The 785,466-nt window shown below is 52.9% G+C and carries 692 protein-coding genes, 20 tRNA genes, 2 rRNA genes, 1 other RNA gene and 4 pseudogenes (1 of these 719 running past the window's edge); 445 read left to right on the top strand and 274 right to left on the bottom strand.

Annotation, left to right across the window (positions count from 1 at the left end; translation table 11 throughout):
- From F3J40_RS05675 to F3J40_RS05665, 3 genes are all read left to right on the top strand, one after another.
- Positions 1 to 105: ribosomal RNA gene (locus tag F3J40_RS05675) — 23S ribosomal RNA — on the top strand; the annotation flags it as partial.
- Between the two features lie 109 nt (positions 106 to 214).
- Positions 215 to 330, top strand: a 5S ribosomal RNA gene (gene rrf, locus F3J40_RS05670).
- Positions 331 to 740: 410 nt separating this feature from the next.
- The gene (locus F3J40_RS05665) at positions 741 to 2,042 is read left to right on the top strand and encodes an MFS family transporter (protein ID WP_167012897.1); all 1,302 of its coding nucleotides are present in this window, start codon (positions 741 to 743) and stop codon (positions 2,040 to 2,042) included.
- Here F3J40_RS05665 and F3J40_RS05660 read toward each other — a convergent pair.
- The 5 genes from F3J40_RS05660 to trxC form a co-directional block, all read right to left on the bottom strand.
- Positions 2,039 to 2,362, bottom strand: a complete 324-nt coding sequence (locus F3J40_RS05660) for a YfiM family lipoprotein (RefSeq protein WP_167012896.1) — start codon at positions 2,360 to 2,362, stop codon at positions 2,039 to 2,041. The two genes, F3J40_RS05665 and F3J40_RS05660, sit on opposite strands and share 4 nt — an antisense overlap.
- Positions 2,363 to 2,378: 16 nt before the next feature.
- Complete coding sequence (gene pssA / locus F3J40_RS05655) at positions 2,379 to 3,734, bottom strand: CDP-diacylglycerol--serine O-phosphatidyltransferase (RefSeq protein ID WP_167012895.1); 1,356 nt, start codon at positions 3,732 to 3,734, stop codon at positions 2,379 to 2,381.
- A gap of 100 nt (positions 3,735 to 3,834) precedes the next feature.
- Entirely contained in the window at positions 3,835 to 6,510 is a 2,676-nt protein-coding gene (locus F3J40_RS05650) for a bifunctional acetate--CoA ligase family protein/GNAT family N-acetyltransferase (protein ID WP_017349965.1), read from the bottom strand.
- A 33-nt stretch (positions 6,511 to 6,543) separates the two neighbouring features.
- A complete protein-coding gene (locus F3J40_RS05645; protein ID WP_167012894.1) occupies positions 6,544 to 7,245 on the bottom strand; it encodes a tRNA-uridine aminocarboxypropyltransferase in 702 nt (233 codons plus the stop codon).
- A gap of 88 nt (positions 7,246 to 7,333) precedes the next feature.
- Positions 7,334 to 7,753 (bottom strand): thioredoxin TrxC, encoded by a 420-nt coding sequence (gene trxC, locus F3J40_RS05640; protein ID WP_017349963.1) that lies wholly within the window; start codon positions 7,751 to 7,753, stop codon positions 7,334 to 7,336.
- 156 nt (positions 7,754 to 7,909) lie between these two features.
- Here trxC and F3J40_RS05635 point away from each other — a divergent pair, with 156 nt between their 5' ends.
- The gene (locus F3J40_RS05635; RefSeq protein ID WP_017349962.1) at positions 7,910 to 8,995 is read left to right on the top strand and encodes a tRNA/rRNA methyltransferase; all 1,086 of its coding nucleotides are present in this window, start codon (positions 7,910 to 7,912) and stop codon (positions 8,993 to 8,995) included.
- Between the two features lie 61 nt (positions 8,996 to 9,056).
- On the opposite strand, the gene emrB is transcribed toward F3J40_RS05635, so the two are convergent.
- From emrB to F3J40_RS05575, 12 genes are all read right to left on the bottom strand, one after another.
- The gene (gene emrB, locus F3J40_RS05630; protein WP_272947545.1) at positions 9,057 to 10,628 is read right to left on the bottom strand and encodes a multidrug efflux MFS transporter permease subunit EmrB; all 1,572 of its coding nucleotides are present in this window, start codon (positions 10,626 to 10,628) and stop codon (positions 9,057 to 9,059) included.
- The gene (gene emrA, locus F3J40_RS05625) at positions 10,618 to 11,790 is read right to left on the bottom strand and encodes a multidrug efflux MFS transporter periplasmic adaptor subunit EmrA (protein ID WP_167012893.1); all 1,173 of its coding nucleotides are present in this window, start codon (positions 11,788 to 11,790) and stop codon (positions 10,618 to 10,620) included. Before emrA ends, emrB begins: the two co-directional genes overlap by 11 nt.
- A gap of 147 nt (positions 11,791 to 11,937) precedes the next feature.
- Positions 11,938 to 12,468, bottom strand: a complete 531-nt coding sequence (mprA, locus tag F3J40_RS05620) for a transcriptional repressor MprA (protein WP_017349959.1) — start codon at positions 12,466 to 12,468, stop codon at positions 11,938 to 11,940.
- Positions 12,469 to 12,787: 319 nt separating this feature from the next.
- Positions 12,788 to 13,978: an MFS transporter gene (locus F3J40_RS05615; RefSeq protein WP_167012892.1), complete on the bottom strand. Its 1,191-nt coding sequence runs from the start codon at positions 13,976 to 13,978 to the stop codon at positions 12,788 to 12,790.
- Positions 13,979 to 14,136: 158 nt separating this feature from the next.
- A complete protein-coding gene (gene proX, locus F3J40_RS05610; RefSeq protein ID WP_167012891.1) occupies positions 14,137 to 15,135 on the bottom strand; it encodes a glycine betaine/L-proline ABC transporter substrate-binding protein ProX in 999 nt (332 codons plus the stop codon).
- A gap of 57 nt (positions 15,136 to 15,192) precedes the next feature.
- Positions 15,193 to 16,350, bottom strand: coding sequence for a glycine betaine/L-proline ABC transporter permease ProW (proW, locus tag F3J40_RS05605; RefSeq protein ID WP_167012890.1), 1,158 nt, complete (start codon positions 16,348 to 16,350; stop codon positions 15,193 to 15,195).
- Positions 16,347 to 17,543 (bottom strand): glycine betaine/L-proline ABC transporter ATP-binding protein ProV, encoded by a 1,197-nt coding sequence (gene proV / locus F3J40_RS05600; RefSeq protein ID WP_167012889.1) that lies wholly within the window; start codon positions 17,541 to 17,543, stop codon positions 16,347 to 16,349. Before proV ends, proW begins: the two co-directional genes overlap by 4 nt.
- A gap of 302 nt (positions 17,544 to 17,845) precedes the next feature.
- The gene (nrdF, locus tag F3J40_RS05595; RefSeq protein WP_167012888.1) at positions 17,846 to 18,808 is read right to left on the bottom strand and encodes a class 1b ribonucleoside-diphosphate reductase subunit beta; all 963 of its coding nucleotides are present in this window, start codon (positions 18,806 to 18,808) and stop codon (positions 17,846 to 17,848) included.
- A 24-nt stretch (positions 18,809 to 18,832) separates the two neighbouring features.
- On the bottom strand, positions 18,833 to 20,971 hold the full coding sequence (nrdE, locus tag F3J40_RS05590) for a class 1b ribonucleoside-diphosphate reductase subunit alpha (RefSeq protein WP_167012887.1): 2,139 nt from the start codon (positions 20,969 to 20,971) through the stop codon (positions 18,833 to 18,835).
- Positions 20,941 to 21,354, bottom strand: coding sequence for a class Ib ribonucleoside-diphosphate reductase assembly flavoprotein NrdI (gene nrdI, locus F3J40_RS05585; RefSeq protein WP_167012886.1), 414 nt, complete (start codon positions 21,352 to 21,354; stop codon positions 20,941 to 20,943). The genes nrdE and nrdI overlap by 31 nt, the downstream gene beginning before the upstream one ends.
- A gap of 4 nt (positions 21,355 to 21,358) precedes the next feature.
- Positions 21,359 to 21,601, bottom strand: coding sequence for a glutaredoxin-like protein NrdH (gene nrdH / locus F3J40_RS05580; RefSeq protein ID WP_017349950.1), 243 nt, complete (start codon positions 21,599 to 21,601; stop codon positions 21,359 to 21,361).
- A gap of 331 nt (positions 21,602 to 21,932) precedes the next feature.
- Positions 21,933 to 22,247 carry a DUF883 family protein gene (locus tag F3J40_RS05575; protein WP_017349948.1) on the bottom strand — a complete coding sequence of 105 codons (315 nt, stop codon included), beginning with the start codon at positions 22,245 to 22,247 and terminating at the stop codon, positions 21,933 to 21,935.
- A 150-nt stretch (positions 22,248 to 22,397) separates the two neighbouring features.
- On the opposite strand from F3J40_RS05575, the gene F3J40_RS05570 reads away from it, so the two are divergent.
- On the top strand, positions 22,398 to 22,736 hold the full coding sequence (locus F3J40_RS05570) for a DUF2002 family protein (RefSeq protein WP_017349947.1): 339 nt from the start codon (positions 22,398 to 22,400) through the stop codon (positions 22,734 to 22,736).
- Between the two features lie 115 nt (positions 22,737 to 22,851).
- On the top strand, positions 22,852 to 24,252 hold the full coding sequence (gene mmuP, locus F3J40_RS05565) for an S-methylmethionine permease (RefSeq protein WP_167012885.1): 1,401 nt from the start codon (positions 22,852 to 22,854) through the stop codon (positions 24,250 to 24,252).
- A 49-nt stretch (positions 24,253 to 24,301) separates the two neighbouring features.
- Here mmuP and F3J40_RS05560 read toward each other — a convergent pair whose 3' ends face one another.
- The 6 genes from F3J40_RS05560 to F3J40_RS05535 form a co-directional block, all read right to left on the bottom strand.
- Positions 24,302 to 26,767, bottom strand: coding sequence for a membrane-bound PQQ-dependent dehydrogenase, glucose/quinate/shikimate family (locus tag F3J40_RS05560; protein WP_167012884.1), 2,466 nt, complete (start codon positions 26,765 to 26,767; stop codon positions 24,302 to 24,304).
- Between the two features lie 541 nt (positions 26,768 to 27,308).
- On the bottom strand, positions 27,309 to 27,986 hold the full coding sequence (locus tag F3J40_RS05555; protein WP_167012883.1) for an ABC transporter ATP-binding protein: 678 nt from the start codon (positions 27,984 to 27,986) through the stop codon (positions 27,309 to 27,311).
- Positions 27,979 to 28,809, bottom strand: coding sequence for an ABC transporter ATP-binding protein (locus F3J40_RS05550; RefSeq protein WP_167012882.1), 831 nt, complete (start codon positions 28,807 to 28,809; stop codon positions 27,979 to 27,981). The genes F3J40_RS05555 and F3J40_RS05550 overlap by 8 nt, the downstream gene beginning before the upstream one ends.
- Positions 28,799 to 29,656 carry an ABC transporter permease gene (locus F3J40_RS05545; RefSeq protein WP_167012881.1) on the bottom strand — a complete coding sequence of 286 codons (858 nt, stop codon included), beginning with the start codon at positions 29,654 to 29,656 and terminating at the stop codon, positions 28,799 to 28,801. Before F3J40_RS05545 ends, F3J40_RS05550 begins: the two co-directional genes overlap by 11 nt.
- The gene (locus tag F3J40_RS05540) at positions 29,653 to 30,699 is read right to left on the bottom strand and encodes an ABC transporter permease (RefSeq protein ID WP_167012880.1); all 1,047 of its coding nucleotides are present in this window, start codon (positions 30,697 to 30,699) and stop codon (positions 29,653 to 29,655) included. The genes F3J40_RS05545 and F3J40_RS05540 overlap by 4 nt, the downstream gene beginning before the upstream one ends.
- Entirely contained in the window at positions 30,699 to 32,267 is a 1,569-nt protein-coding gene (locus tag F3J40_RS05535; protein ID WP_167012879.1) for an ABC transporter substrate-binding protein, read from the bottom strand. Before F3J40_RS05535 ends, F3J40_RS05540 begins: the two co-directional genes overlap by 1 nt.
- A gap of 686 nt (positions 32,268 to 32,953) precedes the next feature.
- Here F3J40_RS05535 and mgtA point away from each other — a divergent pair.
- Positions 32,954 to 35,674 carry a magnesium-translocating P-type ATPase gene (gene mgtA / locus F3J40_RS05530; protein WP_167012878.1) on the top strand — a complete coding sequence of 907 codons (2,721 nt, stop codon included), beginning with the start codon at positions 32,954 to 32,956 and terminating at the stop codon, positions 35,672 to 35,674.
- Between the two features lie 112 nt (positions 35,675 to 35,786).
- Positions 35,787 to 35,873 carry a magnesium transporter protection protein MgtU gene (gene mgtU / locus F3J40_RS25165; protein ID WP_369410919.1) on the top strand — a complete coding sequence of 29 codons (87 nt, stop codon included), beginning with the start codon at positions 35,787 to 35,789 and terminating at the stop codon, positions 35,871 to 35,873.
- A 41-nt stretch (positions 35,874 to 35,914) separates the two neighbouring features.
- On the opposite strand, the gene F3J40_RS05525 is transcribed toward mgtU, so the two are convergent.
- Positions 35,915 to 36,436 (bottom strand): rhodanese family protein, encoded by a 522-nt coding sequence (locus F3J40_RS05525; RefSeq protein ID WP_167012877.1) that lies wholly within the window; start codon positions 36,434 to 36,436, stop codon positions 35,915 to 35,917.
- A 210-nt stretch (positions 36,437 to 36,646) separates the two neighbouring features.
- Here F3J40_RS05525 and F3J40_RS05520 point away from each other — a divergent pair, with 210 nt between their 5' ends.
- A complete protein-coding gene (locus F3J40_RS05520) occupies positions 36,647 to 38,005 on the top strand; it encodes an MATE family efflux transporter (protein WP_167012876.1) in 1,359 nt (452 codons plus the stop codon).
- 159 nt (positions 38,006 to 38,164) lie between these two features.
- On the opposite strand, the gene F3J40_RS05515 is transcribed toward F3J40_RS05520, so the two are convergent.
- Both F3J40_RS05515 and F3J40_RS05510 read right to left on the bottom strand, forming a co-directional pair.
- Positions 38,165 to 39,019 carry a PA4780 family RIO1-like protein kinase gene (locus F3J40_RS05515; RefSeq protein WP_167012875.1) on the bottom strand — a complete coding sequence of 285 codons (855 nt, stop codon included), beginning with the start codon at positions 39,017 to 39,019 and terminating at the stop codon, positions 38,165 to 38,167.
- A gap of 249 nt (positions 39,020 to 39,268) precedes the next feature.
- A complete protein-coding gene (locus F3J40_RS05510) occupies positions 39,269 to 39,508 on the bottom strand; it encodes a GNAT family N-acetyltransferase (protein WP_167012874.1) in 240 nt (79 codons plus the stop codon).
- A 207-nt stretch (positions 39,509 to 39,715) separates the two neighbouring features.
- On the opposite strand from F3J40_RS05510, the gene F3J40_RS05505 reads away from it, so the two are divergent.
- Entirely contained in the window at positions 39,716 to 40,369 is a 654-nt protein-coding gene (locus F3J40_RS05505; protein WP_167012873.1) for a hypothetical protein, read from the top strand.
- Positions 40,370 to 40,480: 111 nt separating this feature from the next.
- Here F3J40_RS05505 and F3J40_RS05500 read toward each other — a convergent pair whose 3' ends face one another.
- Positions 40,481 to 40,636 (bottom strand): hypothetical protein, encoded by a 156-nt coding sequence (locus F3J40_RS05500; RefSeq protein WP_167011775.1) that lies wholly within the window; start codon positions 40,634 to 40,636, stop codon positions 40,481 to 40,483.
- A gap of 94 nt (positions 40,637 to 40,730) precedes the next feature.
- Here F3J40_RS05500 and F3J40_RS05495 point away from each other — a divergent pair, with 94 nt between their 5' ends.
- Positions 40,731 to 40,952 (top strand): hypothetical protein, encoded by a 222-nt coding sequence (locus F3J40_RS05495; protein ID WP_167012872.1) that lies wholly within the window; start codon positions 40,731 to 40,733, stop codon positions 40,950 to 40,952.
- Positions 40,953 to 41,037: 85 nt separating this feature from the next.
- Positions 41,038 to 41,229 carry an ogr/Delta-like zinc finger family protein gene (locus F3J40_RS05490; protein WP_167012871.1) on the top strand — a complete coding sequence of 64 codons (192 nt, stop codon included), beginning with the start codon at positions 41,038 to 41,040 and terminating at the stop codon, positions 41,227 to 41,229.
- A 260-nt stretch (positions 41,230 to 41,489) separates the two neighbouring features.
- Here the strand turns inward: F3J40_RS05490 and F3J40_RS05485 are convergent, their stop codons facing one another.
- The 5 genes from F3J40_RS05485 to smpB form a co-directional block, all read right to left on the bottom strand.
- Positions 41,490 to 43,262 carry an ATP-binding protein gene (locus tag F3J40_RS05485; protein ID WP_167012870.1) on the bottom strand — a complete coding sequence of 591 codons (1,773 nt, stop codon included), beginning with the start codon at positions 43,260 to 43,262 and terminating at the stop codon, positions 41,490 to 41,492.
- Positions 43,250 to 44,371, bottom strand: coding sequence for an SIR2 family protein (locus F3J40_RS05480; protein WP_167012869.1), 1,122 nt, complete (start codon positions 44,369 to 44,371; stop codon positions 43,250 to 43,252). The genes F3J40_RS05485 and F3J40_RS05480 overlap by 13 nt, the downstream gene beginning before the upstream one ends.
- A gap of 45 nt (positions 44,372 to 44,416) precedes the next feature.
- The gene (locus tag F3J40_RS05475) at positions 44,417 to 45,568 is read right to left on the bottom strand and encodes an integrase domain-containing protein (protein ID WP_167012868.1); all 1,152 of its coding nucleotides are present in this window, start codon (positions 45,566 to 45,568) and stop codon (positions 44,417 to 44,419) included.
- 192 nt (positions 45,569 to 45,760) lie between these two features.
- Positions 45,761 to 46,144: a transfer-messenger RNA gene (gene ssrA, locus F3J40_RS05470) on the bottom strand.
- 45 nt (positions 46,145 to 46,189) lie between these two features.
- Complete coding sequence (gene smpB, locus F3J40_RS05465) at positions 46,190 to 46,672, bottom strand: SsrA-binding protein SmpB (protein WP_017347825.1); 483 nt, start codon at positions 46,670 to 46,672, stop codon at positions 46,190 to 46,192.
- A gap of 159 nt (positions 46,673 to 46,831) precedes the next feature.
- Here smpB and F3J40_RS05460 point away from each other — a divergent pair, with 159 nt between their 5' ends.
- Both F3J40_RS05460 and F3J40_RS05455 read left to right on the top strand, forming a co-directional pair.
- The gene (locus F3J40_RS05460) at positions 46,832 to 47,266 is read left to right on the top strand and encodes a type II toxin-antitoxin system RatA family toxin (RefSeq protein ID WP_017347824.1); all 435 of its coding nucleotides are present in this window, start codon (positions 46,832 to 46,834) and stop codon (positions 47,264 to 47,266) included.
- Complete coding sequence (locus F3J40_RS05455) at positions 47,259 to 47,552, top strand: RnfH family protein (protein WP_017347823.1); 294 nt, start codon at positions 47,259 to 47,261, stop codon at positions 47,550 to 47,552. The genes F3J40_RS05460 and F3J40_RS05455 overlap by 8 nt, the downstream gene beginning before the upstream one ends.
- Positions 47,553 to 47,632: 80 nt before the next feature.
- Here F3J40_RS05455 and bamE read toward each other — a convergent pair whose 3' ends face one another.
- The 3 genes from bamE to nadK form a co-directional block, all read right to left on the bottom strand.
- Positions 47,633 to 47,980 carry an outer membrane protein assembly factor BamE gene (gene bamE, locus F3J40_RS05450; protein WP_167012867.1) on the bottom strand — a complete coding sequence of 116 codons (348 nt, stop codon included), beginning with the start codon at positions 47,978 to 47,980 and terminating at the stop codon, positions 47,633 to 47,635.
- Between the two features lie 188 nt (positions 47,981 to 48,168).
- Positions 48,169 to 49,830: a DNA repair protein RecN gene (gene recN, locus F3J40_RS05445; protein WP_167012866.1), complete on the bottom strand. Its 1,662-nt coding sequence runs from the start codon at positions 49,828 to 49,830 to the stop codon at positions 48,169 to 48,171.
- 83 nt (positions 49,831 to 49,913) lie between these two features.
- Entirely contained in the window at positions 49,914 to 50,792 is an 879-nt protein-coding gene (gene nadK / locus F3J40_RS05440; protein WP_017347820.1) for an NAD(+) kinase, read from the bottom strand.
- A gap of 122 nt (positions 50,793 to 50,914) precedes the next feature.
- Between nadK and grpE the strand changes: the two genes are divergently transcribed.
- Entirely contained in the window at positions 50,915 to 51,496 is a 582-nt protein-coding gene (grpE, locus tag F3J40_RS05435) for a nucleotide exchange factor GrpE (protein WP_167012865.1), read from the top strand.
- A gap of 51 nt (positions 51,497 to 51,547) precedes the next feature.
- Here the strand turns inward: grpE and ung are convergent, their stop codons facing one another.
- Positions 51,548 to 52,231: a uracil-DNA glycosylase gene (gene ung / locus F3J40_RS05430; protein ID WP_167012864.1), complete on the bottom strand. Its 684-nt coding sequence runs from the start codon at positions 52,229 to 52,231 to the stop codon at positions 51,548 to 51,550.
- Positions 52,232 to 52,396: 165 nt separating this feature from the next.
- The gene (gene srmB, locus F3J40_RS05425; protein ID WP_167012863.1) at positions 52,397 to 53,725 is read right to left on the bottom strand and encodes an ATP-dependent RNA helicase SrmB; all 1,329 of its coding nucleotides are present in this window, start codon (positions 53,723 to 53,725) and stop codon (positions 52,397 to 52,399) included.
- A 136-nt stretch (positions 53,726 to 53,861) separates the two neighbouring features.
- Here srmB and trmN point away from each other — a divergent pair, with 136 nt between their 5' ends.
- Entirely contained in the window at positions 53,862 to 54,611 is a 750-nt protein-coding gene (gene trmN, locus F3J40_RS05420; protein ID WP_167012862.1) for a tRNA(1)(Val) (adenine(37)-N(6))-methyltransferase TrmN, read from the top strand.
- Here trmN and nadB read toward each other — a convergent pair.
- Entirely contained in the window at positions 54,608 to 56,254 is a 1,647-nt protein-coding gene (nadB, locus tag F3J40_RS05415; protein ID WP_167012861.1) for an L-aspartate oxidase, read from the bottom strand. The genes trmN and nadB overlap by 4 nt on opposite strands.
- 408 nt (positions 56,255 to 56,662) lie before the next feature.
- On the opposite strand from nadB, the gene rpoE reads away from it, so the two are divergent.
- The 11 genes from rpoE to acpS all read left to right on the top strand — a co-directional run bounded on the left by rpoE (position 56,663) and on the right by acpS (position 66,046).
- Positions 56,663 to 57,241, top strand: a complete 579-nt coding sequence (rpoE, locus tag F3J40_RS05410; protein ID WP_010257669.1) for an RNA polymerase sigma factor RpoE — start codon at positions 56,663 to 56,665, stop codon at positions 57,239 to 57,241.
- A 26-nt stretch (positions 57,242 to 57,267) separates the two neighbouring features.
- Positions 57,268 to 57,930: an anti-sigma-E factor RseA gene (gene rseA, locus F3J40_RS05405; protein WP_167012860.1), complete on the top strand. Its 663-nt coding sequence runs from the start codon at positions 57,268 to 57,270 to the stop codon at positions 57,928 to 57,930.
- Positions 57,931 to 57,935: 5 nt separating this feature from the next.
- On the top strand, positions 57,936 to 58,913 hold the full coding sequence (gene rseB, locus F3J40_RS05400) for a sigma-E factor regulatory protein RseB (protein WP_167012859.1): 978 nt from the start codon (positions 57,936 to 57,938) through the stop codon (positions 58,911 to 58,913).
- Complete coding sequence (rseC, locus tag F3J40_RS05395) at positions 58,910 to 59,374, top strand: SoxR-reducing system protein RseC (protein ID WP_167012858.1); 465 nt, start codon at positions 58,910 to 58,912, stop codon at positions 59,372 to 59,374. The genes rseB and rseC overlap by 4 nt, the downstream gene beginning before the upstream one ends.
- A 206-nt stretch (positions 59,375 to 59,580) precedes the next feature.
- Positions 59,581 to 61,380 carry a translation elongation factor 4 gene (gene lepA / locus F3J40_RS05390; protein WP_017347811.1) on the top strand — a complete coding sequence of 600 codons (1,800 nt, stop codon included), beginning with the start codon at positions 59,581 to 59,583 and terminating at the stop codon, positions 61,378 to 61,380.
- A gap of 9 nt (positions 61,381 to 61,389) precedes the next feature.
- Entirely contained in the window at positions 61,390 to 62,364 is a 975-nt protein-coding gene (lepB, locus tag F3J40_RS05385; RefSeq protein ID WP_167012857.1) for a signal peptidase I, read from the top strand.
- 133 nt (positions 62,365 to 62,497) lie between these two features.
- Positions 62,498 to 63,178 (top strand): ribonuclease III, encoded by a 681-nt coding sequence (gene rnc / locus F3J40_RS05380; RefSeq protein ID WP_017347809.1) that lies wholly within the window; start codon positions 62,498 to 62,500, stop codon positions 63,176 to 63,178.
- Between the two features lie 45 nt (positions 63,179 to 63,223).
- Positions 63,224 to 64,132, top strand: coding sequence for a GTPase Era (gene era / locus F3J40_RS05375; RefSeq protein WP_017347808.1), 909 nt, complete (start codon positions 63,224 to 63,226; stop codon positions 64,130 to 64,132).
- A gap of 3 nt (positions 64,133 to 64,135) precedes the next feature.
- Complete coding sequence (recO, locus tag F3J40_RS05370; RefSeq protein ID WP_017347807.1) at positions 64,136 to 64,867, top strand: DNA repair protein RecO; 732 nt, start codon at positions 64,136 to 64,138, stop codon at positions 64,865 to 64,867.
- A 67-nt stretch (positions 64,868 to 64,934) separates the two neighbouring features.
- Positions 64,935 to 65,666 carry a pyridoxine 5'-phosphate synthase gene (gene pdxJ / locus F3J40_RS05365; RefSeq protein WP_167012856.1) on the top strand — a complete coding sequence of 244 codons (732 nt, stop codon included), beginning with the start codon at positions 64,935 to 64,937 and terminating at the stop codon, positions 65,664 to 65,666.
- A complete protein-coding gene (gene acpS, locus F3J40_RS05360) occupies positions 65,666 to 66,046 on the top strand; it encodes a holo-ACP synthase (protein WP_167012855.1) in 381 nt (126 codons plus the stop codon). The genes pdxJ and acpS overlap by 1 nt, the downstream gene beginning before the upstream one ends.
- Positions 66,047 to 66,123: 77 nt before the next feature.
- Here acpS and F3J40_RS05355 read toward each other — a convergent pair whose 3' ends face one another.
- Entirely contained in the window at positions 66,124 to 66,960 is an 837-nt protein-coding gene (locus F3J40_RS05355; protein WP_167012854.1) for a MurR/RpiR family transcriptional regulator, read from the bottom strand.
- A 207-nt stretch (positions 66,961 to 67,167) separates the two neighbouring features.
- On the opposite strand from F3J40_RS05355, the gene yfhb reads away from it, so the two are divergent.
- Both yfhb and tadA read left to right on the top strand, forming a co-directional pair.
- Positions 67,168 to 67,806: a phosphatidylglycerophosphatase C gene (yfhb, locus tag F3J40_RS05350; RefSeq protein ID WP_167012853.1), complete on the top strand. Its 639-nt coding sequence runs from the start codon at positions 67,168 to 67,170 to the stop codon at positions 67,804 to 67,806.
- 73 nt (positions 67,807 to 67,879) lie between these two features.
- On the top strand, positions 67,880 to 68,380 hold the full coding sequence (gene tadA / locus F3J40_RS05345) for a tRNA adenosine(34) deaminase TadA (protein ID WP_167012852.1): 501 nt from the start codon (positions 67,880 to 67,882) through the stop codon (positions 68,378 to 68,380).
- Positions 68,381 to 68,429: 49 nt separating this feature from the next.
- On the opposite strand, the gene mltF is transcribed toward tadA, so the two are convergent.
- Positions 68,430 to 69,887 (bottom strand): membrane-bound lytic murein transglycosylase MltF, encoded by a 1,458-nt coding sequence (gene mltF / locus F3J40_RS05340; protein ID WP_167012851.1) that lies wholly within the window; start codon positions 69,885 to 69,887, stop codon positions 68,430 to 68,432.
- 268 nt (positions 69,888 to 70,155) lie between these two features.
- Here mltF and purL point away from each other — a divergent pair, with 268 nt between their 5' ends.
- The 5 genes from purL (at position 70,156) to glnB (ending at position 78,463) form a co-directional block, all read left to right on the top strand.
- A complete protein-coding gene (gene purL, locus F3J40_RS05335) occupies positions 70,156 to 74,046 on the top strand; it encodes a phosphoribosylformylglycinamidine synthase (protein WP_167012850.1) in 3,891 nt (1,296 codons plus the stop codon).
- Between the two features lie 589 nt (positions 74,047 to 74,635).
- Positions 74,636 to 76,063, top strand: coding sequence for a sensor histidine kinase (locus tag F3J40_RS05330; protein ID WP_167012849.1), 1,428 nt, complete (start codon positions 74,636 to 74,638; stop codon positions 76,061 to 76,063).
- 3 nt (positions 76,064 to 76,066) lie between these two features.
- On the top strand, positions 76,067 to 76,714 hold the full coding sequence (qseG, locus tag F3J40_RS05325; protein WP_026042622.1) for a two-component system QseEF-associated lipoprotein QseG: 648 nt from the start codon (positions 76,067 to 76,069) through the stop codon (positions 76,712 to 76,714).
- Positions 76,701 to 78,047 carry a two-component system response regulator GlrR gene (glrR, locus tag F3J40_RS05320; RefSeq protein ID WP_167012941.1) on the top strand — a complete coding sequence of 449 codons (1,347 nt, stop codon included), beginning with the start codon at positions 76,701 to 76,703 and terminating at the stop codon, positions 78,045 to 78,047. The genes qseG and glrR overlap by 14 nt, the downstream gene beginning before the upstream one ends.
- 77 nt (positions 78,048 to 78,124) lie before the next feature.
- Positions 78,125 to 78,463, top strand: coding sequence for a nitrogen regulatory protein P-II (glnB, locus tag F3J40_RS05315; protein ID WP_017347796.1), 339 nt, complete (start codon positions 78,125 to 78,127; stop codon positions 78,461 to 78,463).
- A gap of 38 nt (positions 78,464 to 78,501) precedes the next feature.
- On the opposite strand, the gene hmpA is transcribed toward glnB, so the two are convergent.
- Positions 78,502 to 79,686, bottom strand: coding sequence for an NO-inducible flavohemoprotein (hmpA, locus tag F3J40_RS05310; protein WP_167012848.1), 1,185 nt, complete (start codon positions 79,684 to 79,686; stop codon positions 78,502 to 78,504).
- 331 nt (positions 79,687 to 80,017) lie between these two features.
- On the opposite strand from hmpA, the gene glyA reads away from it, so the two are divergent.
- The gene (glyA, locus tag F3J40_RS05305) at positions 80,018 to 81,271 is read left to right on the top strand and encodes a serine hydroxymethyltransferase (RefSeq protein ID WP_167012847.1); all 1,254 of its coding nucleotides are present in this window, start codon (positions 80,018 to 80,020) and stop codon (positions 81,269 to 81,271) included.
- 34 nt (positions 81,272 to 81,305) lie between these two features.
- Here the strand turns inward: glyA and F3J40_RS05300 are convergent, their stop codons facing one another.
- Positions 81,306 to 82,370: a glycosyltransferase gene (locus tag F3J40_RS05300; protein ID WP_167012846.1), complete on the bottom strand. Its 1,065-nt coding sequence runs from the start codon at positions 82,368 to 82,370 to the stop codon at positions 81,306 to 81,308.
- A 175-nt stretch (positions 82,371 to 82,545) separates the two neighbouring features.
- Here F3J40_RS05300 and F3J40_RS05295 point away from each other — a divergent pair, with 175 nt between their 5' ends.
- On the top strand, positions 82,546 to 83,682 hold the full coding sequence (locus F3J40_RS05295) for a 3-phenylpropionate MFS transporter (RefSeq protein WP_167012845.1): 1,137 nt from the start codon (positions 82,546 to 82,548) through the stop codon (positions 83,680 to 83,682).
- Here the strand turns inward: F3J40_RS05295 and csiE are convergent.
- Entirely contained in the window at positions 83,662 to 84,933 is a 1,272-nt protein-coding gene (gene csiE / locus F3J40_RS05290; protein ID WP_167012844.1) for a stationary phase inducible protein CsiE, read from the bottom strand. The genes F3J40_RS05295 and csiE overlap by 21 nt on opposite strands.
- 156 nt (positions 84,934 to 85,089) lie before the next feature.
- Between csiE and F3J40_RS05285 the strand changes: the two genes are divergently transcribed.
- A complete protein-coding gene (locus F3J40_RS05285; RefSeq protein ID WP_026042619.1) occupies positions 85,090 to 85,716 on the top strand; it encodes a DUF1007 family protein in 627 nt (208 codons plus the stop codon).
- Complete coding sequence (locus tag F3J40_RS05280; protein WP_167012843.1) at positions 85,707 to 86,690, top strand: nickel/cobalt transporter; 984 nt, start codon at positions 85,707 to 85,709, stop codon at positions 86,688 to 86,690. Before F3J40_RS05285 ends, F3J40_RS05280 begins: the two co-directional genes overlap by 10 nt.
- Positions 86,691 to 86,760: 70 nt before the next feature.
- Here F3J40_RS05280 and suhB read toward each other — a convergent pair whose 3' ends face one another.
- The gene (suhB, locus tag F3J40_RS05275; protein ID WP_167012842.1) at positions 86,761 to 87,564 is read right to left on the bottom strand and encodes an inositol-1-monophosphatase; all 804 of its coding nucleotides are present in this window, start codon (positions 87,562 to 87,564) and stop codon (positions 86,761 to 86,763) included.
- A 126-nt stretch (positions 87,565 to 87,690) separates the two neighbouring features.
- Here suhB and trmJ point away from each other — a divergent pair, with 126 nt between their 5' ends.
- From trmJ to sseB, 5 genes are all read left to right on the top strand, one after another.
- On the top strand, positions 87,691 to 88,431 hold the full coding sequence (gene trmJ, locus F3J40_RS05270) for a tRNA (cytosine(32)/uridine(32)-2'-O)-methyltransferase TrmJ (protein WP_167012841.1): 741 nt from the start codon (positions 87,691 to 87,693) through the stop codon (positions 88,429 to 88,431).
- Between the two features lie 159 nt (positions 88,432 to 88,590).
- On the top strand, positions 88,591 to 89,088 hold the full coding sequence (iscR, locus tag F3J40_RS05265; protein WP_026042618.1) for a Fe-S cluster assembly transcriptional regulator IscR: 498 nt from the start codon (positions 88,591 to 88,593) through the stop codon (positions 89,086 to 89,088).
- Between the two features lie 93 nt (positions 89,089 to 89,181).
- Complete coding sequence (locus F3J40_RS05260) at positions 89,182 to 90,345, top strand: IscS subfamily cysteine desulfurase (RefSeq protein WP_167012840.1); 1,164 nt, start codon at positions 89,182 to 89,184, stop codon at positions 90,343 to 90,345.
- Positions 90,346 to 90,389: 44 nt separating this feature from the next.
- Positions 90,390 to 91,676, top strand: a complete 1,287-nt coding sequence (pepB, locus tag F3J40_RS05255) for an aminopeptidase PepB (RefSeq protein ID WP_167012839.1) — start codon at positions 90,390 to 90,392, stop codon at positions 91,674 to 91,676.
- Positions 91,677 to 91,694: 18 nt separating this feature from the next.
- On the top strand, positions 91,695 to 92,462 hold the full coding sequence (gene sseB, locus F3J40_RS05250) for an enhanced serine sensitivity protein SseB (RefSeq protein WP_017347783.1): 768 nt from the start codon (positions 91,695 to 91,697) through the stop codon (positions 92,460 to 92,462).
- 32 nt (positions 92,463 to 92,494) lie between these two features.
- On the opposite strand, the gene sseA is transcribed toward sseB, so the two are convergent.
- Positions 92,495 to 93,340 (bottom strand): 3-mercaptopyruvate sulfurtransferase, encoded by an 846-nt coding sequence (gene sseA / locus F3J40_RS05245; protein WP_017347782.1) that lies wholly within the window; start codon positions 93,338 to 93,340, stop codon positions 92,495 to 92,497.
- A 161-nt stretch (positions 93,341 to 93,501) separates the two neighbouring features.
- Here sseA and F3J40_RS05240 point away from each other — a divergent pair, with 161 nt between their 5' ends.
- From F3J40_RS05240 to F3J40_RS05185, 12 genes are all read left to right on the top strand, one after another.
- The gene (locus F3J40_RS05240; RefSeq protein WP_370659854.1) at positions 93,502 to 98,388 is read left to right on the top strand and encodes an alpha-2-macroglobulin family protein; all 4,887 of its coding nucleotides are present in this window, start codon (positions 93,502 to 93,504) and stop codon (positions 98,386 to 98,388) included.
- Between the two features lie 15 nt (positions 98,389 to 98,403).
- Complete coding sequence (gene pbpC / locus F3J40_RS05235) at positions 98,404 to 100,728, top strand: peptidoglycan glycosyltransferase PbpC (protein ID WP_167012837.1); 2,325 nt, start codon at positions 98,404 to 98,406, stop codon at positions 100,726 to 100,728.
- Between the two features lie 169 nt (positions 100,729 to 100,897).
- A complete protein-coding gene (gene ndk, locus F3J40_RS05230; RefSeq protein WP_017347779.1) occupies positions 100,898 to 101,329 on the top strand; it encodes a nucleoside-diphosphate kinase in 432 nt (143 codons plus the stop codon).
- 168 nt (positions 101,330 to 101,497) lie between these two features.
- Positions 101,498 to 102,667 carry a dual-specificity RNA methyltransferase RlmN gene (gene rlmN, locus F3J40_RS05225; protein WP_017347778.1) on the top strand — a complete coding sequence of 390 codons (1,170 nt, stop codon included), beginning with the start codon at positions 101,498 to 101,500 and terminating at the stop codon, positions 102,665 to 102,667.
- Between the two features lie 83 nt (positions 102,668 to 102,750).
- On the top strand, positions 102,751 to 103,413 hold the full coding sequence (pilW, locus tag F3J40_RS05220; RefSeq protein WP_369410911.1) for a type IV pilus biogenesis/stability protein PilW: 663 nt from the start codon (positions 102,751 to 102,753) through the stop codon (positions 103,411 to 103,413).
- Between the two features lie 56 nt (positions 103,414 to 103,469).
- Entirely contained in the window at positions 103,470 to 104,453 is a 984-nt protein-coding gene (rodZ, locus tag F3J40_RS05215) for a cytoskeleton protein RodZ (RefSeq protein WP_167012836.1), read from the top strand.
- A gap of 38 nt (positions 104,454 to 104,491) precedes the next feature.
- Positions 104,492 to 105,613: a flavodoxin-dependent (E)-4-hydroxy-3-methylbut-2-enyl-diphosphate synthase gene (gene ispG / locus F3J40_RS05210; protein ID WP_017347775.1), complete on the top strand. Its 1,122-nt coding sequence runs from the start codon at positions 104,492 to 104,494 to the stop codon at positions 105,611 to 105,613.
- Positions 105,614 to 105,719: 106 nt separating this feature from the next.
- Complete coding sequence (hisS, locus tag F3J40_RS05205) at positions 105,720 to 107,000, top strand: histidine--tRNA ligase (RefSeq protein ID WP_167012835.1); 1,281 nt, start codon at positions 105,720 to 105,722, stop codon at positions 106,998 to 107,000.
- A 33-nt stretch (positions 107,001 to 107,033) separates the two neighbouring features.
- Positions 107,034 to 107,651: a YfgM family protein gene (locus tag F3J40_RS05200; RefSeq protein WP_017347773.1), complete on the top strand. Its 618-nt coding sequence runs from the start codon at positions 107,034 to 107,036 to the stop codon at positions 107,649 to 107,651.
- Positions 107,652 to 107,671: 20 nt separating this feature from the next.
- A complete protein-coding gene (gene bamB, locus F3J40_RS05195; RefSeq protein ID WP_167012834.1) occupies positions 107,672 to 108,853 on the top strand; it encodes an outer membrane protein assembly factor BamB in 1,182 nt (393 codons plus the stop codon).
- Between the two features lie 156 nt (positions 108,854 to 109,009).
- The gene (gene der, locus F3J40_RS05190; RefSeq protein WP_017347771.1) at positions 109,010 to 110,497 is read left to right on the top strand and encodes a ribosome biogenesis GTPase Der; all 1,488 of its coding nucleotides are present in this window, start codon (positions 109,010 to 109,012) and stop codon (positions 110,495 to 110,497) included.
- Positions 110,498 to 110,935: 438 nt separating this feature from the next.
- Positions 110,936 to 113,380, top strand: coding sequence for a glucose/quinate/shikimate family membrane-bound PQQ-dependent dehydrogenase (locus tag F3J40_RS05185; protein WP_167012833.1), 2,445 nt, complete (start codon positions 110,936 to 110,938; stop codon positions 113,378 to 113,380).
- Between the two features lie 661 nt (positions 113,381 to 114,041).
- Here the strand turns inward: F3J40_RS05185 and xseA are convergent.
- Positions 114,042 to 115,409, bottom strand: a complete 1,368-nt coding sequence (gene xseA, locus F3J40_RS05180; RefSeq protein ID WP_167012832.1) for an exodeoxyribonuclease VII large subunit — start codon at positions 115,407 to 115,409, stop codon at positions 114,042 to 114,044.
- A 170-nt stretch (positions 115,410 to 115,579) separates the two neighbouring features.
- On the opposite strand from xseA, the gene guaB reads away from it, so the two are divergent.
- From guaB to F3J40_RS05155, 5 genes are all read left to right on the top strand, one after another.
- Positions 115,580 to 117,046 (top strand): IMP dehydrogenase, encoded by a 1,467-nt coding sequence (gene guaB, locus F3J40_RS05175; protein ID WP_017347768.1) that lies wholly within the window; start codon positions 115,580 to 115,582, stop codon positions 117,044 to 117,046.
- Positions 117,047 to 117,116: 70 nt separating this feature from the next.
- Positions 117,117 to 118,697, top strand: a complete 1,581-nt coding sequence (guaA, locus tag F3J40_RS05170; RefSeq protein WP_167012831.1) for a glutamine-hydrolyzing GMP synthase — start codon at positions 117,117 to 117,119, stop codon at positions 118,695 to 118,697.
- Between the two features lie 804 nt (positions 118,698 to 119,501).
- Positions 119,502 to 122,165, top strand: coding sequence for a class I SAM-dependent DNA methyltransferase (locus F3J40_RS05165; RefSeq protein WP_167012830.1), 2,664 nt, complete (start codon positions 119,502 to 119,504; stop codon positions 122,163 to 122,165).
- Positions 122,158 to 124,101 carry a DEAD/DEAH box helicase gene (locus tag F3J40_RS05160; RefSeq protein ID WP_167012829.1) on the top strand — a complete coding sequence of 648 codons (1,944 nt, stop codon included), beginning with the start codon at positions 122,158 to 122,160 and terminating at the stop codon, positions 124,099 to 124,101. Before F3J40_RS05165 ends, F3J40_RS05160 begins: the two co-directional genes overlap by 8 nt.
- A gap of 2 nt (positions 124,102 to 124,103) precedes the next feature.
- The gene (locus tag F3J40_RS05155; RefSeq protein WP_167012828.1) at positions 124,104 to 125,273 is read left to right on the top strand and encodes a GIY-YIG nuclease family protein; all 1,170 of its coding nucleotides are present in this window, start codon (positions 124,104 to 124,106) and stop codon (positions 125,271 to 125,273) included.
- Between the two features lie 353 nt (positions 125,274 to 125,626).
- On the opposite strand, the gene F3J40_RS05150 is transcribed toward F3J40_RS05155, so the two are convergent.
- Positions 125,627 to 126,886 (bottom strand): type II toxin-antitoxin system HipA family toxin, encoded by a 1,260-nt coding sequence (locus F3J40_RS05150; RefSeq protein WP_167012827.1) that lies wholly within the window; start codon positions 126,884 to 126,886, stop codon positions 125,627 to 125,629.
- Positions 126,879 to 127,196, bottom strand: a complete 318-nt coding sequence (locus F3J40_RS05145; protein ID WP_167012826.1) for a helix-turn-helix domain-containing protein — start codon at positions 127,194 to 127,196, stop codon at positions 126,879 to 126,881. The genes F3J40_RS05150 and F3J40_RS05145 overlap by 8 nt, the downstream gene beginning before the upstream one ends.
- A 640-nt stretch (positions 127,197 to 127,836) precedes the next feature.
- Here F3J40_RS05145 and F3J40_RS05140 point away from each other — a divergent pair.
- Positions 127,837 to 130,236 carry a membrane-bound PQQ-dependent dehydrogenase, glucose/quinate/shikimate family gene (locus F3J40_RS05140; protein WP_167012825.1) on the top strand — a complete coding sequence of 800 codons (2,400 nt, stop codon included), beginning with the start codon at positions 127,837 to 127,839 and terminating at the stop codon, positions 130,234 to 130,236.
- Positions 130,237 to 130,303: 67 nt separating this feature from the next.
- Here F3J40_RS05140 and F3J40_RS05135 read toward each other — a convergent pair whose 3' ends face one another.
- From F3J40_RS05135 to idnD, 5 genes and pseudogenes are all read right to left on the bottom strand, one after another.
- Complete coding sequence (locus F3J40_RS05135) at positions 130,304 to 130,711, bottom strand: DUF2000 domain-containing protein (protein WP_017347749.1); 408 nt, start codon at positions 130,709 to 130,711, stop codon at positions 130,304 to 130,306.
- 33 nt (positions 130,712 to 130,744) lie between these two features.
- Positions 130,745 to 131,619, bottom strand: a pseudogene (locus F3J40_RS05130) (helix-turn-helix domain-containing protein).
- A gap of 102 nt (positions 131,620 to 131,721) precedes the next feature.
- On the bottom strand, positions 131,722 to 133,041 hold the full coding sequence (locus F3J40_RS05125) for a gluconate:H+ symporter (protein WP_167012824.1): 1,320 nt from the start codon (positions 133,039 to 133,041) through the stop codon (positions 131,722 to 131,724).
- A 66-nt stretch (positions 133,042 to 133,107) separates the two neighbouring features.
- Positions 133,108 to 133,872 (bottom strand): gluconate 5-dehydrogenase, encoded by a 765-nt coding sequence (gene idnO, locus F3J40_RS05120; RefSeq protein WP_017347747.1) that lies wholly within the window; start codon positions 133,870 to 133,872, stop codon positions 133,108 to 133,110.
- A gap of 12 nt (positions 133,873 to 133,884) precedes the next feature.
- Positions 133,885 to 134,916, bottom strand: a complete 1,032-nt coding sequence (gene idnD, locus F3J40_RS05115) for an L-idonate 5-dehydrogenase (RefSeq protein WP_167012823.1) — start codon at positions 134,914 to 134,916, stop codon at positions 133,885 to 133,887.
- A 290-nt stretch (positions 134,917 to 135,206) separates the two neighbouring features.
- Between idnD and F3J40_RS05110 the strand changes: the two genes are divergently transcribed.
- Positions 135,207 to 135,461 carry a hypothetical protein gene (locus tag F3J40_RS05110; protein WP_167012822.1) on the top strand — a complete coding sequence of 85 codons (255 nt, stop codon included), beginning with the start codon at positions 135,207 to 135,209 and terminating at the stop codon, positions 135,459 to 135,461.
- Positions 135,462 to 135,477: 16 nt separating this feature from the next.
- On the top strand, positions 135,478 to 135,993 hold the full coding sequence (locus F3J40_RS05105) for a helix-turn-helix transcriptional regulator (protein ID WP_167012821.1): 516 nt from the start codon (positions 135,478 to 135,480) through the stop codon (positions 135,991 to 135,993).
- Between the two features lie 126 nt (positions 135,994 to 136,119).
- Here the strand turns inward: F3J40_RS05105 and F3J40_RS05100 are convergent, their stop codons facing one another.
- The 4 genes from F3J40_RS05100 to ppk1 all read right to left on the bottom strand — a co-directional run bounded on the left by F3J40_RS05100 (position 136,120) and on the right by ppk1 (position 140,618).
- Positions 136,120 to 136,305 (bottom strand): YfgG family protein, encoded by a 186-nt coding sequence (locus tag F3J40_RS05100; protein WP_017347743.1) that lies wholly within the window; start codon positions 136,303 to 136,305, stop codon positions 136,120 to 136,122.
- A 124-nt stretch (positions 136,306 to 136,429) separates the two neighbouring features.
- Positions 136,430 to 137,023 (bottom strand): tellurite resistance methyltransferase TehB, encoded by a 594-nt coding sequence (tehB, locus tag F3J40_RS05095; RefSeq protein WP_167012820.1) that lies wholly within the window; start codon positions 137,021 to 137,023, stop codon positions 136,430 to 136,432.
- Entirely contained in the window at positions 137,020 to 138,552 is a 1,533-nt protein-coding gene (gene ppx / locus F3J40_RS05090) for an exopolyphosphatase (protein WP_167012819.1), read from the bottom strand. The genes tehB and ppx overlap by 4 nt, the downstream gene beginning before the upstream one ends.
- A 5-nt stretch (positions 138,553 to 138,557) precedes the next feature.
- Positions 138,558 to 140,618 carry a polyphosphate kinase 1 gene (gene ppk1 / locus F3J40_RS05085; protein WP_167012818.1) on the bottom strand — a complete coding sequence of 687 codons (2,061 nt, stop codon included), beginning with the start codon at positions 140,616 to 140,618 and terminating at the stop codon, positions 138,558 to 138,560.
- 215 nt (positions 140,619 to 140,833) lie between these two features.
- Between ppk1 and F3J40_RS05080 the strand changes: the two genes are divergently transcribed.
- The 3 genes from F3J40_RS05080 to pstB are packed head-to-tail and all read left to right on the top strand — an operon-like array spanning position 140,834 to position 145,304.
- Entirely contained in the window at positions 140,834 to 142,918 is a 2,085-nt protein-coding gene (locus F3J40_RS05080) for an ABC transporter permease subunit (RefSeq protein ID WP_167012817.1), read from the top strand.
- Complete coding sequence (gene pstA, locus F3J40_RS05075) at positions 142,915 to 144,525, top strand: phosphate ABC transporter permease PstA (RefSeq protein WP_167012816.1); 1,611 nt, start codon at positions 142,915 to 142,917, stop codon at positions 144,523 to 144,525. Before F3J40_RS05080 ends, pstA begins: the two co-directional genes overlap by 4 nt.
- Before the next feature lie 11 nt (positions 144,526 to 144,536).
- Positions 144,537 to 145,304, top strand: a complete 768-nt coding sequence (gene pstB / locus F3J40_RS05070; RefSeq protein ID WP_017347737.1) for a phosphate ABC transporter ATP-binding protein PstB — start codon at positions 144,537 to 144,539, stop codon at positions 145,302 to 145,304.
- Positions 145,305 to 145,385: 81 nt separating this feature from the next.
- Here pstB and purN read toward each other — a convergent pair whose 3' ends face one another.
- Both purN and purM read right to left on the bottom strand, forming a co-directional pair.
- Complete coding sequence (gene purN, locus F3J40_RS05065) at positions 145,386 to 146,024, bottom strand: phosphoribosylglycinamide formyltransferase (RefSeq protein ID WP_167012815.1); 639 nt, start codon at positions 146,022 to 146,024, stop codon at positions 145,386 to 145,388.
- Entirely contained in the window at positions 146,021 to 147,061 is a 1,041-nt protein-coding gene (gene purM / locus F3J40_RS05060) for a phosphoribosylformylglycinamidine cyclo-ligase (RefSeq protein ID WP_167012814.1), read from the bottom strand. The genes purN and purM overlap by 4 nt, the downstream gene beginning before the upstream one ends.
- 220 nt (positions 147,062 to 147,281) lie before the next feature.
- Here purM and upp point away from each other — a divergent pair, with 220 nt between their 5' ends.
- From upp to hda, 3 genes are all read left to right on the top strand, one after another.
- The gene (gene upp, locus F3J40_RS05055) at positions 147,282 to 147,908 is read left to right on the top strand and encodes a uracil phosphoribosyltransferase (RefSeq protein ID WP_017347734.1); all 627 of its coding nucleotides are present in this window, start codon (positions 147,282 to 147,284) and stop codon (positions 147,906 to 147,908) included.
- Between the two features lie 78 nt (positions 147,909 to 147,986).
- Entirely contained in the window at positions 147,987 to 149,270 is a 1,284-nt protein-coding gene (gene uraA, locus F3J40_RS05050) for a uracil permease (RefSeq protein WP_167012813.1), read from the top strand.
- A gap of 86 nt (positions 149,271 to 149,356) precedes the next feature.
- Positions 149,357 to 150,064, top strand: coding sequence for a DnaA inactivator Hda (gene hda / locus F3J40_RS05045; protein ID WP_017347732.1), 708 nt, complete (start codon positions 149,357 to 149,359; stop codon positions 150,062 to 150,064).
- A 5-nt stretch (positions 150,065 to 150,069) separates the two neighbouring features.
- Here the strand turns inward: hda and arsC are convergent, their stop codons facing one another.
- Together arsC and bepA are read right to left on the bottom strand one after the other, a co-directional pair.
- Complete coding sequence (arsC, locus tag F3J40_RS05040) at positions 150,070 to 150,417, bottom strand: arsenate reductase (glutaredoxin) (protein WP_167012812.1); 348 nt, start codon at positions 150,415 to 150,417, stop codon at positions 150,070 to 150,072.
- Between the two features lie 3 nt (positions 150,418 to 150,420).
- The gene (bepA, locus tag F3J40_RS05035) at positions 150,421 to 151,884 is read right to left on the bottom strand and encodes a beta-barrel assembly-enhancing protease (RefSeq protein WP_167012811.1); all 1,464 of its coding nucleotides are present in this window, start codon (positions 151,882 to 151,884) and stop codon (positions 150,421 to 150,423) included.
- 485 nt (positions 151,885 to 152,369) lie between these two features.
- Here bepA and F3J40_RS05030 point away from each other — a divergent pair, with 485 nt between their 5' ends.
- Both F3J40_RS05030 and F3J40_RS05025 read left to right on the top strand, forming a co-directional pair.
- Positions 152,370 to 152,981 carry a DsrE family protein gene (locus tag F3J40_RS05030; protein WP_167012810.1) on the top strand — a complete coding sequence of 204 codons (612 nt, stop codon included), beginning with the start codon at positions 152,370 to 152,372 and terminating at the stop codon, positions 152,979 to 152,981.
- Between the two features lie 190 nt (positions 152,982 to 153,171).
- Entirely contained in the window at positions 153,172 to 154,734 is a 1,563-nt protein-coding gene (locus F3J40_RS05025) for a sensor domain-containing diguanylate cyclase (protein WP_167012809.1), read from the top strand.
- A gap of 37 nt (positions 154,735 to 154,771) precedes the next feature.
- Here F3J40_RS05025 and bcp read toward each other — a convergent pair whose 3' ends face one another.
- Both bcp and F3J40_RS05015 read right to left on the bottom strand, forming a co-directional pair.
- Entirely contained in the window at positions 154,772 to 155,239 is a 468-nt protein-coding gene (gene bcp / locus F3J40_RS05020) for a thioredoxin-dependent thiol peroxidase (RefSeq protein WP_017347727.1), read from the bottom strand.
- A 76-nt stretch (positions 155,240 to 155,315) separates the two neighbouring features.
- Positions 155,316 to 155,891, bottom strand: coding sequence for a glycine cleavage system transcriptional repressor (locus F3J40_RS05015; RefSeq protein WP_167012808.1), 576 nt, complete (start codon positions 155,889 to 155,891; stop codon positions 155,316 to 155,318).
- A 142-nt stretch (positions 155,892 to 156,033) separates the two neighbouring features.
- Here F3J40_RS05015 and dapA point away from each other — a divergent pair, with 142 nt between their 5' ends.
- From dapA to purC, 3 genes are all read left to right on the top strand, one after another.
- Complete coding sequence (gene dapA, locus F3J40_RS05010) at positions 156,034 to 156,912, top strand: 4-hydroxy-tetrahydrodipicolinate synthase (protein WP_167012807.1); 879 nt, start codon at positions 156,034 to 156,036, stop codon at positions 156,910 to 156,912.
- A gap of 13 nt (positions 156,913 to 156,925) precedes the next feature.
- Positions 156,926 to 157,954 carry an outer membrane protein assembly factor BamC gene (gene bamC / locus F3J40_RS05005; RefSeq protein ID WP_167012806.1) on the top strand — a complete coding sequence of 343 codons (1,029 nt, stop codon included), beginning with the start codon at positions 156,926 to 156,928 and terminating at the stop codon, positions 157,952 to 157,954.
- A gap of 132 nt (positions 157,955 to 158,086) precedes the next feature.
- On the top strand, positions 158,087 to 158,800 hold the full coding sequence (gene purC / locus F3J40_RS05000) for a phosphoribosylaminoimidazolesuccinocarboxamide synthase (protein WP_167012805.1): 714 nt from the start codon (positions 158,087 to 158,089) through the stop codon (positions 158,798 to 158,800).
- 43 nt (positions 158,801 to 158,843) lie between these two features.
- On the opposite strand, the gene F3J40_RS04995 is transcribed toward purC, so the two are convergent.
- The gene (locus F3J40_RS04995) at positions 158,844 to 167,303 is read right to left on the bottom strand and encodes a hypothetical protein (protein ID WP_167012804.1); all 8,460 of its coding nucleotides are present in this window, start codon (positions 167,301 to 167,303) and stop codon (positions 158,844 to 158,846) included.
- 286 nt (positions 167,304 to 167,589) lie between these two features.
- Here F3J40_RS04995 and ypfJ point away from each other — a divergent pair, with 286 nt between their 5' ends.
- The 3 genes from ypfJ to ypfH all read left to right on the top strand — a co-directional run bounded on the left by ypfJ (position 167,590) and on the right by ypfH (position 171,223).
- Positions 167,590 to 168,462: a KPN_02809 family neutral zinc metallopeptidase gene (gene ypfJ, locus F3J40_RS04990; protein WP_167012803.1), complete on the top strand. Its 873-nt coding sequence runs from the start codon at positions 167,590 to 167,592 to the stop codon at positions 168,460 to 168,462.
- A complete protein-coding gene (locus F3J40_RS04985; RefSeq protein WP_167012802.1) occupies positions 168,459 to 170,450 on the top strand; it encodes a tRNA(Met) cytidine acetyltransferase TmcA in 1,992 nt (663 codons plus the stop codon). Before ypfJ ends, F3J40_RS04985 begins: the two co-directional genes overlap by 4 nt.
- Positions 170,451 to 170,539: 89 nt before the next feature.
- Positions 170,540 to 171,223, top strand: a complete 684-nt coding sequence (ypfH, locus tag F3J40_RS04980; RefSeq protein WP_167012801.1) for an esterase — start codon at positions 170,540 to 170,542, stop codon at positions 171,221 to 171,223.
- Between the two features lie 64 nt (positions 171,224 to 171,287).
- Here the strand turns inward: ypfH and F3J40_RS04975 are convergent, their stop codons facing one another.
- From F3J40_RS04975 to F3J40_RS04965, 3 genes are read right to left on the bottom strand one after another with little or no spacing between them, the layout of a single operon-like run.
- Entirely contained in the window at positions 171,288 to 171,476 is a 189-nt protein-coding gene (locus F3J40_RS04975; RefSeq protein ID WP_017347719.1) for a YpfN family protein, read from the bottom strand.
- 22 nt (positions 171,477 to 171,498) lie between these two features.
- Positions 171,499 to 172,626, bottom strand: coding sequence for a succinyl-diaminopimelate desuccinylase (dapE, locus tag F3J40_RS04970; RefSeq protein ID WP_167012800.1), 1,128 nt, complete (start codon positions 172,624 to 172,626; stop codon positions 171,499 to 171,501).
- Position 172,627: 1 nt separating this feature from the next.
- Complete coding sequence (locus tag F3J40_RS04965; RefSeq protein WP_167012799.1) at positions 172,628 to 172,996, bottom strand: ArsC family reductase; 369 nt, start codon at positions 172,994 to 172,996, stop codon at positions 172,628 to 172,630.
- Positions 172,997 to 173,341: 345 nt separating this feature from the next.
- Between F3J40_RS04965 and ypfM the strand changes: the two genes are divergently transcribed.
- A complete protein-coding gene (gene ypfM / locus F3J40_RS25160; RefSeq protein WP_139015967.1) occupies positions 173,342 to 173,404 on the top strand; it encodes a protein YpfM in 63 nt (20 codons plus the stop codon).
- A 103-nt stretch (positions 173,405 to 173,507) separates the two neighbouring features.
- Here ypfM and acrD read toward each other — a convergent pair whose 3' ends face one another.
- Positions 173,508 to 176,624 (bottom strand): multidrug efflux RND transporter permease AcrD, encoded by a 3,117-nt coding sequence (acrD, locus tag F3J40_RS04955; RefSeq protein ID WP_167012798.1) that lies wholly within the window; start codon positions 176,622 to 176,624, stop codon positions 173,508 to 173,510.
- Between the two features lie 539 nt (positions 176,625 to 177,163).
- Between acrD and ansP the strand changes: the two genes are divergently transcribed.
- From ansP to F3J40_RS04940, 3 genes are all read left to right on the top strand, one after another.
- Positions 177,164 to 178,645, top strand: coding sequence for an L-asparagine permease (ansP, locus tag F3J40_RS04950; protein WP_167012797.1), 1,482 nt, complete (start codon positions 177,164 to 177,166; stop codon positions 178,643 to 178,645).
- 129 nt (positions 178,646 to 178,774) lie between these two features.
- Positions 178,775 to 179,353 (top strand): GDP-mannose pyrophosphatase NudK, encoded by a 579-nt coding sequence (nudK, locus tag F3J40_RS04945; RefSeq protein ID WP_017347709.1) that lies wholly within the window; start codon positions 178,775 to 178,777, stop codon positions 179,351 to 179,353.
- Positions 179,354 to 179,572: 219 nt separating this feature from the next.
- On the top strand, positions 179,573 to 180,637 hold the full coding sequence (locus F3J40_RS04940; protein ID WP_167012796.1) for a DUF1176 domain-containing protein: 1,065 nt from the start codon (positions 179,573 to 179,575) through the stop codon (positions 180,635 to 180,637).
- Here the strand turns inward: F3J40_RS04940 and ampH are convergent.
- From ampH to amiA, 5 genes are all read right to left on the bottom strand, one after another.
- Positions 180,631 to 181,800, bottom strand: coding sequence for a D-alanyl-D-alanine-carboxypeptidase/endopeptidase AmpH (gene ampH / locus F3J40_RS04935; protein WP_167012795.1), 1,170 nt, complete (start codon positions 181,798 to 181,800; stop codon positions 180,631 to 180,633). The genes F3J40_RS04940 and ampH overlap by 7 nt on opposite strands.
- Before the next feature lie 135 nt (positions 181,801 to 181,935).
- The gene (gene tkt, locus F3J40_RS04930) at positions 181,936 to 183,945 is read right to left on the bottom strand and encodes a transketolase (protein ID WP_167012794.1); all 2,010 of its coding nucleotides are present in this window, start codon (positions 183,943 to 183,945) and stop codon (positions 181,936 to 181,938) included.
- Positions 183,946 to 184,015: 70 nt separating this feature from the next.
- A complete protein-coding gene (gene tal / locus F3J40_RS04925; protein WP_167012793.1) occupies positions 184,016 to 184,966 on the bottom strand; it encodes a transaldolase in 951 nt (316 codons plus the stop codon).
- Between the two features lie 119 nt (positions 184,967 to 185,085).
- Complete coding sequence (gene hemF / locus F3J40_RS04920; protein ID WP_167012792.1) at positions 185,086 to 186,006, bottom strand: oxygen-dependent coproporphyrinogen oxidase; 921 nt, start codon at positions 186,004 to 186,006, stop codon at positions 185,086 to 185,088.
- Positions 186,007 to 186,035: 29 nt separating this feature from the next.
- Positions 186,036 to 186,917 (bottom strand): N-acetylmuramoyl-L-alanine amidase AmiA, encoded by an 882-nt coding sequence (gene amiA, locus F3J40_RS04915; RefSeq protein WP_167012791.1) that lies wholly within the window; start codon positions 186,915 to 186,917, stop codon positions 186,036 to 186,038.
- Between the two features lie 211 nt (positions 186,918 to 187,128).
- On the opposite strand from amiA, the gene F3J40_RS04910 reads away from it, so the two are divergent.
- From F3J40_RS04910 to F3J40_RS04865, 10 genes are all read left to right on the top strand, one after another.
- The gene (locus F3J40_RS04910) at positions 187,129 to 187,554 is read left to right on the top strand and encodes a GNAT family acetyltransferase (protein WP_167012790.1); all 426 of its coding nucleotides are present in this window, start codon (positions 187,129 to 187,131) and stop codon (positions 187,552 to 187,554) included.
- A gap of 3 nt (positions 187,555 to 187,557) precedes the next feature.
- A complete protein-coding gene (locus F3J40_RS04905; RefSeq protein WP_167012940.1) occupies positions 187,558 to 188,016 on the top strand; it encodes a DUF2919 domain-containing protein in 459 nt (152 codons plus the stop codon).
- Positions 188,017 to 188,070: 54 nt separating this feature from the next.
- On the top strand, positions 188,071 to 188,694 hold the full coding sequence (locus F3J40_RS04900) for an RpoE-regulated lipoprotein (RefSeq protein WP_167012789.1): 624 nt from the start codon (positions 188,071 to 188,073) through the stop codon (positions 188,692 to 188,694).
- Between the two features lie 312 nt (positions 188,695 to 189,006).
- Positions 189,007 to 191,682, top strand: coding sequence for a TcdA/TcdB catalytic glycosyltransferase domain-containing protein (locus tag F3J40_RS04895; protein ID WP_167012788.1), 2,676 nt, complete (start codon positions 189,007 to 189,009; stop codon positions 191,680 to 191,682).
- A 260-nt stretch (positions 191,683 to 191,942) separates the two neighbouring features.
- Positions 191,943 to 192,776 (top strand): sulfate/thiosulfate ABC transporter permease CysT, encoded by an 834-nt coding sequence (gene cysT, locus F3J40_RS04890; protein WP_167012787.1) that lies wholly within the window; start codon positions 191,943 to 191,945, stop codon positions 192,774 to 192,776.
- Positions 192,776 to 193,651, top strand: a complete 876-nt coding sequence (gene cysW, locus F3J40_RS04885; RefSeq protein ID WP_167012786.1) for a sulfate/thiosulfate ABC transporter permease CysW — start codon at positions 192,776 to 192,778, stop codon at positions 193,649 to 193,651. Before cysT ends, cysW begins: the two co-directional genes overlap by 1 nt.
- Positions 193,641 to 194,729, top strand: a complete 1,089-nt coding sequence (gene cysA, locus F3J40_RS04880; RefSeq protein ID WP_167012785.1) for a sulfate/thiosulfate ABC transporter ATP-binding protein CysA — start codon at positions 193,641 to 193,643, stop codon at positions 194,727 to 194,729. Before cysW ends, cysA begins: the two co-directional genes overlap by 11 nt.
- Before the next feature lie 62 nt (positions 194,730 to 194,791).
- The gene (cysM, locus tag F3J40_RS04875; protein WP_167012784.1) at positions 194,792 to 195,670 is read left to right on the top strand and encodes a cysteine synthase CysM; all 879 of its coding nucleotides are present in this window, start codon (positions 194,792 to 194,794) and stop codon (positions 195,668 to 195,670) included.
- Positions 195,671 to 195,830: 160 nt separating this feature from the next.
- The gene (locus F3J40_RS04870) at positions 195,831 to 196,511 is read left to right on the top strand and encodes a response regulator transcription factor (protein ID WP_017347693.1); all 681 of its coding nucleotides are present in this window, start codon (positions 195,831 to 195,833) and stop codon (positions 196,509 to 196,511) included.
- Positions 196,508 to 197,863, top strand: coding sequence for an ATP-binding protein (locus F3J40_RS04865; protein WP_167012783.1), 1,356 nt, complete (start codon positions 196,508 to 196,510; stop codon positions 197,861 to 197,863). Before F3J40_RS04870 ends, F3J40_RS04865 begins: the two co-directional genes overlap by 4 nt.
- Before the next feature lie 75 nt (positions 197,864 to 197,938).
- On the opposite strand, the gene crr is transcribed toward F3J40_RS04865, so the two are convergent.
- From crr to cysZ, 5 genes are all read right to left on the bottom strand, one after another.
- Entirely contained in the window at positions 197,939 to 198,442 is a 504-nt protein-coding gene (gene crr, locus F3J40_RS04860; RefSeq protein WP_017347691.1) for a PTS glucose transporter subunit IIA, read from the bottom strand.
- A 42-nt stretch (positions 198,443 to 198,484) separates the two neighbouring features.
- The gene (gene ptsI / locus F3J40_RS04855) at positions 198,485 to 200,212 is read right to left on the bottom strand and encodes a phosphoenolpyruvate-protein phosphotransferase PtsI (protein ID WP_167012782.1); all 1,728 of its coding nucleotides are present in this window, start codon (positions 200,210 to 200,212) and stop codon (positions 198,485 to 198,487) included.
- A gap of 156 nt (positions 200,213 to 200,368) precedes the next feature.
- Complete coding sequence (ptsH, locus tag F3J40_RS04850) at positions 200,369 to 200,626, bottom strand: phosphocarrier protein Hpr (protein ID WP_167012781.1); 258 nt, start codon at positions 200,624 to 200,626, stop codon at positions 200,369 to 200,371.
- A 350-nt stretch (positions 200,627 to 200,976) separates the two neighbouring features.
- Entirely contained in the window at positions 200,977 to 201,948 is a 972-nt protein-coding gene (gene cysK, locus F3J40_RS04845; protein WP_017347688.1) for a cysteine synthase A, read from the bottom strand.
- A gap of 138 nt (positions 201,949 to 202,086) precedes the next feature.
- Positions 202,087 to 202,842, bottom strand: a complete 756-nt coding sequence (gene cysZ / locus F3J40_RS04840; RefSeq protein ID WP_167012780.1) for a sulfate transporter CysZ — start codon at positions 202,840 to 202,842, stop codon at positions 202,087 to 202,089.
- A gap of 221 nt (positions 202,843 to 203,063) precedes the next feature.
- On the opposite strand from cysZ, the gene zipA reads away from it, so the two are divergent.
- From zipA to F3J40_RS04825, 3 genes are all read left to right on the top strand, one after another.
- Positions 203,064 to 204,098 (top strand): cell division protein ZipA, encoded by a 1,035-nt coding sequence (gene zipA, locus F3J40_RS04835; protein ID WP_167012779.1) that lies wholly within the window; start codon positions 203,064 to 203,066, stop codon positions 204,096 to 204,098.
- Positions 204,099 to 204,165: 67 nt separating this feature from the next.
- Entirely contained in the window at positions 204,166 to 206,184 is a 2,019-nt protein-coding gene (ligA, locus tag F3J40_RS04830; RefSeq protein ID WP_167012778.1) for an NAD-dependent DNA ligase LigA, read from the top strand.
- A 1-nt stretch (position 206,185) separates the two neighbouring features.
- Positions 206,186 to 206,404 carry a DUF3820 family protein gene (locus F3J40_RS04825; protein ID WP_017347683.1) on the top strand — a complete coding sequence of 73 codons (219 nt, stop codon included), beginning with the start codon at positions 206,186 to 206,188 and terminating at the stop codon, positions 206,402 to 206,404.
- Here F3J40_RS04825 and F3J40_RS04820 read toward each other — a convergent pair whose 3' ends face one another.
- Complete coding sequence (locus F3J40_RS04820) at positions 206,405 to 207,415, bottom strand: bile acid:sodium symporter family protein (RefSeq protein ID WP_167012777.1); 1,011 nt, start codon at positions 207,413 to 207,415, stop codon at positions 206,405 to 206,407.
- Between the two features lie 96 nt (positions 207,416 to 207,511).
- Between F3J40_RS04820 and F3J40_RS04815 the strand changes: the two genes are divergently transcribed.
- Entirely contained in the window at positions 207,512 to 208,432 is a 921-nt protein-coding gene (locus F3J40_RS04815) for a LysR family transcriptional regulator (protein ID WP_167012776.1), read from the top strand.
- Between the two features lie 51 nt (positions 208,433 to 208,483).
- Here F3J40_RS04815 and F3J40_RS04810 read toward each other — a convergent pair whose 3' ends face one another.
- The 5 genes from F3J40_RS04810 to F3J40_RS04790 all read right to left on the bottom strand — a co-directional run bounded on the left by F3J40_RS04810 (position 208,484) and on the right by F3J40_RS04790 (position 209,398).
- Complete coding sequence (locus tag F3J40_RS04810; protein ID WP_167012775.1) at positions 208,484 to 208,831, bottom strand: FlxA-like family protein; 348 nt, start codon at positions 208,829 to 208,831, stop codon at positions 208,484 to 208,486.
- Between the two features lie 174 nt (positions 208,832 to 209,005).
- Positions 209,006 to 209,081: transfer RNA gene (locus tag F3J40_RS04805), tRNA-Lys, on the bottom strand.
- A gap of 4 nt (positions 209,082 to 209,085) precedes the next feature.
- Positions 209,086 to 209,161: transfer RNA gene (locus F3J40_RS04800), tRNA-Val, on the bottom strand.
- Positions 209,162 to 209,203: 42 nt separating this feature from the next.
- Positions 209,204 to 209,279 (bottom strand) — tRNA-Val (locus F3J40_RS04795).
- Between the two features lie 43 nt (positions 209,280 to 209,322).
- Positions 209,323 to 209,398 (bottom strand) — tRNA-Val (locus F3J40_RS04790).
- Positions 209,399 to 209,670: 272 nt separating this feature from the next.
- Here F3J40_RS04790 and gltX point away from each other — a divergent pair.
- A complete protein-coding gene (gene gltX, locus F3J40_RS04785) occupies positions 209,671 to 211,086 on the top strand; it encodes a glutamate--tRNA ligase (RefSeq protein ID WP_167012774.1) in 1,416 nt (471 codons plus the stop codon).
- A 34-nt stretch (positions 211,087 to 211,120) separates the two neighbouring features.
- On the opposite strand, the gene F3J40_RS04780 is transcribed toward gltX, so the two are convergent.
- Positions 211,121 to 211,474 (bottom strand): YfeC-like transcriptional regulator, encoded by a 354-nt coding sequence (locus F3J40_RS04780; RefSeq protein ID WP_017345328.1) that lies wholly within the window; start codon positions 211,472 to 211,474, stop codon positions 211,121 to 211,123.
- Between the two features lie 113 nt (positions 211,475 to 211,587).
- Entirely contained in the window at positions 211,588 to 212,373 is a 786-nt protein-coding gene (locus F3J40_RS04775; protein ID WP_167012773.1) for a formate/nitrite transporter family protein, read from the bottom strand.
- 306 nt (positions 212,374 to 212,679) lie between these two features.
- Between F3J40_RS04775 and F3J40_RS04770 the strand changes: the two genes are divergently transcribed.
- Together F3J40_RS04770 and F3J40_RS04765 are read left to right on the top strand one after the other, a co-directional pair.
- Positions 212,680 to 212,755 (top strand) — tRNA-Ala (locus F3J40_RS04770).
- Positions 212,756 to 212,797: 42 nt separating this feature from the next.
- Positions 212,798 to 212,873: transfer RNA gene (locus F3J40_RS04765), tRNA-Ala, on the top strand.
- Positions 212,874 to 212,998: 125 nt separating this feature from the next.
- Here F3J40_RS04765 and F3J40_RS04760 read toward each other — a convergent pair.
- From F3J40_RS04760 to F3J40_RS04720, 9 genes are all read right to left on the bottom strand, one after another.
- Entirely contained in the window at positions 212,999 to 214,327 is a 1,329-nt protein-coding gene (locus F3J40_RS04760; protein WP_167012772.1) for an NAD(P)/FAD-dependent oxidoreductase, read from the bottom strand.
- Between the two features lie 16 nt (positions 214,328 to 214,343).
- The gene (locus F3J40_RS04755; protein ID WP_167012771.1) at positions 214,344 to 215,048 is read right to left on the bottom strand and encodes an SDR family NAD(P)-dependent oxidoreductase; all 705 of its coding nucleotides are present in this window, start codon (positions 215,046 to 215,048) and stop codon (positions 214,344 to 214,346) included.
- A gap of 33 nt (positions 215,049 to 215,081) precedes the next feature.
- On the bottom strand, positions 215,082 to 215,291 hold the full coding sequence (locus F3J40_RS04750) for an IclR family transcriptional regulator (protein WP_240155274.1): 210 nt from the start codon (positions 215,289 to 215,291) through the stop codon (positions 215,082 to 215,084).
- A gap of 147 nt (positions 215,292 to 215,438) precedes the next feature.
- The gene (locus F3J40_RS04745; protein ID WP_167012770.1) at positions 215,439 to 215,825 is read right to left on the bottom strand and encodes a hypothetical protein; all 387 of its coding nucleotides are present in this window, start codon (positions 215,823 to 215,825) and stop codon (positions 215,439 to 215,441) included.
- Between the two features lie 463 nt (positions 215,826 to 216,288).
- Positions 216,289 to 217,908, bottom strand: coding sequence for a rhodanese homology domain-containing protein (locus F3J40_RS04740; protein ID WP_167012769.1), 1,620 nt, complete (start codon positions 217,906 to 217,908; stop codon positions 216,289 to 216,291).
- Entirely contained in the window at positions 217,901 to 218,491 is a 591-nt protein-coding gene (locus F3J40_RS04735; RefSeq protein WP_167012768.1) for a cysteine dioxygenase family protein, read from the bottom strand. The genes F3J40_RS04740 and F3J40_RS04735 overlap by 8 nt, the downstream gene beginning before the upstream one ends.
- Positions 218,484 to 219,467 carry an ABC transporter substrate-binding protein gene (locus tag F3J40_RS04730; RefSeq protein ID WP_017345341.1) on the bottom strand — a complete coding sequence of 328 codons (984 nt, stop codon included), beginning with the start codon at positions 219,465 to 219,467 and terminating at the stop codon, positions 218,484 to 218,486. Before F3J40_RS04730 ends, F3J40_RS04735 begins: the two co-directional genes overlap by 8 nt.
- Positions 219,467 to 220,552 (bottom strand): LLM class flavin-dependent oxidoreductase, encoded by a 1,086-nt coding sequence (locus tag F3J40_RS04725; protein WP_167012767.1) that lies wholly within the window; start codon positions 220,550 to 220,552, stop codon positions 219,467 to 219,469. Before F3J40_RS04725 ends, F3J40_RS04730 begins: the two co-directional genes overlap by 1 nt.
- A 196-nt stretch (positions 220,553 to 220,748) precedes the next feature.
- Positions 220,749 to 221,936 (bottom strand): NupC/NupG family nucleoside CNT transporter, encoded by a 1,188-nt coding sequence (locus tag F3J40_RS04720; protein ID WP_167012766.1) that lies wholly within the window; start codon positions 221,934 to 221,936, stop codon positions 220,749 to 220,751.
- A gap of 369 nt (positions 221,937 to 222,305) precedes the next feature.
- Between F3J40_RS04720 and F3J40_RS04715 the strand changes: the two genes are divergently transcribed.
- On the top strand, positions 222,306 to 223,547 hold the full coding sequence (locus F3J40_RS04715) for an Nramp family divalent metal transporter (protein ID WP_167012765.1): 1,242 nt from the start codon (positions 222,306 to 222,308) through the stop codon (positions 223,545 to 223,547).
- 59 nt (positions 223,548 to 223,606) lie between these two features.
- On the opposite strand, the gene F3J40_RS04710 is transcribed toward F3J40_RS04715, so the two are convergent.
- Together F3J40_RS04710 and mgrA are read right to left on the bottom strand one after the other, a co-directional pair.
- Entirely contained in the window at positions 223,607 to 223,933 is a 327-nt protein-coding gene (locus tag F3J40_RS04710; protein ID WP_167012764.1) for a DUF2502 domain-containing protein, read from the bottom strand.
- A 134-nt stretch (positions 223,934 to 224,067) separates the two neighbouring features.
- Positions 224,068 to 225,057 carry an L-glyceraldehyde 3-phosphate reductase gene (mgrA, locus tag F3J40_RS04705; RefSeq protein WP_167012763.1) on the bottom strand — a complete coding sequence of 330 codons (990 nt, stop codon included), beginning with the start codon at positions 225,055 to 225,057 and terminating at the stop codon, positions 224,068 to 224,070.
- A 216-nt stretch (positions 225,058 to 225,273) separates the two neighbouring features.
- On the opposite strand from mgrA, the gene F3J40_RS04700 reads away from it, so the two are divergent.
- Positions 225,274 to 226,926: an alpha-keto acid decarboxylase family protein gene (locus tag F3J40_RS04700; protein ID WP_167012762.1), complete on the top strand. Its 1,653-nt coding sequence runs from the start codon at positions 225,274 to 225,276 to the stop codon at positions 226,924 to 226,926.
- Positions 226,927 to 227,086: 160 nt separating this feature from the next.
- Positions 227,087 to 228,052, top strand: coding sequence for a glucokinase (gene glk / locus F3J40_RS04695; RefSeq protein WP_167012761.1), 966 nt, complete (start codon positions 227,087 to 227,089; stop codon positions 228,050 to 228,052).
- Between the two features lie 33 nt (positions 228,053 to 228,085).
- Here glk and F3J40_RS04690 read toward each other — a convergent pair whose 3' ends face one another.
- Both F3J40_RS04690 and F3J40_RS04685 read right to left on the bottom strand, forming a co-directional pair.
- Positions 228,086 to 228,802, bottom strand: a complete 717-nt coding sequence (locus tag F3J40_RS04690) for a LytR/AlgR family response regulator transcription factor (RefSeq protein ID WP_017345349.1) — start codon at positions 228,800 to 228,802, stop codon at positions 228,086 to 228,088.
- Positions 228,799 to 230,472: a sensor histidine kinase gene (locus F3J40_RS04685; protein WP_017345350.1), complete on the bottom strand. Its 1,674-nt coding sequence runs from the start codon at positions 230,470 to 230,472 to the stop codon at positions 228,799 to 228,801. The genes F3J40_RS04690 and F3J40_RS04685 overlap by 4 nt, the downstream gene beginning before the upstream one ends.
- Positions 230,473 to 230,695: 223 nt before the next feature.
- Here F3J40_RS04685 and F3J40_RS04680 point away from each other — a divergent pair, with 223 nt between their 5' ends.
- Positions 230,696 to 231,226, top strand: coding sequence for a GNAT family N-acetyltransferase (locus F3J40_RS04680; protein ID WP_167012759.1), 531 nt, complete (start codon positions 230,696 to 230,698; stop codon positions 231,224 to 231,226).
- Between the two features lie 114 nt (positions 231,227 to 231,340).
- Entirely contained in the window at positions 231,341 to 232,564 is a 1,224-nt protein-coding gene (gene alaC, locus F3J40_RS04675; RefSeq protein WP_017345352.1) for an alanine transaminase, read from the top strand.
- 41 nt (positions 232,565 to 232,605) lie between these two features.
- Here alaC and ypdK read toward each other — a convergent pair whose 3' ends face one another.
- From ypdK to F3J40_RS04660, 3 genes are all read right to left on the bottom strand, one after another.
- Positions 232,606 to 232,677: a membrane protein YpdK gene (ypdK, locus tag F3J40_RS04670; protein ID WP_157060479.1), complete on the bottom strand. Its 72-nt coding sequence runs from the start codon at positions 232,675 to 232,677 to the stop codon at positions 232,606 to 232,608.
- 183 nt (positions 232,678 to 232,860) lie between these two features.
- Positions 232,861 to 233,889, bottom strand: a complete 1,029-nt coding sequence (locus F3J40_RS04665) for an HlyD family secretion protein (protein WP_167012758.1) — start codon at positions 233,887 to 233,889, stop codon at positions 232,861 to 232,863.
- A 6-nt stretch (positions 233,890 to 233,895) separates the two neighbouring features.
- A complete protein-coding gene (locus tag F3J40_RS04660; protein ID WP_167012757.1) occupies positions 233,896 to 235,485 on the bottom strand; it encodes an MFS transporter in 1,590 nt (529 codons plus the stop codon).
- Between the two features lie 148 nt (positions 235,486 to 235,633).
- On the opposite strand from F3J40_RS04660, the gene F3J40_RS04655 reads away from it, so the two are divergent.
- The 6 genes from F3J40_RS04655 to F3J40_RS04630 all read left to right on the top strand — a co-directional run bounded on the left by F3J40_RS04655 (position 235,634) and on the right by F3J40_RS04630 (position 242,590).
- Positions 235,634 to 236,419: an IclR family transcriptional regulator gene (locus F3J40_RS04655; RefSeq protein WP_017345355.1), complete on the top strand. Its 786-nt coding sequence runs from the start codon at positions 235,634 to 235,636 to the stop codon at positions 236,417 to 236,419.
- 5 nt (positions 236,420 to 236,424) lie between these two features.
- Entirely contained in the window at positions 236,425 to 236,880 is a 456-nt protein-coding gene (locus F3J40_RS04650) for a universal stress protein (protein WP_017345356.1), read from the top strand.
- A gap of 7 nt (positions 236,881 to 236,887) precedes the next feature.
- Positions 236,888 to 237,691 carry a hypothetical protein gene (locus F3J40_RS04645; protein ID WP_017345357.1) on the top strand — a complete coding sequence of 268 codons (804 nt, stop codon included), beginning with the start codon at positions 236,888 to 236,890 and terminating at the stop codon, positions 237,689 to 237,691.
- Positions 237,692 to 237,928: 237 nt separating this feature from the next.
- Complete coding sequence (locus tag F3J40_RS04640; protein ID WP_017345358.1) at positions 237,929 to 238,213, top strand: hypothetical protein; 285 nt, start codon at positions 237,929 to 237,931, stop codon at positions 238,211 to 238,213.
- Positions 238,214 to 238,391: 178 nt separating this feature from the next.
- Positions 238,392 to 240,245, top strand: coding sequence for an ATP-binding protein (locus F3J40_RS04635; RefSeq protein ID WP_167012756.1), 1,854 nt, complete (start codon positions 238,392 to 238,394; stop codon positions 240,243 to 240,245).
- A 38-nt stretch (positions 240,246 to 240,283) separates the two neighbouring features.
- Complete coding sequence (locus F3J40_RS04630) at positions 240,284 to 242,590, top strand: hypothetical protein (protein ID WP_167012755.1); 2,307 nt, start codon at positions 240,284 to 240,286, stop codon at positions 242,588 to 242,590.
- 189 nt (positions 242,591 to 242,779) lie between these two features.
- On the opposite strand, the gene F3J40_RS25040 is transcribed toward F3J40_RS04630, so the two are convergent.
- A complete protein-coding gene (locus F3J40_RS25040) occupies positions 242,780 to 242,902 on the bottom strand; it encodes a hypothetical protein (RefSeq protein WP_255464831.1) in 123 nt (40 codons plus the stop codon).
- 276 nt (positions 242,903 to 243,178) lie between these two features.
- Between F3J40_RS25040 and F3J40_RS04625 the strand changes: the two genes are divergently transcribed.
- On the top strand, positions 243,179 to 244,051 hold the full coding sequence (locus F3J40_RS04625; protein WP_167012754.1) for an SMP-30/gluconolactonase/LRE family protein: 873 nt from the start codon (positions 243,179 to 243,181) through the stop codon (positions 244,049 to 244,051).
- 21 nt (positions 244,052 to 244,072) lie between these two features.
- Here F3J40_RS04625 and F3J40_RS04620 read toward each other — a convergent pair whose 3' ends face one another.
- Positions 244,073 to 245,293, bottom strand: a complete 1,221-nt coding sequence (locus F3J40_RS04620) for an L-lactate MFS transporter (RefSeq protein ID WP_167012753.1) — start codon at positions 245,291 to 245,293, stop codon at positions 244,073 to 244,075.
- Positions 245,294 to 245,558: 265 nt separating this feature from the next.
- Between F3J40_RS04620 and F3J40_RS04615 the strand changes: the two genes are divergently transcribed.
- The gene (locus F3J40_RS04615; protein ID WP_017345364.1) at positions 245,559 to 245,798 is read left to right on the top strand and encodes a hypothetical protein; all 240 of its coding nucleotides are present in this window, start codon (positions 245,559 to 245,561) and stop codon (positions 245,796 to 245,798) included.
- A 37-nt stretch (positions 245,799 to 245,835) separates the two neighbouring features.
- On the opposite strand, the gene F3J40_RS04610 is transcribed toward F3J40_RS04615, so the two are convergent.
- Positions 245,836 to 246,738 carry a DMT family transporter gene (locus tag F3J40_RS04610; RefSeq protein WP_167012752.1) on the bottom strand — a complete coding sequence of 301 codons (903 nt, stop codon included), beginning with the start codon at positions 246,736 to 246,738 and terminating at the stop codon, positions 245,836 to 245,838.
- A gap of 227 nt (positions 246,739 to 246,965) precedes the next feature.
- Here F3J40_RS04610 and F3J40_RS04605 point away from each other — a divergent pair, with 227 nt between their 5' ends.
- Both F3J40_RS04605 and F3J40_RS04600 read left to right on the top strand, forming a co-directional pair.
- The gene (locus tag F3J40_RS04605; RefSeq protein WP_167012751.1) at positions 246,966 to 251,540 is read left to right on the top strand and encodes an Mcf1 protease effector domain-containing protein; all 4,575 of its coding nucleotides are present in this window, start codon (positions 246,966 to 246,968) and stop codon (positions 251,538 to 251,540) included.
- A 116-nt stretch (positions 251,541 to 251,656) separates the two neighbouring features.
- Positions 251,657 to 252,538 carry a helix-turn-helix domain-containing protein gene (locus F3J40_RS04600; RefSeq protein WP_167012750.1) on the top strand — a complete coding sequence of 294 codons (882 nt, stop codon included), beginning with the start codon at positions 251,657 to 251,659 and terminating at the stop codon, positions 252,536 to 252,538.
- A gap of 1,071 nt (positions 252,539 to 253,609) precedes the next feature.
- Here the strand turns inward: F3J40_RS04600 and fdhA are convergent.
- The 5 genes from fdhA to F3J40_RS04575 form a co-directional block, all read right to left on the bottom strand.
- A complete protein-coding gene (fdhA, locus tag F3J40_RS04595) occupies positions 253,610 to 254,797 on the bottom strand; it encodes a formaldehyde dehydrogenase, glutathione-independent (protein WP_017345369.1) in 1,188 nt (395 codons plus the stop codon).
- Between the two features lie 75 nt (positions 254,798 to 254,872).
- Entirely contained in the window at positions 254,873 to 255,985 is a 1,113-nt protein-coding gene (gene gbcB, locus F3J40_RS04590; RefSeq protein WP_167012749.1) for a glycine betaine monooxygenase reductase subunit, read from the bottom strand.
- A gap of 36 nt (positions 255,986 to 256,021) precedes the next feature.
- Positions 256,022 to 257,221, bottom strand: coding sequence for an aromatic ring-hydroxylating oxygenase subunit alpha (locus F3J40_RS04585; protein WP_167012748.1), 1,200 nt, complete (start codon positions 257,219 to 257,221; stop codon positions 256,022 to 256,024).
- 45 nt (positions 257,222 to 257,266) lie between these two features.
- Positions 257,267 to 258,643, bottom strand: coding sequence for an MFS transporter (locus tag F3J40_RS04580; RefSeq protein ID WP_167012747.1), 1,377 nt, complete (start codon positions 258,641 to 258,643; stop codon positions 257,267 to 257,269).
- A 543-nt stretch (positions 258,644 to 259,186) separates the two neighbouring features.
- Positions 259,187 to 260,230 carry a GlxA family transcriptional regulator gene (locus F3J40_RS04575; protein ID WP_167012746.1) on the bottom strand — a complete coding sequence of 348 codons (1,044 nt, stop codon included), beginning with the start codon at positions 260,228 to 260,230 and terminating at the stop codon, positions 259,187 to 259,189.
- A 374-nt stretch (positions 260,231 to 260,604) separates the two neighbouring features.
- Between F3J40_RS04575 and clcA the strand changes: the two genes are divergently transcribed.
- Positions 260,605 to 261,993, top strand: a complete 1,389-nt coding sequence (clcA, locus tag F3J40_RS04570) for a H(+)/Cl(-) exchange transporter ClcA (protein ID WP_167012745.1) — start codon at positions 260,605 to 260,607, stop codon at positions 261,991 to 261,993.
- Between the two features lie 25 nt (positions 261,994 to 262,018).
- Here clcA and F3J40_RS04565 read toward each other — a convergent pair.
- Positions 262,019 to 262,093, bottom strand: a tRNA-Arg gene (locus F3J40_RS04565).
- A gap of 401 nt (positions 262,094 to 262,494) precedes the next feature.
- On the opposite strand from F3J40_RS04565, the gene ccmA reads away from it, so the two are divergent.
- From ccmA to mlaA, 10 genes are read left to right on the top strand one after another with little or no spacing between them, the layout of a single operon-like run.
- Positions 262,495 to 263,112: a cytochrome c biogenesis heme-transporting ATPase CcmA gene (gene ccmA, locus F3J40_RS04560; protein ID WP_167012939.1), complete on the top strand. Its 618-nt coding sequence runs from the start codon at positions 262,495 to 262,497 to the stop codon at positions 263,110 to 263,112.
- Positions 263,112 to 263,771: a heme exporter protein CcmB gene (ccmB, locus tag F3J40_RS04555; protein WP_036645049.1), complete on the top strand. Its 660-nt coding sequence runs from the start codon at positions 263,112 to 263,114 to the stop codon at positions 263,769 to 263,771. Before ccmA ends, ccmB begins: the two co-directional genes overlap by 1 nt.
- A 39-nt stretch (positions 263,772 to 263,810) precedes the next feature.
- Positions 263,811 to 264,548: a heme ABC transporter permease gene (locus F3J40_RS04550; protein WP_017345377.1), complete on the top strand. Its 738-nt coding sequence runs from the start codon at positions 263,811 to 263,813 to the stop codon at positions 264,546 to 264,548.
- Positions 264,548 to 264,781, top strand: coding sequence for a heme exporter protein CcmD (ccmD, locus tag F3J40_RS04545; RefSeq protein WP_017345378.1), 234 nt, complete (start codon positions 264,548 to 264,550; stop codon positions 264,779 to 264,781). Before F3J40_RS04550 ends, ccmD begins: the two co-directional genes overlap by 1 nt.
- The gene (gene ccmE, locus F3J40_RS04540; RefSeq protein ID WP_017345379.1) at positions 264,778 to 265,263 is read left to right on the top strand and encodes a cytochrome c maturation protein CcmE; all 486 of its coding nucleotides are present in this window, start codon (positions 264,778 to 264,780) and stop codon (positions 265,261 to 265,263) included. The genes ccmD and ccmE overlap by 4 nt, the downstream gene beginning before the upstream one ends.
- Positions 265,260 to 267,215 carry a heme lyase CcmF/NrfE family subunit gene (locus F3J40_RS04535; protein ID WP_017345380.1) on the top strand — a complete coding sequence of 652 codons (1,956 nt, stop codon included), beginning with the start codon at positions 265,260 to 265,262 and terminating at the stop codon, positions 267,213 to 267,215. Before ccmE ends, F3J40_RS04535 begins: the two co-directional genes overlap by 4 nt.
- Positions 267,212 to 267,769 (top strand): DsbE family thiol:disulfide interchange protein, encoded by a 558-nt coding sequence (locus tag F3J40_RS04530; protein ID WP_167012744.1) that lies wholly within the window; start codon positions 267,212 to 267,214, stop codon positions 267,767 to 267,769. The genes F3J40_RS04535 and F3J40_RS04530 overlap by 4 nt, the downstream gene beginning before the upstream one ends.
- Positions 267,766 to 268,224 (top strand): cytochrome c-type biogenesis protein, encoded by a 459-nt coding sequence (locus F3J40_RS04525; protein ID WP_017345382.1) that lies wholly within the window; start codon positions 267,766 to 267,768, stop codon positions 268,222 to 268,224. Before F3J40_RS04530 ends, F3J40_RS04525 begins: the two co-directional genes overlap by 4 nt.
- A complete protein-coding gene (gene ccmI, locus F3J40_RS04520; RefSeq protein WP_167012743.1) occupies positions 268,221 to 269,432 on the top strand; it encodes a c-type cytochrome biogenesis protein CcmI in 1,212 nt (403 codons plus the stop codon). Before F3J40_RS04525 ends, ccmI begins: the two co-directional genes overlap by 4 nt.
- A 33-nt stretch (positions 269,433 to 269,465) precedes the next feature.
- Positions 269,466 to 270,233, top strand: coding sequence for a phospholipid-binding lipoprotein MlaA (gene mlaA / locus F3J40_RS04515; protein WP_167012742.1), 768 nt, complete (start codon positions 269,466 to 269,468; stop codon positions 270,231 to 270,233).
- 49 nt (positions 270,234 to 270,282) lie between these two features.
- Here the strand turns inward: mlaA and fadL are convergent, their stop codons facing one another.
- On the bottom strand, positions 270,283 to 271,563 hold the full coding sequence (gene fadL, locus F3J40_RS04510) for a long-chain fatty acid transporter FadL (RefSeq protein ID WP_167012741.1): 1,281 nt from the start codon (positions 271,561 to 271,563) through the stop codon (positions 270,283 to 270,285).
- A 394-nt stretch (positions 271,564 to 271,957) separates the two neighbouring features.
- On the opposite strand from fadL, the gene fadI reads away from it, so the two are divergent.
- The 3 genes from fadI (at position 271,958) to sixA (ending at position 276,077) form a co-directional block, all read left to right on the top strand.
- The gene (gene fadI, locus F3J40_RS04505; protein WP_167012740.1) at positions 271,958 to 273,268 is read left to right on the top strand and encodes an acetyl-CoA C-acyltransferase FadI; all 1,311 of its coding nucleotides are present in this window, start codon (positions 271,958 to 271,960) and stop codon (positions 273,266 to 273,268) included.
- A complete protein-coding gene (fadJ, locus tag F3J40_RS04500; RefSeq protein WP_167012739.1) occupies positions 273,268 to 275,394 on the top strand; it encodes a fatty acid oxidation complex subunit alpha FadJ in 2,127 nt (708 codons plus the stop codon). The genes fadI and fadJ overlap by 1 nt, the downstream gene beginning before the upstream one ends.
- A gap of 200 nt (positions 275,395 to 275,594) precedes the next feature.
- A complete protein-coding gene (gene sixA / locus F3J40_RS04495) occupies positions 275,595 to 276,077 on the top strand; it encodes a phosphohistidine phosphatase SixA (RefSeq protein WP_017345388.1) in 483 nt (160 codons plus the stop codon).
- A gap of 7 nt (positions 276,078 to 276,084) precedes the next feature.
- Here sixA and smrB read toward each other — a convergent pair whose 3' ends face one another.
- The gene (gene smrB, locus F3J40_RS04490) at positions 276,085 to 276,633 is read right to left on the bottom strand and encodes an endonuclease SmrB (RefSeq protein WP_017345389.1); all 549 of its coding nucleotides are present in this window, start codon (positions 276,631 to 276,633) and stop codon (positions 276,085 to 276,087) included.
- Positions 276,634 to 276,794: 161 nt separating this feature from the next.
- Here smrB and prmB point away from each other — a divergent pair, with 161 nt between their 5' ends.
- The 6 genes from prmB to F3J40_RS04460 all read left to right on the top strand — a co-directional run bounded on the left by prmB (position 276,795) and on the right by F3J40_RS04460 (position 281,419).
- The gene (gene prmB / locus F3J40_RS04485; protein WP_017345390.1) at positions 276,795 to 277,727 is read left to right on the top strand and encodes a 50S ribosomal protein L3 N(5)-glutamine methyltransferase; all 933 of its coding nucleotides are present in this window, start codon (positions 276,795 to 276,797) and stop codon (positions 277,725 to 277,727) included.
- Between the two features lie 44 nt (positions 277,728 to 277,771).
- Positions 277,772 to 278,857 (top strand): chorismate synthase, encoded by a 1,086-nt coding sequence (gene aroC, locus F3J40_RS04480; protein ID WP_167012738.1) that lies wholly within the window; start codon positions 277,772 to 277,774, stop codon positions 278,855 to 278,857.
- Positions 278,858 to 278,861: 4 nt separating this feature from the next.
- Positions 278,862 to 279,686, top strand: coding sequence for a penicillin-insensitive murein endopeptidase (gene mepA / locus F3J40_RS04475; protein ID WP_167012737.1), 825 nt, complete (start codon positions 278,862 to 278,864; stop codon positions 279,684 to 279,686).
- 8 nt (positions 279,687 to 279,694) lie between these two features.
- Complete coding sequence (locus F3J40_RS04470; RefSeq protein WP_167012736.1) at positions 279,695 to 280,492, top strand: TSUP family transporter; 798 nt, start codon at positions 279,695 to 279,697, stop codon at positions 280,490 to 280,492.
- Positions 280,493 to 280,558: 66 nt separating this feature from the next.
- Positions 280,559 to 281,104, top strand: a complete 546-nt coding sequence (locus F3J40_RS04465; protein ID WP_017345394.1) for an elongation factor P hydroxylase — start codon at positions 280,559 to 280,561, stop codon at positions 281,102 to 281,104.
- 33 nt (positions 281,105 to 281,137) lie between these two features.
- Positions 281,138 to 281,419 carry a YfcL family protein gene (locus tag F3J40_RS04460; protein WP_017345395.1) on the top strand — a complete coding sequence of 94 codons (282 nt, stop codon included), beginning with the start codon at positions 281,138 to 281,140 and terminating at the stop codon, positions 281,417 to 281,419.
- A 65-nt stretch (positions 281,420 to 281,484) separates the two neighbouring features.
- Here the strand turns inward: F3J40_RS04460 and mnmC are convergent, their stop codons facing one another.
- On the bottom strand, positions 281,485 to 283,491 hold the full coding sequence (gene mnmC, locus F3J40_RS04455; protein ID WP_167012735.1) for a bifunctional tRNA (5-methylaminomethyl-2-thiouridine)(34)-methyltransferase MnmC2/FAD-dependent 5-carboxymethylaminomethyl-2-thiouridine(34) oxidoreductase MnmC1: 2,007 nt from the start codon (positions 283,489 to 283,491) through the stop codon (positions 281,485 to 281,487).
- Positions 283,492 to 283,644: 153 nt separating this feature from the next.
- Here mnmC and fabB point away from each other — a divergent pair, with 153 nt between their 5' ends.
- Positions 283,645 to 284,865, top strand: a complete 1,221-nt coding sequence (fabB, locus tag F3J40_RS04450; protein ID WP_167012734.1) for a beta-ketoacyl-ACP synthase I — start codon at positions 283,645 to 283,647, stop codon at positions 284,863 to 284,865.
- A 297-nt stretch (positions 284,866 to 285,162) separates the two neighbouring features.
- Positions 285,163 to 286,347, top strand: a complete 1,185-nt coding sequence (locus tag F3J40_RS04445; protein ID WP_167012733.1) for an MFS transporter — start codon at positions 285,163 to 285,165, stop codon at positions 286,345 to 286,347.
- Here F3J40_RS04445 and F3J40_RS04440 read toward each other — a convergent pair.
- The 3 genes from F3J40_RS04440 to F3J40_RS04430 form a co-directional block, all read right to left on the bottom strand.
- Positions 286,310 to 286,474, bottom strand: a complete 165-nt coding sequence (locus tag F3J40_RS04440) for a hypothetical protein (protein ID WP_167011773.1) — start codon at positions 286,472 to 286,474, stop codon at positions 286,310 to 286,312. The genes F3J40_RS04445 and F3J40_RS04440 overlap by 38 nt on opposite strands.
- 32 nt (positions 286,475 to 286,506) lie before the next feature.
- Positions 286,507 to 287,535, bottom strand: a complete 1,029-nt coding sequence (gene flk / locus F3J40_RS04435; RefSeq protein WP_167012732.1) for a flagella biosynthesis regulator Flk — start codon at positions 287,533 to 287,535, stop codon at positions 286,507 to 286,509.
- Positions 287,536 to 287,644: 109 nt separating this feature from the next.
- Entirely contained in the window at positions 287,645 to 288,547 is a 903-nt protein-coding gene (locus F3J40_RS04430; protein ID WP_167012731.1) for a DMT family transporter, read from the bottom strand.
- 94 nt (positions 288,548 to 288,641) lie between these two features.
- On the opposite strand from F3J40_RS04430, the gene F3J40_RS04425 reads away from it, so the two are divergent.
- From F3J40_RS04425 to F3J40_RS04350, 16 genes are all read left to right on the top strand, one after another.
- Positions 288,642 to 289,421, top strand: a complete 780-nt coding sequence (locus F3J40_RS04425; protein WP_167012730.1) for an AraC family transcriptional regulator — start codon at positions 288,642 to 288,644, stop codon at positions 289,419 to 289,421.
- 57 nt (positions 289,422 to 289,478) lie between these two features.
- A complete protein-coding gene (gene pdxB, locus F3J40_RS04420) occupies positions 289,479 to 290,615 on the top strand; it encodes a 4-phosphoerythronate dehydrogenase PdxB (protein ID WP_167012729.1) in 1,137 nt (378 codons plus the stop codon).
- An 83-nt stretch (positions 290,616 to 290,698) separates the two neighbouring features.
- Positions 290,699 to 291,709 carry an aspartate-semialdehyde dehydrogenase gene (locus F3J40_RS04415; protein ID WP_167012728.1) on the top strand — a complete coding sequence of 337 codons (1,011 nt, stop codon included), beginning with the start codon at positions 290,699 to 290,701 and terminating at the stop codon, positions 291,707 to 291,709.
- Complete coding sequence (gene truA / locus F3J40_RS04410; RefSeq protein WP_167012727.1) at positions 291,709 to 292,512, top strand: tRNA pseudouridine(38-40) synthase TruA; 804 nt, start codon at positions 291,709 to 291,711, stop codon at positions 292,510 to 292,512. Before F3J40_RS04415 ends, truA begins: the two co-directional genes overlap by 1 nt.
- Positions 292,513 to 292,537: 25 nt before the next feature.
- Positions 292,538 to 293,200, top strand: coding sequence for a DedA family protein (locus F3J40_RS04405; protein ID WP_167012726.1), 663 nt, complete (start codon positions 292,538 to 292,540; stop codon positions 293,198 to 293,200).
- 135 nt (positions 293,201 to 293,335) lie between these two features.
- Positions 293,336 to 294,247, top strand: a complete 912-nt coding sequence (gene accD / locus F3J40_RS04400; RefSeq protein WP_017345408.1) for an acetyl-CoA carboxylase, carboxyltransferase subunit beta — start codon at positions 293,336 to 293,338, stop codon at positions 294,245 to 294,247.
- Between the two features lie 65 nt (positions 294,248 to 294,312).
- Positions 294,313 to 295,578, top strand: coding sequence for a bifunctional tetrahydrofolate synthase/dihydrofolate synthase (gene folC, locus F3J40_RS04395; protein WP_167012725.1), 1,266 nt, complete (start codon positions 294,313 to 294,315; stop codon positions 295,576 to 295,578).
- Complete coding sequence (dedD, locus tag F3J40_RS04390; RefSeq protein ID WP_167012724.1) at positions 295,568 to 296,341, top strand: cell division protein DedD; 774 nt, start codon at positions 295,568 to 295,570, stop codon at positions 296,339 to 296,341. Before folC ends, dedD begins: the two co-directional genes overlap by 11 nt.
- A 244-nt stretch (positions 296,342 to 296,585) precedes the next feature.
- The gene (gene cvpA, locus F3J40_RS04385) at positions 296,586 to 297,071 is read left to right on the top strand and encodes a colicin V production protein (protein ID WP_017345411.1); all 486 of its coding nucleotides are present in this window, start codon (positions 296,586 to 296,588) and stop codon (positions 297,069 to 297,071) included.
- A gap of 37 nt (positions 297,072 to 297,108) precedes the next feature.
- A complete protein-coding gene (gene purF / locus F3J40_RS04380) occupies positions 297,109 to 298,626 on the top strand; it encodes an amidophosphoribosyltransferase (RefSeq protein WP_167012723.1) in 1,518 nt (505 codons plus the stop codon).
- 167 nt (positions 298,627 to 298,793) lie between these two features.
- Positions 298,794 to 299,360: a UbiX family flavin prenyltransferase gene (locus F3J40_RS04375; RefSeq protein WP_017345413.1), complete on the top strand. Its 567-nt coding sequence runs from the start codon at positions 298,794 to 298,796 to the stop codon at positions 299,358 to 299,360.
- 251 nt (positions 299,361 to 299,611) lie between these two features.
- Positions 299,612 to 300,394, top strand: coding sequence for a lysine/arginine/ornithine ABC transporter substrate-binding protein ArgT (gene argT / locus F3J40_RS04370; RefSeq protein ID WP_026042333.1), 783 nt, complete (start codon positions 299,612 to 299,614; stop codon positions 300,392 to 300,394).
- A 171-nt stretch (positions 300,395 to 300,565) separates the two neighbouring features.
- Positions 300,566 to 301,252 carry a histidine ABC transporter permease HisQ gene (locus tag F3J40_RS04365; protein ID WP_167012722.1) on the top strand — a complete coding sequence of 229 codons (687 nt, stop codon included), beginning with the start codon at positions 300,566 to 300,568 and terminating at the stop codon, positions 301,250 to 301,252.
- Positions 301,249 to 301,965, top strand: coding sequence for an ABC transporter permease (locus F3J40_RS04360; RefSeq protein WP_017345416.1), 717 nt, complete (start codon positions 301,249 to 301,251; stop codon positions 301,963 to 301,965). Before F3J40_RS04365 ends, F3J40_RS04360 begins: the two co-directional genes overlap by 4 nt.
- Positions 301,966 to 301,973: 8 nt before the next feature.
- Positions 301,974 to 302,747: a histidine ABC transporter ATP-binding protein HisP gene (hisP, locus tag F3J40_RS04355; protein WP_017345417.1), complete on the top strand. Its 774-nt coding sequence runs from the start codon at positions 301,974 to 301,976 to the stop codon at positions 302,745 to 302,747.
- Positions 302,748 to 302,904: 157 nt separating this feature from the next.
- Positions 302,905 to 305,028: a hypothetical protein gene (locus tag F3J40_RS04350; RefSeq protein WP_167012721.1), complete on the top strand. Its 2,124-nt coding sequence runs from the start codon at positions 302,905 to 302,907 to the stop codon at positions 305,026 to 305,028.
- 3 nt (positions 305,029 to 305,031) lie between these two features.
- Here the strand turns inward: F3J40_RS04350 and F3J40_RS04345 are convergent, their stop codons facing one another.
- Positions 305,032 to 305,934 carry a TIGR01777 family oxidoreductase gene (locus F3J40_RS04345; protein WP_167012720.1) on the bottom strand — a complete coding sequence of 301 codons (903 nt, stop codon included), beginning with the start codon at positions 305,932 to 305,934 and terminating at the stop codon, positions 305,032 to 305,034.
- 164 nt (positions 305,935 to 306,098) lie between these two features.
- Between F3J40_RS04345 and yfcF the strand changes: the two genes are divergently transcribed.
- The 4 genes from yfcF to F3J40_RS04325 all read left to right on the top strand — a co-directional run bounded on the left by yfcF (position 306,099) and on the right by F3J40_RS04325 (position 311,291).
- Entirely contained in the window at positions 306,099 to 306,740 is a 642-nt protein-coding gene (gene yfcF, locus F3J40_RS04340; protein ID WP_167012719.1) for a glutathione transferase, read from the top strand.
- A 114-nt stretch (positions 306,741 to 306,854) separates the two neighbouring features.
- Positions 306,855 to 307,373: an NUDIX hydrolase YfcD gene (gene yfcD, locus F3J40_RS04335; protein ID WP_167012718.1), complete on the top strand. Its 519-nt coding sequence runs from the start codon at positions 306,855 to 306,857 to the stop codon at positions 307,371 to 307,373.
- Between the two features lie 199 nt (positions 307,374 to 307,572).
- Positions 307,573 to 309,198, top strand: coding sequence for a hypothetical protein (locus F3J40_RS04330; protein ID WP_167012717.1), 1,626 nt, complete (start codon positions 307,573 to 307,575; stop codon positions 309,196 to 309,198).
- A gap of 29 nt (positions 309,199 to 309,227) precedes the next feature.
- The gene (locus F3J40_RS04325; RefSeq protein WP_167012716.1) at positions 309,228 to 311,291 is read left to right on the top strand and encodes a hypothetical protein; all 2,064 of its coding nucleotides are present in this window, start codon (positions 309,228 to 309,230) and stop codon (positions 311,289 to 311,291) included.
- Positions 311,292 to 311,321: 30 nt separating this feature from the next.
- Here F3J40_RS04325 and pta read toward each other — a convergent pair whose 3' ends face one another.
- A complete protein-coding gene (gene pta, locus F3J40_RS04320; protein ID WP_167012715.1) occupies positions 311,322 to 313,475 on the bottom strand; it encodes a phosphate acetyltransferase in 2,154 nt (717 codons plus the stop codon).
- A gap of 68 nt (positions 313,476 to 313,543) precedes the next feature.
- Positions 313,544 to 314,746 carry an acetate kinase gene (gene ackA / locus F3J40_RS04315; protein WP_167012714.1) on the bottom strand — a complete coding sequence of 401 codons (1,203 nt, stop codon included), beginning with the start codon at positions 314,744 to 314,746 and terminating at the stop codon, positions 313,544 to 313,546.
- Positions 314,747 to 315,080: 334 nt separating this feature from the next.
- Here ackA and yfbV point away from each other — a divergent pair, with 334 nt between their 5' ends.
- Positions 315,081 to 315,533, top strand: a complete 453-nt coding sequence (yfbV, locus tag F3J40_RS04310) for a terminus macrodomain insulation protein YfbV (RefSeq protein WP_017345427.1) — start codon at positions 315,081 to 315,083, stop codon at positions 315,531 to 315,533.
- 59 nt (positions 315,534 to 315,592) lie between these two features.
- Here yfbV and yfbR read toward each other — a convergent pair whose 3' ends face one another.
- Both yfbR and F3J40_RS04300 read right to left on the bottom strand, forming a co-directional pair.
- The gene (gene yfbR / locus F3J40_RS04305) at positions 315,593 to 316,192 is read right to left on the bottom strand and encodes a 5'-deoxynucleotidase (RefSeq protein ID WP_167012713.1); all 600 of its coding nucleotides are present in this window, start codon (positions 316,190 to 316,192) and stop codon (positions 315,593 to 315,595) included.
- Positions 316,193 to 316,258: 66 nt separating this feature from the next.
- Positions 316,259 to 317,476, bottom strand: a complete 1,218-nt coding sequence (locus tag F3J40_RS04300; RefSeq protein ID WP_017345429.1) for a pyridoxal phosphate-dependent aminotransferase — start codon at positions 317,474 to 317,476, stop codon at positions 316,259 to 316,261.
- 962 nt (positions 317,477 to 318,438) lie between these two features.
- Here F3J40_RS04300 and lrhA point away from each other — a divergent pair.
- The 14 genes from lrhA (at position 318,439) to nuoN (ending at position 335,158) form a co-directional block, all read left to right on the top strand.
- The gene (gene lrhA / locus F3J40_RS04295; RefSeq protein WP_017345430.1) at positions 318,439 to 319,362 is read left to right on the top strand and encodes a transcriptional regulator LrhA; all 924 of its coding nucleotides are present in this window, start codon (positions 318,439 to 318,441) and stop codon (positions 319,360 to 319,362) included.
- Positions 319,363 to 320,021: 659 nt separating this feature from the next.
- On the top strand, positions 320,022 to 320,459 hold the full coding sequence (locus F3J40_RS04290; RefSeq protein WP_026042334.1) for an NADH-quinone oxidoreductase subunit A: 438 nt from the start codon (positions 320,022 to 320,024) through the stop codon (positions 320,457 to 320,459).
- 15 nt (positions 320,460 to 320,474) lie between these two features.
- Entirely contained in the window at positions 320,475 to 321,152 is a 678-nt protein-coding gene (locus F3J40_RS04285) for a NuoB/complex I 20 kDa subunit family protein (protein ID WP_017345433.1), read from the top strand.
- 162 nt (positions 321,153 to 321,314) lie between these two features.
- The gene (nuoC, locus tag F3J40_RS04280) at positions 321,315 to 323,114 is read left to right on the top strand and encodes an NADH-quinone oxidoreductase subunit C/D (RefSeq protein ID WP_167012712.1); all 1,800 of its coding nucleotides are present in this window, start codon (positions 321,315 to 321,317) and stop codon (positions 323,112 to 323,114) included.
- A gap of 2 nt (positions 323,115 to 323,116) precedes the next feature.
- The gene (nuoE, locus tag F3J40_RS04275) at positions 323,117 to 323,632 is read left to right on the top strand and encodes an NADH-quinone oxidoreductase subunit NuoE (RefSeq protein WP_017345435.1); all 516 of its coding nucleotides are present in this window, start codon (positions 323,117 to 323,119) and stop codon (positions 323,630 to 323,632) included.
- A gap of 2 nt (positions 323,633 to 323,634) precedes the next feature.
- Positions 323,635 to 324,975 carry an NADH-quinone oxidoreductase subunit NuoF gene (gene nuoF, locus F3J40_RS04270; RefSeq protein ID WP_369410917.1) on the top strand — a complete coding sequence of 447 codons (1,341 nt, stop codon included), beginning with the start codon at positions 323,635 to 323,637 and terminating at the stop codon, positions 324,973 to 324,975.
- 100 nt (positions 324,976 to 325,075) lie between these two features.
- Positions 325,076 to 327,802 (top strand): NADH-quinone oxidoreductase subunit NuoG, encoded by a 2,727-nt coding sequence (gene nuoG, locus F3J40_RS04265; protein WP_167012710.1) that lies wholly within the window; start codon positions 325,076 to 325,078, stop codon positions 327,800 to 327,802.
- On the top strand, positions 327,799 to 328,776 hold the full coding sequence (gene nuoH, locus F3J40_RS04260) for an NADH-quinone oxidoreductase subunit NuoH (RefSeq protein WP_167012709.1): 978 nt from the start codon (positions 327,799 to 327,801) through the stop codon (positions 328,774 to 328,776). The genes nuoG and nuoH overlap by 4 nt, the downstream gene beginning before the upstream one ends.
- 11 nt (positions 328,777 to 328,787) lie before the next feature.
- Positions 328,788 to 329,330 carry an NADH-quinone oxidoreductase subunit NuoI gene (gene nuoI / locus F3J40_RS04255; RefSeq protein ID WP_017345439.1) on the top strand — a complete coding sequence of 181 codons (543 nt, stop codon included), beginning with the start codon at positions 328,788 to 328,790 and terminating at the stop codon, positions 329,328 to 329,330.
- 10 nt (positions 329,331 to 329,340) lie between these two features.
- Positions 329,341 to 329,895, top strand: a complete 555-nt coding sequence (gene nuoJ / locus F3J40_RS04250; RefSeq protein WP_167012708.1) for an NADH-quinone oxidoreductase subunit J — start codon at positions 329,341 to 329,343, stop codon at positions 329,893 to 329,895.
- Positions 329,892 to 330,194, top strand: coding sequence for an NADH-quinone oxidoreductase subunit NuoK (gene nuoK / locus F3J40_RS04245; RefSeq protein WP_017345441.1), 303 nt, complete (start codon positions 329,892 to 329,894; stop codon positions 330,192 to 330,194). Before nuoJ ends, nuoK begins: the two co-directional genes overlap by 4 nt.
- Positions 330,191 to 332,026: an NADH-quinone oxidoreductase subunit L gene (gene nuoL, locus F3J40_RS04240; RefSeq protein WP_167012707.1), complete on the top strand. Its 1,836-nt coding sequence runs from the start codon at positions 330,191 to 330,193 to the stop codon at positions 332,024 to 332,026. The genes nuoK and nuoL overlap by 4 nt, the downstream gene beginning before the upstream one ends.
- A gap of 147 nt (positions 332,027 to 332,173) precedes the next feature.
- Positions 332,174 to 333,694: an NADH-quinone oxidoreductase subunit M gene (gene nuoM, locus F3J40_RS04235; protein ID WP_017345443.1), complete on the top strand. Its 1,521-nt coding sequence runs from the start codon at positions 332,174 to 332,176 to the stop codon at positions 333,692 to 333,694.
- Between the two features lie 6 nt (positions 333,695 to 333,700).
- Complete coding sequence (gene nuoN / locus F3J40_RS04230; RefSeq protein ID WP_167012706.1) at positions 333,701 to 335,158, top strand: NADH-quinone oxidoreductase subunit NuoN; 1,458 nt, start codon at positions 333,701 to 333,703, stop codon at positions 335,156 to 335,158.
- A gap of 73 nt (positions 335,159 to 335,231) precedes the next feature.
- Here nuoN and F3J40_RS04225 read toward each other — a convergent pair whose 3' ends face one another.
- Positions 335,232 to 337,274 (bottom strand): hypothetical protein, encoded by a 2,043-nt coding sequence (locus F3J40_RS04225; RefSeq protein ID WP_167012705.1) that lies wholly within the window; start codon positions 337,272 to 337,274, stop codon positions 335,232 to 335,234.
- A gap of 171 nt (positions 337,275 to 337,445) precedes the next feature.
- Positions 337,446 to 339,101: a glucan biosynthesis protein D gene (locus tag F3J40_RS04220; protein ID WP_167012704.1), complete on the bottom strand. Its 1,656-nt coding sequence runs from the start codon at positions 339,099 to 339,101 to the stop codon at positions 337,446 to 337,448.
- A 253-nt stretch (positions 339,102 to 339,354) separates the two neighbouring features.
- Here F3J40_RS04220 and elaB point away from each other — a divergent pair, with 253 nt between their 5' ends.
- Both elaB and F3J40_RS04210 read left to right on the top strand, forming a co-directional pair.
- Positions 339,355 to 339,681, top strand: coding sequence for a stress response protein ElaB (gene elaB, locus F3J40_RS04215; RefSeq protein ID WP_167012703.1), 327 nt, complete (start codon positions 339,355 to 339,357; stop codon positions 339,679 to 339,681).
- A gap of 174 nt (positions 339,682 to 339,855) precedes the next feature.
- The gene (locus F3J40_RS04210; RefSeq protein WP_167012938.1) at positions 339,856 to 341,040 is read left to right on the top strand and encodes a nicotinamide mononucleotide deamidase-related protein YfaY; all 1,185 of its coding nucleotides are present in this window, start codon (positions 339,856 to 339,858) and stop codon (positions 341,038 to 341,040) included.
- A 747-nt stretch (positions 341,041 to 341,787) separates the two neighbouring features.
- Here the strand turns inward: F3J40_RS04210 and F3J40_RS04205 are convergent.
- Positions 341,788 to 343,071 (bottom strand): citrate synthase, encoded by a 1,284-nt coding sequence (locus tag F3J40_RS04205; protein WP_167012702.1) that lies wholly within the window; start codon positions 343,069 to 343,071, stop codon positions 341,788 to 341,790.
- A gap of 633 nt (positions 343,072 to 343,704) precedes the next feature.
- Between F3J40_RS04205 and sdhC the strand changes: the two genes are divergently transcribed.
- From sdhC to F3J40_RS04085, 24 genes are all read left to right on the top strand, one after another.
- Complete coding sequence (gene sdhC, locus F3J40_RS04200; RefSeq protein WP_017345451.1) at positions 343,705 to 344,094, top strand: succinate dehydrogenase cytochrome b556 subunit; 390 nt, start codon at positions 343,705 to 343,707, stop codon at positions 344,092 to 344,094.
- On the top strand, positions 344,088 to 344,435 hold the full coding sequence (sdhD, locus tag F3J40_RS04195) for a succinate dehydrogenase membrane anchor subunit (protein ID WP_017345452.1): 348 nt from the start codon (positions 344,088 to 344,090) through the stop codon (positions 344,433 to 344,435). Before sdhC ends, sdhD begins: the two co-directional genes overlap by 7 nt.
- Positions 344,436 to 346,202: a succinate dehydrogenase flavoprotein subunit gene (gene sdhA, locus F3J40_RS04190; RefSeq protein WP_017345453.1), complete on the top strand. Its 1,767-nt coding sequence runs from the start codon at positions 344,436 to 344,438 to the stop codon at positions 346,200 to 346,202.
- A gap of 18 nt (positions 346,203 to 346,220) precedes the next feature.
- Complete coding sequence (locus F3J40_RS04185; RefSeq protein ID WP_017345454.1) at positions 346,221 to 346,937, top strand: succinate dehydrogenase iron-sulfur subunit; 717 nt, start codon at positions 346,221 to 346,223, stop codon at positions 346,935 to 346,937.
- 191 nt (positions 346,938 to 347,128) lie between these two features.
- Positions 347,129 to 349,936 (top strand): 2-oxoglutarate dehydrogenase E1 component, encoded by a 2,808-nt coding sequence (gene sucA / locus F3J40_RS04180; RefSeq protein WP_017345455.1) that lies wholly within the window; start codon positions 347,129 to 347,131, stop codon positions 349,934 to 349,936.
- A gap of 14 nt (positions 349,937 to 349,950) precedes the next feature.
- Entirely contained in the window at positions 349,951 to 351,174 is a 1,224-nt protein-coding gene (odhB, locus tag F3J40_RS04175; RefSeq protein WP_167012701.1) for a 2-oxoglutarate dehydrogenase complex dihydrolipoyllysine-residue succinyltransferase, read from the top strand.
- 68 nt (positions 351,175 to 351,242) lie between these two features.
- Positions 351,243 to 352,409 carry an ADP-forming succinate--CoA ligase subunit beta gene (gene sucC, locus F3J40_RS04170; protein WP_017345457.1) on the top strand — a complete coding sequence of 389 codons (1,167 nt, stop codon included), beginning with the start codon at positions 351,243 to 351,245 and terminating at the stop codon, positions 352,407 to 352,409.
- Positions 352,409 to 353,284 carry a succinate--CoA ligase subunit alpha gene (gene sucD, locus F3J40_RS04165; RefSeq protein WP_017345458.1) on the top strand — a complete coding sequence of 292 codons (876 nt, stop codon included), beginning with the start codon at positions 352,409 to 352,411 and terminating at the stop codon, positions 353,282 to 353,284. The genes sucC and sucD overlap by 1 nt, the downstream gene beginning before the upstream one ends.
- Positions 353,285 to 353,821: 537 nt before the next feature.
- Positions 353,822 to 355,393 (top strand): cytochrome ubiquinol oxidase subunit I, encoded by a 1,572-nt coding sequence (cydA, locus tag F3J40_RS04160; protein WP_167012700.1) that lies wholly within the window; start codon positions 353,822 to 353,824, stop codon positions 355,391 to 355,393.
- A gap of 12 nt (positions 355,394 to 355,405) precedes the next feature.
- Positions 355,406 to 356,545 (top strand): cytochrome d ubiquinol oxidase subunit II, encoded by a 1,140-nt coding sequence (gene cydB / locus F3J40_RS04155; protein WP_167012699.1) that lies wholly within the window; start codon positions 355,406 to 355,408, stop codon positions 356,543 to 356,545.
- 16 nt (positions 356,546 to 356,561) lie between these two features.
- A complete protein-coding gene (cydX, locus tag F3J40_RS04150; protein WP_017345461.1) occupies positions 356,562 to 356,675 on the top strand; it encodes a cytochrome bd-I oxidase subunit CydX in 114 nt (37 codons plus the stop codon).
- 190 nt (positions 356,676 to 356,865) lie between these two features.
- Positions 356,866 to 357,270 (top strand): tol-pal system-associated acyl-CoA thioesterase, encoded by a 405-nt coding sequence (gene ybgC / locus F3J40_RS04145; RefSeq protein WP_017345462.1) that lies wholly within the window; start codon positions 356,866 to 356,868, stop codon positions 357,268 to 357,270.
- Complete coding sequence (tolQ, locus tag F3J40_RS04140) at positions 357,267 to 357,953, top strand: Tol-Pal system protein TolQ (protein WP_026042338.1); 687 nt, start codon at positions 357,267 to 357,269, stop codon at positions 357,951 to 357,953. The genes ybgC and tolQ overlap by 4 nt, the downstream gene beginning before the upstream one ends.
- 13 nt (positions 357,954 to 357,966) lie before the next feature.
- The gene (gene tolR, locus F3J40_RS04135) at positions 357,967 to 358,395 is read left to right on the top strand and encodes a colicin uptake protein TolR (RefSeq protein ID WP_017345464.1); all 429 of its coding nucleotides are present in this window, start codon (positions 357,967 to 357,969) and stop codon (positions 358,393 to 358,395) included.
- A gap of 26 nt (positions 358,396 to 358,421) precedes the next feature.
- Complete coding sequence (tolA, locus tag F3J40_RS04130) at positions 358,422 to 359,804, top strand: cell envelope integrity protein TolA (RefSeq protein ID WP_167012698.1); 1,383 nt, start codon at positions 358,422 to 358,424, stop codon at positions 359,802 to 359,804.
- 115 nt (positions 359,805 to 359,919) lie between these two features.
- Positions 359,920 to 361,215 carry a Tol-Pal system beta propeller repeat protein TolB gene (gene tolB, locus F3J40_RS04125; protein ID WP_017345466.1) on the top strand — a complete coding sequence of 432 codons (1,296 nt, stop codon included), beginning with the start codon at positions 359,920 to 359,922 and terminating at the stop codon, positions 361,213 to 361,215.
- Between the two features lie 55 nt (positions 361,216 to 361,270).
- Entirely contained in the window at positions 361,271 to 361,789 is a 519-nt protein-coding gene (gene pal, locus F3J40_RS04120) for a peptidoglycan-associated lipoprotein Pal (protein WP_017345467.1), read from the top strand.
- A 9-nt stretch (positions 361,790 to 361,798) separates the two neighbouring features.
- Positions 361,799 to 362,599 (top strand): cell division protein CpoB, encoded by an 801-nt coding sequence (cpoB, locus tag F3J40_RS04115; protein WP_167012697.1) that lies wholly within the window; start codon positions 361,799 to 361,801, stop codon positions 362,597 to 362,599.
- A 165-nt stretch (positions 362,600 to 362,764) separates the two neighbouring features.
- A tRNA-Lys gene (locus F3J40_RS04110) sits at positions 362,765 to 362,840 on the top strand.
- A gap of 74 nt (positions 362,841 to 362,914) precedes the next feature.
- Positions 362,915 to 362,990, top strand: a tRNA-Lys gene (locus tag F3J40_RS04105).
- A 49-nt stretch (positions 362,991 to 363,039) separates the two neighbouring features.
- Positions 363,040 to 363,115 (top strand) — tRNA-Val (locus tag F3J40_RS04100).
- 4 nt (positions 363,116 to 363,119) lie between these two features.
- A tRNA-Lys gene (locus F3J40_RS04095) sits at positions 363,120 to 363,195 on the top strand.
- Between the two features lie 51 nt (positions 363,196 to 363,246).
- Positions 363,247 to 363,322: transfer RNA gene (locus F3J40_RS04090), tRNA-Val, on the top strand.
- Between the two features lie 4 nt (positions 363,323 to 363,326).
- Positions 363,327 to 363,402: transfer RNA gene (locus F3J40_RS04085), tRNA-Lys, on the top strand.
- 89 nt (positions 363,403 to 363,491) lie between these two features.
- Here F3J40_RS04085 and F3J40_RS04080 read toward each other — a convergent pair.
- Both F3J40_RS04080 and F3J40_RS04075 read right to left on the bottom strand, forming a co-directional pair.
- Complete coding sequence (locus F3J40_RS04080; RefSeq protein ID WP_167012696.1) at positions 363,492 to 365,315, bottom strand: putative phage tail protein; 1,824 nt, start codon at positions 365,313 to 365,315, stop codon at positions 363,492 to 363,494.
- 216 nt (positions 365,316 to 365,531) lie between these two features.
- Positions 365,532 to 366,989 carry a DNA-3-methyladenine glycosylase 2 family protein gene (locus F3J40_RS04075; RefSeq protein ID WP_167012695.1) on the bottom strand — a complete coding sequence of 486 codons (1,458 nt, stop codon included), beginning with the start codon at positions 366,987 to 366,989 and terminating at the stop codon, positions 365,532 to 365,534.
- A gap of 162 nt (positions 366,990 to 367,151) precedes the next feature.
- Between F3J40_RS04075 and F3J40_RS04070 the strand changes: the two genes are divergently transcribed.
- The 3 genes from F3J40_RS04070 (at position 367,152) to pnuC (ending at position 369,589) form a co-directional block, all read left to right on the top strand.
- On the top strand, positions 367,152 to 367,637 hold the full coding sequence (locus tag F3J40_RS04070) for a methylated-DNA--[protein]-cysteine S-methyltransferase (RefSeq protein WP_167012694.1): 486 nt from the start codon (positions 367,152 to 367,154) through the stop codon (positions 367,635 to 367,637).
- Between the two features lie 142 nt (positions 367,638 to 367,779).
- On the top strand, positions 367,780 to 368,841 hold the full coding sequence (nadA, locus tag F3J40_RS04065; protein WP_167012693.1) for a quinolinate synthase NadA: 1,062 nt from the start codon (positions 367,780 to 367,782) through the stop codon (positions 368,839 to 368,841).
- Positions 368,842 to 368,866: 25 nt separating this feature from the next.
- Complete coding sequence (gene pnuC / locus F3J40_RS04060) at positions 368,867 to 369,589, top strand: nicotinamide riboside transporter PnuC (RefSeq protein WP_167012692.1); 723 nt, start codon at positions 368,867 to 368,869, stop codon at positions 369,587 to 369,589.
- Here the strand turns inward: pnuC and zitB are convergent.
- Both zitB and F3J40_RS04050 read right to left on the bottom strand, forming a co-directional pair.
- Positions 369,583 to 370,560, bottom strand: a complete 978-nt coding sequence (zitB, locus tag F3J40_RS04055; RefSeq protein WP_167012691.1) for a CDF family zinc transporter ZitB — start codon at positions 370,558 to 370,560, stop codon at positions 369,583 to 369,585. The genes pnuC and zitB overlap by 7 nt on opposite strands.
- Before the next feature lie 159 nt (positions 370,561 to 370,719).
- Positions 370,720 to 371,022: a protein YbgS gene (locus F3J40_RS04050; RefSeq protein ID WP_167012690.1), complete on the bottom strand. Its 303-nt coding sequence runs from the start codon at positions 371,020 to 371,022 to the stop codon at positions 370,720 to 370,722.
- A gap of 290 nt (positions 371,023 to 371,312) precedes the next feature.
- Between F3J40_RS04050 and aroG the strand changes: the two genes are divergently transcribed.
- Entirely contained in the window at positions 371,313 to 372,365 is a 1,053-nt protein-coding gene (gene aroG, locus F3J40_RS04045; protein ID WP_167012689.1) for a 3-deoxy-7-phosphoheptulonate synthase AroG, read from the top strand.
- A gap of 67 nt (positions 372,366 to 372,432) precedes the next feature.
- On the opposite strand, the gene gpmA is transcribed toward aroG, so the two are convergent.
- The 5 genes from gpmA to modF form a co-directional block, all read right to left on the bottom strand.
- Positions 372,433 to 373,185, bottom strand: a complete 753-nt coding sequence (gpmA, locus tag F3J40_RS04040) for a 2,3-diphosphoglycerate-dependent phosphoglycerate mutase (protein WP_017345877.1) — start codon at positions 373,183 to 373,185, stop codon at positions 372,433 to 372,435.
- Positions 373,186 to 373,315: 130 nt separating this feature from the next.
- Positions 373,316 to 374,350, bottom strand: a complete 1,035-nt coding sequence (gene galM / locus F3J40_RS04035) for a galactose-1-epimerase (protein ID WP_167012688.1) — start codon at positions 374,348 to 374,350, stop codon at positions 373,316 to 373,318.
- Positions 374,344 to 375,492, bottom strand: a complete 1,149-nt coding sequence (galK, locus tag F3J40_RS04030) for a galactokinase (protein ID WP_167012687.1) — start codon at positions 375,490 to 375,492, stop codon at positions 374,344 to 374,346. The genes galM and galK overlap by 7 nt, the downstream gene beginning before the upstream one ends.
- Positions 375,492 to 376,535 (bottom strand): galactose-1-phosphate uridylyltransferase, encoded by a 1,044-nt coding sequence (galT, locus tag F3J40_RS04025; RefSeq protein WP_167012686.1) that lies wholly within the window; start codon positions 376,533 to 376,535, stop codon positions 375,492 to 375,494. The genes galK and galT overlap by 1 nt, the downstream gene beginning before the upstream one ends.
- Before the next feature lie 248 nt (positions 376,536 to 376,783).
- Positions 376,784 to 378,262, bottom strand: coding sequence for a molybdate ABC transporter ATP-binding protein ModF (modF, locus tag F3J40_RS04020; RefSeq protein ID WP_167012685.1), 1,479 nt, complete (start codon positions 378,260 to 378,262; stop codon positions 376,784 to 376,786).
- Positions 378,263 to 378,424: 162 nt separating this feature from the next.
- Here modF and F3J40_RS04015 point away from each other — a divergent pair, with 162 nt between their 5' ends.
- The 4 genes from F3J40_RS04015 (at position 378,425) to modC (ending at position 381,230) form a co-directional block, all read left to right on the top strand.
- A complete protein-coding gene (locus F3J40_RS04015) occupies positions 378,425 to 378,580 on the top strand; it encodes an AcrZ family multidrug efflux pump-associated protein (protein ID WP_017345872.1) in 156 nt (51 codons plus the stop codon).
- A gap of 132 nt (positions 378,581 to 378,712) precedes the next feature.
- Positions 378,713 to 379,486 (top strand): molybdate ABC transporter substrate-binding protein, encoded by a 774-nt coding sequence (gene modA, locus F3J40_RS04010; RefSeq protein WP_167012684.1) that lies wholly within the window; start codon positions 378,713 to 378,715, stop codon positions 379,484 to 379,486.
- Complete coding sequence (gene modB / locus F3J40_RS04005) at positions 379,483 to 380,172, top strand: molybdate ABC transporter permease subunit (protein WP_167012683.1); 690 nt, start codon at positions 379,483 to 379,485, stop codon at positions 380,170 to 380,172. The genes modA and modB overlap by 4 nt, the downstream gene beginning before the upstream one ends.
- The gene (gene modC / locus F3J40_RS04000; protein ID WP_167012682.1) at positions 380,172 to 381,230 is read left to right on the top strand and encodes a molybdenum ABC transporter ATP-binding protein ModC; all 1,059 of its coding nucleotides are present in this window, start codon (positions 380,172 to 380,174) and stop codon (positions 381,228 to 381,230) included. Before modB ends, modC begins: the two co-directional genes overlap by 1 nt.
- 87 nt (positions 381,231 to 381,317) lie before the next feature.
- Here modC and F3J40_RS03995 read toward each other — a convergent pair whose 3' ends face one another.
- The 3 genes from F3J40_RS03995 to F3J40_RS03985 are packed head-to-tail and all read right to left on the bottom strand — an operon-like array spanning position 381,318 to position 383,911.
- Positions 381,318 to 382,004, bottom strand: coding sequence for an HAD family hydrolase (locus F3J40_RS03995; protein WP_167012681.1), 687 nt, complete (start codon positions 382,002 to 382,004; stop codon positions 381,318 to 381,320).
- 3 nt (positions 382,005 to 382,007) lie between these two features.
- On the bottom strand, positions 382,008 to 383,693 hold the full coding sequence (locus F3J40_RS03990) for a carbamoyltransferase C-terminal domain-containing protein (protein WP_167012680.1): 1,686 nt from the start codon (positions 383,691 to 383,693) through the stop codon (positions 382,008 to 382,010).
- A complete protein-coding gene (locus F3J40_RS03985) occupies positions 383,687 to 383,911 on the bottom strand; it encodes a hypothetical protein (protein ID WP_017345866.1) in 225 nt (74 codons plus the stop codon). Before F3J40_RS03985 ends, F3J40_RS03990 begins: the two co-directional genes overlap by 7 nt.
- 113 nt (positions 383,912 to 384,024) lie before the next feature.
- Here F3J40_RS03985 and F3J40_RS03980 point away from each other — a divergent pair, with 113 nt between their 5' ends.
- Positions 384,025 to 384,909, top strand: coding sequence for a LysR family transcriptional regulator (locus F3J40_RS03980; protein WP_167012679.1), 885 nt, complete (start codon positions 384,025 to 384,027; stop codon positions 384,907 to 384,909).
- Positions 384,910 to 384,944: 35 nt separating this feature from the next.
- Here the strand turns inward: F3J40_RS03980 and F3J40_RS03975 are convergent, their stop codons facing one another.
- Positions 384,945 to 385,763, bottom strand: a complete 819-nt coding sequence (locus F3J40_RS03975) for a pyridoxal phosphatase (protein WP_167012678.1) — start codon at positions 385,761 to 385,763, stop codon at positions 384,945 to 384,947.
- 153 nt (positions 385,764 to 385,916) lie between these two features.
- Between F3J40_RS03975 and pgl the strand changes: the two genes are divergently transcribed.
- Positions 385,917 to 386,912, top strand: coding sequence for a 6-phosphogluconolactonase (gene pgl, locus F3J40_RS03970; protein ID WP_167012677.1), 996 nt, complete (start codon positions 385,917 to 385,919; stop codon positions 386,910 to 386,912).
- Between the two features lie 53 nt (positions 386,913 to 386,965).
- Here pgl and F3J40_RS03965 read toward each other — a convergent pair whose 3' ends face one another.
- Together F3J40_RS03965 and bioA are read right to left on the bottom strand one after the other, a co-directional pair.
- Positions 386,966 to 387,442 carry a kinase inhibitor gene (locus F3J40_RS03965; RefSeq protein WP_017345862.1) on the bottom strand — a complete coding sequence of 159 codons (477 nt, stop codon included), beginning with the start codon at positions 387,440 to 387,442 and terminating at the stop codon, positions 386,966 to 386,968.
- 69 nt (positions 387,443 to 387,511) lie between these two features.
- A complete protein-coding gene (gene bioA, locus F3J40_RS03960; protein ID WP_167012676.1) occupies positions 387,512 to 388,810 on the bottom strand; it encodes an adenosylmethionine--8-amino-7-oxononanoate transaminase in 1,299 nt (432 codons plus the stop codon).
- Between the two features lie 86 nt (positions 388,811 to 388,896).
- Between bioA and bioB the strand changes: the two genes are divergently transcribed.
- Genes bioB through bioD form a run of 4 tightly spaced genes read left to right on the top strand, consistent with a single transcriptional unit; the run spans position 388,897 to position 392,483 of the window.
- The gene (gene bioB, locus F3J40_RS03955; protein ID WP_167012675.1) at positions 388,897 to 389,928 is read left to right on the top strand and encodes a biotin synthase BioB; all 1,032 of its coding nucleotides are present in this window, start codon (positions 388,897 to 388,899) and stop codon (positions 389,926 to 389,928) included.
- The gene (bioF, locus tag F3J40_RS03950; protein WP_167012674.1) at positions 389,928 to 391,079 is read left to right on the top strand and encodes an 8-amino-7-oxononanoate synthase; all 1,152 of its coding nucleotides are present in this window, start codon (positions 389,928 to 389,930) and stop codon (positions 391,077 to 391,079) included. The genes bioB and bioF overlap by 1 nt, the downstream gene beginning before the upstream one ends.
- On the top strand, positions 391,060 to 391,815 hold the full coding sequence (gene bioC / locus F3J40_RS03945; protein ID WP_167012673.1) for a malonyl-ACP O-methyltransferase BioC: 756 nt from the start codon (positions 391,060 to 391,062) through the stop codon (positions 391,813 to 391,815). Before bioF ends, bioC begins: the two co-directional genes overlap by 20 nt.
- Positions 391,812 to 392,483 (top strand): dethiobiotin synthase, encoded by a 672-nt coding sequence (gene bioD / locus F3J40_RS03940; protein WP_167012672.1) that lies wholly within the window; start codon positions 391,812 to 391,814, stop codon positions 392,481 to 392,483. The genes bioC and bioD overlap by 4 nt, the downstream gene beginning before the upstream one ends.
- Positions 392,484 to 392,487: 4 nt before the next feature.
- Here bioD and F3J40_RS03935 read toward each other — a convergent pair whose 3' ends face one another.
- A complete protein-coding gene (locus F3J40_RS03935) occupies positions 392,488 to 393,210 on the bottom strand; it encodes an ABC transporter ATP-binding protein (protein ID WP_167012671.1) in 723 nt (240 codons plus the stop codon).
- Positions 393,211 to 394,102: 892 nt separating this feature from the next.
- On the opposite strand from F3J40_RS03935, the gene uvrB reads away from it, so the two are divergent.
- A complete protein-coding gene (gene uvrB, locus F3J40_RS03930) occupies positions 394,103 to 396,124 on the top strand; it encodes an excinuclease ABC subunit UvrB (RefSeq protein ID WP_167012670.1) in 2,022 nt (673 codons plus the stop codon).
- A gap of 28 nt (positions 396,125 to 396,152) precedes the next feature.
- Here the strand turns inward: uvrB and F3J40_RS03925 are convergent, their stop codons facing one another.
- On the bottom strand, positions 396,153 to 397,052 hold the full coding sequence (locus F3J40_RS03925; RefSeq protein WP_167012669.1) for a gluconeogenesis factor YvcK family protein: 900 nt from the start codon (positions 397,050 to 397,052) through the stop codon (positions 396,153 to 396,155).
- A 273-nt stretch (positions 397,053 to 397,325) separates the two neighbouring features.
- Between F3J40_RS03925 and moaA the strand changes: the two genes are divergently transcribed.
- From moaA to F3J40_RS03890, 7 genes are all read left to right on the top strand, one after another.
- Positions 397,326 to 398,312 (top strand): GTP 3',8-cyclase MoaA, encoded by a 987-nt coding sequence (gene moaA, locus F3J40_RS03920; protein ID WP_167012668.1) that lies wholly within the window; start codon positions 397,326 to 397,328, stop codon positions 398,310 to 398,312.
- Between the two features lie 17 nt (positions 398,313 to 398,329).
- Positions 398,330 to 398,845 (top strand): molybdenum cofactor biosynthesis protein B, encoded by a 516-nt coding sequence (gene moaB, locus F3J40_RS03915; RefSeq protein WP_167012667.1) that lies wholly within the window; start codon positions 398,330 to 398,332, stop codon positions 398,843 to 398,845.
- A gap of 2 nt (positions 398,846 to 398,847) precedes the next feature.
- A complete protein-coding gene (gene moaC / locus F3J40_RS03910; protein WP_167012666.1) occupies positions 398,848 to 399,333 on the top strand; it encodes a cyclic pyranopterin monophosphate synthase MoaC in 486 nt (161 codons plus the stop codon).
- Positions 399,326 to 399,571 carry a molybdopterin synthase sulfur carrier subunit gene (moaD, locus tag F3J40_RS03905; RefSeq protein ID WP_017349711.1) on the top strand — a complete coding sequence of 82 codons (246 nt, stop codon included), beginning with the start codon at positions 399,326 to 399,328 and terminating at the stop codon, positions 399,569 to 399,571. The genes moaC and moaD overlap by 8 nt, the downstream gene beginning before the upstream one ends.
- A gap of 1 nt (position 399,572) precedes the next feature.
- A complete protein-coding gene (moaE, locus tag F3J40_RS03900; protein ID WP_167012665.1) occupies positions 399,573 to 400,025 on the top strand; it encodes a molybdopterin synthase catalytic subunit MoaE in 453 nt (150 codons plus the stop codon).
- 61 nt (positions 400,026 to 400,086) lie between these two features.
- The gene (locus F3J40_RS03895) at positions 400,087 to 401,181 is read left to right on the top strand and encodes a DUF1615 domain-containing protein (RefSeq protein ID WP_167012664.1); all 1,095 of its coding nucleotides are present in this window, start codon (positions 400,087 to 400,089) and stop codon (positions 401,179 to 401,181) included.
- A gap of 58 nt (positions 401,182 to 401,239) precedes the next feature.
- Positions 401,240 to 401,950 (top strand): Bax inhibitor-1/YccA family protein, encoded by a 711-nt coding sequence (locus F3J40_RS03890; RefSeq protein WP_017349714.1) that lies wholly within the window; start codon positions 401,240 to 401,242, stop codon positions 401,948 to 401,950.
- A gap of 47 nt (positions 401,951 to 401,997) precedes the next feature.
- On the opposite strand, the gene F3J40_RS03885 is transcribed toward F3J40_RS03890, so the two are convergent.
- Genes F3J40_RS03885 through F3J40_RS03875 form a run of 3 tightly spaced genes read right to left on the bottom strand, consistent with a single transcriptional unit; the run spans position 401,998 to position 404,953 of the window.
- Positions 401,998 to 402,951 (bottom strand): lysylphosphatidylglycerol synthase transmembrane domain-containing protein, encoded by a 954-nt coding sequence (locus tag F3J40_RS03885; RefSeq protein WP_167012663.1) that lies wholly within the window; start codon positions 402,949 to 402,951, stop codon positions 401,998 to 402,000.
- Complete coding sequence (clsB, locus tag F3J40_RS03880) at positions 402,951 to 404,195, bottom strand: cardiolipin synthase ClsB (protein ID WP_167012662.1); 1,245 nt, start codon at positions 404,193 to 404,195, stop codon at positions 402,951 to 402,953. Before clsB ends, F3J40_RS03885 begins: the two co-directional genes overlap by 1 nt.
- Positions 404,192 to 404,953 (bottom strand): endonuclease/exonuclease/phosphatase family protein, encoded by a 762-nt coding sequence (locus tag F3J40_RS03875; protein ID WP_167012661.1) that lies wholly within the window; start codon positions 404,951 to 404,953, stop codon positions 404,192 to 404,194. The genes clsB and F3J40_RS03875 overlap by 4 nt, the downstream gene beginning before the upstream one ends.
- Before the next feature lie 178 nt (positions 404,954 to 405,131).
- Between F3J40_RS03875 and F3J40_RS03870 the strand changes: the two genes are divergently transcribed.
- The 4 genes from F3J40_RS03870 to F3J40_RS03855 all read left to right on the top strand — a co-directional run bounded on the left by F3J40_RS03870 (position 405,132) and on the right by F3J40_RS03855 (position 409,274).
- Positions 405,132 to 405,524 (top strand): YbhQ family protein, encoded by a 393-nt coding sequence (locus tag F3J40_RS03870; RefSeq protein ID WP_167012660.1) that lies wholly within the window; start codon positions 405,132 to 405,134, stop codon positions 405,522 to 405,524.
- Positions 405,525 to 405,688: 164 nt separating this feature from the next.
- Positions 405,689 to 407,050 (top strand): ATP-dependent RNA helicase RhlE, encoded by a 1,362-nt coding sequence (gene rhlE / locus F3J40_RS03865; RefSeq protein ID WP_167012659.1) that lies wholly within the window; start codon positions 405,689 to 405,691, stop codon positions 407,048 to 407,050.
- A 2-nt stretch (positions 407,051 to 407,052) separates the two neighbouring features.
- A complete protein-coding gene (gene dusC, locus F3J40_RS03860; protein WP_167012658.1) occupies positions 407,053 to 408,006 on the top strand; it encodes a tRNA dihydrouridine(16) synthase DusC in 954 nt (317 codons plus the stop codon).
- Positions 408,007 to 408,074: 68 nt separating this feature from the next.
- Positions 408,075 to 409,274, top strand: coding sequence for an MFS transporter (locus F3J40_RS03855; protein ID WP_167012657.1), 1,200 nt, complete (start codon positions 408,075 to 408,077; stop codon positions 409,272 to 409,274).
- Between the two features lie 531 nt (positions 409,275 to 409,805).
- Here F3J40_RS03855 and ppk2 read toward each other — a convergent pair.
- A complete protein-coding gene (ppk2, locus tag F3J40_RS03850) occupies positions 409,806 to 410,723 on the bottom strand; it encodes a polyphosphate kinase 2 (protein ID WP_017349441.1) in 918 nt (305 codons plus the stop codon).
- A gap of 13 nt (positions 410,724 to 410,736) precedes the next feature.
- Complete coding sequence (locus F3J40_RS03845) at positions 410,737 to 412,332, bottom strand: inorganic phosphate transporter (RefSeq protein WP_167012656.1); 1,596 nt, start codon at positions 412,330 to 412,332, stop codon at positions 410,737 to 410,739.
- Positions 412,333 to 412,495: 163 nt separating this feature from the next.
- On the opposite strand from F3J40_RS03845, the gene F3J40_RS03840 reads away from it, so the two are divergent.
- A complete protein-coding gene (locus tag F3J40_RS03840; protein ID WP_167012655.1) occupies positions 412,496 to 413,521 on the top strand; it encodes a CorA family divalent cation transporter in 1,026 nt (341 codons plus the stop codon).
- Between the two features lie 94 nt (positions 413,522 to 413,615).
- Here F3J40_RS03840 and F3J40_RS03835 read toward each other — a convergent pair whose 3' ends face one another.
- Entirely contained in the window at positions 413,616 to 414,716 is a 1,101-nt protein-coding gene (locus F3J40_RS03835) for a L,D-transpeptidase family protein (protein WP_167012654.1), read from the bottom strand.
- Between the two features lie 337 nt (positions 414,717 to 415,053).
- Between F3J40_RS03835 and F3J40_RS03830 the strand changes: the two genes are divergently transcribed.
- The gene (locus F3J40_RS03830) at positions 415,054 to 420,897 is read left to right on the top strand and encodes a hypothetical protein (RefSeq protein ID WP_167012653.1); all 5,844 of its coding nucleotides are present in this window, start codon (positions 415,054 to 415,056) and stop codon (positions 420,895 to 420,897) included.
- Positions 420,898 to 420,904: 7 nt separating this feature from the next.
- On the opposite strand, the gene F3J40_RS03825 is transcribed toward F3J40_RS03830, so the two are convergent.
- From F3J40_RS03825 to F3J40_RS03815, 3 genes are all read right to left on the bottom strand, one after another.
- Entirely contained in the window at positions 420,905 to 422,719 is a 1,815-nt protein-coding gene (locus tag F3J40_RS03825; RefSeq protein ID WP_167012652.1) for a glycoside hydrolase family 15 protein, read from the bottom strand.
- A 69-nt stretch (positions 422,720 to 422,788) separates the two neighbouring features.
- Positions 422,789 to 423,364 (bottom strand): DedA family protein, encoded by a 576-nt coding sequence (locus tag F3J40_RS03820; protein ID WP_167012651.1) that lies wholly within the window; start codon positions 423,362 to 423,364, stop codon positions 422,789 to 422,791.
- Positions 423,365 to 423,412: 48 nt separating this feature from the next.
- Positions 423,413 to 423,550, bottom strand: coding sequence for a hypothetical protein (locus F3J40_RS03815; protein WP_167012650.1), 138 nt, complete (start codon positions 423,548 to 423,550; stop codon positions 423,413 to 423,415).
- Here F3J40_RS03815 and F3J40_RS03810 point away from each other — a divergent pair.
- The 3 genes from F3J40_RS03810 to F3J40_RS03800 all read left to right on the top strand — a co-directional run bounded on the left by F3J40_RS03810 (position 423,542) and on the right by F3J40_RS03800 (position 427,837).
- The gene (locus F3J40_RS03810; protein ID WP_167012649.1) at positions 423,542 to 424,129 is read left to right on the top strand and encodes a Yip1 family protein; all 588 of its coding nucleotides are present in this window, start codon (positions 423,542 to 423,544) and stop codon (positions 424,127 to 424,129) included. The two genes, F3J40_RS03815 and F3J40_RS03810, sit on opposite strands and share 9 nt — an antisense overlap.
- 181 nt (positions 424,130 to 424,310) lie before the next feature.
- Positions 424,311 to 425,240 (top strand): D-alanyl-D-alanine endopeptidase, encoded by a 930-nt coding sequence (gene pbpG / locus F3J40_RS03805; RefSeq protein WP_167012648.1) that lies wholly within the window; start codon positions 424,311 to 424,313, stop codon positions 425,238 to 425,240.
- A 155-nt stretch (positions 425,241 to 425,395) separates the two neighbouring features.
- A complete protein-coding gene (locus F3J40_RS03800; RefSeq protein WP_167012647.1) occupies positions 425,396 to 427,837 on the top strand; it encodes a DUF3772 domain-containing protein in 2,442 nt (813 codons plus the stop codon).
- A gap of 4 nt (positions 427,838 to 427,841) precedes the next feature.
- Here the strand turns inward: F3J40_RS03800 and dld are convergent, their stop codons facing one another.
- A complete protein-coding gene (gene dld / locus F3J40_RS03795) occupies positions 427,842 to 429,557 on the bottom strand; it encodes a D-lactate dehydrogenase (protein ID WP_167012646.1) in 1,716 nt (571 codons plus the stop codon).
- 140 nt (positions 429,558 to 429,697) lie between these two features.
- On the opposite strand from dld, the gene bglX reads away from it, so the two are divergent.
- The 4 genes from bglX to idi all read left to right on the top strand — a co-directional run bounded on the left by bglX (position 429,698) and on the right by idi (position 434,797).
- Positions 429,698 to 431,998 carry a beta-glucosidase BglX gene (gene bglX / locus F3J40_RS03790; RefSeq protein ID WP_167012645.1) on the top strand — a complete coding sequence of 767 codons (2,301 nt, stop codon included), beginning with the start codon at positions 429,698 to 429,700 and terminating at the stop codon, positions 431,996 to 431,998.
- Positions 431,985 to 432,878 (top strand): oxygenase MpaB family protein, encoded by an 894-nt coding sequence (locus F3J40_RS03785; protein ID WP_370659850.1) that lies wholly within the window; start codon positions 431,985 to 431,987, stop codon positions 432,876 to 432,878. The genes bglX and F3J40_RS03785 overlap by 14 nt, the downstream gene beginning before the upstream one ends.
- A 100-nt stretch (positions 432,879 to 432,978) precedes the next feature.
- Positions 432,979 to 434,091 (top strand): suppressor of fused domain protein, encoded by a 1,113-nt coding sequence (locus F3J40_RS03780; protein ID WP_167012644.1) that lies wholly within the window; start codon positions 432,979 to 432,981, stop codon positions 434,089 to 434,091.
- 172 nt (positions 434,092 to 434,263) lie between these two features.
- Entirely contained in the window at positions 434,264 to 434,797 is a 534-nt protein-coding gene (gene idi, locus F3J40_RS03775) for an isopentenyl-diphosphate Delta-isomerase (protein ID WP_167012643.1), read from the top strand.
- Positions 434,798 to 434,831: 34 nt separating this feature from the next.
- On the opposite strand, the gene F3J40_RS25385 is transcribed toward idi, so the two are convergent.
- The 4 genes from F3J40_RS25385 to F3J40_RS03760 form a co-directional block, all read right to left on the bottom strand.
- Entirely contained in the window at positions 434,832 to 434,936 is a 105-nt protein-coding gene (locus tag F3J40_RS25385; protein WP_017349424.1) for a YohO family small membrane protein, read from the bottom strand.
- Positions 434,937 to 435,018: 82 nt separating this feature from the next.
- Positions 435,019 to 435,753 (bottom strand): MerR family transcriptional regulator, encoded by a 735-nt coding sequence (locus F3J40_RS25310; protein ID WP_167012642.1) that lies wholly within the window; start codon positions 435,751 to 435,753, stop codon positions 435,019 to 435,021.
- A 122-nt stretch (positions 435,754 to 435,875) separates the two neighbouring features.
- Positions 435,876 to 436,901: a hypothetical protein gene (locus tag F3J40_RS03765; protein WP_167012641.1), complete on the bottom strand. Its 1,026-nt coding sequence runs from the start codon at positions 436,899 to 436,901 to the stop codon at positions 435,876 to 435,878.
- Between the two features lie 14 nt (positions 436,902 to 436,915).
- Positions 436,916 to 437,347, bottom strand: coding sequence for a tetratricopeptide repeat protein (locus F3J40_RS03760; protein WP_167012640.1), 432 nt, complete (start codon positions 437,345 to 437,347; stop codon positions 436,916 to 436,918).
- A 234-nt stretch (positions 437,348 to 437,581) separates the two neighbouring features.
- Between F3J40_RS03760 and dinG the strand changes: the two genes are divergently transcribed.
- Entirely contained in the window at positions 437,582 to 439,726 is a 2,145-nt protein-coding gene (dinG, locus tag F3J40_RS03755; RefSeq protein ID WP_167012639.1) for an ATP-dependent DNA helicase DinG, read from the top strand.
- A 49-nt stretch (positions 439,727 to 439,775) separates the two neighbouring features.
- Entirely contained in the window at positions 439,776 to 440,744 is a 969-nt protein-coding gene (gene ybiB / locus F3J40_RS03750; RefSeq protein WP_167012638.1) for a DNA-binding protein YbiB, read from the top strand.
- A 67-nt stretch (positions 440,745 to 440,811) separates the two neighbouring features.
- Here the strand turns inward: ybiB and F3J40_RS03745 are convergent, their stop codons facing one another.
- Entirely contained in the window at positions 440,812 to 441,975 is a 1,164-nt protein-coding gene (locus tag F3J40_RS03745; RefSeq protein ID WP_167012936.1) for a M20 aminoacylase family protein, read from the bottom strand.
- 202 nt (positions 441,976 to 442,177) lie between these two features.
- Entirely contained in the window at positions 442,178 to 442,807 is a 630-nt protein-coding gene (locus F3J40_RS03740) for a flavin reductase family protein (RefSeq protein ID WP_167012637.1), read from the bottom strand.
- A gap of 157 nt (positions 442,808 to 442,964) precedes the next feature.
- Between F3J40_RS03740 and rlmF the strand changes: the two genes are divergently transcribed.
- A complete protein-coding gene (gene rlmF / locus F3J40_RS03735) occupies positions 442,965 to 443,876 on the top strand; it encodes a 23S rRNA (adenine(1618)-N(6))-methyltransferase RlmF (protein ID WP_167012636.1) in 912 nt (303 codons plus the stop codon).
- Here the strand turns inward: rlmF and ybiO are convergent.
- From ybiO to rhtA, 8 genes are all read right to left on the bottom strand, one after another.
- Positions 443,873 to 446,086, bottom strand: a complete 2,214-nt coding sequence (gene ybiO, locus F3J40_RS03730) for a mechanosensitive channel protein (protein ID WP_370659853.1) — start codon at positions 446,084 to 446,086, stop codon at positions 443,873 to 443,875. The genes rlmF and ybiO overlap by 4 nt on opposite strands.
- A gap of 265 nt (positions 446,087 to 446,351) precedes the next feature.
- Positions 446,352 to 446,798: a hypothetical protein gene (locus F3J40_RS03725; protein ID WP_240155273.1), complete on the bottom strand. Its 447-nt coding sequence runs from the start codon at positions 446,796 to 446,798 to the stop codon at positions 446,352 to 446,354.
- Positions 446,795 to 447,499, bottom strand: a complete 705-nt coding sequence (locus F3J40_RS03720; protein ID WP_167012634.1) for a hypothetical protein — start codon at positions 447,497 to 447,499, stop codon at positions 446,795 to 446,797. Before F3J40_RS03720 ends, F3J40_RS03725 begins: the two co-directional genes overlap by 4 nt.
- 244 nt (positions 447,500 to 447,743) lie before the next feature.
- Complete coding sequence (glnQ, locus tag F3J40_RS03715; RefSeq protein WP_017349412.1) at positions 447,744 to 448,466, bottom strand: glutamine ABC transporter ATP-binding protein GlnQ; 723 nt, start codon at positions 448,464 to 448,466, stop codon at positions 447,744 to 447,746.
- Positions 448,463 to 449,122 carry a glutamine ABC transporter permease GlnP gene (glnP, locus tag F3J40_RS03710; RefSeq protein WP_026042816.1) on the bottom strand — a complete coding sequence of 220 codons (660 nt, stop codon included), beginning with the start codon at positions 449,120 to 449,122 and terminating at the stop codon, positions 448,463 to 448,465. Before glnP ends, glnQ begins: the two co-directional genes overlap by 4 nt.
- Positions 449,123 to 449,200: 78 nt before the next feature.
- The gene (glnH, locus tag F3J40_RS03705; RefSeq protein ID WP_167012934.1) at positions 449,201 to 449,947 is read right to left on the bottom strand and encodes a glutamine ABC transporter substrate-binding protein GlnH; all 747 of its coding nucleotides are present in this window, start codon (positions 449,945 to 449,947) and stop codon (positions 449,201 to 449,203) included.
- A gap of 320 nt (positions 449,948 to 450,267) precedes the next feature.
- Positions 450,268 to 450,771: a DNA starvation/stationary phase protection protein Dps gene (gene dps, locus F3J40_RS03700; protein WP_167012633.1), complete on the bottom strand. Its 504-nt coding sequence runs from the start codon at positions 450,769 to 450,771 to the stop codon at positions 450,268 to 450,270.
- A gap of 261 nt (positions 450,772 to 451,032) precedes the next feature.
- Positions 451,033 to 451,938, bottom strand: a complete 906-nt coding sequence (gene rhtA / locus F3J40_RS03695) for a threonine/homoserine exporter RhtA (protein WP_167012632.1) — start codon at positions 451,936 to 451,938, stop codon at positions 451,033 to 451,035.
- A 385-nt stretch (positions 451,939 to 452,323) separates the two neighbouring features.
- On the opposite strand from rhtA, the gene ompX reads away from it, so the two are divergent.
- Entirely contained in the window at positions 452,324 to 452,836 is a 513-nt protein-coding gene (gene ompX / locus F3J40_RS03690; RefSeq protein WP_167012631.1) for an outer membrane protein OmpX, read from the top strand.
- 63 nt (positions 452,837 to 452,899) lie between these two features.
- Here ompX and nfo read toward each other — a convergent pair whose 3' ends face one another.
- Entirely contained in the window at positions 452,900 to 453,742 is an 843-nt protein-coding gene (gene nfo, locus F3J40_RS03685; RefSeq protein ID WP_167012630.1) for a deoxyribonuclease IV, read from the bottom strand.
- Between the two features lie 222 nt (positions 453,743 to 453,964).
- On the opposite strand from nfo, the gene yieE reads away from it, so the two are divergent.
- The 4 genes from yieE (at position 453,965) to F3J40_RS03665 (ending at position 458,393) form a co-directional block, all read left to right on the top strand.
- Positions 453,965 to 454,831, top strand: a complete 867-nt coding sequence (yieE, locus tag F3J40_RS03680) for a DNA-binding transcriptional regulator YeiE (RefSeq protein ID WP_167012629.1) — start codon at positions 453,965 to 453,967, stop codon at positions 454,829 to 454,831.
- A 117-nt stretch (positions 454,832 to 454,948) separates the two neighbouring features.
- The gene (locus tag F3J40_RS03675; protein WP_167012628.1) at positions 454,949 to 456,412 is read left to right on the top strand and encodes an amino acid permease; all 1,464 of its coding nucleotides are present in this window, start codon (positions 454,949 to 454,951) and stop codon (positions 456,410 to 456,412) included.
- A 125-nt stretch (positions 456,413 to 456,537) separates the two neighbouring features.
- Positions 456,538 to 457,611 (top strand): FecCD family ABC transporter permease, encoded by a 1,074-nt coding sequence (locus F3J40_RS03670; RefSeq protein WP_167012627.1) that lies wholly within the window; start codon positions 456,538 to 456,540, stop codon positions 457,609 to 457,611.
- Positions 457,611 to 458,393, top strand: coding sequence for an ABC transporter ATP-binding protein (locus F3J40_RS03665; RefSeq protein ID WP_167012626.1), 783 nt, complete (start codon positions 457,611 to 457,613; stop codon positions 458,391 to 458,393). Before F3J40_RS03670 ends, F3J40_RS03665 begins: the two co-directional genes overlap by 1 nt.
- A 13-nt stretch (positions 458,394 to 458,406) precedes the next feature.
- Here F3J40_RS03665 and fghA read toward each other — a convergent pair whose 3' ends face one another.
- The 3 genes from fghA to ptrR form a co-directional block, all read right to left on the bottom strand.
- Entirely contained in the window at positions 458,407 to 459,246 is an 840-nt protein-coding gene (gene fghA, locus F3J40_RS03660) for an S-formylglutathione hydrolase (RefSeq protein WP_167012625.1), read from the bottom strand.
- A gap of 10 nt (positions 459,247 to 459,256) precedes the next feature.
- Positions 459,257 to 460,381: an S-(hydroxymethyl)glutathione dehydrogenase/class III alcohol dehydrogenase gene (locus F3J40_RS03655; RefSeq protein WP_017349400.1), complete on the bottom strand. Its 1,125-nt coding sequence runs from the start codon at positions 460,379 to 460,381 to the stop codon at positions 459,257 to 459,259.
- Between the two features lie 61 nt (positions 460,382 to 460,442).
- Positions 460,443 to 461,351: a putrescine utilization regulator PtrR gene (ptrR, locus tag F3J40_RS03650; RefSeq protein WP_167012624.1), complete on the bottom strand. Its 909-nt coding sequence runs from the start codon at positions 461,349 to 461,351 to the stop codon at positions 460,443 to 460,445.
- A 240-nt stretch (positions 461,352 to 461,591) separates the two neighbouring features.
- Between ptrR and folE the strand changes: the two genes are divergently transcribed.
- From folE to F3J40_RS03615, 7 genes are all read left to right on the top strand, one after another.
- On the top strand, positions 461,592 to 462,257 hold the full coding sequence (gene folE / locus F3J40_RS03645) for a GTP cyclohydrolase I FolE (protein ID WP_017349398.1): 666 nt from the start codon (positions 461,592 to 461,594) through the stop codon (positions 462,255 to 462,257).
- 33 nt (positions 462,258 to 462,290) lie between these two features.
- Complete coding sequence (gene yeiB, locus F3J40_RS03640) at positions 462,291 to 463,433, top strand: DUF418 domain-containing protein YeiB (RefSeq protein ID WP_167012623.1); 1,143 nt, start codon at positions 462,291 to 462,293, stop codon at positions 463,431 to 463,433.
- A 155-nt stretch (positions 463,434 to 463,588) separates the two neighbouring features.
- Positions 463,589 to 464,629 carry an HTH-type transcriptional regulator GalS gene (gene galS / locus F3J40_RS03635; RefSeq protein WP_167012622.1) on the top strand — a complete coding sequence of 347 codons (1,041 nt, stop codon included), beginning with the start codon at positions 463,589 to 463,591 and terminating at the stop codon, positions 464,627 to 464,629.
- 263 nt (positions 464,630 to 464,892) lie between these two features.
- Complete coding sequence (gene mglB, locus F3J40_RS03630) at positions 464,893 to 465,888, top strand: galactose/glucose ABC transporter substrate-binding protein MglB (protein WP_167012621.1); 996 nt, start codon at positions 464,893 to 464,895, stop codon at positions 465,886 to 465,888.
- A gap of 70 nt (positions 465,889 to 465,958) precedes the next feature.
- The gene (mglA, locus tag F3J40_RS03625) at positions 465,959 to 467,479 is read left to right on the top strand and encodes a galactose/methyl galactoside ABC transporter ATP-binding protein MglA (protein ID WP_167012620.1); all 1,521 of its coding nucleotides are present in this window, start codon (positions 465,959 to 465,961) and stop codon (positions 467,477 to 467,479) included.
- Between the two features lie 18 nt (positions 467,480 to 467,497).
- Positions 467,498 to 468,508: a galactose/methyl galactoside ABC transporter permease MglC gene (gene mglC, locus F3J40_RS03620; RefSeq protein ID WP_167012619.1), complete on the top strand. Its 1,011-nt coding sequence runs from the start codon at positions 467,498 to 467,500 to the stop codon at positions 468,506 to 468,508.
- A 296-nt stretch (positions 468,509 to 468,804) separates the two neighbouring features.
- Positions 468,805 to 469,962, top strand: a complete 1,158-nt coding sequence (locus F3J40_RS03615; RefSeq protein ID WP_167012618.1) for an MFS transporter — start codon at positions 468,805 to 468,807, stop codon at positions 469,960 to 469,962.
- A gap of 472 nt (positions 469,963 to 470,434) precedes the next feature.
- Here F3J40_RS03615 and pflA read toward each other — a convergent pair whose 3' ends face one another.
- The 4 genes from pflA to ycaO all read right to left on the bottom strand — a co-directional run bounded on the left by pflA (position 470,435) and on the right by ycaO (position 476,513).
- Positions 470,435 to 471,175, bottom strand: coding sequence for a pyruvate formate lyase 1-activating protein (gene pflA / locus F3J40_RS03610; protein ID WP_167012617.1), 741 nt, complete (start codon positions 471,173 to 471,175; stop codon positions 470,435 to 470,437).
- A 66-nt stretch (positions 471,176 to 471,241) separates the two neighbouring features.
- Positions 471,242 to 473,524: a formate C-acetyltransferase gene (pflB, locus tag F3J40_RS03605; protein WP_167012616.1), complete on the bottom strand. Its 2,283-nt coding sequence runs from the start codon at positions 473,522 to 473,524 to the stop codon at positions 471,242 to 471,244.
- A gap of 29 nt (positions 473,525 to 473,553) precedes the next feature.
- A complete protein-coding gene (gene focA / locus F3J40_RS03600; protein ID WP_167012615.1) occupies positions 473,554 to 474,456 on the bottom strand; it encodes a formate transporter FocA in 903 nt (300 codons plus the stop codon).
- 293 nt (positions 474,457 to 474,749) lie between these two features.
- Positions 474,750 to 476,513 carry a 30S ribosomal protein S12 methylthiotransferase accessory factor YcaO gene (gene ycaO / locus F3J40_RS03595; RefSeq protein WP_167012614.1) on the bottom strand — a complete coding sequence of 588 codons (1,764 nt, stop codon included), beginning with the start codon at positions 476,511 to 476,513 and terminating at the stop codon, positions 474,750 to 474,752.
- A gap of 314 nt (positions 476,514 to 476,827) precedes the next feature.
- Between ycaO and serC the strand changes: the two genes are divergently transcribed.
- From serC to F3J40_RS03540, 11 genes are all read left to right on the top strand, one after another.
- Positions 476,828 to 477,913, top strand: coding sequence for a 3-phosphoserine/phosphohydroxythreonine transaminase (gene serC, locus F3J40_RS03590; protein WP_167012613.1), 1,086 nt, complete (start codon positions 476,828 to 476,830; stop codon positions 477,911 to 477,913).
- Between the two features lie 69 nt (positions 477,914 to 477,982).
- Positions 477,983 to 479,269: a 3-phosphoshikimate 1-carboxyvinyltransferase gene (gene aroA, locus F3J40_RS03585; protein ID WP_017349556.1), complete on the top strand. Its 1,287-nt coding sequence runs from the start codon at positions 477,983 to 477,985 to the stop codon at positions 479,267 to 479,269.
- A 206-nt stretch (positions 479,270 to 479,475) separates the two neighbouring features.
- Complete coding sequence (gene cmk, locus F3J40_RS03580; RefSeq protein ID WP_167012933.1) at positions 479,476 to 480,165, top strand: (d)CMP kinase; 690 nt, start codon at positions 479,476 to 479,478, stop codon at positions 480,163 to 480,165.
- Between the two features lie 115 nt (positions 480,166 to 480,280).
- Positions 480,281 to 481,954 (top strand): 30S ribosomal protein S1, encoded by a 1,674-nt coding sequence (gene rpsA, locus F3J40_RS03575; RefSeq protein WP_167012612.1) that lies wholly within the window; start codon positions 480,281 to 480,283, stop codon positions 481,952 to 481,954.
- Positions 481,955 to 482,043: 89 nt separating this feature from the next.
- Entirely contained in the window at positions 482,044 to 482,337 is a 294-nt protein-coding gene (ihfB, locus tag F3J40_RS03570) for an integration host factor subunit beta (RefSeq protein ID WP_017349553.1), read from the top strand.
- Between the two features lie 222 nt (positions 482,338 to 482,559).
- Positions 482,560 to 484,812 (top strand): DNA internalization-related competence protein ComEC/Rec2, encoded by a 2,253-nt coding sequence (locus F3J40_RS03565; RefSeq protein WP_167012611.1) that lies wholly within the window; start codon positions 482,560 to 482,562, stop codon positions 484,810 to 484,812.
- A 34-nt stretch (positions 484,813 to 484,846) separates the two neighbouring features.
- A complete protein-coding gene (gene msbA / locus F3J40_RS03560; protein ID WP_167012610.1) occupies positions 484,847 to 486,595 on the top strand; it encodes a lipid A ABC transporter ATP-binding protein/permease MsbA in 1,749 nt (582 codons plus the stop codon).
- Positions 486,592 to 487,575, top strand: coding sequence for a tetraacyldisaccharide 4'-kinase (lpxK, locus tag F3J40_RS03555; protein ID WP_167012609.1), 984 nt, complete (start codon positions 486,592 to 486,594; stop codon positions 487,573 to 487,575). Before msbA ends, lpxK begins: the two co-directional genes overlap by 4 nt.
- Before the next feature lie 146 nt (positions 487,576 to 487,721).
- Positions 487,722 to 487,904 carry a Trm112 family protein gene (locus tag F3J40_RS03550; protein WP_017349549.1) on the top strand — a complete coding sequence of 61 codons (183 nt, stop codon included), beginning with the start codon at positions 487,722 to 487,724 and terminating at the stop codon, positions 487,902 to 487,904.
- Positions 487,901 to 488,653, top strand: a complete 753-nt coding sequence (kdsB, locus tag F3J40_RS03545; protein ID WP_167012608.1) for a 3-deoxy-manno-octulosonate cytidylyltransferase — start codon at positions 487,901 to 487,903, stop codon at positions 488,651 to 488,653. The genes F3J40_RS03550 and kdsB overlap by 4 nt, the downstream gene beginning before the upstream one ends.
- A gap of 50 nt (positions 488,654 to 488,703) precedes the next feature.
- On the top strand, positions 488,704 to 489,597 hold the full coding sequence (locus F3J40_RS03540) for a phosphotransferase (protein ID WP_167012607.1): 894 nt from the start codon (positions 488,704 to 488,706) through the stop codon (positions 489,595 to 489,597).
- Here the strand turns inward: F3J40_RS03540 and elyC are convergent.
- Positions 489,577 to 490,362, bottom strand: a complete 786-nt coding sequence (gene elyC / locus F3J40_RS03535; RefSeq protein ID WP_167012606.1) for an envelope biogenesis factor ElyC — start codon at positions 490,360 to 490,362, stop codon at positions 489,577 to 489,579. The genes F3J40_RS03540 and elyC overlap by 21 nt on opposite strands.
- 125 nt (positions 490,363 to 490,487) lie before the next feature.
- On the opposite strand from elyC, the gene cmoM reads away from it, so the two are divergent.
- The 7 genes from cmoM to F3J40_RS03500 all read left to right on the top strand — a co-directional run bounded on the left by cmoM (position 490,488) and on the right by F3J40_RS03500 (position 501,233).
- Positions 490,488 to 491,273 carry a tRNA uridine 5-oxyacetic acid(34) methyltransferase CmoM gene (gene cmoM, locus F3J40_RS03530; RefSeq protein WP_167012605.1) on the top strand — a complete coding sequence of 262 codons (786 nt, stop codon included), beginning with the start codon at positions 490,488 to 490,490 and terminating at the stop codon, positions 491,271 to 491,273.
- Positions 491,270 to 492,592 carry a chromosome partition protein MukF gene (mukF, locus tag F3J40_RS03525; RefSeq protein WP_017349544.1) on the top strand — a complete coding sequence of 441 codons (1,323 nt, stop codon included), beginning with the start codon at positions 491,270 to 491,272 and terminating at the stop codon, positions 492,590 to 492,592. The genes cmoM and mukF overlap by 4 nt, the downstream gene beginning before the upstream one ends.
- Complete coding sequence (mukE, locus tag F3J40_RS03520; protein ID WP_167012604.1) at positions 492,573 to 493,280, top strand: chromosome partition protein MukE; 708 nt, start codon at positions 492,573 to 492,575, stop codon at positions 493,278 to 493,280. The genes mukF and mukE overlap by 20 nt, the downstream gene beginning before the upstream one ends.
- Positions 493,281 to 493,282: 2 nt before the next feature.
- The gene (gene mukB, locus F3J40_RS03515; protein ID WP_167012603.1) at positions 493,283 to 497,749 is read left to right on the top strand and encodes a chromosome partition protein MukB; all 4,467 of its coding nucleotides are present in this window, start codon (positions 493,283 to 493,285) and stop codon (positions 497,747 to 497,749) included.
- A 266-nt stretch (positions 497,750 to 498,015) separates the two neighbouring features.
- Positions 498,016 to 499,827, top strand: coding sequence for a L,D-transpeptidase (gene ldtD / locus F3J40_RS03510; protein WP_167012602.1), 1,812 nt, complete (start codon positions 498,016 to 498,018; stop codon positions 499,825 to 499,827).
- Between the two features lie 188 nt (positions 499,828 to 500,015).
- Positions 500,016 to 500,564, top strand: a complete 549-nt coding sequence (gene mepK, locus F3J40_RS03505) for a peptidoglycan L,D-endopeptidase MepK (protein ID WP_167012601.1) — start codon at positions 500,016 to 500,018, stop codon at positions 500,562 to 500,564.
- Between the two features lie 39 nt (positions 500,565 to 500,603).
- A complete protein-coding gene (locus F3J40_RS03500; RefSeq protein ID WP_167012600.1) occupies positions 500,604 to 501,233 on the top strand; it encodes an MBL fold metallo-hydrolase in 630 nt (209 codons plus the stop codon).
- A gap of 47 nt (positions 501,234 to 501,280) precedes the next feature.
- On the opposite strand, the gene F3J40_RS03495 is transcribed toward F3J40_RS03500, so the two are convergent.
- The 4 genes from F3J40_RS03495 to pncB all read right to left on the bottom strand — a co-directional run bounded on the left by F3J40_RS03495 (position 501,281) and on the right by pncB (position 506,889).
- Positions 501,281 to 502,471: an amino acid aminotransferase gene (locus F3J40_RS03495; RefSeq protein WP_167012599.1), complete on the bottom strand. Its 1,191-nt coding sequence runs from the start codon at positions 502,469 to 502,471 to the stop codon at positions 501,281 to 501,283.
- Positions 502,472 to 502,683: 212 nt separating this feature from the next.
- On the bottom strand, positions 502,684 to 503,766 hold the full coding sequence (gene ompF, locus F3J40_RS03490) for a porin OmpF (RefSeq protein ID WP_304623106.1): 1,083 nt from the start codon (positions 503,764 to 503,766) through the stop codon (positions 502,684 to 502,686).
- 300 nt (positions 503,767 to 504,066) lie between these two features.
- A complete protein-coding gene (gene asnS, locus F3J40_RS03485; RefSeq protein ID WP_017349536.1) occupies positions 504,067 to 505,467 on the bottom strand; it encodes an asparagine--tRNA ligase in 1,401 nt (466 codons plus the stop codon).
- Positions 505,468 to 505,686: 219 nt separating this feature from the next.
- Positions 505,687 to 506,889: a nicotinate phosphoribosyltransferase gene (gene pncB, locus F3J40_RS03480; RefSeq protein WP_167012598.1), complete on the bottom strand. Its 1,203-nt coding sequence runs from the start codon at positions 506,887 to 506,889 to the stop codon at positions 505,687 to 505,689.
- A gap of 240 nt (positions 506,890 to 507,129) precedes the next feature.
- On the opposite strand from pncB, the gene pepN reads away from it, so the two are divergent.
- From pepN to F3J40_RS03450, 6 genes are all read left to right on the top strand, one after another.
- The gene (pepN, locus tag F3J40_RS03475) at positions 507,130 to 509,745 is read left to right on the top strand and encodes an aminopeptidase N (RefSeq protein ID WP_167012597.1); all 2,616 of its coding nucleotides are present in this window, start codon (positions 507,130 to 507,132) and stop codon (positions 509,743 to 509,745) included.
- A gap of 385 nt (positions 509,746 to 510,130) precedes the next feature.
- The gene (locus tag F3J40_RS03470; RefSeq protein ID WP_167012596.1) at positions 510,131 to 511,153 is read left to right on the top strand and encodes a methionine ABC transporter ATP-binding protein; all 1,023 of its coding nucleotides are present in this window, start codon (positions 510,131 to 510,133) and stop codon (positions 511,151 to 511,153) included.
- Positions 511,146 to 511,808, top strand: a complete 663-nt coding sequence (locus tag F3J40_RS03465) for a methionine ABC transporter permease (protein WP_017349532.1) — start codon at positions 511,146 to 511,148, stop codon at positions 511,806 to 511,808. Before F3J40_RS03470 ends, F3J40_RS03465 begins: the two co-directional genes overlap by 8 nt.
- An 11-nt stretch (positions 511,809 to 511,819) precedes the next feature.
- Entirely contained in the window at positions 511,820 to 512,932 is a 1,113-nt protein-coding gene (gene menC, locus F3J40_RS03460) for an o-succinylbenzoate synthase (protein ID WP_167012595.1), read from the top strand.
- A gap of 69 nt (positions 512,933 to 513,001) precedes the next feature.
- Positions 513,002 to 513,826 (top strand): MetQ/NlpA family ABC transporter substrate-binding protein, encoded by an 825-nt coding sequence (locus tag F3J40_RS03455; protein ID WP_167012594.1) that lies wholly within the window; start codon positions 513,002 to 513,004, stop codon positions 513,824 to 513,826.
- Between the two features lie 173 nt (positions 513,827 to 513,999).
- Positions 514,000 to 514,953, top strand: coding sequence for a LysR family transcriptional regulator (locus F3J40_RS03450; RefSeq protein ID WP_167012593.1), 954 nt, complete (start codon positions 514,000 to 514,002; stop codon positions 514,951 to 514,953).
- 17 nt (positions 514,954 to 514,970) lie between these two features.
- Here F3J40_RS03450 and ssuB read toward each other — a convergent pair whose 3' ends face one another.
- Genes ssuB through ssuE form a run of 5 tightly spaced genes read right to left on the bottom strand, consistent with a single transcriptional unit; the run spans position 514,971 to position 519,246 of the window.
- Positions 514,971 to 515,759: an aliphatic sulfonates ABC transporter ATP-binding protein gene (gene ssuB, locus F3J40_RS03445; RefSeq protein ID WP_017349528.1), complete on the bottom strand. Its 789-nt coding sequence runs from the start codon at positions 515,757 to 515,759 to the stop codon at positions 514,971 to 514,973.
- Complete coding sequence (gene ssuC, locus F3J40_RS03440; RefSeq protein ID WP_167012592.1) at positions 515,756 to 516,547, bottom strand: aliphatic sulfonate ABC transporter permease SsuC; 792 nt, start codon at positions 516,545 to 516,547, stop codon at positions 515,756 to 515,758. Before ssuC ends, ssuB begins: the two co-directional genes overlap by 4 nt.
- 10 nt (positions 516,548 to 516,557) lie before the next feature.
- The gene (gene ssuD, locus F3J40_RS03435) at positions 516,558 to 517,703 is read right to left on the bottom strand and encodes an FMNH2-dependent alkanesulfonate monooxygenase (protein WP_167012591.1); all 1,146 of its coding nucleotides are present in this window, start codon (positions 517,701 to 517,703) and stop codon (positions 516,558 to 516,560) included.
- Between the two features lie 11 nt (positions 517,704 to 517,714).
- Positions 517,715 to 518,641, bottom strand: coding sequence for a sulfonate ABC transporter substrate-binding protein (locus F3J40_RS03430; protein WP_167012931.1), 927 nt, complete (start codon positions 518,639 to 518,641; stop codon positions 517,715 to 517,717).
- Between the two features lie 53 nt (positions 518,642 to 518,694).
- Entirely contained in the window at positions 518,695 to 519,246 is a 552-nt protein-coding gene (gene ssuE / locus F3J40_RS03425) for an NADPH-dependent FMN reductase (protein WP_017349524.1), read from the bottom strand.
- 718 nt (positions 519,247 to 519,964) lie between these two features.
- On the opposite strand from ssuE, the gene F3J40_RS03420 reads away from it, so the two are divergent.
- The 10 genes from F3J40_RS03420 to rmf all read left to right on the top strand — a co-directional run bounded on the left by F3J40_RS03420 (position 519,965) and on the right by rmf (position 532,687).
- Complete coding sequence (locus F3J40_RS03420; protein ID WP_167012590.1) at positions 519,965 to 520,978, top strand: glycosyltransferase; 1,014 nt, start codon at positions 519,965 to 519,967, stop codon at positions 520,976 to 520,978.
- 48 nt (positions 520,979 to 521,026) lie between these two features.
- Entirely contained in the window at positions 521,027 to 522,337 is a 1,311-nt protein-coding gene (locus F3J40_RS03415; protein ID WP_167012589.1) for a flippase, read from the top strand.
- Positions 522,338 to 522,942: 605 nt separating this feature from the next.
- Positions 522,943 to 523,953 (top strand): quinone-dependent dihydroorotate dehydrogenase, encoded by a 1,011-nt coding sequence (pyrD, locus tag F3J40_RS03410; protein WP_167012588.1) that lies wholly within the window; start codon positions 522,943 to 522,945, stop codon positions 523,951 to 523,953.
- Positions 523,954 to 524,107: 154 nt separating this feature from the next.
- Entirely contained in the window at positions 524,108 to 524,650 is a 543-nt protein-coding gene (locus tag F3J40_RS03405; protein ID WP_017348438.1) for a cell division protein ZapC, read from the top strand.
- Positions 524,651 to 524,831: 181 nt separating this feature from the next.
- Positions 524,832 to 526,949, top strand: a complete 2,118-nt coding sequence (gene rlmKL, locus F3J40_RS03400) for a bifunctional 23S rRNA (guanine(2069)-N(7))-methyltransferase RlmK/23S rRNA (guanine(2445)-N(2))-methyltransferase RlmL (RefSeq protein ID WP_167012587.1) — start codon at positions 524,832 to 524,834, stop codon at positions 526,947 to 526,949.
- Positions 526,950 to 526,953: 4 nt separating this feature from the next.
- Entirely contained in the window at positions 526,954 to 528,870 is a 1,917-nt protein-coding gene (locus F3J40_RS03395; protein WP_167012586.1) for an ABC transporter ATP-binding protein, read from the top strand.
- Positions 528,871 to 528,884: 14 nt separating this feature from the next.
- Complete coding sequence (pqiA, locus tag F3J40_RS03390) at positions 528,885 to 530,153, top strand: membrane integrity-associated transporter subunit PqiA (protein WP_167012585.1); 1,269 nt, start codon at positions 528,885 to 528,887, stop codon at positions 530,151 to 530,153.
- Entirely contained in the window at positions 530,140 to 531,780 is a 1,641-nt protein-coding gene (gene pqiB / locus F3J40_RS03385) for an intermembrane transport protein PqiB (protein ID WP_167012584.1), read from the top strand. The genes pqiA and pqiB overlap by 14 nt, the downstream gene beginning before the upstream one ends.
- On the top strand, positions 531,777 to 532,358 hold the full coding sequence (gene pqiC, locus F3J40_RS03380; RefSeq protein ID WP_167012583.1) for a membrane integrity-associated transporter subunit PqiC: 582 nt from the start codon (positions 531,777 to 531,779) through the stop codon (positions 532,356 to 532,358). Before pqiB ends, pqiC begins: the two co-directional genes overlap by 4 nt.
- Before the next feature lie 164 nt (positions 532,359 to 532,522).
- Positions 532,523 to 532,687 (top strand): ribosome modulation factor, encoded by a 165-nt coding sequence (gene rmf / locus F3J40_RS03375; protein ID WP_071524412.1) that lies wholly within the window; start codon positions 532,523 to 532,525, stop codon positions 532,685 to 532,687.
- A 77-nt stretch (positions 532,688 to 532,764) separates the two neighbouring features.
- On the opposite strand, the gene fabA is transcribed toward rmf, so the two are convergent.
- Complete coding sequence (fabA, locus tag F3J40_RS03370; protein ID WP_017348432.1) at positions 532,765 to 533,283, bottom strand: bifunctional 3-hydroxydecanoyl-ACP dehydratase/trans-2-decenoyl-ACP isomerase; 519 nt, start codon at positions 533,281 to 533,283, stop codon at positions 532,765 to 532,767.
- Between the two features lie 87 nt (positions 533,284 to 533,370).
- Entirely contained in the window at positions 533,371 to 535,191 is a 1,821-nt protein-coding gene (locus tag F3J40_RS03365) for an AAA family ATPase (RefSeq protein ID WP_167012930.1), read from the bottom strand.
- A gap of 95 nt (positions 535,192 to 535,286) precedes the next feature.
- On the opposite strand from F3J40_RS03365, the gene matP reads away from it, so the two are divergent.
- Complete coding sequence (gene matP / locus F3J40_RS03360; RefSeq protein ID WP_017348430.1) at positions 535,287 to 535,772, top strand: macrodomain Ter protein MatP; 486 nt, start codon at positions 535,287 to 535,289, stop codon at positions 535,770 to 535,772.
- A 107-nt stretch (positions 535,773 to 535,879) separates the two neighbouring features.
- Here the strand turns inward: matP and ompA are convergent, their stop codons facing one another.
- Both ompA and sulA read right to left on the bottom strand, forming a co-directional pair.
- Positions 535,880 to 536,962: a porin OmpA gene (ompA, locus tag F3J40_RS03355; protein WP_167012582.1), complete on the bottom strand. Its 1,083-nt coding sequence runs from the start codon at positions 536,960 to 536,962 to the stop codon at positions 535,880 to 535,882.
- A gap of 359 nt (positions 536,963 to 537,321) precedes the next feature.
- Positions 537,322 to 537,810: an SOS-induced cell division inhibitor SulA gene (sulA, locus tag F3J40_RS03350; RefSeq protein WP_026042700.1), complete on the bottom strand. Its 489-nt coding sequence runs from the start codon at positions 537,808 to 537,810 to the stop codon at positions 537,322 to 537,324.
- Positions 537,811 to 538,012: 202 nt separating this feature from the next.
- Here sulA and F3J40_RS03345 point away from each other — a divergent pair, with 202 nt between their 5' ends.
- Positions 538,013 to 538,639 carry a TfoX/Sxy family DNA transformation protein gene (locus F3J40_RS03345; protein WP_167012581.1) on the top strand — a complete coding sequence of 209 codons (627 nt, stop codon included), beginning with the start codon at positions 538,013 to 538,015 and terminating at the stop codon, positions 538,637 to 538,639.
- On the opposite strand, the gene yccS is transcribed toward F3J40_RS03345, so the two are convergent.
- Together yccS and F3J40_RS03335 are read right to left on the bottom strand one after the other, a co-directional pair.
- Positions 538,599 to 540,767, bottom strand: coding sequence for a YccS family putative transporter (gene yccS / locus F3J40_RS03340; RefSeq protein WP_167012580.1), 2,169 nt, complete (start codon positions 540,765 to 540,767; stop codon positions 538,599 to 538,601). The genes F3J40_RS03345 and yccS overlap by 41 nt on opposite strands.
- A 9-nt stretch (positions 540,768 to 540,776) precedes the next feature.
- Positions 540,777 to 541,220: a YccF domain-containing protein gene (locus tag F3J40_RS03335; protein WP_017348425.1), complete on the bottom strand. Its 444-nt coding sequence runs from the start codon at positions 541,218 to 541,220 to the stop codon at positions 540,777 to 540,779.
- Between the two features lie 117 nt (positions 541,221 to 541,337).
- Between F3J40_RS03335 and helD the strand changes: the two genes are divergently transcribed.
- Positions 541,338 to 543,392 carry a DNA helicase IV gene (helD, locus tag F3J40_RS03330; protein WP_167012579.1) on the top strand — a complete coding sequence of 685 codons (2,055 nt, stop codon included), beginning with the start codon at positions 541,338 to 541,340 and terminating at the stop codon, positions 543,390 to 543,392.
- 3 nt (positions 543,393 to 543,395) lie between these two features.
- Here helD and mgsA read toward each other — a convergent pair whose 3' ends face one another.
- Positions 543,396 to 543,854: a methylglyoxal synthase gene (gene mgsA, locus F3J40_RS03325; RefSeq protein WP_167012578.1), complete on the bottom strand. Its 459-nt coding sequence runs from the start codon at positions 543,852 to 543,854 to the stop codon at positions 543,396 to 543,398.
- Between the two features lie 58 nt (positions 543,855 to 543,912).
- Positions 543,913 to 544,551, bottom strand: coding sequence for a YccT family protein (locus tag F3J40_RS03320; protein WP_167012577.1), 639 nt, complete (start codon positions 544,549 to 544,551; stop codon positions 543,913 to 543,915).
- Positions 544,552 to 544,720: 169 nt separating this feature from the next.
- On the opposite strand from F3J40_RS03320, the gene F3J40_RS03315 reads away from it, so the two are divergent.
- Complete coding sequence (locus F3J40_RS03315) at positions 544,721 to 545,140, top strand: CoA-binding protein (protein WP_167012576.1); 420 nt, start codon at positions 544,721 to 544,723, stop codon at positions 545,138 to 545,140.
- A 31-nt stretch (positions 545,141 to 545,171) separates the two neighbouring features.
- Here F3J40_RS03315 and hspQ read toward each other — a convergent pair whose 3' ends face one another.
- Positions 545,172 to 545,489 carry a heat shock protein HspQ gene (gene hspQ, locus F3J40_RS03310; RefSeq protein ID WP_026042699.1) on the bottom strand — a complete coding sequence of 106 codons (318 nt, stop codon included), beginning with the start codon at positions 545,487 to 545,489 and terminating at the stop codon, positions 545,172 to 545,174.
- Positions 545,490 to 545,549: 60 nt separating this feature from the next.
- A complete protein-coding gene (rlmI, locus tag F3J40_RS03305) occupies positions 545,550 to 546,740 on the bottom strand; it encodes a 23S rRNA (cytosine(1962)-C(5))-methyltransferase RlmI (RefSeq protein ID WP_017348419.1) in 1,191 nt (396 codons plus the stop codon).
- A gap of 86 nt (positions 546,741 to 546,826) precedes the next feature.
- Here rlmI and yccX point away from each other — a divergent pair, with 86 nt between their 5' ends.
- Positions 546,827 to 547,105 (top strand): acylphosphatase, encoded by a 279-nt coding sequence (gene yccX, locus F3J40_RS03300; RefSeq protein ID WP_167012575.1) that lies wholly within the window; start codon positions 546,827 to 546,829, stop codon positions 547,103 to 547,105.
- Here yccX and F3J40_RS03295 read toward each other — a convergent pair whose 3' ends face one another.
- Both F3J40_RS03295 and yccA read right to left on the bottom strand, forming a co-directional pair.
- Positions 547,106 to 547,432 (bottom strand): TusE/DsrC/DsvC family sulfur relay protein, encoded by a 327-nt coding sequence (locus F3J40_RS03295; RefSeq protein WP_167012574.1) that lies wholly within the window; start codon positions 547,430 to 547,432, stop codon positions 547,106 to 547,108.
- 97 nt (positions 547,433 to 547,529) lie between these two features.
- Positions 547,530 to 548,183: an FtsH protease modulator YccA gene (gene yccA, locus F3J40_RS03290; protein ID WP_017348416.1), complete on the bottom strand. Its 654-nt coding sequence runs from the start codon at positions 548,181 to 548,183 to the stop codon at positions 547,530 to 547,532.
- Positions 548,184 to 548,407: 224 nt separating this feature from the next.
- On the opposite strand from yccA, the gene F3J40_RS03285 reads away from it, so the two are divergent.
- From F3J40_RS03285 to agp, 4 genes are all read left to right on the top strand, one after another.
- A tRNA-Ser gene (locus tag F3J40_RS03285) sits at positions 548,408 to 548,495 on the top strand.
- A gap of 41 nt (positions 548,496 to 548,536) precedes the next feature.
- A tRNA-Ser gene (locus F3J40_RS03280) sits at positions 548,537 to 548,624 on the top strand.
- A 48-nt stretch (positions 548,625 to 548,672) separates the two neighbouring features.
- Positions 548,673 to 548,760, top strand: a tRNA-Ser gene (locus F3J40_RS03275).
- 267 nt (positions 548,761 to 549,027) lie between these two features.
- The gene (gene agp / locus F3J40_RS03270) at positions 549,028 to 550,656 is read left to right on the top strand and encodes a bifunctional glucose-1-phosphatase/inositol phosphatase (protein ID WP_167012573.1); all 1,629 of its coding nucleotides are present in this window, start codon (positions 549,028 to 549,030) and stop codon (positions 550,654 to 550,656) included.
- A 40-nt stretch (positions 550,657 to 550,696) separates the two neighbouring features.
- On the opposite strand, the gene F3J40_RS03265 is transcribed toward agp, so the two are convergent.
- The 3 genes from F3J40_RS03265 to wrbA all read right to left on the bottom strand — a co-directional run bounded on the left by F3J40_RS03265 (position 550,697) and on the right by wrbA (position 552,999).
- Positions 550,697 to 552,073 carry an NAD-dependent succinate-semialdehyde dehydrogenase gene (locus F3J40_RS03265; RefSeq protein WP_167012572.1) on the bottom strand — a complete coding sequence of 459 codons (1,377 nt, stop codon included), beginning with the start codon at positions 552,071 to 552,073 and terminating at the stop codon, positions 550,697 to 550,699.
- A gap of 77 nt (positions 552,074 to 552,150) precedes the next feature.
- Positions 552,151 to 552,378 carry a YccJ family protein gene (locus F3J40_RS03260; protein ID WP_017349763.1) on the bottom strand — a complete coding sequence of 76 codons (228 nt, stop codon included), beginning with the start codon at positions 552,376 to 552,378 and terminating at the stop codon, positions 552,151 to 552,153.
- 21 nt (positions 552,379 to 552,399) lie between these two features.
- Positions 552,400 to 552,999 (bottom strand): NAD(P)H:quinone oxidoreductase, encoded by a 600-nt coding sequence (wrbA, locus tag F3J40_RS03255; RefSeq protein WP_167012571.1) that lies wholly within the window; start codon positions 552,997 to 552,999, stop codon positions 552,400 to 552,402.
- A gap of 158 nt (positions 553,000 to 553,157) precedes the next feature.
- Between wrbA and F3J40_RS03250 the strand changes: the two genes are divergently transcribed.
- Positions 553,158 to 554,075 carry a DMT family transporter gene (locus F3J40_RS03250; protein WP_167012570.1) on the top strand — a complete coding sequence of 306 codons (918 nt, stop codon included), beginning with the start codon at positions 553,158 to 553,160 and terminating at the stop codon, positions 554,073 to 554,075.
- Here the strand turns inward: F3J40_RS03250 and rutG are convergent.
- From rutG to rutA, 5 genes are read right to left on the bottom strand one after another with little or no spacing between them, the layout of a single operon-like run.
- Positions 554,072 to 555,391, bottom strand: a complete 1,320-nt coding sequence (rutG, locus tag F3J40_RS03245; RefSeq protein WP_167012569.1) for a pyrimidine utilization transport protein G — start codon at positions 555,389 to 555,391, stop codon at positions 554,072 to 554,074. The genes F3J40_RS03250 and rutG overlap by 4 nt on opposite strands.
- Positions 555,392 to 555,413: 22 nt before the next feature.
- Positions 555,414 to 556,205 carry a pyrimidine utilization protein D gene (gene rutD, locus F3J40_RS03240; protein WP_167012568.1) on the bottom strand — a complete coding sequence of 264 codons (792 nt, stop codon included), beginning with the start codon at positions 556,203 to 556,205 and terminating at the stop codon, positions 555,414 to 555,416.
- A complete protein-coding gene (gene rutC, locus F3J40_RS03235; protein ID WP_167012567.1) occupies positions 556,205 to 556,600 on the bottom strand; it encodes a pyrimidine utilization protein C in 396 nt (131 codons plus the stop codon). The genes rutD and rutC overlap by 1 nt, the downstream gene beginning before the upstream one ends.
- Positions 556,601 to 556,618: 18 nt before the next feature.
- Complete coding sequence (gene rutB, locus F3J40_RS03230; protein ID WP_167012929.1) at positions 556,619 to 557,329, bottom strand: pyrimidine utilization protein B; 711 nt, start codon at positions 557,327 to 557,329, stop codon at positions 556,619 to 556,621.
- Complete coding sequence (gene rutA / locus F3J40_RS03225; protein ID WP_167012566.1) at positions 557,329 to 558,420, bottom strand: pyrimidine utilization protein A; 1,092 nt, start codon at positions 558,418 to 558,420, stop codon at positions 557,329 to 557,331. The genes rutB and rutA overlap by 1 nt, the downstream gene beginning before the upstream one ends.
- A 293-nt stretch (positions 558,421 to 558,713) precedes the next feature.
- On the opposite strand from rutA, the gene rutR reads away from it, so the two are divergent.
- Complete coding sequence (rutR, locus tag F3J40_RS03220; protein ID WP_167012928.1) at positions 558,714 to 559,349, top strand: HTH-type transcriptional regulator RutR; 636 nt, start codon at positions 558,714 to 558,716, stop codon at positions 559,347 to 559,349.
- 61 nt (positions 559,350 to 559,410) lie between these two features.
- Here rutR and cycA read toward each other — a convergent pair whose 3' ends face one another.
- Positions 559,411 to 560,802 carry a D-serine/D-alanine/glycine transporter gene (cycA, locus tag F3J40_RS03215; RefSeq protein WP_167012565.1) on the bottom strand — a complete coding sequence of 464 codons (1,392 nt, stop codon included), beginning with the start codon at positions 560,800 to 560,802 and terminating at the stop codon, positions 559,411 to 559,413.
- Between the two features lie 281 nt (positions 560,803 to 561,083).
- Entirely contained in the window at positions 561,084 to 561,758 is a 675-nt protein-coding gene (locus tag F3J40_RS03210) for a DUF4396 domain-containing protein (protein ID WP_167012564.1), read from the bottom strand.
- A 446-nt stretch (positions 561,759 to 562,204) separates the two neighbouring features.
- On the opposite strand from F3J40_RS03210, the gene F3J40_RS03205 reads away from it, so the two are divergent.
- A complete protein-coding gene (locus F3J40_RS03205; protein ID WP_167012563.1) occupies positions 562,205 to 562,927 on the top strand; it encodes an autoinducer binding domain-containing protein in 723 nt (240 codons plus the stop codon).
- 122 nt (positions 562,928 to 563,049) lie between these two features.
- A complete protein-coding gene (locus tag F3J40_RS03200; protein WP_026042857.1) occupies positions 563,050 to 563,658 on the top strand; it encodes an acyl-homoserine-lactone synthase in 609 nt (202 codons plus the stop codon).
- Between the two features lie 35 nt (positions 563,659 to 563,693).
- Here F3J40_RS03200 and F3J40_RS03195 read toward each other — a convergent pair whose 3' ends face one another.
- Entirely contained in the window at positions 563,694 to 563,918 is a 225-nt protein-coding gene (locus F3J40_RS03195; RefSeq protein WP_167012562.1) for a DUF2594 family protein, read from the bottom strand.
- Between the two features lie 203 nt (positions 563,919 to 564,121).
- On the opposite strand from F3J40_RS03195, the gene uvrY reads away from it, so the two are divergent.
- The 6 genes from uvrY (at position 564,122) to F3J40_RS03165 (ending at position 567,691) form a co-directional block, all read left to right on the top strand.
- Positions 564,122 to 564,790 (top strand): UvrY/SirA/GacA family response regulator transcription factor, encoded by a 669-nt coding sequence (gene uvrY / locus F3J40_RS03190; RefSeq protein WP_017349779.1) that lies wholly within the window; start codon positions 564,122 to 564,124, stop codon positions 564,788 to 564,790.
- Entirely contained in the window at positions 564,774 to 566,606 is a 1,833-nt protein-coding gene (gene uvrC / locus F3J40_RS03185; protein WP_167012561.1) for an excinuclease ABC subunit UvrC, read from the top strand. Before uvrY ends, uvrC begins: the two co-directional genes overlap by 17 nt.
- Positions 566,607 to 566,675: 69 nt before the next feature.
- Positions 566,676 to 567,224, top strand: a complete 549-nt coding sequence (pgsA, locus tag F3J40_RS03180; RefSeq protein ID WP_017349781.1) for a CDP-diacylglycerol--glycerol-3-phosphate 3-phosphatidyltransferase — start codon at positions 566,676 to 566,678, stop codon at positions 567,222 to 567,224.
- Positions 567,225 to 567,400: 176 nt separating this feature from the next.
- Positions 567,401 to 567,476 (top strand) — tRNA-Gly (locus F3J40_RS03175).
- A gap of 43 nt (positions 567,477 to 567,519) precedes the next feature.
- A tRNA-Cys gene (locus F3J40_RS03170) sits at positions 567,520 to 567,593 on the top strand.
- Between the two features lie 12 nt (positions 567,594 to 567,605).
- Positions 567,606 to 567,691: transfer RNA gene (locus F3J40_RS03165), tRNA-Leu, on the top strand.
- A 76-nt stretch (positions 567,692 to 567,767) separates the two neighbouring features.
- Here the strand turns inward: F3J40_RS03165 and F3J40_RS03160 are convergent.
- The 9 genes from F3J40_RS03160 to F3J40_RS03120 form a co-directional block, all read right to left on the bottom strand.
- Positions 567,768 to 568,817 (bottom strand): tyrosine-type recombinase/integrase, encoded by a 1,050-nt coding sequence (locus F3J40_RS03160; protein ID WP_167012560.1) that lies wholly within the window; start codon positions 568,815 to 568,817, stop codon positions 567,768 to 567,770.
- Positions 568,817 to 569,044: a DUF4224 domain-containing protein gene (locus tag F3J40_RS03155; RefSeq protein ID WP_167012559.1), complete on the bottom strand. Its 228-nt coding sequence runs from the start codon at positions 569,042 to 569,044 to the stop codon at positions 568,817 to 568,819. Before F3J40_RS03155 ends, F3J40_RS03160 begins: the two co-directional genes overlap by 1 nt.
- 61 nt (positions 569,045 to 569,105) lie before the next feature.
- Entirely contained in the window at positions 569,106 to 569,447 is a 342-nt protein-coding gene (locus tag F3J40_RS03150; RefSeq protein WP_167012558.1) for a hypothetical protein, read from the bottom strand.
- 4 nt (positions 569,448 to 569,451) lie between these two features.
- Positions 569,452 to 569,823 (bottom strand): hypothetical protein, encoded by a 372-nt coding sequence (locus F3J40_RS03145; protein WP_167012557.1) that lies wholly within the window; start codon positions 569,821 to 569,823, stop codon positions 569,452 to 569,454.
- A gap of 4 nt (positions 569,824 to 569,827) precedes the next feature.
- A complete protein-coding gene (locus tag F3J40_RS03140; protein WP_167012556.1) occupies positions 569,828 to 570,547 on the bottom strand; it encodes a DUF2786 domain-containing protein in 720 nt (239 codons plus the stop codon).
- Entirely contained in the window at positions 570,547 to 570,765 is a 219-nt protein-coding gene (locus F3J40_RS03135; RefSeq protein ID WP_240155272.1) for a hypothetical protein, read from the bottom strand. The genes F3J40_RS03140 and F3J40_RS03135 overlap by 1 nt, the downstream gene beginning before the upstream one ends.
- A complete protein-coding gene (locus F3J40_RS03130) occupies positions 570,765 to 571,421 on the bottom strand; it encodes a hypothetical protein (RefSeq protein ID WP_167012555.1) in 657 nt (218 codons plus the stop codon). The genes F3J40_RS03135 and F3J40_RS03130 overlap by 1 nt, the downstream gene beginning before the upstream one ends.
- On the bottom strand, positions 571,418 to 571,951 hold the full coding sequence (locus F3J40_RS03125; protein WP_167012554.1) for an HD family hydrolase: 534 nt from the start codon (positions 571,949 to 571,951) through the stop codon (positions 571,418 to 571,420). Before F3J40_RS03125 ends, F3J40_RS03130 begins: the two co-directional genes overlap by 4 nt.
- A 1,134-nt stretch (positions 571,952 to 573,085) precedes the next feature.
- A complete protein-coding gene (locus F3J40_RS03120; protein ID WP_167012553.1) occupies positions 573,086 to 573,682 on the bottom strand; it encodes a helix-turn-helix domain-containing protein in 597 nt (198 codons plus the stop codon).
- A 106-nt stretch (positions 573,683 to 573,788) separates the two neighbouring features.
- Here F3J40_RS03120 and F3J40_RS03115 point away from each other — a divergent pair, with 106 nt between their 5' ends.
- The 7 genes from F3J40_RS03115 (at position 573,789) to F3J40_RS03090 (ending at position 577,727) form a co-directional block, all read left to right on the top strand.
- Positions 573,789 to 574,022: a YdaS family helix-turn-helix protein gene (locus tag F3J40_RS03115; RefSeq protein WP_205297169.1), complete on the top strand. Its 234-nt coding sequence runs from the start codon at positions 573,789 to 573,791 to the stop codon at positions 574,020 to 574,022.
- 28 nt (positions 574,023 to 574,050) lie between these two features.
- On the top strand, positions 574,051 to 574,587 hold the full coding sequence (locus F3J40_RS03110; RefSeq protein WP_167012552.1) for a YmfL family putative regulatory protein: 537 nt from the start codon (positions 574,051 to 574,053) through the stop codon (positions 574,585 to 574,587).
- Positions 574,588 to 574,777: 190 nt separating this feature from the next.
- The gene (locus tag F3J40_RS03105; protein ID WP_167012551.1) at positions 574,778 to 574,960 is read left to right on the top strand and encodes a DUF4222 domain-containing protein; all 183 of its coding nucleotides are present in this window, start codon (positions 574,778 to 574,780) and stop codon (positions 574,958 to 574,960) included.
- Entirely contained in the window at positions 574,950 to 575,876 is a 927-nt protein-coding gene (locus F3J40_RS03100) for a helix-turn-helix domain-containing protein (protein ID WP_167012550.1), read from the top strand. Before F3J40_RS03105 ends, F3J40_RS03100 begins: the two co-directional genes overlap by 11 nt.
- 11 nt (positions 575,877 to 575,887) lie before the next feature.
- Positions 575,888 to 576,307 (top strand): hypothetical protein, encoded by a 420-nt coding sequence (locus F3J40_RS03095; RefSeq protein ID WP_167011771.1) that lies wholly within the window; start codon positions 575,888 to 575,890, stop codon positions 576,305 to 576,307.
- Between the two features lie 2 nt (positions 576,308 to 576,309).
- A complete protein-coding gene (locus tag F3J40_RS25035; protein ID WP_255464827.1) occupies positions 576,310 to 576,432 on the top strand; it encodes a hypothetical protein in 123 nt (40 codons plus the stop codon).
- The gene (locus F3J40_RS03090; protein WP_167012549.1) at positions 576,429 to 577,727 is read left to right on the top strand and encodes a ParB/RepB/Spo0J family partition protein; all 1,299 of its coding nucleotides are present in this window, start codon (positions 576,429 to 576,431) and stop codon (positions 577,725 to 577,727) included. Before F3J40_RS25035 ends, F3J40_RS03090 begins: the two co-directional genes overlap by 4 nt.
- A gap of 211 nt (positions 577,728 to 577,938) precedes the next feature.
- On the opposite strand, the gene F3J40_RS03085 is transcribed toward F3J40_RS03090, so the two are convergent.
- Complete coding sequence (locus tag F3J40_RS03085) at positions 577,939 to 579,036, bottom strand: CBS domain-containing anti-phage protein (protein WP_167012548.1); 1,098 nt, start codon at positions 579,034 to 579,036, stop codon at positions 577,939 to 577,941.
- A gap of 594 nt (positions 579,037 to 579,630) precedes the next feature.
- On the opposite strand from F3J40_RS03085, the gene F3J40_RS03080 reads away from it, so the two are divergent.
- The 3 genes and pseudogenes from F3J40_RS03080 (at position 579,631) to F3J40_RS03070 (ending at position 581,344) form a co-directional block, all read left to right on the top strand.
- Positions 579,631 to 580,410 carry a KilA-N domain-containing protein gene (locus F3J40_RS03080; RefSeq protein ID WP_167012547.1) on the top strand — a complete coding sequence of 260 codons (780 nt, stop codon included), beginning with the start codon at positions 579,631 to 579,633 and terminating at the stop codon, positions 580,408 to 580,410.
- A 223-nt stretch (positions 580,411 to 580,633) separates the two neighbouring features.
- Positions 580,634 to 580,981: pseudogene (locus F3J40_RS24820) on the top strand (DUF968 domain-containing protein); the annotation flags it as partial.
- An 18-nt stretch (positions 580,982 to 580,999) separates the two neighbouring features.
- Positions 581,000 to 581,344, top strand: a complete 345-nt coding sequence (locus tag F3J40_RS03070; protein ID WP_167012545.1) for an antiterminator Q family protein — start codon at positions 581,000 to 581,002, stop codon at positions 581,342 to 581,344.
- A gap of 27 nt (positions 581,345 to 581,371) precedes the next feature.
- Here F3J40_RS03070 and F3J40_RS03065 read toward each other — a convergent pair whose 3' ends face one another.
- Entirely contained in the window at positions 581,372 to 581,941 is a 570-nt protein-coding gene (locus tag F3J40_RS03065) for a hypothetical protein (protein WP_167012544.1), read from the bottom strand.
- Between the two features lie 333 nt (positions 581,942 to 582,274).
- Between F3J40_RS03065 and F3J40_RS03060 the strand changes: the two genes are divergently transcribed.
- The 34 genes and pseudogenes from F3J40_RS03060 (at position 582,275) to F3J40_RS02905 (ending at position 610,387) form a co-directional block, all read left to right on the top strand.
- Entirely contained in the window at positions 582,275 to 582,517 is a 243-nt protein-coding gene (locus tag F3J40_RS03060; protein WP_167012543.1) for a phage holin, read from the top strand.
- A 2-nt stretch (positions 582,518 to 582,519) separates the two neighbouring features.
- Positions 582,520 to 583,059 (top strand): lysozyme, encoded by a 540-nt coding sequence (locus F3J40_RS03055; protein WP_167012542.1) that lies wholly within the window; start codon positions 582,520 to 582,522, stop codon positions 583,057 to 583,059.
- Entirely contained in the window at positions 583,056 to 583,445 is a 390-nt protein-coding gene (locus tag F3J40_RS03050) for a hypothetical protein (protein WP_167012541.1), read from the top strand. The genes F3J40_RS03055 and F3J40_RS03050 overlap by 4 nt, the downstream gene beginning before the upstream one ends.
- The gene (lysC, locus tag F3J40_RS25335) at positions 583,375 to 583,602 is read left to right on the top strand and encodes an Rz1-like lysis system protein LysC (RefSeq protein ID WP_444505523.1); all 228 of its coding nucleotides are present in this window, start codon (positions 583,375 to 583,377) and stop codon (positions 583,600 to 583,602) included. Before F3J40_RS03050 ends, lysC begins: the two co-directional genes overlap by 71 nt.
- 1,110 nt (positions 583,603 to 584,712) lie before the next feature.
- Complete coding sequence (locus F3J40_RS03045; RefSeq protein ID WP_167012540.1) at positions 584,713 to 585,180, top strand: hypothetical protein; 468 nt, start codon at positions 584,713 to 584,715, stop codon at positions 585,178 to 585,180.
- 32 nt (positions 585,181 to 585,212) lie between these two features.
- Positions 585,213 to 585,563, top strand: a complete 351-nt coding sequence (locus F3J40_RS03040; protein ID WP_167012539.1) for an HNH endonuclease — start codon at positions 585,213 to 585,215, stop codon at positions 585,561 to 585,563.
- Between the two features lie 194 nt (positions 585,564 to 585,757).
- On the top strand, positions 585,758 to 586,231 hold the full coding sequence (locus F3J40_RS03035) for a phage terminase small subunit P27 family (protein ID WP_167012538.1): 474 nt from the start codon (positions 585,758 to 585,760) through the stop codon (positions 586,229 to 586,231).
- Positions 586,232 to 586,234: 3 nt separating this feature from the next.
- Positions 586,235 to 587,965: a terminase large subunit gene (locus F3J40_RS03030; RefSeq protein WP_167012537.1), complete on the top strand. Its 1,731-nt coding sequence runs from the start codon at positions 586,235 to 586,237 to the stop codon at positions 587,963 to 587,965.
- A complete protein-coding gene (locus F3J40_RS03025) occupies positions 587,965 to 589,269 on the top strand; it encodes a phage portal protein (RefSeq protein WP_167012536.1) in 1,305 nt (434 codons plus the stop codon). Before F3J40_RS03030 ends, F3J40_RS03025 begins: the two co-directional genes overlap by 1 nt.
- A gap of 10 nt (positions 589,270 to 589,279) precedes the next feature.
- Positions 589,280 to 590,128 (top strand): head maturation protease, ClpP-related, encoded by an 849-nt coding sequence (locus F3J40_RS03020; protein ID WP_167012535.1) that lies wholly within the window; start codon positions 589,280 to 589,282, stop codon positions 590,126 to 590,128.
- Positions 590,129 to 590,137: 9 nt separating this feature from the next.
- On the top strand, positions 590,138 to 591,358 hold the full coding sequence (locus F3J40_RS03015) for a phage major capsid protein (protein WP_167012534.1): 1,221 nt from the start codon (positions 590,138 to 590,140) through the stop codon (positions 591,356 to 591,358).
- Positions 591,359 to 591,403: 45 nt separating this feature from the next.
- Positions 591,404 to 591,661, top strand: a complete 258-nt coding sequence (locus F3J40_RS24720) for a DUF7210 family protein (protein ID WP_205297167.1) — start codon at positions 591,404 to 591,406, stop codon at positions 591,659 to 591,661.
- A 9-nt stretch (positions 591,662 to 591,670) separates the two neighbouring features.
- On the top strand, positions 591,671 to 591,997 hold the full coding sequence (locus tag F3J40_RS03005; protein WP_167012533.1) for a head-tail connector protein: 327 nt from the start codon (positions 591,671 to 591,673) through the stop codon (positions 591,995 to 591,997).
- Entirely contained in the window at positions 591,994 to 592,335 is a 342-nt protein-coding gene (locus tag F3J40_RS03000; protein WP_167012532.1) for a phage head closure protein, read from the top strand. The genes F3J40_RS03005 and F3J40_RS03000 overlap by 4 nt, the downstream gene beginning before the upstream one ends.
- The gene (locus tag F3J40_RS02995) at positions 592,332 to 592,778 is read left to right on the top strand and encodes an HK97-gp10 family putative phage morphogenesis protein (protein ID WP_167012531.1); all 447 of its coding nucleotides are present in this window, start codon (positions 592,332 to 592,334) and stop codon (positions 592,776 to 592,778) included. The genes F3J40_RS03000 and F3J40_RS02995 overlap by 4 nt, the downstream gene beginning before the upstream one ends.
- A complete protein-coding gene (gene gp17 / locus F3J40_RS02990) occupies positions 592,775 to 593,122 on the top strand; it encodes a tail completion protein gp17 (protein ID WP_167012530.1) in 348 nt (115 codons plus the stop codon). Before F3J40_RS02995 ends, gp17 begins: the two co-directional genes overlap by 4 nt.
- Before the next feature lie 53 nt (positions 593,123 to 593,175).
- Positions 593,176 to 593,646 (top strand): phage tail protein, encoded by a 471-nt coding sequence (locus tag F3J40_RS02985; RefSeq protein WP_167012529.1) that lies wholly within the window; start codon positions 593,176 to 593,178, stop codon positions 593,644 to 593,646.
- A 34-nt stretch (positions 593,647 to 593,680) separates the two neighbouring features.
- A complete protein-coding gene (locus tag F3J40_RS02980; RefSeq protein WP_167012528.1) occupies positions 593,681 to 594,073 on the top strand; it encodes a phage tail assembly chaperone in 393 nt (130 codons plus the stop codon).
- 23 nt (positions 594,074 to 594,096) lie between these two features.
- Positions 594,097 to 594,366, top strand: a complete 270-nt coding sequence (locus tag F3J40_RS02975; protein ID WP_167012527.1) for a phage tail assembly protein T — start codon at positions 594,097 to 594,099, stop codon at positions 594,364 to 594,366.
- A gap of 28 nt (positions 594,367 to 594,394) precedes the next feature.
- Entirely contained in the window at positions 594,395 to 597,919 is a 3,525-nt protein-coding gene (locus F3J40_RS02970) for a phage tail tape measure protein (RefSeq protein WP_167012526.1), read from the top strand.
- Positions 597,920 to 597,974: 55 nt separating this feature from the next.
- The gene (locus tag F3J40_RS02965) at positions 597,975 to 598,202 is read left to right on the top strand and encodes a YebO family protein (RefSeq protein WP_167012525.1); all 228 of its coding nucleotides are present in this window, start codon (positions 597,975 to 597,977) and stop codon (positions 598,200 to 598,202) included.
- A gap of 44 nt (positions 598,203 to 598,246) precedes the next feature.
- Positions 598,247 to 598,588: a phage tail protein gene (locus F3J40_RS02960; protein WP_167012524.1), complete on the top strand. Its 342-nt coding sequence runs from the start codon at positions 598,247 to 598,249 to the stop codon at positions 598,586 to 598,588.
- Between the two features lie 73 nt (positions 598,589 to 598,661).
- A complete protein-coding gene (locus F3J40_RS02955) occupies positions 598,662 to 599,399 on the top strand; it encodes a phage minor tail protein L (protein ID WP_167012523.1) in 738 nt (245 codons plus the stop codon).
- Between the two features lies 1 nt (position 599,400).
- Positions 599,401 to 600,120 (top strand): C40 family peptidase, encoded by a 720-nt coding sequence (locus tag F3J40_RS02950; RefSeq protein WP_167012522.1) that lies wholly within the window; start codon positions 599,401 to 599,403, stop codon positions 600,118 to 600,120.
- Entirely contained in the window at positions 600,113 to 600,757 is a 645-nt protein-coding gene (locus tag F3J40_RS02945) for a tail assembly protein (protein WP_167012521.1), read from the top strand. Before F3J40_RS02950 ends, F3J40_RS02945 begins: the two co-directional genes overlap by 8 nt.
- A 52-nt stretch (positions 600,758 to 600,809) precedes the next feature.
- Positions 600,810 to 603,338, top strand: a pseudogene (locus tag F3J40_RS24815) (TipJ family phage tail tip protein); the annotation flags it as partial.
- Positions 603,339 to 603,746: 408 nt separating this feature from the next.
- Entirely contained in the window at positions 603,747 to 605,978 is a 2,232-nt protein-coding gene (locus F3J40_RS25145; protein ID WP_369410915.1) for a phage tail tip fiber protein, read from the top strand.
- Positions 605,978 to 606,244 (top strand): hypothetical protein, encoded by a 267-nt coding sequence (locus F3J40_RS02935; protein ID WP_167012519.1) that lies wholly within the window; start codon positions 605,978 to 605,980, stop codon positions 606,242 to 606,244. The genes F3J40_RS25145 and F3J40_RS02935 overlap by 1 nt, the downstream gene beginning before the upstream one ends.
- A gap of 2 nt (positions 606,245 to 606,246) precedes the next feature.
- On the top strand, positions 606,247 to 606,921 hold the full coding sequence (locus F3J40_RS02930) for a hypothetical protein (RefSeq protein ID WP_167012518.1): 675 nt from the start codon (positions 606,247 to 606,249) through the stop codon (positions 606,919 to 606,921).
- Positions 606,922 to 607,017: 96 nt separating this feature from the next.
- Positions 607,018 to 607,314, top strand: a complete 297-nt coding sequence (locus F3J40_RS02925; protein ID WP_167012517.1) for a TonB family protein — start codon at positions 607,018 to 607,020, stop codon at positions 607,312 to 607,314.
- Between the two features lie 53 nt (positions 607,315 to 607,367).
- Positions 607,368 to 609,377: a pyocin knob domain-containing protein gene (locus tag F3J40_RS02920; RefSeq protein ID WP_167012516.1), complete on the top strand. Its 2,010-nt coding sequence runs from the start codon at positions 607,368 to 607,370 to the stop codon at positions 609,375 to 609,377.
- Between the two features lie 116 nt (positions 609,378 to 609,493).
- Positions 609,494 to 609,733, top strand: a complete 240-nt coding sequence (locus F3J40_RS02915; RefSeq protein WP_167012515.1) for a hypothetical protein — start codon at positions 609,494 to 609,496, stop codon at positions 609,731 to 609,733.
- Between the two features lie 3 nt (positions 609,734 to 609,736).
- Positions 609,737 to 610,057 (top strand): S24/S26 family peptidase, encoded by a 321-nt coding sequence (locus tag F3J40_RS02910; protein ID WP_167012514.1) that lies wholly within the window; start codon positions 609,737 to 609,739, stop codon positions 610,055 to 610,057.
- Between the two features lie 114 nt (positions 610,058 to 610,171).
- Positions 610,172 to 610,387: a hypothetical protein gene (locus tag F3J40_RS02905; protein ID WP_167012513.1), complete on the top strand. Its 216-nt coding sequence runs from the start codon at positions 610,172 to 610,174 to the stop codon at positions 610,385 to 610,387.
- A gap of 44 nt (positions 610,388 to 610,431) precedes the next feature.
- Here the strand turns inward: F3J40_RS02905 and F3J40_RS02900 are convergent, their stop codons facing one another.
- The gene (locus F3J40_RS02900) at positions 610,432 to 610,608 is read right to left on the bottom strand and encodes a con-10 family general stress protein (RefSeq protein WP_167012512.1); all 177 of its coding nucleotides are present in this window, start codon (positions 610,606 to 610,608) and stop codon (positions 610,432 to 610,434) included.
- Positions 610,609 to 612,187: 1,579 nt separating this feature from the next.
- On the opposite strand from F3J40_RS02900, the gene F3J40_RS02895 reads away from it, so the two are divergent.
- The 21 genes from F3J40_RS02895 (at position 612,188) to F3J40_RS02795 (ending at position 642,422) form a co-directional block, all read left to right on the top strand.
- Positions 612,188 to 613,564, top strand: a complete 1,377-nt coding sequence (locus tag F3J40_RS02895; protein WP_167012511.1) for an autotransporter strand-loop-strand O-heptosyltransferase — start codon at positions 612,188 to 612,190, stop codon at positions 613,562 to 613,564.
- A 74-nt stretch (positions 613,565 to 613,638) separates the two neighbouring features.
- A complete protein-coding gene (locus F3J40_RS02890; RefSeq protein WP_167012510.1) occupies positions 613,639 to 614,094 on the top strand; it encodes a phage tail protein in 456 nt (151 codons plus the stop codon).
- A gap of 27 nt (positions 614,095 to 614,121) precedes the next feature.
- Positions 614,122 to 615,390 carry a phage tail sheath family protein gene (locus F3J40_RS02885; RefSeq protein WP_167012509.1) on the top strand — a complete coding sequence of 423 codons (1,269 nt, stop codon included), beginning with the start codon at positions 614,122 to 614,124 and terminating at the stop codon, positions 615,388 to 615,390.
- Between the two features lie 27 nt (positions 615,391 to 615,417).
- A complete protein-coding gene (locus tag F3J40_RS02880; protein WP_167012508.1) occupies positions 615,418 to 616,821 on the top strand; it encodes a phage tail sheath C-terminal domain-containing protein in 1,404 nt (467 codons plus the stop codon).
- Positions 616,822 to 616,967: 146 nt separating this feature from the next.
- A complete protein-coding gene (locus F3J40_RS02875; RefSeq protein ID WP_167012507.1) occupies positions 616,968 to 618,365 on the top strand; it encodes a phage tail sheath C-terminal domain-containing protein in 1,398 nt (465 codons plus the stop codon).
- A gap of 71 nt (positions 618,366 to 618,436) precedes the next feature.
- Positions 618,437 to 619,711, top strand: a complete 1,275-nt coding sequence (locus F3J40_RS02870) for a phage tail sheath C-terminal domain-containing protein (RefSeq protein WP_167012506.1) — start codon at positions 618,437 to 618,439, stop codon at positions 619,709 to 619,711.
- Between the two features lie 65 nt (positions 619,712 to 619,776).
- Positions 619,777 to 620,973 (top strand): phage tail sheath family protein, encoded by a 1,197-nt coding sequence (locus F3J40_RS02865; protein ID WP_167012505.1) that lies wholly within the window; start codon positions 619,777 to 619,779, stop codon positions 620,971 to 620,973.
- Between the two features lies 1 nt (position 620,974).
- Entirely contained in the window at positions 620,975 to 621,439 is a 465-nt protein-coding gene (locus tag F3J40_RS02860; protein ID WP_167012504.1) for a phage tail protein, read from the top strand.
- On the top strand, positions 621,436 to 621,615 hold the full coding sequence (locus F3J40_RS02855) for a DUF5908 family protein (RefSeq protein ID WP_167012503.1): 180 nt from the start codon (positions 621,436 to 621,438) through the stop codon (positions 621,613 to 621,615). The genes F3J40_RS02860 and F3J40_RS02855 overlap by 4 nt, the downstream gene beginning before the upstream one ends.
- Positions 621,612 to 622,346: a CIS tube protein gene (locus tag F3J40_RS02850; protein WP_167012502.1), complete on the top strand. Its 735-nt coding sequence runs from the start codon at positions 621,612 to 621,614 to the stop codon at positions 622,344 to 622,346. The genes F3J40_RS02855 and F3J40_RS02850 overlap by 4 nt, the downstream gene beginning before the upstream one ends.
- Positions 622,347 to 622,363: 17 nt before the next feature.
- Complete coding sequence (locus tag F3J40_RS02845; RefSeq protein ID WP_167012501.1) at positions 622,364 to 624,004, top strand: phage baseplate assembly protein V; 1,641 nt, start codon at positions 622,364 to 622,366, stop codon at positions 624,002 to 624,004.
- 18 nt (positions 624,005 to 624,022) lie between these two features.
- Positions 624,023 to 624,466, top strand: a complete 444-nt coding sequence (locus F3J40_RS02840; RefSeq protein WP_167012500.1) for a GPW/gp25 family protein — start codon at positions 624,023 to 624,025, stop codon at positions 624,464 to 624,466.
- On the top strand, positions 624,463 to 624,897 hold the full coding sequence (locus F3J40_RS02835) for a contractile injection system spike tip protein (protein ID WP_167012499.1): 435 nt from the start codon (positions 624,463 to 624,465) through the stop codon (positions 624,895 to 624,897). The genes F3J40_RS02840 and F3J40_RS02835 overlap by 4 nt, the downstream gene beginning before the upstream one ends.
- Before the next feature lie 44 nt (positions 624,898 to 624,941).
- Entirely contained in the window at positions 624,942 to 627,740 is a 2,799-nt protein-coding gene (locus F3J40_RS02830) for a baseplate J/gp47 family protein (protein WP_167012498.1), read from the top strand.
- Positions 627,740 to 630,772: a baseplate wedge protein gene (locus F3J40_RS02825; protein WP_167012497.1), complete on the top strand. Its 3,033-nt coding sequence runs from the start codon at positions 627,740 to 627,742 to the stop codon at positions 630,770 to 630,772. The genes F3J40_RS02830 and F3J40_RS02825 overlap by 1 nt, the downstream gene beginning before the upstream one ends.
- A gap of 54 nt (positions 630,773 to 630,826) precedes the next feature.
- A complete protein-coding gene (locus tag F3J40_RS02820; RefSeq protein ID WP_167012496.1) occupies positions 630,827 to 633,196 on the top strand; it encodes a contractile injection system tape measure protein in 2,370 nt (789 codons plus the stop codon).
- A gap of 127 nt (positions 633,197 to 633,323) precedes the next feature.
- The gene (locus tag F3J40_RS02815; RefSeq protein ID WP_167012495.1) at positions 633,324 to 634,787 is read left to right on the top strand and encodes a hypothetical protein; all 1,464 of its coding nucleotides are present in this window, start codon (positions 633,324 to 633,326) and stop codon (positions 634,785 to 634,787) included.
- 201 nt (positions 634,788 to 634,988) lie between these two features.
- The gene (locus F3J40_RS02810) at positions 634,989 to 635,921 is read left to right on the top strand and encodes a Pvc16 family protein (protein ID WP_167012494.1); all 933 of its coding nucleotides are present in this window, start codon (positions 634,989 to 634,991) and stop codon (positions 635,919 to 635,921) included.
- A gap of 54 nt (positions 635,922 to 635,975) precedes the next feature.
- The gene (locus tag F3J40_RS02805; RefSeq protein ID WP_240155270.1) at positions 635,976 to 638,039 is read left to right on the top strand and encodes an ATP-binding protein; all 2,064 of its coding nucleotides are present in this window, start codon (positions 635,976 to 635,978) and stop codon (positions 638,037 to 638,039) included.
- Between the two features lie 214 nt (positions 638,040 to 638,253).
- Positions 638,254 to 639,651 (top strand): phage tail sheath family protein, encoded by a 1,398-nt coding sequence (locus F3J40_RS24715; RefSeq protein WP_205297166.1) that lies wholly within the window; start codon positions 638,254 to 638,256, stop codon positions 639,649 to 639,651.
- Positions 639,652 to 639,935: 284 nt separating this feature from the next.
- Entirely contained in the window at positions 639,936 to 642,422 is a 2,487-nt protein-coding gene (locus F3J40_RS02795) for a phage tail sheath family protein (protein ID WP_167012493.1), read from the top strand.
- 172 nt (positions 642,423 to 642,594) lie between these two features.
- On the opposite strand, the gene F3J40_RS02790 is transcribed toward F3J40_RS02795, so the two are convergent.
- Entirely contained in the window at positions 642,595 to 644,088 is a 1,494-nt protein-coding gene (locus tag F3J40_RS02790) for a SulP family inorganic anion transporter (protein WP_167012492.1), read from the bottom strand.
- Between the two features lie 340 nt (positions 644,089 to 644,428).
- Between F3J40_RS02790 and F3J40_RS02785 the strand changes: the two genes are divergently transcribed.
- The 3 genes from F3J40_RS02785 to F3J40_RS02775 all read left to right on the top strand — a co-directional run bounded on the left by F3J40_RS02785 (position 644,429) and on the right by F3J40_RS02775 (position 648,523).
- Positions 644,429 to 644,860, top strand: a complete 432-nt coding sequence (locus F3J40_RS02785) for a MarR family winged helix-turn-helix transcriptional regulator (protein ID WP_017349806.1) — start codon at positions 644,429 to 644,431, stop codon at positions 644,858 to 644,860.
- 511 nt (positions 644,861 to 645,371) lie between these two features.
- On the top strand, positions 645,372 to 647,603 hold the full coding sequence (locus F3J40_RS02780) for a TonB-dependent receptor (RefSeq protein ID WP_167012491.1): 2,232 nt from the start codon (positions 645,372 to 645,374) through the stop codon (positions 647,601 to 647,603).
- A 755-nt stretch (positions 647,604 to 648,358) separates the two neighbouring features.
- Positions 648,359 to 648,523: a hypothetical protein gene (locus F3J40_RS02775; protein ID WP_017349809.1), complete on the top strand. Its 165-nt coding sequence runs from the start codon at positions 648,359 to 648,361 to the stop codon at positions 648,521 to 648,523.
- On the opposite strand, the gene F3J40_RS02770 is transcribed toward F3J40_RS02775, so the two are convergent.
- The gene (locus tag F3J40_RS02770) at positions 648,520 to 649,668 is read right to left on the bottom strand and encodes a glycoside hydrolase family 1 protein (RefSeq protein ID WP_167012490.1); all 1,149 of its coding nucleotides are present in this window, start codon (positions 649,666 to 649,668) and stop codon (positions 648,520 to 648,522) included. The two genes, F3J40_RS02775 and F3J40_RS02770, sit on opposite strands and share 4 nt — an antisense overlap.
- A gap of 109 nt (positions 649,669 to 649,777) precedes the next feature.
- Between F3J40_RS02770 and F3J40_RS02765 the strand changes: the two genes are divergently transcribed.
- Positions 649,778 to 651,232: a phospholipase D family protein gene (locus tag F3J40_RS02765; protein ID WP_167012489.1), complete on the top strand. Its 1,455-nt coding sequence runs from the start codon at positions 649,778 to 649,780 to the stop codon at positions 651,230 to 651,232.
- A 473-nt stretch (positions 651,233 to 651,705) separates the two neighbouring features.
- On the opposite strand, the gene mdoC is transcribed toward F3J40_RS02765, so the two are convergent.
- A complete protein-coding gene (gene mdoC, locus F3J40_RS02760) occupies positions 651,706 to 652,851 on the bottom strand; it encodes a glucans biosynthesis protein MdoC (RefSeq protein WP_167012488.1) in 1,146 nt (381 codons plus the stop codon).
- Positions 652,852 to 653,118: 267 nt separating this feature from the next.
- Here mdoC and F3J40_RS02755 point away from each other — a divergent pair, with 267 nt between their 5' ends.
- From F3J40_RS02755 to F3J40_RS02720, 9 genes are all read left to right on the top strand, one after another.
- Entirely contained in the window at positions 653,119 to 654,654 is a 1,536-nt protein-coding gene (locus F3J40_RS02755; RefSeq protein WP_167012924.1) for a glucan biosynthesis protein G, read from the top strand.
- Positions 654,647 to 657,187 (top strand): glucans biosynthesis glucosyltransferase MdoH, encoded by a 2,541-nt coding sequence (mdoH, locus tag F3J40_RS02750; RefSeq protein WP_167012487.1) that lies wholly within the window; start codon positions 654,647 to 654,649, stop codon positions 657,185 to 657,187. Before F3J40_RS02755 ends, mdoH begins: the two co-directional genes overlap by 8 nt.
- 352 nt (positions 657,188 to 657,539) lie before the next feature.
- Complete coding sequence (locus tag F3J40_RS02745; RefSeq protein WP_167012486.1) at positions 657,540 to 659,471, top strand: type VI secretion system Vgr family protein; 1,932 nt, start codon at positions 657,540 to 657,542, stop codon at positions 659,469 to 659,471.
- A complete protein-coding gene (locus tag F3J40_RS02740) occupies positions 659,471 to 659,899 on the top strand; it encodes a DcrB-related protein (RefSeq protein WP_167012485.1) in 429 nt (142 codons plus the stop codon). Before F3J40_RS02745 ends, F3J40_RS02740 begins: the two co-directional genes overlap by 1 nt.
- Before the next feature lie 29 nt (positions 659,900 to 659,928).
- Positions 659,929 to 662,709, top strand: a complete 2,781-nt coding sequence (locus tag F3J40_RS24805) for a DUF6531 domain-containing protein (protein ID WP_240155269.1) — start codon at positions 659,929 to 659,931, stop codon at positions 662,707 to 662,709.
- A 158-nt stretch (positions 662,710 to 662,867) separates the two neighbouring features.
- A complete protein-coding gene (locus F3J40_RS24800; protein ID WP_240155268.1) occupies positions 662,868 to 664,634 on the top strand; it encodes an RHS repeat domain-containing protein in 1,767 nt (588 codons plus the stop codon).
- Positions 664,635 to 664,642: 8 nt separating this feature from the next.
- Positions 664,643 to 664,870 carry a hypothetical protein gene (locus F3J40_RS02730; protein WP_167012484.1) on the top strand — a complete coding sequence of 76 codons (228 nt, stop codon included), beginning with the start codon at positions 664,643 to 664,645 and terminating at the stop codon, positions 664,868 to 664,870.
- A gap of 511 nt (positions 664,871 to 665,381) precedes the next feature.
- The gene (locus tag F3J40_RS02725; RefSeq protein ID WP_167012483.1) at positions 665,382 to 666,410 is read left to right on the top strand and encodes a Gfo/Idh/MocA family protein; all 1,029 of its coding nucleotides are present in this window, start codon (positions 665,382 to 665,384) and stop codon (positions 666,408 to 666,410) included.
- 116 nt (positions 666,411 to 666,526) lie between these two features.
- Positions 666,527 to 666,748 carry a YceK/YidQ family lipoprotein gene (locus tag F3J40_RS02720; protein WP_370659851.1) on the top strand — a complete coding sequence of 74 codons (222 nt, stop codon included), beginning with the start codon at positions 666,527 to 666,529 and terminating at the stop codon, positions 666,746 to 666,748.
- A 3-nt stretch (positions 666,749 to 666,751) separates the two neighbouring features.
- On the opposite strand, the gene F3J40_RS02715 is transcribed toward F3J40_RS02720, so the two are convergent.
- The 3 genes from F3J40_RS02715 to F3J40_RS02705 all read right to left on the bottom strand — a co-directional run bounded on the left by F3J40_RS02715 (position 666,752) and on the right by F3J40_RS02705 (position 668,799).
- Entirely contained in the window at positions 666,752 to 667,147 is a 396-nt protein-coding gene (locus F3J40_RS02715) for a MysB family protein (RefSeq protein ID WP_017348037.1), read from the bottom strand.
- 116 nt (positions 667,148 to 667,263) lie between these two features.
- Positions 667,264 to 667,521, bottom strand: coding sequence for a hypothetical protein (locus tag F3J40_RS02710; RefSeq protein ID WP_167012482.1), 258 nt, complete (start codon positions 667,519 to 667,521; stop codon positions 667,264 to 667,266).
- Between the two features lie 354 nt (positions 667,522 to 667,875).
- Positions 667,876 to 668,799: a Kdo(2)-lipid IV(A) acyltransferase gene (locus F3J40_RS02705; protein WP_167012481.1), complete on the bottom strand. Its 924-nt coding sequence runs from the start codon at positions 668,797 to 668,799 to the stop codon at positions 667,876 to 667,878.
- Between the two features lie 227 nt (positions 668,800 to 669,026).
- Here F3J40_RS02705 and trhO point away from each other — a divergent pair, with 227 nt between their 5' ends.
- Positions 669,027 to 670,085, top strand: coding sequence for an oxygen-dependent tRNA uridine(34) hydroxylase TrhO (trhO, locus tag F3J40_RS02700; protein WP_167012480.1), 1,059 nt, complete (start codon positions 669,027 to 669,029; stop codon positions 670,083 to 670,085).
- A gap of 60 nt (positions 670,086 to 670,145) precedes the next feature.
- Here the strand turns inward: trhO and solA are convergent, their stop codons facing one another.
- The 7 genes from solA to grxB all read right to left on the bottom strand — a co-directional run bounded on the left by solA (position 670,146) and on the right by grxB (position 675,475).
- Positions 670,146 to 671,264 carry an N-methyl-L-tryptophan oxidase gene (gene solA / locus F3J40_RS02695; protein WP_167012479.1) on the bottom strand — a complete coding sequence of 373 codons (1,119 nt, stop codon included), beginning with the start codon at positions 671,262 to 671,264 and terminating at the stop codon, positions 670,146 to 670,148.
- A gap of 98 nt (positions 671,265 to 671,362) precedes the next feature.
- Positions 671,363 to 671,617 carry a biofilm formation regulator BssS gene (gene bssS / locus F3J40_RS02690; RefSeq protein WP_017348042.1) on the bottom strand — a complete coding sequence of 85 codons (255 nt, stop codon included), beginning with the start codon at positions 671,615 to 671,617 and terminating at the stop codon, positions 671,363 to 671,365.
- Positions 671,618 to 671,800: 183 nt separating this feature from the next.
- Positions 671,801 to 672,070 carry a hypothetical protein gene (locus tag F3J40_RS02685; RefSeq protein ID WP_167012478.1) on the bottom strand — a complete coding sequence of 90 codons (270 nt, stop codon included), beginning with the start codon at positions 672,068 to 672,070 and terminating at the stop codon, positions 671,801 to 671,803.
- A gap of 130 nt (positions 672,071 to 672,200) precedes the next feature.
- Complete coding sequence (dinI, locus tag F3J40_RS02680) at positions 672,201 to 672,446, bottom strand: DNA damage-inducible protein I (protein WP_017348044.1); 246 nt, start codon at positions 672,444 to 672,446, stop codon at positions 672,201 to 672,203.
- Positions 672,447 to 672,511: 65 nt separating this feature from the next.
- Positions 672,512 to 673,558: a dihydroorotase gene (pyrC, locus tag F3J40_RS02675; RefSeq protein ID WP_167012477.1), complete on the bottom strand. Its 1,047-nt coding sequence runs from the start codon at positions 673,556 to 673,558 to the stop codon at positions 672,512 to 672,514.
- Between the two features lie 607 nt (positions 673,559 to 674,165).
- Positions 674,166 to 674,729, bottom strand: coding sequence for a lipoprotein (locus tag F3J40_RS02670; protein ID WP_017348046.1), 564 nt, complete (start codon positions 674,727 to 674,729; stop codon positions 674,166 to 674,168).
- A 98-nt stretch (positions 674,730 to 674,827) separates the two neighbouring features.
- Positions 674,828 to 675,475, bottom strand: a complete 648-nt coding sequence (grxB, locus tag F3J40_RS02665) for a glutaredoxin 2 (protein ID WP_167012476.1) — start codon at positions 675,473 to 675,475, stop codon at positions 674,828 to 674,830.
- A 174-nt stretch (positions 675,476 to 675,649) separates the two neighbouring features.
- On the opposite strand from grxB, the gene rimJ reads away from it, so the two are divergent.
- From rimJ to murJ, 3 genes are all read left to right on the top strand, one after another.
- Positions 675,650 to 676,240, top strand: a complete 591-nt coding sequence (gene rimJ / locus F3J40_RS02660) for a ribosomal protein S5-alanine N-acetyltransferase (protein WP_026042647.1) — start codon at positions 675,650 to 675,652, stop codon at positions 676,238 to 676,240.
- Between the two features lie 21 nt (positions 676,241 to 676,261).
- Entirely contained in the window at positions 676,262 to 676,897 is a 636-nt protein-coding gene (locus F3J40_RS02655) for a DUF480 domain-containing protein (protein ID WP_167012475.1), read from the top strand.
- A 120-nt stretch (positions 676,898 to 677,017) separates the two neighbouring features.
- Positions 677,018 to 678,556, top strand: a complete 1,539-nt coding sequence (gene murJ, locus F3J40_RS02650) for a murein biosynthesis integral membrane protein MurJ (protein ID WP_167012474.1) — start codon at positions 677,018 to 677,020, stop codon at positions 678,554 to 678,556.
- 13 nt (positions 678,557 to 678,569) lie between these two features.
- Here murJ and flgN read toward each other — a convergent pair whose 3' ends face one another.
- The 3 genes from flgN to flgA form a co-directional block, all read right to left on the bottom strand.
- On the bottom strand, positions 678,570 to 679,001 hold the full coding sequence (gene flgN / locus F3J40_RS02645; protein WP_167012473.1) for a flagellar export chaperone FlgN: 432 nt from the start codon (positions 678,999 to 679,001) through the stop codon (positions 678,570 to 678,572).
- Between the two features lie 4 nt (positions 679,002 to 679,005).
- Complete coding sequence (flgM, locus tag F3J40_RS02640) at positions 679,006 to 679,305, bottom strand: flagellar biosynthesis anti-sigma factor FlgM (RefSeq protein WP_167012472.1); 300 nt, start codon at positions 679,303 to 679,305, stop codon at positions 679,006 to 679,008.
- A gap of 104 nt (positions 679,306 to 679,409) precedes the next feature.
- Positions 679,410 to 680,069, bottom strand: a complete 660-nt coding sequence (gene flgA, locus F3J40_RS02635) for a flagellar basal body P-ring formation chaperone FlgA (protein ID WP_167012471.1) — start codon at positions 680,067 to 680,069, stop codon at positions 679,410 to 679,412.
- A 155-nt stretch (positions 680,070 to 680,224) separates the two neighbouring features.
- Here flgA and flgB point away from each other — a divergent pair, with 155 nt between their 5' ends.
- The 11 genes from flgB (at position 680,225) to flgL (ending at position 690,118) form a co-directional block, all read left to right on the top strand.
- Positions 680,225 to 680,638, top strand: coding sequence for a flagellar basal body rod protein FlgB (gene flgB / locus F3J40_RS02630; RefSeq protein ID WP_017348054.1), 414 nt, complete (start codon positions 680,225 to 680,227; stop codon positions 680,636 to 680,638).
- A 2-nt stretch (positions 680,639 to 680,640) separates the two neighbouring features.
- The gene (flgC, locus tag F3J40_RS02625) at positions 680,641 to 681,045 is read left to right on the top strand and encodes a flagellar basal body rod protein FlgC (protein WP_026042648.1); all 405 of its coding nucleotides are present in this window, start codon (positions 680,641 to 680,643) and stop codon (positions 681,043 to 681,045) included.
- 12 nt (positions 681,046 to 681,057) lie between these two features.
- Positions 681,058 to 681,729: a flagellar hook assembly protein FlgD gene (gene flgD / locus F3J40_RS02620; protein ID WP_167012470.1), complete on the top strand. Its 672-nt coding sequence runs from the start codon at positions 681,058 to 681,060 to the stop codon at positions 681,727 to 681,729.
- A gap of 22 nt (positions 681,730 to 681,751) precedes the next feature.
- A complete protein-coding gene (flgE, locus tag F3J40_RS02615; protein WP_167012469.1) occupies positions 681,752 to 682,981 on the top strand; it encodes a flagellar hook protein FlgE in 1,230 nt (409 codons plus the stop codon).
- 20 nt (positions 682,982 to 683,001) lie between these two features.
- Entirely contained in the window at positions 683,002 to 683,760 is a 759-nt protein-coding gene (locus F3J40_RS02610) for a flagellar basal body rod protein FlgF (protein ID WP_017348058.1), read from the top strand.
- Positions 683,761 to 683,776: 16 nt separating this feature from the next.
- Positions 683,777 to 684,559, top strand: coding sequence for a flagellar basal-body rod protein FlgG (gene flgG / locus F3J40_RS02605; RefSeq protein WP_017348059.1), 783 nt, complete (start codon positions 683,777 to 683,779; stop codon positions 684,557 to 684,559).
- Positions 684,560 to 684,620: 61 nt separating this feature from the next.
- Positions 684,621 to 685,331: a flagellar basal body L-ring protein FlgH gene (locus F3J40_RS02600; protein ID WP_017348060.1), complete on the top strand. Its 711-nt coding sequence runs from the start codon at positions 684,621 to 684,623 to the stop codon at positions 685,329 to 685,331.
- Positions 685,332 to 685,340: 9 nt separating this feature from the next.
- The gene (locus F3J40_RS02595; protein WP_167012468.1) at positions 685,341 to 686,450 is read left to right on the top strand and encodes a flagellar basal body P-ring protein FlgI; all 1,110 of its coding nucleotides are present in this window, start codon (positions 685,341 to 685,343) and stop codon (positions 686,448 to 686,450) included.
- Positions 686,450 to 687,394, top strand: a complete 945-nt coding sequence (gene flgJ, locus F3J40_RS02590) for a flagellar assembly peptidoglycan hydrolase FlgJ (RefSeq protein WP_167012467.1) — start codon at positions 686,450 to 686,452, stop codon at positions 687,392 to 687,394. Before F3J40_RS02595 ends, flgJ begins: the two co-directional genes overlap by 1 nt.
- Positions 687,395 to 687,498: 104 nt before the next feature.
- Positions 687,499 to 689,142 carry a flagellar hook-associated protein FlgK gene (flgK, locus tag F3J40_RS02585; RefSeq protein ID WP_167012466.1) on the top strand — a complete coding sequence of 548 codons (1,644 nt, stop codon included), beginning with the start codon at positions 687,499 to 687,501 and terminating at the stop codon, positions 689,140 to 689,142.
- A gap of 13 nt (positions 689,143 to 689,155) precedes the next feature.
- Positions 689,156 to 690,118 carry a flagellar hook-associated protein FlgL gene (gene flgL, locus F3J40_RS02580; RefSeq protein ID WP_167012465.1) on the top strand — a complete coding sequence of 321 codons (963 nt, stop codon included), beginning with the start codon at positions 689,156 to 689,158 and terminating at the stop codon, positions 690,116 to 690,118.
- A gap of 324 nt (positions 690,119 to 690,442) precedes the next feature.
- Here the strand turns inward: flgL and rne are convergent, their stop codons facing one another.
- Positions 690,443 to 694,354, bottom strand: coding sequence for a ribonuclease E (rne, locus tag F3J40_RS02575; protein ID WP_167012464.1), 3,912 nt, complete (start codon positions 694,352 to 694,354; stop codon positions 690,443 to 690,445).
- A 572-nt stretch (positions 694,355 to 694,926) separates the two neighbouring features.
- On the opposite strand from rne, the gene rluC reads away from it, so the two are divergent.
- Entirely contained in the window at positions 694,927 to 695,883 is a 957-nt protein-coding gene (gene rluC / locus F3J40_RS02570) for a 23S rRNA pseudouridine(955/2504/2580) synthase RluC (protein ID WP_167012463.1), read from the top strand.
- A gap of 13 nt (positions 695,884 to 695,896) precedes the next feature.
- Here rluC and F3J40_RS02565 read toward each other — a convergent pair whose 3' ends face one another.
- Positions 695,897 to 696,484 (bottom strand): Maf family protein, encoded by a 588-nt coding sequence (locus tag F3J40_RS02565; protein ID WP_167012462.1) that lies wholly within the window; start codon positions 696,482 to 696,484, stop codon positions 695,897 to 695,899.
- A 140-nt stretch (positions 696,485 to 696,624) separates the two neighbouring features.
- On the opposite strand from F3J40_RS02565, the gene yceD reads away from it, so the two are divergent.
- From yceD to F3J40_RS02465, 20 genes are all read left to right on the top strand, one after another.
- Positions 696,625 to 697,146, top strand: coding sequence for a 23S rRNA accumulation protein YceD (yceD, locus tag F3J40_RS02560; protein ID WP_017348069.1), 522 nt, complete (start codon positions 696,625 to 696,627; stop codon positions 697,144 to 697,146).
- Positions 697,147 to 697,160: 14 nt separating this feature from the next.
- The gene (gene rpmF, locus F3J40_RS02555) at positions 697,161 to 697,331 is read left to right on the top strand and encodes a 50S ribosomal protein L32 (protein WP_017348070.1); all 171 of its coding nucleotides are present in this window, start codon (positions 697,161 to 697,163) and stop codon (positions 697,329 to 697,331) included.
- Between the two features lie 27 nt (positions 697,332 to 697,358).
- Positions 697,359 to 698,396, top strand: a complete 1,038-nt coding sequence (gene plsX, locus F3J40_RS02550; RefSeq protein ID WP_167012461.1) for a phosphate acyltransferase PlsX — start codon at positions 697,359 to 697,361, stop codon at positions 698,394 to 698,396.
- A 1-nt stretch (position 698,397) separates the two neighbouring features.
- The gene (locus tag F3J40_RS02545; protein ID WP_017348072.1) at positions 698,398 to 699,351 is read left to right on the top strand and encodes a beta-ketoacyl-ACP synthase III; all 954 of its coding nucleotides are present in this window, start codon (positions 698,398 to 698,400) and stop codon (positions 699,349 to 699,351) included.
- A 16-nt stretch (positions 699,352 to 699,367) separates the two neighbouring features.
- Positions 699,368 to 700,300 (top strand): ACP S-malonyltransferase, encoded by a 933-nt coding sequence (gene fabD, locus F3J40_RS02540; RefSeq protein ID WP_167012460.1) that lies wholly within the window; start codon positions 699,368 to 699,370, stop codon positions 700,298 to 700,300.
- 10 nt (positions 700,301 to 700,310) lie between these two features.
- Positions 700,311 to 701,045, top strand: a complete 735-nt coding sequence (gene fabG / locus F3J40_RS02535; protein WP_017348074.1) for a 3-oxoacyl-ACP reductase FabG — start codon at positions 700,311 to 700,313, stop codon at positions 701,043 to 701,045.
- Between the two features lie 153 nt (positions 701,046 to 701,198).
- A complete protein-coding gene (gene acpP / locus F3J40_RS02530) occupies positions 701,199 to 701,435 on the top strand; it encodes an acyl carrier protein (protein WP_017348075.1) in 237 nt (78 codons plus the stop codon).
- Between the two features lie 81 nt (positions 701,436 to 701,516).
- Entirely contained in the window at positions 701,517 to 702,758 is a 1,242-nt protein-coding gene (gene fabF / locus F3J40_RS02525; protein WP_167012459.1) for a beta-ketoacyl-ACP synthase II, read from the top strand.
- Positions 702,759 to 703,174: 416 nt separating this feature from the next.
- On the top strand, positions 703,175 to 703,987 hold the full coding sequence (gene pabC / locus F3J40_RS02520; protein ID WP_167012458.1) for an aminodeoxychorismate lyase: 813 nt from the start codon (positions 703,175 to 703,177) through the stop codon (positions 703,985 to 703,987).
- Positions 703,984 to 705,003 carry an endolytic transglycosylase MltG gene (gene mltG, locus F3J40_RS02515; RefSeq protein ID WP_017348078.1) on the top strand — a complete coding sequence of 340 codons (1,020 nt, stop codon included), beginning with the start codon at positions 703,984 to 703,986 and terminating at the stop codon, positions 705,001 to 705,003. The genes pabC and mltG overlap by 4 nt, the downstream gene beginning before the upstream one ends.
- Positions 704,993 to 705,628 carry a dTMP kinase gene (gene tmk, locus F3J40_RS02510; protein WP_167012457.1) on the top strand — a complete coding sequence of 212 codons (636 nt, stop codon included), beginning with the start codon at positions 704,993 to 704,995 and terminating at the stop codon, positions 705,626 to 705,628. The genes mltG and tmk overlap by 11 nt, the downstream gene beginning before the upstream one ends.
- Entirely contained in the window at positions 705,625 to 706,602 is a 978-nt protein-coding gene (gene holB, locus F3J40_RS02505) for a DNA polymerase III subunit delta' (RefSeq protein ID WP_167012456.1), read from the top strand. The genes tmk and holB overlap by 4 nt, the downstream gene beginning before the upstream one ends.
- A gap of 20 nt (positions 706,603 to 706,622) precedes the next feature.
- Positions 706,623 to 707,420, top strand: coding sequence for a metal-dependent hydrolase (locus F3J40_RS02500; RefSeq protein ID WP_167012455.1), 798 nt, complete (start codon positions 706,623 to 706,625; stop codon positions 707,418 to 707,420).
- 49 nt (positions 707,421 to 707,469) lie between these two features.
- Complete coding sequence (gene hinT / locus F3J40_RS02495) at positions 707,470 to 707,820, top strand: purine nucleoside phosphoramidase (protein WP_017348082.1); 351 nt, start codon at positions 707,470 to 707,472, stop codon at positions 707,818 to 707,820.
- Positions 707,821 to 707,839: 19 nt separating this feature from the next.
- Entirely contained in the window at positions 707,840 to 708,208 is a 369-nt protein-coding gene (locus tag F3J40_RS02490; RefSeq protein WP_167012454.1) for a YcfL family putative periplasmic lipoprotein, read from the top strand.
- A 10-nt stretch (positions 708,209 to 708,218) separates the two neighbouring features.
- On the top strand, positions 708,219 to 708,830 hold the full coding sequence (gene lpoB, locus F3J40_RS02485) for a penicillin-binding protein activator LpoB (protein ID WP_167012453.1): 612 nt from the start codon (positions 708,219 to 708,221) through the stop codon (positions 708,828 to 708,830).
- The gene (gene thiK, locus F3J40_RS02480) at positions 708,817 to 709,641 is read left to right on the top strand and encodes a thiamine kinase (protein WP_167012922.1); all 825 of its coding nucleotides are present in this window, start codon (positions 708,817 to 708,819) and stop codon (positions 709,639 to 709,641) included. Before lpoB ends, thiK begins: the two co-directional genes overlap by 14 nt.
- A gap of 11 nt (positions 709,642 to 709,652) precedes the next feature.
- Entirely contained in the window at positions 709,653 to 710,705 is a 1,053-nt protein-coding gene (gene nagZ / locus F3J40_RS02475) for a beta-N-acetylhexosaminidase (RefSeq protein ID WP_167012452.1), read from the top strand.
- Positions 710,706 to 711,085: 380 nt separating this feature from the next.
- Entirely contained in the window at positions 711,086 to 712,390 is a 1,305-nt protein-coding gene (locus F3J40_RS02470) for an NAD(P)/FAD-dependent oxidoreductase (RefSeq protein ID WP_167012451.1), read from the top strand.
- A 237-nt stretch (positions 712,391 to 712,627) separates the two neighbouring features.
- Complete coding sequence (locus F3J40_RS02465; protein WP_167012450.1) at positions 712,628 to 713,167, top strand: glycine zipper 2TM domain-containing protein; 540 nt, start codon at positions 712,628 to 712,630, stop codon at positions 713,165 to 713,167.
- Positions 713,168 to 713,224: 57 nt separating this feature from the next.
- On the opposite strand, the gene F3J40_RS02460 is transcribed toward F3J40_RS02465, so the two are convergent.
- The 3 genes from F3J40_RS02460 to puuD are packed head-to-tail and all read right to left on the bottom strand — an operon-like array spanning position 713,225 to position 715,842.
- Positions 713,225 to 714,502 carry an NAD(P)/FAD-dependent oxidoreductase gene (locus tag F3J40_RS02460; RefSeq protein WP_017348089.1) on the bottom strand — a complete coding sequence of 426 codons (1,278 nt, stop codon included), beginning with the start codon at positions 714,500 to 714,502 and terminating at the stop codon, positions 713,225 to 713,227.
- Positions 714,503 to 714,526: 24 nt separating this feature from the next.
- Positions 714,527 to 715,081: an HTH-type transcriptional regulator PuuR gene (gene puuR / locus F3J40_RS02455; protein ID WP_017348090.1), complete on the bottom strand. Its 555-nt coding sequence runs from the start codon at positions 715,079 to 715,081 to the stop codon at positions 714,527 to 714,529.
- Positions 715,078 to 715,842, bottom strand: a complete 765-nt coding sequence (gene puuD, locus F3J40_RS02450; protein ID WP_167012449.1) for a gamma-glutamyl-gamma-aminobutyrate hydrolase — start codon at positions 715,840 to 715,842, stop codon at positions 715,078 to 715,080. The genes puuR and puuD overlap by 4 nt, the downstream gene beginning before the upstream one ends.
- A 210-nt stretch (positions 715,843 to 716,052) precedes the next feature.
- Here puuD and F3J40_RS02445 point away from each other — a divergent pair, with 210 nt between their 5' ends.
- Positions 716,053 to 717,468, top strand: a complete 1,416-nt coding sequence (locus F3J40_RS02445) for a glutamine synthetase family protein (protein ID WP_167012448.1) — start codon at positions 716,053 to 716,055, stop codon at positions 717,466 to 717,468.
- 271 nt (positions 717,469 to 717,739) lie between these two features.
- Positions 717,740 to 719,098 (top strand): APC family permease, encoded by a 1,359-nt coding sequence (locus F3J40_RS02440; protein ID WP_167012447.1) that lies wholly within the window; start codon positions 717,740 to 717,742, stop codon positions 719,096 to 719,098.
- A 99-nt stretch (positions 719,099 to 719,197) separates the two neighbouring features.
- Here F3J40_RS02440 and sbcB read toward each other — a convergent pair whose 3' ends face one another.
- Positions 719,198 to 720,625 carry an exodeoxyribonuclease I gene (sbcB, locus tag F3J40_RS02435; RefSeq protein WP_167012446.1) on the bottom strand — a complete coding sequence of 476 codons (1,428 nt, stop codon included), beginning with the start codon at positions 720,623 to 720,625 and terminating at the stop codon, positions 719,198 to 719,200.
- 211 nt (positions 720,626 to 720,836) lie between these two features.
- On the opposite strand from sbcB, the gene dacD reads away from it, so the two are divergent.
- The 3 genes from dacD to tmaR all read left to right on the top strand — a co-directional run bounded on the left by dacD (position 720,837) and on the right by tmaR (position 723,750).
- Positions 720,837 to 722,006, top strand: coding sequence for a serine-type D-Ala-D-Ala carboxypeptidase DacD (gene dacD / locus F3J40_RS02430; RefSeq protein WP_205297194.1), 1,170 nt, complete (start codon positions 720,837 to 720,839; stop codon positions 722,004 to 722,006).
- A 206-nt stretch (positions 722,007 to 722,212) separates the two neighbouring features.
- Entirely contained in the window at positions 722,213 to 723,271 is a 1,059-nt protein-coding gene (locus tag F3J40_RS02425) for an FUSC family protein (RefSeq protein WP_167012444.1), read from the top strand.
- Between the two features lie 158 nt (positions 723,272 to 723,429).
- Entirely contained in the window at positions 723,430 to 723,750 is a 321-nt protein-coding gene (gene tmaR / locus F3J40_RS02420) for a PTS system regulator TmaR (protein WP_017348097.1), read from the top strand.
- A gap of 29 nt (positions 723,751 to 723,779) precedes the next feature.
- Here tmaR and F3J40_RS02415 read toward each other — a convergent pair whose 3' ends face one another.
- The 4 genes from F3J40_RS02415 to F3J40_RS02400 form a co-directional block, all read right to left on the bottom strand.
- Positions 723,780 to 724,769: a LacI family DNA-binding transcriptional regulator gene (locus tag F3J40_RS02415; RefSeq protein ID WP_167012443.1), complete on the bottom strand. Its 990-nt coding sequence runs from the start codon at positions 724,767 to 724,769 to the stop codon at positions 723,780 to 723,782.
- A gap of 92 nt (positions 724,770 to 724,861) precedes the next feature.
- Positions 724,862 to 725,146 carry a type II toxin-antitoxin system RelE family toxin gene (locus tag F3J40_RS02410; protein ID WP_167012442.1) on the bottom strand — a complete coding sequence of 95 codons (285 nt, stop codon included), beginning with the start codon at positions 725,144 to 725,146 and terminating at the stop codon, positions 724,862 to 724,864.
- Positions 725,136 to 725,384: a type II toxin-antitoxin system Phd/YefM family antitoxin gene (locus F3J40_RS02405; protein WP_167012921.1), complete on the bottom strand. Its 249-nt coding sequence runs from the start codon at positions 725,382 to 725,384 to the stop codon at positions 725,136 to 725,138. Before F3J40_RS02405 ends, F3J40_RS02410 begins: the two co-directional genes overlap by 11 nt.
- A 126-nt stretch (positions 725,385 to 725,510) precedes the next feature.
- Complete coding sequence (locus F3J40_RS02400; protein ID WP_167012441.1) at positions 725,511 to 726,422, bottom strand: ketopantoate reductase family protein; 912 nt, start codon at positions 726,420 to 726,422, stop codon at positions 725,511 to 725,513.
- Between the two features lie 271 nt (positions 726,423 to 726,693).
- Between F3J40_RS02400 and F3J40_RS02395 the strand changes: the two genes are divergently transcribed.
- The 7 genes from F3J40_RS02395 (at position 726,694) to F3J40_RS02365 (ending at position 734,766) form a co-directional block, all read left to right on the top strand.
- On the top strand, positions 726,694 to 727,212 hold the full coding sequence (locus tag F3J40_RS02395; RefSeq protein ID WP_017348100.1) for a GNAT family N-acetyltransferase: 519 nt from the start codon (positions 726,694 to 726,696) through the stop codon (positions 727,210 to 727,212).
- A gap of 43 nt (positions 727,213 to 727,255) precedes the next feature.
- The gene (locus tag F3J40_RS02390) at positions 727,256 to 728,872 is read left to right on the top strand and encodes an ABC transporter substrate-binding protein (protein ID WP_167012440.1); all 1,617 of its coding nucleotides are present in this window, start codon (positions 727,256 to 727,258) and stop codon (positions 728,870 to 728,872) included.
- A gap of 14 nt (positions 728,873 to 728,886) precedes the next feature.
- On the top strand, positions 728,887 to 729,882 hold the full coding sequence (locus F3J40_RS02385) for an ABC transporter permease (protein ID WP_167012439.1): 996 nt from the start codon (positions 728,887 to 728,889) through the stop codon (positions 729,880 to 729,882).
- Positions 729,879 to 730,712 (top strand): ABC transporter permease, encoded by an 834-nt coding sequence (locus F3J40_RS02380; protein WP_167012438.1) that lies wholly within the window; start codon positions 729,879 to 729,881, stop codon positions 730,710 to 730,712. Before F3J40_RS02385 ends, F3J40_RS02380 begins: the two co-directional genes overlap by 4 nt.
- Positions 730,709 to 732,325: a dipeptide ABC transporter ATP-binding protein gene (locus tag F3J40_RS02375; protein WP_167012437.1), complete on the top strand. Its 1,617-nt coding sequence runs from the start codon at positions 730,709 to 730,711 to the stop codon at positions 732,323 to 732,325. The genes F3J40_RS02380 and F3J40_RS02375 overlap by 4 nt, the downstream gene beginning before the upstream one ends.
- Positions 732,322 to 733,656 carry an LLM class flavin-dependent oxidoreductase gene (locus F3J40_RS02370; RefSeq protein WP_167012436.1) on the top strand — a complete coding sequence of 445 codons (1,335 nt, stop codon included), beginning with the start codon at positions 732,322 to 732,324 and terminating at the stop codon, positions 733,654 to 733,656. The genes F3J40_RS02375 and F3J40_RS02370 overlap by 4 nt, the downstream gene beginning before the upstream one ends.
- An 87-nt stretch (positions 733,657 to 733,743) precedes the next feature.
- Positions 733,744 to 734,766, top strand: a complete 1,023-nt coding sequence (locus F3J40_RS02365) for an LLM class flavin-dependent oxidoreductase (RefSeq protein WP_167012435.1) — start codon at positions 733,744 to 733,746, stop codon at positions 734,764 to 734,766.
- Positions 734,767 to 734,769: 3 nt separating this feature from the next.
- Here F3J40_RS02365 and F3J40_RS02360 read toward each other — a convergent pair whose 3' ends face one another.
- Entirely contained in the window at positions 734,770 to 735,378 is a 609-nt protein-coding gene (locus F3J40_RS02360) for a glutathione S-transferase (RefSeq protein ID WP_167012434.1), read from the bottom strand.
- A 132-nt stretch (positions 735,379 to 735,510) separates the two neighbouring features.
- On the opposite strand from F3J40_RS02360, the gene F3J40_RS02355 reads away from it, so the two are divergent.
- On the top strand, positions 735,511 to 736,428 hold the full coding sequence (locus F3J40_RS02355) for a LysR substrate-binding domain-containing protein (protein WP_167012433.1): 918 nt from the start codon (positions 735,511 to 735,513) through the stop codon (positions 736,426 to 736,428).
- On the opposite strand, the gene F3J40_RS02350 is transcribed toward F3J40_RS02355, so the two are convergent.
- Both F3J40_RS02350 and F3J40_RS02345 read right to left on the bottom strand, forming a co-directional pair.
- Positions 736,388 to 737,716, bottom strand: a complete 1,329-nt coding sequence (locus F3J40_RS02350) for an MFS transporter (protein WP_167012432.1) — start codon at positions 737,714 to 737,716, stop codon at positions 736,388 to 736,390. The two genes, F3J40_RS02355 and F3J40_RS02350, sit on opposite strands and share 41 nt — an antisense overlap.
- 62 nt (positions 737,717 to 737,778) lie before the next feature.
- Entirely contained in the window at positions 737,779 to 738,831 is a 1,053-nt protein-coding gene (locus F3J40_RS02345; RefSeq protein ID WP_167012431.1) for an Ldh family oxidoreductase, read from the bottom strand.
- A gap of 105 nt (positions 738,832 to 738,936) precedes the next feature.
- Between F3J40_RS02345 and F3J40_RS02340 the strand changes: the two genes are divergently transcribed.
- Entirely contained in the window at positions 738,937 to 739,827 is an 891-nt protein-coding gene (locus F3J40_RS02340) for a LysR family transcriptional regulator (protein WP_167012430.1), read from the top strand.
- Between the two features lie 75 nt (positions 739,828 to 739,902).
- On the opposite strand, the gene F3J40_RS02335 is transcribed toward F3J40_RS02340, so the two are convergent.
- On the bottom strand, positions 739,903 to 740,919 hold the full coding sequence (locus F3J40_RS02335; RefSeq protein WP_167012429.1) for an amidohydrolase family protein: 1,017 nt from the start codon (positions 740,917 to 740,919) through the stop codon (positions 739,903 to 739,905).
- Between the two features lie 227 nt (positions 740,920 to 741,146).
- Between F3J40_RS02335 and F3J40_RS02330 the strand changes: the two genes are divergently transcribed.
- The 4 genes from F3J40_RS02330 to F3J40_RS02315 all read left to right on the top strand — a co-directional run bounded on the left by F3J40_RS02330 (position 741,147) and on the right by F3J40_RS02315 (position 745,147).
- The gene (locus F3J40_RS02330; protein WP_167012428.1) at positions 741,147 to 741,500 is read left to right on the top strand and encodes a type II toxin-antitoxin system RelE/ParE family toxin; all 354 of its coding nucleotides are present in this window, start codon (positions 741,147 to 741,149) and stop codon (positions 741,498 to 741,500) included.
- Between the two features lie 4 nt (positions 741,501 to 741,504).
- Entirely contained in the window at positions 741,505 to 741,807 is a 303-nt protein-coding gene (gene proR, locus F3J40_RS02325) for a transcriptional regulator ProR (RefSeq protein ID WP_167012427.1), read from the top strand.
- 70 nt (positions 741,808 to 741,877) lie between these two features.
- On the top strand, positions 741,878 to 743,056 hold the full coding sequence (locus F3J40_RS02320; RefSeq protein WP_167012426.1) for a T6SS phospholipase effector Tle1-like catalytic domain-containing protein: 1,179 nt from the start codon (positions 741,878 to 741,880) through the stop codon (positions 743,054 to 743,056).
- A gap of 300 nt (positions 743,057 to 743,356) precedes the next feature.
- On the top strand, positions 743,357 to 745,147 hold the full coding sequence (locus F3J40_RS02315) for a 3'-5' exonuclease (protein WP_167012425.1): 1,791 nt from the start codon (positions 743,357 to 743,359) through the stop codon (positions 745,145 to 745,147).
- 51 nt (positions 745,148 to 745,198) lie between these two features.
- Here F3J40_RS02315 and shiA read toward each other — a convergent pair whose 3' ends face one another.
- Complete coding sequence (gene shiA, locus F3J40_RS02310) at positions 745,199 to 746,530, bottom strand: shikimate transporter (RefSeq protein ID WP_167012424.1); 1,332 nt, start codon at positions 746,528 to 746,530, stop codon at positions 745,199 to 745,201.
- Between the two features lie 2 nt (positions 746,531 to 746,532).
- Here shiA and F3J40_RS02305 point away from each other — a divergent pair, with 2 nt between their 5' ends.
- Both F3J40_RS02305 and F3J40_RS02300 read left to right on the top strand, forming a co-directional pair.
- Entirely contained in the window at positions 746,533 to 746,823 is a 291-nt protein-coding gene (locus tag F3J40_RS02305) for a hypothetical protein (RefSeq protein WP_167012423.1), read from the top strand.
- A 172-nt stretch (positions 746,824 to 746,995) separates the two neighbouring features.
- Positions 746,996 to 747,535: a DUF2058 domain-containing protein gene (locus tag F3J40_RS02300; protein WP_167012422.1), complete on the top strand. Its 540-nt coding sequence runs from the start codon at positions 746,996 to 746,998 to the stop codon at positions 747,533 to 747,535.
- A gap of 34 nt (positions 747,536 to 747,569) precedes the next feature.
- Here the strand turns inward: F3J40_RS02300 and F3J40_RS02295 are convergent, their stop codons facing one another.
- Positions 747,570 to 748,262, bottom strand: coding sequence for an RluA family pseudouridine synthase (locus tag F3J40_RS02295; protein ID WP_167012421.1), 693 nt, complete (start codon positions 748,260 to 748,262; stop codon positions 747,570 to 747,572).
- Between the two features lie 210 nt (positions 748,263 to 748,472).
- Here F3J40_RS02295 and F3J40_RS02290 point away from each other — a divergent pair, with 210 nt between their 5' ends.
- Positions 748,473 to 748,955 (top strand): cold-shock protein, encoded by a 483-nt coding sequence (locus F3J40_RS02290; protein ID WP_017348120.1) that lies wholly within the window; start codon positions 748,473 to 748,475, stop codon positions 748,953 to 748,955.
- A gap of 48 nt (positions 748,956 to 749,003) precedes the next feature.
- Positions 749,004 to 749,249: a DUF2543 family protein gene (locus tag F3J40_RS02285; protein WP_017348121.1), complete on the top strand. Its 246-nt coding sequence runs from the start codon at positions 749,004 to 749,006 to the stop codon at positions 749,247 to 749,249.
- Positions 749,250 to 749,304: 55 nt separating this feature from the next.
- Here the strand turns inward: F3J40_RS02285 and F3J40_RS02280 are convergent, their stop codons facing one another.
- The 8 genes from F3J40_RS02280 to F3J40_RS02245 form a co-directional block, all read right to left on the bottom strand.
- The gene (locus F3J40_RS02280) at positions 749,305 to 749,931 is read right to left on the bottom strand and encodes a LysE family translocator (protein ID WP_167012920.1); all 627 of its coding nucleotides are present in this window, start codon (positions 749,929 to 749,931) and stop codon (positions 749,305 to 749,307) included.
- Between the two features lie 22 nt (positions 749,932 to 749,953).
- Complete coding sequence (locus F3J40_RS02275; protein ID WP_167012420.1) at positions 749,954 to 750,910, bottom strand: ornithine cyclodeaminase family protein; 957 nt, start codon at positions 750,908 to 750,910, stop codon at positions 749,954 to 749,956.
- A 16-nt stretch (positions 750,911 to 750,926) separates the two neighbouring features.
- Positions 750,927 to 751,472, bottom strand: coding sequence for a carboxymuconolactone decarboxylase family protein (locus F3J40_RS02270; protein WP_167012419.1), 546 nt, complete (start codon positions 751,470 to 751,472; stop codon positions 750,927 to 750,929).
- 16 nt (positions 751,473 to 751,488) lie between these two features.
- Positions 751,489 to 752,070, bottom strand: coding sequence for a bacilysin biosynthesis protein BacA (locus F3J40_RS02265; RefSeq protein ID WP_026042658.1), 582 nt, complete (start codon positions 752,068 to 752,070; stop codon positions 751,489 to 751,491).
- Positions 752,067 to 753,044, bottom strand: a complete 978-nt coding sequence (locus F3J40_RS02260; RefSeq protein WP_167012418.1) for a branched-chain amino acid transaminase — start codon at positions 753,042 to 753,044, stop codon at positions 752,067 to 752,069. Before F3J40_RS02260 ends, F3J40_RS02265 begins: the two co-directional genes overlap by 4 nt.
- Positions 753,041 to 754,459 (bottom strand): phenylacetate--CoA ligase family protein, encoded by a 1,419-nt coding sequence (locus F3J40_RS02255; RefSeq protein ID WP_167012417.1) that lies wholly within the window; start codon positions 754,457 to 754,459, stop codon positions 753,041 to 753,043. Before F3J40_RS02255 ends, F3J40_RS02260 begins: the two co-directional genes overlap by 4 nt.
- A gap of 91 nt (positions 754,460 to 754,550) precedes the next feature.
- Positions 754,551 to 754,973 (bottom strand): DUF2000 domain-containing protein, encoded by a 423-nt coding sequence (locus tag F3J40_RS02250; protein WP_017348128.1) that lies wholly within the window; start codon positions 754,971 to 754,973, stop codon positions 754,551 to 754,553.
- Between the two features lie 17 nt (positions 754,974 to 754,990).
- Positions 754,991 to 755,359, bottom strand: coding sequence for a Dabb family protein (locus F3J40_RS02245; RefSeq protein WP_167012416.1), 369 nt, complete (start codon positions 755,357 to 755,359; stop codon positions 754,991 to 754,993).
- 162 nt (positions 755,360 to 755,521) lie between these two features.
- Between F3J40_RS02245 and F3J40_RS02240 the strand changes: the two genes are divergently transcribed.
- Entirely contained in the window at positions 755,522 to 755,989 is a 468-nt protein-coding gene (locus F3J40_RS02240) for an Lrp/AsnC family transcriptional regulator (protein WP_026042660.1), read from the top strand.
- A gap of 96 nt (positions 755,990 to 756,085) precedes the next feature.
- Here the strand turns inward: F3J40_RS02240 and F3J40_RS02235 are convergent, their stop codons facing one another.
- Positions 756,086 to 757,261, bottom strand: coding sequence for an MFS transporter (locus F3J40_RS02235; protein WP_167012415.1), 1,176 nt, complete (start codon positions 757,259 to 757,261; stop codon positions 756,086 to 756,088).
- A 674-nt stretch (positions 757,262 to 757,935) separates the two neighbouring features.
- On the opposite strand from F3J40_RS02235, the pseudogene F3J40_RS02230 reads away from it, so the two are divergent.
- The 5 genes and pseudogenes from F3J40_RS02230 (at position 757,936) to F3J40_RS02215 (ending at position 764,027) form a co-directional block, all read left to right on the top strand.
- Positions 757,936 to 759,027 (top strand): annotated as a pseudogene (locus F3J40_RS02230) (IS3 family transposase).
- Between the two features lie 688 nt (positions 759,028 to 759,715).
- A complete protein-coding gene (locus F3J40_RS24795; RefSeq protein WP_240155267.1) occupies positions 759,716 to 759,892 on the top strand; it encodes a hypothetical protein in 177 nt (58 codons plus the stop codon).
- 8 nt (positions 759,893 to 759,900) lie between these two features.
- Entirely contained in the window at positions 759,901 to 760,848 is a 948-nt protein-coding gene (locus tag F3J40_RS02225; RefSeq protein WP_240155266.1) for a ThiF family adenylyltransferase, read from the top strand.
- Positions 760,841 to 761,923 (top strand): HesA/MoeB/ThiF family protein, encoded by a 1,083-nt coding sequence (locus F3J40_RS02220; RefSeq protein ID WP_167012414.1) that lies wholly within the window; start codon positions 760,841 to 760,843, stop codon positions 761,921 to 761,923. The genes F3J40_RS02225 and F3J40_RS02220 overlap by 8 nt, the downstream gene beginning before the upstream one ends.
- On the top strand, positions 761,916 to 764,027 hold the full coding sequence (locus F3J40_RS02215; protein WP_167012413.1) for an ATP-binding cassette domain-containing protein: 2,112 nt from the start codon (positions 761,916 to 761,918) through the stop codon (positions 764,025 to 764,027). Before F3J40_RS02220 ends, F3J40_RS02215 begins: the two co-directional genes overlap by 8 nt.
- A gap of 1,128 nt (positions 764,028 to 765,155) precedes the next feature.
- Here F3J40_RS02215 and F3J40_RS02210 read toward each other — a convergent pair.
- Positions 765,156 to 765,231: transfer RNA gene (locus F3J40_RS02210), tRNA-Asn, on the bottom strand.
- Between the two features lie 254 nt (positions 765,232 to 765,485).
- On the opposite strand from F3J40_RS02210, the gene F3J40_RS02205 reads away from it, so the two are divergent.
- Positions 765,486 to 766,808: an NtaA/DmoA family FMN-dependent monooxygenase gene (locus tag F3J40_RS02205; protein WP_167012412.1), complete on the top strand. Its 1,323-nt coding sequence runs from the start codon at positions 765,486 to 765,488 to the stop codon at positions 766,806 to 766,808.
- Positions 766,809 to 766,834: 26 nt separating this feature from the next.
- On the opposite strand, the gene F3J40_RS02200 is transcribed toward F3J40_RS02205, so the two are convergent.
- The 4 genes from F3J40_RS02200 to F3J40_RS02185 form a co-directional block, all read right to left on the bottom strand.
- Positions 766,835 to 767,926: an ABC transporter substrate-binding protein gene (locus F3J40_RS02200; RefSeq protein ID WP_167012411.1), complete on the bottom strand. Its 1,092-nt coding sequence runs from the start codon at positions 767,924 to 767,926 to the stop codon at positions 766,835 to 766,837.
- A 154-nt stretch (positions 767,927 to 768,080) separates the two neighbouring features.
- Positions 768,081 to 770,204 (bottom strand): TonB-dependent siderophore receptor, encoded by a 2,124-nt coding sequence (locus F3J40_RS02195; RefSeq protein WP_167012410.1) that lies wholly within the window; start codon positions 770,202 to 770,204, stop codon positions 768,081 to 768,083.
- Positions 770,205 to 770,647: 443 nt separating this feature from the next.
- The gene (locus F3J40_RS02190) at positions 770,648 to 771,898 is read right to left on the bottom strand and encodes an MFS transporter (RefSeq protein WP_167012409.1); all 1,251 of its coding nucleotides are present in this window, start codon (positions 771,896 to 771,898) and stop codon (positions 770,648 to 770,650) included.
- Between the two features lie 45 nt (positions 771,899 to 771,943).
- Positions 771,944 to 773,482 (bottom strand): MFS transporter, encoded by a 1,539-nt coding sequence (locus F3J40_RS02185; protein ID WP_167012408.1) that lies wholly within the window; start codon positions 773,480 to 773,482, stop codon positions 771,944 to 771,946.
- A 168-nt stretch (positions 773,483 to 773,650) separates the two neighbouring features.
- Between F3J40_RS02185 and F3J40_RS02180 the strand changes: the two genes are divergently transcribed.
- The gene (locus F3J40_RS02180) at positions 773,651 to 774,556 is read left to right on the top strand and encodes a LysR family transcriptional regulator (RefSeq protein ID WP_167012407.1); all 906 of its coding nucleotides are present in this window, start codon (positions 773,651 to 773,653) and stop codon (positions 774,554 to 774,556) included.
- Between the two features lie 285 nt (positions 774,557 to 774,841).
- Complete coding sequence (locus F3J40_RS02175; RefSeq protein WP_167012406.1) at positions 774,842 to 775,987, top strand: LLM class flavin-dependent oxidoreductase; 1,146 nt, start codon at positions 774,842 to 774,844, stop codon at positions 775,985 to 775,987.
- A 44-nt stretch (positions 775,988 to 776,031) separates the two neighbouring features.
- Here the strand turns inward: F3J40_RS02175 and F3J40_RS02170 are convergent, their stop codons facing one another.
- The 9 genes from F3J40_RS02170 to F3J40_RS02130 all read right to left on the bottom strand — a co-directional run bounded on the left by F3J40_RS02170 (position 776,032) and on the right by F3J40_RS02130 (position 785,155).
- Complete coding sequence (locus F3J40_RS02170) at positions 776,032 to 776,886, bottom strand: DUF6282 family protein (protein WP_167012405.1); 855 nt, start codon at positions 776,884 to 776,886, stop codon at positions 776,032 to 776,034.
- Positions 776,883 to 777,653, bottom strand: coding sequence for an alpha/beta hydrolase (locus F3J40_RS02165; RefSeq protein ID WP_167012404.1), 771 nt, complete (start codon positions 777,651 to 777,653; stop codon positions 776,883 to 776,885). Before F3J40_RS02165 ends, F3J40_RS02170 begins: the two co-directional genes overlap by 4 nt.
- 58 nt (positions 777,654 to 777,711) lie before the next feature.
- The gene (locus F3J40_RS02160; RefSeq protein ID WP_167012403.1) at positions 777,712 to 778,689 is read right to left on the bottom strand and encodes an NAD(P)H-dependent flavin oxidoreductase; all 978 of its coding nucleotides are present in this window, start codon (positions 778,687 to 778,689) and stop codon (positions 777,712 to 777,714) included.
- A gap of 28 nt (positions 778,690 to 778,717) precedes the next feature.
- Positions 778,718 to 779,083, bottom strand: a complete 366-nt coding sequence (locus F3J40_RS02155) for an antibiotic biosynthesis monooxygenase family protein (protein WP_167012402.1) — start codon at positions 779,081 to 779,083, stop codon at positions 778,718 to 778,720.
- Positions 779,084 to 779,192: 109 nt separating this feature from the next.
- On the bottom strand, positions 779,193 to 779,894 hold the full coding sequence (locus tag F3J40_RS02150) for an RraA family protein (RefSeq protein ID WP_167012401.1): 702 nt from the start codon (positions 779,892 to 779,894) through the stop codon (positions 779,193 to 779,195).
- The gene (locus tag F3J40_RS02145; protein ID WP_167012400.1) at positions 779,895 to 781,040 is read right to left on the bottom strand and encodes an isocitrate/isopropylmalate dehydrogenase family protein; all 1,146 of its coding nucleotides are present in this window, start codon (positions 781,038 to 781,040) and stop codon (positions 779,895 to 779,897) included.
- Positions 781,037 to 782,068 (bottom strand): hydroxymethylglutaryl-CoA lyase-like TIM-barrel protein, encoded by a 1,032-nt coding sequence (locus F3J40_RS02140; protein WP_167012399.1) that lies wholly within the window; start codon positions 782,066 to 782,068, stop codon positions 781,037 to 781,039. Before F3J40_RS02140 ends, F3J40_RS02145 begins: the two co-directional genes overlap by 4 nt.
- Before the next feature lie 323 nt (positions 782,069 to 782,391).
- Positions 782,392 to 783,801: an amino acid permease gene (locus F3J40_RS02135; RefSeq protein ID WP_370659849.1), complete on the bottom strand. Its 1,410-nt coding sequence runs from the start codon at positions 783,799 to 783,801 to the stop codon at positions 782,392 to 782,394.
- A 424-nt stretch (positions 783,802 to 784,225) separates the two neighbouring features.
- Positions 784,226 to 785,155, bottom strand: coding sequence for a LysR substrate-binding domain-containing protein (locus tag F3J40_RS02130; protein WP_167012397.1), 930 nt, complete (start codon positions 785,153 to 785,155; stop codon positions 784,226 to 784,228).
- A 110-nt stretch (positions 785,156 to 785,265) separates the two neighbouring features.
- On the opposite strand from F3J40_RS02130, the gene F3J40_RS02125 reads away from it, so the two are divergent.
- On the top strand, positions 785,266 to 785,466 hold the start of the coding sequence (locus F3J40_RS02125; protein ID WP_167012396.1) for an L-serine ammonia-lyase. Its footprint extends 1,176 nt past the window's final position; 201 of the gene's 1,377 nt are visible here — the first part of the coding sequence; its start codon is at positions 785,266 to 785,268; its stop codon lies beyond the right edge, outside the window.

Below are 785,466 nucleotides of genomic sequence, written 5' to 3'. Positions count from 1 at the left end.
AGAGTCCTGAAGGGACGTTGAAGACTACGACGTTGATAGGCCGGATGTGTAAGTGCAGCGATGCATTGAGCTAACCGGTACTAATGACCCGTGAGGCTTAACCTTACAACGCCAGAGGCGTTTTTGAAGAGACGCAGTAGATTTTCAGCTTTGTTCGAACGGATTGGTTTGCGTGGTTACGGAAGTAAGGTAACGGCGTGAATAACAGAATTTGCCTGGCGGCTTTAGCGCGGTGGTCCCACCTGACCCCATGCCGAACTCAGAAGTGAAACGCCGTAGCGCCGATGGTAGTGTGGGGTCTCCCCATGCGAGAGTAGGGAACTGCCAGGCATCAAATAAGCGAGAACCCCTGTCGAAAGACAGGGGTTTTTTGCGTTTGCGGTGTTTAAAACCCTTATTCCGGAATGCAAACCGGGCTGTACAGCACAACAGATGGGGTGATAACAGCGTAAATCCACCTCCCAAACTGATCGGGGTTGTGCAAAAAGCGTGGTTCTGCCGGAAAACCGGCCCGTAAATGTGGAGAACCGTGCAGAAAACGGCCGTTATTGCCCATCATTTAGTCGCAATTTCCCGGCTTGTTGCAGATCTTCTGTCATATATCTGCATAAAAAAGCAGAAATCCTATCTCTATCAATAACATTCTGTAATATGTTTAGCCTGCGGTCATCTTTGTGCCGCCATTGAGACGTTCCCTCAATGCTTTACGCTGCTTAGCAGCAAGGAAAAGAGGTTTTACAATGACAATAAAGCAAGCAAACATCGCACCGCCGCAGAGCGGGCAAGACGTTAAACAGCGGATCTGGGCGATAGTAGGTGCATCATCAGGTAACCTGGTTGAGTGGTTCGATTTTTACGTTTACTCATTCTTCTCCCTCTATTTTGCTCATATCTTCTTCCCTAAAGGGGATACCACCACACAGTTACTGCAAACCGCTGGCATCTTTGCGGCAGGTTTCTTAATGCGCCCTGTGGGTGGCTGGCTGTTTGGTTATATTGCCGACCGACATGGCCGTAAAAACTCGATGCTGATTTCAGTCTGTATGATGTGTCTGGGATCGCTGGTCATCGCGTTCTTACCCGGTTTCGATAGCATTGGTGTTGCTGCACCGGTTATTCTGCTGCTGGCTCGCATGTTCCAGGGGCTATCTGTGGGTGGAGAGTACGGCACCAGCGCAACCTACATGAGTGAGGTGGCTCTGGAAGGGCGCAAAGGTTTCTACGCCTCATTCCAGTATGTCACGTTGATTGGGGGGCAACTTTTAGCGGTACTGACCGTGGTGATTTTGCAGAACCTGTTGAGCGATGCCGATCTTCGTCAGTGGGGATGGCGTATTCCCTTCGTGCTTGGTGCTGTGCTCGCCGTTGTAGCGGTCTGGCTACGTCGCTCATTAAATGAAACCTCGGATAAAAACAGCCGTGAACACCGTGAAGCGGGCAGTATTGTTGGTTTGCTGCGTCATCACTGGCGTCCATTCCTGATGGTACTGGGTTTCACCGCCGGTGGATCGCTGAGCTTTTACACCTTTACCACTTATATGCAGAAGTACCTGGTCAATACCGCCGGTATGGATGCCAAAACCGCCAGTAGTCTAATGACCGGTGCGCTGCTGGTATTCATGCTGTTGCAGCCGCTGATTGGTGCTCTGTCGGATAAAATTGGACGCCGTGGATCAATGTTGATCTTTGGTGCAGGCGCTGCAATTTGTACTGTGCCGATTCTGACGCTGCTGCAAAGTGCCGATAATCACTGGGTGGCCTTCTTACTGGTGATGCTGGCATTGGTGATCACCAGCTTCTACACCTCGATCAGTGGGATCCTGAAAGCAGAGATGTTCCCGCCTCAGGTCAGAGCATTGGGTGTGGGTCTTTCTTACGCGGTTGCTAATGCGATATTTGGCGGTTCGGCGGAATACGTCGCCCTGTTGCTGAAAAATGCGGGTATCGAAACCAGTTTCTTCTGGTATGTATCGGCGATGGGTGCAGTCGCCTTTTTCGTTTCGCTGTTACTGCATCGCAAAGGCAAGGGATTACAGCTTTAATGCTGGCTCAGATTCCATAGCGCCATGCCGGTGGCTGCACCGGCAATATCCCAGCTAAAATCTTTCCAACTCCAGCCGCTGCCACTCGGGCGGCTGTCCCAGCCCTCTTTAGCGGCACCTAATGAAACCGAAAACATCAGTCCGTAAGTCGCGCTCTGGCGGGTATTGAGATGCTGATGCTGTGCAAATTTACTGCCTGCAGCGGCAAGTGCGGCCGAGGCAATAAAGTGTTCTGCTTTGTCTTTACCGGTCCAGCTATCATTCGCGGTATGGGCACAACCACTACACAGACAGATACAGCCGAGTATCAGGATGCGCATGGTTATGCCCTCGCGGTCAAAGAATACGGCTGATAATGCGATCAACACGAATACGGCGCATACGACGAATCAGTTTACGCACTTTAGCCGGGTAGTCAGAAATGCTTTCCAGTTCACGGAAATGCTGCACAACGCGGGTATGAGTGCGGATCAGTTCCAGTTCACGCGCACGCTGTTCTACAAGCTGTTTTTGCGGATCATGGATGAGTACTGCATTTTCCAGGTCCAGTCGCCATGCGCGCGGATTAAGGTTATTTCCGGTGATCAGCGTCCACTCATCATCTACCCAGATGCCTTTCAGGTGATAACTGTTTTCCCCGTCTTTCCACAGACGCATAGTAAGCTGGCCGTTATCCATGTAGTACTGCAAACGGCTGAGAAAACGGCGCAGATTAATTTCATACAAATAGGGCAGGGCACCAATAACTTTAAACGGCTCTTCAGGCGGGATGTAGAAGTCATTGGCGGTTTTATCCCCCACAATGATCTCCACTGATTTTCCGCTGCGCAGTAAATGGATAATGCTACGCACTAGCACCGCCGGCAGATTGAAGTAAGGGGTGCAGATCGTCAGCCGTTCTTCAGTACACGGGATGAGGTGGAAAATGGTTTTATTCAGCAGGCTACGTTTGCCAAGGCCTACCAGCGGCGTAACCGCCAGGCTCTCGTTATCGCCATCAGCCGCGAACTGATAATTGAAGCTGCGCAAATCCTGACGGAACTGTCGGGTTTCATTTTTGATTTCCAGGCTGGAAGGTCGACTTACCTGATCGAGGCGATTAACCGCTTCGGCTTTTTTCAGGTTTTCGTTGATCCAGTCGAACATGGTATCCGCGAGTTTGGCGTTACGGATCAGTTGATAACGGTCATAACGGTAGCGTTGATGCTGATGCAGATAAACATCATTCAGACTCGCGCCACTGTAGAACAGCGTATCATCAATAATAAAGCCTTTCAGGTGCAGTACGCCCAGCGCTTCACGGGTGTTCACCGGAATACCATAGACGGGAATTTCCAGTCCTGGGTGCTGCTGAGCCATCTCACAATACCAGTCAGCGTTGGTTGCCGTTCGGGCTGCACCAATACGCCCGCGCTGGGCACGATGCCAGTCTACGCAGATAGAGATGTCTAACTCTGGGCGTGCCTGTTTCGCCGCATACAGGGCATTGAGCACACTGCGGCCAGCATCATCATTCTCAAGATACAGCGCAACGATGCTGATACGCTGGGTTGCGGCAGCAATTTTCGCCAGCAGGGTGTCGCGAAACTCTGCTGGTGAGTAGAGTGTCGACACATCCGCAACGGATTGTGACAGTTTTGGCAGTTGCGCCAAGTGCTGTTGGTGTTTATTACGTCTAAATTTAGTCAACATCACAATGCGCTTCTTCTCTGTTCATTGCATGGCCTTTTGCCATCAAATTCATGACTATAACTTCAAATATTAACATCATCTCAGCCAGTAGGTGAGAATTTTACCTTTCTCTACAGGGGATTGCCGCGGTGGTTTGTAGCGGCAGATTCAGGCTGACAATCCCTTCATCAATTTGAATCCCAACGGAAAAGTTGAGTTTTCGCGCCAGCGCAATCATGCCGTTATTGTGCAACATAGTGATACCATTCAATTGTTGCAGGCCATGATCGTGCGTATAGCGAATCATCTTTTCCAGTAACCGTCTGCCCATGCCTAAACCTTTGAGATCCGACCGGACCAGCACGGAGAACTCCGCATCGATGTTATCGGCATCGGAGATTGCGCGGGTTACGCCAATGATCTGCGGCTGTCCCTGGAACTCACGTACGGCAACAATCGCCATCTCACGGTCATAATCGATTTGGGTCATATTGGCCAAATCTTCATGGGTGAATTCATTGATCTCACTAAAGTAGCGATAGTAGAGATCCTCTTTCGTGACCTGACCAATAAAGTCACGCAGCAGGGGTTCATCTTCCGGCAAAATGGGACGGAACAGACAGTGCTGGCCATCTTTCAGCGTTACCCGCTCTTCCAGATGGTGCGGATAAGGGCGGATAGCAAGGCGGGCTTCATTGTCGCCACTAAACGGTGCCAGGGTCAGAGTCACATCCAGAAGGGTGAATTCGCGCCCGGCAGCCAGTAGCGGGTGAATGTCAAGGCGCTGAATTTCTGGCCGGTCGACCGCCAGCGTGGAAACCTGTACCAATAGCTGGCTGAGGGCGGCAATATCCAGCGGCATTAGCGCACTGCGGCTGCGAATTTTGCCGCTGTTAATCGCCTGCATCACCAGATAACGCGCCAGCGTCATGTTCAAAGGGAGTAGGGCAACAGCGGCCTGGCGCTCTGCTTCCCACTCAACGCCACCTTCCCCCAGTAAAATGACCGGGCCAAACAGCGGATCTTGCTGAACCACCACACGTAATTCCTGCGCACCTGCGCGGTTCGCCATGCTTTGCACCAGTAAGCCATCAATTTGCGCTTCCGGCTGTGCCAGGCGTACGCGATCGATAATCGCATCGGCTGCCTGGGTAACTTCCGCCGCATTGCGCAGATAGAGCATCACCCCCTGCACCTCAGATTTATGCATGATGTCAGGCGAGCGCAGTTTCAGTGCCACGGGGAAGCCAATCTGTTCTGCAATTTCGGCGGCCTGCTGGCTATCACTGGCAATCCAGGTGGGCAGTGTGGCGAGGCCATAAGCCTGAAGTACGGGCTGGACTTCGTGCGTATCGAGCGTAGTGATACCGCGATCCAACGCTTGTTGGATCAGCTGATGTGCTTCACTGCTGTTTTGCGTCAGATGGAGGGGGAGCGCTGGTGTTTCACGCAGCAGATGCTGGTTACGACGATACTCCACCTGGTGCATAAAGGCGGTGACTGTCCCCTCCGGGGTTCGCCAGGTGGGGATCCCCGCCTGAGTAAAGGCGCGACGTGCAGGCAGAGAAGAGGACTCACCACACCAGTTGGTGAGCAACGTCACCTGTTTGCCTCGGGGGTGGCGCTGGATAGCCTCGATCAGCTTCTCAGCGGTTTCACTGGCGGGTGCCACGGCGCTCGGCGCATGAATAATCATTAGCGCATCCAGGTCATGGCTGTTCAGCAGTATTTCAACGCAGGCAGCATAGCGTTCAGGCGTGGCGTCATCTTTCAGATCCAGTGGATTACCCTGACCGCACCCTTCTGGCAGCAAAGCATTCAGGCTGTTAAGGGTTTCGCTGTTTAACGTCGCCAGGCGACCATTACGCGCATGCAGTTCATCCAGCGCCAGCGCCGCAGGTGCGGCCCCGTTACTGATGATCATCAGACGTTCACCCCGCAGCGGGCGCATGTGGCTCAACGACTCTACGGCAGAAAATAGCTCGTGGGTGTCCTGCACGCGCAGCATGCCGGCGCGTTGAATGGCGGCATCCCAGGCGGCATCCAGCCCTGGCGTAGTGCCAAGCAGCAGCTGTGAGGCGAGACTTCGCCCACTCTTGATCACCAATATAGGTTTATTACGTGAGGCACTGCGCGCCGCAGACACGAAGCGACGTGCATCATCAAGATGTTCAAGATAGAGCAGAATCGCGCTGGTTTTGCCGTCACGCGCGAGGAAATCCAGTAGCTCATCGACGGAGATATCCAGGCTATCCCCAAGGGCGATAAACCAGGAAAAACCAAGGTTACGCTGCTGCGCCCAGTCGAGAATGGTATTGGAGACCGAGGCGGACTGCGAGATAAAAGCCAACCGGCCTTTAGCGATGGGCACCGGGGAAAAGCTGGCGTTCAGACCTTGCCACGGGGCGAGCAGGCCAAGACTGTTCGGGCCGAGCAGGCGAATTTGCCACTGGCTGGCAGTGGCTTTGAGTTCTTCAAGCTGGCTGGCGGGCGCGGAGAGAATAATGCAGGCTTTACAGCCTTTTTCACCTAACTGCTGCAACAGCTCCAGATTGCGCCGCGCATGGGTGCAAATAATGGCGAGATCGGGAGCAAAAGGCAGGCTGGCAATATCGGGCCAGGCCAGTACGCCATTGACGGCTTTATATTTGGGTGTTACCGGCATGACTGGCCCACTAAAGCCGCCAGCCAGCAGGTTACGCATCATGAAATAACCGGCTCTGCCCGTTTTTACTGAGGCACCTATCACCGCAATGGATTTTGGCCTTAGCAATGCTTCCAGACCGCGCTGACTCATCTTTCGCTCCGTCACCCTGAAATTAGCGAAAGTTTACCCGTTTTCGGGGTGATTTTCCTGCTGATGTATCGGGTGATGCGGTTTTCCAGCCAGATACGCATGGCGGAACTGTTCAAAGTGCTGATGTAGCGCGGTTGCCGCCTGCTGATCGCCAGCCTGCGCCAGTAACTCTGCGGCCACTTCGGCGGTACAGTGCTGCCCCTCACCGTGGGCTTCACGCAGGGTGTAACGGGAAGGCGTGGTGACATTCAGCGACATCACCGGAAAACCGTCGAGCCACGGGCTTTTGCGGAACATTTTACGCGCTTCGGTCCAGGTGCCGTCGAGCATAATAAACAGCAGTGGTTTGCCTTCACGCGGCGGAGAAAAATGCACCGGCCGCCCGGCATCGGCATAGGAGGCTGGGAACACCACCACGGGCTGCCAGGCGGGATCGGCGACGGCGGCCAGCAGCGCGGGATCGGGTTCGGTCCGTGACCAGCCAAACGCCAGCGTATCCGGCAGGATATCGGCAATTAAGCGTCCGGTATTGCTGGGTTTCATCGGTTCAGTGTCGAACATCACCAGACAAAAACGGTTACGTGCAGGCTGTGGATGAATCGTCGCGCACAGGCAACTTTTTCGCGGTAACAGGCAACCCTGACAGCGAATAACGCGATTACCTCGGGCAAGGAATGGGCGAGTAGCGCGCGCAAGGCGTTGGGCACGCAGGCGCAAAACGGCATTTTCAGACATGAAACGGTGAAACCTGGCAATAAAAACGCCAGTGTAAACCAAAGCCCGATGAAAAGGAAAAGCCCGGTTTTAGCACTGGCGCAGGGGATTACAGTGACTCGTCAAGCCATTGGTTGAACGGTGCTTTCGGCATTGCCCCGCCTAGCGTGTCCACCAGTTTGCCCTGTTTGAACAACATGATGGTGGGAATGCTGCGAATACGGAAACGTTGGCTCAATGCGGGCTGGTCTTCGGTATTCACTTTAATGAATCGTACTTTCCCACTACGCTCTAAAGCAGTGTCCTGATAAATCGGGGCGAAGTTCACGCAAGGTCCACACCAGGGGGCCCAAAAATCGATCACCACGGGCAGGTCATCCTGCAGGTATTTATCCAGCGTCTCCGCTGTTGCATTCACCACTTCGCCGGTAAACAGCGTAGTGCCGCAGCGTCCGCATTTTGCCCCATCGGCAACGCGCGCTTCCGGGACGCGATTGGTTGCCTGACAGGAGGCACATACCGTATTCATACACACCTCAAAAGATTGGTAGAGTTAACAGAAATACGACTCATTATGAAAGGGTTGCTGCAGAGTCTCAATCGGTAACGCCCGATAGGTTCAATAGTTGATAGCTAAGCGCCGGGACATCAGGTAATCTGCGCGCTCTCAATGCAGGAGGAACAGATGAACGACGAATTTAAAGGTAAAAGCGGTAAAGTCAGAGTGATGTACGTGCGCGAAGAGGAGGCACAGCGTCCTGGTGGCCAGAATCCGCGAACCGGTAAAGGTGGCCGCCCGGCAGAGCGTCAGGAAAAGCCGCGTCGTGCATCTGGCGATGACTCCCGCAAGCCACGTAATGGCGATGATTTCCGCAAATCACGCTCAGGTGATGATGCACGCAAGTCACGTAGCAGTGATGATTTCCGTGGTTCACGCGGTGATTCACCGTGGCGTACCGTGTCACGCGCCCCAAGTGACGAAGCGACCTCTGAAGTTCAGGAAGCACCACGCCACATCGTTGATCCAGAACAGATTCGCCGTCAGCGTCAGGAAGAGACGCGCGTATACGGTGAAAACGCCTGTCAGGCACTGTTCCAGCATCGCCCGGAAAGCATTGTGCGCGCCTGGTTTGTGCAGAGCGTCACGCCTCGCTTCCGTGAAGCGCTGCGCTGGATGGCGGCGAACCGCAAGGCTTATCACGTAGTGAATGATGATGAGCTGGCAAAAGCGTCAGGGACTGAACACCATGGCGGCGTGTGCTTCATTATTAAAAAACGTCTGGGTATGGCGGTCAGCGACTGGCTGGCGCAGGCAGACGAGAAAGATTGTGTGCTGGCACTGGAAGACGTGAGCAACCCACACAACCTTGGCGGCATCATGCGTAGCTGCGCACACTTCGGTGTGAAAGGCCTGCTGGTTAACGATGCGTCCTTGCTGGAATCAGGTGCTGCGGTACGTACTGCCGAAGGCGGTGCTGAGCACGTTAAAGCCATCAGCGGTGAATCGTTTGCTGAAGGTCTGGAAGCGTTCCGTCGCGCGGGTTACACCATCGTAACCACCTCAAGTCACCAGGGTACACCGCTGGCGCAGGCACAACTGCCGGCGAAAATGGTTCTGGTACTGGGTCAGGAACGTGAAGGCCTGTCCGACTCGACTTTCCAGCAGGGTGATATGAGCCTGTCTATCGGTGGTACCGGGCGCGTTGAGAGCCTGAACGTATCGGTAGCAACTGGCGTACTGCTGGCCGAATGGTGGCGTCAAAACGCCTGAGTCCGGTAAGAAAATAAAAAGCCCGCCTGGTTTCCCCGGCGGGCTTTTTTTATTGCTATGGCTAGTGAGCGCCTCCGCCCCCTCCTCCGCCCGCACCGGCACCAAACGGTGGTCGGGCGAACCAGACCAGCACCAACAATGCCAGGAACACCGCGGCTGAGATCCAGAAAATCTCATTAGCGGAGATAATCAGCCCCTGATTGGTGATCTGCTGGGCGATATAAGCCGACGCCTGCTGCTGCGACATGCCCATCCCTTCCAGCTGTTGGTACATCTGCTGCGAGTTCGGGTTAAACGGGTTTACCGCTTCAGCAAAATGACTGTGATGCAGTGACTCGCGATCGGTCCACAACGTGGTCGAAATCGAGGTGCCAATTGAACCCGCCAGCGTACGCACAAAGTTCGACAGGCTGGAAGCCGCCGCCAGACGCTGTGGTGGTAAGCCGGAAAGGGTAATGGCCGTCAATGGCATGAAGAAGCAAGCCACGGCAAAGCCCTGAATAAACTGCGGCCACGCTGAGGCACCAAAATCCATTCCCGGCTCAAAGGTATACGCGCGCCAGTAGAAGCACACGGCATACATAATGAAGCTAAAAGTGACCAGGTGGCGCATATCCAGCTTGTGCGAGAAGCGACCGATGATCGGCGACAGGATCACCGGAATGATCCCGACGGGTGCCGAAGCCAACCCGGCCCAGGTGGCGGTGTAGCCATATACCTCCTGCAACAGCTGCGGCAACAGGACTATCGAGCCGAAGTAGAGCATATAGGCCAGGCTGATGGAGAGGCAGCCGATGGTAAAGTTGCGCATTTTAAACAGCGACAAATCGACAATCGGGTGATCGTCCGTCAGTTCCCACACCAGCAGGAAACAGAGTGACACCACCGACACCACCGTGAGAATGACGATCTCCGGCGAGCTGAACCAGTCGAGCTCTTTACCGCGGTCGAGCATCACCTGCAAACAGCCAATGCCCAACACCAGCAGAACCAGGCCTACCACATCAATGGGCTGCTGCTGGGTTTGCGTCTCTCTACCGCGCAGCGTTTGCAGCGTCAGCATCACCACCACCGCACCGATCGGCACGTTGATAAAGAAGATCCAGCCCCAGTGATAGTTGTCGCTGATCCAGCCTCCGAGAATCGGCCCACAAATGGGCGCGACAATCACCGTCATCGCCCACAGTGACAGGGCGACGCTGCGTTTTGCCGGAGGATAGTTACTCAGTAACAAGCTTTGGGAGAGCGGGATTAGCGGCCCGGCCACCACCCCCTGCAGAATACGGAAAAAGATCAGCATCGGCAGGCTGTCGGCCATCCCACAGGCCCACGAAGCAATGGCAAACAGAATCGTTGCCCAGGTGAAAAGCCTGACCTCACCAATGCGTTTTGCCAGCCAGCCGGTGATCGGAATGGAGATAGCATTCGCTACCCCAAACGAGGTGATCACCCAGGTGCCCTGAGAGTTCGAGGCACCGAGGTTACCGGCGATGGTGGGGATAGCCACGTTGGCGATGGTCGAGTCCAGCACCTGCATAAAGGTTGCCAGCGACAGGGCAATGGTCATTAAGACCAGCGGCATACCTTCAAGTGGTTTTTGTCCCATGACAGCCTCCGCGTTGTTACCCGGCATTGGCACGCACGATATCAGCGATCAGCTGATTAACCGGCGCTAAATCGATGGCCAGTGCGTTGCTCTGATAAGCCGGTTGCTGGCGGATGCTGGTCGCCAGTGCTGCGCCACCTTTCTCTGCGGTATCTACCGTGACCAGGGTCGAAAGACCAATACGCAGCGGGTGTTCGGCGACTTCTTTGGCATCCAGTTCAATACGTACCGGCAGACGCTGGACGACTTTGATCCAGTTACCGGTGGCGTTCTGTGCTGGCAACAGCGAGAAGGCGCTGCCGGTGCCCATATCAAGGCCAACCACTTTGCCGTGATAGACCACATCATCACCGTACAGATCGCTCACGACAGTGGCGCTCTGACCAATGCGGACATCCGCTAACTGGGTCTCTTTGAAGTTCGCATCGACCCACAAGCCGTTAGCAGGCACGACGGCCAGCAACGCGGTGCTCGGGGTGATTTGTGAACCGACCTGCACGCTACGACGTGACACATAGCCATCCGTCGAACTGCGGATGTCGGTACGTTGCAGTGCCAGCCAGGCATCACGCAGTGCCGCAGCGCTTTGCTGAACCGCAGGCTGATTTTCCAGCGAGGTATTGAGGATCATTGCCTGGTTCGCGTTGTACTGCTGAACGGCAACGTCGTACTGGGCTTGTGCGGTGGCAACGGCATCACGGGCGTGTTGCAGTTCTTCACGGCCAATCAGGTTGGCAGCACCCAGCGGTATGCGGCGTTTCAGGTCAGCTTCGGCCTGATCGAGTGCCGTTTTTTGCAGCGCGATGCTGGCTTGATACTGCTTGCCGTTGATCATTAACTGATGCGTTTGACGCACACTGGTAGCCAGCGCGGTTTGGGCTTTTTCAAAGGCTTGTTCGGCATCGGTTTTATCCAGCGATACCAGAATATCGCCTTGCTTAACCCGATCCGTATTATCGAACCAGACTTTGTTAACGCTGCCGGAGACCTGGGCCATGACCTGCACCTGGTTACCTGAAACGTAAGCATCGTCGGTATCCTGGTAGTGACGCAGTACAAGGAACCAGTAAATCAGATATCCAATACCAATCAGCACGAACACCAAGGCCAGCACGAATAACGCCGTTTTGCGCGTTTTATTTTTCTGTGTTGGCTGTTGGGCGCTCTGCGTTTCCGCTGCTGCACTCATGTTCTTCTCCACGTTTTCCGCTGAGACAGGGTGCACCGATCCTTCAGTGTACGTCCTGAATCGAAAAGCCAGCGTCACAGGACGCTGGCGATAAAAGGGGAGTTAAAATAGCGGTTTCGGAAGGTGATTGTGTCGCACTTCTTGCTATTAGCGCGACAGGTTAGAGATAACCTGATCTTCGTCCATTTTATCCAGACGATTAAGTAATTTACGGGTCAGACCTTCCAGCAGCGCTTGCTCATCACCAGAGAGAGAAGACCACAGATATTGCAGGCTTTGATGCTGCGGTGGCAGTAGCTGGCGCAGGAACTCGTTGCCTTTTTCTGTCAGATGCAAATGCAGGCAGCGACGGTCATTGTCACTTTCACGGCGTTCGATCCAGCCGCGTTTCTCTAATTCATCGGCGATGCGGGTCGCATTGGTACGCGAAGAACCCAGGGCTGCGCTCAGCTCGGAAGGCTGAATGCTCTGGTTTTCCTGCGCATCAAGGGTGATCAGCGCCATGAACAAAGTTTCGTTAATTCCCTGTGCTTTTAACATCTTATTGCGGTTATCCAGCAATTTTCCCTGCATATGCATGCAGAGGCGCGTCAATAAGATTTCCTGTAATGGAAATTCTTTATGACGGCTGGCGCGAATATTCAGCATATGCTCAATGGGAGTAAACGAACTTTCCATTAAAAAAACCTCATTAGTTGCAACTTATATAGTAACGACAATGACATGTTCAGCGTAGCCATTTTTACGCTGCGCGATTGTTGCGGTGATCACAATGCCATCATCAGGCGCAGCTGGCAGGGAATTGTCCTGCTTCAGTCACGCACCCTGTTTGCTGTGGCGGCTAAGCCCCTCAGCATCCTGCCTTAAACCAACGTTAAACCATTCTCCCTGCTAAATTGTTTCTTGGGAAAAAATAACGTCAGTGAATAAGTACCCTGCTAACCATAACAAACTCAAACCGGGATGAACAGCCGCATCTCATGGCTGTCATGCATCTTTACGCTTTCCCAACACTTTCGAAGCGGTGGCCGCACCACCAGATAATGATGTTGAGCAGCGTCATCAGCACGCCAGCAGCACACACGCCGTACCAGCCTGCCAGATGGAATGCATTGGCGGAGATCAGTGAACCCACGGCACCACCAATAAAGTAGCTGGTCATGTAACCGGCATTGAGGCGATTACGTGCTTCCGGCATCAGGCCATAGATCACACTCTGGTTAGTGATGTGAACGCCTTGCACGGCGAGATCCAGCAGCAGCACACCAATAATCAGTGCCACCAGTGAATGCGCGCCCAGAGCAATCGCACCCCAGGAAATCAGCATTACGGCCAACCCGCCGCTGGTGGTGAGTTTGGCTTTGCCCTTATCAGCAAGGCTACCTGCCTGGCGAGCGGCCAGTGCGCCTGCGGCGCCAACCAATCCAACCAGGCCGATTTCTGCTTCGTTATAGTTATACGGTGGGGCAGAGAGCAAAAAGGCCAATGACGTCCAGAACACGCTGAAGTTGGCAAAGGAGAGGCAGCCGGTGAAGGCGCGAGTCTGTAACACCCGTTTGCTGGCGTACAGACGGAAAATCGTGCCAAGCAGCTGGAAATAGTTCAGGGAAACCGATTGCTTCGGCACGCGAGGTAAAAAGCGCCACAGGGCCAGAGCCATCAATACCATTAATACACTGGCCGTCCAGTAAACGGCACGCCAGCCGCCCAACTGTGCCAGGCCACCAGCAGCAGTACGCGCCAGCAAAATGCCCAACAGCAGTCCGCTCATCACAGTACCCACCACTTTCCCGCGCTTCTCTGGCGCAGCAAGCGTCGCGGCCAGCGGCACCAGAATTTGTGCCACCACGGAGAACAGGCCGGTAATCACGGTGCCGATGAGCATCATTGACAGAGAGTTTGAGGTGGCGGTAATCACCATTCCGCCAGCGGCGAGCAGGGTCATACTGACGATCAACCCGCGTCGATCAAGCATATCCCCCAGCGGGACCAGCAGTAGCAGACCCAGGGCATAACCTAACTGGGCAGTGGTAACAATGAAACCCGCAAGACTAAAAGAGAGGCCAAAATAGTGGGCGATGGTGCTAAGGAGTGGCTGTACATAATAGTTACTGGCAACGGAAAGTCCGGTCGCCAGTGACATCAGTAATACCAGCGCTGGATTTAGGCCATGTCTTGTTGCTTTCATAGGAAATAGTGAATGCGAATAATCATGATGCGGGAATAGTAACTCAAAAAACTATTTCCCGGTTGATTTAATTAACAGGACAAACCAGTGAACAGATGTGTTGGCAGGGGATGGCGGGCATCACGGACGCGATGGCGTCCGTGATTAATTTCACTCAATTATGATTTGGCTGCGGCTTCAGCGTCTTGAATCCACTGATTAAACTGCGCCTGGTGCGCTTTGATCCAGCCATCAACGTGAGCATTGATCGCCGCTTCGGAATTCTGACCATTACGCATTGCGGCATTTTCCGCATTGATATCCGTCAGAGGCAGTTTCATCTCGGCGAACAGCTTCGCGGCGGCCGGGTTTTTCTCAGCCCAGGCTTTATTCGCCACGATGCGCATTACATTGACCGGGAAGCCATAGTTGGCACCGTTTGGCAGTTTGGTATCCACCTTAGACTGTGCGCCCGGCAGAGAAGAGAAGGGCACTTGCAGCCAGACAACATCGCGTCCTGGTTTTAACACATCGCTTAACCAGTAAGGTGTCCAGGTATAGTACAGCACCGGTTTGCCCTGTTTGTAACGCGCCAGGACATCGGCAACCATCGCCGAGTAGTTACCCATGTTAGCCTCAACGGTGTTGCTCAAACCGTAGGCCTGAACCTGATGGCTGATCACCGTTTCACAGCCCCAGCCAGGGGTACAGCCGGTAAGGTCCGCTTTACCATCGCCATTGCTGTCGAACAGTTTGGCAATTTTGGGATCTTTTAACTGGTCAATATTGGTGATGTGGTATTTTTCCGCCGTTTTCTTATCAATCAGGTAACCCTGTGCGGCACCGGTCACGTAGACCCCCTCGCGATATAACTTCTGATCGCCACCGGCGGCGCTGTACATGTCGTCATGCAGCGGCTGCCAGTTCACGGCGGTAAAAGTTGCATCGCCAGAGGCAATAGAGGTGTAGCCAACGTTGTAATCCACTTCGTCTGGCTTGTTCACGGTATAACCCAGTTTCTCCAGCGCACGGCTGACGATCAGAGTCTGAAAAGTTTCTTCTGCGATGGTGCTCATCACCGGCTGTACGGTGATGCCTTTGCCAGGGAGATCGGCGGCAAAGCTGTGGGAAGCCGTAAAGGTGGCGAGAGTGGCGACAATCAGAGCTGTCTTGCGCATAGTCGTTCCTTATTGTTGTGTAAGAGGAGGGGGGCGGCACCGCAGTGCCGCCGTCGATCAGTTTTTACGCAAAGGGCGTAAGAGCAGTCCCAGTGGACCGGTGTGATACCAGCGGCAATTACCACGGCTGCGCTTGTCGCGTCCGATGGATTGCGTTAATCGATCGAGGATAATCGCGAGAATAACGATGCCGACACCACCCACGGTCGCCAGGCCCATATCCAGGCGACCAATACCGCGCAATACCATCTGACCCAGACCGCCAACGGCGATCATCGAGGCGATAACCACCATCGACAGCGCCAGCATCAGCGTCTGGTTTATCCCGGCCATAATGGTTGGCATCGCCAACGGCAACTGGACTTTAAACAGCATCTGACGCGGGCTGGCACCAAAGGACTCACTGGCCTCGATCAGGTCGGCAGGCACTTGCTTAATGCCCAGAATGGTCAGGCGGACAATCGGCGGCAGTGCAAAGATGATGGTCACGACCACGCCCGGTACGTTACCGATGCCAAACAGCATGACAATCGGCACCAGATAGACAAACGCAGGCGTGGTTTGCATTGCATCCAACAGTGGCCGGATGATTCGGGCAGCGCGCTCACTGCGCGCCAGCCAGATGCCCAGCGGCAGGCCGATCACCACGCAGAACAGCAGAGCCGTCAGCACCAGCGCCAGCGTCACCATTGCCTGTGACCAGGCTCCAATCGCGCCAATCAACACCAGGGAGACCAGCGTGGCGATACCCATAGCCGGGCTGGCCATTTGCCAGGCGATCAGGGCAAACAGCACAATCGCCACTGGAGAGGGCAGGCTGGTCAGGGCGTGCTGGAACGCACTCAGGATCACATCGACCGGCGTACGAATCGCCTGGAACAGCGGACGGAAGTGGTTAACCACCCAATCGATGCCATGGGTAACCCAGTGGTCGAGAGGGATCCAGGTTTTGTGGAACGGGTCCATGATATTAAAGTGTTCAGCCTGCGGGGCTGGCGCACTGTTGAGCCAGCTGTCAGCGCTGTTGCTGGCGGCATCGCCGGTTGGCGATCCCCATGCGTCGCTGCTACTGGCAGCCTGCGTCGTCGCATGGCTGGTGGTTGCCTGCGAGGCGTCTGGTGCGGCACCCCACGGATCGTTACTGGTGGATGGCGTAGTGCTGCTGGCATCTGGCGTCGTGATATCGCCCCACGGATTGCTGGTTTGTTCGGTCATTGTTCTGCCCCCTCACGGTCTAGCGCACGCAACAACGTGCTTTTTGAAATCACCCCAATGTACTCATGCTCTTCGCCAATCACGGGCACGGCATAAGGTGCCTGCGCAACGTGGGACAGGAGTTCATTGAGCGAGGTTTCAGCAGGCACCACTGCGGGTGACTCGAGTAGGGCGCTATCCAGTCCTTCGCCAGCCGCCAGTGCGGCTTTGAGGGAGTCGGTTGACACCACGCCAACAAACTTTTGCTTCTCCAGTACGTAGCCATACTCCCGGTCTTCGTCCTGCAACAGCTTGATGGCAGAGCGTGGGCCGAAACCTGCGGCTTTGCGGATCAGCGCAGTGGCACTGCGGCGGGCAATATCTTTCGCACTGAACACATGGCTGATATCAACGCCACGGAAGAAGGTGCGCACGTAGTCATTGGCAGGGTTATTGAGGATCTCATCAGGTGTACCCACCTGAACCACTTCGCCACCCTGCATGATGGCGATGCGATCGCCAATACGCATGGCTTCATCGAGATCGTGGGAGATAAATACGATGGTGCGCTGATGACGGGACTGTAATTTCACCAGCTCATCTTGCATCTCGGTACGGATAAGGGGATCGAGCGCAGAGAAGGCTTCATCCATCAATAATATATCGGGATTAATCGCCAGCGCGCGGGCTAATCCAACACGCTGACGCATGCCGCCAGAAAGTTCATCCGGATAAGCATGAGCATATTTTTCCAGCCCTACCTGGCGCAGTGCATCCAGCGCTTTTTCCTGACGCGTTTCCAGTGCGACGCCCGATAATTCCATGCCAAAGGCTGTGTTATTTAATACGTTCATATGTGGCATGAGTGCAAAGGACTGGAATACCATGCTGATTTTATTTCGACGTACTTCACGCAGTTCGCTGTCAGATATTTTGGCAATATCGACACCGTCAATCAGCACCTGGCCCCGGGTGGGCTCTATCAGACGATTGAGAAGGCGAACCATGGTTGATTTTCCTGAACCGGAAAGCCCCATGATGACGAAAATCTCGCCTTCTTCAATGGCCAGACTGGCATTGTTGACGCCGAGGGAAAGTCCGGTTTTCTCCAGAATTTTCTCTTTTCCTTCGCCACGTTCAATATATTTAAAAGCGCGATCGGGGTTGTCCCCGAATATTTTATACAGGTTTTTTACTTCGAGTTTAATTGCCATGCAGTGATGAATTCCTGGTTAAACTAAATTAGTGGCTGTTTCTTATGTGTAGTCCGGTTAAATTTGAGCTGACATTACCGTAGCAGACTGAGATTATTTGACAACCCTTGTTGCGGATAATTAGGCACGGTGATGAAAAGCTTGACAGCGATATAGCCAGTGCTCACAAGGGATGCGGCGGAATCAGGTGCGGGGAAATAAAAATGAATTTTTTTGTAATCTGAGGCGAATTTCACCCTGAAAAGGGCAAAAGCGAAAGCGATGTAAAGCAAAACGGGCCACTGAGGGCCCGTAGAAATGTGTCAGAAATCCCAGTCTTCGTCTTCAGTTTCAACCGCTTTCCCCATTACGTAAGAGGAACCGGAGCCTGAGAAGAAATCGTGGTTCTCATCTGCATTTGGTGACAGTGAGGCTAAAATGGCTGGATTCACCGCCGTCATTTCACCCGGGAACAGCGCATCGTAACCGAGGTTCATTAAGGCTTTGTTGGCATTGTAGTGCAGGAAGGTTTTTACCTCGTCCGCCCAGCCCACATCCGCATACAGCGCGTCGGTGTACTCCAGCTCGTTCTCGTACAGCGCCAGCAGCAGCTCAACAGCAAACTGTTGCAGCTCTTCTTTACGCTCATCACTCTCTTTTTCCAGCGCGAGCTGGTACTTGTAGCCAATGTAGTAGCCGTGAACCGCTTCATCGCGAATGATCAGGCGAATCAGGTCGGCGGTGTTGGTCAACTTACCGCGGCTTGACCAGTACATCGGTAACCAGAAACCGGAGTAGAACAGGAACGATTCCAGGAACACGCTGGCGATCTTCTTCTTCAGCGGGTCATCAGCCTGATAGTGCTCCAGCACAATGCGCGCTTTATTCTGCAGCGGGCCATTCTCTTCGCTCCACTGGTACGCAGCGTCAACGTCGCTGGTGTTACACAGCGTTGAGAAGATGGAGCTGTAAGAGCGTGCGTGTACCGCTTCCATAAAGCTGATGTTCGACAGCACCGCTTCTTCATGGGGTGTCTGTGCATCGGGCATCAGGCCCGGCGCACCAATCACGTTCTGGATGGTATCCAGCAGGGTCAGACCGGTAAACACCCGGATCGTCAGCTGCTGTTGCTGTTTATCCAGCGACTGCCACGCGGGCAGATCGTTGGACAACGGCACCTTTTCCGGTAGCCAGAAGTTGGTGGTCAGACGGTTCCACACTTCAAGATCTTTATCGTCCTGAATTCGGTTCCAGTTAATTGCCTGAATACGTGAGAGTGAAGTCATAGTTGTCTTTTAACAGGTTGTCTTTTACAGAGCGCAGGAAACGCAACCCTGCACCTCAGTTCCTTGTAGCGCCATCTGACGCAGGCGGATGTAATAAAGGGTTTTAATCCCTTTCTTCCAGGCGTAAATCTGCGCCTTATTGATATCACGCGTGGTGACGTCATCACGGAAGAACAGCGTCAGTGACAGCCCCTGATCAACGTGCTGGGTGGCTTCTGCGTAGGTATCAATAATCGCTTCTGGCCCAATCTGGTAGGCATCTTCATACATCTCCAGATTGTCATTGGTCATAAACGGTGCCGGATAGTAAACGCGGCCGGTTTTACCCTCTTTACGAATCTCAATACGCGACACAATCGGGTGAATACTTGATGTGGCGTGATTGATATACGAGATCGAGCCGGTCGGTGGAATCGCCTGCAAGTTCTGATTATAGAGGCCATGTTGCATGACTGCCGCACGCAGCGCCTGCCAGTCCGCCTGGGTTGGCAGAGTAATACCGGCATCGGCGAACAGCTTCGCTACGCGTTCAGTACGTGGCAGCCAAGCTTTCTCGGTGTATTTGGTGAAAAACTCACCGTTGGCATACTGCGACTGCTCAAAACCATCAAAACGTTGATTACGCTCGGTGGCGATGCGGTTCGAACTGGCAATCGCATGGTAAGTAATGCAATAGAAGTAGAGATTGGTGAAATCCAGTGCTTCTGGCGAACCATAACGCATACCTTCACGCGCCAGGTAGCCATGCAGGTTCATCTGGCCGAGGCCGATAGCATGTGAACGGCGGTTGCCTTCAGCCACCGAAGGCACGGAGTTGATCTCACTCTGATCGGAAACGGCAGTCAGTGCGCGAATCGCCACATCTACGGTTTGCGCAAGGTCACGTGAATCCATCGCATGCGCGATGTTCAGGGAACCGAGGTTACAGGAGATATCTTTACCCACTTTACGGTAAGTCAGGTCGTCGTGATATTCGCTGGCGTTATTGACCTGCAAAATCTCCGAACACAGGTTGCTCATGTTGATGCGACCGGCGATCGGGTTACTGCGGTTCACGCTGTCTTCATACATGATGTACGGATATCCAGATTCGAACTGAATCTCGGCCAGCGTCTGGAAGAAGTCACGCGGGTGAATATAGGTTTTACGGATACGGTCATCCGCCAACATCTCTTCGTAGAGATCGCTGATGCTGATATCACCAAAGGCTTTGCCGTAGATACGCTCAACGTCATACGGTGAGAACAGCGCCATGTCGCGGTTCTCTTTTGCCAACTGGAAGGTGATGTCCGGGATCACAACGCCCAGTGACAGCGTCTTGATACGGATTTTCTCATCGGCATTTTCACGCTTGGTGTCGAGGAAACGCAGGATATCCGGGTGGTGTGCGTTAAGCCACACCGCGCCCGCGCCCTGACGCGCACCCAACTGATTCGCGTAGGAGAAGGCATCTTCCAGCATTTTCATCACTGGAATCACGCCGGAAGACTGGTTCTCAATACGCTTGATAGGCGCACCGGCTTCACGCAGGTTCGACAGCAGGAAAGCCACACCGCCACCGCGCTTAGAGAGTTGCAGCGCAGAGTTTACCGCGCGACCAATCGACTCCATGTTGTCTTCGATGCGTAACAGGAAGCAGGAGACCAGCTCACCGCGCTGCTGTTTACCGCAGTTCAGGAAGGTTGGGGTCGCTGGCTGGAAGCGGCCACTCAGAATCTCTTTCAGCAGCGCGCGTGCCAGAGTTTCGTCACCCTGTGCCAGTGCTAAAGCCACCATGCAGGCACGCTGCTCAAAGGTTTCCAGGTAACGTTTGCCGTCGAAAGTCTTCAGCGTGTAGCTGGTATAGAACTTCCATGCGCCAAGGAAGGTGCGGAATTCAAAACCAAAGTCTTCTGCTTGCTGGTGCAGGCTGTCGAGGAAGCTGATGTCGTACTGATTCAGCACGCTCGCTTCGTAATAGCCTTCGTCAACCAGATAGCGCAGACGTTCTGCCACATTGGCAAAAGGCACGGTATTAGGTTGAACGTGTTGCAGGAAGAACTGACGTGTGGCTTCGTGGTCTTTCTCAAACTGGATACGGCCATCGGCATCGTACAGGTTGAGCATTGCGTTCAGCGCGTGATAATCCAGCCCTACGCCATTGAGTGTGTCTGTTGTTGCCAAAATTTGGATACTCCCGCTTTGACATTAGCGACATCGTCGGGTGTTCCCATGAGCTCGAAGCGGTACAGATAGGGAACCTGGCATTTTTGCGCAATGATGTCGCCCGCGAGGCAAAACCCCTCGCCGAAATTACGGTTACCCGCTGCGATCACACCACGAATGCCACGACGATTAGCTTCATCGTTAAGAAACTGTATGACTTGTCTGGGCACGGAACCACGCGCACTGCCGCCGCCATAGCTGGGCACCACGAGAATATAAGGGTGTTCAACATGCAACGTCTGCCCGAGATCAACCGGTATACGGCGAGCGGGCAGACCCAGACGAGCAATGAATTTGTGCGTGTTTTCCGACTGGCTCGAAAAATAGACCAGTGGGAACATCGCGTTACGCCCCGACAGCGGCTAGCTGGCGCAGGTTCGCAATTTTGTCCGGACGGAAGCCGCTCCAGTGATCGTCATTCGCCATGACCACCGGTACCTGACGGTAACCAAGGGATTTCAGGCTGTCGATATGTTCTGGTTGGGTGTCCAGGTTGATGAGATCGTAGTTGATACCATTACGATCCATGGCATTTTTCGTGGCATTACACTGGACGCAATTGTTCTTGGTGTAAATAATAATGCGCATGATTCGTATTTTCCTTTGGGTCGCGATTAAACAGCACTTAAGCGAAGCAAAAGGGTTGACTTTTTCGCTTCGTTCCGGGTGTTGCCTAGTGTCTGGTTGATGAAGTGAATACTAGATGTAGTATTTAAAGACGTCAACACACCAGATATAGGGTTTTTAGCTTAGCTGAGACACTAGGCGGGAAAGACCAGGAATCATGCGGCCTTGGCTGATAGCAAGAGAAAAAAAAATATTTTTACCGCGAAACACGTTTTGAAAAGACTGTCGAAACCCTGCGCAAAAGACAAAAAGAAGCCCCACACGAGGTGAGGCTTTTCTTAGTCGAAATCAGTTAGCGGCGCGACACCAACAGGGCACCGATCACTAAACCGACCGCAGCGCCAATACCAACGCCATACCAGGGTTTGTCATGCACGTAAGCATCTACCTGGTAACCGGCGTCGCGCGCCGCCTGGCCAACGCGACCATTGCCGCTGAGCTTAGCGCGGGTGCGTTTTAGCAGCGCTTCTGCCGAGCTGCGGGCATTGCTGACCTCATCTTTCGCTTCGCTGCCGTAGGATTTCAGCAGTGATTCCAGCGTATCGGCCAGCTCATTCACGTCCTGGTTGATATCAACATCATCAATTTTTGGTGTTTTGTTGAACATTTTTTCGCTCCCTTTGATTTTAAACGCAATACTGAGTGTAGTAGAGGAAACGGGAAACGCTTCGGTGGGCAGCGGTTTAGGGATAATTCCGAATGCCCCCGGCAGCCCGGCTGTTGTAAGGTTGCGGGGCTTGAGAACAGAGGAGTGAGCATGTATTTACGACCGGATGAAGTGGCGCGTGTATTGGAGAAGGCGGGGTTTGAGGTGGATGTGGTTACCGCAAAAACCTATGGCTACCGCCGTGGCAACAGCTATGTGTATGTGAACCGTGAAGCGCGGTTAGGCAGAACGGCGCTGGTGATCCACCCGACCCTGAAAGAGAAAAGCCAGGTCTTTGCCGAACCGGCTTCCGAAATGAAAACCTGCGACCACTATACGCAATTCCCGCTTTATCTGACCGGAGAGAGCCACGAGCATTATGGCATCCCGCACGGTTTCAGCTCCCGCATGGCTTTGGAGCGTTATCTGCAAGGCGTATTTAGCGAGTAATCCCGCCCTGCTACATGGGGCGAGGCCAGCGTTGTGTATCTGACGTTGCAATTCTTCGAATCGCAGCGTATAAACCTGTGTCCATATAGATGTACAGACGTCCATATGGAATCTTATGACGCAACCAACGCAAACTTCAGAAACCCCATTCAAACGGACCATGAAAGTCCGCCATCTGGTGATGCTCTCACTAGGCGGCGTGATTGGCACCGGGCTGTTCTTTAACACCGGCTACATCATCTCTACTACCGGGGCCGCCGGGACGCTGCTGGCTTACCTCATCGGCGCGTTAGTGGTATGGCTGGTGATGGTGTGCCTGGGCGAACTGTCCGTCGCGATGCCGGAGACCGGCGCATTCCATGTTTATGCGGCCCGCTATCTCAGCCCCGCGACTGGCTACACCGTCGCCTGGCTCTATTGGTTAACCTGGACTGTCGCGCTGGGTTCCAGTTTCACCGCCGCCGGATTTTGTATGCAGTACTGGTTCCCGCAGGTGCCGGTCTGGATCTGGTGTCTGGTGTTCTGCCTGGCCATCTATCTGCTGAATACCATTTCTACCCGTTTCTTTGCCGAAGGCGAATTTTGGTTCTCCATCGTTAAAGTGGTGACGGTGGTGGCGTTTATTCTGCTGGGTGCGGCGGCCATCTTTGGCTTTATTCCCATGAAAGACGGCAGTGCGGCACCGGGATTAAGCAATCTCACCGCACATGGCTGGCTCCCGCACGGTATTCTGCCGATTATCATGACCATGGTGGCGGTGAACTTTGCTTTCTCCGGCACCGAATTGATCGGTATTGCCGCAGGTGAAACCGAGAATCCGCAGCGCGTGCTGCCGCTGGCGATCCGCACCACCGTTGCGCGCCTGATTATCTTCTTTGTTGGCACCGTGCTGGTGCTGGCGGCGCTGATTCCGATGGACCAGGCGGGCATCGTTAAAAGCCCATTTGTGATGGTGTTTGAGAAAATCGGCATTCCTTGGGCGGCAGATATCATTAACTTCGTGATTCTGACGGCGATCCTCTCGGCCGCCAACTCCGGGCTGTACGCGTCAGGCAGAATGCTGTGGTCGCTGGCGAATGAAAATACCCTGCCGCGCTGCTTTGCCCGGGTCAATAAACGCGGTGTTCCGATGCTGGCGCTGACCGTGAGCATGCTAGGTGGCGTGTTGGCGCTGCTCTCCAGCGTTATCGCGCCGGATACGGTATTTGTGGCCTTGTCTGCAATTTCAGGGTTTGCGGTGGTGGCGGTCTGGTTGAGCATCTGTGCGTCGCACTACATGTTCCGTCGCCGTCATTTGCAAGAGGGGAAAGGGCTGGAGGAGCTGGTTTATCGTGCGCCGCTCTACCCACTGACGCCGATTCTGGGCTTCATCCTCTGCCTGGTGGCCTGTGCCGGACTGGCATTCGATCCCTCACAGCGCATTGCGTTGTGGTGTGGCATCCCGTTTGTCCTGCTGTGCTATGCCGCTTATCACCTGACCCATAAGCGCCTCGCCGCCGCAGAAGCTGAAAGCTAAACCAAAAAAATGCCCCGGTTTTTCCCGGGGCATTAGACGTTAGCGAGCGTTAGCTTTTTTGCGGCACCTCTGGCAGCGCAAAGGCATACACTTCATCACCGCTGCGTGAACGCAGCTCACCGTGACCCCCTACCGCAATCACAATGTACTCTTTACCGTCTTTGCCCATAAAGACGGACGGGGTAGCCTGTGCTCCGGCAGGCAAGCGCGCCTGGTACAGCAGTTTACCGGTGGCGGACTCATAGACGCGCAGGTACTGGTCAATGGTAGCGCCAATGATAAACAGGCCGCTGCGCGTAGCAACACCACCGCCGAGACTCATCATGCCAGTCTGCATTGGCAGGTTATAAGGAATACCTGCGGGGCCCATATCGCGGGTGGTACCGAACTTCTGTGACCAGACTTGTTTGCCGGTTTCGAGATCGATAGCCGTCAATGTACCAAACGGCGGTGGAGTACAAGGCACTTCCGCCGGGTTGAGCCATGCGGTGATCTGCTCGACGTACGGCTGACCATAAGCCGCCGCAATGCCGTCTTTCAGGCCGCGTGGTGCGTTGTCTGTGTAGTCGGTAACCGGTTCGACCAGGCCACGTTTTTCTGCTTCGGCGCGTGGGATCAACCGGTTAGAGAAGGCCACATAGGTTGCCGGTGCAATAAAAAGATGACGCTTCAGGTCAATGGTCCCACCGGACCAGTCCGTCACGCCGTCATTGGCGGGCATACCCAGTGCGCCTTTCACGGAAGGTGCGGTGAATTGTCCCTGGTAGTCATGCTGGGCGAAATCGATACGGCACCAGAGTTGGTCGAACATCGTGCCACCCCAGACATCGGTAGCTTTCAGATGAGGTGGACCCATTGAGGCCAAACCGGCGCTATAAGGCTGCGTTGGAGAGAGCCAGTCAGACTGCTCGCCGCTCACCGGCACTTTACGCTCTTCAATCGGGAATACCGGCTTACCGGTCAGGCGGTTAAGGACAAACAGCTCACCGCGCTTGGTGGTTTGTACCAGCGCTGGAATGGTGCCGGTTCCCGTTTTGGATGGCAGATCAACCAGGGATGGGCCAACCGGAACATCCAAATCCCAGACATCATGGTGCGTAGTCTGGAAGGCCCAGACCTGCTTACCGGTATCAAGATTTAAAGCCACAACGGAACTGTTGATCTGATTATCTACCGGACGGCGCGTTTTACCCCAGTAGTCAGGTGTTGCATTGCCGGTTGGGATGTAGACCAGATTATTTTTCACATCGGCGGTGTAAGTCCCCCAGGCGTTTGGCGTACCGCGTGTGAATTGATCGCCAGGTTGCAGTTTCTCATTAGGATCTTTGCGTGCGGCATCCCATGACCAGACCAGTTGGCCGCTGACCGCATCCCAGGCACGAACCACGCCAGATGGCTCATCCAGTGCCCGGTTATCATCGACCGTTGCGCCCTCGATAATCAGGTTTTTCACCACCAGTGGCGCAGAGGTCGGGGTGTAGAAGCCCGGCTGAACCACGCCCATTCCTTCTTTCATATCGATAAAACCGTTGTGACCAAAATCGGTGCAGCGCTCGCCTGTTTTGGCATCCACGGCCATGATACGACCATCAAGTACCGGGCTAATAATGCGGGTTGCACAGGTCTGGCTGCCATCGGCGGCATGGTAGCCAGAATCGGCGGGTGCCTGCCACAAAGAGACGCCACGGCAGTTCATAAAGGTGTTGTGCGACAGATCGGCCTGGGGATCGTTTTCCCACAGGCGTTTGCCCGTTTGGGCATCCAGCGCCTGCACGCGGCCGCGTGGGGTACAGAGGTAAAGCACATTATCAACGTGCAGTGGCGTCGCTTCAAAGGCGAAGAAAATTCCTTTGTCTTTCGCCACCTGAGGCAGCACATCGCCGGTGGTGTAGTGCCACGCCACTTTCAAATCTTTCACGTTGCTGGCGTTAAGCTGCTCAAACGGCACATAGCGGTCGGCAGCATGGGTACCACCGTAGGAGTGCCACTGGCTGTTATCTTCACCATCTGGTGAGGCATCTGGCGCGTTACGATCGGCAACCCCGGTCTCTTCGACAACCGGGTCGCTGCGGTGCAGACCCCAGTAAAGGGTTCCGGCGACAATCACCAGCGCGACAACGGCCACCACAGAGCGATTGCCAGAACTCAGCGGGCCGGGTTCAGTGATTTCGCCTTTACCCCGCAGTCCACGTCGAACCCAGGGGGTAACCAGCCATGCACCCAGGAAGACAATAACGTCGAAGCGCGGCAGTAATTTCCAGCCATTGAAGCCGACTTCATACAGCGCCCAAATCACGGTATAAATCGTTAGCGCAGCATATACCCATAGCGCCAGCCGTTTACCAAGAGCCAGCAATATCCCTGTTACAAGCAAAGCAATTCCGGCGATCAAGTAGTAGGTGGTATCACCCAGCCCCACCAGTTTTCCCCCGGCAAAGATTAAGGCTAAACCAATTAATGCATAGACTATTCCGCTAATAACGGGCCGTGCCGTTATAAAGCTGTACTTAGACATGATATTTCCTTACCTCAATATGATAATAAGCGACAAAAAAATAATGAAAATCATAGGGTTATTTTGTTTGTGTCGCTGGTTTTATCAGCGTTTGTAACGCCTTGTTTTTTAATGAAATCGGATGATTTGAGTTGCACTGCACGTCCTGACGAATATTCAGGGCGATAAATATCCTCCTTAATAAAAAGGTTTATTTTTCTGAACGAGAATCAGTAATGTTTATTTACACCCATGCGTTTTCTACGGTTATTATTTCCTTTTCATCGTTAAAGATGAAAGTCATTCCGATGAAGCGCAGGGCGTGTAGTAGCCGACGAGAAAAAAATATCTGAAACAGGAATCATTATCAATAACACCCGGCTACATTTCGAATAAAAATTTCACAAAAATGTATAAATGATGGGAATGCATCAAGAAATCCATAAATGAACCTATTGGTTCGTTTTTTATTGAAATTATTTTCTTTATAAATCAGGACACAATCGTTGAAGGGAAATATGTACAACAGAAGGGATTCCCTCCAGATGGAGGGAATATTTCATCAGGCGATCAGTTCGCCGACGATTCGGCCTTTATCCATGCGCACCGCCCGGTCGCACATGTGATCGATAACATCGGGATCGTGGCTCACCAGCACCATTGTCAGGCCATCCTGCTGTTTAAGATCGTTCAGCAGGTTCAGGATCTCCGCCTGCACCGACATATCCAGCGCGGACGTGGGTTCATCCAGCAGCAGGATTTTCGGTTCCAGCAGTAGCGCACGCACAATGGCAACACGCTGACGCTGTCCACCCGAAAGCTGGTGCGGATAGCGGTCTGCCAACGCCGGATCAAGCCCCACATGGCGAAAGCCCTGCTCAATACGGTCATCAATGTTGTCACGACGCAGTATTTTTAACGGTTCAGCCAGCGTGCGGCGCAGGCGATGACGTGGGTGCAGTGACGCGTAAGGGTCCTGGAACACCATCTGCACGTCACGACGCAATGCACCGGTAAACGGTTTTCCTGGCGTCACCTGACAGCCTGCCAGGGCCATTTCACCCTGCCAGTGTGGATTCAAACCGGCCATCACCCACAGCAGTGAAGACTTACCGCAGCCAGAAGGGCCGACCAGACCAAAGCACTCTCCGGCCTGCACATTGAGATCGACATCATGCACCACGGTGCGCAGCTCGTAGCCCTGCTTATGGGCCACGTTGAGGTGGTTGAGCTTAATCACGCATAGCCTCCAGAGCAGCGCGGTCCAGCACCGGCAGCACCTGGCCATGCGTGGCTTTGCTCGGGCGGCAGGACCACAGCGTTTTGGTGTAAGGATGGGTAGCGCGTGACAGATCGGCGGCGGGCAGCGTATCCAGCAGCTGGCCCTTGTACATCACCATCACCCGCTCACAGTGCTCTGAAACCTGTTGAAGATCGTGGCTAATCAACAGCAGCCCCATGTTTCTGTCTTCCACCAGTTGGCGGATCAGACCTAACACCTGATCGCGCATCGCATGGTCAAGTGCGGACGTGGGCTCATCGGCAATCAGCAGCTCAGGATCGGTGATCAACGCCATTGCCAGCATCACGCGCTGGCCCATGCCGCCGGAAAGCTGGTGCGGATAGCGCTGCATCAACGTGCGTGGATCGGGCAGGCCGACCGCGTTGAGCATTTCGCAGACTTTCTCTTTCCGCTCCGCCCGGCCGAGCTTGCGATGCAGCTTCAGCGGCTCCTCCACCTGCCAGCCAATGGTGCGCGCGGGATTCAGAGCATACTTTGGATCTTGCATCACCATGGCCACGCGATGACCGCGAATGGCACTCCACTCGCGCTCCTGTAGCTGTAACGCATTCGCACCGACAACCTGCAACTGCTGCGCCTGCACCTGAAGCGCAGGGGAGAGCAGGCCCATCAGCGTGCGGGCGGTCAGGGATTTACCGGAGCCGGATTCACCAACCAGCGCCACGCGTTCACGGCCAATAGAAAAACTGATGTGATCCACCAGCAGCGCATCGTCGCTGCGGATCGCCAGCTTATCGACATGTATAAGATTATTTTGCATTGCGCGTATCCAGGCGGTCACGCAGACCGTCACCCGTCAGGTTAAACGCCAGGCTGGCAAGCAGAATGGCAGCACCTGGCGCTGCGGCTACCCACCACTGGTCGAAAATCACTTTACTGCCTTCGGCAACCATAGAACCCCACTCAGCCGTCGGCGGTTGCACGCCCATGCCGAGGAAGCCCAGGCCCGCCGCCGCGAGAATAATCCCGCCAAGGCTCAGTGCGGCACGCACCACCGCGGTTGGCAGGCACAGCGGTAAAATATGCCCTGCCATTAAGCGCAGGCCATTGATTCCCTGCATCCGCGCGGCGGCCAGATAGTCACTGCGGCGCAGCGCCAGCGTCTCTGCACGCGCCTGGCGAGCAAACGGCGGCCAACTGGTCAGCGCGAGGGCGAGGGCACCGTTCATGAGGCCGGGGCCAAGAATCGCGACCAGCGCCAGTGCAATCACCAGGTTAGGCAGCGACAGGAAGATATCCGTGATACGCATCAAGATGCGCTCGGTCCAGCCGCCAACATAACCGGCGGTGATGCCGATCAGCAGGCCCACCGGAATGGTCAGGATCAGAATCAGCGCCACCAGCAGCAGCGTAGGACGCACGCCGTAGATCACGCGGGAGAGCAAATCACGGCCAAATCCGTCAGTACCAAACCAGTGCGTGGCATCGGGTGGCATCAGACGCAGGTTCATGGTTTGCAGATTAGGATCAAATGGCGCGAGCAGCGGGGCGAACAGCGCCATCAGAATCAGCAGCACCACCAGCGTCAGACCAATGCTGAGCGAAGTGATGCGCGCTTTACGCCGCTTTGGGCGCACTGTTTCCAGTTCAGAGAGTTGTTGTGTCATCGCGTTCTCGGATCGGTTAACCAGGTCAGGGCATCGGCCAGCGCATTAATCAGAATAAAGCAGCCGCCAATCAGCAGCGTGGCCCCCAGAATCGCCGGAACATCGCCGGAAAACAGGGCATTGGTCATGTAGCGCCCCACGCCAGGCCAGGCAAATACCGTTTCGGTTAATACCGAGCCCTCTAACAACGTGGCGTAAGAGAGAGCAATCACGGTGATCAGCGTACCCAGTACGTTAGGGAAAATATGACGCAACAGAATACGTGTACGCCCGGCCCCTTTCGCACGTGCCAGCACCACATACTCTTTACTGCTCTCTTCTAAAAGAGCGGCACGCAACAGGCGAGTAATCCCCGCCATCGCCAGCAGGCCGAGGATCACCACCGGTAACCATAAATGGGCAATCGCATTGCGGAACATTTCGGGATCGCCGGAGAGTAAGCTGTCGATCAACACAAAGCCGGTTTTCGGTTCCAGCGTGTAGATCCAGATATCATCCAGCCTGCCAGGCCCGGCAGACCAGTGCAGCACCGCATAGAACAGCAGCAGCCCCAACAGCCCGAGCCAGAAGACCGGCACCGAATAGCCGAGCAGGGAGATAAGCCTGGCGAGGTTATCCATCCAGCTACCGGGTTTCCACGCCGCCAGCAGGGCCAACAGCACGCCAAAAAAGGCGGCAAACAGCATGGCACAAGACGCCAGCTCAATGGTGGCCGGGAAGGTGCGCAGCAAGTCCTGGCTCACCGGCTGATTGGTCAGACGTGAGATGCCTAAATCACCGTGGGCGAGATGGCTGATGTAGTGCCAGAACTGCATTAACACCGGCTGATCCAGCCCGAGATCGTGCCGCACCTGGGCGTAGGTCGCTTCGCTGGCGTGATCGCCTGCGATCTGCTGCACCGGATCGATCGGCGAGAAGTGCGACAGCATAAACGTAAAGGCCAGCAACCCCAGCAGGGTGACCAGCAAAGAGAGCAGGCTGGTGGCGATGCGCCCCAGCCGATGACCGAAAAGCCGGGCGGACCCGGCGTTAGCAACTGCCATTACTTAGTGACCTGTGAGTAATAAACCATATCCGGGTTAATACCCTGCTCGTAGCCCTTCAGATTGCTGCGTAGGGCAATCAGGTTGCGTGCCTGGAGGCCAATTACATACGGTGAGCTCTTCAACACTTCACGCTGCATGGCTTGATACAGCACCACGCGCTTCGCCGGATCGCTCTCTGCCGTGGCTGCCAGCGTCTGTTTGCTCAACTGCGGAATGTGCCAGTCAGAGCGGTAGGCAATGGTTTTGCTGCCATCTTCCGGGTTATAGGCGAAGGACGCGGCGTTGGTATTCGGGTCAAAGTAGTCTGCACCCCAGGCATTCAGGGTCGCCTGATACTTGTGTGCTTTGACGTTGGTGGAGACTTCGGTGCTGATACCCGGTTCAATCACCACCTTCACACCACCTTTCGCAAAGCTCCCTTGCAACGCCTGCGCGATGTCCAGATACGGAGGCTGGTTGCTGGTGGAGAGGGTAAAGGTCACGTTGGTCAGACCGGCCTTCTGCAAAATCGCTTTGGCTTTTTCCGGATCGTACTTATATGGCGTGTCATTCAGCGCGCCAGGGAAGCCCTTCGGTAAGAAGGTCTGGTGTACATCAAACTGGCCTTTTAACAACTGTGTGGCAATGCCTTGATAGTCGAACAGATAGCGTGAAGCTTCCCACAATGCCGGGTTTTTCAGCACATCATTGGCACCGACATTGAACTGAATGTAGTAGAGCGAAGCCATCGGGTAAGCGGCGGTGGTGACGTCGTTTTTGCCTTTCAGCGCCGCAATCTGGTCTGCGCCCAGGTTACGTGCGATATCGGCATCCCCTTGCTCCAGCAGCAGGCGACGCGTGGCCGGTTCCGGTACGTTTTTGATCATCACATTTTTCAGCTGCGGCGCACCGGCGGGTGACGTCGGGTTCGCCGTCAGCAGTAACACTTCATGCAGCTTAGCGAGGCGAATTTGGTAAGGACCACTGCCCGCCGAATGGGTGGCAAGCCAGCCGTTGCCGAAGTCGCCATTTTTCGCATTGGCAGAGACGGTCTTCTCATCAACGATAGAAGAGACCGGGGCCGACAGCAGGCTCAGCACATACGCCGGGCTGACGTTGGCGCTCCAGCTGATCTCTACGTGGTCATCATCCACTTTCTTGAGGTAGCTATCGACGTTCTCTTTATTCCAGCCCAGTTGGGTCAGGATAAAGGAGGGATCGAGGTTCAGTTTCACCACGCGGCCGAGTGAGAAGATCACATCTTCCGGACGCAGTGGGTTACCGGAAGCAAACTTCGCATCTTTACGCAGTGCAAACGTCAGGCTGCGGTTGTCTTTGCCCGCCTGCCAGCTGGTGGCGAGTGTCGGTTCCAGCTTGATCGGATCTTTTGGATTGGACTGTACCAGGCGCTGATAGATGTTAGTGAAAGCTTGTACGCTGGTGAGTTCAAACCCTTTAGCCGGGTCGAAGCTGTCTGCATCATCAATGGACTGGGCGATCACCAGCGTGTCTTTAGGTGTAGCGGCCTGAGCTGCAAAAGCGGCAGCTAACGTCAGTGCCAGCAGGGAAAGTGTTGTTTTTTTCATGGGAAATCCTTGCTTTAAGAGTTACCGCGAGTGTACGTAAGGGCTGTAAACAAGAATAGTCAATTGTAGAGAAACGTTATGCATAAAATGGATAAGCATTGTCATTTTGGTTATAAGGGAAAAAAGCGCCAGCTTAAGGCAGCCGATGGGCAATTCTGACAACGAAAAGTAAACAACAAAGATTGAGTTAAAAATATACTTTACTTTGGTTACTACCTTCCTATAATTACCGGCAATTACACATCAGGAGAATTCAGTTGGACAGTCACCCCTTATTTAAAAACATTAAGGCAAGCTGAAGCACTGATCTCTCTTTGCTGCTTGCCGACCTGGCGGGTAGCAATCCTCAAATTGACGATTGTCTCCCTTTAGTATGCTTATATGACTAATGAGATATCGTTATCATGATTCTATTCCTGTACGCCCTGTTTCCTCCGCCCTTGAATTAAAAGGGTTTTATCCGATCGCGGATGGTTAATGCACTGTTCATTCTTCTTTTCACAAATGAGGAATGCATAACGCTGTCTGCTTTCAAATTTTAATTATGGTCTCCATTTCATTGCTGTAATGAAAGGGCTAGCCATGCTTATTTTTTTTAACTGATGACTTTCAGTTAATTATATCCGTTTCCTGGTGATTTTTTTAACCAGGGGGAATCAACGCATTTTAAATCTGGAGAATGTCAAATGACTGACATGAAAATTGAAACCCAGAAAAAACAACTCAAAGATATCAACGCCTCCAGCCGTCGGGTGAAAAAAGTCTTACCCATTGACGCTGAAGCGCAGGCGACCCTTGAGCAAACTTTCCAACGTCTGCACAGCAGCCCTGCGGGTCTGAGCGCCAGCGAAGCGGAAGCGCGCCTGCAAATCTATGGTGAAAACGCCGTAGCACATGAACGCGCACCCCATGCCATCGTTCAGCTGCTGGGGGCATTTAATAATCCGTTCATCTATGTGTTGCTGGCGCTGGCGCTGGTCAGCTTCACCACTGATTTCTGGCTGCCTCTGCGCCGGGGTGAAGAGACCGATTTAACCGGTGTCACCATCATTTTGACCATGGTAACGCTGAGTGGCCTGCTGCGCTTCTGGCAGGAGTTTCGTACCAACAAGGCGGCGTTGGCACTGCGTTCCATGGTGCAAACTACCGTCACTGTGCTGCGCTCTCCGCGCGCAAACAGCGAGCCTCAGCAACAGGAAGTGCCGATCGAAACGCTGGTGCCAGGCGATGTGATCTGCCTTTCCGCCGGGGATCTGATCCCGGCGGATGTGCGGTTGATCCGATCTCGCGATCTGTTTATCAGCCAGGCCATTTTAAGTGGAGAAGCGCTGCCGGTAGAGAAAACCGATCTCAGCGGTACATCCGACAGCCAGGCGGGCAGCAGCGCAACTTTGCCCTTGCTGGATCGCGGTAACGTCTGCCTGATGGGCACCAACGTTGCCAGCGGCACGGCGCAGGCGGTTGTGATTGCCACTGGCGCTGAAACCTGGTTTGGTTCACTGGCCAAAACCTTGGTCGGCAGCCGGACACAAACCGCCTTTGACCGGGGTGTAAATAGCGTGAGCTGGTTGCTGATCCGCTTCATGCTGGTGATGGTGCCCGTGGTGTTGCTGATCAACGGCTTTAGCAAAGGCGACTGGATGGATGCCACGCTGTTTGCTCTGGCGGTGGCGGTGGGCTTAACCCCAGAAATGCTGCCCATGATTGTCAGTGCGAATCTGGCGAAAGGGGCGATTGCCATGTCCCGGCGCAGAGTGATTGTGAAACGCCTGAACGCGATCCAGAACTTTGGCGCGATGGACATTCTGTGTACCGACAAAACCGGTACGCTGACTCAGGACAACATTATTCTGGCTCAGCATCTGGATAGCCGGGGTACCGACAGCGGCAGAGTGCTGCGCGATGCCTGGCTGAACAGCTACCACCAGAGCGGCAGCCGTAACCTGATGGATCGTGCCATTTTGCGCTTTGCGGAACAGCAACTGAGCACACAAGTGGCGCAGCGCTTTACCAAAGTGGACGAACTGCCGTTTGATTTTATTCGCCGTCGCGTCTCTGTGGTGGTGCAGGATCAACGTGATGACAGCCAGCGTCTGATCTGTAAAGGTGCGGTAGAAGAGATGATGGAGCAGGCGGTTGCGGTACGTGAAGGCAACGATATCATCGCGCTGACCGATGTCCGCCGTGAAGAGATTATCGCGCTGTCAGAACGTTTTAATCAGCAAGGGTTCCGCGTGCTGCTGCTTGCGACCCGTGAGCTGGGGCCAGCCGGGTTGCAACAGCCGCTGCACAGCAGCGATGAGCGCGATTTTGTGATTGAAGGCCTGCTGACCTTCCTCGATCCACCGAAAGAGAGTGCGAATCGGGCCATTAAGGCGCTGCATGAAAACGGCGTGGCGGTGAAAGTGCTGACCGGTGATAACCCGATTGTGACCGCGCGGGTGTGCCAGGAAGTAGGTATTGATAGCAGCGAAGTCCTGACCGGCCCAGAAATTGAACGCATGGATGATGAGGCGCTCCAGATCGCCGCAGAACGTTGCACCGTGTTTGCCAAACTGACACCGCAACAGAAATCCCGCATTCTCAATATGTTGCAGAAAAATGGTCATACCGTCGGGTTCCTCGGTGATGGCATCAATGACTCACCCGCACTGCGTGAAGCGGACGTTGGGATTTCCGTTGATAGCGCGGCGGATATCGCCAAAGAGTCATCTGACATTATCCTGCTGGAAAAAGACCTGATGGTGCTGGAAGAGGGGGTAATAAAAGGGCGTGAGACTTTCGGCAACATCATCAAATACCTCAACATGACCGCCAGTTCGAATTTTGGCAACGTGTTCTCGGTGTTGGTGTCCAGTGCGTTTATTCCCTTTTTACCGATGCTGGCGATTCACTTACTGATTCAGAACCTGCTGTACGATATCTCCCAACTGGCGCTGCCATGGGACAAAATGGACAAGGAGTTTTTACGTAAACCACGTAAATGGGATGCGGGTAATATCAAACGCTTCATGCTGTGGATTGGGCCAACCTCATCCATCTTTGATATCACCACCTTCGCGCTGATGTGGTATGTGTTCCACGCCAATACTCCGGCGGTTCAGGGACTGTTCCAGTCCGGCTGGTTTATTGAAGGGTTACTGTCACAGACGTTGGTTGTGCATATGCTGCGTACGCAAAAGATTCCGTTTATTCAGAGTCGTGCGGCGCTGCCAGTGATGTTAACCACAATCTGTATTATGGCGATTGGCATCGGCCTGCCTTTCTCTCCGCTGGGGAGCCTGGTGGGATTACAGCCACTGCCATGGGAATATTTCCCCTGGTTAGTCGCTACCCTGTTCAGCTACTGCGTGGTGGCTCAGGGCATGAAAATGCTCTACGTCAAACGCTTTGGCCAGTGGTTCTGAGGAGGCACGTATGCAGACAGATGAAAACAAAGTGTGCCAGCTCTGCCTTGGGCTGAGCGGGATCCTGATTGCAATATCGGGGATCTGCATGTTGTTGACGTAGGAGAATGCTATGCGTAAATCTTCTCTGAAACCGGTATTTGGCTCAATGGTGTTACTGCTGGTGATATTGGTGATCCTCACCGTGGTCATTCGGTAATGTCAGGCCCGCAGCGCGCTCAGGCTGCGGGCCTGGTTTTTTCACCCTTGCCGGTTCCACGGCAACCTTCCTAACAGACGAGCCATGCCACACCAGCCGGTCACGCCCGCAAAAATCTGTCCTGCTCCAATCAGCGAAGGCAGAAAATAGAAATAATACGAAAAGGCTGAACCCAGCAACACACCGGCCATGATCATAAAGCCGGTCAGCATCTGCACCTGGCGGGTGAGCGGCAGCGGTAATGAGGGATTGAATACCGTGATGAATTGCGCTTTTTTCCAGCCGTTTAACCCATTTTTCAACATGCAGACTTCCGCGCCCTGCGCCATAACCTTGAGCCGTGCAGCCAGCGCAGCGGTCCGTTGCCCGGTCTGGCAGTAAAACACCACCTGTTTACCCACCAGCGGCAGATGCGACAACACACCGCTTTCACTGCAAGGAAACGGCAATGAAAGTGCGCCCTGAATATGTTCCAGTTGCCAGGCATCGGTATCGCGAATATCAATCAGTAGCGCCCCTTGATTAAGTAACGGTTGAATCTCAAGTGGGGTGAGGATTTTCATGGCGAATTCCAGCGGGAAGGTAAATGGACGCGGCAGGGTAGCGGGATAAAACGCGCACAAACACAAGACCAGGCTTGTTTGTGGGTTGCGGGTATTTTCCGTCTGTAGCTATCTAAAGTCCGATTTATGCATTACCGGGCAAAGGGATAGCTGCAACCGGGCTTTTTTACTACTCTCCGGCGAGACGGAATACACGTTCATGGATTCGATATGATTAGAAAACTGCTCGCGCTGGGCTTACCGCTGGCTATCGGCTTTATCTCGCAAACCACCATCTCCTTCACGGATGCCATGCTGATTTCCCGACTGGGTAATCAGGACCTTTCCGGCGCAACCCTCGGCATCAGCCTGTTTAGCCTGGTGATGCTGATGGGGATTGGCATTCTTCTGGCCTTTGGGCCGCACATGGCCCGGGCGTTCCGGCAGGATGACTTCGCGCGGCTAAGAAAATGGTTTGCGCAGGGGATTTGGCTGGCGCTGATCCTTGGGGTGGTGGGGATGGCGACTCTGTACAATACCGGGCGCATTCTGACCCTGTTTAACGTCAGTGACGATCTGGCGCAAATCGCCCAGCAGTACAACCAGGGGGCTGCGCCGGGCATCGTGTTCCTGTTTTTGTTTGTACACAGCCGCTGCCTGATGTCCTCGGTGGGTAAACCGGGCTATTTGACGATTATCATGTTGCTGACGGTGCCGGTGAATTTTCTCGTGGCGTATGTGGCGATCCTGGGGTTCAACCACACGGGTGGCGCGGGGGTATTGGGTGGGGGACTCTCCAGCTCGCTGATCCGGGCGGTATTGCTGATCTCGGCGGTTTGTTTACTGACGCGTGGGCGTCCGTTTCGCCATCTTTCTCTTACCCTGCGACCCGGGCGGCTGGACTGGCAAGCGATACGCACCGTCCTGGCCGCCGGGTTGCCGATGGGAGTGCGAATTGCGCTTAGTGAAGGCTTCCTGCCCGCAGCCGCGTTTTTGATTGCTGGATTTGGGCTGGAAGCCACCACGGTTCATAGCTTTGCACTGCGCACCGAATCGTTAATTACCGTGTTTACCATCGGCTTATCGGGTGCCGCAGGAACGCTGGCGGCATGGTGCGCAGCAGAAAATGACTGGGTCGGGTTGCGCCGACTGCGCTACGGACTCCTGATCGTCGCTTTCGGCTATGTCTTGCTGGTAGGTGGGGCGATTGCCTTGTTCTACCCGCAGATTCAACGCGATATCTACGATGTGACGGATGCGCACATCATCACCATGATGTGGAATCTTTTACCGCTGCTCTTAATCGCTTTCCTGTTCAACACCCTTGGTAGTTGCTACAACGGTTTCCTGGTCGGCATGATGGATACACGCTGGCCGACGCTGGTGGTGATTGGCAGCTACTGGGTGATTGGTTTAGGCGGGGGTTTTATGGTGGCACGCTATTTTCACGCGGGTTTTTACAGCTACTGGATCGCGCTGGGGGTCAGTAACCTGATTATTGCGGCCTATAACTTCTACCGCACCGGTGTCCATGTTCAGCGGATGGTGCGGGAGAGGTTACACGAGCCACAGCCCGCAGTGAGCGGCTGACACGGCTTTCGGACATGCCGGTCAAGGGACTTCCTTGTTTCCGGGGAATGTGCAGACAGTTTAGCGGATTTGGTGCGATGCGTTGAGGAAACGTCGGGGCAGGGGATTTACATTCCATGCAAGCAGCCAATATCTGGCTGCTTTGAACAGTGGCGAGATTTACTCTTCGTCGCGCTCTTTGGCGGCACGCTGACGTTCGTAATGTTCATCTTCTGCGGCAATGATTTCATCCAGCAGCGAGCCCATATCAACATCATGCAGCTCTTCAACAAACATCCCGGTCAGCACCGTTTCTGGGGTGAGCTTACCTTCTTCGTATAACAGCCAGATCTCTTTTGCATAGCGAGTTTGCAGCAACTGCGGGGCAAACTGGCCGTAATAGGCGGTGATGTTATTCACATCACGTTCGAACATCGACTCAGCATGGTTGTTCGCCGCCGCATCCACCGCCTGCGGCAGGTCGATAATCACCGGGCCTTCCGCATCCAGCAGTACGTTAAACTCTGACAGGTCGCCATGCACAATCCCGGCGCACAACATGCGCACGATATTGCGGATCATGGTGTGGAAATCAGCCACCGCATCGGCTTCGGACAAGGTGACATCGCTGAGGCGTGGAGCCACAGCCCCATCAGCATCCGTGACCAGTTCCATTAACAGCACACCATCAATACACAGGTAGGGCTCAGGCACGCGGACGCCCGCTTTGGCCAGACGGAACAGTGCTTCGACTTCCGCCGTCTGCCACTCTTCTTCCTGCTGCTTGCGGCCAAATTTAGAGCCTTTCTGCATCGCGCGCGCGTTACGTGAGTTGCGCACTTTGCGCCCTTCCTGATACTGCACCGCCTGCTTAAAGCTGCGCTGCGTCGCTTCCTTGTACACTTTGGCACACTGGATTTTGTCGCCGCACAGCACGGTGTAAACGTCCGCTTCTTTGCCGCTTTTCAGCCGCTGAAGCACGTTATCGATCAGGCCATCATCGACCAGAGGTTGGATTCGGTTTGGGATTTTCATGCGGCTTTATACCTCATTTAAGCCACTTTTCGTATCACTAAAACAGCCTGTGTGCTGCTCAGTGTAAAACTGTGTTGCCATCGTTGAATTTCCTCCCGTTGCTGGAGAAGACATTACTGATCTACAAGGGTTTGGGCAATGGTGTAGATCATCTGTGGCGGTAATTTGTGGTGGTTTAGGATTTCATACCGATGAGCGATGGCGGTGAACCGGCTCAATGCGTGTGCCTGAGTCTTCAGGCAACGTGGGTCACGGCTTTTCCGCGCAAAGTTCTAACACCATCACGGTGACTAATTCGCCAGTCACCGTGCGTTGTTCATGATTTTTCCATCCCAAATTACGATAAAACGACTGCTTATCCGGAGTGTAGAGCCAGAGTTGAGTGATGCCCCGTGCGGTTGCTACTTTGATTATGTCAGCAATCAGTGCCGAGCCAATTCCCTGCCCACGCTTTTCAGTCTTGGTAACAACTTCACCTAACCAGTACATGCGCTGTGGTTCAGCCTAGGACTTTTAAGACTTTATCATCTGGCTCTTTTATCACAGGAACTAGATAAAATTCTCTAACAATATGTTTTTTTTTAAATAAAAAATCATTTTGGCTCACAGGCTGTTCGTAAAAGTATTATACTAATTAACAAGATAAAAATGGGAAACCCCAACTAATCTAAGGTTAATAAATATGGGTTTGAAAGTATGAAAAGGTTTTTATTAAACGCACTAAAAGGTATACCGTCAACTATTCAGTTGGTGTTAGCTATCACTACTTTAGTTCTTACCTACAATATAGGAAAGGAGCAGAATGTAATTTCAAGTCTTCAGTACTCCCCTGTGTTTATATTTAACATTGAGCAGTTGTTTAGAAAAGATTATACCCCTACGCAGTCGGAGAAATTTGAAATAATTAACGAAGGCTATCCGGTTAATAATTTTTACTCTGACATTGATTCTATTATGGAGATTACATTTTACTTTAAAGGTGAGTTTCATCGCAATAAATTAAAAATAGATTATTTCTCAGTGCAATCAAGAAAGTCTGGAGGAAAGGAACGGATGTCAGGTGGCATAGGTGAGAATAATATTTCAATGTTTTCAAGTTTAAAAAGTAAGTTGCAGGAAAGTCTAACTGAGAAGGGAGCAAAACAGATCGCATTCTCGTTTGAACATTTAACAAAAATAAGTTATTCAGATATGGATCAGGTCGAAAGTGAAATGTATTTTTTGAATTCTGAAAGGGTGAAAAGAGATGTGTATGTTAAATCATTAGAGGGGGTTGATAGGTTTTATATCGTATCGCTATACGAACCTAACGTGGATGAAATAACGTCTAAATTATTATTAAGTAATTAAAATTAAAACTGAAGTGCTCAGGTTAAAAATTTTCTCGGTTATGATTTTTAGTGGGTTCACATTCAATATAAAACCGGCCTGAGCCGGTTTGTGTTGACTGCATTTAAACAGTCAGTCGACCACGCTGTCCTCATGAAGCGTGAGATCGGTCTGGACGTCGTTATCTATTCTGTGCTTCAGCAGGATGCGCTTATACTTCTTCAGCGTCCACGACACAGGCTGACCGAATACCGTCAGACTAAGCGGGCGGATATTGGCATTACCCATGAATAGGCCGGTCGCGGTGTCAACAACACTCAACTCTGGCATTATGGGGGACGGACGTTTTCCTGCCTTATATCAGTGTTGCTGACAGAGTAACGTGAGTCCATCGCTGCTGTGGGCCATTAAGCTACGGGTCTGTCGTGAAGAACTTTCACCGTTGTTTGCCGGTGATGACCGGGGCTGGATTAAGGACGTGGCTGGTCTGGTCGGCGAGGTACTGGCGCGTATGGCTGCGGCCCTGTCGCACAGTGTTCTAATAGAGGCTCTGCTGCTGGAGAATAACGGCCTGTATCGTCTGGCGCTGACGGGGGTGATATAGAGCTATATAACAACGCCATTTACCCGATGAAGTTTGTAAAAGTATTACAGCCGCAACGTGCGGCATTGCAGGAGGGCAGCCAGAAATGATGCACTGCCCTTACTGCAAAAGCGCGGCACATGCCAAATCGAGACGCTATATGTCTGAAGAGGTTAAAGAGCGTTATCACCAGTGCACTAATCTGGAATGCTCCTGTACCTTCAAGACGAATGAGAGCATCACAAAAATGATTACCGCACCGCCAAAGCCGGAAAAAGTACCTAGAGCGTCACCGTAACCGGTAGGAGAACGCCAGAAGCTGGGCCGCTACGGTTCTGAATTCCACCAGGTTCATTAATCCCGCACAGCCGCTGCACTATCAGCGGCTTTTTTGTGTCTTCGACTTGCCTTTATGAAGCCCTTTTTATGGCCAGCCGCTTTGTAAAGAGTGATGAATGCATGGCGTGCATGAATCTGCATGCAAAACCATGCACTATATTCCCTCGTTCAGGCCTTACCGGGCGCGGGCTGGCGTGGCGGTGATAGCATTGCGCGCGTCTATGAAAGTCCCCACAGAGTTTCAAGATTTATCGTGTCACTTTGTGGAGCCATATCTTCAGTCAGTCTTTCCATTTGAACAATTAAAGGAGTGTGGAAAGCAGTTCCTGAAACGATGCATGCACCAGGGGGAAGTGTAGGAATTAATGATCTTGATGCCGCATCAAGAGTACTTAACGTATTTTTTAAAAGAAATAGATCATTCTCATTTACTAATCGATGTATAAAATAATTATGTAACTGAGAGATAATGGTTGGTGAAATATCAAAAGGACGTTGGCTTGAGATGGTTACAAAGTATCCAAACTTTCTTCCTTCCTTTATTATTTCTTCAAATAGCTCTAACCTATAGTCTTTCCAACTTTCAGCTTCTCTATTCGAGGTTTCAGATAATATATTGTGAGCTTCATCAATAATCAAATGGAAACTTTCGCAATTATTATCTGTTGATTTGTGGTCTAAGAAAGAACATTTTGCAATCATCATAGGAATGGTTTTTTTTGTAGATTGATTACAGTTTTTTAAAGATATAATTGAAATTGGAAAGCGTTCTTGTTTTGATGGCGTTACTTCAATTACCTTGGATAATGATGGGCCGGTTGCTGTTATTTTATTAATTAGTGGTGATATGTGTTCATATTGAACGTAGTTTTTCGATACCGAATTGATCAGTTGCAAGGTTGAGCGTATAAATATCTCATCAAAAACGGAGCTGGCAGTAAGTGAACTATTATATGTGGTGCTCAAATAAGCTATAGCATCTTCAGGGTTGTTTATCCATCTATTAGGATGGTCGTATTTGTTTTGTGTTGAGTGCCAGGAGAAATTAGCTAATTCATCAATTATTGATTTCTGGTCCCCCTCTTCAAAAAATGGTATTAGTCCTCTAAGTAAATTTATTGTCTCTCTATGTTGATTTGTCCCGAACATGATCGATATTGTTCTTTTAAGATAGTTTTCGAGGTCATCATTGTAATCATTTTTATTTCTGACTAAGTGGGTTAGAAACGGTTTTTGAGTTTTTTCAGTTGCTGAAAAGAGAACAGATAACAACTCATCATCCCAAAACTCGCTTTCGGAAAAATGCAGTTTGTCTTGTGGGTTTTTCGTGTTTAACGTTTTAGTGTCGGTTATGTCGGGGAATGAGTTAGCCAGGGTGCCATATTCGCCATTGAAATCGATGATGGTTACTTTTGACTTTTTCTTAAAATTGACGTTATCACTGATAAGTGAAATGAGTGAGTGGTAAAGCTTAGCTAAAGTGTTCGACTTCCCACTACCGGTGTTCCCAAAAATACCTATATGAGAGTTAAATACACCATTAATTGGAATGCTGATTGGTAATTCTTCAAGAATCGACTTTCCTATATTTATCAGGGGGGTGTTTATGTTTTTTCTAAAGTTGTAAATTTCAGAAATCATCTCATCTGATATTAAATAAAGCTGATCATTTATCATCGGGAGAAATTTTACACCCGAATAAAAGTTACCTTCAAAGAAATACCCTAATATGCTTAACTCAATGAATCTGTCATATTTCTTTTGTTCTAATTCATCTTTTCTAATGTTGACGTTTTCAATTATTTCCTCACCTATTATCTTTCCAACTATGTCTTGATAGCCTTTCCGAATTAGAACAAATTCGTTAATGGCTATTCCTCGAAGTATTTTACCATGATGAAAATAGGTGGATTGATACAAGGCATGATCTACTTTTGCAACAACCATAGTTCCTTTTACTTGGGTGACATAACCAACATTTAGTCCGTCCATGAGATCCAGTCTCCATTGTCAGAAGTGAAAATCCGATCTATAAATACATCGAGGGAAATGTTATGAGCATCACTTTTAGGATATATGTATGTTACTCTTGAGTCATTGATTGTCTCATTTATTGATTGTTTGCTGTTTTTGCTATAACAAAAAACAAAAACTTTTAATGTTGGGTTGCTAAGTGAACGTTTTATTATTTCTAAAATATGCTCATCTTGAAATGAAAAGCCAAAACAGATCAATACTGTTTGAGGTTTCTCAAGTTCATAGCTTAATAACCTTAGACTTTGATAATAGTGTTGCTGAAAAACAGTTTCTGAAAATTTTTCTTTTGTAGGGCTTACTATAGCTAATCTGTTGTACTCAACTCTGAAATCAGCAAGGCTGTCAATATCCTCTTGGCAAAGCTCTAAATAATCAGAAAGGTTCTCGTCTGTTTCACAAAGACATGTGGTGAAGTCTTGTATTTTTTTATTGCATTCTAGAGTTATTTTTTCTGGCGCTGTCTTGGGGTATTGAATATTGATCTTTTGTTCATCTTTTTTATTCCATGATACTGAGCCATGCATTTTTATGATGTTTATTGTTGGGATTTCTTGTTTGTATAAATCGTGTGTTCCTTGATGCCAATGTGATAAATGGAAGTTGCTAATGTTTAGGCTTCGTTCTTTAAAGCCTAATGCTCCATCATTGAAGTAGAAACTCTTTTTGTTAAGAACATTATCTGCCGCTGTTTCAAAGAAAAGATCGTAATTTGTAGTGAAAATATTGCCTCTTTTTATTTGATGTGAACCTTTTCTTTCCAATAAAGAAACCAGTTCATATAAAAATTTATTATAATCATTTAATGTTTTAGAATAGTTTTTTGGAGTTGGTTTTGGCTTAATGCAGAAAGTTTTTTCTATTATATTGTTATAATAAAAGCTTAATATGTAGTTTTCTAAATTAGTCTGTCCTTTGATATCATTATGCGTGAGTAATGTTTCGTATGTTACATTGTCGCTCAACCATAAAGTTGGTATGTATGCAGCAGATGCTCCAGAACCAAACAAAAAATTAATGTTCTTGTCATATATGTTTGAAGCTTTGCAAGGGAATTCTTTATCCATCAGTTATGCACCTTATTTTTATTAGCTTTTTTTAAAACCAATTAATTAAATTCTTTGCTCTAAATAGATTGATAGGTTATAAGTTCTACGAACTTCACTTCTATATATGTGCGCTAATGCTGAATCTATCAAATTAGTATATAGTCCGGCTTCATTCATAAATGTACTCGCTATTGAACGTAAACCATGAGCAACGAGCTTTCCTCCAAATCCAATTTTACTTAAATCAGCATTAGCGGTCTGGCTGTTCATTGGCTGTTTGGGATCATTCCTGCTAGGGAATACAAGCTCTCTGTAGTTGCTGATTGATTTCATCACATCAAGAATATACATAGCTTGAGAAGGAATGGGAACGATATTTAAACGTTGGATTTTCATGCGCTCTGCTGGAATTGTCCATAATTTCGCATCAAAATCGATTTCCTCCCATCGCGCCCCAGCAGCTTCAGACGGTCGAACAAGTGTCAGAAGCTGCCATTTAATTAGACAGCGAGTCGGAACTGACAAATTCGACATAGTTAAAGAGCTCATTAACTTGGGAAATTCTTCAGGTCTTAACGTAGGCATGTTTTGTTTCTTCGGCTTTTCAAAATCCATTCCAGCCCCAGAAGCAGGATTAGAATCAATCAAACAGGTATTCACTGCATAAATCATGATCTCATTGATACGCTGCACTAACCGACGAACAGTTTCAAACGCATCACGAGCTTTTATTGCTTCCAATGCCACCACAATAGTTTTAGCTTTGATTCCTTGGACAGGAATCTCACCAATAGCGGGGAAGACATCTTTCTCCAGAGATCTCCATATATCCCTAGCATAATCCTCTGTAACGCTTTTGCCCTTAAGCTGAAACCAGCTTCCGGTCAGAGTTGAGAAAATGCTATCCCGTTCAATTTGCCGTTGTTCTGATGCTTCCTCTTGCTGCTTCTGAGGATCGATTCCTTGAGCGAGAAGTGACAGGTACTGGTCACGAACTTGACGTGCTGCAGCTAGCGTTAGGGCGGGGCAATAATCTAGGCTGAGATTTGTGCGGCTACTGCTATTTGGCCGCTGATATCGAAAACGCCAAAGCTTCTTACCAGATTTTTTGGCAAGTATGAAAACTCCATCGCAATCATGTGAAGTGAAGTCATCATCTTGGGACTTAGCTTTGAGAATTTCGTTGTAAGTGAGGGGGCGAGTCATCCACGCCATAACTGATTACCGCCCAAAGTGGATACACGTAAGTAGTACAGATTATAGCCTGTAACAAAACGTGTACCAGTTTTCTCTGGGGGCGGGTGAATTATTTCGTCAAATTCAAAACACAAAAAAGCCCGCATAACTTACGCCATGCGGGCTTTTAGGACTTCATCATGTGACTCTGGTGTCACCGATCAAGAATTTTGGTGGAGCTGGCGGGAGTTGAACCCGCGTCCGAAATTACTACACCGTCGGCACTACATGCTTAGTCTAATCTTTGCATTCGCCGGTTAGCTGCGGACAGACACGCCACTAACAAACTAGCCTGATTGGATTTAACGCTTCAACCCCAGGCAAGGCATCCACGCGATCTCTTTTGGGTTTGACCTCTCTTGATCCCCGTCTTAAGAGCGGAAGCTAGGGAGAGAGGGAATCCTTAGTTGTTTAGACTAATTAAGCTGCGATTGCAGCAGGGAATTCGTAGTTTTCGTCGTTTGCGACTATTTTTTTGCGGCTTTTTACGAGGCCAACCGCCCCTCGGCATGCTCCTAGGGCTTCGCAAATCCCGTCGAATCCAGAATCAGCCCCAAGTAATGAAACTATAACAGAAAAAGGTGATGCTTTACCAGCGACTTAGCGATTAGCCTTCTTCATGATGCGCGCTTTGTCGAGTTTCCATTCGCGTTCTTTGATGTCGTCGCGCTTGTCGTGCTCTTTTTTACCTTTGGCAACGCCGATTTTGAGCTTCGCCCAGGCGTTTTTCCAGTACAGGGACAGGGCAACAACAGTGTAGCCTTCGCGATTGACGCGGCCAATGATGGAATCCAGTTCGCGCTGCTTCAACAGCAGTTTACGGTTGCGCGTAGGGTCGCAGACCACGTGGGTCGATGCGCCAATCAATGGCTGAATGGTGGAACCGAACAGATAAGCTTCGCCATCGCGCAGCAAAATGTAGCTGTCGCTGAGGTTGGCCTTGCCGGCGCGCATGGATTTAACTTCCCAACCTTGCAGTGAGAGTCCCGCTTCGAATTCTTCTTCAATAAAGTATTCATGACGGGCACGCTTGTTCTGGGCAATGGTGGCAGATCCGGGTTTGTGTGCTTTTTTCTTTGTCATAATGCGGCGTACTCTACATCACTTGAGCGGTTATCGCACCCCCAGTCCAGCGGGGCGGGGAGAAACGCGGTATTCTAGCACAACTGAAAACCCGGGGAATTTTTGTTTGATCGCTGAGAATGCTATCATCCAGCGGTTGTATCTTGAACAGGAACCATTATGGCCCAGATTAGCCGTTCAGCGCTGGTCCCTTACAGCGCTGAGCAGATGTACCGGCTCGTAAACGATGTCGATGCCTATCCGCAGTTTTTACCAGGTTGCACCGGTAGCCGCGTCCTTGACGCGACGGAAACGCAAATGACAGCATCAGTCGATGTCTCCAAAGCCGGCATCAGCAAAACCTTCACCACGCGTAACACCCTGACCGATAATCAGAGCATCCATATGCAGCTGGTTGACGGCCCATTCCGTCAGTTGACGGGCGGTTGGCGCTTTGTCTCACTGGGTGACGATGCCTGCAAAGTAGAACTCAGCCTCGAATTTGAATTCACCAATATGCTGGTTGAAATGGCATTTGGTCGCGTCTTCAAAGAGCTGGCCAGCAGCATGGTGCAGGCGTTTACCCAACGCGCAAAAGAGGTCTACAGTGCCTGATATCGCGGTGGAAGTGGTGTATGCCTTGCCAGAGAAGCAGTATCTGCAAAGCGTAAAGCTGGAGCAGGGCAGTACGGTGGAACAGGCGATTGTGGCTTCAGGCCTGTTACGTCTGCGCAAAGATATCGACTTGAGCGTCAATAAAGTGGGTATTTACAGCCGTCCGGTCAAGCTGAGTGATGTGGTTGAAGAGGGCGATCGGGTGGAAATTTACCGTCCCCTGATTGCCGATCCGAAAGAGTTGCGTCGTCAGCGTGCTGAACGCTCGGCTAGCGAGAAAAAGTAACACCGCTCGCTGCTGGCTACCATCGCCAGCTTCCACAACAAAAAAGGCGCCTTGAGCGCCTTTTCTACTGTGAGGGGCTATTAGCCCTTCGCGTTGGTCAGATTCGGTTTGTTATCGATATTGGTTAACACACCGTTGCCGTCGAAGGTCAGGGTCAGCGTCTGCTGAGTCACCTTCTCATGGCCTGGTTCCTGACGGAACACGTAGTACCACACGTTGCTACCGAACGGATCTTTCATCATCGGCGTACCCAGAGTATACGCGACTTGCTGTTGCGTCATGCCGGTATGCAGTTTTGCCACATCATTGGCGACCAGATAGTTCCCCTGATTGATATCCGGGCGGTACACCACACGTTCCAGAGTTGAACACCCGGCGGTCATCATCAACATTACCACTGCCGCAGCAGTCAGCATTTTACAACGCATCTATACATTCCTTTTTCGGGGCCAAACGCCTCTGTGTACAGGCTGTTTTTTGCCATCAAATTCTGAACTCTGCCTGCGGCAGGCTTAGTACTCAGGCGACATAAGTTGCCGATGATAATAAACCTTTGCGCCATTGGAAACCTCTACAGAGCAAGCTTATGACCACGAGGCTGCAAAAAAGTGCGCTGTCAGGCCGCCAAAAGTTCTTTGGCGTTGGCTAACGTGTTGCGAGTGACTTCGCTGCCGCCCAGTAAACGCGCCAGTTCTTGCAGGCGCGCACGCTTATCCAGCGGCTGCATATGGGTTTCTGTCATTGCGCCGTCGGTCTGTTTGCTGACGAAGAAATGTTGATGTCCACAGCCTGCAACCTGCGGTAAGTGCGTTACGCACATCACCTGGGTGGATTCGCCCAGCTGGCGTAACATTTTACCCACCACCGCAGCGGTTGGACCGCTGATACCCACATCGACTTCATCGAAGATCATTGCAGGGGTTTCCATTTTTTGTGCGGTAATCACCTGAATGGCCAGGGCAATACGGGAAAGCTCGCCCCCTGAGGCCACTTTGCCCAGCGGCTGCAGCGGCTGACCTGGGTTGGTGGTGACGAGGAAATCAATTTTGCTCGCGCCCTCAGCGGTGATCTGTTCCGGGTTGAAGGTCAGTTCAATTGCAAACTGGCCGTGCGGCATGGAGAGAGTGTGCATACTCTGTGTAATCAGCTGCTGTAGCTCTTCAGCAAACAGGACGCGCTGCTCATGCAGCAGTTCTGCACTGCTGAGTGCCGCCTGATAGTGCTCGCTCACCTGGTGATGCAGGCTCTCCTGGTCGCTCTCATGCTGCGAGAGTAGCTCTGCTTCGGCCAGCAACTGCTGATGGTGTTCCGGCAGGGCTTCCGGCGTGACGTGGTGCTTGCGCGCCAGGGCAATCTGCCGGGAGATGCGCTGTTCTACTTCATACAGGCGGTTCGGGTCGAGATCGAGGCGGTCGCAGTAGTGGCGCAGTTCATCACTGGCTTCGGAGAGTTGAATCGAGGCCTCCTCCAGCAGGTTCCACACGCCACCCAGTTTGTCATCCATGCCGGTGAGCTCTGCCAGCATCTGGCGCACGCTATAGAGCAGGCTGCTGATGTTGCTGTCATCGCCATCTGCCAGCATCTGGAGTGCCTGCTGGCTGGTGGAGAGCAGCTGTCCGCTGTTGGCTAAACGTTTGAACTCTTCGTCAATCTGCTCATATTCGCCCGGCTGCGGGGAAAACTCGTTGAGTTCTTTCAACTGGTACTGCAACAGCTCACGGCGTGCAGCGCGTTCCTGTGCCAACTGCTGATGCTGAGCCAGGTCACGGCAGCTCTGGTGCCAGCTTTGATACTGGGTGCGCATGGTGAGCAGCAGGGCATCATGGCCGGAGTAGGCGTCCAGCAGATGTTTTTGGTGATCGCCTTTTAACAGCAACTGGTGGGCGTGCTGGCCATGAATCTGGATCAGGAGTTGGCCAAGATCGCGCAGCTGTGACAGCGGGACTGAAGTGCCGTTGATAAAGCCACGGGAACGGCCATCGCTGCTGATCACGCGGCGCAGCAGGCATTCGCTGCCTTCATCAAGATGATTTTCCTGCAACCAACGTTGGGCTGAAGGGGAAGATTTGAGGTTAAAGCGGGCGCAAATATCGGCCCGGCTGGCTCCCTGACGCACCATATCTGCTTCAGCGCGACCGCCCAGGCACAACCCGAGCGCATCAATAGCGATGGATTTACCGGCCCCGGTCTCCCCGGTGATGGCGGTCATACCCTGTTGAAAATCAATTTCCAGTTCGCGAACGATAGCAAAGTTACTGATGGTCAGTTGTGCCAGCATAAGTCACCTGTATGTAAAAACAGATATGGTTTTACATACAGTATAAACTGGTTTTTTATCCAGTAAAGAGGGTGCGCTGGGTTTTAGAACAATTTTTTTGACCAGCCAAGCTTAGAGCTTAGCGTGTTGAAATAATTGTAATTTTTCGGATGGATCAGATCGAGGTGATGCGAGCTGCGTCTGATCAATACATCTTCCCCTTCCTGAATCGGCAGGGCTATCTGGCTGTCACAGCTGATCTCCAGGTCGCTTCTGCGGGTCGGGAAGCGCAGACGAATGGTGCTGCTGCTGTTGATGACCAGCGGGCGCGAGGAGAGCGTATGCGGGAACATCGGTACCAGGGCAATCGCTTCCAGTGAAGGGGTCAGAATCGGCCCACCAGCGGAGAGTGAATAGGCGGTTGAACCGGTCGGCGTGGAGATGATCAAGCCATCCGAACGCTGAGAGAAGGCGAAATTCTCGTCAATGTAGACCTCAAACTCAATCATGTGCGCCACTTTGCCGGGGTGCAGCACCACTTCATTGATTGCTGTGGCTAAACGCGGCGAGCAGTTGTCGCTGCCGACCTGCGCTTCAAGCAGGAAACGACTTTCGACAAAATAGTTGCCCTGCAAGACGTCATCCAGCTGCTGTTGGGCATTGTCTGGATCGAGGTCGGTGAGAAAACCCAGATTGCCACGGTTGATACCAATCACTTTGATATCGTAGCGAGAAAGCACGCGAGCAGCGCCCAGCATGTTGCCATCCCCACCGACCACCACCGCGAGATCGGCCTTTTCGCCTATCTCTGCCAGCGTGCCGGTTTGTGCATCGCGCAGCGCCAACTCTTTAGCAATCTGCTTTTCGACAATCACTTGATAACCTTTGGAGGTCAGCCAACGCCACATCATTTCGTGGGTGGTTAACGCCGTAGGATGGCGTGGATGGCCAACAATACCAATGCAGTTAAAGTGTGTATTCATGGAGCGGATAGTCCTCAAAAGCCAAAACGGCCAGGCAATGTGATGGGTTCCCTTGAAACCGCCAGAGTGATCCCCATAATAAGCCAACCAGCGAGATGAATGTGCAAAACGCGGAGAAATTCATGAGTAGTAAAGAACAGAACACCCCAAACGAGCAAGTCTCTGAAGAAATTCAACAGGAACAGCAGGCACAAGTGGAAACCGAGACAGCCCCAGAGGTGGATCCGCGTGATGAGCGTATCGCCCAGTTAGAGGCTGAGCTGGCTCAGGCGCAAGGCGGAGTGCGTGATGCACAACTGCGCGCCCAGGCGGAAATCGAGAACATTCGCCGTCGTACCGAAATGGATATCGAGAAGGCACACAAATTCGCATTGGAGAAATTCTCTAATGAACTGCTGCCAGTGATCGATAGCCTTGAGCGTGCGCTGGAAGTGGCTGATAAAGACAATGAGCAGTTGGCCTCTATGCTGGAAGGCATCGAGCTGACGCTGAAAGGCCTGCTGGGTGCAGTGCGTAAGTTTGGTGTTGAAGTGGTTGGTCAGCCAAATGAGCCGTTCAACCCGGAAGTGCATCAGGCGATTTCAATGATCGAATCTGCTGATGTCGCGCCAAACCACGTGCTGTTTGTGATGCAGCGTGGCTACACCCTGAATGGTCGCCTGTTGCGTCCAGCCATGGTGACAGTGGCGAAAGCCCAGGCCTGAGTGGCGTAAGATTGGTGATGACGGCCGCGCTTAGTCGCGGCCGTTTGCTTTTCAGCTTTCCGGTAACACCGGTGCCCAGTCAATCGGCTGCTGACCGGCAGATTGCAACAGCGCGTTGGTTTGGGAGAAGTGCTTGCTACCAAAGAAACCGCGATGCGCAGAGAGTGGAGAAGGGTGCGGCGCCTGTAAAACATGATGGCGCTGGCGATCGATAATGCTGCCCTTTTTCTGCGCGTGCGATCCCCACAGCAGGAAGATCACGCCTTCGCGATGCTGATTAATCGCTGCGATCACGTTATCCGTGAAGGTTTCCCAGCCGAAACGCGCGTGTGAGTGTGCTTTGCTGGCCTCAACGGTCAGAACCGTATTCAGCAGCAACACGCCCTGACGTGCCCAACTCTCAAGAAAGCCGTGCTGAGGACGCTCAAAGCCAGGAATATCCTGCACCAGCTCTTTGTACATGTTCTGCAGCGAAGGGGGAACGGCGACGCCCGGCAACACAGAGAAAGCCAAACCATGCGCCTGATTAGGGCCGTGGTACGGGTCCTGGCCGAGGATCACCACTTTGATGTCGCCGAGTTCGGTCAGACGGAAGGCGTTAAACACATCTTTTTGCGGCGGATAGACGGTAATTCCCGCCTCGCGCTCGCGTGCCACCTGCTTCAGCGTCTCGTTAAAATAGGGTTTCTCTTTTTCCACCGCCAGCACGTCGTGCCAGGTTAACTTGTCGGCCATCTCATGCTCCTGCCTGAAATTATGCTGTCTGGCTTAGCTGCCAGCTTGTGATGAAAATGGATGAGATCACGACCTGAAGTGAGATTCCACCCTAAAGCCCGAATTTTGCCCCTTAAAGGCAAAAAAAATCGCCCAACAGGGGGCGATTTTTTATCTGGTGCTGTTTTATTCCGCACCCTCGTTCGATGGCGTCGAGCTGCTAGGCTTGCGGCGCTTACCGACGTTTTTAGTATCGCGGTGGCGTTTTTTCACACGCGGTTTTTCCGCTTCTTTCTCTTTTTGCTCTTTACGCTTCGCCAGCACTTTTTTCGACGGTTTGCCAGTGACTTTTGCACTCTGCGCACGGGTAGTTGGACGCAGCTCATCGATGACGCGCATTTTCAGCGGCTCTTCGATGTAACGGCCAATTTTTTCCATCAGCAGGTGGTCATGGGCTTCAACCAGTGAAATTGCGGTGCCTTTTTTACCGGCGCGGCCGGTACGGCCAATGCGGTGCAGGTAGGTATCTGCGGTGCGTGGCATATCGTAGTTGATGACGTGGGTCACATCATCGATATCGATACCACGTGCGGCGACATCGGTCGCGACCAGCAGGTTAACGCGGCCATCGCTGATGCGTTTAATCGCTTCGTTACGTTTGGCCTGCACCATCTCACCTTCGAGATAGCAGCTACGAATACCCGCTTCATGCAGCCAACCTACCAGTTCGTGCAGGCGCTCACGTTTACGTACGAACACAATGGTACGTTCCATTTCTGGTTGATTCAGCAGGTGAACCAGCAGTTTGGTTTTGTGTTCTACGTCATCAGCACGGAAATAGTACTGATTGATTTTTTTACGTTCGCGGCGGCTTGGGTCAGCATCTACCGGGACCGGATCTTCCAGCAGGCGCTCGGCGAAGTCTTTGATGCTGTCGCCTTCCAGCGTGGCAGAGAACAGCAACGTCTGTTTACGCCAGCGGGTTTCAGCCGCGATGGTTTCGATATCCTGGGCAAAGCCCATGTCCAGCATGCGGTCAGCTTCATCTAGAATCAGCGTTTCAACGGCGCGGCAGTCGAAGTTCTCTTCTTTGATGTATTGCAGCAGGCGGCCAGTGGTCGCAACCACGATATCCTGGTTTTCGCTGAAGACTTCAGCGTGGTTCATAAAGGCAACGCCACCGGTGATGGTTGCGATGTCCAGATGCGTGTGTTGCGCCAGTTCACGCGCGTGATCGGCGACCTGCATCGCCAGCTCACGGGTTGGCGTCAGGATCAGAATACGGGGTGGGCCGGATTTTTTACGCGGAAAGTCGATCAGGTGTTGTAGCGCGGGCAGCAGATAGGCCGCGGTTTTCCCCGTTCCGGTTGGTGCCGAACCCAACACGTCACGGCCCTCTAGCGCGGGCGGGATTGCAACAGCCTGAATCGCTGTAGGGCGCGTGAAGCCTTTATCCTGCAGAGCTTTCAGCAGGCTTTCGTCGAGTTCGAGTTCGGAAAAAGTGGTTACGGTCATGGTCTACCTCAGTTTGGGGCGCTGATTATAGACAGTTCAGCCACAATCTTCATCTGTTTGTGTTCGCAGGTGAAGGTGAATTCCCGTCTTTACCACGTTACACTCGCGGCAGTAAAAAATTCAATGGTAGTTACGCATGTCTCAGGACCAGCCGCAATCGCGGGCAATTTTAAGAAAAGATGGTTTCACTTTTAAGCAATTTTTTGTCGCACACGATCGTTGTGCCATGAAAGTGGGCACCGATGGCGTGCTGCTCGGTGCCTGGGCTCCGGTGGCCGGTGTGCGCAGTGTACTGGATATTGGCTGTGGCAGCGGCTTGATTGCACTGATGCTGGCACAGCGCACGCCAGAAGCGGTGACCATTGATGCGGTGGAACTGGAAGCGAATGCGGCGAGCCAGGCGCAAGATAATTTTACGGCGTCGCCATGGGCTAACCGCATGCAGGTGTTTCCCCAGGACATTGTCAGCTGGAGTGAGCAGTGCGAGAAACGCTATTCATTGATTGTCAGTAACCCGCCGTTTTTCACTCCGGCCACGGCATCAAGCAGCGTTGAACGTGATGCCGCACGCAGTACCACTACGTTAGACCATCCCACGCTGCTGCGTTGTGCCGCCCAGCTCATCGAGGAGGAGGGATTGTTTTGCGTGGTGCTACCGGAAGATTCAGGAGAAGCGTTAATTACCCTGGCGCAGGAAGAGGGATGGCATCTGCGTTATCGCCTCGATGTTTCCCCCTATGTGCAGCGTCCGCCAAACCGCCTGGTGTTGGGCTTTTCACCCACGGCGGGCGAAACGTTGCTGGAACGTCTCGCCATTCGTGATGAAGATAAAAGCTATGCGGCAGACTGGTTGAGCCTGGTGCAGGACTTCTATCTGTTCCGTTAATGCTGCGGTTGCAAAATCGTCGGTAGCGCTTCGGGCAACAGGTGTGGATAGTCGCGGGTGTAGTGCAGCCCCCGGCTCTCCTTACGATCGAGGGCCGAACGTACCATCAGCTCGGCCACCTGCACCAGATTGCGTAACTCCAGCAGGTTATTCGACAGACGGAAGTGCGCGTAGTACTCATCGATCTCCTGTTGCAGCAGCAAAATACGCCGCAGCGCCCGCTCCAGGCGCTTAGTGGTGCGCACAATCCCGACATAATCCCACATCAGCAGACGTAGCTCGTGCCAGTTATGCTGAATCACCACGCGCTCATCGGCATCATCGACCTGGCTTTCATCCCACGCCGGTAGCTGATCAACTTTGCTAACGTCGGGTAGCGTGCGCAGCAGGTCTTCTGCCGCTGACCAGCCATACACCAGACACTCCAGCAGCGAGTTGGACGCCATGCGATTCGCACCGTGCAACCCGGTATAACTCACTTCGCCAATGGCATATAAGCCAGCGACATCCGTCACGCCGTTCTGATCCACCATTACGCCGCCGCAGGTGTAGTGCGCGGCAGGCACCACGGGAATGGCATCACGGGTTAAATCAAGGCCAAAGCTCAGCAGCTTGTCGTAGATCATCGGGAAGTGGCTGCGCACAAACTCTTCTGGCTGGTGGCTGATATCCAGGTACATGCAGTCCACGCCGAGCCGTTTCATTTCATGATCGATAGCGCGAGCCACCACGTCACGCGGCGCGAGTTCACCGCGCGCATCAAAGTCTGGCATGAAGCGGCTACCATCCGGGCGTAACAGGCGCGCGCCTTCACCACGCAGGGCTTCGGTCAGCAAAAAGCTCTGCGCCTGCGGATGGAACAGGCAGGTAGGGTGGAACTGATTAAATTCCAGATTGGCGACGCGGCATCCGGCCCGCCAGGCCATCGCGATGCCGTCGCCTGAAGCGACATCAGGGTTGGTGGTGTACTGATAAACTTTGGCGGCACCGCCAGTGGCCAGCACCACAGAACGCGCACGGCAGGTCTCTACCTGTTCACGGTTGCGGTTCCAGATCCACGCCCCCACCGCGCGGCGCGGCCCCGGCAAACCTAGCTTGTCAGAGAGGATTACATCGACGGCGTTGGTGCGTTCCAGAATGCGGATGTTGGGGTGGCTCAGCGCCTGCCCAACCAGTGTAGTTTCGACTTCACGCCCGGTGGCATCGGCATTATGCAGAATGCGACGATGGCTATGGCCCCCTTCCTGAGCAAGGTGATAACGCATATCGCCACCGGCCTGAGGGTCAAGATCAAAAGAGACGCCGTTGTCGATCAACCACTGCACGCACTCCCGCGCGTGGCTGGCAATGAAAGAGACCGCCTGACGGTCACACAGGCCAGCCCCGGCGATCAGCGTATCTTCAATGTGCGATTCGATACTGTCAGTTTCATCAAACACCGCAGCAATGCCGCCCTGTGCATACAACGTCGAACCTTCGTTGATCTCTGCTTTGCTCAGCAGTAAAACCTGATAGTTAGCCGCCAGACGCAGGGCCAGAGAGAGGCCTGCTGCGCCACTGCCAACAATCAAAACGTCACAATCATAATCAGGATGAGTAGTCATAATGGTGTTTAATTTACTAAACAGTGATAGGGCGAGCATAAGCGTACTGGCGGGGGATGTGAAGTGCTTAGCGCACATTGTCAGCAAAAAGAAGCGCAATTCATGCCGCTACTGACGTTATTCAGAAAGTTAATGTCATCTTTCATTCATCAAGGTTTTTTATATCAAACACTTTGAGTCAAAAGGGGATTTTGTGATGAAAAATTGCCCCGCATAAGGTACTCTGCCAGCAATTTGACGCTCAGGCCTGGCGCCCTGATCGCGCACGGTGAAGTACAATGTAAGAGAATCAACAACAAGTTGTGCATCAACGTGAAACAGCAAAAAAAGGACGGAATTGAACTTTAGGCCAAAGGGCTACTCAAAGCGGATGCTTGCTCAGAAGTATCTGGATGTGCTGGCAGTTCAATTACGCGTAAAAAAGAGTTTGGGGAGACATTACCTCGGATGAGCGAGCAGTTAACGGATCAGGTTCTCGTTGAACGTGTGCAGAAAGGCGATCAGAAAGCGTTCAATCTTCTGGTCATTCGCTATCAACATAAAGTAGCAAGCCTGGTTTCACGTTATGTCCCTTCTGGCGATGTGCCAGATGTGGTGCAGGAATCTTTCATTAAGGCGTATCGCGCACTGGATTCATTCCGTGGCGATAGCGCGTTTTATACATGGCTGTACCGGATTGCTGTTAACACAGCAAAAAACTATCTGGTGGCCCAGGGGCGTCGTCCTCCTTCGAGCGATGTGGACGCGATCGACGCAGAAAATTTCGAGAGTGCGGGTGCGCTCAAAGAAATTTCGAACCCTGAGAATTTAATGTTGTCAGAAGAATTGAAACAAATTGTCTTTCGTACCATTGAGGCACTGCCGGAAGATTTACGCATGGCGATCACCCTGCGTGAGTTGGACGGACTAAGTTACGAAGAGATCGCCGTCATAATGGATTGCCCGGTAGGCACTGTACGTTCACGTATTTTCCGGGCACGAGAGGCTATTGATAATAAAGTTCAACCGCTTATCCAACGTCAGTGATAACGGCTACTGGAAGGGTTTAAGGCATGCAGAAAGAACAACTTTCCGCTCTAATGGATGGTGAAACTTTAGATAACGAGCTGATTTCAACGTTATCGAGGGATGTAGAGCTGCAACAGCAATGGCAGCGCTACCATCTGGTCCGCGATACAATGCGCGGCGATGTAGGTGAAGTTCTGCATTTTGACATCAGTGCGCGCGTGGCAGCAGCTATTGAGCTTGAGCCAGCACGCTCCAACGTGACCCCGTTGCTGCCCGAAGCACAACCGGAACCGTCACGCTGGGAAAAAATGCCATTCTGGCGCAAAGCACGTCCGTGGGCCGCACAGCTGACCCAGGTGGGTGTGGCTGCTTGTGTTTCACTGGCCGTGATTGTGGGTGTACAGCAGTACAACCAGCACGGTACTGGTAGCACCCCAGGCACGGAATCTTCGGATTCCCCGGTTTTTAACACGCTGCCGATGATGGGCAAAGCATCGCCTGTTAGCCTGGGTGTCCCTTCTGCCGATGTTTTTGATACCAGCGGTACCACTCAGCAGGTGCAAGAACAGCGTCGTCGCGTGAATGCGATGTTGCAGGACTATGAACTGCAGCGCCGCTTACATGCCGATCGCACGCAGATCGATCAGAATGCACCTCAGCAGGCACAAGCTGAAGTCCCTGGTAACCAGACCTTAGGTATACAGTAGCGGTAATGAAGCAACTTTGGTGCGCCGTAAGCCTGTTGGCAGGCAGCTTGTTGTGGTCCACTACCGCTTTGGCTCAGACGCCGCCGCCTGTTAGCGCGGCGCCTGATACCTCTGTGTTACTGCAACAGATGGAACAGGCGAGCCTGAATCTCAATTATGAGTTCGCCTACATCAACGTTAGCCGCATTGGCATTGAATCCCTGCGTTATCGCCATGCGGTTATCAATCACCAGTCTTACGTTCAGTTACTGCAAATGGATGGGCCTCGACGCGAGGTGATTCAGCGCGGTAATGAAATCAGCTATTTCGAACCCGGCCTCGATCCGTTCTCACTGCCTGGCGATCATATTATCGATGCGTTGCCCTCTCTGGTCTTCGCGGATTTTAAAAAGCTCTCCGCTAACTACGATTTCATCGCAGTGGGTCGCGCACGCGTTGCCGATCAAATGTGTGAAGTGGTGCGAGTGGTATCGCGTGATGGTACGCGCTATAGCTACGTCGCGTGGCTGGATATGGATACTAAGCTGCCGCTGCGCATCGATCTGCTCGATCACGACGGCGAAACGCTGGAGCAGTTCCGTGTCACCAGTTTCGCGGTGGATGAAGGCGTGCGCACTGTGATGCAGGGGCTGCAAAAAGCCCATCTTCCACCGGTGCTCTCCGTCCCGCAGGGTGACAAAGTGTCGCTGGCGTGGCAGCCAGAATGGTTGCCTGCGGGGATGAAACTGATGGCGCAGAACCGCCGTGAAATTCCTGCGCTGAGTAAAACCGTGGAGTCGCGGCTTTACAGCGATGGCCTGTTTAGCTTCACCATTAATGTGACACCCGCCGATAAAAACAGTGTGACGCAGATATTGCGCACTGGACGTCGTACGGTGCAAACCGAAGTGCGCGATAATAGTGAGATTACCGTGGTGGGCGAATTGCCACCCGCTACGGCCAAACGTATTGCGGACAGCGTGAATTTGGGGTCACAACAATGATGAGAGAATGGGCCACCGTCGTGGCATGGCAGGACGGCGTAGCAACGTTACATTCCGAGGCGAAAACCTCCTGTAACAGTTGCTCGGCGCGCAAAGGTTGCGGCAGCGCGATGCTGAACAAGATGGGTCCCAAAGATGCGCATGTGATGACCATCAACAGCGATAAGCCGTTGCAACCAGGACAGCGCATTGAAATCGGCATCCGTGAAAGCAGCCTGTTAGGTTCTGCGCTGCTGGTCTACATGACGCCGCTCATCGGCCTGTTTGTGGTTGCTGGCCTGTTTCAACTGCTGTTCCAGAGCGATCTGGCTGCTGCCTGTGGTGCCCTGTTGGGAGGCATTGGCGGCTTTATTATCGCCAAAGGGTTATCCACACTTTTGGGTGATCGGGAAGCCTTTCAGCCGGTGATTCTCAACATCACCTTGCCGCCGGATGCACTCCGCATCGAGCCAGCCGAGTAGATTGCCAACAGGCCGCGAACTTCGCGGCCTTTTTCCTGCCTGTAACCGGAAAAATCCATTGTGTTCCATTCTTTTATGCGCGGCGCTAACAGTGTAATATGCGTCGTCATTAATGGGCTGACAGGATTGTGGGTTAAGAGCGATCTTCCTGAATGTGTCTGTGCTCAGGTTTTTAACTGATAGTCTACGTGAAGATATTCATATAAATGAAGCACATACGAAATTTCTCCATCATCGCACACATCGACCACGGCAAATCCACGCTCTCAGACCGACTGATTCAAATTTGTGGTGGCTTGAGCGATCGTGAGATGGCTGCGCAGGTTCTGGACTCCATGGATCTGGAACGTGAACGCGGTATTACCATCAAAGCGCAGAGCGTAACCCTCGATTACAAAGCGTTGAACGGTGAAACTTACCAGCTCAATTTTATCGATACTCCCGGCCACGTTGACTTCTCCTATGAAGTTTCGCGTTCTCTGGCTGCCTGTGAAGGGGCTCTGCTGGTGGTTGACGCAGGGCAGGGCGTAGAAGCACAGACCCTGGCGAACTGCTACACCGCCATGGAAATGGATCTGGAAGTTGTACCGGTACTGAACAAAATCGACCTGCCAGCCGCCGATCCTGAGCGCGTAGCAGAAGAGATTGAAGATATCGTCGGCATCGACGCGGCAGATGCTGTGCGCTGCTCGGCTAAAACCGGCGTAGGCGTGCCTGATGTGCTTGAGCGCCTGGTACGTGATATCCCACCACCGGAAGGCGATCCAGAAGGCCCACTGCAGGCGCTGATCATCGACTCCTGGTTTGATAACTACCTCGGCGTCGTGTCTCTGATCCGTATTAAAAACGGTACGCTGCGCAAAGGCGACAAAGTCAAAGTCATGAGTACCGGCCAGACTTATAACGCTGACCGTCTGGGTATCTTCACGCCGAAGCAGGTTGATCGCAATGAACTGAATTGCGGTGAAGTAGGCTGGCTGGTTTGCGCCATCAAAGACATCCTCGGCGCACCGGTGGGCGATACGCTGACGTTGCAACGCAACCCAGCGGATAAAGTTCTGCCTGGCTTTAAAAAAGTGAAGCCGCAGGTTTATGCAGGCCTGTTCCCGATCAGCTCTGATGATTATGAAGCATTCCGTGATGCGCTGGGCAAACTGAGCCTGAACGATGCCTCGCTGTTCTATGAGCCAGAGAGCTCAACGGCGCTGGGCTTCGGTTTCCGCATCGGCTTCCTGGGTCTGCTGCACATGGAGATCATTCAGGAGCGTCTGGAGCGTGAATACGATCTCGACCTGATCACCACAGCACCAACGGTTGTCTATGAAGTGCTGACCACTGATGGTCAAACCGTGTACGTAGACAGCCCGTCCAAGCTGCCACCATTGAATAACATTGAAGAACTGCGTGAGCCAATCGCCGAGTGTCACATGCTGTTGCCACAGGAATATCTGGGCAACGTCATCACACTGTGCATTGAGAAACGTGGTGTTCAGACCAACATGGTTTACCACGGCAAGCAGGTTGCACTGACCTATGAAATTCCGATGGCAGAAGTGGTTCTCGACTTCTTCGACCGTCTGAAATCAACGTCACGCGGCTACGCTTCGCTCGATTATAATTTCAAACGTTTCCAGGCCTCTGACATGGTGCGTGTCGACGTAATGATTAACTCAGAACGTGTTGATGCGCTGGCGCTGATCACCCACCGCGATAACTCACAGTACCGTGGCCGCGACTTAGTGGAGAAGATGAAAGATCTGATCCCTCGTCAGCAGTTCGATATTGCGATTCAGGCGGCGATCGGCAACCACATTATTGCTCGCTCAACAGTGAAGCAGCTGCGTAAAAACGTCCTGGCGAAATGCTATGGCGGTGACGTCAGCCGTAAGAAAAAGCTGTTGCAGAAGCAGAAAGACGGTAAGAAGCGCATGAAGCAGGTAGGAAACGTTGAACTGCCGCAGGAAGCCTTCCTTGCCATTCTGCATGTCGGTAAAGACAGCAAATAAGGAATTTTAATGGCTAATATGTTCGCACTGTTACTGGCGTTAGCTACGCTAATCACAGGGATTATCTGGTGTCTTGACCGCTTTAAGTGGGCACCTAAGCGTCGTGCTAAACAGGCTGCTGCTCAGGCGCAGACCGGGAATAGTATTGACAGCAAAACCCTGGCAAAAGTCTCTGCTCAGCCTGGCTGGGTAGAGACAGCCGCTTCGGTGTTCCCGGTGCTGTTGGTGGTGTTCGTCGTGCGTTCGTTTATCGTTGAACCCTTCCAGATCCCATCGGGTTCAATGATGCCAACGCTGTTAATCGGTGATTTCATCCTGGTCGAGAAGTTTGCGTACGGCATTAAAGACCCGATCACACAAACCACGCTGATCCCTACCGGGCATCCACAGCGTGGCGATGTGGCGGTATTTAAGTACCCGAAAGATCCAAGCGTGGACTACATTAAGCGCGTTATCGGCCTGCCGGGCGATAAAGTGGTGTTTGACCCTATCAGCAAGACGCTGACGGTGAATCCTGGTTGTGGTGAAGGCCAGTCTTGCAGCAGCGCGTTGCCAGTGACCTACACCAATATCGAGCCAAGTAACTTTGTGCAGACTTTCAGTGGCTTTGACGGCAATGAAAGCGGTAGCGGTTTTTATCAGTTACCACAAGGCGAAACCATGCGCGGTGGTCTACGGTTAGGTACACGTAAAGAGACTTTAGGCACCGTCACTCATGACATCCTGCTGGTGAATGAAGCACCAAGCCAGCCAGGCATGTACTACCAGCAGCCAGGCCAGCCACAGTCAACGTGGGTGGTGCCGCAAGGTCAGTACTTCATGATGGGTGATAACCGTGACAACAGCGCAGACAGCCGTTATTGGGGCTTTGTGCCAGAGAAGAACCTGGTGGGCAAAGCGGTAGCGATCTGGATGAGCTTTGAGAAACAAGAAGGTAAGTGGCCAACCGGCGTACGACTGAGTCGTATCGGTGGTATCCACTAACAGCAATCCCGCTGCGGCGGGGTTAATCGGCTGGCTCCCTGCGGGGAGCCACTGCACACGAAACAGCATGAGTTGGAACGTCAGCCCTGTTTCGTATGCAGAGTAACAGACGTACAAAAAGAACTGGAATCGCATGAATCCCATCCTGATTAATAAGCTTCAGCGTAAACTGGGCTACACTTTTACTCATCCGGAATTGCTTCAGCAGGCTCTGACTCACCGCAGTGCCAGCAGTAAACATAACGAGCGTCTCGAATTCCTGGGTGATTCCATTCTCAGCTATGTCATTGCCAACGCGCTCTATCACCGCTTCCCACGTGTGGACGAAGGGGATATGAGCCGTATGCGTGCCACTTTGGTGCGCGGGAATACCCTGGCGGAGATGGCTCGAGAATTTGACCTTGGCGAATGTCTGCGCCTTGGCCCCGGTGAGTTGAAAAGCGGCGGTTTTCGTCGCGAGTCGATTCTGGCAGATACCGTTGAAGCACTGATTGGCGGCATTTTCCTCGACAGCAATATTCAGCAGGTCGAGCAGTTGATCCTCAACTGGTATCAAACTCGCCTTGATGAGATTAGCCCAGGCGATAAACAAAAAGATCCCAAAACCCGTCTGCAGGAGTTCCTGCAGGGGCGCCATTTGCCGCTGCCTTCTTATCTGGTGGTGCAGGTGCGTGGTGAAGCCCACGATCAGGAGTTCACCATTCACTGCCAGGTCAGTGGCATGGTTGAACCGGTAGTTGGCGTTGGTTCAAGCCGACGCAAAGCAGAGCAAGCCGCAGCGGAACAAGCGCTGATCAAACTTGGTCTCGAATAGCTAAATCGCAGCGCCTGAACAGGCGTTGAAAAAGTCAGGACTCGAATGAGCGAACAAGAAGTAACCTATAGCGGCTTTGTCGCGATTGTTGGCCGACCTAACGTTGGCAAATCCACTTTACTGAACCAGTTGCTGGGGCAGAAAGTGTCGATCACATCGCGTAAACCGCAGACCACGCGTCACCGCATTATGGGTATTCACACGGAAGGGGCCTATCAGGCCATTTATGTGGATACACCAGGGCTGCACATGGAAGAGAAACGCGCCATCAACCGTTTGATGAACCGTGCCGCCAGTAGCTCCATCGGTGATGTTGAACTGGTCGTGTTTGTGGTGGAAGGCACGCGCTGGACACCCGATGATGAAATGGTGTTAAACAAACTGCGTGGCGGCACAGTGCCGGTCATCCTGGCGATCAACAAAGTCGACAACATTCAGGATAAGAGCATCCTGTTGCCACATCTGCAGTTCCTTAGCCAGCAGATGGACTTCCTCGACATCGTGCCTATTTCTGCGGAAAGCGGCCAGAACGTGGATACCATTGCCCAGATCGCGCGTAAACATTTGCCGCAGTCCGAGCATCACTTCCCGGAAGACTACATCACCGATCGCTCTCAGCGCTTTATGGCTTCTGAGATCATCCGTGAAAAACTGATGCGCTTCCTCGGTGCAGAACTGCCGTATTCCGTCACGGTTGAGATTGAGCAGTTTGTCTCTAACGATCGCGGCGGTTACGACATCAATGGTCTGATTCTGGTAGAACGTGAAGGCCAGAAACGCATGGTGATTGGCAACAAAGGGGCCAAAATCAAAACCATCGGCATTGAAGCCCGTCGCGACATGGAAGACATGTTCGAAGCGAAAGTGCATCTTGAGCTGTGGGTCAAGGTCAAATCCGGTTGGGCCGACGACGAACGTGCGCTGCGCAGCCTGGGTTACTCTGACGAAGGCTAATTGATGGAAGGCTGGCAACGGGCGTTTGTGCTACACAGTCGCCCCTATAGTGAAACCAGCCTGCTGCTCGATCTGTTCAGCGAAAGCGACGGACGCGTGCGGGTACTGGCTAAAGGTGCCCGGGCACGACGCTCTCAGCTTAAAGGTACGCTGCAACCTTTCACGCCGCTGCTTGTCCGTTGGGGTGGGCGCGGTGAAGTCAAAACCCTACGCAATGCCGAAGCGGTTTCCCTCGCACTGCCTCTCAGCGGTATCACCCTCTACTGCGGACTCTACGTCAACGAACTGCTCTCACGCGTGCTTGAGCAGGAGATCCCGTTTGGCGAACTGTTCTTTGACTATCTCCACTGCCTGCAAGGCCTGGCGTCCACCAGCGGATCGCCAGAACCGTCGCTACGGCGTTTTGAACTGGCGCTGCTCGGGCACCTTGGCTACGGCGTAGATTTCCTGCATTGCGCCGGTAGCGGTGAGCCGGTTGCCGACAACATGACCTACAGCTACCGTGAAGAGAAAGGGTTTATTGCCAGCCTGGTCGTAGGGCAGCGCAGTTTTACCGGCAGCGAACTCCAGGCATTAGCCAGCCGTCAGTTTAACGACGTGGCCCAGCTACGCGCTGCCAAGCGCTTCACGCGTATGGCACTCAAACCTTATCTGGGCGGTAAGCCGCTCAAAAGCCAGGAGCTGTTTCGCCAGTTCGTGCCGAAAAAAACGCCAGCCGGGCCGAAAACCTCCTGATCGCCATACCACCGCCAGACGTGTCGCGATACACTGCGTGCAATACTGAATAATACAGAGGATTGTCATGGCTGAGTTGCTGTTAGGGATCAATATCGATCACATCGCTACCGTGCGTAACGCGCGTGGCACCAGTTATCCGGACCCGGTACAGGCGGCGTTTATCTCTGAACAGGCCGGGGCTGATGGCATTACCGTACACCTGCGTGAAGATCGTCGTCACATCACCGATCGTGATGTTCGCATCCTGCGCGACACCATCCAGACGCGGATGAACCTCGAAATGGCAGTCACCGATGAGATGATTGCGATTGCCTGTGAAGTCAAACCTCAGTTTGTCTGCCTGGTCCCTGAAAAGCGCGAAGAAGTGACCACCGAAGGTGGCCTCGACGTGGCGGGCCAGCAGGAAAAAATTAACGCCGCAGTGCAGCAGTTGAGCCGTGCGGGCATTTTGGTTTCTCTGTTCATTGATGCCGAAGAGCGTCAAATTGAAGCGGCTGTGACCAGCGGTGCGCCTTATATCGAAATCCATACCGGTGCCTATGCCGAAGCCGCCGAAGGGCTGGAACGTGACGCTGAGCTGGCACGCATTCGCCACGCGGCAACCTTTGCCGCCAGCCGTGGTTTAAAAGTGAATGCGGGCCACGGCCTGACCTACCACAACGTGCTGCCGATTGCCGCACTGCCGGAAATGCATGAACTGAACATTGGTCACGCCATTATTGGTCGTGCGGTGTTTAGCGGCCTGGCTGAGGCGGTGAAAGAGATGAAGCAACTGCTACGGGAAGCGCGTCGCTAATGGCTATCCTCGGGCTGGGCACCGATATTGTTGAAATTGAACGTATCGCTGGGGTGATCGAACGTTCGGGCGATCGCCTGGCTCGAAGGGTCTTAAGTGATGCCGAGTGGCAGCAGTACCAGAACCACCGGCAGCCACTGCGTTTTCTGGCGAAGCGGTTTGCCGTTAAAGAAGCGGCAGCCAAAGCGTTTGGCACCGGGATTCGCGGTGGCCTCGCCTTTAACCAGTTTGAAGTCTACAACGATGAACTGGGTAAGCCAGGCCTGCGTTTCTTTCAGCACGCCGCTGAAGTGGCCCAGCGCCTTGGCGTGAATCACGTCCATGTGACGCTGGCGGATGAGCGGCATTACGCATGCGCCACGGTGATTATTGAGTCTTAATCACCGTATCTTGCCGTTATCTCCCACATCCAGCCATAAACCTTCAGCCAAACGCCTTTAGCTGAAGGTTTATTTTTTTACAGGTTATTCACCAGGTTTTGGCTGTGGCGAATATGGCTGGCGGCCCGTTCAGGGTCTTGCTGTACCAGCGCCATAAACAGCAGATCGGTCAATGCCAACTGCGCGGTGGTGGATGAGATGGCGGCACTGCGATTGCTCTGCTCTTCTGCCACAGTATAGAGGCAGTGGCTGGCAATCTGTTGCAAGGTATTGGGCGTAAATCCCGTAAACGCCAGTACTGAAGCACCAATCTGTGCCGCTTCCTGCGCGGCCAGGTTAATCTCACGCCGTTCGCCGGTATAAGAGATGGTCAGCAGCACATCGCCATGGCGCATCGCCTGCACGCTGGCAAGCAGGGCGTGCATATCTTGCTCGGCCACGGCATTGATGCCAATTTTCATCAGCTTCCACGAAAAGTCTTTCGCGACCAGGCCAGATCCGCCCATGCCCGTCAGTAAAATGCGGTGGGCGTTCTTAAGCAGATCCAACACTTCCATCAGGCGCTCTTCGCTGTTGATATCCAGCGTCGCGCGGATTGCAGACAGTTTTTCGGTCAGTAATTTTTCTCCGACCACTTTCAACGGATCGTCGCTCAGAATGTGGTTGTGTACCGTGATCGCGTCTTTATCCGCTAACGACTCGGTCAATGCCAGCTTCAACGCCGGGAAGCCACGATAGCCCAGCTTTTGCGCGAACTTAACCACGCTAGACTGACTCACGCCGGAAACCTCTGCCAGGCTTTGTGAGCTCAGATTACGCGCCTCATCGGGCTGCGACAGTAAGAAGTCCGCCAGACGTCGCTCATTCAGGGTCAGGCGGGGATAAAGCTGGCGTATACGCAGGAGTGAACTCATCAGAATCCTCATTCCAAAATGCCTCCATCATGGAGACAAGAGTAAAGCTGACTGGCCGGGCTGTGTAGATTGCTGGTCAACCCAACCAGAAGAAAACGTGATGCCGGGTAATTCTAATCTCTGGAATAAAAAATGACAGGTTTCCTCTCTCTTTGTGATGGCTACACTGTGTAATGAAGGCATGAAAAGAGAAAAAAGAGGTGTTTTTTGACAAAAGGTACGCAACGACGCGTGGTGTTCTTCGATCTGGATGGCACCTTACACCAGCAGGACATGTTTGGCACTTACCTGCGCTATTTATTACGCCGTCAGCCATTAAATCTCCTGATTCTGCTGCCATTGCTGCCCGTAATCGGGGCCGGGCTGTTGCTGTGGGGGCGAGCCGCGCGCTGGCCAATGAGCCTGCTGCTGTGGGCGGTGACGTTTGCGCACAGCGAAAAGGCCCTGGTGCGAAAAGAGGCGGAGTTTGCCCGCTGGTTCCGCCAGCGCGTCACGGCGTTCCCCGTGGTGCAGCAACGGCTGATTGATTATCTGCGCAGTGAGGATGCGGATGTCTGGCTGATCACCGGCTCGCCGCAGTCTCTGGTGCAGCAGGTCTACTTTGACTCGGCGTTTTTACCTCAGGTTAACCTGATTGCCAGCCAAATGACGCGCTTTGCCGCGGGCCGGGTGCTGTCATTACGCTGCCTGGGCCATGTAAAGGTGGCGCAGCTTGAAGCGCGGATTGGCACGCCACTCCAGCTTTACAGTGGCTACAGTGACAGTAAACAGGACAACCCGCTGCTGTTCTTCTGCCAACATCGCTGGCGCGTGACGCCGCTGGGTGAACTTCAGCAGCTAGAATAGTGCGGACAGGCTTCGATTCTGCGAACGGTATCGCTATAATGCGCCGCTTTTGACGGGCGAGAGAACGCACACTATGCAGCAACACGATGAACACTGGATGCGCCATGCGCTAAAACTTGCCCAGCGCGCCTGGGATGAGGGCGAAGTGCCAGTGGGCGCAGTGCTGGTGCAGGGCGACCGCGTTATTGGCGAAGGCTGGAACCGTCCTATTGGTCAGCACGATCCCACCGCGCATGCGGAGATTATGGCGCTGCGGCAGGGCGGCAAAATTCTGGAAAATTACCGCCTGCTGGATACCACGCTGTATGTCACGCTGGAACCCTGCATCATGTGCGCAGGTGCCATGGTGCACAGCCGCATTACCCGGCTGGTGTATGGTGCCAGTGATGAAAAAACCGGTGCTGCCGGTTCCCTGATCGACATTCTTGGTCACCCAGGCATGAACCATCAAATCGTACTGGAAGGTGGCCTGCTGGCGCCAGAGTGTGCCGGAATGCTGAGTGATTTCTTCCGCCAGCGGCGTGAGCAGAAAAAGGCGCTGCGGAAACAGCTGCGCGATCAGGAAGAAGAGTAATATAAGACGTGTTATTAAACAGAAGAGGGCATTACGCCCTCTTTTTTGATCAGTTCATTGCCAGCTTCGGTTCCACCGCAGGGTATCCCTGCGCCAGCTCAGCATCTTCCGCAGTACGCTGCGCCAGACGCTTATCCTGCTCTTGCAGATAGCCCACCAGGCTTATCTGGTACTTACGGATGTTCTCTACATAATTGTAGGCCTCATGGCCGCGAGCATAGCCGTAGGAGGTCTGCGTGTAGTAGCGCTTCTGGCTTAGCATCGGCAGGCGCAGTTTGACGTCCGCCCAGCTATCCGGGTTGCCACCCTGTTTTGCCGTCAGCTTGCGCGCATCCAACATATGGGCATACCCCATATTATAAGAGGCGAGGGCAAACCAGATGCGCTCATCATCCGGAATGGTGGAGGGCACTTTTGCCATCATGCGCTGCAAATACTCACTCCCGCCGCGAATGCTCTGCTCCGGGTCGAGGCGATCGCTCACCTGTAAGCTATCGGCGGTATTGCGCGTCAGCATCATCATGCCGCGCACCCCGGTGGGTGAGGTGGCCTGCGGGTTCCAGTGCGACTCCTGATAAGAGATAGCCGCCAGCAAGCGCCAGTCCAGGCTACTGGAGTACTTCTGGAACAGCGATTGAATGTTAGGCAACGTATTGTCAATGGCACGCAGGAACGTGCGGGTATCGACGTAATCAAACGTGCCAACGTGACCTAAATATTTCTCATCCAACCGCGCCAGTGCGCCTTCTTCACCCATCTGGCTGAAGAAATCCAACATTGCGGCATTGAGGCTGTCATCACTGCGCTGCGGCAGATACCAGGTAACGGGTTCTTCATCACTGATATCAAAAGCCACCGCTAAGTTGGGATGAACCCGCTGCAGCAGTGCAATGGTGACAGAGTCGCCAACGGTATAGTCAAGCTTACCGTCCGCAACGGCTTCCAGCAGGGACTTCTGTCCCATATCGGTCGAAATGGCCCAATCCAGATCGGGATACTGCTTATCTTTCGCCTCTTTGAGGTTAGTAAGATAAGCCGAACCCGAAGGGACAATCAGCCGACCTTTGAGGTCGCCAAAGTTTTTCGGCCTGGCTTTATCAACGCGATAGACCAACTGCTGAGAGACCGAGTAGTAGCTCGGGCCACTTTGGTAGTGCGACAAACGCTCATTATTGTAGATAAGCCCTGCCGCCAGCACGTCGGCCTTACCGTGGTCCAGGTCGTCAAACAGATCACCAATGTTCGGGCGCACGGTGACCTGGAGCTTGACCCCAAGATAATCAGCAAAGCGTTTTGCCAGTTCGTAATCCATACCCGCCGGAAGTTTATTCACGGTGTAGTAGGTCAGTGGCGAATTTATGGTGCTGACTCGCAGCACGCCTCGCGCACGTATTTGGGATATCGCATCTTTGCCGCCCCCGTACCACGGGATGGCAGGCCACAGTGCCAGCGCGAGCAGCACGGTGATCAGACCGATGATCAGATAGTTTAATTTCAGGCGTTTCAAATAGTTATCTCTCTATGGCGCTCAGGCCTCTGTCCTTTACAGGCAGTATTAGTCTTCTTTTGGCTCCCAGAGCGACGGGCATTTTGCGCAACAAAGCGGCATAGAGCAACTTTAAAAGCAAGAATTGTTCAATTTTCAGTCGAATCCGGATCGCAATTAAATGTGCGCAAACGGTTTCGTCGAGGCGGGTGATTCTCTATAATACTGCCCGTTTTCCCTGTTGCGCCCAATGAAGCGCCGCCCGGCGCTTCGAAGACGAGAGATCTTAATGATGGAAATTCTGCGTGGTTCGCCCGCTCTGTCAGCATTTCGTATTAATAAACTGCTGACCCGCTTTCAGGACGCTCACCTTCCGGTGAGTGATATTTACGCCGAGTACGTCCATTTTGCCGATGTCAGTGCACCGCTCAACGCTGACGAAAAAGCCCGACTACAGCGTCTGCTGAAGTATGGCCCCTCTCTCGCGGAACATGCCCCTCAAGGGCGTTTGCTGCTGGTAACGCCACGTCCTGGCACTATCTCGCCCTGGTCTTCAAAAGCCACAGACATTGCCCACAACTGCGATTTACCGCAGGTTCGCCGCATTGAGCGTGGTCTGGCGTTTTACGTCCAGGCACCGCAGCTGAGCGAAGCTCAGTGGCAGTCACTGGCGACACTGCTGCACGACCGCATGATGGAAGTGGTGTTCCACGACCTGGCTGATGCTGAAAAACTGTTTGCCCACCACGAACCCCAGCCGCTGAAAAGCGTGGATATCCTGGGCGGTGGCCGTCAGGCACTGGAGCAGGCGAACGTCGCGCTCGGCCTGGCACTGGCAGACGATGAGATCGATTACCTGCTGGCAGCCTTTGAAAAACTCGGGCGCAACCCGAACGATATCGAGCTCTACATGTTTGCCCAGGCAAACTCTGAGCACTGTCGTCATAAAATTTTCAACGCCGACTGGATCATCGACGGTGAAAAACAGCCGAAGTCGCTGTTTAAGATGATCAAAAACACCTTCGAGCAGACGCCAGACCACGTCCTGTCAGCGTATAAAGACAACGCTGCGGTTATGGAAGGTTCTGAAGTAGGCCGTTTCTACCCGGATGCGGCGAAAGGTGAATATGCGTTCCATCAGGAAGACGCACATATCCTGATGAAAGTAGAAACCCATAACCACCCGACCGCCATCTCCCCATGGCCAGGTGCCGCGACCGGTTCCGGTGGCGAAATCCGTGATGAAGGTGCAACCGGACGTGGCGCGAAGCCAAAAGCCGGTCTGGTCGGCTTCTCCGTTTCTAACCTGCGCATCCCTGGCTTTGAACAGCCGTGGGAAGAAGATTTCGGCAAGCCAGAGCGTATCGTTACCGCGCTGGATATCATGACCGAAGGCCCACTGGGCGGTGCAGCATTCAACAACGAATTTGGTCGTCCAGCCCTGAACGGCTATTTCCGTACTTATGAAGAGCGCGTGGAGAGCCATAACGGCGCTGAACTGCGTGGCTACCACAAGCCAATCATGCTGGCTGGCGGTATCGGTAATATCCGTGGCGATCACGTGCAGAAAGGTGAAATCACCGTTGGCGCGAAACTGATCGTGCTGGGTGGCCCGGCGATGAATATCGGCCTGGGCGGCGGTGCAGCCTCTTCAATGGCGTCTGGTCAGTCGGATGCGGATCTGGACTTCGCGTCAGTACAGCGTGATAACCCAGAAATGGAACGTCGCTGTCAGGAAGTGATCGACCGCTGCTGGCAGTTGGGCGAAGACAACCCAATCCTGTTCATTCACGACGTGGGTGCAGGCGGCTTGTCCAACGCGATGCCAGAACTGGTGAGCGACGGTGGCCGTGGTGGCCGCTTCAATCTGCGTGACGTGCTGAGCGATGAGCCAGGCATGAGCCCGCTGGAAGTGTGGTGTAATGAATCTCAGGAACGTTACGTTCTGGCGGTTTCCCCAGAGAAACTGGCTGAGTTTGATGCACTGTGCCAGCGTGAGCGCGCACCTTATGCGGTTATCGGTGAAGCGACCGAAGAACTGCACCTGTCACTGGCTGACAGCCATTTCGACAACACCCCAATCGATATGCCGCTGGATGTGCTGCTGGGCAAAACGCCGAAGATGACCCGTGATGTGGTCACTCAGCAGGCACAAGGCGCTGAGCTGAAGCGTGATGGCATCACCGTAGCGGATGCGGTTAACCGTGTGCTGCATCTGCCGACCGTGGCAGAGAAGACCTTCCTGATCACCATCGGTGACCGTACCGTTACCGGTATGGTGGCTCGCGATCAGATGGTTGGCCCATGGCAGATCCCGGTAGCTAACTGCGCCGTGACCACCGCAAGCCTCGACAGCTATCACGGTGAAGCCTTCGCACTGGGCGAACGTGCGCCAGTCGCACTGCTGGACTTCGCCGCCTCTGCGCGTCTGGCAGTTGGTGAAGCACTGACTAACCTGGCAGCAACGCAAATCGGCTCCCTGAAGCGCGTGAAGCTCTCCGCGAACTGGATGTCTGCTGCGGGTCACCCAGGTGAAGATGCGGGTCTGTACGAAGCGGTTAAGGCCGTTGGTGAAGAGCTGTGTCCGGCACTGGGCATTACTATTCCGGTGGGCAAGGACTCCATGTCCATGAAAACCCGCTGGCAGCAGGGCAATGAAGAGCGTGAAATGACCTCGCCATTGTCACTGGTGATCACCTCATTTGCCCGTGTGGAAGATGTTCGCCGTACCGTAACGCCAGAGCTGCAACCGCAGGCAGATAACCTGTTGCTGCTGGTTGATCTTGGCAACGGTGCTAACACCCTGGGGGCGACCGCGCTGTCTCAGGTTTATCGTCAGTTGGGCGATAAGCCAGCAGACGTGCGTGATGCGCAGCAGTTGGCTGGCTTCTTCAACGCCATGCAGGCGCTGGTTGCCGAGCAGAAACTGTTGGCTTACCACGACCGTTCAGATGGCGGCCTGCTGGTCACGCTGGCAGAGATGGCCTTTACCGGTCACTGTGGCGTTGAGGTGGATATCGCCGCTCTGGGTAACGATGCGCTGGCTGCACTCTTCACTGAAGAACTGGGTGCCGTTATCCAGATCAACGCAGCGGATCGTGCCGCAGTAGAGCAAGTCTTCGCGGACCACGGTCTTGCGGCTTCGGTACACGTCATCGGTTCAGCCCAGCCGGGCGATCGTTTCGTGATCCGTTCTGGCGATAGCGCGGTATACAGCGAAAGCCGTACCACTCTGCGTACCTGGTGGGCAGAAACCACCTGGCAGATGCAGCGCCTGCGTGATAACCCAGACTGTGCCGATCAGGAACACGAAGCGAAGAAAAACGACAACGACCCTGGCCTCAACGTTCATCTGACCTTTAAGCCAGAAGAAGATGTGGCAGCGCCAATGATCGCCACCGGTGCACGTCCACGTGTCGCCGTGCTGCGTGAGCAAGGTGTGAACTCCCACGTTGAGATGGCAGCAGCCTTCCACCGTGCGGGCTTTACCGCAGTAGACGTACACATGAGTGACCTGCTGGCCGGCAAACGTGGTCTGGAAGAGTTCCAGGCGCTGGTTGCTTGCGGTGGCTTCTCTTACGGTGACGTCTTGGGTGCGGGTGAAGGTTGGGCGAAGTCGATTCTGTTCAACAACCGCGTGCGTGATGAGTTTGAAAACTTCTTCCACCGTCCGCAGACGCTGGCGCTGGGCGTGTGTAACGGCTGCCAGATGATGTCAAACCTGCGCGAGCTGATCCCAGGCAGCGACCTGTGGCCACGCTTCGTCCGTAACCAGTCCGAGCGTTTTGAAGCGCGCTTCAGCCTGGTTGAAGTGGCTGCTAGCCCGTCACTGCTGCTTGATGGCATGGCCGGTTCACATATGCCAATCGCTGTTTCTCACGGCGAAGGCTTTGTGGAAGTGCGCGATGGCGCACATCTGGCGGCGCTGGAGAGCAAAGGTCTGGTTGCACTGCGCTTTGTTGATAACTTCGGTAAGGTTACTGAAACCTATCCAGCGAACCCGAATGGCTCGCCAAACGGTATTACCGCGGTGACCAACGAAAGCGGTCGCGTGACCATCATGATGCCACACCCGGAGCGTGTGTTCCGTACCGTGAGCAACTCGTGGCACCCGGCAGAGTGGGGCGAAGACAGCCCGTGGATGCGTATCTTCCGCAATGCACGTAAGCAGCTTGGCTAAGCCTTAACGCTTGAAAATCATGCCAGTCAGTAACATGACTGGCATTTTTTTTGGCTGAAACCAGGGACTTTTCACTGAGGTGTCGCCGTTGTTGGTTTTTAGCGACAATGCCAGAGTGCGCCTGTCTCCAATTGGAGACATTTAACTTATTGAAAAATAATTGCTTGTCAAAATGGCGTTGTTTATGTCGCAAAAAAGAGACACTTTTTGCGACGCAAATCTGTCGTAAACCGTGCCAGTTGATAGCAACTTACTGAAAGTAAATAAATTTTAAAAAGTGGCACGCTATTTGCTATACTCAGTTCGTGGCTCATTCGCCCTGTCTATGATTGCCCCGCTCACTGCGGAGAGCTCATAAAACCTGAATGACGCACCAAACGGAGCCTGCCGTCCACCAAACCGATAATCGCTTGCTTTGCAACGTTATCAAGCATCGGACGTAACGTTGAGTTAGGCTCCACCTTTTCTATCACGGCGCTACGGCGACGTGCCAACGGCAGGCCATTGCGCCTGCCGTTCTCTTTTCTACTATCTTCCCTTGCCAGAGTTGGTTAGCATCCGCACAGCACGGTTAAGCGAGAACCTCTCTGTGAAAAAATGGCGTCTCTTTCCTCGATCCCTACGTCAGCTGGTGTTGATGGCCTTTCTGCTGGTGTTATTGCCGCTGTTAGTGCTGGCCTGGCAGGCGTGGGAAAGCCTCTCGGCACTCAGCGATCAGGCGGCGGATACTAACCGCAATACCTTCACCGATGTGCGGCGCAGCGAAGCAATGGCACGCACAGCGCTGGAACTGGAGCGCAGCTACCGTCAGTACTGCGTGCTGGGTGATGAAACGCTGGCAAAGCTCTACCAGACCCAGCAAATCCGTTACAGCCAGATGCTGAGCACCCACAGCGCCAGCTTGCCGGAGCTCAAAGCGTTTGCGGTGTTACAGCAAACCCTGCCGCAACTGGCACAGCTGCACTGTGAAAACGGCAATCCTGGCGGCGAGGCCGCAGAGGCGCTGGATAAATTCTCCGTCACCAATACCCAAATGGTGCAGGAAACGCGTGATGTGGTGTTCTCCCGCGGCTTGCAGTTGCAACGTGAAATTGCCGATCGCGGTCAGTTCTTTGGCTGGCAGGCGCTGATCCTGTTTGTCATCAGCCTGTGTCTGGTGTTGCTGTTTACCGGGATGATCATCGGCCCGGTCAAACAAGTCGAACGGATGATCAACCGCCTGGGAGAGGGGAAAGCCATTGGGCAAAACAGCCGTTTTCGTGGCCCGAGAGAGCTTCGTTCGCTGGCTCAGCGCATCATTTGGCTGAGCGAACGCCTGGCCTGGCTGGAAACCCAGCGGCATGAGTTTTTGCGCCACCTGTCCCATGAGCTGAAAACCCCGCTCGCCAGCCTGCGCGAAGGCACGGAACTGCTGGCGGATGAAGTGGTGGGAAACCTTAATGGCGAGCAGAAAGAGGTCGTCACGATTCTGGATAACAGTAGCCGCCATCTGCAACAGCTGATTGAACAGTTGCTGGAGTACAACCGTAAACTGATGGACGGGCCGATCAGCCTGCAAACCATCAATCTCGATGAACTGCTGGAGGAGGTGATTCGCGCCCACGCTTTGCCAGCGCGCAGTAAACAGATGCAAACCCACATCGATTTCGCCGCCAGCCACTGTCTGGCTGAGCCTACGCTATTAATGCGGGTGCTGGATAATCTCTACTCTAACGCCGTGAACTATGGGGCTGAATCCGGTAACATCTGGCTGCGTAGCCAACTATCAGGCAACAAAGTATCGATTGAAGTGGCCAACAGTGGCACCCCGATCCCCGTGACCGAGCGCGATATGATTTTCGAGCCCTTTTATCAGGGGAGTCAGCAGCGCAAAGGGCCGGTAAAGGGCAGTGGCCTTGGGTTAAGCATTGCGCGTGACTGTCTGCGGCATATGCAGGGCGACCTGAAACTGGTTGACAGTAAAGACGCCGATGTCTGTTTTCGTATTGAATTAAACGCCACAGCCGGAAAACCCTGACGAATGAGAATGGTCATGCCCCTATTGCTGAGCGCTTTGCTGCTCAGCGCTTGCAGTACGACTAAGGTGCCTTCTGTTGCCAGCGATAGCCACAAAGTGGCCGAACCGGTATTGCAGCTGCCCGACTACCTCGCCACCGATTGTCGGGATGTCTGGCACATTGAAGCCGCCTCGGCGATGAGCAATCCCCTTTACTGGTTACGAGCGATTGACTGTGCAGACCGTCTGTCGCCGGCAGATGCGCGGGCGGAAGCCCACGGCTGGCCTGTAGAAAGCTGGTCCCGCGCCTTTAAGCAGGGCATTTTGTTGGCGAATGGCAATGTCACACCGCCTGAACGGCGCGATTTCGTCAACGCACTCGACAGCTACAGCACTGAATTCCCCAGCCAGGTTCGGCCGTTAATCCAACTCTGGCGCAGCCAGCAGGCCGCACAGCTAGAGCTAAGCGAAACCCGTACCCGGGCGTTTAAGCTGCAACAGGGCAGTGACGGGCAGTTAGAGCAGCTACAACAGCAGTTGAGCCAGTCACGCCAGGCGCAGGCAGAGACGCAGCGTAAGCTGCAACGACTGGCTGACATTGAACGTCAGCTCTCATCCCGTAAATCACCGGATGCCAGTGACAGCACGCACGCAGCCCATGAGGAGCCATAAAGTGAAACACTCGGCACGTCTGTTACTGGTGGATGACGATCCTGGGCTACTCAAACTGCTGGGCATGCGACTAAGCAGTGAGGGGTTTCAGGTAGTGACGGCGGCCTCAGGGCCAGAGGCACTACGGCTGATCGCCCGGGATCGTGTTGATCTGGTGATCAGCGATCTGCGCATGGACGAAATGGATGGGCTGGCGCTGTTTGCTGAGATTCAGCAGCGGCATGCAGGGCTCCCGGTGATCATCCTCACCGCCCATGGTTCGATCCCGGATGCGGTAGCTGCAACGCAACAAGGGGTGTTCAGCTTCCTGACCAAACCGGTAGACCGCGATGCACTGTATAAGGCGATTGATGAAGCCTTATCCCTGCGAGCACCGCAAAATGACGATCGCTGGCGTGCTGCAATTGTGACGCGCAGTCCGCAGATGCTGCGGCTGTTGGAGCAGGCACACATGGTGGCGCAATCCGATGTCAGCATCCTGATTAACGGGCAGAGCGGAAGCGGCAAAGAAGTGCTGGCACAGGCGATTCATGCCGCCAGCCCGCGCGCGGCGCGGCCTTTTATTGCCATTAACTGTGGTGCGCTGCCGGAACAACTCCTGGAATCAGAACTGTTTGGTCATGCGCGTGGCGCGTTTACCGGCGCGGTCAGTGCGAGAGAAGGGCTGTTTCAGGCCGCCGAAGGAGGCACTTTATTCCTCGACGAGATTGGCGACATGCCACAAAGCTTGCAGGTAAAACTGCTACGCGTCTTGCAGGAGCGTAAAGTGCGTCCGCTGGGCAGTAATCAGGACTGTGATATCAACGTCCGTATTATCAGTGCGACCCACCGTGACTTGCCGAAAGCCATGGAAAAAAAGCAGTTCCGTGAAGATCTCTATTACCGGCTTAACGTGGTTAACCTGCGTATTCCGGCGTTGCATGAGCGCACGGAAGATATTCCGCTGCTGGCTAACCATTTACTGCGTCAGGCCGCCGAAAAGCATAAGCCGTTTGTACGCAGCATCTCCGCCGATGCGATGAAAAGACTGATTTCCGCCAGTTGGCCGGGCAACGTCCGCCAGTTGGTGAACGTGATTGAACAGTGTGTGGCCTTAAGTTCCTCTCCGGTGATTGGGGATGCGCTGGTCTCGCAGGCATTGGCAGAAGAGAACAGTGCGTTGCCCACGTTTGTTGAGGCGCGTAACCAGTTCGAGCTGAACTATTTACGCAAGCTGCTGCAAATCACCAAAGGCAATGTCACACATGCGGCGCGTCTGGCTGGACGAAACCGTACTGAGTTTTATAAGCTGCTGTCACGCCATGAGCTAGACGCCAGCGACTTTAAAGATTAGGCTGCAACGCTGCCAAACACACTTATACTTATTCGGAACCCCATCCGGGCACGGAGGGAGCGAGAAAAGGGTCTGTCATGAAAAAGATCGATGCAATTATCAAACCGTTCAAGCTGGATGATGTGCGCGAAGCACTTGCTGAAGTAGGCATCACCGGTATGACCGTTACCGAAGTGAAAGGTTTTGGTCGCCAGAAAGGCCACACTGAGCTGTATCGCGGTGCGGAGTACATGGTCGACTTTCTGCCAAAAGTAAAAATCGAAATGGTAGTGGGTGATGACATCGTAGACACCTGCGTTGAAACTATCATGAAAACTGCGCAGACCGGCAAAATCGGTGACGGTAAGATCTTTGTCTTTGATGTCGCTCGTGTGGTGCGTATCCGTACCGGCGAAGAAGATGAAGAGGCGATCTAAAGCCTTCGCCCGCAGCTGCCAGGCTGCGGGCGGCTCAGTTACACCACTTTATGTGGACCAAACACTTCGTAGTGAATGCGTTCTGCTGCCACGCCAGCATCACGCAACTGTCCGGCAACAAACTGCATAAACCCTAGCGGTCCGCACAGATAGAACTGCTGATTTTCACCGGCAATGGCTGCGGAAACCTGACTTAAATCCATCAATCCTTGCTGATCAAACCGACCTGAGTCGTTGATTTCCGGTGCGCGATACCAGATGTGCTGGCTAAATTGGGCCAGATTTTTCCCTGCTTGTGTCACCTCCGCTGCGAAGGCATGTTGAAGCCCATTTTCGCTGGCATGTAACCAGGTCACCGGGGCAGCATGGTGCTGTGACTCCAGCTGATGAAGCATGGCCAGCATCGGGGTTTGTCCAACGCCAGCGGAGATCAGCGCGACGGGAGTTTGGGCATCCACATCAAGGAAGAAGTCGCCGTGAGGCGCTGCCAGTTCCACCACATCACCCACTTTTGCCTGCTCATGCAGCCAGCCAGAGACTGTGCCCGCAGCTTCATGTTTAACCGCAATGCGGTAGTTGCGCCCATTCGGGGTGGCCGTCAATGAATACTGACGGATCTGGCGGTTCGCCATGCCTTCTGCCTGCACATACAAAGAAAGGTACTGACCTGGACGATAATCCACCACAGACGCACCGTCTACCGGCGTCAGTTCGATGCTCTTAATCACACTGCTCTGATCGGTAATCGCACTGATGCGGAATGCGCGTGTGCCGCGCCAGCCGCCGTTTGCCGTTTCAGACTGATGGTAGATGCTCTCTTCGCGCTGAATGAACACATCGGCCAGCACTCCATAAGCACGGCCCCACGCTGCCAGGACTTCTTCGCCGGGATCCATCAGTTCCTGAATGGTTGCCAGTAAGTGTTCACCCACCACTGCATATTGTTCAGGCTTGATATTCAGGCTGGTGTGCTTCTGGGCAATTTTTTCAACCGCCGGCAACAACACCGCCAGGTTCTCAAGGTTACTGGCATACGCGGCGATGGCATTGAACAACGCTTCACGTTGATCGCCATTGCGCTGATTGCTCATGTTGAACACATTTTTCAGCTCAGGGTGATGTGACAGCAAACGATCATAAAAATGGCGAGTCAGCTCCGGTCCAACTGCCGCAACGGCAGGCAGGGTGGATTTTACGGTGGCAATAGTTTGAGCATCCAACATCGGCGTATCCTGTTTCTTAAACATGTATTTGAAATGCATGTTATGCCTGTCGCGCTGGGTTGTAAATAACCGGATAGTTAGCAAGGGGACAAAAGCGGCAACTTTTACGGCCACTGAAAGCAAAAAAAGGCGGTTCCATAGGGGGAAATATCATGAAATTCAGGACGGGATAAAAAGGATAAAACCCGCGTGGCGAAAGGGTGCCAATCGTTTGCGCAAAAAGAGTGTCAGGGTGCTACCTTCACTGCTCAAAACGGTTTACACTGTGTGCCTTCGCCCTTCGCGGGCCATTATTACCGTTACAGAAAGTTAGCTGAGTCAGGAGATCCGGATGTTAAAGCGTGATATGAACATTGCCGATTATGATGCCGAGTTGTGGCAGGCGATGGAGCAGGAGAAAGTGCGTCAGGAAGAGCACATTGAACTGATTGCTTCAGAAAACTACACCAGCCCGCGTGTAATGCAGGCGCAAGGTTCACAGCTCACCAACAAATACGCGGAAGGGTATCCGGGCAAACGCTACTACGGCGGCTGTGAGTATGTTGATATTGTTGAGCAACTGGCTATCGACCGTGCAAAAGCGCTGTTCGGTGCTGACTTTGCTAACGTGCAGCCACACTCTGGTTCACAGGCTAACTTCGCGGTTTACACCTCACTGCTGGAGCCGGGCGACACCATTCTGGGTATGAACCTGGCACACGGCGGCCACCTGACTCACGGTTCTCCGGTAAACCTGTCTGGTAAGCTGTACAACTTCATCCCTTACGGCATTGATGAAACCGGCAAAATTAACTACGACGAACTGGCTGAGCTGGCAAAAACTCACCAGCCTAAAATGATCGTTGGCGGCTTCTCTGCATACTCAGGCAAAGTTGACTGGGCAAAAATGCGTGAAATCGCAGACAGCGTAGGCGCTTACCTGTTCGTTGATATGGCACACGTAGCGGGCCTGGTTGCGGCAGACGTTTACCCGAACCCAGTTCCACACGCACACGTTGTCACCTCCACCACCCACAAAACCCTGGCGGGTCCACGTGGCGGCCTGATCCTGGCACAAGGTGGTACTGAAGAGTTTTACAAGAAGCTGAACTCTGCGGTGTTCCCAGGCGGCCAGGGCGGCCCACTGATGCACGTGATCGCAGGTAAAGCCGTTGCCTTCAAAGAAGCGCTGGAGCCTGAGTTCAAAACTTTCCAGCAGCAGGTAACTGTGAATGCGAAAGCGATGGTAGAAGTGCTGCTGGCACGTGGCTACGACATCGTTTCTGGTGGCACTGAAAACCACCTGTTCCTGATTGACCTGGTAAGCAAAGGTCTGACCGGTAAAGATGCTGATGCTGCCCTGGGCCGCGCCTACATCACCGTGAACAAGAACAGCGTTCCAAACGATCCTAAGAGCCCGTTCGTCACCTCTGGTGTGCGTATCGGTACACCAGCAGTTACCCGTCGTGGCTTCAAAGAAGCTGACGTACGTGAACTGGCTGGCTGGATCGCTGACGTGTTGGACAACATCAATGACGAAGCGGTCATCGAAAGCACTAAGCAGAAAGTACTGGCAATCTGTGCTCGCCTGCCAGTGTATGCCTGATAACGGCTGAAGCTTTCCTGAATGAAAAGCCTCGCTAAGCGAGGCTTTTTTTTATGCGGCGGATATAGCGATCTTCATGAAACTTTCTGATGCTGGCTTTAATGGTTTCAGCGATAGGGAGATCGGTACGGTTGGGTAAAGAGGCAAGAATCATGGCTAACTGCTTAGCGTCATCAGTGGCAAAAAACTCACCGTTTACTTTTTCTGCAATGATATCTTTCGGGCCACCACAATCCGATGAGATGCAGTAAATTCCCCGGGACATTGCTTCAACTAATACCATGCCAAAACCTTCAAAACGGGAGGTTAATACCAGGCAACTTATTTCATCAATCTGTCTCTCAATATAAACCCAAGGCTCTTCCTGCCATCCATGCCATGTGATGTTATTATCTATACCCCATTCTGTTGCTTTCTTTTGGCATGTCACCCTGTCTTTCCCATCGCCAATCACATCCAGCGACCATGGAATACATAATAATCGCAATGCTTCAAAAAGTGTTTTTAATCTTTTTTCTTCTTCATAGAGTATCCGGCCGACATACAAAATTTTGAGTTTTTTTGGCCTTCCAATTGTGATTTCTGATGGCTTAACAAAATTATATATCAGGTCGATATCACTCTTTCGCGCACCCAACGCGATTAACTGTGTAGCGACTTCATTACTAATGGCTAAATGACGATGGGCCATAGTCAGGTAGCCCGGTCGATATTTTAAGTTTGGTGGGCTATGCATCCATGAATACAGCGTGATATTCAGGCATGACATCTTAATTGCCCATCCTGCTATATGGCACTCTCTGGTGCCTAATGCTATTAATATGTCAGGTCGGATTTTTTTGATAAATAAAGCCAGTTTTACAATGTGGAAGTAACAATTCAGTTTTTGATTCTTGCTTATTTTATTACTGTAGTGGCATTTCAGATTGTTAATCCATGTGTTTGAAGTCGGCTTTTCACCATTGTGGAAAAAGTAGAGTGAGCTATGAAATTCTGGATCTTCATTAAGGGTGTTAATAACAAAGCGAGTCACATTTTCTAAACCACCATGTCCTGATCTGACTTCTGAAAGCACCAGCACACGTTTGATATTTTTCATCTTTTATTTCACCTATGATTAGCGGAGAAATTGTACGTTTTTTTTCTCTTCTCAAAGCCAAGCCAAGCCAGGTCTGGTTTTTTGGTCGGTTAATAGTTAGCGTCTTTTTATTTTAAATATTCTTTTATTTTATTTACCTTTCTGACAAAGTAGCTGCTCCATCGTCGGAGGGATAATGACACTCAAATCAGCAAGATGGCTCGGTCTGAGCTACTTTACTTACTTCTTTTGCTACGGCATTTATTTACCTTTCTGGAGTGTCTGGCTCAAGGGCAGCGGACTGGATGCGGAAAAAATTGGCCTGCTGCTTGGCTGCGGCATGGTGGCGCGGTTTGTGGGGAGCCTGCTGCTCTCCTCCCAGGTAAAAAATCCTTCACAACTGATTACTGTCCTGCGTGCGCTGGCGTTGATGACCTGCCTGTTCGCCGTGGGGTATTGGATCGGCCAGCAGTGGTTATGGCTGCTCCTGGTAATGGTCGGTTTCAACCTGTTTTTCTCACCGCTGGTGCCGTTGACCGATGCATTAGCCGCGACCTGGACCCAGCAAATTGGCCTGGTGTATGGCCCGGTGCGCCTGTGGGGCTCGCTGGCATTTGTCATTAGCTCAGCACTCACCGGGATGCTGGTTAGCGCTTACTCCTCGCAGGCGATTCTGGTGCTATTAAGCGCCGGGCTGTTAGCGATGCTGGCGGGCATGTTGATACCGCCCGCAACCAAACCACAGGGAGAAGAACGGCAAAGCGGCGCAGTGGGCTGGCAAGCCTGGCGTGAACTGCTACGGGAGAGTGCGGTCAGGCGCTTTATGCTTTGCGTCACCCTGATGCAGGGTGCCCATGCGGCATACTACGGCTTTAGCGCCATCTGGTGGCAGGAGCAGGGCTACTCAGCAACGGTAGTGGGCTACCTTTGGTCGCTGGGCGTGGTGGCTGAGATTGTGATTTTTGCCCTGAGTCACCGGCTGTTTCGTCGTTGGAGCGCGCGTGACTTACTGCTCCTCTCCGCCGTCTGCGCACTGATTCGCTGGACATTACTGGGTGCCAGCAGCGCACTGCCGTTGTTGATTGTGGCGCAGATTCTCCACTGCGGGAGTTTCACCGTGTGCCACCTGGCGGCGATGCGTTTTATCTCATCACGGCAGGGTGCTCAGGTCATTCGTCTGCAATCACTCTATTCGGCGCTGGCAATGGGCGGTGGGATTGCGGTGATGACCATGATTTGCGGCGTCCTGTTTACCCATCTACAAGGCCATCTGTTCTGGGTCATGGCATTGGTGGTACTGCCAGCGCTGTTTTTACGACCGCGCGTAGCCTGAATCCAGTAACTGGCGGATGTGCATTTGCTGTTCATCCGTCAGGGGCACTTGTGCCAGGATCAACGGCGGCGAGAAGAGTGGTAGTGACGTCATATAGGGCGTCACCACCAAATCTATCTCCTCGGGTGCGCCCTGTTGCTGGAAATCATCCAGATCCTGGTAGCGCAGGGTAAACGGCAGTAACGTAATTTCGCGAATCTGCCTTTCCAGCGCCCGCTCGGCTTCCGCGTCCTCGTGAGTCAGTAACAGGACCTGCTTTTCCTGCAAGGCATTATCCTGCATCAGCCAGGCACCAAAAATCACCGCCACCAGGCTAACTTCCTCTTCACTCAAATTAACCTGATAGCCAGCCTCAAAGGCCTGTAATGCCACCTGGGTGGTACGCAGTAATCGGGGGTAAAGCTGTGCCACATCTAACGCCACGCTGTTATCGATGCCGATGGCAAAATAGCTGCGATCCAGTGCCTGCGCCAGGTGGGTATAGAGCTGTTGACGAAGTTCACCGCGCTGCTTAAACAGCGTTCCCGCTTCCTGCTCGAAATGTGCAATCAGCCGGGTTACCGCCTGCCGCAGTCGCACACCGCACGGGTGGTGCAGTGAATCTGGGCCGGGAGCGTGCATCAGCGCAAACAGCAGCGTGCCGAAATCGGTTTCCCCCTCACCGGGTATCAGATGGCTGCGCTTCTGCCAGTGACGCACCACATCTTCAGCGGCATTGCGCTCGGGCTTTTGTGCCAGCCACTGCTGTTGCGCTGCGCTAAACAGCGGGGTGTGGCGCTGGCACAGGACAAACTTGAAATAGAGTTGCAAAAACACCTGGTCGCGATCGTTAAATTCCCGCCCCAGCCGCAGTTCACAATGGTGAATCAATGCCTGCAAATTGGTGTCGTCATACAGCGCTTTTTCCACTTTTAACAGCTTCAGACGCTGGCGCAATGGGGTACTAAACGCCTGACAAACAAATTCCCGCGACAGGCGCAGCGCACGTCGTAAAGCATGGATCAGGCATATCCGGCGGTTAAGCTCAGTGCCATGAATGCGCAGGCTGCCATCCACCATCTGATGTAGCTCCAGTTGGTAAAAGCGCTGTATTTCTTCGCCTACGGCAACAATATCCTCACGCGCAACACCGGCATCAACTCTGTTGATTTGGCAGAGTTTTTCCGGGGTGAGCACGGGAGCAGGCAGAAACAACAGCAGCAACAGATGGCAACGGCGCTGGGAACGGGTGAAGAGCGGTGAGGCACTCATCAAGGCGAAGTATCCAGCAGGTCGATTTGTGCTAAGAATAGCCAGGGTGCTGAAATACCGCATTAACCGTCTGGTTTTTTATACCGGGCTTTAATCCGGGTCACATTTTTTGTTACGTTAGGCGCCTTTCTGCTTCGCTGGCGGTTCAATAACATGATGAATAAGATTTTACTGGCTCTGCTGATGTTCACTCCCGTTGCCTGGGCGCATCCGCACAGTTTCATCGATATGCAAACCGAACTGGTGAGCAAGGACAATCATTTTTCCGGATTGAAAATGACCTGGACGATGGACGAGATTACCTCTGCGGACCTGCTGTATGACGCGGGCGATGCCAAACCCGGATCGGTGGTGTGGAAGAAACTGGCGGCAGGCGTGATGGCGCGAGTGCTGGGTCAGCACTACTTCTCTGAAATCTGGCAGAATGGCCAGCGGGTAAAATTCCACGATTTGCCGAGTGAATACAACCTGTCACGTCAGGGGGCGAAAGCGGTGCTGGAGTTTATCTTACCGTTAGCGGAGCCGCCTTCGTTACAAGGGGCGCAGCGCTTTCAAATCCTGACTTACGATCCCAGCTACTTTGTCGATATGTACTACGACAATGTCAAAGCACTTACGCTGCCAGCCGATCTCCAGGCGCGTTGCAGTTTTGATCTCCATACGCCAAAACCCAATGACTCGCTGAAGCAATATGCCTTATCACTGGATAAAGCAGATGCGCCTCCGGAGACCATGGATCTTGGCCGCCAGTTTGCTCAGACGGTAACCCTGACATGTCATTAATTAACGTTATTCCCATCACGCGGCGCTACTGGCCGGTGACGCTGTTCCTGCTGCTGTTGCTACTCTCGGGTATTGTGCTGTGGTATTTCTGGACGCCCCTGCTGATGCAGACCATTGTCTGGCAGGCACAGCTTAACCGCGAAATGACGCAACTGCTCCAGCGCGTTGCAGAACATCCGCATCAGGCGGGCGTCACGCTCATGCTGTTTAGCCTGGTGTATGGGGTCTTGCATGCTATGGGGCCGGGGCATGGCAAAGTGGTTATCTCTACTTTTCTTGCGACGCATCCCGCACGGCTTAAAACCAGCCTGAAGTTAACACTGCTTGCCGCGCTGGTGCAGGGTGGCGTTGCTATTGTGCTGGTGACCGTGATGTTGGTGCTGCTGAAAACGTCCTCCCGCCAGCTACATCTGAGTAGCTATTGGCTAGAGAAGGGCAGCTATTTGCTGATTGCAGCGCTGGGGGTATGGATTTCAGTACGTGCCTTGCGTAGCTTAAAAACGTTGCTCCAGCCGCCGCCAAAACTCACCATCCATAGCCTGCGTCCAGTGCATCAGCATGATGCCAACTGCGGTTGCGGCCACGCCCATTTACCGAGTGCCGAACAAATTGCGCAGGCGGTAAGCTGGAAGACCCAACTGTTGCTGGTGTTCTCGATGGGACTGCGTCCCTGTTCCGGGGCCATCATGATGCTGCTGTTCGCGAAAGTGATTGGGGTTTATTGGTGGGGCGTGGCGTCAGCGGCGATCATGGCGCTGGGAACGGCGGTGACGGTGTCTGCGGTTGGGTTGCTGGTCCATCGCTCGCGGGCGTTAGCGCAACGTCTTGGGCAGCGTAGCGAAGGGCAGGGTGCAAAATGGCTACTGCCGCTGTCAGGATTACTGGGTGGTATTATTCTGCTGGTGGCGGCATTTATTCTGTGGCAAAGCGCCACGCCGGGAATCGGTGGCGGGATCAGTCCGCTGGGCATTTAAGCGGTTATGGGCACAAAAAAAAGCCCGCCTGCTCATGACGAGCGGGCGGGCTTTTTTATTTCTGAGGAGATTAACGCTTCAGCGCATCGCTCAGTTCATCACGCATGGATGCCAGCATAGCTTTAACCACACGCGGGTTACCGGCAACGATGTTACCAGACATCATGTAGCTGTGACCGCCAGTGAAATCAGTCACCAGGCCGCCAGCTTCACGTACCAGCAGATCGCCTGCGGCGAAGTCCCATGGCTTCAGGCCGATTTCGAAGTAGCCATCGACGCGGCCAGCGGCCACGTATGCCAGATCCAGCGCGGCAGAACCGGTGCGACGGAAATCAGCACACTCAGTGAACAGTTTGCCAACCACATTGATGTAGCTGGTGGCGTGCTGTTTCAGTTTGAACGGGAAACCGGTAGCGATGATGGTGCCATCGAGATCGCGAGCAATGCTGCCACGCAGACGGAAACCATTGAGCTGTGCGCCCTGACCACGTACGGCAGTGAACAGTTCGTTGCGCATTGGGTCATAAACCACAGCCACTTCAGTGCGGCCCTTGATGCGGACAGCAATAGAAACAGAGAAGTGTGGCAGACGTTTAATAAAGTTGGTGGTGCCATCCAGTGGATCGATTACCCATTGAATATCCTGATCTTCACCTGACAGGTCGCCGCTCTCTTCCGTTACAATCGAGTGTTTCGGATAAGATTTACGGATCACTTCAATGATCAGACGTTCTGCGTCACGGTCAACATTCGTTACGAAGTCGTTGCTGCCTTTCTGGCTGGCTTCGACAGCGTCCGGGGTTTCATAATTCTTGGCAATTAAATTTCCGGCCTTGCGCGCTGCGCGCACGGCGATGTTGAGCATCGGATGCATCGGTATCTCTCACTGGATGTTAAAGAACGGGGGAAACAAACGGCGCGGAGTATAACAGCGCGTTCGGTAAATGTCCTGCTTTTATGTTAGCATCGCGCCACAAATTTCTGACAACAACTCCTCACTATGCTGCAAAACATTCGAATCGTGCTGGTGGAAACTTCTCACACCGGCAACATGGGCTCCGTCGCCCGTGCTATGAAAACCATGGGCTTAACTAACCTTTACCTTGTGAATCCGTTGGTTAAACCAGATTCCCAGGCCATCTCTCTCGCGGCAGGTGCCAGCGATGTGATTGGTGAAGCAAAAATTGTTGATACGCTGGATGAAGCCATTGCAGGTTGCGCATTGGTGGTTGGCACCAGTGCTCGCTCTCGTACACTGCCGTGGCCGATGCTGGATGGCCGCGAATGTGGTGTGAAAAGCGTAGAAGAGGCGGCACAGGCTCCGGTTGCTCTGGTGTTTGGTCGTGAGCGCGTCGGTCTGACCAATGACGAACTGCAAAAATGTCATTACCACGTCGCCATTCAGGCTAACCCTGACTACAGCTCGCTGAACCTGGCGATGGCCGTACAGGTGATTGCCTACGAAGTGCGTATGGCATGGTTACAGTCGCAGGAGCAGGGCGAGAAGAAGCCCGCCTTTGACGATACCCCTTATCCATTGGTGGACGATCTGGAGCGCTTCTACCAGCATATGGAACAGATGATGTTAAAAAGTGGTTTCATTCGTGAAGGAACTCCAAGCCAGGTCATGAGCAAACTGCGCCGTTTATTCACCCGTTCGCGCCCGGAAAGAGACGAACTGAACATCCTGCGTGGCATGTTATCGTCCTTTGAAAAGCGTAAGGGCAGCGATAAAGAGTAGAAAATCAGAGGGTTAATACCTGAGTAAACCGCTCGGTTAAATACTTGAGTAAATTAGTCAGATAAATAGTTGACCAAATTACTCAGGAATGACAAACTGCAGCCATCTGTTTACAAATGAAACCCTCCGATAACCGGACGCTGACCGAGGCCGTATGCTATGAGACTGACATCCAAAGGACGTTATGCTGTAACCGCTATGCTTGATGTTGCACTTCACTCGCACGAGGGACCGGTGCCGCTAGCAGATATCTCTGAGCGTCAGGGCATTTCGTTATCTTATCTGGAGCAGTTATTCTCACGTTTACGTAAACACGAGCTGGTTGCCAGCGTACGTGGTCCAGGCGGTGGTTACCTGCTGGGTAAAGACTCTGCTGCCATCGCGGTGGGTGAAGTGATCACCGCTGTAGATGAATCAGTTGATGCCACCAAATGCCAGGGCAAAGAAGGCTGCCAGGGCGGCGAGCGTTGCCTGACTCACGTGCTGTGGCGTGACCTGAGCGTGCGTATCAGCGAATTCCTCAACAACATCACGTTGGCTGAGCTGGTGAATAACCAAGAGATCCTGGATGTGGCCGATCGTCAGAATATGAATGACAACCGTCGTTTCCAGAACAATCGCGTTCACGAAATCAACGTCAATCTGCGCGCCTCTTAATCACCTCTTTCTTTGCGGCCTTTCCTGCTAAATACGGGAAAGGCCGAATCATGCTATAAAGACGTATGCATTCAGATACGGAGCTTTAGCGCAATGAAATTACCGATTTACCTGGATTACGCCGCCACCACGCCGGCCGATCCGCGTGTGGCCAGCAAAATGATGCAGTTTCTCACGCTGGATGGCACCTTCGGTAATCCAGCTTCGCGCGGGCACCGTTTTGGCTGGCAAGCAGAAGAGGCGGTCGACGTTGCGCGTAACCAAATCGCTGAGTTGCTCAATGCCGACCCACGCGAAATCGTCTTTACTTCCGGTGCCACCGAATCTGACAACCTTGCCATTAAAGGTGCCGCACATTTTCACCGCGCTCGCGGTAATCACATCATCACCAGCCAGATCGAACACAAAGCGGTACTCGATAGCTGCCAGCAGCTCGAACGCGAAGGGTTTGACGTCACCTATTTAGCACCAGAGGCGGACGGCACGATTTCAACTGCCGCAGTTGAAGCGGCATTGCGCGCCGATACCATTCTGGTTTCCCTGATGCACGTTAACAACGAAACCGGCGTGATCCACGATATTGTGGCGACCGGGGAACTGTGTCGTGCGCGCGCAATCTTATTCCATGTTGATGCGACGCAGAGTGTCGGTAAGTTGCCGGTCGACCTCGGCGTTTTGCCGGTTGATCTGATGTCGTTCTCCGCCCATAAAATCTACGGACCGAAAGGAATCGGCGGGCTGTTCGTACGCCGTAATCCAAAAGTGTCTATTGAGGCGCAGATCCACGGTGGCGGCCATGAACGCGGTATGCGTTCCGGCACGCTGGCCGTGCATCAGATCGTTGGCATGGGCGAAGCCTTTCAGATTGCCCGTGAAGAGCAAAGCGCTGAAATGGCACGGTTGGCACAGCTACGCTCGCGCCTGTGGCAGGGATTAAGCCAACTGAAAGGCGTCTCTCTCAACGGGAATTTTGAACAGAGCGCGGCCAACATCCTCAATGTCAGTTTTGCCGATGTTGACGGCGAATCACTGATCATGATGTTAAAAGACCTGGCACTGTCGAGCGGGTCGGCCTGTACATCCGCCAGCCTGGAGCCTTCTTACGTCCTGCGGGCGATGGGCGTCAGTGATGCACTGGCTTACAGTGCGCTGCGTTTCTCTTTGGGACGTTTTACCACCGAAGAGCAAATTGATTATGCCGTAGCCCTGGTACAAAAATCGGTCACTCGCTTACGTGAGTTGAACCGCGCGCAATAACCCGATTTGGCTGGAAAAAACCATAAAATCTACGGAGCCACGCGATGACAACTGAATCAATGAACATCACCCTCAGCACCCAGCCTGCCGATGCGCGCTGGGGCGAAAAAGCCCTACTGAGCAGCAATGAAACAGGTTTCACGCTGCATTTAACCGACAATGACGCCAACGGTCGCATTCAGCGCGCTGCGCGTAAACTGGATGGGCAAGGGATCCGCCATGTCACCCTGAGCGGTGAAGGCTGGGATCTGGAGAAGTGCTGGGCCTTCTGGCAGGGCTATCGCTCACCAAAGGGCAAGCGTCAGGTTAACTGGCCGACCCTGAACGACGCCGATCAGGTCGAATTTGATCGCCGCTGGCAGGCGATTAACTGGGTTCGTGACACCATCAATCAGCCTTCTGATGTGCTCGGCCCGGAAGAGCTGGCGCACAGCGCCATCGACCTGATCACCGCTGTTGGCGGCGAGAACGTGAGCTATCGCATCACGAAAGGCGAAGATCTGCGTGAACAAGGCTACTTGGGTATCCACACTGTTGGACGCGGTTCAAGCCGTCCTCCGGTGCTGCTGGCGCTAGACTTCAACCCTACTGGCGATGAAAATGCGCCGGTTTATGCTTGTCTGGTGGGTAAAGGCATCACCTTTGATACCGGCGGTTACAGCCTGAAGCAGAGCAGCTTTATGGATTCCATGAAGTCTGACATGGGCGGTGCTGCAACGGTGACTGGCGCACTGGCGCTGGCGATCTCGCGTGGTCTGGACCGTCGAGTGAAACTCTACCTGTGCTGTGCTGATAACATGGTGAGCGGTAACGCCTTCAAACTGGGCGATATCATCCATTATCGTAACGGTAAGTCGGTAGAAGTGATGAACACCGATGCAGAAGGTCGCCTGGTACTGGCGGATGCGTTAATTGACGCCAGCGAGCAGAACCCAACGCTGCTGATCGATGCTGCTACATTGACCGGCGCGGCGAAAACTGCCCTCGGCAATGATTATCACGCCCTGTTTACCTTCGATGACGTGTTAGCACAATCGTTGCTGGGCAGCGCGACCAGTGAGAACGAGCCGTTCTGGCGTCTGCCACTGGCAGAATTCCATCGCAGCCATCTGCCTTCCAACTTTGCCGATCTCAACAACATTGCCAGCCCGGCGCACAGCGCAGGGGCCAGCACTGCGGCGGCATTCCTCTCGCACTTCGTCAGCAAATACCAACAGGGCTGGCTGCACATTGACTGCTCTGCGACCTACCGTAAAGGTGCGGTGGATCAGTGGTCTGCGGGTGCTACCGGTCTGGGCGTGCGTACGCTGGCTAACCTGCTGTTGAAATAAGGCTAAGCGGAACCGAGCATGAGTAATCGTCTGGAAGAAGTATTAGCGCTAGCGGCCACGGAACCGGCACACCGCCCGGAGTTTTTCCAGCTGCTGCTGGAGTCCGATGCCTGGGTGCCGGGTGAATCCACCAGCCTGACGCTGGATGCCGCCACCCCGGTGGATCTGCAGCACTGGGAAAAAGAGGATGGTAGCAGTGTGATCCCCTTCTTTTCTTCGCTGGAAGCAATGGGTGAAGCCATCAGCCAGGAGCAGGGTTATCTGCGCCTGCCGGTGCGCACCTTGTTTGAGATGACGCAGGGCCAGGCCCTGTTTCTCAACCCTAAGTTGCCGGTCGGGAAAGAGTTTTCGCCGGGAGAAATTGCACACCTGCTAGGAGAAGAGGGCAGCGCCCTGAGCCAGCAAACCGTCCTGGAAGGCGGGCAGGCGCTGTTGTTGTCTGAGGTGGCCGAACCGCCAGCACAGATGATCGATTCGTTGACGCAGTTGTTCAGTAAATACAAGCAGGTGCGTCGTGCTTTTGTTGCCAGTATTCGTGAAAGCGCCGATCAGCCCGCCAACCTGCTGATTGGCATTGAAGCGGATAGCGATATCGATGCGATTATTCAGGCGGCAGGCAGTGTCGCCACGGATACGCTGGCAGAAGATGAACCGATTGATTTGTGCGAGATACGTCTGGACGATAAGGGCGTGAGCCACTTCTTTACTGCCCACCTCACGCCGTTCTATGAGCGTCGCTGGGGCAGTTTCATGCGTGACTTTAAAGGCAGCCAGCGCATTATCTGATTGCGGTGCGGCGCTGGCCGCACCTGCTTTAATCAGGGGGCAATCGGTAAATCTTTGCGGCTACCCCACTCGCCCCAGGAGCCGTCATACAGGCTCACCTGGCGCGCACCCAGCGCGGTCAGCGCCAGAATCACCACCACGGCGGTCACACCGGAACCGCAACTCGCCACGACCGGTTGCGTAATATCAACACCGGCATCGCTAAACAGTTGGTGCAGTTCCCCATCGGCTTTCAGTTGGCCGTTTTCCACCAGGCTATTCCACGGCACGTTAAAACTGTTGGGAATATGGCCACGCAGCAGCCCCGGACGCGGTTCATCAACCTCAGCATTAAACCGGTTAGCCGCGCGGGCATCAATAATCTGCGCACCGCCTTCATGGCTAATCAGCAGCACATCATTCAGGCTCTTGATAGGGCTGATTTCTGGCTGGCTCGCCTCAAACTCCGCTTGCTCAAGCGCCACCGGACCGGTAGCCAGTGGCATACTTGCTGCCTTCCACGCGGCGAGCCCACCCGCTAAAATCGACACCTGATCAACACCGAAATAGCGCAGCATCCACCAGGCGCGCGGTGCCGAGAACAGATTGCCTTCGTCGTAGACCACCAGATGTTTTTCGCTGCTGACACCCAGTTCACGCATCGCCACGGCGAAACGCTCTGGACGCGGCATCATATGCGGGTAGGGGGAGTTGTGGTCCGAAAGGGCTTCAATATCAAAGAAAGGTGCATCAGCCAGATGCGCTGCCAGATACTCCGCCTGAATATCCCGCACTTTCTCCTGCCCTGGCGGCAGCATTCGGGCATCAAGGATCTGCAAATTTTCATCTGCGGCGTGTTCTTGTAACCATTCGACAGAGACAAACAGGGGCGTGGTCATGACAACCTCTTGATCAGATATATTTCCCCCAGTCTCCAGAATTGGAACGCGCATCTCAAGGGAATCATTGCTTAAATGCCGTAGTTGATGTGAAATTAAGCAGTTTTCACAATCACACTTCATGTATTGGGTGGCTTTAAAGCCAGGGAGAAACCATGAACATGCCACAGAGAAAGTGGTGGTCCGGCGTGCTGCTGGGCTGCACGCTATTCGGCGCTGCGCCAGCGCTACTGCAATCAGCCTCTGCTGCGACAACGCCTGCGGTTAGCGTGAATAAGCCGCTGACCATTATCGATCTCTCTGAATTACAGCTGGATGGTGCAGCAGCACTGGTCCTGACATTCAGCACACCGTTGGATGCACAGCAGGATTTCAGTCGTTACGTTCAGCTCACCGATGATGAACGCGGCAAAGTCGATGGCGGCTGGGAGCTTTCCAGCAACGGCAAAACCCTGCGTTTTCGTCATCCTGATCCGGCGCGCAAATTTACCGTGCAGGTTGAAGCGGGCTTAAAAGCCGCTGATGGCAACCTGCTGGCACAGCGCTTCAGCCAGAAAATTGAGACCCGGGATATTCAGCCCATGGTGGGCTTTGCCAGCCGTGGCTCGCTCTTGCCGCTGCGCCTGACGCAGGGGCTGCCAGTGTTAGCTCTGAATGTGCCGAACGTCGATGTCGATTTCTTCCGCGTGCGCGGTGCTGCTCTGGCCGATTTCCTTGCGCAGTGGGGCTACAGCAATAACCTGTCGACCTGGGCCTCACAGGGTTTGCTGAAAAATGCTGACCTGGTTTACAGCGGCCGCTTTGATCTCAACCCGGCGCGCAATACTCGAGAGAAGCTGCAACTGCCGCTGGCGGATATCGCGGCGCTGAAACAGCCGGGGGTCTACCTCGCGGTAATGAAACAGGCGGGAACCTACAATTACAGCCTGCCTGCCACACTGTTCACCCTGAGCGACATCGGCCTTTCGCTGCATAACTTCCCTACCCAACTTGAGCTGTTTAGTCAAAGCCTCGCCAGCGGTGCGCCGCTGCAAGGGGTCAATGTCCAGCTACTGGATGCCAAAGGGCAGCAGTTAGAGAGCGGTACCACGGACAGTAATGGCCATCTGCGCTTAGCACAGCAAGCTAAAGGCAAGCTGCTGCTGGCAACACAAGGAGAGCAAACTTCACTGATTGATCTCAGTCGGCCAGCGCTGGATCTGGCAGAATTTGCCGTCACCGGCCCGCAAGGTTTTGATAAGCAGTTATTTATGTTTGGCCCACGCGATCTCTATCGCCCGGGTGAAACCGTCATCGTTAATGCCTTACTGCGCGACGCCGATGGCAAACCCTTGCCCGCCCAGCCGGTAAAAGCCGAAATTGTCCAGCCTAACGGCGAGGTCTATCGCACCTTCGTCTGGCAGCCCGACCAGGATCTCTATCAACAGCGCTTTGTGTTGCCAGAAGCGGCGATGACCGGTGACTGGAATCTGCGGGTAAATACCGGCGACAACCTGCCAAGGCTGTGGACTTTCCACGTTGAAGATTTCTTGCCAGAGCGTATGGCACTGACGCTAAAAAGCAGTGAGGTGCCGTTAGAGCCGAAAGAGGATGTGGATTTTGCGGTAAACGGCCGTTATCTCTACGGTGCGCCAGCCGCCGGTAACAGCCTACAGGGGTTACTGTTCTTGCGCCCGGCGCGTGAAGCGGTAGCCAACTTGCCTGGCTACCAGTTTGGCGATATCAACGAGCAGGGACTGAAACGTACGCTGGATGAAGTCGACACCAAACTTGATGCGCAGGGCAACGCACAGCTCGCGGTGGAGAGCCAGTGGGGGGATGTGCATTCACCGCTGAATCTTACGCTGCAGGCCAGCCTGCTGGAAACGGGAGGGCGTCCGGTAACGCGCCGCGTGACTCAGGCTATCTGGCCTGCCACGGCACTGCCTGGCATTCGCCCCTTGTTCGACAGTGCGGCCATCTATGATTACCGCAGCGACAGCTACCACGATGAACCGACGGTCCCAGAGAACAGCCTTGCTGAATTCGATGTGGTCTACGCCAATAGCCAGGGAGAAAAACTGGCAGCAACAGATCTGCAAGTGCGGTTAATTCATGAACGCCGTGACTACTACTGGAGCTTCTCGGATAGCGAAGGCTGGCAGTCACGCTTTGACCAAAAAGACCTGACCGAAGATGAGCAGAACATTACCATCCCGGCGGGCGGCAGCACCAAAGTCAGCTTCCCGGTGGAGTGGGGCAGCTACCGTCTTGAGGTACAGTCAGGGGAGAAGATCGTCAGCAGCGTGCGTTTCTCCGCAGGCTACAGCTGGCAGGATAACACCAACGGTACTGGCGCATTACGCCCGGACCAGGTCAAGCTGAAACTGGACAAAGCCAACTATCAGCCGGGCGACACAGCTCAGGTGCAGATTGAAGCCCCTACGGCGGGCAAAGGCTACCTGATGGTGGAGTCCAGTAGCGGAACGCTTTGGTACCAGCCCATTACGCTGCCCGCTGGCGGCAGCACCATCGCGGTGCCCATCGACAGCAGTTGGCATCGTCACGATCTCTACCTGAGTGCGATTGTGATCCGTGAAGGGGATAAAACCAGTGGTATGACGCCAAAACGTGCGGTTGGTCTGTTACATCTCCCGATGAGCAGCGAGGCCCGCAGGCTGACACTGGCGCTGGACGCGCCGGAAAAAATCCGTCCCGAACAGACCGTGAAAATCAAGGTTAAGGCCAGCCGCAGCGGTGGCGCATTGCCACAGCATATCAACGTGCTGCTCTCTGCCGTTGACAGCGGCGTGCTCAATATCACGGACTATAAAACTCCAGATCCGTGGGAAGCCTTCTTTGGGCGTAAACGTTACAACGCCGATCAATATGATGTTTACGGACAGCTGATTGAGGGCGGTGGACGTCTGGCCGCATTACGTTTCGGCGGTGATGGCGATGCAGATGCAATCACGCGCGGCGGTAAAGCCCCGGTTACGCATGCCCGTATTGTGGCGCAACAGCTACAGTCCGTTAGCCTGGATGCCAACGGCGAAGGCACGCTGGAATTACCGGTTCCTGCCTTTAACGGTGAACTCCGCCTGATGGCGCAGGCATGGAGCGACGATACCTTTGGCGTGGCCGAGCGCAAAATGGTGGTTGCCGCGCCGTTGGTCAGTGAACTGGCGACACCACGCTTCCTCGCCGCAGGCGATAGCGCAACCCTGGCGCTGGATCTCTCCAACCTCACCGACCTGCCACAAACGCTGAAAGTGGAGGTTAACGCCAGCGGATTAATCGGCCTGACGGGTGCCGCCAGCCAGAGTGTGACACTGGCAAAAGGGGCGCGTACCACCTTGCAAATCCCGGTTAAAGCGCAAAACGGCTTTGGTGAGGGTGAGGTACAGGTGAGTGTCAGTGGTCTTAATCTGCCGGGTGAAAAGGTGAATCCCAGCAAGCAGAGTTGGAAAATCGGGGTGCGCCCAGCCTGGCCTGCACAGACGTTGAGCTTTGATGCAGTGATTGACGCGAATAAGCCATGGTCGGTGCCAGCTGCGGCATTTAATGGCCTGGAAACCACCAGCCTGACGGGCAAGCTGGCGCTAAGCAACCGGCCACCGCTGAATATCGCCAGCTATATCAAAGCGCTGTATGCCTATCCTTATGGCTGTCTGGAACAGACCACCAGCGGGATCTGGCCGTCGGTCTTTACCGATCATGCACAGCTAAGCGCAATGGGGATTAAAAGTGGCAGCGATGCGTCTCGCCGGGCGGCGGTTGATACCGGTATTGCGCGCCTTGCCGGTATGCAGCGTAGCAACGGGAGCTTTGGCCTGTGGAGTAATGAGAGTGAGGAAGAGTTCTGGTTAACGCCATACGTCACCGACTTCCTGCTGAATGCCAGCCAGGCGGGTTACAGTATCCCGGATGGGGTGATCAGTCAGGCCGACAGCCGAATGCTGCGTTACTTGCAGGAGCCCACACAGATTGATACGCAGAATGGCGACAATGCCGATGCTTATCGTTTTAGTGTGCAGGCCTACGCCGGTTTAGTCCTGGCCCGTCAGCAGCAGGCTCCGCTAGGCGCACTCCGTGTGCTGTATGACAAACGCGACAAGGCGAAATCCGGTCTGGCGCTGATGCAACTGGGCGTGGCGCTCAAGCTGATGGGCGACGAACCGCGAGCGCAAGCCGCGTTGGCACAGGGAGCAAGCTTCGAACGTCCTGAAAACCTGTGGCTGGGTGACTATGGCAGTCCGGTGCGCGACCAGGCTTTAATGATCGCGCTGCTGGCGGAAAACCATTTGCTGCCGGAGGTGCAAAATCAGCTGCTGTTTAGCCTCAGCAAACAACTCCATGGCAAACAGTGGCTCTCCACTCAGGAGAACAATGCGCTGTTCCTCGCTGCCCGGACGTTACAAACCGGCAGCGGCGACGCCTGGCAGGCAACGCTGGCGGGGCGCGAACAGCCCATTAGCGCGCAGGCGGTAGCATCGGTTGGGCTCAATGCGGATCGCCTGTTACAGGGGATCAGTGTGGCGAGTCAGGGGCAGAAACCGCTGTATGGCGATCTGACCGTGGTGGGCTATCCGAATACGCCTCCGCCAGCGCAAAGTCAGGTATTGAAAATCAGCCGTGAGATGTTCGATCTCAAAGGCAAGCCGGTCAATTTTGCCGATCTAAAAAGCGGTGAACTGGTGGTGGTGCGCCTGAAAGTGTCGGCGGATCGTCGAGTGGCGGATGCGCTGGTGGTCGATATGCTGCCTGCGGGACTGGAGCTGGAGAACCAGAACCTGTCTGACAGCAGCGCCAGCCTGGGTGACAGTGCGGATGCCTTGCAGGAGAGCCTTGGGGATATGCAACAGGTCGACATCAAACACCTTGAGTTCCGCGACGATCGGTTTGTGGCGGCACTGGTGGTGGATGAGTATCGTCCTGCTACGCTGCTTTACCTGGCGCGTGCAGTGACACCGGGTACCTATCATGTACCGCCGCCACAGGTTGAGTCGATGTATGCGCCAGAGTGGCGTGCGACTGGGGCAACACCGGAGTGGCTGCATGTACGTTAATACGACTCCGCTGTTGTGAGGTCGGTAAAAACGCGCTGGCGGTGGCGTTATGCGCTACTGCTGGCACCGCTTACGCTCTGTCTGGTGATGGTGCTGCTTGATTGGCTGTTTCCGCTGCCGCTCCAGCAGGTACAGCCTGCACGGGTGGTGGTGGCAGAAGATGGCTCCCCGCTGTGGCGCTTTGCCGATGAACACGGCGTCTGGCGCTATCCGGTAACGCCCGAGGAGGTGGCACCTGCTTACCTCCAGGCGCTGCTGACCTATGAAGACCGCTGGTTCTGGCAGCATCCCGGCATCAATCCGTTCTCAATTGCGCGTGCGGCATGGCAAGATCTCAGCCACGGTCAGGTGATCTCCGGTGGCAGTACGTTAACCATGCAGGTGGCACGCCTGATCGATCCGCAACCGCGAACGCTGCAAGGCAAAGCGGTGCAGGCGTGGCGAGCGCTGCAACTGGAATGGCACCTGTCTAAGCGCGATATTCTAACGCTCTACCTCAACCGCGCCCCTTTTGGCGGTACGGTGGAGGGCGTCGGGGCGGCGAGCTGGAGCTGGCTGGGTAAGCCGCCGTCACAGCTCACCAAAGGCGAAGCGGCTTTACTTGCTGTGTTACCGCAGGCACCGAGCCGTTTACGGCCCGATCGTTGGCCTGAACGTGCGCAGGCAGCCCGAGACAAAGTGCTGGACCGGCTGGCGCAATATCACGTCTGGTCCGCGCAGGAAGTCGCCGAAGTCCGGCAGGAACCGGTCTGGCTGCCACCACGTCAAATACCGCAAATGGCACCTTTGTTAGCCCGCCGTCTGTTGGCGCAGTCTCCTGACAACAAAATCGTCTCGACTATTGATCCCGAGCTCCAGCGCCAGCTAGAAGGCCTGGCCAGCAATCTTAAACCCCAACTTCCACCACGCACCTCACTGGCGATTCTGGTGGTTGATCACACCACCATGAAAGTGCGCGGCTATGTTGGATCCGTGGATTTCAACGATCAAAGCCGCTTCGGCCAGGTGGATATGATCGCCAGCGTACGATCTCCTGGCTCAGTGTTGAAACCTTTTGTTTATGGCATGGCGCTGGATGACGGGCTGATCCATGCGGAATCACTGCTGCAAGATGTGCCACGCCGCTTTGGTGACTATCGCCCCGGTAACTTCGACACGGGATTCCACGGCCCGGTGAGTGCCAGCGATGCCTTAGTGCGGTCGCTTAACCTGCCCGCAGTACAGGTGCTGGAGGCGGTAGGGCCAAAAAATGTCACTGCACGCTTGCGTAATGTCGGATTAAACCTGCGTTTCCCGGCAGGGGCTGAGCCTAATCTGTCATTAATTCTTGGGGGCACCGGCGCGCGGATGGATGAGCTGTTGGCCGCCTATAGCGCCTTTGCACGCAACGGTAACGCAGCGCAGTTACGCTGGTTGAGTAATCAGCCATTAGTCGAGCGGCGTCTACTTTCGCCCGGCGCGGCATGGGTAGTGCGCCGCATTCTGGCAGGAGAAGCGCAGCCGCCAGCCAGTGGTGAACTGCCGCGCGTCGTGCCGCTGGCGTGGAAAACCGGCACCAGCTACGGCTATCGTGATGCCTGGGCCATGGGGATCAATCCGCGCTGGCTTATCGGGATTTGGGTCGGCAGACCGGACGCGACACCCGTCGCGGGGCAATACGGATTTGCCTCGGCGGTGCCGATTCTCAATCAGGTGAACAGCATCTTAATGCCGCGTCTTGGCAACAGTCCGCCCCAGGATCCGCGCCCGGCTTCTGTGACCACTTCGGCGATTTGCTGGCCGGGCGGTCAGCCCCTGCCCGCGGGGGATGATAACTGTCGCCAGCGGCGGTTTGGCTGGGTCATCAATCACACCATTCCCCCTACGCTGCTGGCAGCAGGGCAGGAGAGCCTGACCGGCTTACGCCTACGCTACTGGCAGAATGCGCAGGGCTTGCGGGTGGCAGCGGACTGTCCAGGCGCACAGGCGCAGGAAAAATTACTCTGGCCATTGCCGCTGGAGCCCTGGCTCCCTGCGGCTGAACAACGCGCACAGCGTTTGCCTGCGATCGATAAGCAGTGCCCACCGTTGCAGCAGGGCAATATGCTGCCACTGATTTTGACCGGTTTGATTAACGGCCAGCGCGTACAACCGCTGCCGGGGCAAAGTAGCCTGACGGTAACGGTCAGCGCGCAAGGCGGGCAAGGCAGTCAGCGCTGGTGGTTCCTTAATGGTGAACCGCTGGAAGGCGAAAATCTGAAAAGTACCCAACAGTTGTCGCTGGATAAGCCCGGTGATTATCAACTGGTGGTGATGGATGAGGCCGGGCAACTGGCGTCTGTCAGCTTTACGCGAGGTTAACAACGAGTAACGTACAGGTTAACAACTGTGCGTTTATCGTGAATGTGCCCCGGTTTTTCACTAAATTATGGCTCGGCCGATAGGCAAGGGCAGGATCAGCCCCTATAATCGGCGCCGGTTCCAGACCGGTGCGTACCGGTCTTCACTGGAAGTTCCAACAGAGGTTATCATGGCAATCGAACGTACTTTTTCTATCATCAAGCCAAACGCAGTTGCTAAAAACGTAATTGGCGCAATCTACAACCGTTTTGAAAGCGCTGGCTTCAAAATCGTTGCAGCTAAAATGGTTCACCTGACCAAAGAGCAGGCTGAAGGCTTCTACGCTGAGCACAAAGGTCGTCCATTCTTCGACGGTCTGGTTGAGTTCATGACTTCAGGTCCAGTTGTGGTTTCTGCTCTGGAAGGCGAAAACGCCGTTCAGCGTCACCGTGACCTGATGGGCGCAACCAACCCAGACAACGCTCTGGCTGGTACTCTGCGTGCTGACTACGCTGACAGCTTCACCGAAAACGCAACTCACGGTTCAGATTCTACTGAGTCTGCTGCTCGTGAAATCGCGTACTTCTTCGCTGAGAACGAAATCTGCCCACGCACTCGCTAAGCGAGCGGCCCGGAGCGCTGCACTAACAAATTTTTGTTAAGGTATGCGCTTCACCCGGTAGATGTTGTACAATGCTGCGCCCTTGTTGGGGTCTCTCAACAAGGGCGCACTTTTTTCTACTATCCTAAACCAGAGCCATAACGTGTAATAACGAGGCCAGAGAACATTATGTCCGAACAGATTGTGACGTCATCGTCCACTTCACCCGTTGTTGTTTCCCCAAAAAAAGAGAAGATTAACCTGCTGGATCTGAGCCGTCAGCAGATGCGCGAGTTCTTTGTTTCGCTGGGCGAAAAGCCTTTCCGCGCCGATCAGGTCATGAAGTGGATTTACCACTACTGCTGCGATGATTTCGAGCAGATGACGGATATCAACAAAGTACTGCGCAATAAACTGATTGAGCTGACTGAAATCCGCGCCCCGGAAGTTGCCGAAGAGATGCGCTCTTCTGATGGCACCATCAAGTGGGCGATTCGTGTTGGCGATCAGCTGGTGGAAACGGTGTACATCCCAGAGAAAGATCGCGCCACACTGTGTGTCTCTTCCCAGGTGGGCTGCGCGCTGGAGTGTAAATTCTGTTCGACTGCACAGCAGGGCTTTAACCGTAACCTGCGTGTTTCCGAGATCATTGGTCAGGTCTGGCGTGCGGCGAAAATTGTCGGCGCGCAGAAAGTGACCGGACAGCGTCCTATCACCAACGTGGTGATGATGGGCATGGGTGAGCCACTGCTCAACCTGAACAACGTCGTGCCCGCGATGGAAATCATGCTGGATGACTTCGGCTTTGGTCTGTCTAAACGCCGCGTAACGCTGTCTACTTCTGGCGTGGTTCCGGCGTTGGATAAGCTGGGCGATATGATTGATGTGGCGCTGGCCATCTCATTACATGCCCCGAACGATGCCCTGCGTGATGACATTGTACCGATCAACAAAAAGTACAACATCGAGACATTCCTGGCGGCGGTGAAACGCTACATCTCTAAGTCCAACGCCAACCAGGGCCGTGTGACCATTGAGTATGTCATGCTGGATCACGTCAATGACAGCACCGATGACGCGCATCAGTTAGCTGAGCTGTTGAAAGACACGCCATGCAAAATCAACCTGATTCCGTGGAACCCGTTCCCGGGCGCGCCGTATGGCCGTAGCTCTAACAGCCGCATCGACCGCTTCTGCAAAGTGTTGATGGATTACGGATTTACGACTATCGTCCGTAAGACGCGTGGTGATGATATTGACGCCGCTTGTGGTCAGTTAGCCGGTGACGTTATTGACCGTACCAAGCGCACCATGAAGAAAAGAATGGCGGGTGAAGCGATCGCTGTGAAGGCGCTCTGAAACCCAGCATAACGGCGTTTCTTCCCTAAAGATGACATGGCAGGCTGCGGCCTGACCATGTGAATCATCAGGGAGATGCGCCAGTGAAACGGTATTTAGCTTTTTGGTTAGGCCTGTTTGTTGTAAGTGGGTGTGTCACTCAGCCCGAGTTATCCGGTGCCGCAGACATCCGTTTACAGCTTGCTTTGCACTATCTTGCCAGTGGTGATGAAACCGCTGCGGCACGCCAGTTACAACGTGCCGTGCAGGCCGCACCCAGTGATTACCGGGTGCATCTGGCGCAGGCGCGTCTGCTGCAACAGCAGCAGCGTCACCTGGCGGCAACCAGGGCGTATCAACAGGCGCAGCGGCTGGCATCGAATAATGGCTATGTCGCTAACAATTACGGTGCGTTTCTCTGCGCTTTAGGGCAGTATGATGAAGCGCATCAACAGTTTAAACGGGCAGCCAGCGCATCGGAATCCGATGCCCGTAGTGACGCGCTGGCACAATCAGGTTACTGTTATTTGCAGGCGAAGAATTTTACTGCCGCAAGTGTTGCTTTATTAAAGGCGTTGGATGCAGATGGCAGCCAGGCCACGCGTTTGCTGGAAGAGGCGCGGGAGCAGTTACTGCGAAAGGATGCTAAAGCAGGATCGCTGTTAGTAGAGATTTATCACCAACGGCTTCCAGTCACTACTGAGAGCCTTGAGCTACAAATACGTTTCGCCGCGCTACAGGGGCACGCTGCTGACGTTATACGTTAAGGCGACCGGTTCGCGACGTTTTCCGCAATCGATACAGTACCAGCGTTATTTAGCTAATGAATACTGAAGCCACTCAAGAAAAATCTGCAGTACATTCCACAGGCGAACGCCTGCGTCTGGCCCGTGAGCAGATGGGACTGACCCAGCAAAACGTCGCAGAACGCCTGTGCCTGAAACTCTCAACGGTGCGGGATATCGAGGAAGATAAAGCCCCCGCTGACTTAGCGTCGACCTTCTTGCGTGGTTACATCCGCTCTTATGCGCGTCTTGTGCGGATTCCTGAAGAGGAATTGTTGCCGATTATGGCGAAACAGACGCCGATTCGCTCTGCCAAAATTGAGCCGATGAAAAACTTTTCGCTGGGCAAGAAACGCAAAAAGCGTGACGGCTGGCTATGGGTCTTTACCTTTCTTGTTTTGTTCGTCGTTGTCGGTTTGACCGGTGCATGGTGGTGGCAGAATCATAAAGCCTCACAGCAGGATCTGGTCTCGATGGCCAATGATAATGGCAGTGCCGCCAGTGGCGATAACAGTCAGTCGATCGCACTGGAAAACGGTGCAGACAACACGACGACACCATCAGATAACACCTCAGCTGCGCCTGTCGCTAGCGATAGCACACCAGCGCCTGCTGCAACCAGCACCACCACGGACACCAATACCGCAGCAGCGCCAACGGTACCGGGTGTTGATAACGCAGTGGTTTCGCCTTCACAGGCACCGGTAAGCCCTGCACCAACCGCAGCGGCAGCTATGCCAACGGCGACGGCTGATGTTAACGCACCGGTGGCTGATGCCAATGATGTAGTCATGCAGTTCAAAGCAGACTGCTGGCTGGAAGTGGTTGACGCAACCGGTAAAAAACTGTTCAGCGGCGTTCAACACAACGGTGGTAAGCTGAGCCTGACGGGTAAAGCACCTTATCGTCTGAAAATTGGTGCGCCAGCAGCCGTTCAGGTGCAATTTAAGAATCAGCCCGTTGATTTGAGTCGTTTTATCCGTAATAACCAGGTTGCCCGCCTGACGTTAGGTGCGCAATAACGCCGTATCGCGTTCCAGGGCAATTGTGGAGAGAGAGTATGCATAACGAAGCACCCATCATCCGCCGCAAATCAAAACGGATTTACGTCGGTAAGGTGCCAGTCGGCGATGGAGCGCCCATCGCCGTTCAGTCGATGACTAACACCCGTACCACCGATGTTGAAGCCACGGTTAAACAGATCCAGGCGCTGGAACGCGTTGGGGTCGATATTGTTCGCGTCTCGGTTCCGACCATGGACGCAGCCGAAGCTTTCAAACTGATTAAGCAGCAGGTCAACGTACCGCTGGTAGCGGATATCCATTTTGACTACCGCATTGCGCTAAAAGTCGCCGAATATGGCGTTGACTGTTTGCGTATCAATCCAGGTAACATTGGTAATAATGAGCGTATTCGCCAGGTGGTAGATTGCGCTCGTCATTACAACATTCCGATCCGAATCGGTGTGAACGCCGGTTCTCTGGAAAAAGATCTGCAGGAAAAATATGGCGAGCCGACGCCACAGGCGCTGCTTGAGTCCGCCATGCGTCACGTTGATCATCTGGATCGCCTCAACTTTGATCAGTTCAAGGTTAGCGTAAAAGCATCCGATGTTTTCCTCGCCGTTGAGTCCTATCGTTTGCTGGCAAAAGCTATCGATCAGCCGCTGCACCTCGGGATCACCGAAGCCGGTGGCGCGCGCGCCGGTGCAGTAAAATCAGCGATTGGCCTCGGGCTGCTGTTAGCCGAAGGGATTGGTGACACGCTGCGAATCTCGCTGGCTGCCGACCCGGTTGAAGAAGTTAAAGTCGGTTACGACATCCTGAAATCTCTGCGTATTCGCTCCCGTGGCATCAACTTTATTGCCTGCCCGACCTGCTCGCGTCAGGAATTCGATGTCATCGGTACCGTCAATGCACTGGAAGAACGGCTGGAAGACATCATCACGCCAATGGATATTTCGATCATCGGTTGTGTGGTGAACGGCCCAGGCGAAGCGACAGTGTCGACGCTGGGCGTGACCGGCGGTAATAAGAAAAGTGGTTTCTACGAAGATGGCGTGCGTCAACGCGATCGTCTGGATAACAACGACATGATCGATCAGCTGGAAGCGCGCATTCGTGCTAAGGCTTCCATCATTGATCAAAGCCGTCGCATTGATATCCAACAAGTAGAAAAATAACGGTCATGTGCCCCAGCGGCACATGACATTAATGATTGAGCCTGTGCGGTTTCATCCTCATAAGGTATGATGCCGGACAGGTTTTTTTGTATTAAGAGATTCTAACGTGGCGAAGAATATTCAAGCAATTCGCGGGATGAACGACTATCTGCCTGCGGAAACTGCGGTCTGGCAACGCATTGAAGGCATCCTGAAACAGGTGCTGGCAAGTTACGGTTTTAGCGAAATTCGCTTACCGATTGTAGAACAAACGCCGCTGTTTAAACGTGCGATCGGTGAAGTCACCGATGTGGTTGAAAAAGAGATGTATACCTTTGACGACCGCAACGGTGAAAGTCTGACGCTGCGCCCGGAAGGGACTGCGGGCTGTGTGCGCGCCGGTATTGAGCACGGTTTACTCTACAATCAGGAGCAGCGCCTGTGGTACATCGGTCCGATGTTCCGCTATGAGCGTCCGCAAAAAGGCCGTTACCGCCAGTTCCACCAGATCGGCGCAGAAGTTTTTGGCCTGCAAGGGCCGGACATTGATGCCGAACTGATCATGATGACCGCGCGCTGGTGGAAAGCGTTAGGGATTGCCGATCACGTCCGTCTGGAACTCAACTCTATCGGCTCACTGGAAGCTCGCGCGGAATACCGCGATGCGCTGGTGGCCTTCCTTGAGCAGCATAAAGATAAGCTGGATGAAGATTGCAAACGTCGCATGTACAGCAACCCGCTGCGCGTGCTGGACAGCAAAAATCCAGATGTTCAGGTGCTGCTGAATGACGCTCCAACGCTGAATGACTACCTGGATGAAGATTCACGCACCCACTTCAACGGGCTGTGCAGCCTGCTGGATGATGCGGGAATCGCCTACACCGTTAACCAGCGTCTGGTGCGTGGCCTCGATTACTACAACCGCACCGTCTTTGAATGGGTGACCAGCAGCCTGGGTTCACAGGGCACCGTGTGTGCCGGTGGCCGCTATGATGGCCTGGTAGAACAGCTGGGTGGGCGTGCTACCCCAGCCGTTGGTTTCGCCATGGGACTGGAGCGTTTGGTGTTACTGGTTCAGGCCGTTAACCCAGAATTTGAACCGACGCGCATTGTTGATGTCTATGTTATCGCTTCAGGCCAGGGCGTACAGTCAGCGGCGATGCAGCTGGCGGAAAAACTGCGTGATGAGGCGCCAGAGCTGAAGTTAATGACTAACTTCGGTGGTGGCAACTTCAAGAAGCAGTTTGCCCGGGCGGACAAGTGGGGAGCACAAGTAGCATTGGTGCTGGGCGAAGACGAAGTTAACGCTGGGCAGGTAGTGATTAAAAATCTGCGCACAGGCGATCAGCAAACGCTGGCGCAGACAGAGGCTGTTACCGCTATTCGTGCGCTGTTGCAATCAGCGTAACGCCGTAACAACCTGAGAACAGAGAGGGATTGCGTGGAAATTTACAGCAACGAAAACGAACAGATGGACGCACTGCGCCGCTTTTTTGCCAATAACGGCAAAGCGTTGGCTGTGGGCGTTGTCGTGGGTCTGGTTGCTCTCGGTGGCTGGCGTTACTGGTCTGGCCATCAGGAAACTGTAGACGCGGGTGCATCCGCTGAGTATCAGCAGCTGACCACCGCCATGCAGGCAGACAAACCACAAACGTTAGACGCTGTGGCGAAGTTTGCCAGTGAAAACAACAACACCTACGGTGCATTGGCTTCACTGGATCTGGCAAAACAGTATGTGGAAGCCAGTCAGTTAGACAAAGCAGCAGCGCAGCTGCAAAGCGGTCTTAACGACACCAAAGACGCCAATCTACAGTCGGTCATCAATCTGCGTCTGGCACGCGTCCAGCTACAGCAGAACCAGGCCGATGCCGCACTGAAAACGCTAGAGGGCGTGAAAGGTGACGGTTGGAGCGCTATTGTTGCTGATATTCGCGGCGAAGCGCTGCTGAGCAAAGGCGACAAGCAGGGTGCACGCGATGCGTGGAGCAAAGGCGTGGCTTCTGATGCCTCACCTGCGCTGAAGCAGATGCTGCAGATGAAAATGAATAACTTAAGCTAAGCCAGTTATAGAGAGCGCACATGGAATTACGTAAATACCTGCTGCCAGCACTGATGTCAGTGACGCTGCTCAGCGGTTGCTCGCTGTTCAGCGGCGAAGAAGATGTAGTGAAAATGGCTCCGCTGCCTAAAGTGGAAAACCAGTTTAATCCACAGGAAGCCTGGAGTACCTCCGTTGGTGATGGCGTGGGTGACTTCTATTCCAACTTGCATCCGGCCTGGCAGGATGACACCGTTTATGCGGCCGATCGTTTCGGTATCGTGAAAGCGCTGGACGCTAACAACGGTAAAGTGAAGTGGAAAGTTGATCTCTCTGAGAACCCTGGTTTCTTCTCGCATAATATCTCTGCGCTGCTGTCTGGCGGCGTGACCGTAAGCGGTAACTTGCTGTATATCGGCAGTGAACGTGGTCAGGTTTATGCGTTAAATACCGAAGATGGCAAAATCGTCTGGCAGGCGAAAGCCGCAGGTGAAGCGCTTTCTCGCCCGGTAGTGAGCGATGGTCTGGTGCTGATCCACACCAGCAACGGTATGCTGCAAGGCTTTGACCAGGCAACCGGTGCTGCAAAATGGAGCGTTAACCTCGACATGCCAGCACTCTCCCTGCGTGGTGAGTCTGCTCCTGCAACGGCCTTTGGCGGTGCGATTGTCGGTGGTGATAACGGCCGCGTTAGCGCAGTTATCCTCAGCCAGGGCCAGTTGATTTGGCAGCAGCGTATTTCGCAGCCAAGCGGCGCGACAGAAATCGACCGCCTGAGCGATGTAGACACCACGCCAGTGATTGTTAACGGCGTAGTTTATGCACTGGCTTACAATGGTAACCTGAGTGCGCTGGATCTGCGCTCCGGCCAGATTTTGTGGAAACGTGAAATCGGCGGCGTGAAAGATCTGATCGTGGATGCAGGCCGCATCTTCACCGTTGATCAGGATGACCGTGTCATCGCCCTGAATACCGATGGCGGTGTTGCTATCTGGCGTCAGAGTGAGTTGCTGCACCGCAATCTGACTTCACCAGTGCTGTTCAACGGCTATCTGGTAGTGGGTGATAGCGAAGGCTATGTTCACTGGATGAATACTGACGATGGCCGTTTCGTCGCGCAGCAGAAAGTGGACAGCTCTGGCTTCCAGACTGAACCTGTAGTGGCTGGCGATAAACTGCTGATCCAGGCCAAAGGCGGAGAAGTTTACGCCATCACCCGTTAAGCCACTGAGGCGACTGGTGAAAAACGGCTCCTGACCCCAGGGGCCGTTTTGTTTTTCTTCTGGCTGGGTTTTTTATCGCCTTTCGCCTGAATCTGGCGGCCGAAGCCGTTATAATCACGCCATTCAGGCGTTTTTTAGTTAATTGAGGCAAGTGTTATGGTACCTGTGGTCGCGCTAGTTGGCCGTCCCAATGTGGGAAAATCTACGCTGTTTAACCGTTTGACGCGCACCCGTGATGCGCTGGTAGCGGATTTTCCTGGACTGACTCGCGATCGCAAATATGGTCGCGCCGAGGTGGAAGGGCGCGAATTTATTTGCATTGATACCGGCGGTATTGATGGCACCGAAGAGGGTGTTGAAACCCGCATGGCGGAACAGTCGCTGCTGGCGATTGAAGAAGCTGATGTCGTGCTGTTTATGGTGGATGCGCGCGCGGGCCTGATGCCTGCGGATCAGCAGATCGCGCAGCACTTACGTGCCCGTGAGAAGCCAACCTTCCTGGTGGCAAACAAAACCGACGGACTCGATCCCGATTCTGCTACCGTAGAATTCTTCGCGTTGGGCCTGGGTGAGATCCACCCGATTGCGGCCTCACACGGTCGTGGCGTGACCAACCTGTTGGAAACGGCTCTGCTCCCGTGGATGGATGAACAAGATCCGCAAGAGTTGACCGAAGAAGAAGAGAACGAAGCCTACTGGGCTGAGTTAGCCGCAGCAGAAAGCGATGAGATCCCGGAAGACGAAGAAGATGACTTCGACCCGACCACCTTACCGATCAAGCTGGCGATTGTGGGTCGTCCGAACGTGGGCAAATCTACGCTGACCAACCGTATTCTGGGTGAAGATCGCGTTGTGGTGTATGACATGCCGGGCACCACGCGTGACAGCATCTACATTCCGATGGAGCGTGATGAGCGCGACTACGTCCTGATCGATACCGCAGGTGTGCGTAAGCGCGGAAAAGTCACCGATACCGTTGAGAAATTCTCGGTGATCAAAACCCTGCAGGCGATTGAAGACGCCAACGTCGTGATGCTGGTGATTGATGCTCGTGCGGGCATTTCCGATCAGGATCTGTCACTGCTTGGCTTTATTCTTAACAGCGGCCGTTCACTGGTGATTGTGGTGAACAAATGGGATGGCATGACCCAGGAAGCCAGGGATGAAGTGAAAGAGGCGCTGGACTTCCGTCTGGGCTTTATCGACTTCGCTCGTGTGCACTTTATCTCGGCGCTGCACGGCAGCGGCGTGGGTAACCTGTTTGAGTCAGTGACCGAAGCCTACGATTGCTCAACCCGTCGTGTTAACACCTCAATGCTGACGCGCATTATGAACATGGCCGCCGATGACCACCAGCCACCGTTGGTACGTGGACGTCGTGTGAAGCTGAAATATGCGCACGCGGGTGGCTACAACCCACCGATTGTGGTGATTCACGGTAACCAGGTGGCCGATCTGCCAGATTCCTACAAGCGTTACCTGATGAACTATTTCCGCCGTTCACTGAACGTGATGGGAACGCCGATCCGCATTCAGTTTAAAGAGGGTGAGAACCCGTTTGCGGGCAAACGCAACCTGTTAACACCAAATCAACAACGTAAGCGTAAGCGTCTGATTTCGCATCTGAAGAAGAACAAGCGTTAAGTTAATTAATGACGGAAACTAAAGGCCCTGCGGGGCCTTTTTTTGTTTTTGTGGGTAAAAAATTTGACTAATGTTTAGTCTGCATTGATCTGGGTCACATTTTTTTACCTCTTTCTTCGCGCTAAGAATTTACTGGCTTTCCGTATAGTTACGTCAACTTCCTCGCGTAATTTGTAGCAAAAATGCTATTGCACAGTGAGTGCGCCGTTATATTTATTCACAACATTACGAACCAAGTGGTACAATCCTGCCGCCTTGTGAAAGGGAGACTTTTCCTAATTGTTAACCTGCTCACATCGCCCGTATTCCGGACGCTGTTCCGTACCAACACGATTTAAAATAAAGCGTAGCCGTTCAAAAAAGGAGCTTCTGCCGTAGCACACTGCATTGTGTTGATGGAGAAGTGGCGCGCATTATTTTTTCTGGAGAGTTTGTCATATGGCTGAAAATTCGGCTCGTCCCTGTAAAGGGTTGAGTATCTGGTCCGTGCTCGTTGGACTGGTGCTACTGGTTACTGGTCTGTTCTTTGCTATCGGAGGCGGTAAGTTGGTCTCCCTTGGCGGCAGCTGGTACTTCTTAATCGCCGGTATTGTGACTGTAATTTCTGCAATTCAGTTCTTCCGTCGTAAATCTTCTGCGGTAACGCTGTTCCTGCTGGTCTTTGTTGGCACCCTGATTTGGGCGCTGGCGGATGCAGGCCTGCAGTTCTGGCCTCTGGTATCACGTCTGATGGTTCCAGCTGGTCTGATGATTCTGGCGTTCGTTACCTGGCCTGCACTGCGTAAGCGTGAAGGTAAATCTTCTCTGGCTAAAGTGTCTTACATCCTGTCTGCCGTTCTGGCCGTGGGTATGGTGGCGACTTTTGTTCAGATGTTCCAGCCGCACGATCCTGTCACTGCTGATGGGAAAGAGCTGCCGCTGGTGCCAGTAGATAAAGCACACGAGCAGAAAGACTGGGACCACTACGGTAACACCGCTGGTGGTAACCGCTTTGTTGCCCTGGACCAGATCACCCGTGACAACGTGAAAGATCTGCAGGTTGCATGGACTTTCCACACCGGTGACGTGCCAATCAGCCCTGGCGGTAACGGCGCAGAAGATCAGGAGACCCCGCTGCAGGTGGGCAATACCCTGTATCTGTGTACTCCACACAACAACATCATCGCCGTTGCTGCGGATACCGGTAAGCAGATCTGGAAGCGTGAAATCAACGCCCAGGCGCAGGTATGGAACCGCTGCCGTGGTCTGGCTTACTTTGACGCCACTAAACCACTGCAACAGCCAACCATTCCGGGTTCTTCACCGGTTCCGGCTGCTGATCTTGCACCAGGTGCTACCTGTCAGCGTCGTCTGATCATGAACACCATCAATGCTCAGCTGATCGAAGTGAACGCTGACAACGGTGAGTTCTGTGAAGATTTCGGTGACCACGGTGTGGTTGACCTGAAACAAGGTCTGGGTAAAGCGCCAGATCCACAGTATCAGCTGACCTCTCCTCCAGCGATGGCGGGTACTACCGTGGTTGTTGGTGGCCGTGTAGCGGATAACGTACAAACTGATATGCCTGGTGGCGTACTGCGTGGTTTCGACGTTATCACTGGTAAACAACGTTGGGCGTTTGACCCAGGTAACGTTGATCCAAATGCTGTGCTGATGCCAGGTCAGGATTACACCCGTTCTACGCCGAACTCATGGGCTCCAATGTCCTATGATCCGAACATGAACACCGTATTCCTGCCAATGGGTAGCCCGTCTGTTGACCTGTGGGGTGCAAACCGTACTCGTCTGGATCATAAATACGGTGCTTCTGTTCTGGCGCTGGATGCCACTACCGGTAAAGAGAAGTGGGTTTATCAGACCGTGCATAACGATCTGTGGGACTTCGACTTACCAATGCAGCCAAGCCTGGTTGACTTCCCGATGGAAGATGGCACGACCAAACCAGCAGTGGTTATCGGTGCTAAGACCGGTATGATTTGGGTGCTGGACCGTCTGACTGGTAAGCCACTGACGAAAGTCGAAGAGCTGCCAATGCCACAGGGCCACATTCCGAACGAGCAGTACACGCAAACTCAGCCGCACTCTGTAGGCATGCCGCAGATCGGTAACCAGACTCTGACCGAGTCTGACATGTGGGGTGCAACACCGTTTGACCAGCTGATTTGTCGTATTAGCTTCAAATCAATGCGTTATAACGGTCTGTTCACAGTTCCAGACACTGACACTTCTCTGAGCTTCCCTGGCTCACTGGGTGGTATGAACTGGGGCGGTATCTCCTTCGACCCAACTCACCAGTACATGTTTGTTAACGACATGCGTCTGGGTCTGTGGGTGAAGATGATTCCACAGGATAACTCTAAAGCCGCTACCAGCAATGGTGGTGAGTCGGTTAACACCGGTATGGGTGCAGTTCCGCTGAAAGGTACTCCGTACGGCGTTGTTAAAGACCGCTTCATGTCTCCATTAGGCATTCCGTGCCAGGCTCCGCCGTTCGGTACTATGTCTGCAATTGACATGAAAACCCGTAAGATTGTTTGGCAGGTACCAGTAGGTACTGTGCAGGATACCGGTCCATTTGGTATCAAAATGCATGCACAGATGCCAATCGGTATGCCAACGCTGGGTGGTTCTCTGGCAACTCAGGGTGGCCTGGTGTTCTTCGCCGGTACTCAGGACTACTACCTGCGCGCCTTTGACTCTTCAACTGGTAAAGAAGTGTGGAAAGCACGTCTGCCAGTGGGCAGCCAGGGTGGTCCAATCAGCTACGTTTCTCCGACCACTGGTAAGCAGTACATCCTGATCTCTGCAGGTGGTGCTCGTCAGTCTCCGGACCGTGGTGATTACGTGATTGCCTATGCTCTGCCAGATTCAGTGAAGAAGTAATCGCTGAAGCTGTAGAGTAGTGCAAAAGGGGTCGACGAAAGTCGGCCCTTTTTTTGTTCGGTGAGAAACATCGCTGTGGGTGGGATGAAAGGTCAGATAATGGGGGCTATGACTGCTCGGAAAGATTGCTCCTGCAGATCTGGCCCGACGTCCATGTCGGGCAAGCGCTCGCTATCATAGCCCTCATTATCTTCCCGCAGACAGCAGCGTTGCTGTAAGAAGTCTGTGCGATTATTGAGGTACGAAGGAGTTGTTTTTAGTTCGGTGAGAAACATCGCTGTGGGTGGGATGAAAGGTCAGATAATGGGGGCTATGACTGCTCGGAAAGATCGCTCATGCAGATCTGGCCCGACGTCCATGTCGGGCAAGCACTCGCTATCATAGCCCCCATTATCTTCCTGCCAGGCAACAGCGTTGCTGTAAGAAGCCTGTGCGGTTTGTTTGTTGAATGTAATTTATGAAAGTCGCACAGTTCTCATCTTTCAGGCAAAACAACGCTATGGATTTCGGTGGCGGAGGGGGATTGGCGCGGAGCCTGTCGTAGCCCAACCCCCTCTGACAGGCCGATGTATCTCGGGTTGGAAGACCGTGGTTTTGACTTGTCAAACAGCAGCGTTGCTGTAAGAAGGCTGTGCGATTATTGAGGGACGTAGGGTGAGCGTTATTTTGCTTTACGTGGGGCGCGCTTTTTTTGCAGCTTAGTCACCTGGCTTTCGACCCAACCATCATCCAGACGGGTGCGTAACGTGTCACCCGCATGGAGTTGGCTGGTTTTCTTCACCAGCGTCCCTTCCGTGGTGGTGGTCACGCTAAAACCGCGTGCCAGCGTTGCCAGTGGACTTACCCCTTCGAGCTGAGCGGCCAGCGTAGCGAAGCGCTGTTTATTAGCGTTCAACTGCTGTTGCATGCTCTGCTGCAGGCGATGCTGCATGTTCGACAGCTGCTGCTGCGCAAGGTAGATTTTTCCCTGCGGTTGCTGTGCGCTCAGGCGCTGCATCAGGCGATCTTGCTGGCGCAGGGCGGTACGTAGGCGCAGCTCCATAGCTTCGTCCAGACGGCGCTGTAGGCGGAACAGTGAAGTCTGCTGGCGTGCTAGACGCAGCTGTGGATGCTGCTGCTGTAAACGATGCTGTAATTGCGTATAACGGCGCTGCTGGCGCGCCAGATAGTAATCCATCGCCATCTCTAATCGCTGCTGCTGGGCCTGTAGCTGTCGCAGCAACTCCACCTGATTACGGCTTACCAGCTCAGCGGCCGCTGAAGGGGTAGGGGCACGTAAATCGGCAACAAAATCGGCAATGGTGACATCTGTTTCATGGCCTACCGCACTGACAATCGGAATGCGGCTGGCGAAAATGGCACGGGCAACGCGCTCATCGTTAAAGCTCCACAAATCCTCCAGCGAGCCGCCGCCACGGCCCACAATAAGTACATCACACTCCTGGCGCTGATTAGCCAGCGCAATGGCACGTACAATGGCAGCAGGCGCATCTGCCCCTTGCACAGCGGTAGGGTAGATCACCACCGGTAGTGAAGGATCGCGGCGATGAAGCACACGCAAAACATCATGCAACGCCGCGCCGGTTGCGGAAGTGATAACCCCAACCTGGCGCGCCGGATCGGGCAGCGGCTGCTTATGTTCGGGCGCAAACAACCCTTCAGCTTCCAGCCGTGCTTTCATCTGAGCAAACTGCTGTTGCAGCAATCCCTCACCTGCGGGATGCATGCTATTGATGACCAACTGATAATCGCCGCGTGGTTCATACAGGGTCAGGGTGGCACGCACCAGAACTTGCTGACCGTGCTGCGGACGAAAACTGACCTGGCGGTTGCTGTTGCGAAACATGGCACAGCGCACCTGAGCGTTTTCGTCTTTGAGCGAAAAGTACCAGTGCCCGGAAGCGGGTTGCGTGAAATTGGAGATCTCAGCACTGAGCCACACCTGGCCCATCTCGCGCTCCAGTAGCTCCCGCACCGTGCTGTTCAGACGGCTGACGCTAAAAATATTGGCATTTGATGGCAGTGACATGTGATGGAGATCAAATTTCAAATCAGAGGGTTAATCAACCGATACTACATGGCTGGTACAAAGGTTCAAGGTTTTTTCTGAAAAAACGCTGGAGGCAAACGGTTTCCACCTGTATAATTCGCTCGCAATATTTTATCTGTTCTCATTCACCCCCAGGTTGAGATATTGCCATGCTAAGAATCGCTAAAGAAGCACTCACATTTGACGACGTATTGCTCGTTCCTGCTCACTCCACCGTTCTGCCGAACACGGCTGAATTAAGCACTCAGCTGACGAAAAACATCCGTCTCAATATTCCAATGGTTTCTGCAGCCATGGACACTGTCACCGAAGCGAACCTTGCTATTGCGCTGGCGCAAGAAGGCGGCATTGGCTTTATCCACAAAAACATGTCGATTGAACGCCAAGCGGAAGAAGTTCGCAAGGTGAAGAAATATGAAAGCGGCGTGGTCACCGATCCTCAGACTGTACTGCCAACCACTACGCTGGCGGCAGTAAAAGAGCTGACTGAGCGCAACGGCTTCGCGGGTTACCCGGTTGTAAACGAAAAGAACGAACTGGTCGGTATCATCACTGGCCGTGACGTACGTTTCGTTACCGACCTCGAACTCCCAGTTTCAGCAGTAATGACGCCGAAAGAGCGTCTGGTTACTGTGAAAGAAGGCGATGCGCGTGAAGTGGTTCTGCAAAAGATGCACGAAAAGCGCGTAGAAAAAGCACTGGTTGTGGACGACAGCTTCCACCTGCTGGGCATGATCACCGTTAAAGATTTCCAGAAAGCAGAACGTAAACCAAACGCATGTAAAGATGCGCAGGGTCGTCTGCGTGTTGGTGCTGCGGTAGGTGCTGGCGCAGGTAACGAAGAGCGTGTTGCCGCGCTGGTTGCCGCTGGTGTTGACGTTCTGCTGATCGACTCCTCACACGGCCACTCTGAAGGCGTTCTGCAGCGTATCCGCGATACCCGTGCAAAATTCCCAGAGCTGGAAATCATCGGCGGTAACGTTGCTACTGGCGCTGGTGCTCTGGCCCTGGTTGAAGCCGGTGTGAGCGCAGTAAAAGTGGGTATCGGCCCTGGCTCAATCTGTACTACCCGTATCGTTACTGGCGTGGGTGTACCGCAGATCACCGCCGTTTCTGATGCAGTAGAAGCGCTGGAAGGCACGGGTATTCCGGTTATCGCTGATGGCGGTATCCGCTTCTCTGGTGATATCGCAAAAGCTATCGCTGCGGGTGCTTCTGTTGTGATGGTGGGTTCTATGCTGGCAGGGACTGAAGAGTCTCCTGGTGAGATCGAACTGTATCAAGGCCGTGCATTCAAATCATACCGTGGTATGGGTTCACTGGGTGCAATGTCTAAAGGTTCATCTGACCGTTACTTCCAGACCGATAACGCGGCAGACAAGCTGGTGCCGGAAGGTATCGAAGGACGCGTGGCTTACAAAGGCCGTCTGAAAGAGATCGTTCACCAGCAGATGGGCGGCCTGCGCTCCTGCATGGGTCTGACCGGTTGTGCAACCATTGAACTGCTGCGTACTAAAGCAGAGTTCGTTCGCATCAGCGGTGCGGGCATTTCTGAGAGCCACGTTCACGACGTGACCATCACAAAAGAAGCGCCGAACTACCGCATGGGTTCATAATCCCGTAAAATGAGACGCCCGGCACCCGCCGGGCGAATTTATTTTAAAGTCCATCCCTGGAAACGCCTTAATGACAGCTGAAAACATTCATAAACACCGTATTCTGATCCTCGATTTTGGTTCTCAGTACACGCAACTGGTCGCGCGTCGCGTGCGCGAGCTGGGCGTGTACTGCGAACTCTGGGCGTGGGATGTCACCGAAGAACAGATTCGTAGCTTCAATCCAACCGGTATCGTGTTGTCCGGTGGCCCGGAAAGCACCACTGAGCACAACAGCCCACGTGCGCCAGAGTATGTCTTCAACGCAGGCGTACCGGTTCTGGGCGTGTGCTACGGCATGCAGACCATGGCGATGCAGTTAGGCGGTAAAGTTGAAGGTTCAACCGAGCGTGAATTTGGTTATGCGCAGGTTGAAGTGATTACCCCAAGCGCGCTGGTGCGTGATATTGAAGATGCAATCAGCGATGCTGGCAAGCCGCTGCTGGACGTCTGGATGAGCCACGGTGACAAAGTCACTGCGATCCCATCAGACTTCGTGACAGTAGCCAGCACCGAATCTTGTCCGTTTGCCATTATGGCGAACGAAGAAAAACGCTTCTACGGTGTGCAGTTCCACCCGGAAGTGACGCACACCCGTCAGGGCCAGCGTATGCTGGAGCGTTTTGTTCTGGATATCTGCGGCTGCGAAGCGCTGTGGACCCCAGCCAAAATCATCGAAGATGCGGTAGAGCGTATTCGTGAGCAGGTAGGTGAAGATAAAGTCATCCTCGGCCTGTCTGGTGGTGTGGATTCATCTGTGACTGCCATGTTGCTGCACCGCGCCATTGGTGACCGTCTGACCTGCGTATTCGTCGATAACGGCCTGCTGCGTCTGAATGAAGCAGAGCAGGTGATGGATATGTTTGGCGACCACTTTGGTCTGAACATCGTTCACGTGGCAGCAGAAGCTCGCTTCCTCGATGCGCTGGCAGGTGAGAACGATCCAGAAGCTAAGCGTAAAATCATCGGTCGCGTATTCGTCGAAGTGTTCGATGAAGAAGCACTGAAGCTGACCGACGTGAAATGGCTGGCACAGGGCACCATCTATCCAGACGTGATCGAGTCTGCGGCGTCTGCCACCGGCAAAGCGCACGTGATCAAATCGCACCACAACGTGGGCGGTCTGCCGAAAGAGATGAAGATGGGTCTGGTTGAGCCGCTGAAAGAGCTGTTCAAAGACGAAGTGCGTAAGATTGGTCTGGAGCTGGGCCTGCCGTACGACATGCTGTACCGTCACCCGTTCCCGGGTCCAGGTCTGGGCGTGCGTGTTCTGGGCGAAGTGAAGAAAGAGTACTGTGACCTGCTGCGCCGCGCTGATGCTATCTTCATCGAAGAGTTGCACAAAGCTGACCTGTATAACAAAGTCAGCCAGGCCTTCACCGTGTTCCTGCCAGTGCGCTCCGTCGGCGTAATGGGCGATGGCCGTAAGTACGACTGGGTTGTTTCCCTGCGTGCCGTAGAAACCATCGACTTCATGACCGCACACTGGGCGCATCTGCCATACGACTTCCTTGGCCGCGTTTCCAACCGCATCATCAACGAAGTGAACGGCATCTCCCGCGTGGTTTATGATATCTCTGGTAAGCCACCAGCGACGATTGAGTGGGAATGATTCCACTTCCGGCATAAACCGGTACTATCTAGCAAAAAATGCTCTGAAGCCCGCGTAATTGCGGGCTTTTGGCTTTCTGGGTCCGGCAAATTCTGGCAGCTTTGTGCATCGCCAAGCACCGTGTTTATGTGGCATGGTACGGGGCATTGACTGAGCCAAATGCCATGCTCAGTGGTCGATACCATGACCAATTTATTTCATGGCAGGCAGAACGCTGCCCAAAGCGGGCGTTTGGCAGTTGAGTGAGCGATTATCCCAGTGGCTGGTCGAGTAGAGTCAGCAGGGGATCTAGAAAACTCGGAGGGTACGTAGGTCGTTGATGGGGTGCACGGGCCGCTGATGCGCCCGATCCGCTGGAAGGTGCATCCCTGCCCAGTCTCTGCTATCTTGCAGAAAACCTCGGATCACTTCGAGACGCAAGGCAATTAGTGCAGTATTATTTCGATATCAATTATGTCACTCTCCGTGTCGGCGCTCAGCCTCTAAAGACTGCGGATAAGTCATCCCTTGAACGGAATCTGGTATGGCCACAGGAAAAGACGACAGCAGCTCTTCGTTGATGCAGATGGTGGAGGTCATCGCCATCAGACCGCAAGATGCTGGTGATCTGGCTGTCCGACACGAAAGCTGGGTGCCTCGGACCCGTCGGCAACACCACATGATCCTGGTGCACCAATCCCTGAGCAGCGTGGCTGTCGGCGATTGGAAAACTCTAGATTGGCTCAATGAGGCCCATTCATAAGTGGCCTGAGCTGCATCTTCGTCGAATCACTGGTCAACGCCGAATTTTTTTGAGGTATTGAATTGAATATCGCGCAAGTAGAAGAAAAAGTTAAGGCTCTTGTGAGCAACCTTGAGCAGAATGACTTTCTGTACAATCTTCTAGATTGCTATGACAAGTCAAAGGCTTCCATCACTCGTTTAAAGATGACTGGCAAGGGCAGCTATAATCTCTCTAAGAATGCCGACGAAGTACTATGGAAGAAGCAGGTCTACTACAAGGCCACAAACAGCGACAAGCTTCTAAGTATTATTGATGAAATGAAGCATGCTGATGTTGTAGCGAAGCACCGACCGCGTTTCATCATCGCCATCAACGCGAGCCATCTTCTTGCGATTGACACCAAGACCGAGGATACTCTAGATATTCCTCTGGCTGAACTGAACAAGAAGTTTGACTTTTTCCTTCCTTGGGCAAATTTAGAGAAAAATCAGGCTCGAAGTGAAAATCTCGCAGATGTTAAAGCAGCCGAGAAAATGGCCAAACTATTTGATCTACTGCGGGCCAACAATCCTGCCACCACAGCAGAGGAAATACATTGGCAAAATGTTTTTTTATCTAGAATATTATTCTGTTACTTTGCTGAAGATACCGGGATCTTTAATTCAAAGCTGTTTACTAATCACGTTGCTTCGCATACCGCTGAGGACGGTAACGACTTGAGCGACTACTTGAGTCGCGTATTTGATGTTATGAATCAAGAGTGCCGCGAAGGTGTTCCTGAATATCTGGCTGATTTCCCATATGTGAATGGGGGGCTGTTTGCCGACAAGCTACCTGTACCAACATTCACTAGAAAGTCGCGAGCCATCCTCATTGATTGTGGCGCCGACTTGAACTGGTCTGAAATTAATCCAGATATTTTTGGCTCAATGATTCAAGCAGTGGTTGATCCGGGCCAGCGAAGCAATATGGGTATGCACTATACCAATGAGTCCAATATCAGGAAGGTGCTTGATCCTCTATTTCTTAATGAACTAAAGGAGGAGTTTGAAAAACACTCTGATAGCAGGGCAAAGCTGGAGCAACTTCTTCTCCGGTTAGAGCACCTTAAAATTTTTGACCCTGCTTGCGGCTCGGGAAACTTTTTAATTATTGCGTATAAAGAACTTCGGCAGTTTGAAATGAAGATTTTCAAACGGATTCAGGAATTGACCCCTGAAGGAATATTTCCGTTCTCCCGAATCAAATTATCCCAATTCTATGGGATTGAACTAGATGACTTCGCCCACGAAATTGCCATCTTGTCTTTATGGCTCGCTGAACATCAGATGAACCTGAAATTCAAGGAAATTTTTGGGCACTGTAACCCCGCACTTCCTTTAAAGAGCAGCGGTAATGTCGTCAGTGATAACGCGATACACGTAGACTGGGATGTATTCCTTGCCCCAAAAAAGGAGCATGAGACATATGTTCTTGGAAATCCACCCTACCTTGGCGCACGAAACCAAGAGCCAGAACAGAAAATCGACCTCGAACTCATCTTTGAAGGGCATGAAGAATACAAAGATTCCGACTATGTATGCTGTTGGTTCATCAAAGCGGCACAGTTCATTGCAGGCAAAAACGCGAAATATGCGTTCGTGGCGACAAACTCCATTTGCCAAGGCGAACAAGTTTCCTATCTGTGGCCTAGAGTATTTCAGCCTGGTCTTGAGATTGACTTCGCCTACACCTCCTTCAAGTGGTCAAACTTCGCAAAGAATAATGCTGGTGTGACATGTGTTATTGTTGGTGTGAGGAACTCAGCAGAAAAGGCAAAGCTTCTGTTCGGAGCGGACAGCTATAAGATTGTGAAGGAAATCAATCCTTACCTGATTGAAGGGAAGGATATTTATGTTCGCAGGACATCTGAAATCCTTTCTGGCTTCCCGGCAATGTCCATCGGCTGCATGGCCCGTGACGGCGGTAACCTTATACTCAAGCCTAGTGAAAGGGACACCATAGTTCAGCTTTATCCCCAATCCAAGCCTCTTTTCAAAAAGCTGTACGGTACACAGGAGTTCATTGGCGGCAACCCTCGCCAATGCCTGTGGATCGAAAACGAACAGCTTGATCTTGCCCGTTCGATCCCGCCGATTAAAGCGCGAATTGATGCCTGCTACGACTTCAGGATGAAGTCAAAAGCTAAAACGACAAACGGCTACGCTAAGATTGCACATAAATTTGCACAGCGCGTGCAGGGCAAAGGTGGATCGATCATTGTTCCAAAAACCTCCTCAGAACGTAGGGAATATGTGCCAATTGGCTACATGGATAAAGATAGCGTCATCACTGACGCTGCCTTTGTAATATTCAAACAAGATCCTGCACTCTTCGGAATCATTTCATCGAAGCTGCATGGCCTATGGATTCGCACTGTTGGCGGTCAACTAGAAACACGACTCCGGTACTCTGTCGAAATCGTCTATAACACTTTCCCGTTCCCTGACGTCAGCGAGAAGAAGCAGCTAGCCGTGGCTGAAAAAGCCATGGCTATTGTCGCCATCCGTGAAGATTATCCTGAACTAAGTATCGAAGATTTATACGACCCAGATACTATGCCCGCTGATCTGAAGCAGGCACATTACGAACTGGACGTTGTAGTTGAGCAGTGCTACCAGATAAAGCCATTTTACAACGACATCGAACGCCTGGAATGTCTCTTCAAGCTCTACGAAAAAATGATGGAAGCCAAGCATGCCTAATATCGTTGACGTCACCTATGCTCAAACCGGCAAAAGCACCAGCACCAACCAATTTGGCATGCGCGAAATGCAGGAACGAGCTTTTGAAGCTCGCAATGCACAGCATCTTCTATTGAAAGCACCACCAGCTTCTGGGAAATCTCGAGCCCTCATGTTCATTGCTCTGGACAAACTCATAAACCAAGGGCTGTCAAAGGCCATCATTGCTGTGCCTGAACGCTCCATTGGTGGTTCGTTTAACACCGTGGAGCTCAGCAAGTTCGGCTTCTTCTCTGACTGGACCGTGGAACCGAAGAACAACCTCTGCACGCCAGGTGGTGATTCTAGCAAGGTTCAAGCCTTCGTGGACTTCATGAAGGGCCCAGACAAAATTCTGATCTGTACCCACGCAACTATTCGCTTCGCCTTCGAGGCGCTGGACGATTCTGATTTTGACAATGTGCTACTCGCCATAGACGAGTTCCACCACGTATCGGCTGATGCTGACAACTGTCTCGGAGAGTTACTGCGATCCGTCATGGCGAAGTCCGACGCCCACATTGTGGCAATGACAGGCTCCTATTTCAGAGGTGACAGCGTACCGGTACTGCTGCCCGAAGACGAAGCCCAGTTCACCAAAGTCGTATACAACTACTACGAGCAGCTAAACGGCTATACCTTCCTCAAGTCGCTAGGTATCGGCTACCACTTCTATCGCGGCAACTACACCAAACGTCCAGACGCCTGCACGCCCAGTGGGATTGAGGGGGTGCTAAATACGGATCAGAAAACCATTCTTCACATACCCAATGTGCAGTCGGGCGAGTCCACTAAGGACAAGTACGACGAGGTTGATCGTATCCTAGACTTCATTGGTACCGTCACCCATCGTGATCCAGATACCTGTGTCATTCATGTCAGGCGGCACGGTGATGGAAAGGTTCTGAAAGTTGCCGATCTCGTGCATGACGAACCAAGGTCTCGTGAGCGCATAGTTGAATATCTGCGCTGTATTGAGAAACCAGAGGACATGGATCTCATCATTGCCTTGGGCATGGCGAAGGAGGGTTTTGACTGGAAATTCTGCGAACACGCTCTGACCGTTGGCTACCGCGGATCGTTAACCGAAATCATCCAAATCATTGGACGCTGCACCCGCGATAGCAACAACAAGAGCCATGCGCAGTTCACAAATCTCATTGCACAGCCTGACGCTGGGGACGATTTGGTAAAGCTATCCGTGAACAACATGCTTAAGGCTATTACCTGTTCCTTGCTCATGGAACAGGTGCTTGCGCCAAACTTCAAGTTCAAAACGAAGAAAGATGATGATGATAAAAGTACCGACACTGAGATCAAGGTTCGTGGTCTGAAAGAACCCAGCTCCAAGCGAGTTAAGGGCATCATCGAGTCCGATCTGAACGATCTAAAGGCGGCGATACTTTCTGACGATAAGCTTGTGAAGGCCTTGCCTGGCAATGTTGATCCAGAAGTCATTAACAAAGTGATGATTCCAAAAATCATCAAAATTAAGTATCCCGAGCTAAGCGACGATGAGGTTGAAGAAGTCCGTCAGCACGTGGTTGTGGATTCGGTCATAAAGAATGGCGAAATTAAGCAGGAAGGTGGAAAACACTTTGTCCGCATGGCTGATAAGTTCATCAACATTGACGAACTTCACATTGATCTCATTGATCGGGTCAACCCATTTCAGAAGGCGTTCGAAATCCTATCCAAGTCGCTTACAACAAAAACCTTCAAGGTTATTCAGGATACGATTGAAGCTACTCGCGTGCAGATGAGTGACGAGGAAGCCATCCTGCTTTGGCCAAAGATAAAGGATTTCGTGAAGACCAACGGCACAGAGCCAAATATTGCTTCGCTCGACCCATTGGAACGACGCATGGCCGATGCTGTTGTTTATCTAAAAGCTCAGCGCCGTCAGCAAGGAGTCTGACCGTGGAGAAGGATGCCCTTCAAAAAATCCTGGAAGACGATGACTTGGGCCTGCTCAATATCAAGCCTAAGCATGCCGCTGTCACAGTGGATGAACGCCTGCTAGCCTCGTTCCTGCAGATCAATGACTTCTACCTTCAGAACGGGAAAGAGCCAACATCGAATCCTTATGATATCCTTGAATTTCAATTGTTTAACAGGCTGAAGGGGCTTCGTGCTAGCAAGGAAAAATGCGAAGTGTTGCGGGAAGCAGATGAATACAAATTGCTTACCTACATCGAGCCAGCCAAACCCATTACCTCTGTGGCTGACATTTTCGAGGATGACTCTTTTGGCTTACTAGACGATGAAGCAGCCAGCATCTTCGAACTTAAGCATGTTCCTTCGCTACCTAAGGACATGCCTAATAAGATTGCCCAGCGCAAACGCTGCCAGGATTTTGATCAGTTTGAGCCCTTGTTCAACCAGTGCCATGCAGAGCTTGTTGCCGGTGTTCGCGAAGCACGAGGCTTCGCCGGCGAGCAGCAGATCCTGCCCGGTCACTTCTTCATCCTCCACGGCGTAACAGCCTATGTTGCTGAAGTCGGTGAGAAAGAAGTGAAGAACGGCAAGGTCAACGCACGGCTTCGCTGTATCTTCGAGAATGGCACCGAGTCCAACATGTTGCTTCGTTCGCTAGCCACTGAACTGTACAAAGACGAGACGGGCCGTCGCATTTTAGACCCTCATGAGAAGGCCCTGCAGGCTTTGGATCAGATACAGGAGTGCGATGAAAAGTCAGGCTATCTCTACGTCCTTCGATCACTCAGCACTGCGCCAGACATTTCGGGGATCAATAATCTGTACAAGATTGGTTACTCCACGGCGCCCGTTCCTGAACGCGTTAATAAGGCAGCCGAGGAACCCACCTACCTAATGGCCCCCGTTAAGATCATTTCTGTTTTTGAGTGCTACAACCTCAACCCGCAGAAATTTGAACTACTACTTCATACCTTCTTCGGCAAGGCATGCTTGAACGTGGATGTGTATGACAAGCAGGGCAACCGCTTCTCTCCACGCGAGTGGTTTATCGCTCCTCTGCATATTATTGAGGCAGCAGCCAATATGTTGATTAACGGGGATATTGTGAACTACAAGTATGACCCGATGACCTTGGAAATATCGGAGCGGTAAGTTGCGGAGCTTCTGGATGTATACCGCGTAACCTAGTATCGCCCGTTTAACAAGAAGGAGGGCATCAGATGAAATGCCACCTACACGACGAGGCAATGGCCGAGCAGTTCCGCGCCGATCCGGGCTATGTGGCCTAGCTGCTGATTGACGTGCGCCGAAATGGCGACTCGGAGGAGCTGGCTATCCTATTGCGACAGATTGCTAAGGCGCTCGGGCAGGACGGGGAGTATTGCCGATGCGGAGCGCAAGCTATCTTCTACACAATAGGATATGGCATATTTCATGGTACTTTGAACGTGTCTGTTTTTAAATTATTGATACTTATGTTTTTTACAGCTAAACAGCAATCTGCGTTAGCGCAGGTTCTGTATATTCTGCGAAATCCTACTTTGAATAAATTCCAGTGTTTCATCAGTAATGGCATCAAAGTAAGCCTCTTTTGCAATGTCAAAAAATCTTGTTCCGACATTGCAAATGCCATTAATGATTTCATCGGCTTCTGAGGATGAAACTTCGGCTTCCTCAGCCAGTTTGAGTATATGTTTTCGTTCGATATTTAACGCTTCTCCCATCACATCCATCTGATGATAGCCGCCAGGGCCTTCACAGAATGTGACGTCATATGCCGGGGCAAGCTTCCATTTCCCGGTTGATGACATTAAATACGAGAAGTTTTTTGGGTGATCGTCTCGGTTGTTGAAAACGATATTAAATACTGCACGTTCGAAGGCAAGCCGCTTTTCCTGCATGTCATTGGTGCAAATTTGAGTCGCGCGAATAAAATTAACGTAGTCCAGAGCCCCAGGCGATGTGTAATCAGCACCTGTGAAAGCGGCAAGGGTTTGCATAGGAACTTTTAAATCATTATGGCGATCAAAGCGTTTGCTGGCGAATGCTGTCTGCCCATTTGGCAGGCTGAAATATTGTGTATCTGGCGTTTCTATACGACATAAACGCAGGCATGCTGCGTAGACCATTTCAATTGCGCATACTTCCGGATGTTCACTTTGAGCCGGAAATTTGACGAGCCATGCTTCATATCCCGGTAGGGACGCGGTGGTAAAATCGCCGGTCTCGGGATTACAGTAAATTAAAGCCTTGGGTCTGGCACCTTGTGGGGAGCCACCGATGATGAGCAGTTTTTGCAGGAACTCTCCACCATCACCATTAATGACCTCCTGCACCTCAGCTGCGAGTTGGCTTATAGAAATGTTGATCAGTGATTCCTGCAACTCAGGGATCACTGGCTCAAAAGACATCGCTCCCATCGCATTTGAGCCAATATAAGCCAGCCGTTCCAGAGGCCCAATCCGGGCTGTGGAAAGCCCGCGCTGCCGAAAAAGGCGATCCATTAGCATCATGCCCCAACCGTCTGGTAAGGCATCATAAACCGGACCTGGAAGGCCTAACTGATGAGCAGGGAAACCGCGCCTTATGCGCTGTCCTTTTAAGGGCAAAGTATAAGAAGACAGCTCAACCCCTTTTTCCTGCGCCTGGCTGCTGTATTCGAAAACGATTTGAGGTCTGCCATTAAGTGCCTTAGTGGATATTAACGTCCCCCATAGCCAACGTTCGCCCCAACCCTCATAGTAAATATGTACTGTTTCAATCATCCTCAGGCCCCTTTCTGATGCGTTTACGGGTAGCCCCTTTCTCATAGCGCATGATATCACCCAGGCTATCAACCTGAGGAAGGAACAGGTTTTCGAGTTCTTTGGCGCGACCCAGCACCATCGCGACACGAACGACGTTTTCAAACCCGACATTGCGCCCGGCTTCGAGATTCGAAACTGTATTGGTGCTCACCCCTGCGCGGCTGGCAACCTCAGCCTGGGTCATTTGCTGGGCTAGCCGCTCTTTGCGCAGGCGATCGCAAAGCAGGTTCACAATTTCACTGGGTTTGCTCAGGCTGAGGTCTAACATGGATCTCACCGATGCGTAAAAGTATTGAGGACTGTCATTATAGGTTTCGGTTCGCTAAGGCTCAATGATAAGTCCATTATTTTGTGTCTTAAGTTAAAAAAATGGACTTAAGACACAAAATAAGAGAATTAAGTATGCCGTGGCCGGAGAGAGAAGGAGTAAGAGAATCAGTGCAGAAAGGGCCGCTCCCACAGGCTTATCATCCACTATCTGTATAGTCCTAATCGCATCATCTGTTTAGGGCCTCACTAAGTATTGCCACTGTTAAACAGCGACAGCTATCCAATATCAATAACCAATATTTATAATATTATTATTTAAATGAATCTATTCATTCCCGATTTTATAAAATAGTTATGACCTCTGTGCTCTAAACCGAAAATAAACCCCACCACATGGCATACCTCATCAGCGACATCCCTGCTGTGAATGGCGTTATAAATTCCCACCGGTGAGTAATTTATCTAAAACCCACCCAGAAAAGATGGTTTTATTTAACGTGCATGTAACCAATTCGCAATGTATATTTACAAAGCTCTACAAAACTGCCTCTAAGGGCCTGATCTTGCATGGTGTCGGGATTTTGGCCAGGAAGAACTAACCAAATAACAACTCAACAATGAGAGAAGGAGTTCCTCACATGTCATCTATTGATGATTCCGGGAAATGTTTTCATAAATACTTTTCATTGCTACTGAAAATAATATTCAGCCTTTTAACGGCTGTGACAGGGATATATTTTATCATCGGCGGGGTAAAACTCGCCTCTCTGGGTGGGTCTTATTATTACGCTATCGCCGGGCTGGCCTATCTGGTCTTGCTGGCGTCACTGTGGATGAAAAAACGTCGCGGCCTGCACTTGTCGGTGGTGATTTTTATTGCCACAGCGATCTGGTCGTTGATTGAAGTTGGTGGTCTTTCCTACTGGCCGCTCACCGCTCGATTAGTGGTGCCTGCCATCATTCTGATGCTCAGTTTTTGGGTATTCCCGGCAGTATCTGGCGCGAACGGGCAGCGTAACCGCCTGAGCTTTGCCGGTGGCTGGGGCGTGTTTGTCGGCTTACTCGTTGTGCTGGCTGGGGCATTTGTCCCGCACGGCAAAATCTATAATCCTTCGGCGGCCGCTGAGCATCCTGAAGCCTACGCCAGCCCGAATAAAGCCGAGGCCGATCAAAACTGGGATCATCTCTCTCGCAACGCCAGCGGAACCCGCTTTGCCGTTGTGGATCAGATAACACCTGAGAATGTCAGTAAGCTGCAAGTGGCATGGACCTACCACACCGGGCGTCGACTGGTAGGCAAAGAGGCAGGCGTTGACGAAAATACACCGCTGCAAATTGGCAATGTGTTGTACTCCTGTACGCCGCAAAACGTGGTCGCCGCGATTGATGCCGATACCGGTAAATCCATCTGGCGGGTGGACCCGAAAGCCACTGCGGTCTCGCATGTCACCTGTCGTAGCGTGGGCTACTACGATATCGATAAAGATAGCTCCTTGTCTCAAGAGGAGAAAGCCGTCGCGCCAGCCGAGTGTCGTCAACGGATTATTACCACCACGGTTGATGCACGTATGCTGGCACTGGATGCGAAAACCGGCCAGGCGTGCTCTGACTTCGGCACCAACGGCACCGTAGATTTACATGAAGGCATGAAGCCAGCCGAAAAAGGCGCGGCCTATCACCCAAGTGGCACTCCGGTGATCATGGGGCACTTAACGGTCTTCGGCACCTGGATTTTTGACCATTCAGATAAAGATGCCTCAGGTGTGGTTCGCGCTTATGACGTGCGTAACGGTAAACTGGCCTGGTCATGGAACGCCGAGGAAGATGCGCCGTATGCGGTGAATCACACCGGTGGAACGCCAAACGTATGGGCACCTGCCACCTACGATCAGGAACTCAACACCGTATATCTGCCAACCGGTATGGGTCCACCGGACTACTGGGGCGGTGAGCGTATGCCTTCATCCGAAAAGTTTGGTTCCGCGGTGGTGGCGGTGGATGCGTCTACCGGGAAAACCAAGTGGGTGTTCCAGACGGTGCATCATGATCTCTGGGATTATGACCTCCCATCCCAGCCCGTGATGTATGAGATGAAAAATGAGCAGGGAGAACGTGTTCCGGTTCTGATTCAAACCACCAAGACCGGACAGATCTTCGTGATCGACCGCCGTACCGGCAAACCGGCGAGCAAAGTGGAAGAACGTCCGGTGGTGACCACGCCGTCAGGACAAAATGATCATCTGTCACCGACGCAGCCATTCTCTGTAGATATGCCGGCTTTAGGCCTGACTAAACTGAAAGAGTCGGATATGTGGGGGATCACGCCATTCGACCAGCTTGAATGCCGCATCGCGTTTAAATCTTCCCGTTATAACGGTATTTTCACGCCTACGGCGGAATCCAGCTACATTCAGTTCCCAAGCACATTGGGCGGGATGAACTGGGGCGGTATCTCCATCGATGAGCGCGATAACATCATGTATGTTAACGACATTCGCATGGGTAAAATCATGGCGCTGAAAACGGCCGAAGAAGCCAAAGCCTATAAGGGCAAATATCCTATCCGCACGATGTTTGCGGGTCCGTATGTTGGCCTGAAGTCGGACTTCTTTATGTCTTCGCTGGGTGTGCCGTGCCAAAACCCACCGTTTGGTACGCTCAGTGCTATCGATCTGAATACCAAAAAACTCGTCTGGCAAGTGCCGGTGGGTACCGTTGAAGACTCTGGTCCTCTGGGCGTGAAAACGCATATGGCAATGCCGATCGGTATGCCAACGCTGGGTGGCCCAACGGCGACAGCCGGTGGCATCGTGTTCTTTGCGGGAACGCAGGATAACTACCTGAGGGCGTTTAACAGCAAAACCGGTGAAGAGATCTGGAAATACCGTTTACCGGTAGGCGCAACTGCCTCACCGCTGGTTTACAAATCACCGAAGACCGGTAAGGCGTATGTGGTGATCTCCGCGGGTGGAGCAGCACATTCACCGGATCAGGGTGATTATCTGATTGCCTTCTCGCTGCCAGATACCGGGAAGTAACTGCATGAACCTGCCGTCCTGATAGGCGGCAGGCCTGATACGGGCTGCTCAGGCAGCCCGCTTTCCACTAGCCGTGCAGCGCCAGGCCTTTAATCACCTTATCCACCATCTTCTTCGGGCCGCGCAGGCCGAGCCCCACCAGGTTCATATTCTCAGCGTCTTCCGCTAAAAACACTTCCCGGTTGGCTTCGTCATGACCGGTGGAGAACATCGCGTGTACGTAGGGAATCATTGTGAGTTCACGTTCAAAGCCTTTGCGCTGCACGGTTTGTAGCCCGGCGACATCCGCTTCGAAAATCAGCATCGGCTGACCGGACATATTGCCGTACTGTCGGCCCAGGGCATCCACGTAAGGCGCGCCCATAATTTCCGGGGCAGAGGCGGCGATGCCGGTGGCAAGAAAAGCAACAACGTTTAAGCGCTGCCAGATGGGCAGATCGTTACGGACAATATAGGCAATTTTGGTATCAAACATCTTTACGGCTCTCTGATGATCGCGAAAGGGCCATCATCCGCTTATCCGCGGTCGGTCATCTAGAACGTTTGTGCAGCGCGTTGATAGCTGGCAGGGGAGAGGCGATAAGCGCGCTGGAACCAGCGCCCCATATGGCTTTGATCCGCAAAACCGACATCGCAGGCGACCTGTGCGGGCTCGTTACCCATAGCTAAAAGAACGCGCGCGGTACGAAGCCGTAAGCGCACCAGGTAGGCGTGGGGAGTCTGGCCGAACGCCTGTTTAAACTGGCGGCTGAGGCGAAAGCGGTCAATACCCGCATGGCGTGCCAGCTCATCGAGACCAACATCCAGATGCATACGGTCATGCAGATAGTCACGCAGTTGGTACATCTGCATCAGGGAGTGATTCGCGGTGGAGAGGGGTTTTGTCGCAATATGACGGGAAAGCAGTGAAATCAGGTGGTCTAGCGTCTGATCGCGCGCCAGTCGGCCTTCCTGATGGTGTACGGCAAAAAATGCCTGCTGGATGGCCATGATTAGCTGGGCATCATCGGTCAATGTGTGCTGGAAAGCGGCCTCCATTGCAGAAGCATCGCCCAGTCCGCGCCGTTGCATTATCTCAGTCACCCAGTGCTGAGGCAGATACAACATCGCATAGGTGAAACCTTCGGCATCTGGCGCATGCCCATCATGCACCGCTCCGGGTTCAATCAGAATGGCGCGCCCCGGCGTACTGGTATGCAATGTTCGGTGGCAGTTAAAGCGTTGCAAACCCTGCTGAGTGACTCCCACCAGGATCTCATCATGGTCGTGCGGGTCGTAGGCGTGACCGCGAAAATGCGCATTGATACTCTCAATGCCCGTCTCCTCGTCACGATGAAAATCTACCCAGTCATGCCTGGTATTGGGGTGGTCCGGCGTCTTCATATTCCCATTCTGAGTCAGCAACAAGGCAGAGAGATGTATCCTGCCATGCCCATTTGGCATTTAACACCGCTTTTAAATCCACCTCCCTGTGGATTTCATCAATCAGTGCAGCACGGCATTCAGAATTAACACGCCCGCCAGACCGAGAACCGAGATCAGGGTTTCCATCACCGTCCAGGTTTTCAACGTCTCTACCACACTCAGGTTAAAGTACCCCTTAAACAGCCAGAAGCCGGGGTCATTGACGTGTGAAGCGATAACGCTGCCGGAACCAACGGCTAACACCATCAATGCTGGATCGGTGTGTGTTACAGCAATAATTGGTGTAACAATCCCGGCGGTGGTGATGGCCGCAACGGTAGCTGAACCCAGTGCCACGCGCAGCATGGCGGCAACGGTCCAGCACATCAGCAGGGGTGAAAGTGAAGAGCCTTTCATCATATTGGCAATATAATCACCCACGCCGCTGTCTACCAGGACCTGCTTAAAGGCACCGCCGCCCGCGATGATAAACACAATCATCGCGATGGCCGCAATCGAGCTGCCGCACATCTCCATGACGTCACCGATAGAACGGCCATTACGTAATCCCAGGGTGAAAACACCTAACACGACGGAGATAAACAACGCGACGGCGGGGTTACCGACAAACTCGAAGAACTGCCTGACGCCACTCTCTTTCGGCATTGTCAGTTCACACACCGCAGCCAGAGCCATCAGCACCACAGGGATGATCGCAGCAAAAATACTGGTACCGAAGCCTGGCATCTCCTCTTCAGTGAAAATTTTCGGGTTATACAGGCCTTCTGGCGGTGATTTTTCGAAATTTTTCAGGAAGCGAGAGAACAGTGGACCCGCGACGATCACGGTAGGGATGGTGATGATCAGTCCGTATAGCAGCGTCGTGCCTAAATTAGCACCAAAGATCGTGGCGATCGCCGTTGGACCTGGGTGCGGCGGCAGGAAGCAGTGGGTGACCGAAAGCGCGGCAACCATCGGCACACCGACATACAGCAGCGGTAAGCCAGAAGCCGCCACGATGGTAAACACCAGCGGCAGCAGCAGAACAAAGCCCACTTCATAGAACATCGCCAGGCCGACAATCAGGCCGGTAATCATCAGTGCCCACTGCAAACGCTGTTTGCCAAAAGCGTTAATCAGGGTGCTGGCGATGCGCTGTGCGGCTCCGGTATCGGACACCAGTCGCCCGAGCATGGCACCGAAAGCCAGAATCATCGCCAGCCCGCCGAGGGTCGAACCGATCCCTTTTTGGATAGAGGCGACAGCCGCCAGCGGCGTCATACCTTCTGCGATACCCACAACGGCGGCAACAAACACCAGAGCAATGAAGCCGTTGACCTTAAAGACGATCATCAACAGCAGTAACAGCAGGACGCCAAAAACGATAATCGTTATAGGCATGGAATTTTCCTTATCATTATTATCAGAGGCAGAGAAAAACCTGGCGCGGCAACCCGCGCTCAGGGGTTAGACGGCGACGCGCATACCGCCATCTACAAAGAGTAAGTGACCATTGACGAAGTCGGAGGCGCGGGAGGAGAGAAAAACTGCGGCCCCGATCAACTCTTCAGGTTTTCCCCAACGCGCGGCAGGGGTGCGCTTGGTTAACCAGGCGGTAAAGGCCTGGTCATCGGCCAGCGGCTGCGTCATTTCGGTGACGAAATAGCCAGGGGCGATGGCATTGATTTGAATGTTGTGGCGCGCCAGCTCAACGCACATACCGCGGGTTAGCATGGTCACGGCACCTTTAGAGGCCGCGTACGGCGTAATGGTGTCGCGGCCCAGCTCACTCTGCATTGAACCGATGTTAATGATTTTACCCTGCTGGCGAGTGGCCATGCGTTTGGCAACGGCCTGAGATACAAAGAACACCGCCGTCTGGTTCACGGCAATCACGTCGTGCCAGTCTTGTTCCGGGAACTCAAGGAACGGGCGACGACGTTGAATGCCTGCGTTATTAATCAGAATGTCGATCTGACCAATGTCTCGCTCAATGTGTTCAATTGCGGCTTCTACAGCTGCGGCATCGGTGACATCAAACGCGCAGGCGTGGGCAGTAAAACCCTGTTCACTCAACTGTGCCGCCGCTTTTTCCGCCCCTGCGGCCGTGGTGGCGTTGATGATCACTTCCGCCCCGGCTTCAGCCAGACCGGTAGCCAGTAACAGACCGATGCCGCGAGCAGAACCGGTAATCAGGGCGCGTTTGCCCGCTAAAGAGAAAAGTGTACTCATGGCGATGCTCCGTTAAAAAGTCAGCTGAACTTTGGCTGCACGGGTTTTGTCCCCGGCGAATTGCAGTGCGGCATCCACTTCCTGCCAGTCATAAGCGCCGCTGAACAGCGGACGCGGATCGATGACACCTTCAGCCAACCAGGTGACGGCGGTGTTAAATTCATGGGTAAAACGGAACGAGCCCACCAACTGCACCTCTTTGGCAATCAGCTGCATGATCGGGAAGTTCGGCACGGCTCCGCCCATTCCCACCTGGACCAGGATGCCTTTGGCACACACCACATCAAGGCAGCGCTGAATGGAAGAGGGATGTCCGGAGGCTTCAAAGACCACATCAAAGTAGCCTTTGTCTGCGGTGTAAGCACTGAAGTCGCCTTCTGCCGCGTGCAGCGTGTGAGTTGCACCCATCTGTTTTGCCATACCCAGTGAGCGCTCGCTTACATCGCTACAGACGATTTCAGCGGCTCCACGCGCTTTTGCCGCTGCGGCAATCAAGCAGCCAATCGGGCCAACACCGGAAATGAAGACGCGCTTGCCGCTCATCTCACCACCTTGCTGTGTGGCATGGATGCAGACGGCTAAAGGTTCGGCGAAGACCATCACTTCATCGGGGGCATCATTCGGATAGGGAACGCACTGCGCGCTATCGACCACTTTAAATTGGGTGAAGCCGCCATCAACGTGCGGGGTGTACATGGCACTGCCGAAAAAGCGCATTGCCACGCACTGGTTTTCCTGATCGCGCTCGCAGTACTTGCACTTGCCGCACGGTTTGGAAGGGTTGATCGCCACTTTCTGCTGTGGAGCCAGCTGTGGATTATCACTTTCCACCACGTAACCGATCACTTCATGACCAAGAATCATCGGCATTTTGACGGCGTAATCGCCGACTTTGCCGTGTTGGTAGTAGTGCAAATCGGAACCACAAATACCGCCGCGCGTAATACGCACCAGCGTACCCTGGCCGTGATATTCCACCTGTTGCTTAATAACTTCGACCTGCTCTTTGCCCTGAATAACGCAGGATTCTGTTTCGAGTTGCATAAATCTACCCTGTAACGGTGCTGACAAAAGTCTTATTTCAGGGCTTACGCGAGATTAAAACTGTGAGCTAACTCACTGAAAAAGATGTTACGGCAGGGATGTTACGCATAACGTGACCGGGACATCACTCAGTCATCAGACCTGACGCGCTGTACTTAAGAATGTTTGCGCGCGGCTTTCCAGTTCTGTGCTTTCACACTGTATTGGCCGCTGATTTTGGGCAAAATAACCGCAAAATTAAGCGAGGTTGTCGATTGACACCCAAAGTCTAACCCGATAAGGTGACGCATATGAAAGGCAGGAGACCGCATCCCAATAAGGAGATTGAAGCCGCACTCAACTTTGCCGAAGCACATGGCTGGCGAATTGTGTTGGGTGGGCATCACGCATGGGGAAAAATGTATTGCCCGTCGCGCATGCTGGAGTGTCGCTGCGGTGAATTCTGTATCACCAGTATCTGGAGCACACCGAAAAGCCCGGATAACCATGCCTGCGCTTTGCGTCGAGTGGTTCAACGCTGCATTTTTGTCCAGGTGACGCATTAATAAAAGGAGTGAAGTTATGCAGGAGTACTGTTTTACGCTGACTTTTCAGTTGCCGTCGGCTGCACATGATGTCGATCAACTGATTGAGCAGTTAGCCGCAGCGGGGTGTGATGACGCGTTGGTAGGCTCAGGCGTTGCCGGTAAGCTGGCGCTTGAATTTACCCGCAGCGCCGCAACGGCCCGGCAAGCCCTGTTCAGCGCCGTACAAGACGTAAATGCTGCAATCCCAGGTGTGCGGTTGACTGAAGCTGCCCCGGATTTTGTCGGTTTAACCGATGTCGCTGAAATCATCGGTGTCTCACGGCAGAACATGCGCAAACTGATGCTGGCGCATAGCCCGGCATTTCCGCTGCCAGTGCACGAGGGGAAGGCCAGTATCTGGCATCTGGCTGATGTACTGGCGTGGCTAAACGGCCGTGGTCATTACCGCGTGCCCGAGGCCGTGCAGGAAGTGGCGCAGGTAACTCTACGTCTCAATTTGCAGCAGGCAGTGGCACATTACGGCATCAGCAGCAGTGACACTCTGGAGTAGGCGCGAGCCAATACAGCAGGCAGATAAAAACAGCCGAGTGGTTACAGCAGCATAAAATGACCGGGCGAGAGGCACAGGTGGGCAGTTACCGGTAGAAAGCATCAAAAAACTGCCGTGCGTATTACGTTACCGCGTATCGCTCAGTACAGTGCTGGTTGCCGGGGGCGCAGAGTTTTTTTGCTGATGGTGCTCGAAAGCAGCGGGCAGAATAAAGATCAAACGACTGAAGAGAATAAGAAAACTAATCAGCAACACAATGCGGGTCATACTGCCGGCATTCTTACGTCGTCGAGATGAAATGGCGCTGTTCACGCGGAGTTCCTGTTGAGACCCATAACGGGCGATAGCAACATTTAGACATAACCTACAGGTGAAAGCAAACATTGATGAAAAAACATTCAATATTGCAGGCCACGGCTGCGACCTGCAAGGCGGGTTAATAGCTGGCTTTCTGCGCTAAAAGGGTGGCAAAGCGACAGCGGATGCGATTGCCCTCTGCATCGGTTTTATGCAGCTCACCGGGGTGCTCGTTGTACTTCACAATGTGCCAGTTACGGTAGTAATGGCTCAACTCGCCAGAGCGGAAGGTAAACGGAAAATCCACCGGGCAGGGGAAATCTTCCGTGCTCATCGCGGCAATGATCAGGTTATAGCCATATTTCACCGTACTGGCCTGCATATCGGCAATCAGTTGGGGAATGGTCTCCGGCTGCAAAAACATCATCACCACGCTGGAAAGCACCAGTTCATAAGCACCATTAAAACGCGTCTGGTTGAGATCGCGCAGTTCAGTGCTGATGCCCTGCAAACCTTCCTGCGCGATAATCTCATTCAACCGCGCCAGGCTTTGCGGGTTTTGGTCCCAGGCTGTCACGTCAAAGCCGTGCTGGTTAAGGAACAGACTATTACGTCCCTGCCCACAGCCCAGATCGAGTGCTTTACCCACAGGTAACAGCGGCAACGCTTCCAGCACTTCCGAATGCGGGGCGGTCAGGCCCCAGGTTTCGGCAAAGTAGCTATCCGCCTTCATGGCGCATCGGCCTCTTCCAGCAACAGTTTCCAGCCGGTGACATCATTCCAGTAGCTCTGCTCACGCTCCAGATCGAGCTGCACCAAATTATTCTGGCTGAAGTAACCCTGTGGGAACACCAGCGTCCAGTGGCCGTCATCTGTTTTCAGGATCAGAGACTCTGGGCGCGTGGTGGCCTGGCGTTGATTGTTCAGCAACGTACCGAGGCGCAGCAGGAAAATCAGCGGCAGGAACTGCTTTTTGCGGAACAGGGTGACGCGCGGCAGATCGTCAACTTTGATCGCCTTACGGTGGAAACGCACCAGTGCCGCCAGCAGTAGCTGTTGATCCTGATTGAAGCCGGGCATATTGCTGTTTTGCAGAATATAAGCCGAGTGGCGCTGCATCCCGCTGTGGTTAATGGTCAGCCCAACTTCATGCAGCATCGCGGCCCAACGCAGTAATGCGGCAAGCTGCGGGTTGCCCAGCTTTTCGTTCTGCTCCAGCCACTGTTGATACAGGCTGTCGGTGGTTTCCAGTACGCGTTTTGCCTGGTCATTATCAATGGCATATTGATTGCCAAGGCTTTGCGCGGTACGGCTGCGAATATCACGATGGCGGAAACGGCCTTCCATCTCATACAGCACGCCTTCACGCAGCGCGCCATCGGAGTAGTTCAGTTCGCGAATCGCCAGCGCATCAAATACGCCGCGCAGAATGGCCAGCCCAGGCACAAAGACGGACTTACGATCTTCTGACAGCCCCGGCAGGCTGAGTGCATCAAATGACTTATGCTTCAGCACTTCGTCACTCAGCTTGTCCAACAGCTCGGGAGTAATGACTTTCTCTTTCTCACCCATCGCCAGCAGAACTTCAAAGGCGGCTTTGATGGTGCCAGAGGCCCCCAGAGCATATTGCCAGCCGTGCAGGCGATATTGCCATGACAGGGTTTCCAGCTTCTGTGCCGCCGCCAGACGTGCGCGACGGAAGTTATCTGCGGAGATCTCACCCTTTTGGAAATAGAGCTGGGCAAAGCTGACGCAACCCATACGGCGACTTTCTACCAGCTGCGGTTCGAAATCCTCGCCGATCACCATTTCCGTTGAACCGCCGCCGATGTCAATCACCAGCTTGCGGCCTTTCTGTGGCTGCGTGTGTTCCACGCCCATAAAGATCAGACGCGCTTCTTCGTTGCCGGAGATCACCTCAATCGGAAACGGGATCACCTCTTCGGCACGTTTGAGGAAGGTATCGGCATTCACCGCCTGACGCAGGGTATGGGTACCCACAATGGTCACGTTGCTGGCGCTAAAACCCTGTAAACGTTCGGCAAACAGGGCGAGGCAGCTCAGACCACGTTCCATGGCTTCATCGCTGAGGCGATTGTTAGCATCGAGGCCATCAGCCAGATGAACGCGCTGCTTCAGGCGACCCAGCACCTGAATTGCACCGTCCACGACGCGTGCAATCACCATGTGAAAACTGTTTGAACCCAGGTCGATAGCGGCAAATTCCTGCGGCTTCGGCGTTGTGTTGTTTGAGATGGGCATAGGCGTCATTCTGGCTGTTCGAGTTGCTTAATATAATCATAAATAGCTAACTGCGAGCGAACTTTACGGCGGTTGCCGCGCGGTACGTAGCTGTTGGCCAGTTCTTTGTCCACGATACGTGCTTTGACCGTGTCTCCAAGCTGGAGCGCAATGATATCGAGAATGCGCTGTTTGAGGCGTGGATCAAGGATCGATACCGCCACTTCGATACGGTAATCAATGTTGCGCGTCATCCAGTCTGCCGAAGAGAGGAAGACTTTTTTATCGCCGGCATTATCAAAAATATAGACGCGGTCGTGTTCCAGGTAACGGTCAAGAATGCTGGTAACGCGAATATTTTCACTGATACCCGGTAAGTCAGGGATCAATGAGCACATGCCGCGCACTAACAGATTGATTTTCACCCCGGCACCGGAAGCGGCATACAGACGATCAACCAGGCCGTTATCCACCAGGTTATTAATCTTCAGTGTGATACCCGCCTGCAACCCTTGCTGGGCATTGGCGATCTCGGCATCAATCAGCTGGTACAGCATTTGGCGCGAGTTCTGTGGTGATACCATCAGATGCTCGAAGCTGACCGGGCGATACGGGTTTTCGATGAAGTTAAACACGCGGCGCACTTCGTTGGTAATACGTGCATCGGCGGTTAACAGCGAATAGTCAGTATACAGGCGCGCGGTTTTTTCGTTGAAGTTACCGGTGCCGATATGGGCATAACGGACAATCTCTTCGCCTTCGCGACGAGAAATCAGGAACAGCTTGGCGTGAATCTTCAGGCCCGGCGCAGAGAAGATAACGTGTACACCGGCTTCCGTCAGGCGTTTAGCCCACAGAATGTTGGCTTCTTCATCGAAGCGCGCCTGGAGCTCAACCACCACCGTCACTTTTTTACCGTTATAGGCGGCGTGAATCATCGCATCCATGATGCGGGAGTTTTTCGCTACGCGATAAATATTGATCTTTATCGCCAGCACGCTCGGGTCAAATGACGCCTGACGCAGCAACTCCAACACGTGCTCAAAGGTGTGATACGGGTAGTAGAGCAGCACATCACGATTGCGGATAGCATCAAAGCCGTTGCGGAAACCATCAAAGCCAATATGGCGGATCGGCGGCAACGGGCGATTCACCAGGTTGCTTTTACCCACGTTCGGGAAGCCGATGAAGTCTTTGAAGTTGTGGTAGCGGCCACCTGGCACCACGGAGTCAAAGGTGGAGATGCTGAACTTGCCGCGCAGCATTTCAACCATGGCATCGGGCATATCGCGCTGATAAACAAAGCGTACCGGCTCGGCTGTGAGGCGCTGCTTGAGGCTGGAGGACATCAGTTCCAGCAGGCTGGATTCCATCTCAGTCACCAGGTCATATTCAGCATCGCGCGTCATCTTCATCGAATAGGCGTTTAGCGCATCGTAGTCGAAGAAGCCTTTAAAGATTTCATCCAGGCAATAACGCAGGATGTTATCCAACAAAATCATTGGCTTGCGGCGGCGCGGGGATTCAGCCGGCAGGTTCACGAAACGGGGAACCTTATCGGAAGGGATCTCCAGCAGCGCGTAGCGAATGCTGTCGCCACGGATGATCTCTACCGCGAGGTAGGTGTAGTCATCTTTAAGGAATTCCGTCAGATCGGTATCGTGGTTCACCAGAATCGGTGTGATGTGCTGACGCAGTTCATGCTTGAAGTAGTGACGCAGCCACACCTGCTGGTTAGGCGAGAGCTGGCGTTCGTTAATCAGGAAGATCTGATTACGTGCCATCTCCAGCAGCAGTTCATTGTAGAGGGCATCGAATTCATGCTCGGATTTCATGACGCGCTGCTGAATTTTTTTAAGTAGATGGCGCAGCGGGCCGGGTGTGCCTTGCTCTTCACCGATTAAGATGCGGCGTTTGAGATCGGCAAAGCGGACTTTGTAAAACTCATCAAGATTGTTGGAATAGATCCCGAGAAAACGCATCCTTTCAATAAGTGGATTTGATTTATCGGCCGCTTCCTGTAAGACGCGTTCGTTAAAAGACAACCAGCTTAATTCTTTTTCTATGTACAGCTTTTCCTGACCCATTCTCACTCCATATTGCGGTTGCAGGATGAGGCGTAGTCCCGCTTTCTTGTTGATGCTGGAGGGTTCAGCACCCGCCTCACTCACTTTCTTAGTACCGGAGCTTACTATCCACGCCCATTATGGCGAGAGTATGGCAGCGTTGTCCAACGTCAATGGTTGTCTTATCAATCGGCTACGGGCAACATAGCGTTTTATTTTCCGCTTCACTGGTATGCATGAGCCTTAATCACATTCCTGTTCACTATAGTGACCGCCGCAGACGCTGGCTGGACAGCTTTGCTCGTCGACTGATCAGCAGTTGTGGCATGGCCATTTTGCTATTGATGATGCTGCTGTTTTTCTGGCTGATTTGGGTGGTGCTGCCGCTGTTTTCGTCGCCCTCTCTGCATCAAGGGCAGGCGCAGGCGCTGCAAGATAAATCACCGCTGGTGGCTCTGGGCAACAGTGGCAGTGTGGGCTGGCGTATTGGTGCCAGCGGTAATGCTGCTCTGATCTCACTGGACAAGCCGTCTACTGGCTCGATACTGCCGCTGAATGCGGCCATACAAAGTGCGACGGTAGCGGCGGATCAGCAATCTATGCTGCTGCGTACTGCCCAGGGTGTGCTGCTGCTACAGGTAGATACCACACCCGCTCAGGCTCAGTGGCGTTTTCCCCTGGGCGATAAACCCCTGAGCGCGTTGGGCAATGCCGGACAACCCCTGTCGTTGGCGAAATGCGGGCCTGACTGCTGGCGGATGGCGCAAGTGAATGCACAGGGTATTCAGGTAATCACCTACCGCGACAGCGACATCCCGGACATTCTTAATATTCCACAACGCCATGCCGATAAGCTCCTGCTATCACCACGCGGTACGCTGCTTTATACCCTTGACGGTCAGCTACTGCGGGTCTGGAGTTTCCCAGGCACGGTGCCTCATCTGCGAGAAATACACACGCTGCCGCGCATCCCGCAGAGTCTCCATCTGCTGTCTGGCGGTGAGTCACTGCTCATTCAGGATGCTACCGGCATCAGCCAGTGGTTTGCCATTAGCGGTGAACAGGGCCCACGCCTGCGGGAGATCCATCGCTATGCCGAAAGCAGCGGCGACGCGCTGTTGTTTACCGAGATTAACCGCCGGGTGTTTGCCACCTTAAATGCCGAAGGGGAGTTTAAACTCTTCGCCAGCAAACAAGATGGTCCGATTATGCAGCGCAAACTCGAGGCGGGTGTCGCAGGTGCAGCCTTTTCACCCAACGGGGATGCGCTATTGCTGGAACGTGCGGGAAGCTGGCAGCGCGATAAGCTGGATGATCCCTGGCCGGACGTTAACTGGCGCAACTTCTGGCAGAAAATCTGGTATGAGAACTACCCCAAACCTGACTGGGTCTGGCAGTCCACCGCCGCAGGGGACAGCTATCAGGCCAAATTCAGTCTGGTACCGATGGTCACTGGCACCTTGAAAGCCGCGGGCCTCGCACTGCTGTTTGCCACGCCGCTGGCACTGGCCGCCGCTATGTATACCGCATGGTTTATGTCACCGGGTATGCGCCGTTGGATAAAACCGGCGATTGAAATGATGGGCGCGCTGCCCAGCGTGGTGGTAGGGCTGATTGCCGGGCTGTGGATGGCCCCGCACATTGGCGATGCCCTGCCAGGTGTGCTGCTGCTGCCTGTGACACTCACCATCACATTGCTGTTGTGCGGACGTTTTGGTAAACGCTGGCAGCGTGCTGGCCGCGAACTGCTGGTGCTGCTGCCGATTTTATTGGCTGTCGCCCTGTTAACGCTGTGGCTGCCGAGCCGTTTTCTGCCGGATGTCAGCATCTGGTTGCCGCATTACGCCCAGCGCAATTTGCTGGTGGCGTCATTGGCGATGGGTTTTGCATTGATCCCACTGATTTTTACCCTGGCAGAAGATGCGCTGTTTAGCGTACCGGCTTCGCTGGGGCAGGGGTCGCTGGCGCTGGGTGCGACACCGTGGCAAACCCTGACTCGCGTAGTATTGCCTGGCGCTTCCGCCGGTATTTTTGCCGCGATGATGATTGGCTTTGGTCGCGCCATTGGAGAAACCATGATTTTGCTGATGGCCAGCGGCAACACACCACAAACCAGCGGCGGGCTGTTTAGCGGCCTGCGCGCGCTTTCGGCCAATATCGCCATCGAAATGCCAGAGGCAGCATCAGGCAGCGCGCATTATCGCATTCTGTTCCTGAGTGCCCTGGTACTGCTGGTATTTACGCTGGTAATTAATACGTTGGCGGAGTTGATTCGCCAGCGGCTGCGTCAACGTTATAGCCAGCATGAGGGGCAGGGATGAAAGCGATGAGACAAAACGACCGCTGGCGCTGGCTGACAGCGGGTGCGGTTACCGTCTGCCTGCTGGCTTTTACCTTACTGATCGGGTTACTGGGATGGCAGGGCATTCGTGCTTTCTGGCCTCAGTCGCTGGCGCTATATAGCTTACAACAGCCAGAAGCGGGAATGACGCGTCTGTTAGGTGAAACAGTGAGCTATCATGACCACTACGCCGCGCCTGAGCTGGCGAGCGGTTTTGTGCATCGCTATGTGATCAAAACTGGCAACCGGGATTGGGCCGCGCCGGATTTCCGCGTGCTTTACAGTCAAACCGCCTTAGCGGTGACATACCCAGCGGACGCCATGGTGGTACAGCGTCGTATGGGCGGCAGTGCTTATGGCTGGTTTGATGGCCTGCGTGAGGGCACCGAGATGCTGACCGCGCGCAATCCGAATGCGTTGCTGGCGCAGCGACTGCATCAGGTACACCAGATTCAGCATCAAATCAGTCATTTACGCCGGGTCGAAATGGCGCGAATCAATCGCCAACTGGAAACTCTGGTGCACCAGGCCAGCGATGAGAAATTAAGCCAGCGGGAATTGTCACAAAATCAGGCCAATCAGGCGGCGCTACAGCGTCAGCTGAGCCTGCTCGGGCAGCGTCTATCGGCCCTGCAGTTGGAAAGTCAGCGTGACTATCTGTTACTGCGTGATGTGCAAGGCGAGCAACATGCTATCCCGCTAACTCAGGTGGTGGCTGCATGGTATCCCAACGCGCTGAGCAGCAAAGGTAAAATCCAGCATACGCTGCAACAGATGTGGCATTTTGTCAGTGATTCCCCGGCCGATGGCGGCAGTGAGGGCAGCGTGTTCCCGGCCATTTTTGGCACGGTGCTGATGGTGCTGTTGATGTCGGTCATTGTGATGCCATTAGGGGTGATTGCAGCCGTGTGGTTGCATGAGTATGCCGGGCGCAACGCGCTGACGCGCATGGTGCGCATTGCGGTGGTGAACCTGGCGGGCGTACCGTCGATTGTCTATGGCGTGTTTGGCCTCGGATTCTTTATCTGGCTGGTGGGCGGCACGATTGACCAATTGTTCTATGCGCAGGCGCTACCCGGCCCGACCTTTGGGACACCCGGTTTGCTCTGGGCTTCGCTGACGCTGGCATTATTAACCCTGCCGGTGGTGATTGTCGCCACAGAAGAGGGGTTGTCACGCATTCCTGAAACCTTGCGCCAGGGCTCACTGGCGTTGGGCGCAACGCAGTGGGAAACCTTGTGGCGCGTGGTCCTGCCGCTGGCAGTGCCTGCGATGTTAACCGGTTTGATTCTGGCCGTGGCACGCGCAGCGGGAGAAACCGCGCCGCTGATGTTGGTGGGCGTGGTGAAGATGGCACCCGAGCTACCGGTAGATGCCGTGTTCCCCTATCTGCATCTCGATCGCAAGTTTATGCACCTCGGTTTCCAGATTTACGATCTGGCGTTCCAGAGCCCGAACGTTGAAGCCGATCGCCCGCTGGTGTATGCCACGGCTCTGCTGCTGGTGATGATTATTTTATCGCTTAACCTGTTGGCCATGGCGTTACGCCATCGTCTGCGTGAGCGCTACCGTTTACTGGTTCATTAACAGGCCTGCTTATGACGCCCGATTTTGATGTTGCTCTGACCGTTGATCAGTTATCGCTGTGGTATGGCGAACGTCAGGCTCTACATAATATTAATCTGCACATTCCCCGGCAGCAGATCACCGCGCTGATTGGCCCTTCGGGCTGCGGCAAATCTACGCTGCTGCGTTGTTTCAACCGCATGAATGACGTCATCGATAACTGCCGTATCAGCGGTGAGATTTTGCTGGAGCAGGAGTCTGTGTTGCACGGGCAGCAGGATCTTTCTGCCCTGCGCCGTCGTGTGGGGATGGTGTTCCAGCGTCCTAACCCGTTTCCGAAATCAATCTATGAGAATGTGATTTATGGTCTGCGGTTGCAGGGCGTACGCGACAGGCGCGTGTTAAACGAAGCCTGTGAGCGTGCGTTACGTGCGGCAGCGTTATGGGGAGAGGTGAAAGATCACCTCGGACAGAATGCCCTGACGCTCTCCAGCGGCCAGCAGCAGCGCTTGGTGATTGCCCGCGCGATCGCCATTGAGCCAGAAGTGCTGTTATTAGATGAACCGACCTCGGCGCTGGACCCGATCTCTACGCTGGTGATCGAAGAGCTGATGCACTCGCTGAAGCAGCATTTCACCCTGGTGCTGGTGACGCACAACATGCAGCAGGCATCGCGTGTCTCTGATTACACGGCGTTTATGCACAATGGTGCGCTGGTGGAGTTTGGCGAGACCGATCGTATTTTCACTTCGCCCAAAGTGCGACGCACGGAAGACTATATTACCGGGCGCTATGGTTGATTGGCAGGCATAAACAGGGGAATGTCTGAACTGTCATCAGGTTATGGCCCGATGACAGCCAGAACAACATCAAACGGGCTTTTATTCGTGCGCGTAGCCTTGTGCAGGGAGTTGAGCACCATCAAGCCAGGCTTGCTGGTTCTGCATACTGAGGCGACCGGTGGTAAACCAGTTAACAGCCAGCGGATAGATGGCATGCTCCTGATGTAACACACGCGCAATCAGCTCTTCCTCACTATCTTCAGCAAATACCGGGACGCGGGCTTGTAAGACCACCGGCCCGCCATCCAGCTCCTCGGTGACAAAATGCACGGTCGTGCCGTGCTCCGCATCACCATTCTCAATGGCCTGGCGATGGGTATGTAATCCGGGATACTTAGGCAGCAGGGAGGGGTGGATGTTTAACATCCGGCCCAGATAGTGCTGAACAAACGCGGGGCTGAGAATACGCATATAACCGGCCAGCACGATCAGATCGGGCTGGTACTGATCGATCTGATCCATCAGCGCGTGATCAAACGCATAACGATCGGCAAACGCTTTCGGGCTGAGTGCGTGGGCGGGAATATTCGCCGCACGCGCGCGCTCCAGACCGTAAGCGCCTGCTTTGTTACTGAAAACGGCAGCAACGCTGCCGTTAATGCGCTGTTGAGCACAGGCGTCGATGATTGCCTGCAGGTTACTACCACTGCCGGAAATCAGGACGACAATCCGTTTCATGCGTTAATTACCACACGCTCTTCAGCATCAGACGCTTTGATTACGCCAATTTTCCAGGCTTTTTCGCCCGCAGCGGCCATCAGTTCAACCGCTTTATCTGCTTCTGCTGCGTCCAGGGCAATCAACATACCCACGCCACAGTTAAAGGTGCGGTACATCTCGTGACGGCTAACGTTGCCTGCCTGCTGCAACCAGCTGAACACGGCTGGCCATTCCCAGCTCTTCTCGTCAATCACTGCCTGCGTGTTGTCTGGCAGCACGCGTGGGATGTTTTCCCAGAAGCCGCCACCGGTCAGGTGAGCAATCGCGTGAACATCAACTTGTTCAATCAGGCTCAGTATGTTTTTCACGTAGATGCGAGTCGGTTCCAGCAGGTGGTCTGCCAGTGGCTTACCTTCCAGCTGTTTGGTCTGTGGGTCAGTCTGGCTGACTTCGAGAATTTTACGCACCAGTGAATAGCCGTTGGAGTGCGGGCCGCTGGAACCCAGCGCAATCAGCACGTCGCCATCTTTCACTTTGGAGCCATCAATGATCTCGGATTTTTCCACCACGCCGACACAGAAACCAGCAACGTCGTAGTCTTCGCCGTGGTACATGCCTGGCATCTCTGCGGTTTCACCGCCAACCAGTGCACAACCTGACTGCAGGCAGCCTTCAGCGATACCGCTGATCACGCTGGATGCAGTGTCTACGTCCAGTTTGCCAGTGGCATAGTAATCGAGGAAAAACAGCGGCTCAGCGCCCTGTACCACCAGATCGTTGACGCACATAGCGACTAAATCGATACCAATAGCATCATGGCGTTTCAGATCCATCGCCAGGCGCAGCTTGGTGCCAACGCCGTCGGTGCCGGAGACCAGCACAGGTTCACGGTATTTTTGCGGCAGCGCACAAAGCGCACCGAAACCGCCCAGTCCACCCATTACTTCCGGGCGGCGGGTCTTTTTCACTACGCCTTTAATACGGTCAACCAGAGCGTTACCAGCATCAATATCAACGCCGGCGTCTTTGTAGCTGAGAGAGGTCTTGTCGGTCACTGCGGAATCCCCACGCGAGTTGCGGTTGGTGGTTAACATAAAGCGCGGCAATTCTATCAGCGCAGGCAAACGTTTGCGAGTCCCGAATTGCGTCTGACAGGATTTTCACTAACAGGAAAAAAAAATCTATAGTTGATTCAAGTCTGGTTGTGCAGTGAAAAAAAAGCGGTATAATCCGGCGATTTTTTTTTAGCTCAACTCATTTTCCGGGAGAACACCAATGAAGATCGTGGAAGTCAAACACCCGCTGGTCAAACATAAACTGGGCTTGATGCGTGAGCAGGATATCAGTACCAAACGCTTCCGCGAACTGGCGTCGGAAGTAGGCAGCCTGTTGACCTATGAAGCCACGGCCGATCTCGAAACTGAGAAGGTTACTATTGAGGGCTGGAATGGCCCGGTTGCCGTTGAGCAGATCAAAGGTAAAAAAATCACCGTAGTGCCCATTCTGCGTGCAGGTCTGGGCATGATGGAAGGCGTGCTGGAGCATGTACCAAGCGCGCGTATCAGTGTGGTGGGTATCTACCGCGACGAAGAGACGCTGGAGCCAGTACCTTATTTCCAGAAGCTGGCTTCTAATATTGAAGAGCGTCTGGCGCTGGTGGTTGACCCGATGCTGGCAACCGGTGGCTCAATGATCGCAACCATTGACCTGCTGAAAAAAGCCGGCTGTACCTCGATCAAAGTGCTGGTGCTGGTTGCCGCGCCGGAAGGGATTGCCGCCCTGGAAAAAGCACACCCGGACGTGGAGCTGTACACCGCTTCGGTCGATCAGGGCCTGAACGACAAAGGTTACATCATCCCCGGTCTGGGCGACGCGGGTGACAAGATTTTCGGTACCAAATAAATAAAATTATCGCAGAGCCGACCGGAGAGTCGGCTTTTTTATGTCTGACAGGAATGACACCACTTAAGGGGATAATAAATGACTCGTCGTGCGATTGGCGTCAGTGAGCGCCCACCGCTGTTACAAACCATACCACTCAGCCTGCAACATCTGTTCGCGATGTTCGGCGCGACGGTGTTGGTGCCGATTCTGTTCCACATCAACCCGGCCACCGTGCTGCTGTTCAACGGTATCGGTACGCTGATTTACCTGTTTATCTGTAAAGGTAAAATCCCTGCCTATCTGGGCTCCAGCTTTGCATTTATCTCCCCGGTGCTGCTGCTGTTGCCATTAGGCTATGAAGTGGCACTCGGCGGCTTTATTCTCTGTGGCGTGATTTTCTGCCTGGTGGCGCTGATCGTGAAAAAGGCCGGCACCGGCTGGCTGGATGTGATGTTCCCACCGGCGGTGATGGGGGCTATCGTCGCGGTTATTGGTCTGGAGCTGGCGGGCGTAGCGGCGAACATGGCAGGATTACTGCCCGCCGAAGGCACCAGCGCAGACAGCAAAACCATTCTCATCTCACTGGTTACCCTTGGCGTTACCGTGTTCGGTTCGGTACTGTTCCGTGGTTTCCTCGCGATTATCCCGATCCTGATTGGTGTGGTGTCAGGCTATGTGCTGGCCGCTGCGCTGGGCGTGGTTGACTGGAGCGGCGTGGAAAGTGCGCACTGGTTCGCGCTACCGACGTTCTACACCCCGCGTTTTGAGTGGGCGGCAATGCTGACGATTTTACCTGCCGCGCTGGTGGTGATTGCAGAACACGTCGGCCACCTGGTGGTGACGGCAAACATTGTCAAGAAAGACCTGATTCGTGACCCAGGCCTGCACCGTTCGATGTTTGCTAATGGTTTGTCGACCGTGATCTCCGGTTTCTTCGGTTCCACCCCGAATACCACCTACGGCGAAAACATTGGCGTGATGGCGATTACCCGTGTCTACAGTACCTGGGTGATTGGTGGCGCGGCGATTATCGCTATCCTGCTGTCGTGCATCGGTAAGCTGGCGGCGATCATTCAGGCAATTCCTGTGCCGGTGATGGGCGGTGTGTCGCTGCTGCTGTACGGCGTGATCGGTGCGTCCGGTATTCGCGTGCTGATCGAATCCAAAGTTGATTACAGCAAAGCACAGAACCTGATCCTGACGGCGGTCATTTTGATCATCGGCGTCAGCGGCGCGAAAATCCACATTGGCGCGGCCGAGCTGAAAGGTATGGCACTGGCGACCATCGTGGGCGTATTGCTGAGCCTGATTTTCCATGTGATTTCACGTCTGCGTCCGGAAGAAGTGGTGCTGGATGCTGATGAAACTTCACAGCATTAAGTGAAGCGGCGGGCAGGGAAGCCCGATTCGTCAACAGCAAGATTTGTGTTAGACTACCTGGGATTATTGCCAGGTCTTCCACTGAGGTGCATCTGAACACGCCGGCACAGCTGTCACTACCGCTCTATTTACCAGATGATGAAACCTTCGCCAGCTTCTGGCCGGGGGATAACCCGTCGCTGTTAGCATCGCTGAAAAGTGCCCTGGACCAGCCGCACGGCAGTTACCTTTATTTCTGGTCACGTGAAGGGGGTGGGCGCAGTCATCTGCTGCACGCAGCCTGTGCAGAAATGTCGGCGCGTGGCGCAGCCGTAGGCTATGTACCGCTGGATAAGCGCACCTGGTTTGTCCCTGAAGTGCTGGAAGGCATGGAACAACTGGCTCTGGTCTGCATCGACAATATCGAATGCATTGCGGGAGAAGAGCCCTGGGAAATGGCGATTTTTGATCTCTATAACCGCATTCTTGAAACCGGCAATACCCGTCTGCTTATCACCGGCGATCGTCCTCCCCGCCAGCTCAATCTCCAGCTGCCTGACCTCGCTTCCCGGCTCGACTGGGGGCAAATCTACCGTCTCAATCCACTGTCCGATGAAGATAAATTGCAGGCATTACAGCTGCGTGCGGGTCTGCGAGGGTTTGAGCTGCCGGAAGATGTGGGCCGCTTCCTGCTTAAACGGCTTGATCGTGAAACGCGTGCCCTGTTCGAAACGCTGGATAAGCTGGACCGCGCTTCCATCAGTGCCCAGCGCAAACTGACCATTCCGTTTGTCAAAGAGGCGCTGGGGCTGTAAGCGTCTTAGAGGATCTCCAGTACCGCTTCCGGTGGGCGGCCAATGCGTGCGTGTTCGCCGTTAATGACAATCGGGCGTTCGAGCAGCTTAGGGTTAGCCACCAGCGTTTCCAGCAGCGTGGTTTCACTCAGCGTCTCGCGTCCTAAATCCAGCTCGCGGTACAAATCTTCTTTACTGCGCATCAGTTGGCGCACGCTGCTCATGCCGAGCTTCTTCAGGAGGATTGCAACCCTTTCTGCATCGGGTGGTGTCTCCAGATAACGCACTATCTCCGGCTCGATGCCGCGAGCCTGAAGCAGTGCCAGTGTTTCCCGGCTCTTACTACAGCGCGGATTGTGGTAAATCGTGACCATGAATTATCCCTTCTCATACGGACGGAAGCGCGTCTGAAGCTGACGCAGCTGATCGATGCGCGCATCATAGCGCGCCTGTTTAAGGCTGCCGAGCGGAACCTGAGCGCTGGCGCTGCTTAGCGCCGTAATGGCCTGGGCTAGCTGGCCATCCAACGCGAGGCTTTCCGCCCTTGCCGCCATCTCTTCGTCATTCAGCCCTTGCTGCGCGCTGGCCTGTGCAAGCAGATCCCAGCCGTTAGGGTCATCCGCGTGGCTAAAGGTGTAGCGGTTAAGGATGTGGCTGGCCTTCGCAGGCTGTTTTGCCTCGATATAGGCATTAGCCAGATTCAGCTGTAACACCGGGCTGGTGTTCAGGCTTTTAGCACCGTTCAGCATGGCTATCGCCTGCTGCGGCTGATTCAGGCCAATATCGATATCGGTCATGATATCGAGGAACCAGACGTTTTCCGGCTGCTGCGCCAATAGCGGGGCCACGATCTTGCGGGCATCCGCGAATTTTTTCGCCTGTAAGAATTGTATTGCCCGGCCATATTTTGCCGCCTGTTGCTGACGCGTATTACCGCGATCTAACTGCTGTAGCAGGTCATCCGTCAGTTGATTGCGGCCGGTCGCGTACATACCCAACGCCCGAACCTTCGCCATGTAGTAGCCTTCAGAAGACTGCACCACCACGGGGCGCATCTGGTTAGCGCGGTTACGTGCATCGGCCAGGCGACTGTCGGGCAACGGGTGGGTGAGCAATATTTCCGGTGGTTTGGAGGAGAAGCGGCTCTGATCTGCTAGCTTCTGTAAAAATTCCGGCATCGCCTGCGGATCAAAGCCTGCGCGCTGTAGCACCTGAATCCCGATTCTATCGGCTTCCTGTTCATTGCCCTGGGTAAAGCTGATGATCCCCTGCTGGGTACCCGCTAACGTGCCGGTCAGGGCCGCCATGCCTGCCTGCGGACTGGCCATAGCTAACAGGATTGAACCCAGTGCGCCTACCCAGGTGAGGGGTGCACTGGCCTTTTGTGATTCCATTGCGCGGGCGAGGTGGCGCTGCGTTACGTGGGAAATTTCGTGTGCCATCACAGAAGCCAGTTCGCTTTCGTTATCGGTAAAACGAAACAGTGACGCGTGCAGCACCACATTGCCGCCAAAAAAGGCGAAGGCGTTCAGTTCATCGTTTTGAATGAGAAAAAAGTGAAACGGCGTTTTCACGCTCCAGGCGTGTGCGACCAGACGTTGACCGAGTTGATTAATATATTGATTCAGTAAGGGATCGTTAATTAATGGCGCACTGCCGCGCAGTTGGCGCACATAGAAGTCGCCCATCTGCATCTCTTGCGCAATAGAGAGCGTAGCACCTGCGGTAGTGCCAATATCCGGCAGGTTATCGCTGACATCCGCTCGCGCAGGCAGCGTGCTGACCAGTAGCAGCCCGGGTAGCAATGCCGCCAGAAGCCTCTTTTTAACTCGGTTTAACATGCTGTCATCCTCATCCTGTGGAGAGCCCGAAAATTTGACCTGCCAAACCGCGAAGGGTTCTGCCTGACAGGTGCTGACGATAGCTGCAGGGATGAATAGCAAATTTTTAGCCATGGGAAAAGGGCCAGTTCCCGCTTTGCATCAAGAAGTGTATCAACGTTGCCGACAGAGCGTCGCTTACCCAGGGGAAGTCTGAAATTTTTAGTCATTAACCCGATCGACTTGATCACCTGCGTCCACATTAATAAGCCTACGTTCGGCCTTGTTTTTATACGGCGACGATTGTGCTGTTAAATCTCAGGGGAAAATAATTAGTTCCAGTGTTTTATTTACGTTGTGGGAATAACCCGTGGTTTCAACCAGGAGTAATCTCAGTACAGTGGTGTTTTATCAGAAGAACGCGACTTATTTTTTTATCGGATGTCATATAGATTAGCTGTATATTTTAAACGGATATTTAATTCTCGTGCTGGAGTGACTACATAATGCGGTCTGTACTTTCATATGCCCTTATTGCGATTATTGGTGGTGCCGTCGGTGCTGGTGTGGTTCAGGCCGGAGGCTGGTATGATCAAGCCGCCACGCACCTGACACAAGCAACGCCTGAGCCAGCGGGCTTCTGGATCACACCGGCGATTGCCGGATACGGTAAAATTCACTACGTTGATACCCCAGCGTATAAGCCGGGTACTGTATCCGGCGTAAGTAATAAAGTGGTCTTTCAGATAAATAAATATGACGGCGATTTGAGTCGGCCGAATATTAGTCTTGAACGTGTGGCGCGAATGGTAAATCTCTATTCTGCGGCAGGTGTTCCTCTGAATAAGCTTGATTTTGTGGTGTCCATGAATGGCAGCGGTGTTTTAGCCGGGCTGACCGATGCGCAATATCAGAAAGCCTATAAGATGGATAATCCAAATTTACCGCTGATTGATGAGTTAGAGAAAGCGGGCGTTAAGATAACCGTGTGCGATCAATCTGTCGCGTTTGAACATCTGCAACGGGAGTGGATCGATACGCGTATTACGCACACGATCTCCAGCGGTACCACCGTGGCAACCCTGGAAAACCAGGGCTATGCACTGCTGATGTTGTAATCTGTCTGTTCGCCGGGCCAGTGTTGTGCGGCGAACGCCTCTTCCTGTTCCTCTATGATCGTCTTCCCACAGGTGCTGATTTTCGCTGCGCCGTGTACAATCTGGCCTGATACACCAGGACAACATACCTCACTTTATAACAACGATATCAGGCACTCCATATGGGTCATTTTTCTTTGGCGCGCGGGCAATGATGCGACTTCGCCTAAAAACCGATCTGCGCACGCTGATCGCACTGCTGGCTATTATCAGTATTGTCATTACGTTGGCTAACGCGATGTACGCCACCTGGCGGGTACAGCGCATGGTGCTGATTGACAACACGCTGGAGGCAAACCGGGCTTATGCTGCCAAACTGGCCAATACCAGCGAAATCTTTTTCCAGCTGGCGCAGTCGCAGCTGCACTACAGTGCCAGCTTGCTGGCGCAGGACTTTGATAACCCCCGGCTGTTACAACAGGAAGTGGATCGCCTACGCACGCAGACCAGCAGCTTTAACTCCGTGGCGGTGGTGGATGCCAGCGGGGTGGTCAAAGCCATTTCGCCGGAATCACTGATGCTGAAGGGGATGAAACTCAGCAGCACCTCGTCCCGTGAGGCGTTGAGTCAACGAAAGCCGCTGGTTAGCCAGCCCAGCATCTCCGCCTCGAACAATCTGATTGTGTTTGTCTCCTGGCCTGTCAGGCGCAGCGACGGGCATTATCTCGGCTACGTGGGCGGAAGTATCTATCTGAAAAAGAAAAGTATTCTTAATACTCTGTTGGGCGAGCAGTTCTACCGTGATGGTACTAATGTCTACGTGCTGGACAGCCATAATCAGGTGCTTTATCACCAGAATCCCCAGCGCGTGGGAAGTTATCTTCCGACGATGCTGACTGGCGAGCGGCGACAACAGAGCAGTGGTTCAATGCAGTTGACGTTGCCGGGTGATGAGCCTCAGCTGGCGGGATATGCGCTGGTCCCTACCACCGGTTGGATGGTCGTGGCACTTAAGCCGACGGCGGTGACGCTGGAGCCGGTGGCGGGTCTGTTAATGCGGGTGTTAAAACATTCGGTGCCGTTCGCGTTGCTCACGCTGCTCGTGGCGGTGTTGCTGGCACGTTTGATTGCGCTGCCGCTGTGGTCGTTGGCACGCAAAGCCAGCCTGATGGACGTGCAAGGGGTTGAGAAAGAGATTGGCACCGTGCGCGCCTGGTACTTTGAAGCGGCGCAGGTGAAACGGGCGCTGTTGACCGGGATTGGCCTGATGCAGGATAAAATCGGCCGCCTGAAATCCGAGGTACAAACCGATCCCCTTACGGAACTGCTCAACCGCCGTGGCCTCGGCATAATGCTGGATTACTTCCGTTCGCTACAGCAGCCGTTTGCGGTACTGGCCCTGGATATTGACCACTTCAAGCGCGTCAATGACAACTGGGGTCACGATGTAGGGGATGAAGTGATTCGTCAGGTGGCACACAGCTTGCGTCGCAATGCGCGTCACAGTGATGTGGTTTGCCGTAGCGGCGGCGAGGAGTTTCTCATGATCCTGCCTGATACCGCACTGGACGAGGCCGAAAAGCTGGCACAACGTATTCGTCGTAGTATGGCGGAAATGCCAATTGGTGAAGTCGGCCATATCACGTTATCGGTCGGGGTGGCACGTTGGTCTGGTGATAGCCAGCCGCTGGAGAGGGTGTTGAAGCAGGCAGATGCGGCACTTTATCAGGCGAAAGGCGCAGGGCGTAACTGTGTGATGATAGCCAAATCGTAGGGGAAGACTCTCCGGCAGTGATGCCGGAGAGCGACAATCAGGCAGACTGCAGGTAGTCGAGCACGATGTCGTGGTGGTTGGAGGTTTTGAAGTCATCAAATACCTTCTCAACCTTGCCATCCTTGCCAATCAGGAAGCTGATGCGGTGAATCCCGTCATAGGTTTTGCCCATAAAGGTCTTCTCGCCCCAGATACCAAATTGTTCGCATACCTGATGATCTTCATCTGAGAGCAGCGTAAAGTTCAGCAGCTCTTTCTCCGCAAAGCGCGACAGCTTTTCTGGCTTATCGGTACTGATGCCCAGAACTTCAACGCCTGCTTTTTTCAAACCATCCATGTTATCGCGCAGGCCGCAAGCCTGAACGGTGCAACCTGGTGTCATCGCCTTTGGATAGAAATACACCAGAACGCGCTGTCCCTGGAAGTCGGCCAAATTTACTTGTTCGCCGTCCTGATCGGGCAAACTAAATTTCGGTGCGGTATCACCGGCTTTCAGTGGATTCATAACCTCTCTCCATTTTGTTCTTTATGCTGTCGAAATTCACCATCCCGCGCGAGTATGCGCAACGGGATGATACTCTTCAGCGGTGCGTGCGGGAATGCCCGACCGCAGTATTCTCATCAACTCGGTAACGACGCAACTGCCCCTTGGCGTTAATTTCCTGACATAACAGGGAAAATGCCGATTCAAAACCGGTAATATCCGCGCTGGCGGTGCAGTGTGCTGTCATCTGAATAAACAGCGTTGGGCTATGCGGAGACGGGCTGATACGTGAGGCCAGCTCTGCAACGTTCATCTGGTGTTTATCAAACAGATCGGTAAAGCGCTCAATGATGTGCGGTGAGTCCGGGAGTTCAACCTCGACCCACACGGTATCTGGCATCGCTGGACGGGCTTCAGCCTTGGTGCGCTTCATGACAATCAGCAGTTCAAGCTCTGCGCCTTTGAGGGGCAGGGTGGACTCGATCAGCGTGATGGCATTCCAGCTCCCGGAGAGCAGCATAATGAAAGTGAACTCATCCCCGAGCATGGCAAGGCGGCTGTCTTCGATGTTGCAACCGCAGCTGCTGACGTGGCGGGTGATCGTATTCACGATGCCCGGACGGTCAACACCGAGTGCGGTGATCACCAAATGGTGCGGCTGATGGGGTGACAAATTCTCATTTCCTTTTCATTCGCTAATAACCATAAGGTAAACATAAAAAAAACTGCTGACAAGCGCAGGAATGGTGTGGCTCCCTTGCTTTTCTGTGAAACTAAACCTTACCATGAAGAACTTGTTATTGAGGGGATCGCCAATGTTCACGGGAAGTATTGTTGCAGTAATTACGCCGATGGACGACAAAGGTAATGTCGACCGTGCGAGCTTGAAAAACCTGATTGAGTATCACATCGCGAGCGGCACCGCAGCGATTGTTTCTGTAGGAACCACCGGTGAATCCGCAACCCTCAGCCATGATGAGCACGTAAAAGTCGTTCTGACTACGCTGGAACTGGCCGATGGCCGCATTCCGGTGATTGCCGGCACTGGCGCAAATGCGACAGCAGAAGGTATCGCGCTTACCAAACAGTTCGAAAACAGTGGTGTAGTAGGTTGCCTGACGGTAACACCTTATTACAACCGCCCATCTCAGGAAGGGCTGTATCAGCACTTCAAAACCATTGCTGAGAACACCGATCTGCCGCAGATGCTGTACAATGTCCCGGCACGTACTGGCTGTGATCTACTGCCAGAGACCGTGGCACGTTTGGCTGAAATCAAAAATATTATCGGAATTAAGGAAGCAACCGGGAACTTATCCCGCGCTACCCAGATCCAAGAGCTGGTTGGTGATGACTTCGCGCTGGTGAGCGGTGATGACGCAACAGCACTTGATTTCATGCAACTGGGCGGCAAAGGGGTGATTTCGGTCACTGCCAACATTGCAGCACGCGAAATGGTTGAACTGGTTGCGCTCGCGCAACAGGGGAACTTCGCGGAAGCACGCCGCCTGAATCAGCGACTGATGCATCTGCATAAGTCACTTTTCTGTGAGCCTAATCCTGTTCCGGTGAAATGGGCTGCAAAACAGCTAGGATTAATCGCGAATGACACGCTGCGTCTGCCAATGACGCCGCTGACCAGCAATGGCGCGGTAACCGTTGAGCAAGCGCTAATTAAAGCGGGTCTGCGGTAAGTAGGGAGTTTGAATGAATTTTTCAGTAAAGCGGTCAGCAGTGGCCACCGTGGTGGGCCTGTCAACGTTGATGTTACTGTCAGCCTGTTCCAGCGATCAGCGCTATAAGCGTCAGGTCAATGGCGATGAGGCCTATTTACAGGCGGCACAGCTGCAAGATCTGAAAGCACCCGCAGGATTGATTTTGCCGGTGCAAAACGGGGCTTATGATGTACCGCATACCAGCAGCAAAGGCTTTGTTGGTAAGCAGTTAGATATCCGTCCACCAGCTCAGCCGCTGGCACTGGTTAACGGGACGCGTGCTCAGTTCTCGGGCAACACTGGCGTACTGAGCCTGGAAAACAACCGTGGTGCCGTCTGGCAGCAAGTTGTGGGCGTGGTGCAGGCCAATAATTTCCCGATCGCGCAGCGTAACGATGGCGCACAGCAGCTGACCACCGACTGGGTGCAGTGGAACCGCGCTGATGAAGACCAGCAATACCGTGGTCGTTATCAGTTGAGCGTGAAGTCGCAGAGCTATGAGCAGGTGCTGACCGTACGTTTACTGGAACTGCAACAGTCAGGCCAGCCGGTGACTTCACCGGTACAGCTCCAGCGTTATACCGCACAGATGCTGAACGCGATCAGTAACGGTCTGGACAAGATCGATACCGCTTCGCAGAACGCAGCCAGCCGCGCGGTAGGTCAGATTGATGTGCAGAGTGGTGCCGATGATACCGGTCTGCCACAACTGGTGCTGCGTGCGCCATTTAATGCCACCTGGCAGCGCCTGCCAGCGGCACTGCAACGTGCTGGCATGACAGTGAAAGATGACAACCGTTCGCAGGGTAGCCTGACCGCTACTTATAAAAACCCAGGCAGCGGTGCATGGGATGCGATTGGTGCGAAAGACCCAGAGTTGCCAAACGGTGACTATAAACTGCAGGTGGGCGATCTCAACAATCGCAGTAGCCTACAGTTCATCGATCCGAAGGGCCACGTGCTCACTCAGTCGCAAAATGATGCGCTGGTGGCAGTGTTCCAGGGCGCATTCAATAAATAAATCACGTCAGGCCGGAATTCTTCCGGCCTTTTTTTTCAGAATTTGGCATAATAGCGCCCGGCAAGGTAAACGATTGCGTCTGGCGGTCGTCCTCTGCTTTCCACCCGTTATTTCATGTCTGGAGTTAACAAGATGCAAAAGCGAGCTGAGTTGTATCGCGGTAAAGCGAAAACCGTATACAGCACCGACAATCCGGATCTACTGGTACTCGAATTCCGTAACGATACGTCAGCAGGTGACGGCGCGCGAATCGAACAGTTTGATCGCAAAGGTATGGTCAACAACAAGTTCAACCACTTTATCATGACCAAACTGCAGGAAGCTGGCATCCCGACTCAGATGGAAGCATTGCTGTCTGACAATGAAGCGCTGGTGAAGAAGCTGGAGATGGTGCCGGTTGAGTGTGTGGTGCGTAACCGTGCTGCGGGTTCTTTGGTTAAACGTCTGGGCGTGGAAGAGGGCATTGTGCTCAATCCACCGCTGTTTGACCTGTTCCTGAAAGATGATGAGAAACATGACCCAATGGTCAATGAATCTTACTGCGAAACCTTTGGTTGGGTAAGCAAGGCAAACCTGGCACGTATGCAGGAACTGACCTTCAAAGCCAACGACGTGTTGAGCAAACTGTTTGATGATGCAGGCCTGATTCTGGTGGACTTCAAGCTGGAGTTCGGTCTGTTCAATGGCGAAGTGGTGCTGGGTGATGAGTTCTCTCCAGACGGCGCCCGCCTGTGGGATAAAGAGACCATGGCGAAAATGGACAAAGACCGTTTCCGTCAAAGCCTGGGTGGCGTGGTTGAAGCCTACGAAGAAGTTGCCCATCGTCTGGGTGTGAAGCTGGATTAAGCTAATAAGGGGCAGTTGCTGCCCCTTTACAGGGTTGACAGTTCTAATCCTCGGGGATATCAACAACTACTTGATTATTTCCAACAGCTGGATTATTGCCAACAGCTGGATTATTGCCATCAGGCGCCGGAGGAGGCATTGCGACAGGATTTCGCCTCCAGCTAGCCTCTGTGGGGACATATCCTGGCTGACGAGGGGCACGAGTACGTTCCAGCCACTCAGGATCGGTTGCAGGGTAAAACCCATAATCGCGATTGTCAGGCTTAAAGGAAATAAATCGACCCTCGTCATGCCATTTCTGCATGATTCTTTCAAATGCCTGGTCATAATCTTGAGCTGGGCCATGCCAGCCAATCCAGGGGTCTACGATATAGTTATCTTTCCACATATCGGCACTAAAATCTGGGTGACTGTACTGTTTATCCGGGAACACAGAACCATCAGGTCGCCGTATTGATACTGTCTCTGAAGTTAGCCTGCTAAAATCAACATCTCCGACTACGGTAAAGGTATGTGCACGAGGCATGGCCCATGTTTGTGCTATCCCCCCAGCATCATTTATTAATTTTGCGGCTGCAGCCGCCATTTGGTCACAGTTCCCGGCCCCAAGGCGTAAAATAGTGTCGAAATAGCCGGTGTAACCCTCGTGATATTTGTCATAATCGTAGAGATAACTCACCAACGGGTGTGCAGCAGACTGGCGTCGAGCGTCCACTGCATCAAAAGTCCGGAATCGGGGACTTGTTGCGACCGTTAACTTTTGATTTGCATTTTTAATTCCCGATGACTCAAAGCTATTGATGACTAAATAGTAAGATTCTCTTCCGAGCCATTCATTTTTTTGGCTGGCAGTCCTCATTGAAGTGGGAAGCGGAGGAAGTTTTTTAGACGGCATTGATACATTAAGTGGCGGACGCGGTATAGGTAAACTCTGCGCGATAGTGTCAGTAAGCAAATTGTTTAAATGATAGTTATAGTTATACGGATACTGGCGGACGATTGAGCTAATAATTCCATCGCTGACTCCGCGAGCATTCAGATTTTTTCTGACGTCCGCGTCTGCCATAAGCAATATAAGGTCTCTGGATGAAGGTGGCTTCTTGTTATTTGAAAGATTACTGAAGAGATCGATATGATATTTTACCCAGGCAGAATGGGGTGTTCTATGTGGGTTAGCATGGGTGTTCCAAGCCACATCCATTCGTTGAAATGTAAGTATCTGATTTTCCAGTTCCCCGCTTATAAGATCATTGGCTATTTGCGATTTTCTGTAATAAGGCGAGCCGTGATGTATAAAAGTAGCATAGTAAAATAGTCCCGGCATCGGGTTAATAATAACTATGCGTTGATTCCCTCCGTAGTATCCAACAGAGCCACGTAAAATTCTCTCATCATCAACCTGGTGGGTAATGCTTTTAATATGAACAGGGATAGTATTTAAATCAAGTAAATCATCAGTCTCGGCGGATAACTTACCGAACGTATGGTCAACTTTCAAACTACCCTCTACAGTCTCCCGAGCAGTCACAATTTCTCCTGCACCAACGTCTGGGGCGTATGCAGCGCGAGAAAAACCAGGTGCATTAGCATCCTCAACCAGGCGATACTTCCGCCAGTCGTGTACCATTACTCTTCCGGCGGCTTGTTCATCAGGAATCAGAATCTCGTTATATAAGGCCTGATTTCTGACGCGCATAGCGTCTGTGCCGTAATCTTCAATTTTCGTGTTAAATCTAATACAACCTGTTTGACGCCTTCCCCTGCTATTACAAATATCAATATTTTCTAACTTCATTTCAGATAGCGGTGATTTTTTCGCCAGTGCTGAGTGTTCAGCAGCATCCGCCAGTTCAATTACGGCTTTAGTGGCCTTGTCAGAGGCAATGCTATTTTTTCCTCCAAACAAGGGGGCTAAATCATCGATTCTCCCGATAAGATTCATAGCATCAGTATCCTTTCTCAGTGCATTAACTAGCTTATCGCCCAGAGATTTGAATGTTTTAGCTGAGGGAAGCGGTACTGGAGCAGCGTTGAGAACTGTATCGGCTATGCCGTAACCCATAGTTTTTGCTGCCAGCTTCATCCCTTGCTGTAGAGCACTATCGGAGGTGGCATGTCCCACGGATTGTACTGCCTGTGACATAATATTTTTCAGGTGCTGATTAGCAGTACCTTTCCCATAAAGCGTTAACATGCCTCTTCCGGCGGAAAATCCGCCGGATTTCAGAAAATGTGTGAGTCCACGATAAACACTATGTTGCATTGCCTTAGCGGCAAACTTGGCACTTACCGCTGCTGCTTTTACAAAAGGAATAAAAATGGTTGAGTCCAGAATTAATCCTAACTCATCCCAGATCGTGCGGTCATCAGGATGTGTTTTAAAGTAAGAATAGAATGGGAGCCAGTCTGTCCAACTGGTAGGCCTTGATGCTTCTGATGATCTTTCCGTAGGTATTTTTCCTGAATTTTGGATCTGATAATTCACTTCCTCCTGGAGTGGGGTGTCCCACACGGCCGGGGTGATTTGTTCAGCAAGCCGATAAGAGGATGATGCGGGATTAAAAGCAGACAGAGGCGCATGAGGTTTAGCCTCGACCCATTCATCCGGACTCAGGCCAAGAACCGATGGGATTAAATTAACCCATTGAGACATTTTATTGAGATCTAAATCACCGAGCTTGTCTCGATTTGGACTCTCAGTTTGGTATATTATTTTACGAATTTCTGACGGTGCTGTCCATGGGCTGAGTAACGCGATGGCTGAAATTGATTTCCTGTAAATCGCAGATAAGTAGGCAATATCCACATTGTCACCAGATGCTCCACGTACAAACTTCAATGTGCCAGTATCTTCCTTTATTATATTATAAAAAATATTATCCTTGTTTGTTTGTTCAATCTCAAGAATCGCATAAATGCCGTTAGCTAAGAGAACAGCGTTGCGCTGGCGTGGTCGATAAAGCCGCCATCTTCTATTCTTTATTAACTCAAGGGTTTCTACAGGAAAAGCATTCACCAGGAATTTAATCTGGGAGTTCATAAATGGATGGTGTTTTTTTATAAACACATTGGATTGAGTTTGAAATTCATTTATAACTTTATTTTTTAACATTCTGTTATTTGAACGTGAATTTTCATTTAAAATATTGCTACCAGATAGTATGGCATCATATCTTTTTAGTGGTAACTGATATCCGGATGCTATAACATTACCATCTAAAGAAACGGGGCTATCTACGATAGTTTCCGCCTGGACCTCATCTTCTGAACCCGGAATTAAAGTTTTAGCGATTTCATAGATATCCGGAAAATCTGCCTTATCATCCTGAAACGTCTCAAATTGTTCTGCAAACAAACTCTCTGCCTTGCCAGTTGTTTCAAAAAAGTCAGTTGCGTTATTTTCTTTCCATCTCTTTGCCAGGCTTTCATTTTCAATCCTAAAAATGAATCCTGAAAGAAGTTGCAAATTATTTGACTGACTTGCTTCTGATGACTGCGCTTCACCAGGCGCAGAAACTACTGTTTCTTGTAAGTGGCTAAGAGGTGACCCCATTTTATCAGGGTTAATATGATGGCTTTTATCTAACAAGTAATACTTCGCAAAAATATCCTGAGTAGACATCCCTAGTGTACTTCGAGGAGAAATTTCTTCAAGGATTTTTGCTGTATAACGTAGTGTCATTCCCGCAATAGATAAAGAGTAATCTTCTTTAAATCGATCTATATCAGAAAGGAAAAGCTCTGGGCGGTGGCGCTGAAGTAAAAGTTGAGAAATTATTTCTGCATGGGATTTATTATCTACAAGATTTCCTGAAATTAATGTGCTTTCGAGTGAACTTAAAGCCTCATTTTTAAAATTTAAGGCTGAGGAGTAACTGTACTTATCATCAAATGACCAGTGAGTTTTAATTTGTGACCAGACAGAATTTAGCACGGTATCGAGTAAAAGCCAGGCATGCTGACCACCGGTAAGGCCTTGGCTGGTCATCCAATAAGAAATGTTATCAATTTCTGGGTTTTTTTGTGAGTAATCAATGACATCTTTATTTGTAATATTGTTAGGTAAAAACTTCAGGGTTCCTGCTGTTGAACGAAATTCAGGTGATGCCTGCATAATCTGATAAAGAGATTCAATATTCTTCCAGTTATCAGGAAAAGTAACCATTTCACTTTCACTAAGCCCTGATAGATCAAGTAGCCAGGATGCAAGAGATTTGCCAGGAGCAGTTTTGATTTTTTCATCTCTGAGTGATTTTAGATTGGTCTCTTCTACTTCATCGCTTAACTCTGGGTGTTTTAAAAAGGTTTCTTCTATGATGGTGGGCGATTTTTCTTTTGAGACTGATGGTGATAATGAGATGTCAGAATTAATATGAGGGTTATAGAATTCTTTAGTTAGAACAACAAGTGCGATTAAGTTTTTCATCCGGTCTGAGTACGGATATTTATATATATTTGTCAAAGCAGGTATGCTAAGTTGTTCAAGGTTAATATCAATAGAGAATAAACCTGGCTCGTCAGGTTGCATAGGGAATGCTTTCTTTTTATGATCAATGGATACTATCCTTCTTAATAAATACCACGCGCTCTCGCCATTTGAGATTGTATGTTTAAATATTTTGGAAAAGTTTTCAAGTGTGCTTTTTTTAGTCAGCCAGGCTGATATCATGATATTTGCCTGATCTAAAGATTTGGCATTGTTCTGTAATAGTGCACATAGTGGTTCAAGCATAAGCTGGGATAAAATATGAGGATCGTCATTATCTGAGGGTATAATAGCTTTAAGCTGATTGTCTGATATGTTACTTTTCCATGGGTCATTAAGCGAATCCTCGGTGTAGGAAGAAAATTTATCTTTATTTTTGAAATAAGAACCGTGAATATACGCATTATAAGCAATTTTGAATAGCGTCCTGAATGTATGCGTATCAGCTATTGTCATTGATTCCGGTGTGCCAACCTCGGAAACAACATCATCTGCAGCAGGGGAATTATATGGTCTTGTTAAATGATTTAACCAGATATCCAGAAAATAATTTTCATTGTCTGGGATTTTGTCCTGAACATACCAGCGTAAAATAATCAATGAAGTTAATGGGAAGCTTGCAGCTTTATTGTCTTCAATTTTGATCCAGAATGCTATTTCTTTAGCGATTTTTTGCGCAACATTTCTGACACTGTCCAGCATCAGGAATAAATTTAATTTTTTTAAACGAGTTTTACGATCATCATCATTTTTTAAATTTACTGCTTTAATTTGATCCGAGAAATACTCGTCAAAACTGATATCTTTTCCATCAGAAGATGCATTCAGGGCATTGAGAAACTTGTCTGAAGGTGCAGATATCACCGCTTTGAGAATGTTACCATATTGCCCTGTTTCGCCGAATGCGGATTCGTATTTTTCCATGTTTGGCAGACTAAGTTTAGCTATTTTCAATACTGGGTTAGTTGCAAGATTTTTTATTGATTCTGAGGATTGTGATAGTAGTTTACGGCTAATTTCTTTCCAGTATAAAGCAGCAGGGAAATATCTTTCATCATTTAGAAAGTTGTTCGGTAAGTTGTGTTCCTGTTTAAAAGACGATAAAGATTTTTTTAGATGATAATCCATATCTCTAATGATCATTGCCGCATATTTAAATGAATCATAATTACTTAAAAGTGAAGGGTCTGCGGTTTTTTCGGAGATTTCTTTTATGTCAATAATCCCCTCAGTTGACACACCTGCATGTTGTGCAAAGATTCTTAGCCTTTGAATTCCTGTTGACAATATCTCTTCACTCGTCATATTTTCTGTGACGGTTATGTTTGTTCCATATTGTTGATTGTTTTCAGATAAAATGTTACTAATGTCTCTGATAAGCGCATTATAGGCCTCCATTTCTGGAGATAGTCCGTCTTTCCATCTTTTTAATTCATTATCCATAAAGCTATTATAAAAACTTAGTGATGGTACTTCTATATTTCCATATTTAATTACTGGGTGATTATTAAGCATCTCGTTCATGCTCTGAATTTGAGTGTATAATTTATTGCTAATGGCTAACCAGTAATATAATGTTCTTTTGTAATTCAAAGTAAAAGGGAAGTTTTCGGGTAGTAAATTCTCTTGCTTAAATAATTCATAAGAATAATCAAAATAATGTAAAAAATCTATGTAAAGCATATAGTAGCGTGTTAGTGGAAGGATGTTTTTTGTCGTACTCTTTGTGGCAACTTCAGCCATGTCTATTACTTTACTGTTTTCAACCCCAGCATGTAATGCAAAGCGGACCATTCTATTTTCTGCGTGAAGTAATACATCTTCAGCATGAGCATGACTATGAATTTTACTATGTGTGCCAAAGTAAGCGTCATTCATTTCAAGAATAGCTGTATTGGTAAATCCTGTCATGTCGATAAAATGACTTTCTTTTGTATTAAAATAAATTAGCTCTGGACTTGAGTTTTCTACTAGGATGTATTCTTTTTCAGGTCCGAGCTTTGTTATTTTTATCACGTCTGAAATAGTAGGATCTAAATCGTATGCATGACCTTCTAAATTAACCTTCTCCCTATGATCCCTTACGCGATCAGCTAAACTTCTTTGCTGAACATTGCCTGACTTATCCTCCCAGTATCTGTTGTTGCTGGATATAGATACTCTCAATGCGTCAGGGGTGTATTTATTTTCCTGTGTGCTGTATAAGTAAATATACCAAGTGTCTTTTGATAAAGGGGATGGGTAAAATGTCCATTGATAAATATCATCACCCTCTGTTTTAATAAAATGTTTAAAAGCCCCTGTACTTTCTAGTAAGTAATAGGTTTCAGTGTTGCCATTTAATTCTATATCTATTTTTTCTGGTTCATATTCCATAGGGAGTGATATATCACCTCGAACACTTTCAGATGCCTGTGCGCCTGGTGATTGCCCCTGAGGTCTGGCATCTACCGGATTATAAAGTGTGAACTTTTGGAGGATAAAAGATAATTTATTATCGAGGTTTATTGCCGCAGATAGTGCGCTATTATAAATTGAACTACTAATTTCATAAGGATGATTAACTAAACTCTCACTGGGTAAACTATTAACCATAAATTCACTGGCCTTATTAACCCCTTTGGTGATAAATCCATTTCCCACATTGCTTTTTATATTTCCCTCTGGATTTGATAAGTTTTTGTTTAATTCTGTAATTTGTGTTGAGGTTAGTGTTTCATACCAAAGTTGACTCTCTGTGATTTTTTTTCCTGATACATCAGATAGCCAGGATTTATATTCCACTACAAAATCATTGCCTTGAGGCACTGCTCTGATACTCACCCCTTTAAACGGTCTTCCCTCACGCAGGAGCTTATTCATCACCGGCGTTATTTGAATATCATGTGGCGTATGGGCTAATATCCTGTTTGAGCTTGTATCATCTGGAGGGTTTACACTACCATTATCTTTTCTTATTGGTGATTGAATAGGTTGATCCAAATCAAAAGCATTACCCTGAAAGGTTTCTTTTTGCGAAAATGATTTTGTTATTACACCCTCACTTTGATTTTGACCATTAGGAAGTAAACTTTGACCAACAGTGCTGGTTTTTTTGACATCAACGAGTTGACGTAAATTCCATACGGTAACGCCATCCCGTTGCTCAATATCTACTTTGTTTACCATCTCCGGTGTGACAGACTCATAGAGCATAAACAACACCGAATCAGAGAAGTCAGCAATGGATTTTGGTAACAGAGAAACTAACATTCCGGCATAGGCTTTTGTTTTTTCGTAGATATCATAAAAATACGGTAGTGTGATTAGTTTTTTACCAATCTCAGTGTCTGGCAAAGGAATGTTTCTTCCTGACATCGTATAATCTATGGCAACCGTAATAAGAAATGTAATCGCATAATAGTGTATCGGGATGTCTGGTAAAGCATTCATTACAGTTTGTAAGCTACTGCTTATCAGAAGTAATATTTCTCTTATAAATGTGGGTAAATATGAGGTATACAAACGAATAAATGCCGGGATTAAGTCAGTGTGTGTGGCAATTATAGGCAGTGCATTCATAGCCTGCCAGGCACAATCTATAACTGTTTTCCACCCATAACTCCCTTGCTTAACTATGTCATACAATTGATAAGCAATTTTAGATAAGCTTAATAAAGGGAGGTTAATATAGCTATCCGCCATACTCATGACTCTACTGCCTGCACGCTCAAGCAACAGGGTAGCGGCATTAACATTGGTATGATAAATCGTCCGTGCGGCTTCAGAGTGCCATAAACTCATGCTGCCAGGTTCTTGAGGGAGGGCTTCGTAGGTGCCGGAAGTTGAATTAAATAGCCTCTCTCTGTGCTGAATGGCTGACAATCTTTCCTGTAATTTTTTTGCGTATGTTTCTGGGTAGCTTGAGAAGCCATGCCGTGAAAGCTCCAGAACTTCAAGGTCTGGAATTAATTCAATTTTTTCATTTAAATCAACCTCTTCATCATTGCTTTGAACTGCATTTTTATGCTCACTCATAACGACTATGTCCAGTTTTATTAACGCATTTGGAAATTTTAGACTGCCTTTCTGGTTTTTGTGTTTTTTTCTGTGTTTTATGATGCAGGCCAGATTCTATTGGGCTTCAAGCTGAATTCGGTCTGTTCAATGTCGAAGGGGTGATGAGTTCTCTCCAGACGGAGCACTCTTGTGGGATAGGCCGTATACGACGAACTGTTTCCGTAAAGTCTGCATGGCACTGGTAGTTACGCATGCAGGGCACTAAAATTATGCCCAACAGAGGTGTCACTAACAGGAGTACAGCATGCGCTGGCAAGGTCGTCGTGAAAGCGACAATGTAGAAGACAGGCGCGATCAGCAGCAGTCGGGCTACGGGGGCAGACAGATCCGTCTGCCGCGCGGCAAGGGTGGATTAGTGATCTTAGTGCTGGTCGCGATTGCCGGTTACTACGGTTACGACCTCACACCGCTACTGACCGGTGGCGAAAGTGTGGCACCGCAAACACAACAGCAGCCGCGCCAGAGTGCTCAGGGCCAGGATGAAGCGGCGAAGTTTACCCGCGTAATTCTTGCCTCCACGGAAGACACCTGGAGCCAGCTGTTTGAGAAAATGGGCCGCCACTATGTCGCACCTACTCTGGTGATGTTCCGTGGTTCCACCACCACCAGCTGCGGCACTGGCCAGACTGCAATGGGCCCGTTCTACTGCCCGGCGGATCAAAAAGTCTATATCGACCTCTCTTTCTACGATGAGATGCAGCAGAAGCTGGGCGCGGGCGGTGATTTTGCTCAGGCTTATGTGATTGCCCATGAAGTTGGGCATCACGTTCAGAAGTTACTCGGTATTGAACCGGCCGTACGCAAACTGCAACAGCAGGCGACAAGCCAGGCGCAGGTCAATGCGCTGTCGGTGAAAATGGAACTCCAGGCAGACTGCTTTGCCGGCGTCTGGGGCCATTATGAGCAGCAGCAACACATGCTGGATACCGGCGATTTAGCCGAAGCGCTCAATGCCGCAGAAGCCATTGGTGACGATCGCCTGCAGCAGCGCAGTCAGGGACGCGTCGTACCGGATAGCTTTACCCACGGCACTTCTCAACAGCGTTTAACCTGGTTCAAACGCGGCTTTGACAGCGGGAATCCTGGCCAGTGTGACACCCTCAATAGCAAACTATGAATTTAACTGATACCACCCGCATCATGTTGGATGCGGGTATTCGCCGTTTGTGCGTCATCAGCGGTGAAGCCGCCTGGGCACAACATCAGACGCAGGACTGGCAGCAACAGCTCACTGGCGGCTGGGTCACAGTGGGAGCAAATCCCCTTTCTGCTGGGCCACACAGTCAACCCACCGCGGTGAAAACGTTGCTTGGCCGAGAATTCAGCCATGGAATTTTTGATGCACGTGAGGGTTTCAATGCCGAAGCCTTTGCGGCACTGGCGGGCACGTTGCGAGCAGGCAGTTGGTTGCTGCTACTGGTGCCAGAGTGGCAACGCTGGGCGACACAGCCAGATCAAGACAGCCTGCGCTGGGCCGATAGCCCACAAGCCATTGCCACGCCGCAGTTTGTGACTTACCTACAACAGTTGATACTGGCCGATCCCGAGGTATGGATAGTGCGTCAGCATCAGCCGGTACGGGTAAGGGAGACGGGCCAATCCTGGCCCCAGTGGCAGTGTCGTGCATCTGCGCGTCAACAGGACATTCTGGCGCAGCTGCTGGCGATGCCAGAGGGTGTGGCGGTGATCACCGCTGCGCGCGGACGCGGTAAATCCGCTCTGGCAGGAATGCTGGCGCAACGCTGCGGCTCAGCGTTGGTGACGGCTCCCGCCAAAGTCTCCACTGAAGTATTGGCCCGGTTTGCCGCACCGCATTTTCACTTTCTCGCGCCGGACGTTTTGCTGGCGACGGAAGCGTTGCCCGAGTATGACTGGCTGATCATCGACGAGGCGGCGGCGATCCCAACCCCTTTACTGCGCGCGCTGGTCCTGCGCTTTCCGCGCGTATTGTTAACCACTACCGTGCAAGGCTACGAGGGAACCGGGCGCGGCTTTATGCTGAAGTTCTGTGCTGAGCTGGGAAATGTTCGCCACTTCACCCTTGATGAGCCTTTGCGCTGGTGTCAGAACGATCCGTTGGAGCAGTGGCTTGAACGCGCCTTTCTTTTTCAGGATGAGGTGCCGTCAGCACCTGTTATCCAACCTGAAATGACCTGCCTGACACCCGCCGACTGGCCGCGTTTCACCCCGCAACTCAGCGCGGCTTACCGGCTGCTGGCAGCGGCGCATTATCGTACTTCACCGCTCGACCTGCGCCGTATGATGGATGCGCCCGGGATGCAATTCTGGCTAGCGGGTAACGGACAGGGCGCATTATGGCTGGTGGAGGAGGGGGGATTAGCGGCGGATTTGGCCCAGGCGGTCTGGGCGGGATTCCGGCGTCCACGCGGCAACCTGGTGGCGCAGTCGCTGGCGGCACATGCCGGATTTACCCCGGCCGCGATGCTGCGTTCGCGCCGTATCAGTCGGATTGCCGTAGTGGCAAGTCAACGTCGTCACGGGTTAGGACAGGCACTGGTGCGGGCAGCGGAGCAGCGAGACGATGGGCTGGATTACCTTTCCGTCAGCTTTGGCTACACCGCTGAGCTGGCCGCATTCTGGCGGCAGTGCGGTTTTACGCTGGTACGCATTGGCAGCCAGCGTGAAGCCAGCAGCGGTTGTTATGCGGCGATGGCGCTCAAGGGCATCAGTGCTGCGGGTAAACAATTAACCGCCGAGGCACATCAGCAGTTAATTCGTGACTGGCCATTTATGGCGACTTTCATCGATGTTGATCCGGGGTTACCGCAGGTGGAGACGCTGGATTTTACTGCGCAGGATGCGCAAAACGTGGCGGGATTTGCCTGGGCTCAGCGGCCCTTTGAAGCCTCACTGCCTGCATTAGCCCGGCTATTGGCGCAACTCTCCGCCGTATTCCCGCTGCTGGGTGCCGCTGTCGAACAACAGCCGCTGGCGGAACTCACGGCTTGCTATCAGCTAGCGGGGCGGAAAGCATTGATAGCTGAGCTGCGCCAGCAGGCTGCACAGGCGTTATGGTCCTGGAATCATGAAAAAGCCGCCGCCTTGCAGGCTTTTTGTCTGGCGATCGATCCGTTAAAAAACTGAACAGCACAACGAAAAATTGCACCAGGTTATTCAAATTTTCCCGCTATCACGTTGCCAACGGCGGCGTATAGTGATCGCAGGAGGTAATTATGCACTATGTGATTGTTCAACAACCCGTAAGCTCGGCATCGCAACTGTTCCTGTTGTACCACGGCGTGGGGGATACACCGGAGTCGATGGCGGAGATTGGGAGCTGGTTTGGCCGCGCGTTCCCGGAGGCGCTGGTCGTGGCCGTGGGTGCACCACAACGCGATCATGCCCGGCAGTGGTTTATTGAAGCTGGCGGGGAAGGTGCGGCATCGCAGGTGGCGATTGACGCAATCCTGCCCACTTTTGTGGAAACGGTGCAGCACTGGCAGCAGAAGAGTGGCGTCAGCCCGTTGGGAACCGCTTTGGTCGGTTTTTCCCAGGGTGCCACGCTGATCCTTGAGGGGATCAACGCCCATCCTGAACTGGCGGGGCGCGTCATCGCTTTCAGTGGACGTTTCAACTCGCTACCCGCGAAGGCATCGCGCAAAACCACTATCCACCTGATTCACGGTGATAACGATCGGCAGATCCCACTCACTCATGCCGTAGACGCTGAAGAGCGAGTGGCGGCCTTGGGCGGGGATATCACGCTGGATATCATTGATGAGCTACCGCACGCCATTGATGATAAAGGGATCAATATTGCTCTGAATCACCTGCGGAATACCGTACCGAAACGCTACTTTGATGAGGCATTAGGCGGGGCAAAACCGGGTGAGGATGATGTGGTGATGATGATGTGACAGGCGGCGGTGAAGACATCACCGCCGGTTCATTCAGGCTGGCTGCTCAGGCAGCCAGTCAGGATCACTTCTTCTTCGGCCAGTCGTCTTCATCATCCCATTTATCGTTGAAATCACGATGTGGCGGGAGATCTGGCTTGTTTTCCATGTACTTTTTCGGATCAATGCGTTTGAGATCTTTATAAACGTTCATCAGTACGCCCACCAACAGCAGAATCAATATTACCCACCAGTAGTGTTTAATAAATTCCATATCATTTCTCCTCGGCAGCGTCTCAGCCCAGTAGCTGCTCCATGATGCGTTGATACATCCGACTCAGGGTCTGCAAATCGGCGGCTTTTACGCATTCGTTGATTTTATGAATGGTGGCATTCACCGGCCCCAGCTCTACCACTTGCGCACCCATACGCGCAATAAAGCGCCCGTCGGAGGTGCCACCCGTGGTTAACAGCTGTGGGTTAATTTCATTATAGTGCGACACCGCATTTACGACGGCATCCACCAGTTTACCGCGTGAGGTCAGGAACGGTTGACCCGACAGACGCCAGTCAATGGTGTAGCGCAGTTGATGGCGATCCAGCAGCGCTTCAACGCGCTCACGAATCATCTGGTCGGTCAGTTCAGTACTGAAGCGGAAGTTGAACTGCACGAAAAATTCGCCAGGAATGACGTTATTGCTACCGGTTCCTGCCTGAACGTTGGCTACCTGCATGCTGGTAGGAGGGAAGAACTCATTGCCCTGGTCCCACTCGGTCGCTACCAGCTCATTCAGCGCGGGCATCGCGCGATGCACGGGGTTATCCGCCAGATGTGGGTAGGCAACATGTCCCTGCACGCCGTGGATCGTCAGGTTCGCAGTAATCGAACCGCGACGGCCATTTTTCACCACATCACCCACGACTTCGGTGCTAGAGGGTTCGCCCACCAGGCAGTAATCCAGGCGCTCTTTACGTGCCATTAGCGCTTCAACCACTTTGACGGTGCCGTTGACGGCGCTGGCTTCTTCATCCGAGGTGATGAGAAACGCCAGGCGTCCGGTATGATTTGGATTAGCGGCAACAAAGCGCTCAGCAGCAACCACCATGGCAGCCAGTGAGCCTTTCATATCGGCGGCACCACGGCCGAACAACATGCCATCACGGATGGTTGGTTCAAACGGTGGGTTGATCCAGCGATTAGCATCGCCAGGAGGCACAACATCAGTATGACCGGCAAAGGCCAGCGTTTCGCCCTGACCGCGCGTCGCCCAGAAATTTTGCGTATCGCCAAAATTCATCGTTTCGATGTGAAAGCCAGCGGTTTCCAGGCGTTCGATTAACAGCGCCTGACAACCTGCATCATCAGGGCTCAGGGAAGGGCGGCGGATCAGCTGCTGTGTCAGCTCAATGACCGGACAGAACATGTTATGACTTCTCCTGAATAAAGGTCTGATAGTTATCTTCATTGAAGCCGAGCAGCATAGAACCGTCTGCGGCGCAGAGCAATGGGCGTTTAATGATTGCCGGCTGTGCCAGCATCAGCGCTGCCGCTGAGTCAGCGTTATTGATTGCCTCACGCTCCACTTCAGGCAGCTTACGCCAGGTGGTACCGCGCGTGTTCAGCAGGGCTTCATAACCCAGCTCAGCAATGAATTTTTGCATCAGCGCCTCATCCAGCCCGTCTACGCGGTAGTCGTGAAACTGGTAGGCCACGTTCTGCTGCTCCAGAAAACGTCGGGCTTTTTTGATGGTGTCGCAGTTTTTGATGCCGTACAGGGTGAATGCAGCTGTCATCAGAGACTTCTCGTTTTAATGTGTTAGGCCCGCATTTTATCACAGCCGAGCCTTGAGTGGGGGGGCACCCACAGCGCACACCTGTAAGCCGAAAGCGGTTACAGTCACGCGGGGTATCAGTAGCCGACAAAGCATGAGTCTGATAAGCGTTGGCAGAAAGCAAGGGGAAAGTGCGAACGGGTGCATTGTTGTTGTAGATGAGTCGCTTGCTGAAATGTGCGTCAGCCAGCAATTTGTGCAAAATGGCAGCGATAATCGGTCAAACCTATAGCGATAAATGGTGTAAACGTATTCACCCTGCGCATAAAGGGGCGTAGAATTGGCCCTACAATAAGAGAGGGTAGTATGATTGACACCGAAATGGGGAACTGGAAAGAATTTATTGAAGCGATGTTACGTAACAAGTAATACGCATCAAGAAAAGCAGGGCGATTCCCCTCTTGCTGTAATTCTGTCCGAAAACATAAAGGCAGCCACTTATCATGGCTGCCTTTGTTGTTTCTGCGGATGACTAATCCAGCGGTTTTTCACGCAGCGGGAAGCGGCGACGTACCAGCACAAAGAACAGCGGTACAAAGAAAATCGCCAGTATCGTCGCCGAGATCATCCCGCCCATAACGCCAGTTCCTACCGCGTGCTGGCTGCCAGAACCTGCACCGCTGCTGATCGCCATCGGCAGGACGCCAAAGATAAAGGCCAGAGAGGTCATCAGAATGGGCCTTAAGCGCTGGCGCGAGGCTTCCAGCGTTGATGCCAGCAGCTCGCCCCCTTTGCTGTTGATCTCATTGGCAAACTCCACGATCAGAATGGCATTCTTCGCCGACAGGCCGATAACGGTAAGTAGCCCCACCTGGAAATAGACATCGTTCTCCAGCCCACGCGCCCAGGTCGCCACCAGCGCGCCAATAATGCCCAGCGGCACCACCAGCATCACCGAGAACGGAATAGACCAGCTCTCATACAGCGCGGCGAGACACAAGAACACCACCAGCAGCGAAACGGCGTACAGCGCCGGGGCCTGCGATCCGGAAAGGCGTTCCTGGTAGGAAGCGCCGGTCCACTGGAAGCCCACGCCCATCGGCAACTGGCTCACCAGTTTCTCCATCACATCCATTGCGGTACCGCTACTGACGCCGGGTGCGGCTTCACCGACAATTTCCAGTGAAGAGTAGCCGTTATAGCGTTCCAGGCGCGGTGATCCGGTTTCCCAGCGGCTGGTCGCAAAGGCAGAGAAGGGCACCATGGTGCCGCTGCTGTTGCGCACGTACCATTTATTCACGTCGTCCGGCAACATGCGGAACTCGGGCGCTGCCTGCACATAGACTTTTTTCACTCGGCCACGATCGAGGAAGTCATTAACGTAGGTCGAGCCCCATGCGGTTGTCAGGGTATCGTTGATGGTATCCATCGAAATCCCTAGCGCCTGGGCCTTGCGTTGATCGACATCGATTTGCAGCTGTGGGCTGTCATCCAGCCCGTTGTGACGTACGCGGGTCAGGGCCGGATTTTTGTCCGCCTCAGTCAGCAGCAAATCGCGCATTGCCATCAGTTGGGTGTGACCGATGCCGCCATGATCCTGCAATTCGAAATCAAAGCCGGAAGAGCTGCCCATACCGGTAATAGCAGGTGGACTGCTGGCAATGACCCGGCCTTCTTGTATCTTTTTAAACGCTTTGGTCGCGCGTTCGATAATGGCAAATGAGGTGCGATCGCTACCGGGACGATCTTCCCAGTTCTTTAGCCGAATAAACAGGCGCGCCACGTTTTGTCCGTTACCGCCAGGGCCGGCCCCGATGGTGGAGAACACCGACAGGACGTTATCCTTCTCTGCGGTCATGTAATACTGCTCGACACGTTCCACCACTTTGGTGGTCTGTTGTAGGGTCGAACCGGCGGGTAGCTGTACCTGAGTCAGAAAGACGCCGCGATCTTCTTCCGGCAGGAATGACGTCGGCAGGTGATAGAACATAAAGGCCATTACGCCGATGATGGCCAGATACAGCACCAGCCAGCGCCCGCCGCGATGGAGAATACGCGCTACGCCGCGCTCATAGCGATTGGCGTTGTGATTGAAGTGGCGGTTAAACCAGCCAAAAAAGCCGCGTCGTTCATGATGTTCACCCTGGGCGATCGGCTTGAGCAGGGTGGCACAGAGTGCCGGGGTAAGAATCATCGCCACCAGCACTGACAACACCATGGCAGAGACGATAGTAATGGAGAACTGGCGGTAAATGGCACCCACGGTGCCGCCGAAAAATGCCATCGGCACAAATACCGCTGACAGCACCAGCGCAATGCCCACCAGCGCGCCCTGAATCTGCCCCATGGATTTTCGCGTTGCGGCGCGAGGCGATAATCCCTCTTCGCTCATGATACGTTCGACATTCTCGACCACCACAATCGCATCATCCACCAGCAGGCCAATCGCCAGCACCATGGCAAACATCGTTAGGGTGTTAATACTGAAGTCAAACGCGTACAGCACGGCAAAGGTGCCGAGTAACACCACGGGAACGGCGATGGTCGGGATCAGCGTGGCGCGGAAGTTCTGCATAAACAGATACATCACGCCAAACACCAGCACGATGGCTTCCAGCAGGGTTTTTACCACATCGGTGATCGAGGCCTTCACAAACGGCGTGGTTTCGTAGGCGATTTTGGCTTGCAGCCCGTGTGGGAAATAGTGTGATAGCTCTTCGACGCGAGCCCGCACCAGCTTATCGGTGTTCATCTCATTCGCGCCAGAGGCAAGTTTAATGCCGAGGCCAGAGGCAGCTTGCCCATTGTAGCGGCTAAGGTAGTCATACTTTTCTGCGCCAAGGGCGACATCAGCGACCTGACCCAGGGTCACCACGGAACCATCGGTATTGGTTTTCAGCGTGATGGCTTTGAACTGTTCCGGCGTGTTCAACATCGACTGGGCGTTCACGGTGGCATTCAACGCCTGCTTCTCCACCGAAGGCAGCCCACCGACCTGGCCCACGGCGACCTGCGCATTTTGCGCTTCAATGGCACTGACTACATCATCGGTCGTGAGTGAATAAGCATTCAGTTTGTTGGGATCGAGCCAGATACGCATCGCGTACTGTGAACCGTAAGCATCCACTTCACCTACGCCATCGATACGGCTCAGCGGGTCCTGAATGTTACTGGCGACATAATCGGCAATATCCTGTTTGTCCATACTTCCATCGGTAGAGACAAACGCCAGCATCAAAATATTACTGTCACCGGTTTTATTGACCGTTACCCCTTGCGACTGGACCGCCTGTGGCAGTTTTCGCAGCGCCGACTGTAGCTGGTTCTGTACCTGCTGGCGCGCTTCATCAGGGTTAGTTCCGGCGGTAAACGTCAGGGTGATCTGCGCCTGGCCGGTATTGCTGCTGTTAGAGGACATATACATCAGGTTATCGATGCCCGTCATGTTCTGTTCGATAACCTGAGTGACGGTATTTTCCAGCGTTTCGGCGGATGCGCCGGGATAGTTCGCGGTGATACGCACGTTGGGAGGGGCGAGATCGGGGTATTGCTCAACAGGCAGTTCGATGATGGCTAACGCGCCACCAAACGACAGTAAAATCGCCAGAACCCAGGCAAAAATGGGACGGTCGATGAAAAAATTTGACATCGAAACCACACTCCTCAGTCGCATTCAGTTTTTATTATGGTGCAAATCCCGGTCAGCTGACGCGGGAAACAGCCTGGCTCCAGAGCCCAGAATCAGCCGTAACGACCTACTTTACGTGGGGTAAATTAGGAAAACGTGGAGAAAATATGAAGAAAGTGTAAGTGCGAGCAGAGAGGGCGCAGAAACAGTGTGCCTTTGCCGATAAACAACAGAAAATGCTGTAGACAGGGTGGCTCTGATGTTCGAGTCCGGGGTTTTTTATTAGCATATTCCGCTGGGTTTTTGCGATTAAGATCGTGCAAAGTCGCTTTTTATGCACCGTTTTTGTGCACCGCAACGGATTATTGCAAAAGATGCCCTACAGTCAGCCAGTATATTTTGCTTCATTCACGCAGAACGGGTAGGATTCTTCGCCGTGATTTCCCGCAGAAAGTAATGCATTTTCATGCAGCGCCACGCGGTAAAGACACTCCATTTCTCACGGTGGAACGCAAACGATTGGTTTGCCGTGCACGATGGTCAGGACAAACAGGAAAGCTATGAAATCTACTACAAAAACAGCAGCCGAACTTCGCGCTGCAAAAAGACGCTGGCTGAATTCTCATGACTCCGGCTACCACAAAGCGATGGGGAACCGTCAGGTACAGATGATCGCCATTGGCGGTGCTATCGGTACGGGTCTGTTCCTTGGTGCAGGCGCTCGTCTGCAACTGGCGGGTCCAGCACTGGCACTGGTTTATCTGGTGTGCGGGATCTTTTCGTTCTTTATCCTGCGTGCGTTAGGGGAACTGGTTCTGCACCGCCCAACCAGCGGAAACTTCGTTTCCTATGCGCGTGAGTTTCTTGGGGAAAAAGCTGCTTACGTTGCCGGATGGATGTATTTCGTCAACTGGGCAATGACCGGGATTGTTGATATCACCGCAGTAGCGCTTTATATGCACTACTGGGGCGCGTTTGGCGATGTACCGCAGTGGGTGTTTGCCCTCGGTGCGTTAGCCATTGTCGGCACCATGAACATGATCGGCGTGAAGTGGTTCGCCGAGATGGAGTTTTGGTTCGCACTGATCAAAGTGTTGGCCATTGTGGTGTTCCTGATTGTCGGTACTGTTTTCCTCGGCAGCGGTAAGCCGCTGGATGGGAATACTACCGGCTTCCACCTGATTACCGATAACGGCGGCTTCTTCCCGCACGGCTTGCTGCCTGCGCTGGTGTTAGTCCAGGGCGTGGTATTCGCCTTTGCCTCTATCGAGCTGGTGGGGACTGCCGCAGGGGAAACCAAAGATCCGCAGACGATGCTGCCAAAAGCCATCAACAGCGTGATCTGGCGTATCGGCCTGTTCTATGTCGGTTCTGTGGTACTGCTGGTGTTGCTGCTGCCGTGGAATGCTTACCAGGCAGGTCAGAGTCCGTTTGTTACCTTCTTCTCGAAGTTGGGTGTCCCTTATGTGGGCAGCATCATGAACATCGTGGTACTGAGTGCGGCGCTCTCCAGCCTGAACTCTGGCCTCTACTCGACCGGACGTATTTTACGTTCAATGTCGATGGGTGGCTCTGCACCGAAGTTCATGTCCAAAATGAGCCGTCAGCAGGTGCCTTACGCCGGTATTCTGGCGACCATCTGCGTCTACATCGTGGGCGTGTTCCTGAACTATCTGGTGCCTTCACAGGTATTTGAAATTGTTCTGAACATCGCTTCACTGGGTATCATTGCTTCATGGGGCTTTATCGTGGTGTGCCAGATGCGCCTGCGTAAAGCGATCAAAGAAGGCAAAGCCGACGATGTCAGCTTCAAGATGCCTTGGGCACCGTTCACCTCATGGTTGACCTTGGTGTTCCTGCTGGCGGTGCTGGTGCTGATGGCGTTCGATTACCCTAACGGGACTTACACCATTGCGTCTATTCCGCTGCTGGCGGTGATTCTGGTCGCAGGTTGGTTTGGTGTCCGTAAGCGCGTTAACGAAGTCGCGATGACCGAGCACGATCATCTGCACGCGCATGACGAGCACACAGAACAAAAGTAATCGCGAGATTGCACGAAAAGAGCCAGCCTCAGGGCTGGCTTTTTTATTGCCTGCGACCGGGTAATTCAGATAGTTTTCCGCCCCTCTAGCCCCTATGATGGCAGACTCCATGTTGCCATTGGGGGACCCATGTCGTTAAAGATTAACCTGATCAAAAATAAGCTGCTGTCCGATAACTGGTTCGTCCTGCGTAACTACGTTTACGAGATAACCACCAGCAAAGGGGAAGTGGTCCAACACAAGCGCGAAGTCTACGATCGCGGCAATGGCGCAACCATTCTGTTGTATAACCGGGAAAAAAACAGCGTTGTGCTGATCCGTCAGTTCCGCGTCGCCACGTGGGTCAACGGCAACACAGACGGTATGTTGATTGAAGCCTGTGCGGGGCTGCTGGATGATGATTCGCCGGAAGAGTGCATCCGTAAAGAAGCCGTAGAAGAGACGGGCTACGTGGTGGGTGAAGTGCAAAAGCTGTTTTCAGCCTACATGTCACCCGGCGGCGTGACGGAAATCCTGCACTTCTTTGCCGCGGAATATCATGAATCACAGCGCGATAATGTCGGTGGCGGCGTTGATGATGAAGATATTGATGTGCTGGAACTGAGCTTCCCTGAAGCGATGGCCATGGTGAAAAGCGGTCGCATCTGCGATGGTAAAACCATTATGTTGCTGCAACACGCGCAACTGGCGGGTTGGCTGCACCTCTGATTCTACGCGCTGGCTTCAGGTGGAAACGGTATTCCTGAAGCCAGGTGCGGTCACACTCCGATAAATCTGATTGAGCCCTTTTCTCGCCACGGCGATCATAATTCTTGTGCGCGATTAGGCGGCTTGCCTCTGTTTTGCCTACAATTAATCCACTCGGTGATATCAGAGCCTGGCTCTGTCACACGGCTACTTTGTCCACAGCTCAGGGATCGAAACCTTATGTCGAATCGGATGAAATCGCTGTTGCCACTGTGTCTGTTATTCAGTAGCTGGGCGCAGGCTGAGCCACTACAAAAGACCTTTTCAGACTGGCAAATCAGCTGTGATAACCAGTCATATTGTGTTGCGCGCAGTTTTCCCGGTGACAACGGGCTGGTCATGACGTTGACGCGCCATGCAGGCGCAGACGATCGGCCGCAGCTGCGCATTGATTACGGTAGTGCCTACAGCGGTGCAGTGAAAGCGGAGCCGTTACAGGATAATTTACTGCTCGACCAGCGGCGATTACGGCCTGACTTCAAAAACTGGCGGGTGGAACCTCACCATCTGACCACCAGCAACCCGATTGCGATCAATGAATTTCTCGACCAGGTTATGGATGCTGGCGCTATCCAGTTTACCTGGAGCCAGCGCGCACAAATCCCCTTAAGTGGCTTAAAAGCGGCCCTGTTGGTGATGGACGAGCAGCAAGGGCGGGTGGACGGTGCTTCGGCTTGGGTACGTTCAGGATCAAAGCCAACGTCCGACGTGCCAGAAGAACCCGCTCGACCCACGCTGCCTGCCTGGCCTGGCGCGCCTACTGCGCTCAGTCATGATGAGGTGAATGGCCTGCTGGACTTTGCCAGCTTGCGTATTAACACCGAATCCTGTTCGCTGGAGCCGCTACAGCGCGAGATCAGCGTAGCCCCGCTCAGCGACAGCAAAGCGCTGATCCTGATTGGCTGTGAACGTGGGGCCTATAACCTCGTTAATCTGGCGTATGAAGTGTCACGCAGCCGGCCTTATGCGGCGCGCAGTCTGACGTTCACCTTACCGTTTACCCCCAGTGGGCAGCAGGATCGCCAGTTTGAGCTGATGAATGCAGAATTCGATGCCAACCGAGGGCAGCTGTATACCTTTAGCAAAGGGCGCGGATTGGGGGATTGTGGCGTGGCCACGCGCTGGCAGTATACCGGCAATGGTTTTACCCTGGCCGAGTACGCAGCAGAGCCGATATGCGATGCCTGGCACAGCAGTGACGACTGGCCTACCCTGTGGGTAAGCCAGCCTGCACAGCCTTATTGAATAGGCTGGACGGAGATTGGCGAGCCGTTCTGGTTACCCACCAGTTCGGTCAGCAGATTGTTAACACCATCGCTCATCGGCGTGAAGCGACTGAGTGGTGAGCGTGTTACCACCACAAACACCCCAACGTTGTATTGTGGCACCATGGCGATATAGGTAATAAAGCCACCGCCGCCGCCGGTCTTCTCAATGATGCCCGGACGTCCGTCACGCGGCCCCATATAGACCCAGCCCATACCCAGCGCATCGGCTTTGCCCGGTACATCCATTCCTTCGACCTTAGTGAGCTGATCGCGGCGATAGATCAGGGTCTGCAAGCGATCGATCTGAGGTGTACGATGATGCACCGCCGAGTTGAGGAACTGCTGCATCCAGCGGCCCATATCATCTGGCGTGGAGTAAACGCCACCGCTGCCAATGGCGGCAAGGGTGTTGTCACAAGGGCTCGCCCCTTTCTCAGCCACCATCAGACGACTGCACTGTTCTGGCGAAGGCGTAAACGTGGTGTCTTTCATTCCGAGCGGACGCGTAACCAGGTCCTGCAACAGCGTGGGATACGGTTTCCCGCCTGCTTTCGCCAGCGCATCGCCCAGCAGGTCAAATCCCAGGTTGGAGTAAGAGGCATTCACCCCCGGCGCGTATTTTAACTGCGCATGTTCCAGCCACTGCCAGCGCTGGCTGTGGGTTGGCCAGACAAAGACCGGACGATGTGGTGCGCCGCCTGGCTGCTCACGCGGCAGCGCAGCAGTATGGGTGGCAAGGTTAATCAGGCGAATGGTTTGCCCGGCATAAGAGGGTACGCGTGCGCCCGGTGGCGCATACTTGCTCAGCGGATCGTCAAGGCGCAGCTGGCCGCGTTCTGCCATTTTCACCATCACTTCGCTGGTCATCAGTTTGCTCAGGGAAGCGATGCGGATCAGCGAATCTTTTTGTGGGCGAATATTATTACCGGGACGGGTATCGCCAAAGCTGGTAAACACGCGTTGATTGCCATCAATCGCCACCAGCGCCATGCCGGTAGCGCCACTGCCGTAGAAAATATGTTCGGCATAACGATCAACAAGTTGTGAAGCCAGTAACGGGTCAGACGCAGGCTGCGCCATGCTTTTCAGGGGTAACAGCGCTGCCAGCAGCGTCAGTAGCCAGGGAGTGTTCTTTTTCAACGATGACAGGCCCGCAGTAAAATCGGAAAAACCTATAGTAATCAGTTTGAGCGAGGCGGGAAGGGGGCTGAAGGGGTTTTTTTCTGTTTCAGGCTGTGAATAGTGACGCCCCTGACGAATCAGGGGCGGCGAGGTTTAATGTGGTTTTAACAGCGATTCGGCATGACTGACGATGTTTTCCACCGTAAAGCCAAATTCCGGGAACAATTTACCCGCCGGAGCGGATTCACCAAAGGTGGTCATCCCCACCACTTTCCCATCCAGACCGACATACTTCAGCCAGTAGTCAGCAATGCTGGCCTCGACGGCGACACGGGCGCGCACCGTTGAAGGCAGCACCGATTCACGGTAGGCCGTATCCTGCTTGTCGAATTCATCGGTACTTGGTAAGGAAACGACGCGTACCTTGTGGCCGTTCGCCGTCAGCTTCTCTGCTGCTGCCAGCGTGATTTCCACCTCCGATCCGGTGGCAATCAGAATCACTTCCGGCGAGCCATCACTCTCTTTTAGCACATAGCCCCCACGCGCGATATTTTCCAGCTGGGTTTGGCTACGTGCTGGCTGTGCCAGATTCTGCCGCGACAAGATCAGCGCCGTTGGGCCGTGGTGGCGTTCGACGGCGGCTTTCCACGCCACAGCGGTTTCCACCTGATCGCAAGGACGCCATACGCTCATGTTGGGCGTCAGGCGCAGTGCTGCCAACTGTTCCACTGGCTGGTGTGTAGGACCGTCTTCCCCAAGGCCGATGGAGTCATGGGTATACACCAGTACCTGGCGGGCTTTCATCAGTGCCGCCATTCGCACCGCGTTACGGGCATATTCCGTGAACATCAGGAAGGTGGCGGTGTAAGGGATGAACCCCCCGTGATGGGCGATGCCGTTACCAATCGCCGTCATGCCAAATTCACGCACGCCATAGTGGATATAGTTACCGGCCAGATCGTCTTTGATCGATTTCGATCCCGACCAGATAGTGAGGTTGCTTGGCGCCAAATCTGCTGAACCGCCCAGCAGTTCTGGCAGCAGTTTACCCACCACTTCCAGCGTATTCTGTGACGCTTTGCGGCTGGCAATGTTCTGCGGATTAGCCTGTAACTGCTGGATAAATTTGTCTGTTTCAGCCTGCCAGTTTTGCGGGAATTCGCCCGCTAATCGACGGCTGAACTCGGCGGCCAGTTCAGGATAAGCCTGCTGGTAGGCGGCAAATTTTTCATTCCAGCTTTTTTCGCGCTGCTCACCCGCCTCTTTAGCGTCCCACTGCTGATAAATCGCTTTCGGGATTTCAAACGGAGGCGAATTCCAGCCCAGTTCCTTACGTGCCAACGCAACCTCGGCTTCACCCAGCGCGGCGCCGTGCGACTCCTCTTTACCGGCTTTATTGGGCGAACCAAAACCAATAATCGTTTTACAGATGATAAGCGACGGCTTGTCTTTTACCGCCTGCGCCTCTTCAATGGCCTTTTTGATGGCGACCGGATCGTGACCATCAATGCCCACTTTGTCGCCGATGACATGCCAGTTATAGGCTTCAAAGCGGGTGTGGGTATCGTCGGTAAACCAACCGTCGGTCTCACCATCGATGGAGATACCGTTGTGATCGTAAAAGCCGATCAGTTTACCCAGCCCTAAAGTACCGGCCAGCGAACTGACTTCGTGTGAGATCCCCTCCATCAGGCAGCCATCGCCCATAAACACGTAGGTATAGTGATCAACCACCTCGTGATCCGGGCGGTTAAACTGTGCCGCCAGCGTGCGTTCAGCAATCGCCATCCCCACCGCATTCGCCAGCCCCTGCCCTAATGGGCCGGTGGTGGTCTCTACGCCGGGGGTATAGCCCAGCTCCGGGTGGCCGGGGGTTTTGGAGTGTAGCTGGCGGAAGTTGCGTAGCTCTTCCATGGGCAGATCGTAGCCAGTGAGGTGCAGCAAGCTATACAGCAACATCGAGCCGTGGCCGTTGGAGAGGATAAAGCGATCGCGATCCGCCCAGGCAGGGTTTTCTGGGTTATGTTTCAGGAAGTCGCGCCACAGCACTTCGGCAATATCGGCCATGCCCATCGGCATACCGGGGTGACCGGAATTTGCTTTTTGCACTGCGTCCATGCTCAGCGCACGGATCGCGTTTGCCAACTCTCTGCGTGAAGACATAGTGATGATTCCTTATTAACGAAACACAGACGGGTAGGCGTTAACCTACCCGGAGAATGGTGCAACAGGTTCAGAGACGGGCAGAGAGCACGTCTTCCAGCTTCTGCTGGTCGACGGCGAACTGGCGAATCCCGTCAGACAGTTTCTCTACCGCCATGGGGTCCTGGTTGTGTTCCCAACGGAACTCCGCTTCCGAGAGCGGAGAAGGTTGATGGAAACCTTCGGTGGAAGGTTCCAGCCTGCGTTCCAGCGGCGAGTTGTTATTGGCTAACTCCTCCAGCAGCGCCGGGGAAATCGTCAGGCGATCGCAACCCGCCAGTGCCTGGATCTGCTCAACTTTGCGGAAGCTGGCCCCCATGATCACCGTGCTGTAGCGGTGTTTTTTGTAGTAATCATAGATGCGGCGAACCGATTTCACGCCAGGGTCTTCATCCGCCACATAAGGCTCAATCGGTTTACGGCTGTTGTAATAATCGTAAATGCGGCCGACAAACGGCGAGATCAGGAAAACGCCCGCTTCCGCGCAGGCGCGTGCCTGAGCAAATGAGAACAGCAGCGTCAGGTTGCAGTGGATACCATTTTTCTCCAGCTCTTCGGCGGCGCGGATCCCTTCCCAGGTTGAGGCCAGTTTGATCAGGATACGTGAGCGATCAATCCCATTCTCTTCATACAGGCGTACCAGCTTTTCTGCTTTGGTCACGCACATGCCACGATCGAAGGAGAGTCTGGCGTCCACTTCGGTCGAAACACGCCCTGGGACACTTTTCAGGATCTCCATACCTAAGTTGATGGCGACTTTATCGCTGGCGTTGATGATCTGGGTCTCTTTGCTGCCACCCTGCTTTTTCGCATAGTCGATGGCGTCATCAATCAGGTGCTTGTAGGCGTCAAGTCCGGCTGCTTTCAGGATTAGCGAGGGATTGGTAGTGGCGTCTTCAGGATGGTAGTGACGAATAGATTCAATATCACCGCTGTCAGCAACTACGGTGGTGAACTGTTTTAGGGCATCTAACTGATTCATTTTTACTGCGCTCCTTGATAAGCCTGCGAAACTTTTTCAGCATCTTTAAGGATAGCAGTGATGCAGATTGCCGCAGGCGAGGCTGTGGCAATCTGTGCGTAGTGCGGTGGGGTTTACGCTCAGGCTTCGCGCTTGAGCCAGTCACGCACCGGCAGGAAATCCCGGTACAGCGCGGCTTCTGGGGAATCTGCTTCCGGCTGGTAATCATATTCCCAGCGTACCAGCGGCGGCATCGACATCAGGATAGATTCGGTGCGGCCCCCGGTCTGTAAGCCAAACAGCGTACCGCGATCCCACACCAGGTTGAATTCAACGTAGCGGCCACGGCGATACAGCTGGAACTGGCGTTCACGCTCGCCCCAGCTCAGGGCTTTACGGCGTTCAACAATCGGGAGATAGGCGTTGAGATAGCCGTTGCCAACGCTTTGCATAAAGTTGAAGCAGGTGTCGAAATCCGGCGTATTGAGATCGTCATAGAACAGACCGCCAATGCCGCGCTGCTCATCACGATGTTTCAGATAGAAGTAGTCATCACACCATTTTTTATAGCGCGCATAGACGTCGGCCCCAAACGGGTCACACAGGTCTGCGGCGGTCTGGTGCCAGTGCAGCGCATCTTCTTCAAAGCCGTAGTAGGGCGTTAAGTCGAAGCCACCGCCAAACCACCACACCGGATCTGCACCCGGCTTTTCAGCAATAAAGAAGCGGACGTTAGCGTGGCTGGTGGGGACATAGGGGCTGTGGGGATGCACCACCAGCGACACGCCCATAGCTTCAAAGCTGCGTCCAGCCAGTTCCGGGCGATGGGCCGTTGCGGAAGCGGGCATCTGGTCGCCGTGGACGTGTGAGAAATTGACGCCAGCCTGTTCAAACACGCCGCCGTCACGCAGTACGCGACTACGACCACCGCCGCCACCCGGACGCTGCCAGGCATCTTCAGCAAAGCCAGCGGCACCATCAGCGGCCGCCAGGCTGTGGCATATATCATCCTGCAGTTGCAGCAGGAAAGCTTTTACGCGGGAAATATCGGGAGTGCTCATCGCGTTCTCTGTCAGAAAATGTCGCGCAATTATACCCGACGCGCGTTGCGATCATACTCATCAAAATAATTTACGATGCCGCTGACAATCGCTGAGGCAATTTTGGTACGAAACTCAGGGGTGCGGAGCAGCCGTTCTTCCTCGGGGTTGGTGATAAAAGAGGTTTCCACCAGTACCGAAGGAATAGAAGGGGATTTCAGCACCGCGAAGGCTGCCTGTTCGGTGTTCTGGCTGTGCAGATGGTGCACCGGGCGAATCTGTTTCACCACGTGCTCACCCAAAATCAGGCTGTTTTTAATGGTGTCGGTCTGCACCAGGTCGAACAAGACCTGCTGGAGATAGTTGTCTTTATCTTTCACCGCCGCGCCGCCAACGTCATCCGCCGAGTTCTCTTTATTCGACATATAGCGTGCCATAGCACTACTGGCCCCGCGATTGGAGAGCGCGAAGACGGAAGCCCCGTGTGCATCCGGGCTGGTATAGCCGTCGGCATGGATGGACATAAAGAGATCGGCACCGTGCTGATGTGCAATCTCTACGCGCTGGTAAAGCGGAATAAAGTGGTCGCTATCGCGCGTGAGTCGCACTTCAATATGCGGATGCTCTGACAACTGCTGGCGTACGTTATTGGCAATATCCAGCACGATGTGTTTTTCTTCAGAACCCTCTTCACCCAACGCCCCAGGATCAATTCCCCCGTGACCAGGGTCAATCATTACCAGTCGGGTTTTATTCCGTGGTGGCGCATCGTGGGAAATCGCTTTCGGTTTATTGCTCCCTGAGGAGACTTTCAAATCAACCTGCTCTTCATGAGCCAGCGTCGCCCGGGGGGAAAGAATCGCCAATGCCAGTCCTGAAAGCAGCAGTTGGCGACGATGGACCAGGCGCTTAAGCAGTGAGATATTTTTCATGCAAGGGGATCTCTGAGTCATTATATTCAGATTGTTATATCGTAACGTCTGCCATCGTGCGACAGCCTAATCATTTCAGTTTTTTACCTGGTATTTCAGCGACCTGATTCCTGGTCACGATTTTTTTTGCCGCAATCGGGCGGATGCAGGGTTGCGCTGGCGGCTAAATACGTAATAATCAGCGAATTGCGGCTAATACGGGTGATAACAAATGGAAATACGTGCTTTCCGCCAGGAAGATTTTGAAGAGGTGATAACCCTCTGGGAGCGTTGCGATTTGTTACGTCCCTGGAACGATCCAGAGATGGATATTGAACGAAAGATGCGGCACGACCCGGACTTATTCCTTGTGGTGGAAATTGGCGGCGAAGTGGTGGGTACGTTAATGGGCGGTTATGACGGCCACCGTGGCTCCGCTTATTACCTTGGCGTACACCCGGATTATCGTGGACGTGGATTTGCCAATGCGCTGATGAATCGCCTTGAGAAGAAATTAATTGCGCGCGGCTGCCCGAAAATCAATTTAATGGTCAGAGCAGAAAACGATCAGGTGATCGCGTTTTATGAAAAACTCGATTACGAAGAAGAGACCTCAGTGGCTTTCGGTAAGCGTCTGATTGAAGATCGTGAATATTAATTAATCGTGCAGCTTAAATATCATCCCGACGAATATGACCTGCGCGGTCAGTTAAGATTACCGCTGTTATTCTGGCTGGTGCTGTTATTACAGGCGCGAACCTGGCTGATATTCATCATGGCTGGCGCTTCTCGTCAGCAGGGTGATGCCTTGTTGTCGCTGTTCTACCCTGATCCGCAGGCATTTTGGCTGGGCCTGGTATTGGGCATTCCTGCGTTAGCAGCCTTGCTACTGACTGGGTATCGCCAACGCTGGCCGCGCGTGTGGCAGTGCTGGCGCGGTGTACTGATAGTGGCCCTGTTACTGGCGAGCGTCAGCCAGGCATGGCAGATGCAGCAAGTGGGGCTAGCGTCTCCTTTACCGCTCCTGTTTACCCTGTTTGACCTCCTCTGCTTGTGGTGGCTATGGCGCAGCCCGCGCCTGCGCGACTGTTTTTTACCGCCTGACCCTCACGATGAATAAACTTTTTGCCCTGACAGGACTCAAAGGGCAGTCTGAATTTTTCAAGGAGTTTGCATGAAAGCAGTTCGATCCTCGATGCTGGTGATGGCATTGGTGTTATCCGGTTGTGCCAGTTCGGGTAGTGCATCTGGTGCACAAGAAGGCGTGAGCTGGTGGAACCCACTGAGCTATCACTGGTCCGCTGCCTTACCGTGGCACTGGTTTGGCAGTTCGCTTAAGGTCAGCGACCAGGGCGTTGGCGGGCTGAACGGCTCAACGTCAATGGATCAGGCGGCGATCAACAGCGGCCTTAACGGCGACTATCAGCTACGCCAGGGGATGCGCGGTCACAACGGTGATGTGATCAACTTCTGGCAGGCGCTGGATGATGGCAAAGTCAAACTGGTGGTGTATGGCACAACCCAGGTTTCCCGGATTGAGGTGCTGGATGCCGATATTGCCAGCACTGATGGCCGCAAAGTGGGCGATCGCTTCAGCGACACCTTTAGCAAAGCATTTGGTCAATGTGAGTTAGCCAGTGACAGCAGCAGTTCGTCTACCGCTGTCGAGTGTAAAGTGCCGGGCAGTCAGCATCTCCGCTACGTTTACAGCGGCGAGTGGCATGGGCCTGAAGGGCTGATGCCTGCGGATGACACGCTGAAAAACTGGACCATCAGTAAAATCGTCTGGCAGCGCTAAATCCGAAGATAGCCGCTGTTATGGCGGAACAATTGACTAAAGCGAGTCACCTATTAACCGACATTTAGAACAGGTAATGCCCATGTGCATGGGCATTACCGTCTTCACCGGTTGGTTAATGAGAGGTGACTTTTGCCGCTATCTACTCCCGTTTTGCCCTCACATACGCTGCTATCTTCCACATCCTCCACATTAATACGCAGTACAGATCCGTCTACAAACTCCTTAACGGAATGGGCTGAGAAACTGACGGCTCGCGGATTCACCGGGATAAGTAAGCAGACGCAAATTATTTTTGCCGACGATCGGGTATTGGCTCCGCAGGACAATTTAACGCTGTCAGACCGTCTGCAACGCGCCGGGGATTTCGGTACGCGCGTGTTTAGCAACATGATGCGGATTGAAAAAGGTAGCCAGGCGCAGAGGAACGTGGATTTTTTATCACTGCTGCCTTTTATGTCGGCAGCGGGTTTTTTTAGTGCGGGACTACTGGCGGCCCGGCTCGATCCACATGAAAAATTTACCGTAAAATTCAGCAATATGGTGGGGAAAGGGGGCGTTGCTGAGCGGTTGACCGGTTCCACCAATCAAACCTACCTCGCCTGGGAAATTGCGGCAGGAAAGCTGGATCATGACACGCCGGAATCTGGTGGCATCGTCAACTTTCGCTTTATGCATATCAACTCGCAGGATGGCCCGCGCATTACACAACTGAAGTCCCTGGGGCACAGGCTACGGCAAGACTGGCAAACGGACATCATGCGCTTGATGCAGGCGGGCAATGGAGAATTTGCGAAACGCTCGGGACAGGCGGATGCCAGCGCTGTACGGGCTATCCTGTCCAGTCTGCAATCTTCACCGCAGTGGCTGAACAGCCTGAGTCAAAAGGCGCAGCGCGCAATCACGCGCACGCTGGAACGTGACGGACAGGTCATTATTCCCAATCTCTACGGTTACCCTTTTAGTGGTTATGCCTTTATCCCCTATAAACCCTATCAGGGACATTATCAGCAGCGTCCGAACCAGGGTGTGATGATTAATTTGCGTCGTGGCACGCTCAGTGAAATTCGCGGCGATACCGCTTTTGCCGGTTGGGCGAAACTCAACCGTAACGACCTGCTGCAAAGTTTGAATGCCCGCGATCGGCAGGGTGGAATGGATGCGCACTGGCCGGCAGCGGGTAGGGTGCTGGATAATCTGATCGCCGGACGTAAAGTGACGCTGGAAGGCTACAACAATTTCTTCAGCGATCGCGCGATACCGATAAGCGAAGTTTTCAACTATGCCGCGGCCAGGGCCAGCGACTATCAGCTTAAATATGGCAGTCTGAAGGGTAACGATAACGCCATTGCCTCCCATTACAGTGCGATGAATAAAAAAAACCTGTTATGGGATGACCAGACCAGGGTATTCAGTGATACGGCACAGCACTGGAAAGCGGCCAGTGAGTTTTGGGATAACACCTTTGGATTCTTGCCGGTGATCGGTAATTTGGGAGGCATCGTCTTTGGTGCCCACAATGGGCTGTTTGGTATGATGGCAACCGACAGAATTGGCGGTAACGCCGGGGCAATTATTGCGGGTCTGCAACTGGTAGCGGAAACTGCGCAGGGCGTCGAGGGGGCATCAACTGAAGCCTTTGAATGGCGGTTTAGCCAGTCGCGCCAGGAGCTTCATTTTAGCAGTGCGAGCGAAAATATCCCGTCTGAGAGCCCTGTAGCCATGAGAGCCGGGCCAACTCAACAGAGTAATATCATTCCCGGAACGAGAATCAGTGAAATACTTCCCCCCTCACGCAGCGTGAAAATTGACTTCAGCCATCCTCTGTTACTGGGCGTGGTAGAAAAATCTATCCCCGAATCCAGCGTAATGAAATCGCCATTTGCGGCAAGGGTCAATGGTCGCTGGTCCGCGCTGATGTTCGATCCAGAAAAATACAGCTGGTTCGAGATGAGTACGGGGGATTATCTGGCGTTTAATCAGGACAGCCAGAGGATGGAGAAAACACCGATTCCTGTGCCCGCTAATGAGAAACAGCGCAGCATTTCGGCGCAGCTGTTCAAGATTGATCGCTGGCCAGAGTTGCCTGATGTCACGGGCGTCAGTGCTGAGCCGCAGGCACGCGTTGTGCCACGTAATATCGAGCAAATATGGATTGGCTCGGTCGATAAGCTGATTGCACAGAAAACCACTATCAACGCCAATGCCCGTATGGCGGAAACCAACAAGTTCGGATTCAATCTGCATGTTCTGCCGGAGGAGAGCGCTAACGATGTGATACAGCAGGCTAAGCGGCATTTTCCGGCGGCAAACATCATTGACATGCGCAGCAGTCCAGAGTTTCAACGCTTTCGCCAGTCAAAATATCATCAGGTGTTTAAGCAACTGACCACCGGTAAAGATGCTAATCGCGCGGCTGCTACCGATATCTATCGCTTCTGGCTTTTAAACAGCAAAGGAGGATGTTATCTGGACATCGATGATCGGCTAAAACCCGGATTTTTTTTCAGTATTATGCGCACCGCACCTGACAATATACTGCCCTCGGCGATAGTCAGCCTTGAGACGTTATCTATGGAGGGCGCGATCAACAGCAATTTTTTTGGCGCGCATGCGGGCAGCCAGTTGCTACAAGAGATGCTGGAAATCGGGTATCTCCGCTGGCAGTTAAACCCGGATATCTATCGCAACCGGCCGCGCATATCGCCAAAAGTCCCCTATACAAAGGATGTGCAGCAGGCGATGAAAATTTATATGAGCAACGTGTCGCGTACCTGGGGCCCCACCACGCTGAGCGAACTGTTTTTTCGCCGTAATCCCGATTATTTGCGTTTCAAAGCATCTCTGGACATTGTCTTTCACCTTAGCCAGCGCGGCATCATTTCCCCGCAGTGGGTTGCCTGGATTCGCAACTATGACAATGCGCTGTTTGGCCCCAGTAACCAGATTCAGATGGGGTCGATGCACTCCTGGGAGCACTCCCGCTAACCCGCAAGATAACAGGGCGGTCCGGCCCGATGGTACCGCCTTCTGATTCCCGTTTACCGCATAAACTTCCCCGTCCGCTTATGCTTTTTTAGACTTTGAAATCAGTAATCGATATATAAAACCGCTACAGGTTTGTGGCGGGTTATAAATAAACTGAGCGACATGCATAAGACCACTTTTGTTGCGGAGATTACGGTGGCGCAAATCCAATTCTTACGGGCCCAACCCGATAGTCACCTTGTAGCGGCGGAGTGCGGTTAATGTTTGCAGCCAGTCATAAACGCGTATTGCCTGGATTTGGCCTCAGCCTCGGCACCAGCCTGCTGTTTACCTGCCTGATCCTGCTGTTGCCTATCAGTGCGTTGCTGTTACAGCTCTCACACATGACGTTCTCTGAATACTGGGCGGTGATAACCAATCCGCAGTTGGTGGCCGCTTACAAAGTCACACTGCTGTCGGCGGGTTTGGCTTCCGTGTTTAACGCGTTTTTCGGCATGCTCATGGCATGGATCCTGACTCGCTATCGCTTCCCTGGCCGCATTCTGCTGGATGGATTGATGGACTTGCCGTTTGCGCTGCCTACCGCTGTGGCGGGTTTGACCCTGGCGAGCCTGTTTTCACTCAACGGCTGGTATGGTCAATGGTTGGCGCCGCTGGATATCAAAGTCACCTTTACCTGGCTCGGTATCACCCTGGCGATGGCGTTCACCAGCGTACCTTTCGTGGTGCGTACGGTGCAGCCGGTACTGGAAGAGCTGGGGCCAGAATATGAAGAGGCTGCGCAAACGCTCGGCGCGACACCCTGGCAGAGCTTCCGCCGCGTAGTGCTGCCAGAAGTGGCACCCGCTCTGTTGGCGGGCACGGCACTTTCCTTCACCCGCAGTCTCGGTGAGTTTGGCGCGGTGATCTTTATTGCCGGCAACATTGCGTGGAAGACGGAAGTCACCTCGCTGATGATCTTTGTCAAATTGCAGGAGTTTGATTACCCAGCGGCCAGTGCTATCGCTTCGGTGATCCTCGCGGCTTCGCTGCTGCTGCTGTTTGCCATCAACACGCTTCAGAGCCGTTATGGCCGTCGTATCGGAGGTCATTAATGGCGGAAATTACCCAATTCAACCCGCGCGTAAGGCAGCGGGTTAACTGGACTAAATGGGTATTGATCGGCATCGGCGCGCTGCTTTCGCTACTGCTGCTGGTTGTCCCGATGATTTACATTTTCTGGGAAGCGTTGCAGCAGGGCTTTGGTGTTGCATTTACCAACCTGAAAAATGCCGACATGCTGCGCGCGATCTGGCTGACCATCATGATTGCGCTGATCACCGTGCCGGTAAACCTGGTGTTTGGCACGCTGTTGGCCTGGTTGGTCACCCGGTTTAGATTCCCAGGGCGTCAACTGCTTCTGACGCTGTTTGATATTCCGTTCGCCGTTTCCCCGGTGGTCGCAGGGCTGATGTACCTGCTGTTCTGGGGGATCAACGGCCCAGCCGGGAGCTGGCTGGATGCGCACAATATTCAAATCATGTTCGCCTGGCCGGGCATGGTACTGGCCACCGTGTTTGTGACCTGTCCGTTTGTGGTGCGCGAGCTGGTGCCGGTGATGTTAAGCCAGGGCAGCACGGAAGATGAGGCAGCGATTTTGCTTGGGGCTTCTGGCTGGCAAATGTTCCGTCGTGTCACCTTGCCAAATATCCGCTGGGCGATGCTGTACGGCATCGTGCTGACTAACGCGCGCGCCATTGGTGAATTTGGTGCGGTATCGGTGGTCTCAGGCTCGATTCGCGGTGAAACCTATACCCTGCCGTTGCAGGTTGAATTACTTAATCAGGACTATAACGTGGTGGGTGCCTTTACTGCCGCTGCGCTTCTCACCCTGATGGCTATCGTCACACTGATTCTGAAAAGCGTGCTGCAATGGCGTATTGAGCAACAGCAGAAGCGCGCACAGCAGGAGGAAAATAATGAGCATTGAGATCGGTAAAATTAATAAATCCTTCGACCGTACCTCGGTCCTGAAGGACATCTCTCTGGATATTCCTTCTGGTCAGATGGTGGCGCTGCTTGGCCCTTCGGGTTCAGGAAAAACCACGCTGTTGCGCATTATTGCTGGCCTGGAACATCAGAACAGTGGGCATATCCATTTCCACGGGAAAGACGTCAGCCAACTGCATGCGCGCGATCGTCAGGTCGGTTTCGTGTTCCAGCACTATGCGTTGTTCCGCCATATGACGGTGTTCGACAACATCGCCTTTGGTCTGACGGTGCTGCCACGTCGTGAGCGTCCTTCAAAAGCCGAAATTCAGAAGCGCGTCACGCGCCTGCTGGAGATGGTGCAGCTGGCTCATCTGGCAAATCGTTATCCTGCACAGCTTTCCGGCGGACAGCGTCAGCGTGTGGCACTGGCGCGTGCGTTGGCGGTGGAACCGCAAATCCTGCTGTTGGATGAACCTTTTGGTGCACTGGATGCGCAGGTGCGTAAAGAGCTGCGCCGCTGGTTACGCCAGCTGCATGAAGAACTTAAATTTACCAGCGTGTTCGTTACCCACGATCAGGAAGAGGCAATGGAAGTCGCTGATCAGGTCGTGGTCATGAGCCAGGGCAATATTGAACAGATCGGCACGCCGGAAGAGGTGTGGCGTGAACCGGCAACCCGGTTTGTGCTCGAATTCCTCGGCGAAGTGAATCGCTTTAGTGGTTCGGTGCAGGGGTCGCAGTTCCATGTTGGCGCACACCACTGGCCGTTGGGCTACACGCCTGCGCATCAGGGCGAGGTTGATCTGTTCCTGCGTCCGTGGGAAGTGGATGTCGCGCGTCAGAGCAGCCTGGAAACGCCATTGCCGGTTCAGGTGGTTGAAGTCAGCCCGCGTGGTCACTTCTGGCAACTGATTGTGCAGCCAACCGGCTGGCAGGGGGATGAGTTCGCGCTGGTGTATGGCATTGGCGGAGCGGCCCCACTGCGCGGTGAGCGTCTGTTTGTTGGCTTGCAGCAGGCGCGTCTCTACCAGGGACCTACGCCGCTGCGTGCGGTTGCGTTTGCTGAAAGCGCCTGATATTTTTTCAGGACTCCGGGCGGGAATTTTCCCGCCCGCTTTGTTTATGCCGGAAAATCGCTGTGACCACACTGGAAAATACCATTGGCAACACGCCACTCATTAAATTACAGCGCCTCGGGCCAGATAATGGCAGCGAAGTCTGGTTAAAACTGGAAGGCAATAACCCCGCAGGTTCGGTAAAAGATCGCGCCGCCTGGTCCATGATTCACCAGGCTGAATTGCGTGGTGAAATAAAGCCTGGTGACTGCCTGATTGAAGCCACCAGCGGCAACACCGGCATTGCATTAGCGATGATTGCCGCGATGAAAGGCTATCGTATGCGTCTGCTGATGCCCGATAACATGAGTGAGGAACGTCAGGCCGCGATGCGTGCCTACGGTGCTGAACTGATGCTGGTCAGTAGCCAACTGGGGATGGAAGGCGCACGGGATCTGGCGCAACAGATGGCGGCGGCAGGGCAGGGTAAAGTGTTGGACCAATTCAACAATCCTGATAACCCGTTAGGCCATTACCAGACCACCGGTCCGGAAATCTGGCAGCAAACCGGCGGACGTCTCACTCACTTCGTTTCCAGCATGGGCACCACCGGCACCATTACCGGCGTAGGCCGCTACCTGAAAGAGCAGCAAGCTGGCGTACGCATCATCGGTTTACAACCGGCCGAAGGCAGCAGCATTCCTGGCATTCGCCGTTGGGCGCCCGCTTATTTGCCGGGCATCTATCGCCCTGAGCTGGTGGATGAAGTGCTGGATATCGCCCAGCATGACGCCGTAGAAACCATGCGCGCCCTGGCGCGGCGTGAAGGCGTGTTCTGTGGCGTGAGCTCTGGCGGTGCCGTTTCAGGTGCATTGACCCTCGCACAGCGCAATCCAGGCAGTATTGTGGTCGCGATTATCTGCGATCGTGGCGATCGGTATCTCTCAACCGGTGTGTATTAATGAACTTTCTCCTTATCTTTCTCTCTGAGTGTAGCTAACGCTCACTCCACGCTATTTTTTGTTTATAGTTTCCTGAATAAATCTGTAAGGAAGGCGTAAAACCGGCTGCATGTCGCACGCGCTCGGGACAAAATAGCGGCAATTCTAGTTGAGGATAAAGATGAAAATTCTGCTTGTTGATGATGATTTAGAATTAGGCACCATGCTGAGCCAATACCTGATTGCCGAAGGGTTTGATGCCCATCTGGTGCTCAATGGTGCAGCCGGTATTGAAGGTGCTCTGTCTGGTGAATATACCGCGATGATTCTGGATATCATGTTGCCGGACATGAGCGGTACTGATGTGCTGCGCCAGGTTCGCCAGAACAGCCGGATCCCGGTGATCATGTTGACCGCTAAAGGTGACAACATTGACCGCGTCATTGGCCTGGAAATGGGCGCAGATGACTACGTGCCAAAGCCTTGCTATCCGCGTGAACTGGTCGCTCGCCTGCGTGCTGTGCTGCGTCGTTTCGAAGAGCAAGCGCCACTGCCGGATAAAAAAGAGCTGCTGCGTTGGGGCGATTTGACCCTGAACCCGGCGACTCGCATCACCGAATGGCAGGGCAAAACCTTCGACCTGACCGCGTCTGAATTCAACCTGCTTGACCTGCTGATGCGGTCGCCCGATCGCGTGGTCTCTAAAGATGAACTGTCAGAAAAAGGGTTAGGTCGTCCGCGTGAAGCCTATGACCGCAGCGTCGATGTGCATATCAGTAATATTCGTCAGAAACTGGCGGCACTGACAGCAGATAACGTCAACATTGAAACGGTGCGTAGCATCGGCTATCGCATCCGATGAGATACACCTATCGCGGCAGGATGTTCTGGAAAATCCTGATCGGCTTCTGGCTGGTGTTTATTATCATCAGTCAGCTACTGTGGTTGGGTTTTTCCCTCTCCGGGAACCGTCATGAGCCGCCAGAGATTATTGCGGTGCGCCGTATTGTCAGCCTGCAAATGGCTTCTGCGGTTTCAGTGCTGGAACGCGGTGGGCCTGGCTCACTGGACGATATGATGGCGGACTGGGAAGAGAATGATAAACGCTTCTTCTCGGTGATCCAGCATGACAAACCTGCCAACGCGAAGGTGACTGAACCACAGAATTTCGCGCCGCCTTTTGAGGGTAAATTCCCGGACGTGATGGTGCGTTGGGTGCGAGGTGCTGATGGTAAAGAGTACGAACTCCGCTATAACATCAAAGGGATGCGTGAAGACACGGGCATTGGCTTCCAGCCGATGAAAAGCTTCCTGAACATCCCTGAGCCGATGATCATTTTCACCGGACCGTTGGGGCTGTTGTTCAGTTTGCTGCTGGCGTGGAACCTGACGCGTCCGATGCGACAGCTGCGCGAAGGGTTTCGTCGCGTCAGTAGCGGTGATTTGTCGGTGCGCCTCTATCCGTTGATGCGCAAGCGTCATGATGAGATTTCTGATGTAGCGCAGGACTTTGACGCGATGGTCGAGCGTTTAAATACGCTGGTACGTGCGCGTGAAGAGCTGCTGCATGATATCTCACATGAGCTACGTTCCCCGCTGGCGCGCTTGCAACTGGCCACAGGGCTGGCTCGGCAAACCCCATCCAGCGTGGAAGCTTCGCTGGATCGTATTGATGAAGAGGCCCGTCGTCTCGACAAGATGATTGGCGAGCTGCTGACGTTGTCTCGCGCTGAGCATGAGAGTATGCCGGATGAGCAATATTTTGATCTCACTGGTTTATTGCAGGCGGTAGTGACAGACGTGCGGTATGAAGCGCAAATCCCTGGCGTTCACGTCGACTTCAACGTGGATGAATCAGCGGATTACACCGTGCGAGGTAATGCAGAACTGGTACGGCGTGGCGTAGAGAACGTGCTGCGTAATGCGTTACGTTTTTCGCTGCCCGGTCAACATATTCAGGTGCAGCTCCAGGCAGAGCAAAACTGGCTGGCGATCCGTGTGGGCGATCAGGGGCCGGGAGTGGACGAAGATAAACTCTCCAGCATCTTTGATCCGTTTGTCCGGGTTAACTCACCGCTGCAGGGCAAAGGCTATGGTCTTGGCTTAGCCATTGTACGCAAGGTGGTGCTGGCGCATCATGGTGAGGTTCAGGCGAGCAACCGGCCAGAGGGTGGGTTAGAACTCACCATCCGCCTGCCGCGTTGGATGGCGTGATTCTGGCGCTGAGCTGAAGTCGGGATGAAAAAAAAGCACCTGGTAACAGGTGCTTTTTTGTTTAGCGTTTGTGCATTACTTCTTAATGCGAATCACCGGGGTTTCACCCGCAGTGACCTGACCTGACAACTTAACCAGATCCTTGATCTCATCCATATTCGAGATCACTACCGGGGTTAAGGTTGATTTGGCTTTCTCTTCCAGCAATGGCAGATCGAACTCGATCACCACATCGCCTTTTTTCACTTTTTGGCCTTCTTCCGCAATACGTTTGAACCCTTCACCTTTCAGTTCAACCGTATCAATGCCAAAGTGGACAAACAGTTCGATGCCATTGTCTGACTCGATAGAAAACGCGTGGTTAGTTTCAAAAATTTTGCCGATGGTGCCATCAACTGGCGCTACCATTTTATTACCGGTCGGTTTGATCGCGACCCCGTCGCCAACAATTTTTTCAGCAAACACGACATCAGGTACGTCTTCAATATTGACAATTTCGCCTGACAGCGGCGCAACAATCTCAATAGTCCCTGAAGCGCTCTCTGATTTCTCGCCAAAAAGTTTAGAAAACAAACCCATGATCTTCTCCTAAGCAGTAATATTGGGCCAGCGTCTCGCGGTTCAGCAGAGTGTCTTTTCCTTGATAAACTTGTTGACCAAATTCATCAGATCTTCCGCTGTGGGTTGAGCCAGAGCCTGCTCTGCCAATGCCTTAGCATCTTCGAAATTAGTATTACGAATAATTTTCTTGATGCCAGGGATCGAAATAGCACTCATGCTGAATTCATCCAGCCCCATTCCCAGTAACAGTAGTGTAGCACGTTCATCACCTGCCAGCTCACCACACATACCGGTCCATTTGCCTTCGGCGTGTGAAGCATCGATCACTTGCTTGATGAGCGTCAACACTGACGGCGTCATTGGATTATAAAGATGGGAAATCAGATCGTTACCGCGATCGACTGCCAGAGTATATTGCGTCAGGTCGTTTGTTCCAATACTAAAGAAATCAACTTCTTTTGCTAAATGGTGGGCAATCACCGCTGAAGCTGGGGTTTCAACCATGATGCCGACTTCAATCGTCTCATCAAAAGCTTTACCTTCGTCACGTAATTGCTGCTTCAGCAGTTCAACTTCGCCCTTCAAAATGCGCACTTCTTCCACGGAAATAATCATCGGGAACATGATGCGCAGTTTGCCAAACGCGGAGGCACGCAGAATCGCGCGCAGCTGTGCGTGCAGAATGTCTTTGCGATCCATAGCAATACGGATAGCGCGCCAGCCAAGGAAGGGGTTTTCCTCTTTTGGCAGGTTCATGTACGGCAGGTCTTTATCACCGCCGATGTCCATGGTACGTACGATAACGGCATCTGCGCCGACGGCTTCAGCCACGGCTTTATAGGCCTTGAACTGCTCTTCTTCCGTTGGCAGGCTATCACGATCCATAAACAGGAATTCGGTACGGTACAGGCCGACACCTTCAGCGCCGTTGCGCTCAGCACCTGCGACATCGCGCACGGTGCCGATGTTGGCGCACACTTCTACCTGATGTCCGTCCAGCGTAATGGCTGGCAGATCTTTCAGTTTCGCCAACTCATGCTTTTCTGACAAATACTGCGTCTGAATGGCTTTCAGTTCTTCAATTTTGTCGTCAGTCGGATTGATGTAAATGTCGTTGTTCACGCCATCCAGAATCAGATAATCGCCATTCTTAATTGTCGCGGTGACGTTACCGGTGCCGACAATCGCTGGAATTTCCAGAGAACGGGCCATAATGGAGGTGTGAGAGGTGCGACCACCCAAATCGGTGATAAAGCCCAGCACTTTCTGTAAGTTGAGCTGTGCGGTCTCTGAGGGGGTTAAATCGGTCGCGACCAGAATAGACTCTTCCTGGATTGCGCTTAAATCGACAATATGCAAACCAAGGATATTACGCAGCAGGCGTTTACCGATGTCGCGCACGTCTGCGGCACGCTCTTTCAGGTATTCATCATCCAGCTCTTCCAACGCCTTCGCCTGGCCATCGATCACTTCAAACACGGCAGCGTCTGCGGTTTGGTGATTTTTCTTGATCAGGTCAGTGATTTCCTGTTCCAGCTCTTCATCTTCCAGCAACATAATGTGGCCTTCAAAGATGGCAGCTTTCTCTTCACCCAGGGTCTCTTCCGCTTTCGCGCGAATCGCTTCCAGCTGGACTGCCGCTTTACTACGGCCATCAAGGAAGCGCTGAATTTCGCTCTCTACGTCGTCAGCGGTGATTTTTTTGCGGCTGATGACAATTTCATCTTCAATCAACAGAAGCGCTTTGCCGAAGGCGATACCCGGTGATGCTAAAATGCCTGAAATCATAACCTTACCTTTTCTTCTCGATGGCTCATGGACCCAATGCAAAGACAGTGTCGCGGAGCGGTATTCTACAGATGCAATAACGCGGACATGTTGTCCGCGATCAATAGAGTGCTGTGCGATCTCGCTGCGGAGTCGGTTTGCTGCAAGCGGGAGGTGTTATTCCAGTTCCGCCATCAGCTTAACCAGGTGTTCTACAGCCTGCTGCTCATCTTCACCCTCAGCAGAAAGCGTCACCACAGTACCCTGAGTCAGGCCCAGAGTTTGCAGCTTGAACAGGCTCTTGGCGCTGGCAGATTTACCGTTTGAAGTGACAGAGATGTCTGACTGAAAGGCCTTAGCTTCCTTAACAAACTGTGCAGCCGGACGGGTATGCAGGCCATTAGGTGCGGTAATGGTAACTTCTTGCTGGAACATGCTATTTCCCCAACTTTATCAGGTTTGGTGTTATGGATCTAAAGTCTAGCCTGGTGCCTGAACTTTAGCCTCACCAGGGATGCTTACCGGCTCGTACCGAGCCACAATATGCCTGGGAGGTGATGATTTTGCCTGAAGTGCTGACACTTCCACCCGTTAGTATGACGCTATTCAGCGTATCGCCAAATGAGTAAATCGATTCAGCTTGGGTGGGCAGATTAATTTCAGGCTTCGAAATAATTGTCAGGTTAAATACCAGAGCTAGCGGAGAGAGACAATCTGTCGGGTGATAAAATTGGGATCTGCGCCACAAAAAAGCACCCATTTGGGTGCTTTTTGCGAGCCAGAGCTTATTGCTGCAACTCTTTCTCAGTGAAGAGATCGGCAAACAGGGCAGTGCTTAAATAACGCTCGCCAGAAGAGGGCAGGATGACCACAATGTTCTTATTGGCGAAGGCTTCATCTTCCTGCAACTTCAGCGCGGCGGCAACCGCAGCACCGGAAGAGATCCCCGCAAGAATACCTTCTTCTTCCATTAACTGGCGTGCGGTATTGATGGCGTCATCGTTACTGATGGCCACTACGCGGTCGACCAGTTTCAGGTCCAGGTTGCCAGGAATAAAGCCCGCACCGATACCCTGAATCTTGTGTGGGCCCGGTTTGATCTCTTCACCCGCCAACGCCTGAGCGATCACCGGGGAATCAGTCGGCTCGACGGCAACGGTGATCAGATCTTTTTTACCTTTGGTGTTTTTGATGTAACGGCTAACACCGGTCAGCGTGCCGCCAGTACCCACACCCGCGATAAACACATCCACTTCACCGTCGGTATCTTCCCAGATCTCTGGGCCAGTGGTTTTTTCGTGGATTTCTGGGTTGGCTGGGTTGCTGAACTGCTGCAGTAAGACAAACTTCTCTGGGTTCTCAGCCACAATCTCTTCGGCTTTGGCAATCGCACCCTTCATGCCTTTTGCGCCTTCAGTCAGTACCAGGTTGGCACCCAGCGCTTTCAGCAGTTTGCGGCGTTCAACTGACATGGTATCCGGCATGGTCAGCGTCAGTTTATAGCCGCGAGCCGCTGCCACGTAGGCCAGAGCAATACCGGTGTTACCGCTGGTTGGTTCAACCAGTTCAACGCCGGGCTTGAGGATGCCGCGCTTCTCTGCGTCCCAAATCATATTGGCACCGATACGGCATTTTACGCTGAAGCTGGGGTTACGGGATTCAACCTTTGCCAGAATACGGCCATTGCCGATGCGGTTCAGTCGAACCAGTGGCGTATGACCAATCGTCAAAGAGTTGTCTTCATAAATCTTACTCATAGCCCGTCCTTAACTGTATGAAATATGGGAAACCCCCAGAGCATACCTTTTTCCCTTCACGGCGGAAGGAAAGAAAAGGCATATCTATATGTCACCTGGCAATAACCCCTGATCAAAATTGCATAAGGCTGATGCACCTTAGCGCGCAAGGCGCGAACGGTATTGATCAACCCACATCGCGGTCGCACCGCAAACCGCCACCGGCATAATCACCAAATTCACCACGGGGATCATGGTAAACAAACTGACCAGGGCACCAAATTGCATATGGGTGACTTTGTGCTGACGCAGCGCGCTGCGCATCTGCGGGAAACTGATTTTATGGTTATCGAACGGATAGTCGCAGTACTGGATTGCCAGCATCCATGCGCTAAATAAAAACCACAGTACCGGAGCGACCGTTTGGCCAAATCCGGGGATCAGGTAGAGCAGCAGCAGGCCCAGCGCACGTGGCAAATAATAGCCCAGCTTTTGCAGCTCACGCTTCATGATTCTGGGGATGTCTTTGAACATCGCAATCCAGCCGTTATCGACCAGCGGGTGTCCGGTCAATTGGCCTTCCAGCTGTTCTGCCAGCAGGCCGCAAAACGGGGCTGCAATCCAGTTGGCGATGGTGGAGAAGAAGTAGCTGAATACCAACAGAATAGAGATAACGGAGAGCGGCCAGAGCAGATAGCTCAGCCATTGAAGCCAGTCAGGAATACGGGCCATTAAATCCGGAATCCACTGACTCAGACGATGGAACAGCCAGTAAAACGCACCGCCCAGCAGCACAATATTGACCAGCAGCGGTACGATCACATAGCGCCGAATGCCAGGCAGGCCGACCAGCTTCCACCCCTGGCGAAAGTAGTGGATACCATTGGGGGGTGTATCAGAATAATCTGTGGTCATGACGGGGGAAGATCTCCTTAAAGTGTCGCCGCGCGACTATCATACCCTGGCTATTTTCAGTATTCCGCCCTTGCGTGGACAAAAAAGCAGCAAAAAAACACCTACGGACACGCTTATTTGTCAGAAAATACTGCGCGCACTTGCACTTGTGTAGCAGGGCAAATACAGTTAGAGGATAAAGTTTGCCGTTGTGGCAAGGTATTGGATCAACAGAGAATACAATGATGCAGGATTTGCGTCTGATCTTAATCGTTGTTGGCGCGGTTGCCATTATAGCGCTACTGCTTCACGGGCTGTGGACCAGCCGTAAAGAGCGCTCCAGTGTGTTCCGTGACCGACCACATAAGCGTATGAAATCGCGTGATAACACCGAAGATGAAACCCTGAGTGACGAGGGCGAAGAGAGCATTGGCGAGATCCGTGCACACTCATCGCGTGAAGTTCATCAGGAGCCTCGCTTCGATGCCTATCAGGAAGCGCCACGCCAGCCTGCAGCACCGCCTGCCGCTGAACCGCCGCGTCAACCCGTGCAGCGTCCTGTCGCCTCCCCAGAATTTAATCATGCCGATCGCGATCCCCTGTTGGATACGCCGGCACAGCCGCGTCCGCAGCAGCCTGCTCCTCAGCCGGTGCGCGTTCAGCCGGTCCCTCAGCCTGAAATTGTACCGCCAGCGGCACCTGTCGCGCCGGTTCAGGCCGATCCCCTGTTTGACGTAGCGCCTGTGGAAGCAGCTCAACCAGAGCCTGTTTATCAGGCAGAACCGCAACCTGTTGCGCCAGTTGAAGCGCCTGAGCCAGTGGCCGTTGAGCCAGAAGTGCGTCAGGCTGCGAAACCTAAAGAGACGGTATTGGTCCTGCATGTGGGTGCTCACGCAGGCGGAGCCTTAAATGGCGAAGCCCTGTTGCAGGGTATTTTGCAGGCGGGCTTCCAGTTTGGCGAAATGAACATTTTCCACCGCCACCTCAGCCCAGCGGGCAGTGGTCCGGTGCTGTTCAGCCTCGCGAACATGGTGAAGCCGGGTTCATTTAACCCAGACACCATGGGCGACTTCACCACGCCAGGTATCTCCATCTTTATGATGGTGCCTTCTTACGGTGATGCGAACCAAAACTTCAAGTTAATGCTGCAATCTGCTCAGCGTATTGCCGATGATGTCGGCGGCGTGGTGCTGGATGATGAACGCCGCATGATGACACCGCAGAAGCTCGAAACCTATAAAACGCGCATTCGCGAAGTGATCGAAGCCCGGGGTTAACGGCTCCGGCAGTAAATATCTCTTATAAACCCCCGCATGTCGGGGGTTTTTTATCTGATGGGGCTTTATGAAAACCGTCCAGGAACAGCTAACGGCGCTGCAGACTTCGCTGCGTCATCACGAATACCTCTACCACGTTATGGACGCCCCGGAGATCCCGGATGCGGAATATGACCGTCTGATGCGCGAACTGCGCGAGCTGGAAGCGCAACATCCGGAACTGGTAACGCCTGATTCTCCTACCCAGCGCGTAGGGGCTGCACCCTTAGCGGTCTTTGAGACCGTCCGTCATGAAGTGCCGATGCTTTCGCTGGATAACGCCTTTGATGAAGAGAGCTTCCTTGCGTTCAACAAACGTGTGCGCGATAGGCTAAAGCAGACTGACGCAGTGACCTATTGTTGTGAACTGAAACTTGACGGCCTGGCCGTGAGTTTACTGTATGAGAATGGGTTGCTGGTGCAGGCCGCTACGCGCGGGGATGGCACAACAGGCGAGAATATTACCCATAATGTTCGCACCATTGGCGCTATCCCCCTGCGTCTGACCGGGGACAATATTCCGGCCCGCCTGGAAGTGCGCGGTGAAGTGTTTATGACCCAGCGCGGTTTTGAAAAACTGAATGACGAAGCGCGCAAAAGCGATGGCAAACTGTTTGCTAACCCGCGTAACGCGGCGGCTGGCTCACTGCGTCAACTCGATCCGCGTATCACCGCTAAGCGTCCGTTGACCTTCTTCTGTTATGGCTTTGGTGTGCTGGAAGGTGGCGAACTGCCGGATACACACTATGCGCGGTTACAGCAATTTAAAGCCTGGGGTTTGCCGGTCAGCGATCGCACCCGACTGGCGAACAACGCCGAAGAAGTGATGGCGTTTTATCGCGATATTGAACAGCAGCGACCCACGCTGGGGTTTGATATTGATGGTGTGGTGATCAAAGTTAACGATCAGGCATTGCAGGAACAGCTTGGTTTTGTTGCGCGTGCACCTCGCTGGGCAGTGGCGTTTAAGTTCCCGGCTCAGGAACAGATGACGGTGGTGCGTGACGTGGAGTTCCAGGTTGGCCGAACCGGAGCGATTACGCCGGTAGCGCGTCTGGAGCCGGTGCAGGTGGCAGGCGTGATGGTGAGTAATGCGACGCTGCATAATGCCGATGAAATTGAACGTCTTGGCCTGCGTATTGGCGACAAAGTGGTGATCCGCCGCGCGGGCGATGTGATTCCGCAGGTGGTTAACGTCGTAACGTCTGAAAGGCCGGAAGAGACGCGTGAAATCCTCTTCCCTGAGCACTGTCCGGTCTGTGGTTCAGACGTGGAGCGAGTGGAAGGCGAAGCGGTAGCACGCTGTACTGGCGGCCTGATTTGCGGGGCGCAGCGTAAAGAGGCGCTCAAGCATTTCGTTGCCCGACGTGCGCTGGACGTGGACGGCATGGGCGATAAAATTATCGATCAGCTGGTGGAGAAAGAGTACGTACACACGCCAGCGGATCTGTTCCGTTTGACCGCCGGGAAACTCACCGGGCTGGATCGCATGGGACCGAAATCAGCGCAGAATATTGTCAATGCGCTGGAAGTGGCCAAATCAACCACGCTGGCCCGATTCCTCTATGCTTTGGGCATCCGCGAAGTGGGTGAGGCGACGGCGGCAAATCTGGCCAGCCACTTTGGTGACTTACAAAAAGTGATGGATGCGGATCTGGACGCGCTGATTGCGGTGCAGGATGTCGGCACCGTGGTTGCCAGCCATGTGCGCAATTTTATGGAAGAGCAGAGTAACCGCGATGTCATTCGCCAGTTGACCGAAGAGATTGGCGTACACTGGCCGCAGCCAACGGTCATCGTGGCCGCTGAGATAGACAGCCCGTTTGCCGGTAAAACGGTGGTCTTAACCGGTTCGCTGTCGCAGATGAACCGTGATGATGCGAAAGCGCAGTTAACTGCCCTGGGCGCTAAAGTCAGTGGCAGCGTATCGAAAAAAACCGATTTGCTGATTGCAGGTGAAGCCGCCGGTTCTAAACTGGCGAAAGCCCAGGAGTTGGGTATCGAGATTATTGATGAAGCTGAAATGATTCGTCTGTTAGGAGCCTGAGGTGGAGAAACAGCATCTGGTTGAAATCGCCAATACGGCGATGCCGTTTGGTAAATACAAAGGTCGGATGCTGATCGATCTGCCGGAACCCTATCTGCTGTGGTTCGCACGCGGGGGAGAGTTTCCCGCAGGGCATTTAGGGGAGTTGCTCCAGTTGACGCTGGCCATCAAAATTGAAGGACTTGAGGGGCTGGTAAAGCCCCTCAAGCGACAGCCTTAATTACTTCTGTGATTCCATCACACGCGGCGCGGCTTCTTTCTGCGCCTGTTTTTCACCGGCAGCTTTATAGCGCCCGGCAATGTAAGAGCAGACCATCAGCTGAACCTGGTGGAAGATCATCAGCGGCAGCAAGATAATCCCGATGGTGCTGGCAGGGAACAGGATATTCGCCATTGGCACCCCGTTCGCCAGGCTCTTTTTCGAGCCACAGAACAGCACGACGATCTCATCGGCGCGTTTAAAGCCAAACACGCGCGATGCAACGATGTTGATCAGCAGCGCGACAGCCAGAATGATCAGGCACCCGAGTAAGATCCAGCCAAACGTCGCCAGCCCCACTTTATGCCAGATGCCGTTAACCACCGCCTCACTAAACGCCGAGTAGACCACCAGCAGAATCGACGCCTGGTCAGTTTTACCAATCAGGCTACGGTGTTTCTCTACCCATGCGCCAATCCAGCGGCGTGAGATATGACCAATCACGAACGGCACCAGCAGTTGCAGCATGATTTTGCCAATCTGCTCAAGGCCGTTACCCGGCATTTCGCTGTGTACATTCATGACCAGGTTCACCAGCATTGGCGAAATAAATACACCCAGCAGGCTTGAGGCGGAGGCTGCACACACGGCGGCTGCGACGTTACCGCCTGCCAGCGAAGTAAAGGCAATGGATGACTGTACCGTGCCTGGCAAGATACACAGGTAAATAAAGCCGGTGTAGAGGTCTGGGCTAATATTCAGCGGATGCCACCAGACAAACAGCAGACCCAGAATCGGGAAGAGAATAAAGGTGCTGGTCATGATCCACAGGTGCAGTCTCCAGTGGCTACTACCCGCAATGATTTTTTCCCGCGAGAGTTTAGCGCCATGCATAAAGAACAGCAGGGCAATCGCCGCGGTGGTGAGGTATTGGAAGAAATCGACAAAGCCGCCTTTAGCAGGGATAAAGGTAGCAAGCAGTAAGGTGATGATGAGTTTAACCATCATCGGATCAATTCTAAGGAAGCCCATTGTTACAATCCGGTTAACTTTATGACGGTGCTGATTGTGCAGGAGCTGGCTTTAGAAATAAAATTGATTTATTGCATCAATCTATGAGTATTTTCGATGAATTACACGTTACGTCAGATACGCACGTTTATTGCGGTGGCGCGCTACGGTGGTTTTAGCCAGGCGGGGCAGGCGATTGGTCTGAGCCAGTCGGCGGTGAGCCACAGTATTAAAGAGCTGGAGGCGGAGATTGGCGTACGGCTGCTGGACCGCACGACGCGTGAGGTGATGTTAACCGAAGCCGGTCAACAACTGGCGTCACGGATGGAAAGGCTGTTAGAGGAGATGCAAACCGCACTGCTGGATATTCGCAGCTACGGAGAGCAGCGCAGCGGCACTGTGCGGGTAGCGGCGAGCCAGACCATTTCTGCGCATTTAATGCCGCAGTGTCTGGCGGCCAGTCAGGTACGGTTTCCCGATATCCGGGTTATTTTGCACGACCGCGTACAGCAGTGGGTGTTGCAAAGCGTACGCAATGCCGAAGTGGATTTCGGCATTGTGATTGGGCCACTCGCCGACGCTGATTTTGACTCCGCGCCCATTCTTGACGATCCCTTTTTACTGCTGTGTCGTGAGGATGACGAATTAGCCAGCGTCAAAGAGGCGCGTTGGTCGATGTTGAATGGCCGCACCATGGTGTTGCAGGATTATGCTTCAGGCAGCCGTATTTTGGTGGATGCAGCCATGCAGCAACAGCAGGTGATGGTGGATGTGGTACAGGAGATTGGGCATCCTGCTACCTTACCGCCGATGGTGGAAGCGGGGATTGGCGTCAGTATTTTACCTGCGCTAGCGCTGCCATTGCCGGCGGGTAATGCGCTGTGCGTCCGGCGCATTTATCCTGAGGTCATGCGATCTCTGGTGTTAATTAAGCGCAAGAACCGTTCGCTGACGCCAGCCGCGGAAGCCATCTGGCAGGAAGTCCGCCTGCAGGCACAGTTGCTGACCGAGCAGCGTCTGCGCGCTCCGGCTTTTTAATCTTCACGGTATTAAAGAAAAACAGCCCCACTGAATCAGTGGGGCTCAGATTCAGACGTAAACGTTGATCTGGTTGGTGGCGGTTGGGCGATTGACGCCATCCGCCTTGATTTCACTGGTTTGTTGGCTGGTTGGCGTTGTCGGCTGGGCCTTCTGCTCCTGCTGTTGTTCCAGTTGTGCAATCTGCGCTTCGATCATTTCGATTTGCGACTGCAACATCTCCTGCTCTTCCGCTTTCTGCTCATCGGTGAGGCTGTCATCGTTTGCCAGGTCGTTTAACTGCTTAGTAACCGACTGTACCTGTTTATTCAGGCTGGCAATTTGTGAACTCACATCACCGCCGCCACTGCTGCTACTGCTACTCATCGTACTGCTAACGGACCCAGAAATAGTGGTCATGGTTTTCTCCTTGTAAAAGCTCACAAGGGTTATCGGTGAGTTTCCCAGCGGGCTTGAGGTCATGGAGTGTTAAGATTTGGAAAAGTCAGGCGGCTGGCGGAAAAGTTGCAACAGGTAGAGCGTTACGTAAACCGCAGAAACGAAAAAAGCGCCTAAAGGCGCTTTTCTCTGAATTGGTGGGTCGTGCAGGATTCGAACCTGCGACCAATTGATTAAAAGTCAACTGCTCTACCGACTGAGCTAACGACCCGAAGTGGTGGGTGATGACGGACTCGAACCGCCGACCCCCTCCGTGTAAAGGAGAAGCTCTACCAACTGAGCTAATCACCCACTTCGGTACTTCTTTAACAAGAGTGTCATTCGACTAAGATATGGTGGGTGATGACGGACTCGAACCGCCGACCCCCTCCGTGTAAAGGAGAAGCTCTACCAACTGAGCTAATCACCCATACTTATATCTCTTGTTCCACTGCGGCTCATCTCTTAAAAGATGGTGGGTGATGACGGACTCGAACCGCCGACCCCCTCCGTGTAAAGGAGAAGCTCTACCAACTGAGCTAATCACCCCCGCTGTGTGGAGTCGCATTATAGGGATAGTTCGAAGTGAGTCAACGCTTTTTAAAACATAATTTTTCGTTCGCTCTAATTTTAGTCATCTTGCGGGCCTTTTAGGCAAAATGCCTGTTTTCATAGCATAAAAGCTCGCAATAACTGGCGCTAGCGCCTGTAGCAATGATTGAGGAATCACTAACAGATGCTAGAATGAGCCCACTATTTTCGCGACTTAACCCGTTTATTGTCATCCAGACAACAAACCCGCGCATTAAAGGCACTGCTGAATGAAAATCAAAACTCGCTTCGCGCCAAGCCCGACTGGCTATCTCCACGTTGGTGGTGCACGTACTGCACTTTACTCCTGGCTTTATGCGCGTCACCTGAAAGGTGAATTTGTCCTGCGTATTGAAGACACCGACCTGGAACGTTCCACCCCAGAAGCTATTGAAGCGATCATGGATGGCATGAACTGGCTCAACCTGCAGTGGGATGAAGGCCCGTACTATCAGACGAAGCGCTTTGACCGTTACAACGCGGTGATTGATGAAATGCTGGAAGCGGGCACCGCCTATAAATGCTACTGCTCCAAAGAGCGTCTGGAAAAGCTGCGCGAAACGCAGATGGAAAATGGCGAAAAGCCACGCTATGACGGCCACTGCCGTGACAGCCATGAACACCATGCCGCCGATGAACCGCACGTGGTGCGTTTCCGCAATCCGCTGGACGGATCGGTGATCTTTGACGATCAGATCCGTGGCCCGATCGAATTCAGCAACCTCGAACTGGATGATCTGATCATCCGTCGTACCGACGGCTCCCCAACGTATAACTTCTGCGTAGTGGTGGATGACTGGGATATGGGGATCACCCATGTTATCCGTGGCGAAGATCACATCAACAACACCCCGCGTCAGATCAACATCCTGAAGGCGATCGGTGCGGAAGTGCCAACGTATGCGCACGTCTCGATGATCCTCGGCGATGACAGCAAAAAGCTCTCCAAGCGCCACGGTGCGGTAGGCGTAATGCAGTACCGTGATGATGGCTATTTGCCGGAAGCCCTGCTGAACTATCTGGTCCGTCTGGGCTGGTCACACGGCGATCAGGAAATCTTCAGCGTGCAGGAAATGGAAGAGCTGTTTACCCTGGAAGCGGTCAGCAAATCGGCCAGCGCATTCAACACCGAAAAACTGCAGTGGCTGAATCACCACTACATCAATTCGATGGCACCGGAATATGTTGCGACGCACCTGCAGTGGCACATTGAACAGCAGAAAATCGATACCCGTACCGGTCCTGAGCTGGCAAAACTGGTTACGCTGCTGGGCGAACGTTGCAAAACGCTGAAAGAGATGGCAGAAACCTGCCGCTACTTCTACGAAGATTTCGCTGAGTTTGATGCGGATGCGGCGAAAAAACACCTGCGTCCTGTGGCACGTCAGCCGCTGGAAGTGGTACGTGACAAACTGGCCGCTATCAGCGACTGGACCGCAGAAAATGTGCACCACGCGATTCAGGCGACAGCGGATGAGCTGGAAGTGGGCATGGGCAAAGTTGGGATGCCACTGCGCGTTGCCGTTACCGGTGCTGGACAATCCCCGGCGCTGGACGTGACAGTAGAAGCCATCGGCCGCAGCCGTAGCGTCGCGCGTATTGAACAAGCATTAGCGTGGATTAGCGCACGCGAAGCACAGGCATAAAAAACAGGGCCGGAAGCTTCTGCTTCCGGCTCATTTATTCTTCGCTGATACCTAACCGCACTAACAATCCTTGAATCCCCTCACGAAGCAGTAACGCAGTTAGCTGATCTTGCTCAGGAATTGTCATTTGCTGCACAGAACTTAATAATAACGCAGGTAACGAGTTCTGTTGGGCATTGTAAGTCGCACTCGGTTCATTAAGATTTCGCGTTGACTGGATAAAACCCCTGACACGCTCATCAATGTGGATCAGACGCGCCTTACCACCTTGAACACCGGGTTTCGGCGTAGTGGTCCAGTTTTCCCGCTTAATCCACTTGTTCACCGTTTGCCGACTGTAGCCCGTTTCTTGCGCGAGCTCTTCCGGGGTTAGCCATTCCTTATTCACGATGATTTCCCTGTTAAATACATTAGTTCTACATATTACAACAAAACGTAACTTGTAGAAGTAATCAGTGAATAAAATGCCCTCAGATATTGATCGAGGGCAAAGAATGGGAATTATGCCTGATCCTGTGTCAGGCCAGATGAACGGAAGGCCATGTGGTAGGCGAGGCCAACAAACACCGCGCCACCCACGGTATTACCGAGGAAAACAGCAATAAAATTAGGCAGATACTCAGCCCATGACATCTGGCCGGCAAAAATCGCGGCAGGAATAATGAACATATTGGCAACCACGTGTTGAAAACCAATCGCCACGAAGGCCATTACCGGGAACCAGATGCCCAGCACTTTCCCCACCATATCTTTGCTGGCGATTGCCAGCCAGACGCCGAGACACACCAGCCAGTTACAGCCGATGCCGGAGATGAAGGCATGGAAAAAGTCGGCTCCCGCTTTCGCATGGGCGACTGCCAGGGTCTTTTTCAGGTAATCGCCTTCTGTCATGCCCAGCATATGACCAAAGAACCAGGCTATCGCCAGGCTGCCGACAAAGTTTGCCAGGGTGACCCAAAACCAGTTACGTAACAGGCTAACGGCGCTGATACGACGGGCAAACCAGGCAAGGGGTAACAGCATCATATTGCCGGTCAGCAATTCACCTCCGGCCAGCGTGGTCAGTATCAGGCCAATGGGAAACACCGCCGCGCCCAGCAGGCCACTGAATGAACCCCATTCAGCAGGCAGTTGGTTAATAACGTGGAGATCCAGTAAAAAGCCTGTAGCGATGAAGGCTCCGGCCATAAAACCAAGGATCAATAAAGTAGAAACGGGCAGGCGACTCTTAGCAACGCCGGACTCTACGGCTATCTGCGCAATCGTTTGCGGGGTATGTAGCGACATAATCTCTCAACATCTTTTTTAGTAGTGGTAAACGCGGGTGGAATACACCCAGGGGAGGAAAAATCTTAAGCGCGACGATTTTACCTGGCTTTCCCTGTTACGCAATCGTCTTACTGGATGCCGTAGTGTTAGCGGGTGTTAACTGACTGAACGGGGAGGGTAAATTCAGGGGGGAGGGGTGAAAATAAATCTGTTCTTGCCGTCTTTTTCAGCGATCAAACCATTTATGACAATTTGCCGTTGACACTCTGAAAGGGGTTTCATATTATGCCGTCCGTCGAGGCAACTCGACAGTTTTTCAGGTTCGGGGGTATAGCTCAGCTGGGAGAGCGCTTGCATGGCATGCAAGAGGTCAGCGGTTCGATCCCGCTTATCTCCACCAAACTTTCTTCCCAAAAGTTTGACCTGAAAACATTCCAGATGTGGGGGTATAGCTCAGCTGGGAGAGCGCTTGCATGGCATGCAAGAGGTCAGCGGTTCGATCCCGCTTATCTCCACCAAATCACATTTCTACGCTTGTTATCATCCAGTGGTTTTGCTTACTGGATTTTTTTGCATCTTAAAATCTTACCTTTCTGTTGCACACTGCACAGCCCGTCACGCGCGCTGCACAGTGCGCCAAGGCTTAAAGCCAAAACTGCGCTTTAATCTTCTCGCCATCGCTGAAACGGCTCAACCTGAATGGATGTGCATCAACAGATGGCGTACGGTTTAACACCAAATCAGCCATAAGTTGACCCGCACCAGGCCCGATGCCGAAGCCGTGACCGGAAAAACCGGTGGCAACAAACAGCCCTGGCAGGCTCTCTACGGCAGAAATGACGGGAATGGCATCCGGCATGCTGTCGATCAAGCCGCCCCAGCTCTGGGCAATAGGGAGTGGTGTTAGCGCAGGCAGCAGTTTGCTGACGCGTTCGCGGATTTGCGGAATGATGTCAGATTCAACCTGCGGGTCCAGCACCCTGATGGCCTCATAAATGGAGTGTTTGTCGGCTTGTCCGGGTTTCCAGTGTAGAGCCTCCTCGAAAAGGCGAGCGCCAACGCGCAGTCTGATTGCCTTACGTTCATGCCAGAAGGCCGGCATAAACTGAGCACTGAACTTTAGCGCATCCAGCGTAATATCCGCCGTGCTGATGGCAGAACTGGCGACCGTCAATCCTCCATCCAGCCGTTTACGCATCGCCACACTGCCAAAACTGACGCACGGGCCAGGATCAAAATCCACCGGGTGGGTACGCACCACGCTGGATAACACTTTCAGCTGTGGCAGCGTGATGCCCAGCCCCTGCAACAGGATGCGAGACCAGGCACCGCCAGCCACCACCACCTGCTGGCAGCGGATGGCACCGTGTTCGGTTACCACCTCACTCACCTGACCGGCAGCCCGTTCAATGGTGCGTACTGCACAATGCTGTTGCAGGTTCAGGCCGAGTTCCATCGCCGCCTGCACCATGGCCGGGACGGCTTTTTGTGGCTCTGCCCGGCCATCCAGCGGGGTCAACATGCCGCCAAACGCCTCTCCCTGCAACTGCGGTAGCTGCTGACGTACCTGCTCGGGGGAGAGCAGATCGCTGTGGATACCATACTGTTGAGCCTCACGTACCCAGCTTTGATGCCGTTGGTGCTGTTCGGTATTACGTGCCGCATACAATATCCCGCAGCGACGGAAGCCGGTTTCGCGCTGCACCCGTTCATTCATGCCTTCCCACAATTGCATGCTGAGATTGATCAGCGGCAGCTCACGCAGATCGCGTCCGGTGCGGCGACACCAGCCCCAGTTGCGGCTTGACTGTTCCGCCGCGACCGTCCCTTTCTCCAACAGCACGGTACGGATCCCCTGTTGCACCAGTGACAGTGCTGTTGCCACGCCGATAATCCCGCCACCAATGACGACGACCTCTGCCGAAGTTGGAAACGTTGGCGAGGAGGGTACAACATCAACGCTGGGTCCCATTATGGTTTTCCTTGTCTCAGTAATTATCTTCTACGGTCCAGTTCACCGGGATTTCCGCGATGCTGGCGTTGTTTGGCAACTCCAGTACCGTGCGGATCAGATGTGCGAGATCTTCTGGTTGGGTCATTTTTTCTGCTGGCACTTCAGTCAGCGCCGTGCCCATATCGGTGGCGACAAAACCAGGGCAAATTGCGGTGCAGCGGATGCCGCTGTTATCGCCGATCTTGCGCAGGCTATGGGCTAATGCCAGCGCGGCATATTTACTCATGGCATACAGGGTCGAGTGTTCACCTTTGACGCGCTTACCCGAAAGGGAGGACATCATCACGATACGACCACTGCCGCTGGCTTGCAGATGCGGCCATGCCAGACGGCTCATGCGCATCGGCGACTTGACGTTGACGTTGAAGGTGCGGTCAAACTCTGCGTCGCTGGCTTCCAGTACCGACACCGGCAACATGATGCCTGCGTTGTGGATTAACGCGTCAATACGACCAAATTTTGCCAACGTAGCGTCAATCCATGCCTGTTCGGTGCTGGCATCCAGTGCATCAAAATGGCTCACCAACTGATTGTCGCCATCACTGATTTCCACCTCGGAAGGGGTACGACAGCCCAGGCTTACCGCCCAGCCATGTGCCAGTAAATTTGCTGCAATCGCTGCGCCAATTCCTCGACTTGCACCACTGAGCAAGGCAACTTTACGTGTACTTTTGGTCATGTGTTCACCTGCTCCTGTCCTGAGAAAATCTCGCTACAACGACGCTCTGAGCCGTGTATCGAGAGGGCTGATCAACGGCGCAATCGCCGCGACCTCTTGCTGTAGTAGCGTGACATAACGTTGTTGCACCTCTGCATTGAGGCGCGGGGAAAGAAAAGTCATCCCCAGTGAACCTACCACGCCCGCACCGGCAACGTGAATCGGTACGGCAATTCCTGCGATACCCGGGATTAGCTCACCCAATACACTTTAAAACACCTGCGGAATCATTCTGACAGAGGAAATAACAAAGCGCGAGACAGCCAATAGCCACGTCAGGCGAGCAATAAAAAAGCGGCATGAGCCGCTTTTTTTATTTGCCAGATCGGGTCTGCGTATCAGCAGAAATCACTATGCGGTGTGGCCGCTATACAGAGCCATGACGATTTTCGGCAGGATAAACATGGTAATGACATAGCTCACAAACCACATCCAGAACCAGAGTAATCCAACGCCGTTATGACGTTGACGTTTGAAAAGGTAGACCGGGAACAGGAAGAACCAGCCCCAGTGCGGCACATAAGCGTTAACAGAACGCAGGTATTTGCGATCGCTAACAAACAACGCTACCGCGAACCCGCATGAAATGATCGCACTAAAAAGCAGTGTGGTGGACAGCCCAATGAGGAAAGATACGGGGTTGAGCCCAATGCTTAAGAAGATCAGTATACGAGTGTTAATCACATTACGATTGCCATAGGGCTCAGCGGGTTGCTGGGTTGAAATTGCGTCTGACATACATGTTCCCTCATGAAAGTAGGTGAGTTGCGTCGAAAAAAACGTACAGAGCGACTGGCCCTGATTCTTACTGCCAGTGGCGTTAAAACAGGAGATGGACGCTAGCCTGTGCACGGTTACAGACAGTTTTAGCGCAGAGTCAATACGGGGTACTGGCTCAGGGAAAGTAGGTTTGATGACGGAACAAGAAGTTCGTCTCAGGCGACTAAAGCTACAGAACGGGTCTGGGATGTGAATCGGTAAACATCACTGTTAGCGGTAGAGCCGAAACCTGCCACCGGGAAACTCCTGTTATCCATTGGCGGCCATATGCTAACAAAATGTTTGTTGGATTGGCCAGGGCTTCAAACCGGACAACTGCACTTGTCCGTGGCTTCATCTATCAAGAGAAGACGAGGTTTTCTGTATCATTAAAAAAACGCAGCCCGATCCTATCCTGGCTGCGCGTTGGGAATCGCTTAGGTCACACCGTCGCGGCTTCCGCTTCTACCTGCAAGACATTGAAGCCGTGTGTGCCATCGCGGTCGAGTTGCGCCACTAAGCCAAATTCCCAGTCGAGATAGGCCTGCATCACTTCTGGCGAAATATCGGTCCCCTCATAAGGACGGCGATAGCGGTCGATAGCCGGAGATAACAACCGGCTGTCACCGCTCTCGGTCGGCAGTGCGGCTTCGCGCCAGGCGATATTCCCGCCCTGCAACAGGAACACCGGTTTGCCACTCAGGGCCGCGACCTGCTCTACGGCGTAACCGGCAAGCAAGCTACTGCCGCAAGTCAGGACGTAACGATCGGCCACCGGGAGCAGGGCCTGACCTTGCTGCTGCAAGGTTGAACGTAACAGCCAGGCCGCGCCAGGAATGTGACTCTTCAGGTGATTGGCATGGGTGGTGAAATCCAGTACCTGGGTATTGCCTGCTTGCAGCCATTCGGCCAACTGCTGTGGCGTCACCGGTTGGCTGGCCTGTTGCGCAGGGACTTGCGGTTTCCAGGGGCCGGAGGCGGTGAAATCAGCGGTACTGACAGACGTCAGCACGGCGACTTCCCAGCCGAGCTGTGCCAGCCATGAAGCGGCCATGTTGGCGCGAACGCCATCATCATCAACCAGTACGATACGCGCTCCGCGCACGCTGGCGTAGTGATCGGTTTCCTGAATTAACTGCCCACCGGGAACGTGACGACTGCCCGGCAAATGGCCTGCCGTGTACTCATCCGCTTCGCGCACATCAAACAGGTATGTGGTGCGATTGGCCTCTTGCTGCCATGCATGCAGTTGCGCCAGCGTAGCCTGCAACACGCCCGCTTGACGTGCCACATGGGCGGCGGCGTTAGCGGCCTGGCGCTGCGCGGTTTCACTGGTAGCAACGTATCGACGCGCCTGGCCGTGCTCGAGCTGTTGTCCTGCCAGTGTCCAGCCAATCGTACCGTTGCGCAGGGCATACACCGGATTGCGTACCCCCGCATTCACCAGTGACTGCGTGCCAATAATGCTGCGGGTGCGTCCGGCGCAGTTAACGATGACGGTGGTCTCCGGTGACGGGGCAATATCCCGCACGCGCAGTACCAACTCACCGCCTGGAACGCTGAGGCTGCCGGGAATATTCATGGTCTGGTATTCGTCAAAACGGCGCGCATCAAGCACCACAACGTCGGCTTTGGCCTGCAACAAGGCCTGAACCTCTTCAGCAGGCAGGGAAGGGGTGTGATTATGATGTTCAACCAGCTCACCAAAGGCTTTGCTCGGTGAATTCACATCAATAAACAGTTCACCACCGGCAGCTTGCCAGCCTGCTAAATCATCCTGCAACAGCGTGATGTTGCTATAACCCAACGCCGCTACGCGTGAGGCAGCGGCAGCGGCCAGACCCTCGCCGTTGTCGTACAGCGTAATCGCGGTATCAAGGCGTGGGATCCGGTCCAGCCACTCCAGCTCCAGCTTGGAGAGTGGAATATTGACGGCAAACAGCGGATGCCCCTGGGCATAGAGCGCTTCATCACGCACATCGACCAGGGCGATCTCCTGACGTTGTTGCAGTGCATGAATGATGTCTGCGGCGCTACGCGGTGAAAAGTGTTGTTCAGCCATGTGAAAGATCCCAGATGTTAGGAAGAGTGCGGTTGCTGTAACCGGAGATAAAGGTTTTTTCACTGCCGTCAGGACGGTAGACGGCGCATTGCACGGCACCAATATTGGCCCCGTAAACGTGAATACTGATGGAAACCCGATCGGAGAAAGCGTTGCTGACGCGATGAATATCCCCCACTTGCGGTGATACTGCCTCAATCTGACCGGGTTCAAGCCGTACCGGAAGCCCCTGTTCGGCCAATCCGTGTGACTGTAGCTGGTAAGACTGCGAAACTTCTGCGCCACGCAGCATACCGATCAATCCCCAGACGCGATGGTCGTGAATGGGCGTCTGCTGTCCTGGCCCCCAGACGAAACTCACGACGGAGAAACGCTGTTGGGCATCGGCGAACAGCAGGTATTGCTGATAATGCTCGGGATGGGGTTGCGCGTACGCCTCATCCAGCCAGTCATCATTGAGCAGCAGTGGGCGCAGCAGTTCGCTGCCTTGCTCCAGTAACTGTGCTTCATCCGGGTGTTGATCGACCAGGTTTGCCAGTTGGGTGACAAAATCGCGCAGACGATGATGCTGTAATTCACTCATGATGTTGCTCCAGCCAGGTTTTGGCTACCGCATTGGCACCCGCCGACAGTGAGAAATCAAACGCCGGGGTGACATCAATTGCCTGCGGCAGCACCTGATAGCGGTGGAAAAAGTCGGCCGATTTTTGCAGCGACGGGATCAGGCTGCGATCAAAAATGACCGGACGGATCTGAGCGTCCGCGATCCAGCTCTGGGTGATCGCGGTTGGCATGCTCAGCGTCTTCGCGAGCACTTCCGCAAACTGCTGTGGATGTTGCTGCGCCCAGATCTGTGCTTTGGCCAGGCGGGTGAGCAGATCGGCAATCGCCTGACGTTTTTGTGGATCGGCCAGTGCTTCATTGCGTGCTAACGCGTAGGAGTAACCGGACATAATCCCACGGCCACCACCACCCGGCACGCGCACCGTGCCATCGACGTGGGTTGAAGTGGCAATATAAGGTTCCCACGGTGCCCAGGCGGCAACCGAACCGGCGCTCAGCGCGGCGCGGCCATCTACCGGATTGAGAAAACGCAGCGTCACATCGCCGGGTTTCAGACCGGCTTTCTCTAATAAGCCCAGCAGCAGGTAGTGGCCCCAGCCACCGCGGTTCACCGCAATCTGTTTGCCTTTCAAATCTTGCAGTGAATGCACCCCGCTGTCCGGGCGCGTTAACAGTGCAATGCTATCTGGGTTGTTTTGCCAGGCGCCCACCGCTTTTACGGGCGCGCCCGCGGCATAGACAAACAGAAAAGGCAGATCGCCGGTGAAGCCAACGTCCAGCGCGCCGGCATTCAGCGCCTCTTGCACGGGTGCCCCGGAGTCAAAGGCTGTGAGCTTGAGATCGTAGGGAAGATTGTTCAGTTCGCCCGAAGCCTTAAGGGCAGCAAAACGGTCGCCTTTTACATCGCCGAGGCGCAGCGTAACCTGCGATGCCGCCAGCGCTGAATTGAGGCTTAGTGCCAGGGTGAGTCCGGCAAACAGTGCAGCCAGACGCATCAGGCACTCCTTTTTTGGCTATCGATAGCCGCGACTTTCTCGCGCAGCAGGGGGATCAGCTCCCGGCCATACTCCACGGCATCATTCAGCGGATCGAAACCACGAATTAACACGCTGTCGATACCAAGGCGATAGTAATCCAGCAGGGCTTCGGAAACCTGATCGGCAGTGCCGACCAGCGCAGTAGAGTTGTAGCCGCCGCCCACCAGTTTCGCGATGCCCGTCCACAAGGCTTTATCCAGACGTTCACCTTCATTAACGGCATTCATCAGACGCTGTGCGCCAACGCTTTGGGGTTTGAGCGACCCGAAGTTATGGCCGCCTTTTGGCAACTGCTGCGCCGCCAGTTCGCGGATATGTTCGGCCCGTTCCCAGGCTTCTTTCTCTGTCGCGGCCACAATCGGGCGGAAAGAGATGTTGAACTTGATGTTACGACCTTGCTCTGCCGCTGCGGCACGTACCGTGCGAACCGTCTCCGCTGCACCTTTTAGAGGTTCACCCCACAGGGCAAACACATCGGCATGACGAGCCGCGACATCGATCGCTTCTGCGGAGGAGCCACCGAAGTAAATGGGCAGCTTATTTTGCAGGGGTTTAATGGCCGAGAAAGCCTGTTCCGCCTGGTAGTAAGTGCCCTGATGGTCGTACGGTTGGGTAGACTCAAGGCTTTGACGCAAGACGGTAAGGAACTCATCCGAGCGCGCGTAGCGTTGCGCTTTATTGAGGTAGTCGCCATCGCGCCGTTGCTCGCTGTCGCTGCCACCACTGATGATGTGTACCGCCAGGCGACCATCGGTCAGGTGATCGAGCGAGGCCAGTTTGCGTGCGGCCAGCGTGGGAGAGACGAAGCCGGGGCGGTGCGCGAGCAGGAATTTCAACGTAGTGGTATTGGCCGCTGCGTGGGCCGTCACCAAAAAGCCATCCGGTTGATCGGACCAGTAACCCACCAGAATGCGATCAAAACCGGCGGCCTCATGGGCGCGGGAAAATTGCGTGATGTAGTGCTTATCAAACAGTGGGCCGCTGGCGGGAATGATCTCTGAGGCGAGACGGTGGCCAATCATGCCTAAAATCTGGATGCTCATGGGGTTCTCCTGGAATCAGTTTCTGCAAAGAAACTAAGGGGCAGGAGCCCTCTAACGGAAATTCGTTATTGTGCAAAGGATATGCGGCAAACAGCGAAACCCTTGATGGTGGGCGCTACGGCGTTTCGTGAGGGATATAACGTCTGGGAATAGGTTAGAACAGGCCTGCCGCAGGGCGCGGCAGGCACAGAACGGTTTATGCGAGGACTAAACCAGCAATAGCCGCCGACAGCACGCTGACCAGCGTTGAGCCGTACAGCAGTTTCAGACCAAAGCGAGAAACCACGTTGCCTTGTTCTTCGTGCAGGCCTTTCACCGCCCCGGCGATGATACCAATAGAAGAGAAGTTGGCGAATGACACCAGGAACACCGACAGAATACCTTCTGACTGTGGTGACAACTGGCTAGCCACTTTTTGCAGGTCCATCATCGCCACAAACTCGTTGGAAACCAGTTTGGTCGCCATGATACTGCCCACCTGCAACGCTTCGTGTGCTGGCACACCCAACACCCAGGCAAACGGGAAGAACACATAGCCCAGCACGCCCTGGAAGCTGATGCCGAAAATAGTGTCAAACAGCGCGTTCAGGCCAGAGATCAGCGCGATAAAGCCAATCAGCATAGCAGCAACAATGATGGCAACTTTGAAACCGGCAAGGATGTATTCACCCAGCATCTCAAAGAAGCTCTGATTTTTATGCAGATCTTGCAGCTGCAAATCTTCTTCATTCTCAACGCGATAAGGGTTGATCAGCGACAGCACAATAAAGGTACTGAACATGTTGAGGATCAGCGCGGCAACCACGTATTTTGGCTGTAGCATGGTCATGTAGGCGCCGACGATAGACATCGAAACGGTCGACATCGCCGTTGCTGACAGCGTGTACATCCGGTTTTGCGACATTTTGCCGAGGATATCTTTATACGCGATGAAGTTCTCTGACTGTCCCAAAATCAGTGAACTGACGGCGTTGAAAGATTCCAGTTTGCCCATGCCATTGATCTTCGACAGCACAGTTCCGATGCCTCGGATGACCAAAGGCAAAATGCGGAAATGCTGCAAAATACCGATCAGCGCGGAAACAAAGATGATAGGGCACAAAACATTGAGGAAGAAGAAGGCTAAGCCTTTCTCGTTCATGCCACCAAACACGAAGTTGGTTCCCTCAGCGGCGTATTTCAGCAGATGATCAAAGACCCCGGCGAACCCTTTGACGAAGCCAAGGCCGGCTTCTGAGTTCAGGAAGAACCAGGCCAGCAGAACTTCAATCACCAGCAGTTGTACAATGAAGCGAATGCGAATGCTGCGGCGGTCATGGCTGACCAGCAGTGCCAGCACCCCGACCACTACCAATGCCAGTAGAAAGTGAAAAATATGGGACATATAGGCTCCAAATTTGAGGAGGGTTGTATTTTGCTGCGTATTCTATGTAACGCGTTGCGTAAAAACGAGATCTAAACCGCATTATAAGCAATCAATATCGACATATTTTCAGATTAGCTTGCAGCCTCACAATTCGCTTACATTTTGTTCACCAGCCATAACCACAAAGTTATTGTTTATAAAAACGCCAACGAGTAGAGTGAACCTAAATGCTCACTTTTTGTCAGAGTTATACTGTGCTATACAATATAGCAATTGCTATACTTCTTAGCAGAATCTATCACAACGATAATCACGACCGAATGGCCATCATGGCAACCCCCTTTTAAGCTGGAGGGGTTAACGGGTGTTGATACAGGGTTACGCTATATGTCAGAAAGTCGCACCGTCGAGCGCGCCGCTCGCGGAGCCAGAAAAATTAAACTCGCACTGCTCGGGCCCGCATTTATTGCGGCTATTGGCTATATCGATCCCGGCAACTTTGCGACAAACATTCAGGCCGGGGCCGCTTACGGTTACAAGCTGCTGTGGGTGGTGGTATGGGCCAATGTGATGGCGATGCTGATCCAGCTGATGTCTGCCAAGCTGGGCATTGCGACAGGTAAAAACCTCGCGGAGCACATCCGCGACCGTTTCCCGCGTCCGGCGGTATGGTTCTATTGGGTGCAGGCGGAAATCATCGCCATGGCCACGGATCTCGCGGAGTTTATCGGTGCAGCGCTGGGCTTCAAACTTCTGCTGGGCATCTCCTTAATGCAAGGTGCGGTGCTCACCGGGATTGCGACCTATCTGATCTTAATGCTGCAAAACCGTGGGCAAAAACCGCTGGAACTGGTGATAGGCGGCATGCTGCTGTTTGTCGCCGCGGCTTATGTGGTCGAGATGTTCTTCTCCCAGCCAAAAATCAGTGAGCTGGTGCAGGGTATGGCGCTGCCTTCATTGCCGACCTCAGATGCGGTATTCCTGGCTGCGGGGGTTTTGGGCGCGACCATTATGCCGCATGTGATTTATCTGCACTCGGCGCTGACCCAGTCCGGTGGTAAAGAGAATAAGGCTCAGCGCTACTCTTCAACCAAGCTGGACGTCGCGATTGCGATGACCATTGCGGGTTTCGTTAACCTGGCGATGATGGCAACGGCGGCGGCGGCCTTCCACTTCAGTGGCCACTCAGGTATTGCTGAGCTGGATCAGGCTTATCTGACGCTGACGCCACTGTTGGGCCACGCCGCTGCGACGGTATTTGGCTTAAGTCTGGTGGCGGCGGGCCTCTCTTCTACCGTGGTGGGCACCCTGGCAGGGCAGGTGGTGATGCAGGGCTTTATTCACTTCCATATTCCGCTGTGGCTGCGTCGCACTATTACCATGCTGCCATCGTTTATCGTTATCTGGGCAGGCTGGGACCCGACGCGTATTCTGGTGATGAGCCAGGTGTTGCTGAGTTTTGGTATTGCGCTGGCGCTGGTTCCGCTGCTGTCGTTTACCGGCAATCGCGAAATCATGGGGCCAGAACTGGTGAACTCCCGTCTGATGCAAAACGCGGGTCGCCTGATTGTGCTGCTGGTGGTTGCGCTGAATCTCTACCTGTTAGTGGGTGAAGCGCTCGGCCTCTGAGCGCGAAGAGCAGAGAAAAAAACGGGCTGTGCAGGTTATCTGCACAGCCCGTTGTGTTATTACCAGCGTGGCGGCGGTGGGGGTGGACCATGATGCCAGCGTCCATGATCGTGACGGCGATGATCGCGTTCCCAGGCCTGATGACGACGCCACTCTTCATGACGCCACCAGCGGTTTTCACCGTAGCGATAGTTATTGTGCCACCAGCGCGCATCACGCCAGCGGCCGCCGTCCCAGTAATCACCACGTGGATTACGGTCGCCTAAATGCAGCGATACGCCGGGAGCCAGTTGGATATAAGCGCCGTTAGCTTGAGCTGTGTGTACCGCCAGCGGCGATAACGTTAAAGCTGCCAGTACAGCAGCAAACAACATCTGACGTTTCATTGCTTCTCCTTTCGGTGGCTTATGTGCGCCACCGTCCGGTTATTCTGCTCTTTGCCACAATAAAAGCGTTAAGAATGCTGCTAAAAAGCGTAAGGAGCGTCTCATTTGAGACTATTCCGTAGCAGGTTAAACGCTTACACCAGCACCGCTTCTATCGCTGCTAACTCCGCCTCGGAAAATTCAGCCTGCTGCAACATCTCCACGGCATCATCAATCTGTGCGGTCTTACTGGCGCCAATCAATACGGAGGTCACGCGGCTATCACGCAGGACCCATTGCAGCGCCAGTTGCGCCAGCTTCTGTCCACGTTGCTGCGCAATCTCATTGAGCTGACGCACCTTCGCCATTTTCTCGCTGGTTAACTGGTCTTCGCGCAGGAACTGGCTGCCACTGGCCGCGCGTGAATCTTCTGGAATGCCTTGCAGATAGCGGTCGGTTAAGACGCCGCCCGCCAGTGGAGAAAAGGCGATACAGCCGACGCCATTGTTGCCTAGCGTCTCCAGCAGGCCCTGTTCCGGCGTGCGTTCAAACAGCGAATAGCGCGGCTGATGGATCAAACAAGGTGTGCCCAGACTGCGCAGAATCGCTATCGCTTCGGCCGCCAGGTCAGCAGGGTAGTTGGAGATCGCCGCGTACAGCGCTTTACCCTGGCGCACCACATGGTCCAGCGCCTGCATGGTCTCTTCCAGCGGTGTATTCGGATCGGGACGGTGATGGTAAAAAATATCTACATAGTCGAGCCCCATCCGCTTCAGGCTCTGATCAAGGCTGGAAATCAGGTATTTACGCGATCCCCAGTCGCCGTATGGCCCTGGCCACATGGTGTAACCCGCCTTGGTGGAGATAATCAGCTCATCGCGGAACGGGCGAAAATCCTGGTGCAGAATACGGCCAAAGTTCTCTTCTGCTGAACCCGGAGGCGGGCCGTAGTTATTCGCCAGGTCGAAATGGGTGATACCGCGATCAAAAGCGTGTCGCAGCAGATCCCGGCTGTTGTCGACGCGGGTTGCATCGCCAAAGTTATGCCACAGGCCAAGGGAAATTGCGGGTAACTGCAAGCCGCTGCGTCCGCTGCGACGATAGATCATCTGCTGATAACGTTCGGGGTGAGGCGTATAGGTCATTGCGCATACCTGTAACTAAAGGATTAAGAACAGCAAAGCGTAGCAGTGTATACGTTTACACAGCACGGCAACGCGCGGCGGATCGCAACTTCCAGAATATTCCCGCGCCGTAACGCCAGCTTGCCACTGACGGGCTAACAGAATAGCCCATGAATTCGCCGGGCGATGGGCATCAGTAATACTTGATCTAAGCCCGCGAAAATAAAGGAGTGGCAAATGAAAACCTTCACCGTGGCAGACTACCTCCTACAGCGCTTACAGGAAGCTGGCATTGCACATTTGTTTGGCGTGCCTGGCGACTACAATCTGGAATTTCTCGATCATGTGATTGACCACCCTGAGATCACCTGGGTGGGATGTGCCAACGAACTGAATGCAGCCTATGCGGCGGATGGCTATGGACGCAGCCACGGTGCGGCCGCGTTGTTAACCACTTTTGGTGTGGGCGAACTGAGCGCCATCAATGGCGTTGCGGGCAGCTATGCCGAGTATGTCCCGGTCTTGCATATTGTGGGTGCGCCCGCCACGGAAGTGCAGCAACGTGGCGATTGTGTCCACCATTCGCTGGGCGACGGCGATTTTCAGCACTTTCACCGCATGGCGCGCGAAGTCAGTGTGGCGCATGCCGTCGTGACGGCAAAACATGCGGCGCAGGAGATTGACCACGTCATGACGCAGATGCTGCGCCAGCGTCGACCTGGCTATCTTCAACTGGCTGTGGACGTCGCGCGTACGCCGATTGATCCGCCGCGCCAGCCGCTATTCACCGCCGCAGTCAGCGATGAAAAGGCACTTGTCGCGTTTGCTAATGCAGCAGAGCGCCTGTTGGCACCGGCCAGACGTGTCGCCCTGCTGGCGGACTTTTTGGCCGATCGCTGGCAGGTGGCAGCCCAGTTGGCAACGCTGCGCCAAATCCGTCCGATCCCTTGTGCCACGCTGTTGATGGGCAAAGGTGTGCTGGATGAACAACAGCCGGGCTACTTGGGGACTTATGCCGCCGCTGCCAGCGACAGTCGCATTCAGGCGGCGATTGAGCAGGCCGATGTCACTTTACTGGTGGGTGTGCGTTTCACCGACACCCTTACCGCTGGTTTTACCCAGCAGTTTGCGCCTGCGGGGTTAATTGAGCTGCAACCTGAACACGCTAAGGTGGCGGGAGACCTGTTTGCCTCGGTCGCAATGGCGGATGCTTTACGTATTCTGGAAAAACTGTTCCGTCAGTATGGACGTCACTGGCAGGCGGGGCTTTCGTCGTTGCCTCCGGCGGAAGTGGAAGAGGGCGGCGCGATTACGCAACGCAACTTCTGGCGCATGCTGCAACGCTACCTGAAACCCGGCGATTTAATCGTTGCTGATCAGGGCACTGCGGCGTTTGGCGCAGCCGTCTTGCAACTGCCAGAAAAAGCACAGTTGATGGTTCAGCCACTGTGGGGTTCTATAGGTTATACTCTTCCGGCGGCATTTGGCGCGCTCACGGCAGATCCTGAGCGGCGTCTGATTTTGGTGATTGGCGATGGCTCAGCCCAACTGACCATTCAGGAACTGGGATCGATGCAGCGTGATGGGCAGCGGCCCGTGATCCTCCTGCTGAACAATGACGGCTACAGCGTTGAGCGCGCCATTCATGGGCCAACGCAGCGGTACAATGATATCAGCAACTGGAACTGGACCGCGCTACCCCACGCCCTGAGCCAAACCTGCCAGGCACAGAGTTGGTGTGTGACCGAAGCGGTGCAGTTAGAAGAGGTGCTATTCAGGCTGAGTCAGCCGGATGTGCTGTCTCTGGTTGAAGTGGTGCTAGCAAAAGAGGATATCCCGCCGCTGCTGCGTAAAGTGACGGATGCGCTGCATCAGCGTAACAGTTGCTGAGTTTCAGATACTTGCCGCTGTGCGTCGGCAGCCAAGCCCGGTAGGCTATGTCTTATGTGTTTTCGGCGCTCACCTTTCGCACTGGTGGGCGTTGTTGTTTTCATGGCAGGATTTTATAGTGTCCTCCAACTATTCAGGACCCAAGCGGAGCTAGAGAAGAATGAATAAATACGCCCTGGTCGGCGATGTCGGCGGCACCAACGCGCGCCTCGCCCTGTGTGAGGTGGAGAACGGTGCCCTCTCTCAGGCCAAAACATTCTCAACGTCAGACTATGACAGCCTTCAGGCCGTTATCCGCCAGTATCTTGATGAGCAAAAACAGGATATTAATCAGGGTTGCATCGCCATTGCCTGCCCGATTACCGAAGACTGGGTTGAGATGACCAACCACGATTGGGCCTTCTCCACCAAAGCGATGAAAGAGGCTTTGGGCTTTGAGACGCTGGAAATCATCAACGATTTCACCGCTGTATCCATGGCGATCCCGATGCTGTCTGAAAGCGACGTGATCCAGTTTGGTGGCGAAGCGCCAGTGAAAGACAAACCGATTGCCGTTTACGGTGCCGGGACGGGCCTTGGGGTGAGTCATCTGGTGCATGTGGATCAGCGCTGGGTGAGCCTGCCAGGTGAAGGCGGCCATGTGGATTTCGCACCGAACAGCGAAGAAGAGGATCAGATCCTGGAAGTGCTGCGTCAGGAGATGGGGCATGTTTCCGCTGAGCGTGTGCTCTCTGGTGCCGGTCTGGTAAACCTCTACCGTGCGATTGTGAAATCAGACAAGCGTGAGCCGGAAGCCCTGAAACCGCGTGATGTTTCTGAACGTGCGCTGGCCGACAGCTGCATAGATTGCCGCCGTGCGCTCTCCCTGTTCTGCGTCATCATGGGCCGCTTTGGCGGTAACCTGGCGCTGAATCTCGGGACATTTGGCGGGGTGTATATCGCAGGCGGTATCGTTCCGCGCTTCCTGGAGTTCTTTAAGGCGTCTGGCTTCCGTGCGGCCTTTGAAGACAAAGGCCGTTTCCATGACTACGTTAAATCGATTCCGGTTTATATGATCACCCACGATCAACCTGGCCTGCTCGGCTCGGGTGCGCACCTGCGTCAGGTGCTGGGGAAAGTGTTGTAATTTTTACGGTGAGCGGCCCAGAGGCCGCTCCTGCTATAACCGCATCAGCTGGCGAAAGGTTTTCACCCGGCTGCGACTCACCGGCACTTGCGCGGCCATATCACGCAGTTTCAGCACATAGGTGTTGTTAAACCAGGGTTCAATTTCGCGGATTTTACTGATATTCACGCAGAACGAGCGGTGGCAGCGGAAGAAGGGCGGATCGGGCAGCCGGTTACAGAATTCACTGATGCTCATCGACATCACAAACGTTTCCCGCCGGGTGTAGACAATACTCAGCTTTTCACTCGCCTCAATGTAATAGATATCCTGAATATCGGTCACGATGATGCGCTCATCTTTCACCAGATTCACCGTCTGCGGTGCCGTATTGTTGCTGCTTTTTTGCGGCAGGCCGTGCGCCTCAAGCTTACGCAGCATGGTGACAATACGCCCTTCGTGATACGGCTTGAGAATGTAGTCAAACGCATCCAGCTCGAACGCATCTACCGCATGTTCTTTCCACGCGGTAATAAACACAATCAGTGGCTTATGGGCAAACAGGCTAATGTTCTTTGCCAACATCATGCCATCCAGTGAGGGGATGTTGATGTCGAGGAAAATCACGTCCACGCGATGTTGTTGCAGGTATTTCAGCACTTCCAGACCATCATCAAAGCAGGCATCGATGGCGATCTGGCTATGTTGTTCGATCATCCAGCGCAGCTCCTGCTGCGCAAGAAACTCATCTTCAACGATAATCGCTTTCATCGTAAACCTCCCGTACTGATGGGCAGGCCATTTTTATTGAGCACAAACGAGATCTCAGTACCCGGCTGATGGCGTTCAATGCGCAGCCCCTGACCGGAAAGTAATCTGACGCGATGATGGACATTGAGCAGGCCAATTTTGTTGCCGGGCATTTCGTTGCGGGCCACGCGCGCCATCACATCATCACTGATGCCAGGGCCGGTATCGCGCACGATAATGCGCACTTGCTCACCACAATCCTTGATGCTCAAGGTCACGACACCTTTGCCACGACTTTGTTGAATTCCATGCACAATCGCATTCTCCACCAATGGCTGGATCAACAAGCTGGGCAGATGAAAATGCACATCGTCGTCGATGTCAAAAATCACCGACAGCTTGTCGCCAAAACGCGCCTGTTCGATGGCGATATAATCTTTCACCTGCCACAACTCTTTACTGATATCGATCAGTTCATCGTCATTCAGTTCGAGGTTATAGCGTAAATAGCGCGACAGATTGATCACCAACTGGCGTGCGGTATCGGGATTCATGCGAATGGAGGCGGAAATCGCATTCAGGGCATTGAACAGGAAATGGGGATTTATTTTGCTTTGCAGCGCGCGGAGTTCCGCTTTATTGGCCATCTCTCGCAGTTGCTCAGCGCGCGACACTTCCAGCTGAGTGGAGATGATTTGTGACAGACCAACGGCCATTTCACGCAGTGAACCGGTAATGCGGTGGGCGCGCCGGTAGTAAATCTTCAACGTGCCGGTGACTTTGCCTTTTTCCCACAGCGGGATGACAATCATCGAGTGAATATCACGGGTGCGGTGGGCTTCATCATTGTTTCTGATGATGATTTTTCCGGAAGAGATGGCATGTGCCGTGGTTGGGCTGATGCCGTCATCACCGTTTTGATAATTTTGTTCGCCGTAGCCCACATACGCGAGGATTTGCTGTTTATCGGTAATGGCCACCGCATCAGCATGAATATCTTCGCGAATAATTTTACAGATGGTGCGCAGTGAATCGCTGTTGATGTGGCGAAACAGCGGCAGCGTTTTGTTGGCAATTTCTAACGCCAGCTTCGCCTGACGCGCGGCAATCGCCTCTTTTTCCCCTTCCACGCTCTGTACAAGCAGCACGATGAGGCCAATGCTGGATGCCCCCAAAATCATCGGCATGGCGATTTCGGAGACAATCTCTACGCCCAGCGAGAACGGGCGTGCCCAGAGTAGAATCAGGAGCATCGTCAGGCTTTCACACAGCATGCCGCCGATGATCCCTACACGCCAGCGCTGTTCTTTACTGACTTTTCGGTGGATCCAGCCAGAAATAATACCGGCAGCAATACTGGTGATAAGGCAGGGGATCGCGGTAACACCATGCAAATCAATCAGTAATCGGTGCACGCCCGCAATCACACCGGTAGTAATGCCGACCCACGGGCCAAACAGAATACCGCCCGCCATCACGGCGATCACACGGACGTTGAGCAGTGAGCCATCCACGGCAATACCCGACCAGGTACTGAACAGGGCAAACAGCGAGAAAATCGCGATAACCACCGATTTTTCAAACAACGTATGGTCATCTTTTTGCAGCAGCTGACGAAAAAGCCGATTACGCGTGAGAAAAAACAGGCATATCAACATCAGGGCTGCACGATCAAGCACCGCCAGCAGCATATCGAAATGAGAAGGCACGAAGCATCATCCACCAACAACAGAGGCGGCTATGATAAAAAATGTGATGCGGATCTACCAGCCAGACGCGCGGTTTCGCCTTTTTTAATCAAAAGGGGAAAAGTTGAGTAGTAAAATAGGGAACAGTTTTTCGCGACCGGGTAGAGCGTTCTCACCCCAGCTTTTTGCTATGTTGCACAGAGACTTTTCCCCTCAGGAGCCAGATATGCAGCTACTCACCCCACGTCTCACTTTAACCACCCTCCAGCCGGAAGACTGGCTGCTGTTCAAGGCGGTCCATCAGGACCCGATGACCATGGCGTGGGTGAGTGAGATCCCGGATGAGGATGATATTCGCCAGCGCTTTATGGACCGCCTCGCGCCGTGGCGCGTCACCAGTTATCACATGTTGTGTCTGGTCATTCGCCTGCGCGAAGGGCATCACGGTATTGGATTGATTGGCTGTAGCGCCGAGTGGCAGCCGTGGCGACAGGCAGAAGTCGGTTACATGTTACTGGGCGAACACTTTGGGCAGGGTTACGGCGGTGAAGCGCTGGGGGCGCTGTGTGAATTTCTCCTCAGCGTGGAGTTTCACAAACTTAAAGCCACCGTGATTGAAGGCAACCATGCTTCGCGTCGTATTCTGGAGAAAAACGGTTTTAGCCTTGAAGGCTGCCTGCGGGATAACTACCAGCTACGTGGCGAATGGGTTAACGACTGGGTGTTGGGTCGGCTTGCAACCGCAGCGGAAAAATAATTTTCTATCACCTCTCGACAAACCTCACAGCGCCGCGATATGTTCAAAACGCGGCCATTGTGATGGCCAGCGTCGCTCGGACGGTCCGGGCGCTTACGTACTCAGAGGAATTCCATGACCACTCGTCGCTTTTCGCGCATTGAGCGCTTGCCCCCCTATGTGTTTAACATCACCGCTGAATTAAAAATGGCTGCGCGACGTCGCGGCGAAGACATTATTGACTTCAGCATGGGCAACCCGGATGGCGCTACGCCACCGCACATCGTGGAAAAGCTGGTGCAAGTTGCCCAGCGTGAAGATACCCACGGTTACTCTACGTCCAAAGGCATTCCGCGCCTGCGTCGTGCCATTTCGCGCTGGTATGCCGATCGCTACCAGGTGGAGATCGATCCGGAATCGGAAGCGATTGTGACCATTGGCTCGAAAGAGGGGCTGGCGCACCTGATGCTGGCAACCCTCGACCATGGTGACACCGTGCTGGTGCCCAACCCGAGCTATCCGATTCACATCTACGGCGCGGTGATTGCCGGTGCGCAGGTCCGTTCTGTGCCGCTGGTGGAAGGCGTCGACTTCTTCAACGAGCTGGAGCGTGCGATCCGTGAAAGCTATCCGAAGCCCAAAATGATGATCCTCGGCTTCCCGTCAAATCCGACTGCGCAGTGCGTGGAGCTTGATTTCTTCGAACGGGTTGTCGCGCTGGCGAAGCAGTACAACGTGCTGGTGATCCACGATCTGGCGTATGCCGACATTGTTTATGATGGCTGGAAAGCGCCTTCCATCATGCAGGTGCCCGGTGCGCGTGACGTGGCAGTGGAGTTCTTCACCCTGTCAAAAAGCTACAACATGGCGGGCTGGCGCATTGGGTTTATGGTCGGCAATAAAGAGTTAGTGTCGGCACTGGCTCGCATCAAGAGCTACCACGACTATGGCACCTTCACGCCATTGCAGGTGGCGGCGATTGCCGCGCTGGAAGGCGACCAGCAGTGCGTGCGTGATATTGCGGAACAGTACAAACGCCGCCGTGATGTGCTGGTGAAAGGGCTGCATGAAGCGGGCTGGATGGTTGAGATCCCGAAAGCTTCCATGTACGTCTGGGCTAAAATTCCTGAACGCTATGCGGCGATGGGCTCGCTGGAGTTCGCTAAGCACATGTTGCAGGAAGCGAAGGTGTGCGTGTCGCCAGGCATTGGCTTTGGCGATTACGGCGATACCCACGTGCGTTTTGCGCTGATTGAGAACAGCGATCGTATTCGTCAGGCGGTGCGCGGGATTAAAAACATGTTCCGTAAAGATGGCATCTTACCGCCAGTGGAGAAACACGAAGACGCTGAAGGTTAACATCAACAGGGGCGACGAGATTGTCGCCCCAATGGCAGGCTCTATACCATCAGTACAAACGTACCGACCCACAGCAACAGGAAGAATGACACTCCCATCAACGCGTATTTCACACTACAACTCCCCAGAGAAGTTACGGCAGTAGCGATCCCGAGCCAGCGCAACAAAATAGATTATAAGTCACAGAGCAGACTCTGCGACTCAGGTCGTTCTGAGAATTCAGAACAGGATCGACGCTAATCTACGCGCATTTTCTGACAAAATAAACGGGTTGCGAGCAAGACTTTTCTCGCTTTTTAGTGCGCCTCAATGCTTGGAATCACGGACATGCCAACGCGCAGATCGTTGAGGTGTGCCTGACCGGCATCCAGCACAATTTTTACCGGTAAACGCTGGACCACTTTGGTGTAATTGCCCGTGGCGTTGTCAGGTGAAATGGCAGAGAACGTCGCGCCAGTGGCCGGGGCAATGCTGTCCACATGACCGGTAAAAGTCTGACCGGGCAGGGCATCAACGCGAATGTTAACCTTCTGGCCAGGATGAACATCAGCCAGCTGCGTTTCCAGGTAGTTAGCCGTGACGTAGGACTGCTGTAACGGCACCACAGCTAACAGGCGCGTGCCAGCGGAAACGTAAGCGCCGATGCGCACACCGCGCTGACCGACCATGCCATCAACCGGGGCGACGATACGCGTGTAAGAAAGATTCAGACGCGCCTGATCAACGCTGGCGGTTGCGGTGCTAACACCGGCCTGCGCCTCGCGCACATCCGCCTGTAATACGGCGATCTGCTGCTGCGCAGAAGCCAGTACGGCCTGGCTCTGACGCACGGTCGCCGAAGCTGAACGCAGCGTTGAGCTGGCTTTTTGCTGCTCATCGGCCGCAATCGTGCCGCTTTTGTACAGGCGATCATATCGACCAAAACTCTGATCGGCATACTGTGCCGAAGCCTGGTTAGCGGCAACGGTGGCTTTCGCCTGCTCAATCACCGATTGCTGTTGGCTAAGCTGCGCCTGGCTGCTGACCAGTTTGGCCTGTGCAACAGCGAGGCTGGCTTCTGCACTCTCCAGCGCCACGCGGTAATCGCGGTCGTCCAGCGTCGCTAACAGCTGCCCGGCTTTAACCCGCTGGTTATCTTCCACTTTGATCTCAGCGACATAGCCGGAGACTTTCGGCGCGACCAGCGTGTAATCCGCATTAATGTACGCATCATCGGTGCGATGGTCGTTGGCCGTCATCACTGACCAGATAGCAAAGGCTATCAGTAACAGCGCCAGCAGCAGCAGGCTCAACAAAACGTTTTTTCTCATTATAAAAGCACGCATGATTAATTATCTCGGAGGTTGAATCAGGGTTTGTGGCGGCCAAACGCGACGCGGTAGCCAGGCGGTCAACAGCAGCATCACCAGCGACAAGCCAATCAGCAGTAGCCAGCCATCACTCAGGCTCAGTACCGTGGCCTGATGTTTTAACAGCGTGGCGAAGCCACTGAGGTTTTCGCTGCTGCTCACGCTGCCATCGGGCAACAAGGGCTGGCTTTGGCTGGCGGCACTGCTGGACGGTGCGCTCAGCAACCAACTGCGGTTAGCCGCGCTGTTGACCAGAATATTGGAGTGGAACTGTTCGCGGTGGCTGAGGAACCAACCCACCAGACTCCCGGAGGCGATACTGGAAAATCCGCGTACGGTATTAAACATTGCCGAAGCAAACGGGCCTTCTGGCGGCGCTACCACGCTGGTGGCGCTCATCAGAATCGGTAAAATCACCATCGGTTGACCAAAGGCCTGCAAAATTTGAATCGACCAGAAATTCTGCCGCGCCCAGTCAGTGGTAATCTGCATTCCCATCAGGCAAGAGATCATCATCAGCGCCACCCCGGCGGCTAGCATCCAACGGCAGTCAATCCAGCGCAGGTTCAGTAAGGCCGCCACCAGCGGCGCAATCAGCAATTGTGGCAAGCCGATAGTCAGCGCCAGCGGCGCAAACTGCAAAGTACGGAAGCCGTCGACCTGCGCGAAATAAGCAGAAGGCAGCGATGACCCCGCCAGTGAAATAAACAGTACGCCTGCCAGCCCAAGCAGGCCGTGGCTCAGGTTGCGCCGCTCCAGCATTTGCAGTTTGAACAGCGGCAGCGGGTGGAACCATTCATTAATGAAGAAGACCAGCAACAGCGGAGCCGAGGTCAGCATCAGCCCGAGGATCAGCGGTGAACTGAGCCAGTCCAGCCGTTCTCCCTGGGTTAGCGCGAGGATCAGCAACGACATCCCGGCGCAGCCGGTGACCATGCCAAACAGATCGATCTGTTTAAAGCGCTCCAGGCGCAGAGGGTCTTGTGGGATCCCCCAGCCCAGCAGCAGCATCACGATCAGCATCGGCGGCACCACCTGCCAGAAGACAAACATCCAACTGACATCATCGGTCCAGAAGGCCGCCAGCGACGCCGCGAGATTAGGGCCAAACGTGGCGGTCAGGGCGTAGCCGCCCAGGCCATACAGTTTATAAGGCGGCGGCAGAAAACGCAGGGCGACGGTCATTAACATCGGTGGCATTGCACCGCCAAACACCCCTTGCAGCACGCGCAGCGCAATAAACAGCGATGGGTTGTGCGTCAGGGGCAGCAGGATGCCAACCAGCATAAAGCCAGTGCACACCGTCAGGGTGAAACGGCGCAGTGAGAAGGTGACCGCAAACCACGGGGCGATCATCATCGCGGACACTTCCGCTGCCTGATAACCCGACGTGATCCAACTGCCGAGATCGTAGCTGATCCCTAACGCAGCGCGGATATCCTCCAGAGCAATGTCGGTCACGCGATCGTTCAGACCAGAAGTCAGCGCAGCGATCAGCACGCCAACCAGACCCAGCGCGAGGCGCAAGGTAAAGGGATGTGGAGCCGGTGGCGATGTGGGTTGAACACTCATGCAAGTCGTCTCTAATTATTATGATGCAGTGTATTGCTATGTGATACAGGTTGCTATATTACATTTTGGGTTACTGTATTGCAATGCGGTACATGCTGTAAAAAATGCGCTTTTACGGTACAGTAAGGCAGCTCATAAGGAAGGCGTTATGGTTCAATCTCCATCCAGCCGCGAGGATGAAAAATCAGGCGGCATTCAGGTCATTGCCCGTGCGGCAAAAATTCTTAACGCGCTGGGCGAAAACCCCGGCGGCATGAGCCTGGGAGAGATCGCCCACGCGGTCGATCTTCCGCGCTCCACGGTACAACGCATTGTGGCGGCTCTGGACAGCGAGCGCCTGGTGCGCAGCAGCGGCGCTGGCGGTTTGCGTCTTGGTCCGGCTCTGCTTAAGCTGATCTCCAGCGTGCACACTGACGCGGTCGAACTGATGCGACCCTGGCTTGAGCATCTGAGTGAAGTCACCAATGAAACCGTTTCCCTGGCGCGCGCCAGCGGCACCCAACTGGCTATCGTGCATTACGTTGTTGCCTCACGCGAACTGCGTGTGGTGCCGCGTATGGGGCTGAATCTACCGCTCTATAGCACCTCTGGCGGCCGTGCGCTGCTGGCGCTAGAGCGCGATGAAGACATTGAGTTGTTGGTCGGTGCGGCCTGGAAAGAGCTGACCGATCAGACGGTGAAAACCTTACCGGAGCTGATGCAGCGAGTAGAGGAAGTCCGCACCAGCGGGATCTCCTACGATCGTGGCGAAACGCTGGAAGGGATCTCCACCATGGCTGTAGCACTGGACACGTTGTTTGGTCGTTTCTCTGTTTCTCTGTTGGTGCCCACTGCGCGCTTTCAGAAGCAGGAGGCGTTCTATCGTGTGGAAATGCTGAAGTGCAAAGAGGCACTGGCGGGCGAAATCGGCAAAATTGCCGCTGTTGAGGGATAGCCAAAATGAAAACGTTGTTGATGGCCATTGATAACTCGCCCGTTGCGGCGAAAGTGATTGAACTTGCGACAGAGCAGGCGCTGGCACAGCAGGCTCAGGTGCTGGTGTTGTGCTGCATCGATCCGGCTTACACTTCCTGTCATCAGACCATTGAGATTGATGCAGGGGAGGACGCCGCAGACTTTATTGCCGCTGAAGATGAGCAGAACACCGCCGAGTTGGTGGTGCGTCGTGCGTTGGCACCTTTGTTACAATCTGGCGTAATTGCTCGTGGTATGATCCTGCCCGGTGAAGCGGCTGAAACCATTATCAGCCAGGCGAAAAAAATCGATGCCAGCATGATTATCATGGGACGTCGACATCTTTCGCCATTCAACCGGTTACTGAAAGGGTCAGTCAGTGCCGCAGTGATTGAGCGAGCAGACTGCCCGGTCTTGATTGATACACGCAAGGATTGTTGAAACACCCATGACAGGTCAGTTTGTTACTTTGCTGGCAGCGTTCATGCTGCTGGCAGTGATTATTATTGTCTTGATCCGCACCACCCGCCTGCGCATCTGGCAAGGCGTGGTGCTGTTTATTCTGCCGCTGTTGCTGGCGAATCTGCTGTGGTTTAGCTGGCTGGCACCCCGCCAACAGCAACAGGCTATGCTGTTGCAAGCCCGTATGCAGCTGGCGCAAACGCCGGGCTATCGGGTACTTGAGCAGCAAGAACCGATGTTGTGGCAGATGCTGGTTAAAGAGATGGTGCACCGGCTGCAAAAAGGTGAATCTGCCGAACAGGCGATGGGCGAGTTGCGCGGCTGGCTCACCGATGTCATGAACCAGCGTATGGCAAAAGCGGATGACGCCACCGTGCACCACTATGTTTCTGTGGCAGTGCAGGAGATGCAGGCCCTGCAGCAAAAAGATCCGCTGCTGTGCTTCCGTTTTCTCTATCCGCAGGTGAGTGGTGGCGTGAATCTGGAGCAAGTGCTGTCGCCGCAGTTGAATCAGCTGGATCAACAGACCACGGAACAACTGTTGCTGAACAGCACGGGCAATGAAGTCGCGATTGATCAGACTCAGGCGCACAAAGATTTGCAACAGGTCGTGACGCAGCTTTACAGCCGCTGGGGCGATAAACTGCAACAGTTGAACATGCCGGCAGATACCGCCGTTAACCGCGCCGGGATGTGCAGCATGTCCATCGACCTCTACAGTAAAATTCTCGCATTACCTGACAAGCGCGCGGCCAACCTGCTGCGTACAATGGTCTCGCTTTCCGGATAAAAAAAAGCCCGCATAAGGCGGGCCGAAGGTCAGGTTATCTCTTTTTAGTTAGTCGCTCTTCCCTGGTGTGGAACAGCCTTTGTGACATCTGGCTGCATCATCACACACGCCTGAATAAAGGTATAGCCAATTAAAACTATTGCATTGATTGCTAATAGCTAGCTTTCGCTTTGCGTTTATTCCTATAGGCAGGTGCGTGGCGGCGACCTTAAAATACCGCTAATGTGAGGAATCCCAATGAAAAAAAATATTCTTGCCGCCGTGGCGGCGTTAACTTTGCTCGCCGGTTGTAGCGTCCATAAGCCAGGGGGTTTTGAACGCGTAGCCGAAGACAAGAGCGACAACACCGTACAATATCGCTACGATCCCCAAACGGTTAACCAGGATGCGATGCAGCTCGACTTATCCCAGTATTGTGAGCAGCACGGATTTGATAAAGTAGAGGGGTTACCGGCGCAGGACAGCCACTACCCAGGGCTGAAGAAAAAGTGGTTTCAGTGCAATTACGCCGTTAAAAGCTAGTCGCGATTCAGGCAGCGCTTAGCGTCGTTACCACGCCTGTTTAGGTGCCATCCGGCACCTGCCGTATCCGCCAGCGGGGCATCCCGCCTGGCTCTGTCACGAGTCGGAAGTTTCTCCGACTAATCATTGCAGGAATTGTTTGCGCCGCCCAGGCCGTAGACCGTAATGAGGAATTGCCATGGAAGAAAAGGCAGCCGTTTCATCAATTGTTAAACACCAGACGCCCGTACACCTTCAGGGACTGATGCAGGTTTTCAGTCAGCACCTTTATTCGACGCCAATAGTGGCGATTCGCGAACTGGTGCAAAACGCCCATGATGCGATTTTACGCCGCCGACTTGAGCAACCTGACTGGCAGCAAGCAGGGCGCATTGAAGTGCGTTGTCGACCAGAAATTCCCTCGATCAGCGTTACAGATAATGGCTCGGGGCTGACGGAAAGTGAAATTCACCGCTTTCTGGCAACCGTAGGGCTGAGCTACACCCGCCAACTGCGCCAGGATGAAGAGCAAAATGGGCTGATTGGCATGTTCGGCCTCGGATTTGCCTCCTCGTTTGTTCTGTCGCAGCAGGTTACTGTCAATACCACCTCCTGGCAGGAGCCTGCCGCGAGTTGGTGTTACAACTCCAGCGATGGTGAAACCTATACGGTTGAAGCAACGCGTTCACAGCCCGTGGGGTCCACGGTTGAGCTGATCCTCAAGCCTGAGTTAGCGCACCTTGCGAGCCACCGCCATCTCAGTGCGGTACTGGGGCGCTACTGTGCTTTGCTCAAAGAGCCGGTCTATGTTGGCGATGACGAGCAAGCCATTAATCACATTCAGCCGCCGTGGCGGGAAAACGCATCCTCATCCATCGCCCTGCATCCGGCTTTGATCCAAAAACAGCAGTTGGCCTTTGCCCAGCGTTTTGAAACGCGCTTTACCCCACTTTGCGTGTTACCGGTGGTGCCTGACGGCGGTAGCGACGTTCGCGGCATTCTTTGGTTACAGGACGGTGCTACCTATGGCACCAGCGATAACCGTAATGTCTCACTGTTCCTACGCGGCATGTTGATTGACGACCAGGCACGCGAACTGTTGCCCCCCTGGGCAGGGTTTGTCGGCGGGGTGCTGGAGTCATCAGCGCTGATCCCCACCGCCAGTCGCGAAGATCTCCAACGGGATGCCAGCTATGAGGCAACGCAGTTAGCGATCAATGAAGCGCTGATTAGCGGCCTTGGGCTGTTAGCGCAAAAACAGCCGGAAATCTGGCGTCGGGTGCTGACTCGCCACAATGAAGCCCTGATGGGTGCCGCCTTGTGTGATGAGCGGCTATTTGCCCTGTTACAGAACGAACTGCTGATCCCCACCACGCAGGGCAATATGCCCGCGCGCGACCTCAGACGTGATAACACCATCACCATGATGCTGGGCGAGGACTCGGGTTTTGAAGGGATGTTATTCCGCCTGCAACAAAAACCCGTCGCGCTGGGTGACCGCTACGCCGTGGTGCCGTTTTTACGCCGCTGGGCGCAGAGCCATGCGGCCCGCTTAATTGAACTGGGTACCCGCGCCGGTAATGAACAGCTTTTCTCGGTGCAGGAACTGCCAGAAGCGGAAGAGCAGTGGTGGCAACAGCAACTGGCTCAGCCAGATGAAGCGTTTGTGGTGGCGCGTTTTGAGCCGGATGTGCTGCCGCTGATGCTGGTGAAAGATCGTGAAGCGGAACTGAAAAAGCGCCTGGAAGAGGATGATGCGGATAAGCGGATGAGCACCGCGGCATTGATGTTGGCAAAGCAGTTCACGCAGAAAGTGACGCAAACGCAAAGCAAAATCCTCTATCTCAACAGCGCTAACCCAGCCATCAACGCGATCATCCAGTGCCGCAAAGCAGGACAACAGCCGTCGACAGAAACGCTGGTCCTGCTCAAGAGCCTGAAAGCACTACTGGCCGCGCAATCCACCGATGCCGAAGAGGGCGCGTTGACACAGGCGCTGCACAGCCTTGGACAAATTATTATTAATCAAACCAATACGCTGATGACACGTTAAATCAGCCCCTTTCCCTTATGGATAAAAGTGAGCAATGTATGGATATCTGGAAATGGTATGAAGACTACGAACAGGATATGCGCGCAGCGGGCCAGGTCTGGCCATTAAAAGTCATTGATGACTTTATTGAAGCCGTTGTGGATATCAACGTTAGTAAAGCCGATGCGCTGATGCCGGAATTACATGCGCTTAAGAAAGCCGCGCCCAATCCGTGGATGGAGGTTTTCGCCGGGCACTGGGAGTTACGTCATCGGCTGGGAAATCACCGCGAAGGTGAAACGGCTTTAGGGGATGTGGTGGCGCTGTATGAACGCGCTCACCGGGCGGATACCGCTGAATGCCCGCAGTCGGTGTGCGTTACCCAGGATTTGTGTGATGTTTACAGCCAGATTGATGGCCGTGGCTGGGTGGAAGAGCGTATCGCCGTCTGTGAAGAAACGCTGAGTAAAATTGATACCAGCTGGAACTGCTTCCAGTGTCTGTCCGAAGAGCAGTACTTCGCCTTGATCGACAAAGGTGAGCCCGAGGCGGCACTGGCCTTTGTTCGTCAGCAGATTGCGAAAATGCATGCGGCGGGTAACACGGAGGTAGATGGCCTGCGTGAAAACGAAGCGATGGCGCTCTACGAACTGGGGCACTATGACGAAGCCCTGCAAACCATTGAAGCGGTGGTGGAACGCAGCGCCGAGCGCCGTTCCGATAATCAGTCGCGTGAAACCTGGCGCATGATCAAATTACAGATCCTTGCGGCTATGGGCCGGGATGAGGATGCCTGGGCGCTGTTGCCACACCCCGATGCGGTCACGCCGTATATCTCAATGCGCTGGTCTCGCGCACTGGAAATGCTGCTGGCGCGCTCGCCAGAACGCAATAGCTGGCAGGTGGGCAGCGTGCTCCAGCGTATTCTGGAGCAGCGGATCCGCGTGGGTGCCTGGCGACAGGCGATTGAAGTAGGCAAGATCCATATTCGACTTGCGTTGCAACGCGGTGCCCGCTGGACGGCTCGTCAGGCGTTAGCCCTGGCGCAGGCGCAACTGCCGCATTTACGTGCGCCGCTTGGCGATGATGTGGCGCTGGCCGAACTGCAACAGCAGATTGACGGCGTAGAGAAAATTGCACTGCCGGTGGCAGCAGAAGCCCTGTTTGACTGGTTGCAACAGCAGCCCGATGAAGGTCGTACGCCAGAGCAGGAAGTCGAGTGGTTGTTACAGGCACTGGAGCAGTTACCTGAAGACCAAAACCTCCGCCTGCTGGCGGCTTCAGCCCTTCAGGCGTGTTCCGCCAGCAGCGATGCAACCCGGTTGTTAGAAGAGTGGGTAGATGCCCATCCAACGGAAGAGAGCCCGATTGTTTTCCGCCTGCTGCAAATGCTCATCACTAACGGCAAAGACGATCGTATCCGCCAACTGGCTCAGGGTTATCAGCCGCACTTGCCGCATATCGCCAGCTGGTATCTGACGCAGCTAGCCCTGGCGCGGGAAGACTGGGCGCTGGCATTAACCCTGGCGCTGGAGATGACGACCCTGACAGAGATGCAGGGCAAAGCCACCGGTTGGATGTTGGCCGGGCGGGCTGCCATGCAGCTCAAGCAGTTTGAACAAGCATTGGGCTACTGGCAGGAAGCGATCGTCCACATGCAGGCGCAGGAACAACCCATCGATGAACTGCTGTGGGAAGTGCTCACTGCAGCTTCCGGCTGTGAAAACTGGGTGGCCGTTCGAGACGCCGCAGCACAACTGGAGATGAACCTGACGGGTGACAGTGGGCCGGTTGAAGAGTCCTGGGGATGGATTCGACTGCATTGGGTCGAAGATCACGAACATTTCTACGCCCTGGCGCAACGTACTGGCCCGGTGACTGCGCGCATCCTCCAGCCTGCGAATCCACGCGATAAGCAACGTTTGCACGATCGGGTGTTGTTCGATGCCAGCCTGCTGAATACGCCGCCAGAAGATGAAGAAGAGAAGCAGAACTTCGTGCCGCTGCATGCGGTGCTGCACACGCTTGAGCCTGGGCGTTATGGTGACTCCTGGTTCATTGATGGCCCGGCACCCGATCAGGAAACCTTTACCGCCTTTGTGGATGCCATGCAGGCCAGTCAGTGCCAGGTTTGGGTGAACAGCAACGAAGATTATCAGCTGGTGGACCCGGAAACGGAAGAAACATTACCGGGCCTCTATTTCCTGTTGGCGGCACCTGAAAATATGCCATTAAAAGCGCTGGATGCGTTGCTGACAGAACAGACGGCAAACTGGCCGATTGCACCGCACTGGTTTGGCCTGGCCCGCGCCGCAGAGGTGGATGAAACGCGCCATACCAGTCTGATTGAACGTTTCCAACTGTAGCGTTTTGTGGGCAGCTTAAATTATTGCGCGCCCACATTAATAACCCGTCATTAACGGTAAGTTGCGATAATAATTAATCGCTTAATGCTGGATGGAAATAAAAAAGGGCGGGATAATTCCCGCCCTGATTACTGCTTTTCCACCCCGGTGCACGGTGGATTTATTGCTGTGTAAGTCTTCGCCCGTCAATTAACGATTCCAGCCATGATGCCAGCCAGGACCGCCGTGGTGCCAGCCGCCGCCATGTCCACGATCGTCTATAATACAACCGCTTAACATGCTGATTACGGCAACTACTGTTAAAACCTTCATTATTTTCTTCATGGAGATGCCTCCTCGTTTTCCTATAGCTGCAAGATTACGCCAGGAAAGTGAAGCGAAGATGCACAAAGTGTAGAGTTATTTCTAGAAGTATTTCTGGATGTGTCTCACAAATTAAAATTTGTCGGACAGGAGAGCGAATTAAATAGGAATTAACTGAATAGAGATGAGTATCGAAAAGAATACTCTGAAAAGCAAGTGAAAATTTATCGCTATTCCCCGGTGAATGCCGCTACAGTATTTGCAGGACAAAACAGGAGGGGCATTATGTCACGCGAAGTCAAACATGTGCTGGCACTACAGGGAGAGCTGGCTGAATGTCCGCTCTGGTCAGTACGGGAGCAGGTTCTGTGGTGTGTGGATATCCTCGCACCGGCGATTCATCGTTTCGATCCCGACAGCGGTAAGCTGGAAACATTCCATCTCGATGAACATGTTGGCTGCATTGGCCTGCGTAAGCAGGGTGGCCTGATTGCCGCGTTACGCAGCGGCGTCTGGCTGCTGGACGAGCAGGGCAGACCAGAAGTTAAAGTGGCGGACAACCCCGGTGTGGCAGAAGTAAGCCGCTTTAACGACGGTCGCGTTGATCCCTGGGGTAACTTCTGGTGTGGCAGCCTGTGGGAACCGCAGGATAAGAATGGTGGGGTGCTGTGCCGCGTCACGCCGCAGCTGAAACTCAAGGTCATGGCGCGCGATATCAAGATCTCCAATGGCCTGGCCTTCTCCCCCGATCATCGTTGGATGTACCACAGCGACACCCCCAACCAGGTGCTGTATCGCTACCCGCTGGATGCACAAGGGGAACCGGGTTCGCGCGAGGTATTCAAACATTTTGATGCCAAAGGCGGTCTGCCGGATGGTGCAGCGGTAGACAGCGAAGGCTTCTACTGGTCAGCGCAATTTGACGGCGGGCGCGTGGTGCGTATCGATCCCAATACCGCTGAAATCGTCGATGAAATCTTACTGCCGGTGCAGTGGCCAACCATGGTGGCCTTTGGCGGCCCTGAGCTGAAAACACTGTATATCACCAGTTCACGTGAGCATCGCACGGCAGAAGAGCTGGCTCGCTACCCGCTCTCCGGCGATATCTTTGCCGTTGAACTGGATGTGGCCGGGATTGCTGAGCCGCTATTTGGCTAACGGCTCAGCAGAAAGGCTGACTCAGGCGTGAGGAATTAATTGCTCTGTCGCGGCATGGCGCTGCGGCAGGCGAATACTGAGGGAGAGAAACAGCGAGATCACCAGCAGCGTCATGATCAGGCTGAAGGTGATGGTGAAGCCGCTAAACAGCGAAGCCACTAGTGAACCCAGAACGCTCCCAATACCAAAACCGAGATACAGCAGACCGTAGTTTTTGGTCAGGTTATTCAGGCCGAAGAAGTCGCTGATCAGTGAAGGGAACACGGTGATGGTGCCGCCAAAACTGAATGCCACGCAGGCCAGAGCCATAAAGAAGCTGCTTTCATTCATCGGAGTAAATAACAGAATACTCATACCCACCAGTGAGACGACCTGCGCCAGCGAAATGACCCGAATACGGGGAAGCTTATCAGACAGGATACCCAGCACCAGACGGCCACTCAGGTTGGCGATAGCAATCACCGTCACGGCATTCGCCGCCACGCCAGCGGATAAGTGCACCAGACCCTGACCAATATCTTTGGCTACACCAATGACGTACAAACCGCTCATGCAGGCCGTCAAAAACATCAGTGCCAACATCCAGTACTGTGGCAGTTTCACGGCCTGCGCCAGGGTGTAATCGCGCGTACCGGAAGTTTGTCCAGCACGAGTCTGTTGCAGCGGGGCATCTTTCATCAACAGTGCGCCAGTGATAATCATCACCATGGTGATCCCGCCCCACAGCATAAAGGTCTGTTCCAGCGTAAAGTGGCTGAGCAGTGCGCCTAAGATGAATTTGAATAACAGGCTACCCAGACCATAAGAACCAATGGCACAGGCCGAGATCAGCCCCTTGCGCTCGGGGAACCACTTCACGCAGTTAGAGAGCGTCATCAGATAGCCCGCCCCGTCTGCCAGCCCGACAATGACCCCAGCGCTGATATACAGCATAAACAGGTTGTTTGCATGGGCTGTCAGCCAGAAGCCAATCGCCATCAGAACACCTGCGGCCATCGCAACGTTCCGCACGCCAAAGCGTTCCTGTAATTTCCCTGCCAGCGAGGAGGCTATCGCCAGCGCCAGGCTGAGCAAGCCGAAGGCAAGCGCCACCTGACCAATCGGTGCATCCAGCTTTTGCGACAACTGGCCGTTGAACAGGCTCCAGGTGTAAACCGAACCCAGTGCCAGTTGAGTGATGATAGTACCGCCGAGGGTTAGCCAGCGCACATGAGGCTGTGAAGTGCGAGTGACAGTGTTCATGATATTTCGTCCATTGGAAAACTGTGGGCATAGTACTCCCCGAAGGGGAAAGGTCGGTTGAGAAAGGCATGAACAGCAGGAATTACGGAATGAATGACATTCAGGGCGGTATGAACGGATAGGCGAAGCGCCGGTAAGAGAAAAAACCCGTAAAAGCGTGTCGATTAAATAACAAAAGTAACAAACAGTGTCTCTGGGCGATTATGGACACTAAAGTCGGTTTTCTTTGCCAGGCTTAAACCACTCATCAACGAGAGGAGACAATATGACAGACCGAACATATGAATCCCTGTCCAGTGAAGAGGAAGTTTGCTGCATTATCGGTCAGGCGGTGGTCGAACTTAGTGCTGAACAGCAGCCCATCAGCAAAGCTACGCTAGCACTCAAGTTGCTGGCGATGGCCGATCGTGATGCTGATGACGAAAAGGTATTACTCTACTGGTTAGCCAGAAAAGCCATCAATCAGCCGCAGCAACTGCACGCGGGCATTCCGCGTTGGGCGTGAGAGGCAGAAGAGGCGGGCAGCAGGCCCGCCCTTCCTGTTAAGTGCTCAAGGCGACTTTACGCACCGGTAAACGGACAAACATCACCATATTGCCTGCCAGAATCATCGCCAGCCCAATCAGCGCGCTGGTGTGCCAGACATAGCCTTCATACAGTGTAGAGAGCGACAGCGCCACCAGCGGAAATAGCAACGTACTGTAGGCGGCCTGGCTGGCGCCGATTCTCCCCACCAGCGTGAAGTAGGCACCAAACCCCACCACTGAACCCAGCAGTGCCAGATAGACCACCGAGCCCAGCCATTGGCCATTCCAGACCGGACGCAGTGACTCGCCCATCAACAGTGACAGCACACCCATGATCATGGCGCCATAAAACATGGCATAGCTGTTGGTGGTCAACACGTCGCGCTGTTGGCGCTGATGCCGCAGGCTAATCATATTGCCAAACGAGAAGCCCAATGTGCCGAGTGCGCTTAGTGCCGCCCCCCATAACACATGCACCGATGCCTGAGTGTTACTCAAATCTTCCCAGAACAACGCCACAATCCCACTGATGCCTAACAGTGCAGCCGGTAACAGCCGCATGGGCGGACGTTGGCGGAAGAACAGCCAACTGTTAATGGCGTTATACAGCACCGCCATTGAGAAAATAACCGACTCCAGCCCGGTACTGATCCATGCGGCGGCATAATAGAAGCAGACGAAGTTAAAGCCGAAAACGCAACTGCCCTGGAGTAGGCAAAACAGATGGTCGCGCGTGGTTAAAGGGCGCAGGCGGCGCAACAGCTTGAGCAGCACCAGCATCAGCGCGCCAGCCACTAAAAAGCGCCAAAAAATGGCCACGGTCACCGCAGTCGCCCCGACAGCGGATTGTTGAAGAAAAATCGCTATCCAGGTGGTGCCCCAGATAACCACTACGGCCAGATACAACCCTGCATTCATTTTCAGACTCCTGTTTGCTGAAGGCGTATTGTTGTCCTAAGGTTTACTGTGTGCTTGCAAAAAACTGCCCTCGACTTGCAAATTCTTGCTTTTTTTTAGTTTGTTATGATGGAGTCGTCACCTGTTTTCATGCCAATTTGATGTGTGCGTCTGAGGCGTGTTTTTTTAATCTCTATTTTATCTCAATCAGAAATCTTGCCTTTATTACAGTCCCATGAGGTGAATATATGGGTAGAGAGCGTGATTTATTAAATACGGTCATGGCTGATATTAATAAAAAAACAAAAGAATTGATTTATTCAGACTCTGCTGAAGAAGAGTTAGAGGGTTATTATCGTGATGTATTCCCAAGCATTAACAGTCAAGGGGTTAATACATTACTCGATCTCCATAAAAAAGGTGGCGTTTTTCTCGAAAAAGGAAAGGTAACGCTCGAGATACAAAAACAAATAAGGAGAAAAACAAAAAACTCAGTCAACACGGTAATTCCTTATTTGATTTCATGTCCTTACATTAAAAATGCACTGGCAAGAAATGCTAAATGGTTATCTCAGTATGAAAAACCCACAACCCTTCCGCTGCCTAAAAATCTGAGTTTGGCCGTGCAAGAGGTTCAAACAGAATTATCTTCAAAAGGGATGTTTAAGCGCGAACAACCAACGTTCGTGAAAGGTAAATATGCATTTTTGGCTTCCGCTGCGCAGCTTTTACAACCTACTCTCTCAGCGCAACATGGTGGTAAAATATACAAAAGGAGTCTCCCGTCAGAAGATAATACAAACGTTGGTATAAATCAGGGAGGTGATGTTGAAAACAAGAATAAGATTTCTCATATTGATGCAGATTTTTTCTTAGCTTCACAGCCTGGGACTGAAACAGAAAACAGCCTTGGATTGTCAGGGAACAACCAGGCACCATCTCAACCGCTTTTAGCGGCTGTTTCGAGTCAGGAAAGTACGCAAGATGAAAATGAGCAGGAAGCACTAATTCATGCCTGGTCTCTGGAAAGCGATGTCTGGCTAGCTGATATCGCCCAGCAATATGATCTTAATGAAGATGAATTAGCTAACATGTATTTTGGTGATGAAATAATTATCAGATATGAACCAGTTCCTGATAAAGAATTACCTGAAAAGGAGAGTATTACAATTACACTTAGAAATTATTTGGAGAATAGAGAATACTGGTTGACAGAGATTCAGGGTTACGAGGCGGAAATTTTTTATCCTGATAAGTACCCCGCCACTTTACAAGAAAAAATTACTTTTGATACGCCCTTACATTCCCATTCGAATTGGTATAGCACTCAACAATATTTGGCCGAAAAGAAGCATTTGGCAGGGGAAATAACCATATCAAACTTCGATGCTTACAGTCCGGTGAGAATTAGCTATCTCTTTAGAAATTCTGCAAAAAGCCCTCAGCAGAATGTGAATACCGTCATTCCATTTCATGTATTTATTAATGCTAATTTTCGAGAGAACATGCTTCCAGTGTTGAAAAATGATGAAAACAAGCAAGAAAACTACCCACAGAGATACAATCTGAAATATTACTTACCAGAGGGTATGGATGAGTCTGATATAAAAAGAATCACAAATAATCTAAAGAAAGGGTATAACGGAGGGGATTTAATAAAGGATATAATGCTAAGCTCGTTAATGGATGAGTTTAACGTTAAAACTGGCCGGTTGTTAAAAAGTCAGAAAATGAACCGGATGACTTTTTCTAATGATAAGTATATTTATGATGCAGTTTCATTAGAATATGTTATTGACAGTAGAATAGGACGTAAGCGTATAGATAAACATAATCCAGTCGAGGGTCAAAGTGAAATACACTGGCCAGGTAACATTTCTCAGGATTTAATCAAAAAGCTAACAGGTGAAGATTTTCGTACGGCATTCCTCTCTGGTGCCGATATTATCTCTGAATCTGTAAGCTCACAGCCAAAAACATTAACAGACATTTCATTTGAACAGCGTGAAAAAACGCTAGAAAAAGCCATCAAGGAAAAGGTTAAAAGCGTTATTACATCGAATAATGGAACACCTGCTGCATTCACTGGCGAGAAAGATGTCTTGATACTGGTTGTTAATGATCTCAGTCGGGAGATAGAAAGTATCGAGGAAAAACTGGCTATCCGGTGGGAAACAGGAATGCTTTATAAAAGCTATGGTGACAGGGAAGGTTTAACTTACGATTTAAGACAACTGTATTTGGATTTGAACTACCTAAACGAAAAACTGTGTACTTTAGATTCAAATCGAGGTGTTTATGATTTGATAAAGAGTGAGGAGGATTTAGATATATATAATTTTGTCAGTGAGCTCATGGATGATACATCGCATGAAGAAACTAGAGAGCTAAAAAAATCGCACATTTATCCACAAATGCCAATTATAGTAACAAAACAAAATGAAAATGGACAAGGGAGTTTCGCAGTCTTGCCATTAGCTTATATTTTATCTGATTTTCATGAAGATCCCGGGAAAAAAAACAATCAAAAAGTTGAATGGCCTGTCTTTTTTAGCGAAAAGAATTTTGAGGAGCTTGAAACTGTTAGATTAAAAGCTGATTACTATCGTGCGTTAAGAAAAGGCGTTGAGGGACAAGTAAAGATATTGAATGATCTTAAGATACCATCATATTATGATTTATTACAAGGCTATGTGGACGATATATATTCTGAAAACCCTGACGTTGGGAACGAAATTGAATTCGCAAATTTAAATGATACGGTTAAGTATACAGTTGTAACCTCAAAATTAATTCGGCAAGCCGTAGGTATAAAAAAAGTTGAAAAACAACAAAACTACACCACTAACATATTAGGGGTGATGGCGAAAGAACCGGAGAGAGTAGCACAGGGTATCGATGCATCATATCAGCTTGACAAATTAATAGTCGATATTGATGGGGCTTATCCAAAAGAAATTATTGAAAGTTTGAGGAGCCAAGACTGGCAGCGTAAAATAGAATCAGTAGCAGATAATCTCGAAAAAAATGATCAGGTTAGAAGGAGCTGGAATGCGGTTTTTTCAAAAATAGTAGAAAAAAAACTCATGGGGTTTAACTACTCTAAAATAATACCGTTAAAAATTGAAGCCAGAGAAATTGTTGGTGTATTTTCTGCTAGTAACGCCAAAGGCCAGTACAAGATATTTTCCTTATTAGAAGGAAGGGAGTGGAATTACGAAAATATGGCGCAATTCATTCATGCTACTAATAATGATAATGATCTGTACGAATGGTTGAAGGAACATCTTGCAAATTCGTATAAGAGAAATGTAAAAAGACATGTAAGGAAAATGCCAACAGAGTATTTTACAACTTCAGAGTTAGCCAATAAGACTTATGATCAGTTGATTAATTCTCTGCGAGTTGATGCAGACTATTTTTTAAAAAGTGATTCTGAGCTAAAAACACATGCCGTGTTCAAGGTTTTCAAAGATCTTTCACCATTGATCGCTTTTCCGTTAGCACCATTAAGTGGCCCTACTGCAGTATTGATTATGATGGGAATATCATCACTGAGGTTTGGAGAGTTGATAGTAGCAGATAAACCTGAAGAGTTTAACAAAATAGCAATCGATTCTTTTATTTCAGTAATGACTGAACCTGTGATTCCTGCATCTTTAAAATTGGCAAAGAAAGTCATAAAACTAAGTCAACCATCTATAGATACAATTAAAAAATATTTTAAAACCAGGTTCAATACAAAAGCTACCTTCTCTAATGATATTGGTATCTCGATGCCTTCTGAGCTGGATACTGCATTTTCACCTGAATATTTAAAGTCGCCTACCGCTGATATAATGAAAGATTTAGATATTTCAAGGTCATATAATAACGCCATTAGAAAAATAGAAGCAAAGAAAAAGGTAAATAAAAAATTTGAGGAGGAATTTGAATTAGGGGAGAAAGAAAGTAGCACTCTGTTAATCAGTGAGGTTGATAAGTTGAATGTAAGGGGCGATCTGACCCCCAGTCAAATGAGGAAAATATTTGTTTCTCGTTCATCAACTGACGCAAAAAAACCACTTACGGCGAAGGAGTTGGGCGCTTTATCAGAAAGAATTAAGAAGAAATCTCATGATGTTGAGCGGGATAGTATTATGGAATTTTTCCGTGATGCAAAAAAAATAAGTTCTGAATCTGAAGTTAAACTTTTACCACAATCTGCACTCCTCGAGCTTGCTGGCGAATCCAGTGCGGGGAGATGCTTACCTTTGTCCAGAGTGATGGCCTTAGCAATTGAGAACGGTAGCGTTGATTTTGTCATTAACAAATATCTTAACGCTTCAGTAAAAAATAACAGGAAATTAGCAGAGGAACTAAAAAATCTACTTAAAAATCTTCATTCTTCCTCAAAAATACAAGATTATTCGCAGTTTAAAAAACAGTCGATAAAAAACATTGTTGACAGATTGGATGAAGGAGGAAGTCATTATTTGACGATTAGTTCACCTAACCATGCAATGATGGCAGGTAAAAAAATCAATGACCACTCAACACGTTGGTATTTTTATGATCCTAATTTTGGACTCTTATCTTTTAGTTCAAAAATAGATCTTGAAAAAGCGTTGCATCAACATTTTGTCATCAAGGGCTATGCGCAAAAATATCTTTCAGGGGGAATTCCCTACGCTGGCGATAGCAATGTGCTTGCTTACGATGCGGCTAATTACGGTACAAGAAAAAACCCATTATTCGATGTGGGTAGAATGAATCTTGATGATATTAAAAATGCAGATGCGGGTTCGAGTAAAACTGTGGGCGATTTTATCACTCCGGTTTAAAAATCAGGCTATATACCCCGTACATAACAAGCGTTTTTTTGATGTTTAAAACGTACTGTCAACTAAAACCGTAACGCCGTACACTAGGGGGAACCCTGATAGTTGTGAGCATTTGTATGACAAAAACCTACCAGACCTTTGCCATCCTGCAGCGGCAGAAAGCGCAGTTGCGCGATCACGCGGTGTTGAGCAGTGGTATCCAACTGGCCTCATGGTTTAATCAGGGCGATCGGGTGACCAACCTCAGCGATCATCACACGCTAAGCTTGTATGTGGCGGAAGGGTACGATACCTGGCATAAAACCCAGCACGGCTGGCGTAACGGTGGTGGCCCGGATCGTTTTTGCTTAATGCCGCAGGGCAGTGAATCGACCTGGGATGTGCGCGCTGAGTTGGCATTTGTGCACCTCTATTGCACCGATGAGCATCTCCGCCATCTTGCCGAACAGATCTGGGATCGCAGCCCTGCACAGCTGAGCCTGCATGAAAAAGTGTTCGCGGGGGACGATCGCATTACCCAGCTTTATCGTCACTTTCTGTTGAGCTGTGACTGGCAGCAACCCGCCAGCCAAATGGTGCTGACCACCGCTTCAACCTTGCTGATGACGCACCTGTTGCAGAATTACAGTGATGTGCAGTGGCAGGCCCCACAGGTACGCGGCGGTCTGGCTCCAGTGGTACTGCGCCGTATTACAGACTACATTGCTGCGCATCTCGACCAGCCGCTCACGCTGGCACATCTGGCGCAGGAAGCTGCCCTCAGCGAATTCCATTTTGCCCGCATGTTTCGCCACAGCGTGGGCATGGCACCGCATCAATATGTCATGCAGCAACGCATGAACCGCGCGCGCGATTTACTTTCCCACACACAGCTCTCCCTGACAGATATCGCTTTGCAGTGCGGTTTCCACTCTTCAAGCCATTTCAGTAATCGCTTTAGTCAGGCATTTGGCATCGCGCCCTCTTTATGGCGGCGTGGGACGCACTGTTCTGTTTAAAGGATAAGGTTACTGATTCCCCTAATAATAAGTGTGATTAAGATGAATTAATTTTCACACTCAACTTACTAATTTAGGTAATAAAACAAGGATCGAAAACCATCCCCCACACATTGATCTGAATCAAGTTCAGTTCATTGAATATCTTAAAATCCGAAGGTAAATATTTATTCCTCGGAGTTCTTCACAAAAACTTCATGTTAATCATTTTATTTCTTTCCGTTAATGTTTTGGGCTGTTAATGTTTTGCTCGGTTAGCGTGTCAGTGTTTTATCTCATGAAGGATTGTAGTGAAATAGATCTAATTTCGTTTTAATAAAACGTCATATAACCATGACAAATACGGAATTGCTTCCTAATGGGCTTGTGTCTTATGGTTCTATTGAGGTTATTTTAGATGGCGCATAACTCCATGCATGTAATTCTCAGGTTGTTATTGTACGTGTTTTGTTTCTTTTTGCTTTACCCTGTTTTGATGTTTTGGTTACTACCGTTGACATTTGAACGTACTCGCCTGTGGCATAATGCTGCCAGTTTTCTGGATGTGCGGGATTTTCAAAGCTTTATCCTAACCACGATTCTAATAGTAAATATAGTTATTGCATATGCAATCTATTATGCCATTAAGTTGGTTCTAGAGCTTAGGTGGTATAGGAAATTGTTTATGGGAAAGGTGTGATTTGTATGATGGGTCTGGCGTTTAAGTTTGGTTTTTTTATTGCATTCGTTCTAGTCTATTTCTCATTGTTAACGTTTCACGTGGCTGGCTGGATCTACAATAACACTCTTTTTTGGCAGTCGATGGCTTCAATATTTAATTGTGATGACCTTGAATGGTTTATCTCAGTAAGTGTAATGATTAGTACTGTGGTTTTTTCATTTTTGAGCGTTTTCTTAGTCTCACATTTAATATCGAGAAGAGTCGCCAGGTGATACTTCTGTGGTGATAATTTCACCACAGGATTTATCGACTGCCTTATTGCGGAGAAACAGGGCGAGACTTTTAACACCGAGAATAACGGTGGGAAGTAAAAGCCCACTGGCCTCAAGCCAGTGAGCAGGGTGACGTATTCAGCTAATTTCCCCGTGCGGGTCGAGAATATATTTCGCGGCTACACCGGCATCAAATTGCGCATAGCCCTGTGCGGCTTCTTCCAGCGGAATCACTTGCGCATTTACAATCTTCGCAATTGGCAGGCGATCGTGCAGGATGGCATTCATCAACTGGCGGTTATAACGCAGTACTGGCGTCTGACCCGTGTGGAAGGATTGCGCTTTTGACCAGCCGAGGCCAAATTTCAGACTCAGTGAACCTTCCTGCGCCGCTTTCTCATGGGCACCCGGATCGGCGGTGACATACAGCCCAGGAATACCGATTTTTCCGGCAACGCGGGTAATTTCCATCATCTGGTTTAGCACAATCGCCGGTTGCTCTTTACCAGAGTGACCACGCGCTTCGAAGCCCACGGCATCAATGGCAGAGTCGACTTCCGGTACGCCCACCACTTGTTCGACCATTTCACCCAGACGATCGTGCTTGCTGAGATCGATCGGCACAAAGCCCATCTTGGCAGCGTGTGCCAGACGATCCTGATTGAAATCACCGATCATCACCACTGCGGCCCCGAGGATCTGTGCTGAAGCTGCTGCGGCAAGTCCGACCGGACCCGCACCCGCTACATAGGTAATTGATCCCACACCCACGCCTGCGGTCATTGCACCGTGGAAGCCAGTGGGCAAAATATCAGACAACATGGTGAGATCTTTGATTTTCGCCAGCGCCTGATCGCGATCGGGGAATTTCAACAGGTTAAAATCAGCGTACGGAATCATGACATATTTTGCCTGACCACCGACCCAACCCCCCATATCTACGTAACCGTAAGCGCCGCCCGCACGCGCGGGGTTGACCGTCAGACAGACGCCGGTATCCAGCTCCCGACAGCAGCGGCAGCGACCACAGGCCACGTTAAACGGCACTGACACGATATCGCCGACGTTCAGCATCTCAACATCGCTGCCTTTTTCAATCACCTCACCGGTAATTTCATGGCCTAACACCATACCCGCAGGTGCAGTGGTGCGGCCGCGCACCATATGCTGATCCGAACCGCAGATATTGGTTGATAACACCTTCAGGATCACCGCGTGACCAATTTTTTTGCCGGCTGGGTTAGAAAAAATCGGGTCTGGAATATCCAGGACTTCAACTTTTCCTGGCCCCTGATAAACCACGCCTCTGTTCGAGCTATGACTCATTACGCCTCCTTGATGGCGGTAGGTACAGCGGGTTCTCTGGTATTGATGGCCCAGAGAGGATGAGAAACAGGCAATTTAATAGTCGATTTCAACGTTGCCTTTGATAATGGTGCAGCAACTGAGCACGTAGCCTTGTTCGATCTCTTCATCGTCTATTCCACCGTTGTGGCTCATTTCGGTTTGGCCATCGAGAACCTTCACCTTGCAGGTGCCGCAGATCCCCATACCACAGGCTTTTGGAATTTTCAGACTGGCACTGGCTGCTGCCTCGTTAAGCGTAGTGCCCTCTACAACCTCGATCTGTCTTCCAGACGACATAAACTTAACCGTGCAGAGGGTGTTCACACTTTCTTTATCTGGCCCTGTTTCCCCAATGACAGGTTGCTGTACGGTGGCGGAGGGGATCAGGGTGTCGCCACCAAATGACTCCTCGTGATAGCGTGACATGTCATAGTCGGCATGCTGTAAAAACTCCCGTACTGCCCGCATGTAGACCGCCGGGCCGCAGCAGAAGATCTCCCGTTCGGCAAAGTCCGGTGCAATCAGCTGGAGCATTTCCCGATTCAGATAACCGCGATAGCCGCTCCAGGCCTGGCCGGTAGGGGTTCGCTCGCAAATGATATGCAGCTTAAAATTTTCAATCCGGGTCGACATGTAATCGAGTTCGGCGCGGTAAATAATGTCTTCTGGCGTACGGGCGCTGTGGACAAAGGCCATATCGACGTCAGAGTTCGTATTGAAGAACCACCGTGCCATCGACATCACCGGGGTAATCCCCACGCCACCGGAAAGCAGCAGCACTTTGCTGGCCGGAAAATCTGCACTGTTGAACTGGCCCATCGGGCCATGGACCACCAGTGCGTCACCCACGGCAAGGTTGTCATGTAGCCAGTTGGAGACCTTACCGCCAGGGACGCGCTTAACGGTGATGGAGAAGCTGTAAGGAATAGAGGGCGAGCTGGAAATGGTATAGGAGCGCATTTCCGGCTCATGATCGATTTCCAGCTCAAGCGTGACAAACTGACCAGGCTTAAAGAAAAACAGGACGGGCTGCTGCATGCCAAAACAGAACGTTTTGACATCTGCCGTCTCCTGAATCACTTTCAGGCAGCGCACCTGATGACGACCATTCGTCCATGTCTGGGTAATAACAGGATTAAAAAAATCCGAGCCTGAGATATTTTGCATAGCGACACCGTTGTGCTGTTAAGCCTGGGGGAAGAATCAAATAATCCTGCGTTTCATTACTTCGCAGTACCAATCGTCGAACTGGCAAACGCCGTTCTCCGCCACGCTGGAAAATGGGCCAGGGGTATAAGCCGGTGAGCTGACGCCTGCCTGCGTACCTTCTACTAAATCGCGGTCCTGGCTATTGGTGGCCAGCCAGACTTTGGTCAGCCGGTCGAGGTCGTAATCAATGTTTTCCTGCGCATCTTTGTGTACCAGCCATTTGGTGGTCACCAGCGTTTCATTTGGGCCGAGTGGCAAGATTCTGAAACTCAGGGCGTGATCACCGAGGAAGTGGTTCCAGGTAGAGGGATAATTAAAATAGAGCAGCGCGCCAATATCGTATAAGCCGCTTTCATCCAGCCTGCGCGTCACCGCTGGCTGGCCATCCATGGTGTAGCTGACGGCTTTTTCCGAGAGTGGGATGCGCGTCATGCGGTACTGACCCCCCTCGTCCATCACCAGACGGCTTGGCAATCCGGCGTTTTCACAACTGTCCCAGAATTCGGTCAGGCCGGGGTTTTCCTCTTCGGCGACACCGGCCACGGAAAGGTTTTCGACAAAGGAGTTCATCAATTCCGGGTGAGCGCCATCACAGTGGAAGCATTCGCGGTTATTCTCAAACACCAGCTTCCAGTTCCCTTTCTCAATTAAATTCGATTCAAAGGCGACTTTGCAGTTATCCAGATAATGCGGCTTGATAAAGGGCGTGACTGCCTGACGGAAGGGTTCAAAATCCGGTGCGACATCAGCTACGCAAACATAAATATAGGTTTCAACGATTTCACAGTGCGCAGCATTCAGGCTGTGTTCCTGCGGATTAAATTCGGGCCCCATATTGCCGGCATACAGCAGACGCCCGTCCAGTTCGAATGTCCAGCGGTGATACGGGCAGACCAGTTTGGCGGATTTGCCCTTTTCCTGTTGGCAAACTTTTGAACCGCGATGACGACAGGCGTTATGTAGCGCTCTGATTTTATTGTCATTACCGCGCACCACGACTATCGGGTAATCGCCAATCTGTAAGGTGAAAAAGCTGCCTGGTTTTTCCAGTTCAAAGGTGTGACCGGCAAAGATCCACTCGCGAGACCAGATGTATTTCAAATCATCCTGATAAACTTGTTCGTCACAGTACAGTTCACGCGTCAGGGCATGGCGCGGCCGACGCGATTCAATATAGTCGCGGGTATTCTTCATGTTGTATTGCTCCTGTAACCAGTGCCAGTTAATCAAAAAGGGGGGTTAATTTCTTTCACGTATCACTTCGGTGTTACTGACAAAAGCGTCGTTGTTGCTCTCCAGCGAGGCCGCGTCATTCAGATCCAGTTGATTGGTTTCCGGTGCCATGAGCCACGAAATGGCTAAACCCAACAGGGTGACGGCCGCAGCGATATACATGGTTTTCTCAATGCCTAAATCCTGGAGTGAGAGTGGAACCAGCCAGGTGCCAATCGCAGCCCCGATACGTGAGACCGAGGTGCCCACGCCCACTGCGCATGCACGAATTTCCGTCGGGAATATTTCATTGGGATAGACCAGCGTTAATACCTGCGCACCGCCAATAAACAGCGCATAAGCACCGAACAGCATGAGAATCACCGCCGATGCGCTGTCGTGCTGCCAGCCGAGCAGGAGCAGGGCCAGACCAGACCAGAAAAAGCTGTGCAACAAGAGGCTGCGACGGCCGAGACGATTAACCGAACAGGTGGCGACGATACAACCCACCACAAACAGCAACGTAATCGTGACTGAACCAAGTGAGGCCCACTGGCCCTGAACGTGCAAAGCTTCCAGCACGCGCGGCACAAAGGCATACACGGCAAACAACGGGACGATGCAGCAGGTCCAGAACAGGGTGATAAACGCCATGCGTTTGCCGTAGCCAGCGTGCAGCAGGCTGATAAACGACAGGGTGTTGTTCACCGGTTCGGCTGGCAGGTTTTGAATGCCGTACTGATGACCAAAGGCGTGTTTGATCACCTGTTCCGCTTCTGCGCGGCGGCCCTTACGCAACAGCCAGCGTGGCGACTCTGGCGTGCCTAAGCGGATGCAGAACAGGGCCAGGCCAATAATGGCCGAGCTTGCCAGGATGACGCGCCAGGCGTCTGCACCCCCATAATTTAATAAAATCTCGCCGATGATGTAGGCGGTTGCCGCACCGGAGAACCACATAATGGTGACGCCTGCCAACCGTGGCCCACGGTACTGGCGCGGCAAAAACTCCACCAGATAGGCGGTCGCCACCGGATATTCAATACCAACGGCAACCCCCATCATGAAGCGATAGAAAAACAGCATCGAGCCGCTCTCGACCCAAAACTGCAACAGTGAGAACAGGACAAACAGGGTTGGACCGACAAAGTACAGCCGACGTCGACCCAGGCGATCTGTTAACAAGCCACCCATAAAACCGCCGAAGAAGATGCCAATCAACGCCGAAGCGGCAATCATTCCCTGCCAGAAAACATCCAACCCTAGCGCGCTGGTAATTTGTGACATCGCAATGCCAATAATACTCAGCACATAACCGTCCACAAACGATCCGCCCGCCGATCGCACCGTGAGTAAATTATGAAAACGATTTAAAGGGAGATCCTCTATCGATATTGTCTTAGACATACTCTTTAGTCTCCAGTCAGGAGATCGAAGCATGGAACAATAAGTATTGTGGCAAAGTTAACCCTCCCGGAAGATATCGGGATTGCAGGTGACGATGTTTGTAACAATGCTTATTATCGCAGCATATAAATGGCTTCGATCCGGGTGGCTGCAAAGTAGATGCAGGTTTTTTATTTAATTTTTACTGCGGTTTAATTGTTTGTTTAATTAAAAATAAACCGTCAGTGGCGTTGAGGAAATAATTGCACTGAGTTTTGATAGGGTCAATATGGCAAAAATGGCATGGATGACAGGAAAAACGATGGAAATTTCACGATCCGATAGCGTTGTGTTAAAAAACACAAACATATCAAATGCTTAGTTGATGTTTATTTTATTCATATTATTTTCGTATTTTTGTGAAATAGCCCATGTTTCTCTGTTTCTGTGGACGTCATAAGCAGGAGAGCGAGCAAGGTAAGCCTGGTTTTTTTAGACTAGGTGACTGATTTTCATGCAATAAAAAAGCCCTTCAGATTGAAGGGCTTAGTAGGTAAACAGGCATCATTCATCTGGTGAGAAGAGTCGCTCTACGGCTCTGCGTCGCTTTCTGAAACCCGCCGGGGTTTCACCGTACTGTTTACGGAACCAGGTAATCAGATGTGACGCTCCAGAGAACCCGCTGCGCAGGGCGATTTCGTGAATACTTGCCGTCGAGTTGGTCATCAGATTGCGTGCATGATCGAGCCTGAGCTTGCGCCAGTGTACAACAACGGTATCGCCAGTGCTGCGCAGAAAGGCTTGATTAAGCTGGTGCATGCTGACGTTCATCAAGGTCGTGATATCTTGCAACGGCGCGGGCGAGGCAATGTGTTGATGCATATAGTCGATGGTGCGCTGAACGATATCTTCCTCATAGCGCGGGTTTATCGTGCTGATTTTATACCGTTTTTGCACGGGCTTTTTCGGCTTGTCCGGCTCTGCCATGAGGTATTTCAGGGCCTTACTGGCGCGCTGCTCGCCACAATGTTTGCGGATGATGTCGACAGCCAGTTCAATCGATGTCCCGCCAGGGCAGGAGATAATTCCGCCATCGCTGATGTAGGTTTGATCCAGCACCGGCGTGACTTTGGGGAAACTTTGCTTAAATTCGTCGCGCGTCGTGAAATGCACGGCACAGCGTTTGCCATCCAAAAGACCGGCTTTCGCCACGACGAAGGAGCTGCTGTCCAGCGTGATGATGGGGATTTTGCGGGCATGTAAGGATCGCACCGCGTCCAGCAAGGTGTCCGTTGGGTTGCGCGTCTCCTCCAGCAGCCCACCGGCGAAAACGACGTAATCCCAGTGGGTGGCAAAATCCAGCGGTGCGGTAGGCTGCACGGGTAATCCACAGCTACTGATAACGGGTTGATTATTCAGCGTCATCCATTCCCACTGACAAAATATCTGGCGGCTGGAAAAAGCAACATCGGCGGCAAAGCGAATGGGATCAATCAGTTCCGCTACCGGGTGGAGAGTAAATCTGTTAAGCAGAACAAAACCTATTTTAATATCCGGGCGAGATTGTTTTTCTTCAATTTCAAACTGCGCTGCTACAGATTGTGCCATGTAATGCCTCAGCCATCTGAAAAACGTCCTGATGAATTATTCATCGGGTAAGGTTTCTATTGTGAGTGACAATTCTTATACTCTGAGGTTAATCACCCCAACAAGCATTTTTTAACTTAAAACCCAGTTTTTAATTCTGTCATCTTTATTTTGTGAGGAAGAGGGATGATTTTATTGGTCTGGCAACCCGGTATTTGAGTAAAAGGTCTCTGCGTTATATCCCCGCTAAAGTCGCTCTTTTTTTGCATATCCTTTCTGGAAAAAACAGCACTGCACTTTGTTTGTAACGGATGATGTAAGTGAGGCTAACCATTTTGTATCTGGCCGCGCATAAAGTTAGACTGCCTTACCTTTTTTCACCATTACGCTTAGCCATGACCACCAACTCATCGAACGCTGTGGACATACCACATTCCATTCCGGCCCGTAACCGGATGTTCCGGGCACTGCTCAACCGGGATAAAACCCCGGTGGCGGTGCTGATTTCGGCCGCGATAGTGGGCATTTTGGTTGGGATAGTCGGCGTGGTTTTTGCACGCATGGTGGATGCTATCCAAGCCTGGCGCACCCTGCACATTAGTGCTGCCGTGTTGTCTGGCTGGCAACTTTATCTCGCGGCCTTTGGGGTTTCTGCGGTGCTGGCGGCCATCGGGTACTGGCTGGTCCGGCGCTTTGCCCCGGAAGCGGGGGGATCGGGCATTCCGGAAATTGAAGGCGCCTTAGAGGAGTTAAGGCCGGTGCGCTGGTGGCGGGTTATTCCGGTTAAATTTGTCGGTGGCCTCGGTACATTGGGGGCTGGAATGGTGTTGGGGCGAGAAGGTCCGACGGTCCAGCTGGGGGGAAATCTGGGGCGGATGGTTTACGATCTGCTGCGTCTCAACAGTGATGAAGCCCGACACTCGCTGCTCGCAACCGGCGCGGCTGCGGGTTTGGCAGCGGCGTTTAATGCCCCTTTAGCGGGTATTCTCTTTATTCTGGAAGAGATGCGGCCGCAGTTCCGCTATAACCTCATCTCAATCAAGGCGGTGTTCATCGGGGTGATTTGCGCCAGCATCGTTTTCCGCCTGTTTAACGGTGACATGGCCGTGATTGCGGTTGGCAAACTCAATGATGCTCCGGTGCAGACGCTTTGGCTCTATTTGCTGCTGGGCATGGTGTTCGGTGCGATTGGTGTCGCCTTTAATCGCCTGATTTTCGCCATGCAGGATGCATTTGCAGGCATCTATCAAAATAAAATCTGGCGGGCGGTGGTGACCGGTGCCGTGTTGAGCGGATGCTGTGGCGTGATGAGCTTACTGTTTCCTGCTGCGGTTGGCGGTGGCAATCAGCTGATTCCTGAAGCGGCACTGGGCGCGTTTCCGCTGGCTATTTTGCTGGTGATTTTTGTGGTGCGCCTTTTCACCACACTGCTGTGCTTCTCTTCAGGCGCGCCAGGCGGCATTTTTGCCCCGATGCTCGCATTAGGCACGGTGCTGGGCACGGCCTTTGGGCTGGCGGTATCGCAGTTGTTACCTGAATATCATCTTCAGCCAGCGACATTTGCCATTGCAGGAATGGGGGCATTGTTTGCGGCTTCGGTGCGCGCGCCGTTAACCGGAATTGTGCTGGTGCTGGAAATGACCGACAACTATCAGCTCATTCTGCCGATGATCATCACCTGTCTGGGCGCAACCTTGCTGGCACAAATGTTGGGCGGAAAACCGCTGTATTCCTCAATACTCGCCCGTACGCTGGCACGGCAACAAGATCAGGCAAAGGGATAAAGGGCGTTGGAAAGAGGGGGGATGATGGTGTCCCCTGCAGGAATCGAACCTGCAACTAGCCCTTAGGAGGGGCTCGTTATATCCATTTAACTAAGGGGACAGCGCGGCGCAGTATACATGAGTTACCCGCTGGCGGTAACTGTCTGTTAACCTGTATGCTCATTTAATCAACAGTTTAAGACTTTACCTGCCTGAGCGTCGGGCAGGCAAAGTGCGCTATCGCATGAGTAAAATCAAATGCTTTAGCGCAGCGCATATAGTTCGATAAGGTTATGATTTACCTGGGTGAACGTTGTGGCGAGCGTGCCGTGCCACAAATGTAATCCTGAATGCAGTAAAAAGTTACAAGATCTTAATCCTGATGGGATTCACATCAAATGTGCCAGAACAATGGCACAAATCATCACTACCGTAACAACGCAGAAACAACTCACCTCTACGGTCCACAACATCCTTGTGGTATTATCCGTGCTCAATTTTTCAGGTGCGACACCCTTCCCGATGTTTGAAGCCATTAATTTATCTTGTGTTCGTGATGAACGCGTCCTGTTTCACGGGCTGAGCTTCAGCGTCAACCCTGGTGATATTGTTCAGATTGAGGGGCCAAATGGCGCGGGAAAAACCTCTCTTTTGCGTTTGCTGGCCGGTCTGAGCCAGCCCGCGGAAGGTGAAATTCACTGGCAGGGGGAAGCGGTAAGACGTCAACGTGATGTCTGGCACCAGGCGTTGCTTTATCTTGGGCATCAGCCCGGGGTGAAAGGGGTACTCACGCCGCTGGAAAATCTACGCTTTTTCCATCCGAACTGCGATCAGGATTCCATCTTCGCAGCGCTGGAAAGTGTCGATCTGCTGGGTTACGAAGAGATCCCCGTTGCACAACTTTCTGCCGGGCAGCAACGGCGTGTGGCACTCGCCCGGTTGTGGCTGACTCGCGCAACGTTATGGATTTTGGATGAACCTTTGACCGCCATTGATAAAAGTGGCGTCGAAAAACTGATGCGCTGCTTTACCCGACATGCTGAGAATGGCGGGGCGGTGATCCTGACAACGCATCAGGATCTGCCTGCCAGCAAGGCGCGGGTCCGACAAATCAGGCTGCAAGGAGCGGAACTGGCGTGATGACTGGACGCATTATTGGACGCGAGTTGCGCATTGTCTTTCGTCGTGGCTCAGAAGTGATTAACCCGCTGTGGTTTTTCCTGATTGTGATTACGCTGTTTCCGCTGGGTATCGGGCCTGAGCCGCAACAGTTGGCGCGTATTGCCCCCGGTGTGACCTGGGTTGCGGCGCTACTGTCATCCCTTTTGGCGCTGGAACGTCTGTTCCGCGATGACTTTGTTGATGGTTCTCTGGAACAGCTTGTGCTGCTGCCAACCCCGCTGCCATTAACGGTGTTAGGGAAAGTGATTGCTCACTGGCTAGTGACCGGACTGCCGCTGATCTTGTTGTCACCGCTGGCAGCTTTACTGCTGTCACTCGACTTCTCAAGCTGGAGCGCGATGGCCCTGACGTTGCTGTTAGGCACGCCTACGCTGAGTTTCCTGGGCGCAGTAGGTGTTGGGCTCACGGTGGGCCTGCGCCGTGGCGGCGTATTGTTGAGTTTGTTGGTATTGCCGTTGGCGATACCGGTACTGATTTTTGCCAGCGCGGCGATGGATGCCGCCGCGCAAGGTCTGCCGATTGGCGGCTATTTGGCGATTTTAGGGGCGATGTTGGTGGGCAGCGCGACGCTGACCCCCTTTGCCACCGCAGCCGCATTACGAATAACGCTGCAGTAGTAGCGTGCTAACGATTTATTACTTTGTGAGCAAAAGAACATGTGGAAATGGTTGCACCAACTGGCTAAACCGGAGCGGTTATACCGCTTATGTGGGCGGTTAATACCGTGGTTTGCCATCCTGGGCGTTGCAAGCCTGTTGCTGGGATGGATCTGGGGCTTTGGTTTCGCGCCAGCCGACTATCAGCAAGGGCAGAGCTATCGCATCATGTACATTCATGTTCCGGCGGCGATGTGGTCAATGGGCGTCTACGGATCAATGGCTATTGCCGCTTTCATCGGTCTGGTCTGGCAGATGAAGACCGCCGATTTGGTGTCGATGGCGATGGCCCCGATTGGCGCGGTGTTTACCTTTATTGCGCTGGTCACCGGCTCGGCCTGGGGTAAACCGATGTGGGGAACCTGGTGGATCTGGGATGCACGACTGACCTCAGAACTGGTGCTGCTGTTCCTCTATATGGGTGTCATTGGCCTGTATCACGCGTTTGATGACCGCCGCACGGCCGGTCGCGCAGCGGGGATTTTGATTCTGGTGGGTGTCGTCAATCTGCCAATCATTCACTTCTCGGTTCAGTGGTGGAACACGCTGCATCAGGGCTCTTCGGGCATGTTGCAACAGGATATCGACCCGTCAATGCGTACTCCGCTACGCTGGTCCATTCTCGGTTATCTGCTGGTCTTCATCACCCTGACGCTGATGCGCATGCGCAACCTGCTGTTGTTTACCGAGCGCCAGCGCCCTTGGGTGGCTGATGTCGTGAAAGAGGGGAATAAGTGATGACGCCCGCTTTTGCCTCCTGGCATGATTTCTTCGCCATGGGCGGTTATGCGTTTTACGTATGGCTGGCCGTGATTCTGACGTTAATTCCGTTATCCGCTTTAGTTCTGCACACCCTGGTGCAGCGTCGCCGTTTGCTGGCCCAAATTCGCCAGCGTCAGTCCAGGGAGCGTCGCATTCGTGCGGCAAAATCCAAAAAAGCCGCCAGTGAAGCGGCAGGAGATCCAATGTGAACACCCGTCGTCGCAACCGCCTTACGGTTATCGTGGCGTTGTTGGTGGGACTCGGCATTGCAACATCGCTGGTGATGTATGCGCTGCGTTCCAACATCGACCTTTTTTATACGCCCAGTGAAATTTTATATGGCAAAGGTGAGCAGCACCAAAAACCGGAGCCGGGCCAGCGCCTGCGCGTCGGTGGCATGGTGATGCCGGGCAGCGTGAAGCGCGATCCCAACACCCTTGCCGTCAGCTTCAAGCTTTATGACGGCAACGGCATTATCAGCGTCAGCTATGTCGGTATCCTGCCGGACCTGTTCCGTGAAGGGCAGGGCATTGTGGCACAGGGCGTGCTCGAACCAGGCAACCTGGTGAATGCCAAAGAAGTATTGGCAAAGCATGATGAAAATTACACACCGCCGGAAATCAAGAACGCGATGAAAGTGAATCCTAACGAGCCACAGGATGGCTATCACCCGGCGGGGTCGCAGTCATGATCCCAGAAATAGGTAGCTTCTTACTCTGTCTGGCGCTGGCCCTCTCTCTGTTGCTGAGCATCTACCCGCTTTGGGGTGCAGCGCGTCAGGATGGCCGGATGATGGCTCTGGCGCGGCCACTGGCGTGGGCGATGTGGGGCTGTATCGCCGCTGCGTTTGCGGTGCTGGTGCATGCTTTTATTGTGAATGATTTTTCGGTGGCGTATGTCGCCACCAACTCCAACACCCTGCTGCCAATCTATTACCGCATTGCGGCGACCTGGGGGGCGCATGAAGGTTCTCTGCTGCTGTGGCTGTTACTGCTCAGCACCTGGACCGTGGCGGTAGCGATTTTCAGTCGTGGAATGCCGCAGGATGCGCTGGCGCGCGTGCTGGCGGTGATGGGTATGATTAACCTCGGCTTCCTGTTGTTCATCACTCTGACGTCGAACCCGTTTACCCGCGCCTTACCCGACTTCCCGATTGATGGTAGCGATCTCAACCCGATGTTGCAGGATATTGGCCTGATCTTCCATCCACCGATTCTGTATATGGGGTATGTCGGTTTCTCCGTGGCCTTTGCTTTTGCCATCGCGTCACTGATGACTGGCCGTCTGGATACCGCATGGGCACGCTGGTCGCGTCCGTGGACCACAGCTGCCTGGGTGTTTCTCACCGTGGGGATCGTGCTGGGTTCAGCCTGGGCCTATTATGAACTGGGCTGGGGCGGTTGGTGGTTCTGGGACCCGGTAGAGAATGCTTCGTTTATGCCTTGGTTGGCGGGTACGGCCTTGATCCACTCACTGGCCGTAACCGAAAAGCGTGGCACCTTTAAATCCTGGACAGTGCTGCTGGCCATCACTGCCTTCTCACTTAGCCTGCTCGGGACATTCCTGGTGCGTTCCGGGGTATTGGTTTCCGTCCACTCTTTTGCTTCCGATCCGGCGCGCGGGATGTTTATCCTTGCCTTCCTGGTGATTGTTATTGGTAGCTCGCTGCTGCTGTATGCCATTAAAGGCGGCAAAGTCCGTAGCCGGGTACAGAATGAAACCTGGTCACGTGAAACCTTCCTGTTGGGCAACAACGTTCTGCTGATCGCCGCGATGTTAGTGGTATTGCTGGGTACGCTGCTGCCGCTGGTACACAAAGAGCTGGGGCTGGGCAGTATCTCGATTGGCGAACCGTTCTTTAACACCATGTTTAGCTGGATCATGGCTCCGTTTGCGCTGCTGCTCGGTATTGGGCCGCTGGTGCGCTGGCGTCGTGATGAGCCGCAAAAGCTGTATAAGCGCCTGGCGCTGGCGCTGGTGGTGACCTTAGCGGGTTCCATTTTGCTGCCCTGGCTGTTGCAGGATCGTATTGCAGCCATGGCGGTGGTCGGGCTGTTGATGTCCATCTGGATCATTGTCCTGACCCTGATGGAGCTGCACGAACGTGCTACCCATCGTCACGGCTTCTGGCAGGGCTTGCGCCATTTGTCGCGCAGTCACTGGGGCATGGTGCTGGGACATTTAGGCGTTGGCGTCACGGTGATTGGCATCGCTTTCAGTACCCAGTACAGCGTAGAGCGCGATGTGCGTATGAAGGCGGGCGACAGCGTCGATATCCAGAACTATCACTTTGTGTTCCGTGGCGTGCAAAACCTGCAAGGCCCGAACTACAGCGGTGGCAGTGGCATTATTGACGTTACGCGTGATGGCAAGCAGGAAGCGGTGCTTCAGGCTGAAAAACGCTTCTACACCGCGACACGCACCATGATGACGGAAGCGGCAATCAGCGGCAGCGTCACCCGCGATCTTTACGCGGCGCTGGGCGAGGAGTTGGGCGATGGCTCGTGGGCGGTGCGCATTTATTACAAGCCGTTTGTCCGCTGGATCTGGTTTGGCGGTCTGTTTATGGCCGTAGGCGGTATTTTCTGCCTGTTCGATCCCCGTTATCGCGCCCGTAAAAAAGGGCAACAGGAGCTGGCATGAACAAAAAAATCCTTTTTATTCCGCTGGTGCTGTTCCTGCTGCTGGCAGCGGCGCTGCTGTGGCAGCTACAACGCAATGCAGGCGGTGACGATCCCACGCTGCTGGAGTCGGCGATGATCGGCAAACCGGTGCCGGTGTTTAAGCTCGAGTCTCTGTTCCAGCCGGGCAAAATCTATGACCAGAAAGCGCTGGTAGATGGCAAGCCGATTCTGCTGAACGTCTGGGCCACCTGGTGCCCAACCTGTCGTGCAGAGCACCAGTATCTCAATACGCTGGCAGAGCAGGGCGTGCGCGTGGTGGGGCTCAACTATAAAGATGACCGTACCAAAGCGGTGAACTGGCTCAATACCCTCGGCAATCCTTATGCCCTGAGCCTGTACGATGGCAATGGCATGTTAGGGCTGGATCTTGGTGTGTATGGCGCGCCGGAAACCTTCCTGATCGACGGTAAAGGCATTATCCGCTATCGCCATGCGGGCGATATGAACGCTCAGGTATGGGAGAAAGAGGTGAAGCCGCTGTGGCAGAAATACAGCCAGGAGGCCGGAGCGTGAAACGCCTGATCCTACTGCTGTGCGGCCTGCTGTTCAGTGCTTCGCTGTGGGCGGCCATCGATACCTATCAATTTGACTCCCTGGCGCAGGAGCAAGAGTACCGCGACATCACTGCCTCGTTGCGCTGCCCGAAATGTCAAAACAACAGCATCGCTGACTCCGGGGCGATGATTGCCGCGGATATGCGGCTGAAAGTGTATGAACTGATGAAGCAGGGCCAAAGCCGTCAGCAAATCGTCAACTATATGGTGGCTCGCTACGGTAACTTCGTGACCTACAACCCGCCGGTAGAGCCATCGACCCTGATTTTGTGGGTGGGACCGGCGCTGTTTGTGGTACTGGGTGGTTTGGTGATTATCCTGCGCGGCCGTCAGCGAAAAACCAGCTCTGAGCTGGATAGCGCTGACCAAAATCGCCTCGCAGCGCTTCTGAAAAGTGATGAGAAAACGCAATGAGTGCATTCTGGATTACCCTTTTGCTGCTGTTAGTGGCGGCGAGCACGCTATTTCTGGCGGCAGGTTGGCGGCAGCGCAACGCCACCGATGGCGACCGCGATCGCCTGAATAAAAACTTTTATCAGCAGCGTTTGATTGAGCTGGAACAGGATGAAGCGCAGGGCAAAGTGTCAGAACGCCCGGAGATGGTGCAGGAGCTGCAACAAACGCTGTTGACCGATATTCCTTCAACCGCAGCCATGCAGGCGCACAACAGCAGTCGCTGGGTGCTGTTGCCTGGCGTGCTGGTACTGGTGCTGGTTTCCTGTGGCATGTACCTGAAAACCGGCGGTCTGGCTCAGGTCTCTTCCTGGTTCCAGGTAAAGGCTGAATATCCTCAATTGCGCGCGCAACTGATGGACCCGCACGGTCGCCCATTAAGTATGGATGAGCTGGGCCGACTGGAGCTGGGCTTGCGCAGCCAGTTGCAGGAGCAACCCAACGATCTCAACGGCTGGGCAATGTTGGGTCGTCTCGGCATGGTCTTGAATAATGCAACGACGGCGCGTCTGGCCTTCCAGCACGCTTTGCAGTTGGCACCAGAAAATCTTGAATTGCAGCAGGACTACGCTGAAGTTCTGGCAAGATCGAGCGATCCACAGGATAACCGTCAGGCAGAACTGCTGCTGAACGACCTGCGTAAGCAGCAGCCGCAGAATCTGCGCGTACTGGGATTATTTGCATTTAATGCTTTCCAACTGCAAAAATATGACAGCGCAATTTCGGCCTGGCAAACTATGCTACCGTTATTACCTGCGGGAGATCAGCGAATTACGATGGTTGAGCGCAGCATTGAGCAAGCAAAAACCAATGCCGGACAGCAAAATAGCGGCCTGGCAGTGAAAGTTGCGCTGGCAGCACAGGCAGAAAAAATGTTGCCGCCTGGCGGAGTGATGTATATTTCTGTGACTGACGGTGTTTCGCCGGTTCCGGTGGCTGTGAAGCGTTTACCGCTCAGCCATTTCCCGTTATCGCTCACGCTGGATGACAGTAATGCTATGATGCCAAGCCGCCTGCTTTCGGCGCAGCATCAGGTGCAGGCCCGGGTTCGTATCTCACGTGATGGCACAGCCAACCCTCAACCGGGTGATTGGTTTGGCCTGAGCGCGGTTACCCCGTGGGATGGTCACCAGTCATTGACTGTGGAGATCAACCAGCAGCAGCCCTGAGCGAAACACTATTAACCGTACAGGGAGATGAGAATGGTTTTCCGCCTGACCAGTTTGGTTGTGGCCAGTGTACTTCTGGTGGGATGTGCCGGTTCAAAACCTTCAGATAGCGAAGCTTCGCAGCAGCGTAGCGATCCGCTTGAAGGCTTTAACCGCGCGATGTTTAACTTCAACTACAACGTGATGGACCCGTATGTGGTGCGTCCCGTTGCGGTTGCATGGCGCGATTATGTGCCCGTACCGGCACGTTCAGGACTGAGCAATTTCCTCGGTAACCTGGATGAGCCTGCTGACATGGTGAATGCTTTCCTGGTCGGGGAACCGCGCCAGGCGATGATTCACTTTACCCGCTTCTTCCTCAATACCACGCTAGGTCTGGGTGGCTTTATTGATGTAGCCGGTAAAGCGAATCCACAGTTGGCACGTACTGAAGCACGCCATTTCGGTAGCACGCTTGGGCACTATGATGTGGGTTACGGCCCTTATGTGCAGCTACCGGGCTATGGCAGCTTTACCCTGCGTCAGGACGGCGGTGACTACGTCGATAATGTTTATCCAGTGTTGAGCTGGTTGACTATCTGGATGTCGGTCGGTAAGTGGACGTTGGAAGGGGTGGAAACCCGTGCGCAGCTGCTGGATTCGGATGCGATCCTGCGTCAGCAGCAAGATCCGTATGCCTTTGTGCGTAATGCTTACTTCCAGCACAATGACTTCCTCGCCAATGGCGGGCAGTTGAAGCCGGAAGTGAATCCAAACGCCAGTGCGATTCAGGATGATTTAAAAGATATCGATTCGCAGTAAGCGACGATGGAAAGAGAAAAGGCGACAGAGATGTCGCCTTTTTTTGTGCTTAGAATTTGTAGTTGAAGCTGGCACCGTACAGCCACGCTTTACCCACGGAGTTAAAGGTATAAGCCCCTTCTTTCACCGTGACGTGCTGGCCATGCATGTAGGAGATACCGACATCAATCGAGGCATCTTCATTAAACGCATAAGAGGTACCAGCGCTTAACCAGACGCGATCCTGGTCAGGAATGGAAATGGAGCGTTTATCTGCCGGGACTGGGCTGTCATCAAAGGCGATACCGGTACGGAATGTCCAGTTTGCATCATAGAAGTAGGTAGTACCCAGGGCGATGCGGTAGGCATCATGGAAGCCTTCATCCTTGTAGAACAGCGTCTGACCATTGTTGGTGGCTTTCAGCTCCTGGAACTGGCTCCAGCTGGTGTAGGCCATGCTGTAGTGGACTGCCCACTTCGGCGCCACTTTATGCCAGCCGGAAATTTCCCACATCTCTGGCAGATTCAGGGTAAGTGAACCTGGCATGGTCGAACCGCCGGTTGCATAAGGTAAACCGAGGCCCGCAGCCTGATTGATTGGGTTGATATAGCTCGGGAGGTCGCTACGGTAGTTGCCGTCAAAGTCGATTTTAACTTTTGAACGGTAGCTCAGGCCGAAGCGGTTATTTTTATCCACCTCGTACAGCACACCGGCATTCCAGCCATAGCCCCAGGCATTACCATTCAGATGGGCAATCTGTGTATTGGCAGGGACGCCGAGAGAAGAGAGCGATTCGCCCGCATAGCGTTCAATTTTCGCTTTGGCATATACCGCATCAACGCCGAGGCCGAAGCTAAAGTGTTCATTCAGACGATAGGCCGTGCTGATATTAAAGTTACCGGTCATGAGATCGGTCGTACCGCCATAAGGCCCTGCTGTATAACCGTTATTATATTCTGTCGCCAGACCATAATTAGAGGTGATTGATGCGCCTACCCACCATTGATCGTTAATCGGCTGCACATAGTGAATATTCGGCACCCATTGGGTCGGGGCGATATTCTTAGCATCTAAGCTACGACCCGTAGGACTGGTGCCGCTGATATTCACATCGGGATCGATAAATACGGCACCGATAGAAAATTCAGGGCGATCCATTAAGGCCATGGTCGCGGGGTTGCGGCTGGCTGAGGCGGCGGTATCGCCGATTGCGCCTTCACCAGAATAGGCGCGGCCTAAGCCTGCGGCGGAAAATTCATTGAGCTGGAAACCGGCTGCCAGCACTTGAGAAGACATTAACGCTACAGCAGCTGCCACGGCTGATTTGATAAAAACGTTTTTTGGGGCCATAACCACAACCTCACATAAATTATTATTAGACGGCGCAACAAGGAGGGCGGATTGTAGGGATCACTGATTCACCTACATATCAGACCAGTTAGCGAAGTATAGGTCCGACCTGTGTCAATGTTGCAATGATGTTGTTTAAATATTTCTGCCGCGATCAATAAAACGCCCCCGGTTAAACGCTAAAAATTTGATCCAGGCTGCAAAACGCGATTTTCCCGATCATTTTGATCAATCAATAGTGCGGCCGCGCAGACGATCTTAATTAAATGAAAAGCGTGGTATTTCTCGCACTTTTTTTCACGCGCCATTGGCAGTGAGGCTGCTTGTGGTTAACACTGAATCAGGTCTGACCTCTTTGGCAATGATGCCTTAATTCCGCAATGCAGGTGACACGATGACAACAGCGCAGCCTCTCCGTACCGCGCAGGGTGAACGTATTGCTATCACTCATGGCCTACGCACCCCTTTTTTACGCCAGGCCACTGAGTTCCACGGTATTCCCGCGCTGGAGCTGGGGAGGATGGTGGTTAGCGAGCTAATGGCGCGCAGTGAGCTACCGGTTGAGGTCATTGAACAGTTGGTGTTTGGCCAGGTGGTCCAGATGCCAGAGGCACCCAATATTGCGCGTGAAATCGTCCTCAGCAGCGGTTTAAGTGTGCACACCGATGCTTACAGCGTCAGTCGCGCCTGTGCCACCAGTTTTCAGGCGGTGGCCAACGTGGCGGAAAGTCTGCTGGCCGGGACTATTCGCGCCGGGATTGCTGGGGGCGCAGACTCCTGTTCCGTCTTGCCGATTGGCGTGAGCAAACCGCTGGCGCGCGCGCTGGTGGATCTGACTAAAGCGCGCAGCCTTGGCAAAAAGTGGCAGGTCCTCAAGCGGCTGCGACCCAAAGATCTCCTGCCGGTTCCCCCTGCGGTAGCGGAGTACAGCACCGGGCTGCGTATGGGGGATACCGCCGAACAGATGGCGAAAAGCCATGGCATTACACGTCAGCAGCAGGACAGTCTGGCCCTGCGTTCGCATCAGCGTGCGGCGCAGGCGTGGCAGTCTGGTGTGTTGCTGCAGGAAGTGATGCCGGCTTTTATTCCTCCCTGGAAGCAGGCGGTTGAAAGGGATAACAACGTGCGTTTTGATGCGCAGGCTGCGGATTATGCACGTTTGCGCCCGGCGTTTGACCGTAAGCACGGCAGCGTCACTGCTGCCAACAGCACGCCGCTAACCGATGGTGCCGCCGCAGTGATTCTGATGACGGAAGGACGGGCGCGAGAACTGGGCATTACACCACTCGGTTATCTGCGCAGTTACGCCTTCAGTGCCATTGATGTCTGGCAGGATATGCTACTCGGCCCGGCCTATGCTTCCCCTCGTGCGCTGGATCGCGCCGGAATTACCCTGGCTGACTTAACCCTGATTGATATGCATGAAGCCTTTGCTGCGCAAACCCTCGCCAATTTGAACATGTTTCGTGATGAGCGTTTCGCGCGTGAAGTGCTACATCGTCCGCACGCGTTGGGCGAAGTCAATGAAGAGATGTTTAACGTCCTCGGCGGATCCATTGCCTACGGGCATCCTTTTGCGGCAACGGGGGCACGAATGATCACCCAAACGCTACACGAACTCAGAAGACGCGGTGGCGGGCTAGGGCTGGTTACGGCCTGTGCGGCGGGCGGTTTGGGTGCAGCTATGGTTCTGGAGGTGGCGTAATGGAGATGACAGGCGCGTTTCAGCTACAGATGCGGCTCGATCACGTGGGCATTATTACCATTAATGTGCCTGGCGAGAAAATGAATACCCTGCGTGCGGAGTTTGCCGCTGAACTAAAAGCAGTGGTGGCCGAGGCGCGTCAGGACCCGCAACTGGCGGGCTTAGTGATTGTCTCTGGTAAAGCCGATAACTTTATTGCCGGTGCCGATATCGGCATGATCGAACGCTGCCAGAGTGCAGAGGAAGCGGAAACCCTGGCGCGTCAGGGACAAGAAGTGATGGCGGCATTGGCTGCGTTGCCTTTTCCCGTGGTCGCCGCCATTCATGGTGCCTGCCTTGGTGGCGGGCTGGAGTTAGCGCTGGCCTGCGATGCCCGTATCTGTTCGCTGGATGATAAAACCCGGCTGGGACTGCCAGAAGTCCAGCTCGGCTTGCTGCCGGGTTCGGGCGGAACGCAGCGCCTGCCAGCGTTGATTGGCTTACCGCAGGCATTGCCGTTGATCCTGACCGGAAAAACCTTACGCGCCAAACAGGCGCGCAAATTAGGGCTGGTGGATGATGCGGTGCCGCAGTCGATTCTGCTCGAAACGGCGGTGCAACGGGTGCTACAGGGCAAACCCGCCTCGCGACAGCTGGGGTGGCGTGAGCGCCTCTTTACTCTGCCGGGCATTCGTCACGGGTTCTTCGCACTGGCACGGCGACAAACCGGGCAAAAAACCCAGGGTAACTACCCCGCCACAGAGCGCATTCTGGCGGTGGTTGCCAGCGGCATTGAACACGGCAGTGTGAAAGGCCATGCTGACGAAGCCCGTGCTTTTGGTGAACTGGCAATGAGTCGCGAATCCCAGGCACTGCGCGGGATTTTCTTTGCCACTACCGCGCTGAAAAAAGAGCAGGGCGCGGAGGAGGTGGGGCCGCTGGAACATATTGGCGTGTTGGGCGGCGGGACCATGGGGGGCGGCATTGCCAGTGTGACGGCGCTAAAAGCGGCCTTACCGGTACGTATCAAAGACGTGAGCGTAAACGGGATTAACCACGCGCTGCGCTACAGTTGGGATCTGCTCTCGCGGCAGGTTCGGCGGCGTCAGATCCGTCCCGCGCAACGTCAGCAGCAGATGGCTCGCCTTTCCGGCAGCACCGATTATCAGGGCTTCAGACATACCGATTTGGTTATTGAAGCCGTGTTTGAAGATCTGGCACTGAAACAACAGATGGTGCGGGAGGTGGAGCAGCACTGCCAGGTGCATACGGTATTTGCCTCCAATACGTCTTCGCTGCCGATCGAGGCGATCGCCTCGGGCGCGCCCAGACCAGAAAATATCATTGGTCTGCACTACTTCAGCCCGGTGGAAAAAATGCCGCTGGTTGAAGTCATTCCCCATGCTGGCACATCGGCAAAAACAGTGGCGACGACGCTGGCGCTGGCGCGGCTTCAGGGCAAAACCCCGGTGGTGGTGGCAGATAAAGCCGGGTTTTACGTCAACCGCATTCTGACGCCCTACATCAATGAAGCACTGCGCTGTTTGTTAGAAGGTGAGCCGATTGAACATATCGATCGCGCCCTGGTGAAGTTCGGTTTCCCGGTGGGACCGATTCAGTTGCTGGATGAGGTGGGCATTGACGTCGGCAGTAAAATTTCTCCGATTTTACAGCAGGCGTGGGGCGAGCGTTTTGCGGCTCCCGCAGCGTTGGAAAAGGTGATCAACGACGGGCGTAAAGGGCGCAAAAATGGCAAAGGCTTCTACTCGTACGGGGCTTCACGCTGGCCTTTCCAGCAGAAGAAACCTGATCCGAGCATCTATACGCTACTGGGCGTTCGCGTGACACAACAACAAACAGCCCAGCAGATTGCACAACGCTGCACTATGATGATGTTAAACGAAGCTGTACGTTGTCTGGATGAAGGGGTAATTGCCAGCCCGCGTGACGGTGATATTGCCGCTGTGTTTGGCATCGGATTCCCCGCTTTTCTTGGCGGCCCGTTCCGTTATCTTGACCAACGGGGTATTGATGACGTGATAGCAAAACTGCGTTATTTCTCTGAGGAATATGGCGAGCGGTTTACCCCCTGTGAAGGGTTATTAAGCGCTGCTACGACGAAGAAAAAATTTTACATTTCTTCATAAACAGAAATGGCCTTACTGATTCAGTGTGTTAGCGGTGAGTGGCGGTGATGAAAGCGATGAGCCAGCTCAGGCTCATGCCTATTTAATAAACAACCGGTTGACTCTACTTCGGGCATTGGGGTAAAACACAGCGTTCATTCCCGGAATGACCTGTCAGTAACCTCAGTTTCTGACAATTCGATCAACAACAGCGGTGCTTTATGCAAGTTTTTATCATGCGTCACGGTGATGCGGCCCTGGAAGCAGCAAGCGATTCAGTTCGGCCCCTGACCCTATGCGGATGTGATGAATCACGCCAGATGGCTGCCTGGCTTAACAGCCAGTCACCCGATATTGAACGGGTGCTTGTCAGCCCCTATTTGCGCGCGCAGCAGACGCTGCAAACCGTGCGCGAAGCACTGGATCTGCCTGAACGGCAGGAAGTGCTGGCGGAATTGACGCCCGGCGGCGATCCTGGACTGGTGGGCTGCTACCTGCAGGCATTAGCCGGAGAAGGCGTTAAATCGGTACTGGTGATCTCTCACCTGCCTTTGGTGGGCTATCTGGTTTCCGAGCTTTGCCCGCAGGAGACACCGCCGATGTTTGCGACCTCAGCGATTGCCTGCATCAACTTCGATGCGATCAGCGGAGAAGGCAAATTGCAGTGGCAGGTGAGCCCGGCCAAGCTGGCGAAAGCGATGTAATGCTGCGTTATGGCAACTCAGGCGGTTGCCACTCTTCCACTTCCACTAACACCAGCAGCGCAGCATCACCACCAAACTCTTTGGGGGCCTGATGAAACGCCATCACCCACGGGTGCTGCGCCAGCCAGAGCGGTGTCTGCTGCTTCAAAATATGTTTGCCATGTCCGGTCATCACGCTGGCGCAGAACAGGTGTTCGCGGCGGCAAGCGGCAATGAGCGCCCCTAATTCCTGCTTTGCCTGTAGCTGCGTCAGGCCGTGCAGATCGAGAAAAATTTCGGGTGAAAAGTCACCGCGACGGAGTTTTTTGAGCTCATAGTGGCTGACATCGGCACGGACATAACGCATTGGCCCTTCAGTGGCTAGCCGTGGCTGAAACTCATCAGAAAAATAGTGGCTGTTATCCGCTTGCTCAGAAAGTAGGCGCTTTAATGGCACTTCGCGGGTTTTTACCCCAGGTTTATGGACAATCGTATCCTGCTTAATCTCCCGAGTGCCACTCATCAGTTGGCGAAACAGCGATTTATCGTCCTGGCTCAGTGGTTGTTTTTTGCTCATTTCGGGCTAACTTATGGCTGCGAAGAGAAAGAGGGCGTTACCTTACCGTTATCCGCAGGGCAAAGTCAGCTTTTTCACACCGCCACGCTGAATTATCGCCAACTTCGTGGCAAACTATCGGCCGATTTAAGTGATTAGCAAAAGGGCCTGCGGAGGGCTACGTGGACAAAATTTTCGTCGATGAGGCAGTGAGCGAGCTGCACACCATTCAGGACATGCTGCGTTGGGCAGTCAGTCGCTTCTCAGCTGCCGGGATCTGGTACGGTCACGGCACCGACAATCCATGGGATGAAGCCGTGCAACTGGTGCTGCCAAGCCTGTGGTTGCCGCTCGACATTCCGGAAGATATGCGTCACGCCCGTCTGACCTCTAGTGAGCGCCAGCGTATTGTTGAACGTGTGATTCGTCGTGTGAACGAGCGTGTTCCGGTCGCCTATCTGACCAACAAAGCCTGGTTCTGTGGCCACGAGTTTTATGTGGATGAGCGTGTACTGGTACCGCGTTCACCGATTGGCGAACTGATTGAGAACCGCTTTGCCGGTCTGATTCCGCACGCGCCAGAGCACATTCTGGATATGTGTACCGGCAGCGGCTGTATCGCCATCGCCTGTGCCTATGCCTTCCCGGAAGCGCAAGTTGATGCTGTGGATATCTCCACCGATGCACTGGCCGTGGCCGAGCAAAACATTGAAGAACATGGTTTAATCCATCATGTTACCCCTCAGCGTGCCGATCTGTTCCGCCAACTGCCAGCGGTACAATATGACCTGATCGTCACCAATCCACCTTATGTGGATGAAGAGGATATGGACGATCTGCCGAACGAGTATCGTCACGAGCCAGAGCTTGGCCTGGCGGCGGGCAGTGATGGCCTGAAGCTGGTGCGTCGTATTCTTGCCTGCGCCCCGGACTATCTGACGGCAGAAGGCGTGCTGATTTGTGAAGTCGGTAACAGCATGGTGCATATGATGGATCAATATCCCGATGTGCCTTTCACCTGGCTGGAGTTCGATAACGGCGGCGACGGCGTATTTATGCTGACGCGCGATCAGATCGTCGCTGCGCAACACCATTTCTCTGTATATAAAGACTGACTGACGGGCGCTGGCTCGCCCGCTTCACCGAACAAGGAACCACCATGGCCGGAAACAGCATCGGGCAACTTTTTCGAGTAACTACCTTTGGCGAATCCCACGGCATAGCCCTGGGCTGTATTGTGGATGGCGTGCCGCCAGGCATTCCATTGACTGAAGCGGATATCCAGCACGATCTGGACCGTCGCCGTCCTGGCACTTCGCGCTACACCACCCAACGCCGCGAGCCGGATCAGGTGAAAATCCTCTCTGGCGTGTTTGAAGGCGTCACCACCGGCACCAGCATCGGCCTGCTGATCGAAAATACCGATCAGCGTTCTCAGGACTACGGCGCGATTAAAGATCTGTTCCGTCCAGGCCACGCCGATTACACCTACGAACAGAAATATGGCCTGCGTGATTACCGTGGCGGTGGCCGTTCATCTGCCCGCGAAACCGCGATGCGCGTTGCGGCCGGTGCCATTGCGAAAAAGTACCTGCAAATGAAACACGGCATTGTCGTGCGCGGCTATCTGGCACAGATTGGTGATGTGGCCTGTGAGTTGAAAGACTGGAGCATCGTGGAGGAGAACCCGTTCTTCTGCCCGGATGCCAGCAAGCTGGAAGCATTGGACGAACTGATGCGCGGCCTGAAGAAAGAGGGCGACTCCATTGGCGCGAAAGTCACTGTGATGGCCGAAAATGTGCCACCAGGACTGGGTGAGCCGGTGTTTGATCGCCTCGATGCTGATTTGGCCCATGCGCTGATGAGCATCAATGCGGTAAAAGGCGTGGAAATCGGTGACGGTTTTGCCGTGGTCAGTCAGCGTGGCAGCCAGCATCGTGATGAAATTCGCGCGAACGGTTTCCAGAGCAATCATGCAGGCGGCATTTTGGGTGGCATCAGCAGCGGCCAGACCATCAGCGCTAACCTGGCGATGAAACCGACGTCCAGTATCACGGTTCCGGGCAATACCCTGACGCGTGAAGGTGAAGAAGTGGAGATGATCACCAAAGGTCGTCACGATCCTTGCGTCGGCATTCGTGCTGTGCCCATCGCCGAAGCGATGATGGCGATCGTGTTAATGGATCACCTGCTGCGCCAGCGCGGGCAGTGCGGTGATGTTCAGACAACGCTGCCACGCTGGTAACGCCATGAAACGTCTGCTCCTTTCCCTGATGGCGCTGCTGGCTAGCAGCGCAGCCCTGGCGGCAACGCCGTGGCAACAGATCCATCAACCGATTGCGGGACAGCCGCAGTCGATTGGCAGTTTTGCCAATGGCTGTATTGTTGGCGCGCAAGCGTTACCGCTCAACTCACCGGATTATCAGGTGATGCGCCCGGATCAGCGCCGCTATTTCGGTCACCCTGAGCTACTGGCGTTTATTCAACGCCTCGGTCAGCGTGCCGCACAGCAGCAACTGGGCAATGTGTTGATTGGGGATATGGGAATGGCCGCAGGCGGGCGTTTTAGCAGCGGTCACGCCAGCCACCAAACGGGGCTGGATGTTGATATCTGGCTACAGCTACCGAAACAGCGCTGGAGCGCACAGCAGTTACTGAAGCCCCAGCCGCTGGATCTGGTGGCGGCAGATGGCAAAAATATCGTCGCACGTCACTGGCAGCCCCAAGTGTTCAGCCTGATTAAGCTCGCCGCAGAAGATCGCGACGTCACACGTATTTTCGTCAATCCGGCCATTAAGCAGCAGCTGTGCCGTGAAGCGGGTAGCGATCGGGCGTGGTTAAACAAAGTGCGTCCGTGGTTTGCGCACCGGGCGCACATGCACGTCCGGTTGCGTTGTCCGGTGGGCAGCAGCGAATGCCAGGATCAGCCAGCACCCCCCGCTGGCGATGGCTGTGGGGCGGAACTGCAAAGCTGGTTCCTGCCAAAACAGCCGGACACTATTCCGCGATCTAAACCGCTCCCGCCGCCGTTGCCCGCGTCTTGTCAGGCATTACTGGATAAACATTTACTGTAAGGATCTCCATGGAGTGGTTTGTTGTCAGCCCGTTAGTGGTGGTGGCGCTGTTTTTTGTGGCGCTGGCCGCCGCGTTTATTGATTCAATTGCGGGCGGTGGAGGATTGCTTACGGTGCCAGCGCTGTTAGCGGCGGGTCTCTCCCCGGCGCAGGCACTGGCAACCAATAAGTTGCAGTCCGTTGGCGGCTCTTTCTCAGCCAGCCTCTATTTTGTTCGCCGTGGGGCGGTCAAGCTGCGTGAACAGCGATTAAATATCGCGATGACCTTTATTGGGGCAATCATCGGCACGCTAACCATTCAGCACCTGCGGGCGGATGTGCTGCGTCAGATCTTGCCGCTGTTCATTATCAGTATTGGCCTGTGGTTTTTACTGATGCCCCGTCTGGGAGAAGAGGATCGCGAACGCCGTCTGTACGGCTTACCCTTTGCTCTGATTGGCGGCGGCTGCGTCGGTTTTTATGACGGTTTCTTTGGCCCCGGTGCGGGTTCATTTTATGCGCTCGGCTTTGTTACACTGTGTGGCTACAACCTGGCGAAAGCCACCGCCCATGCGAAAGTGCTGAATTTCACCTCCAATTTCAGCAGCCTGCTGTTCTTTATTTTGGGTGGGAAACTGGTGTGGGGCACTGGATTAGTTATGCTGATTGGCGCATTTTGTGGGGCCAGACTCGGCGCACGCCTTGTCCTGAGCCGTGGTCAGCAGTTGATTCGCCCTATGGTGGTGGTGGTCTCGGTGGTGATGAGTGCCAAGCTACTGTGGGATGGACACGGCACCGCTATCCTCGCCTGGTTCTCTGGCCTGTAAAATCCTGCTCGTCACAGCGGGCGTCTGATGCGACAATGACGCCCACTTTTTTTGCCTGAAATGACCATGACCACTACGCACCATTACGACCAGCTGACTGCGCTGTTTGACGGATGCTTCAGCGACGATTTCAACACCCGCCTGATTAAAGGCGATGATGAGCCGATCTATCTGCCCGCTGATGACACTTCTCCCTGGCATCGCATTGTGTTTGCACATGGCTTTTATGCCAGTGCGTTGCATGAGATTTCGCACTGGTGCATCGCAGGTGAAGCGCGGCGTAAGTTGGTAGATTTTGGTTACTGGTACTGCCCGGACGGGCGCGATGCCAGTACACAGCAGCAGTTTGAAGCCGCCGAAATTAAGCCTCAGGCGTTGGAATGGATGTTTTGCGTTGCCGCAGGCTTTCCCTTCAATGTAAGTTGTGACAATCTCGACGGAGACTGTGAGCCCGATCGCATCGCTTTCCAGCGTAAAGTGCAAACGCAAGTGATGACTTATCTGGAAAATGGCATTCCCACTCGCCCGGCGCGTTTTATCGCGGCGTTAACGGACTATTACGGCACCCCTCCGCTCCATGCGGCACAGTTTCCCTGGCCGGAAGACCTGTGAAGTGGGAAGCATGATGACAACTGAGGATTTGAAATGATCGCTGAATTCGAAACGCGCATTTTGGCGCTGATTGACGATATGGTTGACCACGCAAGTGATGATGAGTTGTTTGCGGGAGGCTATCTGCGTGGGCATCTGACCGTTTCTGTCGCGGAAGTTGAGCAGACGAACGATCATAGCGCCGAAGCATTACAGTTTCATGTTACCAATAGTCTGCAAAAAGCGATTGCCGCGGGTGAACTTTCACCGCGCGATCAGGCGCTGGTGATTGGGATGTGGGAAAGTCTCTTCCAGCAGGCGCGTCAGTCCGCCTGATGGCTCACTGGCCCCGCCTCCACGGGGCCAGAGGCTTAGCGTGCAATGGCTTGCACGCTTTTCGGTCAGTTGACCTTTTTACCTTTCAGTAATTTTCTTACCCAGTAGCGATTAGGATTCAAGGCTGCCAGCGTGCGAGCATCCAGCGGCTGTGGCTCACCACTGAGCTGAGCGGCTAAGACTTCAGCGGCCAGCGGCGCGCTGCAAATGCCACGCGATCCCAACGCACCCAGCAGATATAACCCTGGGTAAATCGGTGCCGTTGGCACCTCCCGTCCTTGCTGACGCTGTTGCGCCAAATCGGCATACAGGCTGAGCGTGCCGCTATAGTCTGGTGCGCTCCCGGCCATCGGGAGATGATCGCGCGAGGCGCAACGGACGCTGATCCGGGCACTGTTTTCGCTGACATCGAGCGCTTTTGGCCATGCCTGATCGGGCAGGCAGTTAATCAGACGTTGGGGATTTTGCTGCTGCTCTTCCGGGCTGAAATCAGTGGCTGTTTCGCCTCGGCGGTAGCTGGCACCGATGCAGTGTGTGCCGTGTTGTGGGCTGAGCGGAGCCAGATAGCCGTCATAGCAGAGCACGGTTTTGAGTGCCGTCAAATCAGGCGTGGAGGGGATATGGCTCACCTGGCCGGCAACGGCATAAATCGGTAACGCCTTTTCCTCGCTTAATTCATCGATACGGTGTCCATTCGCCAACACCACATTTTGTTGTGCAATCTGGCCATGACTAAAGTGCAGCGTCCAGCCCTGCTCACTGGCGGTCAACTGCTGCACTTCATGCTGCCAGTGCACGCTAAGCCCCTGCGCTTCGGCGTATTGCAGCAGGGCGGTGGTTAAACCGGCCGGATCGAGCCAACCCCCCAGCGGGTAAAAAATGCCGTCGCAACCTAAAGGCACCCCTGCCAGGGCTTCAGCGGTAGAGGTATCCACGGCGTGGGCGACGCTTTCCGGCAGGGCCATGGCCAGCATCTGACCAATTTTTTCGGCACTTCGCCTATCCCACGCCAACTGTAAGACGCCCTGCCAACTGTGTTCAAAGTTCACGGGTAAGCCGTCATACAACCGGCGTGCGAAGGTAAATGCGGCCGGGAAGAAGGTGGCCAGTGCTGGATCGTGCTGATTCAACAGTGGATAGAGGGCACCTTGACGATTGCCAGAAGCCCCTTGCGCAGGCGCGGCATCCGCGCAGTAGAGCGTGACCTTCCACTGGCGGCGTAACAACGCCAGCGCCAGCAGCGCACTGGAAATTCCGCCGCCGACAATCGCGACTTCACGGCTTTTAGCCGCAGGGCGCGCATACCAGGGGGCCGTAGCGGGAGTAGGGGCGTGCGCGGGGCGTGTGCCGCTTAGCATTTCACGCTTCTGACCAAAGCCCTTGACGCGATTAACGGTGAAACCGGCTTCCTGCAGGCCGCGCCGGACAAAACCTGCGGCAGTAAAGGTTGCGAATGTGCCCTCGGGGCGAGCCAGACGCGCCATGGTGTGAAACAGTTCTGGCGTCCACATATCCGGGTTTTTGGACGGTGCAAAACCATCGAGGAACCAGGCATCCACCTGATGATGCAAACTGTCATCAAAAGTATCTATCAGCGCGTTAATATCCCCTAACCACAGGTCGAGCGTGATGCGCCCGCCTGCGAGCAGCAAACGCTGGCAACCCGGTAGCGCGGCTGGCCAGACGTGTTGTAGCTGCTCCGCCCAGGGCTGTAGTTCCGGCCAACGTGCATGCGCTGCGGCGAGATCTGCGGCGGTCAGTGGGTATTTCTCGAAGCTGATAAAGTGCAGTCGCTGTAATGTCGCTTCTGGTTGTTGCTGGCAAAAGTGATCAAAGGCCTGCCACAGCGTGAGGAAGTTGAGCCCAGTACCAAAACCGGTTTCCGCAACAATCAACAGATCGCGCGGATGCAGGGCAAAACGTTGCGGTAACTGATTTCCGCCGAGAAAGACATAGCGCGTCTCTTCCAGCCCATTGTCGTTAGAGAAATAGACGTCGTCGAAGGCTCGGGAAACAGGTGTACCCTGTTCGTTCCAGCTTAATTGGGCGTGTTCAACCGGGGATAACTTCACAATAAAGGCTCATTTTTCAGGCAATGCGCGATTCTAACGGGCAGGGGGGTGGGAAGCAAATTTACAAAAAGTAATGGCTGATCGGACTTGTTCAGCGAACAAGTGTAAGCTAGAGTGCTCGTCAGTCCAAAAGAAGTGGAAGAGGAATATTTGATGAAACGTGCAGTGATTACAGGCCTGGGGATCGTTTCCAGTATTGGTAATAATCAACAGGAAGTACTGGCATCCCTTCGTGAAGGTCGTTCAGGTATCACCTTCTCGCAAGAGATGAAAGATGCCGGCATGCGTAGTCACGTGTGGGGCAACGTTAAGCTGGACACCACCGGCCTTATTGATCGCAAAATTGTGCGTTTCATGAACGATGCTTCAATCTACGCGTATCTTTCCATGGAAGAGGCGGTTAAAGATTCTGGCCTGACCGAAGAGATGTATCAGAACAACCCACGCGTGGGTCTGATCGCCGGTTCAGGTGGCGGTTCACCCCGTTATCAGGTGTTCGGCGCTGATGCAATGCGCAGCCCGCGTGGCCTGAAAGCGGTTGGTCCTTATGTCGTGACCAAAGCCATGGCCTCTGGCGTTTCTGCCTGCCTGGCTACACCGTTCAAAATCCACGGTGTTAACTACTCTATCAGTTCTGCCTGCGCAACCTCCGCACACTGCATCGGTAACGCGGTTGAACAGATCCAGTTAGGCAAACAAGATATTGTGTTTGCGGGCGGCGGCGAAGAGCTGACTTGGGAAATGTCCTGCGAGTTTGACGCCATGGGCGCACTCTCAACCAAATACAACGAAACGCCAGAACTGGCGTCCCGTACCTATGATGCAGACCGTGATGGTTTTGTTATCGCTGGCGGCGGCGGTATGGTTGTGGTTGAAGAGCTGGAGCACGCTCTGGCACGTGGCGCACACATTTATGCTGAAATCGTTGGCTACGGTGCAACTTCAGATGGCGCAGACATGGTTGCTCCATCAGGCGAAGGCGCGGTACGTTGCATGAAGATGGCAATGCAGGGCGTTGATACCCCAATCGATTACCTGAACACCCACGGCACTTCAACGCCAGTAGGCGATGTGAAAGAGCTGGGTGCAATTCGCGAAGTCTTTGGTGATAACACCCCATATATTTCGGCGACCAAAGCGATGACCGGCCACTCACTGGGTGCCGCAGGCGTACAGGAAGCGATCTATTCACTGCTGATGCTGGAGCATGGCTTTATCGCGCCAAGCATCAACATCGACACGCCAGACGAGAAAGCGGTTGGCCTGAACATCGTGACCAAACCGACTGAAAAAGCACTGACTACCGTGATGTCTAACAGCTTTGGTTTCGGTGGCACCAACGCCACTCTGACCATGCGTAAGCTGAAAGCTTAATCCGGATTAGCCTCAGTCAGATACCCGCCAGCAGCGATGCCGGCGGGTATTTTTTTGCCCTGAATCAGGCTGGGGGCGCATGGTGTATCTCAAATTATTTTGGAATGTATGTGCTGAAATAATATAACTTGAAATTAATGTTTCAAATGCTTTGACTTACGTCTCCCGGCTTGTCAAAATCAGATCTCCAACAAAAACTTAACAAATCCCGCATTAACACTGCTCGTACCCGGCTTCTCGCTCACGGGCGATTTTGTGTTGGTAGTTTGCTGGTGAAAACAAGGAGTAATGTGCGTAATGACTTCAACTATCGCTGAGCCACAGCCTCAATCGACGCTACCAGTGGCTTGCACTTCACTGGCAGTTTTTCTCACCTACCTGACGGCGGGCCTGGCCCTGCCCGTGATTCCGCTGTATGTCCATCAGGAGCTAGGGCTCAACAATGTCATGGTGGGCGTGGGGGTCGGTATTCAGTTCCTCGCCACGCTGCTTACCCGTGGTTTTGCTGGACGACGTGCAGACCAACATGGCGCAAAACTCACGGTGCAGCAGGGCATGGTGGCGATTGCATTCGTGGGTGTTGCCTACGTAGCGGCGGCACTGTTACCGCTGCCAGTGATGGCGAAATTTGGCTTGATGGCAATAGGACGCTTGCTGCTGGGCTTTGGTGAAAGCCTGCTGTTAACCGGCAACCTGACGTGGGGCATGGGGCTGATGGGGCCGAAGCGATCCGGGTTGGTGATGTCATGGAACGGCATGGCGATTTACGGATCGCTGGCGGCAGGTGCACCGCTGGGTTTGGTCATCTATCAGCAAGGGGGGCTTGGGCTGTTGGGGGCGATATCTGTCCTGTTACCGTTGCTGGCAATGGCGCTAAATAGCTGGGTGCGGGCAACGCCTGTTGTCGGGGGCGAACGCCCGTCACTGTTTAGCGTGGTGAAAATTATCCTGCAACCGGGGATGGCGCTGGCGCTGCAAGGGGTCGGATTTGCTGTGATCGGCACCTTTACGTCACTCTACTTTGCGGCTGAAAAATGGGGCAACGCGGGCTTCACCTTAACTGCCTTTGGCCTGAGTTTTGTGCTGGTGCGCATTCTGTTTGGTGGCCTGCCTGACAGGCTCGGCGGCACCAAAGTGGCGCTGGTTTCGATGTTGGTTGAAATCGTCGGCTTAGTGGTGCTGGCGCTGGCAAATCAGGGATGGGTCGCGCTGGTAGGGGCTTCTCTCACCGGCTTTGGATGCTCACTGGTCTTCCCGGCGCTGGGGGTTGAAGTGATTAAACGCGTTTCGCCTCAGGTGCGCGGGACTGCGCTGGGCGGCTTCTCAGCGTTTCAGGATATTGCCTACGGTGCCAGTGGCCCACTGACCGGCATTCTGGCAACCGCGCTGGGTTATGGCTCGGTGTATGTTGCAGGCGCTGCCTGTGCGGCATTCGGTATGTTTGTCACCTGGCGTTTTGCCCGTAGCCCGAAAACAGCGTAACCAGCTTGCTACACCCGGCGATAATCTCGTCGGGTGTCAGTGCAGCAAATCCTAAAATCCATCCCTGCTGCGTGGCATCGCCACCGTTTTTGACGGTGGGCAGTGAAGTGGGAGCCTGGCCGGACATGACCACGGCTCCAGAGTGTGGCTATTAATTTTTCAGAACAGTAGCCAAAGCAAGAGCACAATCACGACCACACTTACCACCAGTGCAAAGGAGAGCCCTGGCTTTCCGCTGCGCAAGCTGTTGGGCAACATCGACACAAAGGGGGCCCAAATGGGCTGGGGGAGGGCAGCAGAGTGCTCGCCTGTTACGTCAGCGTGTTTATCGGCACGGCGACTGAACAGCAGGTTAAGCACATCTTGCTGCTGGGCGGTGGTCAATACGGTCTGCGGCGTGGCCTGGAACTGCTGTTGGATATGGGCCTCCAACATGCGTTGCTCTGGCGGGGTCAGCGGCTGGCGCAGCGCACCTTCAAGGTGGTGCAGCGTGGGAGCTGGCTGCTGGCTCAATGTCTGACGGGCCTGCAAATAGTGGCTGATCGCTGGAAACAGTCGCGAGGGGATCGGATCACCACTTTTCAGGCTCACCAGCTTCAGGGTGGTGTGCCAGATTGACGCGGTGGATTCCCCGGTAGCCGCCGCCAGTTTTACCACCTGCTGCTGTAAAGTCTGATGCTCTACCGGAAGCAAGGTGCGATCGCTGACACGATTTTGTTGTGGCTGTGGGATCGCCATCTGGCCGTTCTGCAACATGGTCAGCACCTGACGCAGCTGATCCTGGCTTAAGGCGCTTAACACGGTCTGCCCGAACTGCTGACGGATAAAATCACTCACCGCCTGGCGATTATTGCCCTGCGGCAGTAGCGTCATTAACTGCTGTAACAGTTGGCGTGTTGCATGGCTGTTCTGCACCTGGCCAAGACGCGTTTGCAGATACTGTTCTGCCAGCGGGAAGTGGCGTGATTGCAGCTCGGCGTCATTTTTCACGCCAGCTTCATGGCGGATACCGGCCCATAATTCCGGGGCTTTCAGGGTGCTTAAGGCGGTGATTTTAACGATCAGTCTCTCCAGCGTGGTGCGCTGGGCAGGAGAAAGTGGCTGATCGCCAGCAGCAGAAGCCGGGCGTGCAGAATTGACTGAGGCACGATCGCCCGGAGGCGCACCGGGGCCGCTAACAGGTTGCATGGCGGAATCCTTGGAAAACAGAACAACGGCGGGTGCGCCGAAAAAACAGAAGGGGAATGATAGCAAAACCCCCCCGGAGATCCCAGGGGGAGTGTTAACGTTTCTGCACTTATTCGGCTTCTAACGCCGTGGTTTTTTTCGCGGGGCGCAGTGGCGTGCGTAACCGCTGGGCCAGTGCTACGCCAGTCAGCGTTAACGCACCACCAATCCAGTGATACAGATGCAGCTGCTCGTGCAGGAAAACCACCGCAATAATCGCGGTAAACACGGGAACCAGATTCATAAAGATACTGGCAGTGCTGGCCCCCAGGTGCTGTACGCCTTTGATCCACAAGAAGGGGGCCAGGACAGAGGCAAAGGTGCCGGCAAACAGCACCAGCGGCAGGTTGTGGCTGTTCAGTTGTACATCCGGTGCGGCAATAAAGCCCGGCAGCAGCAGCAGCACACCAAACACAATCTGTACATACAGGCTCTGCCAGTTTGGCAGAGGGAGGGCCCAACGTCGCGTCAATACGCCATACAGCGCATAGCAGGTTGAAGCGATAAACATCATCAACTCACCTTTGCCCAGACCATGTTGCAGCAACTGTGCGAGGTTGCCCTGACTCACCAGCCAGACCAGACCGGAGAACGAAAGCAGGCTGCCGAGCAGGATACCCAGAGTAGGCGCAACGCGCAGGAGTGGCAGACTCAGCAAGACCGTTAACAGTGGGATCAATGCGTTCAGAATCCCCATAAACAGCGCCGATACGCTGTGAGCGGCGTAATAAGCCAGGCTTTGATACATCACCATACCTAGCAGGCCAAGGATTAACAGACGCCACCACTGCTGTTTAATCTGTTGCCGATGGCGTAACACACCCGGCAAGGCAAACGGCGTAAGCACCACTAGCGCAATCAGCCAGCGATAAAAAGAGATAGCGGCGGGATCGATGGCGCCCGCAGACAACTTGCTGACGATCGCATTGACCGACCAGATAAACACCGCAATCAGAGGAAAAAGAAACGACATTGACAATCTCCACATCAGAATGTGGGCAGTGTAATCTTGTCTGGTTTTTGATGGATAGTCATAATCGGACAAAATTAATCGGTAACCGGACAGAATGATTCAGAGCATTATCTATCAGGCTCCGCCAGACGCTGCGCAGCATCGCTACTTTCTGCGTTACGACCGCGCCAATGCCAGCACCGAATATCAAACCCATTCGCATCCCTGGGGGCAGGTGATTTTTGTCACCTGTCACGTCCTGGAAATGCGCGTGGAGGACGAACGTTTGCTGACGCCGAAAGATATTCCCATCTGGATCCCGCCCCAGCAACAGCACAGCAGTTTTAACCGCCAGCAGTCGCACTTTCGCACCTTTAACATTGCGGCCGATCTCTGTGTGGGTTTACCGGAAAAGGCGTGTTTGCTGCGGGTTGATCCGATTGTACACGCCATCATCAATGACTTTGCCGAACGCCAGCTCGAGTTCCCGCACAGTGAGGCGGATCTGCGGCTGTGCGATGTACTGTGCGATCGCCTGGCGTTAGCCCCTGTGCAGGAGAGTTATCTGCCGCAGTCACACGATAAATTTCTTGCTCCCATTTTACGTGCGCTGGAGGAGAATCCGGCGGATAACACCACGCTGGCAGAATGGGCGCGACGGGTTTACACCACTGAACGCACCCTGGCCCGGCGTTGTCAGCAGCAGTTGCAGATGTCATTCAGCGAGTGGCGACAGCGGCTGCGCTTTTTACGTGCGATTGCGCTGCTGGAGTTGGGTGAAAGTGTACAAGACATCGCGCTGGGATTGGGCTATAGCTCCGCTTCGGCGTTGATTGTGATGTTTCAACAGCAGGCGGGTACCACGCCGGACCGTTATCGCGCCCGGTTGGGTTAACGCCGTAATCTATGCCAGAATAGGCCCCCTTAATCAGCAGCAAACAGGAAAGTTGTGGTGAAAATTCTCGTCGATGAAAATATGCCGTATGCCCGTGAACTGTTCAGTCGTATCGGCGATGTAGTGCCCGTACCGGGCCGCCCACTGCCGCAGGAACAGCTTCAGGATGCGGATGCGCTGATGGTGCGTTCTGTCACCAAAGTGAATGCCGCGCTGCTGGCGGGGACGCCAGTGAAATTTGTTGGCACGGCCACGGCGGGAACCGACCATATAGATGAATCCTCACTGACCGAGGCCGGAGTGGCATTTTCCGCCGCGCCAGGCTGTAACGCGATCGCTGTGGTGGAGTATGTTTTCTCCTCCTTGCTATATCTCGCTGAGCGCGATGGCTTTTCCCTGCGTGACCGTACCGTCGGTATTGTTGGCGTGGGTAACGTGGGGGGGCGTTTGCAAAAACGGCTGGCCGCCTGGGGCGTGAAAACGCTGCTTTGCGATCCACCCCGCGCGGAGCGAGGAGATAATGAGGCATTCCTGTCCCTGGAAGAGGTTGCTGCCGAGGCAGATGTCCTGACTTTCCATACGCCGTTAATCAAACAGGGCGCGCACAAAACCCTGCATATGGCGGACAGCGCTCTGCTGCTTGGCCTTAAACCTGATGCCATCGTGATCAACGCTTGTCGCGGTGAGGTGGTGGATAACAGTGCGCTCATCGAAGTGCTGAAAACGCGCCAGGATCTCAGTGTGGTGCTGGATGTCTGGGAGCCTGAGCCGGAACTGTCGCTCGAGCTGCTTGACCTTGTAGATATCGGCACCGCTCACATCGCCGGATATACCCTGGAAGGCAAAGCGCGTGGGACCACGCAGGTCTTTGAGGCCTGGACGGCATTTATTGGTCAGGCGCAGCAAGTGGCCCTGTCCACGTTACTGCCGGCACCCGATATTGGCCGTATTACCCTTCAGGGTGAGCTTGATCAGGCCACGCTAAAACGTCTGGTCCATCTGGTGTATGATGTGCGCCGCGATGATGCATTGCTGCGTCATGTTGCTGCTCAGCCTGGCGAATTTGACCGCTTGCGCAAGCAGTATCAGGAGCGCCGCGAATGGTCATCACTGGAAGTCCTGTGTGATAACCCTGACGCGGCGGAATTGCTCCAGCGCCTCGGTTTTGATGCTCGTCTGCACCCCAAGGCGTAAGCGAATTAGCAGGCAAATTCTGAATTTCCGGGCGGTGGATATCACCGCCTTTGTTTTTATGACATTTTCTGGAGTAAACCAACATGTCTGACGGCTGGAACATTGCGCTGCTGGGCGCTACAGGCGCAGTAGGGAACGCTGTACTGGAACTGCTGGCGGAACGCCAGTTCCCGGTTGGTGAATTATATCTGCTGGCCAGTGAAAACAGTGCGGGCGAGAGCCAGCGTTTTGACGGTCGTACGCTGCGCGTTGAAGATGCCGCAGAGTTTGACTGGTCACAGGCGCAGCTGGCGTTTTTCGTGGCGGGTGCTGAAGCCTCTGCGCGTTACGCCGAGGATGCCGCGAACAGCGGTTGTCTGGTGATTGACAGCAGCGCGCTGTTTGCCCTCGATCCCGATGTGCCATTAGTGGTGCCGGAGGTTAACTCGCATGTGTTAGCGGATTACCGTAATCGTAACATCATCTCGGTGGCTGATAGTCAGGTTAGTCAGCTGCTGTCTGCGATTAAACCGCTGGTGGATGTGGCTGGGGTGGGACGTATTCAGGTAACCAACCTGTTGTCTGTATCCAGCCATGGTAAAGCCGCGGTGGATGCGCTGGCCGGAGAGAGTGCGCGTTTACTGAATGGTGTGCCCGCGGACGATCACTACTTTGGCCGCCAGTTGGCTTTCAACCTGCTGCCACAGCAAGCGGATGAAGCCGGTAGTGTCGCCAGTGAACGTCGTCTGGTGGATCAGGTGCGTAAAGTGTTGCAGGACGATGGCTTGCCAGTCACGGTCACCAGCATTCAGGCACCGGTCTTCTTCGGCAATGCGCAGATTGTTCACCTGGAAAGCCTGCGTCCACTGTCAGCGGAAGAGGCGCGTGAAGCGCTGGAGCGTGCTGATGATGTGCAACTGAGTGAAGAGAGTAGCTATCCGACGCAGGTGAGTGATGCAACCGGAAATGACGCGCTGAACGTGGGCTGTGTCCGTAATGACTACGGCATGCCTGACCTGATTCAGTTCTGGTCCGTTGCCGATAACATTCGTTTTGGTGGTGCGTTAATGGCGGTGAAAACTGCTGAGAAGCTGGTGCAGGAGTATTTTTACTGATGTCAGAAGGGCAAATCCTGAAGCTGGCGCTGGGCGTTGAGTATGACGGCAGCCGTTACTACGGCTGGCAGCGGCAGCAAGAGGTACGCAGTGTTCAGCAGAAGCTGGAGAATGCACTCTCTAAAGTGGCTAATCATGAGGTCACCGTATTCTGTGCCGGTCGTACCGATGCGGGTGTCCACGGCACCGGGCAAGTGGTGCATTTTGAAACCCAGTCACAGCGTGCTGACAGCGCATGGACGCTAGGGGTGAATGCCAACCTGCCGGATGATATTGCGGTGCGCTGGGTCAAAGCCGTGCCGGAAGCGTTCCATGCCCGGTTCAGTGCCACTGCACGTCGCTATCGCTATGTTATTTATAATCACAGATTGCGTCCGGCGATTCTCGGCCAGGGTGTGACCCATTTCTACCACGATCTCGACGCCGAAAAGATGCAGCGTGCTGCTCAGTGCCTACTCGGTGAAAACGATTTTACCTCGTTCCGCGCGGTGCAGTGCCAGTCACGTACACCGTGGCGGAACATCATGCATATCGAAGTGACGCGCCGTGGGGCGTATGTCATTGTTGATATCAAAGCCAACGCCTTTGTGCACCATATGGTGCGTAATATCGTGGGTAGCCTGATGGAGATCGGCTGTGGGAATCAGCCTGAAAACTGGATGGCAACGTTGCTGGCGGCAAAAGATCGCACGCTGGCGGCGGCTACAGCGAAAGCAGAAGGGCTCTATCTGGTCGCGGTAGATTATCCTGACCACTTTGCACTCCCGCAGCCCCCAATGGGACCACTCTTCTTTGGGGATTAACGTTCAGAGTTAAAAGGAAGCACGCATGGAACTCATTCATCAGTTAATTGATTTTATTTTGCATATTGATGTGCATTTACAGGCGCTGGTGGCGCAGTACGGCGTGTGGATCTACGCCATTCTGTTTCTCATCTTGTTTTGCGAGACGGGTCTGGTTGTTACGCCATTCCTGCCGGGTGATTCTTTGCTGTTTGTTGCCGGGGCGTTGGCTGCCGTACCAGGCAGCGCACTGGATGTGCATATGATGGTGGTGTTGCTGGTGATTGCGGCAATTTTGGGGGATGCGGTGAACTACACCATCGGGCGGCTGTTCGGCGATAAGCTGTTCAGTAATCCGAACTCACGTATCTTCCGCCGTAGCTATCTGGACAAGACCCACGGCTTCTATGAACGTCACGGGGGCAAGACCATTATTCTGGCGCGCTTTGTGCCTATTGTGCGTACTTTTGCACCGTTTGTGGCGGGCATGGGAAAAATGACCTATCGCCAGTTCGCATTGTTTAACATTATTGGAGGATTGGCTTGGGTCATTCTCTTCTCTTACGCGGGTTACTTCTTCGGTAACATTCCCGCTATACAACAGAATCTTCACTACCTGATCGTCGCAATTATCGTCTTTTCGGTTCTGCCAGGTGTGGTGGAAATCCTGCGTCATCGTTACCAGGCGCGGCAGCAAAAGCAGCCGTGAGAAGGGGTAAGACCAGATTTTTATCCACAGCGCTAAACGGTTGTGGTTTAATGAACGACATTTACTGGCGGCTGTTGGCGATATCAGTCGCCGCAGGACGACTGGACCAGGTCAGTTTAAACAGAAAGGTCATCAATGAGCTGGATTGAACGCATTCTTAATAAAAGCAACGTTACGCCTGTACGCCGTGCCAACATTCCGGAAGGAGTATGGACGAAGTGTGACAGCTGTGGTCAGGTACTGTACCGCGCAGAGCTGGAGCGTAATCTTGAAGTCTGCCCGAAGTGTGATCACCACATGCGTATGCATGCGCGTGACCGCCTGAACAGCGTGCTGGATCAGGGCTCTCAGGTAGAGTTGGGGAGTGAACTGGAGCCGAAAGATCTGCTCAAGTTCCGCGATCAGAAGAAGTATAAAGATCGTCTGGTGGCAGCACAGAAACAGACTGATGAAAAAGACGCATTGATCGTAATGAAAGGGACCTTGCACGGTATGCCCGTTGTGGCTGCTGCCTTCGAGTTCTCTTTCATGGGCGGTTCAATGGGTTCAGTAGTGGGTGCGCGTTTCGTGCGTGCCGTTGAGCAGGCACTGGAAGATAACTGCCCGCTGATCTGCTTCTCCGCCAGTGGCGGTGCCCGTATGCAAGAAGCGCTGATGTCGCTGATGCAAATGGCAAAAACCAGTGCTGCACTGGCAAAAATGCAGGAACGTGGTCTGCCGTACATTTCAGTACTGACTGACCCAACCATGGGTGGCGTTTCTGCGAGCTTCGCAATGTTGGGCGATCTCAACATCGCTGAGCCTAAAGCGCTGATCGGCTTCGCGGGTCCTCGCGTTATCGAGCAGACCGTGCGTGAAAAACTGCCGCCGGGCTTCCAGCGCAGTGAGTTTCTGATCCAGAAAGGCGCGATTGACATGATCATTCGTCGTCTGGAAATGCGCGATCGTCTGGCCAGCCTGCTGGCAAAAATGATGAACCTGCCTGCTCCGGTGCAACACGCTGAGCAGCCGGAAACAACGGCTGAACCGCAAAGCAACGAGGCCTGACAGGAGATGGAAAAGCCCGTTCGCGGGCTTTTCGCCAATGCACCGTAAAATCGCAAACGGGACACATGGAAAATCTGCTTCCTCAAGCCACGTCGCCTTTGGCCACGTGGCTTTATTATCTTGAAAACCTGCATACGCAGGCCATCGAACTTGGGCTGGACCGCATTCGCCGCGTGGCAGAGCGTCTGGACCTGCTAAAACCTGCCCCCTTTGTATTTACCGTCGCGGGTACTAACGGCAAAGGCACCACGTGCCGCACGCTGGAAACGCTGCTGATGGCCGCAGGCTATCGCGTTGGTGTGTATAGTTCGCCACATCTGGTCCGTTATACCGAACGTGCGCGTATTCAGGGCGCAGAGCTGAGCGAAGCGCACCACACCGCCAGTTTTGCTGCTATTGAAGCCGGGCGAGGGGATATCTCACTTACCTATTTCGAATTTGGCACGCTCTCCGCGTTGAACCTGTTTCAACAGGCGCAGCTGGACGTGGTGATCCTTGAAGTGGGCCTTGGCGGCCGCCTCGATGCCACCAACATTGTCGATGCTGACGTCGCGGTAGTGACCAGCATTGCACTCGACCACACCGACTGGCTGGGGCCAGATCGCGAAAGCATTGGCCGTGAAAAAGCCGGTGTCTTCCGTGCTGGCAAACCCGCTGTGGTGGGTGAACCGGATATGCCCGCCAGCATCGCTGCCGTTGCCGCTGAGAAAGGTGCGCAGTTGTTGCAACGCGATGTTCAATGGTCTTACAGCGCTGCGGCGAACCACTGGTCATTCCGTGATGCTGAGGGCGAGTTAAACGATCTGCCACTGCCGCAGGTACCGTTGCCAAACGCGGCGACAGCACTGGCCGCTCTGCGTGCCTCCGGCCTTAACGTCAGTGAAGCGATTATACGCCAGCATCTGCCGCTCGCGATCTTGCCGGGTCGATTCCAGACCATCAGTGAAGCACCGCGCGTGATTCTGGATGTAGCGCACAACCCCCATGCAGCTCACTATCTGGCAAGCCGGCTGGCAGAGGTTCCACGTCAGGGCAAAGTCCGTGCCGTGGTAGGAATGCTGCATGATAAAGATATCGCCGGTACGCTGGCCGCGCTGTCACCGCAAATCGACCACTGGTACTGCGCCCCGCTTGAAGGGCCACGTGGGGCCAAAGCCGATGAGCTGATGGCGCATCTGTCCGGTGCTGAGGCGTTTAGCGATGTGGATTCCGCATGGCATGCCGCGCTTCAGCAGGCTCAACCGCAGGACATCGTGCTGGTGTGTGGATCGTTCCATACCGTGGCGCAGGTGATGACACTGCTGGAAACGGAGAAGTCCTGTGGCAAGTAAGTTTCAGAATCGCATGGTCGGTACGGTGATTCTGGTCGCTATCGGCGTGATTGTGCTGCCCGGCCTGCTGGACGGTAAAAAGAAGCACTTTAAAGAGGAGTTTGCGGCAATCCCGCTGGTGCCTAAACCGGGCGATCAGCAGGACAATGAAGCGCTCCCTCCGGTGACGCAAACGCTGCCCGCTCAGCCACCCGCTGGTGCAGGAAATGCAGTGAGCAGCGCGGACGCTGTCGCCAGTAACAGCGCTGCCCAGGCGAATGCCAAGGCAGGGCAACAGCCAGTGGTGACACCTCCGCCGGTTCACACCAGCGTTGCGAAGAAAAATGACACCCTGATCACCACCAACGAAAACGTGAAGCCGAAACCGGTAGAAACCGTGAAGCCGAAAGCACCAGAGCCGGTTAAACCGAAACCAAAACCGGTAGAAACGGTGAAGCGTGCGGAGCCAGAGCGCAGTCAGGAGCCGGTGGCAGCACCTGAACGTCCCGCGCCAGAGCCCGCGAAGAACGATGCGCCAACCGGACAGGCATTTATCGTACAGCTTGGTGCGTTGAAAAATGCGGACAAGGTGAACCAGATTGTCGCGCAGCTGCGATTGTCGGGTTATCGCGCGTGGACAGTGCCTTCGACGCCCGTTGCAGGGCAGATCACCCGTATTTACGTCGGCCCGGATGCCTCAAAAGCGAAGATGCAGGAAGCGCTGGGAGAACTGAAGAGCGTCTCTGGCTTAAGTGGTGTGGTTAAGCCTTACAGCGCACGTTAATTTGCCTAAACGATTGCAGTAACAGGCACAGGCTGGCACAAAAAGTTAAGCCAGACCGTGCCTGAAAAATATTATGATTCAATAGGTTACTATTGTGATTCTCTCAGGGGCGAGGAAATTTATTTTCTTCGCCCTTTTTCTCCATACGGAGAAGGAAAACCGCTACGCAAACGTTTTCTTTTTCTGTTAGAATGCGCCCCGAACTGGATGCAGGGGTGCAGCGGCACTGGCGCAGGAAGAGTTCATGAACTGGATTGATTACGTTATTATTGCAGTGGTTAGTTTTTCGGCCCTGGTAAGCCTGATTCGTGGCTTTGTCCGGGAAGCCTTATCCCTCTTCACCTGGGGATGTGCGTTTTTTGTCGCCAGTCATTATTACCCCTTCCTTGCAGTCTGGTTTACAGGTTTCAACGACGAACTGGTTCGTAACGGGATCGCCATCGCGGTGCTGTTCGTTGCTACCCTTATTGTGGGAGCGATTGTGAACTATGTGATCGGCACGCTGGTGGAAAAAACTGGCCTGTCGGGCACTGACAGGGTGTTGGGCGTCTGTTTCGGGGCATTGCGCGGTGTGCTGATTGTCTCTGCCATGCTGTTTTTCCTCGATACATTCACCGGCTTTTCCAAAAGCCCCGACTGGCAACAGTCGCAACTTATCCCTCAGTTCAGCTATATAATCAGGTGGTTCTTTGATTACCTGAAAAGCACGTCAAGTTTTTTACCCCGGTGATACCACCGGGAGTGCGGCTTAATGAGGAAATGACAACATGTGCGGTATTGTGGGTATCACCGGATTTATGCCGGTTAACCAATCGATCTATGACGCGTTATCGGTGTTACAGCACCGTGGCCAGGATGCAGCAGGCATTTGCACCATTGATGCACTTAACTGCTTCCGCCTGCGCAAAGCCAATGGTCTGGTCAACGACGTTTTCGAAGCTCGTCACATGCAGCGTCTGCAGGGCAACATGGGCATTGGTCACGTGCGCTACCCGACTGCGGGCAGCTCCAGCGCGTCAGAGGCTCAGCCTTTCTACGTCAACTCCCCTTACGGTATTACCCTGGCGCACAATGGCAACCTGACCAACGCACACGAACTGCGTAAGCAGCTGTTCGAGCGTGGTCGCCGTCATGTTAACACCACCTCTGACTCCGAAATTCTGCTGAACGTGTTTGCGCAGGAAGTTGATCGCTTCCAGCACTTCCCGTTAGAAGCTGAAAATATTTTTGCGGCAGTCGCAGCAGTACACCAGCAGGTGCGCGGTGCCTATGCGGTAGTGGCGATGATTATCGGTCACGGTATGGTTGCGTTCCGCGATCCAAACGGTATCCGTCCACTGGTGATGGGTAAACGTGTTCTGGCTGATGGCCGTACCGAGTATATGGTCGCTTCTGAGAGCGTGGCACTGGATACCCTGGGCTTCGATTTCATTCGTGACGTTGCACCGGGTGAAGCTGTGTTCATCACTGAAGAGGGCCAGCTGTTTACCCGTCAGTGTGCGGAAAACCCTAAAAATAACCCATGCCTGTTCGAGTATGTTTACTTTGCTCGCCCAGACTCGTTCCTCGACAAAGTGTCTGTGTACAGCGCCCGCGTGCGTATGGGGACAAAACTCGGCGAGAAAATTGCCCGCGAGTGGGAAGATCTCGATATCGATGTGGTGATTCCAATTCCAGAGACCTCAACCGATGTGGCACTGGAAATTGCACGCATTCTGGACAAGCCTTATCGTCAGGGCTTCGTGAAGAACCGCTATGTGGGCCGTACCTTCATCATGCCTGGTCAGCAACTGCGTCGTAACGCTGTGCGCCGTAAGCTGAACGCCAACCGTGCTGAGTTCCGTGATAAGAACGTCCTGCTGGTAGATGACTCGATTGTTCGTGGTACGACTTCAGAGCAGATCATCGAAATGGCTCGTGAAGCCGGTGCGAAACGCGTTTATCTCGCCTCCGCCGCGCCAGAAATTCGTTTCCCGAACGTGTATGGTATTGATATGCCAACCCCAACGGAACTGATTGCCCACGGGCGTGAAGTGGATGAGATTTGCCAGCTGATCAAAGCGGATGCGCTGATTTTCCAGGACCTCAATGACCTGATTGAAGCGGTACGCGAAGAGAACCCGGATATCGAACAGTTTGAGTGCTCGGTGTTCAATGGCATTTATGTGACCAAAGACGTGGATCAGCCTTATCTGGATTATCTCCAGTCGCTGCGCAATGACGATGCTAAAGCGGTCGCGCGTCAGAACGAAGTGGAAAGCCTGGAATTGCATAACGAAGGTTAATTTTCCCGCGTTAGCAATCGGTTACGTTGAAAAAGCCCGGATTTTCCGGGTTTTTTTATGCCCGCCATAAGGGAATGATAATTCTTTGCGCTTTCCACACGTGAATTCCCCTTAACACCCACTTTCACGCTACTATACCCTTTTTGTAGGGCCGTTAAGGACTGGTTATGAAAAGACTCATCATTGGCATCTCAGGTGCCAGCGGCGCGCTGTATGGCGTAAGGATGTTGCAGGTGCTGCAACCCGTTGCTGATGTGGAAACCCATCTGGTGATGAGCCAGGCGGCACGCCAGACGTTGGCGCTGGAGAGTGACTACTCACTGCGTGAGGTGCAGGCACTGGCGGATGTGGTGCACGATGCGCGTGATATTGCCGCCAGCATTTCGTCCGGATCGTTTAAAACTCTGGGTATGGCCATTGTGCCTTGTTCCATGAAAACGCTGTCAGGCATTGTGCACAGCTACAGCGACAGCTTGTTGACCAGAGCAGCAGATGTGGTGCTGAAAGAGCAGCGCAAACTGGTGCTGTGCGTCAGGGAAACACCTCTGCATCTTGGTCATTTGCGGATGATGACCACCGCCGCAGAACTGGGTGCGGTGATCATGCCACCGGTTCCGGCGTTTTATCATCGGCCGACCTCTATTAACGATCTGGTTGATCAGACCGTAAATCGCGTGCTCGATCAATTTGATATTGCCCTGCCTGAAGACCTGTTTACCCGCTGGGGAGAGTAAAAACAGGTAATGCATTAAAAAGGTGCATAAATCGCTGTGCGATCACATTTCGTGCAGCGGTTGCACCAAAAATGTTCGCCACCTCATTTTCCTCGCCACACTGCTGTTATATTGCCTGCGCGGTAGGCTATTTCTGCACGTTTTTAGCGCCTTTAACGGCCTGATAACTTGCGGTTCTGGCATAAAAAATGCAAATTATTCCGCGCACACATCACAGATCACATAACAAAAAGCACTTACAGAGGTTATCTATGAAGAAGCGAGTTCTGGCTCTTTCTCTGATGCTCGGTTTGACTGCGGCGACCAGCGTTTTTGCTGCGGTGCCGTCTTCTATTCGCATCGGAACTGACCCAACTTACCCACCGTTCGAATCCAAGAATGCTCAGGGGCAACTGGTTGGCTTTGATATCGATCTGGCAAATGAGATCTGTAAACGTATCCAGGCCAAATGTACCTATGTTGAAAGCGATTTTGATGCGCTTATCCCCTCGCTGAAAGCGAAGAAGATCGATGCGATTATTTCTTCACTCTCTATTACGGAAAAACGCCAGGAAGAGATAGCCTTCACTGAAAAACTCTATGCAGCCAATTCTCGTCTGGTCGCGCCTAAGGGATCGACATTACAGCCGACCATTGAATCGCTGAAAGGTAAAAACATCGGATTGCTGCAGGGCACTACGCAGGAAACTTACGCCAATGAGTACTGGCGGCCAAAAGGCGTGACCGTAACGCCATATGCAAACCAGGACCTGGTCTATCAGGATCTTAATGCCGGACGCATTGATGCAGCCTTCCAGGATGAAGTTCAGGCAAGCGAAGGTTTCCTGAAGCAGCCGGTTGGGCAGAAATATGCATTCGCGGGTCCATCCGTGAAGGATGATAAGATTTTTGGCGTGGGTACCGGTATGGGACTGCGCAAAGATGATACAGACTTGAAGGCTGCCATCGATAAAGCGTTTGAATCAATGCGTAAAGACGGCACCTACGATAAACTGGCGAAGAAGTACTTTGATTTCAATGTGTACGGTGACTGAGTAAAACCTGTCGTCGATACCCTTGATATTCCGGGCCGCAGGGAAGCGTACCGATCGTTAATGTGCAAAACATGACGATGGGGCTGCTCCGCTGCGGCTCGGGTCTTTCGGGTATCGCTGTTCTGAAGCTTGAACAGCGCTGCGTTTCCACCTCTCGACAGGATCAATTCCATGTTATATGGCTATTCTGACGTAATTATAAAAGGCACTCTGGTGACCCTGGAGCTGGCTCTCAGCTCGGTGTTATTGGCAGTGATTCTCGGCCTGATTGGGGCCGGAGCAAAACTTTCTGGCAACCGGCCACTGGCCTTGCTGTTTGAAGGCTACACCACGCTTATCCGTGGCGTGCCCGATCTGGTACTGATGCTGCTGATTTTCTACGGCTTGCAGATCGCACTGAACACCGTAACGGATGCGCTGGGAATGGCACAGTTGGATATCGACCCCATGGTGGCCGGTATTATCACGCTGGGCTTTATCTACGGGGCTTATTTCACCGAAACCTTCCGTGGTGCGTTCATGGCCGTCCCTAAAGGACAAATTGAAGCCGCAACCGCTTTTGGCATGACCGGCGCACAGACTTTCCGTCGCGTGCTGTTCCCGGCCATGATGCGCTTTGCGCTGCCGGCCATCGGAAATAACTGGCAGGTGATTTTAAAAGCCACCGCACTGGTTTCACTGCTGGGGCTGGAAGATGTGGTGAAAGCGACGCAGTTGGCAGGGAAAAGTACCTGGCAGCCGTTCTATTTCGCTATTGTCTGTGGTGTGATCTATCTGGTGTTTACCACCCTGTCGAATGGGGTGTTGTTGTGGCTTGAACGCCGTTATACCGTTGGCGTGAAGAGGGCCGAGCTATGATGGATATTATTCAGCAGTACTGGCAGGCGTTGCTGTACTCCGATGGCTACCGTCTGACTGGCGTGGCCATGACGCTGTGGCTATTAATCGTTTCGGTACTGCTTGGAGGCTGCCTGGCCGTGGTGCTGGCCATTGGCCGCGTCTCACCTAACCGTTATATTCGTTTCCCGATTTGGCTGTTTACCTATGTGTTCCGCGGCACACCGCTCTACGTGCAGTTGCTGGTGTTCTACACCGGTATGTACACCCTGGAGGTGGTCAAAGGCACTGAATTACTCAATGCCTTCTTCCGTAGTGGGCTGAACTGTACGCTGCTGGCCTTTACCCTCAATACCTGTGCTTACACCACCGAGATTTTTGCCGGTGCCATTCGCTCGGTAAATCACGGCGAGATCGAAGCTGCACGTGCTTACGGCTTTTCAACGTTTAAGCTCTATCGCTGCATTATTCTGCCTTCGGCGCTGCGCAGTGCCTTACCGGCGTACAGCAATGAAGTGATTTTGATGCTGCACTCTACCGCACTGGCGTTTACCGCTACCGTGCCGGATCTGCTGAAAGTGGCCCGCGATATCAACGCCGCCACCTATCAACCGTTCACCGCGTTTTCCATCGCAGCGGTGCTCTATCTGATTATCTCTTATGTGCTGATTACCCTGTTCCGTAAAGCGGAACGTCGTTGGCTGGCACATGTAAAACCCGCTTCTTCGCATTGAGTATAACTATGGCTGACAATAAATTAAGCGTAACTGAACTGCATAAACGCTATGGTGAACATGAGGTGCTGAAAGGCGTCTCCTTGCAGGCGAATGCTGGTGATGTCATCAGCATTATCGGCTCTTCCGGATCCGGGAAAAGTACCTTTTTGCGCTGCATTAACTTTCTCGAAAAACCGAGTGAAGGCACGATCTCGGTGAATAACGAGTTGATTAATATGGTGCGTGACAAGGACGGGCAGCTTAAAGTTGCTGATAAAGAACAACTCCGTTCATTACGTACTCGCCTGACCATGGTGTTCCAGCACTTTAATCTCTGGAGCCATATGACAGTGCTGGAGAACGTGATGGAAGCACCGATTCAGGTTCTGGGCTTAAGTAAAGCGGAAGCTCGTGAGCGAGCGATTAAGTATCTGGAGAAGGTCGGTATTGATGAGCGCGCTCGCGCAAAATACCCGATTCACCTCTCCGGTGGGCAGCAGCAGCGTGTTTCTATTGCGCGTGCGTTGGCGATGGAACCCGAAGTACTGCTGTTTGATGAGCCCACTTCGGCGCTCGATCCTGAGCTAGTGGGCGAAGTGCTGCGCATTATGCAAAAACTGGCGGAAGAGGGCAAAACCATGGTGGTGGTGACGCATGAAATGGAGTTTGCTCGCCATGTGTCCAGCCAGGTGATTTTCCTGCACCAGGGGAAAATTGAGGAGCAGGGCGCGCCAGGTGAGCTGTTTGACAACCCGAAAAGTCCGCGTTTACAGCAATTTTTAAAAGGTTCATTGAAATAACGTGGCGTCATCAGGGCAAGAGTCCTGATGACTTTGCTGCCGAACTCATCACGTTTCCGGGTTACAGATAAGTTGAATTTATCTAATAACCCTGACAAAACATTGCCTTGATTTTGCAATATCAGGGCAATGTTTGAGTCTACTAACGAGATGAGCTATGACCAGAATATTGCCTTTCACTCCTCCTCTTCCACTTTTAAGTGATGTAAAACAAAGGCTAATAACGGCTTTTCCGCGAACATCTGCCCAGCAAGACTTACAACGTAGTGCTGAGGTAGTGAGTTATTCCTGGCCACTACCCGGTGCCAGTGCGGCAAAAGCTAAAGCCAGCCCGCCGAAAAAAATCAAGTTAGCCGTATCTTCAGTGCAAAAAAAAATAGCCCAGAGTAGGATATTTCGCCACAAAACAAGAAGTCGATCAGTAAGAAGAAAGGACGAGCGAAAATATGAACTAAATAATGCGGCACGTAATGCAATCGCGGTACCAGGCGCAGCGCAGGGAAATCATCACGCGGGTGATGGTTCAGCCAAAGAGAGCATGACATCCTATGGTACCTATGGCAGTTATGTAGGTACAAAAAATAAACTGGCAGCAATAGATCGAGAGGAATTTGAAAAAAAGAGTAATTCCACCGAGGGTGTTGAGTCATCCCATCCTGCCTTAATGAATGGAAAGGTTTCTCTTGGTTTGCCATCGCAAGGAACCTCAGAGCGAACCACTGTGGCACCAGAAATTAAAGCTGAACGGATTGAAACGGAGAGTAAAGTTAATTCAGAACATTTACGAGATAAAAATCTGCGCTGCCTCTATATCACGAACGTACAAGAGTGCTATGAATACATGAGGTTAATGCGCTATAGCAAAGAGAGTAACTATATTTGTTTGGACTCTTCTCTATCTCGTAAGTTTGATCATGTCTTTCACGATGCAGTACACAAAGAAAATATGGCTCCAAGAGAGGTTATCTTTAGCCATGTTAACAGGCATCAGAGTCAGGGGGGGATGCAATTCAATAATTTTCGTGAAATACCTGGCGTGATATCTGAGCGGAAAATGAATACTAAAGAGATGATTAAAAGAAATCCAGATTCGGTCTTCTCCGTGCTGACGTTGTCAGTTGTATCGAATGAGTCTATTAAACAAAACAACATTAGTGCTAAGTTTGTCATTCCTGAAAACAGGTTTAAACTCTTTAAATCACCCGCGCCTGTAGGCACAGGTGGATATTTTATTGCTTATCATATCAACAAATGCCGTGAAAATAATGGATATAACGCAGGTTTTATTCCTGTAGATATTGTCGATAACTTTATTATGCTCCAGGATCAGGAGACTGGATTGATGTTGAGTGGGGATAATATCAATAACTTTATAAGCGGCATAAGTAAAGTGACCGGATTAAAATATCACTACAATGATAATGCTAATCGCCACCGCATGGAATCGGAGATGGCAGAGAATTATTTAATAAAAACGCAATCACTATTTATCAACCAAAATACAACGCTGAGAGGATTTTGCTCTCTGGGAGATGTTAACGAGGATTTGACATTTTTTTCTGCTGTCGGAGAGATAACGTATGGGAGTAATACGAATTTCCCTCTCTACAGAAATTGTTTTACACTTTTAGATGAATCACTGATTTATGTTAATGAAAATGGTGAGGAGGGGAGGTTCAAAGTTTCATCGACAGGGAAAAATAGCTCATATTATACACTCTCACCTGAATCGTTAGATGACGCAAGGCTCTATAGCCAGGCCGGATTTCTACACAGGGAGAACTACACCCGGCAAATGTTAATTAATCATTTGCAGGGAAAAGGAGTTAATTATCTTCCATTTGACAATGGCTTTGATTTCTCAGCTAAAGCTGATGGTTTTTATATGGATATTGAGTTGCCTGATGATGGGCAGTCAATGCTGGAAGATGCTACAGAATCTGAAAGTACTACAGAAACTGAAAGTACTACAGAAACTGAAATGACGACCACAGAAAGAGGGTTGCCATTTTCAGACCACGATAGTCTCTCCCATTTATTTTCATTTCACAATAATATACTTCGGTATTATGATGATGATGGCGAATATGGAGAGCTATTTTTCACGCCCCAGCACAGTAACCTTTTAAGACTTGATTATAATCTCACGGCAGCGCAAAGAATTTTTTTGCAAAAAATAAAGGTTGTCCCTGGCCTTTATTACAATACCAGCGAGATTATGACCAGGCTTGAAAATGCTACCTTTGTAAATTATCCGGATATGCAATTACCAGAGTATTAAGGGTTACGCCTTCCTGAGTAAATCGGTGATTGATGTCTCCAGATTGTGCCAGCGGAACTGGAAACCAGACGCTTCGAGTTTCTGTGGTAACACATGCTGCCCCCCTAACACCAGGACAGAAGATTCACCCATCATTAATCGGATTGCCATTGTCGGCGTCCGCATAAATGCCGGGCGATGCAATGCCCGGCCCAAAATGGCGGCGAACTGTTCGTTGCGAACGGCATAAGGTGAAACGAGGTTAATGGGGCCACTCAGTTGCGGATGTGTTATCAACCAGAGCACTGCGCTGATCCAGTCTTCAATATGAATCCATGAGAGGTACTGTTTACCACTGCCGATAGGGCCACCAATACCGAGGCGAAAGGGAAGGGTCATTTTACTCAAAGCACCGCCTTGTGGCGTTAAAACAACGCCGGTACGCAGCAAACAAACCCGGGTTTCGGCACTTTGTGCTGTCAGCGCAATTTGCTCCCAGCGGGCACAAAGCTGATGGGTAAACTCGTTTTGCCCGGCATCCTCTTCCGTCAAGACCAGGTCACCACTGTTGCCATAAAAGCCAATTGCCGAACCGGAAATCAGCAATGCTGGAGGCTGGGAGCTGGCTTTAATCAGTGTGACCAAACGTTCGGTTATCTGCCAGCGGCTGTCACATAAACGTTGTTTTTGGCTTTCACTCCAGCGTTTATCGGCAATCGGCTCACCTGCCAGATTGATCACCACATCGATGCCATTCAAATCAGTTTGTTGCTCCAGCCCAGACCAGAGTGCAACCTGTGCGCCCAGAACAGCACGTGCTGCCGCTACGTCACGAGTGACAACACTGACTTGATGTCCCTGTTGGAAGAGTTCCGGGATGAGATGGCGACCTATTAGCCCGGTGCCTCCGGTGAGTAAAATATGCATTAGCGGTTCTCCTGCTCTTGTTATAGCTTCAGCATAGAAGAGTCTGCTTGACGTGTTTGTGCGCTATGCGTTTTTTTCACTATCCGCATGGAAAGGTCGATTGCCTGAGTCAGAAAAAACGGGTAAAGATGAACCTGTTGATAACTATCCAACTGAGGTCGCCAATGGATTACCCTGCCATCACGTTGTGGGTTGATAGTGATTTTTTTAGCCCTTATGCACTTTCCGCTTATGTTGCTTTAAAAGAGAAAGGCCTGGATTTCCAGTTACGTTCTGTTGACTTGTCGAGCCAGCAACAAGCCTCAGACAGCTATCGTGCGGTTTCACTGACGCGTAGGGTTCCCAGCCTGCAGGTGGGGGAATTTCTGTTGAGTGAGTCTTCGGCTATCACTGAGTATCTTGAAGAACGTTTTCCGGCGCCGGAATATGAACGCCTCTATCCACGTGATATAGAGAAGCGCGCCCGCGCCCGAGAGATACAGGCATGGCTACGCAGTGATTTTTTGCCAATACGTGAGGAGCGGCCAACGTCGGTGATTTTTGCTGCGGCACGATTTGCCCCGTTAAGTGAAACAGCCACGTTGGCAGGGAAAAAACTGATTGATGCAGTATTACAACTGCTACCCGAAGGACAGCAGAATGTGTTTGGTGAATGGTCAATCGCAGATACCGATCTGGCGGTGATGCTAAACAGGTTGGCACTGCACGGCGATCTTCTACCACAGCGGCTGAGTGATTATGCAGCGTTTCAGTGGCAACGTGCTTCCATACAACTGTGGCTGTCTGAGCCTGGAAGAAACGGCTGAGGATTTTTCCAGGCTTGTACATAATTGCGGAAGTGATTACCTTACGCATCACACGACAAATAAACTCGCTAACCCGCGTGATAAGCGGAGCGGAGTCTGACGGGAAAAAACAGGATGGCGGATCAAACAACCGGTGATGGTATTGAGTGGGTTGATATTGTCAGCGAAGACGATGAAGTCATCGCACAAGCAACCCGTGCACAAATGCGTGCGCAAACCTTACGTCACCGTGCAACTTACATCGTAGTACACAATGGGATGGGCAAGATTTTGGTGCAACGCCGCACTGAAATTAAAGACTTTATGCCGGGCATGTTGGATGCCACTGCTGGGGGCGTGGTGCAAAGCGGTGAGGATATGCTGGAATCTGCTCGTCGTGAAGCAGAAGAGGAGCTGGGCATCGCTGGTGTTCCATTTGCCGATCACGGTAAGTTCTATTTTGAAGATCAGCATTGCCGCGTTTGGGGCGGTTTGTTTAGCTGTGTTTCTCATGGCCCCTTTGCGATGCAGGAAGAAGAGGTTGATGAGGTCATCTGGATGACCCCAGAGGAGATTACTGCGCGTTGTGATGAGTTTACCGATGACTCTCTCAAAGCCCTGTCATTATGGCTCAGCCGTAACAGCGAAGCCTGATCCCACCAGACTGCCGGTTAAAAGGACGTTTCCCGGCAGGATTTTCCCACTCTTGTCTCGCTTCTGCATCTTTAAATCCTCTCGCTGGTCTTCATTTGAACTTCACCACCACACCGACGACATATGGCTATCATTTATATTATGTCGGCTATGGGTTGGTGGGTTTTTTAATTTAAAATGAAACTGAACTGGAGGTTTAATGTCGCTAGCGGGGATCTCATCATCTACAGTAAATAATTACACAGGTATTGAATTAGAGCGCGGGAGAAATAAAGCAAGAAGTTTGGATGTGGGTGGTTTTGAAAGTAACTATTTCAATAATAATCTTGTTCCGGTAATTGGCAGTGAGCTCTTGCCGACACCACAGGCTCGCGGGAGTAAGCCGAAACCCCAAAAAATCCCCATAATAAGTAAACCGGGTAGAACACTGTTGAATTCTCGAAAAAAAACAAGTGTCATTTACACCCGTGCAAAAAACCTGAAGTGGGGCCGTAATTCGGCAAGGAAAATAAATGAGGGGAAGGATGATCCAGGGCGTGAGAGTATGATGTCAGCGCGTTCTGATGTTTTCGGCGTAATAAACAAAAAGAATCCCATGGAGATTCAGCGTGGCAAGAAAAAAGATGCCGTAGAAGAGGGTGGTTTATCTCCTTCAGAGATTAATCGAAGTGGAAATATTACATACACTCAGGGATTACCAATATCAAATGAGAGTAATTCCAAAAAAACAGGCTCTGGCTTGGCTCAACCGGTTACCCGCATCATTCCTTTTACGACACCTGAACAAACGCTGGATATAATATTTGCATCACGTCTGCGCTCGGAGTCAGTCTATTTTTCTGTTCCAGTGGGTCTCTCACCACCTTTTGAAATGTATTACGATTTTCCTCTCAATAACGCGCAGATCAAAGATGGGGATATTGTATACTTTCAGTCTTTTTGTGAAGAGGATAATTCACTTCATCTGCCAAATGAAATCCGATCTTTATCTCCAGCGTTAGATAAAGTTGGTATCTATTCAGCGATGACCATCACTGCTTTTAGTCCAGAAAAAGTGAAAATGTATAATTTGTCACCAGATAGCGTGTTACCACCGAACAGTTTCAAGTTGGTAGAATATCGTGGACGGCAGAATGACAGTAATTTGCTGCTTGTCTGGCATCGACATCGGCCAATCAGTGAGGGGGGGAGCCGTACGGCCATCGCTGAAATTTCTACTGAGCAGGGACGTTATCAGTTAATTGATAAAAATACGGGCTATCATTTTAGCAGTGATAATATTCGTGACTTTATTGCGGGTGTTGAACGTGTGAGTGGATTAACTTTCTCCGATGGAACAGCGGTCATGCATAAAAGGGGAACAGTCATCAGGCATGCCATAAAAAGCAACCAACAAAGAAATTTTTTTATTGAAGCAAATAAAACCAGTCAGACTATTAGTTCCACGCTAGACCTGAAAATTGACGAGGGTAACGATCTTTTTTCATCATTCGATGCGCTAAATAATAGTAAACATGGTTTGCTCTATCGTAATAGTTTTATTTTTGAAAATGAGTCCTTACACTACATTGATATGCAAGGAAAATATGGTGGCGTTAATTTCAAAAAACACCCCACTAATCCATCACTCTTTCAAATAGATGATGACGGATCGACGGTGTTATTTTTACGCGAAAAAGGAATCTTAAAAGGGTACTTTTACACGAAAAAAGAAATGAGTGACATGCTAACAGATTATGGATATACAGACATAAATAACATCAAGGGTATTTCATCTCAGGAACCACGGTTAGATAACTTCTATATTACCTATCACAATGTTTAATTGTATTATTAATAGCCAGGTAAAAGCGTATGAATATATCATCTGTCAATTTATCCTTACCTTTAAATGTTTCAGAGAGTCTTAATGAATTCAGCGAGATGAAATTAGAAGAAACGACAGTAAGACCCCTTGCTGTCGCCTCTGAGATGTTGCCACAGCCACAAGCCCGTAAAGGTAAAAGTTCAGGTTCACATGGACCCAAACCTAAGAAACCTTCTGGCTACAGCACTGCATATCAAGGACGGGCAAGCGGCGTGTCTACACAGGGGATTCAGCATGGCTCGCGAAAATTAATCAATATGTTGTCGAATAGGCAGCCACCTACCACCAGTATTAATCAGGGCTTAGCGTCTGGTGGACTGGGTGATCGCAAGGAAATAAACCGATATTCTCTGGTAGTAAAAACGGCTAGAAAATCTGTTGAACGTAAGAAACTGCGGAGTAGAAATAAAAATGATGCTGAGCGTGATAAGTTTGTTAAGGTCAAGGAAGCAAACTTCCGCTTTGGTTTAATCTCTAAAGCAAGAAATAGTAATAAAAGAAATGATTTCAACGTCAATCAAAACAGTCAAGGTGAATTGATAAATAACACGAGATTGCGTGGAGGTTCAGGTAGCATTAACTTGCCATCTTGCCTTATTTTTCATGATAAAGAAAAAGCAGAGTTGCAACTGAAAAAAATGCGATTAATGCAGGTTGGTTTTCCATTTTGCGTATCTGAGAATGCAGTTGATTTATTTGAGGGTTTTTTCCGAAGACCACTTTCTGTTGGTGAGGATGTCATATTTTCTTATCCAGTCAAAGAGAGATTTTCGGATTATGCAAATCTGGTTGAAATTAATAAATTTCGCGGCATGGGGCAACTGTTAGATCAGGTTCCTGGTCGAAATAGCATGATAAAAGGTGATAGTATCTATTCTGTCATGAGTCTCTCATTGTTATCATTAGAACAGATAGAAGAGAGGAAGATTAGAAGTGAAAATATATTACAACCTGATTGTTTTAAAATAATCCAATACCAACAGTTTGATGGAAATCATCAGTTTTATTTTGCCTACTGTCGCCAGTCTGGCGATTTCTATACAGAAATTAATGCAGGAATTATTCCTTTAGAGCGCCATGAAAATGGTCAGTTCAGTTTGCTGGATGAGAAAACAGGCTATCGGTTTATTGGCAGGAATTTACCTTGCTTAATTCATTCTCTGGAAGCAATGACGAGTATGAAATTTTCTCCAGGTGTAGGGGGGCGGTTTACTCAAGGTAGCGCTAATCACTCTGTTATTCCAACCGATAGCACCATGATTTATATCTCCTCAGAAAGCGTGACAGATCAGGAAGGCGAAATTAACAAACTGCTTATAGACAGAAATATCAATGTTTTTTCACCTGCGTTTTATCAACCCCAAGAAAGCGAAGGGATATTGGTGCTTTATCCTAACACTTACGTCATAAGAAACAATACTGTTATTTTTGTATCACCGGACGGAACCGGCGGAAGAGTTGATTTTCTTCCCGACGATAATACCAAAAATGATAGTCAATATGTTCTGGCCAGCGAACAGACACTCCCGCCACTTTTTTCTCAATTATTTTCATTTGGAGAACGTTATTCTCTAGATAAAATAGCAGGAGAAATGAATAAACAAGGGTTACATAAAATAAACGGCGTGGATAGTGGGAAAATAAATGATGTTGTTTCAGGAGGCGCTGACTTTGCAGTAATATCTGGAGGGGTGATGACAGCAGAGCATCTTAGTATTGATTATAATAAACAGGAAGTGAGCCAAAAACGTTATAATTCCTGTTTCTCCTATAATAATAGCAGATTAAGCTCAATTGATGAGCATGGCAGTCATTATTTAATGGGCTTTGTCGAAGATGATCAGAACCCTGGATTTTATCAAATAGATAACAATACGAGATCCGAGGATTTTGAATTTTACCAGCGTTGCGGTTTTAATCGTAAGAAAAAATACCAGGTCATCACCATTAACGACATGATGTACAGTAAGAAATATATTAAAGTGCCAGAGTCTGAATTAAAAAATTCGGATAATAAAATGCCTGCACATCAGGACAGGATAAAAATGTAGGGATAGCGTTTTGCGCTATCCCTTAGTGAGTTACACGCCAGCGTCTTCAGCCTGTTGTGACTGAATCGCCGTTAAAGCAATGGTGTAAACAATATCATCGACCAATGCACCGCGTGACAGGTCATTGACCGGTTTCCGCATCCCCTGGAGCATCGGGCCGATTGAGATAAGATCGGCGGAACGTTGTACTGCTTTGTAGGTAGTATTACCGGTATTCAAATCAGGGAAGATGAATACCGTGGCGCGTCCAGCCACCTGCGAATTTGGCGCTTTAGATTTTGCCACGTCTTCCATGATCGCTGCGTCATATTGCAGTGGGCCATCAATCACGAGATCAGGGCGTTTTTCCTGCGCGATACGCGTAGCTTCACGCACTTTTTCCACGTCACTGCCTGCGCCGGAATTACCCGTTGAGTAGGAAATCATCGCAACGCGGGGATCAATCCCAAATGCCTTCGCTGAATCAGCCGACTGAATGGCGATTTCGGCCAGTTGCTCTGGATTAGGATCGGGGTTAATGGCGCAGTCACCGTAGACCAGCACCTGCTCTGGCAGCAGCATGAAGAACACCGAAGACACCAGTGAGCTATTCGGCGCAGTCTTGATGAGCTGTAGCGGAGGACGAATGGTATTCGCGGTGGTATGAACCGCACCCGATACCAGACCATCCACTTCATTCCGTTCCAGCATCATGGTGCCGAGCATTACGTTGTCTTCCAACTGCTCTTCAGCCACCACTTCGGTCATGCCTTTGTTCTTGCGCAGCTCTACCAGACGCGCCACATAGTGTTGACGCACCTCTTCTGGGTTAACAATCTCGATGCCTTTGCCGAGTTCCACGCCCTGAGCCGCAGCGACACGCTGTATCTCTTCTGGATTACCCAGCAGTACGCAGGTCGCGATACCACGCTCAGCGCAGATCGAGGCGGCTTTAACCGTACGCGGCTCGTTGCCTTCTGGCAAAACGATACGCTTACCCGCTTTGCGTGCCAGCTCTGTAAGCTGATAACGGAATGCCGGCGGTGAGAGGCGACGGCTACGCTCTGAAGTGGCGGTCAGTGACTCAATCCATTCGGGACTGATAAAGCCGGCAACGTATTCCTGCACTTTCTCAATACGCTGTGTGTCGTCTGGCGGCACTTCAAGATTGAAACTCTGCAGGCTCAGGGAGGTCTGCCAGGTATTGGTATCGACCACAAATACCGGTAAACCGGTCTGGAAGGCACGCTCACACAGACGCGCAATATTGTCGTCAATGTCATAACCACCGGTCAGGAGAATGGCACCGATCTCAATGCCGTTCATGGCGGCAAGGCATGCTGCAACGATAACGTCAGGACGGTCAGCCGAGGTGACCAGCAGTGAGCCAGGGCGGAACAGTTGCAACATATGCGGAATGCTGCGCGCGCAGAAAGTCACAGACTTGATACGGCGGGTATGGATCTCACCTTCGTTCACGATGCGTGCTTTCAGGTGGTTTGCCATATCGATCGCACGGGTGGCGATCAGATCAAAACTCCATGGCACACAGCCGAGCACCGGCAGCGGACTGTTAGCGAACAGCTGCTTAGGATCGATATTGGCCACGCTGGCCTTGTTTGATTCGTCGAAGATCTCGGACAGATCCGGGCGTGTACGCCCCTGTTCGTCAACGGGTGCATTCAGCTTATTGATGATCACACCCGTGATGTTTTTATTTTTACGTCCGCCAAAACCACTTTGCGTCAGTTCAATACGCTCTTTCAACTGCGCGGGAGAATCGTTGCCCAGTGCGGTGACAAACACAATCTCTGCGTTGAGGGTTTTAGCGATTTCATAGTTCAGCGCGTTGGCAAACTGATGTTTGCGGGTAGGTACCAGACCTTCAACCAGCACGACTTCTGCATCTTTAGCATTTTCGTGATAGTTAGCAATGATCTCTTCCATCAAGACATCTTGCTGGTTTGCCCCCAACAGGGACTCGACGCGCGAGATGCGGATCGGTTCGGCGGCTGGGATAGCGGAATTTTTTCGGATGATGCTGGTGGTCTGGTCCAGGCTGTCATCGCCACTGCGTGGCTGAGCAACCGGTTTAAACACGCTGAGGCGCACGCCTTTGCGCTCCATCGCGCGAATTACACCAAGACTTACGCTGGTCAGGCCGACACTGGTTCCGGTCGGAATGAGCATAATTGTACGTGACACGGTTAACCTCTCCGGTTTTACAGGGTGTCAAAACAACACCGTCAGCCAGGTGCTGACGGTATAGAGAATCAGGCGGTCAGGCGCGCAGCATCCTGTGCGATTACCAGCTCTTCATTGGTAGGGATCACCACCGCTGGGCGTGTGCCGTCTGTATTGATAAACCCGGCTTTGCCAAAGCGCGCCGCCAGGTTACGGTCATGATCCACCTCAAAGCCCAGCAGCGCCAGTTTTTTCAGTGCCAGTTCGCGGACCAGTGCGGCGTTTTCACCGATGCCACCAGTAAAGATCACGGCATCAAGACGACCGTCCATCAGTGCTGCATAGCTGCCAATGTATTTCGCGAGGCGATGGCAGAAGACGTCCATCGCGCGTTTGGCATCTTCTTTCACGTTGTAGTTATCTTCAGCATAGCGGCAATCGCTGGTGACTTCGGTCAGGCCGAGCAGGCCGGACTCTTTGGTCAGCAGCTTATTGATAGCATCGACGGTCATGCCCAACGTATCGTGCAGGAAGAAGATGATGGCCGGATCGATATCACCACTGCGGGTGCCCATGACCAAACCTTCCAGTGGCGTTAAGCCCATTGAGGTGTCGACACAGATGCCGTTGCGGATCGCGGCAACGGACGCACCATTACCCAGATGGCAGGTGATGATATTCAGCGTGTCTACCGGCTTGTTCAGAAACTCAGCGGCTTGCTGAGTGACGTAGTAGTGGCTGGTGCCGTGTGCGCCATAGCGACGAATGCTGTGATCTTTATACAGTGAGTAGGGCAGGGCATAGAGATAAGACTCTTCCGGCATTGTCTGATGGAAAGCCGTATCGAAAACCGCGACATTTTTGTCGGCGAGCTGTGGGAAATTTTTTAGCGCTTCGTCTATACCGATGAGATGGGCTGGATTGTGCAATGGGGCGAAAGAGGAAGCATCTTTAATGCCCTGGATCACTTCCGAGGTGATCAGCACGGATTCCGTATATTTTTCGCCACCGTGTACGATGCGATGACCAATTGCAGCGATTTGTGCGGAAAGGTCTGGCTTTTGTGCCAGAATAGTTTTAACAATGAAGTGCAGTGCTTCACTGTGCGCAGCGCCAGCACCTAGCGGTGCTTCCTGCTTCTGGCCTTCCAGCTTCCATTTAATACGTGCTTCCGGGAGATGGAAGCACTCTGCCAGACCAGACAGATACTCATCGCCACTTGCAGGGTTGAGGATGGCAAACTTGAGTGATGAACTACCGCAGTTCAGAACCAGTACTAACTTACTCGACATGGAAGTACCTATTGATTAAGTGTGGCGTAAATTGGCGCAATCAGCCTAACAGGGTAGAGCATGTGCGCAGTTAAAATAATGACGGATATCATGCGCCAGCGATTTTGCGGCGACAATGCAAAAAAATTTATAAATTTTACGTGAAATTTTGATTTTTTGTTCTCGGGTACCCGCCTTCACGGTTTTTCTGGCAACTTTTGCCGGATGTTTGTTAAAAAACTGCGACAGAATAGCGGGTGTTGCTGTTAAAAAGCAAAAATAATTGAAAGATGTCACGTAAAGTTGTGTAGCTGTAAAAACAGTTTATTTATTGTGGTTTTAGTTGAGGTATGTAATGGCGAATGACTCCCGCACACACGGTTGGTTTCAAATTTTCCAGCGTGGACAACACTATATGAAGACCTGGCCGAACGATAAGCGCCTGGCTCCGGTGTTTCCTGAAAACCGGGTTATCACCGCTACGCGTTTTGCCGTTCGCTTCATGCCGCCGTTGGCGGTATTTGCCATGGCGTGGCAAATCGCTCTGGGTGGACAGCTTGGCCCGGCAGTAGCAACGGCGCTGTTTGCTTGTACGCTCCCGATGCAGGGACTCTGGTGGTTGGGTAAGCGCTCGGTAACCCCGTTACCGCCAACATTGCTGAGTTGGTTCCATGAAGTGCGCGCTAAACTTGAACAGGCGGGACAGGCTATTGCCCCCGTGGAAGGAAAACCGACTTATCAGGCGCTGGCTGATGTTTTGAAGCGAGCCTTTAAGCAGCTTGATCGTACTTTTCTCGACGACCTCTGAAAGCCATTTAAAGAACCCAGGCCTATGCTCCGTGTTTAGTGGGCCCGGCCTGGGAACGATTAGAGTGGGGTATCTTGCGAAATCTCATCCAGAGAGAGGCTAAAGCTTGGGATGAACACCTCCATAAAGTAGTCCATCTCAGGTGAGCGCCGCTCTTGCAGCGTTTTCTCCAACCGTGCTTTCGCCGTCAAAAATTCATTATTTCCCGCTGACAGCTCTTCCAGGCATTTTACATAGGCACACAGCGCATCAGCCTGTTTGACCACGGCGTGCTCCTCCCGACTGGCTTGATGTTCATCCAGCAATGGGCTCCAGATATCCTGTAGCTCCTCGGGTAACATCTGAATGAGCTTCTTTTGGGCGATTTTTTCAATCTTTTTGTATTCGTGGGCGATTTGCGCGTTGTAATACTTAACCGGTGTGGGTAAATCGCCGGTCAGCACTTCACTGGCATCGTGATAGAGCGCCAACATTCCGATGCGATCGGCATTGACGTTGCCGGAGAATTTTTTGTTTTTAATGACCGCCAGCGCATGGGCCACCATCGCGACCTGTAAGCTATGTTCTGAGACGTTTTCTGTGCGTACGTTACGCATTAGCGGCCAGCGGTTGATCAGTTTTAAGCGGGAGAGATTGGCAAAAAAGTGGCTTTGAATCATGCATTATCCTGTGCGTAGTTGGGGAGGATCGACCTCCCCATAAACATAGCGAACTGGCGCAGGTGACTACTGGCGATAACCTTCCAGGAAGCGGCCAAATTTGCTGATAGCCATTTCCAGATCGTCAACACGTGGCAGCGTTACAATGCGCACATGATCCGGCCACGGCCAGTTAAATGCCGTGCCCTGTACCAGCAAGACCTTTTCCTGCAACAGGAAGTCTAGCACCATCTTCTGGTCATCCATCAGGTTGAATTTCTTCGCGTCAATACGTGGGAACATATACAACGCGCCCTGCGGTTTAACGCAGCTGACGCCAGGAATTTCATTGATCAATTCCCAGGCACGCTGACGTTGCTCATACAGACGACCGCCAGGCACAATGAATTCACTGATGCTTTGATAGCCCCCAAGCGCGGTCTGAATGGCATGCTGTGCAGGAACATTGGCGCACAGGCGCATTGAAGCCAGCATTTCTAAGCCTTCAATGTAACCTTTAGCATGTTTTTTCGGTCCGTTGAGCACCATCCAGCCTTGACGGAAACCGGCAACGCGATAAGTCTTTGACAGGCCATTAAAGGTGACGGTGAGCAGATCCGGTGCCAGTGCGGCAATGGAGTGGTGCTGTGCTTCGTCATACAGGATTTTGTCGTAGATCTCATCGGCAAAGATAATCAGGTTGTGCTGACGGGCGATCTCAACGATCTCCAGCAGCAGCTCTTTACTGTATACCGCACCCGTTGGGTTATTCGGGTTGATAATCACAATACCACGGGTACGTGGGGTGATTTTGCTGCGGATATCGTCAAGATCCGGGAACCAGCCAGCGGATTCATCACACAGATAGTGCACGGCTTTTCCGCTAGAGAGCGACACGGCCGCCGTCCATAGAGGATAATCCGGTGCTGGCACCAGCATTTCATCACCGCTGTTGAGCAAGGCTTGCATCGCCTGCACAATCAACTCTGAAACACCGTTGCCGATATAGATGTCTTCTACCGTCATGTCGCGCATTTCGCGCGCCTGGTAGTGCTGCATGATTGCTTTACGTGCGGAATAGAGGCCTTTTGAATCGCAATATCCCTGTGCACTTGGCAGGTTACGGATGACATCGACCAGAATTTCATCGGGCGCTTCAAAGCCAAATGGCGCAGGGTTGCCAATATTGAGTTTGAGAACTTTATTGCCTTCTTCTTCCAGACGTTTTGCTTCTTTTAATACCGGACCACGAATATCGTAGCAGACGTTTTCCAGCTTACCTGATTTATCTATTTGAAAATTCATTCTTAATTCGCCTTACACATCATGTCTTGATACAGGCACAACACCGATCAGGACAATGTACTCTTCTGTATGCCACAAAAGAAGGGTAACGGGGTGTTTTATGCATTTCACCCTGTTTTTTTGATAAAAATGGATTATAATTTTATCTAAATGCTATTTTGTGAATTCATTATCTTTTTTTTGTCTTTTTTGGCGTTTTTTATACTTTTGGTGGCGTTGCAGTATTGTAAACGATTTTATCCGCAAGTTAACCCGCAAATTAAGTAGTTTTTCAAGGGTTTCCCCCGCTGAGTACAGGTGTAAACTCCACGAAATAGTTAAGCATTTTTTTATAGATCACCGCTAAACGATGATGCGTTCATGGGTGTTGCCATTATGTGCTTAAGTGTGCAGGTTTTCAGCCAAATCTCCCTGCGTTTATAGCCCTGAATATGGTAAACCTTGCCATACGGTTTAGTCGGCATTTTTTCGCATTCAAGCCTGGTCTTGGTGTGTTTTCACGGTATTTAAGGTAAGGAGGGCTTAAAATCGGATCAGGGATGTGCCAGGATGTGCGAAAAATCACATTTGGTCAAAATTTGCGATAATTGACGCAAAATAATTTCCATTTTCCGGGTAAAAATGATTAAGTATAATTTACTATTTGAAGTTGCTTATCGCTAACGGATAGCTTATCCGGAGGCGTTTTATATTGTCTCGTATGGTCATTTTTTTAAACGAGGCGCCAGGTAAATTCACAGCTCGCAGTCGATCGTTTTCGCGACGGCTTCAGAAGTTGTTCCTGCCTGTATTGCGGTTGTCCTCCGTTCTGGGACAATGTGCTCGTCGGTTTAACACCGGCAACTTGTTTCGTGCTCTCTTCGCGCAGCCAAAGAACACCATAGCGACTTATCTCTTTGATAATTCGTGTAATAACACCAGGGTAGTAGTTTTTACAAATCTTATAAAGTGAAGAAAAAAACATGACTAATGCAAATCGTCCGATACTTAATCTCGATCTCGATCTGCTGAGAACATTTGTTGCTGTTGCTGATTTGAATACGTTTGCAGCAGCAGCTGCTGCCGTGTGCAGAACACAATCTGCAGTGAGCCAGCAGATGCAACGTCTCGAGCAGTTGGTAGGTAAAGAGCTGTTTGCCAGACATGGACGTAATAAACTTCTCACGGAACACGGCATCCAACTGCTGGGCTATGCCAGAAAAATCTTGCGCTTCAACGACGAAGCCTGCACATCGCTGATGTACAGCAATATTCAGGGCGTGTTGACCATCGGTGCGTCTGATGACACCTCCGATACGATTCTCCCGTTCTTGCTGAACCGCGTGACCTCTGTTTATCCAAAACTGGCCATCGATGTTCGTGTGAAGCGTAATCCATTTATGATGGAGATGCTGAACCAGGGTGAAGTTGATCTGGTCGTCACCACCTCAAGCCCGGGTAACTTTACCCATCAGGTGCTGCGTACTTCACCAACACTGTGGTACTGCGCAGCGGATTACATTTTCCAGCGCGGTGAAGCCATTCCATTGGTGTTGCTGGATGAACCAAGTCCGTACCGTGATATGGCTATCGATCACCTTAACGAAGCGGGCATCCCGTGGCGTATTTCGTACGTCGCTTCAACCCTGGCTGCGGTTCGTGCTGCGGTGAAAGCGGGCTTGGGTGTGACGGCACGTCCAGTGGAAATGATGAGCCCGGAATTGCGCGTGATGGGGGCTGCTGAAGGTTTACCGGTATTGCCAGATACGCAGTATCTGCTGTGCCGTAACCCAGATAGCGATAATGAACTGGCTCTGGCGATCTTCAATGCGATGCAGTCCAGTAATGACCCGTACAACCTCAGCGCCAACCCGGAAGACAGCCTGCTGCTGGACGACGAAGAGTAAATTTCATAAGTGTTTGCTTCTTCTTTGAGCAACACTTGAATTGTTAAAACTGTAAATAACAGGCCTCAGGTGTGATTACTTCACTCTGAGGCCTGTTTTTTTATCTTTTCTTGCTGTTTTTCCGCCATTTTCAACCCCAATCAGATCTTCATCAAAATACGACTCTTCAGTAAATTTCATTTTATTCATATTTGGAATAAAGATTTCTATCCTTCAGTGCGAATGCCATAAAGCCAGCGGTTTTCATGGTGTTTTTTTGTGCAATAAATCCCAATCTGTGTTCTGGATCAAAAAATACCCCTGAAAAAAGGGAGGAAATCTGCCGGATACCTGCCAGAATATGATTACTAAATGCACGATGCAGGCATCTGATTTACAACTACACTGTTATTAACCCTACAAACTGAAGCGATTTAGCGTTACGATAGCGCTCTTGATGTTAACTGTGAGTTGCAAATGTTAGTTTTTGTTTAATTGCATTTGTCTAAGTTGACAAAAGGTTATGGAAAGAGGTAAATAACCACACAAAATTGCTGCTTAATCGCTAATGACAGCAAAAAGTACAAGGTTATTTTCCTTCCCTTGAATTGATGTGGTGGGTTTACTGCCAGTGTAACGAGCAGGAAGCGGACATCACTTTTGAAAAAGAAGCAGAGACAATGTCAACTACCAGCGAAGTAATCGCTCATCATTGGGCGTTTGTCGTATTTATTGTTATTGCGTTCGGCCTGTGTGCTTTCATGTTAACCGGCGGTTGGTTACTCGGTGGTAAAGCCCGCGCCAGATACAAAAATACCCCTTTCGAATCCGGTATTGCTTCAGTAGGCGATACCCATATCCGTCTCTCCGCAAAGTTTTATCTGGTTGCGATGTTCTTCGTCATCTTCGACGTTGAAGCCCTCTTTCTTTACGCATGGTCGACCTCAATCCGCGAAAGCGGCTGGGTAGGCTTTGTGGAAGCTGCCATTTTCATTTTGGTCCTGTTGGCTGGATTGGTCTATCTGGTGCGCATCGGTGCGCTTGATTGGGCCCCTGCAAAACGTCGGGTAGTCGTGAAAAGCGCCCCGATCAGCCACAACCACTCCAGCAAGCAGTAAAAGCGAGGCAATAAGATGGACTATACGCTCACCCGCGTGGACCCGAACGGTGGTGATCAAGACCGTTACCCGTTGCAGAAACAGGAAGTTGTTGGCGATCCGTTAGAACAACATGTTCACCGCAGTGTTTACATGGGCAAACTCGAAAATGCCCTGCATGACATGGTGAACTGGGGCCGTAAAAACTCCCTGTGGCCCTATAACTTTGGCCTTTCCTGCTGTTACGTGGAAATGACGACGTCGTTCACTGCGGTGCATGACGTTGCACGTTTTGGTGCTGAAGTTATGCGCGCCTCACCACGTCAGGCTGACTTCATGGTGATTGCCGGAACCCCATTCACCAAAATGGCCCCGGTTATTCAGCGCCTGTATGACCAGATGCTGGAGCCAAAGTGGGTTATCTCCATGGGGGCTTGCGCCAACTCTGGCGGTATGTACGACATCTATTCCGTAGTGCAGGGCGTCGATAAATTCCTGCCGGTTGATGTGTATATCCCAGGCTGCCCACCACGCCCAGAAGCTTACATGCAAGCGCTGTTGCTGTTGCGGGAATCCATCGGTAAAGAGCGTCGTCCTCTCTCTTGGGTGGTCGGCGATCAGGGCGTATACCGCGCCAATATGCAGTCAGAGCGCGAAAGAAAACGCGGCGAGCGTATCGCAGTGACCAACCTGCGAACGCCTGACGAAGTATAAGTTAACCGTGTATGGATGGAGATGCCCAAAAGCGACTGTGACAGCACATCATCGCGTCGCTTAGGGTAAACAGGCCCGCAGCAGACTATCAAAATTATTGCGTGGCCCCTCCTGACGCCTTCTTTTCAGCGCCTGATTACAGGCCGGAATGGTGAGTAACGTATGACTGATTTAACCACGCAAGATCTCGCTCAGCCTGGCTGGCTCACCCGCGATCACCAGGATGACCCGGTGATTGGCGAGCTGCGTAACCGCTTTGGACCCGATGCATTTACCGTTCAGGCCACCCGTACCGGTATTCCGGTTGTGTGGGTGAAGCGTGAACAACTGCTGGAAATCACCGAATTTCTCCGCAAGCTGCCTAAACCTTATGTCATGCTTTATGACCTGCACGGGATGGATGAACGCCTGCGTACCCATCGCGCGGGGTTACCGGTGGCTGATTTCTCCGTGTTCTATCACCTGATCTCAATTGAACGCAATCGTGACATCATGCTCAAGGTGGCATTGTCCGAAAACGATCTACACGTGCCGACCATTACCCGGCTGTTTGCGAATGCCAACTGGTATGAGCGTGAAACCTGGGAAATGTTCGGTATCACCTTTGATGGTCACCCACATCTGACGCGCATTATGATGCCGCAGACCTGGGAAGGGCACCCGCTGCGTAAAGATTACCCGGCACGCGCCACTGAATTCGATCCGTTTGAGCTGACCAAGCAAAAAGAAGATCTTGAAATGGAGTCGCTGACGTTCAAGCCGGAAGACTGGGGCATGAAACGCAGCACAACCAACGAAGACTTCATGTTCCTTAACCTCGGTCCAAACCACCCCTCTGCGCACGGTGCATTCCGCATCATCTTGCAGCTGGATGGCGAAGAGATTGTCGACTGCGTACCCGATGTAGGCTACCACCATCGTGGCGCTGAGAAGATGGGCGAACGTCAGTCATGGCACAGCTACATCCCCTATACCGACCGTATTGAATACCTTGGCGGCTGCGTCAACGAGATGCCTTACGTGCTGGCGGTGGAAAAACTGGCCGGGATTACCGTACCGGATCGCGTCAATGTGATTCGCGTCATGCTGTCTGAATTGTTCCGCATTAACAGTCACCTGCTCTACATCTCGACCTTTATTCAGGACGTAGGTGCGATGACCCCGGTGTTCTTCGCCTTCACCGACCGCCAGAAAATTTATGATGTGGTTGAAGCGATTACCGGCTTCCGTATGCACCCAGCCTGGTTCCGCATTGGTGGTGTTGCCCATGACCTGCCAAAAGGTTGGGAGCGCCTGTTGCGTGAGTTCCTCGACTGGATGCCAAAACGTCTGAAAGAGTACGACAAAGCGGCACTGCGTAACACGGTACTGATTGGCCGTTCGAAAGGCGTTTCCGCTTACAACATGGAAGAAGCCCTGGCGTGGGGGACAACGGGTGCGGGCTTGCGTGCTACCGGTCTGGACTTCGACGTACGCAAATGGCGTCCGTATTCAGGCTATGAAAACTTTGATTTCGAAGTGCCAGTGGGCGCAGGGATCAGTGATGCTTACACCCGCGTTCAGCTGAAGATGGAAGAGATGTGGCAGTCGCTGCGTATTCTTGAGCAGTGTCTGAACAACATGCCGGAAGGGCCATTTAAAGCCGATCACCCACTGACTACGCCGCCGCCGAAAGAGCGCACGTTGCAGCACATTGAAACGCTGATTACCCACTTCCTTCAGGTTTCCTGGGGCCCGGTGATGCCGGCTAACGAATCGTTCCAGATGATTGAAGCGACCAAGGGAATCAACAGCTACTACCTGACCAGCGATGGCAGCACCATGAGCTACCGCACACGCGTGCGCACGCCAAGCTTCCCGCATCTGCAACAGATCCCATCGGTGATCCGTGGCAGCCTGGTATCCGACCTGATCGTGTACCTCGGTAGTATCGATTTTGTTATGTCAGACGTGGACCGCTAATTATGCACGATCAAAAAATTGCTATTCACACCATCGAGCCAGAAGCGGTCTTTACGCTGACCGTGGCAGAACGCGATGCCATTGAGCACGAAAAACATCACTACGAAGATGCTCGCGCGGCGTCGATTGAAGCATTAAAAATTGTGCAAAAGCAGCGTGGATGGGTGCCAGACGGTGCCATCAATGCCATTGCTGATGTGCTCGGCATTCCTGCCAGTGATGTGGAAGGGGTGGCGACATTTTACAGCCAGATCTACCGCACGCCAGTAGGACGTCATGTGATTCGCTACTGCGACAGCGTGGTGTGCCATATCACCGGATTCCAGGGCATTCAGGCTGCACTTGAGCAGAGCCTGAATATTAAACCTGGCCAGACCACAGCCGATGGCCGCTTTACGCTGCTGCCGACCTGCTGCCTGGGCAACTGTGATAAAGGCCCGACCATGATGGTAGATGAAGATACTCACGTTCATCTGACGCCGGAAGGCATCGCTAACCTGCTGGAGCAGTATCAATGAGCATTAAACAGATCATTCGTACTGCGGAAACTCATCCACTGACCTGGCGGCTGCGTGACGACAAGCAGCCGGTATGGATCGATGAGTATCGCAGCAAAAACGGTTACGTCGGCGCGGAGAAAGCGCTGAAAAGCCTGTCTCAGGATGAGATCGTCGCGGCAGTTAAAGACTCTGGCCTGAAAGGGCGCGGCGGTGCGGGCTTTAACACCGGCCTGAAGTGGAGTCTGATGCCGAAAGACGAATCCATGAATATCCGTTACCTGCTGTGTAACGCCGATGAGATGGAACCAGGCACCTATAAAGACCGCCTGCTGATGGAGCAAATGCCGCATCAGCTGGTAGAAGGCATGCTGATCAGTGCCTTCGCGCTGAAAGCCTATCGTGGCTATATCTTCCTGCGTGGCGAGTATATCGAAGCGGCAGTAAACCTGCGTCGTGCGATTGCCGAAGCCACCGAAGCGGGCTTTATCGGCAAAAACATCCTGGGCACCGGTTTCGATTTTGAACTGATCGTTCACACCGGTGCAGGCCGCTATATCTGCGGTGAAGAAACGGCATTGATTAACTCGTTGGAAGGCCGTCGTGCTAACCCACGTTCTAAGCCACCGTTCCCGGCCAGTGCTGGCGTCTGGGGCAAACCGACCTGCGTGAACAACGTTGAGACACTCTCCAACGTTCCCGCCATCTTCCTGAACGGCGTTGACTGGTACAAGAACATCTCTACCAGTGAAGACACCGGCACCAAAATGATGGGCTTCTCTGGCCGGGTAAAAAACCCTGGCGTGTGGGAGCTGCCGTTTGGCACCACCGCGCGTGAAATCCTCGAGGATTACGCGGGTGGGATGCGTGATGGCCTGAAATTCAAAGCCTGGCAACCGGGCGGGGCAGGAACTGACTTCCTGACTGAACAACACCTCGATCTGCCGATGGAGTTTGCCAGCATTGGTAAAGCCGGCAGTCGTTTAGGTACTGCGCTGGCGATGGCGGTTGATCACGAGATCGGCATGGTTTCGCTGGTGCGAAATCTGGAAGAGTTCTTTGCGCGCGAGTCCTGTGGCTGGTGTACGCCATGCCGTGACGGGTTGCCGTGGAGCGTGAAAATTCTGCGTGCGCTGGAGCAGAAAAAAGGCCAACCGGGCGATATCGAAACCCTGCTGCAACTTTGCCGTCAGTTGGGCCCAGGTAAAACGTTCTGCGCCCATGCACCCGGTGCCGTTGAGCCGCTGCAAAGCGCCATAAAATATTTCCGCGAAGAGTTTGAAGCTGGCATAGCGCCGCAGGTGTTTGGCAATACCCGTGCGATAAACGGGATTCAGCCCAACCTGCTTAAAGCGCGCTGGTAATTCAGCACTCCCGGAACTGGCTGAGAAGCTGGTCGCCCCGAACAGGGGTCAGAATTTGATTAACGCCCGTCTCTGACGGGCCTTACGGAAGCATGTCACTATGGCTACTATCCACGTAGAGGGTAAAGAGTACGAGGTGAACGGGTCGGACAACCTGCTGCAGGCGTGTCTCTCTCTTGGCCTTGATATTCCTTACTTTTGCTGGCATCCGGCGCTGGGCAGCGTTGGTGCCTGCCGCCAGTGTGCGGTGAAGCAATTTCAGAATGCCGAAGATACCCGAGGCCGCCTGGTCATGTCCTGCATGACCCCGGCTTCTGATGGCACGTTCATCTCCATTGAAGATGGCGAAGCGAAAGAATTTCGTGAAAGCGTGGTGGAGTGGTTGATGACTAACCACCCACACGACTGCCCGGTGTGTGAAGAGGGCGGTAACTGCCATCTGCAAGATATGACGGTCATGACTGGCCACAGTTTCCGTCGCTATCGCTTTACCAAACGTACGCACCAAAACCAGGACCTCGGTCCGTTCATTTCCCATGAAATGAACCGCTGTATCGCCTGCTATCGCTGTGTGCGTTACTACAAAGATTATGCCGATGGTAAAGATCTCGGCGTCTACGGTGCGCACGACAACGTCTACTTCGGTCGCCCGGAAGATGGCACGCTGGAGAGCGAATTCTCGGGCAACCTGGTCGAAATTTGTCCGACCGGCGTGTTCACCGACAAAACTCACTCTGAACGCTATAACCGTAAGTGGGACATGCAGTTCGCGCCAAGCATCTGCCAGCAGTGCAGCATCGGCTGTAATACCAGTCCGGGTGAGCGTTATGGCGAGCTGCGCCGTATCGAAAACCGTTATAACGGTTCGGTAAACCACTACTTCCTCTGTGACCGTGGCCGTTTCGGCTATGGCTTCGTGAACCGTGAAGATCGTCCTCGTCATCCACAGCAGCGTCGTGGTGATGACTGGGTGACCCTGAACGCCGAACAGGCCGTGAATGCTGCGGCAGATGTACTGCGTCAGGCGAAAAAAGTGATTGGTATCGGCTCGCCGCGCGCCAGCCTCGAAAGTAACTTTGCGCTGCGCCAGTTGGTGGGAGCGGAAAACTTCTCAACCGGTATGCCAGCGGGCGAACAGGCACGTCTGGAACTGATGGTAAAAATTCTGCGCGAAGGGGGGATCTATACCCCGTCACTGCGCGAAATTGAAAGCTATGACGCCGTGCTGGTGTTGGGTGAAGACCTGACGCAAGTGGGTGCTCGTGTCTCTCTGTCGGTGCGTCAGGCGGTGAAAGGTAAAGCCCGTGAGATGGCTGCCGCGCAGAAAGTCGCTGACTGGCAAATTGCCGCCATTCTGAACATCGGCCAGCATGCTAAGCATCCGCTGTTTATTACCAACGTGGATGAAACCCGTCTGGATGATATCGCCGCCTGGAGCTATCGCGCACCTATCGAAGATCAGGCTCGCCTCGGCTTCGCTATTGCCAATGCGCTGGATGAGAACGCGCCAGCAGTCAGCGATTTTGACCGTAGCCTGAATGGCAAGCTGGATGTGGTAGTGCAGGCGCTGGCAGGGGCGAAAAAGCCGCTGATTATCTCCGGCACGCACTCTGGCAGTCTCGAAATGATCCAGGCCGCAGCTAATGTCGCAAAAGCGCTGAAGTCACGCGGTGCTGACGTGGGTATTACTCTGCTGGCTTCTCATGCAAACAGCATGGGACTCGGTCTGATGGGCGGCAACACGTTGGATAGCGCACTGGACCAGTTGGAAAACGGTTCTGCTGATGCTGTGGTGATCCTGGAAAACGATCTTTACCGTCAGGCACCGAAAGCGCGCGTTGATGCCGCGTTGTCTGGCACACCGAATGTGATCGTGGTGGATCACCAGCGCACGGCGACGTTAGAAAAAGCCGGTTTGATCTTCTCAACGGCCAGCTATGTCGAAAGTGACGGCACCTCCGTCAGCCAGGAAGGCCGCGCTCAGCGTTTCTTCCAGGTTTACGATCCGGCTTACTACGACAACAGCATTGTGATGCTCGAGAGCTGGCGCTGGCTGCATTCGTTGCACAGTACCATTGAGAGCCGCCGCGTTGACTGGACGCAGTTAGATCACGTGATCGATTCCCTGATCGCGGAGCTGCCCCAGCTGCAAGGCATCAAAGATGCAGCACCTGATGCCAGCTTCCGTATTCGTGGGCAAAAACTGGCGCGTTCGCCACACCGCTCCAGTGGTCGTACCGCTGCGCGCGCCAATATCAGCGTGCACGAACCGCGCCAGCCGCAAGATAAAGACACCATGTTTGCCTTCTCGATGGAAGGTAACAACCAACCCAGCGCACCACGCTCACAGATCCCATTTGCCTGGGCGCCAGGCTGGAACTCACCGCAGGCATGGAACAAGTTCCAGGCTGAAGTGGGTGGACATCTGCGCTTCGGCGATCCCGGTGTGCGCCTGTTCAATGCGCAAGAAGGGGCTTCGCTGGCGTGGTTTGATAGCGTGCCAGCCAGTTTCAGCAGCAATGGCCAGTGGCGTGTTGCGCCTTACTACCAGCTGTTTGGCAGTGAGGAGATGACACAACGGTCGACGGTGTTCCAGAAACGTATGGCGCAGCCTACGCTGGTCATTAACCCGACTGATGCGGAAAAACTGGGTGTTAATCAAGGTACTGCGGTGGAGTTCAACTGTGCGGGTGAGCATATCCGACTGCCAGTGCGCTTCTCCAGTGCTTTAGAACCCGGCCAGATCGGTCTGCCGCTGGGGATGCCAGGCGTACCGCCGTTCCTTGCCAATGCTCAGGTTGAAAACCTCCAGGAGGCCGCGCAATGAGCTGGTTCACACCGGAAGTGATCGACGTCCTGATTGGCGTTGGTAAAGCGATTGTCATTCTGCTGGTGGTGGTCGCCTGTGGTGCCTTTATGAGTTTCGCCGAGCGTCGTCTGCTCGGCTTGTGGCAGAACCGCTACGGGCCAAACCGCGTCGGCTGGGGCGGTTCGCTCCAGTTGGCCGCAGACATGATCAAAATGTTCTTTAAAGAGGACTGGGTTCCACCGTTCACTGACCGTGCCATTTTTACCCTGGCCCCGGTTATCGCGTTTGTTTCCCTGCTGCTGGCGTTTGCCATTGTGCCGGTGTCGCCAACGTGGATGGTCACGGACCTCAACATCGGACTGCTGTTCTTCCTGATGATGGCCGGTCTGGCGGTCTACGCTGTGCTGTTTGCGGGCTGGTCAAGTAACAACAAATACTCACTGTTGGGGGCAATGCGTGCCTCTGCACAGACGCTGAGTTATGAAGTGTTTCTTGGGCTGTCGCTTATGGGTGTGGTCGCCCAGGCGGGTTCTTTCAATCTGAACGTGATTGTGGATAGCCAGGCGCATCTGTGGAATATCATTCCGCAGTTCTTTGGTTTCGTCACCTTTGCCATTGCGGGTGTTGCGGTGTGTCACCGTCATCCCTTTGACCAACCAGAAGCCGAGCAGGAGCTGGCGGATGGCTACCACATTGAATACGCCGGGATGAAGTTTGGCCTGTTCTTCGTCGGAGAATACGTGGCAATTACCACGGTTTCCGCGCTGATCGTTACGCTGTTCTTCGGCGGCTGGCATGGCCCGTTCCTGCCTCCGTTCATCTGGTTCGCCATTAAAACTGCATTCTTTATGACCATGTTCATCCTGATCCGTGCTGCGCTGCCGCGCCCACGCTATGACCAGGTGCTGTCATTTGGCTGGAAAGTGTGCCTGCCGTTGACGTTACTGAACCTGCTGGCAACCGCCGCAGTGATTCTGTTCAACGCGCAGTAAGGGGTAACAACATGACATTAAAAGATATTGTCGTTGGTTTCGGCACGACAGTACGCAGTATCTGGATGATCGGTATGCATGCCTTCGCAAAGCGCGAAACGCAGATGTATCCCGAGGAGCCGGTCTATCTGCCGCCGCGCTACCGTGGTCGCATTGTCTTAACGCGCGATCCTGACGGTGAAGAGCGCTGCGTAGCCTGTAACCTGTGTGCAGTTGCCTGCCCGGTGGGCTGTATCTCACTGCAAAAAGCAGAAACCAAAGATGGTCGCTGGTATCCGGAGTTTTTCCGCATCAACTTCTCACGCTGCATTTTCTGCGGTCTGTGTGAAGAGGCATGCCCAACAACGGCGATTCAGCTGACCCCTGATTTCGAACTCGGTGAGTTCAAGCGTCAGGACCTGGTTTATGAAAAGCAGGATCTGTTGATTTCAGGTCCGGGCAAATATCCCGAGTACAACTTCTACCGCATGGCGGGGATGGCGATCGACGGGAAAGATAAAGGCGACGCAGAAAACGAAGCCAAACCTATCGACGTCAAAGGCTTGTTACCCTAAGGAGCCAGGCATGGAATTTGCGTTTTATCTTTGCGGTCTGGTTGCGGTGTTGACCACACTTCGTGTCATCACCCATACCAACCCGGTACATGCGCTCTTGTACCTCATTGTGTCACTGCTTTCGATTGCAGGCGTGTTCTTCTCGCTGGGGGCTTACTTCGCTGGCGCGCTGGAGATCATCGTCTATGCCGGTGCCATTATGGTGCTGTTCGTGTTTGTGGTGATGATGCTGAATCTCGGCAAAACCCAACAGGATCAGGAACGTGAGTGGCTCAAACCTACACTGTGGATCGGCCCTGGCATTGTCTCTCTGTTGCTGTTAGTGGTGATGATCCACGCCATCCTGAGCGCAAACGATCAGGGTATTGATGGCACGGTGATTGATGCTAAAGCGGTGGGTATCAGCCTGTTTGGTCCGTATGTATTGGCGGTCGAACTGGCCTCCATGCTCCTGCTGGCAGGTCTGGTGGTGGCATTCCACATCGGGCGTGATGAGCAAAAAACGGAAGTGGTCAGCCAGCGTTCTGCTGATGATGCGCAGTCAACCGGGGAGGAACAACAATGATCCCATTACAACATGGCCTGATTCTCGCGGCGGTGCTGTTTGTCCTTGGGCTGACATCACTGGTGCTGCGTCGCAACCTGCTGTTTATGTTGATTGGTCTGGAGATCATGATCAACGCTGCCGCGCTGGCGCTGGTGGTGGCAGGAAGTTACTGGGGGCAGGCAGACGGTCAGGTCTTCTACATTCTGGCTATCAGCCTTGCTGCGGCAGAAGCCAGTATTGGCCTGGCATTGCTGCTCCAGCTTTATCGTCGTCGTCAGACGCTGAACATTGATACAGTGAGCGAGATGCGCGGATGAATCTTCTCTACTTAACCATACTGTTTCCGCTGATCGGCTTTTTGCTGTTAGCGTTTTCCCGTGGTCGCTGGTCGGAGAACCTTTCGGCCACCGTGGGCATGGGATCTGTTGGCCTGGCGGCGCTGGTGGCTGCCTGGGCGGGTTTTGACTTCTTTGCTCATGGCCAGCAACCTTTTACCCAGGCGCTCTGGACCTGGATGCAGGTCGGTCAGTTCAATATTCAGGTTAACCTGGTGTTGGATGGCCTGTCGCTGACCATGCTGTCTGTGGTCACGGGCGTCGGTTTCCTGATCCACATGTTTGCCTCCTGGTATATGCGTGGTGAAGAGGGCTACTCGCGCTTCTTCGCATACACCAACCTGTTTATCGCCAGCATGGTGGTTCTGGTGCTGGCCGATAACCTGATGCTGATGTATCTCGGCTGGGAAGGGGTGGGGCTGTGCTCTTATCTGCTGATCGGCTTCTACTACAGCAATCCGGAAAACGGCAAAGCGGCGATGAAAGCCTTTATCATTACCCGTGTGGGTGATGTGTTCCTCGCTTTTGCCCTGTTCATTCTCTACAACGAACTGGGTACGCTGAACTTCCGCGAGATGATGGAACTGGCACCGGCACACTTTGCCGCTGACAACCACATGTTGCAGTGGGCAACCCTGATGCTGTTGGGTGGTGCGGTAGGTAAATCAGCACAGTTACCGCTGCAAACCTGGCTGGCGGATGCAATGGCCGGCCCAACCCCGGTCTCCGCACTGATTCACGCGGCAACCATGGTGACGGCGGGTGTCTACCTGATTGCCCGCAGCCACGGTCTGTTCCTGCTGACGCCGGAAGTGCTGCATCTGGTCGGGATTGTCGGGGCGGTGACATTGGTACTGGCTGGTTTTGCCGCGCTGGTGCAAACCGATATCAAACGCGTACTCGCTTACTCCACCATGAGCCAGATTGGCTATATGTTCCTGGCTCTGGGTGTACAGGCATGGGACGCGGCGATTTTCCACTTGATGACCCACGCGTTCTTTAAAGCCTTGTTGTTCCTCTCTTCCGGTTCGGTGATTTTGGCCTGCCACCACGAGCAGAACATTTTCAAGATGGGTGGATTGCGTAAAAGTATCCCACTGGTTTATGCCTGCTTCCTGGTTGGGGGCGCAGCCCTGGCGGCGCTGCCGCTGATTACCGCTGGCTTCTACAGTAAAGATGAAATCCTGTTTGGCGCACTGGCCAATGGGCATATCAATCTGATGGTTGCCGGACTGGTCGGGGCATTCCTGACGTCCATCTATACCTTCCGCATGATCTTCATCGTGTTCCACGGTAAAGAGCAGATCCACGCGCATGCAGGTAAAGGCATTACTCATCATCTACCGCTGATTGTGCTGCTGGTGCTGTCGACCTTTATCGGTGCACTGATCACACCTCCGCTGGCAAGCGTATTGCCACATAACGAGTTTGGTGAAAGCGGTAAAGTTGGCCTCGAAATTACCTCTGGTGTGGTGGCTATTCTCGGCATTCTGATTGCCGCCGCGCTATGGCTGGGTAAACGTCAATGGGTGACCAGCGTAGCGAACAGCCCCGTTGGCCGCTTCTTTGGCACCTGGTGGTTTGCCGCCTGGGGCTTCGATTGGCTGTACGACAAAGTGTTCGTCAAACCTTACCTCGGCATTGCCTGGCTGCTCCAGCGCGATCCGTTGAATAGCCTGATGAACATCCCGGCACTGGTTTCACGCATTGGCAACAAAGGGCTGGTAGTGAGTGAAAACGGGTATCTGCGCTGGTATGTGGCTTCAATGAGCGTGGGTGCAGTTGTCGTATTGGCGCTGTTGCTGATTGTATAAAGATGATGAGCGGGGCGGAGCACCTTTCGCCCCGGTAGAGAATGTCAAAATTGCCTGATGCTGCGGCGGTTATCGACAGAGCCGGTTGGTGTATGACCGGTAAAACTGGATAACCCCCACGCAGGTTAAGAAAAGGGATACTACGCCGTGTTATTACCGTGGCTGATCGTAATACCGTTTGTTGGAGGCCTGCTGTGCTGGCTGGCAGAGCGCCTCGGCGCGAAAGTGCCACGCTGGATCGCACTGGTCACCATGGCTCTCACCCTGGTGCTCTCACTGCAACTGTGGATGCAGGGTGGCTATTCACTGACCCAGGCGAGCGGCTTGCCGCAGTGGCAGTCGAGCTTTATCGTCTCGTGGATCCCGCGTTTTGGTATCAATTTCCATCTGGCGATTGATGGCCTGTCACTGCTGATGGTAGTGCTAACCGGGCTGCTCGGTCTGATGGCTGTACTCTGTTCGTGGAATGAAATTGAGAAGTATCAGGGCTTTTTCCACCTCAACCTGATGTGGATCCTCGGTGGTGTGATTGGTGTGTTCCTCTCCATCGACATGTTCCTGTTCTTCTTCTTCTGGGAAATGATGCTGGTGCCGATGTACTTCCTCATCGCACTGTGGGGCCATAAAGCCTCTGACGGCAAAACCCGTATCACCGCTGCGACCAAGTTCTTCATCTATACCCAGTCTTCCGGTTTGATCATGCTGATCGCCATTCTGGCGCTGGTGTTTGTCCACTACAACGCCACCGGCGTGTGGACTTTCAGCTATGAAGAACTGCTGAAGACCCCGATGTCACATAACGTTGAGTATCTGCTGATGCTGGGCTTCTTTATCGCCTTTGCGGTGAAGATGCCCGTGGTGCCCCTGCACGGCTGGCTGCCAGATGCACACAGCCAGGCCCCGACTGCCGGTTCAGTAGACCTCGCAGGTATTCTGTTGAAAACCGCCGCGTACGGTTTGCTGCGCTTCAGCCTGCCACTGTTCCCGCATGCTTCGGCTGAGTTTGCACCGATTGCGATGTGGCTCGGTATTATTGGTATCTTCTACGGTGCCTGGATGGCGTTCTCCCAGACGGACATTAAACGTCTGATCGCCTATACCTCGATTTCCCATATGGGCTTTGTGCTGATTGCCATCTACACCGGCAGCCAGTTGGCGTTCCAGGGGGCTGTGGTGCAGATGATTGCTCACGGTCTGTCGGCTGCGGCACTGTTTATCTTGTGTGGTCAGCTGTACGAACGTCTGCACACCCGCGATATGCGTCAGATGGGTGGATTGTGGTCACGCATTAAGTGGATTCCGGGCCTGTCACTGTTCTTCGCCGTCGCCAACCTTGGTATGCCGGGTACGGGTAACTTTGCCGGTGAATTCATGATTCTGACCGGCAGTTTCCAGGTGGTGCCGGTGATCATTGTGATTGCTACCTTTGGTCTGGTGTTCGCCTCGGTGTACTCCCTGATCATGATGCAGCGCGCCTACTACGGTGAAGCGAAATCTAAAGCACCGCTGCCAGGAATGTCTGCGCGTGAGTTCATCATGATTATGGTGCTGGTGGTGTTGCTGGTGCTGCTGGGCGTCTATCCACAGCCCATCCTCGACACTTCCCACGCTGCGATGAGCAACATTCAGCAGTGGTTTACCGCTTCAATTTCAACTACAAGGCCGTAATTCGCCATGACAATAACTCCTCAACAATTGATTGCGCTGCTGCCGCTGTTGATCACTGGGTTAACAGTGGTGGTGGTGATGCTGTCCATTGCGTGGCGACGCAACCACTTTGTTAACGCCACCCTGACGGTGATTGGTCTCAACGTCGCGCTGGCTTCACTGTGGTTTGTCGGCCACGTCGGAGCGATGGATGCCACACCGCTGCTGCGCGTAGATGGTTTTTCGATGTTCTATACGGCGCTGGTGATCCTCGCGAGCCTGGCGACCTGTACCTTTGCTTATCCATGGCTGGGTGGTTATCCCGATAACAAAGATGAGTTCTATCTGCTGGTACTGATTGCCGCACTGGGCGGTATCGTCCTGGCCAGCGCCAATCATTTAATGGCGCTGTTCATCGGTATTGAGCTGCTGTCGTTGCCGCTGTTCGGGCTAATTGGTTATGCCTTCCGCCAGAAGCGTTCGCTGGAAGCGGCATTGAAGTACACCATTCTTTCGGCAGCCGCTTCTTCCTTCCTGCTGTTCGGCATCGCCTTGATTTATGCCGACTCCGGCAGCCTGAGCTTTGTGCAACTGGGGAAAAGCCTGAGCGACACCGTATTGCAGCAACCGTTGCTGTTGGTGGGGCTGGGTATGCTGATTATCGGCCTGGGCTTTAAGCTGTCACTGGTGCCGTTCCACCTGTGGACGCCAGATGTGTATCAGGGCGCGCCTGCTCCGGTTTCCACCTTCCTGGCAACGGCCAGTAAGATCGCGATTTTCGGTGTGGTGATGCGTCTGTTCCTGTATGCACCGGTCACCGACAGCGAAGCAGTACGAACCGTGCTGGGTGTGATAGCCTTTGTTTCCATCCTGTTTGGTAACCTGATGGCGATCTCGCAGAGCAACATTAAGCGTCTGCTGGGCTACTCTTCCATTGCTCACCTCGGTTATCTGCTGGTGGCGCTGATTGCGGTTAAAACACAGCAGCTGTCGCTGGAAACGGCGGGTGTCTATCTGGCAGGTTATCTGTTCAGTAGCCTCGGCGCGTTTGGTGTTGTTAGCCTGATGTCTTCGCCTTACCGTGGACCAGATGCTGATTCACTGTACTCGTATCGCGGCCTGTTCTGGCATCGCCCAATTTTGTCCGCGGTAATGACGGTGATGATGCTGTCTCTGGCGGGTATCCCAATGACACTGGGCTTTATTGGTAAGTTCTATGTGATGGCTTCCGGTGTGAATGCGCATCTGTGGTGGCTGACGGGTGCCGTGGTGGCGGGGAGCGCGATTGGCCTCTATTACTACCTGCGCGTTACAGTGAGCCTCTACCTGAACCCACCAGAGTTGCATACGCGTGATACTCCAGCCAACTGGGCATATACGGCTGGGGGGATCGTGGTGTTGATCTCGGCCATCCTGGTACTGCTGCTGGGTGTCTATCCGCAGCCGCTGATTGATCTGGTGCGTCTCGCGCAGCCGTTGATGTAAGTAAAATCAAACAAGAACCGCATGGTTATGCGGTTCTTGTTTAACAAAGAAAACTGAATTCCTGCAAAACCCATTAATGCGGCAATATCATCTCCGGGTGATGAACTAATGACATCTCTTTCATAATATTCATCAACTCATCGCGACGGTAAGAATGGCCAGGGGTAAAGTTGAATCGTTTGATAACAAATGATTCATCAGCTCTGGTGTTATCATCCATCATAAACATTTCCCCTGGTAGAGTAGTGTTAAATTTTACTGTGCGGAAACGGCCATTTTGGTCATATAAGTAGAGTGATTTGTCTCTGATGCTAAAACAGTTGGTGTATTTAGGTGAAGACACCGACGCACCATTACCTACGGAATGGATGTGTTTATTCTCACCACTATCGCTTTGATAAATTTCATCGATATAAAAATCATCAGATTTAGCCGGCAGTGAAACATAAGGTGAATCGTCATTAGGTAAGTAAGTAATTCCCTTGGCGTCCATTAACTCTATTAGCTCCTCTTTCCGGTAGGATGTCGCCAGACTCATTCCAAGGTGATTGAATAAATCCGCTTCTTGCTGATTTGTAATGTGAATTTTTATTTTTCCTGGGTCACCCACTTCTATATTTAACACCATTTCACCCTTGGCACCTTTAAAGTCGACATAGCATAACGTGTCATTAATAAGCGTAAAACTGCCTTTAATTAATGCGCTTGCGCCGTTGTTTTCATCAGTAGGGTAAGAGGATATAAATGAAAGTTCTGGGTTTATTTTGTTTCGTGTTATCGATTCCGAAATGGTTTCATTATTACTGATAAAGAGTGACTGAGCGTAAGTTGGAACGATTTCTCTGATGCTCAAGGCGTTTTTTGATTTTTGTGAGGCTGAATCAAATGCGTATGAAAACCCAGTTTGCTTGATTAATCCTGAAACAAGCTTCTCCAGGCTTGAGCTGCTAAACTCAAGGCCAGATTGAGGGTGCTTAAGGATAAATACACCATCCTGCACACTAACGGGATAAATACCAGTATTAAAACCATTGTCTGAGTCATGCTGATTTGCATGGAAGGCCAGAAAGTGATGATATTCACCTGATAAATCCGGGAAGTTGATTATTTTGAAACTGTTGGCGGGTAGTATCAGCGATTTTGGTAGGGTTCGGTTCTTTGCTTCATCGGGAAGGAGTAATGACAGGGTGACTACGGAGTAAATGTCTGGCTTTTTTTTGTTATCCCGACTGCGGCTTGTTGCTAATGTCATGTTTTCTTTTTGACTGTATCCTATAAATTCAAAACTTTCTTTATCTCTGGGTAAATTATGTCGGCAGGGTAGCATGCACATCGCAGCGATATCAGAATGGGATGTTATTTTTAATCCTGATGTGAAGAAACTCTTGAATAATCCCTGATTGCCGGGCTTGACGCAGAAGTAATTATTACTTTGCTCTATGATTTGTTGCTGTAAATGGCTTCTTGCTTCCGTTGTATCAATAAAATCAAAACATGCCAGAGATACTGCTGTTTTTCTGGGAGCCGTGCCACTCAATGAGATATTCAGGGGTGAAACAGCTGTGCTGGTAGTGTTTTCGGGAGTGGAAAAGGCGTTAACCAATAATGACTTTGCAATGCTACTACCCGATTTTGTCACAGCGGGTGGCGGGTCATTTCGGAGGTTATTTTTACCTTCGCTTTCAGCCCGATTAATTTCAGCGAGTTTATTGCGCTTTCCAACATAACTGTTGTAGGAGGCGGAAACTGTCATGCTCTCTTTGGCACTGTCTGTATTCCCGCCAGCACTGTTACTGTGTGCTACGGCAGGTACTACGGGTGCATTGCGCGCCGCACTGTTGTTGTTGAGCCTGATGGTAGATTGGCTGGGTGCGCGGCGTAACAGGGGGTTGCGTCTGGTTGATGCAGGCCGTGGCGCCTGGGCTTTGATTGTGACGGTTTTAATTGGCTTAACTCTTCCACGGCCTCTTTTAGCTTCTGCACCGGGAAAGGGCCAGGCCGTCATGGTCTTTTCGTTACCGATATCTCCTTGATGAAGACGAAGATGAAGTGGATGCTCTCCCTGAAATATTCCACCAGTATTTGTAAAACTCCAGGCTGAAGTTAAAGAAGGCATAATTTTCCTCATTTGAGTCAAAATGAATAAAGTAACCTGCCCGAAATCAGCATCGCTGCGGGTAAATATTCAGTCGCTTAAAGAGGAAACGAGTTCGTATAGTTGGATAAGGTTATAAGAGGCTAACATCAGAAAGAGGGGGCGAGACAGAAAACATCTCGCCCTGTTGAATTAAGCTGGGGTCATTTGCCGGTCGTCAGTGTATTTACGCTGATCCGGGGCAGGGGGGAAGTATTGATAGAGCCATGTCTCGCTCAACGTTTCCTCTTTAGTACGCAGGAAGAGACGCATATCTACCGGGGCGGTTGAATCACTGTTCGGATACCAGTCGAACAGAATGCGATAACCATCCAGGGGTTCGACATAAAGGATCTCAACCTGTTTGAACGTTCCCGAAGAGACAGTAATGACTGGCTCAATGCCTTTAGGCGCTGCGGCTTTCAGATCGCCACCGATGAAATCAATCGCGAAGCGGCGACACCAGGTATCAGGGAAGTGCTCGCCCGGTGCCCATCCTTCCGGGAAGCCGCCGATGCCGGTACGGGTAGCGCCAACACGTGCCAGACTGCTGCGTACCGGTGGCAGTTGGCTCCAGTAGAGTTTATAGCTGAAGTTGAATTCGCTCCCTGCTTTTACCGGCGCGGCCGGTCGCCAGAAGCAGACAATATTGTCCAGCGTTTCGCCGGTCGTGGGGATTTCCATCAGGTTGATAGACCCTTTACCCCATTTGCCCACCGGTTCGACCCACAGGCTTGGGCGTTTGTCATACCAGCCGATAACATCCTGATAGTTTTCGAAATTATGGTCGAGTTGCAGCAGACCAAAACCACGCGGGTTTTCATCCTGATAGGCGTTAAATTGCAGACGCTGTGGGTTATCCAGTGGACGAGCGATCCATTCACCGCTCCCTGCCCACATCGCAAGGCGATCTGAGTCATGGATTTGCGGGTGGTAGGTGTTACACATACGGCGCTCGTTGGTGCCACAGCTGAACATGCTGGTCATCGGCGCGATACCCAACTGTTCGATATCTTTACGCGCAAAGAGGTGGTTTTCGACCTCCATCACCACACGCTTTTCTTCACAGTGGATAGTAAATTTATATGCGCCTGTTACGCTGGCACCATCTAACAGTGCGTAAACGGTAAAGGTGGTATCGTCAGCTTTGGGCGTTTCAAACCAGAACGCGGTGAAGTCAGGGAACTCTTCGTGACTGCCAAAAGTATTAATGGCAACACCACGTGCTGAAAGACCGTACTGATAGGTTTCATCCACCGCACGGAAGTAGCTGGCCCCGAGGAACGAGACAATGTCGCGGCGCGCCAGTTCAGGTTTTTTGAATGCGCGGAAGCCCGCAAAGCCGAGGTCAGTTTTACCCTGAAGTTGCTTAGTATCGACATCCGCATCGTGATAGTTAAACAACTCTGGGCGGAAGTGAATTTCCCGTGCCTGGCGGCTTTCAGCATCAACAGAGAACATGCGGATACGCCGTTTGAACCCCATGCCAACGTGGAAGAATTGCACATCCAGCTCGCGATCGGGGATGTTGTTCCACAGTGAGTGGTTGGCGTCATACTGAATGGCGTTGTATTGCTGCGGCGTCAGGTCAGCCAACGTTTGTGGCAGTGGGCCGGGTTGCCCTCCCCAAGGCTGTTTTGCCAGGCTGGCCGCTTTTTGCTTGAGCACCTCAAAATCGAAGCGGACTGCTGTGCCATCGGCGATGCCGTCATCTGCCCAGGCGGACTGCGCAAACAGGGTGGATAGGCCTGTCATGCCACTGACAGCGGAGAAGGCCATTGACGCTTTCATAAACATTCTTCGATTCATGCCAGAAATCTTATCCTGAGTTCGGGTTGTCTTAGTTGTCGTGCTGTCGCACCTCGCGTATGGCCTGAAAATACAGGCTACAAGGGGGTACGACAGCCGTTAAACGGGAAAATTCAGTCCGCAGAAAATGTATCAGATTCATCTGATTCGCGAACCTGTTTTTATTGTCATAACCTCCGCTGTAATGCGGTGAAAACAGTATTAGCGTCTATAGTTAAGCAGCAACGATGGCATAACATGGAGGAATCACTACGTGTCTTATTCTGATGATCAATACAATCCCGATCAGTTTGAAACTCGCGCGAATGAAGATCTCGCGTTGCTGACCAAAACTCTGGAAGAGGTGCTGAAGTCTTCGGGCGATTCTGCCGACCAGACCTACATCGAACTGAAAGAGAAAGCAGAGCAGGCGCTCAATGAGGTGAAATCCCGCGTCAGTCAGGCCTCTGACGGCTACTATTACCGTGCCAAAAAGGCGGTATACCGTGCCGATGACTATGTGCATGACAAGCCGTGGCAGGGGATTGGGATCGGTGCCGCTGCGGGTCTGTTCCTGGGCTTGCTGTTGGCGCGCCGCTAACGCCAAATGCGTTATTTGAATGCTGTTAGCCTGCATCCGGCAGGCTAACAGAGTTGTCTCCCCGCAATGCTCACACCTTTCATGCTCATCCCCAATACTCTGATTGTTTTTCCGGCTCTGGCTTTCTACAGTAGTTGCATCGGATAAAGGAGAGATCACGTAATGAGAGTTGAGATGCTCGCAACGGGCGATGAAGTGCTGCACGGACAGATTGTGGATACCAATGCGGCCTGGCTGGCAGATGTGCTGTTTCAGCATGGATTACCCATGACCAGCCGTACCACTGTCGGTGATGCCATGAGTTCACTGGTGGAAACGCTACAGGCGCGCAGTCAGATTGCGGATGTATTGATTGTGAACGGCGGGCTTGGCCCCACCAGCGATGACCTGAGTTCTGCCGCAGCTGCTCAGGCAGCGGGCACTGAGTTAGTGATGCACCAGGAGTGGCTGGAGAAAATGGAAGCCTGGTTTGCCAGCCGTGGACGCGTGATGGCTGCCAGCAACCGTAAGCAGGCCGAAATTCCTGCCACCGCAGAGATGCTGGATAACCCGGTAGGCACTGCCTGTGGTTTTGCAATGCAGCTCAATCGTTGCTGGATGTTTTTCACCCCAGGGGTGCCCTCTGAATTTAAGGTGATGGTTGAACAGCAAATTATTCCGCGCCTGAAAGCACGTTTTGACCTGCCCGAACCGCCTCTTTGCCTGCGTCTGACCACGTTTGGTCGTGGTGAAAGTGATATTGCGAACCAGCTAGAACCGCTGCCACTCCCTGAAGGGGTGGTCATGGGTTACCGCTCTTCCATGCCAATCATCGAAATTAAGCTGACGGGGCCTGCAAGCCAACGCGTTGCCATGGAGCAAGTATGGCAGCAGGTGCGGTTGCTACTGGCGGAGTGCACAATTTTTGAAGGCACCGAAGGGTTACAACCGCTGCTGGCGCGTGAGCTGGAGCAGCGTAAGTTGTCGCTGGCAGTGAGCGAGCAATTTACTGCCGGCCTGGTTTACTGGCAGTTGAATGCAGCCGGGGTGCCATTACGGGGTGGCGAGTTGCTGATGGCCCAGCCAGAGTCGCTGGAAGCCCTGGTTGCGCGTGCGGGGACTTTTGCCGTTCAACAGCACGCGGATGTTGCTCTGCTGGTCGGTTCGCTGGCAGAGGGCGAGGTGTCTATTGCGCTGCACACGCCAGAAGGTAGCTGGGGGCAGCGAGTGAAGTTCAGCTTTGGCCGTTATAACCACGAAACACAACAGAAAGTGGTCGCGATGATGGCGCAGAATATGCTGCGACGCTGGCTGCACGGCAGTGAGGTCAGCACGGGGCATGGCTGGATTGATATTCTGGAGACGGTGAAATCGGCCTGATATCTGGTGTGTAGCGGCAGTGAGTGAGCCGCTACATGTTGGGTGATAAGGTCAGGTAATGGGGGAGATGACTGCTCGGAAAGATTGCTCCATGCCGATCTGGCCCGACGTCCATGTCGGGCAAGCACTCGCTATCATCTCCCCTATTACCTTCCCGCCAGGGAGCGGTGTAGCTGTCAGAGACGTGTCGCTACATGTTGGGTGATAAGGTCAGGTAATGGGGGAGATGACTGCTCGGAAAGATTGCTCCATGCCGATCTGGCCCGACGTCCATGTCGGGCAAGCACTCGCTATCATCTCCCCCATTACCTTCCCGCCAGGGAGCAGTGTAGCTGTCAGAGACGTGTTGCTACATGTTGGGTGATAAGGTCAGGTAATGGGGGAGATGACTGCTCGGAAAGATTGCTCCTGCCGATCTGGCCCGACGTCCATGTCGGGCAAGCACTCGCTATCATCTCCCCCATTACCTTCCCGACAGGCAGCCGTGTTGCTGTCAGAAGTTTGTGCAAGTTGCTGGTCACGCTATATCAGCAAGCCGCACAGCACTCCTCTTCCAGACAAATCTACTCTACGGATTTCGGTGGCAGAGGGGGATTGGCGCGGAGTCTGTCGTAGCCCAACCCCCTCTGACAGGCCGATGTATCTCGGGTTAGCAGACAATTGTTTTGCAGTTGTCCCCATAATTTCAGGCATAAAAAAACCGCCAGCCCAAAGACTGACGGTTGATTTAAGAACTTCTGACAGAGGTTACTTAGCCAGTTTAGAACTAAACTCGCGCTCAGCATAACCGGTGTAAAGCTGACGTGGACGGGCGATCTTCATGCCATCGTCGTGCATCTCTTTCCAGTGTGCAATCCAGCCAACGGTACGTGCCATGGCGAAAATCACGGTGAACATGGAAGAAGGGATACCCATCGCTTTCAGGATCAGACCTGAATAGAAGTCCACGTTTGGATACAGCTTACGCTCGATGAAGTACGGGTCATTCAGTGCGATGTGCTCTAACTCCATGGCCACTTCCAGCAGATCGTCTTTCATGCCCAGTTCGTTCAACACTTCATGACAGGTTTCACGCATCACGGTGGCACGCGGGTCATAGTTCTTGTACACGCGGTGACCGAAGCCCATCAGACGGAACGAGTCATTCTTATCTTTTGCACGACGCACAAACTCAGGAATGTGATCAACCGTGCTGATCTCTTCCAGCATACGCAGGCAAGCTTCGTTGGCGCCGCCATGTGCTGGCCCCCACAGAGAAGCGATACCTGCGGCGATACAAGCAAACGGGTTCGCACCAGAAGAACCAGCGGTACGCACCGTTGAAGTCGAGGCATTCTGTTCGTGATCGGCATGCAGAATCAAAATGCGATCCATGGCACGTTCCAGAATCGGGTTCACCTTGTACTCTTCGCACGGCGTCGCAAACATCATATGCAGGAAGTTACCGGCATAGGAGAGGTCGTTTTTCGGATAAACAAATGGCTGGCCGATAGAATATTTGTAACACATTGCTGCGACTGTCGGCATTTTAGACAGCAGACGGAATGCAGCGATATCACGGTGACTCTCCAGATTAACATCCAGTGAGTCGTGATAGAACGCCGCCAGGGCACCGGTCACACCGCACATAACGGCCATTGGGTGTGAGTCACGACGGAAGCCGTGGAACAGACGCGTAATCTGCTCGTGAATCATGGTGTGGCGGGTAACGGTAGTGCGGAACTTCTCAAACTGCTCTGGCGTTGGCGCTTCGCCATTCAGCAGGATATAGCACACTTCAAGATAGTTTGAATGTGTCGCTAATTGATCAATTGGATAGCCACGGTGCAGCAAAATGCCCTGTTCACCGTCGATATAGGTAATTTTGGATTCGCACGATGCGGTAGAAGTGAAACCCGGATCGAAGGTAAACAGACCACTGTTGCCGAGGGTGCGAACGTCAACGACATCCGGCCCGATGGTGCCTTCCAGCACTTTAAGCTCTACCGGGGTGTTGTCTTGTAGGGTTAGCGTTACTTTTTTATCTGTCATTTTGTTCTCCATAGCGCCTTTGGTCGGTAGGAAATTTAGACACCTGAAAAGCGCTCACGTTGCAGATTGGCAAAACTTCACATTATCACTCTGTTGATTGAAAGTCGTGTAGGACACAGAGCAAGAGGTCGCGTTACGGCGAACACCGCTGCTTTGATCTAAAGCATTAGAGGGCTGAACGGACCGGGATAACATAACTCTTTATGAACCAATAACCTGATACTTATTGTTGAAAACGGCAGTCAATGTTACATAACTACTGCTTAGGGGAAAGTGTATCCCCATAACTTTTGTGTATCAAAGCGGGTTGGAGGCTAAGTTTGTAACTGAATTGTTGATCTATTGTCAAATCAGATGATTAAAATTGTATGAAATGTAAAATTCGTGAGGCAGATCACTGTTCCACCTAAATCCCGACAATAAGGATTGTAGGGGAATTGTAATAGGAATGTGATCCTCCTATACTGCCACAAGGTCTCCGGATTTACCTGACACCAGGAGCCACCCAGCGTTGTTTTACCGCGTCAATCAAACACTGGATGTTGCTGATTTGGTGACGGTTAGAGTCGAAACACTCTCGTGCTACGACCCCGCCATCAGGACCGGAGGAAGTAAAAAATATAAAAGAGCTGTGTGGGCAAAACCGTGAAAAAACAACGTCCTGTCAACCTGGATCTCACAACGATCCGGTTTCCCGTAACTGCAATATCGTCCATTCTCCACCGCGTCTCTGGCGTCATTATGTTCGTCGCCGTAGGGATTCTACTCTGGTTACTGGGCTTGTCGCTCTCCTCCCCGGAAGGTTTTCAATCTGCGGCCATCGTCATGCATAGCTTCATCGCGAAGTTTATCATGTGGGGCATTCTGACCGCGTTGGCTTACCACGCCGTGGGCGGTATCCGCCACATGCTGATGGACTTTGGTTTTCTTCCGGAAACGCTGCAAACGGGTATCCGTTCAGCGTATGCCGCATTTGGTATCACTGTCGTGCTCTCAATTTTGGCTGGAGTTCTCGTATGGTAAGCAATGCATCCGCGCTAGGGCGTAGCGGTATCCAGGACTGGCTGCTCATTCGCGCATCTGCAATGTTAATTGCACTCTACACCCTCTACCTCCTTGGTTTCGTTGTGATGTCATATCCACTGACATATGACGTATGGCACGGCTTCTTTGCCTCTGCCTTTACTAAGGTGTTCACCCTCTTAACGCTGTTTGCCATCCTGATCCACGGTTGGATTGGTATGTGGCAAGTGCTGACCGACTACGTAAAACCCGTAGCGATTCGTCTGGTCGCACAGTTAGTTATCGTGGTGGCGCTGTTTGCCTATGCAATTTATGGAACTGTTGTAGTGTGGGGTGTGTAAATGAGTTTGCCAGTAAGAGAATTTGACGCCGTAGTTATCGGCGCCGGTGGCGCAGGAATGCGCGCAGCACTCCAGATTTCTCAGTCCGGCCAGAGTTGTGCGCTGTTATCAAAAGTCTTCCCGACCCGTTCCCACACCGTATCTGCGCAGGGTGGTATCACCGTTGCGCTGGGTAACACCCATGAAGATAACTGGGAATGGCACATGTATGACACCGTAAAAGGGTCAGACTACATTGGCGATCAGGATGCCATCGAATATATGTGTAACGTTGGCCCGGAAGCGATTCTGGAGCTGGAACACATGGGGCTGCCGTTCTCGCGCCTCGATGATGGCCGCGTCTATCAACGTCCGTTTGGCGGCCAGTCGAAAAACTTCGGTGGCGAACAGGCGGCACGTACCGCAGCCGCAGCGGACCGTACAGGTCACGCTTTGCTGCACACGCTGTATCAGCAGAACCTGAAAAACAAAACCACTATCTTCTCCGAATGGTATGCCCTTGACCTGGTAAAAAATCAGGATGGCGCTATCGTCGGATGTACGGCTATCTGCATCGAAACCGGTGAAACGGTCTATTTCAAAGCGAAAGCCACGATTCTGGCCACCGGCGGTGCAGGCCGTATCTATCAATCTACTACCAATGCCCACATCAACACCGGTGACGGTGTAGGTATGGCGCTGCGTGCGGGTGTACCACTGCAAGATATGGAAATGTGGCAGTTCCACCCAACCGGCATTGCGGGTGCGGGTGTACTGGTGACTGAAGGTTGTCGTGGTGAGGGTGGTTATCTGCTCAACAAACATGGCGAACGCTTCATGGAACGTTATGCGCCAAACGCCAAAGACCTTGCCGGTCGTGACGTGGTAGCACGCTCCATGATGGTGGAAATTCGTGAAGGCCGTGGTTGTGATGGCCCATGGGGTCCACACCTGAAGCTGAAACTCGACCACCTGGGTGCTGAAGTTCTGGAAGCACGCCTGCCGGGTATCCTTGAGCTGTCACGTACCTTTGCTCACGTCGATCCGATTAAAGAACCGATTCCGGTCATTCCAACCTGTCACTACATGATGGGCGGTGTACCGACCCGCGTCAGCGGTCAGGCACTGACAGTGAATGAACAAGGTGAAGACGTTCTGATCCCGGGCCTGTTTGCGGTGGGTGAAATCGCCTGCGTATCGGTACACGGCGCAAACCGTCTCGGCGGCAACTCACTGCTCGACCTGGTGGTATTTGGTCGTGCGGCCGGTGTGCATCTGCTCGAATCCATGGAAGAGCAGGGGCCACTGCGTGATGCCACTGAAGAAGAGATTGAAGCGGCAATGGCGCGTTATAACCGCTGGGAAAACAACGTTGAAGGTGAAGACCCTGCGGAAATTCGCAAAGCCTTGCAGCGCTGCATGCAGAACAACTTCTCGGTATTCCGTGAAGGTGATGCCATGAAAGAGGGGCTGGATGAGCTGAAAGTCATCCGTGAACGCCTGAAAAATGCCCGTCTTGATGACCGGTCGCCAGATTTCAATACGCAGCGTATTGAGTGCCTGGAACTGGACAACCTGATGGAAACAGCTTACGCCACAGCCGTTGCGGCTAACTACCGTACCGAAAGCCGTGGTGCACATAGCCGGTTCGACTACCCGGATCGCGATGATGAGAACTGGCTGTGCCACAGCCTCTATCTCCCGCAATCGGAGAGCATGACGCGCCGTGAGGTGAACATGCAGCCGAAACTGCGCGCGGCATTCCCGCCGAAAGTGCGTACTTACTAAGTTTGCGGAGAGAAGAACATGAAAATTGAATTTTCCATCTATCGCTACAACCCGGAAGTCGACGACGCTCCGTATATGCAGGACTACAGCCTGGTGTCAGAAGAAGGCCGCGACATGATGCTGCTGGATGCCCTGATGCTGCTGAAAGAACAGGACCCAACGCTGGCGTTCCGTCGTTCTTGCCGTGAAGGCGTGTGTGGGTCTGATGGCCTGAACATGAACGGTAAAAATGGCCTGGCCTGTATCACGCCGGTTTCTGCTTTAGGTGCGGGCACCAAAAAAGTGGTTATCCGTCCATTGCCTGGTCTGCCGGTGATCCGCGACCTGGTGGTTGATATGGGGCAATTCTACGCACAATATGAGAAGATTAAACCTTACCTGTTGAATGATGGGAAGAATCCGCCAGCGCGCGAGCACTTGCAGGCACCGGAAGAGCGTGAACATCTCGATGGATTGTATGAGTGCATCCTGTGTGCGTGCTGTTCAACCTCATGCCCGTCATTCTGGTGGAACCCGGACAAATTCATCGGCCCGGCTGGCTTGCTGGCAGCATATCGCTTCCTGATCGACAGCCGTGATACCGAAAGGGAAGCGCGTCTCGATAACATCAGTGATGCTTTCAGCGTATTCCGCTGCCACAGCATCATGAACTGTGTAAGTGTTTGTCCTAAAGGGCTAAACCCGACGCGTGCCATTGGGCACATTAAGTCGATGCTGCTGCAACGCGGCGCGTAAGTCTCTCAAGTCGGGAACCCAGGGTTCCCGACTTTTTACGGCAATCCAGGTAAGCGATGTTTTCGACTACGCTTACCCGGGTTACCTTACGGGCCGCAGAGGGCTCGTATCGCAGAACTCACTACGGCAAGCCGTGAAAGCGGCAACAGATGAAACCTCTAAAAAGCATAATAGTGCTTAAGGGATCAGAAATGCAGAACAGCGCGATGAAGCCCTGGCTGGACTCCTCCTGGCTGGCTGGCGCGAACCAGTCTTACATAGAGCAACTCTATGAGGATTTCCTGACCGATCCTGACTCTGTCGATGAAGTATGGCGTACCATGTTCCTGCAGTTGCAGGGAACAGGTGTGAAGCCTGAGCAGTTTCACTCCACCACGCGTGACTATTTCCGCCGCCTGGCTAAAGACGCCACACGTTATACATCGTCAGTGTCCGATCCGGCCACTAACTCCAAACAAGTTAAAGTGCTGCAGCTGATTAATGCCTACCGTTTCCGTGGGCACCAGCACGCAAACCTCGATCCATTGGGATTGTGGAAGCAGGACGCCGTGCCGGACCTGGATCCTGCTTTTCATGATCTGACCGACGCTGATTTTCAGGAAACTTTTAACGTAGGATCTTTCGCCATCGGCAAAGAGACTATGAAGCTTGCTGATCTGATTGTGGCTCTGGAGCAGACCTATTGTGGCTCCATCGGTGCTGAGTATATGCACATCAACAACACAGAAGAGAAACGCTGGATTCAGCAGCGCCTCGAATCTGTGGTGGGCCATGCCTCTTACAGCAATGAAGAGAAGAAAGGTTTCCTGAAAGAGCTGACTGCGGCAGAAGGCCTGGAACGCTACCTCGGTGCAAAATTCCCGGGAGCGAAGCGCTTCTCACTGGAAGGCGGCGATGCGCTGATTCCAATGCTGCGTGAAATGATTCGCCATGCGGGCAAAAGCGGTACACGTGAAGTCGTACTGGGTATGGCGCACCGTGGTCGTCTGAACGTGCTGGTTAACGTTCTGGGTAAAAAACCTCAGGACCTGTTCGACGAGTTCGCGGGCAAACATAAAGAACACCTCGGTACGGGTGACGTGAAGTACCACATGGGCTTCTCTTCTGACTTCGAAACCGAAGGTGGAATGGTTCACCTGGCGCTGGCGTTTAACCCGTCGCACCTTGAGATTGTTAGCCCAGTGGTTATGGGGTCGGTGCGTGCGCGTCTGGATCGTCTGGATGAGCCAAGCAGCAACAAAGTTCTGCCAATTACCATTCACGGTGATGCCGCAGTAACCGGTCAAGGCGTGGTACAGGAAACCCTGAACATGTCGCAGGCTCGCGGTTATGAGGTTGGCGGTACTGTGCGTATCGTGATCAATAACCAGGTTGGTTTCACCACCTCCAACCCGCAGGATGCACGTTCAACGCCTTACTGTACTGATATCGGTAAAATGGTACTGGCTCCGATCTTCCACGTTAACGCGGACGATCCTGAAGCAGTAGCTTTCGTTACCCGCCTGGCGCTGGACTATCGCAACACCTTTAAACGCGATGTGTTTATCGATCTGGTGTGCTATCGCCGTCATGGTCACAACGAAGCGGATGAGCCAAGTGCCACCCAACCGTTGATGTACCAGAAAATCAAAAAACACCCAACGCCACGTAAAATCTATGCTGACCGTCTGGAAAGCGTCGGTGTCGTGAAGCTGGAAGATGCGACCGAACTGGTCAATCTTTACCGTGATGCGCTGGATGCTGGCGAGTGCGTGGTGCCTGAATGGCGTCCGATGAGCCTGCACTCCTTTACCTGGTCGCCGTATCTCAACCACGAGTGGGATGAGAGCTACCCGGCTACGGTAGAAACCAAACGTCTGCAGGATCTGGCGCGTCGTATTAGCCAGGTGCCGGAAGCGGTTGAGGTTCAGGCTCGCGTGGCCAAAATCTACAACGACCGTAAAGAGATGGCCGAAGGCAATAAAGCCTTTGACTGGGGCGGTGCGGAAAACCTCGCTTACGCAACGCTGGTCGATGAAGGCATTCCGGTACGTCTGTCAGGTGAAGACTCTGGCCGTGGCACCTTCTTCCACCGTCATGCGGTAGTGCATAACCAGGCTAACGGTTCAACCTACACCCCTCTGCACCATATCCACAGCGGCCAGGGCCAATTCAAGGTCTGGGACTCCGTATTGTCGGAAGAGGCGGTACTGGCATTCGAATACGGTTACGCCACAGCAGAACCGCGCGTGCTGACTATCTGGGAAGCGCAGTTCGGCGACTTCGCCAACGGCGCACAGGTCGTGATTGACCAGTTCATCAGTTCTGGTGAGCAGAAGTGGGGCCGTATGTGTGGTCTGGTCATGCTGTTGCCACACGGCTACGAAGGTCAGGGCCCAGAGCACTCGTCGGCGCGTCTGGAGCGTTATCTGCAACTCTGCGCTGAGCAGAACATGCAGGTTTGCGTACCGTCTACGCCAGCGCAGGTCTACCACATGCTGCGTCGTCAGGCACTGCGCGGCATGCGTCGCCCACTGATTGTGATGTCACCGAAATCTCTGCTGCGTCACCCGCTGGCGATCTCCAGCCTGGATGAGCTGGCAAGTGGCAGCTTCCAGCCAGCGATTGGTGAAATCGATGCGCTTGATCCGCAGCAGGTTAAACGTGTGGTGTTCTGCTCAGGTAAGGTTTACTACGACCTGCTGGAACAGCGCCGTAAAAACGAACAAACCGATGTGGCGATTGTGCGCATCGAGCAGCTGTATCCGTTCCCGCACAAAGCGGTACAGGAAATTTTGAAAGCGTACGCGCACGTCACTGATTTCGTGTGGTGCCAGGAAGAGCCGCTGAACCAGGGTGCCTGGTATTGCAGTCAACATCACTTCTACGATGTGGTGCCAAAAGGTGCTTCCGTGCGTTACGCGGGCCGTCCGGCTTCGGCCTCACCGGCTGTGGGCTATATGTCAGTACACCAGAAACAGCAGCAAGATCTCGTCAATGACGCGCTGAACCTTGGTTAATAAAAGGAAAGATAATGAGTAGCGTAGATATTTTTGTTCCTGATCTACCCGAGTCTGTAGCGGATGCCACCGTTGCTACCTGGCACAAAAAACCGGGTGACACCGTCGCGCGTGACGAAGTTATAGTTGAGATCGAAACAGATAAAGTTGTGCTGGAAGTGCCTGCTAGTGCTGATGGCATCCTGGAAGCTGTGCTGGAAGAAGAGGGCGCAACCGTCCTGTCCCGCCAGATCCTTGGCCGCCTGAAAGAGGGCAACAGCGCAGGTAAAGAGACTTCAGCGAAAGTTGAAAACAACGAATCAGCCCCTGCCCAGCGTCAGACTGCTTCACTGGAAGAAGAGAGCAACGATGCACTCAGCCCAGCGATCCGTCGTCTGATTGCCGAGCATGAACTGGATGCCAGCCAGATCAAAGGCACCGGTGTTGGTGGTCGTCTGACCCGTGAAGATGTTGAAAAACATCTGGCGAAGAAAACAGAAACCAGCAAAGCGGCACCGCAGCCAGCCGCGGCACCAGCTGCACAGCCATCTGTAGGTCATCGCAGTGAAAAACGTGTACCGATGACGCGCCTGCGTAAGCGTGTTGCTGAGCGTCTGTTGGAAGCGAAAAACAGCACCGCAATGCTGACCACCTTCAACGAAATCAACATGAAGCCAATCATGGATCTGCGTAAGCAGTACGGTGATGCCTTCGAGAAACGTCACGGCGTGCGTCTCGGCTTCATGTCCTTCTATATCAAAGCCGTGGTTGAAGCACTGAAACGCTATCCAGAAGTTAACGCTTCTATCGATGGCGAAGACGTGGTTTACCACAACTACTTTGACGTCAGCATTGCTGTTTCAACGCCGCGCGGTCTGGTTACTCCAGTGCTGAAAGACGTTGATGCGCTGAGCATGGCGGATATCGAGAAGAAAATTAAAGAGCTGGCAGTGAAAGGCCGTGATGGCAAGCTGACAGTAGAGGAACTGACCGGCGGTAACTTCACCATCACCAACGGTGGTGTCTTTGGCTCGCTGATGTCAACGCCAATCATCAACCCACCGCAGAGTGCAATCCTTGGCATGCACGCCATTAAAGATCGCCCAATGGCGGTGAATGGTCAGGTGGTTATCCTGCCAATGATGTATCTGGCTCTCTCCTACGATCACCGTCTGATCGATGGCCGCGAATCAGTTGGCTATCTGGTGGCGATCAAAGAGCTGCTGGAAGATCCTGCACGTCTGCTGCTGGACGTCTGATTTACCCTGGGCGCGCCTGAAGGCGCGCCAAACTCACCTATTTTTTCAGACCAAATGGAAAGAACATCATGAACTTACACGAATACCAGGCCAAACAGCTGTTTGCGCGGTATGGCTTACCGGCACCTACTGGTTACGCCTGTACTACTCCACGTGAAGCAGAAGAGTCGGCCTCCAAAATTGGTTCAGGCCCGTGGGTAGTAAAATGTCAGGTTCATGCCGGTGGCCGTGGTAAAGCGGGCGGTGTGAAAGTGGTAAACAGCAAAGAAGATATCCGTGCTTTTGCTGAACACTGGTTAGGTAAGCGTCTGGTAACGTATCAAACAGATGCGGAAGGTCAGCCGGTAAACCAGATTCTGGTTGAATCAGCGACAGACATCGGTAAAGAGCTGTATCTGGGTGCGGTAGTTGACCGTGCAACCCGTCGTGTGGTGTTTATGGCATCCACCGAAGGCGGCGTTGAGATCGAGAAAGTGGCTGAAGAAACTCCACACTTGATCCACAAAGTTGCACTGGATCCGCTGGCAGGTCCACAGCCTTATCAGGGCCGTGAGCTGGCATTCAAGCTGGGTCTGGACGACAAGCAGGTTAAACAGTTCACCAAGATCTACATGGGTCTGGCAACGCTGTTCCTGGAGCGCGATCTGGCGCTGGTTGAGATCAACCCACTGGTTATCACCAAGCAGGGCGATCTGGTTTGTCTGGATGGTAAACTGACTGCTGACAGCAATGCGCTGTTCCGTCAGCCAGAGTTGCGCGAAATGCGTGACCCAAGCCAGGAAGATCCACGTGAAGCACATGCAACACAGTGGGAACTGAACTACGTTGCGCTGGAAGGCAACATCGGTTGTATGGTGAACGGTGCCGGTCTGGCAATGGGTACCATGGACATCGTGAAACACCACGGTGGTCAGCCTGCTAACTTCCTGGACGTTGGCGGCGGCGCAACCAAAGAGCGCGTCACTGAAGCCTTCAAAATTATCCTCTCTGATGAAGCGGTAAAAGCCGTCTTTGTTAACATCTTCGGCGGTATCGTACGCTGTGACCTGATCGCTGATGGCATCATCGGCGCAGTCGCTGAAGTTGGCGTGAACGTGCCAGTTGTGGTGCGTCTTGAAGGGAACAACGCCGAGCTGGGTGCCAAAAAACTGGCAGACAGCGGTCTGAATATCATTGCAGCAACCAGCCTGACAGACGCGGCGCAACGCGTTGTTGCTGCAGCGGAGGGTAAATAATGTCCATTTTGATCGACAAAAACACCAAAGTTATCTGCCAGGGCTTCACTGGCGGCCAGGGTACATTCCACTCTGAACAGGCTCTGGCCTACGGCACACAGCTGGTTGGCGGTGTAACCCCAGGTAAAGGCGGTACTGAGCATCTGGGTCTGCCAGTGTTCAACACCGTGCGTGAAGCGGTTGAAGCGACAGGTGCAACCGCATCTGTCATCTATGTACCGGCACCGTTCTGCAAAGACGGTATCCTGGAAGCTATCGATGCAGGCATCAAGCTGATCATCACCATCACTGAAGGCATCCCGACCCTGGATATGCTGACTGTGAAAGTGAAGCTGGATGAAGCCGGTGTGCGCATGATCGGCCCGAACTGCCCAGGTGTGATCACCCCAGGCGAGTGCAAAATCGGCATCATGCCAGGTCATATTCATAAGCCAGGCCGCGTAGGGATCGTTTCCCGCTCAGGTACGCTGACTTATGAAGCAGTGAAACAGACCACAGATATTGGCTACGGCCAGTCTACCTGTGTGGGCATCGGTGGTGACCCGATCCCAGGTTCAAACTTCATTGATATCCTGAAGCTGTTCCAGGAAGATCCACAGACTGAAGCGATCGTCATGATCGGTGAGATCGGTGGTAGCGCGGAAGAAGAAGCTGCAGCTTACATCAAAGCCAACGTCACCAAACCTGTTGTAGGTTACATCGCGGGTGTGACTGCGCCGAAAGGCAAACGTATGGGCCACGCGGGTGCCATCATTGCCGGTGGTAAAGGTACTGCGGATGAGAAATTCGCTGCACTGGAAGCCGCTGGTGTGAAAACCGTGCGCAGCCTGGCTGACATCGGTGACGCAGTGAAAGCCGTTCTGCCAGCAAAATAATCTCGCCTTAGTGCGTTGAAACAGGGCCATCTTCGGATGGCCCTTTTTTATGCGTGCGATATCCCCACGGTTGCACGCGCTGATTAGCCACATTGACGTTAAGTCATCGCGCGATTGGTAACCTTTTTTCGACAACCCGCATTAGAAAATCACACCAAATTAACAACTCACCGTTAGCAACATTTCTGGAAGTTTTATACCTTAATCTGGATCAATTTTACGCAAATTATAAAAAACTATACCGCTGGCTTAAGCACACATATTGCGATTAAATTGCGCTGAATCAGTATGCTATATCTATTTTTATCAAAGGGTTGAAGATATTTTATTTTAAGCAGTGTTAATCAATTAAGTCATGCTTAGTTTTAACACAGTTATTTCAGGGAATTTTAATCCTCTTTACTTGTTATTCGGTATTCAGTCGTCTTCCATATCTGAAGATAAGAGAACTGGAATAAATAATCAGTCGTTCCTGGCGTGTCACTCTTATAAATACCGTTAATAAGAGCCGCGTCAATCCCGGAGCAAGGAGTCACTATGTTAGATATTGTCGAACTCTCGCGGTTACAGTTTGCCTTAACGGCGATGTACCATTTCCTGTTTGTCCCGCTGACGCTGGGTATGGCTTTCCTGCTGGCTATCATGGAAACCGTCTACGTCATGTCGGGTAAACAGATCTACAAAGACATGACCAAATTCTGGGGTAAGTTATTCGGTATTAACTTCGCACTGGGCGTGGCGACCGGCCTGACGATGGAGTTTCAGTTTGGCACCAACTGGTCCTATTACTCGCACTATGTCGGCGATATATTTGGTGCACCATTAGCGATAGAAGGGCTAATGGCATTCTTCCTCGAATCCACCTTTGTCGGCCTGTTCTTCTTTGGCTGGGATCGCCTGAGTAAAGTCCAGCACCTTACCGTCACCTGGCTGGTGGCGTTGGGTTCAAATATGTCAGCCCTGTGGATTCTGGTCGCCAACGGCTGGATGCAAAACCCCATCGCCTCGGAATTTAATTTCGAAACCATGCGAATGGAAATGCTGAGTTTCTCTGAGCTGGTGTTTAACCCGGTGGCACAGGTGAAATTTGTGCATACCGTGGCGGCGGGATACACCACCGGGGCGATGTTTGTGCTCAGTATCAGCGCCTGGTATCTGCTAAAGGGCAGGGATGTGGCATTTGCCAAACGTTCGTTTGCTATCGCAGCGAGTTTTGGTATGGCGGCCATTCTCTCCGTCATTGTGCTGGGCGATGAGTCCGGTTATGAAGTGGGAGATGTGCAAAAAACCAAACTGGCCGCGATTGAAGCCGAGTGGGAAACCCAACCGGCTCCAGCGGCTTTCACGCTGTTTGGCCTGCCCGATCAGCAAGCTCAGGAGAACCGCTACGCCGTGCAGATCCCCTGGTTGTTGGGGCTGATCGCCACGCGATCCCTGGATCAACCGGTACTGGGTCTGAAAGATCTGCTTCAGCAGCATGAAGTTCGCATTCGTAATGGCATGAAGGCCTACGCACTGCTTAATGAACTGCGTGCAGGTAGCCGTGATCCCGCAGTACGCAGTGAGTTTGAACAGAGCAAAGGTGATCTTGGTTATGGGCTGTTGTTGAAGCGCTACACCGATGATGTCAGTCATGCCACTGAGGCACAGATCCATCAGGCCACGCAGGATTCCATTCCCCGCGTGGCACCGCTCTACTTTGCCTTCCGCATTATGGTGCTGGGTGGCGTGATTATGCTGGTGGTGATAAGCCTCGCGTTCTGGAGTGTGATCCGCAATCGCATCGGCAAATCGCGCGGGTTGTTGAAAACGCTGCTCTACTGTTTGCCCGTCCCGTGGATTGCCATTGAGGCGGGGTGGTTTGTGGCGGAGTATGGCCGCCAGCCTTGGGCGATAGGTGAGGTGTTGCCAACGGCGGTGGCCAGCTCATCTCTCGCGGTGGGGGATATTCTGTTCTCCATGATTCTGATCTGCGGTCTCTACACCCTGTTCCTGATCGCAGAAATGTACCTGATGTTTAAATTCGCTCGCCTTGGCCCCAGCAGTCTGAAAACCGGCCGATATCATCACGAGCAAATTTCCCTCCCTCAACAGCCCCTGCGTGGATAAAGGAGCAACACGATGTTTGACTACGAAGTATTGCGCTTTGTCTGGTGGTTGCTGGTGGGCATTTTGCTGATCGGCTTTGCGGTGACAGACGGCTTTGATATGGGCGTTGGCATGTTAACCCGCTTCCTCGGGCGCAATGACAATGAACGCCGCATCATGATTAACAGTATTGCACCCCACTGGGATGGCAATCAGGTGTGGTTGATCACCGCCGGTGGCGCACTGTTTGCGGCCTGGCCGATGGTGTATGCCGCCGCGTTTTCCGGTTTCTATGTGGCGATGATTCTGGTGCTTTCCGCACTGTTCTTTCGCCCGGTCGGCTTTGACTATCGTTCAAAAATCGAAGATATGCGCTGGCGCGGCATGTGGGACTGGGGCATTTTCATTGGCAGCTTTGTTCCGCCGCTGGTGATCGGCGTCGCGTTCGGCAACTTACTGCAGGGCGTGCCATTCCATGCAGATGAGTATCTGCGCCTCTTCTACACCGGCAATTTCTTCCAGTTGCTGAATCCGTTTGGTTTATTAGCGGGCGTCATCAGCGTAGCGATGATCCTGACTCAGGGAGCAACCTATTTGCAGATGCGCACGCAGGGTGAGCTGCGGCTGCGCAGTCGCCTCACTGCGCAGGTGGCTGCACTGGTGATGCTGGTCGCCTTTGTAGCGGCAGGTCTGTGGGTTAAATACGGCATCGATGGCTATGTGGTCACCAGCGTGATTGATCATCATGCTGCGTCCAATCCTCTGGGAAAAAGCGTGATACGTGAGAGCGGTGCCTGGATGCACAACTTTGAGCAGTCGCCGTTGCTATGGGTCTTCCCGTTGCTGGGGGCGTTATTGCCACTGGTTACCGTGCTGTGTTCACGCCTTAACTGGGGAGCCTGGGCGTTTATCAGCAGTTCGCTCACGCTGGCGGGGGTTATCATGACGGCGGGTATTGCCATGTTCCCGTTCATCATGCCTTCCAGCACCGTGCCGGATATCAGCCTGACAATGTGGGATGCCACCTCGAGTCATCTGACGCTGACGATTATGACCATCGCCGCCATTATCTTTGTGCCGGTGGTGCTGGGCTACACCGGCTGGTGCTACTACAAGATGTTTGGTCGCATCACGCGTGAAGATATTGAACGCAACACTCACTCCCTTTACTGAGAACAGGAGAACAATCATGTGGTACTTTGCCTGGATACTTGGCACGTTGCTGGCCTGTGCCTTTGGGGTGATCACCGCGTTAGCGTTGGAACATCTTGAAGAAAAATCAGCACCCGAATCCACCGAGTAAATCCTGATTCAAGACCAAATAAACCGATGCTGGCGGTCGACTTCTGTCAGCATCCGGTCAACTTTTCTCCGTAAATCCTCGACGCTTTGTAACTGTTTGATAATTATTTTCTCCAGGTCCTGGCGACCCATTCCCAAGCCGATCTCACTTAAGTATAGTAGCAACGTTTAAAATGAGACCGGGATGTAGAGTGAGTACAACGCTGTTTCGCTGGCCGGTTCGGGTCTACTATGAAGACACTGATGCCGGCGGTGTGGTTTACCACGCCAGCTATATCGCTTTTTATGAACGAGCACGTACCGAAATGCTGCGTCAGCACCATTTCAGTCAGCAAACCCTGTTAGAGCAACAGGTGGGATTTGTGGTACGGCGCATGACGGTTGAGTATCACGCTGCGGCTCGCCTTGATGAACTGCTGGAAATCCAGAGTGAAGTCACGGCAATGACCCGCGCGACGATGACTTTTACCCAGCGTATCGTGAATGCAGAAGGGAAAGTGCTGAACGAAGCCGAAGTCCTGATTGCCTGCATCAACCCACATCTAATGAAGCCGATAGCGCTTCCCAAGTCTATTGTCGCGGAGTTCAAGCAGTGACTGACATGAACATTCTTGATTTGTTCCTGAAGGCGAGCCTTCTGGTCAAACTTATCATGTTGATTTTGATCGGCTTTTCGATTGCCTCATGGGCCATCATTATCCAACGTACCCGAATTTTGAATGCCGCAGGTCGTGAGGCTGAAGCGTTTGAAGATAAATTCTGGTCAGGCATTGAGCTGTCGCGGCTCTATCAGGAAAGCCAGGGGCGTCGTGATGAGCTCGGCGGTTCCGAACAGATCTTCTATGCCGGTTTTAAAGAGTTTGCTCGTCTGCATCGTGCAAATAACCATGCACCGGAAGCCGTACTGGAAGGTGCCAGCCGCGCGATGCGTATCTCGATGAACCGTGAGCTGGAAAGCCTTGAAGCCCATATTCCATTCCTTGGCACTGTGGGATCAATCAGCCCGTATATCGGCCTGTTTGGTACCGTGTGGGGGATCATGCATGCCTTTATCGCCTTGGGTGCGGTAAAACAGGCTACGTTGCAAATGGTAGCGCCAGGTATTGCAGAAGCATTGATTGCCACCGCAATCGGCCTGTTTGCTGCGATCCCCGCTGTGATGGCGTATAACCGTCTGAACCAGCGCGTGAACAAGCTGGAACAGGGTTACGATAACTTCATGGAAGAGTTCACTGCCATCCTGCATCGTCAGGCATTCACCAGCGATAACGCTAAGTAATCAGAGGTAAACGATGGCCAGAGTGCGTGGTCGCGGCCGTCGCGACCTGAAATCGGAAATTAACATTGTTCCGTTACTGGACGTCTTGCTGGTGCTGTTGCTGATCTTCATGGCAACGGCACCCATCATCACGCAAAGCGTGGAGGTGGATCTGCCGGATGCCACTGATTCCAAAACTGTCTCCAGTGATGATAACCCGCCCGTGATTGTGGAAGTCGCCGGGGTAGGGCAGTACAGCCTGGTCGTGGATCACGATCGTATGTCGCAGCTGCCACCGGAACAGGTGGTGAGTGAAGCGCAACGCCGTCTGCAAGCTAACCCGAAAACAGTCTTCCTGATTGGCGGAGCGAAAGATGTGCCTTACGACGAGATCATCAAGGCGCTTAACCTGTTGCATCAGGCAGGTGTTAAATCTGTCGGTTTGATGACGCAGCCGATTTAAAGCCGAACCGTTTTTGGGAACCGAGAGTGTCGAAGGCAACCGAACAAAACGACAAATTAAAGCGCGCGATAATCATTTCGGTGATTTTGCATATTGTTTTGATCGCGCTACTGATCTGGAGCTCGTTTAACGAGCACGTTGATTCCAGCGGTGGCGGCGGTGGTGGTAGCGATATCGCCGCCGTTATGGTCGATCCTGCGGCCGTCGTTGACCAGTATAATCGTCAACAAAATCAGCGTAGCGATAGCCAGCGCGCCGAGCAGCAGCGCCAGAAACAGGCGCAGCAGCAGGCTGAAGAGTTACAGCAAAAGCAGGCTGCCGAACAGCAGCGTCTGAAGCAGCAAGCTAAAGAGCAACTTCAGGCACAGCAGGAAGCGAAGCAGCAAGCCGCTGAACAGCAGCGCCAGGCCGAAGCTGCGGCTAAGCAAGCGGAACAGCAGCAGAAAGCCGCTGAAGCTGCTGCTGCCCAGGCGAAAGCAGAGGCCAAAGCCGAAGCGGTAGCGCAGGCAAAGGCGGCTGAAGCCGCTAAAGAGAAAGCGGTCGAGCAGGCTAAACAGGCCGCTGCTGCTGCTGCCGCGGCAGCGAAGCAACAGGCGGATGCCGCAGCGAAAGCCGCCGCAGCTGAAGCGAAAAAGCAAGCAGAAGCTGATGCTAAAGCCGCTGCCGCCGAGGCGAAGAAGCAAGCGGATGCCCAGGCAAAAGCCGCCGCAGCTGAAGCGAAAAAGCAGGCCGAAGCCGATGCTAAAGCCGCTGCCGCTGAGGCGAAAAAGCAGGCAGATGCCGATGCTAAAGCGGCTGCTGCCGAAGCGAAAAAACAGGCGGATGCAGAAGCGAAGAAACAGGCTGCTGCTGAAGCTAAGGCTGCTGCAGCGCAGGAAGCCAAAGAGAAAGCCGCTGAAGAAGCGAAAGCTGCTGCGGCTCAGGCAGCGAAAGATAAAGCAGAAGCTGCGGCTAAGGCCAAAGCAGATGCCGCGGCGAAAGCCAAAGCTGCTGCTGCCGCAAAAGCCAAAGCGGCTGCGGAGAACACCGATGCCGTTGATGACCTGCTGGGTGGCCTCTCATCGGGTAAGAATGCGCCGAAAAGCGGTGCTTCTGCGGGTGCGGCTGGGCAGGGTAATCAGAAGAAAGCCGGAGCTTCTGGTGCGGAGATCAACTCTTACATGGGTCAGGTCGTGGGGGCTATTCAGAGCCGCTTCTACGATGCGGATTCGTTTAAAGGCAAAGAGTGTAATCTGCGTATCAAGCTGGCACCGGATGGTTTACTGATTGATGTTAAAGCTGAAGGGGGCGATCCGGCGTTATGTCAGGCCGCTATCTCTGCTGCTAAACAGGCACACATTCCTAAGCCACCAAGCCAGGCGGTCTACGAAGTGTTTAAAAATGCCCCAATGCGTTTCAAGCCGGAATAATGCAGTATCTTGCGGCAGGTTGAACTATGTTTAGCTTGCCGTATTAGATTCTAAACCGTGGTTTTCAGGACAAGTGCGAATTATCGTGAACTGAGGTTCAGATAAGGGAGAGAAAATGAAGCAGGCATTTCGTATTACGTTAAGCTTTTTTTTACTGCTGTGGGCAGCGGTTCTCCATGCGGAAGTGCGCATTGAGATCACGCAAGGTGTAAACACTGCACGTCCAATTGGTGTCGTGCCATTCCAGTGGGCCGGTCCAGGGGCTGCGCCAGAAGATATCGGCGGGATCGTTGCTGCTGACTTACGTAACAGCGGCAAGTTTAATCCGCTTGATACGTCACGTTTACCACAGCAGCCAACGACGGCGCAGGAAGTTCAGCCTGCTGCCTGGAGCGCGCTGGGTATTGACGCTGTCGTGGTCGGTAAAGTGGGTGCCAATCCAGATGGCAGCTATCAGATTTCCTACCAGTTAGTGGACACCGGAGGCGCACCAGGTACGGTACTGGCGCAGAACTCTTATAAAGTGACCAAGCAGTGGCTGCGCTATGCCGGGCACACTGCCAGTGACGAAGTGTTCCAGAAGCTGACCGGTATTAAAGGGGCGTTCCGCACCCGTATCGCCTATGTGGTGAAAACCAATGGCGGTCAGTTCCCGTATGAGCTGCGTGTAGCAGACTACGACGGTTACAACCAGTTTGTGGTACACCGTTCGCCAGAGCCACTGATGTCACCAGCATGGTCACCAGACGGTTCTAAACTGGCTTACGTGACCTTTGAGAGCGGCCAGTCTGCTCTGGTGGTACAGACCTTGTCTAATGGTGCCATTCGTCAGGTTGCGCGTTTCCCGCGCCACAACGGTGCTCCAGCCTTCTCCCCAGATGGCAGCAAGCTGGCGTTTGCCCTGTCTAAAACCGGCAGCCTGAATCTGTATGTGATGGATTTAGCCTCTGGACAGATCCGCCAGCTGACAGATGGCCGCTATAACAGCACTGAACCAGCATGGTTCCCGGATAGCCAGAGCCTGGCGTATACCTCGGATCAGGCCGGTGCACCACAAGTGTACAAAATCAACGTCAACGGTGGCGCTTCGCAACGCCTGACCTGGGAAGGTGCCCAGAACCAGGATTCCGACGTCTCTGCTGATGGTAAAACTCTGGTGATGGTGAGCACCAATGGTGGTGCGCAGCATATCGCCAAACAAGATCTGGATTCCGGGGCGGTACAAACTTTGTCCAACTCGTATCTGGATGAGACGCCAAGTCTGGCGCCTAACGGCACGATGGTAATCTACAGCTCTACTCAGGGGTATGGTTCCGTGTTGCAGTTGGTCTCAACAGATGGGCGTTTCAAAGCGCGTCTTCCGGCGACAGATGGTCAGGTCTCATTCCCTGCCTGGTCGCCTTATCTGTAATGCATGATAAATGCGTGTGTAAATACGTATAGCAAACAATAATAGGACTAAAACAATGCAACTGAACAAAGTGCTGAAGGGCTTACTGCTGGCTGTGCCAGTTCTCGCGGTAGCGGCATGTAGCTCACACAAAAACAACAACAACGATCAGACTGGCGTTGGCGCAGACAACGGTGCTTACGGCGCTGGTGCTAACGGCGGCAACATGTCTTCAGACGAGCAAGCTCGTCTGCAGATGCAGCAGCTGCAGCAGAACAACATCGTTTACTTCGGTCTGGACAAGTATGACATCCAGTCTGAGTACGCTCAGATGCTGGATCAGCACGCGGCATTCCTGCGTAGCAACCCATCTTATAAAGTGACCATCGAAGGTCATGCGGATGAGCGTGGCACGCCAGAATACAACATCGCGCTGGGCGAGCGTCGTGCTTCTGCAGTGAAAATGTACCTGCAGGGCAAAGGCGTTTCTCCAGACCAGATGTCTATCGTTTCTTACGGTAAAGAGAAGCCGGCTGTTCTGGGTCATGACGAAGCTGCATGGTCTAAAAACCGTCGTGCCGTACTGGTCTACTAAGAGAATCACATGATTAGTAACTTCAGACATCACCTGTTGGGTCTGTCGTTACTGGTTGGCGTAGCGGCCCCTTGGGCCGCTAATGCCCAGGCGTCAATCAGTAGCGTTGGCTCAGGCTCGGTCGAAGACCGTGTCACCACCCTTGAAAGAATCACGAATGCTCAGGCACAGCTCATTCAGCAGCTGCAGCAACAGTTGAACGATACTCAAAGCGATATCGATTCTTTGCGTGGGCAAATCCAGCAAAATACCTATCAGCTCAACCAGGCTGTTGATCGTCAAAAACAGATGTATCAGCAGATGGATAGCATGAGCAGTGGCAGCGCAGCCGCACAGCCGGGCGCAGATGCAGCAGCAGCGGGCGCCGCAGCTGGGGCAGCCGCAGGCGCTGACAACAGCACACCTGCACCTGCTGCAGCCGCACCGACGCAGAGCGGTGATGCCAATACCGATTACAACGCTGCCGTCTCACTGATTCTCGAAAAGAAACAGTTCGATCAGGCGATTACTGCGCTTCAGGCGTGGGTCAAACGGTATCCGGACTCGACTTATCAGCCAAATGCGAATTATTGGCTGGGGCAGTTGTATTACAACAAGGGCAAAAAGGACGACGCAGCCTACTATTTTGCCACTGTCGTGAAAAACTATCCTAAGTCACCGAAAGCCGCAGAGGCGTTGTTTAAGGTCGGCGTGATCATGCAGGAGAAAAACGACACCGCGAAAGCGAAGGCGGTTTTCCAGCAGGTGATCAAAGTTTACCCAAACAGTGAATCTGCAAAACTCGCGCAAAAACGACTCAATAGTTTGTAATTGTGCTTACCATGACCAGTTTTCGTCTGAATTCTGGTCATGCTGCATGAAAGCTAAGCATATGAACAAATTATTGAAAAATAGGGTTGCGCCATCTCCGTAAATCAGTAATATATGCCGCCGTTGCACCAGCACTTCTAAACAGTGTCTGGCAAGCCGGAAGATGGGTCGTTAGCTCAGTCGGTAGAGCAGTTGACTTTTAATCAATTGGTCGCAGGTTCGAATCCTGCACGACCCACCATCTTCACTGCAAATACGTTTAACGTCACTGCATGAAGTTGAGAAGTCTTCAGTCAGTAGCAACAGTTTTAAGATGGGTCGTTAGCTCAGTCGGTAGAGCAGTTGACTTTTAATCAATTGGTCGCAGGTTCGAATCCTGCACGACCCACCATCTTAGAGCTGCAGTAAGTTGTTGTAGAGTGTTTTAAGAGTGTCGAAGTGGGTGATTAGCTCAGTTGGTAGAGCTTCTCCTTTACACGGAGGGGGTCGGCGGTTCGAGTCCGTCATCACCCACCACTTCGGGTCGTTAGCTCAGTCGGTAGAGCAGTTGACTTTTAATCAATTGGTCGCAGGTTCGAATCCTGCACGACCCACCATCTTAAAGCAGGCAACAACAGAAGTTGAGTACTGTCAGGCAGTACCGAAATGGGTGATTAGCTCAGTTGGTAGAGCTTCTCCTTTACACGGAGGGGGTCGGCGGTTCGAGTCCGTCATCACCCACCATTTCGGGTCGTTAGCTCAGTCGGTAGAGCAGTTGACTTTTAATCAATTGGTCGCAGGTTCGAATCCTGCACGACCCACCAATTCAGAAGAAAGCGCCTTTTAGGCGCTTTTTTCGTTTCTGCGATTTGTTCAGGATTCGCGTCAAGGGCAAACGCTCAGACTGGCTGATCTAGATCCCATCCTCCGGCAATAGCTCAATGCTATACGGTTTACCGTTGTACATCACTCTGGCAAAGCGGCGTGTGTACCAACTTTGATCCTCGCGCTGATAGGCTTTTTCGAAGTAGGGGCCACGCAAAATGAGCTGGTTATTGTCGTTGTAGCCAAAACCCACTTTGTCATTGCCGGTCCAGTGCTGCTGAAAGGCTTTGGTGGGTGCCGCATCTAACCGCTGCCCTTCTTCAGCGCTGCACTGAGTGAAGCTTTTACGAAACTTAAAGCTAATCCCGGCCTGATAGCGGTCGCGGCCATTGGTATCAACCAGTGCGCTGGTCCAGCCGGTAGACGGTGGGATCTTCACATACAGTTTGCAGCGTGCGGATGTCCCTTCAATATGCACCCGCCCAACAGGACTGGAGCCTTCGCCATACCAACTGGCAATCACATCTGACTCTTCACGTGCCTGCAAATAGATATGGGCAACCCCTTCGGGGGTGCGGGTACTGAAATCGTTCTGGGTTGTGCCCTGGCTGAGATACTGGGCCGATCCCAACATACGGAGATGTATCTGTGACGATTTATCAGAAAAGTGGAACTCACCGACGTAGAACCAGGTATGCGCGTTGGCAAAATTATTCATGTGGTGCTGCGAGGTAATGGCGTCATAACTTAGCGAACCCTGAAAAATCGCCCCTAAATCTGAAATCTCCGCGACGCCACGATCAAACTCACTCAACAACGTCCACGGCTCGATGCCGTCAGTGGAGTAGTCGAACGGTTTCGCTGAGCTGTGAATGCTCTTTTGAATAATCAAGGCACGGGTAAACCCCAGCTTCAGCGGATAAATACTGGACTCAATGGCCAGGCCCTCAATCACCCACTGGCCATTGGTCAGATCACCTGGATATTCCGTGTGCTCAATCCAGCCGTTGCGAATAAAAGATTGGGTACAACGTGGCAGATCCAGTGCCGGGCGGTTTTTACTGTTCTGGATATTAAAATTAGAGAGCTCGATGGCCGTGCAGTGATCCCAGGCCCCCTGAGCCTGATCGGACCAACGGGCATAGATGATTGAATCCTGGCTGTGGCGTGAGTAAAACTGATCGATCTTACAATCCAGCGTATCGATCAGATCCAGACAGCGACCGCCGGTATTGCGAAACTCCACGCTGCTGACGCGCAGAAACTGCCCACCGGTCACGATATTCTTAAAAAAGCCTTTGGTGTTGGCGGGGTGGCCGTCGACGTTGCTTTGGCCTGCGAACACCAGGCCTGCGATCTCGACATAGCGCGCTTTCACCCGAAATACCACATCACTGTTTTTACGATCGGAATAAATCAGGGTAGTGGGGAAATAGCCAAAGTTGACCGGAGCACCTGAAACCTTAAAGCGGCTCACTTCACCTTTGTCGGCAATATCAAAGGCAGACAGATAAAACTCACCGGCAGTAAAACGAATGCCCGTGGCGGGATAGTTCTTCTGGGACCAGTTAAACATGCGTCTAACCGCCTCTGCGCAGTCTGTCTTGCCATCGGCTATCGCACCAAAGTCCAGCACGGTGACATCGTTATAGTCGTGTAGAGCCCGTTTCCAGCGCGCCCCTTTGGCACTGACAAAGGTCACGCCACCATCATCAGGGCTTTTCTTGTCGGTGATGTCATACACAAACACGCCACCGCCCATTTTACTGCCAACGTTATACTCCAGCACTGTCGCTAGCTCTCCGGTGGCGGCGGGTTCATGTGCGCGTAAATCGGCGATAGTGCGTACCTGGACAACCGTGGCCACTTTTGCCTGGGCTGGGCTGTTTACATTTTGCTTCTCTGGCGTCATGACCGTTCCTCTTCACAGGATTGCGAGCGCGTTGCTGCCCAAAGTATAAGCAGCGGCACACCGGAAATGCGTGAAGGTCCAGGCTAACGCAATGGTTTCACAAGCAGCGGATGGAAAAACAGGCTGAAATTCAAGGCCAGAAATCATCCGGGTTAAAAATTTCCAGAAAACTCCCAAAGGGATTCTGCTTATCTGTGGAAGTAAAACGGGGGTGAGTTATTTCTTCGGCGTCAGGCTGTGCCAGATATGCATCACCGCATAGCTGCGCCAGGGACGCCAGCTTTGGGAGCGAGCCTCAGCCTGCGCGGCGGTAAGCCCCCCGAGATTATTGCGAATGGCAATATCTTCCCTGGGGAAAGCATCCGGCCAGCGCAGCGCTCGCATCGCGATGTAGCTGGCGGTCCACGGGCCAATCCCCTTGAGTGATAACAAACGCTGTACCACCTCATCGGGTTGTTTGATGCCGCTAAAATTCAGGTCGCCGTCGTTAAAAGCCGCGGCAATCGCCAAAATGGTATTGGATCGCGCGCTCACAATCCCCAGGCTGGCAACCTCATCCAGCGTGGCTTGTGCGACCCGGCTCGGGAAAGGGGAAAGACGCGATAAATCGGCAAACGGGGTCACAAAGGGTTCCCCAAATGCCGCCGCGAAACGGCTACTGAGCGTGGTGGCCGCTTTAACTGTGATCTGTTGGCCGAGGATTGCCCGCACCATCATTTCAAATCCGTCAAAGGCACCGGGAACCCGTAGGCCAGGAAAACGCTCCACGCTCTCCTGTAGCAGAGGATCCTGCGCCAGATGCTCAGCAATTTGCAGTGGCTGAGCATTAAGATCAAACAGATCGCGTAAGCGGCGTAAGAGTGCCGGTAATACCGGGGATAAGCGGGTGGTGAACGTGACCTCCAGCGCATGATGCTGGGGGAGATTACGCACGCTGATCCAGCCTCGGCACTGGCCCAGCGCCACAGTTCGACGATAGTGACCGTCTGCTACGGCTTCGACCTCTTTCATCACACGCTGGCTCAGAAAGCCTAGCAGCAGCTCCCAGTCGAAAGGGGGACGATAGGCGAGGCGCAGGGTTGCCGTGGCCTCAATCACCTCACTAGCAGGCTCAGAGGCTGCTTTGCGTAGCCGACTGGGAGACATACGGTAACGGCTCTGGAAAACATCGTTAAAACGTCGCAGGCTACTGAAACCACTGGCCAGGGCAATCTCCGTCACAGGGAGGCGGGTTTCGGTCAGCAACTGCTTGGCTAACAGCAGTCGGCGAGTTTGCCTTAGCTCCACCGGAGATACGCCCAACTCCTGCTGCACTATGCGGCGTAGCTGGCGCAAACTGATCCCCAGGTCTGCGGCGATACTGTCGAGGCTTAGCTCAGACTCCAGTACCCCTTCTTCAATGTGACGCAGCAGGAGATCGGCAACGCGATGGGGTTTATCAACCGGGGCATTACCGGGAGCCAGCTCGGGGCGGCAGCGCAAGCAGGGACGGAAATGCGCTTTTTCTGCCGCTTCAGCGCTGGAAAAAAACACACAGTTCTCTTTACGGGGTGGTTTTACCGGACAAATCGGGCGACAGTAAATCCCGGTTGAGGTGACGCCAACAAAGAAAACGCCGTCAAAGCGACGATCTCGTGCGGTTAATGCCTGCCAGGCAGTCTCACGATCAAACATAGCAACCTCAGAGGAAAAAGGGATCAGTGCCTATCTTCGCGCAATGCCGCGTCGGCAACTGGCTGTTTTCGGTCATCACAACAGATTAACCCGATGACCGAAAACAGCCAGTTCTGTGGAGAAAAAGTGCGATAATTGGCACGTCTGAGTGAGGAGAAGAACATGTATTACAGCAAACAGATTGAAACCCCGGTAGGTGAGCTGACGCTGGTTGCCAGCGATCGTGGCGTCGTGGCTATTCTGTGGGAGGATGACTCACCGTCGCGTGTGAAGTTAAGCGCCACCCAGCATGACGATCATCATCCCATCCTGTGCGAAACCGAGCGTCAGTTATGTGCCTACTTCGCCGGTGAGTTGCAGCATTTCACCTTGCCAATGGATGCCAGGGGAACAGAGTTCCAGCAAAAAGTGTGGCACGCCCTGACCACCATTCCGTTTGGTGAGACGCGCAGCTACGGCCAGATTGCGACGCAGATCGGGCATCCTAAAGCAGTGCGGGCCGTGGGCGCGGCAAATGGCCGTAACCCATTATCCATTATTGCCCCCTGTCACCGGGTGATTGGCAGTAACGGTAAACTGACCGGTTTCGCCGGTGGGCTGGCGGTAAAAGCGTTTCTGCTGGCGCTGGAAAACCCGCAAAAATCCTGATCGGCCTGCTCACAAAAATCACACGACACTGCGGCTTTTTTCCGCTATCTTGTTTAGTATAAAAAACATGATGGCGGAAAGAATGCCAGTATTAGCCTTGAAAAGTTAATTTTCGTTAATTAGATAAAACGAGAGTCGTGTCATGAGCCTGATGTTTGATCCTGAAAGCGCCATCTATCCATTTCCACCTAAGCCCCAGCGTCTGAGTCGCGAAGAAAAATCTGCTTATCGCGAGAAAATCAAACAGTTACTTAAAGCACGCAATGCAGTGCTGGTGGCGCATTACTATACCGATCCGGAAATTCAGGCGTTGGCGGAAGAGACCGGCGGCTGCGTGTCGGACTCGCTGGAAATGGCGCGTTTTGGCTGCAACCATAGCGCCACAACCCTGCTGGTGGCCGGGGTGCGTTTTATGGGAGAAACCGCCAAAATCCTCAGCCCGGAGAAAACGGTGCTGATGCCAACCTTACAGGCCGAGTGTTCACTGGATCTCGGTTGTCCGATTGAAGAATTTAACCGTTTTTGCGATGCGCATCCCGATCGTACCGTGGTGGTCTATGCCAACACCTCCGCCGCAGTAAAAGCGCGCGCTGACTGGGTGGTGACATCCAGTATTGCGGTTGAACTGATTGAGCACCTCGACAGCCTGGGCGAGAAAATCATCTGGGCACCGGATCGCCACCTCGGACGCTACGTGACGAAACAGACCAGTGCTGACGTCCTCTGCTGGCAGGGGGCATGTATCGTACATGATGAGTTTAAAACGCAGGCTTTGCAGCGCATGAAAACGCTCTACCCGGAAGCCGCTGTGCTGGTACACCCGGAATCGCCGCAGGCGATAGTCGATTTAGCCGATGCCGTGGGTTCCACCAGCCAGCTGATTCAGGCCGCCAAAACGCTACCGCACCCGCGTATGATTGTTGCCACCGATCGCGGCATCTTCTACAAAATGCAGCAGGCCGTGCCGGATAAAGAGCTGTTAGAAGCCCCGACAGCCGGGGAAGGCGCAACCTGTCGCACCTGCGCACACTGCCCGTGGATGGCGATGAACGGTTTACAAGCCATTGCTGAGGCGCTGGAAAACGGCGGTAGCGAGCATGAAATCCATGTGGAACCCGCATTACGCGAGGCAGCATTGCTCCCGCTGAACCGCATGCTATCCTTTGCAGCAGATCTTAAACTCAAAGTGAAAGGGAATGCCTGACAGGCCTTTTCTGAGGTGGCTTAACATGGATTTTTTTAGCACACACAATATTCTGGTGCATATCCCTCTGGGCGCGGGCGGATACGATCTCTCGTGGATTGAAGCCGTAGGAACACTGGCCGGCCTGCTGTGCATCTGGCTCGCCAGCCTGGAGAAAATCAGCAACTATCTGTTTGGTTTGATTAATGTCACGCTGTTTGCGGTGATCTTTTTCCAGATTCAACTCTACGCCAGCCTGCTGCTACAGCTGTTTTTCTTTGCTGCCAACGTCTATGGCTGGTATGCGTGGAGCCGTCAAACCAGTGATAACCAGGCCGCGTTGAAAATTCGCTGGTTGTCGCGTAGCAGTGCTCTGGGATGGGGTGCGGCGTGTGTGGTAGCGATAGCGCTACTGACGCTGTGGATCGACCCGTTCTTCGCCTTCCTCAGTCGCATCGCCGTCGCGCTGATGAACACCGTAGGGCTTTCTGTCACCTTGCCAGTGCTTCAGCCCGATGCTTTCCCGTTCTGGGACTCCACCATGACGGTACTTTCTGTAGTCGCGATGATTTTGATGACGCGTAAGTATGTGGAAAACTGGCTGCTGTGGGTGGTTATTGATGTGATCAGTGTGATGATTTTCGCCCGTCAGGGGGTCTACGCCATGGCACTGGAGTACGTGATTCTCACCCTTATTGCCCTCAATGGCTCACGGCTGTGGATTGCCAGCGCGCGTGAGCAGGGTTCACGCGCACTGTCGTCTCAGTGATGATGGCCTGAATGTGCTCCGTGAGGGTGCTCGTGTTCTAGCACAGTCCCCTCCACCTGCTGATGCGGTGCCCCTGTTTCGCACAACTCACAATCCAGCCCGCTACAGGGCTGGTACTCCATCTGTACCGTTGCATGGGCAATCTGATAATGCTGATGCAGCCAGACGTGTATCTGCCGTAACAGGCCATCATGGTCGTAAGGGGGGATCACCTGTACGTGCAGGGTCAGCAGGGGCTTCTCGCCCACTTGCCATAAGTGGACATGATGCACGTTGCGTACTTCAGCAATCGCCTGGGTTAGCTCACGTTTGAGTTTGTCGACGTTAATCGCCTTCGGCGCACCTTCCAGCAACTCATGCAGGCTCTCCCGCAGCAGTTTCCAGCCGCTACGCACCACCAGTAAGGACACCAGCAGTGAAAGGATCGGGTCAATTGGCGTCCAGCCGGTAGTCATAATGACGATGGCGGCAATAATTGCCCCCACGGAACCGAGCAGATCACCCATGACATGAAGTGCAGCCGCGCGGACGTTAAGGTTTTTCTCTTCACTGCCGTGGTGCAGCAACCAAAAGGCGAAAATATTCGCCAGCAACCCGGCAACCGCCACCACCAGCATCAGCCCACCCGTCACCGCCTGAGGATGGAAAAAGCGCTGGAGCGCTTCCCAGACAATCAGCACCGTGATCACCAGCAGGGCAATAGCGTTAATAAACGCGGCGAGGGTCGTCAGGCGTAGCAGGCCAAACGTATGGCGCGCATTCGGTTTGCGCTGTGCAAATTTAACCGCCAGCAGGGCCATCAGCAGTGCGGCGGTATCGGTCAGCATATGGCCTGCGTCGGCAAGCAGCGCCAGCGAACCCGAGATCAAACCACCGGCAACTTCCGCCAGCATAAACAGCGTGGTGACGAGCAGCGCGGCCATCAGCCGTTTTTGATTGCCATCATGAGGATGGGCGTGATTATGGGCCATAGAATTCCACTATTAAGACAACGATCCTGGCGGCGATCATAGCAGTAAAACTGTGATTACAGATGCGTCTTGCTGTGGTTTTAGCGCAGCGGCGCACATAAAGGTGCGGGTAGGAACAGGAAGGGGGAAAGGTGGGGGGAATTTTTCCCCCCAATGCATTTACTGCGTGGATTCCATAGAACCATTGCCGTTAGTGCTTTTCACTTTTTCTTTGGTGTGATGTTTTTTATGGTGCATTGAGTTTTTGTGTTCACCGGTCGCAGCGGAATTGGTATTCGTGCTGCCGTTGTTAATTTTACTGTTATCAACATTATTCGGTGGCAGATTTTCTTTCGCCCCACCGGCTGCGGCACCGGCACTCGCCGCCTGGTTGGCATCACCGTTGTTGCTGTCGGCGGCCATTACGGCAGAGCTACCCAAAGTCAATGCGGTTGTCAGAAAGAGAATGGCGTACTTATTCATGGTTAAACTCCTGCTCATTGAGCGTTGCATGCCCCATTTGTCGCCCCGTTTACGGGTAAACGTGAATCGGCGGAATATATCGCTACCATACTGTCTATTTATGAAGTGAAATATCGCAAGTTATATTCAATTCGGTGGTAACTGTTAAAAAGTGTAGACCCTGACAAAATAAATGCAAACGCGATACGGGGTTGTTAACACGACGTGACAATTTACACCATGCAGGCAACGGGCTACAGTGGACAGGTTGCGCCAGAAGTTACTCTGGCCAGAAATTTTACGGAACCAGTATGAATTATCAGAATGATGACCTACGCATCCGCGAGATTAAAGAACTTCTCCCGCCGGTTGCCTTATTAGAAAAATTCCCGGCCAGCGATAAAGCGGCCAAAACCGTAGCCACCGCCCGCGCCGCCATCCACCAGATCCTCCAGGGCGAAGACGATCGCCTGCTGGTGGTGATTGGCCCGTGCTCTATCCACGATCCTCAAGCCGCGATGGATTACGCCGGACGCCTGCTGGCGCTGCGCGAAGAGTTGCAGGGTGAGCTGGAAGTGGTCATGCGCGTTTATTTCGAAAAACCGCGCACCACGGTGGGCTGGAAAGGGCTGATCAACGACCCGTTCATGGACGGCAGCTTCCAGATCAACGATGGCCTGCGCCTGGCGCGTAAGCTGTTGCTGGATATCAATGATACTGGCCTGCCTGCCGCCGGTGAGTTCCTCGACATGATCACCCCCCAGTATGTGGCTGACTTGATGAGCTGGGGCGCGATTGGCGCGCGTACTACCGAATCTCAGGTGCACCGCGAACTCTCTTCCGGCCTCTCTTGCCCGGTTGGGTTCAAAAATGGCACTGACGGCACCATTAAAGTGGCGATTGATGCCATTAATGCCGCTAGCTCGCCACACTGCTTCCTGTCGGTGACCAAATATGGCCACTCCGCCATTGTTGAAACCAGCGGCAACGCGGATTGCCACATCATTTTGCGTGGCGGTAAAGAGCCGAACTACAGCGCAGAGCATGTGAAGGCCGTGAAAGCCGGGCTGGCGAAAGCAGGCTTACCGCAGCAGGTGATGATCGACTTCAGCCACGCAAACAGCAGCAAGCAGTTCCAGAAGCAGCTGGTGGTGGCGGATGACGTTGCACAGCAGATGATTAGCGGAGAGCAGGGGATTATCGGCGTAATGATCGAGAGTAACCTGGTGGAAGGAAATCAGAGCCTCGAGAGCGGTGAGCCGCTGGTTTACGGCAAAAGTGTTACCGATGCCTGCATCGGCTGGAGCGACACGGAAAACGTATTGCGCCAGTTAGCGGGTGCCGTGAAAGCGCGTCGCGGCTAACGTTTGTTGCCATGACATAAAAAAAGGCCAGACATTGTCTGGCCTTTTTGCTGTTCAGTGCAGCGAATTACTTCGCTTTGCCCTGATTAGCCACTGCGGCGGCTTTAGCTGCGATTTCGTCAGCGTCGCCCAGGTAGTAGCGTTTCAGCGGTTTGAAGTTCTCATCAAACTCATACACCATCGGCACGCCGGTTGGGATGTTCAGTTCGAGGATCTCTTCTTCGCTCAGGTTGTCGAGGTATTTTACCAGCGCACGCAGTGAGTTACCGTGTGCTGCAACCAGAACCTTCTCACCGCTCTTGATGCGCGGCAGAATAGATTCGTTCCAGTAAGGGATAACGCGGTCAATGGTCAGCGCCAGGCTTTCGGTGGTTGGCAGCTGCTCGTCGCTCAGTGCGGCGTAGCGTGGGTCATGACCAGGGAAGCGCTCATCGCTGCGCTCCAGGTCTGGTGGGGTCACGCGGAAGCCACGACGCCACTGCAATACCTGCTCATCGCCATATTTAGCGGCAGTTTCTGCTTTATCCAGACCCTGCAGCGCACCGTAGTGACGCTCATTCAGACGCCAGGATTTTTCAACCGGCAGCCAGGCCTGATCCAGCTCGTCCAGCACATTCCACAGAGTGTGAATGGCACGCTTCAGCACGGAAGTGTAGGCAAAATCAAACACGAAGCCTTCTTTTTTCAGCAGTTGACCTGCTGCTTTGGCTTCGGTACGACCTTTATCAGACAGGTCTACATCGTACCATCCGGTAAAGCGGTTTTCCTGATTCCACTGGCTTTCGCCGTGGCGTACCAGGACCAGCTTAGTTACGGCCATAGCTTAACTCCTTCAATACATAATGATGTTGCGGGATAGTAAAAACCTTGCTGCCAATTGCGCCATACCATAGCGGAAAACAACGCACTGCGTAAGCCTGTCTGCAACGCAGTGCGCGTTTTTCCGCCGCTTATGCGGTGATAAATCGATAGCGCGTCGTGGCTTTCCAGCAATCACCAGGCTGTAACCAGCAGTCCGGCTGCGGCCATTCTGGGTGATTAGGCGAATCTGGCAGGTAACCACTTTCCAGAGCAATCCCCTGGTAATCTTCATAGTGGTCGTGCTCGCGCGCACGCGTTCCAGCCAGATAATTACCGCTGTACACCTGTAGCGCAGGGCAGGAAGTCGTCACTTCCAGGCTCAGCTTGCCATCGGCTGACGTGAGCTGAGCGGCGACCTGCTGCGCGTCACCGGCGCTGTTAAGCAGGAAGGCGTGATCGTAGCCCTTGGTGGCTTGTTGATCGGCATCTTGCAGGAAATCCTGCGCCACGGTTTTCGCCTGGCGAAAATCGAAGCTGGTGCCTGCCACAGCAGTGAGGCCGGCATTGGGCAGCCCCATGCTGTCTACGGGCAGATAGTTATCGGCCTGTAGTTGTAAACGATGCTGGCGTACATCACCATGATCGGCATCAAGGTTGAAGTAGGCATGGTTAGTCAGCGCAATCGGAGTCGATTGGTCGCTCTCGGCCTCATAGCGAATCAGCAGCGAGTTGTCTTCCGTCAGCTCGTACCACAGGTCGACCAGCAGTGCGCCAGAGAAACCCTGATCGCCATCCGGTGAGTCGAGGCGGTAGTGCACCACGCTCTCACTCTGGCTGACAATCTGCCAGCGGCGCTTATCAAAACCTTCCGGGCCACCGTGCAGCTGGTTCGGCCCCTGGTTAGGCAGCAGCGCCTGACCGGTGGCATTTAGCCGCGCCCCCGCGATGCGGTTGGCATAGCGCCCCACCGTTGCGCCGAGATAGGCGCTTTGGTGCAGGTAGTCAGAAGGCGTTGCGCAGCCGAGCAGCGCTTCACGCACACTGCCATCGTCAAGGGGGATGCGAGCGGAGAGCCAGGTGGCTCCCCAGTCCATGAATGTGGCGACCATCCCGTTGTGATTACGTAACACGGTGATGCGCCAGGGCTGGCCGTCAGGGGCCATTGACTGGATATCACTTAGCAAATGCCTGCTCCTTCTGATGCTTTACACACGTAAAAGGTCTCTTTGATGCCGGTTTTTGCTTCGTACTGGTTCGCAATGGCGTTACGGACTTGATCCACTAAGCCCACCGGCATCAGTGCGACGATACAACCGCCAAAGCCGCCGCCCGTCATGCGTACGCCACCCTGGGTGCCAATTTCGGCTTTGACCAGTTCTACCAGCGTATCAATCGCCGGTACGGTAATTTCAAAATCGTCACGCATGGAAGCGTGTGATTCTGCCATCAATTCGCCCATACGCACTAAATCACCACGGCTCAACGCATCGGCGGCTTCCTGAGTGCGCGCATTCTCGGTCAGCACATGGCGGACGCGTTTAGCCACTTCGCCCTCTAACTGTGCTTCAGCAGCATAGAACTCGGCCAGCGTCACATCACGCAGTGCCGGTTTACCGAAGAAACGCGCTCCAGCTTCACACTGCTCACGGCGGGTGTTGTACTCGCTGCCCACCAGGCTACGGCGGAAGTTGGAGTTGATGATCACTACTGCGACATCGGTTGGCAGTGATACAGCACGGGTTGAGAGATCGCGACAGTCGAGGAGCATCGCGTGATCTTTCTGCCCGAGTGCTGAAATCAACTGATCCATAATGCCGCAGTTGCAGCCGACAAATTTGTTCTCTGCTTCCTGGCCGTTAAGCGCAATCTCAGCACCGCCCAATTGCAGTTGATACAACTGCTGGAAGACCGTACCCACCGCGACTTCCAGCGAAGCGGAAGAGCTTAACCCCGCCCCCTGCGGCACGTTGCCACTGATCACCAGGTCAGCGCCGCCGAAGTTGCTGTCACGCAGTTGCAGGTATTTCACAACGCCACGCACGTAATTGGCCCACAGAGGCTCGTGCAGTGGAGTGATTTCTGCATCCAGTGAGAAGCTATCCTGCTGCTGCTCGTAATCAACGGCAACCACGCGGACGATGCGATCGTCGCGTTTAGCGCAAGCGATGACGGTTTGATAATCAATCGCGCAGGGCAATACAAAACCATCATTATAGTCGGTATGTTCGCCAATGAGGTTCACGCGGCCAGGTGCCTGAATGGTGTGGGTGGCTGCATAGCCAAAAGTCTCGGCAAAAACCTGTTGGGTGATGTTTTTTAAGCTCATTATTGCGCCTCACGGAAATGAATATCACTAACAGAACGCAGGCGCTCAGCGGCCTGTTCTGCGGTTAAATCGCGTTGGGTTTCAGCCAGCATCTCGTAGCCGACCATAAATTTACGCACGGTGGCCGAGCGCAGCAGCGGCGGATAAAAATGCGCGTGCAGTTGCCAGTGCGCATTGTCTTCGCCGTTGAAGGGCGCACCGTGCCAGCCCATGGAGTAGGGGAAAGAGCACTGGAACAGATTGTCATAACGGCTGGTGAGTTTTTTCAGCGCCAGCGCCAGATCGCTTCGCTGAGCCGCGTTGAGATCGGTCATGCGCTGTGCTGGCGCTTTCGGCAGCAGCAGCGTTTCAAACGGCCAGGCGGCCCAGTAGGGTACTACGGCCAGCCAGTGCTCGGTTTCCACTACCGTGCGGCTGCCATCTTTCAGCTCTCGCGCCACGTAGTCGAGCAGCATTGGCGAACCCGTGCGGGCGAAGTATTCACGCTGGTGGACATCTTCTCGTGCCGCTTCGTTAGGCAGGAAACTGTTGGCCCACACCTGGCCATGCGGGTGGGGGTTCGAGCAGCCCATGGCTGCGCCTTTGTTCTCAAAGACCTGCACCCACGGGTAGGTTTGCCCCAGTTCAGCCGTTAAATCCTGCCAGGTCTGCACCACCTCTTCCAGCGCAGGCAGTGAAAGCTGCGGCAAGGTTTTGCTGTGATCCGGTGAGAAGCAGATCACCCGGCTGGTGCCGCGTGCGCTGCCGCTGCGCATCAGCACATCGTCACTTTCGGGGGCATCCGGTGTGTCTGTCATCAGGGCGGCAAAATCGTTGGTAAAGACAAAGGTGCCGGTATAGTTCGGGTTGATATCGCCAGTGATGCGGGTATTACCGGCACACAGGAAACAGTCGGGATCGTGCTGAGGCAATTGCTCAACCGCAGGGGTTTCCTGCGCCCCCTGCCACGGGCGTTTAGCGCGGTGCGGAGAAACCAATACCCACTGATCGGTCAGCGGGTTATAACGGCGATGGGGGTGATCTACCGGATTAAATTGTTCCATGGGACGTCCTGATAACGTTGAGGCACTGAATCTGGCGTAAAAGTAACACAGCCATGCGGATGAAATCGTGATCCAGGCAGGATAAATGAAATCGTTTACACAAGATGAAGATTCCTGATACGGGGTTTAGGATAGCATGCAGGGAATGAGTGCGGTCAATATGTGGTAACGTTTACATTTCGGGGTGATACTGCGGAAAGCGTGCGGAGAGGGGCGTGACCGGGGGCTCGAATCCCCCGGTTTTAGGGTCAGGCTTTGAGCTGGGTTTGCTCGTAGCGGTAGCCACCACCGTCTTTGGCGACAAAGCTCAAACGGTGGCTGATGCACTGTGGCGCATCTTCAGCATGATGAGAAACGAACAGCAGTTGTGTTCGCCCCTCGCCAATAAGAATATCGACAAAGCGACGCACCAACTGGCGATTAATGGAATCCAGCCCCTGTAACGGTTCATCAAGGATCAGTAAGGTCGGATGTTTTACCAGCGCACGGGCAATCAGCACTAAACGCTGCTGGCCCCATGAGAGGCTGTGGAACGGCGTATCGGCCAGCTGATTATCCATCCCGAGCAGTGCCAGCCACTGCCGAGCCAGCGCTTTCTGCCGATCCGAAGCGGCCTGATACAACCCGATAGAGTCAAAGAAACCAGACAGGATCACCGTGCTCACGCTGACGTTAACGCGGTACTCCAGATGCAGGCTGCTGCTGACGTAACCGATGTGCTGCTTAATGTCCCAGATGGTCTCACCGCTGCCGCGTTGAATACCAAACAGGGTCAGATCGTTGCTGTAGCCTTGCGGATGGTCGCCGGTAATCAGGCTCAGCAGCGTGGACTTACCTGCGCCGTTTGGCCCGGTAATCTGCCAGTGCTCACCGCTGTTTAGCTGCCAGTTCATCCCTTCAATCACGGGCATATCGTTGTATGACACGCGGCCATTGCGCAGGGTAACCCGGGGAGCGTCATCAGCCAGTTGGGGCAGGGCATCGGCCACATCCGGTTCGGGCAGCGCCATACCCTCTAACTTCTCACTGTGGGCCAGTTGGGCGACCAGCGCTTCAGCCAGTAACTCACTGCGCGGTCCGGTGTGTGTCACTTCACACTCCAGCAGCACCCCGGCGTGCTGAACAAACTCTGGAATATCCTCGAAGCGGTTCAACACCAGTACCAGCGTGAAATCCTCATGCTGTAGCTGGGCGAGGGTTTCGGCCAGGCTGGCGCGAGACTGCACGTCGAGGCCGTCAAAAGGCTCATCGAGGATCAGCAAATCAGGTTGGGCCATCAGCGCCTGGCACAGCAAGGTTTTACGCGTTTCGCCGGTTGAAAGGTATTTGAAGCGGCGAGTCAGCAAATAGCTAATACCAAACCGCTGGGCTAACTGTTCACAGCGGGCCGGATCTTTGACGTCGGTCTGGATGAGTTCGGCGGCGGTCAGACCGGTGTCATCTTCATGCTCACTCAGCAAATCGGTGTTGTTACGTTGCCATTCGTCAGCGACGATTTTCTGCAACTGCTCCAGTGACAGGCGCACCGGATGCTGGAAGGTAGACTCCCGCGTGCCTTTCTCCACCGGTAACTCGCCGGAAAGGGCGCGTGCCAGGGCCGATTTACCGCTGCCGTTAGCACCGACAAACGCCCAACTCTCGCCGCTGCGCAAAGTAAGGTCTTTCAGGGTCAGGACACGTGTATCGCTAAGACGAAACGTGCCTTGCGAAATTTGCAACATAGACATAATTTATTCCGTTTTTTGCATCATTACTGGCAGTTTTAATCCTTGTGGTCAGTGTTGTCAATTTGTCATCGGGGAGAGTGCCCGTCAGGAGAGCACGAAAAGCACAGTGCAGTTTTATAACCAGCCGTTACAATCACTTTTTTGTTTGTCTGTGAGGCTCTGATGCTGGAATTGATTAAAAGCCTGGCTGTAGCGATCATCATGGTGCCGATTGTTATGGCGCTGATGCTGGGTCTGATCTACGGCCTGGGTGAAGTCTTCAACGTAATCTCGAAATTCGGTCACCGCGATAACCGCTCTTCCCGTTCAGCTAGCTGAACCTCGCCAACGCCCTCGCGGGCGTTGTGCTCCCCCTCTCAAGTTGCCTCTTTTTATGCCGATAAGCTCATGACAGGGCTGCGGTTTCCGGGCTATGCTCAGGAAAACCACTACGATAAAGAGAGAAAAATAATGTCTGCAAATCAATACCGCTGGGGTATGGCTGCTGCGTTCACGTTGATGCTGGCCGGGCAAGCTGTGGCCGCGGAAAAAGTCACGGTTTTTGCTGCGGCCTCGCTGACCAATGCAATGGATGAGATTGGTAAAGTCTGGCAGCAGAAGACCGGCGTTGAAGTCGTCAGCTCTTATGCTTCTTCTTCCGTGCTGGCACGTCAGATTGAACAGGGCGCACCTGCTGACCTGTTTATCTCCGCCGATCAGCAGTGGATGGATGATGCTGTTTCCAAACAGAGCATGGAAACCGCAACCCGTTACACCTTACTTGGCAACGATCTGGTGCTGATTGCGCCAGTGAGTAGCACAGTGAAGAGTGTCAAAATTGATGCCCAAACGGACTGGACCACCTTATTGAAAGGCGAGCGTCTGGCCGTCGGCGATCCCGATCACGTACCGGCGGGTATTTATGCACAGGAAGCCCTGACTCATCTGGGCGCCTGGCCTGTGGTCTCTCCGGTGCTGGCGCGAGCCAATAATGTGCGCGCAGCGCTGGCGCTGGTCGAACGCAATGAAACGCCATTTGGTGTGGTATACGGTTCTGACGCCGTCGCCAGTAAAAAAGTCGCCGTGGTAGGGACATTCCCGGAATCAAGCCATAAACCGGTGGAATATCCGATGGCGGTCGTGAAAGGCCATCAGCAACCTGCGGTCGAGGCATTTTATAGCTATCTGAAAGGCCCGGAAGCCGCCGCAGTGTTCAAACGTTACGGCTTTGCGCCTAAATCATGATACTGAGCGATGCCGAATGGCAGGCGGTGCTGCTGAGTTTGCAAGTCTCTGGTACAGCGGTACTGTTTAGTTTGCCGTTGGGGATTTGGGTCGCCTGGTTGCTGGCGCGCTGCCAGTTTCCAGGCAAAGCCCTGCTGGACAGCCTGATTCACTTGCCACTGGTGTTACCGCCAGTGGTGGTGGGTTATTTATTGCTGATTGGTCTGGGTAAACGTGGCCTGATTGGTGAGTGGCTGTATCAGTGGTTTGGCTTTACCTTCGCCTTTAGCTGGCGTGGGGCCGCGCTGGCTTCGGCCGTCATCGCCTTTCCGCTGATGGTGCGTGCTATTCGTCTCGCACTGGAAGCGGTGGATACCCGGCTGGAGCAAGCGGCGCGTACCCTGGGTGCGGGGCGCTGGCGTACCTTTGTCACCATTACGCTGCCGCTCACCTTGCCGGGCATTATTGTCGGTACAGTGCTGGCGTTTGCACGGTCGTTGGGTGAGTTTGGTGCCACCATTACCTTTGTGGCGAATATCCCCAATGAAACCCGCACCCTGCCACTGGCGATGTACACCCTGATCGAAACGCCTGGGGCAGAGAATGCCGCCGCGCGCCTGTGTGTGATCGCGATTGTGCTGGCGCTAACGGCACTGCTGGTTTCTGAATGGCTTTCCCGTTGGGGCCGTAAACGACTGAGGGGCTGATGCTGTCGCTAGATTTTACTTTGCAGCAAGGAGAGCACCTGCTTAAGGTGCAGGCTGCGATCCCGGCTCAGGGGATCACCGCCATTTTCGGTGTATCCGGTGCCGGTAAAACGTCGCTGATAAACGCCATTGCCGGGCTGGCACAGCCACAGCAGGGCCGCATTCAGCTACATCAGCGGGTGTTGAGTGATGCTGAACAGCGGGTTTTCCTGCCGCCGGAGCAGCGTCGTGTGGGCTATGTGTTTCAGGATGCCCGCTTGTTTCCGCACTACCGGGTGCGTGGCAATTTGCAATATGCCATGGCGACCTCAATGAAAGCGCAATTCGATGAGCTGGTGACGCTGCTGGGGATTGAAAAGCTACTCGATCGTTTCCCACATTCGCTTTCCGGCGGTGAAAAGCAGCGGGTAGCGATAGGACGCGCCTTGCTAACCGCGCCAGACCTGCTGTTGCTGGATGAACCCATGGCATCACTGGATCTGCTTCGCAAGCGGGAGTTGATGCCCTGGCTGCAAAAACTGGTCAAGCGGGTGGAGATCCCGGTGCTGTATGTGTCACACAGTCTGGAGGAGATTTTCCAGCTAGCTGACAACCTACTGGTGCTGGATAAGGGGAATGTCACTGCCTTCGGCCCATTGGATAAAGTGTGGAGCAGTGCCGCAATGCGTCCCTGGCTGCCACGCAGCGCGCCAAGCAGTGTGCTGCGGGTCCAGGTACTGGAACATCACCCGACTTATCCGATGACAGCACTCTCGCTGGGCGATCAGCACATCTGGGTGGCGCGGGTGGCGTTGCCGGTGAAATCCGCATTGCGTATTCGCATTGCTGCCACCGATGTTTCTCTGGCGCTGGTGCCACCGCAGCACAGCTCACTGCGCAATATTTTACCGGCACAGGTGGTGGAGTTAGTCGATGAAGGAGAGCAGGTACAGGTGAAGCTGCGTATTGGGATCAGTGAACTTTGGGCATCGATTTCACCCTGGGCGCGGGATGAGCTGAGTATCCGGCCCGATCAGTGGCTGTATGTGCAGATTAAAAGCGTCGCGGTGACGATTTAGCTGCCGCCCATTGCGCTGAGGACAGTTAGACGCAATGGGTAACATTTCATCACCGGGAGTTATCAACCAGGTAAATTCAGAATTTCCTTACAGCGGGCGAATCGCTATTCCCTTGTTGGCGTTCGCCAGTTGATAGCTAAATTCACTGTCATCGATGCAGAGCTGGTTAAAATCTTCGATGTACGGAATATGGCTAAAATGATCGTTCTTCACCGCAATACAGTTTGCGCCCGCAGCTACAGCGGAATAAATACCGTTGTCTGAATCTTCAAACACCAGGCAGTTTTCCGGGGCAATCGCCAGTTTTTCCATCGCCAGCTGATAGGGTTGTGGATCAGGTTTGCCACGTTGAACATCATTGCGGCAGACAATACAGTCAAAATTCAGATTGTGCTGCTCCATAACGTTTTTAATTTTCTCTGGCCAGCTACTGGTAACCAAACCCACTTTAACGTCAAAGTTGCGCAGGCGATAAATAAACTTTTCAACGCCATCAATAGTGCGGTAGATCGCCTCTTCTTCACGCTGATCGACTTTGCTGTGAATCACTTTCTTTTCGCTATCGCTGCGATCCGGGAACAGGTTATCCAGCGTAAACAGATGGGACGCACCAATAATATAGCGATCGACTTCAGCCTGAGTAAAACTGTAGCCATACTCTTCCGCAGTGGTCAGCCAGGCACTGATAATGGCTTTATTTGAGTCGATGATGACACCATCTAAATCAAATAAAACGGCATCTATTTTCTTTGCAACTGTTGCAGTGACTGACATGAATTACTCCTTATTGGTAACGATGAAGGTATCATTAATAATAACCGCCTTAACAATCCCGGCACGCAAGACACTCAATGCCTCTTCAGGGGTGTTAATAATAGGTTCTTCATGGCGGTTGAAAGAGGTATTAACCAGGCAAGGTTGACCAGAGAACTGATACCATTTCTGGATCAACTCAAACATAAACGGATCTTTTTCTTTGCGAATAACCTGTGGTCGTGCGGTATTGTCAATGTGTACCACGGCTGGACACTGAGCCGCCATTACGGGCTTACAGTCGTAGGTCATGGTCATATATTCAGCAGAGGCGTCCGCTGAAGACCAGTCAGTAAAGCAGACTTCGGCTAATAAATCAGTAGTGACCGGCGCGAACGGCATAAATTCGGTGCGGTGCAGTTGGTTATTCAGCCAGACGTTAATATCTTTATTATGGGCATGATAAACAATGCTGCGTTGGCAGAGTGCGCGCGGACCAAATTCCATGTTGCCACGGACAAAAGCCAACACGCTGTCGGTGCGTAACAGGTCCACCACCGCTTGCGGCATATCGGCAGGCTGGGTGTAATGGAGGTCGGGCTGCTGGTCCAGCAGGGCACTGACGCTGGCATTGCTGTAGTCCGGGCCAAGCGCCATTGTGGTCAGCTCGCAGCGGGTATCGGTCTCACGCCATTGCGCGGTGACTGCCGCGGCTAATGCCAGACCGTCATCACCCATGCAAGGTAAGACAAACACATTCTCAATGCCTTCCATTTGATTCACGCGCTGGTTGAGTTTGACGTTGCCAAACAGACCACCGGCGAGACACACATGTTTCACTTTGTAGTTTTTAATGTAGGGCGAAATTAAACCGGTGATCATATTTTCGATATGCTGCTGGGCGGCAGCGGCAATATCTTCTTTACTGTAATTGCTCACTTCATTGATCAGTTTTTCTGAATAGCCTTGATAGGAAGGGACGTAATAATCACCGCAGTTTGCGATAATATGGCCATCCTTCAGATCAATCATTTTCTTCATTAATGGCATTGCCCGCGCCGGATTACCATGTGCAGCCAGCCCGGTAATTTTACCTTCGTGGCGGTTAGGTTTAAATCCAAGCAGGTGGGTAATGCGGCCATAGAAATAACCGAGGCTATCAATGGTGGTTTCGCGATGCAGGACGGTTTCTTTACCTTGCTCAATCAGACGAACGGTAAGGGAGATAAAATCACCGCGTCCGTCACTGGTGACGACCAGTGCGCTCTGGAAAGGAGAACATAGCCAGGCGCCCCAGGCGTGGGTGTCATGGTGGTCTATATAGCGAACTTTGTTTTTTAAATCGTTGTCGGCAATAAAGCGATCAAATTCAGCGCGTTTTACTTTGTCATTGACCAGTTCATCAGAGATACGTTTCTTTAAAACATCAATGTTAGCGAAGTTGTTCTGGCACTCATAAATTACACGATTGACGTAAAGGTTGAGGCTGTGGTCTTCATTAAAACCGGCATTCCAGCCGTAAGCAACAATATCGACATCAGCTAACGTTTTATTATTTTGTTTTAACACGTAGTCAATCGACTGTTGTGGCCAAATTTTGTGGCCTTTAATCCGTGTGAAACGTTCTTCGTGTACAGCGGAAAGAATATTTTTACCCTCAACCAGGCAAGCGCCTGCGGTATCATTGTTGGTAATGCCTAAGATTAGCATATGATAACTTCCTCTAATTTCTTGTCAGGGTAGCTTTCAGACAACATAGCGAATTTTTCCAGCGCTTCCTTATTGTCTGCGGCAATAATGTGCAATTTCGATATATGGAATTTCTCTAGCAGTGTGCTGCGAATAATTTCTCCCACGGCAGGATCACTCAGTGATTGTGGTACCACGGTGTCACCTTTAATCAGAAAAACAAAATGTTGATTTTGCATGATTTATTCCTGTGATTGTGATCTTTATCACACTTGTGGGCTCTCTATCTATTAAATCCCTCTGGGCGATGAAAATATAATAGAAATTACGCCCACTTTGATTACTGAATGGAATGGATACTCGACTCTTACGCGCCTTTGTGGTGTTAGCGGACTCTGGCAGTTACCGTGAAGCGGCGCAGAAGCTGTTTGTCACCCAGCCCGCGTTGACGAAGCAGATTCAGATGATCGAGAACGAACTGGGGATGCAGCTGTTCGTTCGAGGCCGTCATGGCGCGCAGCTCACGCCGGGCGGCGAACAGTTAGTGGGGAAAGCCCGCTTTATCGTCGAGCAGTCGGTAGAGTTTCGCCATCTGGCCAAGAACATCGCCAGTGGCAAAGAGGGGAACCTGTTTATCGGTTTTGGCATTGCCGGGATCAAGGTTGCTCCGGTGTTGATTGCCCAGTTCCGTCAACGTTATCCACGGGTACACATCAATCTGGAAGACATGCCTTCTTCGGTGCAGACCGAGGAGCTGCTACAGGGGCGGATTCAGATCGCCTTTATGCGCTTGCCGGTGAAAGCACCGCTCAAAGGCGTAACGCTGCGGACGGAATCGCTGGTGATTGCCGTCAAAGAAGACCTCTATTCACACTATGTCACCAGCTTACGCCAACAAGATAACTACCGTTCACTGGCCGAACTGCCTCTGCTGGTGTTGAAAAGCGAGCGCGGTCCCGGCCTGGATAAACAGGTAAAACGCTTTTTGGCTTTCAATCAGTTAGAACCTGAAGTGGTGCAGGAAGCCCGCGATATCCAGACCCTAATGGCGCTGGTCGCGGCGGGACTGGGCGTGGCGATTGTGCCGGAAAGCACGGTGAATATCTCGCCGGAAGAGGTCAGAATGATTCCGCTCAACGGGCCGCACACCCAGTGGGACTTAGGCGTAGTGTGGAACAGCGTGTATGACGATCACCTGCGCGATCTGTTTTTATCGATGCTACCCACGGCAAGCTAACAGGCGGCGAGCGTAGTCTGCTGCCGCCAACGGAATTACAACACTTCGCGATAAATCGTCTCGGCAATCCCGGTTTCGAGATTGGTGCCAATCACCTTGTGCGCTCGCGCTTTAATGGTTTCATCCGCATTGCCCATCGCGACGCCCAGGCCGACATGTTCCAGCATGCTTAAGTCGTTGTAGTTATCGCCAAACGCCAGCACGTCTTTCATGCTCAACCCTTGCGAGGCGAGCCATTCTGCCAGACGCTTGCCTTTGCTGTTGCCCTGCTGGGCAATATCCACTTGATCGTGCCATGACCATTCGCAGGCCAGCCCTAACTCCGCTTCTACCTTGTCGACAAACTGTTGCAGTGCGCGGGTATCGGGATGGGAAAGGGCGAATTTCCACAATGACTTTGCTTCACGCGCCGCTTGCGCTAAATCATTCACCTTCACAAACACCGGACGTTGTTCTGGCGGCAGTGACTGCGCCCAGTTTTGCGTGCGGGTGACGTGCCCGGCATCGTGCTGATACAGCATGACATCATCGACGTACAGCAAACCGTGCATGGCGTCTTGATTGAGCATTTCTACCACCCGCAACGCCTGTTCCTGTGCCAGCGGATCAGAGGAGAGGACCTTTTTTGCATGATAATCATACAAGTAGGTGCCATTGCAGCAAATTGCAGGTGTATCTAACTGCAGTGCCTGATAAAAAGGATGGATGGCACAGTGGTGACGCCCGGTGACGATCAGTACCTGAACCCCTGCTGCACGTGCACGCTTAATGGCTTCAAGAGATTCCGGGAGAATGGTTTTAGCGGGAGTCAGCAGTGTGCCGTCGAGATCCAGAGCGATAACGCGATAACTCATTGATAATGTCGCCTGTGTCAGGGAGGTAAAAATTCAGTTTACACCGGGCACAGCAGCCAGACAAAAAATGCGGCACAAAACATCCCGGCGCAGGCCAGTAAAACAGGCTACAGTTGAGCGCGTTCCTCTTCAGGCAGTCAACAAGGAGAAAAAATGAAACAAGTTGTCTACACCGCCAGTCCCGAATCCCAGCAGATCCATGCATGGCAGCTCAGCGATGACGGTGCCTTAACCCTGTTGCAGGTCACGGATGTTGCGGGTCAGGTGCAGCCGATGGTGGTTAGCCCGAAAAAAGATTTTCTCTATGTCGGTGTGCGACCTGACTTTCGCATTATTGCCTACCGTATTGCCGCTGATGGCAAGTTAACCAAAGCGGGTGAAGCGCCACTTCCGGGTAGCCCAACGCACCTCTCCACCGATCGTGATGGCAAGTTTCTGTTCTGCGGCTCGTATAACGATGCTTGCGTCAGCGTCAGCCCAATTGACAACGCAGGTCTGCCACAAGCGCCTTCTCAGGTGATTAAAGGTCTGGATGGCTGCCACTCAGCCAATATTGATAACACCAACCAGACGCTGTTTGTACCGGCGCTGAAGCAGGATCGTATCGCGCTGTTCTCCCTGAGCAACAACGGTGAACTCAGCGCTAAAGCCCAGGCAGAAGTCACCACCGAAGCGGGGGCCGGGCCTCGTCATATGGCTTTCCATCCAAACGGTCAGTTTGCTTACTGTGTGAATGAGTTGAACAGCAGCGTCGATGTCTGGGCACTGAACCAGCAGGAAAAAGTGGCGAAGCTGCAAAGCATCGACATCATGCCGCAAGATTTCACCGGCACGCGCTGGGCTGCGGATATTCATCTGACGCCAGATGGTCGCTTCCTGTATGCCTGCGATCGCACCAGCAGCACCATTACCGTACTGAGTGTCTCTGCATCTGGCGACCAGGTTGCGGTGGAAGGCTTCCAGGCGACAGAAACGCAGCCACGTGGCTTTAACATCGACCACAGCGGGCGCTTCCTGATCGCTGCCGGGCAAAAATCACACCATATTGAAGTGTATGGGATTGGCGATAAAGGGCTGCTACAGCCACTGGCACGCTATGCCGTAGGGCAGGGGCCAATGTGGGTAGTGGTACACGCGCTGGCAGAATAAGCGTGTAAAACGCGAGATAAGCCCGGTGAGGAGGAACCTTACCGGGCTTTTTTTTACTGGAATTTTGCCGTAATGGCGGCACTTGCCAGCTTGTGCTGGAACACATGGAAGCCAATCAGTGCGCCGCTGTTATCCGCAGTGACGTCGATCTGTTCAACGTCCAGCGCATACACGGTAAAGATGTAACGGTGGCTGCGGTTCGGTGGAGGCGCGGCACCGCCGTAGCCTGGCTCACCGAAATCGGTGCGGGTCTGCAACGCGCCTGCTGGCAGCTCTGCTTTACCCGAACCCGCACCTTCTGGGATCTCACGTGCGTCAGCGGGAATGTTGGCAACCACCCAATGCCACCAGCCTGAACCGGTCGGGGCATCAGGATCGTAGCAGGTCACGACAAAGCTTTTCGTTCCTTCTGGCACATCGTCCCATGCCAGATGCGGGGACAGGTTGTCACCGCTGTAGCCCATGCCATTAAAGACCTGGCGCTGTGGCAGCTTGTCGCCATCGTTGAAATTATTACTGGAAATGCGCATATCGCTCTCCTGTTCCGTGGTGGTAGATAACGCATCTTAACTGATTGCTCTGACACGTCCAGCGTGATGCTAGCGGGCGTTGGTAAAATGTTGTGAATAATCAAGCGCTGCGGCCATTGCCTGGGTTAAGCGGGTAATATCTTCACGGCGACTCACATAAGGTGGCATGAGATAAATCAGGCGTCCAAAGGGACGGATCCACACGCCTTGTTCGACAAAGAAACGCTGAATGTTGGCCATCTCCACCGCATCATGGGTCTCAATCACGCCAATCGCCCCTAGCACCCGCGCATCGGCAACGCGTGAATGCTCACGCAGCGGCAGCAGTTCTTCTTGCAACTGCTGCTCAATCGCCGCGACCTGGGTTTTCCAGTCGCCACTTTGCAGCAGATCCAGGCTGGCGACGGCCACCGCGCAGGCCAGTGGATTGCCCATAAACGTGGGGCCATGCATGAAGCAGGCCGCTTCACTCCGGCTTATCGTCTCTGCGACATCCCGCGTAGTGATCGTGGCGGCCAGCGTCAGGGTGCCGCCAGTCAGCGCTTTACCCACACACAGAATATCGGGTGCGATACCCGCATGTTCGCAGGCAAACAGCGCCCCGGTGCGGCCAAAGCCTGTCGCGATTTCATCGGCGATCAGCAGCACATCAAATTCATCACACAATTCACGTACCCGTTGCAGATAGCGCGGCGAGTAGAAACGCATCCCCCCTGCACCTTGCACAATCGGCTCGAGGATCACCGCCGCTAACTCACGATGATGCAGCTTTATTTGCTGAGTGAAATCTGCAATGTCGTCTTCATCCCAGGCATCAGCAAAGCCGCACTGCGGTGCCGCCGCAAAGTGATGCTGGGGCAGGTAACCGCGCCACAGGCTGTGCATGGCATTGTGTGGATCGCACACGGACATCGCCGCAAAGGTATCGCCATGATAGCCACGTTGCAGCGTCAGAAACTGCTGGCGGCGCTCTCCACGCCCCAACCAGTACTGCAACGCCATTTTCATTGCGACTTCAACGGCTACAGAGCCGGAGTCCGCGAGGAAAACACACTCCAGCGGATCGGGGGTCATTGCCACTAACCGGCGGCACAGTGCCACCGCCGCCGGATGGGTAATACCGCCAAACATCACATGTGACATCTGTGCCAGCTGTTGCTGCAAGGCGTGATTCAGCGCCGGATGGTTGTAGCCATGGATCGCCGCCCACCACGACGACATTCCGTCTACCAACTGGCGGCCATCGGCCAGCGTCAATCGCGTGCCGTGGGCTGCAACAACCGGGTAGCAGGGCAATGGATCGACCATTGAAGTGTAGGGGTGCCAGATATGCTGGCGGTCAAAATCAAGGTCTTGTTGGCTGAACATGGGTATTGTAAACCAAAATAAAAAGATTTAGTTTACAAGTATAACCACGTTAATCGTCGGGATGACACCCTTTTTTGGAGCACGCAATGGCACAACGCTGGACAGTGAAACAGGCACAAGCCCTGTTCGATAAACCTTTTCTTGAACTGATGTTTGAAGCGCAGCAGGTGCATCGGCAGAACTTCGACCCACGCCAGGTTCAGGTCAGTACCTTGCTGTCGATTAAAACCGGTGCCTGCCCGGAAGACTGTAAATACTGTCCACAAAGCTCGCGCTACAAAACCGGTCTGACATCAGAACGCCTGATGGAAGTGGAGGCGGTGCTGGCTTCGGCGCGTAAAGCAAAAGCAGCGGGTTCGAGCCGTTTCTGCATGGGCGCCGCATGGAAAAACCCACACGAACGTGACATGCCTTACCTCGAACAGATGGTCAAAGGGGTGAAAGCGATGGGGATGGAAACCTGCATGACGCTGGGGACGTTAAACGGCGATCAGGCTCAGCGCCTGGCGGGCGCAGGTCTGGATTTCTATAACCATAACCTCGATACCTCACCGGAGTTTTACGGCAGCATTATCACGACCCGCAGTTATCAGGAGCGTCTTGATACGTTAGATCAGGTGCGTGGTGCCGGCATCAAAGTGTGTTCAGGCGGCATTGTAGGATTGGGTGAAACTGTGACAGACCGTGCGGGTTTGCTGGTGCAGTTAGCAAACTTGCCGAAACCGCCAGAGAGCGTGCCAATCAACATGCTGGTGAAGGTTAAAGGCACCCCCCTGGCGGATAACGAGGATGTCGATGCGTTTGATTTTATTCGTACCATTGCCGTCGCACGCATCATGATGCCCGCTTCCCATGTACGCTTGTCTGCCGGACGTGAACAGATGAGCGAGCAGACGCAGGCGATGTGCTTTATGGCAGGGGCTAACTCCATCTTCTACGGCTGCAAGTTACTGACCACCACCAATCCGGAAGAGGATAAAGACCTGCAACTGTTCCGCAAACTGGGGCTTAACCCGGAGCACACGGCCACCCAGCACGGTGACAATGAACAGCAGCAGCACTTAAGTGAACAACTGTTGTATGCCGATACCGAGCAGTTTTATAACGCGGCGCACTGATGAACTGGTCAGCACGTATTCAGCAGGCGCTGAGCGAGCGTCAGCAGCAGCATGCGTGGCGTAGCCGTCCGCAGGTGCAACACAATAGCACGCGTGAAATTCAGGTAGAGGGGCAGCGGTATCTGCATTTCTCCAGCAATGACTATCTGGGTTTAAGCCAGCACCCGGCGTTGATTGCTGGCTGGCAGCAGGGCGCCAAAGCGGGGGCGGGTGCTGGCGCTTCCGGGCATGTGACCGGCTATCGTCAGCAGCAGGCGGAGCTGGAAGACGCGCTGGCGTCATGGCTCGGCTACCCGCGTGCACTGCTGTTTGTTTCTGGCTTTGCGCTGAATCAGGCCATTATCCACCTGCTGGCAGGCAAAGACGATCGTTTGCTGGCTGATAAGCTCTCGCACGCCTCATTGCTGGAGGCGGCCAGTCTGGCACCGGCACAACTGCGTCGCTTTGCCCATAACCAGCCTCACAGCTTACAGCGTTTGCTGGCACAACCTGTCAGCGGTGCCACCCTTGTCATCACTGAAGGGATATTCAGTATGGACGGTGACAGCGCACCGCTGGTCGAGATTGCTCAGGCAACGGCAGCGGCTGAGGGTTGGTTACTGGTAGACGATGCGCATGGGATTGGCGTGGCGGGCGATCAGGGACGTGGCAGTTGCTGGCAGCAGGGGGTTAAACCGCAGCTTCAGGTCATCACCTTTGGCAAAGCGTTTGGGGTCAGCGGTGCTGCATTGCTGTGTGACGACGCCACGGCAGACTACATGGTGCAGTTCGCTCGGCATTTGATCTACTCCACTGCGCTGCCTCCGGCACAGATTGGCGCGTTGCACGCTGCGCTGCTGGCGGTACAACAGGCTGATGGTGCGCGCGCCACTCTGCAACAGAATATCGCCCATTTCCGACGCGGGGCGGCTTCGCTACCCTGGCAGTTGTTGCCGTCTGAAAGTGCCATTCAGCCATTGGTGATCGGTGAAAACAGCGCTGCGCTGGCGCTCTCTCGCCGACTGGCACAGGCAGGCTGTTGGGTCAGCGCGATTCGCCCGCCGACTGTTCCTCCTGGCACCGCACGGCTGCGTATCACCCTCACCGCCGTACATCGAACCGAGGATATTGATCGATTGCTGGAGGTGCTACATGACGCAGCCGGTGAATAAGCAGGCGGTGGCGAAAGCCTTTGGCCGCGCCGCCAGCCACTACGATCAACATGCCGAACTGCAACGACTGAGTGGCGAGGCGCTGTTAGCGCTGGCACCTACAGCCCCTGGGCGCGATGTGCTGGACATCGGCTGTGGCACCGGGCTTTACAGCCGTTACTGGCGCGCTCGTGGTCATCATGTTACTGCCCTTGATCTCTCCAGTGCCATGTTAGATCAGACGCGCGCTGCCGACTCAGCCGATGAGTATGTTCAGGCCGATCTGGATGCGCTGCCGCTGCCAGCACAAAGTATGGATCTGGTCTGGAGCAACCTGGCTGTGCAGTGGAGTAGCGACTTAGGCACGGCACTGCAACAGCAGTGCCGTTTGTTACGCAGCGGCGGAAGCGTCATGTTCTCGACGCTACTGGAAGCTTCGCTACAGGAAGTGAATCAGGCCTGGCAGGTGCTGGACCGGTTGCCGCATACCAATCGGTTTCTCAGTCAGCATCAGGTGATTGCCGCTGCCGCCAGTTTTCCCCTGCGTTATCAAACGCAACAGGTGACACTGCATTTCCCCACGGCGTTAGCGGCGATGCGTTCACTCAAAGGCATTGGTGCCACGCATTTGCACCACGGACGTCGTCGTGCCTTGTTAACCCGGCAGGGACTGGCGCAGCTTGAGCAGAGCTGGCCGCAAGATCAGCAGGGTTATCGGCTTAGCTATCATCTGTTTTTTGGAGTCATTACGTTATGAAGCGTTGGTTTATTACGGGAACCGATACCGAAGTGGGCAAAACGGTTGCCAGCAGCGCACTGTTGCAAGCTGCGACCACGGCGGGTCTGCGTTGTGCGGGCTACAAGCCTGTGGCTTCCGGCAGCGAATTAACTGAGGAAGGTGTAAGGAACAGCGATGCGCTGGCATTACAACGCTACAGCAGCGTTGCATTACGCTATGAACAGGTCAATCCGCTGGCATTTCTGGAACCGACTTCACCGCATATCATCAGCGCGGAGGAGGGCCGGCCCATTACATTGACCGCGCTCTCGCAGGGGTTGCGAGAAGTAGAGCAGCACGCTGACTGGGTATTGGTTGAAGGGGCAGGTGGCTGGTACACACCGCTCAGCGAACAGTTTACGTTTGCGGATTGGGTGGTGGCTGAACAGCTCCCGGTGATTCTGGTGGTGGGCATTAAGCTGGGCTGTATTAATCACGCCATGCTGACCATGGATGCGGTGCGGGCGCAAGGATTGCCGCTGGCAGGATGGATAGCCAATGGTGTTCAGCCAGCGGGCAAACGTCATGCAGAGTATCTTGCTACGTTACACCAGCGACTCCCTGCACCCTGTTTAGGTGAAATTCCGTATCTGAGTGACCCGGCGCAACTCACGGCCTGCGGCCACTTCCTGCGTTTGCCCGAATGACCTCTCAGGTGACGGTAAGCCACTTGTTGACCATCATATCATCCAGCTGAGCCATCTCACCGTGGGCCACATTGCGCCCACGGTGCAGCAGTAAGAAATAGTCTGCAACGCGGCGTATGAAAGACAAGCGCTGCTCCAGCAACAGCACCGTCAGGCCGTACTCGCGATTGAGGCGGCGAATCAGATTACCCATCTCCTCTTCCAGCCATGGCGACATGCCTTCCGTGGGTTCATCCAGTATCAGCAGTTTCGGCTGGAGCACTAACGCTCGCGCCAGTGCCAGATGCTGTTGCTGAGCAACGGGCAGTTCACCACTGCGTAAATGGCGCAACGAATAGAGGTGTGGGAACAGATCGAACACCATTTGTGGAATGGCTGGATGAGGATTCTCCATGCCTGCGCCCGCCAGCAAGGCGATCAGCAGGTTATCCTCGACGCTCATCTGGGAAAAGATATGGCGTCCCTGAGGGACGTAACCGATCCCCATACGTGCCCGCTGCTCTGGCGGCTGCAACAACATATTGGCCGGGGGAGAGCCATCTTCCTGCCAGGTCATGGTGCCGCTGTTAATCGGTAAGCGCCCCATGATGCAGTTGACCAGCGTGGTTTTCCCCATGCCAGGGCGACCCAACACACCGGTACAGGTGCCAGGGGGAAGATCAAGATCAACATCCCATAAAATGTGGTTCTGACCGTAGAACTGATTGACCGAACGTAAACTCAGCATCTGGGGGGCTCCTCTCAGAATCGTAACCTGAATGCTTCCGCTCTCTGTCGTCTGGCAAACAGTGAATAACAAGTCACAGCGTTAAAAGGGTGCAGGCCTGAGCCTGACATACCTCCTGAGAGCTGCAATTTTCAGGCCAAAAATTTTAGAGAAAGGGAGGGAAGTGGGTAGAGTGTGCGCTAGCGCTATAAAAACACAGAAATAAAGTTAAACAGTTGAGGGCGGGAATCACTTTGATGCCCCTCACTAGTGCTTAAGGCTAATCAATCATGGTGCAGCCGCAGAGTGATAACGCACGGGTATGATTGCTGGCGCAGCAGAAGATATGCACATTACGCCTGAAAAACCATCACGTTCGAGCTTGAGAGACACTGATGATTAAGGGGGAACGTAAAAATAATCCGCAAAAAAATATTTTTTTTACTCAGAGGATTAAGCGGGAAAAATTATACACAGCCTATGGCGTCAGGGCTGGAGACAGTTATCCACTATTCCTGTGGATAACCTTGTGCATTAGATTCTGACAACAAGGCGCAAGCGAGGAAATACGCGGCTTACCTACATTATGCTGAGAAACTGGCCTAAAAAGAGATATCTTGTTAAATCAATACGTTATTTAAAAGCAATACTCAGAATTATCTAGCTGGTCATCTGGCTGTAATTTTATGACGCTCTCTTGACAAATGTTAAATCTCAACACGGTCTGGGGATAACCCGCGCACAAAGCCAAATTTGTGCCGTCGGGTTTAACTGCACTAATAAGCAGCAGCATGCTGTGCAACTATAGTGGGGGATTACTGGCAATATATCCAGTATTTTTTGCTGGCAAAATCAGCCGGGCAGAGTAGAATTATCATCCAGCTCGCCGCCTTTTCAGCAGGAACCCCATTTCATGAGTAAAGCGTTTAAACTGAATTCCGCCTTCAAGCCCTCTGGCGACCAGCCTGAGGCGATTCAGCGCCTGAAAGAGGGGCTGGAAGATGGACTGGCCCATCAGACGTTATTAGGGGTGACCGGTTCAGGGAAGACGTTTACCGTTGCCAACGTGATTGCCGATCTCAATCGGCCCACCATGATTCTGGCACCTAACAAAACGCTCGCAGCGCAGTTATACGGTGAAATGAAAGAGTTCTTCCCGGATAACGCCGTGGAGTTTTTTGTCTCCTACTACGATTACTACCAGCCAGAAGCCTATGTGCCAAGCTCCGACACCTTCATTGAGAAAGATGCGGCGGTGAATGAGCATATCGAACAGATGCGTCTGTCAGCGACGAAAGCGATGCTAGAGCGCCGCGATGTGATTGTTGTGGCATCAGTGTCGGCCATCTACGGCCTGGGTGATCCTGACCTTTATTTAAAAATGATGCTCCACCTCAGCCGGGGCATGATCATCGAACAACGCAGCATTTTGCGCCGCCTGGCGGAGTTACAGTACGCCCGTAATGACCAGGCCTTCCAGCGCGGGACTTTCCGCGTGCGCGGCGAGGTGATCGATATCTTCCCTGCTGAATCAGATGACATCGCGCTGCGGGTAGAGCTGTTCGACGATGAAGTTGAGCGCTTATCGCTGTTTGATCCCCTCACGGGTCAGGTGGAGTCGGTGGTGCCACGTTTTACCATCTATCCCAAAACGCACTACGTGACGCCACGCGAGCGCATTTTGCAGGCGATGGAAGAGATCAAAGTGGAGTTGGTCGATCGGCGTAAGAACCTGATGGACAATAACAAACTACTGGAAGAGCAGCGCATTACCCAGCGCACCCAGTTCGATCTGGAGATGATGAACGAACTGGGCTACTGCTCAGGCATCGAGAACTACTCCCGTTACCTCTCCGGGCGTGGCCCTGGCGAGCCACCACCAACCTTGTTCGACTACCTGCCCGCGGATGGTTTGCTGGTGGTGGATGAATCCCACGTCACTATTCCGCAAATTGGTGGCATGTACCGTGGCGACCGGGCCAGAAAAGAGACACTGGTGGAGTACGGTTTCCGCCTGCCTTCAGCGCTGGATAACCGCCCGTTGAAGTTTGAGGAGTTTGAAGGCCTGGCACCGCAGACGATTTATGTCTCAGCAACGCCAGGTAACTACGAGCTGGAGAAGTCTGGCGATGAAGTGATTGATCAGCTGGTGCGTCCCACAGGCCTGCTGGACCCCATCATTGAAGTGCGTCCGGTGGGCACACAGGTGGACGACCTGCTCTCTGAAATTCGTCAACGTGTCGCGGTCAATGAGCGTGTGCTGGTCACAACGTTGACCAAAAGAATGGCCGAAGATCTGACGGAATATCTGGAAGAGCATGGTGAGCGCGTGCGCTATCTGCACTCGGACATTGATACCGTTGAGCGCATGGAAATTATCCGTGACTTACGCCTGGGTGAGTTCGACGTGCTGGTCGGGATTAACCTGCTGCGTGAAGGCCTGGATATGCCGGAAGTATCGCTGGTGGCGATTCTGGATGCAGATAAAGAGGGCTTCCTGCGTTCAGAGCGCTCGCTGATTCAGACCATTGGTCGCGCTGCGCGTAACGTTAATGGCCGCGCGATTCTGTATGGCGATCGTATTACCAACTCCATGGCCCGTGCCATTGAAGAGACCGAACGTCGCCGCGAGAAGCAGCAGAAATACAATGAAGATAACGGCATTGTGCCGCAGGGCTTGAACAAGAAAATCACCGACATCCTCGAGCTGGGCAAGAATGTCGTGAAAACGCGCGGCAAGGCAAAAGGCAAACGTCCGGGTGTGGTCGAGGAAGAGACCGATTTTCAGGCGCTCACCCCGCAGGGCCTACAGAAGAAAATCCACGAGCTGGAAGCGCAGATGCAGCAGCACGCACAGAACCTCGAATTCGAAGAGGCGGCCACAGTCCGCGATCAGCTTCATCAACTGCGCGAACTGTTTATTGCCACTTCCTGACAGCAAAGCCACCTGGGTTAGCAGGTGGCTATAACGTCTGGATGGCATGCTCCAGCGCAACGCGCAGCAGTTGGCGATCGTGGCGATAGCGAATATCCACCGCCTCCAGCGGCTCACGAATAATCAGGCGGTTCTCTACGCCTTGCGTATCACCGGAGGGGCCAACCAGCACGGCATCGACAACCCGTTTGCCAATCGACTGTTCCATAATCGCCAGCTTATCCTGCACGCTCAGCTGACCGGCTGGGCTGTGTTCCCGACCCAGGTTATCGATAAAGACCACGGTAGCTGGCGTGCGCCGAAGTGCTTGTGCCATCTCTTCCAGCAACAGAACGGGCATCAGGCTGGTGTAAAAACTGCCTGGGCCGAGCAATATCAGGTCGGCGCGAGCGACCGCATCCAGTGCTTCGCGCGTGGCTTTCACGTTCGGATGCAGCATCAGCGTTTCTGGTGTCTGCTGCATGGCATCAATGGCCGTTTCTCCGTACACCATATTGCCTTCCGCATCGGAAGCCACCAGGTCTACCGGCTGTTCCGACATCGGGATCAGAAAAGCTTCGACTTTTAACAGATTGCGAATGATGTTGATCGCTTCCAGCGGGCGCACGCTGAGGTGATCCAACGCTTTCAGGATCAAATTCCCCAGATTATGCCCCGCCAACTCGCCATTGCCGCTAAAACGGTACTCAAACATGGCAGAGGCGACACTTGGCTCGGTAATGAGTTGGTTAATGCAGTTACGCATGTCACCCCAGGCAATACCGCCTTCCGAGCGACGGATGCGGCCGGTCGATCCCCCATTGTCGGTGGTGGTGACAATACCGGTCAGGCGTGAACCCAGGAAAGAGAGCGAGGACATTACGCGCCCGAGGCCGTGTCCGCCCCCCAGAGCCACTACGCGGTCAAGGTCAGCCAGCGTTCGATTCATACATCTCCTACGGTGGCCGCGTATTGCGGCCAAAAGCGGTCAATAGTGATAAATGCCATACAACGGCCGCTTAACAGAGGTCAAAAGGCACAGATCGAGTATATATATCGTTTAGCCAGCCTGGAATAGTATGGGATTTAGCGATACTATTTTTCTTGAGCCAAAAAGGCTCATCCACTTCAGCCAGAGCAGGGAATTACTGTGCTGGTCGGTAGCCGGGCGCTATCGACGTGCAATCACTGCACTGTATTCACAAATCCTGAAAGGTGTTCGGTGTCCCAGTTTTCAGATGCATATGACCGCCGGTTCTACTACCTGCGGTTGTCGGTCACGGACGTGTGTAACTTCCGCTGTACCTATTGCCTGCCTGATGGTTATCGGCCGCAGGGGGTCAACAACAACAGTTTTCTCTCGCTGGAGGAGATCCGCCGCGTGACGCGCGCCTTTGCGGCTGCCGGCACCGAAAAGGTTCGACTCACGGGGGGAGAACCCTCTCTGCGTCGCGATTTCACCGACATTATTGCCGCCGTGCGCGAGAATCCAGGCATCCGCCAGATAGCCATGACCACCAACGGTTACCGGATGGAACGGGATGTTGCGCAGTGGCGCGCTGCTGGCCTCACTCACCTCAATGTCAGCGTGGATAGCCTGGATGCGCGTCAGTTCCACGCCATCACCGGGCAGGATAAATTTTACCAAGTGATGGCGGGTATTGATGCCGCCTTTGCCGCAGGTTTCACCCAGGTCAAAGTCAACAGCGTGTTGATGCGTGAACATAACAGCCACCAACTGGCGACTTTTTTGGCGTGGATCCGCGATCGGCCCATCCAACTGCGTTTTATTGAATTAATGGAAACCGGCGAGGGCGGGGCGTTATTTCGCCAGCAGCACATTTCTGGCACGGTGATCCGCGATCAGCTGTTACAACAAGGCTGGCAACTGCGTAGCCGCAGTCGTAGCGATGGCCCTGCACAGGTGTTTTATCACCCTGACTATCTGGGTGAGGTCGGGTTAATCATGCCCTACGAAAAAGATTTTTGTGCCAGTTGTAACCGCCTGCGGGTCTCCGCAGTGGGCAATTTGCATCTCTGTCTGTTTGGTGACGCAGGGATTCCGCTGCGTGATTTGCTGGCGGCGGACGACCAGCTGGATGCCTTACAGGCGCGCATTGCCACCAGCCTTGGGCAGAAAAAGCAGACGCATTTTCTCCATCAGGGCAACACCGGCATTACGCAAAACCTCTCATTTATTGGCGGCTGACTTCAGGAGTGATGGTCATGAGCAAATCTGGTGGCGAATTTATCGCCCTTAATCTGGCAGTGTTAACCATTTCCGACAAACGTGATGCCAGCAACGATACCTCAGGCGACTATCTGCGGGAAGCCGCGACGGAAGCCGGGCATCAGGTGGTGGATCATGCGGTGATTGGCGACAATCGTTACCGTATTCGCGCTATTGTCTCGCGCTGGATTGCCAGTGAAGATGTCCAGGTGGTGATCATTAACGGCGGCACCGGCTTTAACAGCCAAAACAGCACGCCTGAGGCACTGCTACCGCTGTTTGATCGCGAAATCCAGGGGTTTGGTGAACTGTTCCGTATGTTCTCGTATGAGGATATTGGCAGTGCGTCATTGCAGTCACGCGCGGTAGCGGGCATGGCTAATCAGACGCTGATCTTCGCGGTTCCAGGCTCAACCAGCGCCTGTCAAAGCGCGTGGGAACGCATTATCAACGAGCAACTCGACGCGCGTACGCGCCCATGTAATTTTGTCAAACATCTGAAGAAGCTGTAATTATGTCACAACTCACCCATATCAACGCGGCTGGTGAGGCGCATATGGTGGATGTCTCCGCCAAAGCCGAAACCTTGCGTGAAGCGCGAGCCGAAGCGTTCGTTTCTATGCAGGCGACAACCCTGAGCATGATCACTGAAGGTCGGCATGATAAAGGCGATGTGTTTGCCACGGCGCGAATTGCCGGTATCCAGGCGGCGAAACGCACCTGGGAGCTGATTCCCCTGTGTCATCCGCTGATGCTGAGCAAAGTCGAAGTCAGCCTGACCGCCGAACCTGAACACAACCGGGTACGGATTGTTTCCCTCTGCCGCCTGACCGGTAAAACCGGCGTTGAGATGGAAGCGTTGACGGCGGCTTCGGTTGCGGCATTAACCATCTACGACATGTGCAAAGCCGTACAAAAAGATATCGTGATTGAGCAGGTACGCTTGCTGCAAAAAAGCGGTGGCAAGTCAGGTGATTTCAAGGCGAGTGAAGATGCTTAAAGTGCTGTTTTTTGCTCAGGTGCGAGAACTGACCGGCACCGATGAGCTGACTATGCCCGCCCATTTTGCCGATGTAGCGGCACTGCGTGAAGCGCTGGCGGCACAAAGTGACCGCTGGGATTTGGCTCTGACGTCTGGCAAGTTGCTGGCTGCGGTCAATCAGACGCTGGTGCCGATGGATCATCCGCTGCAGGCGGGTGATGAAGTGGCATTTTTCCCACCGGTAACCGGAGGTTAACGTGGAAACCCGTATTCGTGTTGGCACAGAGCCTTTCAGCATGGCCGAAGAGTACTCCTGGCTTGCCGCCTGCGACAGTGATGGTGCCGTAGTGACGTTTACCGGCAAAGTGCGCAATCACAATCTTGGCAGCAGCGTTGCTGCGCTAACGCTGGAGCACTATCCGGGCATGACAGAAAAAGCGTTGCGGGAGATTGTGGCTGAGGCCCGTCAGCGCTGGCCGTTGCAGCGAGTGACGTTGATTCATCGCGTCGGCGCACTGTATCCCGGCGATGAGATTGTGCTGGTCGGTGTGACCGCATCGCACCGGGGAGCGGCCTTTGCCGCCGCCGAAATGATGATGGATTACCTGAAAACCCGCGCACCCTTCTGGAAGCGCGAACAGACCGAGCAGGGTGAACGCTGGGTTGAATCGCGTGAGAGTGACCAAACAGCGGCCCAACGCTGGGAGTGAGCCATGCTGGGCCGGGGCTATGCTATGCTTCCGCTGTCACCGAACTGATTCAGGAAGAACCATGTCCGCCCGTTATTTATGCTCTCATCTCATGCTGCTTCTCCTGCTACTGCTGGCCGGTTGTAGCAGTCAGAAAAAAGCCACAGTCTCTGAACGCCCACCTGCCGATGTCAAAGCGCAAATCCGCCAACTTTTGCCGCCGCATGTCAGTAATAAGGCGGACTGGGCAAGTGATATTTACACCAGCTTTACCGCGCAGAAATTAGAGACTTCTGTCAGTCAGCTGTGTGCGGTGATTGCGGTAGCTGACCAGGAGTCTAACTTCAACGCTGACGCGCCAGTGAGCGGGTTACCTAAGATTGCCTGGGGAGAGATTAACCGGCGTGCTGGCACCCTGCATATTCCGGCATTTTTAGTGCGCACGGCCTTGTTAATTAAATCACCTACCGGCGAGAGTTATGCGGCACGCCTCGATAAAGTGCGCAGTGAAAAAGAACTCAGCGCCATCTTTGATGACTTAATCGATTCGGTGCCGATGGGACAGCGGCTGTTTGGCGATCTCAACCCGATTCATACCGGCGGCCCGATGCAGGTCAGCATCTCCTTTGCAGAAGCACATGAAAAGGGTTATCCGTGGCCGATTGATAAAACCATTCGCCGTGAAGTCTTTACCCGTCATGGCGGCATCTACTTTGGCACTATGCATCTGCTGGGCTACCCGGCGGATTACAGCCAGCCGCTCTATCGTTTTGCCGATTATAACGCGGGTTGGTATGCCAGCCGTAATGCGGCATTTCAGGCAGCGGTGGCGCGCTTAAGTGGTGTGAAGCTGGCGCTGGACGGGGATCTGATTCGTTACGATTCTGATGCGGCAGGGAGCACTGAACTGGCGGTGCGCCGGATAAGCGACCGGCTGGAGATGAGCAACCACGATATTCGCCGTGACCTGAATCTTGGCGAGCAGCCAGAATTCAGCCGTAGTGTGCTGTGGCGTAAAGTGTTTGCACTCGCAGATAAGCAGGCGGCTAAACCGCTGGCGCGGGAGATGCTGCCGGGCATCAAACTGGAAAGCCCGAAAATTACCCGCGATTTAACCACCGCCTGGTTCGCCCGGCGTGTAAACGATCGTTACCAACAATGCCTGAGTCGCCGTTGACGGCACTGCGCCGTACGTCCAGACTTAGAGCAGTTATTTCACTTACAAGAGGTGCATCATGGACCGATATCCACAATCCAGTGATCCAATCGTACAGCGTACTTCCGTTGGCCTGCAGACCTACATGGCGCAAGTCTACGGTTGGATGACCTGTGGTCTGTTACTTACCGCTTTTGTTGCCTGGTTTGCTGCCCGCACGCCAGCGGTCATGGAACTGGTGTTTGCCAGCCGTATGACCTTTTTCGGCCTGGTCATCGCGCAGCTTGCGGTGGTCTTTGTGCTCTCCGGCATGGTACAGCGCCTGAGTGGTGCGCTGGCGACCGGCTTGTTTATGCTCTATTCGGCGTTAACCGGCTTAACGATGGCGAGTATTTTTGTGGTTTACACCTACTCGTCAATCGCCAGTACCTTCTTTGTGACGGCCGGGATGTTCGGAGCCATGAGCTTCTATGGCTACACCACCAAACGCGACCTTAGCCGTTTCGGTAGCCTGCTGTTTATGGCGTTGATTGGTATTTTGCTGGCTTCGCTGGTGAATTTCTGGCTGAAGAGCTCCGCATTGATGTGGGCCATCACCTATATCGGTGTGGTGGTGTTTGTGGGCCTGACGGCTTATGACACGCAGAAACTGAAAAACATCGGTGAAAGCATTAATACCAACGATAAAGAACAGCTGCGTCGTTATTCGATCCTTGGCGCGCTGACGCTGTATCTCGACTTTATTAATCTGTTCCTGATGCTGTTGCGTATTTTCGGCAGCCGCCGTTAAGGCGTTTTGATCACAGCGCCTGTTCCGGGCGCTGTGATGCTTCCCCGCTAGATATTCTGCACATTTTTTTCGCGCAAATGCCTGGCCTGGCTCTCCAGCCACAGATAGAGCACCAGTGCCACCACCAGCGGCAAAATAAAATACAGCACCCGATAGGCGAGCAGGGCGGCGATAATTGTGCTGTGCGGTAATTGCCCCCCAAGTAGTGCGAGAAACACCGCTTCAAGTACACCAATCCCGGCCGGAATATGCACAATGACGCCCGCAATGCTGCTGATCAGCAAGACCCCAGAGACCTGCATAAAGTCAGCCTGTTGTCCCAGTAATAGCCAGATAATGGTGCTCATCACCAACCAGTTAGCGCAGGAAACGGCAAACTGAAACATCGCCATCCGCCAGCCAGGCAGTTGCAGCTTTTTGCCTTTAATCGTCCAAACGCGGCGTTTGGCAAAGGTGCAGCCGCAGAAATAGGCGATAACCAGACACAACAAGCCTAAGCCGATCAGGCGCAGCGCGGTGCTGCCAACAAACCAGCCCTGGGGAAGCGGCACCCAGCCCGCAGTAAAAATGATGCCCGCTAACAGGATGTAGCCCAGCCAGTTGGTGGCAATGCTCAAAGAGAAAATGCGCGTGATCGTCCCGCCGGGCAGACCAAGCCTGGAGTAGAGACGGTAGCGCATCGCCACGCCACCCACCCAGGTACTGAGGGTAAGATTAAACGCGTAACAGATAAAGGAGACCAGCATTACCTGGCGTTTTGCCAGCTTATGCCCGCAGTAGGCACGGCCAATCAGATCGTATATCCCGTAGAGGGCATAACTGACGGCGACCAGTCCCAGCGCACTGGCTATCGCAATACGGTTATAGTGAGTGATGACATGCCAGACATCTGCCCAGTTGACCTTGCTGGCATACACCACTAACAGCACGATGACGGCAATAAAAAACAGCACCGTCAGGATTTTCTTGATTCGTTGTCCGCGCGAATGTCTTCTGCTCATCAGGGTTTCGCTCCTTGATTCTCTGTTTCAATCCGGTCCTGCGTTTCCATTTCCGGCTGTACCGGCGGTTCGACGAGTGCGAGTTTTGGCGTATGGGCAGGGAGCCAGCCAGCCATCGCCGGGAAGTGGCGCAGGAAGTGAAAAACCACCACGCTTTTAGTCAGTTGCCACAGATTACGTGGCGGAAGTTGATGTGCTTCCACCCGCTGGCAATCCCGTTCCAGCAGATGTTGCAGGTTGTCGCGCAGGGTCTGATTAAACTGGCGATCGTAGATGATCAAATTGGCTTCCAGATTGAGCGATAAACTCAGCGGATCAAGATTACTGGAGCCGACGGTAGACCACTGCTGATCCTGCACCGCGACTTTGCCATGCAGTGGGCGACGGCAATACTCATACACTTCAACCCCGCCCTCAACCAGGTAGTTATACAGCAGTTCTGCCCCCACTTTTACAATCGGCATATCCGGCTCGCCCTGCACAATTAAACGGACGGTGACGCCACGCCGCGCTGCATTGCGCATTTCTCGCAGCAGGCGGTAGCCGGGGAAGAAGTACGCATTAGCAATCGTGACCTCCTGGCGCGCGGTGCGCAGCATGTCGAGATAGTGTTGCTCGATGGCATCACGATGGGCTTCGTTATCACGAAAGACAAACAGCACCTGAGCGTTACCCGGCTGCCTGTTGCGGGCCAGCGGAGAGTGGCGTCTTTGCCACCAGCGGCGCAGCGGCCGATCGCTGCCAAAGGCCTGCAATTCATAACGGCTGATATCCTCAACCACCGGCCCCGTCACTTCAACGGCATAGTCTTGCTTGGCCTGCGGACCGAAGTCGGTATTGTGTTCGGCAGAGAAGTTGATGCCGCCAACAAACGCAATCCGCTGATCGACCACCACCACTTTACGGTGCAGGCGGCGGAAGACATTGGTCCGCATCCCCAGCACGCGCGGGCGTGGATCGTAAACCATAAAACGGACGCCCGCCGCGGTAAGGCTGTTGATGTAAGCGTCACTCAATTCCGATGAGCCATAGCCATCAACCAGCAGTTCGATGTGGACACCGCGCTGTGCGGCGTTGAGCAGCGCAGCGTGGAGGCGATGGCCCACCTCATCTTCAAACAGGATAAACGTTTCCAGCAGAATACTGCGCTCGGCCCCCTCAATCGCCTCAAACACGCGAGGGAAAAAAGCATCACCATTTTCCAGCAGCTGTAACTGGTTACCGTCTCGCCATTGTGCATTCATAGGTGGATCTCCACGGCCAGCGGTGCATGATCGGAAAGGTGTGACCAGGGTTTGACGGGCAGTGCCCAGGGGTGACTGGCTGAGGCATTGCGCACGTAGATTCGGTCCAGGCGCAGCAGGGGAAAGCGCGCGGGAAAGGTGCGTTCTGGTCGGCCATACTTGCGGCTGAAGACCTCGCTCAGTCCGGCATGACGTTGCAGAAAAGCATTGGCACGCTGGCGCCAGTCATTGAAATCGCCCGCAACCACCACCGGATCATCTTCGGGTAATGCCGTGACAAACTCGGCCAGTTTTTGTAACTGTGCCAGGCGATGGGATTCCCGCAGCCCAAGATGGACGCAGATGACATGCAGGGTTTTATGCGGCGCGGGTAAGGTGATTTGGCAGTGTAACATGCCGCGATTTTCACTTCCGGCAACAGATATGTCGAAATTTTTGTACTCAACGATCGGATAACGTGACAAAATCGCATTCCCGTGGTGTCCTTCAGGATAAACCGCATTGCGGCCATAAGCGAAATCGCTCCACATCGTGTCCGCCAGGAATTCATAGTGCGGTGTATCCGGCCAGTTTTCGACTTGCAGAGGGTGGCTACTGTGTGTCCCCATCACCTCTTGCAGGAAGACAATATCGGCTGAAGTGGCACGCACCGCGTCACGCAGTTCCGGCAGAATAAAGCGACGATTAAAGCTCGTGAACCCTTTATGGGTATTGATCGTCAGGACTTTAAATGAAAAACCGGCTGTGATTTGTGGCATACTTCGGCCCACTCCTTTTCAGTATGAACAGGATAAAGTGTAGTCTCTGTCACAAATGGACGGCGGGAGGGGCAGAAATTTAGGGTGTAATCCTAAAATTGCTATAGATTGATGGCACGTCACCGGCTGCGGCTGGTTGTACTTGGGCGACCTGTTGTGTCTGCCAGGAGATGAAGATATGAAATGGTCTAATCGAGTTCAGATTGCTACCGGCCATACCTGTGTTCACATTGCCATGCATCTGTTGGTGATTGTGGCGCTGGTATTGGGTTGGCAGCATAAAATGTTGGTTGAAGTGAGCAGTACCCTGGTTGTGGCATATGCGCTGGTGTTTATCACTATGCTGGTCACGCAGCGTAGTGCCCGTTTACGCGCTCTTGGTGATTATCTCGAAGAAGCGACTACCACGTACTACTTTGGCGCAGCGATGCTGAGCCTGTTTTTAATCTCTCGCGTTTTCCACAATCCGCTGCTGTTGGGTTGTCTGGGACTGGTGATGTTAGTGGGGCCTGCGCTGGTTTCACTGCTGGTAAAAGAACCCGCACCGCGTCCCGAGAAGAAGCGCAGCTGACATTCATGGGCGGCTCTCGCGCCGCCCTGATAAAGCTGCTACACTGCGCGGCTTACGCATTGTAGTTTATGCCCTTTTCACACGTTAGCCACGGCTGGCGTCATTATCCCCCTGAAAACTGCACCGTGAATCACGGTCAGGGCGGACCGGAGTAATACACTTACATGTCTTTTGACTCTCTCGGCTTGAGTGCCGATATTCTGCGCGCGATCGCCGAGCAAGGCTATAACGAGCCGACCCCTATTCAGCGTCAGGCGATTCCCGTTGTCTTGTCTGGCCGTGATTTGCTTGCCAGCGCGCAGACCGGTACGGGCAAAACAGCCGGTTTCACCCTGCCACTGTTGCAGTTACTGAGCACCTCTGGCGCACCTGTGCGCGGTCGTCGTCCTGTGCGTGCGTTGATTTTGACCCCAACTCGCGAACTGGCAGCTCAGGTCGGTGAGAATGTGCGTGAGTACAGTAAGCACCTTAACATCCGTTCTCTGGTGGTATTTGGCGGTGTCAGCATCAACCCTCAGATGATGAAACTGCGCGGCGGTGTAGATGTGCTGGTGGCAACGCCTGGCCGTCTGTTGGATCTGGCACATCAGAATGCCGTCGATCTGTCTCAGGTTGAGATTCTGGTGCTGGATGAAGCGGACCGTATGCTGGATATGGGCTTTATTCACGATATCCGTCGTGTATTGGCGCGTCTGCCGGCTAAACGTCAGAATCTGCTGTTCTCAGCGACCTTCTCTGATGAGATCAAGACGCTGGCTGAAAAACTGCTGAACAACCCGGAACAAGTCGAAGTTGCACGTCGTAATACCGCTTCTGAACAGGTGAGCCAGCAGGTTCATTTCGTTGATAAGAAGCGTAAGCGGGAGCTGCTGTCGCTGATGATCGGTCAGGGCAACTGGCAGCAGGTGCTGGTGTTTACCCGTACTAAGCACGGCGCTAATCACCTGGCGGAGCAGTTAGGTAAAGACGGTATCACCGCCGCAGCGATTCACGGTAATAAGAGCCAGGGTGCCCGTACCCGCGCATTGGCTGATTTCAAATCTGGCGCAATTCGCGTATTGGTTGCGACCGATATCGCCGCCCGTGGTCTGGATATCGAAGAGCTGCCGCATGTGGTGAACTATGAGTTGCCGAACGTGGCAGAAGACTATGTACACCGTATTGGTCGTACCGGCCGTGCTGCCGCTACCGGTGCTGCACTGTCACTGGTTTGTGTCGATGAGCACAAGCTGCTGCGCGATATCGAGCGTCTGCTGAAGCGTGAAATTCCACGTCTGGAGATTGCTGGTTTTGAGCCAGATCCTTCGATCAAAGCCGAACCGATTCAGAATGGCCGTCAACAGCCAGGTGGCCGTGGCGGTCGTGATGGCGGTCGCGGTGGTCGTGATGGTGCTCCGCGTCAGGCTCGTAGTGAGCAGGGTGAGAAGCGCAATCAGCCGCGTCGTCAGGGTAATGGCGCAGGCAATGCGCAGGGTGAGCGAGCAGCACGTCCAGCTCGTCGTCCGGCTAACCGTTCCGGTCAGTAATCATGCGAGTACTGCTGGCGCCGATGGAGGGCGTACTGGATTCACTGGTGCGCGAGTTACTGTCGGAGGTTAACGATTACGATCTCTGTATTACCGAGTTTTTGCGGGTCGTTGATCAGCTGCTTCCGGTCAAGTCGTTTCATCGGCTTTGTCCGGAGTTGCAGCATGCCAGCCGTACGCCCAGTGGTACGCGGGTGCGTTTGCAGCTACTCGGTCAATATCCCGAGTGGCTGGCAGAGAACGCGGCCCGCGCCATAGAGCTGGGTTCCTGGGGCGTAGACCTTAACTGCGGTTGTCCTTCTAAAACGGTCAACGGCAGTGGTGGTGGGGCTTCATTATTAAAAGATCCCGAATTGATTTACCGTGCCGCCAAAGCCATGCGTGCAGCGGTGCCTGCCGATCTCCCCGTGACGGTAAAAGTCCGTTTAGGCTGGGATAGCGCCGGGCAGCGGTTTGAAATTGCGGATGCGGTACAGCAAGCGGGTGCCAGTGAGCTGGTGGTGCATGGCCGGACGAAAGATGATGGTTATCGTGCAGAAGCGATTAACTGGCAGGCGATTGGCGAGATCCGTCAGCGTTTGTCGATTCCCGTCATCGCTAACGGTGAGATTTGGGACTGGCAGAGCGCGCAAGATTGCCTGCGTATTACCGGGTGTGATGCCATCATGATTGGCCGTGGTGCCTTGAATGTGCCGAATTTGAGCCGAGTGATTAAAGAGAACGCTGCACCGATGCCGTGGCCTGAAGTGGTGGCGCTGTTGCAGAAGTATACCCGGCTGGAGAAGCAGGGCGATACCGGGATGTATCATGTGGCACGTATCAAGCAGTGGCTAGGATATCTGCGCAAAGCTTATGGCGAAGCGGATGGTCTGTTCAGTGAGATCAGAGCGCTGAAAGTGTCACAGGATATTGCTGATGCCATTGATCGTTACGCTCTACAGGCGGTTCCCGCTTAAAAAAGGGGCGACCCATTAGCAGGCTAAGGGTATAGTAAAGGTACGCGAATATATTAATCTTACCTGCTATGTCTGATGCTGCTGTACTGAGTAACGCTCAGTTAAATAAACGAATTGTCTCCGTCATTATCTTTACCTTCTTCTGTTACCTTTCAGTTGGCCTGCCACTCGCTGTGTTGCCTGGCTTTGTCCATAACACGCTGGGGTACAGCTCTTTTGTTGCCGGTTTGATTATCAGCATTCAGTATTTTGCTACTCTGGTGAGTCGCCCTCAATCTGGCCGCCTGGCCGATCGTTTTGGCCCGCGAAGTGTGGTGATGCTTGGTCTGGTTTGCTGTGGGATGAGCGGTGTGCTAACCCTGGTTGCGGCGTTGACCCAGTCAAGCCCGTGGGTGAGCCTGCTGATGTTGGCATTAGGCCGCATTTTCCTCGGGTTTGGCGAGAGTTTTAGCAGCACCGGAGCTACGCTTTGGGGCATGAATATTGTGGGTCCGTTGCAGACGGCCAGGGTTATTTCCTGGAACGGCGTAGCCACGTATTCGGCGATGGCTATCGGCGCACCTTTTGGCGTCATCCTCAATAATAGTTTTGGTATCAGTGGCTTTGCTGGTCTGGTGGTGTTGATGGGCGTGGTGGGTTTTTTCATTGCCCGCAGCAAGCCCGCCGTGCAGGTTGCCATGGGTAAGCGTATTCCTTTCCATCGTGTTTTCACCCGTGTCAGTTCCTATGGACTGGCATTGGGTTTCGGCACCATTGGTTTTGGTGTGATCGCGACCTTTATTACCCTCTATTTTGCCAGCCGTGACTGGAGCGGAGCCGCAGTGGCATTGACGTTATACAGCGCGGGTTTTGTGCTGATTCGTCTGGTGTTTAGCCGTTGTATTACTCGCTTCGGGGGCTTACGCACTTCGCTGTTTTCTCTGCTGGTTGAGTGTGTTGGGCTGTTAATTATTTGGCAGGCGAGTAGCGTCTGGCAGGTGGATTTGGGGGCATTCCTTACCGGTTCGGGTTTCTCACTGGTTTTCCCCGCGCTAGGCGTGGAGGCTGTGAAGCAGGTAGAGCAACAAGATCAGGGTTCAGCATTAGGCACGTATTCAGCGTTTCTCGATTTAGGTCTGGGCCTGAGCGGTCCGGTTGCAGGGCTGCTGATTGCTCACTGGGGCATTCAGTCGGTGTATCTGGCGGCAGCACTGATGGTGCTGGGGGCATTCCTGATTACCTTCCGGCTGGTACGACGTGAGCAGCAAACCCCGGTCGCAGAGAGCTGAGTAGCTCGATTTATCAGGCGAGTGTTTTGACGCTGCTGGCAGCGGTGATTAAGCCGCTATGGGCTCAGGTGGCAGGTCAGACAATGGGGGGTATGACTGCAAAGGAATCCGTATCCCTACGATCCGCTGGCACATCCATGTGCCAGAGGCATTTGCTGTCATACCCCCCATCATCTTCCCAACGGCAGCTGTGCGGCTGTCAGAAGTCCGTGCAGTTTTTTGCTTTTGGCACAGGATTGCAGACAATATTTTCTCAGGCAAAACAACGATATGGATTTCGGAGGGCAGGGTAATCGGAGCGAGCCACGTCGCAGCCCGATTGCCCTGACAGGCCGAGGCATCTCGGTTTCACAGGCGAGTGTTTTGACCTTGCCCTTGACCTGGTTTACATACAACACAACGCTATTGATTTCGGAGGGCAGGGTAATCGGAGCGAGCTACGTCGCAGCCCGATTGCCCTGACAGGCCGAGGTATCTCGGTTTATCAGACGATGGTTTTGACCTCAACCTCAACCCTTCCGCCGAGGGAAATTAATACTTCTCTGGCACAATCATATTTTCCGGTACGGGCGAACGCTGATAATCCTCATGACGCTCACGGCGCGGCAGAGTAATCGCTTTCTGCTCGCTCTCTTCATAAGGCATCTGTTGCAGCAAATGGCTAATACAGTTAAGTCGGGCTTTCTTCTTATCAACGCCCTGAACCACCCACCATGGTGCCTCTGGAATATGGCTCCGCTCTAACATCTCCTCCTTCGCCTCGGTATACTCCTCCCAACGACGACGGCTCTCCAAATCCATGGGGCTCAATTTCCACTGCTTCAACGGATCGTGAATACGGCTGAGAAAACGCAACTCTTGCTCTTCATCGGTAATGGAAAACCAGTACTTAATAATCTGAATGCCACTGCGGGTCAGCATCTTCTCAAACTCAGGCACGCTGCGATAAAACTCCTCAACCTCATCATCGGAGCAAAAGCCCATCACCCGCTCGACACCGGCACGGTTATACCAACTGCGATCAAACAGCACCATTTCACCTGCTGCGGGTAAATGCGCAATATAACGCTGGAAATACCACTGCGTTTTCTCACGATCGTTTGGCGCAGGAAGTGCAGCAACGCGACAGGTACGCGGATTCAGGCGCTGAGTAATACGCTTAATCACACCCCCTTTACCGGCGGCATCGCGTCCCTCAAACAAAATCACTACACGGTGACCGGTGCGCATAACCCAATCCTGCAATTTCACCAGCTCACCCTGCAAATGCAGCAATTCACGAAAATAGCGCCGCCGCCAGGCTTTCTCATCTTCTGCGCCTGGCTGACCTGCACCAAAGCGTAAATCATCCAGTTCCATCTCCAGCTCTTCATCGTAGCTGTCATAAAACTCCTGCAACAAGCGCTGATTAAACACCTCATTGCCGAGAATATTATCGTGTGTAGCCATTTTTTCTTCCCCGTTAAAGATGAACAAACAGTGCGTAAAGCGAGCCAGAAAGCACAATGGAAACCGGTAAAGTTAACACCCAGGCGATGGCCAAATTGCGCAGTGTAGAAAGCTGCAAACCCGAGCGATTGGCGGCCATGGTACCGGCTACACCGGAAGAGAGAACGTGAGTGGTCGACACTGGCAGGCCAAAGGCATCGGCAGCACCGATAGTCGCCATCGCGACCAGTTCAGCACTGGCACCCTGAGCATAATTGAGGTGCGTCTTACCAATACGCTCGCCGACTGTCACAACAATGCGACGCCAGCCCACCATCGTGCCGAGCCCCAACGCCAGCGCAACCACGACCTTAACCCACATAGGGATAAAGCGCGTGGCGCTATCCAGCTCCTTCTTCACTGCCACCAAATTCTGCGCTGTCTCCTCTGGAAGCGCGACTTTGGCGCTCTGCAAATGCTTAATCGACTCTGATGCCAGATACATATCATTACGGGTATTGGTCACGGCCTGAGCCGGAATATTATCCATTGAACCGTAACGGCGGATCTGACTGCTAATATCGCCCAGCATCATCCCCAGAGCAGGTAACACTTCCGGGCGTGGCTCGCTGGTACGCACAAACGTTGTCAGCACTTCACGCGGCTGAGGTTGTCCTGCAACCGGTGGCTGGATGGCGAGTAACTGATTTTCTGTTACCTGCGTCAGAGCTGCCACACGCGGGATCTGATCTGGCGGCAAAGAACGGTTCAACGCATAGGCGATAGGCATGGTACCGACCAGAATCAACATAATGAGCCCCATCCCTTTCTGCCCGTCGTTGGAACCATGGGCAAATGACACGCCGGTACAGGTCAGGATCAACAAACCGCGAATCCAGGTAGGAGGTGGCTGATTGCTCTTAGGGGCTTCATACAGCTCACGGCTCTTCACCACTTTTTTCATGATGACCAGCAGCAACGCAGCGCAGACAAAACCAATAATCGGGGAGAACAGCAGGGCATAACCCACATTGAGCGCCTGGCCCCAGTCGACGCCGCTGGTGCCACTACGACCATGCATCAACGCGTTTGCCACACCTACGCCAATAACAGAACCGATCAACGTATGTGAAGATGAAGAAGGCAGGCCAAAATACCAGGTGCCAAGGTTCCAGATAATCGCCGCCACCAGTAACGCATACACCATGGCAAAACCATTGCCGCTTCCCGCCTGCAAAATTAACTCCACGGGCAGCAGCGAGATAATACCGAAAGCCACGACACCACTGGAGAGCAGGACGCCGAGGAAATTCCAAAAACCTGACCACACCACGGCAACACCGGGGCTCAGTGAATGGGTATAAATAACGGTCGCTACGGCGTTAGCGGTATCATGAAATCCGTTAACAAACTCAAAACCCAGCGCAATCACCAACGCCAGACCCAGCAACACGAAAGGCATATAGCTGACAACGGGAGCACCCGTCTGCTGTACATCACTAAACAAATTCAGCCCGGCAAAGGCCAGCCCGGCCAAAATCAGTAGCAGAAATAAGGGACGTGAGAAGCGGTTTTTATTGGTGAAATCCGGACGCCCGGCCGACGATGCAGGAATGCTATTATCGCTCATACAAGTCTCACTGTGGATGATCGCTACCGGTTGGCAGCGGTGCTACGCAGAGTGATACCGTCTCTCTATGACAAAATGATGATGCCCCCAGCAGCAGTCATGAAACTGTCATAAAGCATGGGCAGGATAAAGATCTGTTCTGATAACCTTTGTACCTATCTCTATGGCCCAGCCGGTTTTACCCCTTGCACCACTGCCTGATTTCAATAATGAAGTTGCGGGCCTGATTCATGGTTACTTGTTCACGCCGACCGCGCCGCCACAACGGCTGGATGCCCGAGAAGCAGCACAAATGGCACGCACCCCCTATGGCGAAGAGTGCTTTCTCTGGCTCCATATCAATCTTAATCATGCACGTGCGGAACGCTGGGTTCAGGATCACTTCGCGGTAGACCGCGATTTCTTTGATGAGATCCACTCCGGGTCACCGCGCACCCGTTTGGCGCAACAAAATAATGCCCTGCTTGCCGTGCTGAATGATGTCACCTTCAGCCGCGAGGAGCGCAGTGCGCAAAATGCCACCTTGTGGATCTGGTGTCAGTCGCACTTAATCGTCAGTGCACGCTTTCGCGCGGTAGAAATGATTGAGCGTATGCACCAAAGGCTACCTGCGCTGGAGTTCCGTGAGTCAGAAGAAGTGTTGCTGTGGCTGCTGGGCGAGCAGGAAGCACAGCTGGAGCAAGTGGTGCGACGCACCAGCCAGGCAGTGGACAGTATTGAAGAACGGCTACTCAGTCCGGCCATCAAAGCTAACCGCAGTGAATTGGGACGGTTACGCCGTATGCTACTGCGTATTCAGCGATTGTTGGCCCCGGAACCCGCAGCACTGTTCCGTTTATTGCATCGCCCACCCGCCTGGTTAAAGCGTGAACCGCTCAATGACCTGCGTGCTTTCACCGAAGAGTTCAGCGTGGTACTCAACGATCTTGCCAGTTTGATGGAGCGCATCCGCCTACTACAGGAAGAAATAGCGGCGCGGCTGATGGAACAAAGCAACCGCACACTCTTCCTGTTAACCGTGATTACCGTGCTGGCGCTGCCGATCAATATTGTCGCCGGCTTTTTCGGCATGAACGTAGGCGGTATTCCGTTAGCCAACAATCCACACGGATTTTTGCTCCTGGTACTCCTTGTGCTGGCCTTCACCCTGGTAGCAGGGTGGCTTACGCTGCGTGCGCCGAGGGAGTAGAGCAATTAATGTCTCTATTTTTACGTTGGCAATAAAAAACCCGTAACCTGATGAAGGTTACGGGTTGAATGCTATTCAGTACAGCAGTGACAAATTACTGTGCAGGCTGCACGGTATTTTCATTGGTCACTGGGGCTGCTGCCGGTTGTGCATCCGCTGCTACGTTGGCTTGTGCTTGCAGAGGCGCATTAACTGGCGTCAGTGGCTCTTCCTTCGGCGTTGCCATGTCATTTTCAGCGACTGCAACCGGAATGCTCTGCGCATTAGGTGCACCAGCGGTGACTTTGGTTGGCATACCGCTGCGTGCCTGAATCGAGCTGTTCACCAGACTCTGATCAACACTCGCATCAGAAAGCAGTTTAGTGACTGAAGCGGTCAGGTTAATTGGAACGATTTCACGTGAGTTAAACTGCTCTTCCGTGGTGGAAAGCGGGTTATGCACTTCAACATAACGTGAACCGTCTGGCTCAACGGTAGCTTTAACCGGCTGATCGATAAACTGTACGCGAGTCCCGACAGGAACATGCTGGAACAGCCATTTAATGTCGTCAGCACGCAGGCGCACACAACCGTGGCTCACACGCAGGCCGATACCGAAGTTAGCGTTGGTACCGTGGATGGCATACAGGCGACCGATGTACAGGGCATAGAGTCCCATTGGGTTATCTGGGCCAGCCGGGAATACCGCAGGAATGGTCTCACCGCGTGCAGCATAGTCAGCATGCATCTGCTTAGTTGGCGTCCAGGTTGGGCCATCTTTCTTACGCTGTACGGTAGTGGTCCAGTTAACTGGCGTGTCTTTGCCCAACTCACCGATACCGATTGGCAGCACAACCACGGTCTTACTGCCTTTCGGGTAGTAATAAAGACGCATCTCGGCGCTGTTAATCACAATACCTTCGCGTGGTGCGTCTGGCAGGATCAACTGCTGTGGAATGGTCATTTTGGTGCCAGCCGCAGGCAGATACACATCTACATTTGGGTTAGCTTCCAGCATGTTACTCAGGCCCATCTGATACTGAGCGGCAAAGGCCTCCAGTGGCAGTTTGCTATCCTGAGGAACGGTGATTTCGAAATTTTGCCCAATCAGACGACTGTTAGCCGCCGGTAATGGGTAGACCACAGCAAAAGCTGACTGACTAAAAGCGGCCAGTGCTAGGGCGATGGTGGCGAACGCGCGAATGCTCATTTTCATATTTTTCAACAAGTTATTGTTTTCAGACGGCTTATGGATACGACGACCCCGATCTGGCAACTGGCCAGCACTTCATTATAAATGCTTTGCATTGAAGTTGTGAATCTTGTTTTTATTCTTACGGGCTATTTACGTAAATACATGTTTCCAAAAGAAAAAATATAAAATCTGGAAACTTTAGTGAAAAATAGACAACAATTGATTTTTTACTATGCTTAAAAGACATCTCTCCCCGATCTTTCTGAGTGCAGCAAGAATATTCATATTGCCCTTGGTTATTATTCTCTGTGCATTTTCAGAATAATTTACTTATAAGTCTATTGCGCGAGGAAATATTATGAATGACAAAGTTGCGAAATCTACTGAATATCATAATGAACATTCAGGTAACACAACGGAAGGATTTAAACCCAGAATAAGGGAAGATGGGGAAATATACGCAGCAGATTTGGAGTTAACCATTGATCATCTGGTAAGTAAAGTGCCAGACGGTATTGATAAAATACCCACACCTACTTTTGAGACTTATATTTATGATGCTATCTCAGTTGTTAAGTATGTAACCAATGGTATGGTGAATAACACCGGTTCAATGCTGAGAAGCAAAGTGGCTAGCAGTATTGATAGTATCATTCATTCTGGTTTTCCGGCTTTATCAAATTATCCTGTCATTTCGGATTTAAACTGGCTGTATCCTATATTTAAATCATTAATTGAGAGTGAGGGGGTATTAAATAAAATAAAAATAGCGATGAGGCAGGCTGCCCTGTTTGTTGCCAGGCTACCGCTAACAACCACGGGAAGAGGGCTTATTTCTGCCTATTTTCAACATCTTAAACTCCTTCTCCCCACAGAAACATATGCAATTCTCGATGCTATAGGAAATTATAGCGAAATATTTTCATCCTTACTGAGTTTTATTCCTGACTTTTCAAGTCTGGACGTTGGCGATCTCAGCGTAGTGTGGCTCTCTCTACTGGTATGGAGTCTTTCGGTTAATGCAGGAAGTGTAACCAGACTCAGAACATCTTTAGGAAAATCCTTCCAGGCTGCATACGATATGACTGACTGGTTGCCCTCATTTTTCGGTTGGTTGGGATTGTTAAACAGCCCAGCAGTCCCTGCCCAGTTAAATGATTCGGGAGGTAGAGAGGTATCTGTACCCGTAAGTGAGCGAGACCACTTCTCATCCAAACCCCAGAACAACAGCGATGAACCAAAAGAACCTTTCTCCTGGCTGTCGCAATTTCTGAATAGCTTACAAGACCCACTCAAATTCCCCACTGCAATGGCTACTGATCAGCAATCCAATGATTCACAAGTGGGTAATTTGTCGGTGCAACAAAATGAGATGATAGAAAATGCGGAAAAGCATATCAATCAATTGGTTGACCACTTTATTTCCGCCTTACGCTCACCTGAAAAAACGGGTACCCTCAATGGTCTGAGTCTTGAAGGTATAAATGAATTAAAATCAGGTTTATTGAATGGCATAGATTTCAACAAAGCATTGTCATTTCGTATACGTTATAATGATTATGATTTAAGGGAGTTTGCTTTTGAATTAGCTGGTCGTGATGTGAGTGATAATATTGTAACTAAGTCTGTTTCCAGGTTTCAGTTGTCAGAATTCAGCTTGCAAAAAGAATTAACGCTTGAACCCACCATTAAAAAATTTTCAAGTGATTTTACAAGTTATATGTATCCGCTTACTGATGTAAATATCGCTCATCCATTTGAAAGGAATTTAGGTCCCATACCAGACGACGACGTTGATACAACCAGGATGCACAATATTATCAGTAAAGATAGAGTGAGTTATTTAAATGAAAACCCAGCAGTTTTATCTTTATATAAAAATGACATTTATTTTTCACCTGGACCTCTTTTTTCTTATAGGGAAAGTGCAGATAAAATATCATCAGCACTTTTTGAAGTTAAGAAAATATTTCAGTTTTCAGAGTTTAATTCTGGAAGGAATTTGAAATTCAAAGGCTTAACTGTTGATGAAATAAACGATTTCATGAGTGAAATTAACAATGGTTTTGACTGGGGGTCGGCATTTAATCTCGAATTACAATGTATTGATCAAGGTTATCATTTAAATATTTATGCTAAAGATAAAGCAAGTGGGTGCTATGTGGAGAAAACACTCGCATCGGAACTTTATTTTGCAGATTCCCCATCAGACATAAATGCAACTAAGGTATGGACGGTTATAAAATCTCTTATTAATCAGGTTTTACCATCGAAATCAAAAATAAAAGAACACTATATTGTCAATGATTCCGGATTGATAAAGATTGTAAATCCAGAACAGTCATCAAGAAATCATAATTTTATAGATGAACTATTAAGAAAAAGAAAGCAGGGAGAAGTTGGGGTGTTGTATTCAAGGAGTGAAAATCCTACGGAAAGTGTTTTATATCGAGGTGGGTATAATTTTAATGTAGGCATAGATAACTTTGGGAAACAAAAAACCAAATCATTAAAAGATAGAGTTGTTATAATCCCTGATCCTGTAGTCGCATCAGATTCTTTACCACAACTTCGCACTGTTATATATGAGCAATTAAATGCGATATTAGACATTCAGAGGGAATATTTAATTGGTTATTTGCTTGATAATGGATTTAGCTTAAAGGAATATGCTCTTCTTGAAAAAGATTACTTGAAGGAAATTATAACATCAGGTGGTTTTGATATAAAATTAGATTTTGATTTTAAGGCTGGTTATTATAATAATAACATATGGAAGGGACTTTCTATGTTAAGTGTTAGTGAAAATCTCAATCCATCAGAGAAAACTAACTTTAATGAATATAGGGATGATATGGTTGTTAGCCTGATGAGTAAAATAAATTCAATATTGTCCGAGGAAAGGTTTGAATTTAAACATGCATTCTTCTCTGGTTCGTATATCGATAAATTAAAGATTAACGCAAGCATGCGTGTCAAATACCCACAAGTTAATACTAATGACTACAGAATGAGCGATAAGTATGCGGAAGCTTTTAGGTTGTACGATTATAATAATAAAAACAGAGCTTCAGGAGTGACTTCCAGAGAGGTAAAAAATAAAGGGCTGGTGCAAAAAATTGTTAGTGAGCTAAAAGATGCGCATAATGTAGTGAGTAAATCATCTACCATCCAGGCTGCTACAAAACTACTGCATGGCTCGTCTGATGGGCGCAGTCGAGATTCAATAGAACAGGATGTGGTAGGGGAGTATTATAAGCTACTTGCTAATCAAGTAAATTTACTTCAGGAGAAGAAACTGCATGAGATAAAATTTCAACGAGAGTTTATTATTAATGCTCTTATGCAGTATCTCGATATAGATAAAGGGAAGTATGAAGCATTTTCTCAGCTGAAAATTGGCGTTGCTCGCGAATCATCAGGGGGAGATAAAGAATATAATCGAGATGTTTCATTTATTGAATTAATTTTTAATGATGGGTTGCGTAAGGCGGTTGGTGTCTCTGGTCTTCATCCATTAGTTATCAGACATTTTAGGCGGATAAGTCAATCTGATTTTGCTACAAAATTTAAGAACACGGGAAGATTCGTAAGCTGGCTTGCGGGTTACTCCTGGGAGAACAGTTCTGCGGAAGTTATTGCTGAATACCTTATTGATGCCGGGATGACAAATGCTAATAACAAACAGGTGTTAACAGATAAATTAAGTGGGTTATTTGGTGAAAGTATAGATACCAATGCAGTACCTGCTGCTATTGCTAATCCGGTAGAAAATTTTAAGCAACATATTCATTCTGAAATTGATTTTAAGGTCAATGAAATTTCAGACCTCGAAGCGGAGAAAATACTACTTCGTTCCCGTGATGCTCAAGACAGGATTTTCAAGGGAAATGTTAATTATTTTCAGAGTAATATGACTACCGATGCTAAATCTCTACTGACAAGTGGCGAGTTGACTGCACTCACAAGTAAAATGGCTTCGCTTAGTGCAGACTTGAAACGCATTCATGACAATACCCCGGTTGATTTTTATAATGACCTCGAGGTCTGGAAATTTAAAGATTATAAAGATCTTTTTGCACAACTGCTCCGCATGCTGCCATTTGAACCCTTCCAGTTGGCAACGCTCATTTATGACCTTGCATCAGGTGCTGGTGTCGAACAAATATCTGAAGATTTTATTTTTCTTATAGCACCATTCTTAGATGAGTTTCGTGCTCTAGACTCAATAAAATTAGGCGCGTTGTTACAAGATGCAGTGCAGTTAAAAATTTTAGCTGACAGTATTAAGCAAGCGGTTGATGCATGGAAGAAAAAAGATTTTGAAGGCTTATCTTCGTCGCTATTAAGTGTTGGCATGTCTGGGCATGGAATACTAAAAAGTGGGGCCAGGCTTGCAATGCCGCGCAAATTTGAGGCACCTTACCAGGTCCATGACATCAATGGTGAGAAATTCGTTGTTACCAGTGATGTTTCAGAGAGAGTGTCTTTTGATAGTAACGAGAAGCCAGCAATACGCAAGGGGGGGTTAATAAAGCCCTCAGAAATGACGGCCTCAGGCAAAATGACATTTTTCGAAGAGTGGGAGATCGATGATAAGCAGGCAAAAGAAACCTATGAATGTGAAACGTTTCAAGTAAGAAGCCGAAAACGTAGGGGGCTTGAGGCATGCCTGGTGATAGAAAATACGGCATTGACCTCGTTTGATTTTGATACCAAGCAAAACCCATTGCCTGCTAAAGGAACAGATCGTCCACAGGATACGGAAATTCACCCCTGGGGAGCTGACTGGAAAATGTCAGCCACTAAACTAGATGACACCTCAAAAAAACAACCCGTTGCTGCCTGGATTCTCCCTTATGAAGGTAAGTTTTTTAAGGCAGAGCCAACAGCAACAAATAGAGTACCAAAAGTATTAAAAAACACTGAGCTACCACATTATAAACTCCCGCAAACACCTGAGATGTATTCGACGGTTAAGCCTAAATTATTACATCGCAAGGGTTATAATGGCCATGTGGAAATCAATCAGTTAGAAAAAAACTTACCCGATTCTAAGGCAACGTTACCTGTCTCTATCCTACCCAGAATGCAAGTTGATCCAAATGCGCCGCAGGTGACAAATACAGGCGTTAATAATAGCCCCGCGGTTCGTGTCACTGAAGATTTCGTTATGAATTTTGGTGATAACTGGTATTTTGGTACAAAAACCAGAGGGGGGTCGGAAAGTACAACTATTGATGAAATGACAATGAAGAGTGATGGTCAACTCTCCCCAGAAGAGATGGAGGCAAAGAAACTTCATGCTGTGTTAATGAGTGCCAGCTTTCATCACAATAAATTACAAAGTCAAACCTTTAAAGGACTTGTTACAACAATAGATTCACATTCGGTTGCTCAAAGTAGTGGTGTTCAAACAACGTTACATGATGTTGACCTGTCTACAGGAGAAAAATATCTCTTTGATAAAGAACATCGCGTTTCATTGCAAAAATTGCACCGGCAACAAGGAGGGAGTGTATGGGAATCTTATGACTCGTCGAATTTCACTCCTGATGATATTGATGCAGTTAACTATAACAAGGATATTATGGAGGCACTGTATCCGGATAATTCTGATTTCGATACAACCAAAAGCGATAAGGATAAGAATGTATTTTTGAAAGGGAAAAACTATGTGCTATTTACTATAGGAGATGAAAGTTTTCTTGTTTTATCCGGGGCGAAAGTAGAAAGAAAATATATACCGAAGGTGTTCGAGGACACTAGAGTGAATGATAAGATTCCAAATATAAAAGTTGAAGTTACGCTGAGTGGTAATCATAATGTTGGCAGTAAGGGAAAAAAACATTATGTGACTTTCATTAATCTGGACACTGATTTAAACACAAAAATTGCAGATATAAATAGTAACCTTGAATATCCACCTGCTTTACCAACCGCAGCAACCCCTGAACAGCTAGGCGAGCCGGTTAAAGAGTTTAAGGTGACTTTCACCCGCGAAAACGACTCTGAGAGAATGCTTGCGGCTTTCCTGGACAGTGCCAACATAATTCAAAGAGGGCAGGATATATTCATGTTTAATCGTAATGATGCCTGTAAATCTTGTGCTGCTCTTCTAGAGACTCTATTTAATAAAGCGCGAGATGCAGGAACAACAAATATCAGGCATGTATTTATCTTTCCTTACGATAAATATTAATACTTTATCATGGCTGCCATTGCGTCTCCTCGCCGCTCAGTTTGCGGTTGAGGAAGAACGCCGCGCTGATCATCGCCAGGTGGCTGAGCGCCTGGGGGAAATTCCCCAGCGCATGGCCGCGCACGTCAAACTCTTCGGCAAACAGCCCGAGGGGGTTGGCATAGCTCAGCAGTTTTTCAAACTCAAAATGGGCTTCGTGTATCCGGCCCGCACGTGCCAGGCATTCAACATACCAGAAGGAACAGGCGGCAAATGAACCTTCTGCGCCTTGCAGACCATCGGCTGGGGTTTCATTCATATTATAGCGCTTCACCAAACCATCGCTGACAAGGTGGATTTTGATGGCATCCAGCGTGGCTAACCAGTCAGGATCGGTGGCGCTGACAAAACGCACCAGCGGCATCAATAACATTGAGGCATCGAGATGTTTACCACCCCGTGTGGAGACAAAATGGCCCTGTTCTTTGTGCCAGAAGTTTTCCCAGATATCCTGACGGATCGCGCTGCGTGCGCTGTCCCAGCGTGCGTAAGGCATCGGCAGCGAGCGTTTCAGTCCAAGGCGTAGTGCGCGATCTAGCGCGACCCAGCACATTAAGCGTGAATGCAGAAAATGTTCTGGTTCGCCCCGCATTTCCCAGATGCCGGCATCTGCCTGCATCCAGTTCTCACTCACCCAGTCAATCATCCGTGACACATGCTGCCAGCCACGTTGCGAAATCGCCTCGCCGTACTTATTCGCCAGATAAATGGCGTCCATCAGCTCACCATAAATATCCAGCTGCGTTTGTTGCCAGGCATCGTTGCCGATACGAACCGGGCGCGAGTTGCCATAGCCTGAGAGATTAAGCAGTTCCATTTCATGCAGTTCGGTGCTGCTGTCCAGGCGGTACATCACCTGTAATCGCATTTCATCGGTATGGCTATTCTCGACGCAACGGCTGACCCACTGCGTAAAGTGTTGGGCTTCATCCACATAGCCCAGACGCATCAAAGCATACATGCTGAATGAGGCGTCACGAATCCATGCGGCACGGTAATCCCAGTTACGCACGCCGCCTAACTCCTCGGGTAAACCAAAGGTCGCGGCGGCGGCAATGGAACCGTGCTGCCAGGAGGTGAGGAGTTTGAGCACCAGCGCAGAACGCTGTACGTTCTCCTGCCAGCGTCCGCGATAGGTGCTTTGGCGGCTCCAGTGCCGCCAGTAGTGCAGGGTTTCGTCGAAGCAGTGCAAAGTGTTCAGCGCCGTGACGTGAGGATCGTCGCTGCTGCCGAAAATAAATGCCACATCCTCACCGGCTTTGAGGTGAAAACTGCCGGTGGCGGCGTGCTGATCCAGCGTCATGTTGACGGTTGCCGCCAGCCGTAATGTTGGCTGGCCAGGGGCGCTAAAATCGATATAGCCAGGCCCGGCAGATGCCGTGGTTTCGGCGCGCGCGTAGTCGTGGCGTGGTGAGCAGTGGAAGGTAAAGCGTGCTTCACCCCGTAGCATTTTAACGCGACGAATCAGGCGGGGCAGGCTGTCATGCTGGCGACAAATGGGCATGTAGTCCGTCATTTCAGCCACACCTTCCGGGCCGAGCCAGCGGGTTTGTAGAATATTGGTATCTGGCAGGTAGAGTTGTTGCTGACGTGGATGCGCCCAATCGGGTGCCAGAGAAAACAGCCCGGCGGCGTCACTGTCCAACAGCGCCGAAAAGACCGAAGGACTGTCAAGGTTGGGCCAGCAGAGATAATCCAGTGTGCCGTCATTGGCGATTAATGCGCAGGTGCGCAGATCGCCAATGACACCATGATCTTCAATTTTGCGTTTAACATCGCTCATTATTCCGCTCCCTGATGACATCAAACTTTAACTATAGTCTGTTGTCCCAGCGAGGCGGGGCAATGGGTGCTAACCTGCGCGACGGTTATTCCAGCGGCGAATAAACCAGCGCAGTATCAGCGCAAACACCAGGGCGGCGATCAGCCATAACAAGTGTTTGAAGTGCTGATCGAGCTTGTGCAGCCAGGGCGTGACGATCTCTCCGGCAAAATAGCCCAGAGTCACAAAAATCAGTGACCACAGCGCTGCACCAACCAGATTCAGCACAAAAAACTTCAACGGTTTTAAGCGGCTGGCACCAATAATCACCGGACCGATCAGGCGAAATCCGTACATAAAACGCACGCCAATCACAAACAGGCTGGGGCGGCGTTGAATCAAACGCTTCGCTTTGGCAATTTTGTCGCGGTGCTTGCCGAAACGCCGCAGAATTTTCGCGCCCCAGCGCCGGCCCACCCAAAACAGAATCTGATCGCCTAAGGTGCCGCCCACCATTGCCGCTAACAGCACGCCGCCGTAGTGGAGTAAGCCCTCATGCGCCGCAATACCGCCTAACAGCGTAAATGTTTCCCCTTCGGCCAGACAGCCAATTAACAGCGCCAGATAACCATACTGGCTAATTAATCCATTGATATCGATATGCAAAGTATCCTCTCTGTTTTTGGTTTCCCCGTGTTCAAGTCTATACCGCATTCAGTAAAGCGTGACGCCCGGTTGATAAGCGAATTTTCTTTCCTGCCACCCGGCAAAAAAACCAGCGCCGTTTATACTTGTATTGAAGTTGCCCGCCTGGGCAGCCAGTCGCATCAGAGAGGTGATTTTATGAATCATGTCTGGGGACTCATTGCGCATCCGGGCCAGGAAATGCGCGATATCAAACAGGAAAACGAAAGTGTTTCCCATCATTATACCCATCACGTGTTGTTGATGGCGGCGATTCCGGTGCTCTGTGCGTTCATCGGCACCACCCAGTTTGGCTGGAATCTCGGTGAGAATCAGTTTGTACAGCTCAACCTGCTTACTGGTATTGGTCTTGGCATCCTCTTCTATCTGATCATCCTGGGCGGGGTTGCCGTCATGGGGCGGGTCATCCACTGGATGGCGCGAGACTACCCACAGCGTCCATCGATTCAGCGTTGTACGGTGTTTGCCGGTTATGTGGCGACTCCGCTGTTTATTAGTGGACTCGTGGCGCTTTATCCGCTGGTGTGGCTGTGTGTTCTGGTGGGTGCGATGGCGCTGGTGTATACCGGTTATCTGCTCTATGTCGGTATTCCGGTGTTCCTTAACATTGACCGCGAAGAGAGCCTGCGTTTTTCTGGTTCTACTTTGGCTATCGGGCTGCTGGTATTCGAAGTATTGCTGGCGCTGACCGTGGTGCTGTGGGGTTATGGCCCACGTCTGTTTTGACTTATCCGTCCTGCCGTCTTTTGGCGGCAGGACGTCACGTGATTTTTAACGGACTGACACATTCTCTCCAGGAAATTTCATAGTGGAACGCGTATGATGCTGCGGCCAGCTCGTGCGCGTTTTACTGTGCGCGGGCGGCCTGTGTTCAACACAGCGCACATCTCTGACCGGTAACTTTTCGATGCCTGTAAAACTCCGTACTTCTTTGCTCTCCCTGGCATTGCTGTTTGCTGCACCTGCAGCGATAACCCCGGCGGTTGCCGCCACCGGAATTGAGAACCTTGCACCGATTGCTCAGCCGCAAATTGCGTCTGGTAGCGCGATGATTGTGGATTTAACCACCAATAAAGTGCTGTTTTCCAGCCATCCCAATCGTGTTCGACCGATCGCCTCTCTGACCAAGCTGATGACCGCGATGGTGGTGCTGGATGCCCATCTTCCGCTGGATGAAATGTTATCCGTGGATATCAGCCATACGCCTGAAATGCGTGGTGTGTTCTCCCGCGTGAAGCTAAACAGTGAAATCAGCCGTCGCAACATGCTGCTGCTGGCGCTGATGTCATCGGAAAACCGCGCCGCTGCCAGCCTCGCAGCCCACTATCCCGGCGGTTATGATGCTTTTGTTCGGGCGATGAATGCCAAGGCGCGCGCCCTGGGAATGACGCATACGCGTTACGTTGAGCCAACCGGTTTATCCATTCATAACGTCTCTACGGCAGAAGACCTGATTAAGCTGCTGAAAGCCACCCGCGAATACCCCCTGATTGGTGAGCTAAGCACCACGAAAGAGGAGACGGCGCTGTTTAGCCATCCGGCTTACACCTTGCCGTTCCGTAACACTAACCATCTGGTCTACAACGATAAGTGGCGGATTCAGCTGACCAAAACCGGTTATACCGATGAGGCTGGACACTGCCTGGTGATGCGGACCTTTATTAATAACCGCCCGGTCGCGCTGGTGGTGTTAGATGCATTTGGTAAATACACCCACTTTGCTGATGCCAACCGCTTACGTGGCTGGCTGGAAACCGGTAAAGCTGCGCCCGTTCCGGCTGCCGCGTTAGCCTATAAAAAACAGAAGTCAGGTCTGGTTGTCAGCAACCAGGAGTAACATTTTCACGCAGGGCAGGGAGGCTCTGCTGCACTGACCTCGGGGGCATTTACGCCGTGATTCCGATAGCACCGTCACGCGCGAAGGCCTAAACTCAGCGACAGTGGGCCAGGGAATTTCCCCTGCTGTCGTTTTTGCGCTGGAATCAGATTTTCATGTTTAAGCTACGTGCCATTCTCGCTTTACTGCTCCTGACGTTGGTTACGCTAACGCCAACACTCAGCCTGGCTGCTGATGACCCGGCAGCGCCGTCGCAAGATGAGGCGACGCCGAAGGTCAATGCGGCCGTTGAACTGCCAAAAATGCAGAAGATCCTCGATAAAATCAAAGGCCAGGTGAGCGGTGATACCAACGATAACCAGCTCTCCCAGTTGAACGAAATGGCACTGGAGCTTTCGGGCAACGCTGACACGCTCGGTCAGGCACTGATTCCGCAACGTCAGCAGTTGGATACCCAACTGGCCGTTCTTGGCCCAGCCCCGGCCGCTGATAGCCCAACGAAAGAAACGCCCGAAGTTACGCGCAAACGTAGCCAGTTGGAAAACCAAAAAAGCAAACTGGATGACCAGATTAAACAGGCAGAAGGCCTGAAAAATGGGGGGCTGCTGCTCTCCTCGCAAATTGCTAACCTGCGCCGGGACCAGCTAAAAAGCCAGTTGGCCCTCAACTCAGGGAGTATTCTTGGCCCGCGTTTTTGGGCACCTCTGTTCAGCACTCAGGATTTAGACGGCGAAAAAATCAGTGACTTCATTGCGGAACTCAAAGACACCGCTGCGCTCTCCTGGGAGCCGGGCTGGCGCTTTGGCACCGTAGGCTGGATTCTGGCGGCGATGTTGGTGATGACGCTGGGGCGTCGCTACAGTGAAGAGTTTCTGGCATGGGTCAGTATTCATAAATTGCCGGAAGGTCGCCTGCGCCGAAGTTTTCTTGCGGCAGCGATCGCCTTGACGACGTTAGCCGCCGTCGTGATCACCTTTAACTTTACGGCACTGGCCTTTACCCGCCGCGATGAAGTCTCCAGTGATGTGCAAGACTTTGTCGATCGCCTGGTACAACTTAGCGTGTTCTGTGGTCTGATTGCGGGATTAGGGCGCGCTTTCCTCTCCACGCGTCGCCCAAGCTGGCGGTTGCCGCATATTTCCAATGCAGTGGCGCAGGCTTTGAAGCCCTTCCCACCAATTACCGCAGCGCTGGTGTTTATCTTCCAGACGGCGGAGGCGTTTAACAACAGCGTCGGCACCAGCCTGAACACCACCATTGTGGCGAACGGCCTCACGGCGTTATTGATTGGCAGTACCGCGTTGTCAATTAGTGTGCGAACTCAGCGCGTACGTCGCCGTCTCGCACAAGAGGGAGAAACGCTGGAAGAGCGTTCTACGCTGGCAGGGCTGATCCAGATTGCACTGACCTTAACTGCGCTCGCCATTCTGATTGCCCTGCTGATTGGTTATGTCATGCTGGCGCGCTTCCTTGCTTATGAAGTGGTGTGGTGTGGCATTCTGTTTGGTTCCTTCTTCTTCCTCAGCCACCTGATCAATGACGGCTGCGAAAGCCTGTTCTCAACGCAGAACAGCACCGGTAAGCGGCTGCAAAATACGCTGAACATTGATGAACGCCACCTGCAACAGGCTGCAACGCTGCTGGCTGCGGTAGGCAAAACCCTGTTAATCATGATTGTGGCGCTGGCGCTGTTCAACGGCAGCTTCGCATCATCCACCCCGATTGAACTGCTGCAAAAAGCGATTGAATTCTGGGGCGGAAAAGGGCTGGAGTCCCTGAATATTGTCCCTGCGCACCTGGTCTCTGCGCTGGTCTGTATGGTGGTGGGCATCTATATTCTGCGGTCGGTACGCCGCTGGCTGGACATCGAATTCCTGCCGAAAACCACCATGGATATCGGCATGCGCACCTCGCTGGTGACGCTGATGAGCAATATCGGCTACGTGCTGATTATCCTGCTGACGCTGTCGATCATGGGGCTGCAATGGAACAAACTGGCGTGGATCGTCAGTGCCTTGTCAGTGGGTATCGGTTTCGGCTTACAGGAGATTGTGAAGAACTTTATCTCTGGTCTGATTTTGTTGACCGAGCGCCCGGTGAAGGTGGGCGATTTGATCACCATCAGTGGTATCGAGGGTGACATTCGCCGTATCAACGTGCGTGCGACGGAAATCCAGATGTCGGACAAATCCACCGTGATTGTCCCGAACTCGCAGCTTATCTCGCAAAACGTCCGTAACGCCACCATGGGGAATGCGCAGGGTGTCGTCACCATTCTGCTGACTTTCCCGCTGGATATCGACCCGGTACGCGTGCGTGAGCTGTTGCTGGAGGTCTACAACGAGAATGAACGCATTCTTGAGCTGCCTGAACCTTCGGTGTCATTTAAAGATCTGTCACCTCAGGGCATTGTGCTGAGTGTCACCGGCAACGTCGCCAGTCAGCGCCAAATTTCCGGCGCCAAAAGCGACCTGCTGTTTGATATTCTCACCCGCCTGCGCAAAGAGGGCATTACCCTCTCGACGCCACAGACGATGGTGATTGAACGGCGGCAGCCGGTAGTGACCACTAAACCGGACGACGAGCTGCTGCCGTAGCCGGTTAAGGCGCTTTGACCGCCCAGCCTTTGAGTTTGCTGGTTTTACCGATACCAGGGTTAAAGCTGTTGGTGGGGTCAAGCTGGCGATAAAATGCCTGGAGCTGCGGTTTCGCGGTGTAGAGATGGCCGACATTGTGCTCGGCGGGATACTCTGCACCGCGTGCCGCAACCAGCTCCAGCATTTTTTCCTTCAAAGCGTGCACATCCACGCCTTTCTTCACGATGTAATCCTGATGAAAAACGTGGCAGAAGAAGTGCCCGTAGTAGAGCTTATGGCTGATTGAATCCGCAATTTCGGCGGGCAGAGTTTCGAACCAGTCACGATCGTTACGTCGCAGGGCGATATCCAGCGCCAGAATATCCTCTACCTCATCAGCATGTACCGCATGGTAACGCACAGCCGCACCGGCAGCGGCAAAGCGGTGCAGGAACGCATGGGTTCCCTCTTGTGGTGTACATTCGAAAAACTCGCCACCCCCTTCACGGAAATAGTCACGCAGATATTCGCGCGCCTCTGCAATACCGTCACCCGACATCTTCAATAGCAGGTGATGTTCGAAACGCGCGCGGTACTGCGTCATCCTGTCAGGCAGGTGTGACGGGAAAAGACGGCTAAGGCGCTGTAACTGGCGATCGACAAAGTGGGGTTTTAGCCAGGGCACTTTTGCCAGCCAGGCATCCATGCGGCCTTTCAGGGTGAAAAACTGCGGCATTTTATCGGTGCCCAGTTTATCGATCATCAGGAAGGTATCTTTTCCGTACACTTCGGCGATATCGTAAATATCACGATGCATATATTCCGCCGCCACCGGCAATTGCTGGAAATGAGCCAGAATATGGCGGCGAATTTCGGTCAGCATCTGGGCATCATTGGTGCCGATGTAAAACACCTGCTGCTGGGGTTCGCTGGGGAAAGTATCAAGACGGACCGCAAACAGCGCCAGCTTGCCTGCACAGCCGGAGGCTTCAAACAGGCGACGGGCATCGGCATTGAAGCGTGCTGGCGTATCGGCATTCACATCGCGCACGCGTTCGGCATATTCATGGTCAGAAGCGTGGCGGCCATCATCGCGCACGGCATCTGGCTGCCAGCGATCATCATCAAGACGGCCCAAAATCTCTTCTGGCGAGGTGCCGAGGTCAATACCGAGATGATTCACCAGTCGTAACTGGCCGTGGGCATCAATTTGCGCATACAGCGCCAGTTCGCTATACGCAGGGCCGCGTTTGATCAGTGAGCCGCCGGAGTTATTGCAAATGCCTCCCAGCACCGAAGCACCAATGCAAGAGGAGCCAATCACCGAATGCGGCTCGCGTCCCAGCGGCTTCAATGCTTTTTCCAGCTGATACAGGGTCGTGCCTGGAAACGCCAGAACTTGCTGGCCGTCGTTGATCAGTTGCAGTTTATCAATACGCAGCGTGCTGATGATCACCACTGGACGATCATAATCATTGCCTTGCGGGGTCGAGCCTTCCGTAAGGCCGGTATTGGCGGCCTGGAGTAAGATGATCGCATCGGCTGCAACCAGAACCTGCAACACTCGCCACATTTCCAGCAGTGAACCGGGGAAGGCCACCGCCACGGCTTCGCCCTCGCCAGAGCGGAATCCCTTGCGATAGCGGGCGGTTTGTTCTGGTTCAGTCAACAGATGGTTGGCGCCAACCAGACGACGTAGATCGGTCAATAGGGCGGTCTGATGCGATGCAGCATATTCCATGAACGTTTTCCTTTTTAGCCTGTGCGTATTTACTGTAGCACGGAGCTGTGACGCCTGTATCTGGCTGCTATCCTCTTGTTATGGCACACTGCCGCCGTTGATTTTTTTCCTTTTATGCCGTTTTTAAGAGACCCAATCTAATGAAATGGATTTGCTCTGTATCTCTCGCTGTTTCCCTGGCTATGCAACCGGCTTTTGCGGTGCAGAGCCTGCCTGCACCCCACGCGATGACGGAACAGGCCCGTGATGCCTTTGTTTCCCAACTGCTGAAAAAGATGACGCTGGATGAAAAAATTGGTCAGCTGCGCCTGATTAGCGTCGGTCCTGATACGCCAAAAGAGGCGATCCGCGACATGATCCAGAAGGGGCAGGTGGGGGCGATCTTTAATACGGTTACCCGCCCGGACATTCGTGCCATGCAGGATCAGGTGATGCAGCTTAGCCGCCTGAAAATCCCGCTGTTCTTTGCTTATGATGTGGTACACGGTCAACGCACCATTTTCCCTATTCCGTTAGGGTTAGCCGCCAGTTGGGATCGGGATGCCGTGAGTGAAGTCGGGCGTATTTCCGCTTATGAAGCAGCCGACGATGGTCTGAATATGACCTGGGCACCCATGGTGGATGTGAGCCGTGAACCGCGCTGGGGCCGTGTTTCCGAAGGCTTCGGTGAAGATACCTATCTCACTTCGGTGATGGGCAGCACCATGGTGAAGGCGATGCAGGGGAAAAGCCCGGCCGATCGCTACTCTGTCATGACCAGCGTCAAACACTTTGCCCTGTACGGTGCGGTGGAAGGCGGGCGGGAATATAACTCGGTCGATATGAGCCCACAGCGCATGTTCCAGGACTACCTGCCACCGTATAAAGCCTCACTGGATGCGGGCAGCGGCGGTGTCATGGTGGCATTAAACTCGATCAACGGTGTGCCAGCCAGCGCCGACAGTTGGCTGCTGAAAGATCTCCTGCGTAAGCAGTGGGGATTCAAAGGCATTACCATCAGCGACCATGGTGCGATTAAAGAGCTGATTGATCATGGTGTCGCCAGCGATCCTCAGGATGCGGTACGTATCGCACTCAAGTCGGGTATGGACATGAGCATGAGCGATGAGTACTACAGCAAATACCTGCCGGGCCTGGTAAAAAGCGGTGCGGTGACGATGCAGGAGCTGGATGATGCTACGCGCCATGTGCTGAATGTGAAATACGATATGGGGCTGTTTAACGATCCTTACAGCCACCTTGGCCCGAAAGAGATCGATCCACAAGACACCAACGCAGAGAGCCGCCTGCACCGTGAACAGGCGCGTGATGTCGCGCGTAAAAGCATGGTACTGCTGAAAAACCGCCTTGAGACCCTGCCGTTGAAAAACAGCGGGACGATTGCGCTGATTGGCCCGTTGGCTGACAGCAAGCGTGACATTATGGGGAGCTGGAGCGCCGCTGGCGTCACTGAACAGTCCGTCACCTTATTGCAAGGGATGCAGGCCGCGACGGCGGGCAAGGCCACCTTGCTCTATGCCAAAGGGGCCAATATTACCGATAACAGCAAAGTGCAGGACTTCCTGAATCTGTACGAGAAAGGCGTTACGGTGGATAGCCGAACGCCGCAGCAAATGCTGGATGAAGCGGTAGAGAAAGCCCGTCAGGCGGATGTGATTGTTGCGGCGGTAGGGGAGGCACAGGGCATGGCGCATGAAGCCTCTAGCCGGACCAACATTGATATTCCACCAAGCCAACAAAAGCTGCTCGCGGCGTTGAAAGCCACCGGTAAGCCGCTGGTGATTGTGCTGATGAATGGCCGGCCGCTGACGTTGGTCAAAGAAGATCAGATGGCCGACGCCATGCTGGAAACCTGGTTCAGTGGCACGGAAGGCGGCAATGCTATCGCCGATGTGCTGTTTGGTGCGTACAATCCGTCGGGCAAACTGCCGATGACGTTCCCCCGTTCCGTGGGGCAAATTCCCCTGTATTACAATCATCTTTCCACCGGGCGTCCGTATGATTTCACTAACCCGCAGAAGTATAAATCGCGCTACTTCGACATCAATAACTCGCCGCTTTATCCGTTTGGTTACGGCCTGAGTTACACCACCTTTACTGTTTCACCGGTAACGCTCTCCGCGCCCGCTATGGCGCACAATGGCACGATCAATGCCAGTGTCACCGTGACCAATAGCGGTAAACGTGATGGTGCCACGGTGGTGCAGCTTTATCTTAATGACCCGGTCGCCAGTATCAGTCGTCCGGTGAAGGAGCTGCATGGTTTCCAGCGCATTATGCTAAAAGCGGGAGAGTCACAAACCGTCAGCTTTAAAATTGATGCCGATATGCTGAAGTTCTGGAACCAGCAACTGCAACATGTGGCTGAACCGGGCAAGTTTAACGTGATGATCGGGCTGGATTCTGCCCGTATTCAGAGTGCCAGCTTTGACTACCGTTAACCGACTGCTGGAGCCACTCCGCCAGCGCATTGAGCGCCAGGTATTTCGGGTTAATGGCCTGTCGCTCAACGAGTTTGATCTCACTCAGCCGCCCGGTGATGCCGGGCTGTTTGGCCCTGAGAGTGTGGTCTGGCGGGTACACGGTGATTTCCCCTCCATGCTGTGCGGCGGGATCAGTGCGCTGTTGTTGCAAATGCTACACCCGGCGGCGCTGGCCGGGGTGTGGGATCACTCCAACTTTCGTGCCGATATGCTGGGTCGCTTACGCCGTACCAGCCAGTTTATTGCCGTCACCACTTTCGGTAATCAGGCGGATGCGAACACGCTGATTGAGCGGGTGAAGAACATTCACCTGCGCGTCAGCGGCGTGGATAACTACCAACAGCCTTATGCCGCCAGCGATCCGGCACTGCTCACCTGGGTACATGTCGCTGAAACCAGCAGCTTTCTCGCGGCACACCTGCGTTATCGTAATCCACAGCTGAGTCTGCGTGAGCAAGATGACTATTACGCCGAGGCGGCACGGATTGCGCAGGCGCTGGGAGCCGAATCTTTACCGACCAGCGTAGCGGAAACTCAGCGCTATCTGGAACAGATGCGACCCGCGCTACGTTTTGATGCGCGAACCGCTGAAGTGACGCGATTACTGTGGCAGGCACCGGCACCGCACTGGATGGCGTACCCGGTGATGCGCGCCATGTTGTATGGCGGCACGGGACTGCTACCACTTTGGGCGCAACAGATGTCAGGGGCTGAATTACCGCGCTGGCGGCAGCAGTTCACCCAGAGTCAGATTCACCTGGTCGCACGTTTACTGCGCTGGTCAGTACGACGCGGTGCCTGGCATCGGGCACGGGCGCGTATGGGATATCCACCCTGAGTCTGCTTTTGAGAGTTTTACCCTTGTGTCGCATGGCGAGAGTGCCGATCCTGCTCTATTCTCGGGAGAAATGGATCCCTCCAGGTTTTATCGAGGTGCTATGACACATCACCCCCTGATTGCTGAAGTGTGGAATCAGCAACGCACGTTGATGGCCATCGTTGAGCAGGATTCACGAACGGCCTATTTTTACATCTGGCCAGCCGAACTGTTTCGCACTCAATATGCGGTACGCGGCTGCTGGGTACGCAATTTATCCCCTGCGCCTGCGCAGGAAGATCGTGAAGCGCTGGAGCAGGGGATTGCCCCGCTTCTAAGTGCGGAATATTGCCGTACGCTAGAAGCTGAACCCCCGCTGGATGCCAACGGTTTGCAGATTATCTGGGAGCCGGGCGACGAGGGCGCAGCGCTATGGTATTACGGGCAGCTCCTGGCGGTGATCCCCGGCTGGAGTCTGTATCAGCAGAAGCAGATCAGCTTTTCCGCAGGCTGTATTAAAGCTAACCGACTGACGTCCCCCTTAGGTTCTGCCTCCACCAATCAACATTATGCTACCGCGGTTGACCATCGGCAGTTCTGGCGGGAATGGCAAGAAGGGCCGGCCTGGGACAAGTTTCAGCAGGCCATGCTCAGCCATTACCAGTCCCGATTCGGGGCGGAAGTGAAGTATTACGCGATCGATCAGGGCAGTTGGCCGCCGATGGCCATAGCTCAGTACTGGCATGAAGAGGTGTGGTATTTCTTTACGTTAGGCATGTCGATTCGCCCGATGCCGCAGGTGAATCATCTGTTTGATGAGCTGGCACCGCAGTATCGCCGCATCGAAATCGGCATGGCGATAGACAGCAACATCATGACGGAACACAGCGCAGTACAGATGGCCAGCGCGCTAGCTGAATTCGCACCGCTGCCGTGGTCGCGTCTGACGTGGATTGGTGACTGCCATACGTTGGCGTCGGAAATGACACCGCAGGGCTTCACCAGCTTTTTACTGGCACAGGATCTCGCCAGTGAGGATCAGCGTATTAAGCTGCCAAAAAACGCCGGCGACCCGGTGAAACTGTTGTGGGCGACTCCGATCACGGCCAAAGAGCAACACTTTGCCTGCCAGGATGAGTATGGCGGGCATCAGCTGTTAAAACGGCTACAGGCAGAGGGCAACTCCCATATTTTCCGGCCCCGTCAGGAAGTGGTGGATGCTTCCGGGCAATAACCTGTTGTGAGGATGTGGCCTTGAAGCAATAAGCGGTGCGAAGGCCCGTCCTGTTTTTTGTCTGCAACAATTGCTGAAAAAGCGCACGGATTGCGCAATTTTTATCAACGTAGAGGCGACCCGCAACCTGATCGTGGTGTAAAATAGTTGAGATTTTTCTTAAGGAGTTGTCATGTCCGCCATTGAAGTTATCCTTGTTGACCACCTCGATCGTCCCACCGGTAAAATGGAAAAGCTGGAAGTACATGAGAAGGGATTACTGCACCGTGCTATCACGGTGTATGTGTTTAACTCGCGCCTTGAAATCCTGTTACAACGACGTGCCAGTGATAAATATCACTGTGGTGGGCTGTGGAGTAATACCTGCTGTGGTCACCCTTATCCGCTGGAAAGCACTCAGGATGCGGCAGAACGCCGACTGCGTGAAGAGATGGGAATGACGCTGAAGCTGCAACCGGTGTTCGAGCTCAGCTACAATTTGCCATTAAGTAATGGGTTGACGGAACACGAGTATGGTCACGTGTTTTTTGCCATCAGTGATGAACTGCCGCAGATGAACCCGGAAGAAGCAGACGATTATCGCTATCAGTCAGTGACAGACATTGAGCAGCAGATAAAACAAGCACCTGAACAGTTTACGCCGTGGTTTTTACATACTTTCCCACGTATTCCTGCTTTTCTCGCGGCATTTACGGCCAGTAACTGATTTTGCTGGCCGTGGCTGGCGTTAACGCGTCGGGCTATTTACCAATCACAATTGAGTAGCCAATCAGCATAATTGCGCCAGCACCACCGAGTGCCATGACGGCAAAGATAAAGCCAAAGAAAAGAGTACGCCAGTTCATGCAGGATTCCAGTCAGGTAAAACGGGTGAACGATAATAACGCGCACTTGCGTTGAGGCCAAGGACGATGCGTGCGTTGTCGATCACAACGATGCATGTAGGTGGATGGAGAAACCTTGTTCCTGCCAGTGCGACATCATCTCTTGCTGACGCCGGGTCAATGCCCGACCGCTCCAGACGAAAAGCGTTTGTCCCGGAAACAGTTCTGGCTGAAGGGTCTCAAGCGGTTCTGACAACACGTCAATTCGCCAACCCTGTTGTGACAGACGCCAGCCTTCTAGCCAGATGCGGGTGCGGTCTTCTACGCCCCAGCCCAGTATTAATGCATCTTTCCCGGCTTTTTTTCGCCCGGCCGCGAGGCAAAACGCGACATAATCAATTAAAGCACCGTCCAGCAAGCTGCTCATGGCGCGCGCGGTGGTTTGATCCAGGCTTAGTTTTTGTCTTACAGGCACAATAACGTGGTCAATCAAGGCATCGACTGGGTTTTCACGGCCCATCGTCGCAATTTTGGTGCGTAGTTTAGCAGGACGGACATGACGCAAGATGCCGATCAACTCTTCTTGTAGCTTGAACCAGCCATCATTAAGGTTGACGGTTTGGCCTTCCAGTAGCGCTTTTACTTTACCGACCGGTACGCCGCTGTTGATCCAACGTTTGATCTCTTCAATACGTTGAACATCCTCGTCATCAAACTGACGGTGACCGCCTTCAGTGCGTTGGGGTTTCAGTAAACCATAGCGGCGCTGCCAGGCACGGAGCGTTACCGGGTTGATACCACAGCGTTCGGCAACATCACCGATACTGTAAAAAGCCATAACATTCTCAATAAACAGATGTAGATGAGCTTACATTAACCCTGGCGACTAAGTTGTACAATGAGTTTTTCTATGTACAACTTAGCCAGCAGGTTTCACAGGTTGGCGCAGGGAGTGATGGACTATGTGCTGGTGCGATTTTTCCGCAACCTTAGCCCCGTTATCTCTTCATGGAGCGCGCTGTTATCGCTCCTGAGTTGCTGGTTGGTCCGCATGAGATTTTCATATCTTGCGGCTTCAAGTTCTAGCTCATGAGCCGTATTTAAATGGCTTTGCTCAGCCACCAGCTGCTCGGCCATCTCTGTTTTCTTCACGTTGAGATGATCAATGGCATGGTTCACCGCCAGCGCGGCAGTGGCCGTGGCTTTGGCTCCGACGTTGAAATAGCTAAACACCGAAGCATTGTCAAAATAGACCGATGCCAGCGTCCCCGCACTAAGCGCCCCCTGCACAATGGGTTCACCGTGGTTAGCCACCTGAATGGCACGGGTTTCAGATATGCCGCTTTTTTTGCCCAGCCAGTAAAGGGCATTTTTAATCGAGCTACCTTCCATTTTTAAGCCGGGTTGATCCTGCAATACGGCTTTGTAGTGCATGGCGCTAGTGGCGGCATCGATGGCGTTGGAGGCCAGATTCACCGCACCCATCGCCGCCATACCATAACCTGAACCGTTCATGGAGGCTGAAAGCATGGTCATAACGACCTGTGCGGTGGGGGCGGGGAGCTTGGCAAGACCTTCGATCAAGCTATTGCGGGCTATGTTCTTTTGCAACGTACTGATTGTCTGCGTGGATCGCTCCTGTTCGGCACGGTAAGCGGCCACCTGACTGGTGGGATCGGCCTGAGAGGTGGCCGTAGAAATCGAATCGGTACTCACTTGCCGGACGGTGGGTGAGGGGACTTCGTCCTGCCTGCGTAATGGAATACCGGTCGACGTGACATCCATTGTCTTGTGATCAAGCGAATGGGAGCGTGCGAACTGATATTTACCCCGCTTGGCAAACAGGGCTTTTCTGCTGTCTATTGCCGCCATTCCCATCTCTTCTGCGCTGGCCGGTGTGGCTGGCGCGGACGATGCGGCATTTGTCTGATTGAGCGCACTGGGACCTTGTGTGCCATGAATACCGGGCAATTGATCGATTGGCATGATGAACTCCTGAATTAATGGCCATTAAGGCTGAGCAGTTGTGCTTCGGCCTGAGCACGTAGGTCGGCAGAGTTTGCGTTAATCGCCGGGGGGAAGCTGGCCTGGACGGTTCGCTGAAAGGCAAGTACCGCGCGGGGGACATCGCGGAGGATTTGAAAACATTGCCCAGAGTGGAACCAGCTCCAGATATCTTGCGGATTAAGCTCAAGGCACTGATGGTAGAGCACTAATGCCTCGCGGTGGCGACCTTGTATTTTTAACGTACAGGCCAAAGCAAACAGGTAAGCAGGCTCCTGCGGGGCGAGCAGGCTAAGTAATGAAAAACAGGCGAAAGCCGTGTCGTAGTGTTGGTCATTAAAGGCCTGGTAGCCGCGTGCGTATACCGCTTCGCACTCTTCTTCGGGGAGGGGGAGGTGGTCCTGTTCTTTTTGTGGATGATTTTTCATTATTTTTCCATTTTTTTGATGTTGCAGTGCGCAAAGTAGGTGTGATCTTGCCGTGGCTAAGTTCACAGACATGGCGTGTATTTCTTTGCGAGTACAGACGACCAGAGAGAAAAAAACACGTGGTGATTGGCGGGGGGAAATTCTCGAGCCAGCGCGAAAAAATGCAGACGAAAGCTGACGCCAGCGCCGCTACTGTGTAAAAATACAGGCTGTTTTTCTTACCCAGTGATGACCATGGCCCTGACAGCAGCAGTAAAAACCCAGATTGCACAATGGTATAAAGCATTGCAGCAACAGGTGCCTGACTTTATTCCCCGCCCACCACAGCGACAAATGATCGCCGAAGTGGCGAAAAGCCTTGCCGGGGATGAAGGTCGTCATTTGGCGATCGAAGCACCAACCGGCGTGGGTAAAACGCTCTCCTATCTCATCCCAGGTATTGCGGTCAGCCGTGCAGAAGAAAAAAGCCTGGTGATCAGCACCGCTAATGTGGCGTTGCAGGATCAGATCTTCACCAAAGATCTGCCGTTGCTAAAAAAAATCATTCCCGACCTGACCTTTACTGCGGCGTTTGGCCGTGGTCGCTACGTGTGTCCGCGCAATCTGGCGGCGCTGGCGGCGGATGACGATCAGCAGGGTGATTTGCTGCTCTATCTCGATGAAGAGAACACGGTGAGCAGCACCAAAGAAGAGCAGGCCCAGTGCGGTAAACTGGCGAAGACCCTTGCGCAAGGGGCGTGGGATGGTCTGCGCGATCACACGGATATCGCCATTAGCGACAGCCTGTGGCAGCGGCTGTCCACTGACAAAGCCAGTTGTCTGGGTACGCATTGCCGCTGGTATCGCGAATGCCCGTTTTTTGTCGCCCGGCGAGAAATAGAGCAGGTCGATGTGGTCGTGGCTAACCATGCGCTGGTCATGGCCGCGCTGGAGAGCGAGTCGGTCTTGCCGCCGCCGAAAAACCTGCTGTTGGTGCTGGATGAAGGTCATCATCTGCCCGAAGTCGCGCGTGATGCACTGGAGATGAGCGCCGAAATTACCCCAGCCTGGTGGAACCTGCAGCTTGATCTGTTTATTCGTCTGGTGGAGAGCATCATGGCGCAGCTGCGGCCGAAATCACCGCCGCCGCTCACCAATCCTGAACGACTCAAAGGACATTGCGATGAACTGCGCGATCTCCTCGATCAAACCTGTCAGCAGTTACAACCACTGTTACCCGCCAGTAATCAACCCGGTGAGTATCGCTTTGTGTTGGGTGAACTCCCGGAAGCGTTAATGCTGCTCTGCGCCCGGCTGTTCAAACTGTGTGATGCCTTACGTGGGCTGGCGGAAGGGCTGATCAATGCCCTCGGCGAACAGACCGGAAAAGTGGATATTGTTCGACTACACCGGGCGTTATTGCAGCTGAACCGGCACTTCGGTGGCTTTGAGGCGGTGAGTAAGCTCTGGCGGCTGGCGGCGATGGAAAAAGCCTCCAATGCGCCTGTTTCCAAATGGGTGAGCCGTGAAGTGCGGGACGGGCAGGCCCATATGCTGTTTCACTGTGCCGGAATTCGCGTTAGCGATCAGCTGGAAAAACTACTGTGGCGTAAAATCCCGCACGTGGTGGTGACATCTGCGACTTTGCGTTCATTAAATAGCTTCAACCGCTTACAGGAAATGTCAGGCCTGCATGAAAAAGCGGGCGATCGTTTTGTGGCATTAGACTCGCCCTTCAGTCATGTCGATCAGGGCAAACTGGTGATACCACAAATGCACTTCGAGCCGCAGATGCAGCAAGAAGCGGAGCACATTGCCGAAATGGCACGTTTCTTCCGTCAGCAGGTGGCGGAGGAGAAACACAAAGGCATTTTGGTGCTGTTTGCCAGTGGCCGTGCCATGCAGCAGTTTTTAACCCATGTAACCGATCTGCGCCTTTCTATGCTGGTGCAGGGCGATCAGCCGCGCTATCGCATGGTCGAGCTGCACCGTAAACGGGTTGAGGCGGGTCAACTGAGCATTCTGGTGGGGCTGCAATCTTTTGCTGAAGGGTTGGATCTCAAGGGCGAACTGCTTTCACAGGTACACATTCATAAAATTGCTTTTCCCCCGATAGACAGTCCGGTAATTTTGACTGAAGGTGAGTGGCTGAAAAGCCTCAACCGCTATCCGTTTGAAGTCCAGAGTCTGCCCAGCGCTTCATTTACGCTGATTCAGCAGGTAGGCCGTCTCATTCGCAGCCATAACTGCTTCGGTGAGATAGTGATTTATGATCGGCGGTTGGTGAGTAAAAATTATGGTAGCCGGTTACTGGCGGCCTTGCCGGTGTTCCCGATTGAGCAGCCACCGGTCCCCTCGGCTGAGGTAAAAAAGACGCGCACGCGCAAAAAAGTGCGTTAACAACCCAGGCTTTGTCACCAGTATGGGTGGCCCTTTTTGGAAGCGAATCATGGAACTGAACAAAATCATTAAAGAGATCGGGCGCGGTAAAAATCATGCGCGTGATATCGATCGGGACACCGCATTTTCCCTTTATACGGCGATGCTGGCGGGTGAAGTGGCCGACCTGGAGCTGGGCGCGGTACTGATCGCGCTGCGTATTAAAGGTGAAGGCGAAGAAGAGATGCTGGGCTTTTACCAGGCGATGCAGCAGCAGATGATGCGCCTGCAAGCCCCTGCTGAGCGTCCAGTCCCGATTGTCATTCCCAGTTATAACGGCGCACGTCGTCAGGGCAATCTGACCCCGCTGTTGGCTTTACTGTTGTCCCGTATTGGTTTTCCGGTGTTGGTGCATGGCGTGAGCGATGACGCCACACGTATCACCAGTGAAGCGGTATTTGCTGAGCTGGGTGTGCCTGCCTCCACCCACGCCGCTGAGGCACAGGCCCGGTTGGATGCAGACCAACTGGTGTTTATGACCATTGATCACCTGTGTCCGCCAATGGCAACACAGCTCGCGTTACGCTGGAGAATGGGCGTGCGTAACAGTGCCCATACGCTGGCAAAACTGGCAACACCGTTTGCCGAGCGTGCTGCCCTGCGTATTGCCAGCGTTTCGCACCCGGAATATGTGCCACGCGTTGGGCAGTTCTTCCAGGCGATTGATGCGCCCGCGCTGCTGCTAAACGGTACTGAAGGCGAGGTGTATGCGAATCCTCAGCGTTGTCCGGCCATCAACTGGATTGGCGGTGCTGAACAGCAAGCGGAAGTGTGGGTGGAACGCCAGCCGGAGCTTGCGCTGGATCTGGCCGAATCGAAAAGCGCTGCCGATACGGCACGCTGGATAAACCAGGTCTTGCAGCGGGAAAGAGCAGTACCGCAGTCGCTGCGTCTGCAACTGGCGTGTTGTCTGCGTGCGAGTGGGCGCAGCGTCTCGATTGATGCGGGTCTGGAGTGGCTTTCTCAGGCTGGCTGGTAAAGAAAAATGGCGCAGTCGATGCGCCATTATTTTCGCTCATGTCCCGCGCCTGTCATGCGGGAAGCCGTCAGTTGGAACGGCGTGACAGCAGCTGTTCGACCAGATCCTGCCAGAACTGAATGCCAATCGGCAGCAGATCATCATTAAAATCGAAGTGCGCGTTATGCAGTGGCGCAGAAGGCGTGGCGCCGTCGGCACCGAGCCAGAAATAGGCGCCAGGACAGGCTTCTAACATACAGGCGAAATCTTCTGAGGCCATGGAGGGATTAACCTGCCACTGAACTTTCTCAGCACCCAACGTCCTTTCGGCCACTGCCCGGACCTGTTCGGCAGAAAGTGCATGATTACGCGTAACGGGATAGCCCGGCAGCCACTCAATGCTGCCGCTCACGCCAAAGGGCTGGGGCAGCGTGGTGACAAACTCATTAATAAGCTGTTTAACGCGATCGCGTACATCACCTTGCAGGCAACGCACCGTACCGCGCAGTTGAATGCTATCGGCAATCACGTTAATCGCTTCTCCACCGTGGATCTGGGTCACGCTAATCACGGCGGAAGCCAGCGGTGAGAGGCGGCGTGAAGGAATGGTCTGAAGGGCCAGAATCAGCTCCGCAGCGACCACCATGGGGTCTGCGCCGCTTTCTGGCATCGCGGCGTGGCAGCTTTTGCCTTGCAGGGTAATTTCAAACGAATCCAGTGAGGCCATCATCGCATCACTGTTTACTGCCAGCGAACCCACCGGTAAGCCTGGCCAGTTGTGCAGTGCATACACGGCGTCCATCGGGAAGCGCTGGAACAGACCTTCTTCGACCATCTTACGTGCGCCGCCGAGGTTCTCTTCGGCAGGCTGGAAGATGAAATGCACGGTGCCGCTAAAACATCGTGTGGCGGCCAGATGGCAGGCGGTGGCCAGCAGAATCGCGGTGTGGCCATCGTGACCGCAGGCATGCATCACACCGGGAGTGGTGGACCGCCAGGCAGATTCCCCTTTTTCGGTGATCGGTAACGCGTCCATATCTGCGCGCAAGCCAATCACCGGGCCTGGCCCATTTTCCAGCGTTGCGATCACGCCCGTACCCGCCAGACCACGGAAAACCTGTAATCCAGCCTGTTCAAGAATTTCAGCGACCTGGCTGCTGGTCTGGTGTTCCTGATAACCCAGTTCCGGGCGTTGGTGTAACTGGCGACGCCAGCGCAGGGCATCAGCAAGTAAAGAGGCGGGCAGGGTCATCAACAAAGTGTCTCCATAAGCGGTGAAGGCATTAATTATCGTCATCACCAAGATATGGATTTTACTGTAGTCGTAAGCGGCCACTGACGTCTATCGCACCGCAGATGAATTTTGGCTATAGGCTAAAACAATTTGGAATAAGTCAGAACGGAAAAGCGGTTGCAAGCTGTTCAGGCACCGTAACCGTACCTGAACCGTGCCATTAACGGCGAAGCGCATCCGGGCGCAGCAGATCGAAACGCTGGTCTTCACTGATGCCATAATAGGCCGACGGGCCACCGGCACGTAAAATGGGCTGGGCTTTCGCCGTTTGATAAATGCCCTCTTCGAGCAGTGCCGGATCAATATGGATGGCTACCGCTTCACCCAGGATCAGCCAGCTATTGATCGCCTCTCCCTGCGCATCTGTTAACTGGATGCATTGCGTAAGGCGACACTCAAAATTCACCGGGCTTTCGGCCACCATACTGACATTCAACTGCGAGGCAGGAAGGGGTGTGACGCCCGCCAGCGCAAACTCATCTTCGTGACGTGGAATGGACGCTGAGCTTTCATTCATCGCCGCTGCCAGCGGGCGCGTAGCCAGATTCCAGACAAACTCTTTGGTTTCGACAATGTTTTGCACGCTGTCTTTCCAGCCGGTGCTGGAGAAACCAATGATAGGTGGCGTGTAGTTAAAACAGTTAAAAAAGCTGTAAGGGGCCAGGTTACGCTCACCGCTGGCGCTGACAGAACTGATCCAGCCGATGGGACGTGGGCCAATGATGGCATTCAACGGATCGTGCGGTAAACCGTGCCCGGCACGGGGTTGATAGGTATAGCGTTTATGCATAACAGTCTCCGGCAGTGAATACCGCTATCATAGTCGCTGTGCTCGCGCGGGTGTCACACTTTTGGTGAACGGATTGTGCGCTCCCTTTTTGCCACAAAGATTTATTTCCTGCCCCAGAATCGTTATTGTACGCCCGCTTCTGACAGTGAGGATCCCCATGAAGAACCTGTTTCACCCACGTAACCGCCATCAGGGCGAGTATGATTTCAACGCGCTCTGCGCAGCGCTCCCGGCCCTTAGCGGAAAAGTGCGCCCTAATGGCTATGGTAAACAGTCGATCGATTTTGCCGATCCTGAAGCGGTTATTCTGCTCAACCAGGCGCTGCTGAAGCACTACTATCAGCTCGACTGGCAGTTGGCTCCGGGCTTTCTCTGCCCACCGATCCCGGGCCGTGCCGACTATATTCACCATCTGGCCGACCTGCTGATGCAGGACTGCGGCGGACGGAAGCCGGGGCAGTTGGACGTGCTGGATATCGGCTGCGGCGCTAACTGCATCTATCCGGTCATCGGGCATGCTGAGTATGGCTGGCGCTTTACCGGTACCGATATCTCAGCAGAAGCGATCAAAGCCGCGAATAAGATTGTGGCGGCGAACGGGGGCTTGCAGCGCGCGATTCGTCTGCGCCGTCAGGACGATGCTGCGCGTATTTTCGCGGGCGTGGTCCATAAAAACGAACGTTTCCATGTGACTTTGTGTAACCCGCCGTTCCATGCCTCTGCTGAGGAAGCCGCAGAGGGTTCACAGCGTAAGGTGCGTAATCTCGGGCTGAAAAATGACGCTAAGCTTAACTTCTCCGGCCAGCAGCACGAGCTGTGGTGTGAAGGGGGCGAGCGCCAGTTCATCTCCCGGATGATCACAGAGAGCGAGACTTTCAGCCAGCAAATCGTCTGGTTTACCACCCTGGTATCGCGCAAAGAGAACCTCCCGGCACTGCGCAAGCAGCTTGAGGAGGTTGAGGTAGAAACCGTACGCGTTATCGACATGGCGCAGGGACAGAAGCAAAGCCGCTTCCTGACCTGGAGCTTCCTCCCGGCCGCGGCTCGTCAACGTCGTTTGCTGGGCTAATCTGCCGCCGGTAGGGCAGGCAGGCTGGCAGCACTGGAAACATCGCTGCCGGTCTGCATGACTTGCACCGTCTGGTGTGGGGCTTTAATGCCGGCAGCATCAAAATGTTTCTTCACTTTGTCATCCAGCGCAAAGCGCACCGTCCACTGTTTCAACGGCTGGGTGGTAAAGGAGACACGTACGGTAAATGACTGATTAGTCAAACCTACCAGTCCGGCAAAGCCTGGCTCACCAATCACCATGCTGCGGATGTCAGGATTTTCCATCAGCTCTTTGACCGCCGCCTGTAAAATAGCATTCACCCGTTCACTGTCTTCCCGGCGATCAACATCATAGTTCGCGACAAACGATCCGATACCGCGAACGAAGTTAGCGAAAGTGGTAATCGAAGACCAGGGAATGATGTTGTACGCGCCGGTATCCTGACGCACCCCCACTGACCGAATCGACATGCGTTCTACCGTGCCGGTAATGGTGCCGATGGTGACCAAATCTCCCGTATTCATGCCGTTTTCGAACTGAATGAAGATGCCGGTGATGATATCTTTCACCAGCGTCTGGGAACCGAATGACACCGCCAGACCCAGTGCCCCAGCCCCGGCCAGCAGTGGCGCGATATTCACGCCGATCTCTGAGAGGAGAATCATCACGGTAATGGTGGTGATCACCACCGCCAGCGCATTACGGAACAGCGTTAACAGCGTACGGGTACGCGCGCTGGGCATCGGACGGCCATGGGAATCCGACGCCAGTCGGCTCTCAATCACACTCGCCAGTACCGTCCAGCCAACGGCGGAGAGCAGCAGGATCACCACGATACGTATCAGCACATCCACCATTTTTTGCCCGGCACCCTGTGTCACCCAGTACCACAGGTCAAACAGATTCCAGGCGCTGAGCAGCATCAACAAGGTGGCAAACACGGTGACCACCCGAGCCAGCTTGAGCAACGCCTTGATCCAGCTGTTTACCCGGCGCTGTAACTCGGGATAGTTACGTCGCGTCTCTTCTGACAAAGTGATGGTTTTCGCGATCCAGCGCGAGAGAATGCCGGAAATAAAGGCACCGATACAGATAATGGCGAGGCTGCGCACGGTAGCCGACATCATGTATTTCAGGCTGTCTCCCGGATTGAACACCGAAAAGAAAAACAGGGCGATAAAGTAGGCGCTGGCGAACCAGTGCCATACCAATGCAAAGGCGCGAATAAACAGGGCAAAAAAGGCGAGGCTGCGATCTGCCAGTGCGATCAGCGCAGCATGAATATTGCGTCGATTGCGGAAAATCAGCCACAGTGCCCAGCCGGTCATAATGCCCATCACCACCACGTTCACCAGGGCGGCAACTTGCAGATTCACCTGATTCGAAACAATCGGCACCACCACCAGTAAGCCATAGCCAATCACCCCGCTAAGCCAGCTCAAGCGGGTATTCCAGTAACGCGCGCGGACGGCGCTGAGGTGGAAAAAGCGCAGTTCGTTATAACCGGGGCAGAAGATCAGACGCAGTACCGCTTTAAAGAATTCAATCAAAGCAAACGCATTGAGGAACAGGCCTTGCTGATAGGAGATGGTGCGGTTGCCGCCATTGTAGTTGTCACTGATGATTTGGCCGATAAACAGCGTGGCGGCCAGCAGCAGTAGGTCGATAACAAAGGCCATACCGATGGTGCCCGGCAGGTGCAGCCAGTTGTGCCGTTCAAGATTTTTACGTCGTGCCCAACTGCCCATGCGACGATACAGGGGAGCGGCCAAAATGCGCAGTAGCCAGTAAACGGCAAACAGCGCCACGGCCAGCACCACAAAATGCTTTGATGCGCTGAGCACGGTCTGGGGATTAAAGGCCTTGTGGGGAGCGTTAACAATGTTGTTGTGCAGGTTGATAAACTGGCTCGCCACTTCACCGCCGTACTCCCGCGTCACCTGGGTGACGCCTTCCAGCACGGTTTTATCTTCATCGCTGCTGTCAGGCGGGGTCAGTACCGGTGCCGGGGTATTCGCTGGGGTGGCGGCGGCACTGCGCAACTGGTCAATCAGTTCTTTGCGGGATTGATCGTTATCGAGGATGTTTGCCAGCGCGGCATAAGCGGCTTTTTTATCCGCAGTGCTCGGCTCACTGCTGGTTGCACCGGCTGCGCTGCTCTGTTGCGCCACCGCCGCCTGCGGCAGTGTCACGGCAGCCTGCGTTTCTGGTATCCCTACAATAACCATAATGCAGAGTATGAATGCGCACGTACAGGTGGAGCGCAACAGCTTCAGTAACGGCATAACCATCTCCCTGATGAGGCGACTTTACCCGTTGCAAAGTATAGACAGGGATTTCAGGTGATTAGTCTTAAAGGGGGAAAGGAGGGGAAAATCACATGGTGGGAGAGAACTCCTGAGACGAGGATAACGAGCTCAGGAGTGTCAGGTTGAAAGCTATACTGATGTGGAAACTTTCTTTGGGCAGAAGTATAGGCTTACGTAACGAAACCTAAATTCTGCCATGTTTAGCACTGCGAACAATATTGATTTTTACCATGTTAAGGTGACTTGAACTATAAAATGATACTTCGTCTTTATTCCGGGGTGATGCTAAACATTCAGCCTCTGTCGGGCACGAGGGCTGTGGGCTATATCCTTCCGCCAGGAGAAACTCTCTGATTTTTCTGGTATCTGTGGTATCGCCAAATGCCAGGCTATAGACATAAAATTCTTGAGCATCGACATAATGATACTCAAACTTATAGTTATTTGAGATACGTGGCATGCGCTTAAGTAGATCAGGAGTGTAATAATTATACTCCTTAGCATCCTGTTCATGATAATCGGCGCTGGTGGCAAATCCCATTTCTAGTTGCTTCCAGTTCCAGATGAGGATTATGCCTATGAGACCAACAATAGTCAGCAGAACCAGGCATGTTGCTTTCCATTTCTTCAAAGTTCCATCCTCCCATTAGATGCGCCAAGAATGAAGAAGGTCTTGTCTTTTTCGGGAAGAATAACGTTACCTGACAAAAAATCATTATAAGGTACAATAGTGTTCATAAAAGAAGGTAACACGCCTTTACGTGGCCTTGCGTTGCGGAATTTTTCCGGGTCGGGAAATAGTAGCGGGCAGAAGCTGTCATTTTTCCAGTCACCTATTTTCCCGTAGTAATCCCAGCGTTTCAACGCCTCGGCCTTACTAACAGGACGAAGGAGAGAAAAAGGGTTCGGCGTAGTAACCGCTCGATAAAAGCCAAGCAAATCCGAAGGTAAATCCTCACCACTAAAACCGCTATCTGTAGCGTGATAGTAGGGAAATGAATTTTGAAAAGCCTCAAACTTTCGAGCCAACTTCATCATCATTGCTAGAGCAATACTTTTTCTTTCCCATAGCGGACGCCCTTTCTTTATGAGCCACGTTTCCATTTTTCCTGCACGAAGTAAATTATATGGAGCAGTCATGCCTTGGCTATAAGTTACCTCATAATACTCTTCAATCGAAGCTTCCCCTTCATCCATCTTACGAAGCAACTTTTTGATATCCTCACCTCTGGCATGTCCTAAATCTACCCATCCGAGCACTTCAGTGTAAACCAGGCCTGAATCTTCACTTTGCGCCAGCGCTCCATCAATGATATCCGTACGTTTACTCATTTATCTCACTCCCTTGTTAATTTTGTCGGTGACATCACATTGCCATCGATTTCAACCCTGAAAATCGGGCTGATATGTTTTAACAAAAAGGGCGTAAAACAGAACCAAGCCTGGCCTTGGTGTTTTGCTTTTTATTTTAAAGGGGGAAAGGTGTGGGTTTTTATTCTGTTAGCTGAAAGCCTAAAATAAAAAACCCGCCGCTGTTGCCAGTGGCGGGTCATATTTACTGATTCAACTCAAGCAATCAGGAAACGTGCTGCAGGAACTCACGCAGACGATCGCTCGGCGGATTCGAAATTAACGTATCCGGGTCGCCATCTTCCGCGATGGTGCCTTTGTCGATAAAGATCAGGCGTGAAGCCACTTTCTGCGCGAAGCCGACTTCATGGGTAACGATAACCATCGTCATGCCTTCTTCCGCCAGATCCTGCATCACTTTCAGGACTTCGTGACGCAGTTCCGGGTCCAGCGCTGAGGTTGGCTCATCAAACAGCATCATTTTAGGTTTCACAGCCAGCGCACGCGCAATCGCTACGCGCTGCTGTTGGCCGCCTGAAAGCTCAGAAGGGAAGTGGTGTGCGCGCTCAGCGAGGCCCACTTTACCCAGCAGTTCTTTCGCCAGTTTTTGTGCCGCGTCTTTCGAAGCGCCACGGACGCGAATCGGACCAAACGCGACGTTGTCCAGTGCGCTCATCTGTGGGAACAGATGGAACTGCTGGAACACCATACCCGCTTCCTGGCGGATCAGCCGCTCATCCACTTTAGGATCGTTTACTTTCATACCGTCAACGATCAGGTCACCGGTGGTGATCTCTTCCAGCTTGTTAATGCAGCGCAGCAGCGTGGATTTGCCGGAGCCAGAAGGCCCGATAATCACCACAACTTCGCCTTGATTAATTTTCAGGTTGATATCGTGCAGGACTTTAGTCTGGCCGAAGTTCTTTGAGACGTTCTTAAATTCAATCACAGGATTTTCACCCTTTTCTCAATGCGGCGCAGCACAAAGCTCAACACCAGCGTAATCACGAGGTAAATAATGGCAACTGCACTCCAGATCTCCAGCGCGCGGAAGTTTCCGGCGATGATCTCCTGGCCCTGGCGGGTCAGTTCGGCAACGCCGATAACAATAAAGAGTGAGGTATCTTTGATACTGACGATCCACTGGTTCCCCAATGGTGGCAGCATACGGCGCAGTGCCAGAGGCATAATCACATAACGCAGGGTTTCACGGCGGGATAAGCCCAGAGCTAAACCGGCTTCACGGAATCCTTTGTTAATTGACAGCACAGCACCACGAGTGATTTCCGCAATATAAGCACCGGAGTTAATAGTGATGGTGATCACCGCTGCGGTGAAGGGATCGATACGGAGATCCGGGAAGGCCATCGGCAGGGCAAAGTAGATAAACATCACCTGCACGACAATTGGCGTACCGCGAATCAACTCGATAAACACCAGGGCGATGTTGTTGGCAATCCAACCGCCATAGGCGCGGGCAAAGCCAGCAATCAGGCCAATGATCAAACCGCCGATCAGGCCAATAATCGAGATTATTAAGGTCATTTTGGCACCGGCCAGCAAAGCTGGCATAGCAGGCCAAATGACGCTCCAGTCAAACTCCATGGTGCGACTCCAAATACGATGTTGCAGTGGAAAAGGGCAGCGAAAAATTCGCTGCCTAAATTTTAGTCAAAATCACGCTTACTTAGGCTCTGTCCCGAACCATTTTTTGTAGATAGCGTTATAAGTGCCGTTGTCTTTCAATGTCTTCAGCGCGCCGTTTACTTTGTTACGCAGGTCGTCGCTGCCTTTCGGGAATGCGATACCGTAATCTTGCGCTTCGATAGAGCTGCCTACTGCTTTGAAGCGGCCTTTACCAGCGGTGTGGATGAAGTACAGGATGTTTGGCGTGTCATGCAGCACGGCGTCTGCACGATTGGTGCCGAGTTCCATGTAAGCATTGTCGATATTTGGGAACTGGCGCAGATCTTTGGTTTTGATATGCGCTTTCGCATAATCAACCGAACCGGTGCCGCTCTTCACAGCCACGACTTTGCCGTTCAGGTCATCAATTCCTTTGATGTCATTCTCGTTGTTACGCACCATGACTAACAGACCACTTTTATAGTAGCCGTCAGAGAAGTCGATGGCTTTCTCGCGCTCAGGGGTGATGGTGATACCCGCCAGTGCAACATCTACGTTCTTGGTTTGCAGAGCAGGAATAATGCCGCTGAAGTCCATTGGCTTCAGGGTGTAGTCCAGCTTCAGCTCTTTAGCGATAGCGGCCCATAAATCAACGTCGAAACCGACATAGTCATTGCCCTGTTTGAATTCAAACGGAACAAAGGCGGTATCAGTAGCGACGACCAGTTTTTTATCTGCTGCGGTGGAAGAGAGTGAGAAGGCCAGCGCCAGCGCTGCCACAGAAACTTTCATCAAAGACTTCATCATTTTTCCTTATCAGGGCCGGGTGCAACCCGGGTGGTCTGGTTTTCGTAAGCAATAAGCGTGCCAACTCCAGCTATTATAATCATATCAGTACGTTATGGTCGCATGCTGACACGATTCTCCTACGCCACCCGTAAGAGCACTAATTTGGTGCCCCATTTTGGTGCGTAGTGCTATTTTGGTGCGAGCACAGTGTGCACGACTTCTTTCCACTGTGAAGATAAAAGAAAAAGAAATGTTAACAAAGTCAAAAAAATGTTTTGTTATTTGCAGCGGGTACAAAAAAGGCGGGATAACCCGCCTTATTATTAGCAATGAAATTATTCAATATTCGCTTCGATGAACCACAGGAATTTATCCAGGTCACGAGAAGCCGCCGTGAAAATATCAGCGGTATCTTCATCAGTAACTTCACTAATCGCTTTACGGGTGGCGTTTGCCACAATCGCATAACGGTCAGCCAGTGCTTTAAGGTGATCCTGCACGCTGTGAATATTTAACGGGTAGCTTTTCAGTGGAGTCTTGTCGTTGACCACCTGAGTGGTACCAAGGGCGATGCCCCCTAACTGCACTGCGCGTTCAGCGATGGTGTCCTGGTGATCAGCGATGGCTGCACGGAAGCCATCCAGCATTTCATGCACGCCGATGAAGTTAGCGCCACGCATGTTCCAGTGGGCCTGCTTGGTGATCAGAGAAAGATCAATAAAGGCGACAACCAGGCGATTCAGCACGTCGATAGTGGCTTTTTTGTCTGCATCCGACACATCGTTGCGGGTGTAGATCAGCTCTGCATTTTTAGTTTTTACCAGTTTTGCGGTACTCATCAGTTCAATCCTCTCGATGATGGTGTGCCTAATTAACAACGAAACTAAGTATAGCAGCGGGTGCTGATTCTGCCTTCCCGGTATGAGCGATAGCTGAAATAGAGATAACTTAACAAAGCAGTAGGGGGTTATTTTAGAAAAACAGGTAACGTGTTTTGATAATCGTTCTTATTCATGTTCGCAGTGGGGGATTTTATATTAAACGCCAAACATGGCAGCGTAATGACAAGTTAAGGCGTGCCATTACGCTGCGCCGATTTATTATTGGCTTTCGAGCTTGATCGGACTGACCTGACTCTTTTTGGGGCGCATGGTGAGTGTGGAGCCAGCAGAGGCGAAAATAATCGCGATAATGGCCAGCGCCTGTTGTGTGTTTAGCGTTTCCCCTAAAAACATAATCCCGGAAAGTGCCGCTACCGCAGGTTCCAGGCTCATCAGCGTACCGAAAATGCGTGCTGGCAGGCGCGTCAGTGCCACCATTTCCAGCGAGTAGGGCAGGGCTGAGGAGAGAATTGCCACAATCAGCGCCAGTGGAACCACATTCCAGTGCCAAATTCCCTCACTGGCGAAGGTCAGCCCGAGGGGGACGAAGATAATCGAACCAATCAATGACCCCATTGCCACGGTTGCTGGACCATGGCTGCTGCCTGCACGTTGCCCAGCCAGAATATATACCGCCCAACACGCGCCGGCACCAATGGCAAATACCGCACCCAGTGGATCAATATGTTGCATATTTGCACCAAAAGGAAGCAGGAACGCCAGGCCAGCCACCGCGAGTGCTACCCAGAGGAAATCCAGCGCGCGCCGCGATCCTGCCAGGGCTAAGGTCAGTGGGCCGAGGAATTCCAGTCCCACGGCGACGCCAAGCGGCAAGGTGCGTAGCGATAAATAGAAAAGAAAATTCATGCAGCCAAGCGCCAGGCCATAATAGATCAGCGGACGACGCTGTCCGGCGCTAAATTTCAGCCGCCAGGGTTTAAAGATCAGGCATAACATGATCGTGCCGAAGCCAAGACGCAATGCGGTGACACCGGTCGCGCCAACTTGTGGAAACAGGGATTTTGCCAGTGCCGCACCACCCTGTAGGGAAACCATGGAGATCAGCAGTATTGCAACAGGTAACAAGGCAGAGGCGAGGTTTTTACTTTTTAATGCTGGAGACATCCTTTATAGCCTTTTTTAGTTTGTATGTTCCGTCAGAGATAGACACAGGTAAGTGTAACTCAGGAGCGCTGAGTAAAAATGCGTAGACGAAAATTAAAAAAAAACAATCTACAGAAGGGCAATAAGTAAGCTTTTTTACACTGTTTCTGTAAAGAATTGTCAGGCATTTTTTAGGATAAAACTTAAAGGCAAAAAAGATGTGAACTAATTTAATAGTGGTTTTTTGAGTATTTTTATCAATAATTTCAATTGGATAGCTTGTTTCATTAACGTTCTGTTACACCAAACAATTCGTTAGACAACAAAATTCGAGCAGAGTTTCTTTCTGTTCTTTGTTATATTTTTAGAGTTGTCAGGAGAAAGTATTATCACATTTGAGGTGGTTATGAAAAAAATTGCATGTCTTTCAGCACTGGCTTGTGTTCTGGCTGTTTCTGCAGGTTCCGCAATGGCACAGAGCACAGTGTCTGTCGGCTACGCGCAGAGCGACTTCCAGGGCGTGGCTAACAAAGCTAACGGTGTCAACCTGAAGTATCGCTGGGAAGACGGTACCGACCCACTGGGTTGGATCGGCTCCTTCACCTACACCACAAAAAACAACACCATTGATGGTTACTACAACAAAGCCAACTTCTACAGCCTGAGCGGTGGTCCAGCTCTGCGTCTGAATGACTGGGCAAGCATCTACGGTGTAGTTGGTGTGGGTTACGGCACCCGTAAATTCAACAGCAACGTTCCACGTAACGACAACCAGAATGACCGCTGGGGCTTCGTATACGGTGCGGGTCTGCAGTTCAACCCAATCCAGGATATCGCTATCGATGCAGGCTATGAGCAGAGCCGCCTGAAAAATACCGATATCGGCACCTGGATCGTGGGTGTAGGCTACAGCTTCTAATTTAGCGCTGTAGTAACGAAAAGGCTCATGCATCGCATGGGCCTTTTTTGTTACTGGCGACGATTATTTCTGCTCAGCCTTTAGCCACGCAATCTCATCTTTCCAGATATCCGGATTAATGGTCTCCAGAATCATTGGAATGCCATCAAAACGCGCATCTTTCATTAGCCAGCTAAACACCGTTTTGCCAATATTGCCTTCCCCCAGACTGTGGTGGCGGTCAACACGGCTACCCAGAGCGCTTTTTGCATCATTCAGGTGCATGCCACGCAGGTAGTTAAAGCCCACCGTCTGTTCAAATTCACGGAACGTGGCCACACAAGCCTCTTCGGTACGCAGATCGTAGCCGCCGGCAAAGGCATGGCAGGTATCAATACAGACACCCACGCGGGTTTTATCTTCAACGTGTTCAATGATAGTCGCTAACTGCTCAAAGCGAAAACCCAGGTTGCTGCCCTGGCCCGCGGTGTTCTCAATCACCGCCGTCACCCCTTCGGTCTTATCCAGCGCAATATTGATAGATTCCGCAATGCGTTTCAGACATGCCAGTTCATCAATTTGCTGGAGGTGGCTACCGGGGTGGAAGTTAAGCAGCGTCAGGCCCAACTGGCTGGCCCGGTTGAGTTCATCAATAAACGCTTCACGGGATTTTTCCAGTGCTTCTTGTACGGGATGGCCGAGGTTAATCAGGTAGCTGTCATGCGGAAGGATCTGCTGCGGGCCGTAGTGATATTTCTCGCAGGCGGCTTTAAAGGCGCTAATCACACTTTCCGATAGCGGTGCTGCACGCCACTGGCGCTGGTTCTTGGTAAACAGGGCAAAAGCCGTGGCTTCAAGTTCGTGTGCGCGAATAACGGCCTGATCCACGCCTCCTGCTGCGCTAACGTGCGCGCCAATATATTTCATGCCAATCTCCTGTCAGGCGTTGCACTGGTACAAACGGTGCATGATACCTGATGCCCGTCGAAGAAACGACTGCGCAAGCCTGGGCAGTATGGTGCAGTCATAGTATGCTCAAAGCCGCAAAATACGCGCCATTAATACTAAAAATGATTATTTATTGATAATCAACCACTATAATTGCTTGATTGCGGCACCTACGGCCGCTTTGCATTGTGAGGAGTACGCATGCACATTACGCTGCGTCAGATAGAAGTCTTTACCGAAGTCCTGAAAAGCGGATCAACCACCCAGGCCTCGCAGGTTTTGTCGCTGTCGCAGTCTGCCGTGAGCGCTGCACTGGCGGATTTGGAAAACCAGCTTGGGGTGCAGTTGTTTGATCGGGTAGGTAAGCGGTTAGTGTTAAACGAGCATGGCCGTTTACTTTATCCGCGCGCCATTGCGCTGTTAGAGCAGACCAGCGAAATCGAACAGCTGTTTAAAGAAGACAACGGTGCCATCCGCATCTATGCCAGTAGTACCATCGGCAACTATATGTTGCCAGGGATGATCGCCAGCTATCGCCGGGACTTCCCGACGCTGCCGCTGGAACTGAGTGTTGGCAACAGCCAGGACGTGATTAACGCGGTGGTCGACTTTCGGGTGGACTTAGGTCTGATCGAAGGGCCATGCCATGTGCCAGAACTGATCAGTGAGCCGTGGCTGGAGGATGACTTAGTGGTCTTCGCCGCGCCAGATGCGGCTATCTTGCAGTCTCCCATTACCCTGGAGAGTCTGGCTGAAGCGCCGTGGATCCTGCGTGAACGGGGATCGGGTACGCGGGAAATCGTCGATTTTCTGCTGCTCAAGCACTTGCCTGCGTTTCAACTCGGTATGGAGCTAGGCAATTCAGAGGCGATCAAGCATGCGGTGCGTCATGGCATGGGGATTAGCTGTCTGTCGCGCCGGGTGATTGAGGATTTACTCGAAGCCGGAACCCTGGTCGCGCTGGATATTCCGCTGCCGCCGCTGGCGCGAACGCTGTATCGCATTCGCCATCGCCAGAAGCATCTTTCTAAGGCAATCAATCGTTTCCTCTCTTATTGTAGCGAGTAACCGCTAATGATCGCCCTGCGATCATGAACGAAACTAATAACCTCTGCACTGCCGCTATACAGCGCAGTGCAAGCTGTTACAATCGCGCCTTATTTTTATCCCGCGTAGCGTTTCCACATGCATAATGACTCAAATACAACACAACAACCTGCGCTTAAGCGCGAACTCAAGGCACGTCATCTGACGATGATTGCCATCGGCGGCTCAATCGGTACTGGGCTGTTTGTGGCATCTGGCGCCACCATTTCTCAGGCAGGACCCGGTGGGGCACTGCTCTCCTATGCGCTGATTGGCTTAATGGTCTACTTCCTGATGACCAGCCTCGGCGAACTTGCCGCTTTTATGCCGGTTTCTGGTTCTTTTGCGACTTACGGTTCCCGCTATGTTGAAGAGGGCTTTGGTTTTGCCCTGGGGTGGAACTATTGGTACAACTGGGCGGTGACCATTGCCGTCGACCTTGTCGCGTCGCAACTGGTCATGAATTACTGGTTCCCGGACACCCCCGGCTGGATCTGGAGTGCGCTGTTCCTCGGTCTGATGTTCCTGCTCAATTACATCTCGGTGAAGGGATTTGGCGAGGCCGAATACTGGTTCTCATTAATCAAAGTCGTTACCGTCGTGATCTTTATTGTGGTAGGCGTGCTGATGATTGCTGGCATTATGCGCGGCGGCGAAACGGCTGGCTGGCATAACTGGCAGGTTGGCGATGCGCCGTTTGCCGGTGGTTTTGCGGCGATGATTGGCGTAGCGATGATCGTCGGGTTCTCTTTCCAGGGCACTGAACTTATTGGTATTGCCGCAGGCGAATCAGAAGATCCGGCGAAGAATATTCCACGCGCCGTGCGTCAGGTATTCTGGCGTATTCTGCTGTTCTATGTGTTTGCGATTCTGGTGATCAGCCTGATTCTGCCATACACCGATCCCAAACTGCTGCGCAACGATGTAACCGATATCGGCGTCAGTCCGTTTACGCTGGTCTTCCAGCATGCAGGTCTGCTTTCTGCGGCGGCGGTGATGAACGCGGTGATTCTGACTGCCGTGCTCTCAGCAGGGAACTCCGGCATGTATGCGTCAACGCGTATGCTGTACACCCTGGCTTGTGATGGCAAAGCGCCGAAAATTTTCGCCAAACTCTCCAAAGGCGGCGTGCCACGCAATGCGCTGTATGCAACCACCGTGGTGGCCGGGCTCTGCTTCCTGACCTCTAAATTTGGCAACCAGGAAGTTTACCTGTGGCTGCTGAATACCTCAGGGATGACCGGCTTTATTGCCTGGTTGGGCATTGCCATCAGCCATTACCGCTTCCGTCGTGGTTATGTAGCACAGGGGAATGACCTGGCCGCGCTGCCATACCGTTCGGGCTTCTTCCCGCTGGGGCCGATTTTCGCCTTTGTTCTGTGCCTGATTATTACGCTGGGCCAGAACTATCAGGCGTTCCTTGCCGATCGTATTGACTGGTATGGTGTTGCAGCAACTTACATTGGTATCCCGCTGTTCCTGATCATCTGGCTGGGCTACAAGCTGACTCGCGGTACCCGTATGGTCAAATACAGTGAAATGACGTTTGATAACAAGCAGTAACGTCTCTGGCTGGCGCAGTTTTTTACTGCGTCAGCACATCGTATCCTTCCGGTTTAACTGATAATTGTTATCATTCTTTTTAGACGTTGCTTTTTTGGCCAGATTTCGTGATAACAGGACCGATCATGAGCTTTACCGATTCTACCTCAGCGCCTCCCCGTCAACAGGATGCGCTGGGCCGCTACCACCAGGTGCTGCGCAAACGCCTGCTGATTATTGGCGTGTTGGCGCTGTTTATCCTCGCTTCGCTAATACTTGATTTTACGCTGGGCCCAGCTGGGCTATCCCTTTCTACCTTGTGGCAGGCGCTGGTCCATCCGGCGGTTGCGGATGCGGGTACGCGAGTGATCGTCTGGGATATCCGTTTGCCTTACGCGTTAATGGCGGTAGTGGTGGGATTTGCTCTTGGTTTGGCGGGTGCAGAGATGCAAACCATCCTGAATAACCCACTTGCCAGCCCCTTTACCCTGGGCGTCTCTTCTGCGGCGGCGTTTGGCGCGGCGCTGGCAATCGTGTTAGGTATCGGTATTCCGGGGATCCCGGATTCGTGGTTTATCTCCGCTAACGCGTTTATTTTCGCACTGCTTGCCGCACTGTTACTGGATGGCATTACGCGCTGGACGCGCGTCGCCAGTTCCGGGGTGGTGCTCTTCGGTATCGCGTTGGTGTTTACCTTTAACGCGCTGGTGTCGATGATGCAGTTTATCGCCAGTGAAGATACGCTTCAGGGACTGGTGTTCTGGACCATGGGCAGCCTGTCTCGTGCTTCCTGGGACAAGCTGGGGATTCTGTTCGGTGTATTTATTGTCCTGTTACCGCTTTCGCTTCGCAGCAGCTGGAAACTCACGGCGCTGCGTTTAGGGGAAGATCGTGCCATTAGTTTTGGTATTGATGTTCGCCGTCTGCGTCTCACTACGCTGCTGCGTATTAGTATTCTTTCGGCGCTGGCCGTGGCGTTTGTGGGGCCAATCGGCTTTATTGGCCTGGTGGCACCGCACATCGCGCGCATGTTGTTTGGCGAGGATCACCGCTTTTATCTGCCAGCCAGCGCATTGATAGGCGGGCTGGTACTGTCACTGGCTTCTGTCGCCTCTAAGAACCTGATTCCGGGCGTTATTATTCCGGTGGGGATCGTCACTTCGTTGGTCGGCGTGCCTTTCTTCCTGTCGATTATTTTGCGTCACCGGGGGAATGTGTAATGGGTGAGGGATTACGTTTACAGCAGTTTTCGGCGGGATATCCGCGTCGTCAGGTGATTGATAAGCTGGATGTGCCTGCACTGCCTCGCGGTAAAATCACCGTGCTGTTAGGGCCAAACGGCTGTGGGAAATCGACGTTATTACGCGCGATGGCCGGGCTAGGCAAGGGCACTGGCGAGCTGTGGCTAAATGGTGATGAGTTGATGTCACAGCCGTTTACGCGTCGGGCCCAGCGGGTGGTCTATTTGCCGCAGACACTGCCTGCAGGGGTTCACCTGCATGTGCTGGAATCGGTAATTGTCGCGCAGCGTGCTTCTGGTGGTGAAACCACCTCGGAAGAAGATGTGATGCACCTGTTGCGCCAGTTAGGGATTGCTCATCTGGCGATGCACTATCTTGATCAACTTTCGGGCGGTCAGAAGCAGTTAGTGGGCCTGGCCCAGTCGCTGATCCGCCGCCCTGAGCTGTTACTGCTTGATGAACCTCTGAGTGCGTTGGATCTTAACTATCAGTTCCACGTGATGGATCTGGTACGGCGGGAAACGGCGTTACGCAACATCGTTACGGTGGTGGTGGTGCATGACATTAATATCGCCTTGCGCCATGCCGACCATGCGTTGATGCTGAAAGAGGGAAAGAAAGTCGCCGATGGCGCACCGGTAGACGTGATCACACCGCAGACTCTGGCAGAAGTGTATGGCGTTCAGGGGCGTATTGAGTGCTGTTCCCAGGGCATGGCGCAGGTGATGATCGATGGGCTGGTGGCAGCGCCCCTGCTGTAGGGGCGCTGAGAGACTACACCAGCAGGTGACGTGCGTGGAAGCGCAGGTGATCTTCCACAAAGCTGGCGATGAAGTAGTAGCTGTGATCGTAGCCAGGCTGAATGCGCAGGGTGAGCGGGAAACCGATCTCCTGCGCGACGCGATCCAGTTGCTCCGGCTGAAGCTGATCGGCGAGGAACTGATCGCTGTCGCCCTGATCGATCAGGATCGGCAACTGATGTCCGGCATCACGCAGCAGTTCGCAGCTATCCCACTCGCGCCATTGGGTCTTATCAGCACCCAGATAGGCGTTAAAGGCTTTCTGGCCCCAGGGGACGTTGCAGGGGTTCACAATTGGCGCGAATGCCGAAGCGGACGCAAAGCGGCCAGCCTGACGCAGCGCCAGGACCAAAGCACCGTGACCGCCCATGGAATGACCCATAACCGACTGGCGATCGCTGACTTTAAACTCGCTGGCAATCAATGCAGGCAGTTCATGAGCGAGGTAGTCGAACATCCGATAGTGTGCTGACCACGGAGCCTGGGTCGCGTTAAGATAGAAACCCGCCCCCTGACCGAGGTCGTAGCCCGCATCGTTTGCGACATCATCACCGCGTGGGCTGGTATCCGGCATCACCAGCACCAGACCCAGTTCGTCAGCCACGCGTTGTGCACCGGCTTTGGTGGTAAAGTTCTCATCGGTGCAGGTTAACCCGGCGAGGAACCACACCACAGGGGGCGCAGTATCACCCTGCGTTGGCAAAAAGATGCTGAAGGTCATCGGACAGTTCAGGACTGTCGATTGATGCCGCCAGCGCTGCTGCCAGCCGCCAAAGCTGCGATGTTCCTCCAGCAGTTCCATTCTGGATGTCATACGGCCTCCGTTACTTGTCGAAGTGGATCACGGTACGGATAGATTTGCCTTCGTGCATCAAATCAAATGCATCGTTGATCTCTTCCAGTGGCAGATTGTGGGTGATGAAATCGTTCAGCGCGAATTTACCGTCGAGGTAATCCTGCACAATACCCGGCAGTTGGCTACGGCCTTTCACGCCGCCGAATGCAGAACCACGCCATACGCGGCCAGTCACCAGTTGGAATGGACGGGTTGAGATCTCCTGACCTGCACCGGCAACCCCGATAATCACAGATTCGCCCCAACCTTTGTGGCAGCACTCCAGCGCTGAACGCATCACGTTAACGTTGCCGATGCACTCAAACGAGTAGTCCACGCCGCCGTCGGTCAGTTCAACAATCACGTCCTGGATCGGTTTTTCATAGTCTTTCGGGTTGATCAGGTCGGTGGCACCCAGTTTGCGGGCCAGTTCAAATTTGCTGGTGTTAATATCGATACCGATGATGCGGCCTGCTTTCGCCATTTTCGCACCGATGATCGCCGACAGGCCAATGCCACCCAGACCAAAGATGGCGACAGTATCCCCTTCCTTAACTTTTGCGGTGTTCATTACGGCACCCATACCGGTGGTGACGCCACACCCTAACAGGCACACTTCTTCCAGCGGGGCTTCTTTACTGATTTTTGCCAGGGAAATTTCCGGCACTACCGTGTATTCAGAGAAGGTAGAGGTGCCCATGTAGTGGAAGATAGGCTTGCCGTCTTTAAAGAAGCGGGTGGTGCCATCGGGCATCAGGCCTTTGCCCTGGGTGGTGCGGATGGCCTGACACAGGTTGGTTTTACCAGACAGACAGAATTTACATTTGCCGCACTCTGGCGTGTACAGTGGAATGACGTGATCGCCAACTTCCACGCTCGTCACGCCTTCACCCACTGCTTCAACAATCCCGCCGCCCTCATGGCCCAGAATCGCTGGGAACACCCCTTCAGGATCGCTACCGGACAAGGTATAAGCATCGGTATGGCATACGCCTGTCGCCACGATGCGCACCAGCACTTCACCTTTTTGTGGTGGCATCAAATCAACTTCTTCAATTTTCAGTGGCTCACCAGCGGCCCAGGCAACGGCAGCACGGGTTTTGATCATGTTCATACAATCCCTCTTGTCAGTAATCAGCGCATCGCGCCTAGATGGTCGTGAATAATCGTGTGGTTCAGGTTGAAGAGACCGGAAAGCGCAGCTCATCGTTCTGCGGCCGGTCATCAAACATGTCAATAATCAGGTATTTCAGCGCCTCTACATTGGGGGTAAAGGCATCACGTCGCCACATTAACCAGGTGGCGGTATTCTGGTAGGCATCGGGCAGGGTGTGGCTCTGAACACGGGCGCGTTCTCCCATCTGCCCCAGTACGGAAGCGGGGATCACCGCGACGCCTGCGCCACCCGCTACGCAGGCCAACATAGCGTGATAGGACTGAATTTCCATCACGCTATGGGGGGCAATATTGCTATCGCGGTACCAGGCCTCTGTTTTGGTGCGGTAGGAGCAGCTGTTACGAAAAGCAAACAGCGTGTCATGTTGCACATCCACCGCACTCTCAATGGGAACATGTTCGAGGCTGCTGATCAGTACCAGCTGTTCGCGAAAAGCGATGCAGCCGTTTAAATCTTCATAGGGGGCCGGGCCATCCACCAGCGCGGCAGCCAGTGTGCCTTCGCGCACTTTGTCGATAATTTCACCGGAAGTATTAGTGATCAACGAGAGTGACACCTGCGGATAGCGCTGATGATAAGCCGCTAGCAGGCGTGGCAGGCGTGTGGCCGCAGTACTTTCCATCGACCCCAGCGCAAAGTTTCCCGCTGGCTCGCCAGCTCGGCTAATGCTAAGCGCTTCATCACTCAGTGCCAGAATGCGCTGGGCATAGCAGAGAAAGTTGTGACCCATGGGTGACAGGCGCAGACGCTGTTTTTCCCGGATAAACAGGTCAACCCCCAACTCCTCTTCTAGCTGGCGTAGGCGAGTCGTCAGGTTTGACGGAACCCGGTGCAGTTGCTCCGCCGCACGCGCCAGCGAGCCACTTTCCGCCACTGCACAGAACATACGTAACTGAACTAAATCCATACATTCTCTTTTTGTAAGCAACTAAGGTTGATTTATTCACTAATCGTGAGTTTAGCCATTATGCTTTATCATGGCAAGTGCTGCAAAGCTGGGCATAAAGCGTGACGATAATGAAAAGCTTTCATCCCCAATCAGATTGATTGCTGGATTACCCGCGCGGAGTGCTTCACAATACGGCCTCAGAAATATTGCCCGCTGGCAAGATCCGGCGGATGCACTACCCAGCCGGAGAAAGAAACAATGAGTACCTTAAGTCAGGCCGCTTCCCTCGTGCATGAAACGCTGCTGGCACGCGGTCTTGAGACCCCGCTACGCGCACCTGCACGTGATATCGATGATGAAACCCGTAAGCGCCTGATCGCCGGTCATTTGACCGAAGTCATGCAGTTACTCAATCTTGATCTGGAAGATGACAGCCTGATGGAGACGCCACACCGCATCGCTAAGATGTATGTGGATGAGATTTTTTCTGGTCTCGATTACGCCAACTTCCCAAAAATCACCTTGATTGAAAACAAAATGAAGGTTGATGAGATGGTCACGGTGCGTGATATCACCTTCACCAGTACCTGTGAGCATCACTTTGTCACTATCGACGGTAAAGCAACCGTAGCTTACATTCCGAAAGATAAAGTGATCGGCTTGTCAAAAATCAACCGTATTGTGCAATTCTTTGCGCAGCGTCCACAGGTTCAGGAGCGTCTGACGCAGCAGGTCCTGATTGCACTTCAGACCCTGCTTGGCACCAACAACGTGGCCGTTTCAATGGATGCCGTACACTACTGCGTCAAAGCGCGTGGCGTAAAAGATGCCACCAGCGCGACCACCACCACCTCGCTCGGTGGCTTGTTCAAATCTAGCCAAAACACCCGTCAGGAATTTTTACGCGCGGTGCGCCACAGCTAACAGCCTTGCCAGGCTGGCATAACAGGACGTCCTATGCAGCGTTATCAAGCGATCGATTTTATTCGCGGCCTGGCAATTCTTGGCATTCTGCTTCTCAATATCGTCGGTTTCGGCCTGCCTTCGGCGGCGTATCTCAATCCAGCCTGGGCGGGCAGTATCAGCCTGGTCGATGCCTGGAGCTGGGCGCTGATGGACGGCCTGGCACAGCTAAAATTCCTCACGCTCTTTGCCTTGTTGTTTGGGGCAGGACTGTCGCTGTTACAGCCGCGAGGCACCAGCTGGATCACCGCACGCCTTGTGCTGCTGATGCTGTTTGGCTTAATCCACGGGCTGCTATTCTGGGAAGGTGACATTCTGTTGGATTATGGCCTGATTGGCCTGCTGATCTGGCGGATGCTGCGCAATGTGCCTGACAATGGCGCGTTATTTAAAACCGGGGTACTGCTGTATTTAATCGGCTGCGGCGTGCTGCTGGTGTTTGGTGCCATTTCCAGTCCGAACCCCGGTGAAAGCTGGTTGCCTGGCCCGGCCACGCTGGAGTATGAGCGTTTCTGGAAGCTGGCGGGCGGACTGGAAGCCTTTACTAACCGGCTTGATCACCTCTCAAACGGCCTGATGGCGCTGCTGTCACAATATGGCTGGCAGTTGGCGGGGCTGATGCTGATGGGCGCGGCCCTGCTACGCAGTGGCTGGCTGAAAGGCGAGTTTCCACTGGCGCACTATCGGCGCTGCGCCGCAATTATGCTCAGTATCGGCGCGCTGCTGGCGTTGCCGGGCATTGTATTACAGTGGCAGGTACAGTGGGCATTCCGCTGGAGTGGTTTCTATTTACAGCTGCCACGGGATTTAGCCAGCCCGTTTATCAGCCTCGGCTATGCGGCGTTATGTTTCGCTTTTTGGCCACACATTTCCCGCTGGCGTCTCTGTTATGCGTTGCAATGCGTTGGACGTATGGCGCTGAGTAACTATCTACTGCAAACGTTGATTTGCACGACCTTCTTCTATCATTTTGGTCAGTTCATGCACTATGGCCGCGCACAGCTGCTGCTGTTTGTGCCGCTGGTATGGCTGATTAACCTCACGTTCTCACTGCTTTGGCTACGTTATTTCCGCCAGGGGCCGATGGAGTGGCTGTGGCGTCGCCTGACTGACCGCATCGCACAACACTTTTCTTAATCCAGATGATGACCGCCGTCACAAACCGAACAGGTTTGATGTAACCGCTTTCATTGATGTGACGCAATTCACGCTGTTACTGCTGCCAGGCTGACACAATAGCGCCGAAAACTTTCATCGGCGTTAGCCGTTTTTTTCCTCTGTGGAATAGCTGCATGATAACAATCCGTGATGTTGCCCGTGTGGCTGGCGTCTCTGTGGCCACGGTGTCCCGAGCACTTAATAACAGTAGCGCAGTGACGCCAGAAACCCGCGAGTCAGTGCTGCAAGCCGTTGAGTCTTTGGGATATCGCCCGAATGCCAATGCCCAGGCACTGGCAACCCAGATCAGCGATACCATTGGTGTCGTGGTAATGGATGTGTCCGATCCTTTCTTTGGCGCGCTGGTAAAAGCGGTAGATACCGTGGCACAGCGCGTGCAGAAGCATGTGCTGATTAGCAACTCCTGGCATCAGGAAGATAAAGAGCGCCATGCGATCGAGGTATTGATACGTCAACGCTGTAATGCGCTGGTGGTGCATGCGAAAACGCTTTCAGACGCAGAGCTGGCAAACTTTATGCGGCAGGTGCCGGGTATGGTGCTGATTAACCGTATCGTGCCGGGCTTTGCCCATCGCTGTGTGTGTCTGGATAACGTGGCGGGTGCCGTCACTGCCTCAAATATGTTGTTACAACAAGGGCATAGACGAATTGGTTATCTCTGTTCCAGTCATCATATTGAAGATGCCGAGCAGCGGCGCAGTGGCTGGCTCCAGGCGCTTGCCGCACATGGCATTCAACCGCCGGAGAGCTGGATAGCCAGCGCGGAGCCCGATATGCAAGGCGGAGAAGCGGCTATGGTGGAACTGCTTGGGCGTAATCAACAGCTAACGGCCGTGTTTGCCTACAATGATGGCATGGCAGCGGGGGCGCTAACCGCCCTGAAAGACAACGGGATTCAGGTGCCTCAGCAGGTTTCCGTCATTGGTTTTGATGATATTCCGATGTCACGCTACACCGATCCTCAGCTCACAACCGTGCGCTATCCAATTGTTTCTATGGCAAAACTGGCCACTGAGCTGGCATTGAAAGGTGCGGCAGGTGAGTTGGATGACAACGATCAGCACTGTTTTATGCCCACCCTGGTGCGCCGCCACTCCGTTGCGCCGTTACAAAATGTGGCATCCGTCACTATTTCCACAAACAGCACCATGTAACCGTTTTCAATCTGTGATTGTATTCACAGTTAACTGGCCCTGCGCTCAACTATGATGGCGGCGTCATTACTGAATGAAACATTATGTAACGCCACACCAGGCCGCTGGGGCAGTTTCTCCGGTCGGCAGAAAAAGTTCACAACATATATCAGGATGCAGCGTTACACGGACAGTGAAGGTTTTAATGAAATATTTAACCGCTGTTTCTGCGCACCCTGTCGGGTGCCAGAACCAAACGACCCTGCACAAGAACCGGAGTTATTATGAATAAGAAGGTTTTCACCCTCACAGCACTGGTTGCCGGCATGATGATGGGCTCTGTGGCACATGCTGCTGATACACGTATTGGCGTCACCATCTATAAATACGATGACAACTTCATGTCGATGGTGCGTAAAGATATCGAGAAAGAAGCGAAGACCCTGGGCGGCGTACAGCTGCTGATGAATGACTCACAGAACAGCCAGTCTACACAGAACGACCAAATCGATGTGCTGATGGCAAAAGGGGTTAAGGCGTTAGCGATCAACCTGGTTGACCCAGCGGCTGCGGGCACTGTGATTGATAAAGCACGCGCAAACGATGTGCCGGTCGTGTTCTTCAACAAAGAGCCGAGCGCGAAAGCTTTAGCCAGTTACGATAAAGCCTATTACGTTGGCACCGATTCTAAAGAGTCAGGTATTAAACAGGCAGAGCTGATTGAGAAACACTGGAAAGCCACGCCAGCGTGGGATCTGAACAAAGACGGTCAGATTCAGTACGTGCTGCTGAAAGGCGAGCCAGGCCACCCAGATGCGGAAGCCCGTACCAAATACGTTATCGATACCCTGAACAAAGACGGCATCAAAACCCAGCAGTTGGCGATGGACACAGCGATGTGGGATACCGCACAGGCCAAAGATAAAGTCGATGCCTGGTTGTCTGGCCCGAACGGCAAGAAAATTGAAGTGATCATCGCCAACAACGACGCGATGGCAATGGGTGCAGTTGAAGCGCTGAAAGCGCACAACATGAGCAACGTGCCGGTCTTTGGTGTGGATGCGCTGCCAGAAGCGCTGGCGTTGATCAAATCAGGTGCAATGTCCGGTACCGTGTTGAACGATGCTGAAAACCAGGCAAAAGCCACCCTCGATATCGCCAACAATCTGGCGCAGGGTAAAGAGCCGACGGCGGGCACCAGCTTCAAGATGGAAAACAAAGTTGTCCGCGTACCTTATGTACCGGTAGATAAAGATAATCTGGCCCAGTTCCAGAAATAAGTGGGTTTGCAGGCGCGGAGCCTTCCGCGCCTGAATCCGAATCATCACCGTTTTGTTAGCCAGGTAAATTATGGCCAGTGATAATCCGACCGCACAGCGTGAATATCTGCTGGAGATGACTGATGTCAGTAAGTCATTCCCAGGAGTGAAAGCCTTAGATAACGTGAATTTAAAAGTGCGGCCTCACTCCGTTCACGCCTTAATGGGTGAAAATGGTGCCGGTAAATCCACTTTATTAAAATGCCTGTTTGGTATTTATAGCAAGGATACGGGGAGCATCCTGTTTCAGGGTGAAGAAGTTAATTTTAAGTCTTCGAAAGAAGCGCTGGAAAATGGCGTTTCTATGGTACACCAGGAGCTGAACCTGGTGTTACAGCGCACGGTCATGGACAACATGTGGCTGGGGCGTTATCCGCGCAAAGGTTTTTTTGTCGATCAGGATAAGATGTATCGTGATACCAAAGCGATCTTCGACGAACTGGATATTAATATCGACCCGCGCGATAAAGTGATCGATCTTTCTGTATCACAAATGCAGATGATTGAAATTGCTAAGGCATTCTCGTATGACGCGAAAATCGTCATTATGGATGAGCCAACGTCGTCATTAACCGAAAAAGAAGTTAACCACCTGTTTACCATTATCCGTAAGCTGAAAGATCGTGGCTGCGGGATTGTGTATATCTCACACAAGATGGAAGAGATTTTCCAGCTGTGTGATGAAATCACCATTTTACGCGATGGTCAGTGGATTGCGACCCGCCCGCTGGAAGGGCTGGATATGGACAAGATCATCTCAATGATGGTGGGTCGTTCATTGAATCAGCGCTTCCCGGACAAGTCCAACGTGCCGGGCGAAACCATTCTGGAAGTGCGCAATCTGACTTCGCTGCGTCAGCCTTCGATTCGGGATATCTCTTTTGATCTGCACAAAGGAGAGATTCTGGGGATTGCGGGCCTGGTCGGGGCGAAGCGTACCGATATCGTTGAGACGCTGTTTGGTATCCGTGAAAAGTCGGGCGGTACGATCAAGCTGCATGGTAAAGCGATTAACAATCACAGTGCGAATGAAGCCATCAATCATGGTTTTGCGCTGGTGACTGAAGAACGTCGTTCAACGGGGATTTATGCTTATCTGGATATCGGTTTTAACTCGCTGATCTCCAATATCAAGAAATATAAAAATTCAATCGGGTTGCTGGATAACAAGCGCATGAAGAGCGATACCCAATGGGTAATCGATTCTATGCGTGTGAAAACACCGGGCCAGCATACACAGATTGGTTCTCTTTCTGGCGGTAACCAACAGAAAGTGATTATCGGGCGTTGGTTATTAACGCAGCCCGAAATTTTGATGCTTGATGAGCCAACGCGTGGTATTGACGTTGGAGCAAAATTCGAAATTTACCAGCTTATCGCTGAGCTGGCGAAGAAAGAGAAAGGCATCATTATTATCTCGTCCGAGATGCCGGAGTTGTTGGGCATTACCGATCGTATTCTGGTGATGAGTAACGGTCAGGTTGCGGGCATTGTTGATACCAAAACCACCACGCAGAACGAAATATTGCGTTTAGCGTCATTACATCTCTGATGAGCAAGGGCTGTTAACATGAAAGCGACTACAAAAAAGAATGCGCTAACCTGGTTAAAAGAGGGCGGTATTTACGTCGTCCTGCTGGTGTTGCTGGCAATCATTATTTTCCAGGATCCGACGTTCCTGAGTTTGATGAACCTGAGTAACATTCTGACGCAGTCTTCAGTGCGTATTATTATTGCCCTCGGTGTAGCGGGTCTGATTGTGACCCAGGGTACGGACCTGTCTGCCGGGCGTCAGGTGGGCCTGGCAGCCGTTGTGGCAGCAACCTTGCTACAGGCAATGGACAACGCCAATAAAGTGTTCCCGCATCTGGATACCGTGCCGATTCCGGTGGTGATGCTGATTGTGTGTGTGATTGGTGCGCTGATTGGCCTGGTGAACGGTGTGATCATCGCCTATCTGAAGGTGACGCCGTTTATCACCACGCTGGGTACCATGATTATCGTTTATGGTATTAACTCACTCTATTTTGACTATGTGGGTGCTTCGCCAGTCGCAGGATTTGATGCCGGTTTCTCTAAATTTGCTCAGGGCTTTTTCCGCTTCGGTGATTTTAAGCTCTCTTACATTACCTTCTATGCGTTGATTGCTATCGCGTTTGTCTGGATTCTGTGGAATAAGACACGCTTCGGTAAGAACATTTTTGCCATCGGCGGTAACCCGGAAGCGGCAAAAGTGTCTGGTGTGAATGTGCCTTTCAACCTGATTCTGGTGTATGCGCTGTCAGGGGTGTTTTATGCCTTTGGCGGGATGCTGGAAGCGGGCCGTATCGGTAGTGCAACCAATAACCTCGGCTTTATGTATGAGCTGGATGCGATCGCAGCCTGTGTGGTTGGCGGTGTTTCCTTCGCCGGTGGCGTGGGGACCGTCGCTGGTGTTGTTACCGGCGTGTTAATTTTCACCGTCATTAACTATGGTTTGACCTATATTGGTGTGAACCCATACTGGCAGTACATTATTAAGGGCGGCATTATTATTTTCGCGGTCGCTCTGGACTCACTCAAGTACGCGCGCAAGAAGTAATTGCCCGGTTATTTGCAGCAGGTTCGAAACGGCCCCAGAGTGGGCCGTTTTTTTTGTTTTTATCTCAGAAATAAACGTTATCGAACTGATTGGTAAATAAAGCGTTAAAAGTGTCATTTTTCATAGGGATAGCAGCGATGGAATCTATTGGAAAGCGGGCGCTAACTTACTGAAGATAAAAATTTTAAATGGATGAGCAGCAAAAAATGCTGGGGCAAAATTATGCTCGTTGACTTTATTTAAAGCAGTGGCAAACTGCGCGCAATATCGTTCTTTTCTTTGGATTTTTAATCCCTATGTCTACCTGGACTCGCCCCGTGCTGCTGCTGCTGTGCGGCCTTATGCTGTTGACTGTTTCCATTGCGGTGTTAAACACCCTGGTTCCGCTTTGGCTGACGCACGATCAGTCAGCAACCTGGCAGATTGGAATGGTGAGCTCTTCCTATTTTACCGGCAATTTGCTGGGGACGATTATCGCCGGAATGTTAATTAAACGTTACGGGTTTAACCGTTGTTATTATTTCGCTTCGGTGGTGATTGCCGTGGCTACCGGTTTATTGCTGCCTTTGGCGGGATTCTGGTCGTGGAGCCTGCTACGTTTTATTGCCGGCATCGGCTGTGCGCTGATTTGGGTGGTGGTTGAGAGTGCGTTATTACGCAGCGGCACGGTACGGAATCGTGGTCAGCTTTTAGCGGCCTATATGATGGTTTATTATCTGGCAACGGTTGCGGCTCAGTTGTTAGTGAGCAAGTTACCTACAGCCTTGTCCCACGTTATTCCGTGGGTCACTGTACTTATTTTGTGTGCGATTTTGCCGCTGGTGTTTACGCGCGTCGCTTCTGCACAGGAAGAGGTGATTGAGCCGAGTTCTGCTGCTCGCATCTGGCCGATGTTCCGTCGTCGCGGTTCGCGCCTGGGCATTAATGGTTGCATCATTTCCGGCATTGTTTTGGGTTCACTGTATGGTTTGATGCCGCTGTTTCTTTCCCATCAGGGAATGAGCGATGCCAGCGTTGGCTACTGGATGGCGCTGTTAATCAGTGCCGGTATTCTTGGACAGTGGCCAATCGGCAAGCTGGCCGACCGTTTTGGTCGTTTGCTGGTGCTCCGGGTGCAGGTGTTTGTGATTATTCTTGGTGCCCTGGCGATGCTGTCCGGCGCAGCGATGGGACCTTCACTGTTTGTGTTGGGTCTGGCGGGCTTTACCCTTTATCCGGTTGCGATGTCCTGGGCTTGTGAAACGGTTTCTCATCATGAGTTAGTCGCCATGAATCAGGCACTGCTGCTGAGCTATACCATCGGCAGTCTGGTGGGGCCTGGCATGACGGCGGTGTTGATGCAGAGCTATTCCGATCGTCTGTTGTTCGTGACCATTGCTACCGTGGCGCTGGTGTATCTGTTTATGCTGCTGCGCAAAGCCGATCGCAGCGCTACACCGGTTGCACACGCCTGATTTAATTTGGCAGGCGATGTGCTGGAAAGCTGCTGTGGGTTCGGGGGCAGTGTGTTTGAAGTCGCTGTCAATTCGGGTGGCAGGTCAGACATTTATGCAATGAACTGGAAAGCTGCTGTGGATTCAGGTGGCAGGTCAGACAATGGGGGGTATGACTGCAAAGGAACCCGTATCCCTACGATCCGCTGGCACATCCATGTGCCAGAGGCATTTGCTGTCATACCCCCCATCATCTTCCCAATAGCAGCAGTGCGGCTGCCAGAAGCTTGAGCCGTTGGTGAGTTTTAATGCTCATCTTCCAGACGGCCTGCTTTCAGGCAACAGAGTCGTATGGATTTCGGAGGGCAGGGTGATCGGAGCGAGCCACGTCGCAGCCCGATTGCCCTACAGGCCGAGGTATCTCGGTTTCACAGGCGATGGTTTTGACCTTACCCTCAACCTCAACTCTCAAAATAACGCTAAATAAAGCGGATCAGAACACCACTGGGTGCCCATAACCGGCCAGAATCTGCTGAATATGTTCCAACGTGGCCCGGCTCGGTGGCTTCACACCCTCTAACGGATAGGTTTCCCCCAGAACGTCCCACTTATGCTTGCCTAACTCGTGATAAGGCAACAGCTCAATCTTCTCGATGTTATCCATCCCTGCGGTAAACTCGCCGAGCAAATGCGCTGAAGCATCGTCATCGGTATAACCCGGAACAACCACATAGCGAATCCAGGTACGAATGCCGCGCTTTTGCAGATAACGGGCGAAATCCAGCGTGCGATGATTGGAAACGCTGGTCAGAACCTGATGAACCTCATCATTCACCTGCTTAATATCCAGCATCACTAAATCGGTCACATCCAGCAACTCATCAATCACTGCATCATAACGACGGACAAACCCATTGGTATCAAGACAGGTATGAATCCCGGCCGCATGGCAGGCGCGAAACCAGTCGCGAACAAACTCGGCTTGTAAAATTGCTTCGCCGCCGGAAGCGGTCACGCCACCCCCCGACGCCTTCATGAAATGTTTATAGCTCACCACTTCCTGCATCAGCTCATCAACCGTGACCTCTTTACCCGCATGGGTATCCCAGGTATCGCGGTTATGGCAATACAGACAGCGCATCAGACATCCTTGAAAAAAGGTGATAAAGCGAATGCCTGGACCATCTACGGTGCCACAGGACTCACTGGAATGGATTCTTCCGTTTACGGACATGGTTATCACCTCACGACTTCACAGAACAGGGAAAATGGGCCTCAGTAATGAGGCCCGGCAACGCAATTACATCGACTTGGTAAAAGTACGGGTAATAACATCCTGCTGCTGTTCTGGTGTCAGCGCATTGAAGCGCACTGCATAGCCAGACACGCGAATGGTCAACTGTGGGTACTTATCAGGGTGCTCCATGGCATCCAGCAACATCTCGCGATTCATCACGTTAACATTCAGATGCTGCCCACCTTCAGTCTCACCATCATGATGGAAATATCCGTCCATCAGTCCCGCCAGGTTGGATTTACGCACATCATCACTTTTCCCTAACGCATCCGGGACGATGGAAAAGGTGTACGAAATACCATCACGCGCATATTCAAAGGGAAGTTTGGCAACGGAAGTCAGTGAGGCAATTGCCCCTTTCTGATCTCGCCCATGCATCGGGTTGGCTCCCGGACCGAATGGCGCGCCAGAGCGACGACCATCGGGGGTATTACCGGTTTTTTTGCCGTAAACCACATTCGAGGTAATGGTCAGTACTGACTGGGTTGGCACGGCATTTCGGTAAGTGGTCAGGCGCTGAATTTTCTTCATAAAGCGCTCAACCAAATCGCAGGCAATATCGTCTACGCGAGCATCGTTATTACCAAACTGCGGATACTCACCGTTAATCTCGAAATCTGTCGCGATACCGTCCGCATTGCGTACCGGTTTCACTTCCGCATATTTAATCGCCGAGAGTGAGTCGGCAGCGACGGACAATCCGGCAATGCCGCAGGCCATGGTACGGTAAACGTCCCGGTCGTGCAGGGCCATGAGTGAGGCTTCGTAGCTGTACTTATCATGCATATAGTGAATGATGTTCAGCGCGGTAACATACTGCTGTGCCAGCCAGTCCATAAAGTGATCCATGCGGGCGAGCACGGTATCGTATTGCAGCACTTCATCGGTGATTTTTGGCTCCACCGGTCCGACTTGCGCCAGCGATTTTTCATCAACGCCACCGTTAATTGCATACAGCAACGTTTTAGCGAGATTGGCACGAGCACCAAAGAACTGCATCTGTTTGCCAACGATCATCGGGCTAACGCAGCAGGCAATGGCATAGTCATCATTGTCAAAGTCTGGGCGCATTAAATCGTCATTTTCATACTGCAAGGACGACGTATCTATCGACACCTTCGAGGCATATTTCTTGAAATTGGTCGGCAGATTTTCTGACCACAGAATGGTCATATTCGGTTCCGGTGACGGTCCCATGGTATAGAGCGTATTCAGGAAGCGGAAAGTGGTTTTGGTGACTAAAGTGCGGCCATCAACCCCTTGTCCAGCCAGTGACTCCGTTGCCCAAATGGGATCGCCAGAAAACAGTTCATCGTATTCTGGGGTACGCAGAAAACGCACCATACGCAGTTTCATGACCAGATGATCGACTAACTCCTGCGCCTCACTTTCCGTCAGGCGGCCTGCCTGCATATCACGTTCAAAGTAGATATCCAGGAAGGTGGATACGCGACCAAACGACATCGCTGCGCCATTTTGTGATTTAACGGCGGCCAGGTAGGCAAAGTAAGTCCATTGCACGGCTTCCTGAGCGGTTGTTGCCGGGCCAGAGATATCGCAGCCGTACTTGGCGGCCATCACCTTGATTTGATTTAACGCGTGGTGTTGATCGGTAATCTCTTCACGCAGGCGAATTGTGGCTTCAAGATTAACGCCCTGTTCCAGATCGGCCTGAAGTGAGGTGAACTGAGCCAGTTTGTCCTGCATCAGAGCATCAATGCCATACAGTGCCACCCGACGATAATCGCCGATAATACGGCCACGACCGTAGGCATCCGGTAAGCCGGTCAACACGCCAGATTTACGGCAGCGCATAATATCGGGCGTATAGACATCAAACACACCCTGATTATGGGTTTTGCGGTACTCGGTAAAAATGGTTTTGATAGCGGGGTCAAGCTCGCGACGATAAACGTTACAAGAGCTCTCCACCATTTTGATCCCGCCAAACGGAATAATGGCACGCTTCAAAGGCGCATCGGTTTGCAAGCCAACAATTTTTTCCCGTGGATGATCGATGTATCCGGCGGCGTGCGAGGTAATCGTAGAGATCACGTCAGTATCGAAGTCATAAGGTTCGTGCGTCTTATTCTCGACTTTGATCTTTTCCAGCACCTCATTCCATAAGATGGTGGTGTTTTCTGTGGCACCCGCAAGGAAGCTTTCGTCACCGGTATAAGGGGTGTAGTTTTTCTGGATAAAGTCGCGCACGTTGATGCTGGTTTGCCATTCACCTGAGGCGAAGCCCTGCCAGGCACTGTGCTGTTTTTCATTCAGTACTGTCATGATATACCTACCTTATTAAAGGAGCTTTCTTACGGCGCGTCTTCAGATTCAGACACGGCTTTTGATTCAGTTAATTGCGTTGGGCCGCCAGCGCGTAAATAGATCACCCAATATGTCAGCCCGACCAGAACACCCCCGCCAATAATATTGCCGAGCGTCACCGGGATAAGATTATCGATAATAAATCTTACCGGCGTCAGAGATGAAAACTGTGCGGCGCTGGCTCCGGTGAGCTGCCAGAATTCAGGGCTGGAGAAATCACGAATAACAATTGCCAGCGGAATAAGGAACATATTAGCAATGCTGTGTTCAAAGCCACTGGCAACAAACATGGCGACCGGAAGGATTAATACTAAAACTTTATCGGTGAGTGACCGGCCAGAATAACTCATCCAGACACCGAGACAGACCATTAAATTCGCCAGAATACCGAGGCAGACCGCTTCAATAAAACTGTGGTGCATTTTGTGATCGGCAGTTTGCAGGACATTCAACCCCCACGCGCCCTGTGCTGCCATACCCTGTTGGGCAAGAGCAATTAAGGCCACAAACAGCAGGGCGCCAATCAGATTACCGACATACACTGTCAGCCAGTTCCGGGCCAACTGCCCCCAGCTAATGCGTCCACTGGCTTTAGCGACCACAATCAGGACGGTTGACGTAAAGAGATCTGCACCGCCGACCACTACCAGGATCAGGCCCAGGGAAAAACAGATACCGCCAATAAAGCGCACCAGCCCCCAGGGTAAGTCCGAGGCTCCAGTGGTGACGGTAATATAGAAGACAAAGGCAATGGAAATAAAAACCCCTGCAGTAATGGCAAGGAAGAAAGTGGTCAACGGGTGTTTTGTGGCTTTGTAGACCCCGGTTTCTTCTGCCACTTTTGCCATAGCAGGAGGAAGTAATAAGTTGAATGGATTGTTTGCTTTCATTTTTCTGCTCTCAGCAGGATTTACAGGAAAATATTAGCAATTACTGGCGTGGGAAGAGTTGATTTAGATCATTATTTCTTGGGGTGAAATAACAAAGTTGTGAGGCAGGACAAGGTTAAAGTAAATGCAATGTTGCTGGTGTTAATTTTGATAACACAGCCACATGGATGCGTTATTTTTTCTCATGTCTTTACTTTTAAATGGTCTGAAAATAAAGAATGTAAAAATAGAGGAGTAAAAAATTGATATTACTGAAAAAGACTCCCCGACTTACTGTCGGGGAGTCTTAGATATTACTTGTTCGCCCAGAATTTACGCTTAGCCGCCTGCAGCTTTTCATAAGCCTGCAACAGAGACTGATGCGCCGGGAAGGCGTGCAGATCGTCGTCAACGGCCTGCAGACCATAGAACGGAGCTTCACCGCTGATGGCCGCAGATGCCGCTTCCAGCGCTTCTGCGCCATACATGCGGGAGAATGCATGGTGGTACTGTAATGGCTCGCGCTCATCTTCCATCGCTAACAGCAGCAGAGTCTGCAGGCAACGGTAGTAATTAGCACGCTCAGGGGTGAAGACGGAGCTGTTGAATTCCATCGTCCACTCAGTCCAGGTCAGGGCCTGATCCAGATCGCCACCAGCCAGCGCCAGCATGGCTTTCAGTTCGCCAATGCGCAGGGTGTACCAGCCATTGTCTTTACCGCTTGCCAGACCAAGCAGTTCACGCACGCGCGTGAAGTCATCATGGCCTTCTTCATCCAGTTGAGCGATCAGATCGAGATACTCTTCCGGATTCCAGTTGGTCTCTGGCAGGGCCAGCAGCGTTTCGCGCAGGTTGGCACCCATGTTGTTGTTTGCCAACAGCAAATCTTCTGCCGGATAGATATCAGACATGCCCGCCACAATAATACGGCAAGCATACACACTCAGGTGTTCGTAATCGGCAATGTACACGTCCTGGCCTTCTTCTTTAAAGATAGCCATCAACGTTGCGAACTCTTGCTCGGTCGTGCCTGAGAAGCTCCAGTCAACAAACGGATAATCCGCATCTTGCTTGAACATATCCCAGGAGATCAGGCCGCTGGAGTCGATAAAGTGGGTTTCCAGATTGGCGTGTTCAGCCACTTCTTCATCATCGAATGTTGGCGGAGTGAAGACATCCAGATCTTTCAGGCCACGACCTTGCAGCAGCTCGGTAACGGTACGCTCCAGCGCCACGCCAAAGTCTGGGTGTGCACCGAACGAGGCGAAGCAGGTGCCATTAGCCGGGTTGAAGAGCACCACACAAATGACCGGGTACTTGCCGCCCAGGGAAGCATCGTAGGAGAAGATAGGGAAACCTTCTGCTTCCAGGCGTTCAATGGAAGCGACCACACCCGGATAGCGCTGCATAACGCTCTCTGGAATTTCTGGCAGGCTGATGGACTCTGCAATAATGCGGTTTTTAATGTGGCGCTCAAAGACTTCAGACAGCCCCTGCACGCGAGCTTCATTGGCCGTATTGCCCGCAGACATGCCGTTCGACACGTACAGGTTGCCAATAATGTTCATAGGGATGTAGACCGTTTGCTGGTCTGACTGGCGGGTAAATGGCAAGCCACAGATCCCGCGCTCTTCGTTACCCGATTGCAGATCAATCAGATCTGATCCACCCAGTTCATTTTCAGGATCGTAGAAAGCGCGCAGACGATCGTCCAGGATGCCTTCCGGCAGGCTGTTATCAGCGGGCACCGGGAACCATTTCTCATTCGGGTAGTGTACGAAATCGCCGTTAGCGATGGCTTTGCCTAACCAGAAGTCAGCAAAGAAATAGTTGGTCGACAGGCGCTCAAAATATTCCCCCAAGGCTGATGCCAGTGCGGCTTTCTTGCTGGCACCTTTACCATTGGTAAAGCAGAGCGGGCAATCACGATCACGGATATGAACGGACCATACGTTGGGTACGGGATTCAGCCATGAGGCCTCTTCAATGTTGAAACCGAGGTCCAACAGTTTTTGCTGGAAGCGTTCGATAGAATCTTCCAACGCGGCGTCTTTGCCGGGAATGAATGTTTGCGTCATGGAGCCGCTCTCTCTGTAGTCGTGATGGGGCATAAAGCGCGCAATGATACGGATTTTGCGAGGGGTGCGCTATCCGGACAACGATTTTTTCTGCCAATCATTCTGCCTTCCTCCCACAGGGTGTGAAGTCCATTTTTTACTACGCCGAATAGACCTCACAAAATTTCGTTAGCTTTTGCATTCGTAACATAAGCTGCGGCGAGACGGATGCAAGAAATGTGATCGTGACCGGATTTATGATTGCAGCTACCCGGTGGCAATGATAAAACCGAGAGCATATTGATAACCGTTTTATATGACAGTGGTGAGTGGACATGACCCAGGTTTACAATTTTAGCTCCGGCCCAGCCATGCTGCCGGTTGAAGTGCTCCGTCGTGCGGAACAAGAACTGACAAACTGGCACGGGCTGGGGACCTCCGTAATGGAGATCAGCCATCGCAGTAAAGAGTTTATTCAGGTTGCGACTGAAGCTGAGCAAGACTTCCGTGATCTTCTGAATATTCCACAAAACTACAAAGTTTTATTCTGTCACGGCGGGGCGCGAGCTCAGTTTGCTGCTTTACCGGGCAACCTGTTGGGTAACGCAACCACCGCAGACTACGTCGATGGCGGTTACTGGGCCTATAGCGCAATCAAAGAAGCGCAAAAATACTGCTCACCCCGCACGATTGATGCCAAAATCACGGTCGATGGCAAACGCGCTATCTTGCCAATGCGTGACTGGCAGCTGAGTGATGACGCGGCCTACCTGCATTACTGCCCGAATGAAACCATTGATGGCATCGCAATTGATGAAGAACCGGATTTTGGTGACAAAGTCGTGGTCGCTGACCTCTCTTCAACCATCTTATCGCGCCCGTTGGACATCAATCGCTATGGCGTTTTGTATGCTGGCGCGCAGAAAAACATTGGACCAGCTGGCTTAACCCTGGTGGTAGTACGAGAAGATCTGCTGGGTAAAGCACAAAAGTATGTGCCTTCCATCCTCGATTACACCGTGTTGTCTGAAAACGAATCGATGTTTAACACCCCGCCAACTTACGCCTGGTATCTCTCTGGTCTGGTATTCAAGTGGCTGAAAGAGAAGGGCGGGATTGCTGAAGTGGATAAAATCAATCAGGCAAAAGCTGACCTGCTATATGGTGTGATTGATAAGAGCGACTTCTACCGCAATGATGTGGCTACCAGTAACCGTTCACGCATGAACATTCCATTCCAGCTGGCAGACTCTGCGCTGGATAAAGTGTTCCTGGATGAGTCCGTGAACGCGGGCTTGCACGCGTTGAAAGGTCACCGTGTAGTGGGTGGCATGCGTGCATCCATCTACAATGCGATGCCGCTGGAAGGCGTAAAAGCACTGACCGATTTCATGGTGGACTTTGAACGCCGCCACGGTTGATTCATACTGTCTGCCCCAACCCCGTCGTACGGCGGGGTTTTTTGTCTTATCTGGAGATTAGGTTTCACAATGCAGGACTCCCTGACCCTACAACCGATTGCCCGTATTGACGGCACCGTTAACCTGCCCGGTTCAAAAAGCGTATCGAACCGTGCGCTGTTGCTCGCGGCATTGGCGAAAGGCACCACGCGCCTGACCAATCTGCTTGATAGCGACGATATCAAACACATGCTTAATGCGCTGCAAGCGCTGGGTGTCAGCTATCAACTTTCTGCCGACCGCACTGTCTGCGAAGTGACTGGCAATGGCGGTGCTCTGGTGGCACAAGAGCCGCTGGAACTGTTCCTCGGGAACGCCGGTACGGCGATGCGCCCACTGGCAGCGGCATTGTGTCTGGGCCAGCAAGATGTGGTATTGACCGGCGAACCGCGCATGAAAGAGCGTCCAATTGGGCACCTGGTTGATGCGTTACGTCAGGGCGGTGCGGAGATTGAGTATCTGGAAAACCCAGATTACCCACCGCTGCGCCTGCGTGGTGGCTTCAAAGGCGGCGCAGTGAGCGTAGACGGTAGTGTATCCAGCCAGTTCCTGACGGCACTTCTGATGACCGCACCGCTGGCGGAGCAGGATACTGTCATCACCATCAAAGGTGACCTGGTATCTAAACCGTACATTGATATCACGCTGAACCTGATGGCGTGCTTTGGTGTGCAGGTCGAAAACGAGCAGTACGGCCGCTTCGTGATTAAGGGCCAGCAGCAGTACATCGCGCCAGGTGATTACCTGGTCGAAGGTGATGCCTCTTCTGCTTCCTACTTCCTGGCTGCGGCTGCGATTAAAGGCGGCACGGTGCGTGTCACCGGCATTGGTCGCAATAGCGTCCAGGGCGACATTCGCTTTGCGGATGTGCTAGAGCAAATGGGTGCCGTGGTTGAATGGGGAGATGATTACATCGCCTGCACGCGTGGTGAGCTGAAAGGGATCGATATGGATATGAACCATATCCCGGATGCTGCCATGACTATCGCCACCGCCGCCTTGTTTGCCGAGGGCACCACGCAGTTGCGTAACATTTACAACTGGCGTGTAAAAGAGACCGATCGCCTGACGGCCATGGCGACCGAGTTGCGTAAAGTCGGGGCTGAAGTGGAAGAGGGTAACGATTATATTCGTATCACTCCACCGGCTCAGTTGGTACATGCTGAGATTGGCACCTACAATGATCATCGTATGGCGATGTGTTTTTCACTGGTTGCGCTGTCAGACACACCGGTGACGATTCTTGATCCAGGCTGTACGGCGAAAACTTTCCCTGACTACTTCCAACAGTTAGGCAAACTCAGCCACTCGGCCTAAGGTAGTAACCCGGCGACAGGACGCTGTTGCCGGGTTTTGCTGCGAAACTGGTACGATTGTTGAGCGACATTTCTAAATTCTATCAAAATTTTCATCCTGTGAGCGCTAAAGGCTAACTAACGGCGCATAGGCCGAGTATAATGCGCCCCATTCTTATGCAGCCTGGCAGGCTGTTATACTCAGCATGCTGCAAACAGGAGAAAATGATGACGGCGAACGCCCCGGTCATAACCATCGACGGACCAAGTGGAGCAGGTAAAGGCACCCTCTGCAAAGCGATGGCAGAAACGCTGCAGTGGCATTTATTGGACTCTGGCGCCATTTATCGTGTGCTGGCACTGGCAGCTTTACATCATCAGGTTGATATTGAATCGGAAGAAGCGCTGGTCCCACTGGCCGCTCACCTTGATGTACGTTTTGTTTCTGAACAGGGTGAAATGAAAGTCATCCTTGAAGGCGAAGAAGTCACCGGTGAAATTCGTACCCAGGAAGTCAGTAATACCGCTTCGCGTGTGGCTGCTTTCCCGCGTGTTCGCGAAGCTCTGCTGCGACGTCAGCGTGCATTCCGTGATGAACCGGGCCTGATTGCCGATGGCCGAGACATGGGCACCGTGGTTTTCCCTGACGCGCCGGTGAAAATTTTTCTTGATGCGAGTTCGGAAGAGCGCGCGCAGCGCCGTATGCTACAGTTGCAGGAAAAGGGCTTTAGTGTTAACTTTGAGCGCCTTTTAGCCGAGATAAAGGAACGTGATGACCGCGATCGTAATCGCGCCATTGCACCATTAGTTCCCGCAGCAGATGCTCTGGTACTGGATTCAACCAGTATGAGCATTGAGCAAGTGATTGAAAAGTCACTGAGTTATGCGCGTGAAAAACTGGGTCTTCCTGCGGCTTAAGAAACGAATTTTGTAGTACCCCCTGCTCACAGGACGTTAGCAGGCATGTGAAACAACCCCACCCGAAAGGTATGTCAGGTGGACGTTAAATTGAAGAATCCTGAAGATTATCAATATGACTGAATCTTTTGCTCAACTATTTGAAGAATCACTGAAAGAAATCGAAACCCGTCCGGGTTCCATCGTTCGCGGCGTTGTTGTCTCTATCGACAAAGACGTTGTGCTGGTTGATGCGGGTCTGAAATCTGAGTCTGCAATCCCTGCAGAGCAGTTCAAGAACGCAGCCGGTGAACTGGAAATCCAGGTGGGCGACGAAGTTGACGTTGCTCTGGATGCAGTAGAAGACGGCTTCGGTGAAACCCTGCTGTCCCGTGAGAAAGCTAAACGTCACGAAGCTTGGATCACGCTGGAAAAAGCTTACGAAGATGCTGAAACTGTTACCGGTGTTATCAACGGCAAAGTTAAAGGTGGCTTCACAGTTGAGCTGAACGGTATTCGTGCGTTCCTGCCAGGTTCACTGGTTGACGTGCGTCCAGTTCGCGATACCCTGCACCTGGAAGGCAAAGAGCTTGAGTTCAAAGTAATCAAGCTTGATCAGAAACGTAACAACGTGGTTGTTTCTCGCCGCGCAGTTATCGAATCTGAAAACAGCGCAGAGCGCGATCAGCTGCTGGAAAACCTGCAGGAAGGCATCGAAGTTAAAGGTATCGTTAAGAACCTGACTGACTACGGCGCATTCGTTGATCTGGGCGGTGTTGACGGCCTGCTGCACATCACTGATATGGCATGGAAACGCGTTAAGCATCCAAGCGAAATCGTGAACGTTGGCGACGAAATTGCAGTTAAAGTACTGAAATTCGACCGCGAACGTACTCGTGTATCTCTCGGCCTGAAACAGCTGGGCGAAGATCCATGGGTTGCTATCGCTAAGCGCTACCCAGAAGGCACCAAGCTGACTGGTCGTGTAACCAACCTGACCGACTACGGCTGCTTCGTTGAAATCGAAGAAGGCGTTGAAGGCCTGGTACACGTTTCTGAAATGGACTGGACCAACAAGAACATTCACCCATCTAAAGTTGTTAACGTGGGCGATGTTGTTGAAGTTATGGTTCTGGACATCGACGAAGAGCGTCGTCGTATCTCCCTGGGTCTGAAGCAGTGCAAAAACAACCCATGGCAGCAGTTCGCTGAGACCCACAACAAAGGCGATCGCGTTGAAGGTAAAATCAAGTCAATCACTGACTTCGGTATCTTCATCGGCCTGGACGGCGGCATCGACGGTCTGGTTCACCTGTCTGACATCTCCTGGAACGCGACTGGCGAAGAAGCCGTTCGTGAGTACAAAAAAGGCGACGAAATCGCTGCCGTTGTACTGCAGGTTGATGCAGAGCGCGAGCGTATCTCTCTGGGCGTTAAACAGCTGGCAGAAGATCCGTTCAACAACTACATCACTTTGAACAAGAAAGGTGCTATCGTCACCGGTAAAGTGACTGCAGTTGACGCTAAAGGTGCTACAGTTGAATTGGCAGACGGCGTTGAAGGTTACCTGCGCGCTTCTGAAGCTTCACTGGACCGTATCGAAGACGCAACTCTGGTTCTGAGTGTTGGTGACGACGTTGAAGCTAAATTCACCGGCGTTGACCGTAAGAACCGCGTTGTAAGCCTGTCTGTACGTGCTAAAGACCAGGCTGATGAGAAAGAAGCTATCAACACTGTTAACACCAAACAGGATGAAGGCAACTTCTCTAACGCTATGGCTGAAGCGTTCAAAGCGGCTAAAGGCGAGTAATCGACCTGACGTCCCGGGCGGTGTAATGCCGCCCGTATCAGTAACATCAGCTGCTTTATCTTTCCCCACAGGGATTAACCGGAGGATACATGACCAAGTCAGAACTGATTGAAAGACTTGCCAGCCAACAAACTCATATTCCGGCGAAAGCCATTGAGGATGCGGTGAAAGAGATGCTCGAGCACATGGCCACTACGCTGGCTGAAGGTGAGCGCATCGAAATCCGGGGATTCGGCAGTTTCTCTCTGCACTATCGTGCACCGCGCACTGGCCGTAACCCGAAAACGGGTGACAAGGTGGATTTGGAAGGTAAATACGTTCCCCACTTCAAGCCAGGCAAAGAGTTGCGTGACCGCGCGAATATTTACGATCAGTCTAAATAATCGCACATCATCACGCATTGGCTGTTACTGAACGCTAAGAAACGACATCTCCGGGTGTCGTTTTTTTTTGCTCGCAATAAATTTGGGAACCCTGTTCCACTTCCGCTGCAACCCGTGTGCATAAACTAAAAAAGGTTGCGCATCCCCTCGTACGCTTGTTTTTAACGTCTGTAAACCATCAGCAAACGCGTCAAAATGTCGCTTTCGCCAGGAAGCGTACTGATGCCGATGACATGGATATGCCTCGCCAGACTGACATTGCTTATGGGATTGCCCCTCTTGTGGCTCCCCGCCATTCCACAAGGTGTCTCCCTCACGATTGCAGCAATCATTGCCCTCGCTATGCTGATGTTAGGTGGAAAAATCATCCGTGTTCTGGCCGTGTGCCTGCTGTTAGCCTGTTGGATGTTAACGGAAGCTCATCAGATTGTGTCTGTCACCGAAAGACTGAGTCGCGCTCCGGTATCGATGAAAGTGGAAGTGAGGGAGGCTGACACCCGTCGTGGCCAAATTCGGGTCAGGGTTATCCAGCATGAAGAAAAGTATCAATTCCCACCGCTGTATATCTGGCTGACCGTAGCCGATCCTGCCCTCTATTGCGACGGGCAGATATGGCAAATGCAGGTAAAACTGCGTCCCGTTCATGCCCGTCTTAACCAGGGGCTGTTTGATGCCCAGCGTTTTGCCCTGGCGAATCACACGCCATTACAAGGGAAAGTGCAGCAGGCCCAGGCGTTGCAGGCTGCATGCAGCTGGCGCTGGCGTTGGGTGAACTACCACCAGCAGTTGATACAACCCTTGCCACAGCAGGCTACGTTGCGGGCACTGGCATTTGGCGATCGCAGTGCGCTCTCCACTGAAATACGGACGTTGTTAAAGGAGACTGGAACGGCGCACTTAATGGCGATTTCAGGCATGCACATTGCTTTAGCGGCGGCTGTTGGCGTGTTGTTGATGCGGGGCGTGCAGTTTTTTCTGCCGACATCGCGTATTGGTTTCATGCTACCGCTCATCGCCGGTGGGGTGATGGCAGGGCTGTATAGCTGGATATCGGGTAACCATCTTCCGGCACAAAGAGCCATGCTGGCGCTGATATTGTGGGGGATAACACAGTGTCTGAGTTTACGCTTAACGTGTTGGCAGCTCTGGACGCTTTGTATTGCAGGATTAGTGATTGTGGACCCATTAACCCTGCTTTCTGACAGCTTTTGGCTCTCAGCGATTGCCGTACTACTGCTGTTGATCTGGTGCCGTAACTTTCCGCTGCCGCCTCGGTTCAGGCAGCAAAAACGCTGGTGGCTACTCCAGTTGCTGCATTTACAGCTGGGGATGATGCTGTTGATGGTGCCGGTACAGGCAACCATTTTTGGTGGTCTGAGCCTGAGTGCTTTGCTGGCGAATCTGGTGGCGATCCCGGTGGTTTCGCTACTGACGGTTCCCTTGCTGCTGGCCGCCATGCTGATGCCCCATGCAACGCTGAGCTACGCGTTGTGGTGGCTGGCGGATGGCACATTACACATCACCTTCTGGCTGTTGCAGCAACTGCCCACCGCATGGGTCGCGTTGTATGACGGCATGTTTTGGGCACTGACGCTATGGGGAGGGTTATTGCTGTGGCGTTGTGGCTTCGTTTGGCGCGCTCCGGCAAGTTGCCTGGCCTGCGCCATGTTAGTGCTGCTGTGGCGTTTGCCAGAAGACAAAGGCTGGCGTATTACGCTGTTAGATGTCGGGCACGGTTTGAGCGTGGTGATTCAACAAGGGAGAGAAGCGGTGCTCTACGATGCTGGTCCCCGCTGGGCTGAGGATAATGCCGGGGATCGCATTATTGTGCCGTGGCTACAGCGGCAGGGACTGAAAGTAAAATCTGTGATTCTTAGTCATAAACACCTCGATCATGTTGGTGGGTTGTCGGCAGTGAAACGGCATTTTCCCGATGCCGAATTGCGCAGTGCCCTGGGGTGGGAAGGGCACTTACCTTGCCAGCGTGGCGAGCAATGGCAGTGGCAGCAACTCCGCTTTACTGTACTGTGGCCGGAAAACAGCCCGGGCGCTGGGCAAAATAATGACTCCTGTGTGATTCGGGTCAGTGACGGTCAGGTTAGCCTACTGCTCACGGGGGACCTGGAGCAGAGTGGGGAGCGTCAACTGGTCGCGCTGGAGAAGGAAAATTTGCGCAGTGATATTTTGCAGGTGCCACATCATGGCAGTAAGACCTCATCCACTTCACTGTTCTTACGGCAGGTCTCGGGCGAGACCGCCTTAGCCTCTTTAGCCCGCTATAATGCATGGCGGATGCCAGCAAAATCCGTACTGGAGAGTTATCAGAAACAGGGTTACACCTGGTACGATACCGGACAGTCAGGGCAGATCAGCGTCAAAATTCAGGCCGGAAATATGCAAGTTGCTGGTCTGAGAGAACAAATTTTACCCCGTTGGTATCATCAGTGGTTTGGCGTCAAACGCGATTCCAGGTAGAATGATCGGCTATTTCAAACAGCGTGAAAATATAATGCATCAAGACAAAGATCTCTCAACCTGGCAGACATTCCGTCGACTCTGGCCAATGATCGCCCCACACAAAGCGGGTTTAATTGTGGCCGCAGTGGCGCTGGTGATCAACGCCGCAGGCGACACCCTTATGCTCTCCCTGTTGAAGCCTTTACTGGATGACGGCTTTGGCAAAGCGGATAAATCAGTATTACTGTGGATGCCGCTGGCGGTGATTGGCCTGATGCTGATTCGTGGTATTACCAGCTATATCTCAAGTTATGGCATCTCCTGGGTCTCTGGTCAGGTGGTGATGAACATGCGCCGTCGTCTGTTTGGTCACATGATGGGCATGCCGGTCTCCTTCTTTGATCAGCAGTCAACAGGTACGCTGTTGTCTCGCATCACTTATGATTCTGAACAGGTAGCCTCTTCATCTTCCAGTGCGCTGGTCACCGTGGTGCGTGAAGGTGCCTCGATCATCGGCCTGTTTATCATGATGTTCTATTACAGTTGGCAGCTGTCGTTAATTCTGATTGTGCTGGCACCTGTGGTCTCGTTTGCGATCCGTAACGTCTCCAAACGTTTCCGTAATATCAGCAAAAACATGCAGAACACCATGGGGCAGGTGACCACCAGTGCAGAACAGATGCTGAAAGGGCATAAAGAAGTCTTGATGTTTGGTGGCCAGGATGTAGAAACCGAGCGTTTCTCACGCGTCAGCAACCGCATGCGCCAGCAGGGCATGAAACTGGTTTCTGCTTCGTCTATCTCCGATCCTATCATTCAGCTGATTGCTTCACTGGCGCTGGCTTTCGTGCTGTATGCAGCCAGTTTCCCAAGCGTAATGGATACTCTGACTGCCGGTAGTATCACCGTGGTCTTCTCCTCAATGATTGCGCTGATGCGTCCATTGAAATCACTGACTAACGTCAATGCGCAGTTCCAGCGCGGCATGGCAGCCTGCCAGACCTTGTTCTCCATCCTCGATACCAAGCAGGAAGAAGATACCGGCAACCGTGAGCTGGTGCGTGCTAAAGGCGAAATCGAATTCCGTAACGTCACCTTTACCTACCCAGGCCGCGATACCCCTGCGTTACGCAACATCAATCTGCATTTGCCTGAAGGTAAAACGGTCGCGCTGGTAGGACGTTCTGGTTCTGGTAAGTCGACTCTGGCGAGTTTGTTGACGCGTTTCTATGATATCCAGCAGGGCGAAATTTTACTGGATGGGCACGACCTGCGTGAGTATCAGCTGCGCGCACTGCGTAACCAGGTTGCGCTGGTTTCCCAGAGTGTCCACCTGTTTAACGATACCATCGCGAATAACATCGCCTATGCGCGCGAAGACCAGTACAGCCGTGAAGAGATTGAACGTGCGGCGACGATGGCACACGCCATGGACTTCATCAATAAAATGGACAATGGCCTGGATACGGTGATTGGTGAGAACGGTGTGCTGCTTTCTGGTGGTCAGCGCCAGCGTATTGCGATTGCCCGTGCGCTGCTGCGTGACTCCCCGATTTTGATTCTCGATGAAGCGACTTCAGCACTGGATACCGAATCTGAACGTGCTATCCAGTCTGCGCTGGACGAGCTCCAGAAAAACCGTACTTCACTGGTGATTGCGCACCGCCTGTCGACCATCGAAAAAGCCGATGAAATTGTGGTCGTGGAAGATGGCTACATCGTTGAGCGCGGTACACATGAGGTGCTTCTCGCCCAGCAGGGAGCTTATGCTCAGCTGCACAAAATGCAGTTTGGCGCATGATAGCGCGTATCTGGAGTGGTAAATCCCCGCTCTGGGTGCTGCTCTGGCCGTTCAGCCTGTTGTATGGCGCGGTCAGCGGCATTATCCGGTTAAGCTATCGGCTTGGATTGCGCAAAAGCTGGCGCTCTCCCATACCGGTTGTGGTGGTTGGAAACCTGACGGCGGGTGGCAATGGCAAAACGCCACTGGTTATCTGGCTGGTGCAGGCGCTGCAGCAGCAAGGTTATGAAGTGGGTGTGGTGTCTCGTGGCTACGGCGGGAAAGCGCAAAGCTATCCGTTGTTAGTCACGGCACAGACCGCCACTGACCAGGCTGGCGATGAGCCGGTGCTCATTGCTCAACGGACCAACGCCCCGGTTGCCGTGGCACCTCGTCGTCGGGCGGCGATTGAGCGTTTACTGGCGAAATACCCGCTGGATATCATCATCACCGATGATGGCCTACAGCATTACGCACTGCAGCGTAATGTTGAAATTGTGGTGGTGGACGGTGAGCGTCGCTTCGGCAATGGCTGGTGGCTGCCAGCCGGGCCGATGCGCGAGCGTGCCTCTCGCTTAAAGCAGGTTGATGCCGTAGTGACAAATGGCGGCACAGCCCTGGCGGGAGAAATTGCGATGACGCTCAGCCCAGGGCTGGCTGTCAATATGCGCAGCGGCGAGAAGCGAGCGCTGTCCACCTTCAAAGAGGTGGTCGCGATGGCGGGTATTGGCCATCCACCGCGTTTCTTCAACACGTTGCGCCAGCAAGGGCTAACGCCAGTGGCTGAAATCGCTTTTGCCGATCACCATGCTTATCACAAAGCAGAACTGGTCGCGCTGACCCAGCCGGAACAACCGCTGCTGATGACGGAAAAAGATGCGGTGAAATGCCGCACCTTTGCGCAGGAAAACTGGTGGTATTTACCGGTGGATGCACAACTGCAAGGTGATGCGCTTGCACCGCTCATGCAAAAAATTACCGCGCTTTGTAAGGCTGAGTAATAAGCGAGCAAAGCGTAGGTTAAAAGGTGCGGCAGTGCCATTGCTGCCGCACTAACTTTGCTCGTAACCCCTGTTTCCTCCCCGCTTCACCTCCCCAGCTATGCTATGCTAGCACCCACTTGTTATCGGTCCGTGATGGAGGATTTATGGATCACCGCTTACTCGAAATCGTTGCCTGCCCGGTATGTAATGGCAAGCTGTACTACAATAATGCTCAGCAGGAATTGATTTGTAAGCCTGACGGCCTGGCATACCCAGTGCGTGATGGCATTCCGGTGCTACTGGAAAATGAAGCCCGCACGCTAACGGCAGAAGAGATTCATCCATGAGTTTCATCGCGGTTATCCCTGCGCGCTATGCTTCTACCCGTTTACCGGGAAAACCGTTGCTGGATATCCACGGTAAGCCAATGGTCGTGCACGTGATGGAGCGCGCCCGCGAATCGGGTGCCAGTCGCGTCATTGTGGCAACCGATCACGATGAAGTAGCAGCGGCAGTCATCGCAGCGGGTGGTGAAGTGTGTATGACCCGTGCCGATCATCAGTCGGGCACTGAACGCCTGGCGGAAGTCTGCGAAAAACTGCAATTTGCCGATGACGATATCATTGTTAATGTGCAGGGCGATGAGCCGATGGTGCCTGCGGACATCGTACGTCAGGTTGCTAATAACCTTGCGGGGGCGACATCCGCAGGGATGGCAACGCTGGCGGTGCCCATTCACGATGCGGAAGAGGCATTTAACCCCAACGCCGTGAAAGTCGTGACTGACGCTGAAGGCTATGCTCTCTATTTCTCTCGCGCCACCATCCCCTGGGATCGTGAACGCTTTGCGCAGTCGCGTGAAGAGATCGGCGATTCTCTGCTGCGCCACATCGGTATTTATGCTTATCGCGCCGGTTTCATTCGTCGCTATGTGGCATGGGAACCTTGTGCGCTGGAAAAAATCGAACTGCTGGAGCAACTTCGCGTGCTCTGGTATGGCGAAAAGATTCACGTCGCTGTTGCACTGACCGTGCCTGGCACAGGCGTAGATACCGCCGAAGACCTGGTTCGGGTACGCGCAGCTATGCAGCCTTAAATCCGGTAGCCTGTCTGTTGCAGACAGGCATCGTGGTACGGAGGGGGAAAATGGAACAGCTAAAAAAAGAGCTGGCCATCGTATTGGGGAAATCACTCAGTCGCGTTGAACCCATCAGCGAGCAACCCCCCGCCCGTTTATACGCCCTGTACGATGAAGCCGGCGAACCATTGCCGATGATGGCGAAATATTACCGGCATCAGGGGCGAGCAGCGCTGGAAGCGAAAAAGCTGGCGATGCTGGGCCACGAAGGATTGATACAGGTGCCCGCGGTGTATGGGCTGGTACTGAGCCAACAGCCACCGGTACACGAAATGCTGCTCCTCGAACGGATCAAAGGCATCTCCGCAGAGGCGGCTTCAGGTGATGTTTCCCGCCGTCAGCAACTCTTTGAGCAGGTGGTCGAAGGGCTCCTTGGCTGGCATCGTATTCAGAGTCATGGCCTGATCGGCAGCGTCGACAGCGTTCAGGAAAATAACTGGCCAGTCTGGTATCGCCAAAGCGTTGAAGTGTTGTGGGCCACATTAGGCTATCTACGTCCGCCTTTCTTTACCCAGGAAGATCGCCAAATCCTGTTTCGCAGTCGTGCGCAGTTCAAACGTCTGTTTAACGACTTTGATGACCCTGCGGTGATGTTGCACGGTAACTTCCGTCTCTCCAGTATTATCAAAGAACCGCACAGCGATCTGCTGCTGGCCATGGCCGAGCCGGGTAACATTCTGTGGGGGCCGCGTGAATATGAGCTGATCTATCTGTCCGATCAGGGCGTAGAGGGGGAATTATTACGTCTCTATCTCAGCCACGCTCCGGTAGATGACGGCTTTATGTGGCGCCGCTGGCTCTATCAACTCTGGTCTTGCGTTGATAGCCTGGTGCACAGCGGCGAGTTCGATCGCGCGCGCTTCGATCACGCGCGCAACCAGCTATTGCCGTGGCTCGGTTGACGGTGAGCGAATGCCCTTCATCCACTGCCATAACTGCCCCAGCAGCTCATAACTTGCACGTTCACTGTGACCCAGCCACACCGCAGAAGGGGTGACGCGTTCAAACCAGTACAGTGGTGAGGTGATCGCCATTTGGTTTGCGGGCACCGGAATCGGTTTCAGCCCGGCAGCTTCAAAGAAACGCATGGCGCGAGGTAAATGGCTGGCGGAAGTGACTAACAGGAACGGATGGTCACCAATTGCCGCCCGCACCGCATGAGACTCCTCTTCGGTATCCTTTGGTTGACTCAATGCCAACGTATGGTCGGCGGGTACACCGAGGCTCTGCGCCACTTTTGCCGCGGTTTCAGCATTGCTCATAGGATTGTCTCCCCCCGCAGCGCCGGTAAATACCATGATCGCGGAAGGATGGCGTAGCCACTGCCGAACCCCTTCCGTGACGCGAGGCAGGCTGTTGCTAATGAGATTAGAGCTGGGTGCCCAGTCTGGGTTATAGGTGTAACCCCCCCCGAGGACCACAATGTAGTCATACTTCGCATCGCCATTCCACGTCGGGTAACTCTCTTCCACGGGCAGCAAGAGACGGTCGGCAACCGGCTGCAGGCTCAGCAGCAACAGCACTAGCCAGCCAGCAGAAATGAGAATTTTACCGGCTTTCTGCCAGCGGCTAAACCAGAGCAGCAAAATCCCGGCCGCTATAACCAATAACAGAAACGGCAAAGGCAGTAGCAGGCCGCCAGTCACTTTTTTCAGGTAAAAAAGCATCGTTAAACTCCCCTGTTGAACGAAAAAACGGCAGCCGGGTGACAACCTCGGGATGAAAGGTTCATTCCTGGCTTTCCTGTGACAAAATAGCATAAGTTTCAGTGCAGCATACCGGAGTCCATGCCATGCAGGATCGTAACTTTGACGACCTCGCAAAGAAGTTTTCAAAAAATATTTATGGCACGACCAAAGGCCGGATTCGCCAGGCCATCCTGTGGGATGAGCTAAACGCGTTGTTACCGACGCTGCCAGAAGGTCCGTTGCAGATCCTCGATGCCGGTGGCGGTATCGGGCAGATATCCAGCGGACTGGCGGCACAGGGGCATCAGGTGCTGTTGTGCGATCTCTCTGCGGAAATGCTGCGTCTGGCGCAGGAACATGCGCAGGCAGAGGGTGTGAGCCAGAACATGCAATTCAAACAAATTAGCGCCCAGCAGGTGGGCGAACATTTGGATAAACCGGTTGATCTGGTATTGTTTCACGCGGTGCTGGAGTGGGTTGCAGAACCCGAACAGGTGTTAAAAGCGCTGTACAACGTACTGTCGCCGGGCGGCGTATTATCCCTGATGTTCTATAATCGCCACGGCCTGACGCTACGCAACCTGACACTGGGTAACTTCGGTTATTTGCGTGCCGACATGGCGAAACGCAAGAAGAGCACACTCTCACCCGATTATCCGCGCGATCCCGTAGAGGTCGAGGGCTGGCTGAGCGCCTGCGGCTTTGTTACTGAAGCACGAGCCGGGATCCGCGTGTTCTGCGACTATATGTCAGAGCCGCCACAACGCGGGGAAGGAACGGAAGCAATTATTGAGATGGAGCGACGTTACTGCCGTCAGGAGCCTTTCCTGAGCCTTGGACGCTATATTCACGTAACGGCGCGTAAACCCGTAAAACAGGACGAACTATGAGTGAATTTTCCCAGACGGTTCCCGAACTGGTGAACTGGGCGCGTAAGAATGACTTCTCGCTTACGCTGCCGGTTGAACGTCTGGCCTTTTTGCTGGCCATTGCCACCCTGAACGGTGAGCGCATGGATGGCGAAATGAGTGAAGGCGAACTGATTGATGCCTTTCGTCACGTCAGCAAGGCTTTCGAACAAACCCATGAAACGGTCCTGGTGCGTGCCAACAACGCCATCAATGACATGGTGCGTCAGCGCCTGATTAACCGCTTTACCAGCGAACTGGCTGAAGGCCATGCAATCTATCGCCTGACACCGCTGGCCATCGGCATTACCGACTACTATATCCGCCAGCGTGAATTCTCCACGCTGCGCCTCTCGATGCAGCTCTCTATCGTCGCCCAGGAACTTAAACGTGCCGCCGATGCCGCGGATGAAGACGGTGATGAGTTCCACTGGCAGCGCAATGTCTTCGCGCCGTTGAAATATTCCGTCGCGGAAATTTTTGACAGCATCGATATGAGTCAACGTCTGATGGACGAACAGCAGCAGTCAGTGAAGAATGACATCGCGGACCTGCTGAACAAAGACTGGCGTGCAGCGATTTCCAGTTGTGAACTGCTGTTATCCGAAACATCCGGCACGTTGCGTGAGTTGCAGGACACGCTGGAAGCGGCAGGCGATAAGCTCCAGGCCAATCTGTTACGCATTCAGGATGCCACGCTGAACAGCCCAGACCTCGGCTTTGTCGATAAGCTGGTGTTTGATCTGCAAAGCAAGCTGGATCGTATTATCAGTTGGGGACAGCAAGCGATTGATCTGTGGATTGGCTATGACCGCCATGTACACAAATTTATTCGTACCGCCATCGATATGGATAAAAACCGCGTCTTTGCGCAGCGTTTACGCCAGTCGGTGCAGAACTATTTTGATAACCCATGGGTATTGACGTACGCCAATGCCGACCGCCTCTACGACCTTCGTGATGACGAAATGACATTACGCAATGACGAGGTGATGGGTGAGTTGCCGCCTGAGATGGAGTTCGAAGAATTCAATGAAATTCGTGAACAGCTGGCAGCCATGATTGAAGAAGCTTTACAGAGTTATAAAACCGAACAGAAACCGCTCCACCTTGCTAGCGTGATGCGCGATTATCTGGCCCAGTATCCACGCGCACGCCATTTTGATCTGGCGCGTATTGTGGTGGATCAGGCCGTCAGGTTAGGGGTGGCGGAAGCGGATTTAGCCGGTTTACCTGCTGAATGGCAGGCCATTAATGAATACGGAGCCAAGGTGCAGGCACATGTCATCGACAAATATTGAACAAGTGATGCCAGTTAAGCTGGCGCAGGCACTGGCGAATCCGATTTTCCCTGCGCTGGACAGCCAGTTGCGCGCAGGCCGTCATATCGGCATTGAAGATTTGGATAACCACGCTTTCCTGATGGATTATCAGGACTATTTAGGCGAATTTTACGCCCGTTATCATGTTGAACTGGTGCGAGCGCCGGAGGGGTTCTTCTACCTGCGCCCACGCTCGACCACGCTCATTCCCCGTTCAGTGCTCTCTGAGCTGGATATGATGGTAGGGAAAATTCTTTGTTACCTCTATCTCAGCCCGGAACGTCTGGCAAACGAAGGTATCTTCACCCAGCAAGAGCTGTATGACGAACTGCTGTCGTTAGCGGATGAGAGCAAACTCCTGCGTTTCGTCAATCAGCGCTCAACCGGTTCTGACCTTGACCGCAGCAAATTGCAGGAAAAAGTGCGTGCCTCACTGACGCGCCTGCGCCGCCTCGGCATGGTGTGGTTTATGGGCAATGACAGCAGCAAATTCCGCATTATCGAGTCGGTGTTCCGCTTCGGCGCGGACGTGCGCAGCGGAGACGATCCGCGTGAAGCCCAGCTCCGCCTGATCCGCACGGGAGATGCACAGATCCCGGTGCAGGCCGTGGCCGATGAGCCAGAAGAAAATGACCATGAAGCGAATGATAGCGCGGAGGACGAGTAAGCATGATTGAACGCGGAAAATTTCGCTCGCTGACCCTGATAAACTGGAACGGCTTCTTTGCACGTACCTTCGACCTCGATGAGCTGGTGACGACGCTCTCAGGCGGTAATGGTGCGGGTAAATCCACCACCATGGCGGCATTTGTCACCGCCCTGATCCCCGATCTCACGTTGCTGCACTTCCGTAACACCACGGAAGCGGGAGCCACCAGCGGCTCACGCGACAAAGGCCTGCACGGTAAGCTGCGGGCTGGGGTCTGCTATTCGGCGCTGGATGTGATCAACTCACGCCATCAGCGTGTGATTGTGGGTGTGCGTCTGCAACAGGTGGCAGGGCGCGATAAGAAAGTCGATATCAAACCCTTCAGTATTCACGGGCTGCCGATGGACAGCAACCCGACCGACATGCTGACGGAAATTCTCGATACCCGTCAGGCACGCGTCCTGTCGCTGAATGATGTTAAAGAACGCGTAGAAGCCTGCGAGGGCGTGCAGTTCCGTCAATACAGCTCCGTGACCGACTACCATGCGATGATGTTCGATCTGGGCATTGTGCCGCGCCGCCTACGCAGCGCCAGCGATCGCAGTAAGTTCTACCGCCTGATCGAAGCTTCGCTGTACGGCGGGATCTCCAGTGCCATCACACGTTCACTGCGTGACTACCTGCTGCCGGAAAATGGCGGTGTGCGTAAGGCCTTCCAGGATATGGAAGCCGCACTACGCGAGAACCGTCTGACGCTGGAAGCCATCCGCGTGACGCAATCCGATCGCGATCTGTTTAAACACCTGATTTCCGAAGCGACCAGCTACGTATCGGCGGACTATATGCGCCACGCTAATGAGCGTCGTGTGCATCTGGATGGCGCGGTACAATTGCGTCACGATCTCTTCACCAGCCGCAATCAGCTGGCGGCAGAGCAGTATCGTCATGTTGAAATGGCGCGTGAGCTGGCAGAGCACTCCAGTGCGGAAAGCGATCTGGAAGTCGATTATCAAGGTGCCAGCGATCACCTGAACCTGGTGCAAACAGCAATGCGCCAGCAGGAAAAAATCACCCGTTATGATGCCGATCTCGAAGAGCTGACGGTACGTCTGGAAGAACAGACGGAAGTGGTTGAAGAGGGGCGCGAGCTGCTGGAAGAGCAGGAAGCGCGTGCGGAAGCCGCAGAAACCGAAGTCGATGAACTGAAAAACCAGCTGGCCGATTTCCAGCAGGCGCTGGATGTGCAGCAAACGCGTGCCATTCAGTACCAGCAGGCGTTACAGGCACTGGAGCGCGCGCGCTCACTCTGTCAGCTGTCGGATTTAACTACCGGGAACGCGGAGGAGTATCAGCACGCATTCCAGGCTCGTGAAGAAGAAGCGACCGAACGCCTGTTAACGCTGGAACAAAAACTCAGTGTGGCAGAAGCCGCGCACGGGCAGTTTGAACAGGCACTGGCGCTGGTCACGGCTATTGCAGGCAGCGTCGCTCGTCAGGATGCGTGGCAAACCGGGCGTGAGATCCTGCGTGACGCACATAACCAGCGCCATCACGCCGATCAGCTCTCCTCACTGCGTCTGCGCCTGAACGAACTGGAGCAGCGCCTGCGTGAGCAGCATGATGCAGAGCGTTTGCTGGCTGAGTTCTGCAAACGCCAGGGGCAGCAGTATGACGCTGATGCGCTGGAAGGTTTACAGCGTGAGCTGGAAGCGCAGATTGAACAGTTGAATGCCACCGTAGCGGATGCCGGTGAACGCCGTATGCAGATGCGCCAGGAGCTGGAGCAACTGCGTGAACGCATCACTGCCCTGACTGCACGCGCGCCGCACTGGCTGGCTGCACAGGAGATCCTCACTCAGTTAAGTGAACAAACTGGTCAGCAGCTCAGCAGCAGCCAGGATATCACCGAATACATGCAGCAGCTGTTGGAGCGCGAGCGCGAAACCACCGTTGAGCGTGATGACATTGCGGCACGCAAGCGCGATGTAGAACAACAGATTGAACGCCTGAGCCAGCCTGGTGGCGCAGAAGATGCCCGCCTGACCCAACTGGCCGAGCGTTTCGGTGGCGTGTTGCTGTCGGAAATCTATGATGATGTCACTCTTGATGATGCGCCGTACTTCTCTGCACTGTATGGCCCGTCACGTCATGCCATCGTTGTGCCGGATCTCTCCCTGGTTCGTGAGCAACTGGAAGGGCTGGAAGAGTGCCCGGAAGATCTCTACCTGATTGAAGGGGATCCACAGTCGTTTGATGACAGTGTCTTTGCCGTCGATGAGTTAGAAAAAGCGGTAGTGGTGAAAATCGCTGAACGCCAGTGGCGCTATTCCCGCTTCCCGAAAGTGCCGTTGTTTGGCCGCGCCGCGCGTGAAAACCAGCTGGAGCTGTTGAGCAATGAGCGTGACCGCCTGGCAGAGCAGTACGCCACGTTGTCGTTTGATGTGCAGAAAACGCAGCGCCTGCATCAGTCTTTCAGCCGCTTTATCGGTAGCCATTTGGCCGTTGCATTTGATGCCGATCCTGAAGCCCAAATCCGCAGCCTGAATACGCGTCGTGGTGAACTGGAACGCGCCCTCAGCCAGCATGAAAATGACAACCAGCAGCAGCGTCAGCAGTTTGAGCTGGCGCGTGAGGGGGTGGCACAGCTTAACCGCCTGCTGCCACGAGTCAGCCTGTTGCTGGATGACACGCTAGCCGATCGCTGCGAAGAGATCCGCGAGCAGGTGGAAGAAGCCCAGGATGCGTCGCGTTTCCTGCATCAACATGGCGCTCGCCTGACGAAACTGGAAACACTGGTTGGCGTGTTGCAAAACGACCCTGAGCAACATGAACAGTTACAAGCGGACTATCAGCAGGCGCAACAGCAGCAGCGTGATGCCCGTCAGCAGGCCTTTGCGCTGACAGAAGTGGTACAGCGTCGCGCGCACTTCAGCTATGCCGATTCTGCCAGCATGTTGACGGGTAACAGCGATCTCAGTGACAAGCTGCGTCAACAACTTGAACATGCCGAAGCGGAACGTGCACGCTCGCGTGAACGTCTGCGTGAGCTGCAACAGCGCCTGACGCAGTATTCGCAAGTGCAGGCGTCACTGAAAAGTGCCTTTGATGCCAAACGCGATATGTTGCAGGAGTTGCAACAGGAGATGCAGGCAATTGGCGTTCAGGCGGATGCTAGCGCAGAAGAACGAGCACGTATCCGACGTGATGAGCTCTATACCGCGCTCAGCCACAACCGTGCACGCCGTAATCAGCTGGAAAAACAGATTACCTTCTGTGAAGCCGAATCCGACAGCCTGCAGAAAAAACTGCGTCAGCTTGAGCGTAACTACCATCAGAGCCGTGAGCATGTGGTCAGTGCCAAGGCGGGATGGTGTACCGTATTGCGTCTGGTGAAAGACAATGGCGTAGAACGCCGTCTGCACCGCCGTGAACTGGCCTATATGGGGGCAGATGAACTGCGCTCAATGTCGGATAAAGCATTGGGTGCTCTGCGCCTGGCGGTGGCGGATAACGAACATCTGCGTGACGTACTGCGTGCTTCAGAGGATCCTAAACGCCCTGAGCGCAAAATTCAGTTCTTCATCGCCGTTTACCAGCATCTGCGTGAGCGTATCCGTCAGGATATTATTCGCACTGACGATCCGGTTGAAGCGATTGAGCAGATGGAAATTGAGCTGAATCGCCTGACGGAAGAGCTGACGGCACGTGAACAGACGTTGGCAATCAGCTCGCGCAGTGCGGCAAACATCATTCGCAAAACCATTCAGCGCGAACAGAACCGTATTCGTCAGCTTAACCAGGGACTACAGGCGGTCAGCTTCGGTCAGGTGCGCAGTGTGCGTCTGAACGTGAACGTCCGTGAAGCTCACTCGTTGCTGCTGGACACGCTCTCGGCTGAGCATGAACAGCATCAGGATCTGTTTAACAGCTCCCGCCTGACCTTCTCTGAGGCCTTAGCGAAACTGTATCAACGCCTGAATCCGCAGATTGATATGGGACAACGTACGCCGCAGACCATTGGTGAAGAACTGCTCGACTACCGCAACTATCTGGAGATGGAAGTGGAAGTTAACCGTGGTTCGGATGGCTGGCTGCGTGCGGAAAGTGGTGCGCTGTCTACCGGTGAAGCGATCGGTACCGGGATGTCAATTCTGGTGATGGTGGTACAAAGCTGGGAAGAAGAGTCTCGCCGTCTGCGTGGCAAAGACATTTCACCGTGCCGTCTGCTGTTCCTCGACGAAGCAGCCCGACTGGATGCGCGTTCCATCGCCACACTCTTCGAACTGTGTGAACGTCTGGAGATGCAACTGGTGATTGCTGCGCCGGAAAATATCAGCCCGGAAAAAGGCACCACCTACAAACTGGTACGTAAAGTCTTTAACAATACGGAGCATGTGCATGTGGTAGGGCTGCGAGGTTTTGCGCCTGATGCACCGAAGCCACGACCAGAGGCCGCTCAGGTTGAGGATTCACAGGCAGAGTTGTAGGTGCCGCTGTGGGTTTTTCAACGCGCTGAAAAACCCCAGGTTATTTCCTGAAAGAGGCGTCGCTTAAGCGGCGCTCAACGCGAGGGGGCAGTGACCTCGCCAGGATTTACGGCACGAAGCCTGAGAGAGGGACACCAGAGAGCTGAGCTATTTCTGGTAACGGCATTTGTCAGAACAGGCAAATGCCGTTTTTTATTTGTATACTCAAACCGATGCGTAGTGGTGTAGCGAATTCAGACACAGCGTTAACTTATGAGGGGGCAGGGATGTTGCTTAACACAAGTATAAAAACAAATCGGTTGGTTGGGGTGCTGAGCCTCATGCTGTTATTGTCACCCCTGAGCGCGAGCGTTGCAGCGGTCAATAGCACAGTGCCACATACCGGACAGGGAACGTTTACGGTAGGACAGAGTCAACAGCGTATTCTGCAAGAGTTCGCGCCGGCCGACAGGCCATTCTATCTGGCTGCACTCGCCAGTTTGTACGCTAATCGCCATATGCAACCGCTGTGGCAGGACGCTGACGCGACACAACAATTTCAACAGCAGTTAGCCGAAGTCGCGCTCTCTGGCGTACAGCCCCAGTTTACCCACTGGCTTGATTTACTCACCAATCCACAGGTCAAGGGCTTCGCGCGCGATGTCGTGTTGTCTGATGCCATGCTGGGCTATTTGCAGTTCGTCGCTAACGTGCCGCAGAAAGGGGAAACCTGGCTCTACAGCAATGTTCCCTACAAAATGGAACCTCCGGCTATCTCCGCTGAGAACCAATGGCTGAATGCTTTCAATGCGGGTGGCGGCTCTACTTTCGTGGCTTCACTGGCACCGCAACATCCGCAGTATGTACCGATGCACAGTGCGTTGAAAAAACTTCTGCGGGATAAACGCCCGTGGCCACAGTTGAAAAACGTCGCCACGCTGCGCCCAGGACAGGTAAGCAATGATGTGCCAGCACTGCGTGAAATTCTGGATCGCACCGGTATGTTGCAGGCCACCACGACTGCGCCTGAGCCGTCTGAAGACCGCGTGCCCACTGCGCCAGTGCCGGTTAGTCAGTCCAGTGAGCCGGTCGCTGTGAGCCCATCCGCCACTTCAACCTCTTCGTTGATCACCGCCGATACGCCGCAGGCACAAGGTAATGTGCAAGCGACCAGTACAGCGATGCCCGGCAGTGTTTATGATGACACGCTGGTCGCCGCGGTGAAGCGCTTCCAGCAGTGGCAGGGGCTGGAGAGTGATGGCAACATTGGCCCAAGAACGCGCGAATGGTTAAACGTTTCACCCCAGATGCGTGCGGCACTGCTGGCGCTGAATATTCAACGCCTGCGCCTGCTGCCGGATGATATGCACAACGGGATCATGGTCAACATTCCCAACTTCTCCCTGATTTATTACAACAACGGCAATAAGATCCTCAGCTCGCGTGTGATTGTGGGGCGGCCGGATCGTAAAACGCCACTGATGCGCAGCGCGCTCAACGATGTGGTGCTTAATCCGCCGTGGAACGTGCCAACCTCGCTGGTGCGTAAAGACATTATTCCAAAAGTAAAACAGGACCCCTCTTACCTGGATAAACATGGGTTCGTTTTACTGTCTGGCTGGAGCAGTGATGCACAGGTAGTGAATCCGCATATGATTGACTGGTCAGGTATTTCTGCCACTAATTTCCCTTACCGGATGCGCCAGTCTCCGGGGGCCATGAATGCGCTGGGCCGTTATAAGTTTAATATGCCGAGCAGTGATGCGATTTATCTGCATGACACCCCTAATCATGGCCTGTTCCAGCGCGATCTGCGGGCGCTGAGCTCGGGTTGTGTCCGCGTTAACAAAGCTTCAGAGCTGGCGGGTATCTTGCTACAGGATGTTGGCTGGAATGGCGGTCGTATCTCTGACACGCTGAAACAGGGAGATACGCGTTACGTCTCCATTCGTCGTCGTATCCCGGTTAACCTCTATTATTTAACCGCCTGGGTCGCGGATGATGGCAAAGCGCAGTACCGTACAGATATTTACAATTATGATATGACGGCACAATCCGGCAGCCACCTTCTCAGTCGCGCCGGTCAGTTATTGCTCTAGTGATTGATTTACAACTGCCTTTCAGTCGGGGATGAAAATCCCCGACTTGTCCTAATTAGGTCGCCTATCTCGGGCGGCTGCACAAAGCAGTGATACGTGGGTTGACGGATATTTGCCTGGCGGTTATGGTTCCGCCTTGTGTGCTTTTTGCACATAAAAGTTGGCTTTTTATCAGGTAATCGCGCTTCATGACAAAATTTAATCCTCAACGCCGTAAACTTCTGCTTTGCGCAGGTGCTGCCTCTGGCCTTGCGCTGTTGCCCGCTTCGGCAATGGCTTCGCTCTCTACTTCTCGCCCACGCGTACTGACGCTAAATAACCTGCATACCGGTGAAACGTTGAAGACTGAATTTTTCAACGGGCAAACGTACGATAAGAGTGAATTGACGCGTCTGAATCACTTTTTCCGTGACTACCGCGCCAACCAGGTCAAAAACATCGATCCGCACCTGTTTGATCAACTCTATCTGTTACAGGCAATGCTGGAAACCCGTAAGCCGGTTTCGCTGGTTTCGGGCTACCGCACCCTTGCCACCAACAATATGCTGCGTGAAAGCGGCCCTGGTGTGGCTAAACACAGTTACCATACCAAAGGACAGGCGATGGACTTCCACATTGATGGCATTGCGCTTGCGAACGTACGCAAAGCCGCGTTATCAATGCGTTCAGGTGGTGTAGGATATTACCCGCGCAGCAACTTTGTTCATATTGACACCGGACCTGTCAGACACTGGTAACAGTGCCGACGCTGCTGCGCATACCGGTCATGGAGAGTTATGAAGTACCACATTATTCCTGTTACTGCGTTTGCCCAGAACTGTTCAGTTATCTGGTGTGAGGCCACGGGCACTGCTGCCTTAGTCGATCCCGGCGGTGATGCGGAAAAGATTAAGCAGGAGCTGGCACAGCTTGGCCTTAAGCCGGCTCAGATCCTGTTAACGCATGGGCATCTGGATCACGTTGGGGCCGCCGCCGAACTGGCCGCATTTTATCAGGTTGAGATTGTGGGCCCGCACCGCAACGATGCTTTCTGGCTGGAGAACCTGCCAACGCAGAGCCAGATGTTTGGTTTCGCGCATTGTGAACCCTTGCAGCCGAATCGCTGGCTGGAAGAGGGGGATGTTGTCACAGTGGGCGAGGTTAGCCTGCAAGTACTGTTATGCCCAGGGCATACGCCGGGTCACATTGTCTTTTATGATGCGGCAGGCCGCCTGCTGGTTTCCGGTGATGTGATTTTCCGCGGTGGCGTAGGACGAACTGACTTCCCGCAGGGCAGTCATGAAGACCTGATTACGGCGATTCATACCAAGCTGTTGCCGCTCGGTGATGATGTGACTTTCCTGCCGGGCCATGGCCCGATCTCCACGCTGGGAGAGGAACGGCGCAATAATCCCTTCCTGCAATAAAAAATGGGCCATAAGGCCCATTTTTACGTTTTGATGCAAGCAATCGCTTACAGCACGGCGACAATCGCTTCGCACAGTTCAGACATGTTGTCTGGCGTCATACCGGCCACATTGATACGGCCAGAATTCACTGCATACACCGCAAACTCTTCACGCAAACGGATGACCTGATCTTTGGTCAACCCGCTGAAGGAGAACATGCCGTTTTGCAGGGTGATAAAGCTGAAATCACGATTCGCGCCTTTTTCAGCCAGCGTTTTAACAAACAGCTGGCGCATACGCTGGATACGCTGGCGCATATCGGTCAGTTCCTGTTCCCACAGGTTGCGTAACGCGTCGTTGCTCAGAATGGTGGCAACCACTGCCGCGCCGTGTGATGGCGGGTTCGAGTAGTTGGCACGAATGGTGTATTTCACCTGGCTAAACGCGGTGGTGGCGGTTTCTGCATTCGCAGCAACCAGCGTCAGGGCACCTACGCGCTCGTTATACAGGCCAAAGTTTTTCGAGTACGAGCTGGCGACCAGCAGCTCCTGATGCTGAGCCGCGAAAATCCGCAGACCTTCGGCATCTTCTTCCAGTCCACGCGCAAAGCCCTGGTAGGCGAAGTCAAACAGCGGCAACCAGCCTTTTTCCAGCGACAGTGCCGCCAGCTTTTCCCACTGCTCAGCCGTTGGGTCAATGCCGGTTGGGTTATGGCAGCAGCCGTGGAACAGCACCACGTCACCCGCCTGTGCTTGTTGCAGCGCAGCAACCAGATTGTCGAAGTCGAGGCTGTGGTTTTCGGCATCATAGTAGGGATATTCCACCACTTCGAGGCCTGCCGCGTTAAACACATTTTTATGGTTTGGCCAGCTTGGATTGCTCACCCAAACGCGTTTTACCGACGTTTGATTCGCCAGGAAGTCTGCCGCTACGCGCAGTGCGCCCGTTCCACCCGGCGTTTGTGCCGTGTGCGCGCGCGCTTGCTGGATAATGTTGCTGTCTTTGCCAAACAACAGCGCCTGAGTACAGCGGGCAAAATCTGCCAAGCCATCAATGCTGAGGTAATTTTTGCTGGTCTCGTTTTCCAGTAAAAATTGTTCCGCTTTCTTCACGCTGGCCAGCACCGGCGTTTTACCGGTTTCGTCTTTATAGACGCCAATACCGAGGTTAATTTTGTGCGTGCGGTCATCAGCGCGGAACAGATCCGCCAGACCAAGAATGGGATCGGCGGGAGCAGCAGAGATCGATTCAAACATGCGTAGTGTCCAGAGTGGGTGGGCTTAGCAAAATGAGCTATCAGGTTAGCGCTGCGCCACGCAAATGCCAACTGTTAACATAAGAATTCGCGCTGATACGTCAGAGAATAAGCAGGACTAATAATCGGCAGGCGGGAATGCGAAGAATACGGAAGTGCAGGCAATAAAAAACGGGGCCGAAGCCCCGTTTACTGAAACGCTGAAACGTGGGATTAGAACTGGTAAACCAGACCTACGCCAACTACGTCATCAGTGTTCAGACCCAGTGGGTTGTTGTCATCCAGACGGTTGATTTTGTAATCAACATAGGTAGACATGTTTTTGTTGAAGTAGTAGGTCGCACCGATGTCGATGTATTTGTACAGGTCAGCATCGCCAATGTTGGTGATTTTCTTGCCTTTAGACTGAACGTAGGCAATGGATGGACGCAGACCGAAATCGAACTGGTACTGAGCGACTAATTCAATAGTCTGCGCTTTGTTAGCAAAGCCATCCTGACCGGTAACATTGTTGTCAATGTAGGTCGCACGGTAGGTTTCGCTATACAGCGCTGCCAGGTAGATGTTATTCGCGTCATACTTCAGCGCGGTAGCCCACTGTCTTGCATCTTTATCGCTGTCGCTGCCGTAGAAGGCATTTTTCTGTGCAACAGTACGGTTGCCCTGCGCATAGGCCGCTACGATGCCAACACCGATTGGTGAGGTGTATGAGCTTGACACGCCCCAGGTATCGCCGTTTGAACGACGGATGTCTGAACGGTCATTTTTGCCCTGATACTGAACCGCGAAGTCCCAGCCATCAACCAGGCCGAAGAAGTTCTTGTTACGGTAGGTTGCAACGCCGGTAGAACGGCCAACCAGGTAGTTATCTGAGTAACCGGAATCGCCACCGAACTCTGGCAGCATATCGGTCCAGCCGATTGCGTCATACACTACGCCGTAGTTACGGCCGTAATCGAATGAACCAGCATCAGCAAATTTCAGACCGGCGAAGCCCAGACGGGTTTTGTTACCGTCTTGTGCGTCAGAACCTTCTGAGTTGTTAGCCTGGATGTTGTATTCCCACTGGCCGTAACCGGTCAGCTGATCGGTGATCTGAGTTTCACCCTTAAAGCCGAAGCGAACATAAGACTGGTCGCCATCGCTACCACTGTCTTTAGAAAAATAGTGCAGGCCGTCAACTTTACCGTACAGATCCAGTTTGTTGCCGTCTTTGTTATAGATTTCTGCCGCGTTTGCTGCACTTGCAGCTAACAGGGCAGGGATAACCACTGCAAGAATGTTGCGCTTCATCATTATTTATTACCCTCATTGGAGTTTATTTGGACTCCTGGTTTTGCTAGTGAATTCACTTTGTGGAACCCTTTCAGCAAACCGGTGTCTCGAGTGTCTGAACGCATCTTTCCATTGCGGGTAAATGAATTCTAGCGAGGAAATGCTACAAATATCCAGAATTGGTTTCAAAAAGAAAAAGAGTGTATCAATTTGTAAACTTGAGGGAACTTTGTGAGTCAATTCAAAATTTACAAAAATAAAAAAAGACTGGCAGAGCCAGTCTTCTTATATATATGAATTTCTTATAATTAATGCAGGAAATCAGAAGCTCGCATTGCGTGGCGTGCGTGGGAACGGGATAACATCCCTTACATTTTGTACGCCGGTGACATACGCGATCAAACGTTCGAAACCTAAGCCGAAGCCTGAATGTGGCACAGTGCCGTAACGGCGCAGATCACGATACCACCAGTAATCTTCTTTATTCAGGCCCATCTCTTCCAGGCGTGCATCCAGCACATCCAGACGCTCTTCACGTTGTGAACCGCCAATGATCTCACCGATGCCCGGTGCCAGAACGTCCATTGCGGCAACGGTTTTGCCGTCGTCGTTCAAACGCATGTAGAACGCTTTGATGTCTTTTGGATAGTTTTTCACTACCACTGGCGCTTTGAAATGCTTCTCAGCCAGGTAGCGTTCGTGCTCAGAAGAGAGGTCAATACCCCATGACACCGGGTTCTCGAACGTCTGACCAGACTGCAACAGGATCTCAACCGCATCGGTGTAGTCAACCTGAGCAAAATCAGTAGAGACGAAACGCTCCAGACGCTCAATTGCTTCTTTATCAACGCGCTCGGCGAAGAATGCCATGTCGTCAGCACGCTCTTCCAGAACGGCTTTAAACACATATTTCAGCATCGCTTCCGCTAACGCTGCGGCATCATTCAGGTCGGCAAATGCCACTTCTGGCTCCAGCATCCAGAATTCCGCCAGGTGACGGCTGGTGTTGGAGTTTTCCGCACGGAAAGTCGGGCCAAAGGTGTAAACTTTTGACAACGCACTGGCGTAGGTTTCACCGTTCAACTGGCCTGAAACGGTCAGGAAGGCTTCTTTACCGAAGAAGTCTTTATCGAAATCGACTTTACCCTGGTCGTCACGCGGCAGGTTTTCCAGATCCAGCGTAGAAACGCGGAACATCTCGCCAGCACCTTCGGTATCCGAAGCGGTGATCAGCGGGGTAGAGACCCAGAAATAACCGTTTTCATGGAAGAAGCGGTGCAGCGCCTGAGCCAGCGTATGGCGCACGCGGGCCACCGCGCCGATCAGGTTGGTGCGTGGGCGCAGGTGCGCAACTTCACGCAGGTATTCAATGCTGTGACGTTTTGCCGCCATTGGGTAGGTATCGGGATCGTCTACCCAACCGGTAACTTCCACCTTGGTCGCCTGGAGTTCAAACGCCTGGCCCTGACCTGGTGAAGCCACAACAGTACCGGTAATAATCACTGAGCAACCGGTAGTCAGACGCAGAACGTCATCCTGATAATTATTCAGAGAATTATTAACGACAGCCTGAACGGGATTAAAGCAGGAACCGTCATAAACGGCGATAAAGGAAAGACCGGCTTTGGAATCTCTTCGGGTACGCACCCAACCACGTACGGTGACTTCGCTGTCCACCGCAACACGGCCGTGCAGTACATCCGCTACAGGCACTACGCTCATAAAGTTCTCTCTATAAAAGATGTGAGTTTGAAAATATCCCCGCAAATGGGGTGTCGTTATGTTACTTGTGCAACCTCAGGAAACAAGCAAAATTGCTGTCCGGTAGCGCAAATTTTATTTGCGCCCGTGGCTTAGGACAATTTAGCCCCTTCACTCCCGTGTGGAGTGAAGGTGACTGTGCCGCAAATCATCGCGGCAGATGGGAAGAATAGCGGGGAATTAACTGGCTTTTTTCACCAATGGCAGATCAAATGCTTTGCGTAGCGCACGGATAAACGCCGGATCGTGGCAAATGGTTTTGCCTGGGCTGTCGGAAAGTTTTGCTACTGGCTTGCCATTGCACTCGGTCAGTTTGATCACAATATTCAGCGGCGTAATGCCGGGAATGTCGCAGGTCAGACGCGTGCCGATACCAAAACTGACGTTGGTCCGTTGACCAAAATGACGGTACAGCAGCAACGCCTTGTCTAAATTGAGGCTATCAGAAAACACCAACGTTTTACTCAGCGGATCAATGCCCAGCGATTCATAATGCGCGAGGGCTTTCTCTCCCCATTGCTCAGGATCGCCAGAGTCGTGACGTAACCCCTGATAGCGCGAGGCAAACTCGTAGCCGAAGTCACGCAGGAAGGCATCCATACTGATGCAGTCGGTCAGGGCGATGCCCAACTGACTGTCATACTCATCTAACCAGGCCTGTAACGCGGCACGTTGGCTGTTCGCCAACACCGGACTGATTTGCTGATGCGCCTGGAACCATTCATGCGCCTGCGTACCCACCGGGGTGAGCTGCAAACGGCGTGCAAGGTCGTAATTACTGGTGCCAACAAACCACGGTTGTGTTTGCAGTTGGCGCACAATCGCCTCCTGCACCGGCTGGGAAAAGCGACGGCGAGTGCCGAAATCCATCAGGCGGAAACGGCTGAGATCTACGTCAGCGGTCTGTTGATGGAACTCCGCCAGGCGTGCGTCGAGATGTGCCAGAGCCTGATCGACGCCAACCTCAGGGGAACGATGGCGATGGACGACTTCACTGATCAGTGCCAGTAGCGGGACTTCCCACATAATGACTTCACGCCACGGCCCGGTGATACGAATATCCAGTCGTCCAGCGCGATTATGCACCTTCACCTGTTGCGGGTTATAGCGGAACTGGCGCAGCCAGTCGAGATAATCGGGCGTGAAGAAAGGCAGTGAGGCGAGCCAGAGCTGCTCTTCGGGCTGTAGCGCCAGCGATTGCATGGTATCAATCTGTGCGCGAATGGCATCGGCATAGCTGCCGAGCTGCTCATCACCCCGGCAGCGGAATTCCGCCGTGACGGTGACGTCATTGTAGCGGTGCAACACGGCTTGCTGCATATGCAGTTTATAAGCATCAGTATCAAGCAGTGATGTCAGAATCGGGGAAGTGTGTCCAGTCATGGTGCGTTTTCGCATCCTCTTCCTCGGTACAGGGCCCGGTGTAAAAAATAATAAGACGAAGGAGTATAAAACAGTTGTTTCAACCGATCACACCATATTTCAGGCCACCGGGTCGAGGTCATTTTGTGCCAGTGTTAAAAAAATGTAGCTAAAAAATACAATCCTGCATTGAGCATGGCAAGGGAAGGCTAACAGGCATAGACTTGTGCGGTATCCCTTTTTTTGATGCGAGAAGGACTTATGACGCAACAGCCGCAAATAAAATATCGCCACGACTACCGTGCACCTGACTACACCATCACTGATATTGATCTGACGTTTGATCTGGATGCGGAAAGCACCCAGGTCACGGCAGTCAGCCGTATTAAGCGCCTTGGCGATGCGCAGGCCGAACTGCGTCTGGATGGCGAAGCGCTGACGCTGCTGTCGCTGGAAGTCAACGGTACACCGTGGACGGCTTACCACGAAGAGGAAGGCGCGCTGATCCTGCGGCAGCTTCCAGAGACCTTCACCCTGAAAATCGTTAACCTGATCCACCCGGCGCAGAACACCGCGTTGGAAGGGCTGTATCAGTCAGGGGAAGCGCTGTGTACGCAGTGTGAAGCCGAAGGGTTCCGTCATATTACCTGGTATCTTGATCGCCCAGATGTGCTGGCGCGTTTTACCACCACGATTTTCGCTGACAAGACGCGTTACCCTTATCTGCTCTCGAACGGCAACCGCATTGACGGCGGCGAGCTGGAAGCTGGACGCCACTGGGTGAAGTGGGAAGATCCGTTCCCAAAACCTTGTTATCTGTTCGCGCTGGTTGCCGGTGAGTTCGACGTGCTGCGTGACAGCTTCAAAACCCGCTCAGGACGTGACGTGGCGCTGGAGATCTTTGTCGATCGTGGCAACCTCGACCGCGCTGACTGGGCGATGACGTCACTGAAAAACAGTATGAAGTGGGATGAGGAGCGCTTTAACCTCGAATACGATCTCGACATCTTTATGATTGTCGCCGTCGACTTCTTCAACATGGGCGCGATGGAGAATAAAGGCCTCAACGTCTTTAACTCTAAATTTGTGCTGGCGAAAGCGGAAACCGCCACAGACAAAGACTACCTCGGGATCGAGGCGGTGATTGGTCACGAATATTTCCACAACTGGACCGGCAACCGCGTCACCTGCCGTGACTGGTTCCAGCTCAGCCTGAAAGAGGGGCTGACGGTGTTCCGCGATCAGGAGTTCAGTTCCGATCTGGGCTCACGCGCCGTTAACCGTATCGACAACGTGCGCATTATGCGTGGTGCACAGTTCGCCGAAGATGCCAGCCCAATGGCGCACCCGATCCGCCCAGATCAGGTGATTGAGATGAACAACTTCTACACCCTGACCGTGTATGAGAAGGGATCGGAAGTGATCCGCATGATGCACACGCTGCTGGGTGAGAACAGCTTCCAGAAAGGGATCGCGCTCTATTTCGAACGCCATGATGGCAGTGCCGCCACCTGCGATGACTTCGTGCAGGCGATGGAAGATGCGTCCAACGTCGACCTCTCGCAGTTCCGTCGTTGGTATAGCCAGTCCGGTACGCCAGTGCTAACGATTCGCGATGACTACAACCCCGAACTGGAGCAGTACACGCTGCATGTAGCGCAGCACACGCCAGCCACGGCAGATCAAAAAGAGAAACTGCCGCTGCACATTCCTCTGGATATCGAACTGTACGATCACGAAGGCAATGTCATCCCGTTGCAGCACAATGGCCATCCGGTGCATTCGGTGCTTAACGTCACGGAAAACGTGCAGACCTTTATCTTCGATAACGTCTATTTCCAGCCGGTTCCCTCGCTGCTGCGTGAATTCTCGGCACCGGTCAAACTGGAATATAAATGGAGCGATGCGCAACTGACCTTCCTGATGCGCCACGCCCGTAACGACTTCGCCCGTTGGGATGCAGCACAGAGCCTGTTGGCGACCCACATCCGCCTCAACGTCGCGCGCTATCAGCAAGGGCAACCGCTGTCTCTGCCGCTGCATGTGGCTGATGCCTTCCGTGCGGTGCTGTTGGATGAACAGTTAGATCCGGCGCTGATTGCGCTGATTCTGACGCTGCCTTCTGAGAACGAAATTGCCGAGCTGTTTGAGGTGATCGATCCTGAAGCCAACGCTGCCGTTCGCGATGCGCTGTTGCGCACGCTGGCGAAAGAGCTGCAGGATGAAGTGTTAGCGGTTTATCACGCTCACAAAGTTAACGAGTACCGCATTGAACATGCGGATATCGGTAAACGTGCACTGAAAAATATCTGTCTGACCTATCTTGCCTTTGGTGATGCCGGGCAGGCCAATGCGCTGGTTGAGAAGCAGTATTATCAGGCGAACAACATGACCGATGCGTTGGCCGCCCTTGCCGCCGCAGTGGCAGCACAGTTGCCGTGTCATCAGGCTCTGCTGGCGCACTACGATGAGCGCTGGCATCAGGATGGTCTGGTAATGGATAAGTGGTTTGTCTTGCAGGCCACCAGCCCGGCAGAAGACGTGCTGACCAAAGTGCGTGAGCTGTTACATCACCGCTCCTTTACCCTGACCAACCCGAACCGTATCCGCGCGCTGATTGGTGCCTTTGTGTCGGCCAACCCGGCGGCATTCCATGCCAAAGATGGCAGCGGTTATGCGTTCCTGGTCGAGATGTTGACCGATCTTAACACCCGTAACCCGCAGGTGGCGGCACGTATGATTGAGCCGCTGATCCGTCTGAAACGTTACAGCAGCCAGCGCCAGGCGCAAATGCGTGCCGCGCTGGAAAAACTCCAGGGACTGGATAAGCTCTCAGGCGATCTGTTTGAGAAAATCAGCAAGGCGCTGAAAGCCTGATCGTAAAACGTTATTTCGCACAAGGCACCCACAACGGGTGCCTTTTTAATTTAACGCCTGATTAAATTGCGTTCTCCCGATTATTTATTCGCTATCTCACCCTACATTTTATTAAATCACCCGCCTTTATTTTCACGGCAACGCTGCGGCGATTTTCGTCCTGAACCGCGTCTGCCTTATGGAAAAACGAAACCTCCATTGCTTTTTTGATGATTGCGCGCCGATCAGGTTGTGATAGCTTGACCTGCCGCCGCAGTCAGCGCGTGGTAATAAAAAAAGATATAACTAAAGCTCTTTTGGTTATAAGCCAATACAGGAAGGTAATTCTTTTGCATTTTATTTTTCAGGGATTCAAATACGCATTAAGTCAGGGGATATACAGGTAATGATCCGGTTAGAAAATATAAATGTAGACTTTCCTGCTGGAAAGGCCGGACAGGTTAAAGCGGTGAATAATGTCACGTTGAACATTGCCGCAGGTGAAGTATTCGGCATTATCGGCACCAGTGGGGCTGGTAAGAGTACGCTGCTGCGCACCATTAATCTGTTACAGCGTCCCACCAGCGGGGAGGTTTATATCGGTGATACGCTGATCAGTCGTGCAACAGGGCGCGAGTTACGCCAGCACCGCCAGCGTATTGGCATGATCTTCCAGCATTTTAATCTGATGAACACGCGCACCGTCTATGACAACATCGCTTTCAGCCTGCGTGCTGCGGGAAAAAGCAGTGCAGAGATAGCGCAGCGTGTTCCTGAAATCATGCAGTTGGTTGGGCTGGAGGACAAGGGCAAGTCCTTTCCCGCTCAGCTCAGTGGTGGGCAGAAACAGCGTGTCGGTATTGCACGGGCCATCGCTAATCATCCGGATGTGTTGTTATGTGATGAACCCACCTCTGCATTGGATCTGGAAACCTCGGCGTCCATTCTGGCGCTGTTAAAAGACATTAATAAAAAGCTCGGCATCACCATGGTATTGATCTCCCATGAGATGAACGTCATTAAAAGCGTCTGCCATCGTATGGCGGTAATGACCGGCGGTGTCATTGTGGAAGAAGGCGATGTGTTTGACGTTTTCGCCGAACCACAACATGCATTTACGCGCCAACTGGTCAGTCACGTAAATAAAATTGATCTCCCGGAACGGTTTTACCAACAGACGCAAGGACGCCTGATAAAAATTCGCTTTGCCGACAGTTCTGTGGAAAATCCGCTGATTTCTGAAGCTGCACAGCGCTATAACGTGGCGATTAATATCCTGCACGGCAATATCGAATACATTAACGATCGCGCACTGGGCCATATTATTGCCCTGGTGTGTGCTAAAACGCCTGAAAGTCAGCCCGATGTGGACAATGCCATTCAGTTTTTACAGCAGCACTCTTTCGGCGTGGAGATGATTGATGAGTGATTTATTAAACGATCTCTACACCGCCTTTGGTGAAACCTTCACCATGGTCTCAATTTCAGCCTTGTGTGCGGTGCTGTTGGGCTTGCCGCTCGGGGTCGCGATTTATGTTACGGATCGCCATCTGTTCTGGCAGAACCGGGTACTGAATCTGATCTCTACGGTGCTGGTCAATGTGATCCGTTCAGTGCCGTTTGTCATTCTGCTGGTGCTGTTATTGCCGTTAACCCAGTGGCTGTTGGGCAATACCATCGGCCCGGTTGCAGCCTCCGTGCCTATGTCAGTCGCGGCGATTGCTTTTTATGCCCGCATGGCGGATGCCGCGCTGCGTGAAGTTGACAGCGGCATTGTTGAAGCCGCAGAAGCGTTTGGTGCCAGCCCACTGCGGATTATTTTCACCGTGCTGTTACCGGAAGCGCTGGCGGGGCTACTGCGCGGCCTGACCATAACCCTGGTGAGCCTGATTGGCTATTCCGCGATGGCAGGCATTGTTGGCGGTGGCGGCGTAGGTGATCTGGCCATTCGCTTTGGTTACTACCGTTATGAAACCAATGTGATGGTGGTGACTGTCTGTGCGCTAGTGGTGCTGGTGCAGGTGGTTCAAATGGCCGGTGACTGGCTGGCAAAACGCGCGGACAAACGCGAGAGACGTTCATAAGAGGCTGAGTGATGAAAATCGACAAAATTGTACTGCGTAAGATGAAAATGGCGTTGAAAACGCCGTTTACCACCAGCTTCGCCACCCAGACAGAGAAGCATTTCAGCGTGGTGGAAGTCCATGCTGGCGGCGTCGTCGGCTATGGCGACTGTTCCGCGATTTCCCTGCCGTTCTACAACGAAGAGACCAACGTCACGGCCTGGCACATTATGCGGGACTTCCTGATCCCGATGCTGAAACAAGCCGGGGACATTAGCCATCCTTCACAGGCTCGGGAGATCTTTGCGCCGGTAAAACGCAATAACTGCGCGAAAGCCGCGATTGAAGGCGGCCTGTGGGATGCCTGGGCAAAGCAGCAGGGCATATCGCTGGCAAAAGCGATTGGTGGTGAGCGCACGCGTGTGGAGGCCGGCGTCAGTATCGGTATTCAGTCCACGCCAGACAAACTGATTGAAGTGGTTGATGGCTATCTGAACGAAGGCTACAAACGCATCAAGATCAAAATCAAGCCAGGTTACGATTTCAACTATGTACAGGCGCTGCGCCAGACCTTTGGTGATATCACGTTGATGGTGGATGCCAACTCGGCTTACACCCTGGATGACATCGATCTGTTTAAACGCATGGATCAGTTCGGGCTGCTGATGATTGAGCAGCCGTTGGCTCATGACGACATTATCGATCACCGTAAATTACAGGCGGCGATTGCGACCCCGATCTGTCTGGATGAGAGCATTGCCTCGGCAGAAGATGCGCGTAAAGCGCTGGAGTTAGGCAGCGGAAAAATCATCAACATTAAAGTGGCGCGCGTAGGTGGCATCACCGAAGTGAAAATGATCCACGATTTGTGCCAGCAGCAAGGTGTGCCGGTGTGGTGTGGCGGCATGCTGGATACCGCCGTAGGCAAAGCCCACAATATTGCGATTGCTTCACTGCCCAACTTTGTCTTCGCCCACGATATCCCGCCTTCTTCACGTTACTGGCATGAAGACTTCATGCTGCCGCAGGTTGAAATGGATCGCGACAGTTGCGTAGCCGTGCCGGAAGCGCCAGGCATTGGCTTTGCCATTAACCCAGGTTTGTATCAGGAATATTGCTACGGCGAAGAGTCGTTCAGTTTTTAAGGCGGCTCACCCCGCCGATGCGTCAACACCGGGAAAGTTGTTTAAAATTAAAAATTACAGGATAGAGACATGTTGCTGAAAAAATTGCTGCCACTGTTGCTGCTGCCCGTGCTGGGTATGGCGCAGGCCCATGCTGCCGATGCAGCGCACACGATCACCATCGGGGTGTCCCCTGGTCCGTATGGCGATATGGTGAAACATGCCATTGCACCGCAGATGGAAAAGAAAGGCTATGAAGTGAAAGTGCGTGAGTTCAGCGACTATATTCAGCCGAACCTGGCGCTGGCAAACAAGAGTATTGATGCCAATCTGTTCCAGAACCGTCGCTACCTGAACCGTTTCAGTGCCGATAAAGGGCTAAAGCTGGCGGAAGTGATCACCGTGCCGACCGCCAGCATGGGCTTTTATTCCAATAAAATTCACTCGCTGAACGAGCTGAAAAAAGGCGACATCGTAACGTTACCCAACGATCCCTCTAACCTGTCGCGCTCTCTCGACTTCCTGCAGAAGTATGGGGTGATCAAGGTGAATCCGGACGTGGCGGTGACCAAAGCGTCTCTGAAAGATATTACTGAGAACCCGCACGGCGTGGTGTTTAAGCCACTGGAAGCTGCACAGTTACCGCGTGCAATGGGAGGTGTAACGGGCTCGCTGATCAACGCTAACTTTGCCCTGAGTGCCGGCATGAAACTGTCAGATGCGATCCAGCTGGATGTACTGCCTGAAGACATCAAAAACATGATTGTGGTGCGTGCGGAAGATATTAATAAGCCGTTTGCCCAGGATCTGAAAGCCGCCGTGGAATCACCGGAATTTGAAGCGCTGTTTGATGCTCCAGACAGTGAATTTGCTTCATTCCAGAAGCCTGAGTGGATGAAGGCCCGCCATAAATAACCATAAAAGGCTGCTTCGGCAGCCTGTTTCACTGCTATTGTCAATTTTCGCATACTCTTATAACAATAAAGCATTTAAATTCGATATTACACGTCTAAAAATTATAATGTTTGCAATCCGCCAGTGCTTTTCATATAACCCCTAATCCGTTTTTTTCTCAGGATTCAGGTGCCATGCTCAGTACCGATATGCGCTATTTTCTCGCCGTTGCGGATGCCGGTTCGTTAAGTGGTGCCAGCCAGTCGCTGTTTGTTGCCGTTTCGGCCATCAGTCGGCAGATTCATCGCCTTGAAGAGCGTATTGGCGTGCCGCTGTTTGAAAGACACGCACGTGGCATGACGCTGAATGAAGCTGGGCGCATGCTGGAGCGTCAGGTGCGAAAAAGCGTGATGGATATGGATCTTCTGATGGCGGAGATCGTCGGCAGCAACACGCAGAAGCAAACGGTGATCCACATTGCCTGCACCGAGGGGATGTCATTTGATACCTTGCCCACGTTGCTGGCGCGTTTTCAGCAACAGCAGCCACACATTGCGTTTCAACTGCACGTCGGAACGGGCCAGCAGGTTTCACAATGGGTCCGGTTAGGCAAAGTGGATGTGGCGCTACAGTTTTCTATGGCACCGGAAGCCGGTGTGGAAGTCCTGCTTTCTCTGCCTGCACCCTTGCTGATGCTGATGTCTCACCAGCATAGCGCCCTGGGAACCTCACTGGGGCCACAGCAGCTCACGGCTTTCCCGTTGGCATTGCCGGGCACCGGCACCACGTTACGCCAGCTGTTTGATCTCTCTTGTCGGATGGAAGGGGTATTCCCGGAACCGCTGCTCAGTTGCGATAATTTTACCAGCCTCTATCACTATATTCTCACCATGCCGGAGTCGATGGCCGCCTGCAGTTTTTACTCGGTGATGTATAAGTTGCAGCATGCGCCTATTGCATTGAAAGCGCTGGAAGCCAGGGTGCCCGCCGAGCGTTTTCTCCAGATTCAGCAGCAGGAGAATCGCCAGCCGAGCGCCGATGTGGTGGGGTTTATCCGTTTTATGATTGGGCAGTTCCGTCAGCAGCAGATTTTCTCTGAGCAGCACAGCATCCAGGGTGAATTGAGGGGACAAGCCTCAGCGGGGTGAGGCTTGTGGTCGTGAAATTAGCGCTGCTGGGCGAATCGTACCGGCTGATCGCTGCCGTTACGGCGCATGACACGGTCCAGCACTTGTTGTTCCAGTTCCGCCAGTCGTACCGATCCTTTACGCCGTGGGCGCGGCAGATCAACCGTGAGATCGAGGCCGATCTGACCCTCTTCAATCAGCAGCACGCGATCCGCCATTGCCACTGCTTCGCTGACGTCATGGGTGACCAGCAATACCGTAAAGTTATGCTGTTGCCACAGCGATTCAATCAATCCTTGCATCTCAATGCGTGTCAGGGCATCCAGAGCGCCGAGTGGCTCATCGAGCAGCAGCAGGCCAGGGCGATGAATCAGTGCGCGGGCCAGCGCAACGCGTTGCTTCTGTCCACCTGACAGCGCCGCAGGCCAGTCATTGGCACGTTCTGCCAGTCCAACGGCTTCCAGTGCTTTCAGGGCATCACTGCGCCACTCGCGGCCTTTCAGTCCGAGACCTACGTTATCAATTACTCGCTTCCACGGCAGCAGTCGTGCGTCCTGGAACATCAGACGAGTATCTTCCTGCGCGGATTTCAGCGGGGCATTCCCCGCCAGCAACTCGCCTTGTGACGCCTGTTCCAGACCCGCCAGCAGACGCAACAGCGTGCTCTTGCCGCATCCGCTGCGTCCCACAACTGCGACAAACTGCCCAGCGGGAATATGTAAATCAATCCCGTTTAGAATTGTGCGGTCGCCATACTGCTTACTGACGCCATTAACACCGACGGGTAAACCGCTGTTCAGGCGTGACGGAGATGGACTCAGGCTCATGCGTTAGCCTCCTTGAGTTGATACGCCGGATGCCAGCGCAGCCAGACGCGTTCCAGCAGTTGGGCCGCGACATCGGCCAGTTTACCCAGCAGGGCGTAGAGAATAATGGCGACCACCACCACATCGGTTTGCAGGAATTCACGCGCGTTCATCGCCAGGTAGCCAATCCCTGAGTTCGCCGAAATCGTCTCAGCCACAATCAACGTGAGCCACATCAGCCCAAGCGCAAAGCGAACCCCCACCATAATCGAGGGCAGGGCCCCTGGCAGAATCACCTGACTGAACAGGCTCCAGCCCGAGAGACCATAGCTGCGCGCCATCTCCACCAGGCCACGATCAATGTTACGAATGCCGTGATAGGTGTTGAGATAAATCGGGAACAGCGTACCCAGCGCCACGAGGAAGATTTTGGCGGACTCGTCGATGCCAAACCACAGGATCACCAGCGGGATCAGCGCCAGATGCGGCACATTGCGCAGCATCTGGATCGAGGTATCCAGCAGACGTTCGCCGAGGCGCGATGTGCCGGTAATCAGGCCCAACACCAGGCCGATAGATCCCCCAATGGCAAACCCAAGCAGCGCACGCCAGGTGCTGATCACCAGGTCTTGCCACAGCTCACCGCTTTCTGTCAGTCGCCAGCCGCTGAGAAGAATATTTTCCGGTGATGGCAGGATGCGCGTAGAGAGCAGCCCGACCTGAGAGGCAATTTGCCACACCACCAGAATGCCCACGGGCAGCGCCCACGGCACCAGTTGATTAAGCAGTTTGCTGGTTGTTTTTGCCATGATTTTCTCCTTAGCTCTGCGAGACTTTCTGTGGCGCAAAATCATGTGCAACGTGTTCGCCGTGAGCCTGGGTGATACGTACCGGCGGCACTTCCGGGATTTTCAGGTCAAGGTGTGGGAACAGCAGTTCACCCACGCGATAGGCCTCTTCCAGATGCGGATAGCCAGAAAGAATAAAGGTTTCGATCCCCAGATCCGCATACTCTTTGATGCGTGCAGCCACGGTTGGGCCATCACCCACCAGTGCCGTACCGGCACCACCACGGACCAGGCCGACGCCAGCCCACAGGTTCGGGCTGATTTCCAGCTTGTCTCGCTGGCCACCGTGCAGGGCTTGCATGCGGTGTTGGCCGACGGAGTCGGTTTTCGCCAGGGCTGCCTGTGCTTTCGCGATAGTGGCATCATCCAGGTGAGAGATCAGGCGCTCTGCTGCCTGCCAGGCTTCCGCATTGGTTTCACGCACAATGACGTGCAGACGGATACCAAAGCGGACTTTGCGCCCCTGAGCAGCGGCTTTAGCGCGCACCTGGTCCAGTTTTTCTTTGACCTGCGCCGGTGGCTCACCCCAGGTCAGGTAGACATCAACCTGTTCTGCGGCCAGGTCTTGTGCTGGCTCAGAGGAGCCGCCAAACCAGAGCGGTGGACGCGGTTGCTGTACCGGTTTAAACATCAGGCGCGCACCGCGCACGTTGACGTGCTTGCCTTCATAATCCACCGTTTCGCCTTCCAGCACGCGACGCCAGACGCGGGTAAACTCTGCCGATTCGTCATAGCGCTCTTTGTGGTCGAGGAAGACACCATCACCGGCTAACTCTTCTGCATCCCCCCCGGTGACCAGGTTGAACAGCGCACGGCCATTCGACAGGCGATCGAGCGTTGCCGCCTGACGTGCTGCCTGCGTCGGGGAGATCACGCCAGGACGTAACGCAACCAGGAAGCGCAGACGCTGGGTGACGGGAATCAGTGAGGCTGCAACCAGCCAGGCATCTTCGCAGGAGCGGCCAGTGGGGATCAGTACGCCACCAAAACCGAGGCGGTCGGCTGCCTGAGCAACCTGTTGTAAATAGGCGTGGTCAATCGGACGTGCGCCCTGACTGGTGCCGAGGTAGTGTCCATCACCGTGAGTAGGCAGGAACCAGAATACGGATACGCTCATGGTAAAACTCCTTACTGACTGATCGTTTGCGGATGCCAGATGCGGTCGCGGATCGACACTTTCACTGGCATCAGATGATTGGCATAAAACAGGTCGGCAGTGGCCTGTTGTTTGGCTGCGGTCTGCTCATCCACCAGCGTGATGGTTGAAGCAGGACGATGATCGAGATAACTGGCCAGAACCGGTTTCGGCAGACCCATCGCTGCGGCCAGTAGCGTGATGCTCTGTTCGCGGTCGGTACGGGTCAGGGCATCAGCGGCGGTAAAGGTTTTCAATACCTGTTGGATGAACTCGCCGTTGGCTTCGGTAAACTTACGCGTAGCCAGGTAGAACGAACCGGTCTGATTCAGTTTGCTGCCATCGGTTAACACGCGAGCATGGCCTTGCTGCAATGCGGCAGAGTAGTACGGGTCCCAAATGGCCCAGGCATCGACGTCCCCCTGCTGGAACGCCGCACGGGCATCCGCTGGGGTCAGGTAAACCGGTTTAACATCGTTGAGCGAGAGTCCGGCCAGTTGCAGGGCACGCAGCAGTAAATTGTTGGAGCTAGAGCCTTTCTGGAAGGCGACTTTTTTCCCTTTCAGGTCAGCCACGGTTTTTATCGGGCTGTTATCGGCGACCAGGATAACTTCGGCCTGTGGATGGGGCGGTTCAAGACCGACATAGAGCAAATCCGCTCCCGCAGCCTGAGCAAACAGCGGCGGCAGGTCGCCGGTGCTGCCAAAATCAATACTGCCCACGTTCAGCGCTTCCAGCATTTGTGGACCAGCAGGGAATTCAATCCACTGAATCTGAGTGTGGGGGAAACGGGTTTCCAGCATATGGTGGGCTTTTGCCAGCACCATACTGACGGAACCTTTTTGATAGCCAATACGAAACGATGTCGGGGCGGTGTCCGCAGCCTGGATGCTGAGGCTGCTTAGCATCAGTAACGCCATTATCCATCTGGCCCAGCTTGCATAGGTCCTTTTCATGGTTTTGTCTCTGTCCTTTATATAGCTTGTGCAACAGGGTGGCGATGGCGGGTTAATGCCAGCCAGAAATTGGTGACGGATTCGTCCAGTCGTTGGGTTAACTGCGCATCAAACTCAGCCTGACGGTCGTAATGTGTGACCTGATGCTCCTCGGCAAACACGCCATGTAAAATTTCCTGCGCCTTTAAGGCGTTTAGCACCGGCTTAAGGGCGTAATCTAAGGCCAGCATGTGGCCTGCGCTGCCACCACTGGCAATCGGTAACACCACCTTATGTTCCAGCGCACGTTCTGGAAGCAGATCGAGTAGCGTTTTCAGCGCCCCAGAGAACGACGCTTTATAAATGGGCGTAGCAACAATGACGCCGTCGGCTTCTGCCAGGTCATCACGTAGCGCCTGTAAGGCCGGGGCATCAAACCGTGCATTAATCAGGTCGTCCGGCTGGAAGTTATGGATGTTCCAGGGAATCACTTCAACGCCGCGCGTTTCCAGTGCGCGCTGGCAGTGAATAAGCAGTGCCGTTGAGCGCGAAGGGAAGCGCGGACTTCCGGCAAGCGTAATAACCCGCATGGCGACTCCTTATAACCGAAAGTTATTAATTTTCTAAGGTTGAGAACTTATGTGCTAATCCTGACAGACCCTGTGGCTTGGCTTAAATGATTTATGTGGCATAGATATGCGCAAAACTGCATATGCGGTTTGGTGTATTAGGGCGGGGAAGAAACAGCTGCGAATAGTCTTAAATCGTATCAACAGTACAGTTCTGTATCTATCACGGATGGTTATCAAACAACATCGTGACAAATCATTTCTGCCACAGTGATGTTAAGCCGTCTGGCGGTGTGTAACTTATTATTGTTGAGATGTAATACTTTCTCCTGATGGTTACAGTTGCGATAAAAGTCGTTAGCAATCAAATGGACGATTGTAAGTGCACCTGTTTTTTTACAGACTATTCCCACTCATACTTTAATTTAAATCATTAGCTGGAAATGAAGTTCGCGACTTAATTCATAGCCACACACATTCTGTTTCCATTGCAGTTGGTTACCTTCCAGCATGTTCAATATATTTCGTTTAAATATTGTTTAATTCTGGTGGGGGTATTGATTAGGCTGATTGATGTTTTTCCGGCGCAGGTCATCTCACCGTTGTTGAATGAATGCTACAACTCTGCGCATGGATGTGGTTAAGATAAAAATGATGTTTATTCTCGCTTTTGATTTTGCTCCTTGTTTATTAATGGTCCTGTTTTAGGTTTCTGTTTTATTTTATGGCAGGGGAAGTTATGTCTGAATATCTGTTATCCGTGATTGTGCCGACCTATAATGTTGAGCGTTATGTGCAGGCGTGTATTGATTCATTACTCGGTCAACTCAGCGGTAAATTCGAAATTATCATTGTTAATGACAGCTCAACGGATGACACCTTGATGGTGTTAGAACGTTTCTATCGTGAGGTGCCGCAGGTCCGTATCGAAACGGTGGTTAATGGTGGAGCTGGGCTAGCACGCGATCGTGGCGTGGCATTGGCGCGGGGTGAGTTTCTGTTTTTCTGCGACCCCGATGATATCGTGGCCGGAGATATTACGGCGGAACTGGCAGAGGTACTGCGCGCGCAGCCAGAGACCGAGCTGTTCTGTTTCAGTTCGCAAATGTTTGCTGAGGAGAATCGGGCGGATGTGCGTCCAAAGGTGCGCCACACGCTTTGGGGCGTATCAAGCGGTATCGAGGTGTTATCTTCTTTACTGTGCAACGGCAGTTATACCTCGGCAGCATGGAATTATGCCGTGAAGCGTAGTCTGGTCATGCGTCATCATCTGCGCTTTGAAAAACGACAGCACGAAGATCATCTGTTTAGTCTTGGCGTATTTTTACATAGTCAACAGAGTTGGGTCAGCCGTCAGGTGTATTATCACCAGCGTATCAGAAGCGGTTCGCTGACAAATAGTCACAAGGGAAATGATTATTTTTATCAGCGCTACGATGCCTTTATGCATAGCTGGCACAAAATGGTGACCACGCTAGATAAAAGTGCGCTCAGTCTCCGCGTACGGCGGGAGTATCTTTTACACTCATTCCGGCTAATGATTTATCTTTCGCTGTATAACGGTACGGCAGTGCCAAAATATGTGCTGGATGCTATTCGTTTTCTCGGGCGTGAAATACGGCCAGTAAATTTTAAAGAGTGGTTGCTGCTTAAAAGTCCTGAAGTGTTTGTCCGTTTTCAGCAATACAAAGTCGGGCGGGAAGTGAAGAGTAAGCACAATTCTGAAAAGGCGGCGCGTTCGTTGTCGTTGTAACAGAGACGTGCGAAGGTAAAATAATATCAGCATCAGGATTGTGGTGTTATGGCAAAAGTTCTCGATAAAGCATTGGTTATAAATATATTGTCACTGTTAGCCTATCGCGGTGCATCGTTTCTGTTTCCTTTAGCCACGTTGCCCTATTTGGCGCGTACGCTTGGCGTTGAGCATATGGGGGTGTTAGCGTTAGCCCTGGCGTGTGTGCTGTATTGCAGCACCATTTCTGACTGGGGCTTTAACGTCTATACCACCAAAGATATTGCTCATCACCGTGAAGATAAGCCGCGGGTCACGCAGATTTTCTGGTCTACTTTTAATGCCAAGTTGTTGTTAATGCTCGTGACCAGCGGGTCGGTGTTGGCGGCCACCTGGTTTAACCCCGCGTGGCATGGGTTGTTCTGGATTATTCTGGCGAACTGTACCGCGTTACTGGGATCGCTGTTTTCCTTCGGCTGGTTGATGCAGGGCTATGAGAAATTAGGTAAGACGGCGATGATCTCGACTTTCGGCAACTTTTGCGCGATTCCGCTGACGTTTCTGCTGGTGAAGTCTCCCGGAGATACCTGGCTGGCTGCGTTGATTCCAGGCCTGGTTTCCCTGATCAGTTCCGCGATTACGTTGAAGTACGTGGTGGAGATGAAGGTGGTAGGGCGTTATCGTCTGGAGCCGCGCGAGATTTGGCAGCGTCTGACGGACAGTGTGGATGTGTTTGTGGCGATTGCCGGTGCGAATCTGTTCAACAGTGTTAACGTGCTGCTGCTCGCGACTTTTACTTCCAGCTATATGACCGGTATCTATAACGGTGCCGATCGGTTACGTAAAGCGGCCAACTCGGTACCAGAGCAGATCGGCAGTGCGTTTTTCCCGCGCGTGAGTTTTCTTTTTTCCCGTGATAAAGCGGCGGCAATTGCGGCTACACGCAAGAGTCTGCTGTTCTCTTTTCTGCTCAGCCTGGGGATTGTGATTTTCACCTTTTTCTTCGCCGATGACGTGGTGCGTATTTTACTCGGGCCGGCATTTTTACCTTCAGCCGATGTGTTGCGCGTGTTTGTGCTCTGTTTCCTGTTTGGCAATATTGCCTATCCCGCGGGGTTGCAGATCCTGATCCCCCATGGCCTGCGCCGCGAGCGGATGTTTACCATGCTGGGTGCGGGCGTGATTAATATTCCGATTTGTAGTGTGCTGGCGTGGAAATACGGTGCCATCGGTGCTGCCTGGTCGATGGTGATTGCTGAGTTACTGGTCTGTATCGGTATTTTCAGCATTATGGCGCGCCACGGGATTTTGCGTGAGTACCTGCGGCGGCCAGAGATGAGTACGGTAAGACGTTCTGAAGAAGGAATAGAGAGCCGTTGAGGGCTTGGTTGGCAGGTCAGACAGTGTGCAGGAAAGCCGCTGTGGGCTTGGTTGGCAGGTCAGACGGTGTGCAAGAAAGCCGCTGTGGGCTTGGTTGGCAGGTCAGATAGTGTGCAGGAAAGCCGCTGTGGGTTCAGGTGGCAGGTCAGACAATGGGGGGTATGACTGCAAAGGAACCCGTATCCCTACGATCCGCTGGCACATCCATGTGCCAGAGGCATTTGCTGTCATACCCCCCATCATCTTCCCAGAAGCAGCAGTGCGGCTGTCAGAAGCCCGTGCGGTTTGTCGCTTTGGGCACTGGATTTCAGGCAGTGTTTTTCAGGCAAAACAACCGTATGGATTTCGGAGGGCAGGGTAATCGGAGCGAGCCACGTCGCAGCCCGATTGCCCTGACAGGCCGAGGTATCTCGGTTTCACAGACGAGTGTTTTGACCTCGCCCCTGGCAGGCCGAGGTATCTCAGTTTAACTGACGAGTGTTTTGACCTCACCCCCCATACCCAGCACCCAGTAATTTACTTTTGCGTCAGACACCTTTACCATTCTGGCGCACAATTTTCCGTGCACCCGACGAACCCTTTGCTTCCGCTTTGCAGGAGAGTGCATGTTTTATCCTATCATCCGACCGGCGCTGTTTAAGCTTGATCCTGAGCGTGCCCACGAACTGACCTTTCAGCAAATGCGCTTCATTAGCGGCACCCCGCTGGAAAGCCTGATCCGCCAACAGCTACCTTCACGCCCGGTCACCTGCATGGGACTGACATTCAAAAATGCCCTTGGTCTTGCAGCCGGCCTGGATAAAAATGGCGAATGCATTGACGCCTTCAATGCGATGGGCTTTGGCTTCGTTGAAGTGGGCACCGTCACCCCTCGTCCGCAGGCCGGAAATGACAAGCCACGCTTGTTCCGCCTGGTGGAAGCGGAAGGGATAATTAACCGTATGGGCTTTAATAACCACGGTGTTGATCAACTGGTCGAAAACGTCAAAAAAGCACGCTTCGACGGAATACTCGGGATCAATATCGGCAAAAATAAAGACACGCCGGTTGAGCAAGGTAAAGACGATTACCTCATTTGTATGGACAAGGTCTACGCGCACGCGAGCTATATTGCCATCAATATCTCTTCGCCTAACACGCCAGGATTACGTACCCTGCAATACGGTGAAGCGCTGGATGATCTACTGGCATCGATCAAACAACGTCAAAATGAACTGCAACAGCGCCACCTGAAATATGTCCCTGTCGCTGTCAAAATTGCACCTGATTTAGATGAAGACGAACTGGTGCAAATAGCCGACAGCCTGGTAAGACACAAAATTGATGGCGTGATTGCCACCAACACCACGCTCGACAGACAACTGGTGCAAGGGCTGCGTCACTGCGATGAAGCCGGTGGTCTCAGTGGACGACCTGTGCAATCTCGTAGCACTGCCGTGATAAAAAGACTGGCACAAGAACTTAATGGCCAACTGCCAATAATTGGCGTCGGCGGAATTGATTCCCTGGTTTCTGCGCGGGAAAAAATGGCAGCTGGTGCTTCACTGGTCCAGGTCTATTCCGGATTTATTTATAAAGGGCCGGGCCTGGTTAAAGATATTGTGACCCATCTCTAAGCCATTTCTTACTGATTCCGTGCCAGGGGCTTTATTTCTGCCTCTGGCTCGTTTATATTTTTTTTCTGCTGGAGTTTTTTTCAGCAATCCTGAATGCATTCTCTCCGTGGCGTAAAGGTAATCGACGCAGCGGTGTTTTTTTACAGGGCACATTATGAAAATCAAACCTGACGACAACTGGCGCTGGTATTTTGACGCCGAACATGACCGGATGATGCTTGATCTGGCGGATGGTATGCTTTTTCGCTCCCGCTTTGCCGGAAAAATGTTAACCCCGGATGCGTTCTCGCACTCTGGTTTCACCGTTGATGATGCCGCACTCTATTACACCTTTGATGAACACTGCCGTCAGCATGAACTGGCCCCGGCTCACCGGGCGGAACTGGTGCTAAATGCGCTGGTGGCAAATCGCTTCCTCAAACCCCTGATGCCAAAAAGCTGGCACTTCACCGCACATCACTACCAGTGGCAACCCACGGTAGGATCAATGCTGGAAGTCACCGTGGCGGAAAGTGGCGAAAAAGCGCGCCTGCTGGCGATTGAATGCAGCGATGCCGCAACACTCTGCCTGCTGGCCCAACCGGCACTCACCCTGGCGGGAAAAAATATGGTACTGGGTGATGCGATAAAAGTGATGAACGACCGCCTGCAACTGAACTACCAGGCGAAATCAGCCCGCTACGCTCAGGCTGTCTGAGCCTGATTCTAACGCCATTCGCCTGCGCGATGGCGTCTCTGTTAATCCCCCTGTCTGCCCCTTAAGGCGCAGTCTCCCGTGTCTCTGCATACGACATCCGCTTGGGTGGGTATATCCTTATGACTCCGGGCGCTGATCCGCTATAATGCGCAGCAATTTTCTTAAGAGTAAAAGTGACGATATGAATTCTCTGTTTGCCAGTACGGGGCGTGGGCTCGAAGAGCTGTTAAAAAGTGAGCTGGACGCACTGGGTGCGCAGGATTTGCAGGTAGTGCAGGGCGGCGTGCACTTCAGTGCCGATGACCGTGTTATGTACCAAAGCCTGCTGTGGAGCCGCATTGCTTCACGTATTTTGCTGCCACTGGGAGAATTCGGCGTCTACAGCGACCTTGATCTGTACGTTGGCGCACAATCTGTTCCCTGGACCGAACTCTTTGACAGCAACACCACCTTTGCTGTCCACTTCAGCGGCACCAACGATGAGATCCGCAACAGCCAGTTCGGTGCGTTGAAGGTAAAAGATGCCATCGTTGACAGCTTCACCCGCAAAAATCTGGAACGCCCGAACGTCGATCGTGAACTGCCGGATATTCGCATCAACGTCTGGCTGAATAAAGACCGTGCCAGCATTGCCCTTGATTTAAGCGGTGACTCGCTGCATCAGCGCGGCTATCGCCAGCAAACCGGCGCAGCACCGCTGAAAGAGACGCTGGCTGCGGCCATTGTGATGCGTTCTGGCTGGGAAAAAAACAGCCCACTGATCGACCCAATGTGTGGTTCCGGTACGCTGTTGATCGAAGCTGCGTTGATCGCGTGCGATCGTGCTCCGGGCCTGCTGCGCAGCCGCTGGGGCTTCACCGGTTGGAAAAAACACCAGGATGCGCTGTGGCGTGAAGTACGTCAGGAAGCACTGCAACGCGCCAAAGCGGGAACGGCCGCCACCACCGCGCGCTTCTTTGGTTACGACCAGGATAACCGCGTGCTGGAATGGGCACGTGCCAATGCCCGTCGCGCAGGCGTGGCCGAACTCTTCACCTTTGCGCAGCAAGACCTGCTCAAGCTGAAGAATCCGCTGGCAGAAACCGAAACCACCGGTACGGTACTGACCAACCCACCGTACGGTGAGCGTCTGGAAAGCGAACCAGCACTGATCGCGCTGCACAGCCAGTTTGGTCGCATCCTCAAACAGCATTTTGGTGGCTGGAACCTCTCGATCTTCAGCGGATCGCCGGAACTGCTGAGCTGCCTGCAACTGCGTGCCGATCGCCAGTTTAAAGCCAAAAATGGCCCGCTGGACTGCGTGCAGAAAAACTATCAGCTCTCTGTTAACACCAACGCGGGTGGGGCACAAATTGGTGAAGACTTCGCCAATCGCCTGCGTAAAAACATCAAAAAGCTCGAGAAGTGGGCGCGTCAGGAAGGGATTGAATGTTATCGCCTGTATGATGCCGACCTGCCGGAATACAACGTAGCAGTCGATCGCTACGCTGACTGGGTGGTGGTTCAGGAGTACGCGCCGCCGAAAACGGTTGATGCCACTAAAGCGCGCCAACGCCTGTTTGATGTCATTGGTGCCACGCTCAGCGTGCTGGAAATCCCGGCGAACCGCCTGGTACTGAAAACGCGCGAACGTCAAAAGGGCACCAACCAGTATCAAAAACTGGCGGAAAAAGGTGACTACTTCGAAGTGCAGGAGTACAACGCGCGTCTGTGGGTAAACCTCACCGATTACCTCGATACCGGCCTGTTCCTCGACCACCGTATCGCCCGTAAAATGTTGGGCAAAATGAGCGAAGGCAAAGACTTCCTCAACCTGTTCTCCTACACCGGCAGCGCCAGCGTTCACGCGGGTCTGGGCGGTGCGCGTTCGACCACTACCGTCGATATGTCGCGCACTTATCTGGAGTGGGCAGAACGCAACATGCGCCTCAATGGCCTGAGCGGCCGTCAGCATCGCCTGATGCACGCCGACTGCCTGAGCTGGTTGCAGGAAAGTGATGAGCAGTTCGACCTGATCTTCATCGATCCGCCGACGTTCTCCAACTCCAAACGTATGGAAGAGAGCTTTGATGTGCAGCGTGATCACATGATGCTGATGCGCAACCTGAAACGCCTGCTGCGTCAGGGCGGCACCATCATGTTCTCCAATAACAAACGTGGCTTCAAAATGGATCTCGAAGGGATCGCGGCCCTGGGCTTAAAAGCGCAGGAAATCACGCAGAAAACCCAGTCGCAGGACTTTGCCCGTAACCGTCATATTCATAACTGCTGGCTGGTCACCCACGCCGGGAAGGAATAATCAGATGTCTTTAATCAGTATTCACGGCGCTTATCTCTCTTTCAGTGATGCGCCATTGCTGGACAACACCGAACTCCACATCGAAGAAAATGAGCGGGTTTGTCTGGTCGGCCGTAACGGCGCGGGGAAATCAACCCTGATGAAAATCATCAACCGCGAGCAGGGGTTGGATGATGGCCGTATTATTTATGAACAGGATCTGGTGGTTGCTCGCCTGCAACAGGACCCACCGCGTAATATCACCGGTTCGGTGTATGACTTCGTGGCAGAAGGTGTGGCTGAACAGGCTGAACACCTCAAGGCTTACCACGCGATCTCCCATCTGGTGATGGAAGATCCTAGTGAAAAAAACCTCAACGAAATGGGGCGTCTGCAAACGATTCTGGACCACCAGAACCTGTGGCAGTTAGACAGCCGCATTAACGACGTCCTCCAGCAGATTGGCCTGGAAGCGGATACCGAGCTCTCTTCGCTTTCGGGCGGCTGGCTGCGTAAAGCGGCGCTGGGCCGTGCGCTGGTCAGTAACCCACGTGTGTTAATGCTGGATGAACCGACCAACCACCTCGATATCGAAACCATCGACTGGCTGGAAACCTTCCTCAAAACCTTCACCGGCAGCATCGTGTTTATCTCGCACGACCGTTCGTTTATCCGCAATATGGCGACGCGTATCGTCGACCTGGATCGCGGTAAGCTGGTGTCATGGCCGGGTGACTACGACCAATATCTGCTGGCGAAAGAAGAAGCCCTGCGCGTTGAAGAGATGCAAAACGCGGAGTTTGACCGCAAGCTGGCGCAGGAAGAAGTGTGGATCCGCCAGGGCATTAAAGCGCGTCGTACCCGTAACGAAGGGCGCGTGCGCGCACTGAAAGCCCTGCGTCGTGAGCGTTCAGAACGTCGCGAAGTGATGGGCAAAGCCAACATGCAGGTGGGTGAAGCGTCACGTTCGGGTAAAATCGTCTTTGAGCTGGAAAACGTCAACTATGCGGTAGACGGCAAAACGCTGGTGAACAACTTCTCCAGCCAGGTACAGCGTGGCGACAAAATCGCCCTTATCGGGCCGAATGGCTGCGGTAAAACCACCTTGCTGCGCCTGATGCTGGATCAACTTAAAGCGGATAGCGGCCGCGTTCACTGTGGTACCAAGCTGGAAATCGCCTACTTTGACCAGCACCGTGCTGAACTGGACCCGGATCGCACCGTCATGGACAACCTGGCAGAAGGTAAGCAGGAAGTGATGGTCAACGGCAAGCCGCGCCACGTGCTCGGCTATCTGCAAGACTTCCTGTTCCATCCAAAACGCGCGATGACGCCGGTGCGTGCGCTTTCTGGTGGAGAGCGTAACCGCCTGCTGCTGGCGCGCCTGTTCCTTAAGCCTAGCAACCTGCTGATTCTCGATGAACCGACTAACGACCTCGACGTTGAAACGCTGGAGCTGCTGGAAGAACTGGTTGACGGCTATCAGGGCACGGTCATGCTGGTCAGCCACGACCGTCAGTTCGTCGATAACACCGTGACTGAGTGCTGGATCTTCGAAGGCAACGGTGAGATTGGTGCCTTTGTCGGAGGCTACCATGATGCGCAGCAACAACGTGCCGCCTATAAGCAGAAGAAATCAGCTCCGGTGAGTAAAGCACCAACGGCAGCAAAACCGGTGGAAAAAACCGAAACTGCTAAGCGTCCGGCGGGGAAACTGAGCTTTAATTTGGCGCGTGAGCTGGAACAGCTGCCGCAAAAGTTAGAGACGCTGGAAGCGCGAGTAGGTGAATTGCAGGCTAAAATGAGTCATCCTGACTTCTTTAGCCAGCCGCATGACAAAACGCAGCCGGTGCTGGATGAACTGGCTCAGACTGAACAGGAGCTGGAAACAGCATTCCTGCGTTGGGAAGAGCTGGAGGCGCTGAAAAACGGCGGCGCATAACAAGGGATAAAGGAATGTGTAGCGCAGAAAAACCGCAAGGGTGGAAACTCTGCCCGCAGTGTGATTTAACGGTACAACTGCCGCCTGTTCCTGTTGGCAGCAAGGCTTCATGCCCGCGCTGCCACACAACGCTTCAGACTCACTGGCATGAGCCTCGTCGTCGCCCGAGCGGATACGCTCTGGCGGCGCTGTTTATGTTGGTGCTGGCGAACTTGTTTCCGTTTATCACGATGAATGTCGCAGGCCTCAGCAGCGGCATTTCCTTGCCACAAATCCCCCAGGTCATGGTGTCGGACAACTACAGCAGCCTGGCAACACTCTTCCTGCTGTTTGTCCAGGGCGTTCCGGCGTTCTGCATGATTACCATTCTGTTGCTGGTTAACCGTGTGCGTATGCCGCATCGGCTGCGGGTCGGGCTGGCGCGCGTCCTGTTTGACCTGCGCAGTTGGGGAATGGCTGAAATCTTCATGGTTGGCATTCTTGTCAGCTTTGTAAAACTCATGGCATACGGGCAGATTGGCCTCGAAATCAGCTTCTGGCCGTGGTGTCTGTTCTGTTTGTTGCAACTGCGTGCCTTCCAGTGTGTGGATAAACGTTGGGTATGGCAGCAAATTTCACCGCTGCCTGCGCTGCCGTTTACCCCGCAAAAAGGGGTTAGCGGCCTGAGCCAGGGGTTACGTTCCTGCCCATGCTGCACGGCTGTGTTACCTGCCGATCAACTTGACTGCCCACGTTGCGGCGTGCGTGCTCACCCACGGCGACGCCATAGTTTGCAGTGGACGCTGGCGCTGTTGTGTACCGCTGTGATGCTCTATATCCCTGCGAATCTGTTACCGATCATGGTGACGGAAACCCTTGGTACGTCTTATCCGTCGAATATCATGGCAGGGGTTATTTTGCTGTGGAGTGATGGATCGTACCCGGTCGCGCTGGTGATTTTTATTGCCAGCATCATGGTCCCGACGCTGAAAATGTTGGCGATGGGCTGGCTGTGTTGGGGAGCCAGCGGACGCGGGCAGCCTGACCGGGAAAAAATGCACCGCATTTATGAAGTCGTGGAGTTCGTTGGCCGCTGGTCAATGATCGATGTATTTGTTATTGCTGTGCTCTCCGCGCTGGTGCGGATGGGACGGCTTATGAGCGTATCGCCCGCGCTTGGGGCACTGCTGTTTGCCCTGGTGGTCATCATCACGATGATTGCCGCTATCACCTTCGATCCCCGCCTGTGCTGGGATCGTTTACAAGAGCCTCAAACAAAGGAGCCTCGGCTTGACGGACAATAATCATGGCCTCGCCAGGGTCGATCAGATCAAACGCTGGTCCCCGGTATGGATCGTACCGATCGTGACGTTGCTGATTGGTGGCTGGATCCTTTACTGGCACTTTAGCCATTTAGGGCCGGAAGTCACTTTAATCACCGAAAATGCTGAAGGTATCGAAGCCGGGAAAACCACCATTAAAAGCCGTAGCGTCGATGTGGGCGTGGTGGAAAGCGCAGTGCTGACCGACGACCTGCATCATGTTGAAATCAAAGCCCGACTTAATTCAGGCATGGAAAAACTGCTGCACGGCGACAGCGTCTTTTGGGTGGTGAAACCCCAAATTGGTCGCGAAGGGGTGACCGGACTGAACACGCTGTTGTCAGGTGCCTATATTGAATTGCAGCCCGGCAATAAAGGCGATGAGCCAGAGCACTATCAGCTACTGGATGCGCCACCGTTAGCGCCACCGGATGCGAAAGGCATTCGCGTGGTGCTCGACAGTAACAAAGCGGGTCAGCTCAATCCGGGCGATCCCGTGTTGTTCCGGGGATACCGCGTCGGCTCGGTTGAAACCAGCGCGTTTGATACCGAAAAGCGCATGATGACCTATCAGCTGTTTATTGCGGCACCTTATGATCGTCTGGTCACCACCAATGTGCGTTTCTGGAAGGACAGCGGTATCGCGGTGGATATGTCCTCGGCGGGCCTGCGCGTGGAGATGGGATCGCTGACGACGCTGTTCAGTGGCGGTGTGAGCTTTGATGTGCCAGATGGCTGGGAGTTGGGTCAGGTAGCGGAAAACCAGGCTGACTACCACCTGTTTGACAGCCAGCGCAGTATCCAGGATTCGCTGTATACCAATCATATCGACTTCCTGACCTTCTTTACCGATTCGATTCGCGGTCTGCAACAGGGTGCGCCGGTCGAATTCCGTGGTATTCGCGTCGGGACGGTTTCTGAAGTGCCTTACATGAACAATAACATCATGCAGGCGCTGAATAATGACTACCGTATTCCGGTGCTGATTCGCATTGAACCGGATCGCTTTATTAAGCGACTGGGTAACTTTGATCTTGAGCAGCATCTCCATGACGGTATGAAGCAGGGGCTGCGCGCTTCGCTCAAAACCGGCAATCTGCTGTCTGGATCGCTGTATATCGACCTCGACTTCTACGACAACGCGGCACCTTATCGTGGTCCGGCTAAAGTTGTGGGCTATGAAGTTATCCCGACGGTGAGTGGTGGACTGAGCCAGATTCAGCAAAAACTGGTGGCGGCGCTGGATAAGATTAACTCCCTGCCGTTGAACGACATGGTTTCACAAGCAACCGGAACGCTGAAACAGGGCCAGCAAACGCTGCGTGAACTGCAAACCACAGTGGATAATTTGAACAAAATTACCGCTAGCCCAGCGATGAAAACGCTGCCGGCAGAAACACAGCAAACGCTGCGTGAGCTGAACCGTACCATGAAGGGGCTGCAACCTGGTTCACCGGCTTATAACCGCCTGGTGGGCGATATGCAGCGTCTTGATCAGGTCATGCGCGAACTGCAACCTGTACTGCAAACCCTGAACACCAAGAGCAATGCTTTGGTCTTTGAAGCCAAACCCGGTAAAGATCCGCAGCCGAAGGGAGTAAAACCGTGAGAAAAAGTCTTTTTGCGGCCGCTGTGCTGCTGATGGTGGGGTGCAGTAGCACCCCGACAACCACCTATTATCAGTTGCCAACGGACAGCACTGTCTCAGCGGTAACCACCACGGCTGACAGCACGCAACCCGCAATTTGGGTCGAGCAGGTTAGCGTGCCGGATTATCTGGTGGGTAATGGGCTGGTTTACCAAACCAGTGAGGTGAAGTATGTGATTGCCACCAGCAATCTCTGGGGAAGCCCGCTGGATCAGCAACTCAAGCAAACGCTGGTCAGCAACCTCAGCCGGGCGATGCCTGGCCGGTTAGTCTCGGCAACGCCGCTGGGAGATACGCATGATACGCTGGATGTTTCGGTCAGTGGCTTCCACGGCCGTTATGACGGCCGGGTGATCGTGAGCGGGGCATGGGTGCTGCAGCATCAGGGGCAGATCACACGCCGTGAATTTAATCTGGCGCTGCCGCAACAGCAAGATGGCTACGATGCACTGGTGAAAACTCTGGCACAAGGCTGGCAACAGGTCGCACAGCAAATCGCTCAAAATAGTCAGGCATCCAGCGGGGGGCTAACTCGCTGATATTGCGAAATGCTGCATTTTAGCGTCCAATTTATGACGTTGATATGAAGATTTTGCATTGATCTTTTCATCCCATGACGGTAGAACAGGGGAGTGGCGAACGAAAAAACGCCACTCCTATCTTTCCACCAGATTCCACCAGACCTGAATGAGGGAAACGAGGTATGAAGAGACAGAAACGAGATCGTTTAGAACGCGCCCAATCACGGGGTTATCAGGCAGGTATTACGGGACGCTCAAAAGAGCTTTGTCCTTATCAAACCCTGGACGCTCGGTCTCACTGGCTGGGAGGTTGGCGACAAGCCATGGAGGACAGGGCGGTTGCATAACCGGCTGTCACTAAAAGGAAACAACCTCCGCTTTGCAGCGGAGGTTTTTTTATGCGTAATTCAGAGATGCTGGTGTATCAGAATACGGTGGTATCTTTGAACAGACCGACTTTCAGGTCGCTGGCGCTGTAGATCAGGTTGCCATCAACAAATACTTCACCGTCTGCAACGCCCATTACCAGTTTACGGTTAATCACGCGCTTGAAGTGAATTTTGTAAGTGACTTTCTTCGCCACTGGCAGAACCTGGCCGGTGAATTTAACTTCACCTACGCCCAGTGCACGGCCTTTACCTTCTGCACCTAACCAGCCCAGGTAGAAGCCAACCAGCTGCCACATCGCATCCAGACCCAGACAGCCAGGCATTACCGGGTCACCGGTGAAGTGGCAACCAAAGAACCACAGGTCCGGATGAATATCCAGTTCTGCTTCTACAAATCCTTTATCAAAATTACCACCGTCTTCGGTCATTTTGACCACACGGTCCATCATCAGCATATTGCCTGACGGCAACGGCGGACCGTTTTCGCCAAACAGTTCACCACGGCCAGAAGCAATCAGGTCTTCCTTGGTATAGGACTCGCGTTTATCAACCATATTTTTTGTATAACCTTATTTTAATGAAGCTCAAATAGTATCTTAGAGATATAAGCCGGGCAAATAAATCAGTGGTGGTTAAACCAGTTAAAACCAGTTCAGCCAGCGCAACAACCAAGGGCGCTCGCGAGGCTCTGGTTGATTGAACAAGGCAATACGTTCCTGAATCTTATGTAACAGGCATTCGTCTTGCTCATTTTCACTGCGCCATGCCATGCCGCAAAGCAGCGGTAACGCCTCATCAATCTGGTCAATCGCCCAGATATGGAACTCGCCACGTTCAACCGCAGCCACCACTTCGCTGTGTAAGCTGAGATGACGCTGGTTGCTGGCAGGAATAATTACACCTTGTTTGCCCGTCAGTTCACGCTGCTGGCAGACGTCGAAGAAGCCTTCAATTTTCTCATTCAACCCACCCACAGGCTGGACGTTGCCGAACTGATCGACAGAACCGGTCACGGCAATCTGTTGATTAATCGGCTGCTCAGCCAGGGCGCTGATCATTACACACAGCTCTGCCAGTGAAGCGCTGTCGCCATCTACTTCGGAGTAGGATTGCTCAAACACTACCGAGGCAGAGAAGGGGAGCTGCTGATCCAGCTCCAGCTCAGCGGTCAGGTAGGCCTGCATAATCATCATGCCTTTGGCGTGAATGTTGCCACCCAGCTCGGCCTTACGTTCGATATCCATAAACTCGCCATCGCCTGGATGCACCACACAGGTAATACGCGAGGGATCGCCCCAGGCACGCGGATGGCCAGGGAACTCAATCACAGACAAGCCGTTGATCTGACCAACCGCTTCGCCATCGGTTTCAATGCGGATCTGATCTTGCAGAATTTCATCGCGCATCCGCTCCGCCAGGTAGCCTTCACGCCAGCTACGGGCGTCGAGTGCGTCCTGATAGCTGGCCCGATCGATAACCTCAGAACCTGAGGCTGTCTCACGGAGCTGGCGCAGTAACCAACGTGGGCACAGCGGCAGGGTATCCTGCTCACCGGTATAGCGAACGCCCTCATTGATTAACAGCGGCCAGAAATCGGTTTGCGGTTCAGGTAAGCCTGCTTCTGCTGCCAGCGTGCGAATCCAGTGACACCAGGCAGTCATCTCTTCTTCATCGAGAATCTGTAGGTTTTCTTCGAATTCGCTGTAGATAGCCAGCTCGTGGTACTCCGGTTCCATCTCCTGGAACTCGGCCAATGCATCGCGCTCGCCGCACAGAATCAGGCGCAAATCTAATGGCATTGGCGGAATGTGTACCGGTAGCGGCTGGCGTTCATCTTGTGATGTCCAGGCAAGCTGCTGCTGTAGAATGGCGGTTTTCAGGCGCATCCACATCAAAGGCTGGCTCAGTAACGTGCGTACTGAAAGAATTAAGGTGCCGCCGTTAGCCTGATGCAACAGGCCGGGTTCAAGGGTCAGCGTATCGCGGTATTGACGCAGGCAGCCAAACAGCTGCTCAGGCTCGAACCATTCGGCATAGTGCACGCCACCCTGTGCGGTAAACGGTGCTGAGGCATCGGTGGCGGGAAGCAGGGTGATGCAGTTTTCTTTAATCAGGTAGTCGCCACCAAACAGGGTTTCGGCAGGCGGCGTATAACGCTCGGCTGCGGCGCTGATTTGCGCCATGTATTCCTGGTTTTCCTGGCTACGGATCAGTAGCAGTGGGAAGCTGCCTTGCTGTTGCTGCAGCATATCCAGCGCACTCAGGAGTCGCGGCTGAACTTCAGCCAGTACGTCGTCGCACTCGTTATTAGCAAGTTGCGAAAAAACGGATTGATAGCGTTGGCTATCTGGCTGCAGGGCTTGCCACGGAAGTTGAGTACTGGTCAAAATATTCGCTTTGGTCCGATTAAACAAAGGCGCGATTATAGCGTAATCGCTGCGGTTAAGCACTGCGGAGTTGATTGTTAAGCGGTGAGCGACTCTGGACGTTTTTACTTACTGCATCCAGGAAAAAAGCTGTTATTCTTAAATCGTTACGCGATCACGATGAGATTCCGATGAAATACCAGCAACTCGAAAATCTTGAAAGTGGATGGAAATGGAAATACCTGGTGAAAAAACACCGGGAGGGTGAGCTGATTACACGTTATCTGGAACTCAGCGCTGCCCAGGCGGCAGTGGAAGCACTACTGACGCTGGAGAATCGTCCGGTTGAGGTTGCCGAGTGGATTGAACAACATATTCATCCCGATCTGGATAATCGCCTCAAACAGACCATTCGCGCCCGGCGGAAGCGCCATTTCAATGCGGAACATCAGCACACGCGTAAGAAATCGATCGATCTTGAGTATCTGGTCTGGCAACGGCTGGCCGCTTTGGCTCAACGTCGTGATTTGACGCTGTCAGAAACCATTGTCCAGCTTATCGAAGACGCTGAACGCAAAGAGAAATACGCGACGCAAATGTCGAGCCTGAAACAAGACCTTCAGGCCATTCTTGGCGGCAGTGATAGCGAGAGTAGTTCTGGCAGTGGAGAGAGTTAGGCAATCCGGGTATGCACTGCAATGGCTTTTTTACCGGAGTATATCGATGAATGCTGAATAACAGCCACAAAAAACCCCGCCTGAGCGGGGTTTTTCTTATGGTTAACTTAAGCCTGAGGCTGAGTTACCACGTCTTTAACACCACGCACGTCGATTTCAACGCGACGATCTGGTGCCAGGCAGTCGATCAGGGCTTTACGCGCCTTCACGGTGTTACAGGTGCTACCAGTAACTGGATTAGATTTACCCTGGCCACGTGCAGAGATCTTGTTAGAAGGGATACCTTTAGATACCAGGTAATCTACAACAGACTGTGCGCGCTGCTCAGACAGCTTCTGGTTGTACTGGTCAGAACCGATACGGTCGGTGAAGCCCAGAACTACAACAGAACCATCTTTCGGATCCAGATTGCTCAGCTGAGAGTACAGCTGATCCAGTGCCTGGCGGCCTTCTGGCTTCAGAGTTGATTTGTTGAAGGTGAACAGAACGTCAGACTTCAGGGTGAAACGCTTGGTTTCAACAACTGGAGCTGGAGCAGGTGCTGGTGCAACTACTGGTGCTGCATCTTCATCCTGACCGAAACGGTAAGACAGGCCAACGCTCAGAGTGGCGTTGTCTGGACGTGCGCCAACAGTCTGCGCATCACCGATGTTGTTAACCCACTGGTAATCCAGACGGGTTGCCCAGTTTTTGGTCAGAGCATATTCAACACCAACGGCTGCCAGCGGAGATACGCCAGAGTCGTGGTCTTTGAAACGGCCATAGGTACCGTTGTTCTGAGTACCGTCTGCACGCCATACCATGCCGCCCAGACGGGTGTACACGTCCAGATCGTCAGTGATTGGGTAGCTCAGTTTAGCAGTCAGCTGTACGCCTTGTGCTTTGAATGCGCCGTTGCCGTGAGTCGCGTCAACAGTGCCTTTGTAAGGCATACGGCCCAGCCAGTCATAGCCCAGCTCGAAGCCCAGGTATGGGTTCGCCTGATAGCCCAGGAATGCACCTGCGCCCAGTTGGCTTTCGTGAGTTGGACCGTTGTTGTTTAGGTAACCGTTACCGTAGTTTCCGGTATCGTGGTACTGAGACCAGCCCAGTTTAGCACCGGTGTACCAGGTGTCATCTTTCGGAGCGGCCTGCGCTACGGTAGCGAAGCCAGCCAGTGCCACTGCAATTGCGATAGCTGTCTTTTTCATTTTTGCGCCTCGTTATCATCCAAATAGGCAATGAGCAAAATATGTTGCTCTTTGTGTTATTCCTTTGCCGGGTCCTGAAGCTCGCTTTTGACTCTACCGAGAAGCGGAAGTTCCGGAAGTTTTTGAGCACCCTAGCGAGGTAAAGTCTACAACGAGATTGGAAAGTTACAAGTGTGCTGAGGGGCTATACAGAAAAAAAACAGGGTTTTATACATAAATACTAATAATTACACGGTAATAACTAATGTGGAACAAAGGGCTAAAAAGTCGCTAAGCTATTGTGATTGCTGGAAGTAAAAGAATCAGTGGCTTAGCGACGAGCTGGTCGTGATAATCGCTGAGAAAACTCTTATTTTTACTCAATGAAACAAATCTGACTGAATCTTTAGACCATTTTTTGGTCGTTGCAGGGCATCCTGGGGTTCGCTGGCGCGCAAAATTAGCCCCATCGCTTCGCCTTCCGCTGCTGCTTTTTCCAGCGCCTGACGCTCTTGCTCATTCAAATCATAAGGTACCCACGCAACCACAACACTATAGTTGCCTGTTTTTAGAGCTTTTATCATCGCTTCAACGGCATTGTAGCGATCCGAATCCGCGATATGCATACTTTTTTCCAGCGGCAAACCCGACTGCTGCAACCATGCGCGGTTCAGTTTATGCGCGGGGGTAAGCCAAAGCTGCCAGCGAGATTGTTGGCTGAGTTGCTGTAACAGTGGCAGTAACAACATTTGCAACATTCCGAGCTGTTCACTGCACCTTAATTCGGTAATGCCACCGCCAGATTGCGGGGCTGATGTGGAGCTGAAGTGGGTGCGAAAACCAGAGGCGGTGATATGTTGTGTACGCATAAATGTCATCACTCAGTAGTGGGCCTGTATGGATATACAGTAATTGCTTCCTGGACAAAGATCAACCTTAATTTCTGAAAACGGCTCTCAAATTCTGCACGTCTCATCAGTTAGCAGTTGCTGCCCGCATGGCTTTTTCCATATCTTATAAACTCCCCATTTCACAGCAGGTTAGAAATATTTTTCACAAGGAGAGTGGGCAATGAAAAAGTCCCGTCAAATGATCGATTTGTCTAAAGAACGTTTATCTTGCTTAGGTGAAGTACAGTCTCGTACTCAGTTCGGTGGTTACGCTTTGGCCGTTGAAAAGGTGGTGTTTGCCCTGGTAAGTGATGAACAACTCTACCTCCGGGCCAGTGAAGCACTGAAAGAATACAGCGCTGAACGTCCGCTTCAACCGCTGATATTCAGTAAGCGCGGCGTGCCGGTGAGCCTCGGCTATTTTCGGGTGGATGAGCAGTTGTGGCAGGAAACGGCAACGTTGGAAGCCCTGTCTGAAGCCGCGCTGTTGGCGGCCCGTGAGGAGCAACATACACCCAGCGCACCCAGGCTGAAAGACCTGCCCAATCTCGGGGTGCGGATGGAAATGATGCTGTACAAAGTCGGGATCTGCTCGGTAGAGAACCTGTATGCCAGCGGTGCGAAGAACAGCTGGCTAAGATTAAAGTCGTTAAACCAACATCTGGGGCTAAAAACCCTGCTGGCGCTGGAAGGGGCGATTTCGGGTCACCATCAAGCCGCCCTGCCAGAACCGGTCAGGGCGGAGTTAAAACTCTGGTATCAGCACATCATTCACCAGCAGCAAGAGCGGGACTATCCTCGGGCTTAACGTTATCCAGGCGGCGGCGCAACAGGGCAATTTCCGGCAGCAGTGCGGCTAACAGGGCTAACTGTTGCAGTACCAGCGGTGCGCGAGATTCCTCACTGCGTCCTGCCTGGGCAATACGTTGGCTCAGAGACAGCTGCATCTCGCGGGCTTGTTCAATGCTCACCACGGCGCGCTGCAACACATCTTCGACATAGCAGACCGTTTCATCCAGCAGGCTCAAGAGTGCCGGATCGGTCAGCTGCTCACGATGCGCACCCAGTGCGGAGATATAACTCAGGAAAGAGTGATTCAGGCAGAGTAGCTGAAACGCACTTTCCCGCAGCCGGGCAGAGTGGTGCTTTTCCACGCTCATGCTGGAAACCACCGAAGCCAGCTCGGCATCCGCATTATGCGCGTCACGCCGGGCTATCCGGTACGCGAGGCGGTTATCTTTGCCCTGATGATACTGTTCAAGAATGGCGTCCAGATAGCGGCAGTTAGCGTTCAGGCTGCGATCGGTCACCTCTGGCAACTGACGGAAGCGCCAGTCAGGCCAGATAAAGGCCACCGCCAGCCAGGCAAGCGCACAGCCTAGCAGCGTATCGTTAATGCGCGGCAGGGCAACTTCGAAACCTTCACCCAGCAGGTTAAAGCACAGCAGCACCAAAAGCGTGATGAACAGCGTGGCCTGCGCGTACTGAATCTGGCGGAAAGCAAAAAACAGCACACCACTCAGTACAATTAAAATCAACTGGCCTTCGATGGAGGGCACCAGCCATAAGACAGGGAGCCCAATTACAATCCCTGCGAGGGTACCGCCGATACGTAACGCAAGTCGGCGACGGGTCGCATTATAGTTGGGCTGGCAGACAAACAGGCTGGTCAGTAAAATCCAGTAGCCTCTTTCTAACCCTGTGATCTGAATAAAGGCATAGCCGACGCACAAAACAACAGACATACGCACGGCGTGACGAAACAGCGGCGATTGCGGGCTGAGGTGGCGGCTGAGTCGCAGGCGAATGTCGCTCCAGCCATCCAGCTCCTCGCGTGACAGGCGGTTATCTGCGGTGGGTAAGTTGAGGTTTTGTTCAGATTCGATCGAAGCCAGTTGGGCATCAATTGCGCGTAAATTGCGCAGCAGCCAGAACAGCGCGTCAATACGTTGCTCTCCCGGCATCTCCTGCTGTAGCCGCTCCAGGCTGTGCTGTAGCTTATCAAAGGCACGCTCATACTGGCTGTTATGCTGCCAGGCCTCGCCTAATAAAATCGCCTGTGACAACTGACGGCATGAGTGCCCCTGACGATGCAACAAGCGTTGAAAACGAAACAGGATCTCGTTGTAGCGCCAGTCATCGCGCAGTTGATGATATTGCACATGCGAGGAGCTGGCACGCTCGTGGATGTCCTGCGCGACGAAGTAATAATGCAGGCTGCGACGCGAGCCACGTGAACCCCGGTCGCCACGTAAACGACTGAGCAGCGCCGTTTTGGTCAGATTAAGCTGACTGACCAGTTGGCTGTTAGCCATCGCTACCGCAATCAGGCCCTGGCTGTCTTCCGCACCTGCATCAGGATCAAACATCTCTGCTTTAGCATCCAGATAGCGCGCCAGCGCAGCAAAACTCTCCGCGAGCTGTTCCTGAACCGGGCGCACCGGGAACATAAAATGCCCGATCAGCGTCAGCAGGTTGTACCAAAGCGCGCCAAGCAGCAACAGGACCGGCTGCATATACCATTCAGGGAACAGACCAATACCCAGCATGGTGTAAACGGCAATCAGCAATGCGCCAAAGGCAATGGTGGCATAACGCTGTCCCAGAGCACCCAGCAGAATAAAGCCCCAGGTTGAGAGTGCCAGTCCGGGTAAAAAGAGCCAGGGGGTGGGAAACAACAGTTCCACCGAAACAGAGGCAATACAGAAGCACAGCAGCGTAATGAGCAGATTTTTCAGTCGGCCGGTCCAGCGGTCGTCGAGATCGGCCAACGCTGCCGCGACGACGCCTAAGGTCAAGGGGATGGTCCAGTCGATCTGCTTCAGCATCCACGGCACGGCTGCACAGCCCGTCATGGCGAAGAGAATACGCAGCATGTAGCGCAAGCTGCTGTTATAGAGATAGCGCTGCCAGCCCTGGAGCGTTAAGAGTTTCACAGTGATCCCTTAGTAACGGCTACGGGCATTGGCTTCGCGCGCTGCCTGTGCTTCTTCAACAGAAACAACCCGGCGGCCGACGGGCCACAGTGCAATCACGGCAATTTTAAAATTGGCGATGCCGACAGGAATACCAATAATGGTGATGCACTGCGCAATACCAATGGAGATATGCGACAGGCACAGCCACCAGCCAAAGAAGATGAACCACAGGATATTGAGCAGGGTGCCGCCACTGTTCATCAGTTCATTTTTGCCTGCAGGGTTGATCACATCCACATGCACCGCTTCATTGCCAAACGGCAACAGCGAAAGCTTGGTGATTTCCCAGCAGGAGCGGGTCAGCGGCAGGGTAAAAATCAGCACAATACTGACCAGCGTGGCAAACAGCCAGGCGAGGGTGGTAAAAAAGCCGCCCAGCACGAAATTGAGAATATTTAACACAGCGCGCATAGCGATTTTCCTTTTACAATCCGCAAGATGTCCCCAGTTTAGCCTGTTTTATGGCTGGAGCGTCAACACTGACACAGGTAAGATAGCGGAATCTTCATTTGGTTCGATGGAGTGAGCGTGGAACTTAAAGCAACATCTCTGGGCAAACGACTTGCTCAACATCCCTACAACCGGGTTCGCCTGCTGTCGGCCGGAGTGGAAGTCAGCGGTGATAAGCACGAATATTTGATCCCTTTCAATCAACTGCTCGATATCACCTGCAAGCGTGGCATGGTGTGGGGCGAACTTGAATTCCAGCTACTGGATGAAAAAGTGGTGCGCCTGCACGGTACGGAGTGGCAGGAGACGCAGCGTTTTCATCACTACTTGCAGCAGGCCTGGAACAGCTGGAGCACCGAAATGAGCGACGTGTGCGCCACGGTGTTACAAGCATTACAACAAAGTATCCTGGCACTGTTAGAGCAGGATCGCTGGGTCAAACGCAGTGAGCTGAATGGCCTCGCGACCACGGTGCAACAGCAGTTTGCCGCACTCCCTCTTCCCGTTGCTCGCCTGGCGCGTTTTGAAAACTGCCGCGAGCTATGGCAATTCTGTCAACAGTGGTTGAATGGCGGAAAAACCGCGCTGCGTCAGCGTAATCAGGCCTGGACGCAGCAGATACTCACCCGTTATCAGGACTTTTTTGCCCATGTAGAACGTTCCCCGCTTAATACGTCGCAAAGCGAAGCGGTCGTCAACGGTGAGGATGCGGTACTGGTGCTGGCCGGGGCGGGAAGTGGAAAAACGTCAGTCCTGGTGGCACGGGCAGGCTGGTTGCTGCAACGCCAACTGGCAAAACCGGAACAGATTCTGTTGCTGGCCTTTGGCCGGAAAGCGGCGGATGAGATGAATGAAAGAGTCGAGAGCCGGCTGGAGACGAAGGCGATTCAGGCCCGCACTTTTCATGCCCTCGCGCTGCATATTATTCGTGAAGGCAGCAGCAAGCAGCCGAACGTCAGCAAGTTAGAGAGCGATACCCAGGCGCGACGCAAGCTTTTGATAGATGAGTGGCGTAAACAGTGTAGTGAGAAAAAGGCGCAGGCCAACGGCTGGCGACAGTGGCTACGAGATGAACTGCAATGGGAGCTGCCCGAGGGGGCTTTCTGGCAAGACAACGCGCTGGCCCAGCGACTGGTTACGCGTTTTGAGCGCTGGCTCAGTTTGATCAGGATGCACGGCGGTGCTCAGGCCGCGATGATTGCAGAGGTTCCTGAAGCCATTCGGGAGAGCTTTAGCAAGCGAGTCAAGCTGATGGCTCCACTGGTAAAGGCGTGGAAAACGGCGCTAAAGGAAGAGGGCGCGGTCGATTTTTCCGGGCTAATTCACCAGGCGATTGCCGTGCTGGAAAAAGGCCGTTTCATCAGCCCGTGGAAAGATATTCTGGTGGATGAGTTTCAGGACATTTCACCGCAGCGGGCCGCACTGCTGAGCGCCCTACGCAAGCAGAACAGTCAGACAACGCTGTTTGCCGTGGGCGATGACTGGCAGGCCATTTACCGCTTCAGTGGCGCTAAGTTGTCGCTGACTACGGCGTTTCATCACTACTTTGGTGAGGGCGATCGCTGCATTCTGGATACCACGTATCGCTTTAACGATCGTATTGGTGAGATTGCGAATCGCTTTATTCAGCAAAACCCACAACAACTGCCCAAAGCCCTGAATAGCCTGACACGCGGCAATAAAAAGTCGGTCATGCTGCTACCGCAGGAGCAACTGGAGCCGTTGCTGAACAAGCTCAGCGGATTTGTTAAGCCGGAGGAGAGTGTATTGCTGCTGGCGCGCTATCACCACCTTAAACCGGAAGTGCTGGAGAAAGCGAAGACGCGCTGGCCAAAGCTACAGCTTAATTTCATGACTATGCATGGCAGTAAAGGCCAGGAAGCGGACTATGTGATCGTGTTGGGGCTGCATGCCGGACATGATGGGTTCCCGGCGATGGCGCGTGAATCAATCATCGAACAGGGTCTGTTGCCGGAGACGGAAGATTTTCCGGATGCAGAAGAGCGTCGCCTTGCCTATGTGGCCTTAACGCGAGCACGCCAGCAGCTGTGGCTAATGTTCGACCGCGATCACCCATCGGTGTTTGTCGAACAGTTTCAGCGTCTGGGCGTGCCCGTAGCACGCAAGGCCTGAGATCTATTTCAGGCGCTGGTCGAGATAACGCTGGTAATCCGGGATGGCGATCTCCGTGGCCTGGCTGAACTGCGGCGACTGAATGATAAAGTCAGCGCTGGCGCGGTTATTCGCCACCGGGATATTCCACAGCGTGGCGAGGCGCAGGAGCGCTTTAACGTCGGGATCGTGCGGAACGGCATTAAGGGGATCCCAGAAGAAGATCAGCACATCGATTTTACCTTCGGCGATCAGTGCGCCCACCTGCTGGTCACCACCCATTGGGCCGCTGAGCATGGCGTTGACTTCAAGGCCGGTATGGCGATTGATCAGGCTGCCTGTGGTGCCGGTAGCATACAGGACGTGGGATTGCAGCAAGGGTTGATTGGTTTTTGTCCACGCCAGCAATGTATCTTTGCAGTGATCGTGGGCCACGAGGGCAATATGTTTTTTCTCGCCAAGCTTACGAACGGTCTGTTCCATCTGGGTTCCTGAAAGGTAAGAGGTAGGGGTTCAGTCTACCTCTGGCTTTTCATCGCTATCAACTTGTACTTAAGATTTTCATCAGTGCGCTGATCTGCTGGCGCGTTAGTCGATCAAAACGCTGAAACCAGCGTCCCAGTGGCGAGAAGCTTTCATCATCGACCCAGGCAAATTCGGCATCGGCAACGGGTGAAAGTTTGGCGGTATTTTGTGTCGCAAACTGCGGCACGGACGCCGCCTGATGGGTGCGATTGTAGTTAAGCATGGCTTGCTCGAAGTCACTTTCAGCCCCGGCCGGCAAGCGGTCTCGTTTGCTGATAATTTCACGTCCTTGCTCATCCACCAGAGTGAAATTAAGACTATGATCGAACAGGGCGCGCTGTTGGCGGCTATTCAGCTCAGGCAAACGGATGGTGACCGATTTCACTTCTGCATCAAAGCTGACAATCATCGGCTGCGAATGAAACTGATGGCGGCTTAGCGGTGTATTTTCACCGGGCAGATCAACACGGAACAGAAACTGATGTGCACCACGTTCCAGCTCAAGTGACGAGGCGCCTTTCAGCAGCGAACCGGAGATTTTGCGACCATCCAGCGCCAACAAGTCGATCTGTGGATCGAGATGGAGGGTTAGCGCCGGGCAAGCGGTAGTAACCAGCAGCAACAGCAGGCCAGAGACAGCCATAGACAGCTTCATGTGTGCTCCTGGAGAGTAAAGAGGTGGAGTGTAGCAAATTCTTACATTATGGCAGTATATTTACATTTTAACATATTTATTCGCGAGCTGACGCAAAATAATCCCACAAGGTTTTGTCTGGGTATTCCCGGTGACAGCACCGGTATAACGAACAGTAAGGGAGAGAGCAATGAACGATCGGGTGATTAGCGATGTTTTACGCCGCACGCAGCGCATTGCGCTGGTGGGGGCGACAGACCGTGAAGACCGGCCCGCCTATGGTGTGATGAAGTTTTTGCTCAACCACGGCTACGACGTGATACCAGTCAGTCCGAAACTGGCGGGGAAAACGCTACTGGGGCAGCAGGCCTATGCCGCACTGGCGGATATTCCTGGGCATGTCGACATGGTTGATGTGTTTCGCAATGCAGAGGCCGCGTATGGTGTGGCTCAGGAAGCCATCGCGATCGGTGCAGATACGCTGTGGTTGCAGTTGGGGATCATCAATGAGCAGGCGGCGGCGTTGGCAGAAGAGGCGGGATTAACGGTAGTTATGGATCACTGCCCGAAGATTGATATTCCACGTTTGGCGATCCCGATGAAACGCTAGAAAGCACTGGCGGCGCAGGTGCCGCCAGCGATTAATGGCGCAGACGAGGAGCCTGAAGCTGTTGGCGGATAGAAGCAGCCAGTTCATCCATCATCGGTTGATCGGGGTGTTCATAAGAGGTTTCACCCGCCAGTTGGATCTCAGAGACATAGGTATGAACTCGTTCTCCTTCTTCATCTTCCATCACAACGTGGTACCAGGGTGCGGTGCGCAGCGTTTCACTCTCGTCAACTTCATCGATATCGGGTGTATCGAGGGAGTATTCTGCGTCAACGTCTACCACCACGCCTAACACGCCAGAGAGGCGATGGCGGACTTGCTGACCAATGCCAAATTTTGTCGCAATCATAAAAACCTCCATATCAAAGCACTTACTCCTCAATATGGAGGCTGGAGAGATTTTTTCAAGTCACATTACGCGGCAAGCAAAACCTTTCAGGTACAACCCTTCAGGATAGGTCGCGATCACCGGGTGATCGGCTGCCTGACGGAATTGTTCAATAAACTGCACGTCACGACCAGCATCAACGGCGGCATCGGCCACGATCTTCTGGAACAGATCGGTCGCCATCAGGCCTGAACACGAGAAGGTCAACAGAATGCCGCCAGGATTGAGCAACTGAATCGCTAACATGTTGATATCTTTGTAACCACGGCAAGCGCCTGCCAGTTGGTTTTTATTTTCAACAAACTTAGGCGGGTCCATGATGATCAGGTCAAACTTCTCGCCACTGTCACGGTAACGACGCAGCAGTTTAAACACATCATCACGTACGAAGTGGGCGCGTGAGACATCCAAACCGTTTAGCTCGACGTTTTGACGCGCAACATCCAACGCATCTTGCGAAGTATCTACGCTGGTCACTTCACGACAGCCGCCCATGAGCGCGGATACCGCAAAACCACCGGTGTAGGAGAAGCAGTTCAGGACGCGAGCGTCTTGCGCATAACGACGTGTAGCGAAACGGCTGTCACGCTGGTCGAGGTAGTAGCCGGTTTTGTGGCCACCCTGAATATCAACCAGCAATTTCATGCCATGCTCAGTGATAGGCAACAAAGCCGGTGGCAGTTCGCCAGTCACTGGGCCTTGGGTGAGTTCCAGTCCCTCTTTTTTGCGCACCGCCACATCAGAGCGGTCGTAAATGGCGCAAGATGGGAAGCAGTGCTGCAACGCGGTGAGGATCGCCGGACGTTGATATTCTGCGCCCGCTGAGAGCAGCTGCAACACGAGGAAATTACCGAAGCGGTCGATAGTCACGCCTGGCAATCCATCGGATTCACCGGCAATCAGACGGTAACTGTCGAGGCCATCACGCTGTGCTAGCCAGTCACGCCAGATCTGTGCCTGTTCAAAACGTTTAATGAAGAACGCGATATCGATCGATTCATCCTGCTGCCAGCTCCAGACACGGGCGCGGATTTGCGATTGAGGAGAATAGGCTGCATGGGCGAGCCATTTACCGTTATGATCGCAGACGGAAACCGTTTCTCCGAGGCTGGCTTTTCCTTCCATACGTGCAACGGCACCGGAGAAGACCCAAGGATGGCGGCGGAGGAGGGATTTTTCACGTCCCTTAGCGAGAATCAATCGAACGGTCATTTGCTATGCTTACCTGAAAAAAATGAGGCGTCATTGTCCGGTGGATATGAGTAAAATGCAACGCACAACAGCATCTGGAGGGTTCTATGGCAGTCGCCTGTTTTAAAGCCTGGGTATATGGCAAGGTGCAAGGCGTGGGGTTTAGGTACAGCACGCAGGCAAAGGCCAATGATTTGGGAGTGCAGGGATATGCACATAATTTAGAAGATGGCAGCGTTGAAGTGCTGGCATGGGGTGAGGCCGAATTGGTACAGGAGCTGATCCTGTGGCTGAAAGAGGGCGGCCCGCGCAGTGCTGAGATTGATCGTGTTCTGGTGCAACCGCACCGCACGGATAATCCACCACACGGGTTTACTACGGGTTAATCAGAGGCATTTCGCCGGTTTAGGCAGGCCAGCTATTTTGGTGGCCTGTTTGGCTGGACCTTCCGGGAACAGGCGGAACAAATAGCGGCTGTTGCCTTTCTCTTCACCGTATTTCTTTGCCATTGCTTTCACCAGCATGCGCACTGCCGGAGACGTATTAAACTCCTGGTAAAATTCGCGCACGAAGCGCACCACTTCCCAGTGCGGTTCAGTCAGCACAATCCCTTCTTCGCTGGCGATATGTTCAGCCAGTGCTTCACTCCAGTCTGCCGGATTTTTCAGATAGCCTTCGCCATCAACCGCAATCTCATTGCCTGCAAAATTCACGTTGTCGCCTCATTCAATAACTGGCGGCATTGTAGCAAATCCCCGGAGCAGAAAACAAAAAGCCCCGCCAGAGCGGGGCTGATATCTTCACTGTGGCTTAGTCGTTACGGGCGAAGCCCAGCAGGCTCAGCAGACTCAGGAAGATGTTGTAGATAGACACATACAGGCTGACGGTGGCGCGAATGTAGTTACTCTCACCGCCGTGAATAATATTACTGGTTTCCCACAGGATGGCACCGGCAGAGAACAGAATAAACAGCGCACTGATCGCCAGGTGCAGCGCAGGAATTTGCAGGAACAGGTTAGCGACAACCGCCACCAGCAGCACCACAAACCCTGCCATCATCATACCGCCAAGGAATGACATATCGCGGCGAGTGGTCAGCACATACGCCGAACAACCAAAGAACACGGCTGCGGTTCCGCCGAGCGCAAGGCCGATAACATCCCCCATGCCCGCAGAGAGATAGCTGTTCAGAATTGGGCCAAGGCAGTAACCGAGGAAACCGGTAAAGGCAAAGGCGGCAATGATCCCGCTGGGTTTATCTGCCAGACGGTGTGTCAGAAACATCAGCCCGTAGAAACCCACCAGCATCAGGATCAAACCTGGGCCAGGCAATTGCATCACGGTGCTGATCGTTGCCACTACGGCAGAAAAGGCAAGAGTCATACCCAAAAGGAAGTAAGTGTTACGCAATACGCGGTGCGTACTGAGTAGAGATTCACGCGATGACGTGATGATTTTTTCCATTTTGCGCTCCTTAAGCGAACAAAACAGTGGATTATCGCCAGAGCATACGAAGCGCCACTTTTTTCGGAAAGCCGTTTTACCCTTCTTTACGCGCTATTCCGCTTAATCCTTGTGCGCAATGGCGAATAACCCGGCGAAAAATCACAATTTGACTGTTTTTCAGCCGAACGATCAATGGTAGGCTTTACAAGCTCATGAGGGATGTTTATAGTGCGCCCCATTGCGGAGGGGTGGCCGAGTGGCTTAAGGCAACGGTCTTGAAAACCGTCGATGGGAAACCATCCGAGAGTTCGAATCTCTCCTCCTCCGCCATAATCTTTACCAGCAGTACCCGCACGTAGTAATTTGCGTATGGAGGGATGGCCGAGTGGCTTAAGGCAACGGTCTTGAAAACCGTCGATGGGAAACCATCCCAGAGTTCGAATCTCTGTTCCTCCGCCAAATTATCTCAGTGCAACAGCAGTACCCGCATATTGATTTATGCAATCAGGAGGGATGGCCGAGTGGCTTAAGGCAACGGTCTTGAAAACCGTCGATGGGAAACCATCCCAGAGTTCGAATCTCTGTTCCTCCGCCACATTTTACGGGCTAGCACAATGTGCTGGCCCGTTTGCTTTTGTGCGCCGTAAATTATCCTCTGTCTGAATTTCACCCCAATGCCTGCACAGGCCCAGATCCCTTGCCCCACAGGGGCTCATCTCTGCTATAGTCCTGTAACTGTTTTTACAGCTCTGGCACATTTTTGCTGCTGGCTACGTTACACTAGGCGGCAATTCGCTGTTATAAGACGAGCTCCTCGTTTGAAAGCCAGTGTGTTTCACAATGAACAAATGGAATAGGCACAATGATCAAGAAACTGAGTCTTTGCGCACTGTCGGTGATCGCCACTTTACCCCTTGGGTTTGCGGCGCAGGCGGCTGAGAGCGATATGCAGTTGCAGCAGGTTCTGCTGCTAAGTCGCCACAATATCAGGGCACCGCTTGCAGACAACGGTAGCGTGCTGGAACAGTCGACTAAAAAGAGCTGGCCGCAGTGGGATGTACCCGGCGGCCAGTTGACCACCAAAGGTGGCGTGCTGGAAGTCTACATGGGGAATTACACCCGTCAGTGGCTGGCACAGCAAGGCCTGATACAGAACGGTGTTTGCCCGGACAGCAACAATGTCTTTGTGTATGCCAACAGCTTGCAGCGTACCGTCGCGACGGCCCAGTTCTTTGTTAATGGTGCCTTCCCAGGCTGCGATATCCCGGTCACGCATCAGGATGCAATGGGCACCATGGACCCGGTGTTCAATCCGGTCATCACCAACGATAATCCAGACTTCAATAAGAAAGCCCTGGCAGCCATGACCGCCGCTAATGAGCAGCTTTCCCTGAAACCGGCTTACCAGCGGCTGGAAAAACTGGTGGATTACAAAGCCGCACCGGCCTGCAAAGACAAAAAGCAGTGTGATCTGGAAAACGGCAATAACACCTTCAGCGCAGATAACGGCAAAGAGCCGAACGTCAATGGGCCACTGAAAGTCGCCAACTCGCTGATGGATGCCTTTACCTTGCAGTATTACGAAGGTTTCCCGGCGGATCAGGTTGCCTGGGGACAGATCAAAACCGCTGAACAGTGGCAGGAGCTCTCCGCACTGAAAAATGGCTATCAGGACGCGCTGTTTAGCACGCCAGAAGTGGCGCGCGAAGTGGCCGCACCGCTGGCCGATTATATTCGCAGCCAGCTGATTGATCAGGACAGCGCTAACGCACCAAAAGTCACCGTGATGGTCGGACATGACTCAAATATCGCGTCACTTCTGAGTGCGCTTCAGGTTAAGCCTTATACCTTGCCAGGCCAGTTTGAAAAAACGCCGATTGGCGGTCAGGTGGTATTTGAGCGCTGGCACGACAAGAAAAACAACAAAGACCTGCTGAAACTGGAGTATGTCTATCAGACCGCAGATCAACTGCGTGATGCCGATGTGCTGAGCCTGAAGAATCCTCCTAAGCGCGTGACGTTGCAGTTAGCCGGATGCCCAACAGATGCTAATGGCTACTGTAGCTGGGAGCAGTTTAATCAGGCGCTGAACGGTGCGTTACAAGGGACTGCCATGCAGCCTGCCGCGCCCGTTGCCCCGCAATCTGCCACTGCCGATCCTAGCGCGTTGCAGAAGCTAAGTGCCGATCAGGCGGCCACTACGCAGGCTCAGGAAGCCAAAGCGGCCGCAGAAAAAGCCGCTGCTGATAAAGCCGCAGCCGATAAAGCTGCCGCAGAGAAGCAGAAAGCGGACAAAGCAGCCGCAGAGAAGCGCAAAGCTGAAAAGGCTGCCGCAGATAAAGCCGCAGCGGAAAAAGACGCTGCTGACAAAGCGGCAGCAAACGATAAAGCAAAAGCCACCGCTGAGAAGCAAGAAGCGGGCACTCCGGCACCTGCTGCTAACAGCGCAGCGCCTGAGGCGAACAAAGCCGCCACTGCACCATCACAGTAAGTCACTTACAGGCACAACCTTGGTTGTGCCTGTTTTTTCTTTACCCGCCGCTGATCACCACCAGCTTTTGATTGGCAAACTCTTTAATGCCTAAATCCGACAGTTCACGACCATAACCCGAGCGTTTTACGCCACCGAACGGCAGTTCGGCTGCGGTATCACTTTGTGAGTTAATGAACACCATACCGGTTTCGATTTGTGATGCGAGTCGTCGGCCCCGGGCGATGTCCTGCGTCCAGACTGACCCACCCAGTCCGTAGTGCGAGTCATTGGCAAGGGCCACCGCTTCAGCCTCACTTGCCACCACATACACCTGTGCAACCGGGCCAAAAAACTCTTCAAACCAGGCCGGATTATCACGCGTGATGCCGGTCAGAATGGTGGGCTGGAAATAGCACCCCACGCCAGCAATCGCCTTACCGCCACACTCAACCGTTGCCCCGTGGGCGATGGCATTGTTCACCTGTTTGATCAGTCTTTCATGGGCCTCAGCCGACGAGAGCGGTCCCAATGTGGTTTTTTCATCGAGCGGATCGCCCGGCGTCACCGCAGCAAAGGCATCCCGCAGCTGTTGTAAAAACGGGGCTGCGATATCCTGATGCAGGATAAAGCGTTTCGCCGCCGTACAAACCTGGCCGCAGTTGCTCAGACGTGCCTGGGCACCCTGACGGACAGCCTCGCGGATATCTGCATCGTCCATCACCATAAAGACATCGTTACCGCCTAACTCCAGCGTCGATTTCTTCAGGTATTTGCCCGCTTGCTGTGCCACCGCGCTGCCCGCACGCTCAGAGCCGGTTAAGGCGACACCCTGAACCCTGTCGTCGGCGATCAAATCCGCAACCTGTTGATTAGAGATAAACAGATTGGTCCAGGCCCCGGCCGGTGCACCGGCTTCCTCCACCAACTGAGCAAAGGCTTCCGCACACTGTGGCACGTTGTTAGCGTGTTTCGCTAACACCGGGTTGCCTAACGCCAGGTTAGGTGCCAGCACGCGCATCAACTGATAATAGGGGAAATTCCATGGCTCAACCGCCACAATGACGCCAATCGGGTGATACTCAATCCAGGCATCACCGAGTTCGCTGGCATAGGGTTGCGGCTGGAGTTGTTGTGCTGCTTGCCTCGCGTAGTAACGGGCTATTTGCGCGCAGATTTTGACTTCACCACGGCTTTGACCAATTAATTTTCCCATTTCCTGGCTGGCAATCACGGCCAGCGCCTCAACCCGGCTCTCTATAAGGTCTGCCAGTTTCTCCAGCACCTGCAGGCGCGGTTGGATCTCGCCTTTACTCCAGGCAGAGTGGTACAGCCGGTCCGCCTGCGCCAGTGCGGCCTCTACGGCCTCATCCTGGTGGTCGGGGAACTGCTTGAGTAGCTGATTGGTGGCGGGATTCACACTTTTATAGCCAGACATATCTCGCTCCGTGGTCATCAGAAGGGGGGATTTATGACGAAAGGCAGAAAGACGCGATCGTCTCTCTGCCAGGCAAATCAGACATTTCTACGTTCGATGGTTTTATTATCCCAGGTCAGCACGTCGTCCTGGGTTTTGGCAAAGGCGAGCTCCAGCACATCGTTATTTCCCTGCTGCTCCCAGATCGCTTCTGCTAATTTCTCGTCATACTTTGCCACTTCAAAAATCGCCTCGGCAATTTCCCGTGAGGTTTGACGAATCGTTGCCCATTCAGCCACGTGGTGAGCTTTATTTGGATCGGTCATTATTGTCTCCTGTTAATCAATTCAGCCTTTCAGTTTCACCGTCAGCCCGGCGACATACTCGCCCTGATAGCGAGCAATATTGAGCTCCTCTTCTGTTGGCTGACGTGATCCATCGCCACCGGCTAGCGTAGTCGCACCATAGGGCGTACCGCCGCGCACCTGTGAAATATCAAACAGTTCTTTGGTGCCATAACCAATCGGGACAATGACCATGCCGTGATGGGCGAGGGTGGTCCAGACCGAGGTAATCGTCTGTTCCTGTCCGCCACCGGTGCCCGTAGAGGCAAACACGCTGGCGATTTTGCCGTACAGCGCACCCGAAGCCCACAGCCCGCCGGTGCGATCCCAGAAGTTACGCATCTGTCCGGCCATGTTACCGAAGCGGGTCGGCGTGCCGACCAGAATAGCGTCATACTGCGTCAGGATATCCGGCGTAGCTTCCGCCGCAGCCTGATTGACTTTTCCGCCTACCTGGGCGAAACGCTCTGCATCCATGCTTTCCGGTACACGCAAAATATCCACCTCGGCACCACTGACGCGACGAGCCCCTTCGGCTACCGCCTGTGCCATGGTTTCGATATGTCCATACATTGAGTAGTAGAGCACCAAGATTTTGGCCATTGCTTTCTCCCTGGAGGGTTATTGGAGGTCAAAATCTCAGTATAGAAGAGCCAGCCCGAGTTGCCGCCTGATGCATGGCGGCTGGCTAAAAAATGCGCGGTTTGCTTTTCCCCCTGGCTATGCGCACAATGGCTACCTTCTTACTTTTCTGGTGATGTATGGCTCAACCTTCACGTTCACTCTCCTTTGGCATTACTCGCCAGGAGTTGGTGCTTATTCTTATTACTATGGTCTGGGGCGGCACCTTTCTGGTGGTGCACCGCGCGATGCAATTCAGCGGGCCATTTTTCTTCGTCGGCGTGCGCTTTGCCGTCTCTTCGCTGCTATTGGCCCTCTGTTTTCGCCGTTATTTGCGCGGCATGACCTGGCAGGAGATCAAAGCCGGTAGCTTGATTGGCTTGTCCATTGCTGGCGGATACGGTTTGCAGACCTATGGTATGCAAACCATCAGCAGCAGCCAGTCCGCCTTTATTACCGCACTGTATGTGCCGGTGGTGCCGCTATTGCAGTGGCTGTTACTGCGCCGCGCTCCGGGGCTAATGTCCTGGTGTGGAATCATGCTGGCGTTTGGCGGCCTGCTGCTGATTTCAGGACCACAAGATGGCGAACTGGGGCTGAATCAGGGAGAGATCGCCACGCTGTTCAGCACCATCGCCATTGCGTTTGAGATCATCCTCATCAGTCGCTATGCCGGGAAAGTGGATGTGCGCCGCGTGACGCTGATCCAGCTGGCGGTGGCCTCTTTGGCGGCCTTCTGTTTCATGCTGCCAAACGGTGAGAGTATTCCACCGTTTAATTCGGCCGTGCTTTTTAGTGCCATCGGTTTGGGCGCAGCCAGCGCACTGATTCAGATCACCATGAACTGGGCGCAGCGCAGCGTTTCACCCACGCGTGCCACCGTGATTTATGCCGGTGAGCCGGTGTGGGCTGGCGTGGTTGGGCGCATTGCCGGCGAGCGGTTACCCGCCGCAGCATTGCTGGGTGGTGCGCTGATTGTTTGTGGTGTGATCGTCAGTGAGCTGAAGCTAAAACGAAAGAAACGGGGCGCAGAGAGTGACGCCCCGTTACAGGATTAAAGCGCGTTCCGCGCTTTTTCTAACATCATGCCTCGCTTGCGCAGCAGAGCATGGAGCAGGATGGCACCAAAGGTCGCGGTGCCAATCCCACCCAGCGTAAAGCTGCCAATTTTCAGGGCAAAATCCCCGGCACCGAGCACCAGCGTGGTCGCTACCATAATCAGGTTGCCATTCTGGTTAAAGTCGACCTGGTTCTGAACCCAGATCCGCGCCCCTGCCACGGCAATCAGGCCGAACACCACAATCGATGCCCCACCAATCACCGGACCGGGAATGGTGTGGATTAATGCGCCAAACTTCGGCGAAAATCCTAATACCAGCGCAATCACTGCCGCCGCCACGAATGCCAGCGTAGAGTAAACTTTGGTCACGGCCATTACGCCAATATTTTCCGCATAGGTGGTGACACCACTGCCGCCAATCGCACCCGAGATCATGGTCGCAAGACCATCGCCCACAAATGCACGTCCCATCCACGGGTCGAGATTGCGCCCGGTCATCCCGGCCACCGCTTTGAGATGGCCAAGGTTTTCTGCCACTAAAATGACGGCCACTGGCGCTATCATCACGATGGCCTGCCAGTCGAATTGTGGCGCGGTGGTATGCGGTACGCCGAACCAGGGGGCTGCTGCCACCAGGCTGAAATCGACCGGTTTTCCTAAACCAAAGCCGTTAGTGAGCAGTGCATACAGCCCACAGGCGATAATTAATCCCACCAGAATCAGCAGCCGTTGCACCAGACCCCGCGTGAATACGGCCACCAAACCGATACACAACACCGTCATTACCGCCACCCAGCTATCAAAACTACTGGCGGCAACGCTGTGGACCGCAATCGGCGCTAAGTTCAGCCCAATCGCCATCACAACTGCCCCGGTGACAACCGGAGGCATCAGGCGTTCTATCCAGCCGGTTCCTACTTTCATCACAATCGCGCCAATCAGGCTGTAGAGCAGGCCACAGGCGATCACGCCGCCCAGCGCGAGGCCCAGCTGTGGATTTAACCCCTGGCCATTAAACCCGGTTACCGCAATGATTACCCCCACAAAGGCCGCGCTGGAACCGAGATAACTCGGGACGCGCCCGCCAGTGACCACAAAGAACAGCAAGGTGCCTATTCCAGAGACCAGAATCGCCAGGTTGGGGTCCAGCCCCATCAGCAAGGGCATTAAGACGGTAGCGCCGAACATCGCCACGGCATGTTGCAGCCCCAATACCATGGTCTGCCCGAACGGCAGGGTTTCATCGGGAGCGATCACGCCATTTTCACTGATTGCCGATTTTTTTTGCCACTGCGGAAACCAAGAGCCAGTCATAATGTGCCTCCAGAGAGGGAAGTTATACCGGGAGTGCTGAGGTGACGGACAGCCACTGCAACAGCAGTCGATTAAAGGTTTCCGGTTCAGTTACGCTCATGGCGTGTCCACCGGAAGGCATATAGTGCAGGCTGGCATTAGGCAGCGCCCGTGCCAGTGCATCGGAACAACTCCACGGCACCAGCAGATCATCCTGGCTGGCGACGATCCAGACCGGGTGATCAATCTGGTTAATTGCCGCGCTAAAGTCAGCTTGCATCAGTGCATGCAGGCGACGAAGCAGGTTTTCCGTCCCCTGAAAATGTTGCACCAGATGTGCATCTTCCTCCGCGATTCGGCGCTGATGCTGCGCCATCCACTCTGCGGGGTAAAGAAACAGCGGCTGGGCGCGAACAAAGGCTTCCACGCCCACATTGAGCAGCAGATCCTGGCGTACGCGGAAACAGCGTTGCGTATGGGGATGCAGGCTGATCCAGCCGTTAATCACCACCAGCCGTTCCAACTGTTGCGGATAATCAAGCGCCAGTTGCAGCCCTATCAGCCCGCCCAACGCATGGCCAATCAGGCTGTAGCGCTCAATACCTTGTTGTGCCAGCGCAGTGGCCAGCTCAGCTGCCATCATCGGTAAGCTGTAGCCTTCCGGGATCGCCTCAGCGCTGCGCCCGGTCCCGCGCTGGTCATACAACACCACGCGATAGCGCTCGCAGAGCACGGCAAGCTGCGGCTGCCAAAAGCCGCTTACCCCGCCCAGTCCAGAGGAGAGCACCAGCGTGGGTGCATCAATGGCCTGTAATCCGTGGATTTCAATATGCATTACACCTCCGGGCGACCGAGATGTGCGACGCTGGCGATTTCTACCAGCGCATCAGGTTTTACCAGGCCGCACTGAATGCAGTAACGCGCAGGTTTTTCCCCCGGGAAGAACTCGGCATATACCTCATTAATGGCGCTGTAGTTGCTCCAGTCGGTGAGGAAGATTGAGTTAAAGGTGACATCTGCCATGCTGCCCCCGGCGGTTTCCACCACGCTTTTGATGGTTTCCAGCACATGGCGCGTTTGTGCCGCTGCATTACCAACGTGGACAACGTTATTTTGTTTATCAAACGGCAATGTGCCAGAGACATACAGCACGCCATCGGCGAAGGTGCCGGGAACGAAAGGGGCAATCGGCGCGGAGGTTCCTGGTGGAATAATGACGCTTTTAGGCATTGTGTATTCCTTACAAGTTTAGTTTTTCAGGGTTTCGCAGAAGGTATCGACATTCGATACCCAGCCAAAGAACGTTTCGATATTGAAAATCGCAGCTTGCTGAGCAAAGGCCGGACCGGCTTGATAGGTGGCATCTTCCAGTACCACACCAAAGTATTCGAGGAAGAAGCCATCACGCAGCGTCGACTCCACACAGACATTGGTCGCAATGCCGGTAAAGATCAGATGACGGATGCCACGGCTGCGTAACATGCTGTCAAGTGGCGTGTTGAAGAAGCCGCTGTAACGTGGCTTCGGCAATACGATGTCACCGGCTTGAGGCACTAACGCATCCACCAGCGCGTAATCCCAGCTACCTTTCGCCAGCAGCGTGCCTTGCAGCTCAGGACGTTTGCGCATGGTTTTCAGTGCATTAGATTTGTGGAAGTTGGGCGAACCGCCGTCACCTGCTTCGACGTAGTCACTGTCCCAGCCGTTCTGGAACCAGATAATCTGGATACCTGCCGCCCGCGCGGCGCTGACCGCTTGCTGGATTTTGGCAATCACCGGCTGCGTGGCCGAGACGTCAAATCCAGCCAGATCCAGGTAGCCCCCTTCAGTGGCGTAAGCATTTTGCATATCCACCACAATCAGCGCGGTCTGCTGCGGCGGAAAGGCAATGGCTTCTGGCCGGGCGGGGAGCTCTTTTTGCGGTAAGGTTGTGCTGTGCGCGCAGTAAACCGTCGTCATCATGCCACCTCTTTTTCTGGTGATAGCAGCGCGCTGCGGCACTGCATCAAGGGCTGGATGTGTTGCCCAAAGGCGTCAATACCCGCTAAAAAATCATCAAAGGTCAGCAGTACGCCTGCGGTGCCGGGAACCGTAGCGACTTCGTCGAGCATGCGGGCAACAGTGCTGTAGGCGCCCACCAGAGTGCCCATATTGATGTTGACGGCGGAAGTGGGGTCAGCCATCTGGCGTACGTTGGTGTCGCTGCCTGATTTTGCATCCACCTGGCTTTGTGTCGTCAGCCAGGCGAGCGCTTCCTCATCTGCACCGGCTTTGTAGTGCTCCCAGCGAGCACGGGCTTCTTCGTCGCTTTCGGCTGCGATGATCATGAAGAGCACGTAGGAGCCGACATCGCGGCCCGCTTTTTCAGCCGCTTGCAACATGCGACTGGCGGTAGGGGCAAACGCCGCCGGTGTATTGACGCCTTTACCAAAGCAGAAGTTGTAGTCTGCGTGTTGTGCGGAAAAGGCCATACCGGCATCGCTTTGCCCGGCGCAGATCACTTTCATCGGTTTCTGTGGCTGCGGGCTGACGCGACAATCGTTCATGGTAAAGAAGTCGCCTTTAAAGTCAGATTTCCCTGTTCCCCACAGGTCACGGAGTACCGTGACGTATTCGGTCAGGTAGTTGTAGCGACTGGCAAAGTAGTCATCCCCTGGCCACAGTCCCATCTGTTCATATTCTGGCTTTTGCCAGCCAGTGACGAGGTTGACGCCAAAGCGTCCATCGGAGATGGAGTCAATTGTGGCGGCCATTCGCGCGACAATGGCCGGTGGCAAAGTGAGGGTGGCGGCGGTGGCGTAGATTTCAATCCGCGAAGTGACTGCGGCCAACCCGGCCATCAGCGTGAAAGACTCCAGGTTGTGGTCCCAAAACTCGGTTTTACCGCCAAAGCCCCGCAGTTTGATCATCGAGAGGGCGAAATCAAACTGGTAGTGTTCAGCCTTGAGTACGATAGCTTTATTGAGTTCAAAGCTCGGTTTGTACTGTGGCGCATGGGTGGAGATGAGCCAGCCATTGTTGCCAATCGGAATAAAGACACCAATTTTCATGTGAAACCTCGTAAGCAATGAGAGGAACGTTTCACGCGCTGCCTCCTGTGGACTTCCTGTCCTGCAACGCTCAGGTTGATGATTTGCAATGCCTGTGCCAGTTATTTTTTATCTTTATTTTTCATGTGGTTAATTTTTTATATTGTCGTAAACTGGAGTGAATGGTCTGTTTTGGACCATTTGGTAAAATTAAATTGCACGTTTTTCAGGCAGTGATGGTCTGTTTCGGTGCATGGGCAGGAGGCGGTAGCTTTGTTATGATGCCGCGCAAGCAGAACGGATGAGGTTTGACAGTGAAATCAGATGAAAAGAGGCCGACGCGCCGTTCCCGTGCTGTCGCCGCAAAACGCAGCGCGATTTTGCAGGCCGCGCTGAGTTTTTTTTCCCAGTTTGGTATTCATGGCACCAGCCTGGATAAGGTCGCTGAGCGGGCGGACGTCTCAAAGACCAATCTGCTTTACTATTTCCCTTCAAAAGAGGCGCTGTATGTTGCCGTGCTGAAAGAGATTTTGGATATCTGGCTGGCGCCGTTGCGTGCGTTACGCCATGACCATCAGCCGCTGGTCGCGATTCGTAACTATATCGAGCTGAAGCTTGAGGTTTCGCGCGATCACCCTGAAGCATCACGCCTGTTTTGCCTTGAGATGTTGCAGGGCGCGCCGCTGTTAAAAGGTGAGCTGGCCGGGGATTTAAAGCAGTTGGTGGATGATAAAGCCGCCATTATTCGTCAGTGGGTGGAAGAGGGGCAACTGGCCCCAATTGAACCCCAGCATCTGATTTTCATGCTCTGGGCCACAACTCAGCACTATGCTGACTTTGCCAGTCAGGTTGAGGCGATCACCGGCCAGACGCTCCAGGATGCTGACTTTTTTGCCCAAACGGTGGAGAACGTTCAACGGATGGTGATTGAGGGAATTCGCGTGCGCTAAGCGGATCTTCAGCGAAAAAAAACGCCTCACTGCGGAGGCGTTTTTTATACGATAAAAAAGCTTATGCTTTGCGGCGGCGCATCAGCCAGCCCACGGCGAGGATCACAAACCACAGCGGCGTGACCATCAACGCTTGACGGGTGTCATCTTCCAGCGTCAGCAGCACCAGTACAAACACAAAGAACGCCATCACTACCCAGCACATCAGCGTACCGAGTGGCATTTTAAAGGTAGAGGCAGCATGACGCTGTGGATGCTTCTTGCGGTACACCAGATAGCTGCACAGAATAATAGTCCAGACAAACATAAACAGAATGGCGGAAACCGTGGTCACCAGGGTGAACACCGTCATGACATTCGGAATCAGGTAAATCAGGGCTACACCGCCAATCAGGCACAGGCACGAGAAAAACAGGCCGCGCGTAGGGACAGCGCGTGGAGAAAGGCGTGCAAAGGAAGAGTGGGCAACGCCTTGCTCAGCCATGCCGTAAAGCATACGGCTGGTGGAGAAAATACCGCTGTTGGCAGAAGAAGCGGCTGAGGTCAGTACCACAAAGTTCACGATGGTCGCCGCCGCAGGCAGGCCGGTCAGCAGGAACATCTCAACAAATGGGCTACGGCTTGGAATCACCTGATCCCACGGCGTTACCGCCATAATCACGCACAGCGCTAACACGTAGAACATAATGACGCGAATCGGAATGGCGTTGATTGCGCGTGGCAATACCTTGTGCGGATCGTGCGTCTCAGCGGCAGCAGTGCCCACCAGCTCAATCCCGACGAAGGCAAAAACCGCAATCTGGAAGCCAGCAAAGAAACCGCTCAGGCCTTTCGGGAACATCCCGCCGTGATCCCAGATATTGCTCAGTGCCGCATGGGTGCCGTTCGGTGAGGCATAATGCATGCTCACCAGTACGATACCGACGATAATCAGCGCCACAATCGCAACGATTTTAATGATCGCAAACCAGAACTCCATCTCACCAAACATCTTCACGGTGGCAATATTCAGGCTCAGGAACACAATTACGCACAACGCGGCGCTCATCCAGACCGAGAAGTCAGGGAACCACAGCTGGAAATAGTTGCTTATCGCTACGATATCGGCAACGCCGGTGACTACCCAGCAAAACCAGTAAGTCCAACCGGTAAAGTAACCTGCCCAGGGCCCGAGCAGATCGGCGGCAAAATCACTGAAGGATTTATATTCGAGGTTTGACAGTAACAGCTCACCCATCGCACGCATGACGAAAAACAGCATAAAGCCGATAATCATATAAACAAAAATGATAGATGGCCCGGCGAGGCTAATGGTTTTTCCCGAACCCATAAACAGACCGGTGCCAATTGCGCCCCCAATGGCCATCAGCTGGATGTGCCGGTTATGTAAGCTGCGCCGCAGCTTCTCGGGTGCTTCTGCTGTGAGCAGCGTCTCTTTTGACTGGTCTACCATACAATAAGTATCCTGTTTGATGTTGTGTCAGCTCTGCTGGCTGATAAGCCCATAATACCTGCGGAATAGTGCAGGATTGCATAAGATAGAGGAAAAAAGGCGGCAACGGGTAATGCTATTTTCCTCTGTGTGAGCCGCCTGTCAGTTTGGTTCGTACCGCTATTCGCAGGATGTGAGCGAGTTCCGAAAAGCAAACGATTACCCCGCATCAAGTAATGGGATTTATGCATTCAGGGGGATGAAGAGAAGAGGGCTGTTACCGCACGGCAACAGCCTGGCAGTCAGGCTACGGGCGTCAGCCCGCGCTTAATCACAAAATGGCTGGCGGGCCAGGAAAAGACAAAACCGGTCAGAATGGCGAGTTGCAACATAAACCAGAAATGTGTCAATAAAGGATTAATTTCCTGATTCAACACATATTTTAACGCCAGTGCCATAAACAAAAACACACCGGCCTGAAAAATTAACAGCGGAAAGATTTCAGTTTTACACGCCAGCCCGAGCACGCGCCAGAATGAATAGCCTTCACGTTGACGAATCGCCAGGAACTGAAAAAATAACCCGACGAATAAACACAGCGGCAGTGTAATTAAAGCTTCATGCCAGAGTGCAGGGAAAATAGAAAAATAATTAAGAGCAGTGACTATCGGTATTGTAATTACTTCAGCCAGAATACAGGCCGCGGCGGAAAGCGAAGTGGAAACAAAAATGGTTTGCCAGCCGCTGTTGCGATTAATTGCTTGCGGAATCAATTGTTTTAGTCGGATCTGCCGACCAGGTTTACGCCCCAGATACCACCAGGCAACCCAGCCAATAAACGGCATATACAATCCGGTCAATGGCCAGATGACATTCATCACGGTAACCGGATGGCGAAAGCGGAAAATATCCTTAAGTATCATTAAAGCAGTACAGAGACCAGTGATTAAAAATGGTAACGCCAGCTGATTTAACATTGCTATCTCACCTACGGGGAACCCGCCGTTTAGGGCTGAAAGAGACGGACAAAACACCACACAACGTACTGCTATTGGGCTCAGGCAGCGCCGCCTACACGCCTGCTATCCTGCCATGAATGCCGCTAAGGAAAGCGGGTACAGCCCGCGCTTCGGTAAAAATGTTGCCGCAAAAAAGCACGGTTGCCGATAACCCAGTGTTTCTTCAAACATTAACCTGACGATCTCATTTTAGTTAAAGTTGAAAGTTAATTTTTATCGTTCAGATAAAAAATTAGCAGCTATATCAGGATTGCAACACCATCGGAAAAATCTTATTCTCCTGAATGGGCGAAGACCACACAGCAATCGCCTCATTTTAATAAATATTTTTACTCATAATAATTTAAATTTTTACTTACAAAAATGGACAACCTGATAGGGCGTGGGGAGAACGCTGAGGCGATATGACAATAGACACCTTTTTTTTATGGCGGCGTGAAGTACATAAGACATTTCATGAGATAACCGCCTCTGCAGACCTTGAAGCTGCATTACAGCAACAAACAGAAGCATTGGGATTTGAGAATTATGCCTTTCTGATTCAACACCCGGTGCCTTTTACACGACAACGCCTATTTCTTTTTAGCACTTACCCGCAGGCATGGATTAAACGCTACGAAGAAGAGAATTATTTTCAGTCAGATCCTGTATTACAGGTTTGCCAACGCACCGGGATTGGCGTGGCATGGAGCGCTGAACTTTTTCGCGAAAGTGGTAATTTATGGCAGGAGGCGAATCAGTTTGGCTTGCAGAGTGGTTTTTCCTGCTCAGCCATGGCGGCGAACCGTGCCTTAGGTATACTGTCGATGTCTTCGGCACAGCTGATTAAAACCAGTGAGTTACAGCATGAGCTAGAGGCTCAGCTACATTATCTGGCGGATTTGAGCCTGAGTGTGCTGGAGCGTTTTTCTGATAGCGCGATGCTGGTACTGGACAATGACTTTAGTCAGCGCGAGCTTGAAGTACTGAAATGGACCGCCGAAGGTAAAACGGCAGTGGAAATTTCGCTGATACTGGCGATTTCTGAGCATACAGTGAACTTTCATCAGAAAAATATGCAGAAGCGATTTAATGTTTCCAATAAAACGCAAATTGCCTGTTACGCCGCAGCAACTGGCCTGATTTAGCCAAAAAGCAACTACCAGAGTTAGTAGTTCCTAAGTGGAAACCAGTTGTCTAACCTGCGCCGGAACATATGCCAGGCTGGCGCAATGAAAACAGTGCAAACAAGGGGAAGTCAGGGCTGATGATCAAAATAATTCAAACCCAGTTTAAGGACATGCCATCCTCTTTGCTGGCGGAGCTCGGTGCTTATCGCTACAGCGTATTTGCGCGTGGTGAGGGCTGGTCGATACCGCCGAGACTCAGCACGCCAGGGCAGGAGTACGATAAATATGACCGCTCAGATGTCACATGGTTACTGGCATGGTCAGCGCGTGAGGGGATCTGCGGTTGTGCGCGGCTGATGCCGTGGAAAGAACCGGAATATGACGGCGTCGTCATTCCTTTTGAGCAGCAATCAGTATGGGAAATGTCACGTTTTTCTGCGCGGCTGGACGTTTCCAGCGAATTGCCGCTGACGCTACTCTGGCATGCAGTTCAGATTTCAGAACAGAACGGGATTGAGAGTATTATCAGCTCAGCGACACCGATGCTGGAAAAAATGTTCAGTTCACATAATGTTGAGTATGAGCCACTGACGCCAGGTCTAATCCGTTCGGAAGACAACCTGTTTGCCATTCGTATTCCGGTCAAACAGCCGGCTTTGGCAGAAAAATATCGTGGTGCCAGACGCTTTAGCCCAGAAGAGGTGCTGCCTTCACTGGGTGTTTCCCTTAACTGGCAGTCTCGCCGTTAATCGGTTACCGCCCCCATTGCTGGGGGCGATCTGCATTACTGACGAAAGGCGGTTTTAATCTGCTGGATGGTATTAGTAAACACTTCAGCTTCAGGCTGGTCGCCTAACGTTTTCACGTAACGTTCCATATTGATGACCACCTTGCCCGCATCTGCCTGACCAATGGCTTTCAGCATATGTGTGACCATCAACTTCAGGAAGGCAACTTCTTGTGCCAGCACTTGTGGATCGTCAGAAGTGGCAAAATTTTCATTACTCATCACTATTCTCCTTGGTGAAATAATAACAAAGGTAAACTCACTCTCAGTTACCGGCGCGAGTATATCACCCTAAATTGGGCGGTTATACATAAGCTACGTGCAAGATAAAACGGCACACCGATGTGCATTCTGGCTTAAAAACGCTATAATCCTGCCACGAAATGCTGGCCCCATGCCCTCTCTGACTTCTGGAGTACCTCCTGTTGATCACTGTGCTTCTTGTTGATGACCATGAACTGGTGCGCGCCGGTATCCGCCGCATACTGGAAGATATCAAAGGTCTTACTATTGTCGGAGAAGCTTGCTGTGGTGAGGATGCCGTAAAATGGTGCCGTACTCATCAAGCCGATGTGATTCTGATGGACATGAACATGCCGGGTATCGGCGGGTTAGAGGCGACGCGCAAAATCATGCGTCTCAACTCAGACAGTAAAATTATCATGTTGACCATTCACACCGAAAACCCATTACCCGCCAAGGTGATGCAGGCAGGTGCCGCGGGTTATCTCAGCAAAGGTGCTGCGCCACAAGAAGTGGTGAATGCGATTCGCACCGTGCACGTCGGGCAGCGCTACATTGCGTCAGATATCGCCCAGCAGATGGCCCTGAGCCAGATTGAGCCGCAAAAGGCAGAATCCCCGTTCAGCTGTTTGTCGGAAAGGGAATTGCAGATTATGCTGATGATCACCAAAGGACAAAAGGTGACAGAAATTTCTGAACAGCTAAACCTCAGTCCCAAAACCGTTAACAGCTATCGCTACCGCATGTTCAGTAAGCTGAATATCAGTGGTGATGTAGAGTTAACGCACTTGGCCATTCGTCATGGCTTGTTCAATGCGGAGCCGTTAATCAGTAGTGAGCGACCAGTTTAATCCCCAGGCATTTCTCAGTACCGTCACCAGCCAGCCCGGTGTCTACCGGATGTATGATGCTTCGGGCACGGTGATTTATGTCGGAAAAGCCAAAGATCTCAAAAAACGCCTTAGCAGCTATTTCCGCGCACAGCAGGCCAGCCGCAAAACCGAAGCGCTGGTCAGCAACATTCAGCATATCGATGTCACGGTAACCCACACCGAAACCGAAGCTCTGCTGCTGGAGCACAACTACATTAAGCTCTATCAGCCGCGTTACAACGTGCTGCTGCGTGACGACAAATCCTATCCCTATATCTTCCTCAGCGCCGACGAGCACCCGAGGTTGGCGATGCACCGTGGGGCGAAACATGCCAAAGGCGAATACTTTGGCCCGTTCCCGAATGGCTATGCGGTGCGAGAAACGCTGTCGCTGTTGCAGAAAGTGTTCCCCATCCGCCAGTGTGAAAATAGCGTCTATCGCAACCGCTCGCGTCCGTGCCTGCAATATCAGATTGGCCGCTGTCTTGGCCCCTGCGTCAGCGGGCTGGTGAGCGAGGAGGAGTATCGTCAGCAGACGGACTACGTGCGGCTCTTCCTGGCCGGGAAAGATGACCAGGTGTTAAACCAGCTGGTGAAACGGATGGAGCAGGCCAGCCAGGAACTGCGATTCGAAGACGCGGGGCGCTTGCGCGATCAGATCCTCGCCGTACGTCGCATTACCGAAAAACAGTTCGTCTCCAATCAGGGGGATGATCTGGATGTGATGGGTGTGGCCTTTGATGCGGGCATGGCGTGCTTACACGTGCTGTTTATTCGTCAGGGTAAAGTCCTCGGCAGCCGCAGCTATTTTCCAAAAGTCCCGGCGGATACCACACTTGCGGAAGTGGTTCAGACCTTTGTTGGCCAGTTTTATCTGCAAGGCAGTGAAGCTCGCAGTTTGCCGACGGAAATTTTGCTCGACTTTAGCTTACCAGAGCGCGAACTGCTGGCGGATTCCCTGAGTGAAGTGGCCGGAAGGCGGGTGAATATTCAGAGCAAACCGCGCGGCGATCGCGCTCGTTATCTCAAACTGGCGCGCACCAATGCGGCCACCGCCCTTACAACGCGACTGTCACAGCGTTCGACCATCCAACAACGTCTGGTTGCGCTGGCGCATTTCCTCAAGCTGGAAAAAGTGCAGCGAATGGAGTGCTTTGATATCAGCCACACGATGGGCGAGCAGACCATTGCTTCCTGCGTAGTGTTTGATGCCAATGGGCCACTGCGTGCTGACTATCGACGCTATAACATCAGTGGCATCACGCCGGGTGATGATTATGCGGCGATGAATCAAGTGCTACGCCGTCGTTATGGCAAAGCGCTGGAAGCCGATAAAATTCCCGATGTCATCTTAATTGACGGCGGTAAAGGGCAGTTGGCGCAAGCGAAGCAGGTGTTTGCCGAGCTGGACGTGCCGTGGGATAAAAGCCAGCCGATACTGCTGGGTGTCGCTAAAGGCAGCGATCGTAAGGCCGGGCTGGAAACCCTGTTTTTTGAAGCGGAAGGGCAGGGGATAGCACTGCCGCCGGATGATCCCGCGCTGCATGTGATTCAGCATATCCGTGATGATGCACATAACCACGCCATCACTGGCCACCGTAAGAAACGCGCCAAAGAGAAAAACACCAGTGCGCTGGAGAGTATTGAGGGTGTCGGGCCGAAACGACGTCAACAACTGCTCAAGTATATGGGAGGATTACAGCCTCTGATGAATGCCAGTATTGAACAAATTGCTAACGTTCCTGGGATCTCTACCGCACTGGCGGAAAAAATCTTCTATTCGCTCAAACACTAGCATTGAAACAGGGGGGGCAATGTAGGAACATACGTTAAATTCTACTCATAACCAGGCAGTTACTGGCATATGCAATTTAACATCCCTACATACCTGACCCTGTTCCGCGTGGTACTGATTCCTTTCTTTGTACTGGCCTTTTACCTGCCTTTTCACTGGGCTTCAATGGCGACGGCCCTGATCTTCGTGATTGCCGCCATTACCGACTGGTTTGATGGTTTTCTGGCGCGCCGCTGGAAGCAGACCACCCGTTTCGGGGCGTTTCTTGATCCCGTTGCGGATAAAGTGATGGTGGCGATTGCGTTAGTGCTGGTGGCCGAATATTTTCATGCCTGGTGGATCACCTTGCCTGCCGCCACAATGATCGCGCGCGAAATCATCATCTCTGCCCTGCGTGAGTGGATGGCGGAAATCGGCAAACGGAGCAGCGTGGCGGTTTCGTGGATCGGTAAAGTGAAAACCATGGCGCAAATGTTGGCGCTGGTTGCCCTGTTATGGCGTCCTGATGCCACCGTGGTCGGCTTTGGGGTGCTGCTGTTGTATGTTGCTGCGGTACTGACTTTCTGGTCAATGTATCAATATTTAAGCGCTTCACGCCGTGATTTGTTTGAACAGTGATCGAAGCGATTTAAAAAGCAGCAAACAGACACAGTGCATGAATCTTTCTGTTGACTCACTGTGTCGAATCAGTAGAATGCAACGCATCGAACGGCAGCACAGCTTCCGAAAGATAAACAAAATCAGTAAGTTCGATGCTTAGCTCGGCTAAGAAATTTGAATAGTAATACTGAATTGCGGGAATAGCTCAGTTGGTAGAGCACGACCTTGCCAAGGTCGGGGTCGCGAGTTCGAGTCTCGTTTCCCGCTCCAGATTAAGTCATTCAGGTAACAACCTGATGGCAAAAAGAATAAAGGCGCGTTGGCAGAGTGGCCATGCATCGGATTGCAAATCCGCTTACCTCGGTTCGACTCCGGGACGCGCCTCCACTTTACACCCATGCCCGGGTGGTGAAATCGGTAGACACAAGGGATTTAAAATCCCTCGGCTTATGGCTGTGCGGGTTCAAGTCCCGCCCCGGGCACCAATGTAAAAGCTGAATAAAATCAAAGCAATATGTAGTAATGTCGTGACCGCCCAAGGGCGGTTTTTTCGTTTCTACACTACCTTTCAGAATATCCCTTCAGAATATTTTTCCCATCACCCTCTGCACCGACCACCGGAACGACTGTGATTTTGCGATCATAACGTGCTGTCTGTTCAACATTCTTATGCCCCGATATTGCCTGTTTTTCATAGATGTTGCCTTTTAAGTCAGAAACACCTTTTGCCTTCAAATCATGGAACGTGAAATCAAAGTCGAGTTCTGGGAACGTATCAGCAGCAGTCTTTTTTAGCTTAAGCCAGCGAGTATTGAAGCCGTCACGGGTATAAGCACTCCCCGAGGGCTGATGGATGATATAAATGCTACTCATGCCTTTTTTTAATGGTAAGTTCTCAGATAGAGATATAGCCGCACGTAGCCTCTCGCTCCATCCTTTTATTTGAGCAACGCTTGTTTTACTTTGCTTTATGAGTATGCCCTCATCTAAGAGTTGGCTTTTCTTCATGCTTAATACATCTGCCTGCCTGGCGAGGCACAGGTAAGCTATTTCCATCGCAATTTTTTCTACATCTGACGCAATGCTGTATAAGGCACTGTATTCTTTATCGGTAACATAGCGAACCCTGGCAATTTCTTTATATTGTTTTACTCCTTTAGTAGGATTTCCTTTTACCATTCCGCGTTCAAAACCCCAGCGGTAAACGCGTGATATGAATGCCTTCTCCCTGTTAGCTTGAGTGCGGCTTTTCAACCCGCGCTTATCCATGTACTTTCTGATATGCTCGGGCCTGATAGAGTCAGGAGGCATTTTCCCGAAGACTGCAATGACCTTATCTGCATATTTTTTATAGTCTTTTTGTGTTTCCTTTGCCAGTTCGAAGAAATCAGCAGAGTGGAAGAATGCTTCAGCCAAACCTTCAAAAAGGTCTTCTTGCTTTCTGTTGTTTATTAATGCCTCATAGGCCGCCCATACTTGAGCCGGTGTGGAAGAAAAATCGCAAAGACGGATTGTGCCACCGCCTTTGGGTTTAAATTCAAAAGCAGCTCTCCCCTTATAAACACGTGGGGGCATCCAGTTTTCTTCTTTATTTTTTCTAATTCTAGCCATTAATCTAAGGCTCCGAAATTGGGTTCGTAACTATCCTGAACAACAGATTTCCGCTGTGATAGCGGATCATTAAAATGCTGCCATGTAGTGCGCGGCCTTCCGTCCCGGCGCTCCATGAAAAAGATTCCAGCTTCTTTAAGACACTGGCACTGCTTAGATGGAATTTTGTAGCCTGTTAGCTCAACCATGTCAGCATCTGAAATGATGTCGTTCCCGTTCCCATGCATATTCAACCTCCACACTCAGCACCCGCTGCAACAGGTGATTCAAAGCTGTGACACGTCACAGCTAATCGATAGTTAAAATTGTCTCTTTCCAACCCGCAGTTACCCAGCACGTTGAATCACCGGCACAAGGGCACTCCTGAACAGGCAAACACTCTTTGCACTTCTCACACTGGCGCTTTTGCAGGTCACTAAGCTGGCGCTGTAGCTCTGCATGGTACTTGCGGATCATCATCTGAATCAGCTCGGCGCGGCTGTATGGCTCCCGTCCAGGCAACCGCACCTTGCAATCATGGTCCAGCATTTCCAACTCCTGAGCATCCAGGATGATTTCAACCTTGGTGTTACCAGCAGCGGCCTGAGCGGCACGCTGCTTTTTCTTCCTGGCTAACGCTGTCTTATCCATAGGACTAACCCCAGCGCTTGGACCAACGCCTGGATCGGGTCGTAGACTCACCTGCATAACGAGTCGGACCATATCGACCTTCTAGAGCTGGGTCATACCATCCTTCAAACTGCGTGAGCTTGTCGTCTGGAATGTCGATAAACTCTTTGGAGATAAAATCAAAGACATCACCAGGCTGTAACCCAATCCAGCACTCAAACGAGACGGCTCTACCTGTGGGGGTAACATTGTAATTAGGCTTAACGTCTTTGCTTAACGACAAGACACGCTGATCGGGAAGGGGTACTTGCACACTTTCAAGCAGCGCGAAAACCTTTCCAGACTTATCGACAAACTTAATGGCTTTGTCGGTGGTGCCAACGTAGCGAAGCAGCATTATTTCAATCCTCCAACCCAATTAGAGCAGGGCTGTTGTTACCATCAACCCCATGAAATACCTTCGTATGCATGCCTTCCCTGTAACCGAGGTAGGCAGCGTGCGATGGCTTGTCAGATTTGGTTGAGTTGCGAGTTTTGGCCTCACCAACACCTTCATCATCCAGCTTTTTAGAGTAAGCATTCATCTTCGACGACTGCTCTTCACTGATAATTAGCTCTTGAACGGCATGGTAGGCACCAGAAGCCCAACCTTCACAGTACTGGTCGGCTAATTGAGCTTTGCGTTTCGCTGCAAGACTTCCGCAATGTGTAAGCTGAAACTCTTTTCGTGCCTGTTTAATTTGCCGCGTCAAAACATCAAATATGTATGCTGCGGCAATATCCCGGCCATCAAGTCCGTAGAATTTAACAACGCGCTTTCGGTTCAGGCTGGGGGTTAAGCGCCAACTGACCAGGCATTTAACGGCAAAGGCTTTTTCGATAGTCGAACACAGGAAGCTCATGTAGCGAGGAAGCTTCTCTGCATCACTGGGAGCGCTTTTGCTTTCGCTTGTACTGATTTCGGAGAAGATGACTTCAGACTCACTTAGGCCATGCTCTCTCATGAATGCCTGTGCTTTTGAAAGCGCGTTCGCGGCTTCCGCAGGACTACTGGTGTTCTCAGCCAGGCGCATAAGCTTCTGGATTTTTGCTAAGTATTTTTTCTTCGCGGCGCTGTCCATCACGCAACTCCCTTCTTTAACTTTCCGTCCTGCTCACGTAATTTCCAAACGCCCTCTCTAGTTTCGTAAATGTCCCAACCTTCTTTGTCTGCTCGAACGATGCAATCATTTACAGTGACTCGCGAGTTCACTCGCGCATCTAATGGCAAGCTCTCTTGTCTTGCTCTCTGCTGCGCTTCATTGATGATCTGAATCAAAAACTCTTTTGTCATTTTCATCACGCACCTCCCTTCTGCAACTCTTCGGCCTGGGCGCGGAGTTTTTTAGCGAACTCTCTGGCCGTAACCTGCAACAGCATTGGACTGCTGAAATTGTAATGCTGCCCCAGCTTGTCCACCCCATCCGCCTGCGCATTAAGCAGGAAGGCGTCAGTTTCTTTAAATGGATTATCCCCATCAACATCACGGTCAAGGTAAGTGTGGATTGCAGATATTGCATCAAGATCAACTACAGCTGACGAATATCCGTTATGTTCGCACTCCTCGTAGTTATCGATAACATCGTTAATCAGAGTAAGGAATTTGGCATTCTCCGCCGCAAGCTGGTTAAATTGCTGATGGATAGCGTCGCATTCAGCCTCAACAGCTTTGCGCTTACGAAACTGTGCCATCCTGCTTGTGCGTAAATTTCTGGAGCGAAGCTCAGCCATGTAGAGTTGATGCTCTGCATTAGCAAGGCGCTGCTCATATTCTGCATTCGCAATAATATCAACCTGTTTCTGAAGCAGGTCGCCGCGTGCCAACGCCACATCAAGATGAGTAGCCAGGGAGGAAATAAGCGCCGAAATATCTTTCAGCGGCGTATTAGGTCCGATCTGCTTTGCCAAGAGGTGACCAGCGGCTACTAATGCCTTACCGGTTAATTGAGGTTTCATGCTGGCGCTCCTTCCTGAAGCTGCTTGAAGCGTTGAATGAAACGCACACGTGCTTGCATAGGGTTAAGTGGGATGATGATGAATTGAAGCGGCTCAATGCCTTCGAGCATCGGCCAGGGTGTGCCATCGTCCAGATAGAAATCGCGGCGTTCGGTAGCCAGCATGACCAGATCGGCATATTTAACCGCAGGAGACATCGCGGGGTGGGGCAGTGAGTACTTCTCACGAATCACCTGATCAACGCGATCCTCAATGTTACGGTAGTCAGGCAGCAGCGCTTTCAGAGGTGCAGAGATATCGTTGCAGTACGCTTCTGATGCATCATGCAGCAGTGCTTCCAGGGCAAACTTAGCCGGTACGATTTCGCTGGCGATCACGCTGTGCTGTGCAACGCTGTAGAAGTTATCCAGATGGCCGGTAAAGCGGCAGATGTTGGACAGGGCGCAGGCGATATCATCAATTGAAACCATATCAGCGGTCGGGTTGATGAAGTCGAAATGTTTACTGCTGTTCGTAGTTATCCAGGACATGCTTAATCTCCACACCAGCGCTGCTTTGCTGGATTTTTGGTTGCACGAATCCCTTGCCGAAATGGCAATAAAATCAAAAAGGGGATTCATTAATTGGCGAGGGTTACTGCAATAACCCTGCCGCGATTGTTCCACACTCTAAATGCTGCCGGGCTTCCACCGGCTCCCATCTGTTTTTTTAGCCACTCAGATATCGTCTGGGCTGCGGTCTACTTCCCACTGTCACTGCCGTCGAGGGTGCTGGCATCTCACCGTTTTCACAGTTGAACGTCTGCCAGAAGATTTAAGCCATTGGCAGGCTGTTGTGTTCACAGTTCTTTGCGATTCCCCGCCGTTCCATGGGGTCTTATTGGCCATATTGGCTCACAGAGCCGAACTGTTCCGCATTACCTGTATCTCCACAACGAATAGAGCACTACCGCGTTTATGCCGTCCCATCCTGGCGTTTGGTACTGCAACGGCTGCGAAATGTTTTTTGCATGCCAGCGCTCTAGTCGTTGTGTGCTGGTCTTTCCCAGCTGTCACTGCAAGAGTGTGCATGCAGACACTGACCGATTTTGGATGGATCAATCTCCAGATGTGATGGACGGTGCTCCTCGCCGTTCACGTGCGCTGGTTTAGCCACCGCTCAAGGCGGGTTTGTTATCCAGCGACTTCAGCCGACACCGGGGTCACTCGCTGTCCCCAGCTATGCTTTCGCATTCACAACATCAGACAGAGCACTGTCAGGGTGCCGCTGGCGCTATACCCGCCATTAGCCAATGCTCTGACTGATGTGTAAAAAAGGGCGGTTAAACCGAGTGGACATTATCTTCCTTCCTCCTATTGGGGTTAGAAGCCCCGGAGTAACCGCTAAGCAAACAGATGTTCTCTACGGCATAACTATGACCCAAGTAATAATCATAGTCAACGGAAGGTTGTGGAAATTTTATGACATGGGGAATAGGGGCCGTTAGGCTAAATGTAAAAATTTACTTTAGCCTTATCGGATAATTTACTATATATTTATACAGTGGTATTGATGAATAGGCGGTTTATCGAAAAAAATCTGTGGCGGTGCTTTATGGGTTTTCTGTTTAGAAAGAATCAGTTGGGCCAATTTTACAGGGAGTGCATTGATGATTCAGTGGTGGTTTATCTGCGAAGTGATCGCACGAATACCTGCTCAACAACTCCTACAATTACAGACATGTCTGTGACCTCAGACAAGGGAATACGTGAGTCATCAACAGCCAAAAAGCCCAGGACACTCGGCCCCTCTAAGAAGCGGTGAGTAGAAATGAGCCCTGAGATTAAAGTTACCACCAAGTCATTGTTCTGCGGTCTTGCTTCAGGGTCAACTACAACAACTGAGTTGATAGGCGCTTCAGCAATACCTGTGTTTTTCGCCATTACATAAGCTCTGAATCTCTTAGGAAGAGACTCCGGCCATGTCACAAGATCGCCTGTGTCGCCGCTAGCATCCCACACGCTCACTAATTTTGAGGCATCAATAGCTTCATAAGCAGAAGCGTTTTCACCTTTTATCTTTCCGCTTCCATTGATCAGCCAGTCGGCACTAATCCCCAGCGCTGCCGCAATCTTGTGCGAATACTTTGAAGTCTCGTTTTTACCAGAAAGAATTTTAGAAATGATGGATTGCTGTACGCCAGAAATCCGAGCAAGTTCGCTCTGAGAAAGCACCCCAGATTCCTGCATAGCATGCTTAAGTCGGTCAGATAATTTTTTCATAAGAGCAAAGTATTCGCTAAGTAATTGCCCGTCAAATTCCCAAAGTCATTGCCTTTATCTATTCCTCAAGTCATAATCGGTTTTCCAAAGTCATAGGGGTTTAATCATGAACCTAGCCATCAAGAAAGCTATTCGCATAGCTGGCTCACAGTCCAAATTAGCAAGGCTTGTCGGGGTCGATCAATCAGCGGTCCATAAATGGCTTTTCGGTGGCGGCATTCGTGCCAAGCACATACCTGCACTTAGCAAGGCGACGGGCGGGCAGATATCCACAGACGAAATACTCGCATCACTAAACGCCGATTCCGCCAGCGATAAAAGTAACTCACATGCGGCATGAGATTAACCACAGCGAAAGGAGAGATACCGTGGGTAAACCTGAATGGCAAGTAGAGCGCCAGCCTGCATGGCTTGTGACCGCCATTAAAAAAACAATCACCGAATTGCCTGGTGGATATGCCGAAGCGGCCGACTGGTTGGGAGTTACCGAGAATGCGCTATTCAATCGCCTGCGAGTTGATGGCGACCAGATATTTCCTTTCGGCTGGGCGATGGTGCTTCAGAACGCAAGCGGCAAAAAGCTCATAGCAGATGCGGTATCACGTCAGTCCCATAGCGTTAACGTCCCACTGACGGAAGCTGAAGAGGTGGATAACGGCGATATTAATCAGCGGCTACTCGAAGCCCTGGAACAGATCAGCGCTTACTCACTCGAAGTTCGCAAATCTATCGAAGATGGCGTGATTGATAACGAGGAGAGAAACCGAATTGAGGACCAGTTATATCTGTCCATCGTGAAGCTTCAGGAGCATTCAACGCTGCTGTACCGCGTTTTTTGCCAGCCTGAAAAGGTGAACGCTCCGGGTTGCAGCCCAGAGCGCTCGGTTCGCGATGTAACGCCATGAGTGTGGAGATTAATCGCATGTCTATTGTAACCAACAAAGCCTACCAACCGCAATTGCGGTGCCTGCCATTACGTGGCCGCAACGCTGCGTATTGCTATGAACTCAATCTACCAGGATGCAGAGCTGAGGTGAACCACAGCTTCGCCGAGTGGACTGTGGGCGATTTCATCAACCGCATGGAGTCAAATCAGTGCGAGAACTTGACCGATGGTTCACCGATAAGCGTGGCATCCCCGTCAGAGTCATCAGATGGGAGCCTGAAAGCAACCGAGTTATTTACCTGCGTACAGGCTACGAACACGGCGAGTGCTTTACCCCTCTCGACCAGTTCCAGCGTTACTTTCGAGAGATAGAGGCACCTGATGAGCGTTAAATTATCTGCATATGTCTGGGACGGTTGTGCGTCCGCAGGTCTGAAGCTTTCAAGCGTGGTCATCATGGCTCGCCTTGCGGACTTCTCAAGCGATGAAGGCGTTTGCTGGCCTTCAATTGCCACCATTGCCCGTCAGATTGGTGCTGGCGCGAGTACCGTGCGCACAGCTATCCGTAAGCTTGAAGCTGACGGCTGGCTAACCACCACCACCCGCCGCAAAGGCAACCGCAACACCTCGAACATGTATCAGCTGAACGTCAAAAAGCTGCGCGAAGCTGCTGCCGCTCACATGGCAGATTCTGACGCATCAGATTCTGACACGTCAAAATCTGACACATCAAAATCTGGTGCATCAAATTCTGACGCATCAAAATTTGACCCGTCAAAATCCACCAAAAAAGTGAGTTTTGACCCGCCAGAATCTGGCGACGATCCGTTAGTAAATTCAAAACATGATCCATCAGATAAAAAACCTCTTAGTCCGGTCGCTCCGCAACCTGACGAAACAGGTGATTTTCATCCTGATGCTGCCGTGTCTAATCGTTCAAAACGTCAATGGGGCTCTGCTGAAGACCTTCGCTGTGCTGAGTGGATTTGGTCCCGCATCGCTGCGATGTACGAAAAAGCTGCCGAATCCGATGGCGAAATCAGCAAGCCGAGAGAGCCGAACTGGACAGACTGGGCTAACGAAGTCCGCCTGATGTGCAGCCGTGATGGCCGCAGCCACCGCCAGATTTGCGAGTTATTTGGCCGCGTACAGCGTGACCCGTTCTGGTGTCGCAACGTTCTCAGCCCGTCAAAGCTGCGTGATAAGTGGGATGAACTGTCCCTCAAGCTGAGCGCCCAGCCAGCAGCACGCAGCATCACGGATATCCCTGAAACCTACTCTGACCCTGTCGGGTTCAGGTGTGACTGAGCGGAGGCACCATGACTAACAAGCAAGCTGTGTTTGATTTCGTCGCCGCGCATCCGGGCCTGACCACCGGGCAAATTAGCAAAGCACTGGGGCTTGACCGCTGGGTGACGCTACGGGCCATTAACCAGAGCTACGAGCTGGGCGATATCTTCGGCGACGAGCACCACCGTTACTACGCGGTCATGCCAGCCCCGGACAGCAACCCGGTATTCCGCGCTCTCCAGGCTCAAGCTGAAAACCTAGAGAGCCGCTGCCTTTGGCGCAGAGCTGCAACGGTCTGGAGTGAAGCGTTCTGGTCCGCTGACAGCGCCGCGCTCAGGCAAAAAGCCTACAAGCGGCAGTCTGTCTGCTGCGAAATGGGGAAGGTCGGTGTAACCAACACTGGCTACGTGGCTGGCGCTTACTGCGGCGTGATGGAACTGGACTGGTAACGATGAAAACAGCACTGAAGCAGCACTTTGAACGACATGAGATTTTCTACCGGGCTATCCCGACAGCAGTTTTGATGATTATCACCCTGATTATTATTCTGGCATGGGAGCTGGCAACCAAATGACTACGTTATCACTGGTTTACAAAGACAAAGACGCGACTGATACCAACATCACCACCCGCAAAACCTATCTGCTGGGCGTGAGCGAGCTGTACGTAGAGCCGGGTTACAACGTTCGTGAGATTGACCAGACCCACGTTGAAGAATTCCGTGATGCGTTCATTGCCGGTGAGCACATTCCTCCGCTGGCCGTGCAGGTGACAGAGCAGGGCATCAAGATTATCGACGGTCACCACCGCTATTACGGGGCGTTGCTGGCGCAGGAAGCCGGACATGAAATCCGCCTGGAGTGCAAAGACTTCGTGGGTAGCGAGGCTGACCGCATCGCCTTCATGGTTACAAGCAGCCAAGGGCGCGCACTGGAGCCGCTAGAACGAGCCGCAGCCTACCAGCGCATGATGAACCAAGGCTGGGAGCCAGCCGAGATTGCGAAGAAGGTAAAACGCTCTGTGGCAGACGTCGATCACCACCTGCAACTGCTCACCGTGGGTGATGGCCTGATCGCTATGGTTAAGACTGGTGAAGTCGCTGCGACGACCGCCGTTGCAATGGTGCGTGAGCATGGCGCTAAGGCTGAAATTGTAGCCAAAACCCAACTGGAGAAGGCCAAAGCCAGCGGCAAGAAGAAGCTGACCCGCGCCGCTGCGATGCCTCAAATCAGCGCGGCCAAAGCGCGGCGGCTGGTGGAGCTGTTAGCCAATGCTGAAGTTTTCCCGCACGGAGAAGGATCGGCACTTGAGTTAATCCCTGAAATTGAGAACGAGGTAAATCAGATACTGGCTGAGTTTGCTCAGCTTGCTGGGGAGTCCAGGCCTTCACATGAAGTGCCTGAAGCAGAACTTGAAGCAAAGCTGCCGCTGCTGCGTGGTGACATGCTCGCAGAGAGTGGCCTGGCAGTGCTGGCCTGTGCAGTTGCCGCGTTCGGTGACAAAGAGGCCTACTCATACGCTGAATCAAAATATGCGCATACCTGGGCGGCGGACGGGATAGAGAATCCCGAGTTTCTCGCCATACCGGCAGATACCATCGCGAAAGCGGTCAGCTTCAAGAAGCAGCACTCGGTCCGGGAAAGTATCGCGGCATGGGTTGCTAATAACTATCAGGATGATCCTGCTCTGAATGAAGTTACTGAGCGCTTTGTAACGGTCGCATCAGAAGACGATATGCCGCTGGAAGAAATGCTGGCGCTAATGGATAGGATTGACCGGAAGTCTGGTTACAACATCCGTGAACTTCGTTTCGCAATCAACAACCAGCGTGCGCAGGTGTGTATTCCCGGCATAAGGGAGGGCGAATAATGTCTGACCAGCTTAACCATTAATATCTTTGAGAGATCGCCTGTCAGTTCATTGTATCTAACCATGTGTGGTGATTAGCTACCACAACACGAAGCAGGGTGAGCCTATCCTTTTCAGAGGATTAGATTAGGCTCACTCAATCCGTATCTTATTTGCAGCTTCTTTGTGTTCAATGTGGCAGTTTTTGCAAATTATGTCACATGCACCGATCTCATTTCCTCGATAAGCTTTGTATAGTGTGGATAAATCTTACAAAGTTGTGAAGAAGTTCATGATTTTCCTCTGATATACCATCTGGATCAAAGTGCATCACATCGTTACGAATTATCCTAACCTTATCGAGTTCTTTGATAAAAGTTTTCTTATCTATTTGAAGTTCGGTTTTTTTCCACAAATCTGGGTTTTCGAAAAGCCTGATATATTCCCCAAAGGTTAAATCTGCGACCGAATCAATAACCCTGCCACTATCAGATGGGTTGACGATGCTAACAAGCTCATCCTTCGTAAATTTTCCATCTATCAACTTACGAATATGGTTTTCAATTTCAGATAGTAAAAGGAAAGGCTCTGACAACTGTTTGAACTGAGAGCTAAGATCGGTAGTTGTTATAATTCCACTTATTCTTTGATCAGGAGAGCGCACTAATACATAAGAGTATTCAATTATTCTAGGGAGTGCGGTAAAAATAGAGTCGCTGGCGTTTATTTCCCTGTGCGGCTTCATATAATTTCTCACAACTGCCGATTCGGATTTGGTCAACGCCAGAACTGGAGCAATGCTTTCCCAACTAATAACACCTTTCACATCTCGCTCACTGGTCATTACAGGTAACTGAGAGTAGTCATGACGTAGCATCAATGTGATGGCTTCTGTTAATGTAGCATCAGGTTTTACCGTCACTAATGTAACATCTGATGCTTCGAGTCGGCTAACTCGGAAGGCTGGCTCGGAAACTGCACCGGAAATTAATTGATCTTGCGGCAGAAGTCCTGTTTCAAGCGCAGCTAATTCAGTATTACTTGATTCGGCCGCTTCGTCTAAGCATCCATCTGCTTCGTGAGGTATTGCGTCATTTGCTTGATATGCATGAATAGTAATTTTTGAATCCAGCGGGACACTATCAAAATCAGGTTTGGTTATAAAACCTAAGTTTTCTAATTCTTTGCGAATTTTGTACGCAACCATGTATCCTCGGCGTTCGGCGCCAAACAAGCTTATAAAATCTCGCACTGATATTGGGCTTGAGGGCGTATCTTCTTTTAGCTCATGAAGGAATTTTTTGAGTCCTTCTGGATTTTCCACTGCCATAAAACCTATCTCCATGTTGATTGATGGCTACTGTTAGCATTCAGTCTTGATTCCGGCTTCTCTCGTTTTTTAGAACCCGGACCAGCAAGGCTGCGTTGAATCCTTTAACTTACCTCAAACTTCACCATCTCATACACATAGCTCAAATTCCTAATGTTTAGTAAAGGAGGCAGAATACGAAAACCCCTTACCTTTAGTGCCTGTGCGTTGAGTAGATGCCATATTCATTTTTAATTCGATAAACATATAATTTTTGTACTACAAGTTGCAGTATTAACCGATATTTCCCTTTGGGCTTACTAGCCGCTTCTGGCTCAAAGCTGACATTGGCGCATTCACTTTTCAAACCATTGACGAGCATTTTAGAGAGTACCACATTAACGGGATGAAGATACTGGACACCTAGGTGTTAAGCCGATGTGAGAATCTTACCATCCGATGGTGAGAAAATGCCATGACCAGTCTTGGTTAAAGGGTGGTTACCCGTTAATATGTATACGCATCCAGTGATTGCAGTCGCTGGCGCAAAGGTAGGCCTCGTTTGTTTGCAGACGAAGAGGCGAGGCCGGATAAAAACGAGTGTGGAGCACCAATATGAATCTAGTGATTGATAGCGTACCTGTACGTCAGGACAACGCTGGCCGTTATTGCCTTAATGATCTTCATAAAGCCGCTGGCGCAGAACGCCGCAATGACCCGCATGACTGGCTGCGCCTCAAGCAGACCAAAGAGGTTGTCGATTTACTGAGCGATACGGGAATTCCCGTAACGGTCGTGAAAGGTGGCAGCAATCAGGGGACGTTCGTATGCAAAGAGCTGGTCTACTCGTATGCCATGTGGATCAGTCCCGCCTTCAACCTCAAAGTGATCCGCACCTTTGATGCGCTCATTAGCCAGGGCTCTTCCAGCAACCCTGTAGTGGCAGATCGTATTCAGGCAGGTGTTATCCTGCTGGAGTCAGCTTCAAAGCTACTCAACCTGTCCAACTCATCTAAGCTCGGCGCTTTCCAGAAGCTTCAGCAGGTCGCAGGCTTGCCAAACCTGATGCCGAGTTACGCCATTGATGCCCCGGCAGACGCTGTGGACGGCTCAAGCAGGCCCACACAGTCACTGAGTGCTTTGCTGAAAGCCAATGGTATGAGAGTGACGGCGAACAGCGTTTATCATCAACTGGTGCGCTTGGGGATTGCTGAGCATAAAACGCGTAACAGCAAGTCCGGTCCTGGCGGGGTTAAATCGTTCTGGTCGCTTACCTCAAAAGGCTGCTTGTACGGGAAGAACATCACCAGCCCGGCTAATCCACGGGAAACACAGCCGCATTTCTTCGAGTCAAAATTCCCCGAGTTGCTTCGCCTGTTAGATAACGTGTGCTGAGGTGACTGTGAAGGCGATACTGACACCTGAGCTTTCTCCAAAGCTGGGGATAGTGCTGTTTAAACCGGGGCCAAACCTCTTGCCGCTATTTCGTGGCCGCGTTCTGGTATCACCCGCGCCTACATGCCTAGCGCATTTGCCATCTGGTCAGATTCCGGATAACGCCGTTTCGATTGGCGATAGCGCAGAAATACCCGATTACGTAGCTGCTGGCGCGTTTTCCACAGTGACGACCCTAAAAGTTGACCCTGAATCACCAGAATCCTTCATGCTGCGGCCTAAGCGCCGCCGCTGGGAAAATGAGAAGTACACCCGATGGGTAAAGACTCAGCCCTGTATGTGTTGTGGCAAGCAAGCTGATGATCCCCATCACGTCATCGGCTACGGCCTTGGCGGTATGGCAACAAAGGCGCATGACATATTCGTGATACCGCTTTGCAGAGCGCATCACGATGAACTGCATGCGGACGTAACAACGTTTGAAGATAAACACGGAAGCCAGTTAGAGCTGGTGGCGCGATTTCTCGATCATGTCTTTGCAGTGGGCGTGCTCGGGACTGATAAAAAATAATGAGTGTGGGGAATAATTATGCGTGACATGTCACAGGTATTAGAGCGTTGGGGTGCTTGGGCTGCTTCAGAGAATAGCGGCGTCGATTGGCAACCAATTGCGGCTGGATTTAAAGGGCTTTTACCACACAGCAGACGGTCGAGGGTGCAATCAGATGATGATGAAGGCATTATGATTGACAGATGTATTGCTAAACTAAAAAAATATAAATCTCAAGAGCATGATTTGCTTATTGCCCATTTTGTTGTTGGAGCCTCATTAAGAACTATCGCTAAGAAAAGAAAATGTTCAGATGGTACGATAAGAAAAGAGTTGCAGGCAGCAATGGGTTTTGTTGATGGGTGTCTATGTATGATGATATAAAATATAGGCACCCATTAACTGGGTGCTTTAATTATTTGTTCGAGATGGTTTGTTTTGTATGTCGAGAGACGCTGCAGCTTTAAGAATTAAGTGATCATTGCTTTCAGTTGGGCGAGTGAACTTGTCTTTAGAATGTATTAATTGATTAATTAAATAATACATCGATAGTTTTTCTTTAAGCATTGCTTCTTCAAGCCTTTGGCATCTACTATTACTCCCCAAATAATTTTTAATCACTTCTTCTCGCTTTTCATTTATTGAGTCTTGTAGTTTTATTAGTGTCTTACATGCTAGTCTTTGCTCTCGAGTCAGATATGGGTAAATCTCTTTCAATTTATCACTTAGAATGAGGAGCTCTATTTCTTGAGGTAGGTTCAAATACTGGAGTTTTTCTATTTTATTTTTTCTAAATGAAATGTTTTTGTCTGTTTCTTTTATAGAGCCCTTTAGGTTTATCAGCTCATCATGTAGCTCGATCCAAATGTTATCTTTTAGTATTCTATTCTTCCTTTTTTCTTTTAATCCTTCAATATACGGAGTTAAAAGCATCCCGAGGAGGAAAGTTATCAAAGGTATAAGGTACTTTATTATTTCCATTTTATTTAATCCATGTAAGGTCTAGTTAGTTGTGAAAATTTTACATAAGAGCTAACGCGTACGCAAATTACAGTGTATTGTGATAAGAGTGGTCTCTAAGACTCGGAACTTACCATCTTGCCTCGCATCTTGCGGGGTTTTTTTATGCCCTCTCCACAACCCCAAAGACACTGTCACTCACCGGCATCTGCTGGCGCGTGGGCTTTGCTGCAACAACGTTAAGTGTCTTTCCCGATGTGGTGAAAAGTTCTTTGCGCTGCTGGCGCTTCTTATCCTCGTAGATTCGGGGTTTCTGACTACAACAGCACCAACCGGACAACCGGAGGTGACCAAATGGTAAAAATCATGCCTGACAAAATTGCTTCCGCAGTCAGTTACTGCGTGTCCGGCGCACTTGTTTGTGGAGGCAGTGTGTCGCAATGGATTCATGACCTTGACTGGAATCAGATCGCGGTGGTTATCGGCATCGTGCTCGGTATAGCCACTTTCTTCACAAATTTTTACTTTCAGCGCCGTCAAACCCGAGCCATTGAAAAAGCGGCCGGTGAAGGCAAGGCAGTAATACGCGGGGAATAAGTATGGCTGTATCTACCCAACTTAAAACCCGTCTCAGTGCCGCCATGCTGGCGCTTATAGCCGCAGGGGCTTCTGCTCCGTCCCTGATGTCACAGTTTCAGAAAGAGAAAGAAGGCTCAAGCCTGACGGCATACGCTGACGCTGGCGGGGTCTGGACAATCTGTGGTGGCGTTACGCGCGTTAACGGCAAGTCGGTAGTGGAAGGCATGAAGTTAAGCGCTGCGCAATGCGATGCTATCGATAAAGCAGAACAGGCAAAGGCGCTGGACTGGGTTGCCAGGAATGTTCACGTTCCTCTGACCGAACCTCAGAAAGTTGGCATTGCTTCGTTCTGCCCGTGGAACATTGGCCCCGGCAAATGCCTGCCGTCAACGTTCTATCGCAAGCTTAATGCCGGTGATCGCAAAGGCGCGTGTGCTGCAATCAGGCAATGGATATTCGACGGCGGGAAAGATTGCCGAATCCGCTCTAATAATTGTTTCGGACAGGTTGATCGCCGGGACCAGGAGTCAGAGCTAACGTGCTGGGGACTGGATGAATGACACTTTCCGATATCAAGTGGGGATCGGTGGCGATAGTCATTCTCGCTCTGTTCATCATTGGCCTGGCTGTAACGGTGAAAGTGCAGCACACAAGCAACGTCGAGCTAGCTAAACAGAAGGAACAGGCGGAGCAGGGCAAAGCGACAGCAGAGGCAATCACCAATAACGTGATAACTGCTGTAACCCTCATTAATGATCTATCACGAGCTACCCATGAAGAAAAAACGACTGTTGCGGCAGATGCTGGCGAAAGGGTTATCACTATCCAAAAACAACTCTCCACTGATACGTGCGCTAACACCCATATTAATAGTGATGCTGTTGAGCAGTTGCGCGGATTCGCAAACGGTTTACGTCAAAGAGCCATACGTGCCGATCAGCATTGAGCTGACCGCCGACACACCACAGCCCACCATTCCCGACAACATGACCTGGGCGCAGAGCCTGCAACTTAACGTGCTTTCATTAAGCGCGTTAGCTCAATGCAACCTTGATAAAATGTCTATACGAATCATAGAATTAAATCGGTTAAAGAGTAGGTGAAAGAATTTTCTTACTTAAATTCTTTATGAAGGGATTTAAATCCATCGAAAAAAACCTCTGAGAGCGTAATCCGAAAAAGTTCTCAGAGGAGGCGCAAGGCACCATTCGTTACTTTAAAACTGATGACGTTTTTAACTTATACAGCTTTTGAAAAAATGTACAACTTTAGTTTTTTTAAAACTAGTGGTATTACCAGTTTGTCTATATCTTTGCGTTATATTTTCAAAAAAATTAATGTTAAAAGTATTGTTATTGATAGGTTTTATTGTTTACATGGTCGTTTACCATTAAAGTCATTCACTTTATTTGAATGAGATAATTTTGCATAAAACAAAATTGATCAGTAAAAATAGTTTGAGTCTGTACAATTTAGTAGGCCTCTATAGCCGAGAGATTCTTAGAATACTATTGGTTTTCTAATGTTTTTGTTTCGTGTGGTTACTTTTTTTATACATACGTCGAGGTGACTTTGTTAAATCAAAACATAGAATTAAGTTACTTCTTTGGGAAAATCAGAAGGATAGCTCTATCTCATCAGTCGGGAGAGAGTTTTTCTGAGAGCAAGGCTGATGTAGATGCAGTAATCATTGAGTTGAGGTTAAAATTTAGTCACGATAAGTCTGGATTCGAATCGGCTCTTAGAGACTTAGTTAAAATGCTTGAAAGTTGCCTCATGAAGACTGCTAGTGCTGAATGGAGTAGCGTCATTGCATATTCTATAAAGATTATTAAAAGGAAGCTTAGGGCTTACGACTTCAAAAGCAAAAAAGTAGAGTCAAACAGGCTTAGAAGTCAAAGGCGTATGATCTAATTTGCAGCGTGAGAGATTAGGTAGCCTAACTTTTGATGTAATTTAAAGAGCGTAAATCATGCCTAATTTACCACTATCTAAATATTGGTAGGTAAATTTAAGGCGTGAGAACGATTCTGGACACTATCAAGGTGTTCGATAAGATACTTCAGCTAATCATTGGCACTTCATCACAAGTTGTGCCGATCATCTTAGGGCACATTTGCGAGTGCTGCCTAAGATGTTAGCTTTCCAAAAGGTTTCCTGTTAAAAAATTCTCCATCCGGTAACTATCAACTGAATCCCTGGAGAAGGCTTCTATGACTGCCTTACGAAACCTACTTGTTCATGCCACTAACCACTTAGTTGTTAATGGTCTAATCAACCTCGATAGTGGAAAAGATGAAGGAGAACCATCCGGCCACGCTGTAGCCGAGATTGGAGGTAAACTTGCAGTTATAAACTGGAGCGGAGTAGGGCATGGTGAAATTAGGATTTCAGTTTGGTGGGATTATGTTCATGAAAAGTATCCTCGTACAAATCTTCATCGTTTTTACAAAGAAAACTTTCAAGAAAGCAAGCCTGTCGTCAAATCTCATCATCATCCGAAATTTATTGGAGCTATGGTAAGCGGATGGCTGGGAAGAGGAGCCAACAAGCACCTCATAGGAAAAAAGGACTTAGGGCTCTTCGATATGTACGTTCGAAGAGACACAAGGATATCCCTGGAGAGCTTACCCGAAGCAAAAGGCATAGGGTTTGATGCTTTTGGAAACTCTATACTCTAGCCACCTCCAGGCAGTTTTTTATTGGAGTTTATATGCCATCAGCTATTCCTCGCGCATGCCGTAAGCGTGGCTGTGCGCGCACCACAAGCGACCGCTCAGGCTATTGCGAAGAACATCGCAACGAGGGCTGGGAACAACATCAAGGCGGCAAGACCCGACACCAGCGAGGCTATGGCAGCAAGTGGGACGTCATCCGCGCTCGCATACTTAAACGTGATCGTCATCTATGCCAGGAGTGCTTGCGGCAGCAGAAGCCCGCCCCAGCATCTACCGTAGACCACATCAAACCCAAGGCACACGGTGGCACGGATGATGATGCCAACCTACAGGCGCTGTGCTGGTCGTGCCATAAAGGCAAAACAGCCAAAGAGCGATGCAAGTAATAATCAAAACTATTTGCACAAAACTAGTGCGCCCTAAATATAAATGAGATTCATTATCGTTTATCGGGTGGGGCGGGGCGAAAGTTCGGGCCTTTGCCCCTAAAGGACCGCCGCCTAACCTTTTTTCACACCGCCGCAGGTTAGAAAGCTTTTTTATGGGTTTCCGCATCGTTAATTAATAGGAGTTTTCGATTATGCCAGGACCACCGAAAACCCCGACACACCTGGCTTTGGTGAAGGGGAATCCATCAAAAAGAGCCATAAACAAGAACGAACCAAAACCGCCTTCAGGGGTTCCCCCAATTCCTAAGCATTTTGATAAGCAGGGGAAGTACTGGTTTAAGCGGATTGGCGAAGAACTTGACGCTATCGGCGTGGTAACCAAACTCGATGCCCGAGCGCTCGAATTGCTGGTAGAGGCTTACACCGAGTTTCGCCACCACTGCGACACTTTGGCGATAGAGGGTTACACCTATCGCACCGAAACCATGACCGGGGATGTGTTAATCAAGGCTCACCCCGCCGCGATAATGAAATCTGACGCCTGGAAAAGAATACGGGCGATGCTTGGCGAATTCGGAATGACGCCTGCCAGCCGAACCAAGGTTGGCGCGAAAGACCCGACTGAAGCCGATCCACTGGAAGAATTTCTTAAAAAGCGCAAATGATGAATGGCAACCGTCCAGGCTGGTATTCAGTACGCCGAGCGCGTACTGGCTGGCGAGATTGTTGCTGGCGAACTGGTGCGCCTGGCGTGTCAGCGATTCCTCAATGATTTAGAGCATGGACCGGAACGCGGCGTCTATTTCAGTGAGGACCGCGCCCAGCACATTCTCGACTTCTACAATTTCGTTCCACATGTGAAAGGTGCGCTGGCAGGCAAGCCGATTGATTTAATGCCCTGGCACATCTTTATTCTGATTAACCTGTTTGGATTCATTATTCCGCTTATCGATGAGATCAGCGGCGAACAGGTTTTGGATGAAGATGGCGATCCGGTTATGGTACGCCGTTTCCGCACGGCTTATGACGAAGTGGCACGTAAAAACGCCAAATCTACACTCTCATCCGGTATCGGTCTGTACATGACTGGAGCTGATGGCGAAGGTGGTGCAGAGGTTTACTCAGCAGCCACTACGCGCGATCAGGCTCGCATCGTGTTTGACGATGCAAAGAACATGATTAAGAAGTCACCTCGTACGCTGGGGCGGCTTTTCGGTCACGTAAAGCTCAATATCCATCAGGAAAGAACTGCGTCAAAGTTTGAGCCGCTTTCCAGTGACGCCAACAACCTCGACGGCCTCAACATCCACTGCGGGATAGTCGATGAGCTGCACGCTCACCGTACCCGTGATGTGTGGGACGTGCTCGAAACCGCAACGGGTGCGCGTCTTCAATCGCTGTTGTTTGCTATCACCACGGCGGGCACTAACAAAGAGGGAATCTGCTTCGAGCAGCGTGATTACGCCATCAAGGTATTACGCGGAATAGTGGATGATGACACTTACTTTGCCGTCATCTACACCCTGGACGAAGATGACGATCCCTTTGATGAGGCGAACTGGCCGAAAGCAAACCCCGGACTCGGGGTCTGCAAGCGCTGGGATGATATGCGCCGCCTCGCGAAGAAGGCGAAAGAGCAGGTGGCCGCACGGCCTAACTTCTTCACCAAACACCTGAACATCTGGGTTACTGCTGAAAGTGCCTGGATGGACATGGAGCGCTGGGCGAAGATGCCCGAAACGGCTGCTATTGAGAAGAGAAAAGGCTGGCCGCTGTGGGTTGGTGTTGACCTGGCAAACAAAATTGATATTTGCGCGGCAGTGAAAGCATGGCGCGATCCAACAGGCGAAACACATATTGAACCGCGATTCTGGCTACCGGAAGGGCGCATTGAAACCGCCCCTAATCATATCGCTGAGCTTTACCGCAAGTGGTCTGATGCCGGATATCTGGAATTAACCGATGGTGATGTTATCGATCACGCGTATATCAAGGCTGAAATTGTGGAGTGGCTGCATGGCGAGAATATCAAGGAAATTGCTTTTGACCCATGGAGCGCACTGCAATTCAGTCTGGCGCTGGCTGAAGAAGGTTTGCCGCTGGTTGAAGTACCTCAGACGGTTAAAAACCTCTCTGAAGCGATGAAATCGGTGCAGGCGGAGATATATGGCAACAAATTCCATCATAACGATAATCCGGTTATGACATGGATGATGTCGAATATTACGGTTAAGCCCGATAAGAACGACAACATATTTCCGAATAAATCGACCCCGGAAAATAAAATTGATGGCCCTGTAGCATTATTCACCGCCAAAAGTCGTCTGCTGGTCAATGGTGGTGGAGACGTGCAAGACCTGAGCGGCTTCTTCGACAACCCGATAATGATAGGTTTCTGATGAAAGCAAACAAACAGCCCGGCAGGGTTAAAAGTGCGCTGCTGAACTGGCTGGGCGTGCCGATTAGCTTAACCACGGGAACATTCTGGCAGGAATGGATGGGGATGAGCAGCAGCGGCAAGGTGGTGTCAGCAGATAAAGCAATCCGCCTGTCTGCTGTCTGGGCGTGCGTCCGGTTGCTGAGTGAATCGGTATCGACGCTGCCGTTAAAGATTTATGAGCGACAAGACGATGGCTCACGAAAGCTGGCTATGAATCACCCGGCGTATCAGGTGCTTTGTCGCCGCCCCAATATGGAAATGACGCCTTCCCGCTTCATGTTGATGCTGGTTGCCAGTATCTGCCTGCGCGGAAATGCCTTTATTGAAAAGAAATTTATCGGTAGCAAACTGGTTTCTCTGGTGCCTTTGCTGCCGCAGAACATGGTGGTTAAACGCCTCGACAGCGGCGTACTGGAATACACCTACACCGAGTCAAAATCACCGCGAGTTATTCCGCTGAAGAACATCATGCATATTCGTGGATTTGGCCTGGATGGTGTCTGCGGGATGATGCCAATGATGGTTGGACGCGATGTGATTGGCTCAGCAATGGCGGTTGAAGAATCCGCTGCGAAGATATTTGAAAACGGCCTTCAGAGTTCGGGGTTCCTCTCAGCCGAGGCTGCTCTTAATGATGATCAGCGAGAAAGGCTTCGTGGCTACATGCAGGCTTTTACCGGGTCCAAAAACGCCGGGAAAATCATGGTGCTGGAAGGTGGCCTGAAGTATCAGAACGTCACCATGAATCCAGAAGCTGCACAAATGCTGGAATCCCGGTCATTCAGCATTGAGGAGATTTGCCGCTGGTTCCGCGTGCCGCCTTTTATGGTCGGCCACGCTGACAAGCAAAGTAGCTGGGCCTCTAGCCTGGAGGGAATGAATCTGCAATTCCTGACTAACACGCTTCGGCCAATGCTGGTCAACATTGAGCAGGAGATTTGCCGCTGTCTGCTGGATGGTGACGACGATCTGTTTGCCGAGTTCTCAGTTGAAGGATTGCTGAGAGCAGACAGTGCAGGCCGTGCCGCTTACTACACCACAGCTCTTCAGAATGGCTGGATGTCGCGTAACGATGTTCGCAGGCTGGAGAATATGCCGCCAATTGAGGGCGGTGAGCTGTACACAGTGCAACTTAACCTGACACCACTTGAAGACCTGAAAACAAATAGTCATGCAGCTAACGCTTTAGCAGCAAGACAACTTCACGCTCACGTATTCCCGGACATACCTTTCGAACAATCCCCGCTTAAAAAAGCGGCTTAGGAGCCTCTCAATGACTTTAAAAAACCTTCCGGCAGCGCCGGTAGGGCGTCCTTCTGCGCTCTCAAATCGCGATTTACCGTCTGCGGCGATGGAAAAGTGGGACGGAAATATCAGGGCGGCAAAGCCCGAAGAGGGCAGCATTTCTATTTTTGATGTGATCGGCGCGGACTATTGGGGCGACGGTGTCACTGCCAGCCGTATTGCTGGAGCGCTTCGCTCCCTGGGTGGCTCTGACGTGACTGTTAACGTTAACTCCCCTGGCGGTGACATGTTCGAAGGCCTGGCTATTTATAACCTGCTGCGTGAATACGAGGGGAAGGTGACAGTTAAGGTGCTTGGCCTGGCTGCATCTGCTGCGTCCATCATCGCGATGGCAGGTGATGACATCCAGATCGGTCGCGGCGCGTTTCTGATGATTCATAACTGCTGGGTGTATGCAGCAGGCAATCGCCACGATTTAGCGCAACTGGCTGCCGATATGGAGCCGTTTGATAAAGCCATGGCTGACATCTACTCAGCGCGAACTGGGCTAAGCATGGAAGAGGTTGGCGCAATGATGGACGGTGAAACGTATATCGGCGGTAGTGATGCCGTTGATAAAGGTTTCGCTAATCGCCTTCTCTCTGCGGATGAGATTGCCGACGACGATGACAGCCCCTCCGCAGCCCTTCGCAAACTCGATGCGCTACTGGCGAAAACAGATACCCCGCGTTCAGAACGGCGAAAACTTCTTAAAGCTTTAACAGGCAGTACGCCGGGCGCTACTGCTGATCAAGATGGTATGCCGGGCGCTACCAATGAAATCAATCCTGACAACCTCAAACAACTTGAAAGCGCCCTGGCGGCGTTTCGTAAATAAGGAATCCCCATGTCTGAAGTAAATGAAATTCTGAAAAAGGTCACGGCCAGCATTGAAGAGGCCAGTGGTAAATTCAGTGCCAAAGCGGAAGAGGCTTTGAAGGAGGCCAAAAACGCAGGCACGCTTTCAGCGGAAACCAAAACCGCTGTAGATAAAATGGCGTCAGAGTTTAATGCCCTACGCGATGCGGAAAAAACACTCAAAGCCGCGTTGGGTGAACTGGAACAGCAGGTTGCCGAGATGCCTCTCATCAATGCAGCAAAAGTGGTTGAAACGGTTGGGCAGGTTGTTATCAACAATGAAGCTCTGAAAGCCTTTGCTGCCAGCGTTGAAGGAGGAAAACGCGTTAGCGTCCCGGTTAACGCCGCATTGTTATCAACGGGTGTTGCTGATGGAGTGGTTGAACCTCAACGACTGCCAGGTATCGATACTACGCCTAAACAGCGCTTGTTCATTCGTGACCTGATTGCGCCAGGCCGAACCTCATCACCTGCGATTTTCTGGGTGCAGCAGACGGGCTTTACCAACAAAGCGGCTGTAGTGCCTGAAGGAACGACCAAGCCGTATAGCGATATTCAATTTGCAACGCAGATCACCCCTGTAACAACCATTGCTCACATGTTCAAAGCTTCTAAGCAAATTCTGGATGACTTTGCTCAGTTGCAATCGACCGTTGATGCTGAGATGCGTTATGGCCTGAAGTATGTTGAAGAGCAGGAAATTCTTTTCGGTGACGGTACTGGTGCACACCTCAAGGGCATCGTTCCACAGGCTTCGGCCTATGCCGCTGCTTTCGAAGTCGCTAATCAAAACGGTATCGACGATCTGCGACTGGCGATGTTGCAGGCGCAATTAGCTCGTTTCCCTTCATCTGGCCATGTTCTGCACTTTATTGACTGGGCGAAAATTGAACTGACCAAAGACACTCTGGGGCGCTACATTCTGGCTAATCCATCAGGGCTTACTGGTCCCACCCTCTGGGGGCTGCCGGTTGTAGCGACTGAAGCAGCAGCATTCCAGGGCAAGTTCCTGACTGGTGCATTCAACGCGGCGGCGCAGCTCTTTGACCGTGAAGACGCGAACGTAGTGATCTCTACTGAGAACTCCGACGACTTCGAAAAGAACATGATTTCAATTCGATGCGAAGAGCGTCTGGCACTCGCGGTTAAACGTCCAGAGGGCTTTATCTATGGCCCATTCACTGCCCCGGCAGTCAGTTCCGGTTCCTAATCACTAATCGCGGCCTCCGGGCCGTTTTTTATTGGGAGTAATCCAATGAAAGTACGTGTTATCAAGCCTATCTATTTTGGCGGCATCGTTAAGGTGGAGAACGAAGAGTTTGAAACCCTGGAACAGCATGGCCGGGAATTGGTCGCAAAAGGATATGTCGCTGAAGTTCTCTATCATAATCTTGGAGAGCCAGAGCCAGAGCCAGAGCCAGAGCCAGAGCCAGAGCCAGAGCCAGAGCCAGAGCCAGAGCCAGAGCCAGAGCCAGAGCCAGAAGAAAAAATCATTAAACCGAAAGCTAAGTAAGGGGGCCAGATGCTGACCGTTGAGCAGGTAAAGCATCACTGCAATCTGGAGCTGGGGTTTACGGAGGATGACGTCTGGATCGCTGGGCGAATTAAGGCAGCAGTGAAGATGGTTGAAAAGTCCACGCGCCGAACCCTGTACGAATCGGCGGACGATCCTGGCTTTATCACTGACCGAGATTCTCTGCTTTACGGTGAGGATATTGAAACCGCGATGCTGATGCTGATCGCACACTGGTATGCCAACCGTGAGGCTGTTGTTACCGGGCTAACCAGTACTTCACTGGATTATGCTGTTGAAGCAATCCTTCAGCCTTACCGGATTTATGGCGTATGAAAGCCGGTCCTATGCGTTATCGGGTTACGCTGCAAAAACCCGGAACGGGAAGGCTACCATCAGGCCAGCCAGGCGTTTCATGGGTAGATGTGATCTCTGTTCGTGCTGATATTACTGATATCTCAGGTCGGGAGATTATTGCCGCTGGCGCTGAGCTATCAGGGACTACTGCCCGTATCTGGATTCGCAAAATTCCCGGTGTGTTGGTTAAAGCTGGCTGGCGTGTATTGCATCTTCCCCCAACAGGTAATGGTGAGGTCTATACCATTAATTCGGCCATTAAGGCGGAGAACGGTGCTCGCCTGGAGCTTCTCTGCGAAGAGGGCGTGAAATCATGATTAATTCGAGGCTAGATTTCTCAGACCTTCTGGATTTGTCCGCTGATTTGGATGTGCTGAGTAAAGCTGAAAACAATAAAGTGGTCCGTGACATGACACGCGCTGCGGCCACAGTTTTCAAAGATGAAGTTATTGAGCGCGCTCCGGAGCTGACCGGTAAGCTCAAAAAGAATGTTGTCGTCATGACCCAACGTGACCGCAATGGCAACATTACCTCTGGTGTCCATATTCGCGGTACAAACCCAGAGACTGGAAACAGTGATAACAAAATGAAAGCGGACAACCCGAACAACGCCTATTACTGGCGCTTTGTCGAACTTGGCACATCACGGTTACCTGCGACCCCCTTCGTTCGCCCCGCTTATGAAGCGAAGCAAGATGACGCGACTAAGGCTGCATTTGAGCGTGCGAACCAGGCAATTGACGAGGCGCTCAGCAAATGACCGAAGCAGATGTATACAGCTTAATAGGTGGCCTGGCTGATGGTCAGGTCTACCCCTATATCGCCCCGCTTAATGCCGCTGGTCAGCCAGACATTCGCGCCCCGTGGGTTATCTTCACAGTAGTTTCTGAAAGTGAAGCTGACACGCTTGGTTGTCGGGCGGAAAGCACTGGCGTTTTGCAGGTGGATGTCTATTCCCTGACGATTGACGAGGCCAGAGAGATAAGGCTCAAGGCGATAGATATGCTTGAGCCGCTTGGGTTTAGCCAGTTGAGCAAAACGCAAGGTTGGGAATCTGACACCGGGCTATACCGGGCGACATTCGAAGTTCAGGCTATTCAGTAAATAACCTCAGTACCACACCGCCAAATGGCGGTTTTTTTATGTCTGGAGAAAACATGACTAGTAAATTTGAAAAAACGCAGGGTATGTCATTTTCGGTATCTTCTGCCCCAGTAACTCAAGAAGACTTCAAAAGCGCTGGATTCCCCGCCGCTGGAATCACCTGGCTGGATGCATCCTGTGCCACAAAAGAAATCTCTTATACCGGCGGTCAAAAGGCGGATATCGAAACCACCACACTTTGCTCAACGGAAGTCGAACAAACTAACGGGCTGGCAGCGGCAGCAGAAATGAGCATTACCCGTAACTGGGTTGGTTCTGAAGCTGCACAGCAGGCGTTGCAAGAAGCCTACGATAATGACGAAATGCGCGCGCTGAAGATTGTCTTCCCTTCAGGAAATGGCTACTACGCATTGATTGAGGTTCGCCAAAGCACTTGGTCTGCCACTACATCAAGCGTAGTTGCTTCAACGTACTCCCTGCGAGTTAAAGGAAAACTGAAAACCATCGCTGCTGATGCAAGCTAATTAATTAAAATCTCACCATCAGGAAAATAAAAAAATGTCTGAGGTTAACAATTCTATTCGTAGTCTGGCGCTCGCCAAGTCTAGTTCATTCCGAACCACGATAATCTCTGTAGCAGAATGGGACAACGCTCAAGTAACTGTGCGTGAACCCTCTGCTGAATCGTGGGTTAAATTCCGTGAAATTATGTCTCCTGACCTACCTGAAGGTGAAGAACCTCCAAAGCTGAGCCACACCCAAGAGTATCAGCGTAATAAAAGGGCTGATGTATTGATGTTTATGGACGTGTTGTTGGATGAAAACGGCAACCGGGTATTTAGCGATGAAGATGAAAGTATTGTGTCAGATTCATATGGGCCGGTACATTCTCGCCTTTTATCAAAGGCGCTTAAATTAACCATGAGCCAGGAAAACGCGGAGGCAAAGTAAAACAGCCGCTGACTTTCTTTCTCATGTCATTGGCGCTCCGGCTGGGGCGCACTCTCCATGAATTACACCAGACCCTGACGGCCAGTGAGCTGAAAATGTGGATCACCTACGATCAACTCAGCCCAATAGGAGACTGGCGGGGGGATGTTCAGTCTGCACAGATATCGGCAGCAGTCATTAATTCGCAGGGTGGCAAAGCGACGATAGATGAATTGCTGGTTAAGTGGGGGCAACAGGAAGAGGATCGGGAAAAAAGCGGCCTTGAAACATGGATGGGTGGATTAATTGAGTAACCGCTGCGGCGGTATTTAAGGGTGATATATGGCTACGCTGCGCGAACTAATTATCAAAATCTCCGCAAATTCCAGCTCCTTTCAAACGGAAATTGCCCGAGCATCACGCATGGGGCAGGACTACTACCGCACCATGGAAAATGGTGGCCGTCAGGCCGCCGCAGCGGCCAAAGAAAGCGAAAGAGCATTATCCGATTTAACCAGTGGTTTCGCTTCCGCAGGGCGCGCGGCAGCGGCCGCTGCGGCTGCGTTTGCTACCGGTGAAATCATTGCTATTGCCGATGAATGGACTTCTGTGAATGCCCGCATGCGTCAGGCATCTTCATCAACTGAGGACTTTGCGGCTTCGCAGCGCAAGCTAATGGCAATCAGCCAGGCGACAGGAACGGCGTTTGTAGATAACGCCAACTTGTTCTCGCGTGCTGCTGCATCAATGCGAGAGTATGGCTACAGCTCTGATGATGTACTTAAAATCACAGAGGCGCTCAGTACTGGCCTGAAACTCTCTGGCGCAAGCACAGAGGAATCAGGCTCCGTTATTACTCAGTTCAGCCAGGCACTTGCGCAGGGCGTTTTGCGTGGTGAAGAGTTTAACGCAGTCAACGAGGCAGGTGATCGCGTTATCAGGGCACTGGCTGCTGGTATGGGGGTTGCACGTAAAGACCTCAAAGGGATGGCCGATCAGGGGCAGCTTACGATTGATAAGGTAGTTCCTGCGCTGATTAACCAGCTTGGGACCCTGCAAAAGGAGTTTGCGGCAATGCCGCAGACCGTTTCAGGGGCCATGCAAAAGGTTAGCAACTCCTTCATGGCCTGGGTAGGCAATATCAACAATGCCACCGGGGCAACCCAGGCGCTTTCTGGTGGCGTGACAGGATTGGCGGGAGCTATTGATTCATTCACAGCCTCTGCTGTTAGCGGCACGCTAAATGATGTTGCCAATAACATGTCAACCATCACAACTGTAGCTGGTGCTCTGGTAGGTGTTGGGCTAGCAAAATATCTTGGCGGGGTCGTATCGAGCGCAACCGGTGCCACTACTTCTCTGATAGCTGCGGCTAAATCTGAGGTCGCACTTGCTGCCGCACAGGAGAAGGCTGCGGCTTCAGCCGTAGCTGCTTCACGTGCAGCAGTTTATCGAGCACAGCAGGGGCTGCAAGCTGCGCGTAGTGCCGAGGTTCAAGCAGCTCAGCAGGAGAGAGTCGCAGCAGCAGATGCGAAAGTGACTGCCGCACAAACGCGGCTCAACGCTGCACTAGCGAGCGGCACGGCTACGGAGAAGGGAAGAGCGCGAACCGCACTTGATCGTGCCCAGGCTGCGTTAGTTTCGGCAAAGAATGCTGATGCGCAGGCTGCGGCAGAACGTCGATTGGCCGCAGCTCAAGCAAGTCTGAATGGTAATCTGGCAAACCGTGTTGCAGCTCAAAATAACCTCAACAATGTAACATCTGTTGGATCGCGTCTTCTTGGGGGCGCGCTAGGCCTTATCGGTGGTGTTCCTGGCCTCGTGATGCTGGGGGCTGGCGCCTGGTATGCGATGTATCAAAACCAGGAGCAGGCGAGAGAGTCAGCGCGGGAATACATAAAAACGTTAGAGCAGGTTAAAAGCGCTCTACCAAAAATGAGTTTGCCGGAAGTTTCCGACAACGCATTTCAGACCAAAGCCTCACTTAATGAGCAGAATCGTCTGGTAGATGAGCAAGCAAGAAAGGTAAGCGAGCTTAAAAGCGAAGTGCAGGGGTATCAGCAGATACTGTCCAACCCCGGCCCTAGCATTGGAGGGTTTCTGGTTAACCATCTGATCAGTCTTTCCGATGCGACCAATGGACTTGATAAATCGACTTCCTCTCTGGCAGTGGAGCAGGAAAGGCTTTATCAAATGCAGGCTAAATCACAGGATGTTCAGTCTGCTCTTACCACCCTTGAAAATCGCCGCATTGATCTAATCAGACAGCAGGCTGCTGAGCAAAACGCGGCTTACCAGTCACTGGTAATGATGAACGGGCAACACAGCGAATTTAACCGCTTAATGTCATTGGGAAACAACCTGATTGAACAGCGCTCCCATCTTGGAACCTATACTGGCCCTGTGCTCGATTATTCAGGGTTAAACCAGAAACAACAACAAGCTTTGCAAAAGGCGGAAAGAGAGCGCGTATTAGGTGCGCTTGATGGTCTTGAAAAGCTCCACCAGCAAAGAGTGTATGAAGCACAAGACCTTGGCTTGACTGGTGTTTATTATAATAAATACATCAGTGATATGGATAGCGGCGCAATAAGTACTCAGAATATCGCTGATTCTAAGAAAGAATTAACTAAATCAACAAACGCTCAAAATAAAGCGGAAAAAGAAGCCGCTTCGCAGGCGGAAAATTATGCTCGCAAGATGGCAGATTTAAGCGTGGCCACTGAGGTGCAAAAAGTCCGCGCATCTGAGGGAGAAAAAGCTTCTGAGCTTTACGCCGCAACTCACCAAACAGGGGCAAAGTGGACTGAGGAGCAGCGTAAAGCGATAAGAGATTCTTCGGCTGAACTGGCGATCTGGACGCAAAGGGCAGAAGAAAATATTAAAAAACAGCGTGATCAGGTGGAGGCGTTAAAAGATTTACGTGAAGCAGCTCGCAGGCTCAAGGATGAGGGAGCGCTGACAGTAGAAACGGCCAGCCTTAGCGATCGCCAAAAACAGAGATACGATGAAACTCAGCAAATTGGCCGAACCTTCGATAAAACGGACAAAGGGACTGCCGCGATTGCAGCACGCAATCAGGCATTAGATGCCCTCGATAAAAAGTACCAAGCGATAGCAGCAACAGAGGGTAACTGGCTCAGCGGCGTATCGAAGGGCTACCAGAACTGGCTTGATAGCGCTGGCAACGTGGCCGGAACAGTTGCCACAGCCATCACATCCACTATGGATAGCGCCCTGGACAACATGTCTTCAATGCTAATTGGTAGCAAAGCTGACTGGAAGTCATGGGGCTTATCCGTACTTCAGATGCTCGCGAAAGTTGCTTTGCAAATGACGATTGTGAATACGCTAAAGCAATCAGGGGGATCACTATTAGGTGGACTTATAGGGGGTATAACTAGCAGCATTGGCGGGGTCGCATCTGGCGCTGCTGCCTCGACTGGTGGCGTTGGGGCTATGGGCTTGTCCACAAGTTTTGCAGCTTATGATGGTGGTGGATTTACAGGAGTTGGCGGGAAGTACGACCCAGCCGGAATTGTTCATAAAGGAGAGTTTGTCTTTACCAAAGAGGCGACTCAACGGATTGGGGTTGATAACCTTTATGGCATGATGCGAGGTTATGCAGATGGTGGGGCCGTCGGTGGAAAAGCACAGTATTCATCGAAAGTTAACACCGCATCTAATCAGGCAAGCCCATCAATAAGTGTCTATGCCCCGGTCAATTTAACTCAGCCAGATAGCGGTAGTTCAAACCCTTCTGGTGTTGGTGCGATACAAAAACAATTAAGCGCTGTAATACAGAGTAAGTTTACCGACTTATTGAAAAAAGAAATGTCTCCAGGTGGGATTTTATACAACAGGTGATCCAGCAGCAAACAAGTGTTAAGGTTGTGACTCCAAATGTTAGAGGGAGTTACAAGTGGCCGCAGCAGGTTTTGTTGTTTATCTTATTTTCATGGTTATATCTTTTGTTTTTTGGTATTTCATGAACCGCGCAAGTGTGAGAGCCAATCGTCAAGTTCAGCTCTTAGAGTCAATTAACGAGAAACTATCACAGCTAACCGGACCAGATAACGGATCTAAAGTTAATCTTGATAAATCCGCCGAAGGATATCTTGAAGAGGCCAGAAAGAAAGCTGGCCTGTAGTAAATAACCACCTTCGGGTGGTTTTTTTTCGTCTGGAGATTTTTATGGCAATCGACACATTTAGCTGGGCTGTACGTATCGGTGCAGAAGAGCAGTTGAGTGTTGCGGCTTTGTCTGCGCAGTTCGGGGATGGTTACAGTCAGATAGCCAGCGCCGGAATTAACGCCGCAATCGAAACCTGGACGCTCTCATGTAACGGCGATATCACCGAAATGAAACAGGTGAGAAGTTTTCTGAAAGACCATGTGATCACTTCATTCTGGTGGGAAAATCCATGGGGTGAAAAAAAGCTCTATCGCGTTAAGAAAGACTCGATCACCCCTAACTTCACAACGGGTGTATTTGTAGATATCAGCTTTACCTTCCTTGAGGCACCTTCGCCGTAATTAAGTCACTACAGCTTAAATTACTATCCTTTCCAGTCAGGTCGCGTATGCGGCCTTTTTTATTGGGTCGCTTATGAGTCTGACGCGAGATTTGCAACAACTGGAGGCCGGTCAGTTAATTCAGCTTATTGAGGTTGATGGTACTGAATTTGGCATGCCAGATGTTTTACGTTTCCACGCCTACAACCTCCCTACAGAGGGCTGGGCCGCCTTTGCTCAAGAGAATTTGCCGGCCATTATCTGGCAGGGCAATCAGTACGATCCTCATCCCTATGAGCTGAAAAGTGTTGAGCTTTCCAGCACGGGTTCACAGCCCACGCCAACTCTGTCTGTTGGCGACATTGGTGGGTACGTCAGCGCGTTGTGCCTGCAATACGACGATCTCGTTAAAGCCAAGGTTCGAATCCGCACCACGATGGCGAAATATCTGGACGCCGCGAACTGGACTTCAGGCAATCCGACAGCATCACCTACTGAAGAGAGAGTGCAACTGTTCTATGTGAATGCCAAATCGACCGAGACGCGCATTCAGGTAGATTTTGAATTGTGCTCTCCGTTTGACGTCCAGAGCCTGCAATTACCCTCCCGGCAGATAACGCCTGTTTGCACCTGGTGCATGCGCGGATGGTACAGAAGCGGAACCGGCTGTGATTATGCAGGCAGCAATTACTTCCTGAAGGATGGAACTGAAACTGATAACCCGGCGTTAGATGTTTGCGGCGGGAGGCTAAGTGACTGTAAGTCTCGATTTGGCAGCGATCAACCGTTGCCATTCGGTGGCTTCCCCGCAGCAAATCTTCAGGGGAAATAGCATGCGTAAAAAGGTGCTTGAGGCTATCCAGCAGCATGTAGCCGCCGCTTATCCGAATGAGGCTTGCGGCGTGATTGTGCAGAACGGCAGGGCGCAACAGTACATTCCCTGTCGCAATACGGCGGAAGTGCCAACGGAAAATTTTACCCTGGCCCCGGAAGACTTCACCGCAGCGGAGGCGTTGGGGGAAGTGCTGATGATTATCCATTCTCACCCGGACGTGGTGCAGCTTATTCCCTCCGAGATGGACCGAATTCAGTGTGACTGGTCTGGTGTTGAGTGGGGGATCATGTCCTGGCCTGATGGTGACTTTTGCACGCTGTCCCCAAGAGTTGATCGAGACTATACCGGCAGGCCGTGGGTTATCGGCTATGCCGACTGCTGGAGCTTGATTAAGGAATATTACAGCCGGGAGTTTTCGCTGGCGCTCGGTGATTATTCCGTACCCCTCGAGTGGTGGATTGACGGGAAAGAGGCGCTTTACGATGACAACTGGGAGAAGGAGGGGTTTGCTGAAATCTCAACCTCCGATCTTCGCCACGGCGACATCATCATGATGCGGCTCCAGTCTTCCGTGACCAATCACGCAGCGGTTTATCTCGGTGAAAATATCATTCTTCATCATCTGTCCGGCCAGCTTTCAACGCGCATCCCATATGGTTCATACCATCGGGATCGGACAGTGAGAATCGTCAGGCACAAGGAGCTGATGAATGCTTAAAACCTTAACGCTCGGTGGAGCACTTGCAAAGAAATTTGGCAAGACGCATCGCTATCAAGTTGCTGACCTGCGCGAGATGCTCCGGGCAATGTGTACCACTGTACCGGGCTTTAAAAAGTATGTTTCTAATGCCCACCTAAACGGCATTCGCTTTGCCTTCTACAGTGATAAGCACAACATCACGCTTCCAGAGTTCGACATGTCCAACGGTGCAAATGAGTACCGGATGGTATCGGTCATTGAAGGAAGTAAAAGTGCTGGGCTATTGCAGATAGTTATTGGTTCTGCGGCACTCGTTGCTGCGTTCTTTACGGCTGGCGCATCCCTTGGAGTCTGGGGTGCCACGCTCGGTGTGGGGACAGGTGCAGCCGCGCTTACTGGCGGTGCTGCGCTGGCGGCTACAGCGTTGACTGGTATGGGCCTCTCTATGATGCTCGGTGGTGTAGTCGGCTTGCTGACGCCGCAGCCAGGCTACAGTGTTGGATCATCTTCTAGTGCCGACAACAAGCCGAACTATGCCTTTGGTTCCCCGGTGAATACGGTAGCAATGGGCTACCCCGTTCCTGTTGCTTATGGCGAGCGGGAAAACGGCGGGGCGATAATCAGCGCCGGTATTTTCTCCAGCGACCAGCAATAATTTTTTCAACTTTTCTAAGCCACCTCCGGGTGGCTTTTTTTATGGGTGAAATATGCGACTTCTTGACGGTGCCACCATTATCCGGGGGAGCAAAGGGGGCAGTCAGAGTGCGCAGACGCCCACCGAACAGCCAGATGATTTGCTCTCCACGGCAAAGCTAAAGCTTCTGATTGCTTTGGGTGAAGGCGAAATCCAGGGCGATTTAACGGCACAAAATATTTTCCTCGGCGATACGCCGCTGGCAAACGATGACGGCACGTATAACTTTACCGGCGTTAAATGGGAATACCGTACCGGCACGCAGGATCAGGAATACATTCAGGGCATGCCAGAGGTTGATAACGAGCTGGCTGTTGGACTTGAGGTCAAACAGGCCTCTCCCTGGACGCACCAGTACACCAATCTTTCCCTTGATGCCGTACGTATTAAGCTAAGCCTGCCTGCTCAATATCAGTACAAAGATAACGGCGACATGGTTGGTACCTCAACCCAATACGTTATCGAGTTATCCACCGATGGCGCGGCCTGGCAGATTGTAGTTGAAGGCGTGTTTAGCGGCAAAACCACATCGGAATACCAGCGCGATCACCGCATCGATTTACCCAAGGCCACCTCGGGCTGGTCAATCCGGGTACGCCGTATCACTGCTGATTCGACATCGGCCACTAAGTTGGTTAACGCCTTCAAGGTGTTCAGTTATGCGGAAGTGATCGACAGCAAGTTACGCTACCCGAATACAGCCTTGCTCTTTCTGGAATTGGATGCCAGCCAGTTTAACGGCTCTGTGCCGAAAACCACCTGTAAATACAAAGGAAAGCTGGTTCGGGTTCCAGATAATTATGACCCTAACACCCGCACGTACACCGGCACCTGGACGGGTAGTTTCAAGTGGGCTTATACCAACAACCCGGCGTGGATTTTCTACGATCTGGTGCTGGATAAAATTTACGGGATGGGGAACCGCGTTGATGCTTCCATGATTGATAAATGGGAGCTGTACACCATCGCACAGTACTGTGATGACATGGTGTCAGACGGAGCTGGTGGCAAGGAGCCTCGTTTTACCTGTAATGCCTACATCCAGAGCCAGGAAGATGCGTATACCGTCCTGAAGGACATTGCGGCGATATTTCGCGGTATTACCTTCTGGGGTAACGACCAGATTTATGTGCGTGCTGATGCCCCGCAGGATGACGTCGATTTTGTTTATCATGCGTCAAACGTTATTGATGGGCTATTTACTTACGCTGGCGGCTCTTACAAGAACCGTTACACCTCATGCCAAGTCTCCTGGTCTGACCCACAGAACAACTACAGCGATACTCCTGAAGCGGTCTATGACAAAGACTTAGTCGAGCGTTATGGCGTCAATGAAACCCAGCTCACCGCTATTGGCTGCACCTCTCAAAGTGAGGCTCATCGCCGTGGCCGGTGGCTGCTGCTCTCTAATGCCAAAGACGGAACGATCTCTTTTGGCGTTGGCCTGGATGGGTATATACCACTTCCGGCTGAAATCATTGGCGTGGCTGACCCTTATCGGGCTGGCAAGCAGAACGGCGGGCGAATTAGCGCGGTGAACGGGCTGAACGTAACCCTTGATCGCGCGATCAACTACGCATCTGGTGACCGGCTGGTGCTTAACCTTCCTGACGGCACGGCGCAGACGCGAACAATCGGCGCGGTAAGTGCTGACAAGAAAACGGTAACAGTGACCACTGCTTTCCGGCAGCAACCCGTAGCAGGCGGCGTGTGGGCAATTGACAGTGATAATCTGGCTATCCAGTATTTCCGCATTACCTCTATCGCCTCAAACGATGACGGAACATTCACTGTAACCGGCGTTCAACACGACAAAAACAAGTACCAGTACATTGATGATGGCGTGAAAGTTGATGCAGCACCTATCACCATTACGCCTGCGGCGGTGATGCAAGCCCCGAAAAATATCACTGTGACTGAAGTTGACCACATCGACCAGGGATTAACTGTTGCCACCATGCAGGTGCAATGGGACAAGGTTGAAGGCGCGATTAGCTACACAGCGCAGTGGCGAAAGGATAAAGGTGACTGGATAAACGTAGGCCAGACCAGCACCCAGGGGTTTTCTATCCAGGGTATTTACGCTGGGGTTTATGATGTACGGGTGCGCTCTGTTAATGCGGCGGATATCTCTTCCCCGTGGGGTACATCTGAATCTGTGTCACTTCCGGGCAAGGTAGGCAAGCCCGGTACACCGCTGAACCTTCTGGCATCTGATAACGTTGTGTGGAATATCAAACTGTCCTGGGCTTTCCCTGCCGGTTCAGGTGACACCTCTACAACGGAGATTCAGCAAGCGACAACGGCAGACGGGCAAAACCCACAGCTTCTTGTTTCGGTTGCGTATCCTTCGACCAGCTATCAACACGGGCCAATGGCTGCTGGTGTGCGCCGCTGGTATCGCGCACGACTGGTTGACCGTATTGGTAATGCCGGTGACTGGACTGGATGGGTTCAGGGTGTGACCAGTACAGATACTGGCGCGTTGCTAAACGATATCACTGAAGCGGTGATGAACTCGGAAACCGGTAAAGCGCTGGTTGAGCGCATCACCTCTGTTGAATCTGATGTTAGCGGCCTGGATTCTGCGGTTGATCAGGCTCAGGCAGATATCAAATCAGCGCGTGATGATTTATCTACTGCGAAAACCGATATCCAGCAGAATAAGACTGATATCAAAGCTGCACGTGATGATTTATCTAGCGCGAAAATTGACATCCAACAGAACAAAACGGATATCAAAGCAGCCCGTGATGATCTTGATCTGGCGAGGGAGCAGGTTAACACCTCCCTTACTGGCATCAACAATAACATCAGTGACGTGAATACACGCGTAACCAACGTCAACAATGATATTCAGCAAAAGATCAATACCATCACTGGAGGTAGCAGCCAGAGTATCGCCACGGTGGTTTCGCAAGTCGAGACGTTACAGGCTAATGATCAATCCATGTCGACCCGACTGGATGCAGTTGTGGCTAAATCTGATGGAAACGCTACCGCAATAGCCACCGAGCAGACAGCCAGAGCGAATGCAGACAGTGCGTTAGGCACTCGAATTGACACCATCACAACCCAAACCGGCAATAACAGCGCGGCGATCACCGCCCTGCAAAACGCGCAAACGACAACGGATAACTCTCTGGCAGAGTTTTCCCGCGTCACCAGCGCTAAGTTTGATGCTGGCGCGGCGGCAGATATCGAAAATGCGCTCAGCACGGATAAGAACGCGCAGCAGCAGCGGGAAACATCCGGCAAGCTCTCAGCGCGTATCACGCAAAGCGAGCAGGCTCAGGCTGATGATCGGGAGGCGTTTGCAGTTTATCGCCAGAGTGTTGAGGCTCGTTTCGATAGCACTGGCAGTGACATTGCTGATGTTAGTGCGCAGGTTCTGTCAGAGCAGGGGGCGCGTGCCAGCGCTGATGATGCGCTGTCATCAAGGGTTGATGCAGTGACAGCCACGGCTGCTGGTAATGCTGCCAGTATCGTTTCAGAAGCAAAAGCACGGGCTGATGCTGATCAAGGCCTGACCGAAATGGTCATGGCAGTGTCAGCAAAGACCGATTCTAATGCCGCAAGCATCAATACTGAAATCACGGCGCGGACGGATGCTGATTCAGCCCTGGCTAAGCGTATCGACACTGTAACGGCATCGACTGGCGCGAACGCCACTGCGATCACCACTGAGCAGACGGCTCGGGCAAATGCAGATACAGCACTTGGTCAGCGAATTACCGATGTGAAAACTACCACAGACAGCAACACGGCCAGGCTAACGACTGTGGAAAAAGCTGTCACCGATAACCAGTCGGCGACTGTGAAGCGGTTGGATAGCCTGGACGCCTCTGTTGGTAACAATGCATCGGCTATTGCTACTGAACAGACTGCACGTGCAGATGGCGATACCGCTTTGGGCAAACGCATTGATACTGTATCTGCTTCGACTAGCTCTAACACTTCGGCGATCACTACTGAACAGACAGCCAGAGCAAACGCCGATACGGCGTTAGGCAAACGCATAGACACGGTAGAGGCATCTGCTGGTAGCAACGCCACAGCGATCACTACTGAGCAGACGGCGCGGGCAAATGCAGATACAGCGCTGGGGCAGCGGATCACTGATGTTAAAGCGACGACGGATAACAACACGTCACGCCTGACCACGGTAGAGAAAGCGGTCACTGATAACCAGTCAGCAACTACAACCCGCTTAAACAGCCTGGATGCGTCTGTTGCGAGCAACGCCACTGCGATCACCACTGAGCAGACGGCCCGAGCTAATGCCGATACCGCGCTGGGTACGCGTATCGATAGCGTTAAAACCAGCACGGATGGGAATACTGCGTCTATCGGTTTGTTGCAGACAGCGCAGACCACGACCGATCAGGCTCTGGCAACGCTGACGCAAAGCACTGAGGCATACTTTGATGCTTCGGCGATGGCGGACATTGAGAACGCTCTCGCAAATGATAAGGATGCACAAAATCAGCGTGCAGCAGCAGGTGTAATTCGTGCGCGGGTGACGCAAGCTGAGAAGGCTCAGGCTGATGCGAATCAGGCGTTTGCTTCATACCAGCGCGAGATTACCGTTCAGTTCGATAACAACAGCGCCCGTGTGTCCACGCTGGAACAGGCTCAGTCTGATTCAAGTCAGGCTTTTGCTCAGTTCCAGCAGACGACTACAGCGCAGCTCAACACCTTCACCGCGTCTATTCAGCAAAACGCCTCAGCTATTAGCGCGGTAGATGGCAAGGTATCAGCGCAGTACAACGTAAAGGTGCAGGTTGACCAGAACGGCGTGCTTTATGCGGCAGGTATGGGGATTGGCATGGAGAACGGCCCTAACGGGATGCAATCTACAGTGGCATTCCTGGCGGACCGGTTCGTGATCATGTCGCAGGTTGGCACCACACCAAAAGCCTTCTTCGCCCTGCAAAACGGGCAGGCCATTATGGACACTGCTTTTATCGGCGATGCAACAATCGGCAGGGGTAAAATAACGGATACGCTCCAGTCAGATAACTTTGTTTCCGGTATGACAGGATTGTCTATTAATTTCAAAACAGGTGTATTTGAAAACAATGGCTATGTGGCAGGGCAGGGGAGAATGACCTGGTCAAATAACCGTTTAGTTGGCTATGACGCAAGCGGCAACGTTGTGTTTATTCTGGGGCAACAATAATGTTTGGCGCTTTTCTCTATATCAAAGGCACGTCTTTTGATGTCGTTAATTCAATGTCACCTTCTTATGTGATGGATATCATTGAGAATATAGCAAGTGGTTCAAGGTCGTATAATGTTCCACCCGGTACGGCGTTGACTGCTCAGGCTTTCATGGATACCCCAACCTATTCGGGAACAAAAGAGCCAACCATAACGGTGAGTGGCACAACTGTTTCATGGTCGGGGACATCTACGGCTTATAAAATCATTGTCTGGGCGGGGTAAGCATGGCTTATGGTATGACGATAAGGAGAAGTGATGGTAAATTTTTTGCTTCTCCTGATTTTACACCGTTTAATCTTGTACAAGTAATTGACTACACAATACCCGGCAGCGTCAAGTCGACGATTTATATTCAAACCACCGTACCTAACTTTCAAAGTTCATCTGTCTTCTGGCGCTATATCAGCACCACTGGTGGAATGATGATGCAGATTGTTGCTGGCGCTAATGGGTATAAGCAGCTCAAGATTGATTACGCGCAAGGTAATGGCGGAAATGCATTTGCAGTCAGGTTCTATATCTTCGGTGGCTACGTGGCTTATAACCCCCCATTTGGCCTGTCTTTTTGGCGTGGTGGGGTTATGGTCTATGCGGGGAATTGCCTTCCGCTCACCTGCGAGTATGTACCATGGACGACAGGAGCGAACACGCAGGGTGTGCCAATGGCAGTTATGCCGGGGTTTCACTCTGCTGTCGCTGGGCCGGGTGTGCCAGGTAGCGGTGGGAGCCAGCAGTTTATTCTTCTCTCATGGGCAGGTAGTCCAACAGGTGTATCACAAGGAACGTGGTGGGATGGTCTTAATACAGGAGGGCTAGTTTACCCTGACCAGAGTCGAGGGATAATTGCTATTAGAACCGCCATCTATGATCAGTATTACATTCAATCATTAGGTTACTAATTTAATAATAAGCAAACTCGATCATTAAGATCGAATAAATTCAATCATGAGTAAGTGAATCTGTGTTCTCATTGTGTGAATAACACAGGAGGCGTCATGAATAACTTACCAAAATTATTTCTGGTTTTTTTAATGCTTTCTTTCTCATCTGCTGGTGCAAATGAAAACAAGGTTAGCTATCCAGAAAGAGCGTGGTATCTAGGTCAGTCAGGCAGCGTTGATGTCATGTATGACATTGGTGATACCGGAAAGGCTGAGAACGTCAGGGTTATAAGCAGTACACCAGCATATCTTTTTGACGATGCGGTAAGGGACCAGATTTATAAATGGCGATTCCCTAAAGGACGTCCGGAGAAAGATATCAGGATTAAAATCAGTTTCGAAAGAAGCTAACGAATAAACAGAGACCCGCTACGGCGGGTTTTTTATTGCCCGGAGAAAAGTAAATGGCATGGTATAACACCGGAACAATCGCCGTATCAGGCACGACCGTAACCGGAACAGGCACCAACTGGCTGGATAATAAATTTGCTATTGGCCCCGGTCAGGCGCTTCTTATCCCAGGCTCCGGTACGGTTAAGATGTATGAAATTAAGAGTGTGGACAGCGCGACTAAAATCACGCTGATGACTTCACCGGGTACGCTCGCAGCGGGGCAAGCTTACTCGATCATGTCATTCTACACCGATTCTGTGCCAGATTTTGCTCGCCGTCTGGCCGCACAGCTGAGCTACTACCAGACTCAGATGGATGGCTGGCAACAGATAATGACCGGCAGCGGAAGCATTACTTTGACTGCACCGGATGGAACCAACGTGACCATCAGTAGCTTCGCTAAGCTGACTTCAGATATGGCAGCTTTGAGTGGTGCCATACTTCAGAGGGGCACTACAGGCAGTGAAGTTACTGACGTTAATATGATGTCTCAGCAAGCTGGATACTCTGGGATTTGGAATTTCAGTTCAGCCGCTCAATATAATTTACTTAATTTGCCTGAACCGGTTTCTGGTGTCTTGGAAGTATTTATTGGTGGAGCTTTTAGCTGTGCGCAGAGATATACCACAAGATATGGAAATATATATACCAGAACTCTATCTGCAAACTGGTCGGCAACAACTCCATCATGGTCTGAATGGATACCTGCCGGAGCTGGAACAGTTTACACTCAGGTAATCAGCGGCAGTGCAAATGATATAAATTTACCTGGTAGATATTTCTTATCTGATGCAGTAACAGACTTACCGATAACAAGTTCTGGAGTTCTAGAGGTTAAGAGACGCAGTATTGGAAGTAAAACAAGCTTCATTCAAGAATATCATACTGATACAGCATCTGCGGCTACTGGTAACCGAAAGTTTATAAGATTATGCTCTGGAGGAACATTCGTTGCATGGGTTGAACTTCTCTCAACTAAAACCACTGTACCAATAGCCAACGGTGGCACTGGTGGCACCACCCAGGCAACCGCAAGAACCGGGTTAGGCCTTGGGAACGCAGCAACCTTAAATGTTAATCCATCTGGTGCGGATCCAGTAGCTGGCGCTCCTATTGTTGCAGGGAGTCAGGTCAACTCTAATAACACAATAGCTGCACTGACTTTTGCGAGTAACATTACCCCCCCGATGGCAAATGTGACTAATGGTACGAATGCTCCCGGCTTCCGAGTTTCTAATGGCGCTAACAGCAGCGCTTCCGCAGCAATGGTATTCATCCGCGACGGGGCATATGCAACGCTGTTTGGTATTGATGCTGACAACCAGCTAAAAATTGGCGGCTGGAGTAATGGTGCTAACTCCTATGTGATTTGGTCACAAAAGAACACCACGGTTGATGGTAATGGGTTCATCAAGAAAGCCTCCCCTATTGTGCGCGTGACAAGCAATGTCAGCAAAATGCCAGCAGGCTTTACTGAAGGTAACTTCACCCAGACCGATTATGCTGCTGTGAATGATGAGGCCGAAGGCGTTACCGTCGAGTGTGTGGATGTAGGGCTTTACCACATTGCCGGTACTGCGGGTCTCTATCCTGATGGCTGGACGCTGGAAATCCCGCAGGATGAAAATGGTAACAGGCTTTGCTATGCGTCACTTTCGTACCAGGAAGGAGTAGTGATCCTCAACGTGGCGAAGCGCAAATTTGATGTTGATAGCGCTATGATTGTTGCAGGCGATCCCGTTGATGTCCCGGACGGTCGATGGATTGATGTGCGTGTTGCGATGCCTGGCGATTCTGTTTTCAATCAGAAAGCGGCTCAGGCCACTGTTGAACTGCGTGAATACCTTGCGGCTCAACAGAAAGCGCAGGAGGAAGCAGAGCAAGCAGCAATTGCAGCAGCCGAAGCAGAAGCGCTTGCTGAAGCGCAGGCCGCAGCGGAACAAACTTCACAGCAATCAGATGAATTACCATCTGAACCAGCATCTACTGACACCGACCTAAACGACCAACCAGAAATCTAACCAACAGCATCAAGAGCACTTCAGAGGCGGCGATTGATAGGTAAATGATCAGTTGCCGCTTTTGCCTTGTCGTGATTATACTGTTTATATATACAGTAATTGTTCGAGGGGAAACCATGCCGCGCCGTTCTGACATACCCGCAGCGTTCAACAACGCCATATCACTCGATCCAAAAGGGCATCGCCTGGTATCAACTAACGACTTCGTCAGGGAACTGGCGAAGCTGAACCATATCTGGACGCGGCAGGAGGCTAACAGGTGGATTGAGTACTACCAGACCTGCTTTGTTGAAAAGTCAGATGATGGGAAGGGCAACCGCGTTTTCCTGTTGGGTAACATGGGCTACGTGAGGTGATACATGGGATTCCCAAGTCCGGCCAGTGACTACATTGAATCACGAATCGACCTGAACAAAATCTGCATGCCGCACCCAGATGCAACATTTCGCATCGACACATCAACCGGGTTCGTCCTGGCTGATTGTGTTGCCCGAATCGAAGTCGGTGATCGGGTGGCGTTCCAGCATTTGGGCTACCCAATGATCGGCAAATACTACCCAAAGAGCCTAGTCACTGAAGACGGTGAAGCTATAGAAGGCGAGGCTCTGGAAGAGGTGGTTGTGCTGGGGAAAATTGTTTGTGAGATTCTGACTTTGGAGCAGAACGAGGGGCCAGTTTGAATCCGGCTTCTGAGCATAAATAAAAGCCTTAGGGCACAATATATAATTATTTATGTTGAATAATTACTCAAAACGTTTAGTGTAACGATTCAGCATGACGAAATAAGCTTAAAAATGAAGGAAGTTCGAGCATATCGTACGAAAATGATTGGGCGTGCTATAGGGTCAGCAGTCTTAAAGCTTGCTGGTAGAGGCGTACATGTCAACAATGAAAATATTCTCTATGAACTTGAAAGGATGGCCGCTGAATCGAAAGATTTGCAGGTGAAAGCATTTACCTTAGACGCCGCAAAAATCATGCGTAAAGCATGTAAGATTGCCAACAATTAGATCGTGACTTACAGCTAATGCCCGGATAGAACCGGGCTTAGTGGCTAGTCTGATGTAGGCTCTGGTTTCTTCTTTTTTCCACCCTTGCGGCCTGCTTCTGCTGCGCGTGCAGGATCATTTTTAAAGTTACCGCTACTCATAGCGCCACCTTTCCTGCCAGCCTCTCTTGCTCTATCAGTATCCTCAGCAAAATTGCCTTTTCCACCACGTCTTGTAGTCATTAGTAATACCTCGGTTGCGTGCCTAGGCACGACTAGTTTTTTTTGAACAGCCGGGATGTGATTTTTCGAAAAAAAATGCCCGGAGACAGCCGGGCAGTAACATGAAACATCACCAAGGGGATAAGCAACACCTACAGCTGAGTTAACTATAGAAGAGAATGAACCACCGGGTGCATTTTTTTGAGTCGAAAGTGATACTCATCCAGTCTAGGTACTTAAACTGAAACCCGCTATAGAAGCTGGGTTACTGGAAGAGGTGTTTGTGCTGGGGAAGATTGTTTGTGAGATTTTAACCTTGGGGAAGCATAAGGGCCGATTTAAGTTTTAAGAGAAAGAATTAAATGAATCAATATAACTAATATCCGATAGTTTTATTTAAATATAAAATGGCATTATTTTTTAATATCTAATTAAATTATTGGTTATTAGCAATAGGGCATCTGCGTGGAGCTTTCCAGATACTACGTGCGGCTTGCTTATCCTGCGAATGTATGGAAAAAGCCTTCATAATAAGGAACAATCCGTATCTCTAACTCATTGTTTTATCAGGATGCTACTTATGCGTCATATTATGAAGAAGCTAAGTAATCCATTGAAATGAAAGGCAAAAGATAGCGATTTAAAATCCCTCGGCTTATGGCTGTGCGGGTTCAAGTCCCGCCCCGGGCACCAATGTAAAAGCTGAATAAAATCAAAGCAATATGTAGTAATGTCGTGACCGCCTAAGGGCGGTTTTTTCGTTTCTACACCTCCTTTCTCAATATCCTTTCCTGATATCCTTTCCTGATATCATTTGCCTGGCTTCTGGCCACCAACCACTTAAACCGCATCAATATTGCGGTTATAAAGAGCAGTTTGTTCAATCTTCAGAATGCGCCTCAAACATGCTCTTCCTGTCCCCTTGATCACTCTCACGTTGAACAGCAGTAGGCGTGGTGGCTGATCTTTTTCTAAAATAAGACTAATCCTATTTTTAATCCATGTCGGTTCAGTCATGTGATTTTAATCATATTGAAATAAGCCCTGAATATTCCCCCATATGATTGTCATGTTCCCGAGCTTACCGTGATCCAGCGCTATGGATAAAATGGCATTAATTGAATGAGTTTTATCCTAATCGAGGATTTATGAGTGTTGATTATTAAGGTTTTTTTTAAAATATATGGATAAAACGGCTATTGAGACAGTAACTATAGGTCATGCCAACCCCTTGCTTTACCATGATTTTATTGTAATTGACGCCTCTGTCACATTTTTCAACTAGCGATAAATTATTTTTTTGATTAAAAATCATATGGTTGTGTTTGTTTGTCCTATTTATTGTCTTACCTGCTTGCTGAATTAAGAAACCTGGTTAATATTATCTCTGACCGCAACACCTCGCGGAACACATGATCGACTCAACTGGTTATATCTGGCACTCGCCAGGAATGCCCTTTATTGCAAGAAAAAAATTACCAAAAATCAGCTTGAATGTCTGAGGACGGTAGTCTGCCTAAAACACTTTTTTATAAATCTGCAAATAAAAACTCAATAAGCAGAAAAAATAACCTGCCCTATTTAAAAATAAAGGTGAAATATGAGTTTTTTTACGCCTAATAACGCTGCATTTCCATCGCCTGAAAGTCGTCCACAACCCGAACACGTAGAAGATTCTGTACCAGAGTCGTCGTACGCCGTGGCTTCTGATTCTGATTTTAAAAAGTCGCCTTATGCCCCCGTTCCCGAGCTGCCGACCCAGCAGGGGGCAGAGGGCACAGGCATTTTGTTTGACTTTAATCATGGTTGTCGCATTCACCTACCCGAAGGCAACTGGCGCGTACGCGTAGTGGATATCCAGAACTATCACGTGTTTGGTGATACTGCGGTGTCAGGAGGGATGGTTGAGAGTAAACACAAGTATTACGTGCCGTTTGCCTTTCAGGTGCAGAAAGACAATGAGATTGTCATGTTGCACGTCATGGATTTGTATCAGCAACCGGTGCTGATACAAATCCCCGAAGATACCCTGGGGGATACCCTCGCCTGGCTGCCCTCAGTGATGCGTTTTCAGGTACGCCATCAGTGCCGTCTCACGGTCCGTGTCTCGGCACGCTTCCACGATGTTTTTGCCAGCAGCTATCCGCAAATTCGCTTTATTGATCCGTATGAACCGGATGAAACCACCTATTACGCCACCTACTTCCTGAATGCAGGTATAGGGGATACGCAGGGGGAATACTGCCCGGTTGACGGTCAACAAACGCCACTACACCATATCGCCAGCGCCATTCTTGGCCTTGCCCCAGATGAAAACCCCGCACAGTTCAGGCTGGCTGAAAACCGTCGCCCCATTGCGGAGCCTTACGTCTGTATCGGCGTTCAGTCTACCTCGCAGTGTAAATTCTGGAACAATCCCGTTGGCTGGATACAACTGGTGCGGGAGCTTAAAGAACGCGGTTATCGGGTGATCTGCATCGACAAAGAGACCACAGTAGGACGCGATCTGACCTGGAATCACATTCCCCATGGCGCTGAAGACGAAACCGGCAATCGCCCCTTGAGCGAGCGTCTGCGGTGGTTGATGCACGCGGAATTTTTTGTCGGCCTCAGTAGCGGGCTCTCCTGGCTGGCCTGGACCGCAGGCACACCGGTGGTGATGATCAGCGGATTTAGCAATCCAGCGACCGAGTTCGCCACGCCCTATCGGGTGACTAACACCCACGTCTGCAATAGCTGCTGGAATGACACTCGCTATCAATTTGATCGAAAGGATTTTTTCTGGTGTCCACGTCACAAGGGCACCAGTGAACAGTTTTCCTGCTCGAAGTTTATTAGCGTTGAGCAGGTGCTCGGCGTGATGGCGCCACTACCAGGGATTCACCCCGATTCTGTGATCGCACAAGATTCCAGATTCGCTTCTAACAATAACCTGACGCAATTAGTTCCTCTGAGGTCAGCCACCGGGACCTCCTGAAATCAATGTTGTTCATCCATCCTGACTGCCTGCGGGCAGCGGATACGTTCAAACCTGCAAAGTGAGAAATAACCATGGCAGATACCACTGATATCATTGATGCAAGTTATCCGGTTCCCGGTTTTCGCTTCACTGTAACCATTGACGGTGATGTGATCCGCTGTAGTTCAGTAAGCGGCCTCGACCAGCAGTATGAAAGTTATGAATACCGCGATGGTATGGGCGGCCTGTTCCGCAACATCACGCGCGTTCAGTTACCTTCTATCACCCTTTCTCAGGCGATCTTCCCAGGTGAGTGCAAGCTGTATGAGTGGCTGTATAACTATGCCAACCACGCAGATGGCAAAAAAGATATCGCCATCAGTCTGACGGATGAATCGGGCAAAAAGCTCTATGTCACCTGGAACGTATTCAACTGCTTCCCAACCGGAATTACCGGGCCAAGCCTCGAAGCTTCCAGCAATGAAGTGGCGGCGAAGCAGATCACCCTGAATGCCGATCGTCTGACCGTGGAATGCCACGCCCTGTAATGTACTGCTTAACCTTCTGGAGGTTATATGGCTGTATTTACTTTACCAAAAGCGCCGGGCGTGTATGTGGATGAGGTGGATTTGCCCTCATTCAGCATCAGCAGCTCGGCGACAGCAGTACCGGTGATTCTGGACGGCAATTCGGGCTCTTTGGATTGGTGGAAGGCGTTGGGCGAAAAACCCGCTTTGATCAATTCGTTTGCGGATGTACTCAGTTATTTCTCCGCCAGCGGGAGTAAATCGGAAAGCGTGGCCTACTACTCGCCGCGTGCCGTTGTTAGTCTGCTTTCACGCCTTTCTCGTGGCGGGCCGGCGCATCATCCTCGTCTTGCCGATGCCATGGGTGTGAATACCAAAACGGCAGATGTGCCGGACTGGGATCGACACACTTTACCCGCCCTTAAAGCGTATTTTGATAATGGTGGCGGTTATTGCTATCTGCTGCCCAGAGATAAGCTCGAATGGCTGGACAAATTGCCCGATGTCACCCTGGTGGTGCAGGCGGGTCAGAGCACAGTAACATCTGACATCCTGAAGTACACCGCGGAAGGCAGTGGGCGTTTTGCTCTACTGGACGGGCCGGAGGAGTCAAAAGGGGATGTTAAAGGTGAGCTTGAAACTGCGCTCGGCGGTATCCAGGCCACAGAGCATGCTGCAGTTTATTATCCATGGCTGAAAGCCAACTGGAGCATTCCGGGGGTGACCGAGATTGCTAATGTTGCGCCGAGTGCTGTCGCAGCGGGCATCATCTGTCGCACTGACAATAGCGTAGGCCCATGGAAAGCACCGGCAAATGCTGCTGTCTCTTCGGGTTTAAGCCCACTGGTTAAAGTGGGGTCAGCCACGCAAGCCCTGTTTACCAGCGGAAACCACACCACCAAATCCGTCAATATTCTGCGCGAATTCAAAGGGCGTGGTCTGCTGCTATGGGGCGCTCGCACGCTGACCACTGGCGGCAATGCCTGGGGATATGTCCCGGTGCGCCGTACCTTTGATATGGCAGAACGCGATATTGGCCGGGCGCTGGAATCGGTGCTGTTTGAGCCCAACGGCCAGGCAACCTGGGAGGCGGTGCGTGCCGCCGTAGAGAACTACCTCTACAACCTGTGGAAAAAAGGCGCGTTACAGGGGAATACGCCGGAAGAGGCCTTCTTTATTCAGGTGGGACTGGGAGTCACCATGACTCAGGCCGACATTGATAACGGAATCCTCAAAGCGCGTATCGGTATTGCGGTGGTGCGCCCGGCGGAATTTATCGTGCTGGAGTTTAGCCAACAAGTTGCCAGTGGCGCGTGATCACGCGCCTTTTCATGAGGATCGATCATGAGTAGAAATCCTGGAGTGAAAATTATTGAAAGCAGTACCCCTTCGGTGGGTGCTGCGGGCATGAGCGGCCTGGTGCCGCTTTTGGTGGGAGCCTTTTGGAAAAAGGACGGAACGCAAGCCAATGCGGCAGATGGCGCAGTCTATGTGGCTAACTATGCGGAGTTTGCTGAAAAATTCGTTGCGGCCCCGCTGATTATTAAACTGGCGCCGGCATGGGGCCAGGCGGCCCCCCTTCCGGAAGGCGGTGATGAAGAAAGCGGCGAAGAGGCAGGAGGCGTAGAAGCTAAAAAAAGTAAAAAAGCGACAAAAGAGGCTGATAGCGTGGCTGCGGCCACGGAGGTACCTTTTACCAGCGGCCAGCCAACAAAAATCAGCAGTTCATATTTGTATGACAATTCCTCGGCAGCAGTGGCCAGCTATTTTTCGAACGGGGGCGGCGCTTGCTATCTCCTCGCTTTAAGCGCTTCTGATGCAAAAGACGATTTAGAAAAAGCCACGGCAGAGTTGGATGAAGTCTCGTTGTATGTGCCTTTGAATGCCAGTGCGCAAGAGCTGGTTAAAGGCAGTATTGCCGCGATTCAAGAGCATAATCCACAATCCCTGTTTATTGCCCATGCAGCGTTTACCGGCAGTACGCCACCAGCCGGCCCGGTCATGCCTAAAAATGAATTTTCTGCCAGTTACACCCCAGAGCTGAAGCTGGAGAGTAATTTCAACGTGGTGAATGAAAACGGTATTTTCCTGGGTAATGCGCTGCTTTCCGCTCAGCGAGATAAAGCCGTTTACAAAACGGTAAAAGACAATCTGGCACTCGCGCCACTGGATTTCTCAGCGGTGAGTTCGCTAACTCTCTCGCCAGTTGCCGCTGTGGCGGGCGCGTATTGCACCAGCGAGCGCAACCGTGGGGTGTGGAAAGCACCTGCGAACGTTTCTCTGGTGGGGGTAACGCCAGTACACACTATTAGTGCCCAGGAACACGGTGTTTTGAACGAGGCTGGGGTCAATGCCATTTTGTGGTCGCCGCAGAAGGGCACTTCAATCATGGGGGCGCGCACCTCCGCAGATCCCAACATTACTAACTGGCGCTACGTCCCGGTACGCCTGTTATTTAACACCGTGGAACGTGATGTCAGCGCAATGCTGGCACCGATTATCTTCCAGCCGAACTCAGCACCTACCTGGCAAGCGGTAGTGGCGGGTATCAGTAACTATCTGCACGGTATCTGGAAACGCGGTGGGCTGTTTGGCAACTCGCCAGAAGAGGCCTATCGGGTGCAGATTGCGCTGCAAGACGGGGATATCGACAACGGCATCCTGCGCGTACGCGTCAGCCTTGCTGCGTTGCGCCCGGTGGAGTTTATCGACCTGGAGTTTACTCAGGAACTGTTAGCCGCCGCGTAATCACGCTGTTTTGGGCGGTGTTCACTGGCTGCTCATGCTTCACCGCCCCTTTTTCCCTTTTCTCGCCGTATCACACTTATTTTGCCCGTGGCTAATCGCACCGTCCGGTTACGGTGGGTGATACGCCATCATGATGAGGAGCTGTTATGAGTAACATTCCTGGTGTGCGTATTACTGAAGTGGATTCACCCAGCCGGGGAGCGGCAGCCGCGAGTGGCCATGTGCCGCTGTTGTTGGGGTGTTTTCTGAGCTGCAGCGGCGATCCTGACGAGCATGTTAATGCACCGCTGTGGATTGACAGTTATCAGGCTTTTCTGGCCAGATTCGCGCCTTATGCCCGTACCGTTGTTTTAGCGAATGGTTGGGGAGAACCGATTGTTGAAAAGGGGGGAGACAGAAAACAAGGCGATGAATCGCCGCTGCAAACATCCCTCTCCGCAATGGAAGACGATGTGACATTCGGTGCAGTGCCAGTACCTGAAAATAATCACATTGTGGTGCTTAAATCATCAGACATCGCTACGGGTGCTGCTGGGGTCAAATGTTATTTTGATAATGGTGGCAGCCCTTGCTATGTCATGCACTGCGAAAGCGAGCAGCAAGGGGGAAAAATCGCGGGTTCTTTGCAAGAATATAATGACATTACCCTGTACGTAGCCCTGGATGACCAGGCCAAAGTGGCCATGCAAACTGCCTTTCCGCTGTTGCAGGAAATTAACCCACAAGCCATGCTGATTACCCATCAGCCGTACCCTGGCGCTGTACCTCCGCAACCGCTGCCGGATAACCGCCAGGTTGCAACTTACACACCTGCACTGAAGTTTTCTTCGCCGGGCGGTGAACTGGAAGAAGAGAGCACCCTGCTCGCGGGCACCGGTAAAACCCTTGCACAACTTAAAGTCAGCGATGATGAAAGGCAAAGAGAGCAATATGCCAATGTCACCGCCAGGCGTAACACTGACCAGTTCGATGACAGCATTCTACGGGCTATTACCCTGGCCCCTTCCGGTGGTGTCGCCGGTGTTTTCTGCAAAACTGAACGCGAACGCGGCATCTGGAAAGCACCGGCCAACATTCAACTCGCTGGCCCCGCGCCGACCCATAATCTCACTCTGTCGCAGCAGGCGGAGCTCACTCAGGCAGGCTTTAACCCGCTGCTGTGGTCGCCTCGCACTGGCACGGTGATCGCCGGGGCGCGCACCGCAGACACGCAAGACCTCAACGGGCGCTTCGTCTCGGTACGCCTGCTGTTTAACGCGGTGCAGCGAGATCTACAGGCGATAATCCAACCGCAGGTGTTCGAACCCAACGGCGCACGCAGCTGGCAAGCGGCCACGGCGGGCATCCGCCAATACCTCTACCTGCTGTGGAAACGGGGTGGATTACAAGGGCTGACCCCGGAGCAGGCCTTCCAGGTGCAGGTTGCGCTGGATGAGGATGACGAGGCACAAGGGGTAATGCGCATTCGTGTCGCCCTGGCGCCGCTCAGGCCCGCAGAATTTATCGAACTGGAATTTACCCAACAGCTACAGGTTCTCGCCTGAATCTATACCTAACCACCTGAACCCTTCGCCGTCAGCCGCCCTGCGGCCCGATGGATTCCCAGGAGAAGAGGATGAGCAATTATCCCGGCGTATTTATTAAAGAGAACAACCGGCTGGCACTGGCCAGTCCCGGCATGAGCAAGCTGGTGCCATTGCTGGTGGGGCGTTTTCGTCAGCAGGACAACACGCCACTAAGCCTTAGCTATGGCCCGGTGTGGATTGAAAACTGGCAGCACTACTGCCAGCTGTTGCAGGGGGCGCAAGTGTGGGTGGAAGTCGAGACCGACTCACTGCCAGACAGCCTACAGCCAGAACGCAGTGCCGTTCACAGCGCAGCATTTGCCTTGCGCAGCTACTTCGAAAACGGCGGTGGCCCTTGTTACATCCTGTCGCTGGCGCAGGGTGATGAGATTGCGCGCCTCAGCGAAATCCTCGCGCAGCGGGATGATATCTCGCTGATGGCGCTGATTGATGTGGGCCATGATGATGAGGCTATTCTGACGCAGCTTGGTGGCTTAACTTCACGGCTACCACAGTCGTTTTTGCTGCTGCGCTATGTGGTTGGCAGTGGGAATCCACCGCGTTACGGCGAACAGGCACAGAGTGCCTGCTACACGCCGGATCTGGTGCCGCGTCAACCGCTCAGTATTCAGGCGTCGGATATCTGGCTCCGTGACCTTGCATGCAGCCTCAGCTCGCTGGCGCAGGGGACGGCTAAACAGCGGGAAACCTATCGCAAGGTCAAGCAGTGGCTCAATCTCGTCACCGTGGATTACCAGCACCTGAACACCTTCACGCTCTCACCCTGTGCACCTGTTGCCGGGCTTTACTGTCGCACCGAGCGCCAACTGGGCGTGTGGCAGGCCAGCGCCAATCTTGCGCTGGAAGGCGTTGACCCGCAGCGTGCCATTGGTAACGCTCAGCATGGTGATCTCAACGAACGGGGCGTTAATGCCATTCTCTGGCAGGAACAAGGTGGCACGACGGTGATGGGCGCTCGCACGCTGGCGACCAGTAGCGACAGCAGTTGGCGCTACATCCCGGTGCGGCTGCTGTTTAACACCGTTGAGCGCGATGTCCGTAACCTGCTGCTGCCGGTGGTGTATCAACCCAACTCAGCAGGCACCTGGCAGTCGGCGCGGGCAGCAATCAATCAGTATCTGCACCGTCTGTGGCAGCAGGGAGGGCTGTATGGGGAAACGCCACAGCAGGCTTTCCAGGTTGAACTGGCGCTGACGTCCAGTGAGTTAAGCCTTGGCATTTTGCGCATCCGCATCGGGCTGGCGGCGCTGCGTCCGGTGGAGTTTCTCTGGCTCGACTTCTCGCAGGATCTTATGGCCGCTTAGGTGCCGTCCACGCGTTGGCACGTCTCCTGCCACCTTCCGTAAAATAGACGTAAAGAGGTTAAGCCATGTCTTTGAACAGTGATTTCAGTCAGCCCGGCGTCTCTTTTCATCAACAGATCATCAACATCAGCCAGCGGGAAAAACTCACCGCGCTGCCGGTGTTTATTGGTTATGCCGACCATCCTGAAGCATCGGTACTTGAGCGGGTACAGGTCACTTCGCTGCAAGACTATTATGACCAGTTTGGCCGTGATGCTGTGCGCAACGGTGGCTATCTCGCCGACGCTATGCGCCTCTACTTCAGTCATGGTGGCGGCCAGTGCTATGTGATTTCTCTCGGCACACTGATCGACGATGTCCCCTCTGTTACGGGCTACGATGAAGCCTTTGCCCTGCTGGCAGACGAGCCCACCATTACGCTGGTGGTGCTGCCAGAACTCCCGCTGCTAGATGAGAACCAGTGGGAAAGTGTGGTTAATCAACTGGCCATCTGCTGCGCCTCGAGCCTGAACCTGACGGGTTTAATTGACTATCCGAGTGCGCCTGCTGACGCAGAAAAATACAACGCAAAATGGGGCAATGAACACTGGGCACACCTTGCGGGATACTGGCCGTGGGTGATGGTCAGCGAAGATCCGGCCTTTCCCACGCGCGCGCTGCGGGCCGTGCCTCCGGGTGCGGCCGTGGCGGCCAAAATGCAACAGTCTGATAAGCAGCGGGGTATCTGGTACGCCCCCGCTAACCTGCGGCTGGAGCGGGTGCTCAAACCCCAGTATGACCATCTCACACCCGTCACGTTGTTCCATCCTGATCCGCGCAGCGGCCGCTCGGTGAATCAGATCCGCAGTTTCCCCGGTCGCGGCGTTAAAATTTGGGGTTGCCGCACGTTGAGTAATCAACCTGACCTGCGCTTTGTCTATCTGCAAAATCAGCGGTTGGTCAAGTGGATTAAACAGACGCTGAAAGAGGCTATGCGCCCTTATGTCTTTGAACCTAACAATGAAATCACCTGGTACCGGCTGCATGCCGTGGTGCGCCAACAGCTTAAAAGGCTGTGGGAACAAGGGGGGCTGGCCGGGGGCGTAGAAGATGATGCCTATAAAATCAGTGTCGGTCTGGATGAAACCATGTCAGCCAGTGAAATCGCCAGTGGTTTGCTGCGCGTCAGGGTGGCGGTGGCGACCCAAAGACCGGCCGAATTTATCCATATTAATCTCGACTTCTATCTGACTGCCGAGCATGTCGCGGCCACGGGAGGATAACGTGAGCATCTATCAGCCTGAACTGAATCACCGTTTTCTCGCCTCTTTTGTCTTGCTGGGCTTAGTACCAGACCCGTTAAGCTTTAAGTTTGCCAGTATCACGGGGCTCGGCTACCAGCTACAGACCCGATCGATTCACGAAGGCGGGCATAACGCCAGCAACCGGGTACTCCCGCAGCGCTCGACCACTTCAAACCTGGTGTTTGATCGGGGGGTGATGATCCCCACACCGATGAGCGTGGGAGTGCAGTTGATCCTGAGCGAGTTCCTGACCTCGGTCACCTATTTCGACATTACCATCATGCTGCTGGGGGAGTCTGGCAAGCCGCAGTCAATCTGGATGGCGAGTGATGCACTCCCGGTGCGCATGCAATACGGGGCGCTGGATGCCGATTCGGGCCAGCCGCTGATCAACAGCTTTGAGTTTACCTGTCGCAGCATTGAATGGCTGGGAGTCAAACTATGACGATTGAAATTCGTGAACTGATCATCGAAGCACGCGTCACTGATGATATCAACGATCAGCCACCGGCAGCCTCTCTCTCTCCGGTTACCGAAGCGGACCTGGTCAATCGTATTTCGCGCCAGGTCATGAGCCAGGTGATGGCAAAAATACGTGATGAAGCCTGGAGGTTCAGATGAGTATCGTCAGCCAGCTGAAAACCATGATTCCCGCCAAAGCCACCTTATATGGCTATAGCGATGAGTCTTACACTGTCGGTGTCACCGCACCGGAATTGCTGCTGTTTCCATTGGGCATTCCTCTGCATTTCAATCCAGACAATTTGCATACCACCCATACGTCCAGCTACCAGAGTGTCAGTAGCTTATCCGGTGGTAAAGACAGTGAGATGCGTACTCAGACCAGTGGCGTGACCCTGCATCTGTCGTTAACCCTCGATTCCACGCTGCCTGAAAAACGCGTTTATTCCGTGCAGCAAATTATTGAGGCGTTAACGGTCCTGGTGCATGGGGTAGATATGCTGACCTCGAATCCGGTACGGGTAAAATTTGTCTATGGTCCAACGACCTATGAAGGATTAATGACCAGCCTGGCCATCAATCGTACCTTGTTTAACCGACAAGGAGAGCCGATTCAGGCCTCAGTCAGTTTCTCGATTAAAGGCGTGCACTATAAAACGGATACCACCGTCGGTGCGGGTCTGAGTATGCCCAACCTGACCGTTCCTGACCTGACCGTGCTGCCAGCGGTGATTGCCCTGATCGCGGGACTGACAGCCGCTTCAGCTGCCGCTGCGGCGATGGGCGAACAGCAGGGCGACAGCGTGGATTACGTGGGCACCGCCGTTGATAACGATTTAGACAGCCTGAATCAGCCCCAGGTGGGTGAGAACCTTATGGTCGGTCACTGATCTGCGGGAGAAACGCGATGGCCAATTATCAGTTAACAGTATCCGTGGCAGGTAAAGTCCTGGTTGAGCCCACGAAAAAAGCCAGCGCACTCAAAGGGTTTCGGCTGGTTGAGTTGACCACCATCAACCGACTCAATGAGGTATCGACAGCAAAGCTGGTACTTCAATGCCCGAAACCAGGCAAAGTGCCTAATCCCGAGGTGGAAGCCGAACTGGCATCGTTCCTGCCGGGGGCTGTGGCCACGATTATGGTGGGTAAAACCGCGCTGTTTACAGGGCGGCTGACGCGCACACAACTTTCAATGGATGATAAATCCCGCACGCTGGAGCTACATCTCAGCCATGCGTTGCAGTTGCTGAAGTCAACGTATCAGAGCCAGGTCTGGCCGATGATGACGGATGAAGCGATCCTGCGCCTGATCCTGACGCAGCACGGCATCGTAGCGGGTAAAGTTGAGGGGATGAAAATCAGCCATCCCCAGATGATTCAGTTCAACTGTTCTGACTGGCGCTATGTGCAAACCCGGCTGAATGCCTGTGGCCTGATGCTCGCCACCAATGGGCTGGGCGTAGTTTCCGCGATTAAGCCGCTGGCGGCAGCGCCGGTTGTACGTTTTGTCCCAGGGAAAGAGGGACTGCGCAGGTTAACCATCACCCACAGTAACGAGCAACTGGCGCAGGGGATCAACGTCGGCGGCTGGAACGTGCCAACGCAGAAGCTACTCCCCGGTGCAGGCCTGCCCGCTATGCTGGGGTTAATGGCATACGATGCAAAGCTGGTTAAGCCGTTAAACACCGCCATTTGGCAGCAAGGTTATAACATGCTGGATCCGGGCGAAGCGGTTGAGTTAGCCACCGCTCGCCTGCAAATGAACCATCTCAGTGCCGTCTCCGCAGAGCTGGCTATTCACGGTGATGCCAGCATTGAGCCCGGCAACAGCGTGCTGCTGGCAGGGTTTGGTACTGCCAGTGACGGAACGGCGCTGGTGATGGGGGTGAGGCATCGCTTCTCCGCCGCGACACAGGGCCTGGAAGACTGGGAGACCCTGTTAGAAATCGGCAGCGAGTATGCGCCACCCATAACCCACGAGCGCGTGCCACGCGCGCCAGGTTTGCATGTGGGGGTCATCGGTGTGAACCCCTCTGGGCCGTTGCCTGCGGATAATACGTTGGCCATTGACATCCCCGCGCTCCAGCTGAGCAAACCAACGCCGATTCGGGCTCGCCTCAGCAGCCCTTACGCTGGCAAAGGCCATGGCTTTAGCTTCTATCCGCAACAGGGAGATGAAGTGGTGGTGGCGTTTATTGATGAAGATCCCTGTTACCCGGTGATTCTCGGTTCGATGCACAGCACCCTCAATCAGACACCGTTCCTCACTCCGGCGGACGGCGTAGGGATTGTGCATACCAACAGCGAAAAACAGCTCAAGCAGTCTCTGATGCTCAGTCCGACTACCGGTATCACGCTACAGCAGGAGTTAGCCGGGGTGAAAAGCGCATTGGTACTTAATAAAGGCGAAGCCACGCTGGATGTGGATACCAATGCCACCATCAAGGCGAAAGTTAACATCAAACTTGATGCCACGGCGAAAACAGAAGTGGCGGGAAAAGCGGGTGTTGATGTGAAAGGGGCGCTGGTCAGCCTGAAACAGGGTTAATAAACGGGAAGGTGAAGAATGCCAACATTAGACGAGATCCACGGGCGTGGCTGGGCCTTCCCGCCACGTTTCTCCCTTAACAGTGGCGCAGCACTGGCTGCCAACTACGTAGAAGATATCCAGCAGAGCCTGCGCATTCTGTTTAATACCTTACCGCTGGAACGGGTGATGCACGCCGGTTACGGCTGTGACCTGCATGAAGTGGTTTTTGCTAACGTCAATGCGGATTTGCTCCAACGGATCACCACGCTGGTACGGGAGAGTATTACCCATTATGAACCCAGGGTCGCACTCCTCAACGTTGAGGCGCTGTTTGAGGATGTCAGCGTGCTGCGCACCGGCCAGTCGGGTTTCAACGTGCTGCGGTTACAGGTTTCCTACAAAATTCAGGGTTCCGACATCGTGCTAACCGAAGAGGGATTCATGGATGTCGCAGACGGGCGAAGCGGGGTATTTGCATGAGCAAATTTATTGTGGTGACCGGCGATAAAGTGCTCTATGACCCCACTTTTATGACCCGGACCGTGGTGCCCGTTCCGGCGGTGATGACCGGTACGGGCCACGCCGACATCAATGCGCTGAAGGTCTGTGTCGCCGCAGATATCAATCAACTCTCCACCAAGGTGATGTCGACCGCGTATATCGCACCGCCGTATACCGTTCCGGGCACCTGCAAACTGGAGATACAGGCGTTAAACGCCGACCAGCTTCAGGTCTGGTGTGACAGTAAAGGCAACGTCATTACCGTGGGGACGAAGTTTATCGCCGTGTGCACAGGCATAACACCGGCCACCCTTCCGCCACCCGCCTCAACACCCGATCCCACTGTTGGGTCACCGATGATCGGCACCGGCAGCTTTATTAACACTCAATTCTTCGTCACCGCTGGTTAAATCTTACTCGCCTGCTTTTTCGGCCCTGACCGCAGGATACTTCTATGACATCGCCAGAAGAGTTTATCTATGATAATCGTTCGTTGCTTACGCACCTGCAGAATTTCCAGGCATATACCCGTGCTATCCCATTCAACGATCTTAAGAATTGGGATGAGGTTTTCTTTAATGATGGTCAGACACCGCAATCTCTCGCCGCTCTGCTGGAGCAAGCAGCATCGGCACCGGGTACGCTTCAGCCGCAGCAGGCGTTTCTTCTCGCATTCCTCAAAATGATGGAAACCCCGCGCCGGCTGATGAACACCTTGCCAGCGCGGCATCGCGATCTCTATTTTCGCGGCGTGCTCGGGGTTAAGCCGCTGCCCGCAGCGGCCGACCAGGTGATGCTACAGCTCACGCCGGATGAGCAGCACCAGACGCTGAATGTACCCGAAGGGCTGCTGTTCAGTGCCGGGCAAGACAGTGCGGGTGTACCCGTGAACTACCGGTTGGATGCCCCGCTGCTGATCAACCATGCGCGTATTACCGATATTCGCTGGCTGCTGCCTGATACCGTCACAAACACCGTCCGGGCCTGTACCCTGCTTGATGTGGCGACGGGCATCACACCGCCAGCGGGTGGCGTGCGGCTATTTTCGCCCCAGTTGGGCGGAAAGCGGGGACAGCCGCAAGATGAAACCGTGCGCAACGGTTGGCTGTTGGTGATTGCCGCCCTGCAAGCGGCTGGCGCGGGTCAGCGTAAGTTAACGCTGACGTTTGACAGCTCGCCTGTAGGGTTTAAGGCCGAAGTGAGCATCGGCACCAAATGGCAGCCACTGCTGTGTTCTGTTTCTGGCAATACGCTAACGGCCACCCTGGAAGCGAGCCTGAGCCCGGAAGCGCCAGCGGAGTATGCGTTGTTGACCGACCCGGTGATACGCCTCTATCAGGAAAAATCTAACGCGACGTTACCAAAAGTGACGGCGGTGGAGATTACCGTCGTCAATGCTGCAGACGTGACGGTGACGACCGCCGATGGCGTTTCAGGCCCGGTTCAACAGGTAAATTATCTTTTTGGTATGGCACCGAAAGCAGGCAGCCCCTTTACGCTGTCATCTCCGGCATGGCGCAACGCCAGCGGCCAGACGTTGACGCTCACCCTCACCCCGAAATGGCAGGGACGTCCGGCGGATCTTAAGGCCTGGTACGCCAACTACCCCAATAATCCTGTCTCGGGTAACGGGGTTTTCAAGGTCAAGAGTGAAGATCTGGTGCAAAAAGAGGTCTCGTTGTTTGGCGAGAGGCAAAGCGATAATGCACTGATCTTTTCCCGCACCCTAAAGGAGGGGGAAAATACGCTGGTGGTGAATTTAGGGGCCATTGACTTCCAGCATGCACTGTATGAAAAGACGTTTAAAGAGGGGAATATCACCGAGAATAAGCCGCTCAATCCCCCTTACGATCCCCGTCTGGAGGATGTCGATGTCAGCTATAGCCTTGCTGACGTTGCATTTACCCCATACGCGCTGCTGCCCTATGGCTATGCTGAATCCCGCGAGGAGTTCGCCAGCCCGCACGTCTATCTCGGCTTCACGGATATGCACCCCGGCCAACAGCTGAGCCTCTACTGGTCCATCGAGACGCCGGTACCGTTCACGCCTGATGGGCTGGAGTGGGAGTACCTGTCGCAGACTAACGGTGTCGCTGAGTGGAAAGCGTTAAGTAAGCAGCTAAGTGACAACACCGGCAACTTTGCCCGTAACGGCAGTGGCGCAGTGACGCTGCCAGCGGACGCGGCTCACGAGACAACGCTAATGCCCACGGGACGCTACTGGCTTCGGGTCAGTAAGTTTGAACTCACTGACCATCAGGTACAGCTACCTGTCTATATGACTCAGGATCTCACCGCCACTGATCAACAGAAACTACTGGCTATGCAGCCGAATGTGGAGCCGTACCCATGGTTCAATGGTTTATGGACCAATGCCCAGAGTGCCACGTTGGTGGATGCCGCCAGTATTGCGCCTGAGCACTTCGCCACGCCGCTGCCCGCCGGTACGGTGAGCAGCACGGTGGTCCCGTTCAATGGGTTGCTTGCCGTGCTTCAGCCGCTGCCGGGCTGGGGAGGGAAGGCACAGGAGAGCGATGCCGCCAGCATGCAGCGCATTGCTGAACAGGTTATGCATCGTGGCCGTGCCTCTAACTGGCGCGATATTGTCCAGTTGATTATTGCCAACTTCCCGGATGTGCATCATGTGCGCCTGCCCGGTATGAAAATCCTCGACGGTTTGTATATTCCGAAAGTGCCACCCGCCAGTTCGGGCACTAGCGCAACAGCAGAACCGGTATTCGTTACCGATCGCGTGCAAGAGATTATGGTGATCCCACAAGCGGGCATCAACCAGGGGCAGGACCCCCACAAACCGATATTAAGCCCGGCACGATTAAAAGAGATTCAGCAGTTTATTACCGATCGGGCTTCTCCCTGGCTCAATCTGCGGGTGCTCAACCCCTGCTATCTCGACGTTGTGGTGAAATATGACGTTGCCGTGGATGAGCATGTCAACCAGGCCAATCTGCAAAGTCAGTTGGATGAGATGCTGCGCCAGCACTTTATGCCCTGGCTGAATGGCCAGCAGCGGGTGCAACCGGGGGACACACTGACCATTAATGACATCATGCAGGTGCTGCAACAGCACCCTGATGTGCGGTATGTCACCGATGTCACGCTGAATGATGTCAAAAATGAAACGCAGGCTGATAAAGATAAATACCAGGCGATTGAAACCACGCTGGCAGTGATTAATCTCAAGCTGCCCAGTGATGCCAGTGTGGGATTACCCCAGCCAGAGGAGACTGTGTGATGAGCGATAACTATATTCCGCCTTCGCTGGTGGAAGCTGAAAAAGAGAACATCCACTTTAACACCCTGATGCGTGATGCACGCGAGGTAGTAGAACAACTGGCGGGGAAAACCTGGACCGATACCGCACTGCACGATCCGGGCATTACGCTGCTGGAGGCGCTGGCCTGGAACATTTCTGATATCAGCTACCGTTGCCTGCTACCGTTGCAGGATCTACTGACGCTGGAAAACGCGCCCGTGGGCAGCGGGCTGTTTCCGCCGAATTTTGTGCCGGAAGAGATGCTCACCACCAGCCCGGTGACGGCGGAAGATTATCGCCGTGGCATTCTTGATCTTTACCATCAAGGCACGCCGGCTGGTTTTTACTTTGCCGATGCGACGATTACGCGCGATCCCCGCGTGGCCGCAGATGGCGAGACAAATGGCCGTTTCCACTACTATTACGATGCCGTAAACCGCAATTTTGTGTTTAAAAAACCCGTAAAAGAGAAGCCGGAAGATCCAGTTCTTCCAGGCCCCCCCCGTATGGAGCTGTTTGGCAGCTACCAGGTGGTGGCACAGATTTCACAGTTGCCGCGGCTTAACCTCAATGACGATGCTTATAAACAGAAACTGACCAACTATCTGGAGCAGCATCGCAACCTGGGTGAGGTGTTCCGGAGTGTCTCGGTGCTTAGCGCAAAAGAAGAGGTGATCACGCTGTCAGCAAAGATCGAGGCTGACGAACTGCTGGAAGATGTCGATGCGTGTTACGCCAACCTCTATCTGGCGCTGCAAAATGTGCTGGCAGCACGGCTGGAACGTCAGGAAAAGGTCGATCTGGCGCGTGGGGAATACCATGGGCCGAAGGCAGCCTATGGCTGGATTACCAAACTTCCTCCCGGCCAGTTGGGCGGAAAGAAGGTGATTTCACTCAGTCACTTTAATACTGCGCTGACGGCGGTGGAGGGCGTGAAAGCGGTGCGTGAGTTGGCGTTTGATGGCGTAGCAGAGAAAGAGAAATTCTTCAGGACGCTAACAGATAAATTGCCGGTGCTGTGGGGAGCAAGTCGTGACCTGGATAAACAAGTAGCGTTGATGCTGGAAAAAGTGTTGATCTACCGTAACGGGGTGCAAATAGCCGGTAAGGCAAGCAACATTGTGTCGCTGATTGCATTGCGTTTTGCGTCCCCCCGCAGCCAGGTCTCACCGCCTTATCCCCTGGGCCGTTATCGTCATCTGCGCCGTTACTACCCGGCCAGCCTGGTGGTGCCACCGCTCTACCAGCTACAGCAAGTTGACCCGACCCCGGAAGTTCGTCAGTTACACCATTTTCTGTTGGGGTTTGAGCAGCACCTTGCCAGCAACCTGCAGCAGCTGGAAAACCTGACCCGGCTGCTCAATCTCTCCACTGACCATCTCAGCATGATGGAAGCCTACGGTGCGCAGTGGCCATTTGCTGAAGGTAGCGTGTTGGATGCGGTCTATCGCGACGATAAAGACGCCGATCTTAAAGAGAAATTAATTAACACCGCAGAGATAAACCAGATGGAACTCAGTGCCATGCTGCGGCTGATTCGCTTCTTGTTAAATTACTTCGGTATTGAAGACTTCAATAAACAGATCACAACTGACCAGCAGCTGCTGGATAATCTGTATATCGGCCTGAATCTGCTGCGCCAGGTGCCTGAAGTCGGCTACAAACGCACCGTATTTATCAACAATCAGGTCTCTTCCCTCCAGCGCCGCCTTGCCGGGCAGTTGGGGATCGGCAAGGAGATGTTCAGCACCGCGCCCGATATTCGCCAACTGTCGTTTTATGTGGTGGAACATGCCCTGTTGTTGCCGGATATGCCGCCAGAGCAGGGCCAGGCCCCGCTGAAAATCTCGCAGGCCAAAGAGCTGCAGTTAGGCACGGAAACTTTCCTGGTACTGGAGACGAACAGGGAGCTTACGGGCTACATGACGCGCAAGCATATGGTTGATCTCAAATATAAAATTGGCACCGAACCGGAAGTACACATAGGCAACCTGCTGGTGATGCAACTGGGTAACGATGTGCGAGAAGAACTGTGGCTAACAGGTACGGGTGCACCTAAACGTGAAAACAGCTTCCTGCTACTGCCGGGTAAATTTGCGCAACTGCGCGCGGTGTTAAAAGAGATTTTGGCGCTGGATCTGACGAAGACAACGCTAAACGCCAGCTTCAGCGATATCTGGCTTAACGAAATGAAGTACTTGCTGGATAAAGAACACGCTGAAGTGATTATCGCAGGGACCAACAAATATAAAATTACCACCAACAGCGATCAACCGTGGCCGCAGGTGCTCCGCAAAGGGGATACGCTCACCCTGGAGCGTACTTACTATGCTGCGTCTAAAACCAAAGAACGTACCGCCAGCAATGATTATCAGTATGAGGCCACCGTTGATGCTGTCGACCCTGTCACAGGCTACGCCAACATTACGGTGACAGACAGTGCGGACGACCCCGTTGACTTCGAAAAATACCGTTATTACTGGTTCATCAAATCTAAGGACACGCTGGTCAAACCTGCCTCCCATGACGACCTGCTACAGCGCGATCGATTCTCCTTTACCCTCAGCGTGGTATTGCCACTGCGTTACATAGGGAATGTGAAAGATAAGACGGCACAGCAGATTGAAGCCGAAGATCAGCGGGTGCGCAAAATTGTGCAGGGGGAGGTGCCGGCGCACATTCAGGTGAGGGTGCTGTGGTTAACAGACGAACAATTTGCCAGTTTTAGCAGCACCTATGCCAGTTGGCAAAACCAGGGAATGGCGGTCGGGGAAGACTCCCTGAAGCTCATGCGCATGCTCTCGCTGGGTATGCTGGCCGAGCTGGTAGAAGGCATTGGGATAGCGCGCATTCCGGACCATGCCGAGTCGGCGAGGCTTACGGCTATTGAAGCCAGGGAAACCGTTAATGGGGTACTGAAACCCTTTAAAGAGTGGACAGTGGAAAACCAAGCCGCATGGAACAAGGAGGCGAGCGATAACTTCCTGCTGTTTGTGGCACCGGACGATTAAGCCCGCGCGCAGCCATAGCCGGTGTTGGGCTGTGTCCTGCTGACAGGAGAACTTATGCCGATTGATCGTGTCACCGTATCGCTAACCACCTCACGAACGCATGCGGCTTATCTCCAGCAGCAGGTGAGCCAGCTGATGCAGCAGCTGAACCCACAGCTCGCGGCGTTACTGGCGCGTTATCTTCCCGCAGATACCATGCTAACAGAGCCATTACGAGTGGATATTGGCACGCTGCCGCTTAGGCAGTTCTCCTGGCAGTTTGTGCCACGGCTGCTGGCCGCGCTGGAACAGGCGCTACAGCAGCAGGAGATTGACCCAACGGAGAGATTCGCCGTTCCTGCCGACCAGGATCGGGGCGCAGCCGATCGGCGTGAGATAAGCAATCCCCCTGAGGAGCAGGAAAGTCTCAGGGATCTCAGTGGCGATACGCCAGGAGCCATCCCTCTGGCTGACGCAGCGCCACCAGAGTGGTCGACATTGCTGCGTTACCTGAGCAATGGCTATTGGCCCACTTTTGCCACTGTGCCGCAACCTGTGGCAGGGTGGGCGCTGCAAACTGACGCGACGGCGTCAAAGCAGCAGGGCCAGTCAGGTGTTATTGCGCAGGCGGGAAGCCGCCGCACGGCGCAGCCATTGTCAGGGCAGCCCCGCACGACGCAGCCGTTGCTGCGCCAGCGAGTGGTGGGCCAGCTGAAAAGTACGCCAGTTGGGGTTAACGCACAGGCGGGAAGCCATTCCAAGCCGCAGCCGTTGTTAAGGCAGCCCCGCACGACGCAGCCGTTGCTGCGCCAGCGAGTGGCGGGCCAGCTGAAAAGTACGCCAGTTGGGGTTAACGCGCAGGCGAGAAGCCGCCGCACGGCACAGCCGCTGTTAGGGCAGCTTCACACGCCGCAGCTGTTGCTGCGCCAGCGAGTGGCGGGCCAGCTGAAAAATACGCCAGTTGGGGTTAACGCGCAGGCGGGAAGTCGCCGCATGCCACAGCCGCTGTTAAGGCAGCCCCGCACGCCGCAAGCGTTGCTGCGCCAGCGAGTGACGGGCCCGCTGAAAAATACGCCAGTTGGGGTTAACGCGCAGGCGAGAAGCCGCCGCACGGCGCAGCCATTGTTAGGGCAGCCTCGCACGCCGCAGCCGTTGCTGCGCCAGCAAGTGGCGGGCCAGCTGAAAAGTATGCCAGTTGGGGTTAACGCTCAGGCGAGAAGCCATTCCAGGCCGCAGCCATTATTACGCCAGCGTCGGGTGGGGCAGCCCCGGATTGTGCCGTCTGGTGTAAACGCTCGGGCGAGAAGCCGCCGCACGCCACAGCCGCTGTCAGGGCAGCCCCGCACGCCGCAGCAGTTATTACGCCAGCGCCTTGCGGGCCTGCCAGCAATTTCCCCCACCGAGAGGGCTGCGCTGATCGGCGTATTGCAGTTGCCTGGCGGGCGCCAGCGGCTGTTGCAGCTGATGACGGCCAGTGACTGGCGGCAGCTGTGCGCACTGTTAGCGCCAGCGGCCCGGTTGAGCACGGCATCCCCGCTGGCGCTGCTGTTGTTACTGTGGCAGCAGAGCGAACTTCCACTGTTGCATGGCTTTAGTGCGGCCGAACTCCGTCCGCCACAGCCGCAGGAGCGGCGTGAGCTGGAGCGGTTGTTAACTGCGGGCAACCCGCAACGTTTGCTGGCGCTGCAACCCTGGCTTGTACAGCAGGCGCAGCAACCGCCAGCCGCCGCGTTAACCGCGGAGGTGGCCCTCCAGCCTGAAGGCTCACGACGTCCCCTTAACGAAAAGCAAGGCTGGCAGCAACTGCTCTCTGCGCGGGCACAGCAGCAGTTGGCACGACTCACGTCCACAACCCGCAATGCTGCGCAGCGACCACCAAAGCCGCCACCGCTGCCCGAACAGCTGGAGCTGCATCACGCGGGCCTGGTATTGCTCTGGCCGCTGCTACCCGGCTGGCTGCGTTCACAGGGGCTGGTGGTGCAAGCCGATCCACAGGCACCGCTGCGCTTTAGCGGGCCCGAGGCGCAGCAACAGGCGATAGCGCTGCTGGATGCGCTGATTTGGCAAGACGACGAAGGTGGTGAGTGGCGCAGCCTGTGTAGCAAACTGCTGTGTGGCTGGCCACTGGAATGGCCGCTGGAGCAAGAGTGGCCGCTGGAACTGGCCCAGCAGCAGGCGCAACAGCTGGAACCGGCGCTGCAAGCGCTGCTGCTCCAGCTACCGGGCCTGAAAAACCTCAGCCTGTCAGAGTTACGTCAGCTGTTTCTCCAGCGCGCCGGCACCCTGGAGCAACAGCGCTACGGCTGGCAGCTTAGCGTACAGCCGCATCCGGCAGATATTTTGCTGCGCCATATTCCCTGGCCGCTGGAACAGATTCATTACAGTTGGTTATCCGAACCGATCACCCTGAACTGGCCGCGCCCTGACTACGGTGCCGCGTTGTAATCTCGTCACTCCTGCGCGGTGAGCCCTGAACCTGTATTGCAAGCCGCAGGCTAACCGCCGTAACACCTTCCCGGACAGCTGCCGCTGTCACTATGTTGCATAACGTTTTCCAAACCGGAGAGTTATCATGGCTAAAAAGACCCCAGCAGCAACGGATAATGCACAGGATTCAGCGCAGAAGCAGCCTGAAGCCGCGATCGCGCCGCAGTCGGAATCCGCCCCGCAGGCGGCCAGCACCTTGCCCTTTGCGCAAAAGCGTGAGGAATTAATCAAAAAATTTCGCGCCAATGCCGTACCGCGCGAAGCGGATTATAAACAGCTATTGGATCAGCACTATGATGTCGCCGGTGCGCTAGGAATGGCAAATACCGACGATAATAATGGTGGTAAAACCGGTAATGGGTTGGTGTTTGAAAATGAAAAATTGCATGTAAAGGCGAAAGCAACGGGAGGGCTGCTTTCCGATACCAATGGCGTGAGTCTAGACGCTGGGAAGTCGTTAGTGATTGGCACTGATAATACAGTTAATGTTAAAACAAGCAATAAAAATGGGTTGAAAATATCAGAAGGTGGTGAGGTGGAGGTTAATTTATATTCATACAATGCTGACTCTGATAGCTTTGTTGCTGCTGTTATTTCCCATAACCCAACGGATATTAGCGGTCTTGGGGTTAATGTTGGTGGAATGGGGAGTAAAAAAGGTCTTAAACAATATAAAAGCACATATGCTGCTGGTGCGGTTTTAGGCGTGAGCCATGATGATACGTTAAAGATTGATAGCAGTACCGGGAAGCTAGGGGTAATGCCCCATGCCTCGGGGGGCTTAGTCAGCAGTACTAATGGCTTGATGCTGAATACTAGTAAAATGTCAGGCTTAAAAATTGAAAGCAATGCATTAAGGATGGCGACGGGTTCGTCGTTAGAGATTGACGCTGATAATAAAGTTAATGTGAAAATAAGCGGTACAAATGGGTTGAAAATAACAACGAATGGTGAGGTAGGCGTTAGTTTATATTCAAATAATGCTGACTATGATGGCGGTGTTGCTGCTGTCATTAGCAGTGCGCCAAAGGATATTGACGGTATCTGGATTAATGTTGGTGCCGCCAATGGGGAGAAAAAAGGCCTTAAACAATATAAAGGAACAGGGCCTTATGGTGCGGTTTTAGGCGTAAGCCATGATAATACATTAAAAATTAATAGCACCGGGCAGTTGGGGTTGAAAGTCGATGATTCGACGATAAAAATTAACAGCTCTGGACAGCTGTATTCTAATTTTACCGAGGAGATGTTAATAATTCAAATGGCCAGGCTGCATAACTGTCATTTATATGGGTATAGTTCTAGGGGTTATTTTATTGCTTATGTTAATTCTTCTGGTACGTATTTGGCTGGCTTTGGAAGGGGTGCTGATTTGAATGGGGTGAATTATAATTCGGATAGTGTTTATATAAATGGTAGTCGACATGAAAAAACACATCGCGGCGGGGTGGGGAGTGTTGGTTATAGTCTGTCTATCGATTACATACTTAAGATTGGTGATGCGGTTGCATTTACTAATACTGGCGATATGATTACCAAGACTTTGTAATATAATGAGGATTGGCTCAATGAGGCACTATGTTGAATTATAATTTTTTACTCAGAAGTGCTTATTTATGAGTTTAAATTAACTATTATTAGTGTTTTTTTTTAAAATCTATCTTGTCGAAAGTGAAGAGTGTTAATTACGGCTGATAACGACTTTTAAAATAAAATCTTTCCTATTACTTCCTTATTTCGAGGAGCCACCATGCCTAAATCCCTGTTCGACACTCTCGCAGCCAGCGAGATCGGTGAATTTAATATGTCACTTAAACGCCACTTGCACACCAGCTTTGGCGTTCCCGAAGACAGCGATAAACTTAATTTCCGCTTCGATGAGCCCAATTATAAAGATGCGTCAATTAATAGCCCGACGTTCCACTTATTTATGTACCTGATTCATGAAGACCTGGCGATTCGCCACAGCTCACCCACTGCCTATTTACCGCAAAGTGGGCAATATGAGCCGGACCGCGCCTTTATCCGCTGTCTCTACCTGGTGACCTACTGGGAGCCGCCGACCAAAATCAGTGCCACCTCGCCGCAGGCGGAACCGGACAGCGACTCGGTGAAAAACCACAGCACCATGATTCGCGCACTGCTGAAGTTGCGTAAAAACAGCGCGTTTAAGAAGTATCAGCTGCGCATTATCGAGCCAGAAGCGCTGAACAGCCTCGGCAACTTCTGGCAGGCGCTGGGGGATAAGCCGCGCACCATTCTCAACTTTGCCGTCACCATGCCGGTGGTTCTGGATGATATGGAAGAAATTCTGCCGGTGAAAAAGGTGGAATCGACCTTTGAACCGCTCCCCGGCCACGATCAGCTGCAGTTAGAACAGGCACTGTATGCCGAACTGGCGCATAAGCTGCCGGGAGGGGCGCTGGCGCGCGTCACCGTGCGGGCGGTACCCACGTTAACCATCCGGCGTAAGAAAGCCGGGGAACCGGTGCAGGAGGTGGATGTGAGCGTGGCCGGGCTGGTACTGGCAGAACAGGTTACGTTGCTCGAGCAGACCGCCAACGGCTGGGCAGGGAAAACCTTTGATCTGGCAGGCACAAGCTGGTCGGTGAAAAAGGTCAATCTTGATGGCCTGGTGCAGGTGCCGGAGAAAAATGCGGAGGCGGTGCCCACCCCCCATTAATAATTCCTCCGGTCCACCCGATTTCCCCCTTTGTCCTGACAAACGGATCGCCCTATGAACCTGATGCCCGAAGATGTCCCGCCAGCCGACAGCGCTGCCGCGGAAGATCAACTCTATACCTTTCTGGCGGCCGTGGCGCAGGTGGATGCCATTCTGCTGCGCCACCAGCAGCAGTATCAGTTTGATCCACAAAGTGATTTCTATCCGCCCAGCAGCGAGCTGGAAAGCGCCACGCGCGCCATGCCTTACTGGGCCGGTCGCAGTGCCAACTGGCAAAGCAACATCCCGCAGTTCGATCTGCCCGCCGAAAGCCGCATGGCGCAGCTGGTGGAGCAGTATCAACTGAGTGAGTTCGAACTGGCGGTGCTGCTGCTGGGCTGCCTGAACAGCTTTGAGCCGCGCTATCGCCAGCTATTTGCTCAGCTTCCGCTGCAACAAAATGAAGGCCCCAGTTTCGGGCTGGTTCAGGCACTGTTCTGTCCGGGCACCTTTCTCCGTCATGCCCAACGCGCCAGCCTACAGGCGGATGCGCCGCTACAGCGCGACGGGCTGATCGAACTGTTGCCCCGGCGTAATGCCGGTGAAGAGCAGGGCTATCGCACCCATGAAATGGTGCTGGACTGGCTGTTAGGCAGTGAAAGCCTGCCTGCTGGGTTACAGGGCATGGCGCGCTGGGTGGAGGATCAACACAACGATCGCAGCCATCAGGCGGCGGTGAGCCAGCTGGCGTTTCACCAAAGCCTGACGCCGCTGCTCGACATCCGCAGTGAAGCCGGTACCGACCGTGAAGCCTATATTGCTGAACTGGCACGCCACTTCAATAGCCAGGCGCTGTGGGTCTCCTGGCTGCAACTGCTTAACACCGGCCGTGATGCGCCGCTGTTGCTGCGCCAGCTGTTTAACTTCACCCGGCTGACGCGTTCACTGCTGGTGCTGGACCTCCCGCCCCCTAAAGCAGCGGGGGAAGGGGGCGACAGCTACAGCGCCCTGATCGAGCAGCTGGAACAGATAGTGGAGCAACAGGTGCGCGACGGGCTGCCCTTGCCGATCTGCACCCTCAGTGCAGCACAGCTTTCGCAGTTGCCCTTTAGCCGCCTCAGCCGCCACGCGCTGGAGATTGGCGTGCCGGGCTTAGAAGAACGCTACAACTACCTGCTCTCTTTACTTGGTGGTAATACGCCACAGTGGGATGCCCGCGCGCTGGTGCAGCGTATTGCGCTGCCGTTCGATACCATGCGTAGCGCCGTGGCTGAATCCCACGCGCTGGCGATGCAGCGCGGCAAGATGTGGCCGCAGGAGGAAGATTTTCGTGCCGCCTTCCTGCGTCGTGCTAAACAGAATTTCAATGCGCTGGCCCAGCGCGTCACGCCGCAGCGCAGCTGGGATGACATCATTATTAGCCCTGGGCTACGCGAGCAGCTGGATGAAGTGTTGTGCGCAGTACGCCAGCGCGAGCGGGTGCTGGAGCGTGGCTTTGCGCGCAAAGTGGGCAAGGCCACCGGCATCAGCGCCCTGTTCTATGGTGACCCCGGCACCGGGAAAAGTATGGTGGCGGAGGTGATGGCGGGGGCGCTAGGTGTGGATCTGATCCGCGTTGATCTCTCCAGCATCATCAACAAATACATCGGTGAAACCGAGAAAAACCTGGCCCGCGTGTTTGATCTCGCCGTACAGGATGCGGGGGTGCTGTTCTTTGACGAAGCCGATGCGCTGTTCGGTAAGCGCAGTGAAACCAAAGATGCCAAAGACAGGCATGCCAACATCGAAGTGGCTTATCTGCTCCAGCGGCTGGAGCATCACCCTGGGCTGGTGATCCTCGCCACCAACAACCGTAGCCATCTGGATGATGCCTTTACCCGCCGCTTCTCGTTTATTACGCATTTTGCCTACCCCAACGCCGACCTGCGCGAGCAGATGTGGCGTGCGGTGTGGCCGCCGCAGATCAAAGTGGCGAAAGAGGTCGATTTTGCCCGGCTGGCGCAGCTGGCGCTGACCGGTGCCAACATCCGCAACGCCGCGCTGCTCGCCAGTTGGCTAAGCGCGGAGAAAAAAACTATCTCGCTGGAACATATTGAACGCGCCATCCAGCGGGAACTGAGCAAAATGGGGCGCGGCTAGCGATAGCCGGGTTCAGTCTTGCAGTTACCTCTCAGGTCACATGGCGCTTTCGCCAGGTCTGCCCTCCGCCGGGGGCAGATCGTTTTTTTCTGAGGTGCCAGGTGACTGCGCTGAATGATCCCGCGACCCGATCGCACTGAACGAGCCCCTTAATCATGCCTGTGGTACCGGCTGCGCTGAACCGTGGCCGGGCCACGTTCTGGAGACCTGCACTATGTCGCAATTGCCACTCTCTCCCGGTGTTTATGTTGAAGAGGTTTCACACTTTGATCTCGCCCTTGGCTCGTCCTCCCGCGCAGTGCCGGTGTTGCTCACCTCTGCGGGCAGCCGTTGGTGGGGCGAGCAGCAGCCAGCTCTGATCGGTAGCCTGGAAGACTATTTCGCGCTGGAAGGTGCGGGCAATATGGGCGTAGGGAGCCTGAGCTTAGCAGCGGCCAGTCGCTGGCTGGCCGACAACGACGCCCAGACGGCAGCGGCGGACGCACCGGGTGCCCAACGCTCTGCCGATCCTGGCAGCCTTGAAGCACTGGCTCTGCGCGCCTATTTCGCCAATGGCGGCACGGCTTGTTACCTCTGCCCGGTGGATCAGCTGGAGCAGATCGAAGCCCTGAGCGATGCCTCGCTGGTGGTGCAGGCCGGACAACCCCAGCAGGTGATAGCGGGAATCCTCAACCTGTGCCAGCCCGGCAGCGGACGTTTTGCCCTGCTGGATGGTCCGCAGCATCAGGGGTTTTATTCGGCGCAGCGGCTGCACGATTTTCTGGGTGAGATTTCACCCACTCCCCGTGCCGCGCTCTACTATCCGTGGCTCAATGCCCGCTGGACATTGCAGGGAGGCAGAGTGGGGACTTACGCGGTGCCACCCAGCGCCGTGGCGGCCGGGTTGGTGATGAAAACCGATAACGCCGCTGGCCCGTGGCTCGCACCGGGTAATTTACCGCTCAGCAGTGGACTGAAGCCGCAGGTGGCCGTGGGCAACAGCGCCCAGCAGGCGTTCACCAGCAAGGATTTTACCGCGCCCTCGGTGAATATGTTCCGCGAGTTTCCCGGTCGTGGTGCGGTGCTGTTGGGGGCGCGCACCCTGACCCACAGCGGCCCGGCGTGGGGCTATATTAACGTGCGCCGCACCTTTGATCGGGTGGAGCGTGATTTGCAGCAGGCCATGCAGCGGTTTCTGTTTGAACCCAACGGCCCGGTGAGTTGGGAAGCACTGCGTGCCGGGGTGGAGAATTATCTCTACGTCCTGTTCCGCCAGCAGGCCTTCGCCGGGGATACCCCGCAAAGCAGCTATCGCGTTGAAATCGGCCTCGGCAGCACCATGACGCAGCAGGATACGCTGGCTGGCATTATGCGTATGCGCATTGGCCTGGCAGTGGTCAAACCGGCAGAGTTTGTGTTCCTCGAGTTTAGCCAACTGCTGGGCGGGGCCACCCTTGCCGATGGGCCGGCGTTGCCGGAACCGGAGCCGGAGCCGGAACCAGAGCCGGAACCGGAACCTGAACCGGAGCCAGAACCGGAACCTGAACCGGAGCCAGAACCGGAGCCGGAGCCCGAGTCGGATCCCTATCGGGATGACCCTGAGGCGGGAGAACAACCGAGGGGGATGATTTGATTGAAAGGGCAATCTGATGGCGATGGCAGAGGAAAAGTCTGGAGATTCCAGCTGTGGGAAGGGCCGTGGAGGTTAAAACAGACAATTAACGCGCCGGAGCATGGCCCTTTTCGGTTCACCGCAAGGCTCTGTACTCTGCCGTAGTTTGACAAAAGAAGTAGTTCAAACCACCCGCCATACCTCAGTGGTCGCCAAACGGCCAACTACTGTTTTGCATGGCCATGATTTATTTCATACGCACAGTTTCCCCTAAAGAAAACCTGATTCTGTAACCGGAGAACCCTATGCTCAATTTCCCGCTTGCTCCCGGTGTGCATATTGATGACATCACCCGCAGTTCACTCTCTGTAACCGCAACCGCACCGGGCCTCCCGGTGATGGTTATCGGCAATGACGGGCCGTGGTCGGCGCTGTCTCAGCCTTACCTGGTCAGTAGCTTTGCTGAAATTGAGCGCTGGCTGCAAGGAGAGAGTGGTGTCCTCAGCAGTAGCGCGAGCGCCTCAGGCTTTGCCAGCGCCCGTCCGGTGCGTAAGGGTGGCAACCCGGCACACCAGCGCCTCAGTAGCCTGGACTCTGGCCCCGAGAACCACAGCAGCAGCGAACCGGACTGGACTCACCCCAGCTTCAGTGCGCTCAAAGCCTATTTCGACAACGGCGGCGGTGCCTGCTACCTGTGCCGCAGTGACCAGCTCAATCAGATTGCGGATTTATCAGATGCCACGCTGGTGGTGCAGGCGGGGCAACCGCTGGCGGTCGGGCTGGCTATTTCTGCTCTGTGCCAGCCTGGCAGCGGGCTGTTCGCCTTGCTGGACGGGCCAAATGATGCAGAGCGACCAGGTGATGATACTGAACCGGTGAAACGCCAGCCGCGTTTTGATGCCGAGGCACTGGCAACCTTCGTCAGTGGGTACAATGCCAACGCCAGCGCGGCACTCTACTATCCGTGGCTCAGCCCTCTGTGGTTGCTTTATCAGCGTAGCGGCGAGCCGGTGGCGGTCATCCATCCGGTGGCCCCCAGTGCGGTGGCAGCGGCCCTGATTCAGCAAACCGACAGGCAAATTGGCCCCTGGAAGGCCCCCGCCAACCTCACTTTGCAGCCAGGCCTGCAACCGCTGGTGAAGGTAGGGGATGCTTCGCAGGCGCGCTTTAACCAGGACGGCACGCTGGCGGTGAATATGCTGCGTGAATTCCCCGGCATCGGCGTGCAGCTGTGGGGGGCGCGTACCCTGAGTGCGGGTGATGTCGCATGGCGCTATGTGCCGGTGCGCCGCACCTTTGACCGCATCGAACGCGATATGCAGCAGTCGCTGCGCAAAGTGCTGTTTAAACCCAACGGCCCACAGACCTGGCAGCAGCTGCGCAATGCGGCAGAAAATTACCTGTTCGGCCTGTTTGAAGCCGGAGCGTTTGCTGGTACCACACCGGAGCAGTGTTATCAGGTGCAGGTTGGCGTCGGTAGCAGCATGACCGAACAAGACCTCAATGACGGTATCTTGCGCATGAATATCGGCCTCGCCGTGGTACGCCCGGCAGAGTTTATTGTGCTGGAGTTTAGCCAGACCATGGCGAGCGCCGTGAGCGGCGATGTGGTGACGCCGATCAGGGAGCCGTTACCGGAGCTGGAGCCGGTGGTCAACTACGTTGCGCCCAGGGAGCAGCCGGAGGGATATGAACTGATTGCTAATGCGTTTATCGGACGCAGCGTAGGAATGTCTGCCGATGGGCGGACGGTAATTTTTGGTGGTGATCACGCAAGTTTGGGTATGTATATTTATCAGCAGCGCTCAGACAGTCAGTGGGAGCCGGTGTTTAAAGCCGCTATCGCTCAATCTGGCCCTGTTACTCAATACGCTCTCAATCAGGACGGTTCCGCTGCTTTTATCGGTGTGCCGAATGGTAACAAGCTCTACTTTGCCCGCCGTATAGCCGGTACCTGGCCTGAGTGGGATGAGTGGCAGCAAGTTGTGCCAGTTCCGCAGCCAAATTCAGGATATGGTCAAAAAATAGCCATTAGCCCGGACGGTAGCCGGCTGGCAGTGTATGCCAAACAGGCAACTTATAATGATCCCGCCAGCGCCGGTGCGGTGTATCTCTGGTATTACCAGGACAACATCTGGCAACACAAACACACCCTACAGGCGGAACAACCGCAGGAAAATGAACGGTTTGGTTACCAGATGAGTTTTAACCGCAGCGGGGAGCAGCTGGTGATTTTTTCTCAAACTCTCAAAGAGGGTGAGGCCGAGTATATCAAGGTCACCACCTGTACGCTGGATGACACCGGTGTAACCCGGCAGGATTCAGCACGAATTCCTGCCTCGGGAACCTCATTTGCCAGCTTGCATCCCTCTGGCGAGCTGATAGCGATTGGAAACAGGGATTTTGAAAATAATACCGGTAAGCTACAGCTCTACCAACTGCAGAGAGAGGGCTGGATTGCGGGCCAACTGCTGGAGGCTAAACAGACTGCGGGGGACTATTTTGGTCAGTACAGTATTTTCTCCCCCGATGGCAACACCTTCGTGGTGCATACTTCATCTGCCAAAGGGCAATCAGGTACCAATTACAGCGGAAAGGTCTGGATTTTCCAACTGTGGGAAGGGGAGTGGACGTTAAAACAGACGATTAGTGCGCCAGAGGATAAAGATTTTACGTTTTCCTCGAGCCTGGCGACAGATTATGCCGCCAACCGGCTGTTTATCGGCGAGGGGCAGTACTGCAGTGAGGAGGTAGAAAATGCAGGCCGGGTGTGGATTTACGACAAGCAATGAACCTTAAAATCAACGGGGATTTTCCTAGGGAGCAGAGGTGGGATGAGGTCCGGCAACCCACTCGGTGCACCTTACCTCCTGCCCGATGGGCATTTTAATCCCCCCGTTTTTCACGGTGGCAAGCCATCACGGCTATGAGTTATCTACCCGAACCCATAGCCGTACACTATTTTTACCCCAACTTCCCACTCAACCGGTTATGCACTTCGCCGCTCCAGCCTTCCAGCCCAATCACCTCTACCTGCACCCCGTAACGCCCGTAGCGGTGTACAATCCCGTCCAGCGCGGCGACGCTGGACGCATCCCAGATTTGCGCATGGGTTAAATCAATCACTACCGTTTTCGGATCGTGGGCATAGTCAAAGTGCTCAAACAGATCGTTACTGCTGGCAAAAAACAGCGGGCCGCGCACGGTGTAAGTCGCGATGTCACCCGTGACTTCGCGCTCGGCGCGAATCACATGCGCGATGCGGCGGGCAAACAGCATCATCGCCACTATCACCCCGGCTAACACCCCCAGTGCCAGGTTGCTGGTCCAGACGGTGATCGCCACGGTTAATACCATGACCAACGTTTCTGACCACGGCATGCGTTTTAGCGTCGCCGGTTGCAGGCTGTGCCAGTTCACGGTTTTCACCGCCACCACCATCATGATCCCCGCTAATACCACCATCGGGATCTGCGCCATCAGCGTGGAAAGCCCGGTCACCAGCAACAGCAGCACCAAACCCGCCACCACGGTGGAGACGCGCGAACGCGCTTTGCCCATCTCCACGTTAACAATGGTCTGGCCGATCATCGCGCAGCCCGCAATCCCACCGTAAAAGCCCGCCAGAATATTGGCGATGCCCAGCGCCCAGGATTCACGCCGTTTGCTGGATGGGGTATCGGTAATATCATCCACCAGTTTTGCCGTCAGTAATGATTCCATCAGCCCGACAAAGGCCACGCTCAGCGCGGTCGGCCAGACGATTTGTAAGGTGTTGAGGTTCAGCGGCACCAGCAACTGCGTCAGCCCTGGCAGTCCGGCGCTCATTGGGCCTTCATCCGCCACGTTCGGCACGCGCCAGCCCAGCAGTAGCGCAACTGCGGTCACTACAACAATCGCCACCAGCGGGGAAGGAATGCTTTTAAATATGCGCGGCAGCAGCAGCACAATCACCAGCGTGGCGGCAAACAGCCCCCACACCAGCGGCGACTGGCCCCAGACGTGCGGCACCTGAGCAAAGAAGATCAATACGCCCAGCGCGTTGACAAAGCCCAGCATGACCGAGCGGGGAATGTAGCGCATCATGCGCGCCAGCCCGGCAAGGCCGAACAGGATTTGAATCACGCCGCCCAGCACCACCGCTGGCAGAATGTATTCTACGCCGTGGGTGTGTACCATCGGGCCGATGACCAGTGCGACCGAACCCGCAGCGGCCGTGACCATCGCCGGGCGTCCGCCCAACAGGGATAACGTCAGACACAGCACCACTGAGGCGATCAGGCTGACTTTGGGATCGACCCCGGCAATCACCGAGAAGGAGATCACTTCCGGGATCAGGGCCAGCGCGGTAATCACCCCGGCAAGGGTTTCCCGCGTCAGAAGTTTGGGCGATCGCAGCACCTGCGAAACGCGCAGGTCGTCCGTCTGTCCAGCGGACATAGTCTCTGTTTTGCTCATAGTTTCTCGTTTTTATATTGCTCGCGTTGGCACTGCACGAAGCGGGAAGGGGATAGTCACCGCCTGATGGTAGCGGGAAGCGCGGGGGGATGCCAGAAAAACCAGCAAGGTCTTGGTTGGGTGGCGGCGCGCTCAGGGTGGAAAATCAAACGCTTGGTGGATCGAAGCCGAGACAAAAACGTGTCTGAACCGCGTTATACAGCACTAAAAACGCCTTTTATGCCAGCCGCATGTTACCCGTAGCGTAGCGCGCCAGATGGATTGCGCTTCGCGAGCAAACTGTTATGCTTTGTCACTTGTTTCTCAGGGTTATTCTACCCATCGTTGAGGCACCACCATTTTGAGTACCACCAGTTGGACCTTCACCCGTTTACTCCACTCCACCGCCCACGCCTGGCGTTTGGCCGTTGACCGGCATTTAAAAGAGAGCGGGCTTAGCATGAGCGCCTGGCTTGCCATCGCGACGCTGGAAAATGCGGAACATCCCCTGACCCAAACTGCCCTGGCCCAGCTCCTCGGGCTGGAAGATGCCAGCGTGGTTCCGCTGATCGACCGGCTGGTGAAACAGCAGTTAGTGACGCGTGTACAGCCACCGGAAGATCGGCGCAAGCGCCTGCTGGTGTTGACCGAGCAGGGCAAAGAGGCCTTTCTCCGCGTGAAGGCCGAAGCCGATGCACTGCGTGCAAGGCTGCTGGAAGATGTTGATCCCGAAGCGCTAAAAGTGACCGAAGGGGTATTAGGGCAGATGCTAAAAAGGCTCGATACGCTGTAATTCGCCTCTGGCCGCCCGCCGTTGCAAAAGCATCCGTTATCTCTCTGAGGTAGCGGATTTTTTTTGGGTTGCGTTTGCGTTGGTAATGGGGGCGTTTCAGTTAGAAGGAGCGGTCCGCATTTATGCGTTCCAGTCGCAGATGACGGGGAGTGCCGTAAAGACGCCGTGAATCCCTCCCTGGAGGCTCTGCCGCCGCATCCTTGCGGCGGAAGCTTTACTCTACTCCCCGTCATCCCCGCCTTCATGTGAATACTGTGCGGACCCGTGACCGCGCAGTTTGTAGCTATATCACTAAAATTTGCCGCCCAATGCGCTAATGGGCTCGCTGGAGAATGTAAGGATCATCAAGTCATCGCGGTCTGGCGATCTAAGATATATCTCATGCCCCCACCACGATAAAACGTCGTTACGTTCTCTCATAATTCGCTTGCAATCGCCGATGCGCTCAGGATAATCGCAACGTCAATAATAATGATTCTCATTTTTTTTCATCTCATCAGGTATCAACATTATGCGCCGTACGTTCTCAACGCCCGGATTCAAACCGACGCTGCTTGCCTTACTGGTTAGCACCGGTTCTTTGCCAGTGACGGCAGCCACCACAACCACTACTCAACCTAATGTCACTGCCAATGCCGCAGCGGATGCGAATGCAGCAGCCAAAACTGACAAAACGTTAGTCGTTACTGCCAGTCCACAGCAGGACTTCAAGCCAGGCGGTAACCAGCTGGTGCCAGCCTACCTTGATGGGCAGATTGCACACGGTGGTCGTCTTGGTATGCTCGGCGAGCAAAACGCCATGGACGTGCCGTTTAACGTGATTGGCTTTACCTCTAAAGCCATTCAGGATCAGCAGGCACAGACCATTGCTGACGTGATCCGCAATGATGCCACGGTACAAAACGTAAAAGGTTACGGTAACTTTGCGGAAAGCTATCGCATCCGTGGTTTCCTGATGGATGGCGACGATATGACCTTCGGTGGCTTGCAGGGCGTTGTGCCACGTCAGGTCATGGATGCCTCGCTGATTGACCGCGTCGAAATTTTCAAAGGGGCTAACGGCCTGATCAACGGTGCCACTACCGCAGCGGTTGGCGGTATGATTAACCTCGAACCCAAACACGCGGATGATACGCCGCTGACGCACATCGGCGTGGATTACACCTCATCATCCCAGGTGGGGGGAAACGTGGATATCGGTCGCCGCTTTGGTGATAACAACCAGTTCGGCGTGCGCTTCAATGCCGTTCATCGTGAAGGTGAAACCGGTGTAGACGGTGAGAAGAAACGCACCACCGCCGCCTCAATCGGCCTGGATTATCGCGGTGAGCGCCTCCGTACCTCACTGGATGTCGGCTACCAGAAAAAGACCTTCCATGATGGCCGTATGGGGATCAACATCAGCGGTGTGGATTCTCTGCCCGCTGTACCGTCCAACTCGACCAATTACAGCCAGCCGTGGGTGTTCAGCAACATTGAAAACGAGTGGGGCCTGGCAAAAGCCGAGTATGACCTCACCGATAGCTGGACCGCCTATGGCGCATTGGGTGCACAGCACAGCCATGAAATCGGTAACTATGCAACGCCGAAGTTGCTGAATTCCGACGGCGACCTCAGTATCAACACCTTTGATACCAACCGTCGTCAGGACAATATGAGCGGCATGTTTGGCCTGCGTGGTAACTTTGATACCGGCTTTGTCTCGCACAAAGTCAACGTAGGTTACTCCGCCCTGACCAGCAATGCGAAAAATGCCTATCGCATGTCCTTCGCGGGCAACGACTACAATATGTACGATCCGGTGAATGTGGGACGTCCAGATCCTACTTACGCGGGTGGCGAATACTACGATCCCAAAACCACTCAACGTAACCGTTCACAGGGCTACCTGCTGAGCGACACCTTAGGCGTATTGAATGACAGCCTGTTGCTGACCGTAGGGGCGCGCCATCAGAAAGTGTGGGTACGTAATTACGATTACAACACCCAGGCAGAAGATACCACTTCGCGTTACACCAACAGTCGCTGGATGCCTACTTACGGTATCGTTTATAAGCCGTGGCAGTTTGTTTCTTTCTATGCCAACCATACCGAAGCTCTGCTGCCGGGCGATGCGGCACCAAAAGGCTCAGACAACTACGGTTCTGTAACCGGTATTGCTCACTCCAAACAGAACGAAGTGGGTGTGAAAACCGACTTTGGTCGTGTGGGCGGTACGTTGGCGCTGTTTGAGATCAAAAAGCCTTCCGGCATTTTGGGTAGCGACAATGTCTACCGTATGGATGGCGAACAGCGTCATCGCGGCGTGGAACTGAACGTCTTCGGTGAACCGGTACTGGGCTTGCGTATCAACGGTAGCGCCACCTGGATCGATCCGATCATGGCGAAAACGTCTGGCGGGACTTACGACGGCAAAGAGGCAATCGGCGTGCCGCGCTTCAACTACGCGCTGGGTGCAGAGTACGACATCAAACCGATTGATGGCCTTACTGCTACTGCACTGTTAAGCCATACCGGGCCACAGTGGGCGGATTCTGCTAACACCAAGCGTATCGACAGCTACACCACGCTGGATTTGGGTGTGCGCTATCACACCAAAATCAACCAGAATGACGTCACCTGGCGCGTAGCGGTTGAGAACGTGACCAATGAGAAGTACTGGGCGAATATCGACTACTCAGGCACCTACCTGACTCAGGGCGATCCACGTACGCTGAAAGTTTCGATGAGCTACGATTTCTAAGCCATCTCACCCTCTCCTGCGGGAGAGGGGATTTCCCTCGTTCACCAGAATTTGTCTGTCTTACCTCTGCAATCCACCCACCGCACGAACTTCTAACCGCCACCAGAGTTTGTCCGTCTTAGCTCTGCAATCCACCCACCGCACGATCTTCTAACCGCCACCAGAATTTGTCTGTCTTACCTCTGCAATCCACCCACCGCACGATCTTCTGACAGCCGCAATGTAGCTTATGGGGGAAACCAAGGGGGGTATGATAGCGAGTGCGTCCACGACATGGACGTCGTGGTCGATCGGCAGGAGCAATCTTCCCGAGCAGTCATACCCCCCTTGGTTGACCTGGGTGCACAATCCCCCGCGACACCTCCCAGACCTGAGCACTAACCCCAAATCCACAGCGACACCCCTGAGATCTGAGCACTAACACCAATCCCCCGCGACACCTCCCAGACCTGAGCACTAACCCCAAATCCACCGCGAAACCTCCCAGACCTTGCACCCAACCCACTACAGAATTTGCTGGCAAAAACCCCCGTATCCCTTAAACTACCCCATCTTTTGCTGGCCTTCCTGCTCAAACCACACTATGTCACCACCCTCTGAACCGCAGGAACCGCCACACCACAGCATGGATGATGCTCACTTTGCCATCATGGTGCTTGCAGTCACCTCGGTGACGCTTATAATCTTCGTGTTATTGATCACGCTGTGGATGAGCTGAACAGATCGGCAGGCACACCTTCGTCAGGGAGATTGCTATGGAAGCCAGAGACGACAAACTTATTGCTATTATCGGTTTACTGACCGCTTGCCTGATCGGCGTGGTGTTTCTGTCTGCCATGACCTGGCTGGCTGATGTGCGCCGCCCGTCTGAATCTTCCCTTGATGTGCAAAACTGCTACGCGGCAAAACCCCACCGTTAAACTTCCTGATAGCGGCTCTGTAATTTGATCTGCTGACTGCGCAACTCCAGCGCCAGCGCTTCATGCAGCGTGCGGTTGCCGTTAGGATCGCCCAGCCCCAATAGCGCCCCCGGCGAACGCCGGTCATCTGCCCACATCGGGTATTCCACCACCGGATAAACCGAAATTCCTTCTACCGCAATGCCCTGATTTAACGCCAGCGTGACCTCTTCACTCACCTGACGCAGCCACGGCGCGCGCGCATCACCTTCGGCTCCGGTTTCAGCCAACAGCAGCGGGCGCTGATAGCGCTGCCAGTACTGGGCGAGAAGCTGGTGCAGTGGCAGGCGCGAGGGGTGATCAACCGGCATCGGCGCGCCAGCGAAAAACCAGTGGTTATCGGGATAATAGTTGAGCCCCAGAATATCCAGACAGTCCAGCGATCCGCCCAGCTCGGGGGCCTGGATTCCTGCCAGCATATCCCAGGCTTCGAACTGCGCCTGATGCTGCGCATCTGCATGGGGCTTACTGTCGGGATTGTCCGGTTCGGCGGCAATTTGTACCAGCGGATCGGTCAGCACAAAGCGGGCTTCGGGGTAGACTTCGCGAATGGCATGTATCGCGGCAAGCGAGGCTCTTACCAACTGACGTTTTAGTTCGCGCCCGCGTGCAGCGCTGTGGGGATTGAGCCAGGCGACATCCGCCCCGGCCCATGACCAGAAGGAGATCTGATTCACCGGAGTGAAGAAGGGCAAACGGATCCCTTCGTCATACATCAGTTGCGCCATCGCCCCGGCAAAGCGACTAAAGTGATCGACAAAACTGCTTTTCCAGATATTCAGATGATCGGGATAGCCGAAATGCGCCAGTTCCCAGATAATCTGTAATCCATGGCGCTGCGCCGCCTGTACCATGGGTAAAAAGCTGCTCCAGTCATACTGATTGGGAACCTGTTCAATCAGGTGCCAGCGCGCCCCGTCGCGTGCGCTGAGCAGACGCAGCGCTTTTAGCGCAGCATAATCATGGTCGAGTAGCATATCGTGTCCGCTGCTGATCACCATGTCCAGCCGCTTACCTTCGCTACGGCAGGCGGTGGAGCAGGGAAAGCTACCCTGAAAAAAACTGCGGAACAGTCGGGGCTGATGGCGTTGTGGGATATCCTGCATTTTTTTCCTGCCCTCCGTTGAAGCGCGGATACAGAGTGTCCGCATAAGTCTAGACTAGAAATAGCCTGATCCAGGGGTTTGCAGTGGGCAATGTTGACAGGGAAATACCATGACCGAAGCTGTGGATTATCAAACTGCCAGCCGCAGTTGGCTGGCGGATAAATTACAACCGCGCTGTGCGCAGCATCCGGGGCAAAGCGGCATTCATCCGCTGGCGGAGGGGTTAGATGCGTTTGCCGCGCGCTATCTGCTGCTGGAGCGCGCCGAGTACACCATTGATGTGCAGTACTATATCTGGCACAACGATATGTCAGGGCGGATGCTGTTTAATGCGCTGCTCGCCGCCGCTGAGCGCGGTGTTACGGTGCGTCTGTTGTTGGATGATAATAATACGCCAGGCTTGGATGATACGCTGGCGCAGCTGGATGCCCATCCAAATATCAGCGTGCGCTTGTTTAATCCATTTTCGTTCCGAACCCTGCGGGCTCTGGGCTATTTGACCGATTTTGCCCGTTTGAATCGTCGCATGCACAATAAAAGCCTGACGGTGGATGGCGTGGCGACGTTGGTGGGCGGACGCAATATTGGCGATGAGTATTTTGGTGCCGGTGACGCGCCGCTGTTTGCGGATCTGGACGTGCTGGCGATTGGGCCGGTGGTGGATGAGGTTGCCACTGATTTTGATCGCTACTGGAACAGTTCGCCGGTTCACCCGCTTCGGGCGGTGGTCGCGCCTCACGTTGACTGTCACGCGCCGATTGTGCTGCCGCTGGAGTGGCGAGAGTGCGAGGCGGTGCAGCTTTACCAGCAGCGGTTGGCGGCTTCAGAGTTTATGCATCACATTGCGCTGGGAACCTTAGCCATGACGTGGGCCAAAGCGCGTTTGCTGAGTGATGATCCGCGCAAGGGACTGGGCAAAGCCCGCCGGGGATCGCTGTTACCTCAACGGATGTTGGAGGTGATTGGGTTGCCACAGCGTCAGTTCGATATTATTTCCGCCTACTTTGTGCCGACGCGCGCGGGTGTGGCACAGTTGCTGGCTCTACGCCGGCGCGGCGTTAAAATTGCCATTATGACCAACTCCCTGGCCGCGAATGATGTTTCGATTGTGCATGCAGGTTATGCCAAGTGGCGCAAGAAACTGCTGCGCCACGGGGTGACGTTGTATGAGATGAAGCCGCAGGACGCTCCTGGCGAAGTGCCGCACGATCGCGGCCTGACCGGGAATTCCGGCTCCAGCCTGCATGCCAAGACGTTTACGGTGGATAATCACACCCTGTTTATCGGCTCGTTTAATTTTGATCCCCGCTCGGCGATGTTGAATACCGAAATGGGGATTGTGATTGAGTGCGAGGCCCTTGCCGGGCAGACCCATGAGCGCTTTAGCCAGTCGATGCGCGAGCGCGCCTGGACGTTGCGGTTAGACAAGTGGCGGCGGGTGAACTGGGTTGAGTATCCCGGCGAAGAGCATGAAGTGGTGCATACCCACGAACCCGGCTGCACCTGGTGGCAGCGTTTGCAAGTGCGCTTAGTGTGGCGACTGCCCGTCGAGTGGTTGCTGTAGGCGGTCGCTGTGGGCTCAGGTGGCAGGTCAGACAATGGGGGTATGACTGCAAAGGAAACTGTATCCCTACGATCCGCTGGCACATCCATGTGCCAGAGGCATTTGCTGTCATACCCCCCATCATCTTCCCAACAGCGGCAGTGCGGCTGTCAGAAGCCCGTGCGGTTTGTCGCTTTGGGCACTGGATTTCAGGAAGTGTTTTTCAGGCAAAACAACCGTATGGATTTCGGAGGGCAGGGTGATCGGAGCGAGCCACGTCGCAGCCCGATTACCCTGACAGGCCGAGGTATCTCGGTTTCACGGGCGATGGTTTTGACCTTGACCTGCTTTACAGACAAATTAACGCTACGGATTTCGGAGGGCAGGGTAATCGGAGCGAGCCACGTCGCAGCCCGATTGCCCTGACAGGCCGAGGTATCTCGATTTCACAGGCGATTGTCCAGACCTTGACCTTGAACAGACCAGAACCCGAACTATCCCCGCACCGTTGCCACTTTACGCTGCTGCGGTTTGCCGGAAAACAGGAAGCGTAATAACGGAATACGCAGGTGGATCTCATACAAAATAAATGCGCCGGCAAACACGGTCGTCAGGCCGAGTAAAAAGCCCAGGGTATTATTGCTGATATGCGGGGTGACAAAAATGCCATACAGCAGCGTCAGTGGATGGTGCACCAAATAAATAAACAGTGAAGCATTCACCAGATACATAATGCGCGGTGAATGAGAATTGAGCGCTTTATAACCGAAACAGAAACACACATTCAGCATACACAGGCCCATCAGCGTCGAAATAACATTATCGATCTCATATAACCAACCGGCACCGCTGCTAAAACGCTGATTAAGGGAATAAGCAATAAACACCGCAATCGTGCCGTAACACATCCACGGATTAAAACGGATAAACAACTGCTTCAACGCCTGATGCTTCCACGCCAGTGCGCCCAACATAAAGAAAGGCAAATAAAACAGCGGCACCATCACCACATTGTTAAACAGACCATCAGGCAACAGCTGCGGCTGGGTCAGGAAAATCACCCGACGTAACAGATCCAGCAACAGGGCCCACACCATAAACGCCAGCGTAATCTTGCCCCAGCCAACCTGATCGTAATCGTGACTATGACGCTGATTACGCAACCAGCGGAACATCACCATGCCGGATGTAGTTAACACCACCAGCACCAGTAAAAACCACAGATGGGAAATCAACGCCCACACCACATTGTTGTACTTATCGTACAGGCTCAGGCTGTCCCAGTTGGCCATCTTCGCCGTCCAGGTCTTCAGCATAAAAAATTGCGGCAACGTAAACAGCGGAATGGCCGACAGCAGCGGAATCCCTACACGCTCCAGACGCACCTTCAACCAGCGACCTGGCGAATAGCGCAGATACAACATATAGGAAAAATAACCGGAAATAACAAAAAACACCTGCATACGAAAGGCGTGAATAAAATCGTTAAACACCGTCAGCCACACCGAAGGCTCAGCGCTGTTCACTGCCCATGACTGCATCGAGTAGATCAGGGAAACATGGAAAGGAACCCCAAGTAACATCAGACAAGCTCGAATGGAGTCGAGAAAATATTCACGTTGTGCTTTGTTTTGAGTCATATCGTTCCACTTACAGCTGTATCACCAGTGTTTCACCCTGAAACACCTATTCTGTCAGAGATAAATTCTACCTGCGGTAAACAGCGTATACTATCAGTGGATTCTGTGTCGGTTAAAAATCCGAAACATGCGCCCGGAATGTTAAAATCCGGGAACAATCTGATCCACATGCTGTCGGAAATCCGGATATTCCTTTAAGATATGTGGGTTTGGGTAAAGCACACGAAAGGGGGAGATGTGCTGATTAACGAAAAAAATACAAGCAAAATGTCTAAAATGCGCTGGATCGGCGCAGCCGTTTTGCTTGCGTTGTATGCGAACAACAGTTGGGCATTCAACCTTGATGATGTGGCGAAACAGGCGAAAAACCTGGCAGGGAAAGGCTTTGAAGCACCAAAAAGCAACTTACCTTCTCAGCTGCGTGAAATGAAATTTGCTGACTACCAGCAGATTCAGTTCAACCATGATAAAGCCTACTGGGGCAAACTGCGCACGCCGTTTAAACTGGAATTTTATCATCAGGGAATGTATTTCGAGTATCCGGTAAAAATCAATGAAGTCGCGGCTAACGCGGTTCATGAAATTAAATACAATCCTGATTACTTTAACTTTGGCAACGTCAAAGTCGATAAAGACCAGACAAAAAATCTGGGCTTTGCCGGTTTTAAAGTGCTTTACCCACTTAACGAGAAAAACAAAAGCGACGAGATCACCAGCTTCCTCGGCGCCAGTTATTTCCGCGTGATTGGTGCAGGCCAGGTTTATGGTCTCTCCGCGCGAGGCTTAGCGATTGATACCGCGCTGCCTTCCGGTGAAGAGTTCCCACGCTTTAAAGAGTTCTGGATCGAACGTCCAAAACCACAAGACAAACAGCTGGTCATTTATGCCCTGCTGGACTCCCCGCGCGCCACCGGTGCTTATCGCTTTGTGATCCATCCGGGCAAAGACTCGACGGTTGACGTCCAGTCGAAAGTCTATCTGCGCGATCAGGTCGGCAAACTGGGCATCGCACCGTTGACCAGTATGTTCCTGTTCGGGGCCAACCAGCCTTCTAACATCACTAACTTCCGTGATGAGCTGCACGACTCCAATGGCCTCTCGATTCACGCCGGTAACGGTGAGTGGATCTGGCGTCCGTTGAACAACCCGAAACACCTTGCGGTCAGCACCTTCACCATCGACAGCCCGAAAGGCTTTGGTCTGCTGCAACGTGGCCGTGACTTCAGCCACTATCAGGATCTGGACGATCGTTACGATCTGCGTCCAAGCGGCTGGGTTGAACCCCAGGGCGACTGGGGCAAAGGGCGTATTGAGCTGGTTGAAATCCCAACCGCCGATGAAACCAACGACAACATCGTCGCGTTCTGGACGCCGGAAAAACTGCCGGATACCGGTAAACCGCTGGACTTCAGCTATCGCCTGCACTTTACCCGTGACGAGAACGAACTGCACTCGCCGGACACTGCATGGGTAAAAGATACGCTGCGCTCTGCGGGCGACGTCAAACAATCAAACCTGGTGCGTCAGCCTGACGGCACTGTTGCCTTTACCGTGGACTTCGTGGGTAAAGCCATGAGCCAACTGGCAGCAGATACGCAGGTAGCACCGCAGGTTAGCGTGGGCAGTAACGCCGATGTGGTAGAACAGAGCGTGCGTTATAACCCGGTTACGAAAGGCTGGCGTCTTGTGTTGCGTCTGCGTGTCAAAGATAACAAGCAGCCAACCGAGATGCGTGCCGCACTGGTCAGTGGTGACAAAACATTGACGGAAACCTGGAGCTATCAGTTACCTGCCAATGAATAATACGACATTTGTTCCCGACAATTATGTGGAGGCCCTCCCGCTCGACGCGGAGGGTAGGGCGCATCTCAGCGCCTCGCTCCACAATGCCACGGCGTTTCATTTCGTCCATGAAACGCTGGGCCATGATGAGGCGGCCAGCGACAGACCCGATGACGCACCACTGAAATCGGTCTCTGCGCGCGTGCAAATGGCCTGGCCGGATTCCGTCGCCAACGGCGAACAGTTCGGCAAGGACTACCTCGAGCGCACCACCTTAAAAGCGATGCCGAAGGTCAAACGCTCGCTGATGTTCCCGGAAGCCTGGCGCACCAACCCGATTGTGCGCGCCTGGAAATCGGTACGCGGCGAAAAAAGCACCTCGCGCGGACGTGCCCGATCGGAAGAGAAGTGGCGTCACGTGGGGACTCTGCGTCGCTACATTTTGCTGATCCTGACCGTGTTGCAGACCGTGGTCGCCACCTGGTACATGAAAACCATTCTGCCTTATCAGGGCTGGACGCTGCTTGATCCTCTGTCGCTGTTCAATCAGAACTGGTTACAGTCGGTGGAGCTGATTCTGCCTTACATCTTGCAGACCGGGATTCTGTTCCTGTTCGCGATCCTCTTCTGCTGGGTCTCGGCGGGCTTCTGGACCGCCTTGATGGGCTTCCTGCAACTGCTGATTGGCCGCGATAAATACAGTATCTCGTATTCAACCACGGGAGATGAACCGCTTAACCCGGAACATCGCACCGCGCTGATTATGCCCATCTGTAATGAGGACGTAGAACGCGTCTTCGCGGGCCTGCGTGCTACCTGGGAATCGGTCAAACGTACCGGTAACGCCGAACATTTCGACGTTTACGTGCTCAGTGACAGCTACGATGCGGACATCGCCATTGCTGAACAGAAAGCGTGGATGGAGCTGGTCCGTGATGTTGGCGGGGAAGGCAAAATCTTCTATCGTCGCCGTCGTCGTCGTGTGAAACGCAAAAGCGGTAACATCGATGACTTCTGCCGTCGCTGGGGCAGCAACTACAGCTACATGGTGGTGTTGGATGCCGACAGCGTCATGAGCGGTGACTGCCTCACCGGGCTGGTGCGCATGATGGAAGCGAACCCGAAAGCCGGGATCATCCAGTCTTCGCCAAAAGCCTCGGGCATGGACACGCTGTATGCACGCTGCCAGCAGTTTGCCACCCGCGTGTATGGTCCGCTGTTCACCGCCGGTCTGCACTTCTGGCAGTTGGGTGAGTCCCACTATTGGGGGCATAACGCCATCATCCGCGTGCAGCCGTTTATTGAACACTGTGCGTTGGCACCACTGCCAGGCGAAGGTTCATTTGCCGGGTCGATCCTGTCCCATGACTTCGTCGAAGCTGCGCTGATGCGCCGTGCCGGCTGGGGCGTGTGGATTGCGTATGACCTGCCAGGTTCGTACGAGGAACTCCCGCCAAACCTGCTGGATGAGCTGAAGCGTGACCGTCGCTGGTGCCACGGTAACCTGATGAACTTCCGCCTGTTCCTGGTAAAAGGGATGCACCCGGTACACCGTGCGGTGTTTCTGACCGGTGTGATGTCATACCTCTCTGCGCCGTTGTGGTTCATGTTCCTTGCGCTCTCCACTGCCTTGCAGGTGGTGCATACGCTGATGGAACCGACCTACTTCCTGCAACCCCGCCAGCTCTTCCCGGTGTGGCCGCAGTGGCGACCGGACCTGGCGATTGCGCTGTTCTCTACCACTTTGGTGCTGCTGTTCCTGCCGAAGCTGCTCAGCGTGGTGTTGATCTGGTGCAAAGGCGCGAAAGCCTACGGTGGACCGATTCGTCTGCTGTTCTCGCTGATCCTCGAAATGCTGTTCTCGGTACTGCTGGCACCTGTGCGCATGCTGTTCCACACGGTGTTCGTGGTCAGTGCGTTCCTCGGCTGGGAAGTGGTGTGGAACTCACCGCAGCGTGACGATGATGCCACGCCGTGGGCAGAAGCTTTCCGTCGTCATGGTTCGCAGCTGCTGCTGGGCGTGGTCTGGGCAACGGGCATGGGTGTGCTGGACCTCAACTTCCTCTGGTGGTTGGCACCGATCGTCTTCTCCCTGATCCTGTCGCCGCTGGTGTCGGTGATGTCGAGCCGCGCGACCCTGGGCCTCAAAAGCAAGGCAGCGCGCCTGTTCCTGATCCCGGAAGAGTACGATCCCCCGCGCGAGTTGCTGGATACCGATCGCTATCTGCACCTCAACCGTGACCGTGCGCTGAAAAATGGCTTTATGCATGCGCTGTTCCACCCGGCGTTTAACGCACTGGCAACGGCTCTGGCAACCTCTCGTCACCTGAAAAGTGAGTTGCTGGAACACGCCCGTGACCGCCGTGTTGATCAGGCGTTGAGCGATGCGCCTGAAAAACTGAGCCGCGAGCAGCGTTTACAACTGATCAGCGATCCCGTGGTACTGGCGCGTGTACACACCCGCTTGTGGGAGAACGGGGCGAAGTATCATCAGTGGCTGGAAAGCTATCAGAAACTGACAATCAATCCTCAGGCGCTGCCTCCGCGCAGTTGAATGACAGGTTGTCGTAATTAAAAAAGCCCGGACATTTCTGTCCGGGCTTTTTTTATGCGTGAATTCACAATAAAAATATTCTTACCAGGTGAACTATTCATTATTAATCGATTTTCAGGTGCTAAATAATTAGTGGTTCCCCTAATAATATATTCAAGACCATGCTGATATTCCCCGTTTAATCTTATTTTCAGGCGCTACGCCTTGCTGGCTCTGCCCTGGCGTAATGAGCGGTTCCGCTAGCTCGCCGAGGGGCAAAAATAACAGTGGCGAACGTTTTTTTATTTTGCCACTATCTGCGCCGCAAACTTCAGTACACAGCCCCCTACATAATAATCTTAAAGGATTAAGTATGTTCGAACGTATTTCTGTTTCGCTCCCGGATGTTGGCGCGGAATTGTTATTCTGGAAACTAGAAGGCAGTGAAGAAATATCGCAGTCGTTTCAGCTCAACGTAAAACTATTAAGCCTGGCACCACGCATCGATCACACTGAGCTGCTTGGCCAGCCGTTGACGGTCAATATTCCTACCTCACGTATGCTCAACCCCGTGCGTTATCTCAACGGCAAAATCACCACAGTCACGGTTGCACCGACGGTGATCGCTGAACAGCGCTACACCTGTTACAGCCTGACGCTGGAATCGGATCTCTGGCCGTTAAAGCATGACCGCAATATGCGCATCTTCCAGGCGGTTAACGTGCCGCAAATCGTGCGTAAAATCCTCAAAGAGTATGGCGTTGAAGTGGAAAGCCGACTCACCGGCCACTATCGCCTGTGGGAGTATTGCGTTCAGTATCAGGAATCGAGCTACAACTTCATCATGCGTTTGATGGAGCTGGAAGGTATCGCCTTTTTCTTCCAGCATCAGGCCGACCGCCATACGCTGGTGATGATTGATGATGCCGCGCAACATAAACCGTGGCACGGCTATGAATCGGTCCCCTGGCACGCGACGGAAAACGGAGGAACCACTTTGATGCAGGGCATTGGGGAGTGGAGCATTACCGGGCAAGTCACGCCGGGGCGCTACTCAACCGATGACTATGATTTTCGTAAGCCATATGCCCACCTCGACCATATTTTGCACAATCCCGCGTCTCCCCATCCCGGTGCCATCGACTACTACGACTGGCCAGGACACTACACCGACCATCAGCACGGCGAGCATTACGCCCGTATTCGCCAGCAGGCATGGCAGGCCGCGCATCAGCGCATCAACGCCAGCGGCACGGCGCTTGGGCTGGTGCCAGGCTGTACCTTTGCCCTCACTAACCCGCCATTTCCTGCCGATGCCGGGCAGTATCTGGTGGTGAGTGCAAAATATAATTTGCAGGAAAACAGCTACGCCAGCGGCGGAACGCCTCCCGTGCATAAGCTGAAGATTGAGGTGATACCGGCGAGTACCCCGTTCCGGCGGAAGGCAGACACGCCCTGGCCGCGCACTTGTGGCCCGCAAACCGCGCGCGTCATGGGCGCTAAAGGGCAGTCGATCTGGACCGACAAATACGGGCGCGTCAAAGTGAAATTCCACTGGGATCGCAGCCGAAAAGAGGACGATACCTGCTCTTGCTGGGTGCGCGTCTCCAGTGCCTGGGCCAGCCAGGGCTTTGGCGGCATTCAGATCCCGCGCGTGCAGGATGAAGTGGTGATCGACTTTATCAATGGCGATCCCGATCGTCCGATCATCACCGGGCGCGTGTACAACGAAGCGAAAATGCCGCCGTGGCAACTCCCGGCGGCAGCCACGCAAATGGGCTTTATGAGCCAGACCAAAGATGGCGTGACCGACCATGCCAACATTCTGCGCTTCGATGACAAGAAGGGCGCAGAGCAGGTCTACATCCGCGCGCAGCGCAATATGGACACCACCGTGCGAAACGATGAACAGCACGCAGTGGGCGGTAACTATGCCTTTGATGTAACGGGTAACGTGCACAGCCGCGTTGATGGCAAACGCCTGCAACAGACGCAACTCACTGAAAATCATCTGATCGGCGGTGATTACTTCTTACAGGTTAAAAATCATGTTGTGGTCGCTTCCGGCGGGTTGCTGTCGCTGGCGAGTGGCGACAGCCTGATCACCCTCAACCCCAACGGCACCATCACCCTGCAGTGCAACAAGCTGGAGGTTAACGTCAAGGGCGAAGCCGCCGTTAAAACCGGTGACTTGCTAAATCTCAACACCCCCGGAACGAGCTTCACCCTCCATATGTCGGCGACCCCCGATGAAATCGCGGCTGCGGTACAGCAGGCATTCAGTCAAAAAAAGGAACATAGCTGATGACGCACTATCACCTTACCGAAGGTTCACTTTCGCTTCCCGTGGCTGTCCGTGATGAAAGCATCACCCTGCTGCGGCTCACCAGCCTGAATGCCACGCTGACCATCACGCGCGAATGGGGAACCATGGCGGAGGATGTTGAGCGCTATCTGCCACAACAGCTTGAACGTTTTTCACAGGAGCTGCCGCAGTTTACCGCAGAGCAGATCAAAGAGGCCCAACTGGGCGAGTTTGCGGCGCAGCAGGTGGATGCCTGCTTCCGCCGACAGCAGATAAAAGTGGTGCAGAAACTGCTGCTGGCGTGGGTCGGTGACCATCTGCTGACGTTGGCATTTAGCGCCCCGGAAGCCTTCACCCCGGAACAGCTACAGGGCTGGCGCGAGATCTGTGCCAGCTTCCAGCCGCATCAGGATACTCGGGTCGTTTGAGCCGATTGAATTGAGCAAGGGAGTGTGTGATGAGCGAAAACAACCTGCTCGCAGCCCGTACCGGGGATGTGCTGGAGCACCCGTCAGCGCTGGCGGATTTTGTTAGCGGCCTGGCCGAAGGCGCGATTTACGCGGCGGTCTTTATTGGCGGCACCGCGTTGGCCGCCAGCGGCGTCGGCACGGCGATTGGCGTAGCGCTGGTGGTCAGCGCCACGGTGGACGGCTTCCCCGAGCGCTGGGGTAACGCCGCAGCGGAGGCAGTCGACAGCCTGGTCAGCCTGCTCGGGGTGACGCCCACGCCAGACGGCATTATCGTTAGCGGGTCGCCCGACGTGATGATTGGCGGCAAACCGGCAGCCCGCGCGGCGGGCCGAGTTGATCCGGCCCATTTCAGCCAACCTGCCGCCGACGGAGACGACACTGCCCTGGGGCAGGCGCTGAAAATGGCGGCGGCCATCAGCGCGGTGGTGATGCATCCGCAGGCGCTGGTGGCGGCAGTACGCGACGGGCTGAGTGACGTCGACGGCGCCGCGCTGCTGGAAAACATCCTGACCGACATGGTGCAGCCGCTGGTGGCGAGTGCGGCCCCGCATACCACGCCCGCCGGGGAGGATCGCATCGAGTGCAGCAAACTGCATCTCATGCCCGGCCCGCTGTGGCTGGCAGAAGGCTCGGACAAGGTCTTTATCAACGGCCAGCCCGCCGCCCGGCACGGCGACCGCAGCACCTGCGAGGCCACGATTAAGGTGCTGGAAAATCACCGCGTACGCATCGGCGGCAATCCGGTAGTGGTGCGCGACATCCGCAGCGGAAAAAATGCGCTGGCGTGGTTCATCGGCTCGCTATCCGGCGGCAAGGCGCTGCAGCGGGCAACCGAGCTGGTACAGCACCTCTATCGGCGGGTACGGACGGCACGCATGCTGAAAAATATGCCCTGTCCGCTCGGGGCCGGAGGCACGGCGGCGGCGGCTGCAAAACGGGCGCAGCTGCCGGCTCGTGCCATGCAGACGGCACACCCGGTAAATCTTGCCACCGGGGCCAAAATCCTCGCCGGAGCAGAGGAACTGGATTTCACCCTCGATGACCGTATTCCGCTGCGCTGGCAGCGCTTCTACCACAGCCACAACGAGGCGGAAGGCATGCTGGGACGCGGCTGGCTGCTGGCATTTGAGACCCGGCTATGGGGAGAACGTCGCGCAGACGGTACGCTGCATCTGCGCTGGCGTGATCCAGCCGGACGCGAGTGTCAGTTGGGCGACATTGCCCCCGGCGACGTGGTGCAGTACCCGACGGACGACCTGACGCTGTTTTGCAGCATCAACGGTGTGCTGCTGTTGCAGGACGCGCTGGGGGAAAGCCAGCGCTACGCCCCGGACCCGCAGCGGCCGGGTGAATGGCAGGTGGTGGAAATTCATGACCGCCACGGCAACGTGCAGTATCTCGACCGTAACGACGCCGGACAGCTGGAATTTATCTCCGGCGACAACGAGGCAATGAAAGTGCACCTGCGCTATCACCCGGCGCATGGGCGGCTGGTCTCGGTGCATCAGGTGATGCAGGAAGACGGCAGCGAACACCCGCTGGTGACGTATGACTACGATAGCCAGGGGCAGCTGCTGTGCGTCACGGACGCAGACGGCATCGCCACCCGCACCTTCAGCTGGCACGGCAACGGGCTGCTTGCCACGCACGGCTACGCGGGTGGCCTGCGCGTCAGTTACGACTGGCAGCCGGGCGAGAGCTGGCGCGTTTGCGGCTACCGCGTGTATGACGACACGGCGGCGGAAGAGGGTGAGGATACGCAGCCTCTGCCAGCATCAGAATATCCTGCTCTTCCCGGCGTCCTCACAGCCTCCGGCGCGCGGCCCGGCAGCCGGGGGCTGCTGGAAAGCTGGCTCATCACCGTGGACGAAAACGCCCGCTGCGCCACCGTCACGCAAGCAGGCGGTGCTACAACCCGCCACTACTGGGACACACAGCGGCGCATCGTGCGTTATCTGGACCCATGGCAGCACGAGTGGCGCTACGTCTGGGCGACGCACGAAGAGCAACTGCTAAGCACCCATACCCCGGATGGTACACGCTGGCGCTACGGCTACGACACGCGCGGCAGGCTGGAAGACGTCACCAGTCCGTTGGGCCGCACCCGTACCACGCGCTGGCATCCGCTGTGGGCGCTGCCGCTGTGCGAAGTGGATGAAAGTGGCGGGCAATGGCGCTGCGAGCGCAACGCCACCGGCGATATTATCAGCATGACGGATGCGCTGGACGCCACCACCACGTTTACCGTCAACCGCTACGGTGAAGTCATAACGGAGACCGATGCGCTGGGCAATCGACGGGAATTCCGCTACGACCTGCGCGGCCGTCTCACCGGGCGTACCGATTGCTCGGGCCAGCGAGTCTGGTGGCGCTATGATCCACACGGCTGGCTGAGCGAGGCCAGCGACGAGGCGGGCAATATCTACACCTGGCAATGGAGCCCGGCTGGCAGGTTGTTGCGCACCGAACCCCCGTCCCATAACGAGACCCGCTACCGCTACGACAGCGCGGGACGCTACTGCGGGGAAGAGACCTGTTTGCTGGTCACCGCGTTGGAGCGCAACGCGCGCGGCCAGGTCACGGCCAGTACCAGTCCCGCCGGGCGTATTACCCGTTGGCACTATGACAGCAGCGGGGAACTCAGCGCGGTGATTAACCCGAACGGCGAACGCTGGCAGTTGGCGCGCGACGCGGCGGGCCGCCTGACCGGGCAGACCACTACGCGGGCATCGGTCAGCGTCTGGGCTATGACGCCTGCGGGCGAGTAACGGACATCACCGATTTGCCCTCAGAGATCGCCATCGCAGCGGGCGCGGAGCCGCCGCCGGACCCGTGGGCCTGGACGCACGAGCCGGTGAACATCCGTCCTGTCCTGCCACCCCCTCCGCCGCAGTACGCTGGATGGCAGGAAGATTTGCCCCCGACGATGACGCCAGTGACTCTGCGCTTTGGCTACGATGCCGAAGGCAGGCTCATCACCCGCGACAGCGCCGACAGCCATACCCGCTACCGCTATGGTCCGCGCGAGGTCACCGTACAACGCGTCAGCCAGGCGGGATTCTCACGTGAGGGCGAACCAGAATGGGAGGAGACGCTGCGTTTCAGCCACGACGCCGCCGGGCACCTGCTGGAAGAGTCCGGCCCGCGCGGCGTGTGGCGGGCAGAGCGTGACGTCCTCGGCAGCCTGACGCGGCTGGATCACCCGGACGGCAACAGCGAACACTTTTTGCGCTACGGCGGCGGCCATCTGCTGACGCGTCAGCTCGAGCATCAGGGCTGCAAAGTCGAAACCGCCGGGTATCAGCGTGACCGTCTGCATCGCGAAATCTCGCGTAGCATGGGCGAGCTGACCCTTTGTACGCGCTACGACGTCGATGGCCACATCACGCAACGTAAAAGCGCGCCGCTGACGCGCAGCAGCGACTGGCGTCCTGGCGGCCTTCTCGGCGCAGAAATCCTCGAGACCCCCGGCGGCGCGGAGCATCGCAGATATCGCTACAGCGCCGACGGCGATTTACTGTACAGCCGCGCGCTGGACGACGAGCATTTCAGCTACGACCCGGCGGGCAACCAGACGGAGCGCGCCGACCAGCGCGTGTGGCGCAATCTGCTGACCCGGCTGGGTAACGTGGCGCAGCGCTTCGACGGCTTTGGCCGCGTGTGGCAGCGCACCCTGCCGGGCGGTGTGCGCCAGCGGCTGTTCTACAACGCCGAACACCAGCTGTGCCAGGTGCAGTTCAGCGGGGATAAGGTGTTCAGCCACGCCGAGTATGCCTACGATGCGCTGGGCCGCCGCAGCCACAAGGTGCTGCATCGTCACACGCCGCCGGGACGTGTGCCTATCCCGCCGGAGACGGTGACGTTCATCTGGCAGGGCACGCGGCTGGCAGAAGAGCGCAATAGCCTGTGGCCGGACAAGGCAGTGAAGTACCTCTACCACGAGGAGAGCCACGAGCCACTGGCGCGGATTATCTGCGAATACGCAGGCGCAGTACAAACGGTGGAGTGGTATCACTGCGGACTGAACGGGCGGCCGGAAACGCTGACCAACAGCCGTGGCGACGTCACCTGGTGGTGCGTCCCACGCGGCTGGGGCGGCATGGCGCGCGAACAGCTGATGGGGTACGGAGACAGGGAGCCGTGGCGGCAGCAGAACCTGGGCTACCAGGGCCAGTATGTGGATCGCGAGACCGGACTGCACTACAATCTTCATCGGTACTTCTGCCCGCTGACCGGCCGCTTTACCCAGCCAGACCCGATCGGCCTTGCGGGCGGGATCAACCCGTATCAGTATGCGCCTAATGCGCTGGGGTGGATTGATCCGTTGGGGTTAAAGTGCAGTGGCCCTGCTGTAAAGTTAAACAGAAAATTAAGTGCGTTGGAAAAAGCTCAAAAGAGCGCGGTGAGTACCCGAGTTTTACCAGACGGTCGCATCCGATATTACAATCAAGAAGCTCTAGCTCGTACGCCAGGACCAACACGGGGACGTTCTCATGTAACAGAATGGAATCCCACAAACGGAGATGTGAGAATTTGGGAAGAGACCTATAATCACTCAGGGCAGGTCAACAGAGTGCATCCCAAAATGAAAAATGGTGAGTTATTAGATTTGCCACACTATCCACCAACAAAAGCAGATATTGATGCAGGCATAGCTACTCCGTCAGGGCGAGCAATCTCGTTTAATTTATGAGGTTCATTATGAATGAAATGACTCAAGAGTTTCTACGGAACATAAACTTCCTTCTTGAAAAGGAATATAATCCGCGAGATGTCGCAAGATACTCATTTTCATTCTCCTTGGATCATAGAATTGAAGACAGGAAGTTAGAATATGCTGTTGATTACATTGGCGGGATGGATGCCGGGCCAGAGTTTGAATTAACTAAAGAGGAGTTGATAGAGTTTATAAATACAAATCTTTTGTAAAAACATCGGGTAAGGATTAAACCTTCCCGGTTTTTTATCATTTAACCTCGATTTAGTATACTAAACACCCCGAATAAATTTCCCTTAACTATCGGGGTCGATAAAATGCTAAAGAGAAATATCATATTGGTAGAAGGCGTGACTATGCAGAAAAAGATGTGCATACGCATCAACTTGAATGGATCACTGATCCGATCTATTCCACTCAGGAACTGACTGCTACAGCCTGTTCCGCTAGTACGAACCGCAGGTCGGTCGCTTCACGATGCAGGATCCGATAGGCCAGCCAGGCGGAATTACCCCAGAAAATACTCATCAATGTCGATAATCGCTCCGGCAAAGCAAACGCACCCTGGCGGCATAATCCCGCCATCGGTAAACAAAATGTTAAATAACTTCCGCTCAGACGTTGACGGCAAACACCTGGCAGCGCTTATACTCACTTTCTGCCCAGCGCTAACGCTATGATTTAGCGCTGATAATTTTCTATCACGCACGTTGTGAGGTGAGTATGAAAGTCGGAATCGTTGGATATGGTACAGGTGGACAACATTTTCATGCCCCTTTTATTGTCGCTACAGAGGGGCTGGAGCTGGCAGGGATTGTCGCCCGAGCGCCTGAGACCGTGGCAAAAGCCAGGGCAGATTTCCCGCATGTGGCTATTTATCCCAGCCTGACAGCGATGCTGGCTGCGGGGGTGGATATCGTCACCATTACCACGCCGCCGCACACCCGGCATGAGCTGGTGCTGGAAGCGATTGAAGCCGGTGTTGCCGTGATTGCCGATAAGCCTTTCGCCCCCGATGCCGCAGGCGCGCGTGAGCTAGAGGCGGCTGCGGCTGCCAAAGGCGTGCTGCTAGGGGCTTATCACAATCGCCGCTTTGATTCCGATCTCCAGACGTTACGTCTGCTGCTGGAACAACAGCGCTTAGGCAAACTGTGGCGTTTGCATAACCGTATGGACTTTAACGATCCGAACACGCTGGAAGGCGGTGAATCCGGTGGTTTGCTGCGTGATTTGGGTAGTCACCTGGTGGATCAGGCGGTCTGGCTGCTGGGACCGGTGCAGGCGGTGCAGGCGCAACTGGATGAGATCGATCATCCTGCTGGCCCGACGAATGCCAGTTTTCTGCTCACGTTAACCCATTGCTCTGGGGTGACGAGCTATGTGTCGGCCACCAAACTGAATGGCCTGCATCAGCGTGAACTGCGCGCCTACGGCGAGAAGGGCAGCTATGTTGCCAGCAGCTGTGATATTCAGGCGCGGCAGATATTTGCAGGCAAACGCCCGGCGGACGATCTCACCGGTTGGGGCTATGAACCCGAGCAGCACTGGGGCACATTTTACAGCCCGGGGCAGCAGGAAAAAATCCCGGCACAGCAGGGCAATTACCATGATTACTACGCGGCTTTTGCTCATGCGCTGCGCAATGGAACCGAGCCACCGGTGACAGCCCAACAGGCGGTGCACGTGCTGGAAATTTTAGATGCCGCCCGGGTGAGCGCGCAATCGGGAACCCGCATAGCGATTGAGCCCTAAAGGGTTTAACGCAACCTTTACCTTCCGGGAAGCACCACTGGCTGGTCAGTTGCATGGCCTGCGGTTAAAATAGCCGCAGTTCATTATGAGAATATGTTGTGATTCGTCTATTAAACATTACGTTACTGCTTGCGGCTGTGACGCTGGTCAGCGGGTGTGGCAGCATTATTAGCCGTACTGTGCCCGGCCAGGGACACGGCAATCAATATTATCCTGGGGTACGTTGGGATGTTCGCGATGGTCCTTGGCGTGCACTGACAATTATCGATCTTCCGTTATCAGCGGTGATGGATACCCTGTTGTTGCCAGTCGATATCCATCACGGGCCTTATGAATAACGGTTAAAAACGTTCGGATTCGCTGTTGTCGTCATCCCACTCTTCGGCAGCAGCTTCTCCCTCTTCCGTGTCCGTTGGCGGTTCCAGCTGAAATTCGCCCTCGTCCCACTCGTGCAGGGTATTTTGCTCCTGCCACTCCTGGCGCAGCTCTATCTCATCAAAGTCGCCGTCGAAAATCGCCTGTGCGGCTTCACCAACGCTGATGACCAGGCCTTCACCTTCTTCTCGCTCGTCGGCAAAAAACTCAGCCTGCCACATGATATCGCCATCCTGCATCACATACTTTTGCAGGGAAAACTGGTTGATATCGGCATCGTCTTCATTGAGTTCTGGATTGTCAGCCAGAAACTCTTCGCGTGCGGCGTCTATGGCTTCTTCCAGCGTGCTGTATAAATCCATGGAGGTTCTCCATTGTGGTTGCGAAAGGGATGAGAGAAGAATAGCTGAAAATTTGCGGCGTGCTGACTCACTCAGACGGAGTGGAGTTACTCCGTCTGAGGCGGGATTACAGGTGATTAACGCGGAAAGTGATGCACCGGTTGGACGTTGGCTGGCATCCTGGTGGCAGAGTGACGAATACAACATTTAATACAGGGCTTTACCTTTTTAAAACTCATCCTGGCGATAGTGAGTCCCTGATGTAACGTATAAAGGGTGCCAATAAACAGCGCATCCTTTTTATCTGGCATATGTTTACATCCTTGACGATGTAAATAGTGATAGCCGTTATCATCGGCAGCGGTATTAACATAAAAATAGATGCCTTTAGTCATTTATTATTCCTGGCTGATTTTGTGATGTGAAAAATTGATGTGGCGGGAATGTTTTAATTCCCAAGTTGAAAATAGTTAGGCGCCTAACCTTTTACAAATCACGAAAAGGAATAGAAAGATTGATTATCAGTTACAAAAAGTAATTGTTAAGGACTTAGTGCCAGTAATTGACTGTAAATTAAGTTTATTTTTTTTCACACTTCAGCAATAGGATACTGTTAAGGGAGTTAAATAAGACATTTCCTATGAGAGGATGGCAAGTATTAATAAAAATTAAATAATATATTTTGTTTTCAGAGGAATAATGAAGCAGGAATGAAGAATGGCGGGATGCGTTTAACATCCCGCCAGAACTCAATAGAGGGAAGGTTGCCCTTCTGGGCGGGTTTTAAAGCGGCGATGTAGCCACATATACTGTTCTGGTGCCAGCAGAATGCACTCTTCAACCACTTTATTCATGCGCGTAGCTGTAGCAAGTTCGCTGTCCAGTGGCATATCGGGTCCAACGTCTGGCAGCATCATGAGTTCGTATCCCTTACCATTTGGCAGGCGGCGAGGGACAAATGGCACCACAGCCGGACGCGCTGTGCGAATTAATACATAACTTCCCGCCGTAGTGGCGGCATCTTGCACCGCAAACAGTGGAGCGAACACACTACTGCGTGGACCGTAGTCGTGATCGGGGGCATACCAGAGAATATCGTTGTTTTTAAGCGCCCGGATCATGCCTTTGAGGTCTTTACGATCCAGCATGCTTTTATTGGAACGCATTCTGCCCCAGGTTTGCAGCCAGTCGAGCAGGGCATTGTCGTTGGGACGATAAACGCCAATACCGGGGTTATAGATGCCAAAAATACGCGCACCCAACTCCAGCGTCAGGAAGTGCAGGCCAACCAACAGCACGCCTTTTTTTTGTTCTAATGCGTTGCTGATGTGTTCCAGTCCGCTGGTTTTTACCCACTTCTGCATGCGCCAGTCTGGCCAGAACCACGCCATACCGGTCTCAATAAAGCCCATACCCACGGATTCAAAATTGCGTTTGATTACCGCTTCACGTTCGCTTTCTGGCATTTGTGGGAAGCAGAGTTCAAGGTTACGGCGCGCAATGTTGGCGCGGCGGTTCATAAACCGTAATGCAGTACGGCCCAACGCACAGCCAATGGCGTATAAAACCGGGTAAGGAAGTAACACCAGCGCATAGAGAAACCCGATGCCAATCCAGGTTAACCAGTAGCGGGGGTGAAGTAACTGTCGTGAAAATTGAGGTAACTGAGTCATAAAAAGTCGCGCATCCAGGTGACAATATGTCATTGAAATTAGACCATTATGCCATTTTTTGCTTCTCGCCGGAATAAACAGGCGGCAATGAGGCCCAGGAAGAGCAAAAAATGCAAAAAATGACCTATAAAAGGTGATGATTTGATCTGAACCCCCTAGGCATTTCATGAGATTCGGGTATGATGTGCGCGCTAAAAATTTACCTCATTGCCACAGGAACGAACACCATGCCAGTGTTACATAACCTCGTAAACAATAATGAGCTGCGTGAACGTATGCTTGCTGAAACAGAGCCGCGTACCACCGTCTCTTTCTACAAATATTTTCAGATCGCCGATCCCAAAGCTTTCCGTGATGCGCTGTACATTGCCCTGCGCGAACTGAAAGTGTTTGGCCGTATTTATGTCGCCAAAGAGGGCATTAATGCGCAGATCAGCGTTCCCGCCAGCAACTTTGAGGCGCTGAAAACCTTCCTGTATGGCTTTGATGCCGCGCTGAATAACCTGCGCCTCAACATTGCCCTGGATGATGACGGTAAATCTTTCTGGGTACTGCGCCTGAAAGTGCGTGACCGCATCGTGGCGGATGGGATTGAAGATGAGACATTTGATGCCAGTGATGTCGGTAAGTATCTGAAAGCGGCGGAAGTGAACGCCATGCTGGACGATCCCGATGCGGTGTTTGTCGATATGCGCAACCATTATGAATACGAAGTAGGGCGTTTCGATCAGGCGATGGAGATCCCGGCGGATACCTTCCGCGATCAGCTGCCGATGGCAGTGGATATGCTGCAAGAGCAGAAAGATAAAAAAATTGTCATGTACTGCACCGGCGGTATTCGCTGTGAGAAAGCCAGCGCATGGATGAAGCACAACGGTTTTGAAGATATCTACCATATTGAAGGTGGCATCATCGAGTATACGCGTCGTGCGCGTGAGCAGGGTTTACCGGTACGCTTCAAAGGCAAAAACTTTGTTTTTGATGAGCGTATGGGCGAGCGCATTTCTGATGATGTGCTGTCGCAGTGTCACCAGTGTGGCGAACCTTGTGATACGCATGTGAACTGCGTCAATGACGGCTGCCATTTGCTGTTTATTCAGTGTTCAAGCTGTGCAGAGAAGTATGAGAAGTGCTGTAGCCCACTGTGCATGGAAGAGGCAAAACTCTCGCCCGAAGAGCAGCGTACGCGCCGTGCGGGTCGTGAGAACGGCAATAAGATTTTTAATAAATCCCGTGGTCGTTTGAATATGACGTTGGCGATTCCGCTGCCGGATAGCGATAAATAAGGCCCGACCGTAGAGATAAAAAACCCATGCTGAGTCATGGGTTTTTTTACGGTGATGCGCTTAGGCTTTGAAGCGGTTGAGTGAAAATGCAGAGACATCCAGGGAGAACGGACGGTCTTGCGCGAATTCACTGCCCAGCTCCCCCAACACGCTGGCAAATTTGAAGCCATGGCCGCTGAGACCGGTGATGATCATACGGTTAGCATCATCCGGCAGCGTGTCGATGATAAAGTCTTCATCGGGGGAGATGTCATAACTACAGGCTTCGCCGTGCAGGCACACGCCTACGCCCGGCAAGAGCTGGCGCAGGAAGCTGAAGCAGTCACTGCCATCGGCGGCATAGCTACCGAAAGGTTTGCGGTCTGCGGCCGTTTGCATCACTTGCCCACCGTCATGGCGACCGACTTTCAGCGCATTATTATCCGCCGGGAAGCCGTAGAACTGGCTGCCGTCTGCCATTTCAACGGTAAAGCCGGGGAATTTGTTATTTTCACTGTAACGGCCGTCAGCCTGATACCACGCAAACACTTTGCGGGTTGGCGTTAAGGGCAGCCCCGGTACTAGGTCACCGACCCAGGTGCCTGCGGTGATCAGCAGTTTGCGTGCCTGATAGGTGCCATCAATAGTGGTGACCTGCTGGAGATCGCCAACGCGTTCAATAGCCGTAACCGGGCAATTAAATAGCTGCGCACAGCCCGCTTCCTGGGCTAAGCGCACCCAGCTGCGCACGGCAACTTCGGATTTTAAATAACCGGATTGCGGTTCGAAAACGCCAATATGACCATCCGGTACGTTAATTTGCGGCCAGCGCTGACGAACCTCTTCAGCGGTTAATATTTCAACATCCAGCTTGAAGTTCTGGGCGCTGTGAATGACGTTCTGAATAAATTCGGAGTTTTGCGGGGCAAGGTTGATGATGCCGCTGCGATGCATAACACGTTCACCGCAGAGTGTTTCCAGCTCATCCCACAGTTGCTGTGCGCGTAATACCATGCGGACGTAATGTTCACCTTCGCCGTAGGCGTGGCGGATCAGTCGTGTTTCACCGTGATGTGCGCCCTGGCTGTGTGGAGGATGGTTGCTGTCAGTCATCAATACCGAGAGTCCAGCCTGGGTGGCATAGTAGCCTGCTGCTGCGCCCACTGAGCCGCTGCCGACAATAATCAGATCATAAATCATTACGTCACCATGAGTGATAAATCAGAACTATCAGTAGCATATCAGATGGGACAGAGATGAAAAAGGCACCCGGTGGGGTGCCTCGTTGGCGGAAGGATTTAATGTTTTGACTGGTTTCTTTCGTAAATCTCTGCCGACTCTATTTTGGCAATCCCCGCTTCGAGAATGGAGATAAACTGCCGCGCAACATCGGTGGTGATCCAGTAAGTAGGTCCGACATCCGCTTCTTCTTCTTTCTGTTCCTGCGACGATATCGAGTGCAGGCGGAGCATCATGGCATCATAGCTGTCAACGGTACTGATATCCCAGCCCACCAGGGGATGGGTATGAATAACATTTTTGTTTCTATCCATTATAACCTCCTTATTACTCGTTAAACGAAGCGCTCGGTGAGGTTCAATGCAGCTTATTATCCACTAGCGAAATAATTATAACAGGAATCCAGCTTTAGATTACTAAAAACGTGCGCTGGTTATTTTACATACAATGAAAGTTTGCTCGCAGCCACATTTAATCGCCACGAGCAGGATAACTTTTTATAACGTGGGCACATCCGGGGCTGGGTGATGACGTTTTTCCAGCTCTGTTACCAACAGGGCGAACTGTTGCTGGAGTGCGGCATCATGTTTTTGGCTGGTGGATTCTAACGTCAGTTGGTGGATGAGCAGTTGGCTGGCGCGTTCATCAAGGCACCAGGCCAGACTGGAGAAGGCCGTTTCCATGACGGTTATTCTTCTTTGCTGATCGCTGATTAATGCCAGCAGCTCGCCAAAGGTCATTACTTCTTCTGCTTTTTCTGTTGTCATGATCGTCTCCTGTGCAACATGACCTGAGCGCGCAATCTTGCACGTTAAGCGTAGAAGCAGTTAGCTGCTCTGGCGAGCCGTTTAGAATAAAAAACCGGGCGGCGACGCCCGGAAAAACACGCAGTGGCGGTTAATCGGGGGCGAACCAGTCATCGGCACTTTCCCAGGTTTCCTGGAGCAGGTCGCTGACATGTTCACGATCTTCTTTGCTGGCACCAAGGACGCTAAGTTGGTTGCTGCTGGCATAACGGACAGAGACGCGATGGTCGCTTTCAGGGAACTGACGCAGTAAACGGCGTTCGAGTTCCTGGCTGAGTGCTTCCAGGGCTCCGGGGGGAAGAGGTTGGGTTTTGGCAACAGTAATTTCAACACGCATGTGGACTGCCTCCGTAAATGATGCTGTATATATTTACAGTATAAGATTTACGGAGGCAAGAGGGATTATGCTTTAATCTGCCAGTTCATGGTTTCACCGGCGAGGAATGGCACCACGGTTTCGTTACCGACGATAATGCTTTCCTGTACGGTCCATGGCTCACGCACCAGGGTGATGGTGCCTTCATTGAGCGGCAGGCCGTAGAAGCGCGGGCCGTTTTCAGAGCAGAACGCTTCAAAATGCTGTAGTGCATTCAGCTCTTCAAATACTGTGGCATACGCCGGCAGTGAGTTGAGTGCGCTGAATACTCCCGCACAGCCGCAGCCAGATTCTTTGGCGTGGCGCAGGTGTGGCGCGGTATCGGTACCGAGGAAGAAGCGTGGATTGCCGCTGGCAACCACGTCACGCAGTGCTTCCTGATGGACATTGCGTTTGAGGATTGGCAGGCAGTAGAGGTGTGGACGAATCCCACCGACCAGCATGTGGTTGCGGTTGAACATCAGGTGCTGTGGTGTGATGGTTGCACCGAGTTTCTCATTCCCTTCCGCAACGTACTGGGCCGCTTCTTTGGTGGTGATGTGTTCCATCACAACTTTCAGCTGTGGGAACTGGCGACGCAGCGGTTCCATGACCGTTTCAATGAAGCGAGCTTCACGGTCAAAGATGTCGATGTGAGCATCGGTGACTTCGCCATGTGTCAGTAACGGCATGCCAATTTGCTGCATCCGGTCCAGGACTTTCGCAATCGAGGCGATGTTGGTGACGCCGTGGCTGGAGTTGGTGGTGGCATGAGCAGGGTAGAGTTTCGCCGCAGTAAATACGCCTTCTTTGAAGCCGCGCTCAATTTCATCCGGGTCCAGTGAGTCTGTCAGGTAGCAGGTCATCAGTGGGGTGAAGCTGTGGCCTGCAGGCAGTGCGGCAAGGATACGATCGCGGTAGGCGATAGCGGCTGCAACACTGGAGACGGGAGGCACGAGGTTGGGCATAACGATAGCACGACCGTTTACCGCGCTGGTGTAAGGCAGAACAGCTTGCAGCATTTCACCATCACGCAGGTGAATGTGCCAGTCGTCAGGGCGGCGAATTGTGAGTTTTTGGGGTTGTGCTGTCATTGCAGAGTGCTCCGGCATTAAGGTAAACGTAATGGGCGTTTTGGCCGGGTACAAAGAATAAGGAATCAGGCAACCGTTTGCACCTGGTTTTTGCGTTTATGCAGCGAATGATGGGAATTTAGGCGCTGGGCTGGTGAGCCGCTGTGGATTTGGGTGGCAGGTCAGACAATGGGGGGTATGACTGCAAAGGAACATGCATCCTGCGATCCGCTGGCACATCCATGTGCCAGAGGCATTTGCTGTCATACCCCCCATCATCTTCCCAGAAGCAACAATGCGGCTGTCAGCAGCCCGTGCGGCTTGTCGCTTTGGGCACTGGATTTCAGACAATATTTTTCAGGCAAAACAACCGTATGGATTTCGGAGGGCAGGGTAATCGGAGCGAGCCACGTCGCAGCCCGATTGCCCTGACAGGCCGAGGTATCTCGATTTCACAGACGATTGTCTTGACCTTGATCTGCTTTACAGACAACACAACGCTACGGATTTCGGAGGGCAGGGTAATCGGAGCGAGCCACGTCGCAGCCCGATTGCCCTGACAGGCCGAGGTATCTCGGTTTCACAGACGATTGTCCTGACCTTGACCTTGACCTACACCACAACCCATTTAATCCGTCAGCGGAATAATCAGCTCGCCAGGCTTCACTTCCAGACCTTTCACCAGCTTCTTCGCCAGGGCTTCTTTCACGCCGCGATCGGCGCTTAACACATAGGCCGGCTTCTTATTGAAGTAATCTTTTAACGACTTCTCCAGATACGGCGTCAGCGCCTGTAATGCACCCGACATCTTCTCTGGCTGCACCTGAGCGTCAACAATCGTCATATCATGCAGGAAAATGGCACTCTGTTGCTGATCAAACACCGGCTGCGCTTTCAGCTTCAACTGCATGACGGCCTGCTGTGGCCCGAACAGGGAAGTCAGATTAATGGTCGCTTTGCCGGACACCGTCACGCGGTCAGGCTCTTCGCGGCCAATCTGGCTGGTCAAATCGGTCAGCACAATATGGGCATTCACCAGGCCAGAGACCCCGATATCCTTCTCCCAGTTATTGTGCTTTTGCAGCGCTTTATTCACGTCCTGCTCAGTAATGGTGTACTGCGTCAGCTGATTACAGCCACTCAACAACAGGGCAAAACTCAGGGCCAGCAAACTGGCAACAACCTTTTTCATGCACTCTCATCCTGAAGGAAAAGGCATAGCCTGCCTGAATGACCTGCTGGTGTCACCAGGATAGTTGAGAAACGCAGCGGGCATTTTTCAGCAAAATATTACTGTGCCACCGAGCTAAGCAGGTTTACCTGCGACTGCTTCGCCATATTATCGCGATAATCCAGGACGCGACTTGGCCAGTCAATCCCTGCCACCAGCGTCAACGCCCGCAACAATGGGAACAGATGAATATCATCTTCTGAAAGCTCACCGTTCACCGCGTTGGACTTCACGATCAGCTTATCAAGCTGCAACAGATCGTGACTGATATTCTTAATCAGACCGGCAGAGTGCTGCCGTAACTCGGCGAAATCGCCATAATTAGCCTGTTTTTTGCGGATAAAATAATCGCGTGCGGCGGGGGTGGCAAATTCAGCAAACGGCGCGGCTGCAATGCGCGGCAACAAAAGCTTATTACTGTAACTGTGAACGTGGCGCAGCCAATCCTCAATGGCGGGATTGCGCTTCCCGGTCAACAGCGGCTCACCATCGAGTTGATCGATAAACCGCACGATATCAAGACTCTCCGGCATCGCACTGCCATCCGCTTTTTGCAGAATCGGTGCCATCTTCTGTCCAATCAGCTGATGCGGTGTCTCCTCATCGTCATTCAACATCACCACCAACTCAACCGGTACATCCTTCAGGCCAAAAATCATGCGTGCTTTCACGCAATAAGGACAATGATCGTAAATGTAGAGCTTCACTGGATATCTCCTTGAAATGACGGGACAGCATCAACAGCCATCCGAGAAAAACCTGATAAAAGTATGGAAGAGAAGCAGAAACAGGGCAAACTGTGCGAACTGTTTTACCGCAACAACGGCTACGGTTATAGTGAGTTACATGAACTATTCCGTTGATGGAATTCAGGAGTCTCCATGTTTGGCTACCGAACTGCCTCGCCCAAAGTGCGCCTCATCACCGACCGTCTGGTGGTGCGTCTGGTCCATGAACGAGATGCATGGCGACTGGCAGACTACTATGCGGAAAATCGGGCATTTCTGAAACCCTGGGAACCGATCCGCGATGAAAGCCACTGTTACCCCTCTGGCTGGCAGGCTCGCCTCGGGCTGATCAACGACCTCCACAAACAGGGATCGGCCTACTACTTCGCCTTACTGGACCCAAACGAAAATGAAATACGCGGCGTCGCTAACTTCAGCAACGTCCTGCGGGGATCCTTCCATGCCTGCTACCTCGGCTACTCGCTGGCAGAAAAATGGCAGGGGCAAGGGCTGATGTTCGAAGCGCTGCAAATTGCCATTCGCTACATGCAACGCCAGCAACACATGCACCGGATTATGGCGAACTACATGCCGCACAATCAGCGCAGCGGTGACTTACTGGCACGCCTCGGTTTTGAAAAAGAGGGCTATGCCAAAGACTACCTGCTGATTGATGGCAAATGGCAGGACCACGTCCTCACCGCACTGACCAACCCGGACTGGACACCGGATCGCCGGGGATAAACCCTAAGGAAGCTCATAACAATGAAAATGGCACTCTCTGCGCAGGCGCTGCGCGTCATTGGCTGCCTGCTGGAAAAGCAGGTCACTACACCAGAGCAGTATCCTCTCTCCCTCAATGCCGTCACCACGGCCTGTAACCAAAAATCCAACCGCGAACCGGTCATGAACCTCAGTGACAGCGAAACGCAGGACCAACTGGACGCGCTGGTGAAAAAGCATCTGGTCACCGCGAATAATGGCTTTGGCCAGCGCGTGGCAAAATACGAACAGCGTTTTTGTAATTCTGCCTTCGGCAATTTACAACTCAACAGCGCGGAAGTGGCAATTCTCACCTTACTGTTCCTGCGCGGTGCACAAACGCCAGGTGAACTGCGCAGTCGCAGTGGACGCCTGCATGACTTCAGTGATGTGACCGAAGTTGAACAGGCGCTGGAAGGCTTAATCACACGCGACGATGGCCCGATGCTGGTACGTCTGGCGCGTGAGCCAGGTAAACGTGAAAGTCGCTACATGCACCTGTTTGGTGGCGAAGTGGAGGAAACGCCAGTGGCAGCAGCGGAAGAATCTGATTTATCCGCGCGCGTCACCGCACTGGAACAGCAGGTTGCCGCCTTACAGCAGCAGTTGGCAAAACTTTTACCCGCCCAGAGTGATTAATGCTCTGTAACACTCAACGTTGGTGATTTCCCGCCAGGACAGTAGACTATCGCCGGGCATCAAGAGGTGCCCGCGTAAGTACCGCATTTTGCCGACTATTTTCAGGAAGCGCCGCTAACTATGAATCTATTGAAATCGCTGGCAGCGGTCAGTTCGATGACCCTGTTTTCGCGCGTATTGGGCTTTGCCCGTGATGCCATTGTGGCGCGGGTATTTGGGGCCGGAATGGCCACCGATGCCTTCTTTGTGGCATTCAAACTGCCTAATCTACTGCGCCGAATCTTTGCCGAAGGCGCATTCTCTCAGGCATTTGTACCGATTCTGGCCGAGTACAAAAGCAAACAAGGTGAAGAGGCAACGCAGATCTTTGTCTCCTACGTCTCGGGGTTACTCACGCTGGTGCTGGCCCTGGTGACGTTCGCCGGGATGCTGGCTGCGCCCTGGGTGATCTACGTGACTGCGCCGGGCTTTGCCGACACGGCGGACAAATTCGCCCTGACCACGGCGCTGCTGCGTGTGACGTTCCCCTACATCTTGTTGATTTCACTTGCCTCACTGGCCGGGGCGATCCTCAACACCTGGAACCGCTTCTCTGTACCGGCCTTTGCTCCGACGCTGCTTAACATCAGCATGCTGGGCTTTGCGCTGTTCGCCGCGCCTCATTTCCATCCACCAATCATGGCGCTGGCCTGGGCTGTTGTGGTGGGGGGCGTGCTGCAACTGGGCTACCAACTGCCGCATCTGAAAAAAATCGGTATGCTGGTGCTGCCGCGCATCAATTTGAAAGATGCTGGCGTGTGGCGCGTGATGCGCCAGATGGGACCGGCCATTCTCGGGGTCTCGGTGAGCCAGATTTCACTGATCATCAACACCATCTTTGCCTCATTCCTCGTGTCGGGATCGGTCTCCTGGATGTACTACGCCGACCGTCTGATGGAGTTCCCCTCTGGCGTACTGGGCGTGGCTCTGGGCACGATTTTGCTGCCTTCGCTGGCAAAAAGCTTCTCCAGCGGGAATCATGATGAATACTCCCGCCTGATGGACTGGGGATTACGCCTCTGCTTCCTGCTGGCGTTGCCCTGTTCGGTGGCGCTCGGCATTCTCTCCGGCCCGCTCACCAGCGCCCTGTTCCAGTACGGCAAATTCACCGCTTTTGATGCCGCAATGACGCAGCGCGCGCTGATTGCCTACTCGGTTGGATTGATGGGCCTGATTGTGGTCAAAGTGCTGGCACCGGGCTTCTATTCGCGTCAGGACATCAAAACGCCGGTGAAAATTGCCATCATCACGCTGGTAATGACGCAGTTAATGAACCTCGCGTTTATTGGGCCACTTAAGCACGCCGGTTTGTCGCTATCGATTGGTCTGGCGGCTTGCCTGAATGCGGCGTTGCTGTTCTGGCAACTGCGCAAACAGCGCATCTTCCTGCCACAGCCGGGCTGGTACAGTTTCCTGTTCCGACTGGTGGTTGCGGTAGCCATTATGGCTGCGGCACTGCTGGGCATTCTGCACGTGATGCCGTCCTGGGGAGAGGGAGAGATGTACGCGCGTCTGCTGCGTTTGGCGGCCGTGTGTGTGGTGGGTGGCTGTAGCTACTTCGTCATGCTGGCGCTGTTAGGTTTCCGCCTGCGTGACTTTGCCCGCAGTACAGCGGCCTGATCGTACTATACGTTCAGGCCTTGTGGCTCAGGGTGGTGCGGCCAGTGCCGAGGCCATCCGGGCCATAAAAAGCCTGGCTGAAATGCGGTTTCAACACGGATACGGCTGCATCGGTAAAGCGAATTTGCTGTTGCAGCAGTAGTCCGTTATGCACATTGGCATCGCGTAGCTGACGGGTCGCGTGCTGTAGCTGCTGCCACTGTTCAGCCATCATGCGGTCCGCCGGATAAGGCGCGGCCATATTATGGCTACGTTCGCAGGTCAGACGCATCTGATCGAGATAGTTCAGGGTCGCCAGCAGCGAGCGCTTATCTTCCGTAATCCGCTGTAGCAGGTTGCTGTTCACCTTGCCCGCCGCCAACGCGTGCTGCTCTTCGGCCAGCAGGTCGGTCAGGGTGCTCAACACTTCCTGCATTTTCTCCAGCGTACTCTGCAATTGACTCATGGGATTACTGGTCCTCTAACCAGGCTTTGGTATCGGCAATCAGCGCATCGGCAATTTTACCGGTATCCATCTTCAACTCGCCGTTGCGGATGGCGGTTTTCATCTGCTCAACGCGCGCGGTATTAATATCCTGGCTGCCGGGTTGCATCAGCTGTGCCTGAGCGCTGCTCAGACTGACCTGCGCACCGCTTTGTGGCGCGGCAGCGGTGGCGCTGCTCTGGCGCACTTTATTGCTGTTGTCGCTGCTGTCACGCGTTTGTACCGTGCTGACGGGCTTTGACGGTTGGGTTCTTTCAATACTCATGATATTCGCTCCAGTGCTCTCAGCGGCTGCTGTCGGGAGAATCAGCACAGCCTAACGGGTTTCTTGTTTCTTGTATCGGCAGAACAGACGCACTCTTTAGCACTTTACAGGGTAATAAGAATATTCCCACGTTCATCAACGCGCCCGTTAACCACCTGGCCGTTATCCATCCGCACCCGCACCCAATCAGAAGCTGCACCATTACTCATCGCTTTGCCTGCCGCAGTGGCGCTAAAACCGTTGCCGCTCGCCACCACCGTCACCGATTCACCGGCTTTCACCCGCCAGGGCTGACGCAGCATGGTCTGAGTCACGGGCTGACCGGGCTCAATATCGCGCAGGACCACGGCATCGGCAACCTTGTCCACGCTGAACAGCGTGCGCGGTGGCAGGGTATCTAATCGTCCCTGTTGCAGGCGGAAATCACGGGCCGAAACCTGCACGCCGCGCCGCAGCTGATGCTGTGCCACCAGGTATCCACCGCTCACCTGAACCTGCACCTGCAAGAAGCGACGATTCTCACCGCAACTGGCGGCCACGCTCATATTTCCCCACAGACGGCTATTGCCCGGCAGCATCAGCTGCGGTGTGGCACAGGTGGGCCACTGCTCGTCTGGCGTACGTACCTGCACCACCATGCCCGCAGCATGTTGTGGGTCGCGAGCCTTAAAAAACTGGGTGAGTTGAGCGGGGAGATCGGCCGCCTGAGCGGACAAAACCGTGCCGACCAGTAAACCGCTCAGCAGGGAAAGATGAAATCGCATGAAGAAAGTCCTCTTTGACTGATAGGCAGCAGTCTACGCCTCGGCAAAAAAACTCAAGAGCAGGAATAGCCACAATTTCTGTTGCTATTCAGACGATAGCCCTTGCTTTTGGCGAATTAAGCTTTCCGCTCGAAATTCTCATTCGCGGAGTAACCATGCTCGACAAACTGGATGCGGCATTACAGTTCAGCAGTGAAGCACTCAATCTGCGTGCTCAGCGTCAGGAGATCCTGGCGTCCAACATTGCTAATGCCGATACCCCGGGCTATCAGGCGCGCGATATCGACTTTTCCAGTGAGCTGAGTCGGGTGATGGAGCAGGGACGCAGCGCCGGCAGCAGCATGGCGTTAAAAGTCACTTCACCACGCCACATTGAAGCGCAGACCAACAGTCAACCCTCAATGGACCTGATGTACCGCATTCCCGACCAACCGGCGGCGGACGGCAACACCGTGGATATGGATCGTGAGCGCACCCAGTTCGCGGACAACAGCCTGAAATACCAAACCGACCTCACGCTTATCAGTAGCCAAATCAAAGGCATGATGAGCGTATTACAGGGGCAATAACCGTGGCTTTAATGAACATTTTTGACATTGCCGGTTCGGCAATGGCGGCGCAGTCGCAGCGGCTTAACGTCAGCGCCAGTAACCTCGCGAACGCCGATAGCGTCACCGGGCCAGACGGCCAACCGTACGTGGCTAAACAGGTGATTTTCCAGACGGATGCCGCCCCCGGTGCAGCAACCGGCGGCGTGCGCGTAGCGGGCGTGGTGAACGATCCTACCCCCGCCAAACTGGTGTATGACCCCGGCAATCCGCTGGCGGATGGCAAAGGCTACGTCAAGATGCCGAACGTGGATGTGGTAGCAGAAACGGTCAACACCATGTCGGCTTCTCGTAGCTATCAGGCCAACGTGGAAGTCCTGAATACCGTCAAGTCGATGATGATGAAAACCCTGACAATGGGTCAGTAACGGAGAACAACAATGGGTATCGCGGTAGGCGTTAACGAGAAGCTGGATCAGACGGTCCTCTCTTCCAGCAGCGACAGCACCAGCAGCAGCGCAGCGGATCTGCAAAACGAATTCCTGACCATGCTGGTCACGCAGTTAAAAAATCAGGATCCCACCAATCCGATGGATAACAGCCAGTTGACGACACAGCTGGCGCAGATCAACACCCTGAGTGGCGTGGAAAAACTCAACACCACGCTGGGGTCGATCTCCGGACAGATCACCACCAGCCAGTCATTGCAGAGTTCAACCCTGATCGGCCATGGCGTGATGATCGACGGTTCTCAGGTGTTAGTCGGCAGCGGTACCACCACGCCGTTTGGCGTTGAACTGGGTACGGCTTCAACCTCGACCACCGCCACCATCAGCGATTCCAGCGGCAACGTGGTGAAAACCATTGATCTGGGTGGATTGAGTGCGGGCGTCCATACCTTCTCATGGGATGGCACCCTCACCGATGGTTCCACCGCGCCGGATGGCAAATACACCGTCGCTATCGCCGCCAGCAGCGGCAGCACGCAACTGGTCGCCCAGCCATTGGCTTATGCCTATGTCAGCGGCGTCAACACCAGCACCGACAGCACCACACTTGATCTTGGCACCTCCGGCACGGCCACCCTTGATGAAGTCAAACAGATCATCTGAATAATTACTCAGGAGTCATAACATGTCATTTTCTCAGGCGGTAAGTGGCCTTAGCGCAGCATCCAGCAACCTGGACGTCATCGGCAACAACATCGCGAACTCCGCTACTGCGGGTTTTAAATCCAGTACCATTGCTTTTGCCGATCTGTTTGCCGGTTCAGATGTGGGGATGGGAACCAAAGTCGCTGCGGTGATCCAGAACTTTAACGACGGCACCACCACCACCACCAGCCGTGGGCTGGATGTCGCGTTGAGCGGCAACGGTTTCTTCCGCATGACGGACAGCAGCGGCGCGGTGTACTACTCGCGTAACGGCCAGTTCACCCTTGATGAGAACCGCAACCTGGTTAACACCCAGGGCCTGAACGTCACGGGCTACCCGGCCAGCGGCACCCCGCCAACGGTACAGACCGGTGCCAACCCGGTCGCATTGAGCATTCCAACCACCCAGATGCAGGCCAGCGCGACCACCACCGCCAGCCAGGTGGCGAACCTCAACTCCAGCGACAGCACGCCAACCGTCACCACCTTTGAGTCAACCAACACCAGCAGCTATAACGCCAAAAGCAGTATGACGGTGTACGACACCCAGGGTAACGAACACCAACTGGACATGTACTACGTCAAAACCGCCGACAACAAGTGGACGGTACACGCCATTGACAGCTCGGACAGCAGCGCAACCGATCAGCAATACAACCTGACGTTTGACAGCAGCGGCAGCCTGACCAGCATCACCAACGCAGCGGGCACCGAATCATCACCGAACCTCAGCCTCAGCATCAACGGCATTAACGGCGCAACGGGCACCACTATCCAGCTCAGCATGCAGGGCAGCTTGCAGCAGAACACCGGCACCACCAGCTTCGGCAACCCGACGCAGAACGGTTATGCACCAGGCGACCTCACCAGCTACAGCATCGCGGATGACGGCACCATCACCGGCACTTACTCCAACCAGAAAACCCAGACGCTGGGGCAGATCGTGCTGGCAAGCTTCTCTAACCCAGAAGGGCTGGAATCCAAGGGGGATAACGTCTGGAGCGCCACCGACTCTTCCGGCCAGGCCGCACTGGGCGTGGCGAATACCGGGACCTTCGGCTCTCTGACTTCCGGCGCGCTGGAGTCTTCTAACGTCGACCTGAGTAAAGAGCTGGTGAATATGATTGTTGCTCAGCGTAACTATCAGTCCAACGCGCAGACCATCAAAACGCAGGATCAGATCCTCAACACCCTGGTCAACTTACGTTAATCCACTAACGGGATTGTTTTATGGATCACGCGATATATACCGCCATGGGGGCGGCCAGTCAGACGCTGGATCAGCAGGCGGTCACTGCCAGCAATCTTGCCAACGCCTCAACGCCAGGCTTCCGCGCGCAGCTCAATGCGTTGCGCGCCGTGCCGGTGAACGGGTATTCGTTGCCGACCCGTACCCTGGTCGCGGCCTCAACGCCAGGAGCCGATATGAGCCCCGGCGCGATGGACTACACCGAACGTCCGCTGGACGTTGCGGTGCAACAGGATGGCTGGCTGGCGGTGCAAACGGCGGATGGAACAGAAGCCTACACCCGCAACGGCAATATGCAGATCAGCCCCAGCGGTATTCTCACCATTCAGGGCAATCCCGTGATGGGGGATGGCGGTCCAATCGCGGTTCCTGAAGGCGCGCAAATCACTATCGCTGCGGATGGCACCATCACTTCGCTTAATGCGGGTGATGCGCCTAACGCCACGGTACAGATTGGGCGGCTCAAACACGTGCGCGCCACCGGCAAGGAGTTGCAGCGTGGTGATGACGGCATGTTCCGCCCGACCGCCGCTACTCAGGCCACGCGTGGCGCCACATTGGCAGATGATCCCACCGTACAGGTGATGCCGGGCGTGCTGGAAGGCAGCAACGTTAAACCGGTGGAAACCATGGTGGATATGATCGCCAACGCCCGCCGCTTCGAGATGCAGATGAAAGTGATCTCCAGCGTTGATGAAAACGAACAGAAAGCCAATTCACTGCTCAATATGAGCAGCTAAGGCAGAGGAACAGACGATGATTCGTTCTTTATGGATCGCCAAAACCGGCCTTGATGCCGAACAGACCAACATGGACGTGATTGCCAACAACCTGGCAAACGTCAGTACCAACGGTTTTAAACGTTCACGCGCGGTATTCGAAGACCTGATGTATCAAACCCTGCGTCAGCCGGGAACCCAGTCTTCGGAGCAGACCACGCTGCCTTCGGGTTTGCAGATCGGTACCGGTGTGCGTCCCGTGACCACTGAGCGCCTGCACACGCAGGGTAACCTGTCGCAGACCAGCAACTCCAAAGACGTGGCGATCAACGGCCAGGGCTACTTTAAAGTGCAACTGCCGGATGGCACCGATGCGTATACCCGCGATGGTTCATTCCAGGTGGATCAGAACGGGCAATTGGTCACCAACGCAGGCGATCCGGTCCAGCCGGGGATCACCATCCCCGCTAACGCCACCAGCATCACCATCTCCCGTGATGGTGTGGTCAGCGTGACGCAACAGGGGCAGACCAACCCGACGCAGGTAGGGCAGTTGACCGTCAGTACGTTTATGAATGATGCCGGTCTCGACAGCATGGGTGAAAACCTCTACACCGAAACCCAGGCTTCCGGTACGCCAACCGACAGCACGCCGGGCCAGAACGGCGCGGGCATGCTCTATCAAGGCTATGTGGAAACCTCCAACGTTAACGTAGCGGAAGAGCTGGTCACCATGATCCAGACGCAGCGCGCCTACGAAATCAACAGCAAGGCGATCAGCACCTCTGACGAGATGCTACAGAAATTAACTCAGGTGTAATTCCGCGCCGCTGGGTCAGCGACTGCTGGCTCAGAGGCGGACGTTTAAAAGGTTGCTTTCAATGGCGAAGCCCGTGATTTTCAGGCCAGCACCGGGTGTGCTGGCGCTGCTGCTGCTCACCCTTAATGGCTGTGCGCTGGTGCCACGCAAACCGCTGGTCGAGGGCGCGACCACGGCTCAGCCGCTGCCTTCTCCGCCGCCGGTGGTGAATGGATCGATTTTCCAGGGCGTAGCGCCGCTCAACTATGGCTATCAACCCCTGTTTGAGGATCGTCGTCCGCGTAACATCGGCGACACCCTGACCATTACCCTGCAAGAGAACGTCAGCGCCAGCAAAACCTCCAGCGCTAACGCCAGCCGCGATGGCAGCAACAGCCTGGCCTTCACGGCAGTGCCGACCGGGGCCGCGGGCCTGTTGGGGGCCAGTGGTGAAAAGGCCAATCTCGCCGGGGAAGGCAAAAACGACTTTGCCGGTAAGGGCGGCGCGACCGCAGCCAATACCTTCACCGGCACCATTACCGTCACGGTGAATCAGGTGCTCTCTAACGGCAACCTGCACGTGGTGGGTGAGAAACAGATTGAGATCAACCAGGGAACCGAGTTTATCCGCTTCTCTGGCGTGGTTAACCCGCGCACCATCAGCGCCAGCAACGCCGTGCTCTCCACCGCCGTGGCGGATGCGCGCATCGAGTACGTGGGGAATGGCTATATCAACGAAGCGCAGACCATGGGCTGGCTGCAACGCTTCTTCCTGAATATTTCACCGATGTAAGGGGTGACGATGAAACTGTTAACGCTACTGCGTTTGACCGTGGGACTGATGCTCGGCGTAAGCCTGGTGGCCCATGCAGACCGTATTCGTGACCTCACGACGGTACAAGGCGTGCGAGATAACCAGCTGATCGGTTATGGCCTGGTGGTGGGGCTGGACGGCACTGGCGACCAGACCACGCAAACGCCATTTACGACCCAGACGGTCAACAACATGTTGTCACAGTTGGGGATCACCGTGCCAACCGGCACCAATATGCAGCTGAAAAACGTGGCAGCGGTGATGGTGACGGCCTCACTGCCTTCGTTTGCTCGTCAGGGACAAACGCTGGATGTGGTGGTGTCCTCATTGGGTAATGCAAAAAGCCTGCGCGGCGGCACGCTGTTAATGACGCCGTTAAAAGGGGTGGATAATCAGATCTATGCGCTGGCTCAGGGCAACATTTTGGTGGGCGGTGCAGGCGCTTCTGCCGGTGGCAGCAGCGTGCAGGTCAACCAGTTAAATGGTGGCCGCATCACTTCCGGTGCCACGGTGGAACGTGAACTGCAAAGTAACTTTGGTAGCCAGAACACGCTGAATTTGCAGCTTAACAACGAAGACTTCAGCATGGCGCAGCGCATTGCTGACGCCATCAATGCACGCATGGGCTACAACAGCGCACAGGCACTGGACGCACGCACGGTGCAAATTCGCACCAGCGCCAACAACAGTTCTCAGGTGCGGTTGCTGGCGGATGTGCAAGACATTGACGTTGCGGTTCCGCTGGAAGACGCCAAAGTGATCATCAACTCGCGTACCGGCACCGTGGTGATGAACCGCGAAGTGTCGCTCAGCACCTGTGCGGTTGCGCAAGGCAACCTGTCGGTCACGGTGAATCAGAGCCAAAACGTCAGCCAGCCAAACACGCCATTTGGCGGCGGGCAGACCGTGGTCACGCCACAGACGCAAATTGATATGCGCCAGAGCGGCGGTTCATTGCAGCACGTTAACGCCAGCGCCAATCTGAACAGTGTGGTGCGCGCCCTAAATGCGTTGGGGGCTTCGCCAATTGAGCTGATGTCGATTCTGCAATCCATGCAAACCGCAGGCTGTTTGCGCGCCAAACTGGAAATTATCTGATGAGCGATATGCAGGCGATGGCGGGTGCAGCGTGGGACAGTCACGCGCTGGATCAGCTCAAACGTGAAGTCAGCAGCGATCCAAAAGGCAAAGCGCTTCAGGTGGCGAAGCAGGTGGAGGGCATGTTCGTGCAGATGATGATGAAAAGTATGCGCGAAGCCCTGCCAAAGGGCGGCATGCTGGATAACGACCAGACGCGCCTCTATAGCTCAATGTGGGATCAGCAAATCGCCCAGCAGATCGGCAATCGTGGGCTGGGCCTGGCGGACACCATCGTTAAACAGATGATGCCCGCTGAGGCACCGTCAGAAACTGCGGGCACCGTGCCGATGAAACTCGATGGCGATTACATCGTTAGCCACAACATGGCTTCGATGGAGCTGGAACAGATGGTGCGCAAAGCCGTGCTGCGTCTGCCTGCGGGCGGCTCGGCATTGCCGGTGGACAGCCAGGCCTTTATTGCCCAGCTCACCCAACCGGCGCAGCAGGCCAGTGCGCAAAGTGGCATTCCCCATCACCTGATTCTGGCGCAGGCGGCGCTGGAGTCCGGCTGGGGCCAGCGCCAGATCATGACCCGCGACGGCAAGCCAAGCTACAACCTGTTTGGCGTGAAGGCCAGTGCGGACTGGCAAGGGGCTACCACCGATGTCACCACCACCGAGTATGAACATGGTATCGCGAAGAAAGTGCGTGCCAGTTTCCGCGTGTACGGCTCATATCTCGAAGCGCTGAGCGACTACGTCAAACTGCTGGGGAATAACCCGCGCTATGCCGCTGTCACTAACGCTCGCAGCGCGGAGCAGGGCGCTCAGGCACTTCAGGCAGCGGGCTACGCTACCGATCCCAACTATGCGCAAAAGCTGGTGGGTATGATTCAGCAGTTCAAAAACATGGGTGACAAAGCGGTGAAAGCCTACAGTCACGATCTCAGCAATTTGTTCTGACCCATCCCCTCAAGTTTCACTGACACACGTCGATAATTACATCAGAGCCAGCCCGTTGAACGTGCCAACCGCGCGTTCAACGGGAAAGAGAGGAATTCACTAATATGTCCAGCTTAATTAATACCGCCATGAGCGGGTTAAGTGCCGCTCAGGCGGCGCTCAGCACCACCAGTAATAATATTACCAACTATGCGGTGACGGGATATTCCCGCCAGACCACGATCCTGGAACAGGGCAACAGCACGCTCTCAGGCAACAGCTATTATGGCAATGGGGTAAACGTGGGGACCGTACAGCGCGAATACGACGCCTTTATTACCAATCAGCTCCGCAGCGCCAGCGCCAGCTACAGCGCGTCCAATACGGAATACAGCCAGATCTCCAATATTGACGACATGCTCTCCTCGACATCCACCAGTTTGTCGACCCAGATTCAGACCTTCTTTACCAATATTCAGAACGTGGTCAGCAATGCCGATGATCCCTCATCGCGTCAGGCCATGTTGAGTAATGCGCAGGGGCTGGTGAGCCAGTTCCAGACCAATGCACAATACCTGAATAATATGCAGGGCAGCGTCAACAGCAGCGTCAGTTCCAGTGTTGATCAAATCAACACCTACGCTTCACAAATTGCTGACCTGAACACGCAGATTGGCAAACTCACCACCGGTGATGGCGCAGCCCCCAATGATCTGTTGGATAAACGTGACCAACTGGTCAGCGACCTGAACAATATTGCGGGCGTATCGGTCACGCAGCAGGGCAGCAGCTACACCGTCAGCATGAGCGGCATTACGCTGGTGAACGGCAGCCGTACCACGTCGTTGGTGGCGATGCCCGCTTCCAGCGATCCCAGCCGTACCACGGTCGGTTATGTGGATAAGCAGGCTGGAAATGTTGAGATCCCGGAAAGCAGCCTGACCACCGGCAGCCTTGGCGGCGTCCTGACCTTCCGCAGCCAGGATCTCGATCTGGCGCAGAACCAGCTCGGCCAGTTGGCGGCGGCTTTCACCACCAGTTTTAACAGCGTGCACGCGCAGGGTTATGACAGCAACGGCGACACCGGCAAAAACTTCTTTAACATTGGCAGCCCGGACGTCATCAGCAACACCAAAAACACTGGTACGGCATCGGTTAGCGCCAGTTGGACCGATACCTCAGCGGTGAAAGCCTCCAACTACAGCGTCAGCTATGACGGCAGTAACTGGAGTGTGACGCGCCTTGCGGACAATGTGCAGGTCACCCCCACCACCAGTACCGACAGCAGCGGCAATCAAACCCTGAGCTTTGATGGGCTGCAACTCACCGTCGATGGGACACCTGCGGCCAAAGACAGCTTCCTGGTCAAGCCGGTGCAGAACGTCATTAACGGTATGTCAGTCGCGATTACCGATGAATCCCAGATTGCTGCGGCAAGCGCTGCCGGTGGCGAGAGCGATAACCGCAACGCGCAGAAACTGCTGGATTTACAAGACAGCAATCTGGTGAACGGTAACGCCACCCTGACGCAAGCTTATGCCAGCCTGGTGAGTAGCGTGGGTAACAAAACCAGCTCACTGGAGACCAGCAGCACCACTCAGGAGAGCGTGGTTAATCAGCTCAGCGATCGTCAGCAGTCAGTTTCCGGCGTTAACCTCGATGAAGAGTATGCCAACCTGACGAAATATCAGCAGTACTACATGGCGAACGCCCAGGTCTTGCAGACCGCAGGCACTATTTTTGACGCGCTGATTCAGGCCACCAGCTAACGGAGACTAAGGAATGCGTTTAAGTACCAGTATGATCTTTGACCAGCAGGTGCGCGGGATCAGTGATTCACAATCCTCGTGGCTGAAAGTCGGCGAGCAGCTCTCCAGCGTCAAAAAAGTGACGAATCCATCCGACGATCCTATTGCCGCTGCGCAATCGGTGGTGGTGGCACAGAGCCAGTCCGAGAGTAGCCAATACAAGCTGGCGCGCACGTTCGCCAACCAGAGTTTGTCGATGGAAGAGAACGCGCTTTCCAGTGCGACCAGCACCATCCAGGATGCGCAGACCTTGATCGTGTACGGTTCCACCGGCACCCTGAGCGACGATGACCGCGCCTCCATCGCGACCCAGTTGGAAGGGTTGCGTAACCAACTGTTGGGCCAGGCGAACAGCCAGGACAGCAGCGGACGCTATATTTTTGCGGGTTACAACACCTCAACCGCACCGTTTGTTGATAATGGCAACGGCGTAGAATACGTGGGCGGTTCTGACGCCATCACGCAAAAAGTGAATGACAGTCGCACCATGACGGTAGGAAACACCGGTAGCGATGTGTTCATGAGCATCAGCAGTAACGCCAAGACCGAACCCGACGGCAGCGCGAGCGAAACCAACGTGTTTGATATGCTGGACAGCGCCATTGCTGCGCTCAAGGTGCCACAGGCGGATGCCGATGCAACCACGCAGCAAACCTTCCAGGATGCGATGGATAAAACCAACCGTGGCCTGAGCAACTCCTTGAATAACGTACTGCGGGTGCGTTCGGATGTGGGAACACAACTTTCCGAGCTGGATACGCTGGATTCTCAGGGCGATGACCGCGATACCATTCTCAGCACCGAAATGAGTAACCTGGTGGATGTGGATTATACCTCTGCGATTTCCAGCTATACCATGCAGCAGACCGCATTGCAGGCCGCCTATAAAACCTTCACTGATATGTCGCAGATGTCACTGTTTAAACTGAATTCCTGATTCAGTTCCGCTTTAGCGTACTTAACCGGCTACGCCATGTCCTGGAAATAAAGAATCCCGCCGTCCTGCCTAGGGCTGCGGGATTTTTTTATTTGCGGGAAATACCGGGTCAAAATTTGCCGTTTAGGGCAAGTACCCATTAGCGGCGAATAGCGTAAACCGCAAAGCCAGCCGCGCGGGAAACAGTCTACAGCGGCAAGAGAGGTTATATTGCACGCCGTTAAGCGCGTTATTGGGGAAATACCTGAGGGGAAGGGCGGATATAAAAAAAACGGCTCCCCCCAAAATGGGAGAAGCCGTATTCATTACTCAGACGCTGAGGGTTTAGAAACTCTCAGGGCGAGTCGCTGGTGCAGTCGCGTGGTGGGTAGCACTGTGGCCACCTGCCGCGCCTTTGCCTTCGAAGCCAAAGTCTGGACGTACCCAGTCACTGTGGCGTGCAGGCTCTGGCTGCCAGGCTGGAGCTGGCGCTTTGGTCATCGGTGCTGAAGCATAGTGCTTCCACAAGGTTTCCGATGACGGTTTAGCCGCTTCCTGCGGGGCAACATCGCGTGCTGCAACCGGTGCGTGTGGTTCTGAGGCTTCGGTGACAGCCGGAGCATTCAGCACTTCAGCGACCTGCTGCTGCGTTTCTGGCGCAACATCGGTGGCTACAGAAGGTTCTGTTGCTTCAACCGGTGCAGGCTCTGCTGCTGCTGGCGCAGATTCTACGACCACTGCTGGCGTTTCCACTGCCACTGGAGCCGGTTCTGCAACCGGTGCTGCAACCGGTGCCACTGGAGCAGGTTCTGCGACCGGTGCTGGCGCTTCCACTTCCGCTGGAGCAGGTGCTTCAACAGGCGCTGGCTCTGCGGCTTCCGACACGGTCGGCGCAGGGGCAACTTCTGCTGCTGGCGCAGGTTCTACCACTGGAGCAGTCACGGCTTCAGCACCTGGACGGGTAGCTGGCGCGCTGGCAACTTCAGCCGCAGGGCGAGCAGCCGGTGAGGTGTAAGCTTCTACTGCCACCTGCGGTTTTGCTGCTTCAGGGGCTGGTGCGGCTACCGGCGCTGCCGACTCAACTGCTGTCGGGCGGGTTGCTGGTGCACTTGACACTACCGGTGCCGGGCGTGCTGCGGGTGCAGCATACGCTTCCGTTGCCTGACGCGGTGCCGCAGTTTCTGCTACTGGACGAGCTGCTGGTGTCGAATAGGCTTCCGCTGCCGGACGCGTCGCAGGGGCTGACGCATATTCCGCCGCAGGACGAGTCGCTGGCGCGTTGGCTACCGGTGCTGCACTTTCAGCCTGAGCGGCAATGCTTGCCGCCTGAGCTTCTTGCGCGGCTGGGATCACCGAAGGCGCTTCGCTAACCGGAACATCAATGGCACTGCTGTCTTCAACACTGACAACCGGGACTGGCGTTGCGGCCAGAGGTTCAACCTGATGCACAGGCTGCGCTTCAACCGGTGCTGCAACTTCCTGCACGGCTTCCACTGCTGGCTGAGCTACGGCAGCGGCAGTTTGCTGCTGGTTGTAGTCAGGTGTCTGAGCTTCCTGTACCGCGGCTTCGTGAGTGCTGGCGACTGGATAACGGATCCACACTTTACCGGAAGCCATTTCTGGCGAGGCTGAAGCGGCTGCCAGCGGCATCGCTGACTCGGTTGGATAACGCTCGTCACGATAGCGACGACGACGCTGACCGCTAACACGCAGATGACGCGGTGAACGACGCGAACGACGTGGCATATTGCCGTTATCGCGGCTGTCTGCTTCATCCTGACTTTCAACTACCGCACTGTTTTCTGACTGACGTTCAACCTTTGGTTGTTCAGCGGCGATCGGCGCAGCAACAGGGGTTTCTCCTGCGGCTGGCTCGGCGTTCGCGTTGCCATCTTCAATACGGACACGTTGTGACAGTTTACGCGGTTGACGGCGTGGCAGAGTCTGCACGCGTTCATCATCTTGCGCGTTCTCTTCAACGTTCTCAGTGCGTTGAGCAACCGGCTCGGCAACTTGCGTTTCCTGCTGAGCGCGTTTCTCTTCTTCACGACGACGCTGACGTTCAGCACGCTGCTCGCGGCGCTGTTGCTGCTGCTCTTCGCGCTGCTGACGTGCCTCTTCGCTCAATGGTGCATTGCGATCTTCGCGTGGCTCACCAGACTGGCGCTTGTTACGGCGGTTCTCGTTACCTTCACGTGGTTCGCGGTTATCGCGGGTTTCACGATTATCACGATTGTCACGATTGTCACGATTATCGCGGTTGTCGCGCGCTTCACGGTTATCGCGGTTGTCACGGTTATCGCGCGTTTCACGGTTTTCGCGATTATCACGACCTTCGCGCTGAGCGTTATCGCCATTACGCGGAGTACGTTCACGACGGTTGTTATTGTTGCGGCGGTTGTTGTTACGACGCTCGCCACGTTGCTCGTTGTTTTGCTCTGTTGCCTGTGGTTTTGCCGCTTCTTCTGCCTTCACTTCAGGCGCAGGCGTGGCTTCGCCAGCAAACATTTTCTTCAGACCACCGAACAGGCGACCAAAGAAGCCCGGTTTCGCTGCTTCTGCCGCAGCCACCGGTGCTGCCGGTTTGCTGTCACTTTTCGCGACGGTTTTCAACGGCTCAGGTGCCACTTCTACTGGTGCAGGAGGGGCATCCGGCATCACGAAGGCGGCCAGTGCTGGCTGCTCTGGGCGACGACGCTCAGCGTGCTCTTCTTCAGAAGGCAGCGCCATGTCCGCTTCGTGCAGCTTCGGCAGGTGGTAACTCAGGGTCGCCGTCTCTTCGCCTTTGCGCACGCGCAATACGGAGTAGTGTGGGGTTTCCATGAGGTCGTTCGGGACGATAATCGCACGTACGCCGCCCTGGCGTTTTTCAATCGCGTTGACCGCTTCACGTTTTTCGTTCAGCAGGTAAGAGGCCACCGGTACAGGGACAATCGCGTGAACTTCTTTGGTGTTCTCTTTCAGCGCTTCTTCTTCAATCAGACGCAGAATGGAGAGTGACAGTGATTCGTTATCACGAATGGTGCCAGTACCGCTACAGCGTGGGCAAACGTGATGGCTTGACTCACCCAGAGAAGGGCTCAGACGCTGACGTGACATCTCCAACAGACCAAAGCGTGAGATATGGCTGATCTGGATACGCGCACGATCCTGACGCACCGCATCACGCAGGCGGTTTTCAACCGCACGCTGGTGACGAACAGGGGTCATATCGATGAAGTCGATAACAATCAGGCCACCAAGGTCACGCAGGCGCAGCTGACGAGCAATTTCATCCGCCGCTTCGAGGTTGGTGTTGAAGGCCGTCTCTTCGATATCGCCGCCACGGGTTGCGCGTGCGGAGTTGATATCAATGGCCGTCAGTGCTTCGGTGCTGTCGATAACAATCGAACCGCCTGACGGCAGGCGCACTTCGCGCTGGAAGGCGGACTCGATTTGTGACTCGATCTGATAGTGGCTGAACAGCGGGATCTCACCGGTGTACAGTTTGATTTTGCTGCTGAAATCAGGGCGACCTAGCGCCGCGATGTGCTGACGTGCCAGCTCCAGCACTTTCGGGTTATCAATCAGAATCTCGCCGATGTCCTGACGCAGATAGTCGCGGAAGGCACGCACAATAACATTACTTTCCTGGTGGATCAGGAAAGGTGCAGGGCGGCTGTCAGCGGCTTTTTTGATGGCATCCCAGTGTTTGATGCGGAAGCCGAGATCCCACTGCAGCGCTTCGGCAGATTTACCGACACCCGCAGTACGTACGATCAGGCCCATGCCATCTGGCAGTTCCAGCGAAGAGAGCGCCTCTTTCAGTTCGGTGCGATCGTCCCCTTCGATGCGGCGAGAAATACCACCAGCACGCGGGTTGTTCGGCATCAGAACCAGATAGCTTCCTGCCAGAGAAATAAAGGTCGTCAGCGCGGCACCTTTGTTACCACGTTCTTCTTTATCAATCTGAACAATAACTTCCTGACCTTCACGCAGCACTTCTTTGATATTGGGGCGACCCTGTGCGTTGTAATGAGCGGGGAAGTATTCGCGGGAAATTTCTTTGAGGGGGAGGAAACCGTGACGCTCAGCACCGTAATCAACAAATGCGGCTTCAAGGCTTGGCTCAATACGGGTGATCTTACCTTTGTAAATATTAGCTTTTTTCTGTTCGTGCCCTGGGCTTTCGATATCCAGGTCGTACAGGCGCTGTCCATCCACTAGGGCTACGCGCAACTCCTCCTGCTGAGTTGCGTTGATTAACATTCTTTTCATCGTGACTTACTCGTTATTCTCACATGAGTGACAAAGCTGCGGGCATAGTAACCCTGGACGAGTATCAGCCGATGGCCCCGTGACTTAAGTGCAATAACGTCAACCTCCCGGTTGTCGAACGCTTGAGGGGCGCAAGTAGCGTCGGTGGCCTGTTTTTCCCAGGAAAATACAGCGCCAGATTGGGGAAATGCCTGAGAGAAGTCTATGAACCCGTGCATCCCATCCTGTCGTCCAGGCTGCAACCCGCAGCCCGCTAAGTGCCTGATTTAACATTACGTCTTACGCCATTGCTGCGTCTCTGTACAATCCGGCAAAATAAGGTGTTAGCTCTTTTTTCCACTCTGAATGAATTCAGGGCAGAACCCCAGCATTATTCCATTGCTTACCTTCATATAGCAAGGTGACTTTCGTCACTGAATGAAGATTATTGTCATTTGCCTGAACAGATGTTGGGCAAATAGACGCATTGGTGAAAAAAGCCTCCGTCAGCACTTTTTTCTCTGCTGTAGGCAGTGAGTTAAGCACAGAAAAAGAGGTGGCGCTATCTGAGTACACTATTTAGAATCGCGCCCATGAAAACAGAGAATCCTGGCGTACAGTTTGTCGCCATCACGGCTGAGAATGCCGGACAACGAATCGATAACTTTTTGCGCACCCAGTTAAAAGGTGTGCCGAAAAGTATGATTTATCGCATCCTGCGCAAAGGTGAAGTGCGGGTAAACAAAAAACGCGTCAAACCGGAATACAAACTGGAAGAGGGCGATGAAATTCGCGTTCCACCGGTGCGCGTTGCGGAGCGTGAAGAGCAGAGCGTCTCACCGAAACTGGATAAAGTCGCGGCCCTGGAGTCCTGCATCTTGTATGAGGACGATCACCTGCTGGTGATGAATAAACCTTCGGGCACGGCGGTACACGGCGGTAGCGGCTTGAGCTTTGGCGTAATTGAAGGTTTACGTGCGCTGCGACCTGAAGCCCGTTTTCTGGAATTAGTCCACCGTTTAGACCGCGATACCTCGGGTGTGCTGCTGGTTGCCAAGAAACGTTCGGCACTGCGCTCGTTGCATGAGCAACTGCGCGATAAAGGCATGCAGAAAGATTACCTGGCGCTGGTACGCGGCAACTGGTCTTCCCACGTAAAAGTGGTGCAGGCGCCATTGTTAAAAAATATCCTGCAAAGCGGTGAGCGCGTGGTGCGCGTCAGTGCAGAAGGCAAACCCTCTGAAACGCGTTTTAAAGTCGAAGAGCGTTTCAGCTTTGCCACACTGGTGAAAGCCAGCCCAGTCACCGGACGTACGCACCAGATTCGCGTACACACCCTGCATGCAGACCACCCGATTGCGTTTGATGACCGCTACGGCGATCGCGCTTTTGATAGCCAATTGGCGGGCAGCGGCCTGAACCGTCTGTTCTTGCACGCCGCCGCATTAACCTTTACCCATCCAGCCAATGGCGAAACCCTGCGAATGGAAGCCCCACTGGATGAGAAGCTCAAGCGCTGTCTGACCTGGCTGCGTCAGCAAAAGGCCTGAGTTATCACGGGTATCAATCGGTCAGGGGATTGATACCCGCCTCCCTGAACATCTCCAGCAGCGCGATCAGCGGTAAGCCAATCAATGTATTGGGGTCGCGCCCTTCCAGCCGTTCAAACAGGGCAATCCCCAGGCCTTCGCTCTTAAAACTTCCGGCGCACTGCAACGGCTGCTCTTGTGCAACATAGCCGGTAATTTCCGCCTCGCTCAAAGTACGAAAGTGAACATGAAAGGGCTCACAGCACTGCATTAGCTGCTGCGTGCGCGGCTGATACAACGCCAGCCCGGTATAAAAGGTGATGCACTTCCCACTGGCATCACGTAGCTGCTGGCACGCTTTCTCCTCAGTGTGTGGCTTGCCGGTGATGACGCCGTCAAGGACGCAAACCTGATCGGAACCAATAATCCAGTGATCGGGCCACTGCTCTGCCAGCGCTTGCGCTTTAGCGATGGCCAGCCTTGTGACCAGCGCCTCGGCGGTTTCATGGGCATAGGGGGTTTCGTCCACTTCCGGTGCAGCACAGCTAAAAGGCAGCTGTAGCTTTTCTAAAATCGCACGGCGAAAGGGTGAGGTTGAAGCTAAAAGAATCGGTAGTGGCATTTTTTCATAATAGTGATAGCGAATTGGGTAGAGTCATTTTAAACTGTGCGCCGCACTGGATGCGAATAGTGGGTGAAAGATGCTGCTTCACGGCCTTTTTCTTTGACTCTCAGACGTTACAAAGTTAATATGCGCGCCCTATGCAAAAGGTAAAATTACCCCTAACGCTGGACCCCGTCCGCACAGCTCAAAAACGCCTCGATTATGAAGGTATTTATACCCGTGAACAGGCGGAGCGTGTAGCGGCTTCAGTCGTTAGTGTGGACAGTGAAATTGAGTGTAAGCTGATGTTCGCAGTGGACAGCCAGCGCCTTGCAATGTTTGAAGGCTCGGCTGAAGTGCAGGTTACCCTGCGCTGCCAACGCTGTAACCAGGTTTTCCCTCATCATGTCCACGTAAACTACTGTTTCAGTCCTGTGTCAAATGAGGCGCAGGCGGAAGCACTGCCGGAAGCGTACGAGCCGATCGATGTCAACGAATATGGTGAAATCGATCTGCTGGCGGTGATTGAGGATGAAATCATTCTTGCACTGCCTGTCGTTCCGGTTCATGAATCTGAACACTGTGAAGTGTCCGACGCGGACATGGTGTTTGGCAAACTGCCTGAAGAGGCGGAGAAACCAAACCCATTTGCCGTATTAGCCAGTTTAAAGCGTAAGTAATAGGAGTAAGGTCCATGGCCGTACAACAGAATAAACCAACCCGTTCTAAGCGTGGTATGCGTCGTTCACACGATGCTCTGACCACTGCAACTCTGTCTGTAGATAAAGTTTCTGGTGAAACTCATCTGCGTCACCATATCACTGCGGATGGTTACTACCGCGGTCGCAAGGTTATCACCAAGTAATACTTTGCGGTGACGCAAGGCGATACCTTGAAACGTTTGACCCTGGCAGTTGATGCCATGGGCGGGGACTTCGGTCCCTGCGTGACAGTGCCTGCATCCTTGCAGGCACTGGCCTCTCATTCGCATCTGGTTCTTCTTCTGGTCGGCGATCCCGACATCCTCTCGCCATTTCTTGCCAAAGCGGACTCCTCTCTCGTGGGGCGTGTGCAGGTGATCCCTGCCGAGTCAGTTATTGCAAGTGATGCCAGGCCATCCATCGCGATTCGTCAGAGTCGTGGCAGTTCAATGCGCATTGCGCTGGAGCTGGTCCAGGAGGGGCGTGCAGAGGCGTGTATCAGTGCCGGAAACACCGGCGCGTTGATGGGGCTGGCAAAATTGTTGTTAAAACCGCTGGATGGGATTACCCGTCCGGCGTTAATGTCTGTATTGCCTCATCAGCATCGAGGCAAAACGGTGGTGCTGGATCTCGGTGCCAACGTGAATGCCAGCAGCGAAATGCTGGTTGAGTTCTCCGTTATGGGTGCGGTCCTGGCGGAAGAAGTGCTTGAAATCTCGCAGCCCCGTGTCGCCCTCCTGAACATTGGTCAGGAAGAGACAAAAGGGCTGGAGACGATCCGTGAAGCCGCCGCAATATTGCGGGCGACGCCACAGATCAACTATATCGGTTACCTGGAGGGCAATGACCTCCTGACGGGCAAAACGGACGTGCTGGTATGTGATGGCTTCACAGGTAACGTCACACTGAAGACCATGGAAGGCGTGGTAAGAGTGTTTCTCTCCCTGCTGAAGTCAGGCGATGAGACAAAACGGTCATGGTGGCTTAGGTTGCTGGGGCGCTGGATTCAGAAACGCCTGTCGAGGCGCTTTGGCCATCTCAACCCCGACCAGTACAATGGCGCTTGTCTGTTAGGATTGCGCGGAACAGTAATCAAAAGCCACGGGTCTGCCAATCAGCAGGCCTTTGCGGTGGCGATTAGACAGGCAGAGCAGGCGGTGCGACGGCAGGTTCCTCAACGAATCGCCGCGCGCCTTAACACTGTATTAGCCAGGAGTGACAAAGCCTAAGATGTTTACCAAAATTATCGGTACGGGCAGTTATTTGCCCAGCCAGGTTCGCACCAATGCGGATCTGGAAAAAATGGTGGAGACTACGGACGAGTGGATTGTTACCCGTACCGGCATCCGTGAGCGTCGTATTGCCGCAGCGAACGAAAACGTTGCGACCATGGGCGCAGCAGCAGCACAACGTGCACTGGAGATGGCGGATGTCGCCCCCAGCGATGTTGGGCTGATCATTGTCGCCACCACTTCCTCCAGTCACGCATTCCCAAGTTCAGCCTGCATGATCCAACAGCAGTTGGGCATTAAAGACTGCGCAGCTTTCGATCTTGCTGCCGCCTGTGCAGGTTTCACCTATGCCCTGAGCGTTGCTGATCAGTACATCAAAAACGGTGCAGTGAAACATGCGTTGGTCATAGGCTCAGACGTTTTATCCCGTACGCTGGATCCAGAAGATCGCGGCACTATCATCCTGTTTGGTGATGGTGCGGGTGCGGTATTGCTGGGTCAAAGCGAAGAGCCGGGTATCATCTCTACGCATCTGCACGCGGATGGCAGCTACGGCCATCTGCTGGTGCTGGAAAACCAGGAGCGTAACCCACAAGCAAACCCAGCTTACCTTGGCATGAGCGGCAATGAAGTGTTCAAAGTCGCGGTGACTGAGCTGGCCCACATTGTGGAAGAGACGTTACAGGCTAACCATATTGAGCGCGAAGCGCTGGACTGGCTGGTGCCTCACCAGGCCAACCTGCGCATCATCAGCGCAACAGCCAAAAAACTCGGTATGGGTATGGACAAAGTGGTTGTCACACTCGATCGTCACGGCAATACCTCGGCGGCATCGGTCCCGACGGCGCTGGATGAAGCGGTGCGTGATGGCCGTATCAAACCCGGACAGCTCATTCTGCTGGAGGCCTTTGGTGGTGGTTTCACCTGGGGTTCAGCACTGGTTCGCTTTTGATTGACAGGAACAGAACATGACGCAATTTGCGATGGTTTTTCCGGGACAGGGTTCCCAGACTGTGGGCATGCTGGCCGATTTGGCTGCTGAGTACCCACTGATTGAAGCAACATTTGCTGAAGCTTCCGAAGCCCTGGGTTATGACCTGTGGCAGCTGGTGCAACAAGGCCCGGCGGAAGAACTGAACAAAACCTGGCAGACACAGCCTGCGTTGCTGACCGCATCTGTCGCTATTTACCGTTTGTGGCAGCAGCAGGGCGGCGCACAGCCAACTTTGCTGGCGGGCCACAGCCTGGGTGAATACTCTGCTTTAGTGTGTGCTGGCGTAATCAATTTCGCTGATGCCGTTAAACTGGTAGAGTTGCGCGGCAAACTGATGCAGGAAGCGGTACCGGAAGGTACGGGTGCCATGCAGGCGATTATCGGCCTGGATGATGAATCCATTCGCAAAGCCTGTGAAGAGAGCGCTCAGGGTCAGGTTGTAGCACCGGTGAACTTTAACTCACCGGGACAGGTCGTGATTGCTGGTAACAAAGAAGCGGTAGAACGTGCAGGTGCGGCCTGTAAAGCAGCAGGCGCGAAACGTGCGCTGCCGTTGCCGGTCAGCGTGCCTTCACACTGTGCGCTGATGAAGCCAGCAGCAGAGAAACTGGCGGTAGCGCTGGAGCAGATCACCTTTAACGCTCCTGTGGTGCCGGTAGTGAATAACGTAGATGTGAAAACTGAAAGCGATGCTGCAGCGATCCGCTCTGCGTTGATCCGCCAACTCTACAGCCCGGTGCGGTGGACTGAGAGTGTTGAATTTATGGCGGCGCAGGGTGTGACTCATCTGCTGGAGATCGGTGCGGGTAAAGTCCTGACCGGTCTGACAAAACGTATCGTTGATAGCCTGACGGCGGCAGCAGTGAACGATCCTGCTTCACTGCAAGCTGCTCTTGCACAGGAATAAGAGGACAATCATGAGCTTTGAAGGCAAAGTAGCGCTGGTGACCGGTGCGAGCCGTGGTATCGGCCGTGCGATCGCAGAAACGCTGGCAGCACGTGGTGCTAAAGTTATTGGCACTGCAACCAGCGACAGCGGCGCAGAAGCGATCAGTGCTTATCTGGGCAATAAAGGCAAAGGCCTGAAGCTGAACGTGACTGACAGCGCATCCATTGATGCCGTGTTGGATACCGTTCGTGCTGAGTTTGGCGAAGTCGACATTTTAGTCAATAATGCCGGCATCACCCGTGACAATCTGTTGATGCGCATGAAAGATGATGAGTGGGCGGATATCCTTGATACCAACCTCACTTCTGTTTTCCGTCTGTCCAAGGCGGTAATGCGTGCCATGATGAAAAAACGTGTGGGACGCATTATTACCATCGGTTCTGTAGTTGGAACCATGGGGAACGCGGGCCAGGCAAACTACGCGGCAGCAAAAGCGGGTTTGATTGGCTTTAGCAAATCACTGGCGCGCGAAGTTGCGTCACGTGGTATTACAGTTAACGTCGTTGCACCGGGCTTTATTGCTACGGACATGACGCAAGCACTGAATGAGGAGCAACGCTCGGGCATTCTGGCTGAAGTTCCTGCGGGCCGTTTAGGCGATCCACAGGAAATTGCCAATGCGGTTGCATTCCTGGCTTCTGATGAAGCTGCGTACATTACGGGCGAGACACTGCACGTAAATGGCGGAATGTACATGGTCTAAGCACCACGAAATAATTTGCATTATACGCGGTAACCACCGCACAATAGTGCAGAATCGTGGTTCGACCAGCCGGGATTTAGTTGCATCTTTTTCAACATTTTATACACTACGAAAACCGTCGCGAAAGCGAGTTTTGATAGGAAATTAAATAGTATGAGCGATATCGAACTGCGCGTTAAGAAAATCGTTGCTGAGCAGCTGGGTGTTAAAGAAGACGAAGTCGTTAACTCTGCTTCTTTCGTTGAAGACCTGGGTGCCGATTCTCTTGACACCGTTGAGCTGGTAATGGCTCTGGAAGAAGAGTTTGATACTGAGATTCCAGACGAAGAAGCTGAAAAAATCACTACCGTTCAGGCAGCGATCGATTATATCAATAGCCACAACGGCTAATGAATATCATCAGGCGGTCATTTGACCGCCTGAGTTTTATTATTTCCACAGTTCATATTCCCCCTTTCCTGGAGGACGAACGTGTCAAAGCGTCGTGTAGTAGTGACTGGTCTTGGCATGTTGTCTCCTGTCGGCAATACCGTAGAGTCTACCTGGAGTGCTCTCCTTGCCGGTCAGAGCGGCATCGCTAATATTGACCATTTTGATACCAGTGCTTACGCAACACGTTTTGCGGGTACGGTTAAAGATTTTAACTGTGATGAAATCATTTCGCGCAAAGAACAGCGCAAAATGGATGCTTTCATCCAATATGGCATTGTGGCTGGTGCCCAGGCGATGCAGGATTCGGGTCTGGTTGTGACCGAAGAGAATGCTTCGCGTATTGGTGCGGCTATCGGTTCCGGTATCGGTGGACTGGGTTTGATCGAAGAAAACCACAGCTCACTGGTTAACGGCGGCCCACGTAAAATCAGTCCATTCTTTGTACCTTCTACCATCGTTAACATGGTAGCTGGTCATTTGACGATCATGTACGGCCTGAAAGGTCCAAGCATTTCTATTGCCACCGCCTGTACTTCTGGCGTGCATAACATCGGCCATGCAGCTCGTATCATTGCTTATAATGATGCCGATGTGATGATCGCTGGTGGCGCAGAAAAAGCCAGTACCCCTCTGGGTGTAGGCGGCTTTGGTGCTGCACGTGCGCTTTCAACCTACAATGAAAATCCGCAGGCGGCGAGCCGTCCGTGGGATAAAGACCGCGACGGCTTCGTGCTGGGTGACGGTGCTGGCATGGTAGTTCTGGAAGAGTACGAACACGCGAAAAAACGTGGCGCGAAAATCTACGCTGAAGTGGTTGGTTTTGGTATGAGCAGCGATGCCTACCACATGACCTCACCACCAGAAGATGGCGCGGGTGCAGCGTTAGCCATGGTTAACGCCCTGCGTGATGCTCAGCTCTCCGCTGAACAGATCGGCTACGTCAACGCACACGGTACTTCAACCCCAGCGGGCGATAAAGCGGAAGCCCAGGCGGTTAAGTCTGTGTTTGGCGCTGCGGCGAACAAAGTCATGGTTAGCTCAACCAAATCCATGACCGGTCACCTGTTAGGTGCGGCGGGTGCGGTAGAAGCTATCTACTCCGTGCTCGCGCTGCGCGACCAGGCGATTCCACCGACCATTAACCTGGATAACCCAGACGAAGGCTGTGACTTGGACTTTGTTCCGCACACCGCGCGTCAGGTTTCTGGCCTTGAGTACACTCTGTGTAACTCATTTGGTTTTGGCGGCACCAACGGCTCGTTGATTTTCCGTAAAATCTAACCTGTAAGACAGCATCTTCGCTGTGATGACGGGTCAACTGCCCCACCTTTTGCCTGGTGGGGCAGTTTCTTACCTTTCAAGACATCCCTTTCAAAACATTCCATTGTCATTCTGCGTCATCTCACAAATTCCTGATAACAAGACGGGGTTGGATAGCATTTCGCCCGCTTTATGCTAGTTTTTGCGGTTTTACTTGTGGAGTCTTAAAAAGATGTCGAGAATTATTATTCTGACCCTGTTGCTATCAGGGTGCGCAACGTATAACGAGAGAGGAGAGCTTGTTAAACCTGGTCTTACTATCTTCAAAGATAGCAGCCAGAACAAACAAGACGCACGTTCCCGGCATTTGTAAGCTCAGGATACGAGCCTCATTCTCTCCCAACACACCACCAGTGACAGGAAAGTCATGAGGCTTTATGTGGATTAACGGTCTGCCAGCAGACACAATCAATGCCAGCGATCGCGCTATTCAGTTCGGTGACGGATGCTTCACTACTGCTGCTATAACGGGCGGCAAAATTCAGCTGTTTGAGGCGCATTTACAGCGCCTCAAACAGGGATGTCTGTGCTTGAAATTAGCAGAGCCTGACTGGATGCAGCTCGAGTCTGAGATGCGACAGGCGGCACGCGGCCAGCAACAGGCAGTGCTAAAAGTGATCTTAACTGCCGGTAGCGGTGGCCGTGGCTACAGTCGCCAGGGATGTGGTCCCACGACCCGGATAATCTCCGTTACTGCCTGGCCGAAACATTATCAGCAACTCGCCGTGGATGGCGTACAGCTCTCCATTAGCCCAATCCCCCTTGCGCGTTCCCCACTCTTCGCAGGCATTAAGCATCTTAATCGACTGGAACAGGTCTTGATTCGTCGCCATCTGGACGAAGAATCCGCAGATGACACCCTCGTACTTGACACTGAAGGGCAGGTGGTGGAATGCTGTGCGGCCAATTTATTCTGGCGCGAAGGGCAACAGATCTTCACGCCGGATGTCGAACAGGCAGGCGTAAACGGCGTGATGCGGCGCTTTATTATGGCGCAGCTGGCATCCGCTGGTGACGTGTGTCACATCGTGCGTTGTGGGCCAGAACGCCTGCTAATGGCCGATGAAATTGTCATCTGTAATGCGCTGATGCCGGTGCTTCCAGTGCGGCAACTGCAACATGTGCACTATCATGATCGCAGTCTGTTTCACCGGTTGCTGGGTGTCTGCGAACAACTGGAAGCCGAATGAGCCGAAGTAAAAAAATAATCACCGGTGCACTGTTGGCACTGGTCGCTGCCGGAGCCACCAGCTACTGGCAAATTAAACGTCTGGCGGATACGCCATTGACGATTACCCAGGAAACGCTTTATACCCTGCCAGCCGGCACCGGTCGTGTGGCGCTGGAAGAACAACTGGAAGGCCAACACCTGATCCCTCAGAGCCTGTGGTTTGGCACCTTACTCAAGCTGGAACCGGAACTCGCACGGTTCAAAGCGGGTACTTATCGTCTGGAACCCAACATGACGGTGCGCGGCCTGTTGCAACTGCTGGCCAGTGGCAAAGAAGCCCAGTTTCCACTGCGTTTTGTCGAAGGGTCACGCCTGAGCGAATGGCTCAGCCAACTGCGTTCTGCCCCTTATCTGCGTCATACCCTGAAAGATGATCAGTTCGCGACCCTGGCGGCGGCGCTTAAACTGCCGGAAGGTGATCTGGAAGGGGGGTTCTATCCTGACACCTATCTGTACACGGCCAACACCAGCGATGTTGCGGTGCTGGAGCGTGCGCACGCGCGTATGAACAGCGTGGTCGACCTGGTGTGGCAGGGGCGTCAGGACAACCTGCCGTATAAAACCCCGCGCGATCTGGTCACCATGGCCTCAATGATTGAAAAAGAGACCGGTGTCGCCGGTGAACGTGCGGAAGTCGCGTCCGTCTTTATTAATCGTTTACGCATTGGTATGCGTTTACAGACCGATCCTACGGTGATTTACGGCATGGGTGACAGCTATCACGGCACCTTAACGCGCAAAGATCTGGAAACTGCCACACCGTATAACACCTATACTATCAGCGGGATGCCGCCAGGGCCGATTGCCATGCCGGGCAAGCCTTCGCTAGATGCAGCGGCACACCCGGAAAAAACCAATTATCTCTACTTTGTGGCGAATGGCAGCGGTGGGCATACCTTTACCACAAACCTCAGCAGCCACAACGTGGCCGTTCAGGCGTATCGACTGACAATGAAGGAAAAAAATGAAAAGTAAGTTTATTGTCATTGAAGGGCTTGAAGGCGCAGGAAAAACCACCGCGCGTGAGGTGATCGTCGCCACGCTGCGTGAACAAGGGATTGACGATGTGGTCTTTACGCGGGAGCCAGGCGGGACGCCGTTAGCAGAACAGCTGCGTCAACTGGTTAAGCAGGGCATCGAAGGAGAGCAGGTCACCGACCAGGCCGAACTGCTGATGCTGTATGCCGCCCGTGTGCAACTGGTTGAAACAGTGATCAAACCGGCGCTGGCTCGTGGTGCCTGGGTGGTGGGCGATCGTCACGATCTCTCTTCACAGGCTTACCAGGGGGGCGGACGTGGGTTAGATGCACAACTGATGCAAACGCTGCGTGATGCGGTATTAGGCGATTTCCGCCCGGATTTAACCCTCTACCTGGACGTGACGCCCGAGATCGGTTTGTCACGAGCCCGTGCACGCGGCGAGCTGGATCGTATTGAGCAAGAATCACTGGATTTCTTCGCCCGCACGCGTGCACGTTATCAGGCTCTGGCGGCCGCGGATGCGTCAATTCGTACCATCGATGCAACCCAAACGGTAAGCGCCGTGGCGGAAGACATTAAACACACCCTGTTGCAGTGGCTACAGGAACAGCACGCGTGAGTTGGTATCCGTGGCTGAACCAGCCCTACCGACAGCTTATCTCCCAGCATCAAAGCGGGCGTGGTCATCATGCGCTGCTGATCCAGGCCATTGAAGGCATGGGGGATGCCGAACTGGTGTGGGGACTGAGCCGTTGGCTGATGTGCCAGCAGCCCGATGACATGAAAAGCTGTGGTCATTGCCACAGCTGTCAACTGATGCAGGCGGGAACCCATCCTGACTGGTATCGCCTTGAGCCGGAAAAAGGCAAAAGCACCTTAGGCATCGATGCGATACGTATTGTCACCGAAAAGCTCTATCATTTTGCCCAACAGGGTGGGGCGAAAGTGGTTTGGCTACCGGATGCGGGCACGCTGACGGAAGCGGCGGCAAATGCACTGTTAAAAACGCTGGAAGAGCCGCCGGGTAACTGTTGGTTTTTCCTTAGCAGCCGCGATAGCGCCCGGTTGTTGCCCACGTTGCGCAGCCGCTGTATGACGCTGCAACTGGTACCACCCGATGAAGCCCTCAGCGTGCAGTGGCTGGCCCGGCAGACCAGCCAGCCACAAACCGCGCTACAGACCGCCTTACGGCTCAGTGGTGGCGCTCCTGCTGCGGCAGCCCAACTGCTCCAACCCGAAGCCTGGCAGCGCCGTCAGCAACTGTGTGACAGCCTGAATCAGCATGCAGGGCAACAGCTGTTAGACTTACTGCCGGTACTCAACAGCGACGATGCCCCCCAGCGAATTGGCTGGTTGCTGTCGTTATTAGTTGATGCTTTAAAATGGCGGCAAAACGCGGTGCAGTGGTTGAGCAACTGTGACCAACAGCCACTGGTGCAGAAACTGGCGCAGTTATTTACGCCACTCGCGCTGGATCAGGGGATTCGGGACTGGTTGCAGTGCCGGGAACAACTGCTGCATGTGGCAGCGGTAAATCGCGAATTATTACTGACTGACCAACTGCTACGTTGGCAGATGCAGCACCATACCTGATGTATTAAGCGAGTAAAGTTATGTTTATTGTCGATTCTCATTGCCATCTCGATGGCCTGGATTATGAAAAGAACCATCGTGACCTCGATGATGTGATTGCGAAAGCCGCCGCGCGAGATGTGAAATTCATGCTGGCGATTGCAACGTCACTGGAAGGCTACCACGGACTCAAAACCCTGGTGGGCGATCGGCAAAATATCGCGTTGGCGGTGGGCATTCATCCTCTGAATCATGAAACCCCGTATGACGTCGACGAGTTCCATCGTCTCGCTGCCGAAGATCGCGTTATTGCACTGGGTGAAACCGGTCTTGATTACTACTATCAGCAGGAGACGAAAGCGGCGCAACAGGCCGGTTTCCGAGACCATATTCAGACCGGTATTCGTCTCAACAAGCCGATCATCGTGCATACGCGTGAAGCGCGCGCCGATACGTTAGCGATCCTCAAAGAAGAGCAGGTTGAGAAGTGCGGTGGCGTGCTGCACTGTTTCACGGAAGACAGAGAAACAGCGGCGAAGCTACTGGACATGGGCTTTTATATCTCCTTCTCGGGGATTGTGACTTTCCGTAATGCCGAAGCTTTGCGTGAAGCCGCGCGCTATGTGCCACTGGATCGCATGCTCATCGAAACCGATTCACCGTATCTGGCTCCGGTCCCTAACCGGGGGAAAGAAAATCAGCCTGCGTACACCCGTGATGTGGCCGATTACATGGCGGTAGTCAAAGGTGTTGATGTGGAAACGTTGGCCGCTGCGACCACGGAAAACTTCTCTCGCCTGTTCCGGGTTCCGCTCAGCCGTCTGACCGATCCGGCCTGAAACTCGCAGGCGCGTAAGATTTACTGACAAAAGCACAAGGAAAAGCACCATGGCAGAAGAAACGATTTTTAGTAAGATTATTCGTCGTGAAATCCCGGCAGATGTGATTTATCAGGATGAGCTGGTCACGGCGTTTCGTGATATTTCACCTCGTGCACCCACGCACGTTCTGATCGTGCCTAACGTACTCATTCCAACCGCGAATGATGTTAAAGCCGAGCATGAGCAGGCTCTGGGGCGACTGTTTACCGTGGCGGCAAAAATTGCCCGCGATGAAGGTATTGCTGAAGATGGCTATCGTCTGATCATGAACTGCAATTCTCATGGCGGACAAGAGGTCTATCACATTCATATGCATCTTCTGGGCGGTAAACCGCTTGGGCCACTGCTGTCAGTATGACGCCATCAGGAGAGAAACGATGGGACGTTGGTTAATTGCAGCTCAGCTGTTATGCCTGTTGGCGGGATGCAGCAGTAAAGATCCTGCCATTAATACATCGCAGTCGCTGGTGATGGAGTCTGCGGTGCTGTCGGCTGGCATCATCACCGATGAGCCAACCATCAGCGGTGATGAAGGGCAGTTGCGTGCCGCCAGTACGCTTTACAACCAGCGTTCCACGCCGGTAACGGTTCACTATCGTTTCTTCTGGTATGACGATAAAGGACTGGAAATCACCCCGCGCGAGCCAGCCCAGACCATCACGGTTGCAGGCCATGGCAGTGTGTTAGCGGCATCGCAGTTGGGAAATTTGACCGCCAGTAAGGTGCGTTTGTGGATCTATCTCTGAGGAGTATCACGTGATTCGTAGTGTAAACCGTATAAGCGCACTGGGCGTGGCGCTGTTGCTGACAGGTTGTGTGTTGAAACAGCAGCAACCGGCCCCGGTTGAGCAGGCTCCGCAGCCTCAACCGCAGCCACAGCAGCCTGTGCAACCGCAGCCTGTTCCGCAGCCGGTGCCTGTACCCAGCGAAGGTGTGCCAACGCCACCGAAGCTGAAAACCCTGAACTGGGACGCAACCGTGCAGCCACTGGTGGCACAGATGCTGGGTGCCGCTAACGCCAACCCAGGCTCCGTGTTACTGGTTGATCGGGTGAAAAACAGCACCAACGGCGCACTGCAAAGTGAAAAAGCCACCGGCTCGATTCAGAATGCGTTAAACAACAACGGTAAGTTTACGCTCGTGACCGATGCGCAGGTGAATCAGGCGAAGCAGAGCCTCGGCCTGTCGCCAGAAGACAGCCTGAATTCGCGCAGTAAAGCGATTGGACTGGCGCGTATTCTGAATGCGCAGTACGTGCTGTATAGCACTGCGCAAGGTGATGTGAAGTCGCCTACGCTGCAAATGCAACTGATGCTGGTGCAGACCGGAGAAATTATCTGGTCGGGCCACGGTGTTGCACAAAACTGATCCTGCCCTGCAACAATTGCTGCACCGGGTTCTGCCTCAGGCCCGGTTACACGAGATGCAAGCGGTGACTGGGTTGTCAGGGCAGAGTTGGCGGCTGGAAACCTCGGCGGGGACGTTGCTGGCGCGACGTACCCCCACACCCGCTATGCCACAGGTGAACCGCCTGCGCGAGTTTCGCCAGCTACTGCGCCTGCGTGGCACCGGCCTGGCGCAGCAGCCGTTGGCGGCAAGTCGCGACTGGCTGTTGTTGCGCTGGCAGCCTGGCGAGGTGGTGGCACCGGAAGCCCTGGCGAGCCACTTGCCCCAGCTACTTGCGTTGCTCGGTTGTTTACATCGCCAGCCACTGTGTGGCTACCGTTTATCCCTGTTACCGTTGTTACAGCGTTACTGGCAGCAGTGCCAGCAGCGTCATCCATCATGGCTGCGCGCGCTACGTCATCTGCAACAGCAGGGGGAGCCTAAACCGCTGCGGCTGGCTTTTTTGCATATGGATGTCCATGCGGGCAACCTTATCTGCCAACAGGGCAAACTGAGTTTAATCGACTGGGAATATGCGGGCGATGGCGACATCGCGCTGGAGCTAGCGACCCTGTGTGCCACGCTGCCGCAACATACAGCGCAATTGATAGCGGATTTCGCTCAACGCTATCGGCTTTCACCCGACGTATTGCAGCAGCAGATCCACCGTTGGCAGCCCTGGCTGCGTTTACTCATGGCGAGCTGGTATCAACTGCGTGCCGAACAGACTCAAAGTGCTGCAATGCGGCATTTAGCCCGCCAACACTGGCAACAACTTCATTCTCCTTTCTGAAGGTTTTTTTCATGAGAACACCTATTCCCGGCCCATTAATGCTTGATGTCGCAGGCTTCGAACTGGACAACGAAGAGCGTGAAATTCTGCGCCATCCGTTGGTGGGTGGTTTGATCCTGTTCAGTCGCAACTACCATGATCCGGCGCAGTTGGCAGAACTGGTGCGTCAGATCCGCGCGGCGTCGCACGCGCGTTTGGTGATTGCGGTTGATCAGGAAGGAGGACGCGTACAGCGTTTCCGCGAGGGCTTCACCACGTTGCCTGCCATGCAGTCATTTGCAGCACTGCATGATATGACAACCGCAGGCCAGTATGCGCGGGAAGCGGGCTGGCAAATGGCGGTCGAGATGATCGCCATGGACATTGATATCAGCTTTGCGCCGGTACTGGATATTGGCCATATCAGCGCGGCGATCGGCGATCGGGCATTCCATGCCGATCCTGAAATCGCATTACAAATTGCCCGGCAGTTTATCAGCGGTATGCATCAGGCTGGCATGAAAACCACCGGTAAGCACTTCCCAGGCCACGGTGCGGTCAGCGCGGACTCCCATAAAGAGACGCCGCGTGACGATCGACCTGAAGCGGAGATTCGTGCCCATGACATGGCGATTTTCCAGCGTCTGATCGATGAGAAATTGCTGGATGCGATCATGCCCGCCCACGTGATCTACAGCGAAAGCGACGATCTCCCCGCCAGTGGTTCACCGTACTGGCTGCAGCAGGTGCTGCGTAAACAGCTCGGTTTTGGCGGCATTATCTTCTCTGACGACCTTTCCATGGAAGGGGCTGCGGTGATGGGTAGCTATGCGGAGCGCGCACAGCAATCGCTGTCCGCAGGCTGTGACATGATTCTGGTGTGCAATGAGCGAGCAGGGGCGGTTAGCGTGCTGGACAATCTGCCGGTGCAGAGTGCCGAACGTGTCAGCGCGCTTTATCACAGCGGCAATCTTAGCCGCGATCAGCTGTTTAATAGCGATCGCTGGAAAAACAATGTGCAAAGCCTGAGTCAGTTGCAGATGCGCTGGCTGGAATATAAATCTACTGCGCAAAATACTCGCTAGTTGTTAACGATTTCCTTCCGGCATTACTCTTCTTTAGCCGCGTCGACCAAAATGGCAGCGACGCGGCTAAATGTCTGCAAATTAGGCGCTACGTTCCATTTCTCACCTATTTTAATGCCGGTTTATTCTACTATGATAGAATAAATATCATTTGAAAATCATAGGGTTAAATTTTCAGATATTCGGTGACTCACTGTTTTTACAGCGTATTTTCCACCTTCTATACTTCAAAGATTGATGTGCATCAATTTTCTCATGAACTCGCTTTACCAGCATGTTATCCTGATTTTAATCGCGATTTAGTTTCGCCAACCCTATGTTTAATAAGGTTTTAGATAACCATTAGTTAACTGTTGGTTTACAACTTTAAGAGGGTCTTTTTGACGACATCTATGGAAAAAATAGTCATCGTTGGTGGTGGTGCGGGTGGACTGGAGTTAGCCACTCAGTTGGGGCATAAGCTCGGCCGTAAAAAAAAGGCGGAGATTATCCTGGTCGATCGCAACCACAGTCACCTGTGGAAGCCACTGCTGCACGAAGTCGCCACAGGCGCAATGGACGAAGGTATTGATGCACTGAGCTATCTGGCACACGCTCGCCAGCACGGTTTCCAGTTCCAGCTGGGTTCATTGACGGGTATCGATCGCGAGAAGAAGCAGATCCAACTGGCTGAACTGCGCGATGCACAAGGCACACTGCTGATGCCTCAGCGCGACGTAAGCTACGACACGCTGGTGATGGCGCTGGGCAGTACCTCGAATGATTTCGGTACGCCGGGTGTGAAAGATCACTGCATCTTCCTCGACAACCCGCATCAGGCGCGTCGTTTCCACAATGAAATGCTCAATCTGTTCCTGAAGTACTCGTCCAATGACGAGTTACAAGATCAGGTGAATATTGCCATTGTTGGCGGGGGTGCTACGGGCGTTGAACTCTCAGCTGAGCTGTACAATGCGGTAAAACAGCTGCAAAGCTATGGTCTGAAACGCCTTGGCAGTGAAGCGCTGAACGTCACGCTGGTGGAAGCCGGTGAGCGTATTCTGCCTGCGTTACCGCCGCGTATTTCTACCGCTGCGCAAAACGAACTGACCAAACTGGGCGTGAAAGTACTGACCCAAACCATGGTCACCAGCGCGGATGAGAACGGCCTGAATACCAAAGGCGGTGAGTTCATCAATGCGGACTTGATGGTCTGGGCGGCGGGCATTAAAGCACCTGACTTCATGAAAGGGATCGGGGGTCTTGAGACTAACCGTATCAACCAGTTGGTGGTAAAAGAGACATTACAGACCACCGAAGATGACAGCATCTATGCCATTGGCGATTGCGCCTCTTGCGCACTGCCATCCGGCGGGTTTGTACCTCCGCGCGCGCAGTCTGCGCACCAGATGGCCTCACGCGTGCTGGGCAACATCCTGGCGCAGCGTAATGGCAAACCGTTGAAAGCCTACGTCTATAAAGATCACGGCTCACTGGTGTCACTGTCACGCTTCAGTACCGTCGGTAGCCTGATGGGCAACCTGATGAAAGGCTCAATGATGGTAGAAGGTCGCATCGCGCGTGCGGTGTATATTTCACTCTACCGTATGCACCAGATCGCGCTGCACGGCTATTTCAAAACCGGCCTGATGATGTTGGTCGGAAGCATTAACCGTGTGTTACGTCCGCGCCTGAAGCTGCACTAAGCGCTAGCGGTGAAACTCCCGGCGGGGTTTCACCGCGTGATCGCTGTCAGAAATTTCTTAAAACGCTCTTTTTATCTCACCCTGCACTGCTTTCTTCCATTTATCTGATGTCGCTGTTTCTCCCCCTCTGTAACACTTACCACCACAAACCCTGTGGTACGCGCACACGGGTCTGAATTTTCGCTATGCGGTGCGTTAGCGGCAGGAATGCGCGGTTACAGTTCAGGAGGTCTTCCTGTGAACAAATCAATGTTAGCCGGTATCGGTATTGGTGTGGCAGCGGCTTTGGGCGTGGCTGCCGTCGCCAGCATGAATGTCTTTGATACGACCCCGCAGTATGCGCAGGTGTTGTCTGCCAGCCCGATCAAAGAGACGCTATCACAGCCGCGTCAGGAGTGTCGCAACGTGACCCTGACGCATCGTCGCCCGGTACAGGATGAAAACCGCATCGCGGGTTCAGTATTAGGCGCGGTGGCGGGTGGCGTGTTGGGCCATCAGTTTGGTGGCGGCCGTGGTCGCAGTGTTGCCACCGTGGCAGGTGCGCTGGCTGGCGGCTATGCCGGGAACCAGGTACAGGGCGGCTTGCAGGATCGTGATACCTACACCACCACTGAGCAACGCTGTAAAACCGTCTATGACAAGCAGCAGAAGATGCTGGGCTATGACGTGACCTACAAAATCGGCGATCAGCAGGGCAAAATCCGCATGGAGAAAGATCCCGGTGCCCGCATCCCGCTGGATCGTAACGGTCAGTTGATCCTCAACAACCAGACCTGATAGCGCACAGTATTGCTATTGTTGAACATAACGCCGGTCATGACCGGCGTTATTGTTTTACACGCCTAAACGATCGCGCAGTGCATACCAGGCCGCCCCCAATGCGGTGAGCGGTACCTGAAATCGTCTGCCGCCGGGGAAGGGGAGATGAGGCAAACCGGCAAAGGCATCAAAGCGCTCGGCGTCCCCGCGTAATGCTTCGGCGATGAGTTTGCCTGACAGGTGCGTGCTGGTGACGCCGTGACCGCTGTCCCCCTGCATGTAATACACGTTATTCTCCAGTCGGCCAAACTGCGGCATGCGCGACAGCGTTAACAGGAAATTACCGCTCCAGCTAAAACTCAGTGCCACGTTGCGTAACTGCGGGAAGGTACGGAGGAGTTTCGGGCGGATCAGGGCGGCGATATCGGCAGGATCGCGCGCGCCATACACCACCCCGCCACCGTAGAGCAGGCGGTTGTCGGCAGTCAGACGGAAGTAATCGAGCAGATAATTACAATCTTCAACACAGTAATTATTCGGTAGCAGCGTTAAGGCTAAATCCCGGCTCAGGGGTTCTGTGGTGACAATCTGCGAGCCGCACGGCATGCTTTTATGACTTAACCGTGGCTCAAGTGTGCCCGGAAGATAAGCATTTCCGGCAAACAGCACAAAGGTCGCACTGACTTCACCGGCGGGCGTCCGCACCCGATGAGGCGTGCCGTAATTGACTGCTACGGCGGGAGAGTGTTCATAAATGCGTCCTCCATGACGCCTAATCGCTTCGGCTTCTCCAAGCGCGAGATTGAGCGGATGAAGATGCCCGCCGCGCCGGTCCAGCAAACCGCCGACATAACGTTCGGTAGCGATTTGCTCACGAATACCGCGTTCATCCAGCAGCGTTAAATCAGTATTTCCATACTGCTGCCAGCGGCGCTGCTGCTCGCTGAGGTGCTGCAACTGGCGGCCATTCAGTGCGGCAAAGATACCGCCAGGACGGTAGTCGCAGGAGATGGCGTAGCGATCAATACGATCGCGAATGATCTCTGCACCTTCAAACATCATACTGCCCAGCAGCCGGGCAATCTCTTTGCCATAGCGCTGCTCAATCACATCGACATCCCGGCTGTAGGAGTTCACCACCTGACCGCCGTTGCGCCCGCTGGCACCGAAACCGACGCGCGCCGCCTCCAGCACCACCACATCGTAACCCGCTTCGGTCAGAAACAGCGCCGAGGATAAACCGGTAAAGCCCGCGCCAATAATGCACACATCACACTGAATGCTCTCCTGCAATGTCGGCCAGGGCTGATGCGCATTTGTTGTGGCAGCGTAATAACTGGCTGTATGTTCCATAATCACCTCCCTGGAAAAGCATCATTAAAAGTTGGCCGGGGTATGCGCGCTGACAATGCGGCACACCTGTTCCGCACGGTTGGTAAAACTGTGGGGCAAGCCGGTGTCGATCACATAACTCTCTCCGGCGACCAGATGAAAAGATTGGCCGTTGATTTGTAAGATGATTTCACCTTCCAGCAGCGTGCCGATCTCCTCACCAGGATGACGCAACTTCTCGCCCGTACTGGCACCGGGTTGATAGCTTTCCAGTAACATGCCCAGGGCTCGCGGGCGTTGGCCGTTATCCACCAAACGCAATGAAACGCCAAGGCTGCCAATTTCAACCAGTGACTCGGGTTTCACCACCACCTGGGGCGACTGCGACTGGGGATCGGAAAAGAATTCGGACAGCGACAGGCCATACACTTTCAACAGCTTCTGCAACGTGCTCACCGCAGGGCTGACTTTGTCTTGCTCAATGGTACTGATGGCGCTGTGGGTCAATCCGGCCAGTTCCGCCACGCGCCGTTGAGAAAGTCCCAGGCTCTGCCGAATCTCCGACAGCCGACGTCCGGGCGCTAGCGTGGTATCGCTCATGACTGTTTACTCTGGTGATAACCTGCTGCGGCGGCAATAAAACCGTTGAACAGACGTTGTGAAAGGGGGGAGTGTTGCAGTTGCCACTCGGGATGCCACTGAACCGCCAGAGCAAAGGGGTGGTGAATGAGGCTAACCGCTTCAATCAACCCATCAGGGGCGCGGGCTTCCACGCGTAATTGTGGGGCTGATTGCTGAACGCCTTGATTATGCAGAGAGTTCACGGCAATCGTCTCGGTGCTGCCGAGTAGCTCGGCCAATAGCCCACCGGCTTCGGGGATGACGTCATGGCGTGTCGCGTACTGCTGTTCCAGCGGCAGGTGCTTATCTTCCTGATGCGGTAATAGCTGCGGTTGCTGGCTCAAATCGCGCCACAGGGCACCGCCGTTTGCCACCACCAGCTCTTGCATACCGCGACACACGCCGAACAGCGGCATCTTTTTGCCAATGGCTAATCCCAGTAACGCAAAGACCAGACGATCGCGACCGGGATCGGCATGGGGTTCACTGCCTTCGGCCCCATATTGCCAGGGTTCGATGTTACTTGGGCTGCCGGTGAGGAAAATGCCGTCGAGTACGGCTATAGCATTTTCTAATAGATGAGGCGCATCCATCAGGCTGTGGGGGAGGGCAAAAGGCAGGCCACCACAGGCAACAATCGCATCGATATATTTATTATGCACGGACTGAACGGCATGACCGGCGCAACTATTCTGACACATCACTACGCCAATCAAGGGTTTGTCAAAAATAATGCCCATACTGCTCCTCGCACCGTCGTTCAATATATTCACCAAAAAGGCATTGCTGAGGCATAACTGTGCAATATATTTTCAATCTAGCAATCGACTGGCGATAATTCAAACAACAAAGTTACATTTGCACGCTTTTTGTACCAGAGCTATGGTTGATAGACGGCTGTTATTTTGAGCAGCGCGTTAATCAATAAACCGGTCACAGGCGGGTGGATTATGACGAACCTGGTAGAAGTAGAAGACTTCACGCGACATAGTGAAGAGAGACGAACCAGCGCGTTCCAGCATGAGGTTAAATCCTGGCTGGAACGCCATCCTGAAACGCAGTATGTCGATATTCTCCTTAACGATCTCAACGGTGTTTTTCGCGGCAAACGGATTCCTCTCTCAGCGCTTACCCGGTTGGAAAAAGGCTGCTATTTCCCCGCTTCCGTGTTTGCGATGGACATTCTCGGCAACACGGTTGAAGAGGCCGGTCTGGGTCAGTCGCTGGGCGAGCCCGATAACATCTGCATTCCTGTTCCCGGCACGTTAAGCCCCTCCGCCGCAGATCCACAACGTATCGCCCAACTGCTGCTGACCATGCGCAACCAAGATGGCACTCCCTTTGACGTTGAACCCCGAAATGTCCTTGAGCGGCTATGGCAACAGCTATGCCAGCGCGGCCTGTTTCCGGTGGTAGCGGTAGAGCTGGAGTTCTATCTGGTTGATAAACAACGTGATGCCGAAGGCTACATACAGCCTCCCTGTGCGCCCGGCAGTGATGAACGCAACATGCAGAGCCAGGTTTACTCGCTGGATAATCTCGATCACTTTGCCGATGTGTTGAATGAAATCGATGCGCTGGCACGCCAGCAGGGCATTCCTGCCGCGGGCGCACTGGCGGAAGCCTCGCCCGGTCAGTTTGAAATTAACCTGCATCACACCCGTGATGTGCTGATGGCCTGTGACCATGCGGTATTACTGAAAAGACTGGTACGCCAGGTGGCTGAGAAACACGGCATGACTGCCACGTTTATGGCCAAGCCTTATGAAGAGTATGCGGGCAGCGGCATGCATGTGCATGTCAGCGTGGTGGATGGTGCAGGATATAACGCCTTTGTCGGAGAAGAGGGCAGCGATTCGGCCCTGATGAAACGGATGGTGGCGGGCATGTTAGATCTGCTGCCCGCTTCAATGGCGTTGCTGGCCCCTAATGTGAATGCGTATCGCCGCTTTGTGCCGGAAGCCTATGTGCCGTTGCAGGCCAGTTGGGGCCATAACAACCGGACAGTGGCGCTGCGTGTTCCCTGTGGCGATGAAGAGAGTCGACGGATTGAATACCGAGTGGCGGGTGCAGATGCTAACCCCTACCTGGTGGTGGCGACGGTACTGGCGGGAATGCTGCATGGTCTCGATGTTCAGCTTCCTTTACCGAATCCGGTGACGGGCAATGGTCATGAAGCCGAAGGAATCCCCTTGCCGGTGCGTCAAAGCGATGCGCTGTATGAGTTTGAGAACAGCTATCCGCTACAGTTGCTGTTAGGGGAGCGTTTTAGCGCCGTCTGGTATGCCTGTAAAAGCCATGAGTTACAGCAATTTGAGCGTTTGATCACAGCAACAGAAATTGACTGGATGCTGAAAAACGCCTGACATAAATTGAGGCTTGCCCTCAGCGAAACACCAGGGCAAAATACTGGGCCTGTAAAAAGAGACATAACCGACGCTAATGACGTCGGTTATTTTTTTGCATGTATTTTGTCCGAATTGAATGAGGCCGGTACTAAACCGGGTAGATAATCACCACAACCACGCTCAGGGCGTGCATTGAGGATTTTAAAGATGGGAATGCATTCGCATATGCTTACATACGTAAGCAGTCGCTTTCGTGATGACTACGGCGCCCTGCAGGGAGGTCTGATCCATGTCGCATAACACCACCCCAGCACCACAGCGTGCACAACTGAAGAAGACTTTGACGCTTCTGCCCGTCGTAATGATTGGTCTGGCTTATATGCAGCCGATGACCCTGTTTGATACCTTCGGTATCGTAACGAATCTTACTGCCGGTCACGTTGCAACGGCCTATGCCTTTGCCTTGATTGCTATCCTGTTTACTGCCGTGAGTTACGGTCAGCTGGTACGCCGCTTCCCATCTGCGGGCTCCGCTTACACCTATGCTCAAAAGGCCATCAGTCCGCATCTTGGCTTTATGGTGGGTTGGTCATCACTGCTGGACTACCTGTTCATGCCGATGATCAACATCCTGCTGGCAAAAAGTTACTTTGAAACGCTGATCCCCGGTGTCCCATCGTGGATATTCGTGGTGCTGCTGGTTGGTTTTATGACCCTGTCGAACCTGAAAGGGATCAAAACCGTAGCGAACTTCAACAGTGTGATTGTCTGGCTGCAGGTTGTGGTCATGGCAGGGATCACCGGTATGGTGATTTATGGCGTTGCCCACGGTGTTGGTGACGGCACGCTGTTGAGTTCAAAACCGTTCTGGTCTGATGATGCACATGTGGTGCCGATGATTACCGGTGCGACTATCCTGTGCTTCTCCTTCCTTGGTTTTGACGGTATCAGTTCGCTGTCAGAAGAGACCAAAGACGCAGAGCGTACCATTCCACGCGCGATTTTCCTGACCGCGTTGATTGGTGGGGTGATCTTTATTGCCGTGTCTTACTTCCTGCAACTCTATTTCCCGGACGTGGCACGTTTCCAGAACCCGGACTCTTCACAGCCTGAAATCATGCTGTTTGTTGCCGGTCGTGCATTGCAGTTTGGCATTCTGATCTTCTCAGTGGTGACGGTTCTGGCCTCAGGTATGGCAGCACACGCTGGCGTTTCACGCCTGATGTACGTTATGGGCCGTGACGGCGTATTCCCGGAGCGTTTCTTCGGTTATATCAGCCCGAAATGGCACACACCTTCCCTGAACGTGTTGCTGGTGGGGGCGATTGCGCTGTTAGCGATCAACTTCGACCTGGTCACCGCCACGGCGCTGTGTAACTTCGGTGCGCTGGTCGCGTTTACCTTTGTAAACGTCTCCGTATTTGCGCAGTTCTGGGTGCGTGAAAAACGTCGTAACACCCTGAAGGATCACATCAACTTCCTGCTGTTGCCGCTGTGTGGCGTGATTACAGTGGGTGCGTTGTGGGTTAACCTCGAAGAGAGCGCGATGGTGCTGGGCCTGATCTGGGCAGCCGTCGGCATCGTGTATCTGGCAATGGTAACCAAAGTGTTCCGCGAACCGGTTCCGCAGTACAGCGAAGAGATCTGATTCTCTTTTGGCAAAATAAAAAACAGCGGCTTATAGCCGCTGTTTTTTTATTGGGGGAAAGGGTTTGTGTGGGTAACAAACCCTGACGAGCCAATGTGGTTAAGACACCAGCCCCTGCACGTACTGCCACAGCGCTTTAAGCTGCTTCATCTTCTCCGCATCCTGTTCATGCAGGCTCGCTAACGACTCCAGCTCCAGCATAAAGGCCTGAACCCGCTCCGGGGTAAACACCTCACGCCGGTGCTGTAACCAGCGCTGCTGCTCGGCGTCATCCAGCGTGCCGGGGAAGTTGCGCGCGCGATAGCGGAACAGCAAACGGGCAATGCGTCCATCGTTAAAGCTCAGATCCAGTGCAGGCAAGTTGGCCGGATCGGTCTGGCGAATAATGTTCATCCCTGCGCGGTCAGCGTCACTGAAGAAGCCATCATACAGCTGCGCATCAACGTTCTCTGACGGTGTAAAAGGCTCGGCTTCCGCAAACAGCGTCACCAGCTTCTCGCGCAGCTCCGGGTGGCTACGCAGCACGGCAAGGTTATCCAGACAGTGCTGACGATCAATCCCTAAGCGCGCGGCATCTTCCGGACGCAAGGTGTTGGCTGGCGCCAGCACCGGGCATTTATTGATGTGCACCAGCTTCACCGGCACCGCGGCCAAATCACCCAGCTCGCTTTTGGCGGTATACAGGCGCTCACGCAGTTCACTGGCGTTGAGATCAAGCAGCGGGGCCATGTCGCCCGCCAGATCCACCATAATCACGGCGTTCTTGTTCTCTGGATGCCACGCCAGCGGCACGACCCAACTGGTGTTGCCGCGTGCGGCACCAAACATGCCGGAAACGTGCACCAGCGGTTTCATTTGTGGGATATCGATCAGCGTGATCAGCTTATTTTTGTTGCGATGGGTATAAAGGAACTCAAACAGTTTCGGCTGTTTTTCTTTTACCAGCTTCGCCATGGCAATGGTGGCGTGTACGTCTGACATTGCATCGTGCGCGTTTTCATGGGCAACGCCGTTGGCCTTGGTCAGATGTTCGAGGCGGAAGCTGGGGAAACCGTCATCGTTTTCTGGCCAGACAATCCCTTCCGGGCGCAGCGCGTAGCAGGCGCGCATCACATCCAGCAGATCCCAACGCGAATTGCCGTTCTGCCAGCTCCAGGCGTAAGGATCGAAAAAGTTACGATACAGCAGGTGGCGCGTGACCTCGTCATCAAATCGCACGTTGTTATAGCCGACAATACAGGTCTGTGGCTCGGTAAATAGCCCGTGAATACGCGCCGCAAAATCCGCTTCGTTAACCCCGCGTGCCTGCGCGACCTGTGGGGTGATGCCGGTAATCATCACCGCTTCCGGATGCGGCAGATAATCGTCCGCCGGACGGCAATAAAACACCTCGGGTTCTGCTACTGAATTAAACGCTAAATCCGTGCGCAGGGCGGCAAACTGCGCCGGACGATCCAGCGCTGGGCTGGTCCCGAAGGTCTCATAATCATGGAACAAAAAGCTAGGCGAGGGGCTGGCGTTCGGCAAAATAGGGTTCCGCTGTGGCTGAATATCGGCAAAGCGTCATGGTAAACCAATTTGCCTCGGGTCTAAAGCGCTTGCCCGGAAGTTGCGCACTATCATCCAGCCTGGCGACGTAAATTTGCGCAGTCACACTTTTTTTCAATTTATCTAACCTATTCAGCGCAATATGCCGTAAAAAGTGCGGTTGTTTAGCCCGTTTACTGAGGATGAAGTGTTGAAAAGGCGTCTGTTAATTACTGTTACTGGCATGTTGGTTTGGGCAGCGGCTGCCCATGCGGATGATAACACCATGCCTTTCCCCCTGACGCCACCTGGCATTGATGCGGCTTCGTGGGTTCTGATGGATTCAGCCACCGGCCAGGTGTTAACTGCGGGTAGCCCGGATGAGCGCCGCAACCCTGCCAGCCTGACCAAGCTGATGACCGGCTATGTGGTCGACCGCGCGGTGGATCAACACAAAATTTCCCTGAACGATGTGGTTACGGTGGGTAAAGATGCCTGGGCGGCCGGTAATCCGGTGTTCAAAGGCTCCTCACTGATGTTTATCAAACCTGGCGATAAGATCACCGTGCGCGATCTGAGCCGTGGCGTGATCATTGATTCCGGTAATGATGCCTGTGTGGCGCTGGCCGACTATGTCGCTGGCAGCCAGCAGAGCTTCGTCACCATGATGAACTACTACGTGCAGAAGCTGGGCCTGCAAAATACCCACTTCGAAACGGTACATGGTCTGGATGCTCCTGGTCAGTTCTCCAGCGCTCTGGATATCGCTAAAATCTCACGCGCCATCATCAACGGTGAGCCTGAGTTCTACGCCATGTACAGCGAGAAAACCCTGAGCTGGAACGGCATCAACCAGAACAACCGTAATGGCCTGCTGTGGGATAACAGCCTGCATGTGGATGGTCTGAAAACCGGTCATACCGAAACCGCAGGCTTCAACATCGTGGCCTCTAACGTGGTAGATGGTCAGCGTCTGATTGCGGTGGTGATGGGCGGTAAGAGCTCTAAAGGGCGAGAAGAGCAGGCGCGTAAACTGCTGGTCTGGGGCCAGAGTAACTTTACGACCGTGCAGCTGTTCCACGCCGGGAAGAAAATCGGTAGCGAAAATGTCTGGTACGGCAACCCGCATCAGGTAGATGTGGGTACCGCAGCCGATGAATCTATTACCGTACCACGCAGTGAAGCGCAGAACATCAAAGCCAAATATGTCCTGTCTGGCAAAGAGCTCGATGCGCCATTGAAAGCGGGTCAGGTCATTGGTGAAATCCAGGTGATGGATAAAGATAAGCAGATCGGCAGCTATCCGTTAGTCGCGCTGAATCCGGTGGATAAAGCCGGCATTGTGACGCGTCTGATTGACTACGTGAAACAAAAAATCTAATCCGTTGGGCGGCTGGTGAAGACCACTGGCTGCCACTTGAAAACAGATTGTTATCTGAACGTTTCCCCGCTGTGTTAAAGGCGTTTCACGCTTGCACAATAGTGACATGCTGACAAAATAAACGCCTTTTTTCTCGTTTCTACGGTTATTTCTCAGAGAGGCAACCGCTACACTAGTGGCTCGGCTTTTATTCACGGAACACCGTTTTGCGTCCCGACAAACCCATTTCAAAACTCGAATTCTGGTTTTATCGTCACTATCGCAGCGTGCATGGCGTGCGTATTGCCATCGCGTTTGTGCTGTCGTTTCTGTTTGTCCGTATCACGGATATCCCCGAAGGCACCTGGCCGCTGATTACCCTGGTGGTGGTGATGGGGCCGATCTCGACCTGGGGTAACGTTTTCCCACGTGCGGTACAGCGTATTGGCGGCACCATTGCCGGTTCCATTTCGGGTCTGATTGCCCTGAAGTTAGAGTTAATCTCCCTGCCGGTCATGTTGGTGTGGTGTGCGGTGGTGATGTTTGCCTGTGGCTTCCTGACGTTGGGTAAACACCCCTACATGGCGCTGCTGATCGGCATTACGCTTAGCGTGGTGGTTGGCTCACCCGCCGGGGATTTCACCATGGCGCTGTGGCGCGGCGGTGACGTGATTCTGGGGTCACTGATGGCGCTGATGTTCAGCGCCGTGTGGGCGCAGCGGGCTTACACGCACTGGCGTATTCAGCTCAGCGATGCGCTCGGTGAAATGGCGAAAATCTATCACGCCGGTTTCTCCGCCAATCTGGTTGAGAAGCCCCGGCTCAATAAGCCGTTTCAGAAGCTGCTCTCCAACGTCATTAAAATGCGTGCGCTGCTGGTGCCCTCCAGCAAAGAAACGCGCATTCCGAAGTCGGTGTTCGAGGCGATTCAAACCACGAATCGCAATATGGTGACCACCATTGAACTTCAGGTGAATGCCTGGTGGGCTTCGCGGGAGAGCCACCTGCTGTTGCTGAATGCTCCAGGGTTACGTCGCTTGCAGCAAACCACCGAAAATACCCTGCGTGCGCTGTCACAGCTGGCTATACACGGTAAAAGCGACGAAGTGACCGCCAGCAGCCATGAACTGGCGGTATTGAGCGCCGAGCTCAAAGCCCTGATTGCCGAAGCCGGCAGTGACAAACTGCAAGAGACGCCGATTCACGGCTATTTATGGCTTAGCCTGGAGCTGGCTAAGCAGCTGGAGCGCATCACCGACTTAATGAAACTGGCGCTGCGCAAATAACGCTCAAAGACAATCACTTAATGGGAAGATTGATTTGTTTGCGCTAAGATAAGGCCCAGTCCGATTTACGCTGTTAACATGGCCTTGCGGTGTTGGTGCCGCTAAGCTGTACGTGACGACTTGCTGCCTGTACAACAGGCATAGAAAAAGGTGCCCCAATGGATAATGCCAAACAATCATTTCAGGACGTGCTGGAGTTTGTGCGGATGTTTCGCCGTAAAAACAAGCTGCAGCGTGAAATTGTCGATAATGAGAAGAAAGTGCGCGATAACCAAAAGCGCGTACTGCTGCTGGACAACCTCAGCGAATACCTCAAGCCTGGCATGAGCATTGAAGCGGTACAGGAAATTATCGCCAGCATGCGTGCAGACTATGAAGATCGCGTTGATGAATACATCATCAAAAATGCCGATCTGTCAAAAGAGCGCCGTGAACTGTCGAAAAAACTCAAAGCGATGGGTGAACCTAAGCCTGAGTAAGCTTCCCACGACAGCGGGGCAACCCGCTGTCAGTTCACCGGCCTGCCGGTGGTCTCGCGAATGATCAATGTCGCCTTCAATGCCTTTTCCGTCTGCTTTTCCCCCTGCAATTGCGCCACTATCCGCGTGACGCTCACCGCGCCGAGTTGCTGTAAATCCTGCCGAACGGTGGTTAACGCCGGTTGATACCACGCACTTTCCGCGGTGTCGTCGTAGCCGATCAGTGACATCTGTTGTGGAATGGCAACGCCACGCTGATGCAGCGCGCGCATCGCGCCCAGCGCCATCTGATCGTTCGCCACCAGCAGCGCCTGCGGCAACAGGGGGTGAGCAGCGATTGCGTCATAGCCAGATGCAGCACTCCAGTCACCTTGCAGCACACATTCGGCGAGCAGGCCATGTTGAGCCAACGCCTGTTGCCAGGCGGCAAATCGCGCCTGGGCCGCAACGGAATCCGCAGGGCCGTTGAGAATGCCAATCTGCTTGTGCCCTAACGCCACCAGATGGTCAACGGCCAACTGCGCGCCAACGCAGGCGGGGTAGAGGCACTTAGCGACCGTGGCTTGTTCCTCGGTATCCAGAAACAATACCGGTTTCTCTCCACAGCGCTGTTGCACTGTTTCCGCCTCGCCTGCGGCCAGCGGCAGGTTGATCAGTAACCCGTCTACGCGCTGGGCTAACAGTTCACTTACCGTATCGGCGGCCGTTCCCCGGCTGCCCATGGCAATCACCAGCCGGTAACCGGCGGCCGCGGCACTGTGCTGAATGGCAGAGGCAATCTGAGCGGGTGCCAGCAAGGCTAAATCACTGGTCGCCAGCCCCAATGTGCGGCTCTGCTTGCCCGCTAGCTGTTGCGCAACGCGATTAGGAATGTAATTGAGCTGCTGCATCGCCGCCGCCACTTTGTCACGCGTGGCATCAGCCACCTGATGAGGCGTATTTAACACCCGGGAAACGGTTTGATAGGAGACGCCCGCAAGGCGAGCTACGTCATTCAGGGTGGCACTGCGTGCTGTCATTATCGGCTCCGATATCGGGAAGGCCTGAGTTTAACAGCCGTCGTTCGAGGCGGGAATAGCTGTCACATCACGGGTATCGGTATTGGAAGCGATTAATTTCTGCTTTGAGTTGCATGGTAGATATCATCATTTTCTCTTTTACCTACACCAATCACGGTGACGGTCACAATCTCATCATTGACACTGTAAACCAGTCGGTAGCCTGCGCCACGGAGCTTAATTTTGTATTGGTCTTTACGTCCGTGGAGTTGTGATGCTGGTACTCGTGGGTTTTGCAGGCGTTCAACGAGTTTCTTCTTGAATTGTTCCCGAACGGTATGACCCAGTTTTTTCCACTCCTTGAGCGCTGTTTCATTAAAGGCCAGCTTATAGGTCATCGATATTGACCTCGATGATCGCCTCACCGATTCGCTCATCTGCTATGCGGCCCAATTCCTGATCCTCCAGTATTTCCATCAGCTGAGCATATAAAGCCGGTGGAACGCAGTAAAAAGCAGGTTCATTGCGATTCAGGATAGCTACCGCTGCCCCTTCTCCTGAATTGAAAGTCCCCATCGGGTCACGTTTAAGCTCGGTAATGCTGGCCGCAGTAGTGGTTAAAATCTGAAAAGGCATAGTGTTTTCTCCGGTTAAGAGTTCTAATTTTAGGTCACTTAAAGGTGCTTTTAAAGGTTCGTTAAGAAAAAACATCAGGCTGTGCACCAGAACCGCCCCTTAACGAGGCGCGGCTCAGGTGTGCTATTAGCTCTGCTGGTAAACCTGGAGATTTACATACACTGCATTCAACAGTGGCGTGTTCAGACCATTGCGGCGGGCGCGATGCAGCAGATCGCCAATGATCTGATCGGCTTCAATGCGATAGCCCTGGGTTAAATCACGATACATAGAGGAGGTCATGGCGGTCTCGGGATTATTCAGCCACTGGTAAATCCCGGCAGTTACCGCGGGACGCGGACGATAGCCGTCAGCCGTGATTACACTCAATATTTCACTGAACAATGCCTGTAACAAGGCTTCACCCCCCTCAGACCGCAGCACCTGTTGGGTATTGCCGCGCGCCAGACAGGTAACGGCGCCGAGTGTGCTCAGCAACAGCCATTTTTCCCACAGCTCAGTGATAATATCGGCGCTGGGGAACAGATCGAAATGCGGCGTGCATAAAGCCTCTTCAACCTGAGCCAGACGCGGATCGTCGCGGTTATCCAGCGTGCCGAAGTAAAGCTGATGCAGGCGAGAAAGTTGGATAATTTCACCCTGATCACCCAGCGTGGCATGAATTTTACACATCCCCCCCAGTACCCGATGATCGCCAAAACGCGCGCGCAGCAGATCCAGATGCCGCATGCCGTTCAGCAGCGGCAGGATCAACGTCTCTTCACCCACCGCAGGGACGATGTCTTGCAGTGCTTGTTCCAGTGCAAAACTTTTCACACTCAGAATGATCAGATCAAACGACGTGGTCAGCTCTGCGGCTTGCAGCCACTGCGGGCGCAAGGTATCCGTGCTTTCCGGCGTTTGCAGTACCAGACCAAACTGTTGCAACTGCTGATGGCGGCGCTCACGCACCAGGAAAGTGACATCCCGCCCGGCCTGTGCCAGACGCGCGCCAAAATAGCCTCCGGTTGCTCCGGCTCCTACAATTAAAATGCGCATAGTTTCCCTGTCTTTGTGGTGTCTGAAGGTTAACACCTTAAGGTTTTGTGCTGCGGGATGCCAGCATTGCGGGTACTGATTTCCCTCATATTTTTCGGCAAAAAAAGACTTTTTCTCGCCCGATATTATTCATTATTGCGCTAACCATAGTTTTAATATGGCTAACCAAAGCGAATATCTGAATTCAGCACAACCATTGCCACTATTGTCGGTTTACATCCGGGAGGGGGAATTTTAATAATCAGCGCAACAGAGTTAGCCGGATAAAATAATGGCCTCATTGATTCAGGTAGCGCGTGAGACGGATGCTGAGGAAGTCTTTGATTTATTACAACGCGCCTATGCCGCAGTAAAAGAGTTTGATATTCGGTTTACCATTCTGCAAGGCACGGTAGAAAAAGTGCGTGCAGTGATTGCCACAGAAACCGTGCTGCTGTTGAGAAGAGAAGGGCGGGCTGTCGCCACGGTAACCATTAGAATGCCATGGGAGCAGGATGACAACGCACCGGTTCATCTGCCCTTTATTCACTGGTTCGCGGTAGATCCTGATTTTAAACGTCAGGGTTATGGCACGGAAATATTAACCTGGGCAGAACAGCATTTGCTGGCCGATACGCTGAAAGCCCCTGCGGTTTATTTAGCGACGGCCATTCGTCATCCCTGGTTGAGCAATATTTATCAAAACCGGGGTTATCAACCCTTTTTCTGGCGTACCAATCCTCTGGGGGAAGAGATGGTATTTCTGCGCAAATCATTAAGCGTGAGCGCAGCCATACCGGAACGTACGTAGTCATTCCGAACTATAACAACTCAACATAACAACGAAGGATTTTATGAAACTGAGCCTGCTCGCTTTGACGCTGGGAATTGCCAGCCTGTCTGCTATTGCTACTAACACCAGCGCCGCCGAACAACCTAAATCAGGTGGCGATCTCACCTGGGGAGTTGAAACCGAACCCGCGACCCTGAATCCACAGCTCAACGGCCAGGATAAAGTGGAACTGCTGCTACGTAACTCATGGGAATCGTTGTTAGCCCGCACGCCGGATGGCGGTTATGTGCCGTGGTTAGCCCAGAGTTACAGCGTCAGTGAAGACGGGAAAACCTACCGCTTCAATCTTCGCCACGATGTCACGTTCTCTGATGGTGAAAAATTCAATGCGGCTGCGGTAGCGGAAAACTTCCGTCACACCCAGGATGCCGCCTACTGCGCAGGTTCAACGCTGTGCGCTAAAGGCGCGCTGATCGACACCATCAGCACCCCGGATGACTACAGCGTAGTGGTCACGCTGAAGCAGGTTTACAGCCCGTTCCTGGCCTTCTCTTCGGGGCTGGCGCTGCTGTCACCGAAAAGCTGGCAATCAACCCAGCTCAAATCTGGGGGTAAAGAGCTGGCCGGTACCGGCCCCTTTATTCTGCAAAGCTACGAAAAGGGCCAGCAGATCACCTTCGTGAAAAATCCACACTACAACTGGGCACCGGCAACGGCACATCACCAGGGGCCGGCCTGGCTGGATCGCGTGACTTACCGCTTCCTGCCAGAGTCTTCGGTACGTACCGGTGCGCTGCTTTCCGGTCAGGTGGATGTGATTGAAGGGATTTCCGGCAACGATGCCGGTGAATTCAAGGATAACAAAGACTTCAGCTATCAACATGCCCTTAACACCGGGACGCCGTACTCGCTGTTCCTGAATGTGGAATACGGTCCGACCCAGGATGTCAAAGTGCGCCAGGCGCTGCTACAGGGGCTCGATATTGCGCCGATCCTGCAATCGGTGTATCGCGGCGAACGTACCCGCGTATGGGGCATCACTTCGCCTATCGATCCCCTGTATGACAAAACCATTGAAGGGAAATATGGCAATAACCCGCAGCTGGGAAATCAGTTACTGGATGAGGCTGGCTGGAAAACCCGTGATGCGCAGGGCTATCGCACCAGGGACGGCCAACGCCTGAGTATTGAAGTGATTCAGGCTCAGGCCACGGTACGCGACCAGCGTGACGTGTTATTGCAGGCCATTCAGGCGCAGGCCCGCCAGCGTCTGGGCGTGGATATCAAACTGCGCTATGTGGATTCCGGCACCTATGCGGATGTGCGCAACAGCGGGAAATTTGGCGCGATTGCTAACTCCAACACCCCGCCAGATGGCATCGATATTGAAAACCACTACCGTCCTGTGAAGGCCGGTGGACCGATCAACTATAGCCGTATTAATGACGACAAAATCAATCACTGGCTCGATCAGGCCGCCAGTACGCTGGATACCGCTCAGCGCCGTGGCTTCTATGGTGAGCTGCAAAACTATGCGCTGTTGCAGCAAGCGGTGGCGATCCCCCTGTATGAACCGGAAGACCAGGTAGCCGCGGCCAGCTATGTACATGGCATCCAGTTCCGCAGCTTCAAGCAGATGCCAGAAAACCCGTATGACATCTGGTTAAGCGCCCACTAACGGGAGAGTAAGTCATGAGTGTAGACAGTATTGTAAACCCATCGACCCCGGCGCGACCGGGGCCTGCACCGCGCCTGAAACTGGCGCGTCGTGTGGGTTTGCGCCTGCTAGGGGGCGTGGCGGTACTTTGGGCTGCGGTATCGGTGGCATTTGCCGCTGTCTACCTGGCACCGGGCGATATCGTCAGCCTGTTGATTGGCGAGCAGGTGCGCACGCCGGAAATCGAAGCCGCGATTCGCGCGGAGTGGGGGCTGGATAAACCCCTGTGGTGGCAATACCTGTCCTATATCTGGCGGTTACTGCATGGCGATATGGGACGTTCTTACATGCTCAATACTGATGTCAGCCACCTGTTGATGTCGCAAATCTGGCCCACCCTGAAGTTGACGCTGGCGGCGTTGGTGGTGAGCGTGGTGTTCGCCGTGCTGATCTCGGCGTTTACTGCGCATCGTCGCTGGGGGCGACGCATCGCTGCAACTCTGGAACTGCTGCTGGCTTCTACGCCTTCGTTCTGGATGGGGATTGTTCTGCTGTTTATCTTCAGCTTTACCCTGCGCTGGTTCCCGGTCGCCGGGGATCGCCAGTTTTCCGCGCTGGTGCTGCCTGCGCTCTCGCTGGGACTGTCGCAGGGGGCGGTGCTGGCGCAGGTGTTGCGGCGCGAAATGGAACTGGCGCTGGATGCACCGTTTGCCTTAACGCTGCGGGCCTGGGGCGTCACCGAGTGGCGCATTCGCCTGCGTCATGCTCTGCGTCATGCGGCGTTGCCTGTGGTGACTCTCACCGGCTGGCTAACCGGCGGCTTACTCAGCGGTGCGGTCATTACCGAACAGGTCTTTGGGCGTCCGGGCTTAGGTCGCCTGACGGTGGATGCGGTGCTGGCAAAAGATCTGCCGGTGGTGCTGGCCGTGGCCATTGTTTCGGCCCTGATTTATGTGGTGATGAGCACGCTGACCGACATTCTCAGCTTGCTGATTGATCCACGTTTACGTCTGCGTGAGGGGAAATCATGAGTGCAATAAGCCTGCGCCGCATTGCCGTTCCGCCAACCGGTTTATGGCTGGCGTTGTTATTTTTACTCATCATCGCGCTGGCGGTGATCGTGCCTGGCTGGTTAACCCATGCCGATCCGTTGCTTGCCGATCCCGTCAACGCACAGCTGCCATCCTCCTGGCAACACTGGTTAGGCACCGATCAGTTAGGGCGAGATGTGCTAGCCCGTGTGATCTACGGCAGCCGCTACTCGCTGATGATCAGTACCGCTGCGGTGACGGTCGCGGTGGTGTTCGGCACGCTGCTCGGGTTGCTGGCGGCCCTGGCGGGTGGGGTGATCGATGAAGCGATCAGCCGCACGGTAGATGTGATCTCCGCCTTCCCCGATCTGCTGCTGGCACTGATGCTGATTGCATTTACTGGCCCCGGCACCACCAACCTGATCATTGCCCTCGGCGTGGCTTCGGTGCCGCGCTTTGCGCGCGTCGTGCGTACCCAAACCTACCAGGTGATGACTTCGGGCTATGTGGAACAGGCGCGTACCTTTGGCCTGCCGCCAGTGACGCTGATTGGCCGTCACGTATTGCCCCACGCCATGGCACAAGTGCCGGCATTAGCCACGCTGGGTCTGGGCACGGCGATTATTGGCACGGCGGGCTTAAGTTTTCTCGGTATGGGACCGCAACCGCCCACCGCCGAGTGGGGGCTGATGCTGGCCGAGGGGCGCAACTACCTGCGCAACGCGTGGTGGATTGCGGTCTGGCCGGGCGTATTTATTACCCTGACGGTGGTGGCGGTGAATACCGTCGGCCGCTACTGGCAGGCCCACTTTAGCGGGAGATCAGTATGAGCCGCCCCCTGATAGACATTAAAAACCTGACCATTCGCTTTGGTCCGCACACGGTGGTGAAAAATCTCTCGTTACAGATAGCACCAGGGGAGTCCGTGGCGCTGGTGGGGGAGTCTGGTTCGGGGAAAACCCTGACGGCGCGCAGCCTGCTGGGCCTGTTGCCGCCGGGAGCTGAACTCACCGCTGACCGCTTTGTTATCGCGGGTGAAGAGATGGCGCAGGCGAGACCCGGTGAATGGCGGGGTCTGCGCGGAAAACGTATTGGCTATGTGTTGCAGGATGCGCTGGTGTCTCTGGACCCACTGCGGCGCGTCGGGCAACAACTGGCGGATGCACAGCAAGGCAGTGGGCAGAAACCGACGCAGGCACGCAGCCTGGCGCTGCTTGAAGCCGCCGGGATCGCCGATGGCGCACAGCGTCTGTCACAGTATCCACATCAGCTTTCCGGCGGACAGCGGCAGCGCACGTTAATCGCCACGGCACTGGCTGCCTCTCCTGGCTTGCTGATTGCCGATGAACCCACCACGGCACTGGATATGACGGTGCAGCGACAGATCCTGCAACTGCTGGCAGAGCGACGAGCTGCCGGACAGGCTCTGTTACTGATCAGCCATGATTTGGCCGTGGTGTCTGAACTGGCGGACCGGGTACTGGTGATGCGTGATGGTGAAGTGGTTGAAGAGGGGCCGGGCGAGCAGCTATTGCGTCGACCACAGCATCCCTGGACACGTCAGCTACTGCGCGCCGTACCGACGCCGGAAACCCGTGGGCAACGTCTGGCAACCGCTGAACCGGAGCCGCTGCCGCACCGTCAGATCCAACATGATAAACCGCTGCTGGAGGCCAAAGGTCTGCATAAAGCCTATGGCAGCCGTCAGGTGCTGAATAACGTCAATTTTCGCCTGCACCCCGGTGAAACCCTGGGCGTAGTAGGCGAATCCGGTTCGGGGAAAACCTCGCTGGTGCGGGTGGTGATGGGCTTAACGGAGCCGGACAGCGGTACGCTGCTGCTGGAGGGGCAGCGCTGGAATAATCTCAGTGAGGCGGCACGCAGGCCGCAGCGTGCGCGGCTACAGCTGATCGCTCAGGATCCTTTCAGCTCGTTTGATCCGCGCTACACGGTAGAGAAAATCATCGGTGAAAGCCTCGACAGCGTCGGCATCTTCGGCGCAGAACGGCAGCGCCGCGTGCGGCAACTGTTGGATGAAGTGCAACTCGGCGACCGCTTTTTAACCCGCTATGCCCATCAGCTCTCGGGTGGTCAGCGACAACGCGTTGCCATCGCCCGCGCCTTTGCGCCTCAGCCCGCGTTGTTGGTGGCCGATGAGCCGGTCAGCGCACTGGACGTCTCCGTGCAGGCCCAGGTGCTGGATCTGCTGGCAGAGATGCAGGCCGAGCACGGCACTGCGCTGCTGTTTATTTCCCACGATCTCGGCGTGATCCAGCATTTGGCGGATCGCGTAATGGTGATGCGCAATGGGGAAGTGGTCGAGCAGGGCGAAGTGACGACGCTGTTCCGCTCGCCACAACATCCGTGGACCCGCCAATTGTTGCAGGCATTGCCACATCTGCCTGCCGCTTCTCATGTTAATTTTGCAGGGAGTCAGCTATGAGTCAGCAGTCACGTCAGCTTCGTCTTGGGGCGATTATTCAGGGGCCATCGGGCAATATGTCCGCCTGGCGTCACCCGGATGCGGTAGCCGATGCCAGTATCAACGTCGAATTTGTGCAACAGCTTGCGCGCAAGGCCGAGCAAGGGCGCTTCGACTTTCTGTTTATCGCCGATGGTTTATACATCACACCGCAGTCGATTCCCCATTTCCTCAACCGCTTTGAGCCGATTACGCTGCTCTCTGCGCTGGCATTGGTGACGCGGCATATCGGGCTGGTCGGCACGCTTTCCACTTCCTACAGCGAGCCTTTTACCGTGGCGCGGCAGTTTGCCAGTCTTGACCACCTCAGTGGCGGGCGCGCTGGGTGGAACGTGGTCACGACGCCGCTGGAAGGTACCGCGAAAAACTTTTCCCGGGCGAAGCATACCGAACATGATGAACGCTACCGGGTGGCGAGTGAATATTTGCAGGTGACCAAAGGGCTGTGGGATTCGTGGGAAGCCGATGCTTTCACGCGGGATAAAGCCAGCGGCCAGTACTTTGACCCGACCAAACTGCACACGCTGAACCATCAGGGGCACTACTATCAGGTACAGGGGCCGCTGAATGTAGGGCGTACGCCGCAGGGCCGACCGATTGTGTTTCAGGCGGGAGCCTCAGATGCAGGGAAAGCGTTGGCCGCCGAAGCTGCCGATGCCATTTATACCCGCCAGGAGACCCCGGAACAGGCAAAAGCGTTCCGTGACGATGTGCATCAGCGTCTGATTGCCCAAGGCCGCAGCCCGGATGAGCTGCTGGTGTTCCAGGGCACCAGCGTGATTATTGGTGACAGCGAAGCCGACGCAGAACAGCGTTATCAGGCCACGGCACAGTTGGTGACGCTGGAGAAAGCGCTGGAGTATCTCGGCCGTTACTTTGAACATCATGACTTTAGCCAGTATGACCCCGATGCGCCGTTCCCCGACATTGGCAACCTCGGCGAAAACAGCTTCCGCAGCACCACCGATGCGATCAAGCACAAAGCGCGCGCGGGCAATCTGACACTGCGCCAGGTGGCGCTGGAAGAAGCGACACCGCGTCCTTCATTCCTTGGCACCGCTGAGCAGGTGGCGGACGGGTTGGCGCACTGGTTCCTCTCTGGCGCGACCGATGGCTTTATTGTGCGCGGTGGCACGCCAACGGCCTTTGATGATTTTGTCGACCAGGTGATCCCACTGTTGCAGGCGCGCGGGCTTTATCGCCGTGAATATGAGGCAACAACGCTGCGTGAAAACCTCGGGTTGCCAGAGCCAGAAAATCAGTTCGCGGCGAAAGCACAGCGGGTGGCATAAAGCGGCAGGAAGAAGCTCAATTTGGGAGGCAGCTTAGCCAGAGACAGGCTACTCTAGCGGCATATCACTGTTTAAAGGTGCCTCATTATGAAAAAAATTGGATTCCTCTCTTTCGGCCACTGGACGCCGTCCAATCAGTCCGCCACACGCTCTGCGCAGGATGTGCTGTTACAGTCTATCGACCTGGCCGTAGCCGCTGAAGAGTTAGGTGCTGACGGGGCTTACTTCCGCGTTCACCATTTCGCTCGCCAGTTGAGTTCGCCGTTCCCACTGCTGGCCGCGGTGGGTGCGCGTACCAAAACCATTGAGATTGGCACGGGCGTTATCGACATGCGCTATGAAAACCCGCTCTATATGGCGGAAGATGCGGGTGCCGCTGATTTAATCTCCAACGGTCGACTGCAACTGGGCATCAGCCGGGGTTCACCGGAGCAGGTGATTGATGGCTGGCGTCATTTCGGCTTCTCTCCGCGTGAGGGGGAAAGTGATGCGGACATGGGCCGTCGTCACACCGAAGAGTTACTGGAAGTGCTGCGTGGAGAAGGGTTTGCTGAGCCTAACCCGCAACCGATGTTCCCGAATCCACCGGGCCTGCTGCGCCTTGAGCCTTTCTCTGAGGGGCTGCGTGAGCGCATCTGGTGGGGTTCCGGTTCGAATGCCACGGCGGAGTGGGCGGCAAAACTGGGTATGAACCTGCAAAGTTCCACCCTGAAAGATGACGAAACCGGCGAACCGTTCCATATCCAGCAGGCGAAGCAGATCCGTCTGTACCGTGAAGCCTGGAAAGCCGCAGGTCATACGCGTGAGCCGCGTGTTTCTGTTAGCCGCAGTATCTTTGCGCTGGTGAATCAGATGGACCGGATGTACTTTGGCCGCAGCGGTCAGGAGAGCGATTCCGTGGGTTATCTGGATGCCAACACGCGCGCCATTTTTGGTCGTAGCTATGCGGCTGAACCGGAGAAGCTGATCAAACTGCTGGCGGAAGACGAGGCGATTGCTGAAGCGGATACCCTGTTGCTGACGGTGCCAAACCAGCTGGGTGTGGACTACGCGGCCCACACCATTGATGCCATTCTGAAGTACGTTGCCCCGGAACTGGGCTGGCGCTAAGCGCTAGTCGTGAGGGTACTGGCTGAACACCGGTAACTGCTCCATCTGTAGCGTGAGGCGCTGCAGATGGGGATACTGCGTGCTGGCTACCACCCCAGGCAACATGTATTGAATAAACCGCCATACCACGGCACTGGTGATCGCCACCTGATCCACCTTTCGCGTTTCCCACCCGCGCTCGGCAATCAAACCATTCCAGGCTGCACAGGCCGCATGTAATTGCTCTTCAACTCGGGCAATCCACGGCTGGTGACTCTTCTCTTCCGGGCGTACGCGATGTTCGTAGATGTGCTGTACTGCTTTTTCACCGGCGGCGAGGGCGGAGCCCAGAATCCGTAGATCTTCTGCCAGCGCCTGAGGCTGTGTGGGTAACAGTTGATGCGCTGCATCTGCCTGGGCTTCGAAATAGCTCAGAATCAGATTCGACTCCATCAACGTAGTGCCATCTGCCAGAGTCAGCGTTGGCGCTTTCACCACCGGATTAACGCGCTGGAACGCCGCGTAATCACTGAACACCGACAGCGGCAGGTTTTCAAAGGCAACGCCGTAATAGTGCAGTGAAATCGCGACGCGACGAACAAAAAGTGAATCCAGCATTCCGTACAGCTTCATAGGCAGTCCTGTAAGTAAAAGTGACGTTATTGCGATGCACAGACACCATAACCGAGCTATTCCGGGAAGAAAATTGCGGATTTCTCACGGATTATGTAAGTTTTACTGACAATTCATGCAACAGGGCGTTCTATGGCCGATTATCCTCCCGTGGCAGCGCTGCGTAGTTTTGAAGCGGTGGCGCGATTAGGCAGCGTGACGCAGGCGGCGCAGGAGCTACACGTCAGCCATTCTGCTGTTAGTCAGCACCTGAAATCGCTGGAGTTACAGGTGGGCGTTAAGCTGTTTAACCGGCATGGGCGCGGGTTGTTGATCAACGAAGAGGGCCGATTGTATGCCCTGCATGTGCGGGATGCGCTGCAACGCATTGCAGAAGCGACAAGGCTGGTGCAGGCTCGTCCACGTGTCGCCGAAGTAACGCTGGCGCTGGTGCCCTCATTTGGCAGCCACTGGCTTATTCCGCGTTTGCCGCGCTTTCGCGCCCGTTGTCCCCACATCACGCTGCGATTAATCGCCGGTTTAACCCTGAACGACCTGCCCCAGCAGGGTATTGACGTAGCGATTCGCATGGGGAAAGGGGACTGGGAAGGGGTACAAAGTCAGCTGCTGTTTCGCGATGAGTATGTGGTGGTGGCGGCTCCGCACTTTAATGGCGGCGTACTGCCGCACACGCCCCAGGCGATTGTCGACAGTGCATTAATCTTTTCCATGGAGTCCTGGCAGGCATGGTGTGATAAAGCCGGGATCGCCGCGCCGCCCGCTCGCAGCGGGCTGTGCATCAATGACTCGAACTTGCTGCTGGAAGCGGTGCGTTTAGGTCAGGGGATTGCGCTGGAACGGCGTTCGGTGGTGCAGGCAGCGATCCAGCGCGGAGAGTTGGTGCAGCTAAGCCCCGTTAGCGTGGCCTATCCGTGGCCCTACTGGTTAGTCACCACGCCGGATCGTGACAGTGATGCGCGGCGTGAACTGATCGGCTGGTTGCAGGAGGAGGCCGCCAGTTACCTTCAGCTTACTGAGCCGTGGCAAGCTGGCTCTCGCGCTGACGCATAAACAGCAGCAGCACCAGCGCCAGACCGGCGGCAAACAGGATCACGCCGCCCATCAGCATCATGCCTGCGGTGAATGAGTCCGTCATCTCGCGGGCGATGCCCATCATAAACGGCCCGGCAAAGCCGCCAAAGGCCCCAATCGAGTTGATTAGGGCTATGCCACCCGCTGCCGCCTGACCGCGTAAGAAGGTGCCGGGCAGGGTGAAAAAGATGGTTTTGGCGGAAATCGTCCCCACCAACGCAACCGTGATCCCGATCAGGGCTGGCACCAGGCTGGTGAGAAACAGGGAAACCATTAAGGCCGCTGCGGCCAACAGCAGGGCAGCGATCAAATGCACCCCAGCACGCCCCCCGCGATCAACTGCTCTGGCCCAGAAGATCAACCCCAGCGTGGAGAAGAAGTAGGGGATCGCGGCCAGCCAGCCGATCAGCCCCAGCTCTATGCCCTGAGATTTCAACATCTGCGGCAGCCAGATGCCGATGCCGTAAGTGCCAGACGTATAGCTAAAGGTGATGGCGCTCAGTAACCAGACGCGCGGGTCACGCAGTACCGCGCGGAAGTGGTGGCTTTTGTCGTTATGCCCTGCTTCCGTTGCCAGCATTTTACGGTAGGTGTGTTTCTCTGCATCACTCATCCAGTGGGCATTTTCCGGGCGATCCGCCAGCCAGCGCAGGGTGAACAGCCCCAGCACGATCGCCGGTAATCCTTCAATCACAAACATCCACTGCCAGCCCGCCAGTCCTGCCAGGCCGTGCATTTGCAGCAGGCTGGTGGAGAGCGGGCCACCGACTAAAAACGACACCGGGGTGGCAATGGTGAACCAGGCCAGCACGCGGGTGCGAAACTGGGGCGGAAACCACAGGCTGAGATAGAAAATCACGCCTGGGAAAAACCCCGCTTCGGCAATCCCCAGCAGCAGCCGCAGGGTATAAAAACTCCAGGGGCCGACCACCACCGCCATCAGCGTAGCAACCAATCCCCAGCTGATCATAATGCGGGCCAGCCAGACGCGCGCCCCGTATCGGTACATCGCCAGATTACTGGGCACTTCACACAGGCAGTAGCCAAAGAACATAATCCCCGCGCCAAGACCAAACTGAAAGGCCGTCAGACCGAGCTGATCGCGCATTTGCAGCGCTGCGTAACCGACGCTGGTGCGGTCGAGATAATTAAAGAAGTAGGCCAGACCGAGCAGCGGAATCAGCCGCCATGCGGCGATACGGCACAGGCGGCGCTCTTCGGGGCTTAGCGCTGGTGGTGACAGATCGTTACGGATTTCAGACGTCATGGGGCACCTCGTCAGGATCGTAGGGATCGCCAATGCCGCTTCTGTGAGCGGCTACGGCGATATCAGGCTTGTGACAGCGTTAACTGTTGCTCCAGCATCGCGAGATCCTGCTCGCCGATCGTCAGTCCATCTCTCTCCGCTGTGGCGGCGCGTTGGTTTTCTAATTCCCCAGGCATATGGATGGCACTGAAGCCCTCTGCCAGGGGGGACGCTTTGGCCCGTGCTACCAGCTCATCCGCGCGGGAAACGTAACTCTCCAGCGGCAGGGCAATATCCGGGCGGAAGGTGATAAAGGCATGGCCGACGTTCTGCGGCTGGCTGAAGTTACTGTTTTGATTACGCACCTCGCCGCCGTAGCCGCTGCCAGACATCACACCCGCCAGGAGCTCCATCATCAATCCCAGACCGGAGCCTTTGGGGCCAGCCATGGGCAATACCACGCCATCCAGCGCGGCTTGTGGATCGGTGGTGGGTTGGCCTGAGGCATCCAGCGCCCAGTCTTGCGGTATCGCCTCACCGCGTCTGGCGGCACGGCGAATTTTGCCAAATGCCACCACCGAAGTGGCCATATCCAGCATCAGCGGCGTTTTACCGCCTGGGGCCGCAAACGCAAACGGGCTGGTACCAAGGAACGGCGTGCGCCCGCCCCACACCGGCATCAGCGGCGGCGCGTTGGTAAACACCATCGCCCCTAATCCTGCGTCGAGCGCCTGCTGTAACCAACTGGCCGCCATCCCAAAGTGATTGCTGTTAGAGGCCAACACCAGGCTAATCCCGTATTGCTGGCCGCGTGCTATCGCTTCCTGCATGGCTCTGCGTGCGACGAGATAGCCCATGCCGTTATCACCGTCGAGGTGAGCGGTAGCGCCGTCCCCCGCGCTGAGGCGAAACTGCGGGTGCGCATTCACCACGCCAGACCGTAAACGCTGGGTATAAACCGGTATCCGACCAATTCCGTGTGAAGCCACACCGCGTGCTTCAGCATCGACCAGGCAGTGAGCAACCACAGTGGCGTCCTCGCGGGGAAGCCAGGCAGAAAAAATTTGTGTCACGGTCGCGCGGAGCTGGCTGAGGTGAACGGTTTGTTGGGCGGTGCAATCAGGCAAAGTGCTCATCCGGTTCTCCTGGGTACGAGTGGGTATGCGCCCATTGTGTGCAATTTGTTCAACGCGGGTCTATCTGCTAATTTTCAGTGATTGTTGAATTTCAGGAATAGATCGATGGATTTTCGTGATCTGAATTACTTTGCCACCGTGGCAGAGTTGGGCCATTTAGGGCGGGCAGCCGAAAAGCTGTGCCGGACACAGTCGGCGTTATCAAAATGCATCAAACGGCTGGAAGAGGAGCTGGGAACCCAACTGTTTAGCCGCAGTGGACGCAACATTGTTCTGACGCCTGCGGGGGCGGTGTTGCTGGAGCGGGCGAAAGTGCTCCAGCGCGGTGTGGAGGAGTCTAAACGACAAATTCAGGATTTTGCCCGTGGGGTGCGCGGCCACGTCCGGCTGGGGGTGTCCAGCACCATGGCCGAGTTGCTGTTGCCTGCGGTGACGGCAGAATTTATGCGCACGGCACCTGCCGTCACACTGTCGCTGACGCTGGGCATGAACGATCACCTGCGCAATCTGCTGCACGCAGGGCATATTGATTTAATGCTTGGACCCCTCACGGATGACGACCCGCTGTTTACCGCCTACCCGTTGATCGATGATGAGGTGGTGATTGTTGCCGGCCCGGAACATCCGATTTTTCAGCAGCCTGCCACTATCGCCGAGTTGGAAGGGCAGCGCTGGGTGCTGGCCCCCAACCCGGTGGCGACGCGCCGCTGGCTCAATGGCCTGTTGGAGCTGCATGGACTCCCTCCCGCCCACGTGCAAATTGAAACCAGTTCAATCCTGCTGGTGCCGCAGTTGATATCACGCAATCACCTGCTGAGTGTGCTCTCGCGGCGCAATCTTGGCCCCGGCAGGCCCGGTCATCCCCTGCGTGAAGTGCCGATTGCTGGCGCGGTGATGCAGCGCACCTTCGGCGTACTCTATCGTGAGGAGACGTTACTGACCCCGCCGGTGCTCTGTTTGTTGAATATTTTGCGCAGTGGGACCAGCGTCTCATGAAAATGTGACGCCAGTCTGTTTTCAGGGGAAAAATGTGACATACATGAATTAAATTCCATGATTGCTGTCACGTTCTTACATCTCCAGCTGATAAACCCGGCTTGCGGTACCGCGAAACAGCCAGTCGCGTTCCGCTGCACTTGCGCCTGCGGTGAGACGTTTAAAGGCATTCCAGCCGTTGCTGTAGGGGTAGGAGCCTTTATCCACCGGAAAATTACTCTCGAACATACAGCGTTCGACGCCAAAAGCGTCAATGCAGGTCATCATCCACGGCTGCCAGGCCTCAGCCAGCGCGGCGGAGGTGGGCGGGCGCTCACCCTGCTCGAAGTTAAACCCGTTAATGCGCATTCCTAGCCCGCCCAGTTTCACATACACATTGGGTAATTGTGCCAGCTGGCGCATGGCATGTGCCCACTGGGCAAAAACGGTTTCAGGGTGGTTGGCGTAGCGAGCAATACGCACCACGCCGCCGCAGTGGTTGATGACGATGCGCGTCTCCGGGAAACGCTGGGCCAGCGCGAAGAGCTCCGGCAACTGCGTGAAGAACAGCCAGGCCTCATAATTGAGGCCGAAATCGGCCAGTTGCTCCACGCCTGCCTGGTAGTCCTTATCCAGTAACAAGCCCGCAGGTGCCGCCGAGAGCGGATTTACCAGACTGGGATCTTCATCCCATGCCACCAGGTGTCGCACGCCGCGTAAACGGCCATGGCTGGCAGCCAATTCCGCATCCAGCACTTCCCGAACGGCAGCCCCGAGGCGTAAATCGGCATAACCAATAATCCCCTCGGCAACGCGGGGGCGAAGCAACTGCTGATGGGCGGTGGCGTCTGCCACATAGGCAACTTCACCCACCGGACGCAGCGCTTCTGGCCCCTCGGTACGATAGCGCGTCAATGCCTGCATAAAGACCGAAGCGGTGATGTTATGGCCGGATTGCACATCCGCCAGATACTCCTCCAGCAGATATTGCCAGCCGGGACGATCATAAAAATGGTGGTGGGCATCGATAATGGGTAAATCCGGCTCCAGCGCCGCCTCTGTCCCGCTCGCCAGCCACGCTTCTCTCACCGGAAGATAGTTACTTGTGCTCATCACCTTTACTCCGTGTCAGTTGTCCGCGCTTAACTATAGAACCCAGAGCGTGAATTTTGCGAGGTGGGTTCTGAAAACCCCTATAGGAATGCAAATCCAGAATTGAGCGTGGAAACCCTCTCCCAGCCACGATTTTTCCAGGCTGCCGTGATTCAGCAAAATGCGTACCCTCAGGATTATTGCTTTACACCTATATAGCACTTGACCTATATTGATAAGGAGATCCTGTGTGGGCTATTAAAACCACTGACAGCTTTGATCGTTGGTTTCATGCTTTGCATGAGACCGATCGCACTTGCGTTCTCGCAGCGTTAATCGTGTTACGAGAAAAAGGTCCTGCCTTACCCAGACCTTACGCAGACACGATTAAGGGGTCGCGCTACAACAATATGAAAGAGCTTCGTATCCAGAGCCGAGGTGAGCCATTACGTGCATTCTTTGCTTTTGATCCTGAACGTACGGCCATTCTGTTGTGTGCAGGTAACAAGGTAGGAAATGAGAAACGCTTTTACCGCGAGATGATCCCGCTGGCTGACCAGGCGTTTTCTCAACATCTTCAGAGTCTGACCAAAAAGGAGTAATGCTATGGGGAGTACGCTGGAACAACTGCTGGCTAACGAACAGCCGCAGGTCGTGGCCGAAGCACAGGCGATGGCGACGGATATTTTACTCAATATTCACCTCGCCACGCTGCGGGAACGGGTACAAAAAACACAGGTAGAGATGGCGAATGCATTAGGTATTCGGCAGCCAACGATTGCAGGGATGGAAAAACCCGGCCGGGATCTCAAGCTCTCCACGCTGAAACGCTACGTTGAAGCCACGGGCGGTAAGCTGCGTCTGGATATTGAGCTGCCTGATGGTTCACACTTTGCTTTCGCCATCTAAAAATTAAGCGCAGCGCGGGTTGGCTTTTCAAGTGCTACTTTTTAAAGATAAAAGTCAGCGGAGAGCGTGAATGAGCAAACGAATTGTGATTTGCTGCGATGGCACCGGCAATGAGATCAACACCACCATGTCGAACGTGCTCAAATTTTTCCGCATCCTCGAGAAAAATGAGCAGCAAAAAGTCTTTTATTCACCGGGCGTCGGCACCCTGAGCCTTTCCAATGCCTGGCAGCGCATGCGGCAGAAGTGGCGCACGCTGTTTGGGTTGGCGACCGGGTACGGCATGGATGATGACATCCTGGCCGCCTACCAGTTCTTGTGTCTGGAGTGGCAGCCGGGTGACAAAATCTACCTCACTGGCTTCAGTCGCGGTGCTTATACCGTGCGGGTGCTGGCCGCGCTTATTGACACCATCGGCGTGCTGGCACCGGAACAGTACAACCTCGCCAGCTATGGCCTGACCACCTATAAAAAAGCCAGTGGAGATCTCCCCCCAGCAGGGCGTGCGACTGCGCTGGAGAATATCTGGTCATTTGGGCGTGTAGCAGGTGGAAGGCAAGCGCGCATTGAGTTTATTGGCGTCTGGGATAGCGTGGCGTCAGTGATTGTGCCCCGCATGGACCGCCTGTTCCCCAGCATGCAAACGCTCCCCTTCACGCGCACCAATCGGGCAGTTAAAATTTTCCGTCAGGCGATCTCTATCGATGAGCGTCGTCGCATGTTCCGCCTCAATCGCTGGAATTCCCCGCAAAACTATCGCCCCGATCCCTACGACAAAGCCTGTGAGCTCTCCCAGGATATTCGTCAAATCTGGTTCGCTGGCGTACATGCCGATGTAGGGGGAGGTTATCCCGAAAACGAAAGTGGGCTGTCGAAATATCCACTGAACTGGATGCTACAACAGGCCCAACAGGCGGGGCTCACCTATGATGCGGTTGCGCTACAGGCCATTTCCCACGGCGGTCGGCTGCCGCACAGCGAGGAGATCTTTGTCGCGCCAGACGACGTTGGCGAGTTGCATGATTCACTGACCGGGGGATGGTGGCTACTGGAGTGTCTTCCCAAGGCAGTACGCTTCCGTGAGTGGCGTGGGCGAACCGCCTTTTTGGGCTGGTATCTGCCGCTTGGGGAGCCGCGCTTCATTCCTGACGGGGCGCTGATTCACACTTCGGTGCAACAGCGCATGGCGGCGATGCCCGCTTACCAGCCGGTTAATTTACCCGCGCATCCTGTCTGGGTCGATGAATGAGGCTAAATGTATTCTGAGTCCGAGCGGTATTATTTTAATAACGTCATTGCGGCTCGATTTTCCTGAATAAATAGCCAGTGGTTTAGGCGCTGGCTTAATTACGCAGGGGAATTGGCTGATTAACCCCTTGCCGTGCATATTGACAAAATACCCCACCAATAACTGAATTTTGCCTGGTCAATATAGACAATCAGTGGTTTCCGTCCATAATAAGGCGCTATCATTCCCACCCGCTGACGATACAAGAATGCCTGTGAACCGTAATATTACAGGACGTCTGCATCGGTAAATGGATATTTCATGGCAAAGCTTATTACCTCTCTTTCTACCTGCTCAGACCGGATGACACCGGGAGAGCGGCGTGTAGCCCAACGACTTGAATCCCTACTGCCGGATGATTGCCTGATCTGGTACGATATTCCCGTTGGCCGTGACCATCTGCACCCCGATTTTATTATTATTGATCCTGGGCTTGGGCTTATTTTCCTCGAAGTTAAAGACTGGCGACCTTCAACGCTGCGCTATGCCAGCCCACAAAGCGTCACGCTGGAGACTGACAAAGGTGAAGTGCATCACAGTCATCCTCTGGTGCAGGTAAAACAGTATGCTTGTGCGACGGTAAATAAGCTTGAGCAGGAACCCCGGTTGCAGCAAACCGGGGCGTATCAGGGGAAATTAAATCTGGCCTGGGCTTACGGCGTGGTATTTACCAATATAACCCGACGCCAGCTACAGTCATTGTCCGCAAACCCTCTGGACGACGCAATATTCCCCACGGCGCTAACAATCTGTCAGGATGAAATGACAGAAACCACACCCGCCACCGTGTTCAGAAATAAACTCAGCGGCCTGTTCAAGGGGAAATTCCGACCCACCATCACCCCGGAAATCCGCGATATTGTCCGCCAGCATCTGTTCCCTGAAATTGTTATCCAGCCCAAAAAACAGGCCAATTCGCTGGCAAAAGTCATGGATATCCAGCAAGAGGTACTGGCGCGTAATATTGGTGAAGGGCACAGGGTTATTCATGGCGTGGCGGGTTCGGGAAAAACGTTGATTCTGATTTATCGCTGTCTCTATCTGGCAGAAACCCTGCAACGCCCGGTGTTGGTGCTGTGTTACAACATCACGCTCTCAAATTATCTGCGTGAACAGTTGGCCGCACGCGGGCTGGCAGAAAAAGTCCACGTCTTCTATTTCCATGCGTGGTGTAAGCACGCAGTGGAAAGCTCAGGTGTGAAGATGCTGAGCCGTGGTAGTCATGACAGCCATTTTATTGCGCTGGAGGCGGCACAGGAAAGCGGTGCCTTTACTGATGCCGGTTATGATGCGGTGTTGATTGACGAAGGGCATGACTTTGACAGCCGCTGGCTGACGCTGATTGCACGCCTGTTTGATAATCAACAGCGTTCGCTGTTGCTGATGTATGACGATGCGCAGTCACTCTATCGTCGCGAGCGGGCGCTGAACTTTTCTCTCGCCAGCGTAGGAATTCAGGCACAGGGGCGAACCTCGATTCTGCGCGTCAACTACCGCAATCCGCAAAGCATCCTGAATTTTGCCTATGCGTTCTCCCGCGAATATTTCGAAAAGCACCACAACAAAGAGATCCCCCAGGTGTTGCCCGAAGCCTGTGGTGAGCTGGGCGCTGACCCGGTCATCATCAGCTGTGACTCGGTAGAAAAAGAGGCGCAACATGTGCTGATGTGGATCAAGCAAAAACGCGCACAGCATGGCCGCTGGGGCGACATTGCCATTCTCTTTCCCGCCAAATTCTCGGCGCTACCGCTGTGTGAAAAGCTCAGCGCCGAGGGGATACCTTTCGCGACCTGCTTTGAACCGGCGGAGAAGAAACGCTATGCCCACCAGGACGATGTGGTGCACTTACTGACATATCAGAGCAGCAAAGGGTTAGAGTTTCCGTTTGTCGCGGTACTTAACGCCTCATTTGTACCGAGTAAATCAGAGGATGAAACCCAGGCGATTCCAGCCCTGTATGTGGCCTTTACCCGGGCAACGCAGGAGTTGATGGTCAGCGCTTACCGCAAAAATACCATCAGCCAGCATCTGGAAAGTTTCGCTACGGTGTGAAGTAAGAGAGGCAGGTAACGACCGGAAAGGGCCGATCGTTACCTGAGCAGGTTACGGGTTATGAGCTGCTGCGGCGGGTTTCATAAAGATGGCGGTTAAGGCGGAGATCAGACAGCCAGCCATCAGGTAAATGGCTACGCTGTGCCATTCACCGCCAAACAGAGCCAGCAGCCCGGCTGCAATAAACGGGGTAAACCCGCCGCCAACCACGCTGGCCACCTGATAGCCGACACCGGCACCGCTGTAGCGATAGCTTGCGCCAAACATTTCGGTGAACATCGGCTGTTGCACGCAAACTACCATGTCATGGGCGATGTTAGCCAACAGCAGTGAGAAGATCACGACACCAACAATCGAACGCTGCTCCAGCGCCATGAAGAACGGGAAGGCGCTCACTGCGCCCAACAGGGCACCGACAATATAGATGCGGCGGCGACCGAAGCGATCGGCCAGCCAGGCAAACAGCGGAATCGTCAGGCAGCTGATGCCGCCAACCAGCAGGCCAATATTCAGAAACAGCTCGCGCGGCAGTCCGAGATTCTGTGTGGAGTAGTTCAGGGCAAATGCCGTAACGATGTACATCGTCAGCAGTTCACACAGGCGCAGCGCAATAATTTTTAAGAAGGCACCGGGATGACGTAGCAGGGCTTCAATCACCGGCAGCCGCTGTTTTTTCTGTTGCGGCTGTGCTTCTTTCGCCTGTTCAAATTCCGCTGACTCTTCCATGCCATTACGGATCCACAGCGCCACCAGCACCAGCAAAATGCTGAACAGGAACGGCAGACGCCAGCCCCAGCTTAAAAACTGCTCATTGGTGGTGTGGCTGCTGATCAGGGAAACCAGCCCGGTGGCAAGCAGCAACCCAACGCCATAACCCACCTGAATTCCGCTGCTGTAAAACGCCTTTTTGCCTGATGGCGCACTCTCTACTGCCAGCAGGGCCGCGCCGCCCCATTCACCGCCCACGGCAAAGCCCTGAATGGCACGCAGGGTAACCAGCAGGGCAGGTGCCCACCAGCCAATGGCAGAGAACGAGGGAAGAATACCGATACAGGCGGTGGCACCGCCCATCATCCATACGGTGAGCATCAGCATGCGTTTGCGGCCGAGACGATCGCCAAAGTGACCAAACACAATACCGCCCAGTGGGCGAAACAGGAAACCGACACCGAAGGTGGCGAAAGCGGCTAAAGTCCCCATCGCTGGGCTTATCTGAGGGAAAAATTCACTGTTAAACACCAGTGCTGCGGTAATGCCATAGAGTAAGAAATCAAACCAGTCGACCACGGCACCGGCAAAACTGCCAAGGGCAGCGCGTCGGGCGCGGTCTGACGAAGGGGCATTCCCCTCATCAGGGCGAGGGGTAATGAGTGTGGAGTCCATAATTGTCCTGTCCGTATCTCAAATTCTTTATGTATCAAAATGGTGGTGGCGGCTCATCTCGTATGTCTCGTACCCAGGGCGGCTTTTGGCATCAATACCCTGATGATGACGAGGAATATGCAGGCGATATGAGCGTTGCCAGGCCGAACACTATACCCGCCAGCGTGGAAGCGGTGAAGCGAGGTGTGATCATTAACGGCATATTTGCGAGCCGGGTAGGGAAAGGGCTTGCAAAGGGTGTGGATGAATCATCCATAAAGCTGATATACCGCCTAAACCTTGAACGAATATGAGATTACGTGCGCAGTGGCAGCGGTGAAATAACCGCGCCCAACAGGGGGATTTATATTTAACCCCTTCAGGTTCAGGCCAAATCACCGTCTCAGCGTGGCCGGTTTTGACTCGCGCAGGCGCTGGCTTTGCGGGTATAATCCGACAAATTTTTCACAGGATTTACAGATAAAAATGGCAAAACTTACTCTCCAGGAGCAGATGCTCAAAGCGGGTTTAGTCTCGAGTAAAAAAGTCGCCAAAGTGCAAAAGACGGCGAAAAAATCGCGTGTTCAGGCGCGTGAAGCGCGTGAAGCGGTTGAAGAGAATAAAAAAGCGCAGCTAGAGCGAGATAAACAGCTCAACGAGCAGATTAAACAGGCCGCACAGGCCAAAGAGTATCAGGCGCAGGTTAAACAACTGATCGAAATGAACCGCATTACCGTGGCGAAAGGGGATATCAGTTTCAACTTCACTGATAACAATCTGATTAAAAAAATGCTGGTTGATAAGCTGACGCAGTCCCAACTGGTGAATGGCCGTCTGGCTATTGCCCGTTTGAGCATCGATAGCAACGGCGATGCGCAGTACGCCATTATCCCGGCCGTGGTGGCGGATAAAATCGCGCAGCGTGATGCCAGCAGCATCGTGCTGCACAGCGTATTAAGTCAGGAAGCTGAGGATGAAGATGATCCGTACGCCGACTTCAAAGTGCCTGACGATCTGATGTGGTAAATCGCCAGGCGCACTCTCAGCCGTGGGCTGAATATCAGAACGGGCTTAGATTGCGGGCGTGAATCTGCTCGCCACTCACCGGATGGACAAAATCCAGTGCGCTGGCGTGCAGCATCAGACGGGGTTGCTGCCCGGTACTGATGAGTCCACCGTACAGGTCGCAGCCGAGAATCGGGTGGCCCAACTGCTGGCAGTGAATACGTAGCTGGTGCGTGCGCCCGGTTTCTGGTATTAACTGCACCCGCGTCAACGGCATTGGCGCTTCTCCCGCGGTTTGACGAAACTCACGCGCCACCACCTGATAGCGCGAACGCGCCGGTTTGCCGTTCAGCGCACAGATGGACATCAACGGAAACAGCGCCGGATCCTTAGCAATAGGCGCATCAATCACCCCTTCATTATCCGTCAGGTGGCCGCATAACAGCGCCGTGTAAACCTTCGTTACGCTCCGTTGACTGAACTGCTGACACAGTGCTGCATTTATCGCTTTATTGCGCGCGATCACCATCAACCCGGATGTACCAAAATCAAGGCGATGCACCAGGGTGCAGCCCGGAAACTGCTGCACCAGGCGGTGATGCACCGAATCGAGATTCAGCGGATTTTTCCCCGAGAGGCTTAGCAGTCCGGTCGGCTTGTTGATCAGCACCAGATGTTCATCCTGATAGAGAATCTCTATCTCTGCATGGCAGGGTGGGGCAATAAAGTCATCAATGATCGTCGACATCAGGCTGCAAGGCTGGCAAGTGGGGGGCGGATAATAACCAATTTTGCGCGACCTGGCGAATCAGACTGCGGTCGTCGCTTTTTTATCAAGCTCCTCGCACCGCTGAAATTTTTCGTCCAGACTTACTGCAAAGGCGTAGTCTGCGCGGGCGTTGTGCTTTACACTGCGCGCTGCAAAAAACTGAGTAGATTAACGATTAAACAGGCGGTAATGGCGATGAAAGGTACGATCACAACCTGGTTTGCAGATAAAGGTTTTGGCTTTATCAAAGATGAAGAGGGCGAAAACCGCTATTTTCATGTGATTAAGGTCGCCAACCCTGAACTGATCAAGAAAGATGCAGCGGTGACGTTTGAACCGACCACCAACAACAAAGGGTTATCAGCCTTTGCGGTTAAAGTGGTGCCAGACAGCAAATATATCTACATTGCGGGCGAGCGTCTGAAGCTCACCTCAATTAAGTCTTACCTGGTGTACAGTGAAGACGTGCCAGTAGAAACGCGTATTGATAAAGAAAACCCGGTGCTGTCGGTGGGGATTCTGATGAACAGCATCAAGCCGAAAACCTCGGTACAGCCGGATGAAACGCGTTCGCTGAAAAAACTGGCGATCAACACCTTCCAGGGCACGACGCTGATCTTCACCGCCGATGAGATCGACATCGACAGCACCGTGAAAATGCTTAAGCTCTGATAGTATTCAGGCGGTAACAGATTGACGTTTTAACTTTAGGGGCGCGCTATGAGCAACCAGGTACCAATCAAATATTTTGATATCGCAGATGACTACATTGACGAATCTGCTAAGCCCGTCAGCGAGCCAGAGCGTGAAGCGCTGGCGCGTTATTTCGAGCTGCTGATCACCCGTTTAAACAACAACGAAGAGATCAGCGAAGAAGCCCAGCACGAGATGGCAGCGGAAGCGGGCCTGGCGGCACAGTACATTGATGACGTGGCTAACTTCCTCAATCAATGGGGCAACGAATAATCTTTGTTGCTTTAAGCGGGCCGCTACGATTAGAGGCTGCCCGCTTTTCCCCCGGTTATAGCGTTTTTGCAACCATACCAAAAGCTGCCAGCAGCATGATCGCGCCTGCGGTGCGGAACAGCACCTGCTGTGCTTTAGCACTGGCGAGGAAGCGGCGAATCTTAAGCGCAGCGAGAATAAACGCCGAACCCACCACCAGCAGCACCAGCAGCGTCAGCGGCACTAACATCCCTCCCCAAATCTGCATGGATACTTGATCCAGCGAAATCACCAGTGGCAGAATGGCCAGATAAAATGCAATGGTTTTCGGGTTTCCCAGCGTGATTGTTAAACCAGACAACCAGGCGGAGGCCAGCTCTTGTTTCGTCGCTTTTTGGTCAATGCTTATCGCCTGAGGTTTATAGCGCCAGAACTGCCATGCCAGAAAACATAAATAGAGTGATGCCGCCCAGTTAATCAGGGTAAATACCGAGGTGTAACTGTGTGCAATAACAGCCAAACCAAATACCGCAATCGACAGATAAATTAAATCGCCCAGTATTAATCCCGCGAGCATGGTAAACCCAGTGATGGCTCCGCCGCTGACGCTACGCGCCACAAGGGCCGTCATGCCGGGGCCGGGAATGGCAGCCGCTAAGCCGAGAGCAGCCACATAAGAGAGTATTTGTGCGGTTCCTAACATCATTATTCCTGTTGAAAATTCATTAGATTAAAGGCTGTAACTGACTCACGATTGCACGAGAAAAAACCAGATCCTGAACGGCCAGACCTACAGATTTGAATAACGTGCGTGGTAATTTAACGACAAATGGCTTTAAATCGGAGGTGAGCAATTCACCTATTTCAATTCCCATGTCTGTGGGGGTGATAAACCCCTGTTCTTTTGCCTGAATCAGACAACTGGAGGCGTTCCATACCGCTTCCCGTGAATCTACATACAATTTTGTCGCAGAATATATATCCGGCCCTAATTCCTGAAAACCGAACGCCGAAGCGCCAACAGCATTAATATGACAATGATCGGGAAGATCGTTAGCATGCAGGAAAGGCTCCTTTGACGCGGTGACAGTACAGATAATGTCAGCATCCGAAACCGCTTGAGCCGGTGTCATCGCTACCGTCACGGGCAGCCCAGTATGCTGACGACACCAGTCAGCGAAAATGGCAGCGCTGGTTGTATTTCTACCCCAAACGGTAATCTGACGTAGCGAGCGGATTTCCATCATCAGTAAAACGTGTTTTTTTGCCTGCACGCCAGTCCCTAAAATAGAGAGATGACTGGCATTTTTTGGGGCCAGAATGTCGGTAGCGACAGCAGATGCGGCCGCAGTGCGCAATTCCGTTACCGAAGCTGCGTCAACGAGCACCATATCTTCATGATTAGAAGCACCATACAGCAAAATACAGCCTTCATGGGATGAGCGTTGATGGCTTCGGCTGAAATCAACTTTTACCGTTTTTAGGCCAAAGCCAGCATAGGGACCTTCACTAATATATGCGGGCATCGTCCCCATCATGCTGCTTTGCTCAGAGACAATAACGCTGCGTAATGTCTGTTTGACTTTTCCGTTGCTGAACAGGGAGAAAGCATCCCGGCTCAATTGTAGACATTTTGCGTAGGATAACGCTTGTTGAACACGTTTACGGTCAATAAATTGCATGATAGATCCCCTGTGATTAACGTGCCGGGGCGGACTGGAATTGCGGTTCAATCTGAGTATGGGCAAGACTATTCAGAAGTGTTGACATGGTCTTTTGCGATACACCCAAAATGACATCCAGCACGTTCTGTGCGCTATATCCCGCAGCCAGAACCTCTTCTAGCGCTATTGGCGGTATCTGGCCTTGTGCTAAAACGACCTGGCGAGTGAAGCGATAGAGCGCCGCCAACTTGGCGGGAAGTGATTCAGGATCCTGAGCAAGTGCATGTAACACTTGCTCAGGCACATTTTTATGCTGGGCGATCCAGTTATGCGCCTGAACCGTGTAATCACACTGGTTCAGTGTGCCAGTGGTGATCCAGACAATTGCACGTTCCTCTTCACTCAGAGAACACTGAGAAAAGGCATCATGTGCGTACTGATAGGATGAAAGTAATGCGGGTGATTCCGCCATAAAGGCACTTTGCCTTGGGATCCAACCAAAACCATCAATTGAACTTTGAAGTAAAGGGCGGCTGGCGGCGGGTGCACTGTCGATATCATGCAAAGTTAATAAATTCATTTTAGGCCTTTAGTCATTATTGAGTATGAGAAGCAAAAACAGACCACAGCATGTGAATCGGTCTTGTTCGTGAGATGAACTTCAATTTGTGTAATTTCGCTGCTATTTCTGTCGTTAACGCAACATCAGCCTCACCGGATAATACGGCCTTTGCTGCCGCACTGGTGGAAGGCATCTCTATGATTTTTTCAATCAACATTCCATCCGGCAATAACTCTTCAATTAATGGAATTGGGGCTGGATGTGTGGCAATGCTCAGCGGCCTTTGGGGTAATGCGCTATTTGACACTATCCCATAAAGGGGCGTGTCATAAAGGAAAGTGGCCAGTAGTTGTAAGCGGGTATCCATATAAAAGTCATTAATTTTTGGATAGGCATTGGCAACGATTAAAATCCCTTTCATTTCCTTTATATTATTTCTTGCTAACTCATAGGAATCGTTGAGGTGAATACCGTGTGAGCTATTGGTGTAATTTTTACTCATCCAGCTGTGAAAGAATTCTGATGCGTATTCACTGCTTGTTCCGGAAGGTCCAAGCGTATGAATAGGGCAATTAACGACATTATCTAATCCCATATCTAAGAAATGATGGTTCATTTTTCCACCTGATTATTAATTGAATAGATCGATGTTAACCAATGATTGTAATCACTCAGCTCACCACGAACAATTTTCTGATAAACGGTTTTTATTTTGATTGCAATACTGTCAGTATCTGTACTTCTAAGATGATGAAAATCGATTTTAGAGACAGGAGATATTTCAACGCCCGTGCCAGTTAAAAAACATTCGTCAGCAGTCAATAGTTCAGACGGTAAAATGTCTCTTTCTTCTACAGTTAGATCCAAATATTGTTTGGCAAGTGTGATTACGGTGTCACGAGTGATGCCTTCCAGAATGTTCGCTGTGACAGGAGGTGTGATGAGTTTTTTATTTTTAACAATAAAAACGTTAGAAGTCGTGGCTTCTGCGACATAACCTGAATGGTTGAGCATGATCGCATCGTTATAACCCCCATTCATGGCGGCTTCCATTGCCAGAGCAGAATTAACATAGCTGCCGGTAATTTTTGCTCTTGCTGGAATAGCATTGTCCGCAACACGACGCCATCCGGAAATCGTACAGGTTAGGCCATCCTGTTTCACATAGGTCTGCATATCGAGACTATTAACAGATAATCCGCTACTCACGCCAGAAAGTTTCACTCCAAAGCCACTTCCTGGAAGAAGGTTGCGTTTATAGGCAATCGGCCTTATGTAACAATCCCCGCTGGTATGATTTCTGTGTAGCAGCGACTGTATTATTTCTTTTAATGCCTGTTGGTCAGGCAAGTCGTTAATCATAAGTATCGATGCTGACTGATGAAGTCGATTAATATGTTCATCTAAGCGAAAGATATTCACCTGACCATCGGAGTGACTTTTATAACCGCGAATCCCTTCAAATACTGAGGTGCCATAATTAAATGCCTGGGTGGTAATAGGGAGGACGGCATCTTTGGCTTCAACAAATTCTCCTTCAAGATAACTCCATTGATGGTGTCCTTTCTTTTCTGTTGACGCACTGCTCATGATTTAAATCCTTGATTAATGAGAGCCAGAGCTGCTTCGCGATCGCTATTATCTGCAGCGTGCCTTACATCATGAATACGTGCGGCCTTCCAACTCACCATCGCAGATGTTGCTGTTATATTGCTGGTTTCGCCGCTGACAACACTGATTTTTACACCAGGGATCACCTTTTCCAGATGTGCTTTAACTGTCAGGAGCGTTGAAGCGATGGAGGTATCTGCGTCTTTATCAAACATCTCAACGGTGATATCCAGGCAGTCAATACCGTCTTTAGTGTCAATACGAATAGCATAATCCAGACAGCCGTGGAGCTGTTCAAGGAGTGCGGCTTCTAAATCCCAGGCACAATAAGCGACACCATTGAGGCTTAAAACATCACGTACGCGCCCAACAGGAATAATTTTTTGTCTGCCATCAGACTGGTAAGTTGAACGTACCATATCGCCAGTGCGATAGCGTATGAGTGGCTTCTGTCCCTCATACAGATGAGTAATGACGAGTTCACCCATCACCTGACCTTGGGTGATGTCATAACTTGTACCGCTGACAGGGTCGATAATTTCGTAGTAATTATTCAACGGTGTGGTGTACAGCTCACTGTCAGCTGCACAAACGGCAAGAATAGAGGATTCTTGCGAGGCATACATGCAGCTATAGACTTTTGCGCCCCATACATCGCCAATATTTCTTAAGAGAGAGGGGGTAGTAAGTTCACCCACGGTGAGAATAAGCTTCACGCTGGTAGAGCCAGGTGATTGTCCTGAACTCTGCATAAAACGTGCAATTGCAATCGCGACGGCGGGAGTACAGACCAGCGCAGTGATTTGCAATTCATTGATCAATGCCATCACTCGTTTCATACCTACAACCGGTGACCGAGGCCACATTTTGACTACGCCGTAGCCGAGGCTACGAAATACATCCTCAAAGGTATCGCCTGTTGAATGAAGTTCGGTAGGCCCCATAACGCCGACGATATGTTCAGAACCGTATTGCTCAAAGATACTGCGATAATTGATAATAAGCGGAGTATTATTATGGATTGAATCCGTTTCATTTCGTGGGCAAGGGGTGGGTTTGCCGGTGGTGCCGGTAGTTTCGTAATAAATCCAGCTCTTATGCATTGGGGCTGCCACTAATGCTGCCCCCTGATTTCTTAGGTCATCTTTTGTGGTGAAGGGGATATTTGTCAGTTCATTAATTTTCAATGTGCTAATATCTGATGCAGTTAGCCCTTTTAAATGTTCCTTATAGAAGGGGGAGTTTTCAGAAACATACTTAATTACGTCTCTCAGTTTATTATTTTGATGGCTTCTGAGTTGGTCGAGGCTAATATTTCCTTTGTAAAAATCACAATGCTGATCATAGGTTGCTTTTGCTTGTTTTATTTGTTCTTCTTTGAAAATGGCATACATGTTAATATTCCTTGCGAAATTATTTTTACAGAAGAAAAGCAAAAGCCAGCAGCGTTTTACTGGTGACTTTCTGTTTGCTTATTGGTCTTGATTAGCGGTAAAGTGGAAGGTTTCCAGTCATTTTGGTGACTTTATTTTTAGGTCCGATAATTCCTATAGCAACCAATTCGATGTTGTTGCTTTTTACTGAGGATATTTTTTCGCCGTACTCTTCGTACGTTTTACAGGATTGGGCCAGTGCACTAAATGGCATCACATAGATATCATCGTCATTTTCCACCTTCGCTTGTATTTCTTGCAGGTATTCACCTGATGCCAGTAATACAGGAAGAGGGCTATAAATTACACCTGGGTAGTTTACATCGTCCAGGCTTTGCATGTCAGGACCAACAAGATTTTCCACCGTGCGGCCAAAACTTATGCCAATAACACTGGCTGCATTCATAGCAAGGCCGGCAGGAAGATCTTTATCAATAATAATCGTACAGCGTTGTTGGCTGGCATCAAATTTCATCTTAATTCCTTGACAAGTTAGTGATTGTTTAGGGCTGCATTGTGGAGATCATTCAACACAGAAAGTAAACCCGTGTTTAAAGTAAAGTCACTGGGAAGCTCTATATCTACCACCTTCCAATCCGCAATGAATTTCCATTTCCCTGCGCCTTTTTGATGGTCAGGGTGGATAATGTAAGCATCCAGTTCACTACGATTATTAAACAAACCGATGACGATGAAATCTGCCGCAATATCACGCTTGGTGGTATTTCTGCCACAACTCCACCCTTTTATTTCATTAATATGATGAGGATGGGCACGCGTTGCGCGTTCTGCATCAATAGCCTCTAGTGAAGACCAGTTCCACGGATGTTTAAATGTAAACATAACGATATGCATTAGCATGCGATTAAGCCTTCCTCCATGCCTTGGGTGATAACTCCTTGAGAAACCAGAAACAGTATGCGGCATCTAAATAGAAAATTGTTACCTATATTATTTACTTATTGCCAGGAATTAGGTGAGAATGACCTGTTTTTTGCTTAAAAAGGAAAGGAGTTTCCCATCATGGCACTTAGTCCGACAGATATGAAGATTCTCAAGTTGCTACAAGATGATGCCCGCGTGACCAACCAGGAACTGGCAGAAAAGATCGGCATGTCGGCCTCACCTTGCTGGCGCAAAGTGCGCAAGCTTGAGGAAGATGAAGTGATTCAGGGCTATCGCGCGGTACTCAACCGTAAAAAGATTGGTTTGGGCGTGATGGTGTTTATCCGCGTGGCGATTGATAGCCACAGTGAAGCTGAAGCACGAAAATTTGAGCAAGAAGTCACGGCGCTAGAAGACGTGGTGGCCTGCTACAGCATCGGCGGAGACGCCGATTTCTTGCTGCAAGTGGTCGCGCCCGATCTCGACTATTATGCCGATTTCGCCATGTCCGTGGTGCGCAGGCTGCCAGGCATTAAAGAGATGCAGAGTATGTTTGTGTTGAAAGAGATTAAGCCGCTGGTAACGTATCCCATTAAAAAGGGGTGAGGGGGATTATTGCCGGGGCGGCGATGTCAGCATCAAGATCAAATCAGAAAGCAAAAACCGCTTAAGTGACCTTAGGCGGCTCCCGATAGACACACACTAAGCATTAACTGCAGCAACGTCAGCCTTAAAGTAGCGGTAAAAATAGAGGCTAAGTGCACCTCCAGCGACAGCAGAAATGAAGAGTGAATGGTTAATACCATAACGATGCGCGAGCATACCCCAAAAGATCGAACCAGATGCCGCTCCCAGATAAACCGAGAAGAAATAGACCGAGAGCCCAAAGGCGCGCTGCTGTGGAGGAAACGTTCTTGTAAAGAGAACATTCAATTTCACCAGAATGACAAAGGTGCATAATCCACATATCAACATACTGATACTGGTGGAGGTCAACTCAGCCGGGAATGTCATCAATAACAGCAATGCGTAGAGCATCAGTAACGCTGCAACCTGATAACTGGCCGAGATTCGCGGTAATTTGTGGACGAACAGCGTTCCGCCTATCGCACCTAATCCCATCATCATTGAGAAAGCAGATAGCACAGGAACCTGTGGGTTTAATAACGTGTAGTTTTGCGCGATTGACGGTGTGAGCACCTGTAAACTGCAACAACAGAAGGCCACGGCATAAGCGATGCCGATCAACTTGAAAGGTATTTTCCGCAATGCGGGAGATGTTTTTTCTCTCAAATGTGATGATAACCATGCCCCCTGATCTAGTACTACGATGGTAAAGGCTGCCCACAGTGTAGCGATAGCGCCTATCGCGGCGGGAAGTGTCGGAAGGTTAAACCTCAGAACCAGTGCTAATAACAGCGGACTCAGGACGCGGGCAATATTCACCGCCATGCCGTGTACTGACAGGACGGATTCGGTTTTCTCTACGGGAAAAAGCGAGACTATGGTCGCCTGATAGGAGGGACCGCGAATCGCAATGCCGTTATTCATCAGGAGCAGAGAAAGCAAACCCAGCGCAAAATTCACAGTATGACTAAAATAGTCATAGGCAAGAATCAGCCCGGCCAACACAAAAACTTGCCCAATGAGATGTAACCCTTTGCGTGAAAATTTATCGCCTAAGTAACCCACAAACAGAGTGAGCAGAGCAAAAGGGATATTGGTGGCAAAATAAACCCAAAAGGCGTTGTCTGACGTAAGCTGACTCCAGCTCCAGGCGAAGAGCAGGGTCTGAACCTGATTAACAAGTTGCAGCGCCAGCGTCCCAGACCAGTAGGCAGCAAACGTCCGGTTTCTCATCAGATTGACAGTGACCATCCTGGTACTCACAGTAAAATTTTTTCTCTCAGGTGAAAGCTGATCTACCTACATCGCGATCCCATTGGGCTCAGGCAATCAATATTGATACCGCTTGCGGCACGCAGTGGGTTCGACATAGCCCCTATTGCACTATTAATGTCTAACGATCCGCAATGTATTCTTTTGAATAAGACTATCTCTAATAAGCAATTAGAATTTTCTGATGCGGTTTTCCATATTCACACATTTTTATTCTCATAATAATGCATGCCGTTTGCAGAGGTTTTTTACGGCGGATGTGAGAATGTGAAATTCATCCCTGAATTGATGGATTTAAATATGTTGAATAATGAATCAATCCACTGTCAGCAGCATATTGGCGACTGGTGAAACAGAACTCATTAGCGGACAGAAAACATTGCAATGACGGTATCCTGTTCAAGGATCAGTGATTGCACAGGTAGCAGGCTATGCAGGTACTCAAGTCTTATGGACGAAGGCGGCGCGTAATCAAGCCGTCCCGTCGAATGGCTTGTGATGTTGCTTGCGATGAAAACAAAAAACCCGCTTAAGTTGCCTTAAGCGGGTTTTTCTAAATTTGGCTTCTCTGACTGAACTCGTTGACTGGCTCCCCGTTGATTAATACACCGTGATGTTAGTAATGTCTTCATAAGTCACATGAGGACATCCCTATGAAGATGCGATTTTCCGACGAACAGATCATCAGTATTCTCCGTGAGGCCGAAGCCGGGGGTTCGGCCCGGGAACTCTCTATTTCAGACGCTACCTTCTACACTTGGCGCAAGAAGTTTGGCGGCATGGAAGTCCCCGAAGTGAAGCGGGTCAAGTCACTTGAAGAGGAGCGCGCGCGCCTCAAGAAGCTGCTCGCTGAAGCCATGCTGGATAAGGAGGCGCTTCAGGTGGCTCTGCCGAAAGTTCTGACGACAGACCAGAAGTGGGAAGCCGTGGAAGTCATGTGTGAGAAAACGGGACTGTTATAACGCCTGGCTGGTCTGCCCCTCTCAACCTGCCGTTATTCGGTTTAGCGTCCGGCTGCTGACGCGCAACTATCTCTGCGTATCACTGAGCTGTCACATGAACGTCGCCGGTTTGGTTACTGGAGCGTCTGGCAGTTATTGCACCGGGAGGGCCTTGATGTCAACCACAAGAGGGTTTACCGCATCTACTATCTTAACGGTCTCGGTGTCAGAAGCAGGCGACGCCGGGATCTGACGACTGAGCGGCTTCCGCTTCTTCGCCCGGATGCGCCGAACCTGACATGGTCGATGGATTTTGACATGGATGCACTTGCCAGGGGCTGTCGGATTAAGTACCTAACCTACGTGGATGATTTCACGAAGGAGTGTTTGACGATAACCGCCGCTTTCGGTATTTCAGGCGTTCAGGTCGAGCGTATTCTGGACAGCATCGCGCTGTTTCGTGGCTATCCGGCAACGATAAGAACTGATCAGGGCTCGGAATTTACCTGCCGTGCGTTTGAACAGTGGACATTTGAGCATGTTGTAGAACTACGACTTATCCAGCCGGGTAAGCCAACACAGAACGGATTTATTGAGATTTTTAACGGACGCTTTCGAGATGAATGCCTGAATGAGCATTGGCTCAACGATATTCTTCATGCCTGGAAAATCATTAATGACTGGCGGCAGGATTATAACGAGTCCAGACCTAATTAATTGCTGAATTACAAGGCGCCGTTTGAATTTTCAGCATACTGGCGAAACGGGAAACATAAAGAAAAACCAACTGATATTAATAACTAAGATTGTATCTAATACTTAGGGTAGGAAACAATACAAATAAATTATTTGGTTTTTTTGAGACCTAAGTAATAGCAATTATCTGGAACCGCTTTCCAGAGTGGGATTATTGCGTTAGCAAATTCTACGAATTGTTCTTCTGAAACATGTAAATCATCATGGGTAGGAACGTTTTGCGTACCTCACGATCCGGTAGGGTGTTGATAACAATCAGGATTATTGAGTGATAGTGTTTGATGTGCAGCCCCGTCATTAATGCAAGAATTCTATTTCTTAATGATGCACGATTTGGGCCAAGGGCAGATCATTGAATATAATTCATCATAATCCAATATGAAGCGCTATCCATATGAGTTATAAAGATTTAGTTAATAATTGTAACCTATTCTTTTGGAAAGAAAGATAGCGTTATTTAAACTTGTGCGCAAGATATTGTAATTAAAGGATAAAGTTATGAATAGTCAAGATTTAACCTTCGAGGTCATTAGCAACACTAATGCAGCATCCCAGTATACAGGTGGCTGCTCAGGGAGCCGAAGTGAGTGTTGTACTCGTACGTGCACGCGCGCTTCTGATGACGAACAAACATCTTCATTAGAAGCTTGGGACAAATATCTTGAAATCAACGCTGGGGTTTTACAATATTGATATCTTGCACCGCCTCATAAGAGGCGGTCTTTAAGGGTTAATAATGATTGGAAAAATTTTTAAAATTAAAGATACTGTTGATGTTTATATTTCAGAAAACAATGAGGATGATAGTGTAAATATTAATTTTCATATAATGACAACCAGAGATAGAATAGAGATAAAGGCAAAAAAAATGTTTCTAACTTCTTGGCTATGTTGGATGGTAGTAGAAGCATAGAGAATATAATGTTACAAATGGGCATTAAAAACAAAGAAAATCTAGATGGGATACTTAAGTTTCTGTTAGATCATCGATTAATTTTCGATGTGTCTGAAGTTGATAATTCAAACTCAAGATTCATTAGACAAACAACCTTTTGGGATGACTTTGTATTAGACCGTAGTGGTACTGAATCCCAGCTCATACTCGAAAGGAAAAAAATTGTTTTACTAGGTTGCGGAGCGACTGGGTCTAAACTTTTAGAAGTTCTGGTTAGATCTGGAGTGAATGATATAACAATTGTAGATTATAAGAATCTATCCGAAAGTAATAGGACTAGCCATAATTATTATGATAAAAACTACGTGGGAAAGCCTAAGGTGGAAGCACTTCAGGACTTTTTATTAAAAATAAATAAAAATATTGAAGTTAATCCATTTAATGAAAAACTATTTCCTCACACGGATATTTCCAAGTGGATTCCAGATGATTCTAACCTTATAATCAATACGCTCGATGAACCCTATATTGGACACACTTCTCTTAAAGTTGGAAGATATGCTCAAATTAAAAAGATTCCTTTTTATGTAGGTGGTGGTTTTGATGCACATCTTATGAGCTCCGGTGAGATAGTTAATCCTCCGCATACGCCGTGCATAGATTGCATACAGAATACTTTCTCAAATGCTCTAAAAGATTGGAAGCCAATATATACATCACTCGATAATCTACCGGCTAAATTAGTAAGTAAAGATTTGGTGAAAAGGTCAAACTATATTGCCGGAGGGGCAGGGGGGTTATCGGCAATGAGCTCATTTTCTGCAAATCTATCCGCATTAAAGCTGGTTAATTTTCTTTTAGATGATTCTGCTTTTAGTTATGATAATGAAAGACTTGAATACCTCCCGAATAAAGGGGAGATGACGATCTTTAAATTTGAACAACAACCAAAGTGTAAAATTTGCAATGAATAAATCATATCGAATGAGGCAAAGTGTAGGCATAATACAACTGGAAGATCTTGTGGAGTTTTACAAGTCTAATGTAAGAGTTGGAATTAAATTAAAGATGAAACATGGACACATAAGTGAACTGCTAAAACAGTTCAATGGAGAGAAATCATTGAACGACATTTTAAATAACAATCCATTGATTAAGGGATCACAATTAATCAACTTAGTCAATTTCCTTAATGAAAATAACATCCTTATCGAGAGCGACGTTGAATATCCTCATGAGTTGGCTGAGACACACTATAGGATAATTAATCTATTGGAAGATTACTGTATTTCAACTTCTGAAGTGTTGTCAATAATTAATAAAATAAAAAAATCAAAAGTTGCAATTATTGGGCTAGGTGCAGTTGGTAGTAATATTTCAGTTCAACTAGCTCAATCTGGCGTTGAATCTTTTGTGATAGTTGATTGTGACATCGTTGAGTTAAGCAATTTGCATAGGCAGAGTTACTTCGAAAATGAAATATCAGAACTTAAAGTAGATGCATTATCAAATCAACTTTATAACTTTGGTGCTAAAAGTGTTGAGAAGATAAATAAACGTCTTACCGACATAAAACTAGATGATGGATGTCCTCTATCAAAGGTGGATTTAATTATAAACTGTGCTGATGAACCTTCAGTAGACTTTACAAGTGAAATAATAGCTAAGCATTGTATGAACTACAAAATCCCTCACATAGTCGGCGGGGGATATAATTTGCACCAAACTTTGATCGGGCAAACTATTATTCCATATGAAACTGCTTGTTTTAATTGCTTCAGGGTTTATCTGGATTCAATTAATACTTCGGAGCTGGCCGGCGTCAGAAAACTACATAGAGAGAGTCGAAAGTTAGGTTCATATTCACCACTGTCAGGAATTGCCGCTAGCTTGGCATGCCTAGATTCAATAAAGTTACTATCAGGAAAAAAAGAATATTTACAACAAGCAAATAAAAGGATTGAATTTAGCTTACGTACATCAAAGTTTAATAATGTCAATGTCGAACGACATCCTCAGTGTGAATGGTGTGGAGAGAAAAATGGATAAGTTGATTTTTTCAGGAATAAAAACCCACAACTTGAAGAATATTGATGTTGAAATTCTTCGAAATAAAATTACGGCAATTTATGGTAGATCTGGTGCCGGGAAATCATCTTTAGCGATGTCTACTATTTATCAACTGTGCAAAAATGAATTTGATGCAATTGAAAATGGTTCAATTGATAGTCATGATTATGAATTATCAGGATACAACGGGGTAATTCCCGCAACTGCTATATCTCAGCGAAATGCTAATAATAACCCACGCTCAACATTATATAGTTACTTGAATATTTCATTGTTATTGTCACTATTAAAAAATAATAATACCATACCTGACTTTCATGATTTGAAAATTAACAATGCGAAAAATTCTTGCTTGAAATGTGATGGTCTGGGAGAAATCATTCGACTTGAAAATACAAAAATGATCGATCACTCACGGAGTTTAGATGATTCGCCTTTTTATTGTTGGCGTAATGGCGAGCTATCTGATTATTACAATCAATTACTAATTGCATTTTGCAACAATGAAAAAATAGACGTGTCAAAGAAAATAGATCAGTTAAGTGACTTAGAACGGGAGAAAATTTTCTTTGGTCAAAGTGATAAAAAATTAATTTTTAGGTGCAAGCACAAAGGGGTAATGAAACAAAGAAGAGCATTTTATATTGGTGTCATGATATATTCACAAAAAAACATTAAAATGAAGTCTAGTACACCTTTTACCAGTAATGAAATCTGTGATGAGTGTAATGGTTCAAGAATTAATGAAAGAACTTCAAATTTAAATGTATTGAATATCAGTTTTAAAAGTTTTTTGGTAACTCCGATTTCAAAGCTTATTCAAGAAGAAATCATTATAGATCAAGGGGAGCAATTATATAAAATACTATCATCTATGGTTAAAATGGGATTAGGGTACTTAAATCTAAGTAGGTCAATCCCTAGTTTGTCTGGTGGGGAATTACAGAAAACACTCTTCAGCAAGCTATTGACATCAAATATAAATGGAATTATTTTGGTGTTGGATGAAATTTCGTCTCAAGTTAATGAGCTCGAACATGATCGACTCATAGAGTACATTAAATATCTTTCTTTAAATAACACAATTTTATTAGTTGAGCATAATTATAAGTTTATTGAAATGGCCGACATTAAATTGCATATTGGCTCACATGCTGGAGAAAGAGGGGGGTATATATGCCAAGATGAATTAATACTTCCATTTAAAAATAACAACAAGAGAAATAAGATAATAGATCTGGAATTAATTGAGTCATTAAGTTGTAATAACGTAATCAATCAGAGTGTAAACATTCCGTTAGGATGTGTAACTTTATTTCGGGGGCAATCAGGATCTGGAAAGTCATCCCTCGCTAAAGCAATATGTAAGCAGCAAGAATCCATTTATATAAGTCAAAAAATCCCAAGTTATTCCTCTAGATCAACACTTTCAACAATTACAAAGCTAAATATCCTGATTGCAGAATTTTATGCTAAAGAGACAGGTCGCCCCATTGATAATTTCATTCCGACTAAATTGGGTGCGTGCAAAGTTTGCTTAGGTTTAGGTGTGGTTAAATATGAAAGGAGTTATGAAAAAGACATTTATATAACTTGTCAAAGTTGTGATGGTGATCTATTTGATCGGGAGGTCGTTGAAACTAAAATACCGGTTAGAGGTGTTAGTATTATAGATGCTTACTCGAAGGAAATAAGTTATTTGATTGATATTTTCACTGGTACTAGGTTTCACAGCATCCTTAAAACAATGCATGAACTTGGTCTTTCCCATTTGGCGATGAAAAGAAGGACTCAGACTTTGTCCGGCGGTGAGTTACGTAGAATACGTCTTTGTGAGCTATTAAATAAAAGCCGTAAAACTAATAAAATTATGATAATTGATGAGCCTACAGCGGGTCTGGACTCTGAAACTGCATCCAAGGTTTTAGATTTAATATACAAAAAATCATCATTTTTTAAAGCAGTGATTTTAATTGAGCATAAGTCGGAAGCTTTAAATTACATTGACTATATCGTTGAGGTAGGACCTGGATATGGATTGAGCGGAGGGAAGGTGATTGGGCAAAAATCTATATTTTCTTAATTTATTTATTCAAGTTTTGTGAGTTAAGTGAATATATAAATACTGATATATCAGGAGATAGCCAATATATATGTAATGAATGCTATTTCCTAAACAGGTGATCTTAATACCGCTCCACTTTGGTTAATCCATGCCTCCCTCCCAGGAATGGCTGGTGGTTTTCATGAAGTGACGGCCCGGTATTAAAGATTTTCTTTCAACTAGATGCTACGTATCTCAGCTTTTATGGATGATGTAGTTATTGACGATGAGCTTGATGTTTATTGCCAGTCTGTATTTCGTTTTGAGATGTATCGGCAGTCAGATAAATATGAATGATCTTTAATTGCAGCCACCGATATGTTTGGCTCAGCCTGTGCTACTGTTCAGCGCTCCAGCCAGGTAGTATTTTCATTCTCCCAGTGTGATCAAGCGTTATTGCTGACCGCGTTGCTATTAGTCAGTACCAATTTAATGGTTGAGATAATTATTAAATTTATTTTCATATAAAAAGTATGTTACGACTACTTTGTTGCTAATATTGGGATTGTCACGGTACTCATTTCTTCTTTATGCGGGTAACTAATACACAGCGTTAGAGCGGCTATGCGTTAGACCAACATTAGGGAGTAGGTAAGCTTCAAGACGAGTCTAAGTCAAGCGCTGATAAAAGTCTCAACATGGTATTTTCGTCGCGAACTAACATTGGGAAATTATTTCAAAAAATGGAAATTATTACTATTTTCCAGTTGTTCCGAATGATAATAGATTTTTGGCTTCGTCGTGATGTTTCCTTGTGTCTGCCAGTGACACATCAAGAGAGATATTTAAGGAAACTCATACTTTTTAGCTTTGATAACTACTAGTATTTTTAGCGGTTAGGATGTTCCAGCAGATAGGACTGTATATGCCAGCGAGCCTTATAGCTATTTGAGAAGGTTTTGTATTTTTGAACTTTAGTATCAGTAAGTTGAATGATGATTTCCTTTTATTTGTGGGATGGTTACACAGCGTTGCTAACATTTATTACCCGTAAACGAGATATTGCTTTGAGTTTTTAGTGACGTATGTCGACAAGCGGGAACGAATAACCCGTGGAGAGAAAACAAAAAACCCGCTTAAGTTGCCTTAAGCGGGTTTCTCTAAATTTGGCTCCTCTGACTGGACTCGAACCAGTGACATACGGATTAACAGTCCGCCGTTCTACCGACTGAACTACAGAGGAATCGGTTGATGCGGCGCATATTAGCGATGCGAGACGCAGGCGTCAAAGGCTATTTTACTCTGGTGTGTTCAAGTGCTGCTTTTGCCAGCAAATAAGGCTAAAAATCACCACTTTGCACAGATTTAACCCGATTTTCGGCAAACGAAAGGCGCTTATGTGCAGAGTGATATTACTCTGCGCTTTTTGTTGGTGGTGTCTGATCTGCGCGGCGAATTATGTTGAGGGGATAATTTACCTCTGTTAAGGAACAGGTTTTGAGCGAACAGAAACGCAGGCGTCTAAAGACGCTGGTGGGTGCGGGTAACGTGGTCACGGCAACCAACGATCTGCAACGCGGCTATGGCGTGGCGCGGGCGGCCAAACTGGCACAGATTGCCGAACGGGAGAAAATCACCGGGTTGTTTACTGCCGATTTGCTCCAGGCCGATCCGGCGGGGCTCGCGGGGGTGACCGGGAGTCAGGACCCGCTGATGGCACTGGCGGCTATCAGCCAGGCCACCGCCGATATTGGCCTGGTCGCCACCGTCAGCACCAGTTGGCTGCATCCTTATCATCTGGCACGGCAAATGGCGACGTTAGACCACCTGAGTGGTGGCCGGGCGGCGTGGAACGCAGTGACTTCATCGGTGGGTGAAGAGAACTTTGGCAATGAGCCACTGCCAGCGCCTGATGAACGCTATGCCCGTGCCAGTGAATTTATTCGTGCCTACAATGCGTTGTTCGATGCCAACGACCCCGCCGCCGTGCAGCGTAAATCCAGCGGCGGGATCAGTATTGATCCGCAGAAACTCCATCCCATCAATTTTCGCGGTGACTACATTCAGGTCGCTGGTCCGCTGAATGTGCCACCGCCGCCGCAAAGACGCCCGGTCCAGTTCCAGGCGGGTCAGTCTGAAGCGGGTATCAATCTCGGTGCGCGCTATGCAGAGGTCATTTACACCTCTCAGCCCACGCTGGCGGACGCACAGCAGTTTGTGACAGAGGTACAGCGTCGTGCCATCAGCTTTGGTCGGGCAGGGCGGCTACCGCTGTTTATGAACTCGTTCCATGCCATCATCGGAGAAAGTGAGGCCGGGGTAGAACGTCGTTTGCAGGAAAAATATGACCGCATCGACTATCAGCAAGGGCGCTTACGTCTGGCGGATATGCTGGGTGGTGAAGTCGATCTGTCTGAGCTGAAGCTGGATGCGCCGATCCCCCCTACGCTGATACCGGACGTGTCACAAGTTTATCGTCGTCAGGGGCGAGCGCAGATTTTCCGCAACTTTGCCCTACAAGGTTTGACGCTGCGTGAACTGATTATCAAGGCGGAAGAGACCGGGCATTGGTTTGTTGCCGGTGTGCCAGAACAGCTCGCCGATGCCATTGAAGAACGCTATAACGCGGGCGTGCTGGATGTCATTTCGCTACATGGACTGGGCAACCCCGATCAGGAAGATCTGTTGATCAATGGATTACTGCCTGAGCTGCGTCGGCGCGGCCTGTTGGATAGCGACTATGTAGGGGCGGATTTCCGTTCAAACCTCGAACTGGCACCGCTGCCAGGCTGGCAGCTTGCGGTGCCGTTCAGCAACTGAGCCGCATTAGTCTGCGGCTCTGAAAGTCAATTGTGTGTCCAGTAGGTGCCGGTTTCCGGAATCGGCAGAAATTGCTGATTCATCTCCCTTATCGTCTCTTCAGGGGAGAGATCGTGGAACAGTTGCGGGTGGAACGTTTTAGCAAAGAATTCCACCGCCAGTAGGTGCCACGGGCTCATATAGTAATTCTGCCAGAAGGCGTAGGCATGATGTTGTTGCACTGCGGGCAAAGCTGAAGCCATTGTGTCTTGCGCTAAGGCATGCAAGAACGTGGTTTTGGCTTGATCTGCATTCACCAACGGACCCAGTTGCAGATCGGAGGCGTCATCCGGGCCAGACGATCCGGTGGCGATGTAGATATCAGGGTTGGCGGCAATCACGGCTTCAGGATTCAACTGACCAAATACGGCGGGAAAACGCCCTGCGGCAATGTTGTCCCCGCCCGCGAAGGCGATCAAGTCAGCCAGATTACCGTGCGCGACCGTGGTGCAGCACTCCGCTTTCTTACCGAGGTGTAACTGCAACATGACCTTCGGTCTGGTGCCGTGCCACTGCTCAAGGCGATCGCGAATGTGCTGCATATGTTGTTGATAGAAAGCAATAAAGCGTTCAGCTTTCGCCTCATCGCCGAGCGCCGCACCTAATGTGCGCAGGCTGGTAACCGTATTGGCGAGAGGGTTCACGCGAAAATCGAGAAACAGCACCGGAATATTTACCGCTTGTAGCTGCTGCATAAACTGCGCGTTATTGGGCGGGGTGCGTGCATAGACGGGCAGGATCACCAAGTCAGGCCGCAGGGCGATAACCTTTTCAACATTAAGCTGCGAGAAGTTGGAATTGCCAATCTGGGGGATTTTGCCAATGGCGGGAAACGCTTTGACGTAACGATCCCATGTTTGTTTATCAAGATTTCGCAGATCCGCCGGCCAGCCGACCACCCGTTTCGCCGGGTTACCCTCTTCTACCAGTGCGAGGGTATAAATCATCCGGCTTTCGCCGATCACGATTCGCTGCGGGTTGTCTGGAACGTCGACCTGCCGATGCAGACTGTCAGTGAGGGTTTTGCTTTGCGATACCAGGGGTAAAAGCAACAGCAATGTCATTAGCACTCTTTTCATCTTGTTACTCATCGTGGGCACACCCATAAAAGGCATAGCGCGGCAAAATAGAAATTAATTACCGCTAGTAACGTAAACTCATCACTCACAGGCGAGGTTATCGCCTTGACAGACAACTCCCCTGGCCGGGGAGTTGACAGATCAAACGCCTGTATCAGAACTCTACGCTAGCGCTGAGCACCAGATTACGCGTTTCGCCCTCAGCAACGCGTAAATTGCCGCCACTGGATGGGTAGTACTTTTTATTGAATAAATTGTTGATATTTAACTGCAAATGCGTTTTTTTGCCGATCAGGTTATTGTCCCAGCCAATAAAGCTGTCTGCGACAGTGTATGCTGGCAGTGAGAAGCTATTATCCGGATCGCCCGCACGCACACCGACATATCTGACACCACCGCCAATACGGAAATCACCAGGCAGAGGATTAAAGCTGACCTTATGACTTAAATATACCGCACCTGAATTTCTTGGGGTGTTTTGCAGGCGGTTACCATTATTTTCAGTGCTGTTCTTATCCTCAACAATTTCTGCCTGATCGTAGCTGTAGTTTGCGTTGAGATCCCAGCCAGGGTAAATCTCTCCATTTAGCTCCAGCTCCAATCCGCTAGACCGCACTTTATCAACCGGATAGGTTGAACCATTGATGAGGAGATCGAAGTTTTTGGCATCAATACGATATAGCGCTGCGGTAGCAAAGAGGTTTGGCGTCATCTGCCATTTGCTGCCGATTTCGTACGTTGTGCCTTGCTGAGGTGCACCAACATTGCCATTGTCGTCAGGTGTGGTCGATGGCGTAAATGATTTACTCATGGTCGCGTAAAACGACACGTCAGGCGTCAGTTTGTAAATAACGCCCGTTTGCGGCAAAAACTTATTACCCACATCGCTGTAGTCCAAAGTAGAAGCACTGCCGCTTGACTCTCGCTGTTCATAATGCTGATAACGTGCACCGAGCACCGCAATCCATTTCGACGTCAGTTCAATATTGTCTTTAAAATAGACGGAACGGTTATGAATACGGTTGAGTAAATTGCTTTGTGAGGCTTTAACCGTCGTGCTGTCGGTAATGGTTTCAAGGCCATAGACTGGATTGCTAATGGTAAAGTCATTATTTTTAGTCCCATTATAACCGTTAGCACGATAGGTTTGATTCATTTCATAATCAGTACCAAAAACGACATTATGCGTCATGCCGAATATTTCAGGCGTGCCAATGGCATCCCATGAAACATATTTTGTTTTATGGTTAAACCCTCGGAAAGCATCCGGGCGGCGCGTCACCACACCGGTTGTTGCATTGATGGCCGTTGCGGTAACAGTGTTACTATTATACTGTCTCTGGTTCATGCCAAAAGTGACACGCGTAGACCAGGTATCGTTAAACTGGTAATCCCAGTGTGAACTGAATGTCTGATTGCGTCCCCATGCATGATTTGAGTAATCATCCAGACGGGTTTTATAACCAATGTTGATCGGTTTGCCATTTATGAAAGCCGTGCCGCGATCGTAGGGAATATCATAGTTGTAACTTTCATAGCTAACATCGAAGCTGGCTTTATCACCGTACCACTGTAAAGAAGGGGCGACCAGGTTATGTTTTTCATTGCCATAACCACGCCAATAGTTTTGTGCTTGTTTCTCAGCGATCAGGCGAAAAGCAAAACCATTACCCAGTGGCCCGGTGATATCAATATTGCCTGCACCACCGCCCGTACTGTTGTAGTGTCCCCCAACAATCGTGTGCCATTCATATTGCGGTTTTTTGCTGACCACATTGATCATCCCGCCGGGGTTCAAAATACCATACAATAATGACGATGAGCCTTTTAATACTTCAACGTGATCGGTTGTGGCATCAAAATTCAGGCCCTGGCTACTACGAATTCCATCGCGAAACACGGAACCATCAGCATTATTACCAAAGCCACGTCGGGTAATACTGTCTTCGGTCCCGCCTAAGGTATTTGATTGTGCAGTGCCACTGACAAATCGCATCGCATCGAACAGGCTAGTGGCTTGATAATCATTAAGTTGTTTTTGTGTTACTACGCTAACTGATTGTGCTTCATTAAGTTTATTGGTCGGTGTTTTGCTGGCGATTGACGCAGAAGAGCTGGAATATCCGCTGTCTGTTGGCTCAGTGCTACTCACGATAAGCGTGTTATTTTCGCCTGCGGCATAACTGGATGCTGAAGAGATTAATGCACCGCTGTAAACGACAAACCAGAGTTTCCCAAAGTGACGTTTATGGCTGTAAGAATTTTTATATTCTTTCATTTCCCTGTATTTTCCAAAAATCACACAAGTGGTGATGAGATGATGTGTTTATGCATTCCCAATCTACTGACGGCAATGGTTAAGAAAAATGCGTATTCCGCACTGCTCAACGTTAGGCGCAGATGAGAACGAACCTCTGATGTTATTGATAATCATTCAATCACAGGCAAATGTAGTAGTACACTAAAAAGATCCCTGCATTCACTACATTTCAGGGCGGGGATGTCTGGGGAGAATGCCCCCAATAGCGGCATGCTGCGGCAGGTATGCCAGAACGAGAAGGGGGGATGTAGCGGGAGGGTAAAGTAGCCTGGGATGCGTCAGGGAAAGAGGCGGCTCAATCTGCCGGGTGTGAGGGTCGTTAATCCTCCTGCATTTTTGAAAAAAGAGAATCGGTGCCAGGAACCAGGCTCAATCTTCGAGCCTGGCGTTATCATTTCGCGTCAATCGTTCTCCTGGACAATGGGGGCTGAGTGGGCGTTGATGGCCGGAAAAAGTGCAGCCAGTGTACGGTTCACAAATAGCCCCCCCAAAATTGCCGCAATGGCCAGTGCAGCAGCAAAAATTGTTGCTCCAGAAGCCAGCCCTAATGCATCAATCAGAAAGCCCGCTGCTACCGGCAATAATCCTGCCGGAATATACCCGCCAATATTCATCACCGCGTTGGCTTCTGCACGACGATTGTCCGGAACATGCAGGCCAATCAGGGTTAACCCTCCCAACTGGCCTAACCCCTGACCTGCACCGGCTAACAGTGCAGCCAGCACTAACAAGGGGGCGAACGAAAATTGCACCGCTGCTTCAAGGCTGGCCATCGCCAGAACGGTCGAACTTACGCTGGCAAGAAAAAGATGACGAATGTGCCAGTGGCGAAGGGCGAACTGGACCCCGGTTGCGGTCAGAAACATGGCACAGGCCATGCCACCCGCGATCATTGGGCTCTGTACATTAAGTAAATGGGAAAGGAGGGATGGCCCTAATGCGAGGACGAAAGACGTTGCCGTGATACCAGGACCAAATGTCGCGATACCACAAGCCAGATGGCGTCGATTGGCGAGTGGCACGCTGGGCAAGCGCAAACGTAAGCGTTGCGTCCGCTCAACGGTCGGTGGCGAGTAAGGCAGGCGTAATGCAATTACTAATGCGCTGGTCAGAACAATAAACTCGGTAATGAATACCGGCAGAATGGGAGCAGCGGACGCCTGTGCAACACCACCCGCCAACAGCGGGCCTAAACCGGCCCCCAGTACCATCGATACGGAAGCCAGTAATGCTGCCTGACGGCGACGGTCACTGCTGGCAAAATCACTCACTGCCGCCATGCCTGCAGACACCATCACACCGACCGAAACACCGGTCAACAGGCGGGCAACCGCCAGGGCCAGCACAGAATGCGCAGTGGCGAATAGCAGGCAAGCCAGTAGGGCTAACGAAAGTCCGGGCAGCAGCACTGGACGTCGGCCAAACCGATCGGACAACTGCCCTGCAATCAGTAACGTACCCAACAACCCTGCTATATAAAGCGCAAAAATTATCGTCAACGTACCGGTGGAAAATCCTGACTGAGCTTGCCAGTGCACATAGAGCGGGGTAGGCGAGTTAGAAAGCATAAATACGGCGGTAACCAGCCACGCCGAACTGAACATTGCCGTCGATGACGCAGTTTTCGGGGGAAGGGCTGTCTGACCTTTCATGGCATACCTCGGTAAAAGTAATCAGCGCCTGGGCGCAAACGGTGTTCAGGCTTCATGTTGAATGTGTACGGGTTCATGGGCGCGAGCCCGCCCCAGCAGAATGAATACCAACAGTGCGGTCAGGGCAGCGAGCGCAGCAAGGATGAACAGCACCCAGCGGAAGCTGGCATCGTAGGTTTGTCGCACCAGATTTTGCGTATCTGCCAGTTGTGCGGTGGCCTGCTGCAATTCGCCCAGCGCGGCACGGTTAGCCGCTGAGACAACGGTCTCTACAGGGGAGGCGGGCAGAGCATTGATGAGCCCGCTCTGGATCAGAAAGGCCAGTAGCGCACCGACAAGGGCGATGGCAACACCATCTGCGGAGACGCGAACGCAGTTAAAGATTCCAGTCGCCATTCCTGCCCGATCTTTCTCCACCACGCTGACTGCCATGCCATCCATTAGCCCCCAGGGGAGTCCAATACCGATGCCTGTAAGCGCCAGTGGCGCAATCAAGGCTGGACCCGCGCCACCTGAGATCACCTCACCCAGCCAGACTAGCCCCAGCGCAACCAGCAACAGTCCGACGCCGGAGAGCACGCCAGAGGTAAACCAGTGAGAGAGCCAGGCAGCAATAAAGGGCACCAGTAACAGCGGGGCCGCCAGTGCAATCATCATCTGACCCGCATCGAAAGCCGAGAGGCCATCAATGCCAATAAACCTGCCGGGTAAAAGGACGATAAGCGTGACAAAAAAGAACGCGGGTGAAGCGGCAAGCACCTGGACACCCACAAAACGTGCCTGACTGAACAGGCTCAAATCCAGCATGGGTCGCGTGACGCGACGTTCAATCCGTACAAAAGCAACAAACAGCAGCAGGGCCAGTATCAGTGAGCCGAGAACGATCCCATTTTGCCAGCCCGCTTCCGGGGCCAGCAGCACGGCGTAGGTAAACAAGGCAAGCGCAGCGGTAAAGCTGGTCGCGCCAGCCCAGTCGAGCCCTGTTGCAGCAGGATCGCGTGACTCGCGTGCGGCGAAGACGACTAAAATCAGGCCGACCACGCCAATCAGTGCCGTTGCCAGAAATACCCAGCGCCAGCCAGCAATTTCTACCAGCCAACCTGCGGCAAGCGGGCCAAACGCCAGCCCAATACCAAAGGTGGTGCCCAGCAGGCTAAACACTCGGGGTCGACTGGGGCCATGGAAGGTTTGTGCTAATGAAGACATTGCGCCGGCGAACGCTGCGGCACCGCCGAGTCCCTGTAGCAGGCGTAAAATGTCAATGCCAGTCACTGACGTTGCCAACGGGATAGATAAAGTCACCAGCGTGAACAGGAGCAGGCCAATTAACCACACGCGTTTTCTGCCATAGGCATCGGTCAGGCTACCGGCGGCCATCATGGCGCTGCCGTATGTCAGAATGTAGCCATTGACCACCCAGTTTAATTGTACCGCACTGCCGCCCAACTCCAGGCTCACTGCAGGCAACACAACTGCCGGGCCAGTAAAGCACAGTGGAATTAAAATGCCGGTCAGACAAGCTGCCAGCAATAATAGTCCGTTACGCGCGGCTGAGCTGCCATGAGCAAGCTTATTTTGCGTCATAAATACCATCCATAAATAAGTTAATTCAGTGGTTAGAAAAGCCACTAATCTATTCTCTGTTCACAGCATAATTCTCTGCACAGAAGCACAGGCTAAGAGGGTGCGGAACAAAGAAAAATAGGTTAATGTTCCTTACAATTCGGACAAAACTTCTTAAATGGAAATAAGATGGAATCAATGACCGGTATGACCTTCTTTATTCATGCCGCTGAAACACGCAGTTTCTCAGCGGCGGGAAGAATTTTAGGTGTTTCATCTTCCGCGGTAGGTAAAGGTATCGCCCGGCTGGAACAGCGATTAGGCGTCCGGCTATTACATCGCAGCACGCGGAGCATTACGTTAACCGCTGAAGGTGCCATGTTTCTGGAGCGATGCCGCCGCATATTACAGGAGCTGGAAGCCGCCGAGCAGGAACTGTTAGAAACGCAGCAAAATCCTAAAGGGCGGCTCAGAGTAAGTTTGCCGTTGGTGAGTGCTTTGGTGATGCCGTCAATGACGGCATTTATGGCTCGTTATCCGGACATTGAACTCGATCTTGATTTCACTGACACCCTGGTTGATGTGATCAACGATGGGTTTGATGCAGTAATTCGTACCGGCGAGCTAGCGGATTCACGTCTGATGTCACGCCAGTTAGGTAAATTTCAACTCCAGTTAGTTGCCTCGCCCGCCTATCTTGCCAGACATCCGGTGCCGCTGGTGCCAGCAGACTTGCAGCAGCATGCCTGTTTGCAACATAAGTTTCCCAGCACGGGACGCTTTGAGCACTGGCCTTTAGTTATACCTGAGGGACAGATGGCACCGGTACTGCCTGCCTCTATGATCTGCAATACCACCGAAGTGCTGATCGATGTTGCCAGAGCGGGGTTGGGGATTGCATGTCTGCCGGATTTTATGGTGAAACAGGCCATTGCGGCGGGTGAGCTGATCGTGGTGCTCAGGGATTACACCCAGCATCAAGGTGTATTTCGTATTTTGTGGCCTTCAAGCCGTTATCAAACGCCAAAGCTGCGCGCTTTTATCGATTTTATGAGCAGTCATTTATTTCCCGAAGTACCAGGTGTTAATAATTAATCAATCATATGGCAAATCTTATTGCATAGAATGAATAATTAATTCCAGTTCTTCGGTTTATCAACTTTGTCCGAAGTATTCGGACATGTTGATTTATTCCATTTAAATAAAGTCTGGTTATTCTGTTAAGCGAAAGATTGTAGCATCAATCAGGTAATAGTGAAATTTTACCTATGCAAACACTTTTTTGGGATAAACGCCTGCACTACAGGGGTGGCTTACTGCGTTTCATTATCAACTTTTGTCATTGTGTATTTAATACAGGTGACGTACTGGGAGAAACAGATGAGTCGTATTGCAACGAATAAGGTCAAGACTAACCCCATGTGGTCCACGAAGAACGTCATGAAGCTTGGGGTTTTCTCGACAAATACGGAAGGGGGATGTGCGGTGACTAATGCACCAGAACGCCTGAAGGGGGATGACTGGCATGGCAACCTCGCGATTGCAAAAATGGCAGATGAGGCGGGATTCGAGGCATTTATCCCCGTTGGGCGCTGGAAAGGGTTTGGCGGTAAAAATAACACCGGCGGGGTCTGTTTCGAAACTTACACCTGGGCAGCAGGGATTGCGGCTTCTACCGATCGCATCGCGGTTTTCACCACCTCACATTTACCCACGGTACATCCGCTGTTTGCTGCCAAGCAGGCTGCCACTATTGATCACATCAGCAGCGGTCGCTTTGGTCTGAATATTCTGTGTGGCTGGTATGGGGCAGAGATGCGCATGTTCAACGGGCAGATGATGGAACATGACAAACGCTATGACTATGCTGACGAGTGGCTTGGCATTGCACAGAAAGCCTGGACTAACACTGAACCCTTTAATTTTAAGGGGGAGTATTTCAATGTGGTGGAGGCGGTTTCTGAGCCGAAGCCACTGAATAAACCGTTTTTGATTAACGCGGGTGGGTCACCACGCGGCAAACGTTTTTGCGCGCAATATTGTGATGCTGCATTTCTAATCATCAAACATCAGCAAGGTGAAGCGGCAGTACGCGAGCAAATTGCGTCGTATAAAGAACTGGCGAAAAACGAGTTCGGGCGCGATCTTAAAATTTGGTGTTACGGATATGTGGTGCAAAAAGAAACGGAGCAGGAAGCTCAGGATTACCTGAACTATTATGCGGTAGAGCAGGGGGATGATGAAGGTGTGGATAATCTGACGCGTGAGTTGGGGATTCAGACCGGCATCTTTACCCCGGCGGAGGCCGAGGAGTTTAAGTTTCACTTTAAAGCGGGCTTTGCAGGCGTTCCACTGGTAGGTACGGTCGACAGTATTGTTGAGCAGTTCCAGAAATATTCAGACTGGGGTATTGATGGTATTGCCCTGACCTGGCTGGATTATCACTCGGGTATTAAAGATTTTGTTGAGCACGTACTGCCAGCGCTGGAAAAAAGCGGGCTGCGTCAGCCTTTTACCGCCGAGTAATCAAATGCCGGTCTCCACGCGGAGGTGAAGACCGGCAACGATTTTCAGGACAGGCTCAGCATCTGCTGTGCGGTAGTGAATATAACCTCGCGCTGTCTGGCGGCTGTGGTGTTGCTTTGCTCAAACCACTGCTGCGAAAGCTGCAACCATTCGGGAATATCCGGCTGGCTGGTTTGCCCTAAATCGGAACTGTATATCACCTGTGGTACTTCACTCAGCACCTGAAAGTAATCGTCCCTGGACTGATAGCCGAGCAAGTAGGTAAGCGCGGTTTGTTCGATGTAGACCTGTGGAGCCTGCGCGATCTCGGCGAGATCGCGGGCAGACAGTCCCGTCATTGGGTTAGCGGGTTGGTTCAACATTAAACGCACACCGAACCTGACTGCGGCATCCACCAGATGTCGAACTTCATTAGCATTCGCATGCCCGGTTGAGGTCACCAGTGGATAATCACGCGCCATACGCAGAATATCCAGCGTTGCGGCTGTCAGTTTACCTGACTCATCGCTCACGGTGAGAGGGCGCACCGGATGAGCAGAAAGCACGGGATGGCTGGTGGCACGCTGTAGCGTGCTGGTATGTTTACGCCCGGTCACCGTAGGGAGATGAACGATAAAACGATAGGGCGTTTCACCATTGATCGCCAGACTTCTCTCCACCACGCGGGTGCTAATACCGCCAGAAATCTCATTCAAAACCACCGAAGCGTAAACCGGAAGGCCGAGCTGGCGCGCTTCATAAGCCTGTGCTGCTGTACAACCCAGATGGTTTTTCAGGATCACACTGCCGTTGAATTTTGCGTACAGCTTGCCAACCTGGACTGCACTATGGCGTCGGATATAGGCATCTGGATTAACGTGATAATGGACGTCAATAAAAGCATGGTCTTGGTGGCTCATAAATGCCCCCCTGCGGCGGCTGGCTGAAGGAGTTGTGCTTCAATATGCTGAATCACCAGAGCAAGGTTATCGTTTAATGGACGCATGCCTCCAGCGGGAATCAGTTTCATTTGTCGTTCGGGCTCAGGTGGTAGCGAGAAATTCTCTGCGCGAACCAGACGCGATCGCTCGCCGATAAGATTCAGCAGCGGTCCGCTGTGGGAGGCGGTTTGTGTCTGGATATCCAGCCCGAGCAGGTAAGTAAATCCAGTTACAAGACGAAGGCGACTGAGTGCATCACCGTTAACCGTAATCGCCCTGAGCGCAGGTTCTGGCTGGGTTGACTCAGGTAATACGCACCAGGCGAGGCGTTTTTCTGCCTGTAGCAGGTCACCAGATTGTGCCAGTTCTATCATCCGTGACAGCGATCTTTCGAGTGCCGGTGTACTACGACTGGGTGCAGAAATCAGTAACAGGGGAGTCTCTGGCCACTCCAGGGCCAGCAACTGCGCCAGAGCACCCCCTAAGGCTCCGCCCGCAATAAGGTCAAACGGAGCATGTTCAGCGAGCACGGTTTTCCACCGCTGTGCCAGCCCGGTAATCTTCTCGCCTGTCTGAATCGGAAGTGAAAGCGAATCGACAATTAACAACGAATATCCCCGTGACTGAAAATAGTCACTGAGTGGGGCGAAAAAAGCTCCGTGATCCCAGACTGGCATCACGGGAGACATAACCAGAATTTTTTTCTGCCCGGAACCGAGCCTGACAATAACCGGCGCGTTGCTCATGGTGTTCATCCCTTATGACAGGGCCACCGATCTGAGTGACCGGCGGCAGATGGCGAAATCAATTAATTAAATAACGTTGCTGACGCTGTAGCTGCGCCACCGTTTCGCGGATGGTGGTGTGAACAATCGTTTCAGCACTTTGTACATTCGTGATTAAGTCACTGACTTCACCCGCCCAGATTGCGCGAATATCGACATTATCTTCTGCAAGTGCCTGGCTGTAAGCCTGCCCAAGAGCCTCAACATCCGCCGCCAGAGCCGCTTCTTTACCTATCCACTCTGTAGAGAACGCATTGGCAATTGCCCGCCCGCTATAAGGAGCAGGCCAACTAATACCTCGCACGTCATCAAAGATGCGAGTTCGCACAGTATCGCTGGCCACCGCGTCTACCAGGCGCTGCTTAACCTTCAAAGAGGGAATAGCTTCATCACTGGCGAGGAATCGGGTTCCCAGCATGGCCCCGTCCATACCCAGATCAAATGCCGCTGCAACGCCACGCCCATCCGCGATCCCACCGGCACCGATCAGAATTACGGTTTCACCTAATGCATCACGCACTGCCGGAAACAGTGGCAGTGAGGCCCGTTTCAGGCTATGCCCACCGGCCTCAGCGCCCTGAACAATCAGCGCGTCTGCGCCAGCCTCATGTGCGACAATCGCCTGATCAACATCATGTACCTGCACAATCACTTTGGCACCGTTGCTGTGGATCGGTTGGATAAATGGCTTAACCTCACCGAAGGAGAGTGCAACCACATCCGGGCCATAGTCCAGTGCCAGATGTAACAGCTCCATGCGTCTGGCCACAGTGAACATGACCAGGCCTACTCCCCATGGCTGTTCAAGATCGCGTAATGCACTTAACTGCGGACGCATCCAGTCGGCATCACCATAGCTGGCCCCGAGTAGCCCTAATCCGCCAGCCTGGCTTACGGCACGCGTCAGTTCTGCGCCTGAAACGCCCCCCATGGGGGCGAGAACCAGAGGATGTTGAATATTAAGCAGACGCGTTAATGCGGTAGATAATGTACTCATCACAAACCTCTCATTCACTGTAGCAAGATTAAACAGGCTCGCCCGCGGAGGCTTTAAGTTGAATATATTCATCTACCTTATAAAGATGATATTCCCAGGTGCCGGTCTCTTTGAGTTGCGAATAGCGGGATAAGAAATCCTCATCGCTAAACAGCTTTTCAAAGGCTGAACGACTAGACCACTGCGCCTGATTAATCACAGTTTTTCCATCAACACTTTTTAATAACCGACTCCAGCGAAATGCTGGGTAATTTTCAGAAACGTACTCCACCGTGTCTTTTAATATGGCAATAGCACGGTCCTGTAATCCTTCATTAACCTGAACGACATTAACCAGATAAATTGCATCTGCATCATTGATGGATTGGTTATCAAACGAAGTAAGGTTACTCATAATATTCATCCTGATTTAAAGTATTAATGGCGCGCAGCAAACGTAAACCGTGTTGCCTGCACCTGATGTATTACATACACATAGAGAGTTGATAAGTATTGTGCTGGTTTTACGCCTGAGGTTGTGCCTCTTGCTCAAGCCAGGGTTGATCGTAACGATGCTGTAAGCGTGCCTGTTCTAACGTGCTCCCGGCGTTAATACTGGCAATAATACGGCTTTCCGTCTCCTCCACTCTGGCCGCTTTTTCCAACACTTCCTGTAGGTGTTGACGCGGAATGACCACGACACCACTGGCATCGGCCACTATAGCGTCACCTGGATTGATTGTGACGCCGGAAACCGTTACCGCGACCTGCACCGCCTTTAACTGCACACGATTTTTTGCTGACTGCATAAAACGACCGCGTGTAAAGAGTGGATAATTCAGTTCAAGAACAGTGTGAATATCTCGGGCAACACCATCGATCACCGTACCGCTAATGCCTTTCAGATTGGCAAAGTGGGTCAGAATATCCCCCCAGACGGTACAATCGGTGCGTGCATTATTGGAAGAGACAATAATTGCACCGGGCGGTACCTGGTCAATATAATTGGCTGCATTTTTAAATTCTCGCTGATCTGTTACCGGCTCATATTGCACGGTAAATGCAAAGCCGGAGGTACGTGTGCCCGGCGTTTGTTGAGCAATACCCGCCAGTCCACCGCTAATTCCAATACTGTCGAGCGCATCAGAAATTGAGGCAGTATCGAATTTTGCTAAGGCGTTAAGAAAATCCTGGTCATTATTGAACGGCTGTTGCTGATATCCCATTTAAGCGACTCCACGTCTATTTGAATCAAAGTAATATTGTGCAGACTGAATAATTTCCTCCGCCACTGCCCGCGTGCCGTAAGTGCCTTTGAGGTCATAGGTGCGGATCTCTGAGCGGGCTACTTTCTCAACGGCCTGGGTAATGGCGAGTGCCGCGTCATTCAGTCCCAGATGATCTAACAGCAGCGACAGCGTCAGGAACATCGCGCTGGGATTGGCTTTATCTTTCCCGGCATAAGCAGGTGCACTGCCATGTACCGGTTCAAAATAGGCATTGTGATGGCCAATATTGGCACTTGGAGCAAAGCCAAGCCCTCCCATAATGCCCGCGCCAAGATCGGACAAAATATCGCCAAACATGTTTTCTGCCACAATCACGCCAAATTTTTCCGGGCGTCGTACCATCCACAGTGCGATGGCATCAATGTTTTCCACGTTATAAGCAATGTGAGGAAATTCTGCGGCCACTTCATCAAGGATGTCGCGTGCAAATGCACTGCTGTAACGCAGCACGTTTGGCTTATCAGCAAAGGTAACAACGGAATAGCTGTGTTGCTGGGCATAAGTAAAAGCAAAGCGGAACAAGCGCACAAGCCCTGCTCGTGTTTGCAGGCGAATCGAGATGGCCGCATCTTGCTGCCCGTGGCGCTGCCAGCCAGCCCCTTCTGCTTCACGCCGTTGCAACAAAGGTTCGATTTCATCGGGGATACTGCCAAAATCGAGTCCTGCGTACAGCCCTTCAGTATTCTCGCGGATAACGGTGAAGCGAAAGCGATGATTGCCGAGAATATCAGTCACCGGTCGGACATTAGCGAACAGGTCAAGGTTCTGTCGCAACTGAATGACGGGAGAGACGAACTTATGCCCGGTTCCGCGCAGTGTCGCTGGCAACGCCGCTTCTGCTTCGCGTAACGGTTTGCTGGTAATCGCGCCTAATAGCGTGGTGTCATTGCGTTTGATCGCTTCCCATGTGGCCAGGGGAACAGAATTCCCTTCTTCCTTCCAGCATTCCCAACCAATACGGGCAAATTCGAGATTAAGCGGAATATTCAGTGCTTTAATCACCGGCAAAGTATATTCAGTCACCTCTGCACCTACGCCATCACCGGGTAAAACACAGATATTTTTTGTCAGCGGCTGATTCATCGAACATTTTCCTGTGCAGTCGTGTTGAAGGTGGCGTTCTTATTTACCGGATTGGGTGTCAAAGGGCGGTGAAATGTCGCCTGGTCTTGTTGATACATGACCTGTAAAGCATGAAATTCAGTGGGCAGTGGATAGGTGGAAAGTGTTTCTTTAATACGTGCACTCACGTCATAAGAGAAATTATATGCACCTAACATAATATCTAACAGTGGTGTGGCAATGTGGCTATTGGTGACGCGAGCGGAGGTCTGCTCAGATAATTCCATTACTTTAACCAGGTCATAGTGGTGTCGCGCACCGATGCGCTCAAAATAGGCAATTAATATTGAAAGGTGTAAGTTTCCAGCACCTTTCCCCATGCCACAAATTGAGGTGTCAATATATTCTGCACCTGCTTCAATTGCGCTGGCAGCATTGGCTAATGCAAGGGAAAGATTATTATGGGCGTGAAAGCCCAGAGGCACTAATACGCGGTTAGATACGCGACTGATCAAGCGTTCAACGTCAACCGGGATCATGGTGCCATTCGAATCCGCAAAGCAGATGAGATCAGCACCTGCGGCTTCAGCCTGTAGAGCGGTATCGGTGACGTCGCTGAGGGTCTGCATGGTGACATGCGTGACGTTGGCACTGACGAAGAAACCTAAAGATTTTGCCAGCGCAATAGTGTGCAGGCCTGCCTGCAACTGGTCACGGCGCAAGCAAATTCTTAGCATTGAGATACCTTGTTCCAGCAACATCTCCAGGTCTTGCTGGTTAACATTTTTAGGGTGCACCATCACCGCTAGCGCTAATTGTGTACCCGCTGCCGCTTTTAAGGCACGGAGATAGGACACATTCACTGCGCTGGTCAAGCCATGTTCCGGTTTACGGATAAATGAGCCATTGCAGTAACCAATTTCACAGTAGGGTATTCCTGCAGCGGCGAGTTGAGAAACAGCATGGCAGGCAAATTCTTCGGTAAAGTTAAAGTTATTTCTGTATCCACCATCACGCAAAGTAACATCAAGAATTTTAACGGAATTCATAGCGAGGCCCTTTGAATATTGTTTTCGAATACATATCAACAGCTGACGGAAAGTAGCAGGAGTAAGAGCGCATTTATTCTATTGCTATAGTAAATTATTATATTTAATGACGTAGAACCGGCGATTTTCTGTTTTACGTCACAGCGTTAATAATTAACCGCTGAGGTCACAGTTATATAGTGGATGCGGTATAGCGTAAATTGGTTAGTGTGTCCGAAGTGAGAGGAGTGAATTTCTTTAATCAGATTACAGATTAGGTGAGTGGTGCGGGAATTGGCAGGAGGAAATAAAAAGGTGAGGCCTGAAGCCTCACCTTTGCAGCATTACCAGCTACTGTTGCGGCTCATCACTCCGTTGACCACTCGCGTTCTGTCCCGCGTGACATACAGGCTCAGGATAAAGATACCGAGTGTCACCGCCAGCGTCAGCAGGCCTTGCTCGCGATACTCATCCAGCACGAACATATAGCCGAGCACCGCCACAATCATGAACATCGCCGCCCAGGTGAGCCAGGGGAACAGCCACATTTTAAACGCCGGAGGCATGCCCAAGCGTTCGGCGTTACGGCGCATGATCAGCTGGGAAATGGCAATCACCAGGTAAACAATCAGCGCGATGGCACCGGTGGTGGAGATCAGGAAGTCAAACACCTTGCCGGGGAAAGCGTAGTTTGCAACGCAGGCCGCGAAACCTGCCAGCGTTGAGCCAATCACCGCCATGCGTGGCACGCCACCGCTGGAGATACGGGCGCAGGCAGCAGGGGCATCTTTACGGCGGGCAAGGGAGAACAGCATGCGTGACGCGGTGTATAAGCCGGAGTTCATGCAGCTACAGACGGCGATAAACACCACGATATCCACCATCAGTTTCGCACCCGGCATATTGAGCGTGGTCAGCACAAACTGGAAAGTCCCCTGTTCGCGCAGTCCTGGATTATTCCAGCCCACCAGCGACACCACGAGGAAGATAGAGACGATATAGAACAGGGCAATACGGTACACCACCATGTTGATGGCGCGGCGGATCTTCTCGCCAGGGTTTTTGGACTCCACGGCGGCAATGGTCACGATCTCTGCGCCGAAGAAGGAGAACATCGTCACCAGAATGCCTGCCAGCACTGCGCCGAAGCCGTGTGGCATAAATCCGCCGCTGTTATACAGATGCGCCACGCCACTGACATTGGCTAACGGCCAGAATCCCAGCACCGCCATCAGACCGACCACAATAAAGGCAATGATGGCGACCACTTTCACCAGCGAGAACCAGAATTCAAACTCACCAAAGTTCTTCACATTGAATAAATTGGTCACGGTAAGCAGGGCGATGATGGCGACGGTAAAGGCCCAGGCGGGAACGGCGGTGAAATAAGCATGGAGAATGTTGGCACCGGCAATGGCTTCTACCGGGATCAGCAGTACCCAGAACCACCAGTAGAGCCAGCCAATGGTAAAACCGGCCCAGGGGCCCAGTGCAGCCGAGGCGTAGGTGGAAAACGATCCCGAGTCTGGATGCAAAACGGCCATTTCACCCAGCATACGCATGACTAACAGCACCAGTACGCCGGTCATGGCATAGGAAATTAATATGGCAGGGCCGGTAGTGGCAATGGCATTCGCCGAACCGATAAAAAGCCCGGCGCCGATAATACCCGCGATAGAGATCATGGTGACCTGGCGATTGGTTAAACCATCGCCCAAAGATGTTGGCTCACTTTTTAAATCAGGCATAGTCATTCCTTCCCGCTTGCGATAGGGGTTAATTATGATTAACGCTGTGTTTACTCGTTTAATTATGCTCGCAGTTTTTTGTTGTGATGAAGGTTACATATTTTGTTTTCATTTAGTGCCGGAACACGATAGCGATCACATTAACGGACTGAACGTAAATATTTCCTCCCATTAAACGGTTGCTGGCTTAAATTGAGCGTAACAGTGGCTTTTTTTTCCAGCTTGAATGTTTGCGACATTATTTGAGGCTGTTCGCGCCGCAATGGCATTTATGGAAGGAAGGTGGCGAAATGAAAAAAAGGCAACCGTTTCACGTAATATTATTTTCTTATTATGTGAACGCTAATACATTTCCGACTGGACAAAATCAGTGGCAGTTATTATCAGCGTCCAGGCGCACTGTTTAATGTGCGCCTGGTCACGAATATCTTCAGGTGTATTGCGACTGGCTGAGTTCAGCCTGCTCGATGAGCCAGTCGAAGATAGCGCGTTTGGCTGGGTTGTTTAATGTCCCGTCACTGTAGGCGATAACATAGCGTTTGCGGGCGCTGATAAGCTCGCCAAAGGGAATGATCAACGTGCCTTCATCCAGCTCTTTCTGTATCAGAAACTTACGGGCAATCGCTACGCCCATGCCCATTTTGGCCGCTTCAATGGTCATATAGTTGCGGTTAAAGCAGTGGCCACGGCGGACATCAATCCCCTTGACGCCGGTTTCCTTGAGGTAAAATTCCCACTCGGCATACTCGTAGCTGCCGCGCCATGCGGTGACATCATGCAGCAGCGGATAGTGCACCAGTTGGCTGGCATCAGAGAGCGGCGGCCTGCCCGACAGCAGTGCTGGCGAACAAACCGGGAAGATCTGCTCTTCAAATAATACCGTGGTCAGCAGCCCAGCGTAGCTGCCATCGTTGAGGTCGATCGCCAGATCAAACTCCTCGCCACGGAGCGAATCACTGCTGTCTTCCGCATTAATACGCAGTTCAATGTTAGGAAAGGCTTTTGCCAGGGCCGGCAAGCGCGGCATCAACCACTTATTTAAAAATGAAGGAATACAACGCAGACGAAATACGCCGCTAATCCCGGCGGAGTTGAGATCGCGTAGCTCTTCCATTACCCGTTCATGTATTTCATTTGCGACTAACGCCAGACGTTGCCCCTGCGCCGTGAGCTGCAAACCCCGACCAGCGCGATGAAATAAACTGAATCCAAGATTCTCTTCCAGCTGTTTGATTTGCTGGCTAATTGCACCGGGTGTGACGTTGAGTTCTTCTGCACAGCGCGTAAAAGAGAGATGTCGCGCCGCGCAGGCAAAAACCTGTAAATGAGCATGGACCTGAGAGGTGGTTATTTTTCGCATTCTTTAGTTCAACTAAACCGTGGTTAAGAATATATCGATTGTCACAACAGGGTGCTGTGTCGCACGCTAAGAAAATAAAGTAACCCTTAACTTAATGTGAGATAGCTATCATGGCAATCAGCGTGTTCGATCTTTTTAAAATTGGCATTGGACCTTCTAGCTCTCATACCGTGGGTCCAATGCGTGCCGCTGCGTTATTTATAACGAAACAGCAGGAAAATAGAATATTAGATCAGATTGAACGGGTTGAAGTGCGTTTATATGGCTCGCTTTCTGCCACCGGCATCGGTCACGGCAGCGATCGTGCCAGC

Source organism: Candidatus Pantoea multigeneris (genome assembly GCF_011752615.1).
Taxonomy (GTDB): domain Bacteria; phylum Pseudomonadota; class Gammaproteobacteria; order Enterobacterales; family Enterobacteriaceae; genus Pantoea; species Pantoea multigeneris.
The sequence above is the reverse complement of the archived record's forward strand: the minus strand, read 5'-3'. Positions and strand labels throughout refer to the sequence as shown.

Bases quoted from the DNA above. Each gene is read 5' to 3' on its own strand.
- F3J40_RS03135 (WP_240155272.1), bottom strand. From the start codon at position 570,765: ATGAAAATGACAAAAGAGTTTTTGATTCAGATCATCAATGAAGCGCAG.
- folC (WP_167012725.1), top strand. From the start codon at position 294,313: ATGGAAAATCTGCTTCCTCAAGCCACGTCGCCTTTGGCCACGTGGCTT.
- F3J40_RS03890 (WP_017349714.1), top strand. From the start codon at position 401,240: ATGGACCGATATCCACAATCCAGTGATCCAATCGTACAGCGTACTTCC.
- mprA (WP_017349959.1), bottom strand. From the start codon at position 12,468: ATGGAAAGTTCGTTTACTCCCATTGAGCATATGCTGAATATTCGCGCC.
- bioF (WP_167012674.1), top strand. From the start codon at position 389,928: ATGAACTGGTCAGCACGTATTCAGCAGGCGCTGAGCGAGCGTCAGCAG.
- gpmA (WP_017345877.1), bottom strand. From the start codon at position 373,185: ATGGCCGTAACTAAGCTGGTCCTGGTACGCCACGGCGAAAGCCAGTGG.
- F3J40_RS03800 (WP_167012647.1), top strand. From the start codon at position 425,396: ATGTTTAAGCTACGTGCCATTCTCGCTTTACTGCTCCTGACGTTGGTT.
- shiA (WP_167012424.1), bottom strand. From the start codon at position 746,530: ATGGACTCCACACTCATTACCCCTCGCCCTGATGAGGGGAATGCCCCT.
- F3J40_RS03085 (WP_167012548.1), bottom strand. From the start codon at position 579,036: ATGGCAGTGGAAAATCCAGAAGGACTCAAAAAATTCCTTCATGAGCTA.
- F3J40_RS05260 (WP_167012840.1), top strand. From the start codon at position 89,182: ATGAAATTACCGATTTACCTGGATTACGCCGCCACCACGCCGGCCGAT.
- F3J40_RS04405 (WP_167012726.1), top strand. From the start codon at position 292,538: ATGGAACTCATTCATCAGTTAATTGATTTTATTTTGCATATTGATGTG.
- F3J40_RS03140 (WP_167012556.1), bottom strand. From the start codon at position 570,547: ATGGACAGCGCCGCGAAGAAAAAATACTTAGCAAAAATCCAGAAGCTT.
- mgtA (WP_167012878.1), top strand. From the start codon at position 32,954: ATGACTGACATGAAAATTGAAACCCAGAAAAAACAACTCAAAGATATC.
- F3J40_RS03985 (WP_017345866.1), bottom strand. From the start codon at position 383,911: ATGCAAAATCAACATTTTGTTTTTCTGATTAAAGGTGACACCGTGGTA.
- F3J40_RS03050 (WP_167012541.1), top strand. From the start codon at position 583,056: ATGACACTTTCCGATATCAAGTGGGGATCGGTGGCGATAGTCATTCTC.
- F3J40_RS03150 (WP_167012558.1), bottom strand. From the start codon at position 569,447: ATGGATAAGACAGCGTTAGCCAGGAAGAAAAAGCAGCGTGCCGCTCAG.
- F3J40_RS02255 (WP_167012417.1), bottom strand. From the start codon at position 754,459: ATGTATGCCATTTTCAAAGAAGAACAAATAAAACAAGCAAAAGCAACC.
- lrhA (WP_017345430.1), top strand. From the start codon at position 318,439: ATGACTAATGCAAATCGTCCGATACTTAATCTCGATCTCGATCTGCTG.
- flgK (WP_167012466.1), top strand. From the start codon at position 687,499: ATGTCCAGCTTAATTAATACCGCCATGAGCGGGTTAAGTGCCGCTCAG.
- moaD (WP_017349711.1), top strand. From the start codon at position 399,326: ATGCTTAAAGTGCTGTTTTTTGCTCAGGTGCGAGAACTGACCGGCACC.
- F3J40_RS02240 (WP_026042660.1), top strand. From the start codon at position 755,522: ATGGCACTTAGTCCGACAGATATGAAGATTCTCAAGTTGCTACAAGAT.
- F3J40_RS03975 (WP_167012678.1), bottom strand. From the start codon at position 385,763: ATGAGTTATCGCGTTATCGCTCTGGATCTCGACGGCACACTGCTGACT.
- lpxK (WP_167012609.1), top strand. From the start codon at position 486,592: ATGATAGCGCGTATCTGGAGTGGTAAATCCCCGCTCTGGGTGCTGCTC.
- F3J40_RS03500 (WP_167012600.1), top strand. From the start codon at position 500,604: ATGAAGTACCACATTATTCCTGTTACTGCGTTTGCCCAGAACTGTTCA.
- dld (WP_167012646.1), bottom strand. From the start codon at position 429,557: ATGGAATATGCTGCATCGCATCAGACCGCCCTATTGACCGATCTACGT.
- trmN (WP_167012862.1), top strand. From the start codon at position 53,862: ATGTCTCAGGACCAGCCGCAATCGCGGGCAATTTTAAGAAAAGATGGT.
- F3J40_RS05355 (WP_167012854.1), bottom strand. From the start codon at position 66,960: ATGAGTTCACTCCTGCGTATACGCCAGCTTTATCCCCGCCTGACCCTG.
- yccX (WP_167012575.1), top strand. From the start codon at position 546,827: ATGGCAGTCGCCTGTTTTAAAGCCTGGGTATATGGCAAGGTGCAAGGC.
- F3J40_RS05525 (WP_167012877.1), bottom strand. From the start codon at position 36,436: ATGAAAATCCTCACCCCACTTGAGATTCAACCGTTACTTAATCAAGGG.
- F3J40_RS02870 (WP_167012506.1), top strand. From the start codon at position 618,437: ATGAGCAATTATCCCGGCGTATTTATTAAAGAGAACAACCGGCTGGCA.
- elyC (WP_167012606.1), bottom strand. From the start codon at position 490,362: ATGCTTTTTTACCTGAAAAAAGTGACTGGCGGCCTGCTACTGCCTTTG.
- folE (WP_017349398.1), top strand. From the start codon at position 461,592: ATGAGTACCTTAAGTCAGGCCGCTTCCCTCGTGCATGAAACGCTGCTG.
- nuoN (WP_167012706.1), top strand. From the start codon at position 333,701: ATGACAATAACTCCTCAACAATTGATTGCGCTGCTGCCGCTGTTGATC.
- alaC (WP_017345352.1), top strand. From the start codon at position 231,341: ATGACCACTCGTCGCTTTTCGCGCATTGAGCGCTTGCCCCCCTATGTG.
- F3J40_RS03160 (WP_167012560.1), bottom strand. From the start codon at position 568,817: ATGGCTAGAATTAGAAAAAATAAAGAAGAAAACTGGATGCCCCCACGT.
- F3J40_RS02600 (WP_017348060.1), top strand. From the start codon at position 684,621: ATGGCGAAGCCCGTGATTTTCAGGCCAGCACCGGGTGTGCTGGCGCTG.
- F3J40_RS04725 (WP_167012767.1), bottom strand. From the start codon at position 220,552: ATGAGCATCCAGATTTTAGGCATGATTGGCCACCGTCTCGCCTCAGAG.
- F3J40_RS04740 (WP_167012769.1), bottom strand. From the start codon at position 217,908: ATGGCTGAACAACACTTTTCACCGCGTAGCGCCGCAGACATCATTCAT.
- yfcF (WP_167012719.1), top strand. From the start codon at position 306,099: ATGGATTACCCTGCCATCACGTTGTGGGTTGATAGTGATTTTTTTAGC.
- F3J40_RS02900 (WP_167012512.1), bottom strand. From the start codon at position 610,608: ATGACTACAAGACGTGGTGGAAAAGGCAATTTTGCTGAGGATACTGAT.
- F3J40_RS02755 (WP_167012924.1), top strand. From the start codon at position 653,119: ATGTCTAAAATGCGCTGGATCGGCGCAGCCGTTTTGCTTGCGTTGTAT.
- F3J40_RS04760 (WP_167012772.1), bottom strand. From the start codon at position 214,327: ATGGGACCCAGCGTTGATGTTGTACCCTCCTCGCCAACGTTTCCAACT.
- F3J40_RS02820 (WP_167012496.1), top strand. From the start codon at position 630,827: ATGCCGATTGATCGTGTCACCGTATCGCTAACCACCTCACGAACGCAT.
- pstA (WP_167012816.1), top strand. From the start codon at position 142,915: ATGAAAGCGATGAGACAAAACGACCGCTGGCGCTGGCTGACAGCGGGT.
- pflA (WP_167012617.1), bottom strand. From the start codon at position 471,175: ATGTCCGTAAACGGAAGAATCCATTCCAGTGAGTCCTGTGGCACCGTA.
- F3J40_RS25040 (WP_255464831.1), bottom strand. From the start codon at position 242,902: ATGAAGGTTTTAACAGTAGTTGCCGTAATCAGCATGTTAAGCGGTTGT.
- clcA (WP_167012745.1), top strand. From the start codon at position 260,605: ATGACCACCAACTCATCGAACGCTGTGGACATACCACATTCCATTCCG.
- F3J40_RS03780 (WP_167012644.1), top strand. From the start codon at position 432,979: ATGACACATCACCCCCTGATTGCTGAAGTGTGGAATCAGCAACGCACG.
- F3J40_RS03415 (WP_167012589.1), top strand. From the start codon at position 521,027: ATGGCAAAAGTTCTCGATAAAGCATTGGTTATAAATATATTGTCACTG.
- F3J40_RS03855 (WP_167012657.1), top strand. From the start codon at position 408,075: ATGTCTGATGCTGCTGTACTGAGTAACGCTCAGTTAAATAAACGAATT.
- F3J40_RS04585 (WP_167012748.1), bottom strand. From the start codon at position 257,221: ATGAAGAATACCCGCGACTATATTGAATCGCGTCGGCCGCGCCATGCC.
- F3J40_RS02500 (WP_167012455.1), top strand. From the start codon at position 706,623: ATGTTTATTGTCGATTCTCATTGCCATCTCGATGGCCTGGATTATGAA.
- accD (WP_017345408.1), top strand. From the start codon at position 293,336: ATGAGCTGGATTGAACGCATTCTTAATAAAAGCAACGTTACGCCTGTA.
- ssuD (WP_167012591.1), bottom strand. From the start codon at position 517,703: ATGAGCGTATCCGTATTCTGGTTCCTGCCTACTCACGGTGATGGACAC.
- kdsB (WP_167012608.1), top strand. From the start codon at position 487,901: ATGAGTTTCATCGCGGTTATCCCTGCGCGCTATGCTTCTACCCGTTTA.
- F3J40_RS25310 (WP_167012642.1), bottom strand. From the start codon at position 435,753: ATGGCTTTTTACAGTATCGGTGATGTTGCCGAACGCTGTGGTATCAAC.
- F3J40_RS02225 (WP_240155266.1), top strand. From the start codon at position 759,901: ATGTTACAAATGGGCATTAAAAACAAAGAAAATCTAGATGGGATACTT.
- aroC (WP_167012738.1), top strand. From the start codon at position 277,772: ATGGCCGGAAACAGCATCGGGCAACTTTTTCGAGTAACTACCTTTGGC.
- puuR (WP_017348090.1), bottom strand. From the start codon at position 715,081: ATGAGCGATACCACGCTAGCGCCCGGACGTCGGCTGTCGGAGATTCGG.
- sulA (WP_026042700.1), bottom strand. From the start codon at position 537,810: ATGCGTACACAACATATCACCGCCTCTGGTTTTCGCACCCACTTCAGC.
- mgsA (WP_167012578.1), bottom strand. From the start codon at position 543,854: ATGGAACAGACCGTTCGTAAGCTTGGCGAGAAAAAACATATTGCCCTC.
- F3J40_RS02360 (WP_167012434.1), bottom strand. From the start codon at position 735,378: ATGAAGCTGTACGGAATGCTGGATTCACTTTTTGTTCGTCGCGTCGCG.
- matP (WP_017348430.1), top strand. From the start codon at position 535,287: ATGAAATACCAGCAACTCGAAAATCTTGAAAGTGGATGGAAATGGAAA.
- rluC (WP_167012463.1), top strand. From the start codon at position 694,927: ATGAAAACAGAGAATCCTGGCGTACAGTTTGTCGCCATCACGGCTGAG.
- cydB (WP_167012699.1), top strand. From the start codon at position 355,406: ATGTTTGACTACGAAGTATTGCGCTTTGTCTGGTGGTTGCTGGTGGGC.
- dusC (WP_167012658.1), top strand. From the start codon at position 407,053: ATGCGAGTACTGCTGGCGCCGATGGAGGGCGTACTGGATTCACTGGTG.
- pal (WP_017345467.1), top strand. From the start codon at position 361,271: ATGCAACTGAACAAAGTGCTGAAGGGCTTACTGCTGGCTGTGCCAGTT.
- moaC (WP_167012666.1), top strand. From the start codon at position 398,848: ATGTCACAACTCACCCATATCAACGCGGCTGGTGAGGCGCATATGGTG.
- F3J40_RS04465 (WP_017345394.1), top strand. From the start codon at position 280,559: ATGACCACTACGCACCATTACGACCAGCTGACTGCGCTGTTTGACGGA.
- cydA (WP_167012700.1), top strand. From the start codon at position 353,822: ATGTTAGATATTGTCGAACTCTCGCGGTTACAGTTTGCCTTAACGGCG.
- F3J40_RS05550 (WP_167012882.1), bottom strand. From the start codon at position 28,809: ATGCAAAATAATCTTATACATGTCGATAAGCTGGCGATCCGCAGCGAC.
- glrR (WP_167012941.1), top strand. From the start codon at position 76,701: ATGAGGAGCCATAAAGTGAAACACTCGGCACGTCTGTTACTGGTGGAT.
- F3J40_RS03925 (WP_167012669.1), bottom strand. From the start codon at position 397,052: ATGAATCGAACGCTGGCTGACCTTGACCGCGTAGTGGCTCTGGGGGGC.
- rlmF (WP_167012636.1), top strand. From the start codon at position 442,965: ATGAAGAACCTGTTTCACCCACGTAACCGCCATCAGGGCGAGTATGAT.
- F3J40_RS03995 (WP_167012681.1), bottom strand. From the start codon at position 382,004: ATGTCAGTCACTGCAACAGTTGCAAAGAAAATAGATGCCGTTTTATTT.
- F3J40_RS02745 (WP_167012486.1), top strand. From the start codon at position 657,540: ATGTTCGAACGTATTTCTGTTTCGCTCCCGGATGTTGGCGCGGAATTG.
- tehB (WP_167012820.1), bottom strand. From the start codon at position 137,023: ATGAAGGCGGATAGCTACTTTGCCGAAACCTGGGGCCTGACCGCCCCG.
- F3J40_RS02970 (WP_167012526.1), top strand. From the start codon at position 594,395: ATGGCTACGCTGCGCGAACTAATTATCAAAATCTCCGCAAATTCCAGC.
- F3J40_RS03060 (WP_167012543.1), top strand. From the start codon at position 582,275: ATGGTAAAAATCATGCCTGACAAAATTGCTTCCGCAGTCAGTTACTGC.
- era (WP_017347808.1), top strand. From the start codon at position 63,224: ATGAGCGAACAAGAAGTAACCTATAGCGGCTTTGTCGCGATTGTTGGC.
- F3J40_RS02265 (WP_026042658.1), bottom strand. From the start codon at position 752,070: ATGAACCATCATTTCTTAGATATGGGATTAGATAATGTCGTTAATTGC.
- flgB (WP_017348054.1), top strand. From the start codon at position 680,225: ATGCTCGACAAACTGGATGCGGCATTACAGTTCAGCAGTGAAGCACTC.
- ppk2 (WP_017349441.1), bottom strand. From the start codon at position 410,723: ATGGCTACACACGATAATATTCTCGGCAATGAGGTGTTTAATCAGCGC.
- cvpA (WP_017345411.1), top strand. From the start codon at position 296,586: ATGAACTGGATTGATTACGTTATTATTGCAGTGGTTAGTTTTTCGGCC.
- F3J40_RS04745 (WP_167012770.1), bottom strand. From the start codon at position 215,825: ATGTCAGACGCAATTTCAACCCAGCAACCCGCTGAGCCCTATGGCAAT.
- ssuB (WP_017349528.1), bottom strand. From the start codon at position 515,759: ATGAGCCTGAGTCCATCTCCGTCACGCCTGAACAGCGGTTTACCCGTC.
- emrB (WP_272947545.1), bottom strand. From the start codon at position 10,628: ATGCCGGGTAACAACGCGGAGGCTGTCATGGGACAAAAACCACTTGAA.
- ispG (WP_017347775.1), top strand. From the start codon at position 104,492: ATGCATAACGAAGCACCCATCATCCGCCGCAAATCAAAACGGATTTAC.
- F3J40_RS05185 (WP_167012833.1), top strand. From the start codon at position 110,936: ATGGCTGAAAATTCGGCTCGTCCCTGTAAAGGGTTGAGTATCTGGTCC.
- F3J40_RS03825 (WP_167012652.1), bottom strand. From the start codon at position 422,719: ATGAGCGATGTTAAACGCAAAATTGAAGATCATGGTGTCATTGGCGAT.
- ldtD (WP_167012602.1), top strand. From the start codon at position 498,016: ATGTTGCTTAACACAAGTATAAAAACAAATCGGTTGGTTGGGGTGCTG.
- F3J40_RS03130 (WP_167012555.1), bottom strand. From the start codon at position 571,421: ATGAAACCTCAATTAACCGGTAAGGCATTAGTAGCCGCTGGTCACCTC.
- F3J40_RS03100 (WP_167012550.1), top strand. From the start codon at position 574,950: ATGAGCGTTAAATTATCTGCATATGTCTGGGACGGTTGTGCGTCCGCA.
- cysK (WP_017347688.1), bottom strand. From the start codon at position 201,948: ATGAGTAAGATTTATGAAGACAACTCTTTGACGATTGGTCATACGCCA.
- F3J40_RS04700 (WP_167012762.1), top strand. From the start codon at position 225,274: ATGAAAACCTTCACCGTGGCAGACTACCTCCTACAGCGCTTACAGGAA.
- F3J40_RS02715 (WP_017348037.1), bottom strand. From the start codon at position 667,147: ATGGATTTATACAGCACGCTGGAAGAAGCCATAGACGCCGCACGCGAA.
- F3J40_RS04715 (WP_167012765.1), top strand. From the start codon at position 222,306: ATGTCAGAAAGTCGCACCGTCGAGCGCGCCGCTCGCGGAGCCAGAAAA.
- flgN (WP_167012473.1), bottom strand. From the start codon at position 679,001: ATGAGTCAATTGCAGAGTACGCTGGAGAAAATGCAGGAAGTGTTGAGC.
- F3J40_RS03090 (WP_167012549.1), top strand. From the start codon at position 576,429: ATGACTACGTTATCACTGGTTTACAAAGACAAAGACGCGACTGATACC.
- F3J40_RS24720 (WP_205297167.1), top strand. From the start codon at position 591,404: ATGAAAGTACGTGTTATCAAGCCTATCTATTTTGGCGGCATCGTTAAG.
- F3J40_RS04535 (WP_017345380.1), top strand. From the start codon at position 265,260: ATGATCCCAGAAATAGGTAGCTTCTTACTCTGTCTGGCGCTGGCCCTC.
- F3J40_RS02765 (WP_167012489.1), top strand. From the start codon at position 649,778: ATGACCGAAGCTGTGGATTATCAAACTGCCAGCCGCAGTTGGCTGGCG.
- hisP (WP_017345417.1), top strand. From the start codon at position 301,974: ATGGCTGACAATAAATTAAGCGTAACTGAACTGCATAAACGCTATGGT.
- galK (WP_167012687.1), bottom strand. From the start codon at position 375,492: ATGAGCTTAAAAAACATCACCCAACAGGTTTTTGCCGAGACTTTTGGC.
- suhB (WP_167012842.1), bottom strand. From the start codon at position 87,564: ATGCATCCGATGCTCAACATCGCCGTGCGCGCAGCGCGCAAGGCCGGA.
- pyrD (WP_167012588.1), top strand. From the start codon at position 522,943: ATGTTTTATCCTATCATCCGACCGGCGCTGTTTAAGCTTGATCCTGAG.
- mgtU (WP_369410919.1), top strand. From the start codon at position 35,787: ATGCGTAAATCTTCTCTGAAACCGGTATTTGGCTCAATGGTGTTACTG.
- moaB (WP_167012667.1), top strand. From the start codon at position 398,330: ATGAGCAAATCTGGTGGCGAATTTATCGCCCTTAATCTGGCAGTGTTA.
- F3J40_RS03675 (WP_167012628.1), top strand. From the start codon at position 454,949: ATGCATAATGACTCAAATACAACACAACAACCTGCGCTTAAGCGCGAA.
- F3J40_RS25035 (WP_255464827.1), top strand. From the start codon at position 576,310: ATGAAAACAGCACTGAAGCAGCACTTTGAACGACATGAGATTTTCTAC.
- F3J40_RS02795 (WP_167012493.1), top strand. From the start codon at position 639,936: ATGCTCAATTTCCCGCTTGCTCCCGGTGTGCATATTGATGACATCACC.
- F3J40_RS24795 (WP_240155267.1), top strand. From the start codon at position 759,716: ATGATTGGAAAAATTTTTAAAATTAAAGATACTGTTGATGTTTATATT.
- F3J40_RS04720 (WP_167012766.1), bottom strand. From the start codon at position 221,936: ATGTCCCATATTTTTCACTTTCTACTGGCATTGGTAGTGGTCGGGGTG.
- F3J40_RS03430 (WP_167012931.1), bottom strand. From the start codon at position 518,641: ATGGCGTTACTGATGCTAAGCAGCCTCAGCATCCAGGCTGCGGACACC.
- F3J40_RS03965 (WP_017345862.1), bottom strand. From the start codon at position 387,442: ATGCGCATTTCCAGTAATAATTTCAACGATGGCGACAAGCTGCCACAG.
- mdoC (WP_167012488.1), bottom strand. From the start codon at position 652,851: ATGACTCAAAACAAAGCACAACGTGAATATTTTCTCGACTCCATTCGA.
- F3J40_RS05545 (WP_167012881.1), bottom strand. From the start codon at position 29,656: ATGACACAACAACTCTCTGAACTGGAAACAGTGCGCCCAAAGCGGCGT.
- F3J40_RS04425 (WP_167012730.1), top strand. From the start codon at position 288,642: ATGATTCAGAGCATTATCTATCAGGCTCCGCCAGACGCTGCGCAGCAT.
- F3J40_RS03760 (WP_167012640.1), bottom strand. From the start codon at position 437,347: ATGAAAAATCATCCACAAAAAGAACAGGACCACCTCCCCCTCCCCGAA.
- lepA (WP_017347811.1), top strand. From the start codon at position 59,581: ATGAAGCACATACGAAATTTCTCCATCATCGCACACATCGACCACGGC.
- upp (WP_017347734.1), top strand. From the start codon at position 147,282: ATGAAGATCGTGGAAGTCAAACACCCGCTGGTCAAACATAAACTGGGC.
- F3J40_RS04630 (WP_167012755.1), top strand. From the start codon at position 240,284: ATGGATATCTGGAAATGGTATGAAGACTACGAACAGGATATGCGCGCA.
- ypfJ (WP_167012803.1), top strand. From the start codon at position 167,590: ATGCGCTGGCAAGGTCGTCGTGAAAGCGACAATGTAGAAGACAGGCGC.
- pyrC (WP_167012477.1), bottom strand. From the start codon at position 673,558: ATGACAGCACAACCCCAAAAACTCACAATTCGCCGCCCTGACGACTGG.
- F3J40_RS02865 (WP_167012505.1), top strand. From the start codon at position 619,777: ATGTCTTTGAACAGTGATTTCAGTCAGCCCGGCGTCTCTTTTCATCAA.
- odhB (WP_167012701.1), top strand. From the start codon at position 349,951: ATGAGTAGCGTAGATATTTTTGTTCCTGATCTACCCGAGTCTGTAGCG.
- ptrR (WP_167012624.1), bottom strand. From the start codon at position 461,351: ATGGATTTAGTTCAGTTACGTATGTTCTGTGCAGTGGCGGAAAGTGGC.
- F3J40_RS03315 (WP_167012576.1), top strand. From the start codon at position 544,721: ATGAACGATCGGGTGATTAGCGATGTTTTACGCCGCACGCAGCGCATT.
- ybiO (WP_370659853.1), bottom strand. From the start codon at position 446,086: ATGGTTATTGTAGGGATACCAGAAACGCAGGCTGCCGTGACACTGCCG.
- nuoK (WP_017345441.1), top strand. From the start codon at position 329,892: ATGATCCCATTACAACATGGCCTGATTCTCGCGGCGGTGCTGTTTGTC.
- F3J40_RS04460 (WP_017345395.1), top strand. From the start codon at position 281,138: ATGATCGCTGAATTCGAAACGCGCATTTTGGCGCTGATTGACGATATG.
- F3J40_RS03465 (WP_017349532.1), top strand. From the start codon at position 511,146: ATGAGTGATTTATTAAACGATCTCTACACCGCCTTTGGTGAAACCTTC.
- F3J40_RS02215 (WP_167012413.1), top strand. From the start codon at position 761,916: ATGGATAAGTTGATTTTTTCAGGAATAAAAACCCACAACTTGAAGAAT.
- ypfH (WP_167012801.1), top strand. From the start codon at position 170,540: ATGCACTATGTGATTGTTCAACAACCCGTAAGCTCGGCATCGCAACTG.
- F3J40_RS03765 (WP_167012641.1), bottom strand. From the start codon at position 436,901: ATGCCAATCGATCAATTGCCCGGTATTCATGGCACACAAGGTCCCAGT.
- tal (WP_167012793.1), bottom strand. From the start codon at position 184,966: ATGAATCAGTTAGATGCCCTAAAACAGTTCACCACCGTAGTTGCTGAC.
- cysA (WP_167012785.1), top strand. From the start codon at position 193,641: ATGAGCATTGAGATCGGTAAAATTAATAAATCCTTCGACCGTACCTCG.
- rhlE (WP_167012659.1), top strand. From the start codon at position 405,689: ATGTCTTTTGACTCTCTCGGCTTGAGTGCCGATATTCTGCGCGCGATC.
- F3J40_RS02945 (WP_167012521.1), top strand. From the start codon at position 600,113: ATGCTTAAAACCTTAACGCTCGGTGGAGCACTTGCAAAGAAATTTGGC.
- yieE (WP_167012629.1), top strand. From the start codon at position 453,965: ATGCACATTACGCTGCGTCAGATAGAAGTCTTTACCGAAGTCCTGAAA.
- sdhD (WP_017345452.1), top strand. From the start codon at position 344,088: ATGGTAAGCAATGCATCCGCGCTAGGGCGTAGCGGTATCCAGGACTGG.
- F3J40_RS05615 (WP_167012892.1), bottom strand. From the start codon at position 13,978: ATGAAAGCAACAAGACATGGCCTAAATCCAGCGCTGGTATTACTGATG.
- F3J40_RS04080 (WP_167012696.1), bottom strand. From the start codon at position 365,315: ATGACGCCAGAGAAGCAAAATGTAAACAGCCCAGCCCAGGCAAAAGTG.
- F3J40_RS04965 (WP_167012799.1), bottom strand. From the start codon at position 172,996: ATGACAGCTGCATTCACCCTGTACGGCATCAAAAACTGCGACACCATC.
- fdhA (WP_017345369.1), bottom strand. From the start codon at position 254,797: ATGAGTCATAGCTCGAACAGAGGCGTGGTTTATCAGGGGCCAGGAAAA.
- acpS (WP_167012855.1), top strand. From the start codon at position 65,666: ATGGCTATCCTCGGGCTGGGCACCGATATTGTTGAAATTGAACGTATC.
- qseG (WP_026042622.1), top strand. From the start codon at position 76,067: ATGAGAATGGTCATGCCCCTATTGCTGAGCGCTTTGCTGCTCAGCGCT.
- sucA (WP_017345455.1), top strand. From the start codon at position 347,129: ATGCAGAACAGCGCGATGAAGCCCTGGCTGGACTCCTCCTGGCTGGCT.
- F3J40_RS04635 (WP_167012756.1), top strand. From the start codon at position 238,392: ATGGAAGAAAAGGCAGCCGTTTCATCAATTGTTAAACACCAGACGCCC.
- rseC (WP_167012858.1), top strand. From the start codon at position 58,910: ATGATGAGAGAATGGGCCACCGTCGTGGCATGGCAGGACGGCGTAGCA.
- sseB (WP_017347783.1), top strand. From the start codon at position 91,695: ATGAGTAATCGTCTGGAAGAAGTATTAGCGCTAGCGGCCACGGAACCG.
- purN (WP_167012815.1), bottom strand. From the start codon at position 146,024: ATGAAACGGATTGTCGTCCTGATTTCCGGCAGTGGTAGTAACCTGCAG.
- F3J40_RS03020 (WP_167012535.1), top strand. From the start codon at position 589,280: ATGACTTTAAAAAACCTTCCGGCAGCGCCGGTAGGGCGTCCTTCTGCG.
- F3J40_RS02925 (WP_167012517.1), top strand. From the start codon at position 607,018: ATGAATAACTTACCAAAATTATTTCTGGTTTTTTTAATGCTTTCTTTC.
- hemF (WP_167012792.1), bottom strand. From the start codon at position 186,006: ATGAGCACTCCCGATATTTCCCGCGTAAAAGCTTTCCTGCTGCAACTG.
- F3J40_RS05125 (WP_167012824.1), bottom strand. From the start codon at position 133,041: ATGCCTATAACGATTATCGTTTTTGGCGTCCTGCTGTTACTGCTGTTG.
- yeiB (WP_167012623.1), top strand. From the start codon at position 462,291: ATGCAGCGTTATCAAGCGATCGATTTTATTCGCGGCCTGGCAATTCTT.
- F3J40_RS02955 (WP_167012523.1), top strand. From the start codon at position 598,662: ATGAGTCTGACGCGAGATTTGCAACAACTGGAGGCCGGTCAGTTAATT.
- pbpG (WP_167012648.1), top strand. From the start codon at position 424,311: ATGCCTGTAAAACTCCGTACTTCTTTGCTCTCCCTGGCATTGCTGTTT.
- flgM (WP_167012472.1), bottom strand. From the start codon at position 679,305: ATGAGTATTGAAAGAACCCAACCGTCAAAGCCCGTCAGCACGGTACAA.
- F3J40_RS05520 (WP_167012876.1), top strand. From the start codon at position 36,647: ATGATTAGAAAACTGCTCGCGCTGGGCTTACCGCTGGCTATCGGCTTT.
- clsB (WP_167012662.1), bottom strand. From the start codon at position 404,195: ATGAATGCACAATGGCGAGACGGTAACCAGTTACAGCTGCTGGAAAAT.
- F3J40_RS04345 (WP_167012720.1), bottom strand. From the start codon at position 305,934: ATGCATATTTTACTCACCGGAGGCACCGGGCTAATAGGTCGCCATCTC.
- F3J40_RS02935 (WP_167012519.1), top strand. From the start codon at position 605,978: ATGTTTGGCGCTTTTCTCTATATCAAAGGCACGTCTTTTGATGTCGTT.
- F3J40_RS04550 (WP_017345377.1), top strand. From the start codon at position 263,811: ATGTGGAAATGGTTGCACCAACTGGCTAAACCGGAGCGGTTATACCGC.
- yccA (WP_017348416.1), bottom strand. From the start codon at position 548,183: ATGGAAAAAATCATCACGTCATCGCGTGAATCTCTACTCAGTACGCAC.
- F3J40_RS03835 (WP_167012654.1), bottom strand. From the start codon at position 414,716: ATGAAAATGAGCATTCGCGCGTTCGCCACCATCGCCCTAGCACTGGCC.
- F3J40_RS02710 (WP_167012482.1), bottom strand. From the start codon at position 667,521: ATGACTAAAGGCATCTATTTTTATGTTAATACCGCTGCCGATGATAAC.
- glnP (WP_026042816.1), bottom strand. From the start codon at position 449,122: ATGGAGTTTGACTGGAGCGTCATTTGGCCTGCTATGCCAGCTTTGCTG.
- F3J40_RS02445 (WP_167012448.1), top strand. From the start codon at position 716,053: ATGACGAACCTGGTAGAAGTAGAAGACTTCACGCGACATAGTGAAGAG.
- rlmN (WP_017347778.1), top strand. From the start codon at position 101,498: ATGTCCGAACAGATTGTGACGTCATCGTCCACTTCACCCGTTGTTGTT.
- F3J40_RS05025 (WP_167012809.1), top strand. From the start codon at position 153,172: ATGATGCGACTTCGCCTAAAAACCGATCTGCGCACGCTGATCGCACTG.
- ybiB (WP_167012638.1), top strand. From the start codon at position 439,776: ATGGAACTGAACAAAATCATTAAAGAGATCGGGCGCGGTAAAAATCAT.
- flgA (WP_167012471.1), bottom strand. From the start codon at position 680,069: ATGCGATTTCATCTTTCCCTGCTGAGCGGTTTACTGGTCGGCACGGTT.
- ccmD (WP_017345378.1), top strand. From the start codon at position 264,548: ATGACGCCCGCTTTTGCCTCCTGGCATGATTTCTTCGCCATGGGCGGT.
- amiA (WP_167012791.1), bottom strand. From the start codon at position 186,917: ATGAAAAATATCTCACTGCTTAAGCGCCTGGTCCATCGTCGCCAACTG.
- F3J40_RS05515 (WP_167012875.1), bottom strand. From the start codon at position 39,019: ATGAAAATCCCAAACCGAATCCAACCTCTGGTCGATGATGGCCTGATC.
- F3J40_RS05080 (WP_167012817.1), top strand. From the start codon at position 140,834: ATGAGCCTTAATCACATTCCTGTTCACTATAGTGACCGCCGCAGACGC.
- nadK (WP_017347820.1), bottom strand. From the start codon at position 50,792: ATGAATACACACTTTAACTGCATTGGTATTGTTGGCCATCCACGCCAT.
- F3J40_RS03455 (WP_167012594.1), top strand. From the start codon at position 513,002: ATGTTGCTGAAAAAATTGCTGCCACTGTTGCTGCTGCCCGTGCTGGGT.
- rhtA (WP_167012632.1), bottom strand. From the start codon at position 451,938: ATGTCTCCAGCATTAAAAAGTAAAAACCTCGCCTCTGCCTTGTTACCT.
- trhO (WP_167012480.1), top strand. From the start codon at position 669,027: ATGCCAGTGTTACATAACCTCGTAAACAATAATGAGCTGCGTGAACGT.
- cysT (WP_167012787.1), top strand. From the start codon at position 191,943: ATGTTTGCAGCCAGTCATAAACGCGTATTGCCTGGATTTGGCCTCAGC.
- F3J40_RS03885 (WP_167012663.1), bottom strand. From the start codon at position 402,951: ATGAGCAGAAGACATTCGCGCGGACAACGAATCAAGAAAATCCTGACG.
- F3J40_RS04755 (WP_167012771.1), bottom strand. From the start codon at position 215,048: ATGACCAAAAGTACACGTAAAGTTGCCTTGCTCAGTGGTGCAAGTCGA.
- F3J40_RS02980 (WP_167012528.1), top strand. From the start codon at position 593,681: ATGTCTGAGGTTAACAATTCTATTCGTAGTCTGGCGCTCGCCAAGTCT.
- F3J40_RS05535 (WP_167012879.1), bottom strand. From the start codon at position 32,267: ATGAAAAAAACAACACTTTCCCTGCTGGCACTGACGTTAGCTGCCGCT.
- F3J40_RS05560 (WP_167012884.1), bottom strand. From the start codon at position 26,767: ATGTCTAAGTACAGCTTTATAACGGCACGGCCCGTTATTAGCGGAATA.
- F3J40_RS24800 (WP_240155268.1), top strand. From the start codon at position 662,868: ATGACGCCAGTGACTCTGCGCTTTGGCTACGATGCCGAAGGCAGGCTC.
- F3J40_RS03335 (WP_017348425.1), bottom strand. From the start codon at position 541,220: ATGCGCGCTGTGTTAAATATTCTCAATTTCGTGCTGGGCGGCTTTTTT.
- F3J40_RS02200 (WP_167012411.1), bottom strand. From the start codon at position 767,926: ATGAAAAGAGTGCTAATGACATTGCTGTTGCTTTTACCCCTGGTATCG.
- ccmI (WP_167012743.1), top strand. From the start codon at position 268,221: ATGAGTGCATTCTGGATTACCCTTTTGCTGCTGTTAGTGGCGGCGAGC.
- F3J40_RS02770 (WP_167012490.1), bottom strand. From the start codon at position 649,668: ATGCAGGATATCCCACAACGCCATCAGCCCCGACTGTTCCGCAGTTTT.
- F3J40_RS04640 (WP_017345358.1), top strand. From the start codon at position 237,929: ATGAAAAAAAATATTCTTGCCGCCGTGGCGGCGTTAACTTTGCTCGCC.
- F3J40_RS05540 (WP_167012880.1), bottom strand. From the start codon at position 30,699: ATGGCAGTTGCTAACGCCGGGTCCGCCCGGCTTTTCGGTCATCGGCTG.
- pstB (WP_017347737.1), top strand. From the start codon at position 144,537: ATGACGCCCGATTTTGATGTTGCTCTGACCGTTGATCAGTTATCGCTG.
- F3J40_RS05500 (WP_167011775.1), bottom strand. From the start codon at position 40,636: ATGGGTAATGCCAATATCCGCCCGCTTAGTCTGACGGTATTCGGTCAG.
- rne (WP_167012464.1), bottom strand. From the start codon at position 694,354: ATGAAAAGAATGTTAATCAACGCAACTCAGCAGGAGGAGTTGCGCGTA.
- idnO (WP_017347747.1), bottom strand. From the start codon at position 133,872: ATGAGTACACTTTTCTCTTTAGCGGGCAAACGCGCCCTGATTACCGGT.
- F3J40_RS02855 (WP_167012503.1), top strand. From the start codon at position 621,436: ATGACGATTGAAATTCGTGAACTGATCATCGAAGCACGCGTCACTGAT.
- F3J40_RS03055 (WP_167012542.1), top strand. From the start codon at position 582,520: ATGGCTGTATCTACCCAACTTAAAACCCGTCTCAGTGCCGCCATGCTG.
- flgE (WP_167012469.1), top strand. From the start codon at position 681,752: ATGTCATTTTCTCAGGCGGTAAGTGGCCTTAGCGCAGCATCCAGCAAC.
- yceD (WP_017348069.1), top strand. From the start codon at position 696,625: ATGCAAAAGGTAAAATTACCCCTAACGCTGGACCCCGTCCGCACAGCT.
- F3J40_RS02830 (WP_167012498.1), top strand. From the start codon at position 624,942: ATGACATCGCCAGAAGAGTTTATCTATGATAATCGTTCGTTGCTTACG.
- sseA (WP_017347782.1), bottom strand. From the start codon at position 93,340: ATGACCACGCCCCTGTTTGTCTCTGTCGAATGGTTACAAGAACACGCC.
- F3J40_RS04660 (WP_167012757.1), bottom strand. From the start codon at position 235,485: ATGAGTGTTCAACCCACATCGCCACCGGCTCCACATCCCTTTACCTTG.
- F3J40_RS02315 (WP_167012425.1), top strand. From the start codon at position 743,357: ATGGCAAAGCTTATTACCTCTCTTTCTACCTGCTCAGACCGGATGACA.
- F3J40_RS02910 (WP_167012514.1), top strand. From the start codon at position 609,737: ATGGGATTCCCAAGTCCGGCCAGTGACTACATTGAATCACGAATCGAC.
- F3J40_RS03665 (WP_167012626.1), top strand. From the start codon at position 457,611: ATGGGTGAGGGATTACGTTTACAGCAGTTTTCGGCGGGATATCCGCGT.
- F3J40_RS04185 (WP_017345454.1), top strand. From the start codon at position 346,221: ATGAAAATTGAATTTTCCATCTATCGCTACAACCCGGAAGTCGACGAC.
- F3J40_RS02335 (WP_167012429.1), bottom strand. From the start codon at position 740,919: ATGAGCACAAGTAACTATCTTCCGGTGAGAGAAGCGTGGCTGGCGAGC.
- tolB (WP_017345466.1), top strand. From the start codon at position 359,920: ATGAAGCAGGCATTTCGTATTACGTTAAGCTTTTTTTTACTGCTGTGG.
- F3J40_RS04650 (WP_017345356.1), top strand. From the start codon at position 236,425: ATGAAAACGTTGTTGATGGCCATTGATAACTCGCCCGTTGCGGCGAAA.
- F3J40_RS03615 (WP_167012618.1), top strand. From the start codon at position 468,805: ATGTCTACCTGGACTCGCCCCGTGCTGCTGCTGCTGTGCGGCCTTATG.
- ptsH (WP_167012781.1), bottom strand. From the start codon at position 200,626: ATGTTCCAGCAAGAAGTTACCATTACCGCACCTAATGGCCTGCATACC.
- flgJ (WP_167012467.1), top strand. From the start codon at position 686,450: ATGAGCGATATGCAGGCGATGGCGGGTGCAGCGTGGGACAGTCACGCG.
- F3J40_RS04070 (WP_167012694.1), top strand. From the start codon at position 367,152: ATGTATTACAGCAAACAGATTGAAACCCCGGTAGGTGAGCTGACGCTG.
- sucC (WP_017345457.1), top strand. From the start codon at position 351,243: ATGAACTTACACGAATACCAGGCCAAACAGCTGTTTGCGCGGTATGGC.
- F3J40_RS04820 (WP_167012777.1), bottom strand. From the start codon at position 207,415: ATGGGCTTCCTTAGAATTGATCCGATGATGGTTAAACTCATCATCACC.
- F3J40_RS04375 (WP_017345413.1), top strand. From the start codon at position 298,794: ATGAAAAGACTCATCATTGGCATCTCAGGTGCCAGCGGCGCGCTGTAT.
- murJ (WP_167012474.1), top strand. From the start codon at position 677,018: ATGAATCTATTGAAATCGCTGGCAGCGGTCAGTTCGATGACCCTGTTT.
- bioB (WP_167012675.1), top strand. From the start codon at position 388,897: ATGGCACAACGCTGGACAGTGAAACAGGCACAAGCCCTGTTCGATAAA.
- F3J40_RS25385 (WP_017349424.1), bottom strand. From the start codon at position 434,936: ATGAACTGGCGTACTCTTTTCTTTGGCTTTATCTTTGCCGTCATGGCA.
- F3J40_RS03045 (WP_167012540.1), top strand. From the start codon at position 584,713: ATGACTGCCTTACGAAACCTACTTGTTCATGCCACTAACCACTTAGTT.
- F3J40_RS02850 (WP_167012502.1), top strand. From the start codon at position 621,612: ATGAGTATCGTCAGCCAGCTGAAAACCATGATTCCCGCCAAAGCCACC.
- F3J40_RS02395 (WP_017348100.1), top strand. From the start codon at position 726,694: ATGGCCTCATTGATTCAGGTAGCGCGTGAGACGGATGCTGAGGAAGTC.
- proW (WP_167012890.1), bottom strand. From the start codon at position 16,350: ATGACCGAACAAACCAGCAATCCGTGGGGCGATATCACGACGCCAGAT.
- ccmB (WP_036645049.1), top strand. From the start codon at position 263,112: ATGACTGGACGCATTATTGGACGCGAGTTGCGCATTGTCTTTCGTCGT.
- pabC (WP_167012458.1), top strand. From the start codon at position 703,175: ATGTGGATTAACGGTCTGCCAGCAGACACAATCAATGCCAGCGATCGC.
- F3J40_RS04440 (WP_167011773.1), bottom strand. From the start codon at position 286,474: ATGTCCGGCCAGGCTCCCACTTCACTGCCCACCGTCAAAAACGGTGGC.
- cysZ (WP_167012780.1), bottom strand. From the start codon at position 202,842: ATGACCACAGATTATTCTGATACACCCCCCAATGGTATCCACTACTTT.
- srmB (WP_167012863.1), bottom strand. From the start codon at position 53,725: ATGACCGTAACCACTTTTTCCGAACTCGAACTCGACGAAAGCCTGCTG.
- mepA (WP_167012737.1), top strand. From the start codon at position 278,862: ATGAAACGTCTGCTCCTTTCCCTGATGGCGCTGCTGGCTAGCAGCGCA.
- bamC (WP_167012806.1), top strand. From the start codon at position 156,926: ATGAATTTTTCAGTAAAGCGGTCAGCAGTGGCCACCGTGGTGGGCCTG.
- guaB (WP_017347768.1), top strand. From the start codon at position 115,580: ATGCTAAGAATCGCTAAAGAAGCACTCACATTTGACGACGTATTGCTC.
- nuoH (WP_167012709.1), top strand. From the start codon at position 327,799: ATGAGCTGGTTCACACCGGAAGTGATCGACGTCCTGATTGGCGTTGGT.
- F3J40_RS03095 (WP_167011771.1), top strand. From the start codon at position 575,888: ATGACTAACAAGCAAGCTGTGTTTGATTTCGTCGCCGCGCATCCGGGC.
- F3J40_RS04605 (WP_167012751.1), top strand. From the start codon at position 246,966: ATGGGTAGAGAGCGTGATTTATTAAATACGGTCATGGCTGATATTAAT.
- F3J40_RS02165 (WP_167012404.1), bottom strand. From the start codon at position 777,653: ATGAGCAACGCGCCGGTTATTGTCAGGCTCGGTTCCGGGCAGAAAAAA.
- fabA (WP_017348432.1), bottom strand. From the start codon at position 533,283: ATGGTTGATAAACGCGAGTCCTATACCAAGGAAGACCTGATTGCTTCT.
- pepN (WP_167012597.1), top strand. From the start codon at position 507,130: ATGACGCAACAGCCGCAAATAAAATATCGCCACGACTACCGTGCACCT.
- guaA (WP_167012831.1), top strand. From the start codon at position 117,117: ATGACAGCTGAAAACATTCATAAACACCGTATTCTGATCCTCGATTTT.
- glyA (WP_167012847.1), top strand. From the start codon at position 80,018: ATGTTAAAGCGTGATATGAACATTGCCGATTATGATGCCGAGTTGTGG.
- nudK (WP_017347709.1), top strand. From the start codon at position 178,775: ATGTCGTTAAAGATTAACCTGATCAAAAATAAGCTGCTGTCCGATAAC.
- F3J40_RS03875 (WP_167012661.1), bottom strand. From the start codon at position 404,953: ATGCCACAAATCACAGCCGGTTTTTCATTTAAAGTCCTGACGATCAAT.
- F3J40_RS05145 (WP_167012826.1), bottom strand. From the start codon at position 127,196: ATGTTAGACCTCAGCCTGAGCAAACCCAGTGAAATTGTGAACCTGCTT.
- gltX (WP_167012774.1), top strand. From the start codon at position 209,671: ATGAAAATCAAAACTCGCTTCGCGCCAAGCCCGACTGGCTATCTCCAC.
- F3J40_RS02350 (WP_167012432.1), bottom strand. From the start codon at position 737,716: ATGACGTCTGAAATCCGTAACGATCTGTCACCACCAGCGCTAAGCCCC.
- pgsA (WP_017349781.1), top strand. From the start codon at position 566,676: ATGCAATTTAACATCCCTACATACCTGACCCTGTTCCGCGTGGTACTG.
- F3J40_RS03070 (WP_167012545.1), top strand. From the start codon at position 581,000: ATGCGTGACATGTCACAGGTATTAGAGCGTTGGGGTGCTTGGGCTGCT.
- yfbV (WP_017345427.1), top strand. From the start codon at position 315,081: ATGGCGAATGACTCCCGCACACACGGTTGGTTTCAAATTTTCCAGCGT.
- F3J40_RS02905 (WP_167012513.1), top strand. From the start codon at position 610,172: ATGAAGGAAGTTCGAGCATATCGTACGAAAATGATTGGGCGTGCTATA.
- uvrB (WP_167012670.1), top strand. From the start codon at position 394,103: ATGAGTAAAGCGTTTAAACTGAATTCCGCCTTCAAGCCCTCTGGCGAC.
- F3J40_RS03115 (WP_205297169.1), top strand. From the start codon at position 573,789: ATGAACCTAGCCATCAAGAAAGCTATTCGCATAGCTGGCTCACAGTCC.
- F3J40_RS02885 (WP_167012509.1), top strand. From the start codon at position 614,122: ATGGCTGTATTTACTTTACCAAAAGCGCCGGGCGTGTATGTGGATGAG.
- F3J40_RS03195 (WP_167012562.1), bottom strand. From the start codon at position 563,918: ATGAGTAATGAAAATTTTGCCACTTCTGACGATCCACAAGTGCTGGCA.
- argT (WP_026042333.1), top strand. From the start codon at position 299,612: ATGAAGAAGCGAGTTCTGGCTCTTTCTCTGATGCTCGGTTTGACTGCG.
- F3J40_RS02380 (WP_167012438.1), top strand. From the start codon at position 729,879: ATGAGTGCAATAAGCCTGCGCCGCATTGCCGTTCCGCCAACCGGTTTA.
- pnuC (WP_167012692.1), top strand. From the start codon at position 368,867: ATGGATTTTTTTAGCACACACAATATTCTGGTGCATATCCCTCTGGGC.
- cpoB (WP_167012697.1), top strand. From the start codon at position 361,799: ATGATTAGTAACTTCAGACATCACCTGTTGGGTCTGTCGTTACTGGTT.
- F3J40_RS04615 (WP_017345364.1), top strand. From the start codon at position 245,559: ATGACAGACCGAACATATGAATCCCTGTCCAGTGAAGAGGAAGTTTGC.
- F3J40_RS03450 (WP_167012593.1), top strand. From the start codon at position 514,000: ATGCTCAGTACCGATATGCGCTATTTTCTCGCCGTTGCGGATGCCGGT.
- F3J40_RS05460 (WP_017347824.1), top strand. From the start codon at position 46,832: ATGGCCCAGATTAGCCGTTCAGCGCTGGTCCCTTACAGCGCTGAGCAG.
- F3J40_RS04575 (WP_167012746.1), bottom strand. From the start codon at position 260,230: ATGGCACAATCTGTAGCAGCGCAGTTTGAAATTGAAGAAAAACAATCT.
- F3J40_RS04735 (WP_167012768.1), bottom strand. From the start codon at position 218,491: ATGAGTGAATTACAGCATCATCGTCTGCGCGATTTTGTCACCCAACTG.
- F3J40_RS03495 (WP_167012599.1), bottom strand. From the start codon at position 502,471: ATGTTTGAATCGATCTCTGCTGCTCCCGCCGATCCCATTCTTGGTCTG.
- rimJ (WP_026042647.1), top strand. From the start codon at position 675,650: ATGTTTGGCTACCGAACTGCCTCGCCCAAAGTGCGCCTCATCACCGAC.
- F3J40_RS04710 (WP_167012764.1), bottom strand. From the start codon at position 223,933: ATGAAACGTCAGATGTTGTTTGCTGCTGTACTGGCAGCTTTAACGTTA.
- F3J40_RS02145 (WP_167012400.1), bottom strand. From the start codon at position 781,040: ATGAATCAGCCGCTGACAAAAAATATCTGTGTTTTACCCGGTGATGGC.
- lysC (WP_444505523.1), top strand. From the start codon at position 583,375: ATGCTGTTGAGCAGTTGCGCGGATTCGCAAACGGTTTACGTCAAAGAG.
- bamE (WP_167012867.1), bottom strand. From the start codon at position 47,980: ATGCGTTGTAAAATGCTGACTGCTGCGGCAGTGGTAATGTTGATGATG.
- F3J40_RS03065 (WP_167012544.1), bottom strand. From the start codon at position 581,941: ATGGAAATAATAAAGTACCTTATACCTTTGATAACTTTCCTCCTCGGG.
- rlmI (WP_017348419.1), bottom strand. From the start codon at position 546,740: ATGACCGTTCGATTGATTCTCGCTAAGGGACGTGAAAAATCCCTCCTC.
- nfo (WP_167012630.1), bottom strand. From the start codon at position 453,742: ATGAAATATATTGGCGCGCACGTTAGCGCAGCAGGAGGCGTGGATCAG.
- cysW (WP_167012786.1), top strand. From the start codon at position 192,776: ATGGCGGAAATTACCCAATTCAACCCGCGCGTAAGGCAGCGGGTTAAC.
- F3J40_RS02985 (WP_167012529.1), top strand. From the start codon at position 593,176: ATGACTAGTAAATTTGAAAAAACGCAGGGTATGTCATTTTCGGTATCT.
- F3J40_RS02175 (WP_167012406.1), top strand. From the start codon at position 774,842: ATGAGTCGTATTGCAACGAATAAGGTCAAGACTAACCCCATGTGGTCC.
- F3J40_RS02415 (WP_167012443.1), bottom strand. From the start codon at position 724,769: ATGACAGCACGCAGTGCCACCCTGAATGACGTAGCTCGCCTTGCGGGC.
- F3J40_RS02960 (WP_167012524.1), top strand. From the start codon at position 598,247: ATGGCAATCGACACATTTAGCTGGGCTGTACGTATCGGTGCAGAAGAG.
- F3J40_RS02995 (WP_167012531.1), top strand. From the start codon at position 592,332: ATGATTAATTCGAGGCTAGATTTCTCAGACCTTCTGGATTTGTCCGCT.
- F3J40_RS04050 (WP_167012690.1), bottom strand. From the start codon at position 371,022: ATGAATAAGTACGCCATTCTCTTTCTGACAACCGCATTGACTTTGGGT.
- F3J40_RS05650 (WP_017349965.1), bottom strand. From the start codon at position 6,510: ATGAGTCAGCGCGGTCTGGAAGCATTGCTAAGGCCAAAATCCATTGCG.
- F3J40_RS02790 (WP_167012492.1), bottom strand. From the start codon at position 644,088: ATGAGCAAAACAGAGACTATGTCCGCTGGACAGACGGACGACCTGCGC.
- F3J40_RS05505 (WP_167012873.1), top strand. From the start codon at position 39,716: ATGAAAAGGTTTTTATTAAACGCACTAAAAGGTATACCGTCAACTATT.
- F3J40_RS04290 (WP_026042334.1), top strand. From the start codon at position 320,022: ATGTCAACTACCAGCGAAGTAATCGCTCATCATTGGGCGTTTGTCGTA.
- F3J40_RS02460 (WP_017348089.1), bottom strand. From the start codon at position 714,502: ATGGAACATACAGCCAGTTATTACGCTGCCACAACAAATGCGCATCAG.
- F3J40_RS03670 (WP_167012627.1), top strand. From the start codon at position 456,538: ATGAGCTTTACCGATTCTACCTCAGCGCCTCCCCGTCAACAGGATGCG.
- nuoL (WP_167012707.1), top strand. From the start codon at position 330,191: ATGAATCTTCTCTACTTAACCATACTGTTTCCGCTGATCGGCTTTTTG.
- F3J40_RS04330 (WP_167012717.1), top strand. From the start codon at position 307,573: ATGTCGCTAGCGGGGATCTCATCATCTACAGTAAATAATTACACAGGT.
- F3J40_RS04365 (WP_167012722.1), top strand. From the start codon at position 300,566: ATGTTATATGGCTATTCTGACGTAATTATAAAAGGCACTCTGGTGACC.
- fabD (WP_167012460.1), top strand. From the start codon at position 699,368: ATGACGCAATTTGCGATGGTTTTTCCGGGACAGGGTTCCCAGACTGTG.
- galS (WP_167012622.1), top strand. From the start codon at position 463,589: ATGATAACAATCCGTGATGTTGCCCGTGTGGCTGGCGTCTCTGTGGCC.
- rutG (WP_167012569.1), bottom strand. From the start codon at position 555,391: ATGACTGGCTCTTGGTTTCCGCAGTGGCAAAAAAAATCGGCAATCAGT.
- mglC (WP_167012619.1), top strand. From the start codon at position 467,498: ATGAAAGCGACTACAAAAAAGAATGCGCTAACCTGGTTAAAAGAGGGC.
- F3J40_RS05030 (WP_167012810.1), top strand. From the start codon at position 152,370: ATGCGGTCTGTACTTTCATATGCCCTTATTGCGATTATTGGTGGTGCC.
- F3J40_RS05105 (WP_167012821.1), top strand. From the start codon at position 135,478: ATGCAGGAGTACTGTTTTACGCTGACTTTTCAGTTGCCGTCGGCTGCA.
- F3J40_RS03265 (WP_167012572.1), bottom strand. From the start codon at position 552,073: ATGTCTGGCTATAAAAGTGTGAATCCCGCCACCAATCAGCTACTCAAG.
- bglX (WP_167012645.1), top strand. From the start codon at position 429,698: ATGAAATGGATTTGCTCTGTATCTCTCGCTGTTTCCCTGGCTATGCAA.
- aroG (WP_167012689.1), top strand. From the start codon at position 371,313: ATGAATTATCAGAATGATGACCTACGCATCCGCGAGATTAAAGAACTT.
- ansP (WP_167012797.1), top strand. From the start codon at position 177,164: ATGAAATCTACTACAAAAACAGCAGCCGAACTTCGCGCTGCAAAAAGA.
- F3J40_RS03260 (WP_017349763.1), bottom strand. From the start codon at position 552,378: ATGACCGATCCAAATAAAGCTCACCACGTGGCTGAATGGGCAACGATT.
- fadL (WP_167012741.1), bottom strand. From the start codon at position 271,563: ATGGCCCCAAAAAACGTTTTTATCAAATCAGCCGTGGCAGCTGCTGTA.
- flgG (WP_017348059.1), top strand. From the start codon at position 683,777: ATGATTCGTTCTTTATGGATCGCCAAAACCGGCCTTGATGCCGAACAG.
- F3J40_RS04350 (WP_167012721.1), top strand. From the start codon at position 302,905: ATGACCAGAATATTGCCTTTCACTCCTCCTCTTCCACTTTTAAGTGAT.
- nagZ (WP_167012452.1), top strand. From the start codon at position 709,653: ATGAGAACACCTATTCCCGGCCCATTAATGCTTGATGTCGCAGGCTTC.
- F3J40_RS02190 (WP_167012409.1), bottom strand. From the start codon at position 771,898: ATGAAAGGTCAGACAGCCCTTCCCCCGAAAACTGCGTCATCGACGGCA.
- xseA (WP_167012832.1), bottom strand. From the start codon at position 115,409: ATGTCACTGCCATCAAATGCCAATATTTTTAGCGTCAGCCGTCTGAAC.
- pqiA (WP_167012585.1), top strand. From the start codon at position 528,885: ATGTGTAGCGCAGAAAAACCGCAAGGGTGGAAACTCTGCCCGCAGTGT.
- zitB (WP_167012691.1), bottom strand. From the start codon at position 370,560: ATGGCCCATAATCACGCCCATCCTCATGATGGCAATCAAAAACGGCTG.
- puuD (WP_167012449.1), bottom strand. From the start codon at position 715,842: ATGGGCATTATTTTTGACAAACCCTTGATTGGCGTAGTGATGTGTCAG.
- mmuP (WP_167012885.1), top strand. From the start codon at position 22,852: ATGACGCAACCAACGCAAACTTCAGAAACCCCATTCAAACGGACCATG.
- F3J40_RS04910 (WP_167012790.1), top strand. From the start codon at position 187,129: ATGGAAATACGTGCTTTCCGCCAGGAAGATTTTGAAGAGGTGATAACC.
- F3J40_RS04620 (WP_167012753.1), bottom strand. From the start codon at position 245,293: ATGAACACTGTCACTCGCACTTCACAGCCTCATGTGCGCTGGCTAACC.
- yfbR (WP_167012713.1), bottom strand. From the start codon at position 316,192: ATGATTCAAAGCCACTTTTTTGCCAATCTCTCCCGCTTAAAACTGATC.
- bamB (WP_167012834.1), top strand. From the start codon at position 107,672: ATGGAATTACGTAAATACCTGCTGCCAGCACTGATGTCAGTGACGCTG.
- F3J40_RS04430 (WP_167012731.1), bottom strand. From the start codon at position 288,547: ATGTCGTTTCTTTTTCCTCTGATTGCGGTGTTTATCTGGTCGGTCAAT.
- glnB (WP_017347796.1), top strand. From the start codon at position 78,125: ATGAAAAAGATCGATGCAATTATCAAACCGTTCAAGCTGGATGATGTG.
- idi (WP_167012643.1), top strand. From the start codon at position 434,264: ATGTCCGCCATTGAAGTTATCCTTGTTGACCACCTCGATCGTCCCACC.
- F3J40_RS02920 (WP_167012516.1), top strand. From the start codon at position 607,368: ATGGCATGGTATAACACCGGAACAATCGCCGTATCAGGCACGACCGTA.
- F3J40_RS05510 (WP_167012874.1), bottom strand. From the start codon at position 39,508: ATGTACTGGTTAGGTGAAGTTGTTACCAAGACTGAAAAGCGTGGGCAG.
- F3J40_RS03420 (WP_167012590.1), top strand. From the start codon at position 519,965: ATGTCTGAATATCTGTTATCCGTGATTGTGCCGACCTATAATGTTGAG.
- F3J40_RS02725 (WP_167012483.1), top strand. From the start codon at position 665,382: ATGAAAGTCGGAATCGTTGGATATGGTACAGGTGGACAACATTTTCAT.
- F3J40_RS04810 (WP_167012775.1), bottom strand. From the start codon at position 208,831: ATGACCACTATTTCTGGGTCCGTTAGCAGTACGATGAGTAGCAGTAGC.
- acrD (WP_167012798.1), bottom strand. From the start codon at position 176,624: ATGTCAAATTTTTTCATCGACCGTCCCATTTTTGCCTGGGTTCTGGCG.
- F3J40_RS02405 (WP_167012921.1), bottom strand. From the start codon at position 725,384: ATGCCTTTTCAGATTTTAACCACTACTGCGGCCAGCATTACCGAGCTT.
- F3J40_RS24805 (WP_240155269.1), top strand. From the start codon at position 659,929: ATGAGCGAAAACAACCTGCTCGCAGCCCGTACCGGGGATGTGCTGGAG.
- F3J40_RS02365 (WP_167012435.1), top strand. From the start codon at position 733,744: ATGAAAAAAATTGGATTCCTCTCTTTCGGCCACTGGACGCCGTCCAAT.
- F3J40_RS04645 (WP_017345357.1), top strand. From the start codon at position 236,888: ATGACAGGTCAGTTTGTTACTTTGCTGGCAGCGTTCATGCTGCTGGCA.
- csiE (WP_167012844.1), bottom strand. From the start codon at position 84,933: ATGAGTGCCTCACCGCTCTTCACCCGTTCCCAGCGCCGTTGCCATCTG.
- mukB (WP_167012603.1), top strand. From the start codon at position 493,283: ATGATTGAACGCGGAAAATTTCGCTCGCTGACCCTGATAAACTGGAAC.
- F3J40_RS02845 (WP_167012501.1), top strand. From the start codon at position 622,364: ATGGCCAATTATCAGTTAACAGTATCCGTGGCAGGTAAAGTCCTGGTT.
- F3J40_RS02890 (WP_167012510.1), top strand. From the start codon at position 613,639: ATGGCAGATACCACTGATATCATTGATGCAAGTTATCCGGTTCCCGGT.
- dinI (WP_017348044.1), bottom strand. From the start codon at position 672,446: ATGCGTGTTGAAATTACTGTTGCCAAAACCCAACCTCTTCCCCCCGGA.
- modB (WP_167012683.1), top strand. From the start codon at position 379,483: ATGATACTGAGCGATGCCGAATGGCAGGCGGTGCTGCTGAGTTTGCAA.
- pgl (WP_167012677.1), top strand. From the start codon at position 385,917: ATGAAACAAGTTGTCTACACCGCCAGTCCCGAATCCCAGCAGATCCAT.
- F3J40_RS04600 (WP_167012750.1), top strand. From the start codon at position 251,657: ATGACAAAAACCTACCAGACCTTTGCCATCCTGCAGCGGCAGAAAGCG.
- dinG (WP_167012639.1), top strand. From the start codon at position 437,582: ATGGCCCTGACAGCAGCAGTAAAAACCCAGATTGCACAATGGTATAAA.
- F3J40_RS04225 (WP_167012705.1), bottom strand. From the start codon at position 337,274: ATGCCTTCTTTAACTTCAGCCTGGAGTTTTACAAATACTGGTGGAATA.
- fadJ (WP_167012739.1), top strand. From the start codon at position 273,268: ATGGAGATGACAGGCGCGTTTCAGCTACAGATGCGGCTCGATCACGTG.
- fghA (WP_167012625.1), bottom strand. From the start codon at position 459,246: ATGACATCCAGAATGGAACTGCTGGAGGAACATCGCAGCTTTGGCGGC.
- ppx (WP_167012819.1), bottom strand. From the start codon at position 138,552: ATGCCCATCTCAAACAACACAACGCCGAAGCCGCAGGAATTTGCCGCT.
- ackA (WP_167012714.1), bottom strand. From the start codon at position 314,746: ATGTCGAGTAAGTTAGTACTGGTTCTGAACTGCGGTAGTTCATCACTC.
- F3J40_RS05110 (WP_167012822.1), top strand. From the start codon at position 135,207: ATGAAAGGCAGGAGACCGCATCCCAATAAGGAGATTGAAGCCGCACTC.
- ssuE (WP_017349524.1), bottom strand. From the start codon at position 519,246: ATGCGGGTTATTACGCTTGCCGGAAGTCCGCGCTTCCCTTCGCGCTCA.
- F3J40_RS02825 (WP_167012497.1), top strand. From the start codon at position 627,740: ATGAGCGATAACTATATTCCGCCTTCGCTGGTGGAAGCTGAAAAAGAG.
- F3J40_RS05150 (WP_167012827.1), bottom strand. From the start codon at position 126,886: ATGATTGAAACAGTACATATTTACTATGAGGGTTGGGGCGAACGTTGG.
- F3J40_RS03840 (WP_167012655.1), top strand. From the start codon at position 412,496: ATGGCCCAGCCGGTTTTACCCCTTGCACCACTGCCTGATTTCAATAAT.
- rutC (WP_167012567.1), bottom strand. From the start codon at position 556,600: ATGCCTAAAAGCGTCATTATTCCACCAGGAACCTCCGCGCCGATTGCC.
- F3J40_RS02915 (WP_167012515.1), top strand. From the start codon at position 609,494: ATGCCGCGCCGTTCTGACATACCCGCAGCGTTCAACAACGCCATATCA.
- F3J40_RS02170 (WP_167012405.1), bottom strand. From the start codon at position 776,886: ATGAGCCACCAAGACCATGCTTTTATTGACGTCCATTATCACGTTAAT.
- recN (WP_167012866.1), bottom strand. From the start codon at position 49,830: ATGCTGGCACAACTGACCATCAGTAACTTTGCTATCGTTCGCGAACTG.
- F3J40_RS25145 (WP_369410915.1), top strand. From the start codon at position 603,747: ATGTCGACCCGACTGGATGCAGTTGTGGCTAAATCTGATGGAAACGCT.
- F3J40_RS03870 (WP_167012660.1), top strand. From the start codon at position 405,132: ATGAAATGGTCTAATCGAGTTCAGATTGCTACCGGCCATACCTGTGTT.
- purC (WP_167012805.1), top strand. From the start codon at position 158,087: ATGCAAAAGCGAGCTGAGTTGTATCGCGGTAAAGCGAAAACCGTATAC.
- F3J40_RS02835 (WP_167012499.1), top strand. From the start codon at position 624,463: ATGAGCAAATTTATTGTGGTGACCGGCGATAAAGTGCTCTATGACCCC.
- F3J40_RS05660 (WP_167012896.1), bottom strand. From the start codon at position 2,362: ATGCGCATCCTGATACTCGGCTGTATCTGTCTGTGTAGTGGTTGTGCC.
- F3J40_RS03895 (WP_167012664.1), top strand. From the start codon at position 400,087: ATGTCCGCCCGTTATTTATGCTCTCATCTCATGCTGCTTCTCCTGCTA.
- F3J40_RS03320 (WP_167012577.1), bottom strand. From the start codon at position 544,551: ATGAAGCTGTCTATGGCTGTCTCTGGCCTGCTGTTGCTGCTGGTTACT.
- F3J40_RS02490 (WP_167012454.1), top strand. From the start codon at position 707,840: ATGGGACGTTGGTTAATTGCAGCTCAGCTGTTATGCCTGTTGGCGGGA.
- F3J40_RS05160 (WP_167012829.1), top strand. From the start codon at position 122,158: ATGCCTAATATCGTTGACGTCACCTATGCTCAAACCGGCAAAAGCACC.
- F3J40_RS04325 (WP_167012716.1), top strand. From the start codon at position 309,228: ATGAATATATCATCTGTCAATTTATCCTTACCTTTAAATGTTTCAGAG.
- F3J40_RS03025 (WP_167012536.1), top strand. From the start codon at position 587,965: ATGAAAGCAAACAAACAGCCCGGCAGGGTTAAAAGTGCGCTGCTGAAC.
- F3J40_RS04580 (WP_167012747.1), bottom strand. From the start codon at position 258,643: ATGTCTAAGACAATATCGATAGAGGATCTCCCTTTAAATCGTTTTCAT.
- ccmA (WP_167012939.1), top strand. From the start codon at position 262,495: ATGTTTGAAGCCATTAATTTATCTTGTGTTCGTGATGAACGCGTCCTG.
- cmk (WP_167012933.1), top strand. From the start codon at position 479,476: ATGACGGCGAACGCCCCGGTCATAACCATCGACGGACCAAGTGGAGCA.
- F3J40_RS02160 (WP_167012403.1), bottom strand. From the start codon at position 778,689: ATGAGTACATTATCTACCGCATTAACGCGTCTGCTTAATATTCAACAT.
- bepA (WP_167012811.1), bottom strand. From the start codon at position 151,884: ATGTTAAACCGAGTTAAAAAGAGGCTTCTGGCGGCATTGCTACCCGGG.
- F3J40_RS05645 (WP_167012894.1), bottom strand. From the start codon at position 7,245: ATGTCTGAAAATGCCGTTTTGCGCCTGCGTGCCCAACGCCTTGCGCGC.
- F3J40_RS02775 (WP_017349809.1), top strand. From the start codon at position 648,359: ATGGAAGCCAGAGACGACAAACTTATTGCTATTATCGGTTTACTGACC.
- F3J40_RS04690 (WP_017345349.1), bottom strand. From the start codon at position 228,802: ATGAAAGCGATTATCGTTGAAGATGAGTTTCTTGCGCAGCAGGAGCTG.
- F3J40_RS02975 (WP_167012527.1), top strand. From the start codon at position 594,097: ATGTCATTGGCGCTCCGGCTGGGGCGCACTCTCCATGAATTACACCAG.
- F3J40_RS02565 (WP_167012462.1), bottom strand. From the start codon at position 696,484: ATGCCACTACCGATTCTTTTAGCTTCAACCTCACCCTTTCGCCGTGCG.
- nuoG (WP_167012710.1), top strand. From the start codon at position 325,076: ATGGCTACTATCCACGTAGAGGGTAAAGAGTACGAGGTGAACGGGTCG.
- rnc (WP_017347809.1), top strand. From the start codon at position 62,498: ATGAATCCCATCCTGATTAATAAGCTTCAGCGTAAACTGGGCTACACT.
- fabG (WP_017348074.1), top strand. From the start codon at position 700,311: ATGAGCTTTGAAGGCAAAGTAGCGCTGGTGACCGGTGCGAGCCGTGGT.
- F3J40_RS03830 (WP_167012653.1), top strand. From the start codon at position 415,054: ATGAATGACAAAGTTGCGAAATCTACTGAATATCATAATGAACATTCA.
- F3J40_RS03080 (WP_167012547.1), top strand. From the start codon at position 579,631: ATGAATCTAGTGATTGATAGCGTACCTGTACGTCAGGACAACGCTGGC.
- acpP (WP_017348075.1), top strand. From the start codon at position 701,199: ATGAGCGATATCGAACTGCGCGTTAAGAAAATCGTTGCTGAGCAGCTG.
- F3J40_RS02135 (WP_370659849.1), bottom strand. From the start codon at position 783,801: ATGACTATGCCTGATTTAAAAAGTGAGCCAACATCTTTGGGCGATGGT.
- F3J40_RS02280 (WP_167012920.1), bottom strand. From the start codon at position 749,931: ATGTTAGGAACCGCACAAATACTCTCTTATGTGGCTGCTCTCGGCTTA.
- F3J40_RS02840 (WP_167012500.1), top strand. From the start codon at position 624,023: ATGCCAACATTAGACGAGATCCACGGGCGTGGCTGGGCCTTCCCGCCA.
- gbcB (WP_167012749.1), bottom strand. From the start codon at position 255,985: ATGCAAAATATCTCAGGCTCGGATTTTTTTAATCCTGTTATTACCCAG.
- F3J40_RS05135 (WP_017347749.1), bottom strand. From the start codon at position 130,711: ATGTTTGATACCAAAATTGCCTATATTGTCCGTAACGATCTGCCCATC.
- fabB (WP_167012734.1), top strand. From the start codon at position 283,645: ATGAAACGTGCAGTGATTACAGGCCTGGGGATCGTTTCCAGTATTGGT.
- dps (WP_167012633.1), bottom strand. From the start codon at position 450,771: ATGAGTACCGCAAAACTGGTAAAAACTAAAAATGCAGAGCTGATCTAC.
- galT (WP_167012686.1), bottom strand. From the start codon at position 376,535: ATGGAACAATTTAATCCGGTAGATCACCCCCATCGCCGTTATAACCCG.
- nrdH (WP_017349950.1), bottom strand. From the start codon at position 21,601: ATGCGCATTATTATTTACACCAAGAACAATTGCGTCCAGTGTAATGCC.
- F3J40_RS05295 (WP_167012845.1), top strand. From the start codon at position 82,546: ATGACACTCAAATCAGCAAGATGGCTCGGTCTGAGCTACTTTACTTAC.
- F3J40_RS02390 (WP_167012440.1), top strand. From the start codon at position 727,256: ATGAAACTGAGCCTGCTCGCTTTGACGCTGGGAATTGCCAGCCTGTCT.
- dapA (WP_167012807.1), top strand. From the start codon at position 156,034: ATGTTCACGGGAAGTATTGTTGCAGTAATTACGCCGATGGACGACAAA.
- F3J40_RS02130 (WP_167012397.1), bottom strand. From the start codon at position 785,155: ATGCGAAAAATAACCACCTCTCAGGTCCATGCTCATTTACAGGTTTTT.
- tadA (WP_167012852.1), top strand. From the start codon at position 67,880: ATGCAGCAACACGATGAACACTGGATGCGCCATGCGCTAAAACTTGCC.
- F3J40_RS02275 (WP_167012420.1), bottom strand. From the start codon at position 750,910: ATGCAATTTATTGACCGTAAACGTGTTCAACAAGCGTTATCCTACGCA.
- F3J40_RS05285 (WP_026042619.1), top strand. From the start codon at position 85,090: ATGAATAAGATTTTACTGGCTCTGCTGATGTTCACTCCCGTTGCCTGG.
- F3J40_RS03405 (WP_017348438.1), top strand. From the start codon at position 524,108: ATGAAAATCAAACCTGACGACAACTGGCGCTGGTATTTTGACGCCGAA.
- rpoE (WP_010257669.1), top strand. From the start codon at position 56,663: ATGAGCGAGCAGTTAACGGATCAGGTTCTCGTTGAACGTGTGCAGAAA.
- mltG (WP_017348078.1), top strand. From the start codon at position 703,984: ATGAGCCGAAGTAAAAAAATAATCACCGGTGCACTGTTGGCACTGGTC.
- ompA (WP_167012582.1), bottom strand. From the start codon at position 536,962: ATGAAAAAGACAGCTATCGCAATTGCAGTGGCACTGGCTGGCTTCGCT.
- grpE (WP_167012865.1), top strand. From the start codon at position 50,915: ATGAGTAGTAAAGAACAGAACACCCCAAACGAGCAAGTCTCTGAAGAA.
- F3J40_RS02340 (WP_167012430.1), top strand. From the start codon at position 738,937: ATGGATTTTCGTGATCTGAATTACTTTGCCACCGTGGCAGAGTTGGGC.
- F3J40_RS02270 (WP_167012419.1), bottom strand. From the start codon at position 751,472: ATGAATTTATTAACTTTGCATGATATCGACAGTGCACCCGCCGCCAGC.
- F3J40_RS03935 (WP_167012671.1), bottom strand. From the start codon at position 393,210: ATGCTGAGTTTACGTTCGGTCAATCAGTTCTACGGTCAGAACCACATT.
- F3J40_RS02670 (WP_017348046.1), bottom strand. From the start codon at position 674,729: ATGAAAAAGGTTGTTGCCAGTTTGCTGGCCCTGAGTTTTGCCCTGTTG.
- der (WP_017347771.1), top strand. From the start codon at position 109,010: ATGGTACCTGTGGTCGCGCTAGTTGGCCGTCCCAATGTGGGAAAATCT.
- F3J40_RS04775 (WP_167012773.1), bottom strand. From the start codon at position 212,373: ATGTCGCTACATACCCCGCAAACGATTGCGCAGATAGCCGTAGAGTCC.
- nrdI (WP_167012886.1), bottom strand. From the start codon at position 21,354: ATGTTCCCACTGGTCTATTTTTCGAGCCAGTCGGAAAACACGCACAAA.
- F3J40_RS03205 (WP_167012563.1), top strand. From the start codon at position 562,205: ATGACAATAGACACCTTTTTTTTATGGCGGCGTGAAGTACATAAGACA.
- F3J40_RS05570 (WP_017349947.1), top strand. From the start codon at position 22,398: ATGTATTTACGACCGGATGAAGTGGCGCGTGTATTGGAGAAGGCGGGG.
- F3J40_RS02950 (WP_167012522.1), top strand. From the start codon at position 599,401: ATGCGTAAAAAGGTGCTTGAGGCTATCCAGCAGCATGTAGCCGCCGCT.
- F3J40_RS02545 (WP_017348072.1), top strand. From the start codon at position 698,398: ATGTTTACCAAAATTATCGGTACGGGCAGTTATTTGCCCAGCCAGGTT.
- F3J40_RS02260 (WP_167012418.1), bottom strand. From the start codon at position 753,044: ATGAGCAGTGCGTCAACAGAAAAGAAAGGACACCATCAATGGAGTTAT.
- sucD (WP_017345458.1), top strand. From the start codon at position 352,409: ATGTCCATTTTGATCGACAAAAACACCAAAGTTATCTGCCAGGGCTTC.
- F3J40_RS04975 (WP_017347719.1), bottom strand. From the start codon at position 171,476: ATGGAATTTATTAAACACTACTGGTGGGTAATATTGATTCTGCTGTTG.
- smpB (WP_017347825.1), bottom strand. From the start codon at position 46,672: ATGACAAAGAAAAAAGCACACAAACCCGGATCTGCCACCATTGCCCAG.
- uraA (WP_167012813.1), top strand. From the start codon at position 147,987: ATGACTCGTCGTGCGATTGGCGTCAGTGAGCGCCCACCGCTGTTACAA.
- F3J40_RS05475 (WP_167012868.1), bottom strand. From the start codon at position 45,568: ATGGCGTGGATGACTCGCCCCCTCACTTACAACGAAATTCTCAAAGCT.
- F3J40_RS02295 (WP_167012421.1), bottom strand. From the start codon at position 748,262: ATGTCGACGATCATTGATGACTTTATTGCCCCACCCTGCCATGCAGAG.
- F3J40_RS02655 (WP_167012475.1), top strand. From the start codon at position 676,262: ATGAAAATGGCACTCTCTGCGCAGGCGCTGCGCGTCATTGGCTGCCTG.
- F3J40_RS03565 (WP_167012611.1), top strand. From the start codon at position 482,560: ATGCCGATGACATGGATATGCCTCGCCAGACTGACATTGCTTATGGGA.
- proR (WP_167012427.1), top strand. From the start codon at position 741,505: ATGGGGAGTACGCTGGAACAACTGCTGGCTAACGAACAGCCGCAGGTC.
- F3J40_RS05140 (WP_167012825.1), top strand. From the start codon at position 127,837: ATGTCATCTATTGATGATTCCGGGAAATGTTTTCATAAATACTTTTCA.
- F3J40_RS03250 (WP_167012570.1), top strand. From the start codon at position 553,158: ATGGCTCAACCTTCACGTTCACTCTCCTTTGGCATTACTCGCCAGGAG.
- mglA (WP_167012620.1), top strand. From the start codon at position 465,959: ATGGCCAGTGATAATCCGACCGCACAGCGTGAATATCTGCTGGAGATG.
- flgL (WP_167012465.1), top strand. From the start codon at position 689,156: ATGCGTTTAAGTACCAGTATGATCTTTGACCAGCAGGTGCGCGGGATC.
- F3J40_RS02385 (WP_167012439.1), top strand. From the start codon at position 728,887: ATGAGTGTAGACAGTATTGTAAACCCATCGACCCCGGCGCGACCGGGG.
- F3J40_RS04470 (WP_167012736.1), top strand. From the start codon at position 279,695: ATGGAGTGGTTTGTTGTCAGCCCGTTAGTGGTGGTGGCGCTGTTTTTT.
- hinT (WP_017348082.1), top strand. From the start codon at position 707,470: ATGGCAGAAGAAACGATTTTTAGTAAGATTATTCGTCGTGAAATCCCG.
- cmoM (WP_167012605.1), top strand. From the start codon at position 490,488: ATGCAGGATCGTAACTTTGACGACCTCGCAAAGAAGTTTTCAAAAAAT.
- F3J40_RS03470 (WP_167012596.1), top strand. From the start codon at position 510,131: ATGATCCGGTTAGAAAATATAAATGTAGACTTTCCTGCTGGAAAGGCC.
- F3J40_RS03015 (WP_167012534.1), top strand. From the start codon at position 590,138: ATGTCTGAAGTAAATGAAATTCTGAAAAAGGTCACGGCCAGCATTGAA.
- F3J40_RS05635 (WP_017349962.1), top strand. From the start codon at position 7,910: ATGAACGACGAATTTAAAGGTAAAAGCGGTAAAGTCAGAGTGATGTAC.
- rmf (WP_071524412.1), top strand. From the start codon at position 532,523: ATGAAGAGACAGAAACGAGATCGTTTAGAACGCGCCCAATCACGGGGT.
- F3J40_RS02235 (WP_167012415.1), bottom strand. From the start codon at position 757,261: ATGGTCACTGTCAATCTGATGAGAAACCGGACGTTTGCTGCCTACTGG.
- zipA (WP_167012779.1), top strand. From the start codon at position 203,064: ATGATGCAGGATTTGCGTCTGATCTTAATCGTTGTTGGCGCGGTTGCC.
- modC (WP_167012682.1), top strand. From the start codon at position 380,172: ATGCTGTCGCTAGATTTTACTTTGCAGCAAGGAGAGCACCTGCTTAAG.
- F3J40_RS04900 (WP_167012789.1), top strand. From the start codon at position 188,071: ATGAAAGCAGTTCGATCCTCGATGCTGGTGATGGCATTGGTGTTATCC.
- ptsI (WP_167012782.1), bottom strand. From the start codon at position 200,212: ATGATTTCAGGCATTTTAGCATCACCGGGTATCGCCTTCGGCAAAGCG.
- sixA (WP_017345388.1), top strand. From the start codon at position 275,595: ATGCAAGTTTTTATCATGCGTCACGGTGATGCGGCCCTGGAAGCAGCA.
- nadA (WP_167012693.1), top strand. From the start codon at position 367,780: ATGAGCCTGATGTTTGATCCTGAAAGCGCCATCTATCCATTTCCACCT.
- F3J40_RS04870 (WP_017347693.1), top strand. From the start codon at position 195,831: ATGAAAATTCTGCTTGTTGATGATGATTTAGAATTAGGCACCATGCTG.
- F3J40_RS02285 (WP_017348121.1), top strand. From the start codon at position 749,004: ATGAGCAACCAGGTACCAATCAAATATTTTGATATCGCAGATGACTAC.
- proX (WP_167012891.1), bottom strand. From the start codon at position 15,135: ATGCGCAAGACAGCTCTGATTGTCGCCACTCTCGCCACCTTTACGGCT.
- rpsA (WP_167012612.1), top strand. From the start codon at position 480,281: ATGACTGAATCTTTTGCTCAACTATTTGAAGAATCACTGAAAGAAATC.
- pncB (WP_167012598.1), bottom strand. From the start codon at position 506,889: ATGACTGGACACACTTCCCCGATTCTGACATCACTGCTTGATACTGAT.
- ompF (WP_304623106.1), bottom strand. From the start codon at position 503,766: ATGATGAAGCGCAACATTCTTGCAGTGGTTATCCCTGCCCTGTTAGCT.
- tmk (WP_167012457.1), top strand. From the start codon at position 704,993: ATGAAAAGTAAGTTTATTGTCATTGAAGGGCTTGAAGGCGCAGGAAAA.
- F3J40_RS02155 (WP_167012402.1), bottom strand. From the start codon at position 779,083: ATGAGTAACCTTACTTCGTTTGATAACCAATCCATCAATGATGCAGAT.
- F3J40_RS02880 (WP_167012508.1), top strand. From the start codon at position 615,418: ATGAGTAGAAATCCTGGAGTGAAAATTATTGAAAGCAGTACCCCTTCG.
- F3J40_RS03540 (WP_167012607.1), top strand. From the start codon at position 488,704: ATGGAACAGCTAAAAAAAGAGCTGGCCATCGTATTGGGGAAATCACTC.
- gp17 (WP_167012530.1), top strand. From the start codon at position 592,775: ATGACCGAAGCAGATGTATACAGCTTAATAGGTGGCCTGGCTGATGGT.
- F3J40_RS03000 (WP_167012532.1), top strand. From the start codon at position 591,994: ATGAAAGCCGGTCCTATGCGTTATCGGGTTACGCTGCAAAAACCCGGA.
- ligA (WP_167012778.1), top strand. From the start codon at position 204,166: ATGAAAACCGTCCAGGAACAGCTAACGGCGCTGCAGACTTCGCTGCGT.
- F3J40_RS03345 (WP_167012581.1), top strand. From the start codon at position 538,013: ATGAAAAAGTCCCGTCAAATGATCGATTTGTCTAAAGAACGTTTATCT.
- F3J40_RS03720 (WP_167012634.1), bottom strand. From the start codon at position 447,499: ATGAGTAAACGTACGGATATCATTGATGGAGCGCTGGCGCAAAGTGAA.
- F3J40_RS04205 (WP_167012702.1), bottom strand. From the start codon at position 343,071: ATGACAGATAAAAAAGTAACGCTAACCCTACAAGACAACACCCCGGTA.
- rseB (WP_167012859.1), top strand. From the start codon at position 57,936: ATGAAGCAACTTTGGTGCGCCGTAAGCCTGTTGGCAGGCAGCTTGTTG.
- F3J40_RS04655 (WP_017345355.1), top strand. From the start codon at position 235,634: ATGGTTCAATCTCCATCCAGCCGCGAGGATGAAAAATCAGGCGGCATT.
- F3J40_RS02220 (WP_167012414.1), top strand. From the start codon at position 760,841: ATGAATAAATCATATCGAATGAGGCAAAGTGTAGGCATAATACAACTG.
- pdxJ (WP_167012856.1), top strand. From the start codon at position 64,935: ATGGCTGAGTTGCTGTTAGGGATCAATATCGATCACATCGCTACCGTG.
- F3J40_RS02875 (WP_167012507.1), top strand. From the start codon at position 616,968: ATGAGTAACATTCCTGGTGTGCGTATTACTGAAGTGGATTCACCCAGC.
- F3J40_RS03655 (WP_017349400.1), bottom strand. From the start codon at position 460,381: ATGAACATGATCAAAACCCGTGCTGCCGTTGCCTGGGCCGCTGGTGAG.
- F3J40_RS04680 (WP_167012759.1), top strand. From the start codon at position 230,696: ATGCAGCTACTCACCCCACGTCTCACTTTAACCACCCTCCAGCCGGAA.
- F3J40_RS04815 (WP_167012776.1), top strand. From the start codon at position 207,512: ATGAATTACACGTTACGTCAGATACGCACGTTTATTGCGGTGGCGCGC.
- F3J40_RS03740 (WP_167012637.1), bottom strand. From the start codon at position 442,807: ATGCATAAACGCTATACCTATCAACCCCGTGCCGGGCACGGTTTACCG.
- F3J40_RS04300 (WP_017345429.1), bottom strand. From the start codon at position 317,476: ATGAATTTTCAAATAGATAAATCAGGTAAGCTGGAAAACGTCTGCTAC.
- F3J40_RS02245 (WP_167012416.1), bottom strand. From the start codon at position 755,359: ATGCTAATGCATATCGTTATGTTTACATTTAAACATCCGTGGAACTGG.
- F3J40_RS02805 (WP_240155270.1), top strand. From the start codon at position 635,976: ATGAACCTGATGCCCGAAGATGTCCCGCCAGCCGACAGCGCTGCCGCG.
- F3J40_RS02440 (WP_167012447.1), top strand. From the start codon at position 717,740: ATGTCGCATAACACCACCCCAGCACCACAGCGTGCACAACTGAAGAAG.
- mepK (WP_167012601.1), top strand. From the start codon at position 500,016: ATGACAAAATTTAATCCTCAACGCCGTAAACTTCTGCTTTGCGCAGGT.
- rodZ (WP_167012836.1), top strand. From the start codon at position 103,470: ATGAATACTGAAGCCACTCAAGAAAAATCTGCAGTACATTCCACAGGC.
- solA (WP_167012479.1), bottom strand. From the start codon at position 671,264: ATGATTTATGATCTGATTATTGTCGGCAGCGGCTCAGTGGGCGCAGCA.
- F3J40_RS02730 (WP_167012484.1), top strand. From the start codon at position 664,643: ATGAATGAAATGACTCAAGAGTTTCTACGGAACATAAACTTCCTTCTT.
- pflB (WP_167012616.1), bottom strand. From the start codon at position 473,524: ATGACAGTACTGAATGAAAAACAGCACAGTGCCTGGCAGGGCTTCGCC.
- F3J40_RS03550 (WP_017349549.1), top strand. From the start codon at position 487,722: ATGGATCACCGCTTACTCGAAATCGTTGCCTGCCCGGTATGTAATGGC.
- F3J40_RS03845 (WP_167012656.1), bottom strand. From the start codon at position 412,332: ATGAGCGATAATAGCATTCCTGCATCGTCGGCCGGGCGTCCGGATTTC.
- rseA (WP_167012860.1), top strand. From the start codon at position 57,268: ATGCAGAAAGAACAACTTTCCGCTCTAATGGATGGTGAAACTTTAGAT.
- F3J40_RS03810 (WP_167012649.1), top strand. From the start codon at position 423,542: ATGAATCATGTCTGGGGACTCATTGCGCATCCGGGCCAGGAAATGCGC.
- rutD (WP_167012568.1), bottom strand. From the start codon at position 556,205: ATGCATATTGAAATCCACGGATTACAGGCCATTGATGCACCCACGCTG.
- menC (WP_167012595.1), top strand. From the start codon at position 511,820: ATGAAAATCGACAAAATTGTACTGCGTAAGATGAAAATGGCGTTGAAA.
- bssS (WP_017348042.1), bottom strand. From the start codon at position 671,617: ATGGATAGAAACAAAAATGTTATTCATACCCATCCCCTGGTGGGCTGG.
- F3J40_RS05485 (WP_167012870.1), bottom strand. From the start codon at position 43,262: ATGGACGGACTAAATGTTGGTTATGTCACCCAAGTAAAAGGAACTATG.
- F3J40_RS04530 (WP_167012744.1), top strand. From the start codon at position 267,212: ATGAACAAAAAAATCCTTTTTATTCCGCTGGTGCTGTTCCTGCTGCTG.
- F3J40_RS24715 (WP_205297166.1), top strand. From the start codon at position 638,254: ATGTCGCAATTGCCACTCTCTCCCGGTGTTTATGTTGAAGAGGTTTCA.
- F3J40_RS03990 (WP_167012680.1), bottom strand. From the start codon at position 383,693: ATGCTAATCTTAGGCATTACCAACAATGATACCGCAGGCGCTTGCCTG.
- F3J40_RS04220 (WP_167012704.1), bottom strand. From the start codon at position 339,101: ATGAATCGAAGAATGTTTATGAAAGCGTCAATGGCCTTCTCCGCTGTC.
- modA (WP_167012684.1), top strand. From the start codon at position 378,713: ATGTCTGCAAATCAATACCGCTGGGGTATGGCTGCTGCGTTCACGTTG.
- ssuC (WP_167012592.1), bottom strand. From the start codon at position 516,547: ATGGCAAAAACAACCAGCAAACTGCTTAATCAACTGGTGCCGTGGGCG.
- F3J40_RS03395 (WP_167012586.1), top strand. From the start codon at position 526,954: ATGTCTTTAATCAGTATTCACGGCGCTTATCTCTCTTTCAGTGATGCG.
- F3J40_RS02195 (WP_167012410.1), bottom strand. From the start codon at position 770,204: ATGAAAGAATATAAAAATTCTTACAGCCATAAACGTCACTTTGGGAAA.
- iscR (WP_026042618.1), top strand. From the start codon at position 88,591: ATGAGACTGACATCCAAAGGACGTTATGCTGTAACCGCTATGCTTGAT.
- idnD (WP_167012823.1), bottom strand. From the start codon at position 134,916: ATGCAACTCGAAACAGAATCCTGCGTTATTCAGGGCAAAGAGCAGGTC.
- serC (WP_167012613.1), top strand. From the start codon at position 476,828: ATGACCCAGGTTTACAATTTTAGCTCCGGCCCAGCCATGCTGCCGGTT.
- F3J40_RS02815 (WP_167012495.1), top strand. From the start codon at position 633,324: ATGGCTAAAAAGACCCCAGCAGCAACGGATAATGCACAGGATTCAGCG.
- F3J40_RS03145 (WP_167012557.1), bottom strand. From the start codon at position 569,823: ATGCTGCTTCGCTACGTTGGCACCACCGACAAAGCCATTAAGTTTGTC.
- mdoH (WP_167012487.1), top strand. From the start codon at position 654,647: ATGAATAATACGACATTTGTTCCCGACAATTATGTGGAGGCCCTCCCG.
- F3J40_RS02180 (WP_167012407.1), top strand. From the start codon at position 773,651: ATGGAATCAATGACCGGTATGACCTTCTTTATTCATGCCGCTGAAACA.
- nrdF (WP_167012888.1), bottom strand. From the start codon at position 18,808: ATGACTTCACTCTCACGTATTCAGGCAATTAACTGGAACCGAATTCAG.
- sdhA (WP_017345453.1), top strand. From the start codon at position 344,436: ATGAGTTTGCCAGTAAGAGAATTTGACGCCGTAGTTATCGGCGCCGGT.
- lepB (WP_167012857.1), top strand. From the start codon at position 61,390: ATGGCTAATATGTTCGCACTGTTACTGGCGTTAGCTACGCTAATCACA.
- tmaR (WP_017348097.1), top strand. From the start codon at position 723,430: ATGGATAATGCCAAACAATCATTTCAGGACGTGCTGGAGTTTGTGCGG.
- F3J40_RS03035 (WP_167012538.1), top strand. From the start codon at position 585,758: ATGCCAGGACCACCGAAAACCCCGACACACCTGGCTTTGGTGAAGGGG.
- flk (WP_167012732.1), bottom strand. From the start codon at position 287,535: ATGCAACCTGTTAGCGGCCCCGGTGCGCCTCCGGGCGATCGTGCCTCA.
- bcp (WP_017347727.1), bottom strand. From the start codon at position 155,239: ATGAATCCACTGAAAGCCGGTGATACCGCACCGAAATTTAGTTTGCCC.
- F3J40_RS03745 (WP_167012936.1), bottom strand. From the start codon at position 441,975: ATGACCCTGCCCGCCTCTTTACTTGCTGATGCCCTGCGCTGGCGTCGC.
- mgrA (WP_167012763.1), bottom strand. From the start codon at position 225,057: ATGACCTATACGCCTCACCCCGAACGTTATCAGCAGATGATCTATCGT.
- bioC (WP_167012673.1), top strand. From the start codon at position 391,060: ATGACGCAGCCGGTGAATAAGCAGGCGGTGGCGAAAGCCTTTGGCCGC.
- mukF (WP_017349544.1), top strand. From the start codon at position 491,270: ATGAGTGAATTTTCCCAGACGGTTCCCGAACTGGTGAACTGGGCGCGT.
- F3J40_RS04445 (WP_167012733.1), top strand. From the start codon at position 285,163: ATGACTTCAACTATCGCTGAGCCACAGCCTCAATCGACGCTACCAGTG.
- F3J40_RS02250 (WP_017348128.1), bottom strand. From the start codon at position 754,973: ATGAAATTTGATGCCAGCCAACAACGCTGTACGATTATTATTGATAAA.
- F3J40_RS02400 (WP_167012441.1), bottom strand. From the start codon at position 726,422: ATGCGCATTTTAATTGTAGGAGCCGGAGCAACCGGAGGCTATTTTGGC.
- flgD (WP_167012470.1), top strand. From the start codon at position 681,058: ATGGGTATCGCGGTAGGCGTTAACGAGAAGCTGGATCAGACGGTCCTC.
- bioD (WP_167012672.1), top strand. From the start codon at position 391,812: ATGAAGCGTTGGTTTATTACGGGAACCGATACCGAAGTGGGCAAAACG.
- F3J40_RS02895 (WP_167012511.1), top strand. From the start codon at position 612,188: ATGAGTTTTTTTACGCCTAATAACGCTGCATTTCCATCGCCTGAAAGT.
- F3J40_RS02810 (WP_167012494.1), top strand. From the start codon at position 634,989: ATGCCTAAATCCCTGTTCGACACTCTCGCAGCCAGCGAGATCGGTGAA.
- F3J40_RS05240 (WP_370659854.1), top strand. From the start codon at position 93,502: ATGCCACAGAGAAAGTGGTGGTCCGGCGTGCTGCTGGGCTGCACGCTA.
- hmpA (WP_167012848.1), bottom strand. From the start codon at position 79,686: ATGTTGGATGCTCAAACTATTGCCACCGTAAAATCCACCCTGCCTGCC.
- F3J40_RS04865 (WP_167012783.1), top strand. From the start codon at position 196,508: ATGAGATACACCTATCGCGGCAGGATGTTCTGGAAAATCCTGATCGGC.
- mlaA (WP_167012742.1), top strand. From the start codon at position 269,466: ATGGTTTTCCGCCTGACCAGTTTGGTTGTGGCCAGTGTACTTCTGGTG.
- pssA (WP_167012895.1), bottom strand. From the start codon at position 3,734: ATGTTGACTAAATTTAGACGTAATAAACACCAACAGCACTTGGCGCAA.
- F3J40_RS03815 (WP_167012650.1), bottom strand. From the start codon at position 423,550: ATGATTCATAAAATCACCTCTCTGATGCGACTGGCTGCCCAGGCGGGC.
- purL (WP_167012850.1), top strand. From the start codon at position 70,156: ATGATGGAAATTCTGCGTGGTTCGCCCGCTCTGTCAGCATTTCGTATT.
- F3J40_RS04360 (WP_017345416.1), top strand. From the start codon at position 301,249: ATGATGGATATTATTCAGCAGTACTGGCAGGCGTTGCTGTACTCCGAT.
- wrbA (WP_167012571.1), bottom strand. From the start codon at position 552,999: ATGGCCAAAATCTTGGTGCTCTACTACTCAATGTATGGACATATCGAA.
- F3J40_RS02300 (WP_167012422.1), top strand. From the start codon at position 746,996: ATGGCAAAACTTACTCTCCAGGAGCAGATGCTCAAAGCGGGTTTAGTC.
- cydX (WP_017345461.1), top strand. From the start codon at position 356,562: ATGTGGTACTTTGCCTGGATACTTGGCACGTTGCTGGCCTGTGCCTTT.
- ung (WP_167012864.1), bottom strand. From the start codon at position 52,231: ATGGCCGACAAGTTAACCTGGCACGACGTGCTGGCGGTGGAAAAAGAG.
- rutB (WP_167012929.1), bottom strand. From the start codon at position 557,329: ATGACGACGGTTTACTGCGCGCACAGCACAACCTTACCGCAAAAAGAG.
- hspQ (WP_026042699.1), bottom strand. From the start codon at position 545,489: ATGATTGCGACAAAATTTGGCATTGGTCAGCAAGTCCGCCATCGCCTC.
- crr (WP_017347691.1), bottom strand. From the start codon at position 198,442: ATGGGTTTGTTTTCTAAACTTTTTGGCGAGAAATCAGAGAGCGCTTCA.
- bioA (WP_167012676.1), bottom strand. From the start codon at position 388,810: ATGTTCAGCCAACAAGACCTTGATTTTGACCGCCAGCATATCTGGCAC.
- F3J40_RS03120 (WP_167012553.1), bottom strand. From the start codon at position 573,682: ATGAAAAAATTATCTGACCGACTTAAGCATGCTATGCAGGAATCTGGG.
- F3J40_RS04730 (WP_017345341.1), bottom strand. From the start codon at position 219,467: ATGCGTCTGGCTGCACTGTTTGCCGGACTCACCCTGGCACTAAGCCTC.
- F3J40_RS03125 (WP_167012554.1), bottom strand. From the start codon at position 571,951: ATGTCCTGGATAACTACGAACAGCAGTAAACATTTCGACTTCATCAAC.
- proV (WP_167012889.1), bottom strand. From the start codon at position 17,543: ATGGCAATTAAACTCGAAGTAAAAAACCTGTATAAAATATTCGGGGAC.
- F3J40_RS02370 (WP_167012436.1), top strand. From the start codon at position 732,322: ATGAGTCAGCAGTCACGTCAGCTTCGTCTTGGGGCGATTATTCAGGGG.
- F3J40_RS04415 (WP_167012728.1), top strand. From the start codon at position 290,699: ATGTCTGACGGCTGGAACATTGCGCTGCTGGGCGCTACAGGCGCAGTA.
- F3J40_RS03155 (WP_167012559.1), bottom strand. From the start codon at position 569,044: ATGCATGGGAACGGGAACGACATCATTTCAGATGCTGACATGGTTGAG.
- ompX (WP_167012631.1), top strand. From the start codon at position 452,324: ATGAAAAAAATTGCATGTCTTTCAGCACTGGCTTGTGTTCTGGCTGTT.
- F3J40_RS04940 (WP_167012796.1), top strand. From the start codon at position 179,573: ATGTCGAATCGGATGAAATCGCTGTTGCCACTGTGTCTGTTATTCAGT.
- F3J40_RS04285 (WP_017345433.1), top strand. From the start codon at position 320,475: ATGGACTATACGCTCACCCGCGTGGACCCGAACGGTGGTGATCAAGAC.
- F3J40_RS02345 (WP_167012431.1), bottom strand. From the start codon at position 738,831: ATGAGCACTTTGCCTGATTGCACCGCCCAACAAACCGTTCACCTCAGC.
- F3J40_RS02780 (WP_167012491.1), top strand. From the start codon at position 645,372: ATGCGCCGTACGTTCTCAACGCCCGGATTCAAACCGACGCTGCTTGCC.
- trxC (WP_017349963.1), bottom strand. From the start codon at position 7,753: ATGAATACGGTATGTGCCTCCTGTCAGGCAACCAATCGCGTCCCGGAA.
- modF (WP_167012685.1), bottom strand. From the start codon at position 378,262: ATGTCTATGTTGCAAATTTCGCAAGGCACGTTTCGTCTTAGCGATACA.
- F3J40_RS03980 (WP_167012679.1), top strand. From the start codon at position 384,025: ATGGATACTCGACTCTTACGCGCCTTTGTGGTGTTAGCGGACTCTGGC.
- nuoI (WP_017345439.1), top strand. From the start codon at position 328,788: ATGACATTAAAAGATATTGTCGTTGGTTTCGGCACGACAGTACGCAGT.
- glk (WP_167012761.1), top strand. From the start codon at position 227,087: ATGAATAAATACGCCCTGGTCGGCGATGTCGGCGGCACCAACGCGCGC.
- F3J40_RS04685 (WP_017345350.1), bottom strand. From the start codon at position 230,472: ATGCTGCTGGCGGTGCTTGATCGTGCAGCCCTGATGTTGATATGCCTG.
- nuoE (WP_017345435.1), top strand. From the start codon at position 323,117: ATGCACGATCAAAAAATTGCTATTCACACCATCGAGCCAGAAGCGGTC.
- ppk1 (WP_167012818.1), bottom strand. From the start codon at position 140,618: ATGGGTCAGGAAAAGCTGTACATAGAAAAAGAATTAAGCTGGTTGTCT.
- mglB (WP_167012621.1), top strand. From the start codon at position 464,893: ATGAATAAGAAGGTTTTCACCCTCACAGCACTGGTTGCCGGCATGATG.
- truA (WP_167012727.1), top strand. From the start codon at position 291,709: ATGTCAGAAGGGCAAATCCTGAAGCTGGCGCTGGGCGTTGAGTATGAC.
- emrA (WP_167012893.1), bottom strand. From the start codon at position 11,790: ATGAGTGCAGCAGCGGAAACGCAGAGCGCCCAACAGCCAACACAGAAA.
- F3J40_RS02740 (WP_167012485.1), top strand. From the start codon at position 659,471: ATGACGCACTATCACCTTACCGAAGGTTCACTTTCGCTTCCCGTGGCT.
- F3J40_RS02705 (WP_167012481.1), bottom strand. From the start codon at position 668,799: ATGACTCAGTTACCTCAATTTTCACGACAGTTACTTCACCCCCGCTAC.
- arsC (WP_167012812.1), bottom strand. From the start codon at position 150,417: ATGGTCACGATTTACCACAATCCGCGCTGTAGTAAGAGCCGGGAAACA.
- F3J40_RS05665 (WP_167012897.1), top strand. From the start codon at position 741: ATGACAATAAAGCAAGCAAACATCGCACCGCCGCAGAGCGGGCAAGAC.
- F3J40_RS02410 (WP_167012442.1), bottom strand. From the start codon at position 725,146: ATGACCTATAAGCTGGCCTTTAATGAAACAGCGCTCAAGGAGTGGAAA.
- glnH (WP_167012934.1), bottom strand. From the start codon at position 449,947: ATGAAGTCTTTGATGAAAGTTTCTGTGGCAGCGCTGGCGCTGGCCTTC.
- F3J40_RS02930 (WP_167012518.1), top strand. From the start codon at position 606,247: ATGGCTTATGGTATGACGATAAGGAGAAGTGATGGTAAATTTTTTGCT.
- F3J40_RS02290 (WP_017348120.1), top strand. From the start codon at position 748,473: ATGGCGATGAAAGGTACGATCACAACCTGGTTTGCAGATAAAGGTTTT.
- recO (WP_017347807.1), top strand. From the start codon at position 64,136: ATGGAAGGCTGGCAACGGGCGTTTGTGCTACACAGTCGCCCCTATAGT.
- F3J40_RS03210 (WP_167012564.1), bottom strand. From the start codon at position 561,758: ATGTTAAATCAGCTGGCGTTACCATTTTTAATCACTGGTCTCTGTACT.
- F3J40_RS03040 (WP_167012539.1), top strand. From the start codon at position 585,213: ATGCCATCAGCTATTCCTCGCGCATGCCGTAAGCGTGGCTGTGCGCGC.
- F3J40_RS02140 (WP_167012399.1), bottom strand. From the start codon at position 782,068: ATGAATTCCGTTAAAATTCTTGATGTTACTTTGCGTGATGGTGGATAC.
- fadI (WP_167012740.1), top strand. From the start codon at position 271,958: ATGACAACAGCGCAGCCTCTCCGTACCGCGCAGGGTGAACGTATTGCT.
- mukE (WP_167012604.1), top strand. From the start codon at position 492,573: ATGTCATCGACAAATATTGAACAAGTGATGCCAGTTAAGCTGGCGCAG.
- dapE (WP_167012800.1), bottom strand. From the start codon at position 172,626: ATGTTCTGTCCGGTCATTGAGCTGACACAGCAGCTGATCCGCCGCCCT.
- F3J40_RS02685 (WP_167012478.1), bottom strand. From the start codon at position 672,070: ATGACAACAGAAAAAGCAGAAGAAGTAATGACCTTTGGCGAGCTGCTG.
- asnS (WP_017349536.1), bottom strand. From the start codon at position 505,467: ATGAGCGTAGTGCCTGTAGCGGATGTACTGCACGGCCGTGTTGCGGTG.
- rpmF (WP_017348070.1), top strand. From the start codon at position 697,161: ATGGCCGTACAACAGAATAAACCAACCCGTTCTAAGCGTGGTATGCGT.
- F3J40_RS04665 (WP_167012758.1), bottom strand. From the start codon at position 233,889: ATGCGTGCTTTTATAATGAGAAAAAACGTTTTGTTGAGCCTGCTGCTG.
- aroA (WP_017349556.1), top strand. From the start codon at position 477,983: ATGCAGGACTCCCTGACCCTACAACCGATTGCCCGTATTGACGGCACC.
- F3J40_RS04985 (WP_167012802.1), top strand. From the start codon at position 168,459: ATGAATTTAACTGATACCACCCGCATCATGTTGGATGCGGGTATTCGC.
- F3J40_RS02355 (WP_167012433.1), top strand. From the start codon at position 735,511: ATGGCCGATTATCCTCCCGTGGCAGCGCTGCGTAGTTTTGAAGCGGTG.
- F3J40_RS04075 (WP_167012695.1), bottom strand. From the start codon at position 366,989: ATGTTTGATCGTGAGACTGCCTGGCAGGCATTAACCGCACGAGATCGT.
- tkt (WP_167012794.1), bottom strand. From the start codon at position 183,945: ATGTCTTCACGCAGAGAGTTGGCAAACGCGATCCGTGCGCTGAGCATG.
- F3J40_RS02375 (WP_167012437.1), top strand. From the start codon at position 730,709: ATGAGCCGCCCCCTGATAGACATTAAAAACCTGACCATTCGCTTTGGT.
- F3J40_RS02185 (WP_167012408.1), bottom strand. From the start codon at position 773,482: ATGACGCAAAATAAGCTTGCTCATGGCAGCTCAGCCGCGCGTAACGGA.
- F3J40_RS05280 (WP_167012843.1), top strand. From the start codon at position 85,707: ATGTCATTAATTAACGTTATTCCCATCACGCGGCGCTACTGGCCGGTG.
- msbA (WP_167012610.1), top strand. From the start codon at position 484,847: ATGCATCAAGACAAAGATCTCTCAACCTGGCAGACATTCCGTCGACTC.
- cycA (WP_167012565.1), bottom strand. From the start codon at position 560,802: ATGGTAGACCAGTCAAAAGAGACGCTGCTCACAGCAGAAGCACCCGAG.
- ycaO (WP_167012614.1), bottom strand. From the start codon at position 476,513: ATGACGCAAACATTCATTCCCGGCAAAGACGCCGCGTTGGAAGATTCT.
- tolR (WP_017345464.1), top strand. From the start codon at position 357,967: ATGGCCAGAGTGCGTGGTCGCGGCCGTCGCGACCTGAAATCGGAAATT.
- F3J40_RS02595 (WP_167012468.1), top strand. From the start codon at position 685,341: ATGAAACTGTTAACGCTACTGCGTTTGACCGTGGGACTGATGCTCGGC.
- F3J40_RS02610 (WP_017348058.1), top strand. From the start codon at position 683,002: ATGGATCACGCGATATATACCGCCATGGGGGCGGCCAGTCAGACGCTG.
- nadB (WP_167012861.1), bottom strand. From the start codon at position 56,254: ATGCTCGCCCTATCACTGTTTAGTAAATTAAACACCATTATGACTACT.
- rlmKL (WP_167012587.1), top strand. From the start codon at position 524,832: ATGAATTCTCTGTTTGCCAGTACGGGGCGTGGGCTCGAAGAGCTGTTA.
- F3J40_RS02150 (WP_167012401.1), bottom strand. From the start codon at position 779,894: ATGGGATATCAGCAACAGCCGTTCAATAATGACCAGGATTTTCTTAAC.
- yfcD (WP_167012718.1), top strand. From the start codon at position 306,855: ATGGCGGATCAAACAACCGGTGATGGTATTGAGTGGGTTGATATTGTC.
- ihfB (WP_017349553.1), top strand. From the start codon at position 482,044: ATGACCAAGTCAGAACTGATTGAAAGACTTGCCAGCCAACAAACTCAT.
- trmJ (WP_167012841.1), top strand. From the start codon at position 87,691: ATGCTGCAAAACATTCGAATCGTGCTGGTGGAAACTTCTCACACCGGC.
- F3J40_RS04610 (WP_167012752.1), bottom strand. From the start codon at position 246,738: ATGAATGCAGGGTTGTATCTGGCCGTAGTGGTTATCTGGGGCACCACC.
- F3J40_RS04015 (WP_017345872.1), top strand. From the start codon at position 378,425: ATGCTGGAATTGATTAAAAGCCTGGCTGTAGCGATCATCATGGTGCCG.
- rutA (WP_167012566.1), bottom strand. From the start codon at position 558,420: ATGAAAATTGGTGTCTTTATTCCGATTGGCAACAATGGCTGGCTCATC.
- ndk (WP_017347779.1), top strand. From the start codon at position 100,898: ATGGCAATCGAACGTACTTTTTCTATCATCAAGCCAAACGCAGTTGCT.
- F3J40_RS05490 (WP_167012871.1), top strand. From the start codon at position 41,038: ATGATGCACTGCCCTTACTGCAAAAGCGCGGCACATGCCAAATCGAGA.
- agp (WP_167012573.1), top strand. From the start codon at position 549,028: ATGATCAAGAAACTGAGTCTTTGCGCACTGTCGGTGATCGCCACTTTA.
- F3J40_RS03030 (WP_167012537.1), top strand. From the start codon at position 586,235: ATGGCAACCGTCCAGGCTGGTATTCAGTACGCCGAGCGCGTACTGGCT.
- nuoC (WP_167012712.1), top strand. From the start codon at position 321,315: ATGACTGATTTAACCACGCAAGATCTCGCTCAGCCTGGCTGGCTCACC.
- pepB (WP_167012839.1), top strand. From the start codon at position 90,390: ATGACAACTGAATCAATGAACATCACCCTCAGCACCCAGCCTGCCGAT.
- F3J40_RS05480 (WP_167012869.1), bottom strand. From the start codon at position 44,371: ATGGATAAAGAATTCCCTTGCAAAGCTTCAAACATATATGACAAGAAC.
- F3J40_RS05300 (WP_167012846.1), bottom strand. From the start codon at position 82,370: ATGAAAAATATCAAACGTGTGCTGGTGCTTTCAGAAGTCAGATCAGGA.
- nuoJ (WP_167012708.1), top strand. From the start codon at position 329,341: ATGGAATTTGCGTTTTATCTTTGCGGTCTGGTTGCGGTGTTGACCACA.
- focA (WP_167012615.1), bottom strand. From the start codon at position 474,456: ATGAAAGCAAACAATCCATTCAACTTATTACTTCCTCCTGCTATGGCA.
- smrB (WP_017345389.1), bottom strand. From the start codon at position 276,633: ATGAGCAAAAAACAACCACTGAGCCAGGACGATAAATCGCTGTTTCGC.
- F3J40_RS03005 (WP_167012533.1), top strand. From the start codon at position 591,671: ATGCTGACCGTTGAGCAGGTAAAGCATCACTGCAATCTGGAGCTGGGG.
- F3J40_RS02320 (WP_167012426.1), top strand. From the start codon at position 741,878: ATGAGCAAACGAATTGTGATTTGCTGCGATGGCACCGGCAATGAGATC.
- F3J40_RS04995 (WP_167012804.1), bottom strand. From the start codon at position 167,303: ATGAGTGAGCATAAAAATGCAGTTCAAAGCAATGATGAAGAGGTTGAT.
- F3J40_RS05575 (WP_017349948.1), bottom strand. From the start codon at position 22,247: ATGTTCAACAAAACACCAAAAATTGATGATGTTGATATCAACCAGGAC.
- F3J40_RS04210 (WP_167012938.1), top strand. From the start codon at position 339,856: ATGCTCGCAACGGGCGATGAAGTGCTGCACGGACAGATTGTGGATACC.
- purF (WP_167012723.1), top strand. From the start codon at position 297,109: ATGTGCGGTATTGTGGGTATCACCGGATTTATGCCGGTTAACCAATCG.
- F3J40_RS04625 (WP_167012754.1), top strand. From the start codon at position 243,179: ATGTCACGCGAAGTCAAACATGTGCTGGCACTACAGGGAGAGCTGGCT.